The organism is Bifidobacterium scardovii JCM 12489 = DSM 13734 (genome assembly GCF_001042635.1).
Classification (GTDB): Bacteria; Actinomycetota; Actinomycetes; order Actinomycetales; family Bifidobacteriaceae; genus Bifidobacterium; species Bifidobacterium scardovii.
In genome coordinates this window covers 1,435,954-2,358,699 of sequence record NZ_AP012331.1, presented here as the reverse complement: position 1 = coordinate 2,358,699, position 922,746 = coordinate 1,435,954, and the positions used below count along the sequence as shown (strand labels likewise).

738 protein-coding genes, 17 tRNA genes, 3 rRNA genes, 2 other RNA genes, 13 pseudogenes, 2 CRISPR repeat arrays and 1 riboswitch (2 of these 776 cut by a window edge) are annotated in these 922,746 nt (G+C 65.4%); of the genes and pseudogenes, 546 read left to right on the top strand and 227 right to left on the bottom strand.

All coding sequences use genetic code 11. The annotated features are described in order from the left end of the window. The 7 genes and pseudogenes from BBSC_RS09660 to BBSC_RS09630 all read left to right on the top strand — a co-directional run. Positions 1-1,089, top strand: the 3' portion of a protein-coding gene (locus BBSC_RS09660) for a hypothetical protein (RefSeq protein ID WP_033517883.1). 360 nt of this gene lie to the left of the window's left edge; the window shows 1,089 of its 1,449 coding nt (coding positions 361-1,449); its start codon lies off the left edge, out of view; it ends in the stop codon at positions 1,087-1,089. 196 nt (positions 1,090-1,285) lie between these two features. Continuing rightward, positions 1,286-1,489, top strand: a pseudogene (locus BBSC_RS09655) (hypothetical protein); the annotation flags it as partial. A 210-nt stretch (positions 1,490-1,699) separates the two neighbouring features. Further along, complete coding sequence (locus BBSC_RS09650) at positions 1,700-2,245, top strand: MarR family winged helix-turn-helix transcriptional regulator (protein ID WP_081892911.1); 546 nt, start codon at positions 1,700-1,702, stop codon at positions 2,243-2,245. A gap of 17 nt (positions 2,246-2,262) precedes the next feature. Then, a complete protein-coding gene (locus tag BBSC_RS09645; RefSeq protein WP_375713304.1) occupies positions 2,263-4,221 on the top strand; it encodes an ABC transporter ATP-binding protein in 1,959 nt (652 codons plus the stop codon). Then, positions 4,218-6,233, top strand: coding sequence for an ABC transporter ATP-binding protein (locus BBSC_RS09640; RefSeq protein WP_033517878.1), 2,016 nt, complete (start codon positions 4,218-4,220; stop codon positions 6,231-6,233). The genes BBSC_RS09645 and BBSC_RS09640 overlap by 4 nt, the downstream gene beginning before the upstream one ends. A gap of 222 nt (positions 6,234-6,455) precedes the next feature. After that, the gene (locus BBSC_RS09635; protein ID WP_033517875.1) at positions 6,456-7,223 is read left to right on the top strand and encodes a hypothetical protein; all 768 of its coding nucleotides are present in this window, start codon (positions 6,456-6,458) and stop codon (positions 7,221-7,223) included. Between the two features lie 305 nt (positions 7,224-7,528). Then, the gene (locus BBSC_RS09630) at positions 7,529-8,539 is read left to right on the top strand and encodes a LacI family DNA-binding transcriptional regulator (protein ID WP_033517873.1); all 1,011 of its coding nucleotides are present in this window, start codon (positions 7,529-7,531) and stop codon (positions 8,537-8,539) included. 57 nt (positions 8,540-8,596) lie between these two features. Here the strand turns inward: BBSC_RS09630 and BBSC_RS09625 are convergent, their stop codons facing one another. After that, positions 8,597-11,896 carry a glycoside hydrolase family 2 TIM barrel-domain containing protein gene (locus tag BBSC_RS09625; RefSeq protein WP_033517870.1) on the bottom strand — a complete coding sequence of 1,100 codons (3,300 nt, stop codon included), beginning with the start codon at positions 11,894-11,896 and terminating at the stop codon, positions 8,597-8,599. A gap of 365 nt (positions 11,897-12,261) precedes the next feature. Here BBSC_RS09625 and BBSC_RS09620 point away from each other — a divergent pair, with 365 nt between their 5' ends. The 8 genes from BBSC_RS09620 (at position 12,262) to BBSC_RS09580 (ending at position 20,507) form a co-directional block, all read left to right on the top strand. Beyond that, positions 12,262-13,806, top strand: coding sequence for a glycoside-pentoside-hexuronide (GPH):cation symporter (locus tag BBSC_RS09620; RefSeq protein WP_081892912.1), 1,545 nt, complete (start codon positions 12,262-12,264; stop codon positions 13,804-13,806). A 233-nt stretch (positions 13,807-14,039) separates the two neighbouring features. Next, the gene (locus BBSC_RS09610; protein ID WP_033517867.1) at positions 14,040-15,050 is read left to right on the top strand and encodes a LacI family DNA-binding transcriptional regulator; all 1,011 of its coding nucleotides are present in this window, start codon (positions 14,040-14,042) and stop codon (positions 15,048-15,050) included. A gap of 230 nt (positions 15,051-15,280) precedes the next feature. Continuing rightward, positions 15,281-16,216: a nucleoside hydrolase gene (locus BBSC_RS09605; protein ID WP_033517864.1), complete on the top strand. Its 936-nt coding sequence runs from the start codon at positions 15,281-15,283 to the stop codon at positions 16,214-16,216. Between the two features lie 106 nt (positions 16,217-16,322). Further along, positions 16,323-16,937 carry an ECF transporter S component gene (locus tag BBSC_RS09600; protein WP_033517862.1) on the top strand — a complete coding sequence of 205 codons (615 nt, stop codon included), beginning with the start codon at positions 16,323-16,325 and terminating at the stop codon, positions 16,935-16,937. Between the two features lie 58 nt (positions 16,938-16,995). After that, positions 16,996-17,760: an energy-coupling factor transporter transmembrane component T gene (locus BBSC_RS09595; protein WP_033517859.1), complete on the top strand. Its 765-nt coding sequence runs from the start codon at positions 16,996-16,998 to the stop codon at positions 17,758-17,760. Further along, positions 17,748-18,653, top strand: coding sequence for an energy-coupling factor ABC transporter ATP-binding protein (locus BBSC_RS09590; protein ID WP_046726007.1), 906 nt, complete (start codon positions 17,748-17,750; stop codon positions 18,651-18,653). Before BBSC_RS09595 ends, BBSC_RS09590 begins: the two co-directional genes overlap by 13 nt. Then, positions 18,653-19,453, top strand: a complete 801-nt coding sequence (locus tag BBSC_RS09585) for an energy-coupling factor ABC transporter ATP-binding protein (RefSeq protein WP_033517857.1) — start codon at positions 18,653-18,655, stop codon at positions 19,451-19,453. Before BBSC_RS09590 ends, BBSC_RS09585 begins: the two co-directional genes overlap by 1 nt. Positions 19,454-19,529: 76 nt before the next feature. Beyond that, the gene (locus BBSC_RS09580; RefSeq protein ID WP_033517855.1) at positions 19,530-20,507 is read left to right on the top strand and encodes a ribokinase; all 978 of its coding nucleotides are present in this window, start codon (positions 19,530-19,532) and stop codon (positions 20,505-20,507) included. A gap of 104 nt (positions 20,508-20,611) precedes the next feature. On the opposite strand, the gene BBSC_RS09575 is transcribed toward BBSC_RS09580, so the two are convergent. The 5 genes from BBSC_RS09575 to BBSC_RS09555 all read right to left on the bottom strand — a co-directional run bounded on the left by BBSC_RS09575 (position 20,612) and on the right by BBSC_RS09555 (position 25,335). Beyond that, the gene (locus tag BBSC_RS09575) at positions 20,612-21,703 is read right to left on the bottom strand and encodes an amidohydrolase family protein (RefSeq protein ID WP_033517853.1); all 1,092 of its coding nucleotides are present in this window, start codon (positions 21,701-21,703) and stop codon (positions 20,612-20,614) included. Positions 21,704-22,061: 358 nt separating this feature from the next. Further along, positions 22,062-22,850, bottom strand: a complete 789-nt coding sequence (locus tag BBSC_RS09570) for an ABC transporter permease (protein WP_046726006.1) — start codon at positions 22,848-22,850, stop codon at positions 22,062-22,064. Then, complete coding sequence (locus BBSC_RS09565) at positions 22,847-23,620, bottom strand: ABC transporter permease (RefSeq protein ID WP_046726005.1); 774 nt, start codon at positions 23,618-23,620, stop codon at positions 22,847-22,849. Before BBSC_RS09565 ends, BBSC_RS09570 begins: the two co-directional genes overlap by 4 nt. Positions 23,621-23,626: 6 nt before the next feature. After that, complete coding sequence (locus BBSC_RS09560; protein ID WP_033517848.1) at positions 23,627-24,451, bottom strand: ABC transporter ATP-binding protein; 825 nt, start codon at positions 24,449-24,451, stop codon at positions 23,627-23,629. Continuing rightward, the gene (locus BBSC_RS09555; protein WP_049185147.1) at positions 24,448-25,335 is read right to left on the bottom strand and encodes an ABC transporter substrate-binding protein; all 888 of its coding nucleotides are present in this window, start codon (positions 25,333-25,335) and stop codon (positions 24,448-24,450) included. Before BBSC_RS09555 ends, BBSC_RS09560 begins: the two co-directional genes overlap by 4 nt. A gap of 852 nt (positions 25,336-26,187) precedes the next feature. On the opposite strand from BBSC_RS09555, the gene BBSC_RS09550 reads away from it, so the two are divergent. From BBSC_RS09550 to ucpA, 6 genes are all read left to right on the top strand, one after another. After that, on the top strand, positions 26,188-27,144 hold the full coding sequence (locus tag BBSC_RS09550; protein WP_033517910.1) for a nucleoside hydrolase: 957 nt from the start codon (positions 26,188-26,190) through the stop codon (positions 27,142-27,144). A 152-nt stretch (positions 27,145-27,296) separates the two neighbouring features. After that, positions 27,297-28,700, top strand: coding sequence for an MFS transporter (locus tag BBSC_RS09545; protein WP_033517846.1), 1,404 nt, complete (start codon positions 27,297-27,299; stop codon positions 28,698-28,700). A gap of 39 nt (positions 28,701-28,739) precedes the next feature. After that, the gene (locus tag BBSC_RS09540) at positions 28,740-29,720 is read left to right on the top strand and encodes a ribokinase (RefSeq protein WP_033517844.1); all 981 of its coding nucleotides are present in this window, start codon (positions 28,740-28,742) and stop codon (positions 29,718-29,720) included. Between the two features lie 517 nt (positions 29,721-30,237). Then, a complete protein-coding gene (ileS, locus tag BBSC_RS09535; protein ID WP_269429184.1) occupies positions 30,238-33,558 on the top strand; it encodes a mupirocin-resistant isoleucine--tRNA ligase in 3,321 nt (1,106 codons plus the stop codon). Between the two features lie 350 nt (positions 33,559-33,908). Continuing rightward, positions 33,909-36,152: direct repeats of the CRISPR family, unit length 29 nt; unit sequence GTTTACCCCGCATGCGCGGGGATGATCCG. Positions 36,153-36,661: 509 nt separating this feature from the next. Next, a complete protein-coding gene (locus BBSC_RS09530) occupies positions 36,662-38,116 on the top strand; it encodes an APC family permease (protein WP_046726004.1) in 1,455 nt (484 codons plus the stop codon). 28 nt (positions 38,117-38,144) lie between these two features. Beyond that, positions 38,145-38,951, top strand: a complete 807-nt coding sequence (ucpA, locus tag BBSC_RS09525; protein ID WP_033517837.1) for an SDR family oxidoreductase UcpA — start codon at positions 38,145-38,147, stop codon at positions 38,949-38,951. Between the two features lie 202 nt (positions 38,952-39,153). Here ucpA and bcp read toward each other — a convergent pair. After that, a pseudogene (gene bcp / locus BBSC_RS09520) lies at positions 39,154-39,663 on the bottom strand (thioredoxin-dependent thiol peroxidase); the annotation flags it as partial. 369 nt (positions 39,664-40,032) lie between these two features. On the opposite strand from bcp, the gene cas3 reads away from it, so the two are divergent. The 9 genes from cas3 (at position 40,033) to BBSC_RS09480 (ending at position 52,498) form a co-directional block, all read left to right on the top strand. After that, positions 40,033-43,170, top strand: coding sequence for a CRISPR-associated helicase Cas3' (gene cas3, locus BBSC_RS12880; RefSeq protein ID WP_161787644.1), 3,138 nt, complete (start codon positions 40,033-40,035; stop codon positions 43,168-43,170). Next, positions 43,163-44,854, top strand: coding sequence for a type I-E CRISPR-associated protein Cse1/CasA (casA, locus tag BBSC_RS09510; protein WP_033517835.1), 1,692 nt, complete (start codon positions 43,163-43,165; stop codon positions 44,852-44,854). Before cas3 ends, casA begins: the two co-directional genes overlap by 8 nt. Positions 44,855-44,857: 3 nt before the next feature. After that, complete coding sequence (gene casB, locus BBSC_RS09505) at positions 44,858-45,550, top strand: type I-E CRISPR-associated protein Cse2/CasB (RefSeq protein WP_033517834.1); 693 nt, start codon at positions 44,858-44,860, stop codon at positions 45,548-45,550. 83 nt (positions 45,551-45,633) lie between these two features. Continuing rightward, positions 45,634-46,809 carry a type I-E CRISPR-associated protein Cas7/Cse4/CasC gene (gene cas7e / locus BBSC_RS09500; RefSeq protein WP_033517906.1) on the top strand — a complete coding sequence of 392 codons (1,176 nt, stop codon included), beginning with the start codon at positions 45,634-45,636 and terminating at the stop codon, positions 46,807-46,809. Positions 46,810-46,811: 2 nt separating this feature from the next. Beyond that, positions 46,812-47,660 carry a type I-E CRISPR-associated protein Cas5/CasD gene (gene cas5e / locus BBSC_RS13390; protein ID WP_081892918.1) on the top strand — a complete coding sequence of 283 codons (849 nt, stop codon included), beginning with the start codon at positions 46,812-46,814 and terminating at the stop codon, positions 47,658-47,660. Beyond that, on the top strand, positions 47,657-48,349 hold the full coding sequence (gene cas6e / locus BBSC_RS09490) for a type I-E CRISPR-associated protein Cas6/Cse3/CasE (RefSeq protein WP_033517829.1): 693 nt from the start codon (positions 47,657-47,659) through the stop codon (positions 48,347-48,349). The genes cas5e and cas6e overlap by 4 nt, the downstream gene beginning before the upstream one ends. Before the next feature lie 2 nt (positions 48,350-48,351). Then, the gene (gene cas1e / locus BBSC_RS09485) at positions 48,352-49,443 is read left to right on the top strand and encodes a type I-E CRISPR-associated endonuclease Cas1e (protein ID WP_081892919.1); all 1,092 of its coding nucleotides are present in this window, start codon (positions 48,352-48,354) and stop codon (positions 49,441-49,443) included. Next, entirely contained in the window at positions 49,440-49,790 is a 351-nt protein-coding gene (gene cas2e / locus BBSC_RS13385; RefSeq protein ID WP_081892920.1) for a type I-E CRISPR-associated endoribonuclease Cas2e, read from the top strand. Before cas1e ends, cas2e begins: the two co-directional genes overlap by 4 nt. Positions 49,791-49,896: 106 nt before the next feature. Next, a CRISPR array of direct repeats spans positions 49,897-51,695; the repeat unit is 29 nt; unit sequence GTTGGCCCCGCACGCGCGGGGATGATCCG. Between the two features lie 377 nt (positions 51,696-52,072). Beyond that, positions 52,073-52,498 (top strand): DUF3052 domain-containing protein, encoded by a 426-nt coding sequence (locus BBSC_RS09480; RefSeq protein ID WP_161787643.1) that lies wholly within the window; start codon positions 52,073-52,075, stop codon positions 52,496-52,498. Positions 52,499-53,297: 799 nt separating this feature from the next. Here the strand turns inward: BBSC_RS09480 and BBSC_RS09475 are convergent. Beyond that, complete coding sequence (locus BBSC_RS09475; protein WP_033517825.1) at positions 53,298-53,786, bottom strand: LURP-one-related/scramblase family protein; 489 nt, start codon at positions 53,784-53,786, stop codon at positions 53,298-53,300. 119 nt (positions 53,787-53,905) lie between these two features. After that, positions 53,906-55,678, bottom strand: coding sequence for a zinc-dependent metalloprotease (locus BBSC_RS09470; protein WP_033517822.1), 1,773 nt, complete (start codon positions 55,676-55,678; stop codon positions 53,906-53,908). Between the two features lie 114 nt (positions 55,679-55,792). On the opposite strand from BBSC_RS09470, the gene BBSC_RS09465 reads away from it, so the two are divergent. Next, the gene (locus BBSC_RS09465; protein ID WP_231648966.1) at positions 55,793-56,752 is read left to right on the top strand and encodes a YlbL family protein; all 960 of its coding nucleotides are present in this window, start codon (positions 55,793-55,795) and stop codon (positions 56,750-56,752) included. A gap of 34 nt (positions 56,753-56,786) precedes the next feature. Here the strand turns inward: BBSC_RS09465 and BBSC_RS09460 are convergent. Then, a tRNA-Val gene (locus tag BBSC_RS09460) sits at positions 56,787-56,860 on the bottom strand. Between the two features lie 300 nt (positions 56,861-57,160). Here BBSC_RS09460 and BBSC_RS09455 point away from each other — a divergent pair. From BBSC_RS09455 to BBSC_RS09390, 14 genes are all read left to right on the top strand, one after another. Continuing rightward, positions 57,161-58,975 carry a DivIVA domain-containing protein gene (locus BBSC_RS09455; RefSeq protein WP_033517820.1) on the top strand — a complete coding sequence of 605 codons (1,815 nt, stop codon included), beginning with the start codon at positions 57,161-57,163 and terminating at the stop codon, positions 58,973-58,975. Beyond that, complete coding sequence (gene dxr / locus BBSC_RS09450) at positions 58,972-60,159, top strand: 1-deoxy-D-xylulose-5-phosphate reductoisomerase (protein ID WP_033517818.1); 1,188 nt, start codon at positions 58,972-58,974, stop codon at positions 60,157-60,159. The genes BBSC_RS09455 and dxr overlap by 4 nt, the downstream gene beginning before the upstream one ends. 29 nt (positions 60,160-60,188) lie before the next feature. After that, positions 60,189-61,421, top strand: coding sequence for a flavodoxin-dependent (E)-4-hydroxy-3-methylbut-2-enyl-diphosphate synthase (gene ispG / locus BBSC_RS09445; RefSeq protein WP_046726002.1), 1,233 nt, complete (start codon positions 60,189-60,191; stop codon positions 61,419-61,421). A 62-nt stretch (positions 61,422-61,483) separates the two neighbouring features. Continuing rightward, positions 61,484-63,145 (top strand): alpha/beta hydrolase family protein, encoded by a 1,662-nt coding sequence (locus BBSC_RS09440; protein WP_033517898.1) that lies wholly within the window; start codon positions 61,484-61,486, stop codon positions 63,143-63,145. A 32-nt stretch (positions 63,146-63,177) separates the two neighbouring features. After that, entirely contained in the window at positions 63,178-63,906 is a 729-nt protein-coding gene (gene recO, locus BBSC_RS09435) for a DNA repair protein RecO (RefSeq protein ID WP_033517817.1), read from the top strand. Positions 63,907-63,911: 5 nt separating this feature from the next. Beyond that, positions 63,912-64,703: an isoprenyl transferase gene (locus BBSC_RS09430; protein WP_033517815.1), complete on the top strand. Its 792-nt coding sequence runs from the start codon at positions 63,912-63,914 to the stop codon at positions 64,701-64,703. 465 nt (positions 64,704-65,168) lie between these two features. Next, positions 65,169-66,281 carry a histidinol-phosphate transaminase gene (gene hisC / locus BBSC_RS09425; protein WP_033517813.1) on the top strand — a complete coding sequence of 371 codons (1,113 nt, stop codon included), beginning with the start codon at positions 65,169-65,171 and terminating at the stop codon, positions 66,279-66,281. A 122-nt stretch (positions 66,282-66,403) separates the two neighbouring features. Next, positions 66,404-67,675, top strand: coding sequence for an MFS transporter (locus BBSC_RS09420; RefSeq protein WP_046726001.1), 1,272 nt, complete (start codon positions 66,404-66,406; stop codon positions 67,673-67,675). A 109-nt stretch (positions 67,676-67,784) separates the two neighbouring features. Continuing rightward, positions 67,785-69,032 carry an amidohydrolase gene (locus BBSC_RS12875; RefSeq protein WP_051923177.1) on the top strand — a complete coding sequence of 416 codons (1,248 nt, stop codon included), beginning with the start codon at positions 67,785-67,787 and terminating at the stop codon, positions 69,030-69,032. A 100-nt stretch (positions 69,033-69,132) separates the two neighbouring features. After that, complete coding sequence (locus BBSC_RS09410; protein WP_033517811.1) at positions 69,133-70,146, top strand: NAD(P)-dependent oxidoreductase; 1,014 nt, start codon at positions 69,133-69,135, stop codon at positions 70,144-70,146. Positions 70,147-70,202: 56 nt separating this feature from the next. Beyond that, a complete protein-coding gene (locus BBSC_RS09405; RefSeq protein ID WP_081892930.1) occupies positions 70,203-70,985 on the top strand; it encodes an ABC transporter ATP-binding protein in 783 nt (260 codons plus the stop codon). Continuing rightward, a complete protein-coding gene (locus BBSC_RS09400) occupies positions 70,982-72,568 on the top strand; it encodes an ABC transporter permease/substrate-binding protein (protein WP_033517809.1) in 1,587 nt (528 codons plus the stop codon). Before BBSC_RS09405 ends, BBSC_RS09400 begins: the two co-directional genes overlap by 4 nt. Positions 72,569-72,720: 152 nt before the next feature. Next, on the top strand, positions 72,721-73,167 hold the full coding sequence (locus BBSC_RS09395) for an Lrp/AsnC family transcriptional regulator (RefSeq protein WP_033517891.1): 447 nt from the start codon (positions 72,721-72,723) through the stop codon (positions 73,165-73,167). Between the two features lie 265 nt (positions 73,168-73,432). Continuing rightward, positions 73,433-74,395, top strand: a complete 963-nt coding sequence (locus BBSC_RS09390) for a CTP synthase (protein WP_033517807.1) — start codon at positions 73,433-73,435, stop codon at positions 74,393-74,395. A gap of 154 nt (positions 74,396-74,549) precedes the next feature. On the opposite strand, the gene BBSC_RS09385 is transcribed toward BBSC_RS09390, so the two are convergent. The 5 genes from BBSC_RS09385 to BBSC_RS13050 form a co-directional block, all read right to left on the bottom strand. Next, the gene (locus BBSC_RS09385) at positions 74,550-76,094 is read right to left on the bottom strand and encodes a glycoside hydrolase family 32 protein (RefSeq protein WP_033517805.1); all 1,545 of its coding nucleotides are present in this window, start codon (positions 76,092-76,094) and stop codon (positions 74,550-74,552) included. Between the two features lie 142 nt (positions 76,095-76,236). Further along, entirely contained in the window at positions 76,237-77,571 is a 1,335-nt protein-coding gene (locus tag BBSC_RS09380) for an MFS transporter (RefSeq protein WP_033517802.1), read from the bottom strand. 473 nt (positions 77,572-78,044) lie between these two features. Further along, the gene (locus BBSC_RS09375; protein ID WP_033517801.1) at positions 78,045-79,088 is read right to left on the bottom strand and encodes a LacI family DNA-binding transcriptional regulator; all 1,044 of its coding nucleotides are present in this window, start codon (positions 79,086-79,088) and stop codon (positions 78,045-78,047) included. 85 nt (positions 79,089-79,173) lie between these two features. Further along, positions 79,174-80,568 (bottom strand): serpin family protein, encoded by a 1,395-nt coding sequence (locus BBSC_RS09370; protein ID WP_033517800.1) that lies wholly within the window; start codon positions 80,566-80,568, stop codon positions 79,174-79,176. 135 nt (positions 80,569-80,703) lie between these two features. Next, positions 80,704-81,651 carry a hypothetical protein gene (locus tag BBSC_RS13050; protein ID WP_070098302.1) on the bottom strand — a complete coding sequence of 316 codons (948 nt, stop codon included), beginning with the start codon at positions 81,649-81,651 and terminating at the stop codon, positions 80,704-80,706. Positions 81,652-81,903: 252 nt separating this feature from the next. Between BBSC_RS13050 and BBSC_RS09360 the strand changes: the two genes are divergently transcribed. The 3 genes from BBSC_RS09360 to BBSC_RS09350 all read left to right on the top strand — a co-directional run bounded on the left by BBSC_RS09360 (position 81,904) and on the right by BBSC_RS09350 (position 85,242). Next, positions 81,904-82,563, top strand: coding sequence for a response regulator transcription factor (locus BBSC_RS09360; RefSeq protein WP_033517798.1), 660 nt, complete (start codon positions 81,904-81,906; stop codon positions 82,561-82,563). A gap of 65 nt (positions 82,564-82,628) precedes the next feature. Continuing rightward, positions 82,629-84,104, top strand: a complete 1,476-nt coding sequence (locus BBSC_RS09355) for a hypothetical protein (RefSeq protein ID WP_033517796.1) — start codon at positions 82,629-82,631, stop codon at positions 84,102-84,104. A gap of 70 nt (positions 84,105-84,174) precedes the next feature. After that, entirely contained in the window at positions 84,175-85,242 is a 1,068-nt protein-coding gene (locus BBSC_RS09350) for a YdcF family protein (protein ID WP_231648964.1), read from the top strand. 483 nt (positions 85,243-85,725) lie between these two features. Here the strand turns inward: BBSC_RS09350 and BBSC_RS09345 are convergent, their stop codons facing one another. The 4 genes and pseudogenes from BBSC_RS09345 to BBSC_RS09330 form a co-directional block, all read right to left on the bottom strand. Then, a complete protein-coding gene (locus tag BBSC_RS09345; protein ID WP_033517793.1) occupies positions 85,726-86,106 on the bottom strand; it encodes a thiamine-binding protein in 381 nt (126 codons plus the stop codon). Positions 86,107-86,201: 95 nt separating this feature from the next. After that, the gene (thiD, locus tag BBSC_RS09340) at positions 86,202-87,059 is read right to left on the bottom strand and encodes a bifunctional hydroxymethylpyrimidine kinase/phosphomethylpyrimidine kinase (RefSeq protein ID WP_033517792.1); all 858 of its coding nucleotides are present in this window, start codon (positions 87,057-87,059) and stop codon (positions 86,202-86,204) included. A 139-nt stretch (positions 87,060-87,198) separates the two neighbouring features. Next, positions 87,199-87,915 (bottom strand): annotated as a pseudogene (gene thiE, locus BBSC_RS09335) (thiamine phosphate synthase); the annotation flags it as partial. 70 nt (positions 87,916-87,985) lie between these two features. After that, positions 87,986-88,933: a hydroxyethylthiazole kinase gene (locus BBSC_RS09330; RefSeq protein ID WP_033517790.1), complete on the bottom strand. Its 948-nt coding sequence runs from the start codon at positions 88,931-88,933 to the stop codon at positions 87,986-87,988. After that, positions 88,925-89,032: riboswitch (TPP riboswitch) on the bottom strand. It overlaps the preceding gene by 9 nt. Positions 89,033-89,227: 195 nt before the next feature. Here BBSC_RS09330 and BBSC_RS09325 point away from each other — a divergent pair. From BBSC_RS09325 to BBSC_RS09265, 13 genes and pseudogenes are all read left to right on the top strand, one after another. Continuing rightward, positions 89,228-89,758, top strand: a complete 531-nt coding sequence (locus BBSC_RS09325; protein ID WP_033517789.1) for a hypothetical protein — start codon at positions 89,228-89,230, stop codon at positions 89,756-89,758. Then, the gene (locus tag BBSC_RS09320) at positions 89,755-90,141 is read left to right on the top strand and encodes a transcriptional regulator (RefSeq protein WP_051923179.1); all 387 of its coding nucleotides are present in this window, start codon (positions 89,755-89,757) and stop codon (positions 90,139-90,141) included. The genes BBSC_RS09325 and BBSC_RS09320 overlap by 4 nt, the downstream gene beginning before the upstream one ends. 220 nt (positions 90,142-90,361) lie before the next feature. Next, positions 90,362-91,003, top strand: a complete 642-nt coding sequence (locus BBSC_RS09315) for a hypothetical protein (protein WP_033517784.1) — start codon at positions 90,362-90,364, stop codon at positions 91,001-91,003. A 112-nt stretch (positions 91,004-91,115) separates the two neighbouring features. Further along, positions 91,116-91,880: an ABC transporter ATP-binding protein gene (locus tag BBSC_RS09310; protein ID WP_033517782.1), complete on the top strand. Its 765-nt coding sequence runs from the start codon at positions 91,116-91,118 to the stop codon at positions 91,878-91,880. Between the two features lie 19 nt (positions 91,881-91,899). Continuing rightward, the gene (locus BBSC_RS09305; protein ID WP_033517779.1) at positions 91,900-92,613 is read left to right on the top strand and encodes a hypothetical protein; all 714 of its coding nucleotides are present in this window, start codon (positions 91,900-91,902) and stop codon (positions 92,611-92,613) included. A gap of 74 nt (positions 92,614-92,687) precedes the next feature. Continuing rightward, positions 92,688-94,163 (top strand): glycine--tRNA ligase, encoded by a 1,476-nt coding sequence (locus BBSC_RS09300; RefSeq protein WP_033517777.1) that lies wholly within the window; start codon positions 92,688-92,690, stop codon positions 94,161-94,163. A 247-nt stretch (positions 94,164-94,410) separates the two neighbouring features. Continuing rightward, positions 94,411-95,658, top strand: coding sequence for a tRNA dihydrouridine synthase DusB (gene dusB, locus BBSC_RS09295; RefSeq protein WP_081892925.1), 1,248 nt, complete (start codon positions 94,411-94,413; stop codon positions 95,656-95,658). A gap of 108 nt (positions 95,659-95,766) precedes the next feature. After that, the gene (gene ftsZ, locus BBSC_RS09290) at positions 95,767-96,999 is read left to right on the top strand and encodes a cell division protein FtsZ (RefSeq protein ID WP_144414538.1); all 1,233 of its coding nucleotides are present in this window, start codon (positions 95,767-95,769) and stop codon (positions 96,997-96,999) included. A 25-nt stretch (positions 97,000-97,024) separates the two neighbouring features. Further along, on the top strand, positions 97,025-97,504 hold the full coding sequence (locus BBSC_RS09285; protein ID WP_033519953.1) for a cell division protein SepF: 480 nt from the start codon (positions 97,025-97,027) through the stop codon (positions 97,502-97,504). Positions 97,505-97,612: 108 nt separating this feature from the next. Further along, positions 97,613-97,894, top strand: coding sequence for a YggT family protein (locus tag BBSC_RS09280; RefSeq protein ID WP_033519954.1), 282 nt, complete (start codon positions 97,613-97,615; stop codon positions 97,892-97,894). A 119-nt stretch (positions 97,895-98,013) separates the two neighbouring features. Continuing rightward, positions 98,014-99,408: a DivIVA domain-containing protein gene (locus BBSC_RS09275; protein ID WP_034535543.1), complete on the top strand. Its 1,395-nt coding sequence runs from the start codon at positions 98,014-98,016 to the stop codon at positions 99,406-99,408. Between the two features lie 22 nt (positions 99,409-99,430). Further along, complete coding sequence (locus BBSC_RS09270) at positions 99,431-99,979, top strand: signal peptidase II (RefSeq protein WP_033519960.1); 549 nt, start codon at positions 99,431-99,433, stop codon at positions 99,977-99,979. Beyond that, positions 99,976-100,908 (top strand): annotated as a pseudogene (locus tag BBSC_RS09265) (RluA family pseudouridine synthase); the annotation flags it as partial. The gene BBSC_RS09270 and the pseudogene BBSC_RS09265, both read left to right, overlap by 4 nt. A gap of 729 nt (positions 100,909-101,637) precedes the next feature. Here the strand turns inward: BBSC_RS09265 and BBSC_RS09255 are convergent. Both BBSC_RS09255 and BBSC_RS09250 read right to left on the bottom strand, forming a co-directional pair. Next, entirely contained in the window at positions 101,638-101,961 is a 324-nt protein-coding gene (locus tag BBSC_RS09255; RefSeq protein WP_033519957.1) for a hypothetical protein, read from the bottom strand. Continuing rightward, positions 101,951-102,361 carry a hypothetical protein gene (locus tag BBSC_RS09250; RefSeq protein WP_231862243.1) on the bottom strand — a complete coding sequence of 137 codons (411 nt, stop codon included), beginning with the start codon at positions 102,359-102,361 and terminating at the stop codon, positions 101,951-101,953. The genes BBSC_RS09255 and BBSC_RS09250 overlap by 11 nt, the downstream gene beginning before the upstream one ends. 213 nt (positions 102,362-102,574) lie before the next feature. Here BBSC_RS09250 and dnaE point away from each other — a divergent pair, with 213 nt between their 5' ends. From dnaE to BBSC_RS09235, 3 genes are all read left to right on the top strand, one after another. Continuing rightward, a complete protein-coding gene (gene dnaE / locus BBSC_RS09245) occupies positions 102,575-106,132 on the top strand; it encodes a DNA polymerase III subunit alpha (protein ID WP_033519963.1) in 3,558 nt (1,185 codons plus the stop codon). A gap of 460 nt (positions 106,133-106,592) precedes the next feature. Then, positions 106,593-107,486 (top strand): aldo/keto reductase, encoded by an 894-nt coding sequence (locus BBSC_RS09240; protein WP_197074424.1) that lies wholly within the window; start codon positions 106,593-106,595, stop codon positions 107,484-107,486. Beyond that, positions 107,479-107,874 carry a DUF4186 domain-containing protein gene (locus BBSC_RS09235; protein ID WP_033519959.1) on the top strand — a complete coding sequence of 132 codons (396 nt, stop codon included), beginning with the start codon at positions 107,479-107,481 and terminating at the stop codon, positions 107,872-107,874. The genes BBSC_RS09240 and BBSC_RS09235 overlap by 8 nt, the downstream gene beginning before the upstream one ends. A gap of 115 nt (positions 107,875-107,989) precedes the next feature. On the opposite strand, the gene BBSC_RS09230 is transcribed toward BBSC_RS09235, so the two are convergent. The 3 genes from BBSC_RS09230 to BBSC_RS09220 all read right to left on the bottom strand — a co-directional run bounded on the left by BBSC_RS09230 (position 107,990) and on the right by BBSC_RS09220 (position 110,303). Next, the gene (locus BBSC_RS09230) at positions 107,990-108,535 is read right to left on the bottom strand and encodes a type 1 glutamine amidotransferase domain-containing protein (protein ID WP_033518730.1); all 546 of its coding nucleotides are present in this window, start codon (positions 108,533-108,535) and stop codon (positions 107,990-107,992) included. Positions 108,536-108,592: 57 nt separating this feature from the next. After that, on the bottom strand, positions 108,593-109,936 hold the full coding sequence (locus BBSC_RS09225; protein ID WP_033518732.1) for a metal-dependent hydrolase family protein: 1,344 nt from the start codon (positions 109,934-109,936) through the stop codon (positions 108,593-108,595). A gap of 61 nt (positions 109,937-109,997) precedes the next feature. Beyond that, on the bottom strand, positions 109,998-110,303 hold the full coding sequence (locus BBSC_RS09220) for a YhbY family RNA-binding protein (RefSeq protein ID WP_033518734.1): 306 nt from the start codon (positions 110,301-110,303) through the stop codon (positions 109,998-110,000). Positions 110,304-110,560: 257 nt separating this feature from the next. Here BBSC_RS09220 and BBSC_RS09215 point away from each other — a divergent pair, with 257 nt between their 5' ends. The 9 genes from BBSC_RS09215 (at position 110,561) to BBSC_RS13375 (ending at position 122,379) form a co-directional block, all read left to right on the top strand. Continuing rightward, the gene (locus tag BBSC_RS09215) at positions 110,561-112,438 is read left to right on the top strand and encodes an oleate hydratase (protein ID WP_033518735.1); all 1,878 of its coding nucleotides are present in this window, start codon (positions 110,561-110,563) and stop codon (positions 112,436-112,438) included. A 204-nt stretch (positions 112,439-112,642) separates the two neighbouring features. Beyond that, on the top strand, positions 112,643-113,299 hold the full coding sequence (locus BBSC_RS09210) for a YhjD/YihY/BrkB family envelope integrity protein (protein ID WP_161787651.1): 657 nt from the start codon (positions 112,643-112,645) through the stop codon (positions 113,297-113,299). A gap of 82 nt (positions 113,300-113,381) precedes the next feature. Beyond that, complete coding sequence (locus tag BBSC_RS09205; RefSeq protein ID WP_144414459.1) at positions 113,382-114,593, top strand: hypothetical protein; 1,212 nt, start codon at positions 113,382-113,384, stop codon at positions 114,591-114,593. 634 nt (positions 114,594-115,227) lie between these two features. Next, a complete protein-coding gene (locus BBSC_RS09200) occupies positions 115,228-115,983 on the top strand; it encodes a hypothetical protein (protein WP_033518738.1) in 756 nt (251 codons plus the stop codon). Positions 115,984-116,369: 386 nt separating this feature from the next. After that, entirely contained in the window at positions 116,370-117,728 is a 1,359-nt protein-coding gene (locus BBSC_RS09195; protein ID WP_231648961.1) for an ABC transporter substrate-binding protein, read from the top strand. A gap of 72 nt (positions 117,729-117,800) precedes the next feature. Next, positions 117,801-118,715, top strand: a complete 915-nt coding sequence (locus BBSC_RS09190; RefSeq protein ID WP_046725999.1) for a carbohydrate ABC transporter permease — start codon at positions 117,801-117,803, stop codon at positions 118,713-118,715. Positions 118,716-118,779: 64 nt separating this feature from the next. Next, positions 118,780-119,580: a carbohydrate ABC transporter permease gene (locus BBSC_RS09185; protein ID WP_033518739.1), complete on the top strand. Its 801-nt coding sequence runs from the start codon at positions 118,780-118,782 to the stop codon at positions 119,578-119,580. Between the two features lie 38 nt (positions 119,581-119,618). Continuing rightward, complete coding sequence (locus tag BBSC_RS13380; protein ID WP_081892995.1) at positions 119,619-121,403, top strand: glycoside hydrolase family 36 protein; 1,785 nt, start codon at positions 119,619-119,621, stop codon at positions 121,401-121,403. A gap of 133 nt (positions 121,404-121,536) precedes the next feature. Further along, positions 121,537-122,379, top strand: coding sequence for an AraC family transcriptional regulator (locus tag BBSC_RS13375; protein ID WP_081892996.1), 843 nt, complete (start codon positions 121,537-121,539; stop codon positions 122,377-122,379). Positions 122,380-122,593: 214 nt separating this feature from the next. On the opposite strand, the gene BBSC_RS09175 is transcribed toward BBSC_RS13375, so the two are convergent. Beyond that, entirely contained in the window at positions 122,594-124,165 is a 1,572-nt protein-coding gene (locus BBSC_RS09175; protein ID WP_033518743.1) for an IS3 family transposase, read from the bottom strand. A gap of 291 nt (positions 124,166-124,456) precedes the next feature. On the opposite strand from BBSC_RS09175, the gene BBSC_RS09170 reads away from it, so the two are divergent. After that, the gene (locus tag BBSC_RS09170; protein ID WP_046725998.1) at positions 124,457-125,956 is read left to right on the top strand and encodes a xylulokinase; all 1,500 of its coding nucleotides are present in this window, start codon (positions 124,457-124,459) and stop codon (positions 125,954-125,956) included. Between the two features lie 275 nt (positions 125,957-126,231). Here the strand turns inward: BBSC_RS09170 and BBSC_RS09165 are convergent. Continuing rightward, a pseudogene (locus BBSC_RS09165) lies at positions 126,232-127,281 on the bottom strand (bile acid:sodium symporter family protein). A gap of 229 nt (positions 127,282-127,510) precedes the next feature. On the opposite strand from BBSC_RS09165, the gene hisD reads away from it, so the two are divergent. From hisD to priA, 6 genes are all read left to right on the top strand, one after another. Further along, the gene (hisD, locus tag BBSC_RS09160; protein WP_033518744.1) at positions 127,511-128,908 is read left to right on the top strand and encodes a histidinol dehydrogenase; all 1,398 of its coding nucleotides are present in this window, start codon (positions 127,511-127,513) and stop codon (positions 128,906-128,908) included. A 150-nt stretch (positions 128,909-129,058) separates the two neighbouring features. Continuing rightward, positions 129,059-130,234: a histidinol-phosphate transaminase gene (locus BBSC_RS09155; protein WP_033518745.1), complete on the top strand. Its 1,176-nt coding sequence runs from the start codon at positions 129,059-129,061 to the stop codon at positions 130,232-130,234. Between the two features lie 87 nt (positions 130,235-130,321). Then, a complete protein-coding gene (hisB, locus tag BBSC_RS09150; protein WP_033518746.1) occupies positions 130,322-130,924 on the top strand; it encodes an imidazoleglycerol-phosphate dehydratase HisB in 603 nt (200 codons plus the stop codon). Then, entirely contained in the window at positions 130,924-131,643 is a 720-nt protein-coding gene (locus BBSC_RS09145) for a hypothetical protein (RefSeq protein WP_033518748.1), read from the top strand. The genes hisB and BBSC_RS09145 overlap by 1 nt, the downstream gene beginning before the upstream one ends. 57 nt (positions 131,644-131,700) lie before the next feature. Continuing rightward, positions 131,701-132,348 (top strand): imidazole glycerol phosphate synthase subunit HisH, encoded by a 648-nt coding sequence (gene hisH, locus BBSC_RS09140; RefSeq protein ID WP_033518750.1) that lies wholly within the window; start codon positions 131,701-131,703, stop codon positions 132,346-132,348. Positions 132,349-132,506: 158 nt separating this feature from the next. Continuing rightward, a complete protein-coding gene (gene priA, locus BBSC_RS09135; RefSeq protein ID WP_033518751.1) occupies positions 132,507-133,232 on the top strand; it encodes a bifunctional 1-(5-phosphoribosyl)-5-((5-phosphoribosylamino)methylideneamino)imidazole-4-carboxamide isomerase/phosphoribosylanthranilate isomerase PriA in 726 nt (241 codons plus the stop codon). A gap of 223 nt (positions 133,233-133,455) precedes the next feature. Here the strand turns inward: priA and BBSC_RS09130 are convergent, their stop codons facing one another. Next, positions 133,456-134,934: a DUF2252 domain-containing protein gene (locus BBSC_RS09130; protein ID WP_051923225.1), complete on the bottom strand. Its 1,479-nt coding sequence runs from the start codon at positions 134,932-134,934 to the stop codon at positions 133,456-133,458. A gap of 128 nt (positions 134,935-135,062) precedes the next feature. Here BBSC_RS09130 and BBSC_RS09125 point away from each other — a divergent pair, with 128 nt between their 5' ends. The 6 genes from BBSC_RS09125 (at position 135,063) to BBSC_RS09100 (ending at position 143,580) form a co-directional block, all read left to right on the top strand. Continuing rightward, positions 135,063-136,400, top strand: a complete 1,338-nt coding sequence (locus tag BBSC_RS09125) for a glutamine synthetase family protein (protein ID WP_033518752.1) — start codon at positions 135,063-135,065, stop codon at positions 136,398-136,400. 289 nt (positions 136,401-136,689) lie between these two features. Beyond that, complete coding sequence (locus BBSC_RS09120; RefSeq protein WP_046725997.1) at positions 136,690-137,907, top strand: MFS transporter; 1,218 nt, start codon at positions 136,690-136,692, stop codon at positions 137,905-137,907. A gap of 239 nt (positions 137,908-138,146) precedes the next feature. After that, on the top strand, positions 138,147-139,067 hold the full coding sequence (locus tag BBSC_RS09115) for an ABC transporter permease (protein WP_046725996.1): 921 nt from the start codon (positions 138,147-138,149) through the stop codon (positions 139,065-139,067). After that, positions 139,064-140,065, top strand: coding sequence for an ABC transporter permease (locus BBSC_RS09110; protein ID WP_033518753.1), 1,002 nt, complete (start codon positions 139,064-139,066; stop codon positions 140,063-140,065). Before BBSC_RS09115 ends, BBSC_RS09110 begins: the two co-directional genes overlap by 4 nt. A 74-nt stretch (positions 140,066-140,139) precedes the next feature. Further along, complete coding sequence (locus BBSC_RS09105; RefSeq protein WP_033518755.1) at positions 140,140-141,807, top strand: ABC transporter substrate-binding protein; 1,668 nt, start codon at positions 140,140-140,142, stop codon at positions 141,805-141,807. A gap of 90 nt (positions 141,808-141,897) precedes the next feature. Beyond that, the gene (locus BBSC_RS09100; RefSeq protein WP_033518773.1) at positions 141,898-143,580 is read left to right on the top strand and encodes a dipeptide ABC transporter ATP-binding protein; all 1,683 of its coding nucleotides are present in this window, start codon (positions 141,898-141,900) and stop codon (positions 143,578-143,580) included. 197 nt (positions 143,581-143,777) lie between these two features. Here the strand turns inward: BBSC_RS09100 and BBSC_RS09095 are convergent, their stop codons facing one another. Genes BBSC_RS09095 through BBSC_RS09085 form a run of 3 tightly spaced genes read right to left on the bottom strand, consistent with a single transcriptional unit; the run spans position 143,778 to position 149,641 of the window. Further along, a complete protein-coding gene (locus tag BBSC_RS09095) occupies positions 143,778-144,770 on the bottom strand; it encodes a hemagglutinin (RefSeq protein ID WP_171818106.1) in 993 nt (330 codons plus the stop codon). 2 nt (positions 144,771-144,772) lie between these two features. Then, on the bottom strand, positions 144,773-148,951 hold the full coding sequence (locus tag BBSC_RS09090; protein WP_033518774.1) for a DUF3418 domain-containing protein: 4,179 nt from the start codon (positions 148,949-148,951) through the stop codon (positions 144,773-144,775). Between the two features lie 45 nt (positions 148,952-148,996). Then, entirely contained in the window at positions 148,997-149,641 is a 645-nt protein-coding gene (locus BBSC_RS09085; RefSeq protein WP_033518776.1) for a class I SAM-dependent methyltransferase, read from the bottom strand. 207 nt (positions 149,642-149,848) lie between these two features. On the opposite strand from BBSC_RS09085, the gene hflX reads away from it, so the two are divergent. The 3 genes from hflX (at position 149,849) to BBSC_RS09070 (ending at position 153,598) form a co-directional block, all read left to right on the top strand. Beyond that, positions 149,849-151,330: a GTPase HflX gene (hflX, locus tag BBSC_RS09080; RefSeq protein WP_033518778.1), complete on the top strand. Its 1,482-nt coding sequence runs from the start codon at positions 149,849-149,851 to the stop codon at positions 151,328-151,330. Between the two features lie 148 nt (positions 151,331-151,478). Next, a complete protein-coding gene (locus tag BBSC_RS09075) occupies positions 151,479-152,441 on the top strand; it encodes an L-lactate dehydrogenase (protein WP_033518780.1) in 963 nt (320 codons plus the stop codon). Positions 152,442-152,656: 215 nt separating this feature from the next. Beyond that, positions 152,657-153,598 (top strand): cation diffusion facilitator family transporter, encoded by a 942-nt coding sequence (locus BBSC_RS09070; protein WP_033518781.1) that lies wholly within the window; start codon positions 152,657-152,659, stop codon positions 153,596-153,598. Between the two features lie 1,068 nt (positions 153,599-154,666). Here the strand turns inward: BBSC_RS09070 and lexA are convergent. Next, positions 154,667-155,377 carry a transcriptional repressor LexA gene (lexA, locus tag BBSC_RS09065; protein ID WP_033518783.1) on the bottom strand — a complete coding sequence of 237 codons (711 nt, stop codon included), beginning with the start codon at positions 155,375-155,377 and terminating at the stop codon, positions 154,667-154,669. 150 nt (positions 155,378-155,527) lie between these two features. On the opposite strand from lexA, the gene BBSC_RS14265 reads away from it, so the two are divergent. Next, positions 155,528-156,040 carry a LysM peptidoglycan-binding domain-containing protein gene (locus BBSC_RS14265; protein WP_231648960.1) on the top strand — a complete coding sequence of 171 codons (513 nt, stop codon included), beginning with the start codon at positions 155,528-155,530 and terminating at the stop codon, positions 156,038-156,040. Between the two features lie 931 nt (positions 156,041-156,971). After that, positions 156,972-157,439, top strand: a complete 468-nt coding sequence (gene nrdR / locus BBSC_RS09055; protein ID WP_033518785.1) for a transcriptional regulator NrdR — start codon at positions 156,972-156,974, stop codon at positions 157,437-157,439. Between the two features lie 350 nt (positions 157,440-157,789). Here nrdR and serA read toward each other — a convergent pair whose 3' ends face one another. Next, positions 157,790-158,989: a phosphoglycerate dehydrogenase gene (gene serA, locus BBSC_RS09050; protein ID WP_033518787.1), complete on the bottom strand. Its 1,200-nt coding sequence runs from the start codon at positions 158,987-158,989 to the stop codon at positions 157,790-157,792. A 38-nt stretch (positions 158,990-159,027) separates the two neighbouring features. After that, a complete protein-coding gene (locus BBSC_RS09045) occupies positions 159,028-161,307 on the bottom strand; it encodes a HelD family protein (RefSeq protein ID WP_033518788.1) in 2,280 nt (759 codons plus the stop codon). 318 nt (positions 161,308-161,625) lie between these two features. Here BBSC_RS09045 and mraZ point away from each other — a divergent pair, with 318 nt between their 5' ends. From mraZ to BBSC_RS08955, 19 genes and pseudogenes are all read left to right on the top strand, one after another. Next, positions 161,626-162,078, top strand: coding sequence for a division/cell wall cluster transcriptional repressor MraZ (gene mraZ, locus BBSC_RS09040; protein ID WP_046726014.1), 453 nt, complete (start codon positions 161,626-161,628; stop codon positions 162,076-162,078). Then, positions 162,078-163,100, top strand: coding sequence for a 16S rRNA (cytosine(1402)-N(4))-methyltransferase RsmH (rsmH, locus tag BBSC_RS09035; RefSeq protein ID WP_033518791.1), 1,023 nt, complete (start codon positions 162,078-162,080; stop codon positions 163,098-163,100). Before mraZ ends, rsmH begins: the two co-directional genes overlap by 1 nt. Next, entirely contained in the window at positions 163,100-163,558 is a 459-nt protein-coding gene (locus tag BBSC_RS09030) for a hypothetical protein (RefSeq protein ID WP_033518793.1), read from the top strand. The genes rsmH and BBSC_RS09030 overlap by 1 nt, the downstream gene beginning before the upstream one ends. Further along, entirely contained in the window at positions 163,555-165,354 is a 1,800-nt protein-coding gene (locus tag BBSC_RS09025) for a peptidoglycan D,D-transpeptidase FtsI family protein (RefSeq protein WP_033518794.1), read from the top strand. The genes BBSC_RS09030 and BBSC_RS09025 overlap by 4 nt, the downstream gene beginning before the upstream one ends. A gap of 66 nt (positions 165,355-165,420) precedes the next feature. After that, positions 165,421-166,308 carry a hypothetical protein gene (locus BBSC_RS09020; protein ID WP_033518795.1) on the top strand — a complete coding sequence of 296 codons (888 nt, stop codon included), beginning with the start codon at positions 165,421-165,423 and terminating at the stop codon, positions 166,306-166,308. Between the two features lie 54 nt (positions 166,309-166,362). Next, entirely contained in the window at positions 166,363-167,844 is a 1,482-nt protein-coding gene (locus BBSC_RS09015) for a UDP-N-acetylmuramoyl-tripeptide--D-alanyl-D-alanine ligase (protein WP_033518808.1), read from the top strand. 66 nt (positions 167,845-167,910) lie between these two features. Next, positions 167,911-169,011: a phospho-N-acetylmuramoyl-pentapeptide-transferase gene (mraY, locus tag BBSC_RS09010; RefSeq protein ID WP_033518797.1), complete on the top strand. Its 1,101-nt coding sequence runs from the start codon at positions 167,911-167,913 to the stop codon at positions 169,009-169,011. Between the two features lie 126 nt (positions 169,012-169,137). Continuing rightward, complete coding sequence (gene murD, locus BBSC_RS09005; RefSeq protein WP_033518798.1) at positions 169,138-170,571, top strand: UDP-N-acetylmuramoyl-L-alanine--D-glutamate ligase; 1,434 nt, start codon at positions 169,138-169,140, stop codon at positions 170,569-170,571. After that, positions 170,558-171,871, top strand: a complete 1,314-nt coding sequence (locus BBSC_RS09000) for a peptidoglycan glycosyltransferase FtsW (RefSeq protein WP_033518799.1) — start codon at positions 170,558-170,560, stop codon at positions 171,869-171,871. Before murD ends, BBSC_RS09000 begins: the two co-directional genes overlap by 14 nt. A 136-nt stretch (positions 171,872-172,007) precedes the next feature. Then, on the top strand, positions 172,008-173,177 hold the full coding sequence (locus BBSC_RS08995) for a UDP-N-acetylglucosamine--N-acetylmuramyl-(pentapeptide) pyrophosphoryl-undecaprenol N-acetylglucosamine transferase (RefSeq protein WP_033518801.1): 1,170 nt from the start codon (positions 172,008-172,010) through the stop codon (positions 173,175-173,177). A 120-nt stretch (positions 173,178-173,297) separates the two neighbouring features. Further along, positions 173,298-174,887, top strand: a complete 1,590-nt coding sequence (murC, locus tag BBSC_RS08990; RefSeq protein ID WP_033518802.1) for a UDP-N-acetylmuramate--L-alanine ligase — start codon at positions 173,298-173,300, stop codon at positions 174,885-174,887. Next, complete coding sequence (locus tag BBSC_RS13370) at positions 174,887-176,185, top strand: cell division protein FtsQ/DivIB (protein ID WP_081892998.1); 1,299 nt, start codon at positions 174,887-174,889, stop codon at positions 176,183-176,185. The genes murC and BBSC_RS13370 overlap by 1 nt, the downstream gene beginning before the upstream one ends. 323 nt (positions 176,186-176,508) lie before the next feature. Continuing rightward, positions 176,509-176,904: a transfer-messenger RNA gene (ssrA, locus tag BBSC_RS13045) on the top strand. Positions 176,905-177,032: 128 nt separating this feature from the next. Further along, on the top strand, positions 177,033-177,521 hold the full coding sequence (gene dtd, locus BBSC_RS08980; RefSeq protein WP_033518803.1) for a D-aminoacyl-tRNA deacylase: 489 nt from the start codon (positions 177,033-177,035) through the stop codon (positions 177,519-177,521). 423 nt (positions 177,522-177,944) lie between these two features. Then, positions 177,945-179,207 carry an ABC transporter substrate-binding protein gene (locus BBSC_RS08975; protein ID WP_033518805.1) on the top strand — a complete coding sequence of 421 codons (1,263 nt, stop codon included), beginning with the start codon at positions 177,945-177,947 and terminating at the stop codon, positions 179,205-179,207. Continuing rightward, positions 179,207-180,223, top strand: a complete 1,017-nt coding sequence (locus BBSC_RS08970; protein WP_046725995.1) for a carbohydrate ABC transporter permease — start codon at positions 179,207-179,209, stop codon at positions 180,221-180,223. Before BBSC_RS08975 ends, BBSC_RS08970 begins: the two co-directional genes overlap by 1 nt. Continuing rightward, positions 180,216-181,043 carry a carbohydrate ABC transporter permease gene (locus BBSC_RS08965; protein ID WP_033518987.1) on the top strand — a complete coding sequence of 276 codons (828 nt, stop codon included), beginning with the start codon at positions 180,216-180,218 and terminating at the stop codon, positions 181,041-181,043. The genes BBSC_RS08970 and BBSC_RS08965 overlap by 8 nt, the downstream gene beginning before the upstream one ends. Positions 181,044-181,266: 223 nt before the next feature. Further along, complete coding sequence (locus tag BBSC_RS08960; protein WP_033518986.1) at positions 181,267-184,404, top strand: alpha-mannosidase; 3,138 nt, start codon at positions 181,267-181,269, stop codon at positions 184,402-184,404. A gap of 225 nt (positions 184,405-184,629) precedes the next feature. Further along, positions 184,630-187,776: pseudogene (locus BBSC_RS08955) on the top strand (alpha-mannosidase). A gap of 277 nt (positions 187,777-188,053) precedes the next feature. On the opposite strand, the gene BBSC_RS08950 reads toward BBSC_RS08955, so the two are convergent. Further along, complete coding sequence (locus tag BBSC_RS08950) at positions 188,054-188,893, bottom strand: MBL fold metallo-hydrolase (RefSeq protein ID WP_033518985.1); 840 nt, start codon at positions 188,891-188,893, stop codon at positions 188,054-188,056. Between the two features lie 65 nt (positions 188,894-188,958). Then, complete coding sequence (locus BBSC_RS08945; RefSeq protein WP_033518984.1) at positions 188,959-190,257, bottom strand: MFS transporter; 1,299 nt, start codon at positions 190,255-190,257, stop codon at positions 188,959-188,961. 364 nt (positions 190,258-190,621) lie between these two features. Between BBSC_RS08945 and BBSC_RS08940 the strand changes: the two genes are divergently transcribed. The 11 genes from BBSC_RS08940 (at position 190,622) to BBSC_RS08890 (ending at position 204,587) form a co-directional block, all read left to right on the top strand. Continuing rightward, positions 190,622-191,905, top strand: a complete 1,284-nt coding sequence (locus BBSC_RS08940) for a glycoside hydrolase 5 family protein (RefSeq protein WP_033518983.1) — start codon at positions 190,622-190,624, stop codon at positions 191,903-191,905. Between the two features lie 200 nt (positions 191,906-192,105). Then, on the top strand, positions 192,106-193,407 hold the full coding sequence (locus BBSC_RS08935; RefSeq protein WP_033518982.1) for an ABC transporter substrate-binding protein: 1,302 nt from the start codon (positions 192,106-192,108) through the stop codon (positions 193,405-193,407). A gap of 3 nt (positions 193,408-193,410) precedes the next feature. After that, positions 193,411-194,373: a carbohydrate ABC transporter permease gene (locus tag BBSC_RS08930; protein ID WP_033518981.1), complete on the top strand. Its 963-nt coding sequence runs from the start codon at positions 193,411-193,413 to the stop codon at positions 194,371-194,373. Beyond that, entirely contained in the window at positions 194,373-195,239 is an 867-nt protein-coding gene (locus BBSC_RS08925; protein ID WP_046725994.1) for a carbohydrate ABC transporter permease, read from the top strand. The genes BBSC_RS08930 and BBSC_RS08925 overlap by 1 nt, the downstream gene beginning before the upstream one ends. Beyond that, entirely contained in the window at positions 195,236-196,681 is a 1,446-nt protein-coding gene (locus tag BBSC_RS08920) for a sulfatase family protein (RefSeq protein WP_046725993.1), read from the top strand. Before BBSC_RS08925 ends, BBSC_RS08920 begins: the two co-directional genes overlap by 4 nt. Before the next feature lie 67 nt (positions 196,682-196,748). Beyond that, positions 196,749-198,032 carry an anaerobic sulfatase maturase gene (locus BBSC_RS08915; protein WP_070098300.1) on the top strand — a complete coding sequence of 428 codons (1,284 nt, stop codon included), beginning with the start codon at positions 196,749-196,751 and terminating at the stop codon, positions 198,030-198,032. Next, entirely contained in the window at positions 198,013-198,384 is a 372-nt protein-coding gene (locus tag BBSC_RS08910; RefSeq protein WP_033518980.1) for a YidH family protein, read from the top strand. The genes BBSC_RS08915 and BBSC_RS08910 overlap by 20 nt, the downstream gene beginning before the upstream one ends. Beyond that, positions 198,366-198,707 (top strand): DUF202 domain-containing protein, encoded by a 342-nt coding sequence (locus BBSC_RS08905; RefSeq protein WP_161787653.1) that lies wholly within the window; start codon positions 198,366-198,368, stop codon positions 198,705-198,707. The genes BBSC_RS08910 and BBSC_RS08905 overlap by 19 nt, the downstream gene beginning before the upstream one ends. Before the next feature lie 94 nt (positions 198,708-198,801). Next, positions 198,802-199,905 (top strand): LacI family DNA-binding transcriptional regulator, encoded by a 1,104-nt coding sequence (locus tag BBSC_RS08900; protein ID WP_033518996.1) that lies wholly within the window; start codon positions 198,802-198,804, stop codon positions 199,903-199,905. A gap of 141 nt (positions 199,906-200,046) precedes the next feature. Continuing rightward, the gene (locus tag BBSC_RS08895; RefSeq protein WP_046725991.1) at positions 200,047-202,299 is read left to right on the top strand and encodes a glycoside hydrolase family 3 protein; all 2,253 of its coding nucleotides are present in this window, start codon (positions 200,047-200,049) and stop codon (positions 202,297-202,299) included. A gap of 137 nt (positions 202,300-202,436) precedes the next feature. Next, positions 202,437-204,587, top strand: a complete 2,151-nt coding sequence (locus BBSC_RS08890) for a beta-N-acetylhexosaminidase (protein WP_051923182.1) — start codon at positions 202,437-202,439, stop codon at positions 204,585-204,587. A 69-nt stretch (positions 204,588-204,656) separates the two neighbouring features. Here the strand turns inward: BBSC_RS08890 and BBSC_RS08885 are convergent, their stop codons facing one another. The 4 genes from BBSC_RS08885 to BBSC_RS08870 all read right to left on the bottom strand — a co-directional run bounded on the left by BBSC_RS08885 (position 204,657) and on the right by BBSC_RS08870 (position 209,610). Then, positions 204,657-205,892 carry an AGE family epimerase/isomerase gene (locus tag BBSC_RS08885; RefSeq protein WP_161787654.1) on the bottom strand — a complete coding sequence of 412 codons (1,236 nt, stop codon included), beginning with the start codon at positions 205,890-205,892 and terminating at the stop codon, positions 204,657-204,659. A gap of 50 nt (positions 205,893-205,942) precedes the next feature. Beyond that, positions 205,943-207,241 (bottom strand): glycoside hydrolase family 125 protein, encoded by a 1,299-nt coding sequence (locus BBSC_RS08880; RefSeq protein ID WP_033518977.1) that lies wholly within the window; start codon positions 207,239-207,241, stop codon positions 205,943-205,945. 156 nt (positions 207,242-207,397) lie between these two features. Beyond that, positions 207,398-208,294, bottom strand: coding sequence for a carbohydrate kinase family protein (locus BBSC_RS08875; protein WP_033518976.1), 897 nt, complete (start codon positions 208,292-208,294; stop codon positions 207,398-207,400). A 104-nt stretch (positions 208,295-208,398) separates the two neighbouring features. Then, positions 208,399-209,610 carry an ROK family transcriptional regulator gene (locus BBSC_RS08870; protein WP_033518975.1) on the bottom strand — a complete coding sequence of 404 codons (1,212 nt, stop codon included), beginning with the start codon at positions 209,608-209,610 and terminating at the stop codon, positions 208,399-208,401. Positions 209,611-209,905: 295 nt separating this feature from the next. Here BBSC_RS08870 and BBSC_RS08865 point away from each other — a divergent pair, with 295 nt between their 5' ends. The 13 genes from BBSC_RS08865 to BBSC_RS08805 all read left to right on the top strand — a co-directional run bounded on the left by BBSC_RS08865 (position 209,906) and on the right by BBSC_RS08805 (position 227,025). Next, complete coding sequence (locus tag BBSC_RS08865) at positions 209,906-210,646, top strand: copper homeostasis protein CutC (RefSeq protein ID WP_033518993.1); 741 nt, start codon at positions 209,906-209,908, stop codon at positions 210,644-210,646. 634 nt (positions 210,647-211,280) lie between these two features. Further along, a complete protein-coding gene (locus BBSC_RS08860) occupies positions 211,281-212,591 on the top strand; it encodes an ABC transporter substrate-binding protein (RefSeq protein ID WP_033518974.1) in 1,311 nt (436 codons plus the stop codon). 82 nt (positions 212,592-212,673) lie between these two features. After that, positions 212,674-213,561 carry a carbohydrate ABC transporter permease gene (locus BBSC_RS13755; RefSeq protein WP_033518973.1) on the top strand — a complete coding sequence of 296 codons (888 nt, stop codon included), beginning with the start codon at positions 212,674-212,676 and terminating at the stop codon, positions 213,559-213,561. Between the two features lie 51 nt (positions 213,562-213,612). Continuing rightward, positions 213,613-214,506 (top strand): carbohydrate ABC transporter permease, encoded by an 894-nt coding sequence (locus BBSC_RS13750; protein WP_374042844.1) that lies wholly within the window; start codon positions 213,613-213,615, stop codon positions 214,504-214,506. 5 nt (positions 214,507-214,511) lie between these two features. Continuing rightward, entirely contained in the window at positions 214,512-215,963 is a 1,452-nt protein-coding gene (locus tag BBSC_RS08845) for an alpha-L-fucosidase (protein ID WP_033518971.1), read from the top strand. A gap of 156 nt (positions 215,964-216,119) precedes the next feature. Next, entirely contained in the window at positions 216,120-216,566 is a 447-nt protein-coding gene (locus BBSC_RS08840) for an RbsD/FucU family protein (protein WP_033518970.1), read from the top strand. Positions 216,567-217,135: 569 nt separating this feature from the next. Beyond that, entirely contained in the window at positions 217,136-218,461 is a 1,326-nt protein-coding gene (locus BBSC_RS08835; RefSeq protein ID WP_033518969.1) for an ABC transporter substrate-binding protein, read from the top strand. A 204-nt stretch (positions 218,462-218,665) separates the two neighbouring features. Next, entirely contained in the window at positions 218,666-219,637 is a 972-nt protein-coding gene (locus BBSC_RS08830; protein WP_033518968.1) for a carbohydrate ABC transporter permease, read from the top strand. Then, on the top strand, positions 219,637-220,587 hold the full coding sequence (locus BBSC_RS08825; RefSeq protein WP_033518967.1) for a carbohydrate ABC transporter permease: 951 nt from the start codon (positions 219,637-219,639) through the stop codon (positions 220,585-220,587). Before BBSC_RS08830 ends, BBSC_RS08825 begins: the two co-directional genes overlap by 1 nt. 278 nt (positions 220,588-220,865) lie before the next feature. Further along, a complete protein-coding gene (gene gnpA / locus BBSC_RS08820; RefSeq protein ID WP_033518966.1) occupies positions 220,866-223,121 on the top strand; it encodes a 1,3-beta-galactosyl-N-acetylhexosamine phosphorylase in 2,256 nt (751 codons plus the stop codon). Positions 223,122-223,378: 257 nt separating this feature from the next. Beyond that, positions 223,379-224,881 (top strand): UDP-glucose--hexose-1-phosphate uridylyltransferase, encoded by a 1,503-nt coding sequence (locus tag BBSC_RS08815; RefSeq protein WP_033518965.1) that lies wholly within the window; start codon positions 223,379-223,381, stop codon positions 224,879-224,881. Between the two features lie 149 nt (positions 224,882-225,030). Continuing rightward, positions 225,031-226,050: a UDP-glucose 4-epimerase GalE gene (gene galE, locus BBSC_RS08810; protein WP_033518964.1), complete on the top strand. Its 1,020-nt coding sequence runs from the start codon at positions 225,031-225,033 to the stop codon at positions 226,048-226,050. 48 nt (positions 226,051-226,098) lie between these two features. Next, positions 226,099-227,025, top strand: a complete 927-nt coding sequence (locus BBSC_RS08805) for an ROK family protein (protein ID WP_033518963.1) — start codon at positions 226,099-226,101, stop codon at positions 227,023-227,025. 303 nt (positions 227,026-227,328) lie between these two features. On the opposite strand, the gene BBSC_RS08800 is transcribed toward BBSC_RS08805, so the two are convergent. Continuing rightward, a complete protein-coding gene (locus BBSC_RS08800; RefSeq protein WP_033518962.1) occupies positions 227,329-228,477 on the bottom strand; it encodes an ROK family protein in 1,149 nt (382 codons plus the stop codon). Positions 228,478-228,756: 279 nt separating this feature from the next. Between BBSC_RS08800 and nagB the strand changes: the two genes are divergently transcribed. The 11 genes from nagB to BBSC_RS08745 all read left to right on the top strand — a co-directional run bounded on the left by nagB (position 228,757) and on the right by BBSC_RS08745 (position 245,778). Then, the gene (nagB, locus tag BBSC_RS08795) at positions 228,757-229,569 is read left to right on the top strand and encodes a glucosamine-6-phosphate deaminase (RefSeq protein ID WP_033518961.1); all 813 of its coding nucleotides are present in this window, start codon (positions 228,757-228,759) and stop codon (positions 229,567-229,569) included. A gap of 89 nt (positions 229,570-229,658) precedes the next feature. Beyond that, positions 229,659-230,915 (top strand): N-acetylglucosamine-6-phosphate deacetylase, encoded by a 1,257-nt coding sequence (locus BBSC_RS08790; RefSeq protein WP_033518960.1) that lies wholly within the window; start codon positions 229,659-229,661, stop codon positions 230,913-230,915. Between the two features lie 755 nt (positions 230,916-231,670). Beyond that, positions 231,671-233,356 (top strand): EndoS/ChiA family endoglycosidase, encoded by a 1,686-nt coding sequence (locus BBSC_RS08785; RefSeq protein ID WP_231648956.1) that lies wholly within the window; start codon positions 231,671-231,673, stop codon positions 233,354-233,356. A gap of 73 nt (positions 233,357-233,429) precedes the next feature. After that, positions 233,430-234,365, top strand: a complete 936-nt coding sequence (locus tag BBSC_RS08780; RefSeq protein WP_046725988.1) for an alpha/beta hydrolase — start codon at positions 233,430-233,432, stop codon at positions 234,363-234,365. Between the two features lie 490 nt (positions 234,366-234,855). Further along, entirely contained in the window at positions 234,856-236,145 is a 1,290-nt protein-coding gene (locus BBSC_RS08775; protein ID WP_051923183.1) for an ABC transporter substrate-binding protein, read from the top strand. Between the two features lie 5 nt (positions 236,146-236,150). After that, entirely contained in the window at positions 236,151-237,104 is a 954-nt protein-coding gene (locus BBSC_RS08770) for a carbohydrate ABC transporter permease (RefSeq protein WP_374042843.1), read from the top strand. Further along, the gene (locus BBSC_RS08765) at positions 237,104-237,937 is read left to right on the top strand and encodes a carbohydrate ABC transporter permease (protein WP_033518958.1); all 834 of its coding nucleotides are present in this window, start codon (positions 237,104-237,106) and stop codon (positions 237,935-237,937) included. Before BBSC_RS08770 ends, BBSC_RS08765 begins: the two co-directional genes overlap by 1 nt. A gap of 125 nt (positions 237,938-238,062) precedes the next feature. After that, positions 238,063-239,214, top strand: coding sequence for an ROK family transcriptional regulator (locus BBSC_RS08760; RefSeq protein WP_046725986.1), 1,152 nt, complete (start codon positions 238,063-238,065; stop codon positions 239,212-239,214). A gap of 178 nt (positions 239,215-239,392) precedes the next feature. Next, complete coding sequence (locus BBSC_RS08755; protein WP_051923185.1) at positions 239,393-241,414, top strand: beta-N-acetylhexosaminidase; 2,022 nt, start codon at positions 239,393-239,395, stop codon at positions 241,412-241,414. 50 nt (positions 241,415-241,464) lie between these two features. Further along, complete coding sequence (locus BBSC_RS08750; protein ID WP_046726010.1) at positions 241,465-242,769, top strand: alpha-L-fucosidase; 1,305 nt, start codon at positions 241,465-241,467, stop codon at positions 242,767-242,769. A gap of 234 nt (positions 242,770-243,003) precedes the next feature. Beyond that, positions 243,004-245,778: a glycoside hydrolase family 2 protein gene (locus tag BBSC_RS08745; RefSeq protein ID WP_144414457.1), complete on the top strand. Its 2,775-nt coding sequence runs from the start codon at positions 243,004-243,006 to the stop codon at positions 245,776-245,778. Between the two features lie 42 nt (positions 245,779-245,820). Here BBSC_RS08745 and BBSC_RS08740 read toward each other — a convergent pair whose 3' ends face one another. Further along, positions 245,821-246,342 carry an NUDIX hydrolase gene (locus BBSC_RS08740; protein ID WP_033519648.1) on the bottom strand — a complete coding sequence of 174 codons (522 nt, stop codon included), beginning with the start codon at positions 246,340-246,342 and terminating at the stop codon, positions 245,821-245,823. Positions 246,343-246,485: 143 nt separating this feature from the next. Continuing rightward, a complete protein-coding gene (locus tag BBSC_RS08735) occupies positions 246,486-248,078 on the bottom strand; it encodes an aminopeptidase P family protein (protein ID WP_033519647.1) in 1,593 nt (530 codons plus the stop codon). A 188-nt stretch (positions 248,079-248,266) separates the two neighbouring features. Here BBSC_RS08735 and BBSC_RS08730 point away from each other — a divergent pair, with 188 nt between their 5' ends. Together BBSC_RS08730 and BBSC_RS08725 are read left to right on the top strand one after the other, a co-directional pair. Beyond that, entirely contained in the window at positions 248,267-249,904 is a 1,638-nt protein-coding gene (locus BBSC_RS08730; RefSeq protein ID WP_033519646.1) for a bifunctional folylpolyglutamate synthase/dihydrofolate synthase, read from the top strand. Between the two features lie 21 nt (positions 249,905-249,925). Next, on the top strand, positions 249,926-253,705 hold the full coding sequence (locus BBSC_RS08725) for an AAA family ATPase (protein ID WP_033519645.1): 3,780 nt from the start codon (positions 249,926-249,928) through the stop codon (positions 253,703-253,705). 125 nt (positions 253,706-253,830) lie between these two features. On the opposite strand, the gene BBSC_RS08720 is transcribed toward BBSC_RS08725, so the two are convergent. From BBSC_RS08720 to BBSC_RS08710, 3 genes are all read right to left on the bottom strand, one after another. Continuing rightward, complete coding sequence (locus tag BBSC_RS08720) at positions 253,831-255,414, bottom strand: peptide ABC transporter substrate-binding protein (protein WP_046725985.1); 1,584 nt, start codon at positions 255,412-255,414, stop codon at positions 253,831-253,833. Between the two features lie 234 nt (positions 255,415-255,648). Continuing rightward, positions 255,649-256,650, bottom strand: a complete 1,002-nt coding sequence (locus BBSC_RS08715) for a lipid II:glycine glycyltransferase FemX (protein ID WP_033519643.1) — start codon at positions 256,648-256,650, stop codon at positions 255,649-255,651. Between the two features lie 47 nt (positions 256,651-256,697). Next, positions 256,698-258,287, bottom strand: a complete 1,590-nt coding sequence (locus BBSC_RS08710; RefSeq protein ID WP_033519642.1) for a UDP-N-acetylmuramoyl-L-alanyl-D-glutamate--2,6-diaminopimelate ligase — start codon at positions 258,285-258,287, stop codon at positions 256,698-256,700. 57 nt (positions 258,288-258,344) lie between these two features. Here BBSC_RS08710 and BBSC_RS08705 point away from each other — a divergent pair, with 57 nt between their 5' ends. Continuing rightward, positions 258,345-259,100, top strand: a complete 756-nt coding sequence (locus BBSC_RS08705; protein ID WP_046725984.1) for a sigma-70 family RNA polymerase sigma factor — start codon at positions 258,345-258,347, stop codon at positions 259,098-259,100. Between the two features lie 433 nt (positions 259,101-259,533). On the opposite strand, the gene BBSC_RS14490 is transcribed toward BBSC_RS08705, so the two are convergent. The 3 genes from BBSC_RS14490 to BBSC_RS08690 form a co-directional block, all read right to left on the bottom strand. Then, positions 259,534-259,608: a 50S ribosomal protein bL37 gene (locus BBSC_RS14490; RefSeq protein WP_003817083.1), complete on the bottom strand. Its 75-nt coding sequence runs from the start codon at positions 259,606-259,608 to the stop codon at positions 259,534-259,536. A gap of 101 nt (positions 259,609-259,709) precedes the next feature. Next, positions 259,710-260,654 (bottom strand): aldose 1-epimerase family protein, encoded by a 945-nt coding sequence (locus tag BBSC_RS08695; RefSeq protein WP_033519641.1) that lies wholly within the window; start codon positions 260,652-260,654, stop codon positions 259,710-259,712. A 274-nt stretch (positions 260,655-260,928) separates the two neighbouring features. After that, on the bottom strand, positions 260,929-261,885 hold the full coding sequence (locus BBSC_RS08690; RefSeq protein ID WP_033519640.1) for an aldose 1-epimerase family protein: 957 nt from the start codon (positions 261,883-261,885) through the stop codon (positions 260,929-260,931). A 196-nt stretch (positions 261,886-262,081) separates the two neighbouring features. Between BBSC_RS08690 and BBSC_RS08685 the strand changes: the two genes are divergently transcribed. The 3 genes from BBSC_RS08685 (at position 262,082) to BBSC_RS08675 (ending at position 264,897) form a co-directional block, all read left to right on the top strand. Beyond that, positions 262,082-263,074 carry a 4-hydroxy-3-methylbut-2-enyl diphosphate reductase gene (locus BBSC_RS08685; protein WP_033519639.1) on the top strand — a complete coding sequence of 331 codons (993 nt, stop codon included), beginning with the start codon at positions 262,082-262,084 and terminating at the stop codon, positions 263,072-263,074. Between the two features lie 453 nt (positions 263,075-263,527). Beyond that, positions 263,528-264,043, top strand: coding sequence for a helix-turn-helix domain-containing protein (locus BBSC_RS08680; protein WP_033520085.1), 516 nt, complete (start codon positions 263,528-263,530; stop codon positions 264,041-264,043). After that, positions 264,043-264,897 carry an IS3 family transposase gene (locus BBSC_RS08675; protein ID WP_081893131.1) on the top strand — a complete coding sequence of 285 codons (855 nt, stop codon included), beginning with the start codon at positions 264,043-264,045 and terminating at the stop codon, positions 264,895-264,897. Before BBSC_RS08680 ends, BBSC_RS08675 begins: the two co-directional genes overlap by 1 nt. A gap of 147 nt (positions 264,898-265,044) precedes the next feature. Here the strand turns inward: BBSC_RS08675 and ybaK are convergent, their stop codons facing one another. The 3 genes from ybaK to BBSC_RS08660 form a co-directional block, all read right to left on the bottom strand. Continuing rightward, positions 265,045-265,554 carry a Cys-tRNA(Pro) deacylase gene (gene ybaK, locus BBSC_RS08670; RefSeq protein WP_033519276.1) on the bottom strand — a complete coding sequence of 170 codons (510 nt, stop codon included), beginning with the start codon at positions 265,552-265,554 and terminating at the stop codon, positions 265,045-265,047. 415 nt (positions 265,555-265,969) lie between these two features. Next, a complete protein-coding gene (gene gap, locus BBSC_RS08665; RefSeq protein ID WP_033519275.1) occupies positions 265,970-267,028 on the bottom strand; it encodes a type I glyceraldehyde-3-phosphate dehydrogenase in 1,059 nt (352 codons plus the stop codon). A 174-nt stretch (positions 267,029-267,202) separates the two neighbouring features. Then, positions 267,203-267,928 carry a thiamine diphosphokinase gene (locus BBSC_RS08660; RefSeq protein ID WP_033519274.1) on the bottom strand — a complete coding sequence of 242 codons (726 nt, stop codon included), beginning with the start codon at positions 267,926-267,928 and terminating at the stop codon, positions 267,203-267,205. Positions 267,929-268,278: 350 nt separating this feature from the next. Between BBSC_RS08660 and BBSC_RS08655 the strand changes: the two genes are divergently transcribed. The 14 genes and pseudogenes from BBSC_RS08655 to BBSC_RS08590 all read left to right on the top strand — a co-directional run bounded on the left by BBSC_RS08655 (position 268,279) and on the right by BBSC_RS08590 (position 283,728). Next, a complete protein-coding gene (locus BBSC_RS08655; RefSeq protein WP_033519273.1) occupies positions 268,279-269,946 on the top strand; it encodes a spermidine synthase in 1,668 nt (555 codons plus the stop codon). Between the two features lie 384 nt (positions 269,947-270,330). Next, entirely contained in the window at positions 270,331-271,032 is a 702-nt protein-coding gene (gene infC / locus BBSC_RS08650) for a translation initiation factor IF-3 (RefSeq protein WP_033519272.1), read from the top strand. Positions 271,033-271,050: 18 nt separating this feature from the next. Then, entirely contained in the window at positions 271,051-271,245 is a 195-nt protein-coding gene (rpmI, locus tag BBSC_RS08645) for a 50S ribosomal protein L35 (RefSeq protein WP_033519271.1), read from the top strand. A gap of 50 nt (positions 271,246-271,295) precedes the next feature. Continuing rightward, on the top strand, positions 271,296-271,679 hold the full coding sequence (gene rplT / locus BBSC_RS08640; protein WP_033519270.1) for a 50S ribosomal protein L20: 384 nt from the start codon (positions 271,296-271,298) through the stop codon (positions 271,677-271,679). 196 nt (positions 271,680-271,875) lie between these two features. After that, entirely contained in the window at positions 271,876-272,826 is a 951-nt protein-coding gene (xerD, locus tag BBSC_RS08635) for a site-specific tyrosine recombinase XerD (RefSeq protein ID WP_033519269.1), read from the top strand. A 198-nt stretch (positions 272,827-273,024) separates the two neighbouring features. Next, the gene (locus BBSC_RS08630) at positions 273,025-273,864 is read left to right on the top strand and encodes a ParA family protein (RefSeq protein ID WP_033519285.1); all 840 of its coding nucleotides are present in this window, start codon (positions 273,025-273,027) and stop codon (positions 273,862-273,864) included. Between the two features lie 74 nt (positions 273,865-273,938). Beyond that, on the top strand, positions 273,939-274,742 hold the full coding sequence (locus BBSC_RS08625; protein ID WP_033519284.1) for a segregation and condensation protein A: 804 nt from the start codon (positions 273,939-273,941) through the stop codon (positions 274,740-274,742). After that, the gene (scpB, locus tag BBSC_RS08620; protein WP_033519268.1) at positions 274,739-275,458 is read left to right on the top strand and encodes an SMC-Scp complex subunit ScpB; all 720 of its coding nucleotides are present in this window, start codon (positions 274,739-274,741) and stop codon (positions 275,456-275,458) included. Before BBSC_RS08625 ends, scpB begins: the two co-directional genes overlap by 4 nt. Positions 275,459-275,667: 209 nt before the next feature. After that, the gene (locus tag BBSC_RS08615; protein WP_046726172.1) at positions 275,668-276,513 is read left to right on the top strand and encodes an NUDIX hydrolase; all 846 of its coding nucleotides are present in this window, start codon (positions 275,668-275,670) and stop codon (positions 276,511-276,513) included. A gap of 132 nt (positions 276,514-276,645) precedes the next feature. Next, positions 276,646-277,980: an MFS transporter gene (locus BBSC_RS08610; RefSeq protein ID WP_033519267.1), complete on the top strand. Its 1,335-nt coding sequence runs from the start codon at positions 276,646-276,648 to the stop codon at positions 277,978-277,980. A gap of 201 nt (positions 277,981-278,181) precedes the next feature. Beyond that, positions 278,182-280,113 carry a translational GTPase TypA gene (typA, locus tag BBSC_RS08605; RefSeq protein WP_033519266.1) on the top strand — a complete coding sequence of 644 codons (1,932 nt, stop codon included), beginning with the start codon at positions 278,182-278,184 and terminating at the stop codon, positions 280,111-280,113. An 867-nt stretch (positions 280,114-280,980) separates the two neighbouring features. Then, positions 280,981-281,394, top strand: a pseudogene (locus BBSC_RS13360) (alcohol dehydrogenase); the annotation flags it as partial. A 235-nt stretch (positions 281,395-281,629) separates the two neighbouring features. Then, positions 281,630-282,667, top strand: a complete 1,038-nt coding sequence (locus BBSC_RS08595) for a prephenate dehydratase domain-containing protein (protein ID WP_033519265.1) — start codon at positions 281,630-281,632, stop codon at positions 282,665-282,667. Beyond that, entirely contained in the window at positions 282,661-283,728 is a 1,068-nt protein-coding gene (locus tag BBSC_RS08590; RefSeq protein ID WP_046726173.1) for a prephenate dehydrogenase, read from the top strand. Before BBSC_RS08595 ends, BBSC_RS08590 begins: the two co-directional genes overlap by 7 nt. A 640-nt stretch (positions 283,729-284,368) precedes the next feature. On the opposite strand, the gene BBSC_RS08585 is transcribed toward BBSC_RS08590, so the two are convergent. Next, the gene (locus tag BBSC_RS08585) at positions 284,369-284,620 is read right to left on the bottom strand and encodes a DUF6725 family protein (RefSeq protein ID WP_033519264.1); all 252 of its coding nucleotides are present in this window, start codon (positions 284,618-284,620) and stop codon (positions 284,369-284,371) included. A gap of 62 nt (positions 284,621-284,682) precedes the next feature. Here BBSC_RS08585 and BBSC_RS08580 point away from each other — a divergent pair, with 62 nt between their 5' ends. From BBSC_RS08580 to BBSC_RS08510, 15 genes are all read left to right on the top strand, one after another. After that, complete coding sequence (locus BBSC_RS08580) at positions 284,683-285,741, top strand: tyrosine recombinase XerC (RefSeq protein ID WP_374042840.1); 1,059 nt, start codon at positions 284,683-284,685, stop codon at positions 285,739-285,741. Between the two features lie 325 nt (positions 285,742-286,066). Continuing rightward, on the top strand, positions 286,067-287,713 hold the full coding sequence (locus tag BBSC_RS08575; protein WP_033519263.1) for a peptide ABC transporter substrate-binding protein: 1,647 nt from the start codon (positions 286,067-286,069) through the stop codon (positions 287,711-287,713). Positions 287,714-288,207: 494 nt separating this feature from the next. Beyond that, positions 288,208-289,134: an ABC transporter permease gene (locus tag BBSC_RS08570; RefSeq protein WP_033519262.1), complete on the top strand. Its 927-nt coding sequence runs from the start codon at positions 288,208-288,210 to the stop codon at positions 289,132-289,134. A gap of 18 nt (positions 289,135-289,152) precedes the next feature. Next, entirely contained in the window at positions 289,153-290,124 is a 972-nt protein-coding gene (locus BBSC_RS08565) for an ABC transporter permease (RefSeq protein ID WP_033519261.1), read from the top strand. A gap of 17 nt (positions 290,125-290,141) precedes the next feature. Next, a complete protein-coding gene (locus BBSC_RS08560; RefSeq protein ID WP_033519260.1) occupies positions 290,142-292,157 on the top strand; it encodes a dipeptide ABC transporter ATP-binding protein in 2,016 nt (671 codons plus the stop codon). Positions 292,158-292,276: 119 nt separating this feature from the next. Further along, positions 292,277-293,137: an exodeoxyribonuclease III gene (locus BBSC_RS08555; RefSeq protein ID WP_033519259.1), complete on the top strand. Its 861-nt coding sequence runs from the start codon at positions 292,277-292,279 to the stop codon at positions 293,135-293,137. 101 nt (positions 293,138-293,238) lie between these two features. After that, the gene (locus BBSC_RS08550; protein WP_033519258.1) at positions 293,239-294,057 is read left to right on the top strand and encodes a DUF3710 domain-containing protein; all 819 of its coding nucleotides are present in this window, start codon (positions 293,239-293,241) and stop codon (positions 294,055-294,057) included. Positions 294,058-294,202: 145 nt separating this feature from the next. Continuing rightward, on the top strand, positions 294,203-294,910 hold the full coding sequence (locus BBSC_RS08545) for a DUF3159 domain-containing protein (protein WP_033519257.1): 708 nt from the start codon (positions 294,203-294,205) through the stop codon (positions 294,908-294,910). A gap of 32 nt (positions 294,911-294,942) precedes the next feature. Then, positions 294,943-296,202 carry a class I SAM-dependent RNA methyltransferase gene (locus BBSC_RS08540; RefSeq protein WP_033519256.1) on the top strand — a complete coding sequence of 420 codons (1,260 nt, stop codon included), beginning with the start codon at positions 294,943-294,945 and terminating at the stop codon, positions 296,200-296,202. Positions 296,203-296,306: 104 nt separating this feature from the next. Further along, a complete protein-coding gene (locus BBSC_RS08535; RefSeq protein ID WP_046726174.1) occupies positions 296,307-296,882 on the top strand; it encodes a hypothetical protein in 576 nt (191 codons plus the stop codon). A 224-nt stretch (positions 296,883-297,106) separates the two neighbouring features. Next, positions 297,107-297,712, top strand: a complete 606-nt coding sequence (locus BBSC_RS08530; RefSeq protein ID WP_046726177.1) for a transglutaminase-like domain-containing protein — start codon at positions 297,107-297,109, stop codon at positions 297,710-297,712. A gap of 522 nt (positions 297,713-298,234) precedes the next feature. Beyond that, on the top strand, positions 298,235-300,748 hold the full coding sequence (locus tag BBSC_RS08525) for an HAD-IC family P-type ATPase (RefSeq protein ID WP_033519255.1): 2,514 nt from the start codon (positions 298,235-298,237) through the stop codon (positions 300,746-300,748). Between the two features lie 65 nt (positions 300,749-300,813). Further along, positions 300,814-303,513, top strand: a complete 2,700-nt coding sequence (acnA, locus tag BBSC_RS08520; RefSeq protein ID WP_033519254.1) for an aconitate hydratase AcnA — start codon at positions 300,814-300,816, stop codon at positions 303,511-303,513. A gap of 533 nt (positions 303,514-304,046) precedes the next feature. Next, positions 304,047-305,333: an MFS transporter gene (locus BBSC_RS13355; protein ID WP_081893012.1), complete on the top strand. Its 1,287-nt coding sequence runs from the start codon at positions 304,047-304,049 to the stop codon at positions 305,331-305,333. A 46-nt stretch (positions 305,334-305,379) separates the two neighbouring features. Next, the gene (locus BBSC_RS08510; RefSeq protein WP_046726175.1) at positions 305,380-306,030 is read left to right on the top strand and encodes an isochorismatase family protein; all 651 of its coding nucleotides are present in this window, start codon (positions 305,380-305,382) and stop codon (positions 306,028-306,030) included. A 30-nt stretch (positions 306,031-306,060) separates the two neighbouring features. Here the strand turns inward: BBSC_RS08510 and BBSC_RS08505 are convergent, their stop codons facing one another. The 3 genes from BBSC_RS08505 to BBSC_RS08495 form a co-directional block, all read right to left on the bottom strand. After that, positions 306,061-308,163, bottom strand: a complete 2,103-nt coding sequence (locus tag BBSC_RS08505; protein ID WP_033519251.1) for a GmrSD restriction endonuclease domain-containing protein — start codon at positions 308,161-308,163, stop codon at positions 306,061-306,063. A gap of 178 nt (positions 308,164-308,341) precedes the next feature. Further along, positions 308,342-309,025 carry a response regulator transcription factor gene (locus BBSC_RS08500; protein WP_034535473.1) on the bottom strand — a complete coding sequence of 228 codons (684 nt, stop codon included), beginning with the start codon at positions 309,023-309,025 and terminating at the stop codon, positions 308,342-308,344. Between the two features lie 4 nt (positions 309,026-309,029). Beyond that, positions 309,030-310,379 carry a sensor histidine kinase gene (locus tag BBSC_RS08495; RefSeq protein ID WP_144414535.1) on the bottom strand — a complete coding sequence of 450 codons (1,350 nt, stop codon included), beginning with the start codon at positions 310,377-310,379 and terminating at the stop codon, positions 309,030-309,032. Between the two features lie 338 nt (positions 310,380-310,717). Here BBSC_RS08495 and BBSC_RS08490 point away from each other — a divergent pair, with 338 nt between their 5' ends. From BBSC_RS08490 to BBSC_RS08475, 4 genes are all read left to right on the top strand, one after another. Continuing rightward, complete coding sequence (locus BBSC_RS08490; protein ID WP_046726180.1) at positions 310,718-311,533, top strand: DUF5067 domain-containing protein; 816 nt, start codon at positions 310,718-310,720, stop codon at positions 311,531-311,533. A 162-nt stretch (positions 311,534-311,695) separates the two neighbouring features. Beyond that, a complete protein-coding gene (locus tag BBSC_RS08485; RefSeq protein WP_033520048.1) occupies positions 311,696-312,520 on the top strand; it encodes a Bax inhibitor-1/YccA family protein in 825 nt (274 codons plus the stop codon). A gap of 108 nt (positions 312,521-312,628) precedes the next feature. Continuing rightward, positions 312,629-313,144: a helix-turn-helix domain-containing protein gene (locus tag BBSC_RS08480; protein WP_033520085.1), complete on the top strand. Its 516-nt coding sequence runs from the start codon at positions 312,629-312,631 to the stop codon at positions 313,142-313,144. Continuing rightward, the gene (locus tag BBSC_RS08475; protein WP_081893131.1) at positions 313,144-313,998 is read left to right on the top strand and encodes an IS3 family transposase; all 855 of its coding nucleotides are present in this window, start codon (positions 313,144-313,146) and stop codon (positions 313,996-313,998) included. Before BBSC_RS08480 ends, BBSC_RS08475 begins: the two co-directional genes overlap by 1 nt. A 151-nt stretch (positions 313,999-314,149) precedes the next feature. On the opposite strand, the gene BBSC_RS08470 is transcribed toward BBSC_RS08475, so the two are convergent. Beyond that, on the bottom strand, positions 314,150-315,166 hold the full coding sequence (locus BBSC_RS08470; RefSeq protein ID WP_033518178.1) for a LacI family DNA-binding transcriptional regulator: 1,017 nt from the start codon (positions 315,164-315,166) through the stop codon (positions 314,150-314,152). Between the two features lie 431 nt (positions 315,167-315,597). Here BBSC_RS08470 and BBSC_RS08465 point away from each other — a divergent pair, with 431 nt between their 5' ends. The 3 genes from BBSC_RS08465 (at position 315,598) to BBSC_RS08455 (ending at position 320,786) form a co-directional block, all read left to right on the top strand. Continuing rightward, the gene (locus tag BBSC_RS08465; RefSeq protein WP_051923165.1) at positions 315,598-318,609 is read left to right on the top strand and encodes a glycoside hydrolase family 2 TIM barrel-domain containing protein; all 3,012 of its coding nucleotides are present in this window, start codon (positions 315,598-315,600) and stop codon (positions 318,607-318,609) included. Between the two features lies 1 nt (position 318,610). Continuing rightward, positions 318,611-319,063 (top strand): hypothetical protein, encoded by a 453-nt coding sequence (locus tag BBSC_RS08460; protein ID WP_033518177.1) that lies wholly within the window; start codon positions 318,611-318,613, stop codon positions 319,061-319,063. A gap of 256 nt (positions 319,064-319,319) precedes the next feature. Next, entirely contained in the window at positions 319,320-320,786 is a 1,467-nt protein-coding gene (locus tag BBSC_RS08455; RefSeq protein ID WP_033518175.1) for an amino acid permease, read from the top strand. 257 nt (positions 320,787-321,043) lie between these two features. On the opposite strand, the gene BBSC_RS08450 is transcribed toward BBSC_RS08455, so the two are convergent. Both BBSC_RS08450 and BBSC_RS08445 read right to left on the bottom strand, forming a co-directional pair. Next, positions 321,044-322,030, bottom strand: coding sequence for a DMT family transporter (locus BBSC_RS08450; RefSeq protein WP_033518174.1), 987 nt, complete (start codon positions 322,028-322,030; stop codon positions 321,044-321,046). Positions 322,031-322,141: 111 nt separating this feature from the next. Further along, positions 322,142-322,882 carry a GTP pyrophosphokinase gene (locus BBSC_RS08445; RefSeq protein WP_033518184.1) on the bottom strand — a complete coding sequence of 247 codons (741 nt, stop codon included), beginning with the start codon at positions 322,880-322,882 and terminating at the stop codon, positions 322,142-322,144. A gap of 95 nt (positions 322,883-322,977) precedes the next feature. On the opposite strand from BBSC_RS08445, the gene BBSC_RS14260 reads away from it, so the two are divergent. From BBSC_RS14260 to miaA, 4 genes are read left to right on the top strand one after another with little or no spacing between them, the layout of a single operon-like run. Then, positions 322,978-323,133 (top strand): hypothetical protein, encoded by a 156-nt coding sequence (locus BBSC_RS14260; RefSeq protein WP_202806184.1) that lies wholly within the window; start codon positions 322,978-322,980, stop codon positions 323,131-323,133. 6 nt (positions 323,134-323,139) lie between these two features. Next, positions 323,140-324,384 carry an LLM class flavin-dependent oxidoreductase gene (locus BBSC_RS08440; RefSeq protein ID WP_202806183.1) on the top strand — a complete coding sequence of 415 codons (1,245 nt, stop codon included), beginning with the start codon at positions 323,140-323,142 and terminating at the stop codon, positions 324,382-324,384. Positions 324,385-324,426: 42 nt separating this feature from the next. Then, complete coding sequence (gene miaB / locus BBSC_RS08435) at positions 324,427-325,902, top strand: tRNA (N6-isopentenyl adenosine(37)-C2)-methylthiotransferase MiaB (protein ID WP_033518172.1); 1,476 nt, start codon at positions 324,427-324,429, stop codon at positions 325,900-325,902. Between the two features lie 14 nt (positions 325,903-325,916). Continuing rightward, entirely contained in the window at positions 325,917-326,903 is a 987-nt protein-coding gene (gene miaA / locus BBSC_RS08430; RefSeq protein ID WP_033518171.1) for a tRNA (adenosine(37)-N6)-dimethylallyltransferase MiaA, read from the top strand. Between the two features lie 238 nt (positions 326,904-327,141). Here the strand turns inward: miaA and BBSC_RS08425 are convergent, their stop codons facing one another. Beyond that, positions 327,142-327,930, bottom strand: coding sequence for a Fic family protein (locus tag BBSC_RS08425; protein WP_081892894.1), 789 nt, complete (start codon positions 327,928-327,930; stop codon positions 327,142-327,144). 92 nt (positions 327,931-328,022) lie between these two features. Between BBSC_RS08425 and BBSC_RS08420 the strand changes: the two genes are divergently transcribed. From BBSC_RS08420 to secA, 10 genes and pseudogenes are all read left to right on the top strand, one after another. Next, a complete protein-coding gene (locus BBSC_RS08420; protein WP_034535427.1) occupies positions 328,023-330,878 on the top strand; it encodes a DNA translocase FtsK in 2,856 nt (951 codons plus the stop codon). Positions 330,879-330,983: 105 nt separating this feature from the next. Continuing rightward, the gene (pgsA, locus tag BBSC_RS08415; protein WP_033518140.1) at positions 330,984-331,640 is read left to right on the top strand and encodes a CDP-diacylglycerol--glycerol-3-phosphate 3-phosphatidyltransferase; all 657 of its coding nucleotides are present in this window, start codon (positions 330,984-330,986) and stop codon (positions 331,638-331,640) included. Positions 331,641-331,848: 208 nt separating this feature from the next. Beyond that, positions 331,849-332,397, top strand: coding sequence for a CinA family protein (locus BBSC_RS08410; protein ID WP_033518165.1), 549 nt, complete (start codon positions 331,849-331,851; stop codon positions 332,395-332,397). A gap of 60 nt (positions 332,398-332,457) precedes the next feature. Then, entirely contained in the window at positions 332,458-332,970 is a 513-nt protein-coding gene (locus tag BBSC_RS08405; protein ID WP_033518139.1) for a helix-turn-helix domain-containing protein, read from the top strand. 226 nt (positions 332,971-333,196) lie between these two features. Further along, on the top strand, positions 333,197-333,445 hold the full coding sequence (locus tag BBSC_RS08400) for a DUF3046 domain-containing protein (protein WP_033518138.1): 249 nt from the start codon (positions 333,197-333,199) through the stop codon (positions 333,443-333,445). A gap of 329 nt (positions 333,446-333,774) precedes the next feature. Then, positions 333,775-334,950: a recombinase RecA gene (recA, locus tag BBSC_RS08395; RefSeq protein ID WP_033518136.1), complete on the top strand. Its 1,176-nt coding sequence runs from the start codon at positions 333,775-333,777 to the stop codon at positions 334,948-334,950. Between the two features lie 337 nt (positions 334,951-335,287). Then, positions 335,288-335,761: pseudogene (locus BBSC_RS14255) on the top strand (regulatory protein RecX); the annotation flags it as partial. A gap of 70 nt (positions 335,762-335,831) precedes the next feature. Further along, positions 335,832-336,203: RNase P RNA component class A (gene rnpB, locus BBSC_RS12970), an RNA gene on the top strand. 322 nt (positions 336,204-336,525) lie between these two features. Continuing rightward, complete coding sequence (gene hpf, locus BBSC_RS08385) at positions 336,526-337,179, top strand: ribosome hibernation-promoting factor, HPF/YfiA family (protein ID WP_033518133.1); 654 nt, start codon at positions 336,526-336,528, stop codon at positions 337,177-337,179. A 265-nt stretch (positions 337,180-337,444) separates the two neighbouring features. Beyond that, entirely contained in the window at positions 337,445-340,309 is a 2,865-nt protein-coding gene (secA, locus tag BBSC_RS08380) for a preprotein translocase subunit SecA (RefSeq protein WP_033518131.1), read from the top strand. A gap of 531 nt (positions 340,310-340,840) precedes the next feature. Here secA and BBSC_RS12865 read toward each other — a convergent pair. Next, positions 340,841-343,087 carry an extracellular solute-binding protein gene (locus tag BBSC_RS12865; protein WP_051923164.1) on the bottom strand — a complete coding sequence of 749 codons (2,247 nt, stop codon included), beginning with the start codon at positions 343,085-343,087 and terminating at the stop codon, positions 340,841-340,843. A gap of 361 nt (positions 343,088-343,448) precedes the next feature. Between BBSC_RS12865 and BBSC_RS08370 the strand changes: the two genes are divergently transcribed. The 6 genes from BBSC_RS08370 (at position 343,449) to BBSC_RS08345 (ending at position 352,055) form a co-directional block, all read left to right on the top strand. Further along, positions 343,449-345,464, top strand: coding sequence for a glycosyl hydrolase 115 family protein (locus BBSC_RS08370; RefSeq protein ID WP_081892893.1), 2,016 nt, complete (start codon positions 343,449-343,451; stop codon positions 345,462-345,464). Between the two features lie 231 nt (positions 345,465-345,695). Then, entirely contained in the window at positions 345,696-347,261 is a 1,566-nt protein-coding gene (locus BBSC_RS08365; RefSeq protein WP_033518129.1) for an MFS transporter, read from the top strand. 353 nt (positions 347,262-347,614) lie between these two features. Beyond that, positions 347,615-348,661 carry an anthranilate phosphoribosyltransferase gene (gene trpD, locus BBSC_RS08360; RefSeq protein ID WP_033518127.1) on the top strand — a complete coding sequence of 349 codons (1,047 nt, stop codon included), beginning with the start codon at positions 347,615-347,617 and terminating at the stop codon, positions 348,659-348,661. A gap of 241 nt (positions 348,662-348,902) precedes the next feature. After that, complete coding sequence (locus tag BBSC_RS08355; protein ID WP_033518159.1) at positions 348,903-349,835, top strand: carbohydrate ABC transporter permease; 933 nt, start codon at positions 348,903-348,905, stop codon at positions 349,833-349,835. Then, positions 349,825-350,742: a carbohydrate ABC transporter permease gene (locus BBSC_RS08350; RefSeq protein WP_033518125.1), complete on the top strand. Its 918-nt coding sequence runs from the start codon at positions 349,825-349,827 to the stop codon at positions 350,740-350,742. Before BBSC_RS08355 ends, BBSC_RS08350 begins: the two co-directional genes overlap by 11 nt. Beyond that, complete coding sequence (locus BBSC_RS08345; RefSeq protein ID WP_033518123.1) at positions 350,742-352,055, top strand: ABC transporter substrate-binding protein; 1,314 nt, start codon at positions 350,742-350,744, stop codon at positions 352,053-352,055. The genes BBSC_RS08350 and BBSC_RS08345 overlap by 1 nt, the downstream gene beginning before the upstream one ends. A gap of 45 nt (positions 352,056-352,100) precedes the next feature. Here the strand turns inward: BBSC_RS08345 and BBSC_RS08340 are convergent, their stop codons facing one another. Continuing rightward, positions 352,101-352,736, bottom strand: coding sequence for a hypothetical protein (locus BBSC_RS08340; RefSeq protein ID WP_033518121.1), 636 nt, complete (start codon positions 352,734-352,736; stop codon positions 352,101-352,103). A 39-nt stretch (positions 352,737-352,775) separates the two neighbouring features. Between BBSC_RS08340 and BBSC_RS08335 the strand changes: the two genes are divergently transcribed. Further along, a complete protein-coding gene (locus tag BBSC_RS08335) occupies positions 352,776-353,501 on the top strand; it encodes a lysophospholipid acyltransferase family protein (RefSeq protein ID WP_033518120.1) in 726 nt (241 codons plus the stop codon). A 414-nt stretch (positions 353,502-353,915) separates the two neighbouring features. On the opposite strand, the gene BBSC_RS08330 is transcribed toward BBSC_RS08335, so the two are convergent. Next, a complete protein-coding gene (locus BBSC_RS08330) occupies positions 353,916-356,309 on the bottom strand; it encodes a Stk1 family PASTA domain-containing Ser/Thr kinase (protein WP_033518118.1) in 2,394 nt (797 codons plus the stop codon). Positions 356,310-356,393: 84 nt separating this feature from the next. After that, on the bottom strand, positions 356,394-357,473 hold the full coding sequence (locus tag BBSC_RS08325) for a polyprenyl synthetase family protein (RefSeq protein ID WP_033518115.1): 1,080 nt from the start codon (positions 357,471-357,473) through the stop codon (positions 356,394-356,396). A gap of 324 nt (positions 357,474-357,797) precedes the next feature. Between BBSC_RS08325 and BBSC_RS12860 the strand changes: the two genes are divergently transcribed. The 3 genes from BBSC_RS12860 to BBSC_RS08310 all read left to right on the top strand — a co-directional run bounded on the left by BBSC_RS12860 (position 357,798) and on the right by BBSC_RS08310 (position 362,834). After that, a complete protein-coding gene (locus BBSC_RS12860) occupies positions 357,798-358,829 on the top strand; it encodes a hypothetical protein (RefSeq protein ID WP_051923162.1) in 1,032 nt (343 codons plus the stop codon). A gap of 171 nt (positions 358,830-359,000) precedes the next feature. Further along, positions 359,001-360,371, top strand: a complete 1,371-nt coding sequence (locus BBSC_RS08315) for an RNA polymerase sigma factor (protein ID WP_033518113.1) — start codon at positions 359,001-359,003, stop codon at positions 360,369-360,371. A gap of 156 nt (positions 360,372-360,527) precedes the next feature. Next, positions 360,528-362,834: a DNA gyrase/topoisomerase IV subunit B gene (locus BBSC_RS08310; protein WP_033518111.1), complete on the top strand. Its 2,307-nt coding sequence runs from the start codon at positions 360,528-360,530 to the stop codon at positions 362,832-362,834. Positions 362,835-363,010: 176 nt separating this feature from the next. Here the strand turns inward: BBSC_RS08310 and BBSC_RS08305 are convergent, their stop codons facing one another. Beyond that, entirely contained in the window at positions 363,011-363,664 is a 654-nt protein-coding gene (locus BBSC_RS08305; RefSeq protein WP_033518109.1) for a potassium channel family protein, read from the bottom strand. A gap of 86 nt (positions 363,665-363,750) precedes the next feature. Continuing rightward, positions 363,751-365,214 (bottom strand): TrkH family potassium uptake protein, encoded by a 1,464-nt coding sequence (locus tag BBSC_RS08300; RefSeq protein ID WP_033518108.1) that lies wholly within the window; start codon positions 365,212-365,214, stop codon positions 363,751-363,753. Between the two features lie 188 nt (positions 365,215-365,402). On the opposite strand from BBSC_RS08300, the gene BBSC_RS08295 reads away from it, so the two are divergent. The 7 genes from BBSC_RS08295 (at position 365,403) to BBSC_RS08265 (ending at position 371,815) form a co-directional block, all read left to right on the top strand. Beyond that, positions 365,403-366,368, top strand: coding sequence for an NAD kinase (locus BBSC_RS08295; protein WP_046726183.1), 966 nt, complete (start codon positions 365,403-365,405; stop codon positions 366,366-366,368). Continuing rightward, positions 366,368-368,140, top strand: coding sequence for a DNA repair protein RecN (gene recN, locus BBSC_RS08290; protein WP_033518106.1), 1,773 nt, complete (start codon positions 366,368-366,370; stop codon positions 368,138-368,140). Before BBSC_RS08295 ends, recN begins: the two co-directional genes overlap by 1 nt. Positions 368,141-368,237: 97 nt before the next feature. Then, positions 368,238-368,906 (top strand): HAD family hydrolase, encoded by a 669-nt coding sequence (locus tag BBSC_RS08285; protein WP_033518104.1) that lies wholly within the window; start codon positions 368,238-368,240, stop codon positions 368,904-368,906. A 162-nt stretch (positions 368,907-369,068) separates the two neighbouring features. Continuing rightward, the gene (locus BBSC_RS08280) at positions 369,069-369,449 is read left to right on the top strand and encodes a GntR family transcriptional regulator (RefSeq protein WP_033518102.1); all 381 of its coding nucleotides are present in this window, start codon (positions 369,069-369,071) and stop codon (positions 369,447-369,449) included. After that, positions 369,446-370,393: an ABC transporter ATP-binding protein gene (locus tag BBSC_RS08275; RefSeq protein WP_046726184.1), complete on the top strand. Its 948-nt coding sequence runs from the start codon at positions 369,446-369,448 to the stop codon at positions 370,391-370,393. The genes BBSC_RS08280 and BBSC_RS08275 overlap by 4 nt, the downstream gene beginning before the upstream one ends. Next, the gene (locus BBSC_RS08270) at positions 370,390-371,115 is read left to right on the top strand and encodes an ABC-2 transporter permease (RefSeq protein ID WP_033518100.1); all 726 of its coding nucleotides are present in this window, start codon (positions 370,390-370,392) and stop codon (positions 371,113-371,115) included. The genes BBSC_RS08275 and BBSC_RS08270 overlap by 4 nt, the downstream gene beginning before the upstream one ends. Before the next feature lies 1 nt (position 371,116). After that, positions 371,117-371,815: an ABC-2 transporter permease gene (locus tag BBSC_RS08265; RefSeq protein WP_033518097.1), complete on the top strand. Its 699-nt coding sequence runs from the start codon at positions 371,117-371,119 to the stop codon at positions 371,813-371,815. 169 nt (positions 371,816-371,984) lie between these two features. Here BBSC_RS08265 and thrC read toward each other — a convergent pair whose 3' ends face one another. Continuing rightward, on the bottom strand, positions 371,985-373,472 hold the full coding sequence (thrC, locus tag BBSC_RS08260) for a threonine synthase (protein WP_033518095.1): 1,488 nt from the start codon (positions 373,470-373,472) through the stop codon (positions 371,985-371,987). A gap of 208 nt (positions 373,473-373,680) precedes the next feature. Here thrC and BBSC_RS08255 point away from each other — a divergent pair, with 208 nt between their 5' ends. Genes BBSC_RS08255 through nadD form a run of 3 tightly spaced genes read left to right on the top strand, consistent with a single transcriptional unit; the run spans position 373,681 to position 376,285 of the window. Continuing rightward, the gene (locus tag BBSC_RS08255; protein WP_033518093.1) at positions 373,681-374,982 is read left to right on the top strand and encodes a glutamate-5-semialdehyde dehydrogenase; all 1,302 of its coding nucleotides are present in this window, start codon (positions 373,681-373,683) and stop codon (positions 374,980-374,982) included. A 29-nt stretch (positions 374,983-375,011) separates the two neighbouring features. Then, positions 375,012-375,584 carry a hypothetical protein gene (locus BBSC_RS08250; protein ID WP_033518153.1) on the top strand — a complete coding sequence of 191 codons (573 nt, stop codon included), beginning with the start codon at positions 375,012-375,014 and terminating at the stop codon, positions 375,582-375,584. Then, the gene (gene nadD, locus BBSC_RS08245) at positions 375,581-376,285 is read left to right on the top strand and encodes a nicotinate-nucleotide adenylyltransferase (protein WP_033518092.1); all 705 of its coding nucleotides are present in this window, start codon (positions 375,581-375,583) and stop codon (positions 376,283-376,285) included. The genes BBSC_RS08250 and nadD overlap by 4 nt, the downstream gene beginning before the upstream one ends. A 99-nt stretch (positions 376,286-376,384) precedes the next feature. Here the strand turns inward: nadD and BBSC_RS08240 are convergent, their stop codons facing one another. Next, positions 376,385-379,060, bottom strand: a complete 2,676-nt coding sequence (locus tag BBSC_RS08240) for a DNA gyrase/topoisomerase IV subunit A (protein WP_033518089.1) — start codon at positions 379,058-379,060, stop codon at positions 376,385-376,387. 190 nt (positions 379,061-379,250) lie between these two features. Here BBSC_RS08240 and BBSC_RS08235 point away from each other — a divergent pair, with 190 nt between their 5' ends. Further along, the gene (locus tag BBSC_RS08235; RefSeq protein ID WP_033518087.1) at positions 379,251-380,474 is read left to right on the top strand and encodes an alkaline phosphatase family protein; all 1,224 of its coding nucleotides are present in this window, start codon (positions 379,251-379,253) and stop codon (positions 380,472-380,474) included. 44 nt (positions 380,475-380,518) lie between these two features. Here BBSC_RS08235 and sepH read toward each other — a convergent pair whose 3' ends face one another. Continuing rightward, complete coding sequence (sepH, locus tag BBSC_RS08230) at positions 380,519-381,571, bottom strand: septation protein SepH (RefSeq protein ID WP_033518085.1); 1,053 nt, start codon at positions 381,569-381,571, stop codon at positions 380,519-380,521. Between the two features lie 150 nt (positions 381,572-381,721). On the opposite strand from sepH, the gene BBSC_RS08225 reads away from it, so the two are divergent. The 3 genes from BBSC_RS08225 (at position 381,722) to BBSC_RS08215 (ending at position 384,899) form a co-directional block, all read left to right on the top strand. Beyond that, a complete protein-coding gene (locus BBSC_RS08225; RefSeq protein ID WP_033518083.1) occupies positions 381,722-382,015 on the top strand; it encodes a DUF4193 domain-containing protein in 294 nt (97 codons plus the stop codon). Then, entirely contained in the window at positions 382,015-382,491 is a 477-nt protein-coding gene (dut, locus tag BBSC_RS08220; protein ID WP_033518081.1) for a dUTP diphosphatase, read from the top strand. Before BBSC_RS08225 ends, dut begins: the two co-directional genes overlap by 1 nt. 74 nt (positions 382,492-382,565) lie before the next feature. Then, entirely contained in the window at positions 382,566-384,899 is a 2,334-nt protein-coding gene (locus BBSC_RS08215) for a RelA/SpoT family protein (RefSeq protein WP_033518080.1), read from the top strand. A 128-nt stretch (positions 384,900-385,027) separates the two neighbouring features. Here BBSC_RS08215 and BBSC_RS08210 read toward each other — a convergent pair whose 3' ends face one another. Both BBSC_RS08210 and BBSC_RS08205 read right to left on the bottom strand, forming a co-directional pair. Beyond that, on the bottom strand, positions 385,028-385,564 hold the full coding sequence (locus BBSC_RS08210) for a peptidylprolyl isomerase (RefSeq protein ID WP_033518078.1): 537 nt from the start codon (positions 385,562-385,564) through the stop codon (positions 385,028-385,030). 60 nt (positions 385,565-385,624) lie between these two features. Continuing rightward, on the bottom strand, positions 385,625-385,861 hold the full coding sequence (locus BBSC_RS08205) for a hypothetical protein (protein WP_374042838.1): 237 nt from the start codon (positions 385,859-385,861) through the stop codon (positions 385,625-385,627). Between the two features lie 379 nt (positions 385,862-386,240). On the opposite strand from BBSC_RS08205, the gene BBSC_RS08200 reads away from it, so the two are divergent. Together BBSC_RS08200 and BBSC_RS08195 are read left to right on the top strand one after the other, a co-directional pair. Beyond that, positions 386,241-386,945, top strand: a complete 705-nt coding sequence (locus BBSC_RS08200) for a response regulator transcription factor (RefSeq protein WP_144414454.1) — start codon at positions 386,241-386,243, stop codon at positions 386,943-386,945. Then, on the top strand, positions 386,942-388,342 hold the full coding sequence (locus BBSC_RS08195; protein ID WP_156102372.1) for a hypothetical protein: 1,401 nt from the start codon (positions 386,942-386,944) through the stop codon (positions 388,340-388,342). Before BBSC_RS08200 ends, BBSC_RS08195 begins: the two co-directional genes overlap by 4 nt. A 5-nt stretch (positions 388,343-388,347) precedes the next feature. Here BBSC_RS08195 and BBSC_RS08190 read toward each other — a convergent pair whose 3' ends face one another. Then, positions 388,348-389,181 (bottom strand): Cof-type HAD-IIB family hydrolase, encoded by an 834-nt coding sequence (locus tag BBSC_RS08190; RefSeq protein ID WP_046726186.1) that lies wholly within the window; start codon positions 389,179-389,181, stop codon positions 388,348-388,350. Positions 389,182-389,412: 231 nt separating this feature from the next. On the opposite strand from BBSC_RS08190, the gene BBSC_RS08185 reads away from it, so the two are divergent. From BBSC_RS08185 to BBSC_RS08105, 17 genes are all read left to right on the top strand, one after another. Continuing rightward, positions 389,413-391,110, top strand: a complete 1,698-nt coding sequence (locus BBSC_RS08185) for an NAD+ synthase (protein ID WP_033518072.1) — start codon at positions 389,413-389,415, stop codon at positions 391,108-391,110. 60 nt (positions 391,111-391,170) lie between these two features. Further along, positions 391,171-391,440 carry a hypothetical protein gene (locus tag BBSC_RS08180; protein ID WP_033518148.1) on the top strand — a complete coding sequence of 90 codons (270 nt, stop codon included), beginning with the start codon at positions 391,171-391,173 and terminating at the stop codon, positions 391,438-391,440. 106 nt (positions 391,441-391,546) lie between these two features. Beyond that, positions 391,547-393,919, top strand: a complete 2,373-nt coding sequence (gene pflB, locus BBSC_RS08175; RefSeq protein WP_033518070.1) for a formate C-acetyltransferase — start codon at positions 391,547-391,549, stop codon at positions 393,917-393,919. A 201-nt stretch (positions 393,920-394,120) separates the two neighbouring features. Next, the gene (gene pflA, locus BBSC_RS08170) at positions 394,121-395,002 is read left to right on the top strand and encodes a pyruvate formate-lyase-activating protein (RefSeq protein ID WP_033518069.1); all 882 of its coding nucleotides are present in this window, start codon (positions 394,121-394,123) and stop codon (positions 395,000-395,002) included. A gap of 309 nt (positions 395,003-395,311) precedes the next feature. Further along, the gene (locus BBSC_RS08165) at positions 395,312-395,992 is read left to right on the top strand and encodes a DUF3000 family protein (RefSeq protein WP_033518067.1); all 681 of its coding nucleotides are present in this window, start codon (positions 395,312-395,314) and stop codon (positions 395,990-395,992) included. Beyond that, positions 395,982-397,274: an HRDC domain-containing protein gene (locus tag BBSC_RS08160; RefSeq protein ID WP_033518066.1), complete on the top strand. Its 1,293-nt coding sequence runs from the start codon at positions 395,982-395,984 to the stop codon at positions 397,272-397,274. Before BBSC_RS08165 ends, BBSC_RS08160 begins: the two co-directional genes overlap by 11 nt. A gap of 54 nt (positions 397,275-397,328) precedes the next feature. Continuing rightward, the gene (gene tig / locus BBSC_RS08155) at positions 397,329-398,708 is read left to right on the top strand and encodes a trigger factor (protein WP_033518065.1); all 1,380 of its coding nucleotides are present in this window, start codon (positions 397,329-397,331) and stop codon (positions 398,706-398,708) included. Positions 398,709-398,844: 136 nt separating this feature from the next. Then, entirely contained in the window at positions 398,845-400,206 is a 1,362-nt protein-coding gene (locus BBSC_RS08150; protein ID WP_046726187.1) for a chloride channel protein, read from the top strand. Between the two features lie 175 nt (positions 400,207-400,381). After that, positions 400,382-401,497 carry a phosphotransferase enzyme family protein gene (locus BBSC_RS08145; protein ID WP_033518063.1) on the top strand — a complete coding sequence of 372 codons (1,116 nt, stop codon included), beginning with the start codon at positions 400,382-400,384 and terminating at the stop codon, positions 401,495-401,497. Positions 401,498-401,664: 167 nt separating this feature from the next. After that, positions 401,665-402,282, top strand: coding sequence for an ATP-dependent Clp protease proteolytic subunit (locus tag BBSC_RS08140; protein WP_375713298.1), 618 nt, complete (start codon positions 401,665-401,667; stop codon positions 402,280-402,282). Positions 402,283-402,287: 5 nt separating this feature from the next. Beyond that, on the top strand, positions 402,288-402,992 hold the full coding sequence (locus BBSC_RS08135; protein ID WP_033518142.1) for an ATP-dependent Clp protease proteolytic subunit: 705 nt from the start codon (positions 402,288-402,290) through the stop codon (positions 402,990-402,992). A 158-nt stretch (positions 402,993-403,150) separates the two neighbouring features. Continuing rightward, positions 403,151-404,479: an ATP-dependent Clp protease ATP-binding subunit ClpX gene (gene clpX / locus BBSC_RS08130; RefSeq protein WP_033518059.1), complete on the top strand. Its 1,329-nt coding sequence runs from the start codon at positions 403,151-403,153 to the stop codon at positions 404,477-404,479. A 428-nt stretch (positions 404,480-404,907) separates the two neighbouring features. After that, positions 404,908-404,981, top strand: a tRNA-Arg gene (locus BBSC_RS08125). 45 nt (positions 404,982-405,026) lie between these two features. Then, a tRNA-Arg gene (locus tag BBSC_RS08120) sits at positions 405,027-405,100 on the top strand. A 226-nt stretch (positions 405,101-405,326) separates the two neighbouring features. Then, positions 405,327-406,526, top strand: a complete 1,200-nt coding sequence (locus tag BBSC_RS08115; RefSeq protein ID WP_033519668.1) for a MalY/PatB family protein — start codon at positions 405,327-405,329, stop codon at positions 406,524-406,526. 135 nt (positions 406,527-406,661) lie between these two features. Next, complete coding sequence (locus tag BBSC_RS08110) at positions 406,662-407,927, top strand: Na+/H+ antiporter NhaA (RefSeq protein ID WP_033519667.1); 1,266 nt, start codon at positions 406,662-406,664, stop codon at positions 407,925-407,927. Positions 407,928-408,018: 91 nt separating this feature from the next. Then, a complete protein-coding gene (locus BBSC_RS08105; RefSeq protein ID WP_081892891.1) occupies positions 408,019-408,834 on the top strand; it encodes an LOG family protein in 816 nt (271 codons plus the stop codon). 309 nt (positions 408,835-409,143) lie between these two features. Here BBSC_RS08105 and BBSC_RS08100 read toward each other — a convergent pair whose 3' ends face one another. The 3 genes from BBSC_RS08100 to BBSC_RS08090 all read right to left on the bottom strand — a co-directional run bounded on the left by BBSC_RS08100 (position 409,144) and on the right by BBSC_RS08090 (position 412,815). Further along, positions 409,144-409,815 (bottom strand): O-methyltransferase, encoded by a 672-nt coding sequence (locus tag BBSC_RS08100; RefSeq protein ID WP_033519666.1) that lies wholly within the window; start codon positions 409,813-409,815, stop codon positions 409,144-409,146. A gap of 51 nt (positions 409,816-409,866) precedes the next feature. Further along, positions 409,867-410,823, bottom strand: a complete 957-nt coding sequence (locus BBSC_RS08095) for a succinate dehydrogenase/fumarate reductase iron-sulfur subunit (RefSeq protein ID WP_033519665.1) — start codon at positions 410,821-410,823, stop codon at positions 409,867-409,869. Positions 410,824-410,931: 108 nt separating this feature from the next. Continuing rightward, positions 410,932-412,815: an FAD-binding protein gene (locus tag BBSC_RS08090; RefSeq protein WP_033519664.1), complete on the bottom strand. Its 1,884-nt coding sequence runs from the start codon at positions 412,813-412,815 to the stop codon at positions 410,932-410,934. Between the two features lie 48 nt (positions 412,816-412,863). Between BBSC_RS08090 and BBSC_RS08085 the strand changes: the two genes are divergently transcribed. Continuing rightward, a complete protein-coding gene (locus tag BBSC_RS08085; protein WP_033519663.1) occupies positions 412,864-413,208 on the top strand; it encodes an MGMT family protein in 345 nt (114 codons plus the stop codon). Between the two features lie 229 nt (positions 413,209-413,437). Here the strand turns inward: BBSC_RS08085 and BBSC_RS08080 are convergent, their stop codons facing one another. From BBSC_RS08080 to BBSC_RS08065, 4 genes are all read right to left on the bottom strand, one after another. After that, complete coding sequence (locus BBSC_RS08080; protein WP_033519662.1) at positions 413,438-414,880, bottom strand: DNA-processing protein DprA; 1,443 nt, start codon at positions 414,878-414,880, stop codon at positions 413,438-413,440. After that, positions 414,877-416,409: a YifB family Mg chelatase-like AAA ATPase gene (locus BBSC_RS08075; RefSeq protein WP_033519661.1), complete on the bottom strand. Its 1,533-nt coding sequence runs from the start codon at positions 416,407-416,409 to the stop codon at positions 414,877-414,879. Before BBSC_RS08075 ends, BBSC_RS08080 begins: the two co-directional genes overlap by 4 nt. Next, positions 416,409-416,873, bottom strand: a complete 465-nt coding sequence (locus BBSC_RS08070; protein ID WP_375713299.1) for a YraN family protein — start codon at positions 416,871-416,873, stop codon at positions 416,409-416,411. Before BBSC_RS08070 ends, BBSC_RS08075 begins: the two co-directional genes overlap by 1 nt. Before the next feature lie 210 nt (positions 416,874-417,083). Continuing rightward, entirely contained in the window at positions 417,084-417,959 is an 876-nt protein-coding gene (locus BBSC_RS08065) for a pyridoxamine kinase (protein WP_033519659.1), read from the bottom strand. 465 nt (positions 417,960-418,424) lie between these two features. On the opposite strand from BBSC_RS08065, the gene BBSC_RS08060 reads away from it, so the two are divergent. The 7 genes from BBSC_RS08060 to BBSC_RS08030 all read left to right on the top strand — a co-directional run bounded on the left by BBSC_RS08060 (position 418,425) and on the right by BBSC_RS08030 (position 428,025). After that, a complete protein-coding gene (locus BBSC_RS08060; protein ID WP_033519658.1) occupies positions 418,425-419,741 on the top strand; it encodes an O-acetylhomoserine aminocarboxypropyltransferase/cysteine synthase family protein in 1,317 nt (438 codons plus the stop codon). A gap of 355 nt (positions 419,742-420,096) precedes the next feature. Beyond that, a complete protein-coding gene (locus BBSC_RS08055) occupies positions 420,097-420,636 on the top strand; it encodes an ECF transporter S component (RefSeq protein ID WP_033519657.1) in 540 nt (179 codons plus the stop codon). Between the two features lie 165 nt (positions 420,637-420,801). Beyond that, on the top strand, positions 420,802-422,346 hold the full coding sequence (locus tag BBSC_RS08050) for an ABC transporter ATP-binding protein (RefSeq protein ID WP_231649209.1): 1,545 nt from the start codon (positions 420,802-420,804) through the stop codon (positions 422,344-422,346). Then, positions 422,343-423,179 carry an energy-coupling factor transporter transmembrane component T family protein gene (locus BBSC_RS08045; protein WP_033519656.1) on the top strand — a complete coding sequence of 279 codons (837 nt, stop codon included), beginning with the start codon at positions 422,343-422,345 and terminating at the stop codon, positions 423,177-423,179. Before BBSC_RS08050 ends, BBSC_RS08045 begins: the two co-directional genes overlap by 4 nt. A 68-nt stretch (positions 423,180-423,247) precedes the next feature. Then, positions 423,248-424,261: an Lrp/AsnC family transcriptional regulator gene (locus BBSC_RS08040; protein ID WP_033519655.1), complete on the top strand. Its 1,014-nt coding sequence runs from the start codon at positions 423,248-423,250 to the stop codon at positions 424,259-424,261. 149 nt (positions 424,262-424,410) lie between these two features. Then, positions 424,411-425,211, top strand: coding sequence for an ABC transporter ATP-binding protein (locus BBSC_RS08035; RefSeq protein ID WP_046726189.1), 801 nt, complete (start codon positions 424,411-424,413; stop codon positions 425,209-425,211). Positions 425,212-425,244: 33 nt separating this feature from the next. Further along, positions 425,245-428,025 carry an ABC transporter permease gene (locus BBSC_RS08030; protein ID WP_033519654.1) on the top strand — a complete coding sequence of 927 codons (2,781 nt, stop codon included), beginning with the start codon at positions 425,245-425,247 and terminating at the stop codon, positions 428,023-428,025. A gap of 193 nt (positions 428,026-428,218) precedes the next feature. On the opposite strand, the gene BBSC_RS08025 is transcribed toward BBSC_RS08030, so the two are convergent. Then, a complete protein-coding gene (locus BBSC_RS08025; protein WP_033520000.1) occupies positions 428,219-429,070 on the bottom strand; it encodes a response regulator in 852 nt (283 codons plus the stop codon). 126 nt (positions 429,071-429,196) lie between these two features. After that, positions 429,197-431,842 carry a sensor histidine kinase gene (locus BBSC_RS08020; protein ID WP_033519999.1) on the bottom strand — a complete coding sequence of 882 codons (2,646 nt, stop codon included), beginning with the start codon at positions 431,840-431,842 and terminating at the stop codon, positions 429,197-429,199. 135 nt (positions 431,843-431,977) lie between these two features. Here BBSC_RS08020 and BBSC_RS08015 point away from each other — a divergent pair, with 135 nt between their 5' ends. After that, entirely contained in the window at positions 431,978-433,321 is a 1,344-nt protein-coding gene (locus BBSC_RS08015) for an alpha/beta fold hydrolase (RefSeq protein WP_033519998.1), read from the top strand. A gap of 307 nt (positions 433,322-433,628) precedes the next feature. On the opposite strand, the gene BBSC_RS14380 is transcribed toward BBSC_RS08015, so the two are convergent. Together BBSC_RS14380 and BBSC_RS08010 are read right to left on the bottom strand one after the other, a co-directional pair. Further along, complete coding sequence (locus BBSC_RS14380) at positions 433,629-433,763, bottom strand: hypothetical protein (RefSeq protein WP_269429201.1); 135 nt, start codon at positions 433,761-433,763, stop codon at positions 433,629-433,631. A 12-nt stretch (positions 433,764-433,775) separates the two neighbouring features. Beyond that, positions 433,776-434,717, bottom strand: a complete 942-nt coding sequence (locus BBSC_RS08010; RefSeq protein WP_046726193.1) for a LacI family DNA-binding transcriptional regulator — start codon at positions 434,715-434,717, stop codon at positions 433,776-433,778. 242 nt (positions 434,718-434,959) lie between these two features. Here BBSC_RS08010 and BBSC_RS08005 point away from each other — a divergent pair, with 242 nt between their 5' ends. Further along, positions 434,960-436,861, top strand: coding sequence for a beta-L-arabinofuranosidase domain-containing protein (locus BBSC_RS08005; RefSeq protein WP_046726190.1), 1,902 nt, complete (start codon positions 434,960-434,962; stop codon positions 436,859-436,861). Between the two features lie 104 nt (positions 436,862-436,965). Beyond that, positions 436,966-437,763, top strand: coding sequence for a pyrroline-5-carboxylate reductase (proC, locus tag BBSC_RS08000; RefSeq protein WP_033519997.1), 798 nt, complete (start codon positions 436,966-436,968; stop codon positions 437,761-437,763). Positions 437,764-437,987: 224 nt separating this feature from the next. On the opposite strand, the gene pepN is transcribed toward proC, so the two are convergent. Further along, a complete protein-coding gene (pepN, locus tag BBSC_RS07995) occupies positions 437,988-440,600 on the bottom strand; it encodes an aminopeptidase N (protein ID WP_033520045.1) in 2,613 nt (870 codons plus the stop codon). 306 nt (positions 440,601-440,906) lie between these two features. On the opposite strand from pepN, the gene BBSC_RS07990 reads away from it, so the two are divergent. From BBSC_RS07990 to BBSC_RS07980, 3 genes are all read left to right on the top strand, one after another. Next, positions 440,907-443,174: an alpha-galactosidase gene (locus BBSC_RS07990; protein WP_034535477.1), complete on the top strand. Its 2,268-nt coding sequence runs from the start codon at positions 440,907-440,909 to the stop codon at positions 443,172-443,174. A gap of 129 nt (positions 443,175-443,303) precedes the next feature. After that, a complete protein-coding gene (locus tag BBSC_RS07985) occupies positions 443,304-444,836 on the top strand; it encodes a peptide MFS transporter (RefSeq protein WP_051923238.1) in 1,533 nt (510 codons plus the stop codon). Between the two features lie 200 nt (positions 444,837-445,036). After that, positions 445,037-445,546, top strand: a complete 510-nt coding sequence (locus tag BBSC_RS07980; RefSeq protein ID WP_033520028.1) for a hypothetical protein — start codon at positions 445,037-445,039, stop codon at positions 445,544-445,546. Here the strand turns inward: BBSC_RS07980 and BBSC_RS07975 are convergent. Further along, positions 445,518-446,381: a helix-turn-helix transcriptional regulator gene (locus BBSC_RS07975; RefSeq protein ID WP_033520032.1), complete on the bottom strand. Its 864-nt coding sequence runs from the start codon at positions 446,379-446,381 to the stop codon at positions 445,518-445,520. The genes BBSC_RS07980 and BBSC_RS07975 overlap by 29 nt on opposite strands. Positions 446,382-446,729: 348 nt before the next feature. Here BBSC_RS07975 and BBSC_RS07970 point away from each other — a divergent pair, with 348 nt between their 5' ends. The 5 genes from BBSC_RS07970 to BBSC_RS07950 all read left to right on the top strand — a co-directional run bounded on the left by BBSC_RS07970 (position 446,730) and on the right by BBSC_RS07950 (position 454,052). After that, a complete protein-coding gene (locus BBSC_RS07970) occupies positions 446,730-448,985 on the top strand; it encodes an alpha-galactosidase (protein ID WP_034535476.1) in 2,256 nt (751 codons plus the stop codon). Positions 448,986-449,062: 77 nt separating this feature from the next. After that, positions 449,063-450,520, top strand: a complete 1,458-nt coding sequence (locus BBSC_RS07965; RefSeq protein ID WP_033520070.1) for an L-serine ammonia-lyase — start codon at positions 449,063-449,065, stop codon at positions 450,518-450,520. A gap of 119 nt (positions 450,521-450,639) precedes the next feature. Continuing rightward, the gene (locus BBSC_RS07960) at positions 450,640-451,155 is read left to right on the top strand and encodes a helix-turn-helix domain-containing protein (protein WP_033520085.1); all 516 of its coding nucleotides are present in this window, start codon (positions 450,640-450,642) and stop codon (positions 451,153-451,155) included. After that, the gene (locus BBSC_RS07955; RefSeq protein ID WP_081893131.1) at positions 451,155-452,009 is read left to right on the top strand and encodes an IS3 family transposase; all 855 of its coding nucleotides are present in this window, start codon (positions 451,155-451,157) and stop codon (positions 452,007-452,009) included. The genes BBSC_RS07960 and BBSC_RS07955 overlap by 1 nt, the downstream gene beginning before the upstream one ends. A 234-nt stretch (positions 452,010-452,243) precedes the next feature. Next, positions 452,244-454,052 (top strand): CocE/NonD family hydrolase, encoded by a 1,809-nt coding sequence (locus tag BBSC_RS07950; protein WP_051923198.1) that lies wholly within the window; start codon positions 452,244-452,246, stop codon positions 454,050-454,052. Between the two features lie 73 nt (positions 454,053-454,125). Here the strand turns inward: BBSC_RS07950 and BBSC_RS07945 are convergent, their stop codons facing one another. Further along, on the bottom strand, positions 454,126-455,751 hold the full coding sequence (locus BBSC_RS07945; protein ID WP_034535445.1) for a peptide ABC transporter substrate-binding protein: 1,626 nt from the start codon (positions 455,749-455,751) through the stop codon (positions 454,126-454,128). A 295-nt stretch (positions 455,752-456,046) separates the two neighbouring features. Here BBSC_RS07945 and BBSC_RS07940 point away from each other — a divergent pair, with 295 nt between their 5' ends. Next, on the top strand, positions 456,047-457,675 hold the full coding sequence (locus BBSC_RS07940; RefSeq protein WP_081892945.1) for a peptide ABC transporter substrate-binding protein: 1,629 nt from the start codon (positions 456,047-456,049) through the stop codon (positions 457,673-457,675). Between the two features lie 266 nt (positions 457,676-457,941). On the opposite strand, the gene BBSC_RS12855 is transcribed toward BBSC_RS07940, so the two are convergent. The 3 genes from BBSC_RS12855 to BBSC_RS07925 all read right to left on the bottom strand — a co-directional run bounded on the left by BBSC_RS12855 (position 457,942) and on the right by BBSC_RS07925 (position 466,194). Beyond that, the gene (locus BBSC_RS12855; protein ID WP_051923197.1) at positions 457,942-461,349 is read right to left on the bottom strand and encodes a DUF5695 domain-containing protein; all 3,408 of its coding nucleotides are present in this window, start codon (positions 461,347-461,349) and stop codon (positions 457,942-457,944) included. Between the two features lie 134 nt (positions 461,350-461,483). Then, entirely contained in the window at positions 461,484-463,799 is a 2,316-nt protein-coding gene (locus BBSC_RS07930; RefSeq protein WP_033519720.1) for a beta-L-arabinofuranosidase domain-containing protein, read from the bottom strand. 133 nt (positions 463,800-463,932) lie between these two features. Then, positions 463,933-466,194: an alpha-galactosidase gene (locus BBSC_RS07925; protein ID WP_033519721.1), complete on the bottom strand. Its 2,262-nt coding sequence runs from the start codon at positions 466,192-466,194 to the stop codon at positions 463,933-463,935. A gap of 380 nt (positions 466,195-466,574) precedes the next feature. On the opposite strand from BBSC_RS07925, the gene BBSC_RS07920 reads away from it, so the two are divergent. The 6 genes from BBSC_RS07920 (at position 466,575) to BBSC_RS07895 (ending at position 477,270) form a co-directional block, all read left to right on the top strand. Next, on the top strand, positions 466,575-468,164 hold the full coding sequence (locus tag BBSC_RS07920) for an oligopeptide:H+ symporter (protein WP_051923196.1): 1,590 nt from the start codon (positions 466,575-466,577) through the stop codon (positions 468,162-468,164). 652 nt (positions 468,165-468,816) lie between these two features. Beyond that, the gene (locus BBSC_RS07915; protein WP_051923195.1) at positions 468,817-470,391 is read left to right on the top strand and encodes an oligopeptide:H+ symporter; all 1,575 of its coding nucleotides are present in this window, start codon (positions 468,817-468,819) and stop codon (positions 470,389-470,391) included. A gap of 167 nt (positions 470,392-470,558) precedes the next feature. After that, complete coding sequence (locus BBSC_RS07910; protein WP_033519722.1) at positions 470,559-471,602, top strand: hypothetical protein; 1,044 nt, start codon at positions 470,559-470,561, stop codon at positions 471,600-471,602. 108 nt (positions 471,603-471,710) lie between these two features. After that, on the top strand, positions 471,711-473,333 hold the full coding sequence (locus tag BBSC_RS07905; RefSeq protein WP_051923194.1) for an aminopeptidase P N-terminal domain-containing protein: 1,623 nt from the start codon (positions 471,711-471,713) through the stop codon (positions 473,331-473,333). A 210-nt stretch (positions 473,334-473,543) separates the two neighbouring features. After that, the gene (locus tag BBSC_RS07900; RefSeq protein WP_051923193.1) at positions 473,544-475,160 is read left to right on the top strand and encodes an aminopeptidase P N-terminal domain-containing protein; all 1,617 of its coding nucleotides are present in this window, start codon (positions 473,544-473,546) and stop codon (positions 475,158-475,160) included. A 478-nt stretch (positions 475,161-475,638) separates the two neighbouring features. After that, a complete protein-coding gene (locus BBSC_RS07895) occupies positions 475,639-477,270 on the top strand; it encodes a peptide ABC transporter substrate-binding protein (RefSeq protein WP_033519778.1) in 1,632 nt (543 codons plus the stop codon). A gap of 158 nt (positions 477,271-477,428) precedes the next feature. Here the strand turns inward: BBSC_RS07895 and BBSC_RS07890 are convergent, their stop codons facing one another. After that, positions 477,429-478,838: an MFS transporter gene (locus BBSC_RS07890; protein WP_046726320.1), complete on the bottom strand. Its 1,410-nt coding sequence runs from the start codon at positions 478,836-478,838 to the stop codon at positions 477,429-477,431. Between the two features lie 581 nt (positions 478,839-479,419). On the opposite strand from BBSC_RS07890, the gene BBSC_RS07885 reads away from it, so the two are divergent. After that, a complete protein-coding gene (locus BBSC_RS07885) occupies positions 479,420-480,379 on the top strand; it encodes an Abi family protein (RefSeq protein WP_231649383.1) in 960 nt (319 codons plus the stop codon). 139 nt (positions 480,380-480,518) lie between these two features. Here BBSC_RS07885 and ychF read toward each other — a convergent pair whose 3' ends face one another. Continuing rightward, complete coding sequence (gene ychF / locus BBSC_RS07880) at positions 480,519-481,613, bottom strand: redox-regulated ATPase YchF (RefSeq protein WP_033519780.1); 1,095 nt, start codon at positions 481,611-481,613, stop codon at positions 480,519-480,521. Positions 481,614-481,784: 171 nt separating this feature from the next. Here ychF and BBSC_RS07875 point away from each other — a divergent pair, with 171 nt between their 5' ends. The 8 genes from BBSC_RS07875 to BBSC_RS07840 all read left to right on the top strand — a co-directional run bounded on the left by BBSC_RS07875 (position 481,785) and on the right by BBSC_RS07840 (position 489,857). Next, positions 481,785-482,126, top strand: coding sequence for a hypothetical protein (locus tag BBSC_RS07875; RefSeq protein ID WP_065422528.1), 342 nt, complete (start codon positions 481,785-481,787; stop codon positions 482,124-482,126). A 33-nt stretch (positions 482,127-482,159) separates the two neighbouring features. Further along, complete coding sequence (locus BBSC_RS07870) at positions 482,160-482,975, top strand: L,D-transpeptidase (RefSeq protein ID WP_033519781.1); 816 nt, start codon at positions 482,160-482,162, stop codon at positions 482,973-482,975. Positions 482,976-483,076: 101 nt separating this feature from the next. Beyond that, positions 483,077-484,174 carry a glycosyltransferase family 2 protein gene (locus BBSC_RS07865; protein WP_046726319.1) on the top strand — a complete coding sequence of 366 codons (1,098 nt, stop codon included), beginning with the start codon at positions 483,077-483,079 and terminating at the stop codon, positions 484,172-484,174. A 136-nt stretch (positions 484,175-484,310) separates the two neighbouring features. Then, a complete protein-coding gene (locus BBSC_RS07860) occupies positions 484,311-484,994 on the top strand; it encodes a haloacid dehalogenase-like hydrolase (protein WP_033519782.1) in 684 nt (227 codons plus the stop codon). Positions 484,995-485,101: 107 nt separating this feature from the next. After that, on the top strand, positions 485,102-486,166 hold the full coding sequence (locus tag BBSC_RS07855) for a YeiH family protein (protein WP_033519790.1): 1,065 nt from the start codon (positions 485,102-485,104) through the stop codon (positions 486,164-486,166). A gap of 275 nt (positions 486,167-486,441) precedes the next feature. Next, positions 486,442-487,257, top strand: coding sequence for a LysR family transcriptional regulator (locus BBSC_RS07850; protein WP_033519783.1), 816 nt, complete (start codon positions 486,442-486,444; stop codon positions 487,255-487,257). A gap of 367 nt (positions 487,258-487,624) precedes the next feature. Beyond that, the gene (locus BBSC_RS07845) at positions 487,625-488,437 is read left to right on the top strand and encodes a histidine phosphatase family protein (protein WP_033519784.1); all 813 of its coding nucleotides are present in this window, start codon (positions 487,625-487,627) and stop codon (positions 488,435-488,437) included. A gap of 127 nt (positions 488,438-488,564) precedes the next feature. Continuing rightward, entirely contained in the window at positions 488,565-489,857 is a 1,293-nt protein-coding gene (locus BBSC_RS07840; RefSeq protein WP_033519785.1) for a uracil-xanthine permease family protein, read from the top strand. Positions 489,858-490,303: 446 nt separating this feature from the next. On the opposite strand, the gene BBSC_RS13985 is transcribed toward BBSC_RS07840, so the two are convergent. Next, complete coding sequence (locus BBSC_RS13985) at positions 490,304-491,479, bottom strand: AraC family transcriptional regulator (RefSeq protein WP_231649382.1); 1,176 nt, start codon at positions 491,477-491,479, stop codon at positions 490,304-490,306. Positions 491,480-491,613: 134 nt separating this feature from the next. Here BBSC_RS13985 and BBSC_RS13980 point away from each other — a divergent pair, with 134 nt between their 5' ends. The 4 genes from BBSC_RS13980 to BBSC_RS07820 all read left to right on the top strand — a co-directional run bounded on the left by BBSC_RS13980 (position 491,614) and on the right by BBSC_RS07820 (position 495,639). After that, positions 491,614-491,763: a hypothetical protein gene (locus BBSC_RS13980; protein WP_156102375.1), complete on the top strand. Its 150-nt coding sequence runs from the start codon at positions 491,614-491,616 to the stop codon at positions 491,761-491,763. A gap of 95 nt (positions 491,764-491,858) precedes the next feature. Next, entirely contained in the window at positions 491,859-492,476 is a 618-nt protein-coding gene (locus tag BBSC_RS07830) for a sugar O-acetyltransferase (RefSeq protein ID WP_033519786.1), read from the top strand. A 173-nt stretch (positions 492,477-492,649) separates the two neighbouring features. Then, complete coding sequence (locus BBSC_RS07825) at positions 492,650-493,366, top strand: SDR family oxidoreductase (protein WP_033519787.1); 717 nt, start codon at positions 492,650-492,652, stop codon at positions 493,364-493,366. Positions 493,367-493,521: 155 nt separating this feature from the next. Next, positions 493,522-495,639: a DEAD/DEAH box helicase gene (locus BBSC_RS07820; RefSeq protein WP_046726318.1), complete on the top strand. Its 2,118-nt coding sequence runs from the start codon at positions 493,522-493,524 to the stop codon at positions 495,637-495,639. Between the two features lie 1,112 nt (positions 495,640-496,751). Here BBSC_RS07820 and BBSC_RS07815 read toward each other — a convergent pair. Next, a complete protein-coding gene (locus tag BBSC_RS07815) occupies positions 496,752-497,540 on the bottom strand; it encodes an ABC transporter permease (RefSeq protein WP_033519987.1) in 789 nt (262 codons plus the stop codon). Further along, the gene (locus BBSC_RS07810; RefSeq protein ID WP_034535546.1) at positions 497,537-498,391 is read right to left on the bottom strand and encodes an ABC transporter ATP-binding protein; all 855 of its coding nucleotides are present in this window, start codon (positions 498,389-498,391) and stop codon (positions 497,537-497,539) included. Before BBSC_RS07810 ends, BBSC_RS07815 begins: the two co-directional genes overlap by 4 nt. 151 nt (positions 498,392-498,542) lie before the next feature. Between BBSC_RS07810 and BBSC_RS07805 the strand changes: the two genes are divergently transcribed. The 5 genes from BBSC_RS07805 (at position 498,543) to BBSC_RS07790 (ending at position 502,076) form a co-directional block, all read left to right on the top strand. Continuing rightward, positions 498,543-499,271 carry a response regulator transcription factor gene (locus BBSC_RS07805; RefSeq protein WP_197540809.1) on the top strand — a complete coding sequence of 243 codons (729 nt, stop codon included), beginning with the start codon at positions 498,543-498,545 and terminating at the stop codon, positions 499,269-499,271. Positions 499,272-499,283: 12 nt separating this feature from the next. After that, complete coding sequence (locus BBSC_RS07800) at positions 499,284-500,483, top strand: sensor histidine kinase (RefSeq protein WP_081893097.1); 1,200 nt, start codon at positions 499,284-499,286, stop codon at positions 500,481-500,483. Positions 500,484-500,547: 64 nt separating this feature from the next. Further along, a complete protein-coding gene (locus BBSC_RS13975) occupies positions 500,548-500,721 on the top strand; it encodes a hypothetical protein (RefSeq protein WP_156102393.1) in 174 nt (57 codons plus the stop codon). Between the two features lie 225 nt (positions 500,722-500,946). Beyond that, the gene (locus tag BBSC_RS07795; protein WP_033519994.1) at positions 500,947-501,741 is read left to right on the top strand and encodes an AzlC family ABC transporter permease; all 795 of its coding nucleotides are present in this window, start codon (positions 500,947-500,949) and stop codon (positions 501,739-501,741) included. Then, the gene (locus tag BBSC_RS07790) at positions 501,741-502,076 is read left to right on the top strand and encodes a branched-chain amino acid transporter permease (protein ID WP_033519995.1); all 336 of its coding nucleotides are present in this window, start codon (positions 501,741-501,743) and stop codon (positions 502,074-502,076) included. The genes BBSC_RS07795 and BBSC_RS07790 overlap by 1 nt, the downstream gene beginning before the upstream one ends. A gap of 7 nt (positions 502,077-502,083) precedes the next feature. Here BBSC_RS07790 and brnQ read toward each other — a convergent pair whose 3' ends face one another. Together brnQ and BBSC_RS07780 are read right to left on the bottom strand one after the other, a co-directional pair. Beyond that, the gene (gene brnQ, locus BBSC_RS07785) at positions 502,084-503,448 is read right to left on the bottom strand and encodes a branched-chain amino acid transport system II carrier protein (protein WP_033519989.1); all 1,365 of its coding nucleotides are present in this window, start codon (positions 503,446-503,448) and stop codon (positions 502,084-502,086) included. Between the two features lie 209 nt (positions 503,449-503,657). After that, a complete protein-coding gene (locus BBSC_RS07780) occupies positions 503,658-504,980 on the bottom strand; it encodes a glycoside hydrolase family 3 N-terminal domain-containing protein (protein WP_046726340.1) in 1,323 nt (440 codons plus the stop codon). A gap of 103 nt (positions 504,981-505,083) precedes the next feature. Here BBSC_RS07780 and BBSC_RS07775 point away from each other — a divergent pair, with 103 nt between their 5' ends. After that, complete coding sequence (locus BBSC_RS07775; RefSeq protein WP_046726317.1) at positions 505,084-508,338, top strand: UPF0182 family membrane protein; 3,255 nt, start codon at positions 505,084-505,086, stop codon at positions 508,336-508,338. Positions 508,339-508,465: 127 nt separating this feature from the next. Here the strand turns inward: BBSC_RS07775 and BBSC_RS07770 are convergent, their stop codons facing one another. Further along, on the bottom strand, positions 508,466-509,236 hold the full coding sequence (locus BBSC_RS07770) for an ABC transporter permease (protein WP_033519754.1): 771 nt from the start codon (positions 509,234-509,236) through the stop codon (positions 508,466-508,468). A gap of 453 nt (positions 509,237-509,689) precedes the next feature. Here BBSC_RS07770 and BBSC_RS07765 point away from each other — a divergent pair, with 453 nt between their 5' ends. The 3 genes from BBSC_RS07765 (at position 509,690) to BBSC_RS07755 (ending at position 512,811) form a co-directional block, all read left to right on the top strand. After that, a complete protein-coding gene (locus tag BBSC_RS07765) occupies positions 509,690-510,781 on the top strand; it encodes an ABC transporter substrate-binding protein (RefSeq protein ID WP_033519755.1) in 1,092 nt (363 codons plus the stop codon). Positions 510,782-510,784: 3 nt separating this feature from the next. Beyond that, complete coding sequence (locus BBSC_RS07760) at positions 510,785-512,014, top strand: nucleoside hydrolase (RefSeq protein ID WP_034535535.1); 1,230 nt, start codon at positions 510,785-510,787, stop codon at positions 512,012-512,014. Between the two features lie 281 nt (positions 512,015-512,295). Further along, entirely contained in the window at positions 512,296-512,811 is a 516-nt protein-coding gene (locus tag BBSC_RS07755) for a GNAT family N-acetyltransferase (protein ID WP_033519758.1), read from the top strand. Between the two features lie 235 nt (positions 512,812-513,046). Here the strand turns inward: BBSC_RS07755 and BBSC_RS07750 are convergent, their stop codons facing one another. Further along, positions 513,047-514,438, bottom strand: coding sequence for an amino acid permease (locus BBSC_RS07750; protein WP_033519759.1), 1,392 nt, complete (start codon positions 514,436-514,438; stop codon positions 513,047-513,049). A 318-nt stretch (positions 514,439-514,756) separates the two neighbouring features. On the opposite strand from BBSC_RS07750, the gene BBSC_RS07745 reads away from it, so the two are divergent. Next, positions 514,757-515,608, top strand: coding sequence for a deoxyribonuclease IV (locus BBSC_RS07745; protein ID WP_033519761.1), 852 nt, complete (start codon positions 514,757-514,759; stop codon positions 515,606-515,608). Between the two features lie 83 nt (positions 515,609-515,691). Here the strand turns inward: BBSC_RS07745 and BBSC_RS07740 are convergent, their stop codons facing one another. Together BBSC_RS07740 and BBSC_RS07735 are read right to left on the bottom strand one after the other, a co-directional pair. Further along, positions 515,692-515,907, bottom strand: a complete 216-nt coding sequence (locus BBSC_RS07740) for a helix-turn-helix domain-containing protein (RefSeq protein ID WP_033519762.1) — start codon at positions 515,905-515,907, stop codon at positions 515,692-515,694. Position 515,908: 1 nt separating this feature from the next. Then, positions 515,909-516,421, bottom strand: a complete 513-nt coding sequence (locus BBSC_RS07735) for a DUF2975 domain-containing protein (protein ID WP_033519764.1) — start codon at positions 516,419-516,421, stop codon at positions 515,909-515,911. A gap of 220 nt (positions 516,422-516,641) precedes the next feature. On the opposite strand from BBSC_RS07735, the gene amrB reads away from it, so the two are divergent. The 26 genes from amrB to BBSC_RS07605 all read left to right on the top strand — a co-directional run bounded on the left by amrB (position 516,642) and on the right by BBSC_RS07605 (position 549,137). Continuing rightward, entirely contained in the window at positions 516,642-518,330 is a 1,689-nt protein-coding gene (gene amrB / locus BBSC_RS07730) for an AmmeMemoRadiSam system protein B (RefSeq protein WP_231649381.1), read from the top strand. A gap of 142 nt (positions 518,331-518,472) precedes the next feature. Continuing rightward, a complete protein-coding gene (gene amrS / locus BBSC_RS07725) occupies positions 518,473-519,636 on the top strand; it encodes an AmmeMemoRadiSam system radical SAM enzyme (RefSeq protein ID WP_081966309.1) in 1,164 nt (387 codons plus the stop codon). 77 nt (positions 519,637-519,713) lie between these two features. Then, on the top strand, positions 519,714-520,517 hold the full coding sequence (locus tag BBSC_RS07720; RefSeq protein WP_033519767.1) for an alpha/beta fold hydrolase: 804 nt from the start codon (positions 519,714-519,716) through the stop codon (positions 520,515-520,517). 329 nt (positions 520,518-520,846) lie between these two features. Beyond that, a complete protein-coding gene (locus BBSC_RS07715; protein ID WP_033519768.1) occupies positions 520,847-521,227 on the top strand; it encodes a GntR family transcriptional regulator in 381 nt (126 codons plus the stop codon). Then, positions 521,224-522,267 carry an ABC transporter ATP-binding protein gene (locus BBSC_RS07710; RefSeq protein WP_197074471.1) on the top strand — a complete coding sequence of 348 codons (1,044 nt, stop codon included), beginning with the start codon at positions 521,224-521,226 and terminating at the stop codon, positions 522,265-522,267. The genes BBSC_RS07715 and BBSC_RS07710 overlap by 4 nt, the downstream gene beginning before the upstream one ends. Further along, entirely contained in the window at positions 522,264-522,986 is a 723-nt protein-coding gene (locus tag BBSC_RS07705) for an ABC-2 transporter permease (protein ID WP_033519769.1), read from the top strand. The genes BBSC_RS07710 and BBSC_RS07705 overlap by 4 nt, the downstream gene beginning before the upstream one ends. Positions 522,987-523,097: 111 nt before the next feature. Next, positions 523,098-523,940: a histidine phosphatase family protein gene (locus BBSC_RS07700; RefSeq protein ID WP_033519770.1), complete on the top strand. Its 843-nt coding sequence runs from the start codon at positions 523,098-523,100 to the stop codon at positions 523,938-523,940. Between the two features lie 287 nt (positions 523,941-524,227). After that, positions 524,228-525,178: a magnesium transporter CorA family protein gene (locus BBSC_RS07695; protein WP_033519772.1), complete on the top strand. Its 951-nt coding sequence runs from the start codon at positions 524,228-524,230 to the stop codon at positions 525,176-525,178. Positions 525,179-525,258: 80 nt separating this feature from the next. Continuing rightward, positions 525,259-526,137 carry a transporter substrate-binding domain-containing protein gene (locus BBSC_RS07690; RefSeq protein ID WP_052109235.1) on the top strand — a complete coding sequence of 293 codons (879 nt, stop codon included), beginning with the start codon at positions 525,259-525,261 and terminating at the stop codon, positions 526,135-526,137. Positions 526,138-526,212: 75 nt separating this feature from the next. Beyond that, positions 526,213-529,185, top strand: a complete 2,973-nt coding sequence (leuS, locus tag BBSC_RS07685) for a leucine--tRNA ligase (RefSeq protein ID WP_033519382.1) — start codon at positions 526,213-526,215, stop codon at positions 529,183-529,185. 216 nt (positions 529,186-529,401) lie between these two features. Next, positions 529,402-530,226 carry a ComEA family DNA-binding protein gene (locus tag BBSC_RS14250; RefSeq protein WP_051923159.1) on the top strand — a complete coding sequence of 275 codons (825 nt, stop codon included), beginning with the start codon at positions 529,402-529,404 and terminating at the stop codon, positions 530,224-530,226. A 56-nt stretch (positions 530,227-530,282) separates the two neighbouring features. Further along, on the top strand, positions 530,283-531,989 hold the full coding sequence (locus BBSC_RS07675; RefSeq protein WP_051923158.1) for a ComEC/Rec2 family competence protein: 1,707 nt from the start codon (positions 530,283-530,285) through the stop codon (positions 531,987-531,989). A 504-nt stretch (positions 531,990-532,493) separates the two neighbouring features. Then, a complete protein-coding gene (locus BBSC_RS07670; RefSeq protein WP_033519380.1) occupies positions 532,494-538,502 on the top strand; it encodes an AAA domain-containing protein in 6,009 nt (2,002 codons plus the stop codon). A gap of 272 nt (positions 538,503-538,774) precedes the next feature. Further along, complete coding sequence (gene holA / locus BBSC_RS07665; protein WP_033519379.1) at positions 538,775-539,749, top strand: DNA polymerase III subunit delta; 975 nt, start codon at positions 538,775-538,777, stop codon at positions 539,747-539,749. Between the two features lie 34 nt (positions 539,750-539,783). After that, entirely contained in the window at positions 539,784-540,377 is a 594-nt protein-coding gene (tsaE, locus tag BBSC_RS07660; protein WP_033519378.1) for a tRNA (adenosine(37)-N6)-threonylcarbamoyltransferase complex ATPase subunit type 1 TsaE, read from the top strand. A gap of 234 nt (positions 540,378-540,611) precedes the next feature. Next, positions 540,612-541,529 carry a tRNA (adenosine(37)-N6)-threonylcarbamoyltransferase complex dimerization subunit type 1 TsaB gene (gene tsaB, locus BBSC_RS07655; RefSeq protein ID WP_033519377.1) on the top strand — a complete coding sequence of 306 codons (918 nt, stop codon included), beginning with the start codon at positions 540,612-540,614 and terminating at the stop codon, positions 541,527-541,529. Between the two features lie 14 nt (positions 541,530-541,543). Beyond that, positions 541,544-542,203 carry a ribosomal protein S18-alanine N-acetyltransferase gene (rimI, locus tag BBSC_RS07650; protein WP_033519376.1) on the top strand — a complete coding sequence of 220 codons (660 nt, stop codon included), beginning with the start codon at positions 541,544-541,546 and terminating at the stop codon, positions 542,201-542,203. Continuing rightward, a complete protein-coding gene (tsaD, locus tag BBSC_RS07645) occupies positions 542,200-543,243 on the top strand; it encodes a tRNA (adenosine(37)-N6)-threonylcarbamoyltransferase complex transferase subunit TsaD (RefSeq protein WP_033519375.1) in 1,044 nt (347 codons plus the stop codon). The genes rimI and tsaD overlap by 4 nt, the downstream gene beginning before the upstream one ends. A gap of 136 nt (positions 543,244-543,379) precedes the next feature. After that, positions 543,380-543,452: transfer RNA gene (locus BBSC_RS07640), tRNA-Asn, on the top strand. A 43-nt stretch (positions 543,453-543,495) separates the two neighbouring features. Beyond that, positions 543,496-543,568, top strand: a tRNA-Asn gene (locus BBSC_RS07635). 43 nt (positions 543,569-543,611) lie between these two features. Further along, positions 543,612-543,684 (top strand) — tRNA-Asn (locus tag BBSC_RS07630). Between the two features lie 241 nt (positions 543,685-543,925). Beyond that, on the top strand, positions 543,926-544,477 hold the full coding sequence (abiEi, locus tag BBSC_RS07625) for a type IV toxin-antitoxin system AbiEi family antitoxin (RefSeq protein WP_033519374.1): 552 nt from the start codon (positions 543,926-543,928) through the stop codon (positions 544,475-544,477). Next, positions 544,464-545,411 carry a nucleotidyl transferase AbiEii/AbiGii toxin family protein gene (locus BBSC_RS07620; RefSeq protein ID WP_033519373.1) on the top strand — a complete coding sequence of 316 codons (948 nt, stop codon included), beginning with the start codon at positions 544,464-544,466 and terminating at the stop codon, positions 545,409-545,411. The genes abiEi and BBSC_RS07620 overlap by 14 nt, the downstream gene beginning before the upstream one ends. A gap of 205 nt (positions 545,412-545,616) precedes the next feature. Further along, entirely contained in the window at positions 545,617-545,991 is a 375-nt protein-coding gene (locus tag BBSC_RS07615; protein WP_033519389.1) for a hypothetical protein, read from the top strand. Between the two features lie 241 nt (positions 545,992-546,232). Next, on the top strand, positions 546,233-547,063 hold the full coding sequence (locus tag BBSC_RS13340; RefSeq protein WP_070098297.1) for a M23 family metallopeptidase: 831 nt from the start codon (positions 546,233-546,235) through the stop codon (positions 547,061-547,063). Between the two features lie 262 nt (positions 547,064-547,325). Further along, positions 547,326-549,137, top strand: a complete 1,812-nt coding sequence (locus BBSC_RS07605) for an AMP-dependent synthetase/ligase (RefSeq protein ID WP_033519372.1) — start codon at positions 547,326-547,328, stop codon at positions 549,135-549,137. Positions 549,138-549,322: 185 nt separating this feature from the next. On the opposite strand, the gene BBSC_RS07600 is transcribed toward BBSC_RS07605, so the two are convergent. Further along, positions 549,323-550,966: a hypothetical protein gene (locus BBSC_RS07600; protein ID WP_033519371.1), complete on the bottom strand. Its 1,644-nt coding sequence runs from the start codon at positions 550,964-550,966 to the stop codon at positions 549,323-549,325. Between the two features lie 175 nt (positions 550,967-551,141). Further along, a complete protein-coding gene (locus tag BBSC_RS07595; RefSeq protein WP_033519370.1) occupies positions 551,142-552,356 on the bottom strand; it encodes an NADP-dependent isocitrate dehydrogenase in 1,215 nt (404 codons plus the stop codon). Between the two features lie 199 nt (positions 552,357-552,555). Here BBSC_RS07595 and BBSC_RS07590 point away from each other — a divergent pair, with 199 nt between their 5' ends. The 6 genes from BBSC_RS07590 (at position 552,556) to BBSC_RS07565 (ending at position 558,525) form a co-directional block, all read left to right on the top strand. After that, the gene (locus BBSC_RS07590) at positions 552,556-553,677 is read left to right on the top strand and encodes a GuaB3 family IMP dehydrogenase-related protein (RefSeq protein WP_033519369.1); all 1,122 of its coding nucleotides are present in this window, start codon (positions 552,556-552,558) and stop codon (positions 553,675-553,677) included. A 177-nt stretch (positions 553,678-553,854) separates the two neighbouring features. Beyond that, entirely contained in the window at positions 553,855-554,337 is a 483-nt protein-coding gene (locus BBSC_RS07585; protein WP_046726315.1) for an Rv3235 family protein, read from the top strand. Positions 554,338-554,818: 481 nt separating this feature from the next. After that, a complete protein-coding gene (locus BBSC_RS07580; RefSeq protein ID WP_231649380.1) occupies positions 554,819-555,820 on the top strand; it encodes a tyrosine-type recombinase/integrase in 1,002 nt (333 codons plus the stop codon). A 150-nt stretch (positions 555,821-555,970) separates the two neighbouring features. Then, positions 555,971-556,894, top strand: coding sequence for an ImpB/MucB/SamB family protein (locus BBSC_RS07575; protein ID WP_033519368.1), 924 nt, complete (start codon positions 555,971-555,973; stop codon positions 556,892-556,894). Position 556,895: 1 nt separating this feature from the next. Beyond that, the gene (locus BBSC_RS07570; protein WP_033519367.1) at positions 556,896-557,429 is read left to right on the top strand and encodes a hypothetical protein; all 534 of its coding nucleotides are present in this window, start codon (positions 556,896-556,898) and stop codon (positions 557,427-557,429) included. A gap of 109 nt (positions 557,430-557,538) precedes the next feature. After that, entirely contained in the window at positions 557,539-558,525 is a 987-nt protein-coding gene (locus BBSC_RS07565) for an exonuclease domain-containing protein (protein WP_051923157.1), read from the top strand. A 69-nt stretch (positions 558,526-558,594) separates the two neighbouring features. Here the strand turns inward: BBSC_RS07565 and BBSC_RS07560 are convergent, their stop codons facing one another. The 4 genes from BBSC_RS07560 to BBSC_RS13335 all read right to left on the bottom strand — a co-directional run bounded on the left by BBSC_RS07560 (position 558,595) and on the right by BBSC_RS13335 (position 561,131). Next, positions 558,595-559,068: a hypothetical protein gene (locus tag BBSC_RS07560; protein ID WP_231649379.1), complete on the bottom strand. Its 474-nt coding sequence runs from the start codon at positions 559,066-559,068 to the stop codon at positions 558,595-558,597. Between the two features lie 292 nt (positions 559,069-559,360). Then, the gene (locus BBSC_RS07555) at positions 559,361-559,894 is read right to left on the bottom strand and encodes a hypothetical protein (protein WP_144414449.1); all 534 of its coding nucleotides are present in this window, start codon (positions 559,892-559,894) and stop codon (positions 559,361-559,363) included. Further along, positions 559,891-560,598, bottom strand: a complete 708-nt coding sequence (locus BBSC_RS07550; RefSeq protein ID WP_033519365.1) for a DUF3800 domain-containing protein — start codon at positions 560,596-560,598, stop codon at positions 559,891-559,893. The genes BBSC_RS07555 and BBSC_RS07550 overlap by 4 nt, the downstream gene beginning before the upstream one ends. 98 nt (positions 560,599-560,696) lie before the next feature. Beyond that, complete coding sequence (locus tag BBSC_RS13335; RefSeq protein WP_231649378.1) at positions 560,697-561,131, bottom strand: XRE family transcriptional regulator; 435 nt, start codon at positions 561,129-561,131, stop codon at positions 560,697-560,699. Between the two features lie 162 nt (positions 561,132-561,293). Between BBSC_RS13335 and BBSC_RS14245 the strand changes: the two genes are divergently transcribed. Both BBSC_RS14245 and BBSC_RS07535 read left to right on the top strand, forming a co-directional pair. Then, the gene (locus tag BBSC_RS14245) at positions 561,294-561,443 is read left to right on the top strand and encodes a helix-turn-helix domain-containing protein (RefSeq protein WP_231649377.1); all 150 of its coding nucleotides are present in this window, start codon (positions 561,294-561,296) and stop codon (positions 561,441-561,443) included. Between the two features lie 71 nt (positions 561,444-561,514). After that, the gene (locus BBSC_RS07535; RefSeq protein ID WP_033519364.1) at positions 561,515-561,880 is read left to right on the top strand and encodes a hypothetical protein; all 366 of its coding nucleotides are present in this window, start codon (positions 561,515-561,517) and stop codon (positions 561,878-561,880) included. Positions 561,881-561,885: 5 nt separating this feature from the next. Here BBSC_RS07535 and BBSC_RS07530 read toward each other — a convergent pair whose 3' ends face one another. Then, entirely contained in the window at positions 561,886-562,494 is a 609-nt protein-coding gene (locus tag BBSC_RS07530) for a helix-turn-helix domain-containing protein (protein WP_144414448.1), read from the bottom strand. A gap of 163 nt (positions 562,495-562,657) precedes the next feature. Between BBSC_RS07530 and BBSC_RS13730 the strand changes: the two genes are divergently transcribed. Beyond that, positions 562,658-563,074, top strand: a complete 417-nt coding sequence (locus BBSC_RS13730) for a hypothetical protein (protein ID WP_144414447.1) — start codon at positions 562,658-562,660, stop codon at positions 563,072-563,074. A gap of 41 nt (positions 563,075-563,115) precedes the next feature. Here the strand turns inward: BBSC_RS13730 and BBSC_RS07525 are convergent, their stop codons facing one another. Further along, on the bottom strand, positions 563,116-563,766 hold the full coding sequence (locus BBSC_RS07525) for a hypothetical protein (RefSeq protein ID WP_033519362.1): 651 nt from the start codon (positions 563,764-563,766) through the stop codon (positions 563,116-563,118). Between the two features lie 182 nt (positions 563,767-563,948). Between BBSC_RS07525 and BBSC_RS07520 the strand changes: the two genes are divergently transcribed. From BBSC_RS07520 to BBSC_RS13970, 19 genes are all read left to right on the top strand, one after another. Further along, positions 563,949-564,233 (top strand): hypothetical protein, encoded by a 285-nt coding sequence (locus BBSC_RS07520; RefSeq protein ID WP_144414446.1) that lies wholly within the window; start codon positions 563,949-563,951, stop codon positions 564,231-564,233. Further along, complete coding sequence (locus tag BBSC_RS07515) at positions 564,233-564,445, top strand: hypothetical protein (protein ID WP_033519360.1); 213 nt, start codon at positions 564,233-564,235, stop codon at positions 564,443-564,445. Before BBSC_RS07520 ends, BBSC_RS07515 begins: the two co-directional genes overlap by 1 nt. Further along, positions 564,423-564,647, top strand: a complete 225-nt coding sequence (locus BBSC_RS07510) for a hypothetical protein (protein WP_144414445.1) — start codon at positions 564,423-564,425, stop codon at positions 564,645-564,647. The genes BBSC_RS07515 and BBSC_RS07510 overlap by 23 nt, the downstream gene beginning before the upstream one ends. A 5-nt stretch (positions 564,648-564,652) precedes the next feature. Continuing rightward, positions 564,653-564,892: a hypothetical protein gene (locus BBSC_RS07505; RefSeq protein ID WP_033519696.1), complete on the top strand. Its 240-nt coding sequence runs from the start codon at positions 564,653-564,655 to the stop codon at positions 564,890-564,892. A 2-nt stretch (positions 564,893-564,894) separates the two neighbouring features. Beyond that, positions 564,895-565,059, top strand: coding sequence for a single-stranded DNA-binding protein (locus BBSC_RS13725; RefSeq protein ID WP_144414444.1), 165 nt, complete (start codon positions 564,895-564,897; stop codon positions 565,057-565,059). 9 nt (positions 565,060-565,068) lie between these two features. Then, positions 565,069-565,356, top strand: coding sequence for a hypothetical protein (locus tag BBSC_RS12845; RefSeq protein WP_051923155.1), 288 nt, complete (start codon positions 565,069-565,071; stop codon positions 565,354-565,356). Between the two features lie 13 nt (positions 565,357-565,369). Continuing rightward, positions 565,370-565,942: a hypothetical protein gene (locus BBSC_RS07495; RefSeq protein ID WP_033519695.1), complete on the top strand. Its 573-nt coding sequence runs from the start codon at positions 565,370-565,372 to the stop codon at positions 565,940-565,942. A gap of 2 nt (positions 565,943-565,944) precedes the next feature. After that, the gene (locus BBSC_RS07490) at positions 565,945-566,262 is read left to right on the top strand and encodes a hypothetical protein (RefSeq protein ID WP_144414443.1); all 318 of its coding nucleotides are present in this window, start codon (positions 565,945-565,947) and stop codon (positions 566,260-566,262) included. Continuing rightward, entirely contained in the window at positions 566,259-566,453 is a 195-nt protein-coding gene (locus BBSC_RS13720; protein ID WP_144414442.1) for a hypothetical protein, read from the top strand. Before BBSC_RS07490 ends, BBSC_RS13720 begins: the two co-directional genes overlap by 4 nt. Before the next feature lie 4 nt (positions 566,454-566,457). Continuing rightward, complete coding sequence (locus BBSC_RS12840; RefSeq protein ID WP_051923154.1) at positions 566,458-567,450, top strand: helix-turn-helix domain-containing protein; 993 nt, start codon at positions 566,458-566,460, stop codon at positions 567,448-567,450. Next, positions 567,447-567,734 (top strand): hypothetical protein, encoded by a 288-nt coding sequence (locus BBSC_RS07480; protein ID WP_033519693.1) that lies wholly within the window; start codon positions 567,447-567,449, stop codon positions 567,732-567,734. The genes BBSC_RS12840 and BBSC_RS07480 overlap by 4 nt, the downstream gene beginning before the upstream one ends. Next, positions 567,727-568,143 (top strand): hypothetical protein, encoded by a 417-nt coding sequence (locus BBSC_RS07475; protein ID WP_033519692.1) that lies wholly within the window; start codon positions 567,727-567,729, stop codon positions 568,141-568,143. The genes BBSC_RS07480 and BBSC_RS07475 overlap by 8 nt, the downstream gene beginning before the upstream one ends. Beyond that, positions 568,140-568,760, top strand: coding sequence for a hypothetical protein (locus BBSC_RS07470; protein WP_046726313.1), 621 nt, complete (start codon positions 568,140-568,142; stop codon positions 568,758-568,760). The genes BBSC_RS07475 and BBSC_RS07470 overlap by 4 nt, the downstream gene beginning before the upstream one ends. Then, positions 568,757-568,879 carry a hypothetical protein gene (locus BBSC_RS14375; protein WP_269429209.1) on the top strand — a complete coding sequence of 41 codons (123 nt, stop codon included), beginning with the start codon at positions 568,757-568,759 and terminating at the stop codon, positions 568,877-568,879. The genes BBSC_RS07470 and BBSC_RS14375 overlap by 4 nt, the downstream gene beginning before the upstream one ends. A gap of 43 nt (positions 568,880-568,922) precedes the next feature. Beyond that, on the top strand, positions 568,923-569,102 hold the full coding sequence (locus BBSC_RS07465) for a hypothetical protein (protein ID WP_033519691.1): 180 nt from the start codon (positions 568,923-568,925) through the stop codon (positions 569,100-569,102). A gap of 151 nt (positions 569,103-569,253) precedes the next feature. Further along, positions 569,254-569,961: a hypothetical protein gene (locus tag BBSC_RS07460; RefSeq protein ID WP_033519690.1), complete on the top strand. Its 708-nt coding sequence runs from the start codon at positions 569,254-569,256 to the stop codon at positions 569,959-569,961. A 66-nt stretch (positions 569,962-570,027) separates the two neighbouring features. Next, a complete protein-coding gene (locus BBSC_RS13715) occupies positions 570,028-570,228 on the top strand; it encodes a hypothetical protein (protein WP_033519689.1) in 201 nt (66 codons plus the stop codon). A 68-nt stretch (positions 570,229-570,296) separates the two neighbouring features. Then, positions 570,297-570,755 carry a helix-turn-helix domain-containing protein gene (locus BBSC_RS14065; protein ID WP_033519688.1) on the top strand — a complete coding sequence of 153 codons (459 nt, stop codon included), beginning with the start codon at positions 570,297-570,299 and terminating at the stop codon, positions 570,753-570,755. Positions 570,756-571,091: 336 nt separating this feature from the next. Then, positions 571,092-571,475 (top strand): DUF4145 domain-containing protein, encoded by a 384-nt coding sequence (locus tag BBSC_RS13970; protein ID WP_033519687.1) that lies wholly within the window; start codon positions 571,092-571,094, stop codon positions 571,473-571,475. A 38-nt stretch (positions 571,476-571,513) separates the two neighbouring features. Here the strand turns inward: BBSC_RS13970 and BBSC_RS07440 are convergent, their stop codons facing one another. Both BBSC_RS07440 and BBSC_RS13965 read right to left on the bottom strand, forming a co-directional pair. Next, positions 571,514-571,720, bottom strand: a complete 207-nt coding sequence (locus BBSC_RS07440) for a hypothetical protein (RefSeq protein WP_033519686.1) — start codon at positions 571,718-571,720, stop codon at positions 571,514-571,516. Next, positions 571,713-571,877 carry a hypothetical protein gene (locus BBSC_RS13965; RefSeq protein ID WP_156102371.1) on the bottom strand — a complete coding sequence of 55 codons (165 nt, stop codon included), beginning with the start codon at positions 571,875-571,877 and terminating at the stop codon, positions 571,713-571,715. Before BBSC_RS13965 ends, BBSC_RS07440 begins: the two co-directional genes overlap by 8 nt. 325 nt (positions 571,878-572,202) lie before the next feature. On the opposite strand from BBSC_RS13965, the gene BBSC_RS07435 reads away from it, so the two are divergent. The 36 genes from BBSC_RS07435 (at position 572,203) to BBSC_RS07270 (ending at position 604,599) form a co-directional block, all read left to right on the top strand. Then, on the top strand, positions 572,203-572,775 hold the full coding sequence (locus tag BBSC_RS07435; protein ID WP_051923153.1) for a hypothetical protein: 573 nt from the start codon (positions 572,203-572,205) through the stop codon (positions 572,773-572,775). A gap of 2 nt (positions 572,776-572,777) precedes the next feature. Next, positions 572,778-572,939 (top strand): hypothetical protein, encoded by a 162-nt coding sequence (locus BBSC_RS13960; protein ID WP_156102370.1) that lies wholly within the window; start codon positions 572,778-572,780, stop codon positions 572,937-572,939. Next, positions 572,939-573,292: an HNH endonuclease gene (locus BBSC_RS07430; protein WP_051923152.1), complete on the top strand. Its 354-nt coding sequence runs from the start codon at positions 572,939-572,941 to the stop codon at positions 573,290-573,292. Before BBSC_RS13960 ends, BBSC_RS07430 begins: the two co-directional genes overlap by 1 nt. A 115-nt stretch (positions 573,293-573,407) precedes the next feature. Then, on the top strand, positions 573,408-573,887 hold the full coding sequence (locus BBSC_RS07425) for a phage terminase small subunit P27 family (protein WP_033519685.1): 480 nt from the start codon (positions 573,408-573,410) through the stop codon (positions 573,885-573,887). Next, on the top strand, positions 573,841-575,619 hold the full coding sequence (locus BBSC_RS07420; protein WP_197074467.1) for a terminase large subunit: 1,779 nt from the start codon (positions 573,841-573,843) through the stop codon (positions 575,617-575,619). The genes BBSC_RS07425 and BBSC_RS07420 overlap by 47 nt, the downstream gene beginning before the upstream one ends. Continuing rightward, on the top strand, positions 575,594-575,764 hold the full coding sequence (locus tag BBSC_RS13955; RefSeq protein ID WP_156102369.1) for a hypothetical protein: 171 nt from the start codon (positions 575,594-575,596) through the stop codon (positions 575,762-575,764). The genes BBSC_RS07420 and BBSC_RS13955 overlap by 26 nt, the downstream gene beginning before the upstream one ends. Beyond that, positions 575,761-577,014 (top strand): phage portal protein, encoded by a 1,254-nt coding sequence (locus tag BBSC_RS07415; RefSeq protein WP_033519683.1) that lies wholly within the window; start codon positions 575,761-575,763, stop codon positions 577,012-577,014. The genes BBSC_RS13955 and BBSC_RS07415 overlap by 4 nt, the downstream gene beginning before the upstream one ends. Further along, positions 576,998-579,013: an HK97 family phage prohead protease gene (locus BBSC_RS07410; RefSeq protein ID WP_081892880.1), complete on the top strand. Its 2,016-nt coding sequence runs from the start codon at positions 576,998-577,000 to the stop codon at positions 579,011-579,013. The genes BBSC_RS07415 and BBSC_RS07410 overlap by 17 nt, the downstream gene beginning before the upstream one ends. Before the next feature lie 15 nt (positions 579,014-579,028). Further along, on the top strand, positions 579,029-579,583 hold the full coding sequence (locus tag BBSC_RS07405; protein WP_033519681.1) for a hypothetical protein: 555 nt from the start codon (positions 579,029-579,031) through the stop codon (positions 579,581-579,583). Then, positions 579,573-579,968, top strand: a complete 396-nt coding sequence (locus BBSC_RS07400) for a hypothetical protein (protein WP_033519680.1) — start codon at positions 579,573-579,575, stop codon at positions 579,966-579,968. The genes BBSC_RS07405 and BBSC_RS07400 overlap by 11 nt, the downstream gene beginning before the upstream one ends. Next, on the top strand, positions 579,940-580,281 hold the full coding sequence (locus tag BBSC_RS07395) for a hypothetical protein (protein ID WP_033519679.1): 342 nt from the start codon (positions 579,940-579,942) through the stop codon (positions 580,279-580,281). The genes BBSC_RS07400 and BBSC_RS07395 overlap by 29 nt, the downstream gene beginning before the upstream one ends. Continuing rightward, positions 580,281-580,673, top strand: coding sequence for a hypothetical protein (locus BBSC_RS07390; RefSeq protein ID WP_033519678.1), 393 nt, complete (start codon positions 580,281-580,283; stop codon positions 580,671-580,673). Before BBSC_RS07395 ends, BBSC_RS07390 begins: the two co-directional genes overlap by 1 nt. A 27-nt stretch (positions 580,674-580,700) precedes the next feature. Next, entirely contained in the window at positions 580,701-581,336 is a 636-nt protein-coding gene (locus BBSC_RS07385; protein WP_033519677.1) for a hypothetical protein, read from the top strand. Then, on the top strand, positions 581,308-581,589 hold the full coding sequence (locus BBSC_RS07380; RefSeq protein ID WP_033519676.1) for an Ig-like domain-containing protein: 282 nt from the start codon (positions 581,308-581,310) through the stop codon (positions 581,587-581,589). The genes BBSC_RS07385 and BBSC_RS07380 overlap by 29 nt, the downstream gene beginning before the upstream one ends. A gap of 81 nt (positions 581,590-581,670) precedes the next feature. Continuing rightward, entirely contained in the window at positions 581,671-582,003 is a 333-nt protein-coding gene (locus tag BBSC_RS07375) for a hypothetical protein (protein WP_033519675.1), read from the top strand. Positions 582,004-582,047: 44 nt separating this feature from the next. Continuing rightward, positions 582,048-582,413 (top strand): hypothetical protein, encoded by a 366-nt coding sequence (locus BBSC_RS07370; RefSeq protein ID WP_051923151.1) that lies wholly within the window; start codon positions 582,048-582,050, stop codon positions 582,411-582,413. Positions 582,414-582,435: 22 nt separating this feature from the next. Continuing rightward, the gene (locus BBSC_RS14240) at positions 582,436-585,744 is read left to right on the top strand and encodes a tape measure protein (protein ID WP_051923150.1); all 3,309 of its coding nucleotides are present in this window, start codon (positions 582,436-582,438) and stop codon (positions 585,742-585,744) included. A 9-nt stretch (positions 585,745-585,753) separates the two neighbouring features. Further along, a complete protein-coding gene (locus tag BBSC_RS07360) occupies positions 585,754-586,503 on the top strand; it encodes a hypothetical protein (protein WP_033519673.1) in 750 nt (249 codons plus the stop codon). Between the two features lie 5 nt (positions 586,504-586,508). Then, the gene (locus BBSC_RS07355; protein ID WP_033519672.1) at positions 586,509-587,645 is read left to right on the top strand and encodes a hypothetical protein; all 1,137 of its coding nucleotides are present in this window, start codon (positions 586,509-586,511) and stop codon (positions 587,643-587,645) included. Positions 587,646-587,647: 2 nt separating this feature from the next. Then, positions 587,648-588,259: a hypothetical protein gene (locus BBSC_RS07350; protein ID WP_034535418.1), complete on the top strand. Its 612-nt coding sequence runs from the start codon at positions 587,648-587,650 to the stop codon at positions 588,257-588,259. A 116-nt stretch (positions 588,260-588,375) separates the two neighbouring features. Next, positions 588,376-588,657 carry a hypothetical protein gene (locus tag BBSC_RS07345; RefSeq protein WP_033520064.1) on the top strand — a complete coding sequence of 94 codons (282 nt, stop codon included), beginning with the start codon at positions 588,376-588,378 and terminating at the stop codon, positions 588,655-588,657. Between the two features lie 30 nt (positions 588,658-588,687). Next, positions 588,688-589,392, top strand: coding sequence for a hypothetical protein (locus BBSC_RS07340; RefSeq protein ID WP_033520063.1), 705 nt, complete (start codon positions 588,688-588,690; stop codon positions 589,390-589,392). After that, positions 589,389-590,474, top strand: a complete 1,086-nt coding sequence (locus tag BBSC_RS07335; protein ID WP_033520062.1) for a glycoside hydrolase family 16 protein — start codon at positions 589,389-589,391, stop codon at positions 590,472-590,474. Before BBSC_RS07340 ends, BBSC_RS07335 begins: the two co-directional genes overlap by 4 nt. A gap of 77 nt (positions 590,475-590,551) precedes the next feature. Further along, positions 590,552-590,860, top strand: coding sequence for a hypothetical protein (locus BBSC_RS07330; RefSeq protein ID WP_033520061.1), 309 nt, complete (start codon positions 590,552-590,554; stop codon positions 590,858-590,860). Positions 590,861-591,005: 145 nt separating this feature from the next. Next, positions 591,006-592,298 (top strand): GH25 family lysozyme, encoded by a 1,293-nt coding sequence (locus BBSC_RS07325; RefSeq protein ID WP_034535415.1) that lies wholly within the window; start codon positions 591,006-591,008, stop codon positions 592,296-592,298. 79 nt (positions 592,299-592,377) lie between these two features. Then, positions 592,378-592,671, top strand: coding sequence for a phage holin (locus BBSC_RS07320; protein ID WP_081892879.1), 294 nt, complete (start codon positions 592,378-592,380; stop codon positions 592,669-592,671). A 251-nt stretch (positions 592,672-592,922) separates the two neighbouring features. Further along, on the top strand, positions 592,923-594,998 hold the full coding sequence (locus BBSC_RS07315) for an AMP-dependent synthetase/ligase (RefSeq protein ID WP_046726311.1): 2,076 nt from the start codon (positions 592,923-592,925) through the stop codon (positions 594,996-594,998). Between the two features lie 2 nt (positions 594,999-595,000). Next, on the top strand, positions 595,001-595,489 hold the full coding sequence (def, locus tag BBSC_RS07310; protein ID WP_033519286.1) for a peptide deformylase: 489 nt from the start codon (positions 595,001-595,003) through the stop codon (positions 595,487-595,489). 307 nt (positions 595,490-595,796) lie between these two features. Further along, positions 595,797-596,630, top strand: a complete 834-nt coding sequence (gene rpsB, locus BBSC_RS07305) for a 30S ribosomal protein S2 (RefSeq protein WP_033519287.1) — start codon at positions 595,797-595,799, stop codon at positions 596,628-596,630. Between the two features lie 81 nt (positions 596,631-596,711). Beyond that, positions 596,712-597,560 (top strand): translation elongation factor Ts, encoded by an 849-nt coding sequence (gene tsf, locus BBSC_RS07300; protein WP_033519288.1) that lies wholly within the window; start codon positions 596,712-596,714, stop codon positions 597,558-597,560. Positions 597,561-597,737: 177 nt separating this feature from the next. After that, positions 597,738-598,478 (top strand): UMP kinase, encoded by a 741-nt coding sequence (gene pyrH, locus BBSC_RS07295; RefSeq protein ID WP_033519289.1) that lies wholly within the window; start codon positions 597,738-597,740, stop codon positions 598,476-598,478. 73 nt (positions 598,479-598,551) lie between these two features. Next, positions 598,552-599,106, top strand: coding sequence for a ribosome recycling factor (gene frr / locus BBSC_RS07290; RefSeq protein WP_033519290.1), 555 nt, complete (start codon positions 598,552-598,554; stop codon positions 599,104-599,106). A 142-nt stretch (positions 599,107-599,248) separates the two neighbouring features. Next, complete coding sequence (locus tag BBSC_RS07285) at positions 599,249-600,235, top strand: phosphatidate cytidylyltransferase (protein ID WP_033519315.1); 987 nt, start codon at positions 599,249-599,251, stop codon at positions 600,233-600,235. Between the two features lie 12 nt (positions 600,236-600,247). Then, on the top strand, positions 600,248-601,462 hold the full coding sequence (gene rlmN, locus BBSC_RS07280) for a 23S rRNA (adenine(2503)-C(2))-methyltransferase RlmN (protein WP_046726310.1): 1,215 nt from the start codon (positions 600,248-600,250) through the stop codon (positions 601,460-601,462). 198 nt (positions 601,463-601,660) lie between these two features. Then, positions 601,661-603,232 carry an aminotransferase class I/II-fold pyridoxal phosphate-dependent enzyme gene (locus tag BBSC_RS07275; protein WP_081892878.1) on the top strand — a complete coding sequence of 524 codons (1,572 nt, stop codon included), beginning with the start codon at positions 601,661-601,663 and terminating at the stop codon, positions 603,230-603,232. 62 nt (positions 603,233-603,294) lie between these two features. Continuing rightward, positions 603,295-604,599 carry an MATE family efflux transporter gene (locus BBSC_RS07270; protein ID WP_051923160.1) on the top strand — a complete coding sequence of 435 codons (1,305 nt, stop codon included), beginning with the start codon at positions 603,295-603,297 and terminating at the stop codon, positions 604,597-604,599. A gap of 20 nt (positions 604,600-604,619) precedes the next feature. Here the strand turns inward: BBSC_RS07270 and BBSC_RS07265 are convergent, their stop codons facing one another. Both BBSC_RS07265 and BBSC_RS07260 read right to left on the bottom strand, forming a co-directional pair. Beyond that, entirely contained in the window at positions 604,620-605,438 is an 819-nt protein-coding gene (locus tag BBSC_RS07265) for a YoaK family protein (protein WP_033519291.1), read from the bottom strand. Between the two features lie 226 nt (positions 605,439-605,664). Continuing rightward, on the bottom strand, positions 605,665-606,663 hold the full coding sequence (locus tag BBSC_RS07260) for a hypothetical protein (RefSeq protein WP_049185013.1): 999 nt from the start codon (positions 606,661-606,663) through the stop codon (positions 605,665-605,667). A gap of 225 nt (positions 606,664-606,888) precedes the next feature. Here BBSC_RS07260 and BBSC_RS07255 point away from each other — a divergent pair, with 225 nt between their 5' ends. Together BBSC_RS07255 and BBSC_RS07250 are read left to right on the top strand one after the other, a co-directional pair. Beyond that, positions 606,889-607,383 (top strand): nucleotidyltransferase domain-containing protein, encoded by a 495-nt coding sequence (locus BBSC_RS07255; RefSeq protein WP_033519321.1) that lies wholly within the window; start codon positions 606,889-606,891, stop codon positions 607,381-607,383. Next, positions 607,383-607,745 carry a HepT-like ribonuclease domain-containing protein gene (locus tag BBSC_RS07250; RefSeq protein ID WP_033519292.1) on the top strand — a complete coding sequence of 121 codons (363 nt, stop codon included), beginning with the start codon at positions 607,383-607,385 and terminating at the stop codon, positions 607,743-607,745. The genes BBSC_RS07255 and BBSC_RS07250 overlap by 1 nt, the downstream gene beginning before the upstream one ends. Positions 607,746-607,891: 146 nt before the next feature. Here BBSC_RS07250 and tal read toward each other — a convergent pair whose 3' ends face one another. After that, positions 607,892-608,995, bottom strand: a complete 1,104-nt coding sequence (gene tal / locus BBSC_RS07245; RefSeq protein WP_033519293.1) for a transaldolase — start codon at positions 608,993-608,995, stop codon at positions 607,892-607,894. A 162-nt stretch (positions 608,996-609,157) separates the two neighbouring features. After that, positions 609,158-611,266 (bottom strand): transketolase, encoded by a 2,109-nt coding sequence (gene tkt / locus BBSC_RS07240; protein ID WP_033519294.1) that lies wholly within the window; start codon positions 611,264-611,266, stop codon positions 609,158-609,160. Positions 611,267-611,736: 470 nt separating this feature from the next. Between tkt and hrcA the strand changes: the two genes are divergently transcribed. Continuing rightward, a complete protein-coding gene (gene hrcA, locus BBSC_RS07235; protein WP_033519295.1) occupies positions 611,737-612,849 on the top strand; it encodes a heat-inducible transcriptional repressor HrcA in 1,113 nt (370 codons plus the stop codon). Positions 612,850-612,904: 55 nt separating this feature from the next. Next, positions 612,905-614,059, top strand: coding sequence for a molecular chaperone DnaJ (dnaJ, locus tag BBSC_RS07230; protein WP_033519296.1), 1,155 nt, complete (start codon positions 612,905-612,907; stop codon positions 614,057-614,059). A 48-nt stretch (positions 614,060-614,107) separates the two neighbouring features. Here the strand turns inward: dnaJ and BBSC_RS07225 are convergent, their stop codons facing one another. Further along, positions 614,108-614,899 carry a fructosamine kinase family protein gene (locus BBSC_RS07225; protein ID WP_033519297.1) on the bottom strand — a complete coding sequence of 264 codons (792 nt, stop codon included), beginning with the start codon at positions 614,897-614,899 and terminating at the stop codon, positions 614,108-614,110. 221 nt (positions 614,900-615,120) lie between these two features. Here BBSC_RS07225 and uppP point away from each other — a divergent pair, with 221 nt between their 5' ends. Beyond that, positions 615,121-615,999: an undecaprenyl-diphosphatase UppP gene (gene uppP / locus BBSC_RS07220; protein WP_033519298.1), complete on the top strand. Its 879-nt coding sequence runs from the start codon at positions 615,121-615,123 to the stop codon at positions 615,997-615,999. Positions 616,000-616,038: 39 nt separating this feature from the next. On the opposite strand, the gene BBSC_RS07215 is transcribed toward uppP, so the two are convergent. Beyond that, on the bottom strand, positions 616,039-616,872 hold the full coding sequence (locus tag BBSC_RS07215; protein ID WP_033519299.1) for a PAC2 family protein: 834 nt from the start codon (positions 616,870-616,872) through the stop codon (positions 616,039-616,041). Between the two features lie 161 nt (positions 616,873-617,033). On the opposite strand from BBSC_RS07215, the gene BBSC_RS07210 reads away from it, so the two are divergent. From BBSC_RS07210 to BBSC_RS13325, 19 genes are all read left to right on the top strand, one after another. After that, positions 617,034-617,106 (top strand) — tRNA-Gly (locus BBSC_RS07210). A gap of 28 nt (positions 617,107-617,134) precedes the next feature. After that, positions 617,135-617,205 (top strand) — tRNA-Cys (locus BBSC_RS07205). A gap of 43 nt (positions 617,206-617,248) precedes the next feature. Continuing rightward, positions 617,249-617,320 (top strand) — tRNA-Val (locus tag BBSC_RS07200). A 44-nt stretch (positions 617,321-617,364) separates the two neighbouring features. Next, positions 617,365-617,437 (top strand) — tRNA-Val (locus BBSC_RS07195). Between the two features lie 34 nt (positions 617,438-617,471). Next, positions 617,472-617,544 (top strand) — tRNA-Ala (locus BBSC_RS07190). Between the two features lie 30 nt (positions 617,545-617,574). Further along, a tRNA-Gly gene (locus BBSC_RS07185) sits at positions 617,575-617,647 on the top strand. A 204-nt stretch (positions 617,648-617,851) separates the two neighbouring features. Next, complete coding sequence (gene thrS, locus BBSC_RS07180; protein WP_033519300.1) at positions 617,852-619,885, top strand: threonine--tRNA ligase; 2,034 nt, start codon at positions 617,852-617,854, stop codon at positions 619,883-619,885. Between the two features lie 152 nt (positions 619,886-620,037). Continuing rightward, positions 620,038-620,640, top strand: a complete 603-nt coding sequence (locus tag BBSC_RS07175) for an HIT family protein (protein ID WP_033519322.1) — start codon at positions 620,038-620,040, stop codon at positions 620,638-620,640. 117 nt (positions 620,641-620,757) lie between these two features. Further along, positions 620,758-621,513 (top strand): YebC/PmpR family DNA-binding transcriptional regulator, encoded by a 756-nt coding sequence (locus BBSC_RS07170; RefSeq protein ID WP_033519301.1) that lies wholly within the window; start codon positions 620,758-620,760, stop codon positions 621,511-621,513. Between the two features lie 5 nt (positions 621,514-621,518). After that, positions 621,519-622,100 carry a crossover junction endodeoxyribonuclease RuvC gene (ruvC, locus tag BBSC_RS07165; protein WP_033519302.1) on the top strand — a complete coding sequence of 194 codons (582 nt, stop codon included), beginning with the start codon at positions 621,519-621,521 and terminating at the stop codon, positions 622,098-622,100. Between the two features lie 46 nt (positions 622,101-622,146). Beyond that, a complete protein-coding gene (gene ruvA, locus BBSC_RS07160; protein ID WP_033519303.1) occupies positions 622,147-622,767 on the top strand; it encodes a Holliday junction branch migration protein RuvA in 621 nt (206 codons plus the stop codon). A gap of 9 nt (positions 622,768-622,776) precedes the next feature. After that, positions 622,777-623,859 carry a Holliday junction branch migration DNA helicase RuvB gene (gene ruvB / locus BBSC_RS07155; protein ID WP_033519323.1) on the top strand — a complete coding sequence of 361 codons (1,083 nt, stop codon included), beginning with the start codon at positions 622,777-622,779 and terminating at the stop codon, positions 623,857-623,859. 99 nt (positions 623,860-623,958) lie between these two features. Next, positions 623,959-624,354, top strand: a complete 396-nt coding sequence (locus tag BBSC_RS07150; RefSeq protein ID WP_046726328.1) for a preprotein translocase subunit YajC — start codon at positions 623,959-623,961, stop codon at positions 624,352-624,354. Positions 624,355-624,417: 63 nt separating this feature from the next. Beyond that, positions 624,418-624,996 carry an adenine phosphoribosyltransferase gene (locus BBSC_RS07145; RefSeq protein WP_033519305.1) on the top strand — a complete coding sequence of 193 codons (579 nt, stop codon included), beginning with the start codon at positions 624,418-624,420 and terminating at the stop codon, positions 624,994-624,996. A gap of 49 nt (positions 624,997-625,045) precedes the next feature. Then, positions 625,046-626,248 (top strand): ADP-forming succinate--CoA ligase subunit beta, encoded by a 1,203-nt coding sequence (sucC, locus tag BBSC_RS07140; protein WP_033519306.1) that lies wholly within the window; start codon positions 625,046-625,048, stop codon positions 626,246-626,248. After that, complete coding sequence (sucD, locus tag BBSC_RS07135) at positions 626,248-627,174, top strand: succinate--CoA ligase subunit alpha (RefSeq protein ID WP_033519307.1); 927 nt, start codon at positions 626,248-626,250, stop codon at positions 627,172-627,174. Before sucC ends, sucD begins: the two co-directional genes overlap by 1 nt. Then, positions 627,171-628,541, top strand: a complete 1,371-nt coding sequence (locus BBSC_RS07130; protein ID WP_046726309.1) for a cell division protein PerM — start codon at positions 627,171-627,173, stop codon at positions 628,539-628,541. Before sucD ends, BBSC_RS07130 begins: the two co-directional genes overlap by 4 nt. 1 nt (position 628,542) lies before the next feature. After that, a complete protein-coding gene (gene purH / locus BBSC_RS07125; RefSeq protein ID WP_033519308.1) occupies positions 628,543-630,171 on the top strand; it encodes a bifunctional phosphoribosylaminoimidazolecarboxamide formyltransferase/IMP cyclohydrolase in 1,629 nt (542 codons plus the stop codon). Between the two features lie 101 nt (positions 630,172-630,272). Next, complete coding sequence (locus BBSC_RS13325; RefSeq protein WP_033519309.1) at positions 630,273-630,557, top strand: hypothetical protein; 285 nt, start codon at positions 630,273-630,275, stop codon at positions 630,555-630,557. On the opposite strand, the gene BBSC_RS07115 is transcribed toward BBSC_RS13325, so the two are convergent. After that, a complete protein-coding gene (locus BBSC_RS07115; protein ID WP_033519310.1) occupies positions 630,474-631,454 on the bottom strand; it encodes an MIP/aquaporin family protein in 981 nt (326 codons plus the stop codon). The two genes, BBSC_RS13325 and BBSC_RS07115, sit on opposite strands and share 84 nt — an antisense overlap. A gap of 182 nt (positions 631,455-631,636) precedes the next feature. On the opposite strand from BBSC_RS07115, the gene BBSC_RS07110 reads away from it, so the two are divergent. From BBSC_RS07110 to mfd, 4 genes are all read left to right on the top strand, one after another. After that, a complete protein-coding gene (locus BBSC_RS07110; RefSeq protein ID WP_033519311.1) occupies positions 631,637-632,410 on the top strand; it encodes a pseudouridine synthase in 774 nt (257 codons plus the stop codon). Beyond that, a complete protein-coding gene (gene der / locus BBSC_RS07105; protein WP_033519312.1) occupies positions 632,407-634,542 on the top strand; it encodes a bifunctional cytidylate kinase/GTPase Der in 2,136 nt (711 codons plus the stop codon). Before BBSC_RS07110 ends, der begins: the two co-directional genes overlap by 4 nt. 170 nt (positions 634,543-634,712) lie before the next feature. After that, entirely contained in the window at positions 634,713-635,312 is a 600-nt protein-coding gene (gene pth, locus BBSC_RS07100) for an aminoacyl-tRNA hydrolase (RefSeq protein WP_033519324.1), read from the top strand. Beyond that, positions 635,302-638,898, top strand: coding sequence for a transcription-repair coupling factor (mfd, locus tag BBSC_RS07095; RefSeq protein WP_046726307.1), 3,597 nt, complete (start codon positions 635,302-635,304; stop codon positions 638,896-638,898). The genes pth and mfd overlap by 11 nt, the downstream gene beginning before the upstream one ends. Before the next feature lie 458 nt (positions 638,899-639,356). Here the strand turns inward: mfd and BBSC_RS07090 are convergent, their stop codons facing one another. Beyond that, complete coding sequence (locus BBSC_RS07090) at positions 639,357-640,376, bottom strand: hypothetical protein (RefSeq protein WP_033519587.1); 1,020 nt, start codon at positions 640,374-640,376, stop codon at positions 639,357-639,359. A gap of 169 nt (positions 640,377-640,545) precedes the next feature. On the opposite strand from BBSC_RS07090, the gene BBSC_RS07085 reads away from it, so the two are divergent. The 12 genes from BBSC_RS07085 (at position 640,546) to BBSC_RS07035 (ending at position 648,890) form a co-directional block, all read left to right on the top strand. Further along, entirely contained in the window at positions 640,546-641,541 is a 996-nt protein-coding gene (locus BBSC_RS07085) for an AEC family transporter (protein ID WP_033519588.1), read from the top strand. Positions 641,542-641,640: 99 nt separating this feature from the next. Beyond that, positions 641,641-642,126, top strand: a complete 486-nt coding sequence (locus BBSC_RS07080) for a GNAT family N-acetyltransferase (RefSeq protein ID WP_197074465.1) — start codon at positions 641,641-641,643, stop codon at positions 642,124-642,126. A 137-nt stretch (positions 642,127-642,263) separates the two neighbouring features. Beyond that, positions 642,264-643,562 (top strand): phosphopyruvate hydratase, encoded by a 1,299-nt coding sequence (gene eno / locus BBSC_RS07075; RefSeq protein ID WP_033519590.1) that lies wholly within the window; start codon positions 642,264-642,266, stop codon positions 643,560-643,562. Positions 643,563-643,652: 90 nt separating this feature from the next. Continuing rightward, positions 643,653-644,285, top strand: a complete 633-nt coding sequence (locus BBSC_RS07070) for an FtsB family cell division protein (RefSeq protein ID WP_231649375.1) — start codon at positions 643,653-643,655, stop codon at positions 644,283-644,285. Then, complete coding sequence (locus BBSC_RS07065; RefSeq protein WP_033519591.1) at positions 644,282-644,857, top strand: DUF501 domain-containing protein; 576 nt, start codon at positions 644,282-644,284, stop codon at positions 644,855-644,857. The genes BBSC_RS07070 and BBSC_RS07065 overlap by 4 nt, the downstream gene beginning before the upstream one ends. A 31-nt stretch (positions 644,858-644,888) precedes the next feature. Further along, positions 644,889-645,896: a Ppx/GppA phosphatase family protein gene (locus BBSC_RS07060; protein WP_033519592.1), complete on the top strand. Its 1,008-nt coding sequence runs from the start codon at positions 644,889-644,891 to the stop codon at positions 645,894-645,896. A 59-nt stretch (positions 645,897-645,955) separates the two neighbouring features. Then, positions 645,956-646,034 (top strand) — tRNA-Leu (locus BBSC_RS07055). A gap of 242 nt (positions 646,035-646,276) precedes the next feature. Continuing rightward, a complete protein-coding gene (locus tag BBSC_RS13705; RefSeq protein ID WP_144414441.1) occupies positions 646,277-646,465 on the top strand; it encodes a hypothetical protein in 189 nt (62 codons plus the stop codon). Between the two features lie 76 nt (positions 646,466-646,541). Beyond that, positions 646,542-647,000, top strand: coding sequence for a hypothetical protein (locus BBSC_RS07050; protein WP_144414440.1), 459 nt, complete (start codon positions 646,542-646,544; stop codon positions 646,998-647,000). A gap of 164 nt (positions 647,001-647,164) precedes the next feature. After that, on the top strand, positions 647,165-647,731 hold the full coding sequence (locus tag BBSC_RS07045; RefSeq protein ID WP_033519600.1) for a hypothetical protein: 567 nt from the start codon (positions 647,165-647,167) through the stop codon (positions 647,729-647,731). A 124-nt stretch (positions 647,732-647,855) separates the two neighbouring features. Next, a complete protein-coding gene (locus BBSC_RS07040) occupies positions 647,856-648,260 on the top strand; it encodes an FKBP-type peptidyl-prolyl cis-trans isomerase (protein ID WP_033519595.1) in 405 nt (134 codons plus the stop codon). Between the two features lie 147 nt (positions 648,261-648,407). Beyond that, positions 648,408-648,890 (top strand): GreA/GreB family elongation factor, encoded by a 483-nt coding sequence (locus BBSC_RS07035; RefSeq protein ID WP_033519596.1) that lies wholly within the window; start codon positions 648,408-648,410, stop codon positions 648,888-648,890. Between the two features lie 189 nt (positions 648,891-649,079). Here the strand turns inward: BBSC_RS07035 and trhA are convergent, their stop codons facing one another. After that, complete coding sequence (gene trhA / locus BBSC_RS07030) at positions 649,080-649,970, bottom strand: PAQR family membrane homeostasis protein TrhA (protein WP_033519598.1); 891 nt, start codon at positions 649,968-649,970, stop codon at positions 649,080-649,082. Positions 649,971-650,151: 181 nt separating this feature from the next. On the opposite strand from trhA, the gene BBSC_RS07025 reads away from it, so the two are divergent. Then, positions 650,152-651,639 carry a sensor histidine kinase gene (locus BBSC_RS07025; protein ID WP_033519599.1) on the top strand — a complete coding sequence of 496 codons (1,488 nt, stop codon included), beginning with the start codon at positions 650,152-650,154 and terminating at the stop codon, positions 651,637-651,639. A 181-nt stretch (positions 651,640-651,820) separates the two neighbouring features. Here the strand turns inward: BBSC_RS07025 and BBSC_RS07020 are convergent, their stop codons facing one another. From BBSC_RS07020 to BBSC_RS07010, 3 genes are all read right to left on the bottom strand, one after another. Beyond that, the gene (locus BBSC_RS07020) at positions 651,821-652,096 is read right to left on the bottom strand and encodes a WhiB family transcriptional regulator (protein ID WP_033520078.1); all 276 of its coding nucleotides are present in this window, start codon (positions 652,094-652,096) and stop codon (positions 651,821-651,823) included. A gap of 88 nt (positions 652,097-652,184) precedes the next feature. Next, positions 652,185-654,137, bottom strand: coding sequence for an FtsK/SpoIIIE domain-containing protein (locus BBSC_RS07015; protein ID WP_306558598.1), 1,953 nt, complete (start codon positions 654,135-654,137; stop codon positions 652,185-652,187). Between the two features lie 164 nt (positions 654,138-654,301). Then, on the bottom strand, positions 654,302-655,786 hold the full coding sequence (locus BBSC_RS07010) for an LCP family protein (RefSeq protein WP_034535412.1): 1,485 nt from the start codon (positions 655,784-655,786) through the stop codon (positions 654,302-654,304). Positions 655,787-656,073: 287 nt separating this feature from the next. On the opposite strand from BBSC_RS07010, the gene BBSC_RS07005 reads away from it, so the two are divergent. From BBSC_RS07005 to BBSC_RS06995, 3 genes are read left to right on the top strand one after another with little or no spacing between them, the layout of a single operon-like run. Beyond that, on the top strand, positions 656,074-656,382 hold the full coding sequence (locus tag BBSC_RS07005; RefSeq protein ID WP_033517050.1) for a WhiB family transcriptional regulator: 309 nt from the start codon (positions 656,074-656,076) through the stop codon (positions 656,380-656,382). Positions 656,383-656,414: 32 nt separating this feature from the next. After that, the gene (locus tag BBSC_RS07000) at positions 656,415-659,627 is read left to right on the top strand and encodes a glycosyltransferase family 2 protein (protein WP_033517096.1); all 3,213 of its coding nucleotides are present in this window, start codon (positions 656,415-656,417) and stop codon (positions 659,625-659,627) included. Then, a complete protein-coding gene (locus tag BBSC_RS06995; RefSeq protein WP_033517048.1) occupies positions 659,624-661,159 on the top strand; it encodes a DUF5719 family protein in 1,536 nt (511 codons plus the stop codon). The genes BBSC_RS07000 and BBSC_RS06995 overlap by 4 nt, the downstream gene beginning before the upstream one ends. A gap of 90 nt (positions 661,160-661,249) precedes the next feature. Here the strand turns inward: BBSC_RS06995 and BBSC_RS14235 are convergent. After that, positions 661,250-661,339, bottom strand: a pseudogene (locus tag BBSC_RS14235) (helix-turn-helix domain-containing transcriptional regulator); the annotation flags it as partial. Between the two features lie 226 nt (positions 661,340-661,565). Here BBSC_RS14235 and BBSC_RS12830 point away from each other — a divergent pair. Further along, the gene (locus BBSC_RS12830; protein WP_161787634.1) at positions 661,566-662,585 is read left to right on the top strand and encodes a DUF4190 domain-containing protein; all 1,020 of its coding nucleotides are present in this window, start codon (positions 661,566-661,568) and stop codon (positions 662,583-662,585) included. Between the two features lie 160 nt (positions 662,586-662,745). On the opposite strand, the gene BBSC_RS06985 is transcribed toward BBSC_RS12830, so the two are convergent. Both BBSC_RS06985 and BBSC_RS13940 read right to left on the bottom strand, forming a co-directional pair. Next, a complete protein-coding gene (locus tag BBSC_RS06985) occupies positions 662,746-663,207 on the bottom strand; it encodes a GNAT family N-acetyltransferase (RefSeq protein ID WP_070098296.1) in 462 nt (153 codons plus the stop codon). A gap of 76 nt (positions 663,208-663,283) precedes the next feature. After that, a complete protein-coding gene (locus BBSC_RS13940; RefSeq protein WP_169742218.1) occupies positions 663,284-663,457 on the bottom strand; it encodes a hypothetical protein in 174 nt (57 codons plus the stop codon). Between the two features lie 166 nt (positions 663,458-663,623). On the opposite strand from BBSC_RS13940, the pseudogene BBSC_RS14485 reads away from it, so the two are divergent. After that, positions 663,624-663,926, top strand: a pseudogene (locus tag BBSC_RS14485) (tyrosine-type recombinase/integrase); the annotation flags it as partial. Positions 663,927-664,081: 155 nt separating this feature from the next. Here BBSC_RS14485 and BBSC_RS06980 read toward each other — a convergent pair. Beyond that, the gene (locus tag BBSC_RS06980; protein ID WP_081892874.1) at positions 664,082-664,510 is read right to left on the bottom strand and encodes a metallopeptidase family protein; all 429 of its coding nucleotides are present in this window, start codon (positions 664,508-664,510) and stop codon (positions 664,082-664,084) included. Between the two features lie 135 nt (positions 664,511-664,645). Between BBSC_RS06980 and BBSC_RS06975 the strand changes: the two genes are divergently transcribed. Further along, on the top strand, positions 664,646-665,425 hold the full coding sequence (locus BBSC_RS06975) for an HAD-IIB family hydrolase (RefSeq protein ID WP_046726326.1): 780 nt from the start codon (positions 664,646-664,648) through the stop codon (positions 665,423-665,425). 2 nt (positions 665,426-665,427) lie between these two features. After that, complete coding sequence (locus BBSC_RS06970; protein WP_033517044.1) at positions 665,428-666,105, top strand: ComF family protein; 678 nt, start codon at positions 665,428-665,430, stop codon at positions 666,103-666,105. Between the two features lie 87 nt (positions 666,106-666,192). Here BBSC_RS06970 and BBSC_RS06965 read toward each other — a convergent pair whose 3' ends face one another. From BBSC_RS06965 to glgB, 3 genes are read right to left on the bottom strand one after another with little or no spacing between them, the layout of a single operon-like run. Beyond that, a complete protein-coding gene (locus BBSC_RS06965; RefSeq protein ID WP_033517088.1) occupies positions 666,193-667,275 on the bottom strand; it encodes a sensor histidine kinase in 1,083 nt (360 codons plus the stop codon). A gap of 4 nt (positions 667,276-667,279) precedes the next feature. Beyond that, entirely contained in the window at positions 667,280-667,999 is a 720-nt protein-coding gene (locus tag BBSC_RS06960; RefSeq protein WP_033517042.1) for a response regulator transcription factor, read from the bottom strand. Positions 668,000-668,012: 13 nt separating this feature from the next. Beyond that, positions 668,013-670,268: a 1,4-alpha-glucan branching protein GlgB gene (gene glgB, locus BBSC_RS06955; protein WP_033517040.1), complete on the bottom strand. Its 2,256-nt coding sequence runs from the start codon at positions 670,266-670,268 to the stop codon at positions 668,013-668,015. Positions 670,269-670,406: 138 nt separating this feature from the next. Between glgB and BBSC_RS06950 the strand changes: the two genes are divergently transcribed. Then, the gene (locus tag BBSC_RS06950) at positions 670,407-671,003 is read left to right on the top strand and encodes a CarD family transcriptional regulator (RefSeq protein WP_033517038.1); all 597 of its coding nucleotides are present in this window, start codon (positions 670,407-670,409) and stop codon (positions 671,001-671,003) included. Beyond that, positions 671,000-671,515, top strand: coding sequence for a 2-C-methyl-D-erythritol 2,4-cyclodiphosphate synthase (gene ispF / locus BBSC_RS06945; RefSeq protein WP_231649374.1), 516 nt, complete (start codon positions 671,000-671,002; stop codon positions 671,513-671,515). Before BBSC_RS06950 ends, ispF begins: the two co-directional genes overlap by 4 nt. 212 nt (positions 671,516-671,727) lie before the next feature. Here the strand turns inward: ispF and BBSC_RS06940 are convergent, their stop codons facing one another. The 3 genes from BBSC_RS06940 to BBSC_RS06930 form a co-directional block, all read right to left on the bottom strand. Further along, positions 671,728-672,564, bottom strand: a complete 837-nt coding sequence (locus BBSC_RS06940; RefSeq protein WP_033517036.1) for a metal ABC transporter permease — start codon at positions 672,562-672,564, stop codon at positions 671,728-671,730. After that, on the bottom strand, positions 672,561-673,487 hold the full coding sequence (locus BBSC_RS06935; protein WP_046726304.1) for an ABC transporter ATP-binding protein: 927 nt from the start codon (positions 673,485-673,487) through the stop codon (positions 672,561-672,563). Before BBSC_RS06935 ends, BBSC_RS06940 begins: the two co-directional genes overlap by 4 nt. Positions 673,488-673,851: 364 nt before the next feature. Beyond that, complete coding sequence (locus BBSC_RS06930; RefSeq protein ID WP_033517034.1) at positions 673,852-675,054, bottom strand: metal ABC transporter solute-binding protein, Zn/Mn family; 1,203 nt, start codon at positions 675,052-675,054, stop codon at positions 673,852-673,854. Between the two features lie 121 nt (positions 675,055-675,175). Between BBSC_RS06930 and BBSC_RS06925 the strand changes: the two genes are divergently transcribed. The 6 genes from BBSC_RS06925 to pyk all read left to right on the top strand — a co-directional run bounded on the left by BBSC_RS06925 (position 675,176) and on the right by pyk (position 683,524). Next, positions 675,176-676,054 (top strand): bifunctional methylenetetrahydrofolate dehydrogenase/methenyltetrahydrofolate cyclohydrolase, encoded by an 879-nt coding sequence (locus tag BBSC_RS06925; RefSeq protein ID WP_033517032.1) that lies wholly within the window; start codon positions 675,176-675,178, stop codon positions 676,052-676,054. 255 nt (positions 676,055-676,309) lie between these two features. After that, on the top strand, positions 676,310-677,782 hold the full coding sequence (gene rpsA, locus BBSC_RS06920) for a 30S ribosomal protein S1 (protein WP_033517030.1): 1,473 nt from the start codon (positions 676,310-676,312) through the stop codon (positions 677,780-677,782). Positions 677,783-677,890: 108 nt separating this feature from the next. Beyond that, positions 677,891-678,508: a dephospho-CoA kinase gene (coaE, locus tag BBSC_RS06915; protein WP_231649385.1), complete on the top strand. Its 618-nt coding sequence runs from the start codon at positions 677,891-677,893 to the stop codon at positions 678,506-678,508. 2 nt (positions 678,509-678,510) lie between these two features. Then, positions 678,511-680,622 (top strand): excinuclease ABC subunit UvrB, encoded by a 2,112-nt coding sequence (uvrB, locus tag BBSC_RS06910; RefSeq protein ID WP_033517028.1) that lies wholly within the window; start codon positions 678,511-678,513, stop codon positions 680,620-680,622. Between the two features lie 307 nt (positions 680,623-680,929). Then, a complete protein-coding gene (locus tag BBSC_RS06905) occupies positions 680,930-681,922 on the top strand; it encodes a TerC family protein (protein WP_033517080.1) in 993 nt (330 codons plus the stop codon). A 159-nt stretch (positions 681,923-682,081) separates the two neighbouring features. Next, complete coding sequence (pyk, locus tag BBSC_RS06900) at positions 682,082-683,524, top strand: pyruvate kinase (RefSeq protein ID WP_033517026.1); 1,443 nt, start codon at positions 682,082-682,084, stop codon at positions 683,522-683,524. Between the two features lie 218 nt (positions 683,525-683,742). On the opposite strand, the gene BBSC_RS06895 is transcribed toward pyk, so the two are convergent. Then, positions 683,743-684,348, bottom strand: a complete 606-nt coding sequence (locus BBSC_RS06895; protein WP_033517025.1) for an NUDIX domain-containing protein — start codon at positions 684,346-684,348, stop codon at positions 683,743-683,745. Positions 684,349-684,566: 218 nt separating this feature from the next. On the opposite strand from BBSC_RS06895, the gene BBSC_RS06890 reads away from it, so the two are divergent. From BBSC_RS06890 to glgX, 6 genes are all read left to right on the top strand, one after another. Further along, positions 684,567-684,640, top strand: a tRNA-Leu gene (locus BBSC_RS06890). Between the two features lie 112 nt (positions 684,641-684,752). Further along, positions 684,753-685,550: an ANTAR domain-containing response regulator gene (locus BBSC_RS06885; protein WP_033517023.1), complete on the top strand. Its 798-nt coding sequence runs from the start codon at positions 684,753-684,755 to the stop codon at positions 685,548-685,550. Continuing rightward, positions 685,543-688,404: a DNA polymerase I gene (gene polA, locus BBSC_RS06880; protein ID WP_033517021.1), complete on the top strand. Its 2,862-nt coding sequence runs from the start codon at positions 685,543-685,545 to the stop codon at positions 688,402-688,404. Before BBSC_RS06885 ends, polA begins: the two co-directional genes overlap by 8 nt. Before the next feature lie 53 nt (positions 688,405-688,457). Then, positions 688,458-689,372 carry a Nif3-like dinuclear metal center hexameric protein gene (locus BBSC_RS06875; protein WP_033517019.1) on the top strand — a complete coding sequence of 305 codons (915 nt, stop codon included), beginning with the start codon at positions 688,458-688,460 and terminating at the stop codon, positions 689,370-689,372. Between the two features lie 114 nt (positions 689,373-689,486). Further along, the gene (locus BBSC_RS06870; protein ID WP_374042833.1) at positions 689,487-690,053 is read left to right on the top strand and encodes an NUDIX hydrolase; all 567 of its coding nucleotides are present in this window, start codon (positions 689,487-689,489) and stop codon (positions 690,051-690,053) included. 224 nt (positions 690,054-690,277) lie between these two features. After that, positions 690,278-692,422: a glycogen debranching protein GlgX gene (gene glgX, locus BBSC_RS06865; protein WP_144414438.1), complete on the top strand. Its 2,145-nt coding sequence runs from the start codon at positions 690,278-690,280 to the stop codon at positions 692,420-692,422. Here glgX and BBSC_RS06860 read toward each other — a convergent pair. Further along, positions 692,379-693,023 carry a DNA topology modulation protein FlaR gene (locus BBSC_RS06860; RefSeq protein WP_193349491.1) on the bottom strand — a complete coding sequence of 215 codons (645 nt, stop codon included), beginning with the start codon at positions 693,021-693,023 and terminating at the stop codon, positions 692,379-692,381. The genes glgX and BBSC_RS06860 overlap by 44 nt on opposite strands. Positions 693,024-693,118: 95 nt before the next feature. Between BBSC_RS06860 and BBSC_RS06855 the strand changes: the two genes are divergently transcribed. The 4 genes from BBSC_RS06855 to BBSC_RS13025 all read left to right on the top strand — a co-directional run bounded on the left by BBSC_RS06855 (position 693,119) and on the right by BBSC_RS13025 (position 696,042). Further along, on the top strand, positions 693,119-693,697 hold the full coding sequence (locus BBSC_RS06855; RefSeq protein ID WP_046726303.1) for a nucleotidyltransferase family protein: 579 nt from the start codon (positions 693,119-693,121) through the stop codon (positions 693,695-693,697). A gap of 122 nt (positions 693,698-693,819) precedes the next feature. Continuing rightward, positions 693,820-694,470: a GyrI-like domain-containing protein gene (locus tag BBSC_RS06850; protein WP_033517013.1), complete on the top strand. Its 651-nt coding sequence runs from the start codon at positions 693,820-693,822 to the stop codon at positions 694,468-694,470. Positions 694,471-694,611: 141 nt separating this feature from the next. Then, the gene (locus BBSC_RS06845) at positions 694,612-695,058 is read left to right on the top strand and encodes a MarR family winged helix-turn-helix transcriptional regulator (RefSeq protein ID WP_231649372.1); all 447 of its coding nucleotides are present in this window, start codon (positions 694,612-694,614) and stop codon (positions 695,056-695,058) included. Between the two features lie 120 nt (positions 695,059-695,178). Continuing rightward, complete coding sequence (locus BBSC_RS13025; protein WP_051923147.1) at positions 695,179-696,042, top strand: MFS transporter; 864 nt, start codon at positions 695,179-695,181, stop codon at positions 696,040-696,042. Positions 696,043-696,055: 13 nt separating this feature from the next. On the opposite strand, the gene BBSC_RS06835 is transcribed toward BBSC_RS13025, so the two are convergent. Continuing rightward, entirely contained in the window at positions 696,056-696,610 is a 555-nt protein-coding gene (locus BBSC_RS06835; RefSeq protein WP_033517011.1) for a DNA-3-methyladenine glycosylase I, read from the bottom strand. Between the two features lie 372 nt (positions 696,611-696,982). Here BBSC_RS06835 and BBSC_RS06830 point away from each other — a divergent pair, with 372 nt between their 5' ends. After that, entirely contained in the window at positions 696,983-697,786 is an 804-nt protein-coding gene (locus BBSC_RS06830; RefSeq protein ID WP_046726302.1) for a MerR family transcriptional regulator, read from the top strand. Positions 697,787-698,256: 470 nt separating this feature from the next. Further along, entirely contained in the window at positions 698,257-699,501 is a 1,245-nt protein-coding gene (locus tag BBSC_RS06825) for an MFS transporter (RefSeq protein ID WP_033517007.1), read from the top strand. Between the two features lie 110 nt (positions 699,502-699,611). On the opposite strand, the gene BBSC_RS13935 is transcribed toward BBSC_RS06825, so the two are convergent. Next, complete coding sequence (locus BBSC_RS13935) at positions 699,612-699,920, bottom strand: hypothetical protein (protein WP_049183034.1); 309 nt, start codon at positions 699,918-699,920, stop codon at positions 699,612-699,614. A gap of 156 nt (positions 699,921-700,076) precedes the next feature. Between BBSC_RS13935 and BBSC_RS13930 the strand changes: the two genes are divergently transcribed. Continuing rightward, positions 700,077-700,538, top strand: coding sequence for a GNAT family N-acetyltransferase (locus tag BBSC_RS13930; RefSeq protein WP_161787633.1), 462 nt, complete (start codon positions 700,077-700,079; stop codon positions 700,536-700,538). A 282-nt stretch (positions 700,539-700,820) separates the two neighbouring features. On the opposite strand, the gene BBSC_RS06810 is transcribed toward BBSC_RS13930, so the two are convergent. The 3 genes from BBSC_RS06810 to BBSC_RS13310 all read right to left on the bottom strand — a co-directional run bounded on the left by BBSC_RS06810 (position 700,821) and on the right by BBSC_RS13310 (position 704,446). Continuing rightward, positions 700,821-701,453, bottom strand: coding sequence for a DNA-binding protein (locus BBSC_RS06810; RefSeq protein ID WP_033517001.1), 633 nt, complete (start codon positions 701,451-701,453; stop codon positions 700,821-700,823). 1,212 nt (positions 701,454-702,665) lie between these two features. Beyond that, entirely contained in the window at positions 702,666-703,883 is a 1,218-nt protein-coding gene (locus BBSC_RS13695) for a hypothetical protein (protein ID WP_144414437.1), read from the bottom strand. Continuing rightward, complete coding sequence (locus tag BBSC_RS13310) at positions 703,880-704,446, bottom strand: DUF4365 domain-containing protein (protein ID WP_081892870.1); 567 nt, start codon at positions 704,444-704,446, stop codon at positions 703,880-703,882. Before BBSC_RS13310 ends, BBSC_RS13695 begins: the two co-directional genes overlap by 4 nt. Before the next feature lie 198 nt (positions 704,447-704,644). Between BBSC_RS13310 and BBSC_RS06805 the strand changes: the two genes are divergently transcribed. Together BBSC_RS06805 and BBSC_RS06800 are read left to right on the top strand one after the other, a co-directional pair. Then, positions 704,645-706,987: a Dam family site-specific DNA-(adenine-N6)-methyltransferase gene (locus BBSC_RS06805; RefSeq protein WP_197074464.1), complete on the top strand. Its 2,343-nt coding sequence runs from the start codon at positions 704,645-704,647 to the stop codon at positions 706,985-706,987. A 73-nt stretch (positions 706,988-707,060) separates the two neighbouring features. Continuing rightward, a complete protein-coding gene (locus BBSC_RS06800; protein ID WP_033516999.1) occupies positions 707,061-708,764 on the top strand; it encodes an AlwI family type II restriction endonuclease in 1,704 nt (567 codons plus the stop codon). 47 nt (positions 708,765-708,811) lie between these two features. Here the strand turns inward: BBSC_RS06800 and BBSC_RS06795 are convergent, their stop codons facing one another. From BBSC_RS06795 to BBSC_RS14475, 6 genes and pseudogenes are all read right to left on the bottom strand, one after another. Next, positions 708,812-709,099, bottom strand: coding sequence for a hypothetical protein (locus BBSC_RS06795; RefSeq protein ID WP_033516998.1), 288 nt, complete (start codon positions 709,097-709,099; stop codon positions 708,812-708,814). Between the two features lie 87 nt (positions 709,100-709,186). Then, positions 709,187-710,251 carry a GH25 family lysozyme gene (locus BBSC_RS06790; RefSeq protein WP_033516997.1) on the bottom strand — a complete coding sequence of 355 codons (1,065 nt, stop codon included), beginning with the start codon at positions 710,249-710,251 and terminating at the stop codon, positions 709,187-709,189. An 89-nt stretch (positions 710,252-710,340) separates the two neighbouring features. Next, positions 710,341-710,685 carry a hypothetical protein gene (locus tag BBSC_RS06785; protein ID WP_033516995.1) on the bottom strand — a complete coding sequence of 115 codons (345 nt, stop codon included), beginning with the start codon at positions 710,683-710,685 and terminating at the stop codon, positions 710,341-710,343. Further along, a complete protein-coding gene (locus BBSC_RS06780; RefSeq protein ID WP_033516993.1) occupies positions 710,685-711,959 on the bottom strand; it encodes a hypothetical protein in 1,275 nt (424 codons plus the stop codon). Before BBSC_RS06780 ends, BBSC_RS06785 begins: the two co-directional genes overlap by 1 nt. A 10-nt stretch (positions 711,960-711,969) precedes the next feature. After that, the gene (locus BBSC_RS14480) at positions 711,970-712,836 is read right to left on the bottom strand and encodes a phage tail protein (RefSeq protein WP_331386616.1); all 867 of its coding nucleotides are present in this window, start codon (positions 712,834-712,836) and stop codon (positions 711,970-711,972) included. 45 nt (positions 712,837-712,881) lie between these two features. Continuing rightward, positions 712,882-713,670 (bottom strand): annotated as a pseudogene (locus tag BBSC_RS14475) (phage tail spike protein); the annotation flags it as partial. 74 nt (positions 713,671-713,744) lie between these two features. On the opposite strand from BBSC_RS14475, the gene BBSC_RS06770 reads away from it, so the two are divergent. Then, entirely contained in the window at positions 713,745-715,100 is a 1,356-nt protein-coding gene (locus tag BBSC_RS06770; protein WP_034535409.1) for an IS3 family transposase, read from the top strand. Between the two features lie 133 nt (positions 715,101-715,233). On the opposite strand, the gene BBSC_RS06765 is transcribed toward BBSC_RS06770, so the two are convergent. Beyond that, positions 715,234-715,307, bottom strand: a tRNA-Pro gene (locus tag BBSC_RS06765). Positions 715,308-715,786: 479 nt separating this feature from the next. Between BBSC_RS06765 and BBSC_RS13925 the strand changes: the two genes are divergently transcribed. Continuing rightward, complete coding sequence (locus BBSC_RS13925; RefSeq protein ID WP_033516987.1) at positions 715,787-717,106, top strand: hypothetical protein; 1,320 nt, start codon at positions 715,787-715,789, stop codon at positions 717,104-717,106. Between the two features lie 347 nt (positions 717,107-717,453). Beyond that, positions 717,454-717,972: a GNAT family N-acetyltransferase gene (locus BBSC_RS06755; RefSeq protein WP_197074463.1), complete on the top strand. Its 519-nt coding sequence runs from the start codon at positions 717,454-717,456 to the stop codon at positions 717,970-717,972. A 45-nt stretch (positions 717,973-718,017) separates the two neighbouring features. Here BBSC_RS06755 and BBSC_RS06750 read toward each other — a convergent pair whose 3' ends face one another. Next, positions 718,018-718,869, bottom strand: coding sequence for a hypothetical protein (locus tag BBSC_RS06750; RefSeq protein ID WP_231649371.1), 852 nt, complete (start codon positions 718,867-718,869; stop codon positions 718,018-718,020). Positions 718,870-719,089: 220 nt separating this feature from the next. Between BBSC_RS06750 and BBSC_RS13920 the strand changes: the two genes are divergently transcribed. After that, the gene (locus BBSC_RS13920) at positions 719,090-719,383 is read left to right on the top strand and encodes a hypothetical protein (protein ID WP_033516981.1); all 294 of its coding nucleotides are present in this window, start codon (positions 719,090-719,092) and stop codon (positions 719,381-719,383) included. 105 nt (positions 719,384-719,488) lie between these two features. Here BBSC_RS13920 and BBSC_RS06740 read toward each other — a convergent pair whose 3' ends face one another. From BBSC_RS06740 to BBSC_RS06730, 3 genes are all read right to left on the bottom strand, one after another. Next, entirely contained in the window at positions 719,489-720,526 is a 1,038-nt protein-coding gene (locus tag BBSC_RS06740) for a winged helix DNA-binding domain-containing protein (RefSeq protein WP_033516979.1), read from the bottom strand. 310 nt (positions 720,527-720,836) lie between these two features. Beyond that, positions 720,837-720,910, bottom strand: a tRNA-Pro gene (locus BBSC_RS06735). Positions 720,911-721,223: 313 nt separating this feature from the next. Further along, positions 721,224-722,843: a peptide ABC transporter substrate-binding protein gene (locus BBSC_RS06730; protein WP_033516977.1), complete on the bottom strand. Its 1,620-nt coding sequence runs from the start codon at positions 722,841-722,843 to the stop codon at positions 721,224-721,226. A gap of 455 nt (positions 722,844-723,298) precedes the next feature. On the opposite strand from BBSC_RS06730, the gene BBSC_RS06725 reads away from it, so the two are divergent. The 5 genes from BBSC_RS06725 to BBSC_RS06705 all read left to right on the top strand — a co-directional run bounded on the left by BBSC_RS06725 (position 723,299) and on the right by BBSC_RS06705 (position 728,675). Then, entirely contained in the window at positions 723,299-724,387 is a 1,089-nt protein-coding gene (locus BBSC_RS06725; RefSeq protein ID WP_033516975.1) for a glycerol dehydrogenase, read from the top strand. A gap of 150 nt (positions 724,388-724,537) precedes the next feature. After that, a complete protein-coding gene (locus BBSC_RS06720) occupies positions 724,538-725,197 on the top strand; it encodes a YesL family protein (RefSeq protein WP_033516973.1) in 660 nt (219 codons plus the stop codon). Positions 725,198-725,516: 319 nt separating this feature from the next. Then, a complete protein-coding gene (locus tag BBSC_RS06715) occupies positions 725,517-726,800 on the top strand; it encodes an ABC transporter substrate-binding protein (RefSeq protein ID WP_033516971.1) in 1,284 nt (427 codons plus the stop codon). A 139-nt stretch (positions 726,801-726,939) separates the two neighbouring features. Further along, on the top strand, positions 726,940-727,818 hold the full coding sequence (locus tag BBSC_RS06710; protein ID WP_033516969.1) for a carbohydrate ABC transporter permease: 879 nt from the start codon (positions 726,940-726,942) through the stop codon (positions 727,816-727,818). Next, positions 727,818-728,675, top strand: coding sequence for a carbohydrate ABC transporter permease (locus tag BBSC_RS06705; RefSeq protein WP_033516968.1), 858 nt, complete (start codon positions 727,818-727,820; stop codon positions 728,673-728,675). The genes BBSC_RS06710 and BBSC_RS06705 overlap by 1 nt, the downstream gene beginning before the upstream one ends. Positions 728,676-728,833: 158 nt before the next feature. On the opposite strand, the gene BBSC_RS06700 is transcribed toward BBSC_RS06705, so the two are convergent. Next, positions 728,834-730,435 carry an ABC-F family ATP-binding cassette domain-containing protein gene (locus tag BBSC_RS06700; protein ID WP_033516967.1) on the bottom strand — a complete coding sequence of 534 codons (1,602 nt, stop codon included), beginning with the start codon at positions 730,433-730,435 and terminating at the stop codon, positions 728,834-728,836. 238 nt (positions 730,436-730,673) lie between these two features. Here BBSC_RS06700 and BBSC_RS06695 point away from each other — a divergent pair, with 238 nt between their 5' ends. The 4 genes from BBSC_RS06695 to BBSC_RS06680 all read left to right on the top strand — a co-directional run bounded on the left by BBSC_RS06695 (position 730,674) and on the right by BBSC_RS06680 (position 734,097). Further along, a complete protein-coding gene (locus BBSC_RS06695; RefSeq protein WP_033516965.1) occupies positions 730,674-731,387 on the top strand; it encodes a DUF969 domain-containing protein in 714 nt (237 codons plus the stop codon). Between the two features lies 1 nt (position 731,388). Further along, entirely contained in the window at positions 731,389-732,342 is a 954-nt protein-coding gene (locus BBSC_RS06690) for a DUF979 domain-containing protein (RefSeq protein ID WP_033516964.1), read from the top strand. A 105-nt stretch (positions 732,343-732,447) separates the two neighbouring features. Next, positions 732,448-733,098 (top strand): pyroglutamyl-peptidase I, encoded by a 651-nt coding sequence (pcp, locus tag BBSC_RS06685; protein WP_033516962.1) that lies wholly within the window; start codon positions 732,448-732,450, stop codon positions 733,096-733,098. 138 nt (positions 733,099-733,236) lie between these two features. After that, positions 733,237-734,097, top strand: a complete 861-nt coding sequence (locus BBSC_RS06680; RefSeq protein WP_231649370.1) for a M15 family metallopeptidase — start codon at positions 733,237-733,239, stop codon at positions 734,095-734,097. 827 nt (positions 734,098-734,924) lie between these two features. Here the strand turns inward: BBSC_RS06680 and BBSC_RS14405 are convergent. Further along, positions 734,925-735,158 carry an ATP-binding protein gene (locus BBSC_RS14405; RefSeq protein ID WP_033516961.1) on the bottom strand — a complete coding sequence of 78 codons (234 nt, stop codon included), beginning with the start codon at positions 735,156-735,158 and terminating at the stop codon, positions 734,925-734,927. 440 nt (positions 735,159-735,598) lie between these two features. On the opposite strand from BBSC_RS14405, the gene BBSC_RS06670 reads away from it, so the two are divergent. The 19 genes from BBSC_RS06670 (at position 735,599) to BBSC_RS06580 (ending at position 760,856) form a co-directional block, all read left to right on the top strand. Then, positions 735,599-737,107: a DUF3375 domain-containing protein gene (locus BBSC_RS06670; protein ID WP_033516959.1), complete on the top strand. Its 1,509-nt coding sequence runs from the start codon at positions 735,599-735,601 to the stop codon at positions 737,105-737,107. A 2-nt stretch (positions 737,108-737,109) separates the two neighbouring features. Beyond that, positions 737,110-737,925, top strand: a complete 816-nt coding sequence (locus tag BBSC_RS06665; RefSeq protein ID WP_231649368.1) for a DUF4194 domain-containing protein — start codon at positions 737,110-737,112, stop codon at positions 737,923-737,925. 2 nt (positions 737,926-737,927) lie between these two features. Further along, positions 737,928-741,500: an ATP-binding protein gene (locus BBSC_RS06660; RefSeq protein WP_046726300.1), complete on the top strand. Its 3,573-nt coding sequence runs from the start codon at positions 737,928-737,930 to the stop codon at positions 741,498-741,500. After that, positions 741,497-742,660: a DUF3322 and DUF2220 domain-containing protein gene (locus tag BBSC_RS06655; RefSeq protein ID WP_033516957.1), complete on the top strand. Its 1,164-nt coding sequence runs from the start codon at positions 741,497-741,499 to the stop codon at positions 742,658-742,660. The genes BBSC_RS06660 and BBSC_RS06655 overlap by 4 nt, the downstream gene beginning before the upstream one ends. A 262-nt stretch (positions 742,661-742,922) precedes the next feature. Then, entirely contained in the window at positions 742,923-745,859 is a 2,937-nt protein-coding gene (gene uvrA / locus BBSC_RS06650) for an excinuclease ABC subunit UvrA (RefSeq protein ID WP_033517064.1), read from the top strand. A gap of 253 nt (positions 745,860-746,112) precedes the next feature. Beyond that, the gene (uvrC, locus tag BBSC_RS06645) at positions 746,113-748,494 is read left to right on the top strand and encodes an excinuclease ABC subunit UvrC (RefSeq protein ID WP_375713296.1); all 2,382 of its coding nucleotides are present in this window, start codon (positions 746,113-746,115) and stop codon (positions 748,492-748,494) included. Between the two features lie 50 nt (positions 748,495-748,544). Then, a complete protein-coding gene (locus BBSC_RS06640; protein ID WP_033516952.1) occupies positions 748,545-749,483 on the top strand; it encodes a shikimate dehydrogenase family protein in 939 nt (312 codons plus the stop codon). A gap of 35 nt (positions 749,484-749,518) precedes the next feature. Continuing rightward, positions 749,519-750,448, top strand: coding sequence for an RNase adapter RapZ (gene rapZ, locus BBSC_RS06635; RefSeq protein WP_033517062.1), 930 nt, complete (start codon positions 749,519-749,521; stop codon positions 750,446-750,448). Between the two features lie 177 nt (positions 750,449-750,625). Further along, a complete protein-coding gene (whiA, locus tag BBSC_RS06630) occupies positions 750,626-751,573 on the top strand; it encodes a DNA-binding protein WhiA (RefSeq protein WP_033516950.1) in 948 nt (315 codons plus the stop codon). A 167-nt stretch (positions 751,574-751,740) separates the two neighbouring features. Further along, positions 751,741-752,946, top strand: a complete 1,206-nt coding sequence (locus tag BBSC_RS06625; protein ID WP_033516948.1) for a phosphoglycerate kinase — start codon at positions 751,741-751,743, stop codon at positions 752,944-752,946. A 65-nt stretch (positions 752,947-753,011) separates the two neighbouring features. Beyond that, positions 753,012-753,806: a triose-phosphate isomerase gene (tpiA, locus tag BBSC_RS06620; protein ID WP_033516946.1), complete on the top strand. Its 795-nt coding sequence runs from the start codon at positions 753,012-753,014 to the stop codon at positions 753,804-753,806. 96 nt (positions 753,807-753,902) lie between these two features. Next, complete coding sequence (secG, locus tag BBSC_RS06615; RefSeq protein WP_033516944.1) at positions 753,903-754,151, top strand: preprotein translocase subunit SecG; 249 nt, start codon at positions 753,903-753,905, stop codon at positions 754,149-754,151. A gap of 105 nt (positions 754,152-754,256) precedes the next feature. Continuing rightward, positions 754,257-755,207 carry an L-lactate dehydrogenase gene (locus tag BBSC_RS06610; protein ID WP_033516942.1) on the top strand — a complete coding sequence of 317 codons (951 nt, stop codon included), beginning with the start codon at positions 754,257-754,259 and terminating at the stop codon, positions 755,205-755,207. Positions 755,208-755,210: 3 nt separating this feature from the next. Then, positions 755,211-756,056, top strand: coding sequence for an HAD family hydrolase (locus BBSC_RS06605; protein WP_033516940.1), 846 nt, complete (start codon positions 755,211-755,213; stop codon positions 756,054-756,056). A gap of 89 nt (positions 756,057-756,145) precedes the next feature. Beyond that, positions 756,146-756,787, top strand: coding sequence for a hypothetical protein (locus BBSC_RS06600; protein WP_033516938.1), 642 nt, complete (start codon positions 756,146-756,148; stop codon positions 756,785-756,787). A 65-nt stretch (positions 756,788-756,852) separates the two neighbouring features. Next, positions 756,853-757,623 carry an imidazole glycerol phosphate synthase subunit HisF gene (gene hisF, locus BBSC_RS06595; protein ID WP_033516937.1) on the top strand — a complete coding sequence of 257 codons (771 nt, stop codon included), beginning with the start codon at positions 756,853-756,855 and terminating at the stop codon, positions 757,621-757,623. Positions 757,624-757,829: 206 nt separating this feature from the next. Beyond that, positions 757,830-758,222, top strand: coding sequence for a phosphoribosyl-AMP cyclohydrolase (gene hisI / locus BBSC_RS06590; protein ID WP_144414436.1), 393 nt, complete (start codon positions 757,830-757,832; stop codon positions 758,220-758,222). 87 nt (positions 758,223-758,309) lie between these two features. After that, positions 758,310-759,866, top strand: a complete 1,557-nt coding sequence (gene trpE / locus BBSC_RS06585) for an anthranilate synthase component I (RefSeq protein ID WP_033516933.1) — start codon at positions 758,310-758,312, stop codon at positions 759,864-759,866. Positions 759,867-760,046: 180 nt separating this feature from the next. Beyond that, positions 760,047-760,856 carry a DUF1287 domain-containing protein gene (locus BBSC_RS06580; RefSeq protein WP_171818102.1) on the top strand — a complete coding sequence of 270 codons (810 nt, stop codon included), beginning with the start codon at positions 760,047-760,049 and terminating at the stop codon, positions 760,854-760,856. A gap of 22 nt (positions 760,857-760,878) precedes the next feature. Here the strand turns inward: BBSC_RS06580 and BBSC_RS06575 are convergent, their stop codons facing one another. Continuing rightward, positions 760,879-761,736 (bottom strand): hypothetical protein, encoded by an 858-nt coding sequence (locus BBSC_RS06575; protein WP_046726323.1) that lies wholly within the window; start codon positions 761,734-761,736, stop codon positions 760,879-760,881. 363 nt (positions 761,737-762,099) lie between these two features. Here BBSC_RS06575 and BBSC_RS06570 point away from each other — a divergent pair, with 363 nt between their 5' ends. The 17 genes from BBSC_RS06570 (at position 762,100) to BBSC_RS06490 (ending at position 782,817) form a co-directional block, all read left to right on the top strand. Then, positions 762,100-764,187 (top strand): bifunctional indole-3-glycerol phosphate synthase/tryptophan synthase subunit beta, encoded by a 2,088-nt coding sequence (locus tag BBSC_RS06570; RefSeq protein ID WP_033516931.1) that lies wholly within the window; start codon positions 762,100-762,102, stop codon positions 764,185-764,187. A gap of 23 nt (positions 764,188-764,210) precedes the next feature. Next, positions 764,211-765,080, top strand: a complete 870-nt coding sequence (trpA, locus tag BBSC_RS06565) for a tryptophan synthase subunit alpha (protein ID WP_033517056.1) — start codon at positions 764,211-764,213, stop codon at positions 765,078-765,080. A 114-nt stretch (positions 765,081-765,194) separates the two neighbouring features. Continuing rightward, positions 765,195-766,133 (top strand): prolipoprotein diacylglyceryl transferase, encoded by a 939-nt coding sequence (lgt, locus tag BBSC_RS06560; RefSeq protein ID WP_033516929.1) that lies wholly within the window; start codon positions 765,195-765,197, stop codon positions 766,131-766,133. A gap of 76 nt (positions 766,134-766,209) precedes the next feature. Then, positions 766,210-766,890, top strand: a complete 681-nt coding sequence (rpe, locus tag BBSC_RS06555; RefSeq protein ID WP_033516927.1) for a ribulose-phosphate 3-epimerase — start codon at positions 766,210-766,212, stop codon at positions 766,888-766,890. Positions 766,891-766,946: 56 nt separating this feature from the next. After that, complete coding sequence (locus BBSC_RS06550) at positions 766,947-767,210, top strand: phosphoribosyl-ATP diphosphatase (protein ID WP_033516925.1); 264 nt, start codon at positions 766,947-766,949, stop codon at positions 767,208-767,210. 95 nt (positions 767,211-767,305) lie between these two features. Next, positions 767,306-768,157: an ATP phosphoribosyltransferase gene (hisG, locus tag BBSC_RS06545; protein WP_033516923.1), complete on the top strand. Its 852-nt coding sequence runs from the start codon at positions 767,306-767,308 to the stop codon at positions 768,155-768,157. Between the two features lie 14 nt (positions 768,158-768,171). Continuing rightward, complete coding sequence (locus tag BBSC_RS06540) at positions 768,172-768,798, top strand: CDP-alcohol phosphatidyltransferase family protein (RefSeq protein WP_046726298.1); 627 nt, start codon at positions 768,172-768,174, stop codon at positions 768,796-768,798. 5 nt (positions 768,799-768,803) lie between these two features. Continuing rightward, positions 768,804-769,781, top strand: coding sequence for a DUF881 domain-containing protein (locus BBSC_RS06535; RefSeq protein WP_033517052.1), 978 nt, complete (start codon positions 768,804-768,806; stop codon positions 769,779-769,781). Beyond that, positions 769,782-770,114 carry a small basic family protein gene (locus tag BBSC_RS06530; RefSeq protein WP_033516920.1) on the top strand — a complete coding sequence of 111 codons (333 nt, stop codon included), beginning with the start codon at positions 769,782-769,784 and terminating at the stop codon, positions 770,112-770,114. A 1-nt stretch (position 770,115) separates the two neighbouring features. Then, a complete protein-coding gene (locus BBSC_RS06525; protein WP_033516918.1) occupies positions 770,116-770,946 on the top strand; it encodes a DUF881 domain-containing protein in 831 nt (276 codons plus the stop codon). Between the two features lie 725 nt (positions 770,947-771,671). Then, a complete protein-coding gene (locus BBSC_RS06520) occupies positions 771,672-772,490 on the top strand; it encodes a hypothetical protein (RefSeq protein ID WP_144414434.1) in 819 nt (272 codons plus the stop codon). A 376-nt stretch (positions 772,491-772,866) separates the two neighbouring features. Then, positions 772,867-774,555 carry an isopeptide-forming domain-containing fimbrial protein gene (locus BBSC_RS06515; RefSeq protein WP_081893075.1) on the top strand — a complete coding sequence of 563 codons (1,689 nt, stop codon included), beginning with the start codon at positions 772,867-772,869 and terminating at the stop codon, positions 774,553-774,555. Between the two features lie 6 nt (positions 774,556-774,561). Further along, a complete protein-coding gene (locus BBSC_RS06510) occupies positions 774,562-775,503 on the top strand; it encodes a class C sortase (RefSeq protein WP_081893076.1) in 942 nt (313 codons plus the stop codon). Beyond that, positions 775,500-781,004 (top strand): RCC1 domain-containing protein, encoded by a 5,505-nt coding sequence (locus BBSC_RS12820; RefSeq protein ID WP_053070846.1) that lies wholly within the window; start codon positions 775,500-775,502, stop codon positions 781,002-781,004. The genes BBSC_RS06510 and BBSC_RS12820 overlap by 4 nt, the downstream gene beginning before the upstream one ends. A 152-nt stretch (positions 781,005-781,156) precedes the next feature. Further along, positions 781,157-781,594 carry an FHA domain-containing protein gene (locus tag BBSC_RS06500; protein ID WP_033519909.1) on the top strand — a complete coding sequence of 146 codons (438 nt, stop codon included), beginning with the start codon at positions 781,157-781,159 and terminating at the stop codon, positions 781,592-781,594. Positions 781,595-781,737: 143 nt separating this feature from the next. Then, positions 781,738-782,394: a MerR family transcriptional regulator gene (locus BBSC_RS06495; protein ID WP_033519910.1), complete on the top strand. Its 657-nt coding sequence runs from the start codon at positions 781,738-781,740 to the stop codon at positions 782,392-782,394. Positions 782,395-782,454: 60 nt separating this feature from the next. Next, positions 782,455-782,817, top strand: a complete 363-nt coding sequence (locus BBSC_RS06490; RefSeq protein WP_051923272.1) for a hypothetical protein — start codon at positions 782,455-782,457, stop codon at positions 782,815-782,817. A gap of 464 nt (positions 782,818-783,281) precedes the next feature. Here the strand turns inward: BBSC_RS06490 and BBSC_RS06485 are convergent, their stop codons facing one another. Further along, positions 783,282-783,761: a hypothetical protein gene (locus BBSC_RS06485; protein ID WP_033519911.1), complete on the bottom strand. Its 480-nt coding sequence runs from the start codon at positions 783,759-783,761 to the stop codon at positions 783,282-783,284. Between the two features lie 309 nt (positions 783,762-784,070). Here BBSC_RS06485 and BBSC_RS06480 point away from each other — a divergent pair, with 309 nt between their 5' ends. The 7 genes from BBSC_RS06480 to BBSC_RS06450 all read left to right on the top strand — a co-directional run bounded on the left by BBSC_RS06480 (position 784,071) and on the right by BBSC_RS06450 (position 792,492). Continuing rightward, the gene (locus BBSC_RS06480) at positions 784,071-784,358 is read left to right on the top strand and encodes a hypothetical protein (RefSeq protein WP_033519912.1); all 288 of its coding nucleotides are present in this window, start codon (positions 784,071-784,073) and stop codon (positions 784,356-784,358) included. 337 nt (positions 784,359-784,695) lie between these two features. Then, positions 784,696-785,874 (top strand): substrate-binding domain-containing protein, encoded by a 1,179-nt coding sequence (locus tag BBSC_RS06475; protein ID WP_231649366.1) that lies wholly within the window; start codon positions 784,696-784,698, stop codon positions 785,872-785,874. A 7-nt stretch (positions 785,875-785,881) separates the two neighbouring features. Continuing rightward, entirely contained in the window at positions 785,882-787,462 is a 1,581-nt protein-coding gene (locus BBSC_RS06470; RefSeq protein WP_231649365.1) for a sugar ABC transporter ATP-binding protein, read from the top strand. Position 787,463: 1 nt separating this feature from the next. Next, positions 787,464-788,405 carry an ABC transporter permease gene (locus BBSC_RS06465; RefSeq protein WP_033519913.1) on the top strand — a complete coding sequence of 314 codons (942 nt, stop codon included), beginning with the start codon at positions 787,464-787,466 and terminating at the stop codon, positions 788,403-788,405. 36 nt (positions 788,406-788,441) lie between these two features. Next, complete coding sequence (locus BBSC_RS06460) at positions 788,442-790,538, top strand: alpha-amylase family protein (protein WP_033519914.1); 2,097 nt, start codon at positions 788,442-788,444, stop codon at positions 790,536-790,538. Between the two features lie 41 nt (positions 790,539-790,579). Further along, positions 790,580-791,359 carry a hypothetical protein gene (locus BBSC_RS06455; protein ID WP_033519916.1) on the top strand — a complete coding sequence of 260 codons (780 nt, stop codon included), beginning with the start codon at positions 790,580-790,582 and terminating at the stop codon, positions 791,357-791,359. Positions 791,360-791,478: 119 nt separating this feature from the next. Continuing rightward, positions 791,479-792,492 (top strand): LacI family DNA-binding transcriptional regulator, encoded by a 1,014-nt coding sequence (locus BBSC_RS06450; RefSeq protein ID WP_033519917.1) that lies wholly within the window; start codon positions 791,479-791,481, stop codon positions 792,490-792,492. Here the strand turns inward: BBSC_RS06450 and BBSC_RS13305 are convergent. The 7 genes from BBSC_RS13305 to BBSC_RS06420 form a co-directional block, all read right to left on the bottom strand. Beyond that, on the bottom strand, positions 792,489-793,049 hold the full coding sequence (locus BBSC_RS13305; protein ID WP_231649364.1) for a hypothetical protein: 561 nt from the start codon (positions 793,047-793,049) through the stop codon (positions 792,489-792,491). The genes BBSC_RS06450 and BBSC_RS13305 overlap by 4 nt on opposite strands. A 133-nt stretch (positions 793,050-793,182) precedes the next feature. Beyond that, positions 793,183-793,902: an HAD hydrolase-like protein gene (locus tag BBSC_RS06445; RefSeq protein ID WP_033519918.1), complete on the bottom strand. Its 720-nt coding sequence runs from the start codon at positions 793,900-793,902 to the stop codon at positions 793,183-793,185. 172 nt (positions 793,903-794,074) lie between these two features. Next, positions 794,075-794,422, bottom strand: coding sequence for an RNA polymerase-binding protein RbpA (locus tag BBSC_RS06440; protein WP_033519919.1), 348 nt, complete (start codon positions 794,420-794,422; stop codon positions 794,075-794,077). Positions 794,423-794,573: 151 nt separating this feature from the next. Continuing rightward, positions 794,574-797,156 (bottom strand): DEAD/DEAH box helicase, encoded by a 2,583-nt coding sequence (locus tag BBSC_RS06435; protein ID WP_034535520.1) that lies wholly within the window; start codon positions 797,154-797,156, stop codon positions 794,574-794,576. Between the two features lie 82 nt (positions 797,157-797,238). Beyond that, positions 797,239-797,550 (bottom strand): hypothetical protein, encoded by a 312-nt coding sequence (locus BBSC_RS06430; RefSeq protein WP_033519033.1) that lies wholly within the window; start codon positions 797,548-797,550, stop codon positions 797,239-797,241. Positions 797,551-797,580: 30 nt separating this feature from the next. Next, positions 797,581-799,515 carry a helix-turn-helix transcriptional regulator gene (locus BBSC_RS06425; RefSeq protein WP_033519032.1) on the bottom strand — a complete coding sequence of 645 codons (1,935 nt, stop codon included), beginning with the start codon at positions 799,513-799,515 and terminating at the stop codon, positions 797,581-797,583. 154 nt (positions 799,516-799,669) lie between these two features. Next, positions 799,670-801,097 (bottom strand): UTP--glucose-1-phosphate uridylyltransferase, encoded by a 1,428-nt coding sequence (locus BBSC_RS06420; protein ID WP_033519031.1) that lies wholly within the window; start codon positions 801,095-801,097, stop codon positions 799,670-799,672. Between the two features lie 229 nt (positions 801,098-801,326). Here BBSC_RS06420 and BBSC_RS06415 point away from each other — a divergent pair, with 229 nt between their 5' ends. Further along, positions 801,327-802,460, top strand: coding sequence for a 5-methyltetrahydropteroyltriglutamate--homocysteine S-methyltransferase (locus BBSC_RS06415; protein WP_033519030.1), 1,134 nt, complete (start codon positions 801,327-801,329; stop codon positions 802,458-802,460). A gap of 216 nt (positions 802,461-802,676) precedes the next feature. Here the strand turns inward: BBSC_RS06415 and BBSC_RS06410 are convergent, their stop codons facing one another. From BBSC_RS06410 to BBSC_RS06400, 3 genes are all read right to left on the bottom strand, one after another. Continuing rightward, a complete protein-coding gene (locus tag BBSC_RS06410) occupies positions 802,677-802,997 on the bottom strand; it encodes an ArsR/SmtB family transcription factor (protein WP_049183166.1) in 321 nt (106 codons plus the stop codon). A gap of 359 nt (positions 802,998-803,356) precedes the next feature. After that, positions 803,357-804,118 carry a carboxymuconolactone decarboxylase family protein gene (locus BBSC_RS06405; RefSeq protein WP_033519029.1) on the bottom strand — a complete coding sequence of 254 codons (762 nt, stop codon included), beginning with the start codon at positions 804,116-804,118 and terminating at the stop codon, positions 803,357-803,359. A 60-nt stretch (positions 804,119-804,178) separates the two neighbouring features. Further along, positions 804,179-804,676 carry a MerR family transcriptional regulator gene (locus BBSC_RS06400; protein WP_081893081.1) on the bottom strand — a complete coding sequence of 166 codons (498 nt, stop codon included), beginning with the start codon at positions 804,674-804,676 and terminating at the stop codon, positions 804,179-804,181. A gap of 158 nt (positions 804,677-804,834) precedes the next feature. On the opposite strand from BBSC_RS06400, the gene BBSC_RS13300 reads away from it, so the two are divergent. The 4 genes from BBSC_RS13300 to BBSC_RS06385 all read left to right on the top strand — a co-directional run bounded on the left by BBSC_RS13300 (position 804,835) and on the right by BBSC_RS06385 (position 806,567). Beyond that, positions 804,835-805,137, top strand: coding sequence for a DUF2316 family protein (locus BBSC_RS13300; RefSeq protein ID WP_081893078.1), 303 nt, complete (start codon positions 804,835-804,837; stop codon positions 805,135-805,137). An 89-nt stretch (positions 805,138-805,226) separates the two neighbouring features. Continuing rightward, positions 805,227-805,466 carry a hypothetical protein gene (locus BBSC_RS14220; protein ID WP_231649363.1) on the top strand — a complete coding sequence of 80 codons (240 nt, stop codon included), beginning with the start codon at positions 805,227-805,229 and terminating at the stop codon, positions 805,464-805,466. Further along, on the top strand, positions 805,433-806,083 hold the full coding sequence (locus BBSC_RS06390; RefSeq protein WP_231649367.1) for a class I SAM-dependent methyltransferase: 651 nt from the start codon (positions 805,433-805,435) through the stop codon (positions 806,081-806,083). Before BBSC_RS14220 ends, BBSC_RS06390 begins: the two co-directional genes overlap by 34 nt. 85 nt (positions 806,084-806,168) lie before the next feature. Further along, positions 806,169-806,567 carry a cupin domain-containing protein gene (locus BBSC_RS06385; protein WP_231649362.1) on the top strand — a complete coding sequence of 133 codons (399 nt, stop codon included), beginning with the start codon at positions 806,169-806,171 and terminating at the stop codon, positions 806,565-806,567. A gap of 189 nt (positions 806,568-806,756) precedes the next feature. Here BBSC_RS06385 and BBSC_RS06380 read toward each other — a convergent pair whose 3' ends face one another. Together BBSC_RS06380 and BBSC_RS06375 are read right to left on the bottom strand one after the other, a co-directional pair. Next, a complete protein-coding gene (locus tag BBSC_RS06380; protein ID WP_033519028.1) occupies positions 806,757-807,446 on the bottom strand; it encodes an SOS response-associated peptidase in 690 nt (229 codons plus the stop codon). A 516-nt stretch (positions 807,447-807,962) separates the two neighbouring features. Next, the gene (locus BBSC_RS06375) at positions 807,963-808,565 is read right to left on the bottom strand and encodes an NAD(P)H-dependent oxidoreductase (RefSeq protein ID WP_033519027.1); all 603 of its coding nucleotides are present in this window, start codon (positions 808,563-808,565) and stop codon (positions 807,963-807,965) included. Between the two features lie 132 nt (positions 808,566-808,697). On the opposite strand from BBSC_RS06375, the gene BBSC_RS06370 reads away from it, so the two are divergent. Then, positions 808,698-810,548, top strand: a complete 1,851-nt coding sequence (locus tag BBSC_RS06370; RefSeq protein ID WP_033519041.1) for a bifunctional ADP-dependent NAD(P)H-hydrate dehydratase/NAD(P)H-hydrate epimerase — start codon at positions 808,698-808,700, stop codon at positions 810,546-810,548. A 72-nt stretch (positions 810,549-810,620) separates the two neighbouring features. Then, a complete protein-coding gene (locus BBSC_RS06365) occupies positions 810,621-811,250 on the top strand; it encodes an HAD family hydrolase (RefSeq protein WP_033519026.1) in 630 nt (209 codons plus the stop codon). Here BBSC_RS06365 and BBSC_RS06360 read toward each other — a convergent pair. The 3 genes from BBSC_RS06360 to BBSC_RS06350 all read right to left on the bottom strand — a co-directional run bounded on the left by BBSC_RS06360 (position 811,247) and on the right by BBSC_RS06350 (position 816,261). Then, positions 811,247-813,157: an ABC transporter ATP-binding protein gene (locus BBSC_RS06360; RefSeq protein WP_197074462.1), complete on the bottom strand. Its 1,911-nt coding sequence runs from the start codon at positions 813,155-813,157 to the stop codon at positions 811,247-811,249. The two genes, BBSC_RS06365 and BBSC_RS06360, sit on opposite strands and share 4 nt — an antisense overlap. Before the next feature lie 26 nt (positions 813,158-813,183). Then, positions 813,184-815,100, bottom strand: coding sequence for an ABC transporter ATP-binding protein (locus BBSC_RS06355; protein ID WP_197074460.1), 1,917 nt, complete (start codon positions 815,098-815,100; stop codon positions 813,184-813,186). 141 nt (positions 815,101-815,241) lie between these two features. Next, positions 815,242-816,261, bottom strand: coding sequence for a VanZ family protein (locus tag BBSC_RS06350; RefSeq protein ID WP_033519039.1), 1,020 nt, complete (start codon positions 816,259-816,261; stop codon positions 815,242-815,244). Between the two features lie 344 nt (positions 816,262-816,605). Between BBSC_RS06350 and BBSC_RS06345 the strand changes: the two genes are divergently transcribed. The 5 genes from BBSC_RS06345 (at position 816,606) to BBSC_RS06325 (ending at position 821,373) form a co-directional block, all read left to right on the top strand. Then, the gene (locus BBSC_RS06345) at positions 816,606-817,493 is read left to right on the top strand and encodes a transporter substrate-binding domain-containing protein (protein WP_051923240.1); all 888 of its coding nucleotides are present in this window, start codon (positions 816,606-816,608) and stop codon (positions 817,491-817,493) included. A 77-nt stretch (positions 817,494-817,570) separates the two neighbouring features. Then, positions 817,571-818,248 (top strand): amino acid ABC transporter permease, encoded by a 678-nt coding sequence (locus tag BBSC_RS06340; RefSeq protein ID WP_033519024.1) that lies wholly within the window; start codon positions 817,571-817,573, stop codon positions 818,246-818,248. A gap of 44 nt (positions 818,249-818,292) precedes the next feature. After that, positions 818,293-819,057, top strand: coding sequence for an amino acid ABC transporter ATP-binding protein (locus BBSC_RS06335; protein WP_033519023.1), 765 nt, complete (start codon positions 818,293-818,295; stop codon positions 819,055-819,057). A gap of 222 nt (positions 819,058-819,279) precedes the next feature. Continuing rightward, on the top strand, positions 819,280-820,371 hold the full coding sequence (locus tag BBSC_RS06330) for a pyridoxal phosphate-dependent aminotransferase (RefSeq protein WP_051923239.1): 1,092 nt from the start codon (positions 819,280-819,282) through the stop codon (positions 820,369-820,371). A 78-nt stretch (positions 820,372-820,449) separates the two neighbouring features. Next, complete coding sequence (locus tag BBSC_RS06325; RefSeq protein WP_033519022.1) at positions 820,450-821,373, top strand: LysR family transcriptional regulator; 924 nt, start codon at positions 820,450-820,452, stop codon at positions 821,371-821,373. Between the two features lie 740 nt (positions 821,374-822,113). On the opposite strand, the pseudogene BBSC_RS06315 reads toward BBSC_RS06325, so the two are convergent. Then, a pseudogene (locus BBSC_RS06315) lies at positions 822,114-822,479 on the bottom strand (Mbeg1-like protein); the annotation flags it as partial. Between the two features lie 83 nt (positions 822,480-822,562). On the opposite strand from BBSC_RS06315, the gene BBSC_RS06310 reads away from it, so the two are divergent. Next, positions 822,563-824,263 carry a PASTA domain-containing protein gene (locus BBSC_RS06310; RefSeq protein WP_161787655.1) on the top strand — a complete coding sequence of 567 codons (1,701 nt, stop codon included), beginning with the start codon at positions 822,563-822,565 and terminating at the stop codon, positions 824,261-824,263. A 124-nt stretch (positions 824,264-824,387) separates the two neighbouring features. On the opposite strand, the gene BBSC_RS06305 is transcribed toward BBSC_RS06310, so the two are convergent. Together BBSC_RS06305 and BBSC_RS06300 are read right to left on the bottom strand one after the other, a co-directional pair. Then, positions 824,388-824,951 (bottom strand): DUF4411 family protein, encoded by a 564-nt coding sequence (locus BBSC_RS06305; RefSeq protein ID WP_081893018.1) that lies wholly within the window; start codon positions 824,949-824,951, stop codon positions 824,388-824,390. Beyond that, positions 824,948-826,117 (bottom strand): ImmA/IrrE family metallo-endopeptidase, encoded by a 1,170-nt coding sequence (locus tag BBSC_RS06300; RefSeq protein ID WP_033519019.1) that lies wholly within the window; start codon positions 826,115-826,117, stop codon positions 824,948-824,950. The genes BBSC_RS06305 and BBSC_RS06300 overlap by 4 nt, the downstream gene beginning before the upstream one ends. 475 nt (positions 826,118-826,592) lie before the next feature. On the opposite strand from BBSC_RS06300, the gene BBSC_RS06295 reads away from it, so the two are divergent. After that, positions 826,593-828,200: an ATP-binding cassette domain-containing protein gene (locus tag BBSC_RS06295; protein WP_033519018.1), complete on the top strand. Its 1,608-nt coding sequence runs from the start codon at positions 826,593-826,595 to the stop codon at positions 828,198-828,200. A gap of 53 nt (positions 828,201-828,253) precedes the next feature. Here BBSC_RS06295 and pyrE read toward each other — a convergent pair whose 3' ends face one another. From pyrE to BBSC_RS06235, 12 genes are all read right to left on the bottom strand, one after another. Next, positions 828,254-828,952, bottom strand: a complete 699-nt coding sequence (gene pyrE / locus BBSC_RS06290) for an orotate phosphoribosyltransferase (RefSeq protein WP_033519017.1) — start codon at positions 828,950-828,952, stop codon at positions 828,254-828,256. A gap of 84 nt (positions 828,953-829,036) precedes the next feature. Next, positions 829,037-829,984: a dihydroorotate dehydrogenase gene (locus tag BBSC_RS06285; RefSeq protein WP_049183188.1), complete on the bottom strand. Its 948-nt coding sequence runs from the start codon at positions 829,982-829,984 to the stop codon at positions 829,037-829,039. 2 nt (positions 829,985-829,986) lie between these two features. Then, entirely contained in the window at positions 829,987-830,817 is an 831-nt protein-coding gene (locus BBSC_RS06280) for a dihydroorotate dehydrogenase electron transfer subunit (RefSeq protein WP_033519015.1), read from the bottom strand. Positions 830,818-830,964: 147 nt separating this feature from the next. Continuing rightward, positions 830,965-831,930: an orotidine-5'-phosphate decarboxylase gene (gene pyrF / locus BBSC_RS06275; RefSeq protein ID WP_033519014.1), complete on the bottom strand. Its 966-nt coding sequence runs from the start codon at positions 831,928-831,930 to the stop codon at positions 830,965-830,967. A 43-nt stretch (positions 831,931-831,973) separates the two neighbouring features. After that, positions 831,974-833,401 (bottom strand): dihydroorotase, encoded by a 1,428-nt coding sequence (locus BBSC_RS06270; RefSeq protein ID WP_033519013.1) that lies wholly within the window; start codon positions 833,399-833,401, stop codon positions 831,974-831,976. A 116-nt stretch (positions 833,402-833,517) separates the two neighbouring features. Next, on the bottom strand, positions 833,518-833,937 hold the full coding sequence (locus BBSC_RS06265; RefSeq protein WP_033519012.1) for an aspartate carbamoyltransferase regulatory subunit: 420 nt from the start codon (positions 833,935-833,937) through the stop codon (positions 833,518-833,520). Further along, on the bottom strand, positions 833,937-834,899 hold the full coding sequence (gene pyrB, locus BBSC_RS06260; RefSeq protein WP_033519011.1) for an aspartate carbamoyltransferase: 963 nt from the start codon (positions 834,897-834,899) through the stop codon (positions 833,937-833,939). The genes BBSC_RS06265 and pyrB overlap by 1 nt, the downstream gene beginning before the upstream one ends. Before the next feature lie 380 nt (positions 834,900-835,279). After that, a complete protein-coding gene (locus tag BBSC_RS06255) occupies positions 835,280-838,402 on the bottom strand; it encodes a bifunctional [glutamine synthetase] adenylyltransferase/[glutamine synthetase]-adenylyl-L-tyrosine phosphorylase (RefSeq protein ID WP_033519010.1) in 3,123 nt (1,040 codons plus the stop codon). A 129-nt stretch (positions 838,403-838,531) separates the two neighbouring features. Continuing rightward, complete coding sequence (locus tag BBSC_RS06250) at positions 838,532-838,801, bottom strand: hypothetical protein (protein ID WP_375713308.1); 270 nt, start codon at positions 838,799-838,801, stop codon at positions 838,532-838,534. A gap of 108 nt (positions 838,802-838,909) precedes the next feature. Further along, a complete protein-coding gene (gene mmsB / locus BBSC_RS06245) occupies positions 838,910-840,130 on the bottom strand; it encodes a multiple monosaccharide ABC transporter permease (protein WP_033519008.1) in 1,221 nt (406 codons plus the stop codon). Then, on the bottom strand, positions 840,127-841,683 hold the full coding sequence (locus BBSC_RS06240) for a sugar ABC transporter ATP-binding protein (protein ID WP_033519007.1): 1,557 nt from the start codon (positions 841,681-841,683) through the stop codon (positions 840,127-840,129). The genes mmsB and BBSC_RS06240 overlap by 4 nt, the downstream gene beginning before the upstream one ends. A gap of 99 nt (positions 841,684-841,782) precedes the next feature. After that, entirely contained in the window at positions 841,783-842,949 is a 1,167-nt protein-coding gene (locus BBSC_RS06235; RefSeq protein WP_033519006.1) for a substrate-binding domain-containing protein, read from the bottom strand. 242 nt (positions 842,950-843,191) lie between these two features. Between BBSC_RS06235 and BBSC_RS06230 the strand changes: the two genes are divergently transcribed. From BBSC_RS06230 to BBSC_RS06220, 3 genes are all read left to right on the top strand, one after another. After that, on the top strand, positions 843,192-844,367 hold the full coding sequence (locus BBSC_RS06230; RefSeq protein ID WP_033519035.1) for an ROK family transcriptional regulator: 1,176 nt from the start codon (positions 843,192-843,194) through the stop codon (positions 844,365-844,367). 14 nt (positions 844,368-844,381) lie between these two features. After that, positions 844,382-845,236, top strand: coding sequence for an ATP-binding cassette domain-containing protein (locus tag BBSC_RS06225; RefSeq protein ID WP_033519005.1), 855 nt, complete (start codon positions 844,382-844,384; stop codon positions 845,234-845,236). Between the two features lie 71 nt (positions 845,237-845,307). After that, positions 845,308-845,679, top strand: a complete 372-nt coding sequence (locus BBSC_RS06220; protein ID WP_033519004.1) for a hypothetical protein — start codon at positions 845,308-845,310, stop codon at positions 845,677-845,679. 259 nt (positions 845,680-845,938) lie between these two features. On the opposite strand, the gene metF is transcribed toward BBSC_RS06220, so the two are convergent. From metF to BBSC_RS06185, 7 genes are all read right to left on the bottom strand, one after another. Continuing rightward, entirely contained in the window at positions 845,939-846,790 is an 852-nt protein-coding gene (metF, locus tag BBSC_RS06215; RefSeq protein WP_033519003.1) for a methylenetetrahydrofolate reductase [NAD(P)H], read from the bottom strand. 71 nt (positions 846,791-846,861) lie between these two features. Beyond that, positions 846,862-849,168: a 5-methyltetrahydropteroyltriglutamate--homocysteine S-methyltransferase gene (gene metE, locus BBSC_RS06210; RefSeq protein WP_033519002.1), complete on the bottom strand. Its 2,307-nt coding sequence runs from the start codon at positions 849,166-849,168 to the stop codon at positions 846,862-846,864. A gap of 221 nt (positions 849,169-849,389) precedes the next feature. Continuing rightward, complete coding sequence (locus BBSC_RS06205) at positions 849,390-849,947, bottom strand: SixA phosphatase family protein (protein WP_033519001.1); 558 nt, start codon at positions 849,945-849,947, stop codon at positions 849,390-849,392. Between the two features lie 151 nt (positions 849,948-850,098). After that, positions 850,099-851,154, bottom strand: a complete 1,056-nt coding sequence (locus BBSC_RS06200) for a tRNA (adenine-N1)-methyltransferase (RefSeq protein WP_033519000.1) — start codon at positions 851,152-851,154, stop codon at positions 850,099-850,101. A 548-nt stretch (positions 851,155-851,702) separates the two neighbouring features. Further along, a 5S ribosomal RNA gene (rrf, locus tag BBSC_RS06195) occupies positions 851,703-851,819 on the bottom strand. Positions 851,820-851,991: 172 nt separating this feature from the next. Further along, positions 851,992-855,066: ribosomal RNA gene (locus tag BBSC_RS06190) — 23S ribosomal RNA — on the bottom strand. A gap of 456 nt (positions 855,067-855,522) precedes the next feature. Further along, positions 855,523-857,047 (bottom strand): 16S ribosomal RNA (locus BBSC_RS06185). Together the 16S, 23S and 5S rRNA genes form the textbook arrangement of a ribosomal RNA operon. Positions 857,048-857,692: 645 nt before the next feature. Between BBSC_RS06185 and BBSC_RS06180 the strand changes: the two genes are divergently transcribed. From BBSC_RS06180 to rarD, 3 genes are all read left to right on the top strand, one after another. Continuing rightward, the gene (locus BBSC_RS06180) at positions 857,693-858,433 is read left to right on the top strand and encodes a phosphoesterase (protein WP_033517413.1); all 741 of its coding nucleotides are present in this window, start codon (positions 857,693-857,695) and stop codon (positions 858,431-858,433) included. A gap of 300 nt (positions 858,434-858,733) precedes the next feature. After that, entirely contained in the window at positions 858,734-859,195 is a 462-nt protein-coding gene (locus BBSC_RS06175; RefSeq protein WP_033517415.1) for a macro domain-containing protein, read from the top strand. A 35-nt stretch (positions 859,196-859,230) separates the two neighbouring features. Continuing rightward, a complete protein-coding gene (gene rarD, locus BBSC_RS06170) occupies positions 859,231-860,169 on the top strand; it encodes an EamA family transporter RarD (RefSeq protein ID WP_161787640.1) in 939 nt (312 codons plus the stop codon). A 1,020-nt stretch (positions 860,170-861,189) separates the two neighbouring features. Here the strand turns inward: rarD and BBSC_RS14215 are convergent. The 8 genes from BBSC_RS14215 to BBSC_RS06130 all read right to left on the bottom strand — a co-directional run bounded on the left by BBSC_RS14215 (position 861,190) and on the right by BBSC_RS06130 (position 867,525). Continuing rightward, positions 861,190-861,453: an ADP-ribosylglycohydrolase family protein gene (locus BBSC_RS14215; RefSeq protein WP_231649334.1), complete on the bottom strand. Its 264-nt coding sequence runs from the start codon at positions 861,451-861,453 to the stop codon at positions 861,190-861,192. After that, the gene (locus BBSC_RS06160; RefSeq protein WP_231649342.1) at positions 861,338-862,012 is read right to left on the bottom strand and encodes an ADP-ribosylglycohydrolase family protein; all 675 of its coding nucleotides are present in this window, start codon (positions 862,010-862,012) and stop codon (positions 861,338-861,340) included. The genes BBSC_RS14215 and BBSC_RS06160 overlap by 116 nt, the downstream gene beginning before the upstream one ends. A 142-nt stretch (positions 862,013-862,154) precedes the next feature. Next, positions 862,155-863,195 carry a hypothetical protein gene (locus BBSC_RS06155; protein WP_046726245.1) on the bottom strand — a complete coding sequence of 347 codons (1,041 nt, stop codon included), beginning with the start codon at positions 863,193-863,195 and terminating at the stop codon, positions 862,155-862,157. Continuing rightward, on the bottom strand, positions 863,188-864,666 hold the full coding sequence (locus BBSC_RS13295) for an SWIM zinc finger family protein (protein WP_081892939.1): 1,479 nt from the start codon (positions 864,664-864,666) through the stop codon (positions 863,188-863,190). The genes BBSC_RS06155 and BBSC_RS13295 overlap by 8 nt, the downstream gene beginning before the upstream one ends. 94 nt (positions 864,667-864,760) lie before the next feature. Continuing rightward, entirely contained in the window at positions 864,761-865,600 is an 840-nt protein-coding gene (locus BBSC_RS06145) for a nitrilase-related carbon-nitrogen hydrolase (protein WP_033517421.1), read from the bottom strand. Positions 865,601-865,611: 11 nt separating this feature from the next. Further along, a complete protein-coding gene (locus tag BBSC_RS06140; RefSeq protein WP_033517424.1) occupies positions 865,612-865,857 on the bottom strand; it encodes a hypothetical protein in 246 nt (81 codons plus the stop codon). A 24-nt stretch (positions 865,858-865,881) separates the two neighbouring features. Further along, positions 865,882-866,625: a hypothetical protein gene (locus BBSC_RS12815; protein WP_049185661.1), complete on the bottom strand. Its 744-nt coding sequence runs from the start codon at positions 866,623-866,625 to the stop codon at positions 865,882-865,884. Positions 866,626-866,682: 57 nt separating this feature from the next. Then, positions 866,683-867,525, bottom strand: a complete 843-nt coding sequence (locus tag BBSC_RS06130; RefSeq protein WP_033517426.1) for an HAD family hydrolase — start codon at positions 867,523-867,525, stop codon at positions 866,683-866,685. 317 nt (positions 867,526-867,842) lie between these two features. On the opposite strand from BBSC_RS06130, the gene BBSC_RS06125 reads away from it, so the two are divergent. Then, positions 867,843-868,790, top strand: coding sequence for a zinc-binding dehydrogenase (locus BBSC_RS06125; protein WP_033517428.1), 948 nt, complete (start codon positions 867,843-867,845; stop codon positions 868,788-868,790). Between the two features lie 473 nt (positions 868,791-869,263). Here BBSC_RS06125 and BBSC_RS14500 read toward each other — a convergent pair. Beyond that, positions 869,264-869,792: pseudogene (locus BBSC_RS14500) on the bottom strand (ABC transporter ATP-binding protein); the annotation flags it as partial. Between the two features lie 171 nt (positions 869,793-869,963). Beyond that, a complete protein-coding gene (gene glgA, locus BBSC_RS06115) occupies positions 869,964-871,211 on the bottom strand; it encodes a glycogen synthase (RefSeq protein WP_033517430.1) in 1,248 nt (415 codons plus the stop codon). A gap of 277 nt (positions 871,212-871,488) precedes the next feature. Here glgA and BBSC_RS06110 point away from each other — a divergent pair, with 277 nt between their 5' ends. Genes BBSC_RS06110 through BBSC_RS06100 form a run of 3 tightly spaced genes read left to right on the top strand, consistent with a single transcriptional unit; the run spans position 871,489 to position 876,456 of the window. Continuing rightward, positions 871,489-872,811, top strand: coding sequence for an MFS transporter (locus BBSC_RS06110; RefSeq protein ID WP_033517431.1), 1,323 nt, complete (start codon positions 871,489-871,491; stop codon positions 872,809-872,811). Further along, the gene (locus BBSC_RS06105) at positions 872,808-874,808 is read left to right on the top strand and encodes a CocE/NonD family hydrolase (RefSeq protein ID WP_033517432.1); all 2,001 of its coding nucleotides are present in this window, start codon (positions 872,808-872,810) and stop codon (positions 874,806-874,808) included. Before BBSC_RS06110 ends, BBSC_RS06105 begins: the two co-directional genes overlap by 4 nt. A gap of 40 nt (positions 874,809-874,848) precedes the next feature. Then, positions 874,849-876,456, top strand: a complete 1,608-nt coding sequence (locus tag BBSC_RS06100; protein WP_033517434.1) for a peptide ABC transporter substrate-binding protein — start codon at positions 874,849-874,851, stop codon at positions 876,454-876,456. Between the two features lie 109 nt (positions 876,457-876,565). Here the strand turns inward: BBSC_RS06100 and BBSC_RS06095 are convergent, their stop codons facing one another. Next, on the bottom strand, positions 876,566-877,024 hold the full coding sequence (locus BBSC_RS06095; protein WP_033517436.1) for a membrane protein: 459 nt from the start codon (positions 877,022-877,024) through the stop codon (positions 876,566-876,568). A gap of 150 nt (positions 877,025-877,174) precedes the next feature. Continuing rightward, positions 877,175-877,405, bottom strand: coding sequence for a hypothetical protein (locus tag BBSC_RS06090; RefSeq protein ID WP_033517438.1), 231 nt, complete (start codon positions 877,403-877,405; stop codon positions 877,175-877,177). Between the two features lie 38 nt (positions 877,406-877,443). Here BBSC_RS06090 and BBSC_RS06085 point away from each other — a divergent pair, with 38 nt between their 5' ends. Beyond that, a complete protein-coding gene (locus tag BBSC_RS06085; RefSeq protein ID WP_033517440.1) occupies positions 877,444-878,703 on the top strand; it encodes a hypothetical protein in 1,260 nt (419 codons plus the stop codon). Between the two features lie 58 nt (positions 878,704-878,761). On the opposite strand, the gene BBSC_RS06080 is transcribed toward BBSC_RS06085, so the two are convergent. Continuing rightward, positions 878,762-880,297, bottom strand: coding sequence for a glutamate synthase subunit beta (locus BBSC_RS06080; protein ID WP_033517442.1), 1,536 nt, complete (start codon positions 880,295-880,297; stop codon positions 878,762-878,764). 1 nt (position 880,298) lies between these two features. After that, positions 880,299-884,867, bottom strand: coding sequence for a glutamate synthase large subunit (gene gltB, locus BBSC_RS06075; protein WP_033517561.1), 4,569 nt, complete (start codon positions 884,865-884,867; stop codon positions 880,299-880,301). A 384-nt stretch (positions 884,868-885,251) separates the two neighbouring features. On the opposite strand from gltB, the gene BBSC_RS06070 reads away from it, so the two are divergent. Then, positions 885,252-886,532: an O-acetylhomoserine aminocarboxypropyltransferase/cysteine synthase family protein gene (locus BBSC_RS06070; RefSeq protein ID WP_033517444.1), complete on the top strand. Its 1,281-nt coding sequence runs from the start codon at positions 885,252-885,254 to the stop codon at positions 886,530-886,532. Positions 886,533-886,721: 189 nt separating this feature from the next. On the opposite strand, the gene BBSC_RS06065 is transcribed toward BBSC_RS06070, so the two are convergent. The 3 genes from BBSC_RS06065 to lepA form a co-directional block, all read right to left on the bottom strand. Continuing rightward, entirely contained in the window at positions 886,722-887,159 is a 438-nt protein-coding gene (locus BBSC_RS06065) for a PH domain-containing protein (protein ID WP_033517447.1), read from the bottom strand. A 167-nt stretch (positions 887,160-887,326) separates the two neighbouring features. Beyond that, positions 887,327-888,640, bottom strand: a complete 1,314-nt coding sequence (gene hemW / locus BBSC_RS06060) for a radical SAM family heme chaperone HemW (protein WP_033517449.1) — start codon at positions 888,638-888,640, stop codon at positions 887,327-887,329. Between the two features lie 180 nt (positions 888,641-888,820). After that, positions 888,821-890,749, bottom strand: a complete 1,929-nt coding sequence (gene lepA / locus BBSC_RS06055) for a translation elongation factor 4 (protein WP_306558610.1) — start codon at positions 890,747-890,749, stop codon at positions 888,821-888,823. Positions 890,750-890,888: 139 nt separating this feature from the next. On the opposite strand from lepA, the gene rpsT reads away from it, so the two are divergent. Then, entirely contained in the window at positions 890,889-891,149 is a 261-nt protein-coding gene (rpsT, locus tag BBSC_RS06050; RefSeq protein WP_033517454.1) for a 30S ribosomal protein S20, read from the top strand. 371 nt (positions 891,150-891,520) lie between these two features. Here rpsT and BBSC_RS06045 read toward each other — a convergent pair whose 3' ends face one another. From BBSC_RS06045 to BBSC_RS06035, 3 genes are all read right to left on the bottom strand, one after another. Continuing rightward, positions 891,521-892,273, bottom strand: a complete 753-nt coding sequence (locus BBSC_RS06045) for a trimeric intracellular cation channel family protein (RefSeq protein WP_033517456.1) — start codon at positions 892,271-892,273, stop codon at positions 891,521-891,523. Positions 892,274-892,414: 141 nt separating this feature from the next. Continuing rightward, complete coding sequence (locus BBSC_RS06040; RefSeq protein ID WP_033517457.1) at positions 892,415-893,542, bottom strand: branched-chain amino acid aminotransferase; 1,128 nt, start codon at positions 893,540-893,542, stop codon at positions 892,415-892,417. 187 nt (positions 893,543-893,729) lie between these two features. Further along, a complete protein-coding gene (locus BBSC_RS06035; RefSeq protein ID WP_033517458.1) occupies positions 893,730-894,359 on the bottom strand; it encodes a 50S ribosomal protein L25/general stress protein Ctc in 630 nt (209 codons plus the stop codon). 318 nt (positions 894,360-894,677) lie between these two features. Between BBSC_RS06035 and BBSC_RS06030 the strand changes: the two genes are divergently transcribed. Beyond that, positions 894,678-895,664 carry an alpha/beta hydrolase gene (locus BBSC_RS06030; RefSeq protein ID WP_033517460.1) on the top strand — a complete coding sequence of 329 codons (987 nt, stop codon included), beginning with the start codon at positions 894,678-894,680 and terminating at the stop codon, positions 895,662-895,664. Positions 895,665-895,895: 231 nt separating this feature from the next. Here BBSC_RS06030 and BBSC_RS06025 read toward each other — a convergent pair whose 3' ends face one another. Genes BBSC_RS06025 through BBSC_RS06015 form a run of 3 tightly spaced genes read right to left on the bottom strand, consistent with a single transcriptional unit; the run spans position 895,896 to position 898,816 of the window. Beyond that, a complete protein-coding gene (locus BBSC_RS06025) occupies positions 895,896-897,341 on the bottom strand; it encodes an NAD(P)(+) transhydrogenase (Re/Si-specific) subunit beta (RefSeq protein ID WP_033517464.1) in 1,446 nt (481 codons plus the stop codon). Continuing rightward, positions 897,342-897,647 carry an NAD(P) transhydrogenase subunit alpha gene (locus tag BBSC_RS06020; RefSeq protein ID WP_033517466.1) on the bottom strand — a complete coding sequence of 102 codons (306 nt, stop codon included), beginning with the start codon at positions 897,645-897,647 and terminating at the stop codon, positions 897,342-897,344. It lies immediately after the preceding gene. A gap of 29 nt (positions 897,648-897,676) precedes the next feature. Beyond that, positions 897,677-898,816, bottom strand: coding sequence for an NAD(P) transhydrogenase subunit alpha (locus BBSC_RS06015; protein WP_033517470.1), 1,140 nt, complete (start codon positions 898,814-898,816; stop codon positions 897,677-897,679). A gap of 374 nt (positions 898,817-899,190) precedes the next feature. On the opposite strand from BBSC_RS06015, the gene BBSC_RS06010 reads away from it, so the two are divergent. Next, on the top strand, positions 899,191-901,227 hold the full coding sequence (locus tag BBSC_RS06010; protein ID WP_033517471.1) for an AMP-dependent synthetase/ligase: 2,037 nt from the start codon (positions 899,191-899,193) through the stop codon (positions 901,225-901,227). A 284-nt stretch (positions 901,228-901,511) separates the two neighbouring features. Here BBSC_RS06010 and era read toward each other — a convergent pair whose 3' ends face one another. From era to BBSC_RS05980, 6 genes are all read right to left on the bottom strand, one after another. After that, positions 901,512-902,486 carry a GTPase Era gene (gene era / locus BBSC_RS06005; protein WP_231649344.1) on the bottom strand — a complete coding sequence of 325 codons (975 nt, stop codon included), beginning with the start codon at positions 902,484-902,486 and terminating at the stop codon, positions 901,512-901,514. Between the two features lies 1 nt (position 902,487). Next, the gene (locus tag BBSC_RS06000; protein ID WP_033517473.1) at positions 902,488-903,939 is read right to left on the bottom strand and encodes a hemolysin family protein; all 1,452 of its coding nucleotides are present in this window, start codon (positions 903,937-903,939) and stop codon (positions 902,488-902,490) included. Positions 903,940-904,025: 86 nt separating this feature from the next. Continuing rightward, positions 904,026-904,571 (bottom strand): rRNA maturation RNase YbeY, encoded by a 546-nt coding sequence (gene ybeY / locus BBSC_RS05995; RefSeq protein ID WP_033517475.1) that lies wholly within the window; start codon positions 904,569-904,571, stop codon positions 904,026-904,028. Next, positions 904,568-905,731, bottom strand: coding sequence for a PhoH family protein (locus BBSC_RS05990; RefSeq protein WP_046726246.1), 1,164 nt, complete (start codon positions 905,729-905,731; stop codon positions 904,568-904,570). The genes ybeY and BBSC_RS05990 overlap by 4 nt, the downstream gene beginning before the upstream one ends. 9 nt (positions 905,732-905,740) lie before the next feature. Continuing rightward, on the bottom strand, positions 905,741-906,079 hold the full coding sequence (locus BBSC_RS05985; protein WP_033517477.1) for a histidine triad nucleotide-binding protein: 339 nt from the start codon (positions 906,077-906,079) through the stop codon (positions 905,741-905,743). 97 nt (positions 906,080-906,176) lie between these two features. Then, the gene (locus BBSC_RS05980; protein ID WP_033517479.1) at positions 906,177-906,974 is read right to left on the bottom strand and encodes a 16S rRNA (uracil(1498)-N(3))-methyltransferase; all 798 of its coding nucleotides are present in this window, start codon (positions 906,972-906,974) and stop codon (positions 906,177-906,179) included. 115 nt (positions 906,975-907,089) lie between these two features. On the opposite strand from BBSC_RS05980, the gene BBSC_RS05975 reads away from it, so the two are divergent. The 3 genes from BBSC_RS05975 to glgC all read left to right on the top strand — a co-directional run bounded on the left by BBSC_RS05975 (position 907,090) and on the right by glgC (position 909,579). Further along, a tRNA-Leu gene (locus BBSC_RS05975) sits at positions 907,090-907,177 on the top strand. A 120-nt stretch (positions 907,178-907,297) separates the two neighbouring features. After that, positions 907,298-908,164, top strand: coding sequence for a TrmH family RNA methyltransferase (locus BBSC_RS05970; RefSeq protein ID WP_033517482.1), 867 nt, complete (start codon positions 907,298-907,300; stop codon positions 908,162-908,164). Between the two features lie 167 nt (positions 908,165-908,331). Then, on the top strand, positions 908,332-909,579 hold the full coding sequence (glgC, locus tag BBSC_RS05965; protein WP_033517483.1) for a glucose-1-phosphate adenylyltransferase: 1,248 nt from the start codon (positions 908,332-908,334) through the stop codon (positions 909,577-909,579). A 466-nt stretch (positions 909,580-910,045) separates the two neighbouring features. Here glgC and BBSC_RS05960 read toward each other — a convergent pair whose 3' ends face one another. From BBSC_RS05960 to BBSC_RS05930, 7 genes are all read right to left on the bottom strand, one after another. Further along, complete coding sequence (locus BBSC_RS05960; RefSeq protein WP_033517485.1) at positions 910,046-910,615, bottom strand: metal-sulfur cluster assembly factor; 570 nt, start codon at positions 910,613-910,615, stop codon at positions 910,046-910,048. A 205-nt stretch (positions 910,616-910,820) separates the two neighbouring features. After that, positions 910,821-911,378, bottom strand: coding sequence for a Fe-S cluster assembly sulfur transfer protein SufU (gene sufU / locus BBSC_RS05955; RefSeq protein ID WP_033517487.1), 558 nt, complete (start codon positions 911,376-911,378; stop codon positions 910,821-910,823). Positions 911,379-911,559: 181 nt separating this feature from the next. Continuing rightward, a complete protein-coding gene (locus BBSC_RS05950) occupies positions 911,560-912,831 on the bottom strand; it encodes a cysteine desulfurase (RefSeq protein WP_033517489.1) in 1,272 nt (423 codons plus the stop codon). Between the two features lie 76 nt (positions 912,832-912,907). Beyond that, complete coding sequence (sufC, locus tag BBSC_RS05945; RefSeq protein ID WP_033517491.1) at positions 912,908-913,687, bottom strand: Fe-S cluster assembly ATPase SufC; 780 nt, start codon at positions 913,685-913,687, stop codon at positions 912,908-912,910. Positions 913,688-913,717: 30 nt separating this feature from the next. Beyond that, on the bottom strand, positions 913,718-914,947 hold the full coding sequence (gene sufD, locus BBSC_RS05940; protein ID WP_033517494.1) for a Fe-S cluster assembly protein SufD: 1,230 nt from the start codon (positions 914,945-914,947) through the stop codon (positions 913,718-913,720). A 5-nt stretch (positions 914,948-914,952) separates the two neighbouring features. Next, positions 914,953-916,407: a Fe-S cluster assembly protein SufB gene (gene sufB, locus BBSC_RS05935; protein ID WP_046726247.1), complete on the bottom strand. Its 1,455-nt coding sequence runs from the start codon at positions 916,405-916,407 to the stop codon at positions 914,953-914,955. A gap of 284 nt (positions 916,408-916,691) precedes the next feature. Next, complete coding sequence (locus BBSC_RS05930) at positions 916,692-918,350, bottom strand: L,D-transpeptidase family protein (RefSeq protein WP_033517496.1); 1,659 nt, start codon at positions 918,348-918,350, stop codon at positions 916,692-916,694. Between the two features lie 248 nt (positions 918,351-918,598). On the opposite strand from BBSC_RS05930, the gene BBSC_RS05925 reads away from it, so the two are divergent. The 4 genes from BBSC_RS05925 to BBSC_RS05910 all read left to right on the top strand — a co-directional run bounded on the left by BBSC_RS05925 (position 918,599) and on the right by BBSC_RS05910 (position 921,452). Continuing rightward, positions 918,599-919,255 carry a response regulator transcription factor gene (locus BBSC_RS05925; RefSeq protein WP_033517497.1) on the top strand — a complete coding sequence of 219 codons (657 nt, stop codon included), beginning with the start codon at positions 918,599-918,601 and terminating at the stop codon, positions 919,253-919,255. Beyond that, positions 919,252-919,875 (top strand): hypothetical protein, encoded by a 624-nt coding sequence (locus BBSC_RS05920; RefSeq protein WP_033517499.1) that lies wholly within the window; start codon positions 919,252-919,254, stop codon positions 919,873-919,875. Before BBSC_RS05925 ends, BBSC_RS05920 begins: the two co-directional genes overlap by 4 nt. A 44-nt stretch (positions 919,876-919,919) precedes the next feature. After that, positions 919,920-920,444 (top strand): hypothetical protein, encoded by a 525-nt coding sequence (locus BBSC_RS05915; protein ID WP_033517501.1) that lies wholly within the window; start codon positions 919,920-919,922, stop codon positions 920,442-920,444. A 120-nt stretch (positions 920,445-920,564) separates the two neighbouring features. Continuing rightward, a complete protein-coding gene (locus tag BBSC_RS05910) occupies positions 920,565-921,452 on the top strand; it encodes a TraX family protein (protein ID WP_033517503.1) in 888 nt (295 codons plus the stop codon). A gap of 327 nt (positions 921,453-921,779) precedes the next feature. On the opposite strand, the gene BBSC_RS05905 is transcribed toward BBSC_RS05910, so the two are convergent. Next, positions 921,780-922,746, bottom strand: partial view of a CTP synthase gene (locus BBSC_RS05905; RefSeq protein ID WP_033517506.1) — the 3' portion only. Its footprint extends 695 nt past the window's final position; the window shows 967 of its 1,662 coding nt (coding positions 696-1,662); the start codon falls outside the window, past its right edge; the stop codon is at positions 921,780-921,782.

Genomic DNA, 922,746 nt, shown 5'->3' with positions numbered 1-922,746 from the left:
CGCGATTGGGGCGTCACCAAGTCGAACGACGGCAGCGAAACGGACCGTGCGGATGGCAAGACCGATACCCGCTGGAATGCCAACGTGACGATTCCGGCCAGTTGGAAAACCCTCACCTTCACCGATACGATCACCAACGCGGTCGATAAGGCCACGGGCACGGATCAGGGCGAAGGCACCCATTACGCCATCGCGGCGGAAGTGCAACGGGCCATCGAGCAGAACCTGCGAATGACGTTGTCGGACGGTTCATCACTGGACTATGCCGCGATGAACAAGCAGTTCAATATCTCCGTTACGTACGCCGATAAGGATGGCAATACTGTTGAGGCGACCGACGGCACGACGCAGGTGAAGAGCTTCTCCATCACCGTGACGCCGAAGTACACCGATAAGGACGGCAACGCGATCGTCGCCAACGCTGATGGCGAGACGGTCGCGGCGTCGGGATTGTCGCTGAGCTACGCCACGGTCATCGACTATTCAGGTATCGCCACAGATAGTACTTGGACGTTCAAGAACACGGCTCAGGTCGGTGGACATCACGCCGATGCCACGCACGACCACACCAAGGACAAGCCGCTTGAGAAGATGGTTGGTACGGTGGACGGCAACGGCAAGGTGTCGTACGTTGACCACTCCGGGAACACCAAGGTCGATTACGGCAAGACCAATGGCATCCTGTACTACCAGTTGCTTGTTCGTACGGACAAGACCACCAAGGGTAACATCACCGTGACCGACACGTTGCCGAAGGGCGCGACGCTGGTGACGGAAGGCGCTCATGCGCCGACAGCGGCGTTCTACGAAAATGATTACTACGTGTACCCCTTTGTAGGCGATTACACCATCGCTGAGCATTTCAATGCGACGGCAGGCACCACCGCCGACGACGGCACTACCCCGGTGACGTTCACCATCGACGATGGCTACAACAAGGACGGTAAGGCGCACGTCATCGCCATTCGCTACGCCGTTTCCATCAAGGATGATTCCTTCTGGAACGACCTGAGCCATACGACGAACAGCTATACCAACAAGGCGGAGTGGGGGGTGTTCCTATGTTTTTGTCAACTTTGTAGGGGTTGATGCGCCGGGGTTCTGGTGGGGTGTTTTCGGGCGTGCTTCGTCCCGCTGGCGGTGTCCGGCGTGTTCGTCGTGGCGTTCAGGCTGCGAGGGCGGGGTCTTGGTGGAGGGTTCCGTTTTTGAGCATGCTGTAGATGACGTCGCGGCGTCGTCGGGCGAGGCGGATGACGGCGGCGTTGCGGAGCATGAGAGCGGGTATGCGTTCGCACCGAAGCTGCGCATGAGCGTCGGCCGGCACGATATGCGCGATCTGCTGATCGCCCAGCAGGTCCGCCGCATCGACGAGCTGGAACACGAGGTGGACCGGCTGCGCCGCGAGTATGCCGGCAGGGTGGCCGGATGCGACTCCATCAACGGGGGCGCGGTGTACGGGGGCGAAACCGGCGTCGAGGCCGTCGCCTGATCCGGTCGGAGGGCCGGTGGGCCGCCGGTCCGTGGGCAAGCCGATCATCTCCGGCGTTGCCATGTCAGCCTGCTGAATAATGGTGCAGCGGCATCGCGACACGCCAATTGTTGTATCTACAACTGTTGTATATGATACACATTAGAGTGCTTTTCGGGGGTGCGTGATGCGCCGACCGCGCGCATCGTGCCGCCCATGAAAGGAGAGGTGATGGAGCACCGGACCCTCAGCCTTGACATGCAGTCGCTGAGCAAGGCGATCAACCGATATCTGGGCGAAACCATGCCGGAGTCCGCGCGCATCGCGACCGGCGGCAACGCGCATATCATCGTGTTCCTGGCCCGCAACCGGGGCAGGGAAATCTACCAGCACACCATCGAGGAAAAATTCGTCATCACCCGGTCGACCGCGTCCCGCGTGCTGGCCCTGATGGAGAAAAAGGGGCTGATCTCGCGCGAGCCGGTCGCCCACGACGCCCGATGCAAGCGGATCGTGCTCACCGACAAGGCCGACGCCATCGTCAATGACCTCAAGGCCAACGGCGACTACATGGAACGGCGCCTTGTCGAGGGCTTTTCCGCCGAGGAACAGTCCACGATGTGGGAGTACATCCAGCGCATGCGAGAGAACCTCGAGCGCGCGCAGAACGAATTCGAAGCGGCACATCCCCTCAGCCGGCTGCGCCGGCAGTTCCCCCCGGACGATGGGGTTCCGCGCCACCTGACGACAGACGACACGAAGGAGGAGAACAAGTGAGCAATACCGAAGAGGCAATTGCGCAGTCGCGCAAAGCCGTCGAGCCGGATAAGCCCAAGCATGTCATTCGCACGCTGGGCCAGTCGATCCGCGAATACAAGAAAGCCAGCATCCTGGCGCCGTTGCTCGTGGCGGTCGAAGGCATCCTGGAAATCCTAATCCCGACCATCATGGCCTCGCTGATCGATGAAGGCATCACTGGCGGCAGCATGCCGGCCACCATCAAATTCGGCGTGATCCTGTTGCTTTGCGCGGTGGTCTCGCTGGGTGCCGGCTTCCTGTCCGGAAAATTCGCGGCCATCGCCGGCGCCGGCTTCGCCAAGAACCTGCGCCAGGACCAGTTCAAGAAGGTGCAGGGCTTCAGCTTCACCAACATCGACCGGTTCTCCACCGGCTCGATCGTGACCCGCCTGACCACCGACGTGACGAACCTGCAGAACGCCTACATGATGATGATCCGCATGGGCGTGCGCGCCCCGATCATGGTGATCGTGGCCTGGATCTTCGCGTTCCGCATCTCCCCGTCGATCTCCCTGGTGTTCCTGGCCTGCATCCCGATCCTCGCGATCGGCCTGTGCGGGCTGGCCGTGCTCGTGCACCCCGTGTTCGAGCGCGTGTTCCACACCTATGACGCGCTGAACAACGTGGTCGACGAGAACCTGCAGGGCATCCGCGTGGTCAAGTCCTACAACCGCGAGTCCTTCGAGGTCTCCAAGTTCGGCCGCATCTCCGAGCGCATCTTCAAGGACTTCACCAAGGCCGAGCGCATCATGAGCTTCAACAGCCCGCTGATGATGGTCTGCGTCTACGCCTCGATGATCCTCATCGCCTGGATGGGCGCGCAGCAGATCGTCGCCTCCGGCAACAACCCGGCCGTGGGCCTGACCACCGGCGATCTGACCGCGCTGGTCACCTATGCCATGCAGATCCTCATGGCCATGATGATGCTGTCCATGATCTTCGTCATGGCCATCATCTCCCAGGCCTCCGCCGAGCGCATCTGCCAGGTGCTGCAGGAGGAAAGCACCGTGACGGACCCGGCCGATCCGGTGACCGGCATGGCCGATGGCTCCATCGAGTTCGACCACGTCACCTTCCGTTACTCCGACAGCTCCGAAAAGCCCGTGCTCGACGACATCAACCTCACGATCCGCTCCGGCATGACCGTCGGCATCGTCGGCGGCACCGGTTCGGCCAAGTCGAGCCTGGTGCAGCTCGTGCCGCGACTGTACGACGTGAGCTCCGGTTCGCTCAAGGTCGGCGGCGTGGACGTGCGCGACTACGACCTCGAGGCGTTGCGCGACCAGGCGGCCATGGTGCTGCAGAAGAACGTGCTGTTCTCTGGAACCATCGCCGAAAACCTGCGCTGGGGCAATCCGAACGCCACCGACGAGGAGATCCGTCACGCCGCGCGGCTCGCGCAGGCCGACGGATTCATCCAGGAATTCCCCGACAAGTACGATACGTACATCGAGCAGGGCGGCATCAACGTCTCCGGCGGTCAGCGCCAGCGCCTGTGCATCGCCCGCGCGCTGCTGAAGAAGCCGAAGATCCTGATCCTCGACGATTCGACCAGCGCCGTCGACACCAGGACCGACAAGCTGATCCGTGCCGCATTCCACAACGAGATCCCGGACACCACGAAGATCATCATCGCCCAGCGCGTGGCCTCCGTGCAGGAATCCGACATGATCCTCGTGATGGACAACGGCCGCATCATGGCCTCTGGCACGCACGACGAGCTGCTCGGCACCTGCGACGAATACCGTTCCATCTACGAATCCCAGACCAAGAACCAGGCGCAGCCGGACGCCATCTCTGGCTCCCCCTCGCAGGGGGAGCTGTCGCCTCAGGCGACTGAGGGGGTTACCGGTGAACCGGTTGCCGCTGAGCCAGCCGAAACCGTGACGGTGACAGTAACTATGCCCACGACCGATACCGATGCGGCCGACACCAAGGAAGGAGAGGCGCGATGAGCAACGACCAGAGCTTCAAGAACCGCAAGCCCGCCATGGGCAAAGCCGAACCTGGCACCATCAAGCGCATCTTCGGCTATATCTTCCAGTACAAGTGGCGCGTCATCGCCATCGTGGCGTGCATCCTGATCGGCGCCGCCGCGCAGGCCGGTTCCGCGCTGTTCCTCCAGTCGCTGATCGACACCTACATCCTGCCGATGGTGGGGGAGTCGAACCCGGACTGGGCGCCGCTGCTGCGCGCGATCACGTTCATGGGCTGCCTGTACGTGGCCGGCATCGTGGCGTCCTGGGCCTGGCAGTGGCTGATCGTCACCGTCGAGCAGGGCACGCTGAAGAAGATCCGCGACGACATGTTCGCCCACCAGCAGAAGCTGCCGATCCGCTATTTCGACAGCCATGAGCACGGCGACATCATGAGCCACTACACGAACGACACCGATACGCTGCGCCAGGCGATCTCGCAGTCGTTCCCGCAGATGTTCTCCTCGATCATCTCCGCGATCGCGGCGCTGCTGTCCATGCTGTGGCTCTCGATCCCGTTCACCGCGTTCGTGATCGTGTTCACCGTCCTGCTCTACTTTATCGTGCGCAAGATCGTGAGCCGCTCCGGCCGCTACTTCGTCAAGCAGCAGGTGTGGATCGGCGACGTGAACGCCTTCGTGGAGGAGTCCGTCAACGGCCAGAAGGTCATCAAGGTCTTCAACCACGAAGACGCCACCCAGAAGACCTTCGACGAGAAGAACGAGGAGCTCTTCGAGGCGTCCGCCGAGGCGAACACCTGGGGCAATGTCACCATGCCGGTCGTCGGCAACATGGGCTACCTGCTGTACATCCTGCTCGCCATCATCGGCGCCGCCGTCTCGCTGGCCGGCGTCAACGACATCGGCCTGACCGGCGTCAAGCCGCTCACCCTCGGCACGCTCGTCTCCCTGCTGACCCTGTCCCGCTCGTTCATCAACCCGATCGGCCAGGTCTCCCAGCAGCTGACCATGGTGATGATGGCGCTCGCTGGCGCCTCGCGTATCTTCAAGCTGATGGATGAGCCGATCGAGTCCGACAACGGCACCGTCACCCTCGTCAACGTCGAACTCGGCGAGGACGGGCGCACGATGAAAGAGGTCGACCGCGAGACCGGCCACTGGGCGTGGAAGCGCGAGGCCGGCGACGACGGCACGCGGTCCCTGAAGGCCGCCGAGAAGCTGCGCGGTTCCGCCCGTGACGTGGCGATGAAGGCCAAGGAGCAGGCGATCACCTCGCCTGACGGGCGCTACACGCTGCTGCGTGGCGACGTGCGCTTCACCAACGTGACCTTCGGCTACAACCCGGACAAGCCGGTGCTGCACGACATCACCTGGTTCGCCAAGCCCGGCCAGAAGATCGCGCTCGTCGGCGCAACCGGCGCCGGCAAGACCACGGTGACCAACCTCATCAACCGCTTCTACGATATCCAGGAAGGGCAGATCCTGTACGACGGCATCTCCGTGGCCGGCATCAAGAAGCCCGACCTGCGCCGCTCGCTGGGCATCGTGCTGCAGGACGTGAACCTGTTCACCGGCACCGTGATGGACAACATCCGGTACGGCCGCCTGAACGCCACCGATGCGGAGTGCATCGAGGCCGCGCGCCTGGTCAATGCGGACGGCTTCATCCGCATGCTGCCCAAGGGCTACGACACGATCCTCGAGGGTGACGGCTCCGGCCTGTCCCAAGGCCAGCGCCAGCTGATCTCCATCGCGCGCGCCGCGGTGGCCGACCCGCCGGCGCTGATCCTCGACGAGGCCACGTCGTCGATCGACACCCGCACCGAGGAGGTCGTGCAGGCCGGCATGGACAACCTGATGAAGGGCCGTACGGTCTTCGTCATCGCCCACCGCCTGTCCACCGTGCGCAACTCCGACGTGATCATGGTGCTCGATCACGGCAACATCATCGAGCGCGGCTCGCACGACGAGCTGATCGCGCAGCGAGGGGAATATTACCAGCTTTACACGGGTGCCGTGGAGCTGGAGTAATCGGAACGGACTGCCTGCGGCAGCCGACTGGGGTGGTCATGGCTCGGTCTTCGGGCTATGACCATCTTTTGGGATCGGGCTCCGTGTCGACGAATGATCCGACGGGACGCCCCGGGCATGTCCGCCGAGTGCGGGACGAGCCGTCAATGTCACCGTACGGTAAGGTGCGGGGGATAACGTGAATGGGGTGAATGCCCGCAATACGGATGAAAGGTGCTGGTAATGGCACGGGATGACGATCGTACCAAGGGTCGGCCGCTGACCGAGGAGCAACTGCGGATGGTCAGCGATCTGGCGGCGGCGCCGAGCAATGCCGAGGAGTCGAAGATCGAGACCTTCCGCCGGCTGCGCGGGCGCGAGCGCTGGGCGTTCTTCCGGGAGCACTTCCTCGGGTGGAGCCTGCTGGCGGTCGGCATCGTCGCGCTGGTCGTGGCGATCGTCGTGCATATGCTCAATCCCGCGCCGCAGATGCGCCTCGAGATCATGGTGATGGACATGGTCGAGGACTCGCAGAGCATCGACGCCATGTCGGAGGAGTTCGCCAAGGCCGCCGGCGCCGACCCCGACACCATCTATTTCGATTCGACCTACACGTCGTCGAGCTCGTACACGGACGGTTCGGACGCCAAGCTGTCGACCCAGTACTACATGGGCAACCTGACGGCCATCATCGCGCCGAAGGACGCCTTCCAGACCATCGTGTCGCGGGGCATGATCGTGCCGCTCGACGAGGCGCTGGGCAAGGACGAGGCGGCGAAGCTGGCCGATGACGCGCAGGAGTTCGATTCGCCGACGAAGTCCGACGAGGACGATTCGATCACGACCGACGGCGAGCCGTACGCCTATGGGCTGAATCTGTCGCGTTCCTCGACGTGGACCGGCCGTTTCGGCACCGATGAGCCCAACGGCGACATGTATCTCGGCTTTGTCCGGGACGCGCATACCACGGATCTGATCGGCGCGCTGATCGATTATCTCGCATTCGAGTAGGGCGGTCTTGCTTCCGTCCTTAGCCTTGGGGCAGAGTAGGCGAGGCATGGACCTTGTTGGCATGTCGCACAAGCTGCTATATATGACCCCTAAAGGTATGGCTAAGGTATGGCGGAGGCTCTCCGCTGCCTGTGGTTGTGTCTGGCGCCTCTGGGCGTTCAGTATGCTTTCCGCGATGTCGGCAGTGATGGTACGCTACACTGGAAAGTAAAGAAATTTACTGAATGCGACGTATGACCATACTTGCGCCGCGCCGCGCGGTGCGCATGCGTGCCATACGGGCCATATCGAGGGGAGAGCCGATCATGGTCACGATCAGGGAAATAGCGCAGCGCGCGGGATACTCCCAGGCCACGGTATCCAGGCTGCTCAACGGCGACCCGACGCTGTCGGTCAAGGACGATACGCGGCGCAAGATCATCGCGGTGAGCGAGGAACTGGGCTATGCCACCCAGACGCCGCGCATCGCCTTGCCCCGCGCGGTCGCGGTGCTCAGCAACTTCACTCCCGACGAGGACCTTCAGGACGCGTATTTCAACGAATTGCGCGACGTGCTGGAACGCAGCGCGGGCCGGCAGCGCATGGACCTGACCTCGTTTTCGACGATCGGCGAACTGATCGGGCAGGCCGCCCATTTCGACGGCTTCATCGCCATCGGCCCGTCGCTGCTGTCTGCCGGCGATCTGCACGCCCTGCACGCCGTATTGCCGTACGGCGTGTTCATCGACGTCAACCCCGCGCCCGATCTGTTCGATTCGGTGCAGCCGGATCTGAGCCAGACCATTCTCGACGCGCTGGACCGGCTGATCGCCTCCGGCAAGCGTCGCATCGGGTACATCGGCGGCACCGGCTACACCATGGGGCTGCACGGCTACCCCGAGGACAGCCGGCTGATCGCCTTCCGCAACTGGAGCGAGCGGCTTGGCGTGGAGACCGATGGGCTGATCTACGCGGGCGGCGCGTTCACCGTCGACAACGGCCGCAGGCTCGGCGAGCTGGCCATCCGCGATCATGCCGGCGCGCTGCCGGACGCATTCGTCATCGCCGCCGACTCGATCGCGGTCGGCGCGCTGCAGGCGTTCAATGCGGCCGGCGTGCTGATCCCGCGAGACACGAGCGTGGTGAGCATCAACGACCAGTCGATCGCGCGATACACCTCGCCGCCGCTGACCACCTATGCGATCGACCAGAACGAGCTGGCCGACACCGCCATCACCATGCTGGCCGAGGCGATCGCGCGCCGCCGCGCCGTGCGGCACCACACCTTCATCTCCACGCCGCTGGTAGTGCGCGGCAGCTTCGTGCCCGCACACTGAGCCGGCCAGCAGGCACGGGGCCGGGGGACGCACGGGATGCGGCCCCCGGCGGATTAATCAGATCAGTTCGAGCGTCACGTCGAGCGTGTACGGGCGGTCCGCGGGCAGCTGATAGGCCTCATGCACGGGCGCGCCCCACGAATCGTCGCCGCCGACGCCCATCTGGGCGGCGAGCAGACGCAGGAACGTATGCCGCACGGCGGGCAGCTCGTCGGCGTGCGTCGCCTCTTCGAGCATGAGCGAGCTGTAGGGCAGCAGGCTCGCCGCGAAGGGCTCGTCGCCGGCCTGGCTCACGCGCATGCCGTGGCCGTCGCCGTCGGTCACCTCGGCCCAGCGCACGCCCTCATGGTTGCCGGTCTCCTGCGGCACCAGGTACGCGGCGCAATCCTCGGACGCGGTCCGCTCGAAGACACCGAGCCTGGCGCCATGCAGGCGGTCGCGGTACGTCTCCTCGGGGCCGAGACCATAGAACCGCAGATTCGCGTACTGCTCGGGCAGCATCCATTCCAAGCCGAACGCCGGCAGCGTCGGCGCCTGCGCCCCGCCCGGATAGTTCACTGTCAGGCGGATGCGCCCGCTGGAGGCATCCACCGCGTAGCGGACGGTCACTGCAGTGCGGTTCGGCTCGGCCAGCGCGTAGGTGTACTCGGCGGTCACGCCGGCGTCGGTGCGTTCGATGCGCGTGCCGGTGACGCTCGCGTAGCGGCCGGCCCCGAACCATTGCGCGCGGTCGAAGCCGCTCGCGTTGCCGCGGTCGTTGTCGATCAGCGGGCGGAAGCAGGTGATCGAGGGTCGCCGGATCACCATCTCGCGGCCGTCCCGCACAAAGGAGATGATGCCGCCGTGCGCCCGCGACAGCAGGATTTCGCTGTCCGGGGTCCTGACGCCGATGTTCCAGCGGCCCATCGTCACCGAGCCGGAACCCGACGGGGACGATGGGCCGGCATCGGATTCGCCGGAATCCGCGCGCGCGGCCGGATCCGGCGCGGCGGCCACGCCGTCGACGCGCTCCGTGAACTGGCCGAAGGTGATCTCGTATCCGGCCGGAGCCCACGGCGTCGACTCGGCGAGCCGCTGGCTGACCTCGTACGTGACCTCGACGATCGTGCCGTCCGCGCCGAGCCCGCGTGCGCCGGCCGCAAGGGCTGCGGCATCCGGGAACATGATCGGGAACTCGCGCGTCTCGCCGGCGGCCACCGCGAACCGGCAGTCGGCCTGCCAGCGCGGCTCTCCGTTCACCAGCATGCGCGCGGTGAACAGGTCGCCCTCCGTGGAACGGAACAGGTTGCCGTTGGCGATCGCCACGCCGTGGCCGTTCGGCGTGATCGTCACGTTCGCATACAGCCGCTTGACCTCCTGCAGCTTCGGCGTCGGCGTGCGGTCGGCGAACACCAGGCCGTTGCCGGAGAACTCGTAATCGCACGGGCGGTCGCCGAAATCGCCGCCGTAGGCGAGCCGCTCGGTGCCGTCGCCGATGCGCTGCCAGATCGCCTGATCGATGAAGTCCCAGATGAACCCGCCCTGATAGTGCGGGTAGCGTTCCAGAGCGACGTATTCGTGCAGCCCGCCGACCGAATTGCCCATGGCGTGCATGTACTCGCAGGAGAGGTACGGCTTGCGCGGGTCATCGGTCAGATACCGTTCGATCTCATCGGGCTTGGCGTACATGCGCGTTTCGATGTCGGTGACGTCCTCGTAGTCGCGGTTCCACGTCATGCCCTCGTAATGGACCGGCCGGGTCGGGTCGGCGGTGTGCGCGAAGCGGTACATCGCGCGGAACACGTCGCCCGCGTACGATTCGTTGCCCAGCGACCAGATCAGCACGCTCGGGTGGTTGCGGTCCCTGCCGATCATATTGGCGACGCGGTCCACGCACGCGCCGAGCCACCGCTCGTCGCTGCCCGGCACGGCGGTGTCGGACATTACCACGTCGCCGGGGGAGGACCAGGTGCCGTGCGTCTCGAGGTTCGTCTCGTCGATCAGGTAGATGCCGTACTCGTCGCACAGTTCGTACCAGCGTGACTGGTTCGGGTAGTGCGAGGCGCGGATGGCGTTGATGTTGTTGCGCTTGCATATGGTCAGATCGGCGATCATGTCGGCTTCGGTGATGGCGCGGCCCCGGCGCGCGTCGAACTCATGGCGGTCGGCGCCCCTGAACACGATGCGCTTGCCGTTAAGCGTCATGATGCCGTCGACTATGGCGAAGCGGCGGAAGCCGAACCGCTGCGGCACCACTTCGATGATCTCGCCCGAATCGCTCGTCAGGGTGATCGTCAGCGTGTACAGACGGGGGTCCTCGGCGCTCCAGGGGAGCACAGAGGCCAGCGCCGTGCCGAAGCGGATCGCGGCGGTGCCGATCGTGCTGTCGGTGAACCGGGAGCCGTCGAGGGTGTCGACGATGGAGGCGACGTCGTAATCATCGCACCACAGCACGGATCCGTCGGTGTCGGCCAGCGAGACCTTGGCGCGGCCGGCCCTGTCGGCGTCCCGGACGATGGCGCGCACGTCCAGCGTGCCGCCGCCGCTCACATGGTCGTAATCCGCGGTGACGTGCAGGTCCTCGATGTGCGCGGCCGGCTGTGCGGTGATCTCGACGCTGCGGAACAGGCCGTGCAGGCGCCAGAAGTCCTGGTCCTCGAGCCAGCTGGCGCTCGCGAATTCGTAGCAGGCGACGGTCAGGATATTGCCGTCCTCGCGCAGGGCGGCGGTGACGTCGAACTCGCTGGGGGTGAAGGAATCCTCCGCATAGCCGATGAACGCGCCGTTGAGCCACACGTAGATCGCGGTTGCGGCGCCGTGGAAGGTGACGGTGACGCGGCGGCCGGCCCGCAGGGCGGCCTGTATCGTCGCGCTCGGGGCGAAGTCGCGCCGGTAGACCGCGACATGGCCGTGATCCGGGATATCCGGCGCCTTCGGGTCGGCGTGGCCGTCCCACGGATACTGCTGGTTGACGTACTTGGGGGTGAGCAGCCCGGCCATTTCCAGCATGGAGGGGACCTCGACGCCGCTGAAGGCGGTGTCGTCGTAGTCCGGCAGCGCGAAATCGGGGGTTGCGTTGGCGGTGGTTGGGCTGGTCGGGCTGGTTGCGTTGGTTTGGGCGGTGGCGGGAGCGGCGTTGCCGGCGGCGGCTGCAGTGGCGGTGGGGAAGGAGGGGAAGGCGTGGCGGGGCGCCTCGGTGACGGCGACGCGCCACCGGCCGTCCAGGCTTTGCCTGAGTCCCATCGTCTCGCCCGGCAGCGGCGCGTGGTCGTAGAAGCGGTGATCGGAGTGCGCGGGTTCGCGGTTGACGGCGAACACGGTCGGGTCGGTCAGCCAATCCATGCAGGCTGCGGTGGCGACGAGTTTCGATGAGGACATGAATTCCAGCTTTCCTTGTCGGTCGGTGACGATCACTGCCGGCGGTCGATGCGTGACGGCGTAACGTCGTTGTTCATTACACAGAGGTAAAACTCTTTACTGAATAAGGTAATGGTTTTGCTGGGGAAAAGCAAGTGCTCGTTATGTCGGTGTGGTGCGTCCTGGCGGATCCGGTGCGCTCCGATTGTGACGGATATGGGTGAGATCGAGGGGATTGCCGCTGCCGGCGTGTGGGCTGATTCGGCGCAGATTGCCGAAGTGTCGAAATTAGTAAAGAATTTTACTTTTTCTAGGTAACGTCATATACTTTTGGCTGCGGTGGCCGTGGATGGTCCCGTGAGGATTCTGGTAAGGAGCGGTGACGCATGAGCGAATCGAAACAAGGAGAATCGGGCCGCTGCGGCGATCGGGACGAGGCCGTTGCCGAACCGGCGCTTCGGCCGGCGGAACGGATCGCCGTACAACCCGATGGGCGGCGGCCCGACCGGGGCGATGGCCATCGCCTGCGCCAGCGCGTCGCCTATGCGTTCGGCAATCTGGGCCAATCCGCGTTCTACAATGCGCTGAGCACATACTTTGTGGTGTACGTGACCAGCACGCTGTTCGCCGGCGTCGACCGGAAGGTCGCAACCGGGCTCATCGGCCTGATCACCGGGCTGATCGTGGTGATCCGCATCGCCGAGATCTTCCTCGACCCGTTGCTGGGCAACCTGGTGGATAACACGAATACGCGGTTCGGGCGGTTCCGTCCGTGGCAGTTCATGGGCGGCTTGGTGAGCGCGGTGCTGATCGTCATGGTCTACACCGGACTGTTTGGACTTGTCAACGTGAACCAGACGTGGTTCATCGTGCTGTTCGTCATCGTGTTCGTCCTGCTCGACGTGTTCTACTCGATGCGCGACATCTCATACTGGGGCATGATCCCGGCCCTCTCCTCCGATTCGCACGAGCGCAGCGTATACACGGCTCTCGGCACCTTCACCGGTTCGATCGGATACAACGGCATCACCATCGCCGTGGTGCCGATCGTTACGACGTTCAGTTATCTGTTCACCGGTTCGCGCGCCGAGAGCCAGCCGGGATGGACCGCCTTCGCCGTCATCGTGGCATTGCTCGGCCTGGTCACCGCGTGTTCGGTGGCGTTCGGCACCAAGGAGAACGAGAGCGCGCTGCGGTCCAGGGAGGCCGGCAGCGGCAACCCGCTGCAGGCGTTCGCCGCGATCTCGCGCAATGACCAGCTGCTGTGGGTGGCGCTGGCATACCTGCTGTACGCGATCGCCAACGTGGCGACCAACGGTGTGATGTATTACCTGTTCACCTTCGTGCTCGACCGGTCCGGCGCATTCGCGATCACCGGCGTCATTCCGGTGATCGCCGGTCTGGTCATGACGCCGCTGTTCCCGGCGGTCAACCGGCGCGTGCCCCGGCGATGGCTGTTCATCGGCGGCATGCTGCTCATGGTGGCGGGCTACGTGCTGTTCATCGTCGGGTCGGGCAGCCTGCCCGTGGTGATCGCCGCGCTGGTCCTGTTCTATCTGCCGGCGACGTTCATCCAGATGACCGCGATCCTGTCGCTGACCGATTCGATCGAGTACGGCCAGCTGAAGACCGGCAAACGCAACGAGGCGGTGACCCTGTCGGTGCGTCCGATGCTCGACAAGATCGCCGGCGCGATGTCCAACGGGCTCGTCGGCTTCATCGCTGTGGCCGCCGGCATGGTCGGCGCCGCCACCGCCGCCGATATGACCGCCGAGAACATCCAGACCTTCAAGACCTTCGCGTTCTACGTGCCGCTGGCGCTCATCGTGCTCAGCCTGCTGGTGTTCGCGTTCACCGTGAAGATCGACGAGAAAATGCACGCGCGTATCGTCGACGAGCTGGAGGAACGGCTGGGTTCGGAAGGGGCGTGACGGGCCGCCTGCGGAGGAGCGGGCCGGCCGTGCGGTTCGATGCGACCGTGCGGGCCGTTCCCCAAAAGAAGACCGGCTCGCACGGGTCGGCGCATCGTTTTCTCCCGACGATGCGCCGTGTCATGGTGGGCCCGGCGAGCCGCCGCCGGGAACGCATGGCCCTGCCGGACGGCCGATTGCGCGTGTGGACGTTAGAATGAAGGAGCATAAGCGTTCGGCGGCGGGAGAATGACATGGCATATGTGACGATACGGGATGTTGCTCGTGAGGCCGGTGTCTCCGTGGCGGCCGTATCGCAGATCCTGCATGATAAGGGACGGTTCTCCGACGAGACGCGCAAACTGGTGCGCGATACCGTGGAGAGCATGGGCTACGTGCCCGATCAGCGCGCGCGTTCCATGCGTTCCTCCGAAACCAAGACCGTGGGGTTGCTCGTGCCCGACCTGCGCAACCCGTATTTCGCCGACCTGGTCTCCTCGATGGAGGACGAGCTGTACCGCCGCGGATTCACCACGCTGATCGGGTCGTCGGGCGAGAGCGTGGAGCGTCAGGATTCCTTTATCGAGAATCTTCTGGGGCAGCGGATCGACGGCGCGATCGTCGTGCCGCAGGGCGTGGATTCGCCGGGCGTCGAATCGCTGGTCCGCCGTGGCCTGCCGCTGGTGTTCGTCGACCGCCGCGTCCCCAGCGTCGACTCGGTCCCGTTCGTGGTGTCCGATCCGTACCCGGGGATACGCAGCGCCGTGGCGGAGCTGATGCGGTTGGGGCATCGCCGGATCGGCTATGTCTCGCATCCGGCGCTTGGGTCGTTCAGCGTCAACGAGCGTGAAGTGGCGTTTCGCGCCATAACGGGCGAGCTGCTCGCCGATGGCGAAACGATCGTGGTGAATTGCGACGCGACATACGAGTCCCGGCAGCGGGCGCTCGATGAACTGGCGGAATCCGGGATGAGCGCCGTCGTGTTTGCCTATTCGCCGGACGCCATTACCATGCTTGGCCTGATGACCGACCGTGGCCTGGAGGTCGGGGCGGATATGTCGGTGGTGTCGTTCGACGACATCGCGGCGTTCACGATGATGACGCCCTCGGTATCGGTGATCTCGCAGCAGGCCGAGACGATGGGGCGGCAGGGCGTGGAACTGCTGATGCGCCAGCTCGCCGGCGACGGCGAGGCGGTGGCTGGCACGCAGTATGTGCCGACCGTGTTCATCGCGCGGAAATCGTCAAGTGCGTTATGCCGATAAAACAGCATGACGCGTTTGTGTTGCAGTTTGCATATGTGATGACTTCTACCGGACAGACATGTATGGAATAGTCGCATTTGACAAATGAGCTAAAACCTTATATCATCATTTTATTGCTGCTAAAACGTTGTATCATCGATTGATGGTTAAAGATGATGCAATGTGCATGAAGACGTAGATCATGAATGCATGCAGCGATGCGGTAATGAGGAGTCACGAAGGAGTGATGCATGGATTCAACCCCTATTATCATTGATTGCGATCCAGGCAGCGATGATGCCTTGGCTATCATCTTGGCGATCAAAGCCGGCATGGACGTCAAAGCGATATGCTCGGTGACTGGCAATGGCAGAATCGATACGACTACTCGGAACGCGTGCAATATCCTGTCGTTATGTGACCGGAGCGACATCCCGGTGTACCGTGGCTCGGTGGCCGCGCTCAACCAGGAAGTGCCTGAAACGGTGGATGCCTTTGGTGATGACGGCTTGGGTGGATACGCGGATTCCATCGCTTCCGACAAGACCGAGGAGAGTGTTCCGGCCGTTGATTTCCTCGTCGACTATGTGATCGCGCATCCGGGCGAGGTGACATTGTTCGCCATTGGCCCGTGCACCAATGTCGCTTTGGCCATCAGGCGGTCCGAACGGTTCGCTCCGAGCCTCAAGCGACTCATCATCATGGGAGGCGCGAAAAGCACCGGCAATATGAGCCCGGTGGCGGAATACAATTTCTGGGCGGATCCGCTTGCCGCGCATGAGGTGCTGCAGGCCGGTATCCGTGACGTCACGATGGTTGGTCTGGATGTGACGAACCGTATTGCGCTGGATTGCGAGCATCGTGAGATCATCCGCATGACGGGCACGCCCATCTCTCGCTTCGTCTACGACATCACGCGGGAGGGACTTGAAGACAACTGGAGGACCCGACGCAAGGCGGTGTCGCCGTTGCATGATGTGCTCACTGTTGCCTATTACCTCAATCCGTGCATTCTCGATGTGCGTCCGGCGTATATCGACGTGGTGACGGAAGGCATTGCTAGAGGTCAGTCAATAGTGGATCTCGACGGACATTGGAATGAGGGGCGGTGCAACGCAAAGTACGCGGCTGCTGTGAACGTACAAGACTTCTTTGATCTTTTCCTTTCCACTGTATTCGGTGTATAGATTCCGCTCTATGCAGAGTGCGTGTCTGAGAATACTGTCCAATGGGGCGCATGCCACCAGCACACACAACATCACACATATATAGAAATAGAAAGAACTTCCGAACATGATGAAGAATAAAATGTCCAAGGATAATTTCTCTCTTATGGTCATTCTGCTGATCCCCGTGGCTATTGCCATCAATATCGTCGGTGGACAGTTGACTTCCGTGTTGAAGATTCCCGTTGATCTTGACACCATCGGTGTCATTCTGGTGGGTCTGCTTGCCGGTCCGATTCCTGCCGCAGTCACCGGCGTGCTGACGAATCTGATCAATGGTATCTTTGATCCGACGCTTATTCCATATGCGATCTGTGCCTTCTTCATCGGCATTGCCGCCGGACTGCTGGCCAAGTACAACATGACCAATAAGGTGTGGAAACTGGTCATTTCCGGTATCGTCATCGCCATTGTGGCCACGCTGACCGCAACGCCTGTGACGGTGTTCTTCTTTGGCGGATCCACCGGTGGTGGCGCGTCGATGCTTGCGGCCGGTCTGATGGCGACGGGGCAGAAGATTCTGCAATCGGTGCTTTCCGTGTACATCGTTACCGAATCCATCGGCAAGATGCTGTCCATCTTTGTCGCATATCTCATCATCCGTGCAATTCCCGCTCGTTCTTTGGTGAAATATCGCTTTGGCGACAAGTACATCACGAAGACCGCGTCCTCCGGCAAGTGACTGTAATGCCAAATGACTGTAATACGATGAATTCAATCTCGCGCAAAGGTCATTCCACATGAGTAATTCGAGTCAGTCAAACCGGATAGTCTCTCTTTATCCGCTGACCAAGTTCTACATATCGGTGGCTTTCGTCGTCATTGGCATGGTGATGCCAAGCCTCGTCAGCAAGTTGGTGTGCTTCGTGCTCGTCAATGTGCTGGCGGTGGCCAGCGGCGTCTGGCCGGTATTCATCCGTCGTGTTCGTAATTCCGTTGGAGCGTTGTTCGCACTGCTCGTTCTGATCCAGATGTTCTTCGGTACTGGCGAACATATTATCTTTTCTTTTTGGATATTCAATGCCAAATGGGAAGGGTTGATGTTTGCCCTGAACCTCGGTCTGATTCTAATGTGCGTCGGCGGCAGTCTGATCTGGTTCTTCGCCGTTACCAAAGAGAAGGATTTTGTACTGTCTCTTGAGAAGGCCGGTATGAGCCCAAAAGCCACATACGTGATCCTCTCGACTTTGCAGATGGTGCCGGTGCTCAAGAAAAAATCAGATACCATCATGAACGCGCAACGTGCCCGCGGTGTCGAGACCGAAGGCAGCCTCATGGTGCGTGCGAAGGTCTTTGTGCCGACTCTGGTGCCGCTGGTGCTCAGTTCGATATCTGGTACCGAGGAGCGCGCTCTCACACTGGAGGCTCGAGGGTTCTCTTCGGAGAGTCAGCGCACGCATTTGGAGGATATTGAACGCACTTCGGCCGATCGCACGGTCATGATACTCACCACGATACTGTTCGTCGCCGCAATCGCCGGAGGAATTGCGCTATGGGTTATATAGAGCTTAGGCACGTCACATATTCGTATCCTCTAACGGACTCGCCGTCCATCGTCGATGTCGATGTCACCCTTGAACAAGGACGTTTTTACACCATAATCGGTGCCAATGGCAGCGGCAAGACCACGTTGTGCAATATCATCCGCGGGTTCGTGCCGAACTTTTTCCAAGGTGGCATGCAGGGGAACGTCATATTCGACGGCAAGGATCTGTCCGAATACACCATGGGAGAACTTTCGGAACGCATCGGATATGTGTTCCAGAATCCGTTCAACCAGATTACCGGAGCGCGCGATACCGTATACGGCGAAATCGCTTTCGGCCTGGAGAATTTCGGTGTTCCGGTACCGCAGATGCGCGAGCGCGTCGACCGTATGATGGAGCTCACCAACATCGCGTTTTTGAAGGACAAGAACCCCTTCGAACTGTCCGGGGGACAGCAGCAACGTGTGGCATTGGCCTCGGTGCTGGTACTGGAGCCGGACGTGCTGGTCATCGACGAGCCGACCTCGCAGCTCGATCCGAAGGAGACCGAGCGTGTGTTCGACATCATCAGCAAACTCAAGGATATGGGCAAGACCATCATTCTGGTGGAACACAAGATGGAACTGGTCGCGCAATACAGCGATGAGGTGCTGGTGCTGGACCATGGCCGTCTGATCCGCGCCGGGGACAAGCATGAGGTGCTGTCGGATCTCGCGCTGCTGCATGATCATGATGTGATGCTGCCCCAGACGGTGATGCTTGCCGATGAGCTGAGAAAACGTGGCTTTGACATCGCTCCCGGCATCGTCACGGTGGATGAGATGGCCGAGCAGCTGAAGCCGTATGCGGGCAAGGCCTCGGCATCGGATGCGACTGGAGCGGACGGCGCCGAAAAGGGAGGACGCGAGTAATGGGCATCATACATTTCGAAGATGTGAGTTTCTCCTATCCCAACGGATTCTCCGCGGTCGAGCACGTCAGTTTTGATATTCCACAGGGTTCCCGTGTGGCCATCGTCGGACAGAATGGAGCCGGCAAGACCACCACGGTGAAGATGATGAACGGATTGCTCAAGCCGACTGACGGCACCGTAACGGTTGATGGCAAAGACACGAAGGAGTACACGGCCGCCCAATTGTCCCGCACGACCGGATACGTGTTCCAGAACCCGGATGACCAGATTTTCCACAATACGGTCCGTGAAGAGATCGAATATGGTCCGAAGGTGCTCAAGCAGAGCGACGAACAGATCAGGGAGCATGTGGATTGGGCGGCGGATCTGTGCGATCTGACCGGGGCCATGGATGAGAACCCCTATAATCTGCCGCTGTCGATCCGCAAATTCGTCACCATCGCCTCTGTGCTGGCCATGGATGGTTCGATTCTGGTGTTCGACGAGCCGACAGCGGGACAGGACCTGCATGGCATCCGCTGTCTGGAGGGCATTTTCCGGGAGCTTGAACGCAAAGGCAAGACCGTGGTCACGATCACCCATGACATGGAGTTCGTGGTCAATAATTTTGACATGATCTACGTCATGGCTCACAAGAATCTGCTGATGACAGGCGATGCGAGTAGTATTTTTGGCGACCAAAACCTGCTGGACGAGAGCATGCTCAAGGAACCGTACGTCGGTACGCTCGCCAGATTGCTGGGCCTGCCCGCCAACACGGTAGATACGCAAACCTTGATCGATAGGTTGCAACGTTGAGCGTCGCTCGTGCTTGCACGGGTTGTACTCGAGATGGTGCGACCGGGGTGCAAGCGTTTTCAGGAAAAGGATAATGATGACCGACTTCGCGACTCTTGCGGCGCTGAGCCGCATCCATGGCACGGTGTCGGTGGTCGGCTCGATGAACGCCGACTACACGGTGACCACCGAGCGGCTTCCCGGGCCGGGCGAGACCGTCACCGGTGGTCCGCTGCAGGTGCTGCCTGGCGGTAAATCCGGCAATCAGGCCGCCGCCGCGGCGCGCATCGGCGCCACGGTGCGGATGTTCGGAGCGGTCGGTTCGGACACCAACGCCGATTTCCTTCTCGGGCAGCTCGGCGAAGCCGGCGTGGACACGTCGAATGTGCGGCGTGTGCTCGGGGCCAGCGGCACCACGGTGATCACCGTGGATGCCGCCGGTGAGAACACGATCGTGTATTCGCCCGGTTCGAATGCGCAGGTGAGCGTCGACTACATCGAATCGATGCGCGGATCGCTGACATCGTCGAGTGTGCTTGGCCTGTGCCTGGAAAGCCCGATCGAAACGGTGACCGCCGCCGCGCGGATGTGCCACGATGCCGGGGTGAGGGTGCTGCTCAACAACTCGCCGTTCACGCCGACCCTGCCGGATTCGCTGGTGGAGTCGTCCGATGTTCTGCTCGTCAACGAGCATGAGATGGCGCAGATGCTGGGCATCGACGAGCCGGCTGATGATGACTGGTCCGGATTCGATTGGAACGCCGCGCTGGAGCGCATGCGCGAGTTCGGCTTCGAGCAGTCGATCGTCACGCTTGGCGGAGATGGTTCGATGGTGCTTGACGCGACCTGCAGCGAGTCCCCGGCGACGCGCATCGATCCGGTCCGGGTCAATGCCGTCGACACCACGGGGTGCGGGGATTCGTTCATGGGCACGGTGCTGGCCGGCCTTGCATCCGGTTTCCCGCTGCGCGACGCCGCGCGACTCGCCTCTTTCGTTTCCGCGTACGCGGCAACCGGATATGGCGCGCAGGCGTCATACGGTACGGCGGCGCAGATACGGGAACGGTTCTCGTGATGCGCATCGCCGTGTAACCGTGTGATGTGTACGGTTTGGGGCCGCAGTTCCTATCGGGCTGCGGCCCCAAACCATATCGGGACGATGCCGGATGCCGTGCCCCGTCAGGCCGCCGTGCGGGGAAGCGTGCCCCTGACCAGCGCGCCGCGGCTGACCACGGCGACGATGTTGTCGAGCCGGAGGTCCTCGATACGTTCCCATGGACGTCCGCGCATGACCAGCAGATCGGCGCCGTAGCCGGCCCGCAGCCGGCCGACGGTGTCACCGATTCGCATCGCATCGGCGGCGTCGGCGGTGGCCGCGTGCAACGCGCGCTCGGCGTCCCAACCGAAAACCCGGACCATGTCGCGTACCTCCTCCATCTGATCGCCGTAGGCGACCAGCGAGCTGCACGCGTCGGTACCCAGTACGAAGCGCACGCCCCTGTCCGCCGCTTTGCGGAACATGTCGTCACGATGCTCGACGATACGGCGTGCCTTATCACGGGCCTCAGGCGAGACCGGTACGTCGCCATGGGCGATGCGGTCGTTGATCAGCAAGGTCGGCGCGATGGGGATACGCCGTTCGGCGATGGCGTCCATCTGCTCGTCGGTCATGGCGGTGGCGTGTTCGATGGAATCGACATGTTCGTCCAGCGCGATCTGGATGCCTTCGATGGTGTGCGTGTGCGCCGCCACTTGGAATCCCAGTGCATGCGCTTCGTCGATGGTGGCGCGGATCTCGGCGATGGTCTGGTTGCGCCAGCCCACCTTGTCTCCCATGGAAAGCACGCCGCCGCTGAGATACAGTTTGATGCCGGTCGTGCCCTCACGGGCCCACGAGCGCACAAGTTTGCGGCATTCGTCGGGCGAATCGGCTACGGGGTTGCGCTGACGTGCCCGAGGCGGCGTGAACAGGTCGCCGTGGCCTGCGCTCATGCCGACCTCGCCGTTGACCAGCAGTCGGGGACCGGGAACCACCTGTTCGTCCAAGGCGCGGGCCACGGCCATTTCCGTGCTATGGGACGACATGTCGCGCATCGTCGTCACGCCGTTGCGCATGCATGCCAGCGCATTGCCCAGCACATGCAGCGAGCGTTCCTCCGGAGGCGTGTACAGGGGCCATGCCGAGGTGTCCGCGATCCTGCGGTTGCCTGTCGGATACCACAGGTGCAGATGGGTGTCGACTAGGCCGGGGATCACGCACAGTCCGTTCATGCCCGGGGCGTCTGCTCTGACCGTTCGATCGGTGTCGGAACCGGCGGATGAGAGGCCATCGGCATGCGAGCGGATCTTACGAATGATTCCGCCGTCCCAAGTCACGTCGCAGTCGCCTTGGTAGCGTTGCCCATCCCAAAGCGGTATGTTCACTAAGGTGCCGTTATCGGCCATTGCATCCTCCATCGATGTGGCGCTCGGGGGAGCGCATGACGTCGCCGGTCCCATATGGCGGCGATCATTCGGATTGGTTGATTATAAGCGAGGTGACGGTCCGATCCTTGGACCGCCACCTCGCTGCATCGTTATGGGCCGGCGACTGTGGTGCTGACTTGAGTCCGCCGGACCGGGAGCGTGCTCAGTCCTGTGCGTAGAGGCGTGCGACCAGATCGTCGATGATGCTCATGACCGAATACGCGACCATGGTCACCAGTGCGATCGTGACCGCGGATGCCCACATGCGGCTGTAGGAGAATGCGGCCACTGCTTTGGAGATCGAGCCGCCCAAGCCTTCGCCGGTCGAGAGCCATTCGGCTATCATGGCGCCGACCACCGCTGAAGGGATCGAGACCCGAGCCGATGCGAACAGCGAGGGGATCGATCCCGGCAGCGACACCTTGAGCAGGAGGGTCAGCGCATTGCCTCCGAACGCGCGGATCACGTCACGATGCTCGCCCGACACGTTGCGCAGACCATATAGGATGTTGGCCAGCGCAGGCAGGAACACGACGATGATAACCAGCGTCGTCACGCTTTTCTGCCCGATGCCCAGGATCAGCGTGATCAGCGGGGTCATCACGACCAGCGGGATCGAGCGCAAGACCATGGCGGTCGGCATGATGATGTTCTCCAGAATCGGGGAGAAGCAGAACAGCAGCGCAAGGATGAATGCGGTCAGCAATCCGGCTACGTATCCGATGCCGGCGTCGCGCACGGCGACCAGCAGGTCGGCGCCGAGGGTCTGCCGATTCTGTGCGGCCCCGTCCCCGACGAACAGGAACCGATACACATCCCACGGCCGCTTGCCGATCATGGTGTTCACCTTGAAGATTTCAAGAATGAGCGTCCAGAGTACGCAAGTTACGATGATGGCCAGCACGGTCATCACCGTGCGGCGCAAAATGAAGCGGGGAATGCTGGTGCTCATCGATGACCGTCCTTCGCCCAAGGCGTCAGGCAGCGGCCTATCAGACCGACCAGACCGTAGCCGAACAACGAGATCAGTCCGGTGATGATGCTCAGCGCCCATACGCGCTCCGGCTGGACCTGGCGTTGCGCGGCGTTGAGCGCCACGCCGATGCCCGTGTCGATGCCGCCGAGATACTCGCCGACGATGGCGCCGAGCACGGCGCCGGGGATGGCCACCTGCAGCGCGGAGAACACCGACGGCAGCGCGGCGATCAGCCGTACTTTCCAGACCTGGGTCCATGAGCTGCCGCCGTAGGCGGATATGACGTCAAGCATGGTGCGCGACGCGGATTTCAGGCCGACCAGAGACCCGACCAGCGTGGTAAAGAACACCAGCATCGCCGACAGCACAATGGCCGAGACACGACTGCCGAAGATGATCATGACCAACGGGCCGACCGCGGTGATCGGCAGGCAGTTCGTGATCACGCCCATCTGCGAGACCATTTCCTCCAAGCGGGGGAGCACCAGCACGATGGCGGCCAGGGCCAAGGCCACCAGGTTGCCGATCAGGTATCCCCATCCGGCACGGCCAATCGTGCTGCCGATGTTCGCGCTGTAGAAACCCCAGCCGTCGTCGACTACGGAACGCGCGACCTTGACGGGATTGGGGAAAGCGGAATTCTCGTGGCTCGTGGTGAAGATCCACCATACGGCCAGCAGAAGGACGATGCCCACGGTGCCGCCGACCCACGGTTTGCGCAGCGTCATGCGAATCGAGGAAAGCATGCGTGATCAGCGCTCCCCGTCGTCGGCGCGACCGTCCGCCGTCTGCTGCTGATCGAACAGCAACGAGCTCAGGTAGTCCACCGCTTCATGGAATTCCGCGGAGCGCATCGTCTCCGCCGTGCGAGGGCGTTCGAGCCCGATGCGCACCAGTTTGACGATACGGCCCGGATGCGTTGACATGACCGCCACGTAATCCGACAGCAGCACCGCCTCCGAAATGCCGTGCGTCACCATCAGCGTGGTGGCCGAACGCTGCATCCAGATGCGCTGCAGTTCGAAGTTCAGACGCTGGCGTGTCATATCGTCCAAGGCGCCGAACGGTTCGTCCAGCAACAGGAACTTCGGCTTGACCGTCAGCGCGCGGGCTATGGAAGCGCGCTGCTTCATGCCTCCCGACAACTGGCCGGGGCGGGCCTTTTCGAATCCCTTGAGCCCGACGAGTTCGATGAGATCGTCGACCACCTTATCGTCCTTGCGCTTCTGGATTTCCAGCGGCAGCTCGATGTTGCGACGCACGGAACGCCATGGCAGCAACGCCGAATCCTGGAATGCGATGCCCAGACCGGCCGCGGGGGAACCGGGCGTGACGGTGGCGCCGTTGACTGAGACCGTTCCGGAGGTGGGCGTCTCAAGTCCGGCGAGAATACGCAGCACGGTCGACTTGCCGCAGCCCGAGGGGCCGATCAGCGAAACAAAGGCGCCGGCGGGAATCTTCAGATTGATATCCGAGATCGCCTGGAAGGTCTTGCCGGCTCCGACGCGGAATTCCTTGTTCAGATGCTCGATGGCGATGCCGGAGCCATCGAGCTCGTTCACATCTTCAACGCTCATTTGAGATCCGCGTTTTCCTTATAGACTTCGTTGATCAGCGACGTGTCGAACAGTGCGCCCTTGTCGATCTTGATGTCCGCGTAGGCGAGCGTCTTGACGGTGCCTTCCTGCAGGTCGTCGCTGATGGTCATCAGGCCGTTGGCCTTGGTCTCGTCCGTTTCGATGATTGCCTGCTCGCGCTTGAGCGTCAGCGCCATCTGGTCCGGATCGTATTCCTGGCTCTTGCCGTAGTCGTTCACCGTCAGGTCGACGGCCTTGCTCTGGTCGGACAATGCGTCCTTCCAGCCCTTGATGGTGGCCTTGAGGAACGCCTTGAGCGCATCTCGACGATTGTCGATGTTGTCCTGCGTGGTGATGAGCGTTTCACCGACCATGGGCAGACCGGCATCGGCCATCAGCAGTTCGGTCGCCTTGAATCCGGATGCATTGAGCGCGGCCGCACCGGTGGTCGTGTAACCGATGTACCCGTCCACCTGACCGGTGGTCAGCATGCTCGTATCGGAGAACGGCACGGTTTCGACCTTGCTGGAATCGATGTTGTTGGCCTTGAGGAATGCGTTCCAAACCAGTGTGTTCGAGTCGCTCACGCCGATCTTCTTTCCGATGAGATCGTCGACCGACTTGATCGGCTTGGATTCGGCCGACACGATGGCGAACGGGTTGACCTGATAGAGCGCGGCGATGACCTTCAGCGCGGCGCCCTCGTTGTTGATGGCCGGAGCGGTGATCAGCGGAGAGCTGACGCCGACCAGGGCCTTGCCGCTGACGACGGCCGCTTCGGCGCTGGTCGCGGAGGAACCGCCTGAAATCAGATCGACCTTGTCGAAACCGGCATCCTTGTAATAGCCGTTTGAATCGGCCATGTACATGCCTGCGAACTGCATGTTCTTGAGCCAGGAAAGCTGTACGCTCGCGGTGCCATACCCATTTTGGTCATCCGTTGAGGCATTGTTGGAACCTGAGGAGCAGCCGGCAAGGCTCAGTGCCAGCGCAGCGGTAACGGCGACGGCTTTCACCAATCGGCCGAGACGGGAACGGGAATCGGAACGCAACTGCACGATGAACCTCTGTCTTTCTCTTGAATGGCCGTGACCAGCTATGTGGTGTATGTGGCCTGTAGCGCATATGGTGGGCGGGCTCTCCTGAGGGCCTTTGAGCGTTGTGAGTGCTTTGGGACTTTTGTTGAGAGCGGTGCCTTGTGCCTATTAAAGCATCGGCACGTTACCGGCGAAATTCGGCTGGGGGAATGGGATGGGGATAGGGGTTTTACGGTTTCGGACGGGGTGGTGCGCTATGCAAAGCGGTAACGTGTCCGGCTGCATATCGGATACAGCCGGATGCTCACGTAGGTAGAAGCCAAACGATTTCGATCCACGCCCTCACGAAGAAGGCGACTGTATGGAGCCCTAGAGTATTAGTGGTCTGTCTAATACTCTGAAAGCGATGAACCACACTAACTATCATCTCACGGGACGTCGTGGTGATGAGCATATTCGAGAATATCTACTTTTATTTGCTGAAATCGTGTGCGACTGTCTGCGTCGTTCATGCGTGTTACGCGCCGCGTTTGACAAATATGATTTAACGTTTTATTGTTGCGTATGCCGATGATAAAACGTTAAAGCATGTGACATTGCGTGGCTGCAGTATCATGCGCTTTCGCGTCGTCGGCGGTAACGATGACAGGCAACGCCATCAATGAAGAAAACAGGCGTTTGCCGGAAAGGGTGTACATCATGAACAAGCTTATTCTCGATCTCGATACCGGTGTGGATGACGCGCTTGCCATTGCCTATGCGCTGGGCAGTCCGGAAGTCGAGCTCATCGGCATCGCCGGCACCTACGGCAACGTGTTGCTCGACCAAGGCGTGCGTAACGCGCTCGCCGTCACCGATCTGCTTGGGCATCCGGAAGTCAGGGTATACAAGGGCCTTCCGCATTCCAGCACCACTGATTCCTTCGTCGTGAGCGAGATCTCTGCTTTCATTCACGGAGCCAACGGTATTGGCGATGTCGAAATCCCGGATTCCAGCCGCGCGCCGGAGACCGAGTCCGCGGTCGACTTCATCATCGATGCGGTCAAGACCTACGGCAAGGAGCTGACATACGTGCCGACCGGCCCGATGACGAACATCGCCGCAGCCCTGAGGAAAGCCCCCGAAATCAAGGATGAGATCGGCCGCATCGTGCTGATGGGCGGCGCCCTGACCGTGCCGGGCAACGTGAACGCATGGACAGAAGCCAATATCTCGCAGGATCCCGAGGCGGCTGACTACCTGTTCCGTTCCGGCGCTCCGGCCACGATGATCGGCCTTGACGTGACGTTGCGCACGTTGCTCACCTACCGGGAAACCAAGCGTTGGCGCGACCTAGGCACCAAGGCCGGCGCGTTCCTCGCCGATATGACCGACTTCTATATCAGGGCGTACGAGACGACGGCTCCACACCTCGGCGGATGCGGTCTGCATGATCCGCTCGCGGTCGGCGTCGCCGTGGACCCCACGCTGGTGCACGTGCTGGACCTCAATATGAAGGTCGATGTCGAAGGGCCAACCCGCGGCCGCACCATCGGCAACGAGACCAGACTCAACGATCCCGTCACCACCATGAAGGCCGCGGTCGGCGTGGACGTGCCGCGCTTCCTCAACGAGTTCATGACCCGCATCACCGCGCTCGCCGAGCGCGCCGAGTAACGCGCCGAACAATCATATGGCGTGGTCATGCAGCCGCGCCCATCCAGAACCTCTCCTGATGCGCCCGTAAACCATAAGAATCGTAGGCATCGAAGTTCCTGTCTTTTTTTAACTATACAACGACATCGCATGCAGTCAGCAAGGGACTTATCATGTCAAACACCACCGCAACCGTGATCGCCGACCCCTGGGCGGATCCGAAAACCAGCAACTCGATGGCCATCAAGGCCCTGATCCCGCTGCTCATCACCTTTATCCTCGGTACGCTGTGCCTGCAGGGTTTCAATCTTGTCTTCACGCAGGTCGGCGAGGATGTGGGCGCCGCAGCCCAGGCCTCGCTGATCACCGCCATCCCGAGCATCGTGCTCGGCATCGTCTGCTTTATCTACGGCTCGCTCGGCGACTTCGTCTCCCTGAAGAAACTCGTCGTGGTCGGCCTCATCACTCTGTTCGTCGGCTCGGTCTTCGGCTTTGTGGCAAACTTCTTCTTCGCCGCGAACCTCTGGACCGTCATCATCGCCCGCGTGCTGCAGACCGCAGGTGAGCAGGTCGCCGGCTCGGCGTTCCTGGTCGTGGCCAGCAAATACCTGAAGCCCTCGCTCAAGGTTGTGTTCTTCGGTCTGTTCACCGCCGGCTACCAGATCTCCGCTTCCATCGGCGTGTTCGCGGCCGGTATGCTGAGCGCCATCGCCTGGCAGTACCTGTTCCTCATTCCGTCCGTCGCCATCCTTTTCCTGCCGCTGCTGCTCAAGAACCTGCCGGACAGACAGGGCAACGGTGAGAAGGTCGATTGGCTGGGCTTCACCATCATCGGCTTCGCCGTCGCCTTCCTCACGCTGTTCTTCTCCTACAACGCCATGTGGATGCTCGCGCTCGCCGTCGTGCTGTTCGTGGCTTTCGCCGTGTACATCAACAAGGCGTCCCACCCGTTCGTCACCCCCGAGTTCTTCCGCAACACCCGCTGGGTTGCCGCGATCATGCTCATTCTGGTGTTCTACTTCACCAACTACTGCGTCTCGCCGATGTTCAACGCCATCGGCGCGAACGTGTACGGCATGACTACCTCGCAGGTCTCCATGCATATCGTGTTCGCCTTCCTGGTGGCCGCCGCGTTCGGCATCTGCTCGGGGGCGATCGTCGGCAGGATCGGCGTACGGCCCTCGCTGGCCCTCGCCGGCGTATTGATGGCCGTTGGTTTTATCGGCGCAGGCTTCGCCGTGAACGCGGGATTCGTGGTGCTGACGCTGTTCGCTTGCGTGTTCTATGCGGGGTGCGGCCTCATGTATTCGCCGGTCGTCTCCGCCGTGCTCGGTACCTTGTCTCAGGACGAGTCCGGCCGTGGAGTGGGTATGAACGACCTGGTCATGAACGTTACCGGATCCATCGGCATCGCTATCTTTGGCGGCCTGATGAGTTCGCAGGCGTTCTCCGGATCGAGCATCATCGGTGCCACCGGAGCCGCGGCGAGCTACTCCAACCTGCTGCTTATCGCCGGTTGCGTGCCGCTTGTCGGTGTGATCTACTACCTGGTCGTTCGCAGGAAGATCAGCGAGTGACTATTGCCCTGTCCGTCGACGAAAACGAAAGGAATCACCATGACGGCATCTGACATCCTTGCGTCGCTTGACCGACTCCGAGGCACGGTTTGCGTGGTCGGTTCGATGAATGCCGATTACACCGTAGTCACCGAGCGTCTGCCCGGGCCGGGGGAGACCGTCACCGGTGGCCCATTGCAGATGCTGCCCGGCGGTAAATCCGGCAATCAGGCCGCTGCGGCCGCGCGCATCGGCGCTGCCGTCCGTATGTTCGGTGTGGTCGGATCCGACGCCAACGCCGAATTTCTGCTTGGCGCGTTGCGCGAGGCCGGTGTAGATACCCAGCATGTGCGTCACATGCCTGGAACCAGCGGCACCACGGTTATCACCGTGGACGCGTCCGGCGAGAATACGATCGTCTATTCGCCCGGTTCCAATGCGCAGGTCAGCGTCGATTACATCGAAGCGATGAGGGATGAGCTGGGCTCGGCGAACGTGCTCGGATTATGCCTGGAAAGTCCGATCGATGCCGTTACCGCGGCTGCGCGCGTCGGGCACGAGGCCGGTGTGCCGGTGTTGCTCAATAACTCGCCGTTTACGACTGCGCTGCCGGATGAACTGGTGGAATTCGCCGATATCCTGCTCGTCAACGAGCATGAGATGGCGCAGATGTTCGGCATCGCCGAGCCGCAGAATGGCGACTGGTCCGGTTTTGACTGGCTGGCTGCGGCTGATCGTATGCGGGAGTTCGGATTCGATCGGGCCATCGTCACGCTCGGGGGTGATGGGTCCATGGTGCTGGATGCGTCATGCGCCGTTTCGTCCGCGACGCGTGTGGCGCCGGTTCGCGTCGAAGCCGTGGACACCACCGGGTGCGGTGACTCATTCATGGGCGCCGTGCTGGCGGGACTGGCTTCAGGCTTTGAATTGCGTGAAGCGGCTCAGCTTGCCTCGTTTGTCTCCGCGTATGCGGCCACCAGTCTGGGCGCTCAGACATCGTATGGTTCCGCCGCCCAGATCCGCGAGCTTTTCGTCTCCTGACTGACCTCCGACGGATTCCCGCAATGGCCTCAACCAGCGCGTTGCGTTCGCGCTGGTTGAGGCCATTGCATTGGGTCTGCAAATATGAACAGTCGTGTTGATTTGACCGCGCGGCGTGTTAAGATGTGCCACGTTGTGAGGCAATGATCCGTTATCAGCGGGGAGTCTTCGGAAGAACGGCGGTAAGCGCCTAGTAGACCCGACGGGGTCGGCCCGAGATAGCCGAACACAAGCGGTCGTATGGGCCGCGCTGCGTCGAGTGCAACAGTTCGAGGCGGCGTAACCGGTGCGACAAGCGAGGTGGTACCGCGGTGGCGGTTGCGCAAACGGCAACGGTCATCGTCCTCGTAGGCAGGCGTGGCGGTGATGGTCATGCCGAATGGAACCGTGGGTTCCGGCCGCGAGACCACCGGTCGTGCGGCCGCCGGATTGTCCGGGTCCCGCGGGCTCCGTCTCGGTATGCATCGTCAGTGTGACGTCTGTAGGACCAGTGCACATCATACCGAGGAGAACCATGGTGAGCGAGACCACCAATCATGTCTATCCCAAGGCGAATGAGGGCGGCGAGACCGCACGCATCGCGCCGAACCCCAGCTTCCCCAACATGGAGGAGACCGTTCTCGACTACTGGGACAAGGACGATACCTTCCAGAAGTCCGTCGAGCGCAACCCCTCCGGCGACCACAGCCAGAACGAATTCGTGTTCTTCGACGGCCCGCCGTTCGCGAACGGTCTGCCGCACTACGGCCACCTGCTGACCGGTTATGCCAAGGACGTGATCCCGCGTTATCAGACCATGAAGGGCCGCAAGGTCAATCGCGTGTTCGGTTGGGATACCCACGGCCTGCCCGCCGAGCTTGAGGCGCAGAAGGAGCTCGGCATCGACTCGGTTGACCAGATCGAGAAGATGGGCATCGACAAGTTCAACGACGCCTGCCGCGCCTCCGTGCTGAAGTACACGCACGAATGGCAGGATTACGTGCATCGTCAGGCCCGTTGGGTGGACTTCGAGCACGGATACAAGACCCTGAACATCCCGTATATGGAATCCGTGATGTGGGCCTTCAAGCAGCTCTACGACAAGGGCTTGGCCTATCAGGGCTACCGTGTGTTGCCGTACTGCCCGAAGGACCGCACGCCGCTGAGCGCGCACGAGCTGCGCATGGACGCCGACGTGTACCAGGACCGCCAGGACACCACCGTGTCCGTGGCCGTGAAGATGCGCGATGAGGACGACGCCTACGCCGTCTTCTGGACCACCACCCCGTGGACCGTGCCCACCAACTTCGCCATCGTGGTCGGCGCCGACATCGACTACGTCGAGGTCCGCCCGACCGAAGGCAGGTTCGCCGGCAAGAAGTTCTACCTTGGCAAGGACCTGCTGGGCCACTACGGGAAGGAACTCGGCGAGAACTACGAAGTCGTGCGCGAGCTCAAGGGCTCCGAGCTGGAAGGCCGCCGCTACTACCCGGTCTTCCCGTACTTCGCCGGCGACAAGGCCGAGTCCGAGGGCAACGTGCCCGGCCCGAACGGCTATACGATCTTCACCGCCGATTACGTCGACACCGTTGAAGGTACCGGTCTGGTTCACCAGGCTCCCTACGGTGAGGACGATATGAACACGCTGAACGCCAAGGGCATCAAGAGCACCGACGTGCTCGACGATGGCTGCCGCTTCACCTCGCAGTGCCCCGACTACGAGGGCGATTTCGTGTTCGACGCCAACCTGCCGATCCTGCGCAACCTGCGCGCCGGCGATGGCCCGCTCGCTTCCATCCCGGAGGAGCGCCGCGCGATCCTCTTCCAGGAGAAGAGCTACGTGCACTCCTACCCGCACTGCTGGCGTTGCGCGACCCCGCTGATCTACAAGCCGGTCTCCTCTTGGTTCGTGTCCGTGACCAAGATCAAGCCGCGCCTGCTGGAACTCAACCAGCAGATCAACTGGATCCCGGGCAACGTCAAGGACGGCCAGTTCGGCAAGTGGCTCGCCAACGCGCGCGACTGGTCCATCTCCCGCAACCGCTTCTGGGGTTCCCCGATTCCGGTGTGGGTGAGCGACGACCCGAAGTACCCGCGTGTGGACGTGTACGGTTCGCTCGATGAGCTGAAGAACGACTTCGGCGACTACCCGCGCGACAAGGACGGCAACATCAACATGCACCGTCCGTGGATCGACAACCTGACCCGCGTCAATCCGGACGACCCGACCGGCAAGAGCCACATGCACCGCATCTCCGACGTGCTCGACTGCTGGTTCGAGTCCGGTTCCATGTCGTTCGCGCAGTTCCACTACCCGTTCGAGAACAAGGAGAAGTTCGAACAGCACTTCCCGGCCGACTACATCGTCGAATACATCGGCCAGACCCGTGGCTGGTTCTACCTGCTGCACGTCATGGCGACCGCGCTGTTCGACCGCCCGGCGTTCAAGAACGTGATCTGCCACGGCATCGTGCTCGGCTCCGACGGTCAGAAGATGTCGAAGCACCTGCGCAACTATCCGGACGTGAATGGCGTGTTCGACAAGTACGGTTCCGACGCCATGCGCTGGTTCCTCATGTCTTCGCCGATCCTGCGCGGCGGCAACCTGATCGTCACCGCCGAGGGCATTCGCGACACCGTGCGCCAGGTCATGCTGCCGGTGTGGAGCTCCTACTACTTCTTCACCCTGTACGCCAACGCGGCCAATGGCGGGGCCGGTTTCGACGCCCGCCCGCTGCGTGCGGACGAGGTCGCTGGTCTGCCTGAGATGGACCGTTACCTGCTGGCCCGCACCCGCCGCCTGGTGTTGTCCGCCGAGAAGTCACTGAACGAGTTTGCGATCTCCGATGCCTGCGATGCGGTTTCCGACTTCATCGACGTGCTCACCAACTGGTACATCCGCAACACCCGCGACCGCTTCTGGAATGAGGATGCTTCCGCATTCAACACCCTGTACACCGTGCTTGAGGCGTTCATGCGCGTGCTTGCGCCGCTGGCCCCGATGGAAGCCGAGTCCGTGTGGCGCGGCCTGACCGGTGGCGAGTCCGTGCATCTGGTCGACTGGCCGTTCGTGGTGGACGAGAAGACCGGTGAGGACACCGAACTTGGCCGTGTGCTGGTCGACGACCCGGCTCTGGTGGATGCGATGGAGAAGGTGCGCGAGGTCGTTTCCGGCACTCTGTCCCTGCGCAAGGCCGCCAAGATCCGCGTGCGCCAGCCGCTTTCCAAGCTCACCGTGGTGGTCGAGAACGTGGATGCCGTCAAGGCGTATGACGAATTGTTGAAGTCTGAACTTAATATCAAGAATATTGAGTTCTCGACTCTGGAAGACGCCGCCGCCCACGGTCTGAAGATCGTGCACGAATTGCGCGTGAACGCTCGCGCGGCTGGTCCGCGTCTCGGCAAGCAGGTGCAGTTCGCCATCAAGGCCTCCAAGTCCGGCGATTGGCATGTTGATGCTGCGTCCGGTGCTCCGGTGGTCTCGACGCCGTCCGGCGACCTTGAGCTGGTCGAAGGCGAGTACGAGCTGATCAACCGTGTGGAGGAGGAGAACGCCACCGAGGCTGCCGCTTCGGTCTCCGCCGCGCTGCCGGCCGGTGGCTTCGTGATCCTCGACACCGCGCTTGACGCCGATCTGCTGGCCGAGGGCTACGCCCGTGACGCCATCCGTGCCATCCAGGACGCCCGCAAGGACGCTGATCTGGATATCGCCGACCGCATCTCGCTGGTGCTGACCGTGCCGGCTGATGACGTGGCCAAGGTCGAGCAGTTCCGCGATCTGATCGCCCACGAGACGCTGGCGACTTCCTTTGAGGTGAAGGAAGGCGCCGAGCTCGGTGTGGAGGTTGTTAAGGCGTGATGCTGTAACGTATTTAGTGCTCGCAGGGATTTTGGATCAGTCCAAGGTCTCTGTGGGCACGCGCCATTTGTCTGCGGGCACGCGCCATTTGATGGTGCCAGCCCCTGCATTTGCGGGGATGATCCGTTAATGATGGCCTAAAGCTGATTATGCGACTAAACTCAAGTCAAAAGCAGAAGCGCAATGGAGTTTTGAAAACCAAGAAGAAGGCTGGCTGGAGTAATGCCTCTCGATATAGGCGTTTTGTCCGATGACCGGTAGCGAGGAACAATAGCACGAAGATTGGAGCCACTGTGCGAATCCAATTTTTGAAGGCCCAATGCCCAATAGTTTTCGCATAAAATCGGACTGTTTACCCCGCATGCGCGGGGATGATCCGAGGACAAATACTCGCTTCTTGCCGCAGAGATAGTTTACCCCGCATGCGCGGGGATGATCCGCCACGGCAATCGAACTCGGCAACGGCGAAGGAGTTTACCCCGCATGCGCGGGGATGATCCGGACGTGGACGACCTCGTTGCCTCTGGGCTGCTGTTTACCCCGCATGCGCGGGGATGATCCGCCCTCAAACGTGGACGGCCTCGGCCAGGCCTAGTTTACCCCGCATGCGCGGGGATGATCCGTGGCGGCAGATCGTGTATCCGGCCATCCTGGAGTTTACCCCGCATGCGCGGGGATGATCCGCTCGTGCACCGCAAGGGATACGAGGTCAAACCGTTTACCCCGCATGCGCGGGGATGATCCGACCCGCGGCCTGCTCGAGGCCATCGCCACCAAGTTTACCCCGCATGCGCGGGGATGATCCGGTAGCCGTCCGGTGAAGTGAGGGGAACCCGGAGTTTACCCCGCATGCGCGGGGATGATCCGGCCTCTTCTACCGTGGCGCGGTCAACGACCTGGTTTACCCCGCATGCGCGGGGATGATCCGTCACGCACCTGGTTGGCGCTGACGGATTCGATGTTTACCCCGCATGCGCGGGGATGATCCGAAGGCGATCGTGGCGATGGCCAGGGATATGGCGTTTACCCCGCATGCGCGGGGATGATCCGAAGCCGTTGCCCTCTGAGCTTATCGGCGTGCTGTTTACCCCGCATGCGCGGGGATGATCCGAACGACACATAGGTTTTGCGGTAGCCGCGCCGGTTTACCCCGCATGCGCGGGGATGATCCGAGCGCCCGCACATGGAGCGGGGACGCGTGGCGCATCACCCGTCGCGGCTCGGTTTACCCCGCATGCGCGGGGATGATCCGGAGACGCGTTCATGAGTGGCCGTCTCGCGTTGGTTTACCCCGCATGCGCGGGGATGATCCGAGTACATCGCGCGGTTCGCCGAATGAGAGGAGGTTTACCCCGCATGCGCGGGGATGATCCTGCCAGGTCACCGTGCACACCGCCTACCCGCCCGTTTACCCCGCATGCGCGGGGATGATCCGCCCATGTTGCGCAGTACGCCGGCAGCGTCCCGGTTTACCCCGCATGCGCGGGGATGATCCGCTCAAGGGCAATGCTCTGGACATGTGGGACAGGTTTACCCCGCATGCGCGGGGATGATCCGGCGTGGCGGTGGTTGTCCCGGGTGATGATCCAGTTTACCCCGCATGCGCGGGGATGATCCGCGCCGGCGATGTTCTTGCGATACTCGACGCGGGTTTACCCCGCATGCGCGGGGATGATCCGCACTTGCGATCCCGGCAGGTGGAACGCGCGTTGTTTACCCCGCATGCGCGGGGATGATCCGCGTTGACGTTGCAGCTCGCGGTGATCTCGCCCGTTTACCCCGCATGCGCGGGGATGATCCGTGTACGACTGCTGGGCCTGCGCCGTTGCGGCAGTTTACCCCGCATGCGCGGGGATGATCCGATCTTCTTGGCGATGCCGTTGGCGACCATGACGTTTACCCCGCATGCGCGGGGATGATCCGGTCACGGACAAGATGTTGGACTCCGGGTATCCGTTTACCCCGCATGCGCGGGGATGATCCGCTGACGCCGGTTGAACAGGTGACCGGCACCCGGTTTACCCCGCATGCGCGGGGATGATCCGGCCGAAACCCTCCAGCAGGTCCTCGCCAACGCGTTTACCCCGCATGCGCGGGGACGATCCGACGGGGTTGCAGGCGATGAAGGCGGAGATCAAGTTTACCCCACATGCGCGGGGATGATCCGTTCAAATACGTCCCACTGTTCGGCTGGTGCGTGTTTACCCCGCATGCGCGGGGATGATCCGCAGCTCAACGCCGCGCTCACCTCGCTCAGGGCGTTTACCCCGCATGCGCGGGGATGATCCGGCTGCGTGCCGCCGGCAAACCGTTGCATCCCGGTTTACCCCGCATGCGCGGGGATGATCCGACAATGGACGGAAGAGGAGAAATACTCACGACGTTTACCCCGCATGCGCGGGGATGATCCGGACGCCGCAGTCAACGACGAGGCCACGCCGGAGTTTACCCCGCATGCGCGGGGATGATCCTGACAATGGTCTGATCGGCAGCCTGTTTACCGGGTTTACCCCGCATGCGCGGGGATGATCCTTCGCAGTTCTTCACCAGACGCATCTCGTCGGCGTTTACCCCGCATGCGCGGGGATGATCCGTTTGGCGTGGACAAGGATCACGCGAGCCTAGCATTTGCCCCGCACGCGAGGGGAATGATCCTGCATGATCCCGGTCTGTCTCACCCCAGCAGACGTTTACTCTGCACGCGCGATAACCCGTTTGCGGTCGCCTTCACGTTCGTGACTATGTTTACCTCGCGCGCGAGGATGATCCAGACAGTTCCATGAGTATTAGCCATGCTCATGGGACATTTTATCCACTGTTTTCGCGATCTCAGCGTGCGTAGTATGCGTGCCAACGTCGAGTTGTCGGTGCAAGGGTGAGTAGTGAAACCGGTTGTCCACCGTTGTTAGCGGCGGAAAACGGCTATATATAGATCCGGTCTCGACGATCGCGCACCGACAACTCGGGTTTTCAGAGCATTCGACATGAGTTGTCAAACTTGTCGTTTCGTTTCCGGAAGATCTATACTCTCTTGCATCGGTGAAGAGTACCGGCGGCAATGGTGCCGTCCGATTCGCCGATCCTCAGTAGTTCGGAGGTATGCATGTCGAAAGACGCACAGACGCAACATACGCAATCGCAACCGCCGGCGCCGGCATCGTCCGGTGCCGGTTTGCAGAAAAGCCTCAAACTCATATTCGTCTACACGGTGGCCACCGGCTGCATGTTCACGTATGTGAGTTATTGGGATTCCGTGTTCTTCAGTTATTGCGGAGCGGGCACGTTTCTCGCCTTCGCGCTGATGACCGTGGCGATTCTGCCGACCGCGCTGGTCTACAGCGAGATCTCGCCGCTGTTCAAAACGGCGGGCGGCGAACTGATCTACAACACGGTCGGTATCAACAAGCACGTCGGATTCCTCGCATCATGGCTGATCATGGCGGCATGGATCTCGGTACCGCCCGCCGTGGTGATGGCCATCGCCACATACATCAGTAAACTGTTCAACCTCAACCTGACCTTTCAGGTGACGGTCGGTATCGGTGTGGTCATCCTGCTGCTCGTATTCATCATGAGCCTGCAGGACATCCAGTTCCTCGTGAAAATGCAGGCCGGATGCCTGTTCGCGAACATCGGCACCACGCTGATCACCGCCATACTGATCCTCACGTCCGGCCACTGGGACATCGCCAACGTGCTTGACCTGTTTTCGTTCTCATCGCTGAGTTCGTCCGCGGGCATACCCGCGTGGATCATCGGCATGGCACTGCTCATCACCCCGTATTTCGGCTTCGAGACGGTGCCTCAGATGGTCGAGGAAGGCGACTTCCCGATTAACAACACCAAGGCCGCGATCTGCGGGTCGGTGCTCACCTGCGGCGCGATCTACACGGTGTTTTTCTTCTGCGTGGCCGGGCTCGCCCCGGTCCATGATCTGCTCGCAGGCGACGCGGCCAACGGGTTCATGACCATCACCGCCATGGAGAACCTGCTTGGCTGGAAGATTTGGCCGGTCATTTACGGTCTGGTGTCGATCCTGCTGGGCATGACCGCCTCGATCCTGGGCTTCTGGATGTCGAGCGCGCGCATGATGTACTCGATGGGCACCAAGAACTTCCTGCCCGCCGCGTTCACCAAGGTCAACAAGCACCAGCAGCCGATCCTGCCGAACATCTTCCTGCTGGCGATCAGCCTGATCTTCATTCTGCTGCAGAACGCGGGCAGCTTCATGAACGACTTCTTCAACCTGATGTCGTTCGGTTGCGCCTGCGCGTACGCGCTCACCATGATTTCCGCGGTGCGCATCCACCACAAGCATCCCGAGTGGTATGAGGACAACAGGAATGTGGTTCGCGGCGGCGATTTCTTCCGCATCCTCGCCATGGTGATCATGATCGCGATCGCCTTCTTCTGCACGCTCGGGCAGGGCGCCGGCTCGTGGATCTCGTTCGGCGTGTATCTTGGCGTCGGCGTGCTGACCTGGCTGTGGATGGTCGTGGTGCGCTGGAAGCAGTCTCCGGTCATCATCGAGACGCCCGACGGGCCGCAGGAATTCTAGATATTCGAAACCAAACAAAGGAGTAATCATGGTTCAGCCCAAACTCGAAGGCAAAGTCGCCATCGTCACCGGAGCCGCGGCGGGGCTCGGCGAAGGCATCGCCGAGGTATACGCGAAGTACGGCGCGAAGATCTGCATGGTCGATCTGTCCGCGGATGTCGACGCCACGGCCGAGCGGATCCGCGGCATGTATCCGGATGCGCAGATCATCACCGTTGTGGCCAACGTGGCCGACAAGGCGCAGATGATCGATGCGGCGAAGAAGACTGTCGATGCGTTCGGCACAATCGACGTCGCCTGCTGCAATGCGGGCGTCTGCCGGCTCGCCCCGTTCGACGAGATGCCCGACGAGATGCGTGACTTCCATATCGACGTGAACATCAAGGGCGTGTGGAACAGCTGCCAGGCGGTCATCCCGACCATGCTCGCCAAGGGCGGCGGCGCGATCGTCATCGCCTCGTCCGTCACCGGCGACATCGTCGCCGACGCGGGGGAGGCCGCCTATGCGATGACCAAGGCGGCGCTGGTCGGCCTGACCAAGTGCCTGGCGGTCGAATATGCGGATCGGCATATTCGCGTCAATTGCTCGCAGCTCGGCTACGCGCGCACGCCCATGGTCGAGAAAATGGCGGTCGAATCGAACCCGGAGGATCCGGAATCCGCGATCAACGACATCGCCGTCGGCGTGCCGATGAAGCGGCTGGCCAAGCCGACCGAGGTCGGTGAGCTGTTCGCCTTCCTCGGCAGCGACGAAGCCAGCTACATCACGGGTGCGCAGGTGGTCATCGACGGCGGCAGCACGCTGCCCGAGACCATGAGCATCGGCACGAACTGAGAGGTGCCGCTTCTGATCGGTCATTCCGTTCGGTTTGTGTCGGTAATGGTGTTGGCGATGGCCGGCGATGGTGCCGGTACAAACCGATCGTGAATGGCATGATCAGTTTGTGTGATTGATGCGCGCGAGGGAGTTCCTCGCGCGCATCGTATTCTCTGGCAAGGATCGCCGCACGGCACCGCTTGGCACGCTGGCCGTCGGACTAGGCCAGGGTCTTCAGCAGCGATTCGACGTGCCCCTTCGCCCGCACGTTGTACTTGGCGAGTTCGATCAGACCGTCGGCTCCGATGGCGAAGGTCGAGCGGATCACGCCGACGTGGACCTTGCCGTACAGCTTCTTCTCGCCATATGCGCCGTACCGCTTGTGCACGGTCAGATCGGGGTCCGACAGGAGCGGGAAGGAGAGATGGTCGCGTTCGTGGAACGTGCACAACTTGCCGATCGGATCCTTGGAAACGCCGAGCACCTCGTATCCGAGTGAGGCGAGACGAGCGAGATTGTCGCGAAAGTCACAGGCTTCGGTGGTGCATCCTGGCGTCATTGCGGCCGGGTAGAAGTACAGGAGCACTCGTCTGCCCTGACGGGTGAGTTCGGACAGCGTGACCGTGGCGTCGCTGCCATCCGGATTGACGGCTGGCAGCGTGAAGTCGGGCGCGGACTGGCCGGCCGTGAGCCGGGAGGGGAGGGGCGTGGCGGAAGCGGCGGGTGCGGTGGAATCGGCGGAAGCTGCGGATGCGGTTGAGTCGTGTGTGGATCGTAGCGGGGGATGTGCGACTCTCGTTGGGAGATGAATTTGTGGACGCTGCGCCGCATGTGTGAGTCAATGTTCCCGATCCGCTTCGATCGCAGGTTCCCATGGAGAAACGTGTTATCCGGTGATAGGCTTGTATAAATTAAAAGAGAACTAACAGTATCTGATCAGGAAGATCGGTCTGTCTCCCATGGGCGCACGTCGAGCCATCGATACGCTTGCGGAACGTGGCATCGTGGTCCAGACCATGGGCGGGCCACGCAACGCGGTATGGGAGCACAAAGGCATTCTCTCAGTACTGGACGAGTATGGCACGCAGTACAGAAGGACATGACAATGGATATCTGTTTTCCTCAGGGCAGGCCGCAACTGTCTGCGCAGGCGCTTTCCGTATGGGCCAAAAGCGTGTACCGCGATCCGCTTGACCAACGGTACCTGCAGCTGTGGCAGCATATGGAGGATACCGGGGCGATAGCATCTTGGGTGTGGGACGATTTCATTGCGGATGATGTCAAGACGCTGATTGCCGAAGATGTCGGTTCGTTATCCGCGGCCAGAAACTTGTATATTTTTGTGTCGACCATCCATGACGTAGGTAAAGCGTCGCCTGCGTTTGAAGTGCAGGTGTCATGGCTGGCCGATAAGACCAGAGCAGAGAATCTGGTGATACGTCCGATCATCGCCAAGGATCCGCGGCGGTCGGAGTATCGCCACGAACTTGTGGGCTATGCAAGCGTGCAGGAATGGCTATTATCGCAATGCCGGAGTTCCGGGGATGCGCGACTCGCGCATGGCATCGCATCCATCGTGGCCGGGCATCATGGCACGTCGATTACCGGAGCCAAACGGGATCTGCTGAAACGATATGATGCGGAGGATTTCATCGGTGACGATACATGGCGTCTGGTCCGCTACGAAATGCTGGATTGGGCTGCTGACCTGACGGATTTCCGCTCAGTATATGAGTCAATGGGCGATCGTCCGATGCGGCGACGGTCGCAGATCCTGATTACGGCCATGGTCATCATCGCCGATTGGATCGCCAGCAATGATCGTTTGTTCCCTCTCAACGAATCTTCAATGGATGAGGACCGATGCGACCCGATGAAACGTGCGGCTAAAGCGTGGCATATGCTGCGTTTGCCGCAGCCGTGGCATGCCTCTGCATCCGACCAATCACCGGACGAAATGTTCGCTGCGCGATTCGATCTCCCCGGGGCTCGGTTGCGGCCTGTGCAGCGGGAAGCGGTCCGCATGGCGCAGGCCATGGAGCAGCCGGGATTGATGATCATCGAGGCCAACATGGGCGAAGGCAAGACGGAGGCGGCGTTGATCGCCGCCGAGATTCTCGCTTCACGCTTCCATTGCGGCGGTGTGTATTATGCGCTGCCCAGTCAGGCCACGGTCAACGCCATGTTCACCCGAGTGCTCGACTGGATCGGTCATCTGCCCGCGGAGGATCGTCAGACCGTCGGATCACTCTTTCTGGCACATGGCAAAAGCGAGCTGAACGACAAATATGAGGCTCTGCGCGAGCGCTGGCTCGATGATGGCAGCAGGCTGGACGCCGATTTCAGCGGGATATCGTTGGCCGGTTACGTGGACGGCGATGTAGGCGCCGGCAAGGATGCCGAGAGAGAGTACGATGCGCTGCAGGCGGTCGTCAATTCGTGGTTGACCGGTCGCAAGCGAGGCAATCTGTCCGATTTCGTGGTCGGCACCATTGACCAGATCCTGATGGCGGGGCTGCGAAGCAAGCATGTCGTTCTGCGGCATCTGGCGCTCGCCGGGAAAGTGGTGATCCTCGACGAGATCCACTCGAACACCGCATACATGAACGTCTACATGGAGACCATTCTGTCGTGGATGGGCGCGTATGGAGTGCCGGTGATCATGTTGAGCGCTACACTGCCCCAGGACAGAAGACGGGCGTTTCTGCAGGCATATCGAGATGGCGCGAAATCTTCTCTGGCGGTGGAGCCGCTGGAAGCCCGTGCCGGGGGAATCGGAACGAAACCGCTTACGCGGATGCGTTTTCGGAAGCGTCCACGGACTCCGGAAACCGATCTTTCGTCTGCGGCGTTCGGCTCTGGTCTTACGAACCCTGATGTGGCCCTGGACCTTCGCTACCCGTTGCTATCGTTATCGACCGCGGATCGGGCGTGTGAATCGGTGTCTCCCGCATCGTCAGGACGTTCCACCGATATTCGAGTATCGCTGATCGGAGATGATGACGCATCGCTGCTTGCGTTGCTCCAGGATCGGCTGAGGGAAGGCGGATGCGCGGTCGTCATCCGAGATACGGTGGCTCGGGCGCAGCATGCCTATGATTTCCTGCGCGAGCATTTGGGCTCACACATGGATGTCGGATTGGCTCATTCGCGTTTTCTCGCTTTCGATCGAGCAAGAATCGACCGGGAGCTGATTCACCGTTATGGCAAGCACGGCGATCCGTCTCGGCGTTCCGGAATCATTGTCGCGACGCAGGTCGTGGAACAGTCGCTGGATGTGGATTTCGATCTGATGGTCACCGATATCGCCCCCATTGATCTGATTTTGCAGCGGGCCGGCCGATTGCATCGGCATCATCGCGGGGATGGCGAATGCGACCGTCCAAGGGCGTTGCGCGAAGCCGAACTCATTATCACCGGAGTTGAATGGAAGGAGAATGCCGCGCCGGCATTCATGGGGAATGTGGAGCGGGTGTATCCGAGATATCTGCTGATGCGCTCGCTTGCCGTGCTCGGAATCACCCCGGTACTGAATGGATCGATGAATGTCCCTGACGATATTCCACGACTCGTGCAGACCGTGTACGGCCCGGAACTCGTCTGCCCCGAGACGTGGCGTGATGGTGACGCCGGTGAGCGTCATGCCAAGGATGTGTTGGATGCCGCCATCGAAGAGAGCCAATGCGCGGCTCGGCAGTTCAGAATCCTTCAACCCCAACGGGATCGTGAGCCGTTCATGCTTGATGATTGGCTGAGCTCCGGTGTCTCCGATCCGGATTCGCCGGGCGTGGCCAAGGAGCGTGACGCGCGGGCTGGAGTTCGTGAAAGCGAGGACTCCTTTGAAGTCATTGTGCTGCACAAGAACCGAAATGGTGATCTGGATTTGCCGTCATGGGGCGATTTCGGTGATTCCTCGCCATTGCCTAATGGCATCGGTGCTCCGAGTCGAAGACAGGTACGGGACATGTTATCCTGCACCATCGCACTGAGCCGATCCTCTCTGGCATATTTGGATCTCGATTCGGTAATCGCTGCGCTGGAGGAATCGACGCCTCCGCGATGGTATGAGTACATGCAGCAGAGCCGTGATCTGCGTGGACAGCTGCTGGTGGTCCTTGACCAGAAGGGACACGCGGAATATCCAATACGCATACATAAGAAAAATGGTGAGACAATAACAATGTTGCATCTCCGATATTCAACGATGAGGGGTCTGGAGGCAAGTATCGATGAGTGACGTTTCATTCAATTTGATCGATCGGACCTGGATACCGGTCACGATGCTGCACGACGGGTCGTACAGGTTAGTGTCCATTCTGGAAGCGTTTGATCAGGCCGAAGGTATTCGCTGCATTGAGGGGGATATTCCGCTGCAACGATTCGCTTTGAGCCGTATGCTTCTGGCGATGATGTACGGCATTTTCCCGGAGGATTACGCAAAGGAAGAATGGCGAGAACTATTCGAGGCTGGTCCCGGAACCGCTGAGGTCCGACATGTGATTCACGAATATTGCGATGCTTATCGCCATCGGTTCGATCTTTTCGACGATGTCGCTCCGTTCTATCAGGTTGCCGGACTGCATACGGCGAAGAATGAAATGTCGGGGTTGGAACGCCTGGTGCTGGACGTGCCGAGCGGCGAGCCGTTTTTCACCACTCGTGGCGGAGAAGGATTGGATTCGATGAGCGCTGCCGAGGCGGCTCGCTGGTTGGTGACGATGCAGGCGTATGATGCGTCGGGCATCAAATCGGGTGCGGTCGGTGATCCTCGTGTAAAAGGCGGTAAGGGATATCCTATTGGCGTGGCTTGGAGTGGCCATATCGGGGGTTATCTGGTCGAAGGCAAGAACCTGTGGCAGACATTGGTGCTGAATTTCGTCAGCTCGAAGGTATTCACGGCTGGCGAGGACGGGGTTCGATGGCGTGACGATAGACCGGTTTGGGAGCGCCCGCCGGCGGATGCGAAAGCATATCCGGGCTTGGACCAGCCGGTTGCGGACACCGGCAGGGTGGGCTCATTCCATGGGCCGGCGACGCTGATGACCTGGCAGTCCCGACGTATGCTGCTGTCGCATAGGGGAGAGACCGTCACTGGCGTGTTGGTGTGCAATGGGGACAGGCTGAAGCCGCAGAACGCGCACAACTTTGAAACGATGACGGCGTGGCGTCGGAGCGATTCTCAAGAGAAACTGTTGAAGCAGCCATTGGTGTATATGCCACGCAAGCATGATCCTTCTCGTGCGTTGTGGCGGGGCTTGCCAACCCTTACGGTCGGCGAGAAAAGGGAAACGAAATCCGGCGTCAGCGAGTTCTTGCGTCCCCGCACCCTCGATTGGCTGTCACAGGCGTGTCCTGACGGTATTCCTGTCCGCCTTCATGCGTTTGGTGTGGAATATGGCAATCAGGAGGCAGTTGTCGATTCGACGGTTGATGATGTGCTGGATCTCAATCTTGTGGTGCTCACGTCGGAGAAACCCGAGATGGGGCAAATGATACGTGACGCGGTGGATATCGTCGAGCGTGGGATTGCGGCCTTGCGTAATCTGGCGTCCAATATCGCCATCGCGGAGAACACGCCGGGAGATTCCCAACGCCAGCGGATCGCGGAGGACGGCTATGCGGCGTTTGATCAGGCATTCCGTCGATGGGTTCGTGGCATCGACGGGGACAGAGACCCCCGTTCCCTGATTGCCGAATGGAAATCGATTGCAAGAAGCCTGCTGCTGCGGCTCGGCGAACGATTCGCGTCGCAGGCGTCGACTCGAGCGATCGTTGGACGTGACGTACTCGTCAAAGACGCGGAAACCGGTAAACCGAGAACCGTGCATTACTGCGTTGCCATTGCGGAGATATGGTACCGCAAAAAACTCAACGTAATCATTCCGGCGGAAAAGAGCATTCCCGTGGAAGGAGGGAATTAAGTCATGGAACAATCCGAACGTGGCAAGAGCAACAAGTGGTATCCGAAGCTGACCCCATTCGGCAAATGGGTCGCCGGCCGGGTGCGTCTATTGGCGACAGGCGGCAGATCCCCCTCGGGAATCATTGTGGAAGGGTATGTGCAAGGCGGATCGTACGCTACCGCTGCCTTGGCGAAGCTGCGGCGCAGTGCTGGGCATGAGGTCGGCGCCGACCCGGATGTTTTCGAATGGATATTGCTGGATGTTGACGATCCTGGAGTGTCCGGATGGTATTCGTTTGGTGCAGGGGAGAATCCGACGCCCGAGGAACTCGCTGCGCATGCGGCCATCACCCTGTTCGCCATGCACCAGCAATCCATTCACGAGGCATCGATGCATACGGATGAATGGATCTCTCTTGGACGCGCGGTTGGGCATATGGCCTACGGCAATTTCAATAGCGCCGGGATACAGAGCATGTATGACCGCCTTCAGACCGCCAGCAGTTGGAAGGAAATGGTGCGTCACGCGCGCAGCTTGGTCAAATTGCTCAAGCGGGAGCGCATTCCGTTGAATTACGGTCTGCTGGCGCAGGATCTGCTGAAATTGCAGTCGACACGTGAACCAGCCAATCATGTGAGACTGCAATGGGGGCGGGACTTCCAGAGTGCTTGGAATATCCAGGCCAAGGCGGCGAACAAGGCGAACGCGGAATGAGGCGCATCCCCCACGTAGCGGATGGCCTATTCGGCAGCAACGGCAACTTCACTGTTTACGGTAATCGAGAAAGGACCCATATCATGTCTACTACCAATCGCACCATCGTCGAAATTCATGCGTTGGAGACCACGGCGGCCGCCAATCTGAATCGTGACGATACCGGAAGTCCCAAGACCGTCGAATACGGCGGATACACCAGAGCCCGTGTTTCCAGTCAGGCGTGGAAACGGCCGACCCGTATGATGTTTCGGGATTCGTTCGACGCCAGCGATCTGGGAGTGCGCACCAAGCATGTTGTGGAGATTCTTGGCGACCGGATCATGTCGCGGGATCCCGAGATAGGGCGCGAAACCGCGATCGGCATTGCGGAATGCGTGCTGCGTGACGGTGCCGGCATCAAGCTTGACAAGCCTCGCAAAAAGAAGGATGCTGATGACAATGCTGATAATGATGTAAGCCAGTCCAAGTATCTGCTATTCATGGGCAATCGACAGTATGATCAGCTTACGGATATTGCGATTGATGCGCTCGGAACGGAAGACCCCGCCAAAACGGTCAAATCCAATAAGAAGACCATCAAGCAGATCGTGATGAATGATCGTTCCATTGATGTGGCGATGTTCGGTCGCATGGTCGCCGACGATACGGATCTTAACGTGGATGCCGCCGCACAGGTGGCCCATGCGATCAGTGTACAGGCCATTGAACCGGAATCGGATTTTTTCACTGCCGTCGACGATAAGCAGGATCGCGGAGATGAGGATGGGGCCGGTGACGCCGGAGCGGCCATGATCGGTCAGGTCGAATTCAACGCCGCTACATTTTACCGGTATGCGAATGTCGACGCCAACCGTCTCAACGATACTTTGGGTGACGTCGCGGCGACGGCCAAGGCGGTCTCCGTCTTCGTGCGGTCGTTCGTGAGCAGTATGCCGCAGGGCAAAAGCAATTCTTTCGCCAACGGTACATTGCCTGATCTGATCGTGGTTAATGTCCGGGACACCCAAGCCGTTAATCTTGTCGGCGCCTTCGAGCGGCCCGTAGAACCGGATTACGTGCAGCACGCCACCGAGGCGTTGGTGAAACGAGAACGTGATTTCGATAATGTATACGGCATCACTCCGGTAAAAACGTGGGTGGTACGTATCGGACAGGATACCGAAGCCGCTGACTCGTTGGTCGAATCTCCTTCGACGCTCAAGGAAATGCTGGAAGGTGTCGAACAGGTTGTCGCTTCGCGTCTGAACCAGGAGTAGTCATGCCGGTGTTACTGATACGGCTGGCCGCTCCCATGCAGTCGTGGGGTGCCAGCAGCCGTTTTACGCGAAGGGAAACCGAGATGCTCCCGACAAAAAGCGGAGTCATCGGTATGATCGCTGCTGCCTTGGGAATCGGGCGTGAGGAATCCCTCGCCCGATTTGCGGGGCTGCGTTTCGGAGTGCGTGCCGACCAACCGGGCACGCTTATGTCCGACTATCATACAGCCAAAACCGAGGCTGGGGACATGCTGCCGCTTTCACGACGGTACTATCTGCAGGATGCGGTGTTCCTGGCTGGCTTGGAAAGTGAGGATGCCTCTGCTCTGGAAGAATATAGGCAAGCGCTGGCTTCTCCGCATTATCAGCTTTTTTTGGGGCGTCGTTCCTGTCCGCCGGATGGACCGGTGCAGACTTGGCTGTCAGACGAGTTTTTGGAAGATGCGCTGACTCATGCACCGTGGCGTGCGACGGAACAATATCAACGACGTGCATTGCGAGATCGAAGTCTGTTTCCCGAGCGTTGTTTCGCAGAGGTTGTCGTTGAGCCTCGAGCGGATGGGGATCTCCTCGGTGATTTTACGGATGAACTGGCCGATGAGCCGGTGAGTTTCGATCCTCAACGGCGTGTGTGGAAGCCGAGACGCATTTCTCGGTTGTCTCAGGAGGTACGGCCCGATCCGACCGTATCGGTTCCGACCACGACTCCGACGCCAAGTCACAGTGGACGGTTAACCCAAAGCGGCGGTAATTTTGGTGAGAATGCGGAAAATACGCGCTCGGGTGATTCGGCACTTGATGGTGATGTGTTTTTCCAAGCGGTCGTCAATCCGGAGGATAAGGAATCATGACTGTATTTTCAAGGGTTCTTATCGATTCTCGGCGGCGCAGTGCAGCTCGGGTGCTGGCATCCTTGGAACGGCAACATGCCGTTATCGCGCGTGCGCTCGATCCGGATTCCCTGATGCGCGATGGGGTCGCACCACGATCGCTATGGCGCCTTGATCCAGGGCGAAGAGGTCATCCGTGCCGACTGTATATTGTATCCGAGAAGACCCCGGATATGTCGGTGCTATGCGAACAGTTCGGAGTGGAAAGTGGAGATATTGCCACCTGCTCATATGATTTGTTCCTGTCTCGGCTGACATGCGGGCAGGAATGGGGGTTCCGGCTCAAGGCGAATCCGACGAAATCCATCGCATCCGGTGACCTGTCGATCCGAGGAAAACGAACGGGGCTGCTGTCATATGATGATCAGCTTGAGTGGCTGTATCGCAAAGCCAGAGAGTCGGGGTTCCACTTGCCGATCAACCGGTTGGAAATGCCGGAGGTCGTGGTGAGGGAGTCAAGGAAAATCAATTTTGTTCGGCGCAATTCGACGGTCACATTATCCTCCGCGGTATATGAAGGAGTGCTCGCTGTGGATGATCCGGAGCTGTTGCGCAACGCATTGGTCTCGGGAATCGGACGTGCGAAAGGCTATGGTTTTGGACTGCTTACTTTGGTGCCGCTGGTCAAGAATTCCAAGCAAGGGGACTGAATATGGCCGACATTCCCGGAGTCAGGCCTCCGGAACTCACGTCGTTGGTGCGGGTGCAGGATCGGCTGACGTTTTTGTACGCCGAGCATTGCGTGGTGAACAGGGCTGATAACGCCGTTACCGTCACTGATGCAAGAGGAACCGTGTACGTTCCCGCAGCAGCGTTGGGAGTGCTCATGCTTGGCCCAGGCAGCAATATCACCTATGCGGCGATATGCTTGTTAGCGGAATCGCGGTCGACATGCATATGGGTGGGGGAGCGTGGCGTGCGATACTACTGCCACGGCGCGTCCCTCGCCCAGTCGACGCGATTGCTGGAAGCACAGGCCAGATTAGTGTCCTCGGAGCGCACCCGGGTAAAGGTGGCACGGAGAATGTATGCCATGCGTTTTCCCAATGAACGCACTGATGGCCTTACCATGCAGCAATTATTGGGCAAAGAAGGCACAAGGGTACGTCGGGCTTATGAGCGCGAATCGCAGCGGACTGGGGTCTCTTGGAGCGGACGGTCATATAAGACCACCGATTTCGATGATGCGGATGAGGTGAACCGCGCCTTGTCGGCGGCGAACACCGCGTTGTATGGGGTGGTTCATGCGGTGATCGTCGCATTGGGTTGCTCTCCGGGACTGGGATTCGTCCATGCGCGCAATGAGAGGAGTTTCGTTTACGATATCGCTGACCTGTATAAGGTTGACATCACGATTCCCTTGGCTTTTGATCTGGTCGCGGATCAAGTGGCCGACGTTGCGGTCGCTGCTAGACGCGGCATGCGTGACAGGATGAAGGACGGAAAATTCATGCAAAGATGCGTTCGTGATGTGCGCTCACTGCTGTTGGAACCAGATCGGGCTGCAGTTGAATCCTTGGAAGTCGAGGATCTCACGACGAAGTTGTGGGCTGGAGCATCGGGATTCATGGATAGCGGCAAGAATTATTCACGGGATACAGAGGACGTAGTCACAGAAGCCTATGCAACTGATGCTTCTGCTGCGACCTTGGATGAGTTTGATACCTTTTATGACGACGAGTCCACTGTAAATGACTCGGTTCGTGAGGATTTTCGTGCGATGCGGAATGAGGAATCATCGTGATCGTCGTGGTATTGACGGTTTCTCCTCCTAAGCTGCGCGGTCATCTCACTCGATGGTTGTTTGAGATCTCCCCGGGCGTATATGTGGGAAAGGTCTCTTCCCGTGTTCGAGAATTGCTTTGGGATCAGATTCTTGACAACATAGGAGAAGGGCGGGCCATCATGGTCTATTCCTCCAATAATGAGCAAGGATTGGAATTTCGGACACACGGGCAGGAATGGCAGCCTGTGGATTATGAGGGCCTAGAACTGATCATGCGACCGAATACCAGCCAGAAGCAGCAACGTAATGGTGCCAAGAAGACTGGCTGGAGTCGGGCTTCTCGCTATCGTCGGTACGGAAGATAAACTGATTACAGCGAAAAAATAAGAAATACAAGGATGCGGGATGGTGACTGTGGCAATCCAATTTTTTCGGTATTTCATTCCGCGGTTTTCCGCATAAAATAACACTGTTGGCCCCGCACGCGCGGGGATGATCCGCGCGCGACGCATGGATCAGCGGCCGCCTGCCCGTTGGCCCCGCACGCGCGGGGATGATCCGGACACGAAGCAGCCGAACTACCGAAGGCATTGGTTGGCCCCGCACGCGCGGGGATGATCCGCATGGCGTGCCGGACAGGGAGATCATGGCGTCGTTGGCCCCGCACGCGCGGGGATGATCCGGGACCGTGGCGCACCGACTACGAGGCTATGGCGTTGGCCCCGCACGCGCGGGGATGATCCGACCTTCTGCATATCCGCAAGAAGCTCTTTGTGGTTGGCCCCGCACGCGCGGGGATGATCCGCATTTCTTTTCATACCTGAGATGAATCCCGGTGGTTGGCCCCGCACGCGCGGGGATGATCCGAATTTTTGACAACTGCCGCGGACGGCAAGCAAGTTGGCCCCGCACGCGCGGGGATGATCCGAATTTTTGACAACTGCCGCGGACGGCAAGCAAGTTGGCCCCGCACGCGCGGGGATGATCCGAAACGTGTCCTTCCCATCTCGTCGGCCATCTGGTTGGCCCCGCACGCGCGGGGATGATCCGTGGGTATCCGCCGCATCTCCAACAGGGAGCTCGTTGGCCCCGCACGCGCGGGGATGATCCGCATGCTCGCCCAAATCGCCACATCCCAGGAACGTTGGCCCCGCACGCGCGGGGATGATCCGTCGCTGGGCTGGTATCCGGTGAGGGTGGCGAAGTTGGCCCCGCACGCGCGGGGATGATCCGCCCCTATGCCGGGTATGTGCGTTGCCTGACTCGTTGGCCCCGCACGCGCGGGGATGATCCGGCGTCGAGAAGCCATGTCGTAGGACTGGTGGGGTTGGCCCCGCACGCGCGGGGATGATCCGAGGATGCGTGCCCATCGCCATCGTATCCTCCTGTTGGCCCCGCACGCGCGGGGATGATCCGGATAAGGCCCTATGGCGAGTTTACGACGGCATGTTGGCCCCGCACGCGCGGGGATGATCCGTGTTGGGCTTGAGCACGAAGTTCTCATTGAGAGTTGGCCCCGCACGCGCGGGGATGATCCGGCATCAGATGGGCCCAAGGCAAAGCCGACCGGGTTGGCCCCGCACGCGCGGGGATGATCCGAACATGGCGGCCAACAGCATCACATCCGACAAGTTGGCCCCGCACGCGCGGGGATGATCCGCTCCGTCCCAACGTGACGTTCGGAGCGGTGCAGTTGGCCCCGCACGCGCGGGGATGATCCGATCGTGTCCGCCGCGATCATCGCGGACAAGCTGTTGGCCCCGCACGCGCGGGGATGATCCGCTCGAAATGGATTTCCCCGTCGAACCCGGTATGTTGGCCCCGCACGCGCGGGGATGATCCGACGCCCAGAGTGGGGAAATCCACGACGAATTCGTTGGCCCCGCACGCGCGGGGATGATCCGTTGTTGATCGTGCCGGCGATGTTCTCCACGCCGTTGGCCCCGCACGCGCGGGGATGATCCGCGAGGGAACGGGTGAGATCGCATATGCCGGTGGTTGGCCCCGCACGCGCGGGGATGATCCGCGAGGGAACGGGTGAGATCGCATATGCCGGTGGTTGGCCCCGCACGCGCGGGGATGATCCTGCCTCCCGATTCGGTGACTCCCAACCGGTCCGGTTGGCCCCGCACGCGCGGGGATGATCCGTACTTGGATGCAGTGAAATTGGGCGAGGCTGGGTTGGCCCCGCACGCGCGGGGATGATCCGTCGGACGGCGGCGTGTCGATGAAGGACAGCATGTTGGCCTCGCACGCGCGGGGATGATCCGTGCGTTGAAACGCGCCGGGATCGACAAGAGCAGCTGGCCCCGTGTGCGGGGATGATACGAATTGGGAGAAATTCCCTGAATAATTTCTATCCTCCGTTGGTCCTGCGCGTGGGAGATGATCTACACAATGGCGTTATGTGCCTGTTGGCTCTGCCCTCGCGAGAATGACCTAGACCGTGATGGTCGAGTGGCTCTCAGCGTGTTGTTATTAGCTCCGTGTATACGAGGATGGCTTGTGTAACGGTGTGTGCGTGGCTGTTATCGTTCCGAGCTTGCTATCAAAAAACATTAATATACCGAATCCCGAAACACTCTGTTCCATATCGCGCGACGCGCCAAGCCACGATTAACGCAGCTGTTCCCAGCGTCTTGGTAATGTGTGTCTCGTGAATCAAACGGCATCTGATAACGCTGAAGAGTTCGGGTTCCACACCGGGGACATCGTCCAGGAGTGGTTGTGGGACGACGACGTGGATGACTCCATCCGCGCCAAGATCGAGGAGCTGACCGGTGAGGATCTGGTCGACGAGGATTATGATTCCGCCGTCGACGGGGTGATCATCTGGTGGCGCGATGGTGATGACGAGGATGAGCTGTCCGACGTGATCGTGGACGCATATGCTGTCCTTGGCGATGACGGTCCATTCTGGGTGCTGACCCCGAAGCCGGGGCGCCCGGGAGCCGCTAGCTCCAGCACCGTCCAGTCCGCGGCGAAGACCGCCGGTATGAATGCCGCCACGCCGCTGACCGTCAGCAAGGACTGGAACGGCATTCATCTGCGTGCCTTCGGCAAAGGAAAGTAGCCTTACAGCTTTTTTCTTACAGCTTTTTTATAGTGGCTGTTATGTGTGGGCGAACGCTGCCGTGTAATATATCAAGTTCTGCTGGGGCGGCGTATCATTATACAGATGAGTCCGTATCGTGATACGCCTTTCTCAGAGCAGTTCCTTTTGTGAGACCGATGGTTCTGCGGTACCGCCGGTGCCTTGTCCTACTGTCGGGTGATTGTGCCAAGTGATTGTTTGGCTGGATATCCTTGTCCGAGTCCGATTGACCGGTGATCCAATAAGATGGATATGCTGGTGATCATGCACTGAATGCTTCCCGTATGTGCAGTTTTTATCAAGAGGTTTTTCCGACTGACATTGTTTGCCCCGCGCGTGCGGGGATGATCCTGTTTTTGAGGATGCACGTTCTCAAAAGGTTCTCAGTTTCCCCGCACTTGCGGGGATTTGTCTATATACTGAAAATCTAATTTTCATCAAAAACCTTTGTACTTTATGATATGCTAATCCCATCAGATTTAAATGAGCTGCTGGCTGTCACTAACTGTTCGACAATTAGGACTGCTAATAGCCCAGACAGGGGAAAGGTATGCATTATGGATGTGAATATCACGCTTCTGTTGCTGTGTGTGTTGATAATCCTGATAAAGTTCAATACCCCGCATCACAAATAGCTAAGCGGTTTTGTTCATGCTAATGCTTGGAGATGCCGAATTGGAACAGTCGCAGATGCTTTCCAACTGTACTTTTCCGTTGACATTTCGTCCGGTTTCCTGTGAGCGAGGAAACCGGTCTGACTCCACGTGAGTATACGAGCTCATCCATTCCGCTGCGCCTGCTGTTCGGCCTTTACGCAGTCGATGGCGATCACGAGGGACACGATCAGCGCCTCCAGCCGCGTGTCGAATACCGTGACCTCATACGTATCGCCCCAGGCCAGCCATCGCTGCGCGATGCGTGCGACCTCGGCGCCGTCCCGCGTGACGGTGAAGTTCATATCCCACCAGTCGCCCTCGATCGACAGTCCTTGCGCGTCGATGCGGTACCGATCCCTGAAGACGGTGAGTTCCTTGTCGATCGTCGCGACCTCGTTGCCGCCCATCAGCACGGAGAAATGCGGCAGCCAGCTCAGCACCTTCTTGACGATGACGGCGATCTCGTTGCCCGATGCGTCGTAGACCTGAAACGACTTGGGGATCCGCATGAAACTGCCCTGCACGCTGTAGCGCGGAAATCCATTGGCATCGGTCACGTTGAACTGCTCGCCGAGCGAGAATACCTTCTGTTTGATGTACAGCTGCTGCATGATATGCCCCTTTACAGATTAATGTCCGAAAATGATGCGGGGCGGGACGACGATGTCCCATCCCGCATCATTCATGTGTGATACATACCGATAGCCGGGCGGCTGCCGCTCCATGCCGCCTATTCGTTCGCCTTGCCGCCGTCGGTGTCGTCGTCGCCGTTACCGGCATCCCCGGTGCCGTTGTCGGGGGAGCTCCCGCCGCCATCAGCGGAACCGTCTTCGCCGTCAAGCAGTTTGCTGAGCTCGGCGTCCCAATCGATGGGGCCGTTCGGATCGGTCGGCGCATCACCGAGCCCGGTATCATCCGTCCCGGCGTCATCCGATCCGCCGTCACCTGAGGTCTCGCTGACGCCGTCAACGGTCTCGGGCTCAACGTTGGTCTCCACGTCGGTCTCGTCGGCGGCGTGATCGTCGGATTGCGATCGCCCGTCACTATTGTCGGTACCGTCCCCGTTGCCGGCGACGCCCTGTGCGGTGAGCTCCTCGATATTCCAATCCGAGGCGGAGCCGCCGGTCTTGGATTCGGATCCGGTGACTGCGGCGAATCCGGCGGAATCAGCGCTGGTTGCGGCGTTATCGTCGGGCAACGTCGGCAGCAGATCGGGGTGGCCCCACTTCGCGTCACGGGCCTGCGGCCCTTCGGCGGCGCCGATCCGCTCCCAGATCGCGGCCGCCTCGCGCATGCGACGGGGCCGCAGCTCGAGTCCGAGCAGCGATTCGAAGGTTCGCTCGGCCGGTCCGCCGATGGCCCGCTCGCGGCGCATCATCTCGCGCAGCTGCTCGAGATGGGGGATATGGGCCATGCCGGCACGCCATGTCACGCAGTCGACCCAGCCTTCGACCAGGGCCAGCAGCGTTTCCAGCGACGTCTTCGCCTCCCGCTGTTCCGGCGTATCGGTCAGACCGACCTTCGTGAGGTTGACCGCGCCGGAAATCGACTCGGGATCCATCGACGACGCCTCGCGCAGCTGCTCCTCCATGGCATCCAGATCGATATTGACGCCACGGGCGTACTTGCCGATCAGCGCTTCGAACCGCGGCATCAGCCACGGTACCGAGGCGAACAGGCGCGCGTGCGCCATCTCGCGCAGCGCGAGGAACGACATCACCTCATTGACGGGCAACTTCAGCGACACGGCGTATTCCTCGACGTTCTGCGCGATCAGTCCGCCAGCCGGATTCGGCAGCAGCGCGATGCCCTGATCAAAGCTGCCGTGCACCTCGTGCGACAGATCGCCGGCGGCGTGACCCAACTGCATCGCGAACGACGTGTTGCCCAGCAGCTTCATCAGCTGGCCGGGATCCTTCATGCCGTCGGGGATGGGGATCGGCACGGGTCCGGCGAACATGCCGGCGACCTCACCGCCGAACGATCCGCCCAGCCGGTCGGTGATCACCGATGCCAGGGCGTTGTTCATCGACGCTGCGACCGGCGCGGCGAATTTGGCCCATGCGTCGATCGTGTCCTCGACCCATCCGGCGCGGGTCATCACCTGCGGCTTGCCTCCGGTCGGATTCATCTCGCACGCGGTGTCCAGCCACAGATTCGCCTCGCTCATCGCACGCCGGGCGGCCGCGCCGGTCTCCGCGCTCACGGTGGACTCCGCGCCGGCGCTGTTGGCCTGCTGCAACGCCAGGGATTTCGCGAGCTTCACATTGATCGGCCCATCCTCGACCGTGCGCTGCATGTCGCTCATCGAGTTCAGCCCGCCGGCCGTGAACGCCTGCATCAGCGACTGCACTTCGGCCGGCTTGGGGAGCTTGGATGGATCCTGGCTCATAAGCTGATCGCGGATCTCTTCGGGCAGGTCGCTGAGCTGGCGGAAGGCCATCTCCCCCTGAATCGGGCCGAAGCACTCGATCAGCCACTGGTGGATTGCGTTCTCGTCCATAGTCCGTTCCCCGCTTCATGTGTTAACGTCGGTTGGTTCCATAGTATTGGAGGTATGCCGATAATGCACTCGAAACGCCAGTCTCATGCCAAAAGCGGAAGCATATTGCACAATATGCCCGCATATCCCGGAAGCCGGTCCGCCGAGGACGCGTCTTCCGACGCCGCATCCGAGGATTCTACCGGCGTGGCGTCCGAGGAGACCTCCGCCGCGGTGCGCTCGGGGACCCGCCGCGGTTTGCGCGCCGCTTTGCGCCATGCGGCCGCATATCTGGGCATTCGGGCGCCGAAGACGCCGAAACATCTCGTCGGCGGACTGGCCGTGCTGCTGTCGGTGGTGGTGCTGTGCCTGCCGAGCGCGTACAGCGTGGAGAGCCCCGGGCCGACCGCGAATGTGCTCGGCAAGGACTCCGGCAAGGAGATCATCACCGTCAAGGGCGCCAAGACCTATGACGGCAAGGGAGAGCTGCGGCTGGTCACGGTCAACGCGTCGGGCGTGCCCGGCTATCCGGTCACCAATGCCGAGACGCTGTGGGCGTGGATCAATCCGAATGCCACGGTGATGCCGGTCGAAGCCGTGGTCCCGGTGGGGCAGACCGCCGAGGAATACCAGCAGGAAAGCGAAAAGGAGATGTCCTCATCGCAGGACTCCGCCACATCGGCCGCGCTGTCCTACGCGAGCAAACAGCTCGGCATCGACACCGATGGCGTGAGCGTGACGATGCACGTCGACGATATCGGCGGCCCCTCGGCCGGCATGATGTACGCGCTCGGCCTGATCGACAAGCTGACCCCAGCCGACGAGACCGGCGGCAAGATCATCGCCGGCACCGGCACCATGGCGAAGGACGGGAAGGTCGGGGCCATCGGCGGCATCCGCCTGAAGATGCTCGGCGCGAAGCGCGACGGCGCCACATGGTTCCTGGCGCCTGAATCGAATTGCGACGAAGTGGTCGGTCATGTGCCGGAGGGGCTGCGTGATGTGAAGGTGTCGACGTTGGATGAGGCGTATCAGGCGCTGGTCGCGATCGGCGAAGGCAAGGGAGACGCCCTTCCGCAGTGCAGCGCCGACTAGTGTGAACCGTTGGAATCCCGCCGCATTGCGGCTGTGGGCGATGAGGGACTCGAACCCCCGACGTCCACCGTGTAAAGGTGGCGCTCTAACCAACTGAGCTAATCGCCCGCATCGCACTACTGTAGCGCATACCGGGGTCTCGGCGCGACACGGATGCGGGAGGGGCGGGTCCGCGGCCTGCCCGAGCGCGCCGCGAATGCCCGGTGAGGGCCGATGCCGCCGCATGGATGCGCCGCGTACGCCGCATCGCGCGGCGGTCGGCCCGTGCTGCCGATCCACGGCGGCGGGCCCGCAACGGCCGATCCGCGACACTGGAATTTCCGTGGCGATTCGGCGATACGCGAGCGTCCGTCGTAAGCGCAACGTAAAGTTGAGCCGTTGGTACTATCCGTAGGAGGTCGATAGCCGATGTCGCAGGAACCTGGAGTCGAACGGGGCGGGGCGTCCATCGCTCGTGCATCCAAGCGCAAATGGGGATACGATGCCGATCAGGTCGATGCGTTTCTCGAGCGCGCGCACGCATTGTACGAGAGCGATGAGGCGACGCTGACGCAGCGCGACATTCAGAACGTGTCGTTCGATCTGGCCAAGGGCGGATACGACATCGTCCAGGTCGATGCCGCGTTGTCGCGGTTGGAGCGTGCGGTCGTCGACAAGCAGACCACGCGCCAGATCGGCGAGCACGGCAGGGTCGCATGGAAGGCGCAGACGGAGGACCTCTACCGTCAGCTCGCGTCCCACGCCTCGCGCGTGCATGGCGAACGGTTCAACCGGGGGCAGAAGAAGCGCCCCTCCTATGATCTCAAGCAGGTGGATCGCCTGATCGACGATGTCATCGACAAATCCGCGGCCGAATTGGGCGTCGACGGCACCTCCGACCAGCTGCCGAAGAAGCCGCAGGAGCTGAAATCGTCCGACGTGAGCAATGCGGTGTTCACGCAGCGCAAGGGCAAGCGCGGCTATGACGAGCGGCAGGTCGATTTCTTCCTCAATTCGTGCGTGCAGTTGCTCAGCCGGCTCGAGTCGTACGCGCGCGTCGCCGACTACGTGCAGTCGGAGGGCGAGAACGCCGCCCCGATTGCGTCCAAGGCCGCCGTGTCCGGTGGCGCTTCATCCGCCGGGACCCCGGGCGTGGCCCCGCTGTTCGCCGCCGACCCGCAGCGCCAGCAGCCCGGCGCCGAAAGAGGCGCGGACGGTTCCCCGTCGTCCGCGTCGGCGGACAATGAATCCTTCGATGCGCTGCATCAGGCGGAGCAGGCCATTTTCACGGCTTCCGCCGCTTCCGCCGCGGCTGCGGCCTCCGCGGCGCCAACGGTCGCGTCCGCCGCGTCGGCCACCCCGCAGCCCGCGTCCGTCGCTCCCTCGTTCGAGCCGTCCGCGACCCGCGACGCCGCTCATTCCGGCTCCGCGCCCGCCAGCTCCGCCGCGCCCGCGAATTCGGTCACGACCGAGCCGGCTGCATCCGACGGCGCCGTGCCCGATTCTTATCGCAGAACGGGTGAGGCGGCTCCGGTGGTCGATTCGTCGCTGGCCCAGCTGGCGCAGATGGCCGAGGCCGTGCAGGCTGCGGCCCAGTCCGAGCCGTCCTCGTTCCAGCCGCGTGTTCCGGAACTGTCAACGCCGAGCGTCGACGAGGTTCCCGTCCCGGCCGCTCCCGCTCCTTCCGCTCCCGCTCCGGCTGCCCCCCAGGCTTCGCAGGCTCCGGCGCCGCGGCCGCCGCATGCGGGCGCATCCGGTGCCGATGCCGCCGCATCGCCGGCCCCCGCTCCGGCCGGGGCCACTCAGGCCATGGAGATGCCGGCATCGTTCGCTCCGGCCGTCAAGCCCGAACACATGGCGACGACCCGCACCGCGTCGAGCGCCGCGTTCGGCGGCGCCGCGCGCCCGGCCGACGATCGCGACGCCTTCGTCTCCGATGCGCGCAACGCCGTTCCGGTGCCGTCCGCCCCCGCTCCTGCGTCGTCCGCAGCGTCGTTCCCCGTTTCCCCGGTTCCCGCGCCGGCGCCGGTCTCCGGCGCAGACGATCAGGCCGCCTCGCAGCCCAAGCCCGCGGATACGGGCACGTCGGGCCAGCAGGACAAGCAGGACAAGGACCAGTCCGGTCACGACATGTTCCCCTCGCTGTTCCCGCAGATGGCCGACAAGGTCAGCGTCGACATCCCCGACCTGTCCTTCCCCTCGTTGTACGGCAACGATGACGCGTCGAAGAAGCATGCGCAGTGAATAGACAGTCCACCGTCATCATCCTCGGTTCCACCGGATCCATCGGCACGCAGGGACTGGACGTCATCGCACGTCATCCCGAGCGGTTCACGGTGACCGGCCTTGCGGCGGGCGGCGCGCATGTCGGGCTGCTCGCCGAGCAGGCGGCGCGGTTCCGCGTGCCGCAGGTCGCGGTCTACGACGCCGCGGCCGCTACGCCGCTGCGCGAGGCTCTGGACGCTGCCGGCGCGCGCAATACCACGGTGCAGGCCGGTCCGGAAGCCGTCATCGCGATGGCCGGTGCCGGCGCCGATGTGGTGCTCAACGGCATCACCGGCTCGATCGGGCTGGAACCGTCCATCGCGGCGCTTCAGGCCGATTCACAGCTGGCGTTGGCCAACAAGGAGTCCGTGGTGGCCGGCGGCCATCTGCTGTTCGACGCGCAGACCCGCGACAATCAGATCAATCCGGTCGATTCCGAGCATTCCGCGATCTGGCAGTCCCTGCGCTCCGGCACGCACGGTGAGGTCAGCAAGCTGATCGTCACCGCGTCGGGAGGCCCGTTCCGAGGATGGACGCGCGACCGGATGCGCGATATCACGCCGGAGCAGGCCCTGAACCACCCGACTTGGCATATGGGCCCGGTGGTCACGATCAATTCGTCCACGCTGATGAACAAGGGCCTTGAGGTGATCGAGGCGAGCCGCCTGTTCGACGTGCCGCCCGACCGCATCGACGTGACCGTGCACCCGCAGTCCATCGTGCATTCCATGGTCGAATTCGTCGACGGCGCCACGATCTGCCAGGCGTCCCCGCCCGACATGCGCCTGCCGATCGCGCTCGGCCTGTCCGCGCCCGATCGCCTCGGCGACGTGGCTGCGGCATGCGATTGGACCCAAGCCGCGACATGGACGTTCGAGCCGTTGGACGACGAGGCGTTTCCCGCCGTCAGCCTGGCCCGGCACTGCCTCGCCGCGTCCGAAAAGCATACGGCCGTGCTCAACGCGGCCAACGAGCAGGCCGTGCACGCGTTCCTCGACCGGCGCCTGCCGTACCTCGGCATCGTCGACACCGTCAAGGCGGTGCTCGACGAGATGGACGCCGAGCTGCGCGGCGATCCGCTCTTCCGATCCGTGGAGGAAATGAGTCAAGTCGAGCAGGAGGCCCGTCGCCGCGCGGATGATTTGATAAACAAACAGATGTGAGTCAATTTCAGGAGAGCAAAGACGAAAGCATGAGCCCGTTGCACGACGACACGACGCAGCCTGCGACCCCAGCCGCCGACAAGCCGTTCCGCAAGACGGGGGCGGTCGCCACCAGCGAGAGCCCGTTGCACCCGCGGCGCAAGTCGCGCCGCATCATGGTCGGCCCGGTGCCGGTCGGCGGGGGAGCCCCGATTTCGGTGCAGTCGATGACCAACACGCTGACCGCGAACGTCCCGGCGACGCTGCAGCAGATCGCCGAGCTGACCGCCGCCGGCTGCGACATCGTGCGCGTTGCCGTGCCGAGTCAGGACGATGCCGACGCACTGCCCGAAATCGTGGCCAAGTCGCCGATCCCGATCATCGCCGACATCCACTTCCAGTCGAAGTACGTGTTCCAGGCGATCGATGCCGGCTGCGCGGCCGTGCGCGTCAACCCCGGCAACATCCGCAAGTTCGACGAGGTCGGCCCCTCGATCTGCAAGGCCGCCACCGATGCGGGCATCTCGCTGCGCATCGGCGTCAACGCCGGTTCGCTCGACAAGGAGCTGTACGCGAAGTACGGCGGCCCGACGCCCGAGGCGCTGGTCGCCTCCGCGATGAAGGAAGCCCACATGTTCGAGGACGTCGGCTTCCACGATTTCAAGATCTCCGTCAAGCACCACGACGTGATCACCATGGTCGAGACCTATCGTCTGCTCGCCTCGAAGGGCGACTGGCCGCTGCACCTGGGCGTCACCGAGGCCGGCCCGGCCTGGCAGGGCACGATCAAGTCGTGCCTCGCGTTCGGCGCCCTGCTCGCCGAGGGCATCGGCGATACGATCCGCGTGTCCCTGTCCGCGCCCCCCGTCGAGGAGGTGAAGGTCGGCTGCAAGCTGCTCGAATACATGGGCCTGCGCCAGCGCAAGTTCGACATCATCTCCTGCCCGAGCTGCGGGCGCGCGCAGGTCGACGTGATCCAGCTGGCCACCGCCGTGACCGAGGGCCTGAAGAACGTGACCGCGCCGATCCGCGTGGCGGTCATGGGCTGCATCGTCAACGGTCCGGGCGAGGCTCGCGAGGCCGATCTCGGCGTCGCGTCGGGCAACGGCAAGGGCCAGATCTTCATCAAGGGCAAGGTCGTCGAGACCGTGCCGGAGGACCGGATCGTGGAGACGCTGCTCACCCGCGCCAACGATATGGCCGCGCAGATGGAGGCCAACGGCGAGATCCCGGTCAACGCCACCGGGCCGGTCGTCATCCCGGTCCAGCATCCCGGCCGCTGAGGTTTGCCGTGACGTGGAGCCGGGCCCGTCGTCTGACGGTTCGTCTGCCGATCTTCATCATCATGATCGGCGTGCTGGTGTTCGTGTCGAACGCGACCACCGTGCCATGGAACAACGAGCCGACCGGGCAGACCATAGCCGCGTTGAGCTCGGACACCGCCGTCACCTTCGACAACCCGGACGGGGTGGCGTTGCACCATGTCGGCGACTACCGGGTCGTGGAATCGTTGGTATGGATCGAGGCAAAGCGCGCCTCCACCGGCGAAACGCAGCGGATTCGCGTGCTGATCCGCCAGCCGCGCGATACCGCCTCGGCGGGTGGCGGAACGCATCCCGGCGTCGTGTTCATGCACGGCGCCGGCCATGGCGGCAGCCCCGATGACTCGTTCAACGACGTTGCCACGGCCATGGCGTCGGCCGGATTCGTCACCGCCGTCATCGACAAGCCGATATGGTCCACCAACGACATCACCCGCGACTATCCGGCATCCGCGGACGCCTACGATCAGGTCATCGACTATCTGCGGGGCCTGGGCGCCGTCGACCCCGCGCAGGTCGGCGTGTACGCGACCTCCGAATCGACGTGGATCACCCCGTATCTGCTCGAGCGCGATCCGGATGTGGCTTTCCAGATACTGCTCAGCCCCATGGTCTACTCGCCACGGCAGGCCTTGGGATTCTTCGTGTCGCAGGATTTCGCGCTGGTCGGCGCCAACGATGGCTACCAGTCGATCGTGCGCCGCGTGTTCAGCGCCGATGCGGCGCTGTTCGGGCTGACGAATCTCGATCTGGATGCCATGCGCCCGCAATCCTATGCGATTCCCACATACGTCGCCTACGGGTCCAAGGACGTGATGACCGCGCAGGTCGAAGGCGTCGAGACGATACTCGACATGGCGCATCGCGCGGGCAACTGGGACGTGACGGTCCGCAGCTATCCGGTCGCCAACCATGTGCTGCGGATGGGGCACGACGAGGAGGTCGGCACGCCGTTCGCCGATGCGTACGTCGAGGATCTGACCGATTGGGCCGCCGGCACCGTCGCGGGCCTGCACCAGACCAGCGAACGCGTCGCCGGCGACGCGCTGTACCAATCGATAGCGGTGCCGACGGACCTGCATCCGCGCCGCGTCCTGACCGTATACGGCGTGATCCTGCACTGTTCCACGGTGGTGACGCTGCTGGCCGCCCTGGCTGTGTCGCTCGTCGCGTTGGCGCGCGGCGTGCGATGCCGGCTGCGGCGGTGGCGTCGCAGGGCCGATGGCGGCGGTGGGGATGGCGATGCTGGCCGACGCCCGACGGTGCTCGGATTCGAATACGGGTTCGGCGGTGCGCTGCTGACGCTGACCCTGACCACATTGGGCACGACGGTGCTGTTCGTGGCGGGCCTCGGACAGGTGATCATGGGCGTCGTGCAGCTGGCGTGGGGGAGCGCGCCGGATGAGCACCCCGGCATCATGCAGTGGAGCTGGCCCGTCATCCAGATGGTGTGCACGATCGTGGTATGGGCGTGGAGCGGCGTGCTGACCCGGTTGCTGGATGTGGCGCAGAGCCGGGGCATCATACGGTTCCCGCCGCGCAAGGGCTCCATCCGCGCCCTGGTGACCGGCAAGGCTCCGGTGCTCGCGTCCACGCGGCTTGGGCGGGTGCTGTTCTGGCTCACCGCCGCGGCGATGCTGCACATTCTGCTGGTATTCGCATTCTGGGGATTGTTCGTGTACTGAGACGTACTGAGGAGCGTACTGGGAGGTGCTTCATGCCGCTGTACCGTGACGAAGGCGTGGTGCTGCGAACGGCGAAGCTGGGCGAGGCCGACCGCATCATCACCATGCTCACCCGTGGGCACGGCAAGATCCGGGCGGTGGCCAAGGGGGCGCGGCGGGTCAAATCGCGGTTCGGCGCCCGGCTCGAGCCGTTCATGCGCGTCGATGTGCTCATCGCCACGGGGCGCACGCTCGACGTGGTCTCGCAGGCTGAGTCCATCGCCGCATACGCCGCGCCGATCGCTGTCGATTACGACGCCTACACGGCGGCCAGCGTCGTGGCGGAGACCATCGATCGGCTCGTCGCGGCCGAACACGAGCGGGTGCCGGCCCAGTACCAGCTGCTCATCGGCGCGCTGCATGCGCTGGCCAAGGGGGCGCACCGGCCGCAGGCCATCGGCGATTCGTACGTGATGCGCGCACTGGCGTTGGCGGGATGGGCGCCGAGACTTGGGTCGTGCGTGGTGTGCGGCGAGCCGGTGGAGACGTCGACGGCGATCTACTGCTCGATCGCGGCCGGTGGCGTGATGTGCGCGGCCGACCGTACGCCGGAGGCGCGCAAATACGATCCGGCGACCATACGCCAGTTCGCGGCGTTGGTCCGGGGCGACTGGGGCGTGCTGGACGCCGAGGCGCTGACCGGCGAGACGCGCCGCTTGGTGGAGGAGTGGAGTGAGTACTACATGGAGCGGCCGATTCGTTCACTGCGCTTGCTAGATTAGCGGTTATGGCTTTTGAGAACGTCGACTACACGTCGCTGAGCATCCCGGCGGCTCCCTTTTCGGATCCTTCGATCATCCCCGACTTTCCGAAGAACAAAGTGCCTCGCCACGTCGGGGTCATCATGGACGGCAACGGGCGCTGGGCCCAGCAGCGCGGGCTGATCCGCACGCAGGGGCATCAGGCGGCCGAACCCGTCGTGTTCGACACCATCGCCGGCGCGATCGAGGCCGGCGTGCGCTACCTGAGCCTGTACACCTTCTCGACCGAGAACTGGAAGCGCAGCCCCCAGGAGGTGCGTTTCCTCATGGGATTCTCGCGTGAGATCATCCACCGCCGCGTGGCGCAGATGGACGATTGGGGCGTGCGCGTGCGCTGGTCCGGGCGCCGGCCGAAGCTGTGGAAATCGGTGATCGACGAGCTTGAGGTGGCGATGGAGCGCACCAAGCACAACCGGACCATCGATGTGGTGTTCTGCATCAACTACGGCGGTCGAGCCGAAATCGCCGACGCCTGCGCGGCGATCGCGCGCGAGGTGCGTGACGGGCGCATCTCCGGCGACCGCGTCACCGAAAAGATGATCTCCGACCACCTGTACAACCCGGATATTCCCGACTGCGATCTGGTGATCCGCACCTCGGGCGAGCAGCGTACCTCGAATTTCCTGCCGTGGGAGGCCGCCTACGCCGAGCTCGATTTCGTTCCCGAGCTGTTCCCCGACTGCGGGCGCGAGGTGCTGTGGCGCTCCATCGACCACTACATCCACCGCGACCGTCGTTTCGGCGGCGTGAAGAAGTAGGGACGGAAGCAGGTTTGCGGTGCTCGGCGGGTGCGGCCAACGGTGGCCGCACCCGCCGGCTTTTTCGCATGCCCAAAAACCCGTTCTGCTTGTTGGCATGCCGGAACACCCGAAATAGAGCCCGATTTCGGGTGTTCCGGCATGCCAACAAGCAGAACGCCTGTTTCGGCATGTCAAAACCGGTGGCAGCGGGCCTGTTTTCATTATGTGGACGCCTTGGGAGATGCCCGGCAGCGGGATCCCCTCCGGTCCGAACGGGTTTGCTCCCTGACGCCATACTCCGTAAAAACTTCGGCATAACAACGGTTTCGGCTAAAAATCCATGGCATAACGGAGAAAACGACGAAGGGAATGTTAATAATGACGCATGTCGTAGCGCGCTCGTAACACAAATGACGACTCCGGTACACATGCGATTCCCTAACCTCGGTTCCATCAGGATTCAATACCGAGGAAAGGTGACTGATGGTCAACGGAATTCGCAAGGCGGCGTTCGCATGTGAGAAGTATGTGTCCGGCAAGAGCATGGACGATGTGATGCGCGACTATGGGCTGAGCAGCGTCGTCAAGCTCGGGTCGAACGAGAACATGTACGGCCCGTACCCGCATGCGCTGGAGGCGATGCGCGACGAGGTGTCGCTGATCAACATCTATCCGGAGCGCAACTACATCAAGCTCAAGGAGCTGCTGGCCGACAAGTTCGGCGTCGCCGATTCGACTTGGGTCAGCCTGGGCCACGGCGCCGGCAACGTGCTCGACAGCATCGCGAAGACGCTGCTCGAGGAGGGCGACGAGGTGCTCGTTCCGGAGCAGTCGTACCGCCTGTACCCCGAGATCTCCAAGATCATGGGGGCGAAGGTCATCGAGGTGCCGCTGAACGACCAATACTCCATCGACCTGCACGACTACGCGAAGCTGCTGACCGACCGGACCAAGATCGTCTGGCTGTGCAATCCGAACAACCCGACCGGCACCGTAGTGCCGATCGACGACTTCGCGTGGTTCGTCGACCAGATGCCCGCCGACTGCTGGCTCGTGGTCGACGAGGCCTACGCCGAGTTTGCCGACGCCGATGTGCTGCCCGATGTGATCGCCGCCGTCAAGTCCGGCAAGCAGGTCATCGACGTGCGCACCTTCTCCAAGTACTACGGACTCGCCGGCGGGCGCATCGGCTACCTGATCGCCGATCCGGAATTCGTCAACTGGTACGACACCGTATCCGAGCCGTTCAACTCCAACCGCACCGGTCTGGCCGGCGCGGTGGCCCTCCTCGAGCAGGATGCGGACGAGTGCCGGCGCTGCCGCGACCTGATGGTGGCCGACCGGGAGCGCATGAACGCCGAGCTGGCGGCGATGGGGTGTACGCCGGTGAAGTCCCACGCGAACTTCGTGTTCTTCGAGATGCCGTACGACGCTTCCCAGGTGGCCGAGCTGCTGCTGCGCCGGGGCGTGATCGTGCGCCCCTGCGGCGGATGGGGGTACCCGAACCACATGCGCGTGAGTATCGGCACCACGGAGCAGAACGACGCGTTCCTGTCTGCCATCCGCGACGTGTTCGCCGAGATGGCGAAGCGGTGACCGGCGGGCAGACGGGAAATCACGGTCTGCGGGCCAACCCGCGGGCCAAAACAAAGGGACGAACCACGAATTCGGTCGCGGGCCAGCCGATGACCCGGACAATGAAGAACAAAGGAAAGATCATGAATCCGACACTGCGCAAGTATCTGAGCCTGATCGTGCTGGGCTTTTCCGGCGGCGCGATCTACTGCCTGCCGTACATCAAGTACGTGTTCTATGATGCGATGCTCGACGTCATGCACATCAGCAACGCCCAATCGGGCTTCCTGCTGTCGATGTATGCGTTCGTGTGCATCTTCCTGTACATTCCCGGCGGCATCCTCGCCGACAAGGTGTCGTCCAAGAAGGCGATCATCCTGTCGCTGCTGGGCACCGCCGCGGTGACGGTGATCTTCATGCTCACCTTCAGCTATCCGGTGGCCCTGGGCGTATGGTTCCTGTTCGCGTTCGGGTCGGGCTTCGTGTTCTGGTCAGCGATCCTCAAGGCGGTGCGCATGATCGGCACCGAGCAGGAGCAGGGCTTCATGTACGGCGTGTACTACGCCGCGAACGGCGCCGGCGGCGCGATCACCAACGCGATCGCGCTGAAGGTGTTCGACGGTTTCGACAATGCGCGTGACGGCATGTTCTGGGCGCTGCTGGTCATGATCGCGGCCATGGTCGTCGCCGCCGGGCTGCTGCAGATGCTGCTGCGCGAGCCCAGCCGCGAGGAGATCGCCGAGACCCCCGACAGCGAGAAGTTCCACTTCGCCGATCTGGGCACCGTGCTCAGGAATCCGGCGATCTGGCTGATCTCCCTGGTGTTCTTCTGCGTGTACGGCGTATACAGCTGCGCGTCCTTCTTCACGCCGTATCTGACCGACGTGATCGGCTTCGACACGACGACCGCCGGCTACCTGCAGATCGTGCGCTCCTATGTGGTGATGCTCGTCGCGGCGCCGCTCGGCGGATTCATCGCCGACCGCCTGTGCAAGTCCACGCTCAAGTGGTTCGCCATCGGCGGCACCGTGCTGGGCCTGTCGATCCTCGCCGTCATCTTGGTCGGCCCCGGCGCCAGCGGCTGGCTGGTCGCGATGCTGACGCTCATCCCCGGCCTGTTCTCCATGTGCCTGTACGGCGTGATGTTCTCCTCCATGCACGAGATCGACATCCCCGTCAAGGTCGGCGGCACCGCCATCGGCATCGCGTCGATCGTCGGCTATCTGCCCGACGTGATCCTCCAGCCGTTCTTCGGCGGTCTGATCGACGCGAAGGGCAACGGCGGCTACACGGAGATCTTCTGGTTCCTCACCGCGTTCTGCGTGGTCACCGTGGTCATCAGCTACGGTCTGTACCGCAATTTCGCCCGCCGCCATGCGCCGGCCGCCGCGAAGTCGGCCGAGGCCGCGGCCTGACCGGTCCGGCGGAACGCCACGGTTCGGTTCGTCGGGTCACGGCAGCGCGCCGAGGCCCGACGGACTGATCGCAATATCACTTGAGCCAACAGCAAAGGACGTCGATATCATGGGCTCCATATACCCGCAGTTGCTGGATGCCGTCGCGGCGTTGCGCGACGACGCGTTCACGGTCACGCAGTACCTGACCGCGCATCCCGAGGTCGGTGGCCGGGAACGGGAATCCAGCCGGTTCGTGACCGAATTCCTCGAACGGCACGGCTACACCGTCGAACGGAACTACATGGATTACCCGTATGCGTTCCGGGCTTACCGAACGGATGACGGTCGGCCCCGCGCGGCCCTGATGTGCGAATACGACGCGCTGCCCGACATTGGGCACGGGTGCGGGCATTCGCTCAGCTGCGGCATCAGCGTGCTGGCGGCCATGGCCCTCGACCGGGCCTTCCCCGATTTCCCGTGGCAGATCGAACTCGTCGGCACGCCGGCCGAGGAGACCGAGGGCGCGAAGTGCCAGCTGGTCGCCGACGGCGCCTTCGACCGGTACGATTTCGCGGCGATGTGCCACATGGACCATCTCAATGCTCCGATCATGTGGAACCTGGCCTGCAACGACATGACGATCACCCTGCATGGCAGGACGGCCCACGCCTCGGCTTCGCCGTGGAAGGGCGTCAACGCCATGAACGCGGCCGAGCTGATCATGCACGGCGTGGCCTTGATGCGCAGCAGGTTCAAGCCGTTCATGCAGATCCACGGCATCGTCGAGGAGGGCGGCGGCCTGCCCAACGTCGTGCCCGACAAGGCGGTGCTCAACTACTACACGCGCGCCCTGAACCTGACGGAACTGGCCGAACTGCGCCGCTGGGTGCGCCAGCTGGTGCGCGGCGTGGCCCTCGCCACCGGGGTGACGTACGAGATCACGCAGCAGTACCCGACCTTCGCCGAACTGTACCGCAACCCGATCGAGCTGAAGGCCATCGAGGAAACCTTCGACGACTTGGGGCAGCCCCACGGGCGCTACGAGACGCCGGGAGCCTCGACCGACGCCGGCAACGTCGACATGCTGATCCCCACGATCCATATGGAGATTCGGGCGTCCGACCCGGATACGAGCCTGCACACCGCGGCGTTCGAGTCGTTCATGCACGGGGAGCGGGCCAATCGCACGCTGCTCGACGGCGCGAGCGCATTCGCCACGGTGATCGCGCGGCTGGCCTACGAGGACGGCCTGTTCGCGTCGATACGCCGGGAGCACGACCGGTACCGGGCCGAACAGCACGCCGACCCGCATATCGACACGGGACTGGTCGAAGCCGGCGGACCTGACGGGCCGACATCGTCCCGCGAGGAATAGCCGGTCCTGCCCGGCATGGAACGGCGACCGGGACCCCGTCGGATGACGCCGGTGACGGCGCCGCGCAACCTACACAGCAACAAAAGGATGGATTGATCGTATGACGAAAATCGCAATCTGCGACTACAAGGAACCGCTGAACCGCGACCTCGACCTGGAGCGCGAGTTCTTCCGCAAGGGACTCGGCGACGACACGGAGGTGACCGTATACGAGCACCACGGCGACAACGAGGCGCTGAAGGCCGCGATCCGGGACGCCGATGGCGTGCTCACCTCATATCTGGAATTCCCCGCCGACGTGATCGAAAGCGCGCCGGGGCTCAAGGGCATCTCCATCGAGGCCACCGGATACAACTACGTGGACGCCGCGGCGGCCCAGCGCAACGGCACCGCGGTGAGCGTCATCGGCGAATACTGCACGCAGGAGGTCGCCACGCACACCATGGCGCTGGCGCTCGCCGTGGCGCGCAGCCTCAAGCACTACGACCGTGAGATCGAGGACAAGCACCGTTATGACTGGAATTCGACGCACGGCATGATCAGGCTGGACGACTCCACCATCGGCATCATGGGCCTGGGCAAGATCGGCAAGGCCGTGGCCCGCCGCGCGCAGGGGGTCAACCTCACCGTGATCGCCTATGATCCCTACTGCCCGAAGGAGGCGGCCGAAGCCGTCGGCGTCGAACTGGTGAGCAAGGAGGAGCTGTTCGAGCGCAGCGACATCATCACGCTCAACATGCTGCTCACGCCGGAGAACGAGCACATCCTCGACCGTGAGGCGTTCGCGGCGATGAAGCGGCATCCGGTGATCGTCAACGTGTCTCGCGGCCAGCTCATCGACGAGGCAGCCTTGGCGGACGCCTTGGATTCCGGCCAGGTGTTCGGCGCCGGCCTCGACGTGCTTGAGGACGAATCGGACGAGGGCACGCGCACCTCGCCGCTCGTCGGGCGCGAGAACGTGATCCTGACGCCGCACAGCGCGTTCTACTCGGACAAGGCCCTGTACGAATGCCAGCGCATCGCCTGCGAGAACCTCGTGCACATCCTCAGGGGCGAGGGCGATGCGGTGTTCCGCATGGTCAACGACGTCGACGTAAGCGGTAACGCCCGCTGAATCCCGGAACCGGCAACATCATGACGCAGATCTCCGCGCCCCCGATGATTCGGCTGATGAATGTCAGCAAAGGCTACGGCGGCAAGCAGGTGCTCCACGGTATCGACATGTCGATTGAGCGGGGCGAGTTCGTGGTGCTCGTCGGCCCCTCGGGCGGCGGCAAGACCACGCTGCTCCAGCTGCTGAACAAGATGCTGACCGTGGACGACGGCGAGATCTACATCGACGGGCGCCCCATCAGCCGCATTCCCGGAACCGAGCTGCGCCGGAGCATCGGCTATGTCATCCAGGGCGGCGGCCTGTTCCCGCACATGACGGTCGAATGGAACATCGGCATCATGATGGAGCTGGCCGGCAGGCCGAAATCCGAAGTCCGGGAGCGTGTCGCCGCGATGTTCGACATGGTCGAGCTGGAGCGGTCGCTGCTCGACAGCTATCCGTCGCAGCTGTCCGGCGGCCAGCAGCAGCGGGTCGGCGTGGCACGGGCCTTTGCGACCGATCCCGACATCATCCTGATGGACGAGCCGTTCTCCGCGCTGGACCCGATCACGCGCGCCGACCTGCAGGACCAGTTGGTGGATCTACACCACCGGTACGGCAAGACGATCGTGTTCGTGACCCACGACATGGACGAGGCCGTCAAATGCGCGGATCGCATCTGCGTGATCCAGCATGGCGCGGTTCTCCAGTTCGACACCCCTGCGGAGATCCTGGCCAATCCGGCCAGCGATTTCGTCGCCTCGTTCGTGGGGCGGGCGGAAAGCGTCAGTCGGGCCATCGCGTCCATCGCCGGCCGAGGGGCCGGCGCGGACGGCGGGCGCAAGGAGGCGACGCGATGAATGCGATGACGGGATTGCTGGATGTGCTCATGCAGCGTCATCAGGAACTGTGGCAGCTGTTCGTCGAGCATATGCAGATGACGTCGAGCGCGGTGCTGCTGTCCCTGATCGTCGGCGTGCCGCTCGGCATCGCGATCACCGGCAGCCGGCGCTGCGCCGCGGTGGTGCTGGGGCTGGCGAACATCACCCAGGCCATTCCGAGCCTTGGCCTGCTGGCCGTGCTGGTGCCGATCGTCGGCATCGGCCAGCCGGCCGCGGTGATCATGGTGATCGTCTACGCGCTACTGCCGATCATCAAGAACACCTACGTCGGCATGAACGGCATCGATCCGACGGTGCTGAAGGCCGCCCGGGGCATCGGCATGTCCGACGGACAGATATTGGCCCATATCCGGCTGCCGCTGGCGGTCCCCTACATCATGGGCGGCGTGCGCATCTCCGCGGTGACCGCGGTCGGCACCGTGACCATCGGCGCGTTCGCCGGAGCCGGAGGTCTGGGATGGATGATCAACCTCGGGCTCAACGCCAACGACGTGAACCTAGTGCTGCTGGGCGCCATCCCCGCATGCCTGCTGGCATTGGCGCTCGATTTCGTGCTGGGCGTGGTGGAACGGGCGCTGACGCCCGAAGGCACCAAGCCGGTCGAGAAGATACGCCGGATGGGCCGGCGCGAACGACTGGTCCGGTATACGGCGGCCGGCCTGGCGGCGGTGCTCGTGCTGGTCGCCCCGGCGGCGTCGAGCCTGGCGTCGGTGGTGCACCGCGACGCCAGCGGCACGGTGGTGGTCGGCGGGGAGAACTTCACCGAAGCGCTGATCCTCGGCAATATCTACAGCCAGATGATCCAGCGCCACACCGATCTGACGGTCGACGAAAAATTCAACCTCGATGGCACGCTGGTGACCATGTCGGCGCTGGAGTCGGGCAAAATCGACATGTTCACCGACTACACCGGCGTCATCGCGCCGAACATCCTCAAACTGGGCATGTCCACCGATACCGATGAGGTCTATCGCCAGGTGCACGACGGCATGGCGCAGTCCTATGACGCCAAGGTCTCCAAGCCGATCGGATTCAGCAACACCTATGTGCTGGCCGTCACCAAGCGGACCTCGCGCGAATTGGGCATCACCAGCCTGTCGCAGCTGGTGGCCCACGCCGGCGAGCTGCGTCTCGGGTGCACGACCGCCTTCACGCAGCGCGAGGACCTGCTGCCGAAGATGGAGAAGAATCTGGGCGTGTCCTTCGCGTCGGTCGAGGGGCTGGAGGGCAACATCCGCTATCAGGCGCTCGGATCCGGCAAGGTCGACGTGGTCGACGCGTACGAGACGGACGCCATGCTGGAGAAGATGGACCTGGTGCCGCTCAAGGACGACATCGGCTTCTTCCCGCCCTATCAAGCGGTGTCCATCGCGCGCAAGGCCATCTTGTCCGAACATCCCGAACTTGCGGACGTGCTGTCCAAGCTGGACGGGGCCATCACCACCGATCAGATGCGCGCGATGAACTATCAGGTCGACGTCGGGGGACGCACCCCGCGCGACGTGGCCATCGAATTCCTGAACAAGGAAGGGCTGATCTGAGGTCTTTGCGGCGTCAGGGGCGCATCGCCGCGCGCGCCTGCCGCAGGCATCGGGCGACTGAGGATACGATGGAAGGAACGGCTAAGGAGAGACCTATGGGTGATGAGGCAACGGCGGGGAGCGGCCTGACGGCGAACGACGGGCGCAGGGCCATGCTCGATGCCGGATTCGACGAGGCGGATTCCGTCATCGTCGCCGAACTGAGGCGCGATGGCCGTGCCACGCTGAACGATCTCGCCAAGGCGACGTCGTTGTCGCCGTCGTCGGTGCAGTCGCGTATCCGCAAGCTCGAACGCAGGGGAGTGCTCATCGGCGACCGTGTCCAGATCGACTATCACAAGGCCGGGCTGCCGATATCGGCGTTCGTGTCCGTGCTGCCTCTGGACTATTCCGAGGAGAGCGAGATTCCCGACAGGCTGCGCGAGCTGGAGGGCGTGATGTCCTGCTATTCGGTGGCCGGCGACCCGAGCTATCTGCTGCTGGTGCGCGTGTCCTCGCCCGAGGCGCTGGAGGACCTGCTCGGCGACATCCACCGGGTGGTTCCCGTGTCCACGCGCAGTATGGTGGTGCTGAAAACCTACTATCAGGACCTGTTCTGACGCGTATGGGTGCCTCTGCGGCATATCGATTGCGCATTGCTGAGCGGGCCGGCGGTACTTGAAGTTGCCGGCCCCCGGTTTTTCGCATGCTCAAACACCCGTTCTGCTTATTGGCATGCTGAAATACCCGAAATAGAGCCCGATTTCGGGTGTTTCGGCATGTCAAAAAGCAGAACGCCTGTTTCAGCATGTCAAAACCGAAAGGGCGGGGAAGCGGAACATGCTGTGGCGGGTGTCGCCGGTGTGAGGTGAGTAGACTTTGCATATGTCTGGTCATTATTCGCTCGGTCTGCTGTTCGACGTCGCACAGCAGGAGCGACGCTGCGTCAGGCCGCGTACGGATACCGACATCAGGGCCGTCGCCAGACGCGTGAAAAAGAACGAGATCGTGCGCGTGTACCGGGGATTGTATGCCGTCAGGACGTACTGGGACCAGCTGGATCAGCATGAGCGTACCCGGCATATCGTGCGTTCGTTGGCATTGTGGCATCCGCAGTGGGTCTTCTGCGGCCCGACGGCGGCGGTGATGCATGGACTGGAGTGCTCCTACAGGCTGTCATTGCCGATCTGCATCGTCTCCCGGACGAGATCGCACGGCAGAAACAGCGCCGGCCTGGCGCATTATGTGATTCCCCATCCGGAGACGAGCCGCTGCGGATCGGTACCGGTCACTTCGGTGGGGAGGACGTTGGTGGATTGCGCGGCAAAACTGCCGCTGCGCTATGCACTGGGGCCCATCGATTCGGCGCTGCGGCTGCGGCGAATCACCAGGGATGAGCTGCATATGCATCTTGCTGCCGCTCCTTATCTGACGGGACGGCATAAGGCCGAATACGCATTTTCCGTGGCCGATGGGCGCAGCGAGAACGGAGGGGAGTCCGAAGGCAGGGGAGTGCTGGCCGAGTTGGGATTTCCCGTGCATGATATTCAGGTCGAGTTCCCGTGTCTGAGCAATGCGTATCGGTGCCACCGGGTCGATTATTGGTGGCGGCGTGCCGATGGCACGGTTGTGGTCGGCGAACTGGACGGTGTGCGCAAATACGTGGATCCGAGCATGACTTCCGGGCGGGATATCCGCAACGTCGTGGATGACGAGCGTGACCGACAACGTTGTCTGGAGAGGCAAGGGGCGGACGTGCTTCGGTTTTACTACAGCGACCTCAACGATCTTGGCGCGCTGGCGTATAAGTTGCGTCGGTATCGGGTTCCCGAACGCGGTGGCGCCTGATTTCGCATGCCCAGATGCCCGCTCTGCTTATTGACATGCCGGAATACCCGAAATAGAGCCCGATTTCGGGTATTTCAGCATGCCAACAAGCAGAACGCCTGTTTCGGCATGTCAATATGCGCGAAACAGGCGTCCGGGGGAGGGATGGTTGCTGCTACTCCAGTCCGATGGACTTCAGGTGGTGCACCTTGAGGGAGGTGACCTTGAGCGAGCCGGATTCGGCGACCAGCTTGATCGCGCGCGGGCCTTCGGAGGCGTAGCTGAAGGAGCTCATCGCCTGCTCGCCGCCGTTGACATAGACCTCGACGCAGCCGCGGTCCACGAACACGCGCAGCGTCAGCTCGTCGGTGCGGCTCAGCGGCGCGGTGCGGTAGCCGCGGTCGCCTTGGGCCATGGCCTGGCGGTCGATGACCACGCGGCCGATCTGGTCGTCGTAGGCGACGTACGTGTACGCGCCGTCCTCGGTGGCGTGGATCTTCAGCCCGGCGCGCTCGGCGGTGGAGCCTGCCAGATCGATGGTCATCTCGATCTCGACGGCTTCGGCGTCGTCGCAGATGACCTTGTCGCCATCCATGTCCAGCGTGATCTCGCCGTGGTCGAAGGTGTCCTCGCGCAGGCCCTCGACCTCCTTGACCGGCGCGGTGACCAGATCGCCGTCGTCGCCGAGCGTGATCTCGCGCGGCAGCGTGAGGTTGCCGCACCAGCCGTCGGCCTGCATCGGGATCGGCTCGACGAACGGGCTCATCCAGCCGTACATGATCTGGCGGCCGTCCTCGCCGCCGGCGTTGAACGACTGCGGCGCGTAGAAGTTGTGGCCGCAGTCCCACAGGCGGAACTCGGTTTCCGGCTGGAACCGGCCGCCCGGCTCCCAGGTGCCGATCATGTAGCCGGCGTTGGAGACGTTGCGGTTCATGAAGCCGTTCTTCTTGGCTCCCATCGCGGAGAAGCCGATGACCCACTTCTCGTTGCCGTCCTTGTCGCGGATGGGGAAGAAGTCGGGGCATTCAAGCATGAACACGTCCGGGTCCGGGTGCTCGAACAGCACGGTCTTGAACGTCCACTCGACCATGTCGGGGGAGGTGTACAGCCACATCTGGCCGCGCTTGGCCGCCGAGGAGACGCCGAAGGTCATGTACCAGGTATCGCCGGTCTTCCACACCTTCGGGTCGCGGAAGTGATGGTCGACCTTGTCGGTCGGGCAGTCGATGATCATGCCGCGCTTGGTCTCGTGCGTCAGGTTGTCGTCGTCCGGCTCGGCGAGCATCTGCACCTGCCAGTCGCCGCCGGTGTTGTCGACGCCGTTGGCCCAGCGGTGGCCGGTGTAGTAGAACTTGAGCTTGCCGTCGTCGCCGATCACCGCGGAACCGGAGAACACGCCGTCCTTCTCCTGCTCGAGGCTCGGGGCGAAGGCGACCTTCTCGCGGCGCCAGGCGACCATGTCGGTCGAGGAGACGTGGCCCCAGTGCATCGGTCCCCACTGGGTGCCGTACGGATGCAGCTGGTAAAAGACGTGCCAGCGGCCCTTGTAGAAGCACAGGCCGTTCGGGTCGTTGATCCAGCCGCCGTTCGAGGCGATGTGGAACTTCGGGTACCAGCGGTCGTTGCGCGTCGAGGCGAGTTCGGCGACGCCGGCCTCGGCCTTGGCGAGCTCCTCGTCGTGGTCCTTGATCGGGGTGAGGGTAGGGGTGTAGTCACTCATCGTTGAGTCCTTTCGTTGTCGGTGGTTTCGGTGGTTTCGGATTCTGATGTATGTCCGATGCGGGCCGCCCGTCGGCCGGGATGCCCCGGCCGGGGCGGGGCGCCGCGTTCCGGTGTGGGCCGGACGGCGCCCCGTGGGCGGATCACGCCTTGGCGGCCGCCATCTGCTTGAGCTGCCTGTCGGTGTAGAACGGATCGCCGCCGACTTCCTGATCGTCGCGCTTGATGACGAAGATGCCGTAGATCAGGGCGCACAGCACGATGCCGGAGATGACCCAGAAGGTCACGCGCGAGCCCATGTCGTTGTTCGGCAGCACGCCGGTCATGTAGTCATGGAAGGCGCCCAGCGGGGTGGAGAAGATGATCTGGCCGACCTGGGAGGCGATCTGGAATCCGACCATGTACAGCGTGGCGGACAGCTTGGTGTCGAAGTGCAGGGTGAAGTAGCGGAACGCCGGCAGGCAGAACAGCGGCACCTCGATGGAGTGGAACAGCTTGACGATGGAGACGGTGACCGGGTCGTGGAACACGCCGCACAGGCCGATGCGCAGGAACATGACGGTGGCGCCGAGCAGCAGCGAGTTGCGCACGCCGATCTTCCTCATGATGATCGGGACGACGCCCATCATCGCGGACTCGAGGAAGACCTGGAAGCCGTTGAGCGTGCCGTAGGTGGCGTTGCCGATGGCCTCGGTCGGGAACAGGCCGGCGTAGTAGACCGGGAACCACTGCTGGTCGAACACGGTGTAGAAGGTGTTGGTCAGCAGCATGAAGACGATGAGCACCCACAGGGTCGGCATCTTGAGCACGCCGACCATCTCCTTGAAGGAGGAGTTGGTCTTCTCGGCGTTCGGGTCGGCCTCCTTCCGGAGCTCCTCCTTCTGCTCGGAGGGAACCCAGAAGGCGTAGATGCACAGCATGCCGAGGCCGCACGCGGTGCCGATCCAGAAGTTGATCATCGGGCTGATGTTGAACAGGAACCCGGCGCACAGGGCCACGATCGCGTAACCGAAGGATCCCCAGGCGCGGGACTGGCCGTATTCGAAGTTGAACTTGCGGGAGTAGCGCTCGGTGACGGCCTCGAACAGCGAGCAGGCGGCCATGAATCCGGCCGACAGGACGATGGAGCCGATCAGGGTGCCGATCCAGCGGGTGGTGCCGCCCGCGGAGATCATCGGCGCGTAGACGAACTGGACGAAGGGGCCGACCAGCGCGGCGATCACGGAGACCACGATCACCAGCTTGCGCTTGATGCCGAGCTGGTCCTGGATGACGCCGTAGGCGAACATGATGATCATGGTCGCCGCGGAGTTGATGGAGTAGATGGTGCCGACTTCGGTGCCGCTCAGGCCGAGGGACTCGAGCCAGATGCGGAAGAACGACCACCAGATGCCCCAGGAGCAGAAGAACATGAAGATGCCGAAGGAGCTTTGCAGATAGGAGGGGTTCCTCCATGCCGCGGTTTTTCCTGCTGCCATTGCATACCCTTTTCATTCTCTTGCAGACGCCGCCATGCGCCGCGGTGCTGCTTGCGATTTCTTGATTATCGGGTTCCCCGCCGTGCCGCCGTGCCCTTGTGGGGAATCATGGTTTCAGTATAAAGCGTCAATCGATTTACGTCAATCGATTGATGTCGGCGTGTCGAACGGGTTTTATGCGTGTGTTCGCGGATATGGGGTGCATGGTCGGGTGCGCGGTTTCCCGATGCTTCGGGATGCGGGGAAAATGCAGGGTTCCGTTACCGGGAAAGGGGTGTCTCCGCCGAATGGTCTGTTCGACGGGCTGTCCGTAGTGGCGTGCGAAGTGCGCGCCGTCGATGGCATCGAGGGTATTGAGCACCGTATCTGCCACCCTCAGTCTCGCTTCGCGAGCCAGCTCCCGCCAGCGGGAGCCTGCCGGAACCGGTGCGGCGAAGTCGAATACGGCGGGGGAGGGCGCCGGCGCCGGCCGTTCAGCCGCGCACGGATTCCTTTTCGATGAGCGTGCAGTGGATCTTCGCTGGGATCGGGGCGTCCAGCGGCGGCAGGGGCGCGGTGGTGCGCGGCAGCGCCAGATCGTGCAGGTCGCGCTGCTCGATCATCGACACGAGCTTGCACGTCGCCCAGTAGCCCATCTCGTAATGCGGCAGCTCCACGGTGGTCAGCTGCGGGTAGAAGGTCTCCGCGAACACGCGGTGGTTGTCGACGCCGACCACCGACACGTCCTTGCCGATGGTCAGGCCGCGCCGCGCCGCGCATTCGTACACGTACCACGCGCGCGCGTCGTTGAAGCAGAAGAATCCGTCGGGGCAGGCCCGGTCGAACAGGTCGCTCACGTCCCGCAGGGCCGGGCCGTTGTTGAGCACGTTGGCGACGAGCCGATCGTCGTAGTCCCGCCCCGCATCCTCAAGGGCGCGGCGGTACCCCTCGAGCCGCCCGTCCTGGGCGATCATCGGCTCCGAGCACCCGACGTACGCGATGCGCTCGCAGCCCGCGCCGATCAGCCGCGCCGTCGCGTCGTACGCGATGCGGAACTCGTCGGGCTCGATGCTGGGGAACTGCCCGGCGCGGTCGGTGGCGTCGACCAGGACGAGCGGATAGTCCCCGAGGCTGTCCGGCACGTCGGCGTACCGGTTCGACATCTTCGCGTACATGAAGCCGTCCACGCCGTACCGCTTGAGCGTGGCGATCTCGTCGTCCTCGTTGGTCGCGCCGTCGGTGTTGACGGTCAGCAGCATGTACCCGAGGGCGCTGGCCGCGTCCTGCGCGCCGAGGATGATGCCGCCGGCGTACGGCGTGGTGGCGATCTCCTCGCTGATGAAGCCGAGGATGCGCGTCTTGCCGGTGCGCAGGGACCGGGCCAGCGGATTCGACGTGTAGCCCAGCCGTTGGGCGGTCTCGCGCACCCTCGCCGCGATCCGGGGCTTGACCCGGCCGGCGTCACGGTTGTTCAGCACCAGGGAGACGGTGGACACCGACACCCCCGTCTGCTCTGCGATCTCCTTCATCGTGGTCATACGTCAAACGATACACCGGGTGCGATGATTGTCCAGGATTTTCCTGCCGCCGTTCGGGCCGCATCGCCGATCCAGCCGCTCCGGCCTACTCCGGCGCGCTCCCGGCGAGATTGCGCACCGCCCCGATGAACAGCGGCACGCCGTCCGGGGTGGCGTACGAATACAGGAATGGGCGATCCACCGTGAACTCGACGTTGTCCACCGGCGCGCCAGTGGAGTCCGCGCCGGCCTTGGTGAAGGACATGGCCTTGGCCCCCGCTTCGTTCACCTCGATGCGCGTGCCCTGCAGGATCGATCCGATGAACAGGTTCTCACCGCGTGAACCGGCATCGACCATCTTGGCGAAGTCGGCGGTGTCTGAGCTGAATGCATCGGTCGCTCCCAGTTTCTCGAACGCCTTGATGGTGGTCTCAGGATCGAACGTGCTGTTGATGGTGAATCTCGGCAGCGAGACGTTCACCGTGGCCGAGTCTACGGAGACTCCCCAGCCGGACGGGCTGTCCGCGGCACAACCTCTTGCGCCCTCGCCAAGGGATGCTGCCGAACATGTGCCGAACGCCCAACCGAGTTTCTTGGCATCGCCGGCCAACTCGTCGAAATGGCCTTCAGCCGGCAGCACGATGGCCAGATTGCCGCCGTTGTCGAACGGAATCTCCACCCGCTGCCAGGTGCTGAACTCGTCATGCCCGTATGCCATCTGGCTGAAGGTCCGGTGCATCATCGGCACCTGGGTGTCTCCGGCTTCGCCATGGAAAGTGCCATCGCTGGTGGCCTGTTCCTTGAACGGGTCCTTCCAGCGTCCATCCGCATAGACGGTGTTGATGATGGACAGTACCTCGCGGTCCCGCAGCGTGATCTTCGGCTTGAGCGAACCGTTCGTATGCTTGGCGATCCAATCGGACATCTTGGCGGCGGCCCGATTACCGAACGGCAGCGTGTCGACTTCGGCATCGAACATCTTCTTGACGGTGGATCGGTAATCGCCGGCAAGGGAGTAGCCGTCATCGATCCACAGCGAGTTCGCGGCGCTCATCTCGGATTTCGCTCCCGAATATCGCCCGTTGATCGAACTCAGCAGCGATTGGTAGTCGCTATCGGCAAGCGAACCGGAGCCCAGCAGCTCATCCAGCTGCGAGCGGGTCGTGCCATCGGCCCCCTGCGCGGCGATGGCCAACGCCATCCACATCGAAGCAGGGGAGTAGTTCACATTGCCGGTGCCTCGGTCGCCGGCTTCCATCGCCAGGAATTCCGGTGCGGTGCGGTAGGCAAACGCTGAGGTATTGTCGATTATCGGCTGCGTGGCAGGCGTGGCCTTCGGCTTGAACATATTGTGAACCAGTGCGCTGCCGTCGCCGGCGGTCCACCAGATACCTCCGCCGACGGCGAGGACAAGCGTCACGACGGCAGCAGCGGCGATCAGGGCGGTGCGGCGCCTGCGCCGCCGGTGCAGGCGGGACTGTTCCATAAGAGTCATGACCATGATAAATCCTTCCCCTCGACCCGTGTCCCATCGCACGGAATCGGCTGGTTTCAGTATATTCGGCGAACTTCGGGGGGGGGGTAAATGCGCTGCCTTTCGCGGTGCCGTCCCGGCGACGCGACAGGCAGCGCCGACTCACTGATTCCGGGGCGGTTCCGTCTTCCGCCCTCGCCTTGCAGCGATGCGTGTGGCGGCCGACGCCACGGCCCACACCACGCCGAACCCGAGGAGGCTCGCCACGGCGAACACGATGACGAAATGCGCGACCTGATCTATCGAATTCCAGGAAAGATATCGGTCGCCGATCAGCGTGCAGGTACTTCCTACCGGGCACGTGTCTTCATACACCGTGATGAGCGCCATGAGCATCGGCGCAGGTACCAGTGTGCACACTAGTGGGAACAGCAGGCTTTTCCACGGATGCGTCAGCGAGTCCGGGCGCAGTGCGTAGATGCCGTTGATGACCAGCAGAGCGGGCGGAACCACAAAATTGATGAGCAGTGCGAAGGCAAAAGCAGCCGGGCCGCTTCCATCCAGTATCAGCGTCAGCAGCAATCCGTACGTGATCGCCGTTGCCAGCCAGCAGCCGAAGCGAATCGTGTCCCGGCGCACCCAGGCCAGCATCCGGCCGTTGAGCGTCAGCGGGTCCGGATCCACGAACAACTCGCGCAGCCCGTAGCGGCCGATCGCATAGCAGATGAACGCCACTGTGGCGTAGAACACCAGCAGCATGCCCATGCCGGACAGCGTCTGACCGATGAGCCGCAGGCCGTCGGTACGCATCAGCGCCCACCAATCCGGCCACGTCAGGTACGGGTATCCGGGTTGGAACCGCAGATTGGTCCAGCCGAACGCCAACGGGCCGATCAGCGTGCTCGCCAGCGGGAACGACAGGCTGCCGGTGCGGATCAGACCGAGTATCAGGTTCGCCAGTCCCAGTGCCAACGGCCAGAACGTCATCATGCTGGTCAGCCAAATGAAATGGTCCGGCGAACCCGCCTCGCGATCGGCCTCGCTGACGACGACGGCAAATGCGGAAGCGCCGAATTGCAGCAGCAACAGCACCATGGCCAATACGACCATGCCGATCCAATGCGCGCGGTTCCATGTGAATTGCCGGGAAGCCCGGCCGGTGCCGTGAGCGACATCGCTCCTGTTGGGCCTCTTGAGTGCGTCTGCCCGGTTCATCGGTATCCCTCCCATCACAGCACTGTTATGGACTGGGTGATGATTCCATCGTAAATCGGCGGAAAACGTGGGATGATGATTGTCATAGCGGTTATGACACCGCGGGCGGGGACGCCCCGCATCGGGCACACTGGAGGGGTGGGCGCAATGGCGATACGCATCGGCATCGTGGACAACGATCCGTACGCGCTGAAGGTGTTCAGGGCGATGATCGAACGCATGGCCCCGGATTTCGAGGTGGTCTGGACCACGAATCTGGGTGCCGTGGCGATCAGCCGATGCCTGAGCCCGGCCAAACGCCCGGATGTGCTCGTCACCGACATGTCGATGGGCGATGTCCCCGGCACCGAGGTCTGCCGGGCGATCCGTGCCAAAACGCCGGAAGTCGGACTCGTGGGCGTCACCTCGTACGCGCTCGCCTCGTTCCGTGACGAGGCCGCGCGGTGCGGCGCCCAGGCGCTGGTCGGCAAAACAGATCTGGACGGCCTCGCGCTCGCCATCCGCGGCGCGGCTCAGGGGCTGCCCACCAACCCAGTGGAGGGCGGCGGGGCGCAGCCCTTCGTGGACGCCGAGACCGCCCACCTGTCGCTCGAGGACGCCGCTTTCGTCCGACGCGGGGCGCTCTCCGCCAAGGAACGCGACACATTGCGCTGGTATGCGGAAGGGCTGACCACCAAGGAGGTCGCCGAACGACTCGGTGTCGGCGCGGTCACGGTTTCGACCTATGAGCGCCGGGCGCTCGCCAAACTCGGCGCCCGCAGCCGAGCCCACGCCATATCCATCTGCGTCAAACGGCATGAGATCTGATGTGCGGCGGCCGGCGGCCTGAAGGCGGGCCGGGCTCCAAGGCGAGAGGTGAGGGAGGTGCTGATATGGCAGGGTTCCGCGGAAAACTGGCGGCTCTCGATGCAGGCGTGCGCAACGCCTGGCTGCTGACTGCCACGTTGGTCGTCGCTCTGGTCTGCACGGCGGAGACGGTTGCCGGATTCGCGAGCGGTGATATGGCGACGGCGGATTGTCTCGTCGCGTTCGCGTTCATCGCGGTCATAATCCTGATGGCGTTCCGCCCCGTGACCGGCTGCGTGCTGACCGCTGCGCTGTGGACGGCGTTGTGCCTGAGCCCGATGGCCATGCCCTCCTCCATGATGCTCGCCATACTGCTGGCCGTCGGCATCGCCGGATATACGGACAAGCGCCTGGCGGTGGCCGTCACCTCAATGGCGTTGCTGGCATGGTTGGTTCATGCCGGCGTAATGATCCGCTGGCCGTGGGGTTCCGGCTCCACGAACGATATGGCCGCTCCGATGCCCGATGCGCCGGCTTCGTCCGGCTTGCCCGACTCCGGCGATGTGTCCGGCGATGTGTCCGGCGGTTTGAGAGGCTCGGATGGCGTCGCCGGCGGGTCGGCTGGCGGAGACGATACCGGAGCCGGCGGTTCGGATGGGACCGGCGGGTCGGACGATTCGTCGGGCTCGACCGGTCGGACCGGTGGCCAGCTCATCCTCGGCACGGTTGCCCTCTACGGGGTGATGCCGGTGGCCGTGCTGTTCGTCGGTTTTCTACTCGGCGGCATTGCGGCGCGGTGGAATCACGAACGCAGCATGGCCCGCGCGGAACTGGCCCATCGCCGTCAGCGGGAGCGCGCGGCGCAGGACATCCACGACTACGTGTCCAACGACCTTGCCTATCTGATTCTGCGGTTCGACAAGGATATCGCCGACGGCAAGGTCCCGTCCGTCCAGGAGCTGCGCGAGTTGCGTGGCGTGGCCGCGGGCGCGCTGGACCGCACGCATCAGGTCATCGGCGTGATCGAGGGCAGGGGAGAGGCGGATGCACGGGCGGCGGATGCGCGCGGGCCGGACGGCGGCGCTCACGATGGCGCTTCGCGGGCCGGCGGCGGCCGGCGGGCGTCGCGATCCGAGGACGGGCGCGACTGTCCGCTTGCCGAGCAGATTCGCGGCATCGCGGGCAATGGCGATCAACGGCTGGCGGAGCTGGGCTTTGACGGCCAGACGATTGTCTCCGGTGCCAATGGCGAAGCGGGGCGCAGCGATCTGGTCGCCGGGCTGCTGGAGGAACTGTACGGCAACATCGCCAAGCATGCCGACCCGGAAGCCGGTTATGTGATGACGATCGGCATCGGACTGGATGCCGTGCGCATCGCCTGCATCGACACGGTCCGCACGCCGTCGGATGCGGATGGCGACGCGGAACTTTCGACCGGCACCGGCCTCAACCGTTACCGGCGATTGCTCGAGCGGCATGGCGGCGCCCTGCATATCGCTACGCAAGACGCCGAATGGACGCTGTCGGCCACCGTGCCGGTGAAAGCCGAACCCCGTTCGTGATGACGTAATGCTTCCATGTGGGATATAGTGGCGTCCAGAGCGGCATGCGCCGCATGAGGGAGGATCGGTCATGGGTATGGGAACGACGGTGGCCTCCGTATTGGCGTTGTATTCGCCGAGCATACTGTTCGGCATGCTGTTTCTGCTGTCGTACCGCAGGGAGCCCCGACAGTTCCGCAACGCGATCTGGCTGCTGCTGTTCCTGCTGACGTTCCTGACGACCACGCTCCTGCACTTCGGCGAATCATGGGCATTGTTGCCGCTGGTGCTGACGGTGGTGTTCGGCCCGCTGATCGCCGTTGTCTTCCTGCTGGCCAATACGGTGGTCGTCGTGCGTCATGAAGGGCTATCGCTGGCTACGCTGCTGCCCGCGTTGCTGGCCGTGGCCATCGTCGGCTGGTTCGTGTGCTATCCGCTGATGCTGGTGATGAAAGCCCCGAAATGGCTGATATCGGTCGCCTCGCTGATCACGCTGGAAGGCGTGTGGTTCTTCTTTTCGTTCGCGGCGCTGCTGGTGTATTCGACGCTGTACCGCCTGCTTCCGCGCAAGCGCTCGTACGACTACATCATCATCCATGGCGCCGGGCTCATGCCCGACGGCACTCCGACCCCGCTGCTGCGCGGGCGCGTCGACAAGGCCGTGGCCCTGTGGAACCGGCAGGGGCGGTCCGGCGTGTTCATCGCCTCGGGCGGGCAGGGAGCCGACGAGGTGGTGTCCGAAGCGGCATCGATGCGGCGGTATCTGAGGGAACGGTGCGGTGTGCCCGCCGAGTCCATCCTCATGGAGGACCGTTCCACCACTACCATGGAGAATCTGCGCTTCTCGCAGGAGCTCATGACCTCGCTGCGTGGGCCCCAGATCGTTGGGCACCGGCGTGAACCCGCATACCGCTGCGCGCTGGTCACCAGCGACTACCATGTGTTCCGCGCCAGCGAGTACGCGCATACCATCGGGTTGAAAGCCGACGGCATCGGCAGCCACACGCGCGGCTACTACTGGCCCACGGCGTTCATCCGCGAATTCATCGCCGTCACCAGGGCTCATCTGTGGCCGTACATCGTCCTCGCTGCGCTCTGGCTGCTGCCCAATGCCGTGTATGTGATAGTGGCGTTGCTGCGCGTTCTGCTCGTGCACTAGATGCGCGGTCGGCATCTAGTGGCATACGGCCTATGCTGGCATACGGCCTGTTCCGGAGCCTGCCGGGGCTGTATGCCAGCAAGGGATTGCGGGTGGTTGGATCGGGCCTGACCGGGAACGCGGTATTGTGACCGCGCGCGTATGGCGAATTGCAGCGTCTTTGCATGTTTGGTGCGAGTTGTCGGTGCGAGGGTGTGTAGCAGAACCGGTTGCACACCCATGATAAAACGTATAATCCGGCATGATTTAGGGTCGGTCTCGGCGTGCGCGCACCGACAACTCGACGTTGGCGTACCGCAGGCACTTCCGGACGCGTCGGAACTGCCCGGAGACGTGTCCGGAAGCATCCGGAGATGTGCTGAAACTTCCCGAAGGCGCGTCGAAACCGCCCGAAACCATCGCTGATGGTGCGTTTGGCGTATCGACGGCACATGGCGGTGTGTCCGGCGCGGCATAGGAGGCGCCGGACACACCGCCCGAGGGCTACTCTTCGCCCTGCTTGGCGGCGATGATCTCGTCGACGAGCTTCGGCTTCTCGATGAGCTGGCCGGTGAAGCCGGGGCGGATGTCCATGTGCAGCACGAGGCTCGTGCGGTAGCCCTGCTCCGCAAGCTTCTTGGCGGCGTCGCCGGCCACCCGCAGCACCTCGTCCAGATCGCCCTCGACGTTGGTGAACACCGCGTTGGTGCTCTGCGGCAGGCCGGATTCGCGGATCACCTCGACGGCCTCGGCCACATACCCCGACAGCTCCGAGCCCACGCCGTGCGGCGCGATCTGGATCGCCGCCACCGTGTTGAGATACGGCTTGCCGGTCTTGGGATCGATCGGCACTTCCTGCTTGATTGCGTTACGGTCGAACGTCATATGTCGCTCCTTGGCGAATAGCCTTCCGTTGATATTGACTGATATTGGCCGATGCCGTCTGATGCCGACGGCTTCGGCCGGCACCGCCGCCGGCATCAGCGCCAGCGCCACGCGTGGTCCATCGGCCCCGAGCCGTGGCCGAGGTCGAGCTGCGCGTTGAGCGCGCCGGTCAGATACTCCTTGGCATGGCGGATCGCGTTCTCCAGCGTATCACCCTTCGCGAGGTTCGAGGCGATCGCCGACGAGAGCGTGCAGCCGGTGCCGTGCGTGTTCGGGTTGTCGACGCGCTCGCCGTCGATCCAGACCGCCGTGCCGTGGTCGAACAGCAGGTCGTTGGCGTCGGCAACGCCATGGCCTCCCTTGACCAGCACCGCGCAGCCGTAGTGCTCTCCGATGACGCGGGCCGCATCCTCCATGGCCGCCCGGTCTCCGATGCGCGCATTCGCGTCCGCGTGCTCCGACCACTTGCCGGTCTCGAGCGTCGCCTTGTCGTGCGCTATGAGGTCGAGCAGCACTTCGGTTTCGGGGATGTTCGGCGTGATCACCGTGGCGAGCGGGAACAGGCGCGTGGTCAGCGCGGCGATCGCGTCATCGTCGATGAGCTTGGCACCGGAGGTGGCGACCATCACCGGGTCGAGCACGATGTTCTTCGCCTGATGCGCCTCGAGCCGGTCGGCGATCGCGTTGATCAGCTCGGCGGACGAGACCATGCCGATCTTGATGGCCTGCGGCGGGATGTCGGTGAACACGGCGTCGATCTGCGCGGCGACCATGGCCGGCGTCACGTTCTCCACGCCGGTGACGCCCATCGTGTTCTGCGCGGTCAGCGCGGTGATCGCGCTCATGCCGAACACGCCGTTGGCGAGCATGGTCTTCAGGTCGGCCTGCATGCCGGCACCGCCGGAGGAGTCCGAGCCGGAGACGGCGAGTACCGGGATGAGGGTGGTGGTCATGATGGTTCCTTTCGTATGACCGCGGCGAACGCGGTGCAAATCTTCCGTGGTTCCGCCCGGCGAGCGCCATGCGGGCGTAGCCGTGGCGTATCCGTATCGGGCGGGGCTTGCCATACCGGCGCCGTGGGGAGCGTCAGGCGCGGTTCTCCTTCCACGCTTCGACCAGTTCGCGGGTGGCGGCCAGCGGATCCGGCGCCCCGGCGATCGCCGAGACGACGAACCATCCGGCCGCCTTCGTGCGCGCCAGCATCGGCACGTCGTCGGCGTGCACGCCGCCGCCGACCACGATCGGGTAGGCGCTCGCCGCGCACAGCGCGTTGATCTGGGCCTCGTCCAGCGTGTGGCGGGTGCCGTCCGCCTCGACGACCGCCGCGTCCGGCTTGGTGATGGTCGCATGCAGCGGGCCGGCGCCGAGGTAGTCGATGCATCCTTCCGGCAGATCGTTCGCGGCGCGCACCTGCGCCACGAGCTCCGCCGACAGGCCGATGATCGCATCGTCGCCCAGCAGGGCGCGGGCCGCCTGCGGCTGCATGTCGGTCTGCCCGATATGCACGCCGTCGACCTTGATGCCCAGATAGCGGCACTGCCATGCCACGTCCACGCGGTCGTCGATCACGAACGGCACCGATTCGGATTTGCCGTTGTCGGCGATGACCTGCGCGATCTGCCGCGCGGCGGCCGTGATGTCCGCGGCGTCCCCGGGCTTGGCGCGCAGCTGGATGAACGTGGCGCCGCCCTTGAGCGCCTCGTCGACCACTCCGGCGACCGGGCGCCCCTTGGTGTCCTGCGGCCCGACCACGAAATAGGCGGACAGGTCGTACTGGTCGCGCATCGATGCGTATGGATAGTTGCTCATATCATGTCCTTTGCCATTGGGTCTGGTTATGCACGCCGCATGCGGGCTGCCGCCCGCACATGAACCGCCGCTAGCGCGCCACGACGATCTCGGAGGCGGCGACCTGCTCGGGGGTGAGATTCCACAGCGCGTCGAGCAGATGCACCTGGAACGAACCCGGGCCGTCCGAAAGGCGTTCGGCGATCTCACCGGCGCGGTTGTAGAGCAGGGATGCGGCCAACGTCGCGGTCAGCGGCTCGGCCACGGCCAGATAGGTCGCGGTCACGCCACCCAGCGAGCATCCGGCGCCGGTGATCTTCGACATCAGCGCGCTGCCGCCGGGCAACCGATAGATGCGATCGCCGTCGGTCACCAGATCGACCTTGCCCGACACCGCCACGGCCGCTTGGCCGCCGGGCGACAGAGGCGCCATATGCCGGGCCAGCCGCCTGGCCGCATCGGTCGCGGATTCCACGTCGTCGACGGATTCCACGCCGGCCGGCCGCGTGCTGGGATGCTCGTCGCCCGAGACGCCATCGTCCTGCCTGCCCAGCCCCCACATGTCGCACAGGGCGATGACCTCCGAGGCGTTGCCGCGGATGATGGTCGGCGGATAGTCCTTGAACGCGGTCAGGATGGCGGTGCGCGTCGCGCCGATGCCGGCCGCCACCGGGTCGAGCACCCACGGATGGCCGCTCTGGTGGAAGGCGCGCGCGATCTGCGGCAACGCCTCCTTGTAGAACGGCAGCAGCGTGCCGACGTTGATGTAGTCGGCGCCCGAAATCGCCGACGTGTCGATCACGTCGTCGGGCAGAAAGCTCATCGCGGCCGTACCGCCCGCGGCCAGCTGCGCGTTCGCGACCAGATTGATCGTCACGAAATTGGTGAAGGATTGGGCGAGCGGCGTCGTTGCGCGCACGTCGCGCACCGCCTGCGCGATCCGGTCCCGCAACGCTGCGGGATCCCCCGCCGCATGCGGGTCCGATGGCGTTTGCGCGGCCGTGCGGCCATTGCACCCATGCCTATGCGAATCGTTCATATCGCTGCTCCCTACGATGGTCTTAACCAACAGGTTCTAAGGGTCAGGCCTGCGCCATTCTCAACCCGTCGTACCGGCCGGGTTCCCCTGCATTACGTTGCCGACGCTATGCACCAACATGGACAATTTCGTGTCGAAATCGCAAAACCGGTATCGCCGGTCTGGCGCGTCGCCGCGATGTGTGGCATTGGACGCGTTCGACACGCCAACTTGTTTCTATGATGGAAAGTAGTATTGTTTTCCGTGTTGGAAAGAAGTTTTGTCGCGACGACGATGAATCGAGATGATGCGCACATGGATGGCGAACGATCGTTCCTGCCGGATTCACCGGCGGAGCAGGCCCTGCGCCTGATCGACGGCGACCGTGCGCGGCTGGTCACGCGCGTGCGGTTCCCGCACTGGTACTACCTGTCGCTGATGGGCAATGCGGCGTTTCTGGACCTGCTCGCGTGGTCGGAGCTCAGCGTGCCGGCGTCGGTGTTCGGCGGATCGAAGGAGGTGCAGGCGTGCGCGTTCCTCGCCGCGTGTGCGATCGCGCTTGCCTGGCTGTTCGGCAATGCGTTGCGGATCAGCCGCGAATATGGGCTGATGGTCAGGGACCGGCATTGCCTGCGCCGTATGACCGGCCGTGCGTGGATGCGCCTGACGGGTGCCGCGGCGGTGTGCTGGGGCGGCTGCGCGCTGATGATGGCCGCCGGCCTGCATGGCGTGCCGCTGCTGTGGATGCTGCCGGTCGTTGCCGCCTCGGCCGGTGGATTCGCCTATCTGATGCGCCTGCTCGAGGACGAGCTGTTGCGGGGCGTGGCCGGAAGGAATCTGCGATGAATGAGCGGACTGTTGGGCGGACAGACGGCGGGAGCGGCGAGGAAAGCGGTGTGACGCCGCATTTCGACGAGGTGATCCACGCGCCGATCCGGCTGCGTATCTGCGGGCTGCTGGCCGCCTCCGACTCGGTGCGGTTCGACGTGTTGCGAGACACGCTCGGCATCAGCGACGCGACATGCTCCAAGCATCTGAAAACCTTGGCGGACGCCGGATACGTGACGATCGAGAAGAAATCGGGGCTTACGCGGCGGTACCCGATCACCTGGGTGTCGCTCACCTGGCAGGGGCTGGCCGCGTTCAACGCGCACGTGGAGGCGCTCCGGCAGATCGTCGCCGGTGTGATGCCGGACCCCGGCGAGCCGCGCTATGACAAGGCGCGGTGATGCTGACGAACAGATCGGGGGAGGGTGTATAGCTGTGTGCGGAGATCACTCCTCAGGCCGCTTCGCGGCCAGCGTCCAGCAATCGCGGACGGCCTTCGATCGCGTTCTTTCCGCTCGCCTGTCGGCTCGAACACACCTGAAAACGTCTCTGGCGTTTTCTTCAAGACTCGGCCCCCTCATGGGGAGTAGAAAAGCTAAGCGGAAGAACTGAAGGGATCATATGAAGGGGTTGCTGTACAGGGATCTGGGACGGCTGCGGCATGACTGGGTGATGCTGACGTTCGTGGTCATCGGCGGCGCGATGCCGTTGGCGTCGCTGATCCGCGACGAAATCGGGCACGCGGATGCCGCCGTCGCGACGGTCGATCTGGCCGCCGCACTGGCGTCGATGCTGATGATCGTCGTGCCGCCGGTGATATCGGGATCGGTCGGAGGGGATCGCGGCGACGGCGTCCTCGGGACGTTCCGGTCCAGTGGCCGGCCCATGGGAGAGTACGTGGCGGAGAAACTGCTGCTGGGCACCGTCCCGGCCGCGGCATACACCGCCGTGATCCTGGTGGTCGCGGCGCGGGCGATCGGCGTGACGGATGCGGAACCGATCGCGTTCATGCTGACGGCGACCGTGCTGTTCTGCGTGTTCACCACGCTCGGCGTGCTGCTGACCGGCGGCAACGTCGTGATCGGCATGCTCGTGTCGGTCGTGGTCTTGGCCGGTCTGGCCGGCTCGTGGCTCATGCCGACGCGTATTCCGCTGGTCGTCAGGACGGCGGGATTCGTCGTGGTCGCTGCGGTGCTCGGCGTCATCGCGGTCGCTGTGTTCGACCGTCGGTTCGTCGATACGCGGCGGGCGCTCCCCTCCTGATCTCGGTCGGGTTGTTGTTCTCTTTACTTTTGTCATTCTCTTCATCATTCTTTGCGTCATTTCGACTTCGCTTCGCTCCGCTCGAGACGACGGGAGAGGGAAAGGGGCAGATATGCCTGAAAACGGTCGGACGATCATCGCGGCGCGCGATGTCACGTTCGGATACACGCGCAAGAAAACGGTGCTCGAGCATGTGAGCTTCGACGTGCCGCAAGGGCAGTCGCTGGCGATCCTGGGATACAACGGCGCCGGCAAGACCACGCTGTTCAATATCATCGTCGGGCTATTGCGGCCAAGGTCCGGCGAGGCGATCATCAACGCGAACCTCGTGCCGAGCATGCAGGACGTGTTCCAGCTGTCCGACGAGTCGAACCTCGCCGCGACCATGACCGTGCGCGAGAACATCCGGTTCCGCGCCATGCTCATGGACACGGGCCGGGGGAGCGGCCGGCGGGCCATCGACCCCGCGCATCTGGAGAACGAGAAGCTCGTGCAGGCGTTCGGGCTGGCCGAGCACCTCGACAAGAAAGTCAAGGAGCTGTCAAGCGGTCTGCGCAAGCGCGCCGGACTCGTCGCCGGCATGCTGTTCGAGCCACACGTCATCCTGCTCGACGAGCCGACCAACTCGGTCGACCCGATCACCCGCGACCTCATGATCGACCTGATGGGGCAGCTGAGCGATTCCGGCCGCACGATCCTGACCATCACGCACGACCTCGAATACTGCTGGAGCGTGGCCGACCGGGTCGTCATCCTCGACGACAGGCACATCGCCAAGGACATGATGCTCGACGACTTCAAGGACTTCGACGCGTTCAAACGGGCCGCCACACTCGGCCGCACCGTTGACGAATCCGTCGACTTCGGCATTCGGTAGGCGACCGGCAAGGAGGCGGATGATGAAAGCGTTGTTCTGGCATGACTGGCGGGTGTGCGGAAACCGGGGCATCTTCTGGGCGGTGATGATCGGCAACCTGGTGCTGGCGATCGCCATCACGAGCTATGCGGGCGGCACCGCGCAGGCGAACGGCTTCGGCCTGCGGCAGGTGCACGCCATAACGGCGTCGCTGATGGCGATCTGGGCGCCGCTGTTCGCCTATGAACCGGCGGCCGAGGCCGGAAGTCTCGCGCTGGGCAACAGCGGATGGAGCTTCGAGGAGTCGGCGCAACGCTACAGCGAACGCGCGTTCCGCGAATCGGGACGCCCGATGGCCGAATACCTGCTCTCGCGCATGCTGTTCGCATTGATCCCGCTGGCGGTGTCGATGATGCTCCTGATCGGCTACCTGCTGGCGTTCGGCGGACTCGGCTGGACGGACCTCGTCTCGCTGCCCCTGCTGACCGCCTACGGTTCGGTGGCCGCGGTCAGCTGCTGCATCACCCTGATCGTGATGGCGACCACGAGCACGAACCTGCACAGTCTCGTCGCGATGGCGTACCTGACCTACATACCCATGGGACTGCTGACCGGTGTCAACACCGCCACGATGGTATGGGGCTGGCCGCAATGGCTGCCGTTCATCGTGATGCTGGCCGTCGTGGCCGCCTTGTTCGTGATCGCATGCATCGTGATCGGCCGGCGCTATGCGGAGACGCTGCGGGCGATGTAGGGGCTGTCACGCTGTGCCGATAGACTCAGGGGCGCTAATAAAGTCCCCAAACCGTTCAAACCAGAAGGTGCATTGTGGCTGTTTCCAAACTCGATGAAGTCGTATCCCTCGCGAAGCGTCGCGGGTTCGTGTTCCCTGCCGGTGAAATCTACGGCGGCACCCGTTCCGCGTGGGATTACGGTCCGCTCGGCGTCGCGCTGAAGGACAATATCAAGCGCGAATGGTGGCGTTCCATGGTCGTCACCCGCGGCGACGTGGTGGGCGTGGACACGTCCATCATCCTGCCGACGCCGGTGTGGGTCGCTTCCGGCCACGTCGCCGTGTTCAACGATCCGCTGGTCGAGTGCCTCAACTGCCACAAGCGCAACCGCGCCGACAAGCTGCAGGAATCCTACGCCGAGAAGCACGGCGACAAGCTGCCGGAGAACGGCATGGCCGACATCGTGTGCCCCGACTGCGGCACCCGCGGCAAGTGGACCGAGCCCCGCGACTTCAACATGATGCTGCGCACCCACCTCGGCCCGGTCGAGGACGAGAACAGCCTGCACTACCTGCGCCCCGAAACAGCGCAGGGCATCTTCGTCGACTTCAAGAACGTGATGACCTCCTCGCGCTCCAAGCCGCCGTTCGGCATCGCCAACATGGGCAAGTCCTTCCGCAACGAGATCACCCCCGGCAACTTCATCTTCCGCACCCGCGAGTTCGAGCAGATGGAGATGGAGTTCTTCGTCGAGCCCGGCACCGACGAGGACTGGCACCAGTACTGGATCGACGCGCGCACGCAGTGGTACCTCGACCTCGGCGTCAAGCCGGAGAACCTGCGCCACTACGAGCACCCGAAGGAGAAGCTCGCCCACTATTCGAAGCGCACCGTCGACATCGAGTACAAGTTCGGCTTCCAGGGCTCCGACTGGGGCGAGCTCGAGGGCGTCGCCAACCGCACCGACTTCGACCTGTCGGCCCACGCGAAGCACTCCGGCGAGGACCTGAGCTACTTCAACCAGGCCACCGGCGAGAAGTACACCCCGTACGTCATCGAGCCGGCCGCCGGCCTGACCCGCTCGCTCATGTGCTTCCTCGTCGACGCCTACGACGTTGACGAGGCGCCGAACACCAAGGGCGGTGTCGACAAGCGCACGGTGCTGCGCCTCGACCCGCGTCTTGCCCCGATCAAGGCCGCGGTGCTGCCGCTGTCGAAGAAGCCGGAGCTGCAGACCGTCGCGCAGAACCTGGCTTCCGACCTGCGCCAGCACGAGTGGATGATCGACTACGACGAGGCCGGCGCGATCGGCCGCCGCTACCGCCGCGAGGACGAGATCGGCACGCCGCTGTGCGTGACCGTCGACTTCGATACGCTCGAGGACCAGGCCGTGACGATCCGCGACCGCGACACGATGAACCAGGAGCGCGTCTCGCTCGACCATGTCGCCGAATACGTGGATTCGCGCATCGGCGAGAAGCGCAACACCGTTCCGCAGAAGCCGGTGTCCATGGGTGGCGAGGCCTGGCCGGATTCGGTCCGGATCAACGAGGCCGGCGGCCTGTACTGATTTCGGCTGTCGTGCTCCCCCTGAAGTGAGGGGAGCCGCCGCCGCGGGCGACTGAGGGGAGCATAGGATCAGACTTGTGCTCCCCTCAGTCCGCTTTGCGGCCGTCTCTTGGCCTTCCCGCAAAGGGACTGCGGCGCAACGGCTCAGCAGCACAGCGTCACAACGAGTGGCGCCGCGCAGCGATACAGCACAGTGTTGCGATACAAACCGGATACAAACCGCACTGCGATATAAGAGGAAAGAACCCGTGACGCAATCCACCGATGCCCAGACCGTGATCGAGGCGCCGCACGAGACGGACAACCTTGATCCGCGCACGGACGCGCCGTCGCGCCCGGATGCGCCGGTGACGATGAATCCGGTGCGGCTTGGGCCGATCACCGTGCCGACCCCGGTCGTCCTGTCGCCGATGGCCGGCGTGACCAACTGGCCGTTCCGCGTGATCTGCGAGGACTACGGCCCGGACGGGCTGTACGTGGCGGAGATGATCACCGCCCGCGCGCTGGTCGCGCGCAATCCCAAGGCATTGCGCCTGTGCCATTTCGCGCCGAGCGAGAGGATCCGTTCCCTGCAGCTGTACGGGGTGAACCCGGCCATCGTGGAACAGGCCGCGAGGATCGTCGTCGACGAGCATATGGCCGATCACGTGGACCTGAACTTCGGCTGCCCGGTGCCCAAGGTCACCCGCCGCGGCGGCGGATCGGCGCTGCCGTGGAAGACCGACCTGTTCCGCGAACTGCTGCAGCGGGTCGTCGCGGTGTGCTCGGCGGCTAATATCCCGGTCACCGCGAAGATCCGCGTCGGCATCGACCACGACCATGAGACCTTCCTCGAAGCCGGCCATATCGCCCAGGAGGAGGGCTGCGCGGCCGTCACCCTGCACGCCAGGACCACCGCCGAGTACTACGGCGGGCACTCCGACTGGAGCCGCATCGGCGAGCTCGTCGCGGCGCTGGATATTCCCGTGTTCGGCAACGGCGACATCTGGGGCGCGGACGACGCCCTCGACATGGTGCGCGAGACCGGCTGCGCCGGCGTGGCCGTGGGGCGCGGATGCCAGGGCAGGCCCTGGCTGTTCGCCGACATCAAGAACGCGTTCGCCGGCAGCCCGGAGCGGGTCGACCCGACGCTCGGCGACGTGTGCGCGGTGATCCTGCGTCACGCCGGGCTGCTCACCGAGTTCTACGACGGCGACGAACGCATGGCGGTGCATGATCTGCGCAAGCACATCGCGTGGTACCTGAAGGGCTTCCCGGTCGGCGGCTCCACGCGCAAGGCGTTCATGGAATGTGAAAATCTTGAGGATGTCCGTCGGGAAATCGGACGGCTCGATCCCACGCTCAGGTTCCCCGAACGCGTCAAGGACAAGCCCCGTGGGCGCGTTCGTTTCGCCAAGAAGGTGCATCTGCCGTACGGCTGGCTGGAATCGCGCGAAACCACGCACGAGCAGCGCGAGGCGCTGTTCGGCGACGACCCGATGGACGCCGGTTACTGAGCCGCCGGGGCGCATGCGCGAAACGCCGATACACGCCGAGACGATAGGCCCCAATATCAGGGGTTCTGCGATAGAGTTATGCGTAACCGTGAGTGACAGGAGACAATGGTGAGCGAGATCGCCCAGAACGAGCAGTTCAACGACAAGATCAACATCAAGGTCGTCGGGGTCGGCGGGGCCGGGGGCAACGCCGTCAACCGCATGATCGCCGAGGGTCTGCAGAACGTTGAGTTCGTCGCCATCAACACCGACGCGAAGGATCTGCTGCGCTCGGACGCCGATGTGAAGATTTCCCTGACCGACAACACGAGCCGCGGCCTCGGCGCCGGCGCCGATCCGGAGAAGGGCGCGAAGGCCGCGCAGGATCACCAGTCCGACATCGAGGAGGCCTTGAAGGGCACGGACATGGTGTTCGTGACCTGCGGCGAGGGCGGCGGCACCGGCACCGGCGCCAGCCCGATCGTCGCCAAGGCCGCCCACCAGCAGGGCGCGCTCACCATCGCGGTCGTCACCCGCCCCTTCTCGTTCGAAGGCCCCCAGCGCTCCGCCTCCGCGAATCTCGGCATCGAGAACCTGCGCAAGGAGGTCGATGCGCTGATCGTGATCCCCAACGACCGCCTGCTCGAGCTGTCCGACCGCACGGTCGGCATTGTCGACGCGTTCAAGAACGCCGACAGCGCGCTGCTCGCCGGCGTGCAGGGCATCACGGACCTGATCACGGTGAACTCGTACATCCACGTCGATTTCGCCGACGTGAACGCCATCCTGCGCGGCGCCGGCACCGCGCTGTTCGGCATCGGCTCCGCACGGGGCGAGGACCGCGCCACCCAGGCGGCCGAAATCGCCATCAGCTCCCCGCTGCTCGAGGAGAGCATCGAGGGCGCCCACGGCGTGCTCATCAACATCGCCGGCCCGACCGACCTCGGCCTGCAGGAGGCCGCGGCGGCGACCGAACTCGTGCGCAAGGCCATCCACCCGGAGGCCCAGATCATCTGGGGCCTGGCCCTCAACGACGCCTACGGCGACGAAGTGCGCGTCACCGTCATCGCGGCCGGTTTCGACCCGAAGTCCAAGGCCGCGGACGCCCAGGCGGCTCCGGCCCAGGCCGCGCCGATCGTGGCGCAGCCGGCGGCACCGGCCGTGCCGGCGCAGCCCGCCGCCCCGACGTATGCCGCGCCCGCCCAGCCTGCGGCCCAGGCCGCGCCGGCGGTCACCCCGCTGCAGCAGTACGCGCCGTCCACCGGCAGCGTTCCGGCGCAGTCGTTCGACGAGACATCCGAGCATGAAGTGGTGTCCTCGAACGATCCCGGCGATCTCGACATCCCGGATTTCCTCCGCTGAGCGGCGTTGACCGAAAGGAACTGTCATGGCAGGGTTTATGAAGAACGCGATGTCCTATCTGGGCATGACGGACGTGCCGGACGACGTCGACCAGTACGACGACGATCCGGTCGACGAGTCGACCTTCGACTCCGACCACTCCGTGACGCCCATGGCCCCAGCGGCCGCCCCCACCGGGGCCGGCGCGTCATCCCAGCGTGAATCGAACCCGTTCCAGGGCGGGCGCGTCAGCCGGATCACCACGATCCATCCGAAGAGTTACGAGGATGCCCAGCTGGTCGGCCGCGCGCTGCGCGACGGCGTGCCGGTGGTGCTGAACCTGACCGGCGTCGCCGAGGCCGTAGCCTACCGCATCGTGGATTTCTCCGCGGGCGTCGTCTTCGGCGTGCGCGGGTCGATCGAACGGGTGACGCCGCGCGTGTTCCTGCTGAGCCCGGCTCAGGTCAACATCAAGGTCGAGGAGCCGCAGGCGCCGTCGACGGCACACGACCTGTTCGCCGACTGACGTTGCGCGGGAAGCCCTGAGGCGTCCCGGGAAACCGCGGCAGGAGTCCCATTACACTTCCAGCTTATGCTCAGCATGTCCCCCGGCCCACTTGATAGGCTGGGGGACATGCTTTTAGTGATCCTGTTCCGCGTCGTCGACATGCTGATCGGCGCGTACATCACCGTGCTGTTCGCCCGCATGATCCTTGATTGGGTCACCGTGCTGTCTCCCCGCTGGTACCCGACCGGCGTCGTCGCCTCGCTGATCAGCGTGGTGTATCGGCTCACCGAACCCCCGTTGCGCTGGCTGCGCCGTTACATACGGCCGATCCCGTTGGGCCCCATCTCGCTCGACGTCAGTTTCCTGGTGCTGTATTTCGCGCTTCTTGTGCTGCAGATTCTGATTTGATGATCGATAAAATAGTCAATAAACCGCCAACGGACGAGCATTGAAGCAGGGTACGTGATAGCATCGTGAGTTGATACCAACACAGCGAGGCATGGCCCCAAAGCGAGGTGTAAAGATTTATGGCTTTGTTGACTCCGAAGGACATCAGGGAGCATACCTTCCAGACCGTCCGCTTCAAAGAGGGATATGACGTCGATGAGGTTGACGATTTTCTGGATCAGGTGACCGAGACCGTCGAGGCGCTCGGCAAGCAGGCAGTCGCCGCCAGCGCGTCCACCCAGTCTCTCGGTCCGGATGTGACCAGCCTGAACACGAAGATCTCCGATCTGACCGCTCAGGTCCAGCAGCTGCAGGATGAGAACGCCGCGCTGAAGTCCTCCGCCGACAACGCCGCCGGCCAGAGCGACCAGGCGGCGAAGGTCGCGCAGGCGAAGCTCGGCGAGGCCGAGGAGAGCAACCGCGCCCTCGTGGCGCAGAACGACCAGCTGAAGGGGCAGGTCGACCAGCTCAACGCCCAGATCGATCAGCTGACCGCGCAGACCGCGAAGAACGCCGACAACGAGGCGCTCGGCGAGCAGCTGCTCGCCATGCAGCGCGAACGGGACACCTTCCGCGCCAACAACGAGAACCTGTCCAAGCAGCTGTCCGCCGCGCAGCAGCAGATCGTCCAGGTGCAGCAGCAGGCCGCGCAGGTGAAGGACCTGACCCGCCAGCTCGAGGAGTCCAAGCAGCGCGAGAACCAGCTGCGCGCCCAGGTCTCCAAGGTCGAGCCGAGCACCGAGACCGGCAGCCTGCAGAAGATCGCCGGCGCCGCCGACGGCGCGGGCAACCAGGCCGAGCGCGCCACCGCGATGCTTACGCTGGCCATGCAGCTGCACGACCAGTACGTCGACAAGGGCAAGGCCAAGGCCAAGGAAATCACCGAGGCCAGCCAGAACAAGTACAACGATCTGGTGTCCAAGGCCAACGACTACTCGTCTCGCACCCGCACCGAGGCCGACGACTACGGCAAGCGCGTGCGCAGCGACGCCGACGCCTATTCCGAGAGCACCCATGCGGATGCGGACGGCTATGCCGCCAAGACCCGTCAGGATGCCGACACCTACATGCAGAACAAGCATCAGGAAGCCGACAACTACGAGGCCGAGATCCAGCGCCGCGCCACGGAGTACAAGGAAAAGACCCATGCGGATGCGGACGGCTATGCCGCCAAGACCCGTCAGGATGCCGACACCTACATGCAGAACAAGCATCAGGAAGCCGACAACTACGAGGCCGAGATCCAGCGCCGCGCGTCCGAGTACGACGAGAAGACCCGCAACAGCGCCGACGTGTACGCCGAGCAGGTCCGCGACAACCTCAACGAGCAGGTGCAGGTCATCGAAGGCAACATCCAGGGCCTCAAGCAGTTCGAGAGCGCCTATCGCGCGCGTCTGACCGAATTCCTCAACGGCCTGATGACGCAGGTGTCCGATACGAACAGCTACAACCAGACCACGCACTCCGATCAGTGAGCGGTCGGGGTATATGTCGGTCATGACTATTCGGCAGGGACGGCCGCGCACGCGCGTGGCCGTCTTTGCGTGTGTGGCGGTGGTCGCGCTGGTCATCGATCAGGCGACCAAGGCATGGGCCCAGGCGGCGCTTGGGGATGGGCGCAGCGTGCGCGTCATCCCCGGTCTGCTGTCGCTGACGCTGGTGCATAATCCCGGCGCCTCGCTCGGATTCGGGTCCTCGCAGACCTGGATGATCTCGCTGCTTGCGGTCGTCGCCTGCGTGGCGCTGGTGGTGCTGGCGCTGCGGACGATATCCATGCGGTGGATCGTGGCCCTGGCGCTGGCCTTCGCCGGCGCGTTGGGCAATCTCATCGATCGCGTCGCCTACGCCGAGGGGTTCCTCAACGGCAAGGTCGTCGATTTCCTCAATTATGGCTGGTCGGTCGGCAATGTCGCCGATATCTTCCTGATGGTGGCGGGCATCGGCATCGTGGTGCTGATCCTGCTCGGCGAACCGTTCAGTCAGAAGGATTTGGACCGTTTGGCGACTGCGGAAACGGAGGTCGAGGCGGGAGGCAAGACGCTATGAGCCGTCTTGTGTCCGCTCCGAATGCGCTTGTCGGCAAGCGCTTCGACGTCGCCGTGGCCAAGATGCTGGGCATTTCACGGGCCAAGGCCGCCGATCTTATCGAAAGCGGCCAGGCCCGCGTGCTCGACCGGGCCATCGCCAAGTCCGGCACGCTGATGGCCGGGGAGACCGTCGAATTCGATCTGGTCGAGGAACAGCGCGCCCCGGAACCCATCGCCGACGACATGGCCATCGTCTATGAGGACGACGATGTGGTGGTCGTCGACAAGCCGGTCGGCGTCGCCGCTCACGCCTCGGTCGGATGGACCGGGCCGACGGTGCTGGGCAGTCTGCTGGACCGCGGAGTGCGCATCACCTCCTATGGTGCGGCCGGGCGGCAGGGCATCGTGTCCCGTCTCGATGTGGGTACCTCGGGGCTGATGCTGGTGTGCAAGTCCGAGCTGGCGTACGTGGAAATGCGCCGCCAATTCGCCGAGCATGAGGTGGTGAAGACCTATCACGCGCTGGTGCAGGGCGGTCTCAGGGAGGACAAGGCCACCATCGAGGCGCCGATCGGGCGCGCGAAGGTGTCGGATTTCCGTTTCTGCGTCACGCCGGCCGGCAAGCCCGCGGTCACTCACTGGGATGTGATGGAGCGCTTCGGTAGCGAGGCGACGCTGGTCTCGGTGAATCTGGAAACGGGCAGGACCCATCAGATCCGCGTGCATTTCTCGTCGATCGGGCACCCGCTGGTCGGCGATCTGATGTACGGGGCCAATCCGGTGCTGTCCGAGGAGCTCGGTTTGGAGCGGCAGTGGCTCCATGCGACGCAACTCGAGTTCCGCCATCCGCGCACCCATGTATGGACCACGGTCAAGTCGCGGTACCCCGCTGATCTGTCCCGTGCCCTGGACCGCATGCGGGCGCGTCACGAGCCGGAGGCGTCGGCGATGCCGGACGCGGTCGGCATGATCGGTGCGGTGGATTCGGCGGATGCGCGCGAGCCGCTGGAGGAGGAGCCTGCGGTCGCAGCGGCCGCCCGGTGAGGGGATCGGCGCCGTATGCGGTGTTGCCGGGCGGCGTGGTGATCGGGCCGTTCCGGGGTTGGCTGGTTCCGGGCCGTTTCCGGCCGCTGACCAGCATGATGATTCTGATCACGGCCCCCGCAGCAAGCAGCGCCGGGCACGCGAGCATGGCCAGTGACATGAGAATCAGGACGATCGCGTCGAGCGGATTGTACACGCCGCGACTCAGGTACTGCATCAGGACGAATGTCGCCAGCGCCATGGTGGCGCCGGCGATCATCAGCACATCGCTCACGGTTCTCATGATCTCCCGGAAGTCCATGGGAGCACGGTATCTCGTGTTGCGGCATTGCTGCGCGGCCGGTGCCGGGGATCGCCCGGCCGGTTGCGCCGTTGCTGATGGCGGTGCCGTGCATGGTGTCGCCGCCGGCTGATGCTCCGTGGACATCGCGCCTCCCTGTAATCGGTTGTGCCGCTGCCCGCGCTTACCGCGGGACCGCGTCATGTCCGCTCCATCGTCGGTGATGGAACGAATGATGCGCAAGCCGAATCGGGTCTTGTGGTCGAAGGCCGGGGAGTTATCCACACCCGGTGTGTCGATCCACATTCTCGGTGGATAAGCGAAGGCGGGTGTGATAGTGGACGATGCGGGCGCTAATGACGCTGCGGTTTCTCGAGTTTGGCGTATCGCAGCCGTGCGGCTTCGCCGGTTATGCCCAATTCGCGTCCGATCGATTCCCACGACCGGCCCCGCCGATGCATAAGCAGCACCATGCGCGTGATGCGGCCGTCGATGTAGTCGAGCTCGGCTTTCCGCCGATTGAGCAATCGGCTGATCTCCAGTTCAGGAGAAAAAACCGGATCATCCTCGGTGCAGGCGAAGGAACGGACGTCCTGCGTTTCGGCCGCCTCGGCGGCGGCATTGCCGAGTTCCTCGAGCTTTGCCCGTACTTCGGGAGGATAATCTTCAAACGCCATTGTGATCACCATTCGAATATTGCAGTGTCATCCATATCATCTCGTAGGCCAATCGTGCGCGCATGGCGTGCACGATGACGTGCTCCCGCATCTCTGGGATCCAGGAGCGTTCGATGACGCCGATCTCATAGAGCACGGCGCCTGACGTTCCGGTCCCGACGATCATGTGGGTGGGAGGGTCCCGCTGCGTGTTGACGCCGATCTCGATTCCGTACCGGTAGACATGAAGGATGTCCGTATCGGAGATCGGCGGCTCCCCGTGCTTCTTCTCCCGATGTGCGGAAGGAAGGATGGTCGGATCCTCATCTACAAGTCTACTTGGCAAGTCCACTTGTCTCAACTCCTCTGCCGTGTGGATGTCGTCGGTGCGGCAAGCGTAGAAGCAGGACGAAGCCGCCATCCATCCGGATCAAGTCCTGTGGTCGAAGGCTAGGAAGTTATCCACACCCGGTGTGTCGATCCACATTCTCGGTGGATGAGCGGGGACGATTCCGCGGTCGGCGGAAGCCGTGCGGGGCGGGTCTCCCGACACCCGCGTGGCGGGGCCGGCAAGCGGCCGCGGCGGGGCGGCCGAGCGCGCGGACGGACCCGAGCATGGGGTATGGTGGAACGCATGGCTGAATCGGGAAAGAACTTCGTGCAACTGCATAACCACACGCACTATTCGCTGCTGGACGGTGCGTCGAAGATCCCGAATCTGGTGAATCGCGCCAAGGAACTGGGCATGCCGGCGGTCGGCATCACCGACCACGGCAACATGCACGGCGCCTATGAGATGTGGAGCACCGCGGTCAAGGCCGGCATCAAGCCGATCATCGGCATCGAGGCGTATGTGACGCCGGAGACCGCGCGCCAGGACAAGTCGCGCGTGCACTGGGGCACCGAGGCGCAGCGCTCCGACGACGTGTCCGGCGGCGGCCTGATCACCCACCTGACCATGTGGGCGGAAAGCGACGAGGGCCTGGTCAATCTGATGAAGGCCAGTTCGGTGGCCAACCTCGAAGGCCGCGTGGCCCGCTACCCGCGTATGGACAAGGAGGTGCTCTCCACCTATTCCAAGGGCGTGATCGCCTCCTCCGGATGCCCCTCGGGCATCATCCAGACCCGACTGCGCCTGGGGCAGTTCGACGAGGCCCTGCGCGCCGCCGGCGAGTTCCAGGACATCTTCGGGCGCGACAACTTCTTCATCGAGCTGATGGACCATGGCCTCAAGATCGAGCAGCAGGTGACCAACGACCTGCTGACCATCGCGAAGAAGCTCAACGCGCCGCTGCTGGCCACGAACGATTCGCACTATGTGCTCGAGGAGGACCGGGGCGCGCAGGACGCGATGCTGTGCATCAACTCGGGCAGCCGCCTCGACGACCCGGACCGTTTCAAGTTCGACGGCTCCGGCTACTACATCAAGTCGGCCGAGCAGATGCGCGAACTGTTCAAGGACCTGCCCGAGGCGTGCGACAACACGCTGGAGATCGCCGAGCGCTGCAATGTCATGTTCGATGATGGCGAGGACGGCGCGTTCATGCCGCAGTTCGCCTGCCCGGAGGGCTGGGACGAGACCTCGCTGTTCCTCAAGAAGGTCGAGGAGGGGCTGGAGAAGCGCTACGACGGCAATCCTCCGCTGGAGGTGCTCAAGCAGGCGGACTACGAGTGCGGCGTGATCTGCCAGATGCAGTTCTGCGGCTACTTCCTGGTCGTGGCCGACTACATCAACTGGGCCAAGGAGCACGGCGTGATGGTCGGCCCGGGCCGTGGATCCGCCGCAGGCGCGATGGTCGCCTACGCGATGGGCATCACCGAGCTCGACCCGATCAAGCATGGTCTGATCTTCGAGAGGTTCCTGAACCCGGAGCGCGTGTCCCTGCCCGACATCGACGTCGACTTCGACCCGGACGGCCGTGCCAGGGTGCTCGAGTACGTGGCCGACAAGTACGGCCACGACAAGGTCGCCCAGTGCGTGATCTACGGCACGATCAAGACCAAGCAGGCGCTGAAGGATTCCGCGCGCATCATGGGCTACGAGTTCTCGGTGGGCGAGCGGGTCACCAAGGCCCTGCCCCCCGCGGCCACGGGCGGCAAGGACATCAGCCTGCACGACATCTTCGACCCCAGCGCGAAGCGCTACGCCGAGGCCCGCGAATTCCGCGAGATGTACGACTCCGATCCGGACGCGAAGCGCATCACGGAGGAGGCTAAGGGCATCGAGGGCCTGATCCGCCAGACCGGCGTGCACGCCTGCGCCACGATCATGGGTTCCGAGCCGATCACCGACACCTCGCCGCTGCTGGAGCGCGTCGACGGCACCGTCACCACCACTTTCGAGTATCACACCTGCGAGACGCTCGGCCTGGTCAAGATGGACTTCCTGGGCCTGTCCAACTTGACGACCATCCGCGATACGCTGCGCAACATCGAGCTCAACGGCAAGGAGAAGATCGACTACACGAAGATCCCGCTCGACGACAAGCCGACCTACGACCTGCTCTCCCGCGGCGACACGCTTGGCGTGTTCCAGCTCGATGGCGACGGCATGCGCTCGTTGCTGCGCACCCTCAAGCCCACCAACTTCAACGATATCTCCGCACTTATCGCCCTGTACCGACCGGGCCCGATGAGTATGGAATCGCACACCAACTACGCCAAGCGCAAGAACGGCCTGCAGAAGATCGAGCCGATCCACCCCGAGCTGGACGAGCCGCTCAAGGCCGTGCTCGACGAGACCTACGGCCTGATCATCTATCAGGAGCAGGTGCAGTCGGCCGCGCGTATCCTCGCAGGCTACTCGCTGGGCAAGGCCGACGTGCTGCGGCGAGCCATGGGCAAGAAGAAGCCCGAGGTGCTGGCCAAGGAGAAGGTGCCGTTCTTCGCCGGCATGAAGGAGCACGGCTACTCCGAGCAGGCCGCCAATGCCATCTGGGAGATTCTGGTCCCGTTCTCCGGGTACGCGTTCAACAAGGCGCATTCCGCCGCGTACGGCCTGATCTCCTACTGGACCGCCTATCTCAAGACGCATTACCCGGTCGAGTTCATGGCGGCCCTGCTGCAGGGCGCGTCCACGAACAAGGACAAGACCGCCCTGTACCTGGGCGAGGCGCGGCGCATGGGCATCCAGGTGCTGTCGCCGGACGTCAACGAATCAGTGTACGAGTACTCCGCCGTCGGCGACGTCGTGCGATTCGGCCTCGGCGCGATCCGCAACGTCGGCGAGGCGGCGGTCAAGGACATCATCGCCGAACGCGGCACCGACCGCGGCCGATACGTCAACTTCATGGACTTCATCCGCCGCGTGCCGCTGACCGCGCTGAACCGGCGCCTGGTCGAATCGCTGATCAAGGCCGGCGCGTTCGACTCCATCGACCCGAACCGGCGCGCGCTGTTCACCGTGCACGAGGCCGCCATCGACTCGGTCGTCGGTCTGAAGCGCAAGCAGGCCGAGGGCCAGTTCGACCTGTTCGCCGACACGGAGGACGGGGGAGCGGAGGCGATGGGCGACGCCCAGGTCAACGTGCCCGACATCGAGGAATGGGACAAGAAAACCAAGCTCAACTTCGAACGCGAGATGCTGGGACTGTACGTGTCCGACCATCCGCTGAGCGGCATGCAGGCCGTGCTGGCCGGTCTGCGCGAGATGTCGATCGCGCATCTGATCGACCGGGCGAAGACCATGGGCGATGGCCAGCAGGTCACGTTGGCCGGCCTGATCACCGGCGTGGACCGGCGTGTGTCCAAGAAGGGCAATCCGTGGGCCATCGTCACCATCGAGGACATGGAAAGCTCCATCCAGTGCATGTTCTTCGGCAAGGTGTACGAGACCGCGGCGGCCGAACTGGCGATCGACCAGGTGGTGCAGATCCGTGGGCAAGTCGAGGTGCGCGACGAGACCGTGAGCATGCGCGCCACGGAAATGCAGGTGCCGACGCTGGAGGCCGCCGACGAGCGCCCGCTGATGCTCACCCTGCCGCAGGTGGCGCTTGGGCGCGACAATGTGCAGCGGCTGGCGCAGGTGCTCAACGCGCATCCCGGCTATTGCGAGGTCAAGCTCGCCGTCGTGGACGAGCAGGGCAACGCGCAGGTGCTGACCTTCGGCGACCGGTTCCGCGTCAAGCGGGATACGTCGTTGTTCGCCGAGATCAAGATCCTGTTCGGGCCCAGCTGCCTGCCCGTCGCCTGATTTGCCTGATTGCCGCCTGACCGCAAGGCCATGTTGGCGCGGGACTCCTGCATGGCCTTGCCGGCGCGAGGGGTGGGGTGCCGGCTTCCTTTTTCAATGTTGGGTTTTCGGTGTCGGACTGTTCGAGGGGCGCCGCAATCCGTCCTGATGCGTGCCGGTTGCGAGTTGTCGGTGCGTGGTGCGGGACAATCCGCAACGTCAAACGTTACACACGATGTTTGTGACGGTAAAAAAGGTCGATGCTCCGAGGTTGCGCACCGACAACTCGAGGTTGGCGCGCATCCGCGATGCGGAAACGCCGTATCCATGAAGCCCATATGGGGGAGGATGTGCGTATCGGTGCACTATTGGTGCGCATATGTGCGCGTATCTGTTGCTCTGGCCGGGGAATCGCGCCATACTGGAGGCGAAGGCGGGCGGCGGTAGCGTCCGCTTCGCCGGTGGGCGATCGAAAGGAATGATGATGGACAGTGCATCCACGCAATTGAGGTCCCCGGAACTGACGCTGAACGACAAGGATCATACGGTGATTCCGCAGATCGGGTTCGGCACGTTCCAGATTCCGCCGGAGGACACGCAGCGCGCGGTCGAGGAGGCGTTGGAGATCGGTTACCGCCATATCGACACCGCGGCGGCCTACTACAACGAGGAAGGCGTCGGGGCGGCGCTCAAGGCCACCGGCATGACCGGCAAGGTGTGGGTCACCACCAAGCTGCGCAACTGCGATCAGGGGTACGACCCGGCCAGGTTCGCCTTCGATCAGTCCCGCCGCAAGCTCGGCGTCGACGTGGTCGACATGTATCTGATCCACTGGCCGTTCCCGGCGGCCGACCAGTACCGCGAGACGTGGCGCGCGCTGCTCAGCCTGCGCGACGAGGGCGCGATCCGCGTGCCGGGCGTCAGCAACTTCCTGCCCGAGCACCTGCGGAAGGTGATCGAGGATTCCGGCGAGACGCCGGCCGTCAACCAGATTGAAGTGCATCCGCGCTTCAGCCAGCCCGACAACCTCGCCTTCTGCAAGGAGCATGGCATCACCGTCGAGGCGTTCAGCCCGCTCGGGCACGGCAAGGACATCGAGTCCGGCCCGGTGGCCGCCGCGGCCGCCGCACACGGCGTCACCCCGGCGCAGGTCGTGCTGCGCTGGCACACGCAGGAGGGGCGGATCGTCATCCCCAAGTCGAAGCATGTCGAGCGCATGAAGTCGAATCTGGCCAGCGCCGGTTTCGACCTGAGCGCGGACGAGCTCGCCGCCATCGACGCGCTGCATGACCCGCAAGGCCGTGTCAGCGCCGATCCGGCCACCTTCGTGCAGTCGCAGTCGTGGGCGAACCAGCACGCCCGTGGCAATGTCTGACGACGGGCAACGGCCGGACGAGCAACGCTGGATCGCCGATACGCTGAATCGCCTGTCCCGTTCCGCGTTCCGCGCGAAATTCGTGCTGAGCGACAAGGATCGCGCCTATGCGCGGGCCAAGGGCAAGGCGACGATCGACCGGCACGCGCACGAGATGCTGCGCGCCCGCGTCGGCGACGCCGAACCGAAAAACGACGGGCGGCAGACGCCGTGGCGCGGGCACCCGGTATTCACCGCGCAGCACGCCACGGCGACCTGCTGCCGTGGATGCATCGCCAAGTGGCACCACCTGGAGCAGGGGCGGGCGCTGAGCGACGAGGACGTCGACCGTCTGGCGGATCTGGTCATGGCGTGGATCGAACGCGATCTGACCAATCATCCGGCGTAATGGACGCCGCTGGCGCCGCATATGCGAGTCGGCCGGTGGCCGGCTGTTCCGCGATTGCGGAACAGCCGGCCACCGGCCGACTCGCATGCTGGCTCGGGCCGCAACCGCCGGGCGGTTACAGCGCCTGTTCGATGGCGCCGACGAAGGCGTCGAGGTCATCGGGCTTGCGCGAGGTGATCAGCGTCCATCCGTTCGCGCCGCACGAGTACACCTCCTTGTCCACGTGCGAACCGCCGGCGTTCTCCACGTCGGCCTTGATGTAGCGGCAGGAGGTCAGCGTCTTGCCGGGCAGCAGGCCGGCGTTCACCAGCAGCCACGGGCCGTGGCAGATCGCGGCGATCGGCTTGCCCTCGTGCGCGAATTCCTGCGCCAGCGCGATCGCGTCCGGATTCACGCGCAGACGGTCCACGTTGCAGGTGCCTCCCGGCACGACCAACAGGTCGTAATCCGCGGCCTGCACATCGCTGAGCAGCGCGTCCGGCGTGATCGTCTCGCCTTCATAGCGGTCGTGCCGCACGGTTTCGCACGGGTCGAGCGTGGTCGCCGCGACGGTGACGCGCGCGCCGGCCTTCCTGAGATCGCGCAGCGGGCGGGTCAGTTCCGTCTCCTCGATACCCCAGTTGTTGACGATGATCAGCACATTGGTTTCATTGACTGCCATAACCCCTCCTGTGATGGTGATGTTTGATTGGCTGAACAGTGTGGTTCGATCCGCCGGCTACTCGCGGAACGCGCGGTCGAGCAGCGCGTCGATGTCGTCGAAACGCCGGATGCGGGGCCGCCATACCGGCCGTCCGTCGGCGACCACCAGTGCGGGCTGGCGCAACGCGCGCAGATCGATGATCGGATTGGCGTCCAGCACCAGCAGATCCGCGGCCTTGCCGGCCTCGATGCTCCCGGTGGTGTCTCCGACGCCCAGGATCTCGGCGTTGACCTGCGTTGCGGCATGGATCGCTTCGGCGGTGGAGAACCCCGCGCGCTTGACCAGCAGGTCCAATTCGCGCCAAGTGCCGTATTGGGTGACGAAGGTCATCGCCGCATCCGTGCCGACGCCGACGCGGATGCCGGCCTTGCGGGCGTCCGCCGCGCCGGCGACCATGCCGCTCACCACGGTTCTCGAATTCGACAGTTGGATATCCGTGATGCCGGTCGTCTTCTGGTCGATCTCGGTCAGCGGCAGCCCCGCCGACAGCGTGGGGATCAGCGCCGACCATCCGCGCAGCGCGCGGGGATTGTGGCGGAACAGCCCGATCATCGCGTCGTCGAGCGCGCTGCCGTGCTCGATCGTGTCGACGCCGGCCTCAAGCGCCCGGCGAACGCCCTCCGGGCTTTGCGCGTGCGCACCGACGATCACGCCGGCCTCGTGCGCCACGTCGCAGATCGCGCGCATCTGGTCCACGCTCATCTGCGGGCTGCCGGCCTCGCCGAGCTTCTGCGCATCGGTGACGCCGCCAGTGGCCGCGATCTTGATCGCGTTCGCGCCATGCTCGATATTGGTCCGGGTGTGGCTCGCCAGCGTCGCCGGATCGTCGCCCGTCAACGCGATCAGCGGGGCGCCGTGGCCTTCGGGGACCGCCAGCAGCGGCCCGGATGCGAGGATGCGCGGGCCGACCATGGCGTCGGCTTCGATGCGGTTGCGCAGGGCCACGGCCTCATACGCCACATCGCCGAGCGTGCGCAGCGTGGTGACGCCGGAATTGAGCTGCGCCATCACGCTCGCCTTCGCGCGCGCCGCCAGATACGGGCGGCCGAGCGGCGAGTGCATGAGCGCCGCGGTGGCGCGCTGGCCCTGCGGCGTGGCCAGTTTCGGATTCAGCGGCTTGCCGTCGGAGAACAGGTGCGCGTGGGCGTTGATCAGCCCGGGCATCACCACCTTGCCGGTCGCGTCCAGCATATGGCAGCCGTCGGGAATCGGCGTCGCCAGACTCGGGGCGACCGTGGCGATGCGGCCGTCGCCTCCGACGATGACGGTCGTATCCTCAAGCGTGGTGCCTGTGGCGTCGCCGGTGATGACGGTGGCATGGGCGAGCGCGAAGGGCTCGCGCGGCGGCAAGGTGGTCATGTCCTGTGCTCCTTTGCATCGGGGAAAGCGGGGGGGGGATGCGGGCGTTCGCCCGGTCGCGCTACTCGCGCACGAGGCGGATGTGCTCGACGTCGTCGCGGTGCGAGCGGCGATAGATCACGAAGCGGTTGCCGATCACCTGCACGAGTTCGGCCCCCAGCGCCTCGGCCAGCCGGGAGCCGGCCTCCTTGGCGTCCAGGCCGCAGCCGTCCAGCACCGAGCATTTGATCAGTTCGCGCTTCTCGATGGTCTCGTCGGCCTGCTTGACGGTGGCCTCGTTCACCTCGTTCTTGCCGATCTGGATCAGCGGGTTCATGGGGTTCGCCAGCGCGCGCAGCTGCTTGACCTGCTTCTTGCTCAGTGCCATTGGGGCTCCTTGGTGTCGGTGCATCATGTGTTGTGTCTGCGGATGTGTTGCCTACTTCATGAGGATAGCGTTTCGGGGCGATGATCGGATGGGCCGGGGTGGGCGGGAGCGTTGGCGATTCGTGTGCGCCGACGGCGCAGCGTGCCAATAATGCGTCGAAACACCCCCTATTGTCTATGGTGGAAGAGCCGCATATGCGACAATATGTCCATTGGAGGGGTTGACACTGTGTCAATCCAAGCTCAAGGAGGCGGAATATGTACTATTCCAGCGGTAACTACGAAGCGTTCGCCCGCCCGAAGAAGCCGGCGGGCGTCGACGGCAAGAGCGCGTACATCATCGGTACCGGTCTGGCGGCGCTGTCGGCGGCCTGCTATCTGGTGCGCGACGGGCGGATGCCGGGCGGCCACATCCATATCTTCGAGAAGGACTCGGTCGCGGGCGGCGCCTGCGACGGCGCGAACATCCCCGGGCTCGGCTACGTGATGCGCGGCGGGCGCGAGATGGACAACCACTTCGAGGTGATGTGGGACCTGTTCCGCTCGATCCCCTCCATCGAGACCGAAGGCGTCTCCGTGCTCGACGAGTACTACTGGCTCAACAAGGAGGACCCGAACTACTCGCTGTGCCGCGCCACCAAGGACCTCGGCAAGGATGCCGGGCTCGCCGGCAAGTTCGGCCTGTCGGACAAGGCGTCGATGGAGATCATGAAGCTGTTCTTCACGCCCGACGAGGAGCTGTACGACGAGCCGATCACCGACTTCTTCGACGACGAGGTGCTGAACTCCAACTTCTGGCTGTACTGGCGCACCATGTTCGCGTTCGAGAACTGGCACTCCGCGCTCGAGATGAAGCTGTACATCAAGCGCTACATCCACCACATCGGCGGCCTGCCGGACTTCTCGGCGCTGCGCTTCACCCGCTACAATCAGTACGAGTCGATGATCCTGCCGATGGTGAAGTATCTCGAATCGCACGGCGTGCAGTTCCACTACAACACCAAGGTCGACAACGTCGAGTTCGCGATCGGCGGCGGGAACGGGCCCAAGCGCGAACGCACCGGCGTCGGGCAGGACACGATCCAGAAGATCCAGGCCGAGTCGGGCTACTTCAAGCGCAACCCGTACGGTTCGCCGACCAAGAAGATCGCGGTGCGTCTCGACATCGACCACGAGGGCGACAAGTCGTCGATCGACCTGACCGAGAACGATCTGGTGTTCATCACCAACGGCGGCTGCGTGGAGAACTCGACGATGGGCTCGCAGAAGGCCCCGGCCGCGTGGAATCCGGACCTGAAACCGGGCGGCGGCTGGGACATGTGGCGCAACATCGCCAAGCAGGATCCGAGCTTCGGCCATCCGGACAAGTTCTGCTCCGACCCGAACGCCACCAAGTGGATGAGCGCCACCGTGACCACGCTCGACGGCGAGATCCCGCCGTATATCAAGCGCATCTGCAAGCGCGACCCGTTCGGCGGGCGCGTGGTGACCGGCGGCATCGTGACCGTCGAGGACTCCAACTGGCTGATGAGCTGGACGCTGAACCGCCAGCAGCAGTTCCGCGACCAGCCCAAGGACCAGCTGTGCGTGTGGGTGTACGGCCTGTTCCCCGACAAGCCCGGCAACTACGTGAAGAAGCCGATGACCGAGTGCACCGGCGAGGAGATCTGCGAGGAGTGGCTCTACCACATGGGCGTGCCGGCCGACAAGATCGAGGCGCTCGCGAAGAACCACGCGAACACCGTGCCGGTGATGATGCCGTACATCACCGCGTTCTTCATGCCGCGCGCGGCCGGCGACCGGCCCGACGTGGTGCCCGACGGCGCCGTGAACTTCGCGTTCCTCGGCCAGTTCGCCGAGACCCCGCGCGATACGATCTTCACCACCGAGTACTCGATGCGCACCGGCATGGAGGCGGTGTACACGCTGCTCGACGTGGACCGCGGCGTGCCCGAGGTGTGGGGCAGCGTCTACGACGTGCGCAATTTGCTCAACGCCACCGTCAAGTTGCGCGACGGGGCGCCGGTCACCGACATGAAGCTCAACTGGCTTGAGCGGAAGGTGATCGGCAAGGTGCTCAAGAAGCTCGAGGGCACCGACATCGCCACGCTGCTGCACGAGTACCACGTCGTGTGAGCGGCGGGCCGACGCGGCGGCCGGGGAAAGCGGCCGCCGCTGTCGTGCCGTGGGTGCCCGGGTGCCGTAAACTTGTGCCGGAGCATGCCGGGATCATGTCCGATCCCGCCTGCTCCGGCATGACGATCGGGGTGGCATATGCGTGACGTGCGGATGATGATCGACCGTGCGGCGTCCGCATGGTCGCGGACGTTGCCCGGGCGGGTGCTGGACCGGTATCTGTCCCGGCGCGGTCCGCTGTTGGCGAATGGCCTGGCCTATGGACTGCTGTTCGCGTTCTTCGCTGGCGTATGGATCGCGATCAGCGTGCTCGGCCTGATCATGGTCGGCAACGTCGACTGGCAGCGGATGCTGATCGATGCGGTGCGCACGGTGATCCCCGCGGTTTCCGACTCGTTCCTGTCGCAGTCCGTGCTCGATTCCGTGTCCAGCACTCTGACCTGGACCAGTTTGGCCACGCTGGCCATCTTCTGGTGGATCGTGACCGGTTGGATGAATTCGTTGCGCGGTGCCGTGCGGACCATGTTCGACGACGGCGACCACGAACCCAACATCGTCGTCACCAGACTGCGCGACACCCTCGCGGCCTTCGCCGTGGCCGTGCTGTTCATCCTCTCGACCGCCGCCGGTACGGTGTCCGGCGGTCTGGTGCGTTTCGTACTGCAGCTGACCGGCGTGCCCCGCAACCCGATGCTCGCCCCGTTCGCTGCCCTGATCGGCGTGCTCCTGTGGTTTAACCTCGTCGCGCAGGTGATCATGCTCTGCGCCGCCCTCATTGCCGAGTGGCGTGCGGGAGCGGTTGGCGGGGCGGCCGCGCGGTCCTCCGAACTTTGGGAGTCGGCGTCGCGCCCTCGGTCGTGAGTCATCGGAGGACAACGTCGCCGACCGTATAATGAGCTCGGATTATTTCCCGTTGATTGATGAGAGAGCAACGATGAGAGCAATGGATTCGGAAGGTGCGGGCAAGGCGGATCACCGCGGCATGGCATTCGACGTCAGGGGAACGATGCCGGCTTCCCGACAGGCTGGGCCAACTGGAACAAATGGCTATGGTTATGGGGACAGCCATGGCAATGGAGGCGATGGAGACAATGGGGTCGGAGCCGGTGACGGCCATGGCCGGCCGTCTCCCGGCCCCGCGAGACTCGTTCCGCTGAATCGATCGGAAGCGCTCATGCGGCGCGCCGGACGTAGCTGGCTCGGCCCGCTGGCAATGATTTTCCAGTCGTTCGCCTACAACGGGCTGCCCGTGGTGGTGCTGTTCATGATCACCGGGTTCCTGACCAGCCCTTTCCCGGCCCTGATGTCGATATTCGAGCAGGTTTGCTTTTGGGTGTTTCGCCTGACGCTGATCCTATCCGGCCAGTACCACGGCGAAGCCACCGCGGATGATGCATGGACCCCCATCTTCCAGAATGGTGGATCGATGCTGATGCTCTACGTCATCACCTGGCTGTGCTGGACCATACCAGTGTTCATCGTCGTCATGGTCGGAAACGTGATGGCCGGCAACGGCGTGGGCCGAGGATTCGCCCGGTGGGCCCATGCGATCGCGGTGGTCCCCCGAGGATGGGACAGGTTGGCGCGCAAGTGCTTCGGCGGCGTATTCCGGCTGCAGTTCAAGATCATCTGCGTCCTGTTCCCGGCGCTTGTCGCGTTGTCTATCATCTGCGTGATCTACTCGATGTTTCCGGTGGTGCGATGGGGCAACCAGTACGGTGGCGGAGTCCTGTCCGGCGTCGGGGGATGGGGCGTGGTCATCGCCATCGTCCTTATGACGGTCGTGTTCATACTGTATCTCGTCATCATGTTCGCATGGACGATGACGACGTTGCCGATGGCGCCGTTCTGCATTGCCTACGGTCTCGCTATGCTTCAGCTGTTCATTCAGGCCAATGCCGATGCCCTTGCTCGCGTCAACGAGAATCTGGGTGCGTTCCGCGACATCAATCCGGCATGGATGATCCCGTTCCTGCTGATTCTTCTCCCCGCCCCCTTGCTCATGTGGCTGCCCGGGGCATTGCGCTATTACGCCAATGAGCATGCCATCCATCTGGGATTCAAGGCATTCGCCACGTTCCCGCTGGCTCCGTACGCGCCGGATTCGGGCTATCCGTCGGTTCGGAAGGAGCCGGCCCGGCAGACTGGACGCTGACGGGTCCGCCGCGTTGGAGGCCGAACCCGAACGCGAGTCCCGTTCGACCTCCAACGCATGCGCCATGGCCGAGCCGGAACCTCCAGTCGTTCGGAGCGGACATCGTCATTCGAGATGCGGAATGTTGTCTCGACTGTCGCATGAATGAATATTCGTCCTCTTGCCGGCGCACTGTCTCGTAAATGATTGACCGGGCGATCCTCCCGCTGGCGGGGGTGGCGCGTAGCGCCGGAGGGTGGTCACACGGTCATGGTTTCGCTGTCGGAACACTCCGGTCGGTTGCGCCGACGGACTCACGGACTCCTCGAGAAGAGCTGGAATTCATCAACGAATTAAGGACGCAGAATACTGGCCGTCACGTTTTTCTCCTATTTGGAGGCCGATCTGTCACGTTTTTCTCTTGTATGGAGGCAGTTCTGTCACATTTTTCTCAACATGTGTTCGCCTGTGCCGTTTCCTGGTCCTAATCCGGTGCCGCACGGGCGCCTCGCTAAAGACACGCACGGGTTGAGTTCGGGGAATGCCGTGCTAAAGTCTCCGCTCATGCAGTAGATATGTCTCTGTTTCCGCGATCCGGGCCTCTAGGGTCCCTCCCTAGGGAGTAGTGTACCCGGACCAAGGAAAGGACATATCAATGAACATCCCTGCGTTCGCAGAACAGATGCGCATCATCCGCTCCGCCGAAGCCGACGAGTCCGGCAGGTGGGCCGTTGTCACCGATTCCCGTTTGCCGTACTGCAACTCCTACGTGTACCAGAGCGGTGACCGCGTCGTGTGCCGCACGCGGTGGGAATACCCGCTCCCCGACGCCAAGGGGCGCATCTTCGGGCTGCGTCCCGCCGACGTCGCGGCCATGAAGGGGAAGCGGACCGTCGAGGCCGGCATCATCCAGCTGCCCAACGACCTCGACGAGGCCGTGCGCGCGATGCGCCTGTGGCTGGACCGCCTGACCGTGCAGCTGCCGCCGCACCGCATGCGTCAGCGCGAATCGTCCGCGAACGTCGCCGAGTCGTGGAACAACATCCTCGGCGACCTGCTCTCCGGGCCGGACGACGAGACGACGGAGAACGACCGCCTGGTCGTGGTGAATGCGCTGGCCACGGCGGTCGGGCCCACGCTACTGGCCGCGATCCTGCTCGACGAGCTGAACTGCGAGGCGGAGAAGAAGACGCGGTTCGCGGCGTCCGTCAGCAAGCCGGACCCGGCGATCCTCTCGCGACTGGAGCAGACCGCCGCGCACGCCGATCCCGATAGGAAGCGTATGAAGGTCGTGCTGCGGGAACTGTCCCGTCTCGTGGCCAGGGTGCCCGATCGGGTGGTGAGCCGCCTGCGGATCTCGCGTGACGAGTACACGCGTCCGCTGAAGGCCGTCGCGCTGCGGCTGCGGTGACGCGCCGATTCCGTGGCAGGTTGAGCGAGTGGAACAGTGTGCGTCCGCTCAACCCGCCACGGTGCAGGTACAGCTGCCAGTGGTATGAGTTACGGAAGGTGTGATTCTCACTGATGCATTGTGCTGCTGAAAAATTGATGGCGGATGTTGGCTTAATGTCAGCGTGAGAGAGTCGTATGGATGATTGGGGTTTTGCGACCTGACTCTGAATCGATGCATGAAGGGGGTGCCGGATGTTATGTGCGCCTTGCAGAATGTCAACTATCATGCTGTACGACATCTCCGTTCGTCTGAAAGGTTATACGCTTTAGTCACGGATCGCTAAGGAGACCGATCCGAAGATGATGATCGTGGATACACGGTGATCATGATGATTTAAGGCGAGGTTGCCTAGATCGATAAGGAGAATAAGTAATGCGTGGAAAAATCGTTGTATCAGCGGTACTCTCAGCCGCCATGGTGACTTCTCTCGCTGCCTGCGGGGGGGGGGTAGTAGTTCTTCCTCTGCTCAAAATGACAAGGTAGAGGGGGACATTACCGTTTGGACTTGGGAGCAGCCGGGGAAGGAGTTCGAGGCTTCGGCCAAGTTATTTGAAAAGAAGTATCCCGGTACGAAAGTTACTGTTGAGAATGTAGGCAATCCGGCCATTTGGGACAAAATTACTACAGGGCTGGCCGCTGGTGGTCAGGGGCTGCCAGATATCATGAATATCGGCATTGATTATATCGGTGGATACGTCGATAAGTTCCCGGATGCCTTTGTGAACTTGAATGATTATGGAGCTCAGGATCTCAAGTCTGACTTTCCGGAAGGAATTCTTGAGAGCGCGACAGTTAATAATAATATTTACGGATTGCCTTTCGAAGTCAATACCGGGGCTCTGCTTTACGACGTTGGCATATTCGAAAAGGCCGGCGTCAATATCGATGATATCAAGACATGGGACGATTACCTTAACGCGGGTAAACAGATCAAAGATAAGACAGGAGATTACCTGTTCTATATGGATAAAGCCGCTACGGGAGGTAATCCTGTCGACTTGTGGCAGATCATCACTATGCTGCAGGGAACGTTCTATTTTAATGACAATGGTGAAATTGTCATGAATAACAAGAACGGCGTTAAGTCGATGGAGCTGCTGAAGGAAGCCAATGATGCTGGCTTGATTTCGGATATTCCTGCTAGTTCGGAAGACTCAAACATCAAAGCCGCAAAAGCTGAAAATGTGGCGTCCTTCCCTGATCGCAACTTCTTAACGGGCATATTCGAGAAGCAATTGCCGGAATACAAGAATCGGTGGCGTGTAACGACTCTGCCGGCAGTGGAAGAAGGCGGGTTGACCTCAGCATTGCCTAGTGCGAATTACCTGTCAATCGCGAACTCTAGCAAGAACAAAAAGACGGCATGGGAGTTCATCAAATTTACACTTGCCACTCAGGAGGCGCAGTCGGCCATGTATAAGTCGCAGGGGCTGTTCCCTGGATATATTCCTTTCCTGAAAAGCGATGACATGACTAAGGAAAACGCTTACTACAACAATGAAAAAATCAATGATGTATACACCAAGCAGCTGGAGGATAAAACCCCGAAGCTGATTTACACCAGCGATTACGCAAAGGCGAAGAAAGCGCTGAGTGACGCGCAGACGAGAGTCCTTACTGAGAATGCCGACCCCAAGCAAGCCTTGGATGAAGCTGCCCAGCGTCTTTCTCAGGAAACCGGCAGAAAGCTCGCGTCCGACTGACGCAGTACATGAGGAGAGCGTCCCGTCCAAAACATCAAGAGGACGGGACGCTCTTGCCAATGAGGGGTCTACATGATGAAAAATCAGACTACAAATAATGGTGATCGGAGGCGTGCCGTTTCGCGTCTTCGGCTCACGCAGAAGAACGCTCCGTATATCTTTATTGCGCCGATGGTGATCCTTTACGCTGTGTTCAAGTTCTATCCATACGTGTATTCGGGATGGTTGTCCTTAACCGCAAATCAATCAGGCAAGCAGGTGTTCGTCGGATTCGCTAATTTTAAGCGTCTGTTCAGTGACGAATTGTTCTGGCGTGCACTAAAAAATACCTTTTTGATTTTGATTGTTCAAGTGCCGGTCATGCTGATATTGGCCATAGCCTTAGCAGTGGCTTTTAATTCAGCCTTGCTTAAGTTTCGTACCATATTCCGTATGGGTTATTTCCTTCCCATTATCATGGGACTGGTAGCATATGGAATTCTGTTTAAAAACATACTTGACCCACAAAGCGGAGTGCTAAATTACTTTCTCGGCCTTCTGCATATTCCTGATGTTCCATGGTTGACTCAGCCTGGTTGGGCGAGAGTATCGATTATTCTTGCGATGACATGGCACTACACGGGGCAGAACGCTGTTATTTATCTGGCACAGCTTCAATCGATCCCTGATGAACTGTATGAGGCCGCATCTGTGGATGGCGCCAATGCTTGGCAACGTTTCAAATCGGTGACAATCCCGGGTTTGAGACCGGCCATTCTGTTGACAACGGTACTGTCTACCATTGGCACGCTTCAGCTGTTTGATGAGCCCTATGTTCTGACCAGTGGTGGTCCCAATAATGCGACGCTTACCATCGGTATGTATCTGTACATGCAGGGATTCAAGTACTTCGACTTTGGCTATGCATCAGCTATCGGTTATGCATTGCTGGTCATCGTGGTGATTTTAAGTTGCATCCAGTTCTGGATTCAAAGGGAGAAAGACTAGCATGATGTCAGAAAAAATTCGTGGATCCCAGAAGATAGATCGAACTGGCCGAGCATGGAGAAGCGTGGCTTTGACCGGTGGTTTGGGACTAGGCCTGATCATATTCATTTTTCCATTCTGGTGGCTGGTCGTTGCAAGCACTCGTTCGGCCAACGAGATCTATGCCAAAACACCGCATCTGACACCGGGAGGCGAGTTCCTGAATAATTTGAAGGGACTCATGGGCAGTACGGATTTCGGTACGGCGATTGTCAATTCGGTTGTGGTGTCGGTACTGTATGTGCTTATTGGTGCTGTGGTGTGTAGTTTGGCTGGCTATGCCTTTGCACAATACCAGTTTAAAGGAAGTAAGATCCTATTTGGATTGGTTATTGCCGTGATGAGTTTGCCAGGACAAGTCACATTGGTCCCTTTATTCAAAATGATGTTGAATTTCGGATGGTTGGGTAGCTATCAGTCACTGATCTTGCCCGATTTGGCCATGCCCTTTGGCGTGTTTTTGATGAAACAGGCCATGGGCTCATTCCCTCGAACCATCGTTGAAGCAGCGAGGATTGATGGGGCTGGAGAATTCCGCATCTTTTCCACGATAGTGTTGCCTGCGATGAAGCCATCTTTGGCAGCGCTTTCGATCTTTATGTTTTTGGCGCGTTGGAATGATTTCACCTATCCGCTGGTCGTGCAACGTTCTCCCAGTCAGTACACGATTCCTGTTGCTTTGGCAACTTTGCAGGGCATCGGCACCACCGATTATGGTCAGCTGTTGGCGGGAACCGCGTTGAGCGTATTGCCTGTGCTTATTTTGTTTGTGTTCCTGCAGAAGGAATTTGTGTCTGGCATGCTCGCCGGTTCCATTAAGGAATAGGTATGTGATGATACGCATAGTGAAAGGAGCGTCCGACAATGCTGTTGGACAGATATGAGGGTGTCTTGCTTTCGCAAGGTCATGCGGGTAACGGTGAACTGCTCGCGACGTGTGATTTGCATCTGGAAACCACCGAGATGGGTGAAGGACGTTATGTGGTAACGGTGCGCCGAGACCATCGGATCGATGATGAAAGCATGATAGCCATAACGGTGCCTCTTGGTGGTGCCGTGTCGTTCTGGCACCCAGGCGAACGGGACTGTGTGCCATTGCCTCCGGATTGGCATGGCAAGAAACGGATCTCATTGGTTCAGTCTGAGCCGATGGGATGTCTGCTGGATGTATCAGACAATTGCCTGTTGGGTTTTGGTTTTTCCTTATCCGTTGGCGAGTTGACGATGCAATACGGCGTTGATGAGGAGCGCCGCCTATTCTCGATACTCTTACGATTCCATATGAGACGCGAGCAAGAACATTTATTGATAATCGACGTTGCGGCTTGTCTGTCGATTGTTGATTCCATCGCTCAATTGAACGAATTCATACGCGCTGGCCACGGTGTAATGCCGATTCCCCGATATGCGTATGACCCGGTATTCTCGACATGGTATGCGTGTCTGCAAAATGTCAGCTCTGCATATTTGCTTGCTGAAGCGGAAGGTATACTTCAGCTCGGATGCAAATCCGTGTTTATTGATGACGGCTGGCAAATGTACGGTAGTGGGCGGGGATATGCCGGATGCGGCGATTGGATACCCGACCCCGAGAAATTTCCTGATTTGAAAGATACCGTGGCCAAGCTACATGAAAAAGGCTTGTCTGTGGTCCTTTGGGTGGCTCCGCTGCTGGTCGGAGAACGATCCAGTGTTTGGTCGCATGTCAGGGATCAGAATCCGATCTATCTGGATGGAGCGGATTTGAATACCCACGTACTCGATCCGCGTCGAGCTTCTGTACGCGCATTGATTGCGCGTATGTGCCGGCGATTGGTGGAGACATACGACATTGATGGTTTGAAAATTGACTTTCTCGATCAGGCGTCGTGCTATCAAGGTTCCCGATCTCCATCTGAGGCGGACGCTTTGAATGATGTTGGTGTCGCGATGCTTAAACTATTGGAAGATATACGATCTGCCATTACCTTGAAGCATGAGACGAGTCCTCTTATTGAGTTCCGCTCTCCGTATGTGAATCCGTTGCTCGGCTCTTATGCCAACGTGCTTAGAGCTTCAGATTGTCCTGCCGATGCCATCGCAAATAGATGTGGCACAATAAATGCAAGGCTTGTAGCTTCTGGGCGTGTAGTTGATTCGGACATGCTCGTGTGGGATACTTCTGCTCAGTCGGCTGCATGTGCTCAACAGATCATGTCTTCCTTCTTCAGCGTGCCGCAGTTATCGGTTACACCATCACTGATTCCCGAAGAACAACAATCGGTATGCCGTCACCTGTTATCAATATGGAACCGCTATCGGCATGTGATTTTAGAAGGACAATTACGCCTCGGATCACAGGCCTTATCATATCCAATAGTAAATGCAGCCGCTGATGGTGTGCAGGTCACCGGCATATACTCTGAGCACACCATAGTGGACATGGATGCGAGAGAAGTGCATCATTTGGTTGTTCTCAATGCCACGAATTCCTGCACAACGACTATTCGCATTCGCGGTGTGGACGGGCATGTAGGCCTGTTGATACAAACTGTGGATGCGGCGGGATACCGAGAGCGTAAGACATCAATATGTCAGAAGTCGGTTAATGGTGCAACGGTGATAAGCATATTTGTCGAACCATTTGGAGTGCTGGATTTGGAATTGTGATTAAATCAATTCGTCGATGAAGGGACATTCGTCAATGTCGTGGGTGGCATCTCGTTTTGTGCGGACAAAGTTGGGTGCCACCCTATTGACGGTTGTATCTTATACATTATGTGGGGAATAGTTAGGGGGGATAATGCAGTATACGATCGAGCATCCGGTAGACCATGTACGTCTTGACTTCGTATCGGCGGGAATCGAGAATTGTGATCCCGGACATTCTTGGGGGCCCGGCATGCGTGATTATGATATGTTGCATTTCACCGGATCGGGCAGCGGCCATTATTATGTGAACAATCGATACTATGAAATAGGGGCGCATCATTGCTTCTATGTTCCCTCACATACTCCGGTTTTTTATTATGCCGATGTCAGAAATCCTTGGAGTTATTGTTGGACTGATTTTCGTGGCGACGACGTGCGTCGAACTCTTTCTTTATGCGGGTTGAGCTCTGAACATCCGGTTATTGCCATTTCGAATTATGATGCAATCAGACGGTCCATTGATCAGATTTTGCGTTTCCCGAAGCGTACTCCCTCAAATGATCTACTTATTCAAGGAACATTCCTACAGATTATTGGAATATTAATGTCCAGCAGACAGTCCGTACTGACTCCTCTGGAGCGGCTGGATGATGGTCTGGTCAAAAATGCTGTTGACTATATCAACAAATGCGTGAACTCTGATTTAAAAGTATACGTCGAGGATGTTGCCAATCAATTATTTGTTAGCCGCGCATACTTGTTTGAAGTATTCAGGACGCATCTCGGCATTTCTCCGCGTCAGTTTATTTTGAATGCTCGGATGTCCAGAGCTGCTGAGTTGTTGACCAAGACAAGAGAGCCCATAGATCTGGTTGCTAAACGATGTGGGTATAAGAGTCCAGATGCATTCTCTCGAGCGTTTCGCCGAGAGAATATGTTGAATCCAAGTGAATATAGGAGGCTCCGTTCCCTGCCGAATACAGTGTTACGGTAGGGAACGGAGCTGTCGTGACCGTCAATTCCTGTATAGAATTTCCGTCAACGCTTGTGTAACCGATACCGGTAGCTCGGATGGTTACGATTCCGCAAGCCACGGCAAGGCATCGTTATCTGCAGGGCGTGTTATCGGGGTAAAGGATGTCACTGCTCTTTTCCCTGTTTCCTTAACGATTTCCCGGGTAGGGGGGTGCGGATGTTTTTTTGGACGGTCAGGCGGCCATTCCAAGGTGTTTGCGGTATTGCACGGGGCTTAGCCAGTCCAGTGACTTCTTGATCCTGGTTTCATTGTAGTGGGTCAGGTAGGCGGCCAGGCGCTCATGGAACTCCTCGTAGCCCACGCCACTCCAGTCCCGCCCGTAATAGAACTCGTTCTTGAGACGGCCGAAGAACCCCTCCGCGGCCGCATTGTCCGGCGAACAGCCCTTCGCGCTCATCGACCGGGTCAGCCCGTGGCTTTTGCAGATGCGGATCCATTCGGGCCACCGGTAGTGGCAGCCACGGTCCGAGTGGATGACCGGAGTCTCGCCGGGCCTGAGCGTGGCGCACGCGGTCTCGAGCATCCCGTTGGCCAGGGCGGCGTTGGGGCTCGTGCCGATCGTCCAGGCGACCGGCATGCCGTCATAGCAGTCGATGACCGGCGACAGGTACACCTTGCCCGCCGGGATCGGGAACTCGGTGATGTCCGTGACCCACAGCCGGTTCGGCGCGGTGGCGTGGAAGTCGCGGTTCACGAGATTGGCGGGCGCGCCGCCGATCTCGCCCTTGTACGAACTGCAGCGCTTCGCGCTCCTGGACACGGGGACCATGCCGTGGCTGGTCATCAGGCGCATGATGCGCTTGGCCGACACGATGATGCCCGCGCTTTTGAGCTCGAGGTGGATGCGCTTGTACCCGTAACGCCTCCTGCTGTTCTCGAACGCCTCGCGCACCAGGGACAGGAGGCTCGCGTTCCTGTCCGGCCGGCGCATGGCCTTCAACTGGTAGTAGTACGTGCCGCGCTTGATGCCGACCTCCTTCAGCAGGCTCTCCGCGTTCACGCCCAACGTCTCACTGATGTCCTTGATCAGGGTCGTCTTCTCTCGGCTTGTCAGGTTGTCCGGGTCTGCGCCCGGCTCTTTTCCCACCAGTTCCGCCGCGCCCTTCACGATCGCCAACCTGATCTCCATCGCCCGGTATTCGGCGCGCAATCGCTCCAGATCCGCGTTCAGCGCGGAGACCTCGCCGCGCAGCGCGTCCGGATCGTCCTGCGGCGAGGAACCCCCGCGTTCCGGTTCCCTCTTCGCCACCATGAGTCCTTTCGCGGCTCCGAGCAGTTGACGCTTCCAGTTTCGCACGACCGACGAATCCACTCCCACCACCTCCGCGGCCTCGCGCGAACTCAATTCGCCGGACGCGACCTTCAGGACCGCATCCCGTTTCGATTCCCCGGGAACCGGGCCACGGCGAATCCGGCGTTCGCCCGGCGCGAGCTCGTCGATCCACGAAACGAGCACCTCTTTGCTCGGATACCCCATTTGGCGCATCGTGCGGCTCGCACGCCGCCCATGCGTCAGATAATGGTCCACGGCCGCACGCTTCCGCTCCTCCGTGTAGCGCGCATACCGTTCACCCCGCTGCGAGGGCACGCCCGTCTCCTGTTCGCCGAGCCAGTCCCGGTGCCACATGCGCAACGCCTCCCGGCTGGGATACCCCAGCTCGCGTATCACACCCGCCGCGCAGCACTCGTATTTCGCATACAGCTCGACCGCGCGTTGCCGCTGTTCCCTCGTGTACTTCGCCATGATGGGTTCCTCCCCGGATCACAGTCCAAGAAAACGGCACCACCTCGCGGTTTCGTTCGTATGTATTGGGGTACGGCCATTAGGTCGGCTCCTTTGTCTGTGACTGTTCGCACTGGGCCTTCGGTGACTCAGTGAAGTCACCCTATAATGAGTCAGCACGAAAGGGAATAGCCTCAGAAGGCATGTTGTCAGCTGTAACCGTCTTTCTGTCAGATACGTGTCAGCCGAAGATCATTTGCATTTCACAGAGTCCGATAGTCGGCGACTCGTCGGATGGCTACCATGGAGCGTATGGATAGCAATACAACGGCATATGCGGCGGTGTTCGATGCGGGCACCACGGCGCTCAAGGGGGCGCTGGTCGCGGCGGACGGGCGCATCGTGGCCAGCGGCAGCGAGCAGCTGGATCTGATCATCGACGGCGACCGCCGCGAGCAGGATCCCGGCCAGTGGTGGCGGGCGTTCTGCTTGGTGTCGCGGCATATGCTGGCTTCGGCCGAAGCGCGGGAGCCGGGATTCGCCGCCGATCGGGTCGCCGGCATCATCTTCAGCGGCCAGATGCAGGATCTGATCGCGCTTGACGGCGATCTGCGGCCGGTGCGCAACGCCATCCTGTATTCGGACGGACGCGCCGAACGGCAGGAGCAGACGCTTGCCGACGCATACTGCGGCGGCGCCGACCGCTTTCTCGCCGTGGTCGGCAACCGTCTCGAAGGAGGCCTGCCGCTGCCCAAGCTCATGTGGCTGCGGGACGACGAGCCCGAGTCGTTCGCGGCGATCCGCCATGTGCTCATCAGCTCCAAGGACTATCTCATCGCGCGATTGACCGGGGCGGCGGTCGGTGATGTGGCCGCATGCACCACGGCAGGCGCCATGGATATCCACACCGGTCGATGGGACGCGGAACTCTGCGTGGCGGCCTCCATCGATCCGGCGATGCTGCCGCGGCTGCACAGACCGCAGGATATCGTCGGCAAGGTCGGCGAGCCGGCGCGGCAGCTCACCGGTTTCGCCGCCGGAACGCCGGTATATGCAGGCATCGGCGATGCCGGGGCGACCACGCTCGCCAGCGGGGTGAGCCGCCCCGGCGAGTACAACATCAACCTCGGCACCTCCGGATGGATCGCCACGGTCTCGCCCGAGCCGTTCACGGACAAGCCCGGCGCCGCCAACCTCGCATTCGGCGTGGCGCCCGGATTCGTCAACGCGGTGCCCTTCCTCAACGCCGGCGACGTGCATCGGTGGGCGTCGCGCGTTTTTGCCGGCGCCGACTACGGCACGGCGCACGATCTGATCGAGGGCTCGCGCCCAGGCGCGAACGGCGTGCTCTGCCTGCCGTATCTGGTGGGGGAGCGGTTCCCCGTGATGAATCCCGCGATCCGTGGCGCGTATGTCGGCATCTCGCCGGATACGACCAAGGCCGATATGTTGCGCGCCGCGCTCGAAGGCGTCGCGTTCTCGATCCGTCAGGGCATGGAGAGCTTCGACGCGCCTCCGGAGACGATCTCGCTGATCGGCGGCGGGGCGCGCGAATCGGCATGGTGCCAGATCATGGCCGACGTGCTGGCGCACCCGGTCGAGGTGTTCGCCAACGCCGACATATTGCCGGCCGTGGCGCTCGCGTCGCTGGTGTTCGATAAGCCCGGCCTGATCCGGGACGTGTGCGAGAGCGTCGTGTATGCGCCGCGGCCGGCGGCGGCGCGGGCGTACGATGCCGTTTATCCGGCGTTCGTCACGCTGTATCCCGCCGTGGATGCGGTTGGCCGGGGTTTGACCATCCTTGGATCTTGACCACCCTCCGGCGCTGCGCGCCACCTCCCGCCAGCGGGAGGATGAACGAACGAAAGTGACTGCCACGAATGCCATTGCAGCTGCGCCGCGCCTCCCGCCGGCGGGAGGGTGAGTCGGTCGCTCCCCTCAGTCGGCTTCGCCGACAGCTCCCCTCGGGGAGGGGCGCCCATATATAAAAGGAAGGCTGTTGGATGAATGAGATCATCCAGCAGCCTTCTATATAACGGTTATATAACCGTATAACGGTTATATAACCGTGAATCGGCGAAAGCCGGTCAGGCGGTGGCTTCGGCGGCCACCGTGGCGACGGACGGCACGGCGAGCTTGGCCGAGCCCTTCTCGCCATTGGCGGAATCGTGGGCAATGGCGTGCTTGTCATCGTGGTTGCGCCACCAGCTCGACAGCACCGAACCGGAGATGTTGTGCCACACGCTGAAGAAGGTGGACGGCACGGCGGCCAGCGGGTTGGCCGCGAACGAGGTCAGGGCCAGCGTGGCGCCCAGAGCGGAGTCCTGCATGCCGACCTCGAAGGTGATGGCCTTCTGCTGGGCGTACTTGAAGCCCTTCGGGTACACCTTGTACATGAGCTTGGAGAAGCCGAAGCCCAGTCCGTAGCCGCACAGGTTGTGCAGGATGACCACCGGGATGGCCATCAGGGAGGCGGCGGCGAACAGCTTCGGGCCGTTGGCGGCCACGACCACGCCGATGATCAGCAGGATGGCGACCTGGGAGACGATCGGCAGCGCGACGGTGACCTTTTCGATCTTCTTGCCGAAGATCATGTGGCAGACCACGCCGAGCGCGATCGGGAAGAGCACCACCTTGACGGCGTTGAGGAACAGGGACTGCGCCGGAACGGTCACGTACTGGGACGCCAGCAGCTGCATAAGCAGCGGGATCATGAACGGCGCGCACAGCGTGGACAGGATGCCGATGGACACGTCCAGCGCGACGTCACCGCGGGACAGGTAGCTCATCACGTGCGAGGAGGTGCCGGACGGGCAGCACCCGACGAGGATCACGCCGACGGCCAGCGGGCCGGACAGGTGGAAGATGGCGCACAGGGCCACGGCGATCAGCGGCATGATCACGAAGTGCGCGACCGTGCCGACGATCACCATGAGCGGCTGGGTGAGAATGCGCTTGAAGTCGTCCAACGTCAGGGTCAGGCCCATGCCGAACAGCACGACGCCCAGCAGGTAGCCGGTGTAGCTTTTGCCTCACAGCGAGGTCTGCGGCACGAAGTAGTTGAACACGGCCCACACGACCACGATCAGCGTGAACCATTTGGTGAGCCAATCGGCGAATTTCTTGACTTGTTCCATACGATCACTTGTTCTCTCTTGAAATGATCTATGCCGGAAGGATAGGAGGCTGGCGGCGGCGCCACGGAAAAAGATCACAATATGAAATACCACGCGTGATGCTGTGTAATATTTCGCATGCGATATTGCGCCTCGCACGGGTGCAAGGGGCGCCCCGATATCTCACGATTCGGGTGAATCCGGGCGTTCCTTGCCGATTCGTGACAATACGTTGTTACGATGGGTGCTTATGAGCGAAAACATCATGCGAATCATCGACCTTCGTGGTAAGAACTTGTCCCGTGCCGAGCTGCTGGCCGCGATGCCGCGCGCCGCAATGGGCACGTCGGAGGCATCCGATCTGGTGCGTCCGATCCTCGACGACGTCAAGGAGCGCGGCGCCGCGGCCCTGCGCGATTTCGAGGAGAAGTTCGACCATGTGCGCCCCGAGCACCTGCGCGTGCCGGCCGAGGCGATCCAGGACGCGCTGACCACGCTCGACCCGGAGGTGCGCTCCGCCATCGAGGAATCCGTGCGCCGCGCCCGCGCCGTCGCCGCCAACCAGGTGCCGAAGGACTTCCACACCGATCTCGCGCCCGGCGCCCGCGTCGCGGAGCGCTGGATCCCGATCCAGCGCGTCGGCCTGTACGTGCCCGGCGGCAAGGCCGTCTATCCGTCGTCCGTGATCATGAACGCCGTGCCGGCGCAGGCCGCCGGCGTCGAATCGCTCGCCATCGCCACCCCGCCGGCCCGCGACAACGACAAGGGCCTGCCCAACAAGACCATCCTCGCCACCTGCGCCATCCTCGGCGTCACCGAGGTGTACGCGGTCGGCGGCGCCCAGGCCATCGCCATGTTCGCCTACGGCGCCAAGGGTTCCGATCCGCAGGACGGCGACGTGCTATGCGATCCGGTCGACAAGATCACCGGCCCGGGCAACATCTTCGTGGCCACCGCCAAGTCGCTCGTCTCCGCGTTCGTCGGCATCGACGCGGTCGCCGGCCCCACCGAGATCGGCATCATCGCCGACGAGACCGCCGACCCGAGCCTGCTCGCTGCCGATCTGATCGGCCAGGCCGAGCACGACGAGCTCGCCGGCTCCGTGCTGTTCACCGACTCGACCGAGATCGCCGACAAGGTGCAGGAGAACCTCAACTACCGCGTGCCGAGGACCGAGCACGCCGAGCGCGTGCACACCTCGCTGTCCGGCACCCAGTCCGCCATCGTGCTGACCGACGGCCTCGACCAGTCCATCGATGCGGCCAACGCCTACGCCGCCGAACACCTCGAGATCCAGACCGCCGACGCTGACGCCGTGGTCAAGCGCATCAAGAACGCCGGCGCCATCTTCCGCGGCCCGTACTCCCCGGTGCCGCTGGGCGACTACATGTCCGGCTCCAACCACGTGCTGCCCACCGGCGGCACCGCGCGCTTCGCCGCTGGCCTGGGCGTGCACACCTTCATGAAGCCGGTCGAGGTCATCGAATACGACGAGGAGGGCCTCAAGGCGCTTGCGGCGCGCATCAACGCCTTCGCCGTCTCCGAGGACCTGCCGGCCCACGGCGAATGCGTGCTGTCCCGCTTCGTCAAGGATCCGTATGACAAGGACACGCTGCGCGAGCAGGAGAAGGAGGCCGGTCTGCGCTAGGCCGCCGCGGTTCGGCTTCCGCCGCTTTCGCCGGCGGAAGCGTTCCGGCGCTGATGGACCGGGGCGGCATGCGGGTCCGCCCGCGGCCGCCCCGGTCATGTCGTCGTATGACAGCCCCTCCAGCGGGGCAGGAAAGAGACTGTAAGAGCAATGAGCGAGAACACCAGCAACGCGATCCCGGCCACCCTGCCGCTGCGCAACGACCTGATCGGCGAGGAGCCGTACGGCGCCCCGCAGCTCGACGTGCCAGTATGCCTGAACGTCAACGAGAATCCGTATGCGCCAGACCCGGCGGTCTGCGCGACGATCGCCCGCCGCGTCGGCGAGATCGCGCCGACCCTCAACCGTTACCCCGACCGCGAGCACATCGCCCTGCGCCACGCGTTCAGCGATTATCTGGCCCGCGAGTCCGGCGTGCGCCTCGTCGTCGACCAGCTGTGGGGCGCGAACGGCTCCAACGAGATCATGCTCCAGCTGTTCCAGGCGTTCGGCGGCCCGGGCCGCACCGCGCTCGGCTGCGACCCGACGTACTCCATGTACCCCGAGTACGCGCGCGACACCTTCACCGGATGGAAGCTCGCCCACCGCAACGCCGACTTCACGCTCGACGCGGATGCCGCCATCGCCGCGATCCATGAGATCAAGCCGAGCATGGTGGTCCTCACCAGCCCGAACAACCCGACCGGCACCCCGCTGCCCCAGGCCGACCTCGAGCGCATCCTCGACGTGTGCGACACCGCCGAGGTGGCCGGCGCCGCCGAAGGCGTGCACCCCGTGGTCGTCGTGGACGAGGCGTACGTCGAATTCCGCAACCCGGGCACGCCCAGCGCGCTCGAACTGATCGGCAAGCACCCGAACCTCGCCGTCAGCCGCACCATGAGCAAGGCCTTCGCCTTCGCCGGCGCGCGCGTCGGCTATCTCGCCGCGTCCAAGGGCATCATCGACTGCGTGCGCATCGTGCGTATGCCCTACCACCTGTCCGCCGTCACGCAGGCCGCAGCGCTCGCCGCGTTCGAGCACACCGACGAACAGCTGAGCCGCGTCGCCCATCTGCGAGAGATCCGCGAGCAGACCGCGAACTGGCTCGCGACGCAGACCTACAAGGGCCAGCCGCTCGCCGTGGCCGAGTCCGCATCGAACTTTCTGCTGTTCGGCGGGCACTTCGACAAGCGCGACCGCATCTTCGACGAGCTGCTCAAGCGCGGCGTCCTGATCCGCGTGGTCGGGCCCGACGGATGGCTGCGCGTGTGCATGGGCACCGACGACGAGATGGCCCGCTTCCGCGAGGCGCTCGTCGAGGCGATGCGCGCCGTCGAAGCCGAGTAGCCAACCGCCAATACGGGTATCGACAGCCGGGTATCATCGGCAATGCCGGCCGGGAACGGCCGGAACCAACGTGAAGGGAGAGATGACATGGCACGCACCGCGCATATCATCCGCGAAACCAGCGAATCGCACATCGAACTGAGCCTCGATCTTGACGGCACCGGGCAGACCGACATCGATACGTCCGTGCCGTTCTACAACCATATGATGAACGCGCTCGGCAAGCATTCGCTCATCGACCTGAGCATCAAGGCGCACGGCGACACCGACATCGACGTGCACCACACCGTCGAGGACACGGCCATCGTGTTCGGCGAGGCCCTGAAGCAGGCGCTCGGCGACAAGCGCGGCATCCGCCGCTTCGCCGATGCGACCGTGCCGCTCGACGAGGCGCTCGCCAAGGCCGTGGTCGACATCTCCGGCCGCCCCTACTGCGTGTGCTCCGGCGAACCCGCCGGCTTCGAGTACTGCATGATGGGCGGGCACTTCACCGGCTCGCTCGTGCGGCACGTCATGGAGTCGATCGCGCTGCACGCCGACATCTGCCTGCATATGCAGGTGCTTGCCGGCCGCGATCCCCACCACATCGCCGAGGCCGAATTCAAGGCGCTGGCCCGCGCGCTGCGCTTTGCGGTCGAGCCCGACCCGCGCATCGCCGGCCTGATCCCGAGCACGAAGGGCGCGCTGTGATGAGTGACGATCCGTTCGACGATCGGTTCAAGGACCAGTCCGACCCGGATGGCGCCTCGTTCAGCGACGAGGAGCTGGAGGCCGCCCTGGCGGGATTCGAAAAGGAGTTCCAGGAGTCCGGCGACGAGCCCGGCGGTGAGGATGGCAAGTCGGCTGACGACTCCGGTTCCGGTTCCGCCGCCGATGCCGACGGGCACGGCGATGCGGACGCCTCGTCCGTCTCGTCGGGGTTCGAGGACGAGCTGGCCGGCCTGCTCGGCAACAAGGCGAAGGTCGCGGTGATCATCACCCGGCTGACGTCGGCCCGGCTGCTCGCCGCGTTCTGCCAGCTGTCCGACATCTCCGCCGACTGCATCGACTCCCAGGAGGGGGCCGTCGCGGTGCTGCGCAACCTCGACGGCGACGGCCCAGAAGCAGCCGCCAAGGATCTGACCACCGTGGTCAGCGGCATGTCCGTGATCCTCGCGGTCAACCGCGCCGACAAGCTGGAGGCCACGCTGTACATGATGGGCGATCCGGGGCAGACCTTCGCCCCGCCGGTGCTGTTCAGCGCCACCGCGCCGTTCGTGGAGGACCTCATGCTGGGCATCACCACGATGAACGGTCTGGCGGATCAGGGCACGGCGAGCATCGCCTCGTCGAGCCTCGACCACGACCAGGCGATGCAGGTCATCGCCGAGCACACGCGGTTCGGGCGGGGCGGTTCCAGCATCCAGTAGCGGCGGGTCCGCCGGGCGCCGCCGACGGCGCGCCCACGACAATCAAGGAGCAAAACGATGACATCGGTGGTGGTGTTCGACTACGGGTTCGGCAATGTGCGGTCCATGGTGCGCGCGTTGGCCAACCTCGGTCTCGACGTGACGTTGACGTCCGATTATCGCGCGGCGCTGGAGGCGGACGGTCTGGTCGTGCCGGGCGTCGGCGCGTTTGCGGCGTGCATGCGCGGGCTGAAGGAGGTGTCCGGCGACCGCGTGGTGTACGACCGCCTGCGCGCTGGGCGCCCGGTGCTCGGCGTGTGCGTCGGCCAGCAGATCATGTTCGAGAAAGGGCTCGAACGCGGCCAGGAGGCCGCCGGCCTCGGGCTGATCGGCGGCAGCGTCGATCTGCTGGATGCCGACGTGGTGCCGCACATGGGATGGAACACCGTCGAGGCCCCGGCCGATTCGGTGCTGCTGGACGGCGTGGCGAACGAGCGTTTCTACTTCGTCCACTCCTATGCGGCGATGGGCGTGCGCTCCGCCGACCTGAGCGCCATGCAGATCGACTTCGGCGATGCGCCGGAGCGCGTGACCTGGTGCGAATACGGGCGCAGCCGGTTCGTAGCCGCCTATGAGCGCGGCCCGTTGTCGGCCACCCAGTTCCACCCGGAGAAGTCCGCCGAAGCCGGCGCCCGGCTGCTGAAGAACTGGGTCGCGACGTTCTGACCGCGACGTTCTGACCGCGACGTTCTGACCGCGACGTTCTGATCGAGATGTTCTGATCGAGGCATGGCCGCCATCCGCCCGCCCGCGGGCACGGATGCGCGGCCGCATCGAAAGTCGCCCGCCCGTGCAGGGGGGGCGTGAATAGGAAAGGTGAAGATATGTCCCTTACACTGCTGCCGGCCGTCGACGTGCGCGACGGCAAGGCCGTGCGCCTGCGTCAGGGCGAATCCGGCTCCGAGACCGACTACGGCTCGCCGCTGGAGGCCGCCCGAACCTGGGTCGACGCGGGTGCCGAGTGGATCCATCTGGTCGACCTCGACGCCGCGTTCGGCACGGGGGACAACCGCGCCCAGCTGCGCGAGATCGTGCGGGAGCTCGGCGACAAGGTCAACATCGAGATGAGCGGCGGCGTGCGCGACGACGCGTCGCTCGACGCCGCGCTCGACGCGGGCGCCGCACGCGTGAACATCGGCACCGCCGCGCTGGAGAACCCGGACTGGACCGCCTCCGCGATCGCGAAGTACGGCGACCGCGTGGCCGTCGGCCTCGACGTGCGCGGGCACACGCTCGCCGCCCGCGGCTGGGTCAAGGAGGGCGGCGACCTGTTCGAGACGATGGCGTTCCTCGACTCGGTCGGATGCTCGCGGTACGTGGTCACCGACGTGACCCGCGACGGCATGATGGCCGGTCCGAACATCGATCTGCTGCGCGAGGTGGCCGAGCGCACCGACGCCAAGGTCACCGCGTCGGGCGGCATCAGCAAGCTCGCCGACCTGACCGCCATCAAGGCGCTCGCCGGACTCGGCGTCGACTCCGCGATCCTCGGCAAGTCGCTGTACGCGCGGGCCTTCACCCTGGAAGAGGCGCTCGAAACCGCCAAGTGACGGTGATGGGCGGTGTGTAAGCCCGAGGATGACCGGATGCTTGGCGTTCCGTCCGACCACCCCCAGTCGGCTTCGCCGCCAGCCCCCGACGTTATATGCGACGTGCGCTTCGCGCACTGCTATGGGCAGTCCACTGGACTGCCCATCCAGCGGGGGCGTGAATAATCACGCGCATGATCGCGATAGGACGCGGCGGTGCGGCCCGCCGTGCCCTTCGCCGCGGCTATAGCGACGCGCAGGGCAGCTCGCCGGAGTCGATGAGCTGCTTGAACACCGCGTAATCCGCGTCGTTCTGGTCCGCGTAGGCGGCCGCGAACGAGGCGATGGCCTCGTCGAACTCCTCGGTGTCGCCGACGTACGAGGCGATGGCGACGCGGTCGCCCGTGCGCGCGTGGGCGTGCGCCAGGCAGCGCGCGCACAGGCGGCCGAGATCGTTGAGCGCCAGATCGTTGAGATGCTCGATGTCGATCGATCCCTTGCCGTTCCAGAACTGGCGCACGTAGTAGTCGCGCGGCTTGCCGTCCTCGGCGAGGAAGCTCGACCAGCCGAGCAGCACGTCGGCGGTCGACTGGATCAGCTTCTGCCCCTGCACCACGCGCTCGCCGTGCGTGGCATAGGGGGAGCGGCCCACGAAGCGCTCGAGCACCGAATCATTGGCCTCCTTCATCTGCAGCATCAGCGGGTCGTCGATGTCGCGGCCGGTCAGGATCGACACCCATGCGCGCGTGCCGACCGAACCGACGCCGACCACCTTGCGCGCGGTGTCGTGGTAGGTATAGTGGCTCAGCACATGGCGGCGGTCCTCGTACAGGCTGTGGCGGTAGCTGTTGAACAGCGCCTCGAGGCGGCCCTGCAGGGCCTCGAGATCGGCGTAGCTGTGCAGCTCGTTGATCGGCGTCAGTGCCGGCGGCTTGGACCGGAAGCGCAGCCGGTCGCCGTCGCGGTACGTGAGCTTGGCGGCCGCGCGGTCCGAATCCTTCAGCGTCGCGCGCCGCGCCGCCTCGCGCAGCGTGAGGTTGCGCTGTCCGTTCACCGTGCGCTCGTAATGGTCGAGCGCGGCCTCCACGTCGATGTGGTCGTACCATGCGTCCAGATAGTCCATCTGCGAGAACTGCTTGAGATGGTCGCGGTAGGAGTGCACGCAGCGCTTCACCGCCGCCCGGCGGTCCCATTTGCGGATGCCGTTCGCGCGCCCGCAGATCTCGACCGACGCGGCCAGTCGCTTGATGTCCCACTCCCAGGGGCCGGTGAGCGTCTCGTCGAAATCGTTGATGTCGAACACGAGGCGGTTGGACGGGGAACGGAACATGCCGAAATTGCCGATATGCGCGTCGCCGACGGCCTGCACCGGGATGCCGGTGACCGGGGTGCGCGCCAGATCGTTCGCCATGATCAGCGCGGTGCCGCGGTAGAAGGTGAACGCCGATACGCTCATGCGCTGGTAGCGCAGCGGGATCAGCTCCTGCACGCGCTGGCTCGACTGCTCCTCCAACAGGCCGATCACGTCGCGCCGGTTCTCGCGCACCTGCCACAGCGCGTGGCTGGTCAGCGGCACCGTCTTGCGCAGGGCGAGGCCGGCCCGCTCCCGCGCCGGCGGATTCGGGGCCTGACGCCAGGAGGCGATATCGATGATGGGGTGGTCGGCATCGGCCTGGACCACGTTGCCGACGACGGTTGCATTGTTCTCGGTGCTCTCACTCATACGCCCAACCTTACCTCCGTGCTCGGGTGCGTGGCGCGCGGGCCTTCGGGGGAGACGATCCGCGCGCCGTGTCGCCGGCGACTCGTGTTAACGAGGTTCGTAACACACGGATGGAACGATAGGGCATCATGGATAAGCAGCAGGAGTTTGCCTTGCGCACGGTCGAGGAACGCGACGTGCGCTTTATTCGCCTATGGTTCACCGACGTGTTGGGTACGTTGAAGTCCGTGGCCATCGCGCCGGCCGAGCTGGAGGCGGCGTTCGAGGAGGGCCTGGGGTTCGACGGTTCGGCGATCGAAGGCATGACGCGCGTGTCGGAGGACGACATGATCGTCCAGCCCGACCCCTCCACCTTCCAGATTCTGCCGTGGCGCGGAGGTCCGCAGGGCACCGCGCGCATGTTCTGCGACATCTTGACCCCCGATGGCGAGCCGTCGCTCGGCGACCCGCGCCACGTGCTCAAGCGCGCGTTGGCGAAGGCCAAAGAGAAGGGCTTCACGTTCTACGTGCACCCGGAGATCGAGTTCTACCTGTTCGAACCGCAGGACGATTGGTCGCAGCCGCCGGTCCCGATCGACGAGGGCGGCTATTTCGACCATGTGCCGCGCAGCCCCGGGATGGATTTCCGCCGCGCCACCGTCAACATGCTCGAGCAGATGGGCATTTCGGTGGAGTATTCGCACCACGAGGGCGGTCCAGGCCAGAACGAGATCGACCTGCGGTACGCGGACGCGCTGACCACGGCCGACAACATCATGACCTTCCGCACGGTGGTCAAGGAGATCTCGCTGGAGCGCGGCATCCACGCCAGCTTCATGCCCAAGCCCCTGTCCAACGCGCCCGGTTCGGGCATGCACACGCACCTGAGCCTGTTCGAGGGCGACGCCAACGCCTTCTACGAGGCCGGCCAGGAGTTCAACATGTCGATGACGGCGCGTCAGTTCGCGGCCGGCATCCTGTACCATGCGGCCGAGATCTGCGCGGTGACCGACCAGTACGTCAACTCGTACAAGCGCCTGTGGGGCGGTAACGAGGCTCCGAGCTACATCTGCTGGGGCCACAACAACCGTTCCGCGCTGCTGCGCATCCCGCAGTACAAGCCCGGCAAGGGCAACTCGGCGCGTATGGAGTTCCGCGCGCTCGACCCGGTGGCGAACCCCTACCTCGCGTACTCGGTGCTGCTGGCCGCCGGCCTCGACGGCGTCGAGAAGCAGATGACGCTGGGCGAGCCGACCAGCGACGACGTATGGGAGCTGACCGACGCTGAACGCCAGGCGATGGGCATCCAGCCGTTGCCCGAGTCGCTTGACGAGGCGCTGAAGATTATGGAGAAGTCCGACTTCGTGGCCGAGGTGCTCGGCGAGCACGCCTTCGAGTACTTCCTGCGCAACAAGCGCCAGGAATGGGAGGAGTACCGCACGCAGGTCACGCCGTTCGAGCTCAAGAAGTACCTGCCTAAGCTGTGACGGCGTTGTAGCGCCGGCGCAGCGTCGGCGCAGCGCCGGCGCGGTCGGTTCGACAAGCGGGAGGGGCCACGATGATTCCGGCCCCTCCCGCTTTTGTGCGCTTGCTTGCCGCATGTTTCGTTTCCGCGGCCGACGGAGATGGCAGAAAGCCCGATCGTGGCCGATGTTGATACGTCTGCATCCGATAGTGCGAGCGGCCGCGTGTCGCGGGGCGCCGACGGGTGGCAGGTGACGATAGTCTATAACGCGGAAATGGGTTCAATCGTTTGACGGAACAACGGGGAGACTGATGGCAGTGACTCGCAACACGACATCCACGGGGCATGAGCGGTTCTTCACCCTGCCGGTGGTCACGCTGGTATCGCTGAGCTTCATGCTGGGCATGAGCGAGTTCATCGTGGTCGGCATCCTGCCCGACATCGCCCGGGGGCTGAGCGTCTCCGAGGTCACCGTGGGCAATCTGGTGTCGCTGTTCGCCTTCGTCTACGCGCCGGTCACGCCGCTCGGTTCGGCCATATCCGGCCGCTTCCCCAGATTCGCCACGCATATGACACTGGTCGGCGTGTTCCTGGTCGGCAACGTGCTGTGCGCCTTCGCGCCGAACTATCCGGTGCTGGTCGTCGCCCGCATCCTGATCGCGCTGGTCTCCGGCACGCTGGTGGCCATCGCGATGACCTATGCGCCCGACGTGACGGCCGACCGGTACCGCACCAAGTTCATCGCATGGGTGTTCTCCGGATTCTCGATCGCCTCCGTGGTCGGCGTGCCGGTCGGCACGTGGATCGCGAACACCTTCGGCTGGCGCTGGAGCTTCCACCTGATCAACGTGCTCACCGTGGCGCTGATGGCGCTGATGGTCGCCGTGCTGCCGCGCAACAGCCACCCGATGAAGGTCGGGTTCCTGTCGCAGTTCCGCCTGTTCTTCGACCGGCGCATCCAGCTCGGCGTGTTCGACGTGGTGTTCGGCGCTGCCGCCAGCTACGTGTTCTACACGTATCTGACGCCGATCATGCGCGACGAGGTGCATGTGCCGGAGCAGTGGGTGAGCCTTGGCTTGGTGGTGTATGGCGTCGCCTGCCTGTGGAGCAATCTGCACAGTGGCAAGCTCGCGGAGCGGGGCACCGGTGTGGAACCGCTGTTCCGGCTGTGGCCGGTGTTCCTGCTGCAGGCCGTGCTGCTGTGCTCGCTGGTGCTGGCCAGCCTCGTGCCGGTGTACGGCGCGGTGCTGCTGGTGGCGTTGGGCATGCTCATGTACCTGTTCAACTCCTCGTCACAGGTGCTGTACATGGACGTGGCCGCCCAGTCGCACCCCGGCTCGATGAATCTCGCCGCCTCGCTCAACTCGATGTCGTTCAACATCGGCATCGCCGTCGGATCGGCCGTCGGCGGCCTGGTCAACGACGCGTTCGGGCTGATGTGGCTCGGTCCGTTCGGCGCGCTGTTCGCGCTTCTCGCGGTCGGCACCACGACGCTGCTCAAGCCGTACGTCAGCCCGGTCGGGGAATGACGGGTGGCGTGGCGCGCGGGAACGAAGGGTTTTTCCCGCGTGTCCCCGCGGCATGCCTTATCCGCCGATTGTCGTCCATTGATAACCTGCTATCCAAATAACCGATAAGGCCACAGCATGTCATCCTGCTGTGAAACCTTAATGTAGAACACCGGTTGCAGGGGGACCCGGCTCACGGGCGCCCGTCTGCGCGGATTGATGATTATCGGCATGTTCAGCGGGAAAATGGGGATGACAATATGACGGATGCGACGGCGAAAGCCGCGCCGAAGGCCGGAAAGACGGCGGCGCGTTCTCCGTTCCGGCGCTCATCGATAGTGGTCGGCGGCGCCATCGTGCTGTTCTTCGTGCTGCTGGCGGTGCTGGCCGGGCCGTTGTCGGCCATCACTGGCAACGACCCGTACGCCGAACATCCCGAGGCCTTGGGCGCCGGGTCGGTGCCGGCCGGGTTCGGCGGAGGCATCAGCGCCCGGCACTGGTTCGGCGTCACCCCGCTGCGCGGCGTCGACCTGTTCTCCATCGTGGCGTACGGCTCGCGGATCTCGCTGGGCATCGGCGTCGTCTCGTCGGTCATCTCGCTGGTCATCGGCGTGGCGCTCGGGCTGCTGGCCGGCTATTTTCCCGGGCTGGTCGATGCGCTGATCTCGCGCACGATGGACGTCTTCTTCGGCTTCCCGTTCTTGATCTTCGCGATCGCGCTGTCGGCGGTGGTGCCGCAGAGCTTCCCGAGGCCGGTGCTGCTGACGCTGGTGCTCGGATTCTTCGGATGGCCCGGCATCGCGCGTCTTGTCCGCGGCCAGACGCTGACGCTGAGCAAGCGCAATTTCGCCGTCGCGTCCAAGGTGATGGGCGCCTCGCCGGCCCATGTGCTGTGGCATCAGATCCTGCCGAACCTCATGCCGCTGCTCATCGTCAACATCACGCTGTCGATCCCCGGGCGCATCGGCGCCGAGGCGGGCCTGTCGTTCCTTGGCGTCGGCATGAACCCGCCGACGCCCTCATGGGGCCGGTCCATCTCCGACGCCGTGCAGTGGGCCCTGGTCGACCCGATGTATCTGATCTTCCCGGGTGCCGCCCTGTTCCTGCTGACCTTCGGCTTCAATCTGCTTGGCGATGGCCTGAGCGACGCCATCGACCCGCGCAAGGGGGTGCGTGCATGAGAATCCTGCAATACATCGGCAAGCGCGTGGCGAGCTCGATCGTCGTCATCCTGCTCATCACGCTGGCGCTGTTCCTGATCTTCTTCCTGCTGCCGACCAATCCGGCGCAGCTGTCGTGCGGCAAGCCGTGCACGCCCGAGCAGCTGCAGCGGGTCTCCGCCTTCATGGGCACCGACAAGCCGTGGTACGAGCAGATGGGCAATTACGTGGCGGGCATCTTCGTCGGTCGCACCTTCGGCAGCGGCGGCGGCGCCGTGGTCTGCTCGACGCCATGCCTCGGGTATTCGTTCCGCCTCAACGAATCGGTGAGCCAGCTGATCCTCGACCGCTTCCCGATCACCGCGTCGATCGCGGTCGGCGCGGCCGTGTTGTGGCTGGTCATCGGCGTGGCGACCGGCGTGTGGGCGGCCCTTAAGCGCGATACGCTGATCGACCGCACGCTGCTCGGGCTGTCGGTCGTGGGCGTTTCGGCGCCGTCATACCTGATCGGCCTGCTGGCGGTGATCGCCTTTTCGCTGGTGCTGCAGATATTCCCCAGCGGCGGGTACGTGAACTTCCACGACGACCCCGTCGGCTGGTTCACGCATCTGCTGCTGCCGTGGCTGGTGCTGGCCGTGCTCAGCGCCGCCGGCTACACCAGGGTCACCCGCACGCAGATGATCGGCGAACTGAGCCAGGACTACATCCGCACCGCCCGCTCCAAGGGCGTGCCCGAATCGGTGATCGTCTTCAAGCACGCGCTGCGCAACGCGCTGCTGCCCGTGATGACCATGTTCGGCCTCGATCTGGGCGGGCTGCTCGGCGGCGCGGTGCTCACCGAGAAGGTGTTCTCGATGCAGGGGCTCGGCTCGCTGCTGCTCGATTCCGTGTCGAACCTCGACCTGCAGGTGCTGGTCGGCGCGACGCTGTTCGCCGCCGTGCTGGTCATCGTCGCCAACCTGATCGTGGACATCTGCTACAGCCTGCTCGACCCCAGGGTCGCGCTCGGCACGAAGTAGTGCGGCTGCGGCCGCAACACGCGATACTTGCCGGTCCGCTCCACGGACCGGCACCGATAGAGAGGAAAACCATCATGAAGACCAACGCATGGCGCGTATTCGCGGCGGGGGCTTGCGCCGCGGTGCTGGCGCTGTCCGGCTGCGGCGCGTCCGACAACAACGCCGCCACCGGCTCGGCGAGCGGCACCACCGTCAAGGGCGGCACGCTGAACGTGCTGCTGTCCAGCACGGAGATGGACCTGGACCCGGCCAAGAGCCAGGGTCTGCCGACCACCACGAACGGCAACATCTTCCGCCGCCTGACCGCGTGGAAGATCACCGACAAGGGCGAGACGAAGGTCGTGCCCGATCTGGCCACCGACACCGGCAAGTCGAGCGACGACGGCAAGACGTGGACGTACACGCTCAAGGACGGGCTTAAGTTCTCCGACGGCACGCCCATCACCTCGAAGGACGTCAAGTACGGTCTGGAGCGTTCCTTCGCCGACTCGCTGACCGGCGGCCTGAGCTACCACAAGACGCTGCTCGAGGGCGCGCAGGACTACCACGGCCCGTTCGACGGCCAGGAGCTCAGCTCCATCGAGACGCCGAACGACGAGACCATCATCTTCCACCTCAACGCGCCGTTCGGCGACTGGCCGTGGGTCGCCTCGCTCGCCGCGTTCACCCCCGTGCCCGACGGCAAGGGCCCGGCGTCCGGCTACGGCAAGCTGCCGGTGGCCTCCGGCCCGTACAAGGTCGAGTCGAACGAGGCCGGCAAGCAGGCCGTTTTCGTGCGCAACACGTACTGGGACAAGAAGACCGATCCGGTGCGCACCGCGGGCCCCGACAAGATCGTGTTCAAGATGGGACAGGACACCTCGGTGGCCGCCCAGTCGATCATGCAGGGCACCGGTGAGGGCAAGAACTCGTTCCTGTCCGGATTCGTGCCGGCCGCACAGCTCGCGCAGGCGCAGGCCAATCCGAGCTACAAGAAGCTGCTGACCACCAGCGGCGACGGCGCGCTGGAATACCTCGCCATCAACACCCAGCACGTGAAGAACGCGAAGATTCGCCAGGCGCTGCAGTACGCGGTCGACAAGAAGGCCTACCAGACGGCTTCCGGCGGCGAGATCGCCGGCAACTTCGCCACCACGCTCATCACGCCCGGCATCGAGGGCCGCGAGGACTACGACCTGTACAAGGCCGATCCGACCGGCGACGTGGACAAGGCCAAGCAGCTGATCAAGGAGTCGGGCGAGCAGGCCCCGACCCTCAAGCTCATCGCCACCTCCGCTCAGGCCGAAACCGCCTCCTCGATCCAGACGAGCCTCAAGCGGGCCGGCGTCAAGGTGGACATCCAGACGCTCAATGACGATGTGTATTCCGATACGCTGACCAACGACAAGGGCGACTACGATCTGGCCATCAGCTCGTGGCAGCCCGACTTCCCGTCGCCCTACGCCAACATCTCCCCGCTGTTCGACTCCTCGCAGATCGGCAACGGCAACTACAACCTGGCCCGTTACGCGAACCCGAAGGTCGACGCGCTGATCAAGAAGGCCACCGAGACCATCGACCAGACCGAGGCCGGCAAGATCTGGGCCGAGGCCGACAAGACGATCATGGCCGACGCGCCGGTCGTGCCGCTGATCTATTCGAAGAACACGTTCATCCACGGATCGAACGTGACCAACTTCGTCATCGGCAACTTCCCGGCGTACCCGGACTACACGCAGGTCTCGCTCGCCAGCGCGAACTGAACCGGCATCCGCATCCGGCGCGCGCCGGCGGCATGGTCCGCCGGCGCGCGCCGGGCGCATTCCAACGCTTGTGCATCCAAGGAGCTTCCAATGAGTGAACCACGCGCGATCGTGACCGTGGACGGTCTGGCCGTCAGCTTCGACGAGCGGGAGGTGACCCACGGCGTCAGCCTCAGGCTGTTTCCGGGGCGCATCACCGCGCTGGTCGGCGAATCCGGCTCCGGCAAGTCGGTGACGGCGATGGCGCTGCCCCGGCTCGACCCGTCGGTGGCCAGCGTGAAGGGCCACGCGTACCTCGACGACGCCCTTGTGGATGACGGGCCGGACTCCGGCCCGAACGGCGACGGCAAGGACGCCGCCGGCCGCGACATCGATCTGCTGGCCGCCGACGCGCCGCTGCAGCGCATCCGCGGCGAATACATCGGCACGGTGTTCCAGGAACCGTCCACCGCGTTCAACCCGGTGTTCACGCTCGGCATGCAGGTCGCGGAATCGCTCAAATACCACCAGAAGCAGCTCAGTGCCGCCGAGCGCAAGGCCAAGGTGCTCGAACAGCTGCGCGAGGTCGGGCTCGACGACGCCGAGCGCGTGTGGTCGTCGTACCCGCATGAGCTGTCGGGCGGCCAGCTGCAGCGCGTGATGATCGCCATGGCGATCATCAACCGGCCCAAGGTGCTCATCGCCGACGAGCCGACCACCGCGCTCGACGTGACCACGCAGAAGGCGATTCTCGCCCTGATCTCCTCGCTGGCGGTCGACCTCGATCTGGCCGTGCTGCTCATCACCCACGACATGGGCGTGGTGTGGCAGGCCGCGCAGGACGTGTACGTGATGCACAACGGCGTGATCGTCGAGCAGGGGAGCGTCGCGCAGGTGTTCCGCCGCCCGTCCGACGACTACACGCGGATGCTGCTCGACGCCGTGCCGCGCCTGCGCATCGACGAGCATGCGGCAGACGGCGAGCGCGCGGCCGGCGGCGAACGCGTCACGGAAAGCGACGCGCCCGGCGGCGGCAGGCGCATCGCGCAGGTGAACGACGTGGCCGTGTCGTACAAGGCCGGCAGCTTCGCCGTCAAGGACATCTCGTTCGATCTGGTGGCCGGCAGAACCCGCGCGCTGGTGGGCGAATCGGGAGCCGGCAAGACCACGATCGCCAAGGTGATCTCCGGCCAGCTCGCGCCAACCTCGGGCACGGTGCTCATCGAGGGGGAGGATCTCGCCAAGGCGCATGGCAGGCGCAAGCGCGAGATCCTGAAGCATATGGGCTACGTGTTTCAGGACAGCGGGTCGGCGCTCAACCCGCGCAAGTCCGTGGCATGGAGCATCGGCGAGCCGATGCTCGTGCAGGGCGGGCTCAGCGAGACGGACCGGCGCAAGCGCGTCCTCGAACTGCTCGATCAGGTGGAGCTGCCAGCCGATGTGGCCGGCCGGTTCCCGCACCAGCTGTCGGGCGGCCAGCGCCAGCGCGTCGGCATCGCGCGCGCCCTGGCGCTCAACCCGTCGCTGCTCATCGCCGACGAGCCGACGTCGTCGCTGGACGTGACCGTGCAGCGCAAGGTGCTCGACCTGCTGCGCCGGCTGCAGCGCGAGCACGGTTTCGCGTGCCTGTTCATCACCCATGACCTGGGCATCGTGCAGGAGGTGTCCGACGTGATCACGGTGCTGCGCCACGGGCGCGTCGTGGAGAGCGGGGAGACCGGCCGCGTGCTCAACCATCCCGAGGCCGAGTACACGCGTACCCTGCTCGACGCCTCCCCGAAGATCGACCTGTGAACCGCGCCCCGTCACCCGGCCGGTTCTCCGGCCGCGCGGCGGGGCTGCGACGGCGCGGATGGCACCTAGTATCCCGCGCCGTTAATTCGTTGAGTAATTCTGGCTCAGCCTCCAAGAGGGGAGCCAGACATAGTACATGAACTTACGACGCAGGATACTAGCCTTACCGTGGTTTCGTCTTCCTGCCGTTTCCGCCCCTATTGCCGCGCGGCGCCGAACCAGTTGGTGTAGATGAGGGCGAAGTTGCGGTTGCCGTAGCTGGAGCATGAGTCGCCCTCGCCGAATCCGGCCGCCAGCGAGGCGTCGTTCGGCTGGTAGGACGTGTAGATGTAGAGCAGCGCGGTCGCCTTGTTCTCGATGTACACGTTGGTGCCGCCGCACCCGGCATCCGGGTGGTATTGGATGTAGTTCAGCGCGTCGGCGTGATAGCCGTAGGCGCTCTCATGCGCCACGTAGTACTGGTAGCGGTGCGCCGCCCCGTACACCTGTCTGAAGAAGCCGGCATAGGCCGGATCGCAGTTCGCGTCGTCCGGGCAGCTCAGCCCCATGGCGGCCTTGTACTGGAAATCCGTCGGATCGACGGCCGTGACCAGATGCTGCTCCTTCTGCATCACGGTGAGCAGCACCTTCTGGCTGATGCCGCACGCGCGCGCCGACTTGTCGATGATCGCGGCCGCGGTCTCCTTTTTCGCGCCCTCGTACGCCGCGCAATACTCGTTCGCCGCCTGGTCCTCGGTGTCGAAGGTCATGGTTTTCAGGCACCGGGAACCGCTGCACGCCGCGCCCTGCTCGTCGAGGAACGACTGGACCTCGGCCTCGCTCATCGCGTTGGCGTTGAAGAACTGGCCGTCCGAGATGATGTCGCCGGGATTGAAGTCGTATTGCTGCGTCAGCTGCAGCTGACGGGCCTCGGCCTCCTGCACGTCGCGCCGCCACTGGACGACCCGCACGGTGCCCACGACCAGCGCGATCACGCATGCGGCCGCCACCACGGTGACCAGCACGGCCGCGACGCGCTGCGTCAGCCCGGCCCGTTTCCACCAGCGCGCCGGGCTGAGCGGATGCTTGCGATTGCGCCGTTTGTCGCGCTTGCCCGGGCGACGTTTGCCGCCGGACACGCCCCGCCCGGCGGATTTCGCGTTCGCCCTGCCGCGCGGATTGGCCGGCTTGCGCCGTTGCGTCCTCGCCATCGCTACGCCAGCGCCTTCTTGATGCGCTGCAGGCTCACCGGCCTGGCGGTGCCGAGTTCCTGCGCCCACAGGGACACGTAGAATTCCTCGAGCATCCAGCGGGCGGCGGTCGCCTGCTTCATCAGCGTCTCGTGGCGGGGGCCGGCCGGCTCCGCCTTGGCCTTGGCCATCGCCTTGTCGACCAGCGTGCGGGCCTCGTCGGCCTCCCACGCCCATCGCACGTCGCGGTTCTTGTCGGCCTTCGCCTTGGTCAGGCGCATGAGATCCGCCTGCAGGTATCGGGCGATGTTCGCCAGCGCGTCCGGGGGAGCGGCGCCGACGAATCCGGGGAACACCAGCGTGGCGATGTGCTCGCGCACCGACTGCAGCACCGACAGCATCGGCAGGTCGGCCTTGCCGCTCACCGCCTTGTCCACCTCGGCGTAGCGCCGCAGGATCGCGATCACGTCGTGCGCGACCGGGTACACCGTGTCCTCGAACACCTCCGTGACGCCCAGCACGGCGTCGGCCAGCGCGTCGTCGTCCGGCAGCGTGTCGACCGCGGGCAGCAGCCGCTTGACCGCGGCCAGCTGCAGATCCTCAACCAGGTCCTTCGTGGACTTGTAGGGGGCCGAGGCGAGCATCAGCGCCTCCGTGCCGAGCCAGCGCGAGGAGACGCGCTCGGACGGCAGGCGCAGGGCGTCAAGCGCGCCCCGCCACAGCATCGCCGCACGCGACTCGGTGGTCGCGCCGGCCTTGTGCAGCAGGTTCGCCTGCTTGACGAGCTTGCCCTGGTCGGCGGCCTGCTCGGCCTGCTTTTTGACCATCTGGCGCGCCGACGCCTCAGCCTGCGCGGCGAACCGCCGCTGCAGCGCCACCAGCGATTTGCCGGTGCCGAGCACCTTGACCGGACCGCGGCCGTGGCGCAGGCCGCGCGCGTTGCGCGCAGGCGGCAGCTGCTGTTCGACCGAGAAGGTGACGCGCAGGTACGGCGCCAGCTTCTCCCACAGGTCGCCGGTGAGCACCTCGGGGTGGATCTGCGCGCCGACCGTGTGGATCGCGGCCTGCGTGAACACATGCGGCAGGTCAGGCCATGCGGCGGAGCCGGCGGGCGCGTCGCCCGTGCCGCCAGCGTCGCGCGCGTCGGCATCGCCGCCGGCCTGGGGCAGGGCCGGCGCCCCGGCCTCGCCCGAACCGGGCAGATCCGGGTACCGCTCGTCGATCCATGCGCGGATCTTGCGCGCGGTGTCCGGCGCGGGCACGAACTGCACGCGCAGCGCCTTCGGCAACGACTTGATCAGCCCGACGATCAGCTCGTCGAGCAAACCGGGCACGTTCCAGGTGAACTGCTCCGGGGTGAGCCGCGACAGCGCCTTGATCGGCACGTGCACGGTCACGCCGTCGGCCGGATCGTGGGGGTCGTACACATAGCTCAGCTTCAGATCGATCGGCTGGCCGTCGGTGCCGAGCGTATGCCAGTGGTCCGGGTAGTCGCTCAGGCTCACCGACTCGCTGGAGGCGAGACGCTCGACCTTGGCCGGGTCGAAATCGAGCAGATGCGGATGCTCGTCGTGCTCGCGCTTCCACCACTTCGCCAGATCGGCCACCGACGTCACGTCGTTGGGGATCACCGACTGGTAGAAGTCGAACAGATCCTCGTCGCTCACCGTGCCGGAGAGCTGGCGGGTGCGGCTCGCATCCTCGGCCGCATCGTCGAGGATGTCGCGGTTGCGGCCGACGAACTCGTCGTAGCTGAACCGCTGCTGGATGTCGCCGTCGACCAGACCCTGCCGGATCAGGAAGTCGCGGGCCTCCATCGGGTTGATGCGCCCCCACTGCACGGTGCGGTCGGCCACGATCGGCAGGCCGTAGAGCAGCACCTTCGCGGTGGCGACCGCCGAACCGCGCGAACCCGACCAATGCGGCTCCGCGTACGTGGTGCGCGTGAGCTGGCCGGCCAGCGGCTCGGCCCACGCCGGGTCGATCGCCGCCGAATAGCGCGCCCACAGGCGGCTCGTCTCCACCAATTCGGTGCTCATCACCCAGCTCGGCGTCGTCTTGGCCACGGCGGAGGCGGGGAACAGCGCGAACCGGGTGCCGCGCGCCCCCTGATAGTCGTTCTTCGCCATCTTCTGCGCGCGCTTCATCGCCTTGGCCTTCGCCGCGCCCTTCAGCCCCGCGAAATCGGAGGCCTTGGGCTCGCGCACGATCTGCATGCCCATCATCGACAGCAGGCCGGCGAGCATCGAGGTGTGGATGCCCTGCGCGTCCCACGAGCAGCACAGGGAATGCGCGGCCTGCTGGTTGATCGGCAGCTGGCGGATCTCCAGGCCGGGCCGGGAGGCCGGCTGGGGCGAGCCGACGGTGAACTTCAGCTCGCGGCACATGTCCGTCAGCTGGCCGACCAGGTCCTTCCACTGGCGCACGCGCAGCCAGCTGAAGTATTCGGCCTTGCAGATGCGGCGCAGCGCGTTGTTGCTCGGCTCGCCGTCCGCCTGGAAGATCCGGTCCCACATGTTGAGGGCGGTGAGGAAGTCGCTGGACTCGTCCGCATAGCGGTTGTGGATGCGGTCGGCCTCGTCGCGCGCCTCGTCGGGGCGCTCGCGCGGGTCCTGCAGGCTCAGGAACGCCACGATCACCAGCACGGCGGCCAGCGTGTCGGGCGTGGTCGACTTCGCGGCCTCGATCACCATGCGGCCGAGCCGCACGTCGATCGGGATGCGCGCAAGCTGGCGGCCGGTGTGCGTGAGCACCACCTCGCCGCGCTTGCGGGCGATGGCCTTCAGCTCGGTCAGCTCGTTGAAGCCGTCCGAGACGGCCTTCATGTCGGGCGGGTCGATGAAGCCGAAGTTCGTCACGTCCTCGGCGGTGCGGGCGACCCCGACCGACAGCATGTGCAGCACCACGGCGCCGAGCGAGGTGCGCAGGATCTCCGGCTCGGTGAATCGCGGGCGCGTCTCGTAGTCCTCGCGTGAGTACAGGCGGATCGCGATGCCGTCGGCGATGCGGCCGCATCGGCCGGACCGCTGGTCGGCGCTGGCCTGGCTGATCGGCTCGATCGGCAGGCGCTGCACCTTCGCGGTCTTCGAATAGCGGGAGATGCGGGCGGTGCCGGGGTCGACCACGTAGCGGATGCCCGGCACGGTCAGCGACGTCTCGGCGACGTTGGTCGCGATCACGATGCGCTGGTGCGTATGCGCCTCGAACACGCGGTGCTGGTCCTTGGACGACAGCCTGGCGAACAGCGGCATGATCTCGATCGCGTCGGGGCGGCGCATGTCCTCGGCGCGCGGCCCGTAGTGGTGGCGCAGCGCGTTCTCGAACTCGTGGATGTCGCGCTCGCCGGAGGCGAACACGAGGATGTCGCGCGCCCCGCGCTCGTGGCTCGAATGGATGACCAGCTCGGCGCAGGCGCGCGCCACCGCCGTCGGCATGTCCATATCCGTGTCGCGGCCGTTGCCGCCGCGCCCGGAACCGTTGCCGCCGCGGTCACGCTCGGAAGCGGAGGGCGCCGCGGACAGCTGCGCGTAGGCCTCCTCGCCGGGCATCGCGCCGGTCTCGAAGCCGGGCACGGCGCGCATCAGCGCGGGCGCGGTGCCGAGCGGCTCGTAGAGGACCTGCACCGGATAGGTGCGCCCCGACACCTCGATGACCGGCACCTTCGTGCCGAGCGCATGCTCGAAGTGCTCCTTGAACTTCACCGAGTCGATCGTCGCCGACGTGATCACGAGCTTGAGGTCGCGGCGGCGGGGGAGCAGCGCGGTCAGGTAGCCGAGCAGGAAATCGATGTTGAGGCTGCGCTCGTGCGCCTCGTCGATGACGATCGTGTCGTACTGGCTGAGTTTCGGATCGCGCTGGATCTGCGCGAGCAGGATGCCGTCGGTGACCACGCGCAGCCGGGTCTTCGGCGAGCTCTCGTCGGTGAACCGCACCTGATAGCCGACCTCGTCGCCCAGGCGCACGCCCATTTCGCTGGCGATGCGTTCGGCGACCGTGCGTGCGGCGATACGCCGCGGCTGCGTGTGCACGATCTGCTTGCCGTGCGTGCCGCGGCCGAGCTCCAGCAGGATCTTCGGCAGCTGCGTGGTCTTGCCCGAGCCGGTCTGACCGGACACGATCACGACCTGGCTGGAACGGACGGCCCGCGCGATGTCGTCGCGCGCCGCCGACACCGGCAGTTCGGCTGGATAATCAAATCTCATAAATGACTGTGCTTTCGATGACTGTGCTGTTCGCCGGGTTCGCGCTCAGCGGCTTCTCGCCACTTCGATCACGCGGTAGCCCTTGGCGGAATGGTATTTCGACACCGCGTAGCCGTCGCCGAGCGCGGACGCCAGCCACGGGATCAGCGAGTCGGCGCCGAGGTTCTTCTGCACCACCAGATAGGCCACGCCGCCGTCCGGATTCAGCCGGGGCAGCCAGGCCATGAGCAGTCCGTGCAGCGCCTCCTTGCCGATGCGGATCGGCGGATTCGACCAGATCACGTCGAATACGGCGTCGCCGGGGACCTGATCGGCCAAGGCGGCGCGGATGTTCCCGCACCCGTTGCGCTTCGCGTTGGCCTCGGTCAGCTCCAGCGCCCGCTCGTTCACGTCCACCGCCCACACGGTGGCGGCGGGGGAGGCCATGGCCATCGACAGGGCGACCGGCCCCCACCCGCAGCCCAGATCGAGGAACGAGCCTGATTCGGGCGGCTCGGGCGCCTCGCGGAGCAGCACCGCGGTGCCCAGATCCAGCCGCGAGCCGGAGAAGACGCCGTTGGACACCTCGACCGGCGTCTCGACGCCGCGCAACGAGACGGTCAGCTCGCGGCGGACGTCCTTCGACGACGGTTCGGCGGAAAAGTACTGTTCATTGGCGGTTCCGCCCTGCGTCGCATGCTTCGTGCTCATCGTCCCTTTACACCTCATCCATTCCACGGTACGCACCCATGATAGTAAACGGCCCACGATATTGCCCCCGCGATCGCCGCCCGCCCGGGGCCGGCGCCTTGTCGCGCAATTCGCCGATAATGGCAAAGCCATAGTTCAATCGTGTTCTTACCAGCAGCAGAGGTGCCATTGACCCAGTCCGATACCCGAGCAGACGATATCCGCAGCATGCAGGACGAGCCGGTGCTGACCGGCGTGCTGGCCGACCAGTCGGAGGTACTGCTCGACGAGCATGACCGTTCCGGGGCGCCCGGGGTGCCCGGCGGTCCCGGCGACGAGGTCTGGGAGGAGCGCGAGTCGCGCAATGCGCTCAAGCACGTCGCCGGCCTCGGCGAATTGCAGGACGTCACCGAGGTCGAATACCGCAAGGTGCGCCTTGAGCGCGTCGTGCTGGTCGGCGTGTGGTCGAGCGCCGTCACCACCGCGTCCGCGGCCGAGGAATCCCTGCGCGAGCTGGCGGCGCTCGCCGAAACCGCCGGCGCCGTGGTGTGCGACGGCCTGCTGCAGCACCGTCTGCGCCCCGATGCGGCCACCTACGTTGGGTCCGGCAAGGCCAAGGAGATCGCCGACGTGGTGGCGCGCGAGGAGGCCGACACGATCATCGTCGACGACGATCTGCCGCCCAGCCAGCGCCGTGCGCTCGAGGACGCCACCAAGGTGAAGGTGGTGGACCGCACCGCGGTGATCCTCGACATTTTCGCCCAGCATGCGACCAGTCGCGAGGGCAAGGCCCAGGTGGAGCTCGCGCAGCTCGAATACATGCTGCCGCGACTGCGCGGCTGGGGCGGGTCGCTGTCGCGCCAGGCCGGCGGCCGCGCGGCCGGCGCGGACGCCGGCATCGGATCGCGAGGCCCCGGCGAGACGAAGATCGAGATGGACCGCCGCGTGATCCGCACGCGCATCGCCAGGCTGCGCAAGCAGATACGCGAGATGGCGCCGGCCCGCGAGGTCAAGCGCGGATCCCGCCGGCGCTACGAGCTGCCTACCGTGGCCGTCGTCGGCTATACGAACGCCGGCAAGTCCTCGCTGACGAACCGGCTGACCGGATCGGCGGAACTGGTTGAGAACGCGCTGTTCGCCACCCTCGATACCGCCGTGCGCCGCGCCCGCGCCAAGGACGGGCGGCTCTACGCCTACGTCGACACGGTCGGGTTCGTGCGCCGGCTGCCGACGCAGCTGGTCGAGGCGTTCAAGTCGACGCTCGAGGAGGTCGCCGAGGCGGATCTGATCGTGCACGTGGTCGACGGCTCCCACCCGGATCCGTTCTCGCAGATCGACGCGGTGAACGACGTGCTCGCCGACATCGACGGGGCGGCCGACATTCCCCGCATCCTCGTGTTCAACAAGGCCGACCGCATCGACGGGGTGACGCGCGAGCGCCTTGCCGCGCTCGAACCGGATGCGCATATCGTGTCGGCGTTCACCGGCGAGGGGATCGACGCGCTGCGCGAGCGGGTCGAGTCGATGCTGCCCGTGCCGCATGTGCATGTGCGCGCGCTGCTGCCGTACACGGCCGGGGCGCTGGTGTCGCGGATCCGCGAATACGGCCATGTGATCGAGGTGGAGTACCGCGACGACGGCATGATGGTCGAGGCGGAGGTGGGGAGCCGACTCGCCGCGCAGGTGATGGAGCAGTCCATCGACGAGTGACGGCATGGCGCCAGAATGTGAGCAAAATCACTTATTGTGAAAAAACCATTACGGGGGTAAACGTCAGCGTGTGTGGATAGAGTGAATGTGTTGTTTGATTGAATGCCGACATAATCGGCGCACATTTCAAGAGAGGTCATAGAACAACATGGCTGAATCACTCACCAAGCCCACCAAGCTCGCTGTTATCGGTGCCGGCGCCGTCGGCTCCACCCTCGCCTTCGCCGCCGCCCAGCGCGGCATCGCGCGTGAGATCGTCCTCGAGGACATCGCCAAGGAGCGCGTCGAGGCCGAGGTGCTCGATATGCAGCACGGCTCCAGCTTCTACCCGACCGTGTCCATCGACGGTTCTGATGACCCGGAGATCTGCCGTGACGCCGACATGGTCGTCATCACCGCCGGTCCGCGCCAGAAGCCGGGCCAGTCCCGCCTGGAGCTCGTTGGCGCCACAGTCAACATCCTCAAGGCCATCATGCCGAACCTGGTCAAGGTCGCCCCGAACGCCATCTACATGCTCATCACCAACCCGGTCGACATCGCCACGCACGTGGCCCAGAAGCTCACCGGCCTGCCCGAGAACCAGGTCTTCGGCTCCGGCACCAACCTGGACTCCGCCCGCCTGCGCTTCCTGATCGCCCAGCAGACCGGCGTCAACGTCAAGAACGTGCACGCCTACATCGCCGGCGAGCACGGCGACTCCGAGGTGCCGCTGTGGGCCTCCGCCACCATCGGTGGCGTCCCCATGTGCGACTGGAGCCCGCTGCCCGGCCACGATCCGCTCGATGCCGCCAAGCGTGAGGAGATCCACCAGGAGGTCAAGAACGCCGCCTACAAGATCATCAACGGCAAGGGCGCGACCAACTACGCGATCGGCATGTCCGGCGTCGACATCATCGAGGCCGTGCTGCACGACACCAACCGCATCCTGCCCGTGAGCTCCATGCTCAAGGACTTCCACGGCATCTCCGACATCTGCATGTCCGTCCCGACCCTCCTGAACCGCCAGGGCGTCAACAACACCATCAACACCCCGGTCTCCGACAAGGAGCTCGCGGCCCTCAAGCGCTCCGCTGAGACGCTGAAAGAGACCGCCGCCCAGTTCGGCTTCTGATTCAGGCGGTCGATCGTCGGGGCGCATGCGCCGACGACGATTCACTGACAGGTGAAACGGATGGCTTTCCTTTCGGGGGAGGCTATCATCGCATTTGCGATAATCGAATACGGTACGAAACCCCGGCCTTGCGCCGGGGTTTCGTGGTTTTACAGGGAAATGAGAATGGTTGTGAGAAGCGGTCTCAACCATTCGGACAGGAAGTGAGGTGCCGAATGGCCCACGATCACGCTACCGCAAACGTTATGGAAGGCGCCGACGGCAAGGCCCATCAGCGCAGGCTGGTGATGACGCTCACGCTGACGAGCACGGTGTTCGTCGCCGAGGTCGTCGGGGCGATCATCACCGGGTCGCTGGCCCTGCTGGTGGATGCCGGGCATATGCTCACCGACATGTCGGTGCTGATCGCCTCCACGGTGACCGCGATCCTCATGCAGCGCAAACCGAGCAACAGCCGCACGTGGGGCTGGGCCCGCCTTGAGGTGATCACCGCCGCCGCGAGCGCGCTGGTGCTGCTGGTCGTCGGCGTCTACGCGCTGGTCGAGGCCGGAATGCGGCTGTTCGGCCACGGCGCCGGCGAAATCCAGGACATCGGATTGCTGCTGTTCTTCGGCATACTCGGCCTGGCCGCCAACGTCGGATCGATCATGATCCTCGCCGGGCAGCGTTCCGGCAACATGAACATGAAGGCCGCATTCCTTGAGGTGATGAACGACGCGCTCGGGTCGGTCGCCGTGGTGCTGTCCGCCGTGGTCATGATGTCGACCGGATGGGACGGATTCGACGCGGTCGCCGGTGGCCTGATCGCGCTGCTGATGATCCCCCGCGCCATCATGCTGCTGCGCAATGCGGTGAAGGTGCTGCTGGAGGAGACCCCAGACGGTTTGGACCTCGATGCGGTGCGCGAGCACATGGAAGGCGTGCCGCATGTGGTCGCGGTGCACGACCTGCACGCCAGCACCGTGTCTACCGGCATGCCGATCCTCATGGCCCATGTGGTGGTGGACCGGGGCCTGACCATGGAGCAGGCCGCCGACGTGCTGTCCCAGTTGCAGGACTGCCTGCGCGAGCATTTTCCGGTTTCGGTGCCGCACACCACCTTCCAGTTGGAGCCGGAGGGCTATACCACGCCGAGCGCCGAGCAGCTGCACGAATAGCCGTGCGCGGGCAGCCGTGTGGGCGGTTGTGGGGGATGGGCGTGTGAGTGGTTGCGCGCGGGTTGTTAATGGCCGGGCGAGTGGCTGATGGCCGGGCGAGCAGGGATGGGGCGGCAAGCTTGTTGCCCTGTTGCCAGCCTGCGATCGCGGTGAAGCCGTATAAGCGGCGGGCCTGTGACGCGATCCTCTAGTATCCCGCGCTGTTAATTCGTTTAGTAATTCTGGCTCCCCTCCAAGAGGGGAGCTGTCGGCGTAGCCGACTGAGGGGAGCGCATGCGAATCGGCTTGATTCAGATGTTCTCGGTAATGCTCCCCTCAGGCCGCTTCGCGGCCAGCTCCCCTCCAAGAGGGGAGCCAGACATAGTACACGAACTACGACGCAGGATACTAGAAGCGTTGCCTCGCTGACACGCCTCTTGGCGGGGTGTTGCTTCTAGCCTTTGAGGGGTGCGACCTGCTAGGCCTTCGCGGCGGTGTGGCGTTTGGGGTTTCTATGCGGTATGCTCCGCTGAGGGTTTTTTGGCGGGGTGGTTCTTCTATATGGTCGTGGTTGTGCTGCGCTATCGTCTTCTAGGCGGTGCGCCGCTCGTAGCCTCTATGGGTGTTGCTGCGCTGACATGCTTCTTGGCGGGGTGTTGCTTCTGGTCTCTATTGGGTGTGCCGTGCTGGGGCTTCGTGGCGGGGTGAAGTTTGGGGTTTCTATGCGGTATGCTCCGCTGAGGTCTCTCTTGGCGGGACGGTTCTTCTATACGATCGAGGATATGCCGTGGTTGGGTTGCGATGCCGTCTTGTAACTAGGGCGTCGCTCTTAGTCTCCATAGGTTGTGCTTCGCTGGCATACGTCTCCGCGAAGCAATGCTTCTGGTTTCTGGCAGAGTTGCCTTGTTGGGTCGATCGGCGGAGAGAAAACTCGGTCGGCTATAAGGCAAATATGAGGCAGGCCGCTGTAGTAGTGGATGCTGCCGAGTCGGGCGGCGTCACAATATAGACGAATATGGAATCGGCCGTGCGGAAGTTCTCGTAAAAGAGCTTCCGCACGGCCGTAAGAAGGTTATGAGGTGATGCGATTCAGATCTTGCGCAGCACCGTGACCACTTTGCCCATGATCTGGGCGTGGGTGCCGTCGATGGGGGAGTAGGCGGGATTGTGGGGCATGAGCCAGACGTGCCCATTGTCCTTGCGGAATGTTTTGACGGTGGCCTCGTCGTCGAGCAACGCGGCGACGATGTCGCCGTTGACAGCGGACTGCTGCTCGCGGACCACCACGAAATCACCGTCGCAGATCGCCGCATCGACCATCGAATCGCCGTGTACCTCAAGCATGAAGAGGTTGCCGGTGCCGGTCAGGCGTTCGGGCAGACGCATCACATCGTCCACATGCTGCTCGGCGGTGATGGGCACGCCGGCGGCGATACGGCCGACCAGCGGAACGTCGCGCGACTGCTGTATCGATGTGCTGGCGTCGTCGGGGAAGGGAATGATCGTGGCCACCGCGGTGGCGGTCTTGTCCGTTCCTGCGTTTTCCACCAATTCGATGGCCCGTCCCTTGTTCGCATTCATGCGGATGAACCCTTTGTCTTCAAGCACCTGCAGCTGGTGCTTGACCGAGGAAGGGCTTTTCAGACCGGCCGCTTCGCCGATTTCGCGGAATGAAGGAGCGAAGCCGCGTTCGTTGATGTGGGTCCGGATCGCGTCCAGAACCTTGCGTTGGCGGTCGGTCAGCGCGCTTTCGGATGGCGTGCTCTTCGATGCTTGCGGAGTAAAGGGAATGGTACTCACGGCCGGCTCCTTTCGTATATTCCTAGCATAACGTGCAAGTCGCGCTAAATCAAACATCTGTTCGACACGACGTGTTGCGGCGGTCGAACAGATGTGCCATAATCAGAACAGATGTTCTATAGAACGTGTGTTCGAAAGGATGTGGTGGCGATGACGGGTGCAATAGTGCAAGCCGCAACGGTGCGGGGATCCGATCGTTCTGTCGCGGTGAAGCGGTCCCGCGGCGCGCTGGACGAATATCGTCGTTATGATCACATGCAGGGAGATCGTAGCGGCGCGGACGGGCATGATGCCGTTATACGTGGAGCCGGCGTGTCCCGCCGGAGCGGACAGGGCGTGCGGCTGAATCGCCGCGGTCGCATTGTGGTGGCGGTGGCATGTGCGTTGTTGGCATGGGGCGTGCTGTCCGTGATGACGCCGAACCATGCCGATTCCATGCCGTCGGCCACTGAAGTGACCAGTTATACCGTGCGTCCGGGGGATACCTTGTGGTCGTATGCGGAGTCCATCACGCCGAAGGGCGGGGATGTCTCGCAGAATGTGGACATGCTCATGCGGTTGAACGATCTGTCGACTGATGTGCTTCAAGCCGGACAACGCATAGTCGTTCCGGTGCAGCAGACCCATGTGGCAGACTACCGGGCTGGACTGCTGCAACGCTAGTCGTTCCGGTGCGGTAGGGGGCGGTGCGGTAGGAACGGGCGGGATTCCGTGAAGTATGGAGCCGAGATTTTATGAATTGAAATCGGGTTTCTACGAATCATGGAATGGTTTTCCGATCGCAGGGCGATGGTTTCGATATGAAAGGCTGAGAACTTGTGCCGAATAAAAGAAGCATACCGAGTGAAAGAACCGTCCTGAATAAAAGAACTGTGCCGAATGAAAGAAATATCCTGAATAAAAGAACTATCCCGAGTGAAAGAACCGTCCAATGGCGAACGGATCCATTGGACACCGGAAGGACGGGGATGCTGGAAAGACCGGTCGATTAGTGAGAATTCGCCCAGTGCAGGACATGTGTTGGGCGATCGGCAAAGGTGATGGAGATGAGGCATTCGGTGAGTGCCGGAAGCCGGGATGGAGATCGAGAACCATGGTGAAGATCGAGATTCATGATGGAGATCGGAAGGCGTGGTGAAGATCGGAAGGCGTGGTGAAGATCGGAAGGCGTGGTGAAGATCGGAAGGCATGGTGAAGATCGAGATTCATGATGGAGATCGGAAGGCGTGGTGAAGATCGGAAGGCATTGTGAAGATCGAGATTCATGATGGAGATCGGAAGGCGTGGTGAAGATCGGAAGGCATTGTGAAGATCGGGAACCATGGTGAAGATCGGAAGGCATGATGGAGATCGGAAGGCAGAGGGTGTCGGTTCGTGGCGGGGATGCCGAGGATGCGACAGCGACGAAAGTGAATGGTGAGACGCCGTTTCCGTGATTTCTGATTTGGTGTCGCGATGGATGGGGATCTGCGGACACGGAGACGATGGAAGTGAGCGGCGGCTGGCAATGATACCGGGGCCTGGAGAGGATTCCGCGGACACGCGAAACCCGGGTTTTGGCGTGTTCGGGGTATTTCACGCTATTGTTGTGGGCATGCATTGCCCTTTTTGTCAACAACCGGATACCAAAGTCGTTGATACCCGTATCAGTGAGGATGGGTACTCGATCCGTCGTCGCCGTGAGTGCCTGAAATGCCATAAGCGTTTCACCACGGTGGAAACCACCATGCTGCTGGTGACCAAACGTTCGGGCAACAGCGAACCGTTCGATCGCAACAAGGTCATCTCTGGCGTACGCAAGGCGTGCCAGGGCAGGCCCATCAAGGAGGATGACCTGAAGATGCTGGGACAGCGCGTGGAGGAGGATCTGCGTTCGCGGGGTCTGGCGGAGGTGCGCTCCGAGGATGTGGGCAAGGCGATTCTGGCGCCGTTGAAGGAACTCGATGAGGTGGCCTACCTGCGGTTCGCGAGCGTGTACCAGAACTTCAACGGTCTTGTCGACTTCCAGCACGCCATTGATCAGCTGAAAAGCGGCGATGCCGCAAAGGCCGAAGCGGATTGACGTATGCGGCCACAAGGTCGTTTTTGATTGAGAGGGCGCATTGCCGCGGCGTTTCCGACCACCCCCAGTCGGCTTCGCCGACAGCCCCCGCCAGCGGGGGCGTGCGCTTCGTGCACTGCTATGGCAGTCCGCAGGACTTGCCCATCTGGCGGGAGCATATCAATGACGGTCCAGCGGACCTTTTCCTTTGCTCCCCTCAGTCGGCTTCGCCGACAGCTCCCCTCGGGGAGGGGAGCCTGAATGCGTGAGGTCCGATGTGCCGCCGGTTTCCCTCGGAGAGGGGAACCTGAATGCGTGTAGTCGGCGCCGCTGGCTCCCCGAAGAGGGGAGCCGAGGAACAGGCTTGTGCGTCAGCTGATCACGCGCATGCGGATGGTGCCTTCGATGTCGCGCAGCGCTTCGAGCGCCGTGGCGCTCGGCATCTGGGCCACGTCGGTGACCACGTAGCCGAGCTCGCCTTCGGTGCCGAGTGCCTGCGCGGCGATGTTGATGTTCTCCTCGCCAAGCACGCGGTTGACGTGGGCGAGCACGCCGGGGAGGTTCGCATGCAGGTGCGCGATGCGCGCGGTGCCCGGCAGGCTGCTCATCGTGATCTGCGGCATGTTCACCGAGAGCATCGTGGAGCCCTTCTCCCAGTAGTCCTCCAGGCGCTGCGCCACGAAGTGGCCGATGGCCTCCTGCGCCTCGAGCGTGGAGCCGCCGATATGCGGCGTTAGGATCATGTTGTCCTCGTTGGCCAGAGCGGTCTCGAAGGGGTCGCCGCTCTTCTTCGGCTCGACGGGGAACACGTCCACGGCGGCGCCGGAGACGTGGCCCGAGTCCAGGTGCTGCTTCAGCGCGCCCAGATCGGCGACGAATCCGCGGGACAGGTTGATGAAGATCGCGCCCTGCTTCATCTGCGCGAACTGGTCCTCGCCGAAGAATCCGGTGTTCGACTTGCGGCCGTCCACGTGGATGCTCACCGCGTCGGACTGCTCGAGCAGCTCGCCGAGCGTGTCGCAGCGCTGGGCGTTGCCCATCGCCAGCTTTTCCTCGATGTCGTAGAAGACCACGCGCATGCCGAGGGCCTCGGCCAGCACGGAGAGCTGGGAGCCGATGTTGCCGTAGCCGATGATGCCGAGCGTCTTGCCGCGCACCTCATGCGAGCCGGCGGCCGACTTGTCCCACATGCCCTGCTTCATGTGGTGCGTGTGCGCGGGGATGCGGCGCATCAGGCAGATGATGTCGCAGATCACCAGCTCGACGACCGAACGGGTGTTGGAGTACGGCGCGTTGAACACGGCGATGCCGTGCTTGCCGGCGTAGTCGAGGTCGACCTGGTTGGTGCCGATGCAGAAGCATCCGACGGCGGTCAGCGAGGGGCGGGCGTCGATCACCTTGCGGGTCACGCTGGTCTTGGAGCGAATGCCGAGCAGGCTCACGCCGTCAAGCGCTTCGATCAGCTCGTCCTCGCCCAGAGCTCCCTTGAGGGTTTCCACTTCGAAGCCATGGTTGCGCAGCGACTGCGCGGCGAAGGGATGGATGTTTTCCAGTAACAGTGCTTTAGGCATACCCACTACCTTAGAATAAACGACCGGATACCACTACCTTAGAGGACAAGATCGTTTTCGTCCTCGCGAGTCCGAACTATAAACAGCCGCTGCGTCGGCCGGGTCATCGCCACGTACAGGTCGGCCGCGGCCACCAGCCTGGAGGGCGCCTGCTGCTCCACCTGGCCGGGCTCGACCACGATGACGGCGTCGAACTCCAGTCCCTTGACCATTTCGGTGTCGCAGACGTTGACCTGCCGCTCCCACTCGCCCTGCCGGCTCAGCCGTTCGTATTCCGCGGCCGGCAGCGCGCGGCGCAGCACGCCGTCGATGTGGGGCCGCAGCTGGCCGAGCATGTCGTCCGGCGCGATCACGGCGATGCGGCCGGTGCCGTCGTCGCTGATGAACTCGCGGGTCAGCTCCACCGTGGTCGCCGCGACCTCGTCGAGCAGCGCGGGGCGGTCCTCGACACTCACGCGCCGAACCGAATCGGGGATGGTGCGCACCGCGTTGACCGTGGAGATGTACAGTCCCTCGTTCCTGGCGAAACGCGAGGCGAGCTCCGAGACCTCCTTCGGATTGCGGTAGTTGATGGTCAGCTCGTTGAGCGTCCAGTTCCGCTCGCCGAACAGCCGGTTCATGGTGTGCGGCCAGGAGCGGGTGCCGCCCAGCGCGGCGGTCTGCGCCACGTCGCCCACGATCGTGAACGAGCGCGACGGGCAGCGGCGGATGAGCATGCGCCAATCCATGTCGGTGAGCTCCTGCGCCTCGTCGACCACGATATGCCCGTATGTCCATTCGCGGTCCGACGCGGCCCGGTGCGAGATCGGCTCCGCGGCGTCGCCGCTGAGATTGTCGACGAGCATCTGCGCGGTGACGATGCCCGATCCGATGCCGGCCTGGGCGAGCGTGTCGCGCGCGAACTGCTCCTCCTCGGCCCGCGCCGCGTCCTGCGCGCTGATGCGCGAGGCCGCCTTCGGATCGGGGCCGAGCAGTTCCATCGCCTCGTCGAGCAGCGGGATGTCGGAGCGGGTCAGCGGAGCCCCCTTCTCGCGGGCCAGCGCGCGGACCTGCTCCTCAGTGAGCCAGGGGGCCAGGGCGCGCAGCCGCTCGGGGTGCGACCACAGCTGGTCGATCAGCCACGGGCCGGTCATCGGCAGCCACGCGAGGTTCAGGGTCCTGCGCACCTCGTCGTTCATGCGCAGCAGCGAGGTGACGCGGGAGAGCTCGGACTCGTCGGGCGTGTAGTCGAGCTGCTCGGCGTAGCGCGCGCGCATCGCCGAAAGCATGCTGCGCACGAAGGTCTCGCGGGCCTTGTTGTGCGGCTGATGGGTGCGCCTGGCGTCGCCCTGGGCCTGTTCGATGTCGGCCGCGGTCATCGGCACCGCGAAGCCGTTGACGCGCACGACCGGCAGCTTGGCGGGGACCCTCTCGCGGGACGCGACCGCATTGGCCACCAGACGCGCCATGCGCCGGTCGCCCTTGAGCTTGGCCGCCAGCGGGGAGTCGACTGCGGTGGCCTCGACGCCGGGGATGAGATCCGCGATGGTGCGGCTGACCACGCCGGTCTCGCCCAGCGAGGGGAGCACCTGGTCGATATAGTGCAGGAACGTCGAGCTGGGGCCGATGACGAGCACGCCGGAACGCTCGAGCGTGCGGCGGTGCGTATACAGCAGGTATGCGGCGCGGTGCAGCGCGACGGCGGTCTTGCCGGTGCCCGGCCCGCCCTGCACGACGACGGCGTGGGCGAGGTCGGAGCGGATGATGCGGTCCTGCTCGGCCTGGATCGTGGCGACGATGTCGGTCATCTTGCCGGTGCGCCGCGAGCTGAGCGACGCCAGCAGCGCGCCTTCGCCCGTCAGCGTGCCGGATGAGGCCGCCTGGCCGACCTGCTCGGCGTGCACGTCCAGTACCTCGTCCTCGATGCCGACCACCTCGCGGAAGCGCAGGGTCAGATGGCGGCGCATCACGATGTTGCCGCGGTGCGACGGCGTCGCCTCGTAGAACGGACGGGCCGCCTCGGCGCGCCAGTCGGTCAGGATCGGCTCGTGGTCGTCGTCGGACAGGCCGATGCGCCCGATGTAGTGGCGGTTGCCGTCGGCGTCGTCGAGACGGCCGAAGACGAGCCGGTCCTCCACGGCGCGCATCTGCGTGAGCCGGTCCTCGTACATGGTGGCGAAGGAGTCCCGCTCGGTGCGCTGGGTCGGCGAGCCGTGCGCCCCGCGGGCGCGTACGGCGTCAAGCCAGTCCTTGACCTGTGCGCGCATGGCGTCCAGACGGCCGTAAGCGCGGTCGACCGCATGCTGTTCTTCGCGGATCTGTGACGAGTAACTCGACATGGCATTCCGTTCCCTAGGTGAAAACTCAGGCATTCAAATCTACCGCAGGCTCCCTACCAACGCTCCGTGGTCGCGGGCCCAAGGAGGGTCGCGGGCGCCCCGCCGGATGCCGGGGCCCTGCGCGGGCGTGTGGATATTCCCTGAAAAAGAGGGAGAATTTGTCAAGAAGTGGGGGAGAATGGTGAGTCGTGGGGTAAAGTGGTGAATCAGTTTGGGTGGAGTGTATCCATTGCGCGGCGAAAGGAGGTGGCCATGGACGATCAGGTACTGAATCAAGGCGTTCAGGCCGCCTCCGGAACACCCGGTGGGGCGGCCGGCATGATGGATCTGCCTCCGCTGCTGCTGGGCACGTACACGCCGAAGATCGACGCGAAGGGCCGTATGGCCCTGCCGGCCAAGCTGCGCGGCCAACTCGGCCCCGGCATGGTGATGGCCCGCGGCCAGGAGCGGTGCGTGTACCTGCTGCCTCAGATCGAATTTCGCCGGATCGCCATGCAGATCCAGCGCACTTCGATGGGCAACAAGGCGGCCCGCGACTATCTGCGCGTGTTCCTGTCCGGCGCGGTCGACCAGGAGCCCGACAAGCAGGGGCGCATCCTCGTGCCGCAGATGCTGCGCGACTACGCGAACCTCGGCACGGACGTGGTCGTGATCGGCGTGGGCACCCGGGCGGAAATCTGGAACAGCAAGGCGTGGGAGGAGTACCTGGCCTCCCAGGAGCAGGGATACTCCGATATCGCCGATGACGTATTGCCGGCGGTGGAATTCTGATGACCGATATCACGACCATTCATCAACCAGTACTGCTCGGGCGGTGCGTGGATCTCGTCGCGCCCGCGCTCGAGAAGCCGGGGTCCGTCGTCGTGGATTGCACGCTCGGCCTGGCCGGCCACGCGACCAACTTCCTCAAGGCGGCCCCGAACGCCCGGCTCATCGGCATCGACCGGGACACCGAGGCCTTGGCCCTGGCCACCGAGCGCATGCGGCGCGAGGGGCTGGCCGACCGCTTCACGCCGGTGCACGCCGCCTTCGACGCGTTCGACGAGGTGCTTGCCAAGCTGCGAGTGCGCGAGGTCAACGCCGTGTTCATGGATCTTGGGCTGTCCAGCCTGCAGATCGACGAGACCGACCGCGGCTTCTCGTACTCCCACGACGCCCCGCTGGACATGCGCATGGACGTGACGCAGAGCCTCACGGCTCAGGAGGTGCTCGCCACCTACGGCCAGGACGATCTCGCCCGCATCTTCCGCGACTACGGCGAGGAGCGCTTCGCGCGCCAGATCGCGCGCGAGATCGTGGCCCGCCGCGCCGCCGAACCGCTGACCACCTCGGCCCAGCTCAACCGCCTGGTCGACCAGGTGGTGCCGCAGGCCCACCGCCCCGCCGGCAACCCGGCCAAGCGCGTGTTCCAGGCGCTGCGCATCGAGGTCAACGGCGAGCTGGACAAGCTGGCCAGCACGCTGCCGCAGATCGCCTCGCGCCTTGCGGTCGGCGGACGCATCGTGGTCGAGTCCTACCACTCATTGGAGGACAAGACCGTAAAAAGCTTCATGAATCAAGGACTGAAGGTGGACGCCCCGGCCGGGTTGCCGATGATCCCGCCCGACGCCGAGCCGTTCTTCCGGGAACTGACCCGTGGCGCGCTCAAGGCGGACGAGGAGGAGATGGCGGCCAACCCGCGCTCCGCCTCGGTGCGGCTGCGCGCCGTGGAACTGGTCAGGCCCATCCCGGAACGCCGGATGCGCCAGCTTGAGCACCGTACCGATCACCGCAGGCAAGGAAGGAACCGATAATGGCAGGTCGCGGACGCACCGTACGCTCCAACGCCGTGCCCGCCGCCGGACGGCCCAGAAAGCAGCCGGACATATCGACGCGGCCCGAACTGCACGTGGTCGAAGGCACCCGCGCGGGCAGGGACGCCATGCCCGGCGGCTTCGCGCGGCTGGTCACCTGGACGCGGTCGCGCAGCACGTCGCTGATGCACATCGTTGCGGCGGCGCTGTTCCTCACCGCAACGCTGATCGGCGCGCTGCTGCTGCGCACCCAGATGGTGCAGAACGCGTTCGAGGCCGCCGCCATCCAGTCGCACATCAACACGCTGTCGCAGGACGTCGAGGAGGATCAGGCGAAATTGGACGCGCTCATCTCATCCCTGCCGAGCAAGGCCGAGGACATGGGCATGGTGACGCAGCAGGGGTCGGTGTCCATTGACCTGAACGGATACCAAGACGATAAGGGCGGTACCCAATGATCGAGGACATCCGCAGGTTCGCCAAGGCGCGCAATTTCGCCTTCCGGTGCATCGTCGTCGGCGTCGTGCTGGCCGTGGTCGCCTCCGCGTGCCTGATCCAGCTGGCCTCCGTCCAGCTGTTCGGGCACAGCACGGCGTTGGCCGCGACCCAGGGCCGCACGCTCAAGGTGACGATCAACGCCAAGCGCGGCAAGCTGCTCGACACCAACGGCACCGTGCTCGCGCAGAGCGTCGAGCGCTACAACATCATCGCCAACCCGCAGGCGGCGACCGAATTCACGCCGATCAAGTGCAACGGCGAGAACGACGACGTCTGCCACCAGATCGACGGCAAGCCGGTCGGGGCCACCGGCTCCGCGGCCGTGGCCCGGCTCATCGCCTCGGTACTGACCGACGTCAACGAGATGGAGCTCGGCGCCACGCTGAGCAACGCGAACAGCCAGTACGCCGTCGTGGCCAAGGACGTGACCCCGGAGGTCAAGCGCAAGATCGACGACCTCAATTTGGGCGGCATCGTCTACGGCGAGCTGACCAACGAGCGCATCTATTCGGGAGGCACGCTGCTCGGACCGATCCTGGGCGGCGTCGACGCCGACGGTAACGGCGTGGCCGGCCTCGAGGCGTCGCAGAACAAGGCGCTGACCGGCACCGACGGATACGAGGTGTACCAGCAGGGCCTCGGCGGCGAGGAGATCCCCGGCACGCTCACCGAGTCGAAGGACGCGGTGAACGGGTCCGACGTGTCCCTGACCGTCGACAGCGACGTGGACTGGTACGTCAAGAAGGCGCTGCTCGAGGCCAAGGACAAGTACAGCGCCTCGTGGGCCATGGCCGTGGTCGCCGACGTCAAGACCGGCGACATCCTCGCCCTAGAGGACACGGACCAGATCGAGGCCGGCAGCGACAGCGCCAAGCTCAACACCTCTCGCGTGGTCAGCGAGGTCTTCGAGCCCGGTTCGGTCGGCAAGGTCTTCACCATGGCCGGCCTGCTGCAGGACGGCCTGCACAAGGCTTCCGACCAGTTCACCGTGCCCGACCACATCACCGCCGACGGGCAGGACTTCCACGATTCCTCGGATCACGGCACCCAGCGCTGGACGCTGGCCGGCATCCTGCAGAACTCCTCGAACGTCGGCATGATCATGGCGTCGACGAACTTCTCCGACGAGCAGCGCTACGCGTACCTCACCAAGTTCGGCGTCGGCCAGGACACCGGCCTCGGCCTGTCGGGGGAGTCGGCCGGCATTCTGTACGGCTCGAACGACTGGGACCTGCGCACGCACAACACCGTGCTGTTCGGGCAGGGCTACGCGATGAACGCGCTGCAGCTGACCTCGGCGGTCGCCACGATCGGCAACGGCGGCGTGCGCCCCCAGCTGCGGCTCATCAAGTCGGTCACCGACTCGTCGGGCCGCGTCAGCGAGCCGGCGAACGGCGAAGCGACGCGCGTGGTGGACGGGAATGTGGCCTCGCAGGTGCTCAACGCCATGGAATCCGTATCCGAGAGCTACGGCAAGATGGTCGAGGTCCCCGGCTACCGCGTCGCCGCCAAGAGCGGCACCGCGCAGGTCGCCGGCGCCAACAACCAGCTCACGTCGATCGTGTCCGACTGGTCCGGCATCATCCCGGCCGACAACCCGCGCTTCGTGGTCACCGTGGTCATGAAGGACGCTCAGGGCACGTACGGCGGCATCACCGCCGGCCCGGTGTTCGCGACCATCAGCAAGTTCCTGATGCAGAAGTACGAGGTGCCCGTATCGAGCCCGCGCACGGACGCCATTCCGGTGACGTGGTGAGCCCGGGGACTAAGGTTGCGAGCAGGAGTGCAGGAGGCGGAGCAGTGAGGAAGGCAGGGCCGGTTCATGAGTTCGGTGAGTGAGACCATGGCGAAGCGCACGACGTTGGAGTATATGGCCGACCATTACGGCTGCGAGCTGGTACCGCCCTTCGCGGCGAACGTCACCGTCACCTCGCTGGCGGACGACATCGATTCCATCACGCCCGGCGCGCTGTACATCCCCCGCGACGGCATCGACGCGAACCGGATGGAGCAGGCCGTGCGCCGCGGCGCGTACGCCGTGCTGGTGCCGCCGTCGCTGCGCTCGCTGGCCAACACCGGCGAGCTGCCCGTGCTGGTGGCCGACCTGACCGACGAGCAGCTGGGCGTGCTGGCCTCCGACCTGTGCGGCAAGCCGGCGAACTCGCTGGCCGTGTTCGCCCTGGCCGGCGGGGACCCGGCGGCCGTCGGTCGCAACGTGCGCCAACTCGCGCAGCTGCTGCACACGCTGGGCAATCCGGTCAGCATGATCGGATCGTTCGGCTCGCGCTCGCTGGAGCGGCGTCTGCAGCTGAACTACCCGATCGGCATCCTCGAGGTGCAGCGCACGCTGAGCATCTGCCAGGAGGACGGCGCCGCAGCCGTCGTGATCGCGCTGGACGACACGACGCTGGCCGCCGGCTCGCTCAACGGCGTCGCCGTGGACGTGCTCGGCGTCGACGCGATGGACAGCGATCCGCGCAACGCCGACATCGGCCGCCGCGCGCGGGAGACCTACGGCTTCGTCTCCGACAAGCAGACGCATGTGACCGGGCGGACCGGAGAATCCGATCAGATCGCCATCCAATCCAGCGCGAACGGCGACCTTGAGGAGATCAAGCGGCTCTCCCTCGCGATCGCGATGGTGATGGAGGCCGGCGTGCGCAAGAACAACATCAAGAACGCCCTGCGCGTCAGCCACGATCTGGGGTGAGGCGCGATGACCGGTATGAGGAAAAGGATGCAGAACGTGAATGCACAAGAGACCATGATGCCGATGACGTTGCCGGAAGTGGCCGAAGCGGTCGGGGGCACGCTCGCCCCGCACGGCGTCGCCATCGATGACCGGGCGGCGGTCGCCACCTCGGCGGTCAGCGACTCGCGCCAGGCGCGCGGGGGATCGGTGTTCGTGGCGATCACCGGCGAGAGGGTCGACGGGCACGACTTCCTGCCCGACGTCGCCGCGCAGGGCGCGGCGTGCGCGCTGGTCGACCATGAGGTCGACGCCCCGCTGCCCCAGATCGTGGTGAGCGACACCGTGGCGGCGCTCGGCCTGCTGGCCAGGCACAACATCGAGCGCCGGCGCGCCGAGGCCGATCCCTTCGCCATCGTCGGCATCACCGGGTCGGTCGGCAAGACGACCACCAAGGACCTGCTCCATGCGCTGCTGAGCGAGCTCGGCGGCACGGTGGCGCCGGTCGGATCGTTCAACAACGAGGTCGGCCTGCCGCTGACCGCGCTCAAGGTCAATGCGTCGACGCGGTTCTTCGTGGCCGAGATGGGCGCCAACCACGTCGGCGAGATCGCCCGGCTGACCACCATCGCCCCGCCGGACGTGGCCGTGGTGCTCAAGGTCGGCGTCGCCCACCTTGGCGAGTTCGGCTCGGTCGAGCGCATCGCGCAGGCGAAGAGCGAAATCGTGCGCGGGCTGCTGCCCGGCGGGGTGAGCGTGCTCAACGCCGACGACCCGCATGTGGCCGCCATGGAGGCCATCGCCCCGGGCGACGTGCTGTGGTTCGGGCGCGAGGACGGTTCGGCCCGCGAGGGGGAGCTCAAGGCCGACGGCGTCCGCCTGACCGGCGACGGCTGCGCCGCGTTCACGATGGGGGACGGGCGCGAGAGTGTGGATGTCACGCTGGGCATCCGCGGCGCGCACAACGTGATGAACGCGCTGGCCGCGGCGAGCGTGGCCTGCCACTTCGGCATGGGGCTGGACCGCATCGCCCGGGTGCTGCACGCCCAGCGCACGATCAGTGACCATCGCATGGCCGTGTCCCGCGTGGAACGCGGTGGCGAGGCGTTCACGCTGATCGACGACTCGTTCAACGCCAACCCCGATTCGATGCGCGCCGGCCTCGACGCGTTGGCGGCATGGCACGGCGAGGGGGAGCGGCTGTACCGGATCGGCGTGCTCGGTGCGATGCTCGAGCTGGGCGGCGACGAGCGCCGGCTGCACCATGACATCGGCGCGTACGCGGTGGGGCTCGGCCTCGACGCGGTCGTCGCGGTCGGCGGGCGCGACCCGCATCTCGACGCGCTGGCCAACGCGCTGGCGCAGGGCGCCCGGGAGTCGGCGGCGCAGGGCGATGCCCGGGTGTCGATAGACTGGGTGCACGACGCCGATCAGGCGGATTCCCGCGTCCGGTCGCTGGTGGCCGGCCGCCCGGGATGCGTGGTGCTGCTCAAGGGCTCCCACGCCTCCGGGCTGAGCGCGCTGGCGTCCCGCTGGAGCCGGCCCGATGCCGAGTAACGCTGGGCGCGAGTCATGAACGGCAAGACCGGTAAAACCGAACGAGTCTGAACTGGAGAGAAAACCGTGATTTCCCTGATCGTAGGAATTGTGGTGTCGTTGGTCGTCACCCTGGTCGGCACACCGCTGCTGATCCGGCTTGTTCACCGGCTGCACTACGGCCAGTACATCCGCCAGGATGGGCCGAAGTCGCATCAGATCAAGCGCGGCACGCCGACCCTCGGCGGCGTGGTCATCAACTTCGCCATCGTGCTCGGCTGGGGTGCCTCCGCGCTGTACCGGTATCTGGCGAATGGGCAGGCGCCCTCGTGGTCGGCCGTCCTGGTGCTGTTCGCCATGCTGTCGATGGGCGTGCTCGGGTTCATCGACGACTTCGCCAAGGTGCGCAAGAAGCAGAACGAGGGGCTGACCGTGACCGGCAAGTTCATCGGCCAATTCATCCTCGCCACCATCTATGCGGTGCTGGCGCTGATCGTGCCGACCAAATCGGGCTTCCCGAGCGCCCAGGCCGGCATGAGCTTCATCGAGCGGCCGTTCTTCAGCTTCGAATTCGCCGGGCGCGCGGTGGCGATCATCCTGTTCGTGATCTGGGTGAACTTCCTGATGACCGCGTGGACGAACGCCGTGAACCTGACCGACGGCCTGGACGGCCTAGCCGCCGGCTCCTCGATGATCTCCTTCGCCGGCTACGCGATCATCGCCTTCTGGGAGAGCTACCACATCAAGGGCGGCACGCATCAGGGCTACTCCTATGCGGTGTCCGACCCGCTCGACCTGAGCATCATCGCCGTGTGCGCGGCCGTGGCCTGCTGCGCGTTCCTGTGGTACAACTCGAATCCGGCGACCATCTTCATGGGCGACACCGGCTCGCTCGCGCTCGGCGGGCTCTTCGCCGCGCTGTCGACCGCCACGCACACCGAGTTCCTCGCCGTGATCATCGGCGGGCTGTACGTGATCGAGGCGATGAGCGACGTGATCCAGGTCGGCTACTTCAAGATGACCCACAAGCGCGTGTTCAAGATGGCTCCGATCCATCATCATTTCGAGCTGCTCGGCTGGCCCGAGGGCAAGGTCGTCGTGCGGTTCTGGATGATCGAGCTCATGTTCGTGCTGCTCGGCCTCGTCGTCTTCTACGGCGACTGGGCCATGCGCTCGGGGCTGCTGTAAGACCGCCTGCGGAGCCGTTGCGGGACGACGGCGGGGCACAGGGCGCGCCGGCGCGCGACGCCGGCATCATCGGTGAACGATACCGCGTCCGACGATATCTGTTGGACGCATACTAAAGAGGCTGATATGAAGCTCAATGACAAAACGGTGCTCGTGGCCGGGCTGGGGATCTCCGGGCGGAGCATGATCGACGTGCTGCGGTCCCGCGCGAAGCGGGTGATCGGCGTGGACGAGCGCAAGCCCGAGGCCGATCTGCACTCCTTTGACCGGATCGATTGGGATGCGGTCGACCTGGTGATGACCTCCCCGGTGTTCAACCCGCGTACCCCGTTCATCCTCGAGGCGCAGCGCCGGTCCATCCCCGTGTTCAGCGAGGTCGAGCTGGCGTGGCGGCTGCGCGCCGACAACGCCAGGACCGGCGAGCCGGCGGCGTGGATCGGCATCACCGGCACGAACGGCAAGACCTCGACCACCGAGATGACCTCCGCGATGCTCACCGCCTGCGGGCTCGACGCCCCGGCCGTCGGCAACATCGGCAAGGCCGTGTCCCATGCGGCCATCGACCCGTCCCACGACGTGCTGTGCGTGGAGCTGAGCTCCTTCCAGCTGCATTTCACCGATTCGCTGCGCCTGGACTGCGCCGCGATCACCAACATCGCCGACGACCACCTCGACTGGCACGGCGGCATCGACAACTACGCGGCCGACAAGGCGAAGGTGTTCCACGGCGTCAAGCGCGCGCTGGTCTACAACGCCGACGACGCGCGGGTCAGCGCGTTGGCCGCGGCCGCGCAGACCGGCCCGGACTGCCGCCGTATCGGATTCACGCTGCATGAGCCGGCATCCGGCCAGATCGGCGTGGCCGACGGGTGGATCGTCGACCGGAGCGGCGTGGCCGGCGGCGAGCCGGGCGAAGCCGTGCGGCTGGCGCCCCTCGCCGAGTTCTCGCATCTGCAGGAGCCGGACGGCACGCTCTACCCGCATCTGATCGCCGACGCGCTGACGGCGCTGGCGCTGGTGCTCGGCATGGGCGCCGACCGCGAGCTGGCGCTCGGCGCGCTGCGCCGGTTCGCCCCGGGCGGCCACCGCATCCAGACCGTGGCCACGGCCACAATGGCCGACGGCGGAACCGTCCGCTTCGTCGACGACTCGAAGGCCACGAATGCCCATGCGGCCAAGGCCTCGCTGAGCAGCTTCGCGGACAAGTCCGTGGTGTGGATCGCCGGCGGACTGGCGAAGGGTAGCCGGTTCGAGCAGCTCGTGGCCGACCAGGCGCACACGATCAAGGCCGCCGTGATCATCGGCAAGGACCAGCGGCCGATGATCGACGCCTTCGCCGCCAGCGCCCCCGACATCCCGCTGACCGTCATCAACCCGGACGACAACGCCACGGTGATGGACCGCGCCGTCGACGCGGCCGGATCCTACGCCGTGTCGGGCGACGTGGTGCTCATGGCCCCGGCCTGCGCCTCGATGGACCAATTCAAGTCCTACGCCGAGCGCGGCGATCGTTTCGCCGCCGCCGCGGCACGGTGGACGGGGGAGCATGGCGAACGGTAGAAGGACCAGCGGCACCCCGCGCTCGGTGTCCGGATCGTCCGGACGGTCCGGCGAGTCCGGGCGATCCGGGCGCTCCGGGCATACGGGCGCGCCGCATCCCAAGGCGGTGCGCACGCGCATCGACGCGGACGACGAGATGGGCTTCGCCGGCTATACCGGCATCCGCAGCCTGTTCAACCCGCTGTGGTGCTACCACGGCTTTCTGGTGGCCGTCGTCGTGCTTACGGGTTTCGGCCTGATCATGGTGTTCTCCAGCTCGACGGTCAGCCTGATCTCGCAGAGCAAGGCGCCGTGGGTGCAGGCCTTGAGCCAGGGCGTCTACGGCGTGATCGGCGTGGCCGCGGCCGTGTTCTTCATGCGCCGGCGCGCGCTGTTCTACCGGCGCATCAGCTTCGCCTTCGTGGTGGCGTCCATGCTGCTGCAGACGCTGACCCTGACGCCGCTGGGCCGAGGCGGGGACACGCACGGCAACTCCGGATGGATCTACATCGCCGGGTTCTCGATGCAGCCCGCGGAGGTCACCAAGCTGGCGCTGTGCATATGGCTGCCGGCCGCGCTGCTGGTGTCGGCCAAACGCTACCGCGCGGAAGGCATCAGGGCGTATCTGGTGCCCGGCGTCGCCTACGTGGTCAGCCTCGGGCTGGTGCTGCTCGGCAAGGACCTCGGCACGGCCCTGATCATCGTGTTCATCGGCGTCACCGCGTTCATGATCGGCGGGTTCCCGACCAGGTTCTTCGTCGGGATGGTCGCCGTGCTCGGCGTGCTGGTGCTCGCGCTCGTGATCACCAGCCCGAACCGCCTCAACCGCGTGCTGGCGGCGTACTCGTGCTCCACCAGCGACACGAGGAGCATCTGCTACCAGTCGGTCCACGCGAAGTACGCGATGGCGTCGGGCGGGCTGATCGGCGTCGGCCTGGGCAATTCCAAGGAGAAATGGAACTACCTGCCCGCCGCGCAGAACGACTTCATCTTCGCGATCATCGGCGAGGAGACCGGGTTCATCGGCGCCGCGCTCGTGATCCTGCTGTTCGTGGTGATCGGCTGGTGCCTGATCTGCGTGGCGTTGCAGACCAAGGACCGGTACACCTCGATGGCGCTGGTGTGCATCGCGGTGTGGATCGTCGGCCAGGCGCTCGTGAACATCGGCGTGGTCGTAGGCCTGCTTCCGGTGCTCGGCGTGCCGATGCCGTTCGTGTCCGCTGGCGGGTCATCGCTCATCATGTGCCTGTCGGCTGCCGGCGTGGCCGCCAGCCTCATGCGCGCCCAGCCGCAGATCAAGGCCGAGTCCAGACTGGCCTGACCCTTGGCGGCGGTTCCGGACTCCCGGCCGTTCCGCCGTCGCCGCGATCCACGCCCCGGGCTTCGCCGAAGTCCCGCCGAAAACCATTCGATCCTTGTACGGGCGAGGTTGCGCCCGTGGTCTAAGCTCGGAGAATATGAGTACACAAGCCCCCCATGTCGTTCTCGCCGGCGGAGGCACCGCCGGCCATGTCAATCCGCTGCTGGCGGTGGCCTCGGCCATCCGGCGCATCGAGCCGCAGGCGCAGGTCAGCGTCATCGGCACCGAGGTCGGTCTGGAGCATGATCTGGTGCCGCAGGCCGGCTATGAGCTGGACACCATCGACAAGGTGCCGTTCCCGCGCCGGCCCAATCTCTACGCGCTGCAGTTCCCGGCGAAGTGGAAGCGCGAGACGGCCAAGGTGCGCGGCATCCTCGCCTCCCGCCAGGCGGACGTGATCGTCGGCTTCGGCGGATACGCCTCGGCGCCCGCGTATGCGGCCGCGCACCGGATGGGCATCCCGATCGCGATCCACGAGCAGAACGCGAAGGCCGGCATGGCCAACAAGCTCGGCGCGCGCTGGGCCGACTACATCGGCACCGCATACGATAACACCGGGCTGAAAGCGCGCGATGGCGCCGCGATCGAACGCGTCGGCCTGCCGCTGCGCCCGGCCATCGCCGAACTGTGCTCGCGTTTCTCCGCCGACCGCGTCGCCGTGCGCGACGAGGCGGCCGCCAAGCTGGGCGTCGACGCCAATCGGCCGGTGGTTCTGGTGACCGGAGGATCGCTGGGCGCGCAGAGCCTCAACCGCGCCATGGCCGGCGCGGCCGGCGAGATCCTGAAGCGTGCGCAGGTCATCCACCTGACCGGCAGGGGCAAGATCGACGAGGTGCGGTCCATGGTCGCGGCCTCGGCGGGGGAGCAGGCGCTGAGCGGCCTGTTCGATGAGGCGTCCGGCGGCGACTACCACGTCGCCGAGTATCTGGAGCGCATCGACCTGGCGTTCGCCTGCGCGGCGCTCGTGATCTGCCGCGCCGGCGCCGGGTCGGTTTCGGAGCTGGCGGCCCTCGGCCTGCCGGCCATCTACGTGCCGCTGCCGATCGGCAACGGCGAGCAGCGCTTCAACGCCCAGCCCGTCGTCGAGGCGGGCGGCGGCATGATGGTGCGCGACCGCGACTTCACCTCGGCGTGGGTGGAGGGGCGCGTGCCCGGATTGCTCGACGACCCGATCCGCCTGCGCCAGTTCGGCGAGAAGGCATGGGGCTACGGCATCCGCGACGCGGCCGACGTCATGGCCGGCAAGGTGCTGGAACTGGCGCGATGATCGTGCGGCGTCGCCGTGCGCGGGTGTGGACCATCGCCCGCGGCGCGGCGATCGGCCGTCCATAATGGAGAGGGGCCCGGCCGCGCGTGAGCGTCCGGACGATAGTCAAGGAGAACATCGGTGAATGAACTGAACCATACCGAAGCGATCGTGCTCGATCCGACCAAGGCCACGTTCGCGGAGGGCCAGACGGTGGCTGATCTGGGCCGCACCCATTTCATCGGCATCGGCGGCGCCGGCATGAGCGTGCTCGCCGAGATGCTGCATGAGCAAGGCGTCGACGTGGATGGTTCCGACCGCGAACGCAGCGCCAAAACCGACCGGCTGGAGTCGCTCGGCATCCGCGTGCAGTTCGGGCAGCGGGCCGAGAACGTGGCCGGCGCGCGCACGGTGGTGTTCTCCAGCGCCATCAAGGCCTCCAACCCCGAGATCGTGGCGGCGCATGCCGCCGGGGCGCGTATCGTGCACCGCAGCGACATCCTCGCGCTGCTCATGGCGTCCAAGCGGGCGGTGACCGTGGCCGGGGCGCACGGCAAGACCACCACCAGCTCGATGCTCGCCCATATCCTCGTGCACGCCGGCGAAGGCGCGCTCGCCGACCCGAGCTACGCGATCGGCGGCTCCATCCAGGCGCCGGACGGCGGCACCCTGGACGGCGGCCACGCCGGGCGCGGCGACGTGCTGGTGGCCGAGGCCGACGAGTCGGACGGCAGCTTCGAGAAGTACCATCCCGACATCGCCATCATCACCAACGCCGAGGCCGACCACCTGGACCACTACGGCACCGAGGACAACTACCACGCCGCGTTCGTCGAGCACGCCGGCCACGCGCGCGGCCATGTGATCCTGTGCGCCGACGACGAGGGCGCACTGTCCGTGCTGCGCCGGCTCGGCCCGGAGACGTCGGCGAAGGTGATCGCGTACGCCACGCGGCCGGCCGATCTGATCGGCGACCTCAACGGGGCGGCGTTCGTGCATATCGAATCTGAGAGCGAGTCGTCGGGCAGCGGCGCCGAGCGCTTCGTCGTCGACCTGCCGGGCGCGGTGCTGCGCTCGGGTGGCGCCGGTGCGTCCGGTGCGGCCGGCGACCTGCACCTGCCGGTGAGCCTGAAGGTTCCCGGCGTGCACAACGCGCGCAACGCAACCGCCGCGATCATTGCGGCGATGCTGCTTGGCATGGCCCCCGAACGGGCCGCCGAGGCGGTCGGCGGGTTCCTCGGAGCCTCCCGCCGCTTCCAGATCCGCGGCGAGGTCGCCGGCGTGAGCGTGGTGGACGACTACGCCCACCATCCGACCGAGATCGCGGCCCTGCTGGACGCCGCCCGCCGCCGCTACCCGAACGCGACGATCCGCGTGCTGTTCCAGCCGCACCTGTTCTCCCGCACCAAGTTCTTCGCGGCGGAATTCGCGCAGGCGCTGGCCAAGGCCGATGACGTGATCGTGTCCGGCATCTTCCCGGCCCGCGAGACCCAGGCCGATTTCCCCGACGTCGGCCCGCACACCATCGTCGATGCCGCGGCCGGGATCGCCCACGACCCGGCCGGACACTGGATCGCCGCGGTCGACGACATGCAGGTGGCGGCCCAGATGCTGGCTATGCGCGCGCACCGCGGCGACGTGATCTTCACCGTCGGAGCCGGCGACATCACCCAGATGGACGAGGTGCTGCTGCACGCGCTCGAAGCCCACCGGGTGGCGGACGGGCGCTGATGGGACGGCGGATCATCAGCTCGCACGACGCGGATGCGGCGCAGCCGGACGGCAAGCCGCGTGCCGTCGGCCGGCGTGCGCGCAGCGTGTCTGGATCGACCGGCTTGGCCGATGCGGCCGGTCTGGCGACCGGTGATCTCGCGAAGGTGCAGCCGCGCTCCGGCGCGAAGCCCCGCGAGTATGCCGGCTCCGCGCAGCGTGCCAGAAGCGCCAAGAGGGCCTCGGGCGGCGCGGGTGCCGCTGCGGGCGCCATGCAGCCGTCCGGAGCGGCGCAGGCGCGGGTGAGCCGGCCGGACAGGACCCGCCGTTTCACGGGAAGTTCCACGGGGCGTTCCGCGGGGAATCAGGCCGGCGCGTCCGGCGGACGTTCCGGTGGCCGCTCCGGCGGTCACGGGCGCACGGTCGCCTCGAACGGCGCCGGATCCGGCGCGCCCTATGGCGGCCGGGAGGGGTTCGTCGACGCGCGGCGCCTGCCCGACGAGGACATCGTCGCCAGGACGCTCAACGAGACGGCCGGGGCGCTGGGCGTGCCGACCCGTCCCAAGATCGTGGACTTCAATGCGCGCCTCAGGGAGCGCCGCAAGCTGAGCGCCCGCGTCATCGCGCTGCGCGTCGCGGCGGTGACCGCCTCGGTCGCGGCGATCATCGCCGTGGTCTGGTTCCTGTTCTTCTCGTCGGTGTTCCGCCTGGAGACCCCGAACATCGAGGTGTCGGGCGGCAACGAATGGGTCAGCACCAGCGACATCATCGCCATCGCCGGCAAGCAGTCGGGCAAGTCGCTGTTCCTGGTGTCCTCGGACGACGTCGTGAGCCAGCTGAAGGCGATCCCCGGCGTCACGCAGGCCACGGTGAGCAAGCAGTTCCCGGACAGCCTGTCCGTGACGGTCCGCGCCCAGCAGCCGGCCGCCATGCTCAGATCCCCGGACGGTGCGCTGGTCGCGGTCGACAGCAAGGCCCGCGTGCTCAACAAGGTCGGCGACGCCTCCACCGACGGCATCCCCGTCATCGACGTGAAGAACGCCGAGCAGAGCCTCGGCAACCGCGCCATCAAGGAGGCGTTGAAGATCCTCGGCGGGCTTTCGGACGCGACGCGCGGGTCGATCACCAAGGTGACCGCCGACACGCAGGATTCGATCACCACCGAGCTGGACGGCGGCGCCCATGTGGTCATCTGGGGCGATTCCTCGGATCTCAAGCTCAAGAAGGTCATCGTCGACAAGATCCTGTCCGATCCCAACGTGATCGGCGACAAGACCCAGGTGGATGTGTCGGCGCCGTCGCGCCCCATCATCAAGTAGGCGCGCGGTTCGGGGCAACCCTGCCGCGCCGCACCCCGCCGTCGCCTGGCGGTTTTTGACATGCCGAAACAGACGTTCTGCCGATTGGCATGCTCAAACAGGCGAAATCGAGCCCTATTTCGGGTATTTCGGCATGTCAATCGGCAGAACGTCTGTTTCAGCATGTCAATCGGCGGGGATGAGAGCCATGCGGCATGCGGCTTTGGGAAACGGCGCGGTGGTATTCGGCGGGCCGCCGGTTGGACACCCGCGGATTTTGCGTTATGGGGATGGTGCTATATACTGAAATATCCGCGTGAGCGGAAGCTTGATAATTCAAGATTGGGGTCGATCGGTTTCGACGGTGACCTGTTCGTCGCAGGGAAGCGTGCCGAGAACGCCGGGTCCGCTCGTGGATGCCCCCGGCAAAAGAATAAGTGCTAAATCTAATCGCACTGAGTTCGCTCTCGCTGCCTGATTTTTAGTCAGGATTAACCAGCGGGCAGCAGCTCCGTTCACTCCCTCTCGTCTTTGGGGGGATGCTGAGCGTCGTTAAGAAGACTTGCCCGGATCATTGCGCCACAGGGTGATTCGGGGACTTTTACTGTGGATATGCCCGCCATCGGTTGTCTGCGATATAGATGGGGGCAGAAAAACTGCCGCATGGCCAGCGGACTACGCACGTAGAAGACTGTGGGTACGGTTACCGGACCGGGGTTCAATTCCCCGCGACTCCACTGACGCGAAAGGCGTCTCCCGTGAGGGAGGCGCCTTTCGCGTTGTCGCGGCCGTTATGCCGCCGTGCCGCCGTGCGCCTTGTCCGCGGCGGCAGCGCCGTGCCGCCGCGCTCCACGGTAAGCTGGTTGGCATGAAAGTCGTATTGCAACGTGTATCGGAAGCGTCCGTGGACGTGGTCAACGAGCTGGGCACCCTGGACCCGACCTTCGATCCCCGGCAGATCGGGCCGGGATTCGTGCTGCTGGTCGGCGTCGCCGACGAGGACGGCGAGGAGCAGATCGCCTGGCTGGCGCACAAGATCCTGAACCTGCGCGTATTCGAGGACGAGCAGGGGAAAATGAACCGTTCCATTCAGGACATCGGCGGCGAGATCCTCTCGATCTCGCAGTTCACGCTGTTCGCCGACGTGCACAAGGGCAACCGGCCCAGCTTCGTCGGGGCCGGCAAGCCCGAGCACGCCGATCTGATGTGGATCAGGTTCAACGAGGCGCTGCGGTCCGGGGGAGTGCCGGTCCGCGAGGGGCGGTTCGGCGCGCATATGCGGGTCGGGCTGGTCAACGACGGCCCGGTGACCATCGTCGTCGACACGCGGGCCGACATGCCCGGCAACGGGCGGTGACGCGCCGGCGGCGTGATGCTCCGGTGCCGTGCTCCGGTGCTGCGGCGAGCGGGCCGGCGGCGGGGGACCGTCGCGCGGCGATCCGGCCGATCGGGGGATTGCCGGGTCGTCGGCATCACGGAAAACCGTTGCGATTGCTTGCCTGCGGGCGACTGACTCGGCGGTTCGGGGCAATTGGCGGCGCCATCGAGGCATGAACACGCCGTGAATCGCAATGGCGAGCTGATGTCCCGATGCCCCCGAACATCGGGTGCCCGAGTGCGAGGTTTAATAGGATCTGCGCCTAGATAAAGCGGTTTAGTTCGTTGGGTAACTAAAGCGATTTAGTTCGACCGAACAGGCGCGCATCGCGCAAGTTGTCCGCGCGAATGCGGCTTCGCCCAGCGTAGGGCCCGCCGCATCGACAAGGAAAGGAAGGCCACGATGGTCTCATTCAGGAAAGTGCTCGCCGTCACCGGCGCCATGGCGATGATCGCGGGAATGGCCGCGTGCGGCGGCGCCTCGTCCTCCGGTCAGGAGGTCTCGTTCCAGACCTGGAATCTGAAGAACGACACGTACACGCCGTATTTCAACGATCTGATCGCCAAGTTCGAGAAGGACAATCCCGGCGTGACCATCAAGTGGATCGACCAGCCGGCCGACGGGTACACCGACAAGATCAACGCCGACGCCGCGGCCGGCACGCTGCCCGACATCGTCGACATGAGCCCCAACGGCGCCTATGGGCTGGCCAAGGCCGGCGTCGTCGCGAACCTGTCGAAGGACGATCCCGACGGCGAGGGGCAGTTCACCGCCTCGTCGTGGAAGGCCGTGACCTTCGACGGCAAGAACATCGAGCGCGGCGCCTACGCCTACCCGTGGTACCTCAACTCGGGCGTCCAGTACTACAACAAGGCCGTGCTCGACCGCTGCGGCGTGGGCCAGCCGCCGACAACGCTCGACGCGTGGTTCGACGCCGCCAAGACCCTGGGCGCCAACTGCCCGGGCACGAACATGACCGCCTCGATCCCCACCATCGAATCGCTGGGCGGCTACGGCGCGCAGCTGATGAACAAGGACCAGACCGAGTTCACGTTCAACGACGCCAAGGGCGTCGAGATGGTCCAGCACTACGTCGACATGTACAACGAGAAGGCGCTGTCGGCTGACGCGCTCAACAACCAGTGGACCGGCGAGGGCGACGCCTTCAAGCAGGGCGACGTCGCGTCGCTCGGCGGATCGGCGTACGCCGTGTCGGACTTCAAGGAGAACGCCCCCAAGGTCTACGAGAACCTGGCCATCGTCCCGGCCATGGTCGGCGAAGGCGGCAAGAGCAACGTCGCCATGGAGACGCTGGTGGTGAACAAGAACGCCAAGCACAAGGACATGGCGATCAAGTTCGCCCGCTTCGTGACGAACGTCGACAACCAGACCGAATTCTGCACCAAGTCGCACACCTTCCCCTCGGCCAAGAACGCCGTCGACTCCCCGGCGTTCCGCCCGACCGGCGATTCGATGCAGGAGCAGGCCGTGGTGATGGCCTCGAAGCCGATCTTCGAGGACAACTGGTTCGCCTCGCCCGCGCCGTTCTCGGAGCGCGCCAAGACGGTGCTGCGCGAGCAGGTGGCGCTGGCCATCCAGGGCAAGCAGAGCGCGCAGGAGGCCCTGGACAAGGCCGTCAAGACCGCCAATGAGGATCTGCGGTAATGGCTGCATCCGTCTCGCATGACGGGCCGTCGTTCGGGCGCGGGCGCCGCAAGGCGGACGCGCCCGCCCGGCGCGGCGCCGGCCAAGGGTCCGCGCCGGGCGGGACCGCGGCCGGGCCGGCCGGCTCCCCGCGCATCAGCGAGGGGCGAGGTCTGGCCGGCCTGCTGTTCGTGGCCCCGGCCCTCACCGTTTCCCTGGTGTTCGTGATCATCCCCTTCGCCAACACCGTGCGGCTGTCCTTCACCGACGCCACGTTCTCGGATCCCGGGTCGTTCGTCGGGCTGGACAACTACGTGCGGATGCTGTCCGACCCGTCGGTGCACACCGGCCTGCTCAACTCGTTCGTGTACGTGGTGTGCGTCGTGCCGTGCATGGTCTTCCTGCCGCTGATCCTCGCCTCGCTGGTCGCCGGCAACTCGCGGGTGCTGGCGTTCTTCCGCGCGGCGTTCTACCTGCCGGTCGTGGTGTCGAGCGTCATCGTCGGCCTGATGTGGACCAACCTGCTGAGCGCCAAGGGCCTGGCCAACTCGCTGCTGCTGTCGAGCCATCTGATCGGCGAGGCGATCCCGTTCCTCACCGGGCGCTGGCTGCTGCTCTTCAGCGCCATGGCCATCACCATATGGACCGGCCTCGGCTACTACATGATCATCTATCTGTCCGCGCTGGCCAACATCGACGCCGGGCTGTACGAGGCGGCCGAACTTGACGGCGCCGGCGTCATACGCCGGTTCCTGCACGTCACGGTGCCCGGCTGCCGCTCCACTATGGTGCTCATCACGCTGCTGTCGAGCGCGGCCGCGTTCCGCGTCTTCAACGAGATATACGTGCTCACCGGAGGCACCGGCGGCGTCGGTGGACAGGACGTGACGATGACGATGCTCATCAAGAACTACGGCACCGGGCTCAGCGCCCGATACGGCTACGCCGGCGCGATCAGCATGCTGGTGTTCGCCATCGTCGGCAGCCTGATCGCCATCGAATTCCACATCCAACGAAAGGCGGGCCGTGATGCGTAGCAAACTGGCGAACAGCGTCGCCCGATATCTGCTGCTGGCGCTGTTCCTGTTCATCCTGATCGGGCCGCTGCTCTGGCAGTTCACGCTGGCGTTCAAGGGCAAGGGCGACGACATCTATGCGGTGCCGCCGTACGTGATCCCCCGGGACCCGACGGTCTCCAACTTCGTCGAGGCGTTCAACCGCATCCCCGTGCTGCGCTACTTCGCCAACTCGCTGGTGGTCGCCGCGATCGGCGTGACCGGCAACATCGTCGGCTCGACGCTGGCGGGCTATGCGCTGGCGCGCCTGAAGTTCCGCTGCAAGCGGCTGGTCACCGTGCTGATCTTCGCCGCGATGCTGATTCCCGGCGAGACGCTGCTGATCTCGCAGTTCATCATCGTCAAGGACCTCGGTCTGCAGAACACGCTGCTCGGCGCGGCCCTGCCGGGCCTGTGCGGCGCGATGAACGTGCTGCTGATGACCAACGCCTTCGCCGGCGTGCCGGTCGAGCTGGAGGAGGCCGGCAAGGTCGACGGGGCGAACATCTGGCAGCGGTTCCTCCACATCTGCCTGCCGCAGGTGAAGGGCACGATGACCGTGGTGGCGATCTTCGCCTTCGTCGGCGCGTGGAACGACTTCCTGTGGCCGCTGATCATCCTGGGCGACGACTCGGTCTACACGCTCACGGTCGGCCTCAACCGCCTCAAGAACCAGTTCGTCTCCGATCCGCGCCTGATCGCCGCGGGCACCGTCATCGCGCTCGTGCCGATCATCGTCTTCTTCCTGACCTTCCAGCGCCACTTCTTCAAGGGCGTAGAAGAGGGCGGCATCAAGGGCTGACGCGGCGCGAGCCCCGCCGGGCGGTGACACGCGAGGGCCATGGGCCTGTTGACATCGGGGGAGCGGTCATCGACAATAATGACTAAATCGCTTTAGTAGAGGACGCCGGCGTTGCCGAAAGGGCGCCGGCGCCCTCGCAGGCGGCGATCCCCGATCCGCCCCATGCCGGGGCGGCACAACGACGTGGCCGCACGGCGCGGCAACAGGAGAACGAAAGGCAGCAATGTTCCTCAAACCAGAGCATCAACTCGAACGGTGCCGGCGCGTCATGCGCCAGCGCGTGAATCCCCGCATCCACCCGGTGCTGGCCCATTGCCGGGTCGAAGCGTTCGACATCCCCGGCGAGCCGATGCCCAGCGGCGAGTTCTTCTCCCGCCTCGAGGCCGGCGGCATCGAGTTCCGCCCGTTCGCCATCGGCGGCGAATGGGGCACCACCTGGGGCACCACATGGTTCCGCATCAGCGGGCGCGTGCCTGAGGGCCTGCCGCAGGGCCGGCCGCTCGAGCTGATCCTCGACCTCGGCTGGTACGAGCACTCCTGCGGCGGGCATATCGAAGGGCTCGTCTACCGGCCGGACGGCACCGCCATCAAGGCGGTGCACCCGCTCAACTACTGGGTGCCCTTCATGGACGCCGACGGCAACGCGCAGACCCCGGTGGACAGCGACGGAGGGTTCACCGTCTATCTGGAGGCGGCCAGCAACCCGCTGCTGCTCGGCGTGCCCCCGTTCGTCCGGACCGAACTCGGCGAGCGGGCCACCGGCAACAGCGAGGAGCCGTATGTGTTCCGCGCCGCCGACCTGACCGAATTCGACCGCCGATACGAGGATTACCGGGTTGATCTCGACGTCGTCTCGACGCTTATGGAGCAGGCCGACAAGCAGACGCCCCGTTACTGGCAGCTCGCCAAGGCGCTGCAGCGCTCGCTGAACGCCTTCGACGAGCAGCGCCCCGATTCCGTGGGCGAGGCCCGCGCCGAGCTCGCCGGCGTGCTCGCCAGGCCGGCCAACGCCTCCGCGATGCGCGTGAGCGCCGTCGGCCACGCGCACATCGATTCGGCGTGGCTGTGGCCAGTGCGCGAGACACGCCGCAAGGTGGCCCGCACGGTATCCAATGCGCTCGCCCTGATGGACGCCGACCCGGACTTCACCTACGCGATGAGCTCAGCCCAGCAGTACGCATGGCTCGAGGAGGACCATCCCGACATCTTCGCGCGCATGAAAGAACGCATCGACGAGGGCCGGTTCGTGCCGGTCGGCGGCATGTGGGTCGAGGCGGACGGCATGCTGCCCTCCGGCGAGTCGCTGATCCGCCAGATCAGCTTCGGCCGCCGTTATTTCAGGGAGCGCCTCGGCGTGGAGCCCAGGGGCATCTGGCTGCCGGACAGCTTCGGGTACACCGGGGCGTGGCCGCAGATCGCACGACGCGCCGGCTACGAGTGGTTCCTCACGCAGAAGATCTCGTGGAACGACACGACCAAGTTCCCGCACCACTCGTTCATGTGGCGGGGCATCGACGGCACGGGCATCTTCACCCACTTCCCGCCTTCCGACACCTACGCCGCATGGTGCAAGGTGCAGGAGCTCGACTATGCCGAAAGGAATTTCCAGGACAAGGACCTCGCCGACCGGTCGCTGCTGCTCTTCGGGTTCGGCGACGGTGGCGGCGGCCCGACGCGCGACATGATGGAGCACCTGCACCGCTACGGGAACCTCGAAGGCGTCTCCCGCGTGACCGTCGAGCCGCCGGACGCGTTCTTCGCCAAGGCCCATGCCCAGATCGAGGAGAACGCCCGCGGCGAGATGCCGGTCTATCAGGGCGAGCTGTACCTTGAGCTGCACCGCGGCACGCTCACCTCGCAGCAGGACATGAAGCGCGGCTGCCGCCAGGAGGAGTCCCTGCTGCGCACGGTCGAATACCTGGGCGCCGCGGCCATGCTGGCCGACCCGGACTACGCGTACCCGCGCGAGGAGATGGACCGTATCTGGAAGACGCTGCTGCTCAACCAGTTCCACGACATCCTGCCCGGCTCGTCCATCGCATGGGTGCACCGCGAGGCCCGCGGGGACTATGCGTGCGATCTGGCGCGGCTCGCCGCCATCGCCGAGGAGGCGTGCGCCGCGCTGCGCGGGGCACATCCCGACGCCGACGTGCTGGAGCAGGCCCGCATCAGCCAGTACCGCCGTGACGGCGCCGCGTGGGCGCCCCGCCGCGACGGTCCCGAGCCGGGGGAGTCCCCCGCATCGGCGGAGCGTCTCGACGGCGGCCGCGTGCGTCTCGCCAACGGCGTGCTGACGGCGGTCATCGAGCCGGACGGCACCGTGTCGTCGCTGGTCGACGAGCGGTGCGGCCGCGAGATGGTGCCGGCCGGCGCCCGTCTTGGTCGGTACGAACTGCTGCGGGACGAACCGGCCGTGTGGGATGCGTGGGAGATCGAACGCGACGCGCTGCTCATGGCCGATACGCTGGACGGCGGCATCGTCGGCGTCACGGCGGACGGCGGCGCCGCGAAGGTCGCGGTGCGCACGGTGAGCGGCGATACCGTGATCGACACGACGATCGGCCTGAACCCGGGATCCGATCGGCTCGACTTCCATGCGGACATCGACTGGCGGGCGTGTGAGCGCTTCCTCAAGGTCGACCTGCCGGTCTCCATCGTGGCGGATCGTGCGCAGTACGACTGCCAGTACGGTCTGGTCGAGCGGCCGATCGGCGGGAACAGCGCCTCCGACGAGGCGAAGTACGAGAGCTGCACGAACCGTTTCGTGCGCCTGCGCGAGGAGGGGTACGCGGTCGCGGTGGTCAACGGGTCCATCTACGGGTCCGACGCCGCGCCGATCCGCTCCGCAGACGGGCGGGGCGACGGCACGATGTTCCGCCTGTCGCTGCTCAGCGCCCCGGTCTACCCCGATCCGCGCACCGATCTCGGCCGGCACGGATTCGACTGGTCCGTGGTGGCCGGCGCCTCGGTCGGGCGCACGATCGAGGCGGCCTGCGCGCTCAACGCGCCGGTGCTGCGCGACGTGCCGGCCATCGACCCGCCGGTGCGCGTCGAATCGCGCGAAGGCACGGTGGTGCTGGACTGGATCAAGCCGGCCGACGACGGTTCCGGGGATGTGATCGCGCGCGTGTACGAGGCCGCAGGCGGCCACGCCTCGGCCGTGCTGCACGTCGGCGATGCGCTGCGCGGCGCCCTCGTGCGCGAAACCGGCGTCCTGGAAGCGGACGATCTGGCCGACGACCTGCCCCGGGCGCTGGAGACGGCGGGCGCGCCGGACGGCGGCGCCATGGCCGGGCCGGCCGAAGGCGCGGCGCTCGGCTTCGCCCCGTTCCAGCTCGCGACACTGCGCATCTCGCGGTGACGCGGTGACGCCATGACGCCATGACGGCGCCGAGGCGCCGAGGCCCGTTCCGATGCCGGAAATACGCGCGGAACGGGCCTCGCCGGAGTGTTGCAGCCCCGAAAACATCCCAAGGATGACGGTACAATGCACCACGGATGCCGGCGCGAAGGCGATGCCGGCCGGCCGGTTGTGGTGAGGCCGGGCAATCCAAGCAACCATCAGCAACGAGGAGTTGATCATCCCATGTTCCTACTGCCAGAGCAGCAGCTGAGCCGATGCGACCGCGTCATGCGTCAACGCGTCGAGCCCCATATCCATACCACGCTCGCCGCGTGCGAGCTGAGGGCGTTCGCCAACCCCGGCGAACCGGTGCCGTCCGGCGAGTTCCTCGCCAAGGTGCGCGCCGGCGAGGTCGAATTCGAACCGTTCGCGGTCCCGGGCGTCTGGGGCACCACCTGGGGCACCACCTGGTTCGAGGTGAAGGGCCGCGTCGACCGCGAGGCCGCGAAGGGCCGCAAGATCGAACTGGAGGTCGACCTCGGCTGGCTCACCGGCCCCGGCCCGGGCTTCCAGGCCGAAGGCCTGTTCTACCGCGCCGACGGCACCGCGATCAAAACCGCGAACCCGCTCAACCACTGGATCCCGCTCGTGTACGCCGACGGCACCAGCGCCGTCGATCTCGACGGCGACGGCAACTTCACCGTGTACGTCGAGGCCGCGGCGAACCCGTACGTCGAAGGCCCGACCCCGTTCGCGCCGACCGATCTGGGCGAGTGCGCGAACGGCCGGCCCGACGTGCCGTACACGCTCAGGCGCATGGACGTCGCCGTGTTCAACGAGGACGTGTTCGCGTACTACATCGACCTGGAAACCGTCTCCTCGCTGATGCGCGAGCTCAGCGACGACGATCCGCGCTACTGGCAGCTCGCCAAGGCGCTGCAGCGCTCGCTGAACCGCTATGACGAGCGCGATCTCGCCACCGTCGCGGCGGCCCGCGAGGCGCTCGCCGGCGTGCTCGCCGAGCCCGCGGCCTCCAGCGCGATCAATCACATCGCCGTCGGCCACGCGCACATCGATTCGGCGTGGCTGTGACCGGTGCGAGAGACCCGCCGCAAGGTGGCCCGCACCGTGGCCAACGTGCTCGCCCTGATGGACGAGGACCCGGACTTCACCTACGCGATGAGCTCCGCCCAGCAGTACGAATGGCTCGAGGCCGAGCACCCCGACCTGTTCGCGCGCATGAAGGCGCGCATCGACGAGGGCCGGTTCATCCCCGTCGGCGGCATGTGGGTCGAATCCGACGGCATGCTGCCCTCCGGCGAGTCGCTGATCCGCCAGATCAGCTTCGGCCGGCGCTATTTCAGGGAGCATCTCGGCGTGGCGCCGCGCGGCATCTGGCTGCCCGACAGCTTCGGGTACACCGGGGCGTGGCCGCAGATCGCGCGCCGGGCCGGGTTCGACTGGTTCCTCACGCAGAAGATCTCGTGGAACGACACGACCAAGTTCCCGCACCACTCGTTCATGTGGGAGGGCGTCGACGGCACGCGCATCCTCACCCACTTCCCGCCCTCCGACACGTACTGCTCGTGGATGAGCATGAAGGAGCTCGCGTACTCGCAGCGCAACTTCCTCGACAAGGACCTGTCGCGCAACGCGATCATGCTGTACGGCTTCGGCGATGGCGGCGGCGGTCCCAGCCGCGAGATGACCGCGCGCATCCGCCGCGACCGCGACCTCGCCGGCGCGCCCAAGGTCGATTTCGGCACCCCGGACCAGCTCTTCGACCGGGTGCGAGAGGACATCGTGGACCATGCCGAGGGCGAGACCCCGGTGTTCAAGGGCGAGCTGTACCTTGAGCTGCACCGCGGCACGCTCACCTCGCAGCAGGACATGAAGCGCGGCTGCCGCCAGGAGGAGTCCCTGCTGCGCGTCGCCGAGTACCTGTGCGCCGCGGCCAGCGTCAAGAATCCGGAGTACGAGTACCCGCGCGAGGAGATGGACCGCATCTGGAAGACGCTGCTGCTCAACCAGTTCCACGACATCCTGCCCGGCTCGGCCATCGCATGGGTGCACCGGCAGGCGCGCGCCGAATACGCGCGCGATCTGGCGCGGCTGCGCGAGATCATCGGCCAGGCCGGCGCCGCCATCGCCGCCGCCGAACCAACTGACGCCCCGGTGGCCGACGCGGTGGTCACGCCGTACTCGCGCGAGGCATGCGAGGCGTGGTCCGTGCGATCCGCCATCGGGTCCGGCGCGGCGGGCGGAACCGAAGCGCCGGTGGCCGTGAGCCACGAAGGCGAGCGGACGGTGCTGGACAACGGCCGTCTGCGCGTGGCCGTCGAACCGGACGGCACGGTGTCGTCGCTGGTCGATCTGGCCGCGAAGCGCGAGATCGTGCCGGCCGGCACCCGGCTCGGGCGCTACGAGCTGCTCAAGGACGAACCGTACCACTGGGACGCATGGGACATCCAGCGCGATGCGCTTCTTGCGGCCGAAGGACTGGCGGACTCGTCGCTCGACGGCGTGGAGACGCTGGCCGACGGCACCGCGGTCGCGCATGTCACCACGCGCGCGAAGGGCGTGGCCATCGCCACGCGCATCACGCTGCGGCCCGGAGCCGGCTCGCTGGACTTCGCGGCCGACGTGGACTGGCATGCGGTCGAGAAGTTCCTCAAGGTCGACGTGCCGGTCGGCGTGCAGGCGGTCAACGCGCAGTACGAGTGCCAGTATGGTTTGGTCGAGCGCCCGGTCAACAAGAACTCGCGCGGCGACGAGGCCAAGTTCGAAAGCTGCACGCACCGCTTCGTGCGCGTGGCCGACTCCTCCTACGCCGCCGCCGTGATCAATGCGTCGACCTACGGCTCCGACGTGAGCCCGATCCACGAGGACGCCGCGCGAGGCGTCAACCGCGGCACGATGATCCGCCTGTCTCTGCTCAGCGCGCCACTGTACCCGGACCCGCACACCGACCAAGGCGAGCATTCGTTCGCCTGGTCCGTGGTCGCCGATGCCGGGATGGACACCGTGCTGGCCGAGGCGTCCCGACTGAACGCCCCGGTGATCGACCGGCTGCCGGCGTTCGCGCCGCTGGCGCGCGTCGACGCCACGGAGGGCAGCATCGTGCTCGACTGGGTCAAGCTGGCCGACGACGGTTCCGGTGACCTGATCGTGCGCCTCTACGAGCCGACCGGCGGCATGGCCCGAGGTTCGCTGCACCTCGACGGGGCGTTCGCCGGCGCCACGGTCGAGGAGGTCGGCGTGACGGAAGGCGCCGACGCGCTGCCCGAGGATCTGCCCCGCGCGCTCGCCGTGGACGGCCCGCAGCCGGCCGAAGGCGCCGCGCTCTCGCTGAACCCGTTCCAGCTGGCGACGCTGCGCATCCGCAGGTAATGAATCCGCTCTGGCTCCCCTCTTGGAGGGGAGCTGTCGGCGTGGCCGGCTGAGGGGAGACCATGCGAATCGGCTTGATTCAGGCGTTCGCGGCAATGCTCCCCTCAGACCGCTTCGCGGCCAGCTCGTCCTGCAATTATGGACGGCCTTACGGCCACAGCCTTGTCTGCTCGGCTGTCGCCTCGCCTTCGCCTGCAAACAGCTCCGCTGTTTGCTTCACGGCTCAGCCTCCAAGAGGGGAGCCAGACGTAGTGCACGAGCTTACGACGCCGGGCTCCTAGAACTCGACGGTCATGCCGTCGTAGGCGCACAGGAAGCCTTCCCTGCGGGCGGCCTCGTCCATTTCCTTGTGGGTGGTGCGCCCGTTGTGGGAGAAGTGGTTGGCCACGAATATCGTGCGGTCGTCGGCCACGCCGATCCGCACCATGGCGTCGCGCACGCGCAGGTTGTCCTCGAAATTCATGTGCATGCTCAGCGAGGCGCCGTGCAGCGCATGGTTGCAGTCGAGCGACACGTAGTCGTAATGGCCGCCGACCCGTTCCAGCTCCTCCCACGTGCGGTCGGGGAACCATCCGGTGTCGTGCGCGTACAGCAGGGTGCGTTCGCCGTCGGTGAGGGAGTAGAACAGGCAATCCCCGGCGTGATGGCCGTGCGCCGCCTCGAAGGCATGCGCGCGGTATGCGCCGTGCAGGGCGAAGTCATCGCCGGGCCTCACCGTGGTGAAGGCCACGCGCTGCTCGTCATGGCGCTGTTCGAGGAAGAACGCGCGTTCGTGGAAGCCGTGCACGGTCTCCGAGCCATACACCTCCATGTGTTCGGTCGGGTTGCTGATGACGTACCCGCCCATGCGGTAGGCGATGTCCTCGCCGTAGAAATGGTCGGAATGCCAATGGGTGACGAGCAGGGAACGCACCGACGGCAGCGGGAACCGGTCGCGCAGGTAGTGCAGGTAGGTGTCGCCGGGAAAATCGATCAGCACCTCGTCGTCGACGATGGCCTGGCATTGGGTGCGGATCTCGCGGCCCTGCCGCTGCAGAGCCAGACGGCAGAGATCGCATTCGCAGAAGATGCCGGGGATGCGTTCCGCGGCGGCGGTGCCGAGTTGCGTGATGTGCATGGTGTGCTCCTTTGCTTGATGTGCAATCGTAGGGATGTTGGCGGACCGGATGTCCGGCCGTGTCGTCAGCGTTCCTCCTCGCTCCGCCGCGAGGCGATCAGCCGATGGCCGATCGCGCTGCAGACGGCCCCGGCGATGCTGGAGCCGAGGATGATGAGGAACACGGTGCGGTAGGCGTCGGCGCCGTTCCCGCTGCCGTCGATGATGGCGCCGAACAGCGGGTAGGCGAAGAACGAGGGCATGTATCCGAGGAACGAGGTCACCGACATGACGGTCGCGGCCTGATCGTTGCCGATGCCGTATTCGCCGATCGGCACGTAATAGACGGCGCGGATGGCGTAGCAGGTCAGGGCCATCACGCAGGTGATGACGGTGCACGGCGCGAACCAGCCCGGCCCTTTGGGCATCAGCGCCAGCGGCAGCGCACACGCGGCGCACAGCAGGAACAGCAGCACCATCCACTGCGGGCTGCTGCGGAACCGCTTGGCGATGGCCCCGGAGGCCATGGCGGAGACGACGGGGAAGATGCCGGTGTTGATCAGCCCGTATACCGCCGCCTGGCCGTCGGTCAGCCCGAAGGCCTGCTGCAGCAGCGGCAGCGTGTACGTCGTCGCGGCGATGTAGGCCGTGTATCCGGCCATCGTCGCCAATCCGGTCGTCCAGACGATCGGGCGGCGCGCCGCGGCAAGGACCAGGGATGGTCCTGAACGCCGGGGGCGGCCGGATCGGGGATCGGCGGCATCGCGTTCGTGCAGGAAGTCGGGCGGAATGCTGCGCAGCACGATCGCGGAGAACAGGATCATGAGCAGCGCGTAGCACAGCATGGCGGAGCGCGCGCCGATCACCGGCGAGGCGGCGACGGTGAACAACAGCAGCGTGACCATGTTCGCGAACAGCCCCATCATGCCGCGCATGGCCTCCTGCGTGCTGAACAGCGCCGTCTGATGAATGCCGTCGGACAGTCCTCGTGTGCTTTTCTGTATGGTCGGCCAGTACAGCGCCTCGCCGAACAGCCCGAAGCAGGCGAACGCGACGACCAGATACCAGAACGGCAGATTCGGCATCAGCGCCAGGGACAGCGAGATCGCCCCGTATCCGATCAGATCGATGGCGATGACCTTGCGTATCTGCAGAAAATCCTGCGCCCATCCGAGCGCGAGGTAGCCGAACACCTGAACGAAGCCGGTCACGCCCAGCAGCACGCCGAGCTGCGCGTTGCTCACGCCGAGGGACTGGCGGAACGGTTCGTAGATCACGCCTTTGATCGAGAGGAACCAGTAGATGCACGACGACAGCGAGATGACGAAGAAGGTGCGGGTGCCCTTGGCGTCGGTGCCCAGGTAACGGGAGGTGAATTCGATCATGTGGGGGTTCCTTCTGTGGCGTGAATGATCGATCGGGGATTGAGGGGGAAGATCGTGGCTACGTAGCCAAACATGGATAATAACAGCAGGACGAAACTAAAGCGAATTAGCTGCGTCGATGTCGTGTCGCGTGCGTTCTCGGGGTTGCGGCATGGTTTGAGGTGGTGTCGGCGATACGGAAAACTACATGAATAAGCCTGATTTATGTGCTGTTAGCCGGCGTGTCGCTCGATTTGCCATTTAGGGGGCGAACGGTTATTCTGCTACTAAAGCAGTTTAGTGATGTGGTCGCTGAACCTCATGGACGAGGCATCGATCACGTCCTGTTCTCCACCACGATGAAGAGGAAGGGAGTGATATCGGTATGCGATTCGGCGTCAATTACACCCCGTCGCATGGCTGGTTCCATGCCTGGTTGGATCCCGACTGGGAATCCGTGGCCAAGGATCTCGATCAGATTGCGGCGTTGGGTCTTGACCACGTCAGGATTTTTCCGGTGTGGCCGATTCTGCAGCCCAATCGAACCTGGATCAACGGCAAGGGGCTGGACGATGTGCGCACCATGTGCGACATCGCGGGCAAGGCCGGTCTCGACGTGTTCTGCGACGTATTCCAAGGGCACCTGTCGAGCTTTGATTTCATCCCGTCGTGGCTGGTCACCTGGCACGACCGCAGCATGTTCACCGACGCCCAGGCCGTCGAGGCCGAGGCCCGGCTGGTGTCCGCGGTATACGATGCCCTGGATGACCTGCCGAATTTCCGCGGGCTGACGCTCGGCAACGAGTGCAACCAGTTCGCGGATCGCAGCCATCCCCACCGGATGACCGCCGACGAGACCGGCGCCGGGCAGTGGATCGACGCGATGATGTCGCCGATCCGCGACCGCGCCGCCGCCTCCGGCCGCGTGCTGCTGCACAGCGAGAATGACGGCGTGTGGTACATGGACGGGCACCCCTTCGCTCCCCGGCAGGCATCGAACCTCGGCGACGTCGCCACGGTGCATTCCTGGGTGTTCAACGGCACCGCGCAGCGGTACGGCGGCATGTCGCCGGCCAGCGTGATGCACGCCGCGTACCTGGTCGAGCTGGCGAAGGCGTTCACGCACGATGCCGGCCATCAGGTCTGGCTGCAGGAGGTCGGCGCTCCCGAGAACGTCGTCGACCGCGCGGATGCCGCGGAATTCTGCAGAAGGACCGTGGAGCACGCGCTGCGCTGCGACCGCCTGTACGGCATCACCTGGTGGTGCTCGCACGACGTGTCCCGCGCGATGTCGGATTTCCCGCCGTTCGAGCACGCGCTCGGCCTGTTCGACGAGCAGGGCAACGCCAAGCCCTTGGCCAAGGTCCTCGCCGAGTTTGCCGCGAACAAGGATGCCGTGGTCCCCGAAAGACGCGGCAAGGCGATCGTCATCCCGGTCGACGACCATGAGCTTCCCCTGTGCCGGCTGGCCTGCGCGCCGGGCGGATCGATCTTCGAGCGGTGGATGGCCATGGAGGAGGCGGGCGAGCGCCCCGCGCTGATCTCGTCCACGCTCGCCGCCGATCCGGCGGAACTCGAGCGCCGTGGCATCGACGAATGCATCACCTGCGACCTAGTTGCCGGGGACGCCTATTCCGCCGTGTCCGATCCGTCGCTGGCCAGGGACTGACCCGACAAGGACCGATCCGATGAGGGAAAGGGAAGAGGAGGTGCCGAGACACGTCGCATAGCGCCCGCGGCATACGGCCAAAGACGGCCGGCCGCGGGCCCGCCCCCGGGCACACGGCATGATGCCGGGCAACACACCAAGCATTGCATCATATGCAACCACTACACGCAACAACACCAACACCGAGAGAAAGAACAGCAATGACACTGAAGTCACATCGCATGACCATGGTATCCGCCGCAGCACTGGCGCTGTGCATGGGACTGTCCGGGTGCGGGTCCTCCGCCGGAGCGGGCTCGGACTATGTGGACCAGGTGAAGAACGGCGAGGTCAAGGGAGAGATCACGTTCCAGACCTGGAATCTGAAGGCGGCCTTCGAGGACTATTTCAACGGCGTGATCGACGAGTTCGAGAAGGAGAACCCCGGCACCACGGTCAAGTGGATCGACCAGCCCGCCGACAACTACGCCGACAAGCTGTCGGCCGACGCCTCGGGCGGCACGCTGCCGGACGTCATCAACTTCGACCAGAACACCAGCTACCCGCTGGCCAAGAGCGGCTACCTGATGGATATGAGCAAGGTGGCCTCCGACGTGAAGGACATCTATCTGGACAAGGCCTGGGACGTGGCCACCTGGAAGTCCATCGACGGCGGCACCTACGCGCTGCCGTGGTATCTGACGACCGGGCCGTCGCTCTTCAACACCGCGCTGTTCGAGAAGGCCGGCCTTGATCCCAACGACCTGCCGAAGAACTTCGACGAGCTGTTCGACGACGCGCTGGTCATGGCGAAGAACGCCCACGGCGACTTCTCGATGTTCGGCAAGACCCCGACGCTCGAGTCCTTCGGCGAGTACGGTGCGGAGATCATGAACGCGGATCAGACCAAGTTCACCTTCAACAACGACAAGGCCGTGGAATACGTCAACCGATACAAGGAGGTCTACGACGCCGGCGGCCTGCTGCCCGAGACCCTGAGCCAGAACTACACCGGCGTCGACAAGAGCTTCCAGTCCGCGCGCATCGCGTACATGGCCGGCAGCGCGCAGAACATCCAGCAGATCAAGGACGACGCACCCAGCGTGTACAAGTCCCTCGTCTACACCCAGCAGATCACCAACGCGGCCCCGAACATGAACCCGCAGCTGATCGGCGTCTCGACGCAGAGCAAGAACCCGGCCACGGCGGTCGCCTTCGCCAAGTTCGTCACCAACGCGAAGAACCAGCTGGAGTTCGCCAAGCAGGTGAACATCTTCCCCTCCGCCAAGGAATCGCTGGAGGACTCCTACTTCACCGAGAGCGACGGCTCCGACATCGCCGAGGTGCGCGTGATGGGCGCCAAGCAGATCCAGGAGGCGGTCGCCTACTCGCCGGCCGTGTACAGCGAAGCCATGAAGTCCAACCTGCGCGAGGAGATCGCCAAGGCCCTGCAGGGCGAAAAGTCCGTGCAGCAGGCGCTCGACGACGCCGTGGACTTCTGCAACCAGCGACTGGAGGACTAATCCATGACTGCCGCAACCGACAAGCGGGATCGCGGCGACAAGCTCGCCGCCCGACGTGGCACCGGCCCGTCGGGCGGCGGCGTCTCGAACCGCATCCGCCGCAACGGCGTCGCCACCCCATGGCTGTTCCTGTCCGTGGCCCTGGTGGTGACCATCCTGTTCTCCATCGTTCCGTTCCTGCAGACCATCATGTACTCGTTCACCAACGCACGGCGACTGGGCAGCTGGAAGTTCGTGGGATTGGACAACTTCATCGAAATGGCGCACGACGAGCGCTTCTGGACGGCCCTGCAGAACTCGGCGCTCTACGTCGTGGTCGTCATGCCGGCCATGGTCTTCCTGCCGCTGCTGCTGGCGCTGCTGGTGCAGAAGCAGGTGCCGTTCATCGCGGTGTTCCGCACCGGCTACTACGTGCCGGTGATCGTCTCCATGGTGGCGGCCGGCATCATGTGGCAGTGGATGCTCGATTCGCGCGGCATGGTCAACTCGCTGCTGCAGGCGCTGGGCTGGATCACCTCGCCGGTGCCCTTCCTCACCGACCGGTGGCTGCTGCTGATCTCGTCGATGATCGTCACCATCTGGAAGGGCGTCGGCTACTACATGGTGATCTACCTGGCGGCGCTGACCAACATCCCGACGGACCTGTACGAGGCGGCGTCCATCGACGGCGCCGGTGCCTGGCACCAGTTCTGGAGCGTCACCATCCCCGGCGTGCGCAACACGATGGTGCTCATCGCCGCCCTGTCCTCGGTCGCCGCGTTCCGCGTGTTCACCGAAATCTACGTACTGTCGAACAATACCGCCGGCATCGGAGGCAAGGGCATGACGATGGTCATGCTCATCCAGAGGGAAGGCACCGGCCTCGACGCGCAGGTCGGGTACTCCTCGGCGATCTCCCTGGTGATGTTCCTCATCACCGTCGGCCTCATGATCGCATCGCTGCGCATGCAAATGGAGGATGAGTGATGGGCAACGGCATCCAACGAGGAACCGCGGCCGGTTCCAAATCAAGGAAAATAGCGGGGCTGGTCGTCCGCTACATCGTACTGCTGGTCATCCTGGTCATCCTGGTCGCGCCGCTGCTGTGGCAGCTGTCGACCTCGCTCAAGGGCAAGGGCGTCGACCTGTACACCAGGCCTCCCCAGTTCTGGCCCGAGGACGCGACCTTCGCCGCCTACGGCGAGGTGACGCGCATCGTGCCGATCCTCAGGTACACCATCAACTCGGTGATCGTGGCCGTCATCTGCCTGATCGGCAACGTGGCCGGCGCCACCGCGGCCGGATACGCGCTCGCCAAGTTCCAGTTCAAGGGACGCCGGTTCGCGATGGGCGTGATCATCGTCGGCATCGTCATGCCGACCGAGACGATCCTGATCGCCCGGTACATGCTGATGCAGAACATGGGGCTGAACAACACGCTGATCGGCATCGCGCTGCCGTCGCTGGTGTCCGCGATGAACGTGCTGCTGATGCGCAACGCGATCGGCGGTATCCCGACCTCGCTGGAGGAGGCCGCGATGATCGACGGCGCCAACGCATGGGAGCGGTTCACCCGCATCATCATCCCGTCGGTCAAGGGCACGATGGCGGTAGTCGCCATCTTCTCCTTCGTCGCCGCATGGGACGACTTCCTGTGGCCGCTGCTCGTGATGTCCGATCAGAACAAGTACACGTTGACGATCGGATTGAATTATCTGCAAGGCACCTTCGCCAATGATCCCCGCGTCGTCGCCGCGGGCACGATCATCGCGATTCTGCCGATTCTGGTTCTGTTCTTCGCCCTGCAGAAGTACTTCTTCCAGGGCGTCGGCGAAGGAGGCATCAAGGGATGAACGAGAAACGCCCCAATATCCTGTTTGTTCTGACCGACGACCACGCCGCTCCGGCGATCAGCTGCTATGGCGATCAGCTGCATCTGAACAATACGCCGAACATCGACAGGGTCGCCAAGGAGGGCGTGCGCTTCGACCGCGCGCTGGTCACCAACTCGCTGTGCGCGCCGTCGAGGGCCACGATCCTGACCGGAACCTACAGCCACGTCAACGGCGTCACCGCGCTGGACACGCCCATCGATTCCAGCCAGCCGACGTTCGCGTCGCTGCTGCACGACGCCGGCTACGCCACGGCCTTCTTCGGCAAATGGCATATGGGCCACGGCCCGGGCCACGACCCGCAGGGTTTCGACTACTGGGAGGTGCTGCACGATCAGGGCACGTACATCGACCCGCTGCTGCACACGGCCGACGGCGACGTGCAGACGGAAGGGTACGCCACCGATCTGCTGACCGACCACGCGCTGGAGTGGCTGTCCAAGCAGAACGGTGACAAGCCCTGGTGCCTGCTGCTGTGGCACAAGGCGCCGCACCGGCCGTGGGTGCCCCATCCCCGCCACATGAACCTGTACACGGATCCGATTCCGGTGCCGGAGACGTTCTGGGACGACTATTCGGACCGTGCGACGCCGGCCCACAAGGCCACGATGCGCATCGCCGACGACCTGACCGACGTGGACCTCAAGGAGGACCCTCCGGAGGGCATGAGCTACGAGCAGCTCTCCCTGTGGAAGTACCAGCGCTACCTGCAGGACTACCTGCGCGTCATCGCCGCCATCGACGAGAGCGTCGGGCACGTCGCGCAGGCCGTCGACGAACGCGGCGAGCACGACGACACCATCACGATATACGGCTCGGACCAAGGGTTCTTCCTTGGCGAGCACGGGTGGTTCGACAAGCGGTTCATGTACGAGGAATCCCTGCGCATGCCGCTGCTGATGTCGTATCCCCGCCGCGTTCCGGCCGGGCAGGTGGTCTCCAACCTGGTGTCGAACGTCGACATCGCGCAGACGCTGCTCGATGCTGCGGACGTGCCGAGCATCGACCGGATGCAGGGCATGAGCCTGCTGCCGCAGATCACCGGCGTGCCCGACGCCCAGGTGCGCGACGCGTTCTACTACCGCTACTACGAGCACGACGACCACATGCACCACGTCTGGGCGCATTACGGCATCACCACGGAGCGTTACAAGCTCATCTACTATTACGCGGATGGCCTGGGGCTGGCGAACACCAACAACGTGACCTATCCGCCGGAATGGGAGCTGTTCGACCTCAAACTCGACCCGCACGAGTTGCACTCCGTATACACGGACCCGAGATACGTGGAGATCCGGGACAAGCTCAAGCAGCGTCTGCTCGAGCTGCAGCGGCAGCTCGGCGACAAGCCGTACGAACGCCCGACCAAGGCGGAGCGCCGCCGGATGATGGGCAAGCTGTAACGGCAAGGGTGCGCTGCGCCCGGCGCGGTGCACCGTCCACATGCACGGAACAACCAGGAGGGTCACCATGGCGGGTACGCCGTTTTCGGTGCTGGTCAAGCCGACCGGAGCCTTTTGCAACCTCGACTGCGAGTACTGCTTCTTCATCTCCAAGGATCAGGTGCTGCCGGGGGACCCGCTGATGAGCGAGGACACCCTCGAGATCTTCCTGCGCCGATACCTCGACGAGCAGCCGGACGGCGAGGTGAGCGTGGCCTGGCAGGGCGGGGAACCCACGCTGCGCGGCGTCGGGTTCTTCGAAAAGGCGCTGCCTCTGGCCGAGCGGCTCGCCCGCCCGCGACAGCACGTCAACCATGTGCTGCAGACCAACGGCACCCTGCTCGACGACCGGTGGTGCCGTCTGCTGGCCAAACACCAGGTGCTGGTCGGGATCAGCGTCGACGGGCCGAAGGACCTGCACGACCGGTACCGGGTGAACCGGGCCGGCCACGGCAGCCATGACGCCGTGATGCGCGGCTGGCATCTGCTGGAGGACTACGGCATAGCCCGCAACGTGCTGTGCACCGTCCACGCGGCCAACGAGCGGCATCCGCTTGAGATGTACCGGTTCTTCCGCGACGAGATGCACGCCGACCACATGCAGTTCATCCCCATCGTTGAACGCGTGGACGCCGCGCACGCGGCCACGGCGGAGAACCGCTGGCGGCGCACCGACGGCAGCCGCCTGCTGTACCGGCAGGCCGGCCACCACGTCACGAGCCGTTCGGTGAAGCCGGAATCATGGGGCGAATTCCTTGACGCGGTGTTCGACGAATGGGTCAGGCACGACGTCGGCACGACCTTCGTGCAGCAGTTCGACGTGATGCTGGGCAACATGTTCGGCCAGTATTCGCTGTGCGTGCACGCGCCCCAGTGCGGCAACGCCCTGGTCGCGGCCCACAACGGCGACGTCTTCTCCTGCGACCACTGGGTGGAGGACGAGTACCGCCTCGGCAACTTCCTGCACGAGGGGTTCCGGGACATGATCGATTCCGATCGGCACCGCCGTTTCTCCGGATTCAAGCAGAATCTGCCTCAGGACTGCCGGCGCTGCCCGGTGCTCTGGGCGTGCCAGGGCGGGTGCCCCAAGGACCGTTTCCTGCCCGACGGCGAGGGGACGCGTCGGCTGAACTATCTGTGCGAGGGGTACCGGATGTTCTTCACCCATGCGATGCCGGCGATGGAACGCATGGCCCAGCTGATCGACGAGGGCCTGCCGGCGGCGGCGATCATGACCGACTTCGACCCGTGCGCGCCCGGCCCGGCCCGCGCGCTTCAGGAGGTGATGGCCCATGAGCCGGTTCCCGCGTAAGGTCTACGACTGCGGCGACGAGCCGGACCCCCGGTTCAGCCTGGCCAATGAACGCACGTTTCTGGCTTGGTGCCGCACGTCGTTCGCCATCGTCTCCTTGGCGATCGCCCTCGACAACGTCACCGTGGCGATGGCGCCCCGGCTGAAGACGGCGGTCGTCGTGCTGGCGCTGCTCGTCGGATCGGCGCTGCCAATCCTCGCCTGGATCGATTGGGCGCGCACCGAGCGCGCCATGCGTCTGAGCGATCCGCTGCCGGAGTCGATCGCCCAGTTCGTGTTCGCGATCGTCACCACGGTCTGCGCCGTATGCGTGGCGTGCGGCATGGTGATCTCATGGATGGGGGCGCGATGATCGACCGGGGCGTGCAGATCGAACGCACGAGGCTGGCCTGGAAACGGACGCTGCTGGCGACCGGGGTGCTGTGCTGCGCCGCGATCAGGGCGCTGTCCTATCTCGACTCGCGCTGGGGCGTGGCCTGCGCGTGCGGCGTCGTGCTGTTCGCGGCCGAATGCGTGGTGTACTGGCTGCGCAGGTCGAGATACGAATCCTGGTTCCTCGCCGTGGACCGGCGCGGCGCCGCCGACAGGCCGCCGGGAGGCGGCGGCCTCGCCGTCGTCGCCGGATGCCTCGGGATTGTGTCGTTTTCCTCGTTGGCGCTGGTGCTGATGGCATAAGATGAGACGAGGGGCTGTTGCGTTCCGGCAACGAGAGTTGGTGAATATGCGCGAGGGCGTGGTGGAACCCTCCCTACCATGAAAGGTTATGCAGATGACGGCTTTCGAAGATGATGGCCGAGGCGGGAAAGCGTCATCCGCTTCGCGGTTCACGCTCAAGGACATCGCGGATGAGCTCGGCATTTCGCAGACCGCCGTGTCGTTCGCCATCAATGACCGGCCGGGGGTGTCCGCGGAGACGAAGCGCCGGGTCAAGCAGCTGGCGGCCCGGCACGGGTGGAGCCCGGTGTATGCCGCCCAGGCGCTCGGCTCATCCAAGACCATGACGATCGGCTTCGCCCCGTCGCGCTCCTCCGATGTGCAGAACGAGACCTTCATGCTGCATTTCATGGCCGGCCTGCACTCCTCGCTGAGCCGCAAGGGATACGGCCTGCTGTACCGCCCGTGCGCCTCGCTCAAGGAGGAGACCGGCGTGTACCGCGACTGGGCGCGGCGCAAGCGGGTGGATGGCGTGATCCTGGTGGATCTGCGATCCGACGACCCGCGGCCGGCGATGCTCAAGGAACTGGGGGTCGCGGCGGTGCTGGCCGGCGGGCCGGACGCCTACGATCTGGTGCCCTCCCTGTCGATCGACGACTCGCGCACCATGGAGACGATCCTCGACCATCTGTCGCTGCTGGGGCATACGCGCATCGCCTATATCTCGGGCGACCCGGCGCTGGACTACAGCAAGGAAAGGGAGAAGACCTTCCTGCGCTTCGCCGAGCAGAGGCATCTGGAATCGGCCCGCGTCGAATTCACGGACTTCGACACGGACAAGGCCGTGGAACTGACGCAACGGTTCCTGGCCTCCTCGCAGCCGCCGACGGCCTTCATCTACGAGACGGAGATCCTCGCCGCGTCCAGCCTCCGTTCGATCACGGAGATTCTGGTCGCCAAAAGCGCGCTGGCGAACGGCGAGGACGCCTCGCGCCGGTACCCCTTCAACCTGCCGGCCATCGTCAGCTTCGAGGACAGCTTCATCTGCGAGGCCTCGTACCCCTCGATCACGGCGGTGCACCGCGACGCCGGCGAATACGGCGCCAAGGTGGCGAACCTGCTGCTCAAGCTGCTGGCCGGCGAGCAGGTGAGCGGCAACCGCAAGATACTCACGCCCCGGCTCATCATCCGCGAAAGCACCAAGAACCGCGTCGCCTGAGGCGGCGCTCCGGGCGAGAGATAACGGAAAGGCAGCGTCGCCGCCGACGGAGCTGTACGCTCTCTCTCGGTGCGTTCTCGGTACGCGCTCGGTACGCACGCACGCAGGCAAGCACGAATTTTTGCCGGAAAGGACATCCGCATGACCACTGGATCCGGGACCATCGACCGTTTGATCGCCTCGATGAGCTTCACCGAAAAGGTCGGGCAGCTCAACCAGCGCCTGCTCGGGTGGAGGGCCGTCGGCCGCGACGCCGGCGGCAGGCTGGTGGCCACGGACGAGCTGAAGCGCGAGATCGACCGCTGGGGCGGCCTCGGAACGTTGTACGGCCTGCTGCGCGCCGACCCGTGGTCGGGGCAGCACTGGGGCAACGGCATCCGGCCCGAGGAACGGCCCGAGGCGGTGGCGCTGGTGCAGGAGACCGTGCTGGCCCGCGGGGCGCACGGCATCGGCACGCTGCTGAGCGAGGAGACCCCGCACGGGCACCAGGCCCTCGGCGGCACCGTGCTGCCGACCAACCTGGCGCTCGGCGCCACCTTCGACCCGCAGGCGGTGTGCGAGGCCGAAGCCGCCGTGGCCGCCGAACTCGCCGCCAGCGGCGTGCACATCGCGCTCGTCTCCGGGCTCGACATCGCGCGCGACCCGCGGTGGGGCCGCTGCGAGGAGTGCTTCGGCGAGGACCCGCTGCTGGCGGCCCGCCTGTGCGAGGCCATCGTCACGGGCATGCAGGGCGAGCGGCGCGCCAACGTCGGCAAGGGCGGCGTGGCCGTGGTGCTCAAGCATCTCGCCGCGCAGGGCGAGGCCGTCGGCGGCCGTAACGGGCAGTCCGCGGTCGTCGGCGAGCACGATCTGCGCGAGATCCACCTGCCCCCGGTGGAGGCCGGGGTGCGCGCCGGCGCGTGGGGCTTCATGGCGGCCTACAACGACATCGATTCGGTGCCTTGCTGCGCCAATCCGTGGCTGCTCAGGACCTATCTGCGCGGCGAGCTGGGCTTCGACGGCGTCGTCATGGCGGACGGCCTGGCGGTCGACCGGCTGGCGGACATGGCGGGGTCCATCCCCGCAGCCGGCCGGGCCGCGCTGCTCGCCGGCGTCGACATCTCGCTGTGGGATCGCGGCTTCGCCAGTCTGGAGGAGTATGCGGACGACGAGGCCGTGGCGGCCGCCGTGGACGCGTCGCTGCGCCGCGTCCTCGAGCTGAAGCGGGCGTTCGGCCTGCTGCCCGCGGACGGAGACACGGCGATGACGGTGCCCGATCTGCCGGCGGACCGCATCGCGCGGGCCATCGCCGTGACGCACGAACGCTCTAGGGAGATGGCCCGCGAGTCGCTGACGCTGCTCAAGGGGGATGAGGCGCTGGGCGGGATCCGAACGCTGCTCGCCGGCACGCCGGCGCAGGGCGGCACGGTGGTCGTGTCCGGTCCGTTCGCCGACGACTTCGGCTGCTTCCTCGGCGACTACACCGCGCCGGTGCCGGAAGGGGAGCGCACGAGCGTCTACCGCGAACTGTGCCGGCGTTACGGCGCCGACCGCGTCCGGCTGGCGCCCGACCCCGGCGATCTGCCCGAAGACGTCTGGGCGCAGGCCGCCGCGGTCGTGTTCGTGTGCGGCGGCACCAGCGAGCGCAGCTACGATAGCGCCTTCGACGACAACGGGGCCGCGAAGGCCGTGCCCGAGCACGGCGCCACCTGCGGCGAGGGCGTCGACCTGTCGGACATCGGCCTGCCGTGGGGTCAGGATGCCCGGTTGGAGGCCATCGCCGCCAGAACCGGCGCGCCGATCGTGTCGGTGGCGGTCTGCGGGCGCGCGCATGTGCTCACGCGGGTCATGGACCGTTCCGCGGTGGTGGTCTGGGCCGGATACGCGGGGCAGTACGGGCCCCAAGCCGTCGCCGACGCGCTCGCCGGCGGCGCCGCGCTGCCGGGACGCCTGCCGGTGACGCTGCCCGCGTACCCGGCCGCGGTGCCGGTGCGGTACAACGACCGGCAGGGCGCTGCGCACGTCTACCGCGACGCGGACGAGCCGGTGCTGCTTCCGTTCGGCTTCGGTCTCGGCGCGCTGGCCGGGGTCACGGTGGACGATATGCGTGCGGCGGCCGATGCCGGCTCCGAGACGCTTGCGGTGACGTTGGCGGTGTCCGCCGGCCCCTCGGGCGCGCGCGGCGCGCTGAACCTGTTCGCCCACTGCGTCGGCGGGCATCGGGTGCCGCGGCTGAGCATGCTGGTCGGATCCGAGTATCTGCGGCTGGAGGCCGGGCAGCGCCGCGAGGTGCGCATGGCCGTGCCGTTCCCGAGCCTGATGGACGCCGGCGACGGCATGGTGAGGGTCCGTCTGACCGCTTTGGGGCGTACGATCGACGTGGACGTGGACGTGGACGTGGCGCGCGGGCGCTGACGGCCGGCCGTCCGGGGCGCGATCGGCGCGCGCCGGAACGGGCGCCGTCGCCGCGCCGACCCGTCGCCGAACCGATCATCACACCTCATCATCATTACACCAATCATCATCACACCAACGAAGGGGAATGATGCCATATGGCAACGAATACCAAATCCAGCGCCGGGTCCGACACCGGATTCTCGGCCCGCGCCGACGCGCCGTTCGCGGTGCTGCCCGAGCCGGCGGTGATGGACGTCGGCGATGACGGCGCCGTGCGGCTTGCCGAGGTCGCCGTCGTCGGGGACGCCGCCATCGACGATCCCGGCGAGATCATGGCCGGCCAGCTGCGGGGCGAGATCGAACGGTACGGCGTGGTGTGGCGGGGCGTGACCCGCGCTGATGCGGCCGGTCTCGATCGGGATGGCTTCGCGCGGGCGGCGGCCGGCGGCTCGCCCGCCGTCATCCTGCTGCGGCTCGATCCGTCCCTGGGGGAGCAGGAGTATGCGTTGGACATCGAGCCCGTGGTCGAGGGCCCCTATGGCTGGGATCCCCGATCCGAGGCCTACGCCGCCGCGTGGTCGGCGGACCGCATCGAGGTGAGGGGCGGCTCCACGGCCGGCCTGCGCCACGGCGTGCAGACCCTGCGCCAGATCATCCGGCAGTGCGGCGCAAGCCTGCCGGCCGTCCACATCGAGGATCGGCCGGCCATGCCGGAGCGCGGGTACTATCTGGACGTGACGCGCGGCCGAGTCCCCACGCTGGACTGGCTCAAGGAATGGGTCGACCGGCTGTGCCTGTACAAGTACAACCAGCTGCAGCTCTACGTCGAGCACACCTTCGCGTTCACGGGGATGAGCGACGTGTGGCGCGGCGCCTCGCCGCTGAACGCCGAGGACATCGTCGCCTTCGACGGCTACTGCCATGAGCGCGGCATCGAGCTGGTGCCGTCGGTCTCCACCTTCGGGCATCTGTACATGGCGTTGAGGACCCAGCGGCTGCGCGATCTGGGGGAATTCCCCGAACAGGCCGACCGCCCGTTCAGCTTCGTCGAGCGCATGGCGCACCACACGCTCAACGTCACGCTCGACGAGGCGTTCGCGTTCTCCACGCGGCTGATCGACGAATACATGCCGCTGTTCCGCTCGCGCAAGTTCAACATCTGCGGCGACGAGACCTTCGATCTGGGCAAGGGGCGCTCGCGCGCGGAGGCGGAGCGGGTCGGCGTCGGCTCGATGTACGCTCGGTACGTGAGCCGGCTGTGCGAGTATGTGTCGAGCCGCGGGCGCGAACCGATGCTGTGGGGCGACATCGCCGTGCAGATGCCCGAGATTCTGCCGCAGCTGCCGGACGATGCGGTGCTGCTCAACTGGCAGTATTCGCCCGATGTCACCGACGAGCAGATCGCGCTGGTCGCCCGTTCCGGCGCCACGCAGATCGTCTGCCCCGCGGTGCACGCGTGGAACCGCTGCCTGCCGATGATCGAGCCGGCGTGGCGCAACATCTCGCGCATCGCCCGCTACGGCCGCGAGTATGGGGCCGCCGGATTCCTGCTCACCGACTGGGGCGACTACGGGCATATCAACGATCCCAGGATGAGCGTGCCCGGCATGGTCATGGGCGCCCAGTGTTCGTGGAGCGCCGGCGAGATGCCGTATGGGGAGCTCTGCGCGGCAGTCTCGCGCGTCGCGTACGGCGATACTGCCGGAAACCTGGTCGGCGAGCTCGGCAGCGCCTGCGGGAGCGCGCTGGGCGTGTGGGAGGACATCGTGCGCTTCTTCGAGGTCGACGACGGCGACGGGCGCGTCAACCGCGACGTCGTGAACGCCCTGTGGTGGGTCGATCCCGCCGAACGCCGGTCCATCATCGACGGCGGCGACTTGGGACGGGCGCGGCAGGCGGTGCTGCGGCCGATCGCGGAGCGCTGCGTGCATCATCGCGGCTATCTGAGGCCGGGCGTCGTTGCGCCGGGTTCCGACGCCCGGCTCATCGTGGAGCGGGCCTGCGCCTCGCTCGAGAGCGGCGCGGGAACGGGCGGCGACCTGCACGCATGGCGGCTGGCAGCCCGCGGGCAGGATCTTATGAACGACGTCGCGCTGACGCTGATGATGGTGGTCGGCGCCGGCACGCTTGACCAGGAGTCCGTCGCCGGATTGCCGGAACCGTACCGCCTGGCGCAGGATGTCGAACTCTGGTTCGAGGACTACTGCCGCCAGTGGCGCGAGGTCAGCCGCGAGTCCGAACTGCGCCGCATCGCCGCCATCCTGTGGCGGGCCTGCGATTATCTGCGCGCGACGGCGCGGGCGTGATCGGGCGTAATTACCGAGTTATTACCAATGTGGCTCCCCTCCCTGAGGGGAGCCACATCAGTTGCGGTCTCAGGCGGCGTTCTTCACGGCGGTGGCGATGGACACGGCCGGGTCGAGGAACGGGATCAGCGTGGACTGGAACGCGTGGTACAGGTCGGACTTGCCCGGCCACACGGTGCCGATCACGTTGTTGTCCTTGTCGAGCTGGTGGAACCAGGAGCCGCCCTTGTGGTCGATCACATGCTCGTCCACGTACTGCGCGAAGGTCGCGTACCAGTCGCGGTACTCCTCCTTGCCGGTGGCGGCGAGCAGCGTCGCGGAGGTGTTCAGCGACTCGGCCAGCGTCCAGTGCATGCGGTCGGTGACCACCGGCTTGCCGTTCCAGTCGGTCGTGTAGGCCAGGCCGACGGTGCCGTCGGCGTTCCAGCCGTCGGCCACGGCGCGGGCGAACAGCTGCTCGGCGGCCTCGACATACGGCTTGGCGCCCTCGCGGTTCGCGAAGGAGCTCAGCGCCCACTGCGTGATCAGGCGCGCCCACTCGATGCCGTGGCCCGGGGTGGCGCCGTACGGCTTGAACTGGTCGTCCTTCTTGTCGGCGTTGAACTCGAGGTCGATGGACCAGTCGGAGCCGAAGTGCTCGGGGATGCGCCACTCGTTGTGCTTCGCCCAGCCGAGCACGTGGTCGATGATGCGGCCGGCGCGCACGCGGTACGCGTTGTCTCCGGTGGCGTCGGCCACGGCGAGGAACGCCTCGGTGGTGTGCATGTTGGCGTTGAGCCCGCGGTACGGGTCGAGCTCGGTGAACTCGGTGTTCCAGGTGTCGACGGCCAGGCCGGTCTGATCATCCCAGAAGTGCCTGTCGTACGTGGCCAGCGCGTCGTCGAGCAGCTCCTTGGCGCCCGGGCGCCCGGCCAGCAGCGCGGAGGACGCGGCGAGGATCACGAAGGCGTGCGCGTAGCAGACCTTGCCCGGCTCGTGGGAGCCGTCCTCGTGCACCTGCGGGTACCAGCCGCCGTTCTTGTCGTCGTGCAGGATGCCGGTCAGGCCCTTGAGCGCCTGGTCGGCCAGCTCTCCGGCGCCCGGATAGCCGAGCAGCGAGCCGATCGAGTAGACGTGCGCCATGCGGCTGGTGATCCAGGTCTCCACGCCGTGCGAGGGGTCGAGGGTGCCGTCGGCGTTCAGCCAGCCGGAGCCTCCGTTCGGCGCCGGGAAGCCGGTGCCGAAGCGCAACAGCTCATAGGTCTCGGAGGCCATGAAGATGCGGTTGGCCTCGGTGCCGAGACGGTATTTCGGATTGGTCATGATGATTCCTTTCTTTGGAAAGACTTTGGGAAAAACAGCGGGGCCGGGGAACGTCAGCGCCGGACGCGGATGCCGAAGTAGTCCATCACCAGTTCGCAGAACATCATGTTGGACCAGCTGAACCATTCGCGCGTGTACTTGGTCGGGTCGTCGACGTCGATGCCCTCGTGCATGAGGTGCGTGCCGGCGTCGGTGGCGACGAGGCGGTCGAGGACCCGGCGCTTGTGGTCCCGGTCGTCGCTGGTCATCGCCTCGATGGTCAGCGCGATGGGCCACACGTAGCGCGGCGGCGTGTGCGGCGAGCCGATGCCCTTGAGGCACGCGCCCTCGTAGTAGTAGGGGTTCTCGTCGCTGAGCAGCGTGCGCCGCGTGGCCAGGTACGTCTCGTCGTCGTTCGCGCAGTAGCCCAGGTACGGGGCGGACAGCAGGCTCGGCACGTTGCTGTCGTCCATGATCAGGTGGTTGCCGAGACCGTCGGTCTCGAACGCGTAGATCGTCTCGCCGTTGCGGTTGGTCGTCTTGGCGTGGGTCTCGATGCCGTTGCGGATCGAGGAGCGCAGGGCGGCGGCGCGCGCGACGATGTCCGGATCGTCGAGGACCGTCCCGTCGAAGATGCGCTCGAGATAGCCCATCACCACGGAGGCGAACATGTTCGAAGGCACCAGGTAGTGGTAGGTGCAGGCGTCGTCGCTGGGGCGGAACCCGGACCAGGTCATGCCGGTGACGGCCACGGGGGAACCCTTGCCGTCGTTGCCGAGCGTCTCGGTCTTCAGCGTGGTGTTGCGGATGAAGAAGTACGGCGACCTCGTGTGGTCCTGCTCGGTCTCGAACACGTCGAGGATGCGCCTGACCCCGGCGACGAAGCCGTCGTCGAACTGCTCGGTGCAGCCGGTGTTCCGGTAGAGCAGCCAAGCGAGCTGGATCGGGTAGCACAGCGAGTCGACCTCGTACTTGCGCTCCCACAGCCACGGGCTCGACTGGTCGGAGCGGTCGTCGGGGTCCCAGGTGGCGCCGCTCGGCGTCTCGTTGAACGCGTTCGCATAGGGGTCGATGCCGATGAAGCGGAACTGCTGGCGGACCAGTCCGGCGATCATCGAGGCCAGGTCGCTGTCCCCGTCGGCGATGACGAGGTACGGGCGCAGCTGGGCCGTGGAGTCGCGCAGCCACATCGCGGGGATGTCGCCGGTCAGCAGGAAGGTGGTGCCATCGTCGTGCCGGTTGACGGTGGTGAGCAGCGTGTTGGCGAAGCAGGCGTTGAAGTTCTCGGCCCAGTCGGCGTGCTCGTCGCCGCATAGGTCGGTGATGCGCTGCATGAACGCCGCCACGCTGGAGGGTATTTCGGAGTATGCCATAACCAACTTCTTTGTTAACGGTGTTAATTGATTAATGTCGTATCTATTCTAAAGTGCTTCAGCTGCCCGACACGCGCATCGCCGGGGAATGGCAGGGCCCCCTTGCCTTGAAGGCGAGGAGGCCCTGCTGCCAGGGTCGGCCGGAGGCCGCGCGGATCACGCCTCGGCGGCCGCCAGGTAGTCCGGCATCACGTCCGGATAGGACGGCCAGGCGCCGGCCTGCGTGCACACGAAGGCGGCGGTGTTGACGGCCGCGCGGTGCGCCTCGACCAGCGTGGAGCCGGTGAGGATCTTGCCGGTGAAGGTGCCGGAGAAGGAGTCGCCGGCGCCGACGGTGTCGTTCACCTCGACGTGCGGGGTGCGCAGCGTGGAGCTCTCGCCCGTCCTGGCGACGATGGTGGAGAAGGTCGATCCGCCGGTGAGGATGATGTAGTCCAGGCCGAAGGTGTCGACGAACCAGCGGCAGGCCTCGTCGTCGGAGGTGCCGCTGATGCCGAACATGTCGCGCATGAGCAGCAGCTCGTCGTCGTTGATCTTGAACACGGTGGCGTAGCCGAGCAGCTCCTCGATGAGCTCCTTCGAGTAGTAGCTGCCGCGCAGGTTGATGTCGAAGAACTTCATCGCGCCGGCCTTGGCGTGCTTGAGCAGCTCGATGATCGTCTCGTGCGTCTCCGGCGCGCGCAGGGCCAGGGTGCCGAAGCAGATCGCGTCGGCCTGCTCCACGACCTCGATGAGCTGGCGGGTGTACAGGATGTGGTCCCAGGCGACGTGCTCGACGATCGTGTACTCGGGGATGCCGTTCTTGAGCGCGACCTCGACGGTGCTGGTCGGCCAGGCGTTGCGCTGGATGATGGTGTGGATGCCGGCCTTCTTGGCCTCGGCGATCAACTCGTCGCCGAGCTCGTCCTCGCCGACGGCGCTGATCGACCAGCCGTCGGCGCCGTTCATCATCGCGTGGTAGGCGAAGTTGACGGGGGCGCCGCCGGCGCGCTTGCCGCTGGGCAGCATGTCCCACAGGAGCTCTCCGAGGGACAGTACGATTGGCTTGGCCATGATGGTTCCTTTCTTCTTTCCCGGTCGTTCGCCGGCCGGCGGGTTGTGGTGTGCGGTGTTGAGTTGTGGTTGTTGGAAGGCTTTCCGTTGGGGAAATCCGGTTGCTAGCCCAGATCGAAGAACATCGAGGGATGTTCGAGGAACTGGACGATGGCCACTGCGGCGGCGCCGCCGAGCGCGGCGTCCGAGGGCAGTTCCGACAGGCTGATGGTGGTCGCCTCGTTGAGCTCGGGGATCACGTGGCGGTCGACGACCCGCTGGATCTCGTCGAGCAGCAGCGGGCCGGCGTCGGCGCCGATGTCGCCGATGATGATGCGTTCGGGGTTGAACATGTTGATGATCGTGACGCAGCCGAAGGCGAGGTAGCGCGCGGCCGCGCGCACGATGCCCCGGGCGCGCTCGTCGCCGCCGTTGGCCTTGGCGAACAGGGCGCGGCAGGCCTGCGCGTGGGTGAGCGAGGAGGCGTTCTCGATCAGGTCGCCGGCCCCGACGACCATCTCGTGGATGGCGGGGGCCGCGCAGTAGCGCTCAAGGCACCCGACGTTGCCGCAGTCGCACGGCCTGCCGTCGAGGTCGATGCTGACGTGGCCGATTTCGGTGGCGACGCCGCGCGATCCGTCGATGATGCGGCCCTGCTCGATGATGCCCAGGCCGATGCCCTCGCCGATCAGGTAGTAGGCGAGGTTGTCGCTGGCGTTGCCGGGGTCGAACAGGTACTGCGCGAGCGCGCCGGCGCGGGCGTCCTGCTCGACGAACACGGGCACGCGGAAGGCCGATCCGAACTCCTCGGGGAAGTTGACGCGGCGCCAGCCCTGCATCGAGGAGACGACCGCGGTGCGCCCGAGGTCCTTGAGGTAGGGGCCGGGCACCGCCATGCCGACGGCGACGATGGCCTCGTCCTCGGCGAGCAGGTCGCTGATGGTGCGGCGGATGGACTCGATGGTCGCGTCGATCGTGTCCTCGGTGACCTTGGGCATCTCCCGGAAGGCCAGCGGCTTGCCGGACAGGTCGAACACGCCGATCTGCACGAGGCTGCGCGCGAATTTCACGCCGATCACGTGGAAGGCGTCCGAGTCGAGCGCCAGCCCGATGGAGCGGCGGTTCTTGATGCCCTCCATGTCCCCGGTCTCCTTGACCACGCCGGCGTCGATGAGCCTGGCGGTGATCTTGGTGATGGCCGCGGGGGTGAGGCCCAGCGCCTTGGCGATCTGCGCGCGCGAGCTGACGCCGTTGCGGTACAGGTGGTTCATGATGCGCGAGCGGTTGGTCTCGGAGACGGAGGCGATCGATGTCGCGGCGTTGTTGGGATTGGACATCCTCGCTCCTTCGCTGGTCGTGGCCGCCGGCCTCGGCGTACGTTCTCGGCATCCGCCGCCGGCGTTCGCCCGGCATTGATATAAACGATGTTCATATATTAACTCAGTTAATGATTCAGTCAAATCGAACCGGTACGGCGTGTCGCGTCCGCCATTGGGCGCGTCGCTTACGTACCAGCATAGAGGATCGCGGACCGTGGCCGCGGGGCATGTCGCGCGGGCGGGATGACCCGCGCCGGCGCGGATGGTAGCCTGAGTGCGTTGAAGACGACGGAATCGTCAGGAGATGATGGATATGACCATGATCGAAATAGCGGTGCAGGACGTGCGCGGCGCGCGCATCGCGCTGGAGGAGGGCGCCGACCGCGTCGAACTGTGCATGGCTTTGGGTGCCACTGGCGGCGTCACGCCGAGCTTCGGGCTGATCCAGTCGTGCGCGCACGTCGGCGTGCCGGAGGGCGTACAGGCGCTGATCCGCCCGCGCGGCGGATCGTTCGTGTTCGACGACGACGAGAAGCGCGTGCAGGTCGCGGACGTCCGGTACGCGATTCTGGCCGGAGCCTCCGGCGTCGTGGTCGGCGGGCTCGACGAGGACGGCGCCGTCGACGTCCCGTTCGCCGAGCGGCTGGCCGAGGCCGCGCGCGAGGAGGGGGAGCGGCGCAACCGGCCGGTGGAGATCACGTTCCACCGCGCCTTCGACGTGGCCGCCGACCAGTTCGAGGCGCTGCGCGCGCTGATCGATCTGGGATACACGCGCGTGCTCACCTCGGGCGGCGCCGCGACCGTGCCGCAGGGACTCGGCCGCCTGCGCGAGCTGGCGGACTTCGCCGCCGGGCGCATCCAGGTCCAGGCCGGCGGCGGCGTGACCCCGGAGACGATCGGCGCCATCCGGGCCACCGGCGTCGACGCGATCCACCTGTCGGCCAAGAGGGCGGTCGTCTCGGCGGGCGGCCCGGGCGGCGGCGGGGACGGCGTCCGCATCGAGCTGACCGACCGCGGCATCGTGCGCGCCGCCATCGCCGCCGCGCGGGCGTGACCGGCGTGGCCGGCGTGTTCTGTACCCGATGATCGGGGGTATTTCTTATCCATGGGCGAGAAATATTCTTAATCTAGATAGTATTTTTCGTTTCTTGAAGGCGCTTTGAAATGATCGTGTAGCATTTCGGCGCCATACATTGGCTTCCTTCGGTGAGGCTGAGCCGTGAAGCAAACGCCAGAGGCGTTTGTAGGCGAAGGCGAGGCGACAGCCGAGCAGACAAGACTGCGGCCGCAAGGCCGTCCTTGATTGCAGGGCGAACTGTCGGCGCAGCCGACTGAGGGGAGCGCCTGCGGACAGGCTTGATATCAAGCGTCCGCGGATATCCTCCCCTCAGGCCGCTTCGCGGCCAGCTCCCCTCGGAGAGGGGGCCAAGGTTCGGTAACGCATGGATAGGGTGGCGTGTGCCGAGCTCGGCGGCAATTCCGTTGCAAGATAGGGTGCATGATCATGTGCGCGTTCGGGTGTGATCGGGGAAATTGGACCTACGAAATATCTCTTAAAAATTGCGAAAATTTCTTTCACGCATTATCGTTGGTGACGACGGTTGATGAGCCATCAGCTGGACAACGAAGTCGAAGGGATCCCCGCCTCAGGGGCGGGTCTCCTCTTTCATCCAAGGAAGGAAGTCGCAATGCGTAAATCTCAGGTGTCGGGCGCGATCGCCCTGGCGTGCGCCGGCGCAATGGTCCTCGCGGGATGCGGGGCGGGCCAGCATGGAGCCGCGGACAGGACGCCGCCCGATCAGAAGGTGACGTTGACCGTATGGACCGGCAACACCACGCCGACGCAGGCCGCGGCGAAGCTGTTCGAGAAGGACCATCCGAACGTCACCGTCAAGGTGGAGACCGTCACGGACGCCTACAAGGCGCTGGACAACGCGATCCAGGCCGGGACCGGCATCCCGAACGTCATGGAATTCGAGTACATCACCGTCCCGTACTTCGCGATCCAGAACAAGATCGAGGATCTGGGCAGGTACGGGGCCAAGAACGACGGCACCTTCGTGGACGGCGCGTGGCAGGACGTCAGCTTCGGCGGCAAGCCCTACGCCGTGCCGATGGACTACGGCCCGACCGTCATGTTCTACAATCAGGACACCCTCGCCAAGGCCGGCGTCGCCGAGGCGCCGAAAACCTGGGATGAGTTCTACGAGGCGGCCAAGAAGGTCCACGCGCTCGGCGACAACTACCACATCATCAACGACGCCGGCGATATCTTCACCATGCTGTCGCTGATCTGGCAGGCCGGAGGCCGCCCGTTCACGGTCGACGGCACCAAGATCACCGTCAACGTCAAGGACGAGGGCACCAAACGCGCCGTCGGGATGTGGCAGCGGATGATCGACGAGGGCCTGATCGCCACCGACATCATGACCTGGTCCGACGACTGGAACCGCGCGCTCAACGACGGCACCATCGCCACCCAGATCATCGGCGGATGGCTGACCTCCTCCATCGCCGACCGCGCGCCCCTGCAGTCCGGCAAATTCCGCGTCGCGCCGATGCCGCAGTGGAAGGCCGGCGACAACGTCGGCGCCGAGAACGGCGGCAGCGGATTCGCCATCCCCTCGGCGGCGAAGAACAAGGACGTCGCCTGGGAGTTCCTGCAATACATGGCGTACGACGACGCCGGAGTGCAGGCCCGCGTCGACGCCGGGGTGTTCCCCCCGAACGTCAAGGTGCTCAAGGACGCCGATTTCCTGTCCGCCACCAACCCGTACTTCGGCGACCAGAAGTACCGCGAGGTCATCGCCGACGCCGCGTCGCACGTGGCGGCCGGATGGCAGTACCTGCCGTTCATGGAGAAGGCCCGCTATCTGTACGTCGACAACATGGACTACACCAAGGTCTCCCCGTCCAACACCCTGCAGGGGCTCCTCGACGCATGGGCCGGCAGGATCGTCGACTACGGCAACAAGCAGGGATTCGACGTCAGCGAGTGACGGGCCGCGCGTCCGCGCCGGCCGCCGCCATGGAGCGCAGGCCGGCGCGGGCGCGATGCACCGAACCGGAAGGGAAATCATCATGGGTACAAGATCGCCGCGCAGAATGCGCCATCACGGTCTGGCGGGCTGGATGTTCGTGCTGCCGTTCATCCTCGTGTTCGCGTTCGTCTTCGTCGTGCCGCTGCTGTATTCGCTGTGGATCAGCCTGTTCGAGCACAAGCTGATCGGCGGCCTGTCGTTCGCCGGGGCGTCGAACTTCATCGCCGTGTTCAGGGACCCACTGCTGTGGCGGGGCATCGCGCGCGTGGCGCTGTTCACCGCCATCCAGGTGCCGCTGATGCTGATCATCTCGGCGTCCCTCGCCCTGGCCCTCGACTCCGGCCGCCTGTACGGCACCAGGTTCTTCCGCATCTCGATCTTCATCCCGTATGCGGTGCCCGGCGTCGTCTCGACGCTGATGTGGGGGTTCCTGCTCGGCACGCGCTACGGCCTGTTCAAGAACGTCAACGAGCTGTTCGGCACGGACGTCGACCCGTTCTCCCCGTCGTCCGTGATCGTCGCCATCGGCGTCATGATCAGCTGGGGGTCGATCGGATACAACATGCTGATCTTCTACTCCTCGCTCAAGGCGATACCGACGGAGCTGTACGAGGCCGCCGCCATCGACGGGGCCAGCCACTGGCAGGTGGACCGGAACATCAAGATCCCCGAGATATCCGGGTCCCTGTCCATCGCGCTGATCTTCGCGATCATCGGCAGCACGCAGCTGTTCAACGAGCCGCAGATCCTGTCCAAGATGATGGGCGGCACCGGCATCACCACCAACTGGACGCCCAATCTGTACATCTACGACCTTGCGTTCAGCGACTCGTCGCAGGGCTACGCGGCCGCCGCGGCCATCGTGATGGCGCTGATCGTCATCGTCGCGACCTTCGCCATCCAGATCCGCAGTATGCGCCGCTCGTAGGGGAGCGACGGGCATGCGCATCGAATTGAAAGGGGCAAAGCAATCATGACCATGGCATCGAAGGAGGCCGCGCGCCGGCCGAAGTTCCACACGGTGACCGATCCGAAGAAGAGCCCGGTGCTGACCATCGTCGTCGGCATGTACCTGTTCTACGCGCTGGTGCCGTTCGTGTGGCTGGTCATCAACGCCACGAAGACGAAGGCGGATTTCATCTCCACCTTCGGGCTGTCCTTCGGGCGCTCGTTCGCGCTCTGGAACAACCTCGTCGAGGTGTTCACCTACAACGACGGCATTTTCGGCCGGTGGGTGCTCAACACGGTCGGCTACACCGTCGTCGGCACCGTCGTCTCGGTGCTGCTGGCCGCCATGGGCGGCTACGCCCTCTCCAAGCTTGAGTTCGGCGGCAGGCGCGCGATCATGCTGGTGATCCTCGGCTCGATGGCGGTCCCGGGCGTGGCGCTGGTGATCCCCCAGTTCCTCATGTTCTCCGCCATGGGCATCACGAACACGCCGTGGGCCGTGATCATCCCCTCGTTCCTCAACCCCTTCGGCCTGTATCTGATGTGGACCTTCTTCGCCCAGTCCGTCCCGGACTCGCTGCTGGAGGCGGCCCGCATCGACGGCGCCGGCGAGGCGCGCATCTTCTTCCAGATCGCGCTGCCGCTCATGAAGCCGGCGCTGGTGACCGTGTCGCTGTTCGCCTTCGTGTCGATCTGGTACAACTACTTCCTGCCGCTGATCATGCTCAAGGATTCCCGCTGGTACCCGCTGGCGCTCGGCCTCGCCCAATGGAACGCGCAGGGCAACCAGGGCGGCAACATGCCGGTGATCCAGAATCTCGTCATCGCGGCCTCGATGCTCGTGGTGCTTCCCCTGATCGCGCTGTTCCTGTGCCTGCAGCGGTACTGGCAGTCCGGACTGGCGCTCGGCGCCACCAAGGGGTGAGTCGCATGCCGCTGAATATGGATTTCGTCGCCAATGTGCGCCCCTCCGCGCGCCAGCTGGCGTGGCAGCGCATGGAAATGTACGGGTTCATCCACTTCGGCATGAACACGATGACCGACCGCGAATGGGGTCTCGGCCACGAGGACCCGGCCCTGTTCGACCCGGTGCATGTGGACGTCGACCAGTGGGCCGCGGCGTTCAAGGCCGCCGGCATGACCGGCATGATCCTAACCTGCAAGCACCACGACGGCTTCTGCCTGTGGCCATCCGCCTACACCGCCCACTCGGTGGCGTCCTCGCCATGGCGTTCCGGCCGCGGCGACCTGGTGCGCGAGGCCAGTGAGGCCGCCGCACGCCACGGCCTGCGCTTCGGCATCTACCTGTCGCCGTGGGACCGCACCGAGGCGACGTACGGCCAGGGCACGGCGTACGACGACTTCTACGTCAATCAACTGACCGAGCTGCTGACCGGATACGGTCCGATATTCTCGGTCTGGCTCGACGGCGCCAACGGCGAGGGCTCGAACGGCAAGACGCAGCAGTACGACTGGGCGCGCTACTACAACGTCATCCGGGCGCTGCAGCCCGAAGCGGTGATCTCGGTGTGCGGTCCCGACGTGCGCTGGGCGGGCAACGAGGCCGGCCATGTGCGCGCCGACGAGTGGAGCGTGGTGCCGGCTCGGCTGCGCTCCGCCGAACTCACCGCCGAGAAGTCGCAGCGGCAGGACGATCCGTCGCTGGTGCGGGCCGTGCGCTCCGAGGACGAGGACCTGGGCAGCCGCGGCGCGTTGGAGCCGTACGGCGACGCGCTGGCGTGGTACCCGGCCGAGGTGGACACCTCCATACGCCCGGGATGGTTCCACCACGCCGACCAGGACGATCGGGTGAAAAGCGCGGACGAGCTGTTCTCGCTGTGGCGCGCCGCGGTCGGCGGCAACTGCACGCTGCTGCTGAACGCGCCGCCGAACCGCGACGGCCTGCTGGCCGAGCCCGACGTGCGTGCGCTGCGCGGGCTGGGCCGGCGCATCGCCGGATTCCGGGAGCGGGTCATCACCGTGGCCGGCGCGGCCGTCCGGGCGTCGAGCGGCGAGGAATCTGCGCGCGCGGCGTTCGCCGGCGGGTCTTCCTCGTCCGGGCGACACCGCTCATCCGGGCACTGGCGGATCGATCCCCACGACGACGCTCCCGAGCTGACCATCGCCTTCCCGTCGCCCGAACGCGTCGAAGCCGTGGTGCTGGAGGAGGACATCCGCGTCGGGCAGCGCATCGAGGATCTCGCCGTCGACGGCATCGGAACCGACGGGCGCATCCTGGAGATCGGCGCCGTCCACGCGATCGGGTACCGGCGCATCATTACCATCGACGCGCTCGAACTGGCCGGCATGCGCATCCGCATCAGGCGCTCGCGCGGCGCGGCCGCCCTGTCCCGCGTCGCCGCCGTGCGCGCCGCGTCGTGACCATGCGCGGCGCCGCCCGTTCGGGTGGTGCCGCGCCCCGACTCGCCGGATGCGGATGGCCGTAGAACCGCCATCGCGGGGCCATAATGGGAGAGGATGAAGGTCCGGTTGCCCCGCGCGGCAGCCGCTGGCCACGATGCGCAAAGGAGTGCAGCCATGCTGAAGGGAATTCCGCCGATCATCTCGCCGTTGATGCTCAAGACGCTGAGCGAGATGGGCCATGGCGACACGCTGGTGATCGCGGACGGCAATTTTCCCGCGGAATCCGTGGGCAAGGACGCGGTGGTGATCCGGTGCGACGGGCATGGCGTGCCCGAGTTGCTGCGTGCGATCGTCACGTTGCTGCCATTGGACACCTACGTGGACCAGCCGGTCACGCTGATGGATGTGGTGGAGGGCGACGACGTGGACACGCCGATCTGGCGCGAGTACGAATCGATCGTCGCCGGCGTCGACCCGCGCGGCACGGAGGCGATCGGCAAGCTGGAGCGTTTCGATTTCTACGATCGTGCCCGCGGGGCGTATTGCATCATCGCCACGTCGGAGCGCGCGCAGTACGCCAACGTGATCCTGCGCAAAGGCGTGGTGTTCCCGGGGGAGTAGGGAGCGCTGGTGATTTGTTTCGTGGATAATTGATTGGCTGATCCTCCCGCTGGCGGGAGGTGGCGCGTAGCGCCGGAGGGTGGTCGGATGCTTGATACTGCATTGTTTCCGACCACCCCCAGTCGGCTGCGCCGACAGCCCCCGCCAGCGGGGGCGTACCCCACCTCCATCGTCATGAGACTGGCTGTCGGCATTCCGGTCACGCTTTTGGCTCCCCTCAGAGAGGGGATCCAGACAAGTCCGACGTGAGGATTCGTGGGATTGGTCCCAGATACCGGATCCGCCCGTTCCATGGGCGTGCCGAACGCATGCCGTGCAGGCGGTGGCCGTTGCATGTTAATAGAGTTAACAAATATGGGCCGATTGGCTGTGGGTATGGGCGTTTGCGCGGTTGTCGCATGCCATATGTGCGGCGCGCGTAAAGTCGCGCATGGGGTTGGGGGCGCGGTTGGTAAACGGTGACACGCGCTTATTGTTAAGGTAGTTGACATTTATTGTTTCCTGTTCTAAAGTAAATACCGGTTGCCGCACCGCCGTGGCAGCGTTTCATCTCGTGGAGGAGTGGAAACATGGTTTCGCAGAACAAGCGTTTTATGGTCGGACTGGCCTCGCTCGCCGTGATGGGCATCGCCCTGGCCGGCTGCGGTTCCACTGGGGGCGGCAATGCCTCCGGCGACACGAAGGCCGCCGACGATGGCGGCGTGGTCAATATCACCTACATGCACCGTCTGCCCGATAAGAAGGGCATGACCCTGGTCAACGACATCGTGGCCAAGTGGAACAAGGATCATCCGAACATCCAGGTCAAGGCCACGAAGTTCGATGGCAAGGCCTCCGAGATGATCAAGAAGCTCGAGACCGACGTCAAGGCCGGCAACGCGCCGGATCTGGCCCAGGTCGGCTACTCCGAGGTTCCCGAGGTCTTCACCAAGGGCCTTCTGCAGGACGTCACCGATGAGGCCGCCAAGTACAAGGACGACTTCGTCTCCGGCCCGTTCGCGCTGATGCAGGTGGATGGCAAGACCTTCGGCCTGCCGCAGGACACCGGCCCGCTGACCTACTTCTACAACGCCGCCGAGTTCGACAAGCTGGGCATCAGCGTGCCGAAGAGCGCCAGCGAACTCATCGAAACCGCCAAGAAGACCGCCGCCCAGGGCAAGTACATCATGACCTTCCAGCCCGATGAGGCCATGATGATGATGTCCGGCCAGGCCGGCGCTTCCGGTCCGTGGTACCAGGTCAAGGACAACGCCTGGGTCGTCAACACCCAGACCGCCGGCTCCAAGGCCGTGGCCGACGTCTACCAGCAGCTGCTCGACAGCAAGGCCGCTCTGACCAATCCGCGTTGGGACGCATCGTTCGACGCCTCCATCCAGTCCGGTCAGCTGATCGGCACGGTGGCCGCCGCTTGGGAGGCCCCGCTGTTCATCGATTCTTCCGGTGGCACCGGTGCGGGCGAGTGGAAGGTCACCCAGCTCGGCGACTGGTTCGGCAACGGCACCAAGACCGGCGCCGACGGCGGTTCCGGTGTGGCCGTGCTCAAGGGCTCCAAGCACCCGGCCGAGGCCATGGAATTCCTCGATTGGTTCAACACCCAGGTCGATGATCTGGTCTCCCAGGGCCTCGTCGTGGCCGCCACCACCGCGGACGCCAAGACCCCGTCGACGTGGTCCGACTACTTCAGCGGCCAGGATGTCATGGCCGAGTTCAAGACCGCGAACGGCAACATGGGCGACTTCACCTACATGCCCGGCTTCTCCGCGGTCGGCGCCGCGATGGGCGAGACCGCGGCCAAGGCGGCCGATGGCTCCGCCAAGGTCTCGGACATCTTCGACACCGCGCAGAAGACTTCGGTGGACACGCTGAAGAACCTCAATCTGTCGGTCAAGGAGTGACCTCACCGGGTCTTGCACGGGGCCAAGCCTGATTTTTTTGCTGATTGTCCCCGTCGGTGCAGGACCCCCGATGCCTCGCATCACCAACGCGAAAGGCCGGGGCATGAGCTCCGGCCTTTTGCATTGCCTGCAAGGTGATCCGCAAGGGCGACGCGGCCTTTGAAAAAATCGTTTGCTGTTCTTTCGAAAAGACAGGTTGTTATTATGACTGCATCAACTACTCAGGCGAAAGACAAGGCGCCAAGACGCGCCGCTGCCAAGCCGAAGCGGTCCGGCGCGCAGAAGCGCGAGAACCGCATCGGCTGGTCGTTCATGGCGCCATTCGCCATCCTCTTCGCTTTCGTGTTCATCCTGCCCATCGTATGGGCCATCTATTCCAGCTTCTTCCGCCAGGTCACCGAAGGCGGCGGCGCATACGGCGGCGGCGAACTGGTCAACAAGTTCGCCGGACTTCAGAACTTCCAGTACGTCATCACCTCCGGCAACTTCTGGTCAGGCGTGGGCAGGGTCCTGCTCTACACGCTGATTCAGGTGCCGATCATGATCATCGCCGCACTGGCGTTGGCCATCGTCATCGATTCGTTCGTGGTCAAGCACGTCACGGGTTTCCGCCTCGGCTACTTCCTGCCCTACGCGATTCCCGGCGTCGTGGCCTCGATCATCTGGGTCTACCTGTACAACGGCCAGATCTCGCCGATCGTCAAAGGTCTCGCCGCCATCGGCGTCAACATCGATTTCTTCAACAAGAACATCGTGCTCGGCTCGATGGCCAACATCACCACATGGACCTTCACCGGCTACAACATGCTGATCTTCCTGGCCGCGCTGCAGGCCATCCCGCATGATCTGTACGAGGCCGCGCGCATCGATGGCGCCAACGGATGGCAGATCGCCACCAAGATCAAGCTGCCGAACGTGCGCGGTGCGGCTCTGCTGGCCATGCTGCTCTCCATCGTCGGCACCATCCAGCTGTTCAACGAGCCGCAGATCATGTCGACGGCCGACCCGGGCATTTCCAAATCGTATACGCCGATGATGATGGCCATGAACACCTCCCAAGGCACCATCACCCCGTCCGGCGACGGCCCCGCTTCGGCCATCGCCATCGTCATGGCCCTGATCGCAGGTGTGCTCGCCGTGCTGTACACCTTGGCCGAAAGGAAGGTGAACGAGTGATGAGCTCCGCAACCGCTGAAGAACGCGCCGGCAGAAAGGCCGAGCGCAAGCTCGAAAAGCAGCGCCAGGCGGCGCAGCATGACCTGCCCCGGTCCATGCGCCCCTCCGCCGCCACGAAGACCATCACCGTCGTCGTGCTGGTCGCGGTGCTGATCTACTTCCTGTTCCCGATCTACTGGGCCATCATCGCCTCCACCAAGACGCCAGCCCAGATGACCGGCAGCAACGGCATGTGGTTCGCCGTGCCGCTCAGCGAGCTGCCCAACGCCATCGCCACCAACTATTCCAAGCTGCTCGGCTGGACCCGCGGCAACTTCTGGCGCTGGGTGCTGAACTCGCTGATCTACTCGGGCGCCTCCGCGCTGATCGGCACCATCGTGTCCGTGATGGCCGGCTACGCCACCGCGAAGTTCAACTTCCGCGGCAAGAACGCGGCCATCGGCGTCATCATGGCCTGCATGCTCATGCCGGCCGCCCTGCTGACCATCCCGCAGTACTCGATCTTCCACACCCTGCACCTGACCAACACGATGCTTTCGATCATCATCCCGTGCTGCGTCTCCCCGTTCGGCTTCTTCCTGGGCCGCACGTACGCGCAGAGCTCGGTGCCGGACGAACTGCTTGAGGCCGCCCGCATCGACGGCGCAAGCGAGGCGAGGATCTTCTTCACCATCGTCCTCAGGCTCCTGGCCCCGGCTATGGTGACGATCTTCCTGTTCCTGTTCGTGGCCACGTGGAACAACTTCCTGCTGCCATTGATGATGGTCTCCTCCGACACCTTGAAGCCCGTGACCCTCGGCCTGTACGGCATGGTCTCGCTGGCCACGTTCACCGATCGCGGCGCCCTGATGATGGGCGCATTGCTCGGCGTGCTGCCCGTGATCGTGCTGTTCCTCGGCCTGCAACGCTACTGGCAGTCCGGCCTGGCCGCCGGTGCGGTAAAGGGCTGAGCCTATGGACAGCCCGGTGGGCTGTCCATAGGCTCAGCCTGAGCGAGACGGTAGTCGAGCGAAGGTAGCGTTGAGTCTCGCCGAAGGCGAGCCCATAATTGCAGGGCCGAAGGCGAGCCGTCCATACCCCATCAATCCGCTGTCCGGCGTCACCGTAGGTGTCGAGGATCTACGCAGTCAGGGTCCCAAGACCCACGACGGCGCCGGTCGTTATTGTGCGACGTGACTGTCGCCCTGTAGTTTAGTTTTCTGATGACCACCCCCACAAAGGAGCATTCATGACCAGTACCGGCCGCTTCACGCTGCCCAGCGAAGAGAACTTCGCCGAAAAGACCAAGGAACTCGCCGAATTGTGGGGTGCGGACGCCATCCGCAACTCCGACGGCACGCATCTGGATGAGGCCGTGCTCGCCCTCGGCAAGAAGATCTACAGCGCGTATTTCCCGACGCGCGCGCACAACGAGTGGATCACGCTGCACATGGACGAGACCCCGCAGGTCTACCTGCTGACCGACCGTGTGCTGGCCGAGTCCGACGCGGTGGACGTGCCGCTGATGGAGCGGTTCTACGAGGAGCAGCTCAAGCCGAACCGCGACGCCGACCCGCACCGCTACTGGGAGGTCGTGGACCGCACCACCGGCGCGGTCGTCGACCCGTCCGACTGGAGTCTCGACGCCGATTCGGACGTGGTGCACGTCGGCGGCGCGACTCCCATGCACGAATACACGGTCTCGTTCCTGGCCTACATCATCTGGGACCCGGTGGAGATGTACAACCACCTGACCAACGACTGGGGCGACAAGGAACACGAGATCCCGTTCGACATCTACCACGAGAAGACCCGCGAGTTCGTGTTCGACACCTTCGAGCAGTGGCTCAAGGACAACCCGGCCACCGATGTGGTGCGATTCACGACCTTCTTCTACCAGTTCACGCTGATCTTCGACCAGAAGCACCGCGAGAAGATCGTGGACTGGTTCGGCTGCTCGTGCACCGTCTCGCCGAAGGCGCTCGACGATTTCGAGGCCCGGTACGGCTACCGCCTGCGCCCCGAGGACTTTGTGGACGGGGGCTGCTACAACTCCGCCTGGCGCGTGCCGCGCAAGGCCCAGCGCGACTGGATCGACTTCCTGTCCGGCTTCGTGCGCGAGAACGTCAAAAAGCTCGCCGACATGTCGCACGCCGCCGGCAAGGAGGCGATGATGTTCCTCGGCGATCAGTGGATCGGCACCGAACCGTACAAGGACGGGTTCGGGGACCTCGGCCTGGACGCCGTGGTCGGTTCGATCGGCGACGGCACCACCACCCGCATGATCGCGGACATCCCCGGCGTCAGGTACACCGAGGGCCGCTTCCTGCCGTACTTCTTCCCCGACACCTTCTACGAGGGCAACGATCCGAGCATCGAGGGACTCGACAACTGGCGCAAGGCGCGTCGCGCGATCCTGCGCTCGCCGATCAGCCGCATGGGCTACGGCGGCTACCTGTCGCTCGCCGCGAAATTCCCGAAGTTCGTGGACACGGTGACCCGCATCGCCGACGAATTCCGCGACATGCACGAACGCACCGGGGGAGCGGCCGCCGAAGGCGAGCTCAACGTGGCGATCCTCAACTCGTGGGGTCGGATGCGATCGTGGATGGCGTTCACCGTGGCGCATGCGCTGCCCAACAAGCAGACCTACTCCTACTACGGCATCCTCGAGTCGCTGTCCGGCATGAGGGTCAACGTGCGCTTCATCAGCTTCGACGACGTGCTGGAGCACGGCGTCGACCCCGACATCGACGTGATCATCAACGGCGGCCCGGTCGACACGGCCTTCACCGGCGGCGATGCGTGGCGCGATCCCAAGCTGCTCGAGACCCTGCGCGCGTGGGTGCGCGCCGGAGGCGCCTTCGTCGGCGTCGGCGAGCCGAGTTCGGTGCCGCGCTTCCAGGGCGGTCGCTTCTTCCAGCTGGCCGACGTGCTCGGCGTGGACGAGGAGCGCTTCCAGACCCTGTCGGTCGACAAATACTTCCCGCCCGTCACGCCGGACCACTTCATCACCGCCGACGTGCCGGTCGATCAGGCGGCGCGCGAGGCCTGGGAGCGGGCCGGCTACCGGATCCCGCTGAGCGGGTGCGGCGGCGGACAGGGCATCGCTCCGGTCGGCGGCATCGATTTCGGCGAGGCGGTGCCCAACACCTACCCGGTCAACGAGGACGTCACCCTGATCCGCGCCGACGGCGGCCAGGTGCAGCTCGCGGTCAACGAGTACGGCAAGGGGCGCGGCGTGTATGTGTCCGGGCTGCCGTATTCGGCGGCCAACGCCCGCCTGCTCGAGCGCATCCTGTTCTACGCCTCCCACAACGAGGACCGGTATGCGGCCTGGAGCTCGTCCAACCCCGAGTGCGAGGTGGCCCACTTCCCGGAGCGCGGCGTGTACTGCGTGATCAACAACACCGATCGGCTGCAGTCCACCACCGTGACCCTGGCCGGCGGCGCCACCGAGGACTTCGACCTGCCCGGCAGCGGCATCGCCTGGCGCGAGGTCTGACGGTTGCGCGGGCGGGGAATCTCCTGGTAGCCCGCGTCGTAAGTTCGCGTACTATGTTTGGCTCCCCTCCAAGAGGGGAGCCAAGGGTGGTCGCTGCGCGGTCGGATCATCCGCAATCAAGGACGACTCCGCGGGTGTGGGGTGGTGTCGGGGGGGGGGCATAAACGCCGCGATATTGCGCGTCGGCATTTATGCATATATACTTAACAATTAGAGATGCCGGAAGGCGGTGTCGTGGCGGAAAGGACGATCTGTCGATGACGACACAGGAGAAGAAGCCGGATTCCACACTCGATGCCGTGTACGCGGGCATCGACGCGCTGGTGGACTATGCGCTCGGTGCGCTCGGGCTCGACCGGCGCGATGCGGATTGGACGCGCAACCGCATATTCGAGCTGTTCGCGCTCGATTCATACCATCCGACTGGCACGGCGGCCGGCGGCCGGTCCGTCGACGAGCGGCTGGCCGACTTCCGCGCGGCCGGCGTGGCGGCCGGGCTGTTCGATGCCGATGAAGGCGCGGTCTACGCGGATGTGGTGATGGGGCTGCTCTCCGCAAGCCCCTCCGCGCTGCAGGACCGCTTCTCCGGCATCGAGCGGGCCGAGGGCGGCATGGGGGCCATGCGCTGGTTCTACGACTACTGCGTGGCCAACAACTACGTGAAGAAGGCCGTGCTCGACCGTAACCCGCGCTTCGACTCGCACGGGCTGACCGTCACGATCAACCTGGCCAAGCCCGAGTTCAAGAACATGAAGAAGGCGGCGGCCGGCAACGCGGTGGCCGGAGGCTACCCGTCCTGCACGATTTGCCACGAGAACGAGGGATTCGCCGGGCGCAACAAGCGCACGCTGCGCACGATGCCGGTCACGCTCGGCGGAGAGGACTGGTTCTGGCAGTTCTCCCCGTACGGCTATTTCGACCAGCACGGCATCTGCGTGAACGCCAAGCACACGCCGATGCATGTGGACCGCGACACCTTCGGTCATCTGCTGGATTTCGTCGACCGTTTCCCCGGATACTTCCTCGGGTGCAACGCCGCGTTGCCCCGCATCGGCGGATCGGTGCTCGCGCACGACCACTACCAGGGCGGCGGCGAGCTCCTGCCCATGCACAAGGCCCCCGCATGGATGAGCCTGACGCTGGACGGCTATCCGGGCACGGCGATCGAGATCCTGGACTGGCCGGGCAGCGCGGTGCGCGTCGTGTCCAACTCCCGCCAGGAGATCATCGACGTGTGCGACGCGATCCGCGAGGGCTGGATCCACTACTCGAACCCGGATCTGGGCATCATCTGCGAAGGCGAGGATGGCAAGCGATCGGCGGTCTCGCCGAGCGCGATCGTCACCGACCGCGGCTACGAGATGAGCCTGATCTTCCGCAACAACGCCGTCAGCGACGAGTTCCCGGAAGGTGTGTTCCACGCGCATCCCGAATTCTGGCCGGTCAAGCAGGAGCCGATCGGCCTGATCGAGGCGCAGGGGCTGTTCATCCTGCCGGGCCGTCTGGTCGGCCAGCTCAAGCTCATCGAGAACGCGTTGGCCGAGGGCGTCGACCTGCCCGAAGCGGTCGGCGAGTTCACGCTCGAATGGGACGAACTGACCGCCGCGCTGCACGGCGACCGCGACCGCACCGCCATCCGGGCCGCCATCCGGGACGAGCTCGGCGGCGTATGCGAGCGCATCCTCGGCAACACCGCGGTCTTCAAGACCAAGGACCTGACGCTCGGCTTCATGGAGGGTCTGGGCTTCCGCCGCGCCTGACGGTCTGCCTCCTGCGTTTGTATCTGGCTCCCCTCACAGAGGGGAGCCAGATACTGTGCATGAATTCATGACGCTGGATGCCCGCGACTCATCCACTAATCCATCAACCAACCACCCACCACCCACCCAACCACACAAGGAGTACTGACATGACCACCATTCTGGTGACCGGCGGAGCCGGCTATATCGGATCGCACACCGACGTCGAACTGCTCAACAAGGGCTACGACGTGGTGTGCGTGGACAACTACTGCAATTCCTCGCCCGAATCGCTCAACCGCGTCGAGATGATCACCGGCCGCACCGTCACCCGCTATGACGGCGACGTGCGCGACGAGGCGCTGATGGACCGCGTGTTCAGCGAGCATCACATCGACTGGGTGATCCACTTCGCCTCGCTCAAGGCCGTCGGCGAATCCGTCGCCAAGCCGATCGAGTACTACGACAACAACCTCAACAGCACGATCGTGCTGCTCAAGGCCATGCGCAAGCACGGCGTGAAGAAGATCATCTTCTCCTCGTCCGCCACCGTGTACGGCAAGCCGGAGGAGCTGCCGATCACCGAGTCCACGCCGATCGGCGGCACCACGAACCCGTACGGCACCACCAAGTTGTTCGAGGAGCAGATCCTGCGCGACGTGCATGTGGCCGACGATTCGTGGACCGTGGTGATCCTGCGCTACTTCAACCCGGTCGGTGCGCACGAGTCCGGGCTGATCGGCGAGGACCCGAAGGGCATCCCCGCGAACCTGACCCCGTACATCGCCAAGGTCGCGTTCGGCGAGCTCAGCCAGGTGCAGGTGTTCGGCGACGACTACGACACCCCGGACGGCACCGGCGTGCGCGACTACATCCACGTCGTCGATCTGGCCAAGGGCCATGTCGCGGTGATCGACAGGATCACCGATCCGGGCGTGTACACCTACAATCTGGGCACCGGCCACGGCTACTCCGTGCTCGAGGTCATCAAGGCGTACGAGAAGGCCGCCGGCCATGAGATCCCGTACGTCATCAAGGACCGCCGCCCGGGCGACATCGACGCCTGCTACGCCGACGCGGCCAAGGCCGAACGCGAGCTGGGCTGGAAGGCCGAGCTGGACATCGACGCCATGGCGGCCTCCTCCATGAACTGGCAGACCAAGAATCCCAACGGGTACCGGGAAGCCTGAGATTTCCCCCGCCCCGCACGCCGCAATCCCCGAAAGGACCATTCAGCAATGACCCCAATCCAGCAATCCGGTGCCGAGCCGGGATACCGCGTCGGCGTCGACGTCGGCGGGACCAAGATCGAGGCGGCGCTCGTCTCGCCGGACGGCGAGATCGTCGCCTCGCGCCGCATTCCGGCGCGCCGGGGCGGCGACCGGCTGGTCGACGACGTGACCGCCATTGTGCGCGACGTGGCGGGGGACCGCCTCGCCGGCGTGCGCGCGGTAGGGATCGGCACACCGGGCCAGGTGGATTCGGCCGCCGGCCGCATCGCCAACGTCGTCAACCTCGGCATCGATACGCTGGAACTCGGCCCGCTGGTCTCCGGGCGGCTGGGGGTTCCGGTCCACGTGGACAACGACGTGAACGCGGCGGCCCTCGGCGCCGCCCGCTCCGTCGTCGGCTCCGATCTGACCGGCACCATCGCCTTCCTGAACTTCGGCACCGGGCTTGCGGCCGGTATCCTGATCGACGGCGAGCTGCAGCACGGATTCAGCGGCGCGGCGGGGGAGATCGGCCATATTCCGGTCGATCCGAACCGGCTGCCCTGCCAGTGCGGGCAGCGGGGCTGCCTGGAGACCGTCTGCTCCGGCGCCTCGGTCGGCCGTCTGTGGCCGACCGAGAACGGGGCGCCGCCGATGCCGGATCTGATCCGCGCCGCGCATGCCGGCGACGAGCATGCCGTGGAGGTGCTGGGCAAGGTCGCGCACGCGATGGTCGATACCATCCAGATCCTCGCGCAGTCGGTCGATCCGAGGATCATCATTCTCGGCGGCGGCATGGCGAAGACCGGCGAGCCGCTGGTCGAGGTCATCGCCGGGGAATTGTCCGTGCGCGAGGCCGCCTGTCCGTTCCTCGCCGGGCTGCATCTGGGGGAGCGGCTGCGCCTCGCCCCGCAGGACAGGCCGACCGCCGCCCTCGGCGCGGCGCTCGCCTAGCATCCGGCGCCGTTAATGCGTTAACAATGTCTGGATCCCCTCTCCGAGGGGAGCCAGCCGCGAAGCGGCCTGAGGGGAGCATTACCGAGAACACCTGAATCAAGCCGATTCGCATGCTCTCCCCTCAGTCGGCTACGCCGACAGCTCGTCCTGCAATTACGGACGGCCTTGCGGCCGCAGCCTTGTCTGCTCGGCTGTCGCCTCACCTTCGCCTGCAAACAGCTCCGCTGTTTGCTTCAAGGCTCAGCCTCAAAGAGGGGAGCCAGAATTACTCAACGAATTAACGGCGCGGGATACGGGATACTAGCGCATTTCGATGTATTCGCGGATGACGGTGATCGCCGCGCCGCGCAGCGTGATGTCGGCGCCGCACTGGCAGCGCCTGATCGTGGTGTGCCCGTGGAACGCGGATACCGTGGTGCGGTCGAGCTCCTGCTGGGCCGCCTCGAGGAAGGTGTTGTTGATGATGTCGGGCGGGCCGTACACGCACACGTCGGAGATGTCGAGCAGCCCGACCGGCATCGTCAGCGCGGAGGCGAAATACACGCCGGCCTGACGGATGATCTCCTTGCGGTCCTCCACGGGGGCCCGGCGCATCCGGTCGCGCAGCACGGTCGACGAGATGAGCATCTCCATGCACCCGCGCTTGCCGCACGGGCACAGCGGCCCGTTGACCGGATCGATGGAGATGTGGCCGATTTCGCCGCCGGCATGGTTCTCTCCCACCACGGGGACGTCGTCGATCAGCGTGGCCGCTCCGATGCCCCGATCGTTCTTGACGAACAGCAGGTTGGGCCCGGCCTGACCGAAGAACCGCTCGGTGAGCATCGAGCTGGTCACGTCGTTGGCGATGGTGACCGGAATGCCGAAACGGCTTTCAAGCCGGGTCTTCAGGTCGACGTCGTGCCAGCCGAGCATGGTGGACTCGCGGATCACGCCCGACTGGATCACGCCCGGCGCGGCGATGCCGATGCCGATGATGGCGTTCACGTCGAGGTCGGCGCGCAGCTGGTCGACCAGCTGGACGATGGCGTCGACGTCGACGTGGTTGTCGGGGCCGAGCGCGATCTCCATGCGTTGCTGCGGCATGCCGAACAGGTCGGTCGTCGCGCCCTGGATCAGCTGCGACTGCGAGAGGTCGATGCTGATGATCTTCAGCCGCGTGGTGTCGATGCTCAGCAGCGTGCCGCGCTTGCCCTTGCCGGTGGCGCCGGTCTCGTAGCCGTTCTCGCGGATCAGCCCCCCGTCGAGCATGTCGTTGACCACATCGGAGACCGCCACACGGGACAGCCCGGTCTGCCGGCCCAGCTCGGCACGCGAGTACTGATGTGAAGGGAACAGCAAGCTGAAGATCAGGGAACGGTTGTTACGGCGCACATCGGAGGGGCTGGCCTTCGCGGTTCTGCCGGGGGTATGCAGGGGGAATGCCCCGGTGGGAGTATGTCCGGCCATGTCAGCGCCGCCTTTCATTGGAACAGGGAATGTGCGGGGTGATGATCGGTATCATTGAAAACGCACACAACCTTCTTTTCATTGTAAGGGTTCAATGCCGTGCGACAGTCCGGCAAACGCCGAGAGATGGCGGATTTTTAATTATGTAATTATTATTAACAATAAAAGCATCGGTCGGCGCATGCGGGCCGTCGCTTCAGCGGAGCGGCATCCGCGCAATATGCAGGCGAGCCGGAGTCAACGAGGCCAACCGGCACGACCCGAGGAAGGAAACACACCATGCCAGAAGTCATCATCGTCAACAACGAGGACGAGGCCGGCGAGCTCTACGCCAAGTGCGTTGCGGATCTGATCAGGAACAAGCCGAACGCGGTACTTGGCCTGGCCACCGGCTCCAGTCCGCTGGCCGCCTACAAGCAGCTGGCCAAGAAGGTCAAGGAAGAGCACATCGACGTCTCCCAGGTGCGCGGCTTCGCGCTCGACGAGTACATCGGCCTGCCGCTGACGCACCCGGAGTCCTATCACAGCACCATCCACCGCACGGTTGTCGAGCCGCTTGGCCTGAATCCCGATGCGGTGCACGTGCCCGGCGACGTGCTCGACGGCGCCCCGCTCGAGGACGGCGACCTGATCCGCAACGCCGGCCCCGACTACGACGCGGCCATCGAGGCCGCTGGCGGCATCGACGTGCAGATCCTCGGCATCGGCACCGACGGCCATGTCGGCTTCAACGAGCCGGGCTCGTCCCTGGCCTCCGGCACGCGCGTCAAGACCCTGGCCGAGCAGACACGCATCGACAACGCCCGCTTCTTCGACGACGACATCAACCAGGTGCCGACCCACTGCATCACGCAGGGCATCGGCACGATCATGAAGGCCCGCCATCTGGTGCTGCTCGCGTTCGGCGCGGGCAAGGCCGAGGCGATCGAGGAGACCTGCGAGGGCGGCGTGTCCGCGTTCTGCCCGGCGTCCGCGCTGCAAATGCACCCGCACGCCACGATCATCATCGACGAGGCCGCCGCGTCGCGACTGCGCCACAAGGACTACTACAAGTACGCCTTCGAGCACAAGCCGGCCTGGCAGGGCATCTGATCGTTCCTCATCATTCGGAGCAATCGTCATCGCGGCGCGTCATCATCGGCGCGCCGCACCCGTCAATGCAGATGTGAAGGAGCATCATCATGACACAGTCCCGCGAACGGATCGTGGAGCGGGTCACCGCCGCGCTCACCGGCGATCCCGCCCCCATCGCGATCCACCACGCGCGCAAGATCGACGCCCGGGGCGTCGCCGACCACTTCTGGATCGTGTCCGACGGCGGCGTGATCGTCGCCACCGGCACCGACGAGGAGGCCTTTGAATCCGCGTGCCGTTCCATCTCGATCGATCCGGCCGACGAGAACGCGATCATCGACGCCAACGGCCGTCTGCTGACCCCCGGATACGTCGACATCCACGCGCATGGCGCGTGGGAGCATTCCTTCGACGACGGCCCGTCCGGCATCGACGTCGCCCGCGCCGGCCACGCCGTGCACGGCACGACCCGCCAGGTGCTCTCGCTGATCACCAATCCGATCGATGTGATGTGCGCCAACCTCAGGAACGTGCGCGCCAAGATGGATGAGCGCCCCGACGTGCTCGGCGCGCATCTGGAAGGCCCGTTCCTCGCGCTCGCGCGCAAGGGCGCGCACGATCCCGAATGCCTCAAGGACCCGGTGCCCGAGCTCGTGGACGAGCTGCTGGCGGCCGCCGACGGCTGCCTGCGCCAGATCACCATCGCCCCGGAGCTGCCGCACGGCATCGGCGCGATCCGGCAGTTCTCCGCCGCCGGCGTGGTGCCGGCGGTCGGCCACTGCGACGCGGACTACGAGACCGCCAAGCGCGGCTTCGATGCCGGCGCCGGCATCATGACGCACATGTTCAACGCGATGAACGGTCTGCACCACCGCAAGCCCGGCCCGATCCCGGCCGCCGTGGAAGACCCGCGCGTCACCATCGAGCTGATCAACGACGGGTTCCATGTGCAGAACCCGATGGTGTCGCTGAGCTTCGGCTTCGCGCCGCACCGCACGGCCTTCGTCACCGACGCGATGGCGGCCACCGACTGCCCGGACGGGCCGTACAAGCTGGGCGCGCTCGACGTGAACGTGGTCGACGGCCACGCCCGTCTGGTCTCCAACGGCGCGATCGCCGGCTCGACGCTGCTGCTCGAAGTCGCCGTGCAGCGCGCGGTGCTCGAACTGGGCATCTCGCCGGTCGAGGCCGTCGAGGCGGCGACGCTCACGCCGGCCAGGGCCTTCGGCTTCGACCAGCCGAACGCGGTGACGGGCGCCCCGATCGGCCTGATCGCCCCGGGCTTCGCCGCGGACGTGCTGCTGAGCGATCCGGGCACCTGGGCCGTCGACCAGGTCTGGTGCGCCGGCCGCAAGGTCAAGTGAGGTTCTGCCCCGCGGCGCCGGCGCGCGCGTTCGCGCGCTGAGCGTCATATGCCAAGCGCCCCGCCCGGGGTTCCGACGATGCATTCGCCGGAGCCCCGGGCGGGGCGCTTTCGCGTGCACCGGTATGCGGGCCGGCGTGGCGGCCGGATCATCTCACCCGTTTTTCGGGGGAGGGGCCGCGTTTTCCGGCGCGGGGCCGTATGCCAGTGCTGGTTGTGGCGGTATTGCTGACTTACGGCCTGTTTCGGCATGTGCGCGGGCTGTAGGTCAGCGGGAGCGGGTTGGGATCGGCGGAGCGGCTCGAACGGCTGTGAGGGCCGCGGCGTCATGGTGACTCGGCGGGGATCGACGGGGCATATGGCGGCATGGTTCGAGGGATTGCCGGCGATGGTCGCGTCATGTATCGTTGTCCTTACCACTACTAAACCGCTTTAGTAGAGCCGGGCATCCGACAACACGGGGTTCGGCGGTTTCGCGGACTATGGGGTCCGGCGCGGCGGCGAGCCAGCGCCATGCGGAATGCTGGGAATGCCGGGGCACGGCGGCCTCAATGCGGCCGGCGCACCCCGTGGCGGCAAGCGGTTGCGTCGCTTTCCGCCATACGCCGCGCAACGGTTGCGCGGCGCACCCGATGGCAAGTCGGGATCATCAACCACTAAGGAGTATATATGCGGTTGACGAACGATGCCCATGGGCGCGGCCGGACGGCTCTGCGCCGATGTGTCGGCGCCGCCGTCGCTGGTATCATGGCGGCGATGATGATGACGGGACCCATGGCCAGCGCGCAGGCCTCGCCGGCCGATGCCGCGCCGGCCGGGACGGTCGCGGACGCCGGCGGGAACAAGCATTTCATGGTCTATTACCGCGCCTGGCGCGATGTGACGATGAAAGGGGTGAACACCAGCCTGCCCGATGACAACTGGATGTCGATGTACGACATTCCCTACGGCATCGATGTGGTCAACGTGTTCAGCTACGTGCCGCCGGGGCAGGAGGACCTGGCTCAGCCGTTCTACGACAAGCTCAAGGCCGAATACGCGCCGTACCTGCATTCCCGCGGCATCAGGCTGGTGCGCGGCATCGGCTACGACTCGGTGACCAACGGATTCCGCAGGTACGTCGCGGAGCGCGGCGGCAGCGTGCAAGATGCGACGGACGCCGACTACGAGGCCTTCGCGGATCATCTGGTGGCGACGTACATGACCGAAGTCGGCCTCGACGGTCTCGACATCGATATGGAAACGTATCCCAGCGCGGCGGACATCGCCATATCGGACCGGGTGATCACGGCGTTGTCCACGAGGATCGGCCCGAAGTCGGGCGATCCCGAGCACACCATGCTGCTGTACGATACCAACGGCAGCGAGATGGGGCCGTTCAAGGACGTCGCCGATTGCTTCGACTACGTCGCCTATCAGCAATATGGTTCGGACTCCAGTCGGACCGCCGATGCCGCGGCCGACTACGAGCAGTACATTCCCTCCTCGCGGTTCGTGCCAGGACTGGCCTTCCCCGAGGAACAGGACCACAACCGGTGGTTCGATGCGGCCGAACCGTATGAGAGCAGCAACATCCATGATGTGGCGTCGTATTCGTTCGACCACCGGCTCGGCGGCATGTTCCTCTATGCGCTGGACCGTGACGGGCGCACCTACGATCAGGACGATCTCAACCACATCAAGCCCTCGAACCTGCTGTGGACCAAGACCGCGATAGCGCAGAGCAGTGGGGTGACGCTCGAACAGTCCAAGGAGGCCGCGAACCACTTCCTCGACCGCATGGAACGGACCAAGGCGGTGCCGGGCGAGGTCCGCCAGGCGGTGGCCGCGGCCACGAACCTGTATGAGGCGAACAAGGCGGTGCTTGGAAAGGATTGGGATCAGGGGTACAGCAACACCTACGACCCCGCTCTCGAACTGCAGCTCAAGGGCATCGACATCGCCGGCCTGCAGTCGTCCATCGATCGCGCCGATGCGTTGATCGCCGACGCGCACACCCCGGCCGACGCCCGCATGATATTGCGGATGGCCCGTGACGCGGCCGTCGCCGGGCTGGCCGATCGGTTGTACACCGAGGATCAGGTGGCGCAATGGTCCGATACGCTGGCCAAGGCCATCGCAGTCGTTCCCGTTGACCAGCCGACGCCCGATCCGTCCGACAATCCCGGTGCGGTGGATCCCGCGCCGACTCCCGATCCGAAGCCCGAACCTAAGCCTGAGGTCAAGCCCGAGGTCAAGCCGGAAACCAAGCCGGTGCCGACGGGGAATTCGGCGGCTTCTGGTCTCTCCGATGGTTCGGTATCCGGCACGACCGTCGCCGCGAATGCCGGCAAGGTGGCGGCGCGGCTGAGTGAGACCGGCGCCTCGATCGCGGCTGCGGCCGCGGCGTGCGCGGTGCTGCTGTTCGCGGCGATCGGCGTGGTCGCCCTCCGCCGTAGGTGAATATCGGGTGACGACGCTGCGGGCGACGGGGGATTGCCGATAGAATTGGGCCGGCCAACGAAAGGAGCCGACCATGAGTGTTCTCTCGTCGCCGCAGTCGCCGTCCAATGCCACGGACGACGATGGCGCCATCCACATTCCGAACAATCCGACCTTCGCCGGACTCGCCCGCGTGACGCGCAACGTTGCATACAAGACGGGCGCGGACGATCTGGTGATGGATATCATCGCGCCGCAATCGTACGGGGACGGTGACGATCGCAGATATCCCACCGTCGTGTTCGTGCAGGGCAGCGCATGGACGACGCCGGATCGCGACTACGAAGTGCCGCAGTTGTCGGCGCTCGCCCGCCGCGGCTACGTCGTGGCGAGCGTGAACCACCGCGATGCGACCCGCGACGTGCGGCATGTGTTCCCGGCCTATCTGCAGGACGTCAAGGCCGCGATCCGCTATCTGCGCGCGCATGCGGCCGAATGGCACGTTGACCCCGCCCGCGTCGGCATCTGGGGTACCTCGTCCGGCGGCAACACCGCGCTTCTGGTCGGCCTGACCGCGCAGGACCCCGCCTATGAGGACGGCACCTGCCCCGGGGTGAGCGATGCGGTGGACTTCGTGGTCAGCTGCTTCCCTCCGACCGATCTGATCGAGGCCGTCGACGCGTTCGGCCACGACGATGACCCCTTCCGCTTGTACTACGCCGGCCCGTTCGCCGCCGTGGTCGGCGCCACGCCGGAGACGGGGATCACCGATGAGGTGCGTGCGCGGGCCAAGGCCATGAGTCCGTACTATCAGGTCCGCGACGGCCGGGACTATCCGCCGATGCTGCTGCTGCACGGCACCGCCGACAAGGTGGTGCCGTACGGCCAGTCGGTGAAGATGCGCCGGCTGCTCGCCGACCGCGGCTATGAGGCGCGGCTCGTGCTGGTCGACGGGGCGGATCACGAGCGCGACTTCTGGAGCCAGCCCGTGCTGGATACGATCTTCGATTTCATCGTCCGGCATAGCTGACCCATGCCTTCCGGCTTCTTTGCGGAGCCGTATTCCCAAAGCCACTCCATGCGGGGTGGCTTTTTCGTACCCGGCTTGTATCTTCTGGCTCCTCTGCGGAGGACGCAACGGGTTCAATGATGCAGGATGGTCGATCCTCACCCGCAGTGCTTCGATGAGTGGCGGTGGAGCCGTGTGCGCCGTCCGTTCGGTCCCGTGATCGAAGATCGGGGATTGTCGAGGCGTGTAATCGCCCGTAACATGGCGCCACCATTGTTTACATCTCTGACAAACCAGTGAAACGACGCGCCGATTAATCTGTTTGTATTGAAAGCAAACAGATAGAGAAAGGTTGGAAAATAAGGGATTTTGTTACTTCGAAACAGTCGATAAGACTATTTGGTTGGACTCTAAACAAATATATGCTATGATGGCAATCATCAACACGATCTACACGGTTGTGGTCGGTTGACATCATGCGATTCAAAGAAGATCGAACAAAAGGAGAACGATGCGTAAGGGATACCTGTTCAAGGCGGTTGGCGCCGCATCGGCATTGGCCATGATCACCGGACTCGCCGCGTGCGGATCCGACACCGCATCCACGGACAACGGCGGCAAGGTGGAGATCAGCTTCCAGACCAAGAACCTCAAGGGAGGCTACGAGGATTACTTCACCAAGCTGATCGCCGAATTCGAAAAGGAGAACCCGAACATCACGGTCAAGTGGATCGACCAGCCGGGTGAAGGCTACGTCGACAAGCTCTCCACCGATGCGGCCGCGGGCGAGCTGCCCGATGTGTTCGATCTGATGCCGGGCGATGCGTATCCGTTCGCCAAGGCCGGCGCCATCGAAAACATCTCCAAGTCCGATCCCGATGCCGAGAAGAACTACACCGAGGGCTCCTGGGCCGGCCTGACCTTCAGCGGCTTCGGCATCGACGAAGGTGCCTACGGCTACCCGTGGTACCTCACCGCCGGCTCGATGTTCTATAACAAGTCCGTCCTCGAGGAGTGCGGCGTCGATTCCTCCAAGATCCCGACCAATTGGGAGGAATACTTCTCCATGGCCGACCAGTTCGCCAAGACGTGCGGCAACACCGGCAAGTACTGGGACGCCTCGGTGCCGACCATCGGCGATTTCGCGGTCTACGGCGTCGACCAGATGAACAAGGACCAGACCAAGTTCACGATCAACTCCGACAAGGGCGTCGAATTCGTCCAGCACTACGTCGACATGTACAAGGAAGGCGTGTTCAGCAAGGAGGCCGCGGCCTCGAACGGCACGCAGTCCACCGATCAGTTCAAGCAGGGCATGGTCGCGGCGCGTCGTGGCTTCATGTACGACCTCAAGGACATGCAGGAGAACGCCCCCGACCTGTACAAGAACATCGCGGTCGGCCCCGGACTCGGCGGCGAGACGCTCGGCTCCTCGATGGAGATGCTGTCCGTCAGCGCCACCTCCAAGCACAAGGAGGAGGCCATGAAGTTGGCCGCGTTCGTGACCAACAACAAGAACCAGGTCGATTTCGCGAAGTCCTCGCAGACCTTCCCGTCCAGCGCCGAAGGCTATGACGACGACTACTTCCAGAACGTCGACGAAAGCACGCTGGAAGGCCAGGTCATCAAGATGGTCGCCAGTCGCCTGAAGACCGCGAAGGTCACCGATCCGGCCCAGTTCACTTCGCAGGATTCCACCGAACTGCTCGAGCAGCTCGGAGCGGCGATCACCGGACAGATCACCGCCAAGGAAGCCCTTGACTCGGTGGTCGAATCCGCCAACGCGAGGCTCAACCAGTGAGCGCCATCAGTCGTGAGGCGGGGGCCAGGACCCCCGCCCGCGGCCGGCGGCTCCGCGCCAACACCGTCGACACCAGCCACCGCATCAAGGCCCAAAGCGCCATTGCGCCATGGCTGTTCGTCGCACCAGCCGTCATTCTGACCCTTGTCTTCTCCCTCGGCCCGTTCATCAATACGATCCGACTGTCCTTCACGGACGCGACGATGCTCAAGCCCGGCTCCTTCGTCGGCTTGGCATCCTATAAGGCGGTACTCAGCGATCCCACACTGCGCGATGCGCTGATCAACTCCACGGTCTACGCCGTGTGCATGGCGCCATGCATGGTGGTCCTGCCGCTGATCCTGGCCGTGCTGGTCAACAAGAAGACCCGCATCATGAGCTTCTTCCGGGTGTCCTTCTACATCCCGGCCGTCGCCGGCTCGGTCATTTCCGGCTTGATCTTCACCAACCTGCTGAGCACGCGCGGCCTGATCAACGCGATCTTCCAAGCGCTCAAATGGATCACCGAGCCGATCCCGTTCCTGCAGGACCGCTGGCTTCTGCTGTTCAGCGCCATGCTCATCACCGTGTGGGGCGGTCTCGGCTACTACATGGTGATCTACCTGGCGGCGCTGGCCAACATCGACGAGTCGCTGTACGAGGCGGCGTCGCTGGACGGCGCCGGACCGATCCGCCAGTTCGTTTCGGTGACCATGCCCGGATGCCGCATGACGATGGTGCTGATCCTGCTGCTGTCCTCGGTCGCCGCGTTCCGCGTGTTCAACGAGGTCTACATCCTCACCGGCGGTTCGGGTGGCATCGGAGGCAAGGACATGACGATGACCATGCTCATCATGCGCGAGGGCACCGGCCTGACGGCTCGTACCGGCTACGCGAGCGCGCTGAGCATCATCATGTTCTTCATCCTCGGCATCCTCACCGCGGTCGAGTTCTACTTCCAGAACAAGGGAGATGACTGATGCATAGCAAGAAAGTCTCGTCGGCGACCGTGCTGCGCTACGTGGTGCTGGCCCTAATCTTCGTCCTGCTGGTCGGTCCGATCATCTGGCAGGTGTCGCTGGCCTTCAAGGGCAAGGGCGACAACATCTACGCGGTGCCGCCCTACTTCATCCCCAAGGACTTCACCTGGAGCAACTTCGCCAAGGTGTTCCAGCAGGTCCCGGTGCTGCACTACGCATGGAACTCGCTGATCGTCACGGCCATCACCGTGATCGGCAACGTGATCATCTCGACCACCTGCGGCTATGCGCTCGGCAAGCTCAAGTTCCGCGGCAAGACCGCCGTGCTGATCCTCATCTTCGGCGCCATGCTGATCCCCGGCGAGGCCGTGCTCGTCTCCCAGTTCCTCGAGATCCGGGCGATGCACCTCAACAACACCCTGATGGGAGTCGCTCTGCCCGGCCTGTGCCAGGCGATGAACATCCTCATCATGATGACGGCGTTCGCCGGCATCCCCAACGAGTTGGAGGAAGCCGCGAAGGTGGACGGCGCCAACGTGTGGCAGCGTTTCTTCCGCATCTGCATGCCGCAGGTCATGGGCAGCATCACCGTCACGGTCATCTTCTCGTTCGTCGGCGCGTGGAACAACTTCCTGTGGCCGATGATCGTGCTGTCGGACGATGCCAAGTACACGCTGACGATCGGACTGAACAAGCTCAAGGGCGCGTTCCTGACGGATCCGAGGCTGATCGCGGCCGGCGCGGTGATCGCGCTGATCCCGATCGTCATCTTCTTCCTGATCTTCCAGCGCTACTTCTTCAAGGGAGTGGAGGCCGGAGGACTCAAGGGATAAATGGCGCCCCCGATCGTGCCTCATGCGGTAATCTGGAATCATACGGTCGGGCCGATTGCCGCATGCGGGACCATAGGAGCGACCCGCCACGCCGGGGCAAGCAAATCGACGGAATCAAACGGGTGATGACGATGCCAGACAGAAAAGCCCCGATGGGCAAGCGACTTCCAGCAGCCGCGCGCAAGCACAACAAGGCGATGCTGCTGGGGATGCTCTACCCCTCACAGGAGCTGTCGCGCGCCGATTTCGCCAAGGCGTCGGGCCTGACGCGGGCCACCGTTTCCGACATCGTCGCCGAACTCATCGACGAGGGATTCGTGGCCGAAGTCGGCTACAGCGAGTCCAACGGACCGGGCAAGAAAGGCATGCTGCTGCGATTCGTGGCGGAAAGCCGCAACGTCATCGTCCTCGACCTGTCGATGCCCTATCTGTTCCGCGGCGCGGTGATGGATCTGGATGGCCGGGTCGTGGTGCGCGACGAACTCACCTTCGCCGACAAGGGCGCGGAGAATCTGGCGCTGGTCGAGCAGCTGTGCCGCAGGCTCATCGCTCGGGCCACGGCTCCGATCCTCGGCATCGGAGTGGCCTGCCCCGGCATCGTCACCCGAACGGGCGTGGTGCGCGCCTCGATGAACCTCGGCTGGCAGAACGTGGACCTCAAGGGCCGGCTGTGCCAGGCCATCGGCATGCCGGTGTCGGTGAACAACGACGCGAACGACGCGGTGTTCGCCGAATACCAGTTCGGCCGCGGCAGCGCCGACATGTTGCTTGTGCAGCTGACCCAGGGCCTTGGCGCCGGCATGCTCATCGGCGGCGAGATCAACGGGTGGGCGCGCTCCGTGGGCGAGATCGGCCACATCGTGGCCGACAAGAACGGGCCCCTGTGCTCGTGCGGCAAACGGGGGTGCCTGGAGACGCTGGTCAACGTGCCGCATCTGATCCAGTCCATCGCCAACGAGCCGAACCGCCGCGTCGACGTCCTCGAAACGGCCGGAGCCGCGCTTGGCAAGGCCATCTCGATGCCCGTCGGCATGCTTGGCTTCTCTCGCGTGGTGGTGGTCGGCGACCCCTATATCGTCAACCAGATCTTCGTCGATGCCGTGCAGCGCGAACTCAACGACGACATTGCCGCCGACTTCCGCGAACCCGTCATGGTGATGCGATCGATGATCGGCGACGACCTGTCGCTGCTCGGTGCCTGCGCCTCGGTCATTCGCGACCGGCTGCACTTCATCCCGTCTTCGGACGGCGGAAGGCGCGTGCCGGAATCGCAGTAGCGAAGCGGTCGGGCGTCGGGGCATCGGACTCGGCGTACGGCAATGAGACGCCTGTCCATCGCAGGGTCGGCGTCGGTACGGATGGCGTCCGTAACCCGTAAGGTGGCGTTTCGCCGCTTTCAACACATCAGGCCCGTCACGGGCCAACTGCCGTCATGGCGACGGCGAAAGGAATCCTATGCAGTACGAATCCGCGTCACCGGGCGCCCTGTCGGTATTCGGCACGCCGGTGGCCCTCATCCCATGGCCGGATACGGTCGGTATGGTGCCCGGCGCCACCGCCACGTTCTTTTCCGGCACCGTGATCGAATCCGGCGAAGTCCCCGACGCCGACGGATTCCTGGCCCGTGAACTCGCCGACGAACTGTCCTCGGCAACCGGCGGATCATGGCATGCGGCGCGCGGCGCATGGCAGGGCGTGGTGCGGTTGGCGCTCGACGAGGCGGCGGCTCCACGGTCCTACACGCTGGATGTGCGCGACGGCGGAATCGCGATCACCGGAGGCGATCTCGAAGGGCTGCGCTACGGCGTACAGACGCTGCGCCAGATGCTGCGCCAATGCGGGGGCGTGCTGCCGATCGTGCGCATCGAGGACGCCCCGCAGTACGCCGTGCGAGGCTATTACCTCGACGTCACGCGCGGCCGCGTGCCGACATTGGACTGGCTCAAGCGATGGGCCTGCGAGCTGGAGCTGTGCAAGTACAACCAACTGCACCTCTACATCGAGCATTCCTTCGCCTTCCAGGGGCTGAGCGAAGCCTGGCGCGGCCTCGACCCGCTCACCGCCGAACAGATCATGGCGTTCGACGCGTTCTGCGCGGAGCGCGGCATCGAACTGGTGCCCTCCGTGTCCACATTCGGCCACCTGTACGCCGTGCTGCGCACGCAGGGACTGCGCCATCTTGGAGAGTTCCCCGAAGACGCGGACCGGCCGTTCAGCTTCATCGAACGGCAGGAGCACCACACGCTCAACATTCTGCTCGACGAGTCGTTCAAACTGTCGACGTCGATGATCGACCAGTACCTGCCGCTGTTCCGCTCGCGCAAATTCAACATCGGCGCCGACGAGACCTTCGATCTGGGCCGCGGCCGTTCGCACGGCGAGGCCGAGCGCATCGGCGTCGGGCGCATGTACGCGCGGTACGTCAACCGACTGTGCGCCTATCTCGCCGATCGCGGCCGTGAGCCGATGCTCTGGGGCGACATCGTGCTGGAGCACCCCCAGGCGCTCGCCGATCTCGACGGCGGCGCCACGCTGCTCAACTGGCAGTACGAGCCCGACGTCACCGACGACAAGGTGCGCGTGCTGGCCGACGCCGGCGCACGCCAGTACGTATGCCCGGCGGTGCAGGGATGGAACCGTACGCTGCCGCGTCTGCACGATGCATGGCGCAACATCGACGGCCTGAGCGCGCATGGCATCCGCTATGGCGCCGAGGGATTCCTGCTGACCGACTGGGGCGACTACGGCCATGTCAACGACCCGAGACTGAGCCTGCCCGCCATGATGTACGGCGCGGAATGCTCGTGGCGCGGGGAACGGGCCGGCTTCGACGAGATCAACCGGCGCGTTGGCTCGCTGATTTTCGGCGACACGACCGGCGCCGTGATGGAGGCATGGGACGAACGCAGCCGACGGCCGGCGTTCCCATGGCACGACGCGATACGCCTGCTGGAACTCGACGAGGGCGACGGCGCACTCAATCGGGATGTGCTGGCGACCTTCGCGCAGCTGGGCACGCCCGATGAGCATGTGGTCAGCTCGGCCGGGACCGTGGCCGAAGCGAGACGACTGTTCCTGGGCAGCATGGCCGGCCGGCTGGGCGCCGTGCCGAGCATGCCCCGCGCGCTGCCGCTCGTCCAACGCGCGTTGGCCAAGGCGCGCGTGCGCGCCGCCGATCGCCGCGAGGCCGGTGTCCTGGCCCTCGCGGCGCGGGGGCAGGATCTGTTCGACGCCTGCGGCTGGTGGCTCGCCGTGGACGCCGGGGTACTGGAACGCACCGCCGGAATCCCCGATATGGGGAGCCCCGCCGAGTTGGCGCAGGATCTGGAATACTGGTTCGAGGAGTACCGCGGATCGTGGCGCGAGATCAGCCGGGAATCCGAACTCGACCGGATCGGGTCGGTGGTCTGGCGCCTGGCCGACATGCTGCGCCGCATCGGCGCCGGATCCGGTGACGGAGCGCCCGAAGCCGCATAGCTGTAGTAACAACCACAATGCAGTAACCAACATCCAAGGAGATGACCACGATGTACACATTCGACAGGGAAGCCTACAACCGCCGCATGGCATGGTACACGCACGCGAGATTCGGCATGTTCCTGCATTGGGGGCTGTATGCGATCCCCGCGCGCGGCGAATGGGTGCGCAGCTGGGAGCAGATGCCCGAAGAGCAGTACCGCCCGTATTTCGACGAGTTCAACCCGGTGGACTTCGACGCCCGCCGCTGGGCCCGCGCCGCCAAGGAGGCCGGCATGCAGTACGTGGTGCTCACCGCCAAGCACCACGACGGCTTCTGCCTGTTCGATTCGCAGTACACCGACTGGAAGTCGACGAACACGCCGTTCGGGCGCGACATCGTGCGCGAGTTCGTCGATGCCGTGCGCGCCGAAGGCCTGCACGTCGGCCTGTATTACTCGCTGCTCGACTGGCATCACCCCGACTTCCCGCACCGCGACGACGAGAACCATCCCGACCGCAACAACGAGGCGGTCAGCGACGAGGGGCGCGACTTCAACCGGTACCTCGAATACATGCACAACCAGGTGCGCGAACTGTGCACCAACTACGGCAAGCTCGACGTGCTCTGGTTCGACTTCTCCTACGGCAAGCTGCGCGGCGAGGCGTGGAAGGCCACCGAGCTGGTCTCCATGGTCCGCTCGCTGCAGCCGGACGTCATCATCGACAACCGCCTTGAGGTCAGCGGCGAGGGATACGGTTCGCTCGCCTCCGGCAACCCGACCCCGTACCACGGCGATTTCGTCAGCCCCGAGCAGATGATCCCCCCGCATGGCATCCAGGATGTGAACGGCAACGACATCGCTTGGGAATCCTGTGTGACGATGAACGGCATCTGGGGCTACAGCGCCACCGACCACTACTTCAAGCCGGCGCCGATGCTCATCAAGAAGCTCGTCGAATGCGTGTCCAAGGGCGGCAACATGCTGCTCAACGTCGGGCCCGACGCTCTTGGCGACTTCCCGCCGCAGTCCACCGCGATCCTCAAGCAGATCGGCGAGTGGATGCGCCGGAACCACGACAGCATCTACGGGTGCGGCCGCAGCGACCTGCCCAAGCCCGAATACGGCCGCATCACGGCCAACGGCAAGGACCTGTACTTCCACGTCTACGAGAACAGCATCGGCTCGCTGCCGCTCGTCGGCCTGACCAAGGACCAGATCAAGTCGATGCGCTATCTGGCCAGCGGGGCGGAGGTGCCGATCTCGACCAGCTGGACGCACAGCGACTACCCCGAAATCGCTTTCGCCGACCTCGGCCCGGATCCGGTGCTGCCCGACCCGGTCGACACCGTGCTCAAGGTGACCCTGCGCTAGCGGTCTACGTCATTGATTCGTGGTGATTCTGGCTCCCCTCTCTGAGGGGAGCTGACCGCGAAGCGGTCTGAGGGGAGCATTACCTCGAATACTTGAATCAAGCCGATTCGGGCATTCTCCCCTCAGTCGGCTGCGCCGACAGCTCCCCCCAGAGAGGGGAGCCAGAATTAGCCAGCGCATTAACGCCGCAGTCCACCGGCCCAGACGGCCACGCTGCAATCCGAAAGGAATCTCATGCCCGCACCGATATCCCGCATTCCCGATACCTTCCACGCCTTCGCCGAAGACGGGTGGACCCTGCGCGCGCTCAACCCGGACGCCGCGCCGGCCGAACTGCGCCCAACGCTGGAGCGGGGCATCCCCGCCCGCGTGCCGGGGGAGGCGATCGTGGACCTGCGGCGGGCCGGCATGATCCCCGATCCCTTCGATGCGGACAACGAAACCGCGCTGCAGTGGATCGGCGACATCGACTGGTGCTTCACGCACGAGTTCGAGTGGCATGACGACGGCAGCGACCGCCATGACCTGGTGGCCTACGGCTTGGACACCATCGCGCAGATCCGGCTCAACGGGCGGCCGGCCGGCCACAGCGAGAATTTCTTCCGTACATGGCGGTGGGACGTGCGCGGCCTGCTGCGCGAGGGCCGCAACGAGATCGAGATCAGCTTCACCTCGCCGGTGGCGTACACCGACCTGCGCGAACGCCGGACCGGCTACTACCCGCATGCCGGCCATGCCTTCAACCAGATACGCAAACCGGGGTACGCCTTCGGCTGGGACTGGGGCATCGACGCCGCCAACAGCGGCATCTGGCGTCCAATCGGGCTGGACTCGTGGTCGGGGGCGCGCATCGACGAGGTCCGCACCGCCACGGCCATCGATCCGGACGGCACGGGTCGCGTAACCGTCACGGTAGGCGTGGAGCGCGCCTTGTCGGCGAAACTGACCACCGGTCCCGGTGCACGGGACAACGGGCCGGTTTCCGTTACCGTCACGCTGGCGCGGGAGGGATTCTCCACGAGCGTTACGGCGGTCATCGAGCCGACGCGCACCACGGCGAGCGTCGAGCTGCGCGTGCCCGGCGCCGAGCTGTGGTGGCCGCGCGGTTACGGCGAGCAGCCGCTCTACGACCTGACCGTGCTGCTGAACGGTGCCGTTGAAGCCGCCGTGGACGCCGTCCAAGCCGCCCCACCGACTTCGGCCGTACGCCGCGAACGCATCGGGCTGCGCACCGTCGACGTCGAGACGGCGGCCGATGCGGTCGGGCGTCCCTTCCGCTTCGTCGTCAACGGCGTGCCGATCCATGCGCGCGGCTACAACTGGATTCCCGATCACGCGTTCATCTCGCAGGTCGGGGAGCGCGACTACCGGCGAGGCATGCGCGACCTGACCGAATCCAATGCGAACATGGTGCGCGTATGGGGCGGCGGCATCTACGAATCCGATCTCTTCTACGATCTGGCCGACGAACTGGGCGTGCTCGTCTGGCAGGATTTCGCGCTCGCCTGCGCCTCCTATCCGGAAGACGCCGAAATGCGTGCCGAGATCGAGGCCGAGGCGCGCGAGCAGATCGTCCGTCTCATGCCGCATCCGAGCCTTGCCCTGTGGAACGGGTCGAACGAATGCCGCCAAGCGTACGCCGGCTGGGACGGCTATCGGCAGGATCTGCGCGACGACGACGCGCCAGCCGGCGCGCTGGGCTACGGGGAGCGCGGATGGGGCGACCTGTACTATGAGCGGATGCTGCCCGGTCTGCTGGAGCGGCTCGATCCCTCGCGCTATTACCTGCCCAGTTCTCCGATGAGCCTGACCGACTACGCCCCGGTCAATCTGGACACGGATGGCACCACCCATATCTGGGATATCTGGAACGCCGCGGACTACCACGACTATGCGCGCTACACGCCTCGTTTCGCCGACGAATTCGGCTATCAGGCGCCGCCGTCATGGTCCACGCTGACGCGCGTGGTGCACGACGAGCCGCTCGACCCCTTCGGCGCGCAGATGCTGGTGCATCAGAAGGCATCGCTGGGCAACGAAAAGCTGGCGCTCGGCATGCGCTCGCATCTGACGGCCGGTCGGTTCCACGACGTGCACGCCAACGGCGACGGCACCTACGGCTGGCTGACCGGCACCGACCACTGGGCGGACATCGAGGACTGGCACTGGGCATGCCAGCTGCAGCAGGCGCAGGCGATCCGCTTCGGCATCAGTCATATGCGCGCCGTCGAGCCGGTCAATGCGGGTGCGCTGGTCTGGCAGCTCAACGACAGCTGGCCGGTCATCTCATGGGCCGCGGTCGACTCGGACGGGCACCGCAAGCCGATGTGGTACGCGGCCCGCGACTGCTTCCGTTCCCGTTTCGCCGTGATCCGGCCGATCTGCGCGCATCCCAAGCCGATCCTGTCATGGGAGCGGGTGATGCCGGAACCCGACAGCCTGGAACTGGTCGCGGTCAACGACACGCGCGTGCCGTGGCACGGTGCGTGGCGGGTGCATCTGGTGTCCATCCATACGGGGGAGGAACTGGCGCTCCGTGAGTATCCGATGACGATCGCCGCCGGCGGCGTGAACCGCGTCGTCCTTGACGCGGAACTCGGCGCCGGCTTGGGCTCCGCCGACGCCGTTCTCGTCGCCGATCCGGTGCCGGTCATCCCGGTGGCCGGCGATGCCGGGATGACCGGCGTGGATCCTGCGCAGGACTTTGCCCGGGTGATCCACGACCCGGCCGAGGTCGTCGACCAGCATCTCGACGCCGAACCGTTCGCGGCGACCGCGCGGGCATGCGACGGCGGGTACGCCGTGCGGGTGACCGCTCGCCGCTACGTGCGTGACCTGTTCTGCATGGCGGACAAGGCCGATCCGTTGGCCGGCGCGGACCGGGGCATGATATCGCTGTTGCCGGGGGAGAGCGCTGACCTGTTCGTGCACTCGTCCGTGCCGGGATTGGAGGCGGCGCTCACCGCTTCCAACGTGCTGCGCTGCGCCAACGATCTCAAACGCGGCTGATCGTCTGATCGGAACGCTCGATCAGGCGATCAGCGAGGAACGTCAGATCAGCTGGCCGTCGGTGACGAATAGCGCGTGCGCGTCGCCGTTGCGCTTGTTGTCGAGGTAGCGGCGGAATAGCGCGAGACGCTCCACGGTGCTGGCGGCCAGTGGCTCGGGCAGCGCGTCGAGGTCGAACCAGCCGACGTTGAGGCTTTCCTCGTCGCCGACGAACGGCTCGGCGTTGCCGCCCGGCTTCAGTGCGCACAGGAACGAGTGGTCCATGTACATCGTGTTGTCGCCGTTGGCGTAGGTGAGCACCCTGTTCGAGGAGACGACCGACACCAGATCGGTGACGGCCGCGTCCACGCCGGTCTCCTCCTTGATCTCGCGCACCACCGTGTCGGCGGGCTGCTCGCCCGGCTCGTTGATGCCGTACACCATGGCCCATTCGCCGGTGTCCGACCGGCGGCCCAGCAGGATGCGGCCCTCGCCGTCCAGCACGCAGCCGGTCACGCCGATCAGCCAGAGGAGATCATGGCCGATTTTCTTCCTCAGTTCCAATACGAATTCGGGTGTTGGCATGATGATTCACCTTCCGTCATGCATCATTCATGGTCGAAAAGAACGAAGGCTCCCCTCTTGGAGGGGAGCCGCAACGCGAGCGAACTTGGGACATCCCGCTCACGATAGTCCCTGACCCCTCAGCGAGGGGAGCCGGGGCGGCGTCAGCGGGCTTCGGCGCGGGCGCGCATCCACTCCTCGACGTCGTCGGGCTGCTTCGGGATGTCGATGGAGAGCCATTCGGGGCCGTGCTCGGTCATGAGCACGTCGTCCTCGATGCGGATGCCGATGCCGCGGTATTCGGGCGGCAGCAGCAGGTCGTTCTTCGCGAAGTACAGGCCCGGCTCGATGGTGAAGATCATGCCCGGCGTGATCTTCGCGCCCTGGTACGACTCGTAGCGGGCCTGCGCGCAGTCGTGCACGTCGAGGCCGAGGTGGTGCGCCACGCCGCAGGCGAGCCAGCGGCGGTGCTGCTGGCCTTCGGGGGAGAGTGACTCCTCCACGTCGACCGGCAGGATGCCCCACTCGTGCAGGCGCTCCGCGATCACGCGCATGCACGCGTGGTGGATGTCCGAATACGTGGCGCCCGGCTTGGCCGCCTCGAATCCGGCCTGCTGGGAATCCAGCACCGCCTGGTAGAGCCGGCGCTGCAGATCGGTGAACTTGCCGCCGACCGGGAAGGTGCGCGTGATGTCGGCGGTGTACAGGCTGTCGGTCTCCACGCCGGCGTCGATGAGCAGCATGTCGCCCTGGCGCACCACTCCGGTGTTGCGCATCCAGTGCAGGATCGGCGCGTGCTCGCCGGAGGCGATGATCGTGTCGTAGCCCAGTGCGTTGCCCTCCTCGCGGGCCACCGAGTTGAACGTGCCTTCCAGCTTGCGCTCGGAACGCGGCTGGTCCACGACCTCCGGCAGCGTGGCGAGGATGCGGTCGAAGCCGTGCTTGGTGGCGGCGATAGCCTTGCGCATCTCGCCGACCTCGAAGGAGTCCTTGATCATGCGCGCCTCGGAGGAGAACTCGTGCAGCTTGTCGTCGTCGGCCTCGTTGGCGTCCGGGTCGGCGTAGCCGTTCGCCTCGCGGATGGACTCGACCAGCGAGGTGATCTGCGGGTCGGCTTCGCGCACCACGCGCACGCGCACGGCGCCGGCCTCCGAGCCGACGTCCTTGCCGAGCGCGTCGGCCAGCTGGGCGATGTCGTGCGTCTCGATGCCGGTCATCGCGGCCAGCTCCTTGAGGCCGGCGCGCGGACCGACCCAGTACTCGCCGTAATGCGGGTCGCGGTAGTAGTCCTCGGTGCTGTTGTCCGCGCGCGGGGCCACGAACAGCTCCGGGGTGTGCGTGCGGCCGGCCTTCGCCTCGTCGGAATCCGGGTCCACGGGGTTGAGCACCAGCACGGCGCCGGCCTCATAGTCCTGGCCGAGGCCCGTGTAGTACACGAACGACGTGTCGGGGCGGAACATGTAGTCGCAGTCGTTGTTGCGCACCTTCGGCTGGCCGGCGGGAATCACGATGCGCTCGCCCGGGAATGCGCGGCCCAGCGTCTCGAGGCGGGCCGGCGTGAACTTGCTCGACTCCAGCGGCTCGGCCGCGGGCTCCTGGTTGTCCCAGCCGGTCTTCATGAACGCCTTGAACGTCTCGCTGTTCGGACTGAGCGAACGGTTGTTCACCCGGTCCTCCATCGGCTGGTTCGCGCCCGGGGCGCTGGCCTGCTCCTGCGCCTCGTATTCCTTGTCCTTCTCGGTGATGACCTCGCTCATACGATCTCCTGTGCGATGCACTGCTGGTATGGATATGGATATTGCCGCTCCTTATCGTAGTCCGTGCATGGTCCGTTATGTTTCCGGCAGGGAACATGCGGACCCCTCCCGTGCCCTCGCCCGGGCCATGGTTACGCCCTCTTCTAGAATGTGTGGAGTCATACGAACGCAGCCAAACAGAGGATCACATGTCTTTCGAGCATCCGAACCGCAACAACGAGACCATTCGCGACGTGGAGCGCGACATCATGCGCCGCCCGCCCGAGCACAACACGACGAATATGGATCTCGACCGGATGACGCTCATCCTCGACCTGTTCGGCCACCCGGAGGAGTCGTTCCGCGTGATCCACATCACCGGCACGAACGGCAAGGGCTCCACCGCGCGCATGGCCGAGGCGATCTGCCGTGCGTACGGCATGCGCACCGGCCTGTACACCTCGCCGCATCTGGAACGCATCAACGAGCGCATCGCCATCGACGGCCAGGAGCTGAGCGACGACGATTTCGTCGACTCCTGGGACCAGATCAAGGACATCGTCGACCTGGTCGACGCGCGGATGGAGGAGCAGGGCAAGCCGCGGATGAGCTTCTTCGAGGTGCTCACCGCCATGGCGATCTGGAAGTTCGCCGACGCCCCGGTCGACGTGGCCATCGTCGAGGTCGGCATGGGTGGCCTGCAGGACGCGACCAACGTGCTGAACGCCGACGCCGCCGTCATCGGCCCGATCGACATGGACCACATGCAGTGGCTCGGCGACACCGTGCAGAAGATCGCCGAGCAGAAGGTCGGCATCATCAAGCCCGGCTGCACGGCCGTGATCGGCCGCCAGCCGCACGAGGAGGAGGTCATGCCGATCATCGAAGAGGCGGCGCGGCGCAACGGCGCGACCCTGGTGCGCGACGGCTACGAGATGGAGGTCGGCGGCCGCACGCCGGCGGTCGGTGGGCAGATCGCCACGCTGACCACGCCGATGGGCCGTTACGAGGACGTGCCGATCGCGAAGTTCGGCGAGCATCAGGCGCACAACGCGCTCGCGGCGCTCGCCGCGGCCGAGGCGGTCATCCCCGTGTCCGGCGCGCTGGACGGCGAACTGGTCGCCGAGGCGCTGGGCGGGGTCAAGGTGCCCGGCCGCATCGAACAGGTCCGCACCTCGCCGACCATCATCATCGACGGCGGCCACAACGTGAACGCCGCCGAGGCGCTGCGCGCGGCCATCGAGGAAAGCTACGACTTCCAGCAGCTGGTCGGCGTGGTCGCCATGATGGGCGACAAGCAGGTCGAGGAGTATCTCGGCGTGCTCGAGCCGATCCTGAGCCACATCGTCGTCACCGAGAACTCGTGGCGCGACCGCGTCATGCCCGCCGAGGACCTGGAGAAGATCGCCGTCGGCGTGTTCGGCCCCGACCGCGTGACCCGCGTCGACTCGCTGCCGGACGCGATCCAGGCCGCCGTCGACATGGTCGACGTCGACGACGAGCTGGGCGTCGGCTACGGCCGCGGCGTGCTCATCTGCGGCAGCTTCGTGACCGCCGGCGACGCGCGCGTGCTGCTCAAGGAGCGGATGAACCCGGATCTGGCCAAGCCGAAGGCCGACCGTGTCGAGCCGAACCTCGGCGGGGCCGCCGCGCCCAAGGCGGACGAGGACGCCGCCGACCGCGACTTCGACTCCGACGCGAACCCCGATTTCCTCGAGGACGACTTCGGCGACTTCGGCCTGTCGAAACTTGCGCAGGAAGCCGCCCAGGAGGAGGCCCAGGGGCACGGCCGGCACGGCGACGAGGCGGACGGCGGCCCGGCCGCCGGCGCCGGAACCGACCGGTAACGCGGCCGACGGACGATCCGCATGTATCTCAAGGAACTCACGCTCAGGGGCTTCAAGTCCTTCGCGTCGGCGACCACGCTGCGCTTCGAGCCGGGGATCACGGCCGTCGTCGGTCCCAACGGCTCGGGCAAGTCGAACATCGTCGACGCCCTGACGTGGGTGATGGGCGAGCAGGGCGCGAAGAACCTGCGCGGTACCTCGATGGAGGACGTGATCTTCGCGGGCACCTCGTCGCGCCCGCCGCTCGGCCGCGCGCAGGTGTCGCTCACCATCGACAACACGGACCGCACGCTGAACATCGACTACACGGAAGTGACGATCTCGCGCACGATCTTCCGCAACGGCGGCTCCGAATACGCGATCAACGGCTCGACCTGCCGTCTGCTCGACATCCAGGAACTGCTGAGCGACACCGGGCTGGGCCAGCAGATGCACGTGATCGTGGGCCAGGGGCGCCTCGACGCGATCCTCAGGGCCGATCCGAGCGGGCACCGCGCGTTCATCGAGGAGGCCGCCGGCATCCTCAAGCACCGCAAGCGCAAGGAACGCGCGCTGCGCAAGCTGGCGAACACCGAGACGAACCTGTCCAGACTGGACGACCTGCTTGGCGAGATCCGCCGCCAGATGGGGCCGCTTGGCCGCCAGGCGCGCATCTCGCGGCGGGCCGAAAGCATCCAGGTCTCGTTGCGCGACGCGCAGTCGCGGCTCTACGCCGAGGACGCCGTCCGCTCCATGCAGCGCCGCGATCAGGTGCGCGCCGAACTGACGTCGGTGCGCGCCGAACTGGCCGGAGCCCAGCGCGAGCTGGCGCAGGTCAAGCTGCGCATCGAGCAGGTCGAGGCGATGAGCTCCGAAGCGTCCCCGGCCATCGCGCGGGTCAACCAGTATTGGCACGACCTGTCGCGCATCCAGGAACGGCTGCGCTCGCTGGCCTCGCTGGCTGAGGAGCGCGGGCGCTCGCTGGAGGGCCAGGTGGTCACCGCCATGGGCGAGGACCCGGAACTGCTGTCGAAGCGCGCGGACGAGCTCGACGCGCAGGCGGGTGGCCAGCAGCGGCGCGTATCGGACGCACGGCTCGCGCTCGACAGGGCCACCGAACAGCGCGCCGACGACGAGAAAAAGCTCGCCTCGGTGCGCCAGACGATCACCGAGCTGCGCCGCACCACGCAGGAGCGTGAGGCGAGGATCGCGAATCTGCGCGAGCTGATCGCCCGCGAGGAGTCGGCGGTGCAGCTGGAACAGACCAGAAGCCGCGACTTCGCCTCGCAGCGGGACGGTCTGGCGGCCCAGCGCGACCAGTCCGCAACGCAGCGCGACGCGCTGGAACGCGAATCCGAGATCGGAGCCGCCGACGACGGCGCCGAGGCGCTGGCCGAGGCCCGCAGCGCGCTGGCCGATCGGCAGGACGCCCTGAACGCCGTGGAGGACCGGCGGCGTGACGTCGATGGCAAGGTGATCTCGCTGCAGGCCAAGGCCGATGCCCTGAACGACACCCTGGACAGCCGCAACGCCTCCGGGTCGCTCGAACGGGACGCCGGGGTCGGCGCGCTGGGGCGCATCGCCGACTTCCTGCATGTGGCCGATGGCTGGGAAGAGGCTGTGGCGCACGCGCTCGACGCGTTCGCCGGCGCGATCGTCGTGCCCGGCGAGGGGCAGATGCGCCACGCGCTCGACCGCGCGCGCGAGGACCGGCTCGGCAAGGCCGTGGTGCTCACGCCGCTGGCCGGTGACGGCGGCGAGTCCGCCGGTGGCAAGGATACCGATGATGAGGCCGGTGACGGCGATACCGGTGTCGGCATCGATCCGCGCAGCGCTGCGGCCTTGGTGACGGCGAACCCCGGCGCTGCGGCCGATCCCGGCATCGTGGACGGGGTCGTGCGGGCCGTGCGGCTGCTGCTCGCCGACGTCGCCGCGACCGATACGCTGGATGAGGCGATCGACGCCGTGCGCGCCGGCGGCAAGGAGGGCGAGCCGCGGTTCGCGCAGGCGGTCACCAAGGCGGGGGAGATCGTCAATCCGGTAGGCGCCGTCGGCGGGTCATCGCTGTCGCAGAGCGACCTGTCCTTGGCGGCGCGCCGCGACAAGGCGCTGCAGCAGGCCAAGGCGCTGCGGGAGCAGTCCGGCGAACTGGCCGCGCAGGTCGATCAGGCGCGAGCCGAACGCGACCGGGCGAGGCTCGCCGTGGATCAGGCCGCGACCAAGCGTACCGAGGCGCGGCTGAAGGCCGAGCAGACCGCCAAATCGTTGCGGGCCTCCACCGATCGCGTCGCCTCGTTCGAGCGGCAGATCAGCGCCTTGGACGGCAAGATCAAGGCGTCGCGCGAATCCCGGGAATCGCATCAGCTCAAGGTCGACGATCTGAACCGGGCGCTCGAGGCAGCCCAGGCCGGCGGCGGCGATCATGTCGATTCGGACGAGCTCGCCGAGCGGGAACGCGGCCTCGAGCGCGCCTTGAACGCCACGCGCGAGCAGGAGACGACGGCGAAGATCGCGTGGACCGAGGCGAGCCGCAAGGCGGAATCCCTGTCCCGCCAGTCCGGTTTGCTGCGCGATCAGGCGAAGGAGGCCGCGGCCAGGCGCGAGCGCATCACGGCGCTGAACGAGCAGCGCCGCGCGCAGGCCGAGCGCACGCGCCGCATCGCCTCGGACGCGCAGGCCGTGGCCGAGCTGGTCGGGGGCGCCCTCGCCGAGACCGCCGCCAAGCGCGATGCGTTGCAGGCGGACGCATCCAGCCATGACGAGGAGCTGAAGGAACTGCGCGCGCAGCGCAACCGGATCGAGCCGAAGGTCAGCGATCTGGTCGCGCGCGAGCATGTGCTTGACGTGAACCGCGAGCGGCTCGCCGCCGAATACGGCCAGATCACGCAGCGGATCGCCGACGATCTGGGCGTGGACGTGGACGCGCTGATCCGTGACTACGGTCCCGACCAGCCGGTGCCGGTGCTCGACGACAACGGCCGGCCCGTGCCGCTGGAGACGGGGGAGCCCGGTGAGGACGACGGTGCGGATGGCGCGGAGCGCGCGGCGGGCGTGAGCGGCGGCGCCGGCGGCTCCGTGACGGACACCGCAGCGAACACCGCAGCGAACACTGAGGCGGACGGCGTATCCGGCGTCGCCGAGCGCTATGAGACCGTGCCGTATGTGCGCGCCGAACAGTCCAAGCGTCTGGAGAAGGCGCGCCGCGATCTGGCCGCTCTCGGCAAGGTCAATCCGCTGGCCACCGAGGAATACGACGCGCTGCAGACGCGCAACCAGTACCTCAACGACCAGCGCAACGACGTGGCCAAGTCGCGCGATGACCTGATGCAGCTCATCAGGGATCTCGACGCAACGATGGTCGAGGTGTTCTCCAGCGCGTTCGAGGATACGGCGGCCGCGTTCGAGCGCGTATTCGCCACGCTGTTCCCCGGGGGAACGGGGCGGCTGCGGCTGGACAACCCGCAGGATATGCTCACCACCGGCGTGATCGTCGAGGCGAGCCCGGCCGGCAAGCGCGTCAAGCAGCTGAGCCTGCTGTCCGGCGGGGAGCGGTCGCTGACCGCGCTGGCGCTGCTGTTCGCGATCTTCACCGCGCGCCCGAGCCCCTTCTATGTGATGGACGAGGTCGAGGCCGCGCTCGACGACGTGAACCTGACCCGTCTGATCAATGCGTTCAACCAGCTGCGCGAGCACGCGCAGCTCATCATCATCACGCACCAGCAGCGCACGATGTCGATCGCCGACGCCTTGTACGGCGTCACGATGCGCGCCGACGGCATCACCGCCGTCGTCAGCCAGAAACTCGACCGCGGGGAGGCATAGCCGGGCATGGTGCGCGGGGCAGATATACGAATGGGGGCCTCCTCGCACGAGGAGACCCCCATTCACAAGTTGTGGCTCCCCTCAACGAGGGGAGCCAGATTATGCGGATCGCTATTCCGCAGACATCACTGCTTGGTCATGTCGCGGTAGAGCGGGCTGTTCTGCCAGTTGAACTCGAAGTTCTTCAGGTCCTTGTTGGCCACGCCGTTGGCGTTGGTGTAGAACAGCGGCACGGTCGGCAGATCCTGCAGCAGGATCTCCTCGGCGGCCTGGTAGTCCTTGATCGCGGCATCCGTGGAGGATTCCGCGTTGCCCTTGGCCAGCAGCGCGTCGAAGTCCGGGTTCTTGTAGTCGCCGGTGTTCGCGCCGTTGCCGTCGGCCGCGGCGGTGGAGTACAGCGAGGTCAGGTAGTTCTCCACGGACGGGTAGTCCGGGGACCAACCCATGCGGTGCGGCTTGTGCAGCGTGCGGCCGTCGGTCACATCGCTCAGCTCGGAGCTGGTCGGGAAGATCAGAGTGGCCGCATCGATGCCGAGGGTGTTCTTGATCGAGTTGATCACCGCGTCATAGACGTCCTTCAGGCCGCCGTCGGAGTTGTACGCGATCTCGAACTTGCCGCTCCACGGCGAGATCTTGTCGGCCTCGGCCCACAGTTCCTTCGCCTTGTCGGGGTTGTACTTGAGCACGTCGGCGCCCTTGAGGGAGTCGGAGTGGCCGTTGATGGCCGGCGCGGAGAAGTCGGTGGCCGGCGTGCACAGGCCCGCCATGATCTTGTCGCAGATGTTCTGGCGGTTGATGGCCATCGAGATGGCCTGGCGGCGCAGCTGGCCCTCCTTGCCGGGGCCGAAGTGCGGGTAGTCCTGCGTGATCACGAACATGGTGATCGAGGAGCCGGGCTCGTTGTAGACCTGCACGCCCTTCGCGGTCTTCAGGCTGCCGGCCACGGAGGAGGGGACGGTGTCCATCACGTCGAGGTTGCCGCTGAGCACGTCGGCGTAGGCGGCCTGCGGGCTGGTGTACAGCATGAAGTTCACGCCGTCGTTCTTGGCGGGGAAGCTGCCCTTGTAGTCGGGGTTCTTCACCACGTCGATTTCCTTGTTGTGCTCCCACTTCTTGAACTTGTACGCGCCGTTGCCGACGGGGTTCTCACCGAAGGCCTTCGGGTCCTTGTAGAAGGATTCGGGCAGCGGGGCGAAGCCCGTGTAGCCGACCTTGATCGGGAAGTTGGAATCCGACGTGCTCAGATCCACGGTGAAGGTGTGGTCGTCGACGACCTTGAGGCCCTCAAGCTGCTCGTCGGAGGCCACGCCCTTCTGCTGGACCTTGTCGTAGCCCTTGATGTTCGAGAAGAAATTCGCGTTGATCTGGGCGTTGGTCACGTTGGCGGCGTAGCTCCACGCCTTGGTGAAGGACTCGGCGGTCACCGGCGTGCCGTCGGTGAACTTCCAGCCGTCCTTGATGGTGATGGTGAACTGGGTGGCGTCGTCGTTCGACTTGATCTCCTTGGCCACCTCGTTGACCGGCTTGCCCTTGGAGTCGAAGGCCACGAGCTGCGAGAAGATCAGGTCAAGCACCTTGCCGCCCGTGGTCGAGTTCGTGTTGCCCGGCAGCAGGCCGGAGGCCGGTTCCGCATTCATCGCGGTGATGGTGTTGCCGGCTGAGGCGTCGGCGCCCTTGTTGCTGGATGATCCGCAGCCGCCCAGCGCCATCGCGAGGCTCGCGACGGCGCTGGGCGGCCATGACTTTACGGTGATTCTTCACCATGGATTACTCCTTTCGGGTATTGCTCTCCATATCAACACATGTCTTACGCCTGTCATGAGTCATATAGATTACGACACGGAGGAATTCATGGAAAAACCAATAAAGAACGGTAAATAATTACCCCGAATCGTCCGTATGGTGGATGATTCAGGGAGAACGGGGGTGGCAGGGGTGCCGGATCAACCGCGGCGGAGGCCCTTGCGCACCTTCTGCAGAGCGGTAAGCGAGGCATAGAAGGCCTTCTTGACCGGCACGTCGCGCGCGGGCGGCACCGGCGTGACCTCCTCGGTGAATTTGGTCTTGAATTCGTTAAGACCCTTAAGAGAAGGGGCGAAATCGCTGCCGATGCCCATCAGATCGTAGTCGGTGATGCCCTGTGTGCCCAGGATGCAGCACTCCTGATACAGCAGCTTGTCGGTCACGTGCAGGCGCATGACCTCGGAGCGCATGCCCGCGTAGTAACGCACGGCGCGCGTGCCGTTCACCGTCACGATCGACCAGGCCACCACGCGCCCGTCGATGCGCGCCGCGAACACGCGGCAGTGCTCGGCTCCCAGCGCGGCGATCATGTCGGCATAGTCGCTCATCGGCGCCGGCGTGAACCCGTCGCGCTGCCCGGTTTCGACCATCACGTCGTAGCATTCCGAGAAATCGGCCATCGCCTTGTCGGTCTCGTCGGCGCACGCGGCCGGGCATTCGCGCAGCGACTTGCGCACGTCGCGGCGGCCGCGGCGCTTCATGCGCGACAGGATCGCGTCGTCGCCGCCGGTCACGTCGATCACCACGGTCTGGTCGTACGGCACGGTGGACAGCACCTGCGTGGTGCCTGCCTCGAACCAGGTGTCGACGCGCAGGAACGCCACATGCTTGTCGCGGGATTTCACGACCTCGCGCAGCGCGTCCAGCACCGCGAGCTCCTCCGCCTCGTCCGGCTTGGCGATCCACGCCGGGCCGTGCACGGAACGCAGGTAGTGGTAGCCGTGCGTCTCGAAATCGATCAGCGAGATGAAGGCGACGACCTCGCCGTCGCGTTTGACCAGATAGGCGCCCCACGGCGTGCGCCCCTCGATGTCGGCCTGATACGCCGCCCATACGGCGGTCTGTTCGATGGGCAGGTTGACGCCGCGTTGCGCGGCTGCCGCTTCCATGTCGGCGGGGGTGACGGCTTCCAGCGTGATCATAGTGCTCCTTGCTTTGACTGGTGACGATAGTAGTACGTGCCGTGCCGTCAGGCCGCCCGACCGGGCTCGCGCCCGATGCCGAGCAGACGGGTGACGACGCGGTCGTCGCCCTCGTACGGCGCATGCTTGCCTTCGACCTTGATCCAGCGTTCCTCGCCCTTGCCGATGACCAGCAGGATGGTCAGCCGGCCGGCGTGCGCGCGGGCGTCGTCCACCGCGGCTTCGATGGCCTTCGCCCGGTCGAGCTCGATGTCGCAGGCGACGTGCGGGTTGGTGATGTGGCCCTGCATCTCGTGGAGGATGTCGATCATCGGCTCGGCGACCGTATCCTCCGAAGTGAGGATGATGCGGTCGGCATGGTCCTGCACACCCTTGATGATGCCTTCGCGGCGGTCCACGGCCTTGTCGCCGACCGACCCGGTGACCACGACGATGCGCGGGTCGCGGTCGCCGTACTTGCGCAGCACGAACTCCATGAGCGTCTTCGTGCTCACGTAGTTGTGCGCGTAGTCCACATAGGCGACGATGTCGCCGGACTGATAGTGCTCCATGCGCCCGGCGATGCGCACCCGCTCGAGCGCGGTGAAGGCCGGCGACCCGGCCGGCACGCCGACAGCGCGGGCCAGGCCGATCGCGGCTGCGGCGTTCGCCGCGTTGAACGAGCCCTCCAGTTCGAGCGTGAAGTCGCCGACCGTCTCGCCGTGGTCGCGGAACAGATAGCCGTGCTCCGGGCCGGCATCGGGGGCGGCTGTGATGTCGGCCGCGGTGTTGCCGGCGGTGTCGTCGGTGCCGTTCCCGCCGGCTCCGTGCAGTGCGAAGGTGACGAGGGGAACCCCGGCGGCGCTGGCGTCCTGCCGGATCAGATCGGCGTGGTCGCAGTCCGCGTTGAGCACGAGCGTGCGGCAGTTGCGGGTCAGCTGGCGCTTGCAGTACAGGTAGTCCTCGAAGGTCGGGTGCTCGATCGGGCTGATATGGTCGGGGGAGATGTTGAGGAACGCCCCCGCGTCGAAGGTGAGGCCGTACACGCGCTCGACCTTGTAGGCCTGCGAGGAGACCTCCATGACCAGATAGCGCATGCCATTGTCGAGCGCCTCGCGCATCATGCGGAACGCGTCGAGCGATTCGGGCGTGGTCAGGTCGGATTCGACCCAGGTGCGCCCGTCGAGGCAGTTGTCGAGCGAGGAGAACAGCGCCGCCTTGCCGCCGGAATAGGCGGCGAGCACTGCCTGCGTGAAGTAGGCTGTGGTGGTCTTGCCCTTCGTGCCGGTGATGCCGATCACGGTCAGCTCGTCCTGCGGGCGCCCGTAGAACTCGGCGGACAGCAGGCTCATCGCGCGGCGTACGTCGTTGACGATCAGGCCGGGCGCGGCCGTGGCGGCGGAGAAATCGGTCTCGGCGACGTAGGCGGCCAGGCCTCGCCCGTCGATGCCGTCGAGATAGGCGGCCTTGAAGCGGCCCTTGCAGAACAGCAGTGTGCCTTCGGCCGCCTGGCGCGTGTCGTAGGTGACGGCGGCGAACGGACGGTCGGCGCCGGCGATGTCGCCCGCGTCCATCGTCCATGTCGCGCCTTCGATGATTTCCCGCAGCAGCCCGTGTCGGGCCAGCAGATCGGCCGCGGATCGCAGAGTCAAAGCCATATCGATGTTCTCCCTTGTTAGCCGAAAGCCATTCTACCGTTAGAATAGGGAACCGTGATGAATGAGCGGGGCGAAACCGTAGCCGAGAAGCGGGCGCGCTTCGAACGGCTTGCCATGCCTGCCGTCAACGCGCTGTACCGGCAGGCGATGAAACTCACCAACAATACCGAGGACGCGCAGGATCTGGTGCAGGACACCTTCGAACGCGGGTTCAAATCCTTCGATTCCTTCGAGCCCGGGTCCAACTTCGAGGCATGGATGACCACGATCGAGCGCAACGCGTACTTCAACCAGTACGCCAAAGCCAAGCGCAGCCCGCAGCGGGCCAACGACTCGACCGGGGAATACGACGACTGGGACATCTATTCGGCGTCCGAGCGCTCGCCCGAAGGGCTGAAATCCGCGGAGCAGGAGTATCTGGACACCTTCGCGCCCGAGGAGATCATGGCGGCGCTGTCCAAGCTGTCTCCCGAGCGGCGGCAGGTGTTCATCGACACGGCGATCGACGGCAAGACCTACCAGCAGGTCGCCGACGAGCAGGGCGTCAAGATCGGCACGGTGATGAGCCGGCTCAGCCGCGCGCGCACGCAGCTCAAACGAGAGTTGGCCGCGTATGCGAGGGAACGTGGGTACGGCCAGCAGGCCACCCGATCCTCGGGCGGCGACGGGGGTGACGGGACGGATCATTCCCGATATTCACTATCCGCGAAGCATGACAACGACGGCGATAACGGTGATAATGGGAGTAAGGAGCGCGGTGCCGAGGTTCGCGCGGGCGGTACGGCGGCACGCAAGGGAAAGGATCGGTCATGAACGGGCAGGTAGAGCGGTACAGCCGCGTTTCCGTCACCCGTGCGGATGGCGTCGTCACCCATGCCGACATCACCCATGTGCAGGTGCGGTTCGCCGTCTCTCCGGCGCCTGACGCCGAATGCGCCGAGACGCCCGGTGCCGCGAACGGAGCCGTATCCGGCGGTGCCGGCGTCGCGGCGGCGGGTGAAGCCCCCGATGCATCCCCCGTATCCCCGGGCGACTGCTTCGATCCGGATTCCTGCTGCGACGAGCGGGAAAAGGCACTGATCGCCGCGCTGCGCGCCTATCTGCGCCCGGCTGCGGCTCCCGAATGCCTGCTGCGCCGCCTGCGCGAGACGCTCGACCACTGCTGCTGCGAGGATCGCGGAACCGACGAAAAAAGCCCCGCGGAACCGTTGTTCCGCGGGGCTTCGTGCGTTATTGACGCGACAGATCAGGCGTTCGGGCGCTTGCCGTGGTTGGCGGCCTTCTTGCGACGATCCTTGCGCTTACGTCCGCGCATGCCCATGATGGACTCCTTTACTCACGATTAATAAGCCTACGAGATTATCACACATCCTAGCGACGTTCTCAAGCCGCACGTCCGTCGGCGGCGTCGCGGGGCGGGATTCAGGAGCGCCGGGCCCGGATGGTGACGACCGTGGCGTAGTCGTCGCCCGGCTTGAGCACGACCAGATCCTTGCCGGTGCGGAAGGCGTCGGCGTAGGCGGTCATCGGCTCGACGGCGACGCCGGGCTGGCGCACCGGCTCGCCGATCTCGTTGCCGGTGCACACCTGCCACGAGTTGATGGTCTTGTCGCCGGTGATCGTGACCGCGATGCCGTCGGGGCGGGTGAAGACTGCGGAGGTGGATCCGTCGGCGCCGCGATCCGTGATGTCGGTCCAGGCGTCGTCGAAGCCGCGGCCCTTCAGGCTCGGGCCGTCGTTGAGGTCGTAGATGCCGGCGACTGGTTCCTCGCCGGTCGGCAGCAGGTGCTCGTCCACGGTGACGTGCATGGCGCAGTGCAGCTCGAGGCGGCACTCCTCGTTGTCGGCGGTGATGGCCGGGCCGCGGGACCGCTTGCCGTTGGCCAGCCACGGGTGGATGCCGAAGGCCCACGGCGCGTTCACGGAATCGTTGTTGTGCACGGTGAAGGTCTCCGTCAGGCCGTTGTCGTCCAGCGCGTAGGTGGCGGTGACGGTGATGTCGAACGGGTAGCCGGCGATGTCGGGGGAGCGCCAGGAGAGCGTGACGTGGGACTCCTGCAGGTCCTCGAGCTGCCACATATGGCGGTAGGCATAGCCGTGCAGCGAGGACTGGCGGTCGAACTCGTCGATCGGCATCTGGTAGTCCACGCCTTCGAAGGAATACTGGCCGTTGGTCACGCGGTTCGGATACGGGGCCAGCACCCAGCCGTTGCAGCAGGGGATGACCTTGTCGGGGTCGAACGGGACGATGATGTCCTCGCCGCGCCACTTGAGCTCGCGCAGGCTCGCTCCCAGTTCGGTGACGACGGCGCTCCACTCGCCGGATGCGATGGCGTACTGATTGCCGGTGCGGGGCTTGAGCACCATAATGCACACTCCTTTGTGAAATGCGATTGTTACCGCTCACAATGGTACCGCAAACGCCCCGTGACGTGGCGGGGCGCGGCACCGGCGGAATCGGGTTCCTTCCGCTTCCCGGTTTTGTCGGTCCCTCTGTCAAGACAACGCAAGGCGATTCCTGCGTTCCTTGGCTCCCCTCCATGAGGGGAGCCGTCACGCAGTGGTCGAGAGAAGCATGCCCGCAGGCGCTGCGTGGCAGGCCCCGCTGCCGCATGCTCCCCAGAGAGAAGGCTCGCGGCGGTTACTTCGCGCTCACCTCGTAGCGCACCACGGTGGTGTAGTCGTCGCCGGGGGCGATCGTCACCAGATGGTCGCCGGTGCGGAAGGCGTTGGCCGGCGCGGTCATCGGCTCGACGGCGATGCCGTACGGGTGCTCGGCGAACGGGGCGCCGGTGGCGGTGTAGCACTGCCATGCGTTGATGGTCGCGTCGCCGATGAGCTTTACCTCGATGCCGTCGGGGCGGGTGAACGTGGTGGTGGTCGTGCCGTCGTCCGCGCGGTCCACATCGACCCAGGCGTCGTCGAAGGAGCGGCCCTCGAGCGTCGGGTCGTCGTTGAGGTCGTAGATGCCGGCGACCGGCTCCGTGCCGGTGGGGATCAGCGCCTCGTTCACGGTCACGTGGCTGGCGGCCTTGATCCGCAGGCGGCAGGCGGCGGAATCGGCGTCGCGCTCGGCGGAGGTCGCGCCCTGCTTGCCGTTGGCCAGCCACGGGTGCAGGCCGAGGGCCCACGGCGCCGGTTCGTCGCCGTCGTTGCGGGCGTTGACGGTCACGGTCAGGCCGTTGCCGTCCAGCGTGTAGGTCACGGTCACGGTCACGTCGAAGGGGTAGCCGTCCAGGTTGGGGAAGCGCAGCGAGAGCGTCACGCTGCTGTCGGTGAGCGATTCGAGCTTCCACATGTAGTGGTAGGCGTAGCCGTGGTTCGCGTTGTTGCGCGGCGCGGGGTGGTACTCGTTGACCGGGGCGCAGTAGTGCTTGCCGTTGAAGTCGTATTCGCCGTTCTCGATGCGGTTCGGCCACGGCGCCAGCACGTAGCCGTTGCAGGTCGGGGTCAGGTCGTCCGGGCCGAACGGGCAGAAGATCTCCTTGCCGGCATGGTCGAAACGGCGGATCTTCGCCCCGAGCTCGCAGATCACGGCCGAGTAGTCGCCATAGTGAATCGAATACTGATTGCCGGTGCGCGGCGTCTTGTTCGTCATGGAATCACTCCCGTAGTGTGAATGGCCGATAACCGTTGTTATCGCTATCAGTCTAGCGCGGCCTTGACCTGAGCGCGCGGGCGACGTCGTTCGCCAATGGCGGACGAATCCGTGGTTTCGGCATAGCCGCGCCGGTGCGCGTCGCGGCGGATGGTATCTTGTGAACGATGGGATCGTGCGGAGAAAGGGATGCGATATGACGAAGCGAATCGTGCTGGCGGACCCCCGCGGCTTCTGCGCCGGCGTGGACCGGGCGATTCTCACCGTGCAGACGATCCTCAAGGCCTCCGGGGGAGCCGATCGCGCCGACGGTCTGCCGCCGGTGTACGTGCGCCGCCAGATCGTGCACAACCGCCACGTCGTCGAGGATCTGGCCTCGCAGGGCGCGGTGTTCGTGCAGGAGCTCGCCGAGATACCGGACGAGGCCGCTGCCGCCGGCGTGCCGATCGTCTTCTCCGCGCACGGCGTGTCGCCGAGCGTCAAGGCGGAGGCCGACGCCCGCGGCCTGCATGTGGTCGACGCGACCTGCCCGCTGGTGAGCAAGGTGCACCGCGAGGTGCTGCGGTTCGTGCGCGAGGGGTACGAGATCGTCTACATCGGCCATCGCGGCCACGACGAGGCGGTCGGCGTGGTGGGGGAGAGCCCCGAGCACGTGCATCTGATCGAGCACGCGGACGATGTGGACACGCTGGATTTCACGCCGGACACGAAGCTGGTGCTGCTCACGCAGACCACGCTGAGCATCGACGAGACCTCCGGCACGATCGCGGCGCTCAAGGCGCGCTTCCCGTGGATCAAGGAGCCGCCGAGCTCCGATATCTGCTACGCCACGTCGAACCGTCAGGCGGCGGTGAAGCTGGTCGCCGAGCAGTCCGACTGCGTGGTGATCGTCGGTTCCGCCAACTCGTCGAATTCCGTGCGGCTCATGGAGGTCGCGCAGGAGGCGCTCGCCGGGCGCGGCACGGCGCATCGCGTCGACGATGCCGCCGAAATGGAGGAATCCTGGTTCGACGGCGTCGGCGCGGTCGGCGTCTCTTCGGGCGCGTCCGTTCCCGACGCGCTGGTTGCTGGCGTGATCGACGCGCTCAAGGACCGCGGATTCACCGAAGTCTCCACCGTGGAGACCATCAAGGAGAACATGCACTTCGTGCTGCCCGCCGAACTGCGCAAGCAGCCTGCGCGCGCTTAGTGGTCCGTCCCGCGCATAACGGAGTGGTTCAGGCTGGGCTGGTATCCCCGTGACCTGCCCATAGCATTGCACGACGCGCACGCCCCGCCGGACGGATGATCCGTTGGGCCGTCCGCGGCAGTGCGCGAAGTGCACCCCCGCCGGCGGGGTCTGTCGGCGAAGCCGACTGGGGGCGGCCGGAAACACTGCAGCGTCGTACATCCGACTACTGGCGTCCTGCATCATTGATTCATTGGTTATATTCGGCTCCCCTCGCTGAGGCTGAGCCGTGAAGCAAACAGCAGAGCTGTTGGTAGGTGAAGGCGAGCCGACAGGATGCGGCCGCAAGGCCGTCCTTGATTGCGGGGCTGTCGGAGGAGCAGCTCGTCCCCACAACTGGCTCCCCTCTCTGAACTGCACCCTGATTGTTGGACTGGAGTAATTCATGTTTGATGATTGGAGGTGTGGTTTTCTGTGTGTGCAGATCGCAGGCGTCGGTATGATGATGCTTTCAGGTGTTCGGTGGCCGCCCTGTTTGGTGAGGGGTTGGGTTACAAGGCCGCGGCGCGTCGGGTTGGCATGCCGGTGATGACCGCGAAGAAATGGTCGCTGGCGTATCGGGTCGGCGGACGGGAGGCGCTTATGGCGAAACGCGGGGGCAACAGGAGCTATGACTGGGACACGAAGGTCGCGGCCGCGCGCGATCACGTGGACCGGGGAGTGGCGAAGTCCGTGGTGATGGAGCGGTACGCGATCGCGTGCGTCACGACGTTGGAGGCCTGGTGTCGTGCGTACCGGGCCGGCGGGGCCGAGGCGCTCAGACCGGGACGCAGGGGCAGGCCCAGGGGATCGGGGCCGAGGCCGGAGCCGGATCCGACGCCCGAGGGGGCGTTGCGGGAGGAGAACGAGTTCTTGCGGGCGAGGGTCGCATACCTGGAAAAAGCATTGGCCCTGCCGGCCTCGAGATCACCAACCGGGAGAAAACGGTGATCGTTTCGGCGCTGGCGGGGCTTGGCCATCCGCTTCCGCTCCTGCTGAGGGCCGCGGGACTGGCGAGGAGCACGTACTACTACCACCGGTCCCATCCCGAGCGGGTCACCAGGCCCGACATCGAGCCGTTGGTCGATGAGGTGTTCCACCGCACGCCCAACGGGTGCGGGCACCGGCAGGTGCGCATGTGCCTCGTGAACGAGTTCGGCGTGACGGTGAGCTCCAAGAGCGTGCTCAAGGTCATGCGCCGCATGGGCCTGGAGTGCGTCATACGCCGGCCGAACCCCCACCGCGGGTACAGCTCCTATCGGGGCGAGGCGGGCGCGAAGCCGCCGAACCTGCTGGAACGCGACTTCGCGGCCGACGCCCCGTGGGTGAAGCTGGGCACGGACGTCACCGAGTTCAGGGTCGCCGGCGGCAAGGCGTACCTCGCGCCCGTGTACGACATGGGCTCGAAGGAGATCGTCGCCTGGGACGTGAGCCGTCATCCCGATCTGGCCCAGCAGAAGCGCATGCTGGCCATGCTCGAGACCCGTCTTCCCGAAGGCGTGTCCCCGATCCTGCACTCGGACATGGGCTGGCAGTACCAGCACTCCTGGTGGCGGGCCCGCCTGGAGGAACTGGGCATCCGCCAGTCGATGAGCCGCAAGGGCAACTGCCTGGACAACGCCGCGACCGAGCAGGTGTTCGGCCACCTCAAGGACGAGTTCTGCATCGGGCGCGAGTTCGCCTCCTTCGAGGAATTCAGGACCGGGCTGGACGCGTACATCGTCCACTGGAACACCAAACGACGCCAGGCGAGACTCGAGGGACGCACCCCGGAGGAATTCCGCAACACGTTCCCCACCGCTTGACCGGGTACCCTATAAATAAACCACGTCCAACAAATGGGGCACAGTTCACTCCTGAGGGGAGCTGTCCGCGGAGCGGACTGAGGGGAGCGCATGCGAGTCAGCCGCATGCCGGAGATGCAGTCAACAAACATGCGGCATGCGTCTCACTCACCACGTGCCGATCGGCGCGGCGACGGCGTCGAGCACCTTGAGCAGGTCCTTGGGATCGATGCCGATCGAGAACCCGCGTTTGCCTCCCGACAGCAGGATGCGGTCGAACTGCAGGGCGCTTTCATCCAGGACGGTCTTGTGATGCACTTTCTGGCCAAGGGGCGAAATGCCGCCGACCACATAGCCCGATTCGCGCATGGCCACTTTCGGATCGGCCATGGTCGCCTTCTTGGCGCCGGCCGCGGCGGCCAACGCCTTCAGATCCATATGGCCGCTGACCGGCACCACGCCGACCACGCGTTCCGAACCGGTGTCGGCCATAAGCGTCTTGAACACCTGATGCTCGTCGAATCCGAGCTTGGTGGCCGCCTCCACGCCGTAGCCGTCCTCCATGTGATCGTTCGAATGTTCGTACTCGTAGGTTTCGAACGGCACCCCGGCCTGTTCCAGCTGCACGGTGGCCGGCGTGGACCCTTTGCCCTTCTCATGCTTCGATTTGTGTCCCATGGCGTCCATCATAATCCGCGCGGCCGCCTACCCGTTTGGTGCCGTCGGCCACCTGTTCCCCGTGCCGAAAAGATATTTCGGCGTAAAAAGTATCCGAGAACCAACCTGTTACCCAACCGTTTTCTACGCCAAAGGGCGTTCTGGCGTTGAAAGTGTCCGAGAACCACTGTGTTACCCAACCGTTTTCTACGCCAAAGGGCGTTCTGGCGTTGAAAGTGTCCGAGAACCACTGTGTTACCCAACCGTTTTTTACGCTGAAGAGCGTTCTGGCGTAGAAACTGTCCGAGAACCGTTTTGTTACCCAACCGTTCTCTACGCCGAGGACCCTTTCCGGGGGCGCCAGATGCCGGCGGCACGCAAAAAGGGCCTTCCCCGTCGGGGGAAGGCCCGTTAGTCAAGCGCTAGCGCGCGAGGCTCACTCGGAGATCTCGGCGAAGTACTCGAGGGTGCGCACCATGTTGGAGGTGAAGCCGTACTCGTTGTCGTAGAAGGCAACGGTGCGGGCCATGGTCACGCCGTCAACGGTGTTGACATCGGTCTGCGTCGGATCGAAGACGCCACCGTGGGTGTCGCCGATGATGTCGCCGGAGACGATGCCGTCCTCGTTGTAGCCGTAGTACGGGGTGTCGGAGAAGGCTTCCTTGAACGCGGCGTTGATCTCGTCGACGGTGGCCGCCTTCTCAAGCACGGTGGTCAGCTCGGTGATGGAGCCGTCCGGAACCTGCACGCGCTGGGCGTGGCCCTGCAGCTTGCCGTTGACCTCCGGCACGACCTTGCCGATGGCCTTGGCGGCACCGGTGGAGTGCGGGATGGTGTTGATCGCGGCGGCGCGCAGGTCGCGGCCGCTCTTCTTGCCGCGCGGGCCGTCGAGGATCATCTGGGTGCCGGTGTAGGCGTGCACGGTGGTCATGAAGCCGACCTTGATGCCCCACTTGTCGTTGAGCAGCTTGACCATGGCGGCCATGGAGTTGGTGGTGCAGGAGCCGGCGGACACGATGTTGTCCTCGGCCTTCAGGATGTCATGGTTCACGCCGAACACGACGGTCGGGGTGGTGGCGTCCTTGGCCGGGGCGGAGATCAGGACCTTCTTGGCGCCGGCGTTCAGGTGGGCCTGGGACTTCTCGGCGGAGGTGTAGAAGCCGGTGCACTCGAGCACGAACTCGACACCGTCGTTCTTGACCCACGGGATGTTGTTCGCGTCCGGCTCGGCGTACACCGGGTACTCCTTGCCATCCACGACGATGGCGGAGTCGGTCGCCTTGACGTCGACCGGGGTGCCATCAGCGTGCTTGAAGGTGCCGTGGGTGCTGTCGTACTTGAGCAGGTAGGCCAGAGCGGACGGCGAAGTCAGATCGTTGATGGCGGTGACTTCGATGTCGCCGGCCTCGCCGCCCTTCTGCTGAAGGTCAAAAATGCGGCGGAACGCGAGACGACCGATGCGACCGAAGCCGTTGATACCAATCTTAACTGTCATGTAATTCTCCCTTGTAGGGTGACCCCGCGCGCATTGGAACACATGGGGCCATTGTTTACCAACACAGCCCACTCTAATGCCTCGCCTGTACTTCCGGCAACGTTTTGCGGGCGTGTTTCCACGAATGGATGTTGGGTTTGTGAGCGCTCACACTCCACTGCCCCGCCGATGCCGCTATTCGCGCACCAGTATCGGGGAGACATCCGTGTCGAGCGCGCCGAGATCGCCGGTGAACCCGTGGTACCGCGTCACTTGGGGCGTCGGGGCCTCCAGCGGGAAGGTGACGATCAGCGTGCCGCTGCGCACGCTGATCGCGGAGGGCACGCCCTGCCGGAATTCATTGCTCACGCCCTGTACGGTATCGCTGTGCAGCGTGCCGTCGGCCAGCTCGTATTTGAGCCCCGGCTCGTCGACCCCGGTCGACGTGTCGGAATGCGAGAACACCGACACCATGCGCCCGGGGGCCACGTCGTTCGCCGGGAACGCAAGCCTGCCGTCGCAGATGGCGGTCACTATCGTGCCGTCGCCGTGCAGGAACCCGATGCCGCCGTGGTGGGCGAGCAGGGCCGTGAGCTGGATGGCGGAGATCGAATGGTCGATGCGCCCGCCCAATGCGCCATAGATATGGAATTCGCGGCAGCCGTGCGACCAGCCGATCTTCAGCGCGCTGAGCAGGTCGGGGTCGTCCTTCTCGCTCGGCAGCGCGATCGTGTGGTCCGTGTCGGTCGGCTTCGCGCCCTGCAGGGAGTCGAAGTCGCCGATCACCACGTCGGCGGTGACCCCCAGCGCCCGTGTATGGTCCAATCCGCCGTCGGCAGCGATCACGAACGCGCCCGCGGGCACCGTCGGTTCGTCGGCGTAGTACTCGCCGGCCCCGAAAATCACGCATATCTGATCCATACCCATGCACTGTAGCGCCAGGTATGCGTTTCTTAGGCACATCCGCCATGTGTTAGGCAGGCGGGTCCGAACGCCCGGGCCGCCACGCGCGGGATTCCAACGACGGCGAGCCCCGATGCGCGGTGCCGCATGCCTGGGAAACGACAGATGTGCCTAAGCAACGGGCGGCGGGAACTTCCGCGGGGAACTCCAGCGAGCCCCCGCCGGATCGCCGGCCACCGCCCAAGGCGCGCGGGCAGGCGCGCGGGAATACCCGCGGAGCGGCCGGGCGCGCAGGCTCGCGATGGGCGCGCAATGGGCAAACCGGCTGATAGTCTCGCGGAAGAACGGCATGGAGTTTGGAGGATGCGATGGCGAAAGCGGCGGACAACACGGGCGAACGGCCGATCCTGAAGTCGAAGATCTTCCTGTACGTCACCGAATTCTTCTCCGGCATGGCCGTGATGGCCGCCGAACTGGGCGCGTCGCGTCTGCTCGCCCCCTATTTCTCCAGCTCGCAGATCGTGTGGACCATCATCATCGGCACCATCATGATCGCGCTCGCCCTGGGTGCGGTGTTCGGCGGGCGATGGGCCGACAAGGACCCGAACCCCGACAAGCTGTACTTCCGCATCCTCGTCGCCGCCGTGTGGATCGCGCTGATCCCGCTGGTCGGCAAGTACCTGATCATCCTGATCTCGGGGCTGCTCATCGTCACCGTGTCGACCAACTTCCTGGTGATCGCGGCGTTCGCCAGCTGCATGATCATCTTCGTGCCGCCGCTGTTCCTGCTCGGCACCGTGACGCCCGGGCTCAACAAGTTCGCCACCGACTCGCTCGAGAACAACGCCTCGGTGGTCGGCCGGCTGTCCGCGTGCAACACGGTCGGCTCGATCCTCGGCACCTTCCTGCCGACCTTCGTGACGATTCCCGCGGTCGGCACCTTCGTCACCTTTCTGATCTTCTCCGGCCTGCTGCTGGCCCTGCCGATCGTGTACTTCTTCGCCGCGAAGGCGCGGCGCGTCGTCTGCGCGGTCTCGGTCGCGGTCTTCGCCGCGTCGGCCTGCGTCTCGCCGCTGACCGGATTCGCGTTCTGGGAGAACCGATCGACCATCGCCTACGAGGGCGAGTCGATCTACAACTACCTGCAGGTCAAGAACCTCTCCGACCGCACGATCCTGTCCACCAACGTCCTGTTCGGCGTGCAGTCCGTCACCATGAAGGACAAGGGGCTGACCGGCATGTACTACGACACCGCGCTCGCGGCGCCGGCGCTCGCCAGCCATGCCGACTCCGCGCTGATCCTCGGCATGGGAACCGGCACGTACGCCCGCCAGCTCAGGCAGTACTATCCCGACATGCGGGTGACCGGCGTGGAGATCGACCAGAAGATCACCGACCTGGCGGGCAGGTACTTCGACGAGCCGTCCGACATCGAGGTGTCGACGTACGACGGCCGCGCATGGCTCGCCGCCAGCGAGAACACGTACGACGTGATCATGGTCGACGCCTATCAGGACATCACGATCCCGTTCCAGATGAGCTCCGCCGAATTCTTTGATCTGGTCAGGAGCCACCTCAATCCGGGCGGCGTGATGGTCGTCAACATGAACATGATCTCCGATGGGCGCGGGTCGATCAACGAGGCGCTCACCGATACGATCTCGTCGGTGTTCGGCTCGGACGCCGTGTGCACGGCGGATGTACCGGGCACCACGAACCGCGAGCTGTTCGCCAGGAACGCCGGCGGCTTGGGGGACATGGCCGGCCTGTCCGATCCGGCCGCGCTGGAATCCGCGGCGTACGACCGCACGCACAGCCACGAGCTGGCCTCGACGATGGCCGACGTGGCCGGCCGGATGCAGGCGGTCGACGATCCGGCCGAACGGGCGGACGCCACGATCCTGACCGACGACAAGGCGCCCGTCGAGGTGCTCGGCATGCGCGCCATCGACAACATCATCGCCGAGGAGGCCGGCCCCTACCGCGAGCTGCTGAAAACCGAGGGCATCGCCGGCCTGCTCAAGGCCGTGCAGTGAGCGTGCAGTGAGATCGCATCGGCGCGGCGCCGTGGATGCCGGGGGCGCCGACACGCCGGCGTGTGCCGCCATGCGCCGCCGCGCACCGCCGCGCGATACCGCGACACGCGCGGGTCCCGGGCTGTGGTATTATCTAGAAGGCTTGAGAAATCAAGAAAGCGGGGTAACCCCACCTGGAAGCCTGTTATGGCCTCGGGTTCAAGGCAAGAGCCTTTGCGTTCCGGCTGCAATGCGCCGGGCGCGTGCATATTGGCAGTCGGCGTTCCGCCCATGCGGAGAACGGCCGGTCGGTATGCGTGTTCGGAGTGCGCCCGGGGCGCCGTCCGAGTTCTGCCATGAATCCGCGACTCGTGCAGTCCGTCCATGTGGTCCCGCTGAGGAAACATGAGGATTGGAGTCATCATCAGCGACGAACCACGCATTAACGACGAGATTCGCGTCTCCCAGGTGCGCCTGATCGGCCCTAAGGGCGAGCAGGTCGGGGTCATCGCGACCTCCGTCGCACTGAACCTGGCCAAGGAAGCGAACCTCGATCTCGTCGAGGTGGCACCCAACGCGAAGCCTCCGGTCGCCAAGCTCATCGATTACGGCAAGTTCAAGTACAACGAGAAGATCAAGGCCCGCGAGGCCCGCCGCAATCAGAGCACCGCGGAAATCAAGGAGATCCGCTTCCGCCTGAAGATCGACGATCACGACTTCGAAGTCAAGAAGGGGCATGTGACGCGCTTCCTGAACGGCGGAGACAAGGTCAAGGTCACGATCATGCTGCGCGGCCGCGAGCAGTCCCGCCCGATCGGCGGCGTGGAGCTGCTGCAGCGGCTGGCGGACGACGTGCAGGAGTACGGCACCATCGAATCCGCCCCGAAGCAGGAGGGCCGCAACATCATCATGACGCTTGCGCCCAAGGGTAAGAAGGTGCACACCCAGTCCGAGCAGCGTCGTCGCGGCGATCAGTCGCGTGCCGAGCGTCAGGCCCGTCAGGCCGCCCGTCTGGCCGCCAAGCAGGAGGCCCAGGCTCAGGCCGCGGCCGATGCGAAGACCTCCGTCAACGGCACCGAAGACAACACGACTTCCGAAATGAAGTAACCAACAAGGAGGGCAGCAATGCCGAAGATGAAAACAAATTCCGCCGCGTCCAAGCGCGTCCGCGTCACCGGCAAGGGCAAGCTGATGCATGCCGGCAGCGCCATGCGCCACAACCTGGAGCACAAGTCGGCCCGCCAGCGCCGCGCTCTGAAGGCCGACGGCGTGCTCGCCACGTCCCAGTCCAAGAACATGAAGAAGCTGCTGGGCCGCTGAGCCGCGCAAGCCGATATCGTAAGACTATCTTTAGAAACGAGGAATAGATTATGGCACGTGTCAAGCGCGCAGTGAACGCCCACAAGAAGCGTCGCGTCGTTCTCGAGAGGGCCTCCGGCTACCGCGGCCAGCGCTCCCGCCTGTACCGCAAGGCCAAAGAGCAGCTGCTGCACTCCTTTACCTACAACTTCCGCGATCGCAAGGCTCGCAAGGGCGATTTCCGCAAGCTGTGGATCCAGCGCATCAACGCCGCCGTCCGCGCCGAGGGCATCACCTACAACCGCTTCATTCAGGGCCTGCGCCTGGCCGACATCGAGCTGGACCGCCGCGCTCTCGCCGAGCTGGCCGTCTCCGATCCCGAGGCCTTCAAGGCCATCGTGGACGCCGCCAAGGCCGCTCTGCCCGAGGACGTCAACGCTCCTGCCGAGGCGTGAAGCAGACAGCCCGGTGGGCTGTCTGTAGCCGAGGTGAGCGGCTGTGCCGCGAAGGACGCGCGCGGCGCGTCAGCGTGAAATCGACAGCCCGGTGAGCTGATCATCGTCGAGGACCCCGCCATACGCGGGATCCTCGCATATGTGCACGTGAACGGGCGCGCAACGAATCGCAAGGGACCGGTGGACGGGAGGGGACATGCCTGACAGCGCATTCGCTCGGCTGACGGAGCAGTTCATCGCCCACATCGACGTGGAGCGCGGGCTGTCGAAGGCCACGGTCGCCGCGTACGAATCCGATCTGGCCAAGTACGTCTCATGGCTCGAGGCGCATGGCGTGTCCTCGCCGCGGGACATCGCCAGACAGCACGTCGAGGATTACGTGGCGGCGCTGGACGCCGAGGGGGAGAGCGCGAACAGCAAGGCGAGGCGCCTGGCCAGCATCCATATGTTCCACCGCTTCGCGCTGTCCGAACATGCGGTCGACGACGACGTCGCCGCGGCGGTCAAGGCGCCGAAAGGCGCCGGCACGCTGCCGGACGTGCTGAGCGTCGACGAGGTCGCGCGGCTGCTGGACGCGGTCCCGGTGCCGGCCGCCGGCGCTCCGATCGGCGTCGAAAACGCGGTTCCGCTGCGGGACAAGGCGCTGCTCGAATTCATGTACGCCACCGGGGCCCGCGTCTCCGAGGCGGTCGGCGGCAACCTCGACGATATCGACACCGACGACGAGCACGTCGCGCGGCTGACGGGCAAAGGGTCGAAGCAGCGCCTGGTGCCGCTCGGAGGCTATGCCTGCGCCGCGCTGCGCCGGTACATCGATCAGGCCCGGCCGGTGCTGGAGGCGAAGGCGAAGGGCGTCGGGCCGGAGCGTCGGGCGATTTTCCTCAACAAGCGCGGCCGCCGGCTGTCCCGCCAATCGGCGTGGGAGATCATCCGTCTGGCGGCGCAGCGCGCGCATATCGACAAGCCGCTGCACCCGCACACGCTGCGCCATTCGTTTGCCACGCACCTGATCCAGGGCGGCGCCGACGTGCGCACCGTGCAGGAGCTGCTGGGGCACGCCTCGGTCACCACCACGCAGATCTACACGCATGTCAGCCCGGAAACCCTCATCGAGACCTATCTGACCGCCCACCCGAGGGCGCGCTGACGCCGGCCGCTCGGCTGGGGCGCGTATTGGTAGTAGTCTGGATGATGCACGGCTGGTGCCGACACGACGGAGGTGGGGATGGGCGGCTGGCGCAAGGAGCATGAGACGGGGGATCCGTTCCGCCAGGGCGCGCTGCCCATCGCCGGGACGTATGTCGTTACCCCGCAGGAGAACATGGTTATTGATAAGGTAAACGGTATGCCTACGGATCTGCTTGGACGCGAATATGAGACCTTCCCCGCACCCGAACCGCTGCAGCAGCACGGTCCGGCGCGGGTCATCGCCATGTGCAACCAGAAGGGCGGCGTCGGCAAGACCACCAGCTCCATCAACATCGCCGGCGCGCTGAGCCAGTACGGCCGGCGCGTGCTCATCGTCGACTTCGACCCGCAGGGCGCGGCCACCGTCGGCCTCGGCATCAACGCGAACACGGTCGACAACACGATCTACACCGCGCTGTTCAACCCGCGCATGGACGTGCACGACGTGATCCAGCACACCGAATTCGAGAACCTCGACATCATCCCGGCGAACATCGACCTGTCGGCCGCCGAGGTGCAGCTCGTCACCGAGGTCGGCCGCGAGCAGATCCTCGCGAGCGTGCTGCGCCCGATCCGCGACGAGTACGACGTGATCATCGTGGACTGCCAGCCTTCGCTCGGCCTGCTCACCGTCAACGCGCTGGCGGCCGCCGACGGCGTGATCATCCCCGTGGCCGCCGAGTTCTTCGCGCTGCGCGGCGTGGCGCTGCTCATGCAGTCGATCGACAAGGTGCAGAGCCGCATCAATCCGAGCCTCGAGGTGTATGGGGTGCTGGTGACGATGTACACCAGGACGCTGCACTGCGAGGAGGTGCTGCAGCGCATCTACGAGGCGTTCCAGGACAAGGTGTTCCACACGGTGATCTCCCGGTCGATCAAGCTGCCGGACTCCACGGTCGCCGCCGCGCCGATCACGATCTACGCGCCCGGGCACAAGACCAGCAAGGAGTACCGCGAGGTCGCGCGCGAGCTGGTCGCCCGCGGCGTCATCGCCTGACCGTGAGCGGCTTCGATGCCACGGCGCGGACCGCGGCGCCGGCGCCGTACGAGTCGGACGCGGACGCCGAGTCGCTGGCCGGTTCCGGGTTCCGGGTGAACCTGGACGTGTACGCCGGGCCGTTCGACGTCCTGCTCGGCATGATCGCCAACAAGCGCCTCGAACTGACCGAGGTGTCGCTGTCGGCGATCACCGAGGAGTTTCTCTCCTATGTGCGCGGCATGGACGTCGCGCGCAACATGGACGAGGCGAGCGCGTTCCTCGACGTCGCCTCGATTCTGGTGGAGGCGAAAAGCGCGGCGCTGCTGCCGGGCGGCGAGGAGGACGAGCGCGACGAGCAGAGCATGGAGGCCCTGCGCGAGCGCGATCTGCTGTTCGCGAGACTGCTGCAGTACCGCGCGTTCAAGGAGGCCGCCGGCGATTTCCGCTCCCGCATCGCGGCGAACTCGGGGCGCTTCGCCCACCCGGCCTGTGTGGACGGGGCGGTCGCGGCCATGCTGCCGGAACTGGTGTGGACGCTGACCCCCGACGATCTGGCGCGCCTCGCCGCGCGGGTGTTCGCGAACGCGCCGGCCGACCAGGTGTCGCTGCACCAGCTGCATGTGCCGCTCGTCGACCTGCGCGCGCAGTCGGCGCTGGTGCGCGACCGTCTGCGCGCGCTGGGGGCCGGCGGGTCGATGACCTTCGCCGAACTGACGGCGGATGCCGCATCCCGCATCGAGATCGTGGCCAGATTCCTTGCGGTGCTCGCGTTCTTCAAGCAGGGGGCGCTGCAGTTCAGGCAGGCCGGGCCGTACGAGACCCTGCATCTGCGGTGGGTGCTCGGCGCCGATGACGGGATGGCCGATGTGGAGATCAGCGAAAGGGACTTTGCATGACGCAGGACAACACCACGGGCAACACCGCCACGGACAATACCGCCAGGGGCAGCGCTGCGGGCAACGCCGCGGACGGCATCGGGAACGGCGCCGAGGCCGCGGCGACCCCCGCACCGGCCGGCCCCGGAGTCGCGGGCGTGGCCGTCGAGGACTTTCCCGGCGGGCTGCGTGCCTGCCTCGAGGCGATACTCATGGCCGCCGACCAACCGCAATCCGAGGAGGATCTGGCGCGCGTGCTCGGCGTCAACCCGACGCTGGTCGGCGAGGCCCTGGAGAGGATGCAGTCCGGCTATGACGCGGCGCAACGCGGGTTCGAGCTGCGCCATACGGCCCGTGGATGGCAGTATGCGAGCCGCGCCGCATTCGAGCCGGTCGTGGCGGCCTTCGTGACCGACGGCCAGACCGCCCGCCTGTCGCAGGCCGCCTTGGAGGCGCTGGCGATCATCGCGTACAAGCAGCCGGTCACGCGCGCGCAGGTGGCGGCGATCCGCGGCGTCAATTCGGATGGCGTGATCCGCTCGCTGTCGGTGCGCGGCCTGATCCGCGAGGACGGGGTCGACGAGGAGTCGCGGGCGGCGCTGCTCGTCACCTCCAACCTGTTCCTAGAGCGCATGGGGCTGGACGGTCTCGACCAGCTGCCGTCGCTTGCGCCCTTCCTGCCGGATTCGGCGCGTGATGTAGAGCGTGAGGCATCGCAGGCTGCAGAAATATTGTGATCACGAGGCTGTATTGCGTGGTTAGGGTGCGCATGGGTGATACTGGTCCTGGGACGGCCATGAAGAGCCGTCATATGCGGGAAGCGGATGGCCGGCCGGCGGCGTGGCGCGCTGCGTCCTCGCCGCGATCCTTCTGTGGTCATCGTGACCATAAATGGTATGCTCGTGAACCGGAGCGTATGACGCAGGAGAGGAAGGCGCTCGGTTTTATGGGACTCAATGTGAGCGAGCGGCGCGCGCAGCCGCCGGAAGTCGGCATATCGGTGGTCATCCTGGCCTTGGGGCCCCGCGGCGGGCAGACCGGGGGAGCGGATGCGGGTTCCGCCGGGTCGCCTGCGGAACCCATCGGGCTGTGGCTGCCGCTGGTGCGACGCGTGCGCCAGCCGTTCCTCGGGCAGTGGGCGCTGCCGGGCGGCGACCTGCGCTCCGACCAGTCGCTGGAGCAGTCGGCCTATCTGGCGCTCGAATCCACCACCGACCTGCATCCGAAATATCTGGAGCAGCTGCACACCTTCGGCGATCCCGGGCGATCGCGCGGCGGGCTGCCCATGGTGTCCATCGTCTACTGGGCGCTGGTCGGGCAGGCGGAGACGCGCGACTTCGCCGAGGCGGACAACGTGCGCTGGTTCCCCGAGCGCGATCTGCCGCCGCTGGCCTTCGACCACCGCAGGATCATCGACCATGCGCTGCGCCAGCTGCGCGAGCGCATCGCCTACCCCGATCTGGTCACCAGGCTGGTCGGCAAGGAATTCACGCTGCGCCAGCTGCACGACGTGACCGAGGCGATCACCGGCGAATCCGTCGACCTGGCGAATTTCCGGCGCCGCATGCTCGCCGGCGGGCAACTCGAGGACACCGGGAAAAAAGCGCGCGAGGGGCGCCAGCGTCCGGCTGCGGTCTACCGGTACGTCTCCGAGCCGCTCTCCGGGCCGCAGTCGGAGGAGGGGCTGTCCGGCGAGGAGCTGGACCGGCTCGCGCGGTCGGCCTCGGTGTCGGACGCGGATCTCGATTCCTATCTCGACGATGTGCTCTCGCCGCTGATGACCTCCGCGTGATCGGACGTGCGGGGCACCTTGCGAGGGGCGCCGGATGGTGCGCCGCACAAGTTCGCGCAAGTTATAGTCGATGTGACCATAACTCGTGATATGCTGACCTTCTCTGCACGACGCAACAAGGGAAGAAGAAGCATGACAGACACGCAACAACTCACGCGCAACGAGCGCCTCGACCGGCTGCCGTTCAACAAGGCGCACCGCAAGCTCCTCATCGCCTCCGGCATCGGCTGGGCCTTTGATGCGATGGACGTCGGACTGGTGTCCTTCGTGGTGGCCGCCATCGCCGCCGACCCGCATTTCAACCTCGACCCGACCGAAAAATCGTGGGTGCTGTCCATCGGATTCGTCGGCATGGCCATCGGCGCGGCGCTCGGCGGATACATCGCCGACCGCGTTGGCCGCAAGACCGTGTTCACCGCAACGCTGGTCATCTTCGGGCTGGCGAACGGCGCCATGGCCCTGTCCTGGTCGCTCGGCATGCTGCTCGGTGCACGCCTGATCATCGGCCTCGGCCTGGGCGCCGAACTGCCCGTCGCCTCGACGCTCGTCTCCGAGTTCTCGCCGACCAAGCAGCGCGGCCGCATGACCGTCCTGCTCGAATCGTTCTGGGCGGTCGGCTGGATCATCGCCGCACTGATCGGCACCTTCGTGATCCCCAACACCGGCGACTGGGGCTGGCGCTGGGCGCTGGCCATCGGTGCGCTGCCGCTGCTCTACGCGATCGTCACCCGCGTGCACATCCCCGAATCGGTGCGCTTCCTCGAGGCCAAGGGGCGCGAGGACGAAGCCGAGAAGGCCGTGCGCTACTTCGAGGCCGCCGGCGGCGTGGCTCCGGTAGATTCGCCGAAGGGCAAGCCGCTGCCGAAGATCGCCACGCGCGAGCTGTTCGGCTCCACGTATCTGGCGCGCACCGTCGCGATCTGGGCCACCTGGTTCTTCGTCAACTTCTCGTACTACGGCGCGTTCACGTGGATGCCGTCGCTGCTCGCCGACCAGTTCGGCTCGCTGACCAAGTCGTTCGGCTATACACTGGCGATCTCCATCGCCCAGCTGCCCGGCTACTTCCTGGCCGCGTGGCTCGTGGAGATCTGGGGGCGCCGCCGCACGCTGAGCGTGTTCCTCGCCGTCTCCGCCGTGGCCGCGTTCGCGTTCTCGCAGGCCGGCTCCGTGGCCATGGTGCTCGTGTTCGGCATGCTGCTGTCCGCATCCAACCTCGGCGCCTGGGGCGTGCTCTATGCGGTCACGCCCGAGATCTACCCGACCCGCCTGCGCGGCGCCGCGGCCGGCGCGGCCGCTGCGGTGGGCCGTGTCGCCGCCATCATCGCGCCGCTGCTCATGCCGTGGTTCCTGACCCTGTCCGGCGGCAACAAGGCCGTGGCCTTCATCATCTTCGCCGCGGCCTTCATCCTCGCCTGCATCGCGGCCCTGTGCCTGCCCGAGCGCAAGGGCCTCGAACTCGAGGACTGATATTTCTGGCTCCCCTCCCTGAGGGGAGCTGTCGCCGTAGGCGACTGAGGGGAGCCATGTTTGATGAGTGGTCAAGGTGTGTGAGTATCATCGTGACGGTTTGTGTGTAGGTATGAATAAACACCTCGGAATAAGTACTTAAGTACTCGAGAACGCAAGTACCGAACGATTACGCAAAAGAATCAATTAAGAGAGGTTTCGATGGCGGTTCGCGGCGATATCAGGAATGTGGCAATTGTGGCTCACGTCGATCACGGCAAGACCACGCTGGTCAATGCGATGCTTCAGCAGTCGCATGTGTTCTCCGAGCGTGAGGAAGTGCCGGATCGCGTGATGGACTCCAACGATCTGGAACGCGAGAAGGGCATCACCATCCTCGCCAAGAACACGGCCGTGGAGTACACCGGCCCGCTGGCCGCCAAGTACGGTCACCCCGAGGGCATCACGCTCAACATCATCGACACCCCCGGCCACGCCGACTTCGGCGGCGAGGTCGAGCGCGGCATCTCGATGGTCGACGGCGTCGTCCTGCTCGTGGACGCCTCCGAAGGCCCGCTGCCGCAGACCCGCTTCGTGCTGCGCAAGGCCCTTGAGGCCAAGCTGCCGGTGATCCTGTGCGTCAACAAGGTGGACCGTCCCGACGCCCGCATCGAGGAGGTCGTCTCCGAAGCCACCGATCTGCTGCTGGGACTCGCCCAGGACGTGGTGGAGGAAGGCGTCGACCTCGACCTCGACCACCTGCTCGACCTGCCGGTGGTCTACTGCGCCGCCAAGGCCGGCTATGCCTCCGTCGACCAGCCCGCCAACGGCGCCCTGCCGGACAACGACAACCTCGAGCCGCTGTTCGAGGACATCATCAAGTACATCCCCGCCCCCGAGTACGAGGAAGGCGCGCCGCTGCAGGCGCACGTCGCCAACATCGACTCCTCCGACTTCCTCGGCCGTCTCGGCCTCGTGCGCATCTACAACGGCACGCTCGAGAAGGGCAAGACCTACGGCCTGTCCCGCGTGGACGGCTCCCTGGAGAACTTCCGCGTCTCCGAGCTGCTGCGCACGCAGGGCCTGGAGCGCATTCCGGTCGAATCGGCAGGCCCCGGCGACATCGTCGCGGTCGCCGGTGTCAACGACATCATGATCGGCGAAACCATCGTCGACCCGAACGATCCGAAGCCGCTGCCGCTCATCCACGTCGACGACCCGGCCATCTCCATGACCTTCGGCACCAACGATTCCCCGCTGGCCGGCACCGAGGGCAAGGACCACAAGCTCACCGCCCGCATGCTCAAGGACCGCCTCGACCGCGAGCTCATCGGCAACGTGTCCATCAAGGTGCTGCCGACCGACCGTCCGGACGCCTGGGAGGTGCAGGGCCGCGGCGAACTTGCGCTGGCCGTGCTCGCCGAGCAGATGCGCCGCGAGGGCTACGAGCTGACCGTCGGTCGCCCACAGGTGGTCACCAAGACCATCGACGGCCAGATCAACGAGCCGATGGAAAGCACCACGATCGACGTGCCGGAAGAGTACATGGGCACCGTCACCCAGCTCATGGCCGACCGCAAGGGTCGCATGGACTCCATGTCGAACCACGGTTCCGGCTGGGTCCGCCTGCAGTTCACCGTGCCGTCCCGTGGCCTGATCGGCTTCCGTACCGCGCTGCTGTCCGCCACGCGCGGCACCGGCATCGCCTCGTCCCTGTCCGCCGGCTATGCGCCGTGGGCCGGCCCGATCGTCACCCGCCAGAACGGCTCGATGGTCTCCGACCGCAAGGGCATCGCCACCCCGTACGCCATGCAGCGTCTGCAGGCCCGCGGCAACTTCTTCGTCGAGCCGCAGTCCCCGGTGTATGAGGGCCAGGTCGTCGGCGTGAACAACAAGCCCGACGAGCTGGACGTCAACATCACGCTGGCCAAGCACATGACCAACATGCGCTCCTCCACCGCCGACGTGCTCGAGACGCTCACTCCGCCGATCAAGATGAGCCTCGAGGAGTCGCTCGACTTCGCGAACGAGGACGAGTGCGTCGAGGTCACGCCCGAGTCCATCCGCGTGCGCAAGATCATCCTCAACCGCGAGGACTGGTACAAGTGGCGCGCCAAGCAGCGCCGCCAGAACGCGCAGCAGGCGGCCAAGTAGCCCGCTGGCGCGCGTGCGCCTGATCGTTTCGCAAGACGGGAGTCCGATGGGCTCCCGTCTTGCGCGTTTGCCGGCCGTATCCGGCCGGTATGCCGAGACATAGGTGCGTTGCCGGGGTCGCGCCTTCCCACCGGAGGGTTCGCCTCGTGGCGAGGTTTACGGCGCATTGTTTTTTGTGTTTTTCGTGTTTTTCATGCTTTTCGCGCTTTCGCGATGCGGTTTTTCGCGCCGCCATGCTTATATGGCGCTGCTTTCCGCGTTGCCACGCTTTCATCGTGTTGTCACGCTTCTATGGCGCGGCTTTTATCCCGCCGTCATGCTTCCACCGCGCTGTCATCTTTCCACCTTTCCATCGTGTGTCATGCTTCCACCGCGCGGTAAACGTTCCACGCCGCGGTTGCCCGATTTGCAGTATCCGCGGTATTCCGCCATTTCCTTATACCGCGCCGTGGGATCTTTGCCGCGTCGTGGAGATATGGATGCGCGGTGGATGCTTGCATAGCGTGTTGTGTCTCCACGGCGTGGTGATGTTTCCACGGCGCGGTAAACGTTCCACGGCGTGGTGATGTTTCCACGGCGCGGTAAACGTTCCACGGCGTGGTTGGCGGTTTTGTGGCATCCGCGGTATTCCGCCGTTTTCCTTTCTTCGCGGTGGGTGTTTTACCGCGTGGTGGAAGGGTTACCGCGTCGTGGGAGCATTTCTGCGCGGGGAGGCTGGGAGCATTCCCGCGCGGGGATCCCATGCCGCGGCGTGGAAGGAACACCGTGCGGCGGAATCATGGCCGCATGGCGGAAAACCATGGCGAATTCGTCGGCGAGGCGGACTCATGCGCCGATATGCGGCACCGGATACTTATACTGATACCCATGACTTCGGATTACAAGGACTCCCTGCCCTGGTCGCACCGGCTCAATCCGGTCGCCCGCGTGCTCGTCACCATCACGGCCGGCGCCGCGGTCGGCCTGATCGGCACGCTGGCCCATCGGATGGGCGCATCGGCGAACATCCCCTATGGTCTGGTGCTTGCATTCGTGATTCTTGGCCTGTCGACATGGTGCGCGCGTTCGCGCTGCGGCGTGAGCGGCGTGGCCTGGCACCTGATCGCCAGTTCGGGCATGGCTTGGTGGATCGCGGCCGGCGCCGCCAATGACGGTGATGCGCTGATCGTCGCGGGATTCAAGGTCGACATGCCGTATTTCAGCCAGCACGCCGGCTACATCTGGCTGTATGGCATCGTCCTCGTGCAGATCGCGTTCCTGCTTATGCCGCCACGCTGGTTCTCGATGGCCCCGCGCAAGGCCGCCCCGGACCGGTCGGCCTCGGCTGCGGGCGCCGAATCCGCGGATCCGGCGAAGCCGGAGGTCCCGGCCGAGAAGGCCGATGCGCCCGAGACTTCGACGCAGGACCCGGAGCAAGCGCCGCAGGCGGAAGACGCCGGCGACGCTGCCGGCGCACTGCAGTCGGCGCGTGGCCGGAACATCGATCGCGCCCACGATCAGGAAGCTCGGTGACCCTATGCGCACGCTGCACTACCTTGGCCCCGAAGGCACGTTCACCCATCAGGCCGCGCTCGAAGCCGCCGATTTCCTGAACCCGCTGGCCGGCGGCGTCGCGCTCGCCGCCGAGCACGACGTGCCGGCCATCCTGCACGCGGTGCATGAGAACGGCGACTGGGGCATCATCGCCTGGGAGAACAACATCGAAGGCTATGTCGTGCCGAATCTGGACGCGCTGATTGACGCGGATAACGCCGTCGGGTTCGCGCGCGTCGGCGTGGACGTCTCCTTCGACGCGTTCATCAGACTGCCGCAGGGAGCCTCATCCGATCAGGAATCCATCGACAAGGCCCTCGCCGCCTGCACGCAGGTCACCGCGCATCCGCACGGACTGGCGCAGTGCCGCCGCTTCACGGCCGACCATCGGTTGCGCGAGGTGCCGTCCTCCTCGAACGGCGCCGCCTGCCGTGATCTGATTGAGGGCCAGGTGGCTCTTGGGCCGGGCATCTGCGGCGAGTTGTACGGTCTGACCCGCGTCGGCGCCGCCGTGGAGGACTATCCGGGCGCCCACACCGAATTCGTGGTCATCGCGCCCCGCGACGAGGTCTCCGAGCTGATTCCCCAAGCCGCGGCCCGTACGGAGCGCGCCACGGCTGACGGCGGGCGCGTGGACGATGACGAATACGAGTCGATTATCGCGTTCATCCCGCTGAACACCGGTCCGGGCGTGCTGGCCAACCTGCTCGATGTGTTGCGCGACGCCGGGCTCAATATGACCAGCTTCATCTCGCGCCCGATCAAGGGTCACGACGGCACCTACAGCTTCATCGCCACGTTCGACGCCGCGCCATGGCAACGGCATTGCCGCGACGCGCTCGCCGAGGTGGCCGGGCACGGCGACTGGGTGAAGACCCTCGCCGTCTACCCGCGCCGCGAGCGGCCGAATCCGCCGGTCGACGCGTGGATGCTGCCCAACGGCGGCGTCCATTTCGACGCGTCGGGCATGCCGGCGAACTGGCAGGACGACGGCACCGTGCGAAAGGAGCTGCTGTGGTAGATCGCACGCCCCCATCAACGCCTACATCCGTCGGCATCGTCGGTCTGGGACTGATCGGCGGTTCCCTGGCCCGTCGGCTGGTCAGTCGTGGCGTGAACGTCACCGCGTGGAATCACCGCGACCATCCATACGCGCAGGCGACCGCGGACGGTATCCGCTGCGTGCCCGACCTGCGCGACCTGGCGCAGGACAGGCCCGACGTGCTGGTCCTGTGCAATCCGCTGAGGGCCATGCCTGAGGTGCTTGCCGCCCTGGCTCCGGCGATCGACCGCCAAGCCACCACGCTCACCGACGTCGGCAGCGTCAAGGGCATGGTACGCAGTCAGGTGGAGGCGGCCGGACTGGGGGAGTGCTACGTCGGCGCGCACCCGATGGCCGGCAACGAGCTGTCCGGATGGCGGTCCGCCGATCCGGCGCTGTACGACGACGCCCTGTGGGCCGTCACCGTGCGCGGCGACACCGAATACCCGCGGTTCGCCGCAGTGGCTCGGATGATCACCGCCGGCGCCGGCAACCGGATGATCGTGCTGGATGACGGTACGCATGACCGGGCCGCCGCGCTGATCTCGCACATGCCGCATGTCGTGGCCACGGCGATGATCAATGAGCTGACCGACGATCCGGACCGCAACATCGCCGCGGCACTCGCGGCCGGCAGTTGGCGGGATATGACCCGCGTGGCGCTGACCGATCCGGACCGCACGCGCGCCATGGTCGAGGAGGATGCGGCGAATGTCGAGGATCTGCTGCGCCGGATGGCTGGTCGGCTCAATGCCGCCGCGGACATGCTGCGCGATGGCGACGGAACCGCGCTGACCCGCTTCTTCGCCGAAGGACAGCCGTTCCGCGACTATAAGATGGCGCAGCGCGCGATGCCGCCCGATAACGCCGCCTCGGGCGACAGCAACCGCTACGCCGAACGCGAACTACGCATCGACCCCATGCACTGGCAGGATGATCTGATCGCGTCGGCCAGGCGCGGCGAACATATCACGGCTTTTGCCGAGGATCACGCCGGGCATGCGACCATACGCGTGCAGCTGCGCTCAGCCGTAGCGTAGCGGGCACCGCGCGGTAATGCTTCCACTGCGCGGTGAGTGTTCCACCGCGCAGTGACGCTTCCACGACGCGGTAATGCTTCCACGGCGTGGTTGGTGGTTTTTGGTATCCGCGTTATTCCGCTGTTTTCCTTCCTTCGCGGTGGGTGTTTTACCGCGTGGTGGAAGAGCTACTGCGTGGTGGAGGCGTGGATGCTCGGTGGAGGTTGGAAGCATTTCCGCGCGGTGGATTTCTTGCTGCAGAAGTATGGATGTGGGGATGCTTCCATGGTGTTGTTGTGTCTTTACCGCGTAGCGGTGTTCCCACGGCGCGGTAAATGTTCCACCGCGCGGTGAGTGTTCCACGGCGTGGTTGGCTGATTTGTGGTATCCGCGGTATTCCGCCGTTTTCCGTTGCCGCGTGGTGGAAGTATTACCACGCGGTGGGAGTATTGCCGCGTGGTGGGTGGGGGTGCGATGGAACACTCACCGCGCCGTGGGGGCATTACCACGCCGTGGGGGCATTACCACGCGGTGGGAGTATTGCCGCGCCATGGAAGCGCCGCTATGCCGTGGAGAGGATGCCTCGCCGTGGATGCATGGCCGCAGGGCATCCACGGCACGAGGTCGCACGGCGCTACGAAGGAGCGCGGAGGATTCCGCCTCAGGGGCGCGTACGGTGCCGCTCGGGTATGGGCTTCAACGTGATGATGGTGTCGGCGTCGATGCTGACGCGCTGCTCGGGGCGCGATCCGTTCGCCGCCGCATCGCGGGTCATTTCGAGGCGATACCCGTCCCATGAGGTGACATGACCGATATAGTCGCGGTATTTCATACGATGATCGACGGGATCGACGCCTTCCGACACGCGTACGACGACGCGCGCATGCGCCGGGATCTCATTGGGGATGGCCATGACGACTCCTTTGCCTCGCAGGTATTATCATGCTAATACCAAACGGCCGTGATGGGGGAGCGATGATGGATTTCGGACAGGAACTCGACGACTTCCTCACGTACCTCAAGGCCAACCGCGGGCTGAGCGGCAACACGATCAAGGCGTACCGGTCCGACGTGGAGGAGTGCCTGCACCTGCTCGCCCTGAGAGGAATCCCCTTGATCGGCGCGATCACCACCGATGATCTGCGCGGCTGGATGGCCCGCGACTCGCGCACGCACGCCCGTTCGAGCATGGCGCGCAAGGTGGTCGCCGTGCGTGTGTTCTTCGCATGGGCCCACGAGCACGGCCGCGTGCCGGAGGACCCGGCGGCGGTGCTGCTCACGCCGAAGATCCCCGACGCCCTGCCGACCGTGCTGACCGAAGCGCAGGCCGAACAGCTGATGGACGTGGAGTCCGATGCGCCGGGCGGGCCCGCCGGGCGATCCCGATCGGACCGTCCGGATGAGGCCGGCTCCGATCCGAAGCGTGCGGAAAGCGCGGCAAAGGGCGCACGAGGCGACGACACCGCCGCGGCGATCACGCTGCGCGACACGGCCATGCTCGAACTGCTGTACGCGACCGGCATGCGCGTGGCCGAACTGGTCGGGCTGGACCTCGATGACGTGTACGCCGACAACCGCACGGTGAAAGTCACCGGCAAGGGCAACAAGCAGCGGGTGGTGCCCTTCGGGGAGCCCGCGATGCGCGCGCTGGAGACCTGGATCGCCGAAGGCCGCCCGGTCATAGCGGATGCGGCGCGGCGCCGGAGGAACGGGGCTCCGTCCGGCGATCAAGGGGGCAACGGCCAGCCCGCCCGTGCGGGCAGGGCGCTGTTCCTCGGCGCACGCGGCGGGCGGATCGACCAGCGCGTGGTGCGCGAGGTGGTGCACGCCCGGGCCCGCGAGGCCGGCGTGCCCGATATCGGGCCCCACGCCCTGCGGCACAGCGCGGCGACCCACATGCTCGACGGGGGAGCCGACCTGCGCGAAGTGCAGGAGATGCTGGGCCACTCCTCGCTGAAAACCACGCAGCGGTACACCCACGTCTCCATCGAGCAGCTCAAGTCGCGGTACGCCCAGGCCTTTCCCCGCGCCTGACCACGAGAATTAACATGCGCGTAACACGATCGGTGCTTTCGCCGCAACGAGAAAAAACACACAACTATAGCGCCGTCGAATGAAAGAACGCTGGGAATTGCTTGGCGTTTCAGGCAAAAGACGGGTCCTTCCCGGGCCGGGAGCCCGATCGGCCGAGCCATTTCGCGGCATGGGCGGTCGATTAGGCGATGTCGAAAACTCGGGTAACAATAGAAACCAATCGGCAAAGGGGTTGGCGTCTGATCGTGAACACGGGCAGGCCAGCCCCTTTTGCGTGATGCCGGGGTGCTGCGCCCCGGCCAGTAGTTCAGAATAGGAGAACTTCATGAAGAAGCAAGCTTTGGCTCTCGTGGCCGCCGCCTCCGCGGTCGTCATGATGCTGAGCGGCTGCGGCGCGTCCAACAACGCCTCCAACAACGCTGCCAGCGACGGCAAGATGATCATCACGGCCGGCGATTCCGAGCCGCAGAACCCGCTGGTTCCGGGCAACACCAACGAGACCGCCGGCGGCGTGGTCATCGATCTGGTCTTCTCTCGCCTGGTGTCCTTCGATGACAAGGGCAACGCGAAGAACGAGGTCGCCGAGTCCATCACCCCGAACGAGAACGCCACCCAGTACACCATCAAGCTCAAGAGCGGCTGGAAGTTCACCGACGGCACCCCGGTGACCTCCGAATCCTTCACCAAGGCGTGGAGCTACGTGGCCAACGCGAAGAACGCGCAGAAGGGCTCCTCCTTCTTCTCGACCATCAAGGGCTTCGACGCGCTGCAGAAGGCCGACAGCCTCAAGGGCGACGAGCAGCTCGAGGGCCTCAAGGTCGTCGACGACTCCACCTTCACTGTGGACATGAACCAGCCCGACGCCACCTTCCCGATCAAGGTCGGCTACTCGGCGTTCTCCCCGCTGCCGGAATCCTTCTACAAGGACACCAAGGCGTTCGGCGAGAAGCCGGTGAGCAACGGCCCGTACAAGGTCGAGTCCTGGGACCACAACAAGGAAATCAAGCTCGTCAAGAACGACGACTACAAGGGCAACCGCACCCCGAAGAACGACGGCATCACCTTCAAGATCTACACCGAGGATGACGCCCAGTACGCCGACGTGCAGTCCGGCAACCTCAACGTGATGGGCTCGGTCCCGGCCTCCGCCACCAAGACCTTCGAGCCGAACAAGAAGGTCCAGGCCTACAACAAGGCCGGCTCCGTCTCCCAGACCTTCACCATCCCGGCGAACCTCGAGCACTTCGACGTGACCACCGAGGAAGGCGTGCTGCGCCGCCAGGCCATCTCCATGGCCATCAACCGCGAGCAGCTCACTGACAAGGTGCTCAACGGCATCGGCACCCCGGCCGTCGACTTCACCTCCCCGCTGACCCCGGGCTACTCCGACTCCCTCAAGGGCGTCGAGAACCTGAAGTTCAACGCCGCCAAGGCCAAGGAACTGTGGGCCAAGGCCGACGCCATCTCCAAGTACGACGGCCAGCTGACCTTCGCGTACAACGCGGACGGCGGCGCCAAGCCGATCTACGACGCCATCGTCAACCAGCTCAAGAACAACCTGGGCATCGACGTGGCCACCAACCCGATGCCGACCTTCCAGGAGTTCCGCAACGCCGTTTCCGAGCGCCAGATCAAGGGCGCGTTCCGCACCGGCTGGCAGCCCGACTACCCGTCGGCTGAGAACTACCTGTTCCAGCTGTACGACTCGGCCGCCGCCGACGGCAACGGCTCGAACGACGGCGACTACAAGAACCCCAAGTTCGACGACCTGATGACCAAGGCCTACGCCGCGCAGTCCACCGACGACGCCAACAAGCTGTACCAGCAGGCGCAGGAGATCCTGCTCAACGACCTGCCGGCCATCCCGCTGTACTACAGCAACGCCGTGGCCGTGACCTCGCTGGACGTCCAGGGCTTCGAGATGAACTGGCAGAACGTGCCGATCTACGAGAACCTGACGCTGTCCAAGTGACCGCAACGGTGACCGAAGCTCCGGCGGGCGGGCATACGGCCGATTGACGGCCCGGTGACCGCACGCCGGCGGCACGACATGACAAAGGCGGGGGACGAACGATTCGTCCCCCGCCTTTGTCATGTCTGCGTTGCGCCAGTGGTCTGCGACATGGTGATTCTGGCTCCCCTCAGCGAGGGGAGCCAGAATCACTCAACGAAGCAGTGATATGAACTGCCGCATGTCGTCTCCGCCGCCATCCCCGTGCGGCGCGATGCGCCCGTGCGTGCCGTCGGCGAGTGCCGGCCCCCGCTGGCGTCCGGATCGTGGTGCCTGATGGACCCCGATAAACCGCGGAAAATCGCCGTATTGTCATCTTCACGTCATCATCACGAAACATTACGACCGACCTATGGGGTAGACTTACGGGGTACTTAGCGATCGGACAGCATGTTGCGCGCCCATGGCGCGCCTTATTTTTGATGCGGCCGGTCCATAAGAATAAGGAGAAACCGATGGGCAAATATCTTCTGCGACGTATTCTGCAGATGATTCCCGTGGTTCTCGGTGCGACACTGCTGGTCTATGCACTCGTCTTCGCGCTGCCGGGCGATCCGGTCAAGGCGATGTTCGGTGACAAGCCGGTCAATGAAGCCGTCGCCGCCCAGATCCGCGCCGAATACAACCTCGACAAGCCATTCATCGTCCAGTACCTGCTGTTCCTGAAGAACGCGTTCACGCTGAACTTCGGCAACACCTTCGCCGGGCAGCCGGTCATCAGCGAAATCGCCCGCGCGTTCCCGGTGACCATCCGCCTCGGCATCATGGCGTTCTGCTTCGAGGCCATCTTCGGCGTCATCTTCGGAGTCATCTCCGGTCTGAAGAAGGGCAAGTGGTACGACACGGTCATCCTGATCGTATCCCTGCTGCTCATCTCCGTGCCGACCTTCGTCACCGGTTTCGCCGGCCAGTATTTCCTCGGCGTGCAGTGGAGCATCATCCCGGTGACCGCCGGCTCCGACCCCGGCTTCTACGATCTGCTGTTCCCGGCCATGGTGCTCGGCTCCGGATCGATGGCGTACATCATCCGCCTGTCCCGTTCCGAGATCTCCTCGAACATCGCCGAGGACTACGTGCGCACCGCGCGCGCCAAGGGCATGAGCAACGGCTCCGTGATGCTGCGCCACGTGCTGCGCAACTCGCTGATCCCCGTCGTCACCTACCTCGGCCAGGACCTGGGCGCCCTGATGGGCGGCGCGATGATCTCCGAGCAGATCTTCAACATCCACGGCGTCGGCTTCCTCACGTACCAGAGCATCCTCAAGGGCGAGGGCAACCTTGTGGTGTCCATCGTCACCCTGCTGCTGCTCATCTTCGTGATCTGCAACCTGATCGTCGACCTGCTGTACGCGGCGCTTGACCCGCGTATCCGTTACGCCTGATAGGGAGGGTGGAATCCAATGACTGACGAAAAGACCACATTCCCCTCCGACGAGGTGCTGCCCGGACAGGAGCGCTACGTCGCCCCGATCGACGAGACCCCGCTGCAGGACGTCGACAAGGTCGACGAATCCGCCCCGGCCACGAGCATGTGGGCCGACGCGTGGCGCACGCTGCGCAAGAACCCGCTGTTCATCATCTCGGGCATCATGATCATCTTCATCCTGATCGTGGCGCTCTTCCCGGGCCTGTTCACCAAGATCGACCCGAACTACTGCAACCTCGACAACTCCCTGGGCGACCCGGAGGCCGGCCATCCGTTCGGCTACGACTTCCAGGGCTGCGACGTGTTCGCGCGCACCGTGTACGGCACGCGCACCTCGCTGTCCGTCGGCATCCTGAGCACTCTGATCGTGGTGTGCGTCGGCACGCTGATCGGCGCGGTCGCCGGCTTCTTCGGCGGCTGGGTCGACGCGCTGCTGAGCCGACTGATCGATATCTTCTACGCGATCCCGTTCCTGCTCGGCGCCATCGTCGTGCTGCAGATGTTCCGCACCAACAGCTCCATCTGGAAGGTCGTGCTCGTGCTGGCCCTGTTCGGCTGGGTCTCCACCGCGCGTATCGCCCGAGGCTCGGTCATGGAGGCCAAGAACCTCGAGTTCAACACGGCGTCGACTGCCCTCGGCTCCACGCCGATGCGCAACCTGTTCCGCCACATCATCCCCAACGCGATGGCCCCGATCATCGTGATCGGCACCACGTCGCTCGGCTCCTACATCGTGTCCGAGGCCACGCTGAGCTTCCTCGGCATCGGCCTGCCGACGACCACCGTGAGCTGGGGCGGCGACATCTCCCAGGCACAGACCAACCTGATGACCAACCCGATGGTGCTGTTCTACCCGTCCGTGGCACTGGCCCTGACCGTGCTGAGCTTCATCATGATGGGCGACGCCGTCAAGGACGCGCTTGATCCGAAGAGCCGCACGGCCTGACCTGAAGGATGAGTGACATGACTAAGAACATGAATACCAACGAGAAGCTCGTCGAGATGCAGAAGGCCAACGGTCCGCTGCTCGAGGTGAAGAACCTCGCCATCGACTTCACCACCGACGACAAGCGCGCCGTGCACGCCGTGCGCGACGCCTCCTTCAGCGTCTACCCGGGCCAGTGGGTGGCCATCGTGGGCGAGTCCGGTTCGGGCAAGTCCACCTCCGCCATGGCCGTGCTCGGCCTGCTGCCCGGCACCGGCCATGTGGTCTCCGGCTCCATCAAGCTCGACGGCCAGGAGATCGCCGGCCTCAAGCCCAAGGAGTACGACAAGCTGCGCGGCACCAAGATGGGCCTTGTACCGCAGGACCCGATGAGCAACCTGAACCCGGTGTACCGCATCGGCACGCAGGTCAAGGAGGCGCTCAAGGCCAACGGCATGGACGTCGCCCACGAGAAGCGCTCCGCCCTCGCCAAGGCGCTGGCCGGCGACGAGGTCGCCGTCAAGGGCAACGAGGACGAGACCTTCATCGGCTCGGCCGAGCTGCCGGCGCTGCTCGACGCCGCCAAGGCCGCCCTCGCCGGGGCCGGCGTGAGCGGCGAGAAGGCCGACAAGGCCATGGAACGCTTCAAGGACGAGTGGGTCCCCGGTTCCGAGACCCGCTGGCGCGTCGCCGACGACCTCATCAAGGCCGGCGTGAACGACGACAAGGCCTGGGAGATCGCCAAGAAGCACGTCACCGGCTCCACGCTGGATGACCGCATCGCGGGCCTGCTGTCCGAGGCCGGCCTGCCCGACGCGGCGACCCGCGCCCGCCAGTTCCCGCACGAGTTCTCCGGCGGCATGCGCCAGCGCGCGCTGATCGCCATCGGCCTGGCCTGCCGCCCCGACCTGCTCATCGCCGACGAGCCGACCTCAGCGCTCGACGTGACTGTGCAGAAGAAGATCCTCGACCACCTGCACATGCTCACCGACTCGCTGGGCACCGCCGTGCTGTTCATCACCCACGATCTGGGCCTGGCCGCCGAGCGCGCCCAGCACATCGTCGTGATGTACAAGGGCCAGGTCGTCGAATCCGGCCCGTCGCTCGAGGTGCTCCAGCACCCGCAGCACCCCTACACCAAGCGGCTCGTGTCCGCGGCCCCCTCGCTGGCCTCCCAGCGCATCATCTCCGCCAAGGAGCATGGCGAGGACGCGACGGCGCTCATGGAGCACCACGTCAAGGGCGAGGCCGCGATCGAGAAGAGCGAGAACATCATCGTCGTGGACCACCTGACCAAGGAGTTCAAGCTGCCGCGCAAGAAGGAGATGTTCAAGGCCGTCGACGATGTGTCGTTCTCGGTCAAGCGCGGCACCACCACCGCCATCGTGGGCGAGTCCGGCTCGGGCAAGTCCACCGTGGCGAACATGGTCCTGAAGCTCCTCGAGCCCACGGACGGCACCGTGACCTACGAGGGCAAGGACATCTCCGGCTTCAAGGGCAAGGAGCTGCTGGACTTCCGCCGCCACGTGCAGCCGGTGTTCCAGAACCCCTACGGCTCGCTTGACCCGATGTACTCGATCTTCCGCTCGATCGAGGAGCCGCTGCGCATCCATAAGATCGGCGATGCGAAGAGCCGCGAGAAGCGCGTGCGCGAGCTGCTCGACATGGTCGAGATGCCCGAGTCCGTGATGAGCCGCTACCCGAACGAGCTGTCCGGCGGCCAGCGCCAGCGCATCGCCATCGCGCGAGCCATGGCCCTGAACCCGGATGTGATCGTGTGCGACGAGGCCGTGTCCGCGCTCGACGTGCTCGTGCAGGACCAGGTGCTGCGTCTGCTCAACGACCTGCAGGCCGAAAAGGGCCTGAGCTACCTGTTCATCACCCACGATCTGGCCGTCGTGCGCCAGATCGCCGACGAGGTCGTGGTGATGCAGCATGGCAAGCTGGTCGAGCACGCCACCACCGATGAGGTGTTCGACCACCCGAAGATGAAGTACACCCAGGATCTGCTCGACGCGATCCCCGGCGGCAAGCTTCAGCTCGGTCTCGACTGATCCCGCGGTATAGGCCGTGCATCCGCGCGGTCGTCATCTGTCCCGTTGGGCCCCTTCCCTCCCGGAAGGGGCCCAACGTCGTATCCGGGCGGTCCGCGCGCCCTGTGTAGGATGGAGCCATGACCATCACCATCACCACGTCCAACGTCAACGGCATCCGCGCGGCCAGGCGCAAGGGGATCGAAGCGTGGGCCGAAGCCAATGCTCCCGATGTCTGGTGCATGCAGGAGGTCCGCGCGCCGCAGGCGGAACTCGACCCGATCATCGACGCGCTGGCCGGCGCCTACGTCTCCGCCGGCCGCGTCGCGGATCGGGACGGGCTGCATGCGGCGAACGAGGTGTGCCGCATCAAGGGCCGCGCCGGGGTCGCCCTGCTGTCCGACCTGCCCGTCGCCGAGCGGCGCTACGGCCTTCCCGGACTCGACGACGACGTGGACTCCGGGCGGTGGATCGAAACCGACGTGACCACGCCGCAGGGCTACCGGATCACCGTCGCGTGCGTGTACGTGCACTCCGGCGACGCCGACGACGAGACGAAGATGGCGCAGAAATACCGTTTCCTCGACGCGATGCTGTCGCGCCTCGGCGAGCTGCGCGACCGGGCGGCCGCCGGCGGCGACCAGGCCGTGCTGTGCGGCGACTTCAATATCGCGCACACGCCGCTCGACATCAAGAACGCCAAGGCCAACGTCAAGCATTCCGGATTCCTGCCGGCCGAGCGCGCCTACGTCGACCGGTGGCTGGGGGAGTACGAGTTCGTCGACGTGACGCGCATGCTCGCCGGCGACATCCAGGGGCCCTACACCTGGTGGAGCCAGCGCGGACGCGCCTTCGACAACAACGTCGGCTGGCGGCTCGACTACCAGTTCGCCACCCCGGAGCTCGCCGAGACCGCGCGCGGCTTCGTCATCGACAAGGCCCCGACCTACGACGCCCGCTGGTCCGACCACGCCCCGCTCACCGTCACCTACGACGTGTGAGCGCCGCCACGGCCGTTCCGCGCGGGCCGGTTACCAGTCAATTACAAGGCGGGGTGCTACGCTAGTCGAGGTTGCAACCGCATACGAAACGAGGAAACATCATGGGACTGTTTGGATTCGGCAAGAAGAAGCATCGGGACGAGGACGTCGCTGATCAGACCGCCGAGACCGCGTCCGAGGGCGCCGAAGCCTCCGCCGAGCCCGCCTACCCGACCGAGGCCGTCGCCGCGTACGAGGGGCGCGGCGAGGAGTACGGCCCGTGGGACGTCAACGACGAGGACGTGCCCGACTATGACGACTATCTCGATCTCGGCGCCTACTACCTGCCGTTCCTGATGGGCATCCAGCTGCGCGTCAAGGCCAGCCGCGCCACGCAGCAGGTGCTCGGCACCACGATCACCTACGGATCGTCGAGCCTGGAGATCGAGGCGTTCGCCGCGCCGAAGACCCTTGGCCTGTGGGACGACGTGCGCGCCGACTTGCTCAAGGCGAACGCCAACGCCAGGGAGGAGTCCGGCGTGTTCGGCACCGAGGTGAAGCTGCCGGTCAGCATCAAGGGCGGCAAGACCGTGAACACCCGCATCGTCGGCGTGGACGGCCCGCGCTGGATGCTGCGCGGCATCTTCTCCGGCAAGGCCGCGACCGACGCCGCCGACCAGGAGACCGTGGCGCTGAACAAGTTCTTCGCCGACATCGTCGTGGAGCGCGGCGAGGAGCCGCTGGCCCCTCGCGACCTCATCCCGATGCACCCGCCCGTCGCCCCCGCCGAGCGCAAGGCCGCCAAGGCCGCGGCCGAAGCGGAAGGCAAGGAGCACCTCAAGGACATCCCGGACAAGCCGACCGGCCCGTTCGACTCCGACCAGCAGACCGAGGTGAAGACCACGCTCTCCCGCGGCCCGATGTTCTCCGAAGTCCGCTGATTCCATGTCGTGCGCCCGCTGGCTGAGCTGTCGAACGGAGTGAGGCTGAGGGTGGTCCAGCCGAGATGGTGACCACCCTCGGTCAGCTTCGCTGACAGCTCCCGCCAGCGGGAGCGGGGGATGCCCACGCAAAAGAGGAAAAGACTTGGCAGACAACAAACGCACTGGCCTATCCGCGCTGGCCGACGCCGGCGATGATGGCGAGGATTTCTCCGTCATCGATGCCATTGGCGGCCCTCGCGGCGTCATCGAATCCATGCTGCCCGGCGTGGTATTCGTCGTACTGTTCGTAGCCACGAGCAACCTGAACCTCACCATCGCGGTTTCGGCGGTACTGGCGGTATTGCAGGTGATCGTGCGACTGATTCAACGCCAGTCGGTGATGGGTGCGGTTTCCGGCTTGATAGCGGTCGGCATCTGCCTGATCTGGGCATGGCAAACCCACGAAGCCCGCAACTATTACATTTTCGGCTTTATCACCAATGCGGGTTATGCCGCGTTGCTCGCCATCTCACTGATTGCGCGAGTGCCCGGTCTCGGCTTGGTCGTCGAGTTCATCCGCAGTCTGCCCACTGAGCATTTCAAAGCGTGGTTCCGCGATTGGATGGATGACAAGGCTTTGAAGCGCGCCTACATGATCGTCACCGGTCTGTGGGTCGGCCTGTTCCTGCTGCGTCTTATTGTGCAGGTGCCGCTCTATCTGACCAATCATGTGGCCGCGCTCGGCGTAACCCGGCTGCTGATGGGCATCCCGTTCTGGGCGCTGGCCATCTGGGTGTCCTACCTCATCATCGCCACGCCGATGCACCGCCACAAGGCCGCGGCCGCCGCGGCCAAGGACACGAACGACTGACGACCAGTTTTCCCGAAAGGACATCAACACCCATGGAAGCCACCGTCCGCATCGAACGATACGCCGATCAGGGCCGCTGCGTCGGTCACATCGATGGGCGCGTCGTGTTCGTGCGATTCGCCCTGCCCGGCGAGCTGCTGCGCATCGCCCTCGACGAGCCGCATGACCGCGACGACCGGTTCTGGACCGGCGAGACGGTGGAGGTGCTCGAGGCGAGCCCCGACCGCGTCGATCCGGCCTGGCCGCTCGCCGGCCCGCTCGCCATGGGCGGCGGCGTCGGCGGCGCCGACCTCGTGCATGTCAGCCTCGACGGCCAGCTCCGGTGGAAGGCGGTCACCGTCTCCGAGCAGCTCAGCCGCCTCGGCCACGTCGAACGTGCCGTGCCGGTGACGCGCGTCCTCGGCGACGAGGACCTCGGCGGATTCCACTGGCGCACCCGCATCGAGATGATCGCCGACGACGACGGCAGGCCGTCGATGCGCCGGCGCGGCTCGCACACCCGCGTGCCGCTGGACACGATGCCGCTCGCCTCCGAAGCGCTGCTGTCCGTGGCCGATGCCGAACGCGTCTGGGACGGCGGCTTCGAGCCCGGCTCGCAGATCCGCCTGTCCGTGCCCGAACCGCGTGGCGGCGCGTCCATCGGCGACAACTACGCCGTCCTGGTCGACGGCGAGCTGCGCGCCGGCAGCAGGCGCCTCATCGAGCGCGCCGCCATCGCCGGCGCCGCATTCGAGTACGAGGTCGACGCGAACGGTTTCTGGCAGGTGCACCGCCAGGCCCCGATCGAACTCGCCGGCCATGTGATCGATCTGGCCCGCCGCGAGCTGGATGGCGCCGCATCGGTCTGCATCTGGGACCTGTATTCGGGCTCCGGCCTGTTCACGTTGCCTCTGGCCACGCTTGCCGCGCCGCGCACCCGCATGCTCAGCGTCGAGGGCGGCCGCACCGCGGTCAAGAACGCGCAGCGCAACCTGCGCCACCGCAATCTGACCGACGTCGACGCGCGCTGCGGCGACGTGGCGAAGACGCTCGCCCATGTGCCGGCGCATCTGGCGCATCCCGATCTGGTGGTGCTCGATCCGCCGCGCGCGGGCGCCCGCGCCAAGGTGTGCCGCCAGATCGCGGCCGCCGGGCCGAAATCGGTGATCTACATCGCATGCGACCCGGCCAGTCTGGGTCGCGACGCCGGAACGCTGCGCGAGCTCGGCTACGATCTGGCCGCCGTGCGCGCATTCGACATCTATCCGATGACCCACCACGTCGAGACCGTCGCGCTGTTCCGTCGCGTCTGAGACGCCGGATGGGATGAGTGAGCCGGGCCGTGTCCTCGCGAAGGGCGCGGCCCGGCTCGTTCGCATCGGACGAACCGGGCCGCGAGCCGCTACAATCGGATGGTATGAAGCATCGTCATCGCCGTCTGCCGGCCGCCGCGCTGGTCGTGGCCGCATGCCTGTCCCTGTCCGCATGCGAGCCGGCCGGCAAGGCCGTGGGGGATACGCACGAGACGGAACCCAAGGTTGCGCACATCGGCGAGATCCGCTCCGACGTGACGGTCGGGCTGATCGGCTCGACCAGCCCCGACCTCGACCGGATGGCGCTCGACCAGCTCGACGCGGCCGACCTGTCCGCCGTCTATGTGGCGACCACGGACACGGACGACCCGACTGCGGCCGCGTGCCAAGGCGTTGCCGATCTGATCGAGCGTCGTGCCTCGATCATCGTGATCAGCGGGATCGACGTGACCGAGGCGAACGCCGATGCATGGGATCAGGCGCTGCACGCGGCGCGCTCGGCCGGCTTCCCGGTCGCGCTGCTGGCCCCGGTGGCCCCGCCGGCCGACGAATCGCTGTACGCGGCCACGCTGACCGTCAACGACCGCGCGGCGACATCGGTCCCGCTCGATCAGGCGCTGATGACGATCATCGACGACCGGCCGCACGAGCGCAATCTGATGGTCTCCACGCTGCACTGAGCTGTGTCCCAGCCGCACATTGGCGCGACCTGCGATTTGTGGGACACGCAATCGGGGACGACATGGCTCCAGCCGCCAGCCGTCGATTGGAACATGGCCGTTTTACGCGAGTCCTGTCTTCCGGAAGGGGCAAAATAGGCCGTGGGCATGTCCCACAAATCTCGGAGGGCTTTTCGGGGCAGAAGGTATCATGGTTTTACACGATGCTCAGAGGGAGAATCACGATGACGGTGTTGCGGCAGCTGGAGTCATCCTTGGATACGTATCTCGAGGAGAATCCCTACGTGGATTATTCGGATGCCTCGATTCGTGAGCTGTCCGCCACACTGTCCGCAGACGCGACCGACCTGTTGGCGTACATGCAGCGAGCCTTTGAGTATGTGCGCGATGAGGTGCCTCATTCATGGGATATCCAGTCCCGCCGAGTGACGGTGACTGCTACGGAATGTCTGCGATACCGGACAGGTATCTGCTACGCGAAATCGAACTTGTTGGCGGCGCTGCTTCGCGTCCGGCATATACCGACGGGCTTCTGCTACCAGCGTCTCATGCTGGGGACCACTCCGGGAAGCGGCTACTGCATCCACGCCTTGAACGCGATCCATTGGAAGGACGCCTGGCATAGACTGGATGCTAGGGGCAACAAGCCCGGTGTCGACGCCCGCTTCGATTTGGACGTCGAACGGCTGGCCTTCCCCGTCCATCCGGAACAGGATGAGATTGATTATCCGGAGATCTACGCGCAGCCGTTGTCGGTTTGCATGAGTACGTTGGAAAACAGCGTTGATGCCATTGACATGTATCTGCATCACCTTCCTGAACGGCTATGACATGGATCTCATGGCGCTTCGTATCGGAGTCGCTTGGAAGATTCAGTTCATGTCCATGGTGTTGGTGGTAATCCAGTTGTATGGAACAAAGACTGCGTACAGCAGCTCTCCACCGACGTCGACGCCTACGAAAGCGGGGTCGGCATCAGAACAGGCTGGGCCGGACGATCACACTAACCAACGACACGTCCGAATAAGACCCACGTTTCTTTACTTAACCCACACTTTCCGACCCTTAACCCACTCAAAAAAAGAGAACCCCCAGTGCATCACGGCTGAGTCGAAGACCGTCCGGAGAGGCCCATTGGGGGAATTCATAGAATACGATAGTGGGTTATGAGTTAAAGGTCAAAAAGTGACCGTGTTTCGCCAGCTGAGCGTTCCCGTCGTTCCGGAGTCCTGAGACGCTAGCATTGCGTAGATGGAATGGCGCATCCAGTGTCGGTGGAAGCACTCTGGGAACACCCTGATTCAACCCTGAGAATGAGTGTTCCGGACGCCGGATGCGGGTAGGCTGGTATCATGAGTCTTTCCTTTCCCGACACGTCCCATACCGGTCTGACGGCCGCCGATGTCGCCGCCCGTCTTGAGGACGGCCGTGCCAACACGGTCAAGACCTCCACCTCACGATCGGTCGCCGATATCGTGCGTGCCAACGTGTTCACGCTGTTCAACGGCATCATCCTCGCCGCGATGGTGCTCGTGCTGATCACCGGATCATGGAAGGACGCGGTCTTCGGCCTGGTCATCCTGCTCAACACCGGCATCGGCATCGTCACCGAGCTTCGGGCCAAGCGCACGCTCGACAAGCTGTCGATCCTCGTCGCCGCGAACTACATGGTGCGCCGCGACGGCGCCGACGTCGAGGTATCGCACGACGGCATCGTGCTCGACGACCTGCTGTGGATCCGCTCGGGCGATCAGGTGCCCGCCGACGCCGAGGTGCTCGAGACGTACGGGCTCGAACTCGACGAGTCGATGCTCACCGGCGAGTCGCGCACGGTGCGCAAGGACGTGGGCGACCCGGTGTACTCGGGATCGACGGCCGTCTCGGGGCTGGCGCTGGCCCGGGTGAGCGCGGTCGGCGAGCACGGCTACGCGGCCAGGCTCACCGCGCAGGCCAAGGTCTACAAGAAGACCGTCTCCGATCTCAACAAGGGCATCAACACGATCCTCAAGTTCATGACGTTCCTCGTCGTGCCGCTGTGCGTGCTGCTCATCGTCTCGCAGATCCACACGGTCGGCGGTTGGTCCGAGGCGATCGCGACCGGTGAATGGCGTTCGGCGGTCGTCTCCGCCGTGGCCGGCGTGGTCGGCATGATCCCCGAGGGCCTCGTGCTGCTCACCTCGCTCAACTTCGCGATCGCGGCGATGCGGCTGGCCCGCAAGAACACGCTCGTGCAGGAGCTCGAATCGGTCGAGACGCTCGCCCGCGTCGACTGCCTGAACCTCGACAAGACCGGCACCGTGACCGATGGCGGCATCGCGTTCGATCGGATCGTCATGCTGGATGAGCCCGGGGCGGCGGGACGGCAGGATGCGTCCGCCGCCGGCGACGAACGCGCCGCGACGCAAGCCCTGTATGATCTGTCCAACGAGGAGCAGCCCAACGGCACCGGCACGGCCGTGCTCGCCGCATTGAACGCCCAGGGCTACGCGCCCGGTCCGGTCGCGGCGCGCGTGCCGTTCTCCTCGGCCCGCAAATGGAGCGCGATCGTCACCGCCGAGGGCGTGTGGACGATGGGCGCGCCCGAAGTCATCATCTCGGCGCTCGACGGCGACCACACGGCCGTGCTCGACCAGGTCAACGCCTACGCGAATCAGGGCGAGCGCGTGCTGCTCGTCGCTCACCGGCCCGGTGCGCCGGCCGATCCGTCCGGCTTCGCCGACGAGCCGGCGTTCGACCCGGCCTCGACGCCGATCGCGCTCGTGCTGTGCTCCGAACACATCCGCGACGATGCCGAGCGCACGCTCGCCTGGTTCCGCGAGCAGGGCGTGCGCTGCCGTATCATCTCGGGCGACAACCCGGTCACGGTCGGCGCGATCGCGGCCAAGGTGCGTCTGACCGGCGAGCGCGAGCCGGTCGCCAGGGACGCGCGTACGCTGCCGAAGAACACCGCCGAGCTCGCCCGGGTGCTCAAGGACGTCGACGTGCTCGGCCGCGTGCTGCCCGACCAGAAGAAGGCCATCGTGCAGGCGTTGCACGCCACCGACCACGTCGTGGCGATGACCGGCGACGGCGTCAACGACGCGCTCGCCATCAAGGAGGCCGACCTCGGCATCGCGATGGGCAACGCGGCGCCGGCCACCAAGGCCGTGGCGCAGGTCGTGCTCGTCGACTCGAAGTTCAGCCATCTGCCCGACGTCGTGGCGCGGGGCCGCCAGGTCATGGCGAACATGGAACGCGTCGCCAGCCTGTTCCTGGTCAAGACCGTGTATTCCGCGCTGATCTCGCTCGGCGTGGTCCTCACCGCCATCCCGTTCCCGTACCTGCCCCGCCACATCACGTACATCGGCGGGCTGACGATCGGCGCGCCGGCGTTCATCCTCGCCCTGGCGCCGAACACGCGCCGCTACATCCCGGGATTCCTCAAGCGCGTCGTGCGCTTCGCGCTGCCCGGCGGCATGGGCATCGCCCTGTCGGTGCTGATCGCCTCGTGGGCGCTGCCCGGCATCATGGGGTGGAACGTCGAGCGGGACGGCGATCTGGCCTCGCTGCGCGCCACCTGCGCGATCATCGTGTTCGTGCTCGGCGTGCTTGTGCTCGCCCGCGTGGCGCAGCCGCTCGACTCGTGGCGAGGCATCCTGGTCGCCGGCTTCGCGGCGGCCGGCGTGATCGGCATGTTCATCCCGTTCGTGGCGAATTTCTTCGCCCTCGAGGTGCCCACCGGGCGGGTGCTGGCCGGCACGGGGGTGGCCCTGCTGCTGTCGGCCGCGATCTTCGTGCTGTGCCATATCATCATCGAAGCGGTGGCGCGAATTGTCTCACGTAACAATCCGACACGCCAGAGCGGGGGTAACGTTCCTGTATCGTAAACGGCGGATAATTGTCAGCGGAAAACGAGCCGCCACGCGGCTCCTGCTCAAAGCCCGGAGGAAGCATGTCCGTACGCGACGACCAGCTGTCCACGCTCAGCGTGAACGGCAAGGATTACGATTACTTTTCGATTGCCGACCTGCCCGGCGTCGACCATCTGCCGTATTCGCTGAAGGTCCTGGTGGAGAATCTGGTGCGCAACATCGACGGTGCCAACATCACCGACGAGCACGTCAGGACGCTGCTCGACTGGGATCCGAACGCCGAGCCCAGCCATGAGATCCAGTTCACCCCGTCCCGCGTGATCATGCAGGACTTCACCGGCGTGCCCTGCATCGTCGACCTCGCCACCATGCGCGACGCGGTCAGGGACCTCGGCGGCGACCCGGAGGTCATCAACCCGCAGGTCCAGTCCGACATGGTCATCGACCACTCCGTGCAGATCGACAAGTACGGCGTGGCCGACGCGGTCCAGCAGAACATGGACATCGAGTACCAGCGCAACGGCGAACGCTACCAGTTCCTGCGCTGGGGCCAGCAGGCGTTCAAGAACTTCCGCGTGGTGCCGCCGGGAACCGGCATCATCCACCAGGTCAACATCGAGTATCTGGCCAAGGTGGTCATGACCAAGGCCGAGGCCAACGGCAACACGCTCGCCTACCTCGACTCCTGTGTGGGCACCGACTCGCACACCACCACCGAAAACGGCCTCGGCGTGCTCGGCTGGGGCGTCGGCGGCATCGAGGCCGAGGCCGCCATGCTCGGCCAGCCGATCTCCATGCTCGTGCCGCGCGTGGTCGGCTTCAAGCTCACCGGCTCCATTCCGGAGGGCGTCACCGCCACCGACGTGGTCCTGACCATCACCGACATGCTGCGCAAGCACGGCGTGGTCGGCAAGTTCGTGGAATTCTACGGCGAGGGCATCGCCTCCGTGCCGCTGGCCAACCGCGCCACCATCGGCAATATGGGCCCCGAATTCGGCTCGACCTGCGGCATCTTCCCGATCGACGGCGTCACGCTCGACTACCTGCGCCTGACCGGCCGCTCCGAGGAGCAGGTCGCGTTGGTCGAGGCCTATGCCAAGGCCAACAAGCTGTGGGGCGACGCCTCCGACCCGGACTACGTGGAACCGCAGTACTCCGAGTACGAGGAGCTCGACCTCGGCACCGTGGTGCCGTCCATCGCTGGCCCGAAGCGCCCGCAGGACCGCATCCTGCTGTCCGAGGCCAAGGGCATGTTCGAGAAGACCTCCCCCGCCTACGAGACCGAGAAGACCGTCAAGGACCCGGTGGCCGTGTCCACCGACTTCCGCGGCGATTTCGACATCGAGAACGGCGACGTGGCCATCGCCTCGATCACCTCCTGCACCAACACATCCAACCCGTCCGTGATGATCGCCGCCGGCCTGATCGCCCGCAACGCGCACGCCAAGGGTCTGAAGCCCAAGCCCTGGGTCAAGACCTCGCTGGCCCCCGGCTCGCAGGTCGTGGCCGACTACCTGAAGGCCGCCGGCCTGCAGGACGACCTCGACGCGCTCGGCTACCAGCTGGTCGGCTTCGGCTGCGCCACCTGCATCGGTAACTCCGGCCCGCTGCTGCCCGAGATCTCCGAGGCGATCAACGCCAACGACCTGACCGTCACCGCCGTGCTCTCCGGCAACCGTAACTTCGAAGGCCGCATCAGCCCGGACGTCAAGATGAACTACCTGGCCTCCCCGCCGCTGGTCATCGCCTACGCGCTCGCCGGCACGATGGACTTCGACTTCGAGACCCAGCCGCTCGGCGTCGACGCGGACGGCAACGACGTGTACCTCAAGGACATCTGGCCCACCAACGCCGAGGTCGCCGCCGTGGTCGACGGCACCGTGAGCCGCGAGATGTTCCTCAAGGACTACGCCTCCGTGTTCGACGGCGACCACCGCTGGAAGGGCCTCGACGTGCCGGAGGGCGAATTGTTCGCCTGGGACGACAAGTCCACCTACGTGCGCAAGCAGACCTTCTTCGACGGCATGACGGCGCAGCCCGAGCCGGTCTCCGACATCCACGGCGCCCGCGTGCTGGCCCTGCTGGGCGATTCGGTCACCACCGACCACATCTCCCCGGCCGGCGCGTTCAAGGCCTCCAGCCCGGCCGGCAAGTACCTGACCGAGCGCGGCGTGGAGCCGAAGAACTTCAACTCCTACGGCTCGCGCCGAGGCAACCATGAGATCATGGTGCGCGGCACCTTCGGCAACATCCGCCTACGCAACCAGCTGCTCGCCTCCGTGGGCGAGGAGGTGACGCCCGGCGGCTTCACCTACGACTTCCTCGCGAAGAAGCCGACCACGATCTTCGAGGCCTCCCGCGACTACATCGACAACAAGGTGCCGCTCGTGGTGCTCGCCGGCAAGGAGTACGGCACCGGCTCCTCGCGCGACTGGGCCGCCAAGGGCACGGTGATGCTCGGCGTCAAGGCCGTGATCACCGAAAGCTTCGAGCGCATCCACCGCTCCAACCTCATCGGCATGGGCGTGCTGCCGCTGCAGTTCCCGGCGGGCGAGTCCTATGAGTCCCTGGGCCTTAACGGCACCGAGACCTACGACATCGCCGGCGTCGAAAAGCTCAACGAGGGCGTGACCCCCAAGACGGTCCACGTCACCGCCACCCACGAGGACGGCTCCACGACCGAGTTCGACGCGGTGGTCCGCATCGACACCCCCGGCGAGGCCGACTACTACCGCAACGGCGGCATCCTCCAGTACGTGCTGCGCAACCTCATGAAGTGATTCCGGCTCCCCTCTCCGGGGAGCCGTCAGTGAAGCCGGGGGAAGCAAGGGCCGGTATCTTTGTCAAGATACCGGCCCTTTTTCTGCCTCCGAATCCGCCGAGCTGATCGAACATTTCCCGGAATACTGCATGACGCCGGAGCGGGTCGTCGCGGCGCTCGCCTGACCGGGCGCGGCCCCACGCGTGTCGGCGGGTCCGTTCTTCTACAATCGAAGCAACGGCCATATCGAAGGGGTTTCATCATGTATCAGGTTTTGGTTTCGTTCGCATACAGCTAGCACTGGCGCCGTAGCCCGTGCCTTTGCCCCGCGCCGCCGGAATGCGGCCGGTGCGGCCCACGCTGTCATGCCATCATCCAAAACCGCCATTTCCTCCTAGTACCCGCACGGTGCCATGTGCCATACGTTCGTGTACGGTGTGTGGCTCCCCTCAGAGAGGGGAGCCACACACCGCGCATGAATGAAGCGCGGCATACGCCCGGCGGGGGAGGGAACGGCACGGCGATCGCGCCGTACCACGAAACGAGTCCATCATGGATACCTCAGATACCTCACCCAACCGAATCCCGTCCCCGTCCGCATCCTCCCCGTCCACGTCGCTGTGGCGCAGCGCGGCATACCGCCGCTGGTTCGCGGCGGACACCAGCGACGTGGTCGCCGTCAACCTGCGCGCGTTCGTCATCCCGCTGATCGCGCTGCAGCTGTCGGGTTCCGCCTTCGCGGCCGGCCTGATCGTCACCATCGAATCGGCGATCGGCCTGGTCCTGATGCCGATCGGCGGCACCCTGACCGACCGCCACGACCGCAGACGCATGATGATCGGCCTTGGCGTTATCGGCCTGATCCTGTCCCTTGCGGCGACGGCGCTGCTGGGCGTCCGGGCGATGACCATCGGCCTGTTCGCCGTGCTGGTCATGGCCTTCGCCGTCATGAACGGGCTGCTTGGCCCCTCGAACGACGCGATCCTCAAATCCATCGTGCCGATGGACCGGTTCGCCAAGGCCCAGGCCGTGCGTGAGGCGCGCGAGGCGTGCGTCGAGCTTTCGAGCGGCGCGATCGGCGGCCTGCTGTACACGGTCGGCTCCTGGTTCCCCTTCCTCACCTCGGCCGCGCTCTATGGCGTCGCCGCCGTCACCGCGGTCGGTCTGCCGGCCGATTCCGGCCATGGCGGGCATCGCGATGGGGAGGCGCCGGCGTCGTTCGTCGCGCATTTCATCGAAGGATGGCGATGGGCGATGACGTGCAGGACGGTCGTCGCCGCCATTGCGCAGGGCGCCGTCGCCAACGTCGCCTGCTACGGCAGCGTCATCGGCGTGCAGATCATGCTGGCATCGCACGGCACCGACGCCGTGCTGATCGGCGCGGTCGGCGTCGGCAGCGGTCTGGCGGCGCTGGTCGGATCGCTGATCGCCGGTCGACTGGTGGACCGGGTGCCGACCGGTGCGCTGATCATCGCCACCTTCGCCGTGTTCTCGGCGGCCATGGTCCCGCTGCTGTTCACCGACTCCTATCCGGTGATCGTGGCGTGCATGACCGTGTCCAGCCTGCTGTTCCCGGCGTTGAACGCGGGCGAGCTCGGATTCATCTACGGCAAGACGCCGGACGATATGCAGGGGCGGATGTCGGCCGCGTTCGAGACCTCGGTCGGCGTGCCGGGTGCCCTGACGCCGGCCATGGTCGGCTGGCTCCTGCAGCGATTCGGATGGCGCACCATGATGGCGCTGGTCGTGGCCTGCGCGCTGATCGCGCTCATATTGGCCTGCACGAGCGCGACCCGGTCGATTCCCCGCCCCGAACAGTGGGACAGGCACGACCTGTGACGGGCCGGGGGACTATGCTCGGCGGCAACAGCGAAAGGAGCATGATATGGCAAAGGCACTGATCATCGTGGACGTGCAGCCGACGTTCTGCGAGGGAGGCGAGCTCGGCGTGGAAGGCGGCAACGCCGTCGCCGAGCGGATCGCCGCATACGTGGAGGCGCACCGCGGCGACTACGCGTACATCGCGACCACGCAGGACTGGCACATCGAACCGGGAAGCCACTGGTCGGACCATCCTGATTTCGTCGACACCTGGCCGAAGCACGGGGCTGCCGGCACGCCGAACGCCGAACTGCACCCGGCCGTCGCCGCGCTGCGCCTCGACCACCACTACAAGAAGGGCCAGTACGCCGCCGCCTATTCCGGGTTCGAGGGCATCGAGGACAACACCGACCGCATCCAGACCCGCGACGAGGTCGATCGGGCGCAGCGGGAGGGCCGCACCCTGGCCCGCGCGCTGGAGGATGCCGGCGTCTCGAGCGTCGATGTGGCGGGTATCGCCGAGTCGCACTGCGTCAAGGAGACGGCTCTGGACGCGCGCAAGCTCGGGTATGCGGTCACCGTGTTCGAGGACCTGACCGTGCCGGTCAGCGAGGAGCTCGGCGTCGCCGCCCGCAAGGAGATGGCCGCCGCCGGTGTCACGCTCGCCGAATCTGGCTCCCCTCAGAGAGGGGAGCCAGATTCGGCGAACGAATGAATGGCGCGGGCCGCCAGCGTCTCGCGTCGGCTACTTGGTCTGCAGGCGGTACGTCTTCCAGATGTCGCTGAGGCTTTCGCCGTTGGAGGTGCGCTTCCACACGTCCAGTCCGGCGCTGCGGCCGCCCACGGCGCGGGCCGCGGCGGTCGGAGTGGCGTATTCCGAACCGTCCTCCAAGCGCAGCCGCCCGTCCGCGGTCACGGTCGACACCCACCGCTCGCCCTTGCGCGGGCGCTCCCAGACCAGCGTCTCGCCGGGGATCAGCAGCCCGGCGGCCACCACCTGCTTGATGGCGACGCGCTGCGAGCCGCGCGCCGGTCGCACCACGCCCCGGGCGATCTTGTCCTGCGCGTCCTCGGTCAGATCCGTGTGATCGTCGTCGTACCGGATCTCCCAGTACTCCGCGATCAGCCGTATGGTCTCCCGCTGGCGCGCCTGCAGCATGTCCGGCGTGCATTCGCTGAAGTCCTTGAGCTGCTCGGTCAGGGGGAAGCGGCGGGAATCCGCGCGCAGCAGCATGCGGTCGCGCCGGAGGTCGAATTCGGTGAGCCGGTTCAGCTGGTCCTCGCCGCCCTGAACCAACGCCATGTTGCCAAGCCGGTACATCCAGTGGTCGTGCTGCTCCTGCGTCCATGCCGAGAACGATGCGGACCGTTCGATGTTCAACGGCATGATCGGCAGCGCGTTGAGCGACCTCGGGCGGGTGATGCGGCCTCCGGCCTTCCTCTCGTTGGCGCGGATGAGCAGCAGCCGCACCAGTTCGGCATTGCCCTGCATCTCGCCGTGCAGGCGGATCAGGGCGTCGGCTCGGTCGTCGGCGCCGATGGACAGGCCATGGACCAGGCGTACCGGATAGCCCTTGTCCAGATCGCGCAGGGCGGTCACCGCATGGCCCCGCCGCACCAGTACGCTGCGCCGGTTGAGGCTGTCGATGCCGGTCACGCGCTCCAGCGCGGTCAGGATCTCCTCCAGCCGCTGCGTGTCGTGCGATTCGAGCGACAGCCGCGTGGCGGCGGCGCTGCGCGCGGCATGGGACCCGACCGCCACGAACGGGGAGATGTCGGGGCTGCCCAGGTTCCTGAACGAGTGGACCAGCGCCCACATGGCCACGGGCTTCCACTCGTGGTTGCGATAGTCGTTCAGGGATTCCAGCAGGTCCTTGACCTTGTCGGGCAGCACCGTATCGGACGGCCTGTCAAGCATCCGCCATGCCACGGCATACGGCGCCAGCACCTTGTCGATGAACGACGTGGCGGTTCCGGCCGCGAGATACGGCTGCAGCACCCCGTCGAGAAAATCCTGGATCAGCTTGCCGCTGTCCGGCCTGTAGGTGAGCGCCATGTGCAGGTAGGAGAAGAACTCCTCGACATGCAGGGCGTCGTCGCCGAGCGGGTCCATGATGTCGTCCCAGCGCGCGGCGTAGGCGTCGGCTGCGGCCGCGTTCATGCCGGCGATCGCCTTGGCCTTGAACACGTCGGACGGCGTCAGCGGCAGGCCGCGCATGTTCATGACGTCGAAGATGCGGTGCGCGCCGTCCAGATCGTCGGTGGTGACGATGACCAGCGTGACCGACTTGACCAGGTAGGAGGCGAACCGGTGGCGTTCGTCCTCGCTGAGGGCGTCCAGCGCGTCGTAGGTCGCCTTGGTGTTGAGCGTGATGTTGCGCTGGGCGTTGGAGGTCCAGTCCTCGTCGCCCATGTCGAACAGCGCCTCGAGATTGCCCTCCTGCACGTATTCGCGGAAGAATGCGGCATCGCGCTCGCGCAGCGCGAGGCGAGGCTCGGTCCTGATGCCGCGCAGCTTGTCGCCCGGCTCCACGATCAGCGCGTCCAGCAGGCGCATCCACTCGGGGTCCTGCTCCAGATCGCGCAGCGTCGCGATGATGATCGACAGCGATACGAGCCGCTGCTGCCCGTCGATGACCGAGAACCGGTTGCCGCCCTCGCGCACCAGGATCAGGGACCCGAGGAAATACGGGGTGTCCGGGGTCTTACAGGCTTCGTGCAGATCGTTGACCAGCTGGAGGATGTGTTCCGTCTTCCAGATGTACGCGCGCTGGAATGACGGGATGGTGAACTGATAATCCGGGGTGAATACTTTGCCCAACGGTTGCTCAGTGGCGCTGATTGCCATGATTCCCCTTCGTGTTGCTGGCGTGCTGCGGGGACGCTGATGCGTCGCGGCGTCATGGTCGGCCGCACCCCCGCGGAGCCGCGACCGGTCGTCTACCAGCCTACCAGCGTTGCCGTCCGGCCGTGCTTCGCGGGCGGACCCGATGTCCGGTCCGATGCCCCGCGATCATGCCGATGGGTCAGTCCGGATCCGGCAGATCGGCGCGCTCCACCAGCCGCGCCATCTGCACGCGGCCCATGACGAGCCGGTCGGCCGCGCTCGACAGATGCGCCTTCGCCGTACGCTCGGAGATGAACATGCGCGAGGCGATCTGCGCGTTCGTATATCCTTCGGCGGCGAGCACCACCGCTTCGCGTTCCCGGGCCGGCAGGGAGTCGAGCATCCGCCTGGCCTCATCCCGTCTGGCCGTCGGCCGCTGATGGTGCAGATCGTCGATCAGCTGCCGCTGACTGGCCGTGTTGAACTGCGGTGTTCCGGTGCGCATGCCGAGCACGCGGCGGATGATCTCCTCGGGCGCGTCGGTTTTCGATACGAAGCCCTCCGCGCCGGCCTCGATCGCGCGCGACACGGTATTCGACGGGTTGAGCGAGGTGAGGATCAGCACATGCGGAGCCTGGGGGAGCGCGCGCAGCCGTCGGGTGGCCTCGATGCCGTCCATGCCGGGCATCGCCACGTCCATCAGCACCACGTCCGGGTGCTCGGCGGCGGCTCGTTCAAGGGCGCCGGCGCCGTCCGTGGACGTGGACGCGACCGTGATGCGCCCCTGCGAATAGTCGGTCAGGATCAGGCGCATAGCCTGACACACCATGGGGTCGTCGTCGATGACGCTGACCGTGACGGGATTCTTCTCTGCTTCGTTCACGGCTTCATCTTACCGGCACGCCGCCGGCTTCCGGCCGATCCCGATCGGCGCCGGGAGCCGGAACCCACGGCAGCGCCGCATCCACATGGAAGACGAGGCGGTCGTCGAGGCCGTGCCGGCACGTGCCGCCCGCCGAGCGCACGCGGGCCGTCAGGGAGGAGAGCCCCGTGCCGCGGTGGCCGTCCGGATCGGGCCGCGGCCCGTCGGGGTCGGGGGCCGTCGGATTGCTGACATGGACATGGATGCCGGTTTCGGGATTCGCCGTGACCTCCAGAGAGACCGGTGCCCCGGCGGCGTGGCGCCGTGCGTTCGTCAGCCCCTCCTGCACCGCCCGGTAGGCGATCTTGCCGATGCGGTCGTCAAGATCGGTCAGCTGGCGGATGTCGATCCACGTGTTGAGCGTCATGCCGGCCTCGCGCGCGTCGCCGATCAGCGCATCCATCGATTCACGGGTCAGGGCGGTGTCCGCGTCCGGCGACAGCTGCTCCCACGCCTGCTGCGGGTGGCGCAGCATGTCGATCAGCGCGTGCGCCTCGTCCAGCGCCCCGGCCGCCTGGCGCCGGATGTCCTCGGCCCGGCGCGCGATCGTCGCCGCCTGCCGGTGGATGTCGGAGGCGGGGGAGGGATGCGCGGCCGGGCCGCCGGATACGGTGTCCGCGGCCAATTTGCCGGCCTCGGCCTGCAGGGCGCTCGCGTTCAGCGCGATCAGCGACAGGGAATGGGCGAGCGTGTCGTGGGTTTCGGCGGCGATCGCGTCGGACAGTCGCTGGTTGTCGAGGTCGCTCTGCAGGCTGGCCGCCTGGTGCTGCGCGGCCTGGGTCCGCGCATCCGCCTCGTGCAGGCGCGCCCGCGACCGGATGTGCAGCCCGACCAGCACGGCGATCAAGGTGGCGATCAGAGAGACGACGATTGCGGTGACGATGATGGTGGCGTCGCCGGCCAGCATCACCGTCGGCGCGGTGTCGTCGCCGTTCTTCGGCCTGGCGAACACCGCATGCCACAGGGACGATTCCGCCGGCCGCAGCGCGTCGCGCAGCTGGCACCAGACGCTGACCGCGGCGGCCGCGGCGATCGCGCGCAGCGAACGGATCCGTGAGGACCGCCGAGCCAGCAGCGAGGTGAGCGCCATGAGCATCAGCAGCGGGTCGTAGGGGAATATCAGCACGATGGCGCAGCACGCCCAGAACACCGGTTCGGGGTGGCTGCGCCTTGCGACCAGCACGAAGGGGAGGGGAAACGCCAGCAGCGTGGCGAGGATCATCCACAGGTACCGGGCGTCGGACGCATCGTGAATGTACGGCTGGGCCGCGAACGACACCTGCGTCAGGCACATGAACACGGCGGCCGGAATCATCGTCGCCGTGCACCAGCGCCGGGTGACGACGCTCACCTCGTCCTCCGGGGACGGCCGCAGGAACCCATGGAGATCGGCATCGGTCCGCTCGGGGCCGGCGTGGCCGGATCGGTCGGGGTAGGGAAGGGGAATGGTCATGCCACCACTGTACGGCCGCTCCTCCGGGTGGCGCCACCGGACGGAGGGGCGGGTGTGCCTGCCCGAACGGGTATTCGGAAATGGCCGTTCGGGCACTGTCGGGGAGATTCGGACTGGGATAGTGTCGGGCGTACCGCGCCGAGGGCGCGATGCATGACGGTTCAAGGAAAGAAGGAATCATGGATATGGGGCATCCCGATATGAACATCGGCCCGGTGAACGCTGCTCCAGCGAATGTCGCTCCGGAGCACGGCGAGCCGGTCGGCGTCAGCATATGCGGCATCATCGCATTGGTGCTGGGCACGCTGGCGCTGGTGCTGAGCTTCGTGCCGATCATCAACAATGCCGCAGCCATACTGGGCGTGGTCGGCGCGGTGCTGGCGGTGATCGGCCTTGTCGGCACGCTGCGCGGGCGCAAGCGCGGCAAGGCGCTGACCATCGTGGCCGCGGTGCTGTCGGTGCTCGCCATCGTGATCACGCTGGCCATGCAGGCGTCGTTCAGCAAGGCGCTCGACGACGCCGTCGGCGGCTCATCGTCGCAGACCGGCGCGAAGTCCGGTGGCAGCGGCTCCGCGGATGCGAAGTCCGGAGATACGCAGTCCGGCGGCGCGTCCGCCGATAAGCAGTCCGACGGCCCGATGGACACGGAGGGCGACCTGGGCGACTTCCACGTCAGGATCGTCTCCGCGGTGGCCAGCGACGCCGACTATGAGGGCAAGCCGACCGTGCTCATCACCTACGAGTGGACCAACAACGGCAGCGGCAACAATTCGTTCGCGGCGCTCGCCCACCCGCAGGCGTTCCAGAACGGCCATGAGCTGGGCATGGCGGTCTATGCCGGCTCTCCTCAGGGGTACGACGCGAACTCGTATCTGGCCGAGGTGCAGCCCGGCGCCACCGCCACGGTCACGATGGGGTACGTGCTGGAGAACGACACCGAGGTCACCGTGGAGGTGTCGCGCCTGCTGTCGATGAACGGCAAGGCCAAGGTGACGCATACCTTCGCGCTGCAGTGACGGTGCGGCGCCGGCGGATGACCGCGAACGGAGCTCCGGTGCCGGATGGCGCCGCCGGAGCCGACCTTTCCGGCTTGTGCCGATTCCATGCGCAGGGCTGAAATTCATGGAATTCCAAGGTGACGTCACGTAGGATGGTGTCACACGATAAAAGGAGTCCACATGGCATTCGGACAGCAGCCGCAGGACGGCAGGAATCCGCAGTACAACAACGTCAATGGTCAGCAGTACGGGCAGCCGTACGGCCAGCAGTACGCCTATGCGCCGAACGGCACCGCCACGATAAACGCGCAGACCGCGTACTCGTACGAGCAGGTGCAGGAGGCGCAGCGCGCGTCCGTCACGCGCGCCTACGGCGAGATGACGATCGGCCTGATCGTCACCGCGGTGGTCGCCGTGCTCGCGCAGATGAGCGGTATGTACATCGCGTTCCTCCAGTCCACCGGAATGATCGGCGTCTTCGGCCTCGCCATCGTGCAGATCGGCCTGGCGCTCTATCTCGGCGCGCGCATCATGAAGATCAAGGCGTCCACCGCGCGCGTGATGTTCTACGTGTACGCCGCGCTGATGGGATTCACCCTCAGCTCGATCTTCCTGGTGTACGATCTCGGTTCGATCGGCCTGGCGCTCGGCATGTGCGCGCTGTTCTTCCTCGTGCTCACCATGTTCGGCATGACCACGAAGTTCAACATGCTCAAGGCCGGCCCGATCCTTATGGTCGGCCTGATCGTGCTCATCATCTCGCAGGTGATCCTCTCGTTCCTCCCGGTCAGCGGCGCGACCCAGATGGTGTGCGCTATCGGCCTGATCCTGTTCGCCGGCATGACGATCTACGACGCGCAGCAGACCCGCGCGCTGTTCCAGGCCTACGAGGCGCAGGGCCCGGAGATGATCAGGAAGGTGTCGGTCATCTGCGCGCTCAACCTCTACCTCGACTTCGTGAACATGTTCCTGTACATCCTGCGGCTGCTCGGCAGCCGCGACTAGCGGATCGGCGTCATTAGTCAATAATTCTGGCTCCCCTCTCTGAGTGAACTGCACCCTGATTGTTGGACTGGAGTAATTCATGTTTGATGATTGGAGGTGTGGTTTTCTGTGTGTGCAGATCGCAGGCGTCGGTATGATGATGCTTTCAGGTGTTCGGTGGCCGCCCTGTTTGGTGAGGGGTTGGGTTACAAGGCCGCGGCGCGTCGGGTTGGCATGCCGGTGATGACCGCGAAGAAATGGTCGCTGGCGTATCGGGTCGGCGGACGGGAGGCGCTTATGGCGAAACGCGGGGGCAACAGGAGCTATGACTGGGACACGAAGGTCGCGGCCGCGCGCGATCACGTGGACCGGGGAGTGGCGAAGTCCGTGGTGATGGAGCGGTACGCGATCGCGTGCGTCACGACGTTGGAGGCCTGGTGTCGTGCGTACCGGGCCGGCGGGGCCGAGGCGCTCAGACCGGGACGCAGGGGCAGGCCCAGGGGATCGGGGCCGAGGCCGGAGCCGGATCCGACGCCCGAGGGGGCGTTGCGGGAGGAGAACGAGTTCTTGCGGGCGAGGGTCGCATACCTGGAAAAAGCATTGGCCCTGCCGGCCTCGAGATCACCAACCGGGAGAAAACGGTGATCGTTTCGGCGCTGGCGGGGCTTGGCCATCCGCTTCCGCTCCTGCTGAGGGCCGCGGGACTGGCGAGGAGCACGTACTACTACCACCGGTCCCATCCCGAGCGGGTCACCAGGCCCGACATCGAGCCGTTGGTCGATGAGGTGTTCCACCGCACGCCCAACGGGTGCGGGCACCGGCAGGTGCGCATGTGCCTCGTGAACGAGTTCGGCGTGACGGTGAGCTCCAAGAGCGTGCTCAAGGTCATGCGCCGCATGGGCCTGGAGTGCGTCATACGCCGGCCGAACCCCCACCGCGGGTACAGCTCCTATCGGGGCGAGGCGGGCGCGAAGCCGCCGAACCTGCTGGAACGCGACTTCGCGGCCGACGCCCCGTGGGTGAAGCTGGGCACGGACGTCACCGAGTTCAGGGTCGCCGGCGGCAAGGCGTACCTCGCGCCCGTGTACGACATGGGCTCGAAGGAGATCGTCGCCTGGGACGTGAGCCGTCATCCCGATCTGGCCCAGCAGAAGCGCATGCTGGCCATGCTCGAGACCCGTCTTCCCGAAGGCGTGTCCCCGATCCTGCACTCGGACATGGGCTGGCAGTACCAGCACTCCTGGTGGCGGGCCCGCCTGGAGGAACTGGGCATCCGCCAGTCGATGAGCCGCAAGGGCAACTGCCTGGACAACGCCGCGACCGAGCAGGTGTTCGGCCACCTCAAGGACGAGTTCTGCATCGGGCGCGAGTTCGCCTCCTTCGAGGAATTCAGGACCGGGCTGGACGCGTACATCGTCCACTGGAACACCAAACGACGCCAGGCGAGACTCGAGGGACGCACCCCGGAGGAATTCCGCAACACGTTCCCCACCGCTTGACCGGGTACCCTATAAATAAACCACGTCCAACAAATGGGGCACAGTTCAGAGAGGGGAGCCAGAATTATTAAGCGGACGTATGGCGGAGATGCCAGTAGCCCGTAGCTGAGGGAGGGATTAGCCGCGGCGCTATCGCGGGCAGTGCGGGCCGTCACAGCGAATCGCGGCGGATCAGCTCCATGTCGAGCACGGTGGTGGATGGCGCCTCGCCGTCGATCATGCGCATGGCGATGTCGGCGGCCAGGCGGCCCTCCTCGTGCAGCGGCTGATGCACGGTGGTGAGGCGCGGCGTGGTCGTCTGCGCGATCGGGTGGTCGTCGAAGCCGATCACGGACACGTCGCCGGGCACGGCGAAGCCGTTGGCCTGCAGCGCTTCGATCGCGCCGGCCGCGATACGGTCCGAACCGGCCAGCACGCCGTCGGGGCCGGGGTGAAGCTCGAGCATGCGGCGCATGGCGGTGAATCCGTCGGAGGCGCCCCAGCCGGTGAAGACGACATGGCCGTCGTCCAGCGCATCCCCGAACACCTGCCGGTACCCCTTGACGCGGTCGATGGACGCCGGATTCTCCATCGGGCCGACGATGGCCACGCAGTGGCGCCGGCCGCGCTCCTTCATCGCGTTGGCCGCGAGCTGCGCGCCGGCGAAATCATCGGAATACACGGTCGAGAAGACGTGCTCGTACGGATGGCCGTCGAGCTGGCCGCACAGCACGGTCGGAATCGCCAGATCGCGCAACACGTCGAGCAGTTCGCTGCCCTCGTAGGGCGAGATGTCGATGACCGCGTCGAAGGACTTGCGTTCCAGATGGCGCTGCACGCGCTCGCGTTCGTGCGCCGAGGAGGCCTGCAGCAGCACCGGCAGATATTCCGATTCCGCCAGCCGCTCGGTGATGCCGCTCAGGAACACGCCGTAGGTCGGATCGGTGAACAGCTCGTAGAGCGGCTCGGTGACCAGCATGGCAATGGTCTCCGCCCGGCCGACGGCCAGCGCCCGCGCCTGCGCGTTGGGCACGAATCCGATGCGTGCGGCGATCTCGCTGATGCGCTGCTTGGTGGCGTCGCTGATGCGGGGCGAATCGTTGAGCGCCCGCGAGGCCGTGGAACGCGACACCCCGGCGGCTTCGGCGACATCGGCGAGTGTGACGCTGGCGCGTTTGGCGATGGTCATGACGCGCCTCCTTTCGGCGGTATTGATGATCGGCGTCCCCGTGCGCGGATGATCCGCCACGGGCATCCTGCCATGCGGCCGCCGCGCGTGCGTCGGACAGGAGCGGGGCCGCGATAGCCTCAGTGTACGCCCCAAGGTGGGCCGTCCGGCGCCGGGCCGCGGGCATGTCGCGGGCCGTGGTCCCGATGTGCGTCCCCGTCGCCCGGCACCGCGGAATCAGCGGAATCACGGGCGACACGCAGATGGAGGACAACCGGTTGCATAACACGTCGAACCCGTGTTATGGTTAGGACAACCGGTTGCACAAACGATCGTGAAGACCGCGAGGAACACGCGAACCGCGTGGCCTCCGCACCCAACGATCCACGCTCGACGATCACGAGACAGCGATCACCGCACGTCAATGAAGACCCTGAAGGAGAACACCGCCGATGGCGACCATCAATGATTGGGAGAACCCCAAACTCACCAACCGCAACAGGTTGGCCCCCCACGCCTATTTCCTCGGCTACGAGAACGAGGGACTGGCCGCGACCCGCAGCCGCGAGCTGTCCCGCGGCTTCGTCCAGCTGTCCGGCCCGTGGCGCTTCCGCCTGTTCGCCGGCCCCAAGGCCGTGACCGACCGCGACCTCGGCGCCTACGCCGAGGACTGGGACACCGTCGAGGTGCCGCACCTGTGGCAGATCGACGGCTACGGCAAGCTCGCGTACACCGACGAGGGCTTCCCTTTCCCGGTCGACCAGCCGTACGTCCCCGGCGACGACCCGACCGGCGTCTACCAGCGTATCGTCACCCTCGCCGCCCCGTCCGGCGGCGCCCGCGAGATCCTGCGCTTCGACGGCGTGGAAAGCTACGCGGAGATCTACGTCAACGGCCGGTACGTCGGCATGACCAAGGGCTCGAGGCTGAGCGCCGAATTCGACGTCACCGATCACATCCGCGAGGGCGCCAACCTGTTCGCGGTCAAGGTGCTGCAGTACTCCGACGGCACCTACATCGAGGATCAGGACATGTGGTGGGCCTCCGGCATCTTCCGCGACGTCTACCTGATGGAGCGCCCGGCCGCCCGCCTCGAGGACTTCCGCGTGCGCACGCACCGCGACGGCTCCGCGGCCGAGGTGAACGTCGCCGTCGCGGCAACCGGCGCCAGCCGCATCACGGTCCGGTTCGCCGAGGAGGGCCGCGTCGTGGCCGAAACCGAGGTCGATCCGAACGGCGAGGCCGCCGTGCGCATCGAGGGCGCGCGGTTCTGGAACCCCGAGGAGCCGTTCCTCTACGACATGACCATCACCGTCGAGGGCGAGCACGGCGTCTCCGAGATCGTGCCGCACCGCCAGGGCCTGGCCGAGGTGACCATCGAGGGTGGCCGCATCCTGCTCAACGGCGCCTACTTCAAGATGCACGGCGTCAACCGCCACGACCACGACGACCACAAGGGCCGCGCGGTCGGCGTCGAGCGCATGCGCCGCGATCTCGAGATGATGAAGCGGCACAACATCAACGCCGTGCGCACCTCGCACTACGCCAACGATCCGCGCTTCTACGAGCTGTGCGACGAGTACGGCATCATGCTCGTGGCCGAGACCGACATGGAGAGCCACGGCTTCGAGAACATCGGCAACATCGCCACCATCACCGACGACCCCGAGTGGGAGGCCGCCTACGTCGACCGCATCGAGCGGCTCGTCATGCAGGAGCGCAACCACGCCTCGATCGTCATATGGTCGATGGGCAACGAATCCGGCTACGGCTGCAACATCCGGGCGATGTGCGCCAAGGCCCGCGAACTCGACACCCGCCCGCTGCACTACGAGGAGGACCGCAACGCCGACAGCGTCGATGTGATCTCCACGATGTACTCGCGCGTCTCGCAGATGAACGACTTCGGCGAGCACCCCGGTCCCAAGCCGCGCATCAACTGCGAATACGGCCATTCGATGGGCAACGGCCCGGGAGGCCTGAGCGAGTACCAGCAGGTGTTCGACCGCTGGGATTCCATCCAGGGCCACTTCATCTGGGAGTGGTGCGACCATGGCCTGGCCGCCTACACCGAGGACGGCCGCTACTACGACATGTACGGCGGCGACAACGGCGACTACCCGAACAACGCGAACTTCTGCATCGACGGCATGGTCTTCCCGTGGCAGGAGCCGAGCCCCGGCCTGACCGAATACCGTCAGGTGATCTGCCCGGTCAAGCTCGCCTACGATGCCGGTCGCGGCGTGCTCACCGTGACCAACAAGCGCTACTTCACCACGCTGGACGACATCCGTATCACGCTCGAGACGGTGGTGGACGGCGATCCGGTGCGCGGCGCCGCCGTGGAGCCGGGCCCGGTCGAACCGGGCGGCAGCGTGGCGATCCCGTTCAAGGCGGTGCCGGCCGCGTCCGGCGAGACGCTGCTCACCGCGCGCGTCCATTCGACCGCGGCCCATCCGTGGGCCGACGCCATGCGCGAGATCGGCATCTACCAGTTCCCCGTCGCCAACCGGCCCAGGCCGGCCGTCGCGCCGCGCGCCCTGCCCGCCCTCGAGGCGAAGGACGACGGCCTGACCCTGCGCGTCGGCAGCGGCGACGACGCCATCGTCTTCGACCTGGTGAGCGGCGAGATCGCCTCGTGGACGGCCGCCGGCCGCAGCGTGCTCGCCTCCGGCCCGCGCGTCGGGTTCTGGCGCCCGCTCATCGACAACTACCAGCAGGAATTCGACACCATCTGGCAGCCCAATCTCACGCACGTCATGCAGACCTCGACCCGGTCGGTCGAATGGCGGCGCGACGGCGGCGACGTGGTCGTCGAGGTCGCCCAGCGCATCGCCCCGCCCGTGTACGCCTACGGCATGCGTGTGACGCTGGTCTACACGGTCCACCCGAGCGGCCGCGTCGACCTCGCCGTCAGCGGCGAGCCGTACGGCGACTTCCACGACATCATCCCGCGCATCGGCCTGACCTTCGAGGTGCCGGGAGCCGACCGCAACGTCGAATGGTACGGCCGCGGGCCGGGGGAGAACTACCCCGATTCGCTCACCGCCAACGTGATCGGCCACTACCGCGGCGACGTGGACGGGATGTTCACCCCGTACGTGGTGCCGCAGGACTGCGCCAACCACGAGGACGTGCGCTGGGTGGCGCTGCGCTCCGGCCACGGCGACGGACTGCTCGTCACCCGCACGACGGACGCCGCTGCCGACCCGTTCTCGTTCTCCGCGTGGCCCTACACCTGCCAGGACATCGACGAGGCGCGGCACGTGACCGACCTGAAGCGGCGCGACACCGTGACCGTCAACATCAACGACCGGATGCTCGGCCTCGGCTCCAACTCCTGGGGCTCCGAGGTGCTCGACTCCTACCGCATCCGCTTCGAGCGCTTCGCCTTCGCGATCTCGATGCGCCCGCTGGCCTCGGCCGACCTGACCCAAGCCCTCACCGACCTCAAGGAGGCCTGACATGCACGTCTACGACACCCGCGAACAGTTCGACGCCCAGCTGGGTACCGTCAAGAAATGGATGCGCACGGGCCAGGCGCTCGACATCGCGCCGACGCTGAGCCGCAACGTGGCCTACTCGATCGGCGACTCGCTGACCTACTGGTGGGACAACACGCCGGCGCTCGCCGGTGAGGATCTTATCGGGCACCGCCGCTACCTGTTCGTCTGCTCGCCGATCGACGGCGACATGACGGTGATGGTCGCGCCGAAAGGTCAGCTGACCGCGGTCGAGGCATACAGCGACCTGACCGACCGCGAGCGGTTCGTCGGCCCGGCCAACATCGTCACCGTACCGGCCGGAGGCATCTTCGTGGCCGACATCGACGAGGCGGCCAAGGTGCTGTCCGACCCGGACGTGGCGGCCGTGGTGCTCCATGTGACCGTGGAGGGATACAGCTTCCCGAACAAGTGATCGACGGATAGCCGGCCGGGGCACCCCGGCGATGCCCGAAACCCGTGGCGGGGCGCTTCGCCCGGCCACGGGGTGGGCCCTCCATACCCAAAAACGGGCCATGCCGGCCCGTTGAGCCTCGGCGGCACGATCCGGCGGCGCCGACCAATCCGATATGCAATTGCCGCATGCGATCCGCATGCGATTCCCCAACCAATATCGTCCCCATGCCGGCACGGATGCCCGGCATGCGGGTCCCAAGCAAAGGAGCTATGCCATGAGTGCAGAGAAACGAGCGAAGATCGGGCAGATCGCCCTGCTCGGCATGACCGTCTCGGCGGTGTTCGGCCTGAAGAACGTCATCAACAACAACGTGGCGATCGGACTGTCCGCGGCCCCCGCCTTCTTCCTGGCCACCATCCTCTACTTCGTGCCGTTCACGCTGGTGATCGCCGAATTCGTCGCGCTGAACAAGGACTCCGAATCCGGCGTGTACGCGTGGGTCAACACCTCGATGGGCGGTCGCTGGGCCTTCCTGACCGCCTTCTGCTACTGGTTCGTGAACCTGTTCTTCTTCGCGTCGGTGCTGCCCAACGTCATCATCTACGCCAGCTACGTGTTCTTCGGCGAGAACCGCGAGGTCTCGCAGCTATGGATCACGGTCGCCGAAATCGTCATCTTCGCCATCGCCACATGGGTGTCCACCAAGGGCGCCAAGTGGATCGGCTCGATCACCTCGTTCGGCGCGATGGCCGCGCTCGGCCTGACCGCGGTCTTCATCGTGCTGTCGGTCGCCGCGCTCGCCGGCGGCGTCGAACCCGCCACCGCCGTCACCCCGGCCACCCTGTCGCCCGACTTCTCCACCTTCGCCACCACCTGGGCCTTCCTCGGCACCCTCGCATGGATCATCCAGGGCGTCGGCGGCGCCGAATCGGTCGGCGTCTTCCTCAACGACCTCAAGGGCGGCGTCAAGGCCTTCGTGCGCGTCATCGTCATCGCCGGCCTGGTCATCGGCCTGCTGTACGCCGCCGCATCGCTGGTCATGAACGTGTTCGTGCCGGTCGGCGAGCTCGACCTGTCCACCGGCATCTTCGTGGCGATGGGCGCCGTGGCCGAGTGGATCGGCATCCCGATGGCCGTGTCCACCCGCATCGTCGGCCTGATCCTGCTGGCCGCGACCCTCGGCTCCCTGATGATGTGGACCTCCGCGCCCGTCAAGGTGTTCTTCTCCGAAATCCCCGAGGGCATCTTCGGCGGCAAGATCACCGAACTCAACGATCAGGGCATCCCGGCCCGCGCCGCATGGCTGCAGTTCGCCATCGTCGTGCCGATCCTCATCATCCCGGCCCTCGGCGCCGGCAACGTCAACGACCTGTTGCAGATCGTGATCAACATGACCGCCGCGACCGCCCTGCTGCCCCCGCTGCTGATCCTGCTGGCCTACTTCATGCTGCGCAAGCGCTTCGACAAGGCCGAGCGCATGTTCCGCATGGGCTCGCGCGGATTCGGCCTGGCGGTCGCGTCCTTCCTGCTCGTCATCTTCGCCTTCGTGTTCATCGCCGGCACGATCCCGCTGGGCCAGCCGCTGTGGCTCACCCTCGTCTACAACGTCGGCGGCGTGGTCGTCTTCATCGGCGCGGCGATGCTGTGGTACGAGCGCTACATCAAGCGCCTGCGCCAGAGCGATCCCGAGGCAGCCGAGCGCGAGCTGCGCCCCTCCGCGATGGACATGATCGGAGCCTGACCCGGGACTTTCCTTCCCTTCCTTCCTCAACGGCCGCAGCCGTGCCGGACCTCCGGCACGGCTGCGGCCGTATGTGCGTCATCGGTTACTCAGATTCTTAGCACGCAAAACCGCGGTTTTGCGTGCTAAGAATCTGAGTAACACACTGGTTCTCGGACGTTTTCGACGCTGAAGGGCGGTTTTGCGTCGAAAATGTCCTGGTAGGCGGGGAAAAGTAAGCGGAACGGTGAGCGTCGCCGCCACGCCGGCAGCCGCGGCTAGAGGACCTTGTTGCGGTCGGGGCGGCGCAGGAACGAGGGGACTTTGGCCGGCAGCTGCGCCATCAGCGTGCCGGCGAAGATCAGCGCGCAGCCGATGTAGCCGCGCATCGGCATGGTCTCCGAAAGCAGGATCACCCCGCCGACCACCGAGAAGAACGATTCGAGCGACAGGGCGAGCGCCGCGCGGGTCGGCGGCACGAAGCGCTGGCCGACCGACTGCAGCGTATAGGCGATGCCGACCGATCCGAAACCGGCGTACAGCACGGGGATCCACGCCTCGGCCGCGCCTCGCCAGTCGATCGACCCGTCGGCCAGCGCGCCGATCCAGCTGAGCAGCGCCGTGACCGCGAATTGGATGAACGACAGCAGGACCGGGTCGATGCGCGACCCGAGCGTATCGATGGTCAGGATGTGCAGCGCGAAGCAGACCGAGCCGAGAAACACCATGAGATCACCCATATTGATGGCCTCGAAGCCGTCGCCCAGGCACAGCAGATAGAAGCCGGCGAGTGCGACGATCACGCTCACCCCGGTCAGCGCGGTCACGCGGCGGTGCGCAAACAGCCCGAACAGCGGTACGAGCACGATGTACAACGCCGTGATAAAGCCGGCGTGCCCGGCCGAACGGCCGTAGAGGATGCCGTATTGCTGCAGGGTGCCCGCGGTGAAGAGCAGCACGCCGCAGGCGCCGCCGATCGCCAGCGTCATCCACGGGGTCGTGGCACCCGCTGCGGGGGAGCTTGCCACGGATAAGTCCGACGCAGGGGAGTCGTCCGTGCGCGTCCCGCCGTCGGCCGGCCGGTGCCGGCGGCGGGTGAGCGCCATCACCGGCAGCAGCGAGATCGCGCCCAGCGTGAAGCGCACGGCGTTGAAGAACAGCGGTGACATGGAGTCCATGCCCTGCACCTGGGACACGAACGCGAATCCCCAGATGACGGCGGCCATGACCAGCGCGGCAAGGCCCAAGATCTCTTTCCTCTGCATGAGGCAACACCGTAGACCATCAGCGTGACGCGGGGTGCGTGCTGAGGGGAGCGCAGCCGTGGCCGTGTGCCATCAGCCGAGCGCCGTCCCCCGTCAGCCGGATGGGGGACGCTAATCCGCCTTGGGCGCCTCGCCGACCTGCGGCGCGCCGTTGATGTCGCGGTGGATGTTCTGCATCTGCGTCTCCACGTTCTGCAGCGAACGGGCGCAGTCGAGCAGCGTCTGCGAATGCTCGGAGAGCTTGGCGTCGGGCAGGTCGGTCTTGTAGCGCAGCGCGTGCTCCAGGCTGGCCCAGTAGTCCATGGCGATCGTGCGGAACTGCACCTCGACCGGCGTGTAGTGCGCGCCCGACGACAGAAAGACCGGCACCGCGTAGATCACGTGCAGCGAGCGGTAGCCGTTCTGCTTCGGGTTCTTGATGTAGTCCTTGACCCGCAGCACGGAGATGTCGTTCTGCGCGGACAGGTAGTTCGACACCGAGTACACGTCGTCGCGGTAGTTGCAGATCACGCGGATGCCGGCCACGTCGAACAGGTTGTCCCGCATCGCGGTCACGTTGAGCGGCAGCCCCTTGCGCTCCAGCTTGCCGAGGATCGAGTTGACCGACTTGAGCCGGCGCTCCATGTGGTGGATCGGGTCGTGGGAGAAACGCACCTGGAACTCGGAGTCGAGGATCTCCAGCTTGGTGCTGATCTCGTACATCGCGCCTTCGTACACCTGCATGAGATCGATGAATTCGGTGATCTGCTCGGTGGGGAAGTGCTCGCTTTCGGGAAGGGTCATACCCTGCAACCGCGCCTTGAGGTCGGCGGTGTTGATGCGGCTCTGTCGGTCAAGTATCACGATCACCATCATAGCCTTGCGCTTGGGGAGGAACTGAAAAGCCGTCTGACGATATCACGCGGTGGTCTTGCGCGTGCCCTTGCCGCATGGCTATGGCGGAGCCCATGGGGAACAACGAAACGGTACGGCAATCATCGGCGCCGAGCGGTCGGCGCATCCGTCTCAACGCCTTCGACGCCAACTGCGTCGGCAACCAGCTACCCGGCATATGGCGCCATCCGCGCGATCATTCGCGCGAATACAAGGATCTTCGCCACTGAACCGAGATGGCACGGCTGCTTGAGCGGGGCCTGTTCGATTCGCTGTTCATCGCCGACGCGCTGGGGCCGTGCGACGTGTACGGCGGCAACGCCGATGCGGCGGTGCGCACCGCCGCGAAGGTCCCGATCAACGATCCGATGATGCTGGTGAGCGCCATGGCGGCGGTGACCGAACACCTCGGTTTCGGCATCACGTCCTGCACCGCCAGCGAGCACCCGTACCCGTTCGCGCGGCGCATGTCCATGCTCGACCATCTTACCGGGGGCCGCGTCGGCTGGAACGTGGTGACCGGCTACCTGCGGTCCGCCGCGAACAATATGGGCCAGAGCGATCAGCTGCCGCACGACGAGCGGTACGACCGCGCCGATGAGTACATGAAGGTCCTCTACAAGCTCTGGGAGGGCTCGTGGGAGGACGACGCCGTGGTGATGGACGCGGACCGCGACATGTTCGCCGACTCGGCAAAGGTCCATCCGATCAACCACCACGGCAGATATTTCGACGTTCCGGGCTTCCACCTGTGCGAGCCGAGCCCGCAGCGCACCCCGGTGATCTTCCAGGCCGGCGCCTCTCCGCGCGGCATCCGCTTCGCCGCGCGGCACGCCGAGGCCATGTTCGTATCCGCGCCCGCCCGCACCCAGCTCGCCCGAACGGTGAAGGACATGCGCGACGCGCTTCAGGCCGAGGGACGAGGTCGGTACGATGCGCGCATCTACGCGCTCATGATGGTGGTCGCCGACGAGACCGACGAGCTGGCGCAGGCCAAGTACCGGGACTATTTCCGCTTCGTGTCCGAAACCGGCAATCTGGTGCTCAACTCCGCCTGGTCCGGTGTCGACATGTCCCGGGAGGACCTCGACCGGCCGCTCGACCCGGTGGCCACGAACGCGATCCAGGCCACGGTATCCGGCCTGTCCGGGGCTGCCGGACCCGACGGCGAGCGCTGGACGCTCCGCGATAGCGCGCGCATCTACGCGACCGGCGGCCCTGTGGTGGTCGGCTCGGGCGAGACCGTGGCCGATGCCATGCAGCAGTTCGTCGCGGAAACGGACGTGGACGGCTCCAACCTGGCGTATGTGGTCGAACCCAGCAGCTGGGAGGACGTCATCGACTACGTGATACCGGTGCTGCAGCGCCGTGGCGTGTACCCGACCTCCTACGAGGGGACGTCGCTGCGCGATGGCCTGTTCGGGCGGGGCGACCGTCTGCCCGACAGCCATATCGGCGCGCGCTACCGCCATCTCGGCTGATGGTCCCCGGCCTGTGACGGGCGGACGATAGAATCGGTCGTTATGAACGAAGACATGATGACCGAGGGCGAACGCGCCTCGAAACTGGCGGAACCGGCCGGTCCCGCCGCTGCCGGGGATTTCGTGGCCGAGCCGAACCGGGGCAAGGGCGTGTACTACATCCATACGCTCGGATGCCAGATGAACGTGCACGATTCCGAGCGCATCGCCGGCGTGCTTGAGGATGACGGCTACGTACCCGCAACCGAAGAACAGGCGCTCGACAAGGATGTGGATCTGATCGTCATGAACACATGCGCCGTGCGCGAGAACGCGGCCGAGCGCATGTACGGCACGATCGGCCTGTGGGCGCAGATGAAGCGCGAGCGCCCGAACCTGCAGATCGCGGTCGGCGGCTGCATGGCGCAGCTCGACCGCCAGAAGATCGCCAAGAAGGCCCCGTGGGTCGACGCCGTGTTCGGCACGAAGAACATCGGCTCGCTGCCCCAGCTGCTCGACCAGGCGCGCGTGCTCGGCTCCGCGCAGGTCGAGGTGGCCGACAAGCTCGACTACTTCCCCAGCCAGCTGCCCGCCGCCCGCGCCTCTCGGGTGTCGAGCTGGGTGTCGATCTCGATCGGGTGCAACAACACCTGCACGTTCTGCATCGTGCCGACCACGCGCGGCAAGGAGCACGACCGCCGACCGGGCGACATCCTCGCGGAGATCCGCCAGTGCGTCGACAACGGCGCCAAGGAGGTGACGCTGCTCGGGCAGAACGTGAACTCGTTCGGCTACGGCATCGGCGACCGTTACGCCTTCTCCAAGCTGCTGCGCGCCTGCGGCGAGATCGAGGGGCTGGAACGCGTGCGCTTCACCTCGCCGCACCCGGCCGCGTTCACCGACGACGTGATCGCCGCCATGGCCGAGACCCCGAACGTGATGCACCAGCTGCACTTTCCGCTGCAGTCCGGCTCCGACCGGATCCTGCGCGCGATGCGCCGGTCCTACCGCTCCGCCAAGTTCATGGATATTCTGGACAAAATCCGCGCGGCCATGCCCGACGCGCAGATCTCCACCGATATCATCGTCGGCTTCCCCGGCGAGACCGAGGAGGACTTCCAGCGCACGATGGACATGGTGCGCGAGGCCCGGTTCTCCTCCGCGTTCACCTTCGAGTATTCGCCGCGCCCGGGCACGCCGGCCGCCGAGATGGAGCAGGTGCCGCACGATGTGGTCCAGGACCGCTTCGAGCGCCTCGTGGCCCTGCAGGAGCGGATCACCGCCGAGGAGCTCGCCAAGTTCGAAGGCCGTGACGTCGAGGTGATGATCACCGGTTCGGCCGGCAAGAAGGACGCCGCCACGCACCGCGTCACCGGGCGCGAACGGACCGGCACGCTCGTGCATATCGGCGTGCCCGAAGGCGAGCCGATGCCGCAGATCGGCGACTTCGTCACCGCGACGGTCACGCACGCCGGCCGGCACAATCTCATTGCCGATCCCGATCCGGCCAAGGGCCAGACCTACTTGGTGCGGCACTAGTCCAGGAGGCATCTATGACACAGCGCGTCGTCTCGATCGTCGGGCCGACCGCGTCCGGCAAGACCGGCCTCGGCATCGCCATCGCCAAGGCCCTGAGATCGCGCGGGCAGCGCGCCGAGATCGTGAATGCGGACGCCTATCAGATGTACCGCGGCATGGACATCGGCACGGCCAAGGCGACCGCCGAGGAACAGGCCCAGGTCAGGCATCATCTGATCGATGTCATCGAACCTGACGACGCGATGTCGGTGGCTCGATTCCAGAGTCTGGCCCGCGGGTGCATCGCCGATCTGCAGGCGCAGGGCATCCGGCCGATCATGGTCGGCGGGTCGGGCCTGTACGCGCGTGCGGCCATCGACGACATCTCGTTCCCCGGAACCGACCCGGACGTGCGCGCACGGCTCGAGGAACGCGAGAAGACCGAGGGCGCCGGCGCGCTGTTCGCCGAGCTCAAGGCCAAGGACCCCGAGGCCGCCGCGCGCATGGATCCGCACAACCCGCGCCGCACGATCCGCGCGCTCGAGGTCATCGAAGTGACCGGGCGTCCGTATTCGGCGAGCCTGCCGCGCTACCGGTACGTGATCCCGACCGTGCAGATCGGGCTCGACCTGCCGCGCGAGGAGCTCGACCGGCGCATCGACATCCGCACCAAGGCCATGCTGACCGGCGGATTCATCGAGGAGGTCGAGGCGATCCGCCCGAGGCTCGGCGTCACCGCCGGCCGTGCGCTCGGCTACCAGCAGGTGGTCGACTACCTCGACGGGCTGTGCGACCTCGAAGACACCTATGCGGCCATCGCGCAGAAGACCAAGCGCCTCGCCCGCAAGCAGATGGGCTGGTTCGGCCGCGACCCGCGCATCCACTGGCTGCAGGCGCTCAACCCGAAGCTGCTGGACAACGCGCTCGCGATCATCGAGCACGCCGACGCCGGCGACTACGACGCGATCGACGCGCGCGCCGACGAGTACACCCAGCACCATCTCGGCGACGTGGCCGCCTGACCAACCGTGTACAACCCGGGAGTGACGGTCCGCGAATCCCGGGTTGTACACGCCAATGGGCCTTCCAGCGTGTAAACCCCGGGACTCCACCGGGGCTGCTACTGGGTTTTACACGGTATAGGCCGTGTTTGCGTGTAAACCTCGGGAGATCCGTTATGGAGGTACCGGGTTTTGCACGTGGGAGGCCCATTGGCGTGTACAACCTGGTGCCGGTGGCCTACGGGACCCGTTCCGGCGGTCAGTGCGCGGGCCCCTGGTCCCATCCGGCGATGAGGAACACGCGCGTCGGGTTCGCGGGGCGCACGATCGAGGCGAACAGGCTCTCGAACCCGGCCGTGTCGCCGCGGTACGCCGCGTGCTTGGCGGCCTTGTACCCCTCGCGGCTCACCGTGCCCCAATCCAGATCCCAGCCGGCGTCATGAGCGATCCTCGAGGCGAAGATGCGCAGGATCATCGCGTTGCCGCCCTTGAACGGGTGCAGGTAGCCCAGCTCGTCGTAGATGCGGGCCAGTTCGTGCACGAACACGTCGCGGTCCATCGCGTGCAGGTTGCGCTTGTCGGCCAGCTCGGTGGCGATGTTCAGCGCGCCCGTCTCGATCAGCGCCGCGGGAAAGAAGGTGTCGGGGTTCTTCGCGATCGCCCGGTCGGAAGTGACCTCGCGCGTGGTGTTCGACGTGCGCAGCCTGCCGGCGTCGGAGAACACGCCCTCGAACAGCCCCCGGTGGATCGCCGTCATCTCGGCCAGGTCGCCGGTCGCCGGCCATCCACGCTCGATCAGAAGCACGGTCCGTGCGAACACGCTGCTGGCATGGTCCCGCGCGTGATCGTCGAGGCTGCCGTCGGCAAGCCGGCCGCCGACCACTCCCGTGGTTTCGGCGTCCGCCGCGTCGATGAGATGGGCCACATCGATCGTGCCCCGCTCGTAGTCGGCCGCGGCGCGCATCGTCGCATCGCCCGGCGTCATCGATTCCAACGCGCAGTTCTTCAGTGCAAATGCGACTGCGCTCGCACGTTCAGCTGGAGTCATAGGCTAATAGTAGCCGATAATGGCGGGAAATGAGGGCATCTTGGCCCGCCTGCGGGGGAAATGACCGGCGTTGGGTAGAATCAGGAACCGTTATGGCACGTACAGCATCCTCATCAGACAAGAAGACTTCGGGCGCGGCACCGCGCACGCGCAACGCCGACGCCGAATCGCAGGACGAGTCGGTCGGCAAAAAGATCCTGCTGGCGATCCCGCGCGCCCTGGGATCGGCGGTCCGCTCGATCACCGGCGTGGGGGAGTACGACCCGGTGTACCGCCGCGACGGCCTGTGCTTTCTCATGCTCGTGCTCGCCGTGTTCTTCTGCGCGTCCGAATGGTTCCGCGTCGACGGCGTGCTGGGCCGTGTGCTGCACGCCTTCGCCTCCGGCATCCTCGGCCTGATGAGCGTGGTGCTGCCGGTGCTGCTGGTGATCGTGGCCGTGCGTCTGATGCGCAACTCGGGCAAGGGGTCCGACAATCCCCGCGTGGTGACCGGGTGGATGCTGCTGCTGTGGTCGATCTGCTCGATCATCGACGTGGCGCTGGCCGCCGACACGCCCGGCTTCGACATCGCGGTCCTGCAGAATGCCGGCGGCCTGCTCGGCTTCGTGCTCGGCTCCCCGCTGGCGTGGGGGCTTTCCAACGTGTTCGCGATCATCGTGTTCGTGGTCGTCGGGCTGTTCGCGGTGCTGATGATCACGCGCACGCATGTGACCGATCTGCCCGATAACGCCCGCGCGCTGCAGGCCAGGATACAGGGCGAGCGCAAGACTTCGGGAACCAATGACGGCGACCAGTTCCCCAACGAGGTGCGTGTCGGCGACGAGACGCTCAACTTCGCCGAAGGCGTGCCGGCCCACGACGGCACCGACGGGGCGGGCGACGGGTCGAAGACGGCCGGCAAGCCCGCCAAGGAAGGATTCTTCGCCCGTCTCTTCTCGCGCCGGCGCAAGACCGACGACGACCGGTCGCTCGACCGGTACGCCGGCGACGATCCCTTCGACCACGCGGCCGACCGCCACGGTCAGGCCGCCGAAACCTCGCTGCTCGACCGGTCGACGGCCGTGCAGCCCCGGACCGTCTCGTCCGACGGCGGTGGCGCGTTCGGCTCGGGGCAGGACGCCGACGATACGTCCGCCCAGCGCACCTCCATCATGGGCACGTCGGGCCACACGCCCGCCGTCCGTACCGTGAGCGGCACCGCGACGCTCGCCATGCCGCAGGGGAGCGGGCCCGCCGCCCCCGCCGATCCGTGGGCCGGCATCGGCGCGGACGGCACCTCGTCGATGCCGGTGTCCGGCGGCGCGGCGGGCGGCGTGGCGGGCGGCGCACCCGGCGCATCCGGCTCCGGCGAAACGACGGTGGACCCGTCCACCGGCGAGATCCTCGACGATCCGGACGCCGCGCCCGATGCGGCGGACGCCGACCGCCCCTACCAGCTGCCCGATCTGAACCTGCTCGCCAAGGGCCAGCCCCACGCCGTGCGCACGCCCGCCAACGACCATGTGATCCAGGCCCTGACCAACACCTTCCAGCAGTTCAACGTCGACGCGAAGGTCGTCGGCTTCCTGCGCGGCCCTTCGGTCACCCAGTACGAGGTGGAGCTCGGCCCCGGCGTCAAGGTCGAGAAGGTCACCAACCTGCAGAAGAACATCGCGTACGCGGTGGCCAGCTCCGACGTGCGCATCCTGTCGCCGATCCCCGGCAAGTCGGCGATCGGCATCGAAATCCCGAACGTCGACCGCGAGATCGTGCACCTGGGCGACGTGCTGCGCTCCGACAAGGCCAGGAACGACCCGAACCCGATGCTCACCGGCGTGGGCAAGGATGTCGAGGGCCATTTCGTCACCGCCGACCTCGCCAAGATGCCGCACCTGCTCGTCGCCGGCGCCACCGGCTCGGGCAAGTCGAGCTTCATCAACTCGATGCTCACCTCGATCATCATGCGCGCCACGCCCGAGCAGGTGCGCATGATCATGGTCGACCCCAAGCGCGTCGAACTGAGCGCGTATGCGGGCATCCCGCACCTGCTCACCCCGATCATCACCGATCCGAAGAAGGCCGCGCAGGCGCTCGAATGGGTGGTCAAGGAGATGGACGCGCGCTACTCCGACCTCGAGTTCTTCGGCTTCCGCCACGTCAAGGACTTCAACGAGGCCGTGCGCGCCGGCAAGGTGCACGCGCCGGCCGGATCGAACCGCAAGGTGGCGCCCTACCCGTACCTGCTGGTCGTGGTCGACGAGATGGCCGACCTGATGATGGTCGCCAAGAATGACGTCGAAAGCTCGATCCAGCGCATCACCCAGCTGGCGCGCGCCGCCGGCGTGCATCTGGTGCTCGCCACGCAGCGCCCGTCCGTCGACGTGGTCACCGGCCTGATCAAGGCGAACATCCCGTCCAGGCTGGCCTTCGCGACCTCCTCGGCCACCGATTCGCGCGTCATCCTCGACACGGTCGGCGCCGAGACGCTGATCGGCCAAGGCGACGCCCTGTTCCTGCCGATGGGTTCCGCCAAGCCGCTGCGCGTGCAGGGGTCGTGGGTGTCCGAATCGGAGATCCGCAAGGCGGTCGAGTTCGTGCGCACCCAGCGCAAGCCGCACTATCGCGAGGACATCGAGCAGATGGCCAAGGAGGCCGACAAGGCCGCGGTCGAGCCGGACGAGGAGATCGGCGACGACATGGACGTGCTGCTGCAGGCCGCCGAGCTGGTCGTCACCACGCAGTTCGGCTCCACGTCGATGCTACAGCGCAAGCTGCGCGTCGGCTTCGCCAAGGCCGGCCGCCTCATGGACCTGCTCGAATCGCGCGGCGTGGTCGGCCCGTCCGAAGGCTCGAAGGCCCGTCAGGTGCTCGTCCAGCCGCAGGATCTGCAGGCGGTGCTCGCGTTCATCCGCGGCGAGACCAGCTCGATCCAGTCGTCGGCCCCGCAGCAGCCGGAACTGGAGCAGTAGCGGGCCTCGCCGGCGCCTCCCAAGGCGTGTTTGAGGAAACGCCCAGCCGATCCTCACCCAAGGTAGAACTGTGGGGGTATCGTGAACACTATGACTAAGGACACCATGGACAAGCAGCAGTCGCCCAAATCGTCGCTATTGGCGGGGTGGAACACACCCCCGAACCTCGTCACGTATTCACGCATCATCCTGGTGGTGATCTTCCTCGGGCTGTACATCGCGGCGGGCCCGTGGGGTGCGCGGAACTATGCGATGCGCTGGGCCGCGGCGATCCTGTTCATCATCGCCGCCTCGACCGACAAGCTCGACGGATGGATGGCCCGCAAGTACAACCAGGTCACCGAGCTGGGCAAGCTCATGGATCCGATCGCCGACAAGCTGCTCACCTGCGCCACGCTGATCGTGGCCGCCGCCTTCGGCGAGCTCGGCCCGACCGTGCTGGGGTGGATCGTCGTCGCCCTGTTCCTGCTGCGCGAGATCGGCATCACGGTGATGCGCTTCTTCGTGATCGACACGGGCGGCAAGGTCATCGCCGCCGAATGGCCGGGCAAGCTCAAGACGCTGTTCCAGTGCATCGGCCTGGCGATGCTGCTGCTGCCGTTCTGGCAGTTCGCGGGCGGCTCCGGCAGCAACCCGATGTGGCTGACCGTCTACCTGTTCGTCACGTACTTGGTGATCTACGTGGCGCTGATCCTGTGCCTGTACTCGGGCGGCATCTACCTGTACAACACGTTCCACGGCCGCAAGAAGGCCGCCAAGTAGCCGTTCGCGCCGCGTTTCGCCGCGACCTGCGACGGCAAGGAAGGGTCCGCCCCGTTCGGGCGGGCCCTTTTGTCGTATATGGGGATGGCCCGTATCGCGCTTGGTGCCCTGTGTCATGCATTATGCCCTGCTCCCCTCGGCGAGATGGCCGGAATCGCCGGCGGAATGCCCCGCGCGCCGGCCGCGGGGACTACTCTTGGGATTCATGATGAATGACGATGATATCGCCCCGCGCTGCGACGAACTGACCGCGCGGGTTCTGGCATGGTGCGAGGCGCGGGGGCTGAAGATCGCCGCGGCCGAGTCGCTGACGGGCGGCCTGCTCGCCGATGCGTTCGTGCGCATCCCCGGCGCGTCCAATGTGTTCCTCGGGTCGGCGGTCACGTATGACATCCGCGCGAAGGCGTCGGTGCTCGGCGTCGACCGCGGTCTGCTGGAGAGCGAGGGAGCCGTGCACCCCGAGGTCGCCCGGCAGATGGCCGCCGCGACCGCACGGCTGTACGCGCAGCCCGAATACGGCGACACGGTCATCGGGCTGTCCACCACCGGCGTGGCCGGTCCCGGCCCCGACGGCGACAAGCCGGCCGGGCTCGTCTACATCGGCCTGTCGCTGCCGGCCGCGGCCCGGGCGGACGGGAATCCGCTGCTGGAGGCCCGCGAGCTGCGCCTCGACGGCGATCGCGCGCGGGTGCGCCGCCTCACCGTATTACGCGTTCTGGAAAACGTGAGCCAACTCACAGCAAGTTTTGAGGAATAATCTCGTCGGGCCGGTGTTGTTCCTATTGGAACCACTGACGAGCACCTAAGGAGGGTTGCGATGGAAACGATGACCCGCATGGACGAGAAGATGAACGTGAAACAACTCAGCCCGGTGGCCGCACGCCCCGGAAGCGCGCGCATGCGCGACCTGACCCCGGCGCAGCGCCGTGCGGTGATGTTCGCCCAGCAGCAGGTGCTGGCGGCGCGTGCCGCCAAGAAGGCCAAGGATGAGCGCCAGGCGGCGCTCAGCCGGATGTGGCAGGAGGAGGATGCCGTCGAGGCGCGCCCCCACAGCGTCGCCCGTTCCCGTGACGTGGCCAGCGAACCGCATGACGTCTCCCTGCGCGAGGCGATCGGCCATGTGCTGCGCGATCTGCGCACGCGCGACCACAAGACGCTGCGCGAGGTCAGCGAGAAGGCCGGCGTGTCGCTGGGCTACCTGTCCGAAGTGGAGCGCGGCCAGAAGGAGGCCAGCTCCGAGCTGCTCAGCTCGATCGCCGAGTCGCTGGGGGTGAGCACCGCGCAGATGCTGCGCATGGTCGCCGACTACCTCGATTCGGTGGAGGCGTAACCGGCCCGGATATGGTCGGGCCGAACGGCCGGGTTGGGCGGCCGGAATGACGCGATGACGTAAGATGAGGCCCCGTCCCCGTGTGGGACGGGGCCTCACCGCGTTCACGGGGCCCTCATGGCGGTGCTTGGGGGCGGCTTCACGGCGCGGGATTGCGGGCATGCCTGCGCCGGGGGCCGACGGCCGCGGTGGTGCGGTTGCATGGCCGCATGTAGACTGGGGCACTGTGCGAGAACGGGAATTCTGGGAATTGCTTGAAGAGGTGTTCGGGCGCAGCTATGGCCGTAGCCTGTCGCGCGATCAGGGCCTGACCGCGTTGGGCGGCATGAGCGTGGTGGAGGCGCTGGCCGCCGGCGAGGAGCCGCGCACGGTATGGAACGTGCTGTGCGATCAGATGGACATACCCGATGAGCGCCGGTGGGGCAAGGACCACGTCGCGCCGCCCATGCCGGTGGACGGGCCGCGCACGGTATGACCCCGTTGCCGAGCGTGGCGCTGCATGCCGGCGGATGCCGGCACGGCGTTCCTTCAGCGTGTCGCGGATGATGCCGCGACGCGCCCGTCGTATATTCGAACAAATGTTCGCGCATTCGTCTATAGTTGTCCGCAGTGGCAAACCGCCGTCCGGCGGCGGTGCCAGCCCCCGTACGGAGACTGAAATCCCTTGCGGCAGTAAGGGTGAACGGCGGTGACACGCCCGGAGGGCAAAGCCTTCGACCACATTGGTCGGCCGGCCTTGCCTCCGAGCGGAGCCCGTCGTTACCGTGGGCGGTGACCAGCATCGCCAGAACAAGGAGAAGCATCATGGCACAGCAAGCGAACTCTTCGGCAAAGCAGCCGGAAGGGAAGGGCCCCGGCATCGACCCGCGCCGCCAGGCGGCGTTGGAGACGGCGCTGGCGCAGGTGGAGAAGAACTTCGGCAAGGGGTCGGCGATGCGTCTGGGCGACAAGCCCGAGCAGAACGTCGAGGTCATCCCGACCGGTTCGCTGGCGCTGGACATGGCGCTGGGCATCGGCGGCCTGCCCAAGGGGCGCATCGTCGAGATCTTCGGCCCGGAGTCCTCCGGCAAGACCACGCTGGCGCTGCATGTGGTCGCCAACGCGCAGAAGGCGGGCGGCGTGGCCGCGTTCATCGACGCCGAGCACGCGCTGGACCCCGTGTACGCGCGCAAGCTTGGCGTGGATACCGACTCGCTGATCGTCTCCCAGCCCGACAATGGCGAGCAGGCGCTGGAGATCGCCGACATGCTGATCCGCTCGGGCGCACTCGACGTGATCGTCATCGATTCGGTGGCCGCGCTGGTGCCGAAGGCCGAGATCGAGGGCGAGATGGGCGACAGCCACGTCGGCCTGCAGGCGCGCCTGATGAGCCAGGCGCTGCGCAAGATGACCGGCGCGCTTGCGCAGGCCGGCACCACGGCCATCTTCATCAACCAGCTGCGTGAGAAGATCGGCGTGTTCTTCGGCAACCCCGAAACCACCACCGGCGGCAAGGCGCTGAAGTTCTATTCGTCGGTGCGTCTCGACATCCGCCGCATCCAGACCATCAAGAACGGCGACGAGGCGGTCGGCAACCGCACCAAGGTCAAGGTCGTCAAGAACAAGATGGCCCCGCCCTTCAAGCTGGCGGAATTCGACGTGCTGTACGGCGAGGGCATCTCCGAGGAGGGGTCGGTCTTGGACATGGCGCTGCAGTGCGACGTGGTCAAGAAATCGGGGTCGTGGTTCACCTACGACGGCGACCAGCTGGGGCAGGGCCGCGAGAACGTGCGCAAGTTCCTCAAGGACAATCCCGAGATCACCAAGGAGATCGAGACCAAGGTCAAGATGGCGTTCGGCCTGATCCCGCCCGAGGAGCCGGAAGGCGAAGCGGCGGCTTCGGAAGGCGGCGCTTCGGCGCCCGCCGCCGGCGTCGACGGGGCTGCCCGGACCGCGGACAAGGCCGCCAAGACCCCGGCGAAGGCCGCCGCCAAGGCGTGACATGATCAGTGCGGAGGAGTTCCTCTCCCGGCGGGGCGTCGACGTCAATCAGGCCATGGATGACCGGAACAGGGGATCTGGCGTCGTCGGCGCCGGGGCCGCTCATGCCGGGTTCGCCGGCGATGCGGGCTATGCCGTCGGAGTCGACGTTACGTTCGACTCCGACGCCGATGCGGAAGCGCCCGGGACGGATGGCGGTGCATGGGGCCGGCGTGGTCGAGGTGGTTGGCGTGGTCGGTCCGCCGCTCGTGGCCGGAGCGGTGCGGAGGCTCGGGGAGGTCGCCGTCGGAGCCGGCGTGGCGGTTTCGAGAACGCGTCGCCGGGCGCCGGCATCGGTGCCGGTGTCGAGGATCCGAAGGATCTCGACGCCTGCCGTGAGGCGGCGCTGCGCTTGCTGGATGCGGCGCCGCGTGCGTCGGGCGCGCTGCGGGAGCGTCTGGTCGCCAAGGGATATGACGCGGATGTGGCCGATGACGTCATTGAACGCCTGACCCGCGTGCAGCTGCTGGACGACGACTCCTATGCGCGGTCCTCCGTGCGGTACTGCGCCGGCAGGCTGCTCGGTGCCCGCGCCACGGTGACGGAACTGACCCGCAAGGGCGTGGACCGCCGGTTGGCCCAGCAGGTGGTGTCGCAGGCCGAGGAGGACGGTGTGTTCGAGGAGGCCGCCTGGGAGCTCGGACGCCAGTACGCGCGCAAGACGCAGGGCATGGATCCGGACAAGCGCAGGCAGCGTTTCTGGTCGGCGGGCGGGCGCAAAGGGCACAGCCCCGAGACGCTGCAGCGGATCTCGCGCGAATTGTTCGCGTGAAGAGGCGCCAAGTCTTGCGGCAATCGCTGGCGTTGCCGGGAAATCCAGGCGATATGTATAATGGTGCGTTCGAGACCCCTTGATGGCCGCGATCGCGATCGTTCATTCGACGGGATTGAGGAACTTCCGGGCTCCGCAGAGCACGATGGCGGATAACGTCCGCCCAGGGTGACCTGAGAGATAGCGCAGCAGAGAACAGACCGCCCGTCCTCGACGGGTAAGGGTGAAACGGCGGTGTAAGAGACCACCGGGCCTCTGGTAACAGCAGGCCGCATGGCAAGCCTCATCGGGAGCAAGGCCAAGCAGAAGGCGCTGGAGGGCTGCTCGCCCAAAGCCTTCGGGTAGGCTGCTAGAGCCTGGCGGCGACGTCAGGTCGAGATGGATGGCCATCCGCGCCGCGCAAGCGGCGTGACAGAACCCGGGGTATAAGGGGTCTCACATACCTTTCCATGTTTCCATGTCGGGTGCCCCCGTGGAGGCGCTCCGTATACGAGTTCCCTATGGCCCGCCATGCACCGGGCATATGGCGTGGTGCGCCGCCGCGCGCCGATCGGCCCTATGGGTTGGTTTCGGGTTGGTCTGGGCGCCACATCCCAGTGTATGTACGGCCATGTTTCGGCCGATATGCGGAAAAGAAACATTTTTCTTCGGGCGAGTTCCCTGACGTTCACCGTTCGTTCGGCTACAATAAAACTTACCGACGGCGAAGTCGCCGTTCGGTTCGCAAATAGCGGGTAGCACCGCTTGAGTCTAGGGAGGTCCACATGGAAATCGTCGTTACCGGACGCCACACGCAGATCAAGCAAAGGTTCCGTGATGTCGTCGAAAGCAAGATGAATCGTGTGACCGCTATCGCCCCGGACGCCCAGCGCGCGCAGATCGTGCTGACGCACGAGGGCAATCCTCGCCAGGCTGATACCGCCAAGCGAGTGGAAATCACCGTCATCGCGGGGCGCACCGTGGTGCGCGCCGAGGCGTCGAGCACCGATGAGTTCAGCGCGCTGGATATGGCGCTTGACAAGCTGACGCTGCGTCTGCGCCGCACGCGCGACCGCCGCAAGGATCACCGCCGTGGCTACGCCAACCCGGCGCCGATCGATCTGGGCGTGGTCGAGCCCCCCGTCGAGGAGTCGGCCGAGGAGGAGCCGAACAACAGCCCCGCCGCCGCCGTCGCCTCCGATCTGGGTCCGGGCGAGTCGGTGGAGGTGCAGGTCGGGGACACCCCGATCGTCATCCGCCGCAAGCTGCACATCGCCGAGCCGATGAGCATCGACGAGGCCCTGTACGAGATGGAGCTCATCGGGCATGACTTCTTCCTGTTCGTCAACAAGGAGACCGGTCGCCCGTCCGTCGTCTACCACCGCCACGGCTGGAGCTACGGCGTGTTCGAGATCGACACCCCGGAGAACGTGCAGTAGTGCCCGGAAACGGCATGAGACGCGATCGCCGGCCGGCATGAGCCGAAGATGAAGGCGAGGGGTCCGCGCGGGTTCGTCCGCGCGGACCCCTCGTCATGTCTCGCCGCGGGCCTTCGGAAGGGACGAACGGGGAGGGGCTCGGCGAAACGCGCGAGACAATATGCGTGAAAATCGGCGTGTTCGCGTAGTATGGACGAAGTTTGTGCCTGACTTGCACCAAGTTGGGTTATGCTCGTTTACGGTAAACAACTAATAGGAGCAAAACGTGGTAGATATCGTCGACAAAGCCCTGCGTATGGGCGAAGGCCGCCAGATCAAGAAGCTCGAGGGCGTGGCCAAGGCCGTGAACGCGCTGGAGGACGAGATCGCTGCACTCAGCGATGAGGATCTCAAAGGCCAGACCGCCAAGTTCAAGCAGCGCATCGACAACGGCGAAAGCTTGGACAAGCTGATGCCGGAGGCCTTCGCCACCGTACGCGAGGTGTCCAAGCGCACCCTCGGCCAGCGTCACTTCGACGTGCAGCTTATGGGCGGCGCCGCCCTGCACTGGGGCAACATCGCCGAAATGAAGACCGGTGAAGGCAAGACCCTGGTCGCCACCCTGCCGAGCTACCTCAACGCGCTCGAGGGCAAGGGCGTGCACGTCGTGACCGTCAACGACTACCTGGCCAGCTACCAGAGCGAGCTCATGGGCCGCATCTACCGCTTCCTGGGCCTGAACGTCGGCTGCATCATCACCGACCAGAAGCCGCCGGAGCGCCGCAAGCAGTACAACGCCGACATCACCTACGGCACCAACAACGAGTTCGGCTTCGACTATCTTCGCGACAACATGGCGTGGGAGAAGAGCGACCTCGTGCAGCGCGGCCACCGCTTCGCCATCGTCGACGAGGTCGACTCCATCCTCATCGACGAGGCCCGTACGCCGTTGATCATCTCCGGCCCGGCCGAGGGCGACGTGACCCGTTGGTACCGCCAGTTCGCCCGCTTGGTCCCGAAGCTCATCCGCGACGAGGACTACGAGGTCGACGAGAAGAAGAAGGTCGTCGGCATCCTCGATCCGGGCATCACCAAGGTCGAGGACTTCCTCGGCATCGACAACCTGTATGAGCCGAACAACACCGCGCTGATCGGCTACCTCAACAACGCGATCAAGGCCAAGGAGCTCTTCCTGCGCGACCGCGACTACGTCGTCACCAACGGCGAGGTGCTCATCGTCGACGAGCATACCGGCCGTATCCTGCCGGGCCGCCGCTACAACGAGGGCCTGCACCAGGCCATCGAGGCGAAGGAGGGCGTCGAGGTCAAGGCCGAGAACCAGACCTTCGCGACCATCACGCTGCAGAACTACTTCCGCATGTACGACAAGCTCGCCGGCATGACCGGTACCGCCGAGACCGAGGCCGCCGAGTTCATGGGCACCTACAAGCTCGGCGTGCTGCCGATCCCGACCAACAAGCCGATGATCCGCCAGGACAACGACGATCTGATCTTCCGCACCAAGAAGGAGAAGCTGGCCGCCATCGTCAAGGACGTGGCCAAGCGCTACCACAAGGGGCAGCCGGTGCTGCTGGGCACCGCCTCCGTCGAGTCCTCCGAGGTCGTCTCCTCGCTGCTCGACGTGGCCAAGATCCCCCACCAGGTGCTCAACGCGAAGCAGCACGAGCAGGAGGCCGCCGTCGTGGCCGTCGCCGGCCGCAAGGGCGCCGTCACCGTGGCCACCAACATGGCCGGCCGTGGTACCGACATCATGCTCGGCGGCAACGTCGAGTTCCTCGCCGACGCCAAGCTCAAGGCCGACGGCTATTCCCCCGAGGACACGCCGGACGAGTACGAGAAGCGCTGGCCGGGCACCCTCGCCGAGATCAAGGAGCAGGTCAAGGACGAGCATGAGGAGGTCGTCAATCTCGGCGGCCTGTACGTGCTCGGCACCGAGCGTCACGAGTCCCGCCGTATCGACAACCAGCTGCGCGGCCGTTCCGGCCGTCAGGGCGACCCGGGCGAGTCCCGCTTCTACCTGAGCCTCGAGGACGATCTGATGCGTCTGTTCAACACGCAGCTCGTCGCGCGCGTCATGGCCAAGGGCATGCCCGAGGGCGAGCCGATCGAGGCCAAGAGCGTGTCGAAGGGTGTGCGCACCGCGCAGAAGGCCGTCGAGTCGCGCAACTTCGAGATCCGCAAGAACGTGCTCAAGTACGACGACGTGATGAACAAGCAGCGTACGGTCATCTACGCCGAGCGTCAGGCCGTGCTCAAGGGCGAGGACATCCACGAGGATATCGAGCGCTTCATCGCCGATACCGTCGAGTCCTACATCAAGGGCGCCAACAACGGTTCCGAAAAGCCGAAGGACTGGGACTGGGACGGCCTGTTCAAGGCGCTGAAGACCGTGTTCCCGATCAGCTTCGACATGGAGGCGGCCAAGGACGCCGCCGGCAAGGAGAAGGGCGAGAAGGCCGTCGAGGCTGTCCGCGACGTGATCGTGGAGACCATCAAGGCCGAATACGCCAAGTTCGAGACGAAGGTCGGCTCGGAGGGCCTGCGCCAGCTGGAACGCCGCGTGGTGCTCGCCGTGCTCGACCGCAAGTGGCGCGAGCACCTCTACGAGATGGATTACCTCAAGGACGGCATCGGCCTGCGCGGCATGGGCCAGCGCGATCCGCTGGTCGAGTACCAGCGCGAAGGCTACCAGATGTACAACTCCATGATCGAGGCCATCAAGGAGGAGAGCGTCCAGCTGCTCTTCCACGTGGATGTCGAGCAGGTCGCCCGCACCGAGGAGGCCGCCGAGGAGTCCGTCGACGCCGCCGCTGTGGCCGCCGGGCCGGACGAGAACGGCGAGACCGAGGCAGAGGCCGCCGAAGGCGAGGTCGAGGACGAGCAGTCCAAGCAGGCCATCGCGGAATCCGCCGCCGCCTCCGAGGCCGGTGAATCCACGCTGCCCGTGACCGGCCCGGCTCCGATCAGCCACGCCGAGGGCAAGGTCCCCACCTCCAAGCGCCCGAAGAGCGAGGAGCTTCGCACGCCGTGGTCCGACGGACGCACCTTCCCGGGCACCGGCAAGAACGCCCCGTGCCCGTGCGGTTCGGGCCGCAAGTACAAGATGTGCCACGGCCAGAACGAGCAGTGATTCGCCGTACGGTATCCGCCTGAAATGAGTAGCGGCTCCCCTCGATCCAATGAGGGGAGCCGCTACTCATTTTCATGGGAATCATGCGAACCAGTCCACGGCCGTGATCTGGATGTATTGCTTTTCCGATCCGTTCGGTCCGATACGGCTCGCTATGGAATCGATCTCGGATGTATCGCTGATACCGATTCCAGATTCCGGGACGAGAACAGCGTGCCCAGGGTAGGGACATGGAAAACGGCTGAACTCTCCAATCCATCCAGATCCCTGATGTCGTGTCGCTGCGTGACATTTTTGAATAAATTGTTAGTTACGGTTATCAATCGCCTGGAATTCTCGGTAATTGTCAGTTATAACTGACAATTTTCCGTATGGGGACATGTTCGCCGGAAGCGCCGGCATCTTCTTGCCGGACAAGCGCGCGAGTGACGCATGCATGACGGGTCACCTCACGCGGAAACCGTAGGATTGGGCGTATCCGATGATGCCTTGCTGCCAGTCGGCGAGCTGGGAGACGGAGTCTCCGCCGCCCTATTTCACCGTGAAGCCCTGCGAAACGGCGTAGCGCTTGAGGCGGGCCTCCCACTCGGGCAGGAGATCGGCGCTGTGGCCGCCGGGGCGCAGCGCGGGCGCGATGAGCCGGGCGAATTCGGCGTCGAGCTGGCTGTAGAACGGCAGATTGTCCCAGTCGCGGTTCACGCGGGCGGCGGACTTGGCATAGATGTCGTAGATCGGCTGGCCGAAGTACGGGTCCGTGGTGCCGCGGCGGGTCAGGTCCTCCACGTAGCCGGCCGCCGCGGACACGCCGCCCGGCGCGCGCAGTTCGATGGAGGCCGGGTCGAGCTGGAACCAGCGCATGAAGGTCAGGGCGGCCTGCTGCCGTATCCTCGGCAGGCCGGCGCTCATCGCCAGCGTGGAGCCGCCGATCTCCGCGGTCCGCACCTGGCTCGGGTCGATCACTCCCGGCGGCAGCGCCACCTTCCACAGCCCCTTGTCCGCCGGATAGGAGGAGGCCAGGATCTTGCCGAGCCAGTTCGCGTACGTGACTGTCAGGTAGGTGCCGGATTTCGGCAGCATGTAGCGGTTGTCCCACATTGGTTCCGCGTTGAGCACGCCGGCGTCGATGCCCTGCTGGATGAAGTCGGCGATGATGCGCGCCGGCTCGTCGGTCATGTGGAAGGTGATGGTCGAATCGTCCTCCACGGTCCACAGCTTGACGTCCGACGAGCGGAACGAGGCGAGGTAGTGCTGCACGTCCGTGGTGTCGATCAGCCCCATGTACCGCCCGGGGTTGCGTGCGTGCAGGGCGACGCCTTCCTCGTAGAACTGGTCCCAGGTGACAGGCGGCAGCAGACCGTAGCGTTCGAACAGGTCGGCGCGGTAGAACATCACGGTCTGCGACTGGTCGCCCGGGATGCCGTACAGCCTGCCGGCGTAATGCGCCGACTGCCAGGCCGCCTTGTCCACCAGGGCGCCGATCTCCTGTTCGACGCGCCAGTCGGACAGATCCTGCAGGGCGCCGGATGCGGCCAGCTGGGGGAGCGCGGTGCGTTCCACGTTGATGATGTCCGGTACGGAACGATGATTGATCACGCGCTCCCAGTACAGGGCCAGCGTGTTCTCCTGCGTGCGCCCCTCGATGGGGTCGATGACGATATGCGGATGCGTGCGCATGAATTCGTTGAGGCGCGGCATCGTCTCGTTGAACGCGTTGGACAGCATCGTGATGACGATCGTGTCGCTCGATCGCGTGATCTCCGCGTAGGGGCCGAGTTTCATCGTCGAGCGCTTGCTTGGATTGACGGTGTCGCGCGCCGTGAATCGGGCGCCAAGCGAGATCGGCTCGGGCCGGGCCGCGGCGGGATTGCGCACGGCGTCCACCAGCGCGTCCGCGGCGCGCTCGGCCATGTCGGCGCCGCGTATGTCGACGGTGCTCAGGGCCGGGGTGAGCAGCGAGGCCATTTCGGTGTTGTCGAAACCGATCACCGACACGTCCTCGGGGATGCGCAGGCCGTTCTTCCTCGCGGCGGCGATGAACCCGGCTGCCAGCGCGTCGTTGAACGCGAAGACCGCGTCGGTCGGCCGGATCAGGTATTGGGAGACAGCCTTGGATCCGCCGCTGATGTTCGGATCGCACTCGCGCACCACGCGGTACGTCATGTCGTAGCGGAACGCGGCCGCGCGGATGTACCGGCGCCGGTATTCGTTCGTCCAGGATCCGGCCGGGCCGGCCAGATAGGTGATGGAGGTGTGCCCGCTCTCCTTGAGCGCGCGCACGGCGTCGTCGATGGCCTTGGCCATGTCCACGGTGACGCTGGCGAGCCCGGGAATGGCGCGGTTGAGCAGGATCACCGGCTTGACCAGCAGGATGCGGCGGATGTCCGGTTCGCTCAGTCGCGAGGAGATCAGGGCGACGCCGTCCACGCCGCGCATCACGTACGACATCGCCCGTCGCTCGACCGCGGGCTTCTCGTCGGTGTCCAGGATGATGAGACCGTACCCCTTGGACTCCAGACGGCGCTGCATCGCGTTGGCGATCGCGGCGTACAGGGCGTTGTTCAGCGTCGGCACGATGGCCGCCAGCATGCCGGTAGCGGGCAATTCGCCGGCATCGCCGGCCGATCCGGGATCCAGATAGCCCAGCTGCTCGGCGATACGGCGGATGCGGAACTCGGTCTTCGCGGCGACCCGTCCGGGCTGGGACAGGGCGCGCGAGACGGTCGAGGGATTGACGCCGGCCTCGCGCGCGATGTCGTAGATGGTGGTCTTCTGCCTCATGATGCTTCCTCGCCGTCGCTCGTGCTCCGCGTCATTGATTCGTGTGCTCTGTCTGGCTCCCCTCGCTGAGGGGAGCCGTCGGCGTAGCCGACTGAGGGGGAGACCGTGCGTATCGGCTTGATATCAAGCGTTCTCGGGAGTGCTCCCCTCAGTCCGCTTCGCGGCCAGCTCCCCTCATAGAGGGAAGCCAGACGACAACGCGTCGCCTCCCGCAATCCTGCTGGCAATATTATGGCAACCTTTGGCAACAAACGCAACGGGGCTGCGGACCCGCGCGATCATGAATCATGTCAGCGGTTCGGGCGCGTAGGAGCGCGGAACCGCGAAGCCAAGCCACGAGACAAGTTCACCTGGAGGAACCATGTCTATTTCCATCACGTCCACGACAACGGTGACGGGCGCCACGCCGTCGACCGCCGTGGCGTTCGCGGTCGAGGACATCGAGCGTGACCTGAAGAACACCATTGCGCCGAGCGACGCCAAGGGCGCCGACATCGTGCTGGTCGACGAGCCGCACGGCCCGGAGGCCTACGAGGTGCGCGTGTTCGGCGGCAACCTCGAGATCCACGCCGGCGACGATTTCGGCTTCATCTTCGGCCTGTACGCGGTGAGCCGCGAGGTGCTGGGCGTCAAGGACTTCTGGTTCTGGAACGACCAGCGGTTCGAGCCGGTGCAGGCCATCGAGGTCGCCGACGACTTCGCGCTCGAATCCAAGCCGACCGCCGTCAAGTACAAGGGCTTCTTCGTCAACGACGAGGTGCTGCTCGAGGACTGGCAGGTCGACAACGACAAGGAGAAGCCGTGGCGCCTGGCCTTCGAGACGGTGTACCGTCTCGGCGGCAACATGGTCATCCCGGGTTCCGGTCAGCGTGGCGAGCCGCACCTGAAGCTCGCTCAGGACATGGGCTTCTACATCAACCAGCACCACGCCTGCCCGCTTGGCGCGCGCATGTTCGCCGCCGCCTACCCGGGCGTGCAGGCCAAGTGGCCGGAGGAGGAGCCGAAGTTTGAGGCCTTGTGGCGTGAGGCGATCGAGGCGCAGAAGGGCAAGCGCACCGTGTGGACGCTGGGTTTCCGCGGCCAGGGCGACCAGCCGTTCTGGAACGCCGACCCGCGTTACGCCACCGACGAGTCCCGCGGCAAGCTGCTCTCCGAGATCATCCAGCGCCAGTACGATCTGGTGCAGGAGTCCGACCCCGGCGCGCAGTGCTGCATCTACCTGTACGGCGAAGCCATGGACCTGTACCGCAAGGGTGTGCTGACCTATCCGAAGCAGGTGGCCAAGATCTGGGCCGACAACGGTTTCGGGCGCATGGTCTCCCGCCGCCAGGATAACTGGAACCCGCGCGTGCCCGCCATGCCGACGAACGACGGCGACAACGGCATCTACTTCCACGCCAGCTTCTACGACCTGCAGGCCGCCAACCACACCACCGACATCTGCAACGACCCGCGCCTGGTGGCCAAGGAGCTCGAGGACGTGATCGACAACGGCGGCGCCGACGTGTGGATCATCAACGCCTCCAACATCAAGCCGCATGTCTACTTCCTCAACTTCATCGCCGCCCTGTGGCGCGAGGGCAGGATCGACTTCGAGAAGGTCGCCAGGGACTACATCGCCGAATACTACGGCGAGGATAACGTCGACGCCGTGTTCGGCCTGTACGAGGAGTACTGGAAGGCCGCCGTGCAGTACGGCCCGAACTGGGACGACCACGCCGGCGAGCAGTACTTCAACCACGTGCCGCGCATGCTCATCACCCAGTGGCTGCGCGACGGCAAGGCCCCGGCCGAGGACCTGCGCTGGATGCACGACGCCAGGAGCCTCAAGGAACAGATCGTCTTCTACCGCGATCTCATCGCTCCGGCCGTGGCCCGCTACGACGAGCTCGCCGACAAGGTCGAGCTGGCGGCGATCAGCGCCGAATTGCGCGGCGAGTCCGATGCGGCCGAGCTGATCCGCGATTCGGTCGGCGTGGAGGTCGGCATCTACCGGCACTCCGTGGCCGCGTCGGTGCATGTGTGCGACGCGCTGCTCAAGGGCTATGACGAGGACTGGCAGCATGCCTTCTACGCCGCCGGTCTGGCGGCCGAGGAGTTCACCGCCGGCGACCGCGCGATGCGCGACCGCGAGCACGGCAAGTGGGCCGGCTTCTGGCGCAACGACTGCCTGACCGACGTCAAGCAGTCGGCGTGGGTCGCCAAGCAGCTCATGGGCTACCTGCGCTGCGTGGGCGACGGTCCGCACTACTTCCAGTGGCTGCGCGACTTCACGTACCCCGAGTGGGAAAAGGACGTGTTCGTGATCATGAACATGGAGAACCACCCCACCGACGACGAGATCTTCGACGCCATGAAAGCCAAGTGGCAGAAGTAACTCTCAGTGCTGGCTCCCCTCTCTGAGGGGAGCTGGCCGCGGAGTGGACTGAGGGAGTGTAAAGACCCCTTGTTCGCTCCCCTCAGTCTCACTGCGTTCGACAGCTCCCCTCGTCAGAGGGAAGCCTGAAAAGAGTGTTCACAGGATTCGGGGTGCCTCCCGAATCCCGCGAGAGAAAAGAAAATCCGGCTGCGGGGTGCCTCCCGCGGCCGGAATGGAAAGGATGCTGCAATGACACAGCAGGCAACCACTCCCGAGGCTAAAGCGCCCCAGGGACGTAAGATCAAGCTCATCAACGCGGTCGGATACGCGTTCGGTGACTTCTACGGCGGCGGCTTCGGCCAGATCGCCACCTACCTCACCCTGTTCTGGACCACCTTCGCCGGGCTCAAGGTGGCGCAGGCCGGCTCCATCGTCGGCATCGCGACGATGCTCGCCGCGTTCTCCGCACTGGTGTTCGGAACCCTGTCCGACAACCTGTACAAGTACAGGATCGGCCGCAAGTTCGGCCGCCGCCGCTTCCTGATCCTGCTGGGCGTGCCGCTGCTGCTGGTCACCATCCTCATGTTCGTGCCGGGTATGCCGTTCTGGGCGTACTTCGTGGTGTACGCGCTGTGGATCATCGCCAACCAGCTCATCATGACCCCGTACTCGGTGCTCCCGAACGAGATGACCACCGACTTCAACGGCCGCACCATGCTCTCCACCACCCGCATGCTGTTCTCCGGCATCTCCACCGCCGTGATCCCGCTGGGCATGGCCGCCTTCCTGAACGCGCTCGGCGACAAGAAGAGCTCCTCCTACACCATCTCCATGGGCTTCTTCATCGTGCTGTTCGCGGTGTTCGTGTTCATCGCCTACAAGTCCACGTGGGAGCTGACGCCCGAGGAGGCCGGCTTCGACGAGGCCGCCATCGAGGCAGAGAAGAAGGAGCCGTTCGACTTCGGCAAGTGGCTCAAGGGCGTGGCCGACATCTTCATCGGCTACTTCTCGACCCTGCGCAACAAGACCTTCCGCAAGCACATCATCATCTATCTGCTGGGTCAGTCCTTCCTCGACATCTTCGGCCAGGTGTGGCTGTTCTTCGTGCTCTACAACCTCAACAAGCCGGTGGCCTTCGGCTCCGCCCTGCTCGGCATGGCCCTGATCGGCGAGCCGCTCAAGCCGGTGTTCGGCTGGATCTTCGCCAAGCTCGGTCCGCGCAAGATGTTCTCGCTGAACTTCGCGGGCGCCATCATCGGCCTGCTTGGCCTGTGGGGCCTGTGGCAGACCTCCGCCCAGAACGGCACCGCCGTGTGGAACGCCCTGCTGTACGTGGTCATGGTCTGGTGGCTGATCTTCCGCGCCATGACGTGGTTCATCCCGTGGAACGTCTTCCCGTTCATCCCGGACGTCGACATGATCATGGCCGGCGAGAACCGCGGCGGCCTGTACATCGGCTTCCAGCAGTTCGCCCGCAAGATCACCGCCGGCCTGTCCGCCATGGCCTGGGGCTGGTACCTCGGCGCCAACGGATTCGTCGAGGAGGCTTTCAAGGCCGGCAAGCCGCAGCCCGATCAGGCGGTCAACGCCATCGGCAACGTGCTGGTGTGGTGGATCATCGTCGGCCTGGCCGTCGCGTGGATCGTGTCCTTCACCATGAAGCTCGACAAGAAGACCGACGCCGTGCTGCTCAAGGAGATCGATCGTCTCAAGAACGGCGGCAAGAAGGCCGACGTCGAGCCGGAGACCAAGAAGATCGTCGAGCAGCTCACCGGCATCAAGTACGAGAAGTGCTGGCCGCAGACCGCCGAGTGATGCGACGGGCCTGACCTACGACCGATATCGTCGAACCGGCCGGTTGCAGACGGCCGGCCGGCGGTATCGCGCTGGCTCCCGCTGGCGGGAGCTGTCGAACGAAGTGAGACTGAGGGTGGTCACCATGAGCAACCACCCTCAGTCAGCTTCGCTGACAGCTCCCGCCAGCGGGAGCCTGCATATGTGCGCTTCGCGCACGGGCTCCCCTCCCTGCGGGGAGCTGTCGCCGGAGGCGACTGAGGGGAGCCAGCTCAGATTTTGCAATATGGAAGTTTCGGGGGACTGTAACGCCGAGCCATTACAATAAGCGGCGGATATACATCACACGGCGTATATGCGCCAAGGAGGGCATCATGGCCGAGATCACATGGAAGTCGATTCTCACCAAGCTGGTCGGGGGAGACCACCTGAGCGCGGGGGAGTCCGAGTGGTTCGTCGATGACCTGATGAAGGGCAACGCGAATCCGGCCGCCGTCGGCGCGGCGCTCGCCATGCAGGAGCAACTGGGGCTGACCGCCGACGAGGTGTCCGGCGCGGCCAAGGCCATGGTCTCGCACGCGGTGCCGCTGAACGTCTCCGGTGAAACCACCGATATCGTCGGCACCGGCGGCGATGGTTTCGCCACGGTGAACCTGTCCACCATGGGGTCGGTCGCCGCTGCCGCGGCCGGCGTGAAGATCGTCAAGCACGGCAACCGTGCCGCATCCTCCAAGTGCGGCGCCGCCGACGTGCTCGAGGACCTCGGCCTGCCGCTGGACCTCAAGCCAGAGGCCGTCGGCGAGGTCGGCGACGAGGTGGGCATCACCTTCGCCTTCGCCCGCACCTTCCACCCGGCCATGCGCTTCGTCGGCCCGATCCGCGCCGCGCTCGGCATCCCGTGCGTTTTCAACATCCTGGGACCGCTGACCAACCCGGCCAACCCGGCGCATGTGGCCATCGGCTGCGCCAACCGCAAGATGAGCCCGATCATGGCCGCCGTGTACGCGAGCCGCGGCCAGTCCGGACTGGTCTACACCTCGCACGAGGGTCTGGACGAGCTGGCCCCGACCGGCCCGGTCTCCGTCTGGGAGATCCGTGACGGCAAGGTCAGCGAAACCGACTTCGACCCGACCGTGGACCTTGGCCTTGCCAAGATCACCGTCGAGCAGCTCAAGGGCGGCGTGCCGGACATCAACGCCGCCGCGTTCAGGGACTTCCTGGCCGGCAAGGACATCCCGTCCCGCACCACCGCGCTGCTCAACGCCGCCTCCGCCATCGTGGCCGACGGTAACCTGGTCGGCGGCGGCACGCTGGCGGAGCGCTTCGCCGAGGCCTACAAGCTGGCTGAGGAAACCGTCGATTCCGGCAAGGCCGAAGCCCTGTTCAACAAGTGGATCGAAACCGCCAAGTCCAAGGCGTGACCCAAGCTCCAACGACACCGGCTCCCCTCTATGAGGGGAGCTTTTTTATGCCTGGCCGCGCCGAATCCGGCATAATCCCTCCGACGGGGACGACTCGCGAAGCGAGGCCGGGAGCGGTTGCCGCGGGGTCTTCGGTATATGTCCCGGCAACTTTGGCAACCTGCGGCAACACCAAGAAACAAGCCGATATCCTGATACCCATAACCGGCCGATGGAGGCCGGATGCTATGGGAGGAACATCGTGAGTTCGTTTTCGGAATTCGGGGCGCTGGTCGGCAACCGGCACAAACCGAAAGACAAGCCGACCGACACCAAGGTCGCGCTCGGCTTCCTGGCGCCGTGGCTCATCGGCGCCGTCTGCCTGAGCCTGGTCCCCATGCTGTATTCGCTGGCGATTTCATTCACCAAGTACAACATGATCAAAGCGCCCAGGTTCGTCGGTCTGATGAACTACCGGCACATGCTCGCCGACCCGAGATTCGTGAGCTCGCTCAAGGTCACGCTCACCTACGTGGTGATTTCCGTGCCGCTGCAGCTGATCGCCGCGCTGGCGTTGGCGGTGGCGCTCGACCGGGGCATGCGGGGGCTTGCGTTCTACCGTTCCGCGTTCTATCTGCCGTCCATGCTCGGCGGGTCGGTGGCCGTGGCGGTGCTGTGGAAGATGGTGTTCGGCTCCGGCGGCCTGTTCAACGCGCTGCTCAACCTGTTCGGCGCGCACACGGCGATGTCGTGGATCGCGAACCCGGACACGGCCAATTGGACGCTGATCGCCCTGCACGTCTGGCAGTTCGGCTCGCCGATGGTGATCTTCCTGGCCGGCCTGCGCCAGATCCCGCGCGAACTCTACGAGGCCGCCAGCGTGGACGGAGCCGGCACATGGAGGCGGTTCACGGCGATCACCCTGCCGCAGCTGTCGCCGATCATCTTCTTCAATCTGGTGATGAGCGTGATCAACAGCTTCCAGACCTTCACGCAGGCCTACGTGGTCTCCGGCGGCACCGGCGGCCCGAGCGACTCCACGCTGTTCTACACGCTGTATCTCTACCAGCAGGGCTTCGCCTCGCTGCGCATGGGATACGCCTCCGCTCTGGCCTGGATCATGGTGCTTATCGTGGCCGTGCTGACGGGGATCAATTTCGCTCTTTCAAGGTTCTGGGTGCACTATGACGACTGAAACGATGAACAACGGGGCGCCTTCCACTGCGGCGCCCGGCTCCGGCAGCGGCATGAACGGCAACCGCACCCGCGCCGCGCTGCGCGTGGTCGCGGCCGCCGCCAAGCAGATCGCGGTGCTGGCCGTGGCGATCGTCATGCTGTATCCGATCCTGTGGATGATCGCCAGCTCGCTGCGCCCGCAGAGCGAGATCTTCACGAACATGGGTCTCGTGGTCACCAACCCGGTGTGGGAGAACTACGCGGCCGGATGGCACGCGCTGAGCTATCCCTTCGGGCGGTACATCCTCAACTCGCTGATCATCGTCGTGTTCGCGATCGTCGGCAACATCCTCACCTGCGCGATGGCGGCCTACGCCTTCGCCCGGCTCAACTTCCGGTTCCGCGGGGTGCTGTTCGGCTTCATGCTGCTCATGCTCATGGTGCCGATCCACGTGATCGTGATCCCGCAGTACATCATGTGGAACTCGCTGCACCTGATCAACACCTTCGTGCCGCTGATCCTGCCGAAGTTCCTCGCGACCGACGGCTTCTTCACCTTCCTGTTCTACCAGTTCCTGCGCGAGCTCCCACGCGACCTGGACGAGGCCGCCAAACTCGACGGCGCCGGACACATCCGCATCTTCTTCCAGGTGCTGCTGCCCCTGATGAAGCCCGCCATCGGCACCTGCGCGGTGTTCACCTTCATCTGGACGTGGAACGACTTCTTCAGCCAGCTGCTCTACCTGACCAAGCCCGACATGGCCACCGTGCCCATCGCCCTGCGCACCTTCATCGACGCGCAGTCCCAGTCCAACTACGGCCCGATGTTCGCCATGAGCGTCGTCAGCCTGATCCCGCTGTTCCTGGTCTTCACCTTCGGCCAGAAATATTTGGTCCAAGGAATCGCTACGACTGGAGGCAAGTGATGAAGCGTTTGTGGGAAAAGTACTTCGCGGCCGTCATGGCGGCCGTGGCCCTGTGCGTGACCGCGGGATGCGGCACGTCGGTCGGCGCGTCCGACATCCCCGTCGCGCCTTCGGACGGCGACGTGACGATCCGCCTGGACTGGTGGGGCGGCGACGCCCGCGTCAAGGCCACCGAGGAGGCGGTCAAGGGCTTCGAGAAGCGGCACCCGAACATCCACGTCGACACCGAATACTCCGACTGGACCGGATACTGGGACAAGCTCGCCGTGCAGTCCGCGGGCGGCAACGCCCCGGACGTGATGCAGATGGACGAGCTCTACCTCGCCTTCTACGGTTCCATGGGCTCGCTGCTCGACCTCGGCAAGGCGAAGGGCTATCTTGACCTGTCCGGCCTCGACCCGTCCCTCGCCGCGATGGGCAAGGTGGAGGGCAAACAGGTCGCCGCCCCGGCCACCAGCGCGCAATTCGGCGTCATCGTCAACAACGACGTGCTCGACGCGCTGGGGCTCGCCCTGCCCGACACCGACCATTGGACCTGGGATGAGTTCGAGGCCTTCGCCAAGCAGGTGAGCGAGCGCTCCGGCGGGGACATCATCGGCGCCATCGCCCCGAACAACGGCTACGGCCTGCAGCTGTGGGCGCGCCAGCACGGCGAATCCCTGTTCGACGGCAACGCGATCACGATCTCGCCTCAGACGCTGGCCTCGTTCCTGCAGCTGCCGGCCGACTGGGCGGCCAACGGCATCGAAGGCAGCGCGGAACGCTGGAGCGAGAACACGGCGGCCACGCTCAACGACACCGATTTCGGCAAGGGCAAGCAGGCGATGATGATCACGCAGGCCACGATGATCACCCCGTACGCGCAGGCGGCCGGCACGGGCAACATGACCGTGGTACAGCTGCCGCAGGTCACGCCGGGCGCCAGGACGATGTACCTCAAGCCCGGCATGTACTGGGCGGTCTCCTCCGGATCGCAGCATCCGGCCGAGGCGGCGATGCTGGTCGACTACCTGATCAACGACAAGTCGGCCGGCGTGATGCTCGGCACCGAGCGCGGCATCCCCGCGAACGACGATATCCGCGCGATGCTCGCCAAGGACGCGACCGGCACCGACCGAACCTCGCTCGACTTCGTGGACAAGATCGGCCCGACGCTGGGCGACGCACCGCAGATCACGCCCAACGGGGCCTCGGAACTCGATAAGACGATCGTGCGCTACCAGCAGGACGTCGTCTTCGGCAAGCGCACGGCGCTCGCCGCCGCCAAGGCCATGATCGCCGAACTGCAGGAATCGATCGACTTCGCGTCGTGAGCGCCGCGCGCGCCGTGAATGCCGTGTGAGCGCCGTGGCGCCGGGCTACACCCGCGCGCCGTCGTCGAAGTAGTCGTCGCGGGTCTCGCTGTGGCCCTTGTGCCGCAGGATGAGCCCGCCGGCGCCGATCAGCGCGCAGGCGCCGAAGATCGTGCCGAGGATCGCCGCCAGGGCGGGGAAGAACACGCTGGCGATGACGCCGAGCACGCCGACGATCAGCAGGGCCCAGAACACGAGCTTGGTCTTGCTCGCCGGCCCGATCTTGGGGTTCGGCGGCGTGAAGTCGTCGCCGAAGCGGTCCATCACGTCGTCCGTGTCCAGCCAACTGGAGTTCGTGTTGTCGCGCGGGCCTCGTCTGCGCTGGTTCAGCGGCATGATGTCGTCGGTGAACGTGCCGTTGTCCAGATCGCTGACCGACAGCAGCACCTCCTTCTCCTTGCGCTGCGCGTGCTTTTCGAACCGCTTCGCGTTGCGGGAATGCTCCACGTCCTTGAGGTCGTCGGCATGCGCCTGAGCGAACGCGGCCCAATCCGCGTCGAGATCGCCGCTCATGCCGGCGTCCGGGGCGCCTGCGGCGTGCTCGGGGGAGCCGGCAGCACCCTTCGCGCCGTCCGTCTGGTCATTCGACGGCGTGGTGTTTGGCTGCTCGCCGTCCGCATTGCTATTGTTGAGGTCAGTCATACCCACTACTCTAGCGACTGTTTTCGGAAGGGGCGCGCAGTGCTCTACTGGTTTTTCGTCAAAGGACTCGGGCCGATCGCCCGCCATCGTCTCGGACCGACCGCCAAGGGGCTCAACAACGTCCCCCGCACGGGCGGCGGCATCATCGCCGCGAACCATCTGGCGGTCATCGACGACGCGCTGATCCCCATCACCTGCCCGCGCATGGTGCATTTCATGGGCAAGGCCGAATACTTCGAGGGCAAGGGGATCAAGGGCAAGTTCAAGAAATGGTGGTTCACCTCGGTCGGCGTGTTCCCCGTCGACCGTTCGGGCGGTTCCAAGTCGCTCGGCGCGCTCGCGCACGCACGCGAGATCATCGAGGACGGGCACCTGTTCGGTATCCACATCGAGGGCACGCGCAGCCCGGACGGGCGCCTGTACAAGGGGCACACCGGCGCGGCGCGGCTGGCGTTCGAAACCGGCTGCCCGATCATCCCGACCGCGATCATCGGCTCCCGCGAGCTGCAGAAGCCCGGTACGGTGATTCCGGCCAAGGGGCGCACCCAGGTGATCTACGGCACGCCGATCCCGGTGGAGCGCAACGATGCGCCGACGCACGACGAGCTACGCGAGCTCACCGACCGGGTGACGCGCGCGATCCAGGCCATGAGCGGCCAGGAATACGTCGACGAATACGCGCAAAAGGTCAAGGAGCGCCTCAAGGCGCAGGCCGCGGCGGCCGAGCAGGGCGAATCGGCGGCAGAGAACGGGACACGGAGCTGACGACACGACGGATACGGAACTGATATGGGTCGGTGTGGAACGCGATGGGCGTTCCACACCGACCCGCTGCATGCGTGCGCTCCGGCGAAGAACCGAATCGGGCCTTCAGCGGAGCGAATGCGTCAGAATGCGAGTTGTCGGTGCGTGGCCTAACGTACCAGGCCCAATAAACAGTCCCTATTGCGTTGGCTGACACGCTCCCGCTGGCGGGAGCTGGCTCGCGAAGCGAGACTGAGGGTGGCTGAGACGGTATTCGCCAGGTTTCCCGGTCTCGATTGCGGCGTTCCCTCGAGTTGTCGGTGCGCGGCTCGATGGACTCAGCCTGATAAAACGTTATACGCTCGGCGTGTCGTCCTGAAATGGGCGGTATCTCACCGACGGCGCACCGACAACTCGAAGGAACGCCGCATTCCGCTACAGCAGCGACGAATACATGGTGAGGGTGACGGCGTTGGCCTTGCCGTTCTCGTCGCGCAGGCGCACCACGGTGCCGCCCGTCGGGTCCTGCGAGGCGACGAGCTTGTCCTTCGACGAGTCGAGGGTGATCTGGGACTTGACGGTGACCGTGAACCCGAGCTTCTCCAGCGCCGCCTTCGCCGTGCTGGCCTTCTGGCCGACATAGTTCTCCAGTGTGATCGTTTCGGGGCCCTTGGAGACCACCACGTCGACCGCATCGCCCCAATGCAGCTGGTCGCCGGCGTTCTTCGACGCGGAGATCACCTGCCCGGCGGCGATCTTGTCGTCGTACTGCTCGGTGACGTTCGCGGTGAGCTTGAGCTCGTCGAACGCCGACTGCATCTCGTCCTTCGTCTTGCCCACGATATCGGGCATCTCGACCGGCATCGGCCCCTTGGACAGCACCACGGTGATCTGGGTGTTGTGCTTCACCGTGGCGCCCGGATCGGCGCCGTCGATGCTGATCGCCGCGCCGGCCGGCAGGGTCTCCGAATAGACGTCCTGCGATTCGTCGTGCGCGACGTTGTCGAATCCGGCCGTCTTCAGCGCGCCAAGCACGTCCTTGCCGTTGGCGGAGCTCGGGTCGAGGATGTCGGACGGCATGGTCGCGGTCCTCACGCCCTTCGACACGACCACGGTCATCGCGTCGTTGCTCCGCTTGCTGATGCGGTCGCCGACGTTGCCGGGCGTCGCGGAGATGATGTCGCCCTCCGCGATGGTGTCGTCGTACCGCTGCTGTTCCGTGAACGGGATGCCCGACACGTTGAGCGTGCTGCGGTACTTGCTCCAGTTCGCGCCGGCGATGCTGCACGTCTTCCCCTCGGTGCAGCTCACGTCGTCGGGCTGGGGCACGCTCCAGTAGCTGCCCGGGCCGAGGAAATGCCACCACGAGATGCCCCCGCCGACGGAGGCGATGACGAACAGCAGCACCACCACGATGATGAGCGCCTTGCGGGACCGGCGCTTGGGGTGCCCGGCATCCTGAGGCTGCATGGCGGCTGGTTCGCCCGGCTGATCGGGCTCTCCGCCCTGTTCCGTCTGCGGGTCCACCGTGGCGAAGGTCTGGGTCGGAACGTCACGCGTGCCGGCGATCGCGGTTGTCGGATGCGCCGAATCGCCGCTCGGCAGCACCTGGGTCGCGGACGGGGAAACGGGCATATGGCCGCCGTCCGCGGTGCCGAGCACGGCGGTGGCGGTGGACGATGCCTCGGATGGCTGGCCCGCGTTGATGGCCGTGGTCTCGGCGTCGGAAGCGTGCTCCGCCGTATCGGTCCGCGCCGGAGACACTGGCGGTGCCGGGGGAGCCGGGGGAGCGGGCGGGGCCGGCGGCAGCGCGGCTGCCGTCATGATGGCGCTGTCGGCCGGATCGTCGTCGAATCCAAGCGCCAGATCGGCCGGCTCGGTGCCGGCGAGCGTGCCGGCCACGCCGTTCACCGGCACGGCGGCGGTGTCGTGGCCGTTGTCGGCCGCCGGAGCCTTGCGATACGTCCATGCGGGGATGTCGAGCCTGGCGCTCAGCTCGCGCAGCTCGGCGACGGCCGCCGACGCATCGACCGGCCGGTTCTCCACGGCGCGCGCGGTCAGATGCGCGATGAAGGCGGCGACCTGCGGGTCGATGCCGGGGCAGGGGATGGCGACGGAGGGCACGTCCTCGTGCACGTGCTTGAACACCAGCGTCACCGGGTTGTCGGAGACGAACGGCACCTCGCCGGCGAGCATCTCCCACGCCATGATGCCGACCGAATACAGGTCACCCTGCGGGGTGGCCTGGTTGTCCTCGATCATTTCCGGGGCGAGATACGCGGCGGTGCCGAGTAGCATGCCGGTGGACGACAGCGTGGCCTGGGATGCGGCCTTCGCCAGGCCGAAGTCGGTGATCTGCACGTGGCCGCGGTCGTTGAGCAGGATGTTCTCGGGCTTGATGTCGCGGTGCACCACGCCGGCGCGGTGCGCGGACGCCAGCCCGTCCAGGGTCTCGGCGACGATGCGCAGCGTCTCGCGCACGCTGAACGTGCCCTGCTCGTTCATCTCGCGGCGCAGATTCACGCCATGCACGAACTCCATGACCAGGAAGTCCAGTCCGTTCACCTCGCCGGTGTCGTACACCTGCACGATATGCGGGTTGGCGATCGCGGCGGCCGACTTGGCCTCGCGGCGGAAACGCTCGACGAACTGGTCTCGGTGGGGGCCCTGCGCGAGCTGCGTGTGCATGACCTTAATGGCCACGGTACGGTCCAGACGCTCATCCAGGGCCTCATACACCGAGGCCATGCCGCCCTCGGCGATCTTGCGGATGATACGGTAGCGCCCCTCGATCATCTGCCCCTCGGGCGTATATGCGGCTTCACTCATCTGATTCGTCTGGTCCCTCACGTCTATGGAATCTCACCGACAGTTTACATGCAGCCGCCCAACAAGAGGCGAAACGTCGCCAATTTATGCAAGAGGTACAAAACGGGCGCAGGCCTCGGTCAGCGCATCGGCGGATTCCCGGTCCAATCCGAGCGTGCCGATCGCTTCCCTGGCCTCGTTCCACAGGCCGGCGATGCGCTCCTTCGAGCGGCCGACCGCGCCGGTGCTCTCGAACAGTCCGATCGCGCGGCTCACCTCGTCCTCGTCGCGCGCCGGCGCCTCGAACATCGCGATGAGTTCGGCTCGTTCGGCGGGGCTGGCCGCCGCCAGCGCGTCGGCCAGCAGCACCGTGCGCTTGCCCTCGCGGATGTCGCCGCCGATCGGCTTGCCGGTGCGCGCGCTCGAGCCGATCACGTCCAGCAGGTCGTCGACCAGCTGGAACGCCAGCCCGAGCGGCCGGCCGACCGCAAGTGCCTGGCTCCGCGCCTCGGCCGGGGCGCGGCCGGCAGCGAGCAGGGCGAGTTCGATGGGGGCGATGGTGGTGTAGCTGGCGGTCTTCCACCTGAAGACGTTCAGCGAGGCCTGCGCGAGGGCCTGCGGGTCGCTCAGCGACGTCATCTCCACGGCGAGATCGAGCACCTGCCCGATCTCGACCTCGCGGTGCATGGTGAGGAACGAGCCGATGATGGTGTCCGCATTGGGGCAGTGCCTCGCGGCCTTGTTGGCGATGTCGACGCTGGCGGTGGCCAGCAGGTCGCCGAGCATGATGCCCAGGCCGCGGCCGATGGCTTGGCTGCTGGTGGCGTCGGACAGCGCCCGATGGGCGGAGGGCTTGCCCCTCCGCAGATCGGAGTCGTCGATGATGTCGTCGTGCACCAACGCGGCGGTCTGGAACACCTCGATCGCGCAGGCGATGTCCGCCACATGCGAACGGATGCCGGCCCCGGAGCCCGCGCCCGTGGCCGAGGCCGCGTCGAAGGCGCTCAGCACGAGCAGGGCGCGCAGGCGCTTGCCCCCCTCGCTGGAGGTCACCGCCTGGTTGATGACCTCGTCAAGCACCGATCGGCATGCGGGGTCGACCACCTCGCCCGTCGCCGCGGCATGGCGGCGAACCAGTTCGGCGATTCGTGATTCGATGAGGGTCCGGTCTGTCTGCGTGCACATGCCTCAAGGTTATCCACATGCATTGTCGAAATACAAGATCGGCGGATTTCCGGGGCTGGCAGGCCTCCGACCACAACGGCCGAAAACCACCGTGCGCATGGCGCCGTTCCGGCATAGTGGAGGCACGCGCATGCGCGCGGGACGTAACCAGTCAAGGAGGACCGAATCATGTACCGGACACGACACGCTGACACCGCATCGGGCACGCCATCGAGGGGCGCGCCGTTTGGAAGCGCACCGATGGAGGATCTTGGGGAACCCCGGCCGAGGGGACCGGTGCCGGTGGGGCCGGTGCCGATAGGGCCGCCAGGACGGCTGCCGTCCATGCACGCGCGGCACTGCCGCCGCGCGAACGATCCGATGCTCGACGCCGGCGATCTGCGCGACCTGACGATGCGGTTCCGCGCCGCCCGCCTCGAGTACGGTACGGTCGTCGCCGACGCGCGATGGGTGGACGCGCCATTCGGCGATTGGCTGGACATTCTCGACGGCGTCGCCGCCGTCCGCGGCGACGGGGGAGGGCCGGAGAGCCGCTGCGATGGTTGCCGCTGCGATGGTTGCCGCAGTGCCGATTGCGGCGCCGGTGACGATGCCGATGACGATATCGGCGGTGATGCCGGCTGCGGTGATGCGGACTGTGACGATGCCGTTTGCGGCGGTGCCGGCCGGGATGATGCCGGCCGGAATGATGCCGATGACGGCGACGTCGGCTGTGGCGACTCCGGTTGTGATGATTCCGGTTGTGGCGGCTCGGGTCGTGGTGGCTCGGGCTGCGGCGGTGCCGGCGATGCCGGCCGCGCCGGCCGGGCAGGGGACTCCCCGATCGAATTCATCGAATCGCCGGATGGCTTCGCCGATGCTCCTGGCGCCGGCGAGGCCGCGGCGTACTGCCGTTGCCCGCTGTGCTGCCCGCCGCTGAGCCGGGACAGCGTCGCCGCGTTCGCGGTCGGCATGCATGAGGCGCTGTCCATCCGCGATGCGGTGATCCTGTCGCTGGTCGCCGGCCGAGGCTGCGACAAGCCCCTGATGGTCGCCTTCGCGGCCGATCCGCACGCCGAGCGGTCCAGGGCGCGCATGGGCGCGATGCTGTCGCAGGCCTTCGAAAACGCGGAATCCGTGCCGGACTGCGTGCGGTGCGGCCGGGGCATCGGCATGCTGCTGCGGATCGCGTCCCTGGTGCCGGAGTGGTTGCGGCCGCAGCCGTTCGCCGTGATCTCGTACGTGCTGTGGTGGCTGGACGACGACCGGTCGTCGGCGTACGCGTGGCGGTGCCTGGATCTGGACGGGGGCTGCCTGCTGGCGAGCATGGTGCTGGGCATGCTGGAGCGCGGCGTCCGGCCGGCGTGGTGCCGTTGATTCCGGGGCCACCGGCGCGTTCCGAGGGGCGATCGGCGGACACGGTCGGCGAAAATGGGAATAATCGTCCTTGGAGGATGGTTAACTCCCAATAGTTGACGATTTGCCCTTGCTAGAAGTGCGCCCTATGTGGTATAAGCGCGTATGGCAGGATCACGCAGGAGGATGAGTTTGGCCAAGAAGGATGCGAAGGCAACGACGGACAATGCTGAGCAGCTCGACAAGGCGACATCCACGAAGAGGAAGGCCGCCTCGGCTGGCCGCAAGCCTTCGAGGAAAGGCGCCACGAAGAAGGCCGCGTCCGACACCGCCCGCAAGGTGACGGCGAAGGAGGATCCGATCACCGCGAACGATCCCGATGTCGGCGAGGACGTGCTGGACGACGAGGACCAGGACGGCGAGGCCGACCTCGACGATCTGGAGGACGACGAGTCCGGCCTGGACGACGAGGACGAGGGCGACGAGGAGCTGGACGAGGATTCCGACATCGCCGACGACGAGGACGAGGTCAAGCGCAAGGAGCCCGAGACGCCCAAGGAAAAGGGCGCGTTCGTCGTGCGCGACGACGATGACGACGACAACCTGACCCCCTCGGGCAACCCCAAGCGCCGGGTCATCGCGGCCGGCGCCACCGCCGACCCCGTCAAGGACTACCTCAAGCAGATCGGCCGCGTGAGCCTGCTGAACGCCGAGCAGGAGGTCGACCTGTCCGAGCGCATCGAGGCCGGCCTGTACGCGCAGCACCTGCTGGACACCCAGAGCGAGGGCATGGACTTCAAGCGCAAGCGCGAGCTCAAGTGGGCCGCGTCCGACGGCAAGAAGGCCAAGGACCACCTGCTCGAGGCCAACCTGCGACTCGTGGTGTCGCTCGCCAAGCGGTACACCGGCCGCGGCATGCTCTTCCTCGATCTGATCCAGGAGGGCAACCTCGGCCTGATCCGCGCCGTCGAGAAGTTCGACTGGAAGAAGGGCTTCAAGTTCTCGACCTACGCCACGTGGTGGATCCGCCAGGCCATCACCCGCGCCATGGCCGACCAGGCCCGCACCATCCGCGTGCCCGTGCACATGGTCGAGGTCATCAACAAGCTGTCCCGCGTGCAGCGCCAGATGCTGCAGGACCTGGGCCGCGAGCCCACGCCCGACGAGCTGGCGCGCGAGCTCGACATGCCGGTCGAAAAGGTGCAGGAGGTGCAGAAGTACGGTCGCGAGCCGATCTCGCTGCACACCCCGCTGGGCGAGGATGGCGATTCCGAGTTCGGCGACCTGATCGAGGACACCGACGCCATCGCGCCGTCCGACGCGGTCGCGTTCTCACTGCTGCAGGAGCAGTTCAAGCAGGTGCTGGAGACGCTGTCCCCGCGTGAGGCCGGCGTGATCCGCATGCGCTACGGCCTCGAGGACGGCCAGCCGAAGACGCTCGACGACATCGGCCGCGTGTATGGCGTGACGCGTGAGCGCATCCGCCAGATCGAGTCGAAGACCATGTCGAAGCTGCGCCACCCCTCGCGTTCGCAGACCCTGAGCGACTTCCTCGACCAGTGACCGGCTGCCGCGCCGGCCGCCGATACGACCCTTTCGGGCGCGCGATCGCCCGGACGGGCCGGGCGTTGCGCCGGACGGTTCCTGTGTGCGCGCCGTCGCCTCGGATGATGCCATCCGAGGCGGCACGGCGCATGTTGTGATGCGATAAGGAGAACTATGGCCAAGGAAAGCTATGGCGCCGATAGCCTTACCGTGCTGGAGGGGCTTGACGCGGTGCGCAAGCGCCCCGGCATGTACATCGGCACCACCGACAGCCAGGGCCTGATGCACTGCCTGTGGGAGATCATCGACAATTCGGTCGACGAGGCGCTGGCCGGCGCCTGCGACCGCATCACCGTGACCCTGCATACGGACGGATCGGTCGAGGTCGCCGACAACGGCCGCGGCATCCCCGTGGACGTCGAGCCCAAGACCGGCCTCACCGGCGTCGAGGTCGTGCTCACCAAGCTGCATGCCGGCGCCAAGTTCGGCAACGCTTCCTACAATGCGGCCGGCGGCCTGCACGGCGTCGGCTCGTCCGTCGTCAACGCGCTGAGCTCGCGCCTCGACGTCGAGGTCGACCGCGACGGCAAGACGCACCACATGGCGTTCCATCAGGGACATCCCGGCGTGTACACGGACGCGGATCCGGCCAACCCGTTCCCCGACTCGCCTTTCAAGCGCACCCGCAAGAACCGGCCGACCGAGCTGGAGATCATCGGCAAGGTCAGCCCGAAGACGACCGGCACCCGGATCCGGTACTGGGCGGACCCCGAAATCTTCAACGACACGGCCGAATTCAGCTATGAGCAGCTCATCGACCGCGTGCGCCAGACCAGCTTCCTCGTGCCGGGGCTGAAGATCACCGTCATCGACGAGACCGTTCCCGAAACCGGCGACGAATCGGTCGACGAACTGCGTGAGGTCGACGACGCCGCCATGCCGGAAGAGCAGGCCTCCCCGGAGGCCGGCGACGCTGTCGCACACGAATCCGAATCCGACGGAGCGGACGCTGGGACCGAGGACGGCGGCGCCTCCCCGGATATCCCGTCCGCCGCGGTCACGCTCGCCAAGTCCGACGCCGCGAACCACGCGCACCGCCGCGTCGAGGAGTTCTGCCACACCGGCGGCGTCAGGGACTTCGTGGACTTCCTCTCGCAGGGCGAGCCGGTGTCCGACATCTGGCGCATCACCGGCGAGGACACGTACGTCGAGGAGACACAGGCCGTCGGCGAGGGCGGCGAGCTGCACGCGCAGAAGGAGACGCGCACCTGCGGCGTCGACATCGCGCTGCGCTGGGTGAACGGCTACGACACCGTGATGCGCAGCTTCGTCAACGTGGTCGAGACGCCGGGCGGCGGCATGCACGTCGACGGCTTCCTGCTGGGAATCACCAAGCAGGTGCGCAAGACCGTCGAGGACAACGCGCGCAAGCTCAAGGTGAACCTCAAGGACTCCAACACGCGCATCGAGCGCGACGACATCCTGGCCGGCCTGGTGGCCGTGGTCACCGTGCGCATCGCCGAGCCGCAGTTCCAGGGGCAGACCAAGGACGTGCTCGGCACCGCCCCGGTCAAGCCGATCGTCACCAGGATGACCGACAAGCAGTTCGGCGAGCTGATCACCGGCTCCAAGCGCGGCTACAAGGAGCAGTCCGGCCGCGTGCTCGAGAAGATCGTCGGCGAGATGCACGCCCGCATCCAGGCGCGCAAGACCAAGGAGGTCACGCGGCGCAAGAACGCGCTCGAATCCGCGTCCATGCCGCCGAAGCTCTCCGACTGCCAGCCGGGCAACGACGACGTGGCCGAACTGTTCATCGTCGAGGGCGATTCCGCGCTCGGCACCGCCAAGGCGGCCCGCAACTCCGCGTTCCAGGCGCTGCTGCCGATCCGAGGCAAGATCCTCAACGTGCAGAAGGCCAGCCTCTCGCAGATGCTGTCCAACAAGGAGTGCGCGGCCATCATCCAGGTGGTCGGCGCCGGGTCGGGGGCCAGCTTCGACATCGAACAGGCGCGGTACAACAAAGTCATCATGATGACCGATGCCGACGTCGACGGCGCGCACATCCGCATCCTGCTGCTCACCCTGTTCTACCGGTACATGCGCCCGCTCATCGAGCACGGGCACGTGTACGCCGCCGTGCCGCCGCTGCACCGCATCGCGCTCGCCGGATCGCACAAGGGCGAGGTGATCTACACGTATTCCGACGACGAGCTCGCCGGCAAGCTCGCCGAGCTCGACCGCAAGCGCATCGCCTACAACCCCGACATCCAGCGCTACAAGGGTCTCGGCGAGATGGACGCCGACCAGCTGGCCGACACCACGATGGACCCGCGCACGCGCATGCTGCGCCGCATCCGCATGGAGGACGCCGCCGAGGCGAGCGGGATCTTCAGCCTGCTCATGGGCGACGACGTGCCCCCGCGCAAGGCCTTCATCGTCGACAACGCCGACGACTTCGACCGCTCCAAGATCGACACCTGATCGGTGTGGCGGCGCGACGGCGGCGCCGCGTCAGTGCGGCAGCGGGTCTGGCTCCCCTCTCGGAGGGGAGCTGTCGGCGTAGCCGACTGAGGGGAGCAAAACCAGCAGGAGACCTGATATCAGGCTCTTCTGGATCTGCTCCCCTCCGAGAGGGGAGCCAGACCCGTCATGGCGTGCTATCCGTGGATGAACTTGTCGATCTGGTCCTCCTTGCCCATGATGATGAGCTCGTCGTTGCGGTGCATGGTCAGTTCCTTGGAACCGTATTCGAATTCCTTGCCCGGCGACTTGATGCCGACCACGGTGATGCCGTAGCGCTCGTGCACGCGCGCGTCCTCGATGCTGTAGCCGACCACGTGCGGGGGCGTGTGGATCTTGACGACGGTGTGCGCGCCCTCGATCTCGATGTAGTCGAGATAGTTGCCGCTCACCAGATGCCCGACGCGCTTGCCGGCGTCGGTCTCCGCGTTGATGATGTGGCGCGCGCCGATGCGCTGCAGGATGCGCGCGTGCTCCTTCGACACGGACTTCGCCCAGATATCGGAGATACCGGCGTCCAGCAGGTTGCCGGTGGTGATCACCGACGCCTCGACGCTGTCGCCGATCGCGACGATCGCGGTGCTGAAATCGGTGGCGTTGAGCTGCTCCACGGCGAGCACGTCCGTCATGTCGGCCTGCACGGTCGGGACCTGCGACGACCAGCGGTTGACCAGTCCCGGGTCCTTGTCGACGGCGAGCACGTCCTGCCCCATCGCGTCGAGCGTGGTCGCCACCGAGCTGCCGAAGCGGCCCAGCCCGACCACCAGCACGCTTCTGCTGTTATCGGCCATGATCGCCCGTTCCTTTCCTTGCCTTCGAACTCGTTACCGGCTTCATTATCGTATGCCGCCGCGGCCGGCCCGCGGAGCCCCGCGCGTCACCCGACGACCAGCGGCTCGGTCGGGTAGCGCACCGCCTCGAGCGCGCGCGGTCGGCTGATCGAATAGGCGATCGTCATCGGCCCGAGGCGGCCGACCACCATGGTGACGGCGAGGATCGCCAGCGCCGCGGGATTGTCCTCGCGGGCCACGCCGACCGAATATCCGCCGAGGCCGAACGCCGAGCAGGCGTCGAACAGGGCGTTGGACAGCGTCGCGCCGGACACTAGCATCAGCCCGACCGACGCCGCGAGCACGAGCATCAGGCAGGTGGTGGTGATGCTGACCGCCGTCATCGCCACATTCGTGTGGATGCGCTTGCGGAACGCGGTGACGTCCTTGTGTCCGGTGAACGAGGCACGGCAGACGAGCAGGATCACCGCGAAGGTGGTGACGCGGATGCCGCCGGCCGTGGAGGTGCTGCCTCCGCCGACGAACATGACCGCGCTCATGAACACCTTGGTGGCCTCGCTCACCTGCGGCACCCACGACAGGTCGAAGCCCGAGCTGCGCGGCATGACGGCCGCCACCACCGCATGCCGCAGACGGGTCTCCACGTCCGCGTCGCGGAACAGGAACGGGTTGTCCCATTCGACCAGCAGGAACCAGGTCAGCGAGGCGGCGACGATGAGGAAGGTCATGGCCAGCGTCACCTTGGTGTGCAGGCTCCAGCGCCGCGGCGGCGTGTGGTTGCGGGCGCAGCGCATGAGGTTGAGCAGCACCGGGAAGCCGAGCGTGCCGCAGAACGCGGAGAGCATGATCGGCATGCCGACGGCCCAGTCGTTGACGTGCAGCCCGGCGCCGTCCGGCGTGAAACCGGCGTTGTTGTACGACATGACGGCGAAGAACAGCGCCTCCCAGCCGGTTTTGCCCCAGTCGCCCTTGTTGACGTGCAACAGGCCGGGGAACAGGGCGAAGAAGGTGATGGACTCGATGACGAAGGTGGTGGTGACGACCACGGCGAGCACGCCCCTGATCTCGCTGAGCTTGGTGGTGCCGAGCTCGCTGGCGGTGAGCAGCCGCTGGGTGGCCTTCATGTGGTGGTTCACGGCCAGCGCGATCATCGAGGCGAAGGTCATGACGCCGAGGCCGCCCATCTGCACGGACACCAGCAGCACCGCCTGGCCGAAGGTGGTCCAGTGCGTGGTGGAGTTGACGATCGAGATGCCGCAGGTCGACAGCGCCGAGACGGCGGTGAACAGCGCGGTGGAGAACGAGGTCGTCTCGGTTTTCGGCGTGGAGGGCGGCAGCAGCAGCATGGTCGTCGAGACGACCACCAGCAGCAGGAAGTAGATGATGGTCAGCCGGCCGGGATGCGAGATCATCCGGTGGGTGAAGGTGTGCCGGTGCGGGCGGCGCTCCTCGGCCGCCGCCTTCTCGAAGGTGTCGCCGGAGAACCACCAGGCGTATCCCCGCGAGGCCTCGCGGTTGGAGGAGGACTCGTCAAAGACGAGATTCGACATCGGTCCTTCTCCTTCGCGGTGCGCCGGCTCACGGATTCCTCAGGTCATTGTATGCCCAGTGTATGAGAACGTGGGGGTCTGCGACATGCCCCGACATGCCCCGACATGCGAACATGTGTTCGAAATTCGGTTGGTTCGGTTAGAATTGGATGGTGTCCGGCGTCTTGGCAGAAACAAAGGGGATGGCGATGAGCGGTGCTCGACATGCGGTGGTGGTGACGCACGCGCGGCTGCGCGAAAGCGGCACGGTGATTGCCGAGGCCGTGGAGCAGCTGAGACAGTCCGGATTCGAGGTCACGGTGGTGGACAACGCCAACGCCCCGGATTTCGGCACCCCCTCGCCCGTGGTCAAGGACAACACGGAGATCGTGGTGGTGCTCGGCGGCGACGGCACGATCCTGCGCGCCGCCGAACTCGTGCACTGCACCCGCGTGCCGATTCTGGGCGTCAACCTCGGCCACGTCGGTTTCCTCGCCGAGTTCGAGAGCTTCCAGATGAGCGAGGCGATCCGGCGCGTCGCCGACCACGACTATTCGATCGACGAGCGCATGATCGCGCATGTGGACGTGTGGCTGCCGGGCGCGAGCAGGCCGCTGGAGGACTGGGCGCTCAACGACATCACGCTCGAGCGCGCCGACCGCGGCAAGATGGTCGAGCTGTCGATCCGCGTGGACGATGTGGAGATGAGCTCGTTCGGGTGCGACGGCGTGATCGTGTCCACGCCGACCGGGTCGACCGCCTACGCGTTCTCGGCCGGCGGGCCGATCATGTGGCCGAACGTGCAGGCGCTGCAGCTGATTCCGCTGGCCGCCCACGCGCTGTTCGCCAGGCCGCTGATCATCGGCGCCGGATCGACCTTCGCGATTGACATCCTGGACGATTCGATGTCCGACGGGTGGATCTGCTGCGACGGGCGTCGGCAGCGGGCCCTGCCCAAGGGCACGCGCGTCGAGGTACGCCAGTCGAAGGACACGCTGCGTTTGGCGCGACTGTCCGGCGTGCCGTTCACGAACCGCCTCGTCACGAAATTCGATCTGCCGGTCGTCGGCTGGCGCGAGCATGCGCGTGGCGCGGACCAGCCGGTACGCCACGGCCATGTGTTCCCCGACGGCATCGGCAGGCTGCACAGCGCGCATGGGGAGGACGGCCGCTGATGCTTGAGGAACTGGAGATCCGTGATCTCGGCCCGATTCGTCATGCCCTGCTGACCCCCGCGGTCGGCATGACGGCGATCACCGGCGAGACCGGTGCCGGCAAATCGATGCTGCTCAGCGCGATCAAGCTGATTTCCGGCGGCGCGGCCGACGCCGGCCGCGTGTCCGCCGACGCGAAGGAGGCGTGGGCGCAGGGCGTGTTCGCGGTGTCGGGCGGCGTCGCCGGCGGTGATGAAGGTGATGAACAGGAGCAGGCTTCCGCTCCCGTGCGCATCGCGCGGGACGCCGGCATCGAGCCGGAGGACGGCGAACTGTTCCTGTCGCGCACCGTGCCGGTGTCCGGCAGGTCGCGCGCCGTGGTGAACGGCCGCAGCGTGCCCCGCGCCGTGCTCGGCGCGCTGTCGGGCGAACTGGTGACGATCCACGGGCAGGCCGATCAGCTGCGCATCGCCTCGCCGGCTCGCCAGCGCGAATTCCTCGATTCGGTGGCCGGTGACGATCGCGAGCTCGCCGACTACCGCAAGGCGTGGGACGCGTTGCAGGCGATGGACGGGCGGCTGGAACGACTGCGCAATCAGGAGGCGTCGGCCCGGCAGCAGGCCGACTACCTGCGCGAATCCATCGAACGCATCAATCGCGTCGACCCGCAGCCGGGGGAGGACGAGGAGCTCAAGGCCAAGAGGTCGCGCATCGAGAACGCCGCCGACATCGCGCAGGGCGTCGGGACCGCGCTCGGCGCGCTGGACGCGTCGCAGATGGACGTCGACACCGACGCCCTGGGCGCCGGCGAGCTCATCAACCATGCGGCGCAGTCGCTGCGCGCGATCCGCGCCGACGGCGATTTCTCCGAGCTGGCCGATCGGCTGGACTCCATCAACGCCGATCTGTCGGACGTCGTGTACTCGCTGAGCCGGGACCGCGATGTGGAGGGCGATGTGGCCGATCTCGACGAGATCAACGCGCGCATCCACGAGCTGGGCGAGCTGACCCGCCGGTGGGGTCCGACCTTGGGCGACGTGATCGAGTGGCGCGACAAGGCCGTGTTCGAGGTGGAGGATCTCGACGCCTCGCCCGAGAAGGTCGCCGAACTCGAGGGGGAGCGCAAGGCACTGTACGCCGCGGCGATGGAGGCCGCCGACCGGTTGGGCGCGGCGCGTACGGCCGCCGCCGCGTCGCTTGCCTCGACGGTTACGGGGGAACTGTCGTCGCTGGCCATGGACGGCGCCGTGCTCGAGATCCGTGTGCGTCGCCGTGGCGGCGCCGGCAAAACGGCGACATGGCCGCTCGACGCGAACGGCGCCGACGACATCGCGTTCCTGTTCACGCCGTACGAGGGCGCGCCCGAGCTGCCGATGGGCAAAAGCGCGTCCGGCGGCGAGCTGAGCCGACTCATGCTGGCCATGGAACTGGCCGCCGCCGATCGGCGGTCGGGCAGCGCCGCGCCCATGACCTTCATCTTCGACGAGGTCGACGCCGGCGTCGGCGGCAAGACGGCGGTCGAACTCGGCCGGCGCCTGGCGCGGCTCGCGCGCACCGCGCAGGTCGTCGTCGTCACGCACCTGGCGCAGGTCGCCAGTTGGGCGGACGCGCAGTTCGTCGTCACCAAGGAGCCTCCGGATGCGGACGACGACGCGGTCGGCGTCGTCACCACCGTCGCCGAGGTGCGCGGCGACGAGCGTGTGCGCGAGATCGCCCGCATGCTGTCCGGCTCCGAGTCCGAGGCGTCGCTCGACCACGCGCGCGAGCTGCTCGCCTCGTCGAGCCTGGACTGACGGGCGCTCCCGGCGAAACCGATCGAGGGAACGGGGAATGCTCTCGACTCCACCTTCGGCTACGCTCGGGATGAACGAATGTGGTGAAGGAGGGGTTATGGCCGACGGTGCGATCAATGCCGGCAAGGGCGCGATCTTCGATCTCGACGGCACGCTGCTCGACTCGATGGGCGTGTGGGACCAGGTCGACATCGACTTTCTCGGCCGGCGCGGTATCCCCGTGCCGCCCGACTACATGGTCAAGGTCGCGTCCATGCAGTTCCAGCAGATCGCCGAATACACGATCGCCCGCTTCGGGCTACCCGACACGCCCGACCAGCTCATGCGGGAGTGGGACGACATGGCCCGCGTCTCCTATTCCACGGTGGTGGAGGCCAAGCCGCACGCGCGGGAGTATCTGACCAGGCTGCGCGCTTCCGGCGCGAAGCTCGCCGTCGCCACGTCCCTGCCGCCGGCGTTGCGCGAGCCGGCGATGAAGCACGTCGGCATCTTCGAATGCTTCGACACGGTCGTCAGCGTCGACGACGTGGGCGACATCGGCAAGGACCGCCCCGACGTGTACCTGCTGGCGGCCTCGCGCCTGGGCGTTGCGCCGCGGGACTGCACGGTGTTCGAGGACCTGCTGGTCGGCATGCGGTCGGCCAAGTCGGTCGGCATGGCGGTCTGGGCCATGCACGACGACTCGTCCGACCACGACTGGCCCGCCATCTGCGATCTCGCCGACGGCGTGCTCTTCGACTTCGCCGACGCCCCGGAGGCGCTGTAGCGGCGGCGTGACGCCCCATGACCGCCTCCGGCCGCCGCGATGGATCATGGCGGTCGGAGGCGTTGACATGCCCGCATAACAGTTATATTGTTATATATAACAGTTAAACAGTCGACGGGCTGCACGACTGTGCATCAACCATTGATAGGAAAGGGGATATGGGTGAAACTGATCATCTCATCCGTGTCCGGAGAACCCATCTACGAGCAAATCAAAAGTCAGATCAGGGCGGCGGTGCTGTCCGGCGATCTGGCCTCCGGCGAGGCGCTGCCGTCCCTGCGCAAACTGGCCAAGGAACTGCGCGTGTCCGTGCTCACCGTCACCAGGGCGTACAACGAGCTGGCCGACGAGGGCATCGTGCAGAACATCCAGGGCAAGGGCACCTTCGTGATGAGCAAGGGCAACGAGCTGATGAAACGCCAGCTCGCCGAGCGCGTCAGGGCCGGTCTCGCCGAAGCCAGCACGGCGGCCAGGGCGGCGGACATCCCGCTGCTCGATCTGATGGGCATGCTCGAAGAAGAGTACAGGAGGCAGCAATCATGATCACCGCAGACGACGTCGCCGCGACCGTTGCGGGCGCCGCGGCAACGCCGATGGCGCTGTCCGTCACCGGCGTGACGAAGCGCTACAAGTCCGGCTTCACGCTCGACGACATCACGCTCGACCTGCCGGTGGGCTACATCATGGGCCTGATTGGCCCGAACGGCGCCGGCAAGTCCACGCTCATCAAACTGATCCTCAACATGATCCGCCGCGACGCCGGCGAGATCCGGATCTTCGGGCGCGACAACCGGCGCGACGAGGAGTACGTCAAGGATCGGATCGGCGTCGTGTTCGACTCCAGCTACTTCATCGAAACGTGGACGGTCGGCGTCGCGGAGAAGGCCATGGCGACGATGTACTCGACCTGGGACCATGCCGCGTTCGACGGCTACCTCGCCGGATTCGGCCTCGACCGCCGCAAGAAGATCAAGGAGCTGTCGCGCGGCATGCAGATGAAGCTCATGCTCGCCGTGGCGCTGAGCCATGAGGCGTCGCTGCTCATCCTCGACGAGCCGACCAGCGGCCTCGACGTGCTCGCGCGCGACGAGCTGATGGACATTCTGCAGCACTATATCGAGGACGGGCGGCGCAGCGTGCTGTTCTCCACGCACATCACCGCCGATCTGGAGCGCGCCTCCGACTTCATCACCTACATCACGCGCGGGCGGCTGTATTTCACCGGTCCGACGAGCGAACTCGAGGAATCGTTCCGTCTGGTCAAGGGCGGGCCGGGCGAGCTGGACGCCGTACGGCGGGCCGCGGTCGGCGTCCACCGCTACGAAACCGGATTCGACGCGCTGGTACGCACCGACGACTTCGCCCGGCTCGCCGCGGACGGCGTGGCCGGCCCGGTCTCGTCGCTGAGCGTCGAGCCGGTGTCTATCGACGACATCATCCGCCTGACCAACGTGCGTGCGGGATCCGGTCAGGAGGCGGCACGATGAACGCGATCATGCGTGCGTTCCGGCTCGATATGCGCCGGTTCAACTCGCAGGGGCGCTACATGCTGTTGTTCTTCACGGCGGTCATGCCGGTGATCATGGTGGCGATGGCGCTGCTGATGAACGGCATGGCGGTCGGCGCCGCCGCAGCCGGCGTCAACGGCGCGTTCTACGGCGTGTTCGCGGTGATCCCGTTCTACGTGTTCATCTATGAGAACCAGAGTGGCGCCGGCAGGCTCAACGGCATCATCCCCGTGTCGCGCGCCCATCAGGTGACCGCGCGGTATCTGTTCATGCTCGCCGCGACGGTGCTGTTCTGCCTCGATTTCACGGTGTATACGCTCGTCATGAATCTGCTTGGGCATACGGCCCTTTGGTCGGCTGGCGGCACCCGCACCATTGCCGGCACATTCGTCGGGTATCTGGTATTCGAGTCGATCCTGTACCCGCTGCTGTACCGGTTCCCGGCGCAGCGGGCGCTGGTCGTGATCTGCGGCGCCGTCTTCGTCGGTTCCATGGGCATCGTGGCGCTGATGCTGGCATTGGTGACCCTGCTGGGCGAGGCACGCGTCAACGCATTCCTCGACGCCGTTGTGGCTCCGGTCATCGACGCGCTGGCCGCCGACGCGAATATGGCGGCGGTGCTCGCCGTCGTGGCCGCTCTGGTGGTCTGTGCCGTGTCGTTCGTGGTATCGGTGCGCTTCTACTCCGGAAAGGAGCTGTGACATGAGCCGCGATATTCCGCCGTCGTGGCCGATCATGCTTCGGCTGATGCGCCTGGACATTCTGGTGACGCAAGGCAAACGCACCCTCTCGTCGGTGATCGCCTACCTGTTCCCGCTGCTGTTCGCGCTGTCCGCCGCGATACTGCCGTCGAAATCGGCCATCGTGCTGATGGCGTGCCTGACGATGGGCTATTGGACGCTGACGGTCGGCACCTTGTTCTCGCTGTCCCTCACCGAGGAGTCGACGCGCATCATCGCCTTGCTGCCGGCCTCCCGCCGCACGCAGGTACGCGCGCGGTACGCGACGATGGCGTGCCTGTTCCTCTGGGGTTGCGTGCAGCTGGCGGTCGAATGCGTCATCGGCGTGCTGGCCTTTGGGCTCGACCTGTCCGGGTCCGGTCCGGCGTTCGTGGGCGCGGCGCTGATGTTCGCGCTGCTGTACGCCGTGCAGATGCCGGTGTACTACGCGTATACCTTCGCCCAGGCCCTCAACCGGATCGTCCTCGCGTCGGCGTTGCTGGGCATGATCGTATTCGTGTGCTTCAGGACCGCTCCGGCTTCGGTGATCCGCCAGGTGGAGGCCGCCGCCGCGATGGTCCCGTTCGCCGGATGGTGCGCCATCGCTCTGGCCGTCGCCGCGGCCGCGCTGACGGCCTCCTACCGCCTCTCGCTGCGCGTCTGGTCCAAGCGGGAACTGTAAACTCCCGACTTTCACACGCCCAACGGCCCTTTTCCGTGTAAACCCCGGGAGAATCCGCGGGCTACTCCCGGGGTTTACACGGAAAAGGGGGTTTAAATGTGTAAAAGCCGGTAGTTCGGACATGGAACTACCGGCTTTTACACGGTTGGGACGGACCGTCCCGGATGGGTTACAGCGCCTTGGCGGTCTGTTCGACGTAGGCCTCCATCCTGTCGATGGCGACGACGTCCTTGAAGCGCACGTCGGCGGTCTCCAGCCCGCGCAGCGCGGCGGGGGCGGTGGTGCCGGTGGCTGCGGACAGCACGTCCATGCACTCGAAGTCGGTGCCGGTGGCGTCGAGGCCGAGCGATTCGTTGACCACGCGCGGGAACTTGTACGGGCTGGCGGTCGACAGGATCACGCGCGGCGTGAGCGGGTCGGGCGGGATCTGCTGCGCGACGAAGTACGCGCATGCGGTGTGCGGGTCGATCACGTAGTGGTTCTTCTCCCAGCAGTCGTGGATCGCCGCGCGCACCTGGTCCTCGTCGGCCCAGCCGCAGCCGAACAGGTGGCGGATCTTGGCCAGCACGTCGTCGGGGATCTCGTAGGCGCCCCACTGGTTGAGGTCGTTCATGAGCATCGAGATCAGGCGGGTGTCGCCCTCGGCCATGTAGTAGAGCATGCGCTCGAGGTTCGAGGAGATGAGGATGTCCATCGACGGGCTGATTGTCTGGAAGAAGGGACGCTGGCGGTTGTACGTGCCGGTGGTCAGGAAATCGAAGAGCACGTTGTTCTTGTCGGAGGCGACGATCAGGTGCTTGACCGGCAGGCCGAGCAGCTTCGCGTAGTAGCCGGCGAGGATGTCGCCGAAGTTGCCGGTCGGCACCACGAACTCGACCTCGTCGCCCACGTTGATTACCTGGCTCTCGAGCAGCTGCGCGTACGCGGCGAAGTAGTAGACGACCTGCGGCACCAGGCGGCCGACGTTGATCGAATTCGCGGAGGACAGCACGACGTGCGAGTCGGAGGACAGGCGGTCGGCCAGCTCGCGGTCGCCGAAGATGCGCTTGACCGCGGACTGCGCGTCGTCGAAGTTGCCCTCGACCGCGGCGACCGCGACGTTGGACCCGGTCTGGGTGGTCATCTGCAGCTCCTGCACCTGCGAGACCTTGCCCTGCGGGTAGAAGACCGTGATCGCGGTGCCGGGGGCGTCGGCGAATCCGGCCAGCGCGGCCTTGCCGGTGTCGCCCGAGGTGGCGGTCAGGATCATGATCCTCTCGTCCTCGTCGCCGCCGGCCGGGGTCGTGCACGCCATGAAGCGGGGCAGGATCTGCAGGGCCACGTCCTTGAACGCGGAGGTCGGGCCGTTGAACAGCTCGAGGACGTAGTCGTCGCCGAGCGGCTTGAGCGGCGTGATCCGCTCGTCCGACCACTGCTGGCCGTATGCCTCGGCGATGCACTGGCCGAGCTCGGCCTCGTCGAAGTCCGGCAGCAGCGCGCCGAGCACCTCGGCCGCGATCGCCTGGTACGGCTTGCCGGCCAGATCGTCGATGGAGACCTTCGTCTGGCCGAGAGAATCGGTGACGAACAGACCGCCGTCGTCGGCGATGCCCTTGCGGATGGCCTGCTTGGAAGTGAGCGAATCGGTGGTGCTGCGCGTGCTGTGGAACGTGGTCACGTCTGGTCCTTGCTGAATTGGGTGAATGGAACTGATCCGAACGCCCACCAGTCTAGCGTCAGCCGTGGGCAGCGGGGCCCGCGCGTTCCCCGATGCGGTCGTCACCCCCGTGCGTGCGCCGGAAACGCCCGCGCAAGGCGCGGCGCGAACATCGGATTCCGGTGGAACAAGGGGTGGATTCGGGCCCGGTCTGCGGTACGCTGTGTCTATGACGAATAGTGAGGAAGCCACGGTGGCCGCCGCCGTGTTCGGCGCGGTGTGCGCGAAGGCCGACGCGGCGTCGTGCGCCCAGCGCTCGCTCGCAAGGGCGAACACGGAAGCCAAGAACGAACTGCTGAACGCGATCGCGGATGCGCTCGACGCCCATGCCGACGACATCGCGGGGGCGAACGAACTCGACATGATCGAATCGCGCGAGTCCGGCATGGATGCCGGCAAGCTCGACCGGCTCAAGTTCGACGTGCCGCGCGTGGCCGCGGCCGCGGCAGGCGTGCGCCACGTCGCCACGCTGCCCGATCCGATCGGCGAGATCGTGCGCGGCTACAGCCTGCCGAACGGCCTGCGGCTGCAGCAGCAGCGTGTGCCGCTCGGCGTGATCGGCATGATCTACGAGGCCCGCCCGAACGTCACCGTCGACGTGGCCAGCCTGTGCCTCAAGTCCGGCAACGCGGCGATCCTCCGGGGCGGGCATGCGGCCGAGCGCACCAACGCGGCGACCCTCGCCGTGATCCGCGGCATGCTGGAGTCCCACGGCTTCGACGCGGCGCTGGTCGACACCGTCGACGGGTACGGCCGCGCCGGCGCGACCGCGATGATGGAGGCGCGCGGCCACATCGACGTGCTCGTGCCGCGCGGGGGAGCCGGGCTCATCCAGGCCGTCGTGCGCAACTCGAAGGTGCCGGTCATCGAGACGGGCGCCGGCAACGTGCACATCTACGTCGACCGTTCGGGGGATTTGGCCAAGGCCATCCCGATCATCATCAACGCGAAGACCCAGCGCGTCGGCGTGTGCAACGCCGCCGAGAAGCTGCTGGTCCACCGCGACATCGCCGAGACCTTCCTGCCGATCGCCGCCCGGGCGCTGGCGGACGCGAACGTGGCGCTGCGCGCCGACGAGGCGGCGTACGGCATCATCGCCGGGGGCGAGGGCATCGACCTGTCCCGGGCCACCGACGAGGACTGGGACACCGAATACCTGGCGCTGACCATGGGCGTCAAGGTGGTCGACTCGCTCGACGAGGCGATCGAGCACATCAACCGCCATTCGACCGGGCACACCGAGTCGATCATCGCCGAGGACTATCCGGCGATCGAGCGCTTCACGGCCGGCGTCGATTCGGCGGTGGTGATGGTCAACGCGTCCACGCGCTTCACGGACGGAGGCGTGTTCGGCTTCGGCGCCGAACTGGGCATCTCCACGCAGAAGATGCACGCGCGCGGCCCGATGGGGCTGCGCGAGATGACCACGACCAAATGGATCGGATACGGAACCGGGCAGGTGAGGGCATGAGCGAGGCAACGCCGGACAAGGCAACGGTCATGGATGAGTCGTTCAGCGAACGGGCGCTGGCGGCGCAGCGGCTGCGCCCCGACATCGACCTGAGCGACCAGAAGCTCGGCATGAAGGTCGCCGCGGAGCGGCTGAGCACCGTGCGCTACGTGTTCCTGGTGCAGATCGAGGACGGCATCGCCTCGGCCAGCCAGCGCGCGTCGCTCGAATACGCCGACGCCGTGCTCATCGAATGGCCCGACGAGCATTCGCCGGAGATCGTCGCGCTCGACGAGAGGCAGCTGGCCACGGTGCGCGAGCAGATCCTGATGATGGAGCAGTACATCGGCCGGTTCTCCAAGATGGAACGCGACGGCGACGTGGACGGCATGACGGACACGCTGATCCGCATCACCGAGCGCGTGGCCGAGGTGCGCAGGCTGTACCAGCCCGATTTCCCGCTGCCGACCTTCGCCGAGATCCGCCGCGTCGTGCAGGACGAATGGGACGAGGACATGGACAAGATCGACCCGCAGGACGGCAACCCGACCGCGGACGAGATCGAGCAGGAGACCGAATCCGCCGAGCGCGAGGGCGAATCGGGCAGGGGACGCGCGGCATGAGCGCGAACGCTGCCGAACCCGAACGGCGCATGTCCGAGCTGTCGCTGGACGTGCCGGCCGAAGCGACCGTCGGCGCGCCGACCTGGCGGCTATCCACACGCGGCAACCGGCACTCAAGGCCCCGCATCGGCATCATGGGCGGCACCTTCGACCCGATCCACAACGGCCACCTGGTGGCCGCATCGGAGGTGGCATGGGTGTACGACCTCGACGAGGTGCTGTTCGTGCCGACCGGCCGGCCCGTGTTCAAGCTCGACAAGAAGGTCACCAACGCCGAGGACCGGTATCTGATGACCGTGATCGCCACCGCGTCGAACCCGAAGTTCACCGTCTCCCGCGTGGACATCGACCGCCCCGGCGTCACCTACACGATCGACACGCTGCGCGACATCCGCGCGCAGCACCCGGATGCGGAGCTGTTCTTCATCACCGGCGCCGACGCCGTCGCCGAGATCATGCAGTGGAAGGACGCGGCGCAGATGTGGGAGCTCGCCCACTTCGTGGCGGTGACCCGCCCCGGGTATTCGTCTCCGGAGGGCGTCAGACTGCCGGACGGCAGGGTCGACACCCTGGAAATCCCCGCGCTGGCGATCTCCTCGACCGATGTGCGCCGGCGCGCCGAGCACGGCGAACCCGTCTGGTACCTCGTGCCCGACGGCGTGGTGCAGTACATCGGCAAGCACGGCCTGTACCGCCGGTAGGATGGCCTGCGGATCGGTCTATCAGCGTAGGGAATAAGCCTGCAGTGGATCCAGCCCATATGTGGCTCCCCTCTGAGGGGGGAGCCAGGGACCAAGGACTTACGCGACGAACGCGATCGGGACGGCGAGGTCGACGCCGGAGGCGTCGCGGCGCATATCGGGCTTCGGCAGCTCGACGGGCGTGCCGGCCTGCGTGGAGGCGTGCAGCGGGTACGTGCCGACCCACGCGAGGATCAGCGTGTTCTGCCCCTTGAGGAAGCGCTGCGAACGCACGCCGCTCGTGCCGCGGCCCTTGGTCGGGTACATCTCCAGCGGCGTCACCTTCGCGGCGCCGTTTTCGGTGCCGGCCAGCGCGTCCTTGTCGCCGGCGACGGTCAGCACCACGGCCCCCGAGGACGTGGACAGGCCGTTGTCGCCCTCCTCGTAGGTCCATGCGACCTTGCCGGCGGGCACCACGGCGAACGCCTCGACGTGGCACCCCTCGGCCAGCCTGATGCCGGCCATGCCGCCCGCGGTGCGGCCCTGCGGGCGCACATTCGAGGCGTCGAAGGTGAGCAGCGAGGAATCCGACGACACGAACACGATGCGGTCGTCGTCGCGCGCCTGGGCGGCGAACGCCACGGCGTCGCCGTCCTTGAGGTCGATGACGCTCCACGAATCCATGGTCGTCGGCGCCTCGCGGTTCCAACGCTTGACCACGCCACCCCGCGTGCCGATCGCCAACGGCGGCAGCGACTCGTCGCCGCCGCCGGCCGGGCTCATCGGCACCGCGGTCACCACGCGTTCGCCGCGGATCGGATCGGTGCTTTCGGTCATGCCGAGCAGCTCCTCGGCCTGCACGCCGCCGGCCGTGCTCAGCGTCGCCGAAGCCGGCAGCGCCGGCAGGTCGGCGACATGGGCCAGCACGAGCCTGCCGGCCGTCGTGATCAGCGCATACGTGGCGCGCGTGGACGTGCGGAACACGGAGACGATCTGGTCGTGCGCGCCGCGGGTATCGGCGGTCGAGCGCGATTCCCACACGTCCACCGCCGACGGCGTGGTGCGGGCGATCAGCCCGGAGGCGCTCATCATCACCGCGCACGGCTCGTCGTCGATCTGCAGGGCAGCGGCTGCGGCCTCGTCCTCGCCGGCCTTCTTCGCCGCCGCGGCGGCGGCCACGTCGGCGGCCGCGTTCGATACGGTGTTCGCCGCATGCACGGCGGCCAGCGCCGATGCGGACACGCCTTCGGCGCCGTGCGCCACCACGGGCGTCAGCTCGCCGTCCGGGCCGGCGTCGAGCAGCACGGTGCGCCGCGGCGACCCGTAGGTCTCGACCGCCTCGTCCATTTCGCGCACCACCACGGCGTCCAGTTCCTCGGCCGAGGCGAGGATGCGCTCCAGCTCCTCGATGCGGCGCTTCAGATCGTCGCGCTCCGCCTCGAGCTCGATGCGGCTCATGCGGGTCAGGCGCCGCAGCCGCAGATCGAGGATGTACTGGGCCTGGACGTCGTCGAGGTCGAACACGGCGATCAGGCGGCTTTTCGCCGCGTCCGCGTCGTCGGAGGAGCGGATCACCTGGATCACCTCGTCGATGTCGATCATCGCGAGCAGCAGGCCCTCGACCAGATGCAGCCGCTCGAGCGCCTTCTTGCGGCGGTATTCGCTGCGCCGGCGCACCACCACGCGGCGGTGGTCGATCCAGACCTGCAGCATCTCCTTGAGGCCCATGGTGTGCGGGCGGCCGTCCACCAGCGCCACGTTGTTCATGGTGAAGCCGTCCTCCAACGGCGTGTGCCTGAACAGCTGCAGCAGCACCGCGTTCGGGTCGAAGCCGGTCTTGATCTCGATCACCAGGCGGGTGCCGTTGTGGCGGTCGGTCAGGTCGATCGCGCCCGAGATGCCCTCGAGCTTGCGGTTCTTCACGCCGTCGGAGATGCGTTCGAGCACACGCTCGGGGCCGACCATGAACGGCAGTTCGGTCACCACGATCGCCTTCTTGCGGGCGGTCACGTTCTCCACATGCGTGGCGGCGCGGGTCGTCAGCGATCCGCGGCCGGACTCGTACGCCTCGCGGATGCCGTCGCGGCCGATGATGATGCCGCCGCCCGGCCAGTCGGGGCCCGGCACGTAGCGCATCAGCTCCTCGAGCGAGGCGCCCGGGTACTTCATCAGGTATTTCGCTGCGCCGACGACCTCGCCGAGGTTGTGGGTCGCCATGTTCGTGGCCATGCCGACGGCGATGCCCGAGCCGCCGTTGACCAGCAGGTTCGGGATGGCGGCCGGCAGGACGGTCGGCTCCTTGAGCTTGTTGTCGTAGTTTGGCGTGAAATCGACCGTGTCCTCGTCGATGTTCGCGTTCATGCCGAGCGCGGCCGGCCCGAGCCTGGCCTCGGTGTATCGGGAAGCGGCCGGACCATCGTCGAGCGAGCCGAAGTTGCCGTGGCCGTCGACCAGCGGCAGACGCATCGCGAACGGCTGGGCGAGGCGCACCATCGCCTCGTAGATCGCGGAATCGCCGTGCGGGTGCAGCTTGCCCATCACCTCGCCGACCACGCGCGCCGACTTCATGTACGGGCGGTCCGGCGTGAGGTTCATCTCGCCCATCTGGTAGACGATGCGGCGCTGCACGGGCTTGAGGCCGTCGCGGGCATCGGGCAGGGCGCGCGCGTAGATCACCGAGTACGCGTATTCGAGGAAGGACTTGCTCATCTCCTCGTTCAGCGGCGTTTCGACGATGTGTTCCTTGACCTGGCGCAGGTCATAGGCGGGCTGTGACGGCTTGCGATGCGATGCCATGCGTGCGTGCTCCCCACTGTCGGACGGAATTCGTGACCGCCCCATGATATCAACCCGCGCGCCAAAGCCGTGTCATGGCTGGCACAGCGGGGCGCGCGGCCGCCGCCGCCCGGCATGGGTTCGCATCGCCGCTCCGCCCCGCCATCCGCCGGCGGGGCGTTGTTCACCCCGCGGTGCTTCAATGGATGGCATGAGTGTGGATGTTCCTGACATGGACGAACTGCTGCGGCTGGTGCCGACCGCCCGCTACGGCGACGGCACGGCGAAGGGCGGGCGCGGGGGAGCGCTGCACCTGTCGGCCGTGCTGCCGGCCGTCACGGCGGCGATCGGCCACCCGGTGCCAACGGCGGTGCACGCCGACCCGCGCGCGCTGCAGACGGCGCTCGGCATGCCGGATGCCGCCTCCGCCATCGTCGTGCTCGTGGACGGGCTGGGGTACTGGAACCTCGCCATGAGGCTCGGCCATGCGCCCTACCTGCGCTCGCTGATGAACAAGCCGGCCAACGCCAGGCCGATCTCCACCTGCGCGCCGAGCACCACGGTCGCCGCCATGGCCACGTTCGGCACCGGCACCTGCCCGGGGCTCACCGGCATGGCCGGCTACACGCAGCTCAACCCGGTGACCGGCAAGCTGTCGCAGCTCATCCAGTTCAACGACGCGATCGCCCCGGACGACCTGCAGCGCCAGAGCACGATCTTCGAGCGGCTGCGCGGGCAGGGGGTGCGCTCCACCAGCTCGGGGCTGCCGAAATTCGCCGCGTCGCCGCTCACCGAGGCGGCGCTGCGCGGCAGCGACTACATCGGCAACGTCACGCCGCGCGACCGCGTGCTCGCGGCGTGCGCCGCCGCACGCACCCCCGGCCTGACGTACCTGTACATCCGCGACGCCGACAAGGTCGGGCACGGCTACGGTTGGGATTCCGAACGGTGGATCGGCACCTTCGAGCGCATCGACGCGCAGCTGTCGCTGCTCAGGCGCAGCGCGCCGAAGGGCACCCTGATCGTCGTCGTCGCCGATCACGGCATGATCATGGCCGACCCGGCGCAGCGCATCGACATCGCCGAGGAGCCCGAACTGGCACGCGGGGTCGCGGTGGTCGGCGGCGAGCCGCGGTCGCTGATGCTGTACAAGGCCGAAGGCGAGTCCGCGGACGCCATCGCCGAGCGATGGCGACGCCGCCTGGGCGATCTGGCGCTGGTGCGCACGCGGGGCGAGGCCTTCGCGCAGGGGCTGCTCGGGCCGGTCGAACCGCGCGTGGAGCCGATGATCGGCGACGTGCTGGTGTCGGCCGCGCAGGCGGTCACGATCGTGGATTCGCGCATCCAAAGCGATATGGCCACGCATCTGCCCAGCGTGCACGGATCGCAGACCATGCTGGAGATGGACATCCCCTGTCTGATCGACGTGGCGTGACCCGATCCGGCATGGCGTAAGCCGGCTCGGCGCGGTCGGCCGCGTCAGTCGCCGAACAGTATCTCGTCCCAGCTCGGCACCGCCGAGCGTCCGGAACGGCGCTTGGGCTTGTCCGCGGTCTGATCGGGCGTCTGCGGCTGTTGCTGCTGCGCGCCGGTGCCCGCGGCCTCGGCCGCGACTGCGGCAGACGCGCCGTTCGTGGCAGCCGATGACGGCGACGGCGGAACGGAGGCACTCGTCGCGGCTTCGGCCGATCCGGCGCCGGCCGGTTCGGACGGGCGCACCAAGGGCTCATGGCCCGTCATGCCAGGCGCCGCCGGGGCGCCGTTGGCCGCCGATGCGGGGACGGGCGTCCCGGCGTCCTGATCGTCGTTGAGCGCGGCGTTCCACTGCGACACCGCGCGCTCGATGCGCGCCGAGCGGATCGAATCGCCCGGCAAGTTCAGCGAGATGGGGAAATCATCGCCGCCGGCGGCCAGATTGGGGGCCGCGGTGACGCCCTTCGACCCGAGGTTCTGCTCGCCCAGCAGCTTCTTCGCGGCCGAGTTGAGGCACACCACCGCGTTGTCGTGCATGTTCCACGTCCATTCGGCCTTGACCATGTGCCCGGCCGAACGGAATTGCGCGGTGATCCTCCACGGCTCGAGCCCGCGCCGCGTGGCCCGCCAGTTCAGCGTCTCCATGCCGATGCGCGCCGACGCCAGCGTGCGTTCGATGAGCTCGGCGAGCGTGCGCATGCGGCTCTCCGTGGGCGCCGGCACCGTGAGGAACTGCTCGATCGCATACTGCTTCTCGGTCTCCACCGCGGCGGAGAAACGCCGGACCAGCGCCTCGCTCAGCCCATAGCGTTCCGCGACACGCGAGGGATCGGCCCCGGCCCGGATCAGCGACTGGATCTGGGATATGGGCAGCGTCTCGCCGGCGCGCGCGTTTCTCGGCCGTTCGGATTCGGACCTGATCTGCTTGGCCTCGAGAATGGCGCGTTCCAGCGTTTCGTCGACGCTGACGCTGAACTGCAGGTTTCCCACCGCAAAAACGAGCTCGCCCGCCGCATCGACATGGTCGAAACGGGCCTGCTCAAGCGGATTCTCAGGCATGTGCGCACCACTTTCCTTGGACGAGGCGTTCCACCTACTATTGTGCCCTACGTGTCGTATTTTACGAGTATTTCGGATCGTGTATCCTATGCCGAGTAAAAGTCATGTATTCTATGGCGCAGAAGAAGTCACTTCGATGAAAGGATCACGATGGCTCAGGATTACGATTCTCCTCGGAACAAGGACGAGGACGAGGAGTCGCTGCAGGCCCTTGGCAAGGGTTCGCAGAATGCCTCGAGCGACATTGACGACGACGAGAACGCGATTGCCGAGGACTACGAGCTGCCCGGCGCGGACCTGAGCAACGAGGACGCTTCGGTGACCGTCATCCCGATGCAGGGCGACGAGTTCATCTGCTCCGAATGCTATCTGGTCAAGCACCGCAGCCAGCTCGCCTACACCACCGACGACGGCAAGCCGGTGTGCGAGGAGTGTGCCGCCTGATGGCAGTCGATGTCGCCTACAACGAGCCGGAAACCGTGGAGGTCCTGATCAAGTCCCTGGACCCGGATCATCCCGCTCAGCTGCACTACGCACATGCCGGCGATGCCGGCGCTGACCTGAAGACCACGCAGGCGTTCACGCTCAAGCCGTTCCAGAGGGCGCTGGTGCCCACCGGCGTGGCGATCGCGCTGCCGGCCGGCTATGTGGCGTTGGTGCACCCGCGCTCCGGGCTGGCCGCCAAGCAGGGCGTCACCGTGCTCAACGCGCCGGGAACCGTCGACGCGGGGTACCGCGGCGAGATCAAGGTGCCGCTGATCAACCTCGATCCGGAGCATACCGCCGAGTTCCAGCCGGGGGACCGCATCGCCCAGCTGGTCATCCAGCGGTACGCCGAGGCGCGGTTCATCCCCGCCGAGACGCTGCCCGGTTCGGACCGCGCGGAACGGGGATTCGGATCGACCGGCGTGGCGTCGTGAATCGCGCAGCGTAAAAGCGAGGGTCACATTCGGTGACACGGGTAGGATAGGGTCATACACGAGGGAGGTGGATCATGGCGAATGCCGAAAACGACTACGCGGCGGCGCGTATGTTGGGATGTGAAATCAGCGATGATCCATTGAATCCGCTCAAGCCGATCATCGAGGCGTGCCGGGTGCATCATCCGTCCGAGGACATGTCGATCCTCGAGCGCGCCTACCGGCGCGCGGTCACCCAGCATGCGCCGCAGCGCCGCAAATCGGGTGAGCCCTACATCATCCACCCGCTCGCCGTGGCGCAGATCCTCGCCGATCTGGGCATGGGGCCGATCGTCGTGGCCGCCGGGCTCCTGCACGACACCGTGGAGGACACCGACTACACGCTCGACGAATGCCGCGCCGAATTCGGCGATACGGTCACCGGTCTGGTGGACGGCGTCACCAAGCTGTCGAAGATGGAATACGGCGACTCCGCGCAGGCCGAGACGATCCGCAAGATGGTCGTGGCGATGAGCCGCGACGTGCGCGTGCTCGTCGTCAAGCTCGCCGACCGCGTGCACAACGCGCGCACCTGGCGCTACGTGAAGACCGCCGGCGCCATCAAGAAGGCGCGCGAGACGCTCGACGTGTACGCGCCGCTGGCCAACCGCCTCGGCATGAACGCGATCAAGACCGAGCTCGAGGAGCTCAGCTTCAAGGTGCTCTATCCGAAGATCTACAACGAGATCGTCGTGCTGGTGGCCCGTCGCGCCGGGCAGCGCGACGTGTACCTCAAGCAGATCCTCAGCGAGATCAACGAGGATCTCGACGCGCAGCACATCAAGGCGTACGTGACGGGCCGGCCGAAGGACTACTTCTCGATCTACCAGAAGATGATCGTGCGCGGCCACGATTTTTCGAACATCTACGATCTGGTCGGCGTGCGCATCATCGTCGACACGATTCAGGACTGCTATGCGGCGCTCGGCGCGGTGCATGCCCGGTGGAGCCCGGTTCCGGGGCGCTTCAAGGACTACATCGCCATGCCGAAGCTCAACATGTACCAGTCGCTGCACACGACGGTCGTCGGGCCCGGCGGCAAGCCGGTGGAAATCCAGATCCGCACGTGGGACATGCACCGGCGTGCCGAGTTCGGCATCGCCGCGCACTGGAAGTACAAGGAGAACGGCCAGGCCGGCCGTGCGCTGAGCTCACCCGACAAGTCGGACCTCAAGCGGGGCGGCGGCGACAACCAGGAGCTGTCCGAGGCCGACAACCTCAAGTGGATCCAGCAGCTCGCCGACTGGACGAGCGAAACCCCCGACTCCAACGAGTTCCTCGGCTCGCTCAAGGAGGACCTTGGCGCGGCCGAGGTGTACGTGTTCACGCCGAAGGGCAAGATCGTCTCGCTGCCCGCGCAGGCCACGCCGGTCGACTTCGCGTACGCCGTGCACACCGAGGTCGGCCACCGCACCATGGGCGCGCGCGTCAACGGCCGCCTGGTGCCGCTTGACACCAAGCTCGAGAACGGCGACACCGTCGAGGTGCTCACCTCCAAATCGGAGACGGCCGGCCCGTCGCGCGATTGGCTGAGCTTCGTCAAAAGCCCGAAGGCGCGCAACAAGATCCGCCAGTGGTTCTCCAAGGAGCGCCGCACCGAGGCCATCGAGGAGGGGCGCGACGAGCTGACGCGCGCCATGCGCAAGCGCAACCTGCCGATCACCACGCTGTTGACGCCGAGCGCGCTTGTCGGAGTGGCCGACGAGCTCAACTTCTCCAGCGCCGACAACCTGTTCGCCGCGATCGGCGACGGGCAGATCTCCACGCAGAACGTCATCGCGCATCTGGTCAAGGACGCCGGTTCGGACGAGGTCGACGAGGAGGTGGAGCAGGAGGCCCTGCCGCTGCGCCAGGTCGAATCCACCAAGAAGACCACGAGCTCGCTCGGCGTGTCGGTCAAGGGTGTCGGCGACGTGTGGGTCAAGCTCGCGCGCTGCTGCATGCCGGTGCCCGGCGACCCGATCGTCGGGTTCATCACCCGCAATCAGGGCGTGTCCGTGCACCGCACCGACTGCCAGAACATGGCCGATCTGCAGCGCCGCCAGCCGGAGCGCGTCGTCGAGGTGCAGTGGACCAGCACCAAGGGCCTGTTCATGGTCAAGGTCCAGGTCGAGGCGCTGGACCGCCAGCACCTGCTGAGCGATGTGACGCGCGTGCTCGCCGACCATGGCGTGAACATCATCTCCGGCTCGCAGACCACGGGCCGCGACCGCGTGGCGATCAGCCAGTTCAGCTTCGAGATGGCCGATCCGCAGCATCTGAACCGTCTGCTCGCCGCCGTGCGCAAGATCGACGGCGTCTTCGACGTCTACCGCATCACCGGCGCGAAGGAGTCCCAGGAGCCGCGCCTGCGCAAGATGCAGCAGTAGCGGTTGCGCCTGCGCGGAGGCCGTAGATCAGCACAATGCGGGCCCGGATAGCATAACGGCTGCATACCGGGTGGTATGCAGCCGTTATGTCGGCGGGATGGCCGATATGAGCTGATGATGACCGACGATTACAGCACGTCGACCGACAGGATCATGGCCGGCTCGAGCGGCGCGTCGGAGCGGTCGGTCGGCACGGCCTCGAGCTTGTCGACCACGGCCTTGGACTCGTCGTCCGCGACCTCGCCGAAGATGGTGTGGTGGCCGTCGAGCCACGGGGTCGGCACGGTGGTGATGAAGAACTGCGAGCCGTTGGTGCCGTGGATCTTGCCGTCCATGCCGCGGCGCAGGCCGGCGTTCGCCATGGCCAGCAGGTAGGGCTTGTCGAACTTGAGATCGGGGACGATCTCGTCGTCGAAGTCGTAGCCCGGGCCGCCGGTGCCGTTGCCGAGCGGGCAGCCGCCCTGGATCATGAAGTCCTTGATGATGCGGTGGAAGGTCAGGCCGTTGTAGAACTTCTCATGGGAGGGCTTGCCGGTCAGCGGGTCGGTCCACTCCTTCTCGCCGGTGGCGAGTCCGAGGAAGTTCTTCACGGTTTCGGGGGTCTTGTCGTCGAACAGGTCGATCTTGATGTCGCCTTCGGACGTGTGCATGATGATAGTGCTCATGGTTCCCCAGTTTCCCATAGGTTCTCGACGGGCCGGCCCCGCCGCTGCCACCGATCGAATCTACCGCGCGAACACGGTGGGCGAGCCGCTCAGCCTGGACATCGCCGAGGGCGGGATGTCCCTGATGCGGTCCATCGCCTCGTCGAGCGTGGAGCCCGGATCGTCGTGCTCCGGTGCGAACCGCACCGCGTTGCTGTTGCGGACCACGCGCGCCAATGCAGGGCGCTGCTTGTGCATGAACAACATGATCGCCTCGTTTCTGCCGGTGCCGGGTATCGGCAACATCGTTGGTTCCATCCTGCCGGCCGCGGGGCCGCCGCGGTATCGGGGACACTCCTGATTACACCCCGAACCGCGCGTTTCCGCGCTCATCCGAAAGGGTGATTTCGGCGGGGCTGTCATCCTCGCAGCCGATGCGCCGCGGATGCCGTGCGGGCCTCCCGGCCGGGGCCGCGCGCCATCGCCGCATGCCGCCACCATAGACGAGAACGCGGGCCGCGGCGCCCCGGCGTCGACGCCTGATGACAGGCGCGCGCCCGATCCGCGTCCGAGCCGTCCACGTATGATGACACTAGGCGGCGCCGCGCGTCCATCCGTGCTGTACTCGGAGGTATGAACGGGCACGGTGAATCTCAACGGGGAATGGTCGCGGCTGCGCCGGGAAAGCGGGGAAATCATGAATGACGGCATGACATCGGGGGCCGCTGTGGAACCGCAGCAGGCCGGGCCGCTGCGCGTCGCGGTGGTCGACAACGACATGCTCACCGCGAAGGTGCTGGTGCAGCTGCTGCCGAAGATGTGTCGGGGCGTGGCCGTGCCGTGGTGGACCACCTCCGGCAGCGAGGCGCTGGCGAAGACGCTCGACCCGGTCTCCCGCCCGCAGATGCTGATCGCCGACATGTCGCTCGGCGAGATCAGCGGGCTGACAATCTGCCGCCGCGTGCGCGAGACGAGCGCCGACGTGCTGCTGCTCGGCGTCACCTCGTACAGCCTGAGCCACTATGCGGAGCGCCTGGTGCAGGCCGGCGCGCAGGGGCTGGCCGACAAGGCCGGCATGCAGCAGATCGTCGCGGCGGTGGACACGATACGCCGCGGCGGCACCTTCGTTCCCGCGGAACTCGCCGGCTCCGTGTCCTTCGACACCGCCGAGCGGGCCCACGAGCGGCTCAAGGCCGGCGCCCGCAAACCGGTGAAGCTGTCCGATCAGGAGTCGCGCATCATCGACATGCTGTCACGCGGCCTGACCTACGCCGACATCGCCGAACGGCTCGCCATCACGCAGGCCACGGCACGCACCTATGCGCATCGCGCCGAGGAGAAGCTCGGCGCCGCTACGCTGGCGCAGGCCGTGGCCATGTGGGTCACCGGCGAATGGGCGTGAGCATGCATCCGGCGCCCGGTCCCGTGCGCGCGCTGCGCGACGGTTGGGGAATGGTGCGGCCGCGCGGATTCCCGCAGTGGTGCGGATTCCTGTCCGTATGCCTTGTCGCGGTCGATCTGGTCGGATGGTCCAAGCCGCTGCCTGCGCAGGACCTGGCGGTGACGGTCATGACCCTGTACATGACGTTCCTGATGTGGCACAATCCGAAGGTCTCCTGCGGGGTGTTCCTGCTGATGACGGCGATCGTGTCGATGTCGCCGGATCCGAACCATGCCGTGGGCACCTCGAACATCTTCTTCATGCCGGCGGCCGGCTATATCCTGCCGTGGTGGGTCGTCTGCCTGGCCATCGTGTTCCTGGTGGCGCAGGGCGCGCTGCTGATGTCGTTCGGCATGCTGCCGTCCCTGCCCGCGGATTCCGGCGCGACCGGCGCGTGGCCGACGAGCAAGCCGGGCGAGATCCTGATGTTCGCGGCGGTGGCCGCGCTGCTGTACGTCGTGCTGTTCGGCATCGGCATGCTGATGCGCAACCGCGACGACAAGCGCGCCAGGCGCCTCGCGGAGGAGCGGCTGCGCTGGACGCACGCGAGGATGGTCAGCCGCCAGCGCGACGCCGAGCTGACGGCCGCGATCCACGATTCGGTGACCAACGACCTGTCGTATATGGCCCTGATGGCCGACCAGCTGGGGCTGATCGCCGCGACGCTGCCGCGGAACGAGGACACGGCGCTGGTCGTCGAGACCTCCAGGGCGCTGCGCGAGCGGTCGCGTCACGCCCTGCAGGCGGTGCACGAAGTCATCGATCTGCTCGAGGAGCGCGCCCCGTCGGGCGGCGTCGTGTCGAGGACCGCGCTGCAGGCCGCCGTGGAGACGCTGATGCGCGACGAGGACGCGAAACTGCGCGATATGGGCATCGAGGGGTTCGGCCGCTTCGAATCCGGCGAATCCGGCGAATCCGGAGAATTCGTGCAGTCCGGCGAATCTCATGGTTCCGGTGAGCCGGATTGGTCCGATGCCTCTGCCGGGCTGGGCATCGCGGCGAGCGTCGATGCGGCGGTGCGCGACGCGGCGATCGGCATGATCGGGGAGATCTACGCGAATCTGGTGCGGCATTGCCGCCCCCATGCGGACAATTACGTGCTGACGGTCGTCCTTGGCCGGTCGGCCCTGCGCATCGAGGAAAGCAACGGCTACGATGCGCGGCGCTCCCATGCCGAGGCTCTCGACGGCGTGCGGTCGGGGCGCGGGCTCGGGCTGCACCGTTCCGTCATCGAATCGCTTGGCGGGCTGATCGAGACGTCGGGCGCGCACGGCGTCTGGCGCATCGCCGTGACGCTGCCCTTGATCCCACCGTCCCGTCATCCGGCCGCGGCGCAACCCGGCGTTGCCTCCGTCTGACCGGGCTACAGCACGCCGAAATGCCTGAGCGCGTTCATGATGCCGTCGTGGTCGACGTTGTCGGTGACGTAGTCGGCCGCCCGTTTGGCCGGCTCGGAGGCGTTGCCCATCGCGATGCCGATCCCCGCGTATTCGAGCATCGTCACGTCGTTGCCGCCGTCGCCGAAGGCGATCGCCTGCGCGGCCGTGAGCCCGTAGTGGCGCAGGAAGCGCTTCATGCCTTCGGGCTTGCCGCCGTCGGCGGGGATCAGATCGACGAAATCCGGGTGCCAGCGCACGCCCGCGATGTTGCGGCACCGGCCGATGAGCTCCGCCTCCAGCGCGGCGTCGATGTACGGGCTGATCTGGAAGGTCTCGTGGACGGGCGTGCGTGCGTGCGGGTCATCGACGTGCACCTCGGGCGCGGTCTTGCCGAGCTGACGCCATGAGGCGCGCATCGACTCGGTCACTTGGTTGAAGTACACGTAGTCCTTCTCGCAGTAGTTCGCCACCACGTCCGGGTGCTCGTCGAGCCAGCGGGTGACGGTTTCGATGTCGTCCCTGTCGAGCGGGCGCGCCTCGAGGAAGCCGTGGTCGTCGAAGCAGTACTGTCCGTTCATGCCGACGATGCCGTCGAAGTCGACGGGCATCGTGTCGAGCACGACGCCCATGTGCGAGGGCGCGCGGCCGGTGCAGATGAAGATGCGCACGCCGCGGGCCTGCAGCGCGTGCAGCGCCTCGATCGTGGATTCGGGGATCGAGTGCGTGACGAAACTGGTGAGCGTGCCGTCGATGTCGAAGAACGCCGCCCTGATGTCGCCGCCGCGCGCGATGGCGCCGGATTCACTGTTCGCTGCCATGACAAAAACCTCCGTCCGATGGGGCGCGGCCGCCTCCGGGAGCGGCCGGCGCGCCCACCATGGGTGCCGGTCCTGCACCGCCCCCGCCTGCCGCCTTCACCGACCAGTGTAGACAATCCCGGCGAAGACCGGCCGCCAGGCCGGCGCCCGGACGATATCGGAGAGGTATCGGGGCGGCCGGCTGCGGGCGCGAAACCCGCCGGTGCCTCCGGGTGCACTAGGATAACGGGTATGACTCAGATTCGTTTCGCTCTCGCCCAAATCGACACCTGCGTCGGCGACCTCGACGCCAATGCCGACAAGATCATGCGGTACGTGCATCTCGCCGCGAAAGGCCGCGCCCAGGTGGTGGTGTTCCCCGAGATGACGCTCACCGGCTACCCGATCGAGGATCTGGCCCTGCGCCGCACCTTCCGCCAGGCCGCGTGGGACAAGGCGAACTGGCTGGCCACCGAGCTGGCCGCCGATGGGCTCGGCGACCTGTACGTCGCGGTCGGCACGGTCGGCACCGACCACGCCTCCGACAAGCCGAAGAACCGCATGGTCGTGCTGCACGACGGCGTGGTGTGGGCCGGCTACGACAAGCACTTCCTGCCCAACTACGGCGTGTTCGACGAGTTCCGCATCTTCACCGCCGGCGAACGCTCGGTGGTGCTCGACATCGACGGCGTGCGCGTCGGCGTGGCGATCTGCGAGGACATCTGGCAGGACGGCGGCCCCGTCGCCGAATTGGCCGGCCGGGGCATCGACGTGCTCATGACGATGAACGGCTCCCCGTACGAGGAGGGCAAGACGCATGTGCGCTACGACCTGGCGGTGCGCCGCGCGGACGAGGTGCACGCGCCGGTGATCTACGTCAACCAGGTCGGCGGCCAGGACGATCTGGTGTTCGACGGCGGCAGCTTCGTCGTGGACGCCGACGGCACGCTACTGGCCCGCGCGCCGATGTTCATGGAGCATCTGGGCTTCTTCGACTTCGACGCGGATGCCGAACGCCAGGGGGCCGGCGAGATCGCGCCCGAGCTCGACCCGGATGAGGAGGTGTACACGGCCTGCGTGCTCGGCCTCAAGGACTACATGGCCAAGAACCGCTTCAAGGGGGTGTGCCTCGGCCTGTCCGGCGGCATCGACTCGGCGCTTGTGGCCGCCATGGCCGCCGACGCGTGCGGCGGCGAGCACGTGCAGGGCATCTCGATGCCGAGCATGTACTCCTCGGACGGGTCCAAGGACGACGCCGCCGACCTGGCCGCCAATCTCGGCGCGAAATACGACGTGCAGCCGATCGAGCCGCTGTTCGTGTCCTACCAGAAGCAGCTGGACCTTGAAGGGGTGGCCGCCGAAAACCTGCAGGCGCGCATCCGCGGCGTCATCGTCATGGCCTACTCGAACGCGAAGGGCCTGCTGGCGCTGGCCACCGGCAACAAGTCCGAGCTCGCCTGCGGTTATTCGACGATCTACGGCGACGCGGTCGGCGGCTACGCGCCGATCAAGGACCTGCTCAAGACCCGCGTCTGGGAGCTGTCCCGTTGGCGCAACAAGGCCGCGGCGGCGGGCGTCGGCATCGGCGGTCTCGGCATCGTCGGCAACGAGCGGAGTGGCGCCGGCACGCCGTTGCCGGGCGGGGTAATGATCCCGGTCAACTCGATCGAGAAGGCGCCGAGCGCCGAACTGCGCCCCGGGCAGAAGGATTCCGACTCGCTGCCCGAATACGCGCTGCTCGACCAGGTACTCGCCGCGTACATCGAGCATGCGCACGGCCGCGCCGACCTGCTCGCCGACGGCTTCGACGCCAAGACCGTCGATACGGTGATGCGCCTGGTCGACCGCGCCGAGTGGAAGCGCCGCCAGTACCCGCTGGGGCCGAAGGTCACGGCGCTCGCGTTCGGCCGCGACCGCCGCCTGCCCATCACCAACGCGTTCCGCGAGTAGGATGTCGTACGGTCGGCCGCCGTGCGGTTGGCGCGCGGCGGCCAACGGGAGGGGATGCTCATGAGCGACAAGGAATGGTATTTCAACACGGTGGCCGAACAGCCCGAGCAGGGCAAGGTCTCGCCGATCAGCCACCGCATGGGGCCGTACCGGACGCGCCAGGACGCCATCGACGCGTGGCGGATCGTCAAGGAGCGCAACACGACGTGGAACGAGGCCACGCGCCAGTGGAACCGGTGGGGCAAGACCGGCGCCGACGGCGACCCGTATGACGACGATTCCTACGACGACGGCCTCGACGGCGATGATGTGAGCGATAACAAAATGTGAGATAGCTCACGTTGTGAATCAGCCTTTTCCCAGCTTGGCTCAACTACCATGGGGAGATGTAAGGAGACGGCGTGAAGATGCGCCGCCTACGACACCAAGGAGTGACATGACAGCAGTTGACAATGCAGTGTCTCAGGAAGAGCTCGAGGCCAAGGCCTGGGCAGGCTTCACCGAGGGCAACTGGCAAAAGGACATCGACGTACGTGACTTCATCCAGAAGAACTACACCCCGTACACCGGCGACGAGTCCTTCCTGGCTGACGCTACCGACAAGACCAAGCACCTGTGGAAGTACCTCGACGACAACTACCTGGCCGTCGAGCGCAAGCAGCGCGTCTACGACGTGGACACCCACACCCCCGCCGGCATCGACGCCTTCCCGGCCGGCTACATCGATTCCCCGGAGGTCGACAACGTGATCGTCGGCCTGCAGACCGACGTGCCGTGCAAGCGCGCCATGATGCCGAACGGCGGCTGGCGCATGGTCGAGACGGCCATCAAGGAAGCCGGCAAGGAGCCGGATCCGGAGATCAAGAAGATCTTCACCAAGTACCGCAAGACCCACAACGACGGTGTCTTCGGCGTCTACACCAAGGACATCAAGGTCGCCCGCCATAACAAGATCCTCACCGGTCTGCCGGACGCCTACGGCCGCGGCCGCATCATCGGCGACTATCGCCGCGTGGCCCTGTACGGCCTCAACGCGCTGATCAAATTCAAGCAGCGCGACAAGGACTCCGTGCCGTACCGCAACGACTTCACCGAGCCGGAGATCGAGCACTGGATCCGCTTCCGCGAGGAGCACGACGAGCAGATCAAGGCCCTCAAGCAGCTGATCACCCTCGGCAACGAGTACGGTCTGGACCTGACCCGCCCGGCCCAGACCGCCAAGGAAGCCGTGCAGTGGACCTACATGGGCTACCTCGCCTCCATCAAGAGCCAGGACGGCGCCGCCATGTCCTTCGGCCGCAACTCCGCGTTCTTCGACGTGTACTTCGAGCGTGACCTCAAGGCCGGCCTCATCACTGAGACCGATGCCCAGGAGATCATCGACAACATCGTCATGAAGCTGCGCATCGTCCGCTTCCTGCGCACCAAGGACTACGACAACATCTTCTCCGGCGATCCGTACTGGGCGACCTGGTCCGACGCGGGCTTCGGCGGCGACGGCCGCCCGATGGTCACCAAGACCTCGTTCCGTCTGCTCAACACGCTGACCCTCGAGCACCTTGGACCCGGCCCGGAGCCGAACATCACGATCTTCTGGGATCCGAAGCTGCCGGAAGGCTACAAGCGCTTCTGCGCCAAGATCTCGATCGACACCTCGGCCATCCAGTACGAGTCCGACAAGGAGATCCGCAACCACTGGGGCGACGACGCCGCCATCGCCTGCTGCGTCTCCCCGATGCGCGTCGGCAAGCAGATGCAGTTCTTCGCCGCACGCGTGAACTCCGCCAAGGCGCTGCTCTACGCGATCAACGGCGGCCGCGACGAGATGACCGGCATGCAGGTCATCGACAAGGGCGTCATCGAGCCGGTGGCCCCGGAGGCCGACGGCACGCTTGACTACGAGAAGGTCAAGGCCAACTACGAGAAGGCTCTCGAGTGGCTGTCCGAGACCTACGTCAAGGCCCTGAACATCATCCACTACATGCACGATAAGTACGCCTACGAGTCCATCGAGATGGCGCTGCACGACAAGGAAGTGTACCGTACGCTCGGCTGCGGCATGTCCGGCCTGTCGATCGCTGCCGACTCGCTGTCCGCCGTCAAGTACGCCAAGGTGTACCCGATCTACAACAAGGACGCCAAGAACCTCGAGGGCCACGAGTACGAGTACGTCGAGGGCGCCGATGACGATCTGGTCGTCGGCTACCGCACCGAGGGCGACTTCCCGGTTTACGGCAACGACGACGATCGCGCCGACGACATCGCCAAGTGGGTCGTCTCCACCGTCATGGGCCAGGTCAAGCGCCTGCCCGTGTACCGCGGCGCCGTCCCGACGCAGTCCATCCTGACGATCACCTCCAACGTGGAGTACGGCAAGAACACCGGTTCCTTCCCGTCCCGCCACAAGAAGGGCACCCCGTACGCCCCGGGCGCGAACCCGGAGAACGGCATGGACTCGCACGGCATGCTGCCGTCGATGTTCTCGGTCGGCAAGATCGACTACAACGACGCGCTGGACGGCATCTCGCTGACCAACACGATCACCCCCGACGGCCTCGGCCGCGACGAGGAGGAGCGCATCGGCAACCTGGTCGGCATCCTGGACGCCGGCAACGGCCACGGCCTCTACCACGCGAACATCAACGTGCTGCGCAAGGAGACCATGGAGGACGCCGTCGAGCACCCCGAGAAGTACCCGCACCTGACCGTGCGCGTCTCCGGCTACGCGGTGAACTTCGTCAAGCTCACCAAGGAGCAGCAGCTCGACGTCATCTCCCGTACGTTCCATCAGGGCGCCGTCACCGACTGATGACGTCATGATGCCGGCCCCGCGAGGGCCGGTCCGCGCGACCGCATTGGCGCATGATACGGCCCCCGCCGGTGGGGCTGTCAGCCGCGGGCTGATTGGGGGTTCCGGCGCCTTGAGCGCCGCCCCGGTCGGCCTGTGCCGACAGCCCCGTCCGGCGGGGGCCGACATTTGTTGTAAGGCTGTATGCCAAGGAGGACAGCGATGCCCGTAACACTCACGTTCCGTACCACGACCCGGCATATGCTCAAGGAGTCGAAGACCTATGCCAGTCAGACGCTGATGGGGGGACTCTCCGGATTCGAATCGCCCATCGGCCTGGACCGGCGCGACCGCATCGGCGCACTGAAAACCGGCGACATCGGCTTCGTGCACTCCTGGGACATCAACACCTCCGTGGACGGCCCGGGCACCCGCATGACGGTTTTCATGTCCGGCTGCCCGCTGCGCTGTCAGTACTGCCAGAATCCGGATACCTGGAAGATGCGCGACGGCCAGCCGGTGTACCTCGACGCGATGATCAAGAAGGTCGACCGCTACAAGGACCTGTTCAAGGCCACGCGCGGCGGTATCACCTTCTCCGGCGGCGAGTCGATGATGCAGGCGGCCTTCGTCTCCCGCGTGTTCCGCGCGGCCAAGGAGATGGGCGTGCACACCTGCCTCGACACCTCCGGGTTCCTCAACACCAACTACACCGACGAGATGATCGACGACATCGACCTGTGCCTGCTCGACGTCAAGTCCGGCGACGAGGAGACCTACCACAAGGTCACCGGCGGCCTGCTGCAGCCGACCATCGACTTCGGCCAGCGCCTCGCCAAGGCCGGCAAGAAGATCTGGGTGCGTTTCGTGCTCGTGCCGGGCCTGACCGACTCGGAGGAGAACGTCGAGAACGTCGCGCGGATCTGCGAGAGCTTCGACGGGGCGGTCGAGCACATCGACGTGCTCGGATTCCACCAGCTCGGCCGCCCGAAGTGGCACGAGCTGCGCATTCCGTACCCGCTTGAGAACCAGAAGGGCCCGAGCGCCGCGCTCAAGCAGCGCGTCGTCGAGCAATTCCAGTCCCACGGTTTCACTGTGTACTGAAGTTGCCGTTGTCTGTGCGTTATTCGTCCTGTCGGTTTATTTTGTAAATGGTTGATGGCCGACCGATCCTCCGCCGCTGGCGGGAGGTGGCGCGTAGCGCCGGAGGGTGGTCGAGCCATGCTTCTGGCCACCCCCAGTCGGCTTCGCCGACAGCCCCGCTAGCGGGGGCGTGAACCGCTTGCGATACAGGGTATTGGTTCCCCGTTGGATGGGATATGGAAGTGGCACCGGTATCCGGCATCGCCACGCGCGACACGGGGGCGCGTGGCGATGCCGCCAAAAATAGGGTGCCCCGTTTAGCCTTGTTATATGGCAGAGATCTTCGCTTTTCCGGGGGGAGTTTCCGCGCCGAGGCGGCCAGGCGACGATGCCGGCCTGCCCGGGCGCCCCGCCGGCGTTCCTGACGAAGTGTGGCGTGCCGTCGAGTCTGTACGCGCGATGCGGCGCGTGCCCGGCGTGCGCTATCGAGAGATTCCCGTGCCGTCGACGCTTGCCGATTACGGCATCGGCGTGGAACTGGAGAGCGGCAGCGACGGCGCATCGGGGGAGCACCCCGACCACGCCCGTCCCGGCATTGTGGGCGAAGGCGCGGACCGTCCCCGTTCCGGAGCCTCCGGCTGGATCACGCTGCTGTATTCGCGCGAGCCGCGGGACGACTGGTCGTCGCGCTGGCGGTGCGTCGCTTTCGCTCGCATGCCGCTGGAAACGAGGGAGGACAACGGCCTGGCTCCGGCGATGTACTGGGAGACCCTGCGCGGATTCCTCGACGGCGCGGACCGGGACGGGCTCCGCGGCACGGTGACGGTCACCAGAAACACCTCGTTCGGGTCGCTGGCCGGACCGGATTCGGCTGGTTGCGAAATGCGTGTATCATGGACGCCGCTTGAAGATATTGACGGACGCATGGACGCCGGCGCGCAGGTGGTGATGTGGGCGATGTTCATCCGTTCCGCCGCCGTTGCCGAGGAGGAACCATCCGTTGACCGATGAGCCCAGACTGCTGTCCGAGCCGCGTGGGGGAGTGCCCGGCGTCACCGCGACCCCCGATGGATTCCGCGACGTGTGCATGCGATTCGCCGCCGCGACTGGCTCCGTGGCGGCTGACGCCGAACGGGCGTCCGGGTTCCGCTACGGGCACGAGGATTGGCTGATCCAGTTCAAACGCGAGGGCGCGGGCATCGCGCTGATCGACCCGGTCGCGCTGAACGGGTTCGGCGTCGACTGGGAGGCGTTCAACGCCGCGCTCGGCGGCGCCGCGTGGATCATCCACGACGCCGCGCAGGACCTACCCGGATTCGCCGATCTGGGGCTGCGCCCCGGCGCGCTGTTCGACACGGAGATCGCCGCGAGGCTGCTCGGCCTGCATCGCTTCGGTCTGGCCGCCGTGACCGAGCGCTATCTGGGCATCACGCTGGCGAAGGAGCATTCTGCCGCCGACTGGTCGTACCGCCCGTTGCCGCGCGACTGGCGCAACTACGCGGCGCTCGACGTAGAGCTGCTCATCGAACTGGAGCGGCTGATGCGCACCGATCTGGCCCGCCAGGGCAAGGCCGGGTGGGCCGAGGAGGAGTTCGCCCATACGCTGGCGGAGGGCATGGGCCCGCGCCGCCGGCACCCGGTGCCATGGCTGCGCGTCTCGCACATCAACGTGCTCAGCCATGACCCACGGGGGCTGGCCGTCGCCAAGGCGCTGTGGCAGGAGCGCGATCGGCTCGCGCGGCAATACGACATCGCGCCGAACCTGCTGCTCTCCGATTCCTCGATCATCGAAGCCGCGGTGAAAAAGCCACGCAACGCGCGCGAATTCCGCATGATCCGCTCGCTCAACGAGCGCGTGCGCATGCACACCGGCGGCGAGCAGGACAAGATGTTCGAGCGGTACGCGCCGATCCAGCGCAAGGTCAAGCCATCGGTATGGCGGGGCGTCATCCAGGAGGCCCTGGCGCTCGGGCCCGGTGAATGGCCGACGATGCCGTCGCCGCAGAACGATGCCGACGAGGGGCAGGGCAACGCGCCGCGCTCGATGCGCGTCTGGGCGGCGCGCCACCCTGACCGGCTCGACCGGCTGCAGCGCGCCCGCCGCGTGATCACGCAGATCGCCGAGGACACGCGCACCCCGGCCGAAATCATCATCAAGCCGCAGTACATCCGCAATCTGTGCTGGACCGACGATCCGGGGGAGAGGGACGTCGCGGAATTCCTCACGGAGCAGGGTGCGCGCGACTGGCAGGTGAAGCTGGTTGCAGCGTCCGTAAGTCGCGTTATCATGTAACGGTTGCCTAAATTGGCAGAACTATGAAGTAACGACTTTTCAGGAGCGTTTAGCGTGAAGATCAGCGTCAGGAACCTCGAGCCCACCAAGGTGAAGCTCACCGTCACCGTCGAACCGGAAGAGTTCGACCCGTATCTCGACGAGGCCCGCAAGGAGATCGCCAAGCAGGTGAACGTCCCCGGCTTCCGCAAGGGACATGTGCCCGGAAAGATCATCGACCAGCGCATCGGCTTCGCGGCCGTCGCCGGCGAAGCGGTGAACAACGGCGTGCCGGAGCTGTATTCCAAGGCGCTGGAGGAGAAGCAGATCCGCCCGATGGCCCAGCCTGAGCTCGACGTGCAGGAAGTGCCCGCCTCCGCCAAGGACGAGACCAAGCTCAAGTTCGTGGCCACCGTGGAGCGTCGCCCCGAGATCGAGCTGCCGGCCCTCGAGGGCATGACCATCGAGGTCGCCAAGCCCGAGGTCACCGACGAGGACGTGAGCAAGCGCCTCGAGACCCTGCGCCAGCGTTTCGGCACCCTGGTCGGCGTCGACCGCCCGGCCGCCAAGGGCGACTTCGCCAGCATCGACCTGGAAGCCCAGATCGACGGCGAGACCGTCGACTCCCAGGAGGGCGTGAGCTACGAGCTCGGCTCCGGCACCATGCTGGACGGCCTGGACGAGGCCCTCGACGGCCTGTCCGCCGGCGAGGAGACCACCTTCGAGGGCACGCTGGAAGCCGGCGACCACGAGGGCGAGAAGGCCCAGGTCAAGGTCAAGGTCAACTCCGTCAAGTCCGAGGAACTGCCGGAGCTCGACGACGACTTCGCCCAGGAGGCCTCCGAGTTCGACACGCTCGACGAGCTCAAGGCCGACATCCGCAAGAACATCGAACAGGACGGCGAAGCCCGCCAGGCCACCGAGGCCCGCGACGCCTTCCTCGCCCGCCTGCAGGAGGGCCTGGAGATCCCGGTGCCCAAGGGCGTCAAGGCCGATGCGGCCGCCGAGCACCTCAAGGGCATGACCGCCGATCCGGACAAGGCCACCAAGGAGCAGAAGGCCGAGGCCGAGGAGTCCGCCGAGAAGGAACTGCGCGACCAGATCGTGCTCGACACGCTCGCCGAGAAGCTGGACGTCAAGGTCTCCCAGTCCGACGTGTTCAACTTCCTCGCCTCCATCGCCCAGCAGTACGGCATGGATCCGAACAACTTCATCAACGCGATCGTGCGCAACGGCCAGCTCGGCTCCGCCGTCGCCGAGGTCGGCCGCTCCAAGGGCCTGCTCGCCGGCATGCGCGCCGTCAGCTTCACCAGCGAGGGCGAGCCGCTCGACCTGAGCGCTTTCCTCGGTGAGGACGAGGCCTCCGCCGAGGACGAGAGCGTCGCCGCCGCTTCCGCCGCTGCCGCCGTCGCCGACGAACTCGCCGCCGACAAGCCGGCCGAGGACGCCGAGTGAGCATAGTCCGCGACTCGTTGTCGTAGGATGTGGACAAGCCCGGAATCGCAAGATTCCGGGCTTTATCATTGCATATAGCCGTATTGCCGCGCCGGCGGCGCATATATGGCGGATGGCCGTGCGGATCGGAGGAATCATGGCGACACGCGCAACCGGGATCGGTCGTTTGGGGTGGATCGTGCTGGCGGTCGTCGTGCTCGGCGGGCTCATCGGCGTCGGCGCCGGCCTGCTGACCCTGCTGCTCTACGGCATCGAGCATGCCATGCTCGGGTACGTCGAGGATCTGTCGGTTCCGGGCCCCTTCGCCGTCCCCGCGCTGCGGCGCGCCGTCTCGGTGACGGCCGGCCTGTCCGTGGCCGGTGTGATCTGGTGGCTGCTGCGCACGCGGACCGCCAAGGTGCCCTCCGTCAAGCAGGCGGTGCACGGCGCGCGGATGCCGATCTGGCAGACGATCGTGCATGTGGTGCTGCAGATCGCCATCGTCGGGTCCGGCGCGTCGATCGGCCGCGAGGTCGCGCCGCGCGAGCTCGGCGCGATGCTCGCCCAGCGGTTCTGCGATCTGCTCCGCATCGACGGGGAACGGGGCGTCGACCGGCGCCTGGTGGTGGCCGTGGCGGCCGGAGCCGGGCTCGGCGGTGTGTACAACGCCCCGCTGGCCGGCATGTTCTTCGCCGTCGAGATCCTGCTGGCGGACGCGACCATCGAAACCGTGGCGTTCGCCCTGGGCACGTCGTCCGTAGCCGCCTTCGTCGCCACCAGCATCAAGGGCCATCACGCGTTCTACGGCATCGGCGCGATGCAGGCCGAGCACACGCCGAGCCTGATGCTGTTCGCGGCCCTCGGCGGCATCCTGTTCGGCGTGGCCGGCGCGCTGTTCCGCCGCGGATCGCAGTGGGCCGAATCGCACAAGCCGACCGGCCGGGCGATCCTGTGGATGATGCCGCTGGCCGGCCTGCTCACCGGGCTGGTCGCGCTGGCCGTGCCGCAGGTGATGGGCAACGGCCGCGCGGCCGCGCAGCTGGGCTTCTCCACGGCGGCGCCGCATGGCTCCGGCTCCTCGCCATGGACGCTGCTCGACATCGGCGGTCATACGCATGCCGGCGTGCTGGCGCTGGTGTTGCTGGCGTCCTTCGCCGCCAAGGCGGCGGTGACCCTGCTGACCATACGCTCCGGCGCATCGGGCGGCGTGCTGCAGCCGGGCATCGCGCTCGGCTCGACGCTCGGCGCGACCCTTGGGCTGGCGTGGGTGATCGCCTTCCCGGCCGATTCGGTGACCTCGTGCGCGCTGATCGGCGCGGCAGCGCTGCTGTCCGCATCCCAGCAGGCGCCGCTCATGGCCATGTGCCTGGTCATGGAACTGACCGAGGCGCCGATCGGGTTCTTCGTGCCGGTCGGCGTCGCCGTGGCGGTCTCCTCGTTGGTGTCGGGCCGTCTGCTCGCCTGGATCGGCGCCAGGGAAGCGCTTGGCGCGAAGCGATCGGCGACGCACAATAAGTAAAGAACCTTGCCATAATACAGTATGGCGCATATCAGTGGTGTCGTAACATGATATGCGATATAGTAAAGATTGTTGTCATAAATACGTGACGGCACCTGTTGGAGCGTCATCGCGTGCAAGGAAGCATGAAGCGTGGCCGCTCCACGCTTCAGCGCATCATGGATGGAGGAGAGTAATGGCGACTGCCGAGCAAATGCTGCCCGAAGTACTGAAGGCCTATGATTTCGGCGATGACGCGGTCGTGGTCGGCACGGTCCGCTTCGGCCAGGGGCATATCAACGACACGTTCTGCGTCTACGAGCAGACCGGGGACGGCGACTGCGTGCGCTACATCCTGCAGCGCATGTCGTCCGCCGCGTTCAAGCGGCCCGACCAGCTCATGGAGAACATCGTCGGCGTGACCGATTACCTGCGCCAGCACCTGATCGAGACCGGCGGCGACCCGGACCGCGGCACCATGACCGTGCGCCGCACCGCGGGCGGCGACCCGTACTACACGGACGGCGAAGGCGGCGCATGGCGCGTCTACACCTTCGTCGAGGGCACCGTGTGCCTGCAGAAGGTCGAGACCCCGGAGCTGTTCCGTACCTGCGGCGAGGCATTCGGCGCCTTCCAGCGCCTGCTCAAGGACTATCCGGCCGACACGCTGCACGAGACGATCCCGCACTTCCACGACACCGAGGACCGCCTCGCCAAATTCGAGAAGGCGCTGGCCGCCGACGCGCTCGGCCGCGCCAAGGACTGCACCGCCGAGATCGCGTTCGTGCGTGACCACGCCGCCGACTGCTCGGTGGCGCTGCAGGCGCTGCGCGACGGCAAGCTGCCGCTGCGCGTGACCCACAACGACACGAAGATCAACAACGTGCTGCTCGACAAGGAGACCCACGAGCCGGTGTGCGTGATCGACCTCGACACCGTGATGCCCGGCCTGTCGATCAACGACTTCGGTGATTCGATCCGCTTCGGCGCCAACCACAGCGCCGAGGACGAGAAGGACCTGAGCAAGGTCAACTTCGACATCGACCTGTTCGACATCTACACGCAGGGGTTCCTCAAGGGCACCGACGGCATGCTCACCGCCGCCGAGCTCGAGTACCTGCCGTGGGGCGCCAAGCTCATGACCCTCGAATGCGGCATCCGCTTCCTGACCGACTACCTCGAGGGCGACGGGTACTTCCACATCCAGTACGAGGGCCAGAACCTCGACCGCTGCCGCACCCAGTTCAAGCTCGTCTCCGATATGGAGGAGCAGTGGGATGCGATGACCGGGGTCATCGCGAAGTACGCCTGATCCACGATCGGCTTCGGGAGTGCGCTCCGCACGCCGGCCGCGGATCGGGGCATGACCCGTCCCGCGGCCGCCATCCTATGCGGGTAGCCGAAAAGGCGGCGAAATGGCGCGGATCGTCGCTTCAAGGCGGTAATGTTCTCAATGTAACGAAACATTGATAAGGAGACATGGTGGCAGGTTTGCTGACATCTTCACCCACGATGGCCGAGGGCGAGGCCCCGTCCATGGTGGACCCGATTTTCAATAGGCTGCTCAAGGACCGCATCATCTGGATGGGCGAAGAGGTCAAGGATGATATGGCCAACCGCATCTGCGCCCAGATGCTGATGCTTGCTGCCGAGGACCCGAAGAAGGACATCTGGCTGTACATCAACTCGCCCGGCGGGTCGATCACCGCCGGCATGGCGATCTACGACACCATGCAGCTCATCGAGCCCGACGTGGCGACCGTCGGCATCGGCATGTGCGCCTCGATGGGCCAGTTCCTGCTGTCGTCCGGCACGCCGGGCAAGCGCTACCTCACCTCGCACGCGCGCGTGCTCATGCACCAGCCGTCCGGCGGCATCGGCGGCACGACCACGGACGTGCGCATCAACGCCGAGCTGATCATGGACATGAAGAAGACGCTCGCCGAGCTGACCGCCGAGCAGACCGGGCACACGGTGGAGGAGATCTACCGCGACAACGAGTACGACCATTGGTTCACCGCCGAGGAGGCGCTGGAGTACGGCTTCATCGACAAGCTCGTGTCCACGCCCGACACGATGGGCAAGGAAGGGGAGTGACGCATATGGCATCCGAGGAAGCGCAATTCGCCGCCCGCGCCGACCGTCTGGCCGGAGGCGCCGGCGTGGTCGGGTTCATGCCCGCCGCCGCGCGCGCACGCGCGTTCGGCGCACCGCAGGACCGCTACGTGCTGCCGCAGTTCAGCGAGAAGACGCCGTACGGCATGAAGACGCAGGACCCGTACACCAAGCTGTTCGAGGACCGCATCATCTTCATGGGCGTGCAGGTGGACGACACGTCGGCCGACGACATCATGGCGCAGCTGCTGGTGCTCGAATCGCAGGATCCGAACCGCGACGTGATGATGTACATCAACTCGCCCGGCGGCTCGATGACCGCGATGACCGCGATCTACGACACGATGCAGTACATCAAGCCCGACGTGCAGACCGTGTGCCTTGGCCAGGCCGCGTCCGCCGCGGCGATCCTGCTGGCGGCCGGCGCCAAGGGCAAACGGCTCATGCTGCCGAACGCCCGCGTGCTCATCCACCAGCCGGCCATCGACCAGGGCTTCGGCAAGGCGACCGAGATCGAGATCCAGGCCCGCGAGATGCTGCGCATGCGCGAGTGGCTGGAGAACACGCTGGCCAAGCACACCGGCCAGGACGTCGAGAAGATCCGCCGCGACATCGAGGTCGACACCTTCCTGACGGCCCAGGAGGCCAAGGAGTACGGCATCGTCGACGAGGTGCTCGAGCACCGCTCGTAACGGGGGCCTGACGGGTGTGACGGCTCTCCGCATAGGAGCCGTCGAACGATATCGCCGTCAACGGGGTGCGTCGGCTTCGGCGCGCCCCTTCCGGCGTATGGACGACCGCTTCCCGCACGAGTGCCGGGAAGCCTGCACGGGAGCAGGGAGAGAGCCTTATGGGCCACGTGGTGAGCTACAACGACGACGTGCCACGCTGCACGTTCTGCGGCAAGACCGAGCATCAGGTGCGCAAGCTGGTGGCCGGGCAGACCGCCGCGATCTGCGACGAGTGCATCGAACTGTGCGTCGACATCATTTCCGAAGAGCGCCGGCACAGCGCCGACGTCAACGCGCTCTCCCTGCCCAAGCCGGCCGAGATCAACGCGTACCTCGACCGCTTCGTGGTCGGCCAGCAGGCGGCCAAGCGCACGCTGTCGGTGGCCGTATACAACCATTACAAGCGCGTCAACATGGAGCTGCGCGAGGCGGCCGACCAGCTCGGCGGCAAGAATCCCTCCTCGCGCTCCAGGCGGCGCTCCGACCCGCTGGACGGCGTCGAGGTCGCCAAATCGAACATCCTGCTGCTCGGCCCGACCGGCGTGGGCAAGACCTATCTCGCCCAGTCGCTGGCCAAGGTGATGAACGTGCCCTTCGTCATCACCGACGCGACCACGCTCACCGAGGCCGGCTACGTCGGCGACGACGTGGAGACCGTGCTGCAGCGGCTCATCGAGGCCGCCGACGGGGATGTGGAACGGGCCCAGCACGGCATCGTCTACATCGACGAGATCGACAAGATCGCGCGCAAAAGCGGCGAGAACACGTCGATCACGCGCGACGTGTCCGGCGAGGGCGTGCAGCAGGCGCTGCTCAAGATCCTGGAAGGCACGATCGCGTCGGTGCCGGTGGAGGGCACGCGCAAGCACCGCGAGCAGGACACCGTGCAGATCGATACGCGCGGCATCCTGTTCATCTGCGGCGGGGCGTTCGTGGGGCTGTCCGACATCATTCAGCGGCGGCTCGGCGCCAGGGAGAGCGGATTCGGGGCCTCGTGGCACGACCACGAGGTCAAGCCGGAGGAGATGCTCGAGCAGGTGAGCGCCGACGATCTGTCCGAGTTCGGCCTGCTGCCCGAATTCATCGGGCGCCTGCCCGTGATCAGCGTGCTCGACGAGCTCACCGAACCGGATCTGGCGCAGATTCTCACCAAGCCGCAGAACGCGCTGGTCAAGCAGTACCGCAAGATGTTCGCCGTGGACGGCGTGGATCTCGCCTTCACCGAGGAGGCCATCGGGGTGATCGCCGCGACGGCGATCACGCGCGGCACCGGCGCGCGCGGGCTGCGCTCGATCATCGAGAAGACCCTGGAATCGACGATGTTCGCGCTGCCCGGCATGGACGATGTGAGCCAGGTGATCGTCGACGCCCCCGCCGTGCGCGGCGAGAGCGCTCCGAAACTGGTGCGCGCCGACACGATGCCGATCCAGCGGCGCAAGGTAGCCTAGTATCCTGCGTCGTAAGTTCGTGTACTCTGGCTCCCCTCTTGGAGGGGAGCATTGCCGCGAACGCCTGAATCAAGCCGATTCGCATGGTCTCCCCTCAGTCGGCTACGCCGACAGCTCGTCCGCGATCAAGGATGGCCTTACGGCCGCAGTCTTATCTGCTCACTGTCGTTCGCCTTCGCCTACAAACGCCTCCGGCGTTTGCTTCACGGCTCAGCCTCATAGAGGGGAGCCAGAATTACTCAATGAATTAATGACGCGGGATACCAGCGTCCCACGGCGTGTCGCGATGTGCGGCATGGGAGATCCGTTGGAATTGCAAGCTTTCGATGGGGTGGCGTACGGGGGTGCCGCCTCGTGCGCGACACGCTAAGTTGCATAAATCGGCATGTGGATGTATCTTATTCGAGTTGCCAAAAACAAGGCAGCATGCGCCAGTAGCCCAGCGGATTAGAGCAGCTGACTACGGATCAGCAGGTCGCAGGTTCGAATCCTGTCTGGCGCACCCGCTGCGGAGCGATCCGCGGCACCAATAACCGGATATCGGTATGCGCCAGTAGCCCAGCGGATTAGAGCAGCTGACTACGGATCAGCAGGTCGCAGGTTCGAATCCTGTCTGGCGCACAGAGAAGCCCTCGCCTCCATATGGAGCCGAGGGCTTTTTCCATGCCTGACCGGTTTTGGCCGGTGCGGGCGGGCAATTGAATGCACCGCGAGGAAATCGAGGCATGCCGGGCGGCCGACGGCATGCGGTAGCATGGATGACGTTTGCCGTCGGCCCGCCCGGGCGGGCGGCCGCATGGCATCGTGTCAGGCCCCGGTCGGGGCATCATCGGAAGGAGTGTTCGGCGTGTACGATTTTGAGACCTTGGTGGACCGGCGGCACACCACTTCCGTGAAGTGGCACATGATCGAGGAGGACATGGGCGCCGGGAACGACGACGTGATCGCCATGTCCGTGGCCGACATGGAGTTCAAGCCGGCCCCCGAGATCGTCGACGCGCTCGTCCATGCCGCGCAGACCGACATCTTCGGCTACGATTATGCGACCGACGCGTATTTCGACGCGCTGGTCGGCTGGATGGACCGCCGCCACCACTGGCGGATCAGGCCGGAATGGGTGAGCCTGTCCGACGGCGTCATGCCGGCCGTCAACACGGCCCTGCGCGCGGTGACCCATCCCGGAGACAAGGTCATCATCCAGGGACCCGTCTACTACCCGTTCACTGCGGCGGCCGAGCACAACGGGCTCACCATCCTCAACAACCAGCTGATCATGGACGAGGCCGGCCATTACACCATGGATTTCGACGATCTGGCCGCCAAAGCCGCCGACCCGCGCTGCACGGCCATCATGCTGTGCAACCCCCACAATCCGGTCGGACGCGTGTGGAGCGCCGACGAGCTCAGGCGACTCGGCGACATCTGCATCGACAACGGCGTGACGGTGCTCGCCGATGAGATCCACGCCGACTTCTCCTATCCGGGGCACCCGGTGACGATGTACGGCACGCTGGGGGAGCGGTACGCTCAGCATTGCTTCGAGTTCACCGCGCCGACCAAGACCTTCAACCTGGCCGGGCTGCTGTGCTCGAACGTGATCACCGCCAATCCCGAGCTCAAGCGCGCGTTCGACGTCGCGGCCGAGAACATCGCGGGCCTCACCGTCAGCCATTTCGGCCTGATCGCCTGTCAGGCGGCCTACAACACGGCCGAGCCGTGGCTGGACGAGCTCATGGAGGTGCTCGCCGGCAACCTCGCCCTGCTGCGGGATTTCGCCGCGGCCACGCCCGGCGTCACGCTCGTCGAGCCGGAAGGCACCTACCTGGCCTGGCTCGACTGCCGCGGGCTCGGATTCGGCTGCTGCTGCGAGCTGCGCGACTTCATGCGCAACGAGGCCCGCGTGTATTTCGACGAGGGCGTGCTGTTCGGCGACGCCGGATCCGGTTTCGAGCGCGTGAACCTCGCCTGCCCGAGGCCGATGCTGGCCACGGTGCTCGAACGCATCGGCAAGGCCATCGCGGCGCGCGGCGAACGCAACGAACGCTGAGACCGCCGCTCCGTGTCGGACGGGGCTCTTCGGGGTAACGTCCGATCGGTACAATGGAAATCGATTATCGTCACAACGCCTGTCGTGATCGCGGCAGGCGTTTTTGATTGCGCGCGCCAACAGCATGGAGGACCAATGAGCACAACACGCGGAACCTGGGCGACGATACGGCGGATCGCCGCATCGGATCGACTATCAGGCCTGATCATGCTCAGTTTCGCGCTCGCCGGCCTGATCCTGGCGAATCTGCCGGCCACGGCGCACCTGTTCGAGACGATCTCGGAGACGCACATCGCGATACCCCACACCAATCTCGACCTGCCGATCGGCCACTGGGCGCAGGACGGCCTGCTCACCATCTTCTTCCTGACGGTCGGCCTGGACCTGAAACAGGAACTCACCACCGGCTCGCTCGCCAATCCGAAGGCCGCCGCCGTGCCCATGCTGTGCGCGGTCGGCGGCATGCTGACCCCGCCGATCCTGTTCGTCGCCGTGCTGGCGCTGTTCTCGCGGTTCGGGCCCGGGGCCGTCGGCGATCTGGTGCTGACCACCACCGGCAGCACCATTTCGTTCGGCGAAATGGCCCAGGGGTGGGCGGTCCCGACCGCCACGGACATCGCGTTCTCGCTGGCCGTGCTGGCGCTGTTCGCCAAGGCGCTGCCCGGCTCCATCCGCGCGTTCCTGATGACGCTCGCCACCGTGGACGACCTGCTCGCCATCATCCTGATCGCCGTGTTCTTCTCCTCGCTCAACGCGTGGTACTGGTTCATCGGCATCGCCGTGTGCGCGGCCATCTGGACCGTGCTCGTGCGCATGAAGCGGGTGCCGTGGCTGCTGGTGGCGGTCGTCGGCATATTCGCGTGGGTGATGATGTTCGAGGCCGGCATCCACCCGACCCTTGCCGGCGTGCTCGTCGGCCTGCTGACCCCGTCGCGGGAGATGTTCGGCGAGACCTCGCCGCGCGCCGAACGCTACGCCAGCAAACTCCAGCCGTTCTCCGCGCTGCTGGCTCTGCCGATCTTCGCGCTGTTCGCCACCGGCGTGCACTTCGAGTCGCTGAGTCCGGAGCTCATGCTCTCCCCGGTGGTCATCGCCATCGTCGTGGCGCTGGTGGTCGGCAAGCCGCTCGGCATCATGACCACCGCGTGGGTGTCCACGCATCTGTGCGGGCTGGACATGGCCAAGGGGCTGCGCGTGCGCGACATGTTCCCCGCGGCATGCGCGTGCGGCATCGGCTTCACCGTGTCCTTCCTCATCGCCTCGCTGGCCTACTCGAACGCGGAGCTGTCGGCGGAAAGCCGCTTCGGCGTGCTCATGGCATCGTTGATCGCGGCGACGATATCCGGCATACTGTTGAACCATCAGTCGAAGCACTGGGCCGAGCGCCACGGGGAACGCTGACGCCGGACCTTCGCCCGGCTGCGTGAGCCCCGCGGGGCTTTCGGGAACGTCGGCCGAATGCTCGGCAGGGGCTCGGCAGGAAGGATCGATCATGGTGGAATCCGAATATCAGGACGGGGCCAGCGCCCACAGCGTGGCCGGCCATACCGGGAACGACGGCGAAGGGCGTACGGCCGCGGTGTCCGGCGCCACGTACCAGCGTGGGGCCGCCATCATGCGCGGCACGATGATCCCCTCCGACAGCAGCACCGCGAAGCTGCTGCGGAACGACGATGGCGCCGCATGGCTCAACATGGACCCGTGGCGCGTGCTGCGCATCCAATCCGAGTTCGTCGAGGGATTCGACGAACTCGCCGCGATCGGCCCGGCGGTCAGCGTGTTCGGCTCGGCGCGCACCCGCCCCGATGAGCCCGATTATCAATCGGCGCAGCGCATGGGCCGTCTGATCGCCGAGCGCGGCATCGCGGTCATCACCGGCGGCGGCCCCGGCATCATGGAGGCCGCCAACCGCGGCGCGGCGCTCGCCGGCGGCAAGTCGGTCGGCCTGGGCATCGAACTGCCTTTCGAACAGGGCGTCAACGACTATGTGAACCTGGGATTGAGCTTCCGGTACTTCTTCGTCAGAAAAACGATGTTCGTGAAGTATTCCTCCGGCGTGATCGTCTGCCCGGGAGGTTTCGGCACGCTCGACGAGATGTTCGAGCTGCTCACGCTCGTGCAGACCCACAAGGTCACGTCGATGCCCGTGGTGCTGTATGGGAAGGCCTACTGGCAGGGCCTGCTCGACTGGCTGAACGGCCCGGTGAAGGAACAGGGGATGATCTCCGGCGTGGACCCGCATCTGGTGACGATGACCGACGATGCGGACGAGGCCGTCGACATCGCCGTCGGCGGCATCGGCGCATAGAGGCGTCCCGGCGGGGATGGCATGATGATGCTGACTTATGGTCGTTGTGCGCGCGGGGAAAGACCGTAAGCCAGCACGGTGGCGCCGAAGACGGGGCCTATGACCGTAAGGCGTGTTGCTTAGGCACATGGGACGTTTCTGAGGTACGCAGCCTTCAGGACGGCCTTCGACAAACCCCGGTTTTTGCGCCCTCGCGGATGGGGACCCTGCGGGAGGGCGCCTAAGAAGCGAGCAATGTGCCTAAGACACGTGAACGGACTCGGATTCCGGGCCTGAGCGGTCATGCGGAAGACCGCCCGCCCGCCGCGTTCAGCGCTTGACGGCGAGCAGCAGGCCGGTGCCGGTCGGGGTGAGCGTGGCGTCGAACCGCTCGTCGGCCTCGACGGTTTCGATGAGTTCGCGCATGGCGACGGCCTTGCCGTTGCGGTTGGCCGGGTTGAGGATGCCGCTGTTCGCCTCCGGCGCCTCCAGTGCGAACACGTCCGTGAAGACGATGGCGCCATGGCCCTTGAGCAGGCGGGACGCCTGGGCGAAGGTGTCGGCGTAGTTGTCGGCGTCGCCGGCGACCACGATCAGGTCATAATCCTCGCCGTTGAGCCGAGGCAGGAAGGTTCCGGCCGGCGCGTTCACCGCGCGCAGTCGGGTCTGCGTCGTATCGGCCAGCTTGCCGAACAGGGAGCGGATCAGCACGATGCCCTGCGCCGAGGAATCCACCGCGGTCAGCTGGCCGGCGTTGTCCAGTCCGTTGATGAGCTGCAGCGTCTCCACCACGGAGCCGGTGCCCACGGCGATCACGGAGGTGGCCCCGGTCAGTTTCACCAGGGTATGCAGCAGCTCGGCCTGCGCGGCGGGACCCTGCGGGAAACCGTCCTCCTCGGCCTGCTGCCGGGCTGCGGCCAGCGTCTCGGACTGGCGGGAGACGGCGGTCTCCTCCGCATATTCCCAAGCCTTAGCGAGATTCGTATATGATGTCTTGTCCATAACCCTCTACTTTACCGGCGTGCCGGATTTCGGCGCGCACGGCCGCGGCGCTCAGCGCTCCTTGACACGGGCCACGATCTGCCACATCTCCTCGCCGACGTCGATGCCGCGCGGACACTGACGGGAGCACGCGCGCACCGACTGGCACGCGGCGACGCCGTCGGCGGTGTCGATGGCCTCCAGTCGGGCCGCGGTGGCGGTGTCGCGCGAATCGTTGACGAACCGCGATGCGGCGATCAGCGCCGCCGGTCCGATGAACGCGTCGCCGCCGGCGTACACCGGGCAGCTGCCCTCGCACACGCTGCACGCGATGCAGTTGCTCAGCATCTCGTATTTGGCGAGCTGCTCGGGATTCTGCAGGTATTCGAACACATTCACCTTGCCTTCGGAGGTGGTGGCGAGCACGCCGTCGGCCTGCAGATACGGCTTGAGCTTGCGGATCTGGTCGAGCATCGGGTCGATGTCGGCGATCAGGTCGCGCTGCACCGGGAACCCGGGCAGCGGGGAGAGCTCGATCACGCCGAGGTCTCCGGTGGCGGGGGCGTTGGCGGAGACGGAAGCACCGCCATCCGCGTCGCGGGACGGGGCGGCGGATTCGCCGGTGTGCCGGAACCCGTCGTTGGCCTGCGCCAGGGGATTCGGCCGCTTCGCCCATTCGCTGATCGTCGCCGTGCACAGCAGCGTCGGCGTGCCGTTGATCGCCACGGCATCCGAACCGCACATGCCGTGGCCGCACGAATAGCGGAACGCGAGCGTCGGATCGACCGTGCGCTTGATGGTCAGCAGACAGTCGAGCACCGTGTCCTCGGGGCGGACCGGCAGCACGTATTCCTGCACCCACTGCTTGCCGCGGGCGCGCCGGCGCGCGGGCGCGTCGGAACCGCCGAACGGGGAGCTCTTTTTGGCGAACGGGCTGCCGCCGCGCGCGCCGCGATCGCGCTCGGGCCGCGGGGCGAACCTGTTCACACGCAAGGTCACCGTGGTCGGCGCGCCACTTGAGTCGCTCATACCTTAGCCTCCTCACACAAGAATCGACAACAAGTCTGCCATAAGCCGTAGTCGAGCGTTCCTCCCCGAAACGCTGTCCGGGCGGGGAAACGCCCCGCCGGCGGGGCGTCAGTAGGCGCGGGCTTCGGGCGGGATGTCGACGATGCGGACCGGCTGCCAGCTCACGTCAAGACGGGCCTCGCCGGACCCGTCGGCCGACGTCATCGAATGGGCGAGGAACCGCTCGTCGTCGCGCTTCGGAAAATCGAGGCGCTGCAACGATCCGCGCGATTCCTCGCGGGCCTGCGACGCGGCGAGCATCGCGTCGGCCAGGCCCGTCAGGTGGCGGGCCTCCCAGATCGCGGTGATCTCCTGGTTGAAGGTCGGTACATCGCTGTGCGCGTGCAGGGCCGCCGCCCGTGGCATCAGCGTGCCGTGCAGGGGCTCGGCCGCGGCGGCGATGGTGTTCGCATCGCAGCGCACGGCGACCGCCCGCTCCATCAGCGTGCCGAGATCGGCGAGCAGCTGGTACGGGTTGTCGCCGGCGGAACCGTCCTCGCCCTCGGCGGGGGCCAGCAGCAGCTTGACCTCGCGCTTGCGGCTCGCCGTGGCGGCGTCGACCGGTTCGGCGAGGGTCTCGTCTTCGGGATCGCCGTCTTCGGCCATGGGGTTGTCCACCGGGTTGTCGGCGATGCGATCGGCGATCGCGTCGCCGGCGCGCGTGCCGAACAGGCAGGCGTCGAGCAGGGAGTTGCCGCCCAGGCGGTTCGCGCCGTGCACGGACACGCAGGAGCATTCGCCGGCGGCGAACAGACCTTCCACGACCTCGCGGCGATTGGCCAGCCAACGGTAGACCTCGCCTTCGGTGGTGACCGGGATGCCGCCCATCGTGTAGTGGGCGGTCGGCTTGACCGGCACGTAATCCTTGGTCGGATCGAGATGCGCGTACTTGCGGATCGTCTCGGTGACCTGCGGCAGCACCTCCTCCATGTGATCGGGATCGATGCCGGTCATGTCGAGCCAGACGCAGTCGCGCGGGCCGTCCGGGTCCTTGGGGTCGGCCACGCCGCGCCCCGCATCGATTTCGGCCATGATCGAACGGCTCACCACATCGCGCGCCGCCAGATCGGCGTGGCCGGGCGCATAGCGCTCCATGAACGCCTCGCCGTCCGCATTGCGCAAGACGCCGCCCTCCGCGCGCGCCGCCTCCGACAGGAGGATGCCCGTATGCGCCAGGCCGGTCGGGTGGAACTGCACGAATTCGATGTCCTCGAGCTGCAGACCGGCGGCCAGCGCCAGCGCCATGCCGTCGCCGGTCAGGTCCCACGAGTTCGACGTGGTGTGGAACAGCCGCCCGGCACCGCCCGTGGCCATCAGCACATTGCGCGACCTGATGGCGTGCGTGTCGCCGGTATGCGTGTCGTAGGCGACCACACCGGCAACCCGCGCGCGCCGCTCGTCGAGCACCAGATCGGTCACGTACCATTCCTCGGCGAATTCGACGCCGGCGCCGACGCACTGCTGCCACAGGGCGTGCAGGATCTGGTGGCCGATGCGGTCGGCGGCGTAGGCGGCGCGGCGCACCGGCTCCTTGCCGAAGTCCCTGGTGTGCCCGCCGAAGCGGCGCTGGGCGATATGGCCGTCCTCGGTGCGGGAGAACGCGACGCCGCCGCGCTCCAAGTTGATCACCGTCTGGGGCGCGTACTGGGCGAGCAGCTGGGCCGCGTCCTGATCGACCAGCCAGTCGCCGCCCTTGACCGTGTCGAAATAATGCCAGTGCCAGTCGTCCTGCTCCACGTTGCCCAGGCTCGCGGCGATGCCGCCCTCGGCGGAGCCGGTGTGCGAACGCAGCGGCTGCAATTTCGATATCACGAGGATCTTCGGCTCGATGCCGCCCTCCCGCAGCTCGCTGACCCGCGGGGAGCGCAGCACCGCCAGCGCCGCGGACAGGCCGGCCGCGCCGGCCCCGACGATCACCGCATCATACAACTCTTCGACATGCTTCGGACTCATACCCTCGATTGTCGCACAAGGTGGGACGAATGGACGATAATGGAGCGTATGAGTGGGTCGTTCAACGCGCGCGTGTATGAGGTCGTCAGGCGGATTCCCCGGGGGATGGTCGCCACCTACGGGCAGGTGGCGGCGCTGGCCGGCAATCCGCGCAATGCGCGGTTCGTCGGCTTCGCGCTGCACGCCAACCCCGAGCCGGGCGTGATCCCGTGCCACCGCGTCGTGTTCCGCGACGGGTCGCTGGCCCCCGGCTTCGCGTTCGGAGGACCCGACGAGCAGCGCACGCTGCTCGAGGAGGAGGGCGTGCCGTTCATTCCGCCGTCCGGGAAGGGCGGGAACGCCGGCGAGGACGGGTGGCGCGTCGACCTGTCGCGCTGCCAGTGGGAGGCGTGAGCCGCTTCATCATGTGCGAGACGGGCCACTAGTATCCCGCGTCGTAAGTTTGTGCACTATATTTGGCTCCCCTCTTGGAGGGGAGCTGGCCGCGAAGCGGTCTGAGGGGAGCATTCCCGCGAACGTCTGAATCAAGCCGATTCGTATGCTCTCCCCTCAGTCGGCTGCGCCGACAGCTCCCCTCCAAGAGGGGAGCCAGACATTGTTAACGAATGAACGGCGCGGGATACTAGGTTCCGCCGGGGCGGGCGATGGCGGCCACGCCGCCGCTGATCGTGACGAGACCGTCGAGCTCCATCTCGCCGAGCAGCGTGATCACCTTGGCGAGCATCGGATCGCCGGCATCGGGGGCCGCGGAATGGTCCGTCCCGTCCGAACCGCCGTCCAGATGGGCGGCGATGGCCTCGGCCGTCGGTGCGATGCGCAGCCTGCGGCAGCGGCGTATGGCCGTATGGATGCGCCGCTGGTCGGCGGTGAGCGCATCGCGCGGCGCCGTCGTCGTGCCCGTTGCGGCCGGCGTCTCCGGCGTTGCCGCCGACGATTCCGGGGCCTCCTCCCGACGGCTCGTTGCAGGCCCCGATGCGTTGCCGCCGGCCGGCGCCGCTGGATCCGCTGGCGTCACCGGCGCGTGCGGGGCGTGGCAGATGTCGTCGATGGCGGTGGCTGACGTGAGCAGGATCGCCTGATGGTCGTGGATGATCCGGTTGCACCCCGCGTGGTCGGGTTCGTCGATGCTCCCCGGGACGGCGTAGATCTCCCGGCCGAGCTCGGCGGCCCAGTTCGCCGTGTTGAGCGCGCCGGAACGCAGGCGCGCCTGGGTGACGACGACGGTGGACGCCATCGCCGCGATGATCCTGTTGCGCAGCAGGAAGCGCCGCCCCTCGGGAATCGTGTCGGGGCACAGCTCGCTGATCAGCGCCCCGCCGCCGGCGGTGATGCGCTCGAACAGCATCCGGTTGCAATGCGGGCCGATATGGTTCAGCCCGCCCGCGAACACGGCGACGGTGCGGCCGACCGCCGCCGGGTCATAACCGGACGATACGGCCGACAGCGCGCCCCAATGCGCGGCCGCGTCGGCGCCCATCGCGCCGCCCGACACCACGAGATGCCCGCCGCCGGCTGCCTGTTCGCCGATCGAGCGCGCCACGGACCGCCCGTAGTCGTTCGCGCCGCGCGAGCCGACCACGGCGACCGGCTGCGGACAGCTCACCAGCGCGGCCGGGTCTCCAAGGCCCCACAGGCACAGGGGCGCGGCCCAGTCCTTGCGTATCGACAGATCCGCGAGCTGCGCCGGCCAGAACGGGCTGTGCGGCGCGATGATCCACTGCGCGCCGTCCTCGGTGAACCAGCCGGCCAGAGAGGCGATATCCAGCGTCGGCAGCAGGTTGAGGCGGCGGTGCCATCCGTCCAACGACACATGGAACGCCTCCATGCCGCGCCTGGTGATCCGGCGCCCCCAGCGGGTGATGCCCCGGGCGAATACGTCGTCCAGCTCGCGGCGGGTCAGCGAGGCCATCGGGGCCGGCGCGTGCGGGCGGCTGTCGATCACCAGCTGCAGCACCTTCTGCGCGGAACCGGCGCCTTTGATCGTCGCGAACATCAGGGCGTCGGCGCCGTCCAGGCAGAAGGTGAGCGCGGCGCGCGCCAGCGTCTCGGGGTCGACGCCGTTCATGAGACCCTCGCCCTGAGCGCGATGCCCTGATGCATCTCCTCGCAGCCGGGCGATACGAGGCCGTTCATGTCGGCCAGCGTCCATGCCAGGCGCATCGCGCGATCCGCGCCGCGCAGGCTCAGACGCCGCTTCTCCAGCGCGGCGTTGACCAGCGCGATCGCCTTCGCGCCGGTATGCGCGCGCAGCCACTCGCCGGACGCCTGCGCGTTGCACGACCACCCGTATTCCCCGAACCGCTCGCGCGCGGCGGTGCGCGCGACGATCACCCGCCGGCGCATGTCCAGGCTCGTCATGCGCGGTTTCTCGTCCCGCACGGTGATGCGGTCGACCGGAGGCACCTCGACCTGGATGTCGATGCGGTCGAGGATCGGGCCGGATAGGCGCGAAAAGTACCGGATGCGGTCCCGCTCCTTGCAGGTGCAGCGCTCGCCGGTGCCGTACGCGTAGCCGCACGGGCACGGATTGGCTGCCATGACCAGCTGGAAGCGCGCCGGGTAGTATGTGGAGCCCCTGGACCGGGACAGCGAGACGTAGCCGGATTCCAGCGGCTCCCTCAGGGTCTGCAGCGCGCGCGTCGAGAATTCCGGGGCCTCGTCCATGAACAGCACGCCGCGGTGCGCCCGCGTGATCGCCCCCGGCTGCGCCAGCCCGGAGCCGCCTCCCACCAGGGCCGCGGTCGAGGCGGTGTGGTGCGGCGCCTCGAAGGGCGGCACGTCGCTGATCCCGTACTGCGGCAGCGTGCCGCACAGCGAGCGGATCGACGCGACCTCCAGCTGCTCCTCGCCGGTCAGCGGGCACATGATGCCGGGCACGCGCGAGGCGAGCATCGTCTTGCCGGTTCCGGGAGGACCGGTCATCATCACATGGTGGCCGCCGGCGGCGGCGACCTGCAGCGCCCATTTGGTCATCGTCTGGCCGACGACCTCGCCCATATCGCCCAGCGCCGGAACGGAAAACGGCTCGTCGGACGGCGGGACGGCGGCCGGGGGATCGGCGTCGGGCAGCGTGTACCGGGCGGTGCCGCCCATCAGTTCGATCAGCTCGCCGACATGGCCGACGCACACCACGTCCAGGCCGTCGACGAGATCCGCCTCGTCCCCGTTGAGCCGGGGCACGATCAGCCGGCGGATCCCGCGCTCCCTGGCATGCAGCAGGATCGGCAGCAGCCCGTGGATCGGCAGCACCGTGCCGTCCAGATTCACCTCGCCGAGCACGATGACGTCGGCCAGCGCGTCGTGGGGGATGGCCCCGGCGGCGCTGAGCACGCTCGCCGCGATCGCCAGATCGTGCGAGGAGCCGCGCTTGGGCATGGAGGCGGGGGACAGGTTCACCGTCACGCGCGTCTCCGGCCAGCGGAACCCGGTGGCCTGGCACGCGGACTTCACCCGTTCCCGCGCCTCGCTCAGCGAGGTGTCGGGCAGGCCGATGACGGAGAAATACGGCAGCCCGGGCGAGATGAACGCCTGCATTTGGATGATGAACGCCTTCAAGCCGATCAGGCCGACCGACAGCGCGCTTCCGATCGCCATCAGAACGCCTCCCGGATATGGCGCACGACCGGCTTGCCGCCGGCCGGCACGACGATGCTGATCACGTCGAACCGTATGCCGTTGTGGGACAGGCGGTGCTCGGCGGCCAGCAGCCACTGCACGCCGGCGCGGCGCAGATTGGCCTGCTTGCGGGCGGTGACGGCCTCCTGCGGCACGCCGTAGCGTATGCCGCGCCGGGTCTTGACCTCGACGAAGAGCACCGTGCGTTCGGGGCTGAGGGCGACCACGTCGAGTTCGCCGTAGCGTGAGCGCCAATTGCGGTCGAGCACCGTGCAGCCTTGGCGTTCCAGCCAGGCGGCCGCGTATCGTTCGCCGGCAATGCCCAGTTGCTTGGGGCTGAGCGAGCCGTCGGCCAGGCTGGCGGCCAGCCCGTCCATCGTCGGCGCGTCGGCGCATGACGCCGGCGCGGGATTGGTTTGCGTTGATGTCCGTGTGGTATCCATGCCCCAAGTGGAACAGACCGGCCGCGCCCGGCGCAACCGCGATCGGGGCATGTGCACGCAGGGAAGCCCCTTCGGCGTGTTGTGGATGGTTTTTTGTGGATAAGTCCGCCGGTTCGGCATGTGCGGTGGATAACGGTGGACGGACGGCATGCCGGTGTCGACGTGTAGTTGGTGGGCCGTGCGCTATTCCGTTGTTTACGAAACGGGGCGCTAGCGCACCAGCGTGGTGAGTTCGCCGAGGTTGAGTTCGAAGCTGACGCCGCGGTGCTCGTGCTGGGGCTGGTTGAGGGTGTTCGCCATCGCGTGGCGCACGAATTCGCCGGCGATGCGCGCCGACTTGGCCAGCCCGCGGCCGGCCAGTACCGCGCCGCACAGGGCCGAGGCGAAGGCGTCGCCGGTGCCGTGCGTCATGTACGGCAGCTTGTCGTGGGCCAGTTCGATGCGCGCGGAGGCGCCGGCCTCGGCGGAGGCGACGTAGTTGCGGATCGCGCCGTCGCCCCGGTCGATGCCCTTGAGCACCACGTTGCGGGCCCCCAGCGCGAGCAGCGCCTCCAGCCAGTCCGTCACCTGCCCGTCGGTCAGGGACTGGCCCGGGTAGTCCCGCCCGGTCAGGATCGACGCCTCGGTCAGGTTCGGCATGAGCACGTCGGCGCCGTCGGCCAGCGCGCCCATCGCCTCGCACAGCTCGGCCGTATACGTCGGGTACGTTGTGCCGGCGTCGCCCATCACCGGGTCGACCAGACGCAGCGCCTTCGGGTACTCGCGGTACAGGCGCTGGATGATCGCCACCTGGTCGGGCGAGCCGAGGAATCCGGAATACACGCCGTCGAGCTCGATGCCGGTTGCGGACCAGGCGTCCAGATATTCGCCGAGCAGATCCGTCGTGTCGTGGAAGGTGTAGACCGGGAACTGCGTGTGCTCGCTGAGCAGCGCCGTCGGCACCGGGCACACGTCGCAGCCGGCGGCCGACAGGATCGGGATCGCCGCGGTCAGCGAGCACTTGCCGTAGCCGCACATGTCGTGGACGGCGGCGACGCGCGGGATATAGCGGGGATCGCGGTGGTACAGGATCACATCGTCGGTCATGGTTGAAGGCCTTTCATGAGCGTCCGTCGCCGCTCCGGCGGGGGCGAGGTCCGGTGCGGGCCGGCGGGATGCGATGGCCCGGCCGGACGGCGTTGCGGGAAGCGCGGCGGATGCCGCGATCTGATGTACGACTGTAGCGCGCGACCTGACAAGCGGCTCCGGCACCCGTTCCGGCCATTCCCGGCGGATCCCGGGGCCACGGCGTGTCGCGCGGTTTCGCGGCTCCGAGTTCTCCCTCGCGCAGCGGGCGCAGAGCAATGATTCCAACGGTTGATAAGGGGGTATAGGCAACTCCGATAGCGCTCGGCTTGCGACGCGCCGGCCTCGGCTCGTAAGGTCTGAAACCAACACCTCGCCGAACGACGGATCGACCGCAAAGCCGGCCGGAGCCCGATGGGTAAGGACAGTACAACCGCAACCGACCCTGTGCCACCGGCGCAGACATCCATCAAAGGAGCCAAGACCATGACCGAAGCCAACAAGAAGTACCGTTTCGAGACCCTGCAGCTGCATGTGGGCCAGGAGCAGGCCGACCCGGCCACCGATTCCCGCGCGGTGCCGATCTACGCCACCACCAGCTACGTCTTCCACAACTTCGACCACGCCGAGGCCCGCTTCGGCCTCGCCGACCCGGGCAACATCTACGGCCGCCTGACCAACACCACGCAGGGCGTCTTCGAGGACCGCATCGCCGCCCTCGAAGGCGGCACGGCCGGCCTGGCCGTCGCCTCCGGCGCGGCCGCCGTCGAATACGCCGTGCGCAACATCACCCAGTCCGGCGACCACATCGTCGCCGCCAAGAACATCTACGGCGGCACCTTCAACCTGCTGCGCCACACCCTGCCGCGCGACGGCATCACCACCACCTTCGTCTCCGCCGAGAACCCGCAGGAGTTCGAGGACGCCATCCAGGAGAACACCAAGCTCGTCTACTTCGAGACCTTCGGCAACCCGAACGCCGACCTGCCGGACTTCGAGGCCATCTCCGCCATCGCCCACAAGCACCACCTGCCGGTGATCGTGGACAACACCTTCGCCACCCCGTACCTGTTCCGCCCGCTGGAGCACGGCGCCGACGTCGTGGTCGAGTCCGCCACCAAGTTCATCGGCGGCCACGGCACCACCCTCGGCGGCGTGATCGTCGAAGGCGGCAACTTCAACTGGGCCGAGGTGCCGGGCAAGTTCCCGACCCTGACCGAGCCGGACCCCTCCTACCACGGCCTGAACTTCTACGAGGCCCTCGGCGGCGCCGCCTTCGTGACCCGCGTGCGCGCCATCCTGCTGCGCGACACCGGCGCCACCCTGTCCCCGTTCGCCGCCTTCCTGCTGCTGCAGGGCACCGAGACCCTGTCGCTGCACGTCGAACGCCACGTCCAGAACGCGCTGAAGGTCGTCGAGTACCTGCAGACCGTGCCCGAGGTCGAGTCCGTCTCCCACCCGTCCATCCCGGGCCGCCCTGACCACGACCTGTACGAGAAGTACTTCCCGAACGGCGCCGGCTCCATCTTCACCTTCGACATCAAGGGCGGCAAGGACGCGGCGCGCGTGTTCATCGACAACCTGCACCTGTTCTCCCTGCTGGCCAACGTCGCCGACGCGAAGTCCCTCGTGATCCACCCGGCCTCCACCACGCACTCCCAGGAGACCCTGGAGGAGCTCGAGGACCAGGGCATCCACCAGGGCACCATCCGCCTGTCCATCGGCACCGAGAACATCGAGGACATCCTCGACGACCTCAAGGGTGGCTTCGAGGCGCTGCGCGCCTCCGGACTGGCGAAGTGACGCGCAAGTGACGCGCGGCCGGCGGCGGTCCGACGCCGTAGCCGGCCGCGCCGTAGCCGGCGGATTATAACCGAACGTCCATAACCGCAGCGGATGGCCGGATGCCTCCTTCCTCGTCAGGGGAGGCCCCGGCCATGACTGTTGTCCGGGGTGCTACAATGACGTGGGGCTCCGGCTGTAAAATCATCGAAAAACAATCTCATATTTTGATGAATTGAAACATATAGTCAATGTTTTGTTTCAAATAGGCGTACAATACTGTATTGGATCGCAGGAGTTGAACTATTCATGTCGAATTACCCATGACGTGCGGTCCGCAGCAATCAGTCATTGATTCATGCAAGAGAGGGAAACCATGACTGCACGTACGCAGAAAACGCTGACGGCGGGGACCATCCCGCTGATCGCCATCATGACGGCCGTGACCACCGTGCTCACGATGTTCGTCAAGATCCCGACGCCCACCCGCGGCTATCTCAACCTGTCCGACACGATGATCTACTTCGCGTCCTTCGCCTTCGGCCCGTGGGTCGGCGGCATCGTCGGAGGCCTCGGCCCGGCCCTGTCAGACCTGATCTCCGGCTACCCGCAGTGGGCGATCTTCACCTTCGTCATCGACGGCCTGCAGGCCGTGATCGTCGGCCTGCTCGTGCGCGAGTTCAAGCCGCTCAACGTCATCCTCGGCTCCGTGGTGGCCGGCGTGTGGAAGGTGTTCGGCTACTTCATCGCCGGCGGCATCCTGTCCGGCTGGGGCCCGGCGCTCGGCGAGATCGTCGGCAACAGCTTCCAGATGGGCGTCGGCCTGATCGTCGGGTTCGCGCTGTTCGCGGCCGTGCGCAAGGCGTACCCGCCGCTGGTGCGCCTGGGCAACCTCGGCGTGGCCTCGGCCTCCTGACGGCCGCCGTCATCGGCGGACGACGATTCGCGACGCGTGGCTCCCGTGCTCGGGAGCCACGCTGTTTTTGCGCGGGAGCGCGCTGCGGGTATGTTTGCCTGATGGAAGGGGCCGGGCGGCCCCGCAACGTAACGTATGACCCAACGAACGACTTGCAAGGCGGTGATGATGGGCGGACTCATCGAGGTTCGTGACCTTGGCTGGCGGTACGCGCCGATCGTCGACGGTGGCGGCCCGATCCCCGGGCTCGACGGCGTGAGCGCCGACATCCGGGCGGGGTGGTTCGTCGGCGTCGTCGGCCCGACAGGCGCCGGCAAATCCACGTTCTGCATGGCCCTGGCCGGCATCATCCCGAATCTGGCGGACGGCACGATGAGCGGCGCCGTCACCGTGGCCGGCATGGACACCGCCGCCGTCTCGGTCGCGCAGCTCTCCACGCGCGTCGGCTATGTGCAGCAGGACCCCGAATCGCAGCTGTTCTGCGCCTCCGTCGAGGACGAGATCGCGTTCCCCCTGGAGAACCGCGGCATGGACCCGGCGCTGATGGACGCGCGCATCGACGAGATGCTCGCGCTGGTCGGCATGACCGGGATGCGCCGGCGCGTGCCGACCAGCCTGTCCGGCGGGCAGATGCAGCGCGTGGCCCTGGCCGCCGCGCTCGCCGCCGAACCCGACATCCTGATCGTGGACGAGCCGACCGCCGCGCTCGACCCGGAAGGCAAGCGCGACGTGTTCGCCGCGCTTGAGGCGATCCGCCGCCGGCGCTCCCTGACCGTCATCATGGCCGAACAGGACACCTCGCATCTGCCCGGCTGGGCCGACCGCATCCTCGTCCTTGAATCCGGCCGCCTCGCCGCGCAGGGCGACGCCGGACTGTTCGAGCGCGAGCACGGCCTGTTCACGCGGCTCGGCGTCGCCCTGCCGCAGGAGGGCGAGCCCGAACTCGCCGTGACGCCGATGAGCGGAACGCCTCGGGACCCGGCCATCGTGCTGGACCACGTGACCTACCGGTACGACGGCGCCGAAGCGGGGGAGACGGCGCTGGACGACGTGAGCTGCGCGATCCCGCGCGGCGCCTTCGTCGGGCTGGTCGGGCGCAACGGATCGGGCAAGACCACGCTGGCCAAGCACCTCAACGCGCTGCTGACGCCGAGCGCCGGCCGCGTGACCGTCGACGGGCTGGACACGCGCGCCAACGGCGTCGGCCGCATGGCGGCGCACGTCGGCTTCGTGTTCCAGAACCCCGACCATCAGATCTTCTGCGCCTCCACGCGCGACGAGATCGGCTTCGGCCCGAAGGTGCTCGGCCGCACCCCGGAACAGGTCGACGACGCGGTGGAGCGCGCGATGGAGCTGTTCGGCCTGCGGCGCTTCGCCGACATCTCGCCGGCCACGCTGGGCTACGGGGACCGCCGCGCGGTCGCGCTCGCCTCCGTGCTGGCCATGGACACGCCGGTGCTCGTGCTCGACGAGCCGACCGTCGGCCTCGACCGGATCATCGCGGACCGGTTCCTCGACGCGGTGCGCGAACTTAACCGCCAAGGCGTCACCGTCGTCATGATCAGCCACGACATGCGAGCGGTGGCCCGGTGCTGCACGCATCTGCTGCGCATGGACGGCGGCCGCATCGCCGAATGGGGCGAACTCAGGCGCCAAGCCGCGGACGCGGCCGGCGCCGACACCGAAACGGAACGGAGCGGGCAACGATGAACGCCGATCTGTATGTGCCGGGCGACGGGTGGCTGCACCGCGCCGACCCGCGAGTCAAATTCGCCATGTCGCTCGCCCTGCTGGTGCTGTGCCTGGTCTGGCGGGAATGGGCGTTCATGCTCGCCGCGCTCGCGCTCGAGCACGCGATGCTCGCCGCCGACCGCACCCCCGCCGGCCGCATCATGTGGGTGTGGCGTATCCTCGCCCCGATCATCGTGCTCATCGTGATCCTGTGGCCGATCTTCGACCCGAGCGGCGAGCACGAACTGTGGCGGCTGGGATTCCTGCGGCTCACCCGGGAGAACCTGGTCATGGCCGCGGTGATGGGCCTGCGCATACCGGCCCTCGGATTCGCCTGCTTCCTGACCCTGTTCACCACCAGCCAGGCGAAACTGGTGCGCGGGCTCGTGGCGCTCGGCGTGCCCTATCGCGCCGGGCTCACGCTCGCCACATCCCTGCGCTACATTCCCGTGTTCTTCCAGATCTTCCAATCCGTATCCGCCGCGCAGCGGGCGCGCGGGCTCGACCTGTCCGGCGGAGCCCGGGGGAGCGGCTCCGGGGTGGGAACGGCGGGTCGCGCACGGCGCAACCCGCTGGCGCGACTGGTCACGCGCTTCACCTCGTACCTGCCGATCATCGTCGCCGTGCTCATCCGCGCCTACCGGATGAGCCAGAGCGTCGGCTGGACGATGGAATCGCGGGGGCTCGGCCTGCCCGGCGCCCGCACCTACCGGGTGACGCTGCGCATGAGACCGGCCGATTGGGCGCTGCTCGCCGCCACGCTGGCGGTCGCGGCGGCCGTCGTGACGGCGATGCTGGTTCAGGCGGCGTAAATGACGGATGATGGCATGCGCGCTCGCGGCGACGGAGGAACCGGCGCGGCGGCGGGCAGGAACGAGGCATGATGAACGGACGGACCGACATCCAGCGGCGCGATCTCGAGGTCGTCGCCGCACTGCAGCGCGACGGAAGACTGTCGATGGCGGCGCTCGCCGAACAACTCGGCATATCCGTGTACGCGGCCACCGAGAGCTACCGCAAACTTACCTCATCCGGCATGATGAGCGTGGTGCCGGTGATCAACCCGCTCTCCCTGAGCAATTACTGCCAGGTGATCGTCGGCCTGCGCATCAGCGGCCGCCGCGACGAGGCGCTGGCCGCGCTCCAGGCGATGCCGCAGGTCACGTACGTGGTCTGCGCGCTGGGGGACGCCGACATCATCGCCGAAGCCGTCGTCTACACCGGGGCGGCGATGGACCGCTTCCTCAAATCCGACCTGCGCGCGCTGCCCGGGCTGGAGCGCATCCAGGTGTTCTCCTGCGCCAAACTGGTACTGGACGACCACAACGTCGGCGTGGTCAACCGGCTGCTCGCCGCATGCGGCGGCGAACCCGTGATGAGCAAGCATGAGGCGAACGTCGGCGCGGACGCTCCCGTGAGCACGCTCGGCGCGCACCTCGCCGAAACCTTCAACGCGCTGCAGGACGACGGCCGCGCCAGCTATGCGTCGGTCGGCCAGCGCCTCGGCGTGAGCCACACCGCCGTGCGCGGGCGTGTCAAGCGGCTTGAGGAGGCCGGCGTGATGAGCATCATGGCCACGGTGAGCCCCATGCGCCTCGGCGATTTCAGCCAGGCGTTCATCGGCCTGTCGGTGGCGCCCCCGTACCGTCTGGACGCCGGTGAGCTGCTGGCCGTCGACGAGATCACCTATGTCATGAGCGGCGTCGGCTTCGGCGGCGCCGAGTACCTGGTCGAGGTCATCGCCGACAACGACGAGGCGCTCTGGCGGGTGGTCGACCGCTCGATACGCCGCCTGCCCGGCATCACGCAGACCTGGTGGGCCACCACCGTCAGCGTCGAGAAGGAGAGCTACTGGCTCGATCCGCCCGTGGAGGCGGCGCGGCTGAACGAATAGGCCGCGCACTCATCCTCTGGAATGACGCGGCGGTGGCCCCGATCGCCCGGTTTCAGCCCGCCGCACGATGTCGGGTACTGCTTCCGTTCCGTAAGTTGAAGGTAACGGTCGGGGACAGGCCCCGGACCATCATGCGAAGAGGAACGGATATGGAACAGCAGACCCTGCAGCCGGCCACGGGCGCCGGCGACGCGGCGCACGGCGCCACCGCCATCGAGGCGATCGGCCTGGTCAAGGACTACGGGCGCGGCGAAACCGCCGTGCACGCGCTGCGCGGCGTCAACGTGCGATTCGAACAGGGCCGGTTCACGGCGATCATGGGCCCGTCCGGCTCCGGCAAATCCACGCTCATGCACACGCTGGCCGGGCTCGACTCGGCCACGTCCGGGCGCATCGTGTTCGACGGCGCCGACATCACCCAGATGAACGACAACCAGCTCACGCTGCTGCGCCGGCACCGGATCGGCTTCATCTTCCAAAGCTTCAACCTGCTGCCGATGTTCAGCGCCGAACAGAACATCCTCATGCCGCTGACGCTCGCCGGCGAGAAGCCGGACCGCCGCTGGCTCAGGATGCTCGTGGAGACGCTCGGCCTCAAGGACCGTCTGGACCACCGGCCGAACGAACTGTCCGGCGGCCAGCAGCAGCGCGTGGCCATCGCCCGCGCGCTCATCTCCAAGCCCTCGCTCGTGTTCGCCGACGAACCGACCGGCAACCTCGACTCGGTCTCCAGCGCCGAAGTGCTGAGCTTCCTCAAGCGCTCCGTCAAGGAACTGGGACAGACCGTCATCATGGTCACGCACGACGCGGTCGCCGCCTCCTACTCCGACCGCGCGATCGTCTTCGCCGACGGCCGCATCGTCGCCGACGTGCCGGAGCCGAACGCCGAGCAGATGAACGAGCTGCTCATGGCCGAACGCGAGCGCGCCACCCGCGCCATCGTCCACTAGTCCGGTCCGCCAGCTCAGCCAAGGAGCACACCCATGTTTTCGATCACCCTCAAACTCATGAAGAAAAGCGCGCGGATGCTCATTCCCGCGGGCATCGCCATCCTGATCGGCACTGCGTTCATCGCCGCCACCTTCCTGTTCTCCAATACGATGAACGACTCGCTCGGCCGCCAGCAGACCGCGCAGATGGCCGGGGCGAACTACGTCGTCATGCCCGACACGCAGGCGCTGAAGGCCTTGTCCGACAGCGGCGTCAAGGACGGCGGCGGCGCGGGTTCCCGGACCGTCGCCGACTTCCACCTCGACCAGGTCCGCGCCATCGACGGCGTCAGTGACGTGCGCGCCGATACCAACGCCACCCTGATCGTCACCAACAAGGACAAGAACGTCACCGGCATCGCCGTCGGCACCTCCAGGACCGCCGCTCTGCTGCCGGTCTCCGTCGTCGAGGGCGACCGGCCGGCCGACAATGACGAGATCGCCCTGCCGAAAACCCTCGCCGGACAGCTCGGCGTCTCCATCGGCGACACGGTGACCGTCACCTCGCCCATCGAGTGGACCTCCGACGGGAACGGCGCCGCCGCCGACGGGGCGGCGACCGGCGCCGACGTGCGCGTGGTCGGCCTGACCGACGACCCGCACGGCCTGTACTCCAGCTACGGCGGCGCCTCCGTGATCTCCGACAACGTCATGGCCGCGATGAACGGCGTCGACGACTTCTCGCAGGTCGGCACCTACCAGCTGCTGCTCGATCTGGGCGGCGACGGCAACGGCAAGACCGCCGACGCGAAGGCCCAGGCCGCGGCCGGGCAGATTGCCAAGCTGATGCCGAAGTACTACAAGGTGATGACCCGCGACGACGCCAACAGCGAGGCGATCAAGGCGCTGAGCACCAGTGCCGGCACCGACATCACCACCACGTTCCTGCTGAGCTTCGGCGTGCTCGCCATGCTCGTCGCCGCGCTCGTCATCGCCAACACCTTCCAGGTGCTCGTCGCGCAGCGCCGCCGCACGCTCGCGCTGCTGCGCACCATCGGCGCGAAGAAGGGCCAGCTGTATGGTTCCGTGCTGTTCGAGGCCGGCATCCTCGGCCTGATCGCGTCCCTGCTCGGCGTGGCGCTTGGCATCGCGCTGATGGGCGGGCTCACCGCCTCCGGCGTGATGGCCTCGGCCGGCATGGACGCGCGGCTGGTCCTCAGCTGGCCCGTGTTCGCCGTGCCAATCGCGTTCGGCATCGTCATGACCGTGCTCGCCTCGCTCGGCTCCGCGCGCTCGGCGACCGCCGTCACCCCGCTCGAGGCGCTGCGCCCGATCGAACTGACCGACACGCGCCGCGCCGGCGTGCTGCGCGCCGTCGGCTCGATCCTGCTGATCGTTGCCGGACTGGCGCTCGCCGTGTTCGCCGCATGGCAGAACCATGAGATGAACACGGGCCGTGTGTCGCTGGCCTCCGACAACTATGCGACCGTGCTGCTCATGGCCATCGCCGGCTGCGCGTTCATCTTCCTCGGCATGGTCCTGTCCGCCACGTTCTGGCTGCCCGCGCTCATGCGCGGCATCGGCGCGCTGGTCTCGCTCGCCGGGCCAAGCGCCAGGATCGCGCACGCGAACATCCAGAAGAACCCGCGCCGCGTGGCCGCGACCGGCGCCGCGCTGCTCATCGGCGTCACGCTCGTCTCCACCATCGCCACCGGCGCCGCCAGCGCCAAGCAGACGATGGGCGAGGCGCTCGACAGGCGCTACAGCGTCGACATGATCGCCGCCGGCCCTGATATGACCGACGCTCAGGTGAAGGATGCGGCCAAGGTCAAGGGCGTGGCCGACACCGTGTACGCGCCGGCCACGGTCATGTACACGACCCCGAAGGACGGCGGCGATGTGATGGCGGTGATGCTGATCGGCGTCGACGATGCCGACGCCCTGCGCAAGGTGATGAAGGCGGACCTGAGCGGCGTGACGATCGACGATGGCACGGCGCTGCTGCCGAAGTACTCCGCGATCTCCGGCAAGGAGATCGCCTTCGACGCGAACGGCGTCACCTTCCGGCCGAATTCGTACGGCGTGCAGGCGAGGGATGGGTCGGCCGTCGCCGACGGCTCGGCTGCGGACGATGTCTCCGGGGATGCGGGGTCGGCCGGCTCCACGGCGGACAGGACGATCACGCTCAAGCCGGTGCAGCGCGACTACCGGCGCGTGTCGTCCGACCTCGACGCGGCGGCGTTCGTCAGCGCCGCGCATTTCGCCAACGGCGATCTGACCGCCACTGAGCACATGCTGCTCATGCGCGTCGATGCCACGGGATCCGACCTCGGCGTGACGCTGGCCGGCGTGCAGGACGCGTTCTCGTCCAGCGCCGGGGTGGGCGTGTCCGGGCCGATCGCGCAACGTTTGCAGTGGGAGACGATGATCAACGGCATGATGGCGCTGCTCGTCGGGCTGATCGCCGTCGCCGTGCTCATCGCGCTCGTCGGCGTGGCCAACACGCTGAGCCTGTCGGTGATCGAGCGCACCCGCGAATCCGCCACACTGCGCGCCATCGGCATGACCCGGGGCCAGCTGCGCCGCTCGCTCGCGGTCGAGGCGCTGATGCTCTCGCTCGTCGCCGGTGTGGTTGGCGTGGCGCTCGGCACGCTGTTCGGCTGGCTGGGATCGTACATGGTGTTCAGCCAGTATGGCAGCATCGTGTTCCCCTTTGAGTGGGGCGTCAACGGCGCCGTGCTTGGCGTGGCCGCCGTCGCCGCGCTGCTCGCCAGCGTCTTCCCGGCCCGCAGGGCCGTGCGGACGCCGCCCGTCGAGGCCCTCGCCGAGGCGTAAGGCCTCTCGGGCGGCCTTCGCATCCGCGGTGCGGATGCTCACTTCGCCTATGGATGGTCCACTGGACCATCCATGACGGCTCAGCCCGTCGAGGCCCTCGCCGGGGCGTAGACCAAAAAATCTGGCTCCCCTCTCTGAGGGGAGCCAGTTGCGTACATGGGCCCTGTCGGGCCGCGCGGTTGTGTTGAGAAGCCTAGACGAGGCCGTTGTCGTAAGCGAAGACGACGGCTTGGACGCGGTCGCGGGCGTTGATCTTGGCGAGGATGTGCGCCACGTGGGTTTTGACGGTGGGCAGGGAGATGAACAGCTTGTCGGCGATCTCCTGGTTGCTCAGCCCGTGCGCGATCTCGATGAGGACCTCGCGTTCGCGCTCGGTCAGCTCGTCGAGCTCGGGATCGGTGTAGGCGACCGGGCGCGCGCCGCCGTTCCGCCGTTCGGTGGGGACCGGGGCGCTGTACTGCCCGCCCGCGACGCCGGCCGCATGGGGGTTGCCGCCGAGCGAGCCGGCCTTGGTGTAGCCGTCCTGCATCATTTTCTCGATGAGCCGCTTCGTGGCGGAGGGCGCGATGATCGCGTTGCCGTTGAACACGGTGCGAATCGACGAGAGCAGGGTCTCCGGCTCGGTGTCCTTGAGCAGGAAGCCGGAGGCGCCGGCGTTGATCGCGGCCATGACGTATTCGTCCAGATCGAAGGTGGTCAGGATGATCACGCGCGTGGTGCGCGCCGGCGAATCCCCCGTGCCGGCCGCGCCGAACACGGGGGCCCCGAGGGTGGTGCCCATATCCGGCGCGGCGCCCCCGTCGCCGGCCGCGAGCGCGCTGATGCGCCGGGTGGCTTCCAGGCCGTCCATGCCGGGCATGCGCACATCCATCAGCACCACGTCGGGGTGCAGCCGTTCCGCCAGCGCGACGGCCTGTTCGCCGTCGCCGGCCTGCCCGACGACCTCCATGTCGGGCTGCGACCCGATCACCATGGCGAAGCCGGCGCGCACCAGCTCCTGATCGTCGGCGATCACCACGCGAATCTTCTGTGTCTCACTGCTCATGGCTTCCACTCTGCCAGTCCCCGTCGACGCGGGGCGCACCGATACCCTGATTGTTCCCTGAATACGCCGGTACGCGCACCGGGGCCGGTGTCTCGCGATGAGTCCGGCGAAGCGGACGACGCGCGGTTACGCGGAGCGGCGCATCTGCTCGTCCAGCGACACGGCCGGCTTCAGTGCCATCTCCGGCTGTTCGTGCTCGTGCCGCTCGTCGCTGAACCCGGTTTCGCGCAGCACCGTGAGCAGTTCGCGCATATGCGCCAACGCGGTGCGGCCCTGCCTCCCGATCGCGGCGAACGAGTCGTTGATCGATTCCGGCGGCGGCTCCTCGCCGCGGGCCTCGGCCTCGTCCAGCATGCGCAGCCCGGCGGCGGCCTGGTCGATCACGCTGGTCAGCGTCTGCGTCACCTCGGACTGGATATTCGCGCTGATGCGGTCTCGTTCCATATTCGCGGCCAGTATGCGCTGCTTCGCCTGCTCGGCCTGCAGCGCCTCGGCTCGGGCCTGCAGCACCAGCACGTTCGACCCGCTGGATCGCCTCCACCGGGCCAGCGCTATCGCGCCGAGGCACATGACGCCGACCGTTCCGGCGTAGGTGACGCCGATGATGGCGGCGTTGCCCGCGGCAAAATTCGAGTCGAAATCGCGCTGACTGACGATCATGCGGATGAGCGTGCTGTAGCCCATCGATTTCGCCGCGATGCTGGCGCCTATGAGCAGCACATTGGCCCCGGCCGCGAAGGACGCCCACCGCCATGCCCGGTCCCGGCCGTACAGCACGGCGGAATAGAGGGAGCACAGCGCGAACAGGTTCGCGAACATCACCTGTGGATAGCACAGCAGTTGCAACGCCGAGAACACGGCGACCCATGCCGCGCTGAGCTCGGGAAACTTGCGGCGGAACATCAGCGGGGCGACCGTCAGCAGCGTGAACAGATATCCCAGCACCCATGTGGTTCCGGAAACGGAAGGATCGACGAACTGGCCGATGCTGGACTGGGTGCCGCGCAGCATCGAAAGCAGCAGCAGCAGCGTGCCGATCGCGTCCATGAGCAGATAGTGCCGTTCCGTCCACTGCGACAGCCGCTCCACATGGTTGAGCCGTTCGTCGATGCCCGTGGCCTGCATGATCGGCTTGGAGCGCAGCGCCTCGCGCAGCTTGGACAGCGACGGCAGCTGGGGGAGCGCCACCTCGCCGCGGCCCGAGGCGCCGCGGGCCGCCGTCAGGCGATCGAACCACCGCGGCTTCGCCGGGCGATCGGTCCCTCCGACGGCGTGATCCCGGATATCGTGCGGCTCCGGCGACGATGCGGGAGACAAACCGGCCGTGAATTCGGCTTGGGCGGCGACGGTGGTGGCTGTCCGGGCAGCAGGCAGTGGGATCTGCCGGGCGTCCGCCGCGATGACGGGCGCGGCTGCAGGCGCCGTCGTTCCGGCCGCCGCCGGCATGCCGTCGCCGACCGGCGATGCCGCCGTTGACGGGATGGACGCATACGGGACGTTCACGGCCACCGTGAACCCGCCGCCGACCCGAGGCCCGGCCGACACCGTGCCGCCGACCGCGCCGATGCGCTCGCGCATGCCCAGCAGGCCGTAGCCGGGCTTGTGCCCGTCCATCGTCGCCGATGCGCCGCGCCCGTTGTCCGACACGACGACGCCCATCCCGCCGGGGCCCCAGGTCTCGGCGATGGTCACCCGCACGTTCGGTCCGGCGTACTTGCGCACGTTGGTCAGCGCCTCCTGCACGACGTGGTACACGGCGACGCTCGCGCGGTCGTCCAGCCGGGCCGGGGCCGGCGCGCCCTCGATCCGGCGCTCGATCGTGCAGTCGGGGGACACGGCGCGCGCTTGGTCGACCAGCGCGGCGATGTCCTCGTAGTCCGCGTGGGGGGAGCCGCCGAAGACGCCGAGCAGGCGTTTCATGTCGTGCAGCGCGCGTTCCGATTCGTGCCGGATCGTCTCCATCGTGCTGCGCGCGACGGCGGGATCGTGCGCTCCCGCGTACCGGCCGCCGTCCGACTGGATGATGATGATCGACAGCGTGTGCGCCACCACGTCGTGCATGTCCCGGGCGATGCGCGCCCGCTCCGCCAGCGCGGCGATGTGCCGTTCCTCCGCCTCGCTGGCCCGCAGCGCCTCGTTGCGTTCCTGCATGAGCCGTACGGTGGCCCAGCGGGCCCGCTGCCAGTAGGCGATGATGATCGTGGAGATCAGGCAGATCCAGATCATGACGGTGACCGCGATCGCCACGCGCAGCACGCTCGACGCGCAGGCGCCGTCCAGATGGAAGCCGCCGACGTAGGTGTTCTGGCAGACATCGACCTGACCGTCGGCCGCGGTGTGGTCCACGGCGTACGGCCCGACCTCGGTCGCCCAGCCGATCACGCCGCCGGACAGGGTGCCGACGGCGAACGCCATGACGATGAACGCCTTCGCGTTGCGCGGATCGCCGTAGACGATCACCGAGTACAGCACGAGGACGGACAGCAGATCGGCGAAGGTCATCACCGGGCCGACGATGAGCTGCACGAGCACCAGCGCCACGTAGGCGAGCGCGGCCGTCTGCGGATGGCGTCTGCGCAGGGCCAGGGGCGTGATCTGGACGATCGACCAGATCATCTGCGCGGACGGACCGACATCGAACAGCAGTCCCGGCGTATCCGCCAGTCCGCCCGATGAAAGGAGCACCAGCGCCATGAAGGCCAGGGCGCCGGCGATGTCCCAGGCGAGCGCGCTGTCGCGGCCCCACGAGACCAGATGCTTCATCACTGTCATAATGCCTCTAGGCTATCGCGTGCGCGCGTGGGCGTGCCATCATACGGGAGAATGAGCGAGTGCAACCGGTTTTTGTCCGAGGATGAAGCTGATATGGAAGTGGCAACGGTTGGCGCAATAACAGAGGGAGAAGACGTGACGCTGCTGGCTGAATACTACGTTCCGGGTCTGCATGTCGAGGATCGTTCGATCAAGGTGCCGCTTGACTGGGCCGGCCATGAGCCGGGGCAGGGTTTCGACGGCGAGTCGATCGACCTGTTCTACCGCGTGGTCACCGCGCCCGAGCATGTGCACGACGACCTGCCCCTGCTGGTGTTCCTGCAGGGCGGCCCCGGCGGTGCCGGCCCGCGCATGCAGAGCCTGGACAGCGAAGTGTGGATCAAGGACGCGATCAAGTGCTTCCGCATCGTGCTGCCGGACCAGCGCGGCACCGGCCGCTCCTCGGCGGTGGATTCGCACACCATGGCGCGCTTCGACAACGCGCGTGACCAGGCCGCCTATCTCAAGCATTTCCTCGCCGGGTCCATCGTGCGCGACTTCGAGCATCTGCGCCGTACGGAGTTCGGCGGGGCGCAGTGGGTGTCGCTGGGGCAGAGCTACGGCGGCTTCCTGACGCTGGCGTACCTGTCGCTGTATCCGCAGGGCCTGCTCGCCTCGTTCACCACGGGCGGCATCCCGTACGTGGCGGCCGACGCCGACGCGGTGTACCGCCACACCTTCCCGCGCATGATCGCGAAGAACAATCAGTTCTACGCGCGCTACCCGCAGGACGTGGAGCGCGCGGCCGCCATCGCCGACATCCTCGAGAACAGCGACGTGCACCTGCCCAACGGCGACCCGCTGTCGGTGCGCCGCCTGCAGCTGCTCGGCAGTGACTTCGGCATGAAGCCGAGCTTCGAGCGCCTGCACTGGCTGCTGGACACGGCGTTCGTGGACGGCGACGGCTCCGCGAGCCGGTCGTCCTATCTGACCGACGGCTTCCTGATCGGCGTGCTGTCCGCCACGCAGACCTACAACAAGCCGCTGTACTGGACGCTGCAGGAGTTCATCTACGCCAACGGCGACTGCGAGCCGATCCGCTGGGCCGCGCAGCGCGAGCGCGACAAGCATCCGGAATTCGATCCGTCGCACCGTCCGCTCATGTTCACCGGCGAGGCGTCGTTCCCGTGGATGTTCGAGGAGGGCGGCGCGCTGATCCCGTTCCGCGGCGCCATCGACCTGCTCATGGAGGACAGCCACTGGGGCAAGATCTACGATCTCGACCAGCTGGAGCGCAACGAGGTGCCGCTGCAGGCCGCCGTCTACTTCGACGACATGTACGTGGACTCCACGCTGCAGCTGCGCACGCTGTCGAACATCGGGCACTCGCACGCGTGGGTCACCAACGAGTACGAGCACGACGGCATCCACACCGGCCACGTGTTCCAGCACCTGATCAACGAGGCGCTCAACCGCGGCGATCTGGCGAAGCTGTTCTAGCGGTTTGTCTTGTATACGGTTGAGGGGGTTGGTCCTCCCCGCTGGCGGGAGGCGGCGCGTAGCGTCGGAGGGTGGTCGAATGCTTGATGCCGCGGTGTTTTCGGCCACCCCCAGTCGGCTTTGCCGACAGCCCCCGCCAGCGGGGGCGTGAACCACTCAACTATTTACGAGACAGACCGCTAGCGGTTCCACGTCGTAAGTTCGTGTACGGCTCCCCCTCACTGGGGTTGAGCCGTGAAGTGGCTGCCCTTGGCTCCCCTCAGCGAGGGGAGCCAGAATTACTAAAACGGACTTACAGCGCGGGATACTAGCTCAGAGCGGTGTCTATCCAGCGGCGGTCGGGGGCGGTTTCCTCGGGGCGCGTGCCGTCCGGGCATGATTCGCCGAACACCGGACGGCAGGGTATGGTGTCGACGCCGTGGTGGTCGATGCCGCGCAGCATGTCGACCAGCCGTTACGCGGCGAGCGCGCCGATGTCCGGCAGGGCGTTGGTGAAGGTCGCGATGGTCGGATGCGTGGCGTAGGCCACGCTGCGGTTGTCGTGCCCGACGACGGCGACGTCCTCGGGCACGCGCAGTCCGCGCGTGCGCAGCAGTTCGATGGCGCCGCGGGACACCAGGTCGTTGACGCAGTAGATGCCGTCGATGTGGTTGCCCGCATCGAGCAGCCGTGCGGTGGCGATAATGCCCCAATCCTGCTCCCAGCTGCCGAACTGGATTGGCGTGACCGGCGTCAGACCGCGTGTTTTCAGCTCGTGCAGCGCCCCGTTGATGCGGTCGGTGCTGGCCGTCCAATGCTCCTCGGCCCCGATCAGGGCGATGCTCGTGCGCCCGCATTCGGCCAGTCGCCCGATCGCGTCGCGCCCGGCCCGCACGTTGCCGGGCACGACCGAGCAGTCGGCCTTGCCGCGTGACGGCGCATAGGCGTATACCACCGGCAGCCCCAGCGTGACCCGCGCGCTCAGGGACGAGCGCGCGTCGGTGTTCGATCCGGTCAGGATCAGCCCGTCGATGCCGTGCGAGGCGATGCGGTTGATCTGGCGTTCCTCCAGTTCGGGATTCTCGTGCGTGTACAGCAGGGTGGCGCAGTAGGCGGTGGTGCCGAGCCGCCGTTCCACGCCTTCCAGGAACGGCACGATGAACGGGCCCTTGAGATCGGTCGTGGCCACGGCGATGATGCCGCTGCGCCGCTGCGCCGGCGACGATTCCGGCGGCCGGTACCCGAGACGCCGGGCGATCATCCGGATCATCCTGCGCGTGCGCGGCGCGATGCGCCCCGTGTCGTTGAGCGCCTTGGACACGGTGGATGGCGACACATGGGCCGCGGCGGCGACCTGCCGGACGGTGACCCTTGGGGTTCTGCCCGCGCGCTCCGCGCCATCGTGATGTTGCTCCATGCTTTGCATGATAGCGTCCGAGGCCATGCCGAGATTCCCGACACGGCGCGGTTGGGAAACGTTTCCCTTTTCCCGATCCGCGCATACGGGGGTGCTTGAGCGAGCCTAGTATGCAAAGCGTCGACCGGGAACACACAGCCCGGGAACCGCGGGCGTCCGAGCCGCGAAGGGGCCGGATGGGCGCCCGCGCGGATGCGGCCCTCGGCCGGCGACATGGGCGTCGCCGGCGGACAAGGAGTGAGATGAACAGCTATCAGCCATTCGGCTTGGACCAGGTGAGCGTCACCGGCGGCGTGTTCCGGCGGCGGGCGGACGCGGCGCGCCGCTTCCTGCTGGAATTCGACGTCGACCGGCTCATGCACACCTTCCGCCTCAACGCGGGGATACCCTCCACTGCCGAGCCGCTGGGCGGCTGGGAAGGCGAGCAGGCCGGCATCCGCGGCCACTGCGTCGGCCACTACCTGTCGGCCGTGTCCAAATACTACGCCGGCGACCGCGACCCGGCCTTCAAGGACAAGGCCGACCGCATCGTGGCGATCATGGGCCAGTGCGCGCGCGACGACGGCTATCTGAGCTCCTTCCCCTCCGAGGTGCTCGACCAGCTCGAACTGTGGGAGAACCACGGCGTCGAGGTGCCCTACTACACGCTGCACAAGATCATGCAGGGCCTCATCGACGCCTACCGCTACGTGGGCAACCGCCAGGCGCTGGATCTGGCGCTGGGGCTCGGGCACTACATCGGCCGGCGCTTCGAGAAGCTGTCGGCGTGGAAGACCGACGGCGTGCTGCGCGCCACCAAGGTGGACCCGACCAACGAGTTCGGCGGCATCGGCGACGCCCTGTACACGCTCTACGACCTGAGCGGCGACGGGTCCATCCTGGCCACCGCGAAGCTCTTCGACCGCGACTACTTCACCGGCGCGCTCTCGCGCGGCGAGGACGTGCTCGAGGACCTGCACGCCAACACCCACCTGCCGATGATCATCGCCGCCCTGCACCGGTACCGGATCACCGGCGACATCGCCTACCTGACCGCGGCGACCAACGGCTACCGCTTCATCGCCGGCCGCATGTTCGCCAACGGCAACACCAGCTCGAAGGCGACCCACCCCGACCCGAAGGCGATCTCCGAGCGCGCCGAACACTGGGGCCCGTACGGCGACCTGAGCGAGGCGCTCACCGGAGGCGAAAGCGAATCGTGCTGCGCCCACAACCTCATGGCCATCGCCACGGCCCTGTTCGAGATCACCGGGGAGCCGGACTATCTCGCCGAGATCGAACGGCTCAAGTTCAGCGCGGTGGTCAACTGCATCGACGAGAAAACCGGCCAGTCGCTGTACCACCAGCCGATGGGCGTCGGCGTGCGCAAGAAGTTCGGCCGGCCCTACCTCGATTTCTGGTGCTGCACCGGCACCGGCATGGAAGCCGGATCGCAGATGCAACGCGGCATCTGGTTCCGCGGCGCCGACGAGGACGGAACCGCGCCGACGATCCTGCTCGCCGAGCTGATCCCCTCACGCCTGGACTGGGCGCAGGAGGGCGTCCGGCTCGCGCTGACGACCGACTGGCCGAACGACCTGTCCGCCACGATCGACGTGTCGCTGGACGCGCCGAAGCGGCTCACCCTCGCGCTCGCCGCCGACCGGATCAGCGGGATCGCCGTGGAGCGCGCGGACGGCGGCCGGGCTCAGGCCGCCGACACCGCCACGCGGGTGAGCGGCGGACTGTACCTGTTCACCGCCGACCTCCGGGACGGCGACCGCATTACGCTCGACCTGCGCGCCGACCTCACGCTCGTGCCGCTCATCGGCGACGCGGACCGGCAGGCCATCCGCTACGGCAACGTGCTGCTCGCCGCACTCGGCGATCAGGCGGCCATCGGGCCGATCACCGAAAGCGAACTGAGTGCGGCGGCCGCCAAGCGCCCCGACGCGCGGTACGGCTCGGTGTTCGACCTGCACGCGCCGCATGCCCCGCACGACCTCACGCTGCAGCTGGTCCCCATCTACACGATCGACGACGAGACGTACTCGGTGTATCTCGACACGGCGCCGGACGCCGCGCCCGTATCGTCCGTGTCCGGCCCGGCCGGCGATTTCGGCGAGGCCGCGATCAAGAGCACCCTCACCCCGACCCACCAGTGAGCCGCACCACGGCCCTGCTCGGCGTGCTCGTGAGACCGGCTGGCGGCGGCGGGCCGCCATGGCCTAGACTCGACGTCGGAACATCCCCGCGACAAGGAGCCACTATGAGCAATCTCACCATCGGGTTCATCGGATACGGCAACATGGCGCAGGCCATCGCCCAAGGCATGGTCGACGCCGGCGTCGTGGCGGGCGGGCGGATCGTCGCCTGCGCCGCGCACTACGACAAGCTGGAGCGGAGCACGGCGCGGATCGGCGCCCGCCCGCTGCACGACGCGACCGAGGTCGTGGCCGCCGCCGACGTGGTGATCGTCGCGATCAAGCCCTACCAGATCGAGGCGGTCGTCGCGCCGCTCAGGGAGGAGCTGGCCAAGCCGGGCAAGATGGTCGTGTCCATCGCCGCCGGATGGGATCTGGAACGGTACCGGGCCCTGTTCGGCGCCGACGCGGTCGTGCATATCCAGTGCACGATCCCGAATACGCCGATGGCCGTTGGCAAGGGCGTGCTGGTCACCGAGGAGGCGAACACGCTCGACGAGGGGGAGCGGAAGACCTTCGAGAATCTGTTCGCGCCGATCAGCCTGATCGAGCGCGTCGACACCGCGCATATGAACATTGCCATGTGCATCGCGGGCTGCGCGCCGGCGTTCACCGACATGTACATCGAGGCGCTGGGCGATGCGGGCGTCAAGTACGGCCTGCAGCGTGCGGCGGCCTATCGCATGGCCGCGAAGATGGTCGAGGGCGTCGGCGCACTGTACATGGCGACCGAAACGCACCCGGGCGCCATGAAGGACGCGGTCTGCTCGCCGGGCGGCACCACGATCCGCGGCGTCGCCCAGCTGGAGAAGGACGGGTTCCGCGGCGCGGTCATCAACGCCGTCGACGCCATCGAAGCGTAAGGGGATAGGCGGCCGCGAGACGGAATCGGCTCTTACTCAGGCTCCCCTCTCTGAGGGGAGCTGGTCGCGAAGCGGCCTGAGGGGAGCGCAGGAACGGCTCTGTTATTCCCGAAGTAGCATTCCCCCGCTGGATGGGCAGTCCTGTGGACTGCCCATCCAGCGGGGGAATGCTTAACAGAGCTGTACTTATGCTCCCCTCAGCGAGGGGAGCCGGAAGCAGGGACTCAGCGGTTGGCGCGTTCCACTCGGGCGGCGCGGCGGGAGCCGTCGACGGCGTCGATCACCAGGCGGCGCAGCGCGTTGTCGGTGGTCTCGGCGGGGTGCGACTCGAGCCAGGCGTCGCCCAGCTCCACGAGCAGCGCCGCGGGCGCGTTCTCGGGGTAGAGGAAGCGCAGCAGTACGTCGGCGACGTGGAAGGAACGGTTCTTCCAGATCCACTCGGCCTCGTCGAAGTAGCGCCTGGCGTACGGCTCGTACAGGTCCTCGCATCCCAGATCCGCGTTGAACGCCGGGGCCATCTCCCACAGCTGCGTGTGCGAGAGGGACTCGTCGTGGATCATCATGTCCCAGAACCGGGCCTTGACCTGCGGGTCGGGGATCGCGGCCTTGGCGGCCAGCGCGTTCTCGCGGTTCTTCGACGTGTCCGCCTTAGCCAGCTCGCGGTCGATGTCCTCCTCGGACAGGAACCCGCGCGCGGCCAGCGACCGCAGGATCACCCAGCGCACGCCGTCGTCGACGGCGAATCCCTCGAAGGCGAGCGAGCCGTCGAGCAGGCCGCGCGCATGCGCCTCGAAATCGGCGTCGGCGGCGTACTTGGCCAGATAGGCGTTGATGAGCTGGAACTGCTCGTTGGAACCGGGCTCGGCCTCGCCGATCAGCCGCCACAGCTCCTCGGAGATGTGGCGCATCGTCCCGACGCGGCGCTCCGCGGGCACATAGTGCTGCGCGGTGATCTGCATCTCGCGCATGCTGTACGTGAAGGTCGCCGCCTGGCTTTCGGTCGGCAGGGCCTTGAGGCACAGATCGATGAAGCGCTCGGCGGGGAATTCGCCGTCGCGGGTCATCGACCAGAACGACTGCCAGATCACGGCGCGCGCCAGCGGCGCGGCGAACTGGGGCAGATGCTCGGCCGCGAACCCGCGGGAGGCCTCGTCTAGACGGATCTTCGTGTAGGTCAGGTCGTCGTCGTTGACCAGGATGACGTCGGGGCGGCGCAGGCCGACCGCTTCGGGCACGTCGGCGCTCTCACCGTCCAGATCCAGCTCGAAGCGCGCGGTGCGCTCCACCTTGCCGCTCGTCTCGTCCAGATCGTAGAAGCCGACCGCGAGGCGGTGCGGGCGCAGCACGGGGTACTCCGCCGGCGCGCTCTGCGTGAGCGTCAGCCGGGTGATCGCTCCCTGATCGTCGGTGTCGGCCTTGGCTTCGATCATGGTCATGCCCGAATGCTCCAGCCAGCGCTCGGCCCAGTCGCGCATCGGCCGGCCGCTGGCGCGCTGCAGCGAGTCGAGCAGGTCGTCGAGCGTGGCGTTGCCGTACGCCATGCGGGTCAGATAGTCGTGGATGCCTTTGAAGAACGCCTCGCGGCCGACGTAGTACACCATCTGCTTGAGCACGGAGGCGCCCTTGGTGTAGGTGATGCTGTCGAAGTTGACGTAGGTGTCGTTGAGGTCGTTGATCGGCGCGACGACAGGATGCGTGGTCGGGCGCTGGTCGGCGTCGATCGTGGCGTACTTCTGGCACGAGCAGAAGCTGGCCCAGTCATCGGGCCAGCCAACGGCCTCGCAGCCGGCCAGATAGCCCATGAACGTGGCGAAGGACTCGTTGAGCCACAGGTCGTTCCACCACTTCATGGTCACCAGGTCGCCGAACCACATGTGCGCGAGCTCGTGCAGCAGGGTGCGGTCGCGGTCCTCGAGGTCGAAGTCGTTGACCTTCGAGGAGAACATGAAGCGGTCGTGCACGATGACCAGGCCGATGTTCTCCATCGCGCCGGAGTTGTACTCGGGGGCGAACACCTGGTCGTACTTGGCGTACGGGTAGGGCACGTCCCACTGGGCGGCGAAGAAGGTGAAGCCCTTCTTGGTCACGTCGAACAGGTAGTCGGCGTCGCGCTCCAGCGCGTCCCCGAGCGTCCGGCGGCAGTACAGGCCCATGTCGATGGTGCGGCCGTCGGGATTGGCGTAGGTGGAGCGGCGCTCGACGTAGGGGCCGATCGCCAGCGCCGTCAGATACGACGACATGACCGGCGTGGTCTCGAAACGCCAGTGGCGCACGCCCTCGGCCGGTCGGTCGGCCAGCGTGCCGGGCTCGGTGAGGGCCCCAGGCACCTCGTCGGAACCGGCGACCGGCGTGTTCGACAGCGCGAGCCACGATGCGGGCGCCTTGACGTCGAAGGTGAACGTGGACTTGATGTCGGGCTGGTCGAACACCGCGTAGACGCGGCGGGCGTCGGGCACCTCGAACTGCGTGTACAGGTACACGTTGCCGTCGGCCGGGTCCAGCGTGCGCTGCAGGCCCTCGCCGGTCTTCGAGTAGCGGCCGCGGGCCGTCACCGTCACCGTGTTGGCCTCCTTGAGGCCCGCCAGCTCGATGCGCGAATCGGCGTAGACCTCGGACACGGCGAGCGCCTCGCCGTTGAGCGTGACGGATTGGACTTCGTCGGCGGTCAGGTCGAGGAAGGTCGACGATCCGGGCACGGCCTCGAAGGTCACGACCGTGGTGGAGTCGAAGGTCTCCGGCCCCTTCGTCACGTCCAGCGACACGCGGTAGTCCGGCGTGCCGACGACGACGCCCCGTCGCGCGATCGCCTCTTGTCTGGTCAGGTTGGTTCCCGGCATTGCAGCCTCCCTTGGTGCGGGTGCGTTCGGTGCACCCCTGGTATGGATCGGATACGGCTTCAATCGTAATCGCTGGCATGTTACGTACGGTCCGGAAACGGCAAAACGCCAACGATATTCCCCGGAATCTCGGGTTTGTCCACCTGTGCCGGAGCGTGTGCACCGGCGGGCGAAGTGCGAACATGAGTCCACCCGAACGTGGGTTCTGTCCATCAACGGGCCCGCCGCGCGACCGTATCGTGAACATTGTCGACGACGCATGGAGGCGCCGCCGCAGGACCATCCCAGGAAGGAAGGGATTCACCCGTGCCCATCGTGTACCATGAGAAGACCAAGGTCTTCCACATTTACAACCGCTATTTCTCCTACATCATCGACGTGCTGCGCAACGGCCAGATCGGCCAGCTGTACTTCGGCGCGCCGCTGAAGGACCGCGAGAACTTCACCCACATGCAGGTCAACGAGCGCCGCGACATGGACCCGTGCGTCTACGAGGGCGACCAGAGCTTCTCGCTGGAGGACACCAAGCAGGAGTACCCGGTCACCGGCAACGGCGACATGCGTAACATGGCCGCGACGATCGTGAACCCCGACGGCAGCCGGTACGCCGACTTCGCGTACGTGTCGCACGCCGTGACGCCGGGCAAGCCGAAGCTCGAGAACCTGCCGGCCACCTACGTCGAGGATGACGCCGAGGCCGAGACGCTGACGATCACGCTGGCCGACAAGCTGACCGGCGCCGAGCTCGACCTGTCGTACACGCTGTACGCCGACCGCCCGGTGCTGGCCCGCAACGCGCGCTTCGTGAACCGCGGCGAGCGGAACCTGGTGATCGACGCCGCGATGAGCGCGAACATCGACCTGCCGGACGCCCGCTGGCGCATGCTCGACTTCACCGGCGCGTGGGGCCGCGAGCGCCACCTCCAGGAGCGCGAGCTCAAGACCGGCGTGCAGTCCATCTACAGCCTGCGCGGCCACAGCTCGCACCAGTTCAACCCGTTCCTGATCCTGAAGCGGCCCGAAACCACCGAGGACTCCGGCGAGTGCTTCGGCGTGAGCCTGGTGTACAGTGGCAACTTCCTCGGCCAGGTCGAGGTCGACAACTACCACGTCACCCGCGTGATGATGGGCATCCACCCGGAGGGCTTCGCGTGGCGGCTCGGCCCCGGCGCCTCGTTCCAGACGCCCGAGGCCGTGATCGTCTACAGCGCCGACGGCCTGAATCACATGAGCCAGGCCTACCACGAGCTGTATCGCACGCGGCTGGCCCGCGGCTACTGGCGCGACCGCCCGCGCCCGGTGCTCATCAACAGCTGGGAGAGCACCTACATGAATTTCGACGAGGACAAGGTCTTCTCGATCGCGTCCAAGGCCCACGAGCTGGGCGTCGACCTGTTCGTGCTCGACGACGGCTGGTTCGGCCACCGCGACAACGACGAGAGCTCGCTCGGCGACTGGTTCGCCGACCCGAAGAAGCTGCCCAACGGCGTCGAGGGGCTGGCCAAGCGCATCACCGGTATCGGCATGCAGTTCGGCCTGTGGTTCGAGCCGGAGATGATCAGCAAGGACTCCAAACTGTACGAGGCGCACCCCGACTGGATGATCCGCGTGCCTGACCGCACGCCGCTGCACGGACGCAACCAGTTCGAGCTGGACTTCACCAAGCCCGAGGTCGTCGACTACATCGCCGAGCAGATGGAGAAGATCCTCGGCACCGGGCTCGTCAGCTACGTCAAGTGGGATATGAACCGCTCGATGACCGACGTGTACTCGCAGGGCCGCCCGGCCGAGTTCCAGGGCGAGGTGTTCCACCGCCAGATCCTCGGCGTGTACTCCCTGTACGAGCGCCTGACCTCGAAGTTCCCGAAGGTGCTGTTCGAATCGTGCGCCTCGGGCGGCGGCCGCTTCGACGCCGGCATGCTCTACTACGCGCCCCAGGGATGGATCTCCGACGACTCCGACGCCATCGAGCGCCTCAAGATCCAGTACGGCACCTCGTTCGGCTACCCGATCTCGAGCATGGGCAGCCACGTCTCCGCCGTGCCGAACCACCAGGTGTTCCGCGTCACGCCGCTCAAGACGCGCGCGGACGTGGCCTACTTCGGCACCTTCGGCTATGAGCTCGACGTCAACAAGATCCCGCCGGAGGAGCAGGAGGAGATCCGCGGCCAGATCGCGTTCTTCAAGGAGCACTACGACCTGATCGCCCACGGCACCTTCTACCGCCTGGTCAGCCCGTACGGGGCCAACCCGGTGGGGCTGCAGGAGGGCGCCGAAACCGCGTGGATGGTCGTCTCCGCCGACCGCTCCCGCGCGCTGGTCGGCTACTACCGCGCCCACCAGCCGGTCAACGAGGGCTATCGCTCGCTGCGCCTCGAGGGCCTCGACCCCGAGCGCGAGTACGAGATCCGCGACACCGTCTACCGCATGCCGCAGGTCGACGGCGAGGCGTTCTACGGCGACGAGCTGATGAGCCACGGATTCGACGTCTCCGACTCGGGCTTCGGCCCGTGGACCACGTGGATCCGCCAGGGCGACTACCAGTCGCGCCTGTTCGAGGTCACCGCCCGCTGACGGGGCGCTGGCCATGCACGGTGCCGTGCGCGAGGAGGCGCACGGCACCGCGACACAACAGTTAGGATGTGCCGTCGCCGTTGACGGCGATGCGGCCAACGACGGCGGTTTGCAAGAAAGGGTTAAACCATGAATCAACCAACACAGCCGAAGACGGCGGAACAGGGCCACGATCTGGCCGAGACGCTGCGCCGCGGCACCAAGTTCCTCGGACACCCCAGCGCCGTGGGCACCCTGAGCTTCATGAACCTGTGCAACGGGTTCGCATACGGCGGCATGAGCGCCGTGCTCATCTACTTCCTGTACAAGCCGGCCCCCGAGGGGCTGGGCTTCACGCAGGCCGAGGCCTCGCAGCTCATCTCGCTGTACTCCACCGCCGCGCTGCTGTGCGGCCTGGTCGGCTCCTACATGGCCGACCGCATCCTCGGCCCGCGCAAGGCCCTGCGCCTCGGTCGAATCGCCACCTGCCTGGCGTACGTGGTGCTGGCCCTGCCGTTCCTCGGCGTGATCGGCTACGCCGCCAACCAGATCCTGCTGTGCGTGGCCGCCATGATCACCGGCCGCAGCGTCGAGACGCTGGCCGGCAAGATGTATGACAAGCAGGACAAGCGCCGCGACGGCGCGTTCTCGATGATGTACATCATCAACAACGTCGGCGGCGTCGCGCCGCTGATCACCGGCACCATCGCCGTGGCCACCGGATACTACCCGGCCTTCGCGCTGTGCGCCGTCTTCGCCGTGCTCGGCGTCGTCGCCTACCTGCTCACCGAGAACAAGTTCTTCGGCCCGATCGGCGCCGAGCCCGACGACCCGGTGCCGTCGGCCAAGCGCACCAGCTTCACCGTCAAGATCGTCGCCGGAATCGTCGTGGTCGTGGCGCTGATGGGCGTGCTGCTGGGCACCAAGCTCGTCTCCATCGGCTCGTTCACCACCGCGGTGAGCACCTGCGCGATCTTCATCCCGATCGTCTACCTCGCCTACATCATGATGAGCAAGAAGACCACCCGCCCCGAGGCCAAGCGCCTGAGCGCGATCATCCCGCTGTACGTGTGCAACGTGTTCGCCATGTGGGTGTGGACGCAGTCCACGTCGATCCTGGCCACCTACGCCGACACCACCGTCGACCGCAACCTGTTCGGCATGGAGATCACGCCGGCCGCGTTCCAGACCTGGTCCGCGATCCTCGCCGTCGTCTACGGCATCGTGGTCACCGCGCTGTGGACCAAGCTGGGCAACCGCCAGCCGACCGTCGTCGCCAAGATGGGCTTCGGCACGATCCTGTGGGGCGCCGGCCCGCTGTTCATGGCCATCCCGTTCGTGCTCTACCCGGCCGGCGTGAAGGTCAGCCCGGTCTGGCTGCTCGTCTTCTACCTGTTCATCATGCTCGGTGAGGCCATCACCTCGCCGTCCGGCTACTCGGCCGCGTCGCTGGTCGCGCCGCTGGCGTTCTCCACGCAGATGATGACCGTGTGGTCCATCTCCCAGTCCACCGGCGCCGCGCTCAACGCGATCTCGGTGAACTTCTACCACGAGGGCTCCGAGGCCGCCTACTTCGCGGCGATCGGCGGCATCACGATCCTCGTCGGCCTGATCGTGCTGGTCTTCACCAAGAAGCTCGGCAAGGTCATCACCGCCGAGGTCGACACCGACGCCAAGGCGTGAGCCCGGGCGCGCATCTGCCATAGCGTGGCGGGGCGGGGAAGCGATTTCCCCGCCCCGTTTTTTGTCGTTTGTTCCGCTGCGTCGGCCTGTGCAAGCGGCTGCCGTGGGATAATGGGGGCCACCGTAGGTTGTTGGTGAAGGCGGATCGCCATGAGAGCAGTGCTGGTCAGAACGAAATCAGAAGTACGGATCACCGGGGCGTGGCGAAGCGCCTCATCCTGCTCGCCGCGGTGCTGTGCATCGCGGCATGCGCGGTCTATTACGTGGCGGTCCCGGTGAGGATACACGCCAGCGGCGTTGCCCGACGGGTGGATGGCGCGGCTGGCGATGCGTCGTATTCGCTCGACGTGCGCGCCTCGTGCCCGCGGTGGTTCAGGAATGATGAGGGGCGTGCGAGCGTCACCGTCGGCATGCGCGCGGACGGCGGCGCACCCGCCGAAACGGTCACGGCGGATCCGGCCCATGTCCTTGTCGGCGTGGGCGACATCGCATACTCCATCGCCGGAATGTATTATGACGCATCCGAGAACGGATACAAGCCGTTGACCGTGGACGTCTATGACGACAGGGTCGAGGTCGGCATCGGCGACGTCGGCGACTTCGTGATCGACGGGCGGCCCGGCTGCGCGGGTGGCTTGTCCCGAGATCATGGGGTCGTGGCCGCGGGCGGGAACGCGCGGCTCACGCGTTGTTGTAGTGGCGCATGGTGAAGCTGGTGCGGTAGCGGGTGGGGGTCAGGCCGGTGTGCTGTTTGAAGACGCGCATGAAGTACTTCGCGTCGTTGTAGCCGCTGGCCTCGGCCACCTGCTGCACGCTCATCGACGTGGACAGCAGCAGCTCCTCGGCGCGCTCGATGCGGATCTTCGAGATCTGCGTGGTGATGCTGATGCCGAAATGCTGCTTGTAGATGGTCGACAGGTAGCTGGGGGAGTAGTTGAACTGGTCGGCGATCTGGTTGACCGAAATGTCCTCGAAGGCGTTGATGCGGATCCACTCGTGCACCTTCTGCAGCACATGGCGCTCGCGCTGGTCGTTGTCGGCCGTGGCCGCGCGGTTGTTGAGCGAGACCACCTCGTAGAGCAGGCAGGTGGTGAAGTAGTCGCAGTACGAGCTCGGCTCGGGATAGCTCATCTGGTAGATGTCGAGCAGCTGGTTGAACATGATCGTCAGCCGGTCGGTGTCCATCTGCGAGCTGGACAGCGGCAGCATCAGCGTGCGGTCCCCGTAGGCCGAGGGCGTGCCGTCCGTGGCGCCGGACCGCCGCCAGTGGCGGATGCGGAAATGCACCCAGAAGAACTCCAGGGTGTCGGTCAGGTAGCCGGTGCCCTCATGCGGGGTCTGCGGCGGGATGATCGCGATGTCGCAGCCGCCGATGCGCAGGTCGTCGGCGCCGACGCGCAGCGGCAGGATGCCGCGCTTGACGAAGATCAGCTCGAAGCTGTCCAGTATGCGATGCTCGTGGATCCACCCGGGAGTGCCGATGAACTGGCCGGCCGATTCGAACGAGATGTCGGCCTCCGGCAGATCCGCGACAATCGTTGACATGAACACCCCCCCGATTTCCTCGATGGACATGGTAACACCGCTGAATTCATGGTAAGTGATGGCCCCGAACTGCACACTCTCCTGATTCTCGGAAAAAGTGAACTTTTCCTTCGGGGTCGCGGCATGCGCACTCCGGGCGCACTCCGGGCGCGCGCCGGCCGAACGCAACACGATCCGACACATCGGCCCGATATGCTGGAAACGGCATGGGGCGAAGGGCGAGCCGCACCCGCCGCGATACCGTAGTTTTCTCCACCGAATCGAACGGTTGCGCGGCACGCGGAACCCCCGCCCCGCAATATGCTGGTGTATATCGGACGACTTACCGTGAAGGGAAGGCGGGCGGCAATGACGATTGCCTTTCTGGAATCATCGCTGCAGTTCCATCTGCGCAACAACGCGATCAGCTACGTGTTCCGCGTGCTCGAAGGCGGCGAGCTGAACCACCTGTACTTCGGCTCCCGCCTGCGCGACGACGGGCCGCTGACCGACCTGCAGGAGATCCTGTTCCGTGACATGCTCAGCGTCAGCGACGACCGCGGCATGCTGTCGCTCGAACAGATCCGCCAGGAATACCCGGTGACCGGCTCCGGCGACCTGCGCCCGTGCGCGCTGACCGTATGCGACGAGCGCGGATCGCATGTGGCCCGCCTGACCTACGCCGGCCACACCATCATCAACGGCAAGCCGCCGCTGCAGGGGCTGCCCTCCACCTACGTGGAGGACACGGGCGAGGCCCAGACGCTGGAGATCATCCTGCGCGACGACAAGCTGGGACTGCAGGCGGCCCTGCAGTACACGATCTTCGAGGACCTGCCGGTGATCACGCGCAGCGTGCGTCTCGACAACGTCGGTCCCCATCATCTCGCCGTCGATTCGGCGTACAGCGCGTCCCTCGACCTGCCGGACGCGGACTGGGACATGATCACGCTGAGCAACGCGTGGTCGCGGGAGAGCGAGGCGGAGCGCGTGCCGCTGCGCACCGGCGGGCAGGGCGTGTCCAGCCTGGACGGTCGCAGCAGCAAGCACGCCGGCCCCTTCGTGATGCTCACGCGCCCCGGCGCCGACGAGACGCACGGCGAGGCCATCGGCGTGAGCTTGGCCTACAGCGGCAACTTCGACATCGGCGTGAACGTGAGCTCGCTGGGCGGCGTCCGCCTGCGCGCCGGCATCAACCCCGAATTGTTCCGATGGAGGCTGGAGCCGGGCGAATCCTTCCAGACGCCCGAGGCGCTGATCGTCCACTCCGACCAGGGGCTCGGCGCGCTGAGCCGGACCTTCCACACGCTGCTGCGCACGCGCATGGCGCGCGGCCCGTGGCGCGACCGCCGCAGGCCGGTGGCGCTCAACACCTACGAGGCGCTGTACATGAACGTGGACGAGCGCAACGTCATGGAACTGGCCGACCAGGCGGCCGACCTCGGCATGGAGCTGGTGGTGGTGGACGACGGCTGGTTCGGCCAGCGCGACTGGGACGACGCCTCGATCGGCGATTGGGCCGCCCATCCGGTCAAATTCCCGCGCGGGCTCAAGCCGGTGGCCGACCATGTCCACGGGCTTGGCCTGAAGTTCGGCCTGTGGTTCGAGCCGGAGATGGTCAACGCCGACTCCGACCTGTACCGCGCCCATCCCGACTGGGTGCTCGGCGACGCGACGTACGAGCTGAGCATCGGCCGGCACCAGTACGTGCTCGACCTGACCAGGCCCGAGGTGCGCGACCATATCGTCGAGGCGCTCTCCGCGGTGATCGGCGGCAACGACGTGGACTACGTCAAATGGAACATGAACCGCTCGCTGTCCGAGGTGTTCTCCGCGGCCTGGCCGGCCGAGGCGCAGGGCGAGATCTACCACCGCTACGTGCTCGGGTACTACGATCTGATGTCGCGGCTGCTCGAGCGGTTCCCCGAGCTGCTCATCGAGGCCGGTTCGGGCGGCGGCGCCCGGCTCGACCCGGCCGTGCTCGCGTTCTCGCCGCAGCATTGGATCTCCGAGGACACCGACGCCATGGAGCGCGTGAAGATCCAGTACGGCACGTCGTACGCCTACCCGCTGTCGGTGATGTCGAACCATGTGACGCCGGTGCCCAACGCGCAGACCGGGCGCGTCGCCTCGCTCAAGACGCGCGGCGACGTGGCGCTGTTCGGCGTGTTCGGCTACGAGCTCGACCCGCGTTCGCTCGACGGGGAGGACCGGCGGCTGATCCGCGAGCAGATCGCGCTGAGCAAGGAGTACTCGGAGCTGCTGCGCTGCGGCGACTTCTACCGGCTGCTCGACCCGTTCCGCGCGAACAGCGCGTTCGCCCCGGCCGACGCCGCGTGGGTCGTCGTGTCGCGCAATCGGCGCGAGGCCCTGGTCGGCTACTACCGCACGCGCGTCGGCGTCAACGTGCCGGTGCGCTATCTGCGGCTCGCCGGCCTCGACGAGCGCGTGCGGTACGCGGTCGACGAGATCGGCTTCGACGTGGAGCGAAGGCCGCGCTACGGCGACGAGCTGGAACGCGTCGGCCTGGCGCTGATCGACGGATCCAACTGCCAGCTGCACCCGCGCGTGCCGCTCGGCGACAACCTGTCGCGCATCTTCCACCTGCACGCGCTGGACGAATAGGCGGCCGGCGGGACGGCGGACAGGAATATATAGACGTATCAGACATAAGACGGTAATCATTAAGGAGCGCAATCACGATGTTCAGCATCATCGACATGTTCAAGGTCGGCGTCGGCCCCAGCTCGTCCCACACGGTCGGGCCGATGGTCGCCGCCCAGGCGTTCGCGGCCTCGTTGGACCGCAACGGCCTGCTCGAACGGGTGGCCCGCGTGCGCACCACGCTGTATGGGTCGCTGTCCATGACCGGCATCGGCCACGGCACCGACCGGGCCGCCGTCGCCGGGCTGGAGGGCAATCTGCCGGCCACGGTGGACACCGATCATATGATGACCATCAAGCAGGAGTGCGAGCGCACCGGCAGGCTCATGCTCGACGGCAAGCACGAGATCGAGTTCGACTACGAGCATGACGTGGTGTTCGAGCTGTGGCAGCGCATGGCCGCCCACCCCAACGGCATGCGTTTCCAAGCCTTCGACGTCCAGGGCAACCTCGTCGACGAGCAGGTGTGGTATTCGATCGGCGGCGGCTTCGTGCGCAAGGGGCACCCGGACGACCTGATGATCGGCATCCACGACCGCCCGCCGGCAGGCTCGTCGTTCGCGGACGAGGAGGCCGAATCGTCCATCGACTTCGGACCGCAGGTGCCCTACAATTTCACGTCCGGCGCCGAACTGATGCGCATCTGCAAGGAGCATGGCATGTCCATCGCCGATGTGGTATGGGCCAACGAGACGGCGATGCGCCCGGCCGACGCGGTGCGCGCCGATCTGCTGCGCATCTGGAAGGTGATGAGCGATTGCGTGCACAACGGGTGCACCAGCACGCAGACCACGCTGCCCGGCGGGCTCGACGTGCCGCGCCGCGCGCCGAAGATGTACCGCCGCCTGTCCGGCAACGGCGACGTGCTCAACCGGGCGCACCGCGCCGACGAGGTGCTGGAGGAGTCGGACTCCGCGTGGGTGAACCTGTTCGCGCTGGCCGTCAACGAGGAGAACGCCGGCGGCGGCCGCATCGTGACCGCGCCGACCAACGGCGCGTCGGGCATCATCCCGGCCGTGCTGCACTACTACTGGCATTTCGTCGATTCGGCCGACGAGGACGGCGTCGTGCGCTTCCTGCTCACGGCCGGCGCGATCGGCTACCTGTTCAAGCGCAACGCCTCGATCTCCGGCGCCGAGGTCGGCTGCCAGGGCGAGGTCGGCACGGCCTGCTCCATGGCGGCCGGCGGCCTGTGCGCGGTGATGGGCGGCACACCCGAGCAGGTGGAGAACGCCGCGGAGATCGGCATCGAGCACAATCTGGGCCTCACCTGCGACCCGGTCGGCGGCCTGGTGCAGATCCCGTGCATCGAGCGCAACGCGATGGGCGCGAACACGGCGATCAACGCGGTGCGCATCGCGATGCTCGGCGACGGCTCGCACATCGTCACGCTCGACCAGGCGATCAAGACGATGAAGGACACCGGCGAGGACATGATGTCCAAGTACAAGGAGACCTCAAAGGGAGGCCTCGCCGTCAACGTCGTCGAATGCTGAGGCGGGCGGCATGACACGGCGATGATTCGTTGATGATTGCCGGCTCCCCCCACAGTGAACTGCACCCTGATTGTTGGACTGGAGTAATTCATGTTTGATGATTGGAGGTGTGGTTTTCTGTGTGTGCAGATCGCAGGCGTCGGTATGATGATGCTTTCAGGTGTTCGGTGGCCGCCCTGTTTGGTGAGGGGTTGGGTTACAAGGCCGCGGCGCGTCGGGTTGGCATGCCGGTGATGACCGCGAAGAAATGGTCGCTGGCGTATCGGGTCGGCGGACGGGAGGCGCTTATGGCGAAACGCGGGGGCAACAGGAGCTATGACTGGGACACGAAGGTCGCGGCCGCGCGCGATCACGTGGACCGGGGAGTGGCGAAGTCCGTGGTGATGGAGCGGTACGCGATCGCGTGCGTCACGACGTTGGAGGCCTGGTGTCGTGCGTACCGGGCCGGCGGGGCCGAGGCGCTCAGACCGGGACGCAGGGGCAGGCCCAGGGGATCGGGGCCGAGGCCGGAGCCGGATCCGACGCCCGAGGGGGCGTTGCGGGAGGAGAACGAGTTCTTGCGGGCGAGGGTCGCATACCTGGAAAAAGCATTGGCCCTGCCGGCCTCGAGATCACCAACCGGGAGAAAACGGTGATCGTTTCGGCGCTGGCGGGGCTTGGCCATCCGCTTCCGCTCCTGCTGAGGGCCGCGGGACTGGCGAGGAGCACGTACTACTACCACCGGTCCCATCCCGAGCGGGTCACCAGGCCCGACATCGAGCCGTTGGTCGATGAGGTGTTCCACCGCACGCCCAACGGGTGCGGGCACCGGCAGGTGCGCATGTGCCTCGTGAACGAGTTCGGCGTGACGGTGAGCTCCAAGAGCGTGCTCAAGGTCATGCGCCGCATGGGCCTGGAGTGCGTCATACGCCGGCCGAACCCCCACCGCGGGTACAGCTCCTATCGGGGCGAGGCGGGCGCGAAGCCGCCGAACCTGCTGGAACGCGACTTCGCGGCCGACGCCCCGTGGGTGAAGCTGGGCACGGACGTCACCGAGTTCAGGGTCGCCGGCGGCAAGGCGTACCTCGCGCCCGTGTACGACATGGGCTCGAAGGAGATCGTCGCCTGGGACGTGAGCCGTCATCCCGATCTGGCCCAGCAGAAGCGCATGCTGGCCATGCTCGAGACCCGTCTTCCCGAAGGCGTGTCCCCGATCCTGCACTCGGACATGGGCTGGCAGTACCAGCACTCCTGGTGGCGGGCCCGCCTGGAGGAACTGGGCATCCGCCAGTCGATGAGCCGCAAGGGCAACTGCCTGGACAACGCCGCGACCGAGCAGGTGTTCGGCCACCTCAAGGACGAGTTCTGCATCGGGCGCGAGTTCGCCTCCTTCGAGGAATTCAGGACCGGGCTGGACGCGTACATCGTCCACTGGAACACCAAACGACGCCAGGCGAGACTCGAGGGACGCACCCCGGAGGAATTCCGCAACACGTTCCCCACCGCTTGACCGGGTACCCTATAAATAAACCACGTCCAACAAATGGGGCACAGTTCACAGAGGGGAGCCGGACATATAGGTGCAGGCGGATTCGCAACGCGGCGCATTGATGGCGCCACCGTCCGCCAGCGGCGAAGAATCCTCCACCGCAGCGGGGATGCGTGCACTTGCATGTCCCGCCGATGCGGATATCGTGGCAGCAACACCGAATCACGGTGCATCGGCGCAACCTGAGGGGCACATATGAGTGATGAGCAGTATTCCTACGAGAATGCCATCCGCGAATTCGTATACATCGAACTGCCGTTCGACGGCGATGCCGACGGGCGCAAGGACCTGGTCCGCGCGGACATCATCCGCCCGCGCGAGCTGGACGGCGTCGCGCGCATCCCGGCGATCATGGATCCGAGCCCGTACTACGAGCTGTACGACCGCCACGGAGAGAAGTCGGAGTACTCGCACCCGGAGGACAAGTGGAACAGCCCGCTCAAGAAGTTCCCGTTCTTCTACGACAACTACTTCGTGCCGCGCGGCTATGCGATGATCCTGCTGAGCACCTCGGGCACGGCGCTGTCCGAGGGCTTCTGCGACATCGGCGGCCCCAAGGACGTGGCCTCGGCCAACGCCGTGGTCGACTGGCTCAACGGCCGCGCCAAGGGCTACGTGACCCGCGACCGGCGCACGCCCGACAACGAGATGAAGGCCGACTGGGCCTCCGGTCTGGTCGGCGCGATCGGCAAGTCCTACGACGGCTCCGTGCCCAACGGCATGGCCGCCACCGGCATCGAGGGCCTGAAGACCATCGTGCCGATCTCCGCGATCTCCAGCCAGTACGACTGGTACCACCCGCAGGGCGCGCTCCTGAACGGCGACGACGCGGACGGCGGCTGGTGGGAGCCCGACAACTTCGCGGCCAGCCTGCAGTCGGCCGCCGAGGGGCGCCTGCAGCGCTTCAACACCAAGGGCGGCTGGCAGAGGCTGCACGACGGCTCCGACAAGGAGTTCCGCCGCTACAACGAGTTCTGGGCCGAGCGCGACTACCGCTCGCACGTCAAGGACTTCAAGGCGAGCGTGTTCATCGTGCACGGCGTCAACGACCTCAACGTGATGATGAACCAGGTGAACGGCTACTGGAAGGCGCTGGGGGAGTGCGGCGTGCCGCGCAAGATCTGGCTGCACCAGTACGCGCACGACGATCCGTTCGACGTGCGCCACGACGCCTGGGTCGCCACGCTCGAACGCTGGTTCGACTACTGGCTCAAGGGCGTCGACAACGGGATCATGGACGAGCCGGAAGCCTGCGTCGAGGACATCGACGGCAACTGGAAGAGCTATGCGAGCTGGCCGGTGCCGGGTGCCGCCGACCACACCTTCGCGGTGCGCGGCGGCGAGGACGCCCGGCTGGGCGAACTGGCCGAAACGGACGATGCCGGCGCCGCTGCGGACAAGTCCGGCGAACCCGCCAACGTCGCCTCCGTCAAGGGCGCCCGCGTGCATGAGCTGCTCGCCGCGGCCCAGTCGGACAAGGCGCACGACGACCGGCTGCTGTACGTGTCCACGCCGCTCGAGCGCGACTGGCACATCTCCGGCACGCCGCATGTCACGATGCGCGTCAAGGCCTCGGCGCCCGACACCAACCTGTGCGCCTCGCTGATCGAATACGGCGAGGGCAACTACGTGCAGGTGAGCGAGGACATCCACGCGCTGGTCGAACTCAAGGAGAAGCGGCCTGCCGTCGGCGGCTCCAGCGACGACGACAAGGCCTCGTACGCGGTATGCGTGCCGCGCAAGTCGCACGAGATGCAGAACATGGTGACCCGCGGCTGGATCGCCACCGCGCACAAGGACTCCTTCGACGAGTTCACGCCGACGCCGGCGGACCAGTGGTACGAGATCGGCTTCGACCTGCTCGCCACCGACTGGATCGTGCGCGCCGGGCACCGGCTGGCGCTCGCGATCTACAACAACTCGCAGCGCCTCGCCGCCGTGCCGCTGAGCGATTTCGACGTGGACCTCGATTCGGTGAGACTGACGATCCCCTTCGCGCAGTGAGGTTTTGTCTATAAACGCAATTGGCTCCCCTCAGCGAGGGGAGCCAGACTTATTTTTATCGGGGTTCAGCGCATCACTGCTTGGTGAGCTCGTGGAAGACGGGGACGCCGTTCCAGTTCGGCTCGGCGTGCTTCACGTTCTTGCCGAACACGGCGTACGCGTTGGAGTTGTACAGCGGGATGCCGGGCAGGTCGTTGAGCAGGATCTCCTCGGCCTGCTGGTAGTACTTGTTGGCCTCGTCCACGCTGGAGGCCTTGGCGGCCTCGTCGAGCAGGGCGTCGAACTTCGGGTTCTTGTAGTCGCCGTCGTTCGCGCCGTGGCCGTCGGCCGCGCTGGTCGCGTAGATCGGGGCCAGGTAGTTCTCGATAGTCGGGTAGTCGGCCTGCCAGCCGCCCTTGACGCCGCCCTTGAGCTGGCGCTTGGTGACCTCGTCGCGGAACTCCTGGAATGTCGGCACCGGGTTGGTGGCCGCGTCGATGCCCAGGTTGTTCTTCAGCTGGTTCGCCATCGCGTCGTACAGCGACTTGGCGTCGCCGTCGGCGTTGTACGAGAGCGTGAAGGTGCCGGTGAACTTGGAGATCGCGTCGGCCTTGGCCCACAGCTCCTTGGCCTTCTTCGGGTTGTATTCGAGGTTCTCGCTGCCCTTGAGCTTGTCGGAGTGGCCGGAGATCGTCGGGGCCGCGAAGTCGGTGACCGGGGTGGCGGTGCCGGAGAGCACCTTCTCGGTGATCTGCTTGCGGTCAAGGGCCATCGAGATGGCCTGGCGGCGCAGCACGCCCTCCTCGCCGGTGAAGTGCTCGAGGTTGGAGGGGATGGCGAACGCGGCGATGCCGGAGCTGGCCTTGCTGTAGGAGTTCACCTTCGGGTCCTTGGTGAAGGTCTTCAGGGCCGAGGTCGGCACGTTCTGCGAGATGTCGAGGTTGCCGGACTGGATGTCGGCGTAGGAGGCGTTCGCCGCGGTGTAGATCTTGAAGTTAAGCCCGTCGTTCGCCGCCTTGAAGTTGCCGTTGTAGTCGGGGTTCTTCACCACCTGGATGCTGTCGTTGTGCTTCCACGACTTGAACTTGTACGGGCCGTTGCCGACCGGCTTCTCGCCGAAGGCCTTCGGGTCCTTGTAGAAGGACTCGGGCAGCGGGTAGTAGCCCGAATAGCCCAGGATCACCGGGAAGACCGAGTAGGGCTTGCTCAGCTCGATGGTGAAGTGGGTGTCGTCGATGACCTTCAGACCGGAGAGCTGCTCGTCGCCCTTGAGGCCGTCCTTCTGCAGGTCGTCGTAGCCCTTGATCATGGCGAGGTAGCTGGCGCACAGCTGGCCGTTCTTCAGGTTGGCGGTGTAGCTCCACGCCTTGGTGAAGGACTCGGAGGTCACGGGCGTGCCGTCGGTGAACTTCCAGCCCGACTTCAGGGTGACGTCGAACTTGGTGTTGTCGGAGTTCGGGGTGATCTTGTCGGCCACCTCGTTGACCGCGGTGCCGTCGGCCTTGAAGCCGACCAGGCCGGAGAACAGCACGTCGTTGACCTGTCCGCCGCCGGTCTCCAGGGTGTTGCCCGGAACCAGCGGATTTTGCGGTTCGGAAGCCGCAATGGAGATGATGTTGTCGGTGGCCGTCTTGGCGGCGTCGCCGCCTGTACTGCCGCATCCCGACAGCATGGTCGCCGCGGCAGCCGCGATGGCCCAAGGCCTGCGCGTGTTGCTCATGACATTCCTCTCTGGTATGTGTGCGCGGATGAGAAAGGGGGCTCACCGCTATGCGGTTCGCCCCCTTGCCCGTGTGTATCGAAGCATAAAGGGTCTCCTTGCGATTGCGTATGTTAACGTCCACATCGTGGTTCGGGCGTTACACGATGTGGGCCCATCCGTAAATGATCGGTAACACTTCCGGCCGCCGACGGTAACAATCGGGGAGTTGACTCTGAGTCCAACGAACGGGGGACCGCACTCCCGTCCGTTTTACTGAAGGGGAGGAGACCCTATGAACATCACAGGCAAACATATGGCAATGGCCACGGCGGCCGCGCTTTCGGTCGCCATGCTTCTGTCGGGCTGCGGCTCGACCGGCAAGGCCGGTGGATCCGGCTCCGGATCGGGCACGGCGAGCACCGTCATCTCCGTTTCGGCCTCGGAACCGCAGAACCCGCTGATTCCCGGCAACACGAACGAGACCGGCGGCGGCAACGTCATCGACATGCTGTTCTCCGGCCTGGTCGGCTTCAAGGCCGACGGCACCGCGGTCAACGAGGTGGCCGACAAGATCACCCCGAACTCCGACAACACCAAGTTCGACGTCACCCTGAAGTCGGGCTGGAAGTTCACCGACGGCACGCCCGTGACCTCCGAGTCCTTCACCAAGGCGTGGAGCTACACCGCCAATGCCAAGAACGCGCAGCTCAATTCGAGCTTCTTCTCCATGATCAAGGGCTACGACGACCTGCAGAAGGACGGCCTCAAGGGCGACGAGCAGCTCTCCGGCCTGACCGTCACCGACGACACCCACTTCAGCGTCGAACTGAACGAATCGAGCGCGGTCTTCCCGGTGATCCTGGGCTATTCGGGCTACTACCCGCTGCCCGAGTCCTTCTACAAGGACCCGAAGGCCTTCGGCGAGAGCCCGGTGAGCGACGGCCCGTACAAGTTCAAGTCGTGGAAGCACAACGCCGACATCGTGCTGGAGAAGAACCCGGACTACAACGGCAACTTCAAGGCAAAGAACGACGGGCTTGACTTCAAGATCTACACGTCGGCCGATTCGTCCTACGCGGACGTGCAGTCCGGCAACCTCGACGTGTCGGCGAACATCCCGCCCAGCGCGCTGAAGAGCTTCCAGAAGAACACCAAGATGAACAACTACAGCAAGGCCGGGTCCGGCACCGCGACCTTCACGATCCCGCAGTCGCTGGAGCACTTCGGCGGCGAGGAGGGCGTGCTGCGCCGCCAGGCCATCTCGATGGCCATCGACCGCAAGCAGATCACCGAGAAGGTGCTCAACAACACCGCCACGCCGGCCAAGGAGTTCAGCTCCCCGATGACCTCGGGCTACTCCGATTCGCTCAAGGGCAATGAGAACCTGACCTTCGACGCGGCCAAGGCCAAGGAGCTGTGGGCCAAGGCCGACGCGATCTCCAAGTTCACCGGCACCTTCACCATCGCGTACAACACCGACGGCGGCACCAAGCCGATCTACGACGCGGTGGTCAACCAGCTGAAGAACAACCTGGGCATCGACGCGGCCACCAACCCGGTGGCGACCTTCCAGGAGTTCCGCGCCGCGATCACCGACCGCACGATGAAGAGCGCGTTCCGCACCGGATGGCAGGCCGACTACCCGTCCATCGAGAACTACCTCAAGCCGATCTTCTCGTCGAGCGCGGCCGACGGTAAGGGCTCGAACGACGGTGACTACAAGAACCCGGCGTTCGACAAGCTGCTCGACGAGGCGGCCAAGGCCTCCGATCTGGACGCGGCCAACAAGCTGTACCAGCAGGCCGAGGAGATCCTGCTCAACGACCTGCCGGCCATCCCGCTGTACAACTCCAACGCCAACGCCGTGTTCGGCAAGAACGTGAAGAACGTCGAGCCGAACTGGAAGGGCGTCCCGGTCTTCTACGAGATCACCAAGGAGTAACCGGTAAATACAAAATAGGGCTCCCCTCGCTGAGGCTGGGCGTGAAGCAAACAGCGGAGCTGTTTGTAGGCGAAGGCGAGCGACAGTGAGCAGACAGATTGCGGCCGCAAGGCCGTCCTCAATTGCAGGACGAGCTGTCACGAAGTGACTGAGGGGAGCAGAGCCGGAACACCTGACAAAGGTGATTCCTCTGCTCCCCTCAGTCGCCTACGGCGACAGCTCCCCTCAGCGAGGGGAGCCAGTTGTGCTGTTTTGCGTATCGCCGGTCAGAGCGTGATCGTGACCTTGCCGTCGCGCAGCGGCACGGTGAGGTCGGCGCCGGTGCTCCGGCCGATGGTCATGGGCGTGCCGTCGTGCGTGAAGGCGCGCAGCGTGGCCCGGCCGTCGATCGCATCGGCGATCTCCAGCGTGATCGCGGTGCGGCCGTGGCCGAACTCCTCGAGCGTCACCTCGGCGAACCGCGCGTCGGCGAGCAGCACGTGCACGCGGTCGGTGTCCGAGCGCAGCAGGTGCAGCTGGCGGTTCACGCCGTCGGTCGGCGCGATGCGCGTGACGCGCGTGCCCTCCGCGGGATCGTCCCCGGCCTTCGCGCCCTGACGCGCGGTTTCGACGCCGCCGTAGACCACGCGGCCGAAATCGGGATCGTCGGCCACGACCAGCGAGGCGCCGCGCAGGTAGCCGCAGTAGCCCAGATCGGTCTCGCACCCGTAGATCCAGTATCCGCGGTCGGCCGGCTGGCCGAGCCATGTCGTCGCATAGGGCAGCGGCTCGAATCCGCCGCTCGACGCGCCCTGGTTCGCGGCGCCCGGGAACCAGTAGCCGTAGTCGCTCTCCTCGTCGCCGGCGTTGATCAGCGCCCACGAGCTCAGCAGCGACGCGTACGCGAGCCGCAGCAGCTTGAAGGGGGAGCCGTCCGCGTACAGCGCGTCCTCGAGCAGGCTCCATCCGCCCATCTGCGACATGTAGCTCAGCGTGTACTGCATCGTGTCGTTGCGGATATCCGAACCGGTGATGTAGAAGCCGTTCTCCAGCCAGCCGCGGCACGCCACGTTGCAGGCGCGCTGGTAGCGGTCGAAGCGCTCCACGTCGCCGGCCCGGTAGGAGGTGACGGAGCGGCCGTCCGTGTTCCACACGCGCATCGCGTGCCCGCGGCCCCAGTCGACCACGGCCTGCGTGGTCTCGAATCCGGTGGTGTCGAACGCGTATTCGGAGCCGAACAGGTCCTTGGCCTGGCGGATCAGGAAATCGGCCTTGTGGTTCCAGTACGCATCGAGCTGCGCGGCCTTGGTCGTCTCGCCCTCGGCGCGCAGAGCGTCGATCACGTCGGCGATCACCAGCTCGTTGTAGTAGCCGGTCTTGTACGGCGTGGTGTTGTCGAGCTTGGACTCGTAGTCGTAGCCGACCTCGTCCGGGTAGCGGTACATCGCCACGAAGGTGCCCCACGCGCGCTTGAGGTACTCGGTTGCCGGCAGCGACACCCATTGCGGGTTGCGCACGGCGATGCGGTACATCATGAACCAGGCGAGCGCCACATGCGGGAAGTCCCATAGGCGGCCGATGTGCAGCTGCTCGTTGCCGTTGAGGTTGCGCTGGTCGCGCAGGTTCTTCCAGTCGGGCACGCCGTAGACGCCGTATGGCCATTCCTCGGCGTCCGTGCGCTGCAGGCCGCCCCAGACGAACTTGGTCAGGTACCTGTCCAGCGCGCGCACTTGGCTTTCGACGGGCCGCTCCGCGTTCTTGGCCGCGAGGAACGCCGGCTTGCTCAGGCCCGGGTCGTCGCAGGTGACCTCGTAGATGCGCCAGCCCTTGATCTCGTCGTAGTTGTCCGGGTTGAGCAGCGCGCCGGTCCTGGTGTTGCGCTCCTGCAGCAGGCCGTCGTACCAGACGTCGGGGTCGTTCTTCTGGCAGCGCGCGATGTAGTCGGCGCGCGATTCGATGAGCTCGCCCACCGGCAGCGTGGAGAACATCTCCAGCCAGCCGACCTTGCCGTCGCCGTAGTGCAGGGTGAGCAGGTTCTCGCCGAGCCGGTCGAGGCGCACGCCGAAGATGCGCCGATGCACGCCGGCGGATTCGTCCGTGCGTTCGCTGATCATGCGGATCGCGGTGCTGTCGGGGTGTTCGGCGGTGAGCGAGACGTTCTCGTAGCGGGAGTCGACCAGGATGCGGGCCTCGGCGTCGCGGGGCAGCGTGTAGCCGGGCACCGCCTGCACGTCGAGCTTGCCGTGGCGCACGAGTTCGGCGCGCGCCTGGTCGTAGTCGGGCACCCACAGCAGGTCGAAGACGAAGCGGCGGCTTTCGCCGGCGCCCAGCGTCAGCGAGGTGGTCGGCAGGCGCCAGCGCCCGCCCTCGTGCGTGGCGGCCTCGGCCGCGGCGCCGGCGCCGTACAGGTGGATGCGGTACATGTCGCGCTTGGCGCCCGTGCGGTCGGGCAGCGGGGCCATGTCGAACAGCTCCCAGCGCATGCCGTCCCCGGGCACGCACAGCAGGTACGGCGGCTTGCCGTCCGAAGGCGTGGCTAGGAAGAAGGAGTTGTCGCCGGCCACTTGGGTGTGGCGGATCATGCGCTGCGAGGCGTCGACGCCCCACGCCATGCGGCTGTTGAGCGGCACGGGGATGTTCACGTCGTCCAGCCGCACCGGCGCGTCGCCGGTGTTGCTCAGGCCGAGCGTGTAGCGCAGCGTGCCGCCGTCCAGCGCGAAGTCGAAGCCAATCGTGAGCGGGCCGTCGCGGAACACGCTTTCGCCGTGTTCGCCGCGGTGGCCGCCCTGGCCGATCGTGGAGTAGGAGCGGCCGTCGGCGTAGGTCACGGACGCGTCGCCGAAGCCCATGTCCGGGTCGATCGCCTCGATGCCGCCGGTCGGCGTGGTCAGCGAGGCGAGCCTGCCGTCGGTGATGGTCGCGCTGACCGAGCCGTTGACCATGTCGCGGCTGGCGTGGATGGACTTGGGGTCGTCGAGCAGGAAGTGGTACAGCGACTGCATGCCGTTGGCGCCGTCCTCGTAGCCGAGCGGCGTTTCGGCGAAGCGTACGAGGAAGCTCGCCGCATCGTGCTCGCTCGCGGCGAAGGCGAGCAGCAGCGTGAACGATGCCGCGCGATGCGGGGCGAGCGTGAACGACCTGGCCGGATTGACCCAGTGATGGGTGGCGTATTCCGCCGCGTGTCGGCGGGCTGCCGCCCGCAGATAGCATCGGACGGCGATGGACGTGCCGGCGAGCGCCAGCGGCTCGCACAGATCGAACTGCGTGGTGTCGTACGGCATGACGAGCAGCCGGCGCCCGCTCTGCCCGGCATAGGGTAGCAGCAGGTAGGCGTCCGGCGTGTCGAGCGGTTCCGCGGATCCGCCGGCCGGCGCCGTCCCCGCGGCGCTGTCGGCGCCGGCAGCGCTGGCCGCCACGCCCAGATCGAGGTACAGATCGTCGATCGTCAGCGCGTCGTCGCCGTCGTTGCGCAGCGTCAGCGTGTAGCGCGCGTACGGGTCGTCGTTCTCGGCCGGAGCGCAGTCCGCGCTGGCGGCGAGGCCGTGCGCCGCGGTGCCGTCCGCCGGCAGGCTGAACGTCGTCCCGTTGACGAGCGCGCCGACGCGGACCGGTGCGAGCGCGCACGCCACTCCGTCGGGATCGAGCAGAACCGGGCCGTGCGGCGCCGGATTCCCATCATCATTGACCAGTTGCATCGGACATCCTTCCATGTCACGGCGGCATCGCCGCCAAAACGTATATGCCGTATGGGTTCCGTGGCCGCGCGCGGATCGGCGCGGCCACGACGAAAAAACGGCTTCCCCGGTCGGGGAAGCCGTTGGAGCTTGCGCTACTTCACGCGCACGTAGGCGTGGTAGTGCTCCTCGTTGATCTGCTCGAGCGGCACGAACTTCAGGCCGGTGGCCTTGTGCGTGAAGGTCAGGGTGCCCTCCTCGCGCTCGAACGCCGCATCCGGGTCGGACCCGTCGACGGGCACGTCGAGGTAGTCGGTGCTCTCGCTCAGCGCGGCGAGCACGTACGGGCCCCACTCCACGGCGGCCAGCTCCGGACGGTCCGGGGTCGGGGCCAGGTGCATGTGCGGCTCGAAGTCGAGCTCGACGCTGGCGCCGTCCCAGGAGGCGAGGCCGAGCGCGCCGGCGGTGAACGCGAGTTCGCCGGAGTCGGTGCGGGCGGCGTCGACCACGAGGGCGCCCAGCGGCTGGCCGTTGACCTTCACCGCGACCTTGCCGGCGCTCCAGCCCGGCACGCGCAGGCGCAGCGTGTTCTTGGCCAGGCGTTCGACGTCGATGCGCACGTGCTCAGGCGCCAGGTCGTCGACGTGGACGGCGAGCTTCGCGGCCTCGTCGTCCAGCGTGCCGTTGAGGTACAGGCGCACGTACAGCGCGTCGGCGTCCGCGTAGTAGGAGCCCTGCGCGTAGTAGAAGTGCGATTCGAGGTCGGTGCCGTGGCAGCAGCTGTTCTCCACGTCGAAGCTCTTCTGCCCGCCCGGCTGGGTCTGGAAGAAGTACAGGGACCCGCCCTCGGGCACATGGTCGGTGGTGGCGGCGATGTGGTTGAGCGTGGTCAGCTCGTAGTAGTCGCCGTACTGCGCCTGCGGGAAGTACTGGTAGAGCTCGGCGGCCAGCTTGAGCATGTTGTACGAGGCGCAGCTTTCGGCCGTGTTCTCGAAGATCAGGTTGCCGATCTCGTCGGGCTGGTGGAACATCTCGCCCTGGCCGGTGCCGCCCAGCGCGTAGAGGTGGTGGCCGGTGACCGACTCGTAGAAGAACTTCGCCTGCTCGAGGTAGTAGGGCACGCCGGTCTGCTCGAACAGCTTGACCGAGCCGATCACCTGCGGGATGTGCTGGTTGGCGTGCATGCCGCCCAGCGCGTCGACGTGCTGGCGCATCGGCACCATCAGGCGGTCGTTGTCGAACAGGCGCGCGGCGGCCAGGTGCTTGGGGTTGCTGGTGATGGCGTACAGGTTGGCGAGCGACTCGTTCATGCCGCCGAACTCGCCGGCGATGTACATGCTCCACATGTTCTGCAGCTGCTCGTGCGGCAGCTTGGACAGGCGGTCATAGACCCAGTCGCCCACCTTGGAGGCCACGTCGAGCGCGGTCTCGTTGCCCGCGTAGTTGTAGGCGTCGATCAGGCCGGCGAGGATCTTGTGCAGCGTGTAGTACGGCGCCCAGATGGTGGGGTAGGGGGCGTACTTCTCCAGCTCGTCGAACTGGCGCTCGGAGTAGGCGGAGAGGAAGCCGGGATGGAATCCGGGCTTGGCGGCGAACGCGCGCTGCACCTCGGCCAGCGAGTCGACCACATAGTCGAGCTTGGCCTTGATCGTCTCGTCGCCGCTGGCGGCGTACGCCAGCGCGTAGGCGGAGATGAAGTGGCCGGTGGTGTGGCCGCGCAGCAGCGAATCCGGCGCGTCCCAGCCGATCATCAGCGGCGCGCCCTTGGTGTCCAGGCCGCTGGCGGTGCGGAACTCGACCAGCAGCTGGTCGTCGTCCACGGTCTTGAGGTAGGCGATGCGGCGGGCCTGGTTGCGGGCCAGGAAGCCCTCGCCGGTCAGGCGCACGTGGTCGATCGGCAGCGCCTTGACCTTCGGGGCGGCGTCGACCGGGGCGTTCGGGTCGTGGTCGACCACATGCACGGTGCCGGTCACCTCGATGGTGCTGCCGTCGATCACGCCGTGGTAGCTCACGTCGCCGGGCTCGCCGGCCTGGTGCTCGACGCCGTCGTCCCAGTTGATGCGCTGCGAGATCAGGCGGTCGTCATCGGTGCGCACGGCGGCGAACATCGGCAGCTCGTACGTGGAGCCGGCGCCGGCGGTCACCTCGATCGGGAAGAACTCCTTGACCTTGATCTTGTTGGCCTGCTCGAGCACCTTGACGGTGAACTCGCGGGTCGCGCTCGCCTCGCCGTACGTGAGCGTGGCGGTGAGCGTCACATTGCGGTCGCCGCGGCCGTATTCGGGCATGTGCACGGTGCCGTCCGTCTTGATCCAGCGGTCGTCGCTGGTCTGCCAGCTGACTGCGGAGCCGTTCTTGCCCTCGGTCGGCAGGTTCAGGTCGAACTCGACGGTGCCGGTGTTGCCGATGTAGAGCGTCTGGGCGTCCTGCTCGACGATCTGCTGATCGGTGAGCGCGGTGTTGTCGGACATGATGTTCCTTTCCTGTGTTGGATTGGTTGAAATGATGATTCGGGTGAAGTGTTGATGATTGGTTGGTTGATCGGTTCTCTCCCCTCAGTCGGCGAAGCCGACTGAGGGGAGAGAACCGAAACCGGCCGGGATCCTACCGCGCCGTCAGATGGAACAGGCGCGAGATGTTGTCGCCGCCCGGGATCTTCGACTTCCATTCGCCGGCCGAGCCGTCGATGAAGGGCAGGCCGATCTCCTCCAGCTCGTCGCCGCGGCGCGGCCGCCACGGGTTCGTGTCGAATCCGATCTCCTCCACGGTGTAGGCGGCGTCGCGGTCGAGGCCGGCGAGCCGCAGATGGAAGGGCATGAGATTGACGCCGACATGCGTGCGGTAGTAGCCCACCAGCGCCTCGCGGCGGTCGGGGGAGACCACCATCCACGCGGCGTGCGCCATGGCGAACGCCGGCTCGGAGGCGAACGGGCTGATCAGGCGGTAGAAGTCGCCGGTGGCCACGAGCGCGGCGAAGCGCTTGTCCAGGGCGACCTGCCGGCGGATCTGTTCGCGCTCGGCCTCGTCGGTGACCGTGCGCGGGTCGAGCTCGTAGCCGAAGGTGCCGAAGAGCGCCACGTCAGCACGGGTCTTGAGCGGCGAGATGCGGCCGGTCTGCGCGTTCGGCACCGCGGAGACGTGATTGCTCATCATGCTCAGCGGGTAGGCGTACGACGTGCCGTACTGGATCTTCACGCGCTCCATGGCGTCGGTGTCGTCGGAGATCCACGCCTGCGGCGCGTAGGCGAGCACGCCGGGGTCGACGCGGCCGCCGCCCGAACAGCACGATTCGATGAGCATGTCGGGGAAGGCGCGGGTGAGTCGGCCCAGCAGATCGTAGTAGCCGAGCACGTAGCGGTGGTACACCTCGCCCTGGCGTTCGGCCGGCAGCGTGGGGGAGTAGACCTCCGCGAGCGAGCGGTTCATATCCCACTTGATGTAGTCGATGCCGCCCTCGCGGATCGTCTTCGACATGATGCCGGCCAGATAATCGACGACCTCGGGGCGCGTCAGATCGAGCAGATACTGGTGGCGGCCGACGCTCAGCTCCACGTCCGGGTCGCCGAGCACCCAATCGGGGTGCGTATCGAACAGCACGCTGTCGCGGCTGATCATCTCCGGCTCGAACCACAGGCCCAGCTTGAGGCCGAGCGCGTGCACGCGCTCGCCGACGGGCTTCAGGCCGTTCGGGAACTTCGCCGGGTTCGGGAACCAGTCGCCCAGCGAGGTGTCGTCGTAGTTGCGGTGGCCGAACCATCCGTCGTCGATCACCAGCATCTCGATGCCGAGATCCTTGGCGCTGGAGGCCAGCTCGACGAGCTTGTCCTCGTCCATCTTCATGTAGATGGCCTCCCAGGTGTTCACCACGATCGGGCGGCGGCGGTCGCGCCACGGGCCGCGGGCCATGCGCGTGCGGTACAGCGAGTGGTAGACGCGGCTCAGAGCGCCGATGCCGTCGGACGAGTAGGCGAGCACCGCCTCCGGCAGCTGCAGGGATTCGCCGGGCTCGAGGCGCCAGCGGAACAGTTCGGGGTTGATGCCGATGCGCAGCCGCGTGCGCCAGTAGCTGTCCACATGCACGTCGGCGTCGAAGTTGCCGCTGTAGGCGAGCGATGCGCCGATCGCGGCGCCGTGCGTTTCGGTGGTGTCGGGGCGGGCCAGCACCAGATACGGGTTGGCGCGGTGGCTGGTGTGGCCGCTGAGGCTGGACGAGCCCTGGTGGCCAAGGCGCAGCCTGGCGCGCAGCGGCGCGCATTCGCGCTCCCATTCGCCGCCGAGCGTGATGAGGTCCCAGTCGCCGTCTGCAAGGTCCAGATCGGCGCTGTAGGCCGCGTCCACGTCGATCGGCGCGGCGCCTTGGCGGGCGGAGGCGGTGAGCTTCGCGCTGCGCGCGATCACCGGGCGGTCGGCGAACAGCGTGTACAGCAGCTGGATCTCAAGGCCGACGCGCTCGTCGATCAGCGTGATCTCCAGCGTCTGCGCCTCGGCGTCGTCCTCCACGTAGGTGGACGGCAGCCCTTCGAGGGCGGGCTTGCCGTCGAGGATGCGGTAGCCGGCGTAGAGCGGGCGCACCACATGCGATCCGCGCGCGTCGGTGATCGCCAGCGCCGCCGGGTTGAGGTCGCCCGAGCCGGCGGCGGGGTATTCCAGATGCCGGTCTTCAAGGGAATAGGCGTCCGCGGCGTCGTGGGTCTGCAATCCCGTGACCGGGGCCGCGTGCTCGTCGGCGAGGTCGCCGTCGTCGCCCAAGCGGGCGCCGAAGTAGACGTGGCTCAGCTCGCCGCCCAGCAACACGCGCATCACATAGCTGATGGCGTCGTTGCGCAGGTGGAACTGCCTGGTTGCACTGTCGAACAGGATGGTCATGCATACCTCCTTGAGGTGTGGCGTGGGCTGCGATGCCCATAAGATCGGGCATCCGAGTCAACTGCGATGCCGTTGACTTTCAGTGTAGAAACGGGCCGGTTCCAACCGCACTCGCTTCTTGTGCGATTTGGTGGACAAATCTTAACTGTGTGCTTTTCCGCGGAATCACGGGGCGCGAAAGGGATGTTCCGAGTTTTCGCAAAGTATGGTATTCGTCACAATTCGCATATATGTCCACTTTTTCGGTGAAAGCATTCACCTCATTGTGAACGTTCTCAGTTGTATGTTTGCTCATGCATGTGCAATCCATTGTTCAATGTGGAAACGGCGGTTTGGCGCACATGGTTCGCCGGGCCGCATCACCTTCAAGGAGGTAGGGAATGTCTCAGCAAAGTCCGCAGGATCCGCAAGATCAAGACGGCCAGAGCGGCACGGACGGGACCCAGGTGCGCGACGGGGACGGGGCCCGCGAGGGCACGGCGGAGGAGAAGGAACTGAAGCGCCTGCGCGCCGACCGTTCGTTCCTCGGCTACCCGATGGGCATCGCGCCCCTGACGGCGTGCAACTTCTTCAACTCGATCTGCTGGGGTGCCTATGGCGCCGTGCTCATCTACTATCTGTACAAGCCGTGGACCCAGGGCCTGGGCTTCACCCAGGGCGAGGCCGCGCAGCTGGTCGCCGCCGTCGGCGCGATCAACTCGGTGTTCTCCATCGTCGGATCCTGGCTGGCCGACCGCATCTTCGGCGCCCGCAAGGCCATGATCATCGGCAACATCGCCAAGGGCGTGTCCTGCGGTCTGCTCGCCCTGCCGGCCTTCTCCCTTGAGCAGGGCCGCGTGTTCGCGGTCGTCGGCATGATCCTGATGAACCTGCCGATCATGGGCGCCTCCAGCGCCGCGCTGACCGGCCTGCTGTTCGACCGCAAGGACAGCCGCCGCGACGGCGCCTTCGCCATGTTCACCATCGCGAACAACATCGCCGGCTTCATCACGCCGGTGATCGCCGCGCAGCTCGGCCAGATCAACTACCACTACGGCTTCCTGATCGGCGCCATCGCCGCCTTCCTGATCGCCGCGTGCATCGGCCTGCCGGGCAAGCGCATCTTCGGCTCGTTCGGATCCAAGCCGTCCCATCCGCTCAGCGCCGCCGAGAAGAAGAAGTACGGCCTCGGGGCCTTGGCTGTCGTCGCCGTCCTCGCGATCGCGATCGCCATCGCCGTGGGTTCGGGCAAGGCCACGATCGGCACCTTCGCCAGCACCGTGAGCTCCTTCACCTTCGTGATCGCCATCGCGTTCTTCGCCATCATCTGGCGTTCGAAGCGCATCCAGGGCGTCGAGCGCCGCCGCCTCGCCGCCGTCTCCCCGCTGATCGTCATGCAGATCGTCATCGGCGTGGACTACGCGATGCAGGGCACCACGCTGCTCATGTTCCTCGACCAGCGCATCAACCGCAACTTCTTCGGCTTCGAGATCGCCCCGGGTTCGTTCAACACGATCATCGCCGTGATCGGGCTGCTGTCCGGCATCTTCTACAGCTGGCTGTGGGCCACCAAGTTCGGTGCCAAGTGGAAGTCCGTGGACCGCCTGTGGTTCGGCTTCGGCGCCGGCGCCATCTCCAACCTGCTGCTCATCGTGCCGACCGCCGTGCTGTTCCCCGGCACCGCGAAGTACTCGGTGATCTGGCTGCTGATCTACTACCTGGTCGGCAACTTCGGCGGCTTCCCGTACGGCGTCGCCGCCACCTCGATGGTGGCCGCCGCCGCCCCGAAGTCCTACGAGGCGCAGCTGCAGACCGGCTTCACGCTGTCGGCCGCCATCGGCACCGCGATCTCGCTGATCATCTTCGGTCAGCTGCAGACGCTGGAATCCCAGCTGCCGCTGTTCTGGATCATCGCGATCCTCGAGCTGGCCGTCTCCGTCCTGATCTTCCTGTTCCGCAACAAGATGCAGAACGCGATCATGGCCGAGTGATCCATCCCGTGCCTGTGGCTCCCCTCTCCGAGGGGAGCTGTCGGATGGTTGGCTCGTGGTAGGTATGCTCCATACCTGGCTCCCCTCGGAGAGGGGAGCCGGAGGCACGGAATGCCGGGTGTCCGTCTTCGATATCGAGCATGACATGGTCCCTCCTTCGGGAGGGGCCTTTTTTTATTATTCCGTTACGCCGGATTCGGCACGCTCCCGCTGGCGGGAGCTGGCTCGCGAAGCGAGACTGAGGGTGGTCGGGAGGCTGGCATATCGGTTTCCGGACACCCCCAGTCGGCTGCGCCGCCAGCCCCCCGACGCTATATGCGACGTGCGCTTCGCACACTGCTATGGATAGCCCACCGGGCTATCCATCCGGCGGGGGCGTGCACTTCGGGCACTGCTGACTTGCTGTTTCCCGCCATATTCTGGGTTTTCGGCCGGTTGTCGGTGAGAACAATTGGGTGTTTCCGCTCCGTTTCCCTGACATTTCTCCACTATTTCGTGGATATTTCGTGTGGATGCTCGAATAATTGTCCACTTTTTACAACAAGACTTCACCCTATGTTCACTTATCCGCGGATTACCTTCAAAGTAACGCCTCATTCGGGGCGGAACAAAAGACAGACTTACTTAAGTCACTCTCAAGGAGGAGTAAGCAATGTCCAATACCCAATCATCACCCGACACGGTCAACGACGACACGTCGCTGGTGCTGGATGAAGACGGCGAGAAGATCACCACCGCCGAAGAGCAGGAACTGAAGAAGATCCGCGACGACCATTCGTTCCTCGGCTACCCCAAGGGCCTGTCCTCGCTGGCCGCCGGCAACTTCTTCAACTCGATCTGCTGGGGCGCGTACGGCGCCGTGCTCATCTACTACTTGTACTCGCCGTGGACCAAGGGCCTTGGCTTCACCCAGGGCGAGGCCGCGCAGCTCATTGCCTCGGTCGGCGCGATCAACTCGATGTTCGGCATCATCGGCTCCTGGCTGGCCGACCGCGTGTTCGGCGCCCGCAAGGCGCTGGTCATCGGCAACATCGCCAAGGGCCTGTCCTGCGCCATCCTCGCCATCCCGGCCTTCTCCATCGACCAGGGCCGCGTGTTCGCGGTCGTCGGCATGATCCTGATGAACCTGCCGATCATGGGCGCCTCGAACTACTCGCTGACCGGCCTGCTGTTCCACCGCAAGGACAGCCGCCGCGACGGCGCGTACGCGATGCACAACATCGCGAACAGCATCGCCGGCTTCATCACCCCGGTGATCGCCGCGCAGCTCGGCCTGATCAACTACCACTACGGCTTCCTGATCGGCGCCATCGCCGCCTTCCTGTACGCCGCGTGCATCGGCCTGCCCGGCAAGGCGTTCTTCGGCTCCCTCGGCTCCAAGCCGTCCCGCCCGCTCAGCGCCGCCGAAAAGAAGAAGTACGGCTTCGGCGCGCTGATCGCCCTGGTGCTGATCGCCGTTGCCATCGCCATCGCCGTGGGCACCGGCAAGGCCTCGATCGGCACGCTGGCCAGCACCGTCAGCTCCTGCACCTTCATCGTCGCCATCGTGTTCTTCGTGATCATTTGGAGCTCCAAGCGCATCAAGGGCGTCGAGCGCCGCCGTCTGGGCGCCGTCTCGCCGATCATCCTCATGCAGATCGTCATCGGCATCGACTACCAGCTGCAGGGCACCACGCTGCTCATGTTCCTCGACCAGCGCATCAACCGCAACTTCTTCGGCTTCGAGATCGCCCCGGGCTCCTTCAACACCCTCATCTCCGTCGTGGCACTGCTCGCCGGCATCTTCTACAGCTGGCTGTGGGCCACCAAGCTGGGTGACAAGTGGAAGTCCGTGGACCGCCTGTGGTTCGGCTTCGCCTTCTCCGGCATCTCCAACCTGCTGCTCATCGTGCCGACCGTCGTGCTGTTCCCCGGCACCGCCAAGTACTCGGTGATCTGGATGCTCATCTACTACGTCGTCGGCAACTTCGGCGGCTTCCCCTACGGCGTCGCCGCCACCTCCCTGGTCGCCGCGGCCTCCCCGAAGTCCTACGAGACCCAGCTGCAGACCGGCTTCACGCTGTCGGCCGCCATCGGCACCGCGATCTCGCTGATCATCTTCGGCAAGCTCCAGACCCTGGACACCCAGCTGCCGCTGTTCTGGATCATCGCGATCCTCGAGCTGGCCGTCTCCGTCCTGATCTTCCTGTTCCGCAACAAGATGCAGAACGCGATCATGGCCGAGTGACGGACCTTCAGTCCAACCCCTTCTCCGGCCGGCCGGTGGCCAAGGTGCGTACGAGCGTATACCTGAACCGTACGTTCTCCACCTTGGCTGCCGGCCGGCCACTTTACAATAAAAAAGCAGTATCTGCTGGAATAGCCAGCAGCCGGCTGACGCACGAAGGAGTCGTCATGAGCGGTATCGCACCGGTTTCCGTCACTCTGATCGACGAGAACCATTTGGAAATAACCTGGCCCGTCGACATGGTCGAAGCGGACCGCATTGACGTGTACAACCTCAACTTCCGCGGCGCTCCGTTGCCCCTGTTCGTCTGGGACGAGAGCATGGAGTGGCAGAGCGGTACCCTGTACCAGAAAGAGATCCGGCGCACCACGATCAGCCCGATCCGGCCGATGCGCGTCAAGGACTTCGCCGACATCACCGTCAGCTTCAACGCGCCCCTGGCCGGTGCCGACGGCACGCCGGTATCCGACGGGACCTTCAGGGCCAACTACCAGCCGTACTACACGCGCTTCCAGCGCAGCGAGAGCGGCATCCTCATCAAATCCGGCGACGACACCTCGCAGGAGGCCCGCGACAAGGCGTGCGAGATGGTCGACGTGCTGCTCGCCAAGATGCCCGAGGAAGCCAAGGTGCTGACCAATTTCGGCGTGAGCCTGTCGGTGTACGGCCCGCACGAGGACGCCTTCGACGTGCCCGAGCACCGCATGGGCTACCGGGTGGCGCCGTATCCGGTGGCCGGCTACGGCGCCTGCGACGGCAACCCGGCGGCCTCGATCGCCGAGACCAACGTGCTGCGCGTGCTCGAGGGCCCGGTCACCACCAAATACCGCAACGAGTCCATCCTCGCCCACGAATTCGCCCACGGCATCCACCTGATCGGGCTCAAATACGCCCACCACGGCGAGCGCTACCGCCGCTTCAGCGAGATCTACCGGCACAGCAAGGAGGCCGGGCTGTGGCCGGGCACCTACGCGATCAGCAATCACGAGGAGTTCTTCGCCACACTGACCACCATCTGGTTCGACGTGATGGAGGAGAGCCCCGACGGATCGTGGGAGGTGCGCGGCCCGGTCAACACCCGCGAGGAGCTGCGCCGCTACGATCCCGAGGCCTACCAGTTCATGGCCGAGATCTACCCGGAAACACACTTGCCCGCACCCTGGGAGCGCGGACTTGACCTGTTCGACATCGACGGGACGCCGCGCGGGTAGCACCGCGCGCATCGTTCTCGTCCGCATCGGGCGGGCTATCCATCGGCTTGCGCGGTGAGGTTCGATCCCATCGCACGGCCGTCCACCAACAGAGAGGAGCCATCCATCATGGCGGAATGCGATAACGGCGGCACCACGCCGAACGGCATCGAAACGCTGCGGGCCGCGGCCAACGGCAACGCGACCGAGCCGGCGCCCCGCAAGCGGGCCGGCGGCCTGCGCATCACCGGCGCGGGATTCAAAAGCGAGATCTTCGACCACTGGGGCGAAAGCCCCAAGGAGGAGGTGACGCGCAGCCCGCTGGCCGACGACGCGGCCAAGCACCGCGACGACTTCGCCGCCAGCCTGCCGGGGGAGCGGCTGGTGATCCCCGCGGGGGCCATCCGCTTCCGCACTAACGACGTCACCTACAACTTCCGCGTCAGTACGCCGTTCGCTCACCTGACCGGCTTGGGTGGCGACATTGAGCCGGGACCGGTGCTCGTCATCAACCCGGTCGTGAACGCGGACGGCACGGTAGGCCATCACGACGTGCTGTACGTGGCCCCGGCCATCGGCCACGACAACCCGCGGTTCTACTCGGACGCGATGCACGGCGAGTTCTGGGTCGGGCCGGCGCCCGACCTCGCCGACTACACGACGATGACCGGCATCGAGACGCGCGACATCGCCTCGCTGGCCGGCGACCTCGCCGAGCAGGTCGGGCCGAAGGGACTGCGCCTGCGCGTGTTCCGCGGCGCCGACCCGGCGGTGGAGTCCACGGTCGATAGGATCCGCCTTGAGACCGGTCTGGGCGATGCGGACGCGAACATGCCGCTCGACCAGGTGCTCGAGGAGCGCGAGGACGAGCTGCGCATCATCAAGACCCCCAGGGAGATCGAGCAGATCCGCGAGGCGATCCGCGCCACCGAGCGCGGCTTCGAGCGCGTGGCCGACGTGATCTCGCTGGCGCCGAAGGTCAGGCGCGGTGAGCGCCTCATCGAAAGCGTGTTCATGGGCTCGTGCCGGTACGAGGCCAATGACGTCTCCTTCGAGACCGTGGTCGGCTCGGGGCGGCGCTCCACCTTCCTGCACTACATGATCAACAACCACCCGGTGAGCGAGGGCGACGCCGTCGTGCTCGACGCCGGCGCCGAATCGCAGTACCTGTACGCCGCCGACGTGACGCGCACGCTGCCGGTGAGCGGCCATTACTCGCCCGCCCAGCGCCGGGTCGCCGAAGCGGTGCTCGCCGCCTCGGATGCGGCGATCGCCGCGGCCAACAAGCCGGGCGCCCGCTACCGCGACCTCATGGCCGCCGCCATGGATTCGATCGCGCACTCGCTCGAGGACATGGGCATCCTCACGGTCAGCGCCGCCGAATCGCTCAAGCCCGACGGCGAGCAGCACTGCCGCTGGCTGTACCACGGCACCGGCCACCATCTGGGGCTCGACTGCCATGACGCCCAGCACGCCCGCGACGAGTACTACCCGGACGCCGAGCTCAAGCCGGGCATGGTCTTCACCATGGAGCCGGGCCTGTACTTCCACGACAACGACCTGCTCGTGCCCGAAGAGTACCGCGGCATCGGCGTGCGCCTGGAGGACGACCTGCTGGTCACCGACAGCGGCGAGGTCGTGATCCTGAGCGACGGCGTGCCGCGCAGCCCGGAGGGCATCGAGGCGTGGATGGCCGAACACGGCCCCGAGCGCTACATCGCCGATCTGACGGGCTTCGATCCGAAGGACTGAACCCGCCTGCCGAAATGGACGTTCTGCAGATTGACATGCCGAAATACCCGAAATCGTGGTCTATTTCGGGTATTTCGGCAGGTCAAATCGCAGAACGGGTATTTGGGCATGCCAATCAGGAGCGGGAATACCCCGTGGGCGGGTCCGGATCGTCGACACATAATTCATCAATCCATCCATGTGCAATCTATATCGAAGGGAACCATCATTATGGGTGATCACGCATATTCCGAGGAATCGCTGGCGGCGCTGCACGCCCTGGCCGCGGGCAACGACACCGAGCCGGCCAAGGGCAAGGGCTCGGGCAGTCTCGCGCTCAAGGGCAAGGGATTCGAGGACATCATCTTCACGAACTGGGGCGAGAACCCCAACAAGAAGCAGTACGAGCGCAGCCCGTTCGCGGACGACGCGGTCAAGCACCGCGCCGAGCTCGTGTCCAAGATCCCCGGCGAGCGCCTGGTGATCCCCGCCGGCACGCTGCGCCACCGCACCTGGGACATCGACTTCCTGTTCCGCACCGGCACGGCGTACGCGCATCTGACCGGCCTCGGCCGCGACCTCGAGGCGGATTCGGTGCTGGTCATCGATCCGGTGCTCGAAGCGGACGGCACCGCCGGCTACCATGCGACGATCTACCTAGAGCCGGCCATCGACCGCTCCAACCCGCGGTTCTTCTCCGATGCCAAGCACGGCGAGTTCTGGGTCGGGCCGCGCCCGCTGCCCGCGGACTTCCACACCATGACCGGCCTGGAGATCAAGGACCGCACCGAGCTGGAGGCCGCGCTGCGCGAAGGCGCCGGCCCCGACGGCATCCGCATCCGCCTGATGCGCGGCTACGACCCGAGCGTGGACGCGCTGGTCAACCGCGTGCGCGAGGAGAGCGGCCTGGGCGACGCCGACACGAACCGCGCGCTGGACGCCACGCTCGAGGAGCGCGAGGACGAGTGCCGCGTCGTCAAGACGCCGCGCGAGGTCGCCGAGATCCAGAAGGCCGTCGAGGCCACCCAGCGAGGCTTCGACCGCGTGGCCGACATCCTGCCGATCGCCCGCCAGGTCAAGCGCGGCGAGCGCCTGCTCGAGGCCACCTTCACCCATTCGTGCCGCTACGAGGGCAACTACATTTCCTTCGAGACCAATGCCGCCTCCGGCCCGCGCGCCACGATCCTCGACTACCACGCCAACGACCATGCGCTCAAGGACGGCGACCTGTTCCTGCTGGACGCCGGCATCGAACTCGATTCGCTGTACGGCGCCGACATCACGCGCACCTTCCCGGTCAACGGCAAGTTCACGCCGGCGCAGCGCAAGATCTACCAGGCGGTGCTGGATTCGGCCGACGCGGCGATCGCCGCCGCGAACAAGCCGGGCGCCGTCTACCACGACATGATCGACGCGGTGATGGTCTCGGTGGCGCACTCGCTCGAGAAGCTCGGCATCCTGCCGGTCAGCGCCGAGGAGGCGCTGAAGCCCGACGGCCACCAGCAGTACCGCTGGCTGTACCACGGCACCGGCCACATGATGGGCCTCGACTGCCACGACAGCCACCACGCGCGCAACGAGTTCTACCCCGACAGCGAGTTCAAGCCCGGCATGGTGTTCACGCTCGAGCCGGGACTGTACTTCGACGCGGCCGACCTGCTCGTGCCCGAGGAGTACCGCGGCATCGGCGTGCGCATCGAGGACGACCTCATGGTCACCGAAAGCGGCGAGGTCAAGCTGATGACCACCTTCGCCCGTACGCCCGACGAAATCGAGACGTGGCTGGCGGCCCATGGCCCGGAGCACTACTTCGACAGCTTCCTCGCGCAGGACGCGGCCTGCGCCTGACCGGTCGGTCACCGGCTTCCCTCTCTGAGGGGAGCCGTCACGAAGTGACTGAGGGGAGTGTTGCCCTGAACGCTTGGCATCAAGCCGATCCGTTCGCTCCCCTCAGCCGGCTTCGTCGCCAGCTCGTCCTGCAATTACGGACGGCCTTACGGCCGCAGCTTTGTCTGCTCGGCTGTCGCCTCGCCTTCGCCTACAACCAGCTCCGCTGCTTGCTTCACGGCTCAGCCTCAAAGAGGGGAGCCACCCAAACCAGCCACGGGGAATGCCCCCGTAACACGTTCGCACCATAATTGACTCATAACTCAACACTGGCCGCCTATAATCACCCCCGTCCCGGCTTCCGGGCGGCTGACGGCGGCATTCCACCACGCCGTCGCTCGTCCCCGGAACATCCAGGGGAATGATCGAACGTCACTGCGATGCTTGCCGGCACCATGAATCCGGCAACGCTGTTTCATGGCACCGTAAGGAGAAACGCATGAGCGGAACCAAGAGAATCATCACGCTGGTCGCGGCGGTCTGCGCGCTGACCATGGGTCTGGCCGGATGCGGCGGGAGCAAGGGCTCCACCGCGGAGGAGGGGCAGATCATCACCGTCGGCAGCAAGGAGCCGACCAACCCGCTCACCCCGGGGCAGACGCTCGACGGCAACGCCGGGCAGATCATCAACATGCTGTACTCGGGGCTGGTGAGCTACGACACCGACGGCAACACGCGCAACGAGGTGGCGAAGAGCATCGAGGCGAACGGGGACTCGACCGAATTCACCATCACCCTCAACCAGGGCTGGAAGTTCACCGACGGCACGCCGGTGACCGCGAAGTCCTTCTCCCGCGCCTGGAGCTATGTGGCGAACGTGACCAACGCGCAGCTGGGCGCCTCGTTCTTCTCCACCATCGCGGGTTACGACGATCTGCAGAAGGACGGCGTCGACGGCGACGCCCAGCTGTCGGGCCTCGAGGTCAAGGACGACTACACGCTGATCGTGCACATGTCCCAGCCCGATTCGGTGTTTCCGCTCAAGCTCGGATACTGCGCGTTCTACCCGCTGCCCGAATCCTTCTACGACGATCCGGACGGCTACGCCGAGCACCCGGTGGGCAACGGCCCGTACAAGTTCTCGGAGTGGACGCACAACAGCCGGATCAAGATCGTCAGGAACGCGGATTACGACGGGCCGCGCAAGGCCAAGAACGACGGCATCACCTTCAAGATGTACACCGACACGGCGGCCGCGTACTCCGACGTGCAGTCCGGCAACCTCGACATCCTGACCAGCCTGCCCTCCACGGCGCTCGGCTCGTTCCAGAAGAACAAGCTCGTCAAGTCCTACAACCAGCCCGGATCGAGCTTCGTCGCGATGATGTTCCCGCCGAAGAGCAACCACATCACCTACGACGAGGAGGGCAGGCTGCGCCGCCAGGCCATCTCCAAGGCCATCGATCGCGAGACGATCATCGAGAAGATCCTGCACGGCACCGCGACCGAGGCCACCGACTTCATCGCGCCGACGATCTCCGGCTACAGCAAGGATCTGAAGAACGTGTCGAACATCCGTTTCGACGCCGACGCGGCCAAGGCCCTGTGGGCCGAGGCCGACCAGATCAGCCCGTGGAGCGGCGTGCTGGAGATCGACTACCCGTCCGATGCGCCCGTGAAGGACTGGATCGAGGCCATCGCCAACAACCTGCGCAACACGCTCGGCATCGAGGTGAAGGTCAACCCCTATCCGACCAGCAAGGAATACTACACGGCGATGGACAACCGCCAGCTCGGCGGCATGTACCGCGGCGGCTGGGCGCCGGACTACCCGTCCGCCGAGAACTATCTGGTGCAGCTGTACTCCTCGTCGGCGGCCGACGGCAAGGGCGGCAACTCGAGCGACTACAAGAACCCCGACTTCGACGCGGCGATGAGCGCGGCCGCCGCCGCATCGTCCGTCGAGGAGGCGAACAAGTACTACCAGGAAGGCGAGGAGTACCTGCTCGAGGACCTGCCGTCGATCCCGCTGTGGTACACGAACACGGTGGCCGTCTCGGTGCCGGGGCTCAAGAACGTCGACTTTGACTTCCAGAGCAACCCGATCCTCAACGAGATCACCAAGGAGTGATCCCGGGCCAGCGCGCGATTTTTATATGATTGCGAGAAGTGTATGCCCCCGCTGGCGGGGGGCTGTCGGCGCAGCCGACTGGGGGTGGTCGAAAACCCTGCAACATCAAGTATTTGGTCACTGTTCTGCGGCCGGCATCTCCCGCAACCGGGAACGTGCTATGCCGTGTGCGCCGCCGATTGGCGTGCCGCCGCGCGGGCCTGGCCGAACAGGTAGATGCCGATGGGCAGGGTGAGCACGCCGCCGATGACGAACACCAGTGAGATCGGGATCACATCGGCCAGCGGGGCGAAGATCAGCATGCCCAGCGGCATGCCGAGCGTGCTCAGCGTGGTGTCGAGGCCGAAGACGCGGCCGACCATCCTCTCGTCGGAATCCGTCTGCATGATGGTGCGCATCGGGCCCACGCAGATGGCCGAGGAAACGCCGCACGCCATATCTATGAGCAGGTATACCAGCAAGTTCGGCGCGATGCCCAGCCCCACCGTGGTGACCCCCACCAAGGTGATGCCGAGCGCGACCATGAACATGTGATTGCGGATGACCTTGGCGCCGATGGTGGACATGAACGCGCCGCCAAGCAGCATGCCGATGCTCAGCCCCAGTTCGTTGGCGGCGAGCTTGTCCGACGCGGTGGTCAGGTTGACGAAGCCGAGATTCAGATCGATGCCCTCGTATTCGCGGGTCATAAGCAGCAGCGTCAGGTTCAACGGGGCGACGGCGATGAAGCAGGTCAGCGCGTCGCCGAGCACCACATTGCGCAGGTTCGGACGGTTCCACGTGTAGACGAGCCCCGCTTTGAGATCGGCGAGGACGCGGCGGATGCCGGCGAACGGCGAGCGGTCGGCATTGTCGTCGGCTGGTTGCAGCGAGGCCTGACCGGGAACGGCCGCGGCCGGTGTGCGCTTCTTCGGCACCTTGATCATCGCCACAAAGCCGACGCCGATGATCGCCGTGGTCACGTCGATCAGCAGGATCGACCACAGCGGCACCACGTTGATGAGCACGGCGGCCACGGCCGGCGCCACGATCATGTTCGCCGAGTTGATCACGCCGTATATCGAGTTGACGCGCAGCAGTTTGCCGGAAGGGACGATGTCCGGAATGAACGACTGGACGGCGGGCGTCTGGATGCCGCCGCCGGCCGAGCGGATGAGCAGCACCACGAAGATCATGGTGAGACTCGTCCAGCCCATCGCGAAGCTCAGCGACAGTGCGATGGTGACCGCGGCGATCACCATGTCGGGCAGCATGATGAGCAGCTTGCGGTTGTGCCGGTCGGCCCAGGAGCCGCCGAAAATCGAGACGATGGCCTGCGGCATCACACCGAACAGGGTGGCCAGCAGCATGCCCATGCCGCTGTTCGTCTGCATCACGATCCACCACCAGATGGCGTACTGCACGATGCTGGAGCCCAGCAATGAGAAGGCCTGGCCGGTGAGCAGCAGCGCCACGCGGCGCATCCACCCGCGGTCGGGGTCGTCCGCCGCGTCGGCCGCTGCATAAGCCAATGTGTTGGTTGTGTTGTTGGTTGTATCGGGCGTGTTTGATTCGGTATTAACAGACATATAGGTGTTCTTGCATTCCTGTGTTACCGCGGATCGCTCCATTGAGCCGCTCCGCGCGCGGTGGCTTGTGCGTGCATATGCTTGCGCCGGCCCGGCAGCGGGCCGCGCCCACCCGTTAGATGGCAGGCCTCAGCGTCATGGCGCCATTCATCGGCGCCAGCATGCAGCAATAAGAACACATGGCTCGCCATGATAGCACCCGATCATGGCCGTCGTCGAATTCCCTGCGTTTCCGTCGCCCAATTCGCTTGGGCGTCGGAGACGCAGCCGAGGCAGGGCCTGTTCATCGCATGACGTCAAGGAGCAATAGGAAAGCAGAATCGCCTCTCCACGGGATTCGTTTCCGCGATAGCCGGATGGACACGCTGAAAATGAGCGCCCGATCGGATCAAAGCCGAAGACAGAGTAGACGCCGAGTGATTTCCCGGCTCTCAACTATTCCGCATATCCGGTGGAATGTTTCCCGACACGCAAGAGAACGATGACAATGCAAGCAGATGCTAGCATGATAAACACAGCAGCCTTCCACGCCTACTAACAGTGCGCAACCCGGGAGGCTCTTTTCATATCGGTGGTGAACGATGAAACCAGCCAAGAACATCGACGAGATGATCCGCATCATGCACTCGCGCGGTCTCATCATCACGGACGAGGACCGTTTGCGCCGCATGCTGTACAACGACAATTACTACCGGCTTTCCGGATACTTTCGAGTCTTCCAGAATGACCTCGCCGACGGCGACAATACATTCAAGGCCGGCACCACGGACAACGACTTCATCGAACCGTACCTATCGGACTCCGGCCTGCGATCTGTGGTGTTGCGAGGAACCGCGAAGGTCGAACTCGTGGTCAGATCGCGGTTCGCGTATCTAGTGGCCCAGAACGGCGGCGCGTACTCCTATAAAGATCTCGACTCATACCAGCCGGTTAAGAACCGTAAAGGCGACGAGCTACGTGTATTCCTGCTCGGTAACATGAGCAAATGGATGGACATGTCCAAGGAAGTGTGCATCCGCCACTACCGGAAGAGCGGGGAACCGGTTCCGATTTGGGCGGCGATGGAGACCATGCCGTTCGACACCGTATCCCGCATGCTGAGCCTGCATAACGATACCAAGGCTCTGCGTGAACTGTACCGTTCTCTGGGAGTGCGGACGAACCTGCGCACCTCCTCGGAAATCATCCACGCGATGGTGTATTCTACGCAACCTGTGCTCGCACCACTCTCGCCTGTGGCATCGGGAAATGGTCATCGTCCCGCCCGTGACGCACGACATGAGAGGGGAATACCCCGCGTTCGCATACGAGCAAAAATCAGTGGGACAGGCATTGCTGGCACTCATGTACCTGGTGGACAGGATCGACGGCAACAACTTGTATTCGCGGGAGGTCGACGCGTTCCTGAACACGGATGCGCGATACCGCGACGGCATCGCGCACCCGCTGCACTGGGAGTGAGCCGGGTAACCATGGCAAAGTCGTCGGCACCGGTCCTACCTCAACGCGTCAGGCGTTTTGCAGGCCGCCTGTCTCCGTGAGAGAGCCGGTGCCCCGGTCGCTTCACCGCGAGCGCCGAGTATGAACGGCCATTTCCCAATAATCGAAAAACGGCGGAATCCGCACGCTCCCGGAGCCCGGAAACGCTGGAATTCCGCCGTTTTGCAGGGGTCCTACCCCCTATTTGGAGACGTTAAATTTAAACTCCACGATATCGCCGTCCTGCATGACGTAGTCGCGGCCTTCCTGGCGCAGCTTGCCTTCCTCCTTGATCTTGACCATGGAGCCCTCGGCGGCGACGAAATCGTCGTAGGAGACGATGTCGGCCTTGATGAAGCCCTTCTCGAAATCGGTGTGGATCACGCCGGCGGCCTGCGGGGCGGTCCAGCCCTTGTGGATCTGCCAGGCGCGCACCTCCTTGACGCCGGCGGTCAGGAAGGTCTGCAGGCCGAGGATGTCGAAGCCGACGCGGGCCAGCTGGTCCAGGCCGGACTCGCTCAGGCCGGAGTCCTCGAGCATCTCGCGGGCGTCGGCCTCGTCGAGATCGGTCAGGTCGGCCTCGAACTGGGCGTTGAGGAACACGGCCGGGGCCGGCGCCACGGAGGCGGCGAGCTTGGCCTGCAGCTCCTTGTTGGCCAGCTCGTTGTCGTCCACGTTGAACACGTAGATGAACGGCTTGGCGGTCATCAGGTGCAGGTCGTAGATGTAGGCCTTATCGATCTTGCCGGCCGCGGCGGCGTGGTCGATGGTCTCGCCGGCCTCGAGGATCTTCTGGGCCTTCTTGACCGCGTCCAGGTACGCCGGCTCGATCTTGCGCCCGCGCAGGTCCTTCTCGAGCTTCGGCAGCGCGTTCTCGATGGTCTGCATGTCGGCGAGGATCAGCTCGGTGTTGATGGTGTCGATGTCGTCGGCCGGATCGACCTTGCCGTTGACGTGGACGATGTCGTCGTCCTCGAACGCGCGCACGACCTCGCAGATCGCGTCGGCCTCGCGGATGTTCGCCAGGAACTTGTTGCCCAGGCCCTCGCCCTCGGAGGCGCCCTTGACGATGCCGGCGATGTCGACGAAGGTGACGGTCGCGGGCACGATCTTCTCGGTGTGCACGAGCTCGGCGAGCACCGGCAGGCGGTGGTCGGGCAGCGGGACGATGCCCGTGTTCGGCTCGATGGTGGCGAACGGGTAGTTCTCCGCCAGCACGTTGTTGCGGGTCAGCGCATTGAACATGGTGGATTTGCCGACGTTGGGCAAACCGACGATTCCGATAGTTAGAGACATGCCTCTAAGTCTAGAGGCAAGCTGGACGTTGGGGGCATCGGCGCCGCGCCGCCTCGCGGTGATTTTGCAAAGTTATATGGGCGGATGCGGCGCATCCGTATGGTTTCCGCCTATCCTGTATCACATATCGGCGCCGGCATCTCGCCGGCGCAGCGACCGAAGGGGACAGTCATGGAATCCATACAGCGGGCCGTCGATCAGATCGTGCTGTGGTACGGCGGGCTGCCGTCGGCCGCGCAGATGGCGCTGACGGTGGCCGTCGGCGTCCTTCTGGCATGGGCGGCGTTCAAGATCGTCATGCGGGTCATCAAGGGGCTGGTGGCCTCGGTCATCGCGGCCATACTGGTGTTCCTGCTGACCACCATGCCCGGCAACATGCTGCTGGCGCAGGCCTTCGACCGGTTGGAGCAGCAGGCGGATTCCGGAACCGTATCGGAACTGACCGACCGCGCTTCGGATTTCGCCCACACCGTCTCGGACTTCGTCTCGGGTCTTGTAGACTCGCTGAAGTAAGGAAGCGGACGAAGCGGGGAGTGGGTGCCGGCAATGTCGACGGAAGGCCATAGCGGATCGGATATGCAGCTGGTGTACCGGCGCCGCCGCATCACGGTGCTGGTGGCGGCGATCGTCGCCGTCGTGCTCAGCGTGACGATGCTGTGCGTGCAGACCGTGACGGCGTTGGACGCCATCGCCAGGCTGCAGGGGCGTTCCGGCGAGGGGTCGCAGTCCGCGTCGAGCGCATCGTTCCCCGCTTCGCGGACGAGCCGGTCCGGCGGGGCCGACGGGACCGGCGGGGCATCCCCGTCGCGGCGCGCCTCGGACGACTCGGATCGGCAGGCGGCGGATAAGAAGGCCGCACAGGACGGTTCGGGGGATGCTGGCGGCCAGGGCTCTGCGGATCCCGGAAACGGCGGACAGAACGCGCAGGCCGCGGCCGTCGACTGGCGCTCGCCGTCGGGCGGCACGCAGCCCGATCTGTCGACGCTGGACGACCTGAGCGTCACGGTGAGCATCGCCGACCAGCGGGTCGCGGTCCTCTCCGGCGGGCGAACCGTATACACGATGATCGCCAGCACCGGCATGGACGGCACGACCCCGACCGGCGATTTCGTGATCGGCGCGCGCGGCGACCATTTCTACAATCCGACCGAGGGCATGGGCGCGGACTACTGGGTCGCGTTCCTCGGCACGACCTATCTGTTCCATTCGGTGCCGACCTACGAGAACATGGGCGACTACATCGAGAAGGAGGCGCTCAAGCTTGGCCGGCCGGCCTCGCACGGGTGCGTGCGCCTGACCGTCGCCGACGCGCAGTGGCTGTACGGCCAGCTGCCCGAGGGCACGCCGGTGCACATCGGCTGAACGGCCTTGCCTGTGCCGCCGCCCATGGAGGCTGATCCAGCCGTCTTGCGTGGGATGCTGCTACATTGAAAGCGTCATTCCGACGGGAAACGGAGCATGCGATGGTGACACGGGCGAAGGACGCGCTGGTATCGGTGATCGTACCGGTGTACGGGGTGGAGGACTATCTGGACGAGTGCGTCGAAAGCGTGGTCGGGCAGACCCACCGCAATCTGGAGATCCTGCTCGTCGATGACGGCTCGCCCGACCGCTGTCCGGCCATGTGCGACGCATGGGCGGCGAAGGATCCACGCATCAGCGTCATCCACAAACCCAACGGCGGCCTGTCCGACGCACGCAATGCGGGACTGGCCCGGGCTACGGGGGACTACATCTACTTCATCGACTCCGACGACGTGGCCGAGACGGATCTGGTGGAGCACGCGCTCGCGGCGGCGGACGAGCACGACGCGGATCTGGTCATGTTCCAGTTCGACACGATCTCCGAGAACGACGCGCCGCTCGTGTCGGCATACCGGCACAACGATTTCGACGAGGTCATGGTGATGACCCCGGTCGATGCGATCAAGGCGCAGGTCAGATCGCAGATCGACGGCTACTTCTGGTCGTTCCTCGCCGCGGCTCCGATCTACAGGGACCACGGTTTCGCCTTCCCGCGCGGGCGCAAGATCGAGGATCTGGCGCGCATCTGCAACGTGATCGGCGAGTCTCGCCGCGTGGTGCGCATCCCCGAGGTGCTGTACCACTACCGGCTGCGCCGCGGCTCGATCACCGGCGGTTCGGCCGTGCGGCTGACCGCCGATTGGATGAAGGCGGCCGACGACCGCGAGGCGTACATCGTCGCGCGGTACCCGGAATTGAAGCAGTTCATGCGGCTCCAGCAGCTCACCTTCTTCGCGAACCTGGACTACGAGGCGATCCGCCAGTCGCTCAACGCCCAGCTCCATATCGACCCCGAGGACGCCGACCGGCTGCGCCGGCGCATCGAAGGGCTGAGTCGCGACGTGGACGACGACGGCACCGAGGTGCCCGAATCCACGCGTTCGCTGCTCGCCCTGCTGCGGCGTTCGGTCGGCGGGGCGCTTGGCGGGGCGGCCGGCGATTTCCGCGAGATGCGCGAGGAATGGCGCGCCGCAGGCCATGGCTGGCGGGAGTACATGCACGAGCGGCTGGAGAACGGGCCGGGCGGGGCGCAGTAGCCTCCGCCGTCGCCGTGGGCATCCGCACGCCGGGTGTCGCCCGGGTGAACGCCGGGCGAACGGTCGCCGACGATTCGCGGGATGGCGGTGACTCGCCCCGCCGCATCGGATAGCATGGCCTTCATAAAGGAGAGGCATGAGGGTATTCGATTTCGACGGCACGATCTACGACGGCGAAAGCCTGTTCGACCTGTATCTGTTCAGCGCCAGATACGATCCGAAGGTGTTCCGCCACATCGCGCCGGTGCTGCGCTATGCGATCAAGTACAAGCTGGGCCGGGGCACGCTCGAGCAGATGGAACGCGGCGTGGGCGACGTGGCGCGCAAGTATCTGCGCGATCTGGCCGAGTCGCGCAACATGGACGATCTGCGCGTCGGCGCGCTGTCGTCCGCCGCCGATGCGGGGCACATCAGCCCGGTGCTGGCGTCCGACGCGTCGGCGTCGGCCCTCGCGTCGCCGACCGGCGGTCTGCGCGCCCTGGTCAACGCGTTCTGGGACCGGAATATGCGCAGGATCAAGCCCTGGTACGAGCCGCGCGCCGACGACGTGATCCTGACCGCGTCCTTCGACGTGACCGTGGGGGAGGCGTGCCGCAGGCTCGGCCTGCATCATCTGGTCGCCTCCGAGATCGACCCGCGGACCCTGGCCGTGACCTACCTCAACTTCAACACGAACAAGCCGAAACGGTTCCGCGAGCTGTTCGGCGAGGACGCCGTGGTCGACGAATTCTATACCGACAGCCGATTCGACCAGCCGATGATCGACATCGCGAGCACCGCGTTCATGGTCAAAGGCAACGAGATCACCCAGGTGAAATAGCCGGCGGATGGACGGTGCCGCCCTAACCATGCCATCGATATTATCGATGGCATATATCACTGTCAGTGATTTGACCGATGGCATGCGACACGGTTGAATGGTGCATCATGAGAGAGTTCTGTACAAAATGGTGGAAGCGCATTGCCACCATCGACATGCTGTTCATTGGCGTCCTGACCCTGCTGGCCTCGCTGATCGCCTCCTGGCTCAAGCAGTTCCCCGGATTCAGCCTGTTCGGCGCGCTCATCATCGCGCTGCTCATCGGCATGATCATCCAGTTCCCGATCCGCGGCGCCTACGGGGGCTCCAACGACGGCCGCAAGGCGGGCGTCAAGGACGCCGCTGGCCTGATCTCCAACAAGCTGCTGCGTTTGGGCATCATCCTGCTCGGCTTCAAGCTCAACCTCGCCGTGCTGTTCACACAGGGCATCAAGTGCCTGCCGATCGCCGCTGTGGTCGTCACCCTGACCATCATCGTGTGCTACGCCATCGCCCGCAAGCTCGGCGTCGATCCGATGCTCGCCATCCTGACCGCCGGCGGCACCGGCATCTGCGGCGCGGCCGCCGTCATGGGCCTGGCCGGCTCCATCAAGGTGCCCGAGGACAAGCAGGACGAGAAGGACAACGACGTGACCATGGCCGTGGCCATCGTCGCGATCATGGGCACCGTGTTCGCGCTGATCGAAATCGCGATCGGCCCGCTGCTCGGCCTGACCAAGACCCAGCTCGGCGTCACCGCCGGCGCCTCCCTGCACGAGATCGCCCACGCGGTCGCGGCCGGCGACGCGTTCGGCGCGGTCGACATCGCCACCATCATGAAGCTCTCGCGCGTGCTCATGCTCGTGTTCGCGGCCATCATCATCGCCATCTGGTGGGAGAAGAGGCACTCCGAGGTCCAGAACACCGGCAAGAAGACCGTGGCCTTCCCGTGGTTCATGCTCGGCTTCATCGGCGCTTCGATCATCGGCACCTTCGTGCCGTTCATCGCATCCATCACCCCGCAGCTCGTGGATTTCGCGTACATCGTGCTCGGCATGGCCATGGCCGCGCTCGGCATCAACGTGAACTTCAAGGCCATCGCCTCCAAGGGCAAGAAGCCGATGCTCGCCAGCTTCATCACCTCGATCCTGCTCATGTGCTTCGCCGCCGGCGTCGCGGTGCTGTTCTTCTGATCGCAGATTCTTATGCTCTCGTGCGCGCGCGTTCTGCGTGCGCGCCGACCGATCTCCGCCCCGCTGGCTTGCAGCCGTTTCCGATATCCGAAACGGCTGCAAGCCAGCGGGGCGGCATTGTTGTTGACGGCATACGGTCGGCCTGCTCGGCCGGGAGGACCGTAAGCCAGCAGGGTCGGCGTGGCATTGCTGACTTACGGTCGTTATGCGTGCGCGAAACGGCCGTAAGTCGGCGTGGCGTGTTGGGGGAGGCGGTTCCGCGCTAAAGTGGGTCCATGTTCCCTCTGCTTGAAACGCTGGTCGCGGTCTACGAGATCGGGCAGTTCACCATGGCCGCCGACGAGCTCAAGGTCTCGCAGTCCACGGTGTCGTCGCGCATCGCGCAGCTCGAGCGGATGGTCGGCGCGCCGCTGTTCGAGCGCAACGCGAAAAGCGACGTGACGCCGACCGAAGCCGGCCGCCTGCTCTACCAAGTGGCCATCGGCATCGACGGCACCTGGCGCGACGCCCAGGAGCGCATCGCCCGCATGCGCGAAAGCCGCGAGCCGTTCTCCATGCTCTTCTCGCACACGACCGCGACCGTGCTGCTGCCCGAGGCGCTGCGCCGCGCGTCCGGCGAACTCCATCATTTCGACCTCGCCGTGCATATGCTCAACTCCGACGCGATCCTCGAGCAGGTCGGCATGAAGGCGGCGCATCTCGGCGTGGTGGAAAAGCCCATCGTCAACGATTCGGTCGACCGCGTCACCCTGCGCGAAGACCGCCTGGTGCTGGCCGGCGACCCGGACGGGGTCTGGATGATGCGCGAGCACGGCTCCGGCGTGCGCTACTACACGGACCTGTATTTCAAGACCGCCGGTGTGAGCCCGGCCGACGCCATCGAGGTCGGCAACAACGCGGCCATCGTCGCCGCGATCGCCGCGGGATTCGGCCAGTCGCTGGTATCGGCCGACACCGTGCCGGCCGGCGTGCCGACGCGGGACCCGGGAGAGGAATTCGTCCGCCGGTTCTACGCGCTCACCCCGCGCTCGGGGCTCACCCACGACCAGCGCGCGCTTGCCGACGCCATCATCGGCGTCCTGCGCGGCTGAACCGCTCCCGGATGGCGTTCCCGGATGTCGCCGCGGCCCCCGGCACGGTCCCGTCGCGTTTCCGGGATGACGGCGCCCGTTTCGGCTCAGCGCCCGCCTCGAATCGGTGACGATCGGGTGCACGTCGGGTGAATTCTTTCTCCCAGAGCGTGACATGCCTCACCCATCGCGTCGGCATGCGCTACCGTAAAACACGACACTACGTCGTCGGCACATGACGGCGACATAATTTAGAGGATATGAAAAATACGGCGGCGTCACCGCGGCGGATGGATCCGCCGCATCGGCGGCACCATGCAGGGGCATGCGAGGGCATGCGGGCGGGGCCGGGCCAGGCCGTCGCAGGAATTGAAACGAGGATACGGCAATGGGTATGCCGCTTGATTTGTATGTGATCCGACACGGCGAGTCGGAGGCGAACGTGATCATCAGCGCGGGCGAGCAGGGAGACAACTCGCTGTACACGCAGGACAACGTCACCGTGCCCGACCGCTCGTGGCGACTGACTGCGACCGGCCGCAAGCAGGCCGACTGCATCGGCCGCTGGCTGGTCTCCCAGCAGCAGCTGTTCGACCGCTATCTGGTCTCGCCCTACGTGCGCACCCGCGAGACCGCAGCCACGATGGCGCTGCCGAAGGCCAAGTGGGAGGAGACGCGCGTGCTGCGCGAGCGCTCCTGGGGCGAGATCAACACGATCACGCAGGAGGAGTTCCGCACCAACTACGGGCGCAACTGGATGTTCAAGCACACGGATCCGCTGTACTGGCGCCCGCCGGCAGGCGAATCGATCGCCGACGTGGCCGAGGACCGCGTGCACAACCTGCTCACGTCGCTCAACCGCAAGTCCGACGCGGAATCCGTGGTGATGGTCAGCCACGGCGATCTCATGCTCGCGCTCATGCTCACGCTGGAGGACCTGTCCGACGAGGAGTTCATGCGGCGCGCCGACTCGCCCGAATGGACGATCACGAACTGCACCTGCCTGCATTACTCGCGCCGCGATCCGGCCACCGGCCGCACCTACAAGCGGTTCCGCTGGGAGCAGACCGCGCGCCCGGTGATCAACGAATCGGACGGCCACTGGGATGTGCAGGTCGAGGATTGGCGCGAGTTCAAGCGCCCGCTGCTGTCCAACGGCGACCTCGTCGACGTGGTGCACGCGGTCGATCCGCATCTGTGACCCGCCGTCGCCGGCGAATGCCGGCGCCCCGCGCGGCGAAACGTGAAGGGACGGTGGACGGGATACAATGACTCACGATGCGCGGGGCCATGTCAAGGACCCGCGCGGGAGAGTTAAGGAGACAGCCATGTCCAACCTGTTCACCTGGAAACTGCACGGCGACGGCAAGACGCTGCGCCCGGGCGAGGTCGTCGAACCCGACGAGCGCCTGACCTGGACCCGCACCGCGGGCATCGGCGCGCAGCATGTGATCGCCATGTTCGGCGCGACCTTCCTCGTGCCGATCCTCACCGGCTTCGACCCCTCGACCACGCTGTTCTTCACCGCGATGTCGACCGCGCTGTTCCTGCTGATCAACAAGAATATGCTGCCGAGCTACCTCGGCTCGTCATTCGGCTTCATCGCCCCGATCACCGCCGTGACCGCCGCGCACAAGGGCCTTCCGGTCGCCAGCTTCGGCATCCTGGTCACCGGCCTGCTGCTCGCGCTCGTCGGCGTGCTCGTGCACTACGCGGGATCGAAGTGGATCGACATCATCATGCCGCCGGTCGTCAATGGCGCCATCGTCGCGATTATCGGCTTCAACCTCGCGCCGAGCGTGTGGACCAACTTCAAGGCCGCGCCCGACACCGCACTGGTCACGCTGCTGGCCGTGCTGCTCGTGGCTGTGCTGTTCCGCGGCCTGCTCGGCCGGCTCAACATCCTCATCGGCGTGATCATCGGCTACGCGTACGCGTGCTTCCGCCCCGGTCAGGTCGATTTCTCCGAGATCGGCAAGGCCGCGTGGATCGGCTTCCCGGACTTCCATCTGCCGCAGGCCGACTTCTCGATCCTGCCGATGTTCATCCCCGTCGTGCTGGTGCTCGTCGCCGAGAACGTCGGCCACGTCAAGTCCGTGGCCCAGATGACCGGGCGCAACTACGACGACCAGATCGGCACCGCGCTCATGGCGGATGGCATCGGCACCGCGATCGCCGGCTTCGGCGGCGGTTCCGGCACCACCACCTACGGCGAGAACATCGGCGTGATGGCCGCCACCAAGGTGTATTCGACCGCGGCCTACTGGTGCGCCGCCGGATTCGCACTGCTGCTGAGCCTGTGCCCGAAGTTCGGCGCGATCATCAACACGATCCCGGCCGGCGTGCTCGGCGGCGTGACCACGCTGCTGTACGGCATGATCGGCATGATCGGCATCCGCATCTGGGTGGAGAACAAGGTCAACTTCGACAAGCCGCTCAACATCATGGTCGCCGCCATCACGATGATCATCGCGATCGGACAGTTCGCGTTCACCATCGGTGGCATCTCCTTCAACGGCATCGCCATCGGCACCATCGTGATCCTCGTCGCCTACCACGGCCTCAAGGCCATCGGCAAGGCCACCGGCACGATCGAAAAAGACGATCCAGACATCCTGTGAATCGAGAACGGCTCTCCTCGTATGAGGAGAGCCGTTTTTCGATGCAGACGCCTTTCCCGACGGTGCCGGTTGCGGGCCGAATGTGCGGGGATCGGTGCCCCGCGGTGATGCGTCCGTCGACGGGCATGATGAATTTCCAATGTGAGGGGCAGAATGGCGGCCTTGCCGGCCTCTTTCGGCGATCTGAGGGGTGAGCCAATGGAACACCCAGAGCTCAATTTCAACCATCTCGCCCGGAAAAGGCCTGACGGCATCCCGTGTTCGCGTTGCGATCGCCCCTCAGATCGCCGAAAGAGGCCGGCAAGGCCGCCATTCTGCCCCTCAGATCGGTATTTGCGAGTTATCTGCACTTGTGATGCGGACAAAACACACTTGCCGTACAGTACGTCGGCGGCTTGCCGGAGCGTTTTCTGCCGTGACGAGACGATGGATGATGGGGTTTTCGCTTAGACCGCGAGGGATGCCCCTGCGGATATGCCGGAGGCTCCGATGCCGGGCGGCTGGGCGCGGTAGGCGCGTGGCGTCTCCCCGAACCGCCGGCGGAACACGCTGATGAAATAACTCGATGACGAGAATCCGCAGACGCGTGCGATCTCCGCCACGGAGCCGGCGGTATCGGCAAGCAGGCGCTTCGCCTCCTCGAGCCGGCGCTCGGTCAGATACTCGTTCGGCGTGCGGCCGACATAGCGCCTGAACAGCATGCAACATTGGCTGCGGCTGACGTTGCCGGCGGCGGCGATGTCGTCCAGTCCGAGCGGCTCGTGGAACCGCCGCTGGATCAGGCCGGTCATCGCGAGCACGGTGATGCGGCTGCGGCGCTCGGCCGCATCGCCGTTCGCCGTCGCGGCGCCGGTCCCGTCGCCGGGCCGGGCGGCCGGCCGAAACCGGTCAATCGCCATCGCGCACAGCGCCATCGCCTCGGACAACACCGGCAGTGCGCCGGATCCCCGACCGGTCGTACCGGCGGAGAGGCCGGCGCCGTGGGGCGCGGAATCGGCGCGCCCGCCGGCCGTGGCGGTCCCCTCGGCCGTATCGGCCTCGCTGGCCTCGGCCCGCGCCATGCTCTCGACGACCCGGTCCACGCCGGCGAGCATGTCACGCTGCCACGGCACATCGGGCGAGAGCGTCAGGAAATCATCCATATCCTGGCCGAACGCGCGGGAGCACAAGGCCGCGGTCCCCGTGGTGGCGTGCTCGAAAAGGGCTGGGCTGATCACCGCGCATGCGAACCACGCGTTGCCCAGGTCGGGGGAGAATCCGTAATGCAGCCGGCTGGAGTTGACGGCGATGCCTTCGCCGGCGTGCAGCACCGTCACGGTGCCGTTGACGAAATAGTGCATCCGCCCGCTGGCGACATGCAGGAATTCCAGATCGCGGTGCCAGTGGCAGGGGCAGCGGTGGTCGGGGAACGAGGACAGCGGATCGAGTCGTGCATAGATCGGCAGCTCGGGGATGTTGTAGTGGATCCGCTCCGACAGGTCGGACAGCACCGTCGACGTGCGGCGCGGCGTGGCGCCGGAGCCGCGCGCAGCCAAGTGTCGGGACGGGCCGGTGGCCGGGGCGGCGCCGGCCCGTTGCGCGCCCGTGCCGCCGTCCTGCGATGAATGATCAAGAAACTGCACGATTCTCATAGTATCGGATGCAGTATCGCGATCGCGGAGCGTGTACGCGAACGTCGAGGACATACACTGAAAACGCAGAAAGAACGCGATGCTCGTAACGGTATCCATATGCCATATCCGAAGGGGTGGTGTCGATGATTGGACGTTTTCTACATATCTGCGATGCACTGCTGGGTCGGCTGCTGGACCGGTATCTGGCGGCATGCCGCCGGTGGATGCAGGCTCGGCTCGACGGCGACCGGGCGGACCAATGGTTCGCGCAGTGGTATCCGAAGCTGGCGTGACGGGCTGGCGTTCGTGGCGCGCCGGCGGCCGGGTGGAGCGGCAGGGCGCCCGCCCGGGCGGCGGTGGAACGGCGATTGGATGATAAGGAGAGCGTATGGAACGGCGCAGTGAACTCGACAAATGCATGGCGGGGGAGATCTACGACTGCCACGACGGGGTGTTCCTCGAATTCAAGAACACCGCCCGCGCGCTGCTGGCGCGGTACAACGCGCTCGCCTACGACCAGAAGGATGAGAAGCGTGAGATCCTCGAACGGCTGCTCGGCTCGATCGGGTCGAACGTGTCGGTCGGTTTGCCGTTCATCTGCGATTACGGGCGCAACATCCACCTCGGCACCAACGTGACCGTCAACATGAACTGCACTTTCGTGGACTGCAACACGATCACGGTCGGCGACGACACGATGATCTCGTCGAACGTGCAGCTCTACACCTCGACGCATCCGGTCGAGGCCGCAGATCGGCTGGTCGACGGCTGGGATCCCGGCAGCGGCCGCTACCGCTGGAACACGTACGCCAAGCCGATCTCGATCGGCGATCGCTGCTGGCTCGGCGGCGTGATCGTGCTGCCCGGCATCACGATCGGCGACGGTTCGGTGGTCGGCGCGGGCAGCGTCGTCACCAGGGATGTGCCGCCCGACTGCGTCGTCGCCGGCAATCCGGCGCGGGTCATCCGGCGCATCAACCAGTCGGGCGGTCGCACCGAGGCGTGAGCCGGAGCGTGACCGGGGGTATGACTCGGCGTTCGGCGGTTCGTTGACGGGCGATCGGCGGTGGCCGTCGTCCGCGCATCGCAAATCTAACCGGTTCGATGCGCGGTGCGCTATGATGGCACCGAATGCGGGTGCGCATCGGGCGCATCCGGCGACACGGCAGGGAGACTGATATGGGCGAACGGACGGCACAGGGCAGGCGCATCGCGATCGTGACCGGCAGCGCGCTGGGACTGGGATACGAGCTCGCCCGGCAGCTCATCGAGCGCGGCTGGTTCGTGACCGGCATCGACTTCAACGCCGAACGGCAGGCGGAACTCGCCCGGCGGTTCCCGGCCGAGGCCTACCGCGGATTCGTCGGCGACGTGTCCGACGAGGCCTTCGTCAAGCGGTCCGTCGCCGAGATCGCGGCGATCGGCCACATCGACCTGCTCATCAACAATGCCGGCCAGCCGTCGTTCAAGACGCCGACCGGCTACGAGGCGGCCGACGTCGACAAATGTCTCAAGGGTCTCAAGGGCATGATCCTGTGGTCGGTCGAGACGCTGAAGGCCGACGGCGAACGCGATCTCAAGATCGCGAACGTGATGAGCACCGCCGCCACGCGCGGCAACGCCAACGAATCGGTGTACTGCGCGACCAAGTGGGGCGAGAAGGGCTACACGCAGAGCCTCAAGGCCGCGTACAAGGGGTCGAGCGTCAAGGTCGTCGGCGTGTACCCGGGCGGCATCGACACCGATTTCTACCGCGAGAGCCACGACTATGTGTCGCTCGACAAGCAGCATTCGTTCATGAGCCCGGACGAACTCGCCGGGGTGATCCTGTTCAATCTGCTCAGCGAGGCGAACCTCACGGTCTCCGATATCCTCATCGAGCGCAACTACCGGTAGGCCGGTAGCGACGCGCGGCGTCTTTTCCCCGCATGCGTCGGGGCGGGAGTGCGCCGCGCGGCGCCCCCGGCCCGGCATGCGGGAAAGTAGCGGCCTTGGGCTACAGTCAGATGGTTTGCGCAGTTCGCGCATCCTGATTGACATGAAAGGCCACTGTGCCCCGTAACGACACTGATTTTGATGATTCCCTGACGGATGGTCAGGACGAAGCCCGCCCGCTTGCCTTTGGAGAACTTGGCGTACCCGGACCGCTGGTACGCGTGCTCGCGGCCGATGACAAGAAGACCGCATTCCCGATTCAGGCCGACACCCTGCCCGATTCCCTTGCCGGCCGCGATATTCTGGGCCGGGGCCGCACCGGTTCCGGCAAGACGCTCGCCTTTTCGATCCCGCTGGTCGCCCGGCTCGGCGACTACGATTCCTTCGACGACGAATCCACGATGAGCGCATTCCGCCGCGAGATCAAGCGCCGCAGGCAGGAGCGTCTCGAGGAGCGCCTGGAGTCCGATTTCCTGCCGCATCCGCGCGGTCTGGTGCTCGCCCCGACGCGCGAGCTCGCCAACCAGATCAACGACGTGCTCATGCCGCTCGCGCAGATGTACGGCATGACCACCACCACGATCTACGGCGGCGTCAACCAGAAGCGTCAGGTGCGCGACCTGCGTTCGGGCGCCGACATCATGGTGGCCTGCCCGGGCCGTCTTGAGGATTTGCTGCGCCAGGGGCTGCTCACCCTCGAATCCGTCGAGGTCGTCGTCATCGACGAGGCCGACGAGATGGCCGACATGGGCTTCCTGCCGCCGGTCAAGCGCCTGCTCGCGCAGATCGCGCCGGACGCGCAGCACATGCTGTTCTCCGCCACGCTCGACCACGGCGTCGACGAGGTGGTCAACGAGTTCCTGCACGATCCGAAGGTGCACAGCGTCGACTCGGCCACCGCCGAACCCGACCTGATGACCCACCACGTCTTCGAGACCACGCGCGCCGACAAGCATGAGCTCGTGCGCACGCTCGCCTCGGGCGAGGGCCGGCGCATCCTGTTCACGCGCACCAAGTTCCAGGCCAAGAAGCTGGCCAAGAACCTCACGCAAAACGGCATCCCGGCCGCCGAACTGCACGGCAACCTCAACCAGAACCAGCGCGACCGCAATCTCGCGGCCTTCGAGTCGGGCGACGTGCGCGTCATGGTCGCCACCGATGTGGCCGCGCGAGGCATCGACGTCAGTGGCGTCGAACTCGTCGTGCAGGTCGAGCCGCCGGAGGACCCGAAGTCCTTCCTGCACCGCTCCGGCCGCACCGCGCGCGCCGGCCGCGAGGGCGACGTGGTCACGCTCGTGCTGCCCGAGCAGCGCCGCGAGGCGCGCCGCATGCTCAAGATCGCCGGCATCAAGGTGAAGCCGATCGAGGTCACCCACGATTCGCCCGAAGTGCTCGAATTGGTGGGGGAGCGCGCCGAGCGCGTGGACGGATGGAGCCTCGAGCAGTCCCAGCCGGCCGGTCGCCAGCGCCGTGGCGGCGCGTCCTCCGACGATGGCGAGGGACGCGGCCGCAAGCGCCGGCGCAACCGCGGCACCGGGGCCGGGGCCGGTCGGCCGGCCGGGCGTCGTGATGGCGCCGACCGCGGCCGCGGCGACGCCGATCGCATGGAGGCCGCGCCGGCTACGACGGCCGATCGGGCGCCGGCCAATCGTGCCGACCGCCGGGCCGGGCTGCACGACCGCGATGCCGAGCGGCGCGATCTGCGCTTCGAGCAGGACGAGGCATGGTCGAAGCGTGCCGCTGAGCGTGATTCTAAGCGTGCCGAGCGGGATAGCCGCGCCGATCGCGGTGATCGCGGTGATCGCCGTGGGAGGGGAGGGCGTTTCGACCGTTCGGAACGCCCGGCGCGCAAGCGCGAGACGACGGGCCGCTCCGACGTGCCAGAAACCCGTGACGAGATGACTTCGGATTCCCGCGGCGGATCCGATTCCCTCCGCACGAAGCGCGACTTCTCGCATAAGGACCGGTCCCGTGCCGAACGGTCCTACGATGGGCGCAAGCGGTCGTCGGCCCCGTCCTTGCGCGGGGCGAAGCGGGGCGGCGAAGGTGGCGGCAAGCGCATTCACCGCAAGGATGAGAACCGCATCGTGCGCGATGAGCGTTCCGAGGACGCCAAACGCCACGATCGCCGCATGATCGCGCGTTACGGCAATACGGAAGGCCCGCATCGCCGCCATTCCAAGACCAAGAGCGCACCGTTCCGCATGCCGAACCGCCATTCCGGGCGGCGCTGAGCCGCGGTCCGGCGCGTTGTGATGGTTGGTTCGTCTGACTGATTGCGGCCGGTTGAACCGGCTGGCTGGTTCGGCTGGATGAACCAGCTGGTTGAATCGGTCGTCTGGGCTGGCTGCTCGAAACGGCTGGTTCGGTATCGAAACGGCTCCGGCAACCTGCATACGGTTGCCGGAGCCGTTTGCGTATTCGCATATAGGAACTGCCGGGCGGGATATAACAGCCATAGAGTGGCGGAAACCTGTGGCTCCGTTAAACCGGTTGTTGGCATATGCTGCCCCCGCTGGCGGGGGCAGGCGGCGAAGCCGGCTGGGGGGCGGTGCTGGCGATGCCATATGCCCCACGTTCGGGCTCGCTTCGAGAGCCAGCACCCGCAGGCGGTAGCATGTCAATTCTGATTCAACAACGCCGAACCTCTTGCCAGAAGACGCAATCGTGCCGATACCGCCATCCTGTGGCGGAAATCTCTTGCCGGGACGTCGCCTAGCGAGATGCAGTATCCACGGAGAGGCTGCATTCTCTCGCTTGGCGCCATGACCATGCTTGCGCCGCCATCCTGTGGCAAGGTACCTCTCGATAAGGCATCACTCCGTGAGCGGTTCCTGCCGAGATGCGGCGGGTATCTCTCGGGGAGATCCTCCTAGTGTGATCTGCCGTCCACTGACTGGCGAAAACCTCTCGCTAAGAAGCTACTGGGGAAGATACAGCTTCTGATGGGTGGCGGATTTCTCCCGCTCGGGAGCAGGGGCGTGCCGGCGCTGCCACTTACCGGTGGGAACCGCTCATGGAGATGGTGCTGGACGAGATGTGGTAGCTGATGGGTGGCAGGTTTCTCCCCGCGGAAAGTTTCTGGGTGGGAGACGTCATCCACCGGGTGGCGGGAACCTCTTGCGGGAAGGGTGCTTAGTGTGGCGCATTCGCCATAGCATGGCAGGTTTCTCTCGGGGAGCGTTCCTCGGCGAGAGATGCCATCTACCGGGTGGCAGGGATCTCTCGCCAGGAACGGCCTAGCAAAACGCGGCCGGCGTGACGCGACCGGCAGAACGCGGATGATCTTCGTCATCGGCGTTCTGCCGGCCGTCGGTCGGACTGTGGCCGCCGCGGCAGTCGTGCCCTACCGCTCCTCGGGCGGCTTGTACTGGTCGTCGGCCGTGAAGCAGGTCTTGTAGACCATCGACATGATCAGGCTGTCGGCGACCAGCGTCAGCGCGGCGATCGCGCCGAACACCACGAACTGGTATTTGCCCGCGTTGATCGGGTCGCCGCCGGCGATCACCTGGCCGGCCATCATACCGGGGATCGTCACGATGCCGCTGGACGCCAGCGACGCGGTGGTCGGCAGCAGGCCCAAACGGATCGACGAGACGATCGAGGGACGGGCCGCCTCCCACGGGGTCGCGCCGAGCGCGAGCAGCGTATCGACCTCGTCGCGGCGCTCGTTCATGCTCTCGTAGAAACGGCTCAGCCCGACCGCCAGCGCGGTGACCGTGTTGCCCAGCAGCATACCGGTCAGCGGCACGACCAGCTGCGGCGCATACCACGGGTGCGGTCGCACAACCAGCTCGGTCACCAGCGCGATCATGAGCAGCATCGTGATGACCAGGCTCAGCAGCACCGGCCCGGCCAGTCCCTTCGGGATGCCCTTGGCGCGCGACAGCGTGATCTGCACGGCCGCGAGCAGCATCACGGCCATCAGCGCGAACACCAGCCACACGTTGTTCGCCTTGATCACGAAGCCGATGATGAAGCCCATCGCGCACAGCTGCAGCAGCGCGCGGCATGCCGACCACATCAGCGTCTTGCCGACGCCCAGATGCATCAGCTCGCTGATGGCGGCGGCCACGGCCACCATCGCCAGCGCGACGAGCAGACCCCAGACATCGATCGAATAGCCGCCGCTCATGCGAGGCCCCCTTCCTGCGACATGTCCTGTGATGTGTCGCTGCGAGCCGCACCGTCCGCATCCTGCGCGCCGGCCGTATGCGGCGCCTCGCTCAGCAGCCCGTACTCCAGTTTGACCGTGCGCGTGGCACGGCCGTCCGGCGGGCGGTGGCGGATGCGCACGATGGCCATGCCGCGCCCCGCGGCGGCGGCCATGATGTCGGCGACCTTCTCCGCGTTCTCGTCGTCCAGGCCGGCATCCACCTCGTCGGCGAGCAGCACCGTCGGGCCGGTCAGCAGGGTGCGCGCCAGACTGACGCGGGCTGCCTGGCCTCCGGACAGATCGTGCGGCGGGCGGTCCAGATCGATGTCCTCGCAACCCATCGCGTCCAGCGTCGCCCGGATGCGCTCGTCCGGCAGCAGGCGCTTGGCCTGACCGGCGGAACTGCGGAACCAGCTGCGGCGAATCGCGCTTGACTTGCCGGGCGTCGGGATCGCGCCGGCACCCGCCGCGGCGGGCGATCCTACGCTTTCGTCGCTGCGGATCGCCAGCGTCCACGGCAGCCGGATCGCGTCGGCGACGGTATCGCCCGGCAGGATCGGCTTCTGCGGCAGATACGCCACCTCGCGGCGCCACTGCTGGAGCGTGAATTCGCCCTGATCGCGCCCCTGCAGCGTCATGTGCGCCCGCGCATACGGATTGAGGCGCGCGAATGCGGTCAGCAGGCTGCTTTTGCCGGCGCCGGAGGGCCCGATCAGGTCGACGATCTGCCCGGCATCGAGCTCGAACGACAGGTCGCGGAACAGCTCGTGCGTCTGCTGGCTGGTCGGCACCTGGCAGGAGACGCCGGTGGCGGTGAATACATAGTGCATATCGCATAACGTTACCCATATGACGGATGCTTGCAATTCCAGCGTTTCTTAGCGCACTCTTAGCCGGGATGCGCTCTGATGAACCATAGGGCCGCGCGGGGCTGCCATGCGCGCGGCGCATTGGCAGCCGGGTGTGGCATACGATGGAGACATGGCGGCGGGGAAAGGGCTGAACATGGCGGATACGATGGACGAGCGGAAGGTGGAACGGCTGCTGCTCCCCGCGGTGCTGCTGATCGAGGACGATCCGAATCTGGGCGCGATGACGCAGGAGATGCTGGATCCCGACTATCGCGTCGACTGGGCGCCCAGCGCGGCGGAGGCCAAGCGGCTGCTGCACGACCGGCACTACGACGCGCTGATCGTCGACCGCCGCCTGCCGGACGGCGACGGGCTGGACATCGTCAGGACGCTGCGCGCCACCGGTCTGACCACGCCGGTGCTGGTGCTGACCGCGCTCTCCGCGGTCGACGACATCGTCGAAGGGCTGGATGGCGGGGCGAACGACTACGTGACCAAGCCGTTCCATTTCATGGAGCTCGAGGCGCGCCTGCGCGCGCTGCTGCGCGGATTCCAGGCGCAATCCGCCAGCGTGCTCATCGGCGACTGGCTGCTCAAGCCCGGCTCCAGCGCCATCGAGGATCCGGACGGGCGCACCGTGCCGCTCACCGATACCGAGACGAAGCTGCTCGCCACCCTCGCCGCCGCGCCGGACCACGTCTTCGACCGGGACGAGCTGCTGTCCGGCGTGTTCTCCGCGGGCAGCGACATCGGCACGGTGGATGTCTACGTGTCCTATGTGCGCGGCAAAACCGTGCGGTCGATCATCGAAACCGTGCGCGGGCGGGGCTACCGCATCGGCCAGCCGCAGGCGGAATAGCGAGGTGCCGTGATGGACGATCAGCTTACTCGGGGTTCCGCTGGCGAGCCTGCGGATCAGGCCGGTACGGGGCGGCCTCGGTCCGATCGGCCGCATGCCGGCGGCATCGGCATCGACCGTGATGGAGACGAAGGCCAGTCTCCGCATCCGGCGGTGCGGCGTCCGCCCGCGAGCCGCATCGGACGCGCCGCCTCATCGGCGTGGCACGCCGTCTGCCGGGCGTTCGGCGCACTGCGTGCCCGCAGCGCGACGGCCAGTTCGATCAGCCTGCGCATGACGATCGCGATGGCCGTGGTCACCGTCATCGGGGGCGTGCTGTTCGTGCTCGGCGTGCTGCTCGGCTCCCGGCACGAGATCACCGAGCGCGGCCTGAATCCGGACCAGATGTCGGTGACCGAACAGTTCGGGCGCGGCATGATGGTCATCGACACGCGCAAGGCGGTTGTGTTCATCCTGCTGTTCGTGGCCGTCATCGTGATCGCCGCGGCGCTGATCGGCTGGCACTACTCGCGCAAGGAGGTCGAGCCGCTCGAACGGGCGCTGGCCCTGCAGAAGGATTTCGTGGCCGACGCCAGCCACGAGCTCAAAACGCCGCTCGCCGTGATCTCGACGCGCATCGACCTGATCGACTTCCGCCGTGCGCGCGGCCAATCCATCGACAAACCGCTCGCCGACCTGCACGCCGACGTGGACCGCATGAACGCGATCATCACCGACCTGCTCGTCGCCGCACGCGGGTCGGTGCACACGGAGCCCGTCGCGCTGCCCGACGTGATCGGCCAGTCCGTCGACTCGGTACGGCCGCTGGCCGATTCGCGGCATGTCGGCATCACGACGCGCGTGGACGGCGACCCCGCCCATTTTGTCGTGCAGGGCAACGCGGTCGGCCTGTCGCGGTGCGTGGTGGCCGTATTGGACAATGCGATCGCGCACTCGCCGGAGCACGGCGCGGTGAACGTGTCGCTCGGATACCTCCACCACGGCAGCGACGCGGCGATCCGCATCACCGACCACGGGTCCGGCATCGGAGACAACCCCGAACGGCTGTTCCGCCGGTTCGCGCGCGACGACGACGGCACCGCGCACCAGGGGTATGGGCTTGGACTGGCGCTCGCCCGCGACGTGGCGAACCGCTACGGCGGCACCGTGCAGGTCGAGTCCTCCTCGCCGCAGGGCACGACGATGCTCATCAGCCTGCCGTTGTCGGCATGACGCATGCGGCGCGCCTCGCTTGATGGCTATGGGCGGTTGTTCCGCGAATGCATATGGATGTAATATGTTCATCGTCGTCGTTCCCGTTGCGGTGTTCGCGATGATCAGCCCCGCTATGGATGTGGATATCAGGGACTTTTACGCATCCCCGTTGACGTTGGCGGTCCTGGCCGTCTGCCTGGTGGCGTTCGTCGCCGCCGATGCCGTCGTGGTCACGCGTGATTCGTGGCGACGATAGCAGAGCCGTGCCGAACGGACCGCCGTATGGTGGGCGAGCGCCCGCCGGCGTATGCGGCGCGACTATGGGATGGGGCCCGTCGAGATACCGCTCGACGGGCCCCATCCCGTATCCATGCCGAAACACATTCATGCCGAAGCCGAGACTCCGTTGGCAATTCTCCTGCGGCGCGTCTAAGATGATCGCGTCTATCGGCGGAACGCGAGGCGAATGGGGGACAACGGCATGCAGGGGCAATCGGAGCCGCACGAGCACGGCATGAGGGCCAGGGCGTTCAAGGCCGCCCTGCCGCTGACCCTGCCGATCGCCGCGGGGTTCTTCTTCCTCGGCGGATCGTATGGGCTGCTCATGCACGCGAAGGGCTTCGGCCTGCTGTGGCCGGTATGCATGGCGTTCTTCATCTTCGCCGGTTCGATGGAATTCGTGACCGTCAACCTGCTGCTGTCCGCGTTCAGCCCGTTGTCCGCGTTCCTGCTCGCGCTCATGGTCAACGCGCGTCACCTGTTCTACGGGCTGTCGATGCTCGGGCCGTTCGCGAACACCGGGTGGAAGAAGCCGTATCTGATCTTCGCCATGTGCGACGAATCCTTCGCGATCAACTCGTCGGCGAAGATCCCGCCCGACGTGGACCGGGGCTGGTTCATGATCTACGTCTCCGTGCTCAACCGCTGGTATTGGATCGTGGGCACGGCGTTCGGCTGGCTGGTCGGCGGGCTGCTGCCGTTCTCCACCAAAGGCATCGAATTCGTGCTCACCGCGCTGTTCCTGGTCATCTTCCTCGACCAGTGGATGGGGGAGCGGCGGCATCTGCCGGCCATCATCGGCGTGCTCGCCTCGGCGGCGGCGCTGCTCGTATTCGGCCCGGATCGCTTCATGATCCCCGCCATGGCGCTGATGCTCGTCCTGTTCGTGGCCCTGCGTCCGTATCTCGACGATCCGCATGACGGGCGGGAGGCCGCCGGCGCGGGCCGTGCCGCAAGCGAGGCCGATTCGCCGGAACCGGAAGGAGAGGCACGATGATGACCATGACCGTATGGCAGGGCATCGCGACGATCGCCGTCGTGGCGCTCGGAACGATGATCACCCGGTTCCTGCCGTTCGTCGTCTTCCCCGAATCGAAGGAGCCGCCGCGGTTCGTGCGGTATCTCGGCAATGTGCTGCCCTATGCGATGACCGGCCTGCTCGTCGTGTATTCGCTCAAGGACGTGTCGATCACCGGCGGCAGCCACGGCCTGCCCGAGGCGATCGCGATGGTCGCCATCATCGGCCTGCACCTGTGGAAGAGGAACATGCTGCTGTCGATCGCCGGCGGCACCATCCTCTACATGGTGCTCGTCCAGCTCGTCTTCGTCTGAATCCGGATCAGCGCGCCGCCGCGGTCGTCCTCTTGGCCAGCGAGACGGCGACGCCGATCGCCAGTCCGATGGCGGCCGGCAGCAGCCATCCGAGCTGCGCCGAATACAGCGGCAACAGCGTGACCACATGCAGCGGGGCCACCGTCAGTCCGGTGAACACGGTGATCAGCTGGTCGAGGCAGTCGACGGCGCTGACGATGCCAACCAGCAGCACGGTCCAGAAATACATGTGCGGGAAGCGGCCCGAGAACGGGCGATGGACCAAGGCCAGCACGACCAGCACGATCGCGATCGGGTACAGGGCAGCCAGCACCGGCACCGACACGGTGACGATCGTGCTCAGGCCGGCGTTCGAGACGATGAAGCTGAACACGGCGAATATGGCGCTCCACGCGCGGTAGGAGACGCGCCGGCCAGCCACGCGCGGGAAGCGGTTCTGGAAATACGTGCCGCAGGTGGAGATGAGCCCGGTGCATACGTTGAAGCAGGCGACTACGAACACCAGTCCGACGAACGCCGTGCCCCACGGGCCGAACGCCGAGGCGGTGAGATTCGTCAGCACGGTGGCGCCGTTGTCCTTCGCCGGGTCGATCGTGGCGAAGGCGCCCGACACCATGCCGACGTAGGAGAGCGCGCCGTAGACCGCGATCAGCATGACGCCGGTCCCGACGCCGGCAAGACCGGTCTCGCGGCGGTTCGCCGATTCGTCGGTCACGCCCATCTCGCGCACGTTCGCCGAAATCACGATGCCGAAGTACAGGGCCGCCAGCAGATCCATCGTCTGGTAGCCGTCGAGGAACCCGCGGGCCAGCTGGCCGGAGGCGTAGTTGCCGTAGGGTGCGGTGAACGCGCCGTGGCCGATGACCAGGCACGCCGCGAACAGCACCGCGATCAGCACCAGCAGCAGCGGCCCCATGAACCGGCCGAGCGTCTTCGACAGGCGTTCGGGATGTTGCGCCATCACGAAGGACAGGGCGAAGAACACGAGCGAGTAGACCAGCTGGGTCAGCCAGCGCGGCGCGTCCGCGGTGAACGGCACCACCGCCATCTCGAAGGAGGTGGTCGCCGTGCGCGGGATCGCGAAGCACGGGCCGATCGTCAGGATGATCGCCACGCCGAGCACCAGCGAGAACTTCGGCGACACGCGGTTCGCGAGCTGCTCGAATCCGCCGGCCGCCGACACCGCGAGCACGCCGAGAATCGGCAGGCCGACCGCGGAGACGATGAACCCGGCCGCCGCCGGCACGGTAGCCGACCCGGCCTGCACGCCGAGGAACGGCGGAAAGATCAGATTCCCCGCGCCGAAGAACATCGAAAAGAAGGTAACGGTGGCCAGCAGGCGCTGGTGGCGGGTAAGACGATGACCATGCATGGAAAGAGCCTCCTCGGGCTGCGGGTTGGAGCCAAACCCCTTAGATCTTGCGCGCCGAAAACCATTTAGTCAAATGCGGTGTGGGCGGGACGCAAGCGATGCGTCACATAGTGGACGCCGGATCGACGAATACCGTTCGGCGGTGCGATGCGATGCGGTGTGATGCGATGCGATGCGGCGCGTTGCGCGTCGTGCCGCACCGTCGGCCGTCAGCCCGCCAGATCCATCAGGTATTTGAGGGTCATCACGCGCGTGGCCGACCGCGTGACCTTGGCCGCGAAATCCGCGTCGGACCGCGCGCGGGCCAGCAGGCCGTCGAGGACCGGCTGCACATAGGCGGTGTCGCCGATGCAGGCAAGGTCGCCCCCGGCCTCGACCAGCCGCACGCCCAGCTGATCGGGCGCGATGCCGCCGAGCGCGGCGGCCGACAGCGAGTCCGACGTCACCACGCCGTCATACCCGGCCTCCCCGCGCAGATGGCTGTCGATGATGGCGGACGAGAACGCGGCCGGCGCCGAGGGGTCGATCGCCTGATACGTGGCCAGCGACATCATCACCATGACCGGGTCGGCCGCGTCGATCGCCTGTTCGAACGCCCCGGCCTCCCCGCCGCCGAGCGTGGTAGTCGTGTCGAGGATGCCGTCCGCGGTGAAATCGGTGTTGCCGCTCACCGCGCCCAGCCCCGGGTAGTGCTTCACCGCCGCACCGACCCCGGCCTGCCTCAGCCCCTCGATGAAGGCCGTGCCGTGGCCGGCGTTGCCCGCCGCGTCCAGGCCGAAATCGCGGTTCAGGGCGCCGATCGGCGCGTTCGAGGCGCGGTCCATCGTCACCGTGTCCAGCACGGGGGCCAGATCGACGTTGATGCCGGCCTGCGCCAGCTGCGCTCCCCACACGGCGGCGGAGGCGCGCAGCTGATCGGCGCTCATGCGCCCCTGCTCCACCGCGCTCGGCATCGCGTCGAATCCGGCGCCCGTCAGGTGCTGCACCAGACCGCCCTCCTGATCGGTGGCCATGATCAGCCGGTTGTCCGCCGGCGCATAACCCTGCAGGGCGTCGGTCGCCTGGCGCACGCCGGCGGTGCCGTCGACCCAGTTGCCGATGATCAGCACCGAACCGACATGCCGGTTCGCGATGAGGTCGCTCAGGGCCGACGCGTCCGATCCGGCGAACAGGGGCGCCATGACCAGCTGGCCTACCCGTTCCTCCACGCTCATGCCGTTCACGGCCGTTTCGGCACGGCGGCGCGCCTGATCGAGCCGCACCAGCCGCGCGGAGGCTTCGGGCACCGCGCCGCGATCCAGCGTCAGCGGAGCGTGCGCGCCGCCAGCCGGCGAAGAGGACGCGGAGCCGGGCCGAGCGGAAGCGGGGTCATGCGGGAGGCGCGCGGACAGGGCGCCCCAGACCGACGGCCATGCCAGCCATACGCCGGCCGCCGCCAGCACGGCCACGCACAGGGCCGCCACGGCCAGGCGCCAGGGATGACGGGACGGCGAACCGGTGATGCGGACATGCTGGGAAGGCGGTTGCGTCATGCTCCCGATTATGGCACAGCGCGTTCCGGCGCGCCGCATGTACCGTCCGGCGTTTTCCTTGACGGCATAACCCCATTCCGCACCTGCCGCTACGCTGGAAGGCATGTCTTTTTTTGATATGTTCGGCCCCATGTTCGATCCGGAATCCGATCCGGGTGACCCGCGGAACCGCCGCTCCGGCAACGATGACGATCCGGTGATCCTCAACGTGCAGGCGGACGGCGACGAGACGGGGCAGCGCCCCGACGCGGGCGCCCGCCCGCCGCGCCGCCCGGCCGGCCCGCGCCTGACGCAGCGCCCGAGCGCGCCGCATGCGGGCCGCGGGTCGAAGATCCTCATCGGCGTGGTCGTCGCGATCGTGGTGCTCGTGGGGCTGTTCTTCGGTCTGGCCAACTTCATCACCGACCTCATGTGGTACGGCCAGCTCGGCTTCCAGAGCGTCGTGTGGACGCAGCTCGGGGTGAAGGTCGGCCTGTGGGTCGCCTACGCGGCGCTCATGGCGCTGGTCGGCTTCGTCTCGGCGGCGCTCGCGATCCGCGCGCGCCCGGACTCGGCCGACGGCTCGACCATCCGCATCAACGGGGACGTCGTCGAGGTCGGCAAGGGCATCAGCTCGAAGACCGCGCGCCGCATCGCCGTGGTCATCTCGCTGATCGTCGGCATCGTGTTCGGCGCCCAGTTCAACGCGAACTGGGCCGACATCCTGCTCATGTTCAACGCGCAGCGCTTCGGCACCACCGATCCGCAGTTCGGCCTGGACAACGGCTTCTACGTGTTCATCCTGCCCGGCCTGCAGCTGGTCGTCTCCGCCGTGTCGATGCTGCTGTTCATCGGCATCGTCTTCTCGCTGGTCACGCATGTGCTCATGGGCGGCATCCGCTTCACGATGCCGGTGCACGGCCGCGGCGTGCTCGACGTCACCAAGCGCGCCCGCCGCCAGATCGCCGTCTGGCTGATCCTCAACATGCTCGCGTGGTCCGGCCGCCAGATCGTCGGCGTGTTCGCCCACCTGACCCAGCAGGGCGACCGCATCACCGGCGCCACCTACACGACCGTCAACGCGACGATCCCGGTCACCTTCGTCATGGCCGCGATCACCGCCATCCTCGGCCTGTTCCTCGGCGTGTGGCTCATGAGGTCGCATGCGCTCGAAGGCCCGGCCAAGCCGACCGTCCGCGCCGCCGCGGCGCTCAAGGCGTGGCGCACGCCGGTCGTCGCCATCGCCGCCACCGTGGTCGTCTCGATGGTGCTGACCGTCGCGTGGCCGATGCTGCTGCAGCGCTTCAAGGTGAATCCGAACGCGCAGGAGATGGAGTCGAGCTACATCCAGCGCAACATCGCGGCCACGCAGCAGGCCTATGGGCTCGACGGCATCAAGGTCGAGCAGTACGAGGCCACCACGCGCGGCGAAAGCGGCGCGCTGTCGAACGAGACGGAGACCACCGCGCAGATCCGACTGCTCGATCCGCAGGTCGTCTCGCCCACGTTCAAGCAGCTGCAGCAGTCCAAGCAGTACTACACCTTCGCCGACACGCTCGCCGTCGACAAGTACGAGATCGACGGCGAAAGCCAGGACACGGTGATCGCCGCCCGCGAGCTCGACCTCGACGGCCTCGACAACCGCAACTGGGTCAATGACCACACCGTGTACACGCACGGCTACGGCGTCGTCGCCGCCTACGGCAACAAGGTGACGGCCGACGGCCAGCCGCGGTTCTTCGAATCGGGCATCCCCACGCAGGGCAAGCTCACCGATTCCGAGAAGTACGAGCCGCGCATCTACTTCTCGCCGAACGCCACCGAGTACTCGATCGTCGGCGCGCCGGAAGGCACCGAATCGTGGGAGTTCGACTACCCGACCGGTTCCCAGGGCGCCACCACCACGTTCAGCGGCGACGGCGGCCCCTCGGTCGGCAACATCTTCTCCCGCCTGCTCTACGCGATCCGCTTCGGCTCCGACCAGATCCTGTTCTCCGACCGCGTGACCTCGGCCTCGCAGATCCTCTACGACCGTTCCCCGAAGGAGCGCGTCGCCAAGGTCGCCCCCTACCTGACGCTGGACGGGCGCGTCTACCCGGCCGTCGTCGACGGGCGCGTCAAGTGGATCGTCGACGGCTACACCACGTCGGACGCCTACCCGTACTCGCAGATGACCGATCTGGGCGAGGCCACCGAGGACTCCACCACCACGACCTCGAGCACGATCACCGGGCTCGGCTCGCAGAAGGCCAACTACATCCGCAACTCGGTCAAGGCCACGGTCGACGCGTACGACGGCTCGGTCGACCTGTACGTGTGGGACGAGAACGACCCGGTCATCAAGGCGTGGCAGCAGATCTTCCCCGGCCAGTACCACCCGGTGTCGGAGATCTCCGGCGATCTGATGAGCCACCTGCGCTACCCGGAGAACCTGTTCAAGGTGCAGCGCGAGCTGCTCGCCAAGTACCACGTCGGTTCGGCCAGCCAGTTCTTCTCCGGCGAGGACTTCTGGCAGACCCCGGTCGACCCGACCGAATCCGAAAGCGCGCAGAAGCAGGACATCCTGCAGCCGCCGTACTACCTGACGCTGCAGACCGGCGGCTCGTCCGAACCGGTGTTCTCGCTGACCTCCTCGTACATCCCCGCCGGCACGTCCACGCGCGAGATCCTCACCGGGTTCCTGTCCGTCGACTCCGACGCGGGCTCCACGAAGGGCAAGATCGGCGCGAACTACGGCACGATACGCCTGCAGGAGCTGCCCAAGGACTCGAACGTGCCGGGCCCCGGGCAGGCGCAGAACAACTTCAACGCGGACGCCGACGTGTCCAAGGAGCTCAACCTGCTGCAATCCGGCTCCACGAACGTCAAGCGGGGCAACCTGCTGACCCTGCCGCTCGGCGGCGGCCTGGTGTACGTGCAGCCCGTGTACGTGCAGTCCAGCGGCTCGACCTCGTTCCCGCTGCTCAAGAAGGTGCTGGTCGCCTTCGGCGATCAGGTCGGCTTCGCCGACACGCTCGACGAGGCGCTCGACCAGGTGTTCGGCGGTGATTCGGGCGCCGCCGCGGGCGACGCGGAGAACGCCGGGCACACGTCCGGCACGGCCTCCGGTTCCGGAGGCGAGGGCGCGGGATCCGGCTCCTCGGATTCGCAGGGGTCGACGGACAAACAGGCCGGCTCCGACTCGTCCTCCGACGGGTCCGGCTCCGGCAAGTCCGACGGCTCGTCCCAGACGAACGCCGACCTCAAGGCAGCCCTGCAGGACGCCGCCCAGGCGATGAAGGACTCCGACGCCGCCATGAAGAACGGCGACTGGACCGCCTACGGCCAGGCCCAGAAGCAGCTGCAGGACGCCCTGAACAAGGCCCTATCCCTGCAGTAGCCCCTACAGCCGGCAATGAAAAATCCCCGCCTTCAGCGGGGATTTATTCGTATGTCGCCACGAACCGTGGCGATGGACGGTCTGCGGCTTGGCTCCCCTCAGCGGAGGGAGCCAGAATTGCGCGGGCTCACTCGTCGGGGTCGAAATCCTCATCGACCGGGCCGAGCAGCACGCGTTCGCACACGTTGACGATGAGCATGAGCAGCACGGTCAGCAGCACGATCACGATCGTGGCCGAGAAGATCAGCGGCGTGCGGAACGAGTTGTAGGCGGCCTGCAGCCAGATGCCGAGCCCCTTGCGCGCGCCGAGGTATTCGGCGGTGGTCGCGGTGGCGAAGATGTAGGCGGCGCTGATGCGCACGCCGCCGAAGATCTGGCGGGCCGCCACGCGCAGCTTCACATGCCACAGCGTCCACGTCGGCGTCGCGCCGCAGGTGAGCGCCACATCCGTGTAGAACTGCGGCACGGCCTTCAGCCCGCGGATCGTCTGCACCGCGATGGGGAACAGGCCCCAGAACGCCGTGATCACGATCTTGCCGGAGATCTCGAAGCCGAACCAGATCAGGAACAGGGGCGCGATGGTGATCAGCGGCATCGTCTGCGCCGCGTACAGCAGCGGGTACAGGGCCGCGTTCAGCGTGCGGAAGCAGTAGAAGGCGATGCCGATCAGCACGCCGCACAGTATGGCGAACGCGAATCCCACGAACCCCTCGAAGGCGGTGACCTGCGTGGCCGGCCACAGCGTCGGCCACGCGTCGATGGTCGCCTTGACGATCTGGGTCGGGGAGGAGAACATGCTCTGCGGCACCTTGCCGATCCGCACCCATGCCTCCCACACGGCCAGCAGTGCGATCACGGCCGTGACGGTCGCCAGACGGTCCTTGATAGTCGCTTTCATCAGCGGTCACCTTCCCCTTCCATGAGGGTCGTTCTTCAGCGGACGGGCGGCGATGCGCGGTAAGGTGAGGAGCCCGCGTGCCATCCCGTTCGGGGTGCGCCGCCGGTCCGGCGGCGTCATCGGCTTGCATGACCATTATGTCGTCATCGCGGACTTTTCTCGCGGAACCCCGCGAACGGGCCGCGTGGGCCATGCGTGTGGATCATGCACGGAAGCGGCGTTGCCGGCCCGGCCTTGTCCCGGCAACGGGTACAATCAAAAGCGCTTCAGCGCCAATGTGTGACAAACCGCGGTTGATTCGCATGCGTAGTTGTGTATTTGGGGAATACGGCCGGCGGGGGGCATTGGGCAAGCGGGACTAGGCCCTACCACCGTTCTCTGCCGACCTCCGCTTGAAAGCGCCCCAGAGAACGGTATCGTAGCGATACGTTTGAGAAGATCTAGGGAATCATCATGACCATTGCGTCCAGCATTCGTAAAGCCGCGACCGGTGTCATCGCGGGAGTCTCGGCCATCGCCATGGCCTTCTCGCTGGCCGGGTGCGGCAGCACCAACGCGGCGGACAAGGCCGCCGACGGAAGCAAGCTCACCAAAGTCACCTTCATGCTCGCGTGGATACCCGATACCAACCACATCGGCGTGTATGTGGCCAAGAACAAGGGGTACTTCAAGGACGCCGGGCTCGACGTCGACATCGTGGCCGTGGCCCAGGCCGGCGCCGAGCAGGCCGTGAACAACGGCGTCGCCGACTTCGCGCTGTCCAACATGTACAACGCGGCCAGCTACACCGACCTCAAGGGCGCGCACATCAAGCAGGTGCTGCAGGTGCAGCAGAAGCCGAGCGCCATCTGGTGCGCGCTCGCCAGCAACACCGCCATCAAGTCCCCGAAGGACTTCGACGGCAAGACCTTCGCCACCTTCGGCGGCAACGAGTCCGATGCGGTCATCAAGCGCATGGTGCAGTACGACGGCGGCAAGGGCGAGTTCGACAAGGTGACCGTCGGCACGTCCACCTTCAAGACGCTCGAATCCGGCAAGGCCGACTTCGGCGGGTTCTACGCCACCTGGGAGGGCGTGCAGGCCGAGATGTACGGCCCGCAGCTCAACTGCTTCACCGAGCCCGACTACGGCGTTCCCGGCAACGGCGACGCGATCGGCATCATCACCAGCGACAAGATGATCAAGGAGAAGCCCGACCTCGTGCGCAAGTTCGTCCAGGCCTCGCAGAAGGGCTACGAGTACGCGTACGCCAACCCGGACGACGCGGCCTCGATCCTGGTCAAGGAAGCCCCCGACGCCAACCTCGAGGAGGCCTTCGTCAAGAAGAGCATGCACATGATCGTCGACGGCCAGTACTGGGGCGACCCGGAGAAGATCAAGTCCGGCGAGTTCGTGCGCGGCACCAACGACTTCGTCGAGACGCAGAAGCGCTTTGACTTCCTCGGCGAGGCACACGCGTACACCGACGCCAACGGCAACCCGGTCGACACCATCCCGCAGTCCAAGGACGGCGCCACCAACGAATTCCTGAAAGGTGCGAAGTAACCCATGACCCGAATCGTGCTCGACGTCGACACCGGCATCGACGATACGCTGGCAATCTGCTACCTGCTCGGCTCCGACGGCGCCGACCTGCTGGGGGTTATCGGCACATATGGCAATGTGCTCGCGCGCACCGCCGTACGCAACAATCGCGATGTGCTGCGGCTGTTCGGGCGCGAGGACATTCCGGTGCTGCTCGGCTGCGAGCAGCCCTCATGGGCCGACCTGTTCGAGGTGGATGAGGGCTGCGCCCGATTCCATGGCGGCAACGGGCTCGGCAACGTGAACCCGGCCGACTACGGCGTGCACGCTCCAGCCGGCGCCGACGAGATCCTGGCCCGGCCGAGCGTCGGCATCCACGAATCCGGCGCGGATGCCTCCGCGCCGGGGCTCGCCGTCGGCGGGCGGTCCGGTTCGCCCGCCGCGGCCACCGTCTCGGACGGCGGCGCGGTTGCCGGCGGTGCGGCCCCGTTCCGCCGGCATCTGGTCAAATCCGTCGGCGGCGACCGGTTCGACATCGACATGGAAGCGGCCGGCGCCGATGGGGCGGGGCGCATCCCGGCCGTGCCTCCGGTGCGCGACGGCGCCGGCGTGCAGTTCATCGTCGACGCCGTGCGCCGCTATGGCCGTGACGTGACGATCGTGGCGACCGGCCCGCTGACCGACGTCGACGCGGCGATCGCGCTGGCGCCGGACATCGTGCCCGACCTGCGCGTGGTGATGATGGGCGGCGCGCTCACGCAGGAGGGCAACTGCTACGACCTGATCTGCGAGACGAACATCATCCAGGACCCGGAGGCCGCGAACCGCGTGTTCCGCTCCGGCGCCGACGTGACGATGATCGGCCTCGACGTGACCCACCAGTGCCTGATGACCCGCGCCGACGCCGCCGCGTGGCGCGCGACCGGCACGAAGCGCGGCGCGTTCCTCGCCGACATGGTCGGGTTCTACATCAACGCGAACGAGGCCAGCGACCCGGTCTTCGCCGACGGCAGCCCGCTGCACGACCCGCTGGCTGTGGCCGTGGCGCTCGACCCGACGCTGGTCGACTGCTTCGGCATCAACATGATGACCGAAACGGCGACCGGACGCGGGCACGGCTTCCGCGGGCGCACGATCGGCGATCCGACCCGCCTGCGCGACCCGCGCAAGACCGCCCGCGTCGCGCTCGGCGTCGACGCCGAGCGCTTCACCGCGCAGTTCCGCGACCGCCTCACCGCCCTGTGCGCGCGGTAGCGCCCCGCGTTGAAAATCGCGCGTGACCTGTCCGGCTCCCCTTGCTGAGGGGAGCCGTCTGCAATCGATGCGACCATGGCTCGAACCGTCTTTTGCCGGATGCCGCCACTTCCGGAATGCTCATGCTCCCGATGGCGGGAGCTGTCTCGCGCAGCGAGACTGAGGGTGGTCGTATGCGGTAGCGTCGGTTCATCCGGGCAGCCGCGCCGAAAGCCCCGTCGCAAGGGCGGCGTATGGGCATATAGCCCGGTTGAACGGACTCTTTTGCTATCGTGAGCACCATGCCTGACTATGCCATTCGTCCGGCCGCGGACAGCGATCTTGCGGCCATCACCGCCATCTACAACGAGTCGGTCGTCCGCGGCGGCGCCACCGCCGACCTTGAACCCGTCACCCTTGAACAGCGCCGTGCCTGGGTGGAGGGGCACACGCCGCGGGACCGGTATCCGGTCGTGGTCATCGAGACGGAGTCCGACGGCGTGCGGCGGGTCGTGGGCTTCGGCTCCCTGTCGAAGTTCCACCCGCGCCCGGGCTATGACGGCATCGCCGAACTGAGCTACTACATCGCCGGCGCATTCCAGAGGCAGGGGCTCGGCACCGCGATGGCCGGATGGCTGCTCGGCGCCGCCATCCGGCGCGGCTTCACCCACGTCACCGCGATCATCTACGCGGACAACGCCGGCTCCATCGCGCTCATGCGCCATTTCGGATTCACCCGGTTCGGGCTGCTGCCCGACGCGGTGGCCGCAACCGACGGAGAACTGCACGGCATGAGCTACTGGTACCGCGCGCTGTGAGAGTGGGCCCGGCACGGAACTGAAATCTCGTGCCGGGCCGCGTTTGTTGCGGGTCTGCCGGTCCTGCACACGGTGCCATTGCGCGCTACTGTCGAGTTGTCGGTGCACGACCGAGTAGTGGAACCGGTTGCAACAGAGGTTTTAACGTTATAATCGACCGTTTTTGGGCCCTGTCTCGTCACTCGCGCACCGACAACTCGACAGTAGCGCGCAATCGGCGCGCATCACGGGCCGCTTACCGCTCGTCACGCCGCCGCGCAAGCGCGCGGTAGCCCGCATAGCAGCAGGCCACGAACGGCACCATGCAGTACAGCGTCGGCCGTTGCGCGGGATCGAGCGCCACCAGCACCAATGCCCCGACGCACATCAGCATCGCCATCCAGGGCAGCACCGGGTAGCCGGGCGCGCGGTAGCCGAGCTCGTCGGCGCCGTGCCCGGCCAGCCTCCACTCCCTCCTGAAGCGGATATGGCACACGCACACGGAGAACCACACCACCAGCGTCGCCAACCCGGACACGGCGACCAGCACCAGATACACGGTCGAAGCGGCGACCACGGAGGACAACAGGGCCAGCAGCGAGCCGGCCATGCTGAACAGCACCGCCCACACGGGCACGCCGCGGAAATTCGTCTTCGCGAACCGCCGGGGGATCAGATGCTCCTTGGCCAACGACCACACCATGCGCGAGCACACGTACAGGCCGGAATTCGCCGCGGAGAGCACGGCGGTCAGCACCACGAAGTTCATGACGTCGCCGGCGAACGGCATGCCGATCGACTGGAACACCAGCACGAACGGACTCGTGTCGACCCCGGCCCGGTGCCAGGGGATCAGCGCGGCCATCACCAGGATCGAGCCGATGAAGAACACCGCAAGACGCAGCACCGTGGTGTGCACGGCCTTCGGGATGGCGCGCGAGGGGTCCTTGGTCTCGCCGGCCGCCACGCCGACGACCTCGGTGCCCGAAAACGCGAACACGACGGTCAGCAAGGTGGACAGGATCGGCGCGATGCCTTGGGGAAACCAGCCGTCGGCGGTGAAATTGGCGAACAGCGGCGCCTTGCCGTAGCCGGCGATCGGCACCGCGCCGAAGATCGCCAGCAAGCCGATCACGATGAACGCGACGATCGCGACCACCTTGATCGACGCGAACCAGAACTCCGCCTCGCCGTACAGGCGAACCGACATGATGTTCAGCGCGAACACCGCGACGATGAACGCGGCCGACCACACCCAGGACGGCGAATGCGGGAACCAGCGCTGCATCAGCAGGCCCGCGGCCGTGAATTCCGAGGCGAGCGCCACCGCCCAGTTCAGCCAGTAGAGCACGGCGATGACGAACGCGGTGCCGGGGCCGATGAACCGCTTCGCATACAGGTGGAAGCTGCCGGCATACGGCATGGCCACCGACAGCTCGCCGAGCGAGACCATCACGCAGTAGACGAGCGCGGATCCGACCGCATAGGCGAGGATCGCGCCGAGCGGGCCGGCCTGATGGATCGTATACCCGGAGCTGACGAACAGGCCGGTGCCGATCACCCCTCCCAGGGAGATCATCGTCAGATGGCGCGATTCCATCCTCCGTTCGAGGCCGGTGCCGTCTTGCGACGCGTCGGTTGCCGCCATGCCGTACTCCTTGCTGCAATGTGCCGGGCGTATGATGATGCGCGGCGCGGGCGCGCGGTCCGAAGCCGCGCGCGGACCGGCCGCCTCCCATATGATACCGGCGGGCGATACCGGCAGGACGATACCGGCGGCGATACCGGCGGCGGCGCCGGGAGAGGGAGGCGTTCGGCTACCATATGCAGCGGAGCCCCGCGAGGGCGATCGCACGCGGTGCGGCGGCCCGGCGGCCGACCGCGGCGACGAACGCGGTACCGGGCATCGCGGGGCATATGCCGTACGCAACGGCGGACGGGCATCGATAAGAATGGGGGAGACGCCATGACGGAACTGCTGATCGGATCGCATTTGTCGACATCGGGCGGGTGGGGCGAACTGCTGCGCCGCTCGCATGAGGAGCGCGGCACCACCTTCGCGTTCTTTCCGCGTTCGCCGTACGGCAAGCGGTCGAAGTCGCTGGACCCCGCGGGCGCGCACGGCTTCGCCGAACGGCTCATCGCCGAGCACTACGGGCCGCTGGTGGTCCATGCGCCCTACGTCTACAACCTCGCCGGCAAGGACGAGTCCAAACGCGAGTTCGCCATACAGGCGCTCGCCGAGGACATCCGGCTGCTGACGCCGATCCGCGAGGCCGGGCAGGAGATCTACATCAACATCCATCCCGGTTCGCACGTCGGGCAGGGCGCCGAGGCCGGGTGCCGGCTGATCGGCGAGGGGCTCAACCGCGTGTTCGAGCAGGAGAGCGGCATCATGGTGCTGCTGGAGACGATGGCCGGCAAGGGCACCGAATGCGGGCGCAGCTTCGAGGAGCTCGCCACGATCATCGACGGCGTCGACGACGGCGCCAACGTCGGCGTCACCTTCGACACCTGCCATGTGCTGGACGCCGGCTACGATCTGGTCGGCGACTTCGACGGCGTGATGCGCCGGCTGGACGACGTGATCGGCTTGGACCGGGTGAAGGCCATCCACGCGAACGATTCCCAGTTCGGGCTGGGGTCGCACAAGGACCGTCACGCCAACATCGGCGAGGGCCATCTCGGCCTGCCGTTCTTCACCCGGCTGGTGACCGATCCGCGCCTGGGCGCGTTGCCGATGATCCTCGAGACCAAGGAGCTGACCGAAACCACGCACCGCGACGAGATTGCGCTGCTGCGCGGGCTGGTCGCCTAGTATCCTGCGTCGTAAGTTCGTGTACTATGTCTGGCTCAGTCTCCAAGAGGGGAGCCGTGCAGGCCGCGTTGCGGGCGTCGCCGTCAGTCGTCGTCGCCCGGCACCCATTCGAGGATGTCGCCGGGCTGGCAATCGAGCGCCTGGCAGAGCGCGTCGAGCGTGGTGAAACGCACGGCCTTGGCCCGGCCGTTTTTGAGGATCGACACGTTCGCCGGCGTGATGCCGACCCGTTCGGCGAGCTCGCCGACGCCGATCTTGCGCTTCGCCATCATGACGTCGAGATTGATGCGGATCGCCATGTCAGATCACCTGCTCCAGCTCGCTGGACTGGTCGGTCGCCGCGTGCAGCAGCCCCTTCATCACGATCATGAGCAGGATGAACCCGATCTCCGCGACGAGCGTGACGCCGAGCACCACGGCGATCGAGAAGAAATCCATGGCCTGCATGGACGGGTCGGGCGCGCCGGTGGCTAGGAAGCAGGCGAGCGTCGCGGCGGTCAGCGCCGTGCCGGCCGAGGCGCAGACGAGGATCAGGTTCACGCAGGGCATGGCCTTCGCGGTGAACACCGCACCCGAGCCGGACAGCGAGAACAGCCGCCATACGCCGACGAACGCGATCTCGACGCACAGGACGAACAGTTCTCCCATCACCGCATACGGCCAGCGCATCGGCGCCTGACTGTCATACAGGTCGGCCAGCGACCGGCTGAATCCCGGCACCGCGAACATCTGCGCCCACAGGCAGACCAGCCAGATCAGCACGACGATGGCCTGCAGCCCGTGCAGCACCCATGGGTTCATGTAGCGTTTCATGGCGAATCCTCACTTGCGCATGCGGTGTACGCATGTGGTATACGCATGCAGCATCGAAAACATTGCTTATCAATATGATCGTATTGTAATTCAATATGCCGAACAATATGCCGAACGCAGAGCGCGCGCCATCGGAGCCTGCCGCGCGCGGCGACGGCGCTTCGCCGGGAGCGCGCGTCCGCGCGGATCGCGGGCTACGATGGAGGCAGAGGTGGTTGCCATGATGAGGCTTACTCGACACGATGACGATCCACAGCGGAATGCGGCGAGCATCGGCGCCCGCCCGCGCATCCGCCCCGCGGCCGTGGCCGGCGCGTTCTACCCGTCCGACCCGGATGCGCTGCGCGGCATGATCGACCGGCAGCTGGACCAGGCGCGCCGTCTGCTGCGGGGCGTGGCGGGCCGCCTGCCGCACGGCGCGCCGAAAGCGGTGATCGTGCCGCATGCCGGCTACGTGTATTCGGGGTCGACCGCGGCGCTCGCCTACGCGCTGCTCGAACGCGGGCGCGGCACGATCCGCCGCGCGGTGATCGTCGGGCCGACGCATCGCGTCGCCGTGCGCGGCGTGGCGTGCCCGACCGCTACCGCATGCGCCACGCCGCTCGGCGTCGTCCCCATCGACGTCGCCGCCGAACGGGAGGCGATGCTCGCCGTGCCGTCCATGATCGTCAACGATCCGACCCATGCGCGGGAACACGCCGTCGAGGTGCAGATCCCCTTCCTGCAACGGGTGCTGGGCGACGATCTGTCGGTCGTCCCGCTCAACGCCGGCGACGCGACGCCCCGCGAAGTCGGCGACGTGATCCGCGCGCTGTGGGACGGGCCCGAAACGGTGATCGTCATCAGCTCCGACCTGTCGCACTACCATCCCGAAGCCGTGGCCCGCCGCCTCGACGACGCCACCATCGCGGGCATCGCCGAACGCGCCATGCCGATCATGCCGAACCGCGCATGCGGCGCCTACCCGGTCAACGGCCTGATCGACGCCTGCCTCGGCAAACGGCTGGGCATACGGTTTCTCGGCTGCTCCACCTCCGGCGACGACGGCGCGGTGGCGCTCGCGAACGACCTCGCGCGCCCCGGAGAGGATGCCGGCGGCCCGCTCGCCGTGCGCCCGCCCATGGCCGACCCGGATGCGCCGGTCGTCGGCTATGCCTCGTTCGCGGTGTGGCAGGACGATGACGGGGCGCAAGACGGCGGTGACGCGGCCGCCGATGCCGGTATCGGTGCGGGGAGCCGGGAGCAGACCCCGGAGGCGGAATCGCATGAGGATCGCCTGTCGGGCGGCGTTTCGTCGGAAGCGCGCACGGCGGGGAATCGGGCCGACGTGCTGCCGGCCGACGCCGGCCCGGTGCTGCTGCGGCTGGCCCGCATCGCGCTGGAGCGGCACCTCGGCATCGATACGGGCACGGGCGAAACCCCCGCGGATATGACCGCCCGCCACGGCTGGCTCGGCGAGCCGGGCGCCAGCTTCGTCACGCTCAGGGAGCGCGGGCGGCTGCGCGGATGCATCGGCTCGCTGGAGGCGTACCGCCCGCTCGGGCGCGACGTGGCAGAGCATGCGGTCGACGCGGCGTCGCGCGACCCGCGGTTCCCTCCCGTGAGCGTGCGGGAATACCCGCTGCTCGACGTCGAGGTATCGGTGCTGTCGAGCCCGGAGCCGCTGCGCGCCGCCTCGCGCGAGGCGCTCGAACGGGCGCTGCGCCCCGGCGAGGACGGTCTGATCATCGACGACGGCCGGGGCCACCGCGCCACCTTCCTGCCGCAGGTGTGGGGCGAACTGCCCGAGCCGCATGATTTCGTGTCGCAGCTGCTGCGCAAGGCCGGACTGCCCGGCGACTGCACATGGTCGGATGCGCGCATCGCGTGCGAACGGTACGCGGTGACGGCCTTCGGGGAAGGCGAGTGACGCCATGGCCGAAATGACTGCGACGGCCGCAATGACGGCGGCAACGGCAACGAAGGCGACGACGAAAGTAACGGCAACGGTAACGACGGCTGGCTGGCGTGGCGTCCGCGCTGTGGATGCGGGTACGGACACAGATACGGACATGGAGGCGGGTGCCGGGGAGCCCGGACCGGTTCCGGGCGGCGGCCGCGCGGACTCTCGCAATCCCATCGCCGCCGCGCCCTCCCGCGGCGATCCGGGCGCGGCCCATGTCGGGCGTTGGCAGCGCCGCCTGGCCGACGGCCGTGTGCAATGCGACCTGTGCCCGCGCCACTGCCGGCTGCGCGAGGGCCAGCGCGGCTTCTGCTTCGTGCGCGGATGCCGCGGCGGGCGCATCGTGCTGGACACCTACGGGCGCAGCTCCGGCTTCGCGATCGACCCGGTGGAAAAGAAGCCGCTCAACCATTTTTACCCCGGCTCCTCGGTGCTGAGCTTCGGCACGGCCGGATGCAACTCGGCATGCCGGTTCTGCCAGAACTGGGACATCTCCACCTCCCGGCAATGGGACACGCTCGCCGCCGAGGCCTCGCCCGGCGCCATCGCCGCGGCGGCCGCACGCGAGGGAGCCGAGGCCGTCGCGTTCACGTACAACGATCCGATCGTGTTCGCCGAATACGCGATCGGCACGGCCGCGGCCTGCCATGAGCGGGGCGTGCGCACCATCGCCGTGACCGCCGGATACATGTCGGCGTGCGCCCGGCCGGACTTCTACGGGGTCATGGACGCGGCGAACATCGATCTCAAGGGCTTCAGCGAGGAGTTCTACCGCACGGTCACCGGCACGCATCTGGCCGACGTGCTTGACACCATCGCCTATGCCGTCAACGGCACCGACGCGTGGGTGGAACTGACCACGCTGCTCATCCCCGGACTCAACGATGACGAGGCGCAGCTGCACGCCGAATGCGCGTGGATCCGCGAGACATGCGGCGCCGACGTGCCCCTGCACTTCTCCGCGTTCCACCCCGCCTACAAGATGGCCGACCTGCCGCCGACCCCGGTCGGGACGCTGGTCCGCGCGCGCCGGATCGCCCTCGACGAGGGACTGCGCTACGTGTACACCGGCAATGTGTTCAACCGCGAGGGCGACACCACGTTCTGCCCCGGCTGTGGCAGGGCGCTCATCGTGCGCGACTGGTACGACATCGTTTCCTGCGCGCTGACCGCCGACGGCCGTTGCCCCGGGTGCGGCACGGCGATTCCGGGCCGCTGGGACGAGGCCGGCGCGGGCCATTTCGGCCGCCGGCGCCGCCTGGTGCGGGTGTGACGGGTCGCGGCCGTTGACTTCCTCTTCCGCTATCGTGTACAGCCGTTGGCGTGACGCAAGGGGGAAGGACGGGCGATATGGTGCAGCCGCAGGCGTACTGCGTGAGTGAAGGCGAGGGCCTGCCGGTCGTGTTCGTGCATGGCATGGGCGTGGACCACCGTTCCCTGATGCTGCTGGACGAGGCGTTCGCCGATGCCGCCGTCCGGCGCATCTATCTGGACCTGCCCGGCTTCGGGCGTACCCCGGCGCTGCCCGAAACGGCGTGCGGCCTGCCGGAGATGGCCGATTGGCTGCAGGCCGCCATCGACGACCTTGCCGGGGCGTCGGCCCCGTTCGCGCTGGTCGGCAATTCGATGGGCGGCGCGCTCGTGCGGGAGGTCCTCGCCCGGGAGCCCGCCCGCGTCGCCGGCATGGCGCTGATCGCCCCGGTGGTCGACCCGCGGCACGCCCGCCGCCGCGTGGCCGAGCATGTGGTGGCGCATCCGAACCCGGATCTCATGCACGCCCTGCCGCAGGAGCAGGTGTTCGACTTCATCGAAATGGGCGTCAACCAGTCCTTCGAGGCGTGGCGGCGCTACCAGCGGTTCATCCTGCCCGGCATCGCGCTGTGCGACCGCGAGGCGTGCGCCAGGCTCGACCGGCGCTACTGGCTGGCCGACGACCCGGAGCGGGTGCTCGGCACGTACGCCGGCCCGGTCCTGATCGTCACCGGCGAGCAGGATCAGATCGTCGGCCATGAGGACCAGGAGGACCTGCTCGGGCACTATCCGAGCGCCGAGTGCGTCACTTTGGACGATGCCGGCCACAACGTGCACATCGACCGGCCCGACGAGACGATCGCCCTGATGCGCCGGTGGGCCGCGCGCCTGCCCCGCGGCTGAATCGCGCATCGGCGGGTCCCGCCTGCCCTGCATCGCGCTGCCTGCCCCCGCGTTGCCTGTCCCGTGCTGGCTTACGGTCTGCTGACAGGCTCTGTGGGGCCGTAAGTCAGCGAAGGGGTATGCGGACGTCCGCCGGTGCCATGGCATGGCGTCGGCGACGGGGCATTCCGTCGGCGCCATGGTTGACGCCGAACGTCAGAGTGTGTATAGTGTGTATAGAGGGTATGTACACTTGACGCTCCGGGGAAGACGTTCCGACGAGCGGAAGGCCGTGGCCGTGCGAATCCGCGCACCGGCCGCCGGCCGGCAATCACCACAAGGAACGACATATGGATCTCATCATCTCCAACTCGAGCGATAAGCCCATCTACGAGCAGATCACCTCGCAGATCAAAGGGCTCATCCTCACCGGCGAACTCGAGCCGGGGGAGAAGCTGCCGTCGATCCGCGCGCTCGCCAACGGGCTGCACATCAGCGCGATCACCACCAAACGCGCCTACGCGGACCTCGAATCGCAAGGGTTCATCGCGACCGTGCAGGGCAAGGGCAGCTTCGTGTCCGGCGGCAACGTCGAACTCCTGCGCGAGGAAAAGCGCCGGTCCGTCGAGGAACGGCTCGCGCGGCTGGTGGACGACGCCAGAGGCGCCGGCATCACGGACGGCGAGCTCAGGGAGATGTTGGATCTGCTACTAGGAGACGACGCACTATGACCGTCACAACCCCAACCCATCCCGACGCCCCCGAACAGGGGGTCGGTGCCCGGAGGCGGTGCCTCACCGCGGACATGGCCGGCGATCCGGTCGGCGCGGCCCCGGCAGGAGCGGCGCCGCTGATCGACGCGCACGGCCTGACCAAACGATACGGCGACTTCACGCTGAGCGGCATCGACGTCACCGTGAACCCCGGCGACATCGTCGGATTCATCGGGCAGAACGGCGCCGGCAAGACCACCACCATCAAGACGCTGCTCGGTCTGGTCACGCCGCAATCCGGCACCGGAACCGTGCTCGGCACGCCGCTCGGCCAGATGAGCCGCCAGGCCGGCAACGCCGTCAAGGAACGCATCGGCGTGGTGCTTGACACCATCGGATTCCCCGTCGCAATGCGCGTCGATGCCATCTCGTCGCTGATGCCGCACTGCTACGCCGACTGGGACGCGCCGATGTTCGACCGGATGCTGCGCGAGTCGGGCATCGACGGCCGGAAAACCGTGCAGTCGCTCTCGCGCGGCATGGGCATGAAGATGTCCCTCGCCGTCGCGCTGAGCCACCATCCGACATTGCTGATCCTCGACGAGGCCACCGCCGGGCTTGACCCGATGGCGCGCGACGACATGCTCGACCTGCTGCGGCGATTCGTGGACGACGGCGAGCACGGCATCCTCATGTCCTCGCATATCACCAGCGACCTCGACAGGATCGCCGACCGCGTCATCTGCATCGACGGGGGACGCATGGTGTTCGACGAATCCAAGGACACCATCACCGACATCAGGGGCATCGCCCGGTGCCGTGAGCGCGACCTCGCCGCCATCGCGTCCAGCGGGCGGTACCGGCCCGGCGAACTGCGCGCGATCCGCCACGACTACGGCATCGACGTGGCCGTGCCCGACCGCTTCGCCTTCGCCAAACATCTGCCGGGCATTCCGGTCGACCGCATGACCATCGACGACTACATGCATTTCATGCTTAAGGGGGACCGGCTCATGGTCGAAGAGTACCGGTCCGCAGGAAAGGGGGACCCGCGATGATCCGCGCATTCCGATTCGACCTCGCCGCCATCGCCGGCAATGCGGCCGTCAACCTCACCGTGACCGTCGCGCTGTGCGTGTTCGTCGGCCTGAAGATGCAGTCGGTGCCGATGGTTTTCGCCGCGGCGATCTTCATGGCCTTCCCGATGGTGACCCTGTCGCTGGGCATGTACGACGAACTGGGCACATGGAGCGTGTACCGCCTGTCCCTGCCCGTCAGCCGCCGCGACCTGGTGTTCGGCCGCTATCTGACGGCCGTGGCGATGATCGGCGAGGGTTTCGTGATCGCCGTGGCGTCCACGGCGCTGATGGCGGCCGTCTCCGGCGTGTGGTCGGTGGCCTCGCCGCGGTCCGCCCCGCTGATGCCGGCCTCGATGCTGGCCGCCCCGGCGCTCGGCATCGCGCTCGTGACCGCATCGCTGTCGATTCTGGTCAGCGTGCTGCTGTTCGGCGTGATCACGCCGATGTACTACCGGCTCGGCATGACGAAGCTGACGCGCGTCATCCCCGGCATCGGCGTGCTCGGCTCGATCGCGCTCGTCGCGCTGTTCGGCGGCGCGAGCGACCGGCTGGCCGCGGCGCTGCCGGCGTTCGTCGACTGGCTGCAGAGGCCGGCGTCGATGGCGCTGGTCTCGGGCGGCATGCTGGCCGCCGCGGTGGCGGTCATGGCGGTGAGTCTGGCGGTTTCCGTGCGCGTCTACGAGACCAGGGAGATCTGAACCGCCCGCGCGCCGCCCGGCCGCCCGACATTGCGCTGCTCGGCGCCGTGATCGGCCGGGTTCCGATAGGATGGGTGGCGGCAACGACGGAACCGCGGGAAGGGAACGCGAATGATCGACGAAGTGGTGATGCTGCGGCACGGCCGCACCTCGTTCAACCTCAACCGGCGCCTGCAGGGGCAGATCGACGTGCCGCTCGACATCATCGGACAGTGGCAGGTCGACCAGAGCGGATTCGAGCTCGCCCAGCGCTACTACTGGGCCAAGATCGGCAATGTGGCGCGCAACCCGCAGCTGCTCGCCCAACCCGGCCCCGGCGCCGCCCGGCGCAGCGACATCGGCGAGTACCGCGCCGCGCCGGCCTCGCGCCGCCGCATGGCCGTCATCTCCTCCGACCTGTTCCGCGCCCAGCAGACCGCGCACGCCTTCGCCGACCCGCTCGGCCTGTCGGTCGAACTCGACGCGCGGCTGCGCGAACGCAGCTTCGGCCAATGGGAGGGCATGACCCGCGAGGAGATCCGCGAGATGGACCCGCAGGCCTACGATTCGTGGCGCCGGCACGAGGGCGGCGAGCTCGCCTACGGGGTCGAGAGCCGCGAAGCCGCCGGCAAACGCGGCGCGGACGCCATGCGCTCCATTGTCACCGACCCGAAGTACGCCGACGAACCGACCACGCTGATGGTCGTCGGCCACGGATCGTGGATCGCGGCCACCATCGAGACCCTGATCGGCATGGACATCGACGGGCTCGACAATCTCGGCGGCGTGCGCAACGGATTCTGGAGCCGGCTGTCGGTCGCGCACGCGATCAACGGCGCGTCGGTCGACACCCCGATCTGGCAGCTCGACGCGTTCAACGAGGCGCCGCCCATCGCCCGTCTGGTCGATTGGGAGAACGGGCCGGAGGACCTGCGCACGCCGGGCGCGCCGCTGTGGAAGCCATTCGGGCTGTAGACGCGCTGCAGGCGCGTTGCGCGCGTGCCGGAAACGCGCCGTGCCGTGAAACGCGTGATGATCCGCGCTGCCGGTGAAACGCGGGGACGGCCGCATCGCCCACGCCGCAAGGGCCGTGACCGTGCCCCGCGGCGGGGCCGAAGGTGAACAACGGTCGAATTCGTCTCCCGGCCATCGCGAAAGTCTGGTCATAGGGACTATTGTTAATGAGGCTGGCCGGCGCCCCATGCGCGGCGCGGGCGGCACGAGGCTCGGTCATGGCACGGCGGAAGGCGGGTGAATCGATAATGCTGCGAATGTTCAGCACCATCAACGGACAAGTGGAGCAGATCCAGAAACCCGAGAACGGGTCGTGGATATCGCTGAGCGAACCGACCGACGTGGAGCTGGCCACCGTGGCCCAGGAGACCGGCATCGATCTGGCCGACCTGCGCGCCCCGCTGGATGACGAGGAACGATCGCGCGTCGACGTCGAGGACGACTACACGATGGTCATCGTCGACATCCCGACCGTCGAGGAGCGCGGCGGACGCGACTGGTACGAGACGATCCCGTTGTCGATCATCGTCACCGAGACGATGATCATCACCGTGTGCATGCAGGACACCCCGGTGCTCCACCCGTTCATGGAAGGCACGATCCGCGGGTTCAACACCTTCATGCGCTCGCGCTTCATCCTGCAGATCCTGTACCGCAACGCGACCATGTACCTGCGCTACCTGCGCATCATCGACCGAGAAAGCGACAAGCTCGAATTGAAGCTGCGCCACTCGATGCAGAACCGCGAGATCGTGATGCTGCTCGAACTGAGCAAGACCTTGGTCTACTTCACCACCTCGCTCAAATCGAACGAGATCGTGATGGAAAAGCTCACCACGCTGAGCCGCATCAAGCAGTATCCCGACGACGAGGACCTGCTCGACGACGTCATCACCGAAAACAAGCAGGCCATCGAGATGGCGAACATCTACAGCGGCGTTCTCGCGAACATGACCGACGCCTTCGCCTCGATCGTGTCCAACAACCTGAACAACGTGATGCGCATCTTCACCATCATCTCGATCACGCTGTCGGTGCCGACCCTGATCTTCTCGATGTACGGCATGAACTTCCAGGGCGGCATGCTCGGCATGCCCCTGAGCGACAAGCCGTGGGGCTTCATCGCGGTCGTCGTCATCTCGGTCGTGCTGTCCGGCGTGGTCACCTGGTTCCTGACCCGTTCGCGCATGTTCAAGTGAGCGTGGCGTCCGTGGAATGCGGTGCGGCGGTGGCGGCGCGGCGGGCGCGAACGGCGCGGGCAGCGCGGCGCGGCGCCGCCATGCTCGCGGCGCTGGCGATGGCGACGCTGCCCGGCGCGTGCGGAACCCCGTCATCCGGCGCCGCCGATTCCGCGCCGTCCGTCGGCGGCCAGCCGCAGGGACCGACGATCACCATCGCCGTGGCGGCGGACCTGCCCGGGCTGGGATACCTGCACGACGGCACCTACGCGGGATTCGACATCGCCTTGGCCACCTACGTGGCCAAGGCGCTCGGCTACGCGCGCAAGCAGATCATCTTCGCCCCGGTGCAACCGCGGGACCGGGCCGAGGCGCTGGCCAGCGGCGACGCCGACATGGTGGTCGCCGGCTACACGATGAGCGCCGAGCACGCCAAGGACGTGACCTTCGCCGGGCCGTACCTGACGGTGCGGCCGGCCTCGCTGACGCGCGACGACGAGCCAGCGTCGGATGGCCCGGACTCGGCGCCGGACTCGGCAGCGGGCGGGTCGTCCGGCGACCCGTCGGACACCGCGTCGGGCACGGGACGCGCGACGACATGCGTGGTCAACGGCACCGCGGCCAAGGACCTGGCCGAACGGGACGCGCGCACGCCGACGGTCGCCTACGACAGCTACGCCCAATGCATGACCGCGCTGATGGTCGGCTCGGCCGATGCGATCGCCGGCGACGACGCGGTGCTGCGGGGCCTGTCCGACACCAGACGGGGCCATTACCGCGTGGTCGCCGAAGACGGCGACGATCTCGGCTACGGCATCGCCGTGGCCCGCGGCCGCACCGCGCTGGCCGACAAGATCGCCGCCGCGCTGCGCGACATGATCCGCGACGGATCGTGGCGGCGCGCCCTCGACGCCGATCTCGCCCCGCTCGGCTACCGCGCGGGGAGCGCCCCGGACGCCGGCGACGTGGATGTGCGCTAGCCCCGCCGCCCGCGCTCCGTCCACAATGTGCAAACGGCGATGCGCGTGTCCAGTTGCATGGCAATAATTCACCGTATGGCTAATGAGAAGAACACCGCCGCGGAACCGGCAGAGGCTCCCGGCGAGCCGGCGTTCCGCTACAACGCGACGCTCGCGCAGGACATCGAAACCAAATGGCAGAAGAAGTGGGATGACGAGGGCACCTTCTGGGCCGCCAACGTCAACGGCGACCTGAAGGACGGCAAGGGCCGCAACGCCGAGGGACGCCCCTCCTACTTCGCCATGGACATGTTCCCCTACCCGTCCGGCAAGGGCCTGCACGTAGGCCACCCGCTCGGCTACCTCGCCACCGATGTGGTCTCGCGCTACCACCGCATGAAGGGCGAGAACGTGCTGCACGCGATGGGCTACGACGCCTTCGGCCTGCCCGCCGAGCAGTACGCCGTGCAGACCGGCCAGCACCCGCGCGTCACGACGCTCGCCAACATCGCCAACATGTCCCGCCAGCTGCACCGCATGGGCCTGTCCTTCGACAACCGGCGCACCTTCGCCACCATCGACCCTGGCTACGTGCGCTGGACGCAGTGGATCTTCTCGCGCATCTACGACGCCTGGTACGATCCCGAAGCCACGAACCCGAGCGGCTCCAAGGGCTGCGCGCGCCCGATCGGCGAGCTCGTCGACGAGTTCACGTCCGGCAAGCGCGCCATCCCGGGCTTCGAGGGCAAGGCCTGGGGCGATCTGAGCGCCGCCGAGCAGGCCGACGTGCTCAACGAGTTCCGCCTCGCCTACATCTCCAAGTCGCCGGTCAACTGGTGCCCGGGCCTGGGCACCGTGCTCGCCAACGAGGAGGTCACCGCCGAGGGCAAGTCGGAGCGCGGCAACTTCCCGGTGTTCCAGCGCGAGCTGCGCCAGTGGTCGATGCGCATCACCGCGTACGGCCACCGCCTGATCGCCGATCTCGACGGCATCGACTGGTCCGAGAAGGTCAAGCTCATGCAGCGCAACTGGATCGGCGAATCCCATGGCGCGTCCGTGCACTTTACCGTGGCCACCGCCGACGGCGACAAGGACATGGAGATCTACACCACCCGCCCGGACACCCTGTTCGGCACCACCTTCGCGGTCGTCTCTCCGGAGCACGACCTGCTGCACTTCGTGCCGTCCGAGTGGCCGGCCGGCGTGCCCGAAAGCTGGAAGGGCGGCTACGCGAGCCCGGTCGAGGCCGTGAAGGCCTATCGTCTGGCCGCCGAGGCGAAGACCGCGAAGGACCGCGTGGAGGAGGCCGGCGAGAAGACCGGCCTGTTCACCGGCATGTACGCGACCAACCCGATCACCGGCGCCAAGCTGCCGCTGTTCACCGCCGACTACGTGCTCATGGACTACGGCACCGGCGCGATCATGGCCGTGCCGGGCGGCGACCAGCGCGACTACGACTTCGCGGTCAAGTACGGCCTGCCGGTCATCTACACCGTCAAGCCGCTGCCCGAATCCGGCGACGATCTGGCCAACTACGAGGGCGCCGCGCCCTTCGTCTCGCACGACGGCATCGTGATCAACTCCGCCGTCGAGGCCACCGCCGCCAAGGGCGACGCGCTCTCGCTCGACGGCCTGCGCGTCGACGACGCCATCGCCAAGGTCAACGCATGGCTCGAGGCGGCCGGCGTCGGCAAGGGCACGGTGAGCTACCGCCTGCGCGACTGGCTGTTCTCCCGCCAGCGCTACTGGGGCGAGCCGTTCCCCATCGTCTACGGCGAGGACGGCACCCCGCACCTGCTGCCCGATTCGGCGCTGCCGATCAACCTGCCCGACGTGCCGGACTACAGCCCGCGCACCTTCGACCCGATGGACGCCGAGTCCAACCCGGAGGCGCCGCTGAGCCGCAACGAGGACTGGGTCAAGGTCGAGCTCGATCTGGGCGACGGCGTCAAGACCTACTACCGCGACACGAACACCATGCCGAACTGGGCCGGCTCCTGCTGGTACTACATGCGCTACATCGACCCGACCGACACGGCCAACATGGTCGAGAAGAACGAGTTCGACTACTGGATGGGCCCGAACCACAACCAGTACTCGGGCGACGAGGGCGGCGTCGACCTGTACATCGGCGGCGTCGAGCACGCGGTGCTCCACCTGCTGTACTCGCGTTTCTGGCACAAGGTCCTCTTCGACCTGGGCTACGTGGACTCGGCCGAGCCGTTCCACAAGCTGTTCAACCAGGGCATGATCCAGGCGTTCGCCTACACCGACGACCGCGGCCAGTACGTGCCGGCCGCCGAAGTGGTCGAAGGCCCGGCCGGCGCCGACGGCGAGCCGACGTTCAGCTGGAACGGCGAGCACGTCAACCGCGAGTTCGGCAAGATGGGCAAGAGCCTGAAGAACATCATCACGCCCGACGACATGTATGAGAACTACGGCGCCGACACCTTCCGCCTGTACGAGATGAGCATGGGCCCGCTGGCCGACTCCCGTCCGTGGAACACGCGCAACGTGATCGGCGGCATGCGCTTCCTGCAGCGCCTGTGGCGCAACGTGGTCGACGAGACCACGGGCGAGGCGCATGTGAGCGACGACGCGCTCGACGCCAAGACGCTCAAGCTGCTCAACAACACGATCGCCGACGTGACCGTGGAGATGGAGGGCATGCGCCCGAACACCGCGATCTCCAAGCTCATCGTGCTCAACAACCACCTGACGAGCCTCGAGTCCGTGCCGCGCGCCGCCGTGGAGCCGCTGATCCTCATGCTCTCGCCGATCGCCCCGCATATCTGCGAGGAGCTGTGGGCGCGCCTCGGCCACGCCGAATCGCTGGCCCACGAGCCGTGGCCGGTCGCCGACGAACGCTACGTCGGCCAGGACACCGTCACCGCCGTCGTGCAGATCAAGGGCAAGATCCGCGCCAAGCTCGAGGTCAGCCCCGACATCGACCCGGCCGAGCTCGAGCGGCTTGCGCTCGAGGCCGTTGCCGACCGTCTCGGCGGCAAGACCCCGCGCAAGGTGATCGTCAAGGCGCCGAAGATCGTCTCGATCGTCCCCGCGGAGTAACGCGAACGGTACCGTGAACCCGTGAACCGCCGTTGTGCGGCGCGCTGATATGCAGGAGGCTTCCCCGATAGGGGAGGCCTCCTTGCGTTATGCGCGGGAATGGGAGCGCCGCGTGCGCCGCGGATTGTGGACAGCGCGTTGTGGACGACACGCCCCTTCGACCACAGGACCCGTTCCGGCTGGACATCGTGTCCGTGCCCGTCCATGGTGGAGGGCATGACTATCACGCGCGACGAGGCGACGCATGGCGGCGGATACCGATTGCGGTCGTTGGATACGGGACGGACGGGTGGCGGCGGGCCGCTGCGCCCGCCGCCACCGCCGGCCGCCATGGGCGCTGGCGTCGCCGATGAGGACCTTGCCGGCGCGGGCGCCGGAACCATGGACGTTCCGGTACGGTCCCTGGCGCAACTGGCCGGCGTGCGGCGATCCGACGAGTCCGGCGAACGGCATCGCCTCACCCGCACCCGGCCTCGTCTGGCGTTCAGGCCGGTCAATGCGCTGGCCGTCATCCTGCTGCTGGTGGCCGCGCTGTGCGCCAGCCTGACCATGCTGATCCGGCAGTCGATCCGGTACGAGGCGGCGCTGGCCGGCACATACGACACGGTTCGGCTCGACGGGCCTCTTGGCGGGACGGGCGGAGGTCGTCCGGCGGAATCCGGCGGAGGTGACCGCGCGGGTCCGCAGGAGCGTGTGGCCTCGAGAGGGGACCGAAGCGGAGTCGCCGGCAATGAGGACGCCGCCGATGCCGGAGCGGAATCCGGCACGCATGAGGCTGACGGTCCGCCGCGGGGCGAAGCCGGAAACGCAGCCGCCGCCGAGCCCGATCCGCCTCCGGCCGACGATGGGCTGATCGACCTCAATACGGCAACGAGCCAGGAGCTGCAAACCATCAACGGCATAGGCCCGGTCACCGCCGAAAGCATCCTCGCGTACCGCGCGCGCATCGGACGGTTCGCCAGCGTCGATCAGCTGCTGGACGTGACCGGCATCGGTCCGAAGACGCTGGACAAGCTCCGGGCGCAGGTGACGGTCCGATGAGCGGGCGTCGGCGGTTTCTCGATCCCGGACGGGAACAAGGCGGCCGGGATTGGCGCATGCTGCCGGTCGCGGCCGCGATGTGGGCGGCGAGCCTGGCCACGCAACGGGGATTCCCGCCGTTCATGTCGGCCAAGGGCGGCTGGCTGGGCCCCGTCACGGCCATCGTGCCGCTGCTGGCGCTGCTGCTGGCGTTGCTGTCGTTCGCCGTATTGGCGAAGCCGCATGTCACGGCTTCCATGATGCTGGTCGGCGCCCTGGTGGCCTCGGCCTCCGCGCTGGCGGGCTGCCTCGTCCAATGGCACGACACGGCGAGCGCGTTGGGCCGCGCCGGCACAGCGACGGTCACCGTGACGGCCATGATCGGCACGCCAGCCACGGCATCGGCCATGCGGGGAGCCCGCTGCCAGGCGGATGCGACCCTCACTGCCGTTGCGGACGGATTGACGGCCCGGCCGTCATCCGCGGCGGTCCGCCTGTTCGCCTCCGGTGCGGATTGCGCGCCGATGGTCCAAGGCGCGACGGTGCGGGCGCGCGGCACGCTGCAACAGGCGCGATTCGGCCGTATGCCGCTCTGGCTGGTCGTCGACGGGCCGGACGGCCTGCGCGCGCTCAACCGCCCGCCGCCGCACCGCCGGGCGATCGCGGCCATGCAGCGGGCGTTCTTCGCCGTCACCGAGCGTCTGGACGATCAGGGGCGCGTGCTGGTGCCGGGGCTGACCATGGGCGTGCTCGGCCAGGATTACGTCAACACCGGCGGCAGTGTCCTCGCCGACGATCCCCGCTCCGGCGCGCCCGACTCTGATGCGTCCGGCTCCGGCGAGCCGGGCGAAGCCGCCGCGCATCCCGTCGACGCCAATTATGCGGCGACGGTGAAGGAACGGTTCCGCCGATCCGGCATCATGCACCTGATGGCCGTTTCGGGAGGCCATTTCGCGCTCATCGCCGGCCTGATCCGGCGGGGCTGCGCGCGGATGCTCCTGCCACGGCAGGCGGTCGCCGCGGCGATGGCCGCCGCATACCTGATGCTGGCGGCCGGCATGTACCCGTCCGACTCCGTCCTGCGCGCGCTGGTCATGGGTATGTTCGGCGCGGCGGCGCACGCGATCGGGCGGCGTGGCCAGTCGATGAGCGCATTGGGCTGGACCGTGGCCGGCGTGCTCGCCCTCGACCCGCCGATGGCGTGCAGCTTCGGATTCGCGCTGTCCAGCGCGGCCGTGCTCGGCATCATCCTGTTCACCCGACCGCTGGGCGCGTGGCTGGGCGAACGGCTGCCCCGCATGGTCGCCGAACCGCTGGCGATGACGGTCGGCGCGCAGGCGCTCACCCTGCCCATCCAGGTGCTTATGGAACCCGAACTGCCGCTCGCCTCCATACCGGCCAACCTGCTGGTCGGCCCGTTCGTCGGATGCGCGACGATGGCCGGGCTGGCGGCGCTCGCCGTCTCGTGGCTCAGCCCGGACCTCGGCTTCGCGTGCGCGTGGATCGCCGGATGCGGCACGCAGGTGATGGAGCGCATCGCGGCGTGGCTGTCCTCGGGGCGGGCCGCCACCGTGCCCTGGGCCGGCGGCGTGCCCGGCGCGCTGCTCATGCTCGCCGCCGAAGCCGCGCTTGCCCTTGTGCCGATTCTTACGGCACAGGTCATCCGCGCCCGGCGCGGACCGGATCGCGGTCTGCCCGGGCGGGCCTTCCGCCCCCGGATGCGTGACCGCATCGCCCTGTGGTGCTCCCAGACCAAGGAACTGTTCGGGAAGGAGACGGGCTGATGGTCCGTTGCTGGTTCGCCGGCTTTCGGCTCACTGCATGGTACCGGTTTTCGCCGGCCACTGCGGAGGTTCCGGCTGGGCGCCGGGATTGAGGATATGCGCCGTTTGCCTTTACGGCGTTTGCTGACGAAGAATTCGTCGGGGGTGATGAATTGAGAAATAATCAGGGATGAGACATGCCTCGGCGTGGGTGCTTTACCGAATAGGCGATTTGCTGGATAATACAAGGCAGAACCATTGTCGCGAACGAAGGAATATCATGACGAATACACCACGTCGGGAAAGTTGATTCTCTTAGCCGTGATCTTGAACGTATTAATGAAGATACCCTTGATCGGCTGACGCTCTACGGTGTAAGTATCTCCATTCATGTGAGGGGATTTGGGCCGATGACGTCGGCGGTTTGGATGAGAACACTATCCGCATTATCAGAGACAATGCTGTACGCCTAAAGTTTGATGGCCTCTTTTTCGAAGAACAATAATGGCAACAAGGTGAACTACCATGCAGGAATTTGATCAGCAGCAGGCACGTGCGATCCTCAAGGATCAGGGTGCGCGCTTCCTCGACTACTTGGCCGCAGTATCGCAAACTTTCGCTGCGCGCACGCCGCAGCGGGTCGAAGATAGCCCATTCTGCATCCTATCGTCGCAGATTCCGGTATTGCCAAACCTGATTGCGGTAGGCCCTGCTTCATCGGGACGGGCTTGGTTGACCGTCAAGCAGCCGGATAAGCCCAGGCCGGTTCATATACCTACTGAGCTTGAGACCTACCTCAATCGGGCTGCGGTCCGAAAAACTACGCAGCGACCAAAACTCAATGCGCAGTACGATGCGTTGAAAAAAGCGAGCCTGATTGGATCGGAACATGTCACTCCCGATGCATTGCGCGCACGCGCAGAAGCCAAGCATATTGAAGAGATGTTTAACGCATGGTTGGAGACGACATGGAATGTCTGGGTATCCAAAACGCGTCCATACGAGCAAGCTTTTGACCTGTACCAGAAGCTGTTCGATCTTTACCTTCGTCTTGATAAGGACTCTGATTACTTTGAACTACTTTTTGGACATTGCATACTTACTTGGTCTGGTCGCCGCGCAGCCGATTACCCCCTGATCCTGACCAGCGCGCACATGATCTTCAAAGAGGATACGGGAACGATTCTCATTGAAGCGTTTGCGCCCTCTCGCTTGTCCGTTGCTCCTTTCGAGGGAACGGATCTGCCCGGTTACGATCTTCTTGCTCGATATCAGGATGCGTTCAATGAGGATCCGGTCAATGTGTGGAACTTACATGATGCGGATGAGATGTTTCAGCATATCGCCAAGCAATTAGGCGCATCATCGCGTATCAACAACACTTTGGACCTTAAGCCGGGGGAGGACCCGGTATTGCAGCAGGGCTGGTGCCTATTGCTGCGTAAACGTACTGACAATACGAGCGCTTTCTACCGTGGATTGGCGAAGAAACTTCAGGAATTTGATTATCTTCCCGAGGCGTTCGACGCGATGTTCAGCAACGTCAGCGTGGTAAAAAGCGCGACAGGCGGTCCGATCGATGATGGGATATCTGATCGTCTGCTCATGCCGTTGCCGGCCAATGAGGATCAGAAGCGCATTATCGAACAGCTTTCACACAATTCGGGCGTCACCGTACAGGGGCCTCCGGGCACGGGCAAATCACATACGATCGTCAATTTAATCTCTCATTTGCTGGCGCACGGCAAACGTGTGCTTGTCACGGCGGAGAAGGCGCAGGCACTCGCTGTACTACAGAACAAAATACCAGAAGAAATCAGAGATTTCGCGGTCGCTTCAATAGGTGAATCCGTGGCTGATACTGAGACGTTACGCCTTTCCATTCAACGAATGCAGGACTCACTGACTGACGTGGACGTCTCTAGAGCAAAGGCAAACGTGACGAAGTTATGCGAAGTCATAGACCAAGCCGATGAGAGAATAAACTCCATCAATCGTGAACTGGTGTCCAGACTTGAACATCAGATGGATGAATTTGAGACGTTGGATGGTCTCAAAAGTGCTGCGCGGACGGCTCAATGGGTGACCGATAATGCGGCGTTCGATATCATCCCCGATTCCGTACCGACAGCGGCTGCATGCCCCTTGACCGATGAGGAGCTCACTGAGTATGTTTCGCTCGCGCGTGAGTTGTCTCTGAAAGACATAGCTGCGAGTTCTCTTGTTCTACCTGATGCTGACGCATTACCGTCCTCCGCGGAGCTTTCCTCATTATATGAACGGCTTGATAAGGTCCACGAAAGTGTAAGTGATCTGGAACGTAGCGGATTGGATATGCATATCGTGGATGAGATGTCTGCTGAGCAAGTGCATTCATCGTTGAACGAGATGCGTGCTTTGCTCGATGAGCTGTCCTCCATCGACGGGGAATGGGAACGGGAACTTGGACGGCAGCTGCATGCTAATGCGCAACAGCGTAAATGGCTTTATCAAGGTATTGACGTGTTGCAACGACGGCTCGATCAGTGTATCGACTTTTCCGGTAAATTATTAGGACATGTGATTTCGGTACCAAGCGGTAATCCAAAGGAGCAGGGCGAATTGCTCGACCGATGGATGCAGCGAGTACAACAAGGCAAGGGCCTGCCTCGTGTATTCGATAAAGGGTTGCGATCATTTGGCGAATCTGTGACAGTGGATGGATATACTCCGCAAGATGTTGAGGAATTGCAGCTGGTTGATGCGTATATAGAGCAGCAGCGATTGCTGTCGTCTCTGCCTACATTGATACGGCAAACATTCGATAGCTTGCCAATTCCCCATATTGATGTAGAGCACGCTTCATTGTCGGCGGTTGCCGACATGATCCAGCGTGTATCTGCGGTAAATACATGGTGGGAAGAGCGATATCCGGTTGCGGTTCGCTGCTTGCGCCGGTATTTCCCGTTTATGGATTCAGCTGTCAACGTCGATGAGTTCGGTCGTGCCGTCGCGGTGATGGAAGGGGCATCCGCCCGGTACGAGGAGCGCAAGTTGCAGAAGCAGCTTGATGAGATGAGAACGGCGTTGGAGCGGCATACGGGGGCAACGGACTCAGATCTGTGGGGACGACTGTCTGACTCTTTGAAGAGCCGTGATTATGGGGCTTGGCAAAGCGCAGTTCATGAATCAAAGCGGCTTATGGAGGTCAGGGAAAAGGCCGGCCGCATGAATGAATTGCATGATCGCCTTGCCACTATCGTGCCGCAGTGGGCCGAAACCGTTCGTCGGTCTCAGGGCGATAACCGTTTCTGCGGTGATGCGCAAACACGCGAACTTGCTTGGAATATCGCGCAGGCCAGGACGTGGCTGAGTAAGATTGCGACGGTATCCGATGTCACGACACTCCTTGAGGAATCGCGGGTGATTGCAAGGCAGCGGCACGACGCAACATTGCAAGCGGTCGGACTGTCAGCCAGGCTGCATCTCAAAGAGACGCAGGACCCTGACGATCGTACGGCGCTGAACATCTGGCTGGATGCGATGAAACGCTATGGCAAAGGTACCGGCAAGAACGCGGAGAATTACTTGACAACGGCGCGCCACGAGCTCCCTAGAGCTATGAACGCCATGCCGGTGTGGATTATGCCGCTGCATAAGGTGATGGATAATTTTGACCCATCCATCTCGCAGTTGTTCGATGTGATCATTGTCGATGAATCATCGCAATGCGATCTGCTGTCGGTTGGTGTGCTTGCGCTGGCCCGTAAGGCGGTGATCGTTGGTGATGACAAGCAGACATCACCATCCAACGCTTTCAAAAGCGTGGACAAGATCATAGCGTTGCAGAATAGGTATATACCGGATATTCATGGAAAATCCTTGTTCACGTTCGATGAGTCGTTGTATTCCATGTCGAATCGCGTATTCCAATCACAGATTATGCTGCGTGAGCATTTCCGATGCGTGCCGGAGATCATTGACTATTCCAATCGGTTTTATGACAGACAAATATTTCCGTTACGGGAACGTAGTCATCCGGAAATCGGCTCTCCATTGCAAGCTCGATATGTGAGGAATGCGGAAGTATCTCGGACTGGCAAGGACATCGTCAATTACACTGAGGCTCAAGCTATAGCCGATCAGATCAAATCCTGTTGTAATGACCCCAGATACGATGGCATGACGTTCGGTGTCGTGACGCTGATGAGTAGTGAACCGCATCAAAAAATAGTCAGTGACAAAATCATTGAAGCGATTGGTGCTGAGGAATATGCAAAACGTCGTTTGCGTGTGGGCAATCCTCCTGCATTCCAAGGTGACGAACGCAACGTGATCTTTCTTTCGTTCGTTGCTGAATCCGCGGGCGGGCGTGCATATTCGGCGACCGGTACCAGGGACGCGCAATGGATGAATGTTGCTGCGTCCCGAGCCCAGGATCAATTATGGGCATTCTATTCCATGAATCCCGCTGATCTGAACAGCAGCGACCTGCGCAGGGGACTTATTGAATACGTCCGAGATTACTCCGCGCAAGAAGCGGAAACGGATCTTGACCACGTCACACGTACGGATTTCGAAAAGGATATGCTGAGAAATCTTACGGAACATGGATTCGGGTCGATGTTGCACATGCATTATCATGTTGGTCGATATGTCATCGATTGTGTGGTGACTGTGGCAAAGGGACTAAGTCTTGCTATCGAGTGTGATGGAGACGAAAGCCGGACTGCGGAGGAATTTGCCAAGGACATCAGCAAACAGCGCGTACTAGAGCGACTTGGTTGGAACTTTATACGGCTGAGTGCACCAGCGTATTACCTTGATGCTGAAAAAGCCATGAAACCGGTGTATGAATCTCTGGATATGCTGTCGAGTCTGCGCGATAAGACCGGTTTGGCAACTCAATCTGCCGGAACTGCCCCACATGAGACTGCTCAGAATGATATTCTGCAGCGCCCGGGCCGGCATGAGGATCATGACGCCGGAAAAACTGTGACGAGGCAAGCAGGTTCTGTTTCGATTGCTTTGTCAAACGAAAAGAGCCTGACCGGGATGCATGGTTTGCATAGTGGGCACGAGGACGAATCAACTCAGACTGACTTCTTACGTAACGATACAGAGACATCTATGAATGTCGGACAAGTCATGCGTAATGGAATTTCTGAGTCAGATGAGTCCGATGCTTCCGACGATGGCATGGATTACTTGTCCATCGAATATGGAACCCTTCTGACGGGGGAAGATATTATTCCTCAAGGTCCATATGAAAATGATAGTAAATGGATCCAAGCGACGTTGCTTATGTTGGTGACGAATGAATATCCTCTTTCGGACGAGCTTCTTCGTAAACAGGCTGTCCCTGTGATCGAAAAGAACGGTTTCTCTTCAACGTACGCGAGTCATAGTATTAGCGGCTCATTGGAGTTTCTGATAAGAAGACATTGCATTCGGCGAAGCACCGATGGCTTTTACTATCCGGAACCGGTGGATACTGTTTTTCGCATCATGCAGGGACGAAGTGTTGCAGATATTAGCACGTCGGAAGTGGCTTTTGTCATACGGCGATTAGCGTTGCTTCCCAAGGGGAAAAGAAGAAGCGCTATTGAGTATCAATTGGATCGTATTTATGGGTGGGAATCAAATGAATTAAGCAAATGCGCATTGGTCGATCAGGCGTTCCGCCTATTAATTCAATCGGGTTTTGTAATTGCTAAAGACGAACGAATCGTTCCCTCCTCGCATTCACTGGATATGGGTGCGGAATCATCTACTATATGGCAAGAATTAGTGGAGCAGTTAGACAAGCTTTTGCAGTCGGATATGCCGTTGCAGCCGCCGAGCGTCGTAGCAGATACCGCAGAAACACTCTCAGCGGTTCAGGCTTCAGCCGCCAGCGAGGAAATTGAGCCGAATACTCCAGATGAAGCGACAAGCAAGGGTGATTCCGAGAACGATGGCGGTGAGACGGGTAAGAGAGTGCTCACCGCATATGGCGAGCGTTATCATTTGCGCTATGCAGAGCCGGTTCCTGAGCGTAGTCTGCCATTGCGGGTGGATTATGCCGATATCGAAGAATGGCTGATGGAAGCCATCATTAAGTTGGTGTATTCAGAATACCCAGTATGTTACTCCATGCTTAATCGACAGATTGGTCCGATTCTAGGGGATATGGGTGTGCCTGAGAGCAGTTTTGATGATTTGCTGCATGACTGCCTGGCAGGATGCTCCGAACAGATCGTTAAGAAAGACGATGGTTTTTATTATCCGGTAAATGAAAAGGATTTTCCCTTCCGGATCATTCGTCATAGGGAAATTGGTTTTATCAGTGTGAGAGAACTTGCCTTTGTCATGCGGCGGATCATTCATGCTCATCCAGAAAAGGATAAGAATTGGCTTTTCGATGAGACCTTGCTCGTTTACGGTTTTCGACAATTCGGCGAGAAGATACACCGGGCTTTTGAAGCGGCATACCGATACTTGGCTCGTAACCATTTCATTGTTGATCATGATGGGAAATTATCCTTACGGACGGATGCAGTTTCTTTGATGTGAAGGACTTGGCCCTGTTTGGACTAGGCTGACATATTTCGCTCCCGCCGGTGGAAACATGTCGGCTCTGCTTCAACAGAGCCAAGGATTTCCCAAAAGTGCCGCGCGCCAAGTAGGATTCCAGCGCATTATGCGCATATTGAGCGCAGATATGCCACTTTTGCTGATACTCGCCGAATGTGAGTTCGAGATTTTTATAGGGCGTGTCGCCGGATGTGTGCATTTCGCGGCCAATCCGTCAAGGCTTGTCCAGCGATGCGGCGAGATTGGGGAGCATGGCGAACAAGACAGGGGCGGGCGCGCCGGTACGCATCGTGTTCGGCGGCGACCCGTATCTCAACGACCAGACGGCTCGAGACCTGAAGCATCAGGCGCAGACGGTCCGCCCCGATGCGGAGGTCATCGAGCTCGACGCCGCCTCGGCCGACCAGTACGATTTCGACGAGGCGGTCAGCCCGTCGCTGCTCAGCGACACCGCCATCGTCATGGTGTCCAATCTGCAAAGCGCCGACGACAAGCTCGGCGAGGCCATGGTCGCCTACTGCAAGCAGGCCCGGTCCGACCCGTCCGGCTCCAGCATCGTGATCTGCCGGCACGAGGGCGGCGTCAAGGGCAAGCGGCTCGTCGACCAGCTCGACAGGGCCGGCGCCCGCAAGGAGACCGTCCCCGATCTCAAAAAGGCCGACGCGAAGCTCAATTTCGTCATGCAGCGTTTCGAACGGCACAAGCGCCGCGTCGACCCGGCCGCGGCCCAGCAGCTCGTCGCCGTGCTCGGCGACAAAACCGGCGAGCTGGCGGCCATGTGCGACCAGCTGTGCTTCGACTTCGACGACGATCCGATCGGGATCGAGCGCATCAACCAGTACCTGACCGCCAACCCGCAGGTCACCGGCTTCGCGGTCGCCGATACGGCGGTGGCGGGGCGTACCGCCGAGGCGATCGTGCAGATGCGCGCCGCCGTGGAGCAGGGCACCGACCCGATCGCCCTGATCGGCGCCCTGGCGATGAAGCTGCGCGGCCTCGCCAAGGCCTCAGCGGTGCGCTCTGGCACGATCTCGCAGGCCGAGGCGAAGATGAACCCGTGGGTGCTGAAGAACTCGATGCGGCAACTGTCCGGATGGACCTCCGCCGGATTGGGCAACTGCATCCGGATGCTCGCCTGGGCCGACGAACAGAGCAAAACCAACGGGGGAGACCCGGTGTACGCGCTCGAGCGCTGCATCGAGGCGATCAGCCACAAGGGCAAGTAGCCGGCGCCGCATGCGCCATACCAAGGAGCAAGACATGAACGAACGCACCATCACCGTGCCGACCGACGAGGACATGCGCGCGCTCGGCGAGCGTATCGCGCACGCCGTGCAGGGCGGCGACGTGCTGCTGCTGTCCGGGCCGCTCGGCGCCGGGAAGACCACCTTCGCGCAGGGATTCGGCCGTGGGCTGGGCATCGGGGAACCGATCGTCTCGCCGACCTTCACCATCGCCCGCGAACTGGACGGGAGGTTCTCCGACGGTTCGCCGGCCCATCTCGTGCACGTCGACGCCTACCGTCTCGGCGGCAACGCCTACGCGCCCGGGCAGGATGCGATCGGGCGCCTGCTCGACGAGCTCGAATCGCTCGGCTTGGACGAGGAACTTGAGGATCCCGGCGAGAACACGGTGGTTCTGATGGAGTGGGGCGAACAGATGATCGCGGCGCTCGCGCCGGAACGCCTTGAAATCCACATCGACCGGTCCCGTGACGCGGCCGGAGCAACCGACCCGAAAGTCGTCCCCGGTGGCGCGGATACCGAACTGACCAGCGACGGCGCCAGAACCGTCACGCTCGTGCCGGTCGGCGATCGTTGGAAACGGTTCGACCCGCAGACGGATCTGCGGTAGCGTGCGCGAACGGCCGGGCGCGCATTCCCGCGCATTGTGCGTAGGCGCATTCTGCATGTCGCAGGCCTGTGCCGGTGAATACCGGTTCCACGAATCCCTTCATTGCCGCCCGCGCCGGCACGGGCATCGCGCGGCAGGTGCCTAAGACATGCAAAAAAAGCCTACGAAGTGAAGGCATGGAGTGTTGTAGACTCGCTACAGGCTTTGCGGACGGCATACGGTAAGGGAGGATTCATGGGTTGCACGCTGGTGATCGACACCTCATTCGGCTCGACGGTCGGCATCGTGGGGCGCGAGCCCATCGTGGAAACCGATTCTCGCACCCATGTGGAGAAGCTGCAGGTCAATATCGCGCGCGCGGTCGAGGAGGCGGGGCTGGCCCCAGCCGACCTCGACGAGATCGTCGTCGGCATCGGGCCGGCGCCGTTCACCGGCCTGCGCGCCGGCATCGTGGCCGCCAAGGCGCTGGCTTTCGCCACCGGCGCCAAGCTCATCGGGCAAAACGTACTCGACCCGCAGGGCGAGATGATGAGCAATGTCATGGAAGGCCATCGGCTGTTCGACGGCATTGGTTTTCTGGAGCATGTGCCGCGTCCGGCGACCCGGCCAGCCGGTGCCGATGCCAAGACCCGTACGACCACGATGACCAAGAGCACTGCGGTGCCCGACGAAACCGAAGAACGCGAGGTCGGCCGCCATGTCACGCTGTGCGTCAACGATGCGCGCCGCAAGCAGCTGTACTTTTCGCTCAACCACGGCAGCATCAGCCTGCCGGACGAGGACGCCGCGGAACGCCGCTGGATCGGCATGGACATCGACTATCCGGAGCATATCGTCGAACGGGTGAACGCGGCGCTCGCGGAACATGGCGAGCGCGACGGCGTCGACTACATCGTGGACGTGGCCGGCCATGGCGCGGCCAAATATGCGTCCGTCTGGCAGGGACTGCGTGCTCTGGGCTCCGTGGTGGACGGCTCCGTGCTGGATGCCGGGAAGGCGGGCCTCGCCGCCTTCGCGGCCACCGCATTGAGCCGCGAACTGCGCGGCGACCGGACGGTGCCGGTCGAGCCGTTGTACCTGCGCCGCCCGGACGCCGAAGTGCCGAATCCGCTGAAGCACGTGCTCGGCCATACCGGCGCCGACAAGGCGTGAGGCTGGTTCTCCCGATGATCGTCGATATTGATGCCGTGGACCGCGGCCTGGCGGTCCGATCCATCACGCGCCTGGAGGCCGAACTGTTCGGCCGCGGTGCGTGGAATGAGCGCATGGTGCGCGACGAGTTGGACGCGCCCGCCCGCACGTATCTGCTGGATATTGAACCGCCGGCCGCGAATGCCGGGGATGCGGGCGACGTAGCCGGAGAGCTCTCCGGCGCTCCGGCTGCTTCCGATGAACCGGTAATTCGCGGTTACGCCGGCTTCTGGTACGACGGTGAGGACGCCGAACTCATGACCATCGGCGTGGGCAAGGCATACCAGCGGCGGGGCATCGCCGCCGCATTGCTCGCGGCGCTGGTGGACGAGGCGAAGCGCCAGGGAGCCGCGCGCATGCTGCTCGAAGTGCGCGTGGACAACGACCCTGCGATGGCCCTGTACCAACGCTTCGGCTTCGAACGCATGGGTCTGCGCAAACGGTACTACCAGCCCGAAGGCATCGACGCCTACACCATGAGTCTGGATCTGAACCCCCGGATCGTGGGCTTCGCGCCGTCCCATACGGCGTTGGCGCAGACGGCATCGGATGCCGGCGGTGCGGGCGCGGCGGATGCGCCGCACGATGCGAAGGAATCGAACGAGAACACGACCACGAATGGAGCGACGCGATGAGCGAACCGGTTGTACTGGGCATTGAATCCACTTGCGACGAAACCGCGGCGGCCATCGTACGCGGCCGCGAACTGCTTTCCAACGTCGTGGCCTCCTCCATGGAGGAACACGCGCGATACGGCGGCGTGATCCCCGAAATCGCCTCCCGCGCGCACGCCGAAGCCTTCGTGCCGTGCGTGTCCAAGGCGCTCGCCGACGCCGACATGACGTTGGCGGACGTGGACGCCATCGCCGTGTCCGCCGGCCCCGGGCTCACCGGCTGCCTGGCCGTGGGAGTCTCCGGCGCCAAGGCGCTGGCCTGGGCGGCGAACAAGCCGATCTACGGCATCAACCACGTGATCGGGCACATCGCCGTCACTCAGCTGCAGTTCGGCGCGTTCCCCAAAGACACGCTGGCCCTGATCGTCTCCGGCGGCCATACCTCGCTGCTGCATGTGGAGGATATGCCACGCAGGATCGATGTGGTCGGCACCACATTGGACGACGCGGCGGGGGAGTGCTTCGACAAGGTCGCCCGTCTGCTCGGCTTCCCCTACCCGGGCGGCCCGCACATCGATCGCCACGGCCAGAACGGCGATCCGCATGCCATCAAGGTGCCGATGGGCCTGACCCAGGGCAAGGCCGGTGCCGCGCACCCGTACGATTTCAGCTTCTCCGGCGTCAAGACCGCCGTCGCCCGCTGGGTGGAAAGCGAGCAGGCGGCCGGCCATGAGATTCCGGTGGACGACGTGTGCGCCTCGCTGGCCGATTCGGTGGCCACGGTGCTGGCCCGCAAGGCGATGCGCGGCTGCGAGCAGTACGGGTCGAAGACGCTGATCGTCGGCGGCGGCTTCTCCGCCAACTCGCAACTGCGCGCCAAGCTGCTCGAATACGGTGAGCGGTGCGGCGTCGAGGTTCGTATCCCGCAGCTCAAGCTGTGCACCGACAACGGCGCCATGGTCGCCATGCTCGGCGTGAACCTGGTCGAAGCCGGCGTGGCCCCCAGCGCCCCCGACTTCCCGATCGACTCCGCCATGCCGCTGACCAAAGTTTCGATGTGACAGTTCCCGTGCGAGAAGGCGGCAATCCCAGCAAACATAAGGCGACACGCCATGGTCTCGCGCGATTTGCATTTTGACGAGCCGCCTGTAATATATATGACTTGTGCGCGAGAGAAATCTCAAGTACAACACCTATTCCTGCGTAGCTCAGTTGGCAGAGCATCCGACTGTTAATCGGACGGTCGCTGGTTCAAGCCCAGCCGCAGGAGCTCACCTGAACGGGTAACACCGGTCGGGATGACAATTGAATATTCCTGCGTAGCTCAGTTGGCAGAGCATCCGACTGTTAATCGGACGGTCGCTGGTTCAAGCCCAGCCGCAGGAGCTCACCTGAACGGGTAACACCGGTCGGGATGACAATTGAATATTCCTGCGTAGCTCAGTTGGCAGAGCATCCGACTGTTAATCGGACGGTCGCTGGTTCAAGCCCAGCCGCAGGAGCTTGTCGGAAGCCCCGGGTTCGCCCGGGGCTTTTTGCATTCAGGCCCATAAGTAACTGATCAGGATTCGCGTTCCTCGCTGTTATGAGCGGGACCGCATGGTTGGGTGATGTGTCCGCCGGTCAGAACCTCGCTGATTTGAGATCAGATTTCTTGTATATGTAATAGGTATACGCGAATATGATATGTAATAGGTATACGCGAATATGCTTTTTTAAGCATATTCGCGTATACTAGTTTCTATGAAAAGAAGTGGAGCCATGAACCGGCTGCGCAAGATGGACTCTGGCTACTCGTGTTATGTGTATTGCAAGAACGAGCTGGCCGTCGTACTGGGAGAGCAGGGTCAGAAGCTGGATCGGACCCTGTCAAGCTTGGTCTCAGCGAAAATTCTGACGCGTGCCGCCCGTGGCGTGTACGTATTCGCGTATTCCTCGCATATCGGCGAGGGGACTCTTCATCAGGTGGCGCGGCGGCTGCGCCCCGGCGAGCTGGTATGGGAGAGTCTGGAGAGCGCGTTGTCGCGCTGGAACATGATCAGCCAGATTCCGGTGGATAGGGTCACATTCATGACTACGGGCCGCGAGGGCGAGACCCGAACCCCGTATGGGGTAATCGAGTTCACGCATTGCAAGCTTCAATGGAGCCGTATCCTGCCGAACCTGATCGCCCGCGACGGTGGATTGACACCCCTCGCGTCGAAACAATGGGCATATCGTGATCTGAAAGCCACCGGGCGCAATCTCGATCTGATGGACATGGATGAACTGGAGGACGACGATGACTGGAACTGACGGCACCTACGACTACAAGGCCATGGCGGCTCAGATCGTTGCGGTTGGGGGCGAGGGCATGGTAAGCCTGCTGCCCGTGGTCGAGAAGGAGCTGCTGCACTACCGCATCCTGTCCGCCATGTCGAGGGAGGGGTTCTTCTCCTCGCTGGTGTTCCAAGGCGGCACAAGTCTGCGCATGTGCCACGGGTCGCCGAGATACAGCGAGGACCTTGACTTCGCGGGTGGTACGGCATTCGATCTGGATGCCCTCAAGGGGCTTGGATCCTGCCTTTCCGATTCCCTTTCCGGTATGGGCGACGATGTGATGGTGCGGGTCAGGGAGCCGCGGCCTGATGCCGACGGTTTGATACGCAAGTGGCGTATCATGATTCGCACCGCCGGACAGCGCAAGGATCTGCCGAGCCAGGTGATCAAGCTGGAAGTGGCGTCGATCCCCTCCTACGAGCCACAACCGCGTCCGGCCTTGGTCAACTATCCGATGTTCCCCGCATTGTCCGGCCAGATCATCCTCAACGTGGAAAGCCCCACCGAGATCCTCGCCGACAAGCTGCTCTCCTATGCCTGTTCGTCACACCTGCGACGACGCGACCTGTGGGATATGTGCTGGCTGTCGGCACGAGCCGATGTCGATCCGGCACGCGCAATGGGAATGGTGGCGGCGAAGGCATCCGATTACGGTGAGGAAACCCGTTGGATGAACCGCTCCGACCGGCTGGCCGGGATTGCCGGCGTGATTGAGTCGACCGACTTTGTCGCTGAGATGCGTCGGTTCTTGCCGTCGGATCTCATGTCCGCCACGGTCGGATCCCCGAGATGGCGCACCTGGGCCGCCGAACAGGTGAGTGCATTCTACGATACGCCGTCTTCTGCCGGCATGATTCCCGGAATGCCAGGGTCGCAGGGAATGACGGACGGCACTGGCCTCACGCGCTGATATCATCCTGCGTCGGCTAATCCGTTTGCTATGCCCGGTTCCCTTCAGGAGAGGAATCGGAATTCGTTAACAAATCCATGGTATGGGACACTGGTTGCCTGCGGAACGTATTCGATGCCGACCGCCCTGCGGTCATCCCCGTGCGTTATCGGGGAAAGGGGATGGCACGATGGGGGAACGGGGGAGTATGAGGTACAATCGGCGCATGGCGGAAAGAACGGTGGTCAGGGTCGTATTCGACGACGCGCGCGAGGCGTCGGCATTCCTGCAGCGCTGCCGTCGCCAGCATCTCGATGCGACCGTTGAGGACCAACGCCCGATCGGCACGGTGAAAAAGAATGGCCCCGCATTGGCGGCATGGCTTATGGCCCATCGTGGATGGCAGTCGATCGCCGACGCGGCCAACCGCGATTCCGCGTGGAAGGCGGCGTGGAAGATCAGGCAGGGCAAGCGCCGCGGCTTCGAAAGCATGCAGTTCGACGCGCGCCCGGTCAACCGGAACGGCTCCTGGGCGGTCGAGGCCCGGTACAAGGGCCGCGGCGTCAAACCGGCCGCCGACGGCATGGACCCCCTGTTCTAGCGTTCCGCTCATCACTTCGGTTCATCACGTTCTCTTGTCCACAATGCATGTGGAGCGACACGCCGGGTGTGGATAAGTACGGGGCCTTCGACCACAAGGGCCGATCCGGCTGGACAACGACCGGCGTTTCTCCGCATGGTGGTGGTCCCACTGCGTTTTCGGCGTGGCACAGCGGTGTCATGGAGACCGGGCGCGCGGGTGGGAAGTCCGTACAGGAACGACACCGGGCGGGAGACACGCGATGGATCAGGAAGAATACCGGCGGCGGCTGCGCTACCAGGACATGCAGGACGATTGGGAACGCCGACGCAGGGAGCATTGGCGGCGCATACGGATGTATCTCGCCGTCATCCTGATGGGCGTGATGATGATCCTGCTGATCATCGGCTCGGGCGGGCTCTCCCGGAGCGGCGGGATGCCGCGCACCCGGGCCGAGGCGCGCGCGGCAGCGCCTTCCGTGAGGAATACGCCCGCCCGGGCCGCATGCGCCGGGACGGAGCGTAGCGGATATGCTCCGCCGGTGACGCCGGACGTGGTATCGGCGGAGGGAATGTCCGTGGAGACGGTGTCGGTGGACGTGGTGCCGGTGGGGACGATATCGTCGGAGTCCGTGCCGCCGGGTGCGGTTCGCGGTACGGGCGGCCGTGGCTGCGGCGCCGCCATGACCTGGCCCGTGGCCGCGCCGCGGGTGTCCCGTCCCTTCGACGGACCCGAACAGCCGTGGCTGCCGGGACACCGGGGCGTCGACCTCGCGATCCGGGACGGAGGCGAGCTGCTGGCGCCGGCTGACGGCATGGTCGTCTTCGCGGGAACGGTCGGCGGCAAGTCGGTGGTCAGCGTCCGTCATGGCCGCGTCACTTCGACGCTCGAACCGGCGGCAAGTACGCTGGCGGTCGGTTCGCGGGTGCGCAGGGGCGCCCCGATCGCCCGCGTCGCGGGCCACTCCGACCATTGCGACGGATCGTGCGTGCACTGGGGCGTCAAACGCGGCGAACGGGAGTACGCGGATCCGGCCGAACTGGCGTCGCGGCGCCGGATCGCGCTCAAACCGGTCGCCGACGATGGCGGATAGTAAGGCGGGAGACAGGGCGGATGGCAAGGCGGGTGCGGGCCGGAACGGGCGGTGCGCGCCCGGAACCGTACGGAACCGCATGGAAACATCCAGAAGAGAATCGTTAGGAATATCGCCAGAAAGATCGCCACGGGGAACGTCTTGCGACATTCCCGTGCGGAGCGCACGCCAATCCGCCGTGCGCGTGATGTCGGCGTCGATGCCGCGATTTGTTGGACCGCGACGTTAAGATCGGGATGGAACGACTCATGAGGGAGACATCATGCTGAAGGAATACACCCGTCCGCTCGAAACGCCGATCGATGACGATAGGAACCTGTTCTCGATCCTCGAGGAACGAGTCGAGCGCACGCCGAACGATTCCCTGATCGAATACAAGGATGACGCCGGCGCATGGCGGTCGTTCAGCGCCACCGAGTTCCGCGACAAGGTCGTCGCCATCGCCAAGGGCCTGATCGCGCGCGGCATCATGCCCGGCGACGCCGTGGCCGTGATCGCCCACACCTGCTGGCAGTGGACGGCGCTCGACATGGCCATCATGTCGATCGGCGCGCTCACCGTGCCGGTCTATGAGACGAATTCCCCCGCGCAGGTCAGGATGATCTTCAACGACTCGAACGTGAAGATGGCGTTCGCCGAGAACGACATGCAGCGCGACAAGATCGAATCCGTGCGCGGCGACTGCCCGGACCTCGGCGACGTGTACGTCATCGACTGCGGCGCCATCGACACCATCGTGGAATATGGGCGCGCCGTCAGCGAAGCCGAGTTCCGCGAACGCGAGCGCGCCGTCAAGGGCGACGACCTGGCGACGATCGTCTACACCTCCGGATCGACGGGCACGCCCAAGGGCATCGAGCTGAGCCACCGCAACTTCGTGTTCATCACCTACTCGGGCGTGCACTCCATGCCCGACATCGCGATGAAGCCGAACCGCCGCCTGCTGCTGTTCCTGCCGCTGGCGCACGTGTTCGCCCGGTACATGCAGTTCTTCTGCTTCGCCGGCAACGTCACGCTCGGCCTGTCGAGCAACCTCAAGACCATCTTGGCCGATTTCAGCGCGTTCAAGCCGACCTTCATCCTGGCCGTGCCGCGCATCTTCGAGAAGATCTACAACGCCGCCTCACAGAAGGCCGGCGCCGGGCTGAAGGGGCGCATCTTCGCGGGCGCCACGCAGGCCGCGCGCGACTGGTCCTATGCGCAGCAGTCCGGCGATCCGATCCCGTTCGCGCTCGCGGCCAAGCACGCGCTGTACGGCAAGCTGGTCTACTCGACGATCATGGACGTGTTCGGCGGCAATGTGGAGTACGCGGTGTCCGGCGGCGCGCCGCTCGACGCCTCGATCGCCCACTTCTTCAACGGCGTCGGCCTGCCGCTGCTCGAAGGCTACGGCATGACCGAAACCTGCGCGCCGTCCAGCGTGAACCCGACCTCCGGCTACAAGATCGGCACGATCGGCCTGCCGATGCAGGGCGTCACGATGGGCGTCGACGAGGAGGGCGAGCTGTGCATCAAGAGCCCGGCCGTGTGCGTCGGGTACCATAACCATCCCGAGATCACCAAGCAGCAGATCGTCGACGGATGGCTGCATACCGGCGACCTCGGATCGATCGACGACGAGGGCTTCGTCTCGCTGACCGGGCGCAAGAAGGACCTGATCATCACCGCCGGCGGCAAGAACGTGTCTCCCGGCGAGCTGGAGGCCTCCGTCATGACCTCGGCCGTGGTCGACCAGTGCGTGCTGGTCGGCGATCGCAAGCCGTTCATCGCGGCGATCGTGTCCATCGACCTGACGGAGACGAACACTTGGCTCAAGGCGCAGGGGGCCGAACCGGTGGCCGACCTGGCCGAGGCCGCGAAGAGCCCGATCGTGTACGCCGAAGTGGAGCGTGCGGTGAACAAGGCCAACGAGTTGGTGTCCCGCGCCGAGTCGATCCGCAAGTTCGTGATCGTGGACGATGCGTTCACCGAGGACAACGGCATGGTCACGGCCAGTATGAAGGCCCGCCGCCAGGTCATCACCGAGCACTACCGCGATCTCATCGACAACGTGATCTACGCCGGCAAGCGCTGATCCCGGCGCCCCCGACAACGGCACTCATATGCCAACGAGGCCCCTCCGACACGATGTGCCGGAGGGGCCTCGTCATATGTGCCGCACGGTCTGCGGACCAGGGAACGGAAGGATGATTCCCGGCCCTGGCAGAAGCGCTCGGAAGACGCCGGAACGGCCTATCGGGCTGCCAGCACGGCGTGGGCTTATAGACCGGCTTCGGCGAGCGTGATGTACCCCGGGTCGATCAGCGTGGTCTTGAGATTGGAGGCGCTGACGGCCAGCAGGTCCTCGATGACCGTGGGTACGCCCTTGCCGTTGATCTTGGTCGACTTCACGTAGGCCTGCGAGGTGAGCGGCTTGCCCTGGTTGAGCAGCACGCACACGGTCGCCGTGTCGGCGGCCAGCGTATCGCGGTCCTCCAGCGCGGTCATCCACTGCTGGCCGGCGACGATCTGCGGCATGGCGTCCACGTACGCGCCGTAGCCGGTGACGATCGGCCAGCGCGCGTTGATCTCCTCGGCGTCCTTGCCGGCGCCGTCGCCGTCCGCGTCGGTGGAGCCGTCGGATTGGCCGGCGCCGTCGTCCGCGGCCTCCGGCGATTTGATCGGGTCCGGCACGGCCTTGCGCTGCAGGTCCTTCTTGCCGGTGATGTTGCCGACGATGCCGGAGATGGTGATTGACGGGTTGATGTCGGCCGCCGACCCGGTGTAGGTGAGCTCGTCGAGCGTCTTGACCACATCCGAGGCGGTGTAGTCGTTCAGCGCGATGATGCCGTCGATGCGGGTGTGCTGGTCCGACCCGCTTTTCATGCCGAGCCGGCCCTTGAGCTCGTTGCGCACGCTGTCCGTTTTCCCGGATGCGAACGCCACGTCCTGCCAGTCGTCCTCGGTGGTGCTGGCGGTCAGCGACGCGGACGGGCAGACGGCCTTGCCTGCCTTGAAATACGGCTGCAGCACGGACCAGATGCCTTTGAACGCCTCCTTGGCGAACGCGGCGCTGTCCTCGGACGCCGTGCCGTCGGCCGCGTCGCCGGATGCGCCGGAGTCCGTGCCGTCCGCCGCGGCGGCGTCATAGGGCAGCAACACCTCGATGGCCTTGGGGTTGTCGGTGCTCGCCGAGGCCAGCGCCAGCTTGCCGACGAGCTTCTCCGCCTGGATCTTGCCGATCTGTTCGGCCGTGGACATCCGCACGTAGGCGTCCGGCTGGAACCCGTCGGGCGTGCTGGACAGCAGCACGACGTGCATGCCGGACTCCTGCGCGAGCGTGAGCGAGGAGACCAGCCGGTCCGCCGCCTCGCGCTCGGTCTGCTCCTTCTCGCTCGCCACCGTCTCGCCGTCGGTGCCCTTGATCGTCTGGCTGACGTAGTCGCCGTACTGGCGGACGGTGTCGTCAGGCGACGCGACCGGCGCGACGACCAGCGTGATCTTGCCGGAATCCTTCGTGTCGGCCGATGCCTTGGACGACGAATCCGACTGCGCGTTGGACGAGGAGACGTGGTCGACGACGTAGTCCTGGATGTCGCGGCTCTGCTTGTCGAGGCTGTCCGCCGTGAACGTGTCGATGTCGGACTTGGCCACATGCTGCTCGCGCAGGGCGCTGACCAGGGAGGGCACGAATTTCGTCCACTTGTTCAGCGGCGTGTGCTGCGAGATGGTCACGCCGTCGGAGGGCGTGAAGATGGCCACGCCGCCGGTGCCCGCGGTCTGCTCGCCGGTCTGCGTCTGCTGGTCGGTGGCCGTGCCCTCGGCCGGGGTGCCCGATGCGCAGGCGGCGAGGCCGAGCGACATGCCGATGCATGCCGCCAGGGCCGTCAGTCGTAGGGCGATGAGCCTGCCTCGAGAAGCCATGTTCCATCCTTCGTGCGTTGCGGTTGATTCTGCTAGCCGATTCTAGTAGCACAGGTGCGCAAAGGCCCGGATGGGCGCGCGAGCACGCGCCCATCCGGGCCTGGTATCGCCTTGCATGCGCATGCGCGAGGGGCCTGGCCTCACCCGGCCACCCGGACGCGCCGCGCCGCGGGGATCAGTGCAGCGCCTTGGCGAGCTCCCCATCCAGCGCGTCCATGAACCCGTCGGTGTCGAGCCACGGCTCATCCGGGCCGATCAGCAGCGCCAGGTCCTTGGTCATGCGGCCGGACTCGACGGTGGAGATGATGACCTTCTCCAGCGTTTCCGCGAAGTGGCGAACCTCGGGCGTGCCGTCGAGATCGGCGCGGTGCTTGAGGCCGCCGGTCCACGCGTAGATCGACGCGATCGGATTCGTGGAGGTCTTCTCGCCCTTCTGCCAGCGGCGGTAGTGGCGGGTCACGGTGCCGTGCGCCGCCTCGGCCTCGACGGTCTGGCCGTCGGGCGTCATGAGCACGGAGGTCATGAGGCCGAGCGAGCCGAAGCCCTGGGCCACGGTGTCGGACTGCACGTCGCCGTCGTAGTTCTTGCACGCCCACACGTAGCCGCCGTGCCACTTGAGGGAGCTGGCGACCATGTCGTCGATCAGGCGGTGCTCGTAGGTCAGTCCCTCGGCCTCGTAACGCGCCTTGTATTCGGTCTCGAACACCTCGGCGAAGATGTCCTTGAACTGGCCGTCGTAGGCCTTGAGGATCGTGTTCTTGGTCGACAGGTACACGGGGTAGTGGCGCAGCAGGCCGTAGTTGAAGCAGGCGCGGGCGAATCCGCGGATGGAATCGTTGAGGTTGTACTGCACCTGCGCCACGCCGCCGCCGGGGTAGTCGTACACCACGTGCTCGATCGGCTCGGAGCCGTCGGCCGGGGTGAAGGTCACGGTCAGCCGGCCGGCGCCGGGCACCTTGAAGTCGGTGGCCTTGTACTGGTCGCCGAAGGCGTGGCGGGCCACGACGATCGGCTTGGTCCAGCCGGGCACCAGGCGCGGCACGTTGGAGATGACGATCGGCTCGCGGAAGATCGTACCGCCCAGGATGTTGCGGATCGTGCCGTTGGGGGACTTCCACATCTTCTTGAGCCCGAACTCCTTGACGCGGGCCTCGTCGGGGGTGATGGTGGCGCACTTGACGCCCACATGCTCGCGCTGGATCGCCTTGGCCGCGTCGATGGTCACCTGGTCGTCGGTGGCGTCGCGGTTCTCGATGCCCAGGTCGTAGTATTCGAGGTCCACGTCCAGATACGGCAGGATCAGCCTGTCCTTGATGTCCTTCCAGATGACGCGGGTCATCTCGTCGCCGTCGAGTTCGACGACCTTGCCTTCGACCTTGATTTTGGCCATGCTTCCTCCTTGCGGGGCTAATGGGTATGGGTCAAGTCATAGCGCATCTTTGTAACGAACCGGTGAGCGGTCCCATATTTCGTCGGGAATGCGGTCCGGAAGGGGCGTCCCGGCCCTGTGCGGCAAGGGCGGCGCGCGGCCATGCGGTGGTCCGGCCGGCGCGTCGCGGCTGTCACGAGGCGGCATTAGCCTTGAAGCCATGTCTCAGGAAATTGAAATCGGTCTGGGCAAGAAGGGCCGTCTGGCCTACTCCCTCGACGACGTCGCCATTGTTCCCTCGCGCCGCACCCGCGATCCCGAGGCCGTCTCCACGGCCTGGCAGGTGGATGCCTACGAATTCGACGTGCCGGTGATCGGCGCCCCGATGGACTCGGTGACCAGCCCGGCGACCGCGATCGCCATGGGCAAGCTCGGCGCCCTCGGCGTGCTCGATCTCGAAGGCCTGTGGACCCGTTACGAGAATCCCGAGCCGCTGTTCGAGGAGATCGCCTCGCTGCCGGCCGAAGATGCCACGCGGCGCATCCAGGAGATCTACGCCGAGCCGATCAAGGCCGAGCTGATCACCGCCCGCCTGCATGAGATCCGCAACGCCGGCGTCACCGTCGCCGGCTCCCTGTCGCCGCAGCATGTGCAGGAGTTCTATTCCACCGTGGTCGGCGCCGGCGTCGACCTGTTCGTGATCCGCGGCACGGTCGTCTCCGCCGAGCACGTCTCGGACGGCCACGAGCCGCTCAATCTCAAGAAGTTCATCTACGACCTCGACGTGCCGGTCATCGTCGGCGGCGCGGCCAACTACACCGCCGCCCTGCATCTGATGCGCACGGGCGCGGCCGGCGTGCTGGTCGGGTTCGGCGGCGGCGCCGTGTCCGCCACGCGCACCACGATCGGCGTGCACGCCCCGATGGCCACGGCGATCGCCGACGTCGCCGAGGCGCGCCGCGACTACATGGACGAGTCCGGCGGCCGCTACGTGCAGGTCATCGCCGACGGCGGCATGGGCGACTCGGGCAGCTTCGTCAAGGCGCTGGCCATGGGCGCCGACGCGGTGATGCTCGGCGCGCCCCTCGCCCGCGCCACCGAAGCCCCCGGCCGCGGCAAGCACTGGGGTGCCGAGGCACGCCACCAGACGCTACCGCGCGGCTACCGCACCGATGTCGGCACGGTCGGTTCCCTCGAGCAGATCCTGTTCGGGCCGAGCCATCAGGCCGACGGCCAGGTGAACTACATTGGCGCGCTGCGCCGCGCCATGGCCTCCACCGGGTACGTGGACGTCAAGAACTTCCAGCGCTGCAGCGTGGTGGTCACGCCCTACGGCCGCTGACGCACGCCGGAAACGTGCAGTTATGCACTGTTTTCCACATGTCCACAGAAATGCTCCCGTCGGTTGACGGGAGCATTTCTTTATGTTGAGCTTGAAGTGTGCCATCAACGACGATGACGACGGAATCCGCCAGGAAAGGGCGGTGCCTGCGTTCTCACGAAGAGAAAAGGTTGCATCATGGAAAACGACTTCCACGACGCGTTCCGCTACCGTGCGCGATCCCCGCTGCCGACCGTCGACGGCTTTCTGTTCATCGAGCTGTCGACCCAGCCGATCCCGTATCACATCGCCTATTGCTATGCCGGCGTCGTGGACCCGGAACTGTGCCACATGCTGGCCCGGCAGTCGTGCCGCATCGCCTGCATGGCCAAGGACGTGACGCGCGGGCGCCTGCCCCGGTCGAAATTGCGTCGTTTCGTCACGCCGCAGTGCTCCGCGCGCCTCCTGACGATGTCGGATCTGATCGGCCGCGACGCCGACCAGGCCGGCGGGCAGCTGGGACTGCCGGTGATACCCCAGATGGTCAGCGGGATGATGATCACGCCCGAACGCATCGAGTCGGCCGTGCACCTGACCGTCGGCGCCGACCACCACTGGGTGAACCTGTCGATGCGCTACATCGGCAGCCGATGGCTGTGCGACATGGCCGACGTCGGTTGAGCCATCGGCGTGCGGCGGCTGACGGCGCTATAGTATGAAGCTATCACGGCCGTACTGCCGTTAGAGTGCTCGGAACCGTTGCGCCGCAACGGTTTTCGGACCTTCGAACAGCTCTGGACGGTGATTTTCGGCAAAACGCGACACGCCGCAAAAACCAACGATTCACGACCGTTGGCAAGGCGCATAGAGTGAACCTTAGAGTGGACTCCCGAACGAAGGGAGCCCGTATGGCATCGACAGCCACGACACGCCGGACGAAAGGCGCCGGCGCCGTATTCCAGGACGGCAAGGGCGTGTGGCACTTCCGCACCGAACGAGGCTACGACCCCGTAACCGGAAAACGCTTGCCGCCCATCGAGACCACCGGCCGCATCAAATCCGACACGCGCGACCGCCACAAGGCCAAGATCCTCGAATACCAGCGAACCGGCGTCCTGCGCTCGCAGAAGGGCCCCGCGTCGCCGACTACGCCGAACGGTGGATGGCGGACCGCGTCACCCGCGTCAAGCCGAACAGCTGGAACAACGAATGCAGCTGGATGCGCGTCATGTGCCGGCATATCGGGGGAGTGCGCCTGGCGGACCTGACCGCCGAACACCTGCGCCGCATGACCTCCGACCTGCTGGCCACCCGCAAGGTCAAGACCGTCAGCGACTACCTGCGACTGCTATCGAGCATGCTCGAGAACGCCATCGACGACGGCATCATCGCCGCCAACCCCTGCCGCAGGGTCAAACTGCCCCGCAAAGCCGAATACGAGCCACTGGTGCTCGACCGCGAACAGCCACGCGCCATGATCGGCGCAACCTCCACCGACGACGCCCGCATACGCGGCGACGCCGACGACGACGCGGAAATGTGGAGCATCATGTTCGAACTCGCGTTCGCCTCCGGACTGCGCGAAGGCGAACGCTACGCCATCATGCCCTTCCAACTCGAACGACGAGACAACCACCCCGGCATCAGGGTCTGCCAGCAACTCCAGGAATACAAAGGCGGCCCCAACGCCACCATCCCCGCATGGCTCAACGCCCGCCACCTCTCCGGCAACATCTGGCTCACCACCCTCAAAACCAACGCCGGCACACGATTCGTCCCCATCAGCGAAAACCTCTGGAACCGCATCTGGACACGCATCCGCAACCACCGCATCGCCGACCACGAACTCGTCTTCACCAACAACCAAGGCAGACCCATCCGCCGCACCGTCGAAATACGCCGCTGGAAAAAAGCCCTCGAAACCGCCGGACTGCCCTACACCCGCATCCACGACGCCCGCCACTGGACCGCCACCCAAATCGCCATGAGCGGCGCCGCCCCCGACGAACGCATGGCCCTCATCGGACACGCCGACATGACGACCAACGCCCACTACACCCACTGGAACACCCAGGCGCTCGCCGACGCGATGAACCGGGCCATACCCCCGCTTGCCTCCGACGACGTGATCGAAGCGGAGGTCCTGGACGCGGAGGAAGGATAACTGCCGGATGCCGTAGCTGGCAATGCGCCCTCGAAGGCAAAAATCGCTCTGACGCTCGTATAGAGCGACCGGGGCGGTTCCTTGTCTGTGGCGGTAGAATCTAAACAGGCCGTATCGAGATGGCCGAGCGAACAACGAGGTTGGGGAGGCATGATGCCCAAGACGATACAGCGCACAGTCGCTTTCTACTGGCTCCGCTTAAGGTCTCGTGAGGCTGTGTCGTTCAGGCCCGTGGAGGATGTGGACTGGACGGGCCGACTCGCCGACCTTGATTCCATGAAATGGCAGGAGAAGGCCATTGATGGTATCAGATATGATGCCATCCTCGACAAAGATTATCCAGTTCTTAGCGTATCCGAACAATTTGACCCGACCTTCATGCAATACATCGACCGCGAGAACGAACGTGTGACAGATTACATGGACGATTATCTGGCAGGGGGAAGGGGCGATCTGGCCAAATCGTCGGCATTCGCGTTCTTTCCCGACTATGCGCTCGTCGGAAGGATCAGCGGTTCCGCTGGTAAAAGCTCCGAACCGCTGAAAAAAGCGCTTGACCATTATTGGTCTCCCGGAGGAGAATTCGAATGGGACGTACAACCCGTGGTAACGGTGGACAGCATCGAGCGTTTCGAAAGGGAACTCAAAGAATTATCATCATTCACCGCCGGATTCACGACAAGACGATACCTGGACTCAACAGCGCAGGAGGGTGGCAAGACCGGCGAATTCTATCGTGACATGGCCGACGCGATCGGGGCTGACCTTGACGTGGAGATCAAAGTCTCCATACCGAAAGACGGCTTCATTCCCAGCGCCGCACGCAAACTTAAAGGCACGGTGAGAGATCTGGTCGCATTCGCCGTAAAGCAGAACAGGCAAATGCAGGTCAGCGGAACTGACCTTGCGGGCAAACTCCTCGAACTCAACCTCGTCAGTCACCCAGTCGTGGAGCAGGAGGACATCGTGATCGGCGAAAACGAGCCAAGGCAATTCACCAACCTCATAGATCACCTCGTGAAAGTCTGCGCCGAAAAGCAAACTTATCTATACGAAATATCGCAGGGAGCATGACATGAGCAGAAAACCGACGCTCGGCGATGCATTCGCCGCACATCCGGGCGTCGACATGCTCGCCCCCGCCATCCCAATCTTCGTCTGGATAGCATCCGGGAAACCGGTGCCGGACGACAGCGTCTCGCAGAATCTCTTCGTGGCACTGTCCACCCTCTCCGGTCTCGTCATGGCGGCAGTGACATTCATCTGCTCCATGTCCTACCAATCGGAATCGCGTTACATGCAAATCGCACGTGAACGATATCACGACGAACTGTCCCGGAACTGGGTCAGCATCATCGCATGGACTGCCGTCACGGCGATGCTCCCGTTGATCTCTCTCTGCCTCTGGCCGTCGCACCAGGGGATATCCACCGCAATCTCCATATATGCACTTGTCATGATGATCGCAAAGCTGGTCAGAAGTATCCACTGGATGAAATACACGCTATTCATGCAAAAAGCATCCATGACAATCGGCGAGCCCTTCACCGACAAAGACATGCAAGAGTCCTTTAAAAAACGAAACACCAACAAAACCAACCTCGCCTGAAACCGCCCCGGCGCTCGCAATGAGCGACCGGGGGCGATTCCGTATATGCGGCGATAGAATCTTAGACAGACCGCGTTGAGCCGGCCGAACGAACGAAGAAGTTGGAGGCATGATGCCCAGGGAACACAAGGGAGCCAGCATACTGGCCGGCAGGAACGACTACGTAGCCTTGGACCTTGAAACCACCGGCTACGATCCACGATGGGACGACATCATCGAAATCGGCGCCATCAAAGTCCAAAACGGACAACCCATCGACCGATACGAACAACTCATCAACCCCGGCCGCCACATCCCGGACATCATCACCGAGATCAACGGCATCAACGACGACATGGTCAAAAACGCGCCAGCACTCGCCGACGTGCTCCCTGGATTCCTCGACTGGATGGGCGACGGCCTCATCCTCGGCCACAACGTCAACTTCGACATCAACTTCCTCTACGACAACGCCGAAACCATCTGCAGCAAACACGTCGGCAACGACTTCATCGACACCCTCCGCCTCGCCAGATACCTCTACCCCGAAGAACGCCACAACCGGCTACGCGATCTCATCGTCAGATTCGACATCGCCGAAAACCAGAAACACAGGGCGCTCGCCGACGTGGAGCAGACCATCGCCTGCTACCGGTGGATGCTTCGGCATATGGATGAGGACGGGATCCCGTTTCCGTCCGGTGATGGTCGGCGCCGCGGCGGCGCCTCGCCGTTGTTCCGCGGGGATGACCAATTATTGCAGGTCGCCCCGCAGGATGAGATTACCCCGGATCCAGCGTTCGAGGGCCTCACGTTCGTGTTCACCGGCGCGCTCAGGAAAATGACCCGCGCCAACGCGCAACAGGCCGTCACCAACCTCGGTGGCGTCAATGGCAAAACGGTCACCAAGACGACGAACTATCTCGTCACGGGAAGCACCGACTACTGCGCCTCTCTCAAGGGCGCCAAAAGCAGCAAATGGGTCAAGGCCGAGAAACTCCAGCTCGCAGGACAGGATATCAGCATCATCAGCGAAGACGTGTTCTACGACATGCTCGGAGACGTCATCGCCCAAGCGCCCACGGCGACGGAAGCAAAGCGCGAACGGCGGAACTAAAGAAAAACCGCTCCGGTGCCGTGCCGTGCAGGGGACGAAGTGGCGTCGTTCGTGAGCTATGGGCGGACGTCATGCCCTCGCTGTGTCTCGCAGGAGGATTCGGTAGTCGTGTATCACGTCGACGGTGACGTTGAGGTCGTCGGCGATGTTCCAGGCGTTGCCGCCGTATGCGTATTCGGCGGTGGCGTATTCCATCGGGTTCACCAGCATGCGCGCCGTTTCCATGCGGCACCGGCGTTCCATTCGGCATCCGTTGCATCCTTGCGACGTGTCGTCACCGTGCTTCCGGTGGACGAGTTCGTGGATCAGCGTGCATCGTTTGCGTGTCCATGTGATGCGCCGGTCGATAAGGATCGTGTCGGTGTCCAGACAGTAGATCCCGTCCAGATCGTCGGGGAGCAGCGCGCTGGACACGTGCAGATCGGGCACGGCGTTGTACAGAGCCATGCGCATCTGCCCGTAGCTCATGCGCGGCGATAGCGGCGGGAAAGAAGACGATTCCATCCGGTCCGCCGCATCGATGATGCCTATGCCATGTTTCATGATGCGACCTTTCCGCGCCCACATGGACACGTCTGACATTGACTGTTCCGCGCTTGCGGGATTTACTTGTGGTGAGGAGATCGGCCTTGTGGGTTACGGCTGGGTTCCCGAATGGGAGTAAGACTTTGGGTCGAGAATCCCTTTGCTCCTGTGGTCGGTCTCCACTTGTTTCTGTTCTTGGTCTGTGACGTTTGATTTGACTTTTGGAGTGTCGTGTGCAAGAAAGGAAGTAGCTCATCTACGGGTTGTAGAAGGAGTCTCTGAGGCCGTCCGTAAGGGCGGCCTCTGTTGCTTACTGGACTTTGGTGCTGAAGCGGGAATCATATTCCTTTTCGATTCTTGCGATTCTATGTGACTGTTCCAGATGATAGGCGGTTATCAGAACCCAGTAGCCGTTTCCTTCGTCTTGATTGCCTCGCTGGCTGAGTATGACCAGATACTGCTGGTTCGGCAGGTAGATCTTCACTTTTTTATCGTTGATCCATACCCAGGGCTTGACGCAGTCCTCATAGTTGCAGATGTCGCATGACGGATAATTTTCCATTATGGGACGGGGCCATCCGATTCTCTCGCTGCGAAGCGGATCGGGGAGTCGGGTATCGCTGTCGTCCTGCTTGCATGTGGTCAGATGGACGAACGCTTCGGGATATATGCCGGTATAGGGGATACGTCTGAAACGTACCGGTTCTCCTTGGAACAAGAGTGGGTTCTGGTTTCCGAACTCTGCCTGGAACACATGGAACAGACGTTGTTCATACTGTTCCCAAGTTTCTCCCTGAGTCTGGTTCCAGGGGATGGTATGTGGCAGCCAGTGCGGATTGCTCATCGTGCGGCCCTCCAGATGAAGTAGTTGAATTTCGTCTCTCGTAGCAGGGTGCTTTTGTCGAGCGGGTATCCGGAGCGTTGGATGATGCGTTGGATGATCTTTTGCTTTGCTTCGCTTTGGTGCTCGATGTTGAGTTTGCGCCGTGCCCGGCATACCGCGCCTACCAGTATGTCGGTGATCTGCATGATCTGGACTTCGTCGGAGCGGATCGGCTGTATCTTCCGTATGATTTCGTGTTTGAAATCGTACATGTTGTTCGAGCAGACCTCCCAGAGCTGATTCACTCGGAAGTCGGAGTGGGTGTCTTTGATGTCGACGAACACGTTATATGTGTGTTCCGGGGCGAATATGACCTTGAGCATTTCGAAGTACATTTTGTAATACCAAGTGTTGTGGTCCTGGTCGAATTTGCTGTGGTCAAGGAGGCTTTTGTCGGGAATCAGCAGCAGTCGGAAGCTCATGTCGTCGTCGTCGAAGAAGTAATCCACGAGGTCGAGGTACAGGGGCAGCATTCGGTCACGGGCTTTGGCCCATTTCACTTCATTGGTGGCGTATACGCCGTGCTTGGCTTTGATCTCGGTTATTCTGTCGCAGATTTCCTTGCGCTTGTTTTTGGGGACGATGACGGCGCCAAGTGCCATGCAATTCGAGTTGTCGTGCTCCAGATGGCATGTCTCGTCGCAATACAGGTTGTACTCGGTCATGACGTCTCCTTTGGGATCGGTCATTTTGTTGGGGTCAACAAAATGGTCTGGGCTAATGTTTTCAACGGTTTTGAACTTTTGTGTGCTTGGCGGAGTGGTCACGCGCTCGCGTCCGGGTCTGGGTCGTGTTTGTGTCCGTCTCGGTAGGCGGCGAGTTGCATGGGATCGGTTTTCGCGATATCGACCGCTTCGGCGATAAGACGCTCGCCGTCATCCATTCCATCAACAGGACTCTTGCTTGTGTCGGATGATGCGGATTCGCGGAAGTCGTCTACGACTCCTGGATCTGAGGCCAACCGTTCGGCATCTTCGACGATTTCCGAGAGCGGGATGTTAAGCGCTACGGCGATCTTCCTTAGCTGTTCGTAGTCCGCCACCGTGTTTAACTCGAGGATTTTGCGCAAGGTGCCGTAGGGGATTGTGGACGCGCTCGCCAATCCGGGGGTTTTCAGGTCGCGGGTGGCCATCGCGCGTTTAATTGCGATCGAGAGCGCCTTTGACTCTACAGTTGGTTTCTTGCTTCCTGTTGCCATATGGGACACATTACTACCAAACAACACTCAACACGTCCCAAATGGGACACGCCGTAGGTTGACGCGGCGTGTCAAGAGCGTAATATGTGCCATATGGAACACATAGAGCCCACGTCGGCACAATTAGGCGCCGAGTTGAAACTGATCCTTAAGGACGTCGACATGACGCAAGAAGAACTTGCCATCTATGCCGGCATTCCCCGCAATGCATTGAACCGAAAGATCAACGGAGGTGTTTTCATCTTCGACGAACTGACACGTATCGCACGAGTCCTTAAAACACCTCTATCCGAAATCATCGCGAGAGCATAGAAGGCCATTTCCGATGCTCCTGCCGATCCTGACAACGTTATCCCGGCGCTCGCTGAAAGCGAGGTGGAGTGATGCGTGACATGGATGAGATTCGTTCTCTGATGGTTGAGGTTGATGTTGCGCTTGCGAGCCTGCGCCGTGCTCTGGGTGACGAGTCCGATGAATGGCGTGGTGGGGCTTCTCCCGATGTTGCTCCCGCAGTGGTGGGGGAGAATCTCATGCGTTTGCGCAATCCGGTGTGTTCCCAGACGCAGCTGGCGTTGATGATGCGTTCGGATGGCTTTGCATGGTCTCCGGCCACGGTGTGGGCGATCGAATCGGGGCGTCGACGTCTTCGTTTTGACGAGGCGGTGCGGGTTGTGGTGGATCTTGGTTATGGCGTCGCGGCCCTTTTCGAATTGTTCGGCCCGTCGGGGGATTGCGGTGAGGCCCGATGAACGCGTTATTCCTCGTCAGGGGTTTCGAGACCGAGTTCTTTTCGTGCTTCCCGGAGATCTTCGGGCTTGCCGAGCAGGATGGTCGAGAATGGTTTGTTATCGTCGATCCATTGTTCGACGCTGTCGGAGCCGCCGATTTCGCTGACCAGGTTTGGCCCTATTCCGGCGATGTTGTTCACGCTGGCGAATTCAAGCTCGGAACATATCGTTTCAAGGAGATAGTCGTTGTTCTGTTCTGTGAGCTGATCGATCAGCCCGCTTGCGACGGTCGCGATGAATACGGCGTTCTTGGCGAGCTTCGGAAGGGCGTCGTCGATGGTTCGGCGCATGCCGCGCATGTCGGAGATTCTGCGCCTGATGGGGCGGAGAAGCACGTCGTCGGTGTCGAGCAGTTCATCTATTCCGAAGTGCAGGTCGACTCCAAGGATGTTGACCACGTCGGTGGCTTCGGTGAGCTTGAGGGGCCGTTCGCCCTTTTCTATGGCCCATACGGTCGCGGCGGACCATTTGTAGCCGCGTTCTCTCATTTGGAGGGCGAGGTCGGCTTGGGACATGTTCCCTCTGATGCTGACGAGATTTTGTCCGATTTGTTCGTCGCGGCTGGTTTTGCTCATGTTTCCAGTATATTCCCAACTAGAGAAAGACATATAGAAAATCTATATGCAATACGACTTGATTTTATAAATACAACGATTATTATAAAAACTAAACATAATTCATTTAGAAAAAATAAACATCGCATGGAGAAAAGGTCAGAAAGTTCTTGGGAGGTGCGCAATGAGCAATGCTAATTATGAAGATGTCCCTGCGGTGCAGGCGCAGGGACATGGTCATGGCCCGGTCTCGGATCTGTTCGAAGCTGATGGGGCATCCGGACGGTCGATGAGCGTTGAGGAATATGTCATCGGTCATCCGTTGGAATACGGGCTGGTGCGTAAGGCTCTTGCCGATGAGTTAGCGGTTGAGTCTGGCCTCGATGCGTCGCTGAGCGTCCGCGATGCCGGACACAGCCTCGGCGAGCGAGTTCAAGCCGTTGAGCATCTTCTTCTCCCGGTCCTCGCCGGTCGCGAACGACGCCATGACGAACCACGTTTTTGCGGCTTCGACTGCCTGTTTTGGATCCATGTGATCACCTCCCTTCTTTGCATGGGTGTCCTCATTGTTTCACTCAAGCTCGCCGGCAAGGAGGTGTAGTGGTGATGCCCCGAGATGAGCTTTGTGGTACGGAACGCGATTCAATGTCGCTTGCCGTGGCGCAGTGTCTCCTTGATTTCGTCGCTGCGGCGGCTCCCGAGTTCGGTCGTGTACGCGATGCGCACGTCGATGGGGCAACTACCGCTGTCGAGGAAGTACACGCCTCCGCCGCTGGAGTTAATGGCGTCTATGCTCCGCTGATCTTCGACGATTTTCTCGGAGAAGAACTCATTTTCGAACGGAACCTCGCCGAACGCCGGTACGTGATCGACCCGCCGGTCCATGCCGGTCTCGTTTTCATGACGGATGAAAACATGGACGTCCGTTGCCTGATGGGGGCAATCGTTGACCAGGAAGACGGTCGACGAATCGCCATCGAATTCGACCCGCCATTTATAGACCGTTTGATCGGCGGTAACGCTCAACGCCCGTTGGCTGATCGAATTCGCGTCTGTGCTTATCTTGTTCGCGTTGCCGGCAAGACGATTGGCGTCTTCGGCGACCCGCTTCGAGTCGGCGGAGATGCCGTTGGCTTCTTCTGCGAGAGCGTTCGCGTCCTGCGCGAGCTTGTTCGTCTTGCGCGTCTGGAACAGGGCGACGATGCCGCAGATGCCGCCGAGCAGGCCGACGAATCCGCCGAAACCGCCGATGCCCGACCATGTCCATTGCAGGAAGGAAACCAGATCGCCCATGAGAACGATTCTACGATGTCGTCGGAATCGCCGTCGCTCTCATCCAACCCAAGTAAGGCGGTGTCGTGATGATGCCTCGCAGCGAGTTTTACTGGCAAGCCGCGAACACGGTGAATTTCGGGAATGAGGCGGAAGCGTCTCGTCCGCTCCTGTGCCGGCCTGACAGAACAAGGGATGGCAGGGTGACCCTGATCCTGCGGGATGCCGATCATGCTTCGAACAGCATCCAACGACACCTGACCGACCAGCAGGCCTTGTGGTTCGCGTATCTCATCCAGACACGAACCAACGGCATCGTAACCACTGATTCCGGTCATCGTCTCGCCGTCAGCGTCTACCGGCATGAGATCGTCCTGCGGTTCCTCGACGGCTACGAGGGACACATCCCCCTGTCCTATAGCGAGGCCGGTGTGCTCGCCGACTGGCTGATCAGTATGGCCAACAAACAGTACGTGGAGGTGGCGTGATGACTGTACTTGGCGGGAACGATTATCGGGACTTCACCGTGCATCGCACGCCGGATGAGGAGTCCCCGGGCTACCCGTGCGTCTTCTCCGTGGCTTTGGACGGGCACACCGCTCGTCGCGTCACCAAGGGCGGTCTGCTCGCCATGAAACGCGAGATCAACCGTTGTCTCAAGGAGGAGGTGACCCGCGATGACCGGGGAAACCATGAGTGAACTGGCCTGCGGGTTGGGACTCGGCGCTTCCTGCGTTGTCTCTCTTGGCTGGCTGCTGACCCATGACGGGTGCGCGCACCCGATCGGGAACCTGCTGGCCATGATCGTGCTCGTGGGTGCGGGCACGATCCTGCTGCTGCCGGCCGCGCTGCGCCTGATGGCCGGTGTGGTGGCCGATTCGGACGAAGGGGAAAGGAGGTAAGTCGGATGCCGTTGCTTGACGAGGGATTCCGCGTGGATCTGAACCCGGTGCCGTTGGAGGCCCGCGAGGCGTGGACGCTGCCGGACGCGGCGCTCGTGTACGGGCTGGACGTGGTGGCGTTGCGCTACGCGTCCAGGCAGGGCGATCTGGACACGTTCAGACCGCCGAACCGTGACGGGCGGCCGGGCAAACGCAAGGTCAGCCGCAAGGCCATGGACCGGTGGATCAAGGAAATGGAGGAATAGGAATGGCTAGGGATCCAAGCATCGCGATCATCAGGGGCCAGCTCGCGGCCGACCCGGAATACCGGACCACGGGCAACGGGGTGCCGGTCGTGAACCTGCGCATCCTGTCGAGCGGATGGGAGAAGGACGCGAACGGCCAGCCGGTCGACGTGACGCCCACGAGCTGACAGTGCGAGGTGTGGCGTGATCTCGCCGACCATATCAACTGCTCGTTCGCCAAGGGGGACCAGGTGCTCGCCACCGTGCATCCCAAAACCGAAACGTACCAGCGGCAGGACGGCAGCACCGCGTGGAGCGTGAAATGGGTGGTGGACGACATCGGCCCGAGCCTCCTGCGCGCCACCGCGCAGATCACCCGATTCAAACGCGGACAGGCGCCATCCCGGCAGCCCATGCAGCCTGCGCAGTCCGTGCCATCGGAGCCGACCGGTTTCGACGAATTCACGAATGACCCATGGAACTGAAAGGAACATCATCATGCCCAGATTGTCGAACGAACAGTTGATCGAATTGTGCGCGACCCCGTACGAACGACTGTCGCCCACGCAGCGGCGCAGCGCCCGCTCCTACAAGCGCAAGGCCATGAACGACGAGTCCCTGACCCAAGAGGCGGAACGCCTCCTGGAAGACCAGCCGCAACTGTCGGTCACCCAGGCGTACTACTCCGTCATGCAGCTCAACAAGCCCAAAGCCTCTCCGAAGGAGTCGGGTCCGGCGGAGTCTCCGAAGACCGGGATCGGCCGCATCGAGGAGGACCTGCCCCGCACGGTCGATGGACTGCTGATCCTGACGGACTGGCCCGAGGACATCGAGACGGTGCATCTGCGGCCCCCGAGCAAATGGGATCATCCCGCGGCAACATTGCAGTCCGGGGGGATAGGCGTGATCGCCCGCGGGATGACGCGCCGGCAGGCGATGAGCCTGCGCCGGAGGATCCGCGCCGGCGAGATCATCGCGTTCCGTCCCAAGGGCGCCTGGCGGGTCGAGATCGCCCCGGATCACGCGCAGGCGGACAAGTGGTGGGTGCTCGCCCAATACCAGGGACGGTGATCGTGGTGGATCTGGAGGATATGAAGCGCTTGTGCGACGAGCTGCATGACGCGCTCGACGAACTGGACGACGACGCGAACGTGCCTGACGATCCGGTCGATGACATGGCCTGTGACGAGCCGGAACTGCCGTTGGGGCTCATCCTGGACGAATGCCGCAGCCTGCTCGCCGTCGCTCACAAGACCGTGCTCAAGGTCGAGGAACTGGGCGTGGAATACCAGATTCCGGGCCTGCCGGAACGATCCAACGCGATCGCGGGGAGCCTGCTCGACGCGATCGGCCTGGTCAACGATGCCGCGGGACGGGAGCCGGACCGATGAAACGGTTGACGCCCAGCATGCGGGAGACGCTGATCGCGTTGCTGAACCGCAACATGTATCCGGTGGACCGCAACAATTCACGCACGTTCGAGTCGTTGGAGGAACGCGGTCTGGTCCACCCGGATTTCTTCGGATTGTGGAGCCTGACCGACCTGGGCCACCGGGTCGCTCTCGGACTGCTCAGGAGGTGACGTCATGAGTTCCCTGTTGTATGGCAAGGCCAAACGCGTCCAAGTGGGGGACAGGTCGGCCAAGCTGATGCTGCTGATCCTGTGCGACTACGCGGACGAGAACAATTGCGCGTGGCCCAGCATCGACCGTCTGATGGCCGAGGGCGAGGCCAGCGCGAGCACGGTCCAACGCGCCCTGCGCTATCTCGAGGACCGTGGGCTGATCGTCCGCGACACGGAGTACGGCACGCGCTACCGGGCCGACCACAGCCCCTACGTGTACCGCATCGTCCTGGACAAGGCCGAACCGGTGGAGTACCGCAATCGCAAGTCCAGGAAACGCTACCCCGAACCACGGGGTGTCATGGATGCTACCCCGTGCGAGGATCCACGGGGTAGCGTGGATGACACCCCGTCCGATTCACGGGGTAGCACCCATGACACCCCGTCACAGGGTCACGGGGTGTCACCCATGACTTCACGGGGTGTCACCGGTGACCGTCACGGGGTGTCACCCATGACGCCACGGGGTGTCACCCATGACACCCAATCTCTTAAAGAACCATCATTAGAACCGTCAGAGAGAGTACGCGCGCGCGAACACCAAGCCCGACGCATCCAACTGCTCGCCGACTTCCGACCCGACGACGAACAACGATCCCTCGCCGACGACTACGGGATGGACTGCGACTGGGAGCTGCGCAAGTTCCGAGCGAAACTCACCGGCACGGGCGAATACCCGGCCGATCCGAAAACCGCGTTCACCCTGTGGCTCGACCGCGGACACGAGCTCAGCATAGGCAAACCACCGGCGAGCGCCGAAGACGACCTGACCCGCAGGGCCCGCAAGCTCCTGACGACCAGCAGCATGCTCAAAACCCTCCAGCCCGACACTGGTGAGCGTTTGCAATGGTTGCCGCAGGTGGTCCGACTGTTGGCTGAGGGTGTCGAGGCTCCGCGGATCGTCGTGCTGATCCGGCGGGCGATGGAGTCCGGGAGTCTGGGGGAGGCGGCATGAGCGGCATTGTCGAGGAGACCGTGGACTGGCGCACCGCCGATCCGGAGACGCTGGATGGTTGTCGGTGCATCGTCACCACGGTGAGTGGCACGGTGATCGACGGATATCTGCGGGCCGTGCCGGGTATGCCGGGCTCGCAGTCGACGCGGTTCACGCTCGCGGACAGCGAGGTCATGCTGGGCGAGCTGAGGATCATGTCGGTCAGTGGCAGGCATCGCACGGCGATCCTGCAACCGCATGTGAGGTCGCTGACGGTGACCCGTGGAAGGAGATGCCATGGGTGACAAGCCGACCCGTGAGACGCTGCGTCTGGTGGAGGGCCGCGAAATGGACCGGTGCATCGTGTGCGACCGATACTGTCGCGACGGGTATTGGCCCGGCGCTTCGCATCATCACAGGAAACGCCGTTCGCAAACCTATGGTGATCCGGAACGGCATGCGCCCAGCAACATCATCCGCGTGTGCGGGCTCGACAATTCGACCGGATGCCACGGATGGATCCACCGTCACCCGACCGAAGCCCGTGCCCTGGGCTATCTGCTCAAAAGCTGGGACCCCGATCCCAGCCGGGTACCCGTCTACAGCAGGCGCAGGGGATGGATCCTGCTCGACGTGGACGGCCAGTACACGCCATGCCCGCCACCGGCAGGCATGCCCAACCATCCCATAATCAACCGAAAGGACCAGCAATGACCAACACAATCACCACAACCACCACCATGCCGGCGAGCGCCAAGACGAGGGATCGTCTGCTGTTGTGGGTGGATACGGAGACGGATGGCGTGAACCCGGAGTTGTGCGAGATTTTCGAGGTCGGGTTGAAGCTCACGGACATGCGAGCGACGCGGATCCTGAGGTCGATGAGTGTGGTGGTGCGTCGTGAGTGCGTGCATGTGGATCGGGGTAATTGGAAGGCGATCCGGATGCATGTGGATAACCGTCTGTTGGATGAGTGTTTGGATGATGAGCGGTCGAGTAGCATGGCGGCTGTCGGGTTGCAGGTGGGTGATTTCATCACCGCGGCCACGAATGATGCGATCGTGTATCCGGCCGGCACGAACCTGACCTTCGACCTGCGGATCATCCGCCGCATCCTGTCCAGCCAGTTGGACGGGCACACCGCCGACCGGATCATGAATACCCTGCATTACCGGCATCTGGACGTCACCTCTTTCCGTCTGGCCGACCAGGCCCTCGACCATGACCCGTACCAGCATCATGCGGGCACCCACAGGGTCGACGACTGCCTGACCCGCGACATACAGGATTACCGCGAATATTTGCAACGCTTGAACGGAGATGAGCAATGAGCAACGACGACATCATCAAACTAATCCGTATGGCGCTCGCCGCCAACTGCCAGATCACCGTGACCATCACACCCAAAGGCTTCGACGGCGACGAGACCGAAACGGGGGAGGAGCAATGAGCCAGAACCGTGGTCCTGTCCGGACAGTGAGAACGGAGGGCATATGGTGACGGCGCGAATCCGCGACATGATCCTCGACTGGCACGACAAGGGCATCAGCGTCGACGAAACCGCCAACGTCCTCAAACTCCCCGAAAACCAGATCAGCGACATCATCAAAGCCGGACACCCCAAGAAACAGCCCGAACCGCCCCGACCGGAACCGCCGGCATTCGACATCTAACCAACCACACCAACCATCAACCACGAACGCCGACAACCACGAACACCGGCAACCATGCCGGCGTTCGCCGGATAAACGGAACCCTCCACCTGTGCGGCGGAGGGCGCGTCCTGCAGACACCACTATAGCCGACGTGGAGGGTTTCGAACAAATGAACGAACACAATGCCGCCAGTTTCCGCCGTGACCTTGCCTCGATCCGCAACGGTCTGCCCGCGCTGCGCGAGATCGCGGCCAAACGCGCCCGCGTCACCAGCCGCCAGACGGGGCATGGCAGCAGGACGGTGGCGCCGATCCCGCTCAACCTCGGCGCGTGGAGCCTCCTGCAGGACATCCTCACCCTCGTCGAGCATATGAGCCGCGTCCTCGGCCTGCCCATGCGCATGGACGCCGAGGGACAGCTCAAAGGCATCATCCCGCACGCCGACAAGCTGCTCGAACGTGCTGACGCGCCGGCGATCATGGAACTCGTCTCGCAGGCCGAACGCCGATTGGATCGTATGCTCAATCCTCCACCCGAAACCAAGATGATCGGCTGGTGCCCAACCTGTGGCTGCGAACTGCGCTGCGATCCGCTGGAACTGCAATCCGGATACAAGGCATGCGACCGTTGCGCCGGCGAATACCGGATCAAGGACATCCATCGCAACAGTATGCTCAAACTCGCGATCGGGGGAGCGCAGGGCACCTCAAGCGGGATCAGGGCGCTATTGGCGCCGTGGGGCATCGACATCAAACGCAACACCATCAGCCAATGGGCCAAACGCGGCATCATCCGCCCCGTCGCCGCGGATGAGCACGGCGATCCTGTGTATCTGGTGTGGGACATCTGGCAGGCACATGTGCGCAAGAACAAGTAGCCCCGATATGGCTATTTGCTATTTGACAAGGACTGTAATAGAATTTTCTTGCTTATCCGAAAGGAGGTGAATAGTATAGCAAATGAGATCAAGGAGCTGCTCGGCAAACTGGAAAAACAGGGATGCACCATCGTCCGCACGAGGAGGGGCCACTACAAGGTCTTCCTCGACGGTAAATGGATCACCACCCTTGCCGGCACGCCGAGCGACTGGCGTTCTCTGAGGAACTCTCTTGCTCCCCTGAAACGCGCGGGCGTACGCCTGTGAACGCCGGGCCGGGCTACCGAAAGGGTGCCCGGCTCCTTGCCCCATGCACACAAGGAGAAACAACCACCATGATGGAGTATTGGAACGTCGTCATCGAGTTCGACCATTGCTACGCGGACGACGGCGTCGATGAAGACATTCTCGATGCTTTCCTGGATTGGCACGCCGCGGTGGCTCAGTCGCCGTCCGGCCGGCTTGAGGTGACTCTTTCGCTCCCCGCCGAGAGTATGCGCCAGGCATGCCTTACCGCGCTGTCGCTGCTTGCGGACAGAAAGTCCCTGCCGGAGGCCATCCAGATCCGCGTCCTCCAGTCCGCGGAATTCGACCGTCTCAATGGCTTTGCCCCCGTGCCTCCCATGCTTTCCGTGACGGAAGCCGCTGCCGTGCTGAACATCAGTCGTCAGCGTGTGTTGCAGATGATCCATGACCACAGCCTGCATGGCGTGAAGGTCGGCAACGGCTGGGCTCTTGTACGCGCGGAGATTGACAGCTTGCTGGCTGCCAAGCATAATGAAAGCATCTCATAAAACTATATATTCACTAATCGGATAAGCAAGTGTTACTTGATTCTGAGTGACCGATGGGTTGGGCCGTAATCCACATGGATTACGGCCCTTTCCGTTTCCTCGCCGAGACTGTCACCGATATTTGACAAACCCAAACTGTCACCGTATACATGTCTACAGTGGTCATTTTCTATCGACGATGGCGGATGTCTGCGCGACTTACAATATTGTCATGGCTTCAAGAATCTGCTGGCACTGCAATCTGAATGGCTTCCTGTGATAGCGGGTTGCCATTTTGAGGCTCAGGATAATCTGCAGTGGTATCCGGCAAAGCCTCTGGGGAAGGAGTATGAGAACGTGCCTCAAGACATTGCCTCTGCCGCTTCGGAAGCATATGCCTGCTTCTCCATCAACGCCAACCGCGCTGCCGTGCTACTCGCCAGAACAGCCGTGCAAGCCATTGCCAAGGACAAGAACATCCATACAAACAATCTCTACGGAGATATCGAGAAAATGGCCGAAACCCATGTCGTCACCGACCAATTGAAGGACGAAGCGCATGAGATCCGCTTCATCGGCAACGATATGGCGCACGGCGATCTCGGAACGCCGGTAGACGCGGACGACGCCGCCGACATCCTCGGCTTCCTCGATTCCCTTCTCGACTACGTATACCAGCAACCCATGGCCATCCAGAAGCGTCGTGAACTGAGAGAGAAACGCAAGCAGCGGCACGCGTGATGCATCGAGTCAAGACCCCGCCAATATGCGGGGTCTTCTCATGCCTGCTTGTTCTTGCGCGGCCTGCCTCCGCCGACGCCTCGACCGGGGCGCTGCGCGTTCCACTTGTCGATCGTCTCCGGAAGCCAGCCGCGCGCTCTGCCCACGGTCACGTCGGCCTCGGGCAGCTTGTACTGGGCGAGCGCCCCCTTGGTGATGCCGAGCTTTTCGGCAACCTCGGTCAGGCTGAGATAATGCCTAGTCATCGTTTCCGCCTTTTCCGTCGTGGTCGAGGCCGGCTGCGAGGCCGAACAGTCCGGCGGTGAGCGCGAAGCCTCCGGCGAACGATCCACCGAAGGACATTCCCAGTGCCAGTACGCCGAAGGCCAGCGACAGCAGGCCCCATATGCGTGATCGTTCCATGGTGCGCTCCGTTCTGGTAGTGTTGGGTAGAGGGGTTCTGGGCGGTACCTGCGCTCGGAACCCCTTGCCCTATTCACTTCTTGTGTCGGGGCTTTTTCCTTTCTCTGGTCCTCCATGCCACCCAGAACGCCGTTCCGGTCGATACGGCTTGGAGGGTCAAGGATAGCCAATCGTTGATGGTCATGGCCGCCCTTTCACTTTTCTGTTGTCGTCGGTCTTCCTTGCCGACATATCTATAATAACATCGTATCTAAAGATATTCAAGCGGAGAACACGACGACACGCCGCATATTTCAACGATCACAACCCCTCGAAGGAGTCTCGCATGGCAAATGACATCACCTACCTGCAGCAGATCAACGATGCGGACGACGTTCCCCAGCCGACCCAGATCCGCAAGGCCCAGTTCGTGGACGCCGACGGCAATCCCGTCGGCGGTCCATCCTCCGCGCCGAGCACGCCGGCCGAGCCGGCGGACGGCAGCATATCGCCGGCCAAGCTCGCCGGCTATTCCGCCGACACCGACCACGGCAGGATCCCGAAGGTCAAGGGCGACGGCACCGGATTCGATTTCGTCGACGTCCCGGCCTCGCCCACGGCGGACACCCTGACAGGCGCGACCGACACCGGCAGGGCACTGCTCAAGGCCAAGGACGCCGCAAGCGCGAGAACCGCCATCGGCGCGGGCACCAGCTCGTTCTCCGGCTCGTACGCCGACCTGACGAACAAGCCGGACATTCCGGCCGCATACACACTGCCCGCGGCGGGCAGCGCCCTCGGCGGCGTCAGACAGGCGGCCTACGTGGCGGATCCGGCGGGCGACACCGTGACCAAGGCCGAGTTCATCGCGTTGCGCGACGCGCTGGTCGCATCCGGCGCCATGGCCGCCAAGGGCTGAGCATGGATGCCGAGATCCTCCACCAGCTGACGCGCATCGCCGACGCACTCAACAACACCGGCATGCAGGTCACCCGCGAGCAGGCGCTCAACGCATGGCCATTGCGCATGTACGAGGACGAATACCTCAACGCATTGCAGCAGCTCGGCATCGAGATCGTCTGATGCCCGGCAAACCCCGCGCCCGCTGCTCCCATCCCGGCTGCACGCTCAAGGCCGTGCGCGACGGATTGTGCGACCGGCACCAACGCCAGCCATGGCAGCATCCCAGCGCCCACACGCGCATGAGAGCCGAATACTCCGCCGAATGGCGACGCGTCCGCTGTTTCGTGCTCGAACGCGACCATCACGCATGCCGGCGATGCGGGCGCACGGGATGCCATATCGTCGACCACATCATCCCCATCGGCGCGGGCGGCGCGTTTCTCGACCCGAACAACTGCCAGACATTGTGCGAACAGTGCAACGACTGGAAGAACGCGGACGACCGGCGACGCTACCCGAAGATCTTCCACTGACAGGGTATGGGAGTCCCGGAAAACACGTTTCGACGGCGAAATCCGCGCCGCCGAAACTCTTTTTTTCGCGTCTCATGTTTTTGGGGTCGAACCACCATTCGGGAGGTACGGGATCATGGGCCAGCGAGGACCGCAGAAGAACCCGCTCGGCCTGCGCATCGTCAACGGGCGCGGCGCCGGCCGCGACTCGGGCGGCAGAAGGATCGCCGACGACGACGCCGGTTTCGAACGCGGCGCGCCGGCCGTGCCGAAATGGCTGACCGGCGAGGCGTTGAACACCTGGCGGCGCATCGTGCCCAAACTCGCCAAACGGGGCATCATCAAACCCGAGGACCGGGACGCGCTGGCCGCCTACTGTCTGGCGGTCGCCTCGATGCGCCAGGCGCAGGAAAGCATCGACGAGCAGGGCGTGCTCATCGCGACCGAACGCGGCGCGCAGAAACTCAACCCGGCGTTCACGATCCTGACGCAGGCGTCGAACACGATCCGCGCGTTCGCGCACGAGTTCGGCCTGACCCCGGCGAGCGAATCGAACGTGGCAAGGAGCGATGATGGCGAGCAGGAAGACAACCCGTTCGCCGCAACCGGCGTGTGATCCGCCATCCGCCGAGGAACTGGCCGGGCTGAAGGTCAGCCCGGAGGTCGCGTGGTACATGCTCGACCGCGGGTATCCGCTCCCGCAGGAATGGCAGGCCCCGAAGACCAAGACGCCCGAACCGCGCGGCGTGGACGGGGCGGTGTTCGACCCGGGACGCGTGGACAAGGTCCTCGCCTGCTTCCACGTATTGCGCCACACGCAGGGCAAATGGGCCGGCCGGCCGCTGGACCCGGACCCGTGGCAGATCGCGTACATCCTCGCCCCGGTGTTCGGCTGGATCCGACGCAACGACGACGGCCAGTGGGTGCGCGTGATCCGCGACCTGTACGTGGACGTGCCGCGCAAGAACGGCAAATCCACGCTGTCGGGCGGCATCGCCGTGTACATGCTGGGCGGCGACGGGGAGCCGGGCGCGCAGGTGGTGTGCGCCGCGTCGACCGAGCATCAGGCCGGATTCGTGTTCCAGCCCATCAAACAGCTCGTCGAGAAGACGCCCGCTCTGAAGGGCGTGATGGTCGCCCATCAGAAACGCATCGTGCACAAGCCGTCCGGCTCCTACATGGAGGTCATCAGCTCGGCCGCGGACGCGGCGCACGGCATGAACCTGCACTGCTTCATTTGCGACGAACTGCACGTGTACAAGACCCCGGACCTGGTACGCACCCTGGAGACCGGCCGCGGTTCGCGCGCCCAACCGTTGGGCGTGCGCATCACCACGCCCGACGACGGCAAGACCAACACGATCTACGATCTGACCCGCACGTACGTGGAGAACGTCGCCAACGGGCTGATCGACGACCCGGCCTACTACGGGGTCATCTGGGGCGCCGACGAGAAGGCCGACCCATACAGCGCGGCCACGCAGATGAGCGCGAACCCCGGATACGGCAAGAGCCCCACCAGCGAATATTTGCGCGACGCGGCCAACAAGGCCAGAAACTCGCCGGCCGAACTGGCCACCTACCAGCGCCTGCACCTGGGCATCCGCACCAAGCAGAAGACCCGTTTCCTGACCCTTGACTCATGGGACCGCAACATGGGCGAACCCTATGATTCGCCCGACCGGTTCTACAAGGAATTCAAGGGGCGCGCCTGCTGGGGAGGATGGGACCTGGCCGCGGTGTCCGACCTGACCGCATGGGCGCTCGCGTTCCCCGACGGCGACGCGTACGACGTGCTCGTCAGGTTCTGGGCCCCCGAAGACGCCCTGCCCGCACTGGACAAGCGCACGGCGGGCTCCGCCGGCGCATGGAGCCGCAAGGGGTGGCTCACGCTGACGCCGGGCGCGGTCACCGACTACGCGTACATCGAGAAGCAGATCCTCGCCGACATGGAAACGTTCGGCCTGCAGACCATCGGATATGATCCCTGGAACGCCACGCAGGTGTCGAACGACCTGCAGGCCGCCGGATTCGACGTGGACCGGCTCACCCCGGTACGCCAGGGCGCCAAGACCCTGAGCCCGGTCCTCAAGGAAATGCAGCGGCTGCTGCTGACCGGCACGCAGGCGCATCCCCTGCTGCGCCATCACGGCAATCCCGTATTGCGCTGGAACGTCGACAACCTCGCCGTCAAGGAGGACGTCAACCAGAACGTCCAACCCGACAAGGCCGACAGCCGCGACAAGATCGACGGCGTGGCCGCACTGTGCAACGCGATGAGCGAGGCCATGACCAGACCGAAACCCAAGGAGACGAGCATCTATGAAACCGAAGGACTCTTCGCCTGAACCGATCCGCGACCTGATCGCAGACCTGCTCGCCATCCTCGGCATGATATTCGCGACGATCGGCTTCGCGCTCATGTGGATCCCGCTCGGCTTCATCGTCGCCGGCATCTGCAGCATTCTCATAGGATGGAGGCTGAGCCAATGAGCATCCTGTTCCGCAGGAAAAGCGCCGTCCGTGATTTCGGGCCGCCGGCGACCGTGACCGGCAAATGGTACGTGGCCGACCCCGGCACCCCACTGACCAGCGAAACGGACCCATGGCGGATCCTCAGCAGCCAGCCGTCGGTGCGCAAGGTCACGTCGTTCATCGCCCGCAACGTGGCCCGCGTGCCCATGGTCGCCTACCGGCACACCAGCCAGGGCCGCGAGAAACTCGGACCCGGCGACGAACTGTCCGACCTGGTCAACGATCCGGCCGGCACCGGCCCCGGCATCAGCCGATACCGGTTCGTCTACGACCTGATGATGGACCTGCTGCTCTACGACAGGTTCGCATCCCCCTACATGCCGGGCAGAGAAAACCGCTTCATCCGCTGGCCCGCCATCCGCTGGCAGTTCCACACGGTCGACGGCGCCTACAACGCGATCGACGGGGTGACGAACGGCAACGGCGAGACCATACCCATCGAAACCTGCTTCTGGGATTGCGGCTACGGATCCAGCCAGGGCATCAGCCCGATCCTCACCCTGCGCCAGACGCTCGACGAATACACCGAAAGCGTCAAATGGCGGCGCGAGATCTGGAAGCACGGCCTGCGCATGCCCGGCTACTGGAGCCAGGCGCTCGGAGAGGCCGCTCTGACGCCCGAAGCCCGACGCCTCCTGCAGCAGGAACTCGCCGACTGGCTCGACGGGGGAGGCAAGGAAGGCGAAAGCCCCGTCCTGCGTGGCATCGAATACAAGGACATGACCGGATTCAGCCCCAAGGACGCGCAGGAGGTCGAGGGACGCACCCTGTCCGACATCGAGGTCGCGTCCGCCTACCAGGTGCCCCCGGAAATGGTCGGCGCCCGGCAAGGCAACTACGCGAGCACGCAGGCGTTCCGCGACGCCCTCTACCGCGAAACGTTGGGCAGCTGGTTCGAACAACTGCAGTCCGCGTTCAACAAGCAGATCTGCGACCGGTATTTTCCCGACTGCTTCGTGGAATTCAACCTCGAAGCCGCGCTGCGCGGCAGCTTCATGGAAGACGCCGTGGTCACCAGCCAGGCGGTCGGCGGGCCATGGCTCTCCGTCAACGAGGCGCGCACCGACCACGGGCGCCAGCCGCTGGGCCCCGAATACGACGAGATCCTCACCCAATTGAACACGGTGCGCGGAGGCGGCGACGCCGCCAGCCCGCACGACACCGGCAGCCAGAACATCGGAGGCGTGAACAATGAGCAAACCCGCTGACAAACGCATGAAACGAACCGTCAAGGCCAGCGTGCAGCCGATGGGCGTGAACAACGGACAATCCCTCGGCGAAGGCCGGTTCACCGCGCTCGTGTCCGTGTTCGGCAACGTCGACTCCTACGGCGAGGTCGTCATGCCCGGCGCGTTCAAGGAATCCCTGGAACGGTGGAAGGCGAGCGGCGACCACATCCCCGTCATGTGGGCGCACGACTGGGACGACCCGTTCTCCCACATCGGCATGGTCACCGACGCGTACGAGACCGACACGGGCCTCATGGTCGACGCGCAGCTCGACATGAGCAACCCCACCGCCGTGCAGGTCTTCAAACTCCTCAAGGACAGGCGGGTCAGGGAATTCTCCTACGCGGGCGACGAAAGCGACTTCACCGTCGTGGACACGCTATCCGGCCCGGTCGTCCAAGTCGGCAGGATCGACCTGATCGAGGTGAGCGCCTGCCTCAAGGGCGCGAACCCCGCCACCGTGCTCGGCGCCACCAAAAGCGACCCCGCCCGGTCCGAAGCGGACACCGTCGACGAAAAAACACCGCCGGACGACGATACCGGCGACACCGGGGACGAGACCCGCGAACCCGACGAGGATTCCGGACCCTTCGCAACCCAACTGACACGCGACGAACTGCGCGACCTCATCCGCGAGGCCATCGCCGAAACCCGACGGCAGGCCGACGACGATCCCGGAACAGGGAACGAATCGGCGGCATCGGAACCAATGAGTTTGCCCGAACTGACCGCGTGGGCGGCGGACATGGAAACCAACCTTATCAAGGAGGAACCAATGAGCTACAAGACCGAGCTCAAGGAAACGCTGATCCGCGTCAAGGCCATCGCGGACAAGGCGAAGAGCGAACACCGCGAATTCACCGACGAGGAGAACGACGAGATCGTCGCCCTGCAGCGCAAGGCCGACGACCTGAACGCCAAAATCAGGAAGTCCGACGAGGCCGCCGTCGCCATGCAGAAGATGCTCGGCGACGAAGAGGCCCCGACGGCCACGCCGGGTATCGCCGCGGCGAAGACCCTCGGCGACGCGTTCGTCGCCTCCGACGCGTACCAGGCGTTCAAGAACGCGCCCATCCCGGACGGCACGCCGGTCAACATCAAGCCCGGCAAGCTGACGGTCAAGGCCGACCCTGCGCCGATCAACACCACGCTTCCGGGCGCGGTCACCCCGCAGATGCAGCCGGGCTACATCGACCTGACCTATCCCACGCCGAACGTGTTCCTCGGACTGATCACCCGCGGCGCCACGGCCGCCAGCTACGTGCAGTACCGCCAGCTGGTCAGCATGGCCAACAACGCGGCGACCGTCGCCGAAGGCGGCGTCAAGCCGCTGTCCACGCTGGGCACGGCACTGGCCGAGGCGAAGGTGTGGACCGCCGCGGACGGCGTGAAGGTCACCAACCAGGAACTCGCCGACGACGGCATCATCAGCACGCTCATCAACACGATGCTGCAGCGCAACCTCGAATCCTACCTGGAGAACATCATCCTCAACGGCAAGGCGCAGACCGACGCCGGCGAGGCGACCGGCAACCCGAACGGCATCCTGAACACGCCCGGCACGCTCTCCCAGGCGTTCGCCACGGACATCTTCACCACGACCCGCAAGGCCAAGACCGCGCTCGGCAAGCTCGGCGTCGCCATCCAGGCGATCGTCCTGAACCCGGAGGACAACGAGACGATCGACCTGACCAAGGACGCCAACGGACGCTTCTTTGGGCAGGGCCCGTTCGCCGCAGGCCCGAACACCCTGTGGGGCATCCCGCGCATCGAATCGCAGGCGGTCCCGGTCGGCACCGCCATCATGGGCGACTTCAGCACGGTCCAGCTGCTCAACCGCGAGCCGCGCACCGTGACCGCGTTCAACCAGAACGAGGACGACGCGCGCCACAACCTGACCTACGTGCGCGCCGAGGAACGCAACCTGCTGTTCATCCGCGAACCCAAGCGCCTCAACATCATCAAGCTCGCCAAGTAGCAGGGAGGCCCCGTCATGGCCAGCAACGACACCCCCGGTCTGACTCCGCTCGTCTCCGTCGAACAACTGGCCGCCAAGACCGGCGCGAAACCGGACGACGACCGGCTCAGACTCGCCGCAGACATGGCCTCGGCCCGATTCCGCGAACAGACCGGCAACCCGATCAGCCTGACCGAGGAGACCATCGTCATGGACTCGCCCGGCTGCAGGACGCTCGTGCTGCCCGTCTGGCCGGTATCGGACGTGCGGGATCTGAGGATAGCCGGCAATCCGGTCGACGACTACGAGTGGACCCATGACGGCATGATCCGCGCCCGCGACCCGCTGCCCGACCTGTGGCGGGGCATCACCCTGACCTACACGCACGGCTACGATCCGATCCCCCAGGGCATACAGGACGTGGTCCTCGAACAGGCGCAGGCCATGGTCGAACTGCTGCCGACCGTCGTGTCCTACACGACCGGCGCGGAAAGCCGCCAGTACTCCAGCGCCCTGACCGTGGGCACCACCGCGCAATGGGCGGCCATGGTCGCCCGGTATTCGATCGGACGTGGCGCCAATGCCGGATAGGGATGGACTGCACGGCGAGACCATAACCGTCATCACCCGCACCGCCAAGCCCACGCCCGGCGAATACGGGATGCCCGACTACGGCAACAGGCGGACCGTGCTCGACGGATGCTCGGTGCAACCCGTCACCGCGGCCGAGACCCCGTTGTTCGCGGACGCCACACGCTACCCGCGATACCGGGTCATCGGCCCCGCAAGCCGGCTGTTCGCCGACCTGGTATCCGGCGACGCGCTCATCGAATGGGCTGGCCGCCTGTGGATCCCGGCCGGCAGCGCGTTCGACTGGAAAACCATGGACGGGCTCGGCAACCACACGGAACTGTACATCAGCCCCGACAACACGACGGAGGTGACCGATGGGCAAACCACGGATCAACGTCACTGACCAGTGGATCCAGCAGAACGTGCTGGCCAATCCCGGGGTGCGCAAGGCATTGAACGCGACGGCCCGACGACTGCTGCCCATCGCCCGGCGCATCGCCTACAAGGAGCACGCCCCCGACTACGCGGACAGCCTGCGCATCGAGACCGGCACCCGTCCCGGCACGAAATCGCCCACCGGCGTCAAACGCCCCTACGCGCGCGTGATCGCCGGCTCGGAGACTGCCGCCGAACAGGAATTCGGCGGCAAAAACATGCCCAAAAGGGGATTCCTGCGCCGGGCAGCCGCCGAACTGGGAGAAAGCGTGGCCCGCTGATGGCCATGCCGATCACCGGAGGATTCCCCTCCGCCACGCGCCTTTTGCGCACCTGGATCGAAGAGCACACCGGCCGCCCCGTATGGACCCGGCTGCCCGACAACATGAGCGCCCTGCTGCCGTTGATCATGGTCTCGCCGGCCCCGTCCGGCGGCATCGACGGCTATGAGCGGCAAAGCTCGCTCGACATCGACGTGTACGTCACCGGCCCCGACCAAATGGAGCCGCTGGTCCGCGAACTGGAGGACAGTCTCGCCAGCCTGCAGGGCGACGGCAACCGGTACGGGTACGCCGACTCGTGCGGCCTGACCGGCTTCTCGGAAATCCCAGGCAGGGATCCGTCCGTCCTGCGCTGGACCGCTACCGCGACGCTCACCATGCGCCCGCAATAACCACCAACCAAAACCCAAGGAGCAATCATGGCCGATCTGGTCAGTCGTCTGAACGACAACAACAAGAACGTGCGCAAATGGGGCACCATGGCGATGCTCGTCGCCGACTACGGCACCCCGGTACCCGACAAGCTGTGGAACGACGACGGCACGCCCGCCGACTTCGGCGCCGAATTCAAGATGATGGGTTACGTGACCACCGACGGCTTCAAGAACAGCCAGAGCGTGGACACGTCCGACACGAACATGCTGCAGGACATCGAACCCGTGCGCAGCGACATCACGTCCAAGACCCGCACCCTGCAGTGCGTGTTCGGCGAGATGAACGCATGGGTCAAGGCCCTCGCCCACAACATCCCGGTCGCCCAGTGGCCCGAAAACAAGGACGGCGACTGGGAATACTCCGACGGGGAGATCAGCGACAACCCGTACTACGTGATCGTGCTGCTCGGACAGGACGGCATCGGCGACAACGCCGTATACCGCGTCGAGATCGCCTACCGGTCCAAGGTCACCGACTACGGCGACCGCACGTCGAACCGCACCGACGCCGAAGGCGAGGACCGCACCTTCACCTGCTTCCGCGACCCGGCGACCGGCAAATCCTACTACGAGGCCACCAAGGCAAAAAAGCGTGACGTCGGTGACGGTAACCGCCCCTAACGGCGGAGCCGCGCCGACGAACGTGCAGGTCGGCAAGACCATCGGCCTGGGAGCCCAAGCCACGTGGAGCGACGAGCACACGAGCATGGCCGAGGCCGACGCATGGACCTCCAAGGACAAGGGCGTCGCCACCGTCGACGCCAAAGGCGTCGTGACCGGGGTCGCGGCCGGCACGGCGCGAATCAACGCCACCATCAACGGGATCACCAGCCCCGACCTGTCGATCACCGTCAGCGCGCCGGCCGGCGCGTGACGTTCCGGCCCGCGCGGTCTTCCCTTCCTTTCGCCGCGCGGGCCCTCCCATCCGAAAGGAAGAATCCGAAAGGAAACCATCATGAAGAAGCTCAGCCTCCACGCGGTACGCCAGAAGTTCAAGGAAACCCATCCGAACGTCTCCGAGACGATCGATTTCACCATCGACGACAAGCCGGACGCCAAGGTGTTCCACATCGAGCACCCCCTGTTCCAATCCAACAAGACCAAACGCGCCCTCGAGAAGGCGCGCGACGCGCAGAACGACCTCGACATGGCCCAAGCCCTGCTCGGCGACCAGTGGGACGACTTCGAACAGGCCGGCGGACAGGCCGGCGACGTGATGCTCATGCTCGCGAGCCTGCAGAACGAACTCACAGACACGCTGCCCGACGGAACCCCTACACGGCGCTAGAACTCCTCGACGGCGACGGGCACCCGGAACTATTGGAGGCCGCATTGTGCGCGGCCTACGCTCCCCGTGACCCGATCGCCGAGTTCTGGCGCGGCGAAATCACCCTGCGCATGCTGCGCGTCCTCATCCAGGGCTTGCCGGCCGGCAACGTCTGGCAGACGGCATGCACCCACAACCCGTGGACCGACCGCGAATACCTCCTGCACGACATCGGCGACGCGATACGCGACCTGACCCTCATGGTCGCCAACTCCAACCCCTACCGGAAAACACCGGTCGGCGAGGAGGCGATACGCCCGCGCATCCCCTACCCGGACGCCCCGCAGCCGCCCATCGACGACGATGCGGAAAGCCGGGCGGCGCGCGACGAACTCGACGCGCTGATCGGCTCGATGAGCGTCGGCAAATAACCCCAGAAAGAGAGCGTGCCCGATGGCCGGAACAGCCGCATTCATCGACGTGCTGCCGAACCTGAACGGTTTCGGCGGCAAACTCGTATCGGGCGCGCAATCCCAGGTCGCCAACGCCGGTACCCGGCTCGGCGACGCGATGGCGAAAAGCATGAACGCCGCCGCATCGAAAAACGGCACGGACGGCATCGTCGCCAACCTCGAAGCAGCCGAGAAAAAAGCCAAGAACGCCGTCAAACAAGCCACCAAGGAAATCGGACAGGCCCGAGACCAGCAGCGCGTAGCCGCGATGAACCTGCAGGCCGCCGAACGCAAACTCGACGAAACCGTCCTGAAGAACGGGCGCAACAGCTCGCAGGCCATCAAGGCGTCGGCCCAACTCGAATCCGCCCGATCCAAGGCCCGCACCGCGACCAGCCGCCTCTCCGACGCGGAAAACACGCTGCGCGAAGCGCAGAACGCCGCCAAGGAAACCACCACACAGCTCAAGGACGCGCAGGAAAAAGCCGCGTCCACGGAAACCAAACGCGTCGGCATATTGGAGCGACTGCGCAACGCCTACGGGGCGACCGCGGACGCAGGCGGCGAACTAGCCGGCAAATCCAAGCTCTCAGCCGGCGCCATAGGCATGATCGGCGGCGTCGCCTCCCAGATATCCGGACGTGTCATCGACGCTTTCAGCGGCATCGGAAGCCAGATCACGGAAGCCTCCGACGCAACCGACAAATTCAAGCAAACCCTGGGCTTCGCCGGAATCGGCGGCAAGGACATCGACAAGCTCACCAAGCAGACGCAGAAATACGCGGACCAGACAGTCTATGACCTTGCCGATATTCAGAACACTACAGCCCAGCTGGCCGCAAACGGCGTTCCCAACTACGAGAAACTGGCCGAGGCGGCGGGCAATCTGAACGCGGTCGCGGGAGGCAACGCCGAAACCTACAAGTCCGTGGCGATGATGCTCACCCAGACGGCCGGCGCGGGAAAACTGACCACGGAGAACTGGAACCAGCTCGCCGACGCCATCCCAGGCGCGTCCGGAAAACTCCAGGAAGCCATGAAAGCCAACGGCGCGGTCACCGGAAACTTTCGCGACGCCATGGCCGACGGGCAGATCACAGCCGATGAGTTCAACAAAGCCATCATGCAGCTCGGCACGCAGGACGTAGCCAAGCAGGCAGCCACCAGCACCAGTACCATCGAGGGCGCATGGGGCAACCTGCAAGCCAGCATCACCGGCGTGGGGACCCAACTGCTCAACACCGTCAAACCGCAGATCACCGGTGTCATGAGCGGCATCGGCGACGTCGTCACCAATGGTTTCGCGTGGCTGCAATCCAATGGTCCGGCACTCATACCGGTGATCGCTGGGATCGGCGCGGGATTCGCGACATGGGCCGCAGGAAGCATCATCGTCTCAGTCACGGGTTGGTTCCAAGGCCTGTCCGCCGCGATAACCGCAGCGGGAGGAGCGGTCAAATTCCTCACCGCGGCGGTATCGGCAAATCCGCTGGGACTGATCATCACCGGCGTGGCTCTTGCCGTAACCGCGCTGACATGGTTTTTCACGTACACCGAAACCGGGCGCCGAGCGTGGTCGTCGTTCACCGGGTTCCTTGCTGGCGCGTGGAATATCGTATGGCCGGCGTTGCAGTCCGGCTTCCAGTGGGTGGTATCCGGCCTGCAAGCACTCGGCACGGCATTGTCCTGGCTGTGGACAAGCATCATCAGCCCGACACTCGGATTCATCAAAACAGCGTTCCAACTGGCGATGACGATACTGGGAACCGTGTTCTTCACTCCATTCCAGCTCGCGTTGAACCTGCTTGGCACCGTATTCAACTGGCTGTACACGAACGTTTTCCAACCGGTGTGGACGGCGATCCAAAGTTCGTTCAACACCGCGTGGAACTGGATCAATCTGAACGTGATCACCCCGTTCAAAACGGCGTTGAATCTGCTCGGCACCGTATTCAATTGGTTGTACGCGAACATAGTGGTCCCTGTATGGAACGGCATCCAATCCGCAATAAGCGCAGTATGGAACTGGCTGAGCACGAACGTCATAGACCCCTTCAAAAGGGGCATAGACAATCTCGGCAAAGCCATGCAAGGCATGAAGGACATGGCGGTCAAGGCATGGGACTCCCTGAAGGACGCGGCCGCGAAACCCGTGCGCTGGATCGTGGACGTCGTCTATACGAACGGCATCCAAAAGGTGTGGAACGGCATCGCCAACGCGGTCGGCCTCGACCTCAAGCTACCGGACGCACAGTTCGCGGCCGGCGGCATCAACCCCGGCTACGCGCCCGGCCATGACAGCATCCTCGCGCTCACCTCGCCCGGCGAGGCGTGGATGGTCCCCGAATGGGTCAGGGCCGTGGGCGCGGGCAACATCCACCGGTGGAACCGCATGGCACGCAGTCAGGGCGCCGGGGCGGTACGCCGCGACATGGGCATGCAGGCCTACAAGGACGGCGGCATCGTCGGCAAGGCCAAGCAGGCCATTAGCGGCATCGCCGACGCGATCGGCTCGTTCGTCGCCGACCCCGGAGCGTTCATCACGTCCCGGATCCTCGACCCCGTACGCAGCATGGTCGCGAGCATCGGATCCGGCAGCTGGGGGCAACTGGTCGCACAACTGCCCGTCAAGGTCGCGTCCGGTCTGATCGACAAGGCCAAAAGCATGGTCGGGAAACTGTTCACGCCGGCCGACACCGCCCAGGGCGGGCCGGTCAGCTGGCAGGGCGGCGCCGGCGTCGAACAATGGCGACCGCTCGTCCTCAAAGCCTTGAACATGCTCGGACAGCCCGCCACATGGGCCGACACCGTGCTGCGACGCATGAACCAGGAGTCCGGCGGCAACCCCAACGCCGTCAACAACTGGGATTCCAACGCCGCGGCCGGCATCCCCTCGCAGGGCCTCATGCAGACCATCCCGCCCACGTTCAACGCGTACGCGGGACCCTTTACAAGCAAGGGCATCCTCGACCCGATGGCCAACATCTACGCGGGCATCAACTATTCGATCCATCGCTACGGATCCATCGCCGGCATGAACCGGCCCGGAGGCTACTCGACCGGCGGCATCGTCCCCACCCGGACGGCCCTCTACGACAAGGGCGGATGGCTGCCGCAAGGCAGGACACTGGTCGAGAACCGGACCGGAGCGCCGGAACTGGTCCTCAACCCCGAACAGGCGAAAACGTACCGGCAGGACTCGCGCAACGTCGAATACAAGCCCACCTACATCATCCAGGGCCTGACCTGGGATGACGTGGAAGCGAAGATCACGGCGCGCAACCGCCATGACATGGCGCCGTTCAGCTAAGGAGGATCCATGGTACGGGTGACGATCGAAACCGACACGGATGTCATCGGCATCCAGTCGCCCATGCTCGACACCCGCTACCACGGGTGGTGGCTCAAATCGATCAAAGGCTGGGACAGCCCGCCGGCCACCGATTACAAGCCACAGCGACGCCCCACGGCGGACGGCTCCTACATGCCGGCAGCCGGCCAACTGACCACCGAGGGACGCACCCTGGAACTCGCGTGCTGGACCGTATGCGAGTCCAGCATCGCACAATCCAACGCATGCGACCGCATCGCCGACCTGATCGGCCGGATCCTGACCATACGCGTCACGGATTCGGCCGGCACCCGCCAAACCAGCGGATGGATCACGGACGACCCCAACGGCACCCGCTGGCGACACGAGGAAAACCTGAACTTCACGCTCGTGATCTACTGTCCGGACCCATTGAAATACGGGCCCCCGATCGAATACCCGGCCAGCGTGGACACGATCACGGTCCGCAACCACGGCACCCAACCCGTCTACCCGATCCTGCACGTCACCGGCACGCCAAAAACAGTCTCCCTGACCTATGACGGACACCGGATCACATGGACACTCCCCGATATCGGCCCCGTGGACGCCAAACTCGACCTCGCCGCCATGATCCCCGACACGGGAACCATAACCATGGACGACGCATTCCGTATCCCGCCAGGAACGCACCTGATCCGCAGTACCACCACCGGCAACGCGAACACATCCCTGATCATCCGCAACGCATGGAGATGACACGCATGGACCCCATCATCCTCAAGGCATACAACGGCCTAACCGGAACCTACCTCGGCCGCCTGCCCTACACGACACTATCCGGCCAGGACTCCATCAGCGACGAAGGATCGATGAACGCCACCATCCCCGACTGCAAGCAGTTGCGCCTCATCCCCGACCTGGACCCGTACCTGCACGACTGGGGCACGATCTACGCGGCGCACATGGGCGCTCGCATCCTGCACGCCGGCTACCTGACATCCCACAGTCTCAACGACACAAGAGACGAGCTGACCCTGACGATCGGCGGCGGGGGCACGATCCTCAACAAACGCAAGGTCCTCAACGTCAAGCTGCGCGACTCGTGGAAGGACGGGTACGTGCTCATCGACGAGGACCATCCACCGGGGGAGTGGGTCCTGAACGCGAAAGGCTCCTACAGCGATCTGATCCGCAGCCTCCTTACGGAAACCATGAAATGGGGGGCGCTGCCGTACGACCTGCCCGACATCGACGGCGACGCCACGCACGAACGCACGTGGAACGGCTGGGAATTCCCTAGCGTGTGGGACGAGATCAGCGATATCGCAGACCTGGACGACGGGCCGGAAATCCGCCTCGACCCCCGAGTCGACTACAACAACCACATCCGTTTCCGACTGCGCGTCGGCACCCCGGAACTCGTCGACCGGACATGGCGGTGGAACCGGCTCGCGCCAGGACAGCGGATCATGCTCGCCGGCACGGACTGCGACGGGAGCAGCCTGACCTGCCAGCACTACATGATCGGAGGCAAAACCGACGACAAAACCCTCGTCGCCAAAGCCGACGGCACGACCCTGCTCGACAACGGCTGGCCACTCCTGCAAACCGCGGACTCCTCCCATTCGACGATCAGCCAACTGCCGACACTGCAAAGCCACGCCAGAGCCGCCATCGCGACAGGCGACGCGGACCAGTCCACCCACGGACTGCAGGCCGGCCTCGAACACGACGTGCACGTCGGCGACCACATCATCCTGCGCGTCACCCACGAAAAACCATCCGTACAGGAACGCGACCTGCTGCTCGACCCGACCATCGAACTCAAAACCACCGACGTCAAATGGAACGCGAACAGCGAATGGCAAACCATCCAGACCAGACCAACGGAGGAATAGGCATGCCACGCAAATACCATCCCGGCACGATCGATAACGCGCAGGTCATCCGCCGCATCAACCAGCGCACGGCCCGACGCCTCAACAACGCGCTCACCTCCGAAGGCACCCGCCCGTTCCAGTCGGTCGAGAAGCTTACCCAGCAGCAGGCTGATCTGCAGGCGTTGGTCGGTTCGGCGCTCAGCGTGGTCGCGGATGAGTCCGCGGTGGAGGGGTTCGGCCCGCCATCCTCGGAGTGGGGTGATCTGTGCGCGGTGCGGGTCAGCGTGCCGGCTGGCCGTTCGGTGAGCGCGGTGCAGGCCACCGGCACCGCGACCATGACCGCCAAAAGCACGAGCGTGGAGACGGGGTGCGTGTTGCGCCTGCTGGTGGACGGCCGGCAGGTGGCGTCGGGGGTGATGTCGCGTGAGAGCGCGGAATCCGACCAGTGGGACGGCCTCGTATCCGGGGTGATCAATTTGAACAATCTCAAGCCGGGAGACGTGATCTCCGTCGTATTGCAGTATCGGGCCGCGACCCCCGCGGACTGGCCGAAACAGGAGTCGAACACGGCGGATCTGACGGTGCAGGCCGCGTTCCCCGTCGTCTCGACGACCCGTGAGGGAGGTGCGTGATGCCGATTGTCGGACGGTGTGTGAAGCACAGGGATGTGCGGTTCATCCGGGGTGATTCATTCCGGTTTGGTTTCCATTGGTCGCGGAGGAATCTGGCGACCGGCGCGAGGAGCGTGGTGGACGCGGCCGAGTATACGGGCGACGCGGACACGCCGGGCGGCCCCCGGTATTCGTGCGTGCTGGAATTGCGTTCCCCGGACGGCAGCGAATTGTGGCTGTCGCGCCGATGCGACCAGTTGACGGTGGACGGGTATGTGACCTGCCTGCTGCCCGCAAGCCTGTTCACGAGTGCGGAATGGCTGTCGCGCGCTTCGGGCCAGTATTTGTTCCGCGTGACCGACGCGGTCGACGGGAGCGTGGGCACGATGTGCTGGGGTTATTTCGCATTGACCGATTGATTGTTATTGATTGTTAAGGAGGGGTTGATCATGGTGGATCAGATCGTGGAGGTGCCGGAGCTGATCTGGCCGGGCGCGACCGGGGATATCACCCCGGAGGCGAGGAGCGCGCTCGAACAGATGCGCGAGCTGCACGGCGGTACCAAGGCGTTCCAGGATGCGGCCGTGTCGAATATCATCGCCGACGCGTCGAGCCAGACGATGCTGACCCTGTACCGGTTGTTCTACTCGCAGGACCAGTCCGACAACCGATACATGAGGGCGGGCGCATTCGCGCCGGTGTCGGCGTGCGTGGCGCGCACCGCGCAGGACAACCAGCGCGTCAACCTCGCGTCCGGCAAGACGCTCGCCCTGCCGTTCACCGGCATGGACGCGACGAGCGCGGACTACAGCGTGCCGGCGGGCGGCGCGGTCATATTGAACAGCCTGTCCGGCCTCTACGAAGTGAGCATCCGGGGCGAGTTGAACGCGTTCGCGAGCCAGTGGGGCGCGAACAGCGCCCATATCCAGCTTGTGAACGCGGCGGGCGGCGTGCGTGACACGTTCCGGCTCGCATCGTCTCCCACGGACGGCGAGACGTACGTGCTGTCCGCGTCCCGCGTCTACGCCCTGGCCGAACTGGAGGGATTGGGCCTGATCGTGCGCAACTCGGGATCGAAGACCATAGGCGTGGGCGTGCTCAACTACTTCTCCCTCTCGATGGTCCGTCTGGGGGACAAGGTGGCCCGCACATGAGCGCGCCGACACCAAGCCCGCACGTTCCGGCCGGCTACCAGTACGTGTGGGGCGACGAATTCGACGGTGACGGCATCGACCAGCAAAAGTGGGCGTACCAGGGCTGGGGACAGGGCGCCATCCCCTACGAGAAACGGCAGATGGTCGACCCGGCCACGGACTCCAAACACATCCGCGTCGAGGATTCCGTGCTGCATCTGACGAGCGTCGCGGAGGCGGACGGGACGGTCAGCGGGCCGCGCGCCCTGCAGACCACGGGAGGACGGTTCGCGTTCAAATACGGGTACCTGGAAATGCGCGCGAACATCAGCTTCACGAACGGCAAATGGCCCGCACTATGGGGACGCTCCATCGCGAAGACCACCGACCGGAGGGAATGGAGGTACTTCTCGGAGCTCGACTTCCTCGAGGCCGTCACATGGCTCGACAATGACTATCTCGGCACGTGGAACCCGAACGTGCAGAAATGGTACGAACCATCCGACGGCAAGACCAACGCCGCCTGGGAGGGCTCGTACACGCCACAGCAGGCATTGACCGCAGGCGAAAGCAAGTGGGCGGTCTACGGGTTCCTGTGGACCCCGACCCTGCTGCGCGTATCCGTGGACGGCGTGGCGCTCAAATCCTACGACCTGACCCGCAACTACGACCGGGCAGGCAAACACACGACCCTGTTGGGCAACCGCGACCCCCACTATCTCATCCTCAACGGGTACGGGGCCGGTGGCGGCGCGGGCAAGGCCGGCGACATGCAGGTCGACTACGTGCGCGTCTACCAACGGGCCAACGAGGGAGCCATCTACCGGACCCTCTACGAGCCGCACGCCGCCTCCGCGACCCTCAGCGAGGATCCCAACGAGGCCGACTGGCTCAACTACACGCGCCTGTGGCACGCCACCCGCGAGGGATTCACCCTCGCGGGATGGAACACCAAACCAGACGGCACCGGACGCATGCTCCAACCCGGGTGGCGACACAACCCACCACCCGGCACCACCACACTCCACGCCATCTGGCAACCCGAAACACCGACAGACGAAACATCGGCAGGCGAAACACCCACGGCGGACACGACGGACTGACCCCGCCTACTTAATTCCGGAGGGCATCACCCTGTCGCCTACCCCACAGGCCACTAGCCACGTCAGGAGACCGTATCATGCCCCCATTCATCCAGCAGGTCCTCGACTGGCTCATCCCCGCCATGTGCGGGGGCGCGGTCACGGTGCTCGCCCTGGCATGGCGGTGGGGCACGGCCATGATCAACGGGATGCGCGAACTCCTGTTGTGCCGGCTCGAGGATCTGCGCCGCGAAATGGTGTACGACAATCACTGGATCGCCGACGAGGACCTCAAGGGCCGGTCCCAACGCCTCTACGACATCTACCACGCCATGGGAGGCAATGGGCACGGGACCGCCCTCAACGACGACATCCAACGAGCCCCCATCCGCAAGGCCGACAAATGATTCCACTACTGATACCAGTCGCATGGCTGATCGGCCTCCTGATCGTCGTCCTGTTCACTCACGGCGCGGACCCGCGCCGATAGTTTTTGGCCCCGCGAACCCCGCGGGGCCAAGTCATATCCAACCCCTTTTTGAGAGGAGACAGATGATCCACAACAAAAACAAGCCGCTCCCGCTGCGCCTGCTCGCGCTCGTGATCGCGTTCGTGGCCGCGGTCCTGATCGGGCTCATGCCCTCGTCGGCGCTGGCGGACAGCGGCGTGGACGCGTCCAACTGGCAGGGCTGCATCACCGACACGCGCGCCGGCCAGGCCAGACGGGCCGGAGCGAGCTTCGCGTTCATCAAGGCGACCGAGGGCGCGGGCTACACGGACCCGCAGGCCGACTGCAGCATGCGGGGCCTCAAGACCGCCGGCGTGCGACGCGGCGTGTACCATTTCGCCCGCCCCGACCTGGGCAATTCGCCGGAGGCCGAGGCCGACTGGTTCAACAGCCAGACCCGCGGATACATGCACGACGGTGTGATCCCGGTCCTGGACTGGGAGCCCGGCGGAGCGTACAACGCGTGGACGTGGTGGGCGTTGCGCTGGTTGCAGCGCGTCGAGAGCGCGTGGGGAGTCAAGCCCCTCATCTACATGTCCGCCAGCGTGATCCAGTCGGCTAATTGGAGCAACGTGGCCGGCGCCGACTACGGCCTGTGGGTCGCGGGTTATCCGCGAGGATACGCGGGCGAACGCCTGCGCGACCCCGGCAACGTGCCCTACAGCGTGGCCCCGTGGCAGTTCGCGGCCGCATGGCAGTACTCGTCCACCGGCAGCGTGGCGGGCATCGGCAACGCGATCGACGTCAACTGGTTCTACGGCGACGCCGGCACCTGGGCCAAATACGCGGGAGGCGACTCCACGCCAGGCACCAGCGCGAACCCGCTGCCCGCGAAACCGGCCGCGACCCCGCAGCAGGGCGCGCCCACCGGGGACACGGACACGCTCGCCCGCGCGGTCATCCGCGGCGACTACGGCAACCTGCCCACCCGCCGCCTCCTGCTCGGCAACCGTTACCAGGAGGTCCAGGACCGCGTCGACCAGCTCCTCGCCAACACCACGCCCACCGGCAACACCAATGGCGCGACGACCAGCGTGACCGTCCAACCGGGCGACACCATGAGCGCCATCGCCACGCGCACCGGCCTATGGCCCCTGTCCGCATGGCGCGTGCCCTCGGGTGATCTCAACAGGATCTATCCAGGTCAGGTCGTCACCTACAACGGCAGTGGCCCCGCCAGCGGCAACAATGCGACGCCGTCCCGCACCGTGACCGTCCGCAGCGGCGACACGCTCACTGGCATCGCCGCACGCCTCGGCATCAGCTACACGCAGCTCACCGGGTACAGGTCCGGCAACCCGAACCTCATCTACCCGGGCGAGACGCTCCGCTACTAGCCCACCCCGAACCAAGGGGCCTCGAAGTCCTGCGCTTCCGAGGCCCCTTGGGTCCGCCCGACAGAATCGAGAAAAAACAATGGCTGAAACCAATCCCGACACCCCCACGCCAAACGTCGACGCCCCCACGGGGAGCCCGGCAGTCGACGTGGACCTCACGCCGCCCGCATGGCTCATCCCCAACCGGCTCTACGACGTGCTCAAATGGCTCGCCATACTCGTGTTCCCCGCCCTCGCGGTATTCGCCCGCACGATAGGCCCCGCATGGGGCCTGCCCTACATGGACGCGATCGCGACCACGCTCGCCGCACTCGGCGTACTATGCGGCGCCATCATCGGCGCCAGCGCGATCAAAGCGCATTTGACCGCATAGACTCTTTCCTTGCATATCGAAGGCCCTGTGCCAGCCGCTTCAATGCGGATGGCACAGGGCCTTTTCGTCGTTCACTGACCTCTCGACTGGATCGCATTGTTCATGGGATAGAGTGGACCATAATCAGAGCATGGAATACAATGGAATGCACCCAAAAACATAGAGTGCACTTTGAGTGGAATCTCACTGCTGACATGCCGAAAAGCGTTACGCGGCAAGCGTTGCGGCGTATCGCGCTATAGTATGAAGCTATGTTGCGTGAATATAGTGTGGCCACGATCCGCCCCACCACCGAGAAAGACACCATTTACTCGCTGCTCGTCGACCGCGTCAGCCGGGATCCGGACGATCTGATCGCGCAGTGGCAGGACGACGAGACGCGCCAGTGGCACGACGTGACGGCCGGCCAGATGCAGGAGCGCGTGCGCGAGATAGCGAAGGGGCTGATCGGCCTGGGCGTCAAGGCCGGCAGCATGGTGGTGATCTACGCCGCGACCTGTTACGAATGGGGCGTCGTGGACTTCGCCTGCGCCGCCATCGGCGCGGTCAGCGTGCCGATCTACGAGACCGACTCAGCCAAGCAGGCGGCCAGCATCGTCGACGACGTCGACCCGGTGATCGCGTTCGCGGGGGACTCCTCGCACGCCCAGACCCTCGACCGGATCCGCGACGGGCGCGACGGGCTCAAGTACGTGTTCAACTTCAAGGCCTCGGGACTGGACGCGGTGGCCGACTTCGGCGAGGCCGTCTCCGACGAGGAGCTCGACCGCACCATCGCGCGCGTGAAGGCCGACGACATGGCCACGATCGTCTACACGTCCGGCTCCACCGGCAAGCCCAAGGGCGCGATGCTCTCGCACCGCAACTTCACCCATACCGTGCTCAACGGCTACGAGGTCCTCAACGACATGCTCTACCAGCCGAGCCGCTTGCTGCTGTTCCTGCCGCTGGCCCACTGCTTCGCGCGCTACATCCAGTACGTGGCGATCGGCTCGCACGGCGTGGTCGGCTACATCCCCAGCGCCAAGCACCTGCTCGCCGACCTGCGCGGCTTCAAGCCGACCTACCTGCTCGGCGTGCCCCGCGTGTTCGAAAAGGTGTACAACGCCGCCTCGCAGAAGGCCGGCGCCGGCATCCAGGGCCGCGTCTTCGCCAAGGCCGTCGACCATTTCGTGCAGTGGTCGAAGGACGAGCAGGACGGCAAGGGCCATACGCTGGTCGCGCGCCTCGAGCACGCCTTCTACATGAAGACGGTCGGATCGTCCATCCGCTCCGCGCTCGGGCCGAACCTCAAGTACCTCGCGTGCGGCGGCGCTCCGCTCAACGTCGATCTGGCCCACTTCTTCAACGGATTCGACGGCATCACCTTCATCCAGGGGTACGGCATGACCGAAACCGCGGCGCCGTGCATGGTCAATTTCCAGGACTCCAACCGCGTCGGTTCGGTCGGTCACCCCGGCTGCGCCGAAGTGAAGCTGGCCGACGACGACGAGCTGCTGATCCGCGGGGCCAGCGTGTTCCTCGGCTACTACAAGCAGCCCGAACTGACTGCCGAGGTGCTCGAGCCCGACGGATGGCTGCACACCGGCGACCTGGCCCGGATCGACGACGACGGGTTCATCTACATCACCGGGCGCAAGAAGGACATCATCATCACCGCCGGCGGCAAGAACATCAGCCCGGCCCCGATGGAGGACACGATTGGCACCTGCCCGATCGTGTCGCACGCGGTGGTCGTCGGCGACGGCAAGCCGTTCATCTCGGCGCTGATCGAGCTCGACCCGGAGATGGTCCGCTCGTGGCTGTCGGCGCAGGGGCTCGACCCGGATATGCCGATGGCCGAGGTGGCCCAGTCCGACGCGGTGCGCGCCTTCGTGCAGCAGTACGTCGACCAGGCCAACAGCAGCGTGTCGCGCGCCGAATCGGTGCGCAAGTTCGTCATCCTCGACGAGGAGTTCAGCCAGGACAAGGGCACGCTGACCGCCAGCATGAAAGTCGTGCGCCCGAAGGTGCTCGAGCGCTACGCCGACGTCATCGACAACGTGATCTACACGCCCAAGAAGGCGGCGCGCCCGGTGCCCCGGACCGTGCAGCTGCTCGACCGCACGACCGAGACCGTGCGCCAGGCGTCCGAGAGCGTGACGCCGAAGGTTCGCCAGGCATTTGATACCATGCAGGACAGGATCAAGCGCCAGCAGCCTGACGCGTCCGATACGGCCTCCTCGGCCGCGAACGCCGAGAACGCCGGCAATACCGACAACACCGAGGAACGTGACGGTGCGGCCGCGGCCGCGCGCACCGGCACCGACGACAATGAGGAGAAATAACGTTGGCCATCCGTGAAATCCGGGTCGTTCCCGACCCCGTGTTGCGCACCCCCTGCGACGAGATCAAGGCCATCACTCCGGCCGTGCGCCGTCTCGTCGACGATCTGCTGGAAACCGTCGACGACCCGGGGCGCGCCGGGCTGTCCGCCAACCAGATCGGCGTGAGCCTGCGCGCGTTCTCCTACAACATCGAGGGCAGGATCGGCTATGTGCTCAATCCGGTGATCGAGGAGAAGCGCGGCGAGCAGTACGGCGACGAGGGGTGCCTGTCCGTGCCCGGCCTGTGGTACAAGACGCGCCGCGCCGACTATGCGCGCGTGCGCGGCATCGACCTGGACGGCAACGAGGTGGTGCTCGAGGGCAGTGGGCTGATGGGCCGCATGCTGCAGCACGAGTGCGACCATCTCGACGGCCACGTCTACCTCGACCGCCTCGAGAAGGAGGAGCGCCGGGCCGCGCTGAAGTACATGCGCGAGCACCAGTCCAAGTGATGCGGGCGCGGTGCGCGCGCGATGCGCGCGGCGCCCAGAAAACGGACGGCGGCGGGCTCCCCAAGCGGCGGGAGCCCGCCGCCGTCCGTTATTCGCCGGTCATGGTACTATGGAAGCTTGTGCGCCATCAGGCGAGAACCGCAGTCGCAGGCGGTTCGGACCGACCATTATCGTCAACCGGCGCACACGAGATCGCGTCATGTCCGCGACGGCCTGTGTCGGTCGGCCGGAACCGCCTTGGATGGGCGGGGAAGGCTGCACGCAGGTGCGCATGGCCAGGCAATAACCGACAATGAAAGGTAGTGCAATGGCACAAATCACGATGAGCGAAATGCTCAAGGCCGGCATCCACTTTGGTCACCAGACCCGCCGCTGGAACCCGAAGATGAAGCAGTACATCCTCACCCAGCGCAACGGCATCCACATCATCAACCTGTTCAAGTCGCTCGAGATGATCGACAAGGCCTATGATTTCATCAAGACCACCGTCGCCCATAACGGCACCGTGCTGTTCGTCGGCACCAAGAAGCAGGCTCAGGAGGCCATCAAGGCCCAGGCCACCCGCGTGAACATGCCTTACGTCTCCGAGCGTTGGCTCGGCGGCATGCTGACCAACTTCCAGACCGTCTCCAAGCGCGTGAGCCGCCTCAAGGAGCTCGAGGAGATGGACTTCTCCGACGTGCACGGCTCCGGTCTGACCAAGAAGGAACTGCTGCTGCTCGAGCGCGAGAAGGACAAGCTCGACAAGCAGCTGGGCGGTATCCGCAACATGAACCGCACTCCTTCCGCGATGTTCGTCGTCGACATCAACAAGGAGGCCCTGGCCGTCGAGGAAGCCCACAAGCTGGGCATCCCGGTCGTGGCCTTGGTCGACACCAACACCGATCCGGAATCCGTCGAGTACCCGATCCCGGCCAACGATGACGCCATCCGCGGCATAGAGCTGCTGACCAGCCTGATGGCCGACGCCGTGGCCGATGGCCTGCTGGAGCGTTCCGGCAAGGCCACCAAGGCCGAGGGCGAAGCCGATCAGCCGATGGCCGCCTGGGAGAAGGAACTCCTGACCAACGAGGCCCCCGCCGAGCAGGCCGCCGAGGCCGCTCCGGCAGCCGCCGAAGCCGAGGGCGAAGCCCAGGCCTGAGCGTGACATCCTCTATGATGGGAGGTGGCAACGCCTCCCGTCATCGGGGGAGAACCAACGAGTCTAGAGGAGACAACACCAATGGCAATTACTGCAGCTTTGATCAAGCAGGTGCGCGAGGAGACCGGCGCCGGCATGATGGACGTCAAGAAGGCCCTGAGCGAGGCCGACGGCGACGTGGCCCGCGCCAAGGAGATCATCCGCGCCAAGGGCATCCAGGCCGCCGGCAAGCGTGAGGGCCGCAAGGCCCAGGAAGGCACCATCGCCTCCAAGGTCGTCGAGTCCGCCGAGGGCCAGACCGGCTACGCCGTCGAACTCAACTCCGAGACCGACTTCGTGGCCAAGACCCCGAAGTTCGTCGAGTTCGCCGACACCGTGCTCGGCTACGCCGTGGCCGCCGACGCGAACAGCGCCGACGAGCTTCTGGCCGCCAACGCCGAGGACGGTACCGTGAAGGTCGCCGTCGAGGAGGCCGCCGCGCTGTTCGGCGAGCACGTCAAGGTCGGACAGTTCGCCAAGATCGCCGGCCCGCACGTCGAGATCTACGCGCACAAGAAGTCCGCCGAGATGCCGCCGAGCATCGTGGCCATGATCGCCACCGACGAGGCCGGTGCCGCCGTGGCCCACGAGGCCGCCCTGCAGATCTCCGCCATGGGCGCCCAGTGGCTGACCCGCGAGGACGTTCCGGCCGACATCGTCGAGTCCGAGCGCCGCGTGGCCACCGAGAAGTCCCTGGCCGAGGGCAAGCCGGAGAAGATCGTTCCCAAGATCGTCGAGGGCCGTCTCAACGCCTTCTTCAAGGAGAACGTGCTGCTCGAGCAGGCCTACGTCAAGGATCCGTCCAAGACCGTCGGCGCCCTGTTCAAGGAAGTCGGCGGCAAGGCCGTGGCCTTCGCCCGCGTCGAGGTCGGCAAGGGCGAGGCCGAGTGATTCCGGTCCGCGCCTGATACGCCGAAAACGGCGGTTCGCGTGTTTCACGCGGACCGCCGTTTTTCGTGCGCGTCGCTGCACGGGACTGTCGTTGTTAGCGGATAATCTGAGAAACGGTAAAATTTCGCGGCTTCGCCGGGCGAGGCGCCGCGAGGCCACCTACGAGAAAGGCTGTTGATGACTGGAGAACACAAGCCGCGAAGGGTACTGCTCAAGCTTTCTGGAGAGGCGTTCGGCGGCGGCAGCGTCGGCATCGACACCCACGTGGTGCGTCGCATCGCCGAGGAGATCGTGCCGGCCGTGCGCCAGGGCGTGCAGGTCGCGATCGTGACCGGCGGCGGCAACTTCTTCCGCGGCGCCGAACTGCAGCAGGCGGGCATCGACCGCTCCCGCGGCGACTACATGGGCATGCTCGGCACCGTGATGAACTGCCTCGCCCTGCAGGACTTCCTGGAGCAGGAGGGGCAGGCCACGCGCGTGCAGACCGCCATCACCATGGGCCAGGTCGCCGAGCCGTACATCCCGCTCAAGGCCATCCGCCATTTGGAAAAGGGCCGTGTGGTGATCTTCGGCGCCGGCGCCGGCATGCCGTACTTCTCCACCGACACCGTGTCGATCCAGCGTTCGCTGGAAATCCACTGCGACGAGGTGCTCATGGGCAAGAACGGGGTCGACGGCGTGTACACCGCCGACCCGCGCAAGGACGACCACGCCAAGCGGTTCAAGACCCTCGACTACAACCGCGCGCTGGTCGACAACCTGGCCGTGATGGACGCCTCGGCGCTGTCCATGGCCCGCGACAACAAGCAGCACATCCGCGTGTTCGGCCTCGAGGGCGAGGGCAACGTGACCAAGGCGCTTCTGGGCGAGGGCATCGGCACGCTCGTGTCCGAGACCGAGGCGACGCTCGCCGACTGACCCGGGCGGGCGCCGCAGCCCGTTCCGTCCAACGAACAATCCATCGATAACCGCAACCAACCAAGGAGCAAACATGGCAAATCTCGTCGATCAGGCCAAGGACCAGATGAACAAGACCGTTGAGAACACGAAGGAGAACTTCTCCGGCATCCGCACCGGCCGCGCCAACCCGGCCCTGCTCAACGGCATCACCGTCGACTACTATGGCGCGCCGACCCCGCTCAAGTCCATGGCGACCATCGGCGTCCCCGAGCCTCGCACCCTGTCGGTCACCCCGTTCGACCCGTCGCAGGCCAACGCCGTCGAAAAGGCGCTGCGTGATTCCGACCTGGGCGCCAGCCCGCGCCGCGACGGCAGCGTGATCCGCCTGACCATGCCCGAGCTGACCGAGGACCGCCGCAAGGAGTACGTCAAGCTCGCCAAGGGCAAGGCCGAGGACGGCAAGGTCGCGGTGCGCAACATCCGCCGCAAGGCCAAGGAGTCCATCGATAAGGCCGTCAAGGACGGCGACATGGGTGAGGACGAGGGCGACCGCCTGCTCAAGGAGCTCGACAAGGTCACCAAGCAGACCACTGACCAGCTCGATGCGCTGCTGGAGACCAAGCAGAAGGAGATCATGGAGGTCTGATCTCCATCCCTTTCGCAGGCCCGGCATCAGGGCTGGCCTGCGGGAAATGGTCCGGCCCGGGGGCGCCGCAGCAGGCGGGTTCCCCGGGCCGGTTCCATGGCAGTAGCCGGGCCCCTATGGGGGCGAATCGTGGAGGATGATGATGGAAACCCGGGAACAGCGCGAAAAAGAGGCCGAGGAAGCCCTCGACGCGATCAACAAGAAAACCGGACGCAACATGCCGCAGGCCATCGGCACGGCGGTGGTGCTCATCGCGGTGATTCTCGCATGCCTGCTGATCAGCATCGACCTGTTCGTGGTGCTCATCGTGGTGTTCATGATCCTCGCGCTGTGGGAGCTGCGTGTCGACTTCGCCACGGCCGGCCTGCACATCCCGGTCGTCATGCTCTGGATCTGCTCGACGTTCACCCTGCTGGCGACCTACTATTCCGAGCACCACATCGTCGCGATGTCGCTGAGCATCATGACGTCCGCCCTGCTGGTCACGCTGGCGGCCAGCGCCAAGATGAGCTTCGGCAGCAGGCTGTCCGCGGCCGTCGCCTCCAAGCTGGCCCACACCGACGCGGGCGCCCGCCTGGAATCCTCCTTCAACCACGAGGGCGGCGAACAGCATCACAGCCGGCTGAGCCACGTCGCCGTGTCACTGTTCACGCTGCTGTACATCCCCCTGCTCGGCTCCTGCCTGGTGATCCCGCTGACCTTCAACGGGCATCCGGTGGCGCACGGCATCATGCTCGTGTTCCTGCCGGCCCTGAGCGACACCGGCGGCCTGTTCGCCGGCGCATGGCTCGGCAAGCACAAGCTGTCCCCGCGCATTTCACCGAAGAAATCCGTGGAGGGCCTGATCGGCTCGATGCTGTTCGCGATGGCCGGCGCGTTCGCCGTCTTCGCCTGCACCTACGACGCCTCGATGTGGGCGACCCGCTGGTGGGTCCCCGTCGTGGCCGGCGTCATGATCGGCATCGTCGGCACCTTCGGCGATCTGTGCGCGTCCATGCTCAAGCGTGACATCGGCATCAAGGACATGGGCCACCTGCTCAAGGGGCACGGCGGCGTGATGGACCGCGTCGACTCGATCCTGCTGTCCGCGCCGTTCACCTGCGTGCTGCTGTGGGCCACGGGACTGTGAGGCGCATATACCATGAACGAAAGCATCGATAAGCCGGGCACCGCATCCGGGCCGTCCGCGGACCTGCCCGAGACCGGCATCACGCCGGGCGGCACCAGCGGCGCGTTCCGCGACGTGCTGGCCAAGGACCACGCGCGTCGCGGCAAGCCGCCGCTGCACTTCGCCGACATGAGCGGCGAGGAGCGCATCGCGAAAGCCGCGGAGCTGGGGCTGCCGAAGTTCCGCGTCAAGCAGCTGGCGAACCACTACTACGGCCATTTCGACGTGAACGCCGAGGAATTCACCGATTTCCCGGTCGCCAAGCGCGCCGAGGCCGCCGAGGCGTTTTTCCCCGAACTCATCCACGAGGTCACCCGGCAGGTCGCCGACGAGGGCACCACCATCAAGGCGCTGTGGCGCCTGTTCGACGGATCGCATATCGAGTCCGTGCTCATGCGCTATCCGACGCGGACCACGCTGTGCATCTCCAGTCAGGTCGGCTGCGGCATGGGCTGCCCGTTCTGCGCCACCGGCAAGCTGGGGCTGACCCGCAACATGTCGGCCGGCGAGATCATCGAGCAGGTGCGCGTCGCCGCCCGCATGATGCGCGACGGCGAGGTGGCCGGAGGCCCGGGACGCCTGAGCAACGTCGTGTTCATGGGCATGGGCGAGCCGATGGGTAACTACCGCTCCGTCATGTCCGCGGTGCGCCAGATCAGCGCGATGCCCCCGGAGGGCTTCGGCATCTCCGCACGCAACATCACCGTCTCGACGGTCGGCGTGGTCCCCGGCATCAGGAAGCTCGCCACCGAGGGCATTCCTGTGCGCCTCGCCGTGTCGCTGCACGCACCGAGCGACGAGCTGCGCGACGAGCTCGTGCCGATGAACAAGCGGTTCAACACCACGCAGGTGCTGGACGCCGCGCACGACTACTATCTGGCGTCCAAGCGCCGGGTGAGCATCGAATACGCGCTGATGCGCGGGATCAACGACCAGGCCGAACACGCCCGGCTGCTCGCCAAGCGCCTCAACCACTACGGCGACAACTGGGCGCACGTCAACCCGATCCCGCTCAATCCGATCGAGGGATCGCGGTGGACCGCCTCCAAGCCCGAGGACGAGCGGCGGTTCCTGGAGATCCTGCACGCCGCCGGCATCACCGCCACGCTGCGCGACACCCGCGGGCAGGACATCGACGGCGCATGCGGGCAGCTCGCCGCCAAGACGAGAGAGTCCTTCAACCGGTAGCGCGCTATTTGGCTCCCCTCGGGGAGGGGAGCCAGATAGAGTTCAACGAAATTGAACTTCCTGTGATGCGCATTCACAGTATCATCACATAAAAATTGAACTTTCCGGAGGCTTCGCCGTTCAGGAGTGCTACAGTTTGAACCAGCGCTTCACGCATCACGTTGAACTTTCGCCATCGTGAAGCGGCAAAGGAGAGGCATGACATCGGAATCGTTTTCCACCAGGCTCGGCAGGGCGATGGCCCTGCGGCGCCTCAAGCAGGTCGACATCGTGCGCGCCGCCGAGAGGCAGGGCGTCAAGCTCGGCAAAAGCCATGTCAGCCAGTACGTCAGCGGCAAGACCGTGCCGCGCCACGACATCATGGCGTTCCTGGCCGATGAGCTGCATGTGCGCCAGGCGTGGCTCGCGGACGGCGAACCGCCCATGGAACCGGCCGGGGACCCCTCGCCGAGCCGGCACGGCGAAGCCGGCCACGCGGCGGATGGACCGTCCGAGCCCGGTCCGCGCGCGGAGCGCGGCGATCATGCCAACCAAACGTCGGAAGAAGGAATCACCATGCGTCATTTCGGCAAATCCCACAAACTCGATGATGTGCTGTACGATGTGCGCGGCCCGGTCGTCGACGAGGCCGCCCGCATGGAGCAGTCGGGCACGCACGTGCTCAAGCTCAACATCGGCAATCCGGCCCCCTTCGGTTTCCGCACGCCGGACGAGGTCGTCTACGACATGGCCCAGCAGCTCACCGAAACCGAGGGCTATTCCGCGTCCAAGGGCCTGTTCTCCGCGCGCAAGGCCATCATGCAGTACGCGCAGCTCAAGAACATCCCCAACGTCGGCATCGAGGACATCTACACCGGCAACGGCGTGAGCGAGCTCATCAACCTGTCGATGTCGGCGCTGCTCGACAGCGGCGACGAGGTGCTGGTGCCCAGCCCCGACTACCCGCTGTGGACCGCATGCGTGAACCTGGCCGGCGGCACCGCCGTGCACTACGTATGCGACGAGGAGTCCGAGTGGTACCCCGACATCGACGACATGCGCGCGAAGATCACCGACCGAACCGTGGCGATCGTGCTCATCAACCCGAACAACCCGACCGGCGCCCTCTACCCGAGGGAGGTGCTCCAGCAGATCGTCGACCTGGCCCGCGAGCACCAGCTCATGATCTTCTCCGACGAGATCTACGACCGCCTGGTCATGGACGGGCTCGAGCACATCTCGATCGCCTCGATGGCGCCCGACCTGTTCTGCGTGACCTTCTCCGGCCTGTCGAAATCGCATATGATCGCCGGATACCGCGTGGGATGGATGATCCTGTCGGGCAACAAGTCGGTCGCGAAGGACTATATCGAGGGCATTAACATGCTCACCAACATGCGCATCTGCTCGAACGTGCCCGCGCAGTCGATCGTGCAGACGGCGCTCGGCGGCCACCAGAGCGTCAACGATTACATCGTGCCGGGCGGGCGCCTCTACGAGCAGCGCGACTTCATCTACAAGGCGCTCAACGAGATCCCCGGCGTCACGGCCGTCAAGCCGAAGGCCGCGTTCTACATCTTCCCGAAGATCGACGTGAAGAAGTTCAACGTGACCGACGACGAGCAGTTCGCCCTCGACCTGCTGCACGACAAGCGCATCCTCGTCACGCGCGGCGGCGGGTTCAACTGGCATGAGCCCGACCACTTCCGCATCGTCTACCTGCCGCGCATCGAGGTGCTCAAGGACGCCTCCGACAAGCTGGCGGACTTCCTGCGCTACTACCGCCAGTGACCGTGACGAGGACGCTGGATTCCGGGCTTGGCACGAAGCCGGTGGCGAGGCTGGCCCTGTCGATGTCGGTGCCGACGATCGTGGCGCAGGGGGCCAACGCCTCGTACACGATCATCGACCGCCTGTTCATCGGCCATATCCCTGAGGTCGGCGACGCCGCGATGACCGGCATCGGCATCTGCTTTCCCATCCTGCTCGCCGTCACCGCCTTCGCCCAGCTGATCGGCTCGGGCGGCGCGCCACGCGCCTCGATCGAGCTCGGGCGCGGCAACTTCAGGAAGGCCGAGCGCATCCTCGGCGCGAGCACCGCCTGCCTGATCGCGATCGCCGTGGTGCTCACCGTCGTGCTGCAACTGGTCAAACGTCCGGTGCTGTACGCCTTCGGGGCCAGCGACGCGACCATCGGCTACGCGACCGATTTCCTCGGCGTGTATCTGGCCGGCACGCTGTTCGTGCAGCTGACGCTCGGCCTCAACAACTTCATCTCCGCGCAGGGCAAGACCGCGATCGCCATGGTGTCGGTGCTCATCGGCACGCTCACCAGCATCGCGCTCGACCCGATCTTCATCTTCGTGTTCGGATGGGGCGTCAGGGGAGCGGCCGCGGCGAACGTGACCGCCCAGCTGCTGTCGGCGATATGGATCGTATGGTTCCTGTCCTCCGGGCGCAGCGCCATACGGCTGCACCCCCAAGCCATCCGCTTCGGCCGGATCATCGTGCCGGTGCTGACCCTTGGTCTGGCGCCGTTCATCATGCAGATCACCGAATGCCTGATCAACGTGGTGTTCAACGTCGGGCTACAGCGGTACGGCGGCGATGACTACATCACGTCGATCACCATCATCACCTCGCTGATGCAGATCGTCAGCGTGCTCACCAGCGGGTTCCAGCAGGGCATCCAGCCGATCATCGGGTTCAATTTCGGCGCGCGCAGCATGGACCGCGTGCGCCAGGCGGTTCGCATGGCCTTCGCCACGCAGATCGTGTCCGCCACGGTGCTCGTGTCGATGTTGGCGGCGTTCCCCGGGTTCTTCGCCTCGTGGTTCACGTCCAAACAGGATGTGATCGACATCGTGACCGCGATGATGCCCATATTCGTGAGCGGATGGGGCATCTTCGGCATCCAGATGGGCGCGCAGTGCGCGCTGGTCGGCATGGGGCAGGCCAGGCAGTCGATCTTCCTCGCGATCTTCCGCAAGGTCATCCTGCTGGTGCCGTTGGCCCTGCTGCTGCCGCGCTGGCTGGGCGTCGACGGCATCTTCATCGCCGAGCCGATCTCCGACGCCAGCGCCGGCATCGTCGCCGGACTCCTGTTCTTCGCCACCTATCGCTCGCTGATGCGCGCCGCGGCCGACGAGCGGCCGTGATCGGCCCGAACCGGGGGTGATCAGCGCTCGGCGACCCATCGGGCGTCGGAATGGATGTGGGGGAGCATCATGCCGATGACCACCAGCAGGCAGACGATCATCAGCATCAGGATGAGGTCCTCGTGCCCGTGCGACTGCAGATAGGCGCCGGTCAGCGAGCCGAGCGCCAAAGCCAGCATGGCGACGGCGCGGCGGCCGAGTTTCGAGTGCTCATGGCCGCGGGCCGACGTGTCGGCGGCGATGCCGGTCAGCGTCATGGTGAGCACGGTGGTCGGCAGGTCCGGCACCGACAGTTTGCGGGCCGTGGAGTTCTGGATGCCCATCGCCGGGGCCAGCAGCACGATGAGCAGGATGATATGCAGGTCGATGTGGCGTGCGGTCGGGAAGTTCAGGCTGGGCTGCGTGGAACGCGCGATGGCCTCGGCGTCGAGCCCGCCCATCGCCGGTTCGGGGGAGAAGCGGTTCAGCAGATAGATGCCGATCAGGGCCGCCAGCACGAACGCCGCCTGCACGCAGGTCGACGCCAGCAGATGCCTGACGTGATGGTCGCCGTAATGCCGGATGATGCGCCCGCCGGTGGAGGCCCCGATGATGAAGGAGACCAGCGTCAGGGCCGAGGTCCACCAGACGAAGCCCTGCGCGTGGGCGATCGCGAAGCCCAGAAAGACGATGTTGCCGGTCACGTTGGCCACGAACACGTGCCCCAGCGCCAGATAGCTCAGGGCGTCCACCAGACCTGCCACGAAGGTGAGTATCACCAGCGCGGGGGAGAGCAGCCCGTAGCGGTCGTCCTTGCGTGGGATCAGCGTGCGTCCTGCTTCGGCGAGATGTGAGGTCATGATGGTGGTTGGGGCTCCTGGTATGCGTGCATCGGCTCGGCCCGCGATGTCGTTTATGCCTGGCTCCCCTCTCTGAGGGGAGCTGTCGACGTGGTCGACTGGGGGAGCTCATGCGGGTCGGCTTGTACCGGGCATCCTCTGGAATGCTTCCCCTCAGACCGTTACGCGTCTGGCTCCCCTCATGGAGGGCAGCCAGACATAACATTCATACGTGGGCTAGGTCATTCTACGCCATGGTGAACGCGATCACGAACGCGGCGGCCGACAGCGCCGAGGCCAGCAGACGGTATACCGTGGCCGCCGTGCGCTGCCCGCCCCGGACGCCGACCCTGACCGCCATTGCCACCGCGATCAGGGATATCGCCGGCAGGATGCGGGCCGTGACGTTGAGCGCGGCCAGCGCGCCCGGCCCTATGCAGTAAGCGACGAGCCCGGCTTCGTCGGTCGCCGACAGCGCCGGGCAGAAATCGGTTATGCCGCTCAGGCCGCCGTATTGGTAGGTCGTCACGGAACTGATCAGCCAGAACAGCGCGAGGACATATATCGGCGTGCGGTCGGCGTGCGGATCACGGCTGCCGGTATGGCCGGCCCGGATCACCGCATAGGCCGCCATGCCAAGGCAACAGGCGATCGTCGCGCCGCCGCTGACGTTGACCTCGTCGGACACCGTGTATTCGCAGACCAGTACCGGCAGCACTCCGATCTGCATGACCAGCAACGTCATGACGGGCGATTCGCCGGTCCGCCACCGGGGTCCGATCAGGCCATAGGCCAGCCAGATCGCCGCATAGGCCGCCCACGCCGCCGCGGTCACCGGATTGGCGCTGAGCAGCAGCATGATCGCGACGGCGACAGTCGATACGGCGGCCGGCACGATGACGGATGCGCGGGTGCGGCGCCGCATGGGGTCATGGCGTCTTGCGGCCGTCAGCCCGGCGATGGTCATCCCCGCGGCCGCGATGGCGCCCAGTACGCTTGCCGCGGCGAACCAGACCGGCGACGTGACGCAGGCCCCGTACTCCCCGTATGACTCCAGCGACCGGTAATACGACATCCGGGCGATAGCCGGGCACGCCGGATGCAGCATCGCGCCTCCCCAGATCCGCTCGTACAACGGCGCGAAGGAGACTCCGGCCCCGCTGAGCGATGCGATGACGGCCATCGCCGCATATGCGGCCGTGTCCGGCGTGTGATGCCGGTGCCTGCCCACTGTCTGATCATCCATATCCGCCCGCCTTTCGTTTCCATCGGCTCGGGCATCGTCCTGGTCGGGATCGATATGCCCCGATCACGACCGATGATGAGGCTCAGCGTAACGGTGCCGGCCCGCGCGGTACAAGGCGGCATACAGAAAAGCTGTATGCGCTGTCATGCCGATTGCGGCAGGAGACACGGCGGTCGGCGCAACGCATGCATATAGCATATATGCTATTATCACTGCATGAAGTCCATGTATGAGCTCAAAGATGATCGCATTCGGCTGGGCCTGAGCCAGAAAGCCGTTGCTGAAGCCATGGGCACCACGCAGTCGGCGCTGTCGCGCGTCGAGAGCGAGGAAGGCAATCCGACGCAGGCGCTTCTTATGCGCTACGAGCATGCGTTGGAAAAGCTCCGTCCCACGCAGAGCGTGCTGGAAATCGTCACTCTGAAGCTGTCCGTCGCCAGGCTGGTCGAGAAGTACCATATCGCCGAGATGTACGTGTTCGGTTCGGTGGCGCGTGGTGATGCCCGGCCTGATTCGGATGTGGATCTGCTATACCGGCTGAAACCGGATGCACCGCGTTCGTTGGGTTCCGTGCAGGAACTGATGGAAGATCTTGAAGCACTGCTGGGGCGCAAGGTGTCGCTCACCTCGTATGACGCCTTGCTGCGCAGCGCGGAACGAAGCCGTGCCAGTCGGCGATTCCTCGAGCATATTCAGCTGGACATGATCAAGGTGGCCTGATGCATATTCATCAGGACCAGGACTTCCGGGACGAGACCAATCTCATCCGGCTGCTCGAACATCTGGATTACGCCATCGAGGATGTGCGGACCATGCGCTCCGCGCGTGCGTTGGAGAACAATCGCGTCCTCTTGAATTCGGTGGCCATGGAAATGACCCAAGTGCAGGAATGCGCACGGCGGCTGTCCGACGCGTTTCATGATGCCAGACCGGATCTCCCGTGGAAGGAGCTCAGGGCGCTGCGCAATGTGCTGGTCCATGAATATGACGAAATCGACGTCGTCGCGTTGTATGGGACGGTGACCGTCGACGCGCCCCGACTTGCAGCAAGTCTGCGTCCCATCGTCGACGCGATCGTATGAGCGTTGCGTGACGGGTGGGGCGGCGCCATCCGGGATGGGGCGATCGTGAGGACAAAGCAACAAACAAGAGACCCCCGACCGATGGGGTCGGGGGTCTCTGTGTGTTCAATCACCGCTGACGCGCGCTCGGCGCGTCAGCAATGGTCTCAGGCGTTCACGCGGTCGATGCCGGACTGCACGTCGGCCAGCACGGAATCCCAGGACTTGATGAAGGCGGCGACGCCGTCGGCCTCCAGCTTGTCGGTGACGTCCTTGAGGTTGATGCCCAGCTCGGCCAGCTTGTTGATGACGGCGTGGGACTCCTCGTAGGTGCCCTCGATGGACGGGGCGCCGTTGCCGTGGTCGGCAAGGGCGTTCAGGGTCTTCTCCGGCATGGTGTTGACGATGTGCTTCGCAACCAGCTCGTCGACGTACTTGCAGTCGGAGTAGGCGGCGTTCTTGGTGCCGGTGGAGGCCCACAGCGGACGCTGGACTTTGGCGCCCTTGGCGGCCAGGCCGGCCCAGCGCAGATCCTCGGCGAACTTCTTCTCGAAGAGCTCGTAGGCCAGGCGGGCGTTGGCCACAGCGGCCTTGCCCTCGAGGGCCTTGGCCTCGTCGGAGCCGTTGGCTTCCAGCAGCTTGTCGACGGCGGTGTCCACGCGGGACACGAAGAAGGAGGCGACGGAGCCGATGTGCTTCAGGTCGTGGCCGTTGGCGTCAGCCTGGGCGATGCCCTCGATGAAGGCGTCGATGACCTGCTCGTAGCGCTCGAGCGAGAAGATCAGGGTGACGTTGACGGAGATGCCCTTGGCCAGGGTGGCGGTGATGGCCGGCAGGCCCTCGAGGGTCGCCGGGATCTTGATCATGGCGTTCGGGCGGTTGACCTTCTCCCAGAGTTCCACGGCCTGCTTGGCGGTGTTCTCGGTGTCGTGGGCCAGGCGCGGGTCGACCTCGATGGAGACGCGGCCGTCGACGAAGTCGGTCTTCTCGGCGATCTCGCGGAAGATGTCGGTGGCGTTGCGCACGTCGGTGGTGGTGAGCTCGCGCACGGCGGTCTCGACGTCGACCTTGCCGAGCTCCTTGAGCTGGGCGTCGTACGGACCGACCTGGCTCAGGGCCTTCTGGAAGATGGACGGGTTGGTGGTCACGCCGACGACGTTCTTGTTGGCGATGAGGTCCTGCAGGGAGCCGGACTCGATGCGGGAGCGGGACAGGTCGTCCAGCCAGATGGAAACGCCGTTGTCGGACGTACGCTGAGTTGCTTCAGTCATTTATTTTTCTCCTTGGATTGTGCCCTGGGCTCCCCTCTCCTTGGGGAGGGGAGCTGCCCGCAACGCGGACTGAGGGGAGTGGGCTCAAGCAGTGCTCCCCTCAGCCACCTACCGGTGGCAGCTCCCCTCGGGGAGGGGAGCCAACAATTATTTAGTTATTGCTCACTTGGCGGCTTCGACTTCGGCGATGGAGGCCTCGGCGGCTTCCACCACGTGCTCGGCGGTGATGCCGAGGTCGATCATGTTCTGCGCGCCATCGCCCTGCAGGCCGAACTGCTCGATGGACACCGGCTTGCCATAGGTGCCGAGGTACTTGTACCACGGCATGGCCACACCGGCCTCGACGGAGACGCGGGCCTTGACGGCGGCCGGAAGCACGGCCTCCTTGTACTCGGCGTCCTGCTCCTCGAACCACTCCATGGACGGGACGGAGACCACGCGGGCCTTGACGCCCTTGCCGGCCAAGGTCTTGGCGGCCTCGACGGCCCACTGGACCTCGGAGCCGGAGGCCATGAGGATGACGTCCGGGGTGCCTTCGGTGTCGACGAGCACGTAAGCGCCCTTGCGCACGCCGTCCTTGGCCTTGTCGGCGGTCTCGGCGAGCACCGGGACGCCCTGGCGGGTCAGGATCATGGCGCCGGGCAGCGTGTTCTTCTTCTCGAAGAAGTAGCGGTAGGCCTCGGCGGTCTCGAAGGCGTCGGCCGGGCGGATGACCTCGAGCTGCGGGATGGCGCGGAAGGAGGCAAGGTGCTCGACCGGCTGGTGGGTCGGGCCGTCCTCGCCGACGGCGACGGAGTCGTGGGACCAGATGTACAGGTTCGGGATCTCCATGAGGGCGGCCAGACGGACGGCGGAGCGCTCGTAGTCCGAGAACATGAAGAAGGTGCCGCCGAACGGACGGGTGTGGGAGCCCAGCAGGATGCCGTTGGTGATGCAGCCCATGGTGAACTCGCGCACGCCGAAGTGCAGCTGGCGGCCGAACTCGTTGCAGACCGGCCACTGCTTGGTGGCGCACTCCGCCGGGGCGAAGGTGGCGGCGCCCTTGAGGTCGGTCTTGTTGGAACCGCCGAGGTCGGCGGAGCCGCCCCACAGTTCCGGCATGACGGCTGCGATGGCGTTGAGCACGGAGCCCGAGGCGCCACGGGTGGCGACCTTCTTGCCGACCTCGAAGGTGGCCTCGAGGTCGTCGAGGGCCTTGTCGAAGCCTTCCGGCAGCTCGCCGGCCTTCAGGCGGTCGTACAGGGCGGCCTTGTCCGGGTTGGCCTTGCGCCACGCGTCGAACTTCTCGTCCCATTCCTTGTGGGCCTCGAGGCCGCGCTCGGCGACCTTGCGGGCGTGGGCGAGGGCTTCCTCGTCGACGTGGAAGGACTCCTCCGGGTCGTAGCCGAGGACCTTCTTGAGGCCGGCGACGGCCTCGGCGCCCAGCTTGGAGCCGTGGGAGGACGGGTCGTTGGTCTTGCCCGGGGTCGGCCAGGCGATCAGGGAGTGGACCTTGATGAGCTTCGGCTGGTCCGGAGCGGCCTTCTCGGCCTTGGCGATGACGTCGGCCAGGCCCTCGACGTCCTCCTTGTAGGAGCCGTCGGGCTGGATGAAGCTGAACTCGTCGGTGTACCAGCCGTAGGCCTGGAAGCGCTTGAGCACGTCCTCGGCCAGCACCAGGTTGGTGTCGCCCTCGATCTGGATGCGGTTGGCGTCGAAGATCACGGTCAGGTTGCCGAGCTTCTGGTTGGCGGCCAGCGAGGCGGCCTCGCCGGAGATGCCTTCCTCGATGTCGCCTTCGCCGCAGATGGCCCAGATCTTGTGGTAGAAGGGGGACTCTTCCTTCGGGGTGTCCGGGTCGAGCAGGCCGCGCTGGAAGCGTTCTCCGTAGGCGAAGCCGATGGCCGAGGCGAAGCCCTGGCCCAGCGGGCCGGTGGTCATTTCGATGCCCGGGGTCAGGCCATACTCGGGGTGGCCCGGGGTGCGGGTGTCAGCGCCGCCGCGGAAGTACTTGAGGTCGTCCAGGGTGACGCCATAGCCGGAGAAGTACAGCTGGACGTACTGCGTCAGCGAAGCGTGTCCACCGGAAAGGATGAAGCGATCGCGGCCCTCCCAGTTGGGATCGTTCGGATCGTGCTTGATGAAATGCTGGTACAGCGTGTAGGCGACAGGCGCCAGGGAGACGGGGGAACCGGGGTGGCCGGAACCAGCCTTCTCAACCGCGTCAGCCGAAAGGACCTTGGCCATCTTGATGGCGCGTTCGTCCAGTTCGGTTTCCTTGAATTCGGTCATGTCTGTAATTTTCCTTCCAATACTTCGGGTACCACGCGTCCGGCTTGTGCCGGGCCATGCATACCCTCACATTGCTCTTACATACTAACCGCCTCAACCGACTTAGCGGTGCGATTTTGGCGTGTTTTTGTTAACTTGTGTGCTGTTAGCGTTCACAGTGAACAAAAATGTGGCATTACGCGCAGTGTCGCCCTGACACGGGCGCTTCGGGGCGCTCCAAGGATGCGTCGGGACGCCCATGGACCGTGCCGAAGGCGGGGGAGGCCCGGCGCGAGGCCTTCGGAATGCCCGCCTTCGGAATACTCCCAGAACGAACGGATTAGCACTCGGCTGCATGGAGTGCTAAAACTTGAGACATACCCAGCCCGCATGCACGGATGCGCGGTCGGCCCGCGAATGGCCGCCCGGCTCGCGCCGGCGTGGCGGGCGGATCGCTGACAGGCGGATCACGGACAACAGGGGAGGCGCGTATGACGCAGTCGAGACGCATGCTGGTATTGCGCGCCGTCGTCGAGGACTACATTCGCTCGCAGGAGCCCATCGGATCGTCGGCGCTCACGAAGACGCACGATCTGGGCGTCAGCTCGGCCACCGTGCGCAACGACATGGCGGCGTTGGAGGACGAGGGCTACCTGATCCAGCCGCACACCTCCGCCGGGCGCATCCCGACGGAAAAGGGGTACCGCTATTTCGTGGACCGGCTCGCCACCGTGGTGCCGCTGTCGCAGGCGCAGCGCCGCGGCATCGGCACGTTCCTCGACGGTTCGGTCAATCTGCAGGACACGCTGCAGCGGGCCGCCCGCCTGCTCTCGCAGATCACCGGACAGGTGGCGGTCGTCGCCTCGCCGGCGCTGTCGAAGGCGACGGTGCGGCATGTGGAGATCGTCACGGTCGGCGTGAACGCGCTGCTCGCCGTCGTGATCACCGATACCGGGCGCGTCGTCCAGCACCTTTTGCACGTCGCCGGGCCGCCCGGGCAGGACCTGCTGGCGCGGTTCACCCGTTCGGTGAACGCCGAATGCGCGTCGGCGTCGCTCTCCGCGAGCGCGGAGACGGTGCGGGCGATGGCCTCGCGCCCCGATTACCGCAGCCTGCGCACCCTGGCTGACTCGCTGGCGACGGCGTTCGAAAGCATGGCCGACGACGAGAGCGCGAGAGAACTGTACATGGCCGGCGCCTCGAAACTGGCCCATCAGCGCACCTTGGCCGATGTGGCGCCGCTGTTCGACGCGCTGGAGGAGCAGGTCGTGCTCATGAAGCTGATGAGCGCGCTGAGCGAGGAGGCGCCGTCCAACGGCGTCGGCGTGGCGATCGGCTCGGAAACGCATACGCCCGGTCTGCTGCACGCCTCCGTGGTGACCAGCGGCTACGGCCGTTCCCCCGACAGCGCGGCCGACGGCCCGGGGGCGCAGTCCGGCGGCTCCGCGGGCGCCGGCGCATCCGGTTCGGACGGCCCGGTCGCCTTCGTCGGATCGATCGGACCGACGCATATGGACTACGCCGCGACCATGGCCGCGGTGAGGGCCGTGGCCCGCTATCTGACGGCGTTCATCGCCCAGGATGGCGGCGACGAGCCGGACTGACCCAGCCTTATGGCACAATAACACGCGTCAAACAACGGATTGAAGGACGAATCAAGTGGCAGCAGACTACTACGAGGTGCTGGGCGTGGAACGCACGGCCAGCGAGGACGAGATCAAGAAGGCCTATCGCAAGATGAGCCGCAAATACCATCCCGACATCGCCGGTCCGGAATTCGAGGACAAGTTCAAGGAAGTCAACAGCGCCTACGACGTGCTCTCCGACCCGGACAAGCGCCGCATGTACGATTCCGGCGTCGACCCGAACGATCCGAACGGCGGCGGCTTCCCCTCCGGCGGCTTCTCCGGCATGGGGGACATGGGTGACATCTTCGGTCAGTTCTTCGGCGGCGCGTTCGGCGGCGCCCAGGGGCCGACCCCGCGCACCCAGCCGGGCCGCGACGCGCTCGCCTCGGCGTCCATCGATCTGAAGACCGCGGTGTTCGGCGGCACCGCGCACATCAAGATCAACACCTTCGGCCTGTGCCAGCAGTGCTCGGGCTCCGGGTCGGCCGACGGCGCGGCTCCGAAGCCGTGCCCGCAGTGCCATGGCCAGGGCTTCACGCAGAAGGTCGTGCGCACGATGCTCGGCCAGATGATGACCTCCGCCCCCTGCGAGCGGTGCGAGGGGCACGGCACCATCATCGAGAACCCGTGCCCGCAGTGCATGGGCCATGGCCGCGTGCGCACCACGCGCTCCGTCGGCGTGTCGGTCCCGGCCGGCATCACCGACAACGCCAGGCTGCGGCTGAGCCATCAGGGCGAGGTCGGCGAGGGCGGCGGCGCCGCCGGCGACCTGTACGTCGACATCCGCATCAAGCCGGACAAGCAGTTCACCCGCGACGGCGACGACCTGCACTGCTGGGTCCAGGTGCCGATGAGCTGGGCCGTGCTCGGCCACGACCTCGATATCGAGACCTTCGACGGCATGCGGACCATCAGCGTGCCCGAGGGCTGCCAGCAGGACGACACCGTCGCGCTCAAGGGCCTGGGCGTCGCTCGCGTGCGCCAGCAGGGCGAGCGCGGCGATCTGATCGCCCATATCGCGGTGCGCGTGCCGACCAAGCTCGACGAACACGAGCGCCAGCTCATGGAGGAATTCGCCGCCAGCCACGATGCCGACGCCTCGCATGTGGCGCAGAGCTCCAAGCCCGCCGCGGGCGGCTCCGGCCGCAAGGGCTTCTTCAGCAAGCTGAAGGACGCGCTGAGCTGAGCGCATATATTGGGCTCCCCGAGAGGGGAGCCCAATAATATTTGTTTGTCAGTGCAGCAGGGAACGGCACATGGAGCGGTATTCGCTGACGTAGCCGCCGCCGAAGAACACGCAGTGGCCGGCGATCGGGTAGAGCTGCCACAGCGTGACGCGTTCCTGCCAGCCGGCCTTCAGCGGGTGCACGGACTGGTAGCCGTCCATGATCTCGCTCAGATAGCTCATGCCGAACAGGTGCAGCATCGCCAGATCCTCCTCGCGGTGCCCGCCGTGCGCCGCGGGATCGATGAGCACCGCCTCGCACTGGCCCGAATCGGCGGTCCACATCACATTGCCGCTCCACAGATCGCCGTGCACGCGCGCTGGCTTGTCCGCCGCGGCGCGCCCCAGCAGCTCGGGAAGACGGTCGATCACGCGCCGGGTGAGGTCCAAGTCCGCGCTCGTCAGCTCGCCGCGGCGTATGCCCAGCTCCACCATCGGCAGCAACCGGCCTTCGGCCCAGTAGGTTGCCGGATCGTCCCACGTTCCGGTGTCCATCGGCACCGGGTCCTGCAGCGGGCCGAAATAGCAGGTTCCCGTGTAGCCCGCCGGCGCGGAGCCGAAGTGGTCGGCGCCGGCGTCGTGCATGCGCGCCAGCGCGGCGCCGAAGTCGTGCGCGGCCTTGGGCGTGGGGGAGCAGGCGTTCACCCGTTCGATGTCCAGATAGTCCTTGCCCCATTCGTAGACGTCCACGACGCGCGGTCCGCCCTGCGCGTGCGCCTCGCCGAGCCACTGCAGTCCGCGGCCCTCGCATTCGAAAAACCCGTCCGGCGCCCACATGCGCGACTTGCGGTATTTGGACATCTTGCCTCCCTGTTCGATGAACCGGGGCGGGCCGTATGCGGCCCTCCCGTATGAGACGATTGTGGGCGCGCGGCGCGACAAAGCAGGCTGCCGGCCGTACCGCGGAATGCGGCAAAAACCGAAGATTATGCGCACGTTCCGCCGCTGCTTGGTGCATTCTTAGGGACCGGTGAGTACTCTTGGGCGAGGCACATGAATCCATGAGCACAATAAGAGGGATTATGAATTTCTTCCAAGCGATCATCCTCGGCATCGTTCAGGCGCTGACCGAGTATCTTCCGGTGTCGTCCAGCGCGCATATCCGCATCATCGGCGACCTGATGCTGGGATCCGACCCGGGCGCGGCCTTCACCGCCATCATCCAGATCGGCACCGAGCTTGCGGTGATCCTGTATTTCCGCCGCGACATCATCAACATCCTCACCCACTGGTTCTCCTGCCTGTTCGGCAAGAACGGCAAGGACTGGAAGTCCAGAATGGGCCGCGGCGACCGCTACGCCACGCTCGGGTGGAACATCATCGTCGGTTCCGTCCCGATCATCATCCTCGGCTTCACCCTGCAGAACGTGATCGAGACCGCGCTGCGCAACCTGTGGATCACGGCCACCGTGCTGCTGGTGTTCGGCATCCTGCTGTGGGTGGTCGACGCGCGCGCCCGCCAGGTCAAGTCCATGGACGACATGACGTACCGCGACGCGTTCCTCTTCGGCCTTGGCCAGTCCATGGCGCTGATCCCCGGCGTGTCCCGTTCCGGCGGCACCATCACCGTCGGCCGTGCGCTCGGTTACCAGCGCGAGCCGGCCGTGCGCCTGAGCTTCCTGATGGCCATCCCGGCGGTGTTCGGCTCCGGCCTGCTGGAGGCGGTCAAGGCCGTCAAGGACTACAAGACCGACGCCATGTTCCCCGGCTGGGGGCCGACGATCGTGGCCATGGTCATCAGCTTCTTCCTCGGCTACATCGTGATCATCGGCTTCCTCAAGTTCGTGTCGACCTTCTCCTACAAGGCCTTCGCGATCTACCGCATCGGCCTGGCCGTCGTCGTCGCGCTCCTGCTGCTGACCGGCGCGCTCTCGCCGCTGGAGGCCGTCGCCGCGGCCTAGCAGTCGGCCGGCGGGGCTTTGTGCCCTCGCCGGCCGCGCTCAGTCGCCCATGCTCTTGAGGTAGGCCTCGGCCTCCCGTATGAGCTGCTCGCATTCGGGTCCGCCGTGGGATGTCTCACGGCGGACCTTCGCGTTGCGGTCGTAGTCCTGCTCGAGATGGCGCACGTACTCCGCCAGCGCGTCGTTGCAGCGGGTGAGCACGGAGGCCTTGGCCTTCCACTGTTCGGATTTGGCGGGCAGGTCGCCCGGGTCGAGGTCCACGCCGAGCAGGTCGGACAGGCCGCCGAGCATCTGCATCGTGGCCTGCGCGCAGCCATCGCTGCCCAGGTACTGCGGGATCGACACCCACATCGTGGCCGTGTCGAGCCCCTCGTCGGCCGCGATCGTGTCCAGCACCGTCGGGATGCCGGCCGGGCCGCTGTAGCGCTGGTCCGGGTCGATATGGCCCGACCCGTCGTCCACCTCGAGCGGCAGGTCGCGGGTGTGCGGGCAGTCGGCGAACATCGAGCCGAGCGTGATCAGCCTGGTGACGTCCAGCTCGTCCGCGATGCGCAGGCTCTGGCGGCAGTACTCGATCCACCGGTAGTTGGGCTCCGGGGCGATCTGCGCATAGACGTGCAGCCCCGGGCGCAGGGTGATGTCGTAGAACGTGGTCTGCGGCCAGACGATGCGCCGGCGCCCCGTGGCGTAGCAGACGATCGGCCTGGTGGCCTGGTAGTCGTAGTATTCGCCGCAGCGGATGTGCCGCACCTCGCGCGATTCGTACTTCGCCACGAGATGGCGCACGACGTCCGTCGCCGCCTGGCAGGCGTCGTTCCACCCCTCGAACGCCGCGATCATCACGGCGCCCGAAGCCTTCATATCTTCCATCATGCTTTCTAATGTACCGTGCCCGAAAACCGTTGGAAATCCTTATGCCAGTGGCGAATCGGGGCCGCTTCGGCCCCCTTGCGACACGCCGGGTTTTGCAAACTACACGGATGTCGGTATAGTAATCACTCGTGCTCAGGCAGCGGCAAGCTGCTGAAGACACTGCGGACATAGCTTAGTTGGTAAAGCGCAACCTTGCCAAGGTTGAGACCGCGGGTTCGAGTCCCGTTGTCCGCTCTAAGGTCCGAAGAGTTGACGACCTTACGGTGGGTTAGCCAAGCGGTTAGGCAGCGGCCTGCAAAGCCGTATAGACGAGTTCGACTCTCGTACCCACCTCTCGGACGGCTGGAGTGATCCGGCCCGACGAGCACGCAGGCCCGGGCGGTTGGCGCAGAGGTAGCGCACTTCCCTGACACGGAAGGGGTCACAAGTTCGAATCTTGTATCGCCCACGGATGCCGAAGTTCGCTTCGGCGTTCACAACTGAACAGAGCACGGGTGATTGGCGCAGCGGCTAGCGCACTTCCTTCACACGGAAGGGGTCGTAGGTTCGATTCCTACATCACCCACGGATCGCAGCCTTGCGCTGCGGTCGTTCGGTTCGGGGCTATGGCGCAGCTGGTAGCGCATCTCCATGGCATGGAGAGGGTCAGGGGTTCGAATCCCCTTAGCTCCACTCGGAATCGGTTCTCACGCCGGCTCCTTCGCGGACATAGCTTAGTTGGTAAAGCGCAACCTTGCCAAGGTTGAGACCGCGGGTTCGAGTCCCGTTGTCCGCTCCGGCATGGCTCCCAGTCGGGAGCTTTTTTGTTATCCGGCGTTCCGCCGGGAATCCGGGCGGGCGCAGTGGGCGGGCCGGGGGAGTCCGGCGTCGTCGGCACGCGCTCACCGTTGTCGGCACACGCTCATATCGTATGCATACGTTGATACCCAGTCCAGGCCTGCACATTGGTAACGCGGACCCCGATAGCAAAGGACACATCATGGCGCAAGCTACCATCTCCATCACAGTCAACGGCGAGGCGAGGGAGGTGGAAGCAACCACCACCGGCGTCGAGCTGTTCGCGGACGACAAGAACATCATCGCGGTCAGGCTCAACGGCGAACCGCGCGACCTGTACACGCCGCTGAACGACGGCGACTCCGTGACCCCGATCGCGCTCGACAGCGAGGACGGCCTGACGATCATGCGCCACTCCGCCACGCACGTCATGGCCCAGGCCGTGCAGGAGATCCGCCCCGACGCCAAGCTCGGCGTCGGCCCGGTGATCAAGGACGGCTTCTACTACGATTTCCAGGTCGACCAGCCCTTCACCCCCGACGACCTCAAGGACATCGAGAAGCGCATGCAGCGCATCGTCAAGTCCTCCCAGTCCTTCCGCCGCCGCGCCGTGAGCGAGGAGGAGGCCCTGAAGGAAGAGGCCGACCAGCCCTTCAAGATCGAGCTGATCGAGGACAAGGAGGCCCACCTCGACCCGGCCGCCGCCACCGAGATCGCCGAAAAGGAACTCAGCTTCTACGACAACGTCGACCGTGACGGCAACGTGGTCTGGAAGGACCTGTGCCGCGGCCCGCACCTGCCGAACACCCGCTACATCAAGGCCTTCAAGATCGAGCGTTCCGCCGCCGCGTACTGGCGCGGCTCCGAGAAGAACCCGACCATGCAGCGCATCTACGGCACCGCATGGGCCACCAAGGAGGACCTCAAGGCCTATCAGACCCGCCTGGAGGAGGCCGCCAAGCGCGACCACCGCAAGCTCGGCGCCGAGATGGACCTGTTCTCCTTCCCGGACGAGATCGGCCCCGGCCTGGCCGTGTTCCACCCGAAGGGCGCCGCCGTGATCAACGCGATGGAGGACTACTCCCGCGAGCAGCACCGCAAGCACCACTACAGCTTCGTGCAGACCCCGCACATCACCAAGGGCGGCCTGTACGAGACCTCCGGCCACCTGCACTGGTACAAGGACGGCATGTATCCGCCGATGCACCTCGACGAGGAGAAGGACGCGGACGGCAACATCGTCAAGCCGGGCGCCGACTACTACCTCAAGCCGATGAACTGCCCGATGCACAACCTGATCTTCAAGTCGCGCCAGCGCTCCTACCGCGAGCTGCCGCTGCGCCTCTTCGAGTTCGGCACCGTGTACCGCTACGAGAAGTCCGGCGAGGTCCACGGCCTGACCCGCGTGCGCGGCCTGACCCAGGACGATTCCCACATCTACTGCACCCGCGAGCAGATGAAGGACGAGCTGACCAGCCTGCTGACCTTCGTGCTGAACCTGCTCAAGGACTTCGGCCTGTCCGACTTCTACCTGGAGCTGTCCACCAAGGACCCGGACAAGTACGTCGGCTCCGACGAGATCTGGGAGGAGGCGACCAACACGCTGCGCGAGGTCGCCGAGGCCTCCCACCTCGACCTCGTGGCCGATCCGGGCGGCGCCGCCTTCTACGGCCCGAAGATCTCCGTGCAGGCCCGCGACGCCATCGGCCGCACCTGGCAGGTCTCGACCATCCAGCTCGACTTCAACCTGCCCGAGCGCTTCCAGCTCGAGTACATCGCGAAGGACGGCACCCACCAGCGCCCGGTGATGATCCACCGCGCCCTGTTCGGTTCCATCGAGCGCTTCTTCGCCGTGCTGCTGGAACACTACGCCGGCGCCTTCCCGGCGTGGCTGGCCCCCGTGCAGGTGCTCGGCGTGCCGGTCGCCGACGAGTTCGCCCCGCATCTGGCCGGTTTCGTCAAGTCCCTCGAGGACGAGATGGTCCGCTGCGAGATCGACTACTCCGACGACCGCTTCGGCAAGAAGATCCGCAACGCCTCCAAGTCCAAGGTGCCGTTCATCCTCATCGTCGGCGAGGAGGACATGAACAACAACGCGGTGAGCTTCCGTTTCCGCGACGGCAGCCAGCTCAACGGCGTGCCGGTGGACCAGGCCCGCGAGCAGATCCTCAAGGTCATCGCCAAGCGCGTGCAGGTCAACTCCGCCGACGACTTCACCGCCGCCGTGGCCGAGTGAATTAAGGAAGTAGTGGGTTGGCTCCCCTCAGTCGCCTGCGGCGACAGCTCCCCTCAGGGAGGGGAGCCATGCCAAACGTATTAGGCTCCCCTCCCTGAGGGGAGCTGTCCGCGCAGCGGACTGAGGGGAGCCTCCCAAGAAAGGGCACAATGATGACTGACGCGCGCGTCGACGATCCGGCGGACTTCCCGCCGCAGGAGGACACGGTCGAGCGGCTGTGGACCCCGCAGCGCATGACCTATGTGCTGCGCAACAGCGAGGACCGGCCGACCAAGCCCAAGGCGAAGGAGTGCCCGTTCTGCGCCGGGCCGAAGAAGTCCGACGAGGACGGCCTCATCGCCTGGCGCGGCGCGCGCGTGTTCGCCATCATGAACCTCTACCCGTACAACGTCGGGCACCTGATGATCTGCCCGTACCGCCACGTCGGGTTCATCACCGAGCTCGACGACGCCGAACTGTTCGAATTCGAGAAGGCCACCACCCTCGCCATGAAGGTGATGGAGGCAGTCTCCCATCCGGACGGCTACAACATCGGCATCAACCAGGGCGAGGTGGCGGGCGCCGGCGTGGCCGCGCACCTGCACCAGCATGTGGTGCCGCGCTGGAACGGCGACGCGAACTTCATGCCGATCGTCGCCCAGACGCGTACCATGCCGATCCTGCTGTCCGACCAGCGCGCCGCATACGCGCAGGCGTTCTCGCGGCTCGCACCGGACTTCGGGCTGCCGCTCGAACGGGGGAGCGCCGCCGCCTAAGGCGGCCCCTCGCCCCCGGAACAGGGGCCCGGGACGGCCCCGTGCGGGGCGCTTGTCGGCGAACCGCTCTAAAATCGTCTCGTTTGTCAGTTTTATCCACTACCTGCTAGGAGCATTATGTCAGGGCATTCCAAGTGGGCGACCACCAAGCACAAGAAGGCCGCCATCGACGCCAAGCGCGGCAAGCTGTTCGCCAAGCTGATCAAGAACATCGAGATCGCGGCCCGCATGGGCGGCGGCGACCCGGACGGCAACCCGTCCCTGTACGATGCCATCTACAAGGCCAAGAAGGCCTCGATGCCGGCCGACAACATCAAGCGCGCCGTCAAGCGCGGCTCCGGTGAGGAAGCCGGCGGCGCCAGCTACGAGGACATCGTGTACGAGGGCTACGCCCCCGCCGGCGTCGGCCTGATCATCGAGTGCTTGACCGACAACCGCAACCGCGCGGCCGCCGAAGTGCGCTCCACGCTGACCAAGGGCAACGGCTCGCTGGCCACCTCCGGCTCCGTGAGCTTCAACTTCGAGCGCAAGGGCCAGATCGAGGTGCCGTCCGAGGGCGTCGACTTCGACGACCTGTTCGAGAAGGCCGGCGACGCCGGTGCCGAGGACGTGATCGACGATGGCGAGGTGTTCACCGTGGTCACCGATCCGTCCGATCTGCACGCCGTGCGCAAGAGCCTGCAGGACGCCGGTTTCGACTACGATTCCGCCGATATGGTCATGCGCCCGAAGAACGAGGTCGAGCTGAGCCTCGAGGACGCCCGCAAGGTGTCCAAGCTCATCGACAACCTCGATGACTTGGACGACGTGCAGAACATCTACTCCAACTGGACCGCCTCCGACGAGGTGATGGCCCAGCTCGACGAGGAGTAGACCTCGTGATCATCCTTGGCGTCGACCCCGGGCTCACCCGGTGCGGGGTCGGCGTGATCGAAGCCGGCGCTCACCGCCGGCTTTCGTTTATCCACGTCGATGTGGTGCGCTCGTCGCCCGATACCTCGCAGGATCTGCGCCTGCTGGCGATCTACAACGGATTGGCCGAGAAGATCGAGCGCTTCGCGCCAGACACCGTGTCGATCGAGCGCGTGTTCGCGCAGGAGAACCGCAACACCGTGCTCGGCACCGCGCAGGCCGCCGGCCTGGCGATGCTCGCGGCCGCGCAGCGGGGCATCCCGGTGGCCCTGCACACGCCGACCGAATCGAAGCTGGCGATCACCGGCAACGGCAAGGCCGAGAAGATCCAGGTCGAGCGCATGGTCGCCCGCATCCTCGGGCTCAACGAGCCGCCGAAGCCCGCCGACGCGGCCGACGCGCTGGCCGTGGCGATCTGCCATGCCCTGCGCCCCGCCGGCGCGCTGCAGGGCGGCGAGCGCGAGCAGCACCTGACGGCGGCCCAGCGGCAGTGGGCCGAAGCAGCGCAGCGATCCAAGCGCCGGCACAGCGTCGACCGCGGCATGTAGACTGATCGAACAGATGTTCGAAACTTTGGAATGCTAGGGGATCGCCATGATTGGAATGCTCAGCGGCCGCGTCGCCGAGGTGAACGCGGACCATGCCATCATCGAGGTCGGCGGCGTCGGGTACGAGACCCGGATGCCCTCGGCCGACCTGTCTGCGCTGCACGCCGGGCAGGAGACGCGCGTGTACACGTCGCTGAGCGTGTCGCAGGACGCGATCACGCTGTTCGGGTTCCTGTCGTCGGCGTCCAAGCGCATGTTCCTGCAGCTGCAGAAGGTCAGCGGCATCGGCCCCAAGGTGGCGCTGTCGCTGCTGTCGACGCTGCCGCCGGACCGGCTGGCCAAGGCCGTCGCCGACGGCGACGCCGCGGCCCTGGCCAAGGCGCCCGGATTGGGCAAGAAGGGCGCGCAGAAGATCATCCTGGAACTGAAGGGCTCGATCGACCTCGACTCGATCGAGGCCGGCCCGGCGCCGGCGCGCCGCCAGGAGGGCGACCCGCATACGGCGCAGGTGGTCGAAGGCCTGATGTCGCTCGGCTGGCGCCAGCCCGACGCGCAGGCGGCCGTGGAGACGGCCTGCGCGGCCAACGGCATCACGCTGCCGCTGGCCGCCGAGGACGTGCCCCGCGCGCTCAAACTCGCCCTGGCCTCCCTCGACCGCGGAAGGTGATAGATGACGATGGCATACAACGAGCGCACCGACGAGCGCACCGAAGGCGAGCAGCCCAACACCGGCGCGAACGAGGAGTCGCTGCGCATGGTGTCCGCCGCGCCGATCGGCAATGAGCCGGTCAGCGACGAGGAGCTGCGCCCCCATGTGCTTGACGGCTTCATCGGCCAGCCCCGGCTCAAGGCGCAGCTGCAGCTGTTCCTCGACGCGGCCCGCAAGCGCGAGGTGCCCCCCGACCACATCCTGCTCGCCGGCCCTCCGGGCCTTGGCAAGACCACCCTGGCGATGATCGTGGCCAACGAGCTCGGCGTGCCCATCCGCATCACCTCCGGCCCGGCCATCCAGCACGCCGGCGACCTCGCGTCGATCCTGAGCTCGCTGGACGCCGGCGAAGTGCTGTTCATCGACGAGATCCACCGCCTGCCGCGGGCCGCCGAGGAGCTGCTGTACATCGCGATGGAGGACTTCCGCGTCGACGTGATGGTCGGCAAGGGGCCGGGGGCCTCCTCGATCCCGCTGACGCTGCCCCGGTTCACGGTGATCGGCGCCACCACGCGCGAGGGCATGCTGCCCTCGCCGCTGCGCGCGCGGTTCGGCTTCACCGCGCATCTGGACTTCTACCCGCACGAGGAGCTGGAGAAGCTCATCGAGCGCTCCTCGCTCGTGCTGGGCGTGCGGCTGGTCGAGGACGCGGCCCACGAGATGGCCGTGCGTTCCCGCGGCACGCCGCGTATCGCCAACCGCCTGCTGCGCCGCGTGCGCGACTGGGCCATCGTCCACGATCTGGATAAGGTCGGCGCGGATGACGTCAAGGAGGCGCTGTCCCTGTACCAGATCGACGCCGAGGGGCTCGACCGGCTCGACATCGCCGTGCTCAACGCCATCGTCAGGCAGTTCAACGGCGGCCCGGTCGGTCTGAACACGCTGTCGGCCATGGTCGGCGAGGAGGCGGAGACCGTCGAGACGGTATGCGAGCCGTACCTGGTGCGCGAGGGATTCCTCGTGCGCACGCCCAAAGGCCGCGTGGCGACGGAGAAGGCATGGGGGCATTTGGGGCTCCACCCCCGCGATGATGTCAGCAAGCTATTCTAAAATCTCAGTTTTGGACCTATCCTCCCGTTCGTTGGGCGGATCAGACGCAAGGAGACTCAATTGGAGCAGTACGGTTTTCTCATCATCATCTTCGTCCTCATGATCGGCATGATGTGGTGGCAGTCGCGCAAGGCGAAGCAGCAGCAGCAGGAGAAGCAGGATTTCCGCGCCAACCTGCAGCCCGGCACCGAGGTCATCACCATCGGCGGCGTGATTGGCAAGGTCGTGTCCGTCGACACGCAGTATGAGGAGATCGTCATCGATTCCGAGGGCTCGAAGCTGCGCTTCGGCTTCAACGCGATCAGCCGCGAGTACGTGCGCCCGGCCTATGTGAGCGACGACGAGGTGGACGAGAACGGCAACCCGCTGCCGCAGGACGGCGGCGACGAGGCACAGGTGCCGGTGGAGCAGACCATCGAGGCACAGCCCGCCGAGGCCGCGTCCGATGACGAGACCGCGAGCGGCGCCGGCGCGTCCTCCGACGAGGCGAAGTGATTCCGCCCGTCGGCCACCCATCCCACGTATTGATGTAATTCTTCGACAAGGCAGGTGCAGAGCATGTCATCGGATATCACGATCACGCAATTGGACAGGATCGGTCGGGAGCAGGCCCAGTACCTGGTCTCCCGCATCCGTTCCGTGCCGGGCTTCCCCAAAGAGGGCATCATCTTCCGTGATTTCATGCCCGTGTTGGCCGATCCCAAGGCGCTGTGCCTGCTGATGGAGGGACTCGAGGCCGCGCTGCCGGTTCCCGCCGACTCCTTCGACGCGGTCGCCGGGCTCGAGGCGAGGGGATTCCTGTTCGGCCCGGCCCTCGCCGCGCATCTGGGCAAGGGGTTCCTCGCCATCCGCAAGGCCGGCAAGCTGCCCCCCGACACCATCGCCGAATCCTATGACCTCGAATACGGCACCGCCTCGGTGGAGATCGAGACCGATCTCGTCCGGCCGGGCGAGCGCGTGCTCATCGTCGACGACCTGATCGCCACGGGCGGCACCGCCAAGGCGGCGGCCGACCTGATCCGCCAGGCGGGCGGCGAGGTCGCCGGCTTCGGCTTCGTCATGGAGCTCGAAGGCCTTGGCGGCGTCGCCAGTCTCGGCGACGTGCCGACCAGCTCGCTGGTCACCATGCCGGCCTGACCGCGCACCCGACAGGACCCCCATCGACAGGAAAGGGCTGGAAGCACCTATGGATCTGTATGAATACCAGGCACGGGAGCTGCTCGAGGAGCAGGACATCCCCACGCCGCGCGCGATCTACGCGCAGAACTCGCATGAGGTCGCCGAGGCGGCCGACAAGCTCGGCTATCCGTGCGTCATCAAGGCGCAGGTGAAGATCGGCCATCGCGGCCAGGCCGGCGGCGTCAAGCTCGCCAGGAACCGCGACGAGGCCATCCTGCTCGCCGAAGGCATCCTGCCCATGACCATCCACGGCCACAAGGTGCACGGCGTGCTCGTCGCGCAGGCCGAGAACATCCTGCACGAGTACTACGTGTCCATCTCCGTGGACCGTTCCTCGCGCGACTTCGACGTGCTGGCCACGGCCAACGGCGGCACCGAGGTCGAGCAGATCGCCAAGGAGCACCCGGAGGCCGTCAAGCGCCTGCACATCGACGCGCTCGGCGACTTCGACCTCGAGGCGGCGACCGCCATGGCCAACAGCATCGGCTTCTACCACGCCGACGAGAACCAGGCGGCGCAGATCCTGCTCAAGATGTGGCAGTGCTTCAAGAACACCGACGCCACGCTGGTGGAGATCAACCCGCTCGCCAAGATCGGCGATCCCGACGACGAGTCCTCGAAGTCCCTGTGCGCGCTCGACGCGAAGATCTCGCTGGACGACAACGCCGCATTCCGCCACGACGACTGGAAGCGCTTCGCCGATTCGGTGGATGCCGACCCTTACGAGCTGCGTGCCCGCGAGCACGGCCTGCACTACGTGCACCTGCACGGCGAGGTCGGCGTGATCGGCAACGGCGCCGGCCTGGTCATGAGCTCCCTGGACGCCGTGTCCGGCGCCGGCCAGGAGCAGGGCACCGGAGTCAAGCCCGCCAACTTCCTCGACATCGGCGGCGGCGCCTCGGCCGAGGTCATGGCCTCCAGCCTGGAGATCGTGCTCGCCGACCCGCAGGTCAGGTCCGTGTTCGTCAACGTGTACGGCGGCATCACCTCCTGCGCGCAGGTCGCCGAAGGCATCCTCGGGGCGCTCGACGCCCTGCACGCGGCCAAGCCGATCGTGGTGCGCTTCGACGGCAACGCGGCCGACGAGGGCCTGAGGATCCTCGCCCACGCGAACAACCCGAACCTGCACGTCGCGGACACCATGGAGCAGGCCGCCCAGCAGGCCGCCCGCCTCGCGGCCGACGCGGCAGACGCAAAGGAGAACGACTGATGGCATTGTTCATCGAAGACGGCGCCCCGGTCATCGTCCAGGGCATGACCGGCCACCAGGGCATGACCCACACCGCGCGCATGCTCAGGGCCGGCACGAACATCGTCGGCGGCGTGAACCCGCGCAAGGCCGGCACCACGGTCACCTTCCCCGCGGCGCGTGACGGCGTCGACGCCGAGGTCCCGGTCTACGCCACCTGCGCCGAGGCGCGCGAGGCCACCGGCGCCAAGGCCAGCGTGGTGTTCGTGCCGCCTCGGTTCGCCAAGGGGGCGGTCGTGGAGGCCGTGGAAGCGGGCATCGAGCTGATCGTGGTCATCACCGAGGGCATCCCGGTCGCCGACAGCGCCTACTTCGTGGAGCTTGCGCTGCGCAAGGGCATCCGCATCGTCGGGCCGAACTGCCCGGGGCTCATGACGCTGCCCTCCTCGCCGCAGTCGCACGGCGTGAACCTGGGCATCATCCCCGACGGCATCGTCTCGCGCGGTCCGCTCGGCCTGGTCTCCAAGTCCGGAACCCTGACCTATCAGCTGATGGGCGAGCTGAGCGACATCGGCTTCACCGCGTGCCTCGGCGCCGGCGGCGATCCGATCGTCGGCACCACGCTGCAGGAGGCGCTCGAGGCCTTCGAGGCGGACGAGAACACCAAGGCCGTCGTCATGATCGGCGAGATCGGCGGCAGCGCCGAACAGGACGCCGCCCGGTGGGCCGCCGAGCACATGACCAAGCCGGTCGTCGCCTACATCGCCGGGTTCACCGCGCCCGAAGGCAAGCAGATGGGCCATGCCGGCGCCATCGTCTCGGGCGGCAAGGGCACCGCGAAGGACAAGAAGGAGGCGCTCGAGGCCGTCGGCATCCGCGTCGGCAGAACCCCCGGCCAGACCGCCGACATCATGCGTGAGGTGCTCGCCGAACATTCGCTGATATGATCGCACGCATCACACCATGGGCCAAGGGGGCGCTGACGGCGATGGCGGCCATGGCCGTGTTCGCCGTGTCGCTCGGCTGCTTCATCGCCCTGATGCTGCTGGTCATCTCGATGGAGGAGGGCGGGGGCAATCTCTCCTCCTATGCCGTGTCGCTCACTTGCGCCGTCATGCTGCTGAGCCAGGGCGTCGGCTTCATCGCGTCCCCGGTCACGCTCACCCTGGTGCCCCTGCTGCTGACCCTGCTGCTGGTCGGCGTGGTACGCGCCTTCGCGCAGCGGTTCTCCACCAGCATTGCCGGCTATTGCTCCGGTCTGGCGGTATGGCTGGTGATGACCGGTCTGCTGCGCCACGGCACGGCCGCCGGCCTGACGGACGACCTGTGGGTCGTGCTGGCCAAAGGCGCCGTGGTCTTCTCCGCCGGCTACGCGCTGGCTGCCCTGCCGGCGTCGGGCGCCGCCGCCAAGGCGATGCGCGCGCTGCACGACGTCATGGGGCCCGAGCTGCGCCGCACGGTGCGCGTCGGACTCACGATGGGCATGGCCACGCTGGCGGGGTACCTGTGCGCCGGCATGGTCACCGTCATCGTCTGGAGCGTGCAGAACCACGCCGCGATGGGCCGCCTGTTCTCCATGATCGGCATGGGCACCGGCTCGCGGATCGTCACGACGATCGCCTGCCTGGCATGGCTGCCGAATCTGTGCATCTGGGCGATGTCGTGGGTATTCGGCGGGGGATTCGCCATCGGCGATCTCGGCTCGTTCACCCTGTGGATCGGGCAGTCCTCCTCGTTGCCGGCGATCCCCGTGTTCGGCCTGCTCCCGCAACCGGTGGCCGACGACCGCGTGCGCATGCTGCTCATGTCGGTGCCGCTGGCCTGCGGGCTGGTCTCCGGCCTGATCGCGATGTGGTCGCGCCGCGGGTTCGCCGTGCGGGCCGGTTCCCCCGAACGCCGGCTCGACGTGCGCGCCACGATCGTCTCGTTCGCCTACCCGGCCGGCGCGTTCTGCATCGCCGGGGCGATGCTGTCGGTCATGTCCTCGCTGGTCTTTCTGCTGTCCAACGGCGGATTGGGCGAAGGGCGCCTCGCGCATCTCGGCGTCGACGTCATGCAGTCGACGCAGACGATCGCCCGGCCGACCGCGATCGGGCTGTTCGCGGCCTGGCTGCTGTCGCTGATTGGCATGGCCGCCATTTTCGGGATACGCTGGGCCTCACGGCGGGTGCGCGAACGCGCCTCCGCGGCGCCGGCGGCCCACGACGCGCCGGCGGACGACGATCGGCCGCGCGCCCCGCGAACCACCGCAAGCATGCCCGGACGCGGGCCCCAATCTTCACAAGCACCAACGCAAGCAACCAAGGAGGAATAGGATGACGAACACGAACCGACCGATACGACGGGCACTGGTTTCCGTCTTCCACAAGGAGGGCATCGAGGTGCTCGCCAAGGCGTTCATCACAGCCGGCGTCGAAGTGGTGTCCACCGGTTCCACGGCGAAGCGCCTCGCCGATCTTGGCGTGCCCGTGACCGAGGTGTCCACGGTCACCGGCTTCCCCGAAAGCCTGGACGGCCGCGTCAAGACGCTCGACCCGCACATCCACGCCGGCATCCTCGCCGACATGACGAACCCGGATCACGCGGCCCAGCTGGAGCAGCTGGGCATCAAGCCCTTCGATCTGGTCGTCGTGAACCTGTACCCGTTCGCCGACACCGTGCGCTCCGGCGCCGACGAGGCAGCCACGATCGAGAAGATCGACATCGGCGGCCCCTCCATGGTGCGCGGCGCCGCCAAGAACAGCGCCACCGTCGCGATCGTCACCGACCCGGCCGACTATGCGCTCGTCGCCTCCCGCGTCGCCAACGGCGAGGGATTCAGCCTGCCCGAGCGCCGCTGGCTCGCCGCCAAGGCGTTCGCGCACACCGCCGCCTACGACGCGACGATCAACGAGTGGACCTCCAAGCACTGGCCGAAGCCCGATACCGTCACGACCGAGGGCGACGACGGCCAGCCGGCGGTGGACGACAAGAAGTTCCCCGCGTCCTTCACCCGCACGTGGGACCGCTCGCACACGCTGCGCTACGGCGAGAACTCCCATCAGCAGGCCGCCCTGTACCTCGACCCGCTGGAGACCGGCGGCTTCGCGCACGCCGAGCAGCTCGGCGGCAAGCCGATGAGCTACAACAACTATGTGGACGCCGACGCCGCGTGGCGCGCCGTGTGGGATCTCGCCCCGCAGATCGCCGTCGCCGTCGTCAAGCACAACAACCCGTGCGGCCTGGCCATCGGCGCCACCGCGGCGGAGGCGCACCGCAAGGCGCACGCCTGCGACCCGATGAGCGCCTACGGCGGCGTGATCGCGTGCAACACGACCGTCACGCTGGAGATGGCCGAAAGCGTTCGCCCGATCTTCACCGAGGTCATCGTCGCGCCCGACTACGAACCGGCCGCCCTTGAACTGCTGCAGACCAAGAAGAAGAACCTGCGTATCCTCAAGGTCGCCGAGCCGCCGAAGGGCCACGAGCAGTTCCGCCAGATCGACGGCGGTCTGCTGGTGCAGGACATGGACCTGATCAACGCCACCGGCGACGATCCGGATGCATGGAAGCTCGTGTCCGGCGAGCCGGCCGACGCGCAGACGCTCAACGACCTGCTGTTCGCCTGGCGCGCGATCCGCTGCGTCAAGTCGAACGCGATCCTGATCGCCCACGATCAGGCCACGGTCGGCATCGGCATGGGCCAGGTCAACCGCGTCGACTCCTGCCACCTGGCGGTCGAGCGCGCCAACACGCTGGCCGACGGCGCCGACCGCGTCACCGGTTCGGTGGCCGCGTCCGACGCGTTCTTCCCGTTCGCCGACGGCGCCGAGATCCTCATCAAGGCCGGCGTCAAGGCGATCGTGCAGCCGGGCGGATCCATCCGCGACGAGGAGGTCATCGAGGCCGCGAAGCAGGCCGGCGTGACCATGTACCTGACCGGTACCCGCCACTTCTTCCACTGATCGTTCAGTGACCGGCTCCCCTCCGCCCGGAGGGGAGCTTTTTGATAGCCGCCCCGAGGCCCGGCGCCGGGCATGCCAAGCAACCAGTGAGGATCAGCATCATGCACGATCATCCGTACGTTTCCGAAGACCATGAGGGCAAGCCGTGGTTCGAATGGGCCGTCGCGGCCGTGGTCGCCCTCGCCGTCGCCGTCGCCGCCCTCGGATACACGACGGCCGCGACGGTGATCATCTCCGTCGCGGCCGTCGTCACCGGGCTGCTGCGCCTGATATTGCGCGAACGCAGCCCTTGGAAGGTCCGATCAGTGGCGTTCGACGCCTTCATCGGCATCGCGCTGGGCATCGGGCTGCTCGCCGTCCACTTCAGCGTCGGCCTGCTCGGCTGAGTCCTGCTCGGCTGAGTCCTGGTCGGCGAAGTCCTGATCCGCGAACACGTCGGCGTCGGCGCTCTCGGGCGCCTCCGCGGCGGCTGCCGCGGCGCGCTTCTTGGCGGCGGCGTCCTTCGCCATCTGCGCGACGATCATCACCAGCGCCACCACGGCGGCCGCCAGCACCGGGCACACCCAGAACACCCACAGCTGCTGCAGGGGCTCGGTGGTCAGGCCCTGGCCCTGGGCGAAGACCGCGATGCCGGTGGCGCGGGCCGGGTTGAGCGCGGCGCCCGTGACCGGATAGGTGATCGCGGCGCCGACGCCGTAGGCGGCGCCCATCGCCGGCGCGTAGGAGGCGCCGGGGCGTCCGGACTCGTCGGTGGAGCGCATCGCCGTGCCGACGACGATCAGGCCGGCGACCACCTCGACGACGATCGCCAGCGTGATGCCGAAGCTGATGCCCACGGAGTTGACCGTCGAATAGGCGACGGAGCCCTCGCCGAAGCCGTTGACGGCCGGGGTGAGCCACACCTTCATCGCGATCGAGTCGGAGGTCGGCAGCAGGAAGCGCAGCAGGGCACCGGCGCCGATGGCGCCGACCAGCTGGGCCACGATGTACGCGACGCCGTCGACCGCGCGCGTCTTGGAGGCGAGCATGGCGGCGACGGTCACCGCCGGGTTGAACTGGCCCCCGGAGACGGAGCCGAGCATCCAGGTCACGGCGCCGTAGGCCAGGGCGACCCCGGCGGCGATGAACGCCATGTTCAGGCCGTAGATCGAGGAGCCCAACGAGCACACCACATAGATCGCGAAGCAGATCAGGAAGCTGCCGGCCAGCTCGGCCAGGGCGCGTTCGGCCAGCGAGTGCGCACCGGCCGCCTTGCTATCGTCTTGTGCTTCAAAAGCAGTCATGAGTCTATCCTTTTATCGTCGTCGCGGGCGCAACACCCGCCGAACGTCTGCCATAGTACCAGCAGGCAGGCAATACGCTATACTGGAAAGGTTGCGTTTTGCTGGACAGGCGGGCGCAGCCACAGCAAGGAATACCATACGGACGTACGCGAAACCGTACGCAAGGCCACGTTGGGAGAACGATGCCAAACGCATATTCCCGCGCCGCGAAGGCGCAAGACAGTAATCAGGAAGGCATTCGCCTGCAGAAGCTGCTGGCGCAGGCCGGATTCGGATCCCGCCGCAAGTGCGAGCAGATCATCACCGAAGGACGCGTCGAGGTCGACGGGGAGCTGGTCACCGAGCTCGGCACGCGCGTCGACATCGACCGTCAGCAGGTGCGCGTCGACGGATCGCGCATCCGCCTCAACCCGAACCACGTCACGCTGGCGCTCAACAAGCCGCGCCGCGTGCTGAGCACGATGGACGACCCGAAGGGCCGCTACACGCTGCGCGACATCGTCGGCGACAAATACGAGCGCATCTTCCACATGGGCCGCCTGGACTACGATTCCGAGGGCCTGATCCTCATGACGAACGACGGCGAGCTGAGCCAGCACGTCATGCACCCCAAGTACGAGGTCGAAAAGACCTATATCGCCACCGTTTCGGGCCGCATCAGCGGCACCGTGTGCCGCCGCCTGGTCACCACGGGCGTGCAGCTGGACGACGGATGGATCAAGCTCGACCACTGCGCGATCATCGACGCGAACCGCGATTCGACCATCGTCAAGGTCGTGCTGCATTCGGGCAAGAACCGCATCGTGCGCCGCATCTTCGGCTCGATCGGCTTCCCCGTCAAGCGCCTCGTGCGCACGCAGATCGGCCCGATCAAGCTCGGCGAGCTGAAGTCCGGGTCGTACCGCGTGCTCTCGCAGGCCGAGGTGCGTTCCCTCTCGAAGGAGGTTGGGCTGTGATCCGCGTCGCCATCGACGGGCCCGCTGGCGTCGGCAAGTCGTCGACGTCGAAGGCGCTGTCCAAATACTACGGTTTCGCTTATCTCGACACGGGCGCGATGTACCGCGCCTGCGCCTGGTGGTGCCTGAAGCGGGGCGTCGACCTCGACGCGCAGGAGGTGGACGAGCGGCTCGTCACCGAAACGGTCGGGGAGTTCTTCACCGGCGACCACTTCGACATCACCGTCGACCCCGACGACCCGCGCGTGCTGTGCGACGGCGAGGACATCAGCGAGGCGATCCGCTCGACCGAGGTGTCGACCCACGTCTCGAAGGTGTCGAACATCATGCCGGTGCGCCATCTGCTGATCGCCGCCCAGCGCGCCACGATCGCGCGCGAGGAGGCCTCCGACTCGTTCTCCGACGGGCGCGGCATCGTCGCCGAGGGCCGCGACATCACCACGGTCGTCGCGCCCGACGCCGAGGTGCGCGTGCTGCTCACCGCCCGCGAGGAGGTGCGCCAGGCGCGCCGCACCGGGCAGGCCGGCGCGGCGGACGGCGTCGGCGCGGAGGACGTCGCGGCCCGCGACAAGGCCGATTCCAAGGTGACGAGCTTCCTGAGCGCCGCCGACGGCGTGACCACGCTCGACAACTCCGACCTCACCTTCGAGCAGACGCTGGACGCGCTGGTCGAGCTGGTCGACCAGGCGATCGAGGAGCAGGAATACGAGCAGTACGCCGCCAACCTGGAGGGCTACGAGCTCGACGAGGCCGACGAGGCGCTGGTCTCCGGCCGGGGAACCGACCGCGGCGAGCGGAACGCCGGGCCCAAGGCGGTCGGCGTGCTCGCGGTGGTCGGCCGGCCGAACGTCGGCAAGTCCACGCTCGTCAACCGCATCCTCGGCCGCCGCGCCGCCGTCGTGGAGGACACGCCAGGCGTGACGCGCGACCGCGTCAGCTACGACGCGGAGTGGGCCGGCACCGACTTCAAGCTCGTCGACACCGGTGGCTGGGAGACCGACGTCGAGGGCATCGACTCGGCCATCGCCTCGCAGGCGCAGGTCGCCGTGCAGCTGGCCGACGCCGTCGTGTTCGTCGTCGACGGGCAGGTCGGCATGACCGACACCGACGAGCGCATCGTCAGGCTGCTGCGCGCCAGCGGCAAGCCGGTCACGCTCGCCGTCAACAAGATCGACGACATGCGCAGCGAATACATGGCCGCCGAATTCTGGAAGCTCGGCCTTGGCGAGCCGTATCCGGTCTCCGCGATGCACGGCCGCGGCGTCGGCGACCTGCTCGACGTGGCGCTCGACTCGCTGAAGAAGGCGGAAAAGACCTCCGGGTTCCTCACGCCGACGCATCTGCGCCGCGTGGCGCTGGTCGGCCGGCCGAACGTCGGCAAGTCGTCGCTGCTCAACCAGCTCGCGCACGAGGATCGCGCCGTGGTCAACGATCTGGCCGGCACCACGCGCGACCCGGTCGACGAGATCGTGCGCGTGGACGGCGAGGACTGGCTGTTCATCGACACGGCCGGCATCAAGCGCCGACTGCACAAGCTGTCGGGTGCCGAATACTACTCGTCGCTGCGTACGCAGGCCGCGATCGAGCGGTGCGAGCTGGCGCTGGTGCTCTTCGACGCCTCCCAGCCGATCTCCGACCAGGACCTCAAGGTCATGAGCTCCGCCGTGGACGCGGGCCGCGCGGTCGTGCTCGTGTTCAACAAGTGGGACCTCATGGACGAGTTCGACCGCCAGCGCATGGAGCGCCTGTGGAAGACCGAGTTCGAGCGGGTCACCTGGGCCTCCCGCGTGAACCTGTCGGCCAAGACCGGCTGGCACACGAACCGCCTGTCGCGCGCGATGCGCGAGGCGCTCGAATCGTGGGACAAGCGCATCCCGACCGGCAAGCTCAACGCGTTCCTCGGGCAGATCCAGGCCGCGCACCCGCACCCGCTGCGCGGAGGCAAGCAGCCGCGCATCCTGTTCGCCACGCAGGCCTCGACGCGCCCGCCGCGCTTCGTGATCTTCGCTACCGGCTTCCTCGAGCACGGCTACCGCCGCTTCCTCGAGCGGTCGCTGCGCGAGGAGTTCGGCTTCGAGGGCTCGCCGATCCAGATTTCGGTGAACATCCGCGAGAAGAAGAAGCGCAAGTAAGCGCAGGCAACGGGAAGGCGCCGCGCCTTCCCGTTGCCGGATCCGAGCCTGCCCGGCGCCCCCGGGCAGGCGTTTTGCTGCCGTGAGGGCCCCGTCCGCCGCGCGCGACGGCGACGGGAACGGGTATGATGCGTATGTTCGCGCACGAAGGCATGAAGGAACAAACATCGATGGCATCTGCATTCTGGTTGATCGTTGGATTGGGCAATCCGGGCAAGAAATACGAGGACACGCGGCACAACATGGGCTTCATGACCGCCGACGTGCTGGCCGAACGCTGGTCCGTCGCGTTCTCCGACCACAAGGGCCTGGCGATGCTCGGCAAGGGCGCGATGAGCCTGAACGGCGGCACCGCGAAGTTCTTCCTCGCCAAGCCGCTGACCTACATGAACGACTCGGGCAACGCGGTCGCCTCGATCAGCGCCTACTACCAGATCACGCCGGACCATATCGTCGTGATCCACGATGACATGGACCTGGACTTCGGCCGCATCAAGGTCAAGGCCGGCGGCTCGGCCGGCGGCCACAACGGCATCAAGTCGATCGACAAGTCGCTCGGCACCCCGAGGTACGCCCGCGTGCGCATGGGCGTCGGGCATTCCCGCCGCGGCGCGAACGCGCACGACAACACGGTCAACTGGGTGCTCGGCGGGTTCGGCCCCGACCAGCGCAAACAGCTGCCCGAATTCCTCGCCGACGGCGCCGACGCCGCCGAGGAAATCATCATCAACGGGCTGGCGAAGACCCAGGAGAAATTCAATGGCCGATAAGGCGAACCAGTCGAACGGCGCCGCGTGCGAGCGGCACCTCGCCCTGATCAACGGATCGCTGTCGGGCATCCTGGAACGGCTCGACGCCGATCCGTCCTTCCATGCGCTGGCCGCCGGGCGCGTCGACCGGGACGACGCGGCGGCCGCCGACCCGTCGATCGTCGTCGGCGCTCCCGCGGGCCTGCGGCCGGCTCTGGCCGCCGCCGTGGCCGCCAGACGGCCGGTCGTGTTCGTCGTCGCCTCGGGCCGCGAGGCCGAGGACACCGTGGACGCGCTGCGCTCGTGGTACGGCGGCGATCCGAACGACATCGCGCAGCTCGAGGCGTGGGAGACGCTGCCGCATGAGCGGCTGAGCCCGCGCGCCGACACCGTGGCGAACCGCATGGCCGTGTTCCGCCGTCTGGCGCACCCGAGCGGGACGAATCCGATGTTCGGCCCGATCCGCATCCTCGTCGTGCCGGTCCGTTCGCTCATCCAGCCCGTGGTCCGTGGCCTGGGCGACGTGGAGCCGCTCGTGTTCACGGCCGGCGAGGAGCTGGCGCTCGACGAGGCGGCCCGCCGTCTGGTCGAAAACTCGTACACGCGCGTTGATCTGGTCATGGACCGCGGCGAATTCGCGGTGCGCGGCGGCATCATCGACGTGTTCCCGCCGACCGCGCCCCACCCGGTGCGCATCGAGTTCTTCGGCGACGAGATCGACACGATCCGGGAGTTCCACGCCTCCGACCAGCGCACCTACGGCGAGCCCAAGCGCACGATCTGGGCCACCGCCTGCCGCGAGCTGCAGCTCACCGAGGCGATCCGCGGCCGCGCGCGGCGGCTGATCGGCCAGATCCCGAACGCCGAGGATATGCTCGAATCGATCGCCAACGCGATTCCGGTCGAGGGCATGGAATCCCTGATGCCCGCGCTCGTGGACGACATGGAGCCGGTGACCGGCATGCTGGACAAGCGCGCGGTCGTGATGCTCTCCGACCCGGAGAAGCTGCGCCGTTCCGCCGAGGACCTGTCCAAGACCGCGAACGAGTTCCTCGCCGCAAGCTGGCATGTGGCCGCATCGGGCCACGGCGCCGGCGCGCCGATCAGCTTCGACCGGGCGAGCTTCCTCGACTTCGACGAGACGATCAGCGCGCTCGAATACGCCAACCACGACATCTACCGACTGACGAGCTTCGGCGTCGACGCGAGCCTGCCCGGCCACGTCAGCCTCGCAGCGGCCAACCCTGGCGCATACCGCGGCGACGAGGCGAAGGCCGCGAGCGGCATCGAGGGGCTCATCGGCGAGGGGATCGACGTCACCGTCACCGCCGCCGCGGCCGGCACGCTCGCGCGGCTCAAGCGCGCGATCAACGAGACCGGCATCGCCAGCTTCGCGGTGATCCGCTCGCAGGCCATCGACGGCTTCGTCGACACGGCGGCCAAGGTCGCGCTGCTCACCGAACGCGACCTGACCGGCCGCACCTCCGCCGCCGGCCAGGCGAAAACGCCGAAGCGCCGCCGCAAGGCCATCGACCTGATGGAGCTGAAGACCGGCGACTACGTGGTGCACGAGCAGCACGGCATCGGCCGGTTCGTCGGCATGCGCCAGCGCACCATCGGTACCGGCGCCAACCGGACGACGCGCGAATACCTGGTCATCGAATACGCGCCGAGCAAACGCGGCGCACCGGCCGACAAGCTGTTCATCCCGACCGACCAGCTCGACCAGATCAGCAAGTACATCGGCGCGGAGGCCCCGAAGCTCAACAAGCTCGGCGGCTCCGACTGGGCGGCTACCAAGGCGAAGGCCCGCAAGCACGTCCACGAGATCGCCGAGGACCTGGTCAAGCTGTATTCGGCCCGCCAGCGCACCCCCGGCTTCGCGTTCAGCCCCGACACCCCGTGGCAGAAGGAGCTGGAGGACGCGTTCCCGTACCAGGAGACCGCCGACCAGCTCACCACCATCGACGAGGTCAAGGCCGACATGGAAAAGCCGGTCCCGATGGACCGCCTGATCTGCGGCGATGTCGGCTTCGGCAAGACCGAGATCGCCGTGCGCGCCGCCTTCAAGGCCATCCAGGACGGCAAGCAGGTCGCCGTGCTCGTGCCGACGACGCTGCTCGTCCAGCAGCACTACGAGACCTTCGCCGAGCGTTACGAGGGATTTCCGGTCACGATCGCCGCCATGAGCCGGTTCCAGACCGCCAAGGAGATCAACGAGACCATCGAGGGGCTGGAGAGCGGCGGCGTCGACATCGTCATCAGCACGCACAAGCTGCTGAACCCGAAGATCAAGTTCAAGGATCTCGGTCTGGTCATCATCGACGAGGAGCAGCGCTTCGGCGTCGAGCACAAGGAGACGCTCAAGGCCCTGCGCACCAACGTCGACGTGCTGTCGCTGTCGGCCACGCCCATCCCTCGCACGCTGGAGATGGCGGTGACCGGCATCCGCGAGATGTCCACGCTGGCCACGCCGCCGGAGGACCGCCTTCCCGTGCTCACCTATGTCGGCGCCTACGAGGACGCGCAGGTCACGGCCGCGGTGCGCCGCGAGCTGCTGCGCGGGGGACAGGTGTTCTACGTGCACAACCGCGTGCAGGACATCGCGAAGACGGCGGCGCGGATCCACGAGCTCGTGCCCGAGGCGCGCGTCGGCATCGCGCACGGCAAGATGGGGGAGAAGCAGCTCGACCAGATCATCCGCGACTTCTGGCACCGCGACATCGACGTGCTCGTGTGCACGACGATCATCGAGACCGGTCTGGATATCTCCAACGCGAACACGCTGATCGTCGACCGCGCCGACCGCTTCGGCCTCTCGCAGCTGCACCAGCTGCGCGGCCGCGTCGGCCGCGGCCGCGAGCGCGCGTACGCGTACTTCCTGTACGACCCATCCAAGCCGCTGACCCAGCAGTCGCACGACCGCCTGGCGACGATCGCGCAGAACACGGCGCTCGGTTCCGGATTCGACGTGGCGATGAAGGACCTGGAGCTGCGCGGCACCGGCAACCTGCTCGGCGACGAGCAGTCCGGGCACATCGAGGGCGTCGGCTTCGACCTGTACATCCGCATGGTGTCCGAGGCGGTCGAGCAGTACAAGGAGCCCGAACGCACCGAGCCGTTGGCCGTGTCGATCGACCTGCCGATCGAGGCGTCGATCCCGGTGGACTACATCGACTCCGACAAGCTGCGGCTCGAGGCGTACCGCAAGCTGGCGGCGGCGCGCACCGAGCAGGATCTCAAGGACCTGGCCGAGGAGCTGACCGACCGCTACGGCAAGCTGCCCGAGGAGTTCGAGACGCTGTTCGGCGTGGCCCGCCTGCGCGCCAAGGCGCGCAAGCTCGGCATCTCCGAGATCATCGCGCAGGGCCGCAACGTGCGCATCGCCAAGGTCGACCCGCCCGAATCGATCCAGATGCGCATCAACCGCATCTACAAGGGCGCGCAGTACCGCCCGGTCACCCACACCTACCTGATCCCGACCCCCTTCGCCGGCTCGCTCGGCGCCGGCCCCATGCCCGGCGAGCAGGTCATGGACTGGACCAGCGACCTCCTCAACGACTTTGCATGGACGCCATCGTTAAACAAACGGCAGAGCCGTTTGTAGATGGCGTGCGAGCCGACAGGCGAGCCAGCAAAGCGCGGCCGAAGGCCGTCCGAAATTGCAGGACCGCCCGCGTTAAACAAACGGCAGAGCCGTTTGTAGCGGGTGTGCGAGCCGACAGGCGAACCAGCGGAGTGCGGCCGAAGGCCGTCCGAAATTGCGGGACCATCGCCGTCCATCACACGAAACGGCCACGGCCGTATGTCAGCCAAGATAAACCAAGTCTGCTGGCATACGGCCGTTCTCACACGTCAATCAGGCCGTAAGTCAGCGGAACGTATGACGGGTGTACTGACATACAGCCTGTTCAGGTCGGTGAAGCGGCCGTAAGCCAGCACAGTAATCGGATCAATTCCTTCGCTGACTTACGGCCTGTATCGGGGCGCGAGACGGCCGTAAGTCAGCACGTATGCGCCATACGGTGTGGCCGCCGATGGCGTGTGCGGCTCGACACGCACCCCCTACCCGACCTTGCCGGCGCGGAATCCGGCGGCCGCCTTGGTGCCGGCGCTCGGGACGAACTTGATCCGGCTGCGCTCCTTCCCGCTCGTGGTGACGATGGTGATCGACGCCGACCCGATGCCGTCGGCCAGGCATTCCAGCGTCTCGTGGCGGATATCCGACTCGTCGGGCTCACCGCCGTCGCCGACGGCCAGCTGCATGTCGAAGCTGCCGGTGCCCGCGCAGTATCCGGTGAGCCGATAGGTGCCGATGGCCCATGGGGCCAGCGACACGGTCATCGTGCTGTGCGGCGGCGCCACGTCGCCGGCGTCGTCGACCGAGGCCTGCGACCACCAGAACCCGCTGGAGACCGTGCCGGGACGGTAGCCGTCCTCGCCGGCATCCATGCCGACCTCGTCCCTGATCCGCTCCAGGCGCGCGACATCGCGTTCGCCGGTCGGCTCGCCGTGCTGCAGGTCGTTGGCGTCGGCGATGCCCAGCTTCACGGCCAGCGAGTCGCTCAACGCCATGGACCCGCTCGGATTCCTCGACGTCGACGGGTCCTGCGCGGTGCCGCCCGTCACCGGGAACACGCTGTCCGCCGGCGTGAGCTGGTATCGGTCACCGTTGAGGAACAGCACGTAGCTCCGCCCGATGGTCATGCGTCCGGCGCCCGATCCCGGGGCGGTGTAGCCGCGCACGTCGATCGTCTCGCCGGCGCTCGGCTTCTTCGCGCCGTCGGCCGCGGCGCCGCCGGCCACGGATCGGATTACCGTGGCGGTGATCGTCGTGTCGTATCCCGGCGACGATCCCTTGGGCTTGGCGCAGGAGACGACCGTCGCGTAGACGATCTCGTCGGCATGCTGAGTCATGTCGTCGATCGATGCATAGCTCGGCCAGTCGTATCGGGCGTTGTCGTCGACGCCGGTGCACGCCGACCCGGCCCTGGCATCGGACGGTCCGCATCCCGCGGCCGCCGCGCAGATCGCGAGCGCCATGGCCGCGCCCACGATGCGGTTGAAGGAGAATATGCGCTGCATGGTATGCCTCCTTGCCTCGATGGTGCCTCCATCATCGCATGCCGGCGGGTGCGGTGGCGAGCGGTTGTCATGCCGCGCATGACGGGCGGGGCGGTGCGTGGCGGGGTGTCCAGAGCGGCGCCTTATATAAGGCGTGTTCTGATCGGTGAGAGTGCGAGGGGAGCGGACGATGGCACAATTCGGCGTCGTGGTCGGCCAGTTGGTCGGATTCCTCATCATGCTGCTGGTCGGGTACGGCTGCGTGCGCCTGAAGTTTTACGGGATGACCGCCCTGAACGGCATGTGCGCCCTGCTGCTCAACGTGCTCATCCCCGTGCTGGTGTTCGCCAACGCCGTGGACGGCACGACGCGCGGCCAGCTGTTCTCCAATGTCGGCGTCATGCTGCTCATCGCCATCATGTACCTGCTGCTGATCGTCGTGTTCCGCGTCCTCGCATGGGCGCTGCGCCTGACGGGCAGCTGCGCCCGCCTGTTCCAGGCCTCCACGATCTTCGGCAACGCCGGGTTCCTCGGCATTCCGCTGGTCATGGCGCTGTTCCCGAAGGAGGGGGCGATCTACGTGGCGCTGATGTCGATCGTCGATCAGGCGCTGCTGTGGACCTACGGCGTCTGGCTGTGCGAGCCGGTGCGGCGCCCCGAGCCGGGGGAGGCCGCGACTGGCGGCGACGGGCATGCCGGCGTCGGCGCGCGGCTGGCCCGGCTGGGGCGGCGCTTCGTCAACCCGGCGTTCATCGCGATCCTGGTCGCGGTCGTGCTGATCCTGCTCGGCGTGAGGATCCCGCGCGTGATCCTCACGCCGCTGCATACGATCGGCGGCATGGCCACGCCGATGTCGCTGATCTATCTCGGCGGCATGTTCGCGCTGACCAAGTGGTGGAGCGTGCTGCGGCGCTATGAGCTGTACGTCGGCATGGTCGCCAAGATGGTGCTGTTCCCGATCGGGCTGTACATGCTGCTCGATGCGCTCGCGTCCGCGTCGGCGCTGCCGGTCACCCACGACATGGTGATCGTGGTGTCGCTGATCGGGGGGCTGCCGACCATGACCACGATCGCGATGTTCGCGGGCCGGCGGGACAACATGCCCGAATACGCCACCGGATTCGTGCTGGTCAGCACCCTGTTCTCGCTGGTGTCGCTGGCCGCCGTGTCGGCGGTCATCCTGTAGCCGGCCGCCGCGAAACGCGCCGCCGGCGCCTCCCGCGGATCGGCGATGATCGGGGGAGCGGCGGCGCATGGACCGGATGGGCCGCTACACTGCATCGGTATGGGCAATGACATGCATATCCGCCGCGCCGAGCCGCGCGACATCGGCCAGCTGCACGCGCTGCTGCGTCAGGTGCTGGAGGTCCACCACCGGGGCAGGCCCGATCTGTTCAGGACCGGGGGCGCCAAATACACCGACGAGGAGCTCGAGTCCATATTGCGAGACGACCGCACGCCGGTGTTCGGCGCATTCGCCGAGGACGACGCGACGCTCTACGGCTACGCGTTCTGCGTGTTCCAACGGCACCCCGACAGCCATATCCTCACCGACATCACCACGCTGTACGTCGACGACATCTGCGTGGACGAGGCCGTGCGCGGCCGCCACGTCGGCACCGCGCTCTACCGGCACGTGCTCGATTTCGCGCGGCGGTCCGGGTGCCATAACCTCACGCTCAACGTGTGGTCGTGCAATCCGGGCGCGCAGGCCTTCTACGAGCGCATGGGGCTCAAGCCGTACCGCGTGGGCATGGAACAGGTGCTCTGACCGGCGCGCCGGCCGGCCGCCTTTGCGCGCACCTGAATGTGAGCGCTAACAAACTTGTTGCCGAAAAGGGTGTCGGTCGTCCATAAATCCCACTATTCTTAGGACTGTCATCACAACCTAACATTAAAGGAGTAGTTGTGGCAGCAATTGAAAGCGTGTACGCGCGTCAAATTCTCGATTCCCGCGGCAACCCGACCGTCGAGGTCTATCTGGAGACCGAAGACGGCGCTCAGGGCAAGGGCCTGGTTCCGTCCGGCGCCTCCACCGGTGAAGCCGAGGCTTGGGAGCGTCGCGACGGCGACAAGTCCGTCTACGGCGGCAAGGGCGTCCTCAACGCGGTCAAGGCCGTGAACGAGGTCATCGCTCCGAAGGTCATCGGCATGGATGCCTCTGACCAGCGCGCTCTCGACGATCTGATGATCGAGCTCGACGGCACCCCGAACAAGGGCAAGCTGGGCGCCAACGCCATCCTCGGCGTCTCCCTGGCCGCCCTGTACGCCTCCGCCGAGTCCGCCGGCCTGCCGCTGTACCGCTACATCGGCGGCACCAACGGCCACATCCTGCCGGTGCCGAACATGAACATCATGAACGGCGGCGCCCACGCTGACTTCGCGACCGACATCCAGGAGTACATGATCTCCCCGTACGGCTTCAGCACCTACTCCGAGGCTCTGCGCGCCGGCGTCGAGGTCTACCACACCCTGAAGAACGTCCTGAAGAAGGAAGGCCTGAACACCGGCCTCGGCGACGAGGGCGGCTTCGCCCCGAAGATGAAGTCCAACGAGGACTCCCTCAAGTACATCATGGACGCCATCTCCGCCGCCGGCTACGAGCCCGGCAAGCAGATCGGCATCTGCCTGGACGTCGCTTCCTCCGAGTTCTACAACAAGGAAACCGGCAAGTACCGCTTCGACGGTGAGGAGCGCGACTCCGCCTACATGCTCGACTACTACGAGAACCTCATCAACGAGTACCCGATCGTCTCCATCGAGGATCCGTTCAACGAGGAGGGCTGGGAAGACTGGGCCGCCATCACCGCTCGCCTCGGCGATCGTCTGCAGTTCGTCGGCGACGACCTGCTGGTGACCAACCCGGCCCGTCTGCAGAAGGCCATCGATCTGGGCGCCGCCAACTCCCTGCTGGTCAAGCTCAACCAGATCGGCTCCGTCACCGAGACCCTCGACGCCATCGAGCTGGCCACCGCCAACGGCTACACCTCCATGGTTTCCCACCGCTCCGGCGAGACCCCGGACACCACCATCTCCGACCTGGCCGTCGCCAAGAACACCCGCCAGATCAAGACCGGTGCCCCGGCCCGCGGCGAGCGCGTCGCCAAGTACAACCGCCTGCTGGAGATCGAGGAGGAGCTCGGCTCCACCGCTCAGTACGCCGGCTACAGCGCCTTCAAGGCCTGCAAGAAGTACCTGGCCAAGTGAATCGAAACGCCCGTGAAGGCGTGACATTCAACTGAAACCCGATACCCGCCGCATTCGCCAAGTCGAATGCGGCGGGTATTTTTATTGCCTATGAGTTCACGATCGACCCGAGACGCCGCGCGGGGCAAGGGCAAAGGCAAGGGCACGGCCCGCGGCGCATCGGCGGCCGTGCGGAACGCCGCCGCGAAGGCCAGGACGCGCAGCAGCGGCCCGATCGTCTTCTTCATCGCGCTGTTCATCGTTGCACTCGGCTCGATACAGCTGCTCTCCACGTTCTACACCTATGCGATCGATCTGTCCGAGCTGAACGGGCTCAAACGGCAGGAGGCCGCGCTCGAGGCGAAGAAGCAGGAGCTGGAGAACGACATCGCCCGTTGGGACGACAAGGCCTATGTCGCCGCGCAGGCCCGCGAACGGCTCGGCTTCGTGTTCCCCGGCGAGCAGGTGGTGCACGTGCTCCACCCGGAGGCGGTGACCGGCAAGACCGAGAGCGGCGATACGTCCGGCGCCGGCGGTTCCGACAAGAAGGCGCTGCCGTGGTATAGCGAGCTCGCCTACTCGCTGGAGAAGGCCGACCGCAAGGAGGCCGATACCAGCCGCAACGGCACCATCAGCGGCGATTCGGGCACCGCGTCCGGCGGCACCGGCACCAATACCGGCACGGACGGCAACGCCAATACCAACACCAACACCAATACCAATACGGAGGATTCCCAACAGTGACGCACCCCGACGATTCGCTGACCCAGACCGCCACGGCCCTGGCGGACCGATGCCTGGCCAACCCGGCAACCGAGGAGGACATCGCCATCGTCGAACGGCAGCTGGGCCGCTATCCGCGAGGCATGGTCGCCGTCGGCGCGCGATGCGCGTGCGGCCGTCCGCTTGCGGTGGTCACCCGGCCGATGCTGCCGGGCGGCGAGCCGTTCCCGACCACCTGCTACCTGACCGGGCCCGAGGCGGTCAAGGCCGTGTCGCATGTCGAGGCGGCGGGGGTGATGCGCGAGTACAACGAGTTGCTGGCGTCCGACGACGCCGTGCGCCAGGCGTACCGGCGCGCGCACGACCTGTACCGCGCGTTCCGCCACGAACTGGCGGAACGGCTCGGCGACAGCGAGGAGCACATCGCCGACACCAGCGCCGGAGGCATGCCGACGCGCGTCAAGTGCCTGCACGCGCTGCTCGCCCAGACGCTGGTGATGGGTGAAGGCGTCAATCCGATCGGCGATCTGACGCTCGAGCGCATCGCCGACGAGTTCGGCCCGTCCGTCTGCCGCTGCGCCATCGACGACTGAACCGTCGACGACTGATCAAGGAGCAATCAAGATGAGCGACACCCAACACGGCGTCACCGTGGCCGGCATCGACTGCGGTACGAACTCGATCCGGCTGAAGATCGCACGCGTCGACGGGAACGGCATGCACGACATCGTGCCGCGCACACTGCGCGTGATCCGCCTCGGACAGGACGTCGACAAGACGCATCGCTTCGCCGACGAGGCGCTGGACCGCGCCTACGCGGCCGCGAGGGAATTCGCGGACATCCTTGCCGGGCACCAGGTGGACGGATTGCGCTTCGTCGCCACGTCCGCCACCCGCGACGCCGCCAACCGCGAGGAGTTCGAAGACGGCATCGAGCGCATCCTCGGCGTGCGTCCCGAAGTGATCCCCGGCACCGAGGAGGCCGATCTGAGCTTCCTGGGCGCCACGAGCGTGGTGCCGCGCACCGACCTGGCGGCCCCCTATCTGGTCGTCGATCTCGGGGGAGGATCCACCGAACTCGTGCTCGGCGGCGACGGGACGAGCGCACCCGACACGCAGGTGCAGGCCGCGTTCTCGATGAACATCGGCTCCGTGCGCATGACGGAGCGCCACCTGCGCACCGACCCGCCGACCGACGCCGAGATCGCCGCGGCCGTGGCGGACATCGACGCGCATATCGACGAGGCCTTCGCCACGGTGCCGGCCGGCCGCGCGCGCACGATCATCGGCGTGTCGGGCACCGTCACCACCATGACGGCGCTCACGCTGGGGCTGAAGGAATACGACCACCGGGCCGTCGACGGGGTGCGCGTGCGCTACGAGGACGCCTACGCGGTCGACGACCGCTTCCTGCGCATGACGCGCGAGGAACGCCGCCGGTATAAGACCATCCACCCCGGCCGCATCGACGTGGTCGGCGGCGGCGCGCTCGTGTGGAGCCGTGTGCTCGCCAAGGTGTCGGCGGCGGCGCTGGCCGACCACGGCGAGGCCATCGACACCTTCATCGCCAGCGAGCACGGCCTGCTCGACGGCATCGTCCTCGACTACGGGAGGCGCCTGCTCGGCGAGTGAGGGTGGATTTGCCGCGGCAAACGTGGCATAATGCCAACGTCGGGTGTTCCCCGGCGCAGGCCCCTGTGGCGAAATGGTATACGCAGTCGACTTAAAATCGATCGCTACGGCTTGCGGGTTCGAGTCCCGCCAGGGGCACGGTCGCGGATCGTTGCTATAAGCCGCTTTTCCTTACGGGAGTAGGGAAGAGCGGCTTTCGCACATCACGGCATATCACGCGATTTAACCCTATCTCACGAAATAATGGGCCCAAAATGTGGGCAAAGAAGTTATGCGTTGCCGCGGTGATATGACGGCCCCGCCGGCAAGGAAGGGGAAGTTGGCGGCAGTCAGGGTCATCGGCGTGTGCAGACCTTTCATGTGTCTATTCTTGACCCACTATGGGTGATGGTAAGTACGGCGAAGCCAACCGCCGCAAACAACGGCGGGAGGATAAAAGGAAACTGGCCGAAGGAATGGCGCCAGCGCCGTATCTCGTCCCGATAAAGGCGGACAATGATGAGTTTTCTGTTTTCTACGATAGCCGTTTGAGGAAATACCCGACGACGGGACCGGCATCGATTTCGTGAATGCGAAATACGAAGAATTATCTGAGTCGATATACGATTTCATTGAAACGCAATATGAAAGATGGCGCGCAGGACGATGACCGAGAACACGCATGTGGATATCACGGCGCTCAAGGCCGTGACGAGGCTTCTGTCTGACTGCAAATCAAGGAAAAGCATTGCGGACGCAGGGTATGGCAACGGAGTCCCGGTCGTTGCGGTAGCTGAGAACGAGACGGTTCGCGAGGTCGAGTGGAAGATGAACGCTACAGGCAGCGCGAAAGTGATTTTGGGCATTTACTTTCCCGGGCGATCAGAAAAGACCACTATCGCCCGGTATCGAAAGGTGCAGATCGTACTGTCAAGGAAGACTCCATCCAAGGATGTTCCTCAGACGGAGGATTTCGAAATGTTCCATGACATCTCGCCGGAGAGCACCATCGGCATGTGTTGCGACTATCTGTGGCAGAAACCGGAACGAACGGTGGGAATACCCGACTTTGCGGGAGTGAAGGGGTTCGTTCCTAGTCGCAAGTCAGCTTTAGTCATGGTGTGAACCAATTTAAGCGCCATTCTTGTGCGGTTCGGGCGATCGCCCGGCGCCTGACATGCGTCCGAAACATTCGGTTTTCCTGATCTCTATAGACTGTCCGCGATATCGGAAGCCGCACGGGCGGCGTGTGGCGGCCGCGATGGCGGCCGCAGGACAGCGAGGTGACCATGACCGGTTGGATGGACGTAAGCCGCAAATCCGAGGACAGCCTGCCCACGATGCTGGTGGAGGCGATCGTCATCGCGGCGGCGATGTGCGTGTGCGAACTGGTCAGCACCCCGATCTACGTGTCGATCTCCGGCGACGCGTTCAACGCGCTGCCGTGGTTCGTGCTCGCCTGCCTGTTCGCCGTGGCGTTCAGCTATACGGTCGGCTTCGTGCTGCTGTGGGCCATCGAATCGTTCACCGGTCGCATGAACAGCCCGCGACTCATGCCGCTGATCCATGCCCTCGTCGGTCTGGTCGCCTTCGCCGTCTGGGGGTACGCGGTGTTCCCGGCGGTGATCGATTCGATCATCGTACCGGCCGGAGGGGCGGCGCTGGGGGCATCGGGCAAGCTGATCATCGGCGTCAACTGCGGGATCGTCGGCATGGTCTCGTTCTTTTTCGGCGCCATCCTGCCCGATCGCATCGCCGCCCGGCGCAAGGCGGTCGTCGGCGTCGGCGCGGCCACCGTGGTCCTCGCCCTGCTGGGCGGCATCGTGCTGGCCATGACCCTGTCGGCGCTGCGCTGAGGCCCCGGCCCGGAATTCCCGCGGCCCGGTCGCGGCCCGTGTGCGCGCCCATCGAAGGGAGCTTGCGCACCGGGGCGGCGCCGAGTAGTCTATAGGACATTGTGCGTGTCAACAAGGAGGAACAATGGCAACGAACATGCCCAAGGTCAACGCCGAATTCGGCGCCACGCCGGTCATCACGTTCGACGGTGACGCTCCCGCCGGCCTCAAGGCCGTGGAACTCGTCGAGGGCGACGGCCCGATCGTGCGCCGCGGCGACACGGTGACCGTCAACTACCACGGCGTGGTATGGGGCAAGAGCGACGCGTTCGATTCCAGCTTCGAGCGCCACCAGCCGGCCAGCTTCGGCATCGGCGTCGGCCAGGTCATCAAGGGATGGGACCAGACCGTGCCGGGGCACAACGTCGGCTCCCGTCTGGTCATCTCGATCCCGCCGGAGTACGGCTACGGTTCGCGCGGCGTGCCGCAGGCCGGCATCGGCGGCGGCGATACGCTCGTGTTCGTGGTCGACATCATCTCGACCCGCTGACACCCGCCGCGGCGATCCCGCGGCGCGTGACCCACGCGTGTGGGCGCCGGCGGCGGCCGGCGCTTTTTTCATACATCATGCCGGTTCGGCGGCCGCCATGCCGGCATCGTACGGAAGCCATCCATCATCACAGCCAAGGAGGCAATCATGGGCAACGAAGAAAAGGCCGTGCTGCTCACGCAGGACGCGTATGACAAGCTGAAGGCGGATCTCGCCTACCGCGAGGGGCAGTACCGCGAGGAGATCACCAAGCGCATCGCCGCGGCGCGCGCCGAGGGCGATCTGTCCGAGAACGGCGGCTACCAGGCCGCCCGCGAGGAGCAGGGCAAGAACGAGGGCCGCATCAACGAGCTGATCGTCAAGCTGCGCAACGCGAAGATCGTCCAGGCGCCCGAGGAGGGCACCGTCGGCAACGGCTCGCTGGTCACGATCGAGCTGGGCGGCAACGAGATGCGCTACGTGCTGGGCGCCCGCGACATGGCGTCCGTCTCCGAATACGACGTGCTGAGCGAGGACTCGCCGATCGGCAAGGCCATCATCGGCGCCAAGACCGGCGACACGGTCAGCTACCAGGCGCCCAACGGCCGCACGATCTCCGTGACCATCAAGGACGCCAAGCCGCTGCAGTAGCGCGTTCGCCCTGCGCGAAGGCCGGAGAAGAGGGGCGCCCGCGGATTCGATCCCGCGGGCGCATCGGGCGCGAATGGGCGGCGACGAACGGCGCATGACATGACGAGGGGCTGGAGCCATGGCGGTTCCAGCCCCTCGTGCCGTATCCGGCGTCGTTATCCGGAGGTCATGCGTCATGCTTGGCGGCGGTCACGCGCTCCACAGCGCGACGATCACCATGTAGATGGCGACCATGTGGCAGGCATAGCCGGCGACGGTGCCGGTGTGGAAGATCTCGTGGAAGCCGAACACGCGGGGCCACGGATCGGGCTTGCGCAGCCCGTAGACGATCGCGCCGGCGATGTAGCAGGCGCCGCCCGAGGCGAGCAGGACCACCACGGCAGGACCGGCGTAGGGCGAGGCCCAGAACAGGCCCATGAACGCCGTGCTGGCCACGCCGAACACGATGTAGACGATCACGTACAGCCAGCGGGGCGCGCCGATCCAGATCACGTGGATGACCAGCGCCACCAGCGTGCACGACCAGATGCCCGCGATGATCGCGTTGCGCCAGAACGGTTCGAGCGCGAACGCCACCGGCGTGTAGGTGCCGGCGATGAGCAGGAAGATGTTCATGTGGTCGATGCGCCGCAGCACGTCGGTGACGCGGGGCGACCAGTCGCCCAGATGATAGGTGGCCGAGTTGGCGAACAGCACCAGCGAGCAGACCATGAACACGGCGCACGCCCACTTGAGCCCGGCGCCGTGCGCCAGGCAGATCAGCACGATGCCCGCGGCCAGGGCCAGCGGCGTGGCCACGGCATGGATCCATCCGCGCAGCAGCGGTTTGGGCCGGCCGTGCACGTCGAGGCGGATCTTGCGCTCCACCTCGGCGGGGGAGATGCCCTCGAGCCGGGCGGCGCGGGCCTCGCCCTTGGCGATCGCCGCGCGGGCCCGCTCCTCGCCTCGCCGGCGGATGTTGTCGGCCTTGTTGTGTGCCCTGATGCGGACCGCGTCGGCCTTCGCCTGCAGGGCCGCCTCCCGGGCCGCCGTCACCACCGCTCGTCTGCGCTCGATCTCGCTTTCAGGGATAGTCGCCATATGTCCTCCCGTGACAGGTGGTTACGATACCGTAACTTACGATAGCGTAGCCGGATGATTTGTCAAGAGGAGACCTCCTTGCCGGGAATCGTCCCGGCCACGGGCGCGGCGCCGTCGCCGTCTGCGGAACACGCAGGGCGGCGCGTCCGCCCCTTGTGCGGGGTCTGCGTATGATGGGGCTATGGCTGATTTCACACAAGTACTGGCTACGCGCCCCGACTTCAACGACGCGGACCGCGAATGGCTGCACCATCTGGTGGGCGACTGGCAGGTCATCGCCGATCTGAGCTTCGCCGACCTGCTGCTCATCGTGCAGGACGGCAACGGCGACTATGTGGTGGCCGAGCAGTGCCGTCCCTCCACCGTGGTCACGCTGCGCTCCGAGGACGTCGTCGGCAAGAAGGCCCCCGCCGACATGACCGGCGAGCTGGATGCGGCGATGCAGTCCGAGGTCGTGTTCCGCTCCACCGTGCTGCGCTCCGTCGGCAAGTCCACCGTGTGCAACGTGTACGCGCCGGTGCGGCACAACGGCAAGACGCTGGGTCTGGTGATCCGCGAGACCAACATGGCCACGCGCGAATCCAACGGCCGCTATGAGTCGGAGAGCATCAACGCGGGCAAGCATCTGTACGAGATGATCCCGCGCGGCCAGTTCCCCTACACCGATGCGGTGATGAGCCAGCGGCACAACGCGCGCGTCGCCGACGGATTCATGATCCTGACCACGGAGGGCGTGGTGCGCTACGCCTCGCCGAACGCCATCAGCTGCTTCCGCCGGCTCGGGTCGTTGACCCCCATGCAGGGCCGGCTGCTCAGCGAGGCCGGGACCCAGCTGCTGCACGAGAACGACCCGCTGCCCGAATCGCTGCCGCTGGTGCTCAGCGGCAAGGCCGCCATCGACTCCGAACTCGCCGCCAACAAGTCCGCCGTGTCGATGCGCTCGCTGCCGCTGTACGACACGAACGGCCGCACCGGCGCGATCGTGCTGTGCCGCGACGTGACCGAGCTGCGCCGGCGCGAGCAGGAATTGCAGACCAAGGACGCGACGATCTCCGAGATCCACCACCGCGTCAAGAACAACCTGCAGGCCGTGTCCGCGCTGCTGCGGCTGCAGGCGCGCAAGACCAAGTCCGACGAGGTCAAGAAGGAGTTGGAGGAGGCCCAGCGCCGCGTGCAGACCATCGCGATGGTGCACGAGGGGCTGAGCCAGACCGCCGACGAGATCGTCGACTTCGACAAGGTGATCTCGAACCTGCTCAAGATGAGCGTCGATCTGGCCACGATGCGCGACCAGCACATCACCATCGGCTACGTCGGCCAGTTCGGCATGATGCCGGCGCAGGACGCGACCCCGCTGTCCCTGGTGCTCACCGAGCTGATCACCAACGCGGTCGAGCATGGGTTCGAGGGGCGCAAGGAGGGGCATATCGTCATCTCCGTGGGCCGCTCCGGCTCCAACCTCAACGTCGTGGTGGAGGATGACGGTTCTGGTCTGGACCATGAGGAACGCAACGGCATGGCGCGCTCCTCCGGCTCCGGTCTGGGCACGCAGATCATCAACACCTTCGTGACCAACGACTTCGGCGGTTCCGTGCACTGGGAGCAGCGCCGCGAAGGCGGCACCCGCGTGGTGCTCGATATGAAGCTGCGCGCCGCGCAGTCCGAATGACCGGCTGCGCCGTTGCGGCTTCCCGGCGGAATGCTTCGCCGAGGAGCCGCAACGGTGGCAGTGCGGGCGGGGGCGGTTCATGTGACGGACGGCAGGCCTACGACAGACGGCTGGGCCGCGGGGAACGTTCCCCGCGGCCCAGCCGTCTGCATAAATACGAATATAAGCCATGTCTGGCGCGTCAGAGCTGCTGCAGCGCCTGCGAGCGGCGGGCGCGCATCGTGCGGCGCTTGAGCGCGCGACGCTCATCCTCGCTCATGCCGCCCCACACGCCGTAATCCTCGCTGGTGTCCAGCGCGTACTTGAGGCACGCATCGATGACCTTGCAGGTGCGGCACACGGCCTTGGCCTCCTCGGTCTGCTGGTATGCGGCGCCCGTGTTGCCGACCGGGAAGAAGAGTTCCGGATCCTTGTCGCGGCACCCGGCCTTGGCACGCCAGTTAAACGCGTTGTTCATCATGTGTTCGCCTTCCTCACTACCAATTAGGTCGTTCATGAAATCCACTACACAGATAACCACGAACGGCGCGACTTTTCAAGACTTTTCACCCACGGATTTGCAGAAAGCACTGGACCGGCGTCGCGCGGCCGCGCTCGATCAGCACAGCCCGGCCGGGAATATCGGCGTCCGCGGGGGGCATGCGGTCGAGCAGCGGTGCGGGAATGCCATTCATCATATCCGTCGTCCGTTCGCCGGTGGGGAACACGATGCGCGCCGCGCAGTGCTCCGGCACGCGCAGATGCCGTGACGTCTCGACCGCGATGATCACCGTGACGGCCGGATCGGCCATCGCCTCGCGCAGCGTGGCCGCCAGCGGATCGGGACACAGCGGGTCCAGCAGGGGATCGGCGTCGTCGACCAGCCATACCAGGCCGGGGCCGGGCGGCGGATCCGTCCCGTCCCGGTGCGGCACGGGTCCCATGCGGGTGTCCGGACGCGCATCAGTGCCCTGCCCGGAGCCTCGGGTGCGTTGCAGCCGGATCCCGGGCAGGACGCGGATCGACTCGGCGAACAGGTCGAGCAGCGTGGTCTTGCCGCGGCCGCGCTGGCCGATGATGGCGATGTTGCCGCGCGACAGGGCGATGGTCTCCTCGCGCAGCGCCACACCGGTATCGCCCATGGCGAACGGTATGGCGTCACGGCTGGCGACCGGGCCGACGCCGGGCCGGGGCGCGACACGCGGCAGGGGCGCGTTGAACAGTGGCGGGGGCGCCGGCGTCGCGCAAAACCGATGCGCCGTGACGACGGCGTCGGCGAGCGCCGTCAGATCGCGTGCCGCGGCGCAGCGCAGGGCCGTCATGTCCATGCCGTCGTGGCAGTAGGCCGCGCCCGGAACGGCCGGGCTGATGGACGCGGCCAGCGGCGAGCCGAGCAGTTCTCGGGACTGCATGGGGTCGCGCACGCGCAGGCAGACGTTCACCGCGATGTTCGCCTTCATGTCGGCGCTGACCTGCCCCAGCGGATTCTGCGTGCAGGCCACCAGATGCATGCCCAGCGAGCGGCCGAGGGCGGCGACGCGCACCAGGCGGTCCACGGAATCGGGCAGCTGGTCGCGCAGCGCATGGAATTCGTCGACCATGATCACCATGCGGGCCGGGGGATCGGCCAACTGCCGCACGTCGGCGGCATGCCGGGCGGCGACCAGACGCTCGCGGCGCGTGATCTCATGCTCCAGCGCGTCCAGCGCGCGCCTGGCGTGGGCCAGATCGAGGTCGCAGACGCATCCGACGGTGTGGGGCAGCCGTTCCAACTCGCTGAATGCGGCGCCTCCCTTGAAGTCGAGGAACACGAATTGGAGCCGGTCCGGCGGATTGGCGCAGGCCAGCGCCATGCACCAGGTCTGCAGCAGCACCGACTTGCCCGAACCCGTCGTGCCGGCCACCAGGGCATGCGGGCCCTGCGCCACCAGATCCAGCGCGAACGGCTCCGATGCGGCGGTGCCGATCAGCGCCGCCGTGTCAGGCGGCTCCAGCCACCGGCGTACGATGCGCTGCCAGCAGCGGCGGTCGCGCGAGGGATCGATGCCGCTCAGCGTCTCCCACGGCGGGCATGGGCCATCGGCGAAATCCCGGGCCGGATCGTGCGGCCGGGCGGAATGCCCGGTGGCGTCGGGGCCGTCCTCGCGTCCGGCGGATGACGGATCCGTCATGCACGCCGCCGGCACGCGGCCCGCTGCCCGCCGCGGCGACGCGTGCGCCTCGCCGGTGGCCGTCCCGTCGGTGGCGCGGCGCAGGGACGGTATGGCGGCGAGCGCCATGGACGCCGCGCATCCGACCAGACCGGGGGCGACCATCGCGGCGAACATCCAGCGGCGCTCGGCCAGCATCGCGACGAGCATCACCAGCTGCGCGCTCAGCGGCGCCGCCATGGCGACCACGGTCAGCACGGATCCAAGGCCGAGCCCGGGCGCGTCGGATCCGCGCCCGCGATGCCGGTGATGCCGGCCATGGCGGGACGCCGGCATCCGGGATGCGCGGGACGTGCTGCTGTCGCTCATGCGTCGAGTCTGGCCGCACGCGGGCGGGCGGCGCAAGCCGGAACGGGCGTTGTGGTCGAAGGCTTGGCGCCCCGCGCGTGTCGCCATCGGCTCGCGCGGGGCGCCGACGATGTCCTATGGCGATGCGGGACGGGCCTGCTGTCCGGTTCCGAGAACCCGCGGACTCAGCCTTCCTCGGCCAGCGTGCCGACATCGCCGGCCTTGTGCGTGCCGCTGGCCAGCTGGGAGAACAGTTCCTTGTTCTTCGCGTCGTCGAGCAGCACGGAGGAGCCGACGCCGTCCACGTAGTAGTTGGGATTGCTCCAGTACACGCTGCCGCTGACGCCGTTGGAGCCGGTGGCGTCGCGGAAGGCGAGCGCCATCTGCAGCAGCGTGTAGGGGTTGGTCTTCTCGTCGACGGTGATGGAGGCCAGCGCCGCGTTCGCCAGCTTGCCGACCTTGGGGAAGTTGAGCAGCGTGCCGCCGCTGAGCGCCTTCTTCATCACCGCGCCGATGACCTGGCGCTGGCGGGCGGCGCGGCCGAAGTCGCCCTGCGCGTCGGCGTACCGCATGCGCGAGAACGCCAGAGCGGTGGTGCCGTCGGCCATATGGCAGCCCGATTTCCATTCCAGCCCGGAATAGCCGTCGCTGACGTCCTGGTCGTAGCATAGTTCGACGCCGCCGATGGCGTCGACGACGTTCTTCAGCCCGCCGAAGCGGATTTCGGCCACATGGTCGATCTTCTGCCCCGAGAGCGACTCGACCTGCCCGACCAGCGCCTTGTCGCCGTAGAACTGGGAGACGGCGTTGATCTTCATGTACTGCCCGTCGACGTTCATCAGCGAGTCGCGGGGGATGGAGATCAGCGAGCTGTGACCGCTTTTCGGCTTGGTGAGCACCAGGATCGTATCGGTGCGCGAGCCGGTGATGTCGCTGGCGTCCGAACCGGCCACGCCTTCGGTGCCGTCCCTCTCGTCGGAGCCGAGCAGCAGCCAGCTGGTGCCCTTGGTGTTGGCCATATCGGTCAGCCAGTCGGATTTGACCAGATGGCCGTTCACCCAGTTCCATGCGCCGAACACGCTGATCACGCCTACGGCGACCAGCAGGGCCAGCGTGATCAGCAGGACGCGCAGCGGGCGGTGGCGGCGGGCGGAACGTCCCGCGCCTCGTCCCGGGCCGCGCAGGGCGATGGCGGGGGTACCGCCGGAGACCGCCTGCCCGTTGCCCGGGCCGGCTTGGGGATGCGCCGCGGCGTTCGACTGGCGGGAGGGGGAGAACTGGCGGGATTGCAGGCGCTCGCGCCGCGATGCGGCTGTGTACGATGCCGGCGCCGGCGAGGCCGTCCTCGACGATCCCGAGGAGCGACGGGGCTGCCGGTCGGGGGCGGCCGCCGGAGCGAAGCTCTGCGGCTGCGCGGCCGGGGACGCGGGCGCCCCGGTGCCGGCCGCGCCGGACTGCCGGGACTGCGAGGTCCGGGACCGGCGCCCCGAGGACGGGGCGAACGCCGGCGGCGCCGACTCGGCGTGCTGGGAGGGCCGTGCCTCGGACGATGACGGTTCGATGCCGGAGGCCTGCGCCGCATTCCCGGCGCGGCTCGCACGGCGGCGTTGCGCGGACGGAATGAAGCTGGGGGGAGTCGATGGCGTTGCCCCGCCGTTGCCGTCAACCATGCTGATATACCCTTCCCTTGGCCATGCACTGCACAATACTCATGCCACTGTTGCACATGCGACGGGTTCCGGACTCGTCGGGCGTGCATTCCTCTGCAGGAACGGCACATACCGCGTCGTCGGGGAGATCGCGGCGGCTCCGACGGGCATGGGCGCGGGCCGGAGACGCAATGTACCACATATCCGTGCAAAAGCCTCGGATTGACACAGTCTGATTTGACAAATCTCAAGTCGCATGTGTGTAATTAACCGATGGTTGGTCATTCGCTTTCGGTAAGGAGGGACGCATGTGGGGTGTCGTCGATGATTCCGCCGAAGAGCCGTTGAAGGGCCTGAAGGAGCTGTGGGGGCTGTTCAAGGCGGATGACGACCTGTCATGGCATCACAAGGCCCTGTGCTCGCAGACCGATCCCGAAGCGTTCTTCCCCGAAAAGGGCGGTTCCACGCGCGACGCCAAGCGGGTGTGCGCGCGGTGCGAGGTGCGCGAGCAGTGCCTGAAATGGGCCATCGACCACGACGAGCGTTTTGGCATCTGGGGCGGTCTGAGCGAACGCGAGCGCCGCCGGTACAAGAAGGAACATAAGGAGCACGCGTGACGCTGCGCCAGCCGCATGCGTACACTGGAACCATGAATCCAACAGGCAGCAGCGCAATTCAACAGGCCATCGCCGCATCGCTGGCGGCCCGCCCGTACTCCCATCGGCAGGACGTCTCCGCCGATGCGGCGGCGGTGATCACCGTGGAGGAGGACCTGCGGTTCCTCCCCGACACCCTGCGCGCCGTGCTCGCCCAAAGCGTGCTGCCCGGCACGATCGTCATCGTCGACTGCAGCGGGGATACCTCCCGGTCCATGGTGACCGATTTCAGCGTCATTCCCTCGCCGGCGGGGCCGATCTCCAGCGTGCCCGAGGCCAAGACCGTCACGGTGCAGGTGGTTGGGGCGAAAGGCGCCTCGTCGTTCGGCGACGCGGTGGCCAAGGGGCTTTCCCAGGCCCGGCTGCCCGGGCAGGTCCGTGCGCTGTGGCTGCTGCACGACGATTCCCGTCCCGCCGACGACGAATGCCTGTCACGGCTGCTTGACGCGTGGCGCAACAATCCGACCGCATCCCTGCTTGGCGCCAAACAGCTGGACTGGGAGGGCTCGTCCCTGCACGACGTCGGTCTGTACGCCGGCCATCACCGTCTCGAATCGCTGGTCGTGGACGGCGAGGAGGACCAGGAGCAGTACGATGCCCGGCAGGACGTGTTCGCGGTGTCCCTGGCCGGCGCGCTGCTGCCGATCGAGACGCTGCACGCGTTGGGCGGCGTGAACCGGTGGTTCACCACCTTCGCCGAATCGGCGGATTTCTGCCGCCGCGTCTGCCTCAACGGAGGCAGGGTCGTCGTGGTGCCCTCCGCCCGCATCGCGCACCGCCGCGCGCGCTTCGAAGGCATCCGCACCCGCGGGGGAGCGCCGGTGGACGAGCGCGGAACGATCGATACGGCGATGACGGTGATGGACTGCGCGCAGCGCTACCGCTACACCGACACCCGTCTGGCGCTCTGGCCCTTGATCTGGCTGTGGAGCCTGATCGGCGGCATCGGGCGCTCGCTCGCGCAGCTGTTCTCCAAGAAGCCGTATGAGGCGTGGTGCGAGCTGTGCATGCCGTGGAGGGCCCTTGCCTCGCTGCCCGGCGGCATCGCCGCACGCCGGCTGGTGTCGCGCCAGACCAACGTGCCGCCCATGCGGCTGACGGCGCTGAGCGTGAACCGGCAGCAGCTGCGCCAATGGCATGATCGCCGGCAGGCGCTCGACGACCAGCGCCGCACCGTGCTGCTCGGCCCGCTGGCCAGGGCGCATCTGCGCGCCCGCCGGATCCGCCGCTGGTCGCTCGCCCTGGGCATGGCGCTGGCGTCGTTCCTCGTCGTCGCCATCGTCTACCGGCAGGTGTTCGCCGCCGTGTTCTCGGGCGGTTCGCTGTACTCCGACCAGTTGCTGCCGACCTCCGCGGATCTCGGCCAGCTCGCCGATTCGGCCACGACCCTGTGGGTGTTCGGCGCGGGAACCGGCGTTCCGGCGCCCCCCGCGCCGTGGCTGCTGGTCTGGCTGGCGGTGTCGGTGGTGACCGCCGGGCACACGACCGCCGCGCTGGCGCTGATCTTCTTCGCCGCGGCCCCGCTGGCCGCGCTGTCGTTCTGGGCTCTGGCCGGCGTGTTCACCCGCTCGGACGCCGTGCGCGTCGTCGGCGGGTTGCTGTGGGTGGCCTTGGGCCTGGCCATGGGGTTGTTCGACGCAGCGAACCTGCCCATGCTGACCGTCATGGTGTTCCTTCCGGCGGCGTTCGCGTTCGCGTTCCGCGCCGTCGGCCTCTATCACACCGAGGACCAGCTGCACCCCCACCGGTCGGTGCAGGCGGCCGCGCTGGCCTCGCTGTGCTTCATCCCCGTCGTGGCCGCCGAGCCGCAGCTGCTGCTGCCGCTGATCGTGACCTTCCTGGTGTTCCTGATCTTCGTGCCGCGCCACCGCGTGATGCTGCTGCTCATGCCGGTGCCGGCCGCGTTCGTGGTCTCGCCGACGCTGGTCAACGCCGTGCGCTATGCGCGCGACGGCGCGTGGCGCCAGCTGTTCGGCGACGTCATGGTCCCGTCCCGCCAGGTCAACGGCGGGCCCGGAGCCGTCAATCTGGCCGACGTGACCGCCCGGGCCTTCGGCCTGGACGCGGGAGGCGGGATCTGGCCGTTCGGCTCCGACCCCTATGCCATCGCGATCGTCGCCGTCTGCGCGCTGCTGGCCATCCTCGCCGTGGTGGCGCTGTGCCTGCCGTTCGCCCTGCGCGTGGCGCGCATGATGTGGGTCGTCAGCCTCACCGGCGCGGCGCTGGCGATCTGCTGCTCGCGCGTGGCCATCGCGGCCGATCTGGACGGCGACGTCGCCGCCTCCGTGCTGCCAGGATTCACGATGATGCTGCTGGGATTCATGTCGTGCATCTGCGTGCTCGCCGGTGGCGCGGTCAAGCGCTTCGTGCCGCTGCGCGTCGCCGCGGGTGCAGCCGCGGACACCTCCGCCGGCACCTCGGGGGCCGCGCATGCGTCACGGCGCGCGGTCGCCGGAACCCGCCCGGCCTCCGCCGCCAGGACGTCCGCCGCCAGGACGTCCGCCGTCGGGACGTCCGCCGCCAGGACGAAGGCGGTTCATCTGGGTCGCGCCCTGCTGGTCGCCGCCCTGGCCCTGTGCACTGTCGCCACCGGCGGCGTGGCGCTGATCGGCCCGCAGCGCCGCAGCGTCGCCGTGTCGCGGTCCGGCCTGCCCATGGTCGCCGTCGACTATCTGCAGCAGGGGGACGATCATCGCATTTTGGCCCTGCGCGCCGCCTCCGAGACCGACGTCGAATTCACGGTGATGCGCACCATGCGCGGCGACCTGGTCGACAGCTCGCCCCTGCAGCGCGTCCGGCTTGCCTTCGAGGGCAACGACGACGCCGACGCCACGATCGCCGCGGCCGGGGCCAGCCTGTTGTCCGGCGCCGATTCGCAGGCCATCGCGCAGATCAGCCGCCTCGGCTTCGGCGGCATCTTCGTGGCCTCCTCGGGCGGCGACGCCGCCACCGCCGGCGAGCAGCTGCAAAGCAACGTGACCGCCTCGGAGGGCACCCAATCCGTGGTCGCCAACGACAGCGGCACGTATTACCGCCTGACCATCAACAGCGCGGACAGCCAGAACATCGATACCTCGTGGCAGCGGCGCACCCAATCCAGCCAATGGCGGTACGCCTGGCTGTGGTGCATGGGCGTGATCGTCACGCTCTACTGCCTGGTGGCGCTGCCGCGACGGTCCTATCGCTATTACCGGGAGGAATCATGAGCGCACAGGCATCACGGCGGCATGCACGGCGCACGGGGGTCCGCATCGTCCTCGGCGTGCTGACCATGCTGGTCATCATCGCGATGTTCGTCGCGCTGCTCATCGTGCGTCCGCTGCCCTCGCTCGTCGACGCGAGCGCCAAGGGCGAGGCGTCCTCCGAGCATACGGTCAGCCAGCTGCAGACGGAATCCTACTGCCCGGCCCGCATGAGCCTGGCCGATACCGGGTCGTACGGCGACAGCGAATTCCAGGCGTCGGCCGGCGATATCGCCTCCTCGGCGCGCTACGCGGCGTTCGGATCGGTATTCCGCTCCGTCATCGGCACCACCGCGTCCATGGACGGCGCAACCGCGCTGCAGTCCGCGGACGCGGCCGACGTCTCGTCGATCATGAGCGCCTCCGGCAACGTCGACGGCGGTTCGACCCTGCTGCAGACCCGCATGCTCGAATCCAAAAGCGGCACGGGGGCCGTGGCGTCCATGGCCTCCTGGGCGACGGAGGGCGATCTCAAGGGCGTGTCCGCCGTATCCTGCGTCACGCCGGCCCTGACGCACGCCTTCGTGGTCGGCGGCACGGCCACCGGCACCACGCAGCAGCTCGTCATCGCCAACCCGTCCTCCAAGGCCACCTCGCTGGGCGTACGGGCGTGGGGCACCTCGGGCACCGGCGCGCTGACCCTGTCGACGGGGGAGACCGTCACCGTCGAGGCGCACGGCGAGACCACGGTGGATCTGTCGGCCGCCGCCCCCAATCAGGACGGGCTGTACGTGACCGTGTCCAGCGAACGCACCCCGGTCGCCGCGGTGATCCGCACGGTCGCCGCCGACGGGCTCACCTCCAAGGGCTCGGAGGTCATGGCGCCGGCGGTCGAACCCGATGCCACCGCGGTCATGCCGTCCGTGCGCAGGGGCGACGATGTGCGGGTGATCGCCTTCGCCGAACGCGACACCACGACGACCCTGTCGTGGGTGACGGACAAGGGACTGGTCCAGTCCGCCGCGCATGACCTGACCGGAGGCAAGGTCACGGTCATCGATATGGGCAAGGCCCCGGCCGGCGCCCTGGCCGTGGCCTCGACCGCGCAGGACAGCATCCGGCTGACCGCCGAGGTCGGCCGTTCCGGCGACGACGGGCAGGCGGATTTCGCGCTGGTGCGCGCCGAGCGTCCGTCCGCGGTCTCGGCGCTGACCGTGCCCGACCATATGGACGCCACGCTCACCGTCGTGAATGCCGGCACCACCGACGCCGACGGCACCCTGATCGGATACGACGGATCCGGCAAGCGCGTCGGCGACGCCAAGCTCGATCTGTCGGCGAACGCGGCCCGGTCCGTGGACGTCTCCGACATCGGCGATGACGCGGTGACCTTCCGCCTCGATGTGGCCGGTGGCCAGATCGTGTGGGGCGCCCGCCTGACGAACGCGCAGGTCGATGACGCGCATCTGGCCGGTCTCGCATCCCTCGCGCCCACCTCGCTGGAGGAGACCACCGAACGCATCTGGTCGAGCCAGAACGCCGCCATCGTGCGCTAGTTCCTCCGCCCATTAGTTCGGGCTCCCCTCTCGGAGGGGAGCTGTCGGCATAGCCGACGGGGGGAAGCACATGCGAATCGGCTCGATTCAGCTTTTGTACAGGCTTTCGCGGCCCACGCCGGCATCCTTGGCGATCTGGGTCATGCCTCGCGCCTTGGCGACGTTGCCGAGCGCCGCCTGCTGTTAAGCCGGGCAATCGCGGGGAAACCTCATCGGCCCCGTTTATCGGCGCGTCATCATGCGATTACGCTCATGCTTGTGAAACGGCAAAGGGGGCGCAAGAATGGGAACCGGCGGACATCGCAGTCGCCGATACTTTTCCGGTCTGAGAGGGTGCGGCGTTCCCAAACCGTCATAACGCGATCCGGCCTATGAGCCGGCGCGAGAATACATGGAGGATGAGGAAATGAAGGTTTCAGGGTTTTCGGGGAACTTGGAGTTCGATGGCGTGATGGTGCGCATCGACAGGTCGGGGCCCGACAAGGCCGCATTCGGCGGATCCGTGTCGTTCCCGGTCGGCGCCGTCAAAGGCGTGACCGCGCAGCAGGTCGACAAAACAGGGACCACGTACGGTTTCGTGAGCTTCAACGTAGCCCAGTCGGACGGATCGTTGACCGGTATCTGCCGGGACGTTACCACGGCGAGCGCCAACCCGTATTCGGTCCTGTTCACCGCCGAGCAGGAGACCGGCGTGATGCAATTGGTGTCGAATATCGTGGATACGGTGCGTGCCAGCATGCCGGCACAGCCGGTTGCCCAGCCGGTGGCGTCCAACGGGTCCGCGCCTGACGCATATGATCGGGCGAGGAATGCTCCGGCGTCCGCCCGGCGCGCGACCGCTCGTCAGGGCACCAGTGGCCTGGCCATAGCCTCGCTCGTGCTCGGCATCATCGGGATCGTGTTGAGTTTCGTGCCGATTATCAACAATGCCGCATTCATTCTCGGCATCATCGGTCTCGTGCTCGGCATCATCGGCATCGTCAAAACCGGACGCAACTCCGTCAGGGGCGGTCGCGTGCTCGCGATAGTCGGCACCATACTGTCCATCCTCGCGATCGTCATCACCCTGGGCATGCAATACGCCGCATCCAAGGCGTTGGACGACATAGCCAAGGGCAATGTCAACGCCGACGCCGAAACCGTGGAACTGTCCGTAACCGCGACCGGCAAGGGCAGCGTTATGTGGAGTACTGGCGGAAGCAGCAACAACGAGGAATTCGACAAAACATGGACCAAGACCCTGACAGGAGAAGATGCCAAAAAGGGGTACACGGTCACCGTGAGCGGAGACATCATGGGAGATTCGTCGCAAGAGGTGTCATGCAGCGTCAAAATCGACGGAAAGGAAAAGAGCAGCAACAAGGCTAGCGGCGCGAACGGTATAGCGACCTGCGACACCTACGGCATATTCTCCAACGACAAATAACGATAGTCCTGTCCGGGGCCACCGACCCCGGACAGGATCCAAACCTTTGAATGTGCCACCAACACGTTCAAGGCATTGATAAAGCAGCCACCTCGAGAGCCGGAATCGAAAGGAAGATGCTTCGCCCATCATTATACGGGCGAAGCCACACCCAAAAATGTCAGTTCTTATCGTCCTCGTCGATCATGACGGGGGAGTAGAAGTAGAGCCTGTCCGTGGAGAACGGTTCGAATTCCTTCGACCAGATGTCGAATTCGGGATCGTTCTCGTCCCGCCCTTCGTTCTCGAAGCCCGCGTCGGAGAAAAGATGGATGCTGGCCTCGTTCCGGGGATCTATCTGGGTAAACACGTAAGGAGTGCGATCGTGTCTGGCGGCGTCGTTCGCCATCCACCGGAGCACGCAGTCCAGCAGTATCGCGCCGAGATGCCTGCCGCGTTCGCTCAACGCGGTGGCGATGAATGATATTGCGTAACCATTAGACTCCGGAGCGGTGGGATCGTAACCGAATTCACAGAAACCGATGACGGACGCGTTTGGGGTCTCCCCGTACTGGAGAACCATACGATACATCCCCGGCTCGTCCTTGATGCGGAGTCCTCGGATATAGCGTTGCACGTCCATCGCGTATTCCGGGCCGTTCGGCTCGCAGCAGACGAAACGGCGCAATGCGAGCTGATCGTCGGAGTCGCACAGACGACTAGTGACGATCGCTATTCTCAATATTCTGCGCCTTCTTCGCGAGTCGCGCCGGACGGTTCATCAGCGCGCGGTGCAGTCGCATCCATTTCTCGTCCACGGCGTTGCGTGGCTTGCCGTCCTCGGGCGGCGCGTAAGCCGGGATTGGCTTTACAGCGGTATCCATCATGGTCATGGCTGCCTCCTTTCCGATTTTGGCGTAAACAGGCAGCTTACGTATTGTCTTGTCCCTTGTCAAATCCCATTAAAACACATCAAAACCGGTTAAAACACGTTAAAACCGGAAAACCCGTACACATGAGTAAAAATCAGGGCAAAAGCCAGCTACGCCAAGATCGATCATGTTTTCGGCCGTGCTGGACGACGCAATGCGCGAACAGCGCGAAGGTGAGACCGATGACGATCTGCTGTTCACGCGCCCATACGACGACGGGTATCGTACCTACATGGTCAACGGTGAAAGTCCATCACGCAAGAACGGGGGGTGGTTGTGGTTCGCGGAACGCCGTGCCGGTGCCCCGTTCGTCACAATCCACGACCTATGTCACACTGCGGACAGCATCATGATCCACGCCGGAGCGAACGTGAAGACGGTGCAGTGCCAACTCGGCCACGCATCGGCCGCCATGACGTTGGATGTGTACGCGGATCTCTTTGATGATGATTTGGATGCGCTCAGCGAGTCGATAGGGAGAGTTGCTGTTGCGCGAAAATGTGGGCAAAATGTGGGCAGACAATGTAGGGGAAGCGGCATAGACTCTTTGGAATGGCGTTATTCCGCCATTTGTGAGAACTTCGGTCACAGGCCCCAGTCGGGGTCGATCTCCTCGGGGTGGCGGCCGTACAGGTCGGCGATGCGCGCGACGATCTCGTCGCGGATGAGCAGCTGCAGGTCCGCGCGGTCACGCGCCAGCGACTGCAGCGGCATGCGGTAGAGCACGATGCGCGCCGGGATACCGTGCGATGCAGGGAAGTACTGCGAGTTGAAGTTCGGCTTGGCCTCCCACGGCGCCGGCTGCGACGGCGGCACGTCCTCGACCGCGAACTGCAGCGGGCGCACCAATTCGGGCCATGCGGCGTCCAGGCGCCTGATCTGGGCCGCCATCATATCGTCGAACATGCCGCTTCGGGTGCGGTATCGGGGCAGCCTCGTGCCGAACATCGGGGTCCTGACCCCGCGGCCGTGGCGGTTGCGGTATATCGACGTGTTCCAAGGAGCTTCAAGCATGACTCCACCTTAAGCCTAGGCGGAGGCAAAATGCGTTAGGATACTGTCATTGGTTTCTGTCGGCGGAAAGGCGGAACGGACGTGGTGAACATACGCTCATGGGCTGATGCCGATTACGACGGGCTGGTCGCGTCCATGCGCGTGCTCGGGTTCGACCTGGACAACACGCTCGCCTGCTCCAAGCAGCCGATGCACGCGGCGATGGCCGACCGTATCACCCGCCTGACCCGCCTGATCCCCGTCGCGATCATCACGGGAGGCCGGTACGAGCTGGTCGTCAGCCAGATCCTCGACGTGCTCGGGAAAGACGCGGATCGCGCCAACCTGCATCTGATGCCCACCAGCGGCACCCGCTACTATCGGTGGAACGGCGCGGATTGGGCGTGCGTGTACGAGCACGAGCTGAGCGAGGAGGACAAGCGGCGCGCCATCGACTCGCTGCGCCGGCACGCCGAGGAGCAGGGCGTGTGGAACGAGCCCTCCTGGGGGCCGCGGATCGAGGATCGCGGCAGCCAGATCACCTTTTCGGCGCTGGGCCAGCTCGCCCCGGCCGAGGCCAAGGAGCGATGGGACCCGGGCGACGCCAAGAAAATGCGTCTGGCCGCGGCGGTGGCCGCCGACCTGCCGCATCTGAAGGTGCGTCCGGGCGGGTACACGAGCATCGACGTTTCGGCCCCCGGCCTCGACAAGGCGTATGCGGTGCGCGCGCTGGCCGACCGGCTCGGCGTCGAGCCGTCGCGGATCGTGTTCGTCGGCGACCGCATGAATCCCGGCGGCAACGACTACCCGGCCGCGCAGGCCGGTGCCGCCGCGTTGAGCGTGACCGGCCCGGACGACACGCTGCGGCTGTGCGACGAGCTGCTGGACCGTCTGGAACGCCAGACGGACCCTGCCGGCCATACGGGCCGGGACTGATCATGATCGGCGCGTCGCTGCGCGGCCTGCTGGGGGAGGCTCGCGACGTGCTGCTGCCGCGCGGTTGCGCCGGATGCGACGAACCGGACCGGGTGCTGTGCCCGGACTGCCGCGCCCTGTTCTCGGAAAGCGGCGTCTTTGCCCTGCCGGGGTGCGAAGCGGGGATCGGCCGCTCCTGCGCGGTGTACCGGGGCCGGGCCCGCCGCGCCATACTGGCATGGAAGGATCACGGCGACGAGGAATGCGACGCGCCGTTCGCCGAATTGCTGGCCGATCTGGCGGTTCGCTGCGGCGCAGTCGATCGGGACCGCCAGATCGCTCTGGTGCCGGCGCCCTCGTCCGCCGCGTCGATGCGGTCGCGCGGCCGTTGGCACATGCGTAATCTGGTCGATCGCACGGCGAGGGTATTGCGGGACCGGGGTTTCGATGCGGTCGCGCTGCCGGTGCTGCGCGCGTCGGGGGTCAGATCCAAATCCGTGCAGGCGGGCGGCGCCGCCCAGCGCGCCGCCCGCATCGGCGGCAACATCGTCGTGGACGACCCGCGGCTGTGCCGTGGCGGGACGGTGGTCCCGATCGACGACATCGTCACCACCGGAGCCACCATGCGTCAGTGCGTCGCCGCCCTCGACGCGGCCGGAGCCCGCGTGCTCACCGCGCTGTCGCTGGCCCGGGTGCCCTGAGCGGGATGCATCGGGGAATGCGGCGAGTCGGGGACGGCGCGAGGCATGCGATGCGAGGCGTTGCGCCGCGCCAAGCGGTCTGGCCGATCACTCGTCGGCGTAGTCGGGCTCGATATGGTATTTCGGCAGCCGCACCTCGAAATCGACGCCACGCTTGTCGTCGACGACATGCACGGTGCCGCCGTGCAGCTGCGCCGCCCAGCGGGCGATCGACAGGCCCAGGCCGGTGCCTCCGGATTCGGTGCCGGGGCCGGCCTTGCCCTTGACGAAGCGCCTGAAGATGTCGGATCGGTCGGAGACCGGGATCTGCGAGCCGAAATTGACCACATTGGTCACGATCATGCCGGCGTCGACGTCCTCGCTCGCCTCGACGAGCACCGTGGTGCCGTTGGCCGAGTGCTTGAGCGCGTTGGCGATGATGTTGGTGAACAGCTGGCGCAGGCGGTCCTGATCGCCTTCCATCTCGATGCCGGCGTCGACGCGCATGAGGATGTCGTGCGCGTGCCCGGCGTCGGCGATCTCCAGCGGCTTGATGGTCTCGTCCAGAAAATCGTGCAGGTTGAACCGTTCGATGTTCAGGCTGGCCGCGCCGGCCTCCATGCGCGACAGGTCGAGCAGGAACGCGATCAGATCGCTCAGCCGGTGCGTCTGGTCGAGGATGCTTTCCAGATTGGCGGGGGAGGCCTCCGTCACGCCGTCGGCCATGTTCTCGACCATGGCCTGCAGCGCGGATACGGGCGTACGCAGCTCATGGCTCACGTTGGCGATCATGTCGAGGCGCATCTGGTCGGCGTGCTGGAGCTCCTCGGCCATATCGTTGAACGCGCGGGTGAGCTGGCCGATCTCGTCGTTGCTGTCGGTGCCCAGCTGCACGCGCACCGTGTAGTCGCCGTCGGCCATCGCGTTGGCCGCGTCGCGCAGCTGGCGCAGCGGGGCGATGAGACCGTACGAGAACAGGTAGGTGATGCCCAGCGCCACGACCAGCGTCAGCGGCATGGCGAGCCATCCGCTCCAGCCGATCTTGAGCAGGAACCAGGCCATGACGAAGGCGATGGCCGTGGCGATGACGATGAGCACGCTCAGTTCGATCTTGAGCGAGGAGAAAAAACCGATCGGGCGCACCCCTTTGCGGCGTGCGCCCGAAGGCTTGCGTGTGGTCGGCGAGGTCATGGTCTCACGCGCTCGGCGGCTCGAACGCATAACCGACGCCGTGCACGGTGCGGATCGTCTCCGAGCCGAGCTTGTGGCGCAGCGCCTTGACGTGGGAATCCACGGTGCGGGTGCCCGAGGCGTCCACCCAGTCCCACACCTCCTCGAGCAGCTTTTCGCGCGTGAGCACCGAACGCGGCTTGCGCGCGAGCGTGGCCAGCAGGTCGAACTCGGTCGGCGTCAGATGCACCTGCTCGCCGTTCACCGTCACGATGCGCTGCGCCGGATCGATGACCAGCGAGCCGAAATCGAGCAGCTTCTCGTTCTCCGAATTCTTCGCGATGACCTTCGCGCGTTCCACGCGCCGCAGCAGCGCCTTGCAGCGGGCGATGAGCTCGCGCATCGAGAACGGCTTGGTCATGTAGTCGTCCGCGCCGGCGCCCAGACCGATCACCTTGTCGGTCTCGTCGTCGCGCGCGGTCAGGATCAGCACCGGCACCGGCCGGTCGGCCACGATGCGTTTCGTGGCCTCCAATCCATCCATGACCGGCAGCATGATGTCCATGATCACCAGATCAGGTTTCAGCTGCTTTGCGGCCTGCACCGCGCTCGCCCCATCGGAGGCCACGCGCGCCGTCCAGCCTTCGGCCGTGATGCGCTGCGCGATGGCGGTGGCCAAGGTCGGTTCATCCTCGACCACCAGCACCGTGCGTGGCGTTGTGGAACGCGTTGAAGTGTTCAGCATTGGAATCCGCCTTTCAGTCTGTCGGTTCCAAGAATACTGCCCCCAGCGCCGGAATGGTGAGTTTCGCGGACCAATCGCGCGAATGGTATTCGCCCGGGACCGCTTCGAAGGTGCCGTTGTGGATGTCGGACCCACCGTACTTGGCGTCGTCGGTGGTCATCACCTCGCGCCACTTGCCGCCCTGAGGCAGCGGCACCTGATAGTCCTGCCACGCCTCGCCGGAGAAGTTGACCACGACGACCATCTGCTCGCCGTCCTTGCCGATGCGCACGAAGCTCAGCGTGTTGTGGTCGGCGTCGTCGCTGGTCAGCCACTGGAAGCCGGCCGGGTCGAAGTCCTGGCTCCACAGGGCGGGGGAGCGCTTGTACAGGTCGTTGAGATCGGCGACCATATGCTGCACGCCGCGGTGATCGGGCCAGTCGAGGGCCGCCCAGTCGACGGAGCCGTCGTGGTCCCACTCGCCCCACTGCGCGACCTCGTTGCCCATGAACGAGAGGTTCTTGCCCGGATGCGCCCAATGGTAGGCGAACAGGGAGCGCACGCCGGCGTACTTCTGCCAGTCGTCGCCCGGCATCTTGCCGAACACCGAGCCCTTGCCGTACACGACCTCGTCGTGGCTGATCGGCAGCACGTAGTGCTCCGAATAGGCGTACACCATCGAGAACGTGATCTCGTTGTGGTGCCACTTGCGGTTGATCGGGGTCTCGTGCAGGTACTCGAGGGTGTCGTGCATCCAGCCCATGTTCCACTTGAGGCCGAAGCCGAGGCCGCCGGCGCTGGTCGGCGCGGTGATGCCCGGGTAGGCGGTCGACTCCTCGGCGATCATCATGACGCCGGGGTTGTTCTTGTACGCGGTGGCGTTCGCCTCCTTGAGGAAGTCGATGGCCTCGAGGTTCTCGCGCCCGCCGTAGATGTTCGGGTGCCACTGGCCGGGCTCGCGGCTGTAGTCGAGGTAGAGCATCGAGGAGACGGCGTCCACGCGCAGCGCGTCGATGTGGTACTCGTCCATCCAGAAGCAGGCGTTGGCCACGAGGAAGTTGCGCACCTCGCGCCGGCCGAAGTTGAACACGTAGGTGCCCCAGTCGGGGTGCTCGCCGCGGGTCGGGTCCGGATCCTCGTACAGCGGCGTGCCGTCGAAGCGGCCGAGGGCGAACGCGTCCTTCGGGAAGTGCGCGGGCACCCAGTCCATGATCACGCCGATGCCGGCCTGATGGAACTGGTCGATCAGGTACTTGAACTGGTCGGGCGAGCCGAGACGGGAGTCCACGGCGTAGTAGCCGGTGACCTGGTAGCCCCACGACCCGGAGAACGGGTGCTGCGCGAGTGGCATGAACTCGACGTGCGTGAATCCCATGGACTTGACGTACGGCACGAGCTTGTCGGCGAGCTCGTGGTAGTTGGACACGTCCTTGCGCCAGCTGCCGGCGTGCACTTCATAGATGCTCACGGGGCCGGCGTGCGGGTCGGTGGCGCGGCGGTGGTCCATCCACTCGCCGTCGTCCCAGTCGTGGGCGGATTCCACGACGATCGAGCCGGTGGCCGGCGGGATCTCGTGGGAGCGTTCCATCGGGTCGGCCTTCATCGTCCAGTCGTAGTTGGCGTTGAGAATCTCGTACTTGTAGACCTCGCCGGCCTGCACGCCGGGGATGAAGATCTCCCACACGCCCGAGGAGCCGATCTCGCGCATGGCGTGGCGGCGGCCGTCCCAGGAGTTGAAGTTGCCGACCACGCGCACGGCGTGGGCATTGGGCGCCCACACGGTGAACGCGGTGCCGACCACCTGCTCGCCGGGCGTGCCGTCGGCGCCGCCCATCGGATCGTCATAGCGCAGCACATGCGCGCCAAGAGCCTCCCAGAGGCGCTCGTGGCGGCCCTCGCCGAACAGGTAGGTGTCCATCTCGCCGATGGTCGGCAGATAGCGGTACGGATCGTCCTCGGTCACGGTCGTGCCGTTCTCGTACGAGGTGCGCACGCGGTAGTCGGGGATGGAGGGCCCGTCCTCGCCCTCGGCGGCGGGGACGACGGCCACGAAGACGCCATTGAATTCGTGGGTCGCCGGGGTTTCGCCGTTCTGGGTGACGATGGTCACGGTCTTGGCCATGGGGCGAAGCACACGGATCGTGACCATGTCCCGATGCTTGCCGGTCCCCAGATGCCCGCCGAGCACTTCATGGGGGTTGTAGAAGGAGGCGTTGCTCACCGCATCCAGGTCGCCCTGGTTGACGGGGACAGCAACGGTATCGTCATTGATGTTCGTGTGTGTAGTCATAGTCAGCAGTCTAGGCCGTTATGGGCGATATGTGGGTACATTGGCGCGTCGCGCCGCCGTTTTTTCGCCGGATTTTTCGTCAGTCCACGGTGCATGGCACAATTATTCGGGTTTTGTATAGGCTCTTACGGAGGATTCATGGGTTACAAGGTCGGCGATATGGTGGTCTATCCGCGTCACGGCGCGGCGAAGGTTGAAGCCATCACCGAACGGACAGTGAAGGGTGTCACCAGGGAGTATCTGCAGCTGTCCGTGCTGTCCTCCGACGGGCTGGTCATCAACGTTCCGGTCGAGAACGCCAAGAAGGTCGGCGTGCGCGACATCGTCGACGCCAACGAGGTCGCGAAGGTGTTCGAGATCCTGCGCACCCCGATCGTCGAGAAGGAAATGAACTGGTCGCGCCGCTACAAGCTGAACGTCGAGAAGATCGCGACCGGCGACGTGAACAAGATCGCCGAGGTGGTGCGCGACCTCGCGCAGCGCGACGTCGACGAGCACGGCCTGTCCGCCGGCGAGAAGCGCATGCTGACCAAGGCGCGCAGCATCCTCACCTCCGAGATCGCGCTGTCCGAGAAGCTGGACGACGAGGACGCGCAGCGACTGCTCGACGTGAACCTCGGCTACGCCGACCCCCAGCCGGGCGACGACAAGCACCACACCAAGGCTCCCGAGGAGCCGGCGACGGCCACGCTCGCCCGCATCGAGGCCGAGCACAAGAAGTCCAAGCGCAAGTGACCCCGTCCGCCGCGCCATCCGCATTGCCGACCGCATTGCCGCGCGTCGGGCAGGGGTTCGACGCGCATCGATTCGCCGATCCCTCCTCGGGTAGGACGTTGTGGCTGGCGTGCCTGGCATGGGACGGCACGGGCATCGAGGGGGACTCCGACGGCGACGTGGCGGCCCATGCGCTGATCGACGCGCTGCTGTCGGGCTCAGGTCTGGGGGATATCGGCTCGCTGTTCGGCGTGGGGGCCGACTCCGCCGGCGCCGGCCGTCATGGCGCCGATATGCTGCGGGTCACCGTCTCGCATCTGCATGATCATGGGTTCGCCCCGGCCAACGCCAGCGTCGCATTGATCGGCAATCGCCCGAAAATCGGCCCGCGCCGGGCCGAAGCCGCGTCGGCGATGTCCGATGCGGTCGGATGCCCGGTCTCGCTGACCGCGACCACCACCGACGGCATGGGCTTCACCGGCCGCGGCGAGGGCATCGCCGCCATCGCCACGGCGCTGATCCTGCCGTGCTGATCCCGCCGTCAGCGGACTGATCTCGATTCCTTGGATCCTCCCGCTGGCGGGAGGTGGCGCGTAGCGCCGGAGGGTGGTCGAATGTTCACCGTTGCGGTCCCGATCAGCTTCAGCGAGGCTTTCGTCGACGGCTTCGGCGCTATATACAACATGCACCCCGTGCACTGCCCGGAGCGGTATACGAGGTGCTTAGTTATCGATGGAATAGGCCGCTAGTGCTTGCGCAGGGCCTCCACGGCCTTGGCGAGCGCCCAGAACAGCGTGGAAAGCGTCACGATGATGAAGCTCGGGGGAGCGGGGAACATCGCCGACAGCACCAGGCCTCCCCAGATCGATATCAGGCACAGCACGCTGGCCACGACCATCGCCTTGAACGGGGAGCCGGCCAGGATGTTCGCCGTCGCCGCCGGCGTGATGACCAGCGCGAAGATCAGCAGCGTGCCGACGGCCGGCACGGCGATGGTGATCACGCCGGCCATGATCGCCATGAACGCCACGTTCATGGCGCCGATCGGCACGCCCTTGGCCTGCGCGACCTGCTCGTCGACCGAGCTGAACAGCAGCGGACGGTAGATGATCGCCAGCACGGCGATCAGGATCACGTCGAAGACGGCGAAACCGATGATCTGCCCGGTGGTGATGGTCAGGATCGAGCCGAAGAGGATCGATTGCATCTGCTGGGATGCGGAGGTGGACAGGCGCGCGAAGAACAGGCCGAGACCGGTGGCGAAGGCCAGCACGGTGCCCGTCGCGATCTCGCGCTGCGAGGCGCGTTTGCCGAGCGCGCCGATCACCAGCGCGCCGCCGAGCGCGAACACGCCGAGCCCGACCGATACGGGCAGGCCGAGCAGCACCGCGCCGGTCGCGCCGGGCAGGCCGATGTGCGCGAGCGCGTGCGCGGCGAACGTGGAGTGCCGGGCGATCGTGAAATATCCCATCACGCCGGCGGCCAGCGCGATGCACAGTCCGGCGAGGAACGCGTTGGTCATGAACGGGGCCGACAGCGTCTCCATCCACTGGGGGTCGAATGAGAATCGAACGGTGTTCATCGCGCGTTCCTTCCTTCCCGGTCGCCGTCCCGGCGGCCGTCATGCGTATCCTGCGTCCCGTCGTGGTGGCCGTGCTGGTGGAACAGGGCGACCTCCGACGGGTCGTGCGTGTCCTGATCGGTCTGCGCCGTCTCGTCCGGCGTCGGCGTGACGAACATGTCGCCCTGCGGCGTGGTGACCACCTGCACCTTCGTGCCGTACAGGTGCGTGAGCAGCTGCGAGTCGAGCACCTGGTTCATCGCGGCGTAGTGCGGGTGCCCGTCCAACAGGTAGACCGCGCCGGTCAGGATCGGCAGCAGCATGTTCAGGTCGTGCGCCACCACCTGGATCGTCATGCCGAGTTCCTTGTTGAGCCGGGCGAGCACGTGCACGGTGGCGCGCTGGCTGGCCAGGTCGAGGTTGGCGAGCGGTTCGTCGAGCATGAGCAGCTTCGGATCGGACACGAGCGCCTGCGCGATGGCGACGCGCTGGCGCAGGCCGCCGGACAGTTCGGACAGCCGGTAGTGCGCCTTGTCGTCGATGCCGGTGAAGCGCATGGCCTCGTACGCCTTGGCCCGCTGCTCGCGCGTGACCGGATGGATGCCGAACCGGGTGCCGGTCAGGCCCAGCAGCACCGACTGCTCGGCGGTCAGATTCGAGTCGATGTCGGAGGTGTAGCTCTGCGGCACGTAGCCGATCTGCCGGTTGGATTCCCCGGCCGGGCGGCCGAGCACCTGGATGGAGCCGGCCGCGGCGGGGATCAGCCCCAGTTCGGCCTTCATCATCGTGGTCTTGCCGGTGCCGTTCGTGCCGACGATCGCGGTCACCGACCCCGAGGGGATGGCGAAGGTGCCATGCTGCCAGATGATGCGCCCGCCGCGCGATACCGCGGCGTCGCGGAAGACGATGCAGTCCGCGGCGGTGCCGTTGTTCAAGTCCGTCATATGTTTTCGTCCCTGTCGTTCTGCCGCGTTCGCGGCGATGTACGCCAAGGATTATGGCAAATAAGGTTGACAATCATTCTCATTTAGAGGCGGTGTGCAGGCGGGTGTCGGCGGGTGTAGGCGGGTGCAGGGCGCCCATGCTCCTCCGCGTGCCGCCGACTGGCATGCCCAAATGCCCGTTCTGCCGTTTGACATGCTGAAATGTCCGGAATCGAGGCCTATTTCGGGCATTTGGGCATGCCAAACGGCAGAACGTCTGTTTCGGCATGCCAAAAACGGGGCATGCGCGAGATCACCTGGGCATGCGCGATGGCGCAATGCGCCGAAGGCGCGCGATGGTTTGACGCATGAGGCGTGTATGCGGTTACTTGCCCGGGTCGGAGGGCGTGTCGGCGGCGCCGCCGGTGGTCGTTGCGGAGCCACCATCCGTCTTGCCCGCCTTATCGGAGTCGTCCGCCTTGCCGGCGTCGCCCGTCTTGTCGGTCTGGCACTGCGCCACGCCGTCGCCCTTGGTGTCGGATGGGCCGGATGCGTCTTTGTCGGCGGTGCCGTCCGAGGAGCCCTTGCCATCCTTGCCGTTCGAGTCGCCCGAGTCAGCCGAGCCGTCCGACGTGGACGCGTCCTCGCAGGACTGAGCGTCTCGCTCGTCGAAGATGCCGTCGATCGCGTCGACCATCGAGTCGATCCAATCGGTGAGATCGGTCTTGTCCTTGGGCATCTGTTCGCTGACGTCGAACACGGGCACCTCGGAGCGGCCGGCGGTTCCCGTGATCAGATTGGTGGCGTCCGACGCCTCCTGCGTGTTGTTGACCAGCAGGTCGACGCTGCGCCCCTCGACCAGTTTCTGGAACGCCTGCAGGTCGGCCGGTGCCGGCTCGCCCTCGGAGGCCGTGGACGCGGCGTAGCCCTCCGGGGTCAGGTCCTTGAATCCCATATCCGACATGAGGTAGTAGGCGACGGCCTCCGTGGCCGCGTACGTCGGATTGGCGTGGTCCTTGGCGAATGCGGCCATTTTGTCCTCGATGGCCTGCTCGCGCTTGAGCCAGGCGTCGTAGCGCTTGGAGAACGCCTTCTTCTTGGCGGGCAACGCCTTGGAGAAGGCGTTCACCAGCTCCTTGGCCATGCCGGTTCGCGCGTCCTTCGAGAACCACAGGTGCGGGTTGTCGCCCTCCATGGCGCCGACGGTCTGCGCCGCCGACACGGTGACGGCGTTCTTGGAGACGTTTTTGGTGGCCCATGCGTCGTAGCCGGCGCCGTTCGACACGACGATGGCGGCCTTCGCGATCGCGGCCATATCCGAGGTCTTCGGCTCGAAGTCATGCGCGTCCACGGTCGTGCTGCTCAGGATCGACGTGACCGTGACGTCGTCGCCGCCGATCTGCTCGGCCAGGGAACCCCACTGGTTGATCGAGGCGACCACCTCGATCGGCCCCTGCTGCGCCGGCTCGCTTGGCTGGGCGGGCTCGGTGCCGGCCTTCGACGCGCCGCAGGCGCCGGTGACCAGCATGAGTCCGGCTGCGGCGACGGCCGCAACGGCCCGCGCCATGTGAGTTCCCCTGATACGCATAATGTCTTCTCCATCGCAGTCGCGAACGGTGCCGGATATCGCGGTGTCGGATATCCTTTTGACCTGCATCCACGATAGCCTAACGCTACGAGGAATGACATCGACACGGGGAAGGACGCACATGACCATCAAACTCGACGGCAAGCAGACTGCCGCGACCATCAAGGCGGATCTGACCGCACGCGTACGGCGACTGCGCGACGCGGGCGTCGAACCGGGGTTGGGGACGCTGCTGGTCGGGTCCGATCCCGGATCGGTCAAGTACGTAGCCGGCAAGCACGCCGACTGCGCCCAGGTCGGCATCCGTTCGATCAAGCGCGAGCTGCCCGCCGACGCGGGCTTCGACGACATCGCCGAGGCAGTTCGCTCGCTCAACGACGATCCGGCCTGCACCGGCTATATCGTGCAGCTGCCGTTGCCGGCGGGCATCGACGAGAACGCGATCATCGGGCTGATCGACCCGGCCAAGGACGCGGACGGCATGCACCCGTACAATCTGGGCGAACTCGTGCTGCACGTGCGCGGGGACATCGCCACGCCGCTGCCGTGCACGCCCCGCGGCGTGCTGGAACTGCTGAACGCCTACGGCATCGACCTGAACGGCAAGGAAGTGTGCGTGCTCGGGCGCGGCATCACGATCGGGCGCACGATCGGCCTGCTGCTGAGCCGCAAGGAGGTCAACGCGACCGTGACCCTGTGCCACACCGGCACGCGCGACATCGCCGAGCACGCGCGCCGCGCCGACGTGATCGTCGCCGCCATGGGCTCCGCCGGATTCGTCACGCCTGACATGGTGCGCGAGGGGGCCGTGCTCGTCGACGTCGGCGTCTCGCGCGTCTTCGACGAGGAGGCCGGTCGCTACCGCATCAAGGGCGACATCGACAAGGCCTGCTACGACAAGGCCTACGCCTACTCGCCGAATCCGGGCGGCGTCGGCCCGATGACCCGGGCCATGCTGCTCGCCAACGTAGTGGAAATGGCCGAACGCCGTCTCGTCTGAATGCGCCCCTAAGGAATCCGGGCGCGACACGCCCACGGAGCCGTGTAGCCGGTAGCCCGGTGGGCTGCCGGTAGGCGACGCCGAGGGGGTGGGGCCCCTCGGTGATGTGACAGTATCCGGGCGCGACACGCCCGGATTCCTATAATCGTTTTGGGCATGGTTGCCGGTATTGTTGAACATTGCGTGTGCGCAAGTATGCGCGTCATAACTGAATAACGATTTTATCCATCCATATTTATTGAAGAAACCACATTAATGGCAGAGAACAACAACGAAGTCACCAAGGTCGCGATCAACGATATCGGCACTGAGGAGGACTTCATCAAGGCAGTCGATTCCACCATCAAGAACTTCGATGATGGTGATCTGGTTGAGGGCACCGTCGTCAAGGTCGATCATGACGAGGTTCTGCTCGACATCGGCTACAAGACCGAGGGTGTGATCCCCTCCCGCGAACTTTCCATCAAGAAGGACGTCGATCCTGACGAGGTCGTCGAGGTCGGCGACACCATCGAGGCCCTTGTCGTCACCAAGGAAGACAAGGAAGGCCGTCTGATCCTGTCCAAGAAGCGCGCCCAGTACGAGCGCGCCTGGGGCGACATCGAGAAGATCAAGGATGCCGACGGCGTCGTCGAGGGCACCGTCATCGAAGCCGTCAAGGGCGGCCTCATCGTGGACATCGGTCTGCGCGGCTTCCTGCCGGCTTCCCTCGTCGAGATGCGTCGCGTGCGCGACCTGTCCCCGTACATCGGCCAGAAGATCAAGGCCAAGATCCTGGAGCTCGACAAGAACCGCAACAACGTGGTCCTGTCCCGTCGCCAGTACCTCGAGGAGACCCAGTCCGAAGTGCGCGAGACCTTCCTCTCGCAGCTCAAGAAGGGCCAGATCCGCGAGGGTGTCGTGTCCTCCATCGTCAACTTCGGCGCGTTCGTCGATCTCGGTGGCGTTGACGGCCTGATCCACGTCTCCGAGCTGTCCTGGAAGCACATCGACCACCCGTCCGAGGTCGTCAAGGTCGGCGACAAGGTCACCGTCGAGGTGCTCGACGTCGATCTGGACCGCGAGCGCATCTCCCTGTCCCTGAAGGCGACCCAGGAGGATCCGTGGCAGCGCTTCGCCCGCACCCACGTCCCCGGCCAGATCGTCAAGGGCAAGGTCACCAAGATCGTCCAGTTCGGCGTGTTCATCTCCGTCGAGGACGGCATCGAGGGCCTGGTGCACATCTCCGAGCTGGCCAACCGCCACGTGGAGAACCCGGAGACCGTCGTCAAGCCCGGCGAAGAGGTCTTCGTCAAGGTCATCGACGTCGATCTCGACCGTCGCCGCATCTCCCTGTCCCTCAAGCAGGCCAACGACTCCGTCGACCCGGCTTCCGAGGACTTCGATCCGGCGCTGTACGGCATGCCGGCCGAGTACGACGAGGACGGCAACTACAAGTACCCCGAAGGCTTCGATCCGAACACCAACGAGTGGATCGCCGGCTTCGAGAAGCAGCGCGAGGAGTGGGAGTCCCAGTACGCGGCCGCCCACGACCTGTGGGAGCAGCACAAGGCGTTCGTGGCCAAGGAGCTCGAGAACGCCGCCGCTTCCGCCGCCGAGGACGGACAGGCCCCGAAGGAAGAGAAGGTCGAAGAGGTGTCCAACTACTCCTCCGATTCCTCTTCCACCGGTACCCTCGCCGATTCCGATCAGCTCGCCGCCCTGCGCGACCAGCTGCTCGGCAAGTGAGCGTCCCTCCCGCACGGGAAGCATGATGATCGCGCCGGGTGACCGGCGCGGATGATCGCAAGGATCCCGGTCTGCAATCGCAGGCCGGGATCCTTTTTTCGTAGTATGGTGGCTGTGATGATGAGAGTTGGGCTGACCGGCGGGATCGCCGCGGGCAAAAGCACGGTGGCGGCGCGGTTGGGCGCCTTGGGCGCATGCGTGATCGGCTACGACGAGCTGGCCCGCGAGGTCGTGGCCCCCGGCGGCGTCGGTCTGCGGCGTATCGCCGCCGCGTTCGGTCCGGACGCGTTGCGCGGGGACGGGAGCCTTGACCGCGCGTGGATGGCCGGGCATGTGTTCGGCGCGTCCGCGCCGGCCGGCGCGCGGGAGCGGCTGGACGCGATCGAGCATCCGCTGATCTACGAGGCGGCGGCCCGTCTGGAGCGCGAGGCCGCGGACCATGGCACGCCGATCGTGGTGCACGACGTGCCGTTGCTGGCGGAGGTGATCGATGTGATCCCGTTCCGATTCGACCATATTGTGACGGTCGAGGCTCCCGAGGACGTGCGGATCGCGCGCATGACGGGGGAGCGGGGCATGAGCCTCGAGCAGGCCGTAGGCCGGATCCGGCACCAATCCAGCGAGTCCGAGCGCCGGGCGATCGCGGACGTCGTGATCGATTCGACACAGCCGATCGAACAAATGTTCGATGTGGTTGATAGGCTATATGCAAGCTGGAAGGAGTAATGATGGGATTCAACATCGAGCGGACGAACAAACCTTTCGTCGTCAAGTCGCCGTATCGGCCCTCCGGTGACCAGCCGCAGGCCATCGAGGAGCTCGCCACGCGCATCGAGAACGGCGAGAACGACGTGGTGCTCATGGGCGCCACCGGCACCGGCAAGACCGCCACCACCGCATGGCTGATCGAGCGGCTGCAGCGGCCCACGCTCATCATCGAGCCGAACAAGACCCTTGCCGCGCAGCTGTGCGCCGAGTTCCGCGAGCTCATGCCCGACAACGCGGTCAGCTATTTCGTGTCCTACTACGACTACTACCAGCCGGAGGCGTACATCCCGCAGACCGACACCTACATCGAGAAGGACTCGAACATCAACGACGATGTGGAGCGCCTGCGCCATGCCGCCACCGCCAACCTGCTCACGCGGCGCGACTGCGTGGTCGTGGCCACCGTCTCGTGCATCTATGGCCTGGGCACGCCGGAGGAATACGCGGGGCGCATGCTCTTCCTCAAGGAGGGTCAGCAGATCGAGCGCGACCAGCTGCTGCGCCAGTTCGTCGCCATGCAGTACAAGCGCAACGACATCGCGTTCACGCGCGGCACCTTCCGCGTGCGCGGCGACACCGTCGAGATCATCCCCGTATACGAGGAGTTGGCGATCCGCATCGAGTTCTTCGGCGACGAGATCGACCGCATCTCCACCCTGCACCCGCTGACGGGCGATGTGATCGACCATGAGAGCGAAGTGCACATCTTCCCGGCCTCGCACTATGTGGCCGGGCCGGAGCGCATGGAACGCGCGCTGAAGACCATCCAGGCCGAGCTGGACCAGCGCGTGGCCGAACTGCGCAAGCAGGGCAAGGAGCTGGAGGCGCAGCGCCTGACCATGCGCACCACCTACGATCTGGAGATGCTCTCCCAGGTGGGCGTGTGCTCGGGCGTGGAGAACTATTCGCGGCACTTCGACGGTCGTGCGGCCGGTACACCGCCGCATACGCTGCTCGACTTCTTCCCCGACGATTTTCTGTTGGTCATCGACGAGTCCCATGTCACCGTGCCCCAGATCGGCGCGATGTACGAGGGGGATGCCTCCCGAAAGCGCACGCTCGTCGACTTCGGCTTCCGGCTGCCCTCGGCGATGGACAACCGGCCGCTCAAATGGCCGGAATTCCTCGACCGCGTCGGGCAGACCGTCTACCTGTCCGCCACGCCCGGCGACTATGAGCTGGGCCTGTCCGACGGGGTCGTCGAGCAGATCATCAGGCCGACCGGTCTGGTCGATCCGAAGATCGAGGTACGCCCGACCGAGGGGCAGATCGACGATCTGCTCGCCGAGATCAAGGACCGCGTCGCCAGGGACGAGCGCACGCTGGTCACCACGCTCACCAAGAAGATGGCCGAGGATCTGACCGACTATCTGCTCGAGCGAGGCATCAAGGTCGAGTACCTGCATTCCGATGTCGACACGCTGCGGCGCGTCGAGCTGCTGCGCGAGCTGCGCGAGGGCAAGATCGACGTGATCGTGGGCATCAACCTGCTGCGCGAGGGCCTGGATCTGCCGGAGGTGTCGCTGGTGGCGATCCTCGACGCCGACAAGGAGGGCTTCCTGCGCTCCTACCGTTCGCTCATCCAGACGATCGGCCGCGCCGCCCGCAACGTGTCGGGCACCGTGCTCATGTACGCCGACGAGATGACCGACGCGATGCACAAGGCCATCGACGAGACCGAACGCCGCCGCGACAAGCAGATCGCCTACAACAAGGAGCACGGCATCGACCCCAAGCCGCTGATCAAAAAGATCAGCGACGTCAACGACATGCTCGCCAAGGAGGACGTCGACACGCAGACCCTGCTGGCCGGCGGCTACCGCAACGCCGGCAAGGCGGGCAACACGCATCTTGGCGTGCCGAGCCTCGACAAGGACGAGGCCGACAAGCGGCACGAGGAGATCCTCAAGGCCGGTCTGCCCGCACAGGATCTGGCCGATCTGATCCGCCAGATGAGCGAGCAGATGCACACCGCCGCCGAACAGCTCCAGTTCGAGCTCGCCGCCCGCCTGCGCGACGAGATCCGAGACCTCAAAAAAGAACTCCGTCAAATGACGGAGGCGAATAAGTGAGCCTCCGTAGCAGCGAGCAGCGGTAGCGTCGCGAGCGTCGCATGTGATGCGGAGGCGAATAAGTGAGCCTCCGTAGCAGCGAGCAGCGAGCAGCGGTAGCGTCGCGCACGCCTCCGCGCCGCCGTCGCCGCAGCCGGCTCCCCTCTCTGAGGGGAGCTGTCCGCAGAGCGGACTGAGGGGAGCAACCCCGCCGGCCATCCGAGATCAAGACCCCTCTTGATGACTCTGCCAATCCAGGCATATTTCGCTTCCGCCAACGGGGCGGCGGCTCCTACCGGCGTCAGCGCCTGTTTCTATGCTGGGAGCCATGTCTGAAACCCCTGTTGCTTTTATGATCGCCACTTTTGTGGTACTCGCCGCATTCTTCATCGTCGATCTGTTCGTCATCGGGCGCAAGCCGCATGTGCCGACCACCAAGGAATGCGTGCAGCACATCGCGTTCTTCGTGGTGACGGCGCTGATCTTCGGCGGCCTGATCTGGGCGGTCGCCGGCTCCAAGCCGGCCGTGGAATTCTATTCCGGCTGGCTCACCGAATACTCGCTGAGCGTGGACAACCTGTTCGTCTTCGTCATCATCATGTCGAACTTCGCCGTGCCGAAGGTCCTGCAGAAGTACGTGCTGTCGGTCGGCATCACCGTGGCGCTGATCCTGCGCGGCATCTTCATCCTCATCGGCGCGGCCCTGATCGAGCGCTTCACCTGGATCTTCTTCATCTTCGGCGTGTTCCTCATCGTCACCGCCGTCAAGCTCGTCGCGGGCGGCGACGATGACGAGGAATACCACGAGAACGGCATCATCAAGGCCCTGCGCAAGGTGATGAAGATCTCCGACGAGTACGACGGTGAGAAGCTGCGCACGGTGAAGAACGGCGTCAAGTACTTCACCCCGATGCTGGTCGTGTTCCTCGCGATCGGCACCACCGACGTGATGTTCGCCTTCGATTCGATCCCCGCCATCTTCGGCCTGACCAAGGATCCGTTCATCGTGTTCACGTCGAACGTCTTCGCGCTGCTCGGCTTGCAGCAGCTCTACTTCCTGCTCGGCGCGCTGCTCGACAAGCTCGTCTATCTGCCGCTTGGCCTGTCCGTGGTGCTCGGGTTCATCGGCATCAAGCTGATCATGGAGGCGCTGCACGGCAATTCCCTGCCGTTCCTCAACGGGGGGCACCCGATCGAATGGGTCCCCGAGGTGCCGACCTGGTTGTCGCTGGCCGTGATCATCGTGTCGCTGGGCACCGCGGCGATCGCGAGCGTGTTGAAGATGCGTGCGATCGAATCGTCGTCCGACGCTGCGCGCTGATCGGCGGGAAATAAACGGTAATCCTTTTCCCGACATAATTGTTAGCGCTCACAACACACCCCGTTCCGTACTGGAGAAGTTGGGGCCAAGCTAGTAGACTATGCCGTGGAAGCCGGGCCGTCAGGTCCGGGTGTACAAGATAAGAATAGGCAGGCATTCATGCGTAAAGCCAAGATCGTAGATACCATCGGTCCCGCTAGCGAGGATTACGACGAGCTCCTGAAGCTCGTCGAAGCCGGTATGGACGTCGCTCGTCTGAACCGCTCCCACGGCACCCCCGAGGATCACCTGCGCGTGTACAACAACGTGCGCAAGGCCGGCAAGGAGACGGGCCGCAACGTGGCCGCCCTGGTCGACCTGCAGGGACCGAAGATCCGCTGCGGCTGGTTCAAGAAGAACGCCGAGGGTGAGGACAAGGTCCAGCTCAAGCTGGGCCAGGAGTTCGTCATCACCACCGACGACGTCGAGGGCGACGAGCACATCACCTCCACCACCTTCAAGGGCCTGCCGGGCGATTGCCACCCGGGCGACCCGATCCTGATCGACGACGGCAAGGTCCGTCTTGAGGTCACCGAGGTCGAGGGAAACAACGTGCACACCAAGGTCGTCGTGGCCGGCCCCGTGTCCTCCCACAAGGGCATCAACCTGCCGGGCGTCGCCGTGAGCCTGCCCGCCCTGACCGAGAAGGACGAGGCCGACCTGCGCTGGGCCATCCGCACCGGCGCCGACATCATCGCCATGTCCTTCGTGCGTTTCGCCACCGACATCGACCGCGCCCACGAGATCATGGACGAGGAAGGCCGCCGCATCCCGATCGTCGCCAAGATCGAGAAGCCGCAGGCCCTGGAGAACCTCGAGGACATCGTGAAGGCCTTCGACGGCGTCATGGCCGCCCGTGGCGACATGGCCGTCGAGTGCCCGCTGGAAGAGGTCCCGCTGGCCACCAAGCGCATCATTGAGCTGGCCCGTCAGTACGCCAAGCCGGTCATCGTGGCCACCGAGGTCCTCGGCTCCATGGTCAACTCCCCGGTGCCGACCCGCGCCGAGGCTTCCGACTGCGCCAACGCCGTCCTCGACGGCGCCGACGCCACCATGACCTCCAACGAGACCGCCGTCGGCAAGTACCCGGACGTCACCGTGGACACCATGTCCCGCATCTCCGGCTACGCCACCGACCACGGCTTCGACCGCATCCCGGAGCTCAAGAACCTCGACATGTCCTCCACCGGCGCCGTCTCCTCCGCCGCCGTGGACCTGGCCGACAAGCTCAACGCCAAGGCCATCGTCGCCTACACCCAGACCGGCAACACCGTGCACCGCGTGTCCCGCGAGCGCCCGGCCGCCCCGATCTACGGCCTGACCAACAACGAGCACACCTACCACTGGCTGGCTCTGTCCTGGGGCACCGAGGCGTTCCTGCTCAGCGAGGACTACCACGACAAGACCCGCCGCGACCTCATGACCTTCACCGACAAGGTCCTCAAGGAAGCTGGCAAGGTCTCCGATGGCGACAAGATCGTCGTGCTGAGCTCCGCTCAGGGCGAGCACGCCGCCGGCAGCACCGACACGATCTACGTGCACACGGTCGGCAACAACGAGTGACCCGAGCGATTCGATCCGCGTGATCCGCAGGCGGTGCGACCGGCCGGTTCCGGCCCGGCCGCACCGCTGATCGGCACGCCGGTCGGAACGTCGATGCAAGGAGGGGCGCCGCGCGAATGCGCGACGCCCCTCCTTGATTATGTTTGATGCATGTGCGGCGGCATCATGCGCGGACGGGCACCGTGGCCGGCTCCGGCCCCGCCTGCCCGCCCGGGCCGTCAGACCTCGTCGAACAGATGATCCGGCGCGCACCTCAGGCGCAACACCGCGATGATCGACTTCGCGTCGATGATCGTGCCGTTGACCACCATCTCGTAGGCCTCGTCCGTGGTGAGCAGGCGCACGTCGGAGCGCGGCGTTTCCGGGCCGAAATCGCCGCGGCTCGTCGGGGTGAGCCCGGTCGCCGCGAACAGGGCCGTATGCTGCGAGGAGAAGCTCGGCGTGTTGATGAACCGCGAGAACTGGGTGAACTTCTTGGCCTCGTACCCGGCCTCCTCGCGCAGCTTGCGGACGGCCACGTCCAAAGGCTTCTCGCTGGGGGCGTTGGCGTGCCCGGCCGGGATTTCCAGCGTCCAGCGGTGGGTCGGGACGCGGTACTGCTCGATGAACGGGATCCGGCCGTCGTCGGTCAGCGCCAGCACGCCGACCGTGTCGCCGTTGTTCTCATGCAGGATGTAGCGCTCGAACTGGCCGACCTGCGGCGAGGAGAAGGCCACGCGATCGACGTTGAAATAGTGGCTCTCGACGATCTGATGGCGGGATTCCTCCCGGACGGGGGACACGCGCCAGGGGTCGAACCGGCGGTACGTCTCATTGGTGCTCATGAATCTGCCTCCTTGTTGGCGATAATGAACTACCTTTTATTCTAGGGTGGGTATGTTCCCGTTCCGGTGTTTTTCGCCGGCGAGCCGAAGGAAACGCGCCCTAAACCGACACCGGGGCCCTCCGTGACGCGGAGCCGGGCGCAAGCCGCGCCACGCTGAAAGTGGAGATGTTCGCCAGATCCTCGATCGTGTGCTATTCTTCCGTAGGTGCATCAAAAGCCCTCGTATCCCAATTGGTAGAGGAAGCAGCCTCAAAATCTGCGCAGTGTGGGTTCGAGTCCCACCGAGGGCACGCGGTGAGGAGCGGGACGCCGTCCCGCCCGAACGACTCGCAATGAAAGTTTGTACACAAAGGTCGGGCGTTGGGGCCTGCGAAGGCTGGCGCATGGATGAAAGAGGCTGGCATGACTGCAAGGAAAAACACCTCGGAAGCACCGGAGGCGTTGGAAGCGGTGTTGACGGAAGATGAGCTGAAGGCGGCGGCCCAGGGTGAGGATCCGGCTGCCGAGGCCGAGCCGGCCGGCGAGACGCAGGATGAGAACCGCGTCCGCACCGTCGTCGTGGCCGAGGACGAATCCGTCAACCGCATGGACCTGGTCGCCATGCTCGAGGACAACGGCTATCAGGTCGTCGGCGAGGCGGCCAATGGCGAGGAGGCCGTCGAGCTGACCCGCAAGTTCCGTCCCGACGTCGTGTGCATGGACGTCAAGATGCCGCGCATGGACGGCATCGCCGCCGCAGGCGTGATCTGCGACGAGAACATCGCCCCGGTGGTCATGCTCACCGCGTTCTCCCAGCCCGATCTGGTCAAGCAGGCCACCGGCGCCGGTGCCATGGCGTATGTGACCAAGCCGTACGAGGAGTCCAAGCTGCTGCCGGCGCTGGAAGTCGCGATGGGCCGCTTCGCCGAGATCAACGACCTGCTCGACAACGTCGAGCGCAGCGAGAACAAGCTGCGCGACGCCCAGGAGCAGCTCAAGAAGACCGAGGAGCAGCTCAAGAAGGCCGAGGACACGCTCGAGGAGCGCAAGCTGGTCGACCGCGCTAAGGGCCTGCTCATGGATAAGGCAGACTTCTCCGAGCAGGGCGCCTTCCGCTGGATCCAGAAGACCTCGATGGATCAGCGCATCCCGAAGAAGCGTCTGGCCATGGCCATCATCGCCAAGTACGGTGATCCCAAGCCGGAAAGCACCGATGACTGAGTCCGCAAACGCATCCGATTCGCGCGGAACGCTGCTGGTCGTTGACGGCCACTCGCTGGCGTTCCGCGCTTTTTTCGCTCTTCCCGTCGAAAACTTCAGCACCGAGGCCGGCCAGGCCACGAACGCGGTGTGGGGTTTCGCGACCATGCTGTCCCAGGTCATCGACGCGGAGCGGCCCGACCGTCTCGCCGTGGCGTTCGACGTCAAGGGCGGCACCTTCCGCAACCAGATGCTGCCCCAGTACAAGGGCACGCGCGAGGCGGCGCCCGAGGAGCTGCTCACCCAGCTGCCGCTGATCCAGCGCATGCTCAAGGCCCTCGGCGTGACCTATATCGAAAAGCCCGGCTATGAGGGCGACGACGTGATCGGCACGCTCGCCACGCTGGGCGACCGGGCCGGCTACCGCACGCTGGTGCTGTCCGGCGACCGCGACGCCTTCCAGCTGATCGACGACAACGTCACCGTGCTGTATCCGGGGCACCATTTCAAGGACCTCAAGCACATGACGCCGCAGGCCGTCGAGGAGAAATACCATGTGGCGCCCGCCCAGTACCCGGATCTGGCCGCGCTGCGCGGCGAGACGGCCGACAACATCCCCGGCGTGCCGGGCGTCGGCGACGGGTTCGCCGCCAAGTGGATCAACCAGTACGGCGGCCTCGACGGCATCATCGCGCACGCCGACGAGATCGGCGGCAAGAAGGGCGAGGCCCTGCGCGCCAACATCGACCAGGTGCGCCTCAACCGCAAGGTCAACGCGCTGGTGCGCGACATCGACCTTGGCGTGGACGTGGACGACCTGACCTACGGCGCCTTCGACGCCGACGAGGTCGACCGCCTGTTCAAGACGCTCGAATTCGGCAAGCGCACGCGCTCCAAGGTGCTCAAATCCTTCAACGGCGGCCAGCGACCGGAGCTCACGCCGGCGCAGGGCGGCGGCGAATTCCGGGACGACGCGCCGGACAACGCGCTCGCCATGCCCGAGCTGACCGTCGCCGGCGGCGCCGAGGACCTGGAGGAGTGGATCGGTCGCCATATGGCGGATCGCGCTCCCGAGCCCGACGCCCGGGACGGGAAGGACGCGGCGGCCGACGCCGGCGCATCCCGGTCCGACGGCCTGATGGCGCGTTCGTGGGTATTGCTGGCCCGCGGCGACGCCCGACCGGGGCGCGCCTCGCTGTCGCGGCTGATGCTGCTGTCCGGCGGCCACGCGCTGCTGGTCGAGGCGCCGTTCGACGAGCGGACCGCCGAATCGCTGCAGCGCCTGCTCGACCGCTGCCACGCCACGGCGATCGTGCACGGCTACAAGGAGCACCTGCACCTGCTGGCGGCCGGCGGCCTGACCATGGGCCTGCCCCTGTTCGACACCAAGCTCGCCGGCTACCTCGCGCACCCCGACTTCCACGCGGACACGCTCGAGCAGGCGGCCGCGCATTTCCTCGACCTGCATATCGAGGAGGAGCAGCATGCGACGCAGGGGCTGCTCGACCTGGACGAGAACGACGCCGCGAGCGGTTCGGACGACGACCTCCACGGGCCGATGCTGTCGCATATCGCGATCGTGCGCGCGCTGGCCGACACGCTGACGCCCATGCTGCGCCGCCGCGAGCAGTTCCACCTGCTCGAGACGATCGAGCTGCCGGTGTCCCGCGTGCTGGGCGGCATGGAAAGCGCCGGTGCGCAGGTCGACGGCCAGCGACTCGTCGACATGCGCGACCAGTTCTCCGCCGGCGCGCGCCAGGCCCAGGAGATGGCGTGGGACGCGGCCGGCAGCCGCGTGAACCTGCAGAGCCCCAAGCAGCTGCAGAAGGTGCTGTTCGAGGATCTGGGGCTCAAGCCGACCAAGCGCACGAAATCCGGCTCGTACACGACCAACGCCTCCGTGCTGCAGGACCTGTACGTCAGATACGCGGACGACGAGCGCGCCAGCGGCTTCCTTGGCGCGCTGCTGCGGCACCGCGAGACCAACAAGCTCAAGCAGATCGTCCAGACGCTCATCGACGCGACCAATCCCGCGGACGGGCGCATCCACACCACCTTCGAACAGACCGTGGCGGCGACCGGGCGCCTGAGTTCGGTCGACCCGAACCTGCAGAACATCCCCAACCGCAACGCGGCCGGCCGGGAGATCCGCTCGGCGTTCGTGCCCGGCGACGGCTACGTCTCACTGCTCAGCTGCGACTATTCGCAGGTCGAGCTGCGCATCATGGCCGACCGCTCCGGCGACGAGGCGCTCATCGAGGCGTTCCGTTCCGGCGCCGATTTCCACAAGTACGTGGCCTCGCTGGTCTACGGCGTGCCCGTGGACCAGATCAGCGCCGACCAGCGCAGCCACGTCAAGGCGATGAGCTACGGCCTCGCCTACGGCCTGAGCACCTATGGCCTCGCGCAGCAGCTCAAGATCAGCCCGACGCAGGCCGACGTGCTCAAAAGCAAGTACTTCGCCACCTTCGGCAAGGTGCACGACTACCTCGAATCCTTGGTGGCCGACGCGCGCAGGCAGGGCTACACGGAGACGATGTTCGGCCGGCGCCGCTACTTCCCGGGGCTCGGCTCGCCGAACCGCAACGTGCGTGAGGCCGCCGAACGCGCCGCGCTCAACGCGCCGATCCAGGGTTCGGCCGCCGACATCATGAAGATCGCGATGGTCCGCGCCGAGCAGGCGCTGCGCGGGGCCGGCGCCGCCAGCCGCATCATCCTGCAGATCCACGACGAACTCGTGGTGGAGATCGCCCCCGGCGAGGCCGAGCAGGTCGGCGCGCTGGTGGCCGACGCCATGGAGCACGCGGTCGACCTGTCCGTGCCGCTCGACGTGTCCACCGGCCTCGGCGACGACTGGCAGCTCGCCGCGCACTGATGGCCGGCCGACCCCGCCGTTTCGCCGTCAGCACAACCCGTAAGGAGAACCGTATGACCACGCTCAAGCAGGCCGTCGACGTGCTGGAGACCCTGTACCCGCTGCGCTACGCGGAGGAGTGGGACGAACCCGGGCTGATCGTCGGCGATCTGGCGGCGCCGGTCACGCGCATCGCGTTCGCCGCCGACCCGACCGCCGCCGTGGTCGGCGAGGCGGTCGCGCGCGGCGCCGACCTGCTGGTGTGCCACCATCCGCTGCTGTTTCGTTCCGTGCATCAGGTGTCCGGGGCGGGCGTGCGCGGCGACATCGTGCGCACCCTGTACCGCAACGACTGCGCGCTGTGGGTCGGCCACACGAACGCCGACGCGGCCTATCGCGGCGTCGGGCAGGCGGCCGCCGACCGGTTCGGCCTGATCGACCAGCATCCGCTGGTGCCGATCCGCGACGAATCCGCCGCTGCGGCCGGGCACGAGGCGGGGCTCGGGCGTGTCGGGCGGCTGCCCGGGGCGATGCCCTTCGAGGCGTTCGCGCGCCGCGTGGCCGAGGTGCTGCCGCATACCGAGCTTGGAGTGCAGGCGTGCGGACCGCTCGGCCAGATGGTCGAGACCGTGGCCGTGCTGCCCGGCTCCGGCGATTCGCTGTTCGACGAGGTGCGCGCCGCCGGCGTCGACGTGTACGTGACCAGCGACCTGCGCCACCATCCGGCCACCGACGCGATCGAGCAGGCGCGCTACGAGGCGAGGATGCGCGCGGACGGCATCATGATCGGCTCGGGCGACGCGCGCGTGCGCCCGCTGCTCGTCAACACGCCGCACTCCGCCATCGAATCGCTGTGGTTCGACTATGCGCTCGAGGACGTGCCCCGGGCGATCGAGGCGGCGACCGGCGAGCGGCCCGCCGCCGAGCGGATCCGCATGAACACGGATCCGTGGAACCTGACCATCGCGCCGTCCGGCGCCGGCCGGTGACCGCGGCGAGGCGGGCGAATGGACGAAGGAACGACGGATGAGGGGGAGCGGCGGATGAACGCGCCATCGATACGCATGCACGAGCACGAACGGGACACGGCCGACGACATCGACATGGACGCGCCGGTCGAGGTCCGCGCGCGCAGCACCGTCTACCGCGGCGCCATCTTCACCGTGGAGGACATGACGATCGCGCTGCGCACCAAGGGCGGCGACGCCGTCGAGATCCGCCGGCAGGTGCTGCGCCACGCGCCCTGCGTCGTCATGCTCGTGCACGACGTGGCCGCCGACCGCTACCTGATCGAACGGGAGTACCGCGTCGGCTCCGACCTGTTCGCCTACGGGCTGCCGGCCGGGCTCATGGACGAGGGCGAAAGCGTGCGCCAGGCGGCGCTGCGCGAACTCGCCGAGGAGACCGGGGTAGAGCCGGTCGGCGACGCCGACCTGACCGTCGACCACGTCGGCGACTACTACTCGTCGGAGGGCATGACCGACGAGCTCGCGCACATCATGGTCCTGCATCTGTCCCGGTACACGCATACGCCGCGCCATTTCGACGCGGACGAGCATGTCGAGTCCGCATGGGTCGGATGGGACGAGCTGCTCGCGCTGCCGATCACCGCGTCGAACTCGATCATCGCGATCCAGCACGAGCGCATCCGCCGGCTGACGGAGCGGTAGGAGGCGGGGACGGTCTGGCCGACGTCTCGCGGCGGTGAATCGCACATGAAGGGAACATGGACGACGCGCGGCGGCCGGCTGAACGCGGGGCGCCGCAAGGGGCGGGACCACGGCGTCCGTCGCCCGTAGACCCCAGCCCCGACAACACCCGGCGCGATTCGTCGGCGAAGAAACCTCGCGCAACATGTCACGAAAGTACACACCGACGTGAGATACTGGTAGCTATGCAGATCAGACCAGGTTCGATGTATCCGCTGGGAGCCAGCTATGACGGCGCCGGCGTGAATTTCGCATTGTTCTCCCAAGTCGCCGAGAAAGTCGAGCTGTGCCTGTTCGACGATAACGATAACGAGACCCGTGTCGCGATGACCGAACAGAACTCCTACGTATGGCACAACTACATTCCCGGGCTCCAGCCGGGGCAGCGCTACGGCTACCGCGTGTACGGCCCGTTCGACCCCGACCGGGGCCTGCGCTGCAACCCGAACAAGCTGCTGCTCGACCCCTACGCCAAGGCCATCGAAGGCAACATCGACGGCGACGAGAGCCTGTTCTCCTACTGGTTCAAGTCCCCGGACAGCATCACGGCGATGAACGACCTCGACTCGGCGGCCCACACGATGAAATCCGTGGTCGTCAACCCGTATTTCGACTGGGGCAACGACCAGCACCCCAACATCCCCTACCATGATTCGGTGATCTACGAGGCGCACGTGCGCGGCATGACCAACCTCAACCAGGACGTGCCGCCCGACATCCGCGGCACCTACGCCGGCCTCGCCTACCCGTCCGTCATCGAATACCTCAAGAAGCTCGGCATCACCGCGATCGAGCTCATGCCGATCCACCAGTTCGTCAACGACTCGTTCCTGCAGGAAAAGGGGCTGAGCAACTACTGGGGCTACAACACGATCGGCTTCTTCGCCCCGCACAACGCCTACTCCAGCTCGGGCGAGCGCGGCGAGCAGGTCAACGAATTCAAGTCGATGGTCAAGGCCTACCACCGCGCCGGCATCGAGGTCATCCTCGACGTGGTGTACAACCATACGGCCGAGGGCAACAACCGCGGGCCCATGCTCAGCTTCAAGGGCATCGACAACAAGGCCTACTACCGTCTGGTCGACAACGACCAGCGGCACTATTTCGATACGACCGGCACCGGCAACTCGCTGCTCATGCGCTCGCCGCACGCCCTGCAGCTGATCACCGACTCGCTGCGCTACTGGGTGACCGAGATGCACGTCGACGGCTTCCGCTTCGATCTGGCCGCCACGCTGGCCCGCCAGTTCCAGGAGGTCGACAAGCTGTCCGCGTTCTTCGACATCGTCGAGCAGGACCCGGTCATCTCCCGCGTCAAGCTCATCGCCGAACCGTGGGATCTCGGTTCCGGCGGCTACCAGGTCGGCGGATTCCCGTCCAGCTGGTCCGAATGGAACGGGCGCTACCGCGACTGCGTGCGCGACTTCTGGCGCTCGCAGCCGTCCACGCTGCCCGAATTCGCGAGCCGCCTCATGGGCAGCTCCGACCTGTACCAGATGAACGGGCGCCGCCCGGTCGCCTCGGTGAACTTCATCACCGCGCACGACGGCTTCACCATGAACGATCTGGTCAGCTACAACGAGAAGCACAACGACGCCAACGGCGAGGGCAACCGCGACGGCGAAAGCAACAACCGCTCGTGGAACTGCGGCGTCGAGGGGCCGACCGTGATCCCCGACGTGGTGGAGCTGCGCGAACGGCAGATGCGCAACATGTTCTCCACGCTGCTGTTCAGCCAGGGCATCCCGATGATCTGCGGCGGCGACGAGGTGGCGCGCACCCAGCAGGGCAACAACAACGCCTACTGTCAGGACAACGAGATCTCGTGGACGAACTGGGAGCTGGACGAATCGCAGAAGAACCTGCTCAGGTTCGTCTCCAAGCTCATCCACCTGCGGCTCGAGCATCCCGTGCTGCACCGGCGCCGCTTCTTCACCGGGCGCGAGCAGGGCGACGGGCCGGAGAAGATCCCGCAGGTCGAATGGTTCGATCACACCGGCTCCATCATGGACATGGACGACTGGTCGAACACGCACGCCTTCTCGGTGATGATCTACCTCAACGGGTCGGACATCCCCGAAACCGACTGGTACGGCAAGCAGATGGTCGACAACGACTTCATTCTCATCTTCAACGCGCACTACGAGCCGATCATGTTCACGCTGCCCGACGAGAAGTACGGGCGCAAGTGGCAGCTGGTCGTCGACACGCATAATCCGGACGGGCCAGAGCTGAACTATGAGGCCGAATTCGTGATCACCGCCCTGTCGCGCAGCTTCCTGCTGCTCATGAGCGCGAAGCTGCCGCAGCAGCAGGAGCAGCTGTTCTGAGCTGCTGCCGGCACAGGCCTTGCGTGAACCGGGTGAGCTGCCGCTGATTGCGGATCACCACGGTTTTCGACGCATGGCGGTGCCGGATGGCGCGATAGCGGTTGCGGTGGCTTGCGTCGCAGCCCTGATGCAGGACCCACCAGACGAATTCCGCGTCGAGGCGCTCCTCGCATCCCGCCGCCATGCTGGGGCGGGAGCGGCCGCGATAGGCGTGCAGCCGTTTGCATACGCGCCACAGGCGGGCGAATCGGTTGAACAGCAGCATGACGATGAGATCCGCCGAGGCGAGCCGTTCCCGCTCGCACAGATCGGAGTAGTTGCCGTCGATCACCCATGCGTCATGCCGTTCCAGGAACTCGGCGACCATGGACCGCTGCTCGCCGACCGGCCGCGTCCGCCAGCCCGGCAGGAACTGCACCGCGTCGAGGTGCAATACCGGCAGCCCCAACGATTCGCCCAGCGCGCGGGCCAGCGTCGATTTGCCGCCGCCGCTGTATCCGATGATCGCGATGCGCCGCGGCGCCCCGCTGGCGACGGCGTCGGCCCCGGTTCCCCCGGGGGTGTCGTGCGCTCCGTATGCTCCCGTTCCGTGTGCAGTCATGTCTGACGATGATACCAGCGGCGCGGGCGTGGTACCGTATGCGGTGTTGATGGTGTATGCGAGCGGTATGTCAGACAGCGGAAAGTGGGGTGCCGATGGCGTTGCCGGTGCGACGGTTCCCTGAATCCGAGGCGGATATCGGGCAATTGGTCGCCGCTGATGGATGGATGATGCGGGTGCTTGCGGCCGCGAAGGCGATGAGCCTCCCCGACTGGTGGATCGGCGCGGGCTTTCTGCGCAATCGTGTCTGGGACGCCATGGAGGGCAATGAACCGGTCCGGCCTCGCGACGTGGACCTGGTGTATTTCCATGCCTCTGATACCGCGCCTGAAACGGATTGGGCCTTAAGCGACCGCGCGAACGAACGTTTCCCGTTCGCCTGCTGGGAGATTCGCAACCAAGCCCGCATGCACGTCAAGGACGGCGTGGCCCCATTCCGCTCCACGGCCGAAGGCATCGCCCACTGGACCGAAACCGCCACCGCCGTTGCCATCAGACTCGACGAGAACGGCAAGCTGTCCTTTCTCTACTGCTACGGCTCCGCCGACCTGCTCGATCTGATAGTCCGTCCGGTGACGGTCGATGGCGCAACCATGCCGCGCGACCTGGTCGAACGCCGCATCCGCGACAAACGATGGCTGGAGCGCTGGCCCGATCTGACCGTCCGCCTGTGATATTGCCGGGGCTCACAACGGTTTGTTGTACCCGCGTTTGACTGGCGGAATGTGCCTTTAGACTGGAATCAGCAAGCGCACGATGAGGCGCGCGACCCTGTTTCCGATATCAGGAGGTAACGATGGCATTCGACTATAAGAAGGAATATAAGGACCTGTATCAGCCGAAGACCGTGCCGGCCATCGTCATGGTGCCGGCGATGCGGTTCGTCGCGGTGGACGGTGTGGGCGACCCGAACGAGGAGGGCGGCGACTACGCCAAGGCGATGCAACTGCTGTATGGCATTTCGTTCACCGTCAAAATGAGCAGGAAATCAAAGAACCCGGCCGAGCATATTGACGGGTACTTCGACTACACCGTGCCTCCGCTGGAGGGTTTATGGAGCATGGGAGAGGGTGTTCCCGGTGTTGATTACGCGCGCAAAACCGACTTCCATTGGACTTCGATGATTCGTCTGCCGGAATTCGTGACCGATGAGGCCTACGCATGGGCCAAGACATCATTTGCCTCCAAGCATCCCGAAGCCGACATCGATCGCGCATATCTTTTCGACTTCGATGAAGGCGTGGTCGCGCAGGTCATGCACAAAGGCCCGTACGACGACGAGCCCGCAACCGTGGCGATTCTGGACGACTACGTGCGCTCGCAAGGCTACGAGCTCGACTTCTCCGACACCCGCCGTCATCACGAAATCTACCTGTCCGATCCGCGCCGGTCCAAACCGGAAAACCTCAAAACCATCATCCGTCATCCGATAGTGAAAGTGAACTGACTCTCGGCGGTCGCCGATGGGTTTGGGCCGTCTTTCGAATGTGAATATGCGGCGTATGCCCGACCTCGATGAATCCATTTGTCGAGGTACCTTGTATTATTTATTAGGTACCTTGCAAAAACGATGGGGGATACTCGGAACATGACGATGGATGACAAGACGTTGGCGGGGCTGTTCTATGAGGTGGCGCGCATCAGCCACCAGCGCGAGACGCGACGCGATCATTCGTTGATATACGGCAGCGGCCAGACGCGCTGCCTGCTGACCGTCAGTGGTCTTGGACCGGTCAGCCAGCGCCGTCTCGCCGCGATCCTCGGCATACGATCGGCGTCGCTGAGTGAGCTGCTCGGCAAGATGGAGACACGCGGTTGGATCGTGCGCACGCCGCATCCCGAAGATGGGCGCACCTATCTGGTCGCGCTCACCGATGAGGGCAAGGCCGAGGCGATGCGCCGGCGCGCGGCCGCCGATGGGTCATCCGGCGAGCTGCTCGAGGCGCTCACCGCGCAGCAGCGCGAGCAATTCGCCGAAATCCTCACCGTGATCAAAGAACACTACCGGGAACTCGACAAGCACGACATTCGGTAATACCTTGGCTCCCCTCCCTGAAGGGAGCTGTCACGAAGTGACTGAGGGGGAGTGGTCGGGCCGGCCCTGTGCGGCTCCCTTCAGCCTCGTTATGCTCGAATTGATATACGAAACGGAATCATGTCAAATACCACAACAACCATTGAACAAGCACCACTCAGCAATCGCCGTCGCACGCTGATCTTCATCAACATCATGCTCTCGTGCATCGCCACCACCATCATGGCCACGGCGCTCACCACGGCGCTGCCTCCCATCGCCAAGGATCTGGGCGTCACCATGCAGACCGGCCAGTGGCTCACCAGCGGATACTCGCTGGCCATGGGCATCGTCATGCCGCTCACCGCGTTCCTCATCACGCGATTCCCCACCAAACCGCTCTATCTGATAGGCGCGGCGCTGTTCATCGCCGGCTCGTCGGTGATGATGCCGCTGTACGTGCAGACCATCAAGGGCGATTCGGCGTCGATGGCCGGACTGGTGGGCCTGCCCGGTTCGCTGGCCATGGCGGTCATCAGCCCGATGGCCGGCAAACTGTACGACCGATTCGGCGTAAAGCGGCTGTTCCTGGTCGGCGGCATCTGCCTGACGGCCAGCAACCTGTGCATGGGGCTCCTGCCGCTGGACGCGTCGATCTGGGTGGCGGCCGCTATCAACGTGATGCGCTCGCTGGCCATCGGCTGTCTGATGATGCCGTTGGTGACCTGGGGCACCGCGTCCGCCGGCGAAGGTCGGCTTGCCGATGCGAACGCCCTACTGACTGCGCTGCGCACCATCGCCGGCGCCATCGGACAGGCTGTGTTCGTGGGCATGATGACGGCGTTGGCCGCCTCGGCGCAGTCCGGTGGCATGGATGCGGCCGCCGCCAACATGCACGGCCTGAACCTGACGTTCCTGGCCATGGGCGCGTGCGCAGTACCGCTGATCATCATCCCGCTCGTGTTCCTGCGTAGGAAGAACGGTTCGGAGCGCTCGGCCCGGTGAATCCTTTCGCGGGTCATCTTTCCCGGTGCAGGAAGCATCCCGGCTCATGCGCATTGATGACGCCGATGGATTGCAGATAGGCGTAGACGATGGTGGTGCCGATGAATCGCATGCCATGCGCCTTGAGATCCGCTGCGACGGCGTCGGACAGACGGGACATCGTCATGCCCGTCTCGTAGATGACGCGACGGCCGGTGAACTGCCAGATATAGTCGTCGAAACTGCCGTACGACGTCTGGATATCCCGGAATGCGTTGGCATTGCCGACCGTCGCGACGATTTTGCGACGGTTGCGGATGATGCCCGGATCGTCCATGAGCTCTGCGATCTTGTTCTCGTCATAGCTCCGGATCCGTTCGATGTCGAACCCATCGAACGCCTGACGGAAACGCTCGCGTTTGTTCAGTATCGTCTCCCATGACAGTCCGGCTTGGAAGGTCTCGAGCACCAGCATCTCAAAGAGGTGGTGGTCGTCATGCGACGGAACCGCCCATTCGGCATCGTGATAGGCAACATAGACGGGATTGCTGAGATTGCACCAGCCGCAGCGCGGGTTCATGTCATCCATGTGCTCTCCCTATGGGTTGTCGGAGACGGTTGGCTTTAGATGTTGATTCGATGTGCGATCCAGTATAAACGGTGCGTCTGGATGGTGGTCCGGATGTGCGGGTTGTCTGAACCGTATTTGCCGGATTGCAGGTATAAAGGGGCTGATTACTGCGGTTGCAGGTATTTCGGTACTAGTTAGGGGCGATTCCGGGCTATAACTCGACACCTTTTACCTGCAACCCATTCCCGTCCACACGATTGCACGGTCGGTTGCAGGTATTTTGGTGTCATCTGAGATCGGGAAAGCTGAATTGATGTCCGTATCTACGTCAGTATCTACGTCACTGTGCTGATTTGACCCTCACATGATGTCATGCTTTAGCCTATAACCATGAATGACCGGCAATCACACGACATGGGTACCCCGGCGGAGCGTATTTCCTATCTCAACGTAGGGGAGGTGTCGCGGCTGACGAACATCAGTATTCGCATGCTGCGGCATTGGGACGAAACGGGTCTGGTGTCTCCACAACGCGACTGGAATGGATACCGACTGTATTCCGATTCGGACCTCAGCCGACTGCGCAGGCTGCTGTTGTATAGGGAGCTCGGCATACCCGTGCCGCGTATCAAGCAGCTGCTCGATGCCAAGCCGAGTGAGGTAATACGCGAGCTGGCGGATCGTCGGGGCCGACTTGCACGCAAGGCGGAACAGATCAATCAGGCATTGGCCGATATCGATCGGCTTATGAACATCGCACAGAAAGGAATCGATATGAATGATGCGACGCGGCAATCCCGCGAATGGGCCGAAGAAGCACAGAGCCGTTGGGGCGGGAGCCGGCAGTGGATGCAGGCTGCGGAATACCAGGTGAGGAGAACGTCTGATATGCGGGAGCGCGACATGAAGCAATTCGAAGCCATCGAGCAGCAGCTCGCCGATGCCATGCGGCGCGGTGTGAATCCCGGCAGCGATGAGGCCAATGAGTTGGCGGAAGCCCACCGTCGTTCCCTGGTATGGTTCGATGTCACCCCGTCAATGCACGTGTGCCTTGGCCGCATGTACGTGGCCGACGAGCGTTTCGTACAGCATTACGATGCTTTGGAACCGGGTTTGGCCCAGTGGCTGCTTACGCTGATCGAAGCCAACGCGACAAGATTCGGTGTGGATCTCGACAATGTGACATGGCAGTGAGATGTGATTGGTCGGTATCGAAATTATCGTGATATGAACGTCGTGCCGGTTAGTTGGCTCACGAATTGGCTCACATCGTGTGAGGGATTGCGGCGATCGCGACGGTATCGTCCAAGACGGATGAGCCGCGGGGCCTTTTGCTATGCTATACTGGCGGCATGTTTCATGGGAATCAGGTTCAAGAGGTGCAGGCCACGCGGGTGGTCCGCTTGACCGTTCCCGTTCTTTTTGTGGGCAACATTCGGCGTTCCTAGGGAGTAGTGTGCCCATTTCCGCGTAATCACGATTCTGTGAGGCGAAAGCATCCGTCATATATGACGAGGCGCTGCCGCTTTTGCCGTTGCGTGCCGCCCGATTTTGCCGCTGTCGGGCATGACTCGGCGTCTTTCCGCGACGATTTGGGCTCGCTGTTCCCGTTCAATCCTCGACATTGTCTGACATTGGATGATTGCGATTGATGGGAAAACGTTATGGAGCTATTGCATCGGGGAGCCGCGCCCAAAGGTAATCTGCGGCTGTATTGCGTCTTTCTTGCCGCCACCGGATTTGTGCTGGACCGGGCCGTGTTCCTGGTATATGTGGGCCAGCATGGTCTGGACGTGCAACAGGTGGCTTTGTGCGAGGCCATGTTCCAATTGGCCACCGTGATGTTCGAGATCCCGACCGGCTGGGTGTCCGACCGGTTCGGGCGTAAGACATCGCTCATGGTCGGCACCTCGCTGCTGGCGGCATACAACATGGGAATGCTGCTGGTCCAAGGTTTTGCGGGCTATATGGGCATGATGGCCCTATGCGCCTTCGCGTACACGTTCTTGTCCGGCTCCGACAACTCGTTGCTGTATGAGCTGGTGGAGGCCGCGCGGGCTGATGCGGGCGGCGGAACGGAAAGGAATTATCTCTCATACAGCTCGCGTGCCATGGCCGGGCAGCAAATCATGCTGGGCGTCTCGGCCTTGTTCGGGGCTCTGTTGGCGTCGTATTCATGGACCATGCTGTACCTGCTGATGGCCGGCGTCTATGCCGCTGAATTCGCGATGCTGGTCGTTGTGAAGGAGCCGCAGGCCGGGCGCGGCGCCGGCGGCGATCCGAGCCGGAACAGACCCGGGAGAGTCCGCCCGCGTACGTTTGCGACGCATTGGACGACATATGCGCCGGCATGGGTGTTCGCCGTCTTTTTGGCCGCGACCGCCGCACTGGATATGACTGCGATGGGCTATGCGAACTCCACGCAGATCATTTTCGCGGCGTCGGGAATCGCCCTGCCGATGATCGGACTGTTCTCCGGTTCATCCCGGATCGCCAACGCCGGTGCCTACCTATTGGCCGGATGGCTGACGAAACGATTCGGCCGCAAGGCGGTGCTCGTGGGGACGCTTGCGGCCCAATCCGCGGCGTTCGTCCTGCTGCCGTTGGCCGCGGGGTCGCCGATGACGCTGCTCTCGGTGAGCGTGATGGCGCTGTTCCTGGCGGAGATGCTGTTCATCGTCGTGGAGAGCGTCACGCAGGATTATCTGGTGAATGCCACCAGGGCGCGCATTCTATCCGTCATTTCCATGGTGCGCTCGCTCATGGGCGTGGCCCTGTACGCCGTCATCGGGACCACGCTGAAGCTATGGGGCGTTGGCGTCACGCTTGGCGTTCTGGCCGTCATGATGCTGGCGCTTACCGTCGTGGCTCTTGCGGTGGCGGCGCAAATGCGGCGGATGCATGAGTGACGGTCCTGCATGCGTGGCGATCCTAGCCTGCGATTCCTGTTGGGTGGGGACGTGAAGGATTCCGAGCCATCGGGGTCGCGGGACTCTTCCAAAACCCGACGGGACTGTGTTCAGAAACGGAATTCGGGGTAATCGGCGTCCGGCCGGCGCGGTGATCCAGCCGGGCCGGCCTGATCCCGGCCAAGGTTCGCCACGAAAACGGAAGGCTCCTCAGGGAACACCCACCGGTTCAGATAGTCGATGAAATCCCGTTCGTCATAGCACAGCCCCCCATGCGCACGGTATTGGCGCGCATGGGGACTCGTCCTCAGCCATCGGGTGCAGAACTCGAGACAGTATTCCTCCAGATCGTCCGCGACGCGGTCCGGAACCGCATACACCTTGCGGTCGTTGTCCGCACTGAGTATGACCCGCTTCATTATGCCTCCCGCAAGTGCCGTCCGGAGCGATGCCCCGACGGCAACCGTTCGTTCATCCTCCGCCACATAGATCCTCCACGATCCCATGCCTGGTTTACACTATCAGGTATGCGGTTCATGATTCGCGGGTATCGGCCCGATGACGCTGAGACCACGATGGCGGTGTTCCGGCGGGCCGTGACCGATACTGCCTCCCGGGATTACAACAGCGAGCAGGTTCACACATGGGCCGGGCATACCGGCACGCTTAGGCAATGGAACGAACGCCGGATGGCGGTGCATACATGGGTCGCCGAAGTCGCGGAATATCCGTTTGGGGGCCCGTTACGGGAATCGTCTGGAAGCGAGAGCGTCCTGGCCGGGTTCATTGACGTCGATGACGCCGGGTACATCGACGTGCTGTTCGTGGATCCTTCATGCTCCCGGCGCGGCGTGGCCTCGCTGCTGCTCGGACAGGTCGAGCGGTTCGCCGGCGCGGCCGGCCTCGACAGGCTCACCGTTCATGCCAGCATCACCGCGCGACCGTTCTTCGCGAAACATGGCTTCCGTGTGATCGGGATTCGGCACCCGGCAATTGGCGCCGTAACGTTCACCAACTATCTGATGTCCAAGCCGTGACCGGAGGCGTTCCGTTGGGAATCGAGGTCTTGGTTTAGGCCAGTCCTCTTGATTCACCGTGGAATCGTTGGAATCAATCCGCTCTTGAATTTCGAGTTTCTTGGTTCAGACCGTTGGAATTGACGAATCGTGACGGCCGCTGTTGACAAAATGTTAGCGTCTCGGAACTTCGGGGCTGCAGAAACGTTCGGCATGTCGAAACATGGTCAAAAACCGTCGCTGTTTTTCGGTGCTGTACCTACGCTCGCCGAAGAGGTGACTGAAGAGAGCGGCAATGGTTGTCTACTCATTGTGCTGTGGCTCATGTTCGAGCACGAGTTTCATCTTGCTGTTGTCCATCAGCCATGCGTGCAGGTCCCGGTCCATGATCATCGCCAGATCGAAACAGGCCTGCACCGCGTCGGCCAGTGTGATGCGCCGGTTCTCGCCCGGCAGCGGGATGCCGTTGACGAGCGGCTCGTGGTGAGCGACTCGGTTGCGCAGGGCATGCACGGTCTTGACGATGTCCAGTGCGTAGTTTCTTGTCCACTTGGCGTTCGTGTCCAATGCGTGCCGACGGCCGCCGGGGAAGGCCTTGGCGATTCCCGCGCGCCAGAGGTCGTTCTCGTAGTCGGCACTTCCCTCGTCTGGCCAATGAGCGTGGATCGCGCCGCCGTTTTCCAGCAGATTGCGCCAGAATCCGAATGTCAATGCAGCGACGAGATGGCCGCGCGTGTGCCGTTTCTTCTGTTGGATGGTGAGGTGGCCCCAAGCCTTGCGGATCTGACGCTGGGTGCGGTCGTCGAATCGAAGTCCTGCCATGTACCAGTCCTCGGTGTCGGCCTGTTCCAAGGAAATGAGGGACAGCTGCCGGTCCATGTGGTTGCGCAAGGCGACTTCGAGGATGGCGATGTCGCCCACGCAGGCACTGGCCATGTCATGATCCCACAGGTACAGTCGCAAAGCCGAGCATGAGCGCCGCTGCGCCTCACGATCATACGCGGTAAGCCGTTCGTCGGTGATGCACGCCCGTAACGCTCTCTCCTGTGGGCTTCCCTTGTGAGGGGTCTGCGAGAGGAAGTCGGGTGCAGGGTTTGGCTGTCGGCTCATGACCCATTATCATATTCCATGAAATCCCCCAAAGGGCCTCTCCGGACGGCCTTCGACTGAGCCGTGATGCACTGGGGGTTCTTTTTTGTCTGACAGCTTTGCGGCGTGATTCGTTCGGTGGGTACTTCGTCGAGTAAAACAGGTGCCGGTGCAGGTATCGCCTAAACCCAAATCGTTGGAAAACCAGGATGCGCGCATAAGCCCGTTCGGAAAATGCCATTCCGACACGCCTCTCTTGGAAGAACAAACCCCCGGTCGCAAACGCCATAGAAGTTCCTATAGGAACCGTCTGCGCAACAAAAAGAACGCCCTACATCCCAGTCGGGAGTAGGGCTTATCTGTCGGGCTGACAGGATTTGAACCTGCGACATCCTGTTAGGATTCGGGGGTTCTTGGCTGGCCCTAGCGCTTTTGGCTCATCCCAAAACCGTTGGAATTAAGCCATTCTTCGTTTTTCTGTTTCTTTGTTCAGACTACTCTGATTGGTTGATTTCGACGGTCATCGTTACGGAATCGTTACGGGGATTTCGTCCTTTTGCCTCAGCCCCGGCAGTTTGGTCAGAGCTACCTGCAATCCAAGATGGCGAACCGTGGATCCATCCAGTTGCGATCCTTTCAGGCCAACCTTATCGCTTGCATCCTGCAACCGTTTTCAGACCCGTCAGCATGCTTGAGCAGTAGAGGGGCACGAGGCCGCAATACCTCAATTCGAGGATTCATCACAGCTTCCGTCCCCGGTCATTCCTCCGAATAAATGGTTGAATAAAGCCTCACCGGCTTCTTGTTCATCGAGTACATCTACCCATGATTATTCTAATCCTTGGATACCTCTACTACCTTGGCAGCCTCTTCAAGTCTTCAAGGCTTGCAGCTTATCCTGATGCAGCAGCTCATCGCGGAACAGCTCCACGTCACCGACATGCAAGTATCCCAACTTCGCTCTCCTCGCTTCTGTTTACTATCTGGTGATTTGCTTAGGCTTGTTCTCCTTGTGAGAGACAAACTTCACTAGAAGTAATACCTCAACAAGCCTATAATTTAAAAAAAGGATCCTTGTCCATCTGCAATTTTTTGCTTATCCTTACCGCTTAGCTTAATGTCATCGCCATCGGGCTGAGAGAGCGCGATGGACTCAATGCGGACTTCTTGGGGGTCAATGATCTCGGCGCCTCGTTGCATTCTTTGCAACGCACCGGTGACAGAAAATGCATGTTGCGTCTTATGGGCTTCAATAGCTTTTTCGTATTGTTCGGCACTCAAGAAAACAGTAACTGTGTTAGGAACATTTTTACCGAATGTCCTAAGGCGAATTTCATGTTGTCCTCTATCTAAAGAATTGTCCAGGCGAACGATTTCACCCACGACTCGCATTGAAACGGGAGTTCCTGTTTCGTCAAAGAACTCTTTGGCTTTTGCGACAATTGGCTGCATTTTAGGGAATACGACAAATTCACAAACTTTATGTGGTGCAGAATTGCCAGAAGAAGCAAAAGATACGGTCACAGAAGATTCATCGACATCGGACAGTTGAGATATTGCATCAAGAAGCTCATAGGACACTCCTTCTTGAACCGCTTCGTCAAAAACTTTATAAGAGCTATCGGCATCATTGCTCTTAATAACTTCAGAAACACTGACATCAACCGCTTTTAGTGCTCGCGTGAGAGTATCGGTCACAGCACGACCAAGAATAACTTTTTGCTTGTCTGACGTTTTTTGCGAATCTGACACTTCAAAAGCATGATTTGAAGGCACATAGGCTGTGACTATATAGCTGCCAATCTGAGTCTGTCCCATAAAGGAATCACGAAGAACAGAGTCCTTAGCTTTGTGATTCGTCGTCCCGAATCTTTTTTGAGTGGAAACGGCAGCTCTAGCGGCGGCACCAAGAAGCCCCTCTGCGCTTGCTATCAAATGACTACCAGATGACCAACTGATCAAGCCGCTTGCAGTTCCCGTATCTTCACGCAAAATGATCGGATCGTAAGCTCCGAAAACGGCTTCTTTGACATAAGCGCTAACCTGATCATACTTTGCACCATACATTGCAGAAAGGCGATTTAGCACACCATCAATCACATTAACGTAATCTGCCGCATCTTTGTTTTTGGGTACAATAAGGGCAGCCGAAACGCCGTCAGCCTCTTTCTCCCTTGAAGGATACCAAAATTCAGCCTGATTAGATTCAAGTGCTCCCTTAACCCAATGCAATTCATCAAACAATGCATAGAGTAGATCAGCGTGTGAGATCATCATAGCTTTTCACCCGCCTTTATCTTTCCAAAAATTGTGCATAGTGCAGCATCATCAAATACCTGAGATCTAGGAGCGGAGACTGTGACATCACTTTCCCCTGAAACCTCACCGAAGCCTTGAATCGAAGTCCAATAACATCGATATTTGATCTTTGAGAAATCATCGTTGGCTTGATACCAATTTTGTATTTCCGGATCGACGTCCATGATGACAATGATTCTTGGATATGCGGGATTGTCTATCCTAAATTGATCATATCTATCATGGCTAAGTTTGGCCGATATTCTTGTTCGATCAGCATTCCACCTGTTTTTACTGGCAGTTGCTTTAAGCTGAACATGCAATGGCCCAGACATCTCATTCCTGCTTGGGCACTCGTGGGTTATCATCAAATCTACGCCATTGTCGATTTGAGGTTGCGCGATATTACAGCCCGCTGCTGCAGCGATCACTTCAATCAGGCCTATCTGTAGCAACTCTTTCAGATTTGATTCCCTAGACGGCATCCCGCGATGAATGTCGAGATTCGAGTGAGATTCTCGCGTGGCAGTCAGGTCGGTCATGTCTGCTTATCCTACAGGAGATCTACGAGATCCCTGCTCTCCCCGCAGGTTTTCGGACATACATCTCACCCAATGGACAGACGGAGCGGCTGTCAAGCCTCGCTCATCCCTTTCCTTGATGGATCTGTCCAGAGAAAATGTCATACTCTACAATAGACATTATCAACAATGAGATCCACTACCACGACGGAGGTGCGAATGGACAGTTTACTCGAAGAAGCTAGCGTCCAGTTCTTCAACGAGACAAAGGGACTGTTTGACATGCTGCCGATGTTCGGCGTCGACGCAAACGATCTCCTCCTCCGTCTCGGCACACCTGAGACAGCGCTCTCTAAGGCATACAACACACCGGAATGGGCGCAGGTGTGCACCCTTTTGATCAGAAAAGGGGAAGAGGAGCCATCCTGGTGGCGAACTCCACTGGGCAACTATGCCGCTCAGAACCTGCCGATTGAGGATCGGACGATTTCGAAGGCGGAAGCCGCGAAGATTCTTGGAGTTAAGAGCGGGACTGTCGCGACGCTTGTCAGTCGGGGTACTCTTCGCTCCGAAGATGGTAATCCTTTCCTCCCCGACGTGCTAGAGCGCATGCTGAAGCCTAAGAAAGTGGGACGTCCCCGTAAGAAAGCTGCCGACAGCGAAGACAAAGCGACAATCGGAGCAGGCGTCACAGCCAACAGAGTGAAGCCCATCCTGAAGTGGGCTGGTGGCAAGTCTCAGATGCTTGACGTGCTTCTCCCGAAGGTGCCTGCGCATTACGGCAAGTACATCGAACCCTTCTTCGGCGGCGGCGCCCTGTTCTTCGCGCTCCAGCCCGAGAACGCTGTGATTGCCGACAGCAACCCTGAACTGGTGAATCTGTACACGCAGGTCAGGGACAACGTGGAGGGCGTGATTTCCGTCCTCTCCGGCTATAGGAACGAAAAGGAGCAGTTCCTGAGCGTCCGCGCGTTGGATTGGTCAGCCCTTCCCCCGGTCGAGGCCGCGGCCCGTACCCTGTATCTGAACAAGACGTGCTTCAACGGCCTGTACCGCGTCAACCGCAAGGGACAGTTCAACACGCCCTTCGCCAACTACAAGAACCCCACGATCTGCGATGTCGAGGCATTGCGTGCCGCTTCGCGCGCACTCGCCAGCGCGACGATCGTGTGCGGTGACTATACCGACGTGCTCTCGGAGTATGCCGAGCCCGATGACTTCGTGTTTCTTGACCCGCCGTACATCCCGGTGTCCGAGTACTCGGATTTCAAGCGATATACGAAGGAACAGTTCGAGATCTCCGATCACTCCCGATTGGCGATCGAGTTCTCCCGACTGCATGCACTGGGTTGTCATCTGCTGCTGACCAACTCGAACCATCCGTTGGTGCACGAACTGTACGGCCAGTATGAGATTCAGGTCATCCCGACGAAACGTTCCGTGGCCTGCCGCGCGAGCAGCCGTACCGGAGAGGATACGCTGGTCATCGCCGAGCCAGAGTCCAAGGCCCTGCCAGCGGCTTCCGTCAATCCGCTTGAACTGTCCAAGCAGGTCGAGTTGTATCCCTCAACCCGTTTCATGGGTTCCAAGCAGAAGCTGCTGACGGAATTGTGGGATGTGGCGTCGCGGTTCAAGTTCAACTCGGTCGTCGATCTGTTCTCCGGTTCGGGCATCGTCAGCTACATGTTCAAGGCGCAGGGCAAGCAGGTCATCAGCAACGACTACATGGCCATGAGCGCGACCTTCACCAAGGCGATGGTCGAAAACCAGACCACTACGCTACCTCTCGATGACGCGCGACGCCTGCTCGAAGACTGCCCGACGGATGATTTCGTGGCGACCACATTCAAGGATTTGTACTACACGGACGAGGAGAACCATCTGATCGACGTGCTACGCACCCATATCAAGTCCATCGAAGACCCCTACCAGAAGGCCATCGCGATGACTGCCCTGATCCGGGCCTGCACGAAGAAGCGCCCGCGCGGCATCTTCACCTATACCGGTCACCGGTACGACGATGGGCGCAAGGATCTCAAGAAATCCCTATCCGAGCAGTTCCTGGATGCCGTGGAGGCGGTCAATAACGCCGTCTTCGACAACCGGCAGCAGAACATGTCCATCCGGGGCGATGCGCTCCAGTTTACGGCCGATCATCCCGATCTCGTGTACATGGATCCGCCTTACTGCTCGCCGTTATCGGACAACGAGTATGTGCGCCGGTACCATTTCGTCGAAGGACTGGCCTGCGACTGGCAAGGCGTTCAGATGCAGGAGCACACCAAGACCAAGAAGTTCAAGTCATACCCGACTCCTTTCTCGTCACGAACCGGTGCCGCCGCAGCATTCGACCAACTGATCGAGCGATTCAAGGACAGCATCCTGATTATCTCCTACTCGTCCAACAGTCAGCCGACGAAGGAAGAGATGCTGGAGATTCTCGGTCGTCACAAGAAGAACGTTGAGGTCGTGCCGGTCGATTACCGATACTCGATCGGCACCCAGCACAAGGGCGACGCGAACCGCAACAAGGTCGAGGAATACTTTTTCCTTGGCTGGTAGATGAATGGTACAGGCGGGGAGAATCATGCCGGAAATGGCGATGTGGTCTTCTCCCCGCCTGTAAGCTGGGGACATGGGTAAGCAAATATCGATTTGGAACATCGGCAACACGGGCCTGCGTAATCCGCTGCGCATCTGGGAAGGACTCCAGCTGTTCGCCGAATCTCCGTTCAACGGCAATCTGCGAGGCGACAATGAAGACCGTTTCCAGACACTGCTCAACAACGCCGGTCTCGTCCACTCAACCGGCAAGGCGGAAGACACCAGCAGCTACGCCAGGAAATGGCGTCTCATGTTCGGCCGGTTCGGTTTCATTTACCCTCAAGTCAAGAAGAAAGAGGGCAAGCAGGAAGATCTCGGACCGATGGACAAGGTGACGCCTTTCGGCGAGACCTTCCTCAAGGCCAAGACCTATCCGGCCCAACAGGAGTGCTTCCTGCGCTCGCTTAGCCTTGAGCAGTTCGAGGTCCCCGGTGATTTTGGCTTCTTCTCTCCGCTACGGTGGATTCTGGCCGTGATGCTCGGACTGGAAAAAAGAACCGGCACCAGTGAGATCAGCCGCATCGAGTTCTCCCTCTGGGGGCACACCACCGATCCCAGTTACGACATCAACGAGGTTGTGGAGCACATCATCGATCTCCGTAATCGACGCAAAACCGCATCGGCCAAGAAAAGGTTCGATGCTGCGGAGATCAAGAAACGTGGTGAGGACTACGACAAGAAGAGTGATAACTTCACTGATTACAGCGACATGAACATGCGCTATCTGCGTATCAGTGGAGTCGTACAGCGAAAAGGCCGCGGTCTCATCATCGTTCCCGCCAAACACCTGCTAGCGGAAAAACTTGCAAAGACCACGGCGAGTCGCCGTCCCATCATGGACGTGTATCGGGAACTCTGCAGCGGTGCCACACTGCCTACGGATGATCTTGGCACCGCCAAGGCCCTACTAGCCAACACAGAGGCACAGCTGAGGAAGAACCATATTCTCTATGATCTGAGTGGCCGTTCTCTGAAGACCATCGCCGAAATCAACATCGCACGTCAGGAACTGGAAGAGCTCTGGCAGCAAACCGACGAGATCAAGTATGCGAAGGAGCAGCCGGCCCAATGGCAGGAGATTTCCGACTACATGACATTGCTCATCAAGGGCGGCGGAAAGAAGATCGACAACGCAGACGAGGACAACGGCATCGAGGTTCCCAAAGATGAAACGCCGGTTTACCTTGAGTGGACGCTTTGGCGCGCCGCACTCGCGCTCGGGAATCTGACCAACCACCCCAGCGAAGTCCGGGGATTCCGCCTTGATTCAGATTTCCTTCCCGTCTCTACGGCAGGTGGTGGCCAAGGCGATCTGTATTGGGAGTACGGAGATTTCACTATTCTGACTGAAGTCACCATGTCCGCGTCTTCCAGACAGGAAGCGATGGAAGGGGAACCGGTCCGGCGTCATGTATCCGACGCGGTGCTGAAGTACGGTGAGAACAACATACCTGTGTATGGTCTGTTTGTCGCGGTGAGAATTGATACCAACACCGCCGAGACCTTCCGACACGGTGTCTGGTATGCCAGAGGCGATGTCAAGCAGCGGCTCAATATCCTTCCTCTGCCGCTTGAACAGTTCCGGGCATATTTCATTTCTCTGTTCCAATCCAAGGAACCGGCAAAGCATAGAAAAGTGAAGGAACTGATCGAAACTTGCGAGGCCCAGCGCGATGTCATGGAAGCCCCTGCGTGGAAGGAATACATCAAACAAGTAGCCTCTGCTGGCGTATGACAATGGATGTCGGGCGATAAGATGACACTGCCCGACATCCATTTTTTCTAAGACAGTACGTCCTTGTCCTTGCTGAATTTGCCGCTGAATACTTGGTTTACCAAGGTGTAGACGGCTTGCGCGACGCCGATGACTCCGGTGAGGATGATGCCCCATCCGTAGCCGTGGAAGCCGTTGGTGGCGGCGATGGCGATGACGCCGAGCAGGATGCTCACGCCGAGGCTGGTCAGGCCCACGTAGTCGGCGGGGATATGCTTCTTGAACGCCTGAATCAGCGCCGGCGCGATTAGGGCAACGATGCCGGCGGCTAGGGTGGTTGCCGTGGGAATGTCCATAAGGTTCTCCTTGGATTGGTCGGTCTTGGATATGAAAGTGGCGGCCTCCGGCGTGGTGCCGAAGGCCGCAGACGATTCGACGGCTGCTTAGTAGCGCAACTGCTGTCCGGGGTAGATGAGATTCGGGTTCCGTAACCCGTTGAGCTGGGCGACGCGCTGCCAGCCGGAAGCGCCGAAGATGCCGCTCAATGTCTCGCCGCTCTTGACGACGTGGATCCGAGTGCCGGTCGCATTGGTGTTGGCGGCGGTGCCATTGCCTCGGTAGGTGACGGTCTGGCCGGGCCAGATGCGGTTGATGTTCCCGCTGGGTACGCTCCATGCGGTCACGGGCCACAGGCCGGTGCGGGCGGCGATGCCGCTGATGGTGTCGCCGGAACGCACCACCACGCTGTAGCCATTACCCGTACTCGGCCTGCTCGGCTGGGGTGCGGGTTGGGGCTGCGGTGCCGGAGCGGGCGTATTAGTGTTGCCGGGGTTGGCGTACTTGTTCCACTGGGCGGCGGTGCCACGGAAGTAGTTCAGATCCAACGGGCCCGCATAACCCGCAATGCGCCCGTTGCTGGTGTACTGGCGCATGGCCTCGCCGTAGAGCCCGTAGTTCCACGGACGGCTCTGGTAGCCGGTCGCCGCGTTGTTGGCGTACTGCGCCACCCACAACCCGCAACGGCCGCGTACATCGGCCGGGATCTGATACAGGTATGCGGCGCTCGTGTAGACGAGCGGCCATACCCCGGTCCTCGCATGCACGCGGTTGACGAAGACGCGCACCCAGTTGGAATCACCCCACGCGGCGTTCTGGTAGCCTTCCCAGTCGAGCACGAGGACCGCCCGGCCGATGTAGGGGCGCACGGTGTTGACGAAGTGGTCGGCCTCGGCCGTGGCGTTGCCGCCGCCGGCGTAGTGGTAGAAGCCGAGGCTCTTGTTCCGCTGCTGTACGCACTGCGCCTGGGATGTCATGTAGCCGTTGGTGAAGCCGGTGCCCTGCGTGGCCTTGACCACGGCGAAGTCGTAGTCGGCGGTGCAGGTGACGGTCGGCGACTGCCAGCCGCTTACGTCGATGCCGCGCATGTCGGCCATCGCGCTGGGCGTGACGGTGAACATGGCGAGCAGCAACGCCACAGTCGCAAGTAATCGGTGTCTGATTTTGGACATGCCTTTGTCCTCTCCTATGGGGAAAGCCCCATGGCGATTGGCGTCGCATGGGGCTTCCGGGTTGACTGATCGGTCTGTTCTGTTGTTCTTCAGTTATGCGGATGTCGTGATTGGTAGTTCCAGTCGTCGGCGTCGAGCCGGTGCCGGTAGTCGTCGTTCAGCTGCTGGTAGCGGGCGTGGCCCGCGCCGTTGCCGCCGCGTTCCACGTATGCCTTGCCGGCGTCGAGCTGATGTTCATGCTGCATACGGCTCGTGGTCGGGAGGAACAGGCTTTGCCGGTAGATCTCCAGTTCGAGCCGGCGGATGGTCGCGGATTCGGCTATGGCCTGTTCCATGTCCCTGCGTTGGTCGATGCGGCGTAGGAGCCATGTGACGAGTGTGGTGAGTGTGCCGGATCCGAGGATCGTGCACACGATGGGGATGGTCATATCCATCAGGACACGCTCTTCAATCCGTTGAGGTGGACACTGAACGGCGGCGAGCACACGCTTGCCGAGTCGCTGCCAGCGAGGGTGAACGCTTTGGCGTTGCCCGCGCCGTCGGTGAACTCGATGGTGATGTTCCGTGTGCCGGTCACGGGCGTGATCTTGGCGATGAGCCATTCCGCGTTGATGGTGCCGCCTGTGGTCTTGCTGACGGATTGCACGAAGACCTGCCGTGTTCCGGCGGAGTCCGAAGTGAATTGGTATTTGCTTGACAATACGGGGAAGGTGACCGGCCCGGTGACGGTTTTGCCGTTGTTGTAGTAGCGGTTGGGTGAGAGCGTGAGTAGCGCGTGACTGTACACGCCCATGCCGGAATACACGACGGTGCAGGCCACGTTGAATGGGTAGTCGAACAGTTCGTACTGGGAATAGAGGCGTCCGTTGTCCTTCAGGTACAGGGTGCCGTCGGAGAATATCCCGAAATCCGATCCCGGCATGACGATGCCCGGCTTGTCTGCCGTGGCGATGCCGCCCGCGTCTCCGGGGTCGCCTTTGTCGCCTTTCTCTCCCTGTTTGCCGCGTGGCAGTCCCAGTGCGACGGTGATGTCGCCGTTCGTATCCGTGCCGGTGGTGACGGTGGGCGTGCCGGTGTCGAGGGCGGCGGCGGTCATGCTGCTGATGGTGCTGCCGCGTGGGAGGGAGAGGTTAAGTTTGCGTTTCCATCCGCTGCCGGTGAGCGCGCCGGTGGCTTTCCTGTTGGGGTTGAGGGTGGTGACGGTGCCGAGGTCGATGCTTGCGGTGTCGATTAGTTCCTGTGCCTGGTCGATGGTGTCGTGCAGGTCTTTCAGGGGGTCGGCGAGTTCTCCTGCCTTGGGGTTGAGGCGGGCGGGGTCGATGAGCACGGGGATGTTTCGGCTGGTGATGACGTTGCCGTCGGCGTCCTCGATGTCGATGCCCGCCACGGTTCGTTCCCCGGCTTGCAGGAGCAGGGCGCGCGGCACCGGTGTAGTGAAACTGACTTGGTGGACGCCGGTGGGGTTGTCGGTGCCGCTGGTCTTGGTCATGCTGGTGTATCCGCCGCCGCTGGCCGGATCCGTGGGGTCGCGGTTCCATGTCAGGTTCGCCTTCAGCCCGTTGAGGTCGTCCACGTCGTTGCCGCCGTCGGTGATGTGGAACTTGAGGATGCGTCCGTCGATGTCTCCGGCGTTCAGCCTGATGGGTGGCGTGTAGTCGTTGGCGAGGTCGAGCGTGGTTTCGATGGTGCGGTATTTCTCGATTTCCAATGCTGTTTCTTTACTCGGTGGTTTCCTGTTTGACGAACGCGCCGTTGGTGAACGTCCATGTGGTGCCGGTTTCGTCGGTCAGGCCGATCGTCTCGCCTAAGGTGATGGCGAGCTGGTCGTGGTGGATGGTGACGCCGCCCGTGGTGGATTGGCTGATTGCCTGCGCGTGGCTGGCGGCGATGGCGGCCGCGTCGTCCCATGCGCGTGATCTCTCCGCCACGCTCGCCGTGGCGGCATCCCAGTCGGGTCGCCGTGCGTCGAGGGTTTCGCTCGCATGGTCCCACGCATCCTGTTTGGCTGCCAGGATTGTCGCCGCGTTGTTCCAGCTGTCGGTGTTCCCGTTGACGGTGTTCGTGGTCGCCTCCCATCGGGATGCGTTGGTTTCGACGGTGTTCGTGGCGTCGTTCCATCGGTTGGTGTTGTCCACGACGGTTTGGGCGACCTGATCCCATTTGGAGGCGTTCTGGGCCACTTGTTGGCTGGTGGACTGCCATGCGCCGGTGTCGGCGATCACGCGGTCGAGACGTTGTTGCACGTTGCGGCTAGACGTGGTGAACCGTTCGATGATGTTGCCGATCGTAATGACCGTCAACGCCGGGTCGAGCAGGTTTTCCTCCAGTTGCAGCACGCGCCCGGAGAGCCGCAGGTCGGGTGTGAAGGTGGTGTCCACGAGCAGCACGCGGTCTCCCAATGCCACGCCTTGCGTGTTCATGCCGGATCTTGCGAGGGTGAGCACGTCGGCCTCGTAGCTGATGGTGGGTGTGCTGCGTCGCTTCAGCTCGGCTTTGGTTTCGGCGAGCAGCTGGGCCTTGTCCTCGCAGTCGCCGTTCTCGTAGATGCCCTCGGCCGGGTGGATACTCGTGGTGGCGACTTCCATGAGGCTGATGTCGTCCACATACATGACGCCGGTGGGCTTCTCGACCTGGATACGGATCGAGTCGCACTTGGCGTGGGTGGTGAACCGGCGCGTGGTCTTCGTCCACCGGCCTGTGTTCGCGGGCGGCGTGAGCACGATGTCGGAGGTCGGGTACACGGTCACGTTCTGCGAGACCTTCAGGCTCACGGTCGCGCTTGCCGCCCCGTGGGTCCACATGGTCAGCTGGTATTCCCGGCCGCCTTTGACTTTGGTGGGGTCGCAGATCGCGGACGTGGCGCATGTGTCGGTGTCGGTGCCCATGCGCAGCATGACCTTCCCCTCGCAGGGGGTGATGTCGCCGTTCTTCTTGACGAGCGCGTCGAGGAATGCCGTGGACGGTGAGAGCAGCCATCCCGCGCCGTAGGTCTTCTCGAACCCGCCGCCCGTGATGAGGTTCGCTCCCAGCGTGCTTACGGCCGGGCCGGGCACGCCCCACAATGCGGTGGCCTGCTGGTCTTCGACGTAGGGTTTGCCGTTGTTGATGTCCTTAAAGTCGATGCGCCGCCCGTAGCCGCCGGTCTCGTTGCCTTCCTCGTCCAAGGTGGGCAGTCCCTTGCCGTACCCATAGAGTCTGGTTTTCACATGGCTGGCGTCCACGGTGCGAACGATGCCCTTGAGATCATGCCCGTACTCGAAGCGGCGTGGTATGCCGGTCTGGTCGCCTTGTGCTTTGACGAGGTTGATGGCCCGGTCGGTGATGTGCGTGTGGGCCGGATCCATGAGGTAGCTGGCGGTGATTTCCAGATTGAACTTGGCGGCGGTCTTCTCCACGGCCTCCCATGCGCTGATATGGTAGAAGCTTAGGTCCGCGGTATCGGAGGGGGTGCGGGCGAAAAGTTGGACGTTTTGGCGTCCGGATTGGAGTCCGCATGTTTTCGATGGAGGATCGGCGCAGGGCCGTTGACCTGTATTTCACGGAGGGCATGACCATCAGGAAGGTCGTCGCCGAGCTCGGCTACCCGTCCGAGGGCGCGGTGGTGAAATGGGTTCGCGAGGACCCGCGCTACACGGGCGAGTGCAGGCGTTCGTATGCGCTGGAGTGCAAGACGAACGCGGCCAGACGCGCGCTCGGCGGCGAGTCCCTCGCCCGCGTGGCGCGCGACGCGGGTTGCACGCCGACGAGCGTGTACCAGTGGATGCGCCGCTACCGGAGCGAGGGGATACTGGGACTGATGGATAGGAGAAACGCGCCGGCACCGGCCGGACCGGTGTCCGCGGCCGGCGATGACGTGGAGGAGCTGCGCCGGCAGGTGGAGGCCCTCAGGTTGGAGAACGCGGTGATGCGGGAGACGATCAATGTTTTAAAAGCCGACGACCCGCGCCTCGACCCGTCCATGCTGACGAACAGGGAGAGGACGCGGGTCGTCGACGCGATCAGGGGTGAATTCGGCCTGGCGTCCTGTCTGAAGGCCGTGGGGCTGAAACGCAGCACCTACTATTACGAGCGCGGCGCGATCACCGCGGGCGACAGGTACGCCGTGCTGCGGGCCCGCGTCACGAGCCTGTTCGAGAAGGGCGGGCGCGTGTGGGGCTACCGGACCATCCACCGCATGCTGCGCCTCGACGAGACGGACCCGCTCGTCGTCTCGGAGAAGGTAGTGCGCCGGATCATGCGCGAGGAGGGACTGCGGCCAGTGTACCTGAAACGCCCGAAGCGGTGGAGCTCCTATGAGGGGGGAGATCGGCGAGGCCCGGCGAACCTCGTGGAGCGGGACTTCCACACCGACGCGCCGAACGCGCTGTGGGTCACGGACGTCACCCAGTTCACCATGGACGGGTACAAGTGCTGGCTCTCCCCGGTGGTCGACTGCTTCGACGGCATGGTCGTCTCCTGGACCTTGTCGCGCTCCCCGAACGCCGACATGGCGAACCGGATGCTCCTCGACGCGGTCGCCACGCTCAGGGATGGTGAACATCCAATCATCCATTCCGACCGCGGCTGCCACTACCGGCGGGACGAATGGATTCGCATCTGCGAGGAGCACGGGCTAATCCGGTCGATGAGCGCCAAGGGATGCAGCCCGGACAACGCAGCCGCCGAGAGGTTCTTCGGCAGGATCAAGAACGAGTTCTTCTACGGGCGGGACTGGAGCGGCGTGGGCTACGAGGAGTTCCGCGAACGCTTATCCGCCTACCTGACCCACTACAATGAGACTAGGATCAAGAAGTCACTGGACTGGATGAGCCCCGTGCAATACCGCAAACACCTTGGACTGGCCGCCTGACCGTCCAAAAAAACATCCGCACCCCCCTACCAACGGCTTCGGTCAATCCGTTAACACTGGAATCGTGTTAACGAACGACCCCAGATCAAAAAGAAGAAGCCCTACATCCCAAGCGGGAGTAGGGCTTTCATTGTCGGGCTGACAGGATTTGAACCTGCGACGTCTTGCTCCCAAAGCAAGCGCGCTACCAAACTGCGCCACAGCCCGTTTCATGCCTTAAGGCATAACTTTTCAATTATACGCACTGAGTGGGACACTCTGCACCTTCAGACACCCGCGGAATCAACCCTTAAAGCATCCGCAAACTCGGAGGTCTGCGGTCATTGTTAACCATTGTTAACGGATGCCATTTTTCAGTTTTTGCCGAAACCTAAAAACCCAAGCGGCAGTAAGCCTCAGCGAGGGTCATAGCTTTGCTGGTTTGGTATCATTCTGCTCCCAAAGCAGACGCGCTACCAAGCTGCGCTACAGCCCGAGGCCGCCGAAGCGACAATCCATTATTGTAGCGTATGCGTGGACGTAGCGGAGACATGCCGGCCATCACGCCCCGTGCGGCTCCGACCCGTGCCGGGAATCCATCGAATACACCATAATCGCATGATTATGCCGCGGCGGGGAATGGGTCGGAATCATGCGAGGGCAAAGCAGGTCACGCTACAATAAGATGTGGCATGGAAGGAGCTGGCATGGGACGACATCAGCGGGCCGAGACGCTCGGCTTGATCTCGTTCCTGTTCTGCTCGATGATCGCGTTCGCGGCCATGAGCCTGTACATTCAGTTCGCCCCGGCCATCTGGCAGGTCACGCAGCGCCGTCTGAGCGTGTGCGCCGGCGTGATCTGCGCATGCGGCGTCGTCTCGTTCTGCATCGGGTACGCGAGCAATTCCAGGTCGCTCACCCTCAAGCACGGCTGGTGGATGCCGATCCGCCGCATCTTCGAAATCGTCGCGTTGTCCGTCGTCTACGCGGCGACGATATTCCTGTCTTCGTTCGCGATGCTCAACGCGGTCAACTCGCTGATGGGCATGCACCTGTTCGGCGGATACCTGCCGGCGGTGTGCGCCGGGTTCGCCGGCGTCGTCGGCTATATCACCTTCGTGCAGGCCGAACTCATGAACGCGAAGACCATCGCCTCGCTGCTGCCCCTGTTCGTCATTTCCGGCGTGGGCACCGCCGGCCTGACCACCGACGATCCGAACTGGTACCACAACAACTTCTCCCAACTGGGCGACCGCACCACCTTCGCCGCGAACATGTTCAACGCGACGCTGATGCTCGCCGGCACCTGCATCATCATCGTCAGCTACTTCGCCGTGTCCGAGCTGATCACGACCGAGCGCCTGCAACGGCTCTGCCGCCGGCAGATGCAGGCGGGCGGCGCCGAGATCTCCTCGGCGGCCAGGCAGGGCGCGGCCGGCGGTCGGCCGGGCGCCGTCGCCGAGGTGAAACATGACGTTGGGCGTGAGACCAGGCATGACGAGATCCCGCATTTCAGGGTCCGCATCGTCATTCTCTCGACGCTGCTGACCGTGTCCGGCCTCGCCTTCATCGGCATCGGCGTGTTCCGCTACACGCCGCACTACATCATGCACAATGTGTGCGCGAAGGGTCTGCCCATCGTGATGGGGGTGCTGCTGCTGGCCCTGCCATGGCTGGCTCCGCGTCTGTCCAAGGCGATGTACGTCGTGTCCGACCTGGCGATTCTGGTGTGCGCCGCGTTCGGCATCAACATGCTCATGGGGTACAACACGCTGACCAATGTGGAAGCGCTGGCCGGCATGTTCTTCCTCGGGTGGTTCATCGTCTTTTCGCGCCAGATCGCCGCTATCGAGGCGGATCGTGTGCAGCAGCAGCTGGTGATCCTGCAGGCCGGCGCAAGCTTGGGCATCGGGGATGCGCAGGTCATCGCGGCAGCCCGATCCGGGAGCGGCGTTGACGCCGGTGCCATGGCCGAGGAGGATCGGTCCGCGGCGGCGTTGGAATCGCGGTTGGCCTCGGATCGGTGAACGGCTGGGGGGCTGCGGCCGGTCCGGTGACGGGGCTGCGGCCGACGGGCTTGAAAAATCTCCTGATGGGATGCAATATGGGGCATACGGGGCCATTGTTCGCGTGAAATGTCGCGGGAATGCGAGTTGTCGGTGCGCGGGGTTGTAGCGAAAGCCCTTTTTCTGCCTCGTTTGCCGCCTGTATAACGTTATGAATCATGGTTTCGCGATGCTCGCGCACCGACAACTCGCGTTTATGGCTCTTGGACCGTCGGATTGGTGCCGAATACGGGTTTGGCGAGAGGCCGTGGTCCTCAGCATGACTGGATCGCGGCGAGCCGGCGCATGCGGCGCATACACTGGAGCCTATGAGCAATGAAGCTGAATCGTCGGATCGCGTCGTGATCGGGCCCATGGACGACCGTGCCGCCGCGCTGCTGCCTGAATTCCTGTATGAGGTGATATTCCAACCCGAGGAGGGGAAACGGTTGCCTCGTACGGTGATCCGGCAGCCGGAACTCTGGCGGTATATCGAGGGTTTCGGCGGACGGCCGGGGGATTGCGGCATGGCCGCCGTGATCGACGGCACGGTGGTCGGCGCCGCATGGAGCCGCCTCATGCGCGGATACGGGTACGTCGATGACGGAACGCCCGAGCTGGCGGTCGCCCTGTATCCGGGATACCGGGGCCGTGGCATCGGCGGTCGTCTGTTGCGGGCGTTGTTCGCGGAACTGCGCGATCGGGGTTTCCGGTCGGTGTCGTTGTCCGTGCAGCACGCGAATCCGGCGCATGCGCTGTACCGGCGACTGGGGTTCGTCGAGGTCCGCGCCATGCCGGACGAATCCATCATGACGCTGCGTCTGGCGGCCGACGACGGCGTACGGTAGATAGGTTGCGGATGGGCCGTGCGGGCGGAATGCCAAAACCCGCGGTCAGGCGATGAATCGTAGATAGGTGCGGTCGTCGAATGAGTCGAGACCGGGCGTAAACCCCTTGGTGGACCGGTATTCGCCGATGAGCGCGGGATCCTCTTGCCGCAGCCGCCGCAACTCATCTTCCGAGCGTTCGAGCGTGGGCCGCAGCAGGGGATAGCCGTCCGATGCGAGCACCACCTCGTCGCCGGGATCGACGCGCACCACACGGATCGGATAGTCCGGATCGGTGAACCCGTCGAACACGAAGTAGCCGTACGGGCCGCGCTTGTTGGCGAACTGCGATTGCAGACGCAGGAACGGCAGGATCATCTCGCGGGCCTGATCTTGGTCCGGGGCGCTGGCGGGAATGCGTGCCGCGTCGCCGTGGCCGTCGGACGTATGGCCGGTGCGGCCGGCGCTGCCGTCCCGTTCGCGCAATGCCAGCGTCGTGAACGCGCGCAGCTCGCCGAGCAGTTCATCCACGCGCTTGACGGTGGGGGTTGGCGTTCCGTTGACCATGATCTGGCAGTCGCCGAACAGCCACGCCTCGTGCCGGGCCTCGCTGTACATCACCGCATTGGCCTGCAGCCGTTCCAGCGGCTCGCGCTCGAAGAAGGCGAAGCCGTATTCGTGCGTGCGATAGGCATCCCGGAACCGTTGATCTACCGCGTGCTGCACCTGCCTCATGGCGGTGTCGGGCGGCAGCGAGGAGATGACATCCACAGCCAAATCCTTGGCGATGACCCCGCCGCTCGGATGCCACGCCTTGCGGACGCTTTTGCCGGTCACCCCATCCACCACCGCGGCGAACCCGTCGGTGACGACCAGTCCGTCCTCGTTGAGGGACTGGTCGGGATTCTTGCCATGCATATACCGCTCAATGATGCGCATAAGACGCCTCCCGTTCCCGTTTCCATACCCACGTTACCGCACGCCGGTCGGGCGCGGCCCATGCCGTCGATACGCTGCGCGCGCCGTCTGTACACAGGTGTGGCGCATGGCATGCCGTTCCCAGCCTATTCTGCTATGGTCTCATTCATACGCCTTGGTGTTTGAGAGGCGCAACCAATCAAACGGATCGGGGAAGATCATGAGCGATGAAGCATTGACCGATGGCACCGACGTGGCGGACGGCGCGAACGCCGTGGACGACACGAATGCGATGGACGACGCGAACGAATCGTGCTGCGCGGCGAACGCGGGGTCCGCGGCATGCGGCGGACTCGGCCGCTGCCCGCTGAAGAAGATCAGCAAGAACGATGCCGTCGCGGGCATCATCACGCTGGCTATCATGGGCGTGACCATCGCGCTGAGCATGTACGCGCAGTACGCGCTCACCAAGTGCGCCGTCAGATCCGCGCTCAAGGGAACGCGACTGCGCTGAGAGCGTTCCGGCCTGCATGCGGGTCTTGCTTCGATCGGATATCCGATCGAAGCAAGACCCGTTTCCGTATATACGGTTCGAGGCCGGGGTCGGGACGGCCGCGCTTTATTGACACAAGGGCGGTGCGAACATCACGCGTATGCGCTCGCCGGTGAACAGACGGCGGGCCCGCGCCTCGATGATGCGCTGCGCCGTGGGGGAGGGCTCGCGGAACGGCGTGATCGTGACCGTGCTCCCCGTCCGTTTCCATCGGGCGCGGGCGCGGCCGCGATACAGCACGATCGGGAAAACGATGCCGGCGATATTGGTGACGAGCTTGAGATCCCGATCGTCGATGATCCGTGACCGGTCGCGATATCCCAGCACCAACTGGTCGAATCCCGCTAGAAACACGCAGGCCGGTACGTGTGTTCCCGCGTCGTCCAGTTCGCCGGCATACAGGTATGACGTGCCGTTGACGAGGGTTTCGGCCAGCTGCGGCCGTATCCGGCGGATCAGTTCGCGCACCTCCGCCACGCGATACCCGAGGAACGCCGCGCAGTCGCCTGCCGTCGCCGGACCATAGTGCTGGAAATAACGCAACGCGAGCAGCGTGCGGGCCTCGTCGCGGTCCATCCATGTGACGGGCGGAGGCAGCATGAACCGTTTCTCCGTACCGGGTTGGTATGCGATCAGACCGCGATTGCACATTTCCTTGAGCAGCCCGCCCCAGCCATGGAATATGCGCGTCAGCAGATCGTCGTCCATGCCGGCGCTGCGGCACGCCTGTTTAAGCCCGTCCCTCCCGTCGATACCGGAGGCGACCTGTTCGCGGATGAACGCCGACCAGCGCGCCGAATCCGCGGGGGAGATGCCCCAGCCCGTCTCGACCCAAGGGCCGCGGATATCCCTCGCCGACAGATACAGGCCCAGTTCATCGGCGCGTACCACATGCATGGTGCCGCGATGCGACCATATCTTCACCAACCCGTCATTCCACGTATCGGGCGTGAAATCATTCGCTCTGATGCGCAATGCGTCGCATGGAGCCTGCGCGAACTGTGCCTGCAGGCCGCACAGATCGGACACGACCGTGCGTTTCGGCGCGCGGTCGGTCACATGCTGGCGGACCAGCGTGCAGGCGAGCAGGTCGGTGCGGTCCATGTGGCTCCTTTGCCGTGCGGTGCGGATAAGTATGGCTACCAGCATACGCAAGCATGTGAACAAATGTTCGATATGCGTGTTATGCGGGTTGTCTGCAGCTTCTTCGGGAAGTGCGACTGCAATGGGGCGTGTTTACGCATACTCGCTATGACGTCGGATGATCGATGCTGTGCGTTCGTTTCGGCGCCTTGGATGCTGGGCGGAGAGGGGTTGCGTATGCCGTCGAACACGTTTTTGGGTTGGCGTATATACATTTTTTGGGCATGAAAAAGGGAGAAACGTTGGAATTTCAACGAATCTCCCTCGCTAGTCGGGCCGGCGGGATTTGAACCCGCGACCCCTTGACCCCCAGTCAAGTGCGCTACCAAACTGCGCTACGGCCCGAACGGTGCTCAAAAGCACCGAGTAGATAACTTACCAGATGTGAAGAAAATTGCAAGTCGCAAACGGTACTACGGCGAGTCTCGCGGAATGATGCGGTTTTTATATGTGGCTCTGTTAGACCATATTCGGCGTATTCCGCTCCCGCTGGCGGGGCTGTCGGCGAAAATCTAGCTGGGGTCGGCGGTGCCGTGCAAACCACCCTCAGTCTCGCTTCGCGAGCCAGCTCCCGCCAGCGGGAGCGCGACAAAGTTGGCCTAACAGAGCTTTCTCGATGCAAGTGCGCCGTGGCCGTTACCGTTCGGCGGCGAACTCGCTATTTTTTGGTGATGAACGCGAGCACGGGATCGCCGCCCCAATTGAACTGCACGCCTTTGAGCCCCTTGGCGGCGGCTCCGACCGTGTTGTAGTTGTAGATCGGGATGGATGGCAGGTCGCGCAGCAGAATCTCTTCGGCCTGCTGGTAGGTCTTGTTCGCCTCGTCGATGGATGCGGCCGACGCGGCCTTGTCCAGAAGCGCGTCGAACTCGGGGTTGAAATACTTGTCTCGGTTGGATCCGCTCTGGTATGCGGACGTCGAATAGACCGGGGCGAGATAGTTCTCGAGCGCCGGATAATCGGGACCCCAATAGTCGTTATATGCGGTGTTGAGCTTGCCGTCGCTCAGTGCGCTCTTGTACTCCTGCTTCGTGGCGAACACGTTGAGCTTCACGTCGATGCCTAGGGCGTTCTTCAGCTCGTTGGCGATGGCCTGGTCGGCGTCCTTGTTGGTGTCGTCGGCGCTATAGGACAGCACGAACTGGCCTTCGAACGGGGAGATCGCGTCGGCCTGAGCCCACAGCTCCTTCGCCTTGGTCTCGTCGTGGGAGAGCACGTCGTTGCCCTTCAGCGAATCCGAATAGCCATCGATCACCTTCGAGGAGAAGTCCTTTGCCGGCTCGGCCATGCCGTTCATGATTTTGGTGCAGATGGCATCGCGGTCCAACGCCAACGAGATGGCCCTGCGGCGCAGCGTTCCCTCCTTGCCGGAGAAATGCGCCAAGTCCATCGGAATGCCCAATGCCAGGCGGCGGGGACCCGATTCGCTGTATCCGGTCAGCCTCTTGTCGGACATGAGGTTCCTCAACGCGGTGGCGGGCACGTCGCCGGTCACGTCAAGGTTCCCGGCCTGCACGTCGGCATATTCGGATTTCGGATCCGTGTACACCTTATAGGTCAGTCCGTCGTTCTTCGGCTTGTAGTATCCGGTGTAATCCGGGTTGGGCACCACTTCGATGCTCTCCCCGTGCTTCCACGCCTTGAACTTGTACGGACCGTTGCCCACGGGCTTTTCCCCGAAGGCCTTGGGGTCCTTGTAGAAGCTTTCGGGCAGCGGGGCAAGGCCGCCGTACGCGAGCATGGTCGGGAAGATCGAGCAGGGCTTGTTGAGCGAAATCGAGAAATGCGTATCGTCCTCGACCTTCAGCCCGGACAGCTGTTCGTCGCCTTTCAAACCATCTTTTTGCAGATCGTCGTATCCTTGGATCAGAGACAGGAAGCTGGAATTCAGCTGGCCGTTCTTCGCATTCGCGGTGTAGCTCCACGCCTTGGTGAAGCTCTCGGAAGTCACCGGCGTGCCGTCGGTGAACTTTCCGCCGCTTTTCAGCGTGACGTCGAACCGGCTGCTGTCCTCGTTCGCCTTGACCGATTCGGCCGCCTCGTCGACCAGCGACCCGTCGGGCTTGGTGGCGACCAGCCCCGAGAACAGCATGCCTACGACCAGCGACCCGCTTCTCTCGTTCGTATTGCCCGGCACCAGCGGGTTCGACGGCTCGCTGATGCCGAAAGTGATGATGTCGTCCTTCGGAGCCGATGACTGGCCACCGGCCCCACAGCCCGACAATCCCATGGATAGCACGGCGATCCCCGCCAGCATTTTCAACGCATTACCGCGCATGATTACTTCCTTTCATAAACTCCGCCAGCCCCAACCACCAGCACTGGCGGAACGTCGCGCGACTCGCATGGGAGTCCCGTGAACAACTTTGATGATAGGCCACGCGAGCGCATCCCGGAATGAACGGCATATCGCTTGGGTGTCGCACGGCGATTCCGATGCGCGGGAGAACCGCGAGAGCAATCCCGAAGGCGCGGACACAGCCGGGACGCAATGACCGACAAGAGCGGCGAAACCGGGGGATAATCAACGAATCTCGTGAAAGTCGTTACCGCAGCGGGTTGTGGGTGCAGAACGGGTGATGCTCGCCCCACCGTAATCGGCGGGTTTCGGGGGCTGTGGGATCCGCCCGCTTGGCTGTAGACTTGGAGTCGAGACCCGTGGCCGGTGGGGGCCGGCCATCCGTGGGCCGGCATCCAGGCCATCAGTGGATCATCGATACGAGGAGGTATCCCATGAGAAAAGTACTGTGCTCTCCCGGAAGCTACATCCAGGAGGAAGGCGCGCTGTCGTCCCTTGCCCGCGAATACGGGGAGCTGGGCTCCGCCGGCGCGTACCTGATCGTCGACCCGTTCATCGACCGGATGTACCGTGACCGGATCGTCTCCGGCTTCGACGAGTCGGACACCGCGTACCGCTATGAGATGTTCGGCGGCGAATGCTCGACGAACGAGGTGAACCGCCATCAGGCCCTGCTGTCCGGCAACGACGCGGTCATCGGCATCGGCGGCGGCAAGACGCTCGACACCGCCAAGGCGGTCGCCCATTTCGCCGGGCTGCCGGTGATCATCGCGCCGACCGCGGCGTCGTCCGACGCGCCGTGCTCCAGACTGTCCGTGCTGTACACCGACGACGGGCAGTTCGACAAGTATCTGCCGTTGCCCGCGAATCCGAACAAGGTCGTCATGGACACGGACCTGATCGCCAAGGCCCCGGCGCGATTCCTCGTCGCCGGACTGGGCGACGCGTACGCCACCTGGTTCGAGGCGGCCGCCTGCGTCAAATCCAACGCCGTCACCATGACCGGGGGCCACGCCACCAATGCGGCCGAAGCCATGGCTCGACTGTGCCATGACATCCTCGTCGCGGACGGCGTCAAGGCGCTGGCCGCCGTCCGCAAGGGCCTGCGCACGCCCGCCGTCGAGCAGATCGTCGAAGCGAACACGCTGCTGAGCGGCATCGGCTTCGAATCCAGCGGGCTGGCCGCGGCCCACGCCGTGCACAACGGACTGACCGCGCTCGAGGGCACGCACCGTTACCTGCATGGCGAGAAGGTCGCCTACGGCACGCTCACGCAGCTGGTGCTCGAGGACCGTCCCGTGGCCGATCTGGAGGAGGCGTATGGGTTCTTCCGTGCGGTCGGACTGCCCACCACCCTGGCCGGCATCGGCGTGGCGGACGCCACCGACGAGGACCTGCTGCGCGTCGGCGAGCTGGCGTGCGCTCCCGAAGACACCATGGGCAACATGCCCTTCGCGGTCACTCCGGCGGACGTGGCGGCCGCGCTGCGCGCCGTCAACGAGCTCGATGCCGTGATCGGCTGACCGCCCGGAACCGGTCGTCGCCGGCGCGTGGCGCGCTACGGCGGCATCCCAGTCCGACTGACGTCGTGGATGCCGCCGTCGCGCGGGCCGGTCGCGCCGGCCCTCCGCCACATGCGCTCCGCGCCAATCCATGTCGTCAAGGATTGACCTATGTCCAATATGTCCAGGTTCTTTGATCAGAACAATCTCTTTTTCCGGTTCATGGGCGTCGTCGGCGATCTGATCCTGCTCAATCTGCTCACGCTGCTGTGCTGCCTGCCGGTGATCACTGCGGGGTCCTCGCTCACGGCGATGCACGCCGTCCTGTGGCGCATGGTCCGGCATGAGGAGACCTATGTCGCGCGTGACTTCCTCACGCGGTTCAGGCGCGATTTCAGGCAGGCGACGCTGTCCTGGCTTGGATTCCTGCTGGCAGGCGCCATAATGGCGGTGGATGCGTGGGCGTCGCCGAGCCTGCCGGGGCATCTGAGGCTGCCGATGCTGGCGTTCCTCGCAATCGTGGGCACCGCGCTGGCCGCGCTCGCGCAATGGTATTTCCCGATGCTGTCACGCTACGAGAACACGATCGCCGGCCATGTGAGGAACGCGGCGTCGCTGGCCGTCGGCTGTTTCCCCCGTACGCTGTGCATGCTGGCGGTTCTCGCCGCGTTCGCGGCGGCGTATCTGATGTATTTCATCCAAGCGGTCCCGTTTTTGGTCATTCTGGGCATCGCTCTTCCCGAATACTGCTGCGCGTGGATCTATGATCCGGTTTTCCGCCGCCTTGACGGCGACGTCGACGCCCGGTACCGGCCCGTACGCGGGAAGTAGCCGGCGGAATCGCCTTCGTGCCGGGAGAATTGTGCCCGTCGGCCCCGTATCGGCGGAATATCAGGCTTGTATAGTCGCTGATCAGCATGATGCAATGTGTCGAACCGATTCGACACGCCGAACGTAAAAGATTTGACGAACCGGTCCGGTGATGATAACTTGAAGCATGGGGATGCCTCGAACCGGTTCGATTCGAGGTGAAAAGGGAGAAATTCAAAAAACGCATGAGACAAGTTGGGACTCGTGCGCTCGCATGCAATTGCCAATGCCACCTTCGCGCGCAAAGCTGCCGTGACGGTGGCGGAGAAAGGAAAATACAATGGCACATTCCTCATGGATGAAAATCGGCGCGGCGGCGACCGCCGCCGTCATGTCGCTCGGCATGCTGTCCGCGTGCGGCGGCACGGCTTCGAGCGACGCCACCAAGATCACCATCTTCAACTCCAAGGTCGAGATCGAGGACCAGATGGAGGCCATGGCCAAGAAATACTCCAAGGAGAAGGGCGTCAACGTCGAGGTCTACTACTCCAACGACACCGTGGCGGCGCACCTTGCCACCAAGTACGCCTCCAAGGAGCCGTACACCATCTCCATGGTCGACGCGAAGGACGTCTACGCCCTCGCCGCCGAGCATGCCGTGGACCTGTCCGGCGAGGCCTGGGTCAAGGACACCGACTACGCCATCGCCATCGACGGCAAGACCTACGGCTTCCCGGTCTCCGTCGAGGCCAGGGGCCTGATCTACAATGCCGATGCCATCAAGAAGGCCACCGGCAAGGACTTTGATCCGGGGAACTACCGGACCCTGGACGACTTCAAGAAGCTCATCGGGGAACTCAAGGCCGGCGGCATGAAGTCGCCGACCGGCGTCATGAAGGAGGACTGGTCGCTGGGCGCGCACTACCTGTCGCAGGCCTACGAGGAGCAGGGCGACGTGCAGGCCTTCATCGACGCGCTGCTCGCCGGCAACGCCGACCTGAAGGGCAACCGCAAGTGGAACTCCCTGATGGACACGTTCGACGTGCTCAAGGAGAATAACTACGCCAAGTCCTCCGCCGTCTCTGCCGAGCGCGAGGTGACCGAGCAGAAGCTGGCCGAAGGGGAGATCGCCTTCATGTTCGGAGGCAACTGGGACTGGTCCGTGCTCAACCAGTACGACTATTCCAAGAACATGGGCATCATGCCGGTCCCGCAGAACATGGACGACGGCTCCAACGAGAAGATCGTCGGCGGCGGGTCCAAGTACCTGTTCATCGATTCCTCGTCCAAGACCACCGACGCGCAGCGCGCCGCGGCCAAGGACTTCCTGAACTGGCTGGCCAATGACAAGGAGGGCCAGTCCTTCGTGGTCAACGACTGCTCCATGGTCTCGCCGTTCAAGACCAACACCCTCGAGGTCTCCGATCCGCTGGGCAAGTCGGTCAAGAAGTTCGCCGACTCCGGCATGATGTACCCGAACTACAACTACCTGCCGGACGACCACTATTCCGTGCTGGGCGCGAGCTTCCAGAAGTACCTCGCCGGCGAGCAGGACCGCGACGGCTTCGCCGACGCGATCACCGCGTACTGGAAGACCGCCAAGCTCTCGGGCTACGTCTCCTGACCGGCTGTCCGGTGTGGCCAGCGCCGGCCGGTTGGCTGACGCCGGCCGGCACCGGCCGGCACATGTAATCGATCGCAATCGGGTCGTGGCGCTCGGCGTTGGGGCGAGCCCCGCGGCCCGATTCATGAATGGAATTGTAATGAAACACAGTAGGTTTTCGTACAAGTTGGGGCAGTTCCTGATATTCGCGGGTCCAGCGGGCATCCTGTTCTGCGCCGTCGTCGTGCTGCCGTTCATCTACGGCATCTATCTGACCTTCACCAGCTGGGACGGCGTCTCGAACTCCAAGCCGTTCGTCGGGCTGTCCAATTACCGGCAGGCCTTCGCCGACGCCATGTACTGGTCCGCGCTGGGGCGGACCGTCGTCTACTCGGTCATCGCCGTGGTACTGGTCAACAGCGTCGCCTTCCTCCTCGCCTACGCGGTGACCAGCGGCATCAAGGGGCAGAACTTCTTCCGCGCCGGATTCTTCATCCCGAATCTGATCGGCGGCATCGTCCTCGGCTACATATGGAAGTTCGTCTTCAACCGCGCCTTCGTCGCCATCGGCGAAGCGTTCGCGGGGTCCAAGCCGGACTCGCTGCTCGGCAGCCCGGGCGGGGCGATGTTCGCCCTGATCCTCGTTTCGGTCTGGCAGTACGCGGGATACATGATGCTGATCTACGTGGCCGGCTTCATGAGCGTCGACCAGAGCCTCAAGGAGGCGGCCATGATCGACGGGTGCAACTCCACCAAGGCCATGTGGCACGTCATCGTCCCGCTCATGCGCTCGTCCTTCGTGCAGTGCATCTTCCTGAGCACCACGCGGTGCTTCATGGTCTACGACCTGAACCTCTCCCTGACCAAGGGCGAGCCGTTCAACCAGTCGGTGCTCGCCGCGATGCACGTCTACAATCAGGCGTTCGTCTACAAGAACTACGGCATCGGGCAGGCGGAGGCCCTGATCCTGTTCGTCATCTGCGCCGTCATCGGCGTGCTGCAGGTGTACATCGGCAAGAAGGGCGAGGTGGAGGCGTGATGACAAGCCAGAACAACATCCGGACAAGGGCCATCCACGCCATCGTGTTCGCCCTGCTGTCGGCGGCGCTGCTGGCGTTCATCCTGCCGTTCCTGCTGGTGGTCATCAACGTCTTCAAGAAGAAGGCCGACATCAACACCGCGCCGCTCGCCCTGATCGGCAAGCGGGGCTTCACCCTGGACAACTTCCCGGACGCCATGGAGAAGATGAACTTCTGGACGGTGTTCGCCAACTCGGCGGTCATCACCGTCTGCGCCACGGTGCTCACGGTGCTGGTGTCGGCGATGGCCGCGTACGTGATCGTCCGCAACCCCGCGTGGAAGGCGTGCTCCATCTTCTTCGCCGCGATGGTGGCCTCGATGGTCATCCCGTTCCAGGTGCTCATGGTCCCGCTGGTCTCCGTGTACGGCGGCATGTTCGGCGTGCTGAACCACAGGGTGACGCTGATCCTCATGCATGTTGGCTTCTCCGTCTCGCTGGCCACGTTCATGTTCCACGGCGCGATCAAGACCAACGTGCCGATCGAGCTCGAGGAGGCCGCCGGCATGGACGGCTGCAGCACATGGCGCACCTTCTGGACCATCGTGTTCCCCCTGCTCAAGCCGACGATCGCCACCATCACGATCATCGACGCGATGGCCTTCTGGAACGACTATCTGCTGCCCTCCCTAGTGCTCGGCAAGCGCGAGCTGTACACCATCCCGATCGCCACGCAGATCTTCTACGGCACGTACTCCAACGACATCGGCCTGATCATGGCGGCGCTGCTGCTGGCCATGCTGCCGATCCTCATCATGTACCTGTTCCTGCAGCGGTTCATCGTCGAGGGGGTCACCGCCGGCGCGGTCAAGGGCTAAGCCGGCCAAGCCGCCGTCCGCGTGGGGCACGGATATGGCAAGTCCTCCGGAACCCTTGATATGCAAGGGTTCCGGAGGACTGTTTCATATTCGAACATAACAGTCGCGATACTGTATCGCTTTACTGTATAACAGTATGCGGCCGGCCCGCGCCGCCCCTACTCCTCGGCGACGAGATCCAGATACGAGTCGTTCCACAGGTCCTCGTCGCCGTCGGGCATGAGCAGCACGCGCTCCGGGTTCAGGGCCTGCACGGCGCCCTCGTCGTGGGTGACGAGCACGATCGCGCCCTCGTACTTGGCGATGGCCTTGAGGATCTCCTCGCGCGAGGCCGGGTCGAGGTTGTTGGTCGGCTCGTCGAGCAGCAGCACGTTGGCGCGCGAGGTCACCAGCGTGGCCAGGGCCAGGCGGGTCTTCTCGCCGCCGGAGAGCACCTTGGCCGGCTTCATTGCGTCGTCGCCCGAGAACAGGAACGATCCGAGGATGGAGCGCGCCTGCGTGTTGTCGAGCTCGGGCGCGACGTGCTGCAGGTTCTCCAGCACGGTGGCGTCGAGATCCAGCGTGTCGTGCTCCTGCGCGAAGTAGCCGATCTTGCAGCCGTGGCCGTAGTCGACCGAGCCGGTGTCCGGCTCCTCGATGTGCGCGAGCAGGCGCAGCGTCGTGGTCTTGCCGGCGCCGTTGTAGCCGAGGATCACCACGCGCGAGCCCTTGTCGACCGCCAGATTCACGCCGGCGAACACGATGTTCGAGCCGTACGCCTTCGAGATCTCCTTGGCCATGATCGGCGTGCGCCCGCAGGGCGCCGGCTCGGGGAAGCGGATGTCCGCCACCTTCTCGGCCTTCTGCGCCTCGCTCGTTTCGGACAGCAGGCGCTCGGCGCGGCGCATCATGTTCTGCGCGGCCACGGCCTTGGTGGCCTTGGCATGCAGGCGGATGCCCTGCTTCATGAGCCGTTCGGCCTTCTTCTCGGCGACCTCGCGCTCGCGGCGGCGGCGCTCCTCGTCGACCACGCGCTGGTGCAGGTACGCCTTCCAGCCGAGCGAGTACATGTCGATCTGGCCCAGCTGGGCGTCCAAGTGCCACACCTTGTTCACCGTCTCGTCGAGCAGCTCGGTCGAGTGCGAGATGACCAGGAACCCGCCCTCGAACTTCTTGAGGAAGCCGCGCAGCCACTCGATCGAATCGGCGTCCAAGTGGTTGGTCGGCTCGTCGAGGATCAGCGTGTCCGCGTCGGAGAACAGGATGCGCGCCAGTTCGATGCGCCGGCGCTGGCCGCCCGAAAGCGTGCCGAGCGGGCGGTTCATCACGTCCTGCGGCAGTCCGAGGCTGTCGGCCATCGCGATCGCCTCGGACTGCGCCGCGTATCCGCCGGCCTTGTCGAAATCCTGCATGATCTTGTCGTAGCGGTTCATCGCGCGCGTCATCACGTCCGGATCGGGATCGGTCATCTCCTTCTCGCACTTGCGCATGCGGCTGATGATCGCGGCGATGTCGCGGGCGCTCATCATGCGGTCGAGCGCGGTCTGCTCCTGATCGGCGGCGTGCGTGTCCTGCGGCAGATAGCCGAGCTTGCCCGAGACGCGCACCTTGCCGGAGGTCGGCAGCATGTCGCCGGTGATCACGCGGGTCAGCGTCGTCTTGCCGGCGCCGTTGCGGCCGACCAGACCGATCTTGTCGCCCTTGGCCACATGAAAGTCCGTCGGATGCAGCAGCGTGCGCGCTCCGATCTGAATCTCGAGTCCCTGCGCCTCAATAGCCATGAATCAACCTACTTGCCTGTAATCGATGCCTGTCAGCAGTGCGTAAAAGTCCAACCGACCATCATAGCGAACGCCCTGCCGATGCGCCCGCGGGGCCGCACGGCGCGGGATTTTTCCGCAACATCTCCCGATCCGAAACGTTTTGGTCGTACACTGTCTATATCCATACACGCTTCCGGCACAATGTCGCGGCTTGACGCGTGTGCATGCGTGTGCAGTACTAGGAAGGAATTCCCGCATGGACCCGAATTATCTCGTGCTTTTGGGAATCGTGATCGTGATAGTGGGCTTCGCCCTCAAGCTCGACGCGATCCTGATCATCATCGTGGCGGCCGTGGTGACCGCGCTCGTCGGCGGCATCGGCGCCGACGGCTTCCTCACCACGCTGGGCACCTCGTTCGTCTCGAACCGGAGCATGGCGATCTTCATCATCGTGCTGCTGGTCACCGGCACCCTGGAGCGCAACGGCCTGAAAACCGCCGCCGCGCAGCTCATCGGCAAGGTGAGGAACGCCACGCCCGGCATGGTGATCGCCCTCTACGGCGTGATGCGTCTCGTGTTCGCCGCGTTCAACGTGAGCTTCGGCGGCGTCGCCGGATTCGTGCGCCCCGTCATCATGCCGATGGCGGTCGGCGCCATCGAGGCCTCCGGGCACAAGCCGAACGACGAGTACGTGGAGGAGCTCAAGGGCATGGCCTCCGGCATGGAGAACGTGGCGTGGTTCTTCGGCCAGGTGCTGTTCGTGGGCACCGCCGGCGCGCTGCTCGTGCAGTCCACCCTGAAGCCGCTCGGCTACGACGTCGAGCTGCTGCGCATGGCCGCCATCGAGGTCCCGGTCGCGGTGATCGCCGTGGCGGTCACCGCCGCCTACTACATGGTCAAGGACGCGCGCCTGCGCAAGAAGTACTACGGCGCGGCCGCCGCGACGGCCGGCAACGGCAAGGAGGCGTGACATGTCGTTCTTCATGGACCCGACCGTTACCATCGGCACGAAGATCCTCGAGGTCTTCTACATCTTCATGGGATTCATGTCCGTGTACGCGGGCGTGCGCAACCTGCTCGACAAGACCAACAAGGCCCGCTACGGCACCTTCGTGTTCTGGACCGCGCTCGGCGTCGTCATCGCGTTCGGCCGGTGGATTCCCGCCGTCGCCGACGGCGTGCTCATCATCGTCATGGTCATCCCCGCGATCTTCCGACAGGTACGCAAGGGCGCAGCCTCCGACGCCGGCGCGCCGAGCGAATCGGAGGTGGCCGCGAACTTCAAGCGCATCGGCATGCGCATCTTCGTTCCGGCCCTGTGCCTCGGCGTGTTCGCGATCATCGGCGCGCTGATCCCGAGCGTCAGCGCCCTGACCGGCTGCTGCATCGGCGTGATGATCGCCGCCGTGATCCTGTACGCCTTCTCGCGCGACAACAAGCCGACCGTCTTCCTCAACGATTCGGAGCGGCTGCTCTCGTCGATGGGTGCGCTGTGCATGCTGCCGATGCTGCTGGCCAGCCTCGGCGCGATCTTCACCGCCGCGGGCGTCGGCGACGTGATCGCCGAACTGGTCGGCGGCATCATCCCCAAGGGCAACGTCACGGTCGGCATCATTGTGTTCGGCGTCGGCATGATGCTGTTCACGATGATCATGGGCAACGCCTTCGCCGCGATCACCGTGATGACCGTGGGCATCGGCGCGCCGTTCGTGCTCGCGTACGGCGCCGACCCGGCCGTGATCGGCATCCTGGCGCTGACCTGCGGCTACTGCGGCACGCTGTGCACGCCGATGGCGGCCAACTTCAACATCGTGCCCGTCGCGATGCTCGACATGAAGGACCGCATGGGCGTGATCAAGAAGCAGGTGCTGCCGGCGCTGGTGATGATCGTCGTGCAGATCGTCTACATGCTGATCGCCCGGTAGCCCGTTCCGAAACCCGTCTCGGCGCGTCCGGCGCGCGGAGGGCGGCCTTCCGGTCGCCGCCGCGCGCCCGTTCATACCAAACCAACAACAACGAAGGAGTGTGCCATGAGCCACAAGATTCTGGTCACCGGATTCGACCCGTTCGGCGGAGAGCCGGTCAACCCCGCATTCGAGGCGGTCAAGCTGCTGCCCGACGAGATCGCCGGGGCGCAGGTGGTCAAGCTGGAGATCCCGACCGTGTTCACGCGCAGTGCACAGGTGGTCGAAGAGGCGATCGCGCGCGAGAGGCCCGACTACGTGCTGTGCATCGGGCAGGCCGGCGGGCGTTCGGCCCTGACCGTCGAGAAGGTCGCGATCAACCTCGCCGAGGCGCGCATCCCCGACAACGACGGCGAACAGCCGTTCGACACGCCCCTGCGCGAGGACGGTGACACCGCGTACTTCGCCACGCTGCCGGTCAAGGCGATGGTCAAGAACATCAACGACCACGGCATTCCCGCGTTCATGTCGTACACGGCCGGCACCTACGTGTGCAACAGCATCATGTACCACGTGCTCTATCTGCTCGACCGCAAGTTCCCCGGCGTCAAGGGCGGGTTCATCCACGTGCCGTACGCCACCGCGCAGGGCGTGGGCAAGGCGAACGGCACTCCGACCATGGAGATAGCGACAATGGCCCGGGGCATCGAGGCCGCCATCGAGGCCGCAGTCAGCGTCGAGGTCGATCACGACGACATCATGGGGGAGACCCACTAGACGCCTCTGATCTCATCCGCGTGGCGGATGGGATCAGGGAATAATCAGGGTATGGTCAGGGTCCAATCATTCCCGTGACCGAGGGCGCAGCCGACCGTTCCTTTCTATGCTGAAGCCAGCAGAGGAAAAGGAGCGACCATGGCACGCGTCATCACCAGCGATTCGATCCCCGTCACCACGCCATGCGTCCGCACGGCCGCCATGCGGCCGCCGGCTTCCGATTCGGCTCCGCATGCCCCTTCCGAGGCTGCACGCCGATCCATGGGGGCCGTGCGTGGTTCCCGCGAAGCCCGCGGCACCGTCGCCGGGGACGGAGCCTCCGCCGGGAGCCACGGCGGGACCCGCAGTTTCCAATCAGTGCGCCGCAAGCGCCTTGCCAAAGCGCTGCTCGGGCGCTTCGCCGGCTGGGGGCCGTTCGCGCCGGGAACCCCGCAGGCCTCCTACGCCGCGGACCGGTGGAACCTGATCATCGTGAACCGCTGGAACCGCATTCCCGACGATTATCCGGCTCCCGAATTGACCGAACTGGGCAACGGCCAGCGCGTGGATTCGCGCATCTACCCCGATCTGCAGCGCATGTTCGACGCGATGCGCGCGGACGGCCTCGATCCGGAGGTGAGCGCGGGATACCGCACGCGCGCCGAACAGCAGCAGCTGATGAACGACAAGGTGATCGTCTACCGCAACGAGGGCATGTCCAAGCAGGAGGCCGAGGACAAAGCCTCGCAGTGGGTGGCGATCCCGGGCACCAGCGAGCACGAGATCGGCCTCGCCGTCGACGTCAATGCGGCTGGCGCGTCCGATGCGGACGCCAATCAGCGGGTGTACGACTGGCTGGCGTCCAACGCATGGCGGTACGGCTTCATCCTGCGCTATCCGGACGGCAAGACGGATTTCACCGGCAACGCGTACGAGGCATGGCACTACCGCTACGTCGGCGCCGACGCCGCGAAAGCCATGCACGAATCCGGCCAATGCCTCGAGGAATACATGAAATAAGCCGGTCGGTTCCTGGGATGTGGCTGGCGGAAGCCGCCCCGCGTGATGGGCGGCACGCCCGCCGCAAAACCAACCACGCCCACCTGCTCGAAGCCGTCCCGCGTGATGAGGCGGCACCCTGCGGCGGCGCGCCCACCGCGCAATCACGTGATACCGCATTCATTGTGCGTTCGTCCTTCCGCTGCGCGGGTGAGGCATCCACTGGGTAATGAGCCTTCCACGACGCAGCGCCATCCACCGCGCGCCAAGTCGTCCACGGCGCGGTAACCCATCCACGGCGTGATAGTAGGAATGGCGGAATGGCGCGGATGCCGTGCGGCGGTGAACCGCGCCGTGGGAACATTACTTCGCGGTGGGATCAATGGTGCGTGGTGGAGACATGATCGCAGTGAAGCATCCACCGCGCGTTAAGGTATCCACGGCGATGCCAGTCGTTCATGACGTGGTAGATCATCTACGGCGCGGAACCCGTCCACCGCGTGGTAAATCGTCCACGGCGCGGTAAACCATCCACGGCGTGATGGCAGGAATGGCGGAATGCCGCGGATGCCGTGCGGCGGCGGACCGCGCCGTGGAAGCATTACCGCGTGGTGGGATCGATGGTGCGCGGTGGATGGGTTGCCGCGTGGTGGAAGCAATGGTGCGCGGTGGAGACATTATCGGATGGCGAAGCATCATCGCGCGGAGGAGGCAATGGTGTGCGGTGGAAGCGGCATCGCGCGGCGGATCGGGGATGAATACGAGGATGCGACGGTGCGTGTTGCGGCATGATGCGGCGGTTCCTTCAGCGAGGCTGTGTCTCATGGCATAAGAAGCCCGCGGACGCGCTAGTGACGGCGGCTCATATCCAGCCGGATCTCGGCGGCGAAATGGGCTGTATCGGGGCGGCTGAGACGCAGTGTCGCGCCCATCGCGCCGGTGGCGGCCTGTGCGATCGACAGGCCGAGTCCCACGCCGGGCACGGCGCTGATACGCGAGTTCTCTCCGCGGCGGAACGGCTGGACGAGTTCGTTCAGATCGTCGGGCAGCATCTCGTCGGTGGTGTTGACGACGGTGATCATCCATCCTCCGGAGCCCGTGGAGGAGGCACTGGGGGAGGGTCGGAGGCTGCGCCGGCACGGGACGCGGCCGTGCTCGTCGGCATCCTCGCGGGCCTCTACCCGGCTTCCCGTGCCGCCCGCCTCACCCCGACCGAAGCCCTGCGCGGCGAATAGCCGGCCCGTCCCATAGGCCCGGCAACTCCCGGGTTTCACACGCAAAACCGTCTCTGCGCGTGTATAACCCGGGGTTTGCCGGACGGTACTCCCGGGTCATACACGGATTGGGGTCGTTTCGCGTGTGGAACCCGAGAGTTGCCCGCCGGTACTCCCGAGGTATACACGCGCAGAGGCCGCTTGGCGTGTATAACCCGGGAATACCGGCCCGTCCCGCCGCCCGGCTGACACGCGCGGGCCGGGCCTTCGGCTACCATGGAGCCTCCACGGGAATGAGGAGGCGTGCTGTGGCCGATGTGAGACGGGAAATGGAACGGCTGCGCCCGGTCTACGAAACCGGCGTGCTCCGTCTGCTGCTGCGCCAGCATTCCATGACCTATGTGGCGCTGCTGCGCGCCGCGTTCGACCCGCTCACCGGCGAGTTGCCGCGCGAGACGCTCGAGGAGCGCTTCGCGCAGAGCCTGTCCGCGCTGGCCGACGCCGGCGAATACGCGCTGCGCGAGGACCAGACCTTCGCCGATGCGGCGCACCGCATCCTCGCCGACCTGACGCGCGAGGGCGAAGGCGACTATGCATGGCTCGCCAACGCCCACGACGCCGCCTCGCACAGATTCCTCTACCGGCTCACCGCCCGCGCCCACCGGGCCATCGAGGCGCTGGGCCGGCTCGAGGACGAGTCGCGCACCCTCTCCGGCGCGCAGGCCAACAGCATCATCATGGAGATCGAGCACGCGCGCATGCAGCTGACCGCCGACCCCGGGGAGCGGATCAGGCTGCTCAACCGCGAGATAAAGGACCGCAAGCACGAGATCAAGCGCATCCAGCAGGGCCAGCAGCACGCCACGCTCTCCGAAGCCCAGGTCGAGGACGTCATCGCCGTCGTGCACAACACGCTGCGCGGCGTGCCGATCGACCTGCGCGAACTCGTGCTCGCCGAACGCGACAACGGCGACGCCCTGCGCCGGCGCATGCAGGCCGGCGACATCAGCGTCGACGAGAACCTGACCCGCTACCAGGACGAATACCGCCGCTCCTTCAGCGAATCGGATTCCGGCCGCCGCTTCGAGGACGCCTTCCAGGTGATCATCACCGACGAGGGCCGCCAGCAGATCGACGAGGCGCTGCGCGACATCGCGAAAACCCCGTACCTGGCCGGCGAATCCGGCGCGCTGCTCGGCCAGATCCGCGACGAGCTCGCGCGCATCTACGACGGCATCGAAGCGGTGCGCCACCAGATGCGCGTCTCAAACGAGGCGATCAGCCGGCTGGTCGGCCAGCAGACCGACACCCGCTACCGCACCATGCTCACCAGGCTCAACCGGCTGTACGCCGCCGTCAGCGCGGACGCCAGAGCGCATCCCGGCGACGGCGCACGCCCCTACGCGACCGGCACTGCCGACGGGCCGATCGCGCCCCTGCCGATGCGCCCGGCGAAATCCATGACGCGGGCCGCGACGCCCGGCCTGCACGACACGCCGGCGCCCGGCGCCGCGGTCGACCTGCGCGTCCTGATCGGCAACGGCGGCCCAAGACTGCGCCGCATGGCCACGCAGATCCGGCGCGACCCGGTGATGCGCGGCGGGCTCGTCGACATCGCCGCCAGCTTCAACCGCCTGCCGGAAACGGAACGCCACGAAAGCGAACTCGTCGGATTCCTCGGCGGGCTGCGCGGCGCCGACGGCGCCGACGCCGCGGTCTGGCACTGCGTATCCCTCGGCGGCGAACCGCGCGACTGGACCACCAGGGCGGTGCTGGCCGACCCGGACGAACTGGACGACATCGTGGAGGAAGGATGACCATGAGCGACGACAACCCATACGCGCTGTTCGAAGGGGACCGCGGAGACATGCCGGCCGACGCGCGCCGCGCCGCCATCGCGCTCAAGCGCGAACGCTACATCGACGGCACGCTCTACGAGCTCGCGCTCGACCACTACGACGCCGTCACGCGCTCGCTCAACAACGACCTGCTCGAACCGGTCATCAACGAACGGTACCGCATCATGTACGCCGCGCCCGTGGCCGGCGAGGACGTGACCCTGCGCTCGCTGAAAACCCGCGCCAGCCTCAAGCGCGAGGAGGCGGCGCTGCTCGCCTTCCTGCGCATCCGCGTGCTCGAATACGAGAACATGCGCGTGGCCGCCGACGAATGGATCGTCAGCCTCGAGGAGATCCGCGCGGCGCTCGCCACCGGCGCCGGCCACCTGTCCGCGCGCAACGACGAGGAGGGCGTGCTCCGCCAGATCGGCGCGCTCATCTCCGCGATGAACACATACGGCTACCTCGAACGGCTGGACGACGACACCATGCTGAGGATCACGCCGCTCGTGCCCGCGGTGCTCGACCGCGAACTGGCCGACGCATGGCTCGGCGTCGCCGCGGCCGACGAGGACGACGAGACCGATGGGCCCGGATCCGACCCGTCGCGCGACGGCACCGACGACGGGCCCGATGACGGGGACGCCGAGCCCGGCGGGACCGGCGAACCCGGCGGCGGGCCGGACGGCGGCAACGGGCGGCGCTCGCCGGGCATGGTCGACGAGCCGCTGTTCGGCGATGACGCGCTCGATGACGATGCGCTCGGCGGCGAGGCCGCCGACGGGGAAGGGGAATGACGATGGCGGCCAAGGACATGCAGATGATCGCGGACCGGTGGATGATGGAATCCCGCCGGCTCGTCAACTGGGGATCCTATGAGGGATACCACGAATTCCGCCCCTCCACGGACGGCCGTCTGCCGGTGACGCTGCTCGCCGGCGCCAGCGAATCGGGCAAGTCCACGCTGGTCGACGCGCAGATCTCCCTGCTCTACCCGACCGGCACCCCGTTCAACAAGGCGTCGAACTCCGGCCGGTCCGAACGCAGCGACTACACGTACCTGCGCGGCATGGTCGGCGTCGGCAACACCGACGAGGGCGACCGGCCGATCTACCTGCGCGGGCTGGACGACAACGGCGCGCCGCAGGCCGTCTGGGGAGCGATCGTCGACACCTACCGCAACACGACGACCGGCCAAGTCCTGTCCTGCGGCAAGTTCCTGTACCTGATGCCCGGCGACAAGGGCAGCGAGGTGCGCCGCCAATACGTCGCATGGGACCGGCCCATCGACCCGCGGGCCATGGACCGGTTCCGCGAATCGGCGTTCACGCCCTCGCAGCTGAAAACGGCCTACCCCGAATGCCTCACCTTCCCCAGCGCCGAGGCGTTCCACACCCACATCTGGAGCGTGATGGGGCTGAGCGCCGACGCCTGCCGGCTGCTGCACAAGATCCAGTCGGCGGACGCGCCCTCGCGGCTCGACGACATCTTCAAGCAGGGCGTGCTCGGCGTGCCCGAGGCCCTCGACCTGGCGCGCTCCACCGTGGAGGACTACGAGCGCTACGACGAGAACTTCCGCACCATGGAGCAGAAGGCCCGGCGCATGGACGCCCTGCAGGGCATCCAACGCGCCCATGGCGGCTATGCGGCGGCCGTGGGCGCGGCGCGGGCCTTCGACCCGGTCGACCCGGCCGGCGAGACGGGTCGCGATACGCTGCGCGCATGGGCCATCGCCCGCATGGCCGGCGAAGTGGCCGCCCAGCTGCCCCTCGACGAGCAGGAGCGGGACGCCCGCATGGCCGCGTCCCGGGCCGCCGGCGCGCGCAGCGAGGAACTGCGCGGACGCATCGACGCGATCCGCGCCCAGATGCAGGGGCTGGACGGCGGCAACCTCGCACGCCTCGAATTCGAACTCGACCAGAGCCGGCGCACGCTCGCCGCCGTGCGCGACAACCGCGCGCACACCGCCGAACTGTTCGACGCGGTCGGCGAGACGATGCCGGCGAGCGAACAGGCGTGGGACCAGCGGCGCGTCGAGGCCGTGAACTTCAAACGCGTATACGACCAGCGCGCCGCCGAACTCGAAACCGAACGCAGCGCCGCCGACCGCGCGCACTACGCCGCGCTCGACACGCTGCAGCGGCTGCGGCACGACTACGAGCGGCAGAAGACGCAGCGCACCCGCATCTCGCGGCAGATGGACGAGACCCGCGCCATGCTGTGCCGGGCGACCGGACTGGACGCCGGCGAACTGCCCTACGTCGCCGAACTCATGGACGTGCGCGAGGACGAGGAAGCCTGGCGCCTCGCCATGAACGTGGCCTACGGGCCGATCGCGCAGACGATCCTCGTGGACAAGCGCCACGAACAGGGCTTCGCCGCCAAGGTGAGCACCATCGACCCGCACCAGATGGCGCGCCGCACCTGGCAGTTCGTCGACACGACGCGCGATTACGGGGCCGCCGCCGCGTCGGAGGACGCCCCGGACGCGCGGCCCGCCGACCGGGCGGCCGCGCCGGAGGACGCATGGCTGTCTTCGAAGCTGCGCTACCGCGACGAATCGCCGTTCGCCGGATGGCTGCGCGAACAGACCCGGTCCGAACGCCTCGACGCCCGATGCGTCGCCGCCATCGACGACGCCGACCGCGACACGCGGCAGGTGCAGGCCGACGGCCAGATCAAATCCGGCAAACGCGGCCAGCACGGCGTCAAGGACCGCCAGCAGGTCATCGGCTACGTCAACGAAAGCTACCTGCACGATCTCGAACGGCAGATCGACCAGGCCTCGGACACGGCGAACGGCACGGAACGGACCCTGACGGCCGCGAAACGCCAGGTCGACGCGCTGCGCCGCGGCCTGACGCTGGCCGACCAGCTCGCCTACACGGCATGGGACCGCATCGACGCCGACGGCGCCGCCGCGGCGGTCACGGAACTGGAAACGACCATCGCCTCGATCAAGAACGACCCCGAACTCGCCAAACTCGCGGCGCTCAAGGACTCGCTGTCCGAGGAACTCGACCGTTCCGAACGCGACCGCATCCAGGACGAACAGGCGGCCGACGCTGCGGCCGACGCCGCCGACGCCGCACGCGCATGGCTCAACTCCCATCAGACGGGTGCCGCCGGGACATCGGCCGGCGCCGACGGTACGGAAGCCGGGCCGGCTCCCTCCGACGCGGCCGCCGCGCCGCTGGACGACGAGGTCGCCTCCGCGCTCGCCGAATCCTACGACGGCAAACTCCCCGGCGACGATCCCGCGCTGCGCGCCCACATGATCATCGGCGCGGGGCAGGCGGCCTCCTCCGGAAACCAGTTCGCCGAACGCGTCATCGCCGGCATCGGCAAGGACATGGCCTCGCGCGTCGACGCGCTGTCCGAACGCGTCGCCGTGGCGCGCGCCGGCGTCGAAACGCGCATGGACTCGTACCTGCACGACTACGCGGCCGACGACGACGCCGTCACCGCCAGCGTGGAGGACTACCGCTACTACCTCGAGGAACTGGAAAGCCTGTCGCGCCTGACGGCCGTCGCCGCCACGGACGGTGAATACCGCCGCTGCCTCGACCAGCTGCTCATGAGCCTGCTGACGATCAAACGCGCGATCGACACGGACGCGAGCGACATCCGCAGCCAGCTGGACCGCATCAACGCGATGCTCGAAGGCCAGCAGTTCGGCCCCAAGCACGGCAGCCTGTCCCTGCACGCGGACGTGCGCCGCCCGGAACGCGCCTTCTCGGCCCAGCTGAGCCGCGCCATCGGCACGCTCAACGACTGGAAGTCGGAGCCGGCGGCCCAAGGCGCCGCCGATTCGCGCCGGGCATTCGCCGCATGCGCACCGATGATCGACCTGCTGCGCGACCAGCTCGCGCAGGTCAAGGACGCCAACGGCGTGAAAAGCTACGGCGCGCGCGACCTCGACCCGCGCTGCCGCTCCTCGTTCTACGCGATCGTCCACCACGAGGACGGCCCGGACGAGCGCATCACCTCCACCGGCGGCCGATCCGGCGGCGCCCTGCAGGAACTCACCTCCTTCGTGTACGGCGCGGCGCTCATCTACCTGCTCGGCGGCGGCATGACCAGCGAACCCTCGTACACCACCCTGTTCCTCGACGAGGCGCTCATCAAAGCCGACGGCCGCTACACGCAGCGCGCCCTCACCGTGCTGCCGCGCCTCGGCTTCCAGGTCATCGTCTCCGCGCCCGAAAGCAAGACCGGCGAAATCCTCGAAGTGTCCACCAAGGCCTACGTCACCTACAAGGACCCCGACACCGGGCTGACCTCCCTGCGCGAAGCCGTGCTCCGGCCGGAGGAGGGCGCGCAGGCCCCGGCCGGCGCAGCCGACGCCGCCGAGGACCGGGACCGGCCATGAGCGAGCCGAAGGACGTCGCCGCGATCACCGACCGGGTGGAGGCCCACATGCGCGCCAACCTGTACCGCATCGAACAGGCCTGGCCGTACACCGTGCCGGTCGGACTGCCCGGCAGAGCCGAATTGGAGAAGCACGCCATCGCGGTGCACAACAACAATAACGACATCAAGAAGTGGGCCGGGCAGCGCGGATGCGAGACCACCGTCACGCAACGGAAAATCGGCACCGCCGTCGGACTCATCTCCGCGGTCACCGTCCCCGACGAGGCGACGGCCCTGCGCGTCGCCGGCCGCGGCCTGGCCACGCAATACCGCGAAGCCAGACGCCGCCTGATCCGTTTGCGCGCCGAATTCGACGCCGAACCGGACACGATCGAAGCCGTGGCCGCCATGACCGGCCACGAGCAGGCGCTGGACTTCGACCTGCTGATCACCGCGGCGCACTACTTCGCGGACTACGACGCCGCCGGCATGAGACCGCGGCAGGTGCCGCTGACGGGATTCAGCGGCAAATGGCTCAACGAATCGAACACCAGACGCCGCAAAGCCATCTGCCGCCTGCTGGGCAGGGAGACGCTGGAGCTGTCGAGCCGCCCGCGCGAACTGCGATTCCGGTACCTCGACCCGCGGCGCGCCGACGCCGAACTCGAACGCATCGCCTGGTGCCCGTGGAACGGCACGGCGCTCGCGGGAATTCGGTACGCGGTCATCATCGAGAACAAGGACACCTACCAGGACATGCCGCCGATCCCCGACGGCATCTGCATCTGGGGCTCCGGCGACGCCATCGGCGCCGTGGCCCCGGAGATTCCCGCGCTGCGGGACATGCGCGTCGTGTATTGGGGCGATATGGACGCAGACGGATTGGAGATCCTCTCGATGCTGCGGGAGCGGGGGCTCGACTGCGACTCCATGTTCATGGATTGCGCCGCATACGAGCGGTACCGCCGGTACGGCACCGACCTGAGCGAGCGCGGCAGACGGCTCGCGCTGCGGGACCCGAAGCCGGCGCCGGGTCTGCGGCCGGCGGAGCGGGAGCTGTACGTCCGGCTCTGCGAGGACGCCGCCATGCCGTTCCGGCGCGTCGAACAGGAGCGCATCACCCTGGCCGACGCGGCCGAAGCGCTGCGGGGACTGGGCGTTCCGGCCGGGCGGGCGTGACCGGGGCGGACGTCGCCCTGCCCGCGGCCGGAGGCGCCCGCGCGGCCCGACAACACGCCGTCGAACATACGTTCGAATTTTGTCGCGGGGTCGGGTATTCTTGGCATGGACTTGGATATGCAGGACACGCGATCGGAGGCAGGGGACCATGGCAGCAACACGAGCCGACGCAGGCGGGGCCGGGGCGGCGAAGCGGCCCGACGCCCGGAGCCGGAAGGCACCCGGCAAGGGCAGAAGCGGCGAGGTCGTGGTCGAAAAGGTGATGACCAGCGACACCTTCCTCGCGCGCGAGATCAGAAAGGCGCCGATGCGCCACATCGGCGATTCGCTCGTAGCTGATATCTCGCATATCCCCAACGACCTGAAGATCACGATCCAGGGCGCCCGCGAGCACAACCTCAAGAACGTGGACCTGGCGGTGCCGCGCAACCGCATGGTCGTGTTCACCGGCCTGTCCGGTTCGGGCAAGTCCTCGCTCGCCTTCGACACGCTGTTCGCCGAGGGGCAGCGCCGGTACGTCGAGTCGTTGTCGGCCTACGCCCGCCAGTTCCTCGGGCAGATGGACAAGCCGGACGTCGATTTCATCGAGGGCCTGAGCCCGGCCGTGTCGATCGACCAGAAGACCACGAACCGCAACCCGCGTTCGACGGTCGGCACGATCACCGAGATCTACGACTACCTGCGCCTGCTGTTCGCACGCACCGGCGTGCCGCACTGCCCCGAATGCGGCGAGCTGGTCAGCGCGCAGACCCCGCAGCAGATGGTCGACACGCTGCTGAAGAACCCTCAGCGCACGCGCTTCCAGATCCTGGCCCCCGTGGTGCGCGGCCGCAAGGGCGAATTCGAGGACCTGCTCGAGCTGCTGCGCGGCGACGGCTACGCCCGCGCGCTCATCGACGGCGAGATGCGCCAGCTGAGCGACGACATCAAGCTCACCAAGCAGAAGAAGCACACGATCGAGGTGGTGATCGACCGTCTGGTCGTCAAGGACGGCATCCGCCAGCGGCTCACCGACTCGATCGAAACGGCGCTGCGCCTCGCCAAGGGCATCGTCGTCGCCGACTACGTCGACCTGGACCCGTCCGACCCGAACCGCCGCCAGCCGTTCTCCGAGAAGCGGGCCTGCCCGAACGGCCACCAGCTCGAGCTCGACGAGATCGAGCCGCGCACCTTCTCCTTCAACGCGCCCTACGGCGCCTGCCCGGCGTGCACGGGCATCGGCTACAACCTGGAGATCGACCCGGAACTGGTCATTCCCGATCCGGACAAGACACTCAACGAAGGCGCGATCGAGCCATGGGGCCTCACCAAGGGCGCCGGCGAGTACTACCGGCATGTGCTCGAGGGTCTCGGCGACGAGATGGGATTCGACCTCGACACCCCGTGGAAGGACCTGCCCGAGGAGGTCCGCCACGCGATCATGTACGGCCGCGACTTCAAGGTCAAGGTCTCCTACCGCAACCGGTGGGGGCGTATGCGCGAGTACTCGACCGGCTTCGAGGGCGTGGTGCGCACGCTCATGCGCCGGCATGACGAGACCGATTCGGACCAGATGAAGCAGTACTACGAGTCGTACATGCGCGAGGTGCCGTGCCAGGCGTGCCAGGGCCGCCGTCTGCGCCCCGAGGTGCTGGCCGTGACCGTCGGCGGCAAGTCCATCGCCGACGTGTGCGACATGCCCGTCGAGCGCGGGCTCGCCTGGGTGAACGGGCTGGATCTGCAGGGCTCGGCCGCGCGGATCGCCGGCGAGGTGCTCAAGGAGATCCGCGCACGGCTCGGGTTCCTCAACGACGTCGGGCTCAACTACCTGACGCTGTCGCGCGCCGCGAAGACCCTGTCGGGCGGCGAGGCGCAGCGCATCCGACTCGCCACGCAGATCGGCTCCGGGCTCGTCGGCGTCATGTACGTGCTCGACGAGCCGTCCATCGGTTTGCACCAGCGCGACAACCAGCGGCTCATCGAAACGCTGCATCACCTGCGCGATCTCGGCAACACGCTGATCGTCGTCGAGCACGACCAGGAGACCATCGAAAAGGCCGACTGGCTGGTCGACATCGGCCCGGGCGCCGGCGAGCACGGCGGCGAGGTCGTCTACTCCGGGCCCGCCTCGCACCTGGTGGACGCGCCGCGTTCGATCACCGGCGACTACATCGCCGGCCGCCGCGAGATCGAGGTGCCCGCCATGCGGCGCAAGACGCGCCGGACCAAGCAGCTCAAAGTCGTCGGCGCGCGCGAGAACAACCTCAAGAACCTCACCGTGAGCTTCCCGCTCGGCGTGATGACCGTCGTCACCGGCGTTTCCGGGTCGGGCAAGTCCACGCTGGTCAACTCGATCCTCTACCCGGTGCTCGCCGACAAGCTCAACGGGGCGCGCATCGTGCCCGGCAAGCACACGCGCGTCGAAGGCGTCGATCAGTGCGACAAGGTGATCCACGTCGATCAGAACCCGATCGGGCGCACGCCGCGCTCGAACCCGGCCACCTACACGGGCGTGTGGGACAAGATCCGCACGCTGTTCGCCAAGACGCCGGAGGCGCAGGTGCGCGGCTACGGTCCGGGCCGGTTCTCGTTCAACGTGAAGGGCGGCCGGTGCGAGGCCTGCCACGGCGACGGCACGCTCAAGATCGAGATGAACTTCCTGCCCGACGTGTACGTGGAATGCGAGGAGTGCCACGGCAAGCGGTACAACCGCGAGACGCTCGAGGTGAAGTACAACGGCAAGTCCGTGGCCGACGTGCTCGACATGCCGATCGAGGAGGCCGCCGCCTTCTTCAAGGCGTACCCGTCGATCTCCCGCTACCTCGACACGCTCGTGCAGGTCGGCCTCGGCTACATCCGGCTCGGCCAGAGCGCGCCGACCCTGTCGGGCGGCGAATCGCAGCGCGTCAAGCTCGCCACCGAACTGCAGCGCCGTTCCACCGGCAAGACCGTGTACATCCTCGACGAGCCGACCACCGGCCTGCACTTCGAGGACGTGCGCAAGCTGCTGCTGGTCCTGCAGGGGCTGGTCGACAAGGGCAATACGGTGATCGTCATCGAGCACAACCTCGACGTGGTCAAGTCCGCGGACTGGCTCATCGACCTCGGCCCCGAGGGCGGCGAGGGCGGCGGCACGGTCGTCACCGAAGGCACGCCGGAGCAGGTGGCGCAGTGCCCCGACTCCTGGACCGGCAGGTTCCTCAAACCGATGCTGGGCTGACGGCCGCCGCCGGCGCGCGGCTCACAGCCCGCCCGGGTGGCGCATGCCCCAGCCGTCCAGCCTCATGAACCGCCCGTCCCGCACATGGCCACTCGGTCGCCGGCGGAACGGGCCGCCGGCACTGCGTCGGAACGAACGGAAAGGAGCGGCGATGACCAACGACAACTTGGAACGGCACGCGCCCGGCACATGGCGCGCGACGGCCGCCGCCCTGCGCGACGGCGACGGCCATGCAGCCGGTTCCGTTCCGACCGTGCCGGGCGCCCAATCCGCCGGGCGCGCCGCCGGGACGAACGTGAACGGCGCTCCGCTGCTCGGCGACTCGCGTGACCTGTTCCGCCCGAAAACCGGCGACATCCCCGCGCAGCCCGGCGTCTACAAGTGGCGCGACGGCGAAGGCCGCGTGATCTACGTCGGCAAGGCGAAGAACCTGCGTAACCGGCTCACCAACTACTTCCAGCCGCTGTACCTGCTGCATCCGCGCACGCAGACCATGGTGCTCACGGCCCGCAGCCTCGAATGGACGGTGGTCGGCACCGAGCTGGAGGCGCTGACGCTCGAATACACGTGGATCAAGGAGTTCGACCCACGGTTCAACGTGCAGTTCCGCGACGACAAGACCTACCCGTACCTGGCGGTTTCGGTGGGGGAGGCGGTGCCGCGCGTCTGGGTGACGCGCAGCCGCAAGCGCCGCGACACCCGATATTTCGGCCCCTACGCGAAGGTGTGGGAGCTGCGCCATTCGCTCGACAAGCTGCTGCGCACCTTCCCGGTGCGCACCTGTACCGGGAGCGTGTACCACAAGGCGGAGCTGACGGACCGCCCCTGTCTGCTCGCGTCGATCGGCAAGTGCTCGGCGCCCTGCGTCGGGCGCATCGAGCCCAAGGAGCACCGCCGCATGTGCGAGCAGCTGGTCGGCGTGATGACCGGACGCCTCGACAAGTCGTACATCGCCCAGCTCACGCGCGACATGAAGGAGGCCAGCGCCGAACTCGAATTCGAGAAGGCGGCCCGGCTGCGCGACGAGATTCAGATGCTGCAGACCGTGGTCGAGCAGAACGCGGTCGTCTTCGACCAGAACGTCGACGCGGATGTGTTCGGTCTCGCCTCCGACGAGCTGGAGGCCTCGGTGCACGCGTTCTACGTGCGCGACGGGTCGATCCGCGGGGAGCGCAACTGGAGCGTCGAACGGGTCGAGGACGTGAGCGACGCCGAGTTGATCGCGGATCTCATCGTGCAGGTGTATTCGGACGTGGCCGGTGAGGCGCTGCCGGCTCGGGCCGGGGCGCCGGAGCTCCCCGACGTCGGCGTGCCGGGCTCCTCGAGCCGCGTCGAGGAGCGGCGCGACGCGATCGGCTCGACGCAGAGCGTGACCGCGACCGACAGCATCGCCCGGGCGCAGGCGACCCGCGAACGGCGCGAGCGGCAGGAGCAGACCGGCCGCGCCGACCTGCTCGCGCCCATCGCGCCGGTGCCGCGCGAGGTGATCGTGCCGGTCGAACCGGCCCGGCGCGGCGAGCTGGAGACGTGGCTGTCGGACCTGCGCGGCGCGGCCGTGACGATACGCACGGCCAGCCGCGGCGAAAAGAAGGCGCTGATGGAACGGGCGAACGAGAACGCGAGCCAGGCGTTGCAGCGCAGCAAGATGAGCCGCATCAGCGACATGGGCACCCGTTCGGCGGCGATGAACGACGTGGCGAAGGCGCTCGGGCTCAAGCAGGCCCCGCTGCGCATCGAATGCTACGACATCTCGAACACGGTCGGCGGCGCGTTCCAGGTGGCGTCGATGGTCGTGTTCGAGGACGCGATCGCCAAAAAGTCCGAGTATCGCCGCTTCGCGATCCGCGGGGCGGACGGCAAGGGCGCGGTCGACGACCTGAGCGCCCTGTACGAGACGCTGACCCGCCGGTTCCGGCACGGCAACATCGCTGGTGACTCGGGCGAGACGATGGACAACGAACGCCGCGAACGGCAGTCGCGCGGCGGCGACGCCCCGGGGCAGGCCGTCTCCGGGCCGGCCGAGGGCCTTGAGACCGGCATCGGGCCTCAGATGACCGGCGGCCGGGACGAGGCCCGAAACGACGGCGCGGGCGGAAACGGCTCGGACGGCGAGCCGGTCGTCCAGCAGAACACGGATCGCCGGCACTTCGCCTACAAGCCGAATCTCATCGTCGTCGACGGCGGGCAGCCGCAGGTCATGGCCGCGGCCAAGGCCCTCGCCGACTGCGGCGTGGACGATGTGGCCCTGTGCGGGCTCGCGAAGCGGCTCGAGGAGGTGTGGGTGCCGGACGACGACTATCCGATCATCCTCAAACGCCAGTCGGAAGGCATGTACCTGCTGCAGCGGGTACGCGACGAATCGCACCGCTTCGCCATCACCTACCATCGCCAGACCCGCCGCAAGGGAGCCCTCCGATCGGCGCTCGACGGCATTCCGGGCGTTGGGGAGTCCTACCAGAAGCGGCTGCTCGCGCATTTCGGTTCGGTGCGCGCGATGCGCGTGGCCAGCGTCGAGCAGCTGCAGGAGGTCAAGGGCGTCGGCCGGGCGAAGGCCGAGGCCATCCACGCCGCGTTGCATGCCGCGCCGCAGGGGCAGGATGCGCCGCACGCGCCGGAGGAGCCGGATCGGTCATGATCCGTCAAGCATCCTTACGGTACGATAGAGACAGCGGAACAAGGAGGGGTATGACTGAGATCACACATCGCTGCGCCGTGCTCGGCAAGCCGATAGCCCATTCGCTGTCACCGGTGCTGCACGCCGCCGCCTACAAGGCGCTCGGGCTGGACGACTGGGCCTACGAACGGCATGAGGTCGGCGAGAGCGACCTCGACGGGTTTCTCAGGGGATTGGACCCGACATGGCGCGGTCTGAGCCTGACCATGCCGCTCAAGAAGACGATCCAGTCCTACGGCACGCCGGCCGACATCTGGGAGCAGCGCCTGAAGGTCGCCAACACCGCGGTCTTCGACTGGTCCGCGCTCGGCGCCGGCGGCCTGCCGTCGATCAGCCTGTACAACACCGACGTGATGGGCATCGTCCTGGCCTTCGGCCACGAGCTGCGGTCCATCGGCCAGCCGGACCGGTGGAGCGGCGCCCATGACGCGCTCGTCATCGGCAACGGCAACACCGCCTCGTCGGCCGTGGCCGCCGCAACGGTGATGCTGGCGAACCGGCAGCCGGACCGGCGCATCACCGTCGCGGCCCGGCACCCCGGCAAGAACCCGCGGCTGCGCGGCATCCTCGACGGGAACGGCCCCGAGGGGAGCGGCGCGTTCGGCTACCGCGAGATCCCGATCGACGCGTCGTTCGACGCCCTGCGCGGCGCGGACATCGTCGTCAGCACGATCCCCGGCCATGCGGCCGACATGATCGCCGAGGTCATCGAAGCCGACGACGCGTTCTTCCCGCGCGGCATCCTGCTTGACGTGGTCTACGACCCGCGCCCCAGCGCGCTCATGCGCGCGTGGCGGGCCAAGGGCGGCCTGGCGATCGGCGGCGAGGAGATGCTGCTGTGGCAGGCGGTCCTGCAGGTCATCCTTATGACCGGCGGGAACCCCTCCGACGACGCCCTGATGGGCGCGTTGGAGCCCGCGATGAGACAAGCCCTTGAGGAGGCGCTGTGACGATGAGCGATTCGGCGAAGACGGATCAGACGGGCATGCAGACCCGAGGCCTTGCTGCGGGCAGCAACCGGCCCGAACCGGCCGACGATTTCGAGGTGCTGCTGATCACCGGCATGTCCGGCGCCGGCCGCTCGCACGCGGCCGACAGCGTGGAGGACATGGGCTGGTACGTGGTCGACAACCTGCCGCCCAAGTTGCTGGTGCCACTGGTCGACATGATGACCAACGCGGGCGCCGGCGACCACGGCGTGCACAAGCTCGCCGCCGTCATCGACGTGCGGTCGCGCGAGTACTTCGACGACCTGTCCGCCGTGCTCAGCCATCTGGACGATCTGGGCGTCAAAACGCGCATCCTCTTCCTCGACGCGAGCAACGACGTGCTGATCAAGCGCTACGAATCGGTGCGCCGCCCGCACCCGCTGCAGCACGGCAACCGGCTGATCGACGGCATCCTCGAGGAGCGCACGCTGCTCGCCAACCTCAAGGAGCGGGCCGACATGGTCATCGACACCTCCTCCCTGAGCATCCACCAGCTGTCGACCAAGCTGTACGAGGCGATGCTCGGCTCGGGGCCGAAGACCGTGGCCGTGCACATCTTCAGCTTCGGCTTCAAGTACGGCATCCCGCTGGACGCCGACTTCGTGGCCGACGTGCGCTTCCTGCCCAACCCCTTCTGGGTGCCGAACCTGCGCGAGCTGACCGGCCAGGACCAGCCGGTCGCCGACTACGTGCTCGGCAGCGAGGGGGCGGCCGCGTTCCTCGACGCGTACGAGCAGGCGATTCTCGTGGCGATCGGGGGGTACGCACAGGAGGACAAGCACTTCGTGACCATCGCCATCGGGTGCACGGGCGGGCAGCACCGCTCCGTCGCCATGAGCGAGGCCCTGGCGTCGCGGCTGCGCGCCCGGGGGCTCGACGTCAGCGTCTCCGCGCGCGAGCTGCAGCGCCGTCACGGCGAGCGGTAGCCGCGTGAGGAAGGCCCCGTCGATGACCACATGCCGAGAAGCATGGGGCCATTGCGTGGACGAATAGGGTTGAGTTGTCCAAGTAGTTAGGTATCACAGTAACCCGGTGGCAACGCGGGATTCGTCTCGCAAAAAGCCTGAAAGCATTGAGAAGAACGGGACATAGGAGGTTGGCTCTTGGCTCTTCTGGATGATGTCAAAAGCGAACTCGCCGCGATCGACAACGAATTGCCCGCCGCCAAGAAGGCGCAGGCGACCGCGATGATCCGGTTCGGCGGCGGTCTGAGGCTCGTGCAGCGTCAGATCATCGTGCAAGCGCAGTTCGATTCGCTGGAAGCCGCGAAATGGCTTCAGGACACCATCAGGACCTTGTACGGACACGAAGCCACGCTAACCCAGGTGGCACGCCAGACCCCGAACGGGGTGGTACAGCGTTATCTGATTCACATCGAGCGCGGAGGCGCGGCACTCGCCCTGCAGACCGGTCTGCTCGACCGGCGCAAGCAGCTGGTGCGCGGCCTGCCCCCCGAAATCATCAACGGCAACATCGCGCAGGTCAAGGCCGCGTGGCGAGGCGCGTTCCTCGCGCACGGTGGGCTGTCGGACCCGGGCAAGGCCAGCTATCTGGAGATCACCTGCCCGTGCAACGAGGCCGCCCTTGCGCTGGCCGGCGCCGCGCGCCGACTGGGCATCAGCGCCAAGCCACGCCAGCTGCGCAGCTCCGAGCGCATCACGCTCAAGGACCCGGACGCGATCGAGCGCATGCTCAACCTGATGGGCGCCCCCCGATCCGCACGCGAGTGGACCGGCAAGCGCTCCGACGGCGAGGCCCGCGGCAAGGCCAACCGCCTGGCCAACTTCGACGACGCCAACATGCGCCGCAGCGCCAAGGCGGCCGCCGAGGCGAGCGAGAAGGTCCGCAAGGCCTTCGAGATTCTGGGCGACGACATCCCCGAAAACCTCAAGGCCGCCGGCCGCCTGCGCCTCGACCACAGCGACGCGAGCCTCGAGGAGCTCGGCCGCCTCGCCGATCCGCCCATCACCAAGGACGCGATCGCCGGCCGCATCCGCCGCCTGCTGCAGCTCGCCGAGAAAACCGCGAAGGCCAACGGCCAGGAGTTCTGACGGCGGCCCGGCCATGCCGGAAAACCCGCGAAACACCGCTTTGCATTTGCCGTGCAAAGCGGTGTTTTGTTCTCTCGCCCCTGTATTATCGCTTATGGCGCTATATCACGCCACCACTCTTCCCGTGGCGCGGCCCAACCACCGCACGCGGTTAGGAAAGGATATTCATGAAGACACTCAAGGATCTCGGAGATCTCAAGGGCAAGCGCGTTCTGGTCCGCGCCGATTTCAACGTCCCGCTGAAGGGCGACGTGATCACCGACGACGGCCGCATCAAGGCCGCCCTGCCCACCATCAAGGCGCTGCGCGAGGAAGGCGCCAAGGTCATCCTCATGGCCCACCTCGGCCGCCCGAAGGGCAAGGTCGTCCCTGAACTGTCCCTGGCCCCGGTCGCCAAGCGCCTGGGCGAGCTGCTCGGCGTCGACGTCCCGCTGGCCAAGGACACCTACGGCGAGGACGCCCAGGCCAAGGTCGCCGCGATGAACGACGGCGACGTCGTGCTGCTTGAGAACGTGCGCTTCAACCCGGAGGAGACCAGCAAGGACGCCGCCGAGCGCGCCTCCTACGCCAAGAAGATCGCCGCCCTCGGCGAGGCCTTCGTCTCCGACGGCTTCGGCGTGGTCCACCGCGCCCAGGGCTCCAACTACGACGTGGCCACCGATCTGCCGGCCGCCGCCGGCCTGCTGGTCGAGAAGGAAGTCAAGGCCCTGTCCAAGGCCACCGAGAACCCGGACCGCCCGTTCACCGTCGTGCTCGGCGGCTCCAAGGTCTCCGACAAGCTCGGCGTGATCGAGAACCTGCTCGACAAGGCCAACCGCCTGGTCATCGGCGGCGGCATGGTGTTCACCTTCCTCAAGGCCAAGGGCTACGAGGTCGGCACCTCCCTGCTCGAGGAGGACCAGCTCGACAAGGTCAAGGGCTACATCGAGACCGCCGAGAAGAACGGCGTTGAACTCGTGCTGCCGACCGACGTCGTCGTGAACGCCGGCTTCCCGGCCGGCGACACCCCGGTCGCCCCCGAAGTCGTGCCCGCCGACGCGATCCCGGCCGACAAGATGGGCCTGGACATCGGCCCGGAGTCCCAGAAGCTCTTCCACGACAAGATCGTCGACTCCAAGACCGTCGTGTGGAACGGCCCGATGGGCGTGTTCGAGGTTCCCGAGTTCGCGGCCGGCACCAAGGCCGTGGCCCAGGGCCTGGTCGACGCGACCGCGGCCGGCGCGTTCACCATCGTCGGTGGCGGCGACTCCGCCTCCGCCGTGCGCAACCTCGGCTTCCCGGAGGACGGCTTCTCGCACATCTCCACCGGTGGCGGCGCCTCCCTCGAGTTCCTCGAGGGCAAGGAGCTCCCGGGCCTGAAGGTGCTCGAGTAGTCGATTGACGCTCTCTGGCTCCCCTCGCAAAAGGGGAGCCATTTATATGTTGGAAGGGGAAGCCCATGGCGTCCAAGCGCATTCCGTTGGTGGCCGGCAACTGGAAGATGAATTTCGACCACCGCGAGGCCACCTATTTCGTGCAGAAGCTGGCATGGCTGCTGCGCGACGCGCGATTCGACTACAAGCGCTGCGAGATCGCGCTGATGCCGTCCTTCACCTCCCTGCGCAGCGTGCAGGTGCTCGTCGAGGCGGATCGGCTCAAGATCCGCTATGGCGCGCAGGCTGTCTCCGTGACGACCCAAGGCGCGTTCACCGGCGACGTCTCCGCCGACATGCTGGCCGCGCTCGGCTGCTCGTACGTGATCGTCGGCCATTCGGAGCGCCGCAAGTACCATCCCGAGGACGACGCGAACATCGTCGATCAGGTGCGTGCCGTGCTGTCGGCCGGCATGCAGCCCATCCTGTGCGTCGGCGAGAGCTTCGAGGAGCGCCGGCAGGGCATCGAGCTCGACTTCGCCGTCGGACAGGTCCACGACGTGACCCGGGACCTGTCCAGCGATCAGGCCGCCAGGCTTGTCATCGCCTACGAGCCGGTATGGGCCATCGGCACCGGCATGGTCGCCACCCCGGATTCGGCGCAGGATGCGGCCAAGGCCATCCGCGACGACCTGAGGCAGTCCTTCGACGCGAAGGTCGCCGACAACGTGCGCATCCTGTACGGCGGATCGGTGTCGTCGAAGAACGCCGTCGAACTCATCGGCGAGCCCGACGTCGACGGGTTCCTCATCGGCGGCGCCGCGCTCGACGTCGACGAACTGGCGACGATCGCGCGCCTGACGCTGAAAACCGTGCGATAACGGCCATCATGCGCCCGGAGGCGCATCAATGTTCATGGCCTTGCGCTATGGTATACAACTAGTAATTGTCGAACTGGAGGTTCTCCCGTGTCCGCTATGGCCATTGTCAAGCTTGTGCTGCAGATCATCGTCGTCATCTTCAGCCTGCTGCTCACCCTGCTCATCCTCATGCACAAGGGCAAGGGCGGCGGTCTGTCCGATATGTTCGGCGGCGGCCTGACCCAGAACGCCGGCTCCTCGGGCGTGGCGGAGAAGAACCTGAACCGCTGGACCGTGATCATCGCCCTGCTGTGGGTCGCGATCATCATCGCCCTGGGCCTGATCACCAAGTTCAACCTCGTCTGATCGGGGCATATCCGCCGATCTTCGGCTATTGCAGTCATTATGAGCCATGATCCAAGGATCATGGCTCTTTTGCCGTTACAGGCCGTGGTAAAGGAGCATACACGCATGGTCACCATGAACAGGAACAAAGTCGTCATCGTCGGCACCGGCCAGGTCGGCGCGACCGCCGCGTTCGGCATCGTCACGCACGGTCTGTGCAACGAACTGGTGCTGATCGACCATTTCGCGGCCAAGGCGTTGGGGGAGAGCCACGACCTCGATGACGGCAGCGAATTCCAGGACCGCCACGTCAAGGTGCGCGCGGGCGACTATGCCGACTGCAAGGACGCCGACATCGTCGTCATCACCGTCGGCCGCAAGCCGCCGGCGCATTCCAACCGGATTGCCGAGCTCGGCTTCACGGTCGGGCTCGTCGGCGAGGTCGTCGACAACGTCATGGCGTCCGGCTTCGACGGCGTGATCATCATGGTGTCCAACCCGGTGGACGTGATGGCCTGGTACGCGTGGAAGCGGTCCGGGCTGCCCCGCACGCAGGTGCTCGGCACCGGCACCGCGCTCGACACCTCGCGCCTCAAGACGATCATCGGCGAGGAGACCGGCCTGGATCCGCGCAACGTCGGCGGCTTCGTCATGGGCGAGCACGGCGACTCGCAGTTCACCGCATGGTCCACCGTCTCGCTCGGCGGCAAGCCGTTCGCACGCTTCCTCGTCGACAACCAGGACCGGTTCTCCTCCGTGTCCGCTGCCGAGATCGAGGAGAAGACGCGCACCCGTGGCGACGAGATCGTCATCGCGAAGGGCGGCACGAACTTCGGCATCGCCTCCACGGTGGCCGGCATCGTGCAGACGATCCTGTGGGACGAGCGGCGCATCGTGCCGGTCTCCACGCTGCTCGACGGCGAATACGGCGAACGCGACGTGTTCCTCGGGGTGCCGACCGAACTGCGCGCTAACGGCGCGAACGAGATCGTCGAACTCGATCTGACCGACGACGAGCTCGCCAAGCTCCATCACTCCGCCGAACTCGTCCGCTCCCACTGCGAAGGACTGCTCTGATCCATGACTGCAACGCACGACGGCACCCCACGACTCATCGTCGCCGACCTCGACGGCACGCTGCTGCATGACGGCGCGACCTTCGAGGAACGGTTCATCACGCAGCGCTCGATCGACACGGTCAGGCGCATGCACGACGCGGGATACCGCTTCGCGATCGCCACGGCCCGGCCGGTGAGCACCGGCCTCGCCTTCGCCGACAAGCTGCCGGCCGATGCGGTGATCTACCTCAACGGCGCGCTCATCGACTTCCGCCCGGCCGAATCGGACTATGCGCTGCTGACCGGCGAACGCCCGGCGGCCGAGGGCCATCTGCTGAAGATCGGCTTCTCCTCGTCCCGGGCCTGCGAGGTGTGCCGTTTCCTGCTCGACGAGATGCCGGGCCTCAAGCTCGGCATCGTCATGGACGACGTGCGCTACACGAATTTCGACGTGAGCGTGTACTGGAAGACGCAGACCTGGCGGTACACCGATTTCACCGACGTGCCCGAGGGCGTGGCCGACAAGCTCATCATCTTCCCCGAGCCCGGGCAATGGGATCGCCTCAGGGCGCTCGTGCCCCCGGATTTCGACGTGCACGTCTCGGAGGGATCGATGTGGATGCTCATGAGCCCCCAGGCCAACAAGGAGCATGCGATGCGCATCCTGTGCGACCGCATGGACGTGCCGCTGCCGGCCACGGCCGCGTTCGGCGACGACCTGATCGACATCGCGATGATGGAGGAGTCCGGCCTCGGCGTGGCCGTGGCCAACGCGAACCCGAAGGTGCTGGGCATCGCCGACGAGGTCTGCCCGGCCAACAACGACGACGGCGTGGCCCAGTGGATCGAGTCCCACCTGCTGCGCTGAGGGCGGAACGCATCGTCGCCGCCGGCCAGCCTTCCACGGCGCCGGCCGATTATGCTCCATACCATGGAAGCGGAACTGAAAGGGGAATCATGGGACAGTACCGGCTGGTGGCCGTGCAGAACGAGGATTACCATTGGTTCGAGGAGGTGGAGAATCCTCCCGTCGGCATGCGGGCCTATGTCGAGAAGACCTGCGACATCACCTCTCCCGACAGGGATGCGTATCTGGTCGGGATCGTCGAACCGGCCGCCGGCATGGCGCCCGGATCCAGGGAATGGATCGAGGACCATGACGGCGTGGTTTCGATCCGCCGCCGTTTTCATGACTTCGAAGCGGACGAGCTTATGGATTGGCTGGAACGGCGCCTCGACGGCACGGTCGCGACGGAGGCGGCCGTCAATGACCGCCAGAATCGCGACTACTATTACGACTACTTGGTCCTGGAGACCGCCGAATACGAGGACGGCGTCGTGGAGGCGCTCGAAACCGGTCCCTGCCCCGTCTGCGGCGACGACCGCCTGGGCGTGGCTCCGGTGATCGAGGCCAGCGATTTCGAATCCACCCCGGTCCATCTCGTGTGCAACTCATGCACCGCCCATACCGCGACCATGGCGGAGCCAAGCTACGGCGGGGAAGCCTACGAAACGACGATACGGCGTCTTGTCGAGGCCTGGAACCGCCACGAAATGTACTGGGACCTGCACGGCGTTCCACAACACGGAATCGCGTAAGCCGGCTGTAACCGCCTGACGCTAACCTGTAAGGCGATACACACCATACGAGCACAGGAGTGAATATGTCGCTGGCCATCCGAGTCATCCCATGTCTGGACGTCGATGCGGGTCGCGTGGTCAAGGGCGTGCATTTCGAGAACCTGCGCGACGCGGGCGATCCGGTCGAACTCGCCGCCGAATACTACCGCCAGGGCGCCGACGAGCTGACCTTCCTCGACGTGACCGCGTCCAGCTCGCACCGCCAGACGATGATCGACGTGGTGGCCCATACCGCCGAGCAGATCTTCATCCCGCTGACCGTCGGCGGCGGCGTGCGCACGCCCGAGGACGTGGACTCGCTGCTGCGCTGCGGCGCGGACAAGGTCGGCGTGAACACGGCGGCGATCAACGATCCGACGCTGATCAGCCGCGTGGCCGACCGGTTCGGCAACCAGGTGCTCGTGCTCTCCGTGGACGCGCGCCGCGAGGAGGGCGAACGGCACACGCAGTCCGGCTTCGAGGTCACCACCATGGGCGGGCGCAAGTCCACCGGCATCGATGCGGTGTGGTGGGCCAAACGCGCCGAGGAACTGGGCGCCGGCGAGATCCTGCTCAACTCGATGGACGCGGACGGCACGCAGAACGGCTTCGATCTGGAGATGATCAAGGCCGTGCGCCGCGAGGTGAAGATCCCGATCATCGCCTCGGGCGGCGCCGGCAAGGCCGCGGATTTCCCGCCGGCCATCGAGGCCGGGGCGGACGCGGTGCTCGCCGCGTCGATCTTCCATTACGGCAAGGTCACCATCGGCGAGGTCAAGGACGCGCTGCGGGGCGCGGGATACACGGTTCGCTGACGGTTTCGGCGGAAACCGCGCGGCCTGTTCGCAGCCTCGCCGGCCGGGTACGGCCGCGGCTCGCCATGGCCGGTCGCGATGCCGCCGCATACGTCCGCTCGACGCCGCGGCGCCCGCCCGTCGCCTCCGGCCGGCCCGGCAGGGCCTGCGTGCCGGTTCCGCCTCAATGGACGCATATCGGATTCACTACTATGGAGAACGCAATCATGGATTTTGACAACAGCGCGACGCTCGACCCGCGCATCGCGGCCCGGCTCAAGCGCGACGACAAGGGGCTGGTCGCGGCCGTGGTGCAGCAGTACGACACCAAGGACGTGCTCATGGTCGGTTATATGAACGACGAGGCGCTGCGGCGCACGCTGACCACCGGCCGCGTGACGTTCTGGTCCCGCTCCCGCCAGGAATACTGGCGCAAGGGCGACACTTCCGGGCACGTGCAGTACGTGAAGGGCGTGTCGCTGGACTGCGACGGCGACGCGCTGCTCGTCGAGGTCGACCAGGTCGGCGCCGCCTGCCACACCGGCAAGCGCAGTTGCTTCCTCGAGGGCGGCCCGCTGCCCGTGGTCGAGGGCCACCGGCCGGCCGGGCTGAAGGACTGAACGCCGCTCCGTCAGCGTGGCTGACCGCAAACAGTGGCACCGGTGCGTACCATGGAACGGGACAATGTGCGAGCAAAAGGAGCGAATATGAGCGAATGCAGCGTCGAGCATCTGCGGTGGGGCGCCACATGGCCGACCCGCGAGCAGTTTCATGAGCTGGCGGATCAGGGGTACCGCGTCATCCCGATCGTGCGCCGCCTGCTCGCCGATTCGCTGACCCCGGTCGGTTTCTACGAGCGGCTCGCCGGCGGCCGGTCCGGCACGTTCATCCTCGAATCCGCCGAATACGGCGGCACTTGGAGCCGGTACAGCTTCATCGGCGTGCGGTCGATGGCGCAGCTGCGTTCGAACGGGGGACAGGCCGACTGGCTGGGACAGGTGCCTGTCGGCGTGCCGACGCACGGCGACGTGACCGAGGTCGCGCACGCCGCGCTCAGGACGCTGAACGCCCCGCACGTCGCCGGACTGCCGAACCTGACCAGCGGTCTGGTCGGCACGGTCGGCTGGGACGCGATCCGCCACTGGGAGCCTACCCTGCGCGCCGAGGCGCCGGACGAGACCGGACAGCCGGAGACCGTGCTCGCCCTGGCCACCGACATCGCCGTGGTGGACCACGTGTCCGGATCGGTGTGGCTCATCGCCAACGCGGTGAACGTGGACGACAAGCCGACCCGGGCCGACGTCGCCTATAACGAGGCCGTGGCCCGGCTTGACCGGATGCAGCGCGACGCGGCGACGCCGGTTGAGGGCGAATCCCGCGTCAACGTGCTCGACGAGACGGTCGCCCAACCCGAGCTGCGTTTCCGCACCGAGAAAAGCCACTACGAGCAGGCCGTCGAGCGCGCCAAGCGGCACATCGTGGACGGCGACGTGTTCCAGGTGGTCATCTCGCAGCGTCTCGACATCGACTCGCCCGCCGACCCCTTCGACGTGTACCGCGTGCTGCGCACCCTGAACCCGAGCCCGTACATGTACTTCATGGCGCTCACCGACGCGCAGGGCCGCGATTTCAACGTGATCGGCTCCAGCCCGGAGACCCTGATCAAGGTGGACAACGGCCATGCGATGACCTTCCCGATCGCCGGGTCGCGCCCGCGCGGCGCCACCCCGGAGGAGGACGAGCAGCTCGCCAAGGATCTGCTCGCCGATCCGAAGGAACGCAGCGAGCACATCATGCTCGTCGATCTGTCGCGCAACGACCTGAGCAAGGTGTGCGTGCCGCAGTCCGTCGAGGTCGTCCAGCTCATGGACATCAAGCGGTTCAGCCACATCATGCACATCTGCTCGACGGTCACCGGCAAGGTCGACCCGTCGCTGACGGCCTTCGACGTGTTCAAGTCGGCGTTCCCGGCCGGCACGCTGTCCGGCGCGCCCAAGCCGCGCGCGGTGGAGATCATCGACGAGCTGGAGCCGGCCGACCGCGGCATCTACGGCGGCACCGTAGGCTACTTCGACTTCTCGGGCAACATGGACATGGCCATCGCCATCCGTACCGCGTTCCTGCGCGGCCACGAGGCGAGCGTGCAGGCCGGCGCCGGCATCGTGCTCGACTCCGTGCCCGCGACCGAATGGCAGGAGACGCGCAACAAGGCCGAGGCCAGCGTCGAGGCCATCCAGATCGCCGCGCAATTGCGCGAGCTGTAGCGCCGCCCGCCCCGCGCGGCTTGCATGTGCTGGCATACGGTCTGCGCATGCGGCGTAAACGGACATATGCCAGCACGCCAGCATACAGAAAATCTGTATCGGCGCATGACGGCGCATGGCCGTGGGCGTAACGTATGGTGTCGGGTTGGGCGGACGGCCCATCGCGAGCTTGGAGGCGGCATGACACGGCATCTGACGGGAACGGACCATCGGGCACGAGGGGCAAGGCGTACGCTCGGCGCGCTGATCGCCGCGATGCTGGTCGCGGCGCTGGCTTTCGGCGGCGCGCTGGCCGTGCGGCACGTCGGGGGACTGTTATGCGGCCCGGCGGGGCGGTCGGCGGCGCAATCGTCGTCGTCGGCAGACCAGGACCCCGGCGTCATGCCGGCGAGCGAGGCCGCGCGCAGGTACCCGAAGGCCGTCAGCCCGGTCGACTTCAACCATAACGGCGTGGACGACTACGCCGACATCGTGGCCGGCGCACGCCAGGACGCCGTCAATCATCCGACGTACGACGACGGCTACTATCAGGGTGGCTACCCGCCGGACGACCGCGGCGCCTGCACCGACGTGGTGTGGCGCGCGTTCCGGCAGGCAGGGTACGATCTCAAGGCCATGGTCGACGCCGACATCGCCGCCGACCCGGCTGGCTACGCGCAGGCCGCGCCGCGCCCCGATCCGAACATCGACTTCCGCCGCACCGGCGTGCTCGACGTGTTCTTCTCCAAATACGGGCAGACGCTCACCACGGACGCCTCCGACGTCTCGCAATGGCAGGGCGGCGACATCGTGGTGTTCGACGGCACCAGGCACATCGGCGTGATCTCGGACCGGCGGGACCGCGACGGCATCGCGTACCTCATCCACAACATGAAGCAGGAACGGCGCGAGAACGACTACCTCTCCTTCAAGCGCCGCATGACGGTCACCGGCCACTACCGCTTCGACGCCTCCAAGGTGCCGCAGTCCGTCCTCAAGGCGTGGCAATAAAGGCGCTTGGTAGCGAGGGCCCTCAGGGCCGGCCGGCGCCATCCTCCGGGCGGTCGGCCGGCCCGGCTTCGCGCTGCTCGTGCGCCAGGAGCCAGTAGTCCTGATGCGATTCCTTGCGCCGGGGCACGAAATGGCTGACGATGGAGCCGCCCTTGCCGCGGTTCCTCACATACACGAATCCGATGATCGAGAAGACGAGCGCGCCGATGAAGTTGACGATGAGATCCTCCATCGTGTCGATCAGGCCGATGTCGAGATAGCCGCCGAGCCCCAGATTACGCCCGTTGACCGCGACCTGCGTGATGTTGTCGATCGTGACCGCATGGTTGGCGTGGGCCGGATCGAGCATCACCGAGCTGATCGTATGTACGACCGTGTCCTTCTGCATGTCCCAGCCGAACAGGCTGTCCATCGAGAACTCGAAGAACTCCCAGATCACGCCGATCGTCATCGAGAAGCAGAACGACACGATCGCCAGATACAGGGGAGAGAGCTCGAATTTCGTCTTCGCCGAGCGGTTGAGCAGATCGACCAGCGAAAAGCCGATCGCCGCGGCGAGGAATCCGTTGAGCGTGTGCAGCACCGTGTCCCAGAACGGGAAGATCTCGTAGAACGCGCTGATCTCGCCGAGGATCTCCGCCGCGAACACGAAGAACAGCATGATGATCTCGAGCACCGACGGCAGCTCGATGCGGAAGCGCACCTGCACGAACGCCGGCGCCACCAGCAGCATCAGCGTGAGTATGCACAGGAACACGTTCTCGTAATTGCCGTTGAAGAACTGCAGCACCGCCATGGCGATCACCAGCAGCCGCAGCGTCATGTAGACCGCGAACGAGCTGCGGTGTTCGCGTATCTCCATGCCCATCGCCCGGCCCATGGTCCGCCATTGCTCCCGGAACGTCGGCAGGCCCTGACGCGGCGGTTCAGGGCCTGCCGATCGGTCCGCCCGCTGATCGGCTTGCTTGGCCGCCTGCGCCCGTGTCTGATCCTCGCCCATGCGCACCTCTTTTCGTTCGAGCCACTGCGCCAGTCTATCCGATTGTGCGGCACGGGGCGAAAGGCCTATGCTGGCTGCTGACGAATCGTCATGCGCGAATGGACGGCGCGGAAAGGAACATGCCCTGATGACGCCTATAGAATTGTCGACCCGGAGGCGGCCCAGAATGTAGGACGCGGAACGCTATCGGGGCAGTCCGTGGTCTAGAGTGGCGCATGACTGAACGTCGACAAAGGGAGGACCATGTCGGTTTTGGACGAACTGGTCGCGGGCGCGCTGGAGGATCAGCAGACCCGCGAACGCACCGTATCGCTTGAGGACGTGAAGAAGGCCGCACTGGCGGCCCCGGCTCCGATCGACGCGACACGATGGCTCAAGCGCGCCGACGGCATCCCGGTGATCGCCGAAATCAAGCGCGCGTCCCCGTCCAAGGGGCATCTGAGCGATATCCCCGATCCGGCTGGCCTGGCCCGCGAGTACGAGAAGGGCGGCGCGAGCGCGATCTCCGTGCTCACCGAGGGCCGCCGCTTCCTCGGCAGCCTCGACGATTTCGACAAGGTGCGCGCCGCCTTGCACATCCCGGTGCTGCGCAAGGACTTCATCGTCACCGACTACCAGATTTTCGAGGCCCGCGCCCACGGCGCCGATCTGGTGCTGCTGATCGTCGCGGCGCTCGACGACGAGCGGCTCAGGCATCTGCTCGCTCTGGCGCACGAGCTCGGCATGACCGTGCTGGTGGAGACCCACACCCGCGAGGAGATCGAGCGCGCCCGCGAGGCCGGCGCCAGGGTGATCGGCATCAACGCCCGCAACCTGAAGAACCTCAGGGTGGACGTGAACAAATACAGCGAACTGGCCGCGGACCTGCCCGAGGACGTCATCAAGGTGGCGGAGTCCGGCGTGTTCGGCGCGGTCGAAGTCGAGGACTACGCCCGCGCGGGAGCGGACGCGGTATTGGTCGGCGAGGGCGTGGCCACCGCCGACGACCATGAACTTGCAGTAGAACGACTAGTGAAGGCAGGAGCACAAGTGAAAGCATCCGAAACCACCCCGTTAAGCGAACATCAGGGACCGTACTGGGGCCAGTTCGGCGGCCGGTACGTGCCGGAGGCGCTGATCACCGCGCTGGACGAGCTGGAGCGCGTCTACGATGAGGCCAAGGCCGATCCCGAATTCCACAAGGAGTTCATGACCCTGCAGCAGCGCTACGTCGGCCGCCCGAGCCCGCTGACCGAGGCCCCGCGCTTCTCCGCGATGGTGCGCGACAGGACCGGCCTCGACGCCCGCATCTTCCTCAAGCGCGAGGACCTCAACCACACCGGCGCGCACAAGATCAACAACGCGCTCGGCCAAGCCCTGCTCGTCAAGCGCATGGGCAAGACCCGCGTGATCGCCGAGACCGGCGCCGGCCAGCACGGCGTGGCCACGGCCACCGTGTGCGCGATGCTCGGCCTCAAGTGCCGCATCTACATGGGCCAGATCGACGCCCGCCGCCAGGCCCTCAACGTGGCCCGCATGCGCATGCTCGGCGCCGAGGTCGTCGAGGTGACGCTCGGCGACAAGATCCTCAAGGACGCGATCAACGAGGCCCTGCGCGACTGGGTGACCAACGTCAAGGACACCCACTACCTGCTCGGCACGGTCGCCGGCCCGCACCCGTTCCCCGCGATGGTGCGCGACTTCCAGAAGATCATCGGCGAGGAGGCCAAGCAGCAGCTCAAGGACTGGTACGGCATCGACCACCCGGATGCGGTCTGCGCCTGCGTGGGCGGCGGCTCCAACGCCATCGGCGTGATGAACGCCTTCCTCGACGACGAGCGCGTGAACCTGTACGGCTACGAGGCCGGCGGCGACGGCCCGAAGTCCGGCAGGCACGCGATCCGCTTCGCCCCGGGCACCGGCCAGCTCGGCATGTTCCAGGGCGCGAAGAGCTACCTGCTGGAGACCGACGAGGGCCAGACGCTCGACACGTACTCCATCTCCGCGGGCCTCGACTACGCCTCGGTCGGCCCCGAGCACGCGTGGCTCAAGGACATCGGCCGCGTGAACTACAGCTGGGCCACCGACGAGGAGGCCATGAACGCCTTCCGCGACCTGAGCCAGAGCGAGGGCATCATCCCCGCCATCGAAAGCTCGCACGCGGTCGCCGGCGCGTACAAGGCCGCCGCCGACCTCAAGGCGAAGGGCTACGACAAGGCCGTGATGATCGTCAACATCTCCGGCCGCGGCGACAAGGACATGGCCACCGCCGGCAAGTGGTTCGGCTACCTGACCGACGATCAGGCCGCGGCCCTGGAAGTCACCGGCGCCCACGGCAACACCGTCGCCTGAACAAGAAGAGGAGATTTTTGATCATGACCAACGAAGCAACCACGCCGTCCGGCCAGCCTCTGGGCATCAGCCACAAGCCCAGCCAGTCGGAGGCGATGTTCGCCAAATTCAAGGCGGAGAACAAGCCGGCCTTCATCGGCTACCTGCCCTACGGCTTCCCGAACCCGGACATCTCGCTCGACGCGTTCAGGACGATGGTCGAGCACGGCGTCGACGCCGTGGAGATCGGCCTGCCGTACTCCGACCCGGTGATGGACGGCCCGGTCATCCAGGCCGCCGCCTCCATCGCCCTGAACAACGGCGAGACCATCAGGCGCGTATTCGAGGCCGTCGAGACCGTGGCCAACGCCGGCGGCGTGCCGCTGGTGATGAGCTACTGGAACCTCGTCTACCACTACGGCGTCGAGCGTTTCGCCCGCGACTTCGAGAACGCCGGCGGCGCCGGACTCATCACCCCGGACCTGATCCCCGACGAGGCCGGCGAATGGATCGAGGCCTCCGACCGCCACGGGCTCGACCGCATCTTCCTGGTCTCCCCGGACTCGGCCACCGAGCGTCTGGAGACCGTGGCCCGCAACTCCCGCGGCTTCGTCTACGCGGCCGCCCGCATGGGCGTGACAGGCGAACGCGCGCAGCTCGACGCCTCGCCCGAACTGCTCGTCGAGCGTACCCGCAAGGCCGGCGCGACGAACGTGTGCGTCGGCATCGGCGTGTCCACGCCGGAGCAGGGCGCGAAGGTCGGCGCGTACGCGGACGGCGTCATCGTCGGTTCGGCGCTCGTGCACACGCTGCTCAACGACGACAACAGAACCGCCAAGGACCCGGCCCAGTGCCTGGAGGATCTCGCCGCCAAGACCGAGGCGCTGGCGGAGGGCATCCACACCGCACGGTGAGCGATCGGCGCGCGTCGGAAAATCGGAAAACCGTCCTCGGGAATGACGCGCGACGGCGCATCCATGCGGTAGGGTGGTAGGCGGCATCAGCAAGCAGTGACAGGTAGGGGCACGATGAATCTGGCGTATATCCCGTCGCCGACGTTCTCGAAGTTCGAGATCGGACCGGTGACCATCCGCATGTATGCGGTCTGCATCCTGATCGGCATCTGCGTGGCCGTGTGGATTCTCACCAAGCGGTGGCGCAAGCTCGGCGGCACCTTCGACCAGGTGCTCGACACCACGCTGGTGACCGTGCCGTGCGCGCTCGTCGGCGCGCGCCTCTACCACTGCATCACCACGCCCGACCAGTACTTCCCGCCGACCGGCGACCTGGTCAACATCCTCAAGGTGTGGGAGGGCGGCATGGCGATCTTCGGCGGCATCTCCGTCGGCGCGCTCACCGCGTTTCTCTGGTGCCGCCACCGGCGCTATCCGTTCGCCCTGCTCGCCGACTCGATCGCACCGGCGCTGATGGTCGCCCAGGCGATCGGCCGTCTCGGCAACTGGTTCAACCAGGAGCTGTACGGCAAGCCGACCACGCTGCCGTGGGGCCTCAAGCTCAACGACGCCGACGCGATCGGCAAGACCGAGATCTGCTACGACGGGCAGGCGTGCCCGACCGGCACGCTGTTCCACCCGACCTTCCTGTACGAGATGATCTGGAACCTGATCGGCGCGGCGCTCATCGTCTGGCTCGGCCACCGGCTGGCGAGCTCGCTCAAGGCCGGACAGCAGTTCGCCATGTACCTGATGTGGTACGGCCTCGGCCGCACCTGGATCGAGTCGATCCGCATCAACTACTCGACGATCATCCTCGGCCTGCGCATCAACGTGTGGACCGCCATCCTGTGCTTCATCCTCGGCGCCATCCTGTTCGTCGTCCTGTGGCGGTACGGCGGGGATACCGCCGACCTGTCCAAGCGGCTGACCGCGGTGACTGCCGACGAGCTCGAGCGCGCCTCGATCGCCGAGGAGCAGGCGCAGGCGAAGAAGCGCAACGCGAACAAATAGACAACCGGACAACTTTAGGCAAACGCCGGCGCCGGGAGCGCGTCGAAAACGCCTCTCGTCGTTCTGATTTCATAGAATGAAGGCCATGACTACTCAAATTCAAATCGCACCGAGCATCCTGTCCGCCGATTTCTGCAACCTTGAGCGCGACCTCAAGGCCATCGCCAACGCGGACCTCGTCCACGTCGACGTGATGGACCACCATTTCGTGCCGAACCTCACGCTCGGCGAGCCGATCGTCAAGCGCATCTGCGAGGTCACCGACCTGCCGGTCGACGTGCATCTGATGATCGAGGACCCGGACCGCTGGGCCCCGGAGTTCGCCAAGTGCGGCGCCTACTCGGTCACCTTCCACATGGGCGCCGTCCATGCGCCGGTGCGCCTGGCCCGCCAGCTGCACGACATGGGCGTCAAGGCCTGCTTCGCGGTGCGCCCGGCCGAGCCGGTCGAGCCGATCTTCGACATCCTCGACGAGTTCGACATGATCCTGATCATGACCGTCGAGCCCGGCTTCGGCGGCCAGAAGTTCCTCGACAACCAGATGGCCAAGGTGCGCCGCCTGCGCGACGAGATCACCCGTCGCGGTCTCGGCACCAAGATCCAGGTCGACGGCGGCGTGAGCCCGAAGACCGCGCACATCGTGGCCGAGGCCGGCGCCGACGTGCTCGTGGCCGGTTCCGCGGTGTACGGCGCCGAGGACCCGGCGCAGGCCATCGACGACATCCGCGACAAGGCCGCGGCCGCATTCCGCGCCTGACGCGGCGGCGCACACCGATTGTTCGTATTTCCCACAAGAAGGCAACCACAAGCATCATGAAGACATTCGAATCACTGTTCGCCGAACTGAGCGAGAAGGCAGCCGCCAAGACGGCGGGGTCCCTGACCGTCGACGAACTGGCCAAGGGCACGCACTTCATCGGCAAGAAGATCGTCGAGGAGGCCGGGGAGACCTGGATCGCCGCCGAGTACGAGGGCGCCGACCGCACCGCCGAGGAGATGAGCCAGCTGCTCTACCACCTGCAGGTGATGATGATCGACCGCGGCATCACGCTCGAGGACGTGTACAAGCACCTGTGACCCGCCGCGCGCCCCGTCCGCCGCGGCCGCGAAGCGCGCGGGCGGCGGGGTGCCGCCATGCGAATGAACCAAGGTGCGTCAAGGGAGGAACACACATGTTACGCATCGCCGTGCCCAACAAGGGCATGCTTTCCGAACCCGCGTGGAATATGCTCGCCGAGGCGGGCTATCGTCTGCGCTCCAACCCGCGCCAGCTCGTGGTCGAGGACCCCGACAACGACGTGGAGCTGTTCTACCTGCGGCCGCTTGACATCGCCGTGTACGTGGGACGCGGGACCATCGATGTCGGCATCACCGGCCACGACCTGCTGCTCAACTCCGGCACGGACGCCAAGGAGCATCTGCAGCTGGGCTTCGGCGCGTCCACGTTCCGCTTCGCCGCGCCCAACGGGTCGCCGATCGACTCGCTCGAGGACATCGAGGGCAAGCGCGTCGCCACCTCGTTCGACAAGCTCGTGCACGACTATCTGGTCGCCCACGGCATCAACGCGGAGACCATCCACCTGGACGGCGCCGTCGAATCCTCCGTGCAGCTGGGCGTCGCCGACCTCATCGCCGACGTGGTGTCCACCGGAACGACGCTGCGCAACGCCGGCCTGCGCATCTTCGGCGACCCGATCCTGCACTCCGAGGCCGTGCTCATCCGCTCGCCCCGCCTCGACGAGCACGACGACCGCCTGACCATCCTCGGCCGCCGCCTGCAGGGCGTGCTCACCGCGCAGCGCTACGTGCTCATGGACTTCGACATCCCCGTCGAGAAGGTGTCCGCCGCCGTGGCCGTGACCCCCGGCTTCGAGAGCCCGACGATCTCGCCGCTGCACGACAAGCAGTGGTCCGCCGTGCGCGTCATGGTGCCCAAGGCGAAGGTCAACCAGCTGATGGACCAGCTGTACGAGGTCGGCGCGCGGGGCATCATCGTCACGGCGCTGCAAGCGTCGAGAATGTAGCAGTGGCTTCGCGTATGGTCAACAAGCAGCAGCTCAATCAGCGGATCAAGCGGAACATCAGCAAGAAGTACAGTCCGGAGCCGAAGGACATCTACATCACGGTGCCGAACCTCATCAGCGTGCTGCGCATCCTGTCGATCCCGGTCATCGCCGTGCTCGTGGCCCGGCACCAGATGGTCGAGGCGTTGGTTGTGCTCGCCATCTCGGCCGTGTCCGACGGCATCGACGGCATCGTGGCGCGCATGTTCGACCAGGTGAGCAAGATCGGCCAGATCCTCGACCCGATCGCCGACCGCCTGCTGATCTTCTGCAGCATCCTGGCGCTGGGCGTCGCCGGGATCATCCCGTGGTGGATGCTCATCATCGTCGGGTTGCGCGACCTGCTCATGGCGTTGCTGGTGCTGCTGCTCGCCCAGCATGACTACGGGCCGCTGCCCGTGCACTTCGTGGGCAAGGCCGGCACCGCCATGCTGATGATCTCCATCACCGCGCTGATCTTCTGCGACATCTGGAGCAACCCGATCGCCGACCTGCTGCATCTGGCGGCGCTGGCGGCCGGCATCTGGGGCATCGGCCTGTACTGGCTCGCCGGATACATCTACATCCGCCAAGGGTTCGAACTGATCAGCAAGGACCGGTGATCGGCGTGCCATCCGAACCGTTCGTCCCCGCGCCGGCGGCGTACCCTCCCTCGACGGAGAACCTGCCGGTGCGCCGCCGCGCCGTCTTCTCCTCGTCGGTGGACGGGCTGGAATCCCACCACGCGCTGCCGGCGAACGCGTCCGGGCAGCACCAGCGCCGGCGCAAGACCGAGGACGATTCGCTTCGGCTGATCGACGATCTGACCAACCGGCCGATGGACCCGCTGTTCACCGATGCGCGGCTCACCCACCATCCGACCTCCGCGCTGGAGCTGTGGGCCACCAGGCTGATCGTCTTCGTGATCTGCGTGGCCGTCGGATTCGCCGGATGCCTGTTCGTGCAGCGGCTGCACACCGACCCGCGCAAGGCCGTGCGGCAGAGCTGGTCCAGCGAACTGCAGGACCTCAACAAGCAGGTCGACCAGCTCACGGCCGACGTCAGCGACCTGCAGTCCCAGGTCGCCAAGCGCTCGAAGCAGCTCGGTGACATCACGCAGAGCGACCAGCTGACCGAGGACAACATGGTCAACGGCCTGGTCCCGGTGACGGGGGAGGGCATCACCCTGACGATCGCCAACCCCATCGCCGCCGACGATTCCGGCGACGGGACCTACCATCGCGAGAACTCCGGCCAGCAGATCCGGCTGGTCACCGACGCCGACCTGCAGATGATGGTCTCGCTGCTGTGGAAGGCCGGGGCCGAGGCGATCTCCATCAACGGGTACCGTCTCGGGGTGCAGACCTCGATCCGCACCGCGGGGCAGACGATCATGGTCGGGGTCAATCCGGTGCAGAGCCCGTATGCGATCGAGGCGATCGGCAACCGCAACGATCTGGCCGACGCGGTCGGCTCGGACCGCCAGCCGCAGCTGTACGAGTCGTTCAAGGAGGCGGGCATCTACCCGCAGGTATCGAAATCAGCATCGATTACACTGGAGGCAGCGGCAGCGAGCAATCTGTCGTATGCGAGGAAGGATGAGTAAATGGCTGCTGTACTGGGTCTGATCATCGGCGTCGTCGTCGGCCTGTTCGTCAAACCGGACATCCCCATCGTGCTGCAACCCTACCTGCCGATCATGGTGGTCGCCGCGCTGGACGCCCTGCTCGGCGCCGCGCGCGCCTACTTCCAGCGCAGCTTCTCCGACAAGGTGTTCGTGATCTCGTTCATCTCCAACGTCGTCACCGCCACGCTGCTCGTGTTCCTCGGCAACCAGCTGGGCGTCGGGTCCCAGCTGCAGACCGCCGTCATCGTCGTGCTCGGCATCCGCATCTTCTCCAACGTGTCCGCGATCCGCCGGTTCATCTTCCGAGGCTGACATGGCGCGGCAAAGCAACAAGACCACACCGGACGTGCTCACCAAAATGCACGTCCAGCACGCGCAGGACAAGGCGAACGACCGCATGGAGACCGGCTCGTTCCCCGTGGTGCGCAAGAAACGCCAGTCGTCGCTCAACGCCAACGCGACGCGCATGCGGCTGCTCACCAGCGTGCTCATCACCGTGATGTGCGCGCTGCTGTCCTTCGCCTACATGATCCAGATCAACAACACGCAGTCGACCTACGAGACAATGAGCGAGGACGAGCTGGTGCGCCTGATCAACGAGACCAGCACCTCCGTGCAGAACCTCGAGGAGCGCAAAAGCGAACTGACCAGCCAGCTCAACACGCTCAAGGCCACCGCCGACAAGCAGGAGGCGGCGCGCAGGATCGCCAAACAGAACGAGGAGACCAGCGGCATCCTCTCCGGCCGCCTGCCGGCCAAGGGCCAGGGCGTGGTCATCCGCATCACCGCGGGATCCAAAGACAGCGTGGACGCCTCGACGATGTTCACCCTGATCGAGGAACTGCGCAACGCCGGCGCCGAGGTGATCGCCCTCAATTCGGTGCGCGTGGTCACCTCCACGTACATCTCCGACGCGGCGGACGGCACGCTGGTCAGCGACGGCGTCACGCTCGAGACGCCGTACGTGATCAAGGCCATCGGCGACCCGCAGTCGCTCGCCAACGCCGTGAACATCGCCGGCGGCATCGGCTCCCGGCTCAAGGTGAAATACGGCTCCAAGGTCACCGTGACCACCCAGGACGAGGTGCAAATCACCGAAGTCCACGAATCTCAACCAAATTCGTACGCGAAGACCGTAGACTAAGGCGCTTGCCGACCTGCCGGGCGCAGCGCCGTGCGCCCGCGTGCCCCTTCGTGGCCGGCCCGGCCGCGGCCAGCCTGTTGTGCTCGGGCTCCCGTACCACAATGACGCTGTACGGAGGCGGGCGCATCCCCTCGCCGAGCAGAGACTGATGCCCGTATGCACACGGGCATCAGGTGGCCGATGTCCATTATTTTGTGTCGATATTGTGGCGCTTTTCCTATATATCGTAACCGCGAAGGGTGGTTATGGTACTTAGGTGTTGTCTGAATGCGGGCAATGCCCGTTTCGTGGCGCAGGGTGCGCCGGCGCGCGGGTTCAGGCGGATATGGGATCGCGGTGCCGTCGGCGGCGTTTCCCGCGCTTCTGCCGCGACATGCCGTAAGCGGCCATTTGGGTGGCATTATGGAGGGTTCCGCGTTCGATTTGCATGCCGCCGCATGCGTTCTGCGCCATTTGCGCGGTGGGATATCGTTGTGGCAATCGCTGCTTGTGGTGGTGTGCAGCGGTAAGGCCGGGGGTTGCGGTCATGGCGTTTCCGGCCGTGCGTTCGGAGCGCGGCGCCATTCACGCCGTCGCTTCGCGCGCCTTCGTTGACAAGGGGAGATGATCGATGATGGCTGATATGGAACGCGACTCCGCGGATGGGATGCCGATGCCGCGGGACGGCGAACCATGGAGAGGCGCGGTGGACGATTCCGCTGCCGGTGCTGCGGGCGGTACCCGCGATGCCGATGAAAAAACGTCCTCCCCCCCCCCCCTCGAGGCTGAAGACCGGTGAGCGGGTCCAGCAGATCGATCCGGCCACGGGCAAGGTCCTGCGCGTGTTCGCCGGCGTGAGCGCAGCGGCGCGGGCCCTTGGCGGCAAAAGCGCGTCGAACGTCAGGAACGCGATTCTGCGGGGCGGCACGGCCTACGGATACCGGTGGCGATACGTGAACGGTCACGAGCGCATGCCCGCATCGACGCCGGCCAGACACGTCGAGATGATCCGGCCCGAAAGCGGGCAGCTCGTGCGCGTGTTCCCGTCCGTCAACCATGCGGCCCGCTACTTCGGACTGCGATCGACGGACGAGCTGTACTCCGCGATACGCGACGGCGAACCGCGATGCGGATTCATGTGGCGCTATAGCGATAGCTGCGGGTATCCGATCGAACAGCTTGACCCGGATACGAACGAGCGGATCGCCCTGTTCCCCGGCATCAACGAGGCCGCGCGGACCGTGAACGGAGGAGACGCGGGCCCCATCTGCCGTGCCCTCATCGAAGGGGGCATCGCCCACGACTCCCGATGGAGACTCGTCGACCTGCCCGGCCTCGGCGTTCCCGCGGATGAGGGGCGGGCGCCGGACGCGGGCACCGGCATCGTGTTCAAAGCGCATGACCGGCGCAACATCGTCTACGGCGTCCGAGACGTCGTCGCCCCGGGCAGGTCGTACGTCTCGGCGAGCGGCAACGATGCCGAGTTGTCCTTCAAATTGGCCGATGCACTCACCCTGTGGGTCGAAACCGGCGTCGACACGCTGCTGCTTCCCTTCATGGAGTGATTGGACGGACGTTCCGCGCGACGAGCGAACAAAGGATAGGCTTCGCTCTTCTCCAACGGCATCGCATCAGGGGCCGTCGGGCGCCGGCGGCGGCGTGCCGGTCGGCCGGACCGCCGCCGTATCGAGGAATACGGGGTAATTGCCGACATTCCTTCCGTATGACGCGGACGACACGCCGAAAACGAGGCTTTTTCCATGTGCGGCGTGCCGGCGCCTTCAGGCGCCGAACGTGAAGGAACAGGCTGCGGCGGCCGGCGGCGCCGTTTCATGGGAGGACCGGCAATGAGCGAATTAGGGTGAAATTCCTTTTTCGCCGAAGGGGGCGCAACGTTCCGGCCAGCCTATACCCTCGCTCGTGAGGACTAAGGAGTTCATCATGAGCACAATGAAATCAAGGGCATTCGCGGTTCTTGCGGCCGCGTGCACGATGCTGTCGGGGGCCGCGCTGGCTTGCCCCGCCATGGCCGCCGACAACACCATGGTCGCGACCGGTGACCTGTCCAAACCCCAGACATTGACCGTTTCCAGCACCGAAGACATCAGCGGGCAGACCTTCAAGGCCATCCGGCTCGCCCGGTATTCGGCCGCCACGACCAACGGCACCGACCTGACCGGCGTGGATGTGGCCGACGAGGGGCATGCGGCGAGCATCGACGCGGCGTTGAAGGCCTCCAAGGCCGTGACCGCGACGACCGCGGGCTATGACGCGACGAACCCGATGGCCTGGGTCGTCTCGAACATGCTCGACAGCGGTGCCAGCCCGTTCGCCGGTAGCCTGCGCGACCTGATCACGGCCCTGTCCAAGGACGCAGGCGTGACCGGGGATTCGAATGCGGTCACGCTTGCCAGGGGCGCGGCCAACACCAGCATGAGCGCCGAGGTGACCCCCGGCCTATACCTGATCGCCGATGCGACGGCGAACGGCAGGACGTCGATCCCCATGCTCGCCGCGACCGGCATCAACGGGATGACCACGCTCAAGAACGCCGGCGGCGCATCCCAGACGCTCGGCTCGGTCGAGTGGAAGCCGAACACGGCGAGCGTCACGAAGAAGATCCTGGAGAACGGCACCGAGGTCGACGCGAACTCGGCGGGCATCTCAGACACGGTCGTCTACCGGCTGGCGGGAGACATCCCGAACTGGACCGGCTACGACAAATTCCGCCTGCTGTTCGAGGACACCCTGTCCAAAGGCCTCACGTTCAAGCGTATCACTAAGGTCACGGTCGACGGCAAGAATCTCGAGGCCACCTTGTATCAGGCGTCCGCGCCTGCCGCCACCGCGGATGGCGGCAGCACGTTCTCCGTCGCGTTCGCGCCCGACTCGAACGGGGTCTCCGATCTGATCGCGCACAAGGACCGGTTCCCGGTCGGCAAGCGGATCGTCGTCGAATACGAGGCGACGGTGAACAAGGACGCGAAGATCAACACGGGCGCCGGCGGCACGTCCAACGACAACACCGTCAGCGTCCGATACTCGCACAGGCCCGGCAACGCCGACGATCTGGGCACCACGCCGGGCAACACGGTGAAGACGTACGTCGGCCGCCTGAACGTCGTCAAGCACGATGCGACCGGCAAGCCGCTCAAAGGCGCCACATTCACCGTCAGCGCCGCCAGTGCCGCCAGCCCCCTGCCCCTGGTGCTGGAGAGCGCCGGGGACAAGACCAAGCCGAGCGTCTACCGCCTCGCGCAAGGCCAGGAAACCGGCGCGACCGGCAAATTCGAGACTCCCGAATCGGGTCTGGTGACCATCAACGGGCTGGGAAGCGGCGGCTACACGGTCAACGAGACCGGCTCGCCCCTGGGCGCGACCATGCTGCCCTCGTTCAACCTGACCATCGACGCGATGCACGGCAAGAATGCGGCGAACCAGTTCACCGCATTCCGGGGCGACGGCAACAAGCTGGCCACATCCGACAACGCCGAGACGGTCACGGTCGTGAACGTGCGCAATATCGGCGAACTGCCGAAGACCGGCGCCACCTGGCTCATGATCTACGGCGTGTGCGCGCTGCTGTGCGTGACCGGCGCGATCATCCTGCTGGCGCGCAGAAGGTCCTGACCCGCCATGGCACGGCATGTGGCGAACTCGGGCCGGGGAAAGGCCAGACGCAATGCGGGAATCGTCCTGCTGGTCCTTTCCGGCCTGTTCGCCACCATGCCGTTCATGCTGATGATCGCCAACCGGCACGCGGACGAATCGCTCGCCGCCAGGCATGAGACGGCGGCCAGATCGATGAGCGACCCGACCGCCGAGCAGGAGCTCGCCAGGGCCCGGCAATACAATGCCGGGCTGTTGTCCGACGGCCGGGGGCGGGTCGGGGAGCAGGCCGATCCATGGTCCGACCCGGGCGAGGATACGGCCGCCGATGAGGACGCGACGTACATGGGCCTGCTGTCGACGCCCAAGGACGGGATCATGGCCACGATCCTCTACCCGCGTCTGGGCATCAACCTGCCCGTGCGCCACGGCACCGGCGAGGCCACGCTGGCGGCTGGTGCCGGGCACATGCACGGCACCAGCCTTCCCGTCGGCGGCGGAAGCACGCACAGCGTGATCAGCGCGCACACCGGTCTGGCGGACCGGCTCATGTTCGACCGCCTGTCGCTGCGCCAGGGGCGTGTCGGAGACCTCTTCTACATCAAGGTACTGGACCGCACGCTCGCCTATAAGGTCACCGACATCCGCGTGGTCGAACCGACCGATCTGAGCGCGATCGGAGTGCAGGCGGACCGGGATCTGGTCACCTTGGTGACCTGCACCCCGTATGGCATCAACACGCAGCGCCTGCTCGTCACCGGCGAGCGCACCGACATGCCCCATCCCGCGCCTGATCCCGCGGTCCCGCCCGGGGCCGGCGGCGATATGCCGATGATTCTGTGGATCGGCGGCGTGTGGGCCGTGCTCGCGCTGGCCGGTCTGGCGGCCACCGGAGCGTTGGCGAAAACGGTGGGGAGAATCCGGGCCAAAGGCCGGACAAACGGCTCGAGAAAAAGGAAAGACAAATGATGAACGTTCTTCGACGTCCCGCCGCCATGATCACCGTGGCGGCGACGCTGATGGTGGGATTGGCCGTGGCGGCCGACGCGTCCGTCCGGTCCGCCGCCGGCGTTGAAGCCAGGCCCTCGTACGCGACCGCCAAGCTCGTGAAGATCGTGGACGGCACCGGGCACGGGACCGCGGCGCAATCGTTCGTGAACAGCAGGAACGGGTTCCAGCCGGGCGATGACGCGCCGGATGACGGGATCGTGTCCAGCGGTGACGTGGTCGAATATGCACTGAGGCTGTCGTTCACCGCGGCCGCGAAACGCCAGGTGCGGGTGGCCTGGGACCTTCGGGAGTCGCCCTGGCTGTCCGCCGGCGACGCGGCGACGGGATTCTGCTCGTCCGGGCAGCAGGTGTCCGCCAAGCGTGACGGGGACGCGTGCGTGTACACGGTCAACGCCGGCGCCGTGGAAGTCCTGGACCAGCGGCTGGTGTTGCGGGCGAAGGACACGGAAGGCACCGCGAAAACCGGACAGAAGCCGCGGCTGACCGTGAGCCGGGTCGGAGAGGATTCGTCCACGGTCTCGTACCCGACCGATGAGGTGACGGTCGTCAGCGCGCCGGCCGCCGATCTGATCATCGACAACGGCGGGTACCCCGACAAACCCCATGAGGCGTGGGCACGCCGCAACGAATGGGTCGCATCGGGAACGATAAGCGGATACTTCGATTTGAAGGTGAAACCGCTCACCTATCCGGGGTACACCACGTCGCACGGCGCCAGCATTAGCGGCCCGTGGTCGGCGAGCGTGGACGTCAGCGCTTTTCCCGAGGGCAGCACCTTCAGCGTGGACGGCACGATGCTGCCGGTGCGCGACGGCAGGCTGCGCTTGGGGGGGATGCGCGGCGACAAGAGGCTGGATTGGAGCGTGCCGGCGGAACGGGTCGCGGATATGAAGCAGAACGACACGCGCATCTACGACATCGCGGTGATCCCCGACAAGACAAGTTTCAGCGCCGACGGGGGGAACGCGCTGCTGAACATGGGCGACGGAACCGAACCCGGCATGAACGCGAAACGCGACAAGGACACCGGTTCGAGGGACACGGGGGCGAAGAGCGGCTACCCGTACGCGAACAACGACTGGTCGCGCGCCATCATCGAACGAAACAACACACGGGGGTCCGTGTTCTCCAAACTGCTGCAACGCCCGTACACGCCAGGAAAAACCCTGTTCGACCCCGAATCGCAGGATTTCGCGAAGGCCTCGTCCGACCAGACGATCATCCACTACTATTCGGCGGACCAGAACGGCGACACGGTCGCAACGGGAACGCAGACGCGCGTCACGCTCAGCATGGCAGCCGACAGAATCGAGGGCGTCCTGTCCTCCGATCCCGTGCTGGGCGACGAATGGGACCCGACCCAGCAGCAATGGCAGGGAGGCCTGTCCGTCACCCGCGGCGGGAAGCCCTTGGACCAGGGCGTGGACTGGAACGCATCATACACGTATGACGATCCCCGATCGGGCAACGCGGCGTGGCATGACGGCGTGCCCGCCGACACCGATGCGAAGGTGCGGGCGATCCGCGTCAGCTTCGACCGCGCGCGGTTCCAGTCGGCCGCGGACACGGGCACGGTCCGGGTCGTCTTCCTGACGCGCGTGACCGTCGACGCGGCGCGGGGCAACGTGAAAAGCTCGGACACGATGACCGGAGAATTCACGACCGACCAGGAGACGGCGCGCGCCGAAGGCGATAACTTCGTATGGGTCATCGCACCGTCCGAACCGGCGGCGTCCATCGATACCGCGGTCACGGTCACGGACGGGATGGGAACGGAACGGGCCGATGGCGCGCAGCCGGGGGATACGGCCGGATACGTGATCCGCCCGCGTCTGACGAACATCCAACGCTCCGGCACCGTGGTCAAGCCCACGATCACGGTCACGTATCCGGACGGGCTGCTCGACCCGGTGATGGCCGGCGGGCCATGGAAGCTCACGATCAGCGGATCCGGAGCGGGCAGGACGATCACGTTCACGTACGATTCGCCGGACGGCACCCTGATCCCCGAGCTGGGCGTGGACGGCTCCGTCGATCTGCCGGCCATCGAATGGCGGGCGACCGTGGGCAACAAGGCCGCGGGCACGATCAGCGCCGCCGCCACCCAGACGACGGACATCGCTCAGAACGGCACGGTCCCCGCCCACCCGCAGGTCACGTCGAACACGGCCGTCGCCCAGTTCATCGTGGATGCGAAAGCCGGGGAAACCGGCGCGTTGAACGCCCTGACCGGCAAGACGGGCATCGGCGATTCCCTGTCCTGGCGCTTCAACCTGTACGCCAAAGGATCGGGACGTACCGGCGGCGCGGACACGATCGTGCGCGTGCCCTCCAACGACGACGCGATCATGGCCGGAGACAACAACACGGGCCTGGACGGCTCCTGGCGCGAATACGACCGCGGCCACTCCGCGTACCACGGCACGTGGAAGCTGACCGAGCCGGTGTCCGTGAACGCGGCCAACAGCACGGCGACGAGCATCCTGTATTCGACGAGCGTCGCCTGGACGGATGAACCGGACGACTACGAGTGGAAAACCTGGGAACAGCTGAGCGACGAGGACAAGTCGAGGATCACCGCGATCCGCGTCCGGTCCGATTTCGAGACCGGTTCCGACGGGAACATGCCCGTGGCCGCCGCGGACGGCACGATCACCCTCATCCCCACGGACGGCACGAAGGACGACCGGTACGTCATGTGGCCCGGCCGCACCCGGTTCAGCGACGGGCATGCCATGGGCAACCTGCCCTGGGCCGACGCGGTCACGGCGACCGCCGGATCGATCAGCGGCACCCTGTGGTGGGACAGGAACGAGAACACCCTGATCGACGCCGGGGAGGAATGCATCGGCGGCATCGAAGTGAGCCTGTGGCGCGCCGACGAGAACGGCGGCCGCATGGGCGACGCGCCGTTGAGGACCGTGAACAGCGACGGCGACGGCCGATACGAGTTCGACCTGCTGCATGCCGGGAACTACCGCGTGCAGGTGAAGCGCTCGACGGGCACGAGCACAGGCGACGGCGTGCAGACCAGCGTCACCACGTACTATTCGCAGGACAAGCCCGTGGCCGGCACTCGATCGTGGAACTCCAGACTCAAGGGCCAGGCACGCGACGAATCGGACGTGATCCGGCTGACGGTCGGCGCGGACCAGCAGAGGGTCGATTTCGGATACGCGAAGCCCGACCCCAAAGCCACCCTCGACAAAACGCAGACCCGCCTGTCATGCACCGCCGACTCATGCGAGATCAACTGGGACGTGAAGGTTACCAATAGCGGCAAAACCACCGACAAAATCCATATACCCCCCACAATTTCCAATGGAGGCGCGAACTCCTTCGCATTGGATTCGACCGGCCACCTATGGGCATGGGGCGACAACAGCTTCGGCCAGCTGGGCGACGGCACCACCACCGAACGGCATACCCCGGTTGCGGTCACGCCCGACCGCACGTACACCACGGTATCCACCGGAACGTATCATTCCCTGGCACTGGATTCGACCGGCCACCTATGGGCATGGGGCGACAACAGCTTCGGCCAGCTGGGCGACGGCACCACCACCGAACGGCATACCCCGGTTGCGGTCACGCCCGACCGCACGTACACCACGGTATCCACCGGAACGTATCATTCCCTGGCACTGGATTCGACCGGCCACCTATGGGCATGGGGCGACAACAGCTTCGGCCAGCTGGGCGACGGCACCACCACCGAACGGCATACCCCGGTTGCGGTCACGCCCGACCGCACGTACACCACGGTATCCACCGGAACGTATCATTCCCTGGCACTGGATTCGACCGGCCACCTATGGGCATGGGGCGACAACAGCTTCGGCCAGCTGGGCGACGGCACCACCACCGAACGGCATACCCCGGTTGCGGTCACGCCCGACCGCACGTACACCACGGTATCCACCGGAACGTATCATTCCCTGGCACTGGATTCGACCGGCCACCTATGGGCATGGGGCGACAACAGCTTCGGCCAGCTGGGCGACGGCACCACCACCGAACGGCATACCCCGGTTGCGGTCACGCCCGACCGCACGTACACCACGGTATCCACCGGAACGTATCATTCCCTGGCACTGGATTCGACCGGCCACCTATGGGCATGGGGCGACAACAGCTTCGGCCAGCTGGGCGACGGCACCACCACCGACCGTCGTGCCCCAGTTGAGATCACGCCCGACCGCACCTATGCCATGGCGTCGGATGCCTCCCCGGAGTCGGCCGGTACCGGGAACCTGCCAGCCGACAGCGTCCTGTCCGACCGGATGAGCGGCATCGTCGAAAACGTGAGGGCGACCGCGGGCACGGTCAGCCGGACCGAGGACTCCTACAATACCTTCAAACAGGTATCCTCCAGTAGTTTCCATACCTTGGCGTTGGACTCCTCCGGCCACGTATGGACCTGGGGCAGCAATTCCAACGGCCAGCTGGGCGACGGGACCAACACCGATCGGCAAACCCCGGCCGATGTGACCACGGTCACGCAGGGCGTGGCCGTGGATCCGACGGCGGTCCCGGTCGACCCCGTATCGGAAACGCAGGATGGCGGCGACGTGATCCGCACGTACAACCCGCCGTACACGATCGCGCCGGGAGGATACATCGTGTTCCATTTCACCGGTACCGTGAGCCGGGCCCAAGCGGATCGGATCGTCCACAATCAGGCATGGTTCGACTCGCCGGACACCCCGTACGCGGGCACGCCGCACGCATTGCGCGAGAACACCACGACCCCGTTCAAACCGGACGACACGAAACTCGACCGGTCGAGCCACGACATCACGGGCAACCCCTCCTGCCGAACCGGCACGGATTACCGGAACCCGGGCATGGAGCACTGGTTCAGCAACGGCAACGAGGACTCCTGCGACCAGGTCGGGGCGCTGATCCCCGCCTATACGACCGAACCCGTCCGGGGCAGCATCAGCGGCATGTACTGGCGCGACCAGAACAGGGACGGCATCAGGCAGGATACGGAGACCGATAGGATCCCCGGCCTCAGCGTCATCCTCGAGAACCAGGCGGGCGAGCGGATCTCCACCACCGTCACCGACCGCAACGGCGCCTACCGGTTCGACAAGCTCCCGCTCGGCTCGTACCGCATCCGGTTCAGCCGCGTGCCGCGCGCCGACTTCACCACACCGGACGCGAGCGACGCGAATCCCGTCGTGGATTCGTCGTCCACCGACTCCGACGCGGGCACGGGGGAGGACTACGGCATGGGCACCCCGCTTATCACGCTGACCGAGACGACGCCCGACCGGGACCACATCGACGCCGGCGTGCTCGCGGACAAGCCGTGGACGGGCATCCTGCCCCATACTGGTCTGTTCGTCCTGCCCTGCCTGATGATCCTCGCCCTCGCGGCCATGATCGCCAGCATCCTGCTGTTGCGCCAGCCAGCCGCCAAGGAACGGGACTCCGAGAAACACGGTTCGTGATCTTCAGGAAGGAGGCTTGGGGCCGGCAGCCCCAAGCCTCGGGGGAGCCCGGATACGGGAACGCCCATGCCGATATGCGCTTTGTCATTCCTCCGTCGATTCGTGAGCCAGCGTCCGACGAAAAGCCAGAGGGTTCGCTAGAATGGAGTATTATGACTGATCCGATTCCAAGCGCAGGCGAAACGACCATCATCGGTCTGCCCGCCATTACCATTCCGATTACCTCCACCGGGGACCGCCCGCTGACCCAGGAGGACCTCGACACGATCGCGCGCCTGTCCGAGGGCACGGCGCTGCTGATCTCCACTCGCGGCGCCGTATCGGGCTCGCGGTACCTGCTCGACGAGGACGAGACGACCGTCGGCCGCGACCCGCGCGCCGACATCCTGCTCGACGATTCGACGGTGTCCCGCTCGCATGCGGTGTTTCGCCGCACCGCCGGCACCTTCGAGGTCATCGACGCCGGCAGCCTCAACGGCACGTACGTGAACCGCCAGCGGGTGGACCGCGCGACGCTGAAGAACGGCGACGAGATCATGATCGGCAAGTTCCGTCTGGTCTTCTTCACGAAGTCCGCCGTCATTTCCTGATTCCCAAGCCCCGGACTGCCGGGGCTTTCCGGTTTTCGGCGGCGTGCGCCGCGCGGGGCCGGATGGCGTAGGCGCCCATGCGGGCGTCGGGCGTCCGCATGACGGCCGTCCGCGAGACACGCTGGCCGGAAGGGAAGAGTGATATGGCCGAAACGCAGGGCAAGCGCCAGGCGGGGGATCTGCATCTGCTGGTGCCCTTGGAGGAACGCGACCGGCTGGACGCCCGCGACGCGGTCCAGGGGGAGCTGTTCGTCACCAGCGACGCCCAGGACGCCAAGCGCGGGTACCGGGGGACCGTCGCCTCGAAAGTCGCCGGCATCACCTACCGGCAGCTCGACTACTGGGCGCGCAAGCAGATCGTGGAGCCGTCGATCACGCCGTCGCACGGCTCGGGGTCCAGGCGGCTGTACTCCTTCAAGGATGTGGTGATCCTCGCCGTGTCCAAGAAGCTGTTGGATGCCGGCGTGAACCTGCAGAACGTGACCGCGGCCATCAGCTTCCTGTCGCAACGCTCCATCGGCCAGCTGGAGAACGTGACCATCATGTGCGATGGGCAGAACGTGCATGAATGCACAACCAGCGAGGAGATGATCGACCTGCTGCGCAGCGGCAAGGCCATGTTCGCGGTGTCCGTCGGCTCGCTGTGGCACCAGATCGAGACGGCGCTCGAGCACGAGGATTACGTTGATCTCGAGAACGCCCCGGCGTCGACCGGCGCCGGCCGGCCGATAGACGAACTGACCGCCATGCGCATGCGCAGAAAGCTGGAGGCGCAGCGCGCCCAGCGAGAATCCGTGTGACCCGGCGTGCGTATGTCCGCCGCCGTGCGGACCGCCGGGGGATGAGTATCGAGGTATGTCATGATCGATGACCTGTTGCCGCTGCTGATGTGGCTGTTCGCCGTGGTCTGGTCGCTCGGCGTGTGCGTGGTCTGCGCGGTGCGCGGGCGCCTGTTCGACCGCGCGCGCCGGCGTGATGTGGATCCGGTGTCGTGGAACGTCGTTGCGGCGCAGGCCGCCTCGGTGGTGTTCGTCGGACTGCCGTTCGTGGTGTATTCGGTGACCCGCGACGAATACGGCCCGGTCATGAGCGGCTTCTACGAGCGCTACCTGATCGCCGGCGTGGTGATCTCGCTGCTGTTGGTCGCCGCCGAATGGGCGCTCATGTACGTGCAGGCGTGGCGGGCCGACCGCAGCATGATCGACCGGCTGCTCAAGCGATAGATAAGAGAGAATCGACGGCGCATCATTCATCCACGGGGTCGATGGACTCGGATGATCAGCACGATGATCCCCGACTTGCGGTGGTTCTCCGATCTGTTGATCGTCCGGCTTGTGGGGTTGCCGATATCATCATGATGTTGCGGGAGCCTTCCGGACGGGCGCCTTGGAATGGTCGATCGTCTGAAAGCGACCGATGTGATGAATCGTAGCCGGTGAACGATTCTGCCCGAAAAAGTTCTGTTATCCTCTTGATCAATTGAAACCCTAACGGACGGTAGTCAGCGCCGGGCTCCGCATCTTGGCCAGTGGATGATCGTCAAAATCTACGACGCTGATATCCTTCGGCGCTCTTTGACCTACGATTATCTGGCGGCGTATATCTGCGGTTCCTGTTTTTTCTATTTGGAATCGGCGTTCTTTGCACTCGAACAGATCGGAGATCGGATACATAGGGGTTTGCGATATCAGGGTAAAGTCCACTCGTTCGCCGGGTCCGTGTCGGTCAGGTCCCGTTCGCCGGCGACGCGTGCGGGACGGATGAGAATGCTATGGTCGTCGATCGGCGTGTATGTCATGCCAATGCGGTCGAGCGCCTCTGATCGGGATCTGGCATCGGGATCAGAAGTGGGAAACGGATCGGCGTCGCACACATACCCGTTCGTGTGCCGGGCGGAGAACAGGACACGGCAGGCGAGTTCGGGAGGAATCCATGAACTGTTGCATTTGCGGGGACGGGCAACCATGATGCCGACGTGTTCCACGCTGGTTCCCATGACGGTGGCGATGGTTCCGCAGGCGACGGCCATGTCCTCGGGCATTCGTCTGAGCATGCACAGGAGGCGCCATTGCGCGGGGAACGTGGGCGCATTGTCGAGCGCGTGATTGCGGATGAGGATCTCCCGTCGAAAACTTGCGGCGATCCCGAACAAGGTCCAGGTCGGCATGGTCGTGCAAGGGGATGGCGTCGTTCGTATTGACGGTCTGCGTGCCGTTGCTTGGACCGAACGCCCCCTCGAAGATTGCCGAAACGGGCATGTTGCTCCGGTCCTTTGGCTGTTGAGAAGACCGGAATCGCCTGCAGGTTCTGTTCTCGCTGCCACCCGACGGGTTAGGAGGGTTGCAGTCCTTCGATTACGGGCGTACGGTTTCGTCCCGAAACGGTCAATTGACCGGCTCGTCATGGCAATCCCGTCTCATCCCAGTCGCGTGACACCATAGCCGTCTTGTCCGGCCGCATGATGGAAGGAACGGTAATGGGAAAGGCATTCAGACCGATGTGCGCGGTCGTGGGAACCGTGCTGCTGCTCATGGCGATCAGCCCCCAATCGATGGCCCACCAGGACGCCGGAGTATCGCAACGCGAAGCGGAACCGGTGCTCGACATGTACGTCGGCCGGCTCAACGAATCGTCAAGCACGACAAGAGGCCGCTCCGCGCCACCGGACGACCGTACGGAACGGGTCGCACGTGATATGGTCGATCTGATCGAACGCCGACGTATGGATCGCCCGAAGCACGTTCGGGAACCTCAAGACGCCTAGCCTGAAATTCTTCGGCGCAGCAACAGCCTTGTCACGTTTCCATCGGTTCCTCTCATTCGAGAGACTACGCAACAGCTCGGACGCCGCACAACGCCTTTAACGCATCGAAGAAGACGGCTGCATCGCCAACGCAGACATTCCGGTCCCAACAACTTGCGCTTTCGAAAGTTGAATGCTATAGTGAATGAAAAGCTTTTCATAAATGCTTTTTTCGTGAACTTGCATATGAAAAGCTTTTCATAGCATCAGAGGCGGCGAATGCACAGTTGCCTTTACCGCTGCGGTCGAAGCGATTCGACGGATATTGCCCAATGAAGGACAGAATTAAGGAATACCGATGAAGATGAGTCTCTACAGCAAAATGCGTAATGCCATATCGGCGGTAGTCGCAAGCTTGGTTTGCGTATCAATGCTTGCTGCTTGCTCCGCAACTACCACGAGCGAGAACGCCAAAGACACTGCAGCCACCGCACTTTCGGTTGCGGAAAAGGCTATCGACGGCAAAGTGCTGTCTACCGGCGCCAACGGCGAGGAAGCGGCATCGGCGGATGTCGCCGATCTTACGGATGCAGAAGTGCAGAAGATCAAGGACGCGCATCTGAAAGCCGCACTAGTGTTCCACTACGCGGGCAATGACTGGTACAACGCGCAGGTTGCCGGCCTGAAGTCCACGTTCAAGGAGCTCGGCGTTGACATCATGGCCATCACCGACGCAGACTTCAGCCCGGACAAGCAGGTGTCCGACATCGAAACCGTGCTGGCCCAGAACCCTGACATCATCATCTCCATACCGACCGATGCCACGGCGACTTCCGCCGCATACAAGAAAGTGGCCGAAGCCGGAGTGACACTGGTGTTCATGGATCAGCCGGCCAACGGTCTCGAAGCCGGCAAGGACTATGTGTCGGTGGTTTCTGCGGATAATTACGGCAATGGTGTGGCCTCTGCCCACATACTCGCCAATTCGATTGGCAAGGAGGGCAAGATCGCGGCACTGTACCATGACGCGGACTTCTTCGTTACCGAACAGCGCTATGAAGGCTTCAAGAAAACCATCAAAGAAAAGTACCCCAATATTGAGATCATCGCAGAAAAGGGTGTTTCCGATTCTGATCTGGTCTCGCAGTCCCAGTCTCAAGCCGACGCGATCATCAATCAGAACCCTGATCTGAAAGGTATGTGGGCACCGTGGGACGTTCCCGCCGAAGGAGTCATGGCCGCGGCCCGTAGCGCCGGTCGTACGGATCTGAAGATCACCACCATTGATCTTGGTGAATCCATCGGCGTAGCCATGGCGCAGAACCAGCTCATTGCGGGCACTTCGGCGCAGCGTCCGTACGATCAGGGCGTTACCGAGGCGAAAATTGCCGCAGGCTCTCGAGTGCTCGGGAAAGATTATCCCACCTATGTGGCGTTGTCTGCGCTCCCCGTGACCCATACCAATCTCTCGGATGCGTGGCAAGAGGTCTACCACGATGCTCTGCCGGGCGATATCTCGAAACTGCTGGACAAGTGAACCGTACATGATCGGAAGCACAATGGAAACTCAAGCCTCAGTGGTGCATATGGAGCATATTCATAAGCAGTTTTCAGGGGTCAGCGTGCTGAATGATGTTTCGTTCGACCTTCGCTGCGGAGAGGTCCACGCGTTGGCAGGGGGCAACGGTGCCGGTAAATCGACGCTGATGAAGATCCTGCAAGGCGTGTACTCGCTGGACTCCGGCACGATACAGATAGGCGAGGAGCAATTCACCTCGCTGTCTATCGAGGCCGCCAGGAAGGCGGGGATTGGCATGGTGTTCCAGGAATTTTCCCTTGTTCCTACGATGAGCGTCACTCAGAACATTTTCATGGGCGCGGAAATGCTGGACAACTGTCGTTTCTTGGATAAAAAAGGCATGCGCCGGCGGGCGAAGCAGATCCTCGAACGGCTGGGTGTCAACCTTGACCAAGACGCCGAAGTGGGAAGCCTGGCAACGGGATATTGGCAGTTGACGGAAATCGCCAAAGCGCTGCGTGCCAACGCCCGAGTGCTCATCCTCGATGAACCTACGGCATCGCTAAGTACAGCGGAGACGGAACGTTTCTTCGACTTGGTGAGACATCTTAAGAACGAGGGCATTTCTCTGATCTATATCTCGCACCGTATGGATGAAATCCGAAAGATCGCCGACCGGATCACAATCCTGCGCAACGGCACCAACCTGCTCACCTCTGATATCGCCGACATCTCCGACGAGGAAATCATCGACGGCATCGTCGGGCAGCACACTGAAAAGCTCGGCAAACACCGTCAGCAAGAGTCAAGCATCGGTGAAACCCTGCTGAAGGTCACTGACCTGAGCACCAATAAGGGCATCCGGCATGTGAGTTTCGAAGTACGTGGCGGTGAGATTGTCGGGCTTGCCGGTCTCATGGGATCAGGCCGCACCGAGGTGACCCGCGCTATGTTCGGCATCGACAGGATCACATCGGGCACGATCGAGCTGAACGGTCGGCCGTATGCTCCGAAATCAGCCAAAGACGCGATGTCTCATGCGGTGGCCTTAGTGCCAGAGGACCGTCGAGAGCAGGGCTTGGTGGTATCCCATTCGGTACGGGACAATCTTACCTTGACCCGCTTGAACGAGTGCCGCAGCAGTGGACTGCTATCCACTAGGAAGATCGAGAAGATCGCCTCGGATCTTATCCGACGCTTCTCGATCAAAGTGGATGATCAGGCTGCCCCCGCATCGCGACTGTCCGGCGGTAACCAGCAGAAGATCGTCATTGCGAAATGGCTCGGGCGCGAGCCTGATCTTCTGATCATGGACGAACCCACTGCCGGAGTGGACATCGGCACGAAATCAGAAGTGCTGGCCAATGTGACCGAGTTCGCCAACAGTGGCAAAGGCGTGCTGTTCATCTCCTCAGAGCTGGCGGAAATGATCGCTGTGTGCGACCGGTACGTGGTAATGAAGCGAGGCGAGGTCGTGGCCGAACTGAGCAGCGAAGGCATCGACACGGAAGCGGATCTGCAACTTGCCATTCAGCATGCCGGCATGACCGTCGATGAAGGCCGGACGATCCAAGACGGCGAAGTATTGGAAGGAAAAGAGTCATAACATGGTACAAGCATTAAAGAAAATAGACATTCGAAATAATATCGTCTATGTCGGCGTTGTCGTGGTGTTTATCCTGTTTGCCCTGATGCTGTCAGGCAAGGGATTCACCAGTACTGTGAACCTGTTGAACATCCTTCGCCAGTCCTCGATCATCATCGTAATGGCCATGGCGATGACATTCGTGATCGGCGCTGCGGAAATCGATCTGTCCGTCGGATCCATCGCAGGCCTGGCATCCGTGGCCACGGCCATGGCCATCGCTCGATTCGGCATCGTCGCGGGCGTCTTCGCCGGACTGCTCGTGGGCGTGCTGTGCGGTGTGACCAACGGCCTGTTGGTGGCCCGTGCGAAAATACCGTCATTCTTGGTGACTTTGGCCACTATGGGCATCACCGTGGGCGTTGCGCAGTGGATCACCAATTCATCACCGCAGCCGATCTTGGACGCGAACTACAACTTCATCTTTGGCGGTGGCCAGATCGGGATCTTTCCCGTGATCATCATTTGGGCCTTGGTGTTCTTCATCATCGGCGTGATCATTCTTGGTAAGACGCGGTTCGGCAAGCACACGCTCGCCGTGGGCGCCAACCCTCTTGCCGCCAAATACTCCGGAATCGATGTGACGAAGATCCGTTTCTCAGTGATGTTCTCCTCCGCGATGTGCGCGGCCGTTGCCGGCATGCTCTACGCGGGACGACTGCAATCAGGCCGGTTCCAGTGGGGAGATGGAGATGAGATGAATGTGATCGCCGCTGTGATCTTGGGCGGCACCGCACTGTCGGGAGGCCGTGGGTCTGCGGTAGGAGCTGCAGCCGGAGCCATCCTCATGGCAATGATCAACAACGGGCTTATCCTCGCAGGCCTGTCTTCCGCCCAGCAACAGGTGGTGCGCGGCATCATCATCGTACTGGCCGTAGCGCTGGCCAAGCGCAACAATGATTGATTTTCCATACATATGGAATAACGAAAGGAACAACCCATGACAACCACAACCCAACGATTCATCACCATTGATGATTCGGCGCTCAAAATCAACGGAAAACGAGCCGAACTCTACGGCGGCGCGATCCACTACTGGCGTCTCGAACGCGACAAGTGGGAGAAGATTCTCGACGAGATCGTCGATCTCGGATTCACCATGGTATCCATCTACATTCCCTGGGAAGCGCACGAGCTATCCCGCGGCGTGTTTGACTTCGGACAAGTGGATCCTCGCACGGACATCGACGCATTCCTAACACTGTGTGAGAAGAGGGGATTGAACATTGTGGTGCGCCCTGGTCCGCAGATCAACTCCGAGATGACCTGGTTCGGATACCCTAAGCGCATCCTTGACGACGAACGTTTGCAGGCCAAGAACTCCAGCGGCGCCCGTGCCGTCCTCAACCAGGTACCGAAGCCGATTCCCGCACTTTCATACGCGGTCGACGCGTTCTTCGAGGAAACCGCGCTGTGGTATGACGCGATTTGTCCGATCCTGGCAAAACATGCGGCGAATAACGGAGGAGGCATCGTCGCTTGCCAAGTCGACAACGAGATGGCGTTCTTCTTCGGCATCAATGCGTATTCCGGCGATTTCTCCGACGCGTCCCTGCAACTGTACCGCAAGTTCCTGATCGACAAGTATGGGTCCGTGGAGGGCGTGGCCAAGGCATACGGGCTCGGACATATCGATGATTTAGACGCATTCCAGCCGCCGCGACGATTCGATCGTGCGGATAAGGCCAGTATTCCGTGGTATGCGGATTGGTCGGAATACCGTGAACGTTACCTGATCGACTCCATGGACAGGTTGGCCGGTATGCTGCGTGACCGTGGCCTCAACCAGATCGCACTGTTCCACAACTATCCGCATCCTCTGGGGCCGGGAGGCGCCGCTTCCGGCTTCACCTGCCCATTCAACCTGCCGAAATTGGAGGAGAAACTCGACTTCGTGGGCTTTGACATCTATTCGCGCAAGCACCTCTACAATCATGTGAAGACCGTTGCGTCATACGTGGTGGGCTCCAGCCGATTCCCGTACATTCCGGAATTTATCGCCGGCGTGTGGGCCTGGTACTTGCACCCGGGCGATGCCGCCGACGAAGAGTTTGTCACCAAGGCCGCCTTGATGCAGGGGATCAAGGGATTCAGCCGTTATATGATCGTCGAGCGAGACAAGTGGTTCTTCTCTCCGATCCGCCGCGATGGAACTGTCCGTCCGATGTCCAAGATGCACAAGACCATGAACGACATTCTCAGGGGAGTCGACTTCGGAAATCTTCGCAGACGCAGCGACGTGCTGCTGCTGGCCAACAGGGAATATGATCGCCTTGAGGCATCTTCGGTGCTGGTCTCATTCCCCGGCGATTTTCTGGAGACGCCGTCCGGCTTCTCCGAATATCCGAACCGTATGACCGTGGCGGATGAGACGTTCGGATTCGACTCCATTGTCTCTCGTGAAAAAGGTGAGTACTTCAACGCGTTCAATGAATCGTTGAAGACTAGCGGCGTTGGATTCGTGCTTTCGGACACCGATCTGAATCCGCGGCGCTGGGCCGGATACCGTGCTGTCGTACTTGTCACGGAAGACTGGCTGAGTGAGGACACGCAGCGCGCCCTGACCGACTACGCCAAGGCCGGAGGTCTTCTGATCATCGGCCCCAAGGTTCCGGCCTTCGGTCATACCATGGAACCTTGCACCGTGCTTGCAGATGAGCTGGGTCTGGCTCCGGGACGAGTCGAGAACGTATCGACCGTGTCGGTCGGGTCCGGTTCCGTCATCGTCGTACCGTCCGTGGAACAGGCCAAGAACGTCGGCGAGATGATTGCGCACAGTGCCGACGTGACTCGATTCATCAGCGATGACGGCCGTGTGGATGTCGTGGTTCACGATGACATCACCGACCCCGGTCGACAAATCGTGTTCGTATGCAACCCCACGGATCAGATCATCTCCACTCATGTGTCCGTGGATCAGCAGCTTGTCAGCGCCCGCGAACTGTGGAATGGCCTGGAGCTGAACGTCGTCAAGGGTGGTCTTGACCTGACCCTCGACCCTTATACGATCATGATCTGCGACTGCGCCGTCAACTGAAAACAACAACTACGTAATACATCGCACGAAAGGAATACACCATGTTGGGCAAAGACGTCCTAATGGAAGATATCGATATTGATCAGTGGCGCAACGCTCAGGACCTGCTACTGGAGTCATCCAAGGAGAAAAGACGCATAATTGTGCTTCATGACAGAGGAGTAGTCCGCAAATGCGAGCATACCGATGGGATACCGGTTATCGGTGCTCCCGACTGCATCACTGACGCTCCGGCACAGGCTCGGACGCTATATGAACAGAACGCTGGCAGAGTGGACTTCGTGGCCATTTTCGAGAGGAGTGCTTTCGATGAGTACTTCTCCCGCATGCAGCAGTCATGGGTGGCCGATGAGCCGCTTGACTCCTTCGTGCACCGCTCCTACGCTCTGCTGGATGAATACCCGGACACTATGGTGACTTATCCGGGGCCGGCCAAGCAGATGCTGGGACTTCAGTATCGTTTCGGAGTCAGCCGCAATGAGGCCATTGTACTGGCCAATCGCTGGCTGAAGCCGGATTCGTCCCTGCTGTTGGGCGTTTACGATGATGGCAGGCTATGGGCCAGCTTGGTGATGACCTTTGACGCCAATATGACCATGGTCGAACTGACAACGGTTGATTCCGAGCGGGTCGACGTCAACGGCGGTCTGGGAGAGGTCACTGCGCGCGCAATGGGGTGGATGACCGAACATCATCGCTCCGAAGCCGTTGCATTGGTCTGGACTCGCGAGGCGTTCGAGAAGTTCCGAGCAGCAAGGAACAAGGAACTGGCAGTTGCTGAATCCATCGCCGACGGTACCGCAATGGCATCGCATTCGTGATCGTCGATGCACCGGGGCGTGGGAAGACAAGCATCTTCCCACGCCCTTTTCCATAATGTCCTAGGATTGGATTCTGCTAATAAAGTGTAACTGTTCCGCAATAGTAGGGGAGGACCTCCATGCATAGCGAGAAAGGTGCGCGATCAGGGATTCTGGACGTAGCGCGGGTCGCTGGAGTCTCTCCAGCCACGGTCTCCAGAGTGATCAACGGCACAGCCAAGGTCTCGCCAGCAACACGCGAGGCGGTACAGTCGGCGATCAGCACCCTGCATTACGAGCCCAACAAATTCGCTCGCTCGCTGATCACCAATCGTTCGGGAATCATTGGTGTGCTTATCGATCGTTCGATCAGATACGCTACGGCAAATGTGTTGGTCCAGCTCGAGGAATATGCCTCGTTAATGGGATATATGTCCGTGGTACTTACCGTAGATAAGCCATTCCGCGAAAGATTCACGCAGTCTTTGACCAAGCTCAGGTCACTTTCCGTAGAAGGTATCATTGTCATTGCTCCGCGTGTGGGACTGTCCAAGACCATCGTGGATTGCCATGTGCCCGAGCCGGTCATCATCGTAAGCTCCGAATTAAGCGACATCGGCATTCCCATGGTGGGCGAAGATCAGTATACCGGCGCTTGTCGGGCGGTTCGTCATCTCGTGCAGTCCGGTCATCGACAGATTTGGCATGTTGCTGGTTCACAGGACTGGTTTGATGAACGTCGACGCATGGAGGGATGGAAAGACACCCTTGAACTGCAGGGGTTAGGAGCGGGGAAGATGCTTCAAGCCTCATGGTCGCCGAAATCAGCATATGAAATTGTGATGGATACGGATTTCTCTCATTGCCCGGACGCCATGTTCGTGGCCTCCGATCATATGGCGATGGCCGTGATTGCGGCGTTGACCAGTAAAGGGCTGCGAGTCCCTGACGATATTTCGATTGTGGGTTTTGATGATGCCGAAGGCACCGCATATGTTACCCCGCCGCTTACAACAGTCAAGCAGAATCTGCCGGCGGTGGCCCGCAAAGCGGTGTCACTGCTGGTCTCCGTCATCGAAGGCAAGCCCGTTGACATGGTGACGATGATGAATTCCGAACTTGTTATACGTAGTTCGACCAAAGATAAGCGTTAAGGATCGCCGTTTTCGCGAGCCGCCCGCGGGATCGGGGGAGAGCGCAACGTACGCCCGGAATCGTCCGTTGCCCAGTTGGATGACGCCTCCGGCGCCCTTGTCCCGTCTGCCGATCCGTTTCGCGCCCGCCGTAAACCTTTTCTGACATAATGTACATTATCGGATTTATATAGACATACGCAGTTACGGCGTACTGGCGCCGTCCGGGAACCATTTTCTTCATCCCATGGATTCGGCTGTCCTCCGGCTATGGAGAATCGACAGCGAGGAATGGAACGTTCATAGAATTCATCGTTCACGTCACGGGCGAACCAACCGTACCCATTGGCACGCACATATCCGATCTGCTGGGCGATCTCCTCATCATCTACCGGCCGAACTTCCACGGGCCGTCTCGGAAGACTCGGTTCGGCCGTGAACACAAGACCTCCCACCGTATCGGCATTGCCCAAGAGAAGAAACGTATCAATCGAATCGATATGCAATCGAAGCGCCATCCGCCGTCGGGCGTTTTCGTCATCGGGAAGCAGGTTCTCCAGAAAAGTCTCGGCCGCCATACGTGAGGCGTTTCCGTTTGCAGGAAGGCTCAGACTGATAGGGGGCTCTCTGTCCGAGTCTATCGGAAGGAGACCCGGCCATGCGGATCCCTCAGAAATCGGCATAGGGTCTGCCGGATGGGACGGCCCCCGCTCAGGCGAAGTACGCCTCGACCGCGCCGGCGAGCTCGCTCACCGTGTCGATGATGCGGTACGCGCCGTGCTGCGCAAGCTCGCCGGGCTCGGCGTAGCCCCAGCCGCAGCCCAGGCAGTCGAGGCCGCAGGCGATCGCGCCGTCGACGTCGGTCCAGCGGTCTCCGACCATGAGCGCCCGGTCGCCGGCCTCGGCGTCGAAGCCGATGTGGTCGAATGCGTATCGGATCACCTGGTCCTTGTTCAGGCGGGAGTTGTCCTTGCTGGCGCCATAGATGCCGTCGACCATGGTGTCGATGCGGAAGTGCTCGCACACCGGCACGGCCTGGTATTCGGGCTTGCAGGTGGCCACCGCAAGATAGTATCCGGCCTCGCGCAGCCGGCGCAGCTGTTCGGGGATGCCGTCGTACACGCGGTTGTACAGCCGGCCCGGCACCTTGTGGCCCGGGTCGTTCGGGTCGTCGAAGACGGCCTTGTCGCCGTAGTACTCGCGGTAGATCTTCACGCCGCGGTCCAGCTGGTCGCCCTTGAGGCCGTTGCGCTTGAGCGACTCGATGATGGCCGGTCCGATGAAGCGGTGCAGCTCGGCGTCGTCGGGCACCGGCAGGCCCTGTTCCTCGAACGCTTTGACCACGCAGGCGATGATGCCGAAATGCGATTGCGTGAGCGTGCCGTCAAGGTCGAGCAGAACGATGCGTCGCGGCTGCGTGGACGTGCTCATAGGTGGTTCTCCCTGTTCATCGATCGTGGGTTGCTGCGGGCTGCTGCCCGTGCGTCGGCATGGCCCGGCCGTGTGCCGCGGCCAAACGGCCAGGCGGCCGCCGTGCGGGTGCCGACCAGAAAATATTATGCCCGGCCATACTGACCGGGCATCGGCTTCATGTGTTGTTCACTCACTCGTAGTCGGGAATCCAACCGTCGCGGTGCATCTGCAGGCGCTTGTCGAGCAGCGTCTTGAGCTCTTCCTCGCTGCGGCGCTCGAGCAGCATGTCCCAGTGGGTGCGGGTCGGCTTGGCGATGTCGTCGCCCTCGCGGTCGGTATCGCCCTCGCGGTGCGCGACGGCGCCGCAACGGCACTCCCACTCGTCCGGGACCTCGGCGCCATCGGCGAACGGCAGGATCGTGCGATGCCCCTTCGGGCACACGTAGGCGACTTCCGTCCTCGCCGCGAAATCCACGTTCTCATCGGATTCCAGCGACTTCGCGCCGATGCTCATGCCGCGCAGACTGCGTTCTGCCATATTCACTCCTTCTTGGACTCAAACCTGTACTACGCTACAAAACAGTTCGGACGACCGTATTATTCCCCGGCATTATTCCCGGCCGGCCCGTCGCCGGGCGGATTGCCCCCCCGCGACGGCACCGCGACCCGCGCCGGCGCGGGGCACGCGGTCAGTCGACGCCGGAATAGGCGACGATGCCGCGGTTGACCATGTCGGCGGCCTCATGGGCCGTGGCCGCCAGCGCCTCGCCGTCCGGCCCGAGCAGCGGAGCCGCGGTGGCGATCTGCTGCAGCACGTCGGTCAGGCGCTTGGCGTTGCGGACGAAATCGCCGCCGGTCAGCTCGACGCCGCGCAGCACGGCGGCAAGATCCTCGCCGTCGGCCCATTCGTACATGATGTCGGCGATGCCGAAATCGGGCTGCGGGGGCGCCGGCAGCCCGTCGTCCTCGCACATCATGCGGATCGACGCGTGGATGCCGCGCAGCTCCTGCGCCGCGATGGCCACCGGCCCCTGCGAGCCGCCCGGGTAGTAGCGGGGCTCTCCCCCGCCGCCGCGCCTCGCCTCGTACACGAGCGACGACAATGCGGAGGCCAGGCATGCGGGCGGCAGCAATTTCAGCGTGCCGTTGCAGATCGCCTGGGCGAGAATCAGATCCTGTTCGCTGTACAGGCGCCGCAGCAGCTGCCCGTGCTCGGTGAGCCGGTAGTCCAGTCCGTTCGGATCCTCGTCGTGGCGTTCGAGATAGCCCAGCGCCGCCAGGATCTCGCATATGCGGTCGAACTGCCTCGCCACCGACCCGGTGCGCGAATCGTAGCGGTCGCGCACCCGTTCGAGCTCGCGCATCTCGCGCGCCCAGCGGTGGCCCCATTTGAGGTGCCGCTGCAGATCCGGGCACTGGCGGCACGGATGGTCGCGGTCGAGCGCCTTGAGCTCGCCGATGCGCCGGTCCAGGTCGCGGAACGCCTGGGAACGTTCCTTGTCGGTACGGAACGCGGTCTGCTTGAGCTTGCGCCGGCCGGCCTTCTCCAGGTCGCTCAGGCGCATGCGGATGGTCATCAGCTCCTTGAAGTCGCCGTGCTCGCATACGAACGCCTGTTCGTATCCTTCGATGGCCTGTTCCAGCGTGCCGATCTGCGATTCGAGCTGCCACGCGGATTCGTTGGCCTCCCACTGGGCGAAGGAATGGTCGAGCGTGACGCGCGCGGTCGCGTAGTCGCTGGAATTGAGCAGGTTGACGGCCATGTTGAACGTCGGTCGGAAACTCGAATGCAGCGGATAGACGCGCTTGCTGGACAGCGACGCGGCCGTGGCCGGCAGGAAGCCGTGATGGTCCACGACCACCGCGTGCCCGATCGTGTCGATACCCCGCCGCCCAGCGCGGCCGGTCAGCTGGGTGAACTCCCCCGGCGTCAGCTGCACATGCCCGGTGCCGTCGAATTTCTCGAGCTTTTCGACCACCACGCAGCGCGCCGGCATGTTGATGCCCAGCGCCAGCGTCTCCGTGGCGAACACCATCTTCACCAGACCCTCTTCGAACAGGCGTTCGACTATCTGGCGGAACAGGGCGATCATGCCCGCATGGTGCGAGGCGAAGCCCTCCTCGAGCGCGAAGCGGAACTTGGAGAACTGCAGCGCCTTGAGATCGTCGGCCGACATCTGGCCCTCGACCATCTCGTCGACGATGCGGCGGATACGGCGCACCTCGGCTTCGCTGGTCAGCTCGAGGCCGGCGTTGATGCACTGCTCGACCGCCTGGTCGCAGCCGTTGCGCGAGAAGATGAAGTAGATGCCGGGCAGCATGTCCAGATAGTTGAGCTCGTCAACCACGGCCCAGCGCCGCGGCGTATGGCGTTCCGGCTTGCGCGCGGCGCGGTCGCGCCCCTTGCCGCCCCGCCCGGCCCCGCCGCGCCGGTTCGGCCGTTCCTCGCCGCGGCGGCGGGCCGCCCTGCGGTCGAGCTGGTCCAGACGGTCGATGAGCCGCGCGTTGATCTTGGTGGTCTGCTCGCCGTCGCCGTCATGGCGGTACAGGTCGATCAGCTCGGGTTCGGTGTGCTCGTCCGCCTGCACCATCACATGCTGCTCGAGCGGCACCGGCCGGCGTTCGGAGACGACCAGCGTGGTCTCGCCGCGCACCGAGGTGATCCACTGCGAGAAGTCCTCGACGTTCGACACGGTGGCGGACAGCCCGACGATGCGCACGGATTCGGGCAGGTGGATGATGACCTCCTCCCACACCGGCCCGCGGAAGCGGTCGGCGAGGTAGTGCACCTCGTCGAGGATCACGTAGCCGAGCGCGTTCAGCGTGGTCGACCGCTCGTAGAGCATGTTGCGCAGCACCTCGGTGGTCATCACCACGATGTCGGCCTCGGAGTTGATCGACGTGTCGCCGGTGAGCAGGCCGACCCGGTCGGGCCCGTACACGGCGGCCAGATCATGGTACTTCTGGTTGCTCAGGGCCTTGATCGGCGTGGTGTAGAACGCCTTGACGTTGCGTTCCTGCGCGAGGAACATCGCGAAGTCGGCGACGACGGTCTTGCCGGCGCCGGTCGGCGCGGCGACCAGCACGTTGCGGCCGGCCTCGAGCGCCTCGTTCGCCTCCCGCTGGAAATCGTCGATGGCGAACGGCAGGGTCGCGGCGAACCGCCCGGCCGCCGAACGGGCCCGGGCGCGGGAGTCGCGGAACGACGCGTACCGCTGCGCCGGCGAGGAGCCGGACGATGCGGACGCGCTGGAGTGATGGTGTCGAGTCATAATTGCCGTTTCCGCCCCGACTGATCCGGTTGACGGGCCGGGGCCTATGGTGATTGGTGTCGAAATCGGCGCCGCCCCGCGCTCAGCGGCTGTTCCAATCGGCCCACTGGCGGGCATGGCGCTCGCGCTTGGTCTGGCGGCGGGCGACCACGGCGGCCTGCGCCTGCGCATAGCGCTCGGATGCGGCGCGCAGCGGTTCGGTGAACACGGGCGGCGACTGGCGGTCGGCCTCCTGGTCGGGCTCGCCCATCGCGGCCATGCGGTCGCCGATCTGCTCGCCGACCTCGCCGACGATCCTCAGCCCGCGCATGCCGTGCACGGCGGCGTAGACGACGCCGGCGACCAGCATGGCGACCATGAACAGCGCCAGCAGCAGCCAAATCCACCAAGGCATGATATTCCTTCCCTGTCGCGGCCCGCCACGCTATTCGGCGTCGGGCCGTGCGGCATCGTCGAGCTGGCCGACGCTCAGCTCGCGCTGGGCGCGGGCGACGATCATCGTGCGCAGCGTTTCGGGCGCCACCGCGGTGATGTGGCGGGCGTGCGCGATGCAGAACGCCACGAACCAGGAGTCGGAGGACACCGTCAGATGCACCTTCTGGCCGTCCGCGCACGGTTCGACCGTGGCGCCGGGCAGCGTCTTGGTGAACGGCAGGTCCTGGCCGTCGGTGATGAACACCGCGGCGGTGCCGTTGTCGAAGCTCCACTTGCGCAGTTCGCCGACCGGCACGTCGGGGATCTCCACCTTGGCCTTCGGCTCGACCAGTTCGGCGCGCTCGATGCGGGCCAGTCGCAGCACCTGCCAGATGCGCGGTTTGCCGTTGGCCTTGTTCAGGCGCGTGTCCTTGTCGACCAGGGACTTCTTGTCCTTGGGGGCCGCGGCGGCCACGTCGGTCCACACGGCCGCGTAGTACACGCCCTCGTCCACGAAGATCTTCGCCGGGGCCACCAGCTTGCGGCGGGTGCGGCCGGCGCCATCCGTGTATTCCATGTCGAGCAGCTTCTCCGTGGAGATCGCGCGCTTGACCACCGAGAAGCTGCGCGGTTCCAGCTCGTAGCCGGTCAGCGACAGCCACGGGGTCTCGCCGGGTACCACATGCGAATGCAGGCGCTCGTACAGCGAGCGGGCCTTCGCGCGCTGCTCGTCGGGCAGCAGCGGGGAGTGGGCCAAGTAGCTCACCGACGCGGTCAGCAGGCTCAGATACTGCGGGGAGATGCCGGCGAGGCGCTCCAGGCCCAGCGAATTGGTGGCGGAGACGATGCCCTCGGCATCGAGCAGCGACCAGTCGATGTCGAAGAACTGGCTGCCGGCCATTTCGCCGTCGTCGGAGACGGTGGTGAGCGTGTTGATGTCCTTGTGGATCACGTTGACGAACTTCTTGAGCTCGTCGTCGCTTTTGGCCTTGCCGATGAAGCGCTCGGCGAGCTCGGCCAGAGAGTATTCCTCGCCCAGGTGGGCCGACAGGAACAGCATGAGCCGCAGCCGGCGGTCCACCTCGCTGCCGGTCTGGAACGAGGCGCCCTTCTTCTGGTGGCCCTTGAGCGATTCGGGATCGTCGTCGTCGGGATCGGTGTGGCTGCTGATCGCCGAGGTGACGACCGTTGAGCCGTTCTCCCCCTCGGATTCGTCGGCCAGCGTGAACGCCGTGGCCGCGTTGAGGCGGCGGCGGAAGGCGTCGACGGCCTCCTGCGGGCTGACGATGTAGGCGCCGGGATGCTCGAGCACGAACATCGCCAGATCGTCGGAATCGGTGTAGGCAACGTTGATATGCTCGCCGTCCACGTCCACGGTGGCGGCGAAACGGCGCGACTCGATGACCTTGACCAGCGTCTCGGGAATGGGCTGCGTGCCCAGCCCGGGCGCGATCGAGTCGAGGCCGAGTCCGGGAATCGGCGTCTGGGGCACGCGCGGCGTCGTGCGGGACGTGTGCACCGGCTGCTGCTGGGACGCGGTGGACGACACGGAGATCGACCGGGCCAGATAGTTCGCCGCGGCCAGCACCGGCAGGTCGTCCTGCTCGAAATGCAGGCGGATGCGCGGCTCGTCGCCCAGCTGCAGGCGATAGGACGCGAAATCCTGTCCTTCGGACTTGGACGAATACTCCGGCTGCCTCGATTCGATGGCGATGCCCATCGCCGCCAGCTTGGCGCGGTCACGCTGGAACTGCTTGGCGAACGCCGCCTTAGCCGCCTGGTCGGCCAGCTCCCCGTACGAATCGGCGTAGGCCTTCACGCGCTGCGCGATCTGACGGGAGGTAAGCCACTGCGGGAAAGCGGATGACAACACGGCCAGCACATCGAGCTCATGCTTGCCCCATTTGTCGGAAAAACGCCTTCTTCCGTTGGTACCCTCTGCCATTAGTCCTCACGTATCGTTATCGTACCGTTATAAGTGTGCGGCAATCGTGTTGCTCGCACTTCATCTATATTAGAGGCTATTTGTGGCCGATGTGTTCATTTCCTCAAAAAAACGGCGTTTTTCCTGTTTTGGCTGAATCCTCGCTGGCGTGCCGTCAGACCCAATCGTCCGGTTCGATGCCCTGGGGGCCTACGTATTCGCCGTTCGGCACGTAGCTCGGCTCGCCGTTGTCCTCGAGGATCGCGTCCGAGAACATGACCACATCGCGGCCGAAGGTCCAGTCGCCCCTGATGGTCACCGAGTTCGCGGCGGCCAGCGACGGGATCGAGTACGGGAAGCGCTCGTTGAAGTCGTGGATGTTCTTGTAGTAGCGCGGATCGAGCGTCACGTTCGGGAAGATGTAGTTGCCGTCCTCCATCTCGTACGAGTCGGTCAGGTGGAAGCGGTCGGAGCGCATGATGAACAGGTCGTCGGTCGTCTTGACCGGCAGGAAGCGCATGCGGTCGACCTGCACGCAGATCGCCCCGTCGAACAGCCCGATCGCGGCGCCCATCGCGGTCTCCAGCTGCACGACCGGCGTCGACTCCGGATCGGTCGGGTCCACGGTCTTGCGGTTGCGGATCACCGGCAGCGGCAGCACGCCGTCGTATTCGGCGAGCTTGGCCTTGAGCGCGTCGATGCGTACCCAGATGCTGTTCGTGTTGAAATACGGGTGCTTCTTGATGTTCTGCGCGTCCGCCTTGTCGTCGGGATGCACCTGGCTCATCTCGCGCAGCATCAGACGGCCGGTGGCCTTGTCGCGCACGATATGGCCGCCCTTGCGGTCGGCGTAGGTGCGCGTGGCCACCTCGATCATGAACGGCGCGCCTGTGTTCTCGAAATGCTGGGCCAGCGTGCGCGAGGGGCGGGCGCCGAGGTTGTCGGAATTGGAGATGAACAGGTACTTGAACCCCCGCTCCTCAAGTGTGTCGAGCAGGCCGGACTCCCAGATCGTGGAGAACAGGTCGCCGTGGCCGGGCGGGCACCATTCCAGCTCGGGGTCGGCATCCCACGTCACCGGTTCGCCGGTCGCCTCGACGATCTTCGGCTCCTGATGCTGCACGATCTCCATCGGCACGTCGTGCTGGCGGAACTTGCGGTGGTGGCGCAGCACCTTCATCGTGTCCTCGGATGTGCAGAAGGAGTTCATCAGCGTCAGCGGCAGCTCCACGCCGAGCCGCGCGCGGGCCGTGAGCACCTGGCCGATGATGATGTCGATGAAGCGCATCTGCTTGGCCTTGTGGCGGCGCACCGGCAGCAGCGACTTCGCGCACTCCAGGCCCATGGAGGTGCCCAGGCCGCCGTTGAGCTTGAGGAACGCGGTCTTGGCGAAGGCCTCGACGGCCTTGTCGTGGTCGATCGTCTCGTAGACGTCGTGGAAGCTCGGCACGCCGGTGAGCGGCGCCACCGCATCCTCGCGGATCCAGCTGCTGGCCTCCTCGTGGCGCCACACGTCGTACAGACGGCGGAACTGGGCGATCGAGACATCGCTCATGCCGTGATCGCGCATTTTAGACGCGGACAGGTCGAACACATCGGACATTTTTTGCACCCCCACCGTAGTACGGCACGTTTGGTTTTGCTTTCGTCAGCTCCAGACCAGTCTAGTGGATGGCCGGCGTTCCGTCTCCCCCTCGGCGTTGTTTCCCTGTGAACATACCGTGAACAAGCTGGATACGGCGGGGCTGGCGGGTGGGTGCGTTAAGGTACGCAATGACATCCCATCGCCCGACCGCGCTTCGGATGCGCGGCTATCAAGGAGGACACCAGTCATGGCATACGCGAAGAACGCGCCGTTCCGCGCCGACGTGGTCGGCAGCTACCTGCGCCCGGCCGAGCTCAAGGAGGCCCGGGCCGATTACGAGGCGGGCCGCATCGACGCCGCGGCGCTCGCGGCCGTGGAGGACAAGGCCATCGAGCATCTGGTGGAGCGCCAGAAGGCGTCCGGCCTGTGCGTGATCACCGATGGCGAGTTCCGCCGCGGGTGGTGGCATCTCGACTGCATGTGGGGCTTCGCCGGGGTCGAGAAGGTCGCCATGGACAAGGGATACGTGTTCCACGACGAGGAGACCCGCGCCGAATCGGCGCGCCTGAGCGGGCGCATCGCCTTCGACGGCGACCACCCGTTCATCAGCCATTTCCGGTTCCTCAAGCGTTTCGAGGACGACACCGTCGTGGCCCGCCAGACGATCCCCTCCCCCTCACAGCTGTACGCCGAGCTGTTCCGCCCGGAGAACATCGCCTCCGTGCACGAGTTCTACGGCGACGACCAGGCCGCGTACGACGCGTTGGCCGACGACACCGCCGCCGCGTTCCGCGGGCTGATCCTCGCGCTGTACGAGGCCGGCTGCCGCAACGTGCAGCTCGACGACTGCACATGGGGCATGTTCTGCGACCCGAACTTCAACTCGCACTATTCGCCCGAGGAGTTCCGCGCGCTGCAGGAGCGGTATGCGGCGATGAACAACGCCGCCATCGCCGGTCTGCCCGGCGACCTGGTGGTCACCACGCACGACTGCCGCGGCAACTACCATTCCACATGGGCCTCCGCTGGCGGCTACGCGACCGTGGCCGACGTGCTGTTCGGCACGGAGAACGTGGACGCCTACTACCTGGAGTTCGACGACGACCGTTCCGGCGACTTCGCGCCGCTGGCCAAGGTCTCGGGCGACAAGAAGGTCGTGCTCGGCCTGATCACCTCGAAGAAGCCCGAGCTCGAGGATCCGGACGTCATCAAGGCCCGCATCGCCGAGGCCGCGAGGTTCCTGCCGCTCGACCGCCTGTGCCTGTCCACCCAGTGCGGATTCGCCTCGACCGAGGAGGGCAACAAGCTCACCGAGGACCAGCAGTGGGCCAAGATCGCCCTCGTCCGTTCGATCGCCAAGGACGTGTGGGGCGAGGACTGACGCCCTGGCCGGCCGGGCCTCGCTTCACGCTTCGCCGTGCGGGCCCGGCCGGCGTTTTTTCGTTCCCGTCACGACGGCTCCCGACGAGGGGAGCCGTTCTCCGTCCGGCGGGGCTTGGTCCGCAATCCCGGACCATGTGAATCACGGGCCGTGGCGGCCCATCATGTGGCCGGGCGATGCGGCCTGGCCGCCCGTCTCGCCCCGATGGCATGGAATTTACGGGCGTTCCTGCGTTTGGTCGGACTTGGCGGATTTGCCGGATTTGGCGATGGCGGCGTTGCTGCGCAGCACGGACAACCAGATGATGGTTTCGTCGATCGCGCCCAGATCCAGCTCGTAATGGATATGGCTGCCCTGACGGGAATCGGATACCAGACCGCCGGCCTTGAGTTTCTTCAGATGGTACGAGAGCCGCGACGGCGCCAGGCCGACGGCGGCCGCCAATTCGCCGGCGCCCATCGCGCGCGAGCACAACGCGTCTAGAATCCGGCGGCGGGCCGGGTCGGACAGCGCGTCCAGGGTCTCCTGCACTCCCATGCCGTTCCTCCGTCTCCGCCAGTGGGCCGTCCGTCTTTGCCTTCCGCCATGACCTCGCCGATCCCTTTCGGGATAAGGCGTTTCAACTTTCCTTGAAATGTTCCGAGACCAGTATACCTCGATTTCAAGAAAAGTTGAAATGATTGGATATGCCTGAATGCGGGGTGGCCAATGAGAGCTACCCTCGAGTTGTCGGTGCGCGCCTATGCATACCGGCCGATATGGAACGTTCCAATGCGCTGTTATGTGCCTGCGCAACCGGTTTCTTTACTGGCCGTCGCACCGACAACTCGCCCCTGCGGCGCATGGCGCGATGCGGGGCGGCGCAGCAAGCTCCGCTGCCCCGCATGGACGCGTGGTTATGCAGCTTTTGCGGCGTCGCTGATGCAACGCAGCGCGTTGAGGGTGCGCGGATAGCCGATGTAGGGCATGCACTGCGAGATGACGGCGATGAGGAAGGGCTTTTCGTTGCCGACGCGCATATTGGCCGCCGCGTGACTGGTCAGCTGCGGTTCGCAGCCGCCTTGCGCGGCGAGGAAGCACAGCGTGATCATCTCGCGTTGGCGCACGTCGAGCCCGCCTCGCGTGTAGTAGTCGCCGAAGCAGTTGTCGGCGAGCCATTTGTTGATGTGGCGCGTCTCCTCGGGGCCGGAGTCCGCGAATCCGCGCATGCGCTCGCCGAAGATGCCGATCTGCGCCCGCTCCCCCGCCGCGGCGCGGGTCTCTGGCGTCGTGGTCGACTGCGGGGGCAACGGCATGGCGACGTTCATCGCGCCGAGGATCTCGTTGGTCTTTTTCAGGAACGGCAGCACGCGCCCGAACCCGAGATAGGCGACGGCCTGGTAGACGATCTCCTTCGCCTGCACGGCGCTCACGCCCGATTCGAAGGCGACCGGCAGCATGAGCTCGTACTCGTCGACGCCCTGGCACCCGATCAGGGCGGCGAGGATCGCCGTCGCGCGGGTGGCGTCGTCCAGATCCGGGTGGTTGGCGCCCGGCTCGTGCACCACCTCGTCGTAGGCGAAGTTCGAGAACAGCTCCACGAATTCCGGGTCGGTTTCGGCGAGCGCCCTGTCGTTGTTCCAGAACTTGTTCATGCGGGTCTTCAGTTCCTCGAACATGATGTCTCCTTTGCGTCCGATTCCTCTATGCGTCCGTGCGTGCGGCCCGGCCGGTTCCCGTCACCGGCCGTCGTTCCGGCCGGGCGTTCGGGCCGGCGTCTGGCCGGAGTTCTGCAACCGTTTGACCTTCTCCACGATATCGTGGTTTTCCTCGAGCAGCCGGTCGGCGTCCTGGCTGCGCCCTTCGGCGATGGCCCGCCAGTACAGGGTCTTGAAGGACACGTACGCCTGCTGCATGCGGATGCTTTCGGCTTTGGCCGCGAGCCGCAGCGATTGGGCGTCCAGCAGCTCCACCTGCCGCCGGGCTCCTTCCGGGCCGTCAAAGCGGTTGCGCAGGTATTCGCGCATCGCGTCCAGCGGCATGCCGGTCGCCGCCAGGCATGACACCGTCGTCAGCGCTTCCAGGTCGTCGTCGGAGTACGCGCGGTGCCCGGAGCTGGGGTCGCGCGCGATGGGGTCGATGATGCCGATCTGCTCGTAGTAGCGCAGCGTCGATTCGGGCAGTCCCGAAATCATCGACGCCTCGCGGATCGTATGCCATGCGGTCGTGCTGTTCATAAGTCCGTACTGTACGAACTTCGAGCGCTTGAAGACAATCGGCGACACTCCGGCGACGGCATGGTTCCGGAGCGTTTGGCCGGCTTTCCCGTTCTCTGCCGGCGAAGACCCGCGCGCCGGGCCGCGGCGCATACAATGTGGCGCGGAGAGGAGTTTCCATGTCGTTGACCAATGAACAGCGCGCCGCGACTATTCGCGAGTTTCGTGAGAACATGCGCAGACTGGGACTGACCGCGGAGCAGGTCGGAGAGGATTTCGGCGTGAGCGCGGCGACCGTGGAGCGGATCGTCGAGCTCAGGTCGGGGGTGCTGGAGTATCCGTGGATCATACGCCGGTATCTGCTGGACAAGGCGCACGAGGCCGGTGTCGAGCTCGTGCCGTTCACCGCATTGCGGGGCGACCCGCATGGGTATTGGTTTCTGGACGGATCGATGATCGATCGGGGCGCGATCGACGGCTGACCGCCGTTCCCCCCTGTGACGCACATCACGTCGCCCTTTGCCGAACAACCCTTGTTTTCCCCGCAACGTGAACGATACCATCTCGAAACATGGCACATAGCGAACATCACACAACCGCACAACATCCCGAGAACGGTCAGGCCGGCGCGCTGCCGCAGTCGGACCGCGACGTGGCGCATATGCAGGGCCATTGGCTGCTGGCGCGCATCGGCAAGCGCGTGCTGCGCCCGGGCGGCGAGAAGCTCACCAGGCGCATGCTGGCGGAGACCCTGATCGCCGGACGCGACGTCGTCGAATTCGCCCCGGCCTCGGCCGCACCACGCGGCTGATCCTGGACGACAGGCCGAAAAGCCACCGCGGCGTCGACCGTGACCCGCAGGTCGTCGACATCATCACGCGTCTGGCCGCCGAACAGACCGGCATTCCCGCGTCCTGCGTGCGCGCCGACGCGGCCGACACCGGACTGGAGCCGGACAGCGCCGACACGGTGATCGGCGAGGCGATGCTGACCATGCAGACCGAAGGCGGCAAGCGCGCGATCATCGCCGAGGCGTTCCGGCTGCTGCGCCCGGGCGGCACGTATTCGATCCATGAGCTAGGCCTGCAGCCCGACAGCCTCGACGAGTCCGTCAAGGACGAGATCAGGCAGGCCCTGGCCCGCAGCATCAAGGTCAACGCGCGCCCGCTCACCGAGGCGGAGTGGCGCCAGCTGCTCGAAAGCGAGGGCTTCGAGGTGCCGCGGAGCGGCAAGGAGCCGATGGCGCTGCTCAACATGAAGCGCAATCTGGCCGACGAGGGCATCGGCGGCGTGCTGCGCATCCTGCGCAACGTGCTCGGCGACAAGGACGTGCGCGCCCGCGTGCTCAGCATGAAGCGCACCTTCAGCAAGTACAGCAAGGAACTGACCGGCATCGCGTTCGTCGTGCGCAAGCCGGCCGAACGGTAGACCGCGGCCGTGCCGCGTCGGTACAATCAACATGCCATCGGTCCCGCCGCCGCAACCGGCGGGGCGACAACCCAAGGAGATCAAGATGAGCGATGAGCAACGCCACTGCAACGGCGACTGCGGTTGCAAGCACAAGAAGGAACAGGCCGCGGCGGGTGCCGAGGCGCATATGGTCGATATCGCCGATCTGGCGTCGATGATCGAGGTCCAGACCGAGGCCACGGTCTCGCGCACCGTGCTGAAGGAGGACGGCCTGCGCACCGTGCTGTTCGGCTTCGACAAGGATCAGGTGCTCACCGAACACACCGCGGCGATGCCCGTCATGATCCAGGTGCTCGAGGGCAAGCTGCGCATCGGCGCCGAAGGGCGCGAGACCGTGCTCCAGCCCGGCGGCGTGGTGTACCTCGGCGCGCGTCTGCCGCACACCGTGTACGCGCTCGAGCCCAGCAAGATGGTGCTGTCGATGTTCGACACCCGCGCCTGACGGCTGCTGGCGCAGCCTGCATCCATTCCGGCTCCTCTCTGTTGAGAGGAGCCTTTTTTGATTGGAATGATCGGCGCGCATCGGGCAGCAAGCGCGCAGGCGTCTTGCCGGGAACCGATGCGGCCGGCCGTTCTCCTGCCGGATGGATAGGCCCGGCGGACCGTCCGTCCGGCGGCAGGGTCAGCTGGGTCAGAAGAGGCTCATCGGCTCGCTGTGATCCAGCGGGGCGATGAGCCTTCTGCCGTCTCCGGACAGCGGGGCGACCTCGTGGAAGCGCAGGGCGCGCGACAGTTCCGCGCCAGCCTCGCATACCGGGCGCAGCAGCCGCGCCCCGTCGATGGACCGGTCGAGCCATTCGCCAGTCATGTCGGCGGGCACCAGCATCGGCATCCGGTCATGGATTCGTGCGAACTCCTCCGCGGCCGGGCAGGTCAGGATCGTGGCGGTGAGCAGCCAGGGCGCCGAGGCGTTGGGGCGCCACCACGAATACAGTCCGGCCATGAGCAGCGGAGCGTCATGCTCCGCGTGGAAGTAGAACGGGCGGCGGCCCTTCCACTCGTAGTATCCGCTCGCCGGGATGACGGCCCTCATCGACTGGACCGATTCGGCGAAGGTGGGCTTGTGCTGCGCAGACTCCATGCGGGCGTTGTAGGTCGGGTACGACAGGGTTTTGCTGGCTGACCAGCGGGGAATCAGCGACCAGTGGGCGCCGTTGAGATGCCTGCGCCCGTCGCGGCCCTGGGCGACGATGCCTATGGTCTGCGTCGGCGCGACGGCGTACGAGGCCGGCGGCAGCCGGTCGGAGACGTCGTCATCGTCCACGGCGAACTGTCGCGCGATGGCGTCCCAGTCGAGGTCCATGGCAAAACGTCTGCACATGAAGGCCCAGTCTACGCGGATTCCGGAGGATACGGCGCGTGCGGGCCGATTACGCCCGGAACATAACCGCCGGCCACGGTGCCTGCGCAACGCTCCCCACGCAATGCCGTCCACCGTGATGGCCGTTGGCCTTGGCGTTAAGAATTCTCTCCGCCCTCGTGTTCCGCGCATCCACCACGCCCCTGCTGGCTTACAGCCCCACCGGAGCCCGAAGCGGACCGTATGCCAGCAACGGCAAGGGTTTCCAGCACTGTATCAGTTGGTTGTATAACAGTTTTGCAACTGTTACTGTCGCTCCTATAACAGTGTGGAACCGCCCGAAAAGCGCGTGATAGGCCGCTTCCCCGCGTACGGTTGCGCGGCTGTGTCGAGTTGTCGGTGCGCGGGAAAGTATAGAAACCGGTTGCCCCGCCCGATATTCGGGGCTTGGAACGTTCCAAACGGCTCCGTCCGGCAACCCGCGCACCGGCAACTCGCATTCCCTTGACCAAACGCGGTCGGCCGGGCCGCCGGGTGTTATCGGACGAGCGAGGCGCCGAGCTCCCGAATGCCATCGAGCTGCGCCGCCGCGGCACGTCGCTTGGCCGGATCGTCGTCGCCCATGGCCAGGTTGTCCACGTAGACGAGTTTGGCATCCGTCACGCCGCAGTATTTGGCGAAGGTCTGGCGGCGGATCTGGTTGTCGAGCGCCTCGCCGATGCCGTCGGACTCGTACCATTCCCGGGACCCGCCGGTCAGCAGGATCACGCGGACGGTCTTGCCCGCCAGCGCGCCCGGGCGCCCGTCGGCGTGGTAGGCGAAATCGCGGCAGATCACCCGGTCGAACAGGCCCTTGACCATGGCCGGCATCGTGTACCAGTAGACCGGGAACACGATCGCGATCACGTCGGCCTCGGCGAGGCGGGCCTGCAGCGCCGCCACGTCCTCGGGCATCGGCCCACGGCCCAGGTAGTGCGCCCGGTCGGCGGCCGTGTACACGGGATCGAACCCGATCCCGTACAGGTCGATCAGTTCGGTGCGCGCGCCCTGCGCGCCGGCGCCCTCGGCGAAGGCCTCGCCCGTGGCGTTGGTCATGCTGGACGGTTCGGGATTGCTGGTGATGACAAGAACATTGCTCATTGCCCCATTGTCTCGCTGATCCGGACGAAAAACCACCCATGACACGCCTTGTCCGGCACCGCGACGCCGCCCGATCAGGGTAGAGTAAGAGCTGGTACCGAATACAAGGGGGTTTGCATCATGACCGAGATCATGGCCGATCACACTGACGAGGGCAGACTGCACACGCTGCGCCACGCGGCGTACCGCGGGGCGGACGTGCGCGCGATGGAACGACCCCTGCTGGACGGCGGCGTGCCGCTGATGCGCATGGCGGCGAACGTCACGGCCCATGTGACCGCCGGACTCATCGACGAGGAGGGGGTGGCGCTCGCGGATGCGCGCATCGCGCTGCTGGCCGGCGCCGGCGACAACGGCGGCGACGGGCTGTACGCCGCGGCCGCGCTGGCGGAGAACGGCGCCGCCGTGACCGCCGTGGTGGTCGGCCGCTCCCTGCACCGCGAGGCGTTCGCCGCGTTCGTGCGCGCCGGGGGCAAGGTGCTGGTGCTCGACCCGGCCTCCGAGGTTCCCGGCTGCGCCGCGGGGTTCGGCGCCGGCGAGGCCGGCGAACGGCTGCGCGCGGCCGTCGAGCTGGCGCAGCACTGCCATGTGATCATCGACGCGATGACCGGCATCGGGCTGACCGGCGAGCTGCGCGGCATCGCCGGCACGCTGGCCGCCTCGCTCGGCGTGACCGGCGGCATCCCCGACCGCACCGCGCTGCCCTACGGCGAGACCGCCGGCGAATTCCCCCTGGTCGTGGCGGTGGACACGCCCTCCGGCGTCGGCGTGGACGACGGCGCGATCACCGGCCCGTACATTCCGGCCGACGTGACCGTGATGTTCGGCGCGATGAAGCCGTGCGCCATGCTGCCTCCGGCCGCCTACGCCTGCGGCCGCGTGACGCTCGTCGACTTCGGCTTCGACCTGGCCGGGCACCGCCCCGTGATCGAATCCGTGTCCGGCGACACCGCCACCGAGGCGATCAGGCTGCCGCGGCTCGCCGACGCGAAGTACTCCCGCGGCGTGACCGGGCTGATCACCGGATCCGCCAGCTACCCGGGCGCCGCCGTGCTCTCGACCAGGGCCGCCGCGCGCACGAACGTCGGCATGATCCGGTACATGGGCCCGGAACGCGCACGCGCCATGGTGCTCGACGTCACCCCGGAGGCCGTGCTCGGCAAGGGGCACGTCCAGGCGTGGGTCGTCGGTTCCGGCGTGCCGTCGGCGGAGGCCGATGAGGATCAGCGCGACGCGCAGCGCCAGACCATCGCGAAGCTGCTGTCGCACTATGCCATCTCCGACGATGACGACGACGATCTCGCCTACGACATGCCGCCGGTGGTCGTGGACGCCGGCGCGCTCGACCTGCTGCCCGACGAGGTGCCGCCGCAGGTGGTGATCACCCCGCACGCCGGCGAATTGGCCGCGCTGCTGTCCGATCGCGGCGAGGACGTCGACGCGGAGGCCGTGCAGCTCGAGCCCCTGCACTGGGCGCTGCGCGCGCACGAGCTGACCGGCGCGACCGTGCTGCTCAAGGGCGCGATCACCATCGTGGTCGGCGAGGCGAACGACGCGGATGACGCCGAGGCCCCGGCCTCCGCGGTGCGCCCGAGCACCGCCGGAACGCTGGACGGCGAAGAGGCCGCCGACATCGAATTCGACGAGTCCGGCCCCGACGACGCCGAACCCCGGATGCTGGTCGTCGGCCGCGCGCCCGCATGGCTGGGCACCGCCGGTGCCGGCGACGTGCTCGCCGGCATGATCGGCGCCCTGATCGCCCAGCAGGACGAGGATGAGCCGGTGATGGACGCCGTCGCCGCCGGCGCCTACCTGCACGGGTACGCGGCGGCCATCGCCTCCGCCTCCGACCAGCGCGGCTTCAACCCGCCGGTGATCTACGGCACCGCCGCGCGCAAGCCGATGGGCACGCTCGGCCATCCGATCATCGCCTCCGACGTGATCGACGCGATCCCCGAGGCGGTCCGGCGCCTGCTGTCGTGAGCGCCGCGCCCGAGCGGCCGGCGCGTTACACTGGGCAACGGCATTGTTCGACCAGCTGATTTGAGGAGCATCATGACCAACGCCCCCATCACCGACGTGATTTTCGACTTCTGCGGCGTGCTGCTGGACTGGCAGACCCGCGCCTGCCTCGAAGGGCATTTCGATCAGGACCTGGTGGACGCGATCTGCGCCGACGACGACCCGCACGGCTTCTTCCGCTACGAGGACCGCATGGACGCCGGCGAGGACTTCGACGCCATCTATCCCGACGTGGTGCGCGAGCAGGGCGACGGGATCGCCGGCGTCTTCCGCTACTACATCGGCCACTACGGCGACGCCCTGCCCCGCATTCTGCCCGGCATGGTCGAGCTGCTCGCCGACCTGCGGGCCAACGGCTACGGCGCGTGGGGGCTGACCAACTGGTCGCATGAGACCTTCCACATCGCGTTCGAGAAGTACCCGCGCCTCGAGGAGCTGCTGCAGGGCACCGTCGTCTCCGGCGTGGAGAAGATGCACAAGCCGAACGCCGACATCTACGAGCTGGCGCTCAGCCGCTTCGGCCTGGACACCGGCCGGTGCGTGTTCTTCGACGATACGGCCAGGAACGTGGTGGGCGCCGACGAGGTCGGCATCCACGGCGTGCTCTTCGAGAACGCGCTGCAGGCGCGCGAGTCCCTCGCCGCCCTCGGCGTGCGGCTCTAGTCCGCCCCGCCGGCGCCCTTCAGCCCGGTGTACAACGTGTAGTACCGGCCCTGCTGGGCGATGAGCTCGTCGTGCGTGCCGCGTTCGATGATGCGCCCGGCCTCGATCACCATGATGCAGTCCGCGTTGCGGATCGTCGAGAGGCGGTGCGCGATCACGAAGGTCGTGCGGCCGCGCATGAGCTGGTCCATGCCCTCCTGGACCAGCGCTTCGGTGCGCGTGTCGATCGAGGAGGTCGCCTCGTCGAGGATCAGCGCCGGCGGATCGGCCACCGCGGCGCGGGCGATCGCCAGCATCTGGCGCTGCCCCTGGCTCAGGGACGCGCCGTCCGCGGACAGCTGCGTGCCGTACCCGCCGGGCAGCCGTTCGATGAAGGTGTGCGCGTTGGCGAGCTTCGCCGCGGCGATCACCTCCTCGTCGGTGGCGTCGAGACGGCCGAAGCGGATGTTCTCCATGATCGACCCGGAGAACAGGTGCGTGTCCTGCAGCACCATGCCCAGCGACCGGCGCAGGTCGGCCTTGCGGATGTCCGCGATGTCGATGCCGTCGTAGGTGATCGACCCGGCGTCGATGTCGTAGAAGCGGGTGATCAGGTTGGTGATCGTCGTCTTGCCGGCGCCCGTCGATCCCACGAGCGCGATTTTCTGGCCCGGCTTGGCGAACATCGACATGTCGTGCAGGATCGTCTTGCCCGGCACGTAGCCGAAGCTCACGTCCCTGAGCCGGATGTCGCCGCGCATCGGCACGATGACGGACGGTTCCGCGGCGCCGGCCTCCCGGCTCCCGGGCTTCCACCCCCACCGGTCCGTGCGCCGGTCGGATTCGACCAGGTTCCCCTCGCCGTCGCGGCGCACGCTGACCAGCGTGACCGTGCCGTCGTCGGATTCGACCCTGCGGTCGAGCAGCTTGAAGATGCGGTCCGCTCCGGCCAGGCCCATGACGATCGCGTTGAGCTGCTGGCTGACCTGGCTGATCGGCATCGTGAAGCTCTTCACGAAGGTCAGGAAGCTGACGAGCGCGCCGAGCGTGAGCCCCGTGGCGCCGCTGACGGCCAGCGCGCCGCCGACCAGCGCGCACAGCACGTACGCCACGTAGCCAAGCTGGTTGTTGATCGGCCCGAGGAACCCGGAGAACTTGTTCGCGTTGTTCGAGGCCTCGTACAGCCGGTCGTTGAGCGCGCGGAAGTCCCGTTTGGCGGCCTGCTCGTGCGTGAACACCTTGACGACCTTCTGCCCGCTCATCATCTCCTCGACATAGCCGTTGAGCGCGCCGACCGACTTCTGCTGGCGCGAGAAGAACGTGCCGGACTTGCCGGTGAGGACCTTCGTGGTCCACACCATGACGCCCGAGACGACGAGCACCACCACGGTCAGCGGCACGCTCAGGTAGATCATGCTCACCAGCACCATCGCGATCGAGATCACCGAGTTGATGATCTGCGGCACCGACTGCGAGACCATCTGGCGCAGCGTGTCGATGTCGTTGGTGTACAGGCTCATCACGTCGCCGCGCGAATTGGTGTCGAAATAGCCGAGCGGCAGCCGCTGCATATGCGAGAACATGCGGTTCCTGAGCTTCATCATGAAGCCCTGCGTGACGAAGGCCTTCATCACCGCGCTGACCGCCGAGGCGGCGATGCCCGCCGCGTACAGGGCCGCCATGGCGCCGATCGCGCCGAGCAGGGGCGCGAAATCGTGGTCGCCGGTGGTGACCATGGGCATGATGTAGTCGTCGATGAGCGTCTGGAAGAACAGATTGCCGCGCACCGACGCGAAGATCGTCACGACGATCATCGCGATCACGACGCAGTACTGCCATCCGTACAGGGACAGCACGAAGCGCATCAGCCGCATGAAGGTGCGGAACGGATGGTCGAGCTCGCGCCCCTGCTTGGCTCCCGCGGCCATGCGGCCGGCATTGCGTGGTCCGGGCATCAGCGCACCTCCCCTTCCTCGGTCCTCTCCTGCGCGGCGGGCGCTTCGCCGTCCACGCCGCCGTCGCGTTCTCCATCCCCGCCGTCCGGCGCGAGCCGGTCGAAGCCGTCCTCGTCGAAGTCGCCGCCGCCGCGGGTCTGCAGCTCGTGGATGCTGCGGTAGATCTCGTTGGAGGCCAGCAGCTCGGCGTGCGTGCCGACGCCGTTGATCCGGCCGCCGTCGAGCACGACGATCATGTCGGCATCCTCGACGCTCGAGAGGCGCTGCGCGATGATGATCTTCGTCACGCCGGGCATCCGGCTGGCGAACGCGCGCCTGATCCGCGCGTCGGTGCCCGTGTCGACGGCCGACGTGGAATCGTCGAGGATCAGCACCTTCGGGTTCTTGAGCAGCGCGCGGGCGATGCACAGCCGCTGCTTCTGGCCGCCGGAGAAGTTCTGCCCTCCCTGCTCGACGACCGACTCGTAGCCGTCCGGCAGCCGGTCGATGAACTCGTCGGCGCAGGCGATGCGGCACGCGCGACGGCAGTCCTCGACGGTGGCGCCGGGGTCGCCCCAGCGCAGATTGCTCAGGATCGTGCCGGAAAACAGCACGTTGTTCTGCAGCACGACGGCCACGTTGTCGCGCAGCGCGCCGCGGTCGTAGTCGCGCACGTCGACGCCGCCGACTTTAAGAGAGCCGTCGGTGACGTCGTACAGGCGCGGGATGAGGTTGACGAGCGTGGTCTTCGACGACCCGGTGCCGCCGATCACGCCGACCACCGCACCGGACGGGATCGTCAGGTCGATGTCGTCGAGCACGTTCTCCGGGCCGCGCGAACCCAGCCGCCGCGTCGCCTCGGCGCGACGCCTCGCGGCCGGATCGTGCTCGGACAGGACGACGGCAGGATAGGCGAAGTCGACATGGCTGAATTCGATCGAGCCGTCGGCCACCTCGGTGACCGGATGGGCGGCGACGGGCATGTCGTCGCGCTCGACCAGCACCTCGACGATGCGCCGCGCGCTCGCCGACGACATGGTGATCATCACGACGGTCATCGACAGCATGACCAGGCTCATGAGGATGTTCATGCAGTACATGAGCAGGCTGGTCAGATCGCCGGTGGTGAGCCGGTCCTGCACGATCAGGTGCGAGCCGACCCAGCTGATGAGCAGCAGGCACCCCCACACGGTGGTCTGGATGATCGGGTCGACGGCCGCGAGCACCAGCTCGGCCTTGAGGAAGATGTCGTAGATGCGCTTCGACGTGGCCTTGAACACGCTGGTCTGCATGTCCTCGCGGGCGAACGACTTGACCGTGCGTATCGCGGTCACGTTCTCCTCGACCGACTCGTTCATTGCGTCGTATTCGGGGAACGCGCGGCGGAAGTACCTTGCCGCGATCGACATGAGCACGCCGAGCACCACGCCCAGCACCACGACCGCGCCGAGATAGATCAGCGCCATCGTGCCGGAGACGACGAACGCCATGCACATGGCGATGATCAGGCTCGAGAACGCGCGCGGCACCATCCTCAGGATCATCATGTACGCGTTCTGGATGTTCATCACGTCGGTGGTGAGCCTGGTGACCAGGCTCGGCGTGGAGAACCGGTCGATGTTCGAGAACGAGAAGGTCTGGATGTTGTCGTACTGGTCCTGGCGCAGGTTCCTGGCGAGGCCGGCGGAGGCGCGCGAGCCGAACACCGATCCCATGCACCCGACGAACAGGCCGACGAGCGCCACGCACACCATGATGTCTGCGGTGCGCGCGATCACCCCCATATCGCCCTTTTCGACGCCTTGGTCGATCAGCACCGCCATCAGCAGCGGGATGATCATCTCGCACACCACCTCGGCGATCATCCACATCGGCGTCAGCAGCGAATCCCGCCGGTACCCGCCGACATGGCGCAGCAATTCCTTCACCGTGTTCACGTAAGCTCTCCTCTTGCGGCGCTTCCGGCGCGCCGCGACGCAAGGCCAAGATTAGCAGAACGGGTGCGCCAAGGGGGTGCCCCGCCCATGGCCGCGGGCGCCGCCGGTCCCGGCGGGCGGCCATGGCGGCGGATCGTACGCTCAGATCAGGTCGTAGGGCATCTTCCTCGCAACGATCCAGAACACGGCGAGCGCGAGCACGAGGGTGCCGGTCAGGGGCAGGTGTCCCCCGAACACGATCATCGCCAGCACGGCGAACCGGGCGGCGTAGAACACCGTGCGGCGCCATCCGGCGCGTGCCCTGGTCTCGCAGGTCATGCGCGTGTAGCTGCCGCCGAGCGTGCGCCCGCCGCGCCGCCACGGGATCGCCCATTCGAATACGGCGAGCGAGGCCAGCATGGTCAGGTCGCCGATCGTCCAGCCGCCGACGAGCTCCCATGTGTGCCAGACGTCGAGCGAGCCGTAGGCGATGGCCGTGTAGGCGACCGAGACCAGCATGGCGGCCGGGACGGCGGCGAGCGCGGTCAGCGCCATGTCGATCGCGAAGGCGACGCAGCGGCGGACGAATCCCGGGTTGGCGGTCGTGGCCGTGTCGGCCGCGCGCGGCGGGAACAGGCGGTCGACGAGCGTGGCCGCACCGAATCCGAGCGCGGCGCCCAGCGTATTCGCGAGCAGGTCGTCGACGTCGAAGAACCGGTAGGCGCACGGGTAGATGCCGAGAACCCCGGTCAGCTGCAGCGTCTCCACCGCCAGCGACGCGGCGAACGCGAACGGCAGCGCGGCGCGCATGCGCCAGCGGAACACGCGGCGGGTGATGTAGCCCAAGGGCAGGAAGAACACGATGTTCATCAGTATCTGCATGACCGCGTTCGCCCCGTCCGTGCGGATGTCGGCGATGAAGCGCAGCGGGTCGAGCTGCGGCGACAGGTGGTGGGTGGCGCAGTAGGCGGCCGGGTCGTCGGGCATCGGGTACAGCGTGAGGCACAGCAGGCCGATGAAGTACAGCACCGTGCCGTAGGCGGCCAGGGCCGCCGGCAGGGTCAGCCGGTTGTCGCGGTGGTAGAGCATGGCGAGCACCGGCACGGTCAGCGCGAACGACAGGACCGGCCACAGCGCGATCGCCAGCATGAACGGCTGGGAAAAGTGCGACAGATACGACAGATACGGCATGGTTGCGTCCCTTTCCCCGGTTCTCTCGGCGCGGCCGGAGCGCGGCGTTGGCGGGCTCCGGCCGGGTAATGCCGACTATACGGATCCGCGGCGGGCGCCGGTATCGGTCTGGGGAGCGAAACGGGCGGACGGGGGCGTCGTTCTCGGGGACGATCCGGACGGGCGCGGGCGGGCGCTGATACCCGCCCATAGATTTTGCGTATAACGGGACGGCCGCTTCGCCGTCCTCGCCGCGATACCCTGCTAACCAAGGCGATGAGGGCGCGGGTTCGTCCGCGCGCCCGTCGCAGGCAGATCACCAGACAGACCCAAGGAACCGAGAGAGGGAACCGAACATGGCCGACATCACCCCGGGCGCCAGCAGGCGCCGCAAGCAGCGCACCTCCATCATCATCGCCGCGATCGTCGCGGTGATCGTCGTCGTCGCGGGCGTATTCGTCGTGCGATCGCTGTCCGGCGGCGCGGGCGCGCCGACCGCGTCGGCGTCGACGAACACGGGCAAGGACGCCGCCCTGGCCGACGACCCGGCCGTCAAGAAGCTCAACGGCACCATCTCGTTCGGCACCGAGGGCACCTATTCGCCGTTCTCCTACCATGACCAGTCCACCGGCGAGCTGACCGGCTACGACATCGAGGTGGCGAAGGCCGTGGCCGCGAAGCTCGGCGTCAAGGCCAAGTTCGTGGAGACCCAGTACGACGGCATCTTCGCCGGCCTGGAGAGCAGCCACTACGACGGCATCGCCAACCAGGTGCAGATCACCCCGGAGCGCGAGCAGAAGTACGAGCTGACCAAGACCTACGCCGTGTCCTACCCGGTCGTCATCACGCGCGCCGACGAGACCGGCATCTCCGGCATCGACGACATCAAGGGGCGTTCGGCCGCCCAGACCGAGGGCTCCAACTGGCGCCAGATCGCCGAGGAGCACGGCGCCAAGGTGCAGACGGTGCCCGGGTTCTCCGAGTCCGTCGCGGCCATCGAGCAGAAGCGCGTGGACCTGACGGTCAACGACAAGCTCGCCGCCAAGGACTACCTCAAGACCACCGGCAACGCGAACATCAGGATCGCGGCCACCGACACCGCCACCAAGCTCGAGCAGGGCTTCGCGTTCCGCAAGGGCTCCGGGCTGGCCGAGCCGGTCAACAAGGCGATCGACGCGCTGCGCGCCGACGGCACGCTCGCCAAGCTCGGCGAGAAGTACTTCGGCGAGGACATCTCCAAGTAGGCCACCGCCGGCGCCCGTGCCGGCGCGCGGACCATATAACAGCCACACACCACCACAGCCATACAAAGGATGGGCTCATGCAGATATTCGACGTACCCCTGGCCATGCATTCCTGGTGGCCGCTGATCCAGAAGGGACTGCTGGTCTCGCTGCCGATGGCGGTCGTCTCGTTCGCGATCGGACTCGTGCTGGCGGTGTTCGTGGCGATGGCGAAGCTGTCGCGCAACCCGGTGGCCAAGGCGATCGGCACCGCATTCGTGTCGGTCATCCGCGGCACGCCCCTGCTCATCCAGCTGTACCTGCCGTTCTACGTGCTGCCGGCGCTGACCGGCATCACGATCCCGCCGGCCACCAGCGCCATCCTCGCCCTGTCGCTCAACGTGGCCGGATACGCGGGCGAGACGATCCGCGGCTCCATCAACGCCGTGCCGCAGGGCCAGTGGGAGGCGGCGCGCATCATCGGGCTGGACCGCATGCAGTCGCTGCGGCGCATCATCCTGCCGCAGGCGTTCCGCATCTCGGTAGCGCCCCTGTCGAACACCTTCATCGGCCTGGTCAAGGACACGTCGCTCACCTCGATCGTCATGGTCACGGAGATGCTGCGCGAGGCCCAGCGCATCGCCACGCCGACCTACGAGTTCACCACCGTGTACATCGTCGCCGCGATCATCTACTGGATCATCTGCACGCCGTTGTCGTTCGCGCAGAAGCGGCTCGAGGAGCGGCTGGACCGCACGTACGCGAAGGCCTCGTGACGGCCGGGCACGGATTACGGACAAGATCGGAGCAACACATCATCATGAACGACACACTGCTGGACGCGCACGGCGTGCGCAAGCAATTCGGCGACAACCACGTGCTCAGGGACGTGGACCTGCAGGTGAGCGCGGGCACGGTCACCGTGCTCATCGGTCCTTCGGGATCGGGCAAGACGACGTTCCTGCGGGCGGTCGCCGGCCTGGAGATCCCCGACGGGGGCGTGATCCGCGTCGGGGACGTGACCGTGGACTACGGGCGGCGGCCCGACGACCGGCTGCTGCGCCGGCTCACCGCGAAATCGGGGTTCGTGTTCCAGCAGCACAACCTCTTTCCGCACATGACCGCTTTGGAGAACGTGACCGAGGGGCCGGTGACCGCGAAGGGGCGCAGCCCCGAGGACGCCGACGCCGAGGGCATCAGGCTGCTCAAGGACATGGGGCTCGAAGGCCGTGAGAACGCCTACCCGTACGAGCTGTCCGGCGGCCAGCAGCAGCGCGTCGGCATCGCCAGGGCGCTCGCCCTGCATCCCCAGCTGCTGCTGTTCGACGAGCCGACGAGCGCCTTGGACCCGGAGGTCGTCGGCGACGTGCTCGGCGTGATGCGCAACCTCGCCGACGCGGGGTGGACGATGCTCGTAGTGACCCACGAGATGTCGTTCGCCCGGCAGGTGGCCGACCGCGTGGTGTTCCTCGACGGCGGCGTGATCGTCGAGCAGGGTGCGCCCGGCGACGTGCTCGAGCACCCGCGCCACGAGCGCACGCGCGCGTTCCTCAGCCGCGTGCTCAACCCGCTCAACGCCAACTAGCGGTCTGTGCCGTCAATTCTTTGACCATGTCTGGCTCCCCTCTCTGAGGGGAACTGGCCGCGAAGCGGTCTGAGGGGAGCCAAACATAAAACCGACACGCCAACCCCTCGACCACCCTCAGTCTCGCTTCGCGAGCCAGCTCCCGCCGGCGGGAGCATGCCGATCCCTCCTGCCACGCATCACCTCCCGCCAGTGCATGCGGCAAGCAAGAAAGGAGCTCCGATGAGCGCCAACGACCTGCTGACCTGGGCCGACCCGTACTATCCGGACGGGCGGCTGCCCGGCTCCGTGCGCGAGGCCATCACCCGCCATCTGGACGGCGGGCTCGCGGCGCACTACACCGACGCGCTTGGCCTACCCTCGCTGCGCGAGGCGATCGCGGCGCGCTTCCCGGCGAGCGCGACCGTCGCGCCGCACGCCAATCAGGTGATCGTGACCGCCGGATCGGCCACCGGACTGTATTTCGCGATGTCGGTGCTCTTCGGGCGCGGCGACGAGATCATCGTCACCGATCCAGGCTTCCCCGACTATCTCTCCGACTGCGCCGGGCTCGGCCTGACGCCGGTCCCCCTCACGCTGCGCGCCGGCGACGGATGGCAGATCGACGAGGACGCGCTGGAGGCGCTGGTCACGGAACGCACGCGCGGCCTGGTGCTGGCGAACCCGCTCAACCCGACGACCACGGTGCTGACCCGCGGCTCGGCCGAGGCGATCGGCAGGGTCGCCGCGCGCCACGGGCTGCTCGTGGTCAACGACGAGGCGTTCGCCGACCATATCCTCGTCGACCGCCCCTATGTCAGCCTGCGTTCGGTTCCCGGCCTGGCCGACCGGACGCTGACCGTGCGCTCCTTCTCCAAAGGGTACGGACTAAGCGGGCTGCGCGTCGGCGCGCTGATCGGCACGGAGCCGGTCATGGGCCGGCTGCGCCCGCTGGCGGAGGACCGGCTCGGGGCCACCGCGTCCCTGTGCCAGCTCGCCGCCGAGGCCGCCCTGGACGACGACAGCCTGCTCGGGCCGATCACGGAGGACTTCCGCGCCCGAGCCGCGCTGGTCGGGCGTATCCTCGGCGGCGTGCCGGGCGTGCGCGTGTCGCCGATCGAAAGCGGGTTCCTGTCATGGCTGGACGTGTCCGCGCTGGGCGGCGGGGATGCGGTGACCCGCCGGCTGGCCGAACGGGGCATCGCCGTCCAGCCGGGATCGCATTACGGGAAGACCGGCGCCGGGTACATCCGCGTCAGCCAGGGCGCGTACCGCGACCGCGACCGGCTCGAACAGGTGTTCGAGCGCATGGCGGGCGCGCTGCGGGCCACGTGACCGGCGAGGGACCGGCAGGCCCGCGCGAGGGGGTATAAGCGCGCTGCTTGTAAGCGCGATGATGTATAAATTGAAGCTATGACACTGCTGCAGCTCAAGTACATCGTCAAAATCGTCGAATGCGGGTCCATGAACGAGGCCTCGCACGAACTGTACGTATCCCAACCCGCGCTGAGCTCCTCGGTCAAGGAGCTGGAGAACGAGCTGGGCATCGAGATCTTCACGCGCTCGTCGCAGGGCATCGCCCTGACCGTGGACGGCGCGGAGTTCCTCACCTACGCGCGCCAGGTGCTCGACCAAGCGGCGCTGCTCGAGGAGCGCTACAAGAACGCGAAGCCGCGCAAGCAGCTGTGCTCGGTGTCCACGCAGCACTACATGTTCGCGGTCGAGGCCTTCGTCGAGATGATCAACGGCACCCGGTCCGACGAGTACGAGTTCTCGATCCGCGAGACCCGCACCAAGGACATCATCAACCAGGTGGCGAACATGCAGTCGGAGATCGGCATCCTCTACCTGTCCGACTTCAACAAGGACGTGCTCGGCAAGATGCTGCGCGAGAAGCACCTCGAGTTCCACCCGCTGTTCCGCGCCCCGTTGCACGTGTTCATCTCGCGCGACAACCCGCTGGCCGGCAAGAAGGTCGTCACCATGGACGACCTCAAGCCGTACCCGTTCCTGCAGTACGAGCAGGGCGAGGAGGGCTCGTTCTACTTCTACGAGGAGGCGGTCTGGCCCGACTACTCCCCCAAGCAGATCAACGTGACCGACCGCGCCACGATCCTCAACTTCATCATCGGCCTCAACGGCTACACGGTGTGCACCGGCATCGACAACGGCGACCTCAACAACGAGAAGATCGTCACCGTGCCGCTCGACACCGACGAGACGATGCTGGTCGGCTGGATCACCAACGAGCGCGCCAAGCTCTCCAAGGCCGCCGAAACCTATCTCGACAGGCTCAAGTCCGTGGTCGCCGACCACGGCTACAAGCTCATCGACTGACGGCGCGCCGAGCCGACAGGCAGCAGAGGAACCGGCCCCGTACCGCACCGCCGCGGTACGGGGCCGGTCGCGTCAGGGAACGGATCACGGCAGGATCGCGAGCGCCAAGGCGTCGTCGGCGATCAGGTCTGATGGGTGCCGAGGAACGATGGAACACTGCGGAGCGTGCTCGGCGCAAATGCTTGGAAACGATGCTGCCGATTCTTGAACGCGAATATGGAGTCGGCGCTTTCGTCCTTGAGAGACGGGACGTTTCGCAGGATCTCAAGGATATCCGATTTGTGGACGCTTTGCGCAGTCGGAAGTATATCTCCGCGATCCGCGTCGAATTTATGGCGTGGAGAGACTGATGCCCGTCTATGGCTGCCGGATCAGCTTCTCGGAGCCTACGGCGACATGCAGGCGGGCAGTCATGACTATGAGAGTTTTCTGGGCAGCGTACGAACCATCCTTATTCAACGTGAATAATATCCGAGAAACGGCTATGCTGAAAGGATAGCCGCCCCGTTGGGGAAATGGAAGTGAGAGCCGGACGCCCTGAGTATCTTAGGGGCCGGCTCTTGCGTTATCCGAGAACCGAGTCTGGCGTATGGGAATCGTCTCCGTAATCAGCGTATGAACGATATTCTTCTCCCCGTTCACTGGTGCGAGGGGATCACCGACGTGGCGGCGGTGGCGGCCAGGCCCTTGACGACGGCGAGGATCACGTCGCGGTCCTCGGCGTCGATGCCGCGCGCGGCGCCGACCATGATCGCGCCCTGCCAACGCGCCGCGATGTCGCCGAGGTACCGGGTCGCTGCCTCCTGCGAGGCGACGGGGCGGCGGAACGCCATCGCGAAGTCCTCCTTCCAGCCGACAACCGAGCTGTCGGTGCCGCGATAGGCGACGTAGAGTGCGCCGTCGCCCAGGTCGAAGGTGCAGGCGGAGAACTGCTTGGTGGTTTCCGGGTCGAACTCGTCCACGTATTCGCCGACGCGCAGCTTCCGCCAGCGCGGGCTTTCGCACATGGCGCGCAGCAGATCGACGTTCATCGGCGGCGACCACACCTTGCCGAACATGTCGTCGTAGCATTCCGCGCGCAGCATGTCGCGGAGGGGAACCATCGCGCCGGCATGATCGTGCGCCCGAAGCCCCGTCATGTGATAATGGAAGCATGCGGGCGTGCCCGCGCGCATCCGACAAAGGAGTCATGATGAACGGTGTTCCTTCCGACGACGGCCCAGGCGCCGATGTCCAGCGGCACGGGTGGCATGCGGGCAAGTTCCGCGTCATCGCGGCGGTCATCGCGGCCGCCGTCGTGCTCCTGATCGCGGGCGGGATCGCATGGGCGGCGATCCGCAACGGCCCGGGGCGGCCGGACCGGCAGGCGGACGACGCGGCGTATGCGCTGCCGGATCCCGCAACCGGCGTCACGGCCAAGTCGGTCGCCGATCGCATGCGAGCCCTCGGCATCGGGCATTCCACGGCGCTTCGCTACTCCGGCCGCGCGCGGGGCACGCTGATCGGCTACGAGGGGGCCTCGGCCGGGGACCGCATCCCGGCGAACACGGCGAACGGGAGCAAGACCGTCACGCTCATCGTGTCGCGCGGCCCGGGCGTGCCGGACGGCATCGTGGGAACGGCGGCCACGGATACGGCCGCCGACCTGCAGGGCATGGGCGTGCCGATCCGGTACGTGCGCATGCCGGTATCGGACACCGCGCGGCACCCCGCCGGAACGATCGTCGCCGCCGATCCCCTGCCCGACAGCGCGGCCAACGCGACCGACGGCATCACCATAGGCGTGGCCGTTCCCGGCGGCGACGGCACGCTCGGCGCGGACATCATCGGGGAGAGACCGGATGGAGTCCGGTCCATGCTCGAAGCGCGCGGATACGCGGTCGAGATGCGACCGCGGTTCTCCTCCGCGGGTCTCGTCGGCGCCGTCGTCGGCAGCGTTCCCGCACCCGGCTCGGCGCTGCTGCCCGGGCAGACGGTGACGCTGTACCGCGGCGTCGACGCGACCGGAACGAAGGACGCGCTGACGGAAACCAACGCCGACACCGGGCTGCGCGCGGTGCGCATGGGCGCGACCTCCGGCATCGCCACGGCCGCGATCGCCGGCACCTACTGCAAGGCCGTGGCGGACGACGCGTACGCGAGCGCCCCCGCCGCCCCAGCGGCATGCCTGACCCTCGACGACCAGCGGATCACCTATGGGGACGGCACGGACGGCGGGCATTATCTGCGACTCAACGGCCGGGAGCCCGATCAGCCGGCCGACCGGCTCGGCTGGACGAATTTCGCGCACGACATCTCGGGGGCGCTGCTCGAACCCGCCCCCGGATCGGCCGACGGCCATTTCGCGATGGAGCATCATCTACTCGCCACCGACTGGGGCATGGCGGAACTGTATGCAGGCATGGATTTTGCGAACTGCGGCGATACCGTGTTCAACGGCACCGTCGGGCAGTACTGCGTGGACGGCAGCTTCGGCACCGGGTTCCAGGCCGGCGGCGGCATCGCCGTGCCCGACGGGTACGCGGGGCCGACCGGCCTGACATACCGGATGAAGGATTTCCTCGTGTATTTCCCGGCCGGCGCCGACGTGCGGGCGCTCGAGGCCAGCGGCTACTTCGCCGAGGACGCGCTCGCCGAGGCGGTCAAACGGCGGGACGCCGACGCGTCGCGCCCGTTCGTGCTCCTGCGCGACCGTGGCCTGTACCGGGACGACGAGACCGGCGCCGCGATCGCCGACTACGCGAACGCCGTCAATCCCTTCGTGCCAACCAGCAGTTTCCGCGACGGCTACCGCAACGCCATGATCGGCATGAAGCCGGCGCCCAGCAGCGAGACCGCCTACTACCTGGTCGAGAACCCCTACGATTGGAACGCTTTGGAAAACTACTGATAATGCCAAACCCAAGCTCTTGTGTACTTTGATCCTCGTCCGTCCCCGTGGCGGCGATCATTGCGACGTCAGATACGCAATCATGTGAAAGAAGCGCCTCCAATGCCACATGCGATCCATGCCCTCACAATGTTGGCTGAATGGGGTAAGGCATGGGAACAAGTTCTCCGCTGGCATCATAGAACTCACGCAGGTTCATGGTGCGCACGTCCATCGCATCAGCCACGTCGGGAATCTTGGGTTCCTTCTTCAAAGGGTTATTGGTCATAGGATGCACGGCACGCTCGTTGGTTACGACGATCGCGTTCTCGACCATTGCGGCAGCAATCAGCCAAGGATCGGCTTTGGTCTCCGGTTCCCACTGACGGTACGAGGCTTCTCGATAGAGCCCGCAAGTGACCAGATAATTCTGAATCCGCACATATGCAGCGCCGATCTTGTCGGTCTTGTGCGAAAGCTGTTTATCCTCAAACAGATTGAATGCCCATTCGGCCAGCTCGTCACGGTTGCCGTTGCTATCCTTTTGCGTGATTTCCTTGAATACAGTATCCAGTATCTGTATTTTACTGTTGCGTGTCATTCGTTCCAGCCATCGCCAAAACGGGTGGAACTCCTTGTAGCCGAATGGATGATGAAGACGGCAAGAGTCAATGAAAACATTCGAGTCCAGTAGGAACAGGTTGCTCATCGGTCCAAGCCTTTCGCCTTAAGCAAGCCGGCATAGGCATGCACGGACTTGATACCCAGCAAGGACAAACCATCGAAATAGGGCAGACTACCTCGGTCAATACCGTCTCGGATCATGCGCACGAACCTCGTGTCCAAATGGGATGCGTTCGTCAGATTCTGATTGCCTCCAGAACCGGTGATCTCCGCATTTGTCACATACTGTTCGCTCAGAGCACGGATCAGATGTACGTCTTCGTCACTGGCCAAGCCAAGCCTATGAGCGTGAATCGTCAATGCCAAAGCACTCAGACCATACCTGCTCGCGCAACCGTCCGCAATGTCCTGCACGCGAGCGCCATTCGCAACCATCTTTTTCCAGTACGTGCGGAATTCCTTTTCATCGTCCACAACCGTCAGGATGACCGCTTGATTAATGTTGCGTTCAACTCTATTACCTCCGTCTGCAGAGAAGTCGTTGTATACCTCATTGGATCCAAGAAGCACATGACCGACCTCATGCAGCAGAGAAAACAACATCGCCGCATAGGAATCGTTACGGTTGACAAAAATCAACGGAGCCACATCATCCAGCAGCACGAACGCACGAAACTCACGTACATCCAAACGGCGCGCGCTAGACATACCCGCCCGGGAATCGACCATCACCATCAGGCCAGTGTCAGAAGCCTTGCCGCGCAGGAAGCGGAACCGTTCGGCATTGCTCTTATGCCGGTACCAACCAGCGTCCAAAGACAATCCCTCACGAATACACGAAGCCAATTCACTCGCGGTTGCGTGAGATGGCACACTACCAACCAGTAGGTTCTCCCCGAATCCCTGCGCAAGCATCTCATCACGCGCCCAATCCTGACGGTTGCGCATAACTGCGATCGTATCCCGAAGATTCCGGCTCGCCCCGACTCCGTGATTATCGATCGTACGATACCGGACCAACTCGTCTTCACAAGATTCAGGAACCACGGAACGCACCAACGCGCCAAACGGCATCTGCAATGCGGAACCAATCGCGGACAGTTTGGTAAAGGACAGACTCAATGGGCCATCCGCGTTCAGCCATTGCGGAAGCTCAGCCAGCCCATCCTTATGCGCCACGGCCGCAGGATCAGCTCCGCTTTGACTGACGGCCCATCGAAGCGTGGCCGGATATACGGTAATGGATGCCATCGCCACACTCCTCTCTGATATCGCAGTCGAAAGGCCCGCCGCATGTCAGAACAGCAAACCGCAGCCCCGGGTGGGCATTAATGTTTTTCATGATATCCGATTGATGTGATTTCAACACGAGCAATAGCAAAGACACTATTCGCTTCGCCGCATGCGCATCCGGCCGGTAGCCGCCGGCCTCGTGTATGATATGAAGCGTTCATGTACATCGCGGCGGCCCGATATGCCAGGGGCGCCGAAACGAAAAGGCCTGATTCTTTTGATTATTCGATAAGCGGCACCGGCGGACGGCTTCATCGGCGAAGCATGCCCGTACCGGTTCGCTTGTCGCGTGTCATGGACATCGGTTCATGCCGCCGCGCATGCCGTTCGCTCGCTGGTGCCATATGCAATCCATCCGTATCCGCCGGGCCGCCGGCGTTCCGGTTCGCCAGCCGGGCGACGCCCACGGCGCGGCATAAGCCATTGGAGCACCATGTCACCGAATTCCGTACTCACCCTTTCCCATATCACCTTCACCTATCCCGAGGCGCCGGAGCCATTGCTCGCCGACGTGTCGGTCACCTTCGCGCGCGGCTGGACCGCCGTGCTGGGCGACAACGGCATCGGCAAGACCACGCTGGTCCGCATCGCCATCGGGCGGCTGCACGCCGATTCGGGCACCATCTCCCCCGCGCCGGACGGCCTGGTCGCCGGCTACTGCCCGCAGGACACGGACGAGAATCCGGAGAACCTGAACGATTTCGCGAACGACTGGTCGCCGGAGACGCTGGCGATCCGCCGCGATCTCGGCATCGGCGACGACTGGCCGTGGCGGGCCGGCACCCTGTCGGGAGGCGAAGCCAAACGGCTGCAGATCGCGTGCGCGATGGCGCTTCGCCCGGATGTGCTCGTACTGGACGAGCCGACGAACCATGTGGACCGGCCGACCCGCGAACATATCATCGCCGCGCTGCGATCGTTCCCCGGCATCGGCATCCTCGTCTCGCATGACGTGGCGCTGATCGACGCGGTGGCCGGCAGCTGCGCGTTCTTCGAACGCGACCATGTGCGCGGCCGCAACGTGACCGTGGTGCGCACCCGGCCCGGCAACTATTCCGCCGCTTCGGCCAGCGCCGCCTCCGACCGGCGGTCCGCGGACGACGCGCTGCGCAACGCCCGGCGCGAGTCCGCGCGCGTCACGGCGGTCAAAATGCAGCGCAAGCATGACGCGACGCTGCAGGTGTCCTCGTCGAGGAACCACCGTTTCGTCGATCCGAAGGACCACGATGCGCGCGGCCTGATCAAGAACAACCACAATCCGGGCAGCCTCGGTCCGGCCAGCGCGCGCATCGACACGCAGGTCGCCGCGGCGCGGGAGAAGGCCGAGGGCATCGTCACCGCGGCGAAACGCTACGACGGCGATCTCTGGACGGATGCCGAGTCAAGCAGCCGGCGCGAGCTGGCGCGGCTGGAGGCCGGCTTCGTCCCCTACGGAGACGGCAAGGACAGAATCAGCGGGAACGGGAGCGCCGGCGGGCAGGGCGTCATGATCCCGATGCTGACGGTCGGCCCGCACGACCATATCGGCGTCAGCGGGCCGAACGGCACCGGCAAGACCACGCTGGTCGACGCGCTGCTGGACGCCGTAACGGCCGAGGAACGGCGCACCGGCGTCACGTTGCCGCGGCTGGTGATCGCGCAGAACACCACGGCGGACGACGCGCGGCGGGCCATGGACCGGCTGGCAGCGCTGCCGGCGGCGGAGCGCGGCGCCGTGCTGTCGGCCGTCGCGCAGCTGAACGCCGATCCGGACCGGCTGCTCGCCGGGGCCAGCCCCTCCCCCGGCGAACTGCGCAAGCTGCTGCTGTGCCTGGGACTGCGGCGGCATCCGCACCTGATCGTCATGGACGAGCCGACCAACCATCTGGATCTGCATTCGATCCAGGCGCTGGGCCGCGCGCTGGCGCAATACCCCGGCGCGCTGCTGCTCGTGTCGCACGACGAGGGCTTCCTCGACCGCACCGCAACGATCCGCTGGACGCTGCGGCCGGGCGACGGATCCGCCCCCGCCCGGCTGATGATCGGCACCTCGGACCGGTGACCGGTCCGGGCTGCGGCTCCCCTCACAGAGGGAGCCAGATTCAGGCGCGAAAACTACGCCCCGTACCGGGCGAGGTACGCGTCGGCCGCGGCCTTGATCCCGGGCGTCACGTACGGCTCGCCGGAGGCGGTGGCGATGTGCTGGCCGGCCTCGAAGATCTCGCGCACGTTGGCGATGGCGAACACCGGGAAGCCGAATTCGGCCTCGACCGCCTTGACCGCGGACAGGTCCGAGTCACGCGTCTTCTCCATGCGGTCCACGGACAGCACCAGGCCGGCGACCTCGACGTCGGCCTCGGCCCCGAGCTTGGGGATGACCTCGCGCACGGCGGTGCCCGCGGTCATCACGTCGTCGACGAGCAGCACCTTCATGCCGTCCTTCAGCTGGGTGCCGACCATCATGCCGCCGTCGCCGTGGTCCTTCTTCTCCTTGCGGTCGAAGGTGTAGCCGGTCTCCATGCCGTGCGCCGAGGTCAGCGCGATGGCGGTGGACACGGCCAGCGGGATGCCCTTGTAGGCCGGGCCGAACACGGTGTCGATGCCGGCCGGCAGGTTGCCGGCCGCGATCTCCTCCGCGATCTTCTCCGCGTAGAACGCGCCGAGCGTGGCGATCTTGCGGCCGTCGTTGAACGCGCCGGCGTTGATGAAGTACGGGGACTTGCGCCCCGACTTCAGGGTGAAGTCGCCGAACTTGAGCGCCTGCGAGGCGAGCAGGAATTCGGTGAAGCGGTGATCGAGCGATGCGGTGGTCATGATGTCTCCTTGTGATGGGTGAGGCGGTGGGCAATCCGTGGTATGTGAAGGCCCCTCGCGGGGAGGGGCCGGCGACAACGCCAATCAGCGCCAGGTGTCGCCGGCGGCGAGCTTGGCCGCAAGTTCCGGGCGCGAGTCGAGCAGGTCGTCGAGCTCGCGGGCCACGCGCAGCGGCGCGGTCGGGTCGTAGAGCGCCGCCGCGCCGACCTCCACGGCGTTCGCGCCGGCGTAGAGGAATTCCAGGGCCTTTTCGCCCGAGTCGATGCCGCCGATGCCGATGATCGGAATGTACGGCAGGGCCTGGCGCACGCGCCACACGCATCCCAGCGCGACCGGGAACACGGCCGGCCCGGACACGCCGCCGGTGCGGTTCGAGATGATCGGCTCGCCGGTGCGGATGTCGATGCGCATGCCGACCAGCGTGTTGATCAGGCTCAGCGCGTCCGCGCCCGATTCGACCGCGGCCCGCGCGATGCCGGCGATGTCGGTGACGTTCGGCGACAGCTTGACGATCATCGGTTTGGAGGTGAGCTTGCGCAGGTGGCCGATCAGACGGCTCAGCGCCACCGGATCGGTGCCGACGCTCATGCCGCCGTGCGACACGTTCGGGCAGCTCACGTTGATCTCCAGCATGTCCGCCGGGGAATCGGCGAGCTTGGCGACGACCTGCGCGTAGTCGTCGTCGCTGTGGCCGGCCACATTGGTGACGACGGTGGCGCCGAGCTCCTTGAGCTTGGGCAGCTCGTCGACCAGGTAGTGGTCGACGCCGGGATTCTGCAGACCGACCGCGTTGACCATGCCAGCCGGCGATTCGGCGGTGCGCGGGCCGGGGTTGCCCTCCCACGGCACCGGGGAGACGCCCTTGGTGCTGATCGCGCCCAGTTGGCTCACATCGTAGAACCAGCGGCATGCGGCCAGCTGGAACGTGCCGGAGGCCGTGCCGACCGGATTCTTCCATTCGACGCCGGCGACGACCGTGCGGTGCTTCCACTCGTGCGGCTCATACACGTTGAACTGATTGCCCTCGCTCATCGTCACGCCTCCCAACCAAGCTGCTGCGCGGTGAACACCGGGCCGTCGGAGCACACCTTCTTGCGGCCGTCCGCCGTATCGACCACGCACACCACGCAGGTGCCGTAGCCGCATCCCATGCGCTGTTCCATGCTCAGCTGGCACTCCAGCCCGCGCTTCGTGGCCCAGCCGGCCACGGCCTTCATCATCGGCAGGGGACCGCAGGAGAGGACCACCGGCGCGAAGCCGTCCGCGGCGAGCGCGCCGTCGGCCTCCATGCGGTCGAGCAGCGTGATTACGTTGCCCTCCGACTCGTCGATGCTCAGGGTACGGTCGGCGTATCGGGAGACGAACCGGTCGGCGAAATGCTCGTTGCGGTACCCGAACACGGCGGTGGTGCGCGCCGACTCGTTCGTGGCGAGGCACTGGGCGGCGTAGATCAGCGGGGGCACGCCCAGCCCGCCGCCGACCAGCAGATAGTCGGCCGGCTGCTTGACGGAGAACGGGCGGCCGAGCGGGCCGAGCACGTCGATCCGCTCGCCCTCGGCCATCCCGGCGAATTCGGCGGTGCCCTCGCCGACCACGGCGAAGATGACGCTGACCAGGTCGCCGTCCACCTCGCTCACGCCGAAGGGGCGCGGCAGCAGCTTCATCGGATCGTGGCTGAACAGGTTCACGAACTGGGCCGGCTTCGCGTGCTTGGCGACGTAGGCGTCGCGGAAGGTCATGCGGTATACGCCGTCGGCGAGTTTCGTGACTTCGGTGACATCGACCGTGTGCCGGCCGGGGAAGAAGCCGGCGGCAGTCGCCTGCGCGACTACGTCGGAGGTGGGGGTGAAGGTCGCTGTGGTCATTACTCTCCTCTTACACATGAACAATCAGCACCGTATTCAAGATTACGCCATCCCCGGCGGATCGAGGCCCATTCGTCCCGCGAGTCGCCGCGAACGGCCCCGCCGTCCCCCGTTATCGGGAGCGGCGGGGCCGTGCCATGGCTGCCGTCAGCGGTACACGCTGACGCGCAGGTCGTCGCGCATGTCGGCCGCCGCGTCGCGGGCGGCGGAGGCGACCAGGTCCAGCGCCTGATCGGCGCTCATGGACTCGTTCCAGGCGCCGGTCTTCTTCCACGCGCCGATGATGCCGCGCGACGAATTGACGATGGCGCCGGAACCGTCCTTGTCGAACATGCCGGCCACGCCGGCGGCCGTGCCGCCCTGGGCGCCGTAGCCGGGGACTAGGAAGAAGGTGTGCGGCATGCGTTCGCGCAGCGCGGCGCCCTCCTCGGGGTGCGTGGCGCCAACCACCGCGCCGACGCGCGAGTAGCCCCGTTCGCCGCGCGTGGGCTCCCCCCATCCCTCGACCAGGTCGGCCACATGCTCGTACAGCTTGCCGCCGCCGGCCAGGTCGAGCTCCTGCAGCTCCTTGCTGGAGGGATTCGAGGTGCGCACAAGCACGAAGACGTCTTTGTCGTGCGCGGCGGCCGCGTCCACGAACGGCGTGATGCCGTCGGTGCCTAGGTACGGGTTGACGGTGACCGCGTCCTCGTGCCACGGATCGTAGGCCGTCTCCCCCGCGCCTACGCCGCTCAGGTGGCCGGCGTAGGCGGCGGCGGTCGAACCGATGTCGCCGCGTTTGATGTCGCCCAGCACGTAGAGCCCCTGCTGCTGCGCGTATTCGCAGGTCATCGTGTACACGTCGATGCCGGCCGGACCGAGCGCCTCGTACATGGCGATCTGCGGCTTGACGGCGGGCACGATGTCGGCCACCGCGTCGATGATCGCCCGGTTGAATTCGAAGTAGGCGACGGCCAGCTGCGCGGCCGGCAGCTCGTTCTCGTCCTCGACCGAGTCGCGCACCTCGTCGGCGAACGAGGCCACGACCTGCGGCGGCACGAGCGCCTCGGTCGGGTCGAGTCCGACGACGCTCGGGTTCTGGGCGTTTTCGATCGCTTCGATCAGACGATCCATGCGTGTTTTCCTTTCCTGCGAATCCTGGGAACAGACAAGTCCACTAGCGTATGCGGCTGAACACCAGCTTGGAGCCGATGATCGTGGCCAGCGGCCGGCCGGTCACCCGCCAGCCGCCGAACGGCGTGTTGCGCGCCTTGGAGTGGAACCGCTCGGGGTCGACGGTCCAGTCGGCGCGGGTGTCGAGCACCACCAGGTCCACGCCGTCGGGGTGCTCCACCGCGCCCAGGTCCAACACGCGCCGCAGCGCGCACTTGGACGAGGTGTTGAGCAGCGCGGCCACGTCCGTCGGGCGGTGCCCCATCAGGCGCGAGGGCGCGACCGACATGAGCTCGATGAGCCGGCGGTCGGTGATGTAACCGCCGTCGACCAGCACCTTGTGGCATACGGCGTACGCGCATTCCAGGCCGATGATGCCGTTGGGCGCCTCGAGGAAGCCGAGCTTCTTCTCCTCGAGCGTGTGCGGGGCGTGGTCGGTGGCCAGCAGGTCCACGGTGCCGTCGGCGATCGCGGCGATCGTGGCCTGGCGGTCGGCGGCCGAACGCAGCGGCGGGTTCATCTTCGCGAGCGTGCCGTAGCGCAGCAGGTCCTCGTCGCACAGGGCGAGGTAATGCGGCGCGGTCTCGCAGGTGACGGGCAGCCCCTCCGCCTTGGCCTGGCGGATCGCGTCGAAGCTGATCGCCGTGCTGACGTGCTGGAAGTGCACGTGCACGCCCGTGTCGCGGGCCTTGGCGATGTCGCGGGCGACGATCCTCAGCTCGGTGTCCTCGGGTATTCCGGGCACGCCGAGCTCGCGGGCCACCGGGCCGTCGTTCACCGCGCCCGTGTCGTGGTGCTCGCAGTGCTCGATCAGATACAGGCCGGAGTCCTTGACGTTGCGCAGCACGTCGTCGAGGATGCCTTCGGTGACGGCCGATCCGTCGTCGCTGACCGCGGTCACCGGGTGCGCGAGCTGGTATTCGTCCTTGCCCGTGTCTCCGTGGTTCGGCAGGTAGCGCAGCCACTTGGACGGGTCGCTCGCCTCGGCCCCGGCGCGCCCCTTGGAGGCGCACACGCACAGGTCGTAGCGCACGGGCAGCGCCGTGCCGTGGGCGCGCTCGTAGTGCTGCAGGTAGTCGATCACCGTGCCGTAGCCGGCGCCGAGCACCTCGTCGGCGCCCGGCTGGCCGGCCTCGACCGCCTCGCCGTCCATCGCGGGGACGGTGTTCGGCATGATCAGCACGTTCGTGTAGCCGCCCGACGCGGAGGCGCGGCAGCCGGAGAGCATCGACTCCTTGTAGGTCTGGCCGGGATCGCGGAAGTGCACGTGCGGATCCTCGAATCCGGGCGCGATGGTCAGCCCGGTGGCGTCGAATTCGCCGTCGGTGACCGCGCCGTCCTCGGTGAACAGGCGCGCCGCGTCGGCGTCGGGGATCACCAGGTCGATGGTCTCGCCGGTATCCCATACCGTGATGTTGCGCAGGGTCAGCATGCGTGGCTCCTTATGCTCGGATTCGTATGATGCTCGGCCGCCGGCCGACGGCGGCGATGCGGGCCGGGCTCCGGCGGCCCCTTGGCGGGGTGCGCCGGAGCCCGGCCGATGGGACTTTAGAACTTGGCTTCCTCGTCGCAGTAGTCGCAGCGGTATTCCTGGCGCTGCGAATGCGCCAGATGGAACATCTGGTCGATGCCGCGCTCGGTGGTGGTCACGCAGCGCGGGTTCACGCACTTGATGATGTTGACCACATGCTCGGGCAGCGTCGGCTTCTTCTTCTCGACGATCCTGCCGCCGCGGACGATGCCGACCGTCGCCTGCCGGGCCACGAGGCCGAGCACGTCGAGGTTGACGTCCTCCTCGTTCTCGATCTTGATGATGTCCTTCGTGCCGTACAGGTGGCTGCTCGCGTTCATGATAAGCGCCAGGCGCGTCTTGGACGGGTCGATTTTGAGGTATTCGAGCACCTTGAGCGCGGTGCCGGCCGGCACATGGTCGATGATGATGCCGTTTTGAATGCTGGTGACTTCCATCAGGCCTGCATCTCCTTGGGGTTGAGCGGTTCGTATCCGGGCAGTTCGTCGCCCACAACCGAGCTTTCCAGCGCCATGCGCATGAGCATGCCGTTCTTCACCTGCTCGAAGTAGGCGGCGCGCGGGTCGTCGTCGACCTCGACGGCGATCTCGTTGACGCGCGGCAGCGGGTGCAGCACGGCCATGGTCGGCTTCGCGTGGCTGAGCTTGTCCTCGTCGAGGATGTACGTATCGCGCAGGCGCAGATAGTCGTCCTCGTTGAAGAAGCGCTCCTGCTGCACTCGGGTCATGTACAGCACGTCGAGGTCGCCGATCACCGACACCAGGTCGCGGCATTCGGTGTAGGAGCAGGTCTCGGTGGCGTTGATGCGGTCGAGCACGTACTGCGGGGTCTTGAGCTCGTCGGGGCTGATGAGCACGAAACGCACATTGCCGAAACGGCACAGCGTCTCGATGAGCGAGTGCACGGTGCGCCCGAAGGTCAGGTCGCCGCACAGGCCGACGGTCAGGTCGGTGACGCGGCCGAAGCGCGACTGCAGCGTGGCGAGGTCGGCGAGCGTCTGCGTGGGGTGCATGTGGCCGCCGTCGCCGGCGTTGATGACCGGCACCGACGCGGCGCGTGACGCCACCAGCGCGGCACCCTCCTTCGGGTGGCGCATCGCGACCACGTCGACGTAGTTCGACACGGTCTTGAGCGTGTCGGCGATGGATTCGCCCTTGGAGGCGGAGCTCAGCTGCGCGCCGGCGAAGCCGATCACCTTGCCGCCCAGACGCAGCATGGCCGTCTCGAAGCTCAGGCGCGTGCGCGTGCTCGGCTCATAAAAAAGCGTGGCCAGCACCCTGCCGTCGCAGGTGTGCGCCACGTCTTTGCGATGAGAATCGATGTACTGCGCCTTGTGCAGCAGCTCTCGAATCTGGGGGATGGAAAGATCATCCAGTGTGATAACGCTTTTACCGACCATCGGCGTCTCCACCGGGGCATGTTCAGAAGACACGGCTCACCTTTCATGCGTGAAGCGGACAAGGTGGCCACTGATGTGACCTATCCGACTATAGACCGTTTTGCGGTTTCGCGCGACACCCGCGCGTCACCGTGCGTTCACCCGCCTGTGCGGCCCGCCGATGCGCGGCAATCGCGAGTTGTCGGTGCGCGGTCTCCGGGCATACGGCTTTTGGAACGTTACAACCGCGTATTTCCCCCATGGAAAAGCGTTTTCTCTACTCACCCGCGCACCGACAACTCGCGGTTGGGACTCAATTCCGTCTCGAAGACGGCCCCGGTTGCCCCTCAGGGCCCCTTGGGGAGAGGGCCGGGACCGTTCGGTCCTCTCCCCGAGGTCGTTCAGCGCCCGTAGAACAGGCGTTCGGCCACGTCGCGGGCCTTGCGCATGGCGCCGAGCAGGTCGTTCTCGAAGTGCTGCCCGCGGTGCGCGTCATAGCCGAGGTAGACGGCGATGCCGCCGAGCGAATAGATGTCGTCGGGCAGGATGTCGGCCTGGGACACGCGCCCGTTCCACAGGTAGTTGCCGTTGCGGGCCGCCGTGCACATGCGCCACGCCTTGCGCAGCACGATCGCGTCGGCCGCGTCGATGCACTTCATCCGCTCCAGCTCGTCCAGCGTCTCCAGCGTGGAGTTGAGCCGCAGCGCGGCGTGGTCGCCGGCATGGCGCAGCTGCAGCAGCTGCACGGTCCACTCCACGTCGGACAGGCCGCCCTTGCCGAGTTTGAGGTGCCGCTCGCGCCGCACGCCGCGCGGCAGGCGCTCGGCCTCCATGCGCGCCTTGAGTTTGCGGATCTCCCCCAGCTGCGCTTCGGTCAGGTCCTGCGCCGGGTAGCGCAGCGGGTCGGCGATGTCGCGCAGGAAGTCGTCGGCGAGCGCCCGACTGCCGGCCGCGTACCGCGCGCGCAGCAGCGCCTGGTGCTCCCATGTGCTCGCCCATGACGCGTAGTATTCGCGGCACGAGTCGTAGGAGCGCACCAGCGGGCCGTTCTTGCCTTCGGGCCGCAGGTCCAGGTCGAGTTCGATCTTCGGTTCGAGCGTGGTCGGCCCCTGCAGGATCTGGCGCAGCGACTCCACAGTCTTGCGGGCGAAGCGGTTGCAGGCCTCGCCGTCGTCCGCGTCCGAGGACCCGTCGCCGCCGACCGGCTGGTAGACGAGGATCACGTCCGCGTCCGAGCTGAAGTTGACCTCGCGGCCGCCGTAGCGGCCCATCGCGATCACCGCGATGTCGACGGGCGCCCGGTCCGCGCCGGTCTGCGCGCATTGGTCGGCGATCGCCCAGCGCAGCGACGCGTCGATGACCGCGTCGTACACGTCGGTCATGCCGCGCAGCGAATCGGCGTCGTTCATCACGCCGCTCATCCAGGCCAGGCCGATGCGCTCGATCTCGTGCCGGCGCATCGCGCGCATCGACGTCGCGAAATCGTTGATGTTGCCGGCGTTGCGGCTCAGCGAGGAGGCGCATTGCACGTCGAGGCTCTCGCGGGATCTGGCGCGCAGCTGGCCGTCGTTGCCGAGCCAGGTCACCGATTCGACGGATTTGCCCAGCGCGTCGCCGAGGAAGCGCGAATTCGACAGGATGTGACACAGACGCTGCGCCGCGGAGGTCGAGTCGCGCAGGAAACCGAGGTATTCGCTGTCCGTGCCGAAGTGCTCCTCGAGCCGGCGCCAGCCCAGCAGCCCCATGTCGGGGTTCTGCCCCTGGCCGAGCCATTGGAGCACGGCCGGCAGCAGGATGCGGTTGATCTTCGAGGCGCGCGAGATGCCGGCGGTCAGCGCGTGCACGTGCCGGATCGCGGCCTGCGGGTCCTCGAACCCGATGGATTCGAAGCGCTCCTGCGCGGCCTGCTGGCTCAGTTCGATGCCGTCACCGTCGGCGGAGGCCGTGATCGGCAGCATCGGCCGGTAATAGATGTCCATGTGCAGGCGGCGCACCTCGCGGCGCGTCTCGTCGTACTTGTTGACGAGCGCTTCGGGGTGCATGCCGAACGCGCGCGCGAGCCGGCGCAGTTCGGGGTTCTGGTTGAGCAGCTCGACGTCGACGGCGCGTTTGCGGTCGAGGCCGCCGAGGTTCGCGTCGCCGCCCAGATCGGGGAACAGGTGGGTGCGCTTGAGCGCCCACATCTGCTGGCGGTGTTCGAGCACGCGTTCGAAGCGGTAGTCCCATGCGAGTCTGGCCGCCTGGCTGCGCGAGACGTACCCGCCGTCGGACAGGCGCTGCAGGGATTCGAGCGTGGCCCTGGTGCGCAGCGCCTCGTCGGTGCGCCCGTGGACGAGCTGGAGCATCTGCACGGTGAATTCCACGTCGCGCAGGCCTCCCCTGCCGAGCTTGATCTCCCGGTCCTTGAGGGGCGCGGCGATGAGGTCCTCGACGCGCCGGCGCATCTTCTGGCAGTCATAGACGAAGTTGTCGCGTTTCGAGGCGCTCCAGACGAGCGGCCGGGTCATGGCCATGTACGCGGCGCCGAGGTCCTCGTCGCCGGCGACCGGGCGCGCCTTGAGCAGCGCCTGGAACTCCCAGTTCTCCGCCCACTGCTCGTAGTAGCCGCGGTGGGAGTCGAGCGTGCGCACGAGCGGGCCGTCCTTGCCTTCGGGGCGCAGCCCGCCGTCGATCTGCCACAGGGCCGGTTCGGCGACGCCCATGATCACGGACTGGCAGACGCGCTGCAGGAGCGTGCCCATCTTCGTGCCGACGCGCGTCAGCCGCTGCCCGTCGATATCGCCGTCGGCCGGTTCGACCACGTAGATGAGGTCCACGTCGGAGACGTAGTTGAGCTCGCGGGCGCCGAGCTTGCCCATGCCGATGATCGAGAAGCGCACGTGCTCGCTGCCCTCGGTCTCGTTGCGGGCGATGGCCAGCGCGCCCTCGAGCGCCGCGTCGGCCAGGTCGGAGAGCTCCTCGCTGATGCGCGGCTGCAACGCGACCGGGTCGTCGGCCATGGTGTCCTGCGCGATGATCGCCGCCAGCTGCTTACGGTAGGTGCGCCGCAGCGCGGTGGTGGCCTCGGCCAGGGGCTTGGTCGCCGTCGGCGCGCGGTGGTCGGCCGGGTCGGCGCCGACCGCGCCGAGCACGTGCGCCCTGCGCTGGTCGTGGTTGAACAGGTGCGAGTCGCAGCCGTCGATGGCCGCCGCCTCGACCAGGTCGATGCGGAAGCGCATGAACTTGCCCATCGCGTCGGACACGCCGAGCACCGCGACCAGTTGGGCGAACGCGCGGTCGTCGGGCAGCACCTCGCCGAGCGAGCGCCCCTGGCTGATCAGCGCGTTGATGATGTCGACCAGGTTGCTCAGCGCCACGTCCGGGTCGCATGCCTTCTGCAGCGCGGCCAGCAGGGCCCTCAGCCGGTCCTCGTCCATCCCGTCGGCGGCCAGCCTGGCGAACTGCGTGCGGGCGCCGTCCAGATCCTGCAGCCCCGCATGGATCAGGTCGCGTGCGCCTACGTTGAATTCTCGCGTGGTTTCCATATCTTCCAATGTACATGCCATCCGCGCCGCGAACCACGCATCGCGGCATATACGCGGCATATATGCGACACCATGCGGCCGCGATGCCGAACCACGGGCGACGTTGCGGGGATAGCGTCGAAGGCCCCGCTACCGGGCCGGCGTCCCGTCCCCGTCGCCGCCACTGCCCTCACCGGCGCCATCGCCGTCCCCGTCGCCGGCGTTCCACCCGGCCACCGCGTTGTACCCGGTGTACCCGACCACGACGATCAGGCAGAGAGCGAGGATGGCCGTCGGCCAGGTCAGGAGCGTGCCGTCGCCGTACGACTGCACCACGGTCTGCACGAGCCAGGCCAGGCAGGCGAGGCAGGTGAGGGCGTACAGCCGGGCCCTCGTGCGCGTGTTGAATTCCATATTCATGCGTTTCCCCCCAGTATCGGGATAAAGGATATCGGTAGCATGCGGCCCCGGGCGCGCTTCGCGGGAAGCGCCCGGGGCCGCACGATGGCCGAGATTGACGGGGTGGGGTCAGCTCTTCTTGCGCTTGGACATGATGTCCACGGCGACGGCGAGCAGGAGCACCAGGCCCTTAATGGTCTTGACCACCGCGGTGTCGACGCCCATGATCGACAGGCCCTGGTTGATCACGCCCATCACGAACGCGCCGACCACGGCGCCCGGGATGGTGCCGATGCCGCCAGTGACGGCGGTGCCGCCGATGAAGCAGGCGGCGATGGCGTCCATCTCGAACTCCATGCCGGCCTGCGCGGTGGCGGAGGCCAGGCGCGAGAGCATGCAGACCGCGGCGACGGCCGACAGGAAGCCCATGTGCACGAAGAGCGTGAAGTCGACGCGCTTGGTGTTGATGCCAGACAGGATGGCGGCCTTGCGGTTGCCGCCGACCGCGTACACGTGGCGGCCGAACACGGTCTTGGTCAGGATGAAGTTGTACACGAACACGAGCACGCCGACGATGACGAGCATGATCGGGATGCCGCCCTGGTCCGCGTTGCCCGAGGAGGCGAGCAGGTAGGTGACGAACGCAATCACGACCGCGGCGATGACGATCTTGAGGACGGTCAGCGTCATCGGCTCGGGCACCAGGCCGACCTTCTCGACGCGCTTGCGCTTGCGCAGCTGGCTGAAGGCGAACCCGGCGATGCACAGCAGGCCGACGACGATGGTCAGGCCGTCGAAGGGCCCCCAGAACCCGAGGATGCTGGGCACGTAGTCGCGGGCGATGCCGCGGAACGCATTGGAGGTGATCGGCACGGACTCGCCGACGATGACGGTGGCCAGGCCGCGGAAGATGAGCATGCCGGCCAGCGTGGTGATGAAGCCGGGGATGCCGACGTAGGCGACCCAGAAGCCCTGCCACACGCCGATGATCAGGCCGACGACCAGCGAGATGGCCACGGCGAGCATCCAGTTCATGCCCTGGCGTTCCATGAGCAGCGCGCACACGCCGCCGATGAAGGCGACCAGCGAGCCGACGGACAGGTCGATGTGCGTGGCGATGATGACCATCACCATGCCGATGGCGAGGATGATCACGTACGCGTTCTGCTGGATGAGCGAGACGAAGCTGTTCGGTTTGAGCAGCACGCCGCCGGTGAGGACCTCGAACACGGCGACGATGACGAGCAGCGCGCCGACGATGCCGTACTGGCGGGCGTTGTTGGCGATGGTGGCCAGCAGGCCGTTCGCTTCATCCTTCTTCTGTGATGGTGCTGCGGTTGCGGAGCTCATCGTGCAGCCACCTCCCTTTCCTTGGTCATTCCCTTCATCAGGTATTCCTGAGTGAAGCCGTTCTTGTCGACGTTGTCGGTGACGACGCCCTGGCTGACCGTGTAGATGCGGTCGCAGATGCCGATGAGTTCCGGCAGCTCGGACGAGATGACGATCACGGCCTTGCCCGCGTCGGCGAGCTGGTCGATGATCTCGTAGATCTCGAACTTGGCGCCGACGTCGATGCCTCGCGTCGGCTCGTCGAGGATCAGCACGTCCGGGTCGGAGATCACCCATTTGGCGAGCACGACCTTCTGCTGGTTGCCGCCGGAGAGCGTGCCGACGTTCACGTCGATGTCATGGCACTTGATGCGGAAGTCCTTGCGGTACTGCTCGACCTCCTTGCGCTCGACGTTGTCGTCCATGATGCCGCCGCGGCTCATCTTGGTCAGCGAGGCCATCGACGCGTTCTCGCGGATGTTCTGCAGCAGGTTGAGCCCGTAGCCCTTGCGGTCCTCGGTGGCGTACGCCAGGCCGGCGTCGATGGCCGACTGCACGTTGGGCAGCGACACCTTCTTGCCCTTGACGTAGACGTTGCCGGAGATGTTGGACCCGTACGAGTGGCCGAACAGGCTCATCGCCATCTCGGTGCGCCCGGCGCCCATCAGGCCGGCCAGGCCGACGATCTCGCCGGCATGCACGTTGATGTTCGCATGGTCGACGATCACGCGCGTCGGGTCGATCGGATGGTGCACGGTCCAGTTCTCGAGCCTCAGGTACTCCTCGCCCGGCGCGTTGGACGGGTGGTCCGGGTAGAGGTTGGTCAGCTCGCGGCCGACCATCTTGCGGATCAGCTCCTCCTGGTCGAGCGGGGTTTCCGGGGTGACGTACATCTGGCCGACGGTGGAGCCGTCGCGGATGATGGTGACGTTGTCCGCCACGGCGGCGACCTCGTTGAGCTTGTGCGTGATGATGATGCTGGTCACGCCGTGCTCGTCGCGCAGCTGGCGGACCAGTCCGAGCAGGTGCGCGGAATCCTCGTCGTTGAGCGCGGCGGTCGGCTCGTCGAGGATCAGCAGCTTCACGTTCTTGGACAGCGCCTTGGCGATCTCGACGAGCTGCTGCTTGCCGACGCCGATGTCCATGATGCGGGTGTCCGGGTTCTCCGGCAGGCCCACGCGCTCGAGGAGCTTCTTGGCCTCGGCCCTGGTGCGGTTCCAGTCGACGACCCCGCCCGAGGCCCGTTCGTTGCCGATGAAGATGTTCTCCGCGATCGACAGGAAGGGGCTCAGCGCCAGCTCCTGGTGGATGATCACGATGCCGTCGGCCTCGGAATCGTTGATCGTGCGGTACCGGCATTCCTTGCCGTCGAAGGTGATGGTGCCGGAATAGCTGCCGTAGGGGTACACACCGGAAAGGACGTTCATCAGCGTCGATTTGCCGGCGCCGTTCTCCCCGCAGATGGCGTGGATCTCTCCGCGCCCGACCTCGAGATTGACGTCGGTCAGGGCCTTGACCGGCCCGAACGTCTTGGTGATGTTCTCCATGGTCAAAATGGTGTCTGGTGCAGACATGTCATCACTCCTATATGGATGGATGTTGGTTGTGGTCGGTGGCCGCCCGCGCCCGCGCGCCCGTCGCCAGCGCCGCGCCCGCGCGGGCGGCCCCTGCCGTCACTTGGTGGCCGAGGAGACCAGCTGGTCGAATCGGTCCTGCGTGATGTATCCGGCCTTCACCAGATCATCGAGGTTGTCCTTGGTGATGTTCTGCGGGTCGAGCAGCTTGGAGGGCACGTCGATCTTGTTGTTGTTGAAGGTGCCGTTGACGCCGGTGACCTCCTTGCCCTCGGCGATCTCGACGATCATCTCATAGACCGCGTCGGCCAGCTTGTTGACGTCCTTGAACACGGTCTCGCCCTGCTTGTCGGCGGAGATGTTGGTCACGGCGAGCTCCATCGCGTCCTGCCCGGTGATGAACGGCCAGGTCTCGGTGCCGGGCTTCATGTCGGGGCGCTTGGACTCGATGGCGTTGATGATGCCCTGGCTGATGCCGTCGTAGGGGCTGAGCACGGCGTCGAGCTTCTCGCCGTGCGCGTAGGTGGAGTCGAGGATGGACTCCATGTCCTTCTGGGCCTGCTCGGCCTTCCAGGACTGCACGGAGATCTTCTGCCAGTCGTCGACCTTGAAGCCCTTGCTCACGCCGCCGCCGTGGTTGGAGGGGTTGACGAGCACGCCGGACTCGAAGTACGGCTGCAGCAGGTCCCAGGCGCCTTTGAAGAAGTACTTGGCGTTGTTGTCGTCGGGCGAGCCGGTGAACAGCTCGATGTTGAACGGGCCCTTCGCCCCGTTCTTGAGGCCGAGCTTGTCGATGAGGTAGGTGGCCTCGAGCACGCCGGTCTGCTCCAGCTGGAACGTGGCGTAGTAGTCGACGGCGTCGGTGTTCATGATCAGGCGGTCGTAGGCGATGACCTTGGCGCCGGCGTCGCGGGCCTTCTCGACCGCGGGGCCGACGGCGGTGCCGTCCTTGGAAGCGACCACGACGATCTTGGCGCTGTTGTTGACCATGTTCTCGATGTCGGAGTTCTGCTGGGCCGGCTTGTCGTCGGCGAAGGACAGGATGACCTTGTAGCCGGCGTCCTCCAGCTTCTTCTTGAGGTTGTTGCCGTCCTTGTTCCAGCGTTCCTCGGATTTGGTCGGCATCGAGATGCCTATGGTGTCGCCCTTCTCGATCTTCGATCCCTCGCCCGAGGCCTGGCCGGTGCGCCCACCGCCGCAGGCCGCCAGTCCGACGCACATCGCGGCGCCGGCCACCACGGCGACGATCTTGTTGGTGAATTTCATGCGATCTCCTTCTTCATTGAGGAAGTGCGGACTACCCTTCGCCCGCACGGCTCCGGGGACGTTCCCGGAGCCGATGGTTCATCAGCATACTCCATTGCGTTCATTTGTCAAACTCAACATGCAATGAATTTTGGTCTTGTGTTATATACATGAACTTAACAATATTGCCAATATTGCGAAATCCGGCGCGAATTCGGCTGTTGCACTGCATTTCGGGGCCATGACGGGTTATGCTGTTGGGTATGGCAGGAAGATTATTCGGTTCACAGACCTCATTGCGTGAGGCCAACCGCGCGAACCTGCTGGAGTGCATACACCGGTTCGGCGCGATGACCCAGGTCGAACTGGCCGAATCGTCCGGATTGTCGACGGCCACGGTGTCCAATCTCGTGCACCAGCTGGTCGACGAAGGCAAACTCGAGACGCAGAACACCGTGCGCAACGGGCGCAGGGCCACGCTGGTCGCGCTGGCCCGCCAGCAGGGGCTCGGCGTCGGCCTGTCCATCGGCAGGCGCGAGCTGCTGCTGGAGATCATCGACTACTCGAAGTCGGTCATCGCCGAGCACCGGCTGCCGCTGGCGCTCAACCACAAGGCCGACACCACGCTGGAACGTGCGATGGTGCTGATCAACGAGACCCTGAGCAACGTCGGCGCCTCCCCCGACGAGATCGTGGGCATCGGTGTCGCGCTCGCCGCGCCGGTCGACAGCCGCACCCACACGATCGCCGTGCCGGGCATCCTCATGGGGTGGGACGGGCTCGACGTGATCGGCCCGCTGTCGACCGCCTTCCATGTGCCGGTGACGGTCGACAACGACGCCAACGCCTCGGCGCTGTGCGAGTCGCGCATGGGCGCGGCCATGGGCAAGCCCGATTTCGTCTACATCCACACCAATGACGGCACCGGCGCCGGCGTGATGATCAACGGCGAGCTGTGGCGGGGCGTCACCGGCCTCGCCGGCGAGATCGGGCACGTCCAGATCGATCCGCTGGGCAGCATCTGCGCCTGCGGCAACCGTGGCTGCCTCGACACCGTGGTCGACGAGCGGCGGCTCGTCTCCCTGCTGAGCGTCACGCACGGCAACATGACCATGAACGACCTGGTGGCGGAGGCCAACGCCGGCGACCCGGGCTGCCGGCGCGTGGTGTCCGACGCCGCCGTGCGCATCGGCCAGGTGGCGGCCGGGCTGTGCATCGCCGTGGACCCCGAGATCGTGGTGCTCGGCGGCAAGCTGGCGATGACCGGCGGCGTGTTCCTCGAACCGTTTGGCGAGTCGCTGCAGCGCCTGCTGTTCCCGAGCGCGCTGACCCCCATCCAGGTGGTCCCCGCGGCCTATCCGGAGACCTGCGCCGCGCTCGGCGCCGCGCTGATGGCCATCGAGCACGTCGAATCCACCCGTATCTCCCAAGCCGCGTAGAAGGGGCACACGCGATGAGAACAGACACCATACCGTTGCTGGAGCTGCGCGACGTCTCCAAGCGCTTCGGCTTCGTCACCGCACTCAAATCCGTCAGTCTGCGCATCGACGCGCAGGAGGTCGTCGCCGTGGTCGGCGACAACGGCGCAGGCAAATCGACGCTGATGAAGATCGTCGGCGGGCTGCTGCAGCCGGACGGCGGCGAGATCGTGTGGCGAGGCGAGCCGGTCACCGTCTCCAGCGTCCGCGAGGCCGACGCCATCGGCATCGCCTCGGTGTTCCAGGGGCAGGAGTTCTGCGACAACCTCAACGTCTCGGCCAACCTGTTCCTCGGCAAGGAGGAGCATGGCCCCGGCGGCATACGCAACGACGAGGCCATGGACGTCAGGGCCCGCGCCGTGCTCAGGACGCTCAGCTCGTCGATCCGCGTCGGCCAGCCAATCGCCTCGCTGTCGGTCGGCCAGAAGCAGACCGTGGCCATCGCGCGCACGTTGCTCAACGACCCGAAGCTCATCCTGCTCGACGAGCCGACCGCCTCGCTGTCGGTGATGCAGACCGCCGAGGTGCTGTCGTACATCAAGCGCCTGCGCGCCGAAGGGCGCGCCGTGGTGATGGTCTGCCACGACCTGCCCGACGTGTTCGCCGTGTCGGACCGCATCGTGGTGCTGCGCCAGGGGCGCGTCCGCGGCGTGCACCGGACCGACGAGACCAGCTACGAGCAGATCATTGCCGAGATCGCCGGGGTCTCCGACGCCGACGACGGACGCGCGGTGTTCGCCGACAGCCAGACCTACGGCAACATGGCCAAGCAGCGCAAGCTGATCGACCGCACCATGCGGCTGCCGCAGGCGCGCCGCTTCGATCGCTGAGGCATGCGCGAGGCCGGCGAATCGCATATCATAATCGCATATCATGAAGTGACGCACACCGAAGGGACACCATGACATCCACCGAAATCACCGTACTGGTCATCGTCGTCATCGCCAGCATGGCCATCGGCCTGTTCTTCGGGCTGCTGCCGCTGAAGGTCGACCGCATGACCGAGGCACAGAACAAGTACCAGCAGTTCGTCGGCATCATCGGCGTCGGCATGGTGATCGTGCTCATCATGGCCAAGCAGGAGATCGCCTCGTGGGCGACCATCGGCGTGATGATCGCCGGCGTGCTCATCGCGAAGATCCCGGCGGTGCACCGCTGGGGACTGGAACGCTTCCCGTTCTTCGAGCCGAAGAAGCCGCAGTCGCCGCTCAAGCGCGCGACAAGTTCCAAACGTCCCAACGGCGGCAAGTCCCGCAAATCCCGCAAGCGCTAGCCTCCGACCCCCTCGCCGCGGTCAAGCAGCTAGGTGAAGGCATGACTTGGCTCCCCTCCCTGAGGGGAGCCAGACAGGATAGGGTGATGCTCCCGCTGGCGGAAGCTGGATCGCGAAGCGAGACTGAGGGTGGTCAAATGTCTGACGTTGCAGCGTTTTCGACCACCCCCCAGTAGGCTGTGCCGACAGCCCCCGCCAGCGGGGGGGCATGCACGACAGGGCATCCCCACTCTTCTCGAAGAGAGAAACGGCCGAAAAGCTACTCCCCGACCGCGAACAGCGCCTCGACGTTGCGCCAGATGCGGCGGGTCGACGCGGGGCGATTCATCGTGTACAGGTGCACGCCGTCCACGCCGTTCGCCACCAGATCGGTAATCTGCTCGCACGCGTAATTGATGCCCGCGGCGCGCAGCGTCGGCACGTCGTCGCCCCAGCGCTCCAGCATGGACTCGACCGCGCGGGGAATGCGCGTGCGGTTGCGTTCGGCCATCGAGCGCGTGGACTTCGCGCCGGCGACCGGCATGATGCCGGCCTCGATCGGCACGTCGATGCCCGCGGCCCGGGCCTTGTCGAGGAATCGGTAGAAATCCTCGTTGTCGTAGAACAGCTGGGAGATGAGGTGGGTGGCCCCGGCGTCGACCTTGGTCTTCAGGTGCGCGATGTCCTCGTCGAGCGAGGCCGACTGGATGTGGCCTTCGGGGTAGCAGGCGGCGAACACCTTCATGTCGGGCTTGTGCTCGCGGATGTAGGCCACCAGATCGCTCGCGTGCGCGAAGTCCCGGCTCGGCTCCAGACCCTCGATCGGGTCGCCGCGCAGGGCGAGCACCGCGCTCACGCCGGCCTGCTCGAACATGTCGAGCGCCTCGTCGATCTTCGCCTTGTCGGAATACAGGGCGGTCAGATGGGCCACGGCCGGGATGCGGTACTCCTTGCGGATCGTGTTCGCGATGCGCGCGGTGGCGGTGCGGTCGGAATGCGTGCCGTGCCCGTAGGTCACCGAGATGAAATCGGGGCTCAGACCTTCAAGGCCGTCAAGGGTGTCGTAGATCGTGCCGACCGGGGCGTTGCGCTTCGGCGGGAACACTTCCAGCGAGAACATCGGGGAATGCATGAAAGATCCTTTTATTCAATGGGCTCCCCTTTGCGAGGGGAGCCCCAGTAGATGAACCTGCAGATGACCTGCTACTTCGCGAGCTTGGCGCGCACGGCCTTGGCGGCGGCGACCATGTGCTCGAGGCTCGGCCAGGTCTCGGCGTTGCCGCGGGTCTTCAGGCCGCAGTCCGGGTTGATCCAGATCTTCTCGACGTCCATCTTCTTGAGGATCTCGTAGATGCGGTCCTCGATCTCCTGCTCGGAGGGGATGCGCGGCGAGTGGATGTCGTAGACGCCCGGGCCGGCCTCGGTCTCGAAGTTGGCCTCGTGGATGGCGTCGAGCACCACCAGATCGCCGCGGGACGCCTCGAAGGAGATCACGTCGGCGTCCATCGCGTCGATGTCACGGATGATGTCGTTGAACTCCGAGTAGCACATGTGCGTGTGGATCTGCGTGGTCGGCTTGACCGCGGAGTGGACCAGGCGGAACGCCGGCACGGCCCAGTCGAGGTACTTCTTGTGCCAGTCGGTGCGGCGCAGCGGCAGCTTCTCGCGCAGAGCGGCCTCGTCGATCTGGATGACCTTGATGCCGGCGGCCTCGAGGTCGAGCACCTCGTCGCGGATGGCGAGGGCCAGCTGCTGGGTCTGCTGCTCGTGGGTGATGTCCTCGCGCGGCCAGGACCAGTTGAGGATGGTCACCGGGCCGGTGAGCATGCCCTTCATAACGTGGCTGGTACGGCTCTGCGCGTACGCGGACCACTCGACGGTGATCGGGTTGGCGCGGGAAACGTCGCCCCACACGATCGGGGGCTTGACGCAGCGGGTGCCGTAGGACTGCACCCACGCGTTCTTGGTGAACAGGAAGCCGTTGAGGTTCTGGCCGAAGTACTCGACCATGTCGTTGCGCTCGAACTCGCCGTGGACGAGCACGTCGAGGCCGATCTCCTCCTGATGCTTGATGACGGCGTCGATCTGGGCCCTCATGAACTCGTCGTAGGCGTCCTTGGTGATCTCGCCCTTGCGCAGCTTGGCACGCTCGGCGCGGATCTCCCTGGTCTGCGGGAACGAGCCGATCGTGGTGGTCGGCAGCAGCGGCAGGCCGAGGGCCTCGCGCTGCTCCTTCTGGCGCTCGGCGCGGGCCGGCTGGCGCACGAAGTCGGCGTCGGTCAGCTTGGCGATGCGCTCGGCCACGGCTGGATCGGCGGCCACGCGGGTGCCGTCGAACAGTGCCTGGTTGGCGGCCAGTTCGGCGGAGGCCTTCTTGTCGTCCTCGGAGGCGTCGGCCAGCACGGCGATCTCGTGCAGTTCGCCGAGCTTTTCGACGGCGAACGCGAAGTGCTTGAGCACATCCGGGTCGAGGGCGGTCTCGCCCTCGGTGCTGAACGGCACGTGCAGCAGGGAGCTGGCGGTGGAGACGGCCACGTTGGCGGTCTTCTGCTTGAGGGCGTCGACCAGGCCGAGGCTCACCGCGTAGTTGTTGCGCCAGATGTTGCGGCCGTTGACCACGCCGGCGAACAGGGTGGTCGCGGAGTTCACGCCGTACTGCTCCACCGCGGCGAGGTTCTCGTCCTTGCCCTCGTTGAGATCGAGGCCAAGGCCGTCGAAGCCGAGCAGGTTGACGGTCTCGTACACGTCGGCGATGTGGCCGAAGTAGGTGTTGAGCAGCACCTTGACCTGGCCCTTGCGGGCGGGCAGGATCTTGGCGTACAGCGACTTGAACAGCTCGACGTCGCCCGGCTCCTTGTCGAGCACGAGGTACGGCTCGTCGATCTGCACCCAGGATGCGCCCAGCTCGATGAACTTGGCGAGCACCTGTGCGTAGACGGCGGCGACGGCGTTGACCAGGCCCTTGTCGTAGGTCAGTTCCTCGGCCTGGGCGTTGCGGGCGAGCTTGAGGAAGGTGTAGGGGCCGATGAGCACCGGCTTGGTGTCGATGCCCAGCGCCTTGGCCTCGAGGTACTCGTCGAACGGCTTGGTGCCGTTGAGCTTGACGTCGGTGGCCTCGTCGATTTCGGGCACGAGGTAGTGGTAGTTGGTGGTGAACCACTTCTTCATGGGCAGGGCGGTCACGTCGCCCTTGTCGCCCTGATAGCCGCGGGCCATCGCGAACAGCGTCTCCTCCGGGTTGTCGAAGGCGAGGCGCTGGTACCGCTGCGGGATCACGTTGAGCAGGATCGCGGTGTCGAGCATCTGATCATAGTAGCTGAAGTCGTTGCTGGGGATCAGGTCGACGCCGGCGTCGGCCTGCAGCTTCCAGTGCTTGGCTCGCAGCTCCTTGGCGGTGGCGCGCACGTCGTCAAGCGATGCGGCGCCCTTCCAATAGGCTTCGATGATCTTCTTCAGTTCACGGTTCTGGCCGACGCGCGGAAAACCGGAAACGGAAGTCAGTGCAGACATGGTTCCTCCCGAATCTTACAAATGCAACCCGCTCAACCTACCACAGATCGTTGCCGCACGGCACATCAGGCGAACTTGGGTGTCGCTATCAGTTTTTCTTATGGCCCTTATGCGGCCCGTACGGCCCTGCTCGGAGCGGATTCCGCATGTCCGCGTTGCTCCCCATACCCGTTTCCCATGCCCGCATCGTTCCTATGCCCGCAGGCCGGTCTCCCGCCGGATCAGTCGAAATCCTTCGGGTTCACCACCGCGAGCAGTTCGCCGTCATGGATCTGCCACTCGCTGAACGGCTTGCTCGAACCGAATATCGCGATCGAGGCGGTCGACATGCCCAGGTTGAGCAGGTCGAGCATCGCCGGTTCGGAATCGGCGGAGGCGATCCACTGGCTGGCGATCGACACGGTCGGCTCATGGCCGATCACCAGCAGCGTGCGCATCTTGCTCTTGGTGTGGGCGAGCTCGTCGAGCACCGACTGCACTCCCCCGTCGTACAGGCTCTGCCGGTAGTCGACGACCGGTACGTCGCCGAAGCTCTTGAGCATCCTCGCGCAGGTCTGCTGGGTGCGCAGCGCGGCCGAGCACGCGATGCGATCGGGGACGAGCTTCAGGACGAGCAGCCCCTTCGCGACGGCCTTCGCCTGCTTGAGGCCCTTGTCCGACAACGGACGTTCGCGGTCCCCGCCCTCGCTGGACGGTTCAGCCTTCGCGTGCCTCATGATGATGAGGATATGATCGTATGACTTCGCCTTCTTGGCGACCTTGCCCAACTTGATGCCCATACCACACCTTTCCCTCACTACGCAGAAAGTCCACCCCATTGTTGCAGATGAAAGTGAACTTCCTGCCGTGTGTCGCGCGTCTTCATGTCGAATTTCGCCGAAATTCACCGAATACGGCGACCGTGCGGGGCTCGGCCAGCCGCCCGGCCGTTCAGAGCGCGGCGACCTGGGCGTCGAGGTCGCGCAGCACCTTGCGCAGCTTGCGGTCGGAGATGTCGCGCAGCTCGAGATCCTCCAGCTGCGCGGCGCGTTCCTCATCGCTCATCCGGTCGATGTCGGTGGTGGTGTCCTTGGTGACGCGGTCGCGCTTCTTCAGCGCCGCGAATCCGTCGGCCATCGCGCGCGAGACGACCAGGAAGCCGGTGTGCCCGATCATCTGGTGGTCGGGGCGCACGGCCAGCCCCTGCACCTTCCAGCTGCGCTCCAGCGTCTCCTGGATCTCCGGTTCGGTCCAGCAGCCGGCGGCGCGCAGGGCTTCGGCCAGGCGGGACAGCTGCGTGGTGGTGGTGACGTAGGCGATGAGCACGCCGCCGGGGGCGATCACGCGATGCGCCTGCTCGAGCCGGTTCCATGGGTCGAGCATGTCGAGCATGATCCGGTCGAACGCATGCTCGTCCAACGTTGCCGCGACCGAATCGAAGTCGCCGACCTTGATGTCCCACCACACGGGGCGTTCGCCGTAGTACAGCGTGCCGTTCGCCTCGGCGACGCGCGCGAAGTCGGGACGCATCTCGATGGTGGTCAGATGGCCGGACTCCCCTACCGCATCGAGCAGATTGAGGCTCATCGCCCCCGACCCGGCGCCGGATTCGAGCACGCTCATGCCGGAGCGGATATCGCCGAGCTGGATGACCTGCGCGATGTCCTTCGGGTACATGATCTGCGCGCCGCGCGGCATCGACAGCACGTAGTCGGCCAGACGCGGGCGCATGACCGCATACTGCCATCCGCCGATCGCGCGCGTCGCCTTCCACGGCTTGGTCCGGTCGCGTTCCGGATGGTCCGCGTTCACCTGCGCCTCGCGCTTGGCGGTGACGGTGGTGACGACTACGCCCTCGGTGCCGCCGATCACATCGTCGTGCAGGATCAGCCCGTGCTCGGTCTGCGTCGTTCCCCCAACGACCAGCTGATCGGTGATCCTCTTGCCCTTGCGATCGGTGAACTGCACCTTCTCGCCGGCATTGAGCGGCCCACGCCTCGATGTCATAACGGCTCCCTGTCCTTGTCGTCCTTATCCATGGGCCTTCCGTCAAATCAGCCCATGCACCATGCAATAACCGTACAAAGTCTAATGCATCCCCCCTGCATAACGGGCCGATCGGACTATTGGGGTGGAGAGCCGGCAGTCAAGACGCATGCCCCCCTGCATGACGGGCTGCTCGGTTTCGTCGTCGGATGCTTGCCGTGGTGGTTGTTCGTGTTCGGTGTGTGGCGGTCTGGTCCCGTTGCCGTTGCCCGTTGGGTTTCCGCCCCGTCCGGCCGGTATCGGCGCCGTGCGCGTGGTGTGTGGTGCGCGCGGTGTGTGGTATGTGTGTTCGTGCCCCCGCTGGCGGGGGCTGGCGGCGCAGCCGCCTGGGGGTGGTCCCACGCCGCCCGCCGCGCCTACGCTGTTTTCGGCTCCCCTCTTGGAGGGGAGCCGGCCGCGAAGCGGCCTGAGGGGAGAAGGACCCCCACACGGGAGAGGATCCGGGCGCATGGGCTCGCATACGCGAAAAGCCCCGACACCAAGTGGTATCGGGGCTTTTCTTACGTGTGATGCGGCGGTGTGCTACTCTCCCACACCCTGTCGAGTGCAGTACCATCGCCGTGCCAGGCCTTAGCTTCCGGGTTCGGAATGGGACCGGGCGTCTCACCTGGGCCATGACCGCCGCAAATCTTCAATTCTCACGGCCATCCTGTAAGGGATGCCGGTCTTGTGGTGGTTCGGGAACCGGATAGTGGACGCGAGTTCCATGACTTGTGTTTGACCGCAAGTGACGTAGTGTTCCTTGCCATCAATCGTTTCCCGCAATAAAGACTCATCGAACCCCCGCAAGGGGGGTTTGCGTGATTGCCTTTCGTCCGTTAGTACCGGTCAGCTCCACCCCTCGCGGGGCTTCCACGTCCGGCCTATCAACCACGTGTTCTGCATGGGGACTACAGGCACTCGAGGGTGCCACGGAATCCTGATCTTGGAGGAGGCTTCCCGCTTAGATGCTTTCAGCGGTTATCCCTTCCGAACGTAGCCAACCGGCCGCGCCACTGGCGTGACGACCGGCATACCAGAGGTTCGTCCACCCAGGTCCTCTCGTACTATGGGCAGGTCTCCTCAAGATTCCAACGAGCGCAGAGGATAGAGACCAAACTGTCTCACGACGTTCTGAACCCAGCTCGCGTGCCGCTTTAATCGGCGAACAGCCGAACCCTTGGGACCTGCTCCAGCCCCAGGATGCGACGAGCCGACATCGAGGTGCCAAACCATCCCGTCGATATGGACTCTTGGGAATGATCAGCCTGTTATCCCCGGGGTACCTTTTATCCGTTGAGCGATGCCGCGCCCGTGCGCCGGCACCGGATCACTATCTCCGACTTTCGTCCCTGCTCGACCCGTCGGTCTCGCAGTCAAGCTCCCTTGTGCGATTACACTCAACACCCGATTGCCAACCGGGCTGAGGGAACCTTTGAGCGCCTCCGTTACTCTTTGGGAGGCAACCGCCCCAGTTAAACTACCCGCCAGGCACTGTCCCTGACCAGGATGACTGGTCGAGGTGAGACATCAAACGAGAACAGAGCGGTATTTCACCTTGCGGCTCCACGGATGCTGGCGCACCCGCTTCGAAGCCTCCCGCCTATGCTACACAATCCGCGCCTAATGCCAATACCAAGGTATAGTAAAGGTCCCGGGGTCTTTTCGTCCTTCTGCGCTTAACGAGCATCTTTACTCGTACTGCAATTTCGCCGAGCTCCTGGTCGAGACAGTGGGGAAGTCGTTACGCCATTCGTGCAGGTCGGAACTTACCCGACAAGGAATTTCGCTACCTTAGGATGGTTATAGTTACCACCGCCGTTTACCGGGGCTTGAATTCACCGCTTCACCCCAACAAAGGGGCTGACGGATCCTCTTAACCTTCCGGCACCGGGCAGGCGTCAGAGCGTATACAGCGGCTTGCGCCTTCGCACGCTCCTGTGTTTTTGGTAAACAGTCGCTACCCCCTGGTCTGTGCCACCCCCAACAGCTCCCCGGGCAAGCCGGTTCACCATCAGGGGCCTCCCTTATACCGAAGGCACGGGAGTAATTTGCCGAGTTCCTTGACCAGGATTCGCTCGATCGCTTTGGTATTCTCTACCTGACCACCAGTGTCGGTTTGGGGTACGGGCGGCACAAGCCCTCACGCCGAAGCTTTTCTCGGCAGCATGGGATCACCGGATTCGCGCCCAACGGCGCCCATCATCGCACCTCACCCTCGCGCCCCCCGGATTTGCCTGGGGGACGGGCCGCGTGCTTGACCACGGAAAACCACCTCCGCGGCCGGCTACCCTCCTGCGTCACTCCTGCGCTGACCTACTACAAGGACCGGTCCCAACACCACCACGCATCCCCCTCCCGAAGGAAAGGTAAGCCCGGGGGCGGAGGTTAGTACTCCAAGCCTCGGTTTTGCCGGTCTCATGCCGGTACGGGAATATCAACCCGTTCATCCATTCGACTACGCCTGTCGGCCTCGCCTTAGGACCCGACTCACCCGGGGACGACGAACGTGGCCCCGGAACCCTTGGTCATCCAGCGGCGGGGATCCTCACCCCGCTTTCGCTACTCATGTCTGCATTCTCACTCCCGCCAAGTCCACGGCCGGCTTGCGCCGCCGCTTCGCCCCTGACAGGACGCTCTCCTACCCAGCACGCCAAAGGCATGCTGCCGCGTCTTCGGTGGTGTGCTTGAGCCCCGCTACATTGTCGGCGCGGAACCACTAGACCAGTGAGCTGTTACGCACTCTTTCAAGGATGGCTGCTTCTGAGCCAACCTCCTGGCTGTCTATGCGACTCCACATCCTTTCCCACTTAGCACACGCTTGGGGACCTTAGACGACGATCTGGGCTGTTTCCCTTTCGACGACGGAGCTTATCCCCCGCCGACTCACTGCCGGGATACGCATCACGGGTATTCGGAGTTTGGTTGCTGTTGGTACCCAGTACGGGCCCGCAAGCATCCAGTAGCTCTACCCCCCGGATGTAATGAATCCGACGCTGCACCTAAATGCATTTCGGAGAGAACCAGCTATCACGGAATTTGATTGGCCTTTCACCCCTAACCCCAAGTCATCCCCCCGGTTTTCAACCCAGGTGGGTCCGGTCCTCCACGCGGTCTTACCCGCGCTTCAACCTGCTCAGGGCTAGATCATCCCGCTTCGGGTCCAGGACACGCGACTCAAAACGCCTTTTAAGACTCGCTTTCGCTACGCGTACCCCACACGGGTTACGCTCGCCACATGCCACTGACTCGCAGACTCATTTTTCGATAGGCACGCCGTCACCCCGAAAGGCTCCGACGGTTTGTAGGCGCACGGTTTCAGGAACTGTTTCACTCCCCTCCCGGGGTGCTTTTCACCTTTCCCTCACGGTACTAGTACGCTATCGGTCGGACAGGAATATTTAGGCTTACCCAACGGTCTGGGCGGATTCACGCGGGATTCCACGAGGCCCGCGCTACTTGGGAAAAACGACCGGCAGACCATGCGCGTACGGCTACGGGGCCATCACCCTCTGCGGCCCGGCATCCAATCCGGTTCGCCTCGCACACGGTTTTATCACTGCCGCCAAGCCCGCCGGAGGCTCGGACGCATTCTCCCACAACACCACGCGCGCAACGGCCGGCGCCTATCACACGCGCGTGGTTTGGCCTGATCCGCTTTCGCTCGCCACTACTCACGGAATATCCTTTCCTGCAGGTACTGAGATGTTTCACTTCCCTGCGTACCCCCCGGCCAAAGCCGGTGACCACCCATGACGGTGGCCGGGTTCCCCCATTCGGAAATCCTCGGATCAAAGCCCGCTCGACGGCTCCCCGAGGCTTATCGCAGCCCGCTACGTCCTTCATCGGTCCTGTCCGCCAAGGCATCCACCACACGCCCTTGCAAGCAACCCAACACGGATCAACCCGCAACAAGCCCACGGCGAAAAACGCTGACGACAAATCATCACACTAAACGATCACAAAACGATCAAACAAAAACCCACGACCAGCAACAACAAGAAGCCGGCCGGAGTCATTGAAATCACAGAACAGGAAAACACCAACAACGGCGTTCTCCCGCTCGCGTCCACTATCCAGTTCTCAAACCACCACGCACCCGCCGAACCAACCGCACGCGAACCAACGCGCCGGCGATCCCGCGGGGCCGACAGACCGCGCCGGGAAACCAATCCCGGGGTGGCGGTCCGGGAACCCAAAAGCATGCCCGCACCACCCCACGGGCCACCCCACGACGGGCGGACCCACAAGCCAACGACCATCTTCCACACCAGCAACCCCCGACCGGCCGGACCATCCGGCCCCGGGGGCACACACCGTCGGACAAACATCCGACCGAATTCTCCGTAGAAAGGAGGTGATCCAGCCGCACCTTCCGGTACGGCTACCTTGTTACGACTTAGTCCCAATCACGAGCCTCACCTTAGACGGCTCCACCCCTCACGGGTTAGGCCACCGGCTTCGGGTGCTGCCCACTTTCATGACTTGACGGGCGGTGTGTACAAGGCCCGGGAACGCATTCACCGCGACGTTGCTGATTCGCGATTACTAGCGACTCCGCCTTCATGGAGTCGGGTTGCAGACTCCAATCCGAACTGAGACCGGTTTTCAGGGATCCGCTCCATGTCGCCATGTCGCATCCCGTTGTACCGGCCATTGTAGCATGCGTGAAGCCCTGGACGTAAGGGGCATGATGATCTGACGTCATCCCCACCTTCCTCCGAGTTAACCCCGGCGGTCCCCCGTGAGTTCCCATCCAAAATGCTGGCAACACGGGGCGAGGGTTGCGCTCGTTGCGGGACTTAACCCAACATCTCACGACACGAGCTGACGACGACCATGCACCACCTGTGAACCCGCCCCGAAGGGAAGCCCCATCTCTGGGGCCGTCGGGAACATGTCAAGCCCAGGTAAGGTTCTTCGCGTTGCATCGAATTAATCCGCATGCTCCGCCGCTTGTGCGGGCCCCCGTCAATTTCTTTGAGTTTTAGCCTTGCGGCCGTACTCCCCAGGCGGGACGCTTAACGCGTTAGCTCCGACACGGAACCCGTGGAATGGGCCCCACATCCAGCGTCCACCGTTTACGGCGTGGACTACCAGGGTATCTAATCCTGTTCGCTCCCCACGCTTTCGCTCCTCAGCGTCAGTAACGGCCCAGAGACCTGCCTTCGCCATTGGTGTTCTTCCCGATATCTACACATTCCACCGTTACACCGGGAATTCCAGTCTCCCCTACCGCACTCCAGCCCGCCCGTACCCGGCGCAGATCCACCGTTAAGCGATGGACTTTCACACCAGACGCGACGAACCGCCTACGAGCCCTTTACGCCCAATAATTCCGGATAACGCTTGCACCCTACGTATTACCGCGGCTGCTGGCACGTAGTTAGCCGGTGCTTATTCAACAGGTACACTCAACCGAAGCCTTGCTCCCTGCTAAAAGAGGTTTACAACCCGAAGGCCTCCATCCCTCACGCGGCGTCGCTGCATCAGGCTTGCGCCCATTGTGCAATATTCCCCACTGCTGCCTCCCGTAGGAGTCTGGGCCGTATCTCAGTCCCAATGTGGCCGGTCGCCCTCTCAGGCCGGCTACCCGTCGAAGCCACGGTAGGCCATCACCCCACCGTCAAGCTGATAGGACGCGACCCCATCCCACGCCGATAAATCTTTCCCAACACGCCATGCAGCATGCTGGACCATCCGGCATTACCACCCGTTTCCAGGAGCTATTCCGGAGCATGGGGCAGGTCGGTCACGCATTACTCACCCGTTCGCCACTCTCACCAACCAGCAAGCTGGCCGGATCCCGTTCGACTTGCATGTGTTAAGCACGCCGCCAGCGTTCATCCTGAGCCAGAATCGAACCCTCCACAAAAAAACATGAAAAGCATCCGAAAGATGACTCACAAACTATTTTCCAAAAAAGAAAATGACAGAAGAATCCTATAAGGAAGGATCCTCACACTAAAAACCTCACTCCAATTCAACCCCTCCCAGGGAACCCCACCACAAGGCAAGGCTTGGAATGAACTGGCAATCATTGACTATAAAGAAGTAGTACAAACACACTCTTGAGTTCTCAAACCACCACCACGTCCAGCAGGCAGCCAACCAAGAGAAGGAAGCCCGCCGCGCTGAGCGGCAACAGATGGATAATCTACACGAACACACCCATCCACGCAAACCAGGCATGACAAAAACACGCCAAATCACTGCAACGACGGCGTTCCATCGGCGTGTCGAAAATCTCCAAAACTACGCCCTTCATCATCACAATACGCCCGAATCGACGCAAACAAATGGTGATTGATCATCTTTCACCGCGTGTCGCACGACAATTCACCCGTCATTCATCCCCGCCCCCATATACATAAGCTCCGCACAGATCCCCACCGGCATACGGCCGTCACAGTCACAGCAAACAACCGGATGCCAGCCACGGGATCGCATCGGTGTGGCGGGATCCGGCTGCGCCGTCTAAGCTGGAAATGCTCATGACCGACATCAGAGAGGAGACGGCATGCAGTTCTTCACCACCGACACCCACTTCGGGCACCCGCTGGTCACGGTGCTGCGCGGATTCACCACCTTCGATCCGGCGCGATCCCATTACACGGACATACTGCGGACCGAGGGACGCAAGGCGGCCGAGGACTGGGCCAAGGGAACCACGCTCGAATCGGGGAGAACGTTCCGCGACATGGCCGACACGGACGCGCACGACCGCGCGATCATCGACCATATCAACGCATCGGTCGGCCCCGACGACGAACTGTGGATCCTCGGCGACATCGGATACCGGACATCAGTCGATCACCTCAAGGAATGCCTGCGCTCCTTGCGCTGCCGCCATCTGCATGGCGTGATCGGCAATCACGACGATTGGTGGATGACCGATCGCCCGGCACGTAATCTGTTCGTCAGTCTCGAACCGAACGATACGGCGGATATCGACGGACTCGGCGTCGTCAATCTGTCGCATTTCCCGTATCGCGAGGATCTCTCCTACAGCTGGCCGGATGACGTGGCGAAGTTCTCCGGCAAGGCGCTGCCTTTCGACGGCCGCAAGCTGCTGTACGGGCACACGCATCAGCTCTCCCCCGCCGGAGCCCGGCCCGAATCGCTGAACGTAGGTCTGGATGCATGGGATCTGATGCCCGTGAGCGCGAAGCAAGTCGCCGCATGGTTCCGCGAGCGACGGCACGACCCCGCACCGGAAGGCGAACGAACCACGCCGTCCATCGATATGCCAAGCTTCTAGGGTCCCACGCCGTTAATTCGTTAACAATGTCTGGCTCCCCTCTCTGAGGCTGAGCTGTGAAGCAAACGCCGGAGGCGTTTGCAGGCGAAGGCGAACGACAGTGAGCGGATAAGACCGCGGCCGCAAGGCCGTCCTTGATTGCGGACGAGCTGTCGGCGCAGCCGACTGAGGGGAGCACACGCATATCGGCTGGATCTAGGCGTTCTTGGAAATCCTCCCCTCAGACCGCTGCGCGGCCAGCTCCCCTCAAAAGGGGAGCCCAGATATAGCAAACAGGGCATCCGACGACAGGAGGCAGCAATGCCATTGCACATCAAGCAGCAGGACATCACCACATTGCATGTGGACGCCATCGTCAACGCGGCGAACACCAGGCTGAGAATGGGCGGCGGGGTATGCGGCGCGATCTTCCGCGCGGCCGACCCCTTCCGGTTGCAGGAAGCCTGCGACGCCCTCGCTCCGATCAGCACCGGAGACGCGGTGGCGACGCCTGGATTCAATCTGCCCGCACGGTATGTGATCCACACCGCCGGACCGATCTGGCGGGGCGGCAACGCCAACGAGGAACAACTGCTGCGTGCATGCTATCGCCACTCGTTGGAGCTCGCGGCGGCACGGGGCTGCACCAGCATCGCGTTTCCGCTGATTTCCGCAGGCATCTACGGCTATCCGAAACAGGAGGCGTTCGACGTGGCCTGCGACGAAATCCAACAGTTCCTCGCCAATTCCGATATGGACGTCACGCTCGCCCTGTACCGGTAGCGATGTGCGGGCGGCTGCGCACGCCATCGCCGCACATGCATCTCAGTGGTATCAGCGGTATCAGCCGTGCTGTCGAGCAGACGCGAACGGGGATTGCCGCGCTGCTCGTTTCCAATATCGGCTGGGGCGTGCTGCCGCTGTACTGGCATGCGCTGTCCGGCATGAACGCCCTCAGCGTGCTGTCGTACCGGCTGATCGCCACGATGGTTTCCATGATCGTGCTGCTGATGGTTCTTCGCCGCTACCGTACGTATCATCGCGCGATCGCCTCGCTATGGCGTGACAAGAAACTGTTCGCGCTGGAGCTGGCGGCCACCGCGGCCATCAGCATTAATTGGCTGCTGTATATCTACCTGGTGGTCAACGGTCAGGCGCTGCAGACCTCGATCGCCTATCTGACCACGCCGCTGCTCAATGTGTCCCTTGCCGGCATCGTGTTCCGCGAGCAGCTGGGACGCATCGAATGGTCGGCGATCGTCATAGCGGCGGTGGGCGTGGGCATGTTCGCCGCCCAGTCGCCGACGTTCCCGTGGATGGCCATCGTACTCGCCGCCAGTTTTTCCGTATACGGACTGCTCAAACGATACGTGCCCCTGGACGCCGCGCAGGCCACCACGTTCGAGACCGAATCGGTGATCCCCTTGGCCCTGCTGTGGCTCGCGTTCCAGCCTCGACTCGGGATGCCTTCGCCGTTGACATGGCCGGTTGCGGTCCTGGTGGCGCTCTCCGGTTTGGCCACCGCGATACCGCTGGTCACGTTTGCGTACGGCGTGCAGCACAGCCATTATCTGACCGTGAGCTTCATCCAGTACCTCAACCCGCTGATCCAGTTCTGCGTGGCGGTCTTTCTGCTGCATGAGCCGATGCGGCCGCAGGGATATATGGCGTTCGCGGTGATCTGGGCGGCGATCGCGGTGTATTCGTTCGGCGCGGTGCGGGCGTATTGGGAGCGGCTGAAGCCCCGCGCCCGTTAAGCGCTTCCTTTGCATCTCATGTGCACGTGCATCGTTGATGATGTTTCTGAAGTCAGCCACAATCCATGCGCGTCATTCTCCCAGAGCACAGCAAAAAGCTTCACTGGCGAGATCTGACGGATAGACGGAAAGGCAATTCATTGACTTTTCATTCAACGGATCTTGTCAAGACAATACGAAAAGAATGGCTCTTCGGGTGTTTGTGTGGGTTGGATTGTGGGTTCGGTTTACTGGTTATTGGCGTCCAGAGAGTTGGAGGTTGAGTCCGCCGCATTTGAGCATGACTAGAGCGATGAGGTCGTCAAGGTTCCTGTACCCATAGCCCATCTTGATGGTGGTCTTGATTTTGTCGTTCACAGCCTCCAGTCAGGCGTTGGAGAGCCCGGAGCGTATGGTGCGCACGATGTTCCGTGCAGCGTCGTCCTGTCTTCTCTCCGAGTCTGGCGAACGGGTCGATGCATTCGCCCCGAGCGCACTGCGCGGCGGTCGGGTCGGATTCGTTCTTGAGCGGCGCCCACCGGGCGCCCTTGACTGGATCGTTCTTGCCTTTCCTCGTGGTGCCGGTTTTCCTGGCATTGCGCCATACGGCCGTGCGGAACCTTGTCGAGCGCGTCCGTGGCCCAGGACAGGATATGGAACCTGCCCCGGGCTCGAAGAACAGGCGGAAGGCGCCCTTCCTGTGGCTAGTCTCGTCCACCCCGATGGAGCGCAGACGGTCGAACAGGCCGGCGCCCTGTTCGACGCGCAGGTCGTCGGCCGCCCGCTTGTACATCCGCACATAGGAAAGCCCCGGCAACGACACCGGAACCCGATCCCTCATCACACAAACTGGCGAAGACTCGAATATTTCTTAGGCACCTTACTCACTTCATAGGCAGGTCCTTCCCTAGACCGCCTCCGACGAGCCCGGTATTTCAGCCTTTGCCGATAACGATATTCCCGAAGATCTGCCTAAGAAACGAAGAATGCGCCTAAGAAATACCGAGGCAACAGGAATCCGGCCAGCAGAGCAACGCACGTTCACCGCCAAGTCGACTTCGCCCGCCCAAGCACGTCATCGATAAGCTCTCGCCCGCGCAATACCGCCAGCCACTCCGCCGGAATGGCATCAAACCCATATTTGACTCCGGCCAAATACCCGGCAACGGCAGCGGTCGTATCCGTATCGTCACCCAGATTGACCGCAGCCAGCACGCAGCTCGCATAATCGTCGGTGTTCGCAAGGCACCAGAGCGCCGCCTTGTACGTATCCCTGACATAGCCGCTGGATCCCAACCGAGTCACGCGGCATACCACACAGCGACTCACCATTCAGCTCCGCAGGCCACGCATCTTCACAGGCTCCGGTTCGCAGCACGCTCACCATATTCACGCATGAGTTCATCGCAATCGCATGGGCGTGCGTGATCGCGGATGCGGCGCGCACATCACCGCCATCGGCATACGCAAAGGCCAACGGCATAATGCGCATCAGCGAACCATTGCCGTTATCCCTCTCGCCATCCAAACCCGTACCCCGATCCAATGCCGCGGAAACCGTCAGTCCGCAGTCGAAGACAAGACCGTCGATAGCATATTCGCCGTCATGCAACCAGGACCGATACCGAGCACGCATGTCATCGACGTCCACCCGCCACTCATTGACGGCGAGGGAATCCAACGTGGCGAGCATCATGCTGGTATCGTCCGACCAAGTGCCCACCGGCTGATTGTGCGTGCCAAACCCCGTCATCTCCGAACACCGGAACGTATCCCTGATCATGAATTCATAGGGCACGCCCAAAGCATCGCCGATGGCCTGCCCATACACGGCCGCTCGCAACTGTTCGAATGTTCCGTTCATCAATGTCGCCTTCCCGCTCATCAGCATTCGTCAAGCAGTTCGAATCGTCGTGATTCTCGCTCCATCTCTACCGTAAACAATCCAGATCACTCATACCAGATCACATCATCCGGCCGACTACGCCAGTCATCAGCGATACAGATCATGCTTCGATCAGCGATTGCAACTCCTTACGCAATTGCGTTCTGCCACGATACCGGTCCGACAATCGCTCAGCTTCCGTCTTCACCCGCTCCGTCCCGGCCACGGAGCCAAGGCGGCGCAGCAGGCTCATGATTCTCGACACATTGCGTGGCGTATTGTTGCGCATCAGATTGGAATCGGCATTGTGCAGAGGACGCAATAGCAGTTCACAGGCTGCCTCCAAATCGCTTTGCACCATCACGTCAAACATATCCGACACCAGCTTATGGTCGTACCACGTACGGCACCGTCGTTGGCAATAACGCAACGCTTCGCCGCCTTGGCGTTCCTGCCGGAGCAGCGCCTCATACCGGTAGTTGCGCGAATGGAACATGGGATCACTGTAATACCGGTCGTAGAGGCTCTCGATCCGCGTGACTGACTCCGGCCATTGGTCCGCTGCGAGCGCACGCAGTTTATTGACATAGTGGGACGCACGCGCCACGCGCTCTTTGTCAGCAGTCATCGGTTCCGTTTCCCACGAGTCACGTTCTTGTGCGGCCTCGTGCGTCGATCCTTGCAAAGTCATGGAATGGTCCATACCATCGCCGGTGATGATGTAATAGGCATACACGCGGCACAGACCGGCCTTGTCGCCCAACCGCTCGTACGCCGCTTCCAGTATGGTGAGCCAACCGTGCGGCAAACTTGGATCACCGACATCGTCGACAGCCGAATCCTCGCCGCAGCTATCAGCCAGCTGCTGCATGCATCGATGCGCGCTCGTCCTTACGGCAGCTTCCAAATCCTGCATTGTCAGCAATCGCTGCAGCACCTCGCGAATGCACTCCCATTGGGCAACGTCCATAATCAGGTCGTAATCGCACGGAATGCCGGCACCGAAAGATAACAGCTCAAAACGATTCTGCGCATATTCGTATGCGGCGCGCCCCGCCTCGCCGTCACCGATCACAGCAGGCTCAGCTGCGGGCTCGACGGCGGATTGCTCGGGGCTTATGCGTTGTGCCACCTTTGGAGCCAATTCGGCATGCTCATTCATGGTTTGTCTCCCCTATGTCATCCGAGTCCGTACCATCTAAGTCAGCATTACCGGAGTCCGCTGCGTCTATGGCATCGACTTCGCCATCTTCCGCGCCATCGTCATCCCCATCATCCTCCACCTCGCATTGAGGAAGATAATCGGCCAGCTTTTCCCGCAATGCGCTGCGGTCCGGGAACATATCGACAATCCGCCCGGCCAAATCGTATGCCTGCTGATAGCCATACACGGAATCGATTTTTCGCAGCCAACGGCAGATTCGCTCCGCCGACTGCTTGGTGTCATGCTCGAATATCGGCGAATCAGGGTTGTCAAGCACGCGCGTAATCACCTTCAACGCCAAGTCAGCATTTTCGGGCTTTATTGCCACGATATCCAACATCCGAATGAGAATATCCCTGGAGTTTATCCAGCAATACTTCCATGCGGCGTCCGAGAGCCGTTCCTCCCGCAGCAATCGCTCATATGCCGGATTGACCGGAGCGCTGCCCATGTGACCACGACGATTCCTCTCGCACAATCCGACGATCCTGTCCCGGTCCTCCTGCCAATGCTCTCCACTGAGGTCACGCAGCTTCTGCACGTACACGGCTTCCGGATCGGTCTGGGCAATGAGAATGTAGTACACATACAAGCGACGCAGCCCTTCACGATCATGCAGATGCTCGTATGCCGCCTCAAGAATCGTCATCCAGGTGTGCGGCAATTCGTCCAAATGCGTTGCATCGAAAAAAGGCACCATGAGACGCATATTCGCCAGTGACGCATACCGCTCACTTGGACGCTTCATCTTGGCCCGATATCTCGATTCATGTTGCTCGGCCAAGGTCTCTGTTCGAGGCTCGTAATCATTCTCTTTTGAACGGCGAAAATCGCAGTACCGCTTCTCCTTGCTCCATGAATCAGACTCGTCATCGTCGTATTGGGCACGACGCGCCTCTCCGTTGGCCCGCCGCTCGTCCGTACTCTCATGAAGCGCCTTCATCGTCTCCCGCATATATGTCTTATCAAGATCGGGAATGCAATACAGAGTCTCGAAAATACGTCTGACGGCTCGCCAATCCTCCTCCGTCAATCCCTGATATTTCGGAAATTCCTTCATTGCATACCAACGCACACAATTCAATGCCTCTCGGGGAAACCGTGGTGATTGATCCGCTGATTCATCCGTCCGCCGCTGTCGTAGGCGTTCCTCACTCATGGCGATCAGCGCCGCCGCCACATGCTTGCAGTACATCGAACGCCGGGCATATGGACAAGTGCAGGCCGCAGAAACCACCCTGCCATGGCGCAATCGGATATCCACCAGATAATCATCGGTTCCGCGAACCACGGTATGCCAAAGATTCTCGGCAATCATTATGGGAGGATCAACCTTGCCGGCGTCATAATAGGCATGCCCTCGATCGAGAATGCGGCGTTCAAACAGGTGATAATAACTGTCGTCCAGTTCATGCAACTGTTCGTCCATGCGGCCTCCTTGCCCCTGTAATCAGCATAGCGCTTGCGCCCCACGCACCCCCTCTTTTTCGGCTTTTCGCACTTTCAGCAGAGAGTTGAAGCCTCTACTCGCGCAGCCGCGGATCGGCGAAGCGGCGGTTTTGTAGCACCGGCAATGTCCGGCTCGCATTATCGAGGATGTCCCGGCTCAGTTCGGCGGCGATCAACGCAGTGGCGCAATCGTCCCCCGCTGCAGCGACGACATCGCCCAACGGATCGACGATCCGACTGCACCCTATGCTCCGCAAGCTCACTTCGCTGCACGCCAGCACGTAGCAGGTGTTCTCCAGCGCTCGGGCCGCGGTCAGCAGCTTCCAATGCCGTTCCTTGCGGGCACCGCGCACCCATGCGGCGCTCACCACGATCGCGTCGGCCCCGCGCACGGCCAGCGAGCGCGCGGTCTCCGGAAAACGCACGTCGTAGCAAGTCATGACGCCGATTCGCCATCCATCGACGTCGACGACCGGCGGCAGCTCGTCGCCGGGCCGCACCGCATCGGACTCCCGGGCGGCGAACGCGTCATACAGGTGCAGTTTACGGTAGGCCGCTTCGATATTCCCCTCACAGATCACGAGGAACACGTTGGAAACGCGACGATCCGTGCCACAGCAATCCATGTCACAACGATCCGCGACATGCACCGTGCCCATCAGCGTGATATGCCGTTCGGCGCCGATCCGCCGCAGGCCGGCCACGAACGGACCGTCCAACGGCTGCGCGTGCGCCGCGGCGAAGGAATCATCATCGCCGTCGCGCGCGATCAGCCCCTCGGGCAACACCAGCAGGCGAGCGCCCTCCGCCGCGGCATCGCGCGCAAGCTTATCGATGATGTCGAGATTGCGTTCCGGCTCGCGCGTCACCGTGAATTGCGCGACCGCGACCGGCAGATCGTTTTCGTTGCTCATAGTCGAATTTGTCAGGCGAACTGCGTCTCAAGCTCTTGTGTGCGGTCTTTGCCGGAAAAATACCTGGAATGCGTATGCATCACCGATTCCAAGGAGTCGGAACCGATTACGGCGATCTCCCAATCCCCCTTCGGTTTGCCCATATCGCGCAGATACGCGGGATCATGTATGGCATCGAGATAGCCATGCGGGCCATCGAATACATGCACTATGCGATCGCCGTTTTTGCGGTTATACCGTATCAGCACGCCAACCATATCTCCTCCTTGTACTCTTTCAGGCTACCGCTTGATCTTTAATATGTCACGGTTGGATTCAAGCATTTCGGCTGTGGATTGAATGATTTCCAACAACTGCGTGTTGGCGGCCAGCGCAGCGTCATTCATGTTCCGGTCCGATGCCTGCTCCATCAGCGCAACCAGTTCGGAAAGATGCTGCAAATGATTTACAAGACCATGGTCGTCATGGTCGGGCTTGCCGCCATATCTGATATCACGTCCGTAGATATCCCCGGCGAGTTCATAGCAGTTCGCCCATGCGTCTTGCAAAACGGTTCTCACTTGCACCTCGCAGAATACCCCGTTGGGAAGCTTGACGATGGCATGTACGGCACGGTATCCGCTATGAGGGTTCTTTCGGATATCCGATACTTGAGCCACCGGCAGCACCTGCTCTATGCGTTTCACGAAAATATCCTGTACGGATAACGACATTTGCGCAGCGACGCGCACGCCCATGACGTCATGCACGCGAGGAATCTGCATGGCAGGATCCCGCTTCAGCTTATCCCGCAAAGTCGTGATGGTCTTTACCCTCGAAGAGACATGGAGATCGGATATGGGCAGATCGACGACGACGATGCCATTGATGCGTTCGACTATGTCACCGATAATCTGGCCGTACCATACCGCGATCTGAGCGTAGCTCAATCCCTCAATGGCATCGCCGCCCTCGACGATGGCTTTACGCAGTTCGCGTATCTGCCTATTCGTCCACGGCTTTTCAGGCGATGACCAATCTTCCATAGGTCAATGGTACGCCGTCACGACAAGGACGATATCTCGCGCGCCATTCACCCATGCTCACGCCAGTCCGAGACGGGCGAAGGCGTTGGCCAGGCCGTCGTCGTGGATGTCGGTGGTGACGATGTCGCAGAAGTCCTTGATGCCGTGGATGGCGTTGCCCATGGCCACGCTGGTGCCGGCAGCCTTGAGCATGGCGGTGTCGTTGTCGGAGTCCCCTATCGCGATCGTGTCGGCGATGTCGTAGCCGAGCGCCGCGGCCACGTCGCGCACGGCGGTGCCCTTGTCGATGCCGTTGATGAGCAGTTCGCCGTTGTTCGGCGAGATCCGGTCGTACGAGCCGTGCACGAGCTCGAACCAGGGACTCAGGTCGCGTTTGGTGTCCTCGAAGGTCACGTCCGGGTCGGGGCCGGTGAAGTACGATCCCTTGCTCACGCGGATCATGCTGCCCAGCGTGGATCCGGCCGGGATCTCGATCTCGTCGATCAGGTGCCAGAAGCGCGCGAATTCGCCGCGGTTCCACGCCTTGCCCTTCGACTCCAGATGCCGGCGGTACCCCTCGGAGATGTACATGCCGTCCGCGCCCTGCCACTGGTAGCTTGCGATGCGGTGCTTGCGGAAGTACGCCATCGCCGCGTCCACGGCCTCGGGCGGCACGAGATGGCGGAACAGCAGTCTGTCGCCGACGTTCGCCTGCGCGCCGGCCACGGAGACCACGCCGTCGAAGCCCAGATCGAGGATGCTGCGCTCGATCTTCGGCATGGATCGCCCGGTGCAGATGAACAGCTTGTGGCCGTTCCCTTGAGCGCGCTTGCACGCCTCGCGCGCCGAATCCGGCACGAGGTGACGCTCGTCCGCCAACGTGCCGTCTATGTCGATGAACACCAGTTTGCTTGCGACCATTGCGCTCTTCCTTCCGCCATTCCATCGTTCCGCCGGCTGCGGCGCCCGATGCCACCGCCACAGCCGCCGTTACCGCCACCGTCACCGTCCGAATATACCAGTCCGAGATCCCGTTCCCCGGATTGCGGCCACGGCACGGCCACGCCGCGGCGACGGATCCGGATACGCATGGCCGCCCCACGTTTCGCCGCGTGGGTCGTTCGCCCGACTGCCCTACGATAGGGGGTATCGCCGTATTCCCAACGGCGCAGGCCGCGCCCGGGACGAGGGGCTCGGCCGAATGGCGCAACGATGCGCCTTGAAGTTAAGGAGTCATGATGAAGTCATGGAGATTCACCGGCACCAATGAACCGTTGCGGCTCGCCGAGCTGCCCGAGCCGACCGCCGGACCGGGGCAGGTCGTCGTCGACGTGAAGGCGGCCGGCATCTGCCACACCGATGTGGGCATTCTCACCGATCCGGGCTGGATGACGATGCTGGCGCAGGTGCCGGTCACGCTCGGCCACGAGGACGCCGGCGTGATCAGCCGGGTCGGCGAGGGCGTGGACGATTTTCAGGTGGGCGACCGCGTGGCGATATGCCCGACCACGCCGGCCGGCTGCCCCGGGTCCTCCTTCGACGGCGGATTCGGCCCGAAGATCGTGGTGGGCACGCAGGCGCTGGTGCGCATTCCCGGCGAAGTGGATTTCGTCAACGGCGCCGCGGCCACCGATGCGGGCATGACCTCGTACGCGGCCGTGGTGCGCCGTGGCGGCGTGAAGGCCGGCGACAGGGTCGGCATCATCGGATTGGGCGGGTTGGGCCAGATCGGCGCCCGCGTGGCCCATCTGCTGGGCGCCGAGGTGCATGTGGCGGAGATCAAGGAGGATATCTGGCCGCTGGCCAAGGAACTGGGTGCGGTGGACGCGCGCCGGTCCATCACGGACTATCCAAAGGGATTCTTCGATGTGATCGTCGACTTCGCCGGATTCGGTGACACCACCGCCGACGCGGTGGACGTGATCAGGCTGGGCGGCGTGGTGGTGCTCGTCGGCATGGGCCGGCTGGAAACCACCATCGATGCCAAGTCGCTCATCGTCAACCAGTGCGATCTGCGCGGATCCAACGGCGGCACGCCCGACGACATCCGGGGCGTCTACGAGCTGATGCGCACCGGCAAGCTCACGCCGGTCACCACGACCGTCTCGTTCGACGAGGTACCGGAGGCGATCGAACGGCTGGAGCGCGGCGACGTGGTCGGCCGTCTGGTCATCAGCTACGAGTGAGGGATGAAGTCAGCTGGGACAGCGTACTGCGGCTATGCTGTCCCGACCATTCGCCTAGGGATGGTTCGTCGGTTCACGCCCCCGCCGGCGGGGGCGTGAACCGACTTACGATCCGGCTCGGTCAGTCTCCGGCAGCGAGGCGTGGGCCGGCGGTCACACTGCGTAGGCTGACCAGCGGCCGTGGGTGTGCTGCACTTCGATCGGCATGCCGAACAGGTCGGAGAGCCGCTCGTCGGTCAGGCCGTCCTCCAACGGGCCGGCGTAGACGATGGTGCCGGCGGAGGGATTGCCCATCGCGTCGATGCCGTCGTCGGTGGCGTCCTCGGCGGAGATGGGCTTGCGGCCCATGATGGCGATATGGTCGAAGCCGGCCGGGATCTCCTCCAGGCGATGGGTCACGAGCACCACGGCGCGCTCGGAGCTTTCCTCACCGATGCGGCTCAGCGTGCGCATCACCTGCTCGCGACCGCCCAGATCGAGGCCGGTGGTCGGCTCGTCCATGATAAGCAGTTCGGGATTGCCCATGAGCGCGCGGGCGATGAGCACGCGGGTGCGCTCACCCTCCGACAGGCGCCACATCATCTTGCCTTCAAGATAGCCCACGCGGAAATCGCGCAACAGCGCGCGGGCGCGGTCGTAGTCCTCGTCGGAGTACGTGTCGCGCCACCGGCCGGTCACGGCGGACAGTCCGGTGACCACGGCGTCCAGCGGGTCCTCGAATTCGGGGAACTGCCGGCCAAGATCGGCCGAGGCGAGGCCGATGCGGGTGCGCAGCTTGAACACGTCGTATTTGCCGAGCTGGTGGCCGAGGATGAACACGCGTCCCTCCGAGGGGAAGGTGCGCGTGGCCAGCATGCCGACGGCGGTGGATTTGCCGATGCCGTTCGGCCCGAAGAGCACCCAGCGCTCCCCCGCATGGATGGTGAGGTTCACGTCGGTGATGATCACGCGGCGATTGCGGCGGAATTCGACGTTGTCGAGCTGGAGGACGGTCTGGGGCATATGCGGAAATTCCTTGTCAAAGTATTCAAAGTATATGGAGACGTGTCGGAGTCAGAAGAGCGGTTCCCCTCAGTCCGCTTCGCGGACGGCTCCCCTCGGAAGAGGGGAGCCGAATGAGATTCGTCGCCTGTCGGACAACTCCCCCTCAGGGAGGGGGCAGGCGCTGCGGCGCTACTTCCGCTGCTCGTCGAGCACGGACTGGTAGACGGCCACGGTCTTGTCGGCGATGGACTCCCAGCTGAACTTGTCGCGGGCGCGCTCGTAGCCGGCCTGGCCCATCTTCCTGGCGAGCTCGGGGTCGGCCATGATCCGGTTGATCGCGTCGGCCATGTCGTGCACGAACTTGTCCGGGTCGGTCGGCGTGCCGGTGCCGTCGCGCAGCTGGTCGATCGGCACCAGATAGCCGGTCTCGCCGTCGACGACGACCTCGGGGATGCCGCCGGTCGCGGAGGCGACGACGGGCAGCCCGCAGGCCATGGCCTCGAGGTTCACGATGCCGAGCGGCTCGTAGATGCTCGGGCAGATGAACGCGTCGCAGCCGTGCTCCAGCGCGTTGAGCTCGGGCTTGGGCAGCATCTCCTCGATCCACACGATGTTGCCGCGCTCCTCGTCGAGCTTGGCGAACGCGTTCTTGACCTCCTCGGCGATCTCCGGGGTGTCGGGCGCGCCGGCGCACAGCACCACCTGGATGCCCGGGTCGACCAGGTGCAGCGCCTTGAGCAGGTACGGCAGGCCCTTCTGGCGGGTGATGCGCCCGACGAACAGCAGGGTCGGCTTCGAGCGGTCGATGTGGTAGCGATCGAACACCTTCCAGCCCGGATCGTCGTCGGCCGGGGTCTCGAAGTCGGCCATGGTGATGCCGTTGTGCACCACGACGACCTTGTCCGGGTCGAGGTTGGGGTATGCGGTGAGGATGTCCTCGCGCATGCCGGCGGACACGGCGATCACGCGGTCGGCGTGCTCATAGGCGTCCTTTTCGGCCCACGAGCTGAGGTTGTAGCCGCCGCCGAGCTGCTCGCGCTTCCACGGGCGGAACGGTTCGAGCGAGTGCGCGGTGATGACCAGCGGCGTGCCGTGCAGCATCTTCGCGAGATAGCCGGCGAGGCAGGCGTACCAGGTGTGCGCGTGGGAGATGTCCGCGTCCACGTCGTTGGCGATCTGCAGGTCCACGCCGAAGGTCTTCAGCGCGGCGTTCGCGTCCGCGAGCTCGGAGGGCGTGCCGTAGCCGACCACCTTGAGCGAGCCCTTCGGATCGTCGCCGGGGATCGCGGGGACGTCGGCCTCGGTGCGGGGGCCGTCGAACGCGCGGACCGTCACGTCGATGCGTTCGGCCAGCACCTTGGACAGTTCCTCGGCGTGCACGCCGGCGCCGCCATAGACATGCGGAGGATATTCGCGCGTCAGAATGTCGACTTTCATACCAATCTGCTCCTTCATCGGACAACCAGAACAGTTTCAGTCTAATACGGGAACCGCGCCGCGCCGTCTTCGGCCGGCGAAGTGTCGCGCGATGGCCCCCGCCGCACGTCCCGCCCGTCCCGTCGTCCGCTCACCGCCCGGCCGCCGCCCGGCCGCAGCAGCCCTCCCATATGGCGATACGCCATCGCGGGCCGTTACACGGTATTGATACATTGTTCACCATTCATACAAACCACCATGTGCAACCCGCGCAACACCGCAGAGAAAGGGAACGCAAATGAACCTGCTCGCCAAGCTGGGCATGGGAGAGAAGACCCGACGCAATTTCGTGGCCATCCTGCTCGTGGCCGCCGGCGGCTCCATCATCTATGGGCTGCCCTACTTCCACTACGATTACTACGAGGCCTACGCGCAGGCCTACCACCTCACCAACACGCAGATCGGCGTGTTCGGCAGCATCTTCGGCGTGTTCGGCATGATCTCCTACCTGTTCGGCGGCTACTTGGCCGATCGGGTCAGCATCCGTCTGCTGCTGTCGCTGTCGCTGATCGGCACCGGCCTCGGCGGCTTCATCCATCTGCTGCCGCTGAACTTCCCCGAGCTCGTGGCCCTGTACTCGTTCTGGGGCTTCACCTCGCTGTTCTCGTTCTGGCCGTGCTGCGTCAAGGCGGTGCGCGTCCTGTCCAGCCCCGAGGACAAGGGCAAGTCCTTCGGCTGGTTCGAGGGCGCGCGCGGCGTGGCCGCCGCGATCATGACCCCGCTGGCCGTCATCGCCTTCCGCCTCGGCATGAACGCGGACGGCAAGCACGACATCGCCGGCATGCGGCAGGTCATCGTCTTCTACTCGGTCATCACCGTGCTCTCCGGCCTGCTCGTCCTGTGGAAGATGCGCGATGACGGCTCGAAGATCGACAAAAGCGAGCAGGTCACGTTCAAGGACATCGGCACCGTGCTGCGGATGCCGGCCATCTGGATCATCGGCCTGGTCACGTTCTGCAACTACGTGTTCACGCTGTCCGTCTACTACTTCACGCCCTACGGCACGTCGCTGCTGGGCATGTCCGTGACCGCCGGCGCGGTGCTCGCCGCCGCCAAGCGCTACGTGACGCCCGTGTCGAACGTCGGCGGCGGCTATCTGGCCGACAAATTCGGCACGAGCCGCCTGCTGCTCATCTCCTTCCTGGTCATGGCCATCGGCACCGCGGTGATCCTGCTCCTGCCGCTGAACGCCTCCTCGACGGTCGTGTTCGTGATCGTGTTCCTCATCATCTACTTCTTCTACAACGTGAACTACCCGCTGACTTGGGCCATGATGGACGAGGGCGCGATCCCCGAGCGCGTGTCGGGCACGGCCGCCGGCATCATCTCCACCATCGGCTATCTGCCCGAGGTGTTCGTCTCTCTGCTCGCCGGCGCCCTGATCGACGGGCATCCGGGAGTCGCCGGCTACCGCATGTTCTTCGGCTTCCTCATCGCCATGCTGCTGTTGGGCGCCGTGTTCGTCGTCGTGTGGCAGCGGTTCCTCCGGAAGCACGGTCTGGGCAAGGGCTCCGCCGCGAAGGCCGATGCGCAGCCCGCGGCGAAGGATGCCGCGGCATGATCCCCTCCCGCCTGAGAGCCCCGACGCGCCCGGTCCACGACGTGCGCTCGTGCATCGTCGAACGCGTGTGGGTCGAAACGCCCGTGGATACGGACGGCGACGGTCTGGCCGACCTGATCGCCGTGTACATCCGCCGCCCGCTGGCGTGCGACGACGGTCTGGTGGTGCCGGCCATCTACGTGGCTGACCCGTACATGCTGGGGTGCGACGACGACGGCTACGCGCCGCATCCCACCGACGTCGAGCTGGGCGGCGCGCAGGCCGCCGGCACCGGAGCGGGCGATGCGACGGCACCGAACGATGCGACGGCACCGGCCGGCCGAGGAGCCGAAGCCGACTCCCCCGCATGGCCGGCCCCCGACCCCGATCCCCGCGAGCGATTCGGCGCGGAGCAGCCGCGGCCGGCCATGGCGCCGGTCCGTTTCCGCACCCCGCGCGGCGCCGGCCCCGCGCACCGCCTCGCCCCGGACGAGATGCCCGAGCTGGAGTGCATCAGCGACTATTACGCGTTCTACAACTCGTGCGGCTACGCCACCGTGTTCGCCGGCGGCCTTGGCACGCGCGGCTCACAGGGGTTCAACGACTGCGGCTCCCCCGAGGAGACCGCCGCGTTCGCCGCCGTGATCGACTGGCTCAACGGGCGCGCCCGCGCGTTCACGAATCCCGCCGACGGCATCGAGGTGCGCGCCGACTGGGCCAGCGGCAAGGTCGCCATGACCGGCAAAAGCTATCTGGGCACGATGTGCGTGGCGCTCGCCGCCGCGGGCATTGACGGGCTGGAGACGATCCTGCCGGTCGCGGGGATCAGCGACTGGTACCGGTACTACCGCTGCAACGGACTGGCGTGCCCCGCGCTCGGATGGCAGGGCGACGACATCGACCTGCTGGCGGCCTACTGCTTCAGCCGGGAACGCGACGGTCTCGATGCCGGCGACCGGCGGCGCTATCAGGCCCATCTCGACGCGATCCGCGCCCATATGGACCGCGAGGGCGGCGCATACAACCGGTGGTGGCATGAACGCAACTATCTGGCCCACCTGCCGGAACATCCCTGCCCCGCGTTCATCGTGCAGGGGCTCAACGACATGAACGTCAAGCCGTCGCAGGCCGTGCGCCTGCGGGATGCCCTGCACGGGCGAGGCACGCGCTCCTGCCTGGTGCTGCACCGTGGAGACCACTGCTACACGCATGATCTCGAGGGCAATCCGGTGAACGGGTACGCGCACCGATGGCTCGACCATTACTTGGTCGACCGCAGCACCGACATCGCGGACATCCCTTCGGCGCTGATCCAGGACGATCTCGATCCCGGCGTATGGCGTGAGGAGCCGTCGTTCCCCACGCCGGATGCGCGCCCGCTGCCGGAGTTCGCGCGCGCGGACCGCACGCAGCGCGATGCATGCGGCGTCATCGCCGACGACGTGGATGCCACCGCGTTCCGCCGCGACGCCCCGGAAGACTCGATCGGCCCGTGGCGCGACGAGCTGATCCTCGCCGACCCCGAGCCGTGCCACTGCCTGCGCTTCGACACCGCCCCGCTGACTGCGACCACGCGATTCGGTGGCACGCCGGTCGTGCGGTTCGCGGCGAAGTTCGACACGCCGGCCGCGATTCTGAGCGTCATGCTGGTCGACATCGGATCGCACCGCCGCCTCACCACGGCTCAGGAGAGCACCGGCAGCCTGGTCTGCGGGCTCGACGGCCCGACCATTCCCACGAAGCGCTTTGCGGTAGAGCGGGAGCCTTCGGCATACCGCATCCTTTCGCGCGGCTGGATGGACGCGCGCAACGCCGAGGCGCCGTGGGCCAGACGCCGTCTGGAACCGGATGCGTGGCACCGCTACGCCATCGCCATGGAGCCATTCGACCAGACCGTCACGGCGGGCGACCGCCTGCGACTCATCGTCTTCGGCACCGACCCGGAAGCCACGGTGAAACCCCGCGGGCAACGGCTGATCACGATCGACACGGCATCCGTCACGCTCGAGCTCGGATGAGCCGCCGACCCCGATCAGGGATCAGAAAGGAAGTAACGCCATGCGACTGGGACGCATAACGGCGGTGTTGGCCGCGGTGGCCGTGGTGCTGGCGCTGGCAGCCGGCTGCGGCGGCGCGCGCACCGGCGCGACGGGCGCCGACGCCACGATATCGGTCTATTCCACCGAGCCCCGTTCCGCGCTGACGCCGGGCGGGGCCGGCGACGCCGGCGGGTTCCGCGTGCTGTCCACGATTCTCGCCGGGCTGGTCGTCTACGACGAGCAGGGCAAGCCCGTCAACGAGGTCGCCTCGTCCATCACGCCGAACGACGATTCCACCGTGTTCACGGTCACGCTCAGCCACGGCTGGACCTTCACCGATGGCACGCCGGTGACGGCGCGGTCCTTCACGCGCGCGTGGAGCTACGCGGCGAATCCCGCGAACGCGCAGATCAACGCCAGCTATTTCGCGAACATCCAGGGCTACGGCGACCTGCAGCGATCCACGGACGGCACGGAGCAGCTGTCCGGGCTCGTCGTCACCGGCGACGAATCCTTCGAGATCCATCTGAGCGCGCCCGATTCGATACTGCCCCAGAAACTCGGCACGGTCCCGTTCCTGCCGCTGCCCGACTCGTTCTACGACGATCCCGACGCGTATGCGAGCAAGCCGGTCGGCAACGGCGCCTACCGCTTCTCGTCGTGGACGCACGGCCAGGATCTCACGGTGACCCGCAACGACGGCTACCGTGGCGCGATGCCCGCGCGCAACGGCGGCATCGACTTCCGCTTCTACACGTCCACGGACGCCGCGTTCGTGGACGTGATCGCCGGCAATCTCGACCTGCTCGACGAGGTGCCGGCCTCGAAGTACGCGGTGTACGCCAGCACCGAGGGCATCCGCTCCTACACGGTGCCGGGCGCCGAAACCCAAGGGCTGAACATCCCCGAGCGGCTCGCCCATTTCGGCGGCGACGAAGGGCGGCTGCGCCGCCAGGCGATCTCCATGGCGATCGACCGCGACCTGATCTGTTCCAAGATCTTCCATGGCACCAGGCAGCCGGCCGTGGATTTCTCCGCGCCGACGATCACCGGGTACAGCGACCAGCTCGCCAACGCGCGGCACCTCGCCCATAATGCCGCGCAGGCCAGAGAGCTCTGGGCGCAGGCCGACGCGATCTCCCTGTGGAGCGGCACGCTGAAGCTGTCATACAGCGCCGATTCCAACGATCAGGCGTGGGTCGAGGCCGTGGCGAACCAGATCGCGAACACGTTGGGCATCAGTGCCCAGGCCGAGCCGTGGACCTCGCGCAAGGAGCTGCGCACCGCCGCCGTCGACGGGACGATCGACTCGCCGTACGGCAGCGAATGGCCTCCGGACTATCCGCATATCGAGAACTATCTGACGCAGCGCTTCGCCTCGAACGGCGGGTACAACGAATTCGGCTACGCGAACCGGCAGGTCGACGATCTGCTGGCGAGCGCCGCGGCAAGCACGGACGAGGATCAGGCCGTCGCGCGCTATCAGGAGGCGGAGGAGATCCTGCTCGACGACCTGCCGCAGATTCCCCTGTGGTACGCCAATGTGGCCGCGGTGTCGTCGACGGCACTGACGCATGCGGCGTTCACGTACAGCAACTATCCGCTGTACGCGGCGCTGGAGAAGTAGCGGGAACCCCGCCCGCCCTATCCGTTCCGCCCGCGGTGGACCGCAACGCAAAACGCCGGCGTCCCTTCCTGATGAGGGAACGCCGGCGTCGTCGTTGCCGGGAATCCGATCAGACGGCGGTGCCGTTCTGGTCGAGGTTGGGATTGTGCTTCGAATCGCCGGCGGTGAAGAACAGGCTGAGCACGCCGACGACGAAGACGCCGGACACCGTGGCGACCAGCCAGATCGGATGGGTCGGCAGCCACATGATCACCAGGAACGCGATCGCGGCGATCACGATCAACACCCAGCTGACCACGCGGAACCACTGGCGCACCGAATGCGGTGCCTTGAACGCCTTCGGGTCGTTGTAGTTCGGGTTGGTGGTCAGCGTGGTGTCCGCCGCAACGGTGCCGCCGGTCGGCTTCCACGGGCCGTCCTCGCCCTCCTGGATGCGGCGCGACTTCTCCTGCAGCGCGTACTCGTCGATCATGCCCCCACGGCCGCGGCCACGGGTCTGGTCGTATTGGGACGGTATTCCCCTGCGCTGGTTCTTCGCGGCCCTGCGGCGTTCGGCACGGTTCGGCATATCACTTCTCCTCACGGTTCGACGGATGACACTGCGTACCACTGTACCTCAGCGCCTTCCCGTTTTCCGCGCCGTTTCCGCATCGTTTCCGCACAGGATGCGGGCAGGATGCGCATGGGGCTCCGAGGGAGTTCCCAGGCGGCGCCCGGATCACCACACGTACGCCGGCTCCTCGTTGGTCACGATGGCGTTCACCATCTCGGCCGCCCCGGCGATCTTGCGGCCGCCGTAGGTGGCGTCCTGCACGCGGTAGTAGGGGTCGATGAAGTGGTAGTTCACGATGGCGCCGCCCGGGTCGGCGTCGTATCCGATGATCACGATCGCATGGCTGATATGGCCGAACTGCGGGTATAGCGCGTGCAGGTCCACGGTGGCGAACACCGGATCGCCGCGACGGCTCGAATACCGGCCGTTCCCGCATGGATCCGCTGCTGTCCGCCGTCCGCAGCCACCGCGTGGTCCTGTTCGGCTGCATCGCCTTGTCGCTGTGCATGATCGGCGCGGCGTGCAACGACGCGTGGTTCCACGGCCTGCGTCTCATCCCGTTCGCGCAGACGCTGTGCGGCGTCGCCGCCGTGATGCTACTGCCGCGCTTCCCCACCTTCGGTGCGACGGCGTTGGTCGTCTCCGCGATGGCGGCCGACTGGCTGCCGTTCCGTCCGATGACGTACGCCTCGCATCTGCTGGCGATAGGCGTCGCGCTGATCGTGCTCGGCTACCGGCGCGCGCCGATCGGCTTCGCCGCGGCGCTGGCGATGCCCGTGAACCGTCTGCTGTTCCTGTGGACGACGGCCGGCATAGCGCCGTTCCACGCCGATCGAGCCATGCTGGATCTGATGGGGTATGCCACGGATATCGGCGATCATCTGGTGTTCGTCGTCACCGGGCTGCTGCTGGCCCGGATGGTACGCGAGGCGCGGGACCAGGAGCGGATGCGGCGGCTGCGGGACCGCGAAATGGTGGCGGACCAGCTGCATGACCGCATCTGCAACGAACTGTCGCTGGTCGTCATGCGCATCGACGACCATCTGGCGTGCGCTGCCGGCGATGACGTCTCCGGTTGTACCGAACGCGACGGCTCCGAGAACGGCGGTACCGAGGCCGGGGAGACGCCTGATGCCGTGCTGGGCGGATTGCGCGGCGAGCTCATGGACACGCTCACGCACACGCGCGCCACGATCGCGGCGTTGCGCCGCTTCCCCGCCGGCACGGAGCCTTCCGACGCAGGGGTTCCGCAGCCGGAACGGGACGGTCTGATCCGCGATGCGGTCGCGCTGTGGCGGCGCCGTCTCGACGATGCCGGGGTGCACGGCGAGATCATCCTGCCCGGCACCGATCTGCCCGAGCTGGACGACGACCGGTTCCGGCTGCTGCGTGGCCTGATCGATGAGCTGTTCGGCGACATCGGCAAATACGCCGATCCGGCGTCCGCCTACATGGTAGCTTTCGGCTGGTCCGCGGACCGGATCACCGTATCGGCCACGGATGCGCCGCGTACCGGTGCGGCCGATACGGCCGATGGACGTACGGCCGACCCGACCACGGGCCGGTCCGGGCTGGACCGTTACGCAGTCGCCGTCCGGCGCCTCGACGGCACATGGAGCATCGGCCGGTCCGCCGGCGAATGGTCGCTGCACTGCGCCCTGCCGGTGCGAGACCCCAGTGTTATGCACTATTGATTCGTTGAGTAATGCTGGTTCCTCTCCCTGAAGGGAGCCAGCATTACTCGGTGATCGGCTACCTCGGCAGCATCATCGGGCGCTGCGAGGCGACGATCGGGGCCGGCAGCTCGGTGGCCGCGCCGGTGAGGTACTCGTCGACGGCGGCCGCGCAGGAGCGGCCCTCCGAGATGGCCCACACCACCAGGCTCTGGCCGCGTCCGGCGTCGCCGCAGGCGAACACGCCGTCCTGCGAGGTGGCGAACTTGTCGTTGCGAGCCACGTTGCCGCGCTTGTCGAGATCGACGGGCAGCTGGTCGAGCAGGGTGGTCGTATCCGGGCGCAGGAAGCCGACCGAGATGAGCACCAGGTCGGCCGGCAGCACGCGTTCGGTGCCCGGCTGGCGGGTGAACGGACCGTTCTCGCCCAGCGCCACGTCGACGACCTTCAGGCCGGTCACATGGCCGTGCTCGTCGGCGACGAACCCTTCGGTGGCGGTCGAGTTCTCGATGTGGATGCGCGACTGCTCCTCGTCGGAGCCGACGAAGTTGATCGAGTCGGTGCTGTACATGTAGGTGCCGCCCTCCTCCATGGAGGAGGTCTTCTGGTACAGGCGGGCGAAGGTCGGCCACGGCTGGTTGTCCGGGCGCTCGCTCGGCTCCTTCGGCATGATCTGCAGCACGGTCACGTCCTTCGCACCCTGGCGGATCGAGGTGCCGAGGCAGTCGGAGCCGGTGTCGCCGCCGCCGATGACGATGACGTGCTTGTCCTTGGCGGTGATGTCGTGCACGGGCTTGACGCCGTAGATGCGGCGGGTCGCGTCGGGCAGGAAGTCCATCGCGAAGTGGATGCCGTCGAGCTGGCGGCCGGGCAGCTTCATGTCGCGCGGCACGCGGGAGCCGATGGCCACGACCACCGCATCGTACCGGGAGCGCAGGTCGTCCCAGGTGATGTCCTTGCCGATCTCCACGCCGGTGCGGAACACGGTGCCCTCGGCCTCCATCTGCTCGACGCGGCGGTCGAGCAGATGCTTGTCGAGCTTAAAGTTCGGGATGCCGTAGCGCATGAGGCCGCCGATCGCGTCGTCGCGCTCATAGACGACGACGGTGTGGCCGGCGCGCGTCAGCTGCTGCGCGCAGGACAGGCCGGCGGGGCCGGAGCCGACGACGGCGACGGTCTGGTCGGACAGGCGCTGCGGCGGCATCGGCTTGACGATGTCGAGCTCCCACGCCTGGTCGATGATCGTCTGCTCGTCGAGCTTGATCATGGTCGGCGGCTGGTGGATGCCGAGCACGCAGGCCTTCTCGCACAGGGCCGGGCAGATGCGGCCGGTCACCTCGGGGAAGTTGTTGGTCATGGACAGCCGGTTGTAGGCGTCCTCCCACTTCTCCTGGCGGACCAGATCGTTGAACTCGGGGATGATGTTGCCGAGCGGGCAGCCGGTCATGCAGAACGGCGTGCCGCAGTCCATGCATCGCGCGGCCTGTTCCTTGGTCCACGGCTGCAGGCCGGACTCGGCGTGCACGTCGAGCCAGTCCTTGATGCGTTCCTCTACGGGGCGTTCGGCCAGTTCGCGACGGGTACGAACCTTCAGGAATCCTCTGGGGTCTCCCATGTCAGCGCGCTCCTTCCATAACCTGCTCGTACACCTGTTCCCAGGCGCCGGGAGCATTGAAATCGATGTTGTTGTCCTCTGCCTCGCGCATGGCCTCGGTCATGGCGACGAACTGCTTGGGCACGACGTGCGTGAACCGCGCCGCCGTGTGCTCCCAGTCGTCGAGCAGCGCGGCCGCGAACGCGGATCCGGTCTCCTCGGCGTGCTGCTTGACCAGCGCGTGCACGACCGGTTCGGTCTGCACGTCGAGCGGCTCGAAGCGCAGCGCGCCCTTGAGCGCGGACGGGTTGACCTTCGCGCGGTCGAGATCGAGCACGTAGGCGTGGCCTCCGGAGAAGCCGGCGCCGAAGTTGCGGCCGGTCGGGCCGAGCACGACAACGGTGCCGCCGGTCATGTACTCGCAGCCGTGGTCGCCGACGCCCTCGACGACGAACGTGGCGCCGCCGTTGCGCACGCCGAAGCGCTCGCCGGCGCGGCCGGCCACGAACATCTGGCCGGACGTGGCGCCGAAGCCGGTCACGTTGCCCGCGATCACGTTGGTGTGCGGGTCGAAGGTGACGCCGTCCTCGGCGCGCACGATCATGCGCCCGCCGGACAAGCCCTTGCCGGCGTAGTCGTTGACCTCGCCGTAGACGCGCATCGTCTCGCCGCGCGGGATGAACGCGCCGATCGACTGGCCGCCCGAACCGTGCAGGGTCATGTCGATCGTGTCGTCGGGCAGGCCCTCGGCGCCGTAGCGGCGGGTGATCTCGTAGCCGACCATCGTGCCGAGCGTGCGGTTCACGTTGCGGATCGGCATGTCGATGCGCACGGGCTCGCGGCGCTCGAGCGCCGGCTCGGCCAGCTCGATGAGCTTGTTGTCGAGCGCCTTGTCGAGCTCGTGGTTCTGCTCCTCGGTGTTGTGCAGGATCGTGCCGGGGACCGGGCCGGGCTGCATGAGCACGTTGCTCAGGTCCACGCCATCGGCCTTCCAGCGCTTGATCGCCTCGTTCTGGTCGAGGCACTCGACGTGGCCGACGGCCTCCTCGAGGGTGCGGAAGCCGAGCTGGGCCAGGATCTCGCGCACCTCCTCGGCGATGAACATGAAGAAGTTGATCACGTGCTCGGGCTTGCCCTTGAACCGCGCGCGCAGCTCCGGGTCCTGGGTGGCGATGCCCTGCGGGCAGGTGTTCTTGTGGCAGGCGCGCATCATGACGCAGCCCTCGACGATCAGCGCCGCGGTGGCGAAGCCGAACTCCTCGGCGCCGAGCAGCGCGGCGATCACCACGTCGCGGCCGGTCTTGAGCTCGCCGTCGCACTGCACGACGATGCGCGAGCGCAGACCGTTGAGGATCAGCGTCTGCTGGGTCTCGGACAGGCCGATCTCCCACGGGGTTCCGGCATGGCGGATCGCGTTGAGCGGGGCCGCGCCGGTGCCGCCGTCGTAGCCGGAGATGAGCACCACGTCGGCATGGCACTTGGCCACGCCGGCGGCGATCGTGCCGACGCCGAACTCGGAGACGAGCTTGACGTGGATGCGCGCCTTCGGGTTCGCCATCTTCGCGTCGTTGATCAGCTGCTTCAGATCCTCGATGGAGTAGATGTCGTGGTGCGGCGGCGGGGAGATGAGCTCCACGCCGGGCGTCGCGTGGCGCACCTTGGCGATCCACGGCGGCACCTTCGCGCCGGGCAGGTGGCCGCCCTCGCCAGGCTTGGCGCCCTGGGCGAGCTTGATCTGCAGGTCGGTGGCGTGCACCAGGTAGTCGGAGGTGACGCCGAAGCGCGCGGAGGCGATCTGCTTGATGCGGCTGTAGCGCAGCGGGTCCTCGATGCGGTCGTCGGACTCTCCTCCCTCGCCCGAGTTGGAGCGGGCGCCGATCGTGTTCATGGCGATGGCGAGCGTCTCGTGGGCCTCCTGCGAGATGGAGCCGTAGCTCATCGCGCCGGTGGAGAAGCGCTTGACGATCTCGGAGGCCGGCTCGACCTCGGAGATGTCGATCGGCTTGCGTTTGTCGTTGAACTTCATCAGGCCGCGCAGGGTCATCAGGCGGTTCGACGTGTCGTTGATGTGCGCCGAATACTTCTTGAACATGGCGTAGTCGCCGCGCTGCGTGGACTGCTGCAGCAGGAAGATCGCCTCGGGGTCGTTGAGGTGGTCCTCGCCGGTGCGGCGCCACTTGTAGAGGCCGCCGGTGCGCAGGTTGCGGTGCGGGGTGGCGGTCCACTGGTTCGGGTAGGCCACGCGGTGGCGGATCGCCACCTCCTCGGCGATCTCGTCGAGGCCGGCGCCGCCGACCTGCGAGGTCGTGCCGGTGAAGTACTCGTCGATGACGGACTTGCTCAGACCGACCGCCTCGAACAGCTGCGCGCCGCGGTAGCTCATGATCGTGGAGACGCCCATCTTGGACATGATCTTGAGCACGCCGGTCGACAGCGCCTTGGTGAGGTTGGTCGCGGCGGTCTGCTCGTCGACGTTCAGGTAGCCGCGGTGGCACAGGTCCTCGACGGATTCGAACGCCATGTACGGGTTGACGCAGGCGGCGCCGTAGGCGATGAGGAGCGCGACATGGTGGATCTCGCGCACGTCGCCGGCCTCGACCACCATCGAGATCTGCGTGCGCGTGTGACGGCGCAGCAGGTGGTGCTGCACGGCCGAGGTGAGCAGCAGCGACGGGATCGGGCCCCACGTGTGGTTCGAGTCGCGGTCGGAGAGCACCAGGAAGTTCTTGCCGCCCTCGATGGCCTCGTCGACCTCGGCGAAGATCTCGTCGAGGCGCTCGGCGAGCGCCTTGCCGCCGCCGGCCACCTGGTACAGGCCCTTGACGACGTACGGCTTGTAGTAACCGCCGAGCTGCGGGGCGCGGTCGAGTCGCTTGAGCTGGGCCATCTGGTCGGAGTTGATGACGGGCAGCGGGATGAGGATCTTCTTGGCGTGCAGTTCGGAGTCGGACAGCAGGTTCGGCTCCGGGCCGATGGCCGATTCGAGGCAGGTGACGATCTCTTCGCGCTCCCAGTCGAGCGGCGGGTTGGTGACCTGCGCGAACTTCTGGGTGAAGTAGTCGAACAGCATGCGGCTGCGCTTGGAGAGCACCGGCATCGGCGCGTCGTTGCCCATCGAGCCGAGCGGCTCCTTGCCGGTGTTGGCCATCGGCGTGAGCAGCATCTTGAGGTCCTCTTCGGTGTAGCCGAAGGCCCGCTGGCGGCGCTGCACGGACTGGCCGGAGTGGCGTACATGCTCGCGCTGCGGCAGCTCGCTCATCTCGACCGAATTGCCCTCGACCCACTTGCGGTACGGGTGCTGGGCGGCGAGGGATGCCTTGATCTCCTCGTCGGGGATGATGCGACCCTCGTCGGTGTCGACCAGGAACATCCTGCCGGGCTCGAGGCGGCCCTTGGCGACGACGTGCTCGTCGGCGATCTCGGGCAGCACGCCTGCCTCGGAGGCGAGCACCACGTAGCCGTCGTCGGTGAGCTGCCAGCGGCCGGGGCGGAAGCCGTTGCGGTCGAGCAGCGCACCGACCTGGGTGCCGTCGGTGAAGATGATGTCGGCCGGGCCATCCCACGGCTCGATCAGCGTGTTGTTGTACTCGTAGAAGGCGCGTACGTCCGGGTCGAGCTGGTCGTTCTTCTCCCATGCGGGCGGCAGCATCATCGAGATCGCGTGCGGCAGGGAGCGGCCGGCCAGGTGCAGCAGCTCGAGGCACTCGTCGAAGGTGCCCGAGTCGGAGTAGCCGGGCGTGGTGATCGGCAGCAGCGGCGCGAACTCTCCGAGCAGTTCGGAGCTCAGGCGGCCCTCGCGGGCGGACAGCCAGTTGCGGTTGCCCTGGATCGTGTTGATCTCGCCGTTGTGGGCGATCAGGCGGAACGGCTGGGCCAGCGGCCAGCTCGGGAAGGTGTTCGTGGAGAAGCGGGAGTGGACGATGGCGACGCGGGCCTTCATGCGCTGATCGGACAGATCGGGGAAGAAGGGGGTCAGCTGCATCGTGGTGAGCATGCCCTTGTAGGTGATGGTGCGCGAGGACAGCGAGGCGAAGTAGATGCCGACCTCGTGCTCGACGCGCTTGCGGATGCGGAAGGTCTTGCGGTCCAGCTCCACGCCGGCGAGGGAGCCGTCCGGGGAGGCCACCACCAGCGTCTTGAAGCTCGGCATGGAGGCCAGCGCCTGCAGGCCGAGACCGTCGGGGTTGGTGGGCACGACGCGCCAGGCGAGGACCTCGAGGCCCTCGTCGCGCACGATGGCGGCGATGGCCTGCTCCTGCTGGCCTGAGGTGGCGATGTCGCGGTCGAGGAAGGCGATGCCGGCCGCGTAGTGGCCCGCCTCGGGCAGCTCGACGCCGACTGTGGCGCGCATGAACTCGTCGGGCATGCTCATGAGGATGCCAGCGCCGTCACCGGTGTTCTCCTCGGCGCCGACCGCGCCGCGGTGATTGAGGTTGACCAGCACCTCAATGGCGTCGTCAACGATTTTTCGCTCCGCACGCTTGTTGAGCGTGGTGACCATGCCCACACCACAGGCATCGCGTTCGGCCCCGGGGTCGTATAGGCCCTGCGAATGATGTACGGTCAGATCCAGGGGAGCGTGGAAAGTCACCGAAACCACCTTCATATCTTTTTTGGGCAGGTCTTGACAACCTGCGGTTCTTTGTGTAATGCGTTGACAGGGTACCGCTCGGGTATGTCATACAAGTTTCGTAGTCCATATACCGAATCATCTCAAAAGTCAATACCCTCAATGTCTGACTTTTCCCGACGCGCGGCGCCGGCGCGGCGCGTCGCGGGGTAGGGCCGGGGACGGGGCCGGACGAGGGCGGGACGGGATATCGGCGTTCGCGGCTGCTTTTCCGGCTTTGTCCCGGCTTTTTCCGTCTTTTTCCCCGGTCCGGCCCCGCCGCTTCGCCGCCGGACGAGTCGCCGGGCCCGTTCCCATACAATGGTCCAGTCATGCATAAGCAGTACAGCGCAAAGGAGAGCGTTCATGACCCAAGTCGACACCACATGCGTGCAGGGCGGCTATCAGCCGGGCAACGGGGAGCCGAGGACCCCTCCGATCGTCCAGGCGACGACCTTCAAATACACGTCCAGCGAGCAGATGAGCCGGCTCTTCGACCTGTCCGAGACCGGCTACTTCTACACCCGCCTGCAGAACCCGACCAACGACACGGTGGCGGCGAAGATCTGCGCGCTCGAGGGAGGCGCGGCCGCGATGCTCACCAGCTCCGGCCAAGCCGCGAATTTCTTCGCATTGTTCAATATATGCAACGCCGGCGATCACATCGTGGCCTCTTCAGCGATTTACGGCGGCACGTTCAACCTGGTCAACGTGACCATGCGCAAGATGGGCGTCGAATGCACCTTCGTCGATCCGAACTGCACGCCCGAGGAGCTGGACGCCGCGTTCCGGCCGAACACCAAGGCCGTGTTCGCCGAGTCGATCTCGAACCCGGCGCTCATCGTGCTCGATTTCGACAAGTTCGTCGCCGCGGCGCACGGCCACGGCGTGCCGATCATCGTCGACAACACCTTCCCCACCCCGGTCAACTGCCGGCCGTTCGAATACGGCGTGGACATCGTCACGCACGCGACCACCAAGTACATGGACGGCCACGGCTCGTGCGTCGGCGGCGCGATCGTCGACTCCGGGCGCTTCGACTGGATGGCGCACGCCAGCAAGTTCCCCGGGCTGACCACGCCGGACGACTCGTACCACGGCGTCACCTACGCCGCCGACTTCGGCCCGGCCGCCTATATCACCAAGGCCACCGCGCAGCTCATGCGCGACTTCGGCTCCACGCCGGCGCCGATCAACAGCTGGATCATGGGCATGCACATGGAATCGCTGGCCGTGCGCATGGAGCGGCACTGCTCGAACGCGCTCAAGGTCGCGCGGTTCCTGCAGGACGACCCGCGCATCTCCTGGGTAAGCTATCCGGGGCTTGAGGGCGACAAATACCATGATCTGGCCGCCCGGTACATGCCGAACGGTACCTGCGGCGTGATCTCCTTCGGCGTGCCCGGCGGGCGGGACACGGTCTCCGCGCTGCTCGACCATTTCAAGATGATCTCGATCGCCACCCACGTGGCCGACGCCCGCAGCTGCACGCTCTACCCGGCCGGCACGACCCACCGCCAGCTCACCGAGGAACAGTTGCGCGAGGCCGGCGTCGGCATCGACCTGGTCCGCCTGAGCTGCGGCATCGAAAACGCCGACGACATCATCGCCGACCTCAGGCAGGCGATGGACGCCACGCTCGGCTGACAGCCCGCGAAGCGGCCGCAACCGCAAGGCCGTCCATAATTGCAGACTGAGCTGTCGGCGTAGCCGACTGAGGGGAGCGAACGATCTGAGTTTGATTCAGATGTTCGCAGGAATGCTCCCCTCAGTCCGCTTCGCGGACAGCTCCCCTCAGGGAGGGGAGCCAGACGGACGCTGGCGTCATCGGTCCTTTCACCGGTAGTCCGGGATGCCGTCTCCGTCGAAGTCGCCGTCGACCGAGCCGGCGTCGTAGCCGTCGCCGGCGCCCATGAACTCGCGCGTGCCCACGCGGTTCACGCTGCGCGCCTCGTCGACCGCGCGCTGCAGCAGCTTGCGCACCGCGAACCCGTCGATGATGTTCTTCAGCACGATCCGCCCGCCCGACGACTGGTCACGGGCCTCCACCACGATCGTGCTCAGGCCGAACACGCGTTGCAGCAGCGAGCGCGTGATCGTGAAATCGACGATGCGGAACAGCTTGGTCGTGTCGAAGGTCTGGCTCAGCAGACCCGACTGCACCACCAGTTCGTCCGAAGTGAGCGTATACACCGTGAAGGTGAACGGTGTGCGGCACCAGTTGCGCTTGCGTTGCGTCCAGATGATGTCGCCGTCGGCCATGATCGCGCCCATGCGTCTCCCCTTTGGTCAGGTTGCGTTGTCCCTGTCCATGGTACCCCGCGCGGACGGCTGTGTGCGGTTGGGCGATGAGGGACTCGAACCCCCATCACCCATGGCCGGCGTGGGCCGACCGCATCGCAGACCTCTTCCCCATCTTCGCCGCAGGCGGCGCGACGGCGTCACAACCCGCACCAGGCGAAGCAGCGTTCGATGATCGTGTCGTTGAGCAGGCGGCCCGCGCGCGTGGGCACGACGCGGTCGCCGTCCAGGGTGACCAGGCCCTCGTCGACCAGCGGCTCGAACCGCGTGCGGTCCAGCGCCGTGATGGAGGGGCCGAGCGTTCCCGCTTCCCGGCCATCCCGGATCAGACGGTTGACCCGGTCAAGGTCAAGGCCCTCGCGGATGCGCAGCCCCAGCATGATGATCTCCTCGAGGTTCTCCTCGGCGGTGATGCTTTCGCTGCCGGACCACGGCACGCGGCCCTCGTTGATGGCCGCGCCCCACAGCCGCGGATGGGCGATATCCCAACCGCGCAGCCCGTGCGTCCCATGGTCGCCGCCGCGGGACAGCCCATCGCCGCCCCCGCCGGCGGGGACTGTCGGCGCAGCCGACTGGGGGTGGTCGGCATCATCACCATTCCCTTCCTCCGCAACCGCGTTGTAGTGGGAGTGTGCCCCGGGTCCGAGGCCCGCCCAGTCGACATTGCGCCAGTACCCCAGATTGTGCCGGCTTTCGCAGCCCGGTCGGGCCCAATTGGACACCTCGTACCATGACAGGCCGGCCGCCGAGAACGCCTCGTCGGCGATCTCGTACTTCGCGGCCTCATCGTCGTCGTTCGGTTTGGGCAGGATGCCCGCCTTGATCTGGCGGCCCATCTTCGTGGTCGGCTCCACGGTGAGCGCATACGCCGAAATATGGTTCACGCCGAGGCCGATGGCCGTTTCGACCGACGTGCGCCAGTCGTCAAGGCTCTCCCCCGGCGCGCCATAGATCAGATCGACGCTGGAGCGCAGGCCGGCCTTGGCCGCGGCCGCGACGCCGGCTTCCACATTGGCGGGCGTATGCGTGCGGTCGAGCGTCCTGAGCACGTGCGGCACCGCCGACTGCATGCCGAACGAAATGCGGGTGAAACCGGCCTCGGCCAGCTTGCCGATATAGTACTCGTTGACGGTGTCGGGATTGGCCTCGGTGGTGATTTCCGCATCGGGCGCGATGCCCCATGTCGAGCGGACGGCATCCAGCATGGCGGCCAGATCGTCCGCGGGAAGAATGGTCGGCGTGCCTCCGCCGAAGAAGACGGTGGACGCGGCAGGCTCCTCGATGCCGTGGACACGCTGCCAGTCGCGCACCAACGCCATCTCGCGAATCACCATATTGGCGTAATTCGCCCGAGAGGCGCCCCCGCCCAGGTCCGTGGCCGTGTAGGTGTTGAAGTCGCAGTAGCCGCAGCGCCGGAGGCAAAACGGCACGTGAATGTATACCTCGAACTCCATTCCAGACGCCTTTCCTTACCTTCGCGAGCGGATTGCGCATTTCTTAGGCAGATTTTGCATTTCGTAGGCAGGTCCCGGCCGATAGGGGCATGGGAATCGCAGTAATTCCCATGCCCCTATCCGGAGGAACCTGCCTACGAGACGACAAATCTGCCTAAGCTGTGCAATAACGCCCGGAAATCAGCCTTCGGTCTTCTGGGCGGCGCGGATCTTGTCCTTGGTATCGCGGTCGTTGCCCTCGTCGCCGGTGGACAGGGCGGCGATGAACGCCTCCTGCGGCACCTCGACATGGCCGAGCATCTTCATGCGCTTCTTGCCGGCCTTCTGTTTCTCGAGCAGCTTGCGCTTGCGGGTGATGTCGCCGCCGTAGCACTTGGCGAGCACGTCCTTGCGCAGCGCGCGGATGTTCTCGCGCGCGATGATGCGCGATCCGATCGCCGCCTGGATCGGAATCTCGAACTGCTGGCGCGGAATCAGCTCGCGCAGCTTCTTCGTCATCATCACGCCGTAGCTGTACGCTTTGTCGCGGTGCACGATCGCGCTGAACGCGTCGACCTTCTCGCCCTGGATCAGGATGTCGACCTTCACCAGGTCGGCCGACTGCTCGCCGTCCTCGTGGTAGTCGAGCGAGGCGTAGCCCTTGGTACGGGACTTGAGCTGGTCGAAGAAGTCGAACACGATCTCGGCCAGCGGGATGCGGTAGTGCATCTCCACCCGATCGGTGGAGATGTACTCCATCGTGCCCATGATGCCGCGGTGGTCCTGGCACAGGTCCATCACCGCGCCGATGAACTCCTTCGGCGTGATGATGTCAGCGGCCACCATCGGCTCGACGATCTTCTTGATCTTGCCGTCGGGGAACTCGCTCGGATTGGTCACATGGTGCTCGGAACCGTCCTCCGACGTGACCTCGTACGGCACGTTCGGCGCGGTGGAGATCAGGTCGAGCCCGAATTCGCGGCTCAGGCGCTCGGAGACGATCTCCATGTGCAGCAAGCCGAGGAAGCCGCAGCGGAAGCCAAAGCCCAGCGCCACCGACGTCTCCGGCTCGTAGATGAGGGCCGCGTCGTTGAGCTTGAGCTTGTCGAGCGCCTCGCGCAGTTCGGGGAACTGCGCGTTGTCGATCGGGAACAGGCCGGAATACACCATCGGCTTGGGGTCGCGGTAGCCGGGCAGTGGCTCGCTGGCCGGGCGCACGGCCGAGGTCAGCGTGTCGCCGACCTTCGACTGGCTCACGTCCTTCGCGCCGGTGATGATGTAGCCGACCTCGCCGGCGCCGAGCGCCTTGGTCGGCGTCATGTCGGGGCTGATCACGCCGATCTCGATGGGCTCGTGCGTCATGCCGATGCCCATCATGTGCACCTTCTCGCGGGACCTGAGCTCGCCGTCCTCCATACGGATGTAGGTGACGATGCCGCGGTACGAGTCGTACACGGAGTCGAAGATCAGCGCGCGGGCCGGGGCCTTCGGATCGCCGTGCGGCGCGGGCACCTCCATGACGATCTGGTCGAGCAGTTCGGCCACGCCCTCGCCGGTCTTGCCCGAGACGCGCAGCACGTCGCTCGTCTCGCAGCCGATCAGGCCGGCGATCTCCTCGGCGTGCTTGTCCGGCTCGGCGCTCGGCAGGTCGATCTTGTTGAGCACCGGGATGATGGTCAGGTCGTGGTCGATGGCCATGTACAGGTTCGAGAGCGTCTGCGCCTCGATGCCCTGCGTGGCGTCGACGAGCAGCACCGCGCCCTCGCACGCGGCCAGCGCGCGCGACACCTCGTAGGTGAAGTCGACGTGACCGGGCGTATCGATCATGCCCAGCGTGTATTCGGTGCCGTCGAAGGTCCACGGCACGCGCACGGCCTGCGACTTGATGGTGATGCCGCGCTCCTGCTCGATGTCCATACGGTCGAGGAAGCGGTCGCGCATCTCGCGCTCGGGCACGATGCCGCTCAGCTGGAGGATGCGGTCGGCCACGGTCGACTTGCCGTGGTCGATGTGCGCGATGATGCAGAAGTTGCGGATCAATGACTGATCGGTAAACCCGGGCTTGTTCTTCGGTTCAATCACCTGATCAGTCTCCTTGTCTCGTGGCTGGCGCGCGTCCTGTGCGCGCATTATCGTTGCGAATACCCTAGTCTACCGGTTCGGGTCGGCAATTTGACGCGACACTCCTGAGAACACTTACGTTTTATCCTTACGACGTGTTATTATCACCGTTTGTATGTCCTTATAGCAAACGTCGTTTGGAGTAAACGTGGCAAACATCAAGTCGCAGAAGAAGCGCATTCTCACCAACGAGAAGGCGCACAAGCGCAACGTGGCCGTCAAGTCCGGCCTGAAGACCGCCGTCCGCGCCACCCGCGAGGCCATCGCCGCCGGCGATAAGGCCGCCGCCGAGGCCGCCTACAAGGTTGCCGCCCAGAAGCTCGACAAGGCTGCTGGCGCTGGCGTGATCCACAAGAACCAGGCCGCCAACCGCAAGTCCGGCCTCGCCGTGCAGATCAACGCGCTGTGAGCTGAGACGCTGTAGCGAGTTCTCGAACGGGCCCCGCAAACCATTCGGTTGCGGGGCCCGTTGCGTTCCGGAGCCCGGGCGAGCCGCGCACGTGTATGAGCGTAAGGAACTCGCTACGTCCGACCTGCTTCCCGTTCCGCCCTGCCCGATCTCCTTCTGCTGACTTACAGCCTGTCCAAAGTTCCAATCAGACCGTAAGTCAGCAGAACAGCGCCCAACGACATGCTGGCTTACAGCCTGATACGACTATCGAACAGGCTGTAAGCCAGCAATGTCGCCGTAATCAACAGCAGTATCAGACAGACAAAGTCCGTGGGCGGCGATCATCCGCCGACGTACCCGTGCCATAGCCTAAAACGACCAGTCTTTCGCTAGTCCTCGTCGGAGGGGGAACCGCCGTGGGGATCCTTGGCATCGGGGTGGATCACCGGACGCTTGAGATAGCGGGTCTGGCCGGGCAGATACACCTCATGGCGCTCCATCGCGCCGGGCAGCGTGATGTTGAATTTGACGGACAGCAGCCGCATCGCCACCACCAGTATGGTGATGACGATATCCAGCGTGATCTCGGCGGTGAGGTCCAGCCACCCGTGCTGCACGCCCTTGCACACGAACACGGTCAGCACGCAGCCGACCGCCGAGGGCACGGCGTACCAGTGCTTGTCGCGGATGACCATCGGCACGTCGTTGAGCAGCATATCGCGCACCAGACCGCCGCCGAGCGCGGTGAACATGCCCATGAACACCGAGGTCATGCCGGACATGCCGTAGATCATCGCCTTCGAGGTGCCGTTGACCGCGAACAGCGCAAGGGCGAGGGCGTCGATGGTGAGCATCGGCCATTTGAGCTTGTCGACCTCCGGGTGGATCACGGCCACCGCGAGCCCCGAAACGAGCGCGGTGATCACGAAGCCCTTGTCGGAGATGCCCACGGGAGGGAACGCGCCGAGCATCACGTCACGGATGATGCCGCCGCCCAGAGCGGTCAGCCACGCGGTGATGAGCATGGCGAACAGGTCGTAGTTCTTGCGGACCGCGCACAATCCCCCCATCAGGCCGCAGCAGAAGATCGCCAGATACTCGATGCCCATGAAAAAGGCATTGCTCTCCAGCGCCACTTCCATGAGTCTCTCCCCTCATCCGCATCGTTCGATCACGCCGTACACGAGCGTACAGCAAGGCTCGTTACGACTCGCAGTACGGCGATGGAAAGCCCCTTGGAATCAGTGGTTCCAAGGGGCTTTTCAGGAGTCAGAGGCGCTTATTCAGCAGACTTTCCACATCCAGTTGTGCGGGTCCTCGACCTCGCCGAGCTGGATGCCGAGCAGCTCGTCGCGCAGCTCGCAGGTGAGCTTGCCGGAGCCGCCGTCGGCGACGGTGACGTCGAACTTCTCGGACTTGAAGCGGCCGATCGGGGTGATGATGGCGGCGGTGCCGCAGGCGAACACCTCGGTGACCTCGCCGGACTTGATGTCGTCGAGCAGCTGGTCGAGAGCGATCATAGTCTCGACCACGTCGTGGCCCTTGTCCTGCAGCAGCTGGATCAGGGAACGGCGGGTCACGCCCGGCAGGATGTTGCCGGTCAGGGACGGGGTCTCCACGTGGCCGTCCTTGTGCACGGCCATCATGTTCATGCCGCCGAGCTCCTCAAGGTAGGTCTTGGTGGCGGCGTCCACGAAGCACACCTGCTCGCAGCCGTTCTCGATGCCCTTGTACTCGCCGAGCAGGGAGGCGGCGTAGTTGCCGCCGCACTTGGCGAAACCGGTGCCGCCGGGGCCGGTGCGGAACCACTTGTCCTCGACCCAGATGCTCACCGGCTTGACGCCGCCCGGGAAGTACGGGCCGGACGGGGAGGCGATCACGCAGTAGTCGACCTCCTGCGGGGCGCGCACGCCGAGGAACGGCTCGGAAGCGAACATGAACGGACGCATGTACAGCGTGTACTCGCGGCGGGACGGCACCCAGGCGGCGTCGCGCTTGACCAGCGCGGCCACGGAACCGAGGAAGTCGTCGATCGGCAGCTCGGGCAGGTACAGGCGCTTGGCGGAGTTCTGGAAGCGCTCGGCGTTCGCGTCCGGGCGGAACAGCCAGGTGGAGCCGTCGGCGTGACGGTAGGCCTTGAGGCCCTCGAAGCACTCTTGCGCGTAGTGCAGCACGGATGCGCCCGGATCCATCTTAAGCGGCGCGTACGGCTCGACGCGGCGGTCGGACCAGCCTTCGCCCTTGGTCCAGGTCATATGGGTCATGTTGTCGGAGAAGACCTGTCCGAATGCCGGCTTGTCGATGAGGGACTGGCGCTTCTCATCGGATGCGGGGTTGTCGTTCGGCAGTACGGTGAACGGTTCGGTGAGCTTGTCGAGCGCCGCCGGATCGTGATGTGTTTGTTCGGTCATTGCACACTTCTTCTTGGAACGCCGCCGTATGCGCGGCGGTCAGAATGGTTGGTGGCCGGTGGCTTGTGGCCCCGGTTCTGGTGATACTTTCTCACACCCGTGTCGTATGAAGCGTGAGCACGTTCACATTATGAAAGAGAGCCCACGGTCCGTGGGCTCTCTTCCTTGGTTCAACGGGATCCGACGATCACTTGGCGTCGTCGGCCGGAGCGGCGGCGGCAGCGGCGTCGGCGTCAGCCGGGGCGGCCTCCGGGGCGGCGGTGGACTCGGTGGCATCCTCCGGCACCTCGACGGTGACGACGGACTCCTCGAGATCATCCATGTCGAGCTCGACGCCCTCGGGCAGGACGACGTCCTTGAGCAGCACCTTGGTGCCGTCGGTCAGGCCATCGACGTTGACCACGATCTTCTCGGGCAGGTTGGCGACATCGGCGCGGACCTTGAGCTCCTGCACGTCGACGAACGCGACGGCGACACCCTTCGGGGTGCCCTCGACGAACACCGGCACCTCGACGTCGATCTTCTCGCCGGCCTTGACCTCGTAGAAGTCAATGTGCTCGACGATGCGCTTGACGGGGTTGCGCTGCACGTCCTTGACGACGGCGAGCTTGTTCTGGTCGCCGTAGGAGATGGAGAACAGGGCGTTGGTGTGGCGCAGCGCCAGGGTGGTCTCCTTCATCGGGAGCTTGACGAACACGGGAGCCTCGCCGCCCGCGTACATGGTGGCGGGGATCTGCTTGGCAACGCGCATGCGGCGGGCAGCGCCCTTGCCGAACTCGTTGCGGGCTTCGCCTTCGAGCTTGATGGTAGTAGCCATAATGGCCTCCTTGGGTTGTTACTTGTCGTTCTGTCTTTTGACGCCACGACGCGCCGCAGAACGCACCTCAAGGAGATGGAACATACGCCGAGTCGATTACGGAGGTTTCCCTCCCTCGCCAAAGCAACATTTCAAGTATATGCACGTCATGGACAAATCACCCGGCTCATGTCCCCCGGCAGAGGCATCCGCCGGAGGCCCGGGCGGCGCGACGGCACGGCAGCGCAAATGCCGGGACTCGCGGCGTTGCCGACATGATCGGGAGCGTCCGGAGGCTTACAATGCTCGGTAAGAGGTTCCCGAAATGCGGAGGTTGCGATGGCGCTGCGGAATTCCACGAAGGTCATGATCGGCTGCGGCGCTGCCGCCGCTCTGGCGGGCGGAGTCTGCCTGACCGCCGAATCGTTGTTCTCGTTCGCGCTGGACACCAAGGCGAAACGGTCGATGTTCCGCCAGCCGCCCGACAACGGCCAGCCCCAACAGCCGATCCGCGACGCCGACGAGTGCGCCGCTGCCGCCGACTGGTTCGCATCCTCCAAGCAGCCGGTCACGCTCGCCAGCGACGACGGGCTGCAGCTGCACGCCTGGCTGTTCGACCCCGATTGCGTGGCGCCCAAGCCGCACCTGTACGCGATCTGCTGCCACGGCTACACCGGGGAGCCCGCGGAGATGGCGAAATGGGCGCATCGCTACGCCAAGCTCGGGTTCACGGTGCTCGTGCCGGCCCAGCGCGCGCATGAACTGAGCGAGGGCCGGTACGTCGGCATGGGGTGGCTGGAGCGCAACGACCTGCTGGGTTGGATCCGGCTGATCACCGACAGCGACGGAGACGCGCGCATCCTGCTGCATGGCAATTCGATGGGCGCCGCCACGGTGATGATGGCGGCCGGCGACCCCCGGCTGCCGCGCAACGTGGCCGCGGCGATCGAGGACTGCGGCTACGCCTCGGTGGCCGGCCAGTTCGAGGACACGGCCCGAGCGATGTTCCATCTGCCCCGCCCGGTGGCGGCGATGCTGGTGCGGGCGGCGGGGCTGGTCTGCAGGCGCCGCGCCGGATACGGCTTCGCCGAGGCGTCGTGCACGCGCATGCTGCGGCACGCGACGATCCCCATGCTGTTCATTCACGGCGGGGCCGACACCTTCGTCTCTCCTCGCTTCCTCGAAGCGAACTACCGCGCCTGCGCGAGCCTCGACCGGGAGAAGCTGCTCGTGCCCGGCGCCGATCACACGATGAGCGCCAGTACCGCACCCGACCTGTACTGGCGCAAGGTCACCGGCTTCGTCAGGCGTGTGTTCGCGCTGTAGGCGAGCCGGCGACAGCCCGATATCAGGCGTTTGCGGCAACGCTCCCCTCAGACCGCTTCGCGGCCAGCTCCCCTCAGCGAGGGGAGCCAGATCAACGTATGCTGCAGCCGCGCTGACCGGAATTGACCGCATAACGCGCGCGTCCCCGGACTCACGGCGGGCGAAGGCGTACAGAGGTACGTCGAGCCTGCCGTGAGTCCGGGGACGCTCCGTTATGCGGTCAATTCCCCGTTATGCGATCAATTCCTTGACCGCGGCGATGACGGCTTGCAGCCCCGCCTTCGCGTCGCCGAACAGCATCTGGGTGTTGGGCTCGAAGTAGAGCTCGTTCTCGATGCCGGCGTAGCCCTTGCCGCGGCCGCGCTTCATGACGACGACGTTCTGGGCCTTGTCGACGTCGAGGATCGGCATGCCGGAGACCGGGGTGCCGGGGCGGCGGGCCGCCGGGTTGGTGACGTCGTTGGCGCCGACGACGAGGGCGACGTTGGCGGTCGGGAACTGCGGGTTGATGTCGTCGAGATCGACGAGCTCCTCGTAGGGCACATTGGCCTCGGCGAGCAGCACGTTCATGTGGCCGGGCATACGGCCGGCGACCGGGTGGATCGCGTACTCGATCTCGACGCCGTGGCCCTTGAGCAGCTCGCCGAGGTCGGCGAGCTCGCGCTGGGCCTGCGCCTGGGCCAGGCCGAAGCCGGGCACGAAGATGACCTTGTCGGCGTAGACGAGCTGGACTGCCACGTCGTCGGCGGTGGTCTCCTTCATGGTGCCTTCCGGGCCGGAGGCGTCGGCCGCCGCGCCCGAGGCCCCGCCGAAGCCGCCGGCGAGCACGCTCATCAGCGGGCGGTTCATGGCCTTGGACATGGCCAGCGACAGGGTGACGCCGGCCGCGCCGACGAGCGCGCCGGCGACGATCAGCGCGATGTTGTTGATCGCGAGGCCGCTCATGGCCACGGCGGTGCCGGTGCAGGCGTTGAGCACGGAGATGACGACGGGCATGTCGGCGCCGCCGATCGGGATGACGAACACCAGGCCGTACGCCAGCGCGAACACGGTGGTCAGGATGCACCAGAGCACCGCGTTGCCCGGCTGCACGCACAGCATGACGAAGGCGATCACGGTCAGCGCGATGAACGCGATGTTCCACACGCCCTTGGCCGGCAGGGTCAGCTTGCGCAGGAACTTGATGCCCTGCAGCTTGCCGGCGGCGACCAGCGAGCCGGTGAACGTGACCGAGCCGATCATGATGCCCAGGCCGGCGGTGATGAGCACGACGATGGTCGGCGTGTCCGACGAGTTGAGGATGTCGTTGAGGGCGACGAGCGCGGCCGCGCCGCCGCCGACCGTGTTGAACACGGAGACGAGCTGCGGCATGTCGGTCATCTTGACCTTCTTGGCGCTCCACACGCCGACGATCGCGCCGATCGCGATGCCCGCGATCAGCAGGACGACGGCGACGCCGTGCTGGAAGCCGTTGCCGATCTCGCCGACGAACAGCACGATGAACGCCATGACGCAGGCCATGACCATGCCGGCCGCGGAGATCAGGTTGCCCTTGCGCGCGGTCTTCGGCGAGTTCATCAGGTGCAGGCCGATCACGAACATCACGGCGGCCAGCAGATAGACGAACCATTCAATGACGCCAAGCGGCGTGCTCAGTATCTCGGAAAGCGCACCCATTTACTTGCCCTCCTCATCTTTCTTCTTCGACTTGTCGGACTTGAACATCTCCAGCATGCGGTCGGTGACCACGTAGCCGCCGACGACGTTCATCGTGCCCAGCACGGCGGCCAGGAAGATGAACACCCAGGCGAGCGGGCTGGTGGCGTGCGCGGCGACGATGACGACGCCGACGATGACGATGCCGTGGATGGAGTTCGCGCCCGACATCAGCGGGGTGTGCAGGGTTGCGGGCACCTTGCCGATGACCTCGACGCCGATGAGCAGCGCCAGTACGAACAGAGTGATTGCGACGACGATATCCATTGTCTTGTTTCTCGCTTTCTTCCCGATTCCTAGGCCTGAGCCGGGGCGGCGGGACGTCCGGCCACGATCAGCGCGTCGTCGAGCTCCTCGTTCAGGTCGATGGCGAGCTTGCCGTCCTTCACGAAGTGGGCGAGCACGTCGGCGACGTTGCGGGCCAGCAGGTTGGAGGCGGTGTTGGCCACTTCGCTGGCCAGGTAGGGGGCGCCGATGATGGTCACGCCGCCGTCGGTTATCCGCGTGCCGACCTCGGAGCCCTCGACGTTGCCGCCGAGCTCGCTGGCGGCGCAGTCCACGATCACCGCGCCGCGCTTGAGGCCGTCGACGCCGGCCTTGGTCAGCAGCAGCGGCGGCTTGCGGCCAGGCACCTTGGCGGTGGTGATGATCACGTCGAATCCGGTGGCCTTCTGATCGACCGCGGCCTGCTGCTGGGCCTGCTCCTCGGCGCTCAGGGCGCGCGCGTAGCCGCCCTCGCCCTGGCCCTTCGAGAAGTCGAGCCCCAGATCGAGGAACTTCGCGCCGAGCGACTCGACCTCGTCGCGGGACGCGGGGCGCACGTCGTACGCGGTGACGACCGCGCCGAGGCGCTTGGCGGTGCCGATGGCCTGCAGGCCGGCGATGCCGGCGCCGAGGATGAGCACCTTGGCCGGGCGGATCGTGCCGGCCGCCGTGGTCATCATCGGGAAGAACGATCCGTAGGCGTTGGCGGCCACGAGCGCGGCCTTGTAGCCCATCACGGAGTTCTGCGAGGTCATCTCGTCCATCGACTGCGCGGAGCTGAGCTGACGGGGCAGCTTCTCGATGCCCACGCCGACCAGTCCGGCCGATTCGAGCGAGGCGACGTAGTCGGCGTCGGTGAACGAGCCAAGCATGCCGATCACCCATGTGCCGGCCTTGATCCCGGCGACGAGATCGGCGGACGGCCGATCCACGAATCCGAGCGCGTCGGCCCGGGCGACCACTTCGTTCGCCGGCAGCACCTCGGCGCCGGCCTTGGCGTAATCCTCATCCGTATACTGCGAGGCGAGTCCCGCACCGTATTCAATCAGGCAGGACACGCCCGCCTTACGCAACCGGGTGACGATGTCCGGCGTCAGGGCGACGCGCGACTCATGCTCCGATGTCTCGTTCAAAACACCGAACACCACGGTGGCTTCTTGGGTTTCAGCCATGAGAGCCCTTTCTTCCATTGCTAAGCATTCTTTGCTTACAGCGCCCCAGTCTAACCGATGACGAGAAGAAACGCTTGGAATCATCCATGTTTCGGGCCATGTGTCGGGCGGGGCACCGAAATCCCCCGTCGAGCCGCCCATGCGCCCGGCGCCGGGCGCGCGCCGGTTTCCCCCGATCGACTCCCCCGCATCTTCCCCGCGCCGCATCCGCATCCGGCCCAAGGCCGGCCCGTGCGGGAACCGCCTTCGCCATGCCCCGCCGTCGTGCGGAACCGCGGGGGTTCCCTACGCTACCGTAAGGTGAAGTTTCGCGCTTTTGGGATTATGATTCGAAGATTGACAGCTTTTCTTTAGGAATCGCCAAGGAGCATTACGTGTCACTTTTCACCTCGGTCAAGCATCAAGCCGTGAGCCTTACGCAGAAGGCGCTCCGTCTGGGGGGTGATTTCGTCCATCCGGTCAGCGACGATTCCTCCAACGGCCCCGATTACCCGGAAGACGGGTTCCCCTCGTCCGACGAGCTCATCGCGCTGCCCCACACCGACGAGTGGGGTCCCGATCGCCCGACGACCACCTTCCTCGACCCGGCCACCGGCCTGCTGACCACCGGCACGCAGGGCAATCCCCCGCTGGACGACGGCATGTCGATCTACGACATCTACGCCGACCGCGCCGCGCGCATGGGCGACGAGCCGCTGTACACGTACAAGGACGACGACGGCCAGTGGCGCACCACCACCGCCAACGAGACGCTCGCCGACATCCGCGCGATCGCCAAGGGCCTGCTGCACTACGGGCTGAAGAAGGGCGACGGCGTGGCGTTCATGTGCCGCACCTCCTATGAGTGGAACATCACCGACGCCGCGGTCATGGCGTGCGGCGGCGTGCTCGCCACCGTGTACGACACCGATTCGGCCGAGCAGATCCGCAACATCGTCAACAATTCCGACGCACGCCTGCTCATCGTCGGCACGACCGACATGCGCGAGAAGGCGGACGGCGCGATCGAGGAGTGCCCGTCGCTTGAGCACATCATCTGCATCGAGACCGGCGGCCTGGACGAGATCCGCGCGTACGGCGCGTCCGTGAGCGACGAGGAGCTCGACGCCCGCATCGAGTCGATCCGGAAGACCGACCTGTGCTCGATCGTGTACACGTCCGGCTCCACCGCCGCGCCGAAGGGCGTGGAGATGACGCACGAGCACTACTGCACCACCGCGCTGAACCTGCCGAACTACATGCCCGAACTGCTGCACGACAAGAAGAACACGGTGCTGCTGTTCCTGCCGCAGGCGCACTCCTTCGCGCGCGCGATCAACTACATCGTGGTCGCCAGCGACATCCACGTCTACATCGCCCAGGGCATCAAGACGCTGATCGCCGATCTGCAGGTCGCCAGGCCGTCCGTCATGATCGTGGTGCCCCGCGTGCTGGAGAAGGTGTACAACGCCGCCTCGCAGAAGGCCGGGCACGGCCCCAAGGGCGTGGCCTTCGCCGCCGCCGTGGTCGCCGCGCAGAACTACATGAAGGAGCTGAGCGCCAAGGGCCATGTCAGCGCGCTGACGCGCACCCGCCGCGCCGCATTCGACCCGCTGGTGTACAAGGCGCTGCGCGACGTGCTCGGCGGGCGGGCCAAGTGGATCGTGGCCGGAGGCGCCCCGCTCGACCCCGAGCTGCTCGCCTTCTTCCGCGGCGCGAACGTGCCGGTCTACGAGGGCTACGGCCTGACCGAGACGACGGCGCCGTGCGCGTTCAATCCGCTCGGCGTACCTTACCATCAGGGTTCGGTCGGCATCGCCTTCCCCGGGTTCGACCTGCGCATCGCCGAGGACGAGGAGATCCAGGTCCGTGGCACGGCGGTCTTCCCGAAGTACCACAAGAACGAAGAGGCCACGGAGGGCTCGTTCACCGAGGACGGCTGGTACCACACCGGCGATCTCGGCCGGCTCGACCATGACGGCTTCCTGTACATCACCGGCCGCAAGAAGGACCTGATCATCACCGCCGGCGGCAAGAACGTGGCGCCGGGGCCGATCGAAGAGGCGATCCAGCGCTGCGAGTTCGTCTCCCAGGCGCTGGTGCTCGGCGACAAACGCCCGTTCATTTCCGCGCTGGTCACGCTGGACGAGGAGACCCTGCGCCCGTGGCTGGAGTCCAAGGGCCTCGACCGCGACATGTCGCTGGAGGATGCGGCGAACAACGCGGCCGTGCGCGCCGAGGTGCAGAAGTGGGTCGACCAGGCCAACGAGGGCGTCTCCCGCGCCGAATCCGTACGCAAGTTCATCATCCTGCCCGAGGAGTTCACGCAGGAGAACGGCCTGATGACCGCCTCCATGAAGGTGATCCGCCCCAAGGTCATCCGCCGCTACGCCACCCTCCTCAACACCCAGATGTACACCAAGCGGAAGTAGGCCCCGGCGCTGGCGGACAAAGCCACCCCCAGTCGGCTACGCCGCCAGCCTCCGCCAGCGGGGGCATGACCGGTCAGGCACTGGCGCATATAAGAAGCGGTGTTTACCCTATTTGGGTAAACACCGCTTCTTATATGCAGTCGGAATGGCTTAGAAGCCTAGTTTCTCCAGTTGCTTGGCTGAGCCGTGAAGTGGACAGTCCGGTGGACTGTCCATAGGCGAAGTGAGCGGACGCCTGGCGGACGCGAAGCGATCCCATGCAGCTGGGGAAACTCCGGAATGGCTTAGAAGCCTAGTTTCTCCAGTTGCTTGGGATCGGACTGCCAGCCTTTGGCCACCTTGACGTGGAGGTCGAGGCGGGCCTTGCCGCCGACGATGCGGTTGACGGGGGTGCGCAGCTTCTTCTTGACGCGCACCAGATGGGAGGCGCCCTTGCCGATGATGATCGGCTTCTGGGAATCGCGCTCCACGTACACCGACACCATCACGTCGATCTTGCCGTCGTACCCCTCGCCGGTCCTGTTGTCGGCGGGGTATTCGATCGAGTCGACCACCACGGCCAGCGAATGCGGCAGCTCGTCGTCCAGCTCCTCGAGGAACGCGCCGCGCACCAGCTCGGCGATGGTCTCCTCGGGCCGCTCCTCGCTGATCTGGTCGTCGGGGTACATCTGCGGGCCTTCGGGCGTGTGGTCGATGAGGACGTTGCGCACCTCGCTGAGGTTGTCGCGCTCGAGCGCGCTCACCGGGACGATGTCCGAGAAGTCGGCGAATTCGTTGATCTCGACGAGCTTGTTGATGAGCTGCTGGCGGTCGAGCTCGTCGATCTTGGTGACGATCGCAATCAGCGGGACCTTCCACCGGAAGGTGCCGTCGTCGCGCTTCTCGGCGAAATCGGAGCGCAGGCGGCTCAGGATGCGCTTGTCGCCGGGGCCTATCTCCTGATCCGCCGGCAGCAGGAAGGCGATCACGTCCACGTCGGACAGGGACTCGTCGACGATGTCGTTGAGCCGCTGGCCCAGCAGGGTGCGCGGGCGATGGATGCCCGGCGTGTCCACCAGCACGAGCTGCGCGTGGTCGGTGGTGAGAATGCCTCGGATCGCCTTGCGCGTGGTCTCGGGGCGCGACGACGCGATGGCGATCTGCTTGCCAATCAGCGCGTTGATCAGGGTCGACTTGCCCACGTTCGGGCGGCCGACCACGGCCACGAAACCGGACCGATAGACGTCCTGGCCCTGCACCGGCTCGCTGTGTTCGCTCATGTTACTCCTTGTCCTCGCCGCGGCCATTCCCGCCGTCGGCGGCTTCCTCATCACGGTTGTCGTCATTCTGCGGCGATGAACCGCCATCTTCTTCGGCGCCCTCGACGTGCGCCGGCTCCACGACGATCGTCGAGACCTTCTTGCGCCGCCCGGCCGAATCCACGGCGGTCAGCCGCAGCCCGCGGGTCACCGCGGACGCGCCGACGATCGGCACGCGGCCGAGCAGCTTGGTCAGCAGGCCGTAGACCGTGTCGACGTCGTCCTCGTCGATGTCGATCTCGAAGATCTCCTCGAGGTCGGCGATCGGCGTGCGCGCCGGCATGCTCCACTTGTTGCCGCCGATCCGCTCCGGCTCGGCGTGCTGGGTGCGGTCGTGCTCGTCCTCCAGCTCGCCGACGATCTGCTCGATCGCGTCCTCGATGGTCACCAGACCGGCGATGCCGCCGTATTCGTCCACGACGACGGCCACATGCTGGCGGGTGCGCTGCATCTCATGGAACAGGTCGTCGACCGGCTTGGATTCGGGCACGAGCATCGGCTGGCGGATGATCGATTCGATCTCGCGGTTCATCGCCGCCGGGTTGAACGCGGTGGCGCGCACGGCGTCCTTGAGGTAGGCCATGCCGATCAGATCGTCCACGTCGTCACCGATCACCGGCACACGGGAGAATCCGGAGCGCGAGCACAGCTTGAGCATGTCGGACAGCGTCTCGTTGCGCTCGATGCAGATCATGTCCGTGCGCGGCACCATGATCTCGCGGGTCAGCGTCTCGGAGAGCGTCAGCACGTTGCGCAGCATCTCGGAGACCTCGGGGTCGAAGTCGTTCGCCTCGACGAGCCGGTCGATCGTGGCCCGCCCCTGCTCGTGCTGGATCTTCTCCAGCTCCTCGTCGTCGGACAGGTCGGATTCGCGCTGACGCTTCTTGCCGCCCGCCTTGCCGCCGTTCGCGCCGCCGACGCGGGCGAAGGGGGTGATCGCCGCGGCGAGGGACACGAGCGAGGCGTTGGCGAGCATGATGTCCACCGGCTTCGACGCGCCAGCGGTCCGGGGCCGCACGAGCACGGAGACCACGGCCACGATCAGCGCGAACACGAAGCCGATCAGCAGCTCGGCCCACAGCGGCGCCTCGAAGATCGCGGCGAGGCACGCGACGAGCACGCCGTCGAGCACGTTGCACGTGATGCGGAAGAACGCGCAGGAGCCGGAGGTCGAGTACCGGTCGGCGATGAGGTGCTGCACCTTGTGGATCCGGTCGATCTTCTTCATGCGGGTGAACTGCGAGGCCTCGCCGTCGGTCTGCACTTCGAGGATCAGATTGTTGAGGCTGGCCCTCGTGACGCGCGCGACCGCGCCTTCGGCGGCGGCCATGGTCAGCGACAGCCATACCAGCAGCGCCGCAATGAGAATCAGAATAACCGTCAATGCGATGGCGGACGGTTCGGTGATCGACATGATGTTCCTTTGATGATTCCTTGATCTGAATGAGTCTGGAATGAGTGCGTAATAGGTCCGAGCGGATGCGCGCCGGCGGCCGGCGCTCAGTGACCGAGCTGCCGGTCCGTGCCGTGGGTGGCCTCGTATTCGGCCAGCGCGTCGGCCGAGCCGGCCGGCAGGGTGACGGGGTCGCCGACGCCGTGGCGCACGGCGATGAAGGTGAGCAGCAGCTGGCGCTGCAGCCCGAACATCTGCCGTTCCTGCTCGGGAGTCACATGGTCGTAACCGAGCAGATGCAGGATGCCGTGGATGGTGAGCAGGGCCATCTCCTCCAGCACACTGTGCCCCGAGGCCGCCGCCTGCTGGGCCGCGACCCACGGGCAGATCACGATGTCGCCGAGCACGCCCTCCATGACGGTCTTGCCGTCGCCGGGCCGCAGCTCGTCCATCGGAAAGCTCATCACATCGGTCGGCCCCTCAAGGTTCATCCACCGCATGTGCAGCTCGGCGATCGGCTCGGGGTCCACGAATATGACGGTCAGATCGGACTGCGTGCTCACGCGCATCTGGTCCATCACCCACACGCCAAGGTCGGAGAACACTTTCGGGTCGATGTTCCATACGGTTTCGTTGGTGACGTCAACGCTCATTCGGACGCGTTCCTTTCCGTTCTGCCGTCCATGCGCCCCTCGCGCCCGTACTGCTTCGCCTCGCCGTGCTCGCGGCGCGCCTTGGTGCTGTGGTCGCCGGCGATGGCCGAATGGCGGTCGTACGCCTCGACGATTTTGCCGACGAGCTGGTGGCGGACCACGTCCTCGGCGGCCAGGTGGGCGAACGCGATGTCGTCGATGCCGCCGAGAATGTGCTCGATCGTGGCGAGGCCCGAACGCGGCACGGTCAGGTCGACCTGCGTAATGTCGCCGGTGATGACCATCGTCGTGTTGAATCCCAGACGGGTCAGGAACATCTTCATCTGCTGCTCGGTGGTGTTCTGCGCCTCGTCGAGGATCACGAACGCGTCGTTGAGCGTGCGCCCGCGCATGTAGGCGAGCGGCGCCACCTCGATGCTGCCGTCGTCCATGTAGCGGCGCAGCTGGTCGGAGCCGAGCATGTCGGACAGGGCGTCGTACAGCGGGCGCAGATACGGGTCCACCTTCTCGTTGAGCGTGCCGGGCAGGAAGCCGAGGTTCTCCCCTGCCTCCACGGCGGGACGGGTCAGGATGATGCGCCTCACGCGCTTCTCCTGGAACGCCTGCACGGCCTTGGCCACGGCCAGATAGGTCTTGCCGGTGCCGGCCGGACCGATGGCGAAGGTGATGGTGTGCGATTCGATCGCGTTGACGTAGGCGATCTGGCCGGCGGTCTTCGGCCGCACGGGCACACCGAGCGCAAAGGTGATCACGCCGGGCACGCGGGGCTTGTTCCGGCCCGGCCCGGAGGACGGCGCATTATTCGCCGGTGCCGCGGCCGCGGGGGCGGTCTGCGCGCCCGCCGCGCGCCCGCGCACGGGCTGGTCCTGGCGCACGCGGTTGCTCAGCACGCGGCGGTCCAGCAGTCGCCGCACGGTGTCGGCGTCCATCGGCGCGCTGTATGCGGCCTGGATGATCGTGTCGAGCATCTGTTCGGCCTGTTCGGCCTGCGTCTCCCCCCGGCGCGTGCGCGACAGGATGGCGATGCGATTGCCCCGCACGATGATCGTCAGCTCGTCGAACGCCTGTTCGATCTCGCGCAGCACCTCGTCGACGGGGCCGAGCACGGCCACCGGGTCGAGTTCGGCCGGGATGGTGATGGTTCGTGTCGTCGTCGCCAACCAGACCCCTTACTCGTCCAGCGTCTCGCCGGTCAGCACGTGCGCGTGCACGTGGAAGACCGTCTGCCCGGCGTCGAGGCCGGTGTTGAAGATCAGGCGGTACGCCCCGTGGAACTCCCGGTCGGCGATCGACTGGGCCACCTCGACGATGTGCGCGAGCTCGGCAGGGTCGGCCTGCGCCAGCTCGGCGACGTTCGCGTAGTGCTTGCGCGGCACGACCAGTACGTGCACCTTGGCCTTCGGGTTGATGTCCTTGAACGCATAGGTGGTGTCGTCCTCATACACCTTGCCGCTGGGGATCTCACCCGCGATGATCTTGCAGAACAGGCAGTCCTCGGACTCGCTCATATTCACTCCTAACCTAATGCCGAACCTATCGACGGCATGCGCGTTTTCGCTGATTCCATGCTATTGCCCCGCACGGATATTGGCATCCGCGGCGCGCTCAGGCGAACCGGCCGAGCGCGCGGGCCAGCAGCGACAGCGCCACGGGGCCGGCCGCCGAGGCGCGCAGGATGTTGGTCCCGAGCACCACGGCGCGGGCGCCGGCGGCCGTGAACGCCTCGACTTCGTCCTCGCTGATGCCGCCCTCCGGCCCGACCACTACGCTGACCGTGCGCGGGCGGCCGTCCTCAAGGCACTTGTCGGCCATCGCCCTGACCAGGCCCTCGATGCCGTCCCATGTATCGGTGGCGTCCTGATGCAGGACAATCACCAGATCGCCGTGCACGCACGCGCGCCGGCAGATGGCGACGATCTGCTTGCTCGAGACGCAGTCGGCCAGGCGGGGCGTCCACGCGCGGCGCGACTGCTCGGTCGCAGCGGTCAGCACCTGCCGCCATTTGCGGTCGGTGCGCCCGGCCTTCCATTTGGCTATGGAGCGGTCCGCCTGCCACGGGATCACCGTGTCGACGCCGATCTGCGTGGCCACGTCGATCGCCTGCTCGTCATGCCCGGTCTTCGCCAGCGCTTGGATCAGCGCGAGGCGGGTGACCGGCTGCGCCTCGCGGCCGACCTCCCTGACCTCGGCCAGCCCGGCGTCCGCATCGGCGATCACGGCACGGATCCGCAGCCCCTCGCCGTCGGAGAGGTCCAGCTCGTCGCCCTCCGACAGGCGCATCGCCTGCACGGCGTGCCTCCTGACCGCCGCGGGAAGCGTGATCTTCCACCCGGTGTTGAGCTCGTCGCAGTTCACCGGCACGTCATCGCGCGATGGATCGAGAAGAAACAAAGGATTCGTCATGCCCTCTAGGCTACACACCCCCTACGGCCAACAGGCGACACGCAGGGACGACACACCGATTTGACGATCGGGGATGTCATGGTAAAGTATCTACTCGTTGCCTCAAACGGCACCTGTCCGGGTGGCGGAATGGTAGACGCGCTAGCTTGAGGTGCTAGTGCCTATTTTATACAGGCGTGTGGGTTCAAGTCCCATCCCGGACACCGAGTACAACCCCGTGGAAACACGGGGTTTTCTTGTATTCATCATCCGTTCGCCCATGACCCCGACCGCTCGCCCGCGCTCGCATCCGTCCGCCGGCGACGTGAGAGAAAGGCTGCCGCATGCGGTTCATCACCATCGATTCGATCGACGACGAGCGCGTGTCCGCGTACACGAACCTGACCGAGATCCAGCTGCGCAACCGCCTCGAGCCCGCCAAGGGCCTGTTCATCGCCGAGTCCCCGAAGGTCATCGACCGCGCGCTGGCGGCCGGCCGCGAACCGATCTCCCTGCTGGTCGAGGAGCCCTGGATCGAGGGCATGGCGGACACCTTCGCCTTCGTCGACGAGCACTGGGGACCGAGTGTCCCCGTCTACGTGGCCTCCTCCGAGCAGCTCAGGCAGCTGACCGGATACCGGCTGCACCGCGGCGCGCTGTCGGCGATGCGCCGCTGGCCGCTGCCGTCGGTGGCCGAGGTGTGCCGCGGCGCCCGGCGCATCGCGATCATGGAGAACATCGTCGACCATACCAATGTCGGCGCGCTCATGCGTTCCGCGGCGGCGCTCGACGTGGATGCGGTGCTGGTGACGCCCTCCTGCGGCGATCCGCTGTACCGGCGCGCGGCGCGCGTGTCGATGGGCACGGTGTTCCAGATCCCGTGGACGCGCATCGGCACGGAGTCCCGCCACGCCTGGCCGTTCGACGGGCTGGAGGAACTGCATGGGCTCGGCTTCACCACGGTCGCCATAGCCCTGACCGACGACTCGATCAGCCTGGACGAGCTGGTCCGCCGCTTGGGCAATGCGCAGGACGAGCCCGATCACATCGACAAGCTGGCGCTGATCTTCGGTACCGAGGGCGACGGGCTAAGCCGCCACACGATCGCGAACGCCGATCTGACGGTGAAGATCCCGATGAGCCACGGCGTCGATTCGCTCAATGTCGCCGCATCGAGCGCCGTGGCGTTCTATTCAACCAGACTTCACTGAGCGGTCATCGAACGGTCATCGTAAAACTTCCGACTCGCCCACGCGCTGCCTTGCGTGTCGCCGAATTTGTGCAAATATTAGGTAGTGTCGAACTACGCAAGGATGCGTGGGGCGCAGGAAGTATCGGTGTCGCAAGACGCTGTTGGTGACCATAGAGAGGAGCATCCATGGCGAAGAACAAGCAGAAGATTCTGTCCATCGTCCTAGCGGGCGGTGAGGGAACGCGCCTGATGCCGTTGACCCGCGATCGAGCGAAGCCCGCCGTCCCGTTCGGCGGAGTATTCCGCCTGATCGATTTCCCGCTGAGTAATCTGGTGAATTCCGATTACCGCCACATCATCGTGCTGACCCAGTACAAGTCCCACTCGCTGGACCGCCACATCTCGCAGATGTGGCGCTTCTCCTCGCTGCTGGGCAACTACGTCTCCCCGGTCCCCGCGCAGCAGCGCCTCGGCAAGCACTGGTACCTCGGCTCCGCCGACGCGATCTACCAGACGATCAACATCATCGAGGACGTGCAGCCCGACATCGTGGTCATCGTCGGCGCCGACCACGTCTACCGCATGGACTTCGGCCAGATGGTCGAGCAGCACATCGCCTCCGGCGCCGAGTTCACGGTGGCCGGCATCCGCCAGCCGATCAGCCAGTCGAACCAGTTCGGCGTGATCGACGTGGACCCGGAGCACCCCAACCAGATCCGCGAGTTCCAGGAGAAGCCCGAGCACGCGGCCGGTCTGCCCGACGATCCGAACTCCTTCCTCGCCTCGATGGGCAACTACGTGGCCAACACGGACGCCCTGTTCGACGCGCTGGCCAAGGACGAGAAGGCCGAGGACACCAAGCACGACATGGGAGGCGACATCGCCCCCTACTTCGCCTCCCGCGGCGAGGCCGGCGTCTACGACTTCAACTCGAACGTGATTCCCGGCGCCACGCCGACCGATCACGCCTACTGGCGCGACGTCGGTACGCTCAAGCAGTTCTACGATGCACACATGGACCTGATCGCCTATGTGCCCGAGTTCAACCTGTACAACCAGGCTTGGCCGATCTACACGAACTCCGGCACGCTGCCGCCCGCCAAGTTCGTGCATGCCGGCCGCGACCGCCTCGGCCACGCGACCGATTCGATCGTCTCCCCCGGCGTGATCGTCTCCGGCGGCGAGGTGCACCACTCCGTGCTCTCGCCGAACGTGCACATCCACTCGTGGGCGCAGGTCGTCGACTCCATCCTGTTCGACGGCGTGACGATCAACCGCCGCGCGCGCGTCTACAAGGCGATCCTCGACAAGAACGTCGTGCTGACCGAGAACTCGACCGTCGGCATCGACACCGAGCACGATCTGGCCCGTGGCTTCACGGTCACGCCGGACGGCATCACCGTGGTGCCGAAGGGCACCGTCGTGGACGACTGATTTTTTAGCCGCGCGTATGCACTTCATTGAGGGGAGCATGGGTACCGCCCGTGCTCCCCTCAATCATGTATGGCGGTAAGTTATTTATGGCGGTAAGTTATTGTTGCGGCACATTCTTCCATCGCGTGATAGCATTTCCCCGTGCGATAGTACCTCCACAGCGCGGAACCCGCCACCCGTCAACCTCTCCACCACGCGGTAAACCATCCACGACGCGGTATTACTCCCCACCGCGCGGTAAACCATCCACCACGCAGCAAGCAAAAACGTTGGAATGACGCGAAAACCCTAAAACACCAAACCACGCGGTGGAAGTAATACCGCGCCGTGGAAGTAATACCGCGCCGTGGATCTATAGCTGAGGCACCATCTATTGGCGGGAAGAGGCTCATTCCGGCATGACGGAAATCATGTAGAAACCCATAACAAAAAGGCTCCCCTGAGGGAGCCTTGATACCGAATGCGCTCAGTACTTTGGCATGTTGTCGAAGTTGAATCCCAGCGCGGCGAGCTGCTCGCGGCCTTCCGGCGTGATCTTGTCCGTCGTCCAGCGGGGCTGCCACGTCCAGTCGATGCGGAATTCCTCGACCAGACCGGCGAGCGTGCTCGCGCACTCGTCCTCGATGAGGTCGGTGAGCGGGCAGGCCGGCGTGGTCAGGGTCATCGTGATGATCGCACGGCCCAGCTCGTCGATCTCGATGCCGTAGACCAGGCCCAGATCGATGACGTCGATGCCGAGCTCCGGGTCGATGACCTGGTGCAGGGCCTCCTTGACGTCGGCTGCGGTGGCACGGCCGATATCGTCGACCGCCTTGAGCGGGATGTCGTCCTCGCCGGACTGGCAGCATTGGCCATCGCCATGACCGCCGCATGCGCATGCGCCGTCGCCGTGCGCGTGCTGGTCGGAAGGCCCGTTGGCGACGGCGACCAGATTCGGGTTCGCCATCACGCGGCGAGCGGCCTCCTCGTCGCCCAGCACCTTGTTCACGGTATCGAACACCGAGGATTCGGGCTCGGGAACCAGATTGTCACTCATATCTCTCCAAACGTTGTGGGTGGGTTGGTGGTGTCCTACGTTATAGGTTGTCGGTGTTTCCGGCTCCCCTCGCTGAGGGGAGCTGTCACGAAGTGACTGAGGTGAGCATTCTCGCAGACGACTGATGTAAGACCGATGCGTTTCCTCCCCTCAGTCGGCCGCGCCGACAGCTCCCCTCAGAGAGGGGAGCCAAAGTTGCTGCTGCTTACCGCTGCGGCTTCGCGGCCAAGGCCTTGGCCACGGCGTCGCGCATGCCCTCCCAGCCGAGCAGCGCGCATTTGATGCGCATCGGGTATTTGGACACGCCCTGGAACACCACGGCGTCGCCCAGCTGTTCCTCCTTGGCGTCGTCGTTCAGACCGGCGCCGCGCGATTCCATGAGCTCGTGGAAGTCGCGGAACAGATCCATCGCCTCGTCGACGGTCCTGCCGGCGACCAGATCAACCATCACCGACAGGCTGGCCTGCGAGATCGAACAGCCGTGGCCGTCCCACACCAGCCGCTCGATGCGATGCGGCTCGGCATCGGACACTTCGGCATGTACGGTGGCCTCGTCGCCGCAGGTCGGGTTGAACTGGTGGGATTCGCCCGGCGTGCAGTACTCGTGGCTGGCGCGCATCGTGCTCTTCCCGGCTCCGGAGGCCTGCTCCGAAGCCAGATCAGGGGCGAAGGTCTCCTTGCCGTGCGGATCGCGGGCGGCTTCGAGAATCACCTCCTGGTACATCTGCTCGAGGCCGTCGCCGCTTATGCCAAAATCACTCATGCTCACCTTTCCCCTCCGCCTGCGTGCGGTGGATGAATGCGCACAACTGCAATGTGCGCAACATACGAATATGTGCAATATGGTACGCCGGGGACCGCTCAAAACACCGCAGCCCAAGATGCCACCGCCCGAGCCGCCGCGGCGTACCGTGCCACATCCCGCTCCGAAGCGGGATCACGCATCACGCCTTGAAGAACGGCCTCACCTTGGCCACGGCCTCGACCAGCGCGCGCGCATCGTCGACGCTGTTGTACACGCCGCTCGACGCGCGGTTGGAGGCGTACAGACCGAAGTGGCGGTGCACCGGCTGGGCGCAATGGTGACCGACGCGGATGGCGATGCCCTGCGCGTCGATGAACTGGCCGACGTCGTGCGGGTGCACGCCGGCCACGTCGAAGGCGACGGTGCCGATGCGGTTCACGTTCTCGCGCGGTCCGAGGATGCGCACGCCGTCGATGTCGCCGAGCTTGAGCAGCTCCGCGGCGATCGTGCGCTCGTGGGCCTCGATGTTCGCCATGCCGACGCCCATCATCCACTCGGCGGCGACCCCGGCCGCCACGACCTGCGCGACCGGCTGCGTGCCGGCCTCGAAGCGCGCCGGAGGCTCCATGTACTGGGCCGGCTGGTCCATCCACGCCAGCTCGACCATAGAACCGCCGAAGTTCGCCGGCGGCAGGGCCTCCAGCATCTCGCGCTTGCCGTACAGGAACCCGACGCCGGTCGGGCCGTACATCTTGTGCGCGCTCCAGGCCGCGAAGTCCACGTCCAGCGCGTGGAAGTCGACGGCCAGATGGGGCACCGACTGACAGGCGTCGAGCACGAACACGGCGCCGACCTCGTGCGCGCGGCGCACGATCGAGGCGATGTCGGTGATCGCGCCGGTGGTGTTGCCCACATGCGTGATCGCCACGACCTTGGTGCGCTCGGTGATCACCTCGCCGGCGGTGTCGGAGCGGATGCGCCCGTCCTCGGTCAGGTCGAACCACTTGAGCGTGGCCCCGGTGCGGTACGCCAGCTCCTGGAACGGCAGCAGCACCGAATGGTGCTCGGCCTTGGAGACCACGATCTCGTCGCCGGGCTTCAGCGCGAAGCGCTTGGCGGCCTCTCCCCCGCGGCCGAGGCTCGCATTGCCGAAGGCGGTGGCGAGCAGGTTCAGGCCGGCGGTCGCACCGGCGGTCACCACGATCTCCTCCTCGCCTTCCGCGGCGTTGGCGCCGACCAGTCTCGCAACCTTGGCGCGCGCATCCTCGAAAGCCGTGGTCGAGCGCGCCGCCAGCTCATGCGCCCCACGGTGCACGCCGGCGTTGATCGTGCGGTAGAACTCGGCTTCCGCATCGATCACGCACTGCGGCTTCTGCGAGGTCGCCGCGGAGTCCAGATACACGAGCGGATGCCCGTGTATCTGCTGATCCAGAATCGGGAACTGCGCCCGAATCGCCTTGAAATCCGTCATATTCCCCTCTTGATTGACTTGACCGGACTGACTTGACCTGACCGACTTGACCGGTCCCTGCCGTGGCAGGGCGCGCTCAGGCCAGCGCCGACTCGGAATCGGACCCTTCGGGCAGGTACTGGTCGTAGCCGTTCTCCTCCAGCTCGTCGGCCAGCTCCGGGCCGCCGGTCTTGACGAAGTGGCCGTCGGCGAAGACGTGCACGATGTCCGGCTTGATGTACTTGAGGATGCGCGTGTAGTGCGTGACCATGAGGATGCCGAAATCGTTGGCTTCCTTGGCGCGGTTCACGCCTTCGGAGACGATGCGCAGCGCGTCGACGTCAAGGCCGGAGTCGGTCTCGTCGAGGATCGCGAACTTGGGCTTGAGCAGCTCGAGCTGCAGCACCTCAGCGCGCTTCTTCTCGCCGCCGGAGAAGCCCTCGTTGACGGAGCGGGTCGCGAACTTCGGGTCCATGCGCAGGCGCTTCATCGCCTCGGACAGCTCCTTGGTCCACGTGCGGATGGCCGGCGCCTTGCCGTCGACCTCCGTCTTCGCGGTGCGCAGGAAGTTGGTCATCGACACGCCCGGCACCTCGACCGGGTACTGCATGGCGAGGAACAGGCCCTCCTTGGCGCGCTCGTCGGGGGTCTGCTTGAGGATGTCGACGCCGTCGAGCAGCACTTCGCCCGAATCGACCTCGTACTTGGGGTGCCCGGCCAGCGTGTAGGCGAGCGTGGACTTGCCGGAGCCGTTGGGGCCCATGATGGCGTGCGTCTCGCCGGAGTTGACGGTCAGGTTCACGCCCTTGAGGATCTGCTTGCGACCCTCCTTGGTTTCGACCGAGGCGTAAAGGTCCTTGATTTCCAGAGTGGACATGGATTCTCCTCGAATTATTCTCGTATGCGTTTACTTGTCTTCCAGAACCGCCTGCATGGCCGCGTCCTCGCCACGGGCCAGACGGCGGTCGATCACGTCCATGAGGTGCTGCGCGATGGCCGGCACGCCGATCTCCTCGACGAGCTCGCCGAAGAAGCCGCGCACCACGAGCTTGCGCGCCTCGGTCTCGGGGATGCCGCGGGACTGCAGGTAGAACAGCTCCTCGTCGTCGAATCGGCCGACGGAGCTGGCGTGGCCGGCGCCGATGATGTTGCCGTTCTCGATCTCCAGATTCGGTTCGGAATCGGCGATCGCGCCCGGGGTCAGCACCAGATTGCGGTTGAGCTCGTAGGAGTCGGTGCCGGGGGCCGTCGGCTCGATCAGCGCGTTGCCGACCCATGTGGAGTGCGCGTCCTTGCCGTCGAGCGCGCCCTTGTAGACCACCCTGGACTTGCACTCGGGGTGGTTGTGCACCACCATCGTGCGATGCTCGATGTGCTCGCCCGGATCCACGAAGTAGATGCCGAGCATGTTGAGATTGCCCTGCGGGCCGCCGAAGTCCTGGTCCATGCGGATGCGCACGATGCTGCCGCTGAGCGTGACGACGGAGTGGCGCAGGGACGCGCCCTCGCCGACGTGGATGCGGTGGTTGCCGACGTGCTTGGATTCCTTGTCCCATTCCTGGACGAACGTGGCGGAGACGTGCGAGTCCCGGCCGGTGGTGATCTCCACGCCTTCGGCCAGACGCGCCTTGCCGTTGTGCTCGACGACCACGTCGGCGTGCGTGCCGTCGTCGGCGATGATCACCAGATGGAGGGCGTCGAGGTCCATGCCTCCGCCGACCACGCGGATCAGCACGGGCTGGTCCAGCTCGCCGTTCAGTTCGACGATGGTGGCGGTGTGGCCGGAGTTCCATTCGACGGCCGAGACGCGGTCGTTCGGCTTGGACACGGTACCCGATCCGCCTTCGCCGAGCCGCTTCTGGCTGACGGCCACCCGCTCCGGGTCGACGGGCGTGCCGTCGACGTTGGAGACCACGATCGCGGTCTCGCCGCTCGGCTTGAACACGTCGAAGAATTCCTCGATGCGCTCGAGCGGCGTATAGCGCCACTCCTCCTGCTTGCGGTCGGGCTGCGGGAACGCGGAGACCTCGAAGGAACGCGGCGCGCGGTCGGCGCTCGACGGCATGGCCGCCGGGATCGCGTACGGATCGTTCGGGTCCGCGACGGGGATATTGAGTTCAGTTTCGTTCGATGCCATGGGAATCAGCCCACCGATCCTTCCATCTGCAGTTCGACCAAACGGTTCAGTTCGAGCGCGTACTCCATCGGCAGCTCGCGGCTGATCGGCTCGACGAAGCCGCGCACGATCATGCCCATGGCCTCCTTCTCCTCGAGGCCGCGGCTCATCAGGTAGAAGAGCTGGTCCTCGGAGACCTTGGAGACGGTGGCCTCGTGCGCCATGGTGACGTCATCCTCGCGCACGTCCACATGCGGGTACGTGTCGGAGCGGCTGAAGTCGTCGACGAGCAGCGCGTCGCACACGGTGGAGTTCGAGGAGCCTTCGGCGCCGTCGACGATCTTGACCAGGCCGCGGTACGCGGAGCGCCCGCCGCCGCGCGAGATCGACTTGGCGACGATCGTGGAGCTGGTGTGCGGGGCGAGATGGATCATCTTCGCGCCGGTGTCCTGATACTGGCCCTTGCCGGCGAAGCCGAGGGACATGGTCGACGCGGTGGCGTACGGCTCGGCGAGGATGCAGGCCGGGTACTTCATCGTAGCCTTGGACCCGATGTTGCCGTCGACCCATTCCATCGTGCCGCCCTCGCGCACGTAGGCGCGCTGGGTGACGAGGTTGTACACGTTGTTCGACCAGTTCTGCACGGTGGTGTAGCGCACGCGGGCGTGCTTCTCGACGATGATCTCGACGATGGCCGCGTGCAGCGAGTCCTCGGACCAGATCGGGGCGGTGCAGCCCTCGACGTAGTGCACGTAGGAGCCCTCGTCCGCAATGATCAGCGTGCGCTCGAACTGGCCCATGGCCGGCGTGTTGATGCGGAAGTAGGCCTGCAGCGGGATGTCGACGTGCACGCCCTTCGGCACGTACACGAACGAGCCGCCGGACCACGCGGCGGTGTTGAGCGCGCCGAACTTGTTGTCCTCCGGGGAGACGACGGTGCCGAAGTACTTGCGCACCAGATCGGGGTATTCGCGCACGGCGGTGTCGGTGTCGACGAAGATCACGCCCTGATCGGCGAGATCCTTCTGGATGGAGTTGTAGATGACCTCGGACTCGTACTGGGCGGCCACGCCGGAGACGAGGCGGCTCTTCTCCGCCTCGGGGATGCCCAGGCGGTCATAGGTGTTGCGGATGTCGTCGGGCAGTTCCTCCCACGTCTTGGCCTGCTTCTCGATCGGCTTGACGTAGTATTTGAAGTCGTCGGCGTTGAAGCCGCTGAGGTCCACGCCCCAATCGGGCATCGGCTTGTCCAGGAACGCCTTGAACCCGCGCAGGCGCATGTCGAGCATCCACTGCGGCTCGCCCTTGTCGGCGCTGATGGAGCGCACGACGTTCTCGTCGATGCCTCGCTTCGCCGCCTCGCCGGCGGCATCGGAATCGTGCCATCCGTAGCTGTAGTCGCCGAACTGCTGGATGATCTCGTCATCCTGTTTGATTTTCTCCTCGTTGACGCGGGCGCGATCAGCCACGTACTGGCTCATCTCCACGTCAGCCGCGGCATTTGGCGCTTGGTTTTCGCTCACCGTACGCTGCCTCCAATCAATTGAACGTTCTTACGCAAACCTAACAGAACTCTAGGCCAAACACTAACCCCGACACTGCATATTGGCTATGCGCTGATATGACATACCCCACACCTGAGAGCCTCCCCCGTTCCGGTCCGCCGGCGCCTGAACGGGCGGACCGGCGAACACAAGCAGAGGGACCCCGTCTGCATGACGGGATCCCTCTGCGAATGCGATGCGTGGGTGCGTGCGCGCCCGGCCTAGGGCTGCACGTGCACGGTGGTGCCCATCAGGCACCAGTTGTAGAACTGCTGCGCGACGTCCCAGCCGATGCCGACGCATCCGTGGGAGGACGCCCCGCCGCCGCCGACCAGCTGCGAGTTGTTCATGGTCGTGGTGATGCGGTGGATCGCGCAGCCGGTCTTCGAGAAGTAGTTGACGAAGCCGACGTTCTTCGCGTCCCAGCTCTCGTTGCTGCCGTCGCTCAGCGTCAGGTTGCCGGTCATGTCCTGGCTCAGGTACTTGAGCCAGATCTTGAAGTCGCCGTTCGGCGTGCAGTTGTCGTAGACGTTCGGATCGCAATAGGTCGGCGTGCACAGGTCGCCCGTGCATTCGCCGGTCTTGGGATCGTTGCCGCGGCCGATGCCCGCGTTGAAGGTCATGATGGCCTTGTCGTTCTCGTAAGCGGTCACGGTGTGGTCGGACAGGTCGATGACCACGTTCCGCTTGGTGGACTTGGTCTGCATCGGGTCGACGGTGCCTTCCACGCTCACCGAGCCGCTGCCCTTGGCCAGAGCCTCGACCACGTCCTTGCCGACGTTCGCGTCGGCCCCCGCGGCCACGGTCACGCCGTCATGGCCCTCCTTGATGACCTGCAGCTCGTCGCCGACGCCGTTGACGATCACCTCGCGGTCCTCGCGGCCGGTGGACAGATTGGCCTTGATCGTGTTGTCGTAGTACTGCTGCAGCTTGTCGGCGTCGAACACGACATAGCCGTTGCGGGTCTCGTTGCCGGAGAGCTTGGCGTTCTCGTTCGCGTTGATGGTCGTCGAGGCGGCCAGCGCGGGGGCGTCGATCGCCGCGATCTGGTGGTCGCCGATCTTGATGGTGACCGGATTCTGCGCCAGCGAGTCCAGCGTGGCCTTCGCCTGATTGGCGATGTCGTCGGTCACGGCCGGATCGGTCGCCTGCAGCTCGACGGTCACGGTGGACGCCGGGCTCGTGCCCAGCGACTCGATACGCGCGACGGCCGCCTTGGCGACGGGCTCGGCGTCCGCGCCCTGCCCCTGCTGGCCGGCGACCACGTCGAAGCCGTTCTGGTCGGCGCTGAGCTGCACCGCGGCGTCGACGGGCGCGACCTCGTCGATGGACAGCTTCTGGCTGAGCTTCGACGAGTCCGCGGCCTTCGGGTTGGCCGGCTCGGTGGTGACGTCATGCTTGACCCAGAAGGCGTAGCGCTGCCACCATGCGCCGTCGCGCTTGGCGTTCGACGCCTCGTTGGCGATGGTGCTGGCGTCGACGCTCAGGCCGAGGTCGTCGAGCGTGACGTCGACGGTTTTGCCGTTGTAGGAGACCGGCACCTTGGTGCCCGACACGGAATCGTTGATGGTGGAGACGATCTGGTCGTAGGTCTTGCCGGTCACCGAATGCCCCCACAGCGTGACGCCGGGCAGCGCGTGCGACTGGAAGAACCAGAAGCCGCCGCCGGCGCAGGCGGCGAGCAGGGCGACGATGCCGACGACGATCCACGGCCAGACCAGACGGCGCTTGCGCGCGCCCGTCTCCTCGGGCACCGCGAAGGCGTCCATGTCCAGCGGGCTGAACACCGCGGTGGCCTCGCCGTCCGCGAATCCACCCGACACGGGCCGCGACGCGCTCGCGTCGAACGTGCCCCTGAATTGCTCGTTACGTTCACTCATACAAGCTCTCGTGCATTCTCTCGTTCCGACGACGGCTCCATCGGGGCCGTCGTCTTTGATACAACAAGGTCTATTATGCTACATGGCCATGAACATCCTCGAATCGGGGCCGCTCGGCCACCCGGAGGCGTATGTGATTTAATTCACACTTGCCGGCGCCCCGCCGGCCGGTCGGGGGTCGATCTCCCCTATCATGGGGTGCAAGGAGCGCTCCAACGGAGGGGCGCCACCGAGAGAAGTGATTTCCCATGAATGCGTCACGGTATATGCGCCTGGGTCTGGTCGACGACGACCCGTTGACGTTGGCGGCGTTGCACGCCTTGGCGAACGGCTGGCGCGCGGAGCACGGCATGGCGGTGGTCTGGGCCGTACGCTCCGGCGACAAGGCGGTGGATCGGTGCGTCGACTCGCGCACCCGCCCCGACGTGGTGCTGGTGGACATGGGCGTTGACGGCGTTGACGGCGCGGCGACCTGCGCGCGGATCCGCCTCTGCTCCGACAGCATCGTCCTGCTGGCGATCACCTGCCATTCGCTGCGCCACTACCGGGACGCCGCACGGCGTTCGGGAGCGCAGGCCCTGCTGGACAAGGCCGATATGGCCGGATTGCGGCGCTGCCTGGCGGCCTGCGCGGCCGGAGAGCCGTATGCGCAGGACGGGTTTCCCTCCCCCGCCCGAGCGTACGGACTCGCGCGGGCGCAGGGACGTACCCATCCGTTGTCCGCGCGGGAGGCCGAGGTCATGGACTGGACCGTCAGGGGGCTTACCGCACGGGAGGTCGCAGACCGGATGGGGTTGAGCGAATCCACGGTCAAGACGCATGTGCGCCATGCCATCACGAAATTGGGCGTGCGCGGCAAGCTGCAGGCGATCATGGCATGGAGCGAGCTGAGGAGACTGCCATGAACGCGCCGGGCGGATCGAAAACGGCGTCGCCGTGGCGCCGGGTGCGGCAACCGGGCGTGGCGGTGGCCATCGCGCTGGCCGAGACGCTCACGGTCATCGAATACTTCGCGATTCCCGACCGCACGATGATCACCGTCGCCGCAAGCATCGTGCAGCTGGCCCTGACGGCCGGCCTGTATTGGAGCGTCGTGCCGTGCAGCGTGGGGATCCTTGCGCTGTGCATCGTGACAGGGATATTGCCGAACGTTTACTTTTCATCGATGATATGGACAGTCTGGCTTTCATTGGGGTTGTTATCGTATCAGGGACTAACCGTACCTGCTCTTGTTCTCGCCCTTGCGGATGTGATCATCAGGTACTACGACGTCCAAATGCTTGAGAATTCCCAATGGACGGTCAATGGACTTGCCACGGTTATGTGCACATATATCGCTGCCATCACTGTAGGACTAGCCGTCTCCGAGCATAAATACAAGGAACGATTAGAGAAGGAAATTCAGGAAACGAAACGGTTGAAAGATGATCGAGACCGACTTCGGCGCAATCTTGTTCTGGCCAGCAGGCTCCACGATTCAACGGCACGCGAGCTGACACTCATCATGCTTTATACGGACAACTAATCCGGGAGCCGACGACGGATGCCGGACACCGGAGTCTGTCATCCGTGCATGCTCTGGCGCAATCGACGTTGGATCAGGTACGGGAGATCATCGACGTCGTGGATGGCGATGCCGCGATCGACGCCGCGGAAAACGAGGAAATCCGCGGGTCGTTGCATGATGCGCTGCGGTGGGTGATAGACGGGAACGAACGATACCTGTCATCGATGCATATGCAAGGCAGGACCGATCTGGCCGGAGGGCGGAACATGCCCGTCGAACGGATCAGCGCGGACACGCTCCGTGAAATCAAGGATTTTCTCGATCATATGTACATGAACATCCTCATACACGGTACCGGCGGCACCGGCGAAGAAGACGCATACTACGCTTCCGTCACCGTCGAAGGCGATCGGATCAGCATCGTGCAATGCAATGAGACCGATGACAGGCATATACAGTCCCATCCGGGCAAAGGACTCACGCTGCATCGGCAGCGCATAGCGCTTCTGGGCGGAACGCTCGTCACTTCCCTCGACGACCGGCTGTGGACGCTGCGCGCCGTCATCCCGCTGCACGAACCGGCCTGAACCGGGCGCCGTGCGCGGCCACGGCGTACACCGCCCGGGCATCATCTTTTGGATGATGCCCGTTTGCGCAACGAGATAGCATGGCCCCATTACCTAACCGACATCGACGAAGGAGCCGATATGGGCGCATGGCATTACGCGGAGAGGCACATGACCTCGTTTACCTTGAAGGTGGTGGCGTGCTGTTGCATGGTCGTGGACCACATCGCCACGTTCATTCCGGGCATGCCGCTGTGGATGCACTGGATCGGCCGACTGTCCAGTCCCCTGTTCATCTTTCTGATCGGGTGGAGCTGCGAGTTCACGCACGACCGCAAGCGGTACCTGACCCGCCTGTACGCCGCCGGCGTACTGATGGCGTTCGTGCAGGGCGCGCTCAACATTCCCAACAACATATTCACCTGCCTGTTCCAGATCGCGCTGATCATCACGTTGCTGTCCGCGGATTCCGCTCGGGACCGGCTGCGCAACATCGCGCTGTATGCCGCCTATCAGCTGGTGGTGATCCCGATATTCTGGTACGTGATATCGCCGCTCCAGCTGCCGTCCATGGCGTCGGCCGTCATCGTGGCCGCAAGCGACACCGTCGTCGGGCTGTCGGGCGGCTTGTTCTATGTGGTGCTGGGCGTGTCGATGTGGGCGGTGCGCGAGAACCGGATCAGGCTGTCCGCCGTGTACCTCGGGCTCAATCTGCTGTTCGCACTGGCGTTGTCGCCGATCGGGGCGCGCGTGGTCCTCGGGCTCGAACACCATGCGAATCTGGCGTTCGGCGTCCAGGGAATCTTCCTGATGGACAAGGTCCTCAGGCTGCTGAGCATCGACTTCATGAGCGTGGGAGGCTCCGCGCTGACGGTGAATTACCAGTGGATGATGGTGTTCGCGCTGCCGCTTATGCTGCTGTACAATCGCCGGCGGGGCCCGGGCGTGAAGTGGTTCTTCTATGCGTTCTACCCCGCGCACATCGTGGCGCTGTACGGCATCGGCATGGCGCTGGGCGGGGCGGCGTAGCTGCGGGACACAAGCCACGTTGAACCTAGTGGTCTGTTTCGCAAATAATGAAATGGTTCGCGCCCCCGCTAGCGGGGGCTGTCGGCGTAGCCGACTGGGGGGTGGTCAAAACCATTGTGACGTCAAGCGTCCAACCACCCTCCGACGCTACGCGCCACCTCCCGCCAGCGGGAGGATCAACCACTCAACCATTTGCGAGATGGACCACTAGCCGCCGAACGAGCGGGGCGACGCGGATCAGATATGCAAGGGGGCGCACCGACATCGGTCGGTGCGCCCCCTTGTGCATATGCGTTCAGTTCCTGCGATCAGCCCCTCAAGGCCGCGTCAGCGGGCCTGCTGGTGATCCAGCGCGGCCTTGACCAGACCGGCGAACAGCGGGTGCGGCTTGGTCGGGCGGGACTTGAACTCCGGGTGGGCCTGCGTGGCCACGTAGAACGGATGCACCTCGCGCGGCAGCTCGACGAACTCGGTAAGCTCGCCGTCCGGGCTCTGGCCGGAGATGCGCAGACCGGCCTCGCGCAGGCGGTCCTTGTAGGCCACGTTCACCTCGTAACGGTGGCGATGGCGCTCGGTGACATGCGTGGTGCCGTACAGCTCGGCGACGATCGAACCCTCCTCGAGTTCGGCCGGGTAGGAGCCGAGGCGCATGGTGTGGCCCATATCGCCGTGGCCGGCGACGATGTCCTTCTGCTCCTCCATCGTGGCGATGACCGGGTTGGCGCAGTCGGGCTCGAACTCGGAGGAATTCGCGTCCTCGATGCCAAGCACGTCGCGCGAGTACTCGATGACCATGGACTGCAGGCCGAGGCACAGGCCAAGGGCCGGCAGCTTGTTCTCGCGGGCGAACTTCAGGGCGCCGATCTTGCCGTCGATGCCGCGGATGCCGAAGCCGCCGGGGATCACGATGCCGTCGACCTGGTCGAGCGCGGCGGCAGCGCCTTCCTGCGTCTCGCACTTGTCGGCCGCGACCCACTTGACGTTGGCCTTCGCCCAGTTGGCGAAACCGCCGGCCTTGATGGCCTCGGTGACGGACAGGTAGGCGTCCGGCAGGTCGATGTACTTGCCGACGATCGCGATGTTGACCTCGTGCTTGGGGTGGTGCACGCGCTCCAGCAGATCGGCCCACTCGTCCCAATCGACGTCGTGGAACGGCAGACCGAGCTCGCGCACCACGTAGGCGTCGAGGCCCTCGTCGAACAGGATCTTCGGCACGTCGTAGATGCTCGGCGCGTCCACGCAGTTGACCACGCCCTCCGCGTCGACGTCGCACATGAGCGAGATCTTGTCCTTG

Bases quoted from the DNA above. Each gene is read 5' to 3' on its own strand.
- BBSC_RS06510 (WP_081893076.1), top strand. From the start codon at position 774,562: ATGGCACGGCATGTGGCGAACTCGGGCCGGGGAAAGGCCAGACGCAAT.
- BBSC_RS06940 (WP_033517036.1), bottom strand. From the start codon at position 672,564: ATGAACACCGTTCGATTCTCATTCGACCCCCAGTGGATGGAGACGCTG.
- BBSC_RS07390 (WP_033519678.1), top strand. From the start codon at position 580,281: ATGGCCATGCCGATCACCGGAGGATTCCCCTCCGCCACGCGCCTTTTG.
- BBSC_RS06235 (WP_033519006.1), bottom strand. From the start codon at position 842,949: ATGAAATTCACCAACAAGATCGTCGCCGTGGTGGCCGGCGCCGCGATG.
- brnQ (WP_033519989.1), bottom strand. From the start codon at position 503,448: ATGCATGGTCATCGTCTTACCCGCCACCAGCGCCTGCTGGCCACCGTT.
- BBSC_RS08845 (WP_033518971.1), top strand. From the start codon at position 214,512: ATGCCGCTGAATATGGATTTCGTCGCCAATGTGCGCCCCTCCGCGCGC.
- BBSC_RS09565 (WP_046726005.1), bottom strand. From the start codon at position 23,620: ATGCTTTCCTCGATTCGCATGACGCTGCGCAAACCGTGGGTCGGCGGC.
- infC (WP_033519272.1), top strand. From the start codon at position 270,331: ATGAGGATTGGAGTCATCATCAGCGACGAACCACGCATTAACGACGAG.
- BBSC_RS06285 (WP_049183188.1), bottom strand. From the start codon at position 829,984: ATGAGCGAGGGCAATCAGTTCAACGTGTATGAGCCGCACGAGTGGAAG.
- BBSC_RS08045 (WP_033519656.1), top strand. From the start codon at position 422,343: ATGAACGCCGATCTGTATGTGCCGGGCGACGGGTGGCTGCACCGCGCC.
- BBSC_RS08825 (WP_033518967.1), top strand. From the start codon at position 219,637: ATGAGCTCCGCAACCGCTGAAGAACGCGCCGGCAGAAAGGCCGAGCGC.
- BBSC_RS08790 (WP_033518960.1), top strand. From the start codon at position 229,659: ATGACACAGTCCCGCGAACGGATCGTGGAGCGGGTCACCGCCGCGCTC.
- BBSC_RS13965 (WP_156102371.1), bottom strand. From the start codon at position 571,877: ATGGAACGATCACGCATATGGGGCCTGCTGTCGCTGGCCTTCGGCGTA.
- BBSC_RS08695 (WP_033519641.1), bottom strand. From the start codon at position 260,654: ATGGTGCTCAAGCCCCGCACCGGCAATCAGTACGCCATCGCATCCGGC.
- BBSC_RS08450 (WP_033518174.1), bottom strand. From the start codon at position 322,030: ATGCAGAGGAAAGAGATCTTGGGCCTTGCCGCGCTGGTCATGGCCGCC.
- BBSC_RS14245 (WP_231649377.1), top strand. From the start codon at position 561,294: ATGACGCAAGAAGAACTTGCCATCTATGCCGGCATTCCCCGCAATGCA.
- BBSC_RS08270 (WP_033518100.1), top strand. From the start codon at position 370,390: ATGAACGCGATCATGCGTGCGTTCCGGCTCGATATGCGCCGGTTCAAC.
- casA (WP_033517835.1), top strand. From the start codon at position 43,163: ATGAGTGACGTTTCATTCAATTTGATCGATCGGACCTGGATACCGGTC.
- BBSC_RS06105 (WP_033517432.1), top strand. From the start codon at position 872,808: ATGATCCCCTCCCGCCTGAGAGCCCCGACGCGCCCGGTCCACGACGTG.
- BBSC_RS09330 (WP_033517790.1), bottom strand. From the start codon at position 88,933: ATGAACGATTCGCATAGGCATGGGTGCAATGGCCGCACGGCCGCGCAA.
- BBSC_RS08910 (WP_033518980.1), top strand. From the start codon at position 198,013: ATGAGCCGGTTCCCGCGTAAGGTCTACGACTGCGGCGACGAGCCGGAC.
- uvrA (WP_033517064.1), top strand. From the start codon at position 742,923: ATGACCAGCGACACCTTCCTCGCGCGCGAGATCAGAAAGGCGCCGATG.
- BBSC_RS08105 (WP_081892891.1), top strand. From the start codon at position 408,019: ATGGTGGAATCCGAATATCAGGACGGGGCCAGCGCCCACAGCGTGGCC.
- BBSC_RS08960 (WP_033518986.1), top strand. From the start codon at position 181,267: ATGTTCCTCAAACCAGAGCATCAACTCGAACGGTGCCGGCGCGTCATG.
- BBSC_RS14240 (WP_051923150.1), top strand. From the start codon at position 582,436: ATGGCCGGAACAGCCGCATTCATCGACGTGCTGCCGAACCTGAACGGT.
- BBSC_RS08800 (WP_033518962.1), bottom strand. From the start codon at position 228,477: ATGGCCGGACATACTCCCACCGGGGCATTCCCCCTGCATACCCCCGGC.
- BBSC_RS07410 (WP_081892880.1), top strand. From the start codon at position 576,998: ATGAGCAAACCCGCTGACAAACGCATGAAACGAACCGTCAAGGCCAGC.
- BBSC_RS07440 (WP_033519686.1), bottom strand. From the start codon at position 571,720: ATGACTAGGCATTATCTCAGCCTGACCGAGGTTGCCGAAAAGCTCGGC.
- BBSC_RS13930 (WP_161787633.1), top strand. From the start codon at position 700,077: ATGGCGGTGTTCCGGCGGGCCGTGACCGATACTGCCTCCCGGGATTAC.
- BBSC_RS07915 (WP_051923195.1), top strand. From the start codon at position 468,817: ATGTCCAATACCCAATCATCACCCGACACGGTCAACGACGACACGTCG.
- BBSC_RS07755 (WP_033519758.1), top strand. From the start codon at position 512,296: ATGCCTGACTATGCCATTCGTCCGGCCGCGGACAGCGATCTTGCGGCC.
- BBSC_RS06110 (WP_033517431.1), top strand. From the start codon at position 871,489: ATGAACCTGCTCGCCAAGCTGGGCATGGGAGAGAAGACCCGACGCAAT.
- BBSC_RS08485 (WP_033520048.1), top strand. From the start codon at position 311,696: ATGGCATTCGGACAGCAGCCGCAGGACGGCAGGAATCCGCAGTACAAC.
- miaA (WP_033518171.1), top strand. From the start codon at position 325,917: ATGACACAGCGCGTCGTCTCGATCGTCGGGCCGACCGCGTCCGGCAAG.
- BBSC_RS05920 (WP_033517499.1), top strand. From the start codon at position 919,252: ATGAACGCGCCGGGCGGATCGAAAACGGCGTCGCCGTGGCGCCGGGTG.
- BBSC_RS08660 (WP_033519274.1), bottom strand. From the start codon at position 267,928: ATGGATCAGATATGCGTGATTTTCGGGGCCGGCGAGTACTACGCCGAC.
- BBSC_RS08345 (WP_033518123.1), top strand. From the start codon at position 350,742: ATGAAGCGTTTGTGGGAAAAGTACTTCGCGGCCGTCATGGCGGCCGTG.
- recA (WP_033518136.1), top strand. From the start codon at position 333,775: ATGGCACAGCAAGCGAACTCTTCGGCAAAGCAGCCGGAAGGGAAGGGC.
- BBSC_RS05985 (WP_033517477.1), bottom strand. From the start codon at position 906,079: ATGAGCGAGTCCGAGGACTGCCTGTTCTGCAAGATCATCGCGGGTGAG.
- BBSC_RS07900 (WP_051923193.1), top strand. From the start codon at position 473,544: ATGGGTGATCACGCATATTCCGAGGAATCGCTGGCGGCGCTGCACGCC.
- BBSC_RS06825 (WP_033517007.1), top strand. From the start codon at position 698,257: ATGGAGCTATTGCATCGGGGAGCCGCGCCCAAAGGTAATCTGCGGCTG.
- hflX (WP_033518778.1), top strand. From the start codon at position 149,849: ATGCAGGACGAGCCGGTGCTGACCGGCGTGCTGGCCGACCAGTCGGAG.
- BBSC_RS08805 (WP_033518963.1), top strand. From the start codon at position 226,099: ATGACCCCAATCCAGCAATCCGGTGCCGAGCCGGGATACCGCGTCGGC.
- BBSC_RS09610 (WP_033517867.1), top strand. From the start codon at position 14,040: ATGGCATATGTGACGATACGGGATGTTGCTCGTGAGGCCGGTGTCTCC.
- BBSC_RS06895 (WP_033517025.1), bottom strand. From the start codon at position 684,348: ATGAGCACCAATGAGACGTACCGCCGGTTCGACCCCTGGCGCGTGTCC.
- BBSC_RS05950 (WP_033517489.1), bottom strand. From the start codon at position 912,831: ATGACGGATTTCAAGGCGATTCGGGCGCAGTTCCCGATTCTGGATCAG.
- BBSC_RS13335 (WP_231649378.1), bottom strand. From the start codon at position 561,131: ATGGCAACAGGAAGCAAGAAACCAACTGTAGAGTCAAAGGCGCTCTCG.
- scpB (WP_033519268.1), top strand. From the start codon at position 274,739: ATGACGCAGGACAACACCACGGGCAACACCGCCACGGACAATACCGCC.
- BBSC_RS07385 (WP_033519677.1), top strand. From the start codon at position 580,701: ATGGCCGATCTGGTCAGTCGTCTGAACGACAACAACAAGAACGTGCGC.
- BBSC_RS06180 (WP_033517413.1), top strand. From the start codon at position 857,693: ATGCAGTTCTTCACCACCGACACCCACTTCGGGCACCCGCTGGTCACG.
- BBSC_RS13955 (WP_156102369.1), top strand. From the start codon at position 575,594: ATGAAACCGAAGGACTCTTCGCCTGAACCGATCCGCGACCTGATCGCA.
- thrS (WP_033519300.1), top strand. From the start codon at position 617,852: ATGGCGCAAGCTACCATCTCCATCACAGTCAACGGCGAGGCGAGGGAG.
- tkt (WP_033519294.1), bottom strand. From the start codon at position 611,266: ATGACCGAATTCAAGGAAACCGAACTGGACGAACGCGCCATCAAGATG.
- mfd (WP_046726307.1), top strand. From the start codon at position 635,302: ATGGCCGATAAGGCGAACCAGTCGAACGGCGCCGCGTGCGAGCGGCAC.
- BBSC_RS06935 (WP_046726304.1), bottom strand. From the start codon at position 673,487: ATGACGGACTTGAACAACGGCACCGCCGCGGACTGCATCGTCTTCCGC.
- BBSC_RS12860 (WP_051923162.1), top strand. From the start codon at position 357,798: ATGCACGCGCGGCACTGCCGCCGCGCGAACGATCCGATGCTCGACGCC.
- BBSC_RS08815 (WP_033518965.1), top strand. From the start codon at position 223,379: ATGACGACACAGGAGAAGAAGCCGGATTCCACACTCGATGCCGTGTAC.
- BBSC_RS08070 (WP_375713299.1), bottom strand. From the start codon at position 416,873: ATGGATACCACACGGACATCAACGCAAACCAATCCCGCGCCGGCGTCA.
- BBSC_RS09030 (WP_033518793.1), top strand. From the start codon at position 163,100: ATGGCAGGTCGCGGACGCACCGTACGCTCCAACGCCGTGCCCGCCGCC.
- BBSC_RS07430 (WP_051923152.1), top strand. From the start codon at position 572,939: ATGCCCGGCAAACCCCGCGCCCGCTGCTCCCATCCCGGCTGCACGCTC.
- BBSC_RS13720 (WP_144414442.1), top strand. From the start codon at position 566,259: ATGAAACGGTTGACGCCCAGCATGCGGGAGACGCTGATCGCGTTGCTG.
- BBSC_RS06640 (WP_033516952.1), top strand. From the start codon at position 748,545: ATGACTGAGATCACACATCGCTGCGCCGTGCTCGGCAAGCCGATAGCC.
- BBSC_RS09270 (WP_033519960.1), top strand. From the start codon at position 99,431: ATGACTATTCGGCAGGGACGGCCGCGCACGCGCGTGGCCGTCTTTGCG.
- BBSC_RS07945 (WP_034535445.1), bottom strand. From the start codon at position 455,751: ATGAGCAACACGCGCAGGCCTTGGGCCATCGCGGCTGCCGCGGCGACC.
- BBSC_RS13355 (WP_081893012.1), top strand. From the start codon at position 304,047: ATGGATACCTCAGATACCTCACCCAACCGAATCCCGTCCCCGTCCGCA.
- BBSC_RS06575 (WP_046726323.1), bottom strand. From the start codon at position 761,736: ATGGGCCGGGCGATGGGCATGGAGATACGCGAACACCGCAGCTCGTTC.
- BBSC_RS06370 (WP_033519041.1), top strand. From the start codon at position 808,698: ATGGCCGATCACACTGACGAGGGCAGACTGCACACGCTGCGCCACGCG.
- BBSC_RS06240 (WP_033519007.1), bottom strand. From the start codon at position 841,683: ATGTCTGCACCAGACACCATTTTGACCATGGAGAACATCACCAAGACG.
- BBSC_RS08895 (WP_046725991.1), top strand. From the start codon at position 200,047: ATGACCACTGGATCCGGGACCATCGACCGTTTGATCGCCTCGATGAGC.
- BBSC_RS08150 (WP_046726187.1), top strand. From the start codon at position 398,845: ATGGCGACACGCGCAACCGGGATCGGTCGTTTGGGGTGGATCGTGCTG.
- BBSC_RS06525 (WP_033516918.1), top strand. From the start codon at position 770,116: ATGGCGCGGCAAAGCAACAAGACCACACCGGACGTGCTCACCAAAATG.
- pflB (WP_033518070.1), top strand. From the start codon at position 391,547: ATGACAGCAGTTGACAATGCAGTGTCTCAGGAAGAGCTCGAGGCCAAG.
- BBSC_RS08460 (WP_033518177.1), top strand. From the start codon at position 318,611: ATGCACGTCTACGACACCCGCGAACAGTTCGACGCCCAGCTGGGTACC.
- BBSC_RS07735 (WP_033519764.1), bottom strand. From the start codon at position 516,421: ATGAAACGCTACATGAACCCATGGGTGCTGCACGGGCTGCAGGCCATC.
- BBSC_RS08080 (WP_033519662.1), bottom strand. From the start codon at position 414,880: ATGAACGGCGTCGACCCCGAGACGCTGGCGCGCGCCGCGCTCACCTTC.
- BBSC_RS07040 (WP_033519595.1), top strand. From the start codon at position 647,856: ATGGCAACGAACATGCCCAAGGTCAACGCCGAATTCGGCGCCACGCCG.
- cas5e (WP_081892918.1), top strand. From the start codon at position 46,812: ATGCCGGTGTTACTGATACGGCTGGCCGCTCCCATGCAGTCGTGGGGT.
- BBSC_RS08300 (WP_033518108.1), bottom strand. From the start codon at position 365,214: ATGTCGAATCTCGTCTTTGACGAGTCCTCCTCCAACCGCGAGGCCTCG.
- BBSC_RS09375 (WP_033517801.1), bottom strand. From the start codon at position 79,088: ATGACCACGATGAAGGAGATCGCAGAGCAGACGGGGGTGTCGGTGTCC.
- BBSC_RS06515 (WP_081893075.1), top strand. From the start codon at position 772,867: ATGAGCACAATGAAATCAAGGGCATTCGCGGTTCTTGCGGCCGCGTGC.
- BBSC_RS07810 (WP_034535546.1), bottom strand. From the start codon at position 498,391: ATGCACTATGTATTCACCGCCACCGGCGTCTCCTGCCAGGTGCCGACC.
- BBSC_RS07145 (WP_033519305.1), top strand. From the start codon at position 624,418: ATGTCATCGGATATCACGATCACGCAATTGGACAGGATCGGTCGGGAG.
- hisH (WP_033518750.1), top strand. From the start codon at position 131,701: ATGACATCGGTGGTGGTGTTCGACTACGGGTTCGGCAATGTGCGGTCC.
- BBSC_RS06695 (WP_033516965.1), top strand. From the start codon at position 730,674: ATGGACCCGAATTATCTCGTGCTTTTGGGAATCGTGATCGTGATAGTG.
- BBSC_RS06520 (WP_144414434.1), top strand. From the start codon at position 771,672: ATGCCGATGAAAAAACGTCCTCCCCCCCCCCCCTCGAGGCTGAAGACC.
- BBSC_RS06725 (WP_033516975.1), top strand. From the start codon at position 723,299: ATGAGAAAAGTACTGTGCTCTCCCGGAAGCTACATCCAGGAGGAAGGC.
- BBSC_RS06975 (WP_046726326.1), top strand. From the start codon at position 664,646: ATGCGCGTGCTCGGGTTCGACCTGGACAACACGCTCGCCTGCTCCAAG.
- BBSC_RS08765 (WP_033518958.1), top strand. From the start codon at position 237,104: ATGCATAGCAAGAAAGTCTCGTCGGCGACCGTGCTGCGCTACGTGGTG.
- amrB (WP_231649381.1), top strand. From the start codon at position 516,642: ATGATGAGGCTTACTCGACACGATGACGATCCACAGCGGAATGCGGCG.
- BBSC_RS06500 (WP_033519909.1), top strand. From the start codon at position 781,157: ATGACTGATCCGATTCCAAGCGCAGGCGAAACGACCATCATCGGTCTG.
- BBSC_RS06070 (WP_033517444.1), top strand. From the start codon at position 885,252: ATGACCCAAGTCGACACCACATGCGTGCAGGGCGGCTATCAGCCGGGC.
- BBSC_RS13980 (WP_156102375.1), top strand. From the start codon at position 491,614: ATGATTGGACGTTTTCTACATATCTGCGATGCACTGCTGGGTCGGCTG.
- BBSC_RS08060 (WP_033519658.1), top strand. From the start codon at position 418,425: ATGACCGAAGCCAACAAGAAGTACCGTTTCGAGACCCTGCAGCTGCAT.
- BBSC_RS08035 (WP_046726189.1), top strand. From the start codon at position 424,411: ATGGAACAGCAGACCCTGCAGCCGGCCACGGGCGCCGGCGACGCGGCG.
- BBSC_RS08540 (WP_033519256.1), top strand. From the start codon at position 294,943: ATGGAAGCCACCGTCCGCATCGAACGATACGCCGATCAGGGCCGCTGC.
- BBSC_RS08075 (WP_033519661.1), bottom strand. From the start codon at position 416,409: ATGGCGATCGGAAGCGCGCTGTCGGTCGGCCTGATCGGCTTGAAGGCG.
- BBSC_RS09020 (WP_033518795.1), top strand. From the start codon at position 165,421: ATGAGTTCGGTGAGTGAGACCATGGCGAAGCGCACGACGTTGGAGTAT.
- BBSC_RS08185 (WP_033518072.1), top strand. From the start codon at position 389,413: ATGACTCAGATTCGTTTCGCTCTCGCCCAAATCGACACCTGCGTCGGC.
- BBSC_RS06805 (WP_197074464.1), top strand. From the start codon at position 704,645: ATGGACAGTTTACTCGAAGAAGCTAGCGTCCAGTTCTTCAACGAGACA.
- serA (WP_033518787.1), bottom strand. From the start codon at position 158,989: ATGCCTAAAGCACTGTTACTGGAAAACATCCATCCCTTCGCCGCGCAG.
- BBSC_RS07475 (WP_033519692.1), top strand. From the start codon at position 567,727: ATGGGTGACAAGCCGACCCGTGAGACGCTGCGTCTGGTGGAGGGCCGC.
- BBSC_RS13725 (WP_144414444.1), top strand. From the start codon at position 564,895: ATGGCTAGGGATCCAAGCATCGCGATCATCAGGGGCCAGCTCGCGGCC.
- BBSC_RS08940 (WP_033518983.1), top strand. From the start codon at position 190,622: ATGCGATTCGGCGTCAATTACACCCCGTCGCATGGCTGGTTCCATGCC.
- BBSC_RS06160 (WP_231649342.1), bottom strand. From the start codon at position 862,012: ATGAACGGAACATTCGAACAGTTGCGAGCGGCCGTGTATGGGCAGGCC.
- BBSC_RS06710 (WP_033516969.1), top strand. From the start codon at position 726,940: ATGAAACACAGTAGGTTTTCGTACAAGTTGGGGCAGTTCCTGATATTC.
- pepN (WP_033520045.1), bottom strand. From the start codon at position 440,600: ATGCCGGGAACCAACCTGACCAGACAAGAGGCGATCGCGCGACGGGGC.
- BBSC_RS07780 (WP_046726340.1), bottom strand. From the start codon at position 504,980: ATGACGCAACCGCCTTCCCAGCATGTCCGCATCACCGGTTCGCCGTCC.
- proC (WP_033519997.1), top strand. From the start codon at position 436,966: ATGAGCAATCTCACCATCGGGTTCATCGGATACGGCAACATGGCGCAG.
- trpD (WP_033518127.1), top strand. From the start codon at position 347,615: ATGGCCGAGATCACATGGAAGTCGATTCTCACCAAGCTGGTCGGGGGA.
- BBSC_RS07560 (WP_231649379.1), bottom strand. From the start codon at position 559,068: ATGAAACATGGCATAGGCATCATCGATGCGGCGGACCGGATGGAATCG.
- BBSC_RS07885 (WP_231649383.1), top strand. From the start codon at position 479,420: ATGAAACCAGCCAAGAACATCGACGAGATGATCCGCATCATGCACTCG.
- BBSC_RS07600 (WP_033519371.1), bottom strand. From the start codon at position 550,966: ATGGCTTCTCGAGGCAGGCTCATCGCCCTACGACTGACGGCCCTGGCG.
- BBSC_RS09225 (WP_033518732.1), bottom strand. From the start codon at position 109,936: ATGACCACCTTGCCGCCGCGCGAGCCCTTCGCGCTCGCCCATGCCACC.
- dut (WP_033518081.1), top strand. From the start codon at position 382,015: ATGGCAGTCGATGTCGCCTACAACGAGCCGGAAACCGTGGAGGTCCTG.
- BBSC_RS06570 (WP_033516931.1), top strand. From the start codon at position 762,100: ATGTCGGTTTTGGACGAACTGGTCGCGGGCGCGCTGGAGGATCAGCAG.
- BBSC_RS08205 (WP_374042838.1), bottom strand. From the start codon at position 385,861: ATGGAACCAACGATGTTGCCGATACCCGGCACCGGCAGAAACGAGGCG.
- BBSC_RS09105 (WP_033518755.1), top strand. From the start codon at position 140,140: ATGAAGACCAACGCATGGCGCGTATTCGCGGCGGGGGCTTGCGCCGCG.
- BBSC_RS06415 (WP_033519030.1), top strand. From the start codon at position 801,327: ATGGCATACGCGAAGAACGCGCCGTTCCGCGCCGACGTGGTCGGCAGC.
- BBSC_RS06700 (WP_033516967.1), bottom strand. From the start codon at position 730,435: ATGGCTATTGAGGCGCAGGGACTCGAGATTCAGATCGGAGCGCGCACG.
- BBSC_RS07050 (WP_144414440.1), top strand. From the start codon at position 646,542: ATGACCGAGAACACGCATGTGGATATCACGGCGCTCAAGGCCGTGACG.
- BBSC_RS07400 (WP_033519680.1), top strand. From the start codon at position 579,573: ATGCCGGATAGGGATGGACTGCACGGCGAGACCATAACCGTCATCACC.
- BBSC_RS08370 (WP_081892893.1), top strand. From the start codon at position 343,449: ATGTCTATTTCCATCACGTCCACGACAACGGTGACGGGCGCCACGCCG.
- BBSC_RS08465 (WP_051923165.1), top strand. From the start codon at position 315,598: ATGGCGACCATCAATGATTGGGAGAACCCCAAACTCACCAACCGCAAC.
- sepH (WP_033518085.1), bottom strand. From the start codon at position 381,571: ATGCCTGAGAATCCGCTTGAGCAGGCCCGTTTCGACCATGTCGATGCG.
- BBSC_RS06610 (WP_033516942.1), top strand. From the start codon at position 754,257: ATGGTCACCATGAACAGGAACAAAGTCGTCATCGTCGGCACCGGCCAG.
- BBSC_RS09120 (WP_046725997.1), top strand. From the start codon at position 136,690: ATGGCAGTGACTCGCAACACGACATCCACGGGGCATGAGCGGTTCTTC.
- BBSC_RS06875 (WP_033517019.1), top strand. From the start codon at position 688,458: ATGACCACGCTCAAGCAGGCCGTCGACGTGCTGGAGACCCTGTACCCG.
- tsaD (WP_033519375.1), top strand. From the start codon at position 542,200: ATGAGCGAACCGGTTGTACTGGGCATTGAATCCACTTGCGACGAAACC.
- BBSC_RS08410 (WP_033518165.1), top strand. From the start codon at position 331,849: ATGAATGACGATGATATCGCCCCGCGCTGCGACGAACTGACCGCGCGG.
- BBSC_RS07355 (WP_033519672.1), top strand. From the start codon at position 586,509: ATGGACCCCATCATCCTCAAGGCATACAACGGCCTAACCGGAACCTAC.
- BBSC_RS06855 (WP_046726303.1), top strand. From the start codon at position 693,119: ATGGCGTTGCCGGTGCGACGGTTCCCTGAATCCGAGGCGGATATCGGG.
- leuS (WP_033519382.1), top strand. From the start codon at position 526,213: ATGGCTAATGAGAAGAACACCGCCGCGGAACCGGCAGAGGCTCCCGGC.
- uvrB (WP_033517028.1), top strand. From the start codon at position 678,511: ATGGGATTCAACATCGAGCGGACGAACAAACCTTTCGTCGTCAAGTCG.
- BBSC_RS09090 (WP_033518774.1), bottom strand. From the start codon at position 148,951: ATGAGATTTGATTATCCAGCCGAACTGCCGGTGTCGGCGGCGCGCGAC.
- recN (WP_033518106.1), top strand. From the start codon at position 366,368: ATGCTTGAGGAACTGGAGATCCGTGATCTCGGCCCGATTCGTCATGCC.
- BBSC_RS08180 (WP_033518148.1), top strand. From the start codon at position 391,171: ATGAGCGACAAGGAATGGTATTTCAACACGGTGGCCGAACAGCCCGAG.
- BBSC_RS07615 (WP_033519389.1), top strand. From the start codon at position 545,617: ATGGCGGAAAGAACGGTGGTCAGGGTCGTATTCGACGACGCGCGCGAG.
- BBSC_RS09235 (WP_033519959.1), top strand. From the start codon at position 107,479: ATGTCTGACGACGGGCAACGGCCGGACGAGCAACGCTGGATCGCCGAT.
- BBSC_RS07045 (WP_033519600.1), top strand. From the start codon at position 647,165: ATGACCGGTTGGATGGACGTAAGCCGCAAATCCGAGGACAGCCTGCCC.
- BBSC_RS07505 (WP_033519696.1), top strand. From the start codon at position 564,653: ATGCCGTTGCTTGACGAGGGATTCCGCGTGGATCTGAACCCGGTGCCG.
- BBSC_RS09095 (WP_171818106.1), bottom strand. From the start codon at position 144,770: ATGGCGAGGACGCAACGGCGCAAGCCGGCCAATCCGCGCGGCAGGGCG.
- hpf (WP_033518133.1), top strand. From the start codon at position 336,526: ATGGAAATCGTCGTTACCGGACGCCACACGCAGATCAAGCAAAGGTTC.
- BBSC_RS06455 (WP_033519916.1), top strand. From the start codon at position 790,580: ATGTTGGGCAAAGACGTCCTAATGGAAGATATCGATATTGATCAGTGG.
- BBSC_RS08830 (WP_033518968.1), top strand. From the start codon at position 218,666: ATGACTGCATCAACTACTCAGGCGAAAGACAAGGCGCCAAGACGCGCC.
- BBSC_RS14065 (WP_033519688.1), top strand. From the start codon at position 570,297: ATGATGGAGTATTGGAACGTCGTCATCGAGTTCGACCATTGCTACGCG.
- rpmI (WP_033519271.1), top strand. From the start codon at position 271,051: ATGCCGAAGATGAAAACAAATTCCGCCGCGTCCAAGCGCGTCCGCGTC.
- BBSC_RS06755 (WP_197074463.1), top strand. From the start codon at position 717,454: ATGAGCAATGAAGCTGAATCGTCGGATCGCGTCGTGATCGGGCCCATG.
- BBSC_RS06380 (WP_033519028.1), bottom strand. From the start codon at position 807,446: ATGTGCAGACGTTTTGCCATGGACCTCGACTGGGACGCCATCGCGCGA.
- BBSC_RS09405 (WP_081892930.1), top strand. From the start codon at position 70,203: ATGAATGTCAGCAAAGGCTACGGCGGCAAGCAGGTGCTCCACGGTATC.
- BBSC_RS06435 (WP_034535520.1), bottom strand. From the start codon at position 797,156: ATGACTCGACACCATCACTCCAGCGCGTCCGCATCGTCCGGCTCCTCG.
- BBSC_RS07515 (WP_033519360.1), top strand. From the start codon at position 564,233: ATGACTGTACTTGGCGGGAACGATTATCGGGACTTCACCGTGCATCGC.
- cas6e (WP_033517829.1), top strand. From the start codon at position 47,657: ATGACTGTATTTTCAAGGGTTCTTATCGATTCTCGGCGGCGCAGTGCA.
- dnaE (WP_033519963.1), top strand. From the start codon at position 102,575: ATGGCTGAATCGGGAAAGAACTTCGTGCAACTGCATAACCACACGCAC.
- BBSC_RS06995 (WP_033517048.1), top strand. From the start codon at position 659,624: ATGAGCGCACAGGCATCACGGCGGCATGCACGGCGCACGGGGGTCCGC.
- BBSC_RS09070 (WP_033518781.1), top strand. From the start codon at position 152,657: ATGGCCCACGATCACGCTACCGCAAACGTTATGGAAGGCGCCGACGGC.
- BBSC_RS08310 (WP_033518111.1), top strand. From the start codon at position 360,528: ATGGCCAAGGAAAGCTATGGCGCCGATAGCCTTACCGTGCTGGAGGGG.
- BBSC_RS07415 (WP_033519683.1), top strand. From the start codon at position 575,761: ATGAGCATCCTGTTCCGCAGGAAAAGCGCCGTCCGTGATTTCGGGCCG.
- BBSC_RS06625 (WP_033516948.1), top strand. From the start codon at position 751,741: ATGAAGACACTCAAGGATCTCGGAGATCTCAAGGGCAAGCGCGTTCTG.
- BBSC_RS07215 (WP_033519299.1), bottom strand. From the start codon at position 616,872: ATGATGGAAGATATGAAGGCTTCGGGCGCCGTGATGATCGCGGCGTTC.
- pyrB (WP_033519011.1), bottom strand. From the start codon at position 834,899: ATGGTCGGTAAAAGCGTTATCACACTGGATGATCTTTCCATCCCCCAG.
- BBSC_RS07845 (WP_033519784.1), top strand. From the start codon at position 487,625: ATGGGTATGCCGCTTGATTTGTATGTGATCCGACACGGCGAGTCGGAG.
- BBSC_RS08535 (WP_046726174.1), top strand. From the start codon at position 296,307: ATGAAGCATCGTCATCGCCGTCTGCCGGCCGCCGCGCTGGTCGTGGCC.
- pth (WP_033519324.1), top strand. From the start codon at position 634,713: ATGGCATCTGCATTCTGGTTGATCGTTGGATTGGGCAATCCGGGCAAG.
- BBSC_RS08950 (WP_033518985.1), bottom strand. From the start codon at position 188,893: ATGCACATCACGCAACTCGGCACCGCCGCCGCGGAACGCATCCCCGGC.
- BBSC_RS06280 (WP_033519015.1), bottom strand. From the start codon at position 830,817: ATGACCACAGCGACCTTCACCCCCACCTCCGACGTAGTCGCGCAGGCG.
- glgB (WP_033517040.1), bottom strand. From the start codon at position 670,268: ATGACTACACACACGAACATCAATGACGATACCGTTGCTGTCCCCGTC.
- BBSC_RS08305 (WP_033518109.1), bottom strand. From the start codon at position 363,664: ATGGCCGATAACAGCAGAAGCGTGCTGGTGGTCGGGCTGGGCCGCTTC.
- BBSC_RS06930 (WP_033517034.1), bottom strand. From the start codon at position 675,054: ATGCGTATCAGGGGAACTCACATGGCGCGGGCCGTTGCGGCCGTCGCC.
- BBSC_RS06300 (WP_033519019.1), bottom strand. From the start codon at position 826,117: ATGGCATCCATTACCGTATATCCGGCCACGCTTCGATGGGCCGTCAGT.
- BBSC_RS08685 (WP_033519639.1), top strand. From the start codon at position 262,082: ATGACGAAGCGAATCGTGCTGGCGGACCCCCGCGGCTTCTGCGCCGGC.
- rarD (WP_161787640.1), top strand. From the start codon at position 859,231: ATGCATCTCAGTGGTATCAGCGGTATCAGCCGTGCTGTCGAGCAGACG.
- BBSC_RS08200 (WP_144414454.1), top strand. From the start codon at position 386,241: ATGAATGACGGCATGACATCGGGGGCCGCTGTGGAACCGCAGCAGGCC.
- sufC (WP_033517491.1), bottom strand. From the start codon at position 913,687: ATGTCCACTCTGGAAATCAAGGACCTTTACGCCTCGGTCGAAACCAAG.
- BBSC_RS08330 (WP_033518118.1), bottom strand. From the start codon at position 356,309: ATGAGTGAAGCCGCATATACGCCCGAGGGGCAGATGATCGAGGGGCGC.
- BBSC_RS08085 (WP_033519663.1), top strand. From the start codon at position 412,864: ATGAGTGGGTCGTTCAACGCGCGCGTGTATGAGGTCGTCAGGCGGATT.
- dtd (WP_033518803.1), top strand. From the start codon at position 177,033: ATGAAAGTCGTATTGCAACGTGTATCGGAAGCGTCCGTGGACGTGGTC.
- BBSC_RS06870 (WP_374042833.1), top strand. From the start codon at position 689,487: ATGGACGCGCCGGTCGAGGTCCGCGCGCGCAGCACCGTCTACCGCGGC.
- BBSC_RS09605 (WP_033517864.1), top strand. From the start codon at position 15,281: ATGGATTCAACCCCTATTATCATTGATTGCGATCCAGGCAGCGATGAT.
- BBSC_RS08425 (WP_081892894.1), bottom strand. From the start codon at position 327,930: ATGACTCCAGCTGAACGTGCGAGCGCAGTCGCATTTGCACTGAAGAAC.
- BBSC_RS06925 (WP_033517032.1), top strand. From the start codon at position 675,176: ATGACCATCAAACTCGACGGCAAGCAGACTGCCGCGACCATCAAGGCG.
- BBSC_RS09540 (WP_033517844.1), top strand. From the start codon at position 28,740: ATGACGGCATCTGACATCCTTGCGTCGCTTGACCGACTCCGAGGCACG.
- BBSC_RS07805 (WP_197540809.1), top strand. From the start codon at position 498,543: ATGGCGGCGGGGAAAGGGCTGAACATGGCGGATACGATGGACGAGCGG.
- BBSC_RS07420 (WP_197074467.1), top strand. From the start codon at position 573,841: ATGATGGCGAGCAGGAAGACAACCCGTTCGCCGCAACCGGCGTGTGAT.
- BBSC_RS08875 (WP_033518976.1), bottom strand. From the start codon at position 208,294: ATGGCCAAGCCAATCGTACTGTCCCTCGGAGAGCTCCTGTGGGACATG.
- BBSC_RS08725 (WP_033519645.1), top strand. From the start codon at position 249,926: ATGTATCTCAAGGAACTCACGCTCAGGGGCTTCAAGTCCTTCGCGTCG.
- BBSC_RS09430 (WP_033517815.1), top strand. From the start codon at position 63,912: ATGGCTTTTGAGAACGTCGACTACACGTCGCTGAGCATCCCGGCGGCT.
- BBSC_RS06730 (WP_033516977.1), bottom strand. From the start codon at position 722,843: ATGCGCGGTAATGCGTTGAAAATGCTGGCGGGGATCGCCGTGCTATCC.
- BBSC_RS06690 (WP_033516964.1), top strand. From the start codon at position 731,389: ATGTCGTTCTTCATGGACCCGACCGTTACCATCGGCACGAAGATCCTC.
- BBSC_RS09570 (WP_046726006.1), bottom strand. From the start codon at position 22,850: ATGAGCACCAGCATTCCCCGCTTCATTTTGCGCCGCACGGTGATGACC.
- BBSC_RS08555 (WP_033519259.1), top strand. From the start codon at position 292,277: ATGACCATCACCATCACCACGTCCAACGTCAACGGCATCCGCGCGGCC.
- BBSC_RS06225 (WP_033519005.1), top strand. From the start codon at position 844,382: ATGAGAACAGACACCATACCGTTGCTGGAGCTGCGCGACGTCTCCAAG.
- casB (WP_033517834.1), top strand. From the start codon at position 44,858: ATGGAACAATCCGAACGTGGCAAGAGCAACAAGTGGTATCCGAAGCTG.
- ruvB (WP_033519323.1), top strand. From the start codon at position 622,777: ATGGCATACAACGAGCGCACCGACGAGCGCACCGAAGGCGAGCAGCCC.
- miaB (WP_033518172.1), top strand. From the start codon at position 324,427: ATGAACGAAGACATGATGACCGAGGGCGAACGCGCCTCGAAACTGGCG.
- BBSC_RS07710 (WP_197074471.1), top strand. From the start codon at position 521,224: ATGACCGTCACAACCCCAACCCATCCCGACGCCCCCGAACAGGGGGTC.
- BBSC_RS06795 (WP_033516998.1), bottom strand. From the start codon at position 709,099: ATGGACATTCCCACGGCAACCACCCTAGCCGCCGGCATCGTTGCCCTA.
- BBSC_RS06065 (WP_033517447.1), bottom strand. From the start codon at position 887,159: ATGGGCGCGATCATGGCCGACGGCGACATCATCTGGACGCAACGCAAG.
- BBSC_RS07575 (WP_033519368.1), top strand. From the start codon at position 555,971: ATGATGCCCAAGACGATACAGCGCACAGTCGCTTTCTACTGGCTCCGC.
- holA (WP_033519379.1), top strand. From the start codon at position 538,775: ATGGCGAACAAGACAGGGGCGGGCGCGCCGGTACGCATCGTGTTCGGC.
- BBSC_RS09370 (WP_033517800.1), bottom strand. From the start codon at position 80,568: ATGGTCATGACTCTTATGGAACAGTCCCGCCTGCACCGGCGGCGCAGG.
- sufB (WP_046726247.1), bottom strand. From the start codon at position 916,407: ATGAGCCAGTACGTGGCTGATCGCGCCCGCGTCAACGAGGAGAAAATC.
- nadD (WP_033518092.1), top strand. From the start codon at position 375,581: ATGAGCGCGAACGCTGCCGAACCCGAACGGCGCATGTCCGAGCTGTCG.
- BBSC_RS13325 (WP_033519309.1), top strand. From the start codon at position 630,273: ATGCACGATCATCCGTACGTTTCCGAAGACCATGAGGGCAAGCCGTGG.
- BBSC_RS14380 (WP_269429201.1), bottom strand. From the start codon at position 433,763: ATGCTGCGCGGCATCGACCACCACGGCGTCGACACCATACCCTGCCGT.
- BBSC_RS06230 (WP_033519035.1), top strand. From the start codon at position 843,192: ATGGCAGGAAGATTATTCGGTTCACAGACCTCATTGCGTGAGGCCAAC.
- BBSC_RS05910 (WP_033517503.1), top strand. From the start codon at position 920,565: ATGGGCGCATGGCATTACGCGGAGAGGCACATGACCTCGTTTACCTTG.
- ybeY (WP_033517475.1), bottom strand. From the start codon at position 904,571: ATGAGCGTTGACGTCACCAACGAAACCGTATGGAACATCGACCCGAAA.
- BBSC_RS13705 (WP_144414441.1), top strand. From the start codon at position 646,277: ATGGGTGATGGTAAGTACGGCGAAGCCAACCGCCGCAAACAACGGCGG.
- BBSC_RS09110 (WP_033518753.1), top strand. From the start codon at position 139,064: ATGAGAATCCTGCAATACATCGGCAAGCGCGTGGCGAGCTCGATCGTC.
- ucpA (WP_033517837.1), top strand. From the start codon at position 38,145: ATGGTTCAGCCCAAACTCGAAGGCAAAGTCGCCATCGTCACCGGAGCC.
- BBSC_RS12820 (WP_053070846.1), top strand. From the start codon at position 775,500: ATGATGAACGTTCTTCGACGTCCCGCCGCCATGATCACCGTGGCGGCG.
- BBSC_RS09175 (WP_033518743.1), bottom strand. From the start codon at position 124,165: ATGGCGAAGTACACGAGGGAACAGCGGCAACGCGCGGTCGAGCTGTAT.
- BBSC_RS06860 (WP_193349491.1), bottom strand. From the start codon at position 693,023: ATGACTGCACACGGAACGGGAGCATACGGAGCGCACGACACCCCCGGG.
- BBSC_RS06770 (WP_034535409.1), top strand. From the start codon at position 713,745: ATGTTTTCGATGGAGGATCGGCGCAGGGCCGTTGACCTGTATTTCACG.
- BBSC_RS07025 (WP_033519599.1), top strand. From the start codon at position 650,152: ATGGCTGATTTCACACAAGTACTGGCTACGCGCCCCGACTTCAACGAC.
- BBSC_RS08915 (WP_070098300.1), top strand. From the start codon at position 196,749: ATGGCGGGTACGCCGTTTTCGGTGCTGGTCAAGCCGACCGGAGCCTTT.
- BBSC_RS08040 (WP_033519655.1), top strand. From the start codon at position 423,248: ATGATGAACGGACGGACCGACATCCAGCGGCGCGATCTCGAGGTCGTC.
- BBSC_RS06085 (WP_033517440.1), top strand. From the start codon at position 877,444: ATGGATCCGCTGCTGTCCGCCGTCCGCAGCCACCGCGTGGTCCTGTTC.
- BBSC_RS08930 (WP_033518981.1), top strand. From the start codon at position 193,411: ATGACTGCCGCAACCGACAAGCGGGATCGCGGCGACAAGCTCGCCGCC.
- BBSC_RS09590 (WP_046726007.1), top strand. From the start codon at position 17,748: ATGGGTTATATAGAGCTTAGGCACGTCACATATTCGTATCCTCTAACG.
- BBSC_RS08495 (WP_144414535.1), bottom strand. From the start codon at position 310,379: ATGATTCCGGCCGCCGTGTTCATGTGCCTGACGCAGGTGTCGTTCGCG.
- BBSC_RS07375 (WP_033519675.1), top strand. From the start codon at position 581,671: ATGAAGAAGCTCAGCCTCCACGCGGTACGCCAGAAGTTCAAGGAAACC.
- nrdR (WP_033518785.1), top strand. From the start codon at position 156,972: ATGCATTGCCCTTTTTGTCAACAACCGGATACCAAAGTCGTTGATACC.
- BBSC_RS06425 (WP_033519032.1), bottom strand. From the start codon at position 799,515: ATGGCAGAGGGTACCAACGGAAGAAGGCGTTTTTCCGACAAATGGGGC.
- lepA (WP_306558610.1), bottom strand. From the start codon at position 890,749: ATGCGCGCACAGGACGCGCGCCAGCCACGAGACAAGGAGACTGATCAG.
- BBSC_RS14265 (WP_231648960.1), top strand. From the start codon at position 155,528: ATGACGGGTGCAATAGTGCAAGCCGCAACGGTGCGGGGATCCGATCGT.
- rpsA (WP_033517030.1), top strand. From the start codon at position 676,310: ATGGCAGAGAACAACAACGAAGTCACCAAGGTCGCGATCAACGATATC.
- BBSC_RS06330 (WP_051923239.1), top strand. From the start codon at position 819,280: ATGAGCGCCAACGACCTGCTGACCTGGGCCGACCCGTACTATCCGGAC.
- BBSC_RS07425 (WP_033519685.1), top strand. From the start codon at position 573,408: ATGGGCCAGCGAGGACCGCAGAAGAACCCGCTCGGCCTGCGCATCGTC.
- BBSC_RS06250 (WP_375713308.1), bottom strand. From the start codon at position 838,801: ATGAATATGGAATTCAACACGCGCACGAGGGCCCGGCTGTACGCCCTC.
- rplT (WP_033519270.1), top strand. From the start codon at position 271,296: ATGGCACGTGTCAAGCGCGCAGTGAACGCCCACAAGAAGCGTCGCGTC.
- BBSC_RS08925 (WP_046725994.1), top strand. From the start codon at position 194,373: ATGGGCAACGGCATCCAACGAGGAACCGCGGCCGGTTCCAAATCAAGG.
- BBSC_RS07860 (WP_033519782.1), top strand. From the start codon at position 484,311: ATGAGGGTATTCGATTTCGACGGCACGATCTACGACGGCGAAAGCCTG.
- BBSC_RS06740 (WP_033516979.1), bottom strand. From the start codon at position 720,526: ATGGACCGCACCGACCTGCTCGCCTGCACGCTGGTCCGCCAGCATGTG.
- BBSC_RS07705 (WP_033519769.1), top strand. From the start codon at position 522,264: ATGATCCGCGCATTCCGATTCGACCTCGCCGCCATCGCCGGCAATGCG.
- BBSC_RS09560 (WP_033517848.1), bottom strand. From the start codon at position 24,451: ATGAGCGTTGAAGATGTGAACGAGCTCGATGGCTCCGGCATCGCCATC.
- BBSC_RS07320 (WP_081892879.1), top strand. From the start codon at position 592,378: ATGGCTGAAACCAATCCCGACACCCCCACGCCAAACGTCGACGCCCCC.
- BBSC_RS09215 (WP_033518735.1), top strand. From the start codon at position 110,561: ATGTACTATTCCAGCGGTAACTACGAAGCGTTCGCCCGCCCGAAGAAG.
- BBSC_RS06255 (WP_033519010.1), bottom strand. From the start codon at position 838,402: ATGGAAACCACGCGAGAATTCAACGTAGGCGCACGCGACCTGATCCAT.
- BBSC_RS08215 (WP_033518080.1), top strand. From the start codon at position 382,566: ATGGCGAATGCCGAAAACGACTACGCGGCGGCGCGTATGTTGGGATGT.
- BBSC_RS06475 (WP_231649366.1), top strand. From the start codon at position 784,696: ATGAAGATGAGTCTCTACAGCAAAATGCGTAATGCCATATCGGCGGTA.
- hisG (WP_033516923.1), top strand. From the start codon at position 767,306: ATGTTACGCATCGCCGTGCCCAACAAGGGCATGCTTTCCGAACCCGCG.
- BBSC_RS07565 (WP_051923157.1), top strand. From the start codon at position 557,539: ATGATGCCCAGGGAACACAAGGGAGCCAGCATACTGGCCGGCAGGAAC.
- BBSC_RS07585 (WP_046726315.1), top strand. From the start codon at position 553,855: ATGGAAAACGACTTCCACGACGCGTTCCGCTACCGTGCGCGATCCCCG.
- BBSC_RS13340 (WP_070098297.1), top strand. From the start codon at position 546,233: ATGGATCAGGAAGAATACCGGCGGCGGCTGCGCTACCAGGACATGCAG.
- BBSC_RS08775 (WP_051923183.1), top strand. From the start codon at position 234,856: ATGCGTAAGGGATACCTGTTCAAGGCGGTTGGCGCCGCATCGGCATTG.
- BBSC_RS08225 (WP_033518083.1), top strand. From the start codon at position 381,722: ATGGCTCAGGATTACGATTCTCCTCGGAACAAGGACGAGGACGAGGAG.
- recO (WP_033517817.1), top strand. From the start codon at position 63,178: ATGCCGCTGTACCGTGACGAAGGCGTGGTGCTGCGAACGGCGAAGCTG.
- lgt (WP_033516929.1), top strand. From the start codon at position 765,195: ATGAATCTGGCGTATATCCCGTCGCCGACGTTCTCGAAGTTCGAGATC.
- BBSC_RS07015 (WP_306558598.1), bottom strand. From the start codon at position 654,137: ATGAGCGACAGCAGCACGTCCCGCGCATCCCGGATGCCGGCGTCCCGC.
- BBSC_RS07760 (WP_034535535.1), top strand. From the start codon at position 510,785: ATGACCCGAATCGTGCTCGACGTCGACACCGGCATCGACGATACGCTG.
- BBSC_RS08325 (WP_033518115.1), bottom strand. From the start codon at position 357,473: ATGTGCACGCAGACAGACCGGACCCTCATCGAATCACGAATCGCCGAA.
- trhA (WP_033519598.1), bottom strand. From the start codon at position 649,970: ATGGCGACTATCCCTGAAAGCGAGATCGAGCGCAGACGAGCGGTGGTG.
- BBSC_RS08295 (WP_046726183.1), top strand. From the start codon at position 365,403: ATGAGCGGTGCTCGACATGCGGTGGTGGTGACGCACGCGCGGCTGCGC.
- BBSC_RS08995 (WP_033518801.1), top strand. From the start codon at position 172,008: ATGAGTACACAAGCCCCCCATGTCGTTCTCGCCGGCGGAGGCACCGCC.
- BBSC_RS07840 (WP_033519785.1), top strand. From the start codon at position 488,565: ATGTCCAACCTGTTCACCTGGAAACTGCACGGCGACGGCAAGACGCTG.
- BBSC_RS06365 (WP_033519026.1), top strand. From the start codon at position 810,621: ATGACCAACGCCCCCATCACCGACGTGATTTTCGACTTCTGCGGCGTG.
- gnpA (WP_033518966.1), top strand. From the start codon at position 220,866: ATGACCAGTACCGGCCGCTTCACGCTGCCCAGCGAAGAGAACTTCGCC.
- BBSC_RS06270 (WP_033519013.1), bottom strand. From the start codon at position 833,401: ATGCTGACCCTGCGCAACATCACGGTATGGGATACCGGCGAGACCATC.
- BBSC_RS07765 (WP_033519755.1), top strand. From the start codon at position 509,690: ATGACCATTGCGTCCAGCATTCGTAAAGCCGCGACCGGTGTCATCGCG.
- BBSC_RS06335 (WP_033519023.1), top strand. From the start codon at position 818,293: ATGAACGACACACTGCTGGACGCGCACGGCGTGCGCAAGCAATTCGGC.
- BBSC_RS06850 (WP_033517013.1), top strand. From the start codon at position 693,820: ATGGCATTCGACTATAAGAAGGAATATAAGGACCTGTATCAGCCGAAG.
- BBSC_RS07775 (WP_046726317.1), top strand. From the start codon at position 505,084: ATGTCTTTTTTTGATATGTTCGGCCCCATGTTCGATCCGGAATCCGAT.
- BBSC_RS09240 (WP_197074424.1), top strand. From the start codon at position 106,593: ATGATGGACAGTGCATCCACGCAATTGAGGTCCCCGGAACTGACGCTG.
- BBSC_RS08165 (WP_033518067.1), top strand. From the start codon at position 395,312: ATGGCAGAGATCTTCGCTTTTCCGGGGGGAGTTTCCGCGCCGAGGCGG.
- BBSC_RS13925 (WP_033516987.1), top strand. From the start codon at position 715,787: ATGGGACGACATCAGCGGGCCGAGACGCTCGGCTTGATCTCGTTCCTG.
- BBSC_RS13730 (WP_144414447.1), top strand. From the start codon at position 562,658: ATGAGCAATGCTAATTATGAAGATGTCCCTGCGGTGCAGGCGCAGGGA.
- purH (WP_033519308.1), top strand. From the start codon at position 628,543: ATGACGAACACGAACCGACCGATACGACGGGCACTGGTTTCCGTCTTC.
- BBSC_RS09025 (WP_033518794.1), top strand. From the start codon at position 163,555: ATGATCGAGGACATCCGCAGGTTCGCCAAGGCGCGCAATTTCGCCTTC.
- BBSC_RS07740 (WP_033519762.1), bottom strand. From the start codon at position 515,907: ATGGCGATCCGCATCAATCTCGACGTCATGATGGCGAAGCGCAAGATC.
- BBSC_RS07930 (WP_033519720.1), bottom strand. From the start codon at position 463,799: ATGTCCGACAACACCGCGCTCACCGATCAGCAGATCGTCGAGCAGGAC.
- BBSC_RS07590 (WP_033519369.1), top strand. From the start codon at position 552,556: ATGTCTCAGGAAATTGAAATCGGTCTGGGCAAGAAGGGCCGTCTGGCC.
- BBSC_RS08720 (WP_046725985.1), bottom strand. From the start codon at position 255,414: ATGGCGCTGGGCGGCTGCGGATCATCCAGCAACAAGGGCGCCGACGCC.
- BBSC_RS08025 (WP_033520000.1), bottom strand. From the start codon at position 429,070: ATGAGCAGTGAGACACAGAAGATTCGCGTGGTGATCGCCGACGATCAG.
- BBSC_RS07905 (WP_051923194.1), top strand. From the start codon at position 471,711: ATGGCGGAATGCGATAACGGCGGCACCACGCCGAACGGCATCGAAACG.
- BBSC_RS08250 (WP_033518153.1), top strand. From the start codon at position 375,012: ATGGATGAGTCGTTCAGCGAACGGGCGCTGGCGGCGCAGCGGCTGCGC.
- BBSC_RS08190 (WP_046726186.1), bottom strand. From the start codon at position 389,181: ATGGCAGCGAACAGTGAATCCGGCGCCATCGCGCGCGGCGGCGACATC.
- BBSC_RS08455 (WP_033518175.1), top strand. From the start codon at position 319,320: ATGAGTGCAGAGAAACGAGCGAAGATCGGGCAGATCGCCCTGCTCGGC.
- BBSC_RS13695 (WP_144414437.1), bottom strand. From the start codon at position 703,883: ATGATGATCTCACACGCTGATCTACTCTATGCATTGTTTGATGAATTG.
- BBSC_RS08340 (WP_033518121.1), bottom strand. From the start codon at position 352,736: ATGACTGACCTCAACAATAGCAATGCGGACGGCGAGCAGCCAAACACC.
- BBSC_RS06360 (WP_197074462.1), bottom strand. From the start codon at position 813,157: ATGGCCGCGGGAGCCAAGCAGGGGCGCGAGCTCGACCATCCGTTCCGC.
- BBSC_RS08865 (WP_033518993.1), top strand. From the start codon at position 209,906: ATGACCATGATCGAAATAGCGGTGCAGGACGTGCGCGGCGCGCGCATC.
- BBSC_RS08945 (WP_033518984.1), bottom strand. From the start codon at position 190,257: ATGATCGAATTCACCTCCCGTTACCTGGGCACCGACGCCAAGGGCACC.
- BBSC_RS08110 (WP_033519667.1), top strand. From the start codon at position 406,662: ATGAGCACAACACGCGGAACCTGGGCGACGATACGGCGGATCGCCGCA.
- trpA (WP_033517056.1), top strand. From the start codon at position 764,211: ATGACCAACGAAGCAACCACGCCGTCCGGCCAGCCTCTGGGCATCAGC.
- BBSC_RS08405 (WP_033518139.1), top strand. From the start codon at position 332,458: ATGGAAACGATGACCCGCATGGACGAGAAGATGAACGTGAAACAACTC.
- BBSC_RS07260 (WP_049185013.1), bottom strand. From the start codon at position 606,663: ATGGATGATCAGACAGTGGGCAGGCACCGGCATCACACGCCGGACACG.
- BBSC_RS06265 (WP_033519012.1), bottom strand. From the start codon at position 833,937: ATGGAAGTCACCAGCATTCAAAACGGCATCATCATCGACCATGTGCCG.
- BBSC_RS09275 (WP_034535543.1), top strand. From the start codon at position 98,014: ATGGCTTTGTTGACTCCGAAGGACATCAGGGAGCATACCTTCCAGACC.
- BBSC_RS13960 (WP_156102370.1), top strand. From the start codon at position 572,778: ATGGATGCCGAGATCCTCCACCAGCTGACGCGCATCGCCGACGCACTC.
- BBSC_RS07395 (WP_033519679.1), top strand. From the start codon at position 579,940: ATGGGCAAACCACGGATCAACGTCACTGACCAGTGGATCCAGCAGAAC.
- BBSC_RS07470 (WP_046726313.1), top strand. From the start codon at position 568,140: ATGACCAACACAATCACCACAACCACCACCATGCCGGCGAGCGCCAAG.
- BBSC_RS06540 (WP_046726298.1), top strand. From the start codon at position 768,172: ATGGTCAACAAGCAGCAGCTCAATCAGCGGATCAAGCGGAACATCAGC.
- BBSC_RS06550 (WP_033516925.1), top strand. From the start codon at position 766,947: ATGAAGACATTCGAATCACTGTTCGCCGAACTGAGCGAGAAGGCAGCC.
- BBSC_RS07435 (WP_051923153.1), top strand. From the start codon at position 572,203: ATGGCAAATGACATCACCTACCTGCAGCAGATCAACGATGCGGACGAC.
- pyrH (WP_033519289.1), top strand. From the start codon at position 597,738: ATGACTGGAGAACACAAGCCGCGAAGGGTACTGCTCAAGCTTTCTGGA.
- BBSC_RS09045 (WP_033518788.1), bottom strand. From the start codon at position 161,307: ATGTCGAGTTACTCGTCACAGATCCGCGAAGAACAGCATGCGGTCGAC.
- BBSC_RS08840 (WP_033518970.1), top strand. From the start codon at position 216,120: ATGCTGAAGGGAATTCCGCCGATCATCTCGCCGTTGATGCTCAAGACG.
- BBSC_RS08740 (WP_033519648.1), bottom strand. From the start codon at position 246,342: ATGCCAACACCCGAATTCGTATTGGAACTGAGGAAGAAAATCGGCCAT.
- typA (WP_033519266.1), top strand. From the start codon at position 278,182: ATGGCGGTTCGCGGCGATATCAGGAATGTGGCAATTGTGGCTCACGTC.
- BBSC_RS09455 (WP_033517820.1), top strand. From the start codon at position 57,161: ATGTCGCAGGAACCTGGAGTCGAACGGGGCGGGGCGTCCATCGCTCGT.
- BBSC_RS08210 (WP_033518078.1), bottom strand. From the start codon at position 385,564: ATGAGCACTATCATCATGCACACGTCCGAAGGCGACATCAAGATCGAC.
- rpe (WP_033516927.1), top strand. From the start codon at position 766,210: ATGAAGGCCATGACTACTCAAATTCAAATCGCACCGAGCATCCTGTCC.
- BBSC_RS06420 (WP_033519031.1), bottom strand. From the start codon at position 801,097: ATGTCCGATGTGTTCGACCTGTCCGCGTCTAAAATGCGCGATCACGGC.
- BBSC_RS09385 (WP_033517805.1), bottom strand. From the start codon at position 76,094: ATGAGTGACTACACCCCTACCCTCACCCCGATCAAGGACCACGACGAG.
- BBSC_RS06485 (WP_033519911.1), bottom strand. From the start codon at position 783,761: ATGCCGACCTGGACCTTGTTCGGGATCGCCGCAAGTTTTCGACGGGAG.
- BBSC_RS07865 (WP_046726319.1), top strand. From the start codon at position 483,077: ATGGTGACACGGGCGAAGGACGCGCTGGTATCGGTGATCGTACCGGTG.
- hisF (WP_033516937.1), top strand. From the start codon at position 756,853: ATGTCGCTGGCCATCCGAGTCATCCCATGTCTGGACGTCGATGCGGGT.
- BBSC_RS07895 (WP_033519778.1), top strand. From the start codon at position 475,639: ATGAGCGGAACCAAGAGAATCATCACGCTGGTCGCGGCGGTCTGCGCG.
- mmsB (WP_033519008.1), bottom strand. From the start codon at position 840,130: ATGAGCTCCGCAACCGCAGCACCATCACAGAAGAAGGATGAAGCGAAC.
- BBSC_RS08030 (WP_033519654.1), top strand. From the start codon at position 425,245: ATGTTTTCGATCACCCTCAAACTCATGAAGAAAAGCGCGCGGATGCTC.
- BBSC_RS06295 (WP_033519018.1), top strand. From the start codon at position 826,593: ATGTCACCGAATTCCGTACTCACCCTTTCCCATATCACCTTCACCTAT.
- BBSC_RS06810 (WP_033517001.1), bottom strand. From the start codon at position 701,453: ATGGCCAGTGCCTGCGTGGGCGACATCGCCATCCTCGAAGTCGCCTTG.
- BBSC_RS07350 (WP_034535418.1), top strand. From the start codon at position 587,648: ATGCCACGCAAATACCATCCCGGCACGATCGATAACGCGCAGGTCATC.
- xerD (WP_033519269.1), top strand. From the start codon at position 271,876: ATGCCTGACAGCGCATTCGCTCGGCTGACGGAGCAGTTCATCGCCCAC.
- BBSC_RS08870 (WP_033518975.1), bottom strand. From the start codon at position 209,610: ATGTCCAATCCCAACAACGCCGCGACATCGATCGCCTCCGTCTCCGAG.
- BBSC_RS08575 (WP_033519263.1), top strand. From the start codon at position 286,067: ATGAAGAAGCAAGCTTTGGCTCTCGTGGCCGCCGCCTCCGCGGTCGTC.
- BBSC_RS06440 (WP_033519919.1), bottom strand. From the start codon at position 794,422: ATGGCAGAACGCAGTCTGCGCGGCATGAGCATCGGCGCGAAGTCGCTG.
- BBSC_RS13025 (WP_051923147.1), top strand. From the start codon at position 695,179: ATGTCAAATACCACAACAACCATTGAACAAGCACCACTCAGCAATCGC.
- BBSC_RS07250 (WP_033519292.1), top strand. From the start codon at position 607,383: ATGCATATTCATCAGGACCAGGACTTCCGGGACGAGACCAATCTCATC.
- tsaE (WP_033519378.1), top strand. From the start codon at position 539,784: ATGAACGAACGCACCATCACCGTGCCGACCGACGAGGACATGCGCGCG.
- BBSC_RS09285 (WP_033519953.1), top strand. From the start codon at position 97,025: ATGGCAGGGTTTATGAAGAACGCGATGTCCTATCTGGGCATGACGGAC.
- BBSC_RS07825 (WP_033519787.1), top strand. From the start codon at position 492,650: ATGGGCGAACGGACGGCACAGGGCAGGCGCATCGCGATCGTGACCGGC.
- pyrF (WP_033519014.1), bottom strand. From the start codon at position 831,930: ATGGATCGTCTGATCGAAGCGATCGAAAACGCCCAGAACCCGAGCGTC.
- BBSC_RS09230 (WP_033518730.1), bottom strand. From the start codon at position 108,535: ATGGCAGTCAATGAAACCAATGTGCTGATCATCGTCAACAACTGGGGT.
- secG (WP_033516944.1), top strand. From the start codon at position 753,903: ATGGCCATTGTCAAGCTTGTGCTGCAGATCATCGTCGTCATCTTCAGC.
- uppP (WP_033519298.1), top strand. From the start codon at position 615,121: ATGAATTTCTTCCAAGCGATCATCCTCGGCATCGTTCAGGCGCTGACC.
- BBSC_RS07695 (WP_033519772.1), top strand. From the start codon at position 524,228: ATGCTGCGAATGTTCAGCACCATCAACGGACAAGTGGAGCAGATCCAG.
- BBSC_RS09575 (WP_033517853.1), bottom strand. From the start codon at position 21,703: ATGAACGGACTGTGCGTGATCCCCGGCCTAGTCGACACCCATCTGCAC.
- BBSC_RS07080 (WP_197074465.1), top strand. From the start codon at position 641,641: ATGGGCAATGACATGCATATCCGCCGCGCCGAGCCGCGCGACATCGGC.
- BBSC_RS05970 (WP_033517482.1), top strand. From the start codon at position 907,298: ATGCGGTTCATCACCATCGATTCGATCGACGACGAGCGCGTGTCCGCG.
- BBSC_RS08065 (WP_033519659.1), bottom strand. From the start codon at position 417,959: ATGACCGACGATGTGATCCTGTACCACCGCGATCCCCGCTATATCCCG.
- BBSC_RS09200 (WP_033518738.1), top strand. From the start codon at position 115,228: ATGAACATCCCTGCGTTCGCAGAACAGATGCGCATCATCCGCTCCGCC.
- BBSC_RS06080 (WP_033517442.1), bottom strand. From the start codon at position 880,297: ATGGGAGACCCCAGAGGATTCCTGAAGGTTCGTACCCGTCGCGAACTG.
- BBSC_RS09345 (WP_033517793.1), bottom strand. From the start codon at position 86,106: ATGACGTTCGACCGTAACGCAATCAAGCAGGAAGTGCCGATCGATCCC.
- BBSC_RS09360 (WP_033517798.1), top strand. From the start codon at position 81,904: ATGGCGATACGCATCGGCATCGTGGACAACGATCCGTACGCGCTGAAG.
- BBSC_RS08735 (WP_033519647.1), bottom strand. From the start codon at position 248,078: ATGAGCGAGGTCATCACCGAGAAGGACAAGGAATACGAGGCGCAGGAG.
- BBSC_RS08055 (WP_033519657.1), top strand. From the start codon at position 420,097: ATGACTGCACGTACGCAGAAAACGCTGACGGCGGGGACCATCCCGCTG.
- BBSC_RS05930 (WP_033517496.1), bottom strand. From the start codon at position 918,350: ATGAGTGAACGTAACGAGCAATTCAGGGGCACGTTCGACGCGAGCGCG.
- BBSC_RS06375 (WP_033519027.1), bottom strand. From the start codon at position 808,565: ATGAGCAATGTTCTTGTCATCACCAGCAATCCCGAACCGTCCAGCATG.
- BBSC_RS09620 (WP_081892912.1), top strand. From the start codon at position 12,262: ATGAGCGAATCGAAACAAGGAGAATCGGGCCGCTGCGGCGATCGGGAC.
- glgA (WP_033517430.1), bottom strand. From the start codon at position 871,211: ATGAAAGTCGACATTCTGACGCGCGAATATCCTCCGCATGTCTATGGC.
- BBSC_RS07465 (WP_033519691.1), top strand. From the start codon at position 568,923: ATGGTGACGGCGCGAATCCGCGACATGATCCTCGACTGGCACGACAAG.
- BBSC_RS07000 (WP_033517096.1), top strand. From the start codon at position 656,415: ATGAATCCAACAGGCAGCAGCGCAATTCAACAGGCCATCGCCGCATCG.
- ispG (WP_046726002.1), top strand. From the start codon at position 60,189: ATGAGCCCGTTGCACGACGACACGACGCAGCCTGCGACCCCAGCCGCC.
- BBSC_RS09600 (WP_033517862.1), top strand. From the start codon at position 16,323: ATGATGAAGAATAAAATGTCCAAGGATAATTTCTCTCTTATGGTCATT.
- BBSC_RS14260 (WP_202806184.1), top strand. From the start codon at position 322,978: ATGGGGAACAACGAAACGGTACGGCAATCATCGGCGCCGAGCGGTCGG.
- BBSC_RS09130 (WP_051923225.1), bottom strand. From the start codon at position 134,934: ATGAGTGAGAGCACCGAGAACAATGCAACCGTCGTCGGCAACGTGGTC.
- BBSC_RS09325 (WP_033517789.1), top strand. From the start codon at position 89,228: ATGGATGGCGAACGATCGTTCCTGCCGGATTCACCGGCGGAGCAGGCC.
- sufD (WP_033517494.1), bottom strand. From the start codon at position 914,947: ATGGCATCGAACGAAACTGAACTCAATATCCCCGTCGCGGACCCGAAC.
- BBSC_RS06140 (WP_033517424.1), bottom strand. From the start codon at position 865,857: ATGGTTGGCGTGCTGATACGGTATAACCGCAAAAACGGCGATCGCATA.
- BBSC_RS09380 (WP_033517802.1), bottom strand. From the start codon at position 77,571: ATGGCAGCAGGAAAAACCGCGGCATGGAGGAACCCCTCCTATCTGCAA.
- BBSC_RS08240 (WP_033518089.1), bottom strand. From the start codon at position 379,060: ATGGCATCGCATCGCAAGCCGTCACAGCCCGCCTATGACCTGCGCCAG.
- BBSC_RS13375 (WP_081892996.1), top strand. From the start codon at position 121,537: ATGCAGTATACGATCGAGCATCCGGTAGACCATGTACGTCTTGACTTC.
- BBSC_RS08140 (WP_375713298.1), top strand. From the start codon at position 401,665: ATGGTGGCAGGTTTGCTGACATCTTCACCCACGATGGCCGAGGGCGAG.
- BBSC_RS07335 (WP_033520062.1), top strand. From the start codon at position 589,389: ATGAGCGCGCCGACACCAAGCCCGCACGTTCCGGCCGGCTACCAGTAC.
- polA (WP_033517021.1), top strand. From the start codon at position 685,543: ATGACTGAGTCCGCAAACGCATCCGATTCGCGCGGAACGCTGCTGGTC.
- BBSC_RS08530 (WP_046726177.1), top strand. From the start codon at position 297,107: ATGACGGTGTTGCGGCAGCTGGAGTCATCCTTGGATACGTATCTCGAG.
- BBSC_RS07275 (WP_081892878.1), top strand. From the start codon at position 601,661: ATGACATCGGAATCGTTTTCCACCAGGCTCGGCAGGGCGATGGCCCTG.
- BBSC_RS07530 (WP_144414448.1), bottom strand. From the start codon at position 562,494: ATGAGCAAAACCAGCCGCGACGAACAAATCGGACAAAATCTCGTCAGC.
- glgX (WP_144414438.1), top strand. From the start codon at position 690,278: ATGCAGATCAGACCAGGTTCGATGTATCCGCTGGGAGCCAGCTATGAC.
- BBSC_RS08135 (WP_033518142.1), top strand. From the start codon at position 402,288: ATGGCATCCGAGGAAGCGCAATTCGCCGCCCGCGCCGACCGTCTGGCC.
- BBSC_RS07790 (WP_033519995.1), top strand. From the start codon at position 501,741: ATGACCATGACCGTATGGCAGGGCATCGCGACGATCGCCGTCGTGGCG.
- BBSC_RS06035 (WP_033517458.1), bottom strand. From the start codon at position 894,359: ATGGCTACTACCATCAAGCTCGAAGGCGAAGCCCGCAACGAGTTCGGC.
- BBSC_RS09305 (WP_033517779.1), top strand. From the start codon at position 91,900: ATGATGAAAGCGTTGTTCTGGCATGACTGGCGGGTGTGCGGAAACCGG.
- BBSC_RS06655 (WP_033516957.1), top strand. From the start codon at position 741,497: ATGAGCGAGCCGAAGGACGTCGCCGCGATCACCGACCGGGTGGAGGCC.
- BBSC_RS06965 (WP_033517088.1), bottom strand. From the start codon at position 667,275: ATGACCTCGCCGACCACACGCAAGCCTTCGGGCGCACGCCGCAAAGGG.
- pflA (WP_033518069.1), top strand. From the start codon at position 394,121: ATGCCCGTAACACTCACGTTCCGTACCACGACCCGGCATATGCTCAAG.
- BBSC_RS07795 (WP_033519994.1), top strand. From the start codon at position 500,947: ATGCAGGGGCAATCGGAGCCGCACGAGCACGGCATGAGGGCCAGGGCG.
- BBSC_RS14220 (WP_231649363.1), top strand. From the start codon at position 805,227: ATGGCACATAGCGAACATCACACAACCGCACAACATCCCGAGAACGGT.
- BBSC_RS08970 (WP_046725995.1), top strand. From the start codon at position 179,207: ATGGCTGCATCCGTCTCGCATGACGGGCCGTCGTTCGGGCGCGGGCGC.
- BBSC_RS05925 (WP_033517497.1), top strand. From the start codon at position 918,599: ATGAATGCGTCACGGTATATGCGCCTGGGTCTGGTCGACGACGACCCG.
- tsf (WP_033519288.1), top strand. From the start codon at position 596,712: ATGGCAATTACTGCAGCTTTGATCAAGCAGGTGCGCGAGGAGACCGGC.
- BBSC_RS06125 (WP_033517428.1), top strand. From the start codon at position 867,843: ATGAAGTCATGGAGATTCACCGGCACCAATGAACCGTTGCGGCTCGCC.
- BBSC_RS07700 (WP_033519770.1), top strand. From the start codon at position 523,098: ATGATCGACGAAGTGGTGATGCTGCGGCACGGCCGCACCTCGTTCAAC.
- BBSC_RS08745 (WP_144414457.1), top strand. From the start codon at position 243,004: ATGCCCGCACCGATATCCCGCATTCCCGATACCTTCCACGCCTTCGCC.
- BBSC_RS06705 (WP_033516968.1), top strand. From the start codon at position 727,818: ATGACAAGCCAGAACAACATCCGGACAAGGGCCATCCACGCCATCGTG.
- BBSC_RS07595 (WP_033519370.1), bottom strand. From the start codon at position 552,356: ATGGCCAAAATCAAGGTCGAAGGCAAGGTCGTCGAACTCGACGGCGAC.
- BBSC_RS07005 (WP_033517050.1), top strand. From the start codon at position 656,074: ATGTGGGGTGTCGTCGATGATTCCGCCGAAGAGCCGTTGAAGGGCCTG.
- BBSC_RS09635 (WP_033517875.1), top strand. From the start codon at position 6,456: ATGGCACGGGATGACGATCGTACCAAGGGTCGGCCGCTGACCGAGGAG.
- BBSC_RS08750 (WP_046726010.1), top strand. From the start codon at position 241,465: ATGTACACATTCGACAGGGAAGCCTACAACCGCCGCATGGCATGGTAC.
- BBSC_RS06845 (WP_231649372.1), top strand. From the start codon at position 694,612: ATGACGATGGATGACAAGACGTTGGCGGGGCTGTTCTATGAGGTGGCG.
- BBSC_RS07170 (WP_033519301.1), top strand. From the start codon at position 620,758: ATGTCAGGGCATTCCAAGTGGGCGACCACCAAGCACAAGAAGGCCGCC.
- BBSC_RS07570 (WP_033519367.1), top strand. From the start codon at position 556,896: ATGAGCAGAAAACCGACGCTCGGCGATGCATTCGCCGCACATCCGGGC.
- BBSC_RS08420 (WP_034535427.1), top strand. From the start codon at position 328,023: ATGGCACGTACAGCATCCTCATCAGACAAGAAGACTTCGGGCGCGGCA.
- rsmH (WP_033518791.1), top strand. From the start codon at position 162,078: ATGACCGATATCACGACCATTCATCAACCAGTACTGCTCGGGCGGTGC.
- BBSC_RS07070 (WP_231649375.1), top strand. From the start codon at position 643,653: ATGAGTTCACGATCGACCCGAGACGCCGCGCGGGGCAAGGGCAAAGGC.
- BBSC_RS13310 (WP_081892870.1), bottom strand. From the start codon at position 704,446: ATGACCGACCTGACTGCCACGCGAGAATCTCACTCGAATCTCGACATT.
- pyrE (WP_033519017.1), bottom strand. From the start codon at position 828,952: ATGACCACCGCATCGCTCGATCACCGCTTCACCGAATTCCTGCTCGCC.
- BBSC_RS06385 (WP_231649362.1), top strand. From the start codon at position 806,169: ATGAGCGATGAGCAACGCCACTGCAACGGCGACTGCGGTTGCAAGCAC.
- BBSC_RS08890 (WP_051923182.1), top strand. From the start codon at position 202,437: ATGGCAACGAATACCAAATCCAGCGCCGGGTCCGACACCGGATTCTCG.
- BBSC_RS07580 (WP_231649380.1), top strand. From the start codon at position 554,819: ATGGCGGACCGCGTCACCCGCGTCAAGCCGAACAGCTGGAACAACGAA.
- BBSC_RS09390 (WP_033517807.1), top strand. From the start codon at position 73,433: ATGTCTGGTCATTATTCGCTCGGTCTGCTGTTCGACGTCGCACAGCAG.
- hrcA (WP_033519295.1), top strand. From the start codon at position 611,737: ATGACGCAGTCGAGACGCATGCTGGTATTGCGCGCCGTCGTCGAGGAC.
- BBSC_RS06040 (WP_033517457.1), bottom strand. From the start codon at position 893,542: ATGACCGAACAAACACATCACGATCCGGCGGCGCTCGACAAGCTCACC.
- BBSC_RS14250 (WP_051923159.1), top strand. From the start codon at position 529,402: ATGACTATCACGCGCGACGAGGCGACGCATGGCGGCGGATACCGATTG.
- tpiA (WP_033516946.1), top strand. From the start codon at position 753,012: ATGGCGTCCAAGCGCATTCCGTTGGTGGCCGGCAACTGGAAGATGAAT.
- BBSC_RS06800 (WP_033516999.1), top strand. From the start codon at position 707,061: ATGGGTAAGCAAATATCGATTTGGAACATCGGCAACACGGGCCTGCGT.
- acnA (WP_033519254.1), top strand. From the start codon at position 300,814: ATGTCCGTACGCGACGACCAGCTGTCCACGCTCAGCGTGAACGGCAAG.
- BBSC_RS07110 (WP_033519311.1), top strand. From the start codon at position 631,637: ATGCCAAACGCATATTCCCGCGCCGCGAAGGCGCAAGACAGTAATCAG.
- BBSC_RS09315 (WP_033517784.1), top strand. From the start codon at position 90,362: ATGAAGGGGTTGCTGTACAGGGATCTGGGACGGCTGCGGCATGACTGG.
- BBSC_RS08715 (WP_033519643.1), bottom strand. From the start codon at position 256,650: ATGATCACGCTGGAAGCCGTCACCCCCGCCGACATGGAAGCGGCAGCC.
- BBSC_RS12830 (WP_161787634.1), top strand. From the start codon at position 661,566: ATGAAGGTTTCAGGGTTTTCGGGGAACTTGGAGTTCGATGGCGTGATG.
- BBSC_RS07555 (WP_144414449.1), bottom strand. From the start codon at position 559,894: ATGAGCAATCCGCACTGGCTGCCACATACCATCCCCTGGAACCAGACT.
- BBSC_RS09420 (WP_046726001.1), top strand. From the start codon at position 66,404: ATGAATCCGACACTGCGCAAGTATCTGAGCCTGATCGTGCTGGGCTTT.
- BBSC_RS09310 (WP_033517782.1), top strand. From the start codon at position 91,116: ATGCCTGAAAACGGTCGGACGATCATCGCGGCGCGCGATGTCACGTTC.
- BBSC_RS07255 (WP_033519321.1), top strand. From the start codon at position 606,889: ATGTATGAGCTCAAAGATGATCGCATTCGGCTGGGCCTGAGCCAGAAA.
- BBSC_RS13305 (WP_231649364.1), bottom strand. From the start codon at position 793,049: ATGGCGGCCGAGACTTTTCTGGAGAACCTGCTTCCCGATGACGAAAAC.
- BBSC_RS08095 (WP_033519665.1), bottom strand. From the start codon at position 410,823: ATGAGCGACTCAAGTGGCGCGCCGACCACGGTGACCTTGCGTGTGAAC.
- BBSC_RS07890 (WP_046726320.1), bottom strand. From the start codon at position 478,838: ATGTCTGTTAATACCGAATCAAACACGCCCGATACAACCAACAACACA.
- BBSC_RS09015 (WP_033518808.1), top strand. From the start codon at position 166,363: ATGATGCCGATGACGTTGCCGGAAGTGGCCGAAGCGGTCGGGGGCACG.
- BBSC_RS07855 (WP_033519790.1), top strand. From the start codon at position 485,102: ATGAGAGAGTTCTGTACAAAATGGTGGAAGCGCATTGCCACCATCGAC.
- BBSC_RS09155 (WP_033518745.1), top strand. From the start codon at position 129,059: ATGAGCGAGAACACCAGCAACGCGATCCCGGCCACCCTGCCGCTGCGC.
- BBSC_RS13050 (WP_070098302.1), bottom strand. From the start codon at position 81,651: ATGGTCGTATTGGCCATGGTGCTGTTGCTGCTGCAATTCGGCGCTTCC.
- ruvA (WP_033519303.1), top strand. From the start codon at position 622,147: ATGATTGGAATGCTCAGCGGCCGCGTCGCCGAGGTGAACGCGGACCAT.
- BBSC_RS08490 (WP_046726180.1), top strand. From the start codon at position 310,718: ATGAACATCGGCCCGGTGAACGCTGCTCCAGCGAATGTCGCTCCGGAG.
- BBSC_RS09250 (WP_231862243.1), bottom strand. From the start codon at position 102,361: ATGGCGGCTTCGTCCTGCTTCTACGCTTGCCGCACCGACGACATCCAC.
- BBSC_RS07870 (WP_033519781.1), top strand. From the start codon at position 482,160: ATGTCGACGGAAGGCCATAGCGGATCGGATATGCAGCTGGTGTACCGG.
- BBSC_RS13975 (WP_156102393.1), top strand. From the start codon at position 500,548: ATGTTCATCGTCGTCGTTCCCGTTGCGGTGTTCGCGATGATCAGCCCC.
- BBSC_RS06175 (WP_033517415.1), top strand. From the start codon at position 858,734: ATGCCATTGCACATCAAGCAGCAGGACATCACCACATTGCATGTGGAC.
- BBSC_RS09555 (WP_049185147.1), bottom strand. From the start codon at position 25,335: ATGCAGTTCGCAGGCATGTACATGGCCGATTCAAACGGCTATTACAAG.
- BBSC_RS07010 (WP_034535412.1), bottom strand. From the start codon at position 655,786: ATGGTTGACGGCAACGGCGGGGCAACGCCATCGACTCCCCCCAGCTTC.
- tal (WP_033519293.1), bottom strand. From the start codon at position 608,995: ATGACTGAAGCAACTCAGCGTACGTCCGACAACGGCGTTTCCATCTGG.
- BBSC_RS06020 (WP_033517466.1), bottom strand. From the start codon at position 897,647: ATGGATATCGTCGTCGCAATCACTCTGTTCGTACTGGCGCTGCTCATC.
- BBSC_RS06465 (WP_033519913.1), top strand. From the start codon at position 787,464: ATGGTACAAGCATTAAAGAAAATAGACATTCGAAATAATATCGTCTAT.
- BBSC_RS07850 (WP_033519783.1), top strand. From the start codon at position 486,442: ATGTTCCCTCTGCTTGAAACGCTGGTCGCGGTCTACGAGATCGGGCAG.
- BBSC_RS07150 (WP_046726328.1), top strand. From the start codon at position 623,959: ATGATCGGCATGATGTGGTGGCAGTCGCGCAAGGCGAAGCAGCAGCAG.
- BBSC_RS07830 (WP_033519786.1), top strand. From the start codon at position 491,859: ATGGAACGGCGCAGTGAACTCGACAAATGCATGGCGGGGGAGATCTAC.
- BBSC_RS09395 (WP_033517891.1), top strand. From the start codon at position 72,721: ATGCTCGATGCCGGATTCGACGAGGCGGATTCCGTCATCGTCGCCGAA.
- BBSC_RS08860 (WP_033518974.1), top strand. From the start codon at position 211,281: ATGCGTAAATCTCAGGTGTCGGGCGCGATCGCCCTGGCGTGCGCCGGC.
- BBSC_RS07115 (WP_033519310.1), bottom strand. From the start codon at position 631,454: ATGACTGCTTTTGAAGCACAAGACGATAGCAAGGCGGCCGGTGCGCAC.
- BBSC_RS06095 (WP_033517436.1), bottom strand. From the start codon at position 877,024: ATGCCGAACCGTGCCGAACGCCGCAGGGCCGCGAAGAACCAGCGCAGG.
- BBSC_RS08655 (WP_033519273.1), top strand. From the start codon at position 268,279: ATGGCGAAAGCGGCGGACAACACGGGCGAACGGCCGATCCTGAAGTCG.
- BBSC_RS07800 (WP_081893097.1), top strand. From the start codon at position 499,284: ATGGACGATCAGCTTACTCGGGGTTCCGCTGGCGAGCCTGCGGATCAG.
- BBSC_RS08880 (WP_033518977.1), bottom strand. From the start codon at position 207,241: ATGGCATACTCCGAAATACCCTCCAGCGTGGCGGCGTTCATGCAGCGC.
- pyk (WP_033517026.1), top strand. From the start codon at position 682,082: ATGCGTAAAGCCAAGATCGTAGATACCATCGGTCCCGCTAGCGAGGAT.
- BBSC_RS12815 (WP_049185661.1), bottom strand. From the start codon at position 866,625: ATGGAAGATTGGTCATCGCCTGAAAAGCCGTGGACGAATAGGCAGATA.
- BBSC_RS06460 (WP_033519914.1), top strand. From the start codon at position 788,442: ATGACAACCACAACCCAACGATTCATCACCATTGATGATTCGGCGCTC.
- BBSC_RS09550 (WP_033517910.1), top strand. From the start codon at position 26,188: ATGAACAAGCTTATTCTCGATCTCGATACCGGTGTGGATGACGCGCTT.
- BBSC_RS09475 (WP_033517825.1), bottom strand. From the start codon at position 53,786: ATGCAGCAGCTGTACATCAAACAGAAGGTATTCTCGCTCGGCGAGCAG.
- BBSC_RS08050 (WP_231649209.1), top strand. From the start codon at position 420,802: ATGATGGGCGGACTCATCGAGGTTCGTGACCTTGGCTGGCGGTACGCG.
- BBSC_RS08835 (WP_033518969.1), top strand. From the start codon at position 217,136: ATGGTTTCGCAGAACAAGCGTTTTATGGTCGGACTGGCCTCGCTCGCC.
- BBSC_RS08920 (WP_046725993.1), top strand. From the start codon at position 195,236: ATGAACGAGAAACGCCCCAATATCCTGTTTGTTCTGACCGACGACCAC.
- BBSC_RS09440 (WP_033517898.1), top strand. From the start codon at position 61,484: ATGATCGGCGTGCTGGTGTTCGTGTCGAACGCGACCACCGTGCCATGG.
- BBSC_RS09545 (WP_033517846.1), top strand. From the start codon at position 27,297: ATGTCAAACACCACCGCAACCGTGATCGCCGACCCCTGGGCGGATCCG.
- hemW (WP_033517449.1), bottom strand. From the start codon at position 888,640: ATGGAGTTCGAGGTATACATTCACGTGCCGTTTTGCCTCCGGCGCTGC.
- BBSC_RS09220 (WP_033518734.1), bottom strand. From the start codon at position 110,303: ATGGCACTGAGCAAGAAGCAGGTCAAGCAGCTGCGCGCGCTGGCGAAC.
- BBSC_RS08100 (WP_033519666.1), bottom strand. From the start codon at position 409,815: ATGGACAAGACATCATATACGAATCTCGCTAAGGCTTGGGAATATGCG.
- BBSC_RS09115 (WP_046725996.1), top strand. From the start codon at position 138,147: ATGACGGATGCGACGGCGAAAGCCGCGCCGAAGGCCGGAAAGACGGCG.
- BBSC_RS06790 (WP_033516997.1), bottom strand. From the start codon at position 710,251: ATGTCCAAAATCAGACACCGATTACTTGCGACTGTGGCGTTGCTGCTC.
- BBSC_RS08690 (WP_033519640.1), bottom strand. From the start codon at position 261,885: ATGACGAACAAGACGCCGCGCACCGGCAATCAGTATTCGATTCACTAT.
- BBSC_RS06430 (WP_033519033.1), bottom strand. From the start codon at position 797,550: ATGCCTTGGTGGATTTGGCTGCTGCTGGCGCTGTTCATGGTCGCCATG.
- BBSC_RS07920 (WP_051923196.1), top strand. From the start codon at position 466,575: ATGTCTCAGCAAAGTCCGCAGGATCCGCAAGATCAAGACGGCCAGAGC.
- BBSC_RS05960 (WP_033517485.1), bottom strand. From the start codon at position 910,615: ATGAGTGACAATCTGGTTCCCGAGCCCGAATCCTCGGTGTTCGATACC.
- BBSC_RS07340 (WP_033520063.1), top strand. From the start codon at position 588,688: ATGGTGGATCAGATCGTGGAGGTGCCGGAGCTGATCTGGCCGGGCGCG.
- BBSC_RS09280 (WP_033519954.1), top strand. From the start codon at position 97,613: ATGCTTTTAGTGATCCTGTTCCGCGTCGTCGACATGCTGATCGGCGCG.
- BBSC_RS07770 (WP_033519754.1), bottom strand. From the start codon at position 509,236: ATGAAAGCGACTATCAAGGACCGTCTGGCGACCGTCACGGCCGTGATC.
- BBSC_RS08265 (WP_033518097.1), top strand. From the start codon at position 371,117: ATGAGCCGCGATATTCCGCCGTCGTGGCCGATCATGCTTCGGCTGATG.
- BBSC_RS08145 (WP_033518063.1), top strand. From the start codon at position 400,382: ATGGCGACTGCCGAGCAAATGCTGCCCGAAGTACTGAAGGCCTATGAT.
- BBSC_RS07720 (WP_033519767.1), top strand. From the start codon at position 519,714: ATGGTGCAGCCGCAGGCGTACTGCGTGAGTGAAGGCGAGGGCCTGCCG.
- BBSC_RS08610 (WP_033519267.1), top strand. From the start codon at position 276,646: ATGACAGACACGCAACAACTCACGCGCAACGAGCGCCTCGACCGGCTG.
- BBSC_RS13940 (WP_169742218.1), bottom strand. From the start codon at position 663,457: ATGACCATGATGGATACCGCTGTAAAGCCAATCCCGGCTTACGCGCCG.
- frr (WP_033519290.1), top strand. From the start codon at position 598,552: ATGGCAAATCTCGTCGATCAGGCCAAGGACCAGATGAACAAGACCGTT.
- BBSC_RS06750 (WP_231649371.1), bottom strand. From the start codon at position 718,869: ATGCATGGCAAGAATCCCGACCAGTCCCTCAACGAGGACGGACTGGTC.
- BBSC_RS08505 (WP_033519251.1), bottom strand. From the start codon at position 308,163: ATGGCAATCAGCGCCACTGAGCAACCGTTGGGCAAAGTATTCACCCCG.
- BBSC_RS08615 (WP_046726172.1), top strand. From the start codon at position 275,668: ATGGGACTCAATGTGAGCGAGCGGCGCGCGCAGCCGCCGGAAGTCGGC.
- BBSC_RS09465 (WP_231648966.1), top strand. From the start codon at position 55,793: ATGCCCGCATATCCCGGAAGCCGGTCCGCCGAGGACGCGTCTTCCGAC.
- BBSC_RS09145 (WP_033518748.1), top strand. From the start codon at position 130,924: ATGAGTGACGATCCGTTCGACGATCGGTTCAAGGACCAGTCCGACCCG.
- nagB (WP_033518961.1), top strand. From the start codon at position 228,757: ATGCCAGAAGTCATCATCGTCAACAACGAGGACGAGGCCGGCGAGCTC.
- BBSC_RS13380 (WP_081892995.1), top strand. From the start codon at position 119,619: ATGCTGTTGGACAGATATGAGGGTGTCTTGCTTTCGCAAGGTCATGCG.
- BBSC_RS08235 (WP_033518087.1), top strand. From the start codon at position 379,251: ATGAGTGTGGATGTTCCTGACATGGACGAACTGCTGCGGCTGGTGCCG.
- BBSC_RS07965 (WP_033520070.1), top strand. From the start codon at position 449,063: ATGTTCAGCATCATCGACATGTTCAAGGTCGGCGTCGGCCCCAGCTCG.
- rimI (WP_033519376.1), top strand. From the start codon at position 541,544: ATGATCGTCGATATTGATGCCGTGGACCGCGGCCTGGCGGTCCGATCC.
- BBSC_RS07910 (WP_033519722.1), top strand. From the start codon at position 470,559: ATGAGCGGTATCGCACCGGTTTCCGTCACTCTGATCGACGAGAACCAT.
- BBSC_RS06345 (WP_051923240.1), top strand. From the start codon at position 816,606: ATGGCCGACATCACCCCGGGCGCCAGCAGGCGCCGCAAGCAGCGCACC.
- BBSC_RS12875 (WP_051923177.1), top strand. From the start codon at position 67,785: ATGGGCTCCATATACCCGCAGTTGCTGGATGCCGTCGCGGCGTTGCGC.
- rpsB (WP_033519287.1), top strand. From the start codon at position 595,797: ATGGCACAAATCACGATGAGCGAAATGCTCAAGGCCGGCATCCACTTT.
- BBSC_RS08020 (WP_033519999.1), bottom strand. From the start codon at position 431,842: ATGACAGTGATGAAGCATCTGGTCTCGTGGGGCCGCGACAGCGCGCTC.
- BBSC_RS06340 (WP_033519024.1), top strand. From the start codon at position 817,571: ATGCAGATATTCGACGTACCCCTGGCCATGCATTCCTGGTGGCCGCTG.
- BBSC_RS07265 (WP_033519291.1), bottom strand. From the start codon at position 605,438: ATGACCTCACATCTCGCCGAAGCAGGACGCACGCTGATCCCACGCAAG.
- BBSC_RS06310 (WP_161787655.1), top strand. From the start codon at position 822,563: ATGATGAACGGTGTTCCTTCCGACGACGGCCCAGGCGCCGATGTCCAG.
- BBSC_RS08900 (WP_033518996.1), top strand. From the start codon at position 198,802: ATGACGGCTTTCGAAGATGATGGCCGAGGCGGGAAAGCGTCATCCGCT.
- BBSC_RS09075 (WP_033518780.1), top strand. From the start codon at position 151,479: ATGGCTGAATCACTCACCAAGCCCACCAAGCTCGCTGTTATCGGTGCC.
- BBSC_RS07360 (WP_033519673.1), top strand. From the start codon at position 585,754: ATGGTACGGGTGACGATCGAAACCGACACGGATGTCATCGGCATCCAG.
- sufU (WP_033517487.1), bottom strand. From the start codon at position 911,378: ATGAGTGATTTTGGCATAAGCGGCGACGGCCTCGAGCAGATGTACCAG.
- BBSC_RS07550 (WP_033519365.1), bottom strand. From the start codon at position 560,598: ATGACCGAGTACAACCTGTATTGCGACGAGACATGCCATCTGGAGCAC.
- BBSC_RS08975 (WP_033518805.1), top strand. From the start codon at position 177,945: ATGGTCTCATTCAGGAAAGTGCTCGCCGTCACCGGCGCCATGGCGATG.
- BBSC_RS07875 (WP_065422528.1), top strand. From the start codon at position 481,785: ATGGAATCCATACAGCGGGCCGTCGATCAGATCGTGCTGTGGTACGGC.
- BBSC_RS09630 (WP_033517873.1), top strand. From the start codon at position 7,529: ATGGTCACGATCAGGGAAATAGCGCAGCGCGCGGGATACTCCCAGGCC.
- BBSC_RS06495 (WP_033519910.1), top strand. From the start codon at position 781,738: ATGGCCGAAACGCAGGGCAAGCGCCAGGCGGGGGATCTGCATCTGCTG.
- sucD (WP_033519307.1), top strand. From the start codon at position 626,248: ATGGCATTGTTCATCGAAGACGGCGCCCCGGTCATCGTCCAGGGCATG.
- BBSC_RS05980 (WP_033517479.1), bottom strand. From the start codon at position 906,974: ATGACGAATCCTTTGTTTCTTCTCGATCCATCGCGCGATGACGTGCCG.
- BBSC_RS07315 (WP_046726311.1), top strand. From the start codon at position 592,923: ATGTTGCGTGAATATAGTGTGGCCACGATCCGCCCCACCACCGAGAAA.
- BBSC_RS07925 (WP_033519721.1), bottom strand. From the start codon at position 466,194: ATGACCATCCTGTTCGACAGTGCAACCAGGCAGTTCCACCTGCGCAAC.
- BBSC_RS07225 (WP_033519297.1), bottom strand. From the start codon at position 614,899: ATGTCCAAATACCGCAAGTCGCGCATGTGGGCGCCGGACGGGTTTTTC.
- BBSC_RS07285 (WP_033519315.1), top strand. From the start codon at position 599,249: ATGGAAACCCGGGAACAGCGCGAAAAAGAGGCCGAGGAAGCCCTCGAC.
- BBSC_RS09580 (WP_033517855.1), top strand. From the start codon at position 19,530: ATGACCGACTTCGCGACTCTTGCGGCGCTGAGCCGCATCCATGGCACG.
- BBSC_RS07270 (WP_051923160.1), top strand. From the start codon at position 603,295: ATGTCGGTGCCGACGATCGTGGCGCAGGGGGCCAACGCCTCGTACACG.
- BBSC_RS09170 (WP_046725998.1), top strand. From the start codon at position 124,457: ATGGATAGCAATACAACGGCATATGCGGCGGTGTTCGATGCGGGCACC.
- hisC (WP_033517813.1), top strand. From the start codon at position 65,169: ATGGTCAACGGAATTCGCAAGGCGGCGTTCGCATGTGAGAAGTATGTG.
- ybaK (WP_033519276.1), bottom strand. From the start codon at position 265,554: ATGGGACACAAATCGAAGCATGAGAAGGGCAAAGGGTCCACGCCGGCC.
- cas1e (WP_081892919.1), top strand. From the start codon at position 48,352: ATGGCCGACATTCCCGGAGTCAGGCCTCCGGAACTCACGTCGTTGGTG.
- BBSC_RS08510 (WP_046726175.1), top strand. From the start codon at position 305,380: ATGGCAAAGGCACTGATCATCGTGGACGTGCAGCCGACGTTCTGCGAG.
- BBSC_RS06155 (WP_046726245.1), bottom strand. From the start codon at position 863,195: ATGAATGAGCATGCCGAATTGGCTCCAAAGGTGGCACAACGCATAAGC.
- BBSC_RS07405 (WP_033519681.1), top strand. From the start codon at position 579,029: ATGGCCAGCAACGACACCCCCGGTCTGACTCCGCTCGTCTCCGTCGAA.
- BBSC_RS07605 (WP_033519372.1), top strand. From the start codon at position 547,326: ATGCTGAAGGAATACACCCGTCCGCTCGAAACGCCGATCGATGACGAT.
- BBSC_RS08550 (WP_033519258.1), top strand. From the start codon at position 293,239: ATGGGACTGTTTGGATTCGGCAAGAAGAAGCATCGGGACGAGGACGTC.
- BBSC_RS06145 (WP_033517421.1), bottom strand. From the start codon at position 865,600: ATGAGCAACGAAAACGATCTGCCGGTCGCGGTCGCGCAATTCACGGTG.
- BBSC_RS07130 (WP_046726309.1), top strand. From the start codon at position 627,171: ATGATCGCACGCATCACACCATGGGCCAAGGGGGCGCTGACGGCGATG.
- BBSC_RS06400 (WP_081893081.1), bottom strand. From the start codon at position 804,676: ATGAACAGCACGACCGCATGGCATACGATCCGCGAGGCGTCGATGATT.
- BBSC_RS06980 (WP_081892874.1), bottom strand. From the start codon at position 664,510: ATGCTTGAAGCTCCTTGGAACACGTCGATATACCGCAACCGCCACGGC.
- hisB (WP_033518746.1), top strand. From the start codon at position 130,322: ATGGCACGCACCGCGCATATCATCCGCGAAACCAGCGAATCGCACATC.
- BBSC_RS07975 (WP_033520032.1), bottom strand. From the start codon at position 446,381: ATGTCAACGATTGTCGCGGATCTGCCGGAGGCCGACATCTCGTTCGAA.
- pgsA (WP_033518140.1), top strand. From the start codon at position 330,984: ATGGACAAGCAGCAGTCGCCCAAATCGTCGCTATTGGCGGGGTGGAAC.
- BBSC_RS09625 (WP_033517870.1), bottom strand. From the start codon at position 11,896: ATGTCCTCATCGAAACTCGTCGCCACCGCAGCCTGCATGGATTGGCTG.
- BBSC_RS06905 (WP_033517080.1), top strand. From the start codon at position 680,930: ATGTCTGAAACCCCTGTTGCTTTTATGATCGCCACTTTTGTGGTACTC.
- BBSC_RS08965 (WP_033518987.1), top strand. From the start codon at position 180,216: ATGCGTAGCAAACTGGCGAACAGCGTCGCCCGATATCTGCTGCTGGCG.
- BBSC_RS13370 (WP_081892998.1), top strand. From the start codon at position 174,887: ATGGGACGGCGGATCATCAGCTCGCACGACGCGGATGCGGCGCAGCCG.
- BBSC_RS08785 (WP_231648956.1), top strand. From the start codon at position 231,671: ATGATGATGACGGGACCCATGGCCAGCGCGCAGGCCTCGCCGGCCGAT.
- BBSC_RS06490 (WP_051923272.1), top strand. From the start codon at position 782,455: ATGATCGATGACCTGTTGCCGCTGCTGATGTGGCTGTTCGCCGTGGTC.
- BBSC_RS06015 (WP_033517470.1), bottom strand. From the start codon at position 898,816: ATGGCTGAAACCCAAGAAGCCACCGTGGTGTTCGGTGTTTTGAACGAG.
- BBSC_RS06470 (WP_231649365.1), top strand. From the start codon at position 785,882: ATGATCGGAAGCACAATGGAAACTCAAGCCTCAGTGGTGCATATGGAG.
- BBSC_RS06000 (WP_033517473.1), bottom strand. From the start codon at position 903,939: ATGTCGATCACCGAACCGTCCGCCATCGCATTGACGGTTATTCTGATT.
- BBSC_RS06030 (WP_033517460.1), top strand. From the start codon at position 894,678: ATGGCGCTGCGGAATTCCACGAAGGTCATGATCGGCTGCGGCGCTGCC.
- BBSC_RS08705 (WP_046725984.1), top strand. From the start codon at position 258,345: ATGAATGAGCGGGGCGAAACCGTAGCCGAGAAGCGGGCGCGCTTCGAA.
- BBSC_RS06785 (WP_033516995.1), bottom strand. From the start codon at position 710,685: ATGGATATGACCATCCCCATCGTGTGCACGATCCTCGGATCCGGCACA.
- gap (WP_033519275.1), bottom strand. From the start codon at position 267,028: ATGACAGTTAAGATTGGTATCAACGGCTTCGGTCGCATCGGTCGTCTC.
- mraZ (WP_046726014.1), top strand. From the start codon at position 161,626: ATGATGGATCTGCCTCCGCTGCTGCTGGGCACGTACACGCCGAAGATC.
- BBSC_RS09255 (WP_033519957.1), bottom strand. From the start codon at position 101,961: ATGGCGTTTGAAGATTATCCTCCCGAAGTACGGGCAAAGCTCGAGGAA.
- BBSC_RS13300 (WP_081893078.1), top strand. From the start codon at position 804,835: ATGTCGTTGACCAATGAACAGCGCGCCGCGACTATTCGCGAGTTTCGT.
- BBSC_RS09085 (WP_033518776.1), bottom strand. From the start codon at position 149,641: ATGAGCACGAAGCATGCGACGCAGGGCGGAACCGCCAATGAACAGTAC.
- rapZ (WP_033517062.1), top strand. From the start codon at position 749,519: ATGCAGACCCGAGGCCTTGCTGCGGGCAGCAACCGGCCCGAACCGGCC.
- BBSC_RS12840 (WP_051923154.1), top strand. From the start codon at position 566,458: ATGAGTTCCCTGTTGTATGGCAAGGCCAAACGCGTCCAAGTGGGGGAC.
- BBSC_RS08275 (WP_046726184.1), top strand. From the start codon at position 369,446: ATGATCACCGCAGACGACGTCGCCGCGACCGTTGCGGGCGCCGCGGCA.
- BBSC_RS06665 (WP_231649368.1), top strand. From the start codon at position 737,110: ATGAGCGACGACAACCCATACGCGCTGTTCGAAGGGGACCGCGGAGAC.
- BBSC_RS07060 (WP_033519592.1), top strand. From the start codon at position 644,889: ATGAGCGACACCCAACACGGCGTCACCGTGGCCGGCATCGACTGCGGT.
- BBSC_RS06835 (WP_033517011.1), bottom strand. From the start codon at position 696,610: ATGGATGACATGAACCCGCGCTGCGGCTGGTGCAATCTCAGCAATCCC.
- BBSC_RS08285 (WP_033518104.1), top strand. From the start codon at position 368,238: ATGGCCGACGGTGCGATCAATGCCGGCAAGGGCGCGATCTTCGATCTC.
- BBSC_RS08905 (WP_161787653.1), top strand. From the start codon at position 198,366: ATGGATGGGGGCGCGATGATCGACCGGGGCGTGCAGATCGAACGCACG.
- glgC (WP_033517483.1), top strand. From the start codon at position 908,332: ATGGCGAAGAACAAGCAGAAGATTCTGTCCATCGTCCTAGCGGGCGGT.
- BBSC_RS07985 (WP_051923238.1), top strand. From the start codon at position 443,304: ATGAATCAACCAACACAGCCGAAGACGGCGGAACAGGGCCACGATCTG.
- BBSC_RS09320 (WP_051923179.1), top strand. From the start codon at position 89,755: ATGAATGAGCGGACTGTTGGGCGGACAGACGGCGGGAGCGGCGAGGAA.
- BBSC_RS06480 (WP_033519912.1), top strand. From the start codon at position 784,071: ATGGGAAAGGCATTCAGACCGATGTGCGCGGTCGTGGGAACCGTGCTG.
- BBSC_RS07715 (WP_033519768.1), top strand. From the start codon at position 520,847: ATGGATCTCATCATCTCCAACTCGAGCGATAAGCCCATCTACGAGCAG.
- BBSC_RS08525 (WP_033519255.1), top strand. From the start codon at position 298,235: ATGAGTCTTTCCTTTCCCGACACGTCCCATACCGGTCTGACGGCCGCC.
- BBSC_RS06885 (WP_033517023.1), top strand. From the start codon at position 684,753: ATGACTGCAAGGAAAAACACCTCGGAAGCACCGGAGGCGTTGGAAGCG.
- thiD (WP_033517792.1), bottom strand. From the start codon at position 87,059: ATGACCACCACCCTCATCCCGGTACTCGCCGTCTCCGGCTCGGACTCC.
- BBSC_RS07620 (WP_033519373.1), top strand. From the start codon at position 544,464: ATGACTGGAACTGACGGCACCTACGACTACAAGGCCATGGCGGCTCAG.
- BBSC_RS08630 (WP_033519285.1), top strand. From the start codon at position 273,025: ATGCCTACGGATCTGCTTGGACGCGAATATGAGACCTTCCCCGCACCC.
- BBSC_RS07690 (WP_052109235.1), top strand. From the start codon at position 525,259: ATGCTCGCGGCGCTGGCGATGGCGACGCTGCCCGGCGCGTGCGGAACC.
- metF (WP_033519003.1), bottom strand. From the start codon at position 846,790: ATGCATTCCCCGATGTTCTCGCTGGAAGTGTTCCCGCCGAAGCGCAAC.
- BBSC_RS07940 (WP_081892945.1), top strand. From the start codon at position 456,047: ATGGCAATGGCCACGGCGGCCGCGCTTTCGGTCGCCATGCTTCTGTCG.
- rlmN (WP_046726310.1), top strand. From the start codon at position 600,248: ATGAACGAAAGCATCGATAAGCCGGGCACCGCATCCGGGCCGTCCGCG.
- BBSC_RS06985 (WP_070098296.1), bottom strand. From the start codon at position 663,207: ATGGACGTGCAACGCTATATCCGAGGACTCCGCATCAAGGACGAGCCG.
- cas3 (WP_161787644.1), top strand. From the start codon at position 40,033: ATGACAATGGATATCTGTTTTCCTCAGGGCAGGCCGCAACTGTCTGCG.
- BBSC_RS07495 (WP_033519695.1), top strand. From the start codon at position 565,370: ATGCCCAGATTGTCGAACGAACAGTTGATCGAATTGTGCGCGACCCCG.
- BBSC_RS06680 (WP_231649370.1), top strand. From the start codon at position 733,237: ATGGCACGCGTCATCACCAGCGATTCGATCCCCGTCACCACGCCATGC.
- BBSC_RS13295 (WP_081892939.1), bottom strand. From the start codon at position 864,666: ATGGACGAACAGTTGCATGAACTGGACGACAGTTATTATCACCTGTTT.
- BBSC_RS07035 (WP_033519596.1), top strand. From the start codon at position 648,408: ATGGGCAACGAAGAAAAGGCCGTGCTGCTCACGCAGGACGCGTATGAC.
- BBSC_RS09355 (WP_033517796.1), top strand. From the start codon at position 82,629: ATGGCAGGGTTCCGCGGAAAACTGGCGGCTCTCGATGCAGGCGTGCGC.
- BBSC_RS08780 (WP_046725988.1), top strand. From the start codon at position 233,430: ATGAGTGTTCTCTCGTCGCCGCAGTCGCCGTCCAATGCCACGGACGAC.
- BBSC_RS07525 (WP_033519362.1), bottom strand. From the start codon at position 563,766: ATGGGCGATCTGGTTTCCTTCCTGCAATGGACATGGTCGGGCATCGGC.
- trpE (WP_033516933.1), top strand. From the start codon at position 758,310: ATGAGCGAATGCAGCGTCGAGCATCTGCGGTGGGGCGCCACATGGCCG.
- BBSC_RS06960 (WP_033517042.1), bottom strand. From the start codon at position 667,999: ATGCTGAACACTTCAACGCGTTCCACAACGCCACGCACGGTGCTGGTG.
- BBSC_RS08760 (WP_046725986.1), top strand. From the start codon at position 238,063: ATGACGATGCCAGACAGAAAAGCCCCGATGGGCAAGCGACTTCCAGCA.
- BBSC_RS07325 (WP_034535415.1), top strand. From the start codon at position 591,006: ATGATCCACAACAAAAACAAGCCGCTCCCGCTGCGCCTGCTCGCGCTC.
- BBSC_RS06950 (WP_033517038.1), top strand. From the start codon at position 670,407: ATGGGTTACAAGGTCGGCGATATGGTGGTCTATCCGCGTCACGGCGCG.
- BBSC_RS14405 (WP_033516961.1), bottom strand. From the start codon at position 735,158: ATGATCACCGTCGTCAACACCACCGACGAGATGCTGCCCGACGATCTG.
- BBSC_RS06405 (WP_033519029.1), bottom strand. From the start codon at position 804,118: ATGTTCGAGGAACTGAAGACCCGCATGAACAAGTTCTGGAACAACGAC.
- BBSC_RS12855 (WP_051923197.1), bottom strand. From the start codon at position 461,349: ATGCAACTGGTCAATGATGATGGGAATCCGGCGCCGCACGGCCCGGTT.
- BBSC_RS06045 (WP_033517456.1), bottom strand. From the start codon at position 892,273: ATGGAAGTGGCGCTGGAGAGCAATGCCTTTTTCATGGGCATCGAGTAT.
- BBSC_RS06450 (WP_033519917.1), top strand. From the start codon at position 791,479: ATGCATAGCGAGAAAGGTGCGCGATCAGGGATTCTGGACGTAGCGCGG.
- BBSC_RS09650 (WP_081892911.1), top strand. From the start codon at position 1,700: ATGGAGCACCGGACCCTCAGCCTTGACATGCAGTCGCTGAGCAAGGCG.
- BBSC_RS08005 (WP_046726190.1), top strand. From the start codon at position 434,960: ATGAACAGCTATCAGCCATTCGGCTTGGACCAGGTGAGCGTCACCGGC.
- BBSC_RS09100 (WP_033518773.1), top strand. From the start codon at position 141,898: ATGAGTGAACCACGCGCGATCGTGACCGTGGACGGTCTGGCCGTCAGC.
- BBSC_RS07535 (WP_033519364.1), top strand. From the start codon at position 561,515: ATGCGTGACATGGATGAGATTCGTTCTCTGATGGTTGAGGTTGATGTT.
- BBSC_RS07480 (WP_033519693.1), top strand. From the start codon at position 567,447: ATGAGCGGCATTGTCGAGGAGACCGTGGACTGGCGCACCGCCGATCCG.
- tsaB (WP_033519377.1), top strand. From the start codon at position 540,612: ATGGGTTGCACGCTGGTGATCGACACCTCATTCGGCTCGACGGTCGGC.
- BBSC_RS06205 (WP_033519001.1), bottom strand. From the start codon at position 849,947: ATGGGCATCAAGTTGGGCAAGGTCGCCAAGAAGGCGAAGTCATACGAT.
- BBSC_RS08560 (WP_033519260.1), top strand. From the start codon at position 290,142: ATGACTAAGAACATGAATACCAACGAGAAGCTCGTCGAGATGCAGAAG.
- BBSC_RS07175 (WP_033519322.1), top strand. From the start codon at position 620,038: ATGACTGACGCGCGCGTCGACGATCCGGCGGACTTCCCGCCGCAGGAG.
- era (WP_231649344.1), bottom strand. From the start codon at position 902,486: ATGAGCGAACACAGCGAGCCGGTGCAGGGCCAGGACGTCTATCGGTCC.
- BBSC_RS07020 (WP_033520078.1), bottom strand. From the start codon at position 652,096: ATGAACAACGCGTTTAACTGGCGTGCCAAGGCCGGGTGCCGCGACAAG.
- BBSC_RS08445 (WP_033518184.1), bottom strand. From the start codon at position 322,882: ATGGTGATCGTGATACTTGACCGACAGAGCCGCATCAACACCGCCGAC.
- BBSC_RS06720 (WP_033516973.1), top strand. From the start codon at position 724,538: ATGTCCAATATGTCCAGGTTCTTTGATCAGAACAATCTCTTTTTCCGG.
- BBSC_RS13755 (WP_033518973.1), top strand. From the start codon at position 212,674: ATGGGTACAAGATCGCCGCGCAGAATGCGCCATCACGGTCTGGCGGGC.
- BBSC_RS08580 (WP_374042840.1), top strand. From the start codon at position 284,683: ATGATGGATTTCGGACAGGAACTCGACGACTTCCTCACGTACCTCAAG.
- BBSC_RS09585 (WP_033517857.1), top strand. From the start codon at position 18,653: ATGGGCATCATACATTTCGAAGATGTGAGTTTCTCCTATCCCAACGGA.
- BBSC_RS06660 (WP_046726300.1), top strand. From the start codon at position 737,928: ATGGCGGCCAAGGACATGCAGATGATCGCGGACCGGTGGATGATGGAA.
- BBSC_RS06220 (WP_033519004.1), top strand. From the start codon at position 845,308: ATGACATCCACCGAAATCACCGTACTGGTCATCGTCGTCATCGCCAGC.
- BBSC_RS08755 (WP_051923185.1), top strand. From the start codon at position 239,393: ATGCAGTACGAATCCGCGTCACCGGGCGCCCTGTCGGTATTCGGCACG.
- BBSC_RS08090 (WP_033519664.1), bottom strand. From the start codon at position 412,815: ATGAGTCCGAAGCATGTCGAAGAGTTGTATGATGCGGTGATCGTCGGG.
- BBSC_RS09190 (WP_046725999.1), top strand. From the start codon at position 117,801: ATGATGAAAAATCAGACTACAAATAATGGTGATCGGAGGCGTGCCGTT.
- BBSC_RS08010 (WP_046726193.1), bottom strand. From the start codon at position 434,717: ATGGAGCAACATCACGATGGCGCGGAGCGCGCGGGCAGAACCCCAAGG.
- BBSC_RS08730 (WP_033519646.1), top strand. From the start codon at position 248,267: ATGTCTTTCGAGCATCCGAACCGCAACAACGAGACCATTCGCGACGTG.
- galE (WP_033518964.1), top strand. From the start codon at position 225,031: ATGACCACCATTCTGGTGACCGGCGGAGCCGGCTATATCGGATCGCAC.
- clpX (WP_033518059.1), top strand. From the start codon at position 403,151: ATGGGCCACGTGGTGAGCTACAACGACGACGTGCCACGCTGCACGTTC.
- BBSC_RS09125 (WP_033518752.1), top strand. From the start codon at position 135,063: ATGGATAAGCAGCAGGAGTTTGCCTTGCGCACGGTCGAGGAACGCGAC.
- BBSC_RS08350 (WP_033518125.1), top strand. From the start codon at position 349,825: ATGACGACTGAAACGATGAACAACGGGGCGCCTTCCACTGCGGCGCCC.
- BBSC_RS06530 (WP_033516920.1), top strand. From the start codon at position 769,782: ATGGCTGCTGTACTGGGTCTGATCATCGGCGTCGTCGTCGGCCTGTTC.
- priA (WP_033518751.1), top strand. From the start codon at position 132,507: ATGTCCCTTACACTGCTGCCGGCCGTCGACGTGCGCGACGGCAAGGCC.
- BBSC_RS06325 (WP_033519022.1), top strand. From the start codon at position 820,450: ATGACACTGCTGCAGCTCAAGTACATCGTCAAAATCGTCGAATGCGGG.
- cas7e (WP_033517906.1), top strand. From the start codon at position 45,634: ATGTCTACTACCAATCGCACCATCGTCGAAATTCATGCGTTGGAGACC.
- pcp (WP_033516962.1), top strand. From the start codon at position 732,448: ATGAGCCACAAGATTCTGGTCACCGGATTCGACCCGTTCGGCGGAGAG.
- BBSC_RS06600 (WP_033516938.1), top strand. From the start codon at position 756,146: ATGGGACAGTACCGGCTGGTGGCCGTGCAGAACGAGGATTACCATTGG.
- BBSC_RS07510 (WP_144414445.1), top strand. From the start codon at position 564,423: ATGACCGGGGAAACCATGAGTGAACTGGCCTGCGGGTTGGGACTCGGC.
- murD (WP_033518798.1), top strand. From the start codon at position 169,138: ATGAAGCTCAATGACAAAACGGTGCTCGTGGCCGGGCTGGGGATCTCC.
- BBSC_RS07950 (WP_051923198.1), top strand. From the start codon at position 452,244: ATGAGTGATGAGCAGTATTCCTACGAGAATGCCATCCGCGAATTCGTA.
- BBSC_RS08935 (WP_033518982.1), top strand. From the start codon at position 192,106: ATGACACTGAAGTCACATCGCATGACCATGGTATCCGCCGCAGCACTG.
- BBSC_RS08470 (WP_033518178.1), bottom strand. From the start codon at position 315,166: ATGACCATCGCCAAACGCGCCAGCGTCACACTCGCCGATGTCGCCGAA.
- BBSC_RS08570 (WP_033519262.1), top strand. From the start codon at position 288,208: ATGGGCAAATATCTTCTGCGACGTATTCTGCAGATGATTCCCGTGGTT.
- BBSC_RS09400 (WP_033517809.1), top strand. From the start codon at position 70,982: ATGAATGCGATGACGGGATTGCTGGATGTGCTCATGCAGCGTCATCAG.
- BBSC_RS07090 (WP_033519587.1), bottom strand. From the start codon at position 640,376: ATGCAGCGCATATTCTCCTTCAACCGCATCGTGGGCGCGGCCATGGCG.
- BBSC_RS06100 (WP_033517434.1), top strand. From the start codon at position 874,849: ATGCGACTGGGACGCATAACGGCGGTGTTGGCCGCGGTGGCCGTGGTG.
- BBSC_RS06025 (WP_033517464.1), bottom strand. From the start codon at position 897,341: ATGGGTGCGCTTTCCGAGATACTGAGCACGCCGCTTGGCGTCATTGAA.
- BBSC_RS07675 (WP_051923158.1), top strand. From the start codon at position 530,283: ATGCTGCCGGTCGCGGCCGCGATGTGGGCGGCGAGCCTGGCCACGCAA.
- BBSC_RS07970 (WP_034535476.1), top strand. From the start codon at position 446,730: ATGACGATTGCCTTTCTGGAATCATCGCTGCAGTTCCATCTGCGCAAC.
- BBSC_RS08365 (WP_033518129.1), top strand. From the start codon at position 345,696: ATGACACAGCAGGCAACCACTCCCGAGGCTAAAGCGCCCCAGGGACGT.
- abiEi (WP_033519374.1), top strand. From the start codon at position 543,926: ATGAAAAGAAGTGGAGCCATGAACCGGCTGCGCAAGATGGACTCTGGC.
- BBSC_RS09410 (WP_033517811.1), top strand. From the start codon at position 69,133: ATGACGAAAATCGCAATCTGCGACTACAAGGAACCGCTGAACCGCGAC.
- ychF (WP_033519780.1), bottom strand. From the start codon at position 481,613: ATGTCTCTAACTATCGGAATCGTCGGTTTGCCCAACGTCGGCAAATCC.
- BBSC_RS13920 (WP_033516981.1), top strand. From the start codon at position 719,090: ATGAGCGATGAAGCATTGACCGATGGCACCGACGTGGCGGACGGCGCG.
- BBSC_RS08565 (WP_033519261.1), top strand. From the start codon at position 289,153: ATGACTGACGAAAAGACCACATTCCCCTCCGACGAGGTGCTGCCCGGA.
- hisI (WP_144414436.1), top strand. From the start codon at position 757,830: ATGGATTTTGACAACAGCGCGACGCTCGACCCGCGCATCGCGGCCCGG.
- BBSC_RS14375 (WP_269429209.1), top strand. From the start codon at position 568,757: ATGAGCAACGACGACATCATCAAACTAATCCGTATGGCGCTCGCCGCC.
- BBSC_RS09350 (WP_231648964.1), top strand. From the start codon at position 84,175: ATGGGTATGGGAACGACGGTGGCCTCCGTATTGGCGTTGTATTCGCCG.
- BBSC_RS08440 (WP_202806183.1), top strand. From the start codon at position 323,140: ATGGCACGGCTGCTTGAGCGGGGCCTGTTCGATTCGCTGTTCATCGCC.
- hisD (WP_033518744.1), top strand. From the start codon at position 127,511: ATGAGCGAAAACATCATGCGAATCATCGACCTTCGTGGTAAGAACTTG.
- BBSC_RS06715 (WP_033516971.1), top strand. From the start codon at position 725,517: ATGGCACATTCCTCATGGATGAAAATCGGCGCGGCGGCGACCGCCGCC.
- BBSC_RS08595 (WP_033519265.1), top strand. From the start codon at position 281,630: ATGCGCACGCTGCACTACCTTGGCCCCGAAGGCACGTTCACCCATCAG.
- BBSC_RS07085 (WP_033519588.1), top strand. From the start codon at position 640,546: ATGGCACAATTCGGCGTCGTGGTCGGCCAGTTGGTCGGATTCCTCATC.
- sucC (WP_033519306.1), top strand. From the start codon at position 625,046: ATGGATCTGTATGAATACCAGGCACGGGAGCTGCTCGAGGAGCAGGAC.
- BBSC_RS07330 (WP_033520061.1), top strand. From the start codon at position 590,552: ATGCCCCCATTCATCCAGCAGGTCCTCGACTGGCTCATCCCCGCCATG.
- BBSC_RS06200 (WP_033519000.1), bottom strand. From the start codon at position 851,154: ATGACATCGAGGCGTGGGCCGCTCAATGCCGGCGAGAAGGTGCAGTTC.
- BBSC_RS07670 (WP_033519380.1), top strand. From the start codon at position 532,494: ATGCAGGAATTTGATCAGCAGCAGGCACGTGCGATCCTCAAGGATCAG.
- BBSC_RS09640 (WP_033517878.1), top strand. From the start codon at position 4,218: ATGAGCAACGACCAGAGCTTCAAGAACCGCAAGCCCGCCATGGGCAAA.
- BBSC_RS09000 (WP_033518799.1), top strand. From the start codon at position 170,558: ATGGCGAACGGTAGAAGGACCAGCGGCACCCCGCGCTCGGTGTCCGGA.
- BBSC_RS06830 (WP_046726302.1), top strand. From the start codon at position 696,983: ATGAATGACCGGCAATCACACGACATGGGTACCCCGGCGGAGCGTATT.
- BBSC_RS06970 (WP_033517044.1), top strand. From the start codon at position 665,428: ATGATCGGCGCGTCGCTGCGCGGCCTGCTGGGGGAGGCTCGCGACGTG.
- BBSC_RS07750 (WP_033519759.1), bottom strand. From the start codon at position 514,438: ATGGCGGCAACCGACGCGTCGCAAGACGGCACCGGCCTCGAACGGAGG.
- BBSC_RS08710 (WP_033519642.1), bottom strand. From the start codon at position 258,287: ATGGCTTTGACTCTGCGATCCGCGGCCGATCTGCTGGCCCGACACGGG.
- BBSC_RS06305 (WP_081893018.1), bottom strand. From the start codon at position 824,951: ATGAGCAACCTGTTCCTACTGGACTCGAATGTTTTCATTGACTCTTGC.
- BBSC_RS13750 (WP_374042844.1), top strand. From the start codon at position 213,613: ATGGCATCGAAGGAGGCCGCGCGCCGGCCGAAGTTCCACACGGTGACC.
- BBSC_RS09595 (WP_033517859.1), top strand. From the start codon at position 16,996: ATGAGTAATTCGAGTCAGTCAAACCGGATAGTCTCTCTTTATCCGCTG.
- BBSC_RS08585 (WP_033519264.1), bottom strand. From the start codon at position 284,620: ATGGCCATCCCCAATGAGATCCCGGCGCATGCGCGCGTCGTCGTACGC.
- metE (WP_033519002.1), bottom strand. From the start codon at position 849,168: ATGTCTGCACTGACTTCCGTTTCCGGTTTTCCGCGCGTCGGCCAGAAC.
- BBSC_RS09530 (WP_046726004.1), top strand. From the start codon at position 36,662: ATGTCGAAAGACGCACAGACGCAACATACGCAATCGCAACCGCCGGCG.
- BBSC_RS06605 (WP_033516940.1), top strand. From the start codon at position 755,211: ATGACTGCAACGCACGACGGCACCCCACGACTCATCGTCGCCGACCTC.
- BBSC_RS14480 (WP_331386616.1), bottom strand. From the start codon at position 712,836: ATGGAAGTCGCCACCACGAGTATCCACCCGGCCGAGGGCATCTACGAG.
- BBSC_RS07460 (WP_033519690.1), top strand. From the start codon at position 569,254: ATGAACGAACACAATGCCGCCAGTTTCCGCCGTGACCTTGCCTCGATC.
- BBSC_RS07815 (WP_033519987.1), bottom strand. From the start codon at position 497,540: ATGAGCGGCGGCTATTCGATCGATGTCTGGGGTCTGCTCGTCGCGCTG.
- BBSC_RS06130 (WP_033517426.1), bottom strand. From the start codon at position 867,525: ATGGTCGCAAGCAAACTGGTGTTCATCGACATAGACGGCACGTTGGCG.
- BBSC_RS09205 (WP_144414459.1), top strand. From the start codon at position 113,382: ATGGATTCGGAAGGTGCGGGCAAGGCGGATCACCGCGGCATGGCATTC.
- BBSC_RS09470 (WP_033517822.1), bottom strand. From the start codon at position 55,678: ATGGACGAGAACGCAATCCACCAGTGGCTGATCGAGTGCTTCGGCCCG.
- BBSC_RS08255 (WP_033518093.1), top strand. From the start codon at position 373,681: ATGACGAATAGTGAGGAAGCCACGGTGGCCGCCGCCGTGTTCGGCGCG.
- BBSC_RS07745 (WP_033519761.1), top strand. From the start codon at position 514,757: ATGACGGAACTGCTGATCGGATCGCATTTGTCGACATCGGGCGGGTGG.
- BBSC_RS12865 (WP_051923164.1), bottom strand. From the start codon at position 343,087: ATGAGGCAGAAGACCACCATCTACGACATCGCGCGCGAGGCCGGCGTC.
- BBSC_RS06580 (WP_171818102.1), top strand. From the start codon at position 760,047: ATGACACGGCATCTGACGGGAACGGACCATCGGGCACGAGGGGCAAGG.
- BBSC_RS06410 (WP_049183166.1), bottom strand. From the start codon at position 802,997: ATGGGAGTGCAGGAGACCCTGGACGCGCTGTCCGACCCGGCCCGCCGC.
- BBSC_RS06445 (WP_033519918.1), bottom strand. From the start codon at position 793,902: ATGAGCACGTCCACGCAGCCGCGACGCATCGTTCTGCTCGACCTTGAC.
- BBSC_RS13935 (WP_049183034.1), bottom strand. From the start codon at position 699,920: ATGAAGCGGGTCATACTCAGTGCGGACAACGACCGCAAGGTGTATGCG.
- amrS (WP_081966309.1), top strand. From the start codon at position 518,473: ATGGAGGCGGGTGCCGGGGAGCCCGGACCGGTTCCGGGCGGCGGCCGC.